Source organism: Halodesulfovibrio oceani subsp. galateae (genome assembly GCF_055397225.1).
The window spans coordinates 1,786,414-2,709,159 of the sequence record NZ_AP042453.1 but is presented as its reverse complement, the minus strand read 5'-3'; the positions used below and the strand labels follow the sequence as shown (position 1 = coordinate 2,709,159).

The 922,746-nt window shown below is 45.4% G+C and carries 832 protein-coding genes, 28 tRNA genes, 3 rRNA genes, 2 other RNA genes, 1 pseudogene and 4 riboswitches (2 of these 870 cut by a window edge); of the genes and pseudogenes, 465 read left to right on the top strand and 401 right to left on the bottom strand.

Annotation, left to right across the window (positions count from 1 at the left end; translation table 11 throughout):
- Positions 1-483, bottom strand: the 5' end (the start) of a protein-coding gene (locus tag ACZ5V1_RS12205) for a SulP family inorganic anion transporter (protein ID WP_464389070.1). 1,287 nt of this gene lie to the left of the window's left edge; 483 of the gene's 1,770 nt are visible here — the first part of the coding sequence; the start codon lies at positions 481-483; the stop codon falls past the left edge of the window.
- A gap of 569 nt (positions 484-1,052) precedes the next feature.
- Between ACZ5V1_RS12205 and ACZ5V1_RS12200 the strand changes: the two genes are divergently transcribed.
- A complete protein-coding gene (locus tag ACZ5V1_RS12200; RefSeq protein ID WP_464389069.1) occupies positions 1,053-2,135 on the top strand; it encodes a class I SAM-dependent methyltransferase in 1,083 nt (360 codons plus the stop codon).
- A 274-nt stretch (positions 2,136-2,409) separates the two neighbouring features.
- On the opposite strand, the gene ACZ5V1_RS12195 is transcribed toward ACZ5V1_RS12200, so the two are convergent.
- A complete protein-coding gene (locus tag ACZ5V1_RS12195) occupies positions 2,410-3,300 on the bottom strand; it encodes a prepilin peptidase (RefSeq protein ID WP_464389068.1) in 891 nt (296 codons plus the stop codon).
- A gap of 112 nt (positions 3,301-3,412) precedes the next feature.
- On the opposite strand from ACZ5V1_RS12195, the gene ACZ5V1_RS12190 reads away from it, so the two are divergent.
- The 8 genes from ACZ5V1_RS12190 (at position 3,413) to adiA (ending at position 15,399) form a co-directional block, all read left to right on the top strand.
- On the top strand, positions 3,413-4,159 hold the full coding sequence (locus ACZ5V1_RS12190; protein ID WP_464389067.1) for a sulfite exporter TauE/SafE family protein: 747 nt from the start codon (positions 3,413-3,415) through the stop codon (positions 4,157-4,159).
- 342 nt (positions 4,160-4,501) lie between these two features.
- Positions 4,502-5,614, top strand: a complete 1,113-nt coding sequence (locus ACZ5V1_RS12185; protein WP_464389066.1) for an acyltransferase family protein — start codon at positions 4,502-4,504, stop codon at positions 5,612-5,614.
- 21 nt (positions 5,615-5,635) lie between these two features.
- Positions 5,636-6,517 carry a DMT family transporter gene (locus ACZ5V1_RS12180; protein ID WP_464389065.1) on the top strand — a complete coding sequence of 294 codons (882 nt, stop codon included), beginning with the start codon at positions 5,636-5,638 and terminating at the stop codon, positions 6,515-6,517.
- 398 nt (positions 6,518-6,915) lie between these two features.
- A complete protein-coding gene (gene dhaK, locus ACZ5V1_RS12175) occupies positions 6,916-8,025 on the top strand; it encodes a dihydroxyacetone kinase subunit DhaK (protein WP_464389064.1) in 1,110 nt (369 codons plus the stop codon).
- A complete protein-coding gene (gene dhaL, locus ACZ5V1_RS12170; protein WP_464389063.1) occupies positions 8,015-8,644 on the top strand; it encodes a dihydroxyacetone kinase subunit DhaL in 630 nt (209 codons plus the stop codon). The genes dhaK and dhaL overlap by 11 nt, the downstream gene beginning before the upstream one ends.
- A 4-nt stretch (positions 8,645-8,648) precedes the next feature.
- Positions 8,649-11,141, top strand: coding sequence for a phosphoenolpyruvate--protein phosphotransferase (ptsP, locus tag ACZ5V1_RS12165; RefSeq protein WP_464389062.1), 2,493 nt, complete (start codon positions 8,649-8,651; stop codon positions 11,139-11,141).
- Between the two features lie 449 nt (positions 11,142-11,590).
- Positions 11,591-13,045 (top strand): amino acid permease, encoded by a 1,455-nt coding sequence (locus ACZ5V1_RS12160; protein WP_464389061.1) that lies wholly within the window; start codon positions 11,591-11,593, stop codon positions 13,043-13,045.
- Between the two features lie 29 nt (positions 13,046-13,074).
- Positions 13,075-15,399 carry an arginine decarboxylase gene (gene adiA / locus ACZ5V1_RS12155; protein WP_464389060.1) on the top strand — a complete coding sequence of 775 codons (2,325 nt, stop codon included), beginning with the start codon at positions 13,075-13,077 and terminating at the stop codon, positions 15,397-15,399.
- A gap of 459 nt (positions 15,400-15,858) precedes the next feature.
- Here adiA and ACZ5V1_RS12150 read toward each other — a convergent pair whose 3' ends face one another.
- From ACZ5V1_RS12150 to ACZ5V1_RS12130, 5 genes are all read right to left on the bottom strand, one after another.
- Positions 15,859-18,261: an acetate--CoA ligase family protein gene (locus ACZ5V1_RS12150; RefSeq protein ID WP_464389059.1), complete on the bottom strand. Its 2,403-nt coding sequence runs from the start codon at positions 18,259-18,261 to the stop codon at positions 15,859-15,861.
- Between the two features lie 515 nt (positions 18,262-18,776).
- On the bottom strand, positions 18,777-19,223 hold the full coding sequence (locus tag ACZ5V1_RS12145; protein ID WP_464389058.1) for an arsenate reductase ArsC: 447 nt from the start codon (positions 19,221-19,223) through the stop codon (positions 18,777-18,779).
- Positions 19,224-19,231: 8 nt separating this feature from the next.
- Positions 19,232-19,606, bottom strand: a complete 375-nt coding sequence (locus ACZ5V1_RS12140; protein WP_464389057.1) for an ArsR/SmtB family transcription factor — start codon at positions 19,604-19,606, stop codon at positions 19,232-19,234.
- A gap of 610 nt (positions 19,607-20,216) precedes the next feature.
- Complete coding sequence (locus tag ACZ5V1_RS12135; RefSeq protein WP_464389056.1) at positions 20,217-21,080, bottom strand: YitT family protein; 864 nt, start codon at positions 21,078-21,080, stop codon at positions 20,217-20,219.
- Between the two features lie 594 nt (positions 21,081-21,674).
- On the bottom strand, positions 21,675-22,265 hold the full coding sequence (locus tag ACZ5V1_RS12130) for a LysE family translocator (RefSeq protein ID WP_464389055.1): 591 nt from the start codon (positions 22,263-22,265) through the stop codon (positions 21,675-21,677).
- A gap of 165 nt (positions 22,266-22,430) precedes the next feature.
- Here ACZ5V1_RS12130 and ACZ5V1_RS12125 point away from each other — a divergent pair, with 165 nt between their 5' ends.
- On the top strand, positions 22,431-23,828 hold the full coding sequence (locus ACZ5V1_RS12125; protein WP_464389054.1) for an aminotransferase-like domain-containing protein: 1,398 nt from the start codon (positions 22,431-22,433) through the stop codon (positions 23,826-23,828).
- 39 nt (positions 23,829-23,867) lie between these two features.
- Here the strand turns inward: ACZ5V1_RS12125 and ACZ5V1_RS12120 are convergent, their stop codons facing one another.
- A complete protein-coding gene (locus ACZ5V1_RS12120) occupies positions 23,868-25,007 on the bottom strand; it encodes an AAA family ATPase (protein ID WP_464389053.1) in 1,140 nt (379 codons plus the stop codon).
- A gap of 698 nt (positions 25,008-25,705) precedes the next feature.
- Here ACZ5V1_RS12120 and ACZ5V1_RS12115 point away from each other — a divergent pair.
- A complete protein-coding gene (locus ACZ5V1_RS12115; protein ID WP_160712658.1) occupies positions 25,706-26,155 on the top strand; it encodes a cytochrome c family protein in 450 nt (149 codons plus the stop codon).
- 9 nt (positions 26,156-26,164) lie between these two features.
- Entirely contained in the window at positions 26,165-28,183 is a 2,019-nt protein-coding gene (locus ACZ5V1_RS12110) for a methyl-accepting chemotaxis protein (protein WP_464389052.1), read from the top strand.
- Positions 28,184-28,504: 321 nt separating this feature from the next.
- Here ACZ5V1_RS12110 and ACZ5V1_RS12105 read toward each other — a convergent pair whose 3' ends face one another.
- The 6 genes from ACZ5V1_RS12105 to ACZ5V1_RS12080 form a co-directional block, all read right to left on the bottom strand.
- Positions 28,505-28,903, bottom strand: a complete 399-nt coding sequence (locus ACZ5V1_RS12105) for a hypothetical protein (protein WP_464389051.1) — start codon at positions 28,901-28,903, stop codon at positions 28,505-28,507.
- A 515-nt stretch (positions 28,904-29,418) separates the two neighbouring features.
- Positions 29,419-29,515, bottom strand: a riboswitch (glycine riboswitch).
- A gap of 301 nt (positions 29,516-29,816) precedes the next feature.
- The gene (tgt, locus tag ACZ5V1_RS12100; protein WP_464389050.1) at positions 29,817-30,941 is read right to left on the bottom strand and encodes a tRNA guanosine(34) transglycosylase Tgt; all 1,125 of its coding nucleotides are present in this window, start codon (positions 30,939-30,941) and stop codon (positions 29,817-29,819) included.
- 151 nt (positions 30,942-31,092) lie between these two features.
- Entirely contained in the window at positions 31,093-32,016 is a 924-nt protein-coding gene (locus ACZ5V1_RS12095; protein WP_464389049.1) for an SPFH domain-containing protein, read from the bottom strand.
- Between the two features lies 1 nt (position 32,017).
- Positions 32,018-32,476, bottom strand: coding sequence for an NfeD family protein (locus tag ACZ5V1_RS12090; RefSeq protein ID WP_464389048.1), 459 nt, complete (start codon positions 32,474-32,476; stop codon positions 32,018-32,020).
- A gap of 282 nt (positions 32,477-32,758) precedes the next feature.
- Positions 32,759-33,451, bottom strand: coding sequence for a hypothetical protein (locus ACZ5V1_RS12085; RefSeq protein WP_464389047.1), 693 nt, complete (start codon positions 33,449-33,451; stop codon positions 32,759-32,761).
- Between the two features lie 264 nt (positions 33,452-33,715).
- Complete coding sequence (locus tag ACZ5V1_RS12080; RefSeq protein ID WP_464389046.1) at positions 33,716-34,987, bottom strand: BPL-N domain-containing protein; 1,272 nt, start codon at positions 34,985-34,987, stop codon at positions 33,716-33,718.
- A gap of 263 nt (positions 34,988-35,250) precedes the next feature.
- Between ACZ5V1_RS12080 and ACZ5V1_RS12075 the strand changes: the two genes are divergently transcribed.
- The 3 genes from ACZ5V1_RS12075 (at position 35,251) to ACZ5V1_RS12065 (ending at position 41,065) form a co-directional block, all read left to right on the top strand.
- Positions 35,251-37,899: a valine--tRNA ligase gene (locus tag ACZ5V1_RS12075; protein ID WP_464389045.1), complete on the top strand. Its 2,649-nt coding sequence runs from the start codon at positions 35,251-35,253 to the stop codon at positions 37,897-37,899.
- Between the two features lie 390 nt (positions 37,900-38,289).
- Positions 38,290-39,795, top strand: coding sequence for a uroporphyrinogen-III C-methyltransferase (gene cobA, locus ACZ5V1_RS12070; protein ID WP_464389044.1), 1,506 nt, complete (start codon positions 38,290-38,292; stop codon positions 39,793-39,795).
- A gap of 316 nt (positions 39,796-40,111) precedes the next feature.
- Positions 40,112-41,065, top strand: a complete 954-nt coding sequence (locus ACZ5V1_RS12065) for a UDP-glucuronic acid decarboxylase family protein (protein ID WP_464389043.1) — start codon at positions 40,112-40,114, stop codon at positions 41,063-41,065.
- 281 nt (positions 41,066-41,346) lie between these two features.
- Here ACZ5V1_RS12065 and epsC read toward each other — a convergent pair whose 3' ends face one another.
- The 5 genes from epsC to ACZ5V1_RS12040 all read right to left on the bottom strand — a co-directional run bounded on the left by epsC (position 41,347) and on the right by ACZ5V1_RS12040 (position 46,579).
- Positions 41,347-42,294, bottom strand: coding sequence for a serine O-acetyltransferase EpsC (gene epsC, locus ACZ5V1_RS12060; RefSeq protein WP_464389042.1), 948 nt, complete (start codon positions 42,292-42,294; stop codon positions 41,347-41,349).
- A gap of 21 nt (positions 42,295-42,315) precedes the next feature.
- A complete protein-coding gene (cysK, locus tag ACZ5V1_RS12055) occupies positions 42,316-43,245 on the bottom strand; it encodes a cysteine synthase A (RefSeq protein ID WP_464389041.1) in 930 nt (309 codons plus the stop codon).
- An 86-nt stretch (positions 43,246-43,331) separates the two neighbouring features.
- Positions 43,332-44,525 (bottom strand): cysteine desulfurase NifS, encoded by a 1,194-nt coding sequence (gene nifS, locus ACZ5V1_RS12050; RefSeq protein WP_464389040.1) that lies wholly within the window; start codon positions 44,523-44,525, stop codon positions 43,332-43,334.
- On the bottom strand, positions 44,522-45,370 hold the full coding sequence (gene nifU, locus ACZ5V1_RS12045) for a Fe-S cluster assembly protein NifU (protein ID WP_464389039.1): 849 nt from the start codon (positions 45,368-45,370) through the stop codon (positions 44,522-44,524). The genes nifS and nifU overlap by 4 nt, the downstream gene beginning before the upstream one ends.
- 213 nt (positions 45,371-45,583) lie before the next feature.
- Entirely contained in the window at positions 45,584-46,579 is a 996-nt protein-coding gene (locus ACZ5V1_RS12040) for an HD-GYP domain-containing protein (protein ID WP_464389038.1), read from the bottom strand.
- Positions 46,580-48,148: 1,569 nt separating this feature from the next.
- Between ACZ5V1_RS12040 and ACZ5V1_RS12035 the strand changes: the two genes are divergently transcribed.
- The 3 genes from ACZ5V1_RS12035 to ACZ5V1_RS12025 all read left to right on the top strand — a co-directional run bounded on the left by ACZ5V1_RS12035 (position 48,149) and on the right by ACZ5V1_RS12025 (position 50,771).
- On the top strand, positions 48,149-48,967 hold the full coding sequence (locus tag ACZ5V1_RS12035) for an amino acid ABC transporter permease (protein ID WP_464389037.1): 819 nt from the start codon (positions 48,149-48,151) through the stop codon (positions 48,965-48,967).
- Positions 48,968-48,998: 31 nt separating this feature from the next.
- On the top strand, positions 48,999-49,826 hold the full coding sequence (locus ACZ5V1_RS12030) for a transporter substrate-binding domain-containing protein (RefSeq protein ID WP_464389036.1): 828 nt from the start codon (positions 48,999-49,001) through the stop codon (positions 49,824-49,826).
- A 69-nt stretch (positions 49,827-49,895) separates the two neighbouring features.
- Positions 49,896-50,771 carry an amino acid ABC transporter permease gene (locus ACZ5V1_RS12025; RefSeq protein WP_160712690.1) on the top strand — a complete coding sequence of 292 codons (876 nt, stop codon included), beginning with the start codon at positions 49,896-49,898 and terminating at the stop codon, positions 50,769-50,771.
- A 229-nt stretch (positions 50,772-51,000) separates the two neighbouring features.
- Here ACZ5V1_RS12025 and ACZ5V1_RS12020 read toward each other — a convergent pair whose 3' ends face one another.
- On the bottom strand, positions 51,001-51,399 hold the full coding sequence (locus ACZ5V1_RS12020) for a rhodanese-like domain-containing protein (RefSeq protein ID WP_464389035.1): 399 nt from the start codon (positions 51,397-51,399) through the stop codon (positions 51,001-51,003).
- A 135-nt stretch (positions 51,400-51,534) separates the two neighbouring features.
- On the opposite strand from ACZ5V1_RS12020, the gene ACZ5V1_RS12015 reads away from it, so the two are divergent.
- The gene (locus ACZ5V1_RS12015; RefSeq protein WP_464389034.1) at positions 51,535-52,854 is read left to right on the top strand and encodes a YihY/virulence factor BrkB family protein; all 1,320 of its coding nucleotides are present in this window, start codon (positions 51,535-51,537) and stop codon (positions 52,852-52,854) included.
- 83 nt (positions 52,855-52,937) lie between these two features.
- Here the strand turns inward: ACZ5V1_RS12015 and rlmN are convergent, their stop codons facing one another.
- Positions 52,938-53,990: a dual-specificity RNA methyltransferase RlmN gene (gene rlmN / locus ACZ5V1_RS12010; protein WP_464389033.1), complete on the bottom strand. Its 1,053-nt coding sequence runs from the start codon at positions 53,988-53,990 to the stop codon at positions 52,938-52,940.
- A 268-nt stretch (positions 53,991-54,258) separates the two neighbouring features.
- Between rlmN and ACZ5V1_RS12005 the strand changes: the two genes are divergently transcribed.
- Positions 54,259-55,251: a hypothetical protein gene (locus tag ACZ5V1_RS12005; protein ID WP_464389032.1), complete on the top strand. Its 993-nt coding sequence runs from the start codon at positions 54,259-54,261 to the stop codon at positions 55,249-55,251.
- Positions 55,252-55,377: 126 nt separating this feature from the next.
- On the opposite strand, the gene ACZ5V1_RS12000 is transcribed toward ACZ5V1_RS12005, so the two are convergent.
- The 28 genes from ACZ5V1_RS12000 to ACZ5V1_RS11865 form a co-directional block, all read right to left on the bottom strand.
- Positions 55,378-56,544: an iron-containing alcohol dehydrogenase gene (locus ACZ5V1_RS12000; RefSeq protein ID WP_464389031.1), complete on the bottom strand. Its 1,167-nt coding sequence runs from the start codon at positions 56,542-56,544 to the stop codon at positions 55,378-55,380.
- A gap of 190 nt (positions 56,545-56,734) precedes the next feature.
- Positions 56,735-57,391 carry an ABC transporter ATP-binding protein gene (locus tag ACZ5V1_RS11995; RefSeq protein WP_464389030.1) on the bottom strand — a complete coding sequence of 219 codons (657 nt, stop codon included), beginning with the start codon at positions 57,389-57,391 and terminating at the stop codon, positions 56,735-56,737.
- Positions 57,392-57,393: 2 nt separating this feature from the next.
- Positions 57,394-58,089, bottom strand: coding sequence for an ABC transporter permease (locus ACZ5V1_RS11990; protein WP_464389029.1), 696 nt, complete (start codon positions 58,087-58,089; stop codon positions 57,394-57,396).
- Between the two features lie 69 nt (positions 58,090-58,158).
- On the bottom strand, positions 58,159-58,980 hold the full coding sequence (locus ACZ5V1_RS11985; RefSeq protein WP_160712706.1) for an ABC transporter substrate-binding protein: 822 nt from the start codon (positions 58,978-58,980) through the stop codon (positions 58,159-58,161).
- Between the two features lie 270 nt (positions 58,981-59,250).
- The gene (locus tag ACZ5V1_RS11980; protein WP_373794427.1) at positions 59,251-59,736 is read right to left on the bottom strand and encodes a hypothetical protein; all 486 of its coding nucleotides are present in this window, start codon (positions 59,734-59,736) and stop codon (positions 59,251-59,253) included.
- Between the two features lie 79 nt (positions 59,737-59,815).
- A complete protein-coding gene (locus tag ACZ5V1_RS11975) occupies positions 59,816-60,955 on the bottom strand; it encodes an MFS transporter (RefSeq protein ID WP_464389028.1) in 1,140 nt (379 codons plus the stop codon).
- A 157-nt stretch (positions 60,956-61,112) separates the two neighbouring features.
- On the bottom strand, positions 61,113-61,691 hold the full coding sequence (gene amrA, locus ACZ5V1_RS11970) for an AmmeMemoRadiSam system protein A (protein WP_464389027.1): 579 nt from the start codon (positions 61,689-61,691) through the stop codon (positions 61,113-61,115).
- 12 nt (positions 61,692-61,703) lie between these two features.
- Positions 61,704-62,675 (bottom strand): LysR family transcriptional regulator, encoded by a 972-nt coding sequence (locus tag ACZ5V1_RS11965; RefSeq protein WP_464389026.1) that lies wholly within the window; start codon positions 62,673-62,675, stop codon positions 61,704-61,706.
- 3 nt (positions 62,676-62,678) lie between these two features.
- Positions 62,679-63,353 carry a phosphoribosylglycinamide formyltransferase gene (gene purN, locus ACZ5V1_RS11960; RefSeq protein WP_464389025.1) on the bottom strand — a complete coding sequence of 225 codons (675 nt, stop codon included), beginning with the start codon at positions 63,351-63,353 and terminating at the stop codon, positions 62,679-62,681.
- A gap of 74 nt (positions 63,354-63,427) precedes the next feature.
- Complete coding sequence (gene acs / locus ACZ5V1_RS11955; RefSeq protein ID WP_464389024.1) at positions 63,428-65,401, bottom strand: acetate--CoA ligase; 1,974 nt, start codon at positions 65,399-65,401, stop codon at positions 63,428-63,430.
- Between the two features lies 1 nt (position 65,402).
- Positions 65,403-66,287, bottom strand: coding sequence for a LytR/AlgR family response regulator transcription factor (locus tag ACZ5V1_RS11950; protein WP_464389023.1), 885 nt, complete (start codon positions 66,285-66,287; stop codon positions 65,403-65,405).
- A gap of 392 nt (positions 66,288-66,679) precedes the next feature.
- Complete coding sequence (gene rny, locus ACZ5V1_RS11945; RefSeq protein WP_160712722.1) at positions 66,680-68,239, bottom strand: ribonuclease Y; 1,560 nt, start codon at positions 68,237-68,239, stop codon at positions 66,680-66,682.
- A 161-nt stretch (positions 68,240-68,400) separates the two neighbouring features.
- Complete coding sequence (locus tag ACZ5V1_RS11940; protein WP_464389022.1) at positions 68,401-68,697, bottom strand: cell division protein ZapA; 297 nt, start codon at positions 68,695-68,697, stop codon at positions 68,401-68,403.
- 6 nt (positions 68,698-68,703) lie between these two features.
- The gene (gene zapB, locus ACZ5V1_RS11935; RefSeq protein ID WP_160712726.1) at positions 68,704-68,940 is read right to left on the bottom strand and encodes a cell division protein ZapB; all 237 of its coding nucleotides are present in this window, start codon (positions 68,938-68,940) and stop codon (positions 68,704-68,706) included.
- Between the two features lie 37 nt (positions 68,941-68,977).
- Positions 68,978-70,351 carry a bifunctional UDP-N-acetylglucosamine diphosphorylase/glucosamine-1-phosphate N-acetyltransferase GlmU gene (gene glmU / locus ACZ5V1_RS11930; RefSeq protein WP_464389021.1) on the bottom strand — a complete coding sequence of 458 codons (1,374 nt, stop codon included), beginning with the start codon at positions 70,349-70,351 and terminating at the stop codon, positions 68,978-68,980.
- Between the two features lie 234 nt (positions 70,352-70,585).
- Positions 70,586-70,990: a F0F1 ATP synthase subunit epsilon gene (locus ACZ5V1_RS11925; protein ID WP_464389020.1), complete on the bottom strand. Its 405-nt coding sequence runs from the start codon at positions 70,988-70,990 to the stop codon at positions 70,586-70,588.
- A gap of 20 nt (positions 70,991-71,010) precedes the next feature.
- Entirely contained in the window at positions 71,011-72,420 is a 1,410-nt protein-coding gene (gene atpD, locus ACZ5V1_RS11920) for a F0F1 ATP synthase subunit beta (protein WP_464389019.1), read from the bottom strand.
- A gap of 19 nt (positions 72,421-72,439) precedes the next feature.
- Complete coding sequence (locus tag ACZ5V1_RS11915) at positions 72,440-73,324, bottom strand: F0F1 ATP synthase subunit gamma (protein WP_464389018.1); 885 nt, start codon at positions 73,322-73,324, stop codon at positions 72,440-72,442.
- Positions 73,325-73,342: 18 nt separating this feature from the next.
- Entirely contained in the window at positions 73,343-74,851 is a 1,509-nt protein-coding gene (atpA, locus tag ACZ5V1_RS11910; RefSeq protein WP_464389017.1) for a F0F1 ATP synthase subunit alpha, read from the bottom strand.
- Between the two features lie 4 nt (positions 74,852-74,855).
- A complete protein-coding gene (gene atpH / locus ACZ5V1_RS11905) occupies positions 74,856-75,407 on the bottom strand; it encodes an ATP synthase F1 subunit delta (protein ID WP_464389016.1) in 552 nt (183 codons plus the stop codon).
- Positions 75,404-75,967 (bottom strand): F0F1 ATP synthase subunit B family protein, encoded by a 564-nt coding sequence (locus ACZ5V1_RS11900; RefSeq protein ID WP_464389015.1) that lies wholly within the window; start codon positions 75,965-75,967, stop codon positions 75,404-75,406. Before ACZ5V1_RS11900 ends, atpH begins: the two co-directional genes overlap by 4 nt.
- A gap of 28 nt (positions 75,968-75,995) precedes the next feature.
- Entirely contained in the window at positions 75,996-76,412 is a 417-nt protein-coding gene (locus ACZ5V1_RS11895) for an ATP synthase F0 subunit B (RefSeq protein WP_464389014.1), read from the bottom strand.
- A gap of 360 nt (positions 76,413-76,772) precedes the next feature.
- Positions 76,773-77,132 (bottom strand): bactofilin family protein, encoded by a 360-nt coding sequence (locus tag ACZ5V1_RS11890; RefSeq protein WP_464389013.1) that lies wholly within the window; start codon positions 77,130-77,132, stop codon positions 76,773-76,775.
- Positions 77,133-77,186: 54 nt separating this feature from the next.
- Positions 77,187-78,302 (bottom strand): rod shape-determining protein RodA, encoded by a 1,116-nt coding sequence (gene rodA, locus ACZ5V1_RS11885; protein WP_464389012.1) that lies wholly within the window; start codon positions 78,300-78,302, stop codon positions 77,187-77,189.
- Positions 78,299-80,095 (bottom strand): penicillin-binding protein 2, encoded by a 1,797-nt coding sequence (gene mrdA / locus ACZ5V1_RS11880; protein ID WP_464389011.1) that lies wholly within the window; start codon positions 80,093-80,095, stop codon positions 78,299-78,301. Before mrdA ends, rodA begins: the two co-directional genes overlap by 4 nt.
- Positions 80,079-80,567: a hypothetical protein gene (locus ACZ5V1_RS11875; protein ID WP_160712750.1), complete on the bottom strand. Its 489-nt coding sequence runs from the start codon at positions 80,565-80,567 to the stop codon at positions 80,079-80,081. The genes mrdA and ACZ5V1_RS11875 overlap by 17 nt, the downstream gene beginning before the upstream one ends.
- A gap of 26 nt (positions 80,568-80,593) precedes the next feature.
- The gene (mreC, locus tag ACZ5V1_RS11870; protein WP_464389010.1) at positions 80,594-81,415 is read right to left on the bottom strand and encodes a rod shape-determining protein MreC; all 822 of its coding nucleotides are present in this window, start codon (positions 81,413-81,415) and stop codon (positions 80,594-80,596) included.
- A gap of 73 nt (positions 81,416-81,488) precedes the next feature.
- Positions 81,489-82,529 (bottom strand): rod shape-determining protein, encoded by a 1,041-nt coding sequence (locus ACZ5V1_RS11865; RefSeq protein ID WP_464387286.1) that lies wholly within the window; start codon positions 82,527-82,529, stop codon positions 81,489-81,491.
- 86 nt (positions 82,530-82,615) lie between these two features.
- Between ACZ5V1_RS11865 and mnmL the strand changes: the two genes are divergently transcribed.
- From mnmL to ACZ5V1_RS11850, 3 genes are all read left to right on the top strand, one after another.
- Positions 82,616-83,638 carry a tRNA modification radical SAM protein MnmL/YtqA gene (mnmL, locus tag ACZ5V1_RS11860; RefSeq protein WP_464389009.1) on the top strand — a complete coding sequence of 341 codons (1,023 nt, stop codon included), beginning with the start codon at positions 82,616-82,618 and terminating at the stop codon, positions 83,636-83,638.
- Positions 83,639-83,676: 38 nt separating this feature from the next.
- A complete protein-coding gene (locus tag ACZ5V1_RS11855; RefSeq protein ID WP_464389008.1) occupies positions 83,677-84,162 on the top strand; it encodes a methylated-DNA--[protein]-cysteine S-methyltransferase in 486 nt (161 codons plus the stop codon).
- 306 nt (positions 84,163-84,468) lie between these two features.
- Positions 84,469-84,822 carry a hypothetical protein gene (locus ACZ5V1_RS11850; RefSeq protein ID WP_160712758.1) on the top strand — a complete coding sequence of 118 codons (354 nt, stop codon included), beginning with the start codon at positions 84,469-84,471 and terminating at the stop codon, positions 84,820-84,822.
- Here ACZ5V1_RS11850 and zupT read toward each other — a convergent pair.
- The 4 genes from zupT to ACZ5V1_RS11830 all read right to left on the bottom strand — a co-directional run bounded on the left by zupT (position 84,800) and on the right by ACZ5V1_RS11830 (position 88,652).
- Positions 84,800-85,636 carry a zinc transporter ZupT gene (zupT, locus tag ACZ5V1_RS11845; RefSeq protein WP_464389007.1) on the bottom strand — a complete coding sequence of 279 codons (837 nt, stop codon included), beginning with the start codon at positions 85,634-85,636 and terminating at the stop codon, positions 84,800-84,802. The two genes, ACZ5V1_RS11850 and zupT, sit on opposite strands and share 23 nt — an antisense overlap.
- Positions 85,637-85,760: 124 nt before the next feature.
- Positions 85,761-86,087 (bottom strand): hypothetical protein, encoded by a 327-nt coding sequence (locus ACZ5V1_RS11840; protein ID WP_464389006.1) that lies wholly within the window; start codon positions 86,085-86,087, stop codon positions 85,761-85,763.
- A gap of 44 nt (positions 86,088-86,131) precedes the next feature.
- Positions 86,132-87,274 carry a GGDEF domain-containing protein gene (locus tag ACZ5V1_RS11835; protein ID WP_464389005.1) on the bottom strand — a complete coding sequence of 381 codons (1,143 nt, stop codon included), beginning with the start codon at positions 87,272-87,274 and terminating at the stop codon, positions 86,132-86,134.
- 178 nt (positions 87,275-87,452) lie between these two features.
- A complete protein-coding gene (locus ACZ5V1_RS11830; RefSeq protein ID WP_464389004.1) occupies positions 87,453-88,652 on the bottom strand; it encodes an aminopeptidase in 1,200 nt (399 codons plus the stop codon).
- Between the two features lie 262 nt (positions 88,653-88,914).
- Here ACZ5V1_RS11830 and ACZ5V1_RS11825 point away from each other — a divergent pair, with 262 nt between their 5' ends.
- Positions 88,915-89,763 (top strand): MBL fold metallo-hydrolase, encoded by an 849-nt coding sequence (locus tag ACZ5V1_RS11825; RefSeq protein ID WP_464389003.1) that lies wholly within the window; start codon positions 88,915-88,917, stop codon positions 89,761-89,763.
- Here the strand turns inward: ACZ5V1_RS11825 and ACZ5V1_RS11820 are convergent, their stop codons facing one another.
- The 4 genes from ACZ5V1_RS11820 to ACZ5V1_RS11805 all read right to left on the bottom strand — a co-directional run bounded on the left by ACZ5V1_RS11820 (position 89,764) and on the right by ACZ5V1_RS11805 (position 93,168).
- Positions 89,764-90,048: a hypothetical protein gene (locus tag ACZ5V1_RS11820; protein ID WP_464389002.1), complete on the bottom strand. Its 285-nt coding sequence runs from the start codon at positions 90,046-90,048 to the stop codon at positions 89,764-89,766.
- A gap of 1,034 nt (positions 90,049-91,082) precedes the next feature.
- On the bottom strand, positions 91,083-92,126 hold the full coding sequence (locus ACZ5V1_RS11815) for a tetratricopeptide repeat protein (protein WP_464389001.1): 1,044 nt from the start codon (positions 92,124-92,126) through the stop codon (positions 91,083-91,085).
- 4 nt (positions 92,127-92,130) lie between these two features.
- Positions 92,131-92,685, bottom strand: coding sequence for a YajG family lipoprotein (locus ACZ5V1_RS11810; RefSeq protein ID WP_464389000.1), 555 nt, complete (start codon positions 92,683-92,685; stop codon positions 92,131-92,133).
- Positions 92,686-92,700: 15 nt separating this feature from the next.
- A complete protein-coding gene (locus ACZ5V1_RS11805; RefSeq protein WP_373794437.1) occupies positions 92,701-93,168 on the bottom strand; it encodes an AraC family transcriptional regulator in 468 nt (155 codons plus the stop codon).
- Between the two features lie 353 nt (positions 93,169-93,521).
- Here ACZ5V1_RS11805 and ACZ5V1_RS11800 point away from each other — a divergent pair, with 353 nt between their 5' ends.
- Positions 93,522-93,797 (top strand): HU family DNA-binding protein, encoded by a 276-nt coding sequence (locus ACZ5V1_RS11800; protein WP_160712778.1) that lies wholly within the window; start codon positions 93,522-93,524, stop codon positions 93,795-93,797.
- Between the two features lie 276 nt (positions 93,798-94,073).
- On the opposite strand, the gene ACZ5V1_RS11795 is transcribed toward ACZ5V1_RS11800, so the two are convergent.
- From ACZ5V1_RS11795 to ACZ5V1_RS11775, 5 genes are all read right to left on the bottom strand, one after another.
- Positions 94,074-95,402, bottom strand: coding sequence for a glycerate kinase type-2 family protein (locus ACZ5V1_RS11795; RefSeq protein WP_464388999.1), 1,329 nt, complete (start codon positions 95,400-95,402; stop codon positions 94,074-94,076).
- 327 nt (positions 95,403-95,729) lie between these two features.
- Entirely contained in the window at positions 95,730-96,629 is a 900-nt protein-coding gene (gene lipA, locus ACZ5V1_RS11790) for a lipoyl synthase (RefSeq protein WP_464388998.1), read from the bottom strand.
- The gene (lipB, locus tag ACZ5V1_RS11785) at positions 96,571-97,215 is read right to left on the bottom strand and encodes a lipoyl(octanoyl) transferase LipB (RefSeq protein ID WP_464388997.1); all 645 of its coding nucleotides are present in this window, start codon (positions 97,213-97,215) and stop codon (positions 96,571-96,573) included. Before lipB ends, lipA begins: the two co-directional genes overlap by 59 nt.
- Positions 97,216-97,235: 20 nt before the next feature.
- Positions 97,236-98,363, bottom strand: a complete 1,128-nt coding sequence (locus tag ACZ5V1_RS11780; protein WP_464388996.1) for a small ribosomal subunit Rsm22 family protein — start codon at positions 98,361-98,363, stop codon at positions 97,236-97,238.
- A complete protein-coding gene (locus tag ACZ5V1_RS11775) occupies positions 98,360-99,901 on the bottom strand; it encodes an ASKHA domain-containing protein (protein WP_464388995.1) in 1,542 nt (513 codons plus the stop codon). Before ACZ5V1_RS11775 ends, ACZ5V1_RS11780 begins: the two co-directional genes overlap by 4 nt.
- A gap of 168 nt (positions 99,902-100,069) precedes the next feature.
- Here ACZ5V1_RS11775 and ACZ5V1_RS11770 point away from each other — a divergent pair, with 168 nt between their 5' ends.
- Together ACZ5V1_RS11770 and fliM are read left to right on the top strand one after the other, a co-directional pair.
- On the top strand, positions 100,070-100,522 hold the full coding sequence (locus ACZ5V1_RS11770; protein WP_464388994.1) for a hypothetical protein: 453 nt from the start codon (positions 100,070-100,072) through the stop codon (positions 100,520-100,522).
- Between the two features lie 217 nt (positions 100,523-100,739).
- Entirely contained in the window at positions 100,740-101,720 is a 981-nt protein-coding gene (gene fliM / locus ACZ5V1_RS11765; protein WP_464388993.1) for a flagellar motor switch protein FliM, read from the top strand.
- A 228-nt stretch (positions 101,721-101,948) separates the two neighbouring features.
- On the opposite strand, the gene truA is transcribed toward fliM, so the two are convergent.
- From truA to rlmD, 11 genes are all read right to left on the bottom strand, one after another.
- Positions 101,949-102,722, bottom strand: a complete 774-nt coding sequence (gene truA / locus ACZ5V1_RS11760) for a tRNA pseudouridine(38-40) synthase TruA (RefSeq protein ID WP_464388992.1) — start codon at positions 102,720-102,722, stop codon at positions 101,949-101,951.
- A gap of 3 nt (positions 102,723-102,725) precedes the next feature.
- Positions 102,726-103,451, bottom strand: coding sequence for a MotE family protein (locus tag ACZ5V1_RS11755; protein WP_464388991.1), 726 nt, complete (start codon positions 103,449-103,451; stop codon positions 102,726-102,728).
- Positions 103,378-103,812 carry a flagellar export protein FliJ gene (fliJ, locus tag ACZ5V1_RS11750; RefSeq protein WP_464388990.1) on the bottom strand — a complete coding sequence of 145 codons (435 nt, stop codon included), beginning with the start codon at positions 103,810-103,812 and terminating at the stop codon, positions 103,378-103,380. Before fliJ ends, ACZ5V1_RS11755 begins: the two co-directional genes overlap by 74 nt.
- 124 nt (positions 103,813-103,936) lie before the next feature.
- Positions 103,937-104,674: an adenosylcobinamide-GDP ribazoletransferase gene (locus ACZ5V1_RS11745; RefSeq protein WP_464388989.1), complete on the bottom strand. Its 738-nt coding sequence runs from the start codon at positions 104,672-104,674 to the stop codon at positions 103,937-103,939.
- Between the two features lie 2 nt (positions 104,675-104,676).
- Positions 104,677-105,615, bottom strand: coding sequence for an SAM hydrolase/SAM-dependent halogenase family protein (locus tag ACZ5V1_RS11740; protein ID WP_464388988.1), 939 nt, complete (start codon positions 105,613-105,615; stop codon positions 104,677-104,679).
- Positions 105,616-105,751: 136 nt separating this feature from the next.
- Positions 105,752-106,396 (bottom strand): redox-sensing transcriptional repressor Rex, encoded by a 645-nt coding sequence (locus ACZ5V1_RS11735; protein WP_066855414.1) that lies wholly within the window; start codon positions 106,394-106,396, stop codon positions 105,752-105,754.
- A 91-nt stretch (positions 106,397-106,487) separates the two neighbouring features.
- A complete protein-coding gene (locus ACZ5V1_RS11730; RefSeq protein WP_160712804.1) occupies positions 106,488-106,796 on the bottom strand; it encodes an ATP synthase F0 subunit C in 309 nt (102 codons plus the stop codon).
- 78 nt (positions 106,797-106,874) lie between these two features.
- Positions 106,875-107,576: a F0F1 ATP synthase subunit A gene (gene atpB, locus ACZ5V1_RS11725; RefSeq protein WP_160712806.1), complete on the bottom strand. Its 702-nt coding sequence runs from the start codon at positions 107,574-107,576 to the stop codon at positions 106,875-106,877.
- 3 nt (positions 107,577-107,579) lie between these two features.
- Positions 107,580-108,011: an ATP synthase subunit I gene (locus ACZ5V1_RS11720; protein ID WP_160712808.1), complete on the bottom strand. Its 432-nt coding sequence runs from the start codon at positions 108,009-108,011 to the stop codon at positions 107,580-107,582.
- Positions 107,986-108,261 carry an AtpZ/AtpI family protein gene (locus tag ACZ5V1_RS11715; protein ID WP_464387259.1) on the bottom strand — a complete coding sequence of 92 codons (276 nt, stop codon included), beginning with the start codon at positions 108,259-108,261 and terminating at the stop codon, positions 107,986-107,988. Before ACZ5V1_RS11715 ends, ACZ5V1_RS11720 begins: the two co-directional genes overlap by 26 nt.
- A gap of 354 nt (positions 108,262-108,615) precedes the next feature.
- Positions 108,616-110,016, bottom strand: a complete 1,401-nt coding sequence (rlmD, locus tag ACZ5V1_RS11710; protein WP_464388987.1) for a 23S rRNA (uracil(1939)-C(5))-methyltransferase RlmD — start codon at positions 110,014-110,016, stop codon at positions 108,616-108,618.
- Positions 110,017-110,202: 186 nt separating this feature from the next.
- Here rlmD and ACZ5V1_RS11705 point away from each other — a divergent pair, with 186 nt between their 5' ends.
- The gene (locus ACZ5V1_RS11705) at positions 110,203-110,343 is read left to right on the top strand and encodes a hypothetical protein (protein ID WP_464388986.1); all 141 of its coding nucleotides are present in this window, start codon (positions 110,203-110,205) and stop codon (positions 110,341-110,343) included.
- Between the two features lie 118 nt (positions 110,344-110,461).
- Here ACZ5V1_RS11705 and rfbA read toward each other — a convergent pair whose 3' ends face one another.
- Positions 110,462-111,328 carry a glucose-1-phosphate thymidylyltransferase RfbA gene (rfbA, locus tag ACZ5V1_RS11700; protein WP_373794446.1) on the bottom strand — a complete coding sequence of 289 codons (867 nt, stop codon included), beginning with the start codon at positions 111,326-111,328 and terminating at the stop codon, positions 110,462-110,464.
- Between the two features lie 256 nt (positions 111,329-111,584).
- On the opposite strand from rfbA, the gene ACZ5V1_RS11695 reads away from it, so the two are divergent.
- From ACZ5V1_RS11695 to ACZ5V1_RS11630, 14 genes are all read left to right on the top strand, one after another.
- Positions 111,585-113,942, top strand: coding sequence for a nitric-oxide reductase large subunit (locus tag ACZ5V1_RS11695; protein ID WP_464388985.1), 2,358 nt, complete (start codon positions 111,585-111,587; stop codon positions 113,940-113,942).
- A gap of 1,927 nt (positions 113,943-115,869) precedes the next feature.
- Entirely contained in the window at positions 115,870-116,178 is a 309-nt protein-coding gene (rplU, locus tag ACZ5V1_RS11690) for a 50S ribosomal protein L21 (RefSeq protein ID WP_464387255.1), read from the top strand.
- A gap of 25 nt (positions 116,179-116,203) precedes the next feature.
- Positions 116,204-116,479 (top strand): 50S ribosomal protein L27, encoded by a 276-nt coding sequence (gene rpmA / locus ACZ5V1_RS11685; RefSeq protein ID WP_160712818.1) that lies wholly within the window; start codon positions 116,204-116,206, stop codon positions 116,477-116,479.
- 393 nt (positions 116,480-116,872) lie between these two features.
- A complete protein-coding gene (gene obgE / locus ACZ5V1_RS11680; protein ID WP_464388984.1) occupies positions 116,873-117,991 on the top strand; it encodes a GTPase ObgE in 1,119 nt (372 codons plus the stop codon).
- A 14-nt stretch (positions 117,992-118,005) separates the two neighbouring features.
- The gene (gene proB / locus ACZ5V1_RS11675; protein WP_464388983.1) at positions 118,006-119,148 is read left to right on the top strand and encodes a glutamate 5-kinase; all 1,143 of its coding nucleotides are present in this window, start codon (positions 118,006-118,008) and stop codon (positions 119,146-119,148) included.
- 291 nt (positions 119,149-119,439) lie between these two features.
- The gene (thiD, locus tag ACZ5V1_RS11670) at positions 119,440-120,246 is read left to right on the top strand and encodes a bifunctional hydroxymethylpyrimidine kinase/phosphomethylpyrimidine kinase (RefSeq protein WP_464388982.1); all 807 of its coding nucleotides are present in this window, start codon (positions 119,440-119,442) and stop codon (positions 120,244-120,246) included.
- Between the two features lie 287 nt (positions 120,247-120,533).
- The gene (locus ACZ5V1_RS11665) at positions 120,534-120,881 is read left to right on the top strand and encodes a response regulator (RefSeq protein WP_464388981.1); all 348 of its coding nucleotides are present in this window, start codon (positions 120,534-120,536) and stop codon (positions 120,879-120,881) included.
- Positions 120,882-121,483: 602 nt separating this feature from the next.
- Positions 121,484-121,777: a helix-turn-helix domain-containing protein gene (locus ACZ5V1_RS11660; RefSeq protein ID WP_160712828.1), complete on the top strand. Its 294-nt coding sequence runs from the start codon at positions 121,484-121,486 to the stop codon at positions 121,775-121,777.
- Positions 121,778-121,788: 11 nt separating this feature from the next.
- Positions 121,789-122,181: a hypothetical protein gene (locus ACZ5V1_RS11655; protein ID WP_464388980.1), complete on the top strand. Its 393-nt coding sequence runs from the start codon at positions 121,789-121,791 to the stop codon at positions 122,179-122,181.
- A 183-nt stretch (positions 122,182-122,364) separates the two neighbouring features.
- A complete protein-coding gene (locus ACZ5V1_RS11650) occupies positions 122,365-123,138 on the top strand; it encodes a hypothetical protein (protein ID WP_464388979.1) in 774 nt (257 codons plus the stop codon).
- Positions 123,139-123,158: 20 nt separating this feature from the next.
- The gene (locus ACZ5V1_RS11645; RefSeq protein ID WP_464388978.1) at positions 123,159-123,938 is read left to right on the top strand and encodes a GGDEF domain-containing protein; all 780 of its coding nucleotides are present in this window, start codon (positions 123,159-123,161) and stop codon (positions 123,936-123,938) included.
- 249 nt (positions 123,939-124,187) lie between these two features.
- The gene (locus ACZ5V1_RS11640; protein WP_464388977.1) at positions 124,188-127,100 is read left to right on the top strand and encodes an insulinase family protein; all 2,913 of its coding nucleotides are present in this window, start codon (positions 124,188-124,190) and stop codon (positions 127,098-127,100) included.
- Positions 127,101-127,189: 89 nt separating this feature from the next.
- On the top strand, positions 127,190-127,624 hold the full coding sequence (locus ACZ5V1_RS11635) for a Fur family transcriptional regulator (protein ID WP_074216431.1): 435 nt from the start codon (positions 127,190-127,192) through the stop codon (positions 127,622-127,624).
- Positions 127,625-128,021: 397 nt separating this feature from the next.
- Positions 128,022-143,705, top strand: a complete 15,684-nt coding sequence (locus ACZ5V1_RS11630) for a VCBS domain-containing protein (protein WP_464388976.1) — start codon at positions 128,022-128,024, stop codon at positions 143,703-143,705.
- Positions 143,706-143,799: 94 nt separating this feature from the next.
- Here the strand turns inward: ACZ5V1_RS11630 and ACZ5V1_RS11625 are convergent, their stop codons facing one another.
- A complete protein-coding gene (locus tag ACZ5V1_RS11625; RefSeq protein WP_464388975.1) occupies positions 143,800-144,783 on the bottom strand; it encodes an ABC transporter ATP-binding protein in 984 nt (327 codons plus the stop codon).
- A gap of 357 nt (positions 144,784-145,140) precedes the next feature.
- Here ACZ5V1_RS11625 and ACZ5V1_RS11620 point away from each other — a divergent pair, with 357 nt between their 5' ends.
- From ACZ5V1_RS11620 to feoB, 4 genes are all read left to right on the top strand, one after another.
- A complete protein-coding gene (locus ACZ5V1_RS11620) occupies positions 145,141-145,413 on the top strand; it encodes a FeoA family protein (protein WP_464388974.1) in 273 nt (90 codons plus the stop codon).
- 131 nt (positions 145,414-145,544) lie between these two features.
- Positions 145,545-145,736 carry a FeoB-associated Cys-rich membrane protein gene (locus tag ACZ5V1_RS11615; RefSeq protein WP_464388973.1) on the top strand — a complete coding sequence of 64 codons (192 nt, stop codon included), beginning with the start codon at positions 145,545-145,547 and terminating at the stop codon, positions 145,734-145,736.
- 90 nt (positions 145,737-145,826) lie between these two features.
- The gene (locus ACZ5V1_RS11610) at positions 145,827-146,063 is read left to right on the top strand and encodes a FeoA family protein (protein WP_160717745.1); all 237 of its coding nucleotides are present in this window, start codon (positions 145,827-145,829) and stop codon (positions 146,061-146,063) included.
- A 46-nt stretch (positions 146,064-146,109) separates the two neighbouring features.
- The gene (feoB, locus tag ACZ5V1_RS11605) at positions 146,110-148,296 is read left to right on the top strand and encodes a ferrous iron transport protein B (RefSeq protein WP_464388972.1); all 2,187 of its coding nucleotides are present in this window, start codon (positions 146,110-146,112) and stop codon (positions 148,294-148,296) included.
- Between the two features lie 183 nt (positions 148,297-148,479).
- Here the strand turns inward: feoB and ACZ5V1_RS11600 are convergent, their stop codons facing one another.
- Positions 148,480-148,905: an FKBP-type peptidyl-prolyl cis-trans isomerase gene (locus ACZ5V1_RS11600; protein WP_464387241.1), complete on the bottom strand. Its 426-nt coding sequence runs from the start codon at positions 148,903-148,905 to the stop codon at positions 148,480-148,482.
- A 373-nt stretch (positions 148,906-149,278) separates the two neighbouring features.
- Here ACZ5V1_RS11600 and ACZ5V1_RS11595 point away from each other — a divergent pair, with 373 nt between their 5' ends.
- Together ACZ5V1_RS11595 and lysA are read left to right on the top strand one after the other, a co-directional pair.
- Positions 149,279-149,968 (top strand): TrmB family transcriptional regulator, encoded by a 690-nt coding sequence (locus ACZ5V1_RS11595; protein WP_464388971.1) that lies wholly within the window; start codon positions 149,279-149,281, stop codon positions 149,966-149,968.
- A 15-nt stretch (positions 149,969-149,983) separates the two neighbouring features.
- The gene (gene lysA / locus ACZ5V1_RS11590; RefSeq protein WP_464388970.1) at positions 149,984-151,282 is read left to right on the top strand and encodes a diaminopimelate decarboxylase; all 1,299 of its coding nucleotides are present in this window, start codon (positions 149,984-149,986) and stop codon (positions 151,280-151,282) included.
- Positions 151,283-151,410: 128 nt separating this feature from the next.
- Here lysA and bioD read toward each other — a convergent pair whose 3' ends face one another.
- The 9 genes from bioD to bioB all read right to left on the bottom strand — a co-directional run bounded on the left by bioD (position 151,411) and on the right by bioB (position 159,102).
- A complete protein-coding gene (gene bioD / locus ACZ5V1_RS11585) occupies positions 151,411-152,115 on the bottom strand; it encodes a dethiobiotin synthase (protein WP_464388969.1) in 705 nt (234 codons plus the stop codon).
- Entirely contained in the window at positions 152,102-153,244 is a 1,143-nt protein-coding gene (locus ACZ5V1_RS11580; RefSeq protein ID WP_464388968.1) for an aminotransferase class I/II-fold pyridoxal phosphate-dependent enzyme, read from the bottom strand. The genes bioD and ACZ5V1_RS11580 overlap by 14 nt, the downstream gene beginning before the upstream one ends.
- Positions 153,226-153,663: a hotdog family protein gene (locus ACZ5V1_RS11575; RefSeq protein ID WP_464388967.1), complete on the bottom strand. Its 438-nt coding sequence runs from the start codon at positions 153,661-153,663 to the stop codon at positions 153,226-153,228. The genes ACZ5V1_RS11580 and ACZ5V1_RS11575 overlap by 19 nt, the downstream gene beginning before the upstream one ends.
- Positions 153,664-154,893, bottom strand: coding sequence for a beta-ketoacyl-[acyl-carrier-protein] synthase family protein (locus tag ACZ5V1_RS11570; protein ID WP_464388966.1), 1,230 nt, complete (start codon positions 154,891-154,893; stop codon positions 153,664-153,666). It lies immediately after the preceding gene.
- A 9-nt stretch (positions 154,894-154,902) separates the two neighbouring features.
- Positions 154,903-155,271, bottom strand: a complete 369-nt coding sequence (locus ACZ5V1_RS11565) for an acyl carrier protein (protein ID WP_464388965.1) — start codon at positions 155,269-155,271, stop codon at positions 154,903-154,905.
- Between the two features lie 10 nt (positions 155,272-155,281).
- Positions 155,282-156,043 (bottom strand): SDR family NAD(P)-dependent oxidoreductase, encoded by a 762-nt coding sequence (locus ACZ5V1_RS11560; protein ID WP_464388964.1) that lies wholly within the window; start codon positions 156,041-156,043, stop codon positions 155,282-155,284.
- Complete coding sequence (locus tag ACZ5V1_RS11555) at positions 156,036-156,344, bottom strand: ApeI family dehydratase (protein ID WP_464388963.1); 309 nt, start codon at positions 156,342-156,344, stop codon at positions 156,036-156,038. The genes ACZ5V1_RS11560 and ACZ5V1_RS11555 overlap by 8 nt, the downstream gene beginning before the upstream one ends.
- Positions 156,345-156,756: 412 nt before the next feature.
- Positions 156,757-158,112, bottom strand: coding sequence for an adenosylmethionine--8-amino-7-oxononanoate transaminase (gene bioA, locus ACZ5V1_RS11550; protein ID WP_464388962.1), 1,356 nt, complete (start codon positions 158,110-158,112; stop codon positions 156,757-156,759).
- Positions 158,113-158,121: 9 nt separating this feature from the next.
- Positions 158,122-159,102 (bottom strand): biotin synthase BioB, encoded by a 981-nt coding sequence (gene bioB / locus ACZ5V1_RS11545; RefSeq protein WP_464388961.1) that lies wholly within the window; start codon positions 159,100-159,102, stop codon positions 158,122-158,124.
- 470 nt (positions 159,103-159,572) lie between these two features.
- Here bioB and ACZ5V1_RS11540 point away from each other — a divergent pair, with 470 nt between their 5' ends.
- From ACZ5V1_RS11540 to ACZ5V1_RS11505, 8 genes are all read left to right on the top strand, one after another.
- A complete protein-coding gene (locus ACZ5V1_RS11540; RefSeq protein ID WP_464388960.1) occupies positions 159,573-160,559 on the top strand; it encodes a biotin--[acetyl-CoA-carboxylase] ligase in 987 nt (328 codons plus the stop codon).
- Between the two features lie 395 nt (positions 160,560-160,954).
- Positions 160,955-162,346, top strand: a complete 1,392-nt coding sequence (locus ACZ5V1_RS11535; protein ID WP_464388959.1) for an MATE family efflux transporter — start codon at positions 160,955-160,957, stop codon at positions 162,344-162,346.
- Positions 162,347-162,354: 8 nt separating this feature from the next.
- A complete protein-coding gene (locus ACZ5V1_RS11530) occupies positions 162,355-163,260 on the top strand; it encodes a DUF2156 domain-containing protein (protein WP_160717106.1) in 906 nt (301 codons plus the stop codon).
- Between the two features lie 212 nt (positions 163,261-163,472).
- Positions 163,473-163,706, top strand: a complete 234-nt coding sequence (locus ACZ5V1_RS11525; RefSeq protein ID WP_464388958.1) for a NifU family protein — start codon at positions 163,473-163,475, stop codon at positions 163,704-163,706.
- A gap of 326 nt (positions 163,707-164,032) precedes the next feature.
- Entirely contained in the window at positions 164,033-165,424 is a 1,392-nt protein-coding gene (gene gltX / locus ACZ5V1_RS11520; protein WP_464388957.1) for a glutamate--tRNA ligase, read from the top strand.
- A gap of 646 nt (positions 165,425-166,070) precedes the next feature.
- Positions 166,071-167,027 carry an agmatinase gene (speB, locus tag ACZ5V1_RS11515; RefSeq protein WP_160717112.1) on the top strand — a complete coding sequence of 319 codons (957 nt, stop codon included), beginning with the start codon at positions 166,071-166,073 and terminating at the stop codon, positions 167,025-167,027.
- A 3-nt stretch (positions 167,028-167,030) separates the two neighbouring features.
- The gene (locus ACZ5V1_RS11510; protein WP_464388956.1) at positions 167,031-168,509 is read left to right on the top strand and encodes a sodium:solute symporter family transporter; all 1,479 of its coding nucleotides are present in this window, start codon (positions 167,031-167,033) and stop codon (positions 168,507-168,509) included.
- Between the two features lie 226 nt (positions 168,510-168,735).
- The gene (locus ACZ5V1_RS11505; protein ID WP_464388955.1) at positions 168,736-170,151 is read left to right on the top strand and encodes a sigma-54 interaction domain-containing protein; all 1,416 of its coding nucleotides are present in this window, start codon (positions 168,736-168,738) and stop codon (positions 170,149-170,151) included.
- 219 nt (positions 170,152-170,370) lie between these two features.
- On the opposite strand, the gene ACZ5V1_RS11500 is transcribed toward ACZ5V1_RS11505, so the two are convergent.
- Entirely contained in the window at positions 170,371-170,625 is a 255-nt protein-coding gene (locus ACZ5V1_RS11500) for a hypothetical protein (protein ID WP_464388954.1), read from the bottom strand.
- A 224-nt stretch (positions 170,626-170,849) separates the two neighbouring features.
- Here ACZ5V1_RS11500 and ACZ5V1_RS11495 point away from each other — a divergent pair, with 224 nt between their 5' ends.
- Together ACZ5V1_RS11495 and ACZ5V1_RS11490 are read left to right on the top strand one after the other, a co-directional pair.
- A complete protein-coding gene (locus ACZ5V1_RS11495) occupies positions 170,850-171,533 on the top strand; it encodes a Crp/Fnr family transcriptional regulator (protein ID WP_464388953.1) in 684 nt (227 codons plus the stop codon).
- Positions 171,534-172,144: 611 nt separating this feature from the next.
- Positions 172,145-172,597, top strand: coding sequence for a hypothetical protein (locus ACZ5V1_RS11490; protein WP_464388952.1), 453 nt, complete (start codon positions 172,145-172,147; stop codon positions 172,595-172,597).
- A 146-nt stretch (positions 172,598-172,743) separates the two neighbouring features.
- Here the strand turns inward: ACZ5V1_RS11490 and ACZ5V1_RS11485 are convergent, their stop codons facing one another.
- A complete protein-coding gene (locus tag ACZ5V1_RS11485; protein WP_464388951.1) occupies positions 172,744-173,472 on the bottom strand; it encodes an ATP-binding protein in 729 nt (242 codons plus the stop codon).
- A gap of 273 nt (positions 173,473-173,745) precedes the next feature.
- Here ACZ5V1_RS11485 and ACZ5V1_RS11480 point away from each other — a divergent pair, with 273 nt between their 5' ends.
- The 3 genes from ACZ5V1_RS11480 (at position 173,746) to ACZ5V1_RS11470 (ending at position 177,301) form a co-directional block, all read left to right on the top strand.
- A complete protein-coding gene (locus ACZ5V1_RS11480) occupies positions 173,746-174,417 on the top strand; it encodes a Crp/Fnr family transcriptional regulator (RefSeq protein WP_160717126.1) in 672 nt (223 codons plus the stop codon).
- A gap of 113 nt (positions 174,418-174,530) precedes the next feature.
- Positions 174,531-176,420 carry an anaerobic carbon-monoxide dehydrogenase catalytic subunit gene (cooS, locus tag ACZ5V1_RS11475; protein ID WP_464388950.1) on the top strand — a complete coding sequence of 630 codons (1,890 nt, stop codon included), beginning with the start codon at positions 174,531-174,533 and terminating at the stop codon, positions 176,418-176,420.
- A gap of 89 nt (positions 176,421-176,509) precedes the next feature.
- Positions 176,510-177,301: an ATP-binding protein gene (locus ACZ5V1_RS11470; RefSeq protein WP_464388949.1), complete on the top strand. Its 792-nt coding sequence runs from the start codon at positions 176,510-176,512 to the stop codon at positions 177,299-177,301.
- 511 nt (positions 177,302-177,812) lie between these two features.
- On the opposite strand, the gene ACZ5V1_RS11465 is transcribed toward ACZ5V1_RS11470, so the two are convergent.
- Both ACZ5V1_RS11465 and hcp read right to left on the bottom strand, forming a co-directional pair.
- Positions 177,813-178,475, bottom strand: a complete 663-nt coding sequence (locus ACZ5V1_RS11465; RefSeq protein ID WP_464388948.1) for a class I SAM-dependent methyltransferase — start codon at positions 178,473-178,475, stop codon at positions 177,813-177,815.
- Positions 178,476-179,097: 622 nt separating this feature from the next.
- Positions 179,098-180,693, bottom strand: coding sequence for a hydroxylamine reductase (gene hcp, locus ACZ5V1_RS11460; protein WP_464388947.1), 1,596 nt, complete (start codon positions 180,691-180,693; stop codon positions 179,098-179,100).
- Positions 180,694-181,141: 448 nt separating this feature from the next.
- Between hcp and ACZ5V1_RS11455 the strand changes: the two genes are divergently transcribed.
- The 13 genes from ACZ5V1_RS11455 to ACZ5V1_RS11395 all read left to right on the top strand — a co-directional run bounded on the left by ACZ5V1_RS11455 (position 181,142) and on the right by ACZ5V1_RS11395 (position 195,753).
- A tRNA-Val gene (locus tag ACZ5V1_RS11455) sits at positions 181,142-181,216 on the top strand.
- A 74-nt stretch (positions 181,217-181,290) separates the two neighbouring features.
- Positions 181,291-183,225, top strand: a complete 1,935-nt coding sequence (thrS, locus tag ACZ5V1_RS11450) for a threonine--tRNA ligase (RefSeq protein WP_464388946.1) — start codon at positions 181,291-181,293, stop codon at positions 183,223-183,225.
- A 25-nt stretch (positions 183,226-183,250) separates the two neighbouring features.
- Entirely contained in the window at positions 183,251-183,757 is a 507-nt protein-coding gene (gene infC / locus ACZ5V1_RS11445) for a translation initiation factor IF-3 (protein WP_160717138.1), read from the top strand.
- A gap of 184 nt (positions 183,758-183,941) precedes the next feature.
- A complete protein-coding gene (gene rpmI / locus ACZ5V1_RS11440) occupies positions 183,942-184,139 on the top strand; it encodes a 50S ribosomal protein L35 (protein WP_464388945.1) in 198 nt (65 codons plus the stop codon).
- Between the two features lie 89 nt (positions 184,140-184,228).
- Positions 184,229-184,582: a 50S ribosomal protein L20 gene (gene rplT, locus ACZ5V1_RS11435; RefSeq protein WP_160717142.1), complete on the top strand. Its 354-nt coding sequence runs from the start codon at positions 184,229-184,231 to the stop codon at positions 184,580-184,582.
- Positions 184,583-184,599: 17 nt separating this feature from the next.
- Positions 184,600-185,637 carry a phenylalanine--tRNA ligase subunit alpha gene (pheS, locus tag ACZ5V1_RS11430; protein ID WP_373794527.1) on the top strand — a complete coding sequence of 346 codons (1,038 nt, stop codon included), beginning with the start codon at positions 184,600-184,602 and terminating at the stop codon, positions 185,635-185,637.
- Between the two features lie 17 nt (positions 185,638-185,654).
- Positions 185,655-188,063, top strand: a complete 2,409-nt coding sequence (gene pheT / locus ACZ5V1_RS11425) for a phenylalanine--tRNA ligase subunit beta (RefSeq protein WP_464388944.1) — start codon at positions 185,655-185,657, stop codon at positions 188,061-188,063.
- A gap of 27 nt (positions 188,064-188,090) precedes the next feature.
- The gene (locus ACZ5V1_RS11420; RefSeq protein ID WP_464388943.1) at positions 188,091-188,501 is read left to right on the top strand and encodes a MerR family transcriptional regulator; all 411 of its coding nucleotides are present in this window, start codon (positions 188,091-188,093) and stop codon (positions 188,499-188,501) included.
- A gap of 88 nt (positions 188,502-188,589) precedes the next feature.
- Positions 188,590-189,246, top strand: a complete 657-nt coding sequence (rpe, locus tag ACZ5V1_RS11415; protein ID WP_464388942.1) for a ribulose-phosphate 3-epimerase — start codon at positions 188,590-188,592, stop codon at positions 189,244-189,246.
- A gap of 113 nt (positions 189,247-189,359) precedes the next feature.
- Entirely contained in the window at positions 189,360-191,357 is a 1,998-nt protein-coding gene (gene tkt, locus ACZ5V1_RS11410) for a transketolase (RefSeq protein WP_464388941.1), read from the top strand.
- 416 nt (positions 191,358-191,773) lie between these two features.
- Positions 191,774-194,203 (top strand): Lon protease family protein, encoded by a 2,430-nt coding sequence (locus tag ACZ5V1_RS11405; protein ID WP_464388940.1) that lies wholly within the window; start codon positions 191,774-191,776, stop codon positions 194,201-194,203.
- Positions 194,204-194,290: 87 nt separating this feature from the next.
- A complete protein-coding gene (locus ACZ5V1_RS11400) occupies positions 194,291-195,019 on the top strand; it encodes a TIGR04283 family arsenosugar biosynthesis glycosyltransferase (protein ID WP_464388939.1) in 729 nt (242 codons plus the stop codon).
- 5 nt (positions 195,020-195,024) lie between these two features.
- Positions 195,025-195,753 carry a TIGR04282 family arsenosugar biosynthesis glycosyltransferase gene (locus ACZ5V1_RS11395; RefSeq protein ID WP_160717158.1) on the top strand — a complete coding sequence of 243 codons (729 nt, stop codon included), beginning with the start codon at positions 195,025-195,027 and terminating at the stop codon, positions 195,751-195,753.
- Positions 195,754-195,884: 131 nt separating this feature from the next.
- On the opposite strand, the gene ACZ5V1_RS11390 is transcribed toward ACZ5V1_RS11395, so the two are convergent.
- Complete coding sequence (locus ACZ5V1_RS11390) at positions 195,885-196,058, bottom strand: MarR family transcriptional regulator (RefSeq protein WP_290918832.1); 174 nt, start codon at positions 196,056-196,058, stop codon at positions 195,885-195,887.
- Positions 196,059-196,321: 263 nt separating this feature from the next.
- Here ACZ5V1_RS11390 and ACZ5V1_RS11385 point away from each other — a divergent pair, with 263 nt between their 5' ends.
- The 3 genes from ACZ5V1_RS11385 to purT all read left to right on the top strand — a co-directional run bounded on the left by ACZ5V1_RS11385 (position 196,322) and on the right by purT (position 199,858).
- Positions 196,322-196,588, top strand: a complete 267-nt coding sequence (locus ACZ5V1_RS11385; RefSeq protein ID WP_464388938.1) for a hypothetical protein — start codon at positions 196,322-196,324, stop codon at positions 196,586-196,588.
- A gap of 237 nt (positions 196,589-196,825) precedes the next feature.
- Positions 196,826-198,448: a diguanylate cyclase domain-containing protein gene (locus ACZ5V1_RS11380; RefSeq protein ID WP_464388937.1), complete on the top strand. Its 1,623-nt coding sequence runs from the start codon at positions 196,826-196,828 to the stop codon at positions 198,446-198,448.
- Between the two features lie 228 nt (positions 198,449-198,676).
- A complete protein-coding gene (purT, locus tag ACZ5V1_RS11375) occupies positions 198,677-199,858 on the top strand; it encodes a formate-dependent phosphoribosylglycinamide formyltransferase (RefSeq protein WP_464388936.1) in 1,182 nt (393 codons plus the stop codon).
- Between the two features lie 101 nt (positions 199,859-199,959).
- On the opposite strand, the gene ACZ5V1_RS11370 is transcribed toward purT, so the two are convergent.
- From ACZ5V1_RS11370 to ACZ5V1_RS11345, 6 genes are all read right to left on the bottom strand, one after another.
- Positions 199,960-200,460 (bottom strand): universal stress protein, encoded by a 501-nt coding sequence (locus ACZ5V1_RS11370; protein ID WP_464388935.1) that lies wholly within the window; start codon positions 200,458-200,460, stop codon positions 199,960-199,962.
- The gene (locus ACZ5V1_RS11365) at positions 200,457-201,446 is read right to left on the bottom strand and encodes a serine/threonine protein kinase (RefSeq protein WP_464388934.1); all 990 of its coding nucleotides are present in this window, start codon (positions 201,444-201,446) and stop codon (positions 200,457-200,459) included. Before ACZ5V1_RS11365 ends, ACZ5V1_RS11370 begins: the two co-directional genes overlap by 4 nt.
- A gap of 30 nt (positions 201,447-201,476) precedes the next feature.
- Complete coding sequence (locus tag ACZ5V1_RS11360; RefSeq protein ID WP_464388933.1) at positions 201,477-201,926, bottom strand: DUF1499 domain-containing protein; 450 nt, start codon at positions 201,924-201,926, stop codon at positions 201,477-201,479.
- A gap of 223 nt (positions 201,927-202,149) precedes the next feature.
- Positions 202,150-203,934: an amino acid ABC transporter permease gene (locus ACZ5V1_RS11355; protein WP_464388932.1), complete on the bottom strand. Its 1,785-nt coding sequence runs from the start codon at positions 203,932-203,934 to the stop codon at positions 202,150-202,152.
- Positions 203,935-204,056: 122 nt separating this feature from the next.
- Positions 204,057-204,881: a transporter substrate-binding domain-containing protein gene (locus ACZ5V1_RS11350; RefSeq protein WP_464387197.1), complete on the bottom strand. Its 825-nt coding sequence runs from the start codon at positions 204,879-204,881 to the stop codon at positions 204,057-204,059.
- 92 nt (positions 204,882-204,973) lie between these two features.
- Positions 204,974-205,705: an amino acid ABC transporter ATP-binding protein gene (locus tag ACZ5V1_RS11345; protein WP_160717176.1), complete on the bottom strand. Its 732-nt coding sequence runs from the start codon at positions 205,703-205,705 to the stop codon at positions 204,974-204,976.
- 403 nt (positions 205,706-206,108) lie between these two features.
- Here ACZ5V1_RS11345 and ACZ5V1_RS11340 point away from each other — a divergent pair, with 403 nt between their 5' ends.
- Entirely contained in the window at positions 206,109-206,861 is a 753-nt protein-coding gene (locus ACZ5V1_RS11340; protein WP_464388931.1) for a hypothetical protein, read from the top strand.
- Between the two features lie 59 nt (positions 206,862-206,920).
- Here ACZ5V1_RS11340 and ACZ5V1_RS11335 read toward each other — a convergent pair whose 3' ends face one another.
- From ACZ5V1_RS11335 to ACZ5V1_RS11290, 10 genes are all read right to left on the bottom strand, one after another.
- Positions 206,921-207,544, bottom strand: a complete 624-nt coding sequence (locus ACZ5V1_RS11335) for a TetR/AcrR family transcriptional regulator (RefSeq protein ID WP_464388930.1) — start codon at positions 207,542-207,544, stop codon at positions 206,921-206,923.
- A 225-nt stretch (positions 207,545-207,769) separates the two neighbouring features.
- Positions 207,770-207,864, bottom strand: a tRNA-Ser gene (locus tag ACZ5V1_RS11330).
- Between the two features lie 129 nt (positions 207,865-207,993).
- Positions 207,994-208,422 carry a cupin domain-containing protein gene (locus ACZ5V1_RS11325; RefSeq protein ID WP_464388929.1) on the bottom strand — a complete coding sequence of 143 codons (429 nt, stop codon included), beginning with the start codon at positions 208,420-208,422 and terminating at the stop codon, positions 207,994-207,996.
- Between the two features lie 228 nt (positions 208,423-208,650).
- Positions 208,651-208,745: transfer RNA gene (locus ACZ5V1_RS11320), tRNA-Ser, on the bottom strand.
- 37 nt (positions 208,746-208,782) lie between these two features.
- An RNA gene (gene ffs, locus ACZ5V1_RS11315) (signal recognition particle sRNA small type) lies at positions 208,783-208,878 on the bottom strand.
- A gap of 21 nt (positions 208,879-208,899) precedes the next feature.
- A tRNA-Ser gene (locus ACZ5V1_RS11310) sits at positions 208,900-208,994 on the bottom strand.
- A gap of 659 nt (positions 208,995-209,653) precedes the next feature.
- Positions 209,654-210,442: an enoyl-ACP reductase FabI gene (locus ACZ5V1_RS11305; RefSeq protein ID WP_464387193.1), complete on the bottom strand. Its 789-nt coding sequence runs from the start codon at positions 210,440-210,442 to the stop codon at positions 209,654-209,656.
- 66 nt (positions 210,443-210,508) lie between these two features.
- Entirely contained in the window at positions 210,509-211,405 is an 897-nt protein-coding gene (locus ACZ5V1_RS11300) for a phosphoribosylaminoimidazolesuccinocarboxamide synthase (RefSeq protein ID WP_464388928.1), read from the bottom strand.
- 20 nt (positions 211,406-211,425) lie between these two features.
- The gene (hisD, locus tag ACZ5V1_RS11295) at positions 211,426-212,733 is read right to left on the bottom strand and encodes a histidinol dehydrogenase (protein WP_464388927.1); all 1,308 of its coding nucleotides are present in this window, start codon (positions 212,731-212,733) and stop codon (positions 211,426-211,428) included.
- A 118-nt stretch (positions 212,734-212,851) separates the two neighbouring features.
- Positions 212,852-214,270: an outer membrane homotrimeric porin gene (locus ACZ5V1_RS11290; RefSeq protein ID WP_464388926.1), complete on the bottom strand. Its 1,419-nt coding sequence runs from the start codon at positions 214,268-214,270 to the stop codon at positions 212,852-212,854.
- Positions 214,271-214,412: 142 nt separating this feature from the next.
- Between ACZ5V1_RS11290 and uvrC the strand changes: the two genes are divergently transcribed.
- Entirely contained in the window at positions 214,413-216,263 is a 1,851-nt protein-coding gene (gene uvrC / locus ACZ5V1_RS11285) for an excinuclease ABC subunit UvrC (RefSeq protein WP_464388925.1), read from the top strand.
- Positions 216,264-216,807: 544 nt separating this feature from the next.
- On the top strand, positions 216,808-217,095 hold the full coding sequence (locus tag ACZ5V1_RS11280) for a phage regulatory CII family protein (RefSeq protein ID WP_160717196.1): 288 nt from the start codon (positions 216,808-216,810) through the stop codon (positions 217,093-217,095).
- A gap of 160 nt (positions 217,096-217,255) precedes the next feature.
- Here ACZ5V1_RS11280 and mnmA read toward each other — a convergent pair whose 3' ends face one another.
- The 7 genes from mnmA to ACZ5V1_RS11245 form a co-directional block, all read right to left on the bottom strand.
- The gene (mnmA, locus tag ACZ5V1_RS11275) at positions 217,256-218,290 is read right to left on the bottom strand and encodes a tRNA 2-thiouridine(34) synthase MnmA (protein ID WP_464388924.1); all 1,035 of its coding nucleotides are present in this window, start codon (positions 218,288-218,290) and stop codon (positions 217,256-217,258) included.
- A gap of 439 nt (positions 218,291-218,729) precedes the next feature.
- Positions 218,730-220,193, bottom strand: coding sequence for an Asp-tRNA(Asn)/Glu-tRNA(Gln) amidotransferase subunit GatA (gene gatA / locus ACZ5V1_RS11270; protein WP_464388923.1), 1,464 nt, complete (start codon positions 220,191-220,193; stop codon positions 218,730-218,732).
- Between the two features lie 18 nt (positions 220,194-220,211).
- A complete protein-coding gene (gatC, locus tag ACZ5V1_RS11265; RefSeq protein ID WP_464388922.1) occupies positions 220,212-220,496 on the bottom strand; it encodes an Asp-tRNA(Asn)/Glu-tRNA(Gln) amidotransferase subunit GatC in 285 nt (94 codons plus the stop codon).
- Positions 220,497-220,511: 15 nt separating this feature from the next.
- Positions 220,512-222,719, bottom strand: coding sequence for a penicillin-binding protein activator (locus tag ACZ5V1_RS11260; RefSeq protein ID WP_464388921.1), 2,208 nt, complete (start codon positions 222,717-222,719; stop codon positions 220,512-220,514).
- A 133-nt stretch (positions 222,720-222,852) separates the two neighbouring features.
- Positions 222,853-224,787: a molecular chaperone DnaK gene (dnaK, locus tag ACZ5V1_RS11255; RefSeq protein ID WP_464388920.1), complete on the bottom strand. Its 1,935-nt coding sequence runs from the start codon at positions 224,785-224,787 to the stop codon at positions 222,853-222,855.
- 388 nt (positions 224,788-225,175) lie between these two features.
- Entirely contained in the window at positions 225,176-225,733 is a 558-nt protein-coding gene (locus tag ACZ5V1_RS11250; RefSeq protein ID WP_464388919.1) for a nucleotide exchange factor GrpE, read from the bottom strand.
- A 460-nt stretch (positions 225,734-226,193) separates the two neighbouring features.
- Positions 226,194-228,335 (bottom strand): AsmA family protein, encoded by a 2,142-nt coding sequence (locus ACZ5V1_RS11245; protein ID WP_464388918.1) that lies wholly within the window; start codon positions 228,333-228,335, stop codon positions 226,194-226,196.
- 204 nt (positions 228,336-228,539) lie between these two features.
- On the opposite strand from ACZ5V1_RS11245, the gene ACZ5V1_RS11240 reads away from it, so the two are divergent.
- Together ACZ5V1_RS11240 and ACZ5V1_RS11235 are read left to right on the top strand one after the other, a co-directional pair.
- Positions 228,540-230,096: a cobyric acid synthase gene (locus tag ACZ5V1_RS11240; RefSeq protein WP_464388917.1), complete on the top strand. Its 1,557-nt coding sequence runs from the start codon at positions 228,540-228,542 to the stop codon at positions 230,094-230,096.
- A gap of 559 nt (positions 230,097-230,655) precedes the next feature.
- Positions 230,656-231,735 carry a hypothetical protein gene (locus tag ACZ5V1_RS11235; RefSeq protein ID WP_464388916.1) on the top strand — a complete coding sequence of 360 codons (1,080 nt, stop codon included), beginning with the start codon at positions 230,656-230,658 and terminating at the stop codon, positions 231,733-231,735.
- A gap of 73 nt (positions 231,736-231,808) precedes the next feature.
- On the opposite strand, the gene ACZ5V1_RS11230 is transcribed toward ACZ5V1_RS11235, so the two are convergent.
- From ACZ5V1_RS11230 to ACZ5V1_RS11220, 3 genes are read right to left on the bottom strand one after another with little or no spacing between them, the layout of a single operon-like run.
- Positions 231,809-232,753, bottom strand: coding sequence for a hypothetical protein (locus ACZ5V1_RS11230; protein ID WP_464388915.1), 945 nt, complete (start codon positions 232,751-232,753; stop codon positions 231,809-231,811).
- Positions 232,753-233,109 carry a PqqD family protein gene (locus ACZ5V1_RS11225; protein WP_464388914.1) on the bottom strand — a complete coding sequence of 119 codons (357 nt, stop codon included), beginning with the start codon at positions 233,107-233,109 and terminating at the stop codon, positions 232,753-232,755. The genes ACZ5V1_RS11230 and ACZ5V1_RS11225 overlap by 1 nt, the downstream gene beginning before the upstream one ends.
- A 28-nt stretch (positions 233,110-233,137) precedes the next feature.
- Positions 233,138-234,046 (bottom strand): hypothetical protein, encoded by a 909-nt coding sequence (locus ACZ5V1_RS11220; protein WP_464388913.1) that lies wholly within the window; start codon positions 234,044-234,046, stop codon positions 233,138-233,140.
- 535 nt (positions 234,047-234,581) lie between these two features.
- Here ACZ5V1_RS11220 and ACZ5V1_RS11215 point away from each other — a divergent pair.
- Positions 234,582-236,063, top strand: coding sequence for a PP2C family protein-serine/threonine phosphatase (locus tag ACZ5V1_RS11215; RefSeq protein WP_464388912.1), 1,482 nt, complete (start codon positions 234,582-234,584; stop codon positions 236,061-236,063).
- A gap of 67 nt (positions 236,064-236,130) precedes the next feature.
- Here ACZ5V1_RS11215 and ACZ5V1_RS11210 read toward each other — a convergent pair whose 3' ends face one another.
- Positions 236,131-236,898, bottom strand: coding sequence for a hypothetical protein (locus tag ACZ5V1_RS11210; RefSeq protein WP_464388911.1), 768 nt, complete (start codon positions 236,896-236,898; stop codon positions 236,131-236,133).
- 324 nt (positions 236,899-237,222) lie between these two features.
- Between ACZ5V1_RS11210 and lepA the strand changes: the two genes are divergently transcribed.
- On the top strand, positions 237,223-239,028 hold the full coding sequence (gene lepA / locus ACZ5V1_RS11205) for a translation elongation factor 4 (RefSeq protein ID WP_464388910.1): 1,806 nt from the start codon (positions 237,223-237,225) through the stop codon (positions 239,026-239,028).
- Positions 239,029-239,073: 45 nt separating this feature from the next.
- Positions 239,074-239,733 carry a signal peptidase I gene (gene lepB, locus ACZ5V1_RS11200; protein WP_464388909.1) on the top strand — a complete coding sequence of 220 codons (660 nt, stop codon included), beginning with the start codon at positions 239,074-239,076 and terminating at the stop codon, positions 239,731-239,733.
- Between the two features lie 77 nt (positions 239,734-239,810).
- On the opposite strand, the gene ACZ5V1_RS11195 is transcribed toward lepB, so the two are convergent.
- Positions 239,811-241,544 carry a bacteriohemerythrin gene (locus tag ACZ5V1_RS11195; protein WP_464388908.1) on the bottom strand — a complete coding sequence of 578 codons (1,734 nt, stop codon included), beginning with the start codon at positions 241,542-241,544 and terminating at the stop codon, positions 239,811-239,813.
- Positions 241,545-241,835: 291 nt separating this feature from the next.
- On the opposite strand from ACZ5V1_RS11195, the gene ACZ5V1_RS11190 reads away from it, so the two are divergent.
- Entirely contained in the window at positions 241,836-243,356 is a 1,521-nt protein-coding gene (locus tag ACZ5V1_RS11190) for a YifB family Mg chelatase-like AAA ATPase (RefSeq protein ID WP_464388907.1), read from the top strand.
- A gap of 125 nt (positions 243,357-243,481) precedes the next feature.
- On the opposite strand, the gene ACZ5V1_RS11185 is transcribed toward ACZ5V1_RS11190, so the two are convergent.
- From ACZ5V1_RS11185 to ACZ5V1_RS11160, 6 genes are all read right to left on the bottom strand, one after another.
- On the bottom strand, positions 243,482-244,120 hold the full coding sequence (locus tag ACZ5V1_RS11185; protein WP_464388906.1) for a LysE family translocator: 639 nt from the start codon (positions 244,118-244,120) through the stop codon (positions 243,482-243,484).
- A gap of 58 nt (positions 244,121-244,178) precedes the next feature.
- A complete protein-coding gene (locus tag ACZ5V1_RS11180; protein ID WP_464388905.1) occupies positions 244,179-244,808 on the bottom strand; it encodes a LysE family translocator in 630 nt (209 codons plus the stop codon).
- 738 nt (positions 244,809-245,546) lie between these two features.
- The gene (gene rsgA / locus ACZ5V1_RS11175) at positions 245,547-246,653 is read right to left on the bottom strand and encodes a ribosome small subunit-dependent GTPase A (RefSeq protein WP_464388904.1); all 1,107 of its coding nucleotides are present in this window, start codon (positions 246,651-246,653) and stop codon (positions 245,547-245,549) included.
- Between the two features lie 181 nt (positions 246,654-246,834).
- Complete coding sequence (hemC, locus tag ACZ5V1_RS11170) at positions 246,835-247,779, bottom strand: hydroxymethylbilane synthase (RefSeq protein WP_464388903.1); 945 nt, start codon at positions 247,777-247,779, stop codon at positions 246,835-246,837.
- A gap of 44 nt (positions 247,780-247,823) precedes the next feature.
- Positions 247,824-248,051, bottom strand: coding sequence for an FmdB family zinc ribbon protein (locus ACZ5V1_RS11165; RefSeq protein ID WP_464388902.1), 228 nt, complete (start codon positions 248,049-248,051; stop codon positions 247,824-247,826).
- Positions 248,052-248,131: 80 nt separating this feature from the next.
- Positions 248,132-248,752 (bottom strand): D-sedoheptulose 7-phosphate isomerase, encoded by a 621-nt coding sequence (locus ACZ5V1_RS11160; RefSeq protein WP_160716324.1) that lies wholly within the window; start codon positions 248,750-248,752, stop codon positions 248,132-248,134.
- A gap of 300 nt (positions 248,753-249,052) precedes the next feature.
- Between ACZ5V1_RS11160 and ACZ5V1_RS11155 the strand changes: the two genes are divergently transcribed.
- From ACZ5V1_RS11155 to ACZ5V1_RS11140, 4 genes are all read left to right on the top strand, one after another.
- On the top strand, positions 249,053-249,904 hold the full coding sequence (locus tag ACZ5V1_RS11155; protein WP_464388901.1) for an NAD(+)/NADH kinase: 852 nt from the start codon (positions 249,053-249,055) through the stop codon (positions 249,902-249,904).
- Positions 249,905-249,939: 35 nt separating this feature from the next.
- Positions 249,940-251,688, top strand: a complete 1,749-nt coding sequence (locus tag ACZ5V1_RS11150; protein ID WP_464388900.1) for an ARMT1-like domain-containing protein — start codon at positions 249,940-249,942, stop codon at positions 251,686-251,688.
- A gap of 103 nt (positions 251,689-251,791) precedes the next feature.
- Positions 251,792-253,222, top strand: coding sequence for an Asp-tRNA(Asn)/Glu-tRNA(Gln) amidotransferase subunit GatB (gene gatB, locus ACZ5V1_RS11145; protein WP_464388899.1), 1,431 nt, complete (start codon positions 251,792-251,794; stop codon positions 253,220-253,222).
- Between the two features lie 405 nt (positions 253,223-253,627).
- A complete protein-coding gene (locus ACZ5V1_RS11140) occupies positions 253,628-254,026 on the top strand; it encodes a Ros/MucR family transcriptional regulator (RefSeq protein ID WP_464388898.1) in 399 nt (132 codons plus the stop codon).
- A 174-nt stretch (positions 254,027-254,200) separates the two neighbouring features.
- Here ACZ5V1_RS11140 and ACZ5V1_RS11135 read toward each other — a convergent pair whose 3' ends face one another.
- The 4 genes from ACZ5V1_RS11135 to rplM form a co-directional block, all read right to left on the bottom strand.
- Positions 254,201-254,815, bottom strand: a complete 615-nt coding sequence (locus ACZ5V1_RS11135; protein ID WP_464388897.1) for a hypothetical protein — start codon at positions 254,813-254,815, stop codon at positions 254,201-254,203.
- Positions 254,812-255,336 (bottom strand): homoserine kinase, encoded by a 525-nt coding sequence (gene thrB / locus ACZ5V1_RS11130; protein WP_464388896.1) that lies wholly within the window; start codon positions 255,334-255,336, stop codon positions 254,812-254,814. The genes ACZ5V1_RS11135 and thrB overlap by 4 nt, the downstream gene beginning before the upstream one ends.
- Positions 255,337-255,490: 154 nt before the next feature.
- The gene (gene rpsI, locus ACZ5V1_RS11125) at positions 255,491-255,883 is read right to left on the bottom strand and encodes a 30S ribosomal protein S9 (protein ID WP_464388895.1); all 393 of its coding nucleotides are present in this window, start codon (positions 255,881-255,883) and stop codon (positions 255,491-255,493) included.
- Positions 255,884-255,903: 20 nt separating this feature from the next.
- Positions 255,904-256,338 carry a 50S ribosomal protein L13 gene (gene rplM, locus ACZ5V1_RS11120; protein ID WP_464388894.1) on the bottom strand — a complete coding sequence of 145 codons (435 nt, stop codon included), beginning with the start codon at positions 256,336-256,338 and terminating at the stop codon, positions 255,904-255,906.
- 227 nt (positions 256,339-256,565) lie between these two features.
- Here rplM and ACZ5V1_RS11115 point away from each other — a divergent pair, with 227 nt between their 5' ends.
- From ACZ5V1_RS11115 to ACZ5V1_RS11085, 7 genes are all read left to right on the top strand, one after another.
- A complete protein-coding gene (locus ACZ5V1_RS11115; protein WP_464388893.1) occupies positions 256,566-257,807 on the top strand; it encodes an HD domain-containing protein in 1,242 nt (413 codons plus the stop codon).
- Positions 257,808-258,010: 203 nt separating this feature from the next.
- A complete protein-coding gene (locus ACZ5V1_RS11110; protein WP_464388892.1) occupies positions 258,011-258,394 on the top strand; it encodes a hypothetical protein in 384 nt (127 codons plus the stop codon).
- Between the two features lie 21 nt (positions 258,395-258,415).
- Positions 258,416-259,003 carry an RNA polymerase sigma factor gene (locus ACZ5V1_RS11105; protein WP_464388891.1) on the top strand — a complete coding sequence of 196 codons (588 nt, stop codon included), beginning with the start codon at positions 258,416-258,418 and terminating at the stop codon, positions 259,001-259,003.
- Between the two features lies 1 nt (position 259,004).
- A complete protein-coding gene (locus ACZ5V1_RS11100) occupies positions 259,005-259,307 on the top strand; it encodes a hypothetical protein (protein ID WP_464388890.1) in 303 nt (100 codons plus the stop codon).
- 9 nt (positions 259,308-259,316) lie between these two features.
- Positions 259,317-259,724, top strand: a complete 408-nt coding sequence (locus tag ACZ5V1_RS11095) for a hypothetical protein (RefSeq protein WP_464388889.1) — start codon at positions 259,317-259,319, stop codon at positions 259,722-259,724.
- 85 nt (positions 259,725-259,809) lie between these two features.
- Positions 259,810-260,364 (top strand): hypothetical protein, encoded by a 555-nt coding sequence (locus ACZ5V1_RS11090; RefSeq protein ID WP_160716350.1) that lies wholly within the window; start codon positions 259,810-259,812, stop codon positions 260,362-260,364.
- A gap of 455 nt (positions 260,365-260,819) precedes the next feature.
- Positions 260,820-261,299 carry a CBS domain-containing protein gene (locus ACZ5V1_RS11085; protein ID WP_160716352.1) on the top strand — a complete coding sequence of 160 codons (480 nt, stop codon included), beginning with the start codon at positions 260,820-260,822 and terminating at the stop codon, positions 261,297-261,299.
- A gap of 198 nt (positions 261,300-261,497) precedes the next feature.
- On the opposite strand, the gene ACZ5V1_RS11080 is transcribed toward ACZ5V1_RS11085, so the two are convergent.
- Positions 261,498-262,400, bottom strand: coding sequence for a hypothetical protein (locus ACZ5V1_RS11080; protein WP_464388888.1), 903 nt, complete (start codon positions 262,398-262,400; stop codon positions 261,498-261,500).
- A gap of 419 nt (positions 262,401-262,819) precedes the next feature.
- On the opposite strand from ACZ5V1_RS11080, the gene ACZ5V1_RS11075 reads away from it, so the two are divergent.
- Positions 262,820-263,332, top strand: coding sequence for a hypothetical protein (locus ACZ5V1_RS11075; protein WP_464388887.1), 513 nt, complete (start codon positions 262,820-262,822; stop codon positions 263,330-263,332).
- A gap of 148 nt (positions 263,333-263,480) precedes the next feature.
- Here ACZ5V1_RS11075 and ACZ5V1_RS11070 read toward each other — a convergent pair whose 3' ends face one another.
- From ACZ5V1_RS11070 to ACZ5V1_RS11060, 3 genes are read right to left on the bottom strand one after another with little or no spacing between them, the layout of a single operon-like run.
- On the bottom strand, positions 263,481-263,786 hold the full coding sequence (locus tag ACZ5V1_RS11070) for a helix-turn-helix transcriptional regulator (protein ID WP_160716358.1): 306 nt from the start codon (positions 263,784-263,786) through the stop codon (positions 263,481-263,483).
- 30 nt (positions 263,787-263,816) lie between these two features.
- Positions 263,817-264,263 carry a hypothetical protein gene (locus ACZ5V1_RS11065; protein ID WP_160716360.1) on the bottom strand — a complete coding sequence of 149 codons (447 nt, stop codon included), beginning with the start codon at positions 264,261-264,263 and terminating at the stop codon, positions 263,817-263,819.
- A complete protein-coding gene (locus ACZ5V1_RS11060) occupies positions 264,254-264,559 on the bottom strand; it encodes a hypothetical protein (protein WP_464388886.1) in 306 nt (101 codons plus the stop codon). The genes ACZ5V1_RS11065 and ACZ5V1_RS11060 overlap by 10 nt, the downstream gene beginning before the upstream one ends.
- A 181-nt stretch (positions 264,560-264,740) precedes the next feature.
- Here ACZ5V1_RS11060 and ACZ5V1_RS11055 point away from each other — a divergent pair, with 181 nt between their 5' ends.
- The 3 genes from ACZ5V1_RS11055 to ACZ5V1_RS11045 all read left to right on the top strand — a co-directional run bounded on the left by ACZ5V1_RS11055 (position 264,741) and on the right by ACZ5V1_RS11045 (position 267,952).
- Positions 264,741-265,517, top strand: coding sequence for a LexA family transcriptional regulator (locus tag ACZ5V1_RS11055; RefSeq protein WP_464388885.1), 777 nt, complete (start codon positions 264,741-264,743; stop codon positions 265,515-265,517).
- Positions 265,518-265,859: 342 nt separating this feature from the next.
- Positions 265,860-266,351, top strand: a complete 492-nt coding sequence (locus tag ACZ5V1_RS11050) for a hypothetical protein (RefSeq protein WP_464388884.1) — start codon at positions 265,860-265,862, stop codon at positions 266,349-266,351.
- Positions 266,352-266,380: 29 nt separating this feature from the next.
- Positions 266,381-267,952 (top strand): SH3 domain-containing C40 family peptidase, encoded by a 1,572-nt coding sequence (locus tag ACZ5V1_RS11045; RefSeq protein ID WP_464388883.1) that lies wholly within the window; start codon positions 266,381-266,383, stop codon positions 267,950-267,952.
- A 42-nt stretch (positions 267,953-267,994) separates the two neighbouring features.
- Here the strand turns inward: ACZ5V1_RS11045 and ACZ5V1_RS11040 are convergent, their stop codons facing one another.
- Entirely contained in the window at positions 267,995-268,546 is a 552-nt protein-coding gene (locus ACZ5V1_RS11040) for a class I SAM-dependent methyltransferase (protein WP_464388882.1), read from the bottom strand.
- A 783-nt stretch (positions 268,547-269,329) separates the two neighbouring features.
- On the opposite strand from ACZ5V1_RS11040, the gene mtaB reads away from it, so the two are divergent.
- The 7 genes from mtaB to recJ all read left to right on the top strand — a co-directional run bounded on the left by mtaB (position 269,330) and on the right by recJ (position 276,181).
- On the top strand, positions 269,330-270,628 hold the full coding sequence (mtaB, locus tag ACZ5V1_RS11035; RefSeq protein ID WP_464388881.1) for a tRNA (N(6)-L-threonylcarbamoyladenosine(37)-C(2))-methylthiotransferase MtaB: 1,299 nt from the start codon (positions 269,330-269,332) through the stop codon (positions 270,626-270,628).
- Between the two features lie 264 nt (positions 270,629-270,892).
- The gene (locus ACZ5V1_RS11030; RefSeq protein ID WP_464388880.1) at positions 270,893-271,774 is read left to right on the top strand and encodes a YicC/YloC family endoribonuclease; all 882 of its coding nucleotides are present in this window, start codon (positions 270,893-270,895) and stop codon (positions 271,772-271,774) included.
- A gap of 3 nt (positions 271,775-271,777) precedes the next feature.
- On the top strand, positions 271,778-272,032 hold the full coding sequence (locus tag ACZ5V1_RS11025) for a DUF370 domain-containing protein (RefSeq protein ID WP_019999788.1): 255 nt from the start codon (positions 271,778-271,780) through the stop codon (positions 272,030-272,032).
- The gene (gmk, locus tag ACZ5V1_RS11020) at positions 272,032-272,691 is read left to right on the top strand and encodes a guanylate kinase (RefSeq protein ID WP_464388879.1); all 660 of its coding nucleotides are present in this window, start codon (positions 272,032-272,034) and stop codon (positions 272,689-272,691) included. The genes ACZ5V1_RS11025 and gmk overlap by 1 nt, the downstream gene beginning before the upstream one ends.
- Before the next feature lies 1 nt (position 272,692).
- A complete protein-coding gene (gene pyrF, locus ACZ5V1_RS11015) occupies positions 272,693-273,388 on the top strand; it encodes an orotidine-5'-phosphate decarboxylase (RefSeq protein WP_464388878.1) in 696 nt (231 codons plus the stop codon).
- A 49-nt stretch (positions 273,389-273,437) separates the two neighbouring features.
- Positions 273,438-274,367 carry a tetratricopeptide repeat protein gene (locus tag ACZ5V1_RS11010; protein ID WP_464391623.1) on the top strand — a complete coding sequence of 310 codons (930 nt, stop codon included), beginning with the start codon at positions 273,438-273,440 and terminating at the stop codon, positions 274,365-274,367.
- Positions 274,368-274,471: 104 nt separating this feature from the next.
- Positions 274,472-276,181 (top strand): single-stranded-DNA-specific exonuclease RecJ, encoded by a 1,710-nt coding sequence (gene recJ, locus ACZ5V1_RS11005; protein WP_464388877.1) that lies wholly within the window; start codon positions 274,472-274,474, stop codon positions 276,179-276,181.
- A gap of 113 nt (positions 276,182-276,294) precedes the next feature.
- On the opposite strand, the gene ACZ5V1_RS11000 is transcribed toward recJ, so the two are convergent.
- Positions 276,295-276,594, bottom strand: a complete 300-nt coding sequence (locus ACZ5V1_RS11000) for a TIGR03905 family TSCPD domain-containing protein (protein ID WP_160716384.1) — start codon at positions 276,592-276,594, stop codon at positions 276,295-276,297.
- 109 nt (positions 276,595-276,703) lie between these two features.
- Between ACZ5V1_RS11000 and ACZ5V1_RS10995 the strand changes: the two genes are divergently transcribed.
- Positions 276,704-277,627, top strand: coding sequence for a Smr/MutS family protein (locus ACZ5V1_RS10995; RefSeq protein ID WP_464388876.1), 924 nt, complete (start codon positions 276,704-276,706; stop codon positions 277,625-277,627).
- Between the two features lie 147 nt (positions 277,628-277,774).
- On the opposite strand, the gene ACZ5V1_RS10990 is transcribed toward ACZ5V1_RS10995, so the two are convergent.
- Both ACZ5V1_RS10990 and ACZ5V1_RS10985 read right to left on the bottom strand, forming a co-directional pair.
- Positions 277,775-279,391: a diguanylate cyclase domain-containing protein gene (locus tag ACZ5V1_RS10990; protein ID WP_464388875.1), complete on the bottom strand. Its 1,617-nt coding sequence runs from the start codon at positions 279,389-279,391 to the stop codon at positions 277,775-277,777.
- Positions 279,392-279,507: 116 nt separating this feature from the next.
- A complete protein-coding gene (locus ACZ5V1_RS10985; RefSeq protein WP_464388874.1) occupies positions 279,508-279,975 on the bottom strand; it encodes a hypothetical protein in 468 nt (155 codons plus the stop codon).
- 118 nt (positions 279,976-280,093) lie between these two features.
- Here ACZ5V1_RS10985 and ACZ5V1_RS10980 point away from each other — a divergent pair, with 118 nt between their 5' ends.
- The 9 genes from ACZ5V1_RS10980 (at position 280,094) to ACZ5V1_RS10940 (ending at position 288,076) form a co-directional block, all read left to right on the top strand.
- Entirely contained in the window at positions 280,094-280,672 is a 579-nt protein-coding gene (locus ACZ5V1_RS10980) for a tetratricopeptide repeat protein (protein WP_464388873.1), read from the top strand.
- Between the two features lie 384 nt (positions 280,673-281,056).
- A complete protein-coding gene (locus tag ACZ5V1_RS10975; RefSeq protein WP_464388872.1) occupies positions 281,057-281,587 on the top strand; it encodes a hypothetical protein in 531 nt (176 codons plus the stop codon).
- Positions 281,577-281,852 carry a hypothetical protein gene (locus ACZ5V1_RS10970; RefSeq protein WP_464388871.1) on the top strand — a complete coding sequence of 92 codons (276 nt, stop codon included), beginning with the start codon at positions 281,577-281,579 and terminating at the stop codon, positions 281,850-281,852. Before ACZ5V1_RS10975 ends, ACZ5V1_RS10970 begins: the two co-directional genes overlap by 11 nt.
- Entirely contained in the window at positions 281,852-282,538 is a 687-nt protein-coding gene (locus ACZ5V1_RS10965; protein ID WP_464388870.1) for a terminase small subunit, read from the top strand. Before ACZ5V1_RS10970 ends, ACZ5V1_RS10965 begins: the two co-directional genes overlap by 1 nt.
- A gap of 963 nt (positions 282,539-283,501) precedes the next feature.
- Positions 283,502-284,623: a branched-chain amino acid ABC transporter substrate-binding protein gene (locus ACZ5V1_RS10960; RefSeq protein WP_464388869.1), complete on the top strand. Its 1,122-nt coding sequence runs from the start codon at positions 283,502-283,504 to the stop codon at positions 284,621-284,623.
- Positions 284,624-284,707: 84 nt separating this feature from the next.
- Complete coding sequence (locus tag ACZ5V1_RS10955; RefSeq protein WP_160716398.1) at positions 284,708-285,613, top strand: branched-chain amino acid ABC transporter permease; 906 nt, start codon at positions 284,708-284,710, stop codon at positions 285,611-285,613.
- Positions 285,610-286,578, top strand: a complete 969-nt coding sequence (locus tag ACZ5V1_RS10950; protein WP_464388868.1) for a branched-chain amino acid ABC transporter permease — start codon at positions 285,610-285,612, stop codon at positions 286,576-286,578. The genes ACZ5V1_RS10955 and ACZ5V1_RS10950 overlap by 4 nt, the downstream gene beginning before the upstream one ends.
- Positions 286,575-287,345, top strand: a complete 771-nt coding sequence (locus tag ACZ5V1_RS10945; protein ID WP_160716400.1) for an ABC transporter ATP-binding protein — start codon at positions 286,575-286,577, stop codon at positions 287,343-287,345. Before ACZ5V1_RS10950 ends, ACZ5V1_RS10945 begins: the two co-directional genes overlap by 4 nt.
- A 14-nt stretch (positions 287,346-287,359) precedes the next feature.
- Complete coding sequence (locus tag ACZ5V1_RS10940; RefSeq protein WP_373794484.1) at positions 287,360-288,076, top strand: ABC transporter ATP-binding protein; 717 nt, start codon at positions 287,360-287,362, stop codon at positions 288,074-288,076.
- A gap of 153 nt (positions 288,077-288,229) precedes the next feature.
- Here ACZ5V1_RS10940 and ACZ5V1_RS10935 read toward each other — a convergent pair whose 3' ends face one another.
- Positions 288,230-288,454: a SlyX family protein gene (locus ACZ5V1_RS10935; RefSeq protein ID WP_464388867.1), complete on the bottom strand. Its 225-nt coding sequence runs from the start codon at positions 288,452-288,454 to the stop codon at positions 288,230-288,232.
- On the bottom strand, positions 288,451-288,921 hold the full coding sequence (locus ACZ5V1_RS10930) for an EVE domain-containing protein (RefSeq protein WP_464388866.1): 471 nt from the start codon (positions 288,919-288,921) through the stop codon (positions 288,451-288,453). The genes ACZ5V1_RS10935 and ACZ5V1_RS10930 overlap by 4 nt, the downstream gene beginning before the upstream one ends.
- A gap of 414 nt (positions 288,922-289,335) precedes the next feature.
- Here ACZ5V1_RS10930 and ACZ5V1_RS10925 point away from each other — a divergent pair, with 414 nt between their 5' ends.
- Positions 289,336-289,806 carry a DUF3124 domain-containing protein gene (locus ACZ5V1_RS10925; RefSeq protein ID WP_464388865.1) on the top strand — a complete coding sequence of 157 codons (471 nt, stop codon included), beginning with the start codon at positions 289,336-289,338 and terminating at the stop codon, positions 289,804-289,806.
- On the opposite strand, the gene ACZ5V1_RS10920 is transcribed toward ACZ5V1_RS10925, so the two are convergent.
- Positions 289,807-291,213, bottom strand: coding sequence for a DNA integrity scanning protein DisA nucleotide-binding domain protein (locus ACZ5V1_RS10920; RefSeq protein ID WP_464391622.1), 1,407 nt, complete (start codon positions 291,211-291,213; stop codon positions 289,807-289,809).
- 402 nt (positions 291,214-291,615) lie between these two features.
- On the opposite strand from ACZ5V1_RS10920, the gene ACZ5V1_RS10915 reads away from it, so the two are divergent.
- Positions 291,616-293,646 carry a hypothetical protein gene (locus tag ACZ5V1_RS10915; protein ID WP_464388864.1) on the top strand — a complete coding sequence of 677 codons (2,031 nt, stop codon included), beginning with the start codon at positions 291,616-291,618 and terminating at the stop codon, positions 293,644-293,646.
- Between the two features lie 163 nt (positions 293,647-293,809).
- Here ACZ5V1_RS10915 and ACZ5V1_RS10910 read toward each other — a convergent pair whose 3' ends face one another.
- The 8 genes from ACZ5V1_RS10910 to ACZ5V1_RS10875 all read right to left on the bottom strand — a co-directional run bounded on the left by ACZ5V1_RS10910 (position 293,810) and on the right by ACZ5V1_RS10875 (position 299,497).
- On the bottom strand, positions 293,810-295,786 hold the full coding sequence (locus tag ACZ5V1_RS10910) for a YgiQ family radical SAM protein (protein ID WP_464391621.1): 1,977 nt from the start codon (positions 295,784-295,786) through the stop codon (positions 293,810-293,812).
- Positions 295,787-295,880: 94 nt separating this feature from the next.
- A complete protein-coding gene (locus tag ACZ5V1_RS10905; RefSeq protein ID WP_464388863.1) occupies positions 295,881-296,525 on the bottom strand; it encodes a LysE family translocator in 645 nt (214 codons plus the stop codon).
- A gap of 175 nt (positions 296,526-296,700) precedes the next feature.
- Entirely contained in the window at positions 296,701-297,030 is a 330-nt protein-coding gene (locus ACZ5V1_RS10900; RefSeq protein ID WP_464388862.1) for an EF-hand domain-containing protein, read from the bottom strand.
- 325 nt (positions 297,031-297,355) lie between these two features.
- Positions 297,356-297,431: transfer RNA gene (locus ACZ5V1_RS10895), tRNA-Asn, on the bottom strand.
- 133 nt (positions 297,432-297,564) lie between these two features.
- Complete coding sequence (locus ACZ5V1_RS10890; RefSeq protein ID WP_464388861.1) at positions 297,565-298,266, bottom strand: hypothetical protein; 702 nt, start codon at positions 298,264-298,266, stop codon at positions 297,565-297,567.
- Between the two features lie 330 nt (positions 298,267-298,596).
- Positions 298,597-298,672: transfer RNA gene (locus ACZ5V1_RS10885), tRNA-Asn, on the bottom strand.
- 355 nt (positions 298,673-299,027) lie between these two features.
- Positions 299,028-299,103, bottom strand: a tRNA-Asn gene (locus ACZ5V1_RS10880).
- Positions 299,104-299,421: 318 nt separating this feature from the next.
- Positions 299,422-299,497: transfer RNA gene (locus tag ACZ5V1_RS10875), tRNA-Asn, on the bottom strand.
- 284 nt (positions 299,498-299,781) lie between these two features.
- On the opposite strand from ACZ5V1_RS10875, the gene lysS reads away from it, so the two are divergent.
- The 13 genes from lysS (at position 299,782) to ACZ5V1_RS10810 (ending at position 313,843) form a co-directional block, all read left to right on the top strand.
- The gene (gene lysS / locus ACZ5V1_RS10870; RefSeq protein ID WP_464391620.1) at positions 299,782-301,287 is read left to right on the top strand and encodes a lysine--tRNA ligase; all 1,506 of its coding nucleotides are present in this window, start codon (positions 299,782-299,784) and stop codon (positions 301,285-301,287) included.
- 9 nt (positions 301,288-301,296) lie between these two features.
- Positions 301,297-302,523: a lipoprotein-releasing ABC transporter permease subunit gene (locus tag ACZ5V1_RS10865; RefSeq protein WP_464388860.1), complete on the top strand. Its 1,227-nt coding sequence runs from the start codon at positions 301,297-301,299 to the stop codon at positions 302,521-302,523.
- On the top strand, positions 302,523-303,212 hold the full coding sequence (locus ACZ5V1_RS10860) for an ABC transporter ATP-binding protein (RefSeq protein ID WP_464388859.1): 690 nt from the start codon (positions 302,523-302,525) through the stop codon (positions 303,210-303,212). Before ACZ5V1_RS10865 ends, ACZ5V1_RS10860 begins: the two co-directional genes overlap by 1 nt.
- Positions 303,196-305,883 carry an outer membrane protein assembly factor BamA gene (bamA, locus tag ACZ5V1_RS10855; protein ID WP_464388858.1) on the top strand — a complete coding sequence of 896 codons (2,688 nt, stop codon included), beginning with the start codon at positions 303,196-303,198 and terminating at the stop codon, positions 305,881-305,883. Before ACZ5V1_RS10860 ends, bamA begins: the two co-directional genes overlap by 17 nt.
- Before the next feature lie 163 nt (positions 305,884-306,046).
- Positions 306,047-307,810 carry an N-acetylmuramoyl-L-alanine amidase gene (locus ACZ5V1_RS10850; protein WP_464388857.1) on the top strand — a complete coding sequence of 588 codons (1,764 nt, stop codon included), beginning with the start codon at positions 306,047-306,049 and terminating at the stop codon, positions 307,808-307,810.
- A gap of 308 nt (positions 307,811-308,118) precedes the next feature.
- Positions 308,119-308,673: an OmpH/Skp family outer membrane protein gene (locus ACZ5V1_RS10845; protein ID WP_160716430.1), complete on the top strand. Its 555-nt coding sequence runs from the start codon at positions 308,119-308,121 to the stop codon at positions 308,671-308,673.
- 15 nt (positions 308,674-308,688) lie between these two features.
- The gene (lpxD, locus tag ACZ5V1_RS10840) at positions 308,689-309,699 is read left to right on the top strand and encodes a UDP-3-O-(3-hydroxymyristoyl)glucosamine N-acyltransferase (RefSeq protein ID WP_464388856.1); all 1,011 of its coding nucleotides are present in this window, start codon (positions 308,689-308,691) and stop codon (positions 309,697-309,699) included.
- 12 nt (positions 309,700-309,711) lie between these two features.
- Positions 309,712-310,176: a 3-hydroxyacyl-ACP dehydratase FabZ gene (gene fabZ, locus ACZ5V1_RS10835; RefSeq protein WP_160716434.1), complete on the top strand. Its 465-nt coding sequence runs from the start codon at positions 309,712-309,714 to the stop codon at positions 310,174-310,176.
- A 1-nt stretch (position 310,177) separates the two neighbouring features.
- The gene (gene lpxA, locus ACZ5V1_RS10830) at positions 310,178-310,969 is read left to right on the top strand and encodes an acyl-ACP--UDP-N-acetylglucosamine O-acyltransferase (RefSeq protein WP_464388855.1); all 792 of its coding nucleotides are present in this window, start codon (positions 310,178-310,180) and stop codon (positions 310,967-310,969) included.
- 79 nt (positions 310,970-311,048) lie between these two features.
- Positions 311,049-311,885, top strand: a complete 837-nt coding sequence (locus ACZ5V1_RS10825) for an LpxI family protein (protein WP_464388854.1) — start codon at positions 311,049-311,051, stop codon at positions 311,883-311,885.
- 164 nt (positions 311,886-312,049) lie between these two features.
- Positions 312,050-312,853: a hydroxyethylthiazole kinase gene (thiM, locus tag ACZ5V1_RS10820; RefSeq protein WP_464388853.1), complete on the top strand. Its 804-nt coding sequence runs from the start codon at positions 312,050-312,052 to the stop codon at positions 312,851-312,853.
- Positions 312,853-313,482: a thiamine phosphate synthase gene (gene thiE, locus ACZ5V1_RS10815; RefSeq protein ID WP_464388852.1), complete on the top strand. Its 630-nt coding sequence runs from the start codon at positions 312,853-312,855 to the stop codon at positions 313,480-313,482. The genes thiM and thiE (ACZ5V1_RS10815) overlap by 1 nt, the downstream gene beginning before the upstream one ends.
- A 46-nt stretch (positions 313,483-313,528) precedes the next feature.
- A complete protein-coding gene (locus ACZ5V1_RS10810; RefSeq protein ID WP_160716444.1) occupies positions 313,529-313,843 on the top strand; it encodes a NifB/NifX family molybdenum-iron cluster-binding protein in 315 nt (104 codons plus the stop codon).
- Between the two features lie 117 nt (positions 313,844-313,960).
- Here ACZ5V1_RS10810 and ACZ5V1_RS10805 read toward each other — a convergent pair whose 3' ends face one another.
- Positions 313,961-315,823: a sigma-54 interaction domain-containing protein gene (locus tag ACZ5V1_RS10805; RefSeq protein ID WP_464388851.1), complete on the bottom strand. Its 1,863-nt coding sequence runs from the start codon at positions 315,821-315,823 to the stop codon at positions 313,961-313,963.
- 286 nt (positions 315,824-316,109) lie between these two features.
- Positions 316,110-317,249: an aminotransferase class I/II-fold pyridoxal phosphate-dependent enzyme gene (locus ACZ5V1_RS10800; RefSeq protein WP_464388850.1), complete on the bottom strand. Its 1,140-nt coding sequence runs from the start codon at positions 317,247-317,249 to the stop codon at positions 316,110-316,112.
- Positions 317,250-317,450: 201 nt separating this feature from the next.
- Between ACZ5V1_RS10800 and ACZ5V1_RS10795 the strand changes: the two genes are divergently transcribed.
- The 5 genes from ACZ5V1_RS10795 to ACZ5V1_RS10775 all read left to right on the top strand — a co-directional run bounded on the left by ACZ5V1_RS10795 (position 317,451) and on the right by ACZ5V1_RS10775 (position 323,724).
- Entirely contained in the window at positions 317,451-318,884 is a 1,434-nt protein-coding gene (locus ACZ5V1_RS10795; protein WP_464388849.1) for a sigma-54 dependent transcriptional regulator, read from the top strand.
- Between the two features lie 167 nt (positions 318,885-319,051).
- The gene (locus ACZ5V1_RS10790; RefSeq protein WP_464388848.1) at positions 319,052-320,983 is read left to right on the top strand and encodes an aconitate hydratase; all 1,932 of its coding nucleotides are present in this window, start codon (positions 319,052-319,054) and stop codon (positions 320,981-320,983) included.
- A 41-nt stretch (positions 320,984-321,024) separates the two neighbouring features.
- A complete protein-coding gene (locus tag ACZ5V1_RS10785; RefSeq protein WP_464388847.1) occupies positions 321,025-322,911 on the top strand; it encodes a peptidylprolyl isomerase in 1,887 nt (628 codons plus the stop codon).
- A gap of 128 nt (positions 322,912-323,039) precedes the next feature.
- Positions 323,040-323,288, top strand: a complete 249-nt coding sequence (locus tag ACZ5V1_RS10780) for a DUF2188 domain-containing protein (protein ID WP_464388846.1) — start codon at positions 323,040-323,042, stop codon at positions 323,286-323,288.
- 226 nt (positions 323,289-323,514) lie between these two features.
- Positions 323,515-323,724: a hypothetical protein gene (locus tag ACZ5V1_RS10775; protein ID WP_464388845.1), complete on the top strand. Its 210-nt coding sequence runs from the start codon at positions 323,515-323,517 to the stop codon at positions 323,722-323,724.
- Positions 323,725-323,771: 47 nt separating this feature from the next.
- Here the strand turns inward: ACZ5V1_RS10775 and ACZ5V1_RS10770 are convergent, their stop codons facing one another.
- The 3 genes from ACZ5V1_RS10770 to ACZ5V1_RS10760 all read right to left on the bottom strand — a co-directional run bounded on the left by ACZ5V1_RS10770 (position 323,772) and on the right by ACZ5V1_RS10760 (position 326,491).
- The gene (locus tag ACZ5V1_RS10770) at positions 323,772-324,884 is read right to left on the bottom strand and encodes an NAD(P)/FAD-dependent oxidoreductase (protein ID WP_464388844.1); all 1,113 of its coding nucleotides are present in this window, start codon (positions 324,882-324,884) and stop codon (positions 323,772-323,774) included.
- A gap of 11 nt (positions 324,885-324,895) precedes the next feature.
- Positions 324,896-325,723 (bottom strand): rhodanese-like domain-containing protein, encoded by an 828-nt coding sequence (locus tag ACZ5V1_RS10765; protein ID WP_464388843.1) that lies wholly within the window; start codon positions 325,721-325,723, stop codon positions 324,896-324,898.
- Between the two features lie 117 nt (positions 325,724-325,840).
- Complete coding sequence (locus ACZ5V1_RS10760; protein WP_464388842.1) at positions 325,841-326,491, bottom strand: peroxiredoxin; 651 nt, start codon at positions 326,489-326,491, stop codon at positions 325,841-325,843.
- Between the two features lie 167 nt (positions 326,492-326,658).
- On the opposite strand from ACZ5V1_RS10760, the gene ACZ5V1_RS10755 reads away from it, so the two are divergent.
- From ACZ5V1_RS10755 to ACZ5V1_RS10735, 5 genes are all read left to right on the top strand, one after another.
- Complete coding sequence (locus ACZ5V1_RS10755) at positions 326,659-327,555, top strand: GGDEF domain-containing protein (protein ID WP_464388841.1); 897 nt, start codon at positions 326,659-326,661, stop codon at positions 327,553-327,555.
- A 228-nt stretch (positions 327,556-327,783) separates the two neighbouring features.
- Positions 327,784-329,310, top strand: coding sequence for a phage terminase large subunit family protein (locus tag ACZ5V1_RS10750; RefSeq protein WP_464388840.1), 1,527 nt, complete (start codon positions 327,784-327,786; stop codon positions 329,308-329,310).
- Positions 329,303-329,869, top strand: coding sequence for a hypothetical protein (locus tag ACZ5V1_RS10745; protein ID WP_464388839.1), 567 nt, complete (start codon positions 329,303-329,305; stop codon positions 329,867-329,869). Before ACZ5V1_RS10750 ends, ACZ5V1_RS10745 begins: the two co-directional genes overlap by 8 nt.
- A gap of 447 nt (positions 329,870-330,316) precedes the next feature.
- The gene (locus ACZ5V1_RS10740) at positions 330,317-331,687 is read left to right on the top strand and encodes an alanine/glycine:cation symporter family protein (protein WP_464388838.1); all 1,371 of its coding nucleotides are present in this window, start codon (positions 330,317-330,319) and stop codon (positions 331,685-331,687) included.
- Between the two features lie 295 nt (positions 331,688-331,982).
- The gene (locus ACZ5V1_RS10735) at positions 331,983-333,044 is read left to right on the top strand and encodes a metallophosphoesterase family protein (protein ID WP_464388837.1); all 1,062 of its coding nucleotides are present in this window, start codon (positions 331,983-331,985) and stop codon (positions 333,042-333,044) included.
- 82 nt (positions 333,045-333,126) lie between these two features.
- On the opposite strand, the gene ACZ5V1_RS10730 is transcribed toward ACZ5V1_RS10735, so the two are convergent.
- The gene (locus ACZ5V1_RS10730; RefSeq protein ID WP_464388836.1) at positions 333,127-334,494 is read right to left on the bottom strand and encodes a peptidoglycan DD-metalloendopeptidase family protein; all 1,368 of its coding nucleotides are present in this window, start codon (positions 334,492-334,494) and stop codon (positions 333,127-333,129) included.
- A 735-nt stretch (positions 334,495-335,229) separates the two neighbouring features.
- Here ACZ5V1_RS10730 and ACZ5V1_RS10725 point away from each other — a divergent pair.
- The 11 genes from ACZ5V1_RS10725 to ACZ5V1_RS10675 all read left to right on the top strand — a co-directional run bounded on the left by ACZ5V1_RS10725 (position 335,230) and on the right by ACZ5V1_RS10675 (position 345,301).
- Positions 335,230-336,960: a portal protein gene (locus ACZ5V1_RS10725; protein WP_464388835.1), complete on the top strand. Its 1,731-nt coding sequence runs from the start codon at positions 335,230-335,232 to the stop codon at positions 336,958-336,960.
- A 13-nt stretch (positions 336,961-336,973) separates the two neighbouring features.
- Complete coding sequence (locus ACZ5V1_RS10720) at positions 336,974-337,351, top strand: hypothetical protein (protein ID WP_464388834.1); 378 nt, start codon at positions 336,974-336,976, stop codon at positions 337,349-337,351.
- A gap of 61 nt (positions 337,352-337,412) precedes the next feature.
- Positions 337,413-338,150: a hypothetical protein gene (locus tag ACZ5V1_RS10715; RefSeq protein WP_464388833.1), complete on the top strand. Its 738-nt coding sequence runs from the start codon at positions 337,413-337,415 to the stop codon at positions 338,148-338,150.
- 12 nt (positions 338,151-338,162) lie between these two features.
- A complete protein-coding gene (locus tag ACZ5V1_RS10710) occupies positions 338,163-339,077 on the top strand; it encodes a major capsid protein (protein WP_373794464.1) in 915 nt (304 codons plus the stop codon).
- A 20-nt stretch (positions 339,078-339,097) separates the two neighbouring features.
- Positions 339,098-339,499: a hypothetical protein gene (locus ACZ5V1_RS10705; RefSeq protein WP_464388832.1), complete on the top strand. Its 402-nt coding sequence runs from the start codon at positions 339,098-339,100 to the stop codon at positions 339,497-339,499.
- A 95-nt stretch (positions 339,500-339,594) separates the two neighbouring features.
- Positions 339,595-340,155: a phage connector family protein gene (locus tag ACZ5V1_RS10700; RefSeq protein ID WP_464388831.1), complete on the top strand. Its 561-nt coding sequence runs from the start codon at positions 339,595-339,597 to the stop codon at positions 340,153-340,155.
- A gap of 48 nt (positions 340,156-340,203) precedes the next feature.
- On the top strand, positions 340,204-342,264 hold the full coding sequence (locus ACZ5V1_RS10695) for a phage tail protein (RefSeq protein WP_464388830.1): 2,061 nt from the start codon (positions 340,204-340,206) through the stop codon (positions 342,262-342,264).
- Complete coding sequence (locus ACZ5V1_RS10690; RefSeq protein WP_464388829.1) at positions 342,261-342,731, top strand: hypothetical protein; 471 nt, start codon at positions 342,261-342,263, stop codon at positions 342,729-342,731. The genes ACZ5V1_RS10695 and ACZ5V1_RS10690 overlap by 4 nt, the downstream gene beginning before the upstream one ends.
- The gene (locus tag ACZ5V1_RS10685; protein WP_464388828.1) at positions 342,719-343,216 is read left to right on the top strand and encodes a hypothetical protein; all 498 of its coding nucleotides are present in this window, start codon (positions 342,719-342,721) and stop codon (positions 343,214-343,216) included. The genes ACZ5V1_RS10690 and ACZ5V1_RS10685 overlap by 13 nt, the downstream gene beginning before the upstream one ends.
- A 5-nt stretch (positions 343,217-343,221) precedes the next feature.
- Complete coding sequence (locus tag ACZ5V1_RS10680) at positions 343,222-344,586, top strand: hypothetical protein (RefSeq protein ID WP_464388827.1); 1,365 nt, start codon at positions 343,222-343,224, stop codon at positions 344,584-344,586.
- 286 nt (positions 344,587-344,872) lie between these two features.
- The gene (locus ACZ5V1_RS10675; RefSeq protein WP_464388826.1) at positions 344,873-345,301 is read left to right on the top strand and encodes an FCD domain-containing protein; all 429 of its coding nucleotides are present in this window, start codon (positions 344,873-344,875) and stop codon (positions 345,299-345,301) included.
- Positions 345,302-345,401: 100 nt separating this feature from the next.
- Here the strand turns inward: ACZ5V1_RS10675 and ACZ5V1_RS10670 are convergent, their stop codons facing one another.
- The 3 genes from ACZ5V1_RS10670 to ACZ5V1_RS10660 all read right to left on the bottom strand — a co-directional run bounded on the left by ACZ5V1_RS10670 (position 345,402) and on the right by ACZ5V1_RS10660 (position 350,704).
- Positions 345,402-345,980: a TetR/AcrR family transcriptional regulator gene (locus ACZ5V1_RS10670; protein WP_464387077.1), complete on the bottom strand. Its 579-nt coding sequence runs from the start codon at positions 345,978-345,980 to the stop codon at positions 345,402-345,404.
- Between the two features lie 186 nt (positions 345,981-346,166).
- Positions 346,167-349,946: a sensor histidine kinase gene (locus tag ACZ5V1_RS10665; protein ID WP_464388825.1), complete on the bottom strand. Its 3,780-nt coding sequence runs from the start codon at positions 349,944-349,946 to the stop codon at positions 346,167-346,169.
- Positions 349,947-350,074: 128 nt separating this feature from the next.
- Positions 350,075-350,704, bottom strand: a complete 630-nt coding sequence (locus ACZ5V1_RS10660) for a tetratricopeptide repeat protein (protein WP_464388824.1) — start codon at positions 350,702-350,704, stop codon at positions 350,075-350,077.
- 586 nt (positions 350,705-351,290) lie between these two features.
- Here ACZ5V1_RS10660 and ACZ5V1_RS10655 point away from each other — a divergent pair.
- From ACZ5V1_RS10655 to rrf, 5 genes are all read left to right on the top strand, one after another.
- A 16S ribosomal RNA gene (locus tag ACZ5V1_RS10655) occupies positions 351,291-352,832 on the top strand.
- Between the two features lie 164 nt (positions 352,833-352,996).
- A tRNA-Ile gene (locus tag ACZ5V1_RS10650) sits at positions 352,997-353,073 on the top strand.
- A gap of 11 nt (positions 353,074-353,084) precedes the next feature.
- Positions 353,085-353,160: transfer RNA gene (locus ACZ5V1_RS10645), tRNA-Ala, on the top strand.
- Positions 353,161-353,321: 161 nt separating this feature from the next.
- Positions 353,322-356,257: ribosomal RNA gene (locus ACZ5V1_RS10640) — 23S ribosomal RNA — on the top strand.
- A 115-nt stretch (positions 356,258-356,372) separates the two neighbouring features.
- Positions 356,373-356,487 (top strand): 5S ribosomal RNA (gene rrf, locus ACZ5V1_RS10635).
- Together the 16S, 23S and 5S rRNA genes with 2 tRNA genes alongside form the textbook arrangement of a ribosomal RNA operon.
- A 1,440-nt stretch (positions 356,488-357,927) precedes the next feature.
- Here the strand turns inward: rrf and ACZ5V1_RS10630 are convergent.
- Positions 357,928-358,089 (bottom strand): hypothetical protein, encoded by a 162-nt coding sequence (locus ACZ5V1_RS10630; protein ID WP_464388823.1) that lies wholly within the window; start codon positions 358,087-358,089, stop codon positions 357,928-357,930.
- A gap of 463 nt (positions 358,090-358,552) precedes the next feature.
- Here ACZ5V1_RS10630 and ACZ5V1_RS10625 point away from each other — a divergent pair, with 463 nt between their 5' ends.
- Both ACZ5V1_RS10625 and ACZ5V1_RS10620 read left to right on the top strand, forming a co-directional pair.
- The gene (locus tag ACZ5V1_RS10625) at positions 358,553-359,392 is read left to right on the top strand and encodes a HesA/MoeB/ThiF family protein (protein ID WP_464388822.1); all 840 of its coding nucleotides are present in this window, start codon (positions 358,553-358,555) and stop codon (positions 359,390-359,392) included.
- A gap of 30 nt (positions 359,393-359,422) precedes the next feature.
- Complete coding sequence (locus ACZ5V1_RS10620) at positions 359,423-360,364, top strand: cation diffusion facilitator family transporter (RefSeq protein ID WP_464388821.1); 942 nt, start codon at positions 359,423-359,425, stop codon at positions 360,362-360,364.
- Positions 360,365-360,415: 51 nt separating this feature from the next.
- Here ACZ5V1_RS10620 and ACZ5V1_RS10615 read toward each other — a convergent pair whose 3' ends face one another.
- From ACZ5V1_RS10615 to ACZ5V1_RS10605, 3 genes are all read right to left on the bottom strand, one after another.
- Positions 360,416-360,712 carry an FmdB family zinc ribbon protein gene (locus tag ACZ5V1_RS10615; protein WP_464388820.1) on the bottom strand — a complete coding sequence of 99 codons (297 nt, stop codon included), beginning with the start codon at positions 360,710-360,712 and terminating at the stop codon, positions 360,416-360,418.
- Between the two features lie 150 nt (positions 360,713-360,862).
- Positions 360,863-361,693 (bottom strand): phosphodiester glycosidase family protein, encoded by an 831-nt coding sequence (locus ACZ5V1_RS10610; protein WP_464388819.1) that lies wholly within the window; start codon positions 361,691-361,693, stop codon positions 360,863-360,865.
- A 34-nt stretch (positions 361,694-361,727) separates the two neighbouring features.
- The gene (locus ACZ5V1_RS10605; protein ID WP_464388818.1) at positions 361,728-361,982 is read right to left on the bottom strand and encodes a hypothetical protein; all 255 of its coding nucleotides are present in this window, start codon (positions 361,980-361,982) and stop codon (positions 361,728-361,730) included.
- Positions 361,983-362,178: 196 nt separating this feature from the next.
- Between ACZ5V1_RS10605 and metF the strand changes: the two genes are divergently transcribed.
- Entirely contained in the window at positions 362,179-363,051 is an 873-nt protein-coding gene (metF, locus tag ACZ5V1_RS10600; protein ID WP_464388817.1) for a methylenetetrahydrofolate reductase [NAD(P)H], read from the top strand.
- A gap of 45 nt (positions 363,052-363,096) precedes the next feature.
- On the opposite strand, the gene ACZ5V1_RS10595 is transcribed toward metF, so the two are convergent.
- Positions 363,097-363,735 carry a nitroreductase family protein gene (locus ACZ5V1_RS10595; protein WP_464388816.1) on the bottom strand — a complete coding sequence of 213 codons (639 nt, stop codon included), beginning with the start codon at positions 363,733-363,735 and terminating at the stop codon, positions 363,097-363,099.
- Between the two features lie 170 nt (positions 363,736-363,905).
- On the opposite strand from ACZ5V1_RS10595, the gene ACZ5V1_RS10590 reads away from it, so the two are divergent.
- Positions 363,906-364,409 carry a universal stress protein gene (locus ACZ5V1_RS10590; RefSeq protein ID WP_464388815.1) on the top strand — a complete coding sequence of 168 codons (504 nt, stop codon included), beginning with the start codon at positions 363,906-363,908 and terminating at the stop codon, positions 364,407-364,409.
- 36 nt (positions 364,410-364,445) lie between these two features.
- On the opposite strand, the gene ACZ5V1_RS10585 is transcribed toward ACZ5V1_RS10590, so the two are convergent.
- Both ACZ5V1_RS10585 and ACZ5V1_RS10580 read right to left on the bottom strand, forming a co-directional pair.
- On the bottom strand, positions 364,446-364,817 hold the full coding sequence (locus ACZ5V1_RS10585) for a hypothetical protein (RefSeq protein ID WP_464388814.1): 372 nt from the start codon (positions 364,815-364,817) through the stop codon (positions 364,446-364,448).
- A gap of 73 nt (positions 364,818-364,890) precedes the next feature.
- Positions 364,891-365,790, bottom strand: a complete 900-nt coding sequence (locus tag ACZ5V1_RS10580) for a LysR substrate-binding domain-containing protein (RefSeq protein ID WP_464388813.1) — start codon at positions 365,788-365,790, stop codon at positions 364,891-364,893.
- Positions 365,791-366,467: 677 nt separating this feature from the next.
- On the opposite strand from ACZ5V1_RS10580, the gene ACZ5V1_RS10575 reads away from it, so the two are divergent.
- The 5 genes from ACZ5V1_RS10575 to ACZ5V1_RS10555 all read left to right on the top strand — a co-directional run bounded on the left by ACZ5V1_RS10575 (position 366,468) and on the right by ACZ5V1_RS10555 (position 370,135).
- Complete coding sequence (locus ACZ5V1_RS10575) at positions 366,468-366,839, top strand: hypothetical protein (RefSeq protein WP_464387064.1); 372 nt, start codon at positions 366,468-366,470, stop codon at positions 366,837-366,839.
- Positions 366,840-366,902: 63 nt separating this feature from the next.
- Positions 366,903-367,922: a type I glyceraldehyde-3-phosphate dehydrogenase gene (locus tag ACZ5V1_RS10570; RefSeq protein WP_464388812.1), complete on the top strand. Its 1,020-nt coding sequence runs from the start codon at positions 366,903-366,905 to the stop codon at positions 367,920-367,922.
- A 120-nt stretch (positions 367,923-368,042) separates the two neighbouring features.
- Complete coding sequence (locus ACZ5V1_RS10565) at positions 368,043-368,849, top strand: helix-turn-helix domain-containing protein (RefSeq protein ID WP_464388811.1); 807 nt, start codon at positions 368,043-368,045, stop codon at positions 368,847-368,849.
- 81 nt (positions 368,850-368,930) lie between these two features.
- Positions 368,931-369,794, top strand: coding sequence for a DMT family transporter (locus tag ACZ5V1_RS10560; RefSeq protein WP_464388810.1), 864 nt, complete (start codon positions 368,931-368,933; stop codon positions 369,792-369,794).
- 2 nt (positions 369,795-369,796) lie between these two features.
- A complete protein-coding gene (locus ACZ5V1_RS10555) occupies positions 369,797-370,135 on the top strand; it encodes a tRNA-binding protein (RefSeq protein ID WP_464388809.1) in 339 nt (112 codons plus the stop codon).
- A 158-nt stretch (positions 370,136-370,293) separates the two neighbouring features.
- On the opposite strand, the gene ACZ5V1_RS10550 is transcribed toward ACZ5V1_RS10555, so the two are convergent.
- Together ACZ5V1_RS10550 and ACZ5V1_RS10545 are read right to left on the bottom strand one after the other, a co-directional pair.
- On the bottom strand, positions 370,294-370,806 hold the full coding sequence (locus ACZ5V1_RS10550; protein ID WP_464388808.1) for a universal stress protein: 513 nt from the start codon (positions 370,804-370,806) through the stop codon (positions 370,294-370,296).
- A 23-nt stretch (positions 370,807-370,829) separates the two neighbouring features.
- Positions 370,830-371,321, bottom strand: a complete 492-nt coding sequence (locus tag ACZ5V1_RS10545) for a universal stress protein (RefSeq protein WP_464388807.1) — start codon at positions 371,319-371,321, stop codon at positions 370,830-370,832.
- A gap of 220 nt (positions 371,322-371,541) precedes the next feature.
- On the opposite strand from ACZ5V1_RS10545, the gene creA reads away from it, so the two are divergent.
- From creA to ACZ5V1_RS10490, 11 genes are all read left to right on the top strand, one after another.
- A complete protein-coding gene (gene creA / locus ACZ5V1_RS10540; protein WP_464388806.1) occupies positions 371,542-372,018 on the top strand; it encodes a protein CreA in 477 nt (158 codons plus the stop codon).
- A gap of 1 nt (position 372,019) precedes the next feature.
- Positions 372,020-372,559, top strand: coding sequence for a 3'-5' exonuclease (locus ACZ5V1_RS10535; protein WP_464388805.1), 540 nt, complete (start codon positions 372,020-372,022; stop codon positions 372,557-372,559).
- 212 nt (positions 372,560-372,771) lie between these two features.
- The gene (locus ACZ5V1_RS10530) at positions 372,772-373,383 is read left to right on the top strand and encodes an RlmE family RNA methyltransferase (RefSeq protein ID WP_464387055.1); all 612 of its coding nucleotides are present in this window, start codon (positions 372,772-372,774) and stop codon (positions 373,381-373,383) included.
- Between the two features lie 114 nt (positions 373,384-373,497).
- Positions 373,498-374,247, top strand: coding sequence for a YebC/PmpR family DNA-binding transcriptional regulator (locus tag ACZ5V1_RS10525; protein WP_464388804.1), 750 nt, complete (start codon positions 373,498-373,500; stop codon positions 374,245-374,247).
- 381 nt (positions 374,248-374,628) lie between these two features.
- Entirely contained in the window at positions 374,629-375,075 is a 447-nt protein-coding gene (gene ruvC, locus ACZ5V1_RS10520) for a crossover junction endodeoxyribonuclease RuvC (RefSeq protein WP_464391619.1), read from the top strand.
- A 505-nt stretch (positions 375,076-375,580) separates the two neighbouring features.
- The gene (ruvA, locus tag ACZ5V1_RS10515; protein ID WP_464388803.1) at positions 375,581-376,183 is read left to right on the top strand and encodes a Holliday junction branch migration protein RuvA; all 603 of its coding nucleotides are present in this window, start codon (positions 375,581-375,583) and stop codon (positions 376,181-376,183) included.
- 2 nt (positions 376,184-376,185) lie between these two features.
- Positions 376,186-377,154: a Holliday junction branch migration DNA helicase RuvB gene (gene ruvB, locus ACZ5V1_RS10510; protein ID WP_464387051.1), complete on the top strand. Its 969-nt coding sequence runs from the start codon at positions 376,186-376,188 to the stop codon at positions 377,152-377,154.
- 34 nt (positions 377,155-377,188) lie between these two features.
- Complete coding sequence (thyX, locus tag ACZ5V1_RS10505; RefSeq protein ID WP_464388802.1) at positions 377,189-377,911, top strand: FAD-dependent thymidylate synthase; 723 nt, start codon at positions 377,189-377,191, stop codon at positions 377,909-377,911.
- A gap of 508 nt (positions 377,912-378,419) precedes the next feature.
- A complete protein-coding gene (gene dnaA / locus ACZ5V1_RS10500) occupies positions 378,420-379,847 on the top strand; it encodes a chromosomal replication initiator protein DnaA (protein WP_464388801.1) in 1,428 nt (475 codons plus the stop codon).
- Positions 379,848-380,088: 241 nt separating this feature from the next.
- Positions 380,089-380,646 carry a helix-turn-helix domain-containing protein gene (locus ACZ5V1_RS10495; protein WP_160714737.1) on the top strand — a complete coding sequence of 186 codons (558 nt, stop codon included), beginning with the start codon at positions 380,089-380,091 and terminating at the stop codon, positions 380,644-380,646.
- 152 nt (positions 380,647-380,798) lie between these two features.
- Positions 380,799-382,451 (top strand): AMP-binding protein, encoded by a 1,653-nt coding sequence (locus tag ACZ5V1_RS10490; RefSeq protein WP_464388800.1) that lies wholly within the window; start codon positions 380,799-380,801, stop codon positions 382,449-382,451.
- 159 nt (positions 382,452-382,610) lie between these two features.
- On the opposite strand, the gene ACZ5V1_RS10485 is transcribed toward ACZ5V1_RS10490, so the two are convergent.
- The gene (locus tag ACZ5V1_RS10485) at positions 382,611-384,743 is read right to left on the bottom strand and encodes a Tex family protein (protein WP_464388799.1); all 2,133 of its coding nucleotides are present in this window, start codon (positions 384,741-384,743) and stop codon (positions 382,611-382,613) included.
- A 90-nt stretch (positions 384,744-384,833) separates the two neighbouring features.
- On the opposite strand from ACZ5V1_RS10485, the gene ACZ5V1_RS10480 reads away from it, so the two are divergent.
- The gene (locus ACZ5V1_RS10480; protein WP_160714731.1) at positions 384,834-385,070 is read left to right on the top strand and encodes a hypothetical protein; all 237 of its coding nucleotides are present in this window, start codon (positions 384,834-384,836) and stop codon (positions 385,068-385,070) included.
- Between the two features lie 168 nt (positions 385,071-385,238).
- Here the strand turns inward: ACZ5V1_RS10480 and ACZ5V1_RS10475 are convergent, their stop codons facing one another.
- Positions 385,239-385,688 carry a hypothetical protein gene (locus ACZ5V1_RS10475; RefSeq protein WP_464388798.1) on the bottom strand — a complete coding sequence of 150 codons (450 nt, stop codon included), beginning with the start codon at positions 385,686-385,688 and terminating at the stop codon, positions 385,239-385,241.
- Between the two features lie 304 nt (positions 385,689-385,992).
- On the bottom strand, positions 385,993-386,508 hold the full coding sequence (gene tpx / locus ACZ5V1_RS10470) for a thiol peroxidase (RefSeq protein ID WP_464388797.1): 516 nt from the start codon (positions 386,506-386,508) through the stop codon (positions 385,993-385,995).
- Between the two features lie 339 nt (positions 386,509-386,847).
- Between tpx and ACZ5V1_RS10465 the strand changes: the two genes are divergently transcribed.
- Positions 386,848-388,200 (top strand): dihydrolipoyl dehydrogenase family protein, encoded by a 1,353-nt coding sequence (locus tag ACZ5V1_RS10465; protein WP_464388796.1) that lies wholly within the window; start codon positions 386,848-386,850, stop codon positions 388,198-388,200.
- A 314-nt stretch (positions 388,201-388,514) separates the two neighbouring features.
- Here the strand turns inward: ACZ5V1_RS10465 and ACZ5V1_RS10460 are convergent, their stop codons facing one another.
- The 5 genes from ACZ5V1_RS10460 to ACZ5V1_RS10440 all read right to left on the bottom strand — a co-directional run bounded on the left by ACZ5V1_RS10460 (position 388,515) and on the right by ACZ5V1_RS10440 (position 391,872).
- Positions 388,515-389,252 carry an amino acid ABC transporter ATP-binding protein gene (locus ACZ5V1_RS10460; protein WP_464388795.1) on the bottom strand — a complete coding sequence of 246 codons (738 nt, stop codon included), beginning with the start codon at positions 389,250-389,252 and terminating at the stop codon, positions 388,515-388,517.
- Positions 389,242-390,030 (bottom strand): amino acid ABC transporter permease, encoded by a 789-nt coding sequence (locus ACZ5V1_RS10455; RefSeq protein ID WP_464388794.1) that lies wholly within the window; start codon positions 390,028-390,030, stop codon positions 389,242-389,244. The genes ACZ5V1_RS10460 and ACZ5V1_RS10455 overlap by 11 nt, the downstream gene beginning before the upstream one ends.
- 84 nt (positions 390,031-390,114) lie before the next feature.
- Positions 390,115-390,855 (bottom strand): basic amino acid ABC transporter substrate-binding protein, encoded by a 741-nt coding sequence (locus ACZ5V1_RS10450; protein ID WP_464388793.1) that lies wholly within the window; start codon positions 390,853-390,855, stop codon positions 390,115-390,117.
- Positions 390,856-390,998: 143 nt separating this feature from the next.
- The gene (locus ACZ5V1_RS10445; RefSeq protein ID WP_464388792.1) at positions 390,999-391,598 is read right to left on the bottom strand and encodes a LysO family transporter; all 600 of its coding nucleotides are present in this window, start codon (positions 391,596-391,598) and stop codon (positions 390,999-391,001) included.
- Complete coding sequence (locus tag ACZ5V1_RS10440) at positions 391,588-391,872, bottom strand: LysO family transporter (RefSeq protein ID WP_464388791.1); 285 nt, start codon at positions 391,870-391,872, stop codon at positions 391,588-391,590. The genes ACZ5V1_RS10445 and ACZ5V1_RS10440 overlap by 11 nt, the downstream gene beginning before the upstream one ends.
- 219 nt (positions 391,873-392,091) lie before the next feature.
- Between ACZ5V1_RS10440 and ACZ5V1_RS10435 the strand changes: the two genes are divergently transcribed.
- Together ACZ5V1_RS10435 and ACZ5V1_RS10430 are read left to right on the top strand one after the other, a co-directional pair.
- On the top strand, positions 392,092-392,409 hold the full coding sequence (locus ACZ5V1_RS10435) for a cupin domain-containing protein (RefSeq protein WP_160714713.1): 318 nt from the start codon (positions 392,092-392,094) through the stop codon (positions 392,407-392,409).
- A gap of 73 nt (positions 392,410-392,482) precedes the next feature.
- Complete coding sequence (locus ACZ5V1_RS10430; RefSeq protein WP_464388790.1) at positions 392,483-392,812, top strand: cupin domain-containing protein; 330 nt, start codon at positions 392,483-392,485, stop codon at positions 392,810-392,812.
- Between the two features lie 166 nt (positions 392,813-392,978).
- Here the strand turns inward: ACZ5V1_RS10430 and ACZ5V1_RS10425 are convergent, their stop codons facing one another.
- The 8 genes from ACZ5V1_RS10425 to ACZ5V1_RS10390 form a co-directional block, all read right to left on the bottom strand.
- Positions 392,979-393,836, bottom strand: coding sequence for an MlaA family lipoprotein (locus ACZ5V1_RS10425; RefSeq protein WP_464388789.1), 858 nt, complete (start codon positions 393,834-393,836; stop codon positions 392,979-392,981).
- 11 nt (positions 393,837-393,847) lie between these two features.
- Complete coding sequence (locus ACZ5V1_RS10420) at positions 393,848-394,501, bottom strand: MlaC/ttg2D family ABC transporter substrate-binding protein (RefSeq protein WP_464388788.1); 654 nt, start codon at positions 394,499-394,501, stop codon at positions 393,848-393,850.
- A 121-nt stretch (positions 394,502-394,622) separates the two neighbouring features.
- Positions 394,623-395,069, bottom strand: a complete 447-nt coding sequence (gene mlaD / locus ACZ5V1_RS10415; protein WP_464388787.1) for an outer membrane lipid asymmetry maintenance protein MlaD — start codon at positions 395,067-395,069, stop codon at positions 394,623-394,625.
- A 37-nt stretch (positions 395,070-395,106) separates the two neighbouring features.
- Positions 395,107-395,925 carry an ABC transporter ATP-binding protein gene (locus ACZ5V1_RS10410; RefSeq protein WP_464388786.1) on the bottom strand — a complete coding sequence of 273 codons (819 nt, stop codon included), beginning with the start codon at positions 395,923-395,925 and terminating at the stop codon, positions 395,107-395,109.
- An 18-nt stretch (positions 395,926-395,943) separates the two neighbouring features.
- The gene (locus ACZ5V1_RS10405; RefSeq protein ID WP_160714702.1) at positions 395,944-396,750 is read right to left on the bottom strand and encodes an MlaE family ABC transporter permease; all 807 of its coding nucleotides are present in this window, start codon (positions 396,748-396,750) and stop codon (positions 395,944-395,946) included.
- Between the two features lie 100 nt (positions 396,751-396,850).
- The gene (locus ACZ5V1_RS10400; protein WP_464388785.1) at positions 396,851-397,660 is read right to left on the bottom strand and encodes an SPOR domain-containing protein; all 810 of its coding nucleotides are present in this window, start codon (positions 397,658-397,660) and stop codon (positions 396,851-396,853) included.
- A gap of 23 nt (positions 397,661-397,683) precedes the next feature.
- Positions 397,684-399,330, bottom strand: coding sequence for an arginine--tRNA ligase (argS, locus tag ACZ5V1_RS10395; protein ID WP_464388784.1), 1,647 nt, complete (start codon positions 399,328-399,330; stop codon positions 397,684-397,686).
- Positions 399,331-399,796: 466 nt separating this feature from the next.
- Complete coding sequence (locus ACZ5V1_RS10390) at positions 399,797-400,753, bottom strand: ACP S-malonyltransferase (RefSeq protein WP_464388783.1); 957 nt, start codon at positions 400,751-400,753, stop codon at positions 399,797-399,799.
- A gap of 374 nt (positions 400,754-401,127) precedes the next feature.
- Between ACZ5V1_RS10390 and rsmG the strand changes: the two genes are divergently transcribed.
- Positions 401,128-401,769, top strand: a complete 642-nt coding sequence (gene rsmG / locus ACZ5V1_RS10385) for a 16S rRNA (guanine(527)-N(7))-methyltransferase RsmG (protein ID WP_464391618.1) — start codon at positions 401,128-401,130, stop codon at positions 401,767-401,769.
- 394 nt (positions 401,770-402,163) lie between these two features.
- Here rsmG and ACZ5V1_RS10380 read toward each other — a convergent pair whose 3' ends face one another.
- The gene (locus tag ACZ5V1_RS10380; protein ID WP_464388782.1) at positions 402,164-402,379 is read right to left on the bottom strand and encodes a hypothetical protein; all 216 of its coding nucleotides are present in this window, start codon (positions 402,377-402,379) and stop codon (positions 402,164-402,166) included.
- An 84-nt stretch (positions 402,380-402,463) separates the two neighbouring features.
- Positions 402,464-402,943: a 23S rRNA (pseudouridine(1915)-N(3))-methyltransferase RlmH gene (locus ACZ5V1_RS10375; protein ID WP_160714690.1), complete on the bottom strand. Its 480-nt coding sequence runs from the start codon at positions 402,941-402,943 to the stop codon at positions 402,464-402,466.
- Positions 402,944-403,049: 106 nt separating this feature from the next.
- On the opposite strand from ACZ5V1_RS10375, the gene ACZ5V1_RS10370 reads away from it, so the two are divergent.
- The 5 genes from ACZ5V1_RS10370 (at position 403,050) to ACZ5V1_RS10350 (ending at position 409,332) form a co-directional block, all read left to right on the top strand.
- A complete protein-coding gene (locus ACZ5V1_RS10370) occupies positions 403,050-403,688 on the top strand; it encodes an L-threonylcarbamoyladenylate synthase (RefSeq protein ID WP_464388781.1) in 639 nt (212 codons plus the stop codon).
- 363 nt (positions 403,689-404,051) lie between these two features.
- On the top strand, positions 404,052-404,513 hold the full coding sequence (locus tag ACZ5V1_RS10365) for an NUDIX domain-containing protein (RefSeq protein WP_464388780.1): 462 nt from the start codon (positions 404,052-404,054) through the stop codon (positions 404,511-404,513).
- A 114-nt stretch (positions 404,514-404,627) separates the two neighbouring features.
- Complete coding sequence (glgA, locus tag ACZ5V1_RS10360; RefSeq protein ID WP_464388779.1) at positions 404,628-406,082, top strand: glycogen synthase GlgA; 1,455 nt, start codon at positions 404,628-404,630, stop codon at positions 406,080-406,082.
- A gap of 24 nt (positions 406,083-406,106) precedes the next feature.
- Positions 406,107-408,026, top strand: a complete 1,920-nt coding sequence (gene glgB / locus ACZ5V1_RS10355; RefSeq protein WP_464388778.1) for a 1,4-alpha-glucan branching protein GlgB — start codon at positions 406,107-406,109, stop codon at positions 408,024-408,026.
- A gap of 400 nt (positions 408,027-408,426) precedes the next feature.
- The gene (locus ACZ5V1_RS10350) at positions 408,427-409,332 is read left to right on the top strand and encodes an isoaspartyl peptidase/L-asparaginase family protein (RefSeq protein ID WP_464388777.1); all 906 of its coding nucleotides are present in this window, start codon (positions 408,427-408,429) and stop codon (positions 409,330-409,332) included.
- 114 nt (positions 409,333-409,446) lie between these two features.
- On the opposite strand, the gene ACZ5V1_RS10345 is transcribed toward ACZ5V1_RS10350, so the two are convergent.
- The 11 genes from ACZ5V1_RS10345 to ACZ5V1_RS10295 form a co-directional block, all read right to left on the bottom strand.
- Positions 409,447-410,289, bottom strand: a complete 843-nt coding sequence (locus tag ACZ5V1_RS10345) for an isocitrate lyase/PEP mutase family protein (RefSeq protein ID WP_464388776.1) — start codon at positions 410,287-410,289, stop codon at positions 409,447-409,449.
- A gap of 35 nt (positions 410,290-410,324) precedes the next feature.
- Positions 410,325-411,797 (bottom strand): DNA-3-methyladenine glycosylase 2 family protein, encoded by a 1,473-nt coding sequence (locus ACZ5V1_RS10340; protein WP_464388775.1) that lies wholly within the window; start codon positions 411,795-411,797, stop codon positions 410,325-410,327.
- A gap of 173 nt (positions 411,798-411,970) precedes the next feature.
- On the bottom strand, positions 411,971-412,609 hold the full coding sequence (locus ACZ5V1_RS10335; RefSeq protein ID WP_464388774.1) for an NAD(P)/FAD-dependent oxidoreductase: 639 nt from the start codon (positions 412,607-412,609) through the stop codon (positions 411,971-411,973).
- 417 nt (positions 412,610-413,026) lie between these two features.
- Positions 413,027-414,178 carry a phosphatase domain-containing putative toxin gene (locus ACZ5V1_RS10330; protein WP_464388773.1) on the bottom strand — a complete coding sequence of 384 codons (1,152 nt, stop codon included), beginning with the start codon at positions 414,176-414,178 and terminating at the stop codon, positions 413,027-413,029.
- Positions 414,175-416,622, bottom strand: a complete 2,448-nt coding sequence (locus ACZ5V1_RS10325) for a PEP/pyruvate-binding domain-containing protein (RefSeq protein ID WP_464388772.1) — start codon at positions 416,620-416,622, stop codon at positions 414,175-414,177. Before ACZ5V1_RS10325 ends, ACZ5V1_RS10330 begins: the two co-directional genes overlap by 4 nt.
- 211 nt (positions 416,623-416,833) lie before the next feature.
- A complete protein-coding gene (locus ACZ5V1_RS10320) occupies positions 416,834-417,199 on the bottom strand; it encodes a response regulator (RefSeq protein WP_464388771.1) in 366 nt (121 codons plus the stop codon).
- A gap of 156 nt (positions 417,200-417,355) precedes the next feature.
- Complete coding sequence (locus tag ACZ5V1_RS10315; protein WP_464388770.1) at positions 417,356-419,404, bottom strand: two-component system sensor histidine kinase NtrB; 2,049 nt, start codon at positions 419,402-419,404, stop codon at positions 417,356-417,358.
- On the bottom strand, positions 419,394-420,386 hold the full coding sequence (locus ACZ5V1_RS10310; RefSeq protein ID WP_464388769.1) for a phosphate/phosphite/phosphonate ABC transporter substrate-binding protein: 993 nt from the start codon (positions 420,384-420,386) through the stop codon (positions 419,394-419,396). Before ACZ5V1_RS10310 ends, ACZ5V1_RS10315 begins: the two co-directional genes overlap by 11 nt.
- A 56-nt stretch (positions 420,387-420,442) precedes the next feature.
- The gene (locus ACZ5V1_RS10305; RefSeq protein ID WP_464388768.1) at positions 420,443-421,135 is read right to left on the bottom strand and encodes a hypothetical protein; all 693 of its coding nucleotides are present in this window, start codon (positions 421,133-421,135) and stop codon (positions 420,443-420,445) included.
- A 102-nt stretch (positions 421,136-421,237) separates the two neighbouring features.
- A complete protein-coding gene (locus ACZ5V1_RS10300; RefSeq protein WP_464388767.1) occupies positions 421,238-422,401 on the bottom strand; it encodes a sulfite exporter TauE/SafE family protein in 1,164 nt (387 codons plus the stop codon).
- Positions 422,402-422,474: 73 nt separating this feature from the next.
- Positions 422,475-423,251, bottom strand: coding sequence for a DUF169 domain-containing protein (locus ACZ5V1_RS10295; protein WP_464388766.1), 777 nt, complete (start codon positions 423,249-423,251; stop codon positions 422,475-422,477).
- A gap of 460 nt (positions 423,252-423,711) precedes the next feature.
- On the opposite strand from ACZ5V1_RS10295, the gene ACZ5V1_RS10290 reads away from it, so the two are divergent.
- A complete protein-coding gene (locus tag ACZ5V1_RS10290) occupies positions 423,712-423,888 on the top strand; it encodes a hypothetical protein (protein WP_464388765.1) in 177 nt (58 codons plus the stop codon).
- A gap of 19 nt (positions 423,889-423,907) precedes the next feature.
- On the opposite strand, the gene ACZ5V1_RS10285 is transcribed toward ACZ5V1_RS10290, so the two are convergent.
- Together ACZ5V1_RS10285 and ACZ5V1_RS10280 are read right to left on the bottom strand one after the other, a co-directional pair.
- Positions 423,908-424,891 (bottom strand): hypothetical protein, encoded by a 984-nt coding sequence (locus ACZ5V1_RS10285; RefSeq protein WP_464388764.1) that lies wholly within the window; start codon positions 424,889-424,891, stop codon positions 423,908-423,910.
- Positions 424,892-425,667: 776 nt separating this feature from the next.
- Positions 425,668-425,761 (bottom strand) — tRNA-Sec (locus ACZ5V1_RS10280).
- Between the two features lie 215 nt (positions 425,762-425,976).
- Between ACZ5V1_RS10280 and ftsH the strand changes: the two genes are divergently transcribed.
- The 11 genes from ftsH to cbiB all read left to right on the top strand — a co-directional run bounded on the left by ftsH (position 425,977) and on the right by cbiB (position 439,132).
- A complete protein-coding gene (gene ftsH / locus ACZ5V1_RS10275) occupies positions 425,977-428,010 on the top strand; it encodes an ATP-dependent zinc metalloprotease FtsH (protein WP_464388763.1) in 2,034 nt (677 codons plus the stop codon).
- Between the two features lie 2 nt (positions 428,011-428,012).
- On the top strand, positions 428,013-428,870 hold the full coding sequence (folP, locus tag ACZ5V1_RS10270) for a dihydropteroate synthase (protein ID WP_464388762.1): 858 nt from the start codon (positions 428,013-428,015) through the stop codon (positions 428,868-428,870).
- Between the two features lie 34 nt (positions 428,871-428,904).
- Positions 428,905-429,654 carry a diadenylate cyclase CdaA gene (cdaA, locus tag ACZ5V1_RS10265; protein ID WP_464388761.1) on the top strand — a complete coding sequence of 250 codons (750 nt, stop codon included), beginning with the start codon at positions 428,905-428,907 and terminating at the stop codon, positions 429,652-429,654.
- A 3-nt stretch (positions 429,655-429,657) separates the two neighbouring features.
- Positions 429,658-430,560, top strand: a complete 903-nt coding sequence (locus ACZ5V1_RS10260; protein WP_464388760.1) for a CdaR family protein — start codon at positions 429,658-429,660, stop codon at positions 430,558-430,560.
- A gap of 182 nt (positions 430,561-430,742) precedes the next feature.
- Entirely contained in the window at positions 430,743-432,095 is a 1,353-nt protein-coding gene (gene glmM, locus ACZ5V1_RS10255; protein ID WP_464388759.1) for a phosphoglucosamine mutase, read from the top strand.
- Between the two features lie 11 nt (positions 432,096-432,106).
- Positions 432,107-432,970, top strand: coding sequence for a UTP--glucose-1-phosphate uridylyltransferase GalU (galU, locus tag ACZ5V1_RS10250; RefSeq protein WP_464388758.1), 864 nt, complete (start codon positions 432,107-432,109; stop codon positions 432,968-432,970).
- 74 nt (positions 432,971-433,044) lie between these two features.
- The gene (gene priA, locus ACZ5V1_RS10245; RefSeq protein ID WP_464388757.1) at positions 433,045-435,411 is read left to right on the top strand and encodes a replication restart helicase PriA; all 2,367 of its coding nucleotides are present in this window, start codon (positions 433,045-433,047) and stop codon (positions 435,409-435,411) included.
- 10 nt (positions 435,412-435,421) lie between these two features.
- Positions 435,422-435,775, top strand: coding sequence for a hypothetical protein (locus ACZ5V1_RS10240; RefSeq protein WP_464388756.1), 354 nt, complete (start codon positions 435,422-435,424; stop codon positions 435,773-435,775).
- Positions 435,776-436,392: 617 nt separating this feature from the next.
- Positions 436,393-437,625 carry an OmpP1/FadL family transporter gene (locus tag ACZ5V1_RS10235; protein ID WP_464388755.1) on the top strand — a complete coding sequence of 411 codons (1,233 nt, stop codon included), beginning with the start codon at positions 436,393-436,395 and terminating at the stop codon, positions 437,623-437,625.
- Positions 437,626-437,728: 103 nt separating this feature from the next.
- Entirely contained in the window at positions 437,729-438,187 is a 459-nt protein-coding gene (locus ACZ5V1_RS10230) for a tRNA (cytidine(34)-2'-O)-methyltransferase (RefSeq protein ID WP_464388754.1), read from the top strand.
- A 6-nt stretch (positions 438,188-438,193) separates the two neighbouring features.
- On the top strand, positions 438,194-439,132 hold the full coding sequence (gene cbiB, locus ACZ5V1_RS10225; protein WP_464388753.1) for an adenosylcobinamide-phosphate synthase CbiB: 939 nt from the start codon (positions 438,194-438,196) through the stop codon (positions 439,130-439,132).
- Between the two features lie 240 nt (positions 439,133-439,372).
- Here cbiB and ACZ5V1_RS10220 read toward each other — a convergent pair whose 3' ends face one another.
- The gene (locus ACZ5V1_RS10220; RefSeq protein ID WP_464388752.1) at positions 439,373-440,536 is read right to left on the bottom strand and encodes a BaiN/RdsA family NAD(P)/FAD-dependent oxidoreductase; all 1,164 of its coding nucleotides are present in this window, start codon (positions 440,534-440,536) and stop codon (positions 439,373-439,375) included.
- Positions 440,537-440,635: 99 nt separating this feature from the next.
- Between ACZ5V1_RS10220 and ACZ5V1_RS10215 the strand changes: the two genes are divergently transcribed.
- The gene (locus ACZ5V1_RS10215) at positions 440,636-441,616 is read left to right on the top strand and encodes a YheT family hydrolase (RefSeq protein ID WP_464388751.1); all 981 of its coding nucleotides are present in this window, start codon (positions 440,636-440,638) and stop codon (positions 441,614-441,616) included.
- Positions 441,617-441,778: 162 nt separating this feature from the next.
- Here the strand turns inward: ACZ5V1_RS10215 and typA are convergent, their stop codons facing one another.
- Both typA and ACZ5V1_RS10205 read right to left on the bottom strand, forming a co-directional pair.
- Entirely contained in the window at positions 441,779-443,626 is a 1,848-nt protein-coding gene (gene typA, locus ACZ5V1_RS10210) for a translational GTPase TypA (protein ID WP_464388750.1), read from the bottom strand.
- Positions 443,627-443,968: 342 nt separating this feature from the next.
- Positions 443,969-444,796, bottom strand: coding sequence for a purine-nucleoside phosphorylase (locus ACZ5V1_RS10205; protein WP_464388749.1), 828 nt, complete (start codon positions 444,794-444,796; stop codon positions 443,969-443,971).
- Between the two features lie 121 nt (positions 444,797-444,917).
- Between ACZ5V1_RS10205 and ACZ5V1_RS10200 the strand changes: the two genes are divergently transcribed.
- From ACZ5V1_RS10200 to ACZ5V1_RS10160, 9 genes are all read left to right on the top strand, one after another.
- The gene (locus ACZ5V1_RS10200) at positions 444,918-445,676 is read left to right on the top strand and encodes a motility protein A (RefSeq protein ID WP_160714630.1); all 759 of its coding nucleotides are present in this window, start codon (positions 444,918-444,920) and stop codon (positions 445,674-445,676) included.
- Positions 445,663-446,403: an OmpA/MotB family protein gene (locus ACZ5V1_RS10195; protein ID WP_464388748.1), complete on the top strand. Its 741-nt coding sequence runs from the start codon at positions 445,663-445,665 to the stop codon at positions 446,401-446,403. Before ACZ5V1_RS10200 ends, ACZ5V1_RS10195 begins: the two co-directional genes overlap by 14 nt.
- Before the next feature lie 2 nt (positions 446,404-446,405).
- Positions 446,406-446,786, top strand: coding sequence for a PilZ domain-containing protein (locus tag ACZ5V1_RS10190; RefSeq protein ID WP_160714626.1), 381 nt, complete (start codon positions 446,406-446,408; stop codon positions 446,784-446,786).
- 24 nt (positions 446,787-446,810) lie between these two features.
- Positions 446,811-448,229: a biotin carboxylase N-terminal domain-containing protein gene (locus ACZ5V1_RS10185; protein ID WP_464388747.1), complete on the top strand. Its 1,419-nt coding sequence runs from the start codon at positions 446,811-446,813 to the stop codon at positions 448,227-448,229.
- Between the two features lie 62 nt (positions 448,230-448,291).
- A complete protein-coding gene (locus ACZ5V1_RS10180; RefSeq protein WP_464388746.1) occupies positions 448,292-450,553 on the top strand; it encodes a carboxyl transferase domain-containing protein in 2,262 nt (753 codons plus the stop codon).
- Between the two features lie 12 nt (positions 450,554-450,565).
- Positions 450,566-451,216: a biotin/lipoyl attachment domain-containing protein gene (locus ACZ5V1_RS10175; RefSeq protein WP_464388745.1), complete on the top strand. Its 651-nt coding sequence runs from the start codon at positions 450,566-450,568 to the stop codon at positions 451,214-451,216.
- A gap of 2 nt (positions 451,217-451,218) precedes the next feature.
- Positions 451,219-451,566, top strand: coding sequence for a hypothetical protein (locus tag ACZ5V1_RS10170; protein ID WP_464388744.1), 348 nt, complete (start codon positions 451,219-451,221; stop codon positions 451,564-451,566).
- Between the two features lie 36 nt (positions 451,567-451,602).
- Entirely contained in the window at positions 451,603-452,112 is a 510-nt protein-coding gene (locus tag ACZ5V1_RS10165; RefSeq protein ID WP_464388743.1) for a single-stranded DNA-binding protein, read from the top strand.
- Between the two features lie 89 nt (positions 452,113-452,201).
- Positions 452,202-452,699: an HAD family hydrolase gene (locus tag ACZ5V1_RS10160; protein ID WP_464388742.1), complete on the top strand. Its 498-nt coding sequence runs from the start codon at positions 452,202-452,204 to the stop codon at positions 452,697-452,699.
- A 91-nt stretch (positions 452,700-452,790) separates the two neighbouring features.
- Here the strand turns inward: ACZ5V1_RS10160 and ACZ5V1_RS10155 are convergent, their stop codons facing one another.
- A complete protein-coding gene (locus ACZ5V1_RS10155; protein ID WP_160714594.1) occupies positions 452,791-453,060 on the bottom strand; it encodes a hypothetical protein in 270 nt (89 codons plus the stop codon).
- A gap of 129 nt (positions 453,061-453,189) precedes the next feature.
- A riboswitch (SAM riboswitch) is annotated at positions 453,190-453,297 on the bottom strand.
- A gap of 289 nt (positions 453,298-453,586) precedes the next feature.
- On the opposite strand from ACZ5V1_RS10155, the gene murJ reads away from it, so the two are divergent.
- The 4 genes from murJ (at position 453,587) to ACZ5V1_RS10135 (ending at position 458,953) form a co-directional block, all read left to right on the top strand.
- Positions 453,587-455,149 carry a murein biosynthesis integral membrane protein MurJ gene (gene murJ, locus ACZ5V1_RS10150; RefSeq protein WP_464388741.1) on the top strand — a complete coding sequence of 521 codons (1,563 nt, stop codon included), beginning with the start codon at positions 453,587-453,589 and terminating at the stop codon, positions 455,147-455,149.
- A gap of 403 nt (positions 455,150-455,552) precedes the next feature.
- Positions 455,553-457,787: an FUSC family protein gene (locus tag ACZ5V1_RS10145; protein ID WP_464388740.1), complete on the top strand. Its 2,235-nt coding sequence runs from the start codon at positions 455,553-455,555 to the stop codon at positions 457,785-457,787.
- Positions 457,788-457,795: 8 nt separating this feature from the next.
- Positions 457,796-457,999: a DUF1656 domain-containing protein gene (locus ACZ5V1_RS10140; protein ID WP_464388739.1), complete on the top strand. Its 204-nt coding sequence runs from the start codon at positions 457,796-457,798 to the stop codon at positions 457,997-457,999.
- Between the two features lie 15 nt (positions 458,000-458,014).
- Positions 458,015-458,953, top strand: a complete 939-nt coding sequence (locus ACZ5V1_RS10135) for an HlyD family secretion protein (protein WP_464388738.1) — start codon at positions 458,015-458,017, stop codon at positions 458,951-458,953.
- 102 nt (positions 458,954-459,055) lie between these two features.
- Here ACZ5V1_RS10135 and ACZ5V1_RS10130 read toward each other — a convergent pair whose 3' ends face one another.
- Positions 459,056-459,439, bottom strand: a complete 384-nt coding sequence (locus tag ACZ5V1_RS10130; RefSeq protein WP_464388737.1) for a hypothetical protein — start codon at positions 459,437-459,439, stop codon at positions 459,056-459,058.
- Between the two features lie 197 nt (positions 459,440-459,636).
- Here ACZ5V1_RS10130 and ACZ5V1_RS10125 point away from each other — a divergent pair, with 197 nt between their 5' ends.
- Positions 459,637-460,200, top strand: a complete 564-nt coding sequence (locus ACZ5V1_RS10125; RefSeq protein WP_464388736.1) for a hypothetical protein — start codon at positions 459,637-459,639, stop codon at positions 460,198-460,200.
- A gap of 12 nt (positions 460,201-460,212) precedes the next feature.
- On the opposite strand, the gene ACZ5V1_RS10120 is transcribed toward ACZ5V1_RS10125, so the two are convergent.
- The 5 genes from ACZ5V1_RS10120 to ACZ5V1_RS10100 form a co-directional block, all read right to left on the bottom strand.
- Entirely contained in the window at positions 460,213-460,803 is a 591-nt protein-coding gene (locus ACZ5V1_RS10120) for an uL10 family ribosomal protein (protein ID WP_464388735.1), read from the bottom strand.
- A gap of 30 nt (positions 460,804-460,833) precedes the next feature.
- The gene (locus ACZ5V1_RS10115; RefSeq protein ID WP_464388734.1) at positions 460,834-461,976 is read right to left on the bottom strand and encodes an AI-2E family transporter; all 1,143 of its coding nucleotides are present in this window, start codon (positions 461,974-461,976) and stop codon (positions 460,834-460,836) included.
- 154 nt (positions 461,977-462,130) lie between these two features.
- Positions 462,131-463,045 (bottom strand): hypothetical protein, encoded by a 915-nt coding sequence (locus ACZ5V1_RS10110; protein ID WP_464388733.1) that lies wholly within the window; start codon positions 463,043-463,045, stop codon positions 462,131-462,133.
- Positions 463,046-463,069: 24 nt separating this feature from the next.
- Entirely contained in the window at positions 463,070-463,867 is a 798-nt protein-coding gene (gene mazG / locus ACZ5V1_RS10105; protein WP_464388732.1) for a nucleoside triphosphate pyrophosphohydrolase, read from the bottom strand.
- Between the two features lie 101 nt (positions 463,868-463,968).
- Positions 463,969-464,433, bottom strand: coding sequence for a CvpA family protein (locus ACZ5V1_RS10100; protein ID WP_464388731.1), 465 nt, complete (start codon positions 464,431-464,433; stop codon positions 463,969-463,971).
- Between the two features lie 186 nt (positions 464,434-464,619).
- On the opposite strand from ACZ5V1_RS10100, the gene ACZ5V1_RS10095 reads away from it, so the two are divergent.
- The 3 genes from ACZ5V1_RS10095 to ACZ5V1_RS10085 all read left to right on the top strand — a co-directional run bounded on the left by ACZ5V1_RS10095 (position 464,620) and on the right by ACZ5V1_RS10085 (position 467,152).
- Positions 464,620-465,852 (top strand): HDOD domain-containing protein, encoded by a 1,233-nt coding sequence (locus tag ACZ5V1_RS10095; RefSeq protein WP_464388730.1) that lies wholly within the window; start codon positions 464,620-464,622, stop codon positions 465,850-465,852.
- Positions 465,842-466,816: a GAF domain-containing protein gene (locus ACZ5V1_RS10090; protein WP_464388729.1), complete on the top strand. Its 975-nt coding sequence runs from the start codon at positions 465,842-465,844 to the stop codon at positions 466,814-466,816. The genes ACZ5V1_RS10095 and ACZ5V1_RS10090 overlap by 11 nt, the downstream gene beginning before the upstream one ends.
- A gap of 111 nt (positions 466,817-466,927) precedes the next feature.
- On the top strand, positions 466,928-467,152 hold the full coding sequence (locus ACZ5V1_RS10085; RefSeq protein WP_464388728.1) for a MoaD/ThiS family protein: 225 nt from the start codon (positions 466,928-466,930) through the stop codon (positions 467,150-467,152).
- Between the two features lie 60 nt (positions 467,153-467,212).
- Here ACZ5V1_RS10085 and recQ read toward each other — a convergent pair whose 3' ends face one another.
- The 7 genes from recQ to lptE all read right to left on the bottom strand — a co-directional run bounded on the left by recQ (position 467,213) and on the right by lptE (position 475,404).
- Positions 467,213-469,429, bottom strand: a complete 2,217-nt coding sequence (recQ, locus tag ACZ5V1_RS10080; RefSeq protein ID WP_464388727.1) for a DNA helicase RecQ — start codon at positions 469,427-469,429, stop codon at positions 467,213-467,215.
- A gap of 105 nt (positions 469,430-469,534) precedes the next feature.
- Positions 469,535-470,020: a hypothetical protein gene (locus tag ACZ5V1_RS10075; protein WP_464388726.1), complete on the bottom strand. Its 486-nt coding sequence runs from the start codon at positions 470,018-470,020 to the stop codon at positions 469,535-469,537.
- Positions 470,021-470,172: 152 nt separating this feature from the next.
- Positions 470,173-472,578, bottom strand: coding sequence for an endopeptidase La (lon, locus tag ACZ5V1_RS10070; protein WP_464388725.1), 2,406 nt, complete (start codon positions 472,576-472,578; stop codon positions 470,173-470,175).
- Between the two features lie 70 nt (positions 472,579-472,648).
- Positions 472,649-472,918, bottom strand: a complete 270-nt coding sequence (locus tag ACZ5V1_RS10065; RefSeq protein WP_464388724.1) for an acylphosphatase — start codon at positions 472,916-472,918, stop codon at positions 472,649-472,651.
- Positions 472,919-472,940: 22 nt separating this feature from the next.
- Positions 472,941-473,618 carry a RadC family protein gene (gene radC, locus ACZ5V1_RS10060; protein WP_464388723.1) on the bottom strand — a complete coding sequence of 226 codons (678 nt, stop codon included), beginning with the start codon at positions 473,616-473,618 and terminating at the stop codon, positions 472,941-472,943.
- Positions 473,619-473,736: 118 nt separating this feature from the next.
- A complete protein-coding gene (holA, locus tag ACZ5V1_RS10055; protein ID WP_464388722.1) occupies positions 473,737-474,708 on the bottom strand; it encodes a DNA polymerase III subunit delta in 972 nt (323 codons plus the stop codon).
- 180 nt (positions 474,709-474,888) lie between these two features.
- Entirely contained in the window at positions 474,889-475,404 is a 516-nt protein-coding gene (lptE, locus tag ACZ5V1_RS10050) for an LPS assembly lipoprotein LptE (protein ID WP_160714550.1), read from the bottom strand.
- Positions 475,405-475,619: 215 nt separating this feature from the next.
- Here lptE and ACZ5V1_RS10045 point away from each other — a divergent pair, with 215 nt between their 5' ends.
- Positions 475,620-476,078, top strand: a complete 459-nt coding sequence (locus ACZ5V1_RS10045) for a YaiI/YqxD family protein (protein ID WP_464388721.1) — start codon at positions 475,620-475,622, stop codon at positions 476,076-476,078.
- A gap of 127 nt (positions 476,079-476,205) precedes the next feature.
- On the opposite strand, the gene ACZ5V1_RS10040 is transcribed toward ACZ5V1_RS10045, so the two are convergent.
- The 16 genes from ACZ5V1_RS10040 to ACZ5V1_RS09965 form a co-directional block, all read right to left on the bottom strand.
- On the bottom strand, positions 476,206-477,744 hold the full coding sequence (locus tag ACZ5V1_RS10040) for a DUF697 domain-containing protein (RefSeq protein ID WP_464388720.1): 1,539 nt from the start codon (positions 477,742-477,744) through the stop codon (positions 476,206-476,208).
- Between the two features lie 486 nt (positions 477,745-478,230).
- On the bottom strand, positions 478,231-480,720 hold the full coding sequence (leuS, locus tag ACZ5V1_RS10035) for a leucine--tRNA ligase (RefSeq protein ID WP_464388719.1): 2,490 nt from the start codon (positions 480,718-480,720) through the stop codon (positions 478,231-478,233).
- Positions 480,721-481,274: 554 nt separating this feature from the next.
- On the bottom strand, positions 481,275-481,742 hold the full coding sequence (nusB, locus tag ACZ5V1_RS10030; RefSeq protein WP_464388718.1) for a transcription antitermination factor NusB: 468 nt from the start codon (positions 481,740-481,742) through the stop codon (positions 481,275-481,277).
- 3 nt (positions 481,743-481,745) lie between these two features.
- On the bottom strand, positions 481,746-482,216 hold the full coding sequence (ribH, locus tag ACZ5V1_RS10025; protein WP_160714542.1) for a 6,7-dimethyl-8-ribityllumazine synthase: 471 nt from the start codon (positions 482,214-482,216) through the stop codon (positions 481,746-481,748).
- Between the two features lie 135 nt (positions 482,217-482,351).
- A complete protein-coding gene (locus ACZ5V1_RS10020) occupies positions 482,352-483,569 on the bottom strand; it encodes a bifunctional 3,4-dihydroxy-2-butanone-4-phosphate synthase/GTP cyclohydrolase II (protein WP_373794154.1) in 1,218 nt (405 codons plus the stop codon).
- 64 nt (positions 483,570-483,633) lie between these two features.
- On the bottom strand, positions 483,634-484,296 hold the full coding sequence (locus tag ACZ5V1_RS10015) for a riboflavin synthase (protein ID WP_464386960.1): 663 nt from the start codon (positions 484,294-484,296) through the stop codon (positions 483,634-483,636).
- Position 484,297: 1 nt separating this feature from the next.
- Complete coding sequence (gene ribD, locus ACZ5V1_RS10010; RefSeq protein ID WP_464388717.1) at positions 484,298-485,413, bottom strand: bifunctional diaminohydroxyphosphoribosylaminopyrimidine deaminase/5-amino-6-(5-phosphoribosylamino)uracil reductase RibD; 1,116 nt, start codon at positions 485,411-485,413, stop codon at positions 484,298-484,300.
- Positions 485,400-485,876, bottom strand: coding sequence for a deoxycytidylate deaminase (locus ACZ5V1_RS10005; protein WP_464388716.1), 477 nt, complete (start codon positions 485,874-485,876; stop codon positions 485,400-485,402). The genes ribD and ACZ5V1_RS10005 overlap by 14 nt, the downstream gene beginning before the upstream one ends.
- Positions 485,877-486,075: 199 nt before the next feature.
- Positions 486,076-487,314 carry a serine hydroxymethyltransferase gene (gene glyA, locus ACZ5V1_RS10000; protein WP_464388715.1) on the bottom strand — a complete coding sequence of 413 codons (1,239 nt, stop codon included), beginning with the start codon at positions 487,312-487,314 and terminating at the stop codon, positions 486,076-486,078.
- A gap of 74 nt (positions 487,315-487,388) precedes the next feature.
- Positions 487,389-488,636 carry a beta-ketoacyl-ACP synthase II gene (gene fabF / locus ACZ5V1_RS09995; RefSeq protein ID WP_464388714.1) on the bottom strand — a complete coding sequence of 416 codons (1,248 nt, stop codon included), beginning with the start codon at positions 488,634-488,636 and terminating at the stop codon, positions 487,389-487,391.
- Positions 488,637-488,807: 171 nt separating this feature from the next.
- The gene (acpP, locus tag ACZ5V1_RS09990) at positions 488,808-489,038 is read right to left on the bottom strand and encodes an acyl carrier protein (RefSeq protein ID WP_160717952.1); all 231 of its coding nucleotides are present in this window, start codon (positions 489,036-489,038) and stop codon (positions 488,808-488,810) included.
- Between the two features lie 84 nt (positions 489,039-489,122).
- Entirely contained in the window at positions 489,123-489,866 is a 744-nt protein-coding gene (gene fabG / locus ACZ5V1_RS09985; protein ID WP_160717954.1) for a 3-oxoacyl-[acyl-carrier-protein] reductase, read from the bottom strand.
- 133 nt (positions 489,867-489,999) lie between these two features.
- Positions 490,000-490,989 carry a beta-ketoacyl-ACP synthase III gene (locus ACZ5V1_RS09980; RefSeq protein WP_464388713.1) on the bottom strand — a complete coding sequence of 330 codons (990 nt, stop codon included), beginning with the start codon at positions 490,987-490,989 and terminating at the stop codon, positions 490,000-490,002.
- Positions 490,990-491,042: 53 nt separating this feature from the next.
- Positions 491,043-492,083 carry a phosphate acyltransferase PlsX gene (gene plsX / locus ACZ5V1_RS09975; protein WP_464386955.1) on the bottom strand — a complete coding sequence of 347 codons (1,041 nt, stop codon included), beginning with the start codon at positions 492,081-492,083 and terminating at the stop codon, positions 491,043-491,045.
- Positions 492,076-492,252 carry a 50S ribosomal protein L32 gene (gene rpmF, locus ACZ5V1_RS09970; protein WP_160717946.1) on the bottom strand — a complete coding sequence of 59 codons (177 nt, stop codon included), beginning with the start codon at positions 492,250-492,252 and terminating at the stop codon, positions 492,076-492,078. The genes plsX and rpmF overlap by 8 nt, the downstream gene beginning before the upstream one ends.
- A gap of 52 nt (positions 492,253-492,304) precedes the next feature.
- On the bottom strand, positions 492,305-492,835 hold the full coding sequence (locus ACZ5V1_RS09965; protein ID WP_464388712.1) for a YceD family protein: 531 nt from the start codon (positions 492,833-492,835) through the stop codon (positions 492,305-492,307).
- 196 nt (positions 492,836-493,031) lie between these two features.
- Between ACZ5V1_RS09965 and rpmB the strand changes: the two genes are divergently transcribed.
- Positions 493,032-493,241: a 50S ribosomal protein L28 gene (gene rpmB, locus ACZ5V1_RS09960; protein WP_373794157.1), complete on the top strand. Its 210-nt coding sequence runs from the start codon at positions 493,032-493,034 to the stop codon at positions 493,239-493,241.
- Positions 493,242-493,669: 428 nt separating this feature from the next.
- A complete protein-coding gene (locus ACZ5V1_RS09955) occupies positions 493,670-494,206 on the top strand; it encodes an FxsA family protein (protein ID WP_464388711.1) in 537 nt (178 codons plus the stop codon).
- 76 nt (positions 494,207-494,282) lie between these two features.
- Here ACZ5V1_RS09955 and ACZ5V1_RS09950 read toward each other — a convergent pair whose 3' ends face one another.
- On the bottom strand, positions 494,283-496,919 hold the full coding sequence (locus ACZ5V1_RS09950; RefSeq protein WP_464388710.1) for an ArnT family glycosyltransferase: 2,637 nt from the start codon (positions 496,917-496,919) through the stop codon (positions 494,283-494,285).
- Between the two features lie 479 nt (positions 496,920-497,398).
- Between ACZ5V1_RS09950 and ACZ5V1_RS09945 the strand changes: the two genes are divergently transcribed.
- The gene (locus ACZ5V1_RS09945; RefSeq protein ID WP_464388709.1) at positions 497,399-498,778 is read left to right on the top strand and encodes an MATE family efflux transporter; all 1,380 of its coding nucleotides are present in this window, start codon (positions 497,399-497,401) and stop codon (positions 498,776-498,778) included.
- A gap of 68 nt (positions 498,779-498,846) precedes the next feature.
- On the opposite strand, the gene ACZ5V1_RS09940 is transcribed toward ACZ5V1_RS09945, so the two are convergent.
- A complete protein-coding gene (locus ACZ5V1_RS09940; protein ID WP_464388708.1) occupies positions 498,847-499,143 on the bottom strand; it encodes an MTH1187 family thiamine-binding protein in 297 nt (98 codons plus the stop codon).
- A 196-nt stretch (positions 499,144-499,339) separates the two neighbouring features.
- On the opposite strand from ACZ5V1_RS09940, the gene ACZ5V1_RS09935 reads away from it, so the two are divergent.
- Positions 499,340-500,293, top strand: coding sequence for a calcium/sodium antiporter (locus tag ACZ5V1_RS09935; protein WP_464388707.1), 954 nt, complete (start codon positions 499,340-499,342; stop codon positions 500,291-500,293).
- 65 nt (positions 500,294-500,358) lie between these two features.
- Here ACZ5V1_RS09935 and ACZ5V1_RS09930 read toward each other — a convergent pair whose 3' ends face one another.
- Both ACZ5V1_RS09930 and ACZ5V1_RS09925 read right to left on the bottom strand, forming a co-directional pair.
- Positions 500,359-500,889, bottom strand: coding sequence for a nucleoside/nucleotide kinase family protein (locus ACZ5V1_RS09930; RefSeq protein ID WP_464388706.1), 531 nt, complete (start codon positions 500,887-500,889; stop codon positions 500,359-500,361).
- A gap of 74 nt (positions 500,890-500,963) precedes the next feature.
- Entirely contained in the window at positions 500,964-501,788 is an 825-nt protein-coding gene (locus tag ACZ5V1_RS09925) for a nitroreductase family protein (protein ID WP_464388705.1), read from the bottom strand.
- A 699-nt stretch (positions 501,789-502,487) separates the two neighbouring features.
- Here ACZ5V1_RS09925 and ACZ5V1_RS09920 point away from each other — a divergent pair.
- Positions 502,488-504,560, top strand: a complete 2,073-nt coding sequence (locus ACZ5V1_RS09920) for a hypothetical protein (protein WP_464388704.1) — start codon at positions 502,488-502,490, stop codon at positions 504,558-504,560.
- Positions 504,561-504,607: 47 nt separating this feature from the next.
- Here the strand turns inward: ACZ5V1_RS09920 and trmFO are convergent, their stop codons facing one another.
- Positions 504,608-505,957, bottom strand: a complete 1,350-nt coding sequence (gene trmFO / locus ACZ5V1_RS09915; RefSeq protein ID WP_464388703.1) for a methylenetetrahydrofolate--tRNA-(uracil(54)-C(5))-methyltransferase (FADH(2)-oxidizing) TrmFO — start codon at positions 505,955-505,957, stop codon at positions 504,608-504,610.
- Positions 505,958-506,106: 149 nt separating this feature from the next.
- Positions 506,107-508,686, bottom strand: a complete 2,580-nt coding sequence (gene glgP / locus ACZ5V1_RS09910) for an alpha-glucan family phosphorylase (protein WP_464388702.1) — start codon at positions 508,684-508,686, stop codon at positions 506,107-506,109.
- Positions 508,687-508,983: 297 nt separating this feature from the next.
- Here glgP and dut point away from each other — a divergent pair, with 297 nt between their 5' ends.
- The 7 genes from dut to ACZ5V1_RS09875 all read left to right on the top strand — a co-directional run bounded on the left by dut (position 508,984) and on the right by ACZ5V1_RS09875 (position 515,303).
- Complete coding sequence (gene dut, locus ACZ5V1_RS09905; protein ID WP_464391617.1) at positions 508,984-509,484, top strand: dUTP diphosphatase; 501 nt, start codon at positions 508,984-508,986, stop codon at positions 509,482-509,484.
- Between the two features lie 46 nt (positions 509,485-509,530).
- Positions 509,531-510,730, top strand: a complete 1,200-nt coding sequence (locus ACZ5V1_RS09900; RefSeq protein ID WP_464388701.1) for an acetylornithine/succinylornithine family transaminase — start codon at positions 509,531-509,533, stop codon at positions 510,728-510,730.
- A 640-nt stretch (positions 510,731-511,370) separates the two neighbouring features.
- Positions 511,371-512,099 (top strand): amino acid ABC transporter ATP-binding protein, encoded by a 729-nt coding sequence (locus ACZ5V1_RS09895; RefSeq protein WP_464386939.1) that lies wholly within the window; start codon positions 511,371-511,373, stop codon positions 512,097-512,099.
- 58 nt (positions 512,100-512,157) lie between these two features.
- Positions 512,158-512,970, top strand: coding sequence for an ABC transporter substrate-binding protein (locus ACZ5V1_RS09890; protein ID WP_464386938.1), 813 nt, complete (start codon positions 512,158-512,160; stop codon positions 512,968-512,970).
- Between the two features lie 68 nt (positions 512,971-513,038).
- On the top strand, positions 513,039-513,740 hold the full coding sequence (locus ACZ5V1_RS09885) for an amino acid ABC transporter permease (protein ID WP_160715069.1): 702 nt from the start codon (positions 513,039-513,041) through the stop codon (positions 513,738-513,740).
- Positions 513,741-513,751: 11 nt separating this feature from the next.
- On the top strand, positions 513,752-514,444 hold the full coding sequence (locus ACZ5V1_RS09880) for an amino acid ABC transporter permease (RefSeq protein WP_160715071.1): 693 nt from the start codon (positions 513,752-513,754) through the stop codon (positions 514,442-514,444).
- Between the two features lie 7 nt (positions 514,445-514,451).
- Entirely contained in the window at positions 514,452-515,303 is an 852-nt protein-coding gene (locus ACZ5V1_RS09875; protein WP_464388700.1) for a 50S ribosomal protein L11 methyltransferase, read from the top strand.
- Between the two features lie 225 nt (positions 515,304-515,528).
- Here ACZ5V1_RS09875 and ACZ5V1_RS09870 read toward each other — a convergent pair whose 3' ends face one another.
- The gene (locus tag ACZ5V1_RS09870) at positions 515,529-517,493 is read right to left on the bottom strand and encodes a protein-disulfide reductase DsbD family protein (protein WP_464388699.1); all 1,965 of its coding nucleotides are present in this window, start codon (positions 517,491-517,493) and stop codon (positions 515,529-515,531) included.
- A 418-nt stretch (positions 517,494-517,911) separates the two neighbouring features.
- Here ACZ5V1_RS09870 and ACZ5V1_RS09865 point away from each other — a divergent pair, with 418 nt between their 5' ends.
- A complete protein-coding gene (locus ACZ5V1_RS09865) occupies positions 517,912-518,787 on the top strand; it encodes a class I SAM-dependent methyltransferase (RefSeq protein ID WP_464388698.1) in 876 nt (291 codons plus the stop codon).
- A gap of 88 nt (positions 518,788-518,875) precedes the next feature.
- Here ACZ5V1_RS09865 and ACZ5V1_RS09860 read toward each other — a convergent pair whose 3' ends face one another.
- Positions 518,876-520,123, bottom strand: coding sequence for a M24 family metallopeptidase (locus ACZ5V1_RS09860; protein ID WP_464388697.1), 1,248 nt, complete (start codon positions 520,121-520,123; stop codon positions 518,876-518,878).
- 239 nt (positions 520,124-520,362) lie between these two features.
- Between ACZ5V1_RS09860 and ACZ5V1_RS09855 the strand changes: the two genes are divergently transcribed.
- The 3 genes from ACZ5V1_RS09855 to ACZ5V1_RS09845 all read left to right on the top strand — a co-directional run bounded on the left by ACZ5V1_RS09855 (position 520,363) and on the right by ACZ5V1_RS09845 (position 522,439).
- Positions 520,363-520,782, top strand: coding sequence for a CoA-binding protein (locus ACZ5V1_RS09855; protein ID WP_464388696.1), 420 nt, complete (start codon positions 520,363-520,365; stop codon positions 520,780-520,782).
- Positions 520,783-521,226 (top strand): YkgJ family cysteine cluster protein, encoded by a 444-nt coding sequence (locus ACZ5V1_RS09850; RefSeq protein WP_464388695.1) that lies wholly within the window; start codon positions 520,783-520,785, stop codon positions 521,224-521,226.
- Between the two features lie 367 nt (positions 521,227-521,593).
- Complete coding sequence (locus ACZ5V1_RS09845; protein ID WP_464388694.1) at positions 521,594-522,439, top strand: J domain-containing protein; 846 nt, start codon at positions 521,594-521,596, stop codon at positions 522,437-522,439.
- Between the two features lie 68 nt (positions 522,440-522,507).
- Here ACZ5V1_RS09845 and ACZ5V1_RS09840 read toward each other — a convergent pair whose 3' ends face one another.
- Complete coding sequence (locus ACZ5V1_RS09840; protein ID WP_464388693.1) at positions 522,508-522,957, bottom strand: metal-dependent hydrolase; 450 nt, start codon at positions 522,955-522,957, stop codon at positions 522,508-522,510.
- Positions 522,958-523,892: 935 nt separating this feature from the next.
- Between ACZ5V1_RS09840 and ACZ5V1_RS09835 the strand changes: the two genes are divergently transcribed.
- The 7 genes from ACZ5V1_RS09835 to ACZ5V1_RS09805 are packed head-to-tail and all read left to right on the top strand — an operon-like array spanning position 523,893 to position 530,679.
- Positions 523,893-524,462: a 4Fe-4S dicluster domain-containing protein gene (locus ACZ5V1_RS09835; protein ID WP_160715091.1), complete on the top strand. Its 570-nt coding sequence runs from the start codon at positions 523,893-523,895 to the stop codon at positions 524,460-524,462.
- Entirely contained in the window at positions 524,462-525,337 is an 876-nt protein-coding gene (locus ACZ5V1_RS09830) for a CoB--CoM heterodisulfide reductase iron-sulfur subunit B family protein (protein ID WP_464388692.1), read from the top strand. The genes ACZ5V1_RS09835 and ACZ5V1_RS09830 overlap by 1 nt, the downstream gene beginning before the upstream one ends.
- A 12-nt stretch (positions 525,338-525,349) precedes the next feature.
- A complete protein-coding gene (locus ACZ5V1_RS09825; RefSeq protein WP_464388691.1) occupies positions 525,350-527,323 on the top strand; it encodes a 4Fe-4S binding protein in 1,974 nt (657 codons plus the stop codon).
- Positions 527,299-527,823, top strand: coding sequence for a hydrogenase iron-sulfur subunit (locus tag ACZ5V1_RS09820; RefSeq protein WP_160715097.1), 525 nt, complete (start codon positions 527,299-527,301; stop codon positions 527,821-527,823). Before ACZ5V1_RS09825 ends, ACZ5V1_RS09820 begins: the two co-directional genes overlap by 25 nt.
- The gene (locus ACZ5V1_RS09815) at positions 527,823-528,779 is read left to right on the top strand and encodes a 4Fe-4S dicluster domain-containing protein (protein ID WP_464388690.1); all 957 of its coding nucleotides are present in this window, start codon (positions 527,823-527,825) and stop codon (positions 528,777-528,779) included. Before ACZ5V1_RS09820 ends, ACZ5V1_RS09815 begins: the two co-directional genes overlap by 1 nt.
- 2 nt (positions 528,780-528,781) lie before the next feature.
- Positions 528,782-529,840, top strand: a complete 1,059-nt coding sequence (locus ACZ5V1_RS09810; RefSeq protein ID WP_464388689.1) for a 4Fe-4S dicluster domain-containing protein — start codon at positions 528,782-528,784, stop codon at positions 529,838-529,840.
- The gene (locus ACZ5V1_RS09805) at positions 529,840-530,679 is read left to right on the top strand and encodes an FAD/NAD(P)-binding protein (protein WP_464388688.1); all 840 of its coding nucleotides are present in this window, start codon (positions 529,840-529,842) and stop codon (positions 530,677-530,679) included. The genes ACZ5V1_RS09810 and ACZ5V1_RS09805 overlap by 1 nt, the downstream gene beginning before the upstream one ends.
- A gap of 348 nt (positions 530,680-531,027) precedes the next feature.
- Here the strand turns inward: ACZ5V1_RS09805 and gap are convergent, their stop codons facing one another.
- The 3 genes from gap to surE all read right to left on the bottom strand — a co-directional run bounded on the left by gap (position 531,028) and on the right by surE (position 534,255).
- Positions 531,028-532,029: a type I glyceraldehyde-3-phosphate dehydrogenase gene (gene gap / locus ACZ5V1_RS09800; protein ID WP_373794175.1), complete on the bottom strand. Its 1,002-nt coding sequence runs from the start codon at positions 532,027-532,029 to the stop codon at positions 531,028-531,030.
- Positions 532,030-532,054: 25 nt separating this feature from the next.
- On the bottom strand, positions 532,055-532,978 hold the full coding sequence (fba, locus tag ACZ5V1_RS09795) for a class II fructose-1,6-bisphosphate aldolase (RefSeq protein ID WP_464388687.1): 924 nt from the start codon (positions 532,976-532,978) through the stop codon (positions 532,055-532,057).
- 518 nt (positions 532,979-533,496) lie between these two features.
- Positions 533,497-534,255: a 5'/3'-nucleotidase SurE gene (gene surE, locus ACZ5V1_RS09790; protein WP_464388686.1), complete on the bottom strand. Its 759-nt coding sequence runs from the start codon at positions 534,253-534,255 to the stop codon at positions 533,497-533,499.
- 352 nt (positions 534,256-534,607) lie between these two features.
- Between surE and ACZ5V1_RS09785 the strand changes: the two genes are divergently transcribed.
- From ACZ5V1_RS09785 to ACZ5V1_RS09755, 7 genes are all read left to right on the top strand, one after another.
- Positions 534,608-535,687: a 3'-5' exoribonuclease YhaM family protein gene (locus ACZ5V1_RS09785; protein ID WP_464388685.1), complete on the top strand. Its 1,080-nt coding sequence runs from the start codon at positions 534,608-534,610 to the stop codon at positions 535,685-535,687.
- 164 nt (positions 535,688-535,851) lie between these two features.
- Positions 535,852-536,508, top strand: a complete 657-nt coding sequence (gene tmk, locus ACZ5V1_RS09780) for a dTMP kinase (protein WP_464388684.1) — start codon at positions 535,852-535,854, stop codon at positions 536,506-536,508.
- A 56-nt stretch (positions 536,509-536,564) separates the two neighbouring features.
- Positions 536,565-537,905 carry a histone deacetylase family protein gene (locus tag ACZ5V1_RS09775; protein WP_464388683.1) on the top strand — a complete coding sequence of 447 codons (1,341 nt, stop codon included), beginning with the start codon at positions 536,565-536,567 and terminating at the stop codon, positions 537,903-537,905.
- On the top strand, positions 537,895-539,256 hold the full coding sequence (locus ACZ5V1_RS09770) for a tetratricopeptide repeat protein (RefSeq protein WP_464388682.1): 1,362 nt from the start codon (positions 537,895-537,897) through the stop codon (positions 539,254-539,256). Before ACZ5V1_RS09775 ends, ACZ5V1_RS09770 begins: the two co-directional genes overlap by 11 nt.
- A gap of 4 nt (positions 539,257-539,260) precedes the next feature.
- The gene (locus tag ACZ5V1_RS09765; RefSeq protein WP_464388681.1) at positions 539,261-539,917 is read left to right on the top strand and encodes a lactate utilization protein; all 657 of its coding nucleotides are present in this window, start codon (positions 539,261-539,263) and stop codon (positions 539,915-539,917) included.
- 509 nt (positions 539,918-540,426) lie between these two features.
- Positions 540,427-542,535, top strand: coding sequence for a succinate--CoA ligase subunit alpha (sucD, locus tag ACZ5V1_RS09760; RefSeq protein ID WP_464388680.1), 2,109 nt, complete (start codon positions 540,427-540,429; stop codon positions 542,533-542,535).
- Positions 542,536-542,614: 79 nt separating this feature from the next.
- On the top strand, positions 542,615-543,322 hold the full coding sequence (locus ACZ5V1_RS09755; protein ID WP_464388679.1) for a penicillin-insensitive murein endopeptidase: 708 nt from the start codon (positions 542,615-542,617) through the stop codon (positions 543,320-543,322).
- 76 nt (positions 543,323-543,398) lie between these two features.
- Here the strand turns inward: ACZ5V1_RS09755 and ACZ5V1_RS09750 are convergent, their stop codons facing one another.
- On the bottom strand, positions 543,399-546,602 hold the full coding sequence (locus ACZ5V1_RS09750) for a DEAD/DEAH box helicase (protein WP_464388678.1): 3,204 nt from the start codon (positions 546,600-546,602) through the stop codon (positions 543,399-543,401).
- A 206-nt stretch (positions 546,603-546,808) separates the two neighbouring features.
- On the opposite strand from ACZ5V1_RS09750, the gene ACZ5V1_RS09745 reads away from it, so the two are divergent.
- From ACZ5V1_RS09745 to ACZ5V1_RS09700, 10 genes are all read left to right on the top strand, one after another.
- Positions 546,809-548,503, top strand: coding sequence for a peptide-binding protein (locus ACZ5V1_RS09745; protein WP_464388677.1), 1,695 nt, complete (start codon positions 546,809-546,811; stop codon positions 548,501-548,503).
- Between the two features lie 3 nt (positions 548,504-548,506).
- Positions 548,507-550,660, top strand: a complete 2,154-nt coding sequence (locus ACZ5V1_RS09740; RefSeq protein WP_464388676.1) for a RelA/SpoT family protein — start codon at positions 548,507-548,509, stop codon at positions 550,658-550,660.
- Between the two features lie 408 nt (positions 550,661-551,068).
- Positions 551,069-552,121, top strand: a complete 1,053-nt coding sequence (locus ACZ5V1_RS09735; RefSeq protein ID WP_464388675.1) for a protein-glutamate methylesterase/protein-glutamine glutaminase — start codon at positions 551,069-551,071, stop codon at positions 552,119-552,121.
- Positions 552,122-552,158: 37 nt separating this feature from the next.
- Positions 552,159-554,081: a HEAT repeat domain-containing protein gene (locus ACZ5V1_RS09730; protein ID WP_464388674.1), complete on the top strand. Its 1,923-nt coding sequence runs from the start codon at positions 552,159-552,161 to the stop codon at positions 554,079-554,081.
- A gap of 12 nt (positions 554,082-554,093) precedes the next feature.
- Positions 554,094-554,972: a CheR family methyltransferase gene (locus ACZ5V1_RS09725; RefSeq protein ID WP_464388673.1), complete on the top strand. Its 879-nt coding sequence runs from the start codon at positions 554,094-554,096 to the stop codon at positions 554,970-554,972.
- A 36-nt stretch (positions 554,973-555,008) separates the two neighbouring features.
- Positions 555,009-555,785, top strand: a complete 777-nt coding sequence (locus ACZ5V1_RS09720) for a ParA family protein (protein ID WP_464388672.1) — start codon at positions 555,009-555,011, stop codon at positions 555,783-555,785.
- Positions 555,779-556,729, top strand: coding sequence for a chemotaxis protein CheW (locus ACZ5V1_RS09715; protein ID WP_464388671.1), 951 nt, complete (start codon positions 555,779-555,781; stop codon positions 556,727-556,729). Before ACZ5V1_RS09720 ends, ACZ5V1_RS09715 begins: the two co-directional genes overlap by 7 nt.
- 12 nt (positions 556,730-556,741) lie before the next feature.
- Entirely contained in the window at positions 556,742-557,110 is a 369-nt protein-coding gene (locus tag ACZ5V1_RS09710; protein WP_160715154.1) for a response regulator, read from the top strand.
- A 210-nt stretch (positions 557,111-557,320) separates the two neighbouring features.
- Positions 557,321-560,311 (top strand): chemotaxis protein CheA, encoded by a 2,991-nt coding sequence (locus tag ACZ5V1_RS09705; protein WP_464388670.1) that lies wholly within the window; start codon positions 557,321-557,323, stop codon positions 560,309-560,311.
- Positions 560,312-560,419: 108 nt separating this feature from the next.
- Entirely contained in the window at positions 560,420-561,043 is a 624-nt protein-coding gene (locus ACZ5V1_RS09700) for a YigZ family protein (RefSeq protein WP_464388669.1), read from the top strand.
- Positions 561,044-561,099: 56 nt separating this feature from the next.
- Here ACZ5V1_RS09700 and pgl read toward each other — a convergent pair whose 3' ends face one another.
- A complete protein-coding gene (gene pgl / locus ACZ5V1_RS09695; RefSeq protein ID WP_464388668.1) occupies positions 561,100-561,834 on the bottom strand; it encodes a 6-phosphogluconolactonase in 735 nt (244 codons plus the stop codon).
- A 105-nt stretch (positions 561,835-561,939) separates the two neighbouring features.
- Positions 561,940-562,437: a hypothetical protein gene (locus tag ACZ5V1_RS09690; RefSeq protein WP_464388667.1), complete on the bottom strand. Its 498-nt coding sequence runs from the start codon at positions 562,435-562,437 to the stop codon at positions 561,940-561,942.
- 221 nt (positions 562,438-562,658) lie between these two features.
- Between ACZ5V1_RS09690 and ACZ5V1_RS09685 the strand changes: the two genes are divergently transcribed.
- The 3 genes from ACZ5V1_RS09685 (at position 562,659) to yjgA (ending at position 563,986) form a co-directional block, all read left to right on the top strand.
- Complete coding sequence (locus ACZ5V1_RS09685) at positions 562,659-562,985, top strand: hypothetical protein (RefSeq protein WP_464388666.1); 327 nt, start codon at positions 562,659-562,661, stop codon at positions 562,983-562,985.
- A 77-nt stretch (positions 562,986-563,062) separates the two neighbouring features.
- The gene (locus tag ACZ5V1_RS09680; protein WP_160715166.1) at positions 563,063-563,368 is read left to right on the top strand and encodes a hypothetical protein; all 306 of its coding nucleotides are present in this window, start codon (positions 563,063-563,065) and stop codon (positions 563,366-563,368) included.
- 96 nt (positions 563,369-563,464) lie between these two features.
- Positions 563,465-563,986, top strand: coding sequence for a ribosome biogenesis factor YjgA (yjgA, locus tag ACZ5V1_RS09675; RefSeq protein ID WP_464388665.1), 522 nt, complete (start codon positions 563,465-563,467; stop codon positions 563,984-563,986).
- 126 nt (positions 563,987-564,112) lie between these two features.
- Here the strand turns inward: yjgA and ACZ5V1_RS09670 are convergent, their stop codons facing one another.
- The 4 genes from ACZ5V1_RS09670 to ACZ5V1_RS09655 all read right to left on the bottom strand — a co-directional run bounded on the left by ACZ5V1_RS09670 (position 564,113) and on the right by ACZ5V1_RS09655 (position 568,197).
- Positions 564,113-565,225: a tetratricopeptide repeat protein gene (locus tag ACZ5V1_RS09670; RefSeq protein ID WP_464388664.1), complete on the bottom strand. Its 1,113-nt coding sequence runs from the start codon at positions 565,223-565,225 to the stop codon at positions 564,113-564,115.
- Positions 565,226-565,296: 71 nt separating this feature from the next.
- On the bottom strand, positions 565,297-565,755 hold the full coding sequence (locus ACZ5V1_RS09665; RefSeq protein WP_464388663.1) for a hypothetical protein: 459 nt from the start codon (positions 565,753-565,755) through the stop codon (positions 565,297-565,299).
- A 247-nt stretch (positions 565,756-566,002) separates the two neighbouring features.
- Positions 566,003-567,508, bottom strand: a complete 1,506-nt coding sequence (locus ACZ5V1_RS09660) for a hypothetical protein (protein ID WP_464388662.1) — start codon at positions 567,506-567,508, stop codon at positions 566,003-566,005.
- 35 nt (positions 567,509-567,543) lie between these two features.
- Complete coding sequence (locus ACZ5V1_RS09655) at positions 567,544-568,197, bottom strand: histidinol phosphate phosphatase domain-containing protein (protein ID WP_160715176.1); 654 nt, start codon at positions 568,195-568,197, stop codon at positions 567,544-567,546.
- Between the two features lie 282 nt (positions 568,198-568,479).
- Between ACZ5V1_RS09655 and rbr the strand changes: the two genes are divergently transcribed.
- The gene (gene rbr, locus ACZ5V1_RS09650) at positions 568,480-569,064 is read left to right on the top strand and encodes a rubrerythrin (RefSeq protein ID WP_464388661.1); all 585 of its coding nucleotides are present in this window, start codon (positions 568,480-568,482) and stop codon (positions 569,062-569,064) included.
- 97 nt (positions 569,065-569,161) lie between these two features.
- On the opposite strand, the gene ACZ5V1_RS09645 is transcribed toward rbr, so the two are convergent.
- The 6 genes from ACZ5V1_RS09645 to ACZ5V1_RS09620 all read right to left on the bottom strand — a co-directional run bounded on the left by ACZ5V1_RS09645 (position 569,162) and on the right by ACZ5V1_RS09620 (position 573,236).
- A complete protein-coding gene (locus ACZ5V1_RS09645; RefSeq protein ID WP_464388660.1) occupies positions 569,162-570,016 on the bottom strand; it encodes a hypothetical protein in 855 nt (284 codons plus the stop codon).
- Positions 570,017-570,135: 119 nt separating this feature from the next.
- Positions 570,136-570,468, bottom strand: coding sequence for an SMR family transporter (locus tag ACZ5V1_RS09640; RefSeq protein ID WP_464388659.1), 333 nt, complete (start codon positions 570,466-570,468; stop codon positions 570,136-570,138).
- The gene (locus tag ACZ5V1_RS09635) at positions 570,461-570,799 is read right to left on the bottom strand and encodes a DMT family transporter (RefSeq protein ID WP_464388658.1); all 339 of its coding nucleotides are present in this window, start codon (positions 570,797-570,799) and stop codon (positions 570,461-570,463) included. The genes ACZ5V1_RS09640 and ACZ5V1_RS09635 overlap by 8 nt, the downstream gene beginning before the upstream one ends.
- Positions 570,800-571,017: 218 nt before the next feature.
- Positions 571,018-571,602: a bifunctional nuclease family protein gene (locus tag ACZ5V1_RS09630; RefSeq protein ID WP_464388657.1), complete on the bottom strand. Its 585-nt coding sequence runs from the start codon at positions 571,600-571,602 to the stop codon at positions 571,018-571,020.
- Positions 571,596-572,951 (bottom strand): tRNA (N6-isopentenyl adenosine(37)-C2)-methylthiotransferase MiaB, encoded by a 1,356-nt coding sequence (gene miaB, locus ACZ5V1_RS09625; protein ID WP_464388656.1) that lies wholly within the window; start codon positions 572,949-572,951, stop codon positions 571,596-571,598. The genes ACZ5V1_RS09630 and miaB overlap by 7 nt, the downstream gene beginning before the upstream one ends.
- 42 nt (positions 572,952-572,993) lie before the next feature.
- Complete coding sequence (locus ACZ5V1_RS09620) at positions 572,994-573,236, bottom strand: hypothetical protein (protein WP_464388655.1); 243 nt, start codon at positions 573,234-573,236, stop codon at positions 572,994-572,996.
- A gap of 266 nt (positions 573,237-573,502) precedes the next feature.
- On the opposite strand from ACZ5V1_RS09620, the gene ACZ5V1_RS09615 reads away from it, so the two are divergent.
- Positions 573,503-573,706, top strand: a complete 204-nt coding sequence (locus ACZ5V1_RS09615; protein WP_464388654.1) for a heavy-metal-associated domain-containing protein — start codon at positions 573,503-573,505, stop codon at positions 573,704-573,706.
- A gap of 391 nt (positions 573,707-574,097) precedes the next feature.
- Here ACZ5V1_RS09615 and ACZ5V1_RS09610 read toward each other — a convergent pair whose 3' ends face one another.
- From ACZ5V1_RS09610 to cutA, 3 genes are all read right to left on the bottom strand, one after another.
- Entirely contained in the window at positions 574,098-574,577 is a 480-nt protein-coding gene (locus tag ACZ5V1_RS09610) for a ferritin-like domain-containing protein (protein WP_464388653.1), read from the bottom strand.
- 365 nt (positions 574,578-574,942) lie between these two features.
- Complete coding sequence (locus ACZ5V1_RS09605) at positions 574,943-575,869, bottom strand: carbohydrate kinase family protein (RefSeq protein WP_464388652.1); 927 nt, start codon at positions 575,867-575,869, stop codon at positions 574,943-574,945.
- Between the two features lie 13 nt (positions 575,870-575,882).
- The gene (gene cutA / locus ACZ5V1_RS09600) at positions 575,883-576,194 is read right to left on the bottom strand and encodes a divalent-cation tolerance protein CutA (protein WP_464388651.1); all 312 of its coding nucleotides are present in this window, start codon (positions 576,192-576,194) and stop codon (positions 575,883-575,885) included.
- A 260-nt stretch (positions 576,195-576,454) separates the two neighbouring features.
- Between cutA and nth the strand changes: the two genes are divergently transcribed.
- The 3 genes from nth to ACZ5V1_RS09585 all read left to right on the top strand — a co-directional run bounded on the left by nth (position 576,455) and on the right by ACZ5V1_RS09585 (position 578,391).
- Positions 576,455-577,093, top strand: a complete 639-nt coding sequence (gene nth / locus ACZ5V1_RS09595; protein ID WP_464388650.1) for an endonuclease III — start codon at positions 576,455-576,457, stop codon at positions 577,091-577,093.
- Between the two features lie 169 nt (positions 577,094-577,262).
- Positions 577,263-577,766, top strand: a complete 504-nt coding sequence (locus tag ACZ5V1_RS09590) for a hypothetical protein (RefSeq protein ID WP_464388649.1) — start codon at positions 577,263-577,265, stop codon at positions 577,764-577,766.
- 100 nt (positions 577,767-577,866) lie between these two features.
- Complete coding sequence (locus tag ACZ5V1_RS09585; RefSeq protein ID WP_464388648.1) at positions 577,867-578,391, top strand: hypothetical protein; 525 nt, start codon at positions 577,867-577,869, stop codon at positions 578,389-578,391.
- Between the two features lie 157 nt (positions 578,392-578,548).
- On the opposite strand, the gene ACZ5V1_RS09580 is transcribed toward ACZ5V1_RS09585, so the two are convergent.
- Positions 578,549-579,304 (bottom strand): DUF4344 domain-containing metallopeptidase, encoded by a 756-nt coding sequence (locus ACZ5V1_RS09580; RefSeq protein WP_464388647.1) that lies wholly within the window; start codon positions 579,302-579,304, stop codon positions 578,549-578,551.
- 249 nt (positions 579,305-579,553) lie between these two features.
- Here ACZ5V1_RS09580 and ACZ5V1_RS09575 point away from each other — a divergent pair, with 249 nt between their 5' ends.
- Complete coding sequence (locus ACZ5V1_RS09575; RefSeq protein WP_464388646.1) at positions 579,554-580,537, top strand: GlxA family transcriptional regulator; 984 nt, start codon at positions 579,554-579,556, stop codon at positions 580,535-580,537.
- Between the two features lie 137 nt (positions 580,538-580,674).
- On the opposite strand, the gene metK is transcribed toward ACZ5V1_RS09575, so the two are convergent.
- From metK to panC, 3 genes are read right to left on the bottom strand one after another with little or no spacing between them, the layout of a single operon-like run.
- Entirely contained in the window at positions 580,675-581,844 is a 1,170-nt protein-coding gene (gene metK, locus ACZ5V1_RS09570; RefSeq protein WP_464391616.1) for a methionine adenosyltransferase, read from the bottom strand.
- Positions 581,845-581,860: 16 nt separating this feature from the next.
- Positions 581,861-582,547 (bottom strand): DUF502 domain-containing protein, encoded by a 687-nt coding sequence (locus ACZ5V1_RS09565; protein ID WP_464388645.1) that lies wholly within the window; start codon positions 582,545-582,547, stop codon positions 581,861-581,863.
- 11 nt (positions 582,548-582,558) lie between these two features.
- Positions 582,559-583,407: a pantoate--beta-alanine ligase gene (panC, locus tag ACZ5V1_RS09560; protein WP_464388644.1), complete on the bottom strand. Its 849-nt coding sequence runs from the start codon at positions 583,405-583,407 to the stop codon at positions 582,559-582,561.
- A gap of 173 nt (positions 583,408-583,580) precedes the next feature.
- Between panC and ACZ5V1_RS09555 the strand changes: the two genes are divergently transcribed.
- Together ACZ5V1_RS09555 and ACZ5V1_RS09550 are read left to right on the top strand one after the other, a co-directional pair.
- On the top strand, positions 583,581-584,180 hold the full coding sequence (locus tag ACZ5V1_RS09555; RefSeq protein ID WP_464388643.1) for a hypothetical protein: 600 nt from the start codon (positions 583,581-583,583) through the stop codon (positions 584,178-584,180).
- A gap of 356 nt (positions 584,181-584,536) precedes the next feature.
- Positions 584,537-584,800, top strand: a complete 264-nt coding sequence (locus ACZ5V1_RS09550) for an RNA recognition motif domain-containing protein (RefSeq protein WP_464388642.1) — start codon at positions 584,537-584,539, stop codon at positions 584,798-584,800.
- Positions 584,801-584,857: 57 nt separating this feature from the next.
- On the opposite strand, the gene ACZ5V1_RS09545 is transcribed toward ACZ5V1_RS09550, so the two are convergent.
- Positions 584,858-585,619 (bottom strand): substrate-binding periplasmic protein, encoded by a 762-nt coding sequence (locus ACZ5V1_RS09545; protein WP_464388641.1) that lies wholly within the window; start codon positions 585,617-585,619, stop codon positions 584,858-584,860.
- A gap of 122 nt (positions 585,620-585,741) precedes the next feature.
- Between ACZ5V1_RS09545 and ACZ5V1_RS09540 the strand changes: the two genes are divergently transcribed.
- The gene (locus tag ACZ5V1_RS09540; RefSeq protein ID WP_160715224.1) at positions 585,742-586,353 is read left to right on the top strand and encodes a DUF2238 domain-containing protein; all 612 of its coding nucleotides are present in this window, start codon (positions 585,742-585,744) and stop codon (positions 586,351-586,353) included.
- Positions 586,354-586,511: 158 nt separating this feature from the next.
- On the opposite strand, the gene ACZ5V1_RS09535 is transcribed toward ACZ5V1_RS09540, so the two are convergent.
- Both ACZ5V1_RS09535 and ACZ5V1_RS09530 read right to left on the bottom strand, forming a co-directional pair.
- On the bottom strand, positions 586,512-587,489 hold the full coding sequence (locus ACZ5V1_RS09535; RefSeq protein ID WP_464388640.1) for a permease: 978 nt from the start codon (positions 587,487-587,489) through the stop codon (positions 586,512-586,514).
- A 256-nt stretch (positions 587,490-587,745) separates the two neighbouring features.
- Positions 587,746-588,087: an ArsR/SmtB family transcription factor gene (locus tag ACZ5V1_RS09530; RefSeq protein WP_464388639.1), complete on the bottom strand. Its 342-nt coding sequence runs from the start codon at positions 588,085-588,087 to the stop codon at positions 587,746-587,748.
- A gap of 199 nt (positions 588,088-588,286) precedes the next feature.
- Between ACZ5V1_RS09530 and ACZ5V1_RS09525 the strand changes: the two genes are divergently transcribed.
- Entirely contained in the window at positions 588,287-588,919 is a 633-nt protein-coding gene (locus tag ACZ5V1_RS09525) for an HD domain-containing protein (RefSeq protein ID WP_160715228.1), read from the top strand.
- 226 nt (positions 588,920-589,145) lie between these two features.
- Here ACZ5V1_RS09525 and ACZ5V1_RS09520 read toward each other — a convergent pair whose 3' ends face one another.
- The 4 genes from ACZ5V1_RS09520 to ACZ5V1_RS09505 all read right to left on the bottom strand — a co-directional run bounded on the left by ACZ5V1_RS09520 (position 589,146) and on the right by ACZ5V1_RS09505 (position 593,017).
- The gene (locus ACZ5V1_RS09520; protein ID WP_464388638.1) at positions 589,146-589,457 is read right to left on the bottom strand and encodes a VOC family protein; all 312 of its coding nucleotides are present in this window, start codon (positions 589,455-589,457) and stop codon (positions 589,146-589,148) included.
- A 249-nt stretch (positions 589,458-589,706) separates the two neighbouring features.
- Entirely contained in the window at positions 589,707-589,949 is a 243-nt protein-coding gene (locus ACZ5V1_RS09515) for a hypothetical protein (RefSeq protein ID WP_464388637.1), read from the bottom strand.
- A 25-nt stretch (positions 589,950-589,974) separates the two neighbouring features.
- Positions 589,975-591,720: a YeiH family protein gene (locus tag ACZ5V1_RS09510; RefSeq protein WP_464388636.1), complete on the bottom strand. Its 1,746-nt coding sequence runs from the start codon at positions 591,718-591,720 to the stop codon at positions 589,975-589,977.
- Between the two features lie 469 nt (positions 591,721-592,189).
- Complete coding sequence (locus tag ACZ5V1_RS09505) at positions 592,190-593,017, bottom strand: LysR family transcriptional regulator (RefSeq protein WP_464388635.1); 828 nt, start codon at positions 593,015-593,017, stop codon at positions 592,190-592,192.
- 166 nt (positions 593,018-593,183) lie between these two features.
- Here ACZ5V1_RS09505 and ACZ5V1_RS09500 point away from each other — a divergent pair, with 166 nt between their 5' ends.
- Positions 593,184-593,906, top strand: coding sequence for an SDR family oxidoreductase (locus tag ACZ5V1_RS09500; protein ID WP_464388634.1), 723 nt, complete (start codon positions 593,184-593,186; stop codon positions 593,904-593,906).
- A gap of 459 nt (positions 593,907-594,365) precedes the next feature.
- Here ACZ5V1_RS09500 and ACZ5V1_RS09495 read toward each other — a convergent pair whose 3' ends face one another.
- A complete protein-coding gene (locus ACZ5V1_RS09495; RefSeq protein ID WP_464388633.1) occupies positions 594,366-596,081 on the bottom strand; it encodes a YcaO-like family protein in 1,716 nt (571 codons plus the stop codon).
- A 186-nt stretch (positions 596,082-596,267) separates the two neighbouring features.
- Here ACZ5V1_RS09495 and ACZ5V1_RS09490 point away from each other — a divergent pair, with 186 nt between their 5' ends.
- The 4 genes from ACZ5V1_RS09490 (at position 596,268) to ACZ5V1_RS09475 (ending at position 600,476) form a co-directional block, all read left to right on the top strand.
- Positions 596,268-597,119, top strand: coding sequence for a deoxyribonuclease IV (locus ACZ5V1_RS09490; RefSeq protein WP_464388632.1), 852 nt, complete (start codon positions 596,268-596,270; stop codon positions 597,117-597,119).
- A gap of 550 nt (positions 597,120-597,669) precedes the next feature.
- Entirely contained in the window at positions 597,670-598,191 is a 522-nt protein-coding gene (locus ACZ5V1_RS09485) for a YgjV family protein (protein ID WP_373794206.1), read from the top strand.
- A 288-nt stretch (positions 598,192-598,479) separates the two neighbouring features.
- Positions 598,480-599,037 carry a cytochrome c3 family protein gene (locus tag ACZ5V1_RS09480; RefSeq protein WP_464388631.1) on the top strand — a complete coding sequence of 186 codons (558 nt, stop codon included), beginning with the start codon at positions 598,480-598,482 and terminating at the stop codon, positions 599,035-599,037.
- Positions 599,038-599,168: 131 nt separating this feature from the next.
- Positions 599,169-600,476: a multiheme c-type cytochrome gene (locus ACZ5V1_RS09475; protein WP_464388630.1), complete on the top strand. Its 1,308-nt coding sequence runs from the start codon at positions 599,169-599,171 to the stop codon at positions 600,474-600,476.
- A gap of 255 nt (positions 600,477-600,731) precedes the next feature.
- Here ACZ5V1_RS09475 and ACZ5V1_RS09470 read toward each other — a convergent pair whose 3' ends face one another.
- Positions 600,732-601,181, bottom strand: a complete 450-nt coding sequence (locus ACZ5V1_RS09470; RefSeq protein WP_160715244.1) for a hypothetical protein — start codon at positions 601,179-601,181, stop codon at positions 600,732-600,734.
- A gap of 105 nt (positions 601,182-601,286) precedes the next feature.
- A complete protein-coding gene (locus ACZ5V1_RS09465; protein ID WP_464388629.1) occupies positions 601,287-601,976 on the bottom strand; it encodes a hypothetical protein in 690 nt (229 codons plus the stop codon).
- A gap of 289 nt (positions 601,977-602,265) precedes the next feature.
- Positions 602,266-602,370: riboswitch (TPP riboswitch) on the top strand.
- An 86-nt stretch (positions 602,371-602,456) separates the two neighbouring features.
- Positions 602,457-602,559: riboswitch (TPP riboswitch) on the top strand.
- Positions 602,560-602,623: 64 nt separating this feature from the next.
- On the opposite strand from ACZ5V1_RS09465, the gene thiS reads away from it, so the two are divergent.
- The 7 genes from thiS (at position 602,624) to ACZ5V1_RS09430 (ending at position 610,371) form a co-directional block, all read left to right on the top strand.
- Positions 602,624-602,824, top strand: coding sequence for a sulfur carrier protein ThiS (gene thiS / locus ACZ5V1_RS09460; RefSeq protein ID WP_464388628.1), 201 nt, complete (start codon positions 602,624-602,626; stop codon positions 602,822-602,824).
- Positions 602,824-603,612, top strand: coding sequence for a thiazole synthase (locus ACZ5V1_RS09455; RefSeq protein ID WP_160715250.1), 789 nt, complete (start codon positions 602,824-602,826; stop codon positions 603,610-603,612). The genes thiS and ACZ5V1_RS09455 overlap by 1 nt, the downstream gene beginning before the upstream one ends.
- Before the next feature lies 1 nt (position 603,613).
- Positions 603,614-604,720 carry a 2-iminoacetate synthase ThiH gene (gene thiH, locus ACZ5V1_RS09450; protein WP_160715252.1) on the top strand — a complete coding sequence of 369 codons (1,107 nt, stop codon included), beginning with the start codon at positions 603,614-603,616 and terminating at the stop codon, positions 604,718-604,720.
- A gap of 18 nt (positions 604,721-604,738) precedes the next feature.
- A complete protein-coding gene (thiF, locus tag ACZ5V1_RS09445) occupies positions 604,739-605,350 on the top strand; it encodes a sulfur carrier protein ThiS adenylyltransferase ThiF (RefSeq protein WP_464388627.1) in 612 nt (203 codons plus the stop codon).
- 1 nt (position 605,351) lies between these two features.
- On the top strand, positions 605,352-605,990 hold the full coding sequence (gene thiE, locus ACZ5V1_RS09440; protein ID WP_464388626.1) for a thiamine phosphate synthase: 639 nt from the start codon (positions 605,352-605,354) through the stop codon (positions 605,988-605,990).
- A gap of 217 nt (positions 605,991-606,207) precedes the next feature.
- Positions 606,208-607,206, top strand: coding sequence for an efflux RND transporter periplasmic adaptor subunit (locus tag ACZ5V1_RS09435; protein ID WP_464388625.1), 999 nt, complete (start codon positions 606,208-606,210; stop codon positions 607,204-607,206).
- A gap of 9 nt (positions 607,207-607,215) precedes the next feature.
- Entirely contained in the window at positions 607,216-610,371 is a 3,156-nt protein-coding gene (locus ACZ5V1_RS09430; RefSeq protein WP_464388624.1) for an efflux RND transporter permease subunit, read from the top strand.
- Here the strand turns inward: ACZ5V1_RS09430 and ACZ5V1_RS09425 are convergent, their stop codons facing one another.
- The 3 genes from ACZ5V1_RS09425 to ACZ5V1_RS09415 all read right to left on the bottom strand — a co-directional run bounded on the left by ACZ5V1_RS09425 (position 610,372) and on the right by ACZ5V1_RS09415 (position 613,416).
- Positions 610,372-611,385: a zinc-binding alcohol dehydrogenase family protein gene (locus ACZ5V1_RS09425; protein WP_464388623.1), complete on the bottom strand. Its 1,014-nt coding sequence runs from the start codon at positions 611,383-611,385 to the stop codon at positions 610,372-610,374.
- Positions 611,386-611,881: 496 nt separating this feature from the next.
- On the bottom strand, positions 611,882-612,835 hold the full coding sequence (locus ACZ5V1_RS09420; protein WP_464388622.1) for a glycosyltransferase: 954 nt from the start codon (positions 612,833-612,835) through the stop codon (positions 611,882-611,884).
- A gap of 17 nt (positions 612,836-612,852) precedes the next feature.
- The gene (locus ACZ5V1_RS09415) at positions 612,853-613,416 is read right to left on the bottom strand and encodes an HD domain-containing protein (RefSeq protein WP_464388621.1); all 564 of its coding nucleotides are present in this window, start codon (positions 613,414-613,416) and stop codon (positions 612,853-612,855) included.
- 215 nt (positions 613,417-613,631) lie between these two features.
- Here ACZ5V1_RS09415 and ACZ5V1_RS09410 point away from each other — a divergent pair, with 215 nt between their 5' ends.
- A complete protein-coding gene (locus ACZ5V1_RS09410) occupies positions 613,632-614,711 on the top strand; it encodes a PSP1 domain-containing protein (RefSeq protein ID WP_464388620.1) in 1,080 nt (359 codons plus the stop codon).
- A gap of 182 nt (positions 614,712-614,893) precedes the next feature.
- A complete protein-coding gene (gene metG / locus ACZ5V1_RS09405; protein WP_464388619.1) occupies positions 614,894-616,840 on the top strand; it encodes a methionine--tRNA ligase in 1,947 nt (648 codons plus the stop codon).
- A gap of 78 nt (positions 616,841-616,918) precedes the next feature.
- On the opposite strand, the gene proC is transcribed toward metG, so the two are convergent.
- The 8 genes from proC to hrpB all read right to left on the bottom strand — a co-directional run bounded on the left by proC (position 616,919) and on the right by hrpB (position 627,499).
- Positions 616,919-617,692, bottom strand: coding sequence for a pyrroline-5-carboxylate reductase (proC, locus tag ACZ5V1_RS09400; protein ID WP_464388618.1), 774 nt, complete (start codon positions 617,690-617,692; stop codon positions 616,919-616,921).
- Between the two features lies 1 nt (position 617,693).
- Complete coding sequence (gene ndk / locus ACZ5V1_RS09395) at positions 617,694-618,113, bottom strand: nucleoside-diphosphate kinase (RefSeq protein WP_464388617.1); 420 nt, start codon at positions 618,111-618,113, stop codon at positions 617,694-617,696.
- 91 nt (positions 618,114-618,204) lie between these two features.
- The gene (locus ACZ5V1_RS09390; RefSeq protein ID WP_464388616.1) at positions 618,205-619,401 is read right to left on the bottom strand and encodes a divergent polysaccharide deacetylase family protein; all 1,197 of its coding nucleotides are present in this window, start codon (positions 619,399-619,401) and stop codon (positions 618,205-618,207) included.
- A gap of 120 nt (positions 619,402-619,521) precedes the next feature.
- Positions 619,522-620,811 carry a S41 family peptidase gene (locus tag ACZ5V1_RS09385; RefSeq protein ID WP_464388615.1) on the bottom strand — a complete coding sequence of 430 codons (1,290 nt, stop codon included), beginning with the start codon at positions 620,809-620,811 and terminating at the stop codon, positions 619,522-619,524.
- A gap of 33 nt (positions 620,812-620,844) precedes the next feature.
- A complete protein-coding gene (locus ACZ5V1_RS09380; protein WP_464388614.1) occupies positions 620,845-621,969 on the bottom strand; it encodes a murein hydrolase activator EnvC family protein in 1,125 nt (374 codons plus the stop codon).
- Between the two features lie 492 nt (positions 621,970-622,461).
- Complete coding sequence (locus ACZ5V1_RS09375) at positions 622,462-623,112, bottom strand: endonuclease III domain-containing protein (protein WP_464388613.1); 651 nt, start codon at positions 623,110-623,112, stop codon at positions 622,462-622,464.
- Between the two features lie 830 nt (positions 623,113-623,942).
- Positions 623,943-624,794, bottom strand: coding sequence for an AraC family transcriptional regulator (locus ACZ5V1_RS09370; RefSeq protein WP_464388612.1), 852 nt, complete (start codon positions 624,792-624,794; stop codon positions 623,943-623,945).
- Between the two features lie 242 nt (positions 624,795-625,036).
- The gene (gene hrpB / locus ACZ5V1_RS09365) at positions 625,037-627,499 is read right to left on the bottom strand and encodes an ATP-dependent helicase HrpB (protein WP_464388611.1); all 2,463 of its coding nucleotides are present in this window, start codon (positions 627,497-627,499) and stop codon (positions 625,037-625,039) included.
- Between the two features lie 632 nt (positions 627,500-628,131).
- Here hrpB and ACZ5V1_RS09360 point away from each other — a divergent pair.
- From ACZ5V1_RS09360 to fdhF, 5 genes are all read left to right on the top strand, one after another.
- Complete coding sequence (locus ACZ5V1_RS09360) at positions 628,132-629,931, top strand: formate--tetrahydrofolate ligase (protein WP_464388610.1); 1,800 nt, start codon at positions 628,132-628,134, stop codon at positions 629,929-629,931.
- Positions 629,932-630,016: 85 nt separating this feature from the next.
- On the top strand, positions 630,017-630,907 hold the full coding sequence (gene folD, locus ACZ5V1_RS09355) for a bifunctional methylenetetrahydrofolate dehydrogenase/methenyltetrahydrofolate cyclohydrolase FolD (protein ID WP_464386828.1): 891 nt from the start codon (positions 630,017-630,019) through the stop codon (positions 630,905-630,907).
- Positions 630,908-631,094: 187 nt separating this feature from the next.
- On the top strand, positions 631,095-631,577 hold the full coding sequence (locus tag ACZ5V1_RS09350) for an NADH-quinone oxidoreductase subunit NuoE family protein (protein WP_464388609.1): 483 nt from the start codon (positions 631,095-631,097) through the stop codon (positions 631,575-631,577).
- Between the two features lie 10 nt (positions 631,578-631,587).
- Entirely contained in the window at positions 631,588-633,435 is a 1,848-nt protein-coding gene (nuoF, locus tag ACZ5V1_RS09345; RefSeq protein ID WP_464388608.1) for an NADH-quinone oxidoreductase subunit NuoF, read from the top strand.
- 10 nt (positions 633,436-633,445) lie between these two features.
- On the top strand, positions 633,446-636,142 hold the full coding sequence (gene fdhF, locus ACZ5V1_RS09340; protein ID WP_464388607.1) for a formate dehydrogenase subunit alpha: 2,697 nt from the start codon (positions 633,446-633,448) through the stop codon (positions 636,140-636,142).
- A 168-nt stretch (positions 636,143-636,310) separates the two neighbouring features.
- On the opposite strand, the gene ACZ5V1_RS09335 is transcribed toward fdhF, so the two are convergent.
- The 6 genes from ACZ5V1_RS09335 to ACZ5V1_RS09310 all read right to left on the bottom strand — a co-directional run bounded on the left by ACZ5V1_RS09335 (position 636,311) and on the right by ACZ5V1_RS09310 (position 642,430).
- Positions 636,311-636,775: an Lrp/AsnC family transcriptional regulator gene (locus ACZ5V1_RS09335; RefSeq protein ID WP_160716123.1), complete on the bottom strand. Its 465-nt coding sequence runs from the start codon at positions 636,773-636,775 to the stop codon at positions 636,311-636,313.
- A gap of 248 nt (positions 636,776-637,023) precedes the next feature.
- Positions 637,024-637,704, bottom strand: a complete 681-nt coding sequence (locus tag ACZ5V1_RS09330; RefSeq protein WP_464388606.1) for an ABC-type transport auxiliary lipoprotein family protein — start codon at positions 637,702-637,704, stop codon at positions 637,024-637,026.
- Positions 637,705-637,712: 8 nt separating this feature from the next.
- A complete protein-coding gene (locus ACZ5V1_RS09325) occupies positions 637,713-638,636 on the bottom strand; it encodes an MlaD family protein (RefSeq protein ID WP_464388605.1) in 924 nt (307 codons plus the stop codon).
- Between the two features lies 1 nt (position 638,637).
- Positions 638,638-639,414, bottom strand: coding sequence for an ABC transporter ATP-binding protein (locus tag ACZ5V1_RS09320; protein WP_464388604.1), 777 nt, complete (start codon positions 639,412-639,414; stop codon positions 638,638-638,640).
- 2 nt (positions 639,415-639,416) lie between these two features.
- Positions 639,417-640,550: an MlaE family ABC transporter permease gene (locus ACZ5V1_RS09315; RefSeq protein ID WP_464388603.1), complete on the bottom strand. Its 1,134-nt coding sequence runs from the start codon at positions 640,548-640,550 to the stop codon at positions 639,417-639,419.
- Between the two features lie 179 nt (positions 640,551-640,729).
- The gene (locus ACZ5V1_RS09310; RefSeq protein WP_464388602.1) at positions 640,730-642,430 is read right to left on the bottom strand and encodes a SulP family inorganic anion transporter; all 1,701 of its coding nucleotides are present in this window, start codon (positions 642,428-642,430) and stop codon (positions 640,730-640,732) included.
- A 719-nt stretch (positions 642,431-643,149) separates the two neighbouring features.
- Here ACZ5V1_RS09310 and ACZ5V1_RS09305 point away from each other — a divergent pair.
- Positions 643,150-644,325 carry an amino acid permease gene (locus ACZ5V1_RS09305; protein WP_464388601.1) on the top strand — a complete coding sequence of 392 codons (1,176 nt, stop codon included), beginning with the start codon at positions 643,150-643,152 and terminating at the stop codon, positions 644,323-644,325.
- A 68-nt stretch (positions 644,326-644,393) separates the two neighbouring features.
- On the opposite strand, the gene proX is transcribed toward ACZ5V1_RS09305, so the two are convergent.
- The 10 genes from proX to ACZ5V1_RS09255 all read right to left on the bottom strand — a co-directional run bounded on the left by proX (position 644,394) and on the right by ACZ5V1_RS09255 (position 655,030).
- Entirely contained in the window at positions 644,394-645,413 is a 1,020-nt protein-coding gene (proX, locus tag ACZ5V1_RS09300; RefSeq protein WP_464388600.1) for a glycine betaine/L-proline ABC transporter substrate-binding protein ProX, read from the bottom strand.
- Positions 645,414-645,485: 72 nt separating this feature from the next.
- Positions 645,486-646,319, bottom strand: a complete 834-nt coding sequence (locus ACZ5V1_RS09295) for an ABC transporter permease (protein ID WP_464388599.1) — start codon at positions 646,317-646,319, stop codon at positions 645,486-645,488.
- 11 nt (positions 646,320-646,330) lie between these two features.
- Positions 646,331-647,569 (bottom strand): glycine betaine/L-proline ABC transporter ATP-binding protein ProV, encoded by a 1,239-nt coding sequence (gene proV, locus ACZ5V1_RS09290; protein ID WP_464388598.1) that lies wholly within the window; start codon positions 647,567-647,569, stop codon positions 646,331-646,333.
- Between the two features lie 784 nt (positions 647,570-648,353).
- Entirely contained in the window at positions 648,354-649,517 is a 1,164-nt protein-coding gene (gene dsrP / locus ACZ5V1_RS09285; RefSeq protein WP_464388597.1) for a sulfate reduction electron transfer complex DsrMKJOP subunit DsrP, read from the bottom strand.
- Positions 649,518-649,527: 10 nt separating this feature from the next.
- Entirely contained in the window at positions 649,528-650,304 is a 777-nt protein-coding gene (dsrO, locus tag ACZ5V1_RS09280) for a sulfate reduction electron transfer complex DsrMKJOP subunit DsrO (RefSeq protein ID WP_464388596.1), read from the bottom strand.
- A complete protein-coding gene (gene dsrJ, locus ACZ5V1_RS09275; protein WP_464388595.1) occupies positions 650,304-650,684 on the bottom strand; it encodes a sulfate reduction electron transfer complex DsrMKJOP subunit DsrJ in 381 nt (126 codons plus the stop codon). The genes dsrO and dsrJ overlap by 1 nt, the downstream gene beginning before the upstream one ends.
- A 2-nt stretch (positions 650,685-650,686) precedes the next feature.
- Positions 650,687-652,297: a sulfate reduction electron transfer complex DsrMKJOP subunit DsrK gene (gene dsrK, locus ACZ5V1_RS09270; protein WP_464388594.1), complete on the bottom strand. Its 1,611-nt coding sequence runs from the start codon at positions 652,295-652,297 to the stop codon at positions 650,687-650,689.
- A gap of 9 nt (positions 652,298-652,306) precedes the next feature.
- Positions 652,307-653,302 (bottom strand): sulfate reduction electron transfer complex DsrMKJOP subunit DsrM, encoded by a 996-nt coding sequence (dsrM, locus tag ACZ5V1_RS09265; protein ID WP_464388593.1) that lies wholly within the window; start codon positions 653,300-653,302, stop codon positions 652,307-652,309.
- Between the two features lie 30 nt (positions 653,303-653,332).
- Entirely contained in the window at positions 653,333-653,869 is a 537-nt protein-coding gene (locus tag ACZ5V1_RS09260) for an RsbRD N-terminal domain-containing protein (RefSeq protein WP_464391592.1), read from the bottom strand.
- Between the two features lie 243 nt (positions 653,870-654,112).
- A complete protein-coding gene (locus ACZ5V1_RS09255; RefSeq protein WP_464391591.1) occupies positions 654,113-655,030 on the bottom strand; it encodes a hypothetical protein in 918 nt (305 codons plus the stop codon).
- A 170-nt stretch (positions 655,031-655,200) separates the two neighbouring features.
- Here ACZ5V1_RS09255 and ACZ5V1_RS09250 point away from each other — a divergent pair, with 170 nt between their 5' ends.
- Complete coding sequence (locus ACZ5V1_RS09250; RefSeq protein WP_464391590.1) at positions 655,201-655,962, top strand: M48 family metallopeptidase; 762 nt, start codon at positions 655,201-655,203, stop codon at positions 655,960-655,962.
- 147 nt (positions 655,963-656,109) lie between these two features.
- Here the strand turns inward: ACZ5V1_RS09250 and sat are convergent, their stop codons facing one another.
- Positions 656,110-657,387: a sulfate adenylyltransferase gene (gene sat / locus ACZ5V1_RS09245; RefSeq protein ID WP_464391589.1), complete on the bottom strand. Its 1,278-nt coding sequence runs from the start codon at positions 657,385-657,387 to the stop codon at positions 656,110-656,112.
- Between the two features lie 669 nt (positions 657,388-658,056).
- Here sat and rpsL point away from each other — a divergent pair.
- From rpsL to ACZ5V1_RS09035, 42 genes are all read left to right on the top strand, one after another.
- Positions 658,057-658,428: a 30S ribosomal protein S12 gene (gene rpsL / locus ACZ5V1_RS09240; RefSeq protein WP_020001415.1), complete on the top strand. Its 372-nt coding sequence runs from the start codon at positions 658,057-658,059 to the stop codon at positions 658,426-658,428.
- Between the two features lie 23 nt (positions 658,429-658,451).
- Entirely contained in the window at positions 658,452-658,922 is a 471-nt protein-coding gene (gene rpsG / locus ACZ5V1_RS09235) for a 30S ribosomal protein S7 (protein WP_074215171.1), read from the top strand.
- A gap of 60 nt (positions 658,923-658,982) precedes the next feature.
- Entirely contained in the window at positions 658,983-661,013 is a 2,031-nt protein-coding gene (gene fusA / locus ACZ5V1_RS09230; protein ID WP_464391615.1) for an elongation factor G, read from the top strand.
- A 732-nt stretch (positions 661,014-661,745) separates the two neighbouring features.
- Positions 661,746-662,063, top strand: a complete 318-nt coding sequence (gene rpsJ, locus ACZ5V1_RS09225; protein ID WP_010938597.1) for a 30S ribosomal protein S10 — start codon at positions 661,746-661,748, stop codon at positions 662,061-662,063.
- A gap of 12 nt (positions 662,064-662,075) precedes the next feature.
- Positions 662,076-662,705: a 50S ribosomal protein L3 gene (rplC, locus tag ACZ5V1_RS09220; protein ID WP_464386804.1), complete on the top strand. Its 630-nt coding sequence runs from the start codon at positions 662,076-662,078 to the stop codon at positions 662,703-662,705.
- Between the two features lie 12 nt (positions 662,706-662,717).
- Positions 662,718-663,338, top strand: coding sequence for a 50S ribosomal protein L4 (gene rplD, locus ACZ5V1_RS09215; protein WP_464391588.1), 621 nt, complete (start codon positions 662,718-662,720; stop codon positions 663,336-663,338).
- 12 nt (positions 663,339-663,350) lie between these two features.
- The gene (rplW, locus tag ACZ5V1_RS09210; protein ID WP_160716077.1) at positions 663,351-663,641 is read left to right on the top strand and encodes a 50S ribosomal protein L23; all 291 of its coding nucleotides are present in this window, start codon (positions 663,351-663,353) and stop codon (positions 663,639-663,641) included.
- A 3-nt stretch (positions 663,642-663,644) separates the two neighbouring features.
- Positions 663,645-664,475, top strand: coding sequence for a 50S ribosomal protein L2 (gene rplB / locus ACZ5V1_RS09205; RefSeq protein ID WP_160716075.1), 831 nt, complete (start codon positions 663,645-663,647; stop codon positions 664,473-664,475).
- A 9-nt stretch (positions 664,476-664,484) separates the two neighbouring features.
- On the top strand, positions 664,485-664,766 hold the full coding sequence (rpsS, locus tag ACZ5V1_RS09200; protein ID WP_020001422.1) for a 30S ribosomal protein S19: 282 nt from the start codon (positions 664,485-664,487) through the stop codon (positions 664,764-664,766).
- A gap of 15 nt (positions 664,767-664,781) precedes the next feature.
- On the top strand, positions 664,782-665,114 hold the full coding sequence (rplV, locus tag ACZ5V1_RS09195) for a 50S ribosomal protein L22 (RefSeq protein WP_020001423.1): 333 nt from the start codon (positions 664,782-664,784) through the stop codon (positions 665,112-665,114).
- Between the two features lie 9 nt (positions 665,115-665,123).
- Positions 665,124-665,765 carry a 30S ribosomal protein S3 gene (rpsC, locus tag ACZ5V1_RS09190; RefSeq protein WP_464386801.1) on the top strand — a complete coding sequence of 214 codons (642 nt, stop codon included), beginning with the start codon at positions 665,124-665,126 and terminating at the stop codon, positions 665,763-665,765.
- Positions 665,765-666,178 carry a 50S ribosomal protein L16 gene (rplP, locus tag ACZ5V1_RS09185; RefSeq protein ID WP_160716071.1) on the top strand — a complete coding sequence of 138 codons (414 nt, stop codon included), beginning with the start codon at positions 665,765-665,767 and terminating at the stop codon, positions 666,176-666,178. The genes rpsC and rplP overlap by 1 nt, the downstream gene beginning before the upstream one ends.
- 1 nt (position 666,179) lies before the next feature.
- Positions 666,180-666,368 carry a 50S ribosomal protein L29 gene (rpmC, locus tag ACZ5V1_RS09180; RefSeq protein WP_160716069.1) on the top strand — a complete coding sequence of 63 codons (189 nt, stop codon included), beginning with the start codon at positions 666,180-666,182 and terminating at the stop codon, positions 666,366-666,368.
- A 1-nt stretch (position 666,369) separates the two neighbouring features.
- Positions 666,370-666,636, top strand: coding sequence for a 30S ribosomal protein S17 (gene rpsQ / locus ACZ5V1_RS09175; RefSeq protein WP_020001427.1), 267 nt, complete (start codon positions 666,370-666,372; stop codon positions 666,634-666,636).
- Between the two features lie 9 nt (positions 666,637-666,645).
- Positions 666,646-667,014 carry a 50S ribosomal protein L14 gene (gene rplN / locus ACZ5V1_RS09170; protein WP_464386800.1) on the top strand — a complete coding sequence of 123 codons (369 nt, stop codon included), beginning with the start codon at positions 666,646-666,648 and terminating at the stop codon, positions 667,012-667,014.
- An 8-nt stretch (positions 667,015-667,022) separates the two neighbouring features.
- On the top strand, positions 667,023-667,346 hold the full coding sequence (rplX, locus tag ACZ5V1_RS09165) for a 50S ribosomal protein L24 (protein ID WP_464386799.1): 324 nt from the start codon (positions 667,023-667,025) through the stop codon (positions 667,344-667,346).
- An 11-nt stretch (positions 667,347-667,357) separates the two neighbouring features.
- Complete coding sequence (gene rplE / locus ACZ5V1_RS09160) at positions 667,358-667,897, top strand: 50S ribosomal protein L5 (protein WP_160716063.1); 540 nt, start codon at positions 667,358-667,360, stop codon at positions 667,895-667,897.
- Between the two features lie 12 nt (positions 667,898-667,909).
- Positions 667,910-668,095 carry a type Z 30S ribosomal protein S14 gene (locus tag ACZ5V1_RS09155; RefSeq protein ID WP_020001431.1) on the top strand — a complete coding sequence of 62 codons (186 nt, stop codon included), beginning with the start codon at positions 667,910-667,912 and terminating at the stop codon, positions 668,093-668,095.
- A gap of 18 nt (positions 668,096-668,113) precedes the next feature.
- Entirely contained in the window at positions 668,114-668,494 is a 381-nt protein-coding gene (gene rpsH, locus ACZ5V1_RS09150; RefSeq protein WP_464386798.1) for a 30S ribosomal protein S8, read from the top strand.
- 11 nt (positions 668,495-668,505) lie between these two features.
- The gene (gene rplF / locus ACZ5V1_RS09145; RefSeq protein WP_160716059.1) at positions 668,506-669,042 is read left to right on the top strand and encodes a 50S ribosomal protein L6; all 537 of its coding nucleotides are present in this window, start codon (positions 668,506-668,508) and stop codon (positions 669,040-669,042) included.
- A 14-nt stretch (positions 669,043-669,056) separates the two neighbouring features.
- Positions 669,057-669,413, top strand: coding sequence for a 50S ribosomal protein L18 (gene rplR / locus ACZ5V1_RS09140; RefSeq protein WP_464391587.1), 357 nt, complete (start codon positions 669,057-669,059; stop codon positions 669,411-669,413).
- A 17-nt stretch (positions 669,414-669,430) separates the two neighbouring features.
- Positions 669,431-669,922 carry a 30S ribosomal protein S5 gene (gene rpsE / locus ACZ5V1_RS09135; protein WP_464386796.1) on the top strand — a complete coding sequence of 164 codons (492 nt, stop codon included), beginning with the start codon at positions 669,431-669,433 and terminating at the stop codon, positions 669,920-669,922.
- An 8-nt stretch (positions 669,923-669,930) separates the two neighbouring features.
- Positions 669,931-670,101 (top strand): 50S ribosomal protein L30, encoded by a 171-nt coding sequence (gene rpmD / locus ACZ5V1_RS09130; protein WP_160716053.1) that lies wholly within the window; start codon positions 669,931-669,933, stop codon positions 670,099-670,101.
- The gene (gene rplO / locus ACZ5V1_RS09125; RefSeq protein ID WP_464386795.1) at positions 670,101-670,550 is read left to right on the top strand and encodes a 50S ribosomal protein L15; all 450 of its coding nucleotides are present in this window, start codon (positions 670,101-670,103) and stop codon (positions 670,548-670,550) included. Before rpmD ends, rplO begins: the two co-directional genes overlap by 1 nt.
- Before the next feature lie 7 nt (positions 670,551-670,557).
- A complete protein-coding gene (gene secY / locus ACZ5V1_RS09120) occupies positions 670,558-671,865 on the top strand; it encodes a preprotein translocase subunit SecY (RefSeq protein WP_464391586.1) in 1,308 nt (435 codons plus the stop codon).
- 9 nt (positions 671,866-671,874) lie between these two features.
- Positions 671,875-672,642 (top strand): type I methionyl aminopeptidase, encoded by a 768-nt coding sequence (gene map, locus ACZ5V1_RS09115; protein ID WP_160716047.1) that lies wholly within the window; start codon positions 671,875-671,877, stop codon positions 672,640-672,642.
- Between the two features lie 120 nt (positions 672,643-672,762).
- Positions 672,763-672,876 carry a 50S ribosomal protein L36 gene (gene rpmJ, locus ACZ5V1_RS09110; protein ID WP_020001440.1) on the top strand — a complete coding sequence of 38 codons (114 nt, stop codon included), beginning with the start codon at positions 672,763-672,765 and terminating at the stop codon, positions 672,874-672,876.
- Between the two features lie 18 nt (positions 672,877-672,894).
- On the top strand, positions 672,895-673,266 hold the full coding sequence (rpsM, locus tag ACZ5V1_RS09105; RefSeq protein WP_464391585.1) for a 30S ribosomal protein S13: 372 nt from the start codon (positions 672,895-672,897) through the stop codon (positions 673,264-673,266).
- Positions 673,267-673,428: 162 nt separating this feature from the next.
- Positions 673,429-673,818, top strand: coding sequence for a 30S ribosomal protein S11 (rpsK, locus tag ACZ5V1_RS09100; RefSeq protein ID WP_160716043.1), 390 nt, complete (start codon positions 673,429-673,431; stop codon positions 673,816-673,818).
- A 17-nt stretch (positions 673,819-673,835) separates the two neighbouring features.
- A complete protein-coding gene (gene rpsD / locus ACZ5V1_RS09095; protein WP_373794672.1) occupies positions 673,836-674,462 on the top strand; it encodes a 30S ribosomal protein S4 in 627 nt (208 codons plus the stop codon).
- A 13-nt stretch (positions 674,463-674,475) separates the two neighbouring features.
- Positions 674,476-675,519: a DNA-directed RNA polymerase subunit alpha gene (locus ACZ5V1_RS09090; RefSeq protein WP_160716041.1), complete on the top strand. Its 1,044-nt coding sequence runs from the start codon at positions 674,476-674,478 to the stop codon at positions 675,517-675,519.
- On the top strand, positions 675,509-675,964 hold the full coding sequence (rplQ, locus tag ACZ5V1_RS09085; protein WP_160716039.1) for a 50S ribosomal protein L17: 456 nt from the start codon (positions 675,509-675,511) through the stop codon (positions 675,962-675,964). The genes ACZ5V1_RS09090 and rplQ overlap by 11 nt, the downstream gene beginning before the upstream one ends.
- 103 nt (positions 675,965-676,067) lie before the next feature.
- Positions 676,068-676,994, top strand: coding sequence for a selenium metabolism-associated LysR family transcriptional regulator (locus ACZ5V1_RS09080; RefSeq protein WP_464391584.1), 927 nt, complete (start codon positions 676,068-676,070; stop codon positions 676,992-676,994).
- Positions 676,987-678,048, top strand: a complete 1,062-nt coding sequence (selD, locus tag ACZ5V1_RS09075; RefSeq protein ID WP_464391583.1) for a selenide, water dikinase SelD — start codon at positions 676,987-676,989, stop codon at positions 678,046-678,048. Before ACZ5V1_RS09080 ends, selD begins: the two co-directional genes overlap by 8 nt.
- A gap of 198 nt (positions 678,049-678,246) precedes the next feature.
- Positions 678,247-678,331: transfer RNA gene (locus ACZ5V1_RS09070), tRNA-Leu, on the top strand.
- Between the two features lie 81 nt (positions 678,332-678,412).
- Entirely contained in the window at positions 678,413-679,726 is a 1,314-nt protein-coding gene (gene tig / locus ACZ5V1_RS09065) for a trigger factor (RefSeq protein ID WP_464391582.1), read from the top strand.
- Positions 679,727-679,986: 260 nt separating this feature from the next.
- Positions 679,987-680,589, top strand: coding sequence for an ATP-dependent Clp endopeptidase proteolytic subunit ClpP (clpP, locus tag ACZ5V1_RS09060; RefSeq protein WP_464386788.1), 603 nt, complete (start codon positions 679,987-679,989; stop codon positions 680,587-680,589).
- Between the two features lie 11 nt (positions 680,590-680,600).
- Positions 680,601-681,851: an ATP-dependent Clp protease ATP-binding subunit ClpX gene (clpX, locus tag ACZ5V1_RS09055; protein ID WP_464391581.1), complete on the top strand. Its 1,251-nt coding sequence runs from the start codon at positions 680,601-680,603 to the stop codon at positions 681,849-681,851.
- A 154-nt stretch (positions 681,852-682,005) separates the two neighbouring features.
- Positions 682,006-684,480, top strand: coding sequence for an endopeptidase La (lon, locus tag ACZ5V1_RS09050; protein ID WP_464391580.1), 2,475 nt, complete (start codon positions 682,006-682,008; stop codon positions 684,478-684,480).
- 171 nt (positions 684,481-684,651) lie between these two features.
- The gene (locus ACZ5V1_RS09045) at positions 684,652-685,470 is read left to right on the top strand and encodes a FlgO family outer membrane protein (RefSeq protein WP_464391579.1); all 819 of its coding nucleotides are present in this window, start codon (positions 684,652-684,654) and stop codon (positions 685,468-685,470) included.
- Positions 685,471-685,478: 8 nt separating this feature from the next.
- Positions 685,479-685,775, top strand: a complete 297-nt coding sequence (locus ACZ5V1_RS09040) for a hypothetical protein (protein WP_160716023.1) — start codon at positions 685,479-685,481, stop codon at positions 685,773-685,775.
- A gap of 11 nt (positions 685,776-685,786) precedes the next feature.
- Entirely contained in the window at positions 685,787-686,428 is a 642-nt protein-coding gene (locus ACZ5V1_RS09035) for a FlgO family outer membrane protein (protein ID WP_464391578.1), read from the top strand.
- Positions 686,429-686,552: 124 nt separating this feature from the next.
- Here ACZ5V1_RS09035 and ACZ5V1_RS09030 read toward each other — a convergent pair whose 3' ends face one another.
- From ACZ5V1_RS09030 to ACZ5V1_RS09020, 3 genes are read right to left on the bottom strand one after another with little or no spacing between them, the layout of a single operon-like run.
- Positions 686,553-687,353: a metal ABC transporter permease gene (locus tag ACZ5V1_RS09030; protein ID WP_464391577.1), complete on the bottom strand. Its 801-nt coding sequence runs from the start codon at positions 687,351-687,353 to the stop codon at positions 686,553-686,555.
- Between the two features lie 5 nt (positions 687,354-687,358).
- Positions 687,359-688,180 (bottom strand): metal ABC transporter ATP-binding protein, encoded by an 822-nt coding sequence (locus ACZ5V1_RS09025; protein ID WP_464391576.1) that lies wholly within the window; start codon positions 688,178-688,180, stop codon positions 687,359-687,361.
- 2 nt (positions 688,181-688,182) lie between these two features.
- Positions 688,183-689,289, bottom strand: coding sequence for a metal ABC transporter solute-binding protein, Zn/Mn family (locus ACZ5V1_RS09020; protein WP_464391575.1), 1,107 nt, complete (start codon positions 689,287-689,289; stop codon positions 688,183-688,185).
- A 739-nt stretch (positions 689,290-690,028) separates the two neighbouring features.
- Here ACZ5V1_RS09020 and ispG point away from each other — a divergent pair.
- The 7 genes from ispG (at position 690,029) to dxs (ending at position 698,615) form a co-directional block, all read left to right on the top strand.
- Positions 690,029-691,108, top strand: a complete 1,080-nt coding sequence (gene ispG / locus ACZ5V1_RS09015; RefSeq protein ID WP_464391574.1) for a flavodoxin-dependent (E)-4-hydroxy-3-methylbut-2-enyl-diphosphate synthase — start codon at positions 690,029-690,031, stop codon at positions 691,106-691,108.
- 2 nt (positions 691,109-691,110) lie between these two features.
- Positions 691,111-692,838, top strand: a complete 1,728-nt coding sequence (locus ACZ5V1_RS09010) for a proline--tRNA ligase (RefSeq protein ID WP_464391573.1) — start codon at positions 691,111-691,113, stop codon at positions 692,836-692,838.
- A 373-nt stretch (positions 692,839-693,211) separates the two neighbouring features.
- Entirely contained in the window at positions 693,212-694,612 is a 1,401-nt protein-coding gene (gene xseA, locus ACZ5V1_RS09005; protein ID WP_464391572.1) for an exodeoxyribonuclease VII large subunit, read from the top strand.
- Positions 694,609-695,466 carry a M23 family metallopeptidase gene (locus tag ACZ5V1_RS09000; RefSeq protein WP_464391571.1) on the top strand — a complete coding sequence of 286 codons (858 nt, stop codon included), beginning with the start codon at positions 694,609-694,611 and terminating at the stop codon, positions 695,464-695,466. Before xseA ends, ACZ5V1_RS09000 begins: the two co-directional genes overlap by 4 nt.
- 11 nt (positions 695,467-695,477) lie before the next feature.
- Positions 695,478-695,717, top strand: a complete 240-nt coding sequence (gene xseB, locus ACZ5V1_RS08995; protein ID WP_464391570.1) for an exodeoxyribonuclease VII small subunit — start codon at positions 695,478-695,480, stop codon at positions 695,715-695,717.
- Positions 695,718-695,735: 18 nt separating this feature from the next.
- On the top strand, positions 695,736-696,635 hold the full coding sequence (locus tag ACZ5V1_RS08990) for a polyprenyl synthetase family protein (RefSeq protein ID WP_464391614.1): 900 nt from the start codon (positions 695,736-695,738) through the stop codon (positions 696,633-696,635).
- Positions 696,636-696,701: 66 nt separating this feature from the next.
- Positions 696,702-698,615, top strand: a complete 1,914-nt coding sequence (gene dxs / locus ACZ5V1_RS08985; RefSeq protein WP_464391569.1) for a 1-deoxy-D-xylulose-5-phosphate synthase — start codon at positions 696,702-696,704, stop codon at positions 698,613-698,615.
- Between the two features lie 234 nt (positions 698,616-698,849).
- Here dxs and ACZ5V1_RS08980 read toward each other — a convergent pair whose 3' ends face one another.
- The 3 genes from ACZ5V1_RS08980 to ACZ5V1_RS08970 form a co-directional block, all read right to left on the bottom strand.
- Positions 698,850-699,167 carry a TFIIB-type zinc ribbon-containing protein gene (locus ACZ5V1_RS08980; protein ID WP_464391568.1) on the bottom strand — a complete coding sequence of 106 codons (318 nt, stop codon included), beginning with the start codon at positions 699,165-699,167 and terminating at the stop codon, positions 698,850-698,852.
- Between the two features lie 759 nt (positions 699,168-699,926).
- Positions 699,927-700,076 carry a hypothetical protein gene (locus ACZ5V1_RS08975; protein WP_464391567.1) on the bottom strand — a complete coding sequence of 50 codons (150 nt, stop codon included), beginning with the start codon at positions 700,074-700,076 and terminating at the stop codon, positions 699,927-699,929.
- 30 nt (positions 700,077-700,106) lie between these two features.
- A complete protein-coding gene (locus ACZ5V1_RS08970; protein ID WP_464391566.1) occupies positions 700,107-700,253 on the bottom strand; it encodes a TFIIB-type zinc ribbon-containing protein in 147 nt (48 codons plus the stop codon).
- A gap of 707 nt (positions 700,254-700,960) precedes the next feature.
- Here ACZ5V1_RS08970 and ACZ5V1_RS08965 point away from each other — a divergent pair.
- Positions 700,961-701,557 carry a DJ-1/PfpI family protein gene (locus ACZ5V1_RS08965; RefSeq protein WP_464391565.1) on the top strand — a complete coding sequence of 199 codons (597 nt, stop codon included), beginning with the start codon at positions 700,961-700,963 and terminating at the stop codon, positions 701,555-701,557.
- Between the two features lie 237 nt (positions 701,558-701,794).
- On the opposite strand, the gene ACZ5V1_RS08960 is transcribed toward ACZ5V1_RS08965, so the two are convergent.
- From ACZ5V1_RS08960 to dnaE, 3 genes are read right to left on the bottom strand one after another with little or no spacing between them, the layout of a single operon-like run.
- Entirely contained in the window at positions 701,795-702,409 is a 615-nt protein-coding gene (locus tag ACZ5V1_RS08960) for a MarC family protein (protein ID WP_160715993.1), read from the bottom strand.
- Between the two features lie 3 nt (positions 702,410-702,412).
- On the bottom strand, positions 702,413-702,799 hold the full coding sequence (locus ACZ5V1_RS08955; protein ID WP_464391564.1) for a 6-pyruvoyl trahydropterin synthase family protein: 387 nt from the start codon (positions 702,797-702,799) through the stop codon (positions 702,413-702,415).
- Positions 702,792-706,262: a DNA polymerase III subunit alpha gene (dnaE, locus tag ACZ5V1_RS08950; RefSeq protein WP_464391563.1), complete on the bottom strand. Its 3,471-nt coding sequence runs from the start codon at positions 706,260-706,262 to the stop codon at positions 702,792-702,794. Before dnaE ends, ACZ5V1_RS08955 begins: the two co-directional genes overlap by 8 nt.
- Positions 706,263-706,512: 250 nt before the next feature.
- Between dnaE and ACZ5V1_RS08945 the strand changes: the two genes are divergently transcribed.
- The 3 genes from ACZ5V1_RS08945 to ACZ5V1_RS08935 are packed head-to-tail and all read left to right on the top strand — an operon-like array spanning position 706,513 to position 708,186.
- The gene (locus ACZ5V1_RS08945) at positions 706,513-706,806 is read left to right on the top strand and encodes a hypothetical protein (RefSeq protein WP_464391562.1); all 294 of its coding nucleotides are present in this window, start codon (positions 706,513-706,515) and stop codon (positions 706,804-706,806) included.
- 2 nt (positions 706,807-706,808) lie between these two features.
- Positions 706,809-707,615, top strand: coding sequence for an HD domain-containing protein (locus tag ACZ5V1_RS08940; RefSeq protein WP_464391561.1), 807 nt, complete (start codon positions 706,809-706,811; stop codon positions 707,613-707,615).
- Position 707,616: 1 nt separating this feature from the next.
- Positions 707,617-708,186 (top strand): class I SAM-dependent methyltransferase, encoded by a 570-nt coding sequence (locus ACZ5V1_RS08935; protein WP_464391560.1) that lies wholly within the window; start codon positions 707,617-707,619, stop codon positions 708,184-708,186.
- 261 nt (positions 708,187-708,447) lie between these two features.
- On the opposite strand, the gene ACZ5V1_RS08930 is transcribed toward ACZ5V1_RS08935, so the two are convergent.
- The 4 genes from ACZ5V1_RS08930 to ACZ5V1_RS08915 all read right to left on the bottom strand — a co-directional run bounded on the left by ACZ5V1_RS08930 (position 708,448) and on the right by ACZ5V1_RS08915 (position 712,209).
- On the bottom strand, positions 708,448-710,436 hold the full coding sequence (locus tag ACZ5V1_RS08930; RefSeq protein ID WP_464391559.1) for an alkyl/aryl-sulfatase: 1,989 nt from the start codon (positions 710,434-710,436) through the stop codon (positions 708,448-708,450).
- A 124-nt stretch (positions 710,437-710,560) separates the two neighbouring features.
- Complete coding sequence (locus ACZ5V1_RS08925; RefSeq protein WP_464391558.1) at positions 710,561-711,223, bottom strand: HAD family hydrolase; 663 nt, start codon at positions 711,221-711,223, stop codon at positions 710,561-710,563.
- 423 nt (positions 711,224-711,646) lie between these two features.
- The gene (locus tag ACZ5V1_RS08920) at positions 711,647-711,985 is read right to left on the bottom strand and encodes a hypothetical protein (RefSeq protein ID WP_464391557.1); all 339 of its coding nucleotides are present in this window, start codon (positions 711,983-711,985) and stop codon (positions 711,647-711,649) included.
- Between the two features lie 147 nt (positions 711,986-712,132).
- Positions 712,133-712,209, bottom strand: a tRNA-Met gene (locus ACZ5V1_RS08915).
- 191 nt (positions 712,210-712,400) lie between these two features.
- Here ACZ5V1_RS08915 and fsa point away from each other — a divergent pair.
- On the top strand, positions 712,401-713,054 hold the full coding sequence (fsa, locus tag ACZ5V1_RS08910) for a fructose-6-phosphate aldolase (protein ID WP_464391556.1): 654 nt from the start codon (positions 712,401-712,403) through the stop codon (positions 713,052-713,054).
- Positions 713,055-713,152: 98 nt separating this feature from the next.
- On the opposite strand, the gene ACZ5V1_RS08905 is transcribed toward fsa, so the two are convergent.
- The 6 genes from ACZ5V1_RS08905 to ACZ5V1_RS08880 form a co-directional block, all read right to left on the bottom strand.
- Positions 713,153-714,325 (bottom strand): YibE/F family protein, encoded by a 1,173-nt coding sequence (locus tag ACZ5V1_RS08905; RefSeq protein ID WP_464391555.1) that lies wholly within the window; start codon positions 714,323-714,325, stop codon positions 713,153-713,155.
- A 93-nt stretch (positions 714,326-714,418) separates the two neighbouring features.
- Positions 714,419-715,903 carry an alkaline phosphatase gene (locus ACZ5V1_RS08900; protein WP_464391554.1) on the bottom strand — a complete coding sequence of 495 codons (1,485 nt, stop codon included), beginning with the start codon at positions 715,901-715,903 and terminating at the stop codon, positions 714,419-714,421.
- Between the two features lie 290 nt (positions 715,904-716,193).
- On the bottom strand, positions 716,194-716,967 hold the full coding sequence (locus tag ACZ5V1_RS08895) for an amino acid ABC transporter ATP-binding protein (protein WP_160715973.1): 774 nt from the start codon (positions 716,965-716,967) through the stop codon (positions 716,194-716,196).
- An 18-nt stretch (positions 716,968-716,985) separates the two neighbouring features.
- Complete coding sequence (locus ACZ5V1_RS08890) at positions 716,986-718,068, bottom strand: amino acid ABC transporter permease (protein WP_464391553.1); 1,083 nt, start codon at positions 718,066-718,068, stop codon at positions 716,986-716,988.
- A gap of 1 nt (position 718,069) precedes the next feature.
- Positions 718,070-719,452, bottom strand: coding sequence for an amino acid ABC transporter permease (locus ACZ5V1_RS08885; RefSeq protein WP_464391552.1), 1,383 nt, complete (start codon positions 719,450-719,452; stop codon positions 718,070-718,072).
- Positions 719,453-719,629: 177 nt separating this feature from the next.
- Entirely contained in the window at positions 719,630-720,637 is a 1,008-nt protein-coding gene (locus ACZ5V1_RS08880) for an amino acid ABC transporter substrate-binding protein (RefSeq protein WP_464391551.1), read from the bottom strand.
- Between the two features lie 843 nt (positions 720,638-721,480).
- On the opposite strand from ACZ5V1_RS08880, the gene ACZ5V1_RS08875 reads away from it, so the two are divergent.
- On the top strand, positions 721,481-721,609 hold the full coding sequence (locus ACZ5V1_RS08875; protein WP_464391550.1) for a hypothetical protein: 129 nt from the start codon (positions 721,481-721,483) through the stop codon (positions 721,607-721,609).
- Positions 721,610-721,813: 204 nt separating this feature from the next.
- Here the strand turns inward: ACZ5V1_RS08875 and ACZ5V1_RS08870 are convergent, their stop codons facing one another.
- On the bottom strand, positions 721,814-722,899 hold the full coding sequence (locus ACZ5V1_RS08870; RefSeq protein WP_464391549.1) for an aldose epimerase family protein: 1,086 nt from the start codon (positions 722,897-722,899) through the stop codon (positions 721,814-721,816).
- A gap of 404 nt (positions 722,900-723,303) precedes the next feature.
- Between ACZ5V1_RS08870 and ACZ5V1_RS08865 the strand changes: the two genes are divergently transcribed.
- Positions 723,304-724,485, top strand: a complete 1,182-nt coding sequence (locus ACZ5V1_RS08865; RefSeq protein WP_464391548.1) for an iron-containing alcohol dehydrogenase — start codon at positions 723,304-723,306, stop codon at positions 724,483-724,485.
- Between the two features lie 211 nt (positions 724,486-724,696).
- The gene (locus tag ACZ5V1_RS08860; protein ID WP_160715951.1) at positions 724,697-724,882 is read left to right on the top strand and encodes a YodC family protein; all 186 of its coding nucleotides are present in this window, start codon (positions 724,697-724,699) and stop codon (positions 724,880-724,882) included.
- A 285-nt stretch (positions 724,883-725,167) separates the two neighbouring features.
- Here ACZ5V1_RS08860 and ACZ5V1_RS08855 read toward each other — a convergent pair whose 3' ends face one another.
- Together ACZ5V1_RS08855 and ACZ5V1_RS08850 are read right to left on the bottom strand one after the other, a co-directional pair.
- Positions 725,168-725,689 carry a hypothetical protein gene (locus ACZ5V1_RS08855; protein WP_464391547.1) on the bottom strand — a complete coding sequence of 174 codons (522 nt, stop codon included), beginning with the start codon at positions 725,687-725,689 and terminating at the stop codon, positions 725,168-725,170.
- Between the two features lie 238 nt (positions 725,690-725,927).
- On the bottom strand, positions 725,928-726,587 hold the full coding sequence (locus tag ACZ5V1_RS08850; protein ID WP_464391546.1) for a hypothetical protein: 660 nt from the start codon (positions 726,585-726,587) through the stop codon (positions 725,928-725,930).
- Positions 726,588-726,916: 329 nt separating this feature from the next.
- Here ACZ5V1_RS08850 and ACZ5V1_RS08845 point away from each other — a divergent pair, with 329 nt between their 5' ends.
- Positions 726,917-727,489: a DNA-3-methyladenine glycosylase I gene (locus ACZ5V1_RS08845; protein WP_464391545.1), complete on the top strand. Its 573-nt coding sequence runs from the start codon at positions 726,917-726,919 to the stop codon at positions 727,487-727,489.
- Positions 727,490-727,890: 401 nt separating this feature from the next.
- On the opposite strand, the gene ACZ5V1_RS08840 is transcribed toward ACZ5V1_RS08845, so the two are convergent.
- The 5 genes from ACZ5V1_RS08840 to ACZ5V1_RS08820 form a co-directional block, all read right to left on the bottom strand.
- The gene (locus tag ACZ5V1_RS08840; RefSeq protein ID WP_464391544.1) at positions 727,891-728,283 is read right to left on the bottom strand and encodes a hypothetical protein; all 393 of its coding nucleotides are present in this window, start codon (positions 728,281-728,283) and stop codon (positions 727,891-727,893) included.
- 7 nt (positions 728,284-728,290) lie between these two features.
- Positions 728,291-728,554 carry a hypothetical protein gene (locus tag ACZ5V1_RS08835; RefSeq protein WP_464391543.1) on the bottom strand — a complete coding sequence of 88 codons (264 nt, stop codon included), beginning with the start codon at positions 728,552-728,554 and terminating at the stop codon, positions 728,291-728,293.
- A 142-nt stretch (positions 728,555-728,696) separates the two neighbouring features.
- On the bottom strand, positions 728,697-730,748 hold the full coding sequence (locus tag ACZ5V1_RS08830; protein ID WP_464391542.1) for a DUF1365 family protein: 2,052 nt from the start codon (positions 730,746-730,748) through the stop codon (positions 728,697-728,699).
- The gene (locus ACZ5V1_RS08825; RefSeq protein WP_464391541.1) at positions 730,745-732,046 is read right to left on the bottom strand and encodes an NAD(P)/FAD-dependent oxidoreductase; all 1,302 of its coding nucleotides are present in this window, start codon (positions 732,044-732,046) and stop codon (positions 730,745-730,747) included. Before ACZ5V1_RS08825 ends, ACZ5V1_RS08830 begins: the two co-directional genes overlap by 4 nt.
- 82 nt (positions 732,047-732,128) lie before the next feature.
- Positions 732,129-732,632: a DUF2062 domain-containing protein gene (locus ACZ5V1_RS08820; protein WP_464391540.1), complete on the bottom strand. Its 504-nt coding sequence runs from the start codon at positions 732,630-732,632 to the stop codon at positions 732,129-732,131.
- Positions 732,633-732,717: 85 nt separating this feature from the next.
- On the opposite strand from ACZ5V1_RS08820, the gene ACZ5V1_RS08815 reads away from it, so the two are divergent.
- Both ACZ5V1_RS08815 and ACZ5V1_RS08810 read left to right on the top strand, forming a co-directional pair.
- The gene (locus tag ACZ5V1_RS08815; protein WP_464391539.1) at positions 732,718-733,491 is read left to right on the top strand and encodes an SDR family NAD(P)-dependent oxidoreductase; all 774 of its coding nucleotides are present in this window, start codon (positions 732,718-732,720) and stop codon (positions 733,489-733,491) included.
- Positions 733,491-734,039 (top strand): DUF3833 family protein, encoded by a 549-nt coding sequence (locus ACZ5V1_RS08810; protein WP_464391538.1) that lies wholly within the window; start codon positions 733,491-733,493, stop codon positions 734,037-734,039. Before ACZ5V1_RS08815 ends, ACZ5V1_RS08810 begins: the two co-directional genes overlap by 1 nt.
- A 115-nt stretch (positions 734,040-734,154) precedes the next feature.
- Here the strand turns inward: ACZ5V1_RS08810 and ACZ5V1_RS08805 are convergent, their stop codons facing one another.
- Both ACZ5V1_RS08805 and ACZ5V1_RS08800 read right to left on the bottom strand, forming a co-directional pair.
- On the bottom strand, positions 734,155-736,656 hold the full coding sequence (locus tag ACZ5V1_RS08805) for a DUF2237 family protein (RefSeq protein WP_464391537.1): 2,502 nt from the start codon (positions 736,654-736,656) through the stop codon (positions 734,155-734,157).
- Positions 736,657-737,266: 610 nt separating this feature from the next.
- Positions 737,267-737,476: a helix-turn-helix transcriptional regulator gene (locus ACZ5V1_RS08800; protein WP_464391536.1), complete on the bottom strand. Its 210-nt coding sequence runs from the start codon at positions 737,474-737,476 to the stop codon at positions 737,267-737,269.
- Between the two features lie 297 nt (positions 737,477-737,773).
- Here ACZ5V1_RS08800 and ACZ5V1_RS08795 point away from each other — a divergent pair, with 297 nt between their 5' ends.
- Positions 737,774-737,956: a hypothetical protein gene (locus ACZ5V1_RS08795; RefSeq protein ID WP_160715929.1), complete on the top strand. Its 183-nt coding sequence runs from the start codon at positions 737,774-737,776 to the stop codon at positions 737,954-737,956.
- A gap of 50 nt (positions 737,957-738,006) precedes the next feature.
- On the opposite strand, the gene ACZ5V1_RS08790 is transcribed toward ACZ5V1_RS08795, so the two are convergent.
- A complete protein-coding gene (locus ACZ5V1_RS08790; protein ID WP_216846926.1) occupies positions 738,007-738,261 on the bottom strand; it encodes a hypothetical protein in 255 nt (84 codons plus the stop codon).
- A gap of 177 nt (positions 738,262-738,438) precedes the next feature.
- On the opposite strand from ACZ5V1_RS08790, the gene ACZ5V1_RS08785 reads away from it, so the two are divergent.
- The 10 genes from ACZ5V1_RS08785 (at position 738,439) to ACZ5V1_RS08740 (ending at position 749,349) form a co-directional block, all read left to right on the top strand.
- Complete coding sequence (locus ACZ5V1_RS08785; protein WP_216846925.1) at positions 738,439-738,639, top strand: hypothetical protein; 201 nt, start codon at positions 738,439-738,441, stop codon at positions 738,637-738,639.
- 69 nt (positions 738,640-738,708) lie between these two features.
- The gene (locus tag ACZ5V1_RS08780) at positions 738,709-739,218 is read left to right on the top strand and encodes a phage regulatory CII family protein (protein ID WP_160715923.1); all 510 of its coding nucleotides are present in this window, start codon (positions 738,709-738,711) and stop codon (positions 739,216-739,218) included.
- Between the two features lie 5 nt (positions 739,219-739,223).
- Positions 739,224-741,902, top strand: a complete 2,679-nt coding sequence (locus tag ACZ5V1_RS08775; protein WP_464391535.1) for a toprim domain-containing protein — start codon at positions 739,224-739,226, stop codon at positions 741,900-741,902.
- 434 nt (positions 741,903-742,336) lie between these two features.
- On the top strand, positions 742,337-743,080 hold the full coding sequence (locus ACZ5V1_RS08770; RefSeq protein WP_464391534.1) for a hypothetical protein: 744 nt from the start codon (positions 742,337-742,339) through the stop codon (positions 743,078-743,080).
- Positions 743,081-743,258: 178 nt separating this feature from the next.
- Entirely contained in the window at positions 743,259-743,888 is a 630-nt protein-coding gene (locus ACZ5V1_RS08765) for a hypothetical protein (RefSeq protein WP_464391533.1), read from the top strand.
- A 148-nt stretch (positions 743,889-744,036) separates the two neighbouring features.
- Positions 744,037-744,366, top strand: a complete 330-nt coding sequence (locus ACZ5V1_RS08760; RefSeq protein WP_464391532.1) for a hypothetical protein — start codon at positions 744,037-744,039, stop codon at positions 744,364-744,366.
- A 12-nt stretch (positions 744,367-744,378) separates the two neighbouring features.
- A complete protein-coding gene (locus tag ACZ5V1_RS08755; RefSeq protein WP_464391531.1) occupies positions 744,379-745,887 on the top strand; it encodes a KAP family P-loop NTPase fold protein in 1,509 nt (502 codons plus the stop codon).
- A gap of 62 nt (positions 745,888-745,949) precedes the next feature.
- Positions 745,950-747,443: a hypothetical protein gene (locus ACZ5V1_RS08750; protein WP_464391530.1), complete on the top strand. Its 1,494-nt coding sequence runs from the start codon at positions 745,950-745,952 to the stop codon at positions 747,441-747,443.
- 91 nt (positions 747,444-747,534) lie between these two features.
- Positions 747,535-748,794, top strand: coding sequence for a PIN-like domain-containing protein (locus ACZ5V1_RS08745; RefSeq protein WP_464391529.1), 1,260 nt, complete (start codon positions 747,535-747,537; stop codon positions 748,792-748,794).
- A gap of 348 nt (positions 748,795-749,142) precedes the next feature.
- On the top strand, positions 749,143-749,349 hold the full coding sequence (locus ACZ5V1_RS08740) for a hypothetical protein (RefSeq protein ID WP_464391528.1): 207 nt from the start codon (positions 749,143-749,145) through the stop codon (positions 749,347-749,349).
- Between the two features lie 31 nt (positions 749,350-749,380).
- Here the strand turns inward: ACZ5V1_RS08740 and ACZ5V1_RS08735 are convergent, their stop codons facing one another.
- From ACZ5V1_RS08735 to ACZ5V1_RS08715, 5 genes are all read right to left on the bottom strand, one after another.
- A complete protein-coding gene (locus ACZ5V1_RS08735) occupies positions 749,381-750,229 on the bottom strand; it encodes a hypothetical protein (RefSeq protein ID WP_464391527.1) in 849 nt (282 codons plus the stop codon).
- 51 nt (positions 750,230-750,280) lie between these two features.
- Positions 750,281-751,165, bottom strand: a complete 885-nt coding sequence (locus tag ACZ5V1_RS08730; protein ID WP_464391526.1) for a hypothetical protein — start codon at positions 751,163-751,165, stop codon at positions 750,281-750,283.
- Between the two features lie 10 nt (positions 751,166-751,175).
- Positions 751,176-751,424, bottom strand: coding sequence for an ogr/Delta-like zinc finger family protein (locus ACZ5V1_RS08725; protein ID WP_464391525.1), 249 nt, complete (start codon positions 751,422-751,424; stop codon positions 751,176-751,178).
- Positions 751,425-751,453: 29 nt separating this feature from the next.
- Entirely contained in the window at positions 751,454-752,458 is a 1,005-nt protein-coding gene (locus tag ACZ5V1_RS08720) for a phage portal protein (RefSeq protein WP_464391524.1), read from the bottom strand.
- A 298-nt stretch (positions 752,459-752,756) separates the two neighbouring features.
- Positions 752,757-754,541, bottom strand: a complete 1,785-nt coding sequence (locus tag ACZ5V1_RS08715) for a terminase large subunit domain-containing protein (protein ID WP_464391523.1) — start codon at positions 754,539-754,541, stop codon at positions 752,757-752,759.
- Positions 754,542-754,636: 95 nt separating this feature from the next.
- On the opposite strand from ACZ5V1_RS08715, the gene ACZ5V1_RS08710 reads away from it, so the two are divergent.
- The 24 genes from ACZ5V1_RS08710 (at position 754,637) to ACZ5V1_RS08595 (ending at position 772,157) form a co-directional block, all read left to right on the top strand.
- On the top strand, positions 754,637-755,497 hold the full coding sequence (locus ACZ5V1_RS08710) for a GPO family capsid scaffolding protein (RefSeq protein ID WP_464391522.1): 861 nt from the start codon (positions 754,637-754,639) through the stop codon (positions 755,495-755,497).
- A gap of 9 nt (positions 755,498-755,506) precedes the next feature.
- On the top strand, positions 755,507-756,535 hold the full coding sequence (locus ACZ5V1_RS08705) for a phage major capsid protein, P2 family (protein WP_464391521.1): 1,029 nt from the start codon (positions 755,507-755,509) through the stop codon (positions 756,533-756,535).
- A 94-nt stretch (positions 756,536-756,629) separates the two neighbouring features.
- Positions 756,630-757,328, top strand: a complete 699-nt coding sequence (gpM, locus tag ACZ5V1_RS08700) for a phage terminase small subunit (RefSeq protein ID WP_464391520.1) — start codon at positions 756,630-756,632, stop codon at positions 757,326-757,328.
- A gap of 100 nt (positions 757,329-757,428) precedes the next feature.
- Positions 757,429-757,905, top strand: a complete 477-nt coding sequence (locus tag ACZ5V1_RS08695; protein ID WP_464391519.1) for a head completion/stabilization protein — start codon at positions 757,429-757,431, stop codon at positions 757,903-757,905.
- Positions 757,905-758,366, top strand: a complete 462-nt coding sequence (locus ACZ5V1_RS08690) for a phage tail protein (protein ID WP_464391518.1) — start codon at positions 757,905-757,907, stop codon at positions 758,364-758,366. Before ACZ5V1_RS08695 ends, ACZ5V1_RS08690 begins: the two co-directional genes overlap by 1 nt.
- Positions 758,353-759,066, top strand: a complete 714-nt coding sequence (locus ACZ5V1_RS08685; protein WP_464391517.1) for a virion morphogenesis protein — start codon at positions 758,353-758,355, stop codon at positions 759,064-759,066. The genes ACZ5V1_RS08690 and ACZ5V1_RS08685 overlap by 14 nt, the downstream gene beginning before the upstream one ends.
- A 9-nt stretch (positions 759,067-759,075) precedes the next feature.
- Positions 759,076-760,188 (top strand): DUF2586 domain-containing protein, encoded by a 1,113-nt coding sequence (locus ACZ5V1_RS08680; protein WP_464391516.1) that lies wholly within the window; start codon positions 759,076-759,078, stop codon positions 760,186-760,188.
- A 357-nt stretch (positions 760,189-760,545) separates the two neighbouring features.
- Positions 760,546-760,998 (top strand): phage protein, encoded by a 453-nt coding sequence (locus ACZ5V1_RS08675; RefSeq protein WP_160715883.1) that lies wholly within the window; start codon positions 760,546-760,548, stop codon positions 760,996-760,998.
- On the top strand, positions 760,999-761,205 hold the full coding sequence (locus ACZ5V1_RS08670) for a TraR/DksA C4-type zinc finger protein (RefSeq protein ID WP_464391515.1): 207 nt from the start codon (positions 760,999-761,001) through the stop codon (positions 761,203-761,205). It abuts the gene before it with no gap.
- The gene (locus ACZ5V1_RS08665; protein ID WP_464391514.1) at positions 761,198-761,602 is read left to right on the top strand and encodes a structural protein; all 405 of its coding nucleotides are present in this window, start codon (positions 761,198-761,200) and stop codon (positions 761,600-761,602) included. Before ACZ5V1_RS08670 ends, ACZ5V1_RS08665 begins: the two co-directional genes overlap by 8 nt.
- Before the next feature lies 1 nt (position 761,603).
- Positions 761,604-762,017, top strand: a complete 414-nt coding sequence (locus ACZ5V1_RS08660; RefSeq protein ID WP_464391513.1) for a holin family protein — start codon at positions 761,604-761,606, stop codon at positions 762,015-762,017.
- Complete coding sequence (locus ACZ5V1_RS08655; protein WP_464391512.1) at positions 762,018-762,254, top strand: hypothetical protein; 237 nt, start codon at positions 762,018-762,020, stop codon at positions 762,252-762,254.
- A gap of 12 nt (positions 762,255-762,266) precedes the next feature.
- Positions 762,267-762,527 (top strand): putative phage tail assembly chaperone, encoded by a 261-nt coding sequence (locus tag ACZ5V1_RS08650; RefSeq protein ID WP_464391511.1) that lies wholly within the window; start codon positions 762,267-762,269, stop codon positions 762,525-762,527.
- A 17-nt stretch (positions 762,528-762,544) separates the two neighbouring features.
- Positions 762,545-762,712, top strand: a complete 168-nt coding sequence (locus tag ACZ5V1_RS08645) for a DUF6890 family protein (protein WP_464391510.1) — start codon at positions 762,545-762,547, stop codon at positions 762,710-762,712.
- A gap of 9 nt (positions 762,713-762,721) precedes the next feature.
- Positions 762,722-764,554: a phage tail tape measure protein gene (locus tag ACZ5V1_RS08640; protein WP_464391509.1), complete on the top strand. Its 1,833-nt coding sequence runs from the start codon at positions 762,722-762,724 to the stop codon at positions 764,552-764,554.
- Positions 764,554-764,880 carry a DUF2590 family protein gene (locus tag ACZ5V1_RS08635; protein WP_464391508.1) on the top strand — a complete coding sequence of 109 codons (327 nt, stop codon included), beginning with the start codon at positions 764,554-764,556 and terminating at the stop codon, positions 764,878-764,880. The genes ACZ5V1_RS08640 and ACZ5V1_RS08635 overlap by 1 nt, the downstream gene beginning before the upstream one ends.
- The gene (locus ACZ5V1_RS08630) at positions 764,880-766,058 is read left to right on the top strand and encodes a baseplate J/gp47 family protein (protein ID WP_464391507.1); all 1,179 of its coding nucleotides are present in this window, start codon (positions 764,880-764,882) and stop codon (positions 766,056-766,058) included. Before ACZ5V1_RS08635 ends, ACZ5V1_RS08630 begins: the two co-directional genes overlap by 1 nt.
- Positions 766,058-766,573, top strand: a complete 516-nt coding sequence (locus ACZ5V1_RS08625) for a phage tail protein (protein WP_464391506.1) — start codon at positions 766,058-766,060, stop codon at positions 766,571-766,573. The genes ACZ5V1_RS08630 and ACZ5V1_RS08625 overlap by 1 nt, the downstream gene beginning before the upstream one ends.
- The gene (locus ACZ5V1_RS08620) at positions 766,570-768,003 is read left to right on the top strand and encodes a phage tail-collar fiber domain-containing protein (RefSeq protein ID WP_464391505.1); all 1,434 of its coding nucleotides are present in this window, start codon (positions 766,570-766,572) and stop codon (positions 768,001-768,003) included. Before ACZ5V1_RS08625 ends, ACZ5V1_RS08620 begins: the two co-directional genes overlap by 4 nt.
- A gap of 8 nt (positions 768,004-768,011) precedes the next feature.
- A complete protein-coding gene (locus ACZ5V1_RS08615) occupies positions 768,012-768,455 on the top strand; it encodes a hypothetical protein (protein WP_464391504.1) in 444 nt (147 codons plus the stop codon).
- A complete protein-coding gene (locus ACZ5V1_RS08610) occupies positions 768,442-769,338 on the top strand; it encodes a hypothetical protein (RefSeq protein ID WP_464391503.1) in 897 nt (298 codons plus the stop codon). Before ACZ5V1_RS08615 ends, ACZ5V1_RS08610 begins: the two co-directional genes overlap by 14 nt.
- Positions 769,335-769,892 carry a baseplate complex protein gene (locus ACZ5V1_RS08605; RefSeq protein WP_464391502.1) on the top strand — a complete coding sequence of 186 codons (558 nt, stop codon included), beginning with the start codon at positions 769,335-769,337 and terminating at the stop codon, positions 769,890-769,892. Before ACZ5V1_RS08610 ends, ACZ5V1_RS08605 begins: the two co-directional genes overlap by 4 nt.
- Positions 769,889-770,566: a hypothetical protein gene (locus ACZ5V1_RS08600; RefSeq protein WP_464391501.1), complete on the top strand. Its 678-nt coding sequence runs from the start codon at positions 769,889-769,891 to the stop codon at positions 770,564-770,566. The genes ACZ5V1_RS08605 and ACZ5V1_RS08600 overlap by 4 nt, the downstream gene beginning before the upstream one ends.
- 451 nt (positions 770,567-771,017) lie before the next feature.
- Entirely contained in the window at positions 771,018-772,157 is a 1,140-nt protein-coding gene (locus tag ACZ5V1_RS08595; protein ID WP_464391500.1) for a bacteriophage T4 gp5 trimerisation domain-containing protein, read from the top strand.
- A 156-nt stretch (positions 772,158-772,313) separates the two neighbouring features.
- Here ACZ5V1_RS08595 and ACZ5V1_RS08590 read toward each other — a convergent pair whose 3' ends face one another.
- Positions 772,314-773,339, bottom strand: a complete 1,026-nt coding sequence (locus tag ACZ5V1_RS08590) for a putative phage abortive infection protein (protein WP_464391499.1) — start codon at positions 773,337-773,339, stop codon at positions 772,314-772,316.
- Positions 773,340-773,463: 124 nt separating this feature from the next.
- Between ACZ5V1_RS08590 and ACZ5V1_RS08585 the strand changes: the two genes are divergently transcribed.
- Positions 773,464-773,955, top strand: coding sequence for an ImmA/IrrE family metallo-endopeptidase (locus tag ACZ5V1_RS08585; protein WP_464391498.1), 492 nt, complete (start codon positions 773,464-773,466; stop codon positions 773,953-773,955).
- An 80-nt stretch (positions 773,956-774,035) separates the two neighbouring features.
- Here the strand turns inward: ACZ5V1_RS08585 and ACZ5V1_RS08580 are convergent, their stop codons facing one another.
- Both ACZ5V1_RS08580 and ACZ5V1_RS08575 read right to left on the bottom strand, forming a co-directional pair.
- Positions 774,036-774,728 carry a hypothetical protein gene (locus ACZ5V1_RS08580; RefSeq protein ID WP_464391497.1) on the bottom strand — a complete coding sequence of 231 codons (693 nt, stop codon included), beginning with the start codon at positions 774,726-774,728 and terminating at the stop codon, positions 774,036-774,038.
- A gap of 41 nt (positions 774,729-774,769) precedes the next feature.
- Positions 774,770-775,498, bottom strand: coding sequence for a hypothetical protein (locus tag ACZ5V1_RS08575; protein ID WP_464391496.1), 729 nt, complete (start codon positions 775,496-775,498; stop codon positions 774,770-774,772).
- A 367-nt stretch (positions 775,499-775,865) separates the two neighbouring features.
- On the opposite strand from ACZ5V1_RS08575, the gene ACZ5V1_RS08570 reads away from it, so the two are divergent.
- Both ACZ5V1_RS08570 and ACZ5V1_RS08565 read left to right on the top strand, forming a co-directional pair.
- Positions 775,866-776,051, top strand: a complete 186-nt coding sequence (locus ACZ5V1_RS08570; protein ID WP_464391495.1) for a hypothetical protein — start codon at positions 775,866-775,868, stop codon at positions 776,049-776,051.
- Positions 776,048-776,236 (top strand): hypothetical protein, encoded by a 189-nt coding sequence (locus tag ACZ5V1_RS08565; protein ID WP_160717419.1) that lies wholly within the window; start codon positions 776,048-776,050, stop codon positions 776,234-776,236. Before ACZ5V1_RS08570 ends, ACZ5V1_RS08565 begins: the two co-directional genes overlap by 4 nt.
- Before the next feature lie 67 nt (positions 776,237-776,303).
- On the opposite strand, the gene ACZ5V1_RS08560 is transcribed toward ACZ5V1_RS08565, so the two are convergent.
- The 6 genes from ACZ5V1_RS08560 to rfbB all read right to left on the bottom strand — a co-directional run bounded on the left by ACZ5V1_RS08560 (position 776,304) and on the right by rfbB (position 783,284).
- Positions 776,304-777,431 (bottom strand): HNH endonuclease, encoded by a 1,128-nt coding sequence (locus tag ACZ5V1_RS08560; RefSeq protein WP_464391494.1) that lies wholly within the window; start codon positions 777,429-777,431, stop codon positions 776,304-776,306.
- A 439-nt stretch (positions 777,432-777,870) separates the two neighbouring features.
- Complete coding sequence (locus tag ACZ5V1_RS08555) at positions 777,871-779,043, bottom strand: tyrosine-type recombinase/integrase (protein WP_464391493.1); 1,173 nt, start codon at positions 779,041-779,043, stop codon at positions 777,871-777,873.
- A 162-nt stretch (positions 779,044-779,205) separates the two neighbouring features.
- Positions 779,206-779,565, bottom strand: a transfer-messenger RNA (tmRNA) gene (ssrA, locus tag ACZ5V1_RS08550).
- Positions 779,566-779,795: 230 nt separating this feature from the next.
- A complete protein-coding gene (lpxB, locus tag ACZ5V1_RS08545; RefSeq protein ID WP_464391492.1) occupies positions 779,796-780,911 on the bottom strand; it encodes a lipid-A-disaccharide synthase in 1,116 nt (371 codons plus the stop codon).
- Positions 780,912-780,923: 12 nt separating this feature from the next.
- Positions 780,924-781,871: a hypothetical protein gene (locus tag ACZ5V1_RS08540; RefSeq protein WP_464391491.1), complete on the bottom strand. Its 948-nt coding sequence runs from the start codon at positions 781,869-781,871 to the stop codon at positions 780,924-780,926.
- A gap of 390 nt (positions 781,872-782,261) precedes the next feature.
- Positions 782,262-783,284 (bottom strand): dTDP-glucose 4,6-dehydratase, encoded by a 1,023-nt coding sequence (gene rfbB / locus ACZ5V1_RS08535; RefSeq protein ID WP_464391490.1) that lies wholly within the window; start codon positions 783,282-783,284, stop codon positions 782,262-782,264.
- Positions 783,285-783,650: 366 nt separating this feature from the next.
- Between rfbB and ACZ5V1_RS08530 the strand changes: the two genes are divergently transcribed.
- Both ACZ5V1_RS08530 and ACZ5V1_RS08525 read left to right on the top strand, forming a co-directional pair.
- Entirely contained in the window at positions 783,651-784,433 is a 783-nt protein-coding gene (locus ACZ5V1_RS08530; protein WP_464391489.1) for a sirohydrochlorin cobaltochelatase, read from the top strand.
- Between the two features lie 25 nt (positions 784,434-784,458).
- Positions 784,459-785,745, top strand: coding sequence for a hypothetical protein (locus tag ACZ5V1_RS08525; RefSeq protein ID WP_464391488.1), 1,287 nt, complete (start codon positions 784,459-784,461; stop codon positions 785,743-785,745).
- A gap of 354 nt (positions 785,746-786,099) precedes the next feature.
- Here the strand turns inward: ACZ5V1_RS08525 and ACZ5V1_RS08520 are convergent, their stop codons facing one another.
- Positions 786,100-788,712, bottom strand: a complete 2,613-nt coding sequence (locus ACZ5V1_RS08520; RefSeq protein ID WP_464391487.1) for a M16 family metallopeptidase — start codon at positions 788,710-788,712, stop codon at positions 786,100-786,102.
- A 205-nt stretch (positions 788,713-788,917) separates the two neighbouring features.
- Here ACZ5V1_RS08520 and ACZ5V1_RS08515 point away from each other — a divergent pair, with 205 nt between their 5' ends.
- Positions 788,918-790,465 (top strand): hypothetical protein, encoded by a 1,548-nt coding sequence (locus tag ACZ5V1_RS08515; RefSeq protein WP_464391486.1) that lies wholly within the window; start codon positions 788,918-788,920, stop codon positions 790,463-790,465.
- A gap of 89 nt (positions 790,466-790,554) precedes the next feature.
- Here the strand turns inward: ACZ5V1_RS08515 and ACZ5V1_RS08510 are convergent, their stop codons facing one another.
- The 6 genes from ACZ5V1_RS08510 to ACZ5V1_RS08485 all read right to left on the bottom strand — a co-directional run bounded on the left by ACZ5V1_RS08510 (position 790,555) and on the right by ACZ5V1_RS08485 (position 800,700).
- A complete protein-coding gene (locus ACZ5V1_RS08510; RefSeq protein WP_160717437.1) occupies positions 790,555-790,827 on the bottom strand; it encodes a hypothetical protein in 273 nt (90 codons plus the stop codon).
- A gap of 209 nt (positions 790,828-791,036) precedes the next feature.
- Positions 791,037-792,134 (bottom strand): NAD(P)H-dependent flavin oxidoreductase, encoded by a 1,098-nt coding sequence (locus ACZ5V1_RS08505; RefSeq protein WP_464391485.1) that lies wholly within the window; start codon positions 792,132-792,134, stop codon positions 791,037-791,039.
- A gap of 128 nt (positions 792,135-792,262) precedes the next feature.
- Entirely contained in the window at positions 792,263-795,160 is a 2,898-nt protein-coding gene (locus ACZ5V1_RS08500; RefSeq protein ID WP_464391484.1) for a PD-(D/E)XK nuclease family protein, read from the bottom strand.
- Between the two features lie 2 nt (positions 795,161-795,162).
- Complete coding sequence (locus ACZ5V1_RS08495) at positions 795,163-798,363, bottom strand: UvrD-helicase domain-containing protein (protein WP_464391483.1); 3,201 nt, start codon at positions 798,361-798,363, stop codon at positions 795,163-795,165.
- A 74-nt stretch (positions 798,364-798,437) separates the two neighbouring features.
- On the bottom strand, positions 798,438-799,229 hold the full coding sequence (gene blaOXA, locus ACZ5V1_RS08490) for a class D beta-lactamase (RefSeq protein WP_464391482.1): 792 nt from the start codon (positions 799,227-799,229) through the stop codon (positions 798,438-798,440).
- A gap of 130 nt (positions 799,230-799,359) precedes the next feature.
- Positions 799,360-800,700, bottom strand: a complete 1,341-nt coding sequence (locus ACZ5V1_RS08485; RefSeq protein ID WP_464391481.1) for an ATP-dependent 6-phosphofructokinase — start codon at positions 800,698-800,700, stop codon at positions 799,360-799,362.
- 254 nt (positions 800,701-800,954) lie between these two features.
- Here ACZ5V1_RS08485 and pdxA point away from each other — a divergent pair, with 254 nt between their 5' ends.
- The 3 genes from pdxA to ACZ5V1_RS08470 all read left to right on the top strand — a co-directional run bounded on the left by pdxA (position 800,955) and on the right by ACZ5V1_RS08470 (position 804,895).
- On the top strand, positions 800,955-801,962 hold the full coding sequence (gene pdxA, locus ACZ5V1_RS08480; protein WP_464391480.1) for a 4-hydroxythreonine-4-phosphate dehydrogenase PdxA: 1,008 nt from the start codon (positions 800,955-800,957) through the stop codon (positions 801,960-801,962).
- A gap of 106 nt (positions 801,963-802,068) precedes the next feature.
- A complete protein-coding gene (locus tag ACZ5V1_RS08475; protein WP_464391479.1) occupies positions 802,069-803,748 on the top strand; it encodes a hydantoinase/oxoprolinase family protein in 1,680 nt (559 codons plus the stop codon).
- Position 803,749: 1 nt separating this feature from the next.
- The gene (locus ACZ5V1_RS08470) at positions 803,750-804,895 is read left to right on the top strand and encodes a glycoside hydrolase family 3 protein (RefSeq protein ID WP_464391478.1); all 1,146 of its coding nucleotides are present in this window, start codon (positions 803,750-803,752) and stop codon (positions 804,893-804,895) included.
- Between the two features lie 124 nt (positions 804,896-805,019).
- On the opposite strand, the gene ACZ5V1_RS08465 is transcribed toward ACZ5V1_RS08470, so the two are convergent.
- Complete coding sequence (locus tag ACZ5V1_RS08465; protein ID WP_464391477.1) at positions 805,020-805,694, bottom strand: TVP38/TMEM64 family protein; 675 nt, start codon at positions 805,692-805,694, stop codon at positions 805,020-805,022.
- Positions 805,695-805,783: 89 nt separating this feature from the next.
- Positions 805,784-806,509 carry a glycosyltransferase family 2 protein gene (locus tag ACZ5V1_RS08460; RefSeq protein WP_464391476.1) on the bottom strand — a complete coding sequence of 242 codons (726 nt, stop codon included), beginning with the start codon at positions 806,507-806,509 and terminating at the stop codon, positions 805,784-805,786.
- Between the two features lie 162 nt (positions 806,510-806,671).
- Between ACZ5V1_RS08460 and ACZ5V1_RS08455 the strand changes: the two genes are divergently transcribed.
- The 14 genes from ACZ5V1_RS08455 (at position 806,672) to ACZ5V1_RS08390 (ending at position 815,810) form a co-directional block, all read left to right on the top strand.
- Positions 806,672-806,748: transfer RNA gene (locus ACZ5V1_RS08455), tRNA-Met, on the top strand.
- A 12-nt stretch (positions 806,749-806,760) separates the two neighbouring features.
- A tRNA-Trp gene (locus ACZ5V1_RS08450) sits at positions 806,761-806,837 on the top strand.
- Positions 806,838-807,059: 222 nt separating this feature from the next.
- Positions 807,060-807,136, top strand: a tRNA-Met gene (locus ACZ5V1_RS08445).
- An 11-nt stretch (positions 807,137-807,147) separates the two neighbouring features.
- Positions 807,148-807,224, top strand: a tRNA-Trp gene (locus ACZ5V1_RS08440).
- A 160-nt stretch (positions 807,225-807,384) separates the two neighbouring features.
- Positions 807,385-807,461: transfer RNA gene (locus ACZ5V1_RS08435), tRNA-Met, on the top strand.
- Positions 807,462-807,584: 123 nt separating this feature from the next.
- Positions 807,585-807,661: transfer RNA gene (locus ACZ5V1_RS08430), tRNA-Met, on the top strand.
- A 123-nt stretch (positions 807,662-807,784) separates the two neighbouring features.
- Positions 807,785-807,861, top strand: a tRNA-Met gene (locus ACZ5V1_RS08425).
- Between the two features lie 124 nt (positions 807,862-807,985).
- Positions 807,986-808,062: transfer RNA gene (locus ACZ5V1_RS08420), tRNA-Met, on the top strand.
- A gap of 122 nt (positions 808,063-808,184) precedes the next feature.
- Positions 808,185-808,261 (top strand) — tRNA-Met (locus tag ACZ5V1_RS08415).
- A 399-nt stretch (positions 808,262-808,660) separates the two neighbouring features.
- Entirely contained in the window at positions 808,661-810,337 is a 1,677-nt protein-coding gene (gene ilvB, locus ACZ5V1_RS08410) for an acetolactate synthase large subunit (RefSeq protein WP_464391475.1), read from the top strand.
- Entirely contained in the window at positions 810,330-810,641 is a 312-nt protein-coding gene (gene ilvN, locus ACZ5V1_RS08405; protein WP_464391474.1) for an acetolactate synthase small subunit, read from the top strand. The genes ilvB (ACZ5V1_RS08410) and ilvN (ACZ5V1_RS08405) overlap by 8 nt, the downstream gene beginning before the upstream one ends.
- Positions 810,642-810,828: 187 nt before the next feature.
- The gene (locus ACZ5V1_RS08400; protein WP_464391473.1) at positions 810,829-812,919 is read left to right on the top strand and encodes a hypothetical protein; all 2,091 of its coding nucleotides are present in this window, start codon (positions 810,829-810,831) and stop codon (positions 812,917-812,919) included.
- Positions 812,920-812,979: 60 nt separating this feature from the next.
- On the top strand, positions 812,980-813,984 hold the full coding sequence (locus ACZ5V1_RS08395) for a glycosyltransferase family 9 protein (RefSeq protein WP_464391472.1): 1,005 nt from the start codon (positions 812,980-812,982) through the stop codon (positions 813,982-813,984).
- 203 nt (positions 813,985-814,187) lie between these two features.
- Complete coding sequence (locus tag ACZ5V1_RS08390; RefSeq protein ID WP_464391471.1) at positions 814,188-815,810, top strand: sensor domain-containing protein; 1,623 nt, start codon at positions 814,188-814,190, stop codon at positions 815,808-815,810.
- A gap of 28 nt (positions 815,811-815,838) precedes the next feature.
- On the opposite strand, the gene nadD is transcribed toward ACZ5V1_RS08390, so the two are convergent.
- Both nadD and ACZ5V1_RS08380 read right to left on the bottom strand, forming a co-directional pair.
- Entirely contained in the window at positions 815,839-816,522 is a 684-nt protein-coding gene (gene nadD / locus ACZ5V1_RS08385; RefSeq protein ID WP_464391470.1) for a nicotinate-nucleotide adenylyltransferase, read from the bottom strand.
- A 262-nt stretch (positions 816,523-816,784) separates the two neighbouring features.
- Positions 816,785-818,047 (bottom strand): glutamate-5-semialdehyde dehydrogenase, encoded by a 1,263-nt coding sequence (locus ACZ5V1_RS08380; RefSeq protein WP_464391469.1) that lies wholly within the window; start codon positions 818,045-818,047, stop codon positions 816,785-816,787.
- Between the two features lie 372 nt (positions 818,048-818,419).
- Between ACZ5V1_RS08380 and ACZ5V1_RS08375 the strand changes: the two genes are divergently transcribed.
- From ACZ5V1_RS08375 to fliD, 8 genes are all read left to right on the top strand, one after another.
- The gene (locus ACZ5V1_RS08375; protein ID WP_464391468.1) at positions 818,420-819,088 is read left to right on the top strand and encodes a hypothetical protein; all 669 of its coding nucleotides are present in this window, start codon (positions 818,420-818,422) and stop codon (positions 819,086-819,088) included.
- 609 nt (positions 819,089-819,697) lie between these two features.
- Positions 819,698-821,278 carry a sigma-54-dependent Fis family transcriptional regulator gene (locus tag ACZ5V1_RS08370; protein WP_464391467.1) on the top strand — a complete coding sequence of 527 codons (1,581 nt, stop codon included), beginning with the start codon at positions 819,698-819,700 and terminating at the stop codon, positions 821,276-821,278.
- Positions 821,279-821,486: 208 nt separating this feature from the next.
- The gene (locus ACZ5V1_RS08365) at positions 821,487-821,714 is read left to right on the top strand and encodes an anti-sigma factor family protein (RefSeq protein ID WP_464391466.1); all 228 of its coding nucleotides are present in this window, start codon (positions 821,487-821,489) and stop codon (positions 821,712-821,714) included.
- 34 nt (positions 821,715-821,748) lie between these two features.
- A complete protein-coding gene (locus tag ACZ5V1_RS08360) occupies positions 821,749-822,456 on the top strand; it encodes a flagellar hook assembly protein FlgD (protein WP_464391465.1) in 708 nt (235 codons plus the stop codon).
- 128 nt (positions 822,457-822,584) lie between these two features.
- Positions 822,585-824,225 carry a flagellar hook protein FlgE gene (locus tag ACZ5V1_RS08355; RefSeq protein ID WP_464391464.1) on the top strand — a complete coding sequence of 547 codons (1,641 nt, stop codon included), beginning with the start codon at positions 822,585-822,587 and terminating at the stop codon, positions 824,223-824,225.
- Positions 824,226-824,312: 87 nt separating this feature from the next.
- Positions 824,313-826,355: a flagellar hook-associated protein FlgK gene (locus tag ACZ5V1_RS08350; RefSeq protein WP_464391463.1), complete on the top strand. Its 2,043-nt coding sequence runs from the start codon at positions 824,313-824,315 to the stop codon at positions 826,353-826,355.
- 15 nt (positions 826,356-826,370) lie between these two features.
- On the top strand, positions 826,371-827,900 hold the full coding sequence (locus tag ACZ5V1_RS08345; protein WP_464391462.1) for a flagellin N-terminal helical domain-containing protein: 1,530 nt from the start codon (positions 826,371-826,373) through the stop codon (positions 827,898-827,900).
- 9 nt (positions 827,901-827,909) lie between these two features.
- On the top strand, positions 827,910-829,676 hold the full coding sequence (fliD, locus tag ACZ5V1_RS08340) for a flagellar filament capping protein FliD (RefSeq protein ID WP_464391461.1): 1,767 nt from the start codon (positions 827,910-827,912) through the stop codon (positions 829,674-829,676).
- A 543-nt stretch (positions 829,677-830,219) separates the two neighbouring features.
- Here fliD and ACZ5V1_RS08335 read toward each other — a convergent pair.
- The 3 genes and pseudogenes from ACZ5V1_RS08335 to ACZ5V1_RS08325 all read right to left on the bottom strand — a co-directional run bounded on the left by ACZ5V1_RS08335 (position 830,220) and on the right by ACZ5V1_RS08325 (position 832,487).
- Entirely contained in the window at positions 830,220-830,456 is a 237-nt protein-coding gene (locus ACZ5V1_RS08335; RefSeq protein WP_464391613.1) for a flagellin, read from the bottom strand.
- A 732-nt stretch (positions 830,457-831,188) separates the two neighbouring features.
- A pseudogene (locus ACZ5V1_RS08330) lies at positions 831,189-831,620 on the bottom strand (flagellin N-terminal helical domain-containing protein); the annotation flags it as partial.
- 267 nt (positions 831,621-831,887) lie between these two features.
- On the bottom strand, positions 831,888-832,487 hold the full coding sequence (locus ACZ5V1_RS08325; RefSeq protein ID WP_464391460.1) for an RNA polymerase sigma factor: 600 nt from the start codon (positions 832,485-832,487) through the stop codon (positions 831,888-831,890).
- A 286-nt stretch (positions 832,488-832,773) separates the two neighbouring features.
- Here ACZ5V1_RS08325 and ACZ5V1_RS08320 point away from each other — a divergent pair, with 286 nt between their 5' ends.
- The 9 genes from ACZ5V1_RS08320 to ACZ5V1_RS08280 all read left to right on the top strand — a co-directional run bounded on the left by ACZ5V1_RS08320 (position 832,774) and on the right by ACZ5V1_RS08280 (position 842,203).
- Entirely contained in the window at positions 832,774-833,487 is a 714-nt protein-coding gene (locus tag ACZ5V1_RS08320; protein ID WP_464391459.1) for a response regulator transcription factor, read from the top strand.
- 467 nt (positions 833,488-833,954) lie between these two features.
- Positions 833,955-834,302: a 4Fe-4S dicluster domain-containing protein gene (locus ACZ5V1_RS08315; RefSeq protein ID WP_464391612.1), complete on the top strand. Its 348-nt coding sequence runs from the start codon at positions 833,955-833,957 to the stop codon at positions 834,300-834,302.
- A 2-nt stretch (positions 834,303-834,304) separates the two neighbouring features.
- Complete coding sequence (locus ACZ5V1_RS08310) at positions 834,305-835,450, top strand: 2-oxoacid:acceptor oxidoreductase subunit alpha (protein ID WP_160714485.1); 1,146 nt, start codon at positions 834,305-834,307, stop codon at positions 835,448-835,450.
- A gap of 7 nt (positions 835,451-835,457) precedes the next feature.
- Positions 835,458-836,273, top strand: coding sequence for a 2-oxoacid:ferredoxin oxidoreductase subunit beta (locus ACZ5V1_RS08305; RefSeq protein ID WP_464391458.1), 816 nt, complete (start codon positions 835,458-835,460; stop codon positions 836,271-836,273).
- A gap of 5 nt (positions 836,274-836,278) precedes the next feature.
- Positions 836,279-836,905: a 2-oxoacid:acceptor oxidoreductase family protein gene (locus tag ACZ5V1_RS08300; protein WP_464391457.1), complete on the top strand. Its 627-nt coding sequence runs from the start codon at positions 836,279-836,281 to the stop codon at positions 836,903-836,905.
- Positions 836,906-836,980: 75 nt separating this feature from the next.
- The gene (locus tag ACZ5V1_RS08295; protein WP_290925335.1) at positions 836,981-837,271 is read left to right on the top strand and encodes a hypothetical protein; all 291 of its coding nucleotides are present in this window, start codon (positions 836,981-836,983) and stop codon (positions 837,269-837,271) included.
- A 157-nt stretch (positions 837,272-837,428) separates the two neighbouring features.
- On the top strand, positions 837,429-838,043 hold the full coding sequence (locus ACZ5V1_RS08290) for a TetR/AcrR family transcriptional regulator (RefSeq protein ID WP_464391456.1): 615 nt from the start codon (positions 837,429-837,431) through the stop codon (positions 838,041-838,043).
- Between the two features lie 8 nt (positions 838,044-838,051).
- Positions 838,052-839,137, top strand: coding sequence for an efflux RND transporter periplasmic adaptor subunit (locus ACZ5V1_RS08285; protein WP_464391455.1), 1,086 nt, complete (start codon positions 838,052-838,054; stop codon positions 839,135-839,137).
- Between the two features lie 9 nt (positions 839,138-839,146).
- A complete protein-coding gene (locus tag ACZ5V1_RS08280; protein WP_464391454.1) occupies positions 839,147-842,203 on the top strand; it encodes an efflux RND transporter permease subunit in 3,057 nt (1,018 codons plus the stop codon).
- A 99-nt stretch (positions 842,204-842,302) separates the two neighbouring features.
- On the opposite strand, the gene cuyB is transcribed toward ACZ5V1_RS08280, so the two are convergent.
- From cuyB to hisD (ACZ5V1_RS08250), 6 genes are all read right to left on the bottom strand, one after another.
- On the bottom strand, positions 842,303-843,082 hold the full coding sequence (gene cuyB / locus ACZ5V1_RS08275; RefSeq protein ID WP_464391453.1) for a cysteate racemase: 780 nt from the start codon (positions 843,080-843,082) through the stop codon (positions 842,303-842,305).
- An 89-nt stretch (positions 843,083-843,171) separates the two neighbouring features.
- On the bottom strand, positions 843,172-844,455 hold the full coding sequence (locus ACZ5V1_RS08270) for a TRAP transporter large permease (RefSeq protein ID WP_160714469.1): 1,284 nt from the start codon (positions 844,453-844,455) through the stop codon (positions 843,172-843,174).
- Between the two features lie 9 nt (positions 844,456-844,464).
- A complete protein-coding gene (locus ACZ5V1_RS08265) occupies positions 844,465-845,007 on the bottom strand; it encodes a TRAP transporter small permease (protein ID WP_464391452.1) in 543 nt (180 codons plus the stop codon).
- Between the two features lie 57 nt (positions 845,008-845,064).
- On the bottom strand, positions 845,065-846,060 hold the full coding sequence (locus tag ACZ5V1_RS08260) for a TRAP transporter substrate-binding protein (RefSeq protein WP_464391451.1): 996 nt from the start codon (positions 846,058-846,060) through the stop codon (positions 845,065-845,067).
- A gap of 197 nt (positions 846,061-846,257) precedes the next feature.
- Positions 846,258-847,454, bottom strand: coding sequence for a DegT/DnrJ/EryC1/StrS family aminotransferase (locus ACZ5V1_RS08255; protein WP_464391450.1), 1,197 nt, complete (start codon positions 847,452-847,454; stop codon positions 846,258-846,260).
- A 30-nt stretch (positions 847,455-847,484) separates the two neighbouring features.
- On the bottom strand, positions 847,485-848,795 hold the full coding sequence (gene hisD / locus ACZ5V1_RS08250) for a histidinol dehydrogenase (RefSeq protein ID WP_464391449.1): 1,311 nt from the start codon (positions 848,793-848,795) through the stop codon (positions 847,485-847,487).
- Between the two features lie 337 nt (positions 848,796-849,132).
- Between hisD (ACZ5V1_RS08250) and ACZ5V1_RS08245 the strand changes: the two genes are divergently transcribed.
- The gene (locus ACZ5V1_RS08245; protein WP_464391448.1) at positions 849,133-849,792 is read left to right on the top strand and encodes a GntR family transcriptional regulator; all 660 of its coding nucleotides are present in this window, start codon (positions 849,133-849,135) and stop codon (positions 849,790-849,792) included.
- Positions 849,793-849,914: 122 nt separating this feature from the next.
- Here the strand turns inward: ACZ5V1_RS08245 and ACZ5V1_RS08240 are convergent, their stop codons facing one another.
- Entirely contained in the window at positions 849,915-851,723 is a 1,809-nt protein-coding gene (locus ACZ5V1_RS08240) for a DegV family protein (protein ID WP_464391447.1), read from the bottom strand.
- Positions 851,724-852,124: 401 nt separating this feature from the next.
- On the opposite strand from ACZ5V1_RS08240, the gene glpA reads away from it, so the two are divergent.
- The 4 genes from glpA to ACZ5V1_RS08220 all read left to right on the top strand — a co-directional run bounded on the left by glpA (position 852,125) and on the right by ACZ5V1_RS08220 (position 857,198).
- On the top strand, positions 852,125-853,669 hold the full coding sequence (gene glpA / locus ACZ5V1_RS08235; protein WP_464391446.1) for an anaerobic glycerol-3-phosphate dehydrogenase subunit GlpA: 1,545 nt from the start codon (positions 852,125-852,127) through the stop codon (positions 853,667-853,669).
- Between the two features lie 8 nt (positions 853,670-853,677).
- A complete protein-coding gene (gene glpB, locus ACZ5V1_RS08230; RefSeq protein WP_464391445.1) occupies positions 853,678-854,961 on the top strand; it encodes a glycerol-3-phosphate dehydrogenase subunit GlpB in 1,284 nt (427 codons plus the stop codon).
- 61 nt (positions 854,962-855,022) lie between these two features.
- Positions 855,023-856,534, top strand: coding sequence for a glycerol kinase GlpK (gene glpK / locus ACZ5V1_RS08225; RefSeq protein ID WP_464391444.1), 1,512 nt, complete (start codon positions 855,023-855,025; stop codon positions 856,532-856,534).
- Positions 856,535-856,667: 133 nt separating this feature from the next.
- Complete coding sequence (locus tag ACZ5V1_RS08220; protein WP_464391443.1) at positions 856,668-857,198, top strand: type 1 glutamine amidotransferase domain-containing protein; 531 nt, start codon at positions 856,668-856,670, stop codon at positions 857,196-857,198.
- Positions 857,199-857,293: 95 nt separating this feature from the next.
- On the opposite strand, the gene ACZ5V1_RS08215 is transcribed toward ACZ5V1_RS08220, so the two are convergent.
- The 5 genes from ACZ5V1_RS08215 to ACZ5V1_RS08195 form a co-directional block, all read right to left on the bottom strand.
- Positions 857,294-858,466 carry an MFS transporter gene (locus tag ACZ5V1_RS08215; RefSeq protein WP_464391442.1) on the bottom strand — a complete coding sequence of 391 codons (1,173 nt, stop codon included), beginning with the start codon at positions 858,464-858,466 and terminating at the stop codon, positions 857,294-857,296.
- 460 nt (positions 858,467-858,926) lie between these two features.
- The gene (locus tag ACZ5V1_RS08210) at positions 858,927-859,529 is read right to left on the bottom strand and encodes a 3D domain-containing protein (protein WP_464391441.1); all 603 of its coding nucleotides are present in this window, start codon (positions 859,527-859,529) and stop codon (positions 858,927-858,929) included.
- Positions 859,530-859,843: 314 nt separating this feature from the next.
- Positions 859,844-860,266 carry an rRNA maturation RNase YbeY gene (gene ybeY, locus ACZ5V1_RS08205; protein WP_464391440.1) on the bottom strand — a complete coding sequence of 141 codons (423 nt, stop codon included), beginning with the start codon at positions 860,264-860,266 and terminating at the stop codon, positions 859,844-859,846.
- Positions 860,267-860,271: 5 nt separating this feature from the next.
- The gene (locus ACZ5V1_RS08200) at positions 860,272-862,563 is read right to left on the bottom strand and encodes an HD family phosphohydrolase (protein WP_464391439.1); all 2,292 of its coding nucleotides are present in this window, start codon (positions 862,561-862,563) and stop codon (positions 860,272-860,274) included.
- An 11-nt stretch (positions 862,564-862,574) separates the two neighbouring features.
- Positions 862,575-863,573 carry a PhoH family protein gene (locus tag ACZ5V1_RS08195; RefSeq protein ID WP_464391438.1) on the bottom strand — a complete coding sequence of 333 codons (999 nt, stop codon included), beginning with the start codon at positions 863,571-863,573 and terminating at the stop codon, positions 862,575-862,577.
- Between the two features lie 266 nt (positions 863,574-863,839).
- On the opposite strand from ACZ5V1_RS08195, the gene ACZ5V1_RS08190 reads away from it, so the two are divergent.
- The 6 genes from ACZ5V1_RS08190 (at position 863,840) to ACZ5V1_RS08165 (ending at position 871,047) form a co-directional block, all read left to right on the top strand.
- Entirely contained in the window at positions 863,840-864,940 is a 1,101-nt protein-coding gene (locus ACZ5V1_RS08190) for a glycosyltransferase family 4 protein (protein ID WP_464391437.1), read from the top strand.
- A gap of 109 nt (positions 864,941-865,049) precedes the next feature.
- On the top strand, positions 865,050-866,072 hold the full coding sequence (locus ACZ5V1_RS08185; protein ID WP_464391436.1) for a threonine aldolase family protein: 1,023 nt from the start codon (positions 865,050-865,052) through the stop codon (positions 866,070-866,072).
- Between the two features lie 346 nt (positions 866,073-866,418).
- Complete coding sequence (locus tag ACZ5V1_RS08180; RefSeq protein WP_464391435.1) at positions 866,419-867,357, top strand: DnaJ C-terminal domain-containing protein; 939 nt, start codon at positions 866,419-866,421, stop codon at positions 867,355-867,357.
- 37 nt (positions 867,358-867,394) lie between these two features.
- On the top strand, positions 867,395-867,724 hold the full coding sequence (locus tag ACZ5V1_RS08175) for a chaperone modulator CbpM (RefSeq protein WP_464391434.1): 330 nt from the start codon (positions 867,395-867,397) through the stop codon (positions 867,722-867,724).
- A gap of 54 nt (positions 867,725-867,778) precedes the next feature.
- Positions 867,779-870,391 (top strand): ATP-dependent chaperone ClpB, encoded by a 2,613-nt coding sequence (clpB, locus tag ACZ5V1_RS08170; protein WP_464391433.1) that lies wholly within the window; start codon positions 867,779-867,781, stop codon positions 870,389-870,391.
- 74 nt (positions 870,392-870,465) lie between these two features.
- A complete protein-coding gene (locus ACZ5V1_RS08165; RefSeq protein ID WP_464391432.1) occupies positions 870,466-871,047 on the top strand; it encodes a peptidylprolyl isomerase in 582 nt (193 codons plus the stop codon).
- A gap of 226 nt (positions 871,048-871,273) precedes the next feature.
- Here the strand turns inward: ACZ5V1_RS08165 and ACZ5V1_RS08160 are convergent.
- A tRNA-Pro gene (locus ACZ5V1_RS08160) sits at positions 871,274-871,350 on the bottom strand.
- Positions 871,351-871,947: 597 nt separating this feature from the next.
- Between ACZ5V1_RS08160 and pnuC the strand changes: the two genes are divergently transcribed.
- Together pnuC and ACZ5V1_RS08150 are read left to right on the top strand one after the other, a co-directional pair.
- The gene (pnuC, locus tag ACZ5V1_RS08155; protein ID WP_464391431.1) at positions 871,948-872,580 is read left to right on the top strand and encodes a nicotinamide riboside transporter PnuC; all 633 of its coding nucleotides are present in this window, start codon (positions 871,948-871,950) and stop codon (positions 872,578-872,580) included.
- A 12-nt stretch (positions 872,581-872,592) separates the two neighbouring features.
- On the top strand, positions 872,593-873,135 hold the full coding sequence (locus ACZ5V1_RS08150) for an AAA family ATPase (RefSeq protein WP_464391430.1): 543 nt from the start codon (positions 872,593-872,595) through the stop codon (positions 873,133-873,135).
- Between the two features lie 235 nt (positions 873,136-873,370).
- Here the strand turns inward: ACZ5V1_RS08150 and ACZ5V1_RS08145 are convergent.
- Both ACZ5V1_RS08145 and ACZ5V1_RS08140 read right to left on the bottom strand, forming a co-directional pair.
- A tRNA-Pro gene (locus tag ACZ5V1_RS08145) sits at positions 873,371-873,447 on the bottom strand.
- A gap of 206 nt (positions 873,448-873,653) precedes the next feature.
- Positions 873,654-873,730, bottom strand: a tRNA-Pro gene (locus ACZ5V1_RS08140).
- A 396-nt stretch (positions 873,731-874,126) separates the two neighbouring features.
- On the opposite strand from ACZ5V1_RS08140, the gene pcp reads away from it, so the two are divergent.
- Positions 874,127-874,795 carry a pyroglutamyl-peptidase I gene (pcp, locus tag ACZ5V1_RS08135; RefSeq protein ID WP_464391429.1) on the top strand — a complete coding sequence of 223 codons (669 nt, stop codon included), beginning with the start codon at positions 874,127-874,129 and terminating at the stop codon, positions 874,793-874,795.
- A gap of 252 nt (positions 874,796-875,047) precedes the next feature.
- On the opposite strand, the gene ACZ5V1_RS08130 is transcribed toward pcp, so the two are convergent.
- The 7 genes from ACZ5V1_RS08130 to ACZ5V1_RS08100 all read right to left on the bottom strand — a co-directional run bounded on the left by ACZ5V1_RS08130 (position 875,048) and on the right by ACZ5V1_RS08100 (position 878,500).
- A complete protein-coding gene (locus ACZ5V1_RS08130) occupies positions 875,048-875,734 on the bottom strand; it encodes a DUF554 domain-containing protein (RefSeq protein WP_464391428.1) in 687 nt (228 codons plus the stop codon).
- 170 nt (positions 875,735-875,904) lie between these two features.
- Positions 875,905-875,981 (bottom strand) — tRNA-Pro (locus ACZ5V1_RS08125).
- Positions 875,982-876,194: 213 nt separating this feature from the next.
- Positions 876,195-876,271 (bottom strand) — tRNA-Pro (locus ACZ5V1_RS08120).
- 233 nt (positions 876,272-876,504) lie between these two features.
- Positions 876,505-876,581 (bottom strand) — tRNA-Pro (locus tag ACZ5V1_RS08115).
- 61 nt (positions 876,582-876,642) lie between these two features.
- Positions 876,643-877,146: a cob(I)yrinic acid a,c-diamide adenosyltransferase gene (locus tag ACZ5V1_RS08110; protein ID WP_464386660.1), complete on the bottom strand. Its 504-nt coding sequence runs from the start codon at positions 877,144-877,146 to the stop codon at positions 876,643-876,645.
- Positions 877,133-878,173 (bottom strand): AmmeMemoRadiSam system radical SAM enzyme, encoded by a 1,041-nt coding sequence (gene amrS, locus ACZ5V1_RS08105; RefSeq protein ID WP_464391427.1) that lies wholly within the window; start codon positions 878,171-878,173, stop codon positions 877,133-877,135. The genes ACZ5V1_RS08110 and amrS overlap by 14 nt, the downstream gene beginning before the upstream one ends.
- 6 nt (positions 878,174-878,179) lie before the next feature.
- The gene (locus ACZ5V1_RS08100; protein WP_464391426.1) at positions 878,180-878,500 is read right to left on the bottom strand and encodes a hypothetical protein; all 321 of its coding nucleotides are present in this window, start codon (positions 878,498-878,500) and stop codon (positions 878,180-878,182) included.
- 89 nt (positions 878,501-878,589) lie between these two features.
- On the opposite strand from ACZ5V1_RS08100, the gene purM reads away from it, so the two are divergent.
- Positions 878,590-879,645 carry a phosphoribosylformylglycinamidine cyclo-ligase gene (gene purM, locus ACZ5V1_RS08095; RefSeq protein WP_464391425.1) on the top strand — a complete coding sequence of 352 codons (1,056 nt, stop codon included), beginning with the start codon at positions 878,590-878,592 and terminating at the stop codon, positions 879,643-879,645.
- A 145-nt stretch (positions 879,646-879,790) separates the two neighbouring features.
- Positions 879,791-880,720 (top strand): hypothetical protein, encoded by a 930-nt coding sequence (locus tag ACZ5V1_RS08090; RefSeq protein WP_160714412.1) that lies wholly within the window; start codon positions 879,791-879,793, stop codon positions 880,718-880,720.
- Between the two features lie 70 nt (positions 880,721-880,790).
- Here the strand turns inward: ACZ5V1_RS08090 and ACZ5V1_RS08085 are convergent, their stop codons facing one another.
- Entirely contained in the window at positions 880,791-880,979 is a 189-nt protein-coding gene (locus tag ACZ5V1_RS08085) for a twin-arginine translocase TatA/TatE family subunit (RefSeq protein ID WP_464391424.1), read from the bottom strand.
- Positions 880,980-881,133: 154 nt separating this feature from the next.
- Between ACZ5V1_RS08085 and ACZ5V1_RS08080 the strand changes: the two genes are divergently transcribed.
- The 9 genes from ACZ5V1_RS08080 to ACZ5V1_RS08040 all read left to right on the top strand — a co-directional run bounded on the left by ACZ5V1_RS08080 (position 881,134) and on the right by ACZ5V1_RS08040 (position 890,428).
- Positions 881,134-882,759 carry a rhodanese-like domain-containing protein gene (locus ACZ5V1_RS08080; RefSeq protein ID WP_464391423.1) on the top strand — a complete coding sequence of 542 codons (1,626 nt, stop codon included), beginning with the start codon at positions 881,134-881,136 and terminating at the stop codon, positions 882,757-882,759.
- 432 nt (positions 882,760-883,191) lie between these two features.
- Positions 883,192-884,052, top strand: a complete 861-nt coding sequence (locus ACZ5V1_RS08075) for a hypothetical protein (RefSeq protein ID WP_464391422.1) — start codon at positions 883,192-883,194, stop codon at positions 884,050-884,052.
- A gap of 278 nt (positions 884,053-884,330) precedes the next feature.
- The gene (locus tag ACZ5V1_RS08070; RefSeq protein ID WP_464391421.1) at positions 884,331-885,002 is read left to right on the top strand and encodes an HAD family hydrolase; all 672 of its coding nucleotides are present in this window, start codon (positions 884,331-884,333) and stop codon (positions 885,000-885,002) included.
- A gap of 134 nt (positions 885,003-885,136) precedes the next feature.
- On the top strand, positions 885,137-885,442 hold the full coding sequence (locus tag ACZ5V1_RS08065) for a YggT family protein (protein WP_160714400.1): 306 nt from the start codon (positions 885,137-885,139) through the stop codon (positions 885,440-885,442).
- 335 nt (positions 885,443-885,777) lie between these two features.
- Positions 885,778-886,008, top strand: coding sequence for a DUF465 domain-containing protein (locus tag ACZ5V1_RS08060; RefSeq protein ID WP_160714398.1), 231 nt, complete (start codon positions 885,778-885,780; stop codon positions 886,006-886,008).
- Positions 886,009-887,700 (top strand): biosynthetic-type acetolactate synthase large subunit, encoded by a 1,692-nt coding sequence (ilvB, locus tag ACZ5V1_RS08055; protein WP_464391420.1) that lies wholly within the window; start codon positions 886,009-886,011, stop codon positions 887,698-887,700.
- Positions 887,701-887,711: 11 nt separating this feature from the next.
- Positions 887,712-888,200: an acetolactate synthase small subunit gene (gene ilvN, locus ACZ5V1_RS08050; protein WP_160714394.1), complete on the top strand. Its 489-nt coding sequence runs from the start codon at positions 887,712-887,714 to the stop codon at positions 888,198-888,200.
- 109 nt (positions 888,201-888,309) lie between these two features.
- Complete coding sequence (ilvC, locus tag ACZ5V1_RS08045) at positions 888,310-889,299, top strand: ketol-acid reductoisomerase (protein ID WP_160714392.1); 990 nt, start codon at positions 888,310-888,312, stop codon at positions 889,297-889,299.
- A gap of 460 nt (positions 889,300-889,759) precedes the next feature.
- Entirely contained in the window at positions 889,760-890,428 is a 669-nt protein-coding gene (locus ACZ5V1_RS08040) for a cysteine hydrolase family protein (RefSeq protein ID WP_464391419.1), read from the top strand.
- 167 nt (positions 890,429-890,595) lie between these two features.
- On the opposite strand, the gene ACZ5V1_RS08035 is transcribed toward ACZ5V1_RS08040, so the two are convergent.
- The 4 genes from ACZ5V1_RS08035 to ACZ5V1_RS08020 all read right to left on the bottom strand — a co-directional run bounded on the left by ACZ5V1_RS08035 (position 890,596) and on the right by ACZ5V1_RS08020 (position 892,242).
- Positions 890,596-891,102, bottom strand: a complete 507-nt coding sequence (locus tag ACZ5V1_RS08035; RefSeq protein ID WP_464391418.1) for a GNAT family N-acetyltransferase — start codon at positions 891,100-891,102, stop codon at positions 890,596-890,598.
- 38 nt (positions 891,103-891,140) lie between these two features.
- Positions 891,141-891,356, bottom strand: a complete 216-nt coding sequence (locus ACZ5V1_RS08030) for a hypothetical protein (protein WP_464391417.1) — start codon at positions 891,354-891,356, stop codon at positions 891,141-891,143.
- A 72-nt stretch (positions 891,357-891,428) separates the two neighbouring features.
- Positions 891,429-891,743: an IscA/HesB family protein gene (locus ACZ5V1_RS08025; protein ID WP_373793635.1), complete on the bottom strand. Its 315-nt coding sequence runs from the start codon at positions 891,741-891,743 to the stop codon at positions 891,429-891,431.
- 184 nt (positions 891,744-891,927) lie between these two features.
- Positions 891,928-892,242, bottom strand: a complete 315-nt coding sequence (locus ACZ5V1_RS08020) for an IscA/HesB family protein (protein ID WP_254060442.1) — start codon at positions 892,240-892,242, stop codon at positions 891,928-891,930.
- Between the two features lie 453 nt (positions 892,243-892,695).
- Here ACZ5V1_RS08020 and pyrR point away from each other — a divergent pair, with 453 nt between their 5' ends.
- The gene (pyrR, locus tag ACZ5V1_RS08015) at positions 892,696-893,235 is read left to right on the top strand and encodes a bifunctional pyr operon transcriptional regulator/uracil phosphoribosyltransferase PyrR (RefSeq protein ID WP_464391416.1); all 540 of its coding nucleotides are present in this window, start codon (positions 892,696-892,698) and stop codon (positions 893,233-893,235) included.
- A gap of 131 nt (positions 893,236-893,366) precedes the next feature.
- On the opposite strand, the gene glpT is transcribed toward pyrR, so the two are convergent.
- From glpT to ACZ5V1_RS08000, 3 genes are all read right to left on the bottom strand, one after another.
- Entirely contained in the window at positions 893,367-894,716 is a 1,350-nt protein-coding gene (gene glpT, locus ACZ5V1_RS08010) for a glycerol-3-phosphate transporter (RefSeq protein ID WP_464391415.1), read from the bottom strand.
- A 712-nt stretch (positions 894,717-895,428) separates the two neighbouring features.
- Positions 895,429-895,962 (bottom strand): hypothetical protein, encoded by a 534-nt coding sequence (locus tag ACZ5V1_RS08005; RefSeq protein WP_464391414.1) that lies wholly within the window; start codon positions 895,960-895,962, stop codon positions 895,429-895,431.
- A 1-nt stretch (position 895,963) separates the two neighbouring features.
- Positions 895,964-896,125: a thiamine pyrophosphate-binding protein gene (locus ACZ5V1_RS08000; RefSeq protein WP_464391413.1), complete on the bottom strand. Its 162-nt coding sequence runs from the start codon at positions 896,123-896,125 to the stop codon at positions 895,964-895,966.
- Positions 896,126-896,521: 396 nt separating this feature from the next.
- On the opposite strand from ACZ5V1_RS08000, the gene ACZ5V1_RS07995 reads away from it, so the two are divergent.
- The 5 genes from ACZ5V1_RS07995 to ACZ5V1_RS07975 all read left to right on the top strand — a co-directional run bounded on the left by ACZ5V1_RS07995 (position 896,522) and on the right by ACZ5V1_RS07975 (position 901,604).
- A complete protein-coding gene (locus ACZ5V1_RS07995) occupies positions 896,522-897,799 on the top strand; it encodes a double-cubane-cluster-containing anaerobic reductase (RefSeq protein ID WP_464391412.1) in 1,278 nt (425 codons plus the stop codon).
- 2 nt (positions 897,800-897,801) lie between these two features.
- Positions 897,802-898,569 (top strand): acyl-CoA dehydratase activase, encoded by a 768-nt coding sequence (locus ACZ5V1_RS07990; RefSeq protein ID WP_464391411.1) that lies wholly within the window; start codon positions 897,802-897,804, stop codon positions 898,567-898,569.
- 200 nt (positions 898,570-898,769) lie between these two features.
- Positions 898,770-899,744 carry a TRAP transporter substrate-binding protein gene (locus ACZ5V1_RS07985; RefSeq protein WP_464391410.1) on the top strand — a complete coding sequence of 325 codons (975 nt, stop codon included), beginning with the start codon at positions 898,770-898,772 and terminating at the stop codon, positions 899,742-899,744.
- A 75-nt stretch (positions 899,745-899,819) separates the two neighbouring features.
- Positions 899,820-900,320, top strand: a complete 501-nt coding sequence (locus tag ACZ5V1_RS07980) for a TRAP transporter small permease (RefSeq protein WP_464391409.1) — start codon at positions 899,820-899,822, stop codon at positions 900,318-900,320.
- A 9-nt stretch (positions 900,321-900,329) separates the two neighbouring features.
- Positions 900,330-901,604 (top strand): TRAP transporter large permease, encoded by a 1,275-nt coding sequence (locus tag ACZ5V1_RS07975; RefSeq protein WP_464391408.1) that lies wholly within the window; start codon positions 900,330-900,332, stop codon positions 901,602-901,604.
- Positions 901,605-901,664: 60 nt separating this feature from the next.
- Here ACZ5V1_RS07975 and ACZ5V1_RS07970 read toward each other — a convergent pair whose 3' ends face one another.
- The 12 genes from ACZ5V1_RS07970 to ACZ5V1_RS07915 form a co-directional block, all read right to left on the bottom strand.
- Positions 901,665-902,339, bottom strand: a complete 675-nt coding sequence (locus tag ACZ5V1_RS07970; protein ID WP_464391407.1) for a response regulator — start codon at positions 902,337-902,339, stop codon at positions 901,665-901,667.
- 36 nt (positions 902,340-902,375) lie between these two features.
- On the bottom strand, positions 902,376-903,980 hold the full coding sequence (locus ACZ5V1_RS07965; RefSeq protein ID WP_464391406.1) for an ATP-binding protein: 1,605 nt from the start codon (positions 903,978-903,980) through the stop codon (positions 902,376-902,378).
- A gap of 260 nt (positions 903,981-904,240) precedes the next feature.
- Entirely contained in the window at positions 904,241-905,260 is a 1,020-nt protein-coding gene (locus ACZ5V1_RS07960) for a molybdopterin-binding protein (RefSeq protein WP_464391405.1), read from the bottom strand.
- Between the two features lie 19 nt (positions 905,261-905,279).
- Positions 905,280-906,848 carry a BCCT family transporter gene (locus ACZ5V1_RS07955; protein WP_464391404.1) on the bottom strand — a complete coding sequence of 523 codons (1,569 nt, stop codon included), beginning with the start codon at positions 906,846-906,848 and terminating at the stop codon, positions 905,280-905,282.
- 41 nt (positions 906,849-906,889) lie between these two features.
- A complete protein-coding gene (gene yqeC / locus ACZ5V1_RS07950) occupies positions 906,890-907,684 on the bottom strand; it encodes a selenium cofactor biosynthesis protein YqeC (RefSeq protein WP_464391403.1) in 795 nt (264 codons plus the stop codon).
- Between the two features lie 3 nt (positions 907,685-907,687).
- On the bottom strand, positions 907,688-908,497 hold the full coding sequence (gene yqeB / locus ACZ5V1_RS07945) for a selenium-dependent molybdenum cofactor biosynthesis protein YqeB (RefSeq protein WP_464391402.1): 810 nt from the start codon (positions 908,495-908,497) through the stop codon (positions 907,688-907,690).
- A 10-nt stretch (positions 908,498-908,507) separates the two neighbouring features.
- On the bottom strand, positions 908,508-909,131 hold the full coding sequence (locus ACZ5V1_RS07940) for a nucleotidyltransferase family protein (protein WP_464391401.1): 624 nt from the start codon (positions 909,129-909,131) through the stop codon (positions 908,508-908,510).
- Between the two features lie 9 nt (positions 909,132-909,140).
- Complete coding sequence (locus ACZ5V1_RS07935) at positions 909,141-910,124, bottom strand: FAD binding domain-containing protein (RefSeq protein WP_464391400.1); 984 nt, start codon at positions 910,122-910,124, stop codon at positions 909,141-909,143.
- Positions 910,124-912,493 (bottom strand): xanthine dehydrogenase family protein molybdopterin-binding subunit, encoded by a 2,370-nt coding sequence (locus ACZ5V1_RS07930; RefSeq protein ID WP_464391399.1) that lies wholly within the window; start codon positions 912,491-912,493, stop codon positions 910,124-910,126. Before ACZ5V1_RS07930 ends, ACZ5V1_RS07935 begins: the two co-directional genes overlap by 1 nt.
- Entirely contained in the window at positions 912,486-912,986 is a 501-nt protein-coding gene (locus ACZ5V1_RS07925) for a (2Fe-2S)-binding protein (protein WP_464391398.1), read from the bottom strand. The genes ACZ5V1_RS07930 and ACZ5V1_RS07925 overlap by 8 nt, the downstream gene beginning before the upstream one ends.
- Positions 912,987-913,117: 131 nt before the next feature.
- Positions 913,118-914,047, bottom strand: a complete 930-nt coding sequence (locus ACZ5V1_RS07920; RefSeq protein WP_464391397.1) for a DMT family transporter — start codon at positions 914,045-914,047, stop codon at positions 913,118-913,120.
- Between the two features lie 376 nt (positions 914,048-914,423).
- Positions 914,424-915,791 carry a sigma-54 interaction domain-containing protein gene (locus ACZ5V1_RS07915; RefSeq protein WP_464391396.1) on the bottom strand — a complete coding sequence of 456 codons (1,368 nt, stop codon included), beginning with the start codon at positions 915,789-915,791 and terminating at the stop codon, positions 914,424-914,426.
- 404 nt (positions 915,792-916,195) lie between these two features.
- Here ACZ5V1_RS07915 and ACZ5V1_RS07910 point away from each other — a divergent pair, with 404 nt between their 5' ends.
- The 5 genes from ACZ5V1_RS07910 (at position 916,196) to ACZ5V1_RS07890 (ending at position 921,488) form a co-directional block, all read left to right on the top strand.
- The gene (locus ACZ5V1_RS07910) at positions 916,196-917,065 is read left to right on the top strand and encodes an FAD binding domain-containing protein (RefSeq protein ID WP_464391395.1); all 870 of its coding nucleotides are present in this window, start codon (positions 916,196-916,198) and stop codon (positions 917,063-917,065) included.
- Positions 917,066-917,079: 14 nt separating this feature from the next.
- A complete protein-coding gene (locus tag ACZ5V1_RS07905; RefSeq protein ID WP_373793619.1) occupies positions 917,080-917,580 on the top strand; it encodes a (2Fe-2S)-binding protein in 501 nt (166 codons plus the stop codon).
- A complete protein-coding gene (locus ACZ5V1_RS07900; protein ID WP_464391394.1) occupies positions 917,573-919,912 on the top strand; it encodes a xanthine dehydrogenase family protein molybdopterin-binding subunit in 2,340 nt (779 codons plus the stop codon). The genes ACZ5V1_RS07905 and ACZ5V1_RS07900 overlap by 8 nt, the downstream gene beginning before the upstream one ends.
- Before the next feature lie 297 nt (positions 919,913-920,209).
- Entirely contained in the window at positions 920,210-920,872 is a 663-nt protein-coding gene (locus tag ACZ5V1_RS07895; protein WP_464391393.1) for an HAD family hydrolase, read from the top strand.
- A 274-nt stretch (positions 920,873-921,146) separates the two neighbouring features.
- Complete coding sequence (locus ACZ5V1_RS07890) at positions 921,147-921,488, top strand: hypothetical protein (RefSeq protein WP_464391392.1); 342 nt, start codon at positions 921,147-921,149, stop codon at positions 921,486-921,488.
- Between the two features lie 32 nt (positions 921,489-921,520).
- Here ACZ5V1_RS07890 and ACZ5V1_RS07885 read toward each other — a convergent pair whose 3' ends face one another.
- Positions 921,521-922,552, bottom strand: a complete 1,032-nt coding sequence (locus ACZ5V1_RS07885) for a type II secretion system minor pseudopilin (protein ID WP_464391391.1) — start codon at positions 922,550-922,552, stop codon at positions 921,521-921,523.
- Positions 922,552-922,746: the end of a type II secretion system protein GspJ gene (locus ACZ5V1_RS07880; protein WP_464391390.1), read on the bottom strand. 486 nt of this gene lie beyond the right edge of the window; the window shows 195 of its 681 coding nt (coding positions 487-681); its start codon lies off the right edge, out of view; it ends in the stop codon at positions 922,552-922,554. The genes ACZ5V1_RS07885 and ACZ5V1_RS07880 overlap by 1 nt, the downstream gene beginning before the upstream one ends.

Sequence of the window (922,746 nt, the reverse complement as noted above, 5' to 3'; positions counted from 1 at the left end):
TACACCTGTAAAGTTACCAAGTTGGCTGAACCCAATAAGTACAGCAGCTCCGGCGGTGAATCCTACAACAACTGAATGCGAAACAAAGTTGACCAGTGTCCCCAGTTTTACCAGTCCGAAAAGTAACTGGATGAGACCTGTGAGCAGGGTAAGTGAAAAAGCGGCACCAATGTATTCTTCAGAAAAAGGTGTGTAAAATTGACTCAAATTTTCATAGATAACGAGAGAAATAGCGGTAGTCGGGCCGGATATAAGATGTTTTGAAGATCCGAAAAGTCCGGCAACTATTGCGGGCACAATTGCAGAGTACAATCCAAATTCTGGAGGAAGCCCAGCAATTGCAGCAAATGCGACCCCCTGAGGAAGCACAATAATGGCTCCACTTAATCCCGCATTTAAGTCCAGTTTAAACGTCTCCTTAGAGAAATTCTGTAACCAGCTGAGAAACGGAAAGAGTCTTATGTATGCTGAGGCTGTTGTCACCGATGAATCCTTTTGAAACAATTATTACTGGATATAGAAACTGTTATGACAAGTGTGTCATCTATCTCCATATCAATAGAGTGTAAGAAGAGTATGTGCTGAGAATGGAACGCTTAATTAGTGGTTGTGCGAATGAAAAGCATACGTAAAAGTTTTCATTGTGCAATTGAGTTGAGCAGTAAAGTGTCGTTGTGCAGTAGACAATTTAAGCACGACCTTCTTACTACATGTATATATGTAAATAGCTGTTCAAACTATTTCATAATTCTTATCGTCTTCATGAGAAAAATTGAGGTCGGATGGGATATCTATTTTTATTCTGTAAATGTGGTGTGTTGAGTAAGCAGGTTAGAGGTGATAACGAAATGCTTTGCGCGCACAATAGTAATATACCCCTTCATATTGCGGTGTGTTTTTAAAAAAATTGAAACGTGCATATCCAACACATCTTTCTTGGGTTCTCTAGTACCTGCACTGTCCAGCGTCTCATGATCTGTGCAACAGGACTTTGTCATCAGGTTTGATGTGTAATCAGATTTCCCCCAAGTAATTCACGAGGAGAGGCCGGAATGGAAACTTCAGCTGAAAAGACAGAACAGTTTAGTCAGAAACTGTGTGATATACTGAACTATGGTGCACTGAATACGGCTATGGGAATTGGGTATGCTTCCGGTGCGTTCGAAGCATTGGCGACCTTTGATGAACCAGCTCTATGTGAAACCATTGCCTTGCAAGGCGGACTTGATGATCGTTACTTGCAGGAATGGCTGGGAGTAATGGTTACCGGCGGTATTGTCGAGGTAATAGAAGAGGATGGAGAAGAGCTTTATTTTCTACCCAAAGAGCATGTCCCGCTTCTTACCCGTAGCGGTGGCAACGCCAACCTCGGCGTGTATACGCAGGAGATTCCGTTACTGACCAAGTGCGGGCTCAACGAAATTGTTTCTGGAATGGAAACAGGTGAAGGCGTTGGCTATGAGCAGTATCAACCCTTTTATGCATTCATGGAAGAGCTTGCTAACGCCAAGCATGAGCAGGTTTTGGTAGATACGTTTCTCCCTTCTGTGCAGAACGGTGCAATTGTGGAACGACTGAAGCAGGGAATTCGTGTCTGCGATATCGGCTGTGCGGATGGCCTTGTGTTGCATCTCATGGCGAAAGAGTATCCTAATTCAACATTTATGGGTTTTGATATAGCAGAGGCAAGTGTTCAAAAAGCACAGGAACGTGCAGAAGTGCTGGGGCTGAAGAATGTTCAGTTTATGGTACAGGATGCCGGTACTGAGGCCGTCGAAGCCGAGCAGTTTGATTACATAATGGCTTTTGATTCAATCCACGATCAAACCCGACCCTTTGAAGCATTAAAGAATATTCAAATGATGTTGAAACAGGGCGGAGTTTTTTCAATGGTGGATATTGCTGCAAGTTCTTCTATCGCGCAGAATAAAGATCACCCAATGGGAGCATTTCTTTATACCGTGAGCTTGATGCATTGTATGCCGGTAGGGCTGGTGGATAATGGCATGGGGCTTGGAATGATGTGGGGTAAAGAACAAGCGTTGGCGCTGTGTTCCGTAGCTGGATTTAGTTCTACTGAAGTGCACGATATTCCAGGGGATGGTTTTAATAGCCATTACTTGTGTCATAAATAATAAAACAGGCCGTAGACATACCGGATGCAGGTGTGTCTTCGGCCTTTGAATACCCGACAAAGGGTATTCAAGAGCAACGAAAAAGATAGAGGTGCAAAAAATCTTCTTCGCTGCTGATTGGTATAGATGTAACTGAATGAAATTTTTATGATATGAACTTGTTTGTTACCATAGAGTGTTTGGTGAATATAGGGGCTAGGCATAGGGAATATGTTTAAAACTACTAAAAGATGTAAGAAGGGCTGATGAAATATTATTTCATCAGCCCTTCTTTTTAGCGGATAAATGAGGCTATCTGATCACCGTACAGATATGTGATGAGCGCTCCGGAAGCGAGGAAGGGGCCAAAGGGAATGTATACTCTCGACATTCCAGCTTTTCCACGCGTTGAAATGATGCAGAAAATAAGTGCAAGAACGCTCGCCAGAAAAATGAAAATGGAAAGATGTCCTATTCCTGTGAGTGCTCCGAGCATTAACATAAATTTAACATCACCAAGCCCCATGCCATTAATCTTACGAATCAATTTGTATAGTGCCGAAACTGCCCAAAGCGCGAATGCGCCGATACCCGCTCCGAGTAGTGATTGCATAAAATCTACGTGAAGTATTCCGGCGTAACTTGCTACCAGAACAATCGCTGCTCCAGAGTATGTAAGAATATCCGGCAGGAGAAATGTTCGCAGATCAATGGCTGAGGCAACAATGCATATGCCGCCGATAGCCAGAAGTACTACCCATTCAGCGTATGTTGTTGCGTGAGTTGCTGCCAATACGGCCCAGAACATAGAGGTTAATTCTATTAATGGATAAAAGATTGGAATACGCGCCTTGCAGAGAGAGCAGCGCCCTTTTTGTATGAGAAAACTTATGAGTGGAATGTTTTCGAGGACAGTCAGTTGATGGTCGCACTGTGGACAAAAGGATCGCGACGGTTTGAAAATAGTGTTGTCTGTTCCGTAGCGACTGACGCAAACAGAATAGAAGCTGCCGAGAACAAGGCCGAAAAGTGCTGCAAAAATAAGATACATATCCATCCCGGAATGTATGGGTTTTTTGAATAGCGCACGTGGTGTGCGTTTTGAATAATAATTCGTATAGCTGCTGGTTACATAGAATGCAGATGGAAGCTTGTCCAAGTATTTGGAGAGGTGTTTTTGTGTCATAGGCTCAGCCTATGACAATGCACATAAATAAGTATTTAACATTTACTCCGTTTTAGCCCACATTGCCGTCAGTCATTAACTGTCCGGCTGGTGTCGGGCAACGGAGTATATAATGGAACATTTGCTTTTTGTAGCATTGTGTTGGGGTGTTGGTGGATTCATCAACGGTATTGCGGGATTCGGTGCCGCACTTATTGCCATGCCCCTTATTACGACCATGGTTCCGCTGCGTCTTGCAGTGCCCAGTTGTACGATTCTAGGCGTCATTCTATGTCTTCAGATGGCATGGACGTATCGTAAGAGTCTTGATTTTCAGCGGCTGAAGCCGATCTACATTGGTACTGTTCCAGGTGCGATTGTAGGTATCACAATGATGCAGGAATTTCCGGCGCATTACCTGAAGTTAGGTATGGGCATCTTTCTGTTTATCTATGCGATCTGGGGCTTATTTTTTGAAGGCAAAAGCCAAAAAGTAGTTCATAAAGGATGGGGTGTTGTGGCTGGGTTCTGTTCCACTGCAATCAGCTCATCCATCGGAATGGGCGGCCCGCCGACAATCGTCTACACCTCTCTTGCGGGCTGGGCAAAAGATACCGTTAAAGCCGGTATTGCCAGCTATTTTATTGTCTCCGGTATTCTTGTAATTTCATTGCAGACGTATGCTGGAATCCAGACCCAAGAGACGGTAACGCTTTTTGCTGCTGCGGCACCGGCTGTTATGATTGGAGCACGGTTAGGTGTGATGGCATCTACTAAAATTGGTGAATTTACGTACCGAAAAGTACTTTTTGGAATGCTTGCTGTGATGGCGTGCATTATTTTGAAAAGTGCTGTTACACAATTTGCTGCGCTTGCATAAGAATTCTATTTCCTAACGCATCACCTTGTTTCATTTTTCAAAATGAAGAAGTGGATGAAGAGAGATACTGTCCCCTGTAATTGGTGAGAGTTGATTTTCTGTGTAGTACAAAGATTGTTTTATTTCCGTGCTCTGCATTTTCAAAAGCAGAGCACGGTTTTTTTTTGTGAAACAATAAAATGCAGTTTTTGTATCTAATTTGCTTAAAACATTAAATAATTTTTTAAAAACTACTTGATATGGCAGGCGATATTTTTTTATATGACATGGGGAAATAAGGTAGATTTCTTTTTCCTGATTGGAAGAGTGCACACGGAAGGACATAGAACTGAGGAGATCGGCATGGCGAAACATCGTTTATATTTTTTAGATAACCTACGAACTTCAATCATTTTTCTCGTAGTTTTGTTGCATGTGTCTCTTTGCTACATGCTGTATGCTCCGAGTTGGTGGTATGTAATCAATCCGATTTCCAGTATCTTTTTTACACTTCTTGTTGTGCTGATTGATGTTCCGATTATGCCTGCCATGTTTTTTATTGCTGGGTATTTTGCCATACCGTCATTGCAACGGCATGGTGCAACAGAGTTTTTACGACAAAAGACTTGGCGAATATTTGTACCGTGGGTGCTGGGCATACTTTTGCTGGCACCACCGACAGCTTTTATGATTCCTTTTACGCGCAATCTTCCTGTAGAAATTTTTTCTTTTTGGACGGAAGCATTCTGGGCTGAAGCGTTTCAACATTCAGTATACTGGTTTCTTGCTTTGCTCTTCTGGATGTTTGTTGCGCTGACTTTTTTATGCAAATGTATTCCGGCGTTGCGCACGTTAACCCAAACTCCAGCGATAGCACCGCTATGGTTTTTTCCTGTGTTTGTAGCGGCATCAGCAGCTTGTTTCTTCACAGTTATTCAGTTTTTGCCTCTGGATTACTGGTTTGTCAGTTACTTCCTTTCATTCCAGCCTGAACGAATTTTTCAGCATGTTTTGTATTTCAGCCTTGGTATTTGGGCTTGGAAATACGGTTGGTTTACTGAAGGTGGATATTGCCCCCGCAAGCGCACATGGTTGCCGATTCTTGCGATCACTATGGCTGTATATCTTCTGGTCAAAATGGGATTTGCCACGTCCCCTGAGCCGCTGTTGAATAAACAATTTATTCTAGCCTGCTCCTTTGCGACGTATTGTATCGCATCGCTTATGGGTTGGAGTGCGCTATTTAGTACGTGGGTCAGCGGTCGTGGACGTTTTTGGCGTTCTGCAGCGAAGAATTCTTACGGAATTTATTTTTTACACGCCTTAGTCGTTTATTGGTTAGCGTATGGTTTAATTACGGTAACGTGGTCAATTTACATAAAAGCAGCAGTAGTATTTTTTATTACCACAGCATTTTGTTGGGTAATTACCTCCGGCGTGTTGCGAAAAGCACCATTGTTGAGGCGTATGTTTTAATATTTTAGGGAGAAAACAGACATGATGGTGTACGGAAAACTAATCCTAACCGCATTCTTGTGGGGTGGAACATTCGTCGCAGGTAGACTGCTGTCGGATGGAATGGGAGCCTTTTCCGCCGCATTTTTGCGGTTCTTAACAGCATCAATCTGTATGATGTGGATTATGCGCTACCGTGCAGGTGGCTTGCCGAAGCTGGATAGGAAAGGTTGGATTGGTGTCTGTTTGTTAGGTGCAACTGGTGTATTCGCATATAACGCACTCTTTTTTACAGGCTTGCAGACAGTGACAGCGGGTAGAGCGGCTGTCATTATCTCTTTGAATCCAATAATGATTACATTACTGGCAGCAGCTTTTTTTAGCGAAAAACTTTCTGCTCGTAAGGGACTAGGTATTTGTCTTTCTGTGACTGGTGCAACCATAGCTATTTCGCGCGGTGATCCCATTTCACTCTTTACAGGAGGACTCACCAGTGGCGACCTTGCAATCTTTGGTTGTGTTGCAAGTTGGGTCACGTATTCCTTGCTTGGAAAGCGAATGATGGGGTTTTTAACGCCTCATGCCGCGATCACTTATTCCTGCATCACAGGTACAATCATGTTGCTGCCGTTTGCCCTGTACGAAGGGATGATGAGTGATTTCTCCGGCTATACGGTGAATCATTTTATTTGTATCGCATACCTCGGGATACTCGGCACAGTTATCGGGTTTACGTGGTTTTATGAAGCTATTAACACCATCGGGGCATCGCGCTCTGCCGTGTTTATTAATTTTGTTCCCGTAGCAGCTATCCTTTGTGGTTGGTTTTTCCTTGGTGAACCACTTTCGATGTCGCTTCTTGTTGGTGTCTCTCTCGTTGTTTCAGGTGTTTATCTGACCAACTCCGCACCTCAAAAAGCATAAAAATTTTTCATATTCTCCTAACTTCTTTATTGGTGAAATCTCACTTTAGGGCGATTCCACCATACTTCATTTTTCAATTAACAAATGGGCTGTCCTTCATACGAAGGGCAGCCCATTTTTATTTTGTGCAAGGTAATGGGATTAAGCCGCGAGGTGATCTTAAAAAAAGAAAGAGCTCGTAGTTAAAAGTTTTAGGAGATTCTTAAGAAGCCCTTTTTTAAAAGGGTTCTTAAGCCGCCGGAGGCAAAAAAGAAAAAAGAAAAAAGAAAAAGAAAGCCACAGCCAACAAGCTTCCTAAAAAAACAGGTGCAGATAATCCACGATTTTGCGCACCCGTTCGTGGTAGGATTGATGGTTGTTACTTGAAAGCAGTGAGCTAACGACTTCGGAGATGATAGATGAAAAAGTTAATTAATGATCCGGAAAACGCTGTGGATGAACAGTTGCAGGGGCTGGCTGCCGCACATCCTGAACTTCATTTGAATGTGAACCCTCGATACGTGTGTAGAAAAAATATTCCTGATGGGAAAGTCGCGATTGTTTCCGGCGGCGGCAGCGGTCATGCTCCGTTACATTGTGGGTATGTGGGATATGGAATGCTTGATGGCGCATGTCCGGGGGAGGTCTTTACATCACCGACACCTGATCAAATTTATGAATGCGCGAAGAAAGTGCACCGCGGCGCTGGAGTGTTGTTTCTGGTAAAAAATTATACGGGCGATGTGCTCAATTTTGAGACTGCTGCTGAGCTTTGCTCGATGGACGGAATACAGGTTCAATGCATTTTGATTGATGACGATGTGGCTGTAAAAGGCGGCGGGCATACTGCTGGCAGGCGCGGGGTTGGCGTGACTGTGTTTGCGGAAAAGATTGGTGGCGCTGCTGCTCAGGCAGGATACAATCTTGAAGAATGCGCTGACTTGTGCCGCCGTGTGAACGTTAACGGGCGTTCTATGGGGGTTGCTTTGAGTTCGTGTATTGTTCCGGAAATAGGGGCTCCGACATTTCTTTTAGATCATGACGAAGTTGAAATAGGTATTGGTATCCATGGCGAACCGGGGGTGGAGCGTATCCCTATGGCGCCTGTGGATGAGCTGGTGGAAATACTGGTTGAGCATATTTTTTCAGATCCTGAATATGTACGCGTTGTCCGTGAGATGAACTTAGCTTCAGGACTGTGGGAAGAAGTGCAGCTTGTAAGCGAACCCTTTACAGACAGTGATGAATTTATTGTTTTGGTGAATGGTATGGGCGGAACACCGTTGGGCGAATTGTATGGGGTGTATCGAAAACTTGCTTCCATGTGTGACAAGCGCGGAGTGCGTATTAAACGGAATTTGGTCGGAACATATATTTCATCATTGGAAATGCAGGGGTGCTCTATCAGCATGCTTCGGGCTGATGATGAAATGGTGAAATTTTGGGACGCACGGGTTGTTACCCCCGGGTTCTGTACTCCGGAATGCACCAGTGAAATAGCAGCAGATGAGGAAAAGAATGCTGACTAACGTGACGGCCTTACTCTGGTTCGAAAAAGCAGCTCATTATATGGCTGAAAATAAGAACGAACTGCATATGCTTGATGCTGCCATTGGGGACGGTGACCACGGAATTAATATGGATAGAGGGTTTAGCGCTCTTGTTCGGGACATTCCGGAAATTGAACATTTGTGTTTGGGCGAAATACTCAGACGCGCAGGTATGGTGTTACTTTCCAATATTGGCGGCGCAAGTGGACCTTTGTACGGCACCTTGTTTTTGAAGGGCGCAGCAACCGTTGGCGATTCTGAGGCGCTTGATGCGGCAGGGCTTCTGGCGTTTTTTGATGTAGGAGTTGCAGGGCTGGTCATGCGCGGTAGAACGGAGGAGAACGAGAAAACCATGTATGATGTGTGGGCTCCGGTGCTACGCGAATATAAAAAATGTTTAGAAGCGGGAATGGGTTTAGATAAAATTTTAGAGGGTTGCGTAAAAGCGGCAGAATTAGGGATGAAGGCGACCATTCCAATGCTGGCATTAAAGGGGCGGGCAAGTTATCTTGGAGAACGGAGTATCGGGCATCAGGACCCGGGAGCAACTTCATCGTATTATCTTATTACTGCATTGTACGAGAGTATAAGAGAGTAAATATATGGTTGGTATTGTTTTAGTTTCTCACAGTATCCTTTTGGTAGAAGGGATTCAGGCCATCATCAGTCAGATGACACAAGATGTGCTTCCTGTGGTTGTGGCTGCTGGAACGGGTGATGACGAGAATCCCATAGGCACAAATCCCATCAGAATTCTCCATGCTATCAAAGAAGCAGAGCAAGGGGACGGTGTTATTGTGCTCATGGACTTTGGCAGTGCTTTGATCAGCGCAGAAACTGCCTTCGATCTTTTATCAGAAAAAGAACAACATAATGTTTTTTTAAGCCCTGCACCATTTGTGGAAGGGGCTTTGGCTGCGACTGTTCAAGCGTCCTTGGGGGCTGGGGTTACAACCATACTTGAGGAAGTAGGAGCAATTAACCGCACAAAAGCAAAGCGCCTTGGTGTGGAAGACGTTGGGCTTTATGCTGCGACAAGAAATACTGACATTCCGCCGTCAAGAGATAGGAGCGAAGAAATTTCATTAATAGTCCCGAATCAGCTTGGACTGCACGCACGTCCAGCTGCCCGTGTTGCAGGGACGCTTGGCGGGTATATTGCGGATGTCTGGCTTATACGAGGAGCTGACAGCGCCAATGCTCGTTCATTGAACCAGATGACAATGCTGACTGTACAGAAGGGTGAAAGTATTCAATTCCGCGCAGTCGGGGCAGATGCAAAAGACGCTCTTTCTGCTTTACTGGCGCTTGCCAGTGAGAACTTTGGTGATGTGGATAAACCTGATTTTCGCTTACAGGGAAAAAATATGTTGGAAGGTGGTATTGCGGCGGCACCGGGAAGTGCCCTCGGACCTATTGTCTGGTATCGCCCTGAATTTCCGAAAATTGAACGAAAGATAGTTGCGGATGCTGAAAACCAAATGGTGCGTCTGGCAGAAGCCATTGCAATGGCGCGTATTGAGCTGTCTGAACTGGAACATATGACTTCCGGTAATGTGGACTCGGCCGAGGAAGCTGAATTTTTTGCGTTGCATAGTATGCTGCTGGATGACCCGTACATTACGTGTTCAGCGCATGATTTTATTACAAAGTCGAGATACAATGCAGAGTCCGCATGGGCGGAAACAATAGAAAAGACCATGGAGCGCTACCGCACTTTGCAGAATGAATATGTTCGCGGCAGAGCCGCGGATGTGCTTGATGTTGGTACTCGTGTCCTTAGGGCATTAACAGAAGAAGAATTTCGTGGCCCTCAGTTAGACGAACCGGCGATTCTTGTCGCAACTGATCTTGGGCCTTCAGATATGGTTAATCTGGATAAGAATAAAGTGCTGGGAATTGTTACACAGGAAGGCGGTGCAACGTCTCACGTTGCTGTTTTTGCTCGTGCTTTAAAAATTCCTGCTGTTGCCGGAGTTAAAACCTTAATTCGCCCACTGCTGGACGGGGATATCATCGGTCTTAACGGCTCAACAGGAGAAGTTTGGATTTCTCCTGATTCCAGACAGCGTAGAGCTTTGGAAATGTTGCGTGCTCAGTGGGATGATCACTTGCGGGATGTTCGATCTAAAGCAGGAGAACCTGCTGTAACCCGTGACGGTAAGAGCGTACGAGTAGAGGTGAATGTTAAATCGGCAGAGAGCATAGCGGATGCAATGCAGGCTGGCGCAGACGGTATTGGAATTTTGCGCACAGAGTATTTGTATTTAAATAGAGACAGCGAGCCTTCTGAGGAAGAACAGTATACCGCGTATTCAACAGCAGCCGCTTTGCTGAATGGTGAACCACTTGTTATTTCTACGGCAGACTTAGGTGGGGAAAATATTTTGCCATATCTGGAAAAAACATCAACAGAGCGAAATGTTTGCTTCGATAAACGCGGTGTACGGTTCAGTCTCGCGCATAGGAACCTGTTCTTGTTGCAGATTAAGGCGCTTCTCAGAACTGCGGCAGAATATCCTATAAAAATTTTGCTACCAATGGTCTCTCAACTTACAGAACTTCGCGAAGTGTACGGTGTAATAAATGAAGCGCGTGCAATGTTGAAAAAAGCTTCTATTCCCTGTGTGGCAAATGTTGAAGTCGGCGTTGTTATCGAGGTTCCGTCATCAGTTTTTCTGGCGGATCAGTTGGCGCGCGAGGCAGATTTCTTTGTATTGGGAGGGGATGATCTGGCACGCTATGTCATGGTGTATGATACTAAAAATTCTGTGCTGGGAACAGAATACACCGAACTGCATCCTGCCATATTGCGAATTGTACGTGATATCATCCGAATTGCGCATGAAGCAGATATCCCAGTGAGTGTGGGCGGAGATATAACCAGCAACTTGCAGGCAGTATTTGTTCTTGTTGGTCTGGGGATAGACTCCCTTGCAGTATCCGCAGCATCTCTTGAGCAAACCAAGGATTTAATCCGAACAATTGTGACATCTGAAGCCAAAGAGCTTGCTTTGGAAGCTATGGAATTACCAGATGCTAATAGCGTGAAGAGTCTTATCGCTATGCATTGTTGCACGCTTTACGAAATCTGATGTAGTATCGGGAACATCTTTCAAACAATTAGATGAAGACGCCATGTATTCTATTTATTCCACATAGAAAAAACCCACTTGCTGCCAGGTGGGTTTTTCTGTCTTGTTTGTCTCTAAAGTGCGTGGGGTACGTTCCGGATTTTTTTAGGGATGAATTACACTTAATTTAAAAGAATTCATCTCTGGGAGGTACCGTCGCCGGGTTAGTGCGACTGTGACCGGAACAACGCTAAGACATTCACTGCGATTATCTTTCATAGCTTATGAGTTATCTCCAGACAAATTAACTGCATCACTGTTTGGCACTAAATTGTTGCAATAAAGTCACATGCTTATTGATTGGTTAATCAAGTTGTTATTTGAAAATCAAAATATATTTACTAGGTTGCGATAAATCATTTCTTTGTAATGGGCTGTGTTGCTGAATAGTACAGATATAGTTGAAAAAAATGTCACAGCATACAGCGAGGAACATGATGGCAGAGCGAGAAAAGAAGCTGGGCTTGGTTGGGCTGATAGCCATTGTAGTGAGTGCCATGATTGGCGGAGGGATCTATAACTTACCGTCAAATATGTCTGAAGGGGCAGCAGCCGGTGCTGTAATGCTGGCTTGGGTGCTTACAGGGCTTGGTATGTATTTTCTTGCTACTTCGTTTCGCGCGTTATCGGATGCTCGGCCGGATCTTGATTCCGGTATTTATGCTTATGCACGTGAAGGGTTCGGCGACTTTGTCGGGTTCGAAATGGCATGGGGATACTGGCTGAGTGCAGTATTTGGTAACGTTGGCTATGCGGTCCTTACTATGGATGCTGTTGCCTACTTTTTTCCACCGGAGATGGTTAGTGCGCAGCTTCAAGCATTCATCGGTGGTTCTTTTCTTATCTGGAGCATGTGCATTATTTGCTTGTTCGGTGTTTCCGCAGCAAACGTGCTTAATATTATTACAACGGTCGCCAAGTTGCTGCCGTTGCTGTTGTTTGTGGGAATAGTCGCAATCTTCTTTTCTGCAGAACATTTTACGCTGGATTTTTGGGGAAACGCCTCCGCAGGGCTGGGTGGTTTAGGCAAACAGCTTAAAAGTACAATGCTTGTTACACTCTGGGCATTTATCGGTATTGAAGGTGCTGTTGTTGTTTCAGGCAGAGCAAAAAATGCTGACGACGTTGGCAGGGCCACTATTTTGAGTCTACTCCTATGTCTCTGTCTGTACGTACTAATTTCCCTTCTTCCGTATGGATTTTTAACGCAGGCAGAACTTGCGAAGCTTCCAAATCCTTCCGCTGCATATGTCTTGGAAAAATTAGTGGGCACATGGGGAGCATCCCTCATCAACCTTGGTGTAATAATCGCATTGTTAGGTAGCTGGTTGTCGTGGACGATTATGGTGGCGGAAGTGCCGCACGTTGCCGCCAAAGACGGTGTTTTTCCAAAGATATTTGCGAAAGAAAATCGACACGAATCTCCATATTTTTCTCTTCTGATAACAAGTGCTTGTATGCAGCTGACCATGCTTGTTGTGCTTTTCGCTAACAATGCATGGTTGTTCCTGTTGGATATTACAGGCGTCATGATTCTTTATCCATATTTTGTAAGCGCGGTGTACTTGGGTAAACTCTGTATGGCTGGAGAATATCCGAAAGACCAACCTGTTTCTAAAGGGATGGCGCTATTTGCAGGCGGGTTTGCCGCAGTCTATGCGTTGTGGCTTTTGTACGCTGCGACGCCTAAATTTTTGTTGCTCTCCAGCATTTTCTTTGCCTCAGGATTATTTGTTTTCTGGAAAGCAAAACGAGAGCAGGGGCATGTTGCCCTGTTTGTTGGGTGGGAGAAAGCAGGTGCGATTTTTGTGGTGGGGATAGCAATAATCGCGGCAGTGTTCTTTGGTAGCGGGTACGGTAAATAATGGGTGCAAACAGTAGTAAGGAGCAGTGCATGTCAGTGGCAGACTTTCATGTATTAGTGGCAGAGGACGAAACAACGCAGGCAGAAACGTATGTGAATAATGCCGTGCATAGGCTTATGCAGGAGTTGGAAAAACAGAACGTGCGCATTACCCGTTCCTACAGTTTTTGCGATGCCAGCATAATTCTACAAGCAAATACTCCTGTTGATTGTTTGTTACTCAGTGCCAATATGCATAACGAGAACGATGATGAATATCAGCAGGCAGAGCGATTGATTCGCAAACTGCACAGCAGGCAGGTTAATGTTCCTGTGTTCCTTATTGCTGAGCGTGAGAAAACAACTCGCGCCATGTCCAGCCACCTGATGGAGATGGTGGATGAGTTTGTATGGATTGTAGAAGACACGGCAGACTTTATTGCTGGACGTATCGAAGCAGCTATCCGTCGGTATCGTAACCAAATGTTGCCGCCACTTATGGACGCACTTATGCGATACGGAGCCATAAAAGAATACTCATGGGCGGCACCCGGACACCAAGGGGGGATAGGGTTTACAAAATCAGCCGTGGGTAGAGCATTTTTTGATTATTACGGCGAAAATTTATTCCGCACAGATATGGGTATAGAACGAGCCTCGCTCGGTTCCCTTCTTGATCATACCGGTGCTTTTGGAGACAGCGAACGCTTCGCAGCCCGTGTGTTTGGTGCGCATCAAACCTACAACGTAGTCGTAGGGAGTTCCGGTTCCAACAGAACTATTATGCAGTCGTGTATCACCCATGACGACATCGTGCTTATTGACCGAAACTGCCATAAATCTATTGAGCAGGGGCTAATCCTCACAGGCGCAATTCCTGTATACATGGTTCCAACACGCAATAGGTACGGCATAATTGGACCTATCCATGCCGCAGATATGCAGCCAGAAGCCATAGCCAAGGCTGTAAAAGAATCAGCCCTTGTAAAGCAGTTAAATGGTCGATGCAGCCAGTGCGAACCTGTTTACGCTGTTGTAACCAACTGCACCTATGACGGATTATGTTACAACGCAAAAAAAGCAAAAGAGCGGCTGGAAGAATCGGCGGATGTAATTCACTTTGATGAAGCATGGTACGGCTACGCACGCTTTAATGCTATGTACACAGACCATTTCGCCATGAACGGCAATCCGGATGAACACGACGGAGCAACCATATTCGCCACTCACTCCACGCACAAACTTCTTAACGGACTTTCCCAGTCTTCCTACATTCATGTACGCGAAGGACGTAAAAAAGTTGATCCCGACATGTTCAACCAAGCGTACATGATGCACACCACAACATCGCCTCTGTATTCAATAGTTGCATCAAACGATATTACTGCTGCAATGATGTCCGGTGAAAGCGGAGAGTCCCTTACGCAGGAAGTCATACAGGAAGCAGTAGATTTTCGCCGAGCAATTGCACGACTTTGGCGTGAACACGCAAATCACAAAGATTGGTTCTTTAAACCGTGGAATCCAGAGTATGTGGAAGTAACAGAGCAAGGCGAAAAAGAATGGGTTCTCTTTGAAGATGCCCCAGTAGAAGTGCTGACTAAAAATCAGGATTGCTGGCGGCTTAAGCCTGACGAAGCATGGCACGGCTTCGAGCTGGAAGAAGACAACTGGTGCATGCTTGATCCGATAAAAGTCAGTATCCTTACTCCCGGTATGGGCGATGACGGAAAATTACTCCCAGACGGTGTGCCCGCAGCACTCGTAACGCAGTATCTCACCCGATTCGGAATAGTGCCGACCCGTACAACAGATTTTCAGATTATGTTCCTTTTCTCAATGGGCATAACCCGTGGCAAATGGGGAACACTTCTCAACACCCTGATCCGATTCAAAGAGCATTATGATTCCGGTGACACTGTGCGCGACGTGCTACCAGATCTTTACAATGCTAATCCAGAAAAATACGAAGGCGTTACCCTGAAAGCCCTTGGTGACAGAATGTTCGCGTTTTTAAAATCAAGTGAAATGCATCTTGCCTTAGACAAAGCCTTCACCAGCAGTTTCACTGCGTTCATGAAGCCTCGCGATGCTTACGAGAAAATCGTACAGCAAGAAGTTGAACTAGTCGCATCAGACAAGCTAGGAAACAGAATAGCAGCTAATTCGCTGCTTCCGTATCCTCCAGGTATCCCGATGATCATGTCCGGCGAGGCCTTCGGAGCGCAAGATAAGTGTCCTGCTATTCAGTACCTCAACCACCTTGAGGACTGGGACAACGCGTTCCCCGGTTTTGAACATGTAACAGAAGGGGCCGAAGTTAAAGACGGCAAGTATCACGTACTTTGTGTGAACAACAGACGACGCAGAAAGTAACAAGGACAGCGTATGCTGTTTGTTCAGGTAAGCCTTTCGGCGACGTTTACTAACGGGATGCCTTTGGCAAACCCGCGGTGCTTGTCTGCTACGCTTTTTTTTCTTGTCTCCGACGGCTGGGCTGGAAACTTTGCAAGTTTCCCCCCAGACCCCCCTTCAAACTTTTTATTATGCGAAGAACGCTCGTTAATAAATTTCTCACGCGGCTTAGCTCCACTGACTTAAATAATAAAAAAAGGGCTGTCCTAGATAACTAGGACAGCCCTTTCTATTTCACGAAAGGTAATGATGCATAAGCCGCGAGGTTACGTAAAAGACGTGCTTCCCTCGCAGATAAAAGTTTTTGGAGATTTTTAAGAACCTTTTGCAAAAGGTTCTTAAAGCCTCGCTGGCAAGCGCCGTCGGAGCAAAAGAAAAAGTCGTCGCAGACCCCTGCCGTCGAAGACAATGAAAGCCTAATTAAAAATGTTCGTTAGTAGCCCTAATTTCTTCAACACGGAGCCGAGCTTCGGAGTAGAGCGCGAGTGCAGCTACGGCACGATCACACACAGCGAAGACAGGCACGTTGTTTTGTAAGAAATGGTCACGTAACGGATCGTAGAGCCTGCCACCATCGATGACGCCGATGATTGGCTTGGATGAATTTCTAGCAACTTCCACGAGCAGGTTTGCTATGGAGCTAGGATCATCCATGGAGAATGCTGGTGGGGTTGGCTCTGCTAGTGTGTGCATTGCAGGTGATAAAGGATCGAGTCCAACGATTACGGAATCGACTGCTGAATCTTCTACGAGAGTTTGCACGGCGCTTGTGTGGAGCGCATCGTTTGCTGTTGGTGTGAGATCGAGTGGGTTCTGGATTGTTACGAGCGATTGCAGACGGTTTGCATCGAGTGTTGCGGCAATGGCTTGCTTTGTCTCAGAACTGAAATGGGCTAGATCCATTTGAAAATCGTCGGATTGGATGGAATCAGCCATACCTACAGCTTCGAACCCTGCACCGCTGACGGCGGCGAGGCGGTTGCCAGCAATTTTTTTGTCATGCAACATTTCTGCAAGCAGGAAGAGATCCTGAAATTCTTGAAAACTTCTGGCGACGATGGCACCAGCCTGACGTACGCAGCTTTCGCATACCATGTAATCACCTGCGAGTGATGCTGTGTGACCACTTGTGGCTGTTTTGCCTTCAGGAGTACGGCCTGCTTTGTAGAAGACAACTTCTTTTCCGTTATGGATAGCTTCGCGAATAGCTTTGCAGAATTCGAGACCGTCGAGATCGCTGAATCCTTCAGCGTATACGGCGATTACATCTACGTTGTCTGCGTCTTTGAAATATCGAACCATGTCACCAAGGGTGAGATCTGTCTGGTTGCCCATGGAGACCATGTAGCTTGGATGCAGCTCTGGACTCTGGCTGTAACGGTGGAGCATGAATGCGCCACTCTGGCTGATAAGTGCAGCGCGGTGCGGTGTTGCTGTTCGGTTCTTCGGCAGTTTTTCTTCTGGAATAAACCATGTGTCGTAGGAGCCGGGATGCGACACAACACCCATGCAGTTCGCACCGAGGAACACAGGCCCGCCGTCTTTCTTGGCGTGTGTGGCGTCAATGTGAGCAATGAGCTTTGCGGCTTGTATCTGGCTGTCTTCGGTTTCACCCATACCACCGGGTATGAGCATAACACTCTGGGCAGCATCCAGATCGATGATCTCGTCTACAAGTTTCGGAACTTGTGCTGCGGAAACCGCTACGACAAAAAGATCAAGCTTGTGATCAAGGCTGGCAAGGTTGGGAACGCAACGTACGCCATCGATTTCGTCTATGCCGTCTCTGATGAGGGTTACGTTTTCTTTGGCGAAGCCTTCTGCGAGAATATTTTCGAGAATGATTCGCCCGAAATTGCGACGTGTAGCTGAAACACCGATAATTCCAATGCGCTCTGGGTGCAGCAGATTATGAATTTTTTTGATCGGGCGCGGGTTGGCTCGTTTTTCAGCCTTGCCGAAACGGCACATCCCATCAAGCGGAACCATAAGGTAGTCCGTGAATGCAAACGGGTTGATTTCCAGTTCTTCGATGATGAATGGCGCGTCATTGTTTGACGGTGAATAGTGGCGACCCATTTCAATGAATGAACTGAAGCACTCAATGAGCTGCTCGTCTGTAACAATGCGGCGCTGACCGCGTGTGAGACCGGCAAGTTTTCGGTATGAAATAGTTTTGCGGAACAGGGCGAAGAATGCTTCACCGTCGACGAGCTCTGTTGACGCTGCGACGATAGCTTGCCCTTTGCGGAAACGTTCTGCGTAAAGCTCGGTGTCTGTTCCGCCAAGACCGGCACTGATAACCATACCGAACTCGCGGGTGTGACGAAGGCCTACAATTAATTCGTTACCGAAGGCGCTGGAATCCGGTGGCATGAATTGTACTTGAAGCACACCTTTCAAGTCACGGCTGATGGCTTTAATGAGCGCATCGCCTTTTAACCCTTTGTAGGATTCCGGTGCATGGTCTGGGTTACGTTCGATGTACGCTGCATAGTTTTCCGGCACTTCATACTGCATACCGCGAACAGCAGAGCGGATTTTAGATGGCTGTTTTTCAACAATGCGTACGCCGCCCACTTCTGTCTTATGGATAATAGTAGGGGATACAATTTTGAGAACAGCTTTTTCACCCGGAATAGCCATAAGCTCTTCGTCGGAAAAACGTGCACCACGGGGCAGTAAGTTAGAAATAGGTGGTGTTTCTGCGCCGGAGTTGGCTAACAGGTTGTACACTTCATATTCGTATAGAAAATCTCTGTTTTCTGTATCAGCAGCAGCAAATAACTGGGTAATCTTTTCAAAATCAATCAATGTGTTCATAGCCATCTCGCTTGGAAAAATTCTGTAAGAAAATAACTGTACGAACTTTTAACGTTTTTGTCTTTGCTGTGTTTTTCTTTTCGACTATGTGGAAAAAGGACTGGTGGAGTAGAGAATAGGTATTTGCTTTTCATGTTCTAACTAATGGGAAAAATTAGTCCAATTGAAGAAGTGGAAGAATATAGTGAGGACAGAAAAAAACATGTAGCCCGTTGTTTGGATTACATGTTGCTGAGAGCGCTGAATGTGAAGTGATAGGAAAAAAAGATGATCGGGACAGGGAGAGAGAGGCTTCCTGTCCCGATCAGTTGTCTTGGCGCATGGTAATTGCTGGACCATGCTGTAAGACACAGAATAGAGTTGCCGTCGCCATAATTGCCAATGGCTGACGGAAAACAATGTATATTTTGCATGTGACAATTGTGTTACGATCCACGCCGTTCAAATGAAAAAATAATAATTACTTGGTATTTAACGCATATTTTTTTAATGAACAGCGTTCTCTGAGATCTTTGCTACAGTTCGAGAGATTCTGGAAGCGTGGCAACATACGCTTTGATTTCATCACGGACGGTACGGTAACATGCAAGCTGTTCTTCTTCGGAAGCACCCTGTGCTGCAAGTTCTTTTGCCAGTGCAGGGGGATCGGGGAAGCCTACATGAACAACTTTTGCATTACCTGGAAAGTACGGACAAGTTTCGTGTGCGTGGCCACAAACAGTAACAACCACGTCAAAGTCGATGTCATCAAAGTCACTAAGCAGTTGTGACTTATGAGAGGAAATATCGACACCAGCTTCTTTCATTACAGCTACAGCATTCGGGTTTAGCCCGTGCGTCTCAATACCAGCGGAATATGCATTAAGCACATCGCTTTTGAGGTGTTTTGCCCAACCCTCTGCCATTTGACTACGGCAGGAGTTACCTGTGCATAAAAAAAGAATAGTAACTTTAGCACTCATTTTTGTTCCTAAGTTGAATTGCTAGAACCACGCTGTTTCCGGCAAATATCCGCAGGGGCACTGGAGACAATTTTTTGGAGGTGGTCATGATCTTGTTGCAGCTCGGTGCAAGTTGTTGATTGTTCTTGAATCCAATCCAGAAGCGGCTTGGAGTACGCTACTCCTTTTCCGAGTCTGTAAAAAATCCATCTGCCTTCTTTTCTGAATTGAACGAGTTCTGCATTGTGCAGTACGCCCAAATGACGCGATACAGTGGCTCCGGCTATTCCCAGCAGTTCTGTAAACTGGCAGGCGCATAGCTCATCATGCTCCATGAGCGCGGCAACAATACGAAGTCGGTTTTGATCGGATAACGCTTTCAGAGTTTGAGTAATTTTTTGCATAGTCATCCCGGGTGTGTTTCCACAGCCTAATCAGCGCCTTTGCCCGTTATTACGTTGGCACGTTGACAAGAAAATAGAATTTCTGTGGCAAGAACGTTACGTTTTACCTTTTCTATCCCTGTTAGCTTTGAAAAAACGGACAACAGCAATCGATTAAAATGTAGAGACCCCCCCTACGAAACATCTGTTGTGTTCGTTTAGTTGGTTAGCTAAATATGCTTTCAATGCTGAATTTGTCAAGAATCGGGTTGGGCAACTCTGTGAGTATCCAGTATTCAAGACTACATAATGAAATAGTGTTTAGTTAACTCGTTGTATTGTATGCTCAATAGTATGGGATCCCTTTGCTTTTACAGCACATCCGGTGGATAAAGTAATAAGGAAGATGCTGAGTATCACTGCGTAGATACATAATTTAGACATAAATTCTCCAAGGTTGAATGGACAGCACAGCACCAGATGATTTAAAATTCGTCAAGCGGGCGACAAAGTGAGTCTGTTGTTTTGAACATAGCAAAAAAAGCCCCCATCAGGCGATAGCGAATTCGCTACGATACCTGATGGGGGCTTACTGCTTTAGGAAAAGCCGTAACCCGAATTGTAAATAATGTTAGTACATTTTGCGTGGGTTAAAGTTTGATCCAACAACAGAGAATGTATTTTCGACAATGAAAATTGCATTCGGGTCGGTATCAAATACAATCGACTCCAGCTGTTTCATACGAATGTTATCTGTAACGCAGAACAGCATACTAACATCTTTACCGGAGTATGAACCGGTACCCCATACCAACGTACCGTTAAGGCGGCGTGCTTCGCGCATCTGAGCCATAATCTCTTCGTTCTTGTAGGAAATAATACGCACTGCTTTTTTCTGGTTGAACATTGAGAGTGCGTACTCAGTTAAATATGAACTGAGAGAAAGCATGATGATCGTGGTGACAACGAGGTCAGGGTTGAAGCGAACTGCAATGAGTCCCATAAGAACTAAGTTGATGATGAAGAAGAAAACTCCGATACGTAATCCGTATTTCTGGTTCAGAATAACTGCAAGAACATCAAAACCACCAGCAGCACCGAAGGAACGGAGGATGATTCCGCTGCCAAGTCCCATGATGACACCTGCTGCGATGGATGCAAGCAGTCTGTCCTGAATATGAAGATCAAGCGTGAAATATTGTGTGAGAAACGTTACGAGTATCATGCAATACAAGTTCAACAGAAAGAATCGTTTGCCGACGCTGCGCCAGGCAATGACAAAGATTGGAATGTTGAAAATAAGGTACCACTGTGGAGTGGTGAAAGTATCGCTAACGTAGCTTCCGAGAACAGCGAAGCCATACAGGCCTGCAGGAATAAAATTGTGATGGACGGCAATGCCGTTGTATCCAACGATAAAGATGATCGCACCAAAGGTGAGAAGAAAAATGTTCCACGGAAGGGAGTAGGCAAAAGCATGACGGTTAAACTGCATTGGGCTTTCCTTATGTTTTACAGCTTAGATTGTTGTCCGGTAAGGCCGGCTTTAGGATATTCTGTGCGCCAAGTAACGTTTTGCCCTGACAGGCCGCATGTGCGTGCGGGATGTCGTGACGGGCTGTATAAAATGCATAAAAAAAAGGCTCGAACACATGTTCCGAGCCTTTGTAAAAAACAATAGAGGTCGCAGCTTATCGCAGCCGCGTGTAATCGGACGTAGTCCAAGGCTCATGGAATACGCACGCAAAGATGCCTTCCATACTGGAAAGCGTTATCTGTCTATTTGCGATTGACGTATTCTGCATACAAAAACCTTGGTTAAAAACTACAAAAAGAGGCAGCCGTTTTTGGGCTTCCCGTACCGATTTCGCGCTATCTATCTGATAGTGAGTTCGGCGTCTAGTGGAAAAAAACTTTTTTCCAATAAAGATTTATTTCACAAAGAGAAAGTGATTCTTTTTATATTATTGTCATAAATTGGGTGTCTTAGCTTTCTTTTTAAGAGTGTAAGACTCTTGCTTGCGAAGAGTATTATTTTGTCTTTCTTACCATATGATAACCCGCAACCCATGGTTACGAATGGAATTGGTTACGTAGCCAGTGCATACAGCGTAGCACCGAGCATAAGTATAACAAGTGAAGAATTTACCATAAGGCGCATTTGGGGATTTTTTAATGAAGTGTAGAGTCCCGCACCAAGCCCGCACCACATGGAATGGAAAGTGAATTGTCCTACCATAAAGGGAAAAACGAACAGAGCAGTTGTTTCTGCTGTAACAGGAAGCAATGCAAAAAACTGGCTGTATGCTGCAATGGACATAGCCCAACTCTTGGGGCTGAGGGGATGCAAGAGCAGTCCTTCGCCGATGGTAAATTGTTTTATAGTCTCGGGTGGTGCTGCCTGTAGCTTAAAGAGCTTGTATGCAAGATACAGAATATATGCGGCGCCTCCGAACTTTAGTAGCAACGCAAGCCATCCCCATTGTTTAAATGCCTCTCCAAGTCCTAACGATACGAGTAAGTTAAGCGCCGCAAAACCTATTGTCGTTCCGATAAGAAACGGAACAGCAGTTCTAAATCCGGTTGTTTGACCGATAGCCATCATCGTCATATTTCCCGGCCCCGGTGTACCTGTCATTGCAACAATAAAAATAGCGAACGGTATAAGCAGTTCTGCCATGGAATGCTCCTTAAAAATTGACCCTGTAATTCTCTGCAAGGTTAGCTGTAATTTCATAAGATGGTAGCGTGATACTTTTGTGCGCACAAAATTGTATGAGGGCTACCGTTCTGATTGTACCCATAGAATTGACATTGTGTGAATGTCAACGCTAATATTGTATGCATGACAAAGTGGACACCATTTATTGAAGCAGAGGACACGCCTTTGTATCTGGCGCTTGCGGATGCAATTGAGCGAGATGTGTATGCAGGAACGTTACAGCCGGGAACGCGTTTGCCGACCCATCGAAATTTGGCTGACGATCTTTCTGTGAACGTCTCAACGATTACACGTGGGTATTTAGAAGCAGAACGCCGAGGCTTGGTTGCAAGCACTGTGGGGCGCGGTACGTTTGTGGCGGTTGATGCCACCACACCATCTGCCATGGTTTCTTTCGAGCCATTTTCTCCGGGACTTATTGAAATGGGGCTGGCTACGCCAATGCCGCATCTTGATCCAGATTTGAGCATTGCCTTGAAGACCATCAGTCGTCGTAAGAATCCGGAAACTTTTCTGCGATATTCAGACCCGCGCGGGCTGCCAGAGCATAGAGAAATAGGGGCGCACCTTATTCATATGTATGGAATGCCAGCCACGGCAGATGATATTATTGTCACGGCCGGTTCTCAGCATGCACTTTCTACCGCACTCTCAGCCATGTTTAAACCGGGTGATAGAATAGCAACGGATGCATTGACCTATCCCGGTTTCAAATCTCTCGCTGCAAGTCTCGGGATTCGTTTGTGTCCGGTCGCGATGGATGAAGGTGGGATGATTCCAGAGTCTTTGGATACTGTTTGCCGCCAACGGGAAGTGAAAGGCTTGTATTTGCTGCCTCACGTACAAAACCCAACTGTCTGCTGCTTATCGCATGAACGGAAAGTTGCTCTTGCTGCTGTTGCGAAAAAGAATGCTCTGACTGTTATTGAAGATGATGCGTATGCATTTTTGTATGACGGTGATCTGGTGCCTCTGTCGTCAATGCTTCCCGATCAAAGTATTTTTATAGCGGGCGTTTCAAAGATGATCGGTGCCGGATTGCGCGTCGGTTTCATGTGCGTCCCGAAGCATCTGAGAGAAGTCTTTGCACAGAGTGTGTTAAATAGCATGTGGATGGTGCCTCCGCTGAATGTTGAAATTATTACAAAATGGATTGCTGATGGCGATATGATTGCCGCCAGAGAACGCAAACGTGCTGAAGCTAGGCGACGTAGTGCGCTTGTGCGGCAGATATTGAATTGCGGAACGCTACATATGTCGGGAACAGACTTTTTTTGTTGGTGGGAACTGCCGGAACCTTGGTGCGGGCAGACGTTTGAAGCTGCGGCTCGCAAGGCCGGGGTGAATGTCTTTAGCGCAGAAAAATTTATTGTTGGTGACGCTGAAGCGCCGAGAGCACTACGTGTCGGGTTGACCGGCATGGAACATATTAGTGAGTTGGAAAAGGGACTTTGCATTTTACGGGATATTGCGCAGAATCCTGATATGCAGAGTACGATGCTCAAAAGAAAGACTGGCTAGATATGTAGCCAGTCTGTGGTAACGCTATAGTTGAATGCTCTAATAATCGTCATAATAGTATTCTTCATCCGGACATTCATGTTGGCGTAACAGTGCTGCAAGCTCTTTAAGGCTGCTTGTGAGTGTAGATTCCGGAAATAAATGGCAGTAGGGCGTTCCATCGTTAATTGCGATGAATGTGCCTTTCTGGTCTTCCGGTAAACACGTGATGCAGTCAACGCCGATGGTCTTTTCTATTTCAAATTTAGAGAGAGTGTTGCCGGACACACAGCCGGTAAGCACAAGCGAAAGTTTACAGAAGTTTTCAAAACCGCCTGCTGTGATAGTCTCTACAAACCGCTTAGCGCTTCCCATGCATGGCTTTGTAGGCATGGTTACAAGCAGGCTGTCGTCTGCCATTTCCATTACTCTGTAGAGTGCAGCATCCACACGGCTGCCCATATCAATAACAATTGTTCCAAATGCATCTGCTGCTGCAATAAGCATAGCAGAAACAGTTTCAGGAACCACACTTCCCGTCCCCATGGTCACTTCCGGTGCTACTAGGGCTAAAATGCCGCTGCTGTGATGATACATAGCACTCTTCATGTATGAGGCATTCATTAGACCGAGATCTTTTGCGGCGTGGCGTCTGTCACGCTTCGAAGGAGTATTCAGAAATGTAGCGACATCTCCGTATGGTCTTGAAAAATCGAGCAAGCCGACCCGCTTCCCATCTTGTGCAAAGCATGCTGCCAAGTTTACCGCCACAGACGTTGTTCCGGAGCCGCCACGTGCGCCCATGACTGCGATAACTTTGGGGCGATTCTTTTTACTCGGATCAACTGAACGGCTTGTCACGTAATCTTCCAAAGCCCGTTGTAAAATTAATTTACTCAGAGGATAACTAAAAAAATCTCGTGCGCCTGCTACTAATGCTTGGTGTTTATGAGAATCTGTATATTGCGATGCACAAACAAACACTGCGCCGTAATTATGTCTTTTTGCTTCAAGAATACGCTCTCTTATTTCTTCAGTATAGGTAGTGCAGCCGATAACAAGGACTTCCGGCTTTGTAAGCTGAAGTGTGTTTAAAAGATGTGTGAAAGGTATTTCACACAGCATATTATGAAGAGCGCCTGCAATAGTTGGATCACTGGCTTCAAGTTTTATGTATAAAGCTTCTTCAATTGTAGGCATTAATCCCTCCGATTGCTCCTGTAGGGAAAAAGCAATGTATATAACGTAATTCTATAGAATATTGATCATTTTTCTATGTTCTTTTCTTCGGTAAATACCTTCTCTGCGGTTGGAATGTCGTCGGGTGTAGTATCTACTAAAATCCGCCAAGCACCTATTGCAAAAGTTATACAGAGTATAACAAGCAAGATATTTCGTAACGAACGGAAATGAGAAGTTTTATAATCTTGAACCATTACATAATCTCCGCAATAAGATGAATAATGTTTCTATGTAAAATTGTATAAGTAAGCGTGCTGTTCATTCCACTAGTAGTGTAATATGCGAGCGCGGCAAGAACATATGATATTGAAAATGTATATTCTTACTGTGTAGATGCGGTTTAAATGTGTATTGGCGTTCATGTAAGTATATGGTTACGTATATACAGTGTGTCCGTTATACTAATTAGTTTGCATTTGTCTTTTTTATCTAATAATAAAAGGATGTTGTGTGTTCGAATTAATGTTGAATGCTCAAACAGTTGTGGTGTATCAGTACCGTCCCTTAGGTAAAAATTAAAGAATGAGTAATAAAAACCGATGGAGGAAGTAGAGTTTTCTTGAAAAAGAAACACGAGGGTGGTTGTCGTGAAGAGTGTTCGGGCAAGCGTATAGGGAAAATACGCTGATGCTCTTCCAAAAAGGGAGAAGAAAATTATGCAAAACCAGAGAGTCTTTCTAGTTGCTCTCGTATTGGTTCTGTGCGTGCCGTGTATTACTTTCGCAGCGAAGTATGTGGGATCTGCTGCGTGTGGTGAATGTCACGAAACAGAACACGGGCGTTTTATGCAACATTCTAAGAAAGCAAAATCTTGGGAGAGTATTGCAGTAATGGCGCCAAAGCTTACACCGGCAGAGCAACAAGAATGCTACGAATGCCACACTACTGGTTACAAAAATGGGGGATTTGTTAGCTACGAAGAGACTCCGGAACTATCAGATGTTGGGTGTGAAACTTGTCATGGACCTGGTGCGGCACATGCTGAAGATGGCGATCCTGATTTGATCAAGCGTAAACCTGAACCAAAAGAATGCGTGGTTTGCCACAGTGCAGCCCGTGTTAACGATTTTGGATTCAAACCGCTTGTAAACAGTGGTGCACACTAGGAGGACATAATGGCGATACGGACTTCTTTAGGTGCTAAGATTACGGTCTTAATCACCATCATTTCGTTTGTTGTGTTCTCAATACTCATTGGCACTTCAACATTCCTTCAGCGTAAAGGAATGCTGGAGCAGCTTAGTGAGTCTTTGACGCAGACATCGCAACTGGTGCAGGAAGCGATAGAGCGCCCAATGGTTGTAGGTGATGATGAAGGGACAACCGAGGAGTTCATCCGACTTAGGAATGAATACCCGGGCATGAAAATTCATCTTGCCGATTATGCTGGCGAAGTAACGTATTCAACGCAAGATGTTAACGTTGATAAGCAGATTGCAGGTCTGTTACCGATCGACGGTTTTGCGGATGTGTCCAAACGGGCATTGCAAGAACCAATAAAAGAAAATCTGATTGTAAGCGGTGGCGACAGTCCCGTTTTTGTCAGAGTAATCTCAATTCCGAATGCTCCTTCCTGTAGGCACTGTCATGGTGCATCCAAGCCTATTCTCGGGCAGCTGGTCATCACAAAAGACATTTCCGGTACGATGGGTACCATTGCCTTCCAGATGTATGAGAACATGGCAATCTCTCTTGCCGGATTGATTGTGCTTGTACTTAGTGTCGTGTTCTTTATTCGCAAAGTCGTTATCAAACCAATTGAACAAATTACTGCTGCATCAGACGCCATTACAAATGGTGATTTTAATGCGCATTTTTTGGTTGAAAGCGAAGATGAACTTGGCAATTTGTCTAAAAACCTTGGTTCGATGGTTGAAAAACTTAAGATTGAGCTAGGCTTCTCCAAAGGTGTCTTACGGGGTATGACCGCGCCAATTCTTATTTGTGATGTCGACCGCAAGGTTACTTCTACAAATCAGGAAGCAATTACCCTTATGGGAATCGCCGGAACACCAATAGAGTACAAAGGCGTGCCGGTTTCTGAATTCATTGTAAATGACCCTTGTTGTGACCGGATTATTGAAGATGTGATTACGTCGCGTCGACCTTCCACAGGTAATGAAGGCGTTTTGGAAAACTTTGCGAGTGATCAACTTACCCTTATTTTTGATGCTGCGCCTATCTATGATTTAGATGGCAAAATGCTTGGTGTGTTCGTAATGATTACGGACATGACAAGTATGCGCAGACAGCAAAGCAGAGTGGAAGAACAGAACGAAAAGATTACTCATGCCGCGCAGTCTGCACGGGCTATTTCTGAGCAGGTATCATCTGCTTCTGAAGAGCTTGCCGCGCAGATTCGTCAGTCCAGCAATGGCGCTGATGAGCAGCAGAAACTTACAGGCGAATCCGCAAGTGCAATGACGCAAATGAATGCTTCTGTTCTTGAGGTTGCCCGTAACGCTTCTGATGCTGCTGAACTTGCTGCAACAACGCAGGAAAAGGCAGCGGAAGGCGGACAGATTGTAGATCAGGCTGTAAGTAAAATTCATGCTGTTTCAGAACAGGCACAGGCTCTTAAAGAGGAAATGAGTGTGCTTGGTTCCCGCGCAGATGGGATTGGCCAGATTATTACCGTAATTGAAGATATTGCCGACCAGACAAACTTGCTTGCATTGAACGCGGCTATTGAAGCTGCACGTGCTGGTGATGCTGGTCGAGGTTTTGCTGTTGTAGCTGATGAAGTGCGTAAACTTGCAGAAAAAACAATGAATGCCACCCGCGAAGTTGTTGAGTATGTAGGTGCAATTCAGACAAGTACACATCAGAATGTTGAAGCGACAGAAAGGGCTGTTGAGCTTGTGGGTGATTCCACCGAGCTTGCTACCCGCTCTGGTGAAGCGTTAAAAGCGATTATGAAAATGGTTGAAGCAACTGCGGATCAGGTTCGCGCTATTGCCACTGCGTCAGAAGAGCAGTCAGCAGCGAGTGAACAGATCAACAGTTCTGTAACCGTTATTAATGATATTTCTGAGCAGACAGCCGCCGCTATGACTGAGTCTACCGTTGCGGTAGAAGTCGTTGCGCAGCTTGCTCAGGACTTGGACGGTATTATTGAGAATATGCGTTCCTAGCTTTAAATGCGTTTACAGCATGTCGTGTGTTTTGATCTCCTGTTTCCGTACACTTGAGACAAAGCGATGACGCTGACCATATAACATGGCAGAATATGTTGAGATAATACAAAAAGGGTGAAGCTGAGGCTTCACCCTTTTTTTGTAAGTTGGTATCGGGCAGACGGTGTAGTCGATTGCGTCGAGGCTGTGCATCAAAGAATTGATCTCGCGAATCGGAGTTCTAGATGATGAGGGCACCTGCCTGCCGGAGACAGAAGTAGTAATTCGCTGTCATGATTTTACAGTGGGGATTCGCTCCACCTTTTTTATGCAAAAAAATTAGAGTGCTTTTGATGTGAGCGGTTTGGTGGCTGACTGTTTGTAGGAAGTGCCACCTTTCTGATTATTAAGTATAGCTTGAAATGCATTATCGCGTTTTGCAGCTCTGTTAATAAACTCATCAGCGATTTTTGTAGGCCCGTTGCATTCGTTCACGAGGTAATGCTGCAGCTGCCCAGCTTCGGCGAAACTAAGTGCCCCGTGCAGAGTACGTTTGTTGGGGTAATTGATATGGAACGTGGAGGAGAGGATGAATTTGCCAATAGAAGTTTTATACAACTTCAGCTCCCACCAGTTTGGTGTAACGCCCATTACTTCTCTATCATCAAGGTTCACAAGTAACTCACCTGTAAATACAAGATTCTCTTTGCCATTTCTTTTCAAGGAAACTGTCTGCATAGTAAGCTCCTGTGAAGATAAAACTTCTTATATTTGGGGTGCAGGTAACAGCAGAAAAAAGTGATAAAAACTAAACACTATTAATAACTACAGCTATTGCAATGCAAAAAAGAGGACTATGAAAGTGTAGTGCGTTTTTTATGCAGGTGTAGCAATGATAATGTTCTTCTTACTGCAACATACCAAATATACAAGAGAGGCGTATGACGGGGGAGAGAAGGAAATATGATAGGAATAAAGCGGGTGTTATAAAAATGCAGATGCGCCGGAACTAAAAGCTCCGGCGCATCGCAACCACAACAACAAACCAGTCAGGAGGGGAATCTATATTCCCCTATATATGTATCGCTCAAGGCGATTACAAACGTAATCAAATGCTCCCCAGTTTGCTGGCTGTTAGTGCATAGACGCAAAAAAACAGCCCGCTAAGCGGTGCCTAGATGGAAACGGTGAGACTGGAAAGTGGAAAAGAGGACGGCAAAACGCAATATTCAAAAAACCAAATATTGGTTTTATGGGTCCACTCTGTCCTTTTACCTGAGAGTTTCACTGCACTGGGAAAGCAGTTTGCTCCTTCGGTGCTCCTTGCGGAGTCTCTCCAGAGGCTCGTCCGAGCAGCAGTCCTTTTGCCTGAAAGAGTTACATCTTCGGCGCCGTGTCTTTTTTTGGGGAAAAAAAGGCGGTCTCTCCTGCTGCCTTCAACCGAGATCCATATGTTGAGGCAGACTCCTATTTATCGTGGGCAGATATAAAACGCAACAGAAAAAGCACCACAGTAGTTGAAAATCTAGTATTCCGTGAAAATAAAATCGATTTTTACATATACGAAATAAAAAAACGCCCTGCTCATGGTGAGCAGGGCGTTTTAAGAGTGTATGAATTTTACAGCAGGGTTGTGTGTAACAACATGCTGTTAGATGACTTCGTTAGGGTAAATCGCCTCGTAAGACTTTTTGTATTCAGCAAATTTGCCTTCACGAATAGCCTTACGTGCACCGCGAACTGTGTCGAGGAAGTAGGTAAGGTTATGGATGGAGTTCAAGCGGAAAGAGAGCAGCTCTTTTGCCTGATACAAGTGACGTAAGTATGCACGGGAGAAATTGCGACATGTGTAACAGTTGCAATTTGGATCAAGTGGACTTTCGTCGTCCGCGTGTTCTTTACGCTTAATGCTGACTTTACCCTGTGAGGTGTACAGTGTGCCGTTACGGGCGTTACGTGTCGGCAGAACGCAGTCGAACATATCAATACCGGCATTAATGCCGTTGATGATGTCGAGAGGGGTGCCGACACCCATAAGGTATCGTGGTTTCTCTCTTGGGAGCAAAGGAGCAGAGTGGTAAAGGATTTCCATCATCTTTTCTTTGCTTTCACCAACAGAAAGACCGCCCAGTGCGAAGCCGTCGAAATCTTCAGATGTTAACTGTGCAATAGAGCGTTCGCGTAAATCTTTGTGGAAACCACCCTGTGTGATGGCGAAGAGCAGGTTGTCTCCGGCACCTCGAGGGTATTCTTCACGACAGCGCTTAGCCCAGCGAGTGGTCATTTCCAAAGATCGTGCTGTGTATTCTTTATCAGCACCAAAACCTACGCATTCATCAAGCACCATCATGATATCAGAGTTCAGGTTACGCTGAATCTGGATAACTTTTTCCGGTGTGAAAAGATGCTTGGAACCATCCAGATGGGAGCGGAAGGTAACGCCTTCTTCTTTGATTTTTCTCAAACCACTGAGACTGAAAACCTGAAAACCGCCACTGTCTGTGAGGATCGGTTTGTTCCAGGAGTTGAACTTCTGTAACCCGCCGTGGCGTGCAACAAGTTCGTCACCCGGACGAAGGTAGAGGTGGTAGGTGTTGCCGAGAATAATCTCAGCGCCAATATTATCTAAATCGTCAGGAGCAATGCCCTTAACGCTGCCTACCGTGCCCACAGGCATAAAGATAGGCGTCTGCACTACGCCATGCGCAGTTTGCAGTTCGCCTGTACGGGCAGCTCCGTCCGTTGCGTGTAATGTAAATTCTCCGATGTTAGCCATGGCGGCACTATACTCATGAGGACATGCAAAGTCATCCCAAATCCTGCATCAAAAAAACAAGCCGTAACAGTTAGGTAACCCACTAAAATATAAAAGGCTGCTCCCGAATAATCATTAAGAAGCAGCCTTAATTCACAGTGGAACAGAAAAGTTATTTCTGTACTTTAATCTGGTTTAAAATTTCTGTAGCAGAGGCAACCATACCACCAACGTTTGCCATGTCTGCTGGAATGATCATGGTGTTGGATTTTTCAGCCATTTTACCGAACTCGCTGATGAACTGCTCAGCAACTTTAAGCTGTGCAGCTTCTTTACCACCAGGGGCGGACATAGCATCTGCAATAAGGGAAATACCTTTTGAAGTAGCTTCGGCGATAAGGAGAATTTCCTGAGCATGGCCACCAGCTTCGTTGATCTTTTTCTGTTTTTCACCTTCAGAAAGTTCAATGGCTTCCTGCTTGAGACCTTCTGCACGGTTAATGCGGGACTGTCTGTCACCTTCGGAGCTAGCAATTTCAGCGCGTTTTTCACGTTCTGCTTTCATCTGCTGTTCCATAGCGTGCATAACTGTTTCAGGAGGAGTGATGTCCTGAATTTCGTAACGCATAACTTTGATACCCCATTCGCGTGCTGCTTCGTCAACTGCACCAACAACGGCAGCGTTAATGCTGTCACGTTCTTCGAATGTTTTATCAAGGCTGATTTTACCAATTGCAGAACGCAGGGAGGTTTGTGCCAACTGGCTTGCAGCAAGGTAGTAATCATTAATGCCGTAACAGGATTTCATGACATCCTGTACCTGAATGTACAGGATGCCGTCGATTTCTACGACGACGTTATCACTGGTGATACAAGACTGGGAATCAATTCCCAAAATTTCTTCTTTAGTAGAGCGGCGGTAGGCAACTTTATCTACAAAAGGGATAAGGATGTGCAGACCCGCATCAAGAGTTTTGGAGTACTTACCCAAGCGTTCGACAACGTAAGAGCTTTTCTGCGGTACAACGATAGCCGTCTTGATAAGAGTAATAAGGGCAAGTGCGGCTATAACAATGGAAGTAATAAGACCGGTCATGTTAATCCTTTTTGACTATGAAAGTATTTTGATCAGATTTTTTACGAGCGAGGATCGTGACAACAGCACCGGAATCAATATCTTCCGTTGCTTCAGCGTTCCAGAAAGTTCCCTGATATTTAATGCGGCCACCACTGGTGTGTGAAATAGCTTCAGCAACAGTGGCATGTGCGTTTATGGCAGTGTCTGTAAATGGTTCTTGGTCTTTGGCGTCTTGACCGAACCATGCTGGCAGTTTTTTGCGCAGAAGTACGAGCAGAGCAATGGAAGAACAGAAGAACGTTACCATTTGAAATGTCAAAGACAGTTCAAACAATGCAGTAACACCTGCGAGTATCGCGCCTGCTGAGAAAAATATTGTTATGAAGGTAGGAGTAAACATCTCAATAAGAAAAAAGATTACTGCTAACGAAAACCAAGCCAGCCAGAAAATATTAACATCAAAATCCATATTTAACATTGAGTGGGATCTCCATATTCCATGCTATATATCCTAATGCATACGTTGTGCGAAAATAACACTAGGTGTTTATGGAGTAAATGGAAAATGCATGCTGAAATTTACAAAAAAAGTATCTACAGCACAGCGTAAGAGCGCATGTAACATTACTGTTGCATGCGCTCTTACTTATTCTGGTCTATTTTTGCTGAAAAGACGTACAAGGCTCCTTTTACATGAATGCTATTCTTTTTATGCTAACCGGAAAATTGTTCGTGGAACGGCGCATTACTTTGAAGATGGCTAGTTATCTCTGTAACGGACGTAGGTGTCCATGACTGCGTATTGAACCCGATGCTCGATTTTGGTCAAAATTTGTTCAAGGGCCACTAAAAACGGAATACCGTTTTCCTGCTTACCGATGTCGGTAAAATGTATGTCGTCCATAATGACACTAAAGTTTGCGCGCTGCGGCTTGGGCATGGAGCCACTTACAGACGGTGTGACGATATGTACGTTCTTGATGATATATTTGTTACCGATAACTTTTGAGTAATCGATATATTTACTCGTATTATCCGGAAATTCGAGTGGCTTTGGAAGTTTGCTGCGTAAATTTTCGAGCAACAGCGTAACGTTGTTTTCTTTACGATGTCGTATGAAGGCAATATCCATAGCCTTTATTGTAAGATTATTGATGATAATGGTGCCTGTACCAATGGAAGAGGGAAGCATCTCTACATCAATTTTTCCAATCTGGATGCACTGTCCACGAGGGTATCCTATTGGATTACCGAGATATATGTTGTGTATTGAGCCGTAACCGGAGAGCGTGGAAAGCTTTGCATCTTCCAGTTGTACTTTAGAACCCATGACCTTAGGCCCAATGTAATGTACTGTTTTCGTTAGTATTGGGTTAATAGACACAGTAGTATATGAGCTGATGCCTAATGCGATTAATCCGGCGAGCAGCATTAATAAGAAAATCTTTTTCACGAAAAGAGACTCCTTGCCAAGTGTGTATCGATCTCAATTGTTACGATAAAATCGTGAGAGCGTTGCAGCAAGGATTAAAGAAAAGAATACTATGTCTACTAAAGTGTTATTGTATACAGTTCCTAACTGTTTGAATGCGTTGCAATGGTAGTTACAATGTTACAACATGAAAAAGCTCATTCTATTGGATGGTTACAACAGAATGAGCTTTGTCTCGTATATAGCACCAACGTGCGATTAATACACGTTATGAGTAGCGATAGATCACTGCGATTCAATAGTATGTGGTAACACAAGATACATAAGGTGATCTAATGTTTGAAGAAGCTCTAAGTATACACCGCCGCTTGCCATCGGAGGGCCGAACAAGGCTGCACGTTGGTTGCGTAATGATTCGGTAGAAACAGTTTCAGGGAATGTTTTTGATAACGTCATGGCAAGACGTTCTGCTAGCAAATACCCTTTAACTCCCTCATAGAAGAGTGTCAGGTTGTGCATGAACTCGTCAGAGACAGAATCCCAGTAGGCTTCCGCCGCAGGAGTAGGCGGCATGGAGACTGCGGAGCATAGCCCGTTGTACAGGTTGTTTAGGTTTGCCCCCGGAATGCCTGCGCGCCAACCGATTAGCCACGAATTTCTTTCAAAGAAAAGACAATGGTTCTTGCCAATTGTAACGATATCGTCAAATATCCCTTTTGCTTCCAACAGCTTTTCATCTGTCCATTGTGGAATCTCTTCTGAAGGGTTCCAGTCTGTTACCAGCGTTTGTTCTGCTGTAACGGCACCGTCGGTGAGTGTTTTTATGATATGGGCAAGCCAAGCGTTAGCATCCGGCGAATTTGGTGTCTCAAGGTGCGTGTAGCTGAGAACATAGCGGCCTTCGCCGTATTTACCAGTGAGAATGCAGGGCTGACCTTTAAGAAATTCTGGACGCAATTTAAGATCGTACAACGCTTCCCACTCATTAAAAGTGCCCGGGGGAAGTGTATTTAAAGGTAGATCTGCGATCCAAAAATCGTCACTTGGAGTTTCGTAGCTGGCTAAAATTTCAACGTCAGTATTTTCTTTTGGAGAGAATCTGGCTGGCCACCAGACTGGAAGGTCTGGTTTTTCTGGAAAATTATCTGGAACAAGGTCGGCAGAGTGAGAAATGTGGGCGCCGATAGAAGAATGAAGATGGCCACTTACAAAATGTTGTAAGCGGTTGGTAAATTTTGCGCGTTCCCACGGGCAAAGATTAAGCCCGTTTTGACCGGTAAGTCCTAGCCCTGCGCCACCGCAGAAGCCTAAGTACTTGCCGCCATTGGCAACATATTTACGTATTTCTTCGATTCCCTTAGAGCCAAGGGCGTCTGCTTTGAGTCTGGCATTGCCTCCAGGAGCAAGAAGTAAGGCTGGTGGGTTGCAAGAAAGCAATCCCTGCGCTATTTCTTCTCCCCGCACAATGCAGTATGGAAGTTTCATTGCTTCCAGTGCCCGCCAGACGAGTAAACCCCATAGGTGAGATTCGTCCCATAATATATAGATGCTTGACATTGTCCTTCCGCTAATTAATCTGACTTTTTGCAGTCGTGGAAGTGCACTCTAGCAAGCGAGGGCGGCGAGTGCAAATAGTTACAAGACTTGCTTGAAAAAGGGCAGTCCTCAATCACGGCCAGAGGGAATGTTCCCTTTGCAGGTGCAGGGCAAAGCCCGCTCGTCATGGGCATACCGAACATGCAACGGTAGCCTTGGCGTTCATATGATACAAAATCAGACTGTAATTCGTCTGAATACAATAAAGAATCTGGAGTAGCAGTATGGCGGAAAACGCTCTTTCTAAGGGGTATGAATCCCAAAAAGTTGAAGACCAGTGGCGTAAGCACTGGGAAGAAAACAACGTGTTCACACCGGATATGGATGCAGAGGGTGATGCATATTCAATTGTCATTCCGCCTCCAAACGTCACCGGTGCTTTGCACATGGGACATGCTCTTAACCTTACTCTGCAGGATATCCTTTGTCGCTACCAGCGTCAGAAAGGTAAAAAAGTTCTGTGGGTACCGGGTACTGACCACGCAGGTATTGCTACTCAGAACGTTGTAGAGCGTAAGCTTGCAACTGAAGGCTTGGGTCGTCATGATCTTGGCCGTGAAAAATTTGTTGAACGTGTATGGGAATGGCGCGATGAATATGGCAGCCGTATTCTCAATCAGGTTCGTATGATGGGTGCATCCGTTGACTGGAGCCGTGAACGCTTCACCATGGATGAAGGTCTTTCTAAAGCTGTTCGTAAAGTTTTTGCAGAACTTCATGATCAGGGACTCATCTACAAAGGCGACTACATCATTAACTGGTGTCCTCGTTGTCATACCGCTCTTGCTGATGACGAAGTAGATCACTCTGACGAACCGGGTGCGATGCACTACATTAAATACCCGCTTGCAGACGGCTCCGGCGAACTTACCATCGCAACAACCCGTCCTGAAACCATGCTTGCGGATACTGCTATTGCTGTTAACCCTGAAGATGATCGTTTCAATCATCTCATCGGTAAAAAAGCAATTCTTCCACTCGTTGGTCGTGAGCTTGATATTATTGGTGACAGCTACGTAGACATCGAGTTCGGTACAGGTTGTCTTAAAGTTACCCCTGCACATGACCACAATGACTGGGAACTCGGTCGTAAACACGGTCTTGAGGTTATGAACATCCTCACCGAAGACGGTACTCTTTCCGAAGATACTGGCGAATACGCAGGTCTTACCTGTGTTGAAGCACGTGTCAAAATCCTCGAAGCATTGAAAGCTGAAGGCTTCCTCGATCGCATCGAAGAGCACGAACACAGCGTTGGTCACTGCTACCGTTGTAAAACTATCGTTGAGCCGTTTGTTTCAACTCAGTGGTTCGTAGCAATGACTAAACTTGCTCCACGTGCTCGTGCAGCAGTTCCTGAACTTACTCAGATTTTCCCAGAGTCATGGATCAAGACCTACAACCATTGGCTTGATAACATCCGTGACTGGTGCATCTCCCGTCAGATCTGGTGGGGACACCGTATTCCGGCTTGGACATGTCAGGATTGTGGCGAGCTTATCGTTGCAGCAGACGATCCAACCAGCTGTAAATGTGGTTCCAAGAATATCGTACAGGACGAAGACGTTCTTGATACTTGGTTCTCTTCAGCTCTCTGGCCGTTTACTACCATGGGCTGGCCTGACAAAACAAAAGAGCTTGATACATTCTACCCGACTTCCGTACTCGTTACCGGTTTCGATATTCTCTTCTTCTGGGTTGCCCGTATGATGATGATGGGTCTGCACTTTATGGACGAAGTCCCGTTCCATCATGTGTACATTCATGCTCTTGTACGTGACGAACAGGGCAAGAAAATGTCCAAATCAACAGGCAACGTTATCGATCCTGTTGAAATGATCGACAAATACGGTTGTGACTCTTTGCGGTTCACTCTGACTTCATTCGCAGCAATGGGTCGTGACATTAAATTGTCTGAGCAGCGCATCGACGGTTACCGTAACTTCAGTAACAAAATTTGGAACGCAGCTCGTTTCGCATTGATGAACCTTCCGGAAGAAAAGCCTAAGACTTTTGCTTTCAATGAAATCGATGGTGTACATCACCGTTGGATTCTTTCCCGTCTTGAAACTGTGAAGAAAGATATGGATCACGCTATCACTAGCTACCATTTCAACGAATCTGCACAGATCATGTACAAGTTCATCTGGAACGAGTTCTGTGACTGGTACCTCGAGCTTATCAAACCTGACATGCGTGCAGGCGGCGAACGTGCAGAAAAAGCACAGTTTGTACTCTGGACTGTTTTGCAGGAAATGATGGTTATTCTTCACCCGATTATGCCTTTCATCACCGCAGAGGTATGGAGCGTATTACCGGGTATCGAGAACAAAGACATCGCAACCGTATTGTACCCAGAAATGCGTCCTGCTTGTGAAAGCCCAGTGGCTGAAACAGCAATGACACTTATTCAGGAAACAATCGTTGCAGTACGTACCATTAAAGCAGAGCTGAACGTTGCTCCACAGACTCGCCTCAACGTGCTTATCCGCACAGCTTCCCGTGAAGCAAACGCGTTGTACGAAGAATCTATGGAAGTAATGCAGGCTCTTGCCCGTCTTGAAAACGTTGAACTCGGCGCAGACGTTGAAGCACCAAAAGCTTCTGCTTCCAGCATTGTTCAGGGTAACGAAGTTATCGTGCCTCTCGAAGGTCTCGTAAACTTTGAAGACGAACTTGCCCGACTCGACAAAGAGCTCGGTAAAGTTGAAAAAGATCTTAAGCAGGCTTCCGGTAAGCTGCGTAACGAAAGCTTCGTTAACAACGCTCCGGCTGCTATTGTTGAAAAAGAGAAAGCTCGCGCTGCTGAACTTGCAGATACACAGCAGAAATTGCTTAAGCTTCAGAAGCGTCTTGTTGACGCAATGGGCTAGCAACAAGTTAAGCGTTAAGCTGATAACTTGATAGAACAGTTGGAGTAAAAGTTAGCCTGCGGCGCTTTTGTCTCCGACGGGCAGGGGAGATAATCCCCCCTGCACCCCTGATAGGCGAGAGATAGTATGTGAAAGCCGACATTACGGCTTTGCAACGTATTAACTGTCTGGATGGGGAGTAAACATCAACGTTTGCGTGTTAACGAATTTTGAATAAAAAGCGTTAATAATCCGCGGTCAAGGGGGCGTCCCCCTTGCGGGCGCAGGGCAGAGCCCTTGCCCCTCGGCGAGCCGCCGGAGGCAAACAACTATGTTGTTCCATCAAGTAAGATAAAGTTATTATCAGGGAACCGGAGGCAACTCCGGTTCCTGATTATTACCGGAGGAATGATGAAAGTTTACCTTATCGGTGCTGGCCCGGGCGATCCCGGCCTGCTGACAATTAAAGGCCGTGATATTCTGAGCACAGCAGATGTTATCGTGTATGACTATCTTGCAAACGCTGAATTTCTTTCTTACGCAAAACCAGAAGCCGAAATTATTTACGTAGGCAAAAAAGGCGGCGACCACACATTAAGTCAGGAAGGCATCAACCAGCTTATCGTTGGTAAAGCGAAAGAGGGTAAGTCTGTTGCTCGTCTTAAAGGCGGCGACCCGTACATGTTCGGTCGTGGTGGCGAAGAAGCTCAAGAGCTGCTTGCTGCTGGTGTACCGTTTGAAGAAGTACCGGGCATTACTTCCGCTATTGCAGGCCCTGCATATGCTGGTATCCCGCTTACTCACCGTGACTATGCTTCCTCCGTGTCCTTTGTTACCGGTCACGAAAATCCAGACAAGCCTGGCTCTTCCCATAACTGGAAGGCTCTTGCTACCGGCACATCCACTCTCGTGTTCTTTATGGGCATGAAGAATCTGCCGCATATTTCTAAGCAGCTCATCGAAAACGGTATGGACCCTGAAACTCCGGCAGCACTCGTGCACTGGGGTACAACAGCGAAGCACCGTTCTATGGCTGCAACCATCGCAACGCTTCCAGAAGAAGGCGTAAAGCAGGGCTTTACTTCTCCTTCTCTCATCGTTGTAGGTAACGTAGTTAAGCTTCGTGATGAGCTTAACTGGTTCGAACAGCTTCCACTGCGCGGTAAAGGCGTAGTAGTAACTCGTGCTCGTGAGCAGGCAAGCGGTATGGCGAAATCCCTTACTCAGCTTGGCGCTAGCGTAATCCAGTTCCCTACTATTAAAATTGACCCGCTTGAAGATTACAGCGAAGTGCACACAGCAATTAAATCCCTTAGCGAATACGAGTGGGTTATCTTCACTTCCGTTAATGGCGTAAAACACTTCTGGAACCAGCTTGCAGAGCTTGGGCTCGATACCCGTGCTCTTGGTGTCAGCAAGATTGCTGCAATCGGCCCTGCAACAGCGGAAATTCTGCGCGAGAAAGGCATCGAGCCTGATTTTGTTCCAGAAAAATACGTTGCTGAAGGTGTTGTAAAAGGGCTTCTCGAGCGTGGCATGGACGGCAGCAAGATTCTGCTTCCACGCGCTAAAGTTGCTCGCGAAGTGCTTCCAGAAGAACTCCGCAAAGCTGGCGCACAGGTAGATATTCTTCCTGTATACGAAACCAAGCCAGCAGGCGAACAGCGCGATGAAGTACTCGAACTCATCAAGAATGGTGGACTTTCCTGCGTAACTTTCGGCTCTTCTTCTACCGTGGAAAACTTCTTTGATCTTGTGTCCCCTGAGCTTGTTAAAGAACATCGAGCCAACGTGAAGCTTGCTTCTATTGGCCCGATTACTACTAAAACACTTGAGCAGTTTGGCTTTACTCCGGATATCGAACCGGAAGATTACACCATCCCTGCACTCGTGGATCAGTTAGTCGAAAAGCTGTAGGAAAGGTGTCCCCGACGGCGCTTGCCAGCGGGGCTTTAAGAACCTTTCTGTAGAAAGGATTCTTAAAAATCTCCAAAGACTTTTACTCGCGAGTTCAGCACGTTTTTTGCGTTACTCGCGGCTTATCCCCATTACCTTTTGTTAGATTGGTGTGGGCACGATACGATTATAGAAAGAGGATAGAGCGTCTGCTCTGTCCTCTTTTTTTGTGTTTTCTAGAAGGTGTAAATTATCAAAGAATAAAACGGTGAGAGTAATTACTCTACATAGCTGAAATCATATTTAAAAATTAGTATGTTTTAGCGAAGGGGTAAGGATGACTTTTACACCGAAAAAGCGAGTGCTGGTAACTGGTGGGGCAGGTTTTCTAGGGGCGCATTTATGCAAGCGGTTATTGGAAAAGCAATGCGAAGTTGTATGCGTGGACAACTTCTTTACTGGAACAAAAGAGAATATTGTTCACTTGATGGAAGACCCGTATTTTGAATTACTTCGGCATGACATAACATTTCCACTCTATGTTGAAGTTGATGAAATTTACAACTTAGCGTGTCCGGCTTCACCCGTTCATTATCAATATGACCCTGTGCAGACCGTGAAGACAAGCGTTCATGGTTCTATCAATATGTTGGGTTTGGCAAAACGAACAGGCGCTAAAATATTTCAAGCCTCAACTTCAGAAGTGTATGGCGATCCAGAAGTTCATCCGCAAACAGAAGATTACTGGGGCAAAGTAAATCCTAAAGGTGTACGCTCTTGCTATGATGAAGGTAAGCGTTGTGCAGAAACACTCTTTTTTGATTATCAGCGCCAGTATGATGTCCGAATTAAGGTGGCTCGACTCTTTAATACATATGGTCCGCAGATGCATCCAAATGACGGGCGTGTTGTCTCTAATTTTATCATTCAAGCCCTAAAAGAAGAGCCTGTGACTATTTACGGTGATGGAACGCAGACCCGTTCGTTTTGCTTTGTGGATGACTTGGTAGAAGGAATTCTCCGCCTTATGGATAGGACTGAAGATTCATTCGGCGGCCCTGTTAATTTAGGTAATCCGCATGAAATGACTATTCGTGAACTTGCAGAAAAAGTTATTTCCCTTACCAATTCCAACTCGGTTCTCAAGTTTAAATTACTTCCGCACGATGATCCAAAGCAACGTATGCCGGATATCAGTCTTGCCCGTGAAAAGCTGAATTGGTCACCAGTAACAACTCTTGAAGATGGGTTGAAGAAGACTATTGAATATTTCAAAAAGAAAAAAGAATAAGCTAGCTATCGCTCTCTATTTGCTTTTCACTTATCGAAAATGAAAAAGGGTCGTCCTACAGGACGACCCTTTTCTAATTATGAAAGGTAGTGATGAATAAGCCGCGAGGCTTAAAAAGAAACGTGCTGGCCTCGCTAATAAAAGTCTTTGGAGATTTTTAAGAATCCTTTCTACAGAAAGGTTCTTAAAGCCCCGCTGGCAAGCGCCGTCGGAGACATCCTGAAAGCAGCTCCCTGTAAGCACCGCTGGATACACCCCGAAGGCAGGTTAGAGAAAACCTATTACTTTTCGCCTACCAGCTTTTCTTCACCTTTCGGCTTGGTTGAGCGCGACTGAACCACTTTAGAACTTGGAGCTACGTCGTGAGTAATCCAGACGTTACCACCGATCATGGTGTCGTGTCCGATGGTGATGCGACCGAGTACTGTTGCCCCTGCGTAGACTGTAACGTTGTCTTCAAGGATTGGGTGGCGCAGGTTGCCTTTTACGAGCAGTCCTTCTGTATCTTTAGGGAAGGACAGTGCACCGAGGGTTACACCCTGATAGAGACGACAGCCTTTGCCGATGATGCAGGTTTCGCCGATTACAACACCTGTGCCGTGGTCGATGAAGAATTCTTCGTCGATTTGTGCTCCCGGATGGATGTCGATTCCGGTATTGGAATGCGCCATTTCACTGATGATACGGGGAATGATCGGTACTTCAAGACTGTACAGCTCATGCGCAATACGGTGATGGATCATTGCTGTTATGGACGGGTAGCAAAAGATGGTTTCACCCGGAGTTTTAGCTGCGGGGTCGCCTTCAAATGCTGCTTTAACGTCAGAAGCAAGGAGTCTGCGCAGCTTTGGTAGAGCCTGTAAAAATTTCATTGCTGTGTCACGGGAATGTGCTTCGCAATCTTTGCATTCATCAGCAAACTCAGCGCAAATGAAGCAGCCACCACGTTTAATCTGTTCTGCAAGGATTCTGTAAATAGAATCGAGATTTGCAGCCAGATGGTAACGCATGGACTCAAGACGTACGGCTTTATCCCCGAAGTAACCGGGGAAAAGGGCAGCCTTGAGGCGCTCTACTAATTCAAGCAATGCCTCTGTTGAAGGCATTGGTGCATCGTGTTTGGAACGATGGTATACCGCAGCGTAAGATTCTGGAGCGCAAAGCTCTTCGACTACAGAGTCGAGTTCTGCCATGTTGTGTTGCTCCAGTTCGGCGTGTTTACGTTGCATGTGGTCTCCCTTGCGAGTTTGCTAGTCAGCTTCTGTAAAAAGCGGGGTTGAAAGGTAGCGCTCTGCAGTGTCGCAGATGATAAAGACAATGCGCTTTCCTTTATTTTCAGGTCGATTGGCAAGTTGTAGCGCTGCGTATGCATTTGCACCGGAAGAGATGCCGCACATAATGCCTTCTTCTTTCATAAGGCGACGTGCCATAGCTAGGGCATCTTCGTTGGTAACGCGAATGATTTCATCAATTACGCTTCTGTCGAGAATTTCCGGTATAAACCCTGCGCCGATACCTTGAATGGCATGTGGCCCCGGGGTGCCGCCGGAAAGAATAGGTGATGCGTCTGGCTCAACAGCGATGCATTTAATTTTTTTATTGTGCTTTTTAAGAACAGAGCCGACGCCGGTGATTGTGCCGCCTGTTCCAACGCCTGCAACGAAAATGTCGATATGACCGTCTGTGTCTTCAAGAATTTCTTTGGCAGTTGTTCTACGATGAATTTCCGGATTCGCTTTGTTCGCAAATTGCTGAAGATGGATGGCGTTCGGGTTTTCTTCTGTAATGCGGTTTGCTTCTTCCACTGCTCCCTTCATGCCTTGGCTGGAAGGGGTCAGGATGAGTTTTGCGCCAAAGCCTTTGAGAAGCGCTCTGCGTTCATTACTCATGGATTCCGGCATAGTGAGAATAAGTGGGAAGCCTTTTACAGCACAGGTGAAAGCAATGCCGATACCGGTGTTGCCGCTGGTTGCTTCAACAAATACAGTGTCCTCGTTTGTCTTGCCGGAATCAATTGCGGTTTGAACCATGTTGTAACCGATGCGGTCTTTAACCGAAAAGCATGGGTTAAGAGATTCCAGCTTGCCGATAACTTCGGCCTGTACGCCTTCTGCAATGCGGTTAATACGAACGAGCGGTGTTTTGCCTACAAGGTCGATCATTGTGTCTGCGATGTTCATGTAGTTACCTCATTAGATGAAAAAAAAAGGGTCGGACTAACCACGTGTGTTGTCCGACCCTGAAGTATATATCTTAGGGTCTGCTATTAACAAGAACAAGGACGTGATGGAGCTTCTATGCTGTCGTCATCCTTATAAGGAGAAATCTCACGCAGGCGCTTGATGATAGGAGGAAGCTCCTTAAGCACTACTTTGATTTCGTCGTCGCTGTTAAAGCGGGAAAGTGAGAAACGGATGGAACCGTGTGCGAATGTGAACGGCACGCCCATTGCGCGAAGCACATGGGAAGGTTCCAGACTACCGGATGTGCATGCAGAGCCGGAGCTTGCTGCTATACCGTGTCCGTCCATCATAAGCAGAATTGCTTCACCTTCAACATGCTTAAAGGAGATGTTGGTAGTGTTTGGCAATCTGTCTTTGGTGTCACCGTTAATGATAGCTTCTGGAATTGACTTGAGAAGACCTTTTTCAAGAACGTCACGCATGTGCTTAACGCCTGTATTCTCAATTTCCATATTCAACTGTGCAAGTTCTGCTGCTTTGCCGAGACCTACGATAGACGCAGTGTTTTCGGTGCCCGCACGGCGTCCATGTTCCTGATGTCCACCACGGAGGTGAGGACGGAAGGAAGCGCCTTTGCGAACGTACAGAGCTCCAATACCTTTAGGGCCGTGAATTTTGTGGCCGGAAAGGGAGAGGAAATCTACAGGGAATTCTGCAAGGTTGATTTCAATTTTGCCAACAGCCTGAACTGCATCCGTGTGCATCATTACGCCGCGGTCTTTTACGATCTTAGCGATTTCATGCATTGGGAACATAACGCCGGTTTCACTGTTAGCATACATGATGGTAACTAGTGCGGTGTCAGGGCGCAGTGCAGCACGAAGTTCATCAAGGTCAAGCTGACCTTTTGTGTCTACATTCAGGTAGGTTACTTCGTAGCCGCGCTGTTCTAAGTGCTGACAAACGTTAAGAATTGCAGGATGCTCAACACGTGTAGTGATAATGTGCTTTTTACCCGGCTGAGATTCCAGCGCTGAGTAGATTGCAGTGTTATCACTTTCTGTACCGCCTGCGGTAAAGATAATTTCATCCGGCTGTGCGTTCAAAAGAGACGCAAGCTGATGACGTGCTTTGGCAATATCTGAACTGACCTGTCCACCGAACTGGTGCATGCTGGATGGGTTGCCGTAGTAATCTGTAAGAAACGGCATCATCACTTCAAGCACTAACGGATCGATTTTTGTGGTCGCGTTGTTATCGAGATAGATTGTGCTCACTGCGATACCTCCACAACTGTGAGTTCTGGTTCAACCTGTTCCTGCAAAGCTTTTTCTACAACATTTTTGAGAGTAAGCTTGCTGGAAGGGCAGCTGGAGCACATACCGCGAAGTGCTACTTTTACCATGTGTCCTTCGATATCGATAAGTTCAACATCACCGCCGTCCTGTTTGAGGCGCGGGCGAACTTCTTCGTTAAGCACCTTCATAACAAGCTGCATACGCTCGATGTTAGAAAGAGCCGGACGGGGAGTAGCTTCAGGAACTTCACATGCAGCAATTTTACCAGTTGCTTCATCAATAAGTCGCTGAATGTCGTCAACACAATTACCGCAACCGCCACCGGCTTTGGTGTAATGTGTAACCTCTTCTACAGTGGTAAGGCCGTTTTCAGTCACAGCACGCAGGATTTGTTCATCAGTAACACCAAAGCAATGGCATACGATGTTTCCTTCGTGCTCGTGAACTTCAACAGGTTCACCGCGGTAGGTTTTAATAGCCATTTCTAAAGCTTCCTGTCCCATAACGGAACAGTGCATTTTTTCTTCTGGGAGACCGCCGAGGTAATCGGCAATTTCTTTGTTAGTGATTTTTTCTGCTTCAGTAAGAGTTTTGCCTTTAAGCAATTCTGTAAGAGCAGAAGAAGATGCAATAGCGCTGGCGCATCCGAAGGTCTGGAAAGTGGCGTCAACGATGCGATCATTATCATCTATTTTAAGGAAGAGTTTCAGCGCATCACCACATGCAAGGCTTCCAACCTCGCCAATGGCGCTTGCGTCTGTCATCTCACCTACATTCTTTGGATTTAGGAAGTGCTCGCGCACTTTATCAGTATATTCCCACATTACAAGTATCCTCCGGATTCAGTTCATAAGTATTGTGAGCGCATCTTGAAGTATAGTAATGCGAAAGAGGTTAGGGAAGGGGGAAACGCATTTTTTTTTTAAGATGGCACACGAAGACTTACGAATGAACCCGATTTCAAGTGATATTCTTCGATAATTTTAAGAATATATGAGGCAGTTTGAAATGCAGACTATATTTTTGCAGCCTAACGATTAAATAATGCCGTTTCCACTCAAGATTTGAATAAAGCGCTTGAATACATTCATATCTATCTGTGTAGGCATTTCTTCTTTCATGATGCGTAATGTTCTGAATGCATCAGTTCCGTCTGAATATGGTCTTGAGGAACGGATTGCATCATAGATATCCGCAATGGTGACTGCACGAACCGGAAGGGGAATATCCGGCTCTTTGAGCCCGCAGGGATAACCGGAGCCATCGAGTTTTTCATGATGGAAGAGAATGCAGTTGAGGGCATCCTGAGAAAGGGGAAGTCGAGCACATACACCGGCGCCATGAACAGGGTGGGTATTGATGTGTTGTCGCTCTATTGTTGTAAGAGTTCCTGGTTTATTAAGAATAGTTTCGGGAATCATTCGTTTGCCGATGTCATGCAAAATGGCACCAAGGCCAAATTGTACCATGTCCCGTTCTGCAAACGAATATGTCTGGAGGATGAGCTGGGAATAGACAAAGACGTGAAGTGAGTGTGAATACGTTTGATAGTCGTGGGCGATAATTGAGCCCATAGTTTTGAGTGAATTTTCCAGAGTAAGAAAACTTACACCTTTGGTCACAAATTCGAAGACTCTGTTGAACTCGCCTCGGTCTATACCCGGAGGAAGTTCTTCTGTGAAAATTTCTTCTACGATTTCTAATGAAGTTTCGTAAAAAAGTTGCGCTCTCGTTGGTCTTGGAATTTTTTCATCGAGAAGTGTTTCGCCGAGATGTGAAGTGATGTGATCAAAATACTCTGGTCGTTGGTCATGCCGGATGTAAACATTTTTTCGTCCGCTGTTGAGCAGGATTCTTTCATGATGCTCGGTAAAGCTGTCTCCAGCTTTGGCATACAGTGCAAAAGAATCTTCACTGCGGATATAAATGTCGTAGTTCCCACGGGTCGAACGCAAGACCAGTGAAGGCAAGACGGGGAAAAAGTCGTGCGGCAATTCCTCTCTGGGAGGTGCTTGGGGAACAGCTTGTGTCATTACCTGATGTAGCCTGTAAGGTTGTAAGCACAAATATTACAAACATAGAGTATGCAGCTTAGCTTTGGGGAAGCATGAGCAGTATGCCTGACACGGAGAGAACAAGGGGGAATTTATTCGCACCGTAAATGTTCGTAACGTCATTCTGTGTGCTTAAGTTAGAACGCCCTCACCAACTCTTTTTGTAGTGATGCTATGTTTTCCTGTTACAGGTATGGCTTTAATATTCTGTACTGCTGGGGAGGAGTGAGAATGTAAGCACATAGCATAAAGCTGGTGAGTATCACCTATTTTCTATCCCTTGTTGAGCCAACAAAGGATTATTCTAACCTTTTAAAACACATTCAATTTAGTTAACTCTGTATGAAAATGTTAACTAACAGTGAACAACTGTATGGTTGATTCAGTAACCAACTGCAAGGGGTGAAAGTGAAAACACAGTGTGAAGCTGTGTTCGATTCTTTTTAACGCAAGTCTTATAGAAAAACGAAATTACAAAAGAGTAACCGCATGTTGCGCTAACTTTTGTTGTTTGTCCACGACCAATTTTTTGCAATATACAAAAGTATTATCGTTGTTTAAATATTTTACTATAGTTTTTTGAAAACAAAAAAAACATTACCAATACCTGTTTTGTTTTTTACAACACTTAAAGAATTTTAATGCAAAATTTTTATACACTTTCTGTTGCTGATGTATAAAAATGAATAAACATTTATCCGTTTATCACATATATTCTACACAAAATGAAAAAGTAATAGTGTTTTTCTATTAATTGCAGGAAGAAGCTATGTGTCAGCAAATAAAACAAATTTGAACAGCGTTGATGCTTGTTTTTACTTTTTTGTACAATGCTTTTTTATGTTCAGGTAATAATTTTATTTTTCAATACAGTTTTTTTGAATTGGTACGGCTAGAGAGTGTGTGGCTATATTGAATAATACAACCTCAGGTGGCATTTTAATATTCTTCGAAAAGGCAAAAATCTTTTTCTAAGTTATTATAATGTTATGATATAAAAAGATTATTTGATTTTTAAACCAAAGTCTAGAATCTATGCAGTCTGTTTATATTTTTATTTCTAAAGTGATGACGAGGATAAAAAGGTCTCTGAAAATGGGACGTACAGCCCTTTTGCTAATTTACAGGTTAAGTTAATTCAATTTACGTATGTGGAATTGTACAGAAGATGTTACTTTTTACGCATGGAAACGAATGTACAGATTCAGGGAATAAGCATGGAGAATGGACTCCCCCGAGTAGAGGGGATTTTTTATCGCAGCTTGAAATTTGCAGATTGAACTTCTCATCAATAATTTATTATTTCTAATAGATATAATGGGTTGGAGAAAAATAAGCATGCATGGACTGCATTTTGATAACATGGTGTTTCAAAAAATGTGGTAGGGTGTACTGATTTTTCGTTTTCACAGTATTAAGTGATTTTTTCAAAAAAGGACAAACACTGTACAAAATGAAGATGCATATTATTTATATGTCCAACATGTTTGCTTTTTAGTATCACCTGATTGTTGGCTATCATTTTTTGTGGAGTAAAGACCGTTCAGCATGCAGCATATTTTCCGTAAAATTTTTCATTACATCCATCCTGACACTCGATCTATTGCCGTTGATATAGCGATGTATCTCGCTGTAATCACAGTTCTTATTCAGAGTGTTTTTTCCGGAGCAGAAGCTTCTGGTTATAACTGGCAGTGGAACAGAGTTCCTCGCTACATTTTTACCATCACCGACGGATCATTCCACATGGGGCCGTTGCTTACCGGTCTTTGCGTAACTCTTGAAATAGCATGTTATTCCATGGTGCTGGCTTTTGCATTTGGGCTCATTTCGGTACTGTTCAGATCTTCTAAGTCAATCGTTGCTCGCTCTGTTGCTCTTCTTTATGTTGAGCTAATCCGCAACACGCCGCTTATGCTTCAGGTGCTGATAATGTACTTTGTTATCGCACCAGTATTGGAGATGGAGCGTTTTCTTTCTGCCGTTCTTGCGCTTGCTCTTTTTGAAGGTGCGTACATCGCAGAAATTTTTCGCGCAGGCATCAATTCTGTTCCTAAAGGACAGTGGGAAGCTGCGGAAAGCGTTGGCTTGAGTCGTTTTCATATCTACAGGCTTGTCGTGCTGCCACAGGCAATTCGAGCCACATTGCCGCCATTAACCGGACAGGCTGTCTCTTTGGTAAAGGACTCCGCACTGGTTTCCGTCATTGCAATTTACGATCTGACAATGCAAGGGCAGGCAATCATTTCTGAAACCTATCTTACTTTTGAGATTTGGTTTATAGTGGCACTAATTTATTTATTGATTACAGTGAGTTTGTCTTTTGTCGTACATTTTCTAGAAAAGAAATATTCGTATGAACTCTAGAAATTGAGTCTAAGAAAAGAGGAGGATTGACGTGGGTAGATCTATGATGAAAACAGTCGTTGCGCTACTGCTTGTTGTGGCATTTTGTATTCCTGCTTCTGCGCAGAATGTGATGTCCGAGCTGAACAAGGAAAGCGTAATTTCCAAAGTTATAGAACGGAATAAATTGCGTGTAGGATTTTCAACCTTTGTTCCTTGGGCAATGAAAGATAAGAACGGCGATTTTGTAGGATACGAAATTGACGTAATGAAAGAACTTGCAAAAGATCTTGGTGTTGAAATTGAATTTGTACCTACCACTTGGTCTGGTATTATTCCTGCGCTGCTTGCAAATAAATTTGATGTAATTATCGGCGGTATGTCCGTAACTACTCAGCGTAACCTCAAAGTAAACTTCTCAGATCCGTACGACTACACCGGCATCGCCATTCTTGGATCTCTCAAAAAGGGCGGCGACATTCACACTCTTGAAGATGTGAACAAAGAAGGCGTAATTGTTGTTGCCCGTATCGGCTCAACACCTGCTGCTGCCGCAAAAAAATATTTCCCTAAAGCAGATGTGCGACTTTTTGAAAAAGAAACACAGTGCGTGCAGGAACTCATGACAGGTAGAGCTGCTGTAATGCTCGCCAGCGCTCCACTTCCTGCATTTAAAGCATATGAATTTCCGAAAAAATTATTCGTGCCGGTAAAAGGAACATTTACGAAAGAGCCTATCGCTTTTGCTCTGCGTAAAGGTGATCCAGATACTTTGAACGTTCTCAACAACTGGGTTCGTATCAAGCATGATTCCGGTTGGCTTAAAGCCCGTAAAGACTACTGGTTTGAAGGCAAACAGTGGGAGTCCATGCTTAAGTAAGAGCATGAACTAGCGGATTAAAAAATACATTTAACACTGTGGCGGACTTGTTCCGCCACAATTTTTCTTATGCAGCAAAAACGATACAAACCTGTTCTCCTCGACTACATTCTGCTGGCACTTATTGGTGGCAGCATTCTCTACTTCTGCTGGCAGTTGGAAAACGAGCTGCAATACGAATGGAGCTGGGAAACCATTCCGCAATTTATTCTACGAAATAAAAACGGATCATGGGAACCTAACTTTTTACTTGAAGGACTTTTTACCACAATCCGTCTGAGCATCTGGGCAACCCTTCTGGCCTCCGTAGTGGGAGTGGTGATGGGGCTTGCGCGGGTAAGTCAGAGCCACTTTGCGCGAATGCTTTCACGCACCTACGTTGAAATTGTACGAAACATGCCACCAATCGTGCTGATTTTTATTTCGTATTTCTTTTTATCTGCTCAACTTACTCATTATCTGGCGCTGGATTCAGTCGTTCAGGATCTTCCACCGTGGCTGCATTCAGTCATTTCGGTATTGTTCAGTAAGCCATCGCAGTTTACCCAGTTTGTTACAGGTGTAATAACTCTCGGCTTGTATGAAGGTGCCTACATTACAGAAATTGTTCGTGGCGGTGTAAACAGCGTACAGCGCGGACAGTGGGAAGCGTCAGCATCTTTAGGCTTTAATCGGTTTGATCAGCTTCGGCTCGTGGTTTTGCCACAAGCGCTGAAAGTGATTGTCCCGCCGTTGGCAGGGCAGTTTATTTCAACGATTAAAGATTCAGCGATCTTGTCTGTAATTTCTATTCAGGAACTGACATTTCAGGGGCTGGAACTCATGGCGTCTACCTACTTGGTATTTGAAATATGGATCACCATTACCATGATGTATCTAGTGTTGACTCTTGGCTGTTCATTGCTTTCCCGTTGGGTTGAACATACTTTAGAGTGGAAGAATTAACGTTAGTTGGGGTGTTGCTTCTTTTGCTTATAATATTTTTGAGTTTCTTTGCCTTCGGCGAGCAAGGGCTCTGCCCTGCACCCGCAAGGGAGACTCTCCCTTGACCCGATTAGCGAAAAGTTATTGTTCGTGAACGTAATTACGGCTTAGTGCCATTTGTTTGGGTAATTGTCTGAAGCGTAAGCGTAAAAAAATCCGTCAGTCCTTTGAACTGACGGATTTTTTTGTCTTATAGTAATTTGTAGAAGCGTTCCGGCGTCATGGCTCCAGCCAGCTGATCGAGTCGGCCTTTAAGAGCCTTAATCTCATCATACCCTTGTGTGCGAAGATACGTATATGCCATGGAGGCTCGGAAGCCAGAGAGGCAGAAGGTGATAATAAATTTATCCCGTGGCACTTCGCTCAGTCGATCCGGAAGTTCATTCAACGGAATATGTTGTGCGAATGAAAATGTCAGTGATTTCGCTTCTTCGTTTGTTCTGACATCTAGAAAAATGAAATGATCATGGTCAATAAATTTACTGGCTTCTTCAACGGTGATTCCGTATTCGCCTGCAACCAGAAAAGCTATGTCCATTTCGCGCAAAACTTCTGAAAGTTGAGGACAGGCATCGATGTGTTCTTGCATATGACACTCCTAATATAATCAGAAACTCTTTTGTTTCGGGATATTGTTGAACAAGAGTATTGTAGAGTCAAGCCACAGCATGTAGGCTGACAGATACATTGTTGTTAACTTAAATTATTCGTAACAGGATACACTATGGTTCGTTCTTTTTCCAAGAAGCAGATGTCTCCGATAATCCAGTTTGTAACCAGAGGTATGTGGCGTGTGGATTTAGACACTCTGCCAATGGTTCAACAGTGGGGAGTCATTTTTTGCAGGCGGCTTTCTGTTATCTTTAATGGATTCCTATTAGATAACTGCATGCTGCGTGCAACTGCACTTGCGTATACAACTTTACTTTCCATAGTGCCGTTTCTTGCTGTTGTGTTTGCTATCTCGAAAGGGCTGGGAGTTCAGAACAGTGATACGTTACGTTATATACTGTTAAATGCATCTGCCGGTAACAATAAGGCTGTGGAGTTTCTTCTGGAATATGTGAACAACACAGATGTTACCACGCTTGGTGTTATTGGCGTTGCGACATTACTTTTCACAGTTATTTCTTTAATGGGAAACATTGAGGCTGCGTTTAATACTATCTGGAGTGTTAAACACGGCAGAACCATGTGGCGAAAATTTACAGATTTCTTTTCTATGGTTCTTATCGCCCCTGTTTTTCTTGGTGTCGCCGTCAGTCTTAGTGTGACAATGCAGCATGAATCAATTGTTCAAGATCTTTTGAGTATTGATGCTGTGAATTACGTCTATATCCTACTGTTAAAATTGATACCGACCGTAATGATCTGGTGTCTGCTTTTCTTTGCGTATGCGTTTATTCCTAACCTCAAGGTTCAGAAACGAAGCGCATTTGTAGGTGCTTTGATAGGCGTTGTTTTGTGGAAAGGGGTAGAGAGTATTTATCTTTCCTACTTAGTCGACGTGAATAAATACAATATGATTTACGGCAGTTTTGCCCAGCTTCCACTGTTCCTTATCTGGATATACATCAGCTGGCTGATTGTATTGTTCGGTGTAGAAGTTTGCTACGCTATTCAATATGGATCAACAGAAGAAGATAAAATGCTGGCCGGTAAAACGAGCTGTTATGAAAAAGCGATTCTTGCCACTGCCGTAATGGCAACTCTGGCGAAAACATATGGGGAGAATCAGGGCGCTGTGCGAGTTGATTCTTTGAGTGAAAAGCTAAAAATTTCCCAGCTGCTACTGGAAGATGTTCTTGGTTTACTAGAAGAGAAGGGTTTCGTGGCAAAATTAGATGCCGAAAATGCTACGTATATTTTGGCTCGACCAGCAACAACAACTCACGTTTCTGACATTGTAACTGCCGTGGCGCAGTATCATCCGGAACGGGTGATGCAATACGCGATTCAAGGGCATTCAGATTCTGTCGCTATTGTGGAAACATTATATAAGCAACTTGCCAGCGGCAAAGACTGCACTCTTTCTGAGTTGTAGGTTGAAAATTTCTGTTAGCGAAATCAATTAAGAAAATAGAATAGAAAAAGCCCGGAGCGTTATGCTCCGGGCTTTTTTTATTTTTAACATTCAGCGTCTTTTTTATTCTGGTCAGCAACAAGCTGTCCACATGCTGCTTTAATATCCGCGCCTTTTGATTGGCGGATAATGGCGGTTACGCCTTTGTCCCAGAGAATTTTCTGGAACTTGAGAACAGCTTCTTCAGACGGAGCTTTGTATGGATCGCCTTCTGACGGGTTGTAGACGATGAGGTTAAGCTTTGATTTGGTCTGAGAAATAAGCTTATGCAACTCTCGTGCGTCTTCAACAGAATCGTTTACGCCGCCAAGCAGCAGATATTCATATGTAATGCGCTCACGGGTTTTGAGCGGGTAATTTTTAAGTGCGTGCATCAAGTCGTTAAGTTCCCAGCGTGCAGCCTTCGGCATAATTTTAGCGCGTACTTCCTGATTCGGAGCGTGCAGAGACACTGCAAGGAAAGCAAGGCCGGATTCGCCGAGCTCGTTGAGTCCCTTCTGAATACCACAGGTAGAGACAGTTACGCGGCGTGGAGAAAATGCAAGGCCGAGAGTGCTGTGCATGGTGTTAAGCGACTTGAGCAGAATCTCAAGGTTAAGGAGCGGTTCGCCCATGCCCATGAACACGATGTTGCGAAGGATTGGTCGTTCAGCAACGTCGTTAAGGGAATGACGTGCAACGAGAATCTGACCGAGGATTTCGCTCTGGGTCATGTTGCGCTTAAAGCCCATTGTGCCGGTAGAACAGAAGGTACAGGCCATTGCACACCCAACCTGACAGGAAAGACACTGTGAGTATCTTCCTTTGGAACCGGGAATGAGTACGGTTTCCACAAGAGCACCGTCATGCAGCTTAAGGAGAAACTTGATCGTACCGTCTTTGCTTGTCTGTGAGGTAACAACTTCCGGCCAGCGGATGTATGCTTCTTCGTGCAGACGAGCGCGAACAGTTTTTGAGATATTGGTCATCTCATCGAAAGATTGAACGTATTTATTCCACAACCACTGCCAAACTTGCTTGGTGCGAAACTTTTTTTCTCCGAGTTCTACGAGAAACTCTTCAAGCTCTTCATATGAGAGATCAAGAATATTAACCATGACGGCCCCTTTTATCCGGTACTGTGTACCGGTGAATATGTGGATGAACGCAGTGCGCCATCGCCACAGACTCTATATACATTAACGGTTCACCTGTGAAGAGGCAGCGGAAACCTTTGCAGAATACAGGAATGGTAAAGTTTGCCGTCTGTAAGCAGGTCTGTGAGATGGGTGTGAAATAACATCTTAATTTTTAAAGGAAATAATGCTATGTGTAAGTGTCTTTATTGCACAAATAGAATCGTTTTATCGCTATGGAGGGGGTGTTGTGAAACTAGCTAGCAACTGTATGGTTGCGATTGTAATTTTAATTTGCGCTACAACGTTGAATGCAGCTGCAGGCGATATTCGTGAGGAACACGCAGCTTCGATGCGTAGCGTAGATATGGAACTGTATTCTTTTTACATGGCGCATAGTCAGGGTTTGGAGCTCTGTGGTGCTACGTGTCCGGAGATGAGTGAAGGATTTGAAAATGCTTCTAGGGTATTTGCCGCTCTGCTTGATGATGTTGTTTCTTCTATACGTGGAGAACATTATAATGCTGTAAATTTTCGAAAGCATGATGCTGTGTTACTTCAATCCAGTAAGAATATATATTCGCTGACTGAAGGCTGTTCGCCATGTTTTTCTTTGGTGGAAAAGGTGCAGACATATGCCGAGAGTGGCCTGCCTTCTACTGTGGCTCGCGCCGCTTTGTTCCATACTGAAAAATATAAGCTGAACCCTGAACTAGAATTTACTGACGGTCTTGTCTCAGCCGCCCGTTATCAGTGGGTTGCCAGTGGCAAGAAAAGAACTTGTAAAATTTCTGTACCCAAAACATGGGGACAAGCTCCATCGAATGGAGAGAAGCGGTCTGTGGAATATCGAAGTGCCATGGGGAATGGCGTTCCGTTTTTTTCCATACAGTATGCTCGTGCTAAACGAGTGTATTCTGACGACGCAGTCATGCAGGAACTCCAGCGTCGTGTTTCAACAGATGTGCTTACAGAACAGTTCGGCGCTGTAGAAATTTTAGCGCAGGGCATCCAGCGACTCGGAAATACTCAAAGCATTTGGGTTATGTTTTCAGCGGATGGAAGAGGAAACAAGGGGGCGGGGTATTATTATAACTGGTACATGCTGGTTGATGGTACCGTGTTGATGTTTCAGTCAGGCGTAAGCGGTTCGGGTGAATCTCCGACCGTTCAGCAGGAAGAATTGTTTCGTAAATATTACCAGACACTGCGCGAAATAGCTGTATCGTCTGTGATTGGATAAAATTTTATAGATGCCCGTGGCCTATTGGGTTCATTGAGGCTTTATTGCAATAAGAAAAGCCCGACATCGTGCATGCGACGTCGGGCTTTTTTGCGAACAAATAAATTTTACAGAAAGTTGTGGCTGCTACAGCACACGCATAAATATTTCAGCAACGTCTTCTCTGCTCAACGGGGCAACATGGCCAAGAGCTCGGTACGCGAATGCACTTTCAACAAGGTACGGTACGTCCTCTTCTGTTACGCCCCACGCGGAAAGGCGTGATGGTGCGCCCCATGCGGAGAATGCTGCACGGGTGGCATCAATGCCGCCTTGAATTGTTTCCTGTCCCCAGACGGTTGATGCAAAGCGGTTAAAAATGTCCGGAGCCTTTGCACAAACCTGCTGCATCCATGAAGGGAAAATGACGGCAAGTCCTTCTCCGTGCGGGATATGCGGGAAGCGTCCGCTAAGAGCATGTTCAAGCGCATGAGAAGTCCAGTCTCCGCCGGATAAGCCACAGCCGGTAAGGCCGTTGAGGCTTAAGCAGGAAGCCCATGCAAGGTTGGCGCGTGCTTCGTAATTTGAAGGAGCGTGCCGCAAAGAATGCAGGGAGTTGATAAGAGAAATGAGCAGCCCTTCACAAATATTCAGGGTAGTTTCTTCGTTGAAGTAACCGGTGCGTTTGTCTGCAATGCGTCCACGGAAATAGTTTTCCATAACGTGAGTCATTGCATCAATGCCGCTACCAGCTGTGAGATTCCACGGAGTCTGTACCTGATAGAGGGGGTCGATTGCAGTGACCTTAGGGATCATGCAATGTCCACCGAGGCTCCATTTCTTTTGTAATTGCTCGTTGGTGATAACGGCTTTTCCATTCATTTCTGAACCGGTGCCGGACAGTGTAACAACTGTGTAGACAGGTAAAGAGCGCTCTACGGTTTTGCGAGATTCAACGCGCTCCCAGTAGTCGTCTAGGTAGAAACCTGCTGCAATGGCTTTTGCAGCATCAATAACACTGCCGCCACCAATACCGAGAACTGCACCTACACTAGCTTTACGGGCAATGTTTATGCCTGCTTCAACTTGCTCAAGTGAAGGGTTGGGTTTAATTCCCCAAAATTCTGTCCAATCCACGCCTGCTTCCTGTAACGAACGGGTCGCTGCTTCATAAGCACCGTTGTTACGTGCCGAGCCGCCACCCATAACAAGAAGGACCGAAGACGCTTCTTTAACAATATGCCAGCCGATGAGATCGACAGCGTCTTGACCAAAAATTACCTGAGTAGGGGCACTATAAGTAAAAGCATCCATGTTAATCACCTGATAAAAAAATGTTATTGCCCAGAATTATACAATGTTGACTATAGCGAGTAACTGAGGCGACGACAAGTGTTGTGATGATGGATGGCGTGAAAGGGCACAGAAGAGTAGTGTTCCTACAGTATGTTAGAGTGAAAGCAAACGATTGTGAAGTGAAAGGAGTGGTGGAGTGCAAGTATTGCTATCCTGAATGCGTGTACTCAATTTTTCCGTTACGGATAAGTACAGTGCTGTCAGATACAGAAGTGAGCCATTCTCTGTCATGTGAAACAATAACGAGGCTTGTTTTATGTTCTGTTTTTGCACGCACTGCTGCATTTCGAATTCGCTCAGTGGATTCTTCGTCTAGAGAAGATGTTGGCTCGTCCATCAAAAGTACTCTCGGCTTCATCGCAAGACGGGCTGCAAGTGCAACGCGTTGTGCTTCTCCGCCTGAAAGTTCAAACCAGTTACGGGTAAGAAATGTATTCGGTAAAAGGCCGACTTCTTCAAGTGCAGAAGCGGCAATGCCGGAAATGTTGGTTATGCCCCGTACATGCAGGCCGTACTCAATGTTTTCTTGAACGGTTCTTTTAAGAAGATATGGCTGTTGAGTCAGTAGAGTTACTTCGCGCCTGAGCGAGGTGTCTGTGATAGATGTTCTGGCACCTTTGTACAGAATTGTTCCATCATGTGGAGATTCCAGAAAGGCAAGCATGCGCATAAGAGTAGACTTACCGCCGCCGTTAGGGCCGATGATACCTGTAATCGTGCCTGCTTCCAGTGTCAGGGAGTCAATAGAGAGAACAGTTCTGCCGCCGTAAATTTGGACGATGTTTGAAAGCTGATAAAGCGACATGACTATTGCCCCGCGCGGCGTTTAAGTTTTGCGACACTGAAGTTCACACCGAAAGCTATGATGAGCAGAACCACACCAAGAGCAATGCCCATGGCGAATTCGCCTTTACCTGTTTCTAAAGCAATCGCGGTGGTGATGGTGCGTGTGTGCCATTTAATGTTTCCGCCGACCATCATAGAAATACCAATTTCAGAGACTATGCGCCCGTAGGCTGCAACACCGGCAAGCATGAGATGATAGCGTGTTTCCCAAAGTGTCGCGCGAAGTACTTGGAACTTGTCTGCACCGAGCGTGAGCAAGGTTTCTTTCATGCCGGAATCTGCGTTTTCCACTGCAGTTGCCACCATTGCAACAACAATAGGCATACCGAGCATTACCTGACCGATAGCAATACCGGAAAGGGTAAACAGCAGATCCAAGTCACCGAGTGGCCCTTGTCGTGAAACGAGGGAGTACACGAGCAGGCCGATAACAACGGTGGGAAAGGAGAGTAGGGTGTCAGTAATCATCCGTAGGGTGTCACGTCCTCTAAAACGACAATACCCGAGCACAAAACCAAGCGGCGCACCGATTAGAATCGTGAAGAAAATCGAAAGGGATGAAACGCAGATCGTTATGTAAACGGCAGACCATGTTTCCGGATTGCCGTCGAAGAGAAGTTGAAAAGCCTTTAGTAGGCCTTCATATATGAAACCCATGTAATCTCCTTGCCAAAAAAAAGGGGTGGCAAAAGCCACCCCAGCAAAGTCTATGTGTGCAAAAGCAAATTATTTACCTGCGTTAGGTGTAAAGAGCTGTTTGCCGAGCAGACGGAATTCGCCGATTGCTTTCTGTGCTTTAGGGGAAGCCATCCATGCGATGAATTCGTTAGCAAGTTCTACTTTTGCTTTAGGGCAAACAGCAGGGTTGATAGCAATAGCACTGTACTGGTTGAAGAGTACTTTATCGCCTTCTACAACGATTTTCAACGATGTCTTGCCTTTGTTAACATCCATGTACTTGATCCATGTACCACGGTCAGTCATGGTGTAAGCACCTTTCTGTGCTGCAACGTTCAGAGTTTTGAGCATACCCTGACCAAGCTGCATGTACCAGTCTGCTTTATCTGGAACTGCCATACCGGCTGCTTTCCAGAGAGAAATTTCTTTTTTGTTGGTGCCGGAGTTGTCACCACGGGAAGCGAAAGGAGCTTTTGCAGCAGCAATAGCCTTCAGTGCTTTTTCAATAGGCATGCCTTTAACGTGTGCAGGGTCAGCAGCAGGGCCTACAATAACAAAGTCGTTGTACATAAGCTGGGTACGGTCAACACCGTGGCCATCTTTAACGAATTTTTTTTCTGCACCCGGAGCGTGTACGAGCAGTACGTCAACGTCGCAGTTACGGCCCATGGCAAGTGCTTTGCCGGTACCGATAGCAGTCCAGCGAATATCGATGCCGGAATCTTTAGTGAATTCAGGCATGAGCTCATCAAGAAGGCCGGTGTTATCAGTACTGGTGGTGGTAGCCATCATAAGTACTTTTTCCTGTGCCTGCGCCATTGCTGGTACGAGCAGAGCTAATGCGAGAAGTAAGGCAGCAAATTTTTTCATTAAGAGCTCCATGGTCATTTTAAGTTATTTTTAGTCCTGATTAGGAATAAAAAGAGGTGTAACCATATTTTCCGCCTAATGGAAACTAAAAATACCTGCTTATAAAATGACACAGGTGAAAAAACTAATAACTACACATTGATTTTGTTGAATTTAATTATCTACTTTGGAAATAGATAACCTTAGCTAACCATAACTTACAGCAAAAAAAGAGGACAGTGAAAAAATCACTGTCCTCAGATAGCTAAAAAAACGCGTTACAAGAAGAATTTATTCAAACAAGTAGCCATATTGCAAAGCAATTTGATCAGTCTTGTTTGCTACTGATGTTGCGAGCGCGGAGACGTTGTCTACAGTCACAATACCGGTGTCCTGAGCGAGGTAGTATTTCAGGTTGTTTGAGTTTTCGGAAAACACCCAGACAACACTGTATACGGAGCCGATTTTAGGACGATCTGCAAATTCAGACATTGTGGTGATGATTACGGTAATCTTCGGAACATCATCACCTGTCATTTTGAAGAGGCTGGATGTGTTGCATGCACTTTTGAGTTCAAACGCAAGCATGGAACCGAGATTATCTGCCCCTTTCTGTTCAACAAAAATAGGGGTGGTGCGCGATGTAACCACAGCAGGCGTATCTGCTTTAGGTGCTGCGGGCTGCACTGCTTTAGCTGGTTTCGGGGCTTCTTCCGCAAATGCTGGGATTGCTGCAAATGCAATACAAATGAGTATGAAGCAGAGTAATTGTTTCAATTTATTCTCCTTATGTCGTTGCGCTACGTAGTATGATATTGAGTAGCACGTACTATGAACGATGTCAGTTTGTCCGTGATTAGCTGTGATCCGGTGTGCGGATAAGCTGTACTAGTGCAAGGGAAATACAAGATATTCCTGCTGCTGCAAGGAATGGAATTTTATAGTCCACCATCCAGAGCATACCGCCGAGAGCCGGAACAACAACCGCTGCAATGTGGTTGATGGTAAAGCTTACCGCCATTGACGGGGCGATATCGGACGGGTCTGCAATTTTTTGGAAGTACGATTTAATTGCAAGAGAGAAGTTAAAGAAAATATGATCAAGAACATACAGGAATGCCACGAGGAGTTTTGATTCCACATAGGCGTATGAAACAAAAACAAAGATCATGGCTGCGTATTCCAGTGAAAGAACTTTGCGCTCTCCAAATTTGTTAACAGCTCTACCAATTGCAGGTGAAAGCCACCAGTTGATAATGTTGTTAACGATGAAGAGCAGGGTAACTTCCTGAATAGAAAATTTGAATTTTTCTACCATGAGGAACACTGCAAAAGCCACAAATATTTGTCTGCGAGCGCCTGCAAAAAAGTTGAGCATGTAGAAAAGCCAGTAGCGGCCGCGCAGCACCATTTTCTTATGCTGCGGTGCAACATTAGATGACGTAGGGTTTTGTGTAAAACACCACATGGCAGTGAGTATGACGATGATACCGAACACCCAGAAAATCTGCTGGAAATCAAGTTTCATGCTTAGCAGGAAGATAGATCCACCGACAACAAGGTTCGTTGCGGAACCCATTGCGCGGAGTCTGCCCATGATGACAGGAGCTTTTTTTAAATCAAAATATTGTAGCGTAAGAGACTGGTTAACCGTTTCATAGTAGTGGAAACCGAAACTCATGATGAGAGTTGTAAAAACCATTCCCTGATACGTAGGCATTGAACCTGTAAGTCCGACACCAAGCCCGAGGATGGCTATGGAAATAGCAGCAAGGCGGTGTTCAGAAATGAAAAGTAAAAGATAGATGACTAACAGGGCAAGGAAACCGGGAATTTCGCGAACGGATTGAATGATACCGATCTGTTGGCCAGTCAGTCCTACAATATCAACAGCAAAGTTGTTGTAGAGGGTACGCCACGCTTGAAAACCAGCTGCAACAGCAATGGTCATGATAAGCAGATAAATATACATTCGGCGGCGATCTGCGTCGGACATGGTAGGCTCTCCAGAAAATCGTGCAAAAAAGGTGTAAATATTTACGCACACCCAAGTGCGCGGCACGATAATGCAAGATATTGGTTGTCCAAGCAAGCAAGATTATTCATACGTATTGTAAAATCGTATGAATTAAAGATAGTTGTCTGAAGAGTAATTATAGAACGTAGGCTTCGAACCAATAAATTTTAGTGGTAGGATTTTTCCACATGTCTGGCTTGAGCCCAGCTTTGAGACAGGTTTGTTCGAGAAATTTCTTACGATCCCAGTTCCATTCCTGTGCAACTTGTGGAAGCAGTAAGCCGGAGTTTGCCCCGTTTTGCATAATGAGTCCATGCGTACCTATTTCAATGAGATCTGTATCTGGACAAAGAGTGATTGGCCCCATGATGGAAATCTCGGTTGAGAGATAGGCAAATTCAGTTTCTGACACTTGCGGAAAACGTGGGTCTTCAAATGCTGCTGCACGCGCCATATAGGCTACAGTAAGATACAACGGCCCTTGCCCGACAACATTCCCGATGCAGCCGCGTAATTTTCCATCTTTTTTGAGCGTAACAAAAGCGCCAAGCTCCTGTTGTAAAAGTGGGCTCTCCGGTTTTGGAACGCTTTTATCGTCAAGTGTATGAACGCCTTCAAAGTACGTAGAGATGCTCCACTGAACGAGTTCTCGTAAGTAATCTTTATCTGCGGCGGTTAAAGAAAGGCTGCGTACGTTGGCTTTTTCGTTGCTCATACTTTTCTCCGTTTATAACACGCACAAAATGTCGCTCGGCGTTTCTTGTGCCATATGACTATAGAGACTTGATTGAATAAGTTGTTGCATCATGTTGCGGAACCAAATGTGCGATGCATCATGATGCTGTCGTTCATGCCATGCAATGGTGTAGTCGAATGGTTCAATATAGAACGGCAAAGCGCACCATGCCAGATCGAATTCCGGCGCAAGGTTACTCGCAATATGGCTCGGCATGGTTGCAATCATATCAGAATTACTCACAACTTTACACACTGTTGTGTATAGAGGGGCAGAAAAACGTACGGATCGACGCTGGCCTATTTTGGCAAGTTCCGCTTCGATAACGTGTACTTTGTCACCGCCGCCTGTAATGGCTGCATGATCGAGAGAGCAGTATTCGCTCAGGGAAAGTCCGCCCCCGCGTTTCATTAACGGATGATCTTTTCGCATACAACATGCAAACTGATCGCGCCCGATAACGAGGTGATGTAGTCCTTGATACTGCGAATCCAGCATTGATGTGATTAGATCATAGGGACCATTCGATAGCTTACCGATTGTTGTTTCGTTCGACATCTCTAATTTAATAGAAATGTTAGGAGCAACTTTTAGATAGTTTTCCAGAACTTTTGGAAAAATATATTCTGCCACATAGTCTGAGGTAGCAAAGGTGAATGTACGAGTACATTCTGCAGGATCAAAACTACTTCGGTCGAGCAAGCCTGTAACTTCACCCAGAATCCGTTCTAGATTCTGGCTCAGTTCTACTGCACGTTCTGTGAGCGCAAAGTTGTTGCCACTGCGTACAAGCAACGGGTCGTCAAATAACTCACGAAGGTGCCGTAAGTTTTTGCTCATGCCGCTTTGTGTAATATTTAAGCGCTTCGCTGCACGGGTAACATTGCCTTCGTCAAGCAACGCCTTAAGTGCAACAAGCAGGTTAAGGTTGACCGAAGCCAGATTAACTCGCCCTATATTCATTACCTAAAATCCATCCTCTAATTGAGGTGAAACAATAAAGCTGCCGTCAGAAGGGACTTTGGCTAAGCCGGTATCCTGCACAGAAGCTTTACGCCCGTTCTGAGAAACTCGTCCGGTGGCAATCCATTGCAAGACTTGCGGGTAAACACGATGTTCAAAAGCAAGCACGCGTTTCTGCACTGTGTCCGCTGATTCGTCTGACGCAAAAGGAACCACTGCCTGAGCAATAATAGCACCATTGTCCATAATTTCATCAACGAAATGTACTGTACACCCCGCCAGTGTTACGCCGTACTCAACAGCATCCGCAATGCCGTGCGCTCCCTTGAATGACGGAAGCAGGGCAGGATGGATATTAATAATGCGCCCTGCGAATGTTTGAATAAACAAAGGAGTCAGCAAGCGCATAAATCCTGCGAGAACAACAAGGTCAACATTAGCGGCTTGCAATTGCTCAATCATCGCCGCATCAAATTCTTCTCTATTCTCAAAATCCGAGTGAAGAATGATTGCAGTCGGAATTCCGGCTTTTTTTGCACGTTCAAGTGCAAAAGCATTGCTGCGGTTGCAAAGAACCAGACAAATTTTTGCGTCTAAGGCGCCGCGTTCAACTGCATCAATAATAGATTGCAAGTTGGAACCGGAACCGGATGCGAGTACCGCTATGTTAAATGACATTATGTCTCCGTAAAAATATGAGGCAATTCGACAAAGGACCTGAGCATAAATCGGTCAAAAGGATTTGTCGGTATCTATTTTATGGTTGCCCAAAACGGGTCTTCTTCTAATGTACTGGTATCGCCGCGATCACCACCGGTGGTTTCTGCACGCAATAGCCTCCGCATAATTTTGCCACTTCGGTTACGCGGGAGAGCATCACGAATATCCACTGAACCAATTACAGCAATAGAACCGAGTTCAGCACGGACATGCCCAATGAGCTGCTGTTCTGTTTCGTCTTCTTCATTCATAAAGTACAGAGTGTCAGTCTGTTCTTTGAGTACTACATATGCCTTTGCAACTTCACCGCGAATTGAGTCCGGCATACCGATAACAGCACATTCTGCCACGAGCGGATGCGAGGACAGCGCTGCTTCAAACTCTGCGGTGCCTATTCGATGTCCGGCAATCATGATGACATCATCAGCACGACCTTGCAGCCAGATGTATCCATCCTCGTCTTTTCGAGCAATATCTCCGGAGCAGTAATATCCCGGAAAACGTGACCAATACATTTCTTTGTACGTTTCTTCGTCATTGAACAATGTAGTGATCATGGCAGGCCAAGGTTTTTTGATCACCAGATAGCCGCCTTTGCCTGTCGGGACAGGGGTACCGTCGTCATCAACAATATCAATATCAACAGCTGGAAGAGGACGGGCTACAGAACCCGGTTTAAGCACAGATATCGGGTACGGAGAAATCATAATCATCCCCGTTTCAGTCTGCCACCACGTATCCAGCAACGGGCATTGCCCTTTACCGATATGTTTGTGGAACCAGACCCATGCCTCCGGTGAAATTGGTTCACCTACAGTACCAAGCAGGCGCAGAGTACTCAGGTCATGACGCAGAGCGTATTTTTCTCCAAAGCGCATAAGCATACGGATAAGTGTCGGAACTGTATAGAGAACTGAGATTCCCCAGCGCTCAACCACAGACCATAGTCTTCCTGCTTCCGGATACAGCGGATGGCCTTCATACATGAAGGTTGTGGTTCCTGCCATAAGTGGTCCGTAAACAACGTACGAATGTCCTGTAATCCAACCTACATCAGCAGTACACCAAAAAATGTCAGTGGCATTGTTGTCAAAAACCTGCGTGAAGGTTTGATGTACTCCCACCATGTACCCACCGTGGGAATGGACGACGCCCTTAGGCTTGTCAGTTGTTCCGGAGGTATAGAGCATAAAGAGCGGGTCAGTGGCGTCCATACTTTCTGTGATGGCCTCGTATGATTTGCCGCGCATGACATCATGCCACCACAGGTCTTTCTCAGCATCCATTTCAACCGTAACATGCGTACGGTGCACAACAATGGTGTGGTCGACAGTATGTTCAACCTGTTCCAGTGCTTCATCAACCAACGGTTTTAACGTTAGGATACGACCATTACGGTAAAACGCATCGACTGTAATAATAATTTTTGGTTTTGCATCTTCAATACGCTCCGCAAGCGCATTGGCTGAGAATCCCGCAAAGACGACACTGTGAATTGCCCCGATTTTTGCTGCTGCGAGCATAGAAATTACAGTTTCCGGTAGCGACGGAAGATAAATTACAACTGTGTCGCCTTTTGTAACACCAAGTTCACGCATGGCATTAGCGCACTTGTTAACTTCTCTATAGAGTTCAAAGTATGTGAGCCGTTTTGTGTCACCCGGTTCACCTTCCCAAATAAGAGCAAGTTTGTTGCGGTTTGGAGAGGTTATGTGTCTGTCGAGAGCATTGTGCACAATATTGCAACGGGCGCCGAAAAACCATTTGTAGAAGGGCGCATCTGTATCGTTAAGTACAGTATCCCACCGGCGGTACCACTGAAGGCGTTCCGCTGCATCTTCCCAATAAGCCAGACTGTCCACGCTTGCTTTGTGATAAGCGTGCTTTAAATCGGCAGGGTTTACAGCAGAGTCTGCAATGACACGCGGCAGAGGACGAAAAACTCGTTGTTCCGTCAAAAGTGATTCAACAGTTCCGTTGGATGTAGGTTGTGTGTTGTCTATCATGCTATAGCCCCAGAACTTGTTTGAGTTCACCTAACCGCCTGCGGCTGATAGGAATTTCAATACGGGTACGTCCGGCAGTTCTCAACATGAAGTTGGAACCGGGGAGTGATGCGATTTCTGTAACCATGTCCAAATTGACCAGGAATTTACGATGCGCGCGGAAAAAATTATGCGGGCGTAATCTCGCTTCCAAAATTTTCAACCTATACGAAGTAAGGTGTTTTCCGGAGGCGGTGTGGACATAGGTGTAGTCTTCGTTGGCTTCAATAAAAATAATCTCGTTATACGGCAGCAACATCGTACGCCCGCCGGAGGTGATGGCAAGTTTTTCAATTTCTGCTGGGCGAAATTTTTCCGTAAGCTCCCATGCTTGTCGCAATGCGTTGAGGAACTGATCCTGCTCTTCTTCTTCCAAAGGAAGTTGGAGAGTCTGTTCCGGTTCCTCATCCTCAACTTCGGCAACGTCTCGAACAGTCGGCTCCTGCCATTGTGTTGAAGGTTCTTGCGCGAGGTTGAAATGCATTTTGAATTGCTCAAGACGCGAAACAGAACGCGCGAACCGTTCTTCTGTGCAAGGGAAGATGAGATAATCTGTGGCTTCGAGTTCAAACGCTGTAAATGCGTCGTCCTCGTTATCTGCCAGAAAAATGAGAGCCGGTTGTTTGGTACGTCCGCGGAGGCGCCGTGTAAGTTCAAAGCCGTCGCGTGGTTCCTTGATGGAAACAGCGACTACAAGAACAGCGTATTCAATGGCACTGAGTAATTCCAGTGCCTCATCAACATGCACGGCCTCGCCCACTATACGCACGAAATCGACAGGCTCGAAAAACTTTCGGAGCTGTGTTCGGATTTCCGGATCTGGATGAACAAGTAGTGTTGGTAACATAGTAGGCAACCGTGATTTGAAAGCTGAAAAAAATATTTACATAACTGACTCGCACAATACTACATTCTCAACAGCATCATGTGAAGGGAAACTCGTACTTCTCTGGTTGAACAGTGAATTCGTACCGAAATATGGAATAATCAGCAAAGGATAACATTTGATATCAATAAATTCGCAGTCGAAGGGGCGTCATTTTTTTTGGTGGAGGGGAAAGCGTCTGTCGACCGTAGGCGAACCTGAGAGCTATACAAAACAAGTGCACTAGGTTTGAGTGTTTTTCACCCAAGGCGCTTGCCTAGTCCCAAAATATATCTTCCTGACAGCATTTCTTTAGATATAAAAAAAGACCGCACAATGTGCGGCCTTTCTTACGTTCTTAAGAGAGCGTCTTGCTACTTAGCAAAGCCTACTGCTCGGCGTTCGCGAATTACGGTTACGCGAATCTGACCCGGGTAGGTAAGATTGTTTTCAATCTTATCAGCAATCTCTTTACAGAGCAGGTAGGTGGAATCGTCATCTACGTTATCGGAGTTAACCATAACGCGGATTTCGCGACCAGCCTGAATAGCGTATGCTTTTGCTACGCCATCAAATGCTGTTGCAATGCCTTCGAGTTCTTCGAGGCGTTTAACGTAGTTCTCAAGGAGTTCTTTACGAGCGCCTGGACGAGCACCGGACAAGGAGTCCGCAGCCTGAACGAGAACAGCAAGAGCAGTGGTCGGTGGAGTATCTTCATGGTGCGCTGCAATTGCATGCACGATGTCTTTAGCTTCACCGTATTTTTTAGCCAGATCAGCACCGATAAGTGCGTGCGGGCCTTCAACTTCATGGTCGATAGCTTTACCAAGGTCATGCAGTAAGCCTGCACGTTTAGCCTTTTTAATATCAAGGCCAAGCTCAGCAGCCATCATTCCACAGAGAGAAGAAACTTCCAGAGAGTGCTGTAAAACATTCTGGGAGAAACTTGTGCGGTATTTAAGCTGACCGAGGAACTTAATAAGCTCAGGATGGATACCGTGAACACCAGCATCGAAAGTGGCCTGTTCGCCAACTTCACGAAGCTGAACTTCAAGCTCTTCCTTAACCTTGCCAACAACATCTTCGATGCGTGCAGGGTGAATACGGCCGTCGCTGATGAGACGTTCGAGTGCCATTTTGGCAATCTGGCGACGCAGCGGGCTGTATGCAGAAAGGATGACTGTTTCAGGAGTATCATCAATAATAAGGTCAACACCGGTGGCTGCTTCGATAGCGCGAATGTTGCGCCCTTCACGGCCGATGATGCGTCCTTTCATATCTTCGCTTGGCAAGGTAACAGCGGTAACAGTCTGTTCACCAACGTAGTCACCTGCGTAGCGCTGGATAGCAGTAGCAATAATGTGCTGAGATTTGCGGTTAGCAGTCTCTTTTGCTTCCATTTCAATCTGGCGAACCATTTTAGCAGCTTCGTGCTTAGTACGTGCTTCCACTTCGCTGAAGAGGCGTTCTTTCGCTTCTTCAATGGTAAGGCCAGATACTTCTTGTAATTTCAGTTCCTGCTCATCAAGTTTGGAGTCGAGCAGTGCAATTTTATCTTCGATTTTACGTTCTTTGCGAGTGAGGTCTTTTTCCAGAGAAAGCAGTTCCTGTTCTTTCTGGTTAGCCTGTTCGCGCTTACGTTCTACGCGTTCACTAAGTTCCTGAATTTTACGGTCGCGAGCTTTAGTTTCATTCTCACGGTCTTTAAATTCACGGTCAAGTTCGCGCTTCTGTTTGTATATCTCGTCCTGACCCTGAAGAATAATTTCTTTCTTTTGAGCCTGTGCTTCCTTACGAGCTTCTTCAATGATGCGTGTGGATAGTTCCTTCGCGTCACCCAATCGCTTAGAGGAAACAACTTTATGCAGTGCGTATCCGGAGCCAGCTCCAATAATAGCACCAACAAGGACGAGCCCGAGTGATATCAGACTCATACCTTTTCTCCCGTTATTACACACAGATTCTGTGAATCTGAGATGTACATGTTTAGAGCACAAATGTGCCTTTATATATAAAGGGAGAGTGGAAAAAAAAAGCCCCGACTGTCTATCTTAATTAATACAGTATGGCGTATTGCGAGCAGGAAAATGTCGAATTAAGACACGGTATCCTGTGTTGCTGCGTCATTATCTGCACAGCCTTCCACTCTCGTTGTTAATCGTTCTAATCGTTGTTCAAGCGCTAGCAGCCTGTCTGCTGTAAGCAAATAATCATCTGCAAGCCCCAAGACAAGGAAGATGAGCAACTTTTCCTTACTTATAGGCATACCCGGACTGTAGAGCGTGTTAAAACGGTCTTCTACAAGAATTTTCGCCCGTTCGACAGCGTCGTGGTCTGCTTCCGATTTGAAAGAGACCTCGGTGCCGAGTATCTTCAGAGTGAAGCTGCGCATAGCTTATTACATTGAGTCTGTAGGGTTTGAAAGCTTAGACAGCAGACCGTCAATGCGGCCCATAACTGCATCTTTCGTGGAACGTTCTTGTTCCAATTCGTCCTTCAAGGAGCGATTCTCTTCTTCGAGCACAGAAAGACTTACTTCAACTTCTTCTTTAAGCTGAATATTTTCGTTCTTAAGCAACTCTACTTCTTCGAGAAGAGATTCTAATCTTTGTTCTAAACGGTCTATAAGTTCCATAAGCTTTAACTATCCTTTTTGGTACGAGAAATCAATACTAGCATTTTTTGGGCAAGTTCTTCTGCTTGCCTCGAGCAACTGCAATAGTGTTTTCAGGAATATCTTTTGTTATAACGGAGCCTGCTCCAACAAGGGAATTTTTTCCCACGCAAACTGGGGCAACCAGAGAAGAGTTGGAGCCGATGAAGGCATTGTCTTCGATGATTGTCTTGTACTTGTTAACGCCGTCGTAGTTACATGTAATTGTACCTGCGCCAATGTTAACACCAGTACCCACTTCAGTATCACCAAGGTAGGTGAAGTGGTTTGCTTTGGAGCCTTCTCCCAATACGGTTTTTTTCATTTCTACAAAGTTGCCGACTTTGGCACTTTGTTCCATGACAGCACCGGGACGAAGCCGTGCGTAAGGACCTACTGTACAGTCGTTCCCTACAGTTGCACCGTCAAGGTGGCTAAATGGATGAATAACACACCCTTCTGCTAAAGTGGAATCTTTAATCCAAGTGTTAGAATAAATTTCTGCACCGCGTTTCACATGGGTATTCCCATAGAGTTCACACGGGCCATGCAGTACGGCACCCGGCTCAAGCGTTACCATTGGTCCAAGGCGCACGTATTCCGGCGCATGGATGGTTACACCTTGTTCAAGCCATTCCATAACAAGAGTGGCACGAAGCAGGGATTCAGAACGCACGAGTTCCGCAGGATTGTTGATGCCGAGCAGTTGCGGGTCGTTGCCACATTCTACACCGGCAACGGTCATCTGTTCTTGAACAGCAAATCCTATGAGATCTGTAATATAATATTCACCGCTCTTGTTCTCGTTGCAAAGGCGTTTGAGAAGCGGTGTAACACTTGCGATATTGAGCAGGTAGATACCTGCATTGATTTCACGGGGCTCTGGGCCATGTAGATTTTCATCGTAGTCTTTCGCTTCGATAATAGCAGCTACATCGCCAAGATGACGCACAACGCGGCCGAATGAGCCGGGATGTGGAAGGGTAAGAGTCATGAACCCAATATCAGCGTTATTGGAGAGAGACTCTTTTAGAAAATTGATGAGCCGGGGCTGCGGTAATAGAGGAGTGTCACCATTAACAACAAGAACATGAGATAGACCGGACTCTACGAGTTCGTCCCATGCAGTTTGTAATGCGTGTCCTGTACCGAGCTGTTCGGTTTGGTGAATAAAATTACGTTCTTCGCCGGCAAATTTTTGTTCAATCATTTCTGATCGATGACCAACTACGGTCCAAATGCCTTCTCCGAAGAGCGGGTCTAAAGCTGTATATACATAACGGAGCATTGGTGCGCCTAAAAGTTCCTGAAGAACTTTTGGCTTGTCAGAATGCATGCGGGTACCTTTACCCGCAGCAAGCACAAGTGCTCCGATTGTTTCTCTGGCAGACATTCTTACTCCTGAGATACCATGGTAACAAGTACTTCTAACGCATATGTACTACGTGTGTGAGCAGGGACTTGTCTAGTAGAAACGTATAATTGAATTTATAAGGAAAAGACTGGGAGTGGCGTGGAAAGGGGGCTGGAAGGGATTGTTTGTGATGCAGTGGCTTGGAATATTTAATTATAAAAAAAGCAGGCTGTTCGAAAACAGCCTGCTCTTACTATTACGATAATCTGAATATTATTCAGGATTACGCACTTTGAGGCGATGAAGTGAACGAGCAAGAGCTGCTCGTGCACGAGCGTAGTCAACTGCGTCCATTTCCATGGACATACGTTGCTCAGCACGCTCTCTGGCCTGACGAGCACGACCGAGATCGATATCTTCAGCACGCTCAGCAGCTTCAGCAAGGATGGTTACTTTGTTCTCGGAGATCTCTGCAAAACCGCCGGAGACAAACACGTAACGTGTCTGGCCACCAACATTGTAGTGCAAAGGACCGATCTGAAGTGCAGCAAGGAACGGTATGTGATTTGGCAAAATACCAAACTCACCGTTGTGTCCAGGTGCACCTACATAGTCCACATCTTCACTAAGTACGAGCCGATCTGGCGTTACAATCTCGAGACGAAGTTTATTTCCCATAAGTCAGCTCCTTTTAGGGATTAAGCCTGCTGACCCTGGTTGTACTTCTCGATAGCCATTTCAATGCCGCCGACCATGTAGAAGTCGTTTTCGGCCATGTGGTCGTAGTCACCGTCAAGAATGCCTCTAAAGCCTTTGATGGTGTCTTCAAGTTTTACGTACTCACCAGGGGTGCCGGTAAATACTTCCGCTACGTGGAACGGCTGGGAAAGGAAACGCTGAATACGACGTGCGCGTGCTACCACGAGCTGGTCATCATCAGAGAGTTCGTCCATACCGAGAATTGCGATGATATCCTGAAGATCTTTGTACTTCTGGAGGCTCATCTGCACTTCACGAGCGATATTGTAGTGTTCTTCACCTACAACGTTCGGGTCAAGAATACGGGAGGTAGAGTCAAGCGGGTCAACCGCTGGATAAATACCAAGTTCCGCAATCTGACGAGAAAGTACGAGAGTACCGTCAAGGTGAGAGAATGTGGTTGCCGGAGCAGGGTCAGTCAAGTCATCAGCAGGTACGTATACAGCCTGAACAGAGGTAATAGAACCTTTGGTTGTGGATGTAATACGTTCCTGAAGGCCACCAAGGTCAGTACCGAGAGTAGGCTGGTAGCCTACCGCTGATGGCATACGACCGAGGAGAGCAGATACTTCTGAACCAGCCTGGGTAAAGCGGAAAATGTTGTCAACGAAGAGAAGCACGTCCTGGTTCTCTTCATCACGGTAGTATTCCGCACAGGTGAGAGCAGTAAGCGCAACACGTGCACGTGCTCCCGGAGGTTCGTTCATCTGACCATATACGAGGGCGGCTTTCTCAAGAACGCCCGCGTCTTTCATTTCATGGTAAAGGTCGTTACCTTCACGGGTACGTTCACCAACACCAGCAAATACGGAGATACCACCGTGCTGCTTAGCGATGTTGTTAATCATTTCCATGAGAATAACGGTTTTACCTACACCAGCACCACCGAAGAGACCCATCTTACCACCCTTAGGGAATGGAATGAGGAGGTCAACAACTTTAATACCGGTTTCAAGAACTTCAACGTTAGTGTCCTGCTCTGTGAAAGACGGAGCAGGGCGGTGAATAGGCATCATCTTTTTAGCATCGATAGGGCCCATTTCATCCACTGGAACACCAACAACGTTCATGATGCGGCCAAGGGAAGCATCACCAACTGGTACAGTAATAGCTGCGCCAGTATCGAGTACTTCCATACCACGAACAAGACCTTCAGTAGCGTCCATCGCGATGGTACGAACTACGTTGTCGCCGAGGTGCTGTGCTACTTCACAGATGAGCACAGGGGCGTCGGTGTTATTCGGGTTTTCAATTTTAACAGCATTCAGAATATTCGGCAGGTTGCCATCGGCAAACTCGATATCAACAACCGCGCCGATAACCTGAACGATTTTACCTACGTTAGCCATAGCTTATTCGCTCCCTTACTTATCCTTTCAGCGCTTCAGCGCCACCGACAATATCCATTAGGTCACTGGTAATGGCGGCCTGACGAGTCTTGTTGTAGATAAGAGTCAGGTTGTCGACCATTTCGTCACAGTTCTTTGTGGCATTATCCATGGCTGCCATACGAGCTGCATGTTCTGATGCAGAGGTATCAAGCAGGCCACGATAAATCTGGACCTTAATAAAGCGGGGCAGAAGTTCTGCAAGAAGACCTTCTACAGCTGGTTCGTAAATAAACTCTTTTTTAACGCCTGAGGTATCTTCTTCAACCTCAGGTGCTTCATCAGAGGACATAGGCAGGATCTGTTGTTCAACAGGAACCTGTTTACCCATGCTCACGAATTCACCGTAAATGAGTACAACTTCATCAAATTCACCGCTGAGGTAGGAGTGGATAAGTTCCATTCCGAGCTCGTTAGCAAGAGAGAAGTCAAAATTGCCCATGGAATCCGGGTAACCTTTTACAAGGTCAAACTCAGATTTTTTGGCAAAATCGCGTCCTTTCTTACCTACGCAGTAGAATTTAACGTCTTTACCTTCCGCAGTCTTTGCTTTGGCGAGCTTGCCAGCCTTAGAAATAAGGCCCGCGTTAAAGCTGCCGCAAAGTCCACGGTCGGAAGTTGCTAGCACAATCGCACAAGTTTTGATTTCCTCACGGACTTCAAGAAGTGGATGTGCATTCTCGTCTGCTTTGCTGGCAAGATCACCCAGCATTTCGTAGAATTTTTCCGCATAGGGGCGGAAGCGTTCGATACGAGACTGAGCACCACGCAGTTTTGCAGAAGCAACCATGTTCATTGCTTTTGTAATCTGCTTGGTTTTCTTAACCCCGGCAATCTGTAGCTGGACATCTTTCAATGAAGGCATAAACTACACCTCCAATCCTTAAGCGCTAAAGCTTTTTTTGAACTCGTTGATAGCGGCTTTCAGGCGACCTTCAAGATCGTCGTCAATGACGGCGCGTTCTTTGAGGTCAGCAAGAATGTCGGACTTAGAAGAACGAAGGAAGTCAAGTAATCCGGATTCGAATTCACGAATACGGTCAACTTCAACGTCATCCATAAAACCACGAGTAGCAGCGTACATAGACGAAATCTGATCGCAGAATTCCATTGGCTCGTACTGAGGCTGCTTAAGCAGCTCAACGAGACGGGCACCACGATTAAGTTTTGCCTGTGTAGCTTTATCAAGGTCAGAACCGAACTGAGCAAACGCTGCGAGTTCACGGTACTGAGCAAGATCAAGACGCATTGTACCTGCAACCTGCTTCATAGCCTTAATCTGAGCAGCCCCACCAACACGTGATACGGAAAGACCTACGTTAATCGCAGGACGGATACCAGCGTTGAAGAGGTTTGGCTCGAGGTAAACCTGACCATCAGTAATAGAAATTACGTTGGTAGGAATGTATGCAGATACGTCGCCAGCCTGAGTTTCAATGATAGGCAGAGCTGTCATTGAACCAGCGCCAAGACTGTCGTTAACTTTAGCTGCACGCTCAAGAAGTCTGGAGTGCAGATAGAATACGTCACCCGGGAACGCTTCACGTCCTGGAGGGCGACGGAGCAAGAGAGACATCTGGCGGTACGCAGTAGCCTGTTTGGACAGGTCATCGTATACGATGAGTGCGTGCTTGCCGTTGTCACGGTAGTGCTCAGCCATGGTACAACCGGTGTATGCAGAAATAAACTGCAATGGTGCCGGCTCAGAAGCGGTAGCGGAGATGATGGTTGTGTATTCCATCGCGCCGTGCTTCTTAAGGGTATCTGCTACAAGAGCAACGGTAGATTTTTTCTGACCGATCGCTACATAGAAGCAGTGAATGTCTGTATTTTTCTGTGCGAGAATAGCGTCGAGACAAACAGCTGTTTTACCAACCTGACGGTCACCGATAACCAGTTCACGCTGACCACGACCTACTGGGGTCATAGCATCAATAGCTTTAATACCGGTAGGCATTGGCTCGTGAACGGATTTACGTGCGATGATACCAGGAGCTTTAAGCTCAACAGGACGAACCTGAGGAGCGTCAACTGGACCAAGGCCGTCGATTGGCTGACCAAGTGGGTTCAAAACGCGACCCATAACTTCGTCACCAACTGGTACGGAGAAGATCTGACCAGTACGTTTTACTAAGTCGCCTTCTTTTACACCTGTGTCGTCGCCAAGAAGAGCAACACCAACGTTGTCTTCTTCGAGGTTCAGAACCATGCCCTTAAGGCCGCCTGGAAATTCCAGCAGCTCCATGGCCATGGCATTGCGAACGCCGTATACACGAGCAATACCGTCACCTACGTACAGTACAGTACCGGTTTCACTCATTTCTACACGTTGTTCGTAATTCTCGATCTGGCTTTCAATAATTTGGGAGATTTCTTCTGCTTTAATCTGCATGGCCCTACTCACCCCTCTTGATGTTTTCTTTCAAGATACCCAGCTGTGCTCGAAGGCTAGCATCGAGTACCTTGTCGCCTACTTTCAGAACTACGCCGCCAAGAATGGATTCGTCAGTACTGAAAGACAGGAACAGCTTCTGGCCAGCCTGTTTTTCCAATTGGGATTTTACTTTATCGCACTTGGCCTTTGGAAGTTTGATTGCGGTAATAAGTTCACCGCGAACCACACCCTGGTCGGCATCAAGTAGAACATTGTAAAAGGCTTGAATTTCCGGGATGGCGGAAAGACGCTCTTTGTCCGCGAGCAATTTGCAGAAGTTGCGGACAATCACGCTAACCTGTCCTTGATCCAATAAAGAAGCTATAACAGCTTTTTTCTCATCAACAGTGATGATTGGATTCCGGAATATTTTGCCAAGCTCAGGTGTGCTCTTGATCACTCCAGCCAGTGCATCAAGCTCCTTGCCGAAAGCTTTCAGTTCTTCCGAACCAGCTTTCTTGCCGAGGGAAAATAGCGCCCTGGCATATCTGCGTGCTATGATGTTACCGGTCAACTGAGCACCACCTTAGTTAAGTATTTATCGATGAGTGCTTCATGGCCTTTCTTGTCGAGCTTCTTAGCAATCATCTGCTCAGCAGCATCGGCAACTAAATCTGCCATTTCTTCACGCATCTGCTCCATCGCCTGCTTTACTTCGTTTTCAGCGGCTTTGCCTGCCTGTTCCGTAATCTGAATAGCGGACTTCTCAGCGCGCTCGATGATAGCAGCTTTTGCTGCTTCACCCTGACTACGGTACTCTTCAAGAATGCTCTGGGCTTCTGCATCCATGTTGGCAATGCGCTGCTCTACGTCAGCTAGCTTGGCTTTTGCATCTGCTTTGCGGGTTTCCAGCGAAATCAATTCTTCTTCAATGCCGCTTGCGCGACCACTAAAGAATGCCTTAATTTTGCTTCCACCTGCGTACCAGATGATGCCGAGTACGACTGCGAGGGTAATTACGCGGTATGCGAAGTTATCCCACGGTAAGCCATGTCCGTCGGTTTGTGCGAATGCTGTTCCTGCCATAAGCAGTACCAGAATCGATGCACCGACTGTAGTTCTCAGCTTCTTCAAAGCGAACCCTCCTTCAACGCTTACGCGGCTATCCGAGTACTTTTGCGATGGTTTGTTCTGCAAGAGCGCCCACTTGCCCTTTCAGATGTTCCATTGCTTTTGCTACATCGGTAGCGACTTTCTCTCTGGATGCGGCGATAGATGCTTGGGCGTCTGCGGTTGCCTTAGCTACTATACCTGCTTCCTGAGCGAGAGCGGCCTCTTTCACATTTTCGCGTTCAGCAACAGCTGCTTTGCGCGCGTCAATGAGAGCGTTCTCGTAGTTCTTGATTTTGGAGTCAGAGGCTTCGACGAACTGTTCGGCGTCGCCAAGCAACCCTAACACTTTGTCCTGGCGTTGCTTGATAATCTCCCGGATGGGGCGGATCAGGAGTGCGTTCAAGCCAACCAGCACGATGAGGAAGTTCACCAATTGGATAAGTAACGTAATATCCAAATCGATCATGCCTGCTCCCTTGGTGAGGTTGTGAATTTAAGCTCAAAGTCGTTTCCGAATTAGCTGATTCACTATGTTGTGTCAAAACCTTTTTTAAAAAAAAGGGTTACTGTGTAATTAAACAGTAGCTCGGGAGTGCTTGATAATCGTGCGTTAACGAAAAAAACAATGGTCGGTCAGCTGTGTTTGATCAGCCTAACTATGTGAGTTTGATGGGTTACGCATAAGCGCATTATTGCACAAGTCGAAATGAAGAAAAATATAATGGTTGTAAAAAATTGTGGCGGGGTTTTTTTTATAAAATGTAACCGTAAACAAAAAACCGCCTTGCGGCGGTTTTTTTAACAAATATCAAAGCGTGATCGGGGATTACGCAGCAGGTTCAACAATCATGGATTCAGTAGCACCGTTCATGGAGATTTGACCTTCCACTTTAGCGCCTTCTTCCATGACGAGAGCAGGGGTGTGAAGTGTGCCCACGAGGTTGGCTGTTTTGTGCAGCACAACGCGTTCTGTAGCGTATACTTCACCAGTGATGTGTCCGGACAGGATCATTTGGCTTACACGGATCTGGCCTTTCATTTTGGCATCTTTACCAACAACCAGTGTGCCTTCTGAAAATACTTCGCCGGTAAAGTTACCGTCGATGCGTACAGAGCCCTGAAAGTTAAGTTTGCCTTCGTAAACGGTGCCAGAACCTAAAAAGGCGTTGATTTCGTCTTTAGCCATTGGAGACTCCTTTCTACTCACGCACGTTGCGCATCAAAAAAATCATATAACAGGTTAATCTGTTTTGAAAACAAATCGTCGCATCGAGACATTTAGGACAAGGCCAATAAGGCACAGGTTAACCACCGTAGCACTACCGCCGTAGCTGATAAAAGGTAGTGGAATACCAACTACCGGCATAAGACCCATCACCATTCCCATGTTGATAAGGAACTGCCAGAAGAAGTAAAAGAAAACGCCGGCGGATAAAAAAGAACCGAAACGGTCTTTAGCATCTCTGCTGGTGGTAAAGATAGCCAGTAAAAAGAGACAGAATAGAGATAGCAGTAGAAGACAGCCAATAAACCCCCATTCTTCCCCGAATACAGCAATAGCAAAATCCGTATGCTTTTCCGGTAAAAAACGCAACTGTGACTGTGTGCCGCCAAGGAAGCCTTTCCCTGTCAGTTGGCCGGAACCGATAGCAATTTGTGACTGGATAATCTGGTAACCTGCTCCAAGGGGGTCATCCCCCGGATTAAGAAATGTGAGCACGCGCTGCCGCTGGTAATCCAGCATGCAGAACCAGCCCACGGGAATAAGTGAAGGGATTACAATCGCACATGTTTTGAAAACACGTGGTGTAAGGCCACGGAACAAGATAATACCACCAACGTTCAGCAACATGTTCAGTGTTGTTCCAAGATCCGGCTGAATTAGAATAAGTCCGGCAGGGATGGAACAAATGCCGAGCATTATGAAAAGTTCTTTCCAGTCCAGCGGGTGTGCAGAACGGGCGAGAAGGCGTGCCGCAATGATGATTGTGGAAATCTTTGCCAGTTCACTCGGCTGAAAGTTAAAAAAGCCGAGATCAAGCCAGCGGCGTGCACCATAGATTGTTTTGCCTGCTACAGGAACAAGTGCAAGTGCGATGATTGTTACAATGAAAATGGGCCATGCCAGACTCTTTAAATGACGGTAGTCGATGAGTATGGACAGGATAAGAGCACCGAAGCCCATGACGCCCCATACGAGCTGTTTCTGGTAATACGCCGTTACAGCCATACCTTCCTGAGACATAAATGCACTTGCAGAATATAGGTTCAATACTCCGATGCCGAACAAGAAGATTGTAATGAGAAGCAATCCCCAGTTCATGTGTGTGAGTAAGCGTCTGTCAAATGCAATCATTTGTCATTCTCGTAAATGTAATTCAAAATATTACGAATCATAGGACCCGCAGTGGAGGAACCACCGCCACCGTGTTCAACCATAGTAACAACAACGAATTTTTTACCGTTGAACTTAGCCCAGGCAGCCATCCACGCATGGTCACGCTGCCAGTATTCGAGATCTTCGTTTTTTAGTCTGTTGTCGTTTGCATCAATTTTCAGCTTCATTACCTGTGCAGTACCGGTTTTGCCGCCGACAATTGCCTTTTTAGTGCGAAGGATACGTGCTGTACCCCGTTTGGCTTCAACAGTTTCCTGCATTGCCTTAACAATGTAGGCTCTCTGGTCGGGTGTTAGCGGAGAGATTCCCTGTACTTTTTTGGGTGCACCTTTGAAAAGGTTTGGTTTAAGAAGCTCACCTTTTTCATTCAGTAGTGAAGAAATAAATACAGCCATCTGTACGGGTGTTACCAGAGTAAAGCCCTGACCGATAGAGGTAATAACTGTTTCTCCACCCTGCCAAGGCTGGTTGAACCGTCTACGTTTCCATGCTTTTGACGGGACAAGGCCAGAGCGTTCGTGCGGCAGATCAATACCGGTTTTGGAACCGAAACCGTTTTTGCGTGCGAATGCTTCAATTTTATCGATACCGATACGTTGTCCCATTTCGTAGAAATAGACATCACATGAGTGCACGAGGGCCTCGGTCAAATTCTGAGGGCCGTGTCCCCACTTTTTCCAGCAACGGAAGGTGTGGTTACCAAGCTTGTATTGACCGTTGCATTTAATGGTCTCATTTGGATCGATACCTTCCTGCAAATAGAGACCTGCCATAAGCAGCTTCCAAATGGATGCAGGAGGGTAGACTGATTGAATAACACGGTTCTGAAGCGGGAATTTGGGGTTGTCGCGTAGTTCGCCCCATTCTTTATGACTTAAGCCGCGAGTGAACGCGTTAGGGTCAAAACTAGGGGTGGTGACAAGCGCATGCAATTCGCCAGTGTCGGGATTCATTACAACAACACAACCTGCCTGACCTTCTAACTGTTTGGCTGCAATGCGTTGCAGTTCAAGATCGATAGAAAGACTGACAGAAGAACCGGCTGACGGTTCCTCAAGTGTCTGCGAGTTGTATTCACGACCGGAGATATCAACTTCCATCTGCCGCAAGCCTTTTGTGCCGCGCAGAGTGTCTTCTTTTATGAGTTCAAGACCCTGTTTGCCGACGGTGTCGCCAAGGTCCAGTTCTTTAATAGCTTCAAGTTCTTTTTCGTTAGCTTCAGAAACATAGCCAAGGATGTGCGCAAAGAGTTCGCCTTCAGGATAGTATCGCTGGGGGCGGGTCATTACTTCCAAACCCGGCCAATCCAGTGAATTGGCTTCTATTATGGCTAATTGGGAAAAATCGAGAGTCGGAACAACTAAAAGAGGCTCAAATGCTTTGGTACGCCAGCGACCCTTTTTGTATCTTTTTTCGATATTCTCGAGCGGTACACCTGTCCAAAGACTGATCTGTTTGAGCGTAGCATCAATGTCTTTTACATCTTCGCGTACAATTCCAAGACCGTACGCAGGGCGGTTTTCTGCAAGGAGTTCGCCGTTACGGGCACGCAGTAGTCCACGAGGGGCATAGATTTGTGCTTGTCGAATTCGGTTATCACGGGATTTTTTTGCAAAGTCGGCCCCGTGGTGAACTTGCAGATACCAGAATCTGAGCAGAAATATGAGAAAAAGCAGAAGCACGAGCCCCTGCAATAACCATAGTCCTGTTTTGGGTGGTTGGTAGCCATCTGGATCAAGTTGCATTGACATTACGCAGGTATCCTTGCCGTAGTGAGTACAGAATAATCCATACGAGAGGAATAATACCGGCCAGCAAGCAGCTGTCGGCGACTAACAGTTCGAAATTGACCTGGAAGTTTTGCAAGTTTGCCATCAGCATGGTGAGTCCTAAATTCCAGAACCCTAGAGCGCATGACACCAGTACTATAAAGAAGAAGTTGTTCGCATCGAACATCCATCGACCATAATACATAAGTATCAGTGCGGAACAATACCAAAGCGTAGAAGAACCAAAGGCTATGGCCCCTGTGCCTTCCTGAATGAGGGCAAACATTGTAACAAGCCAGAAAGTCTGTCGGGGATTTTCTTCCTGCATGGAGCAGATAACCGCAGGCATGAAAAAATCCACACCTGCGATTGCAAACTGCATCCAGATGGCTGCGACTGTATAGCCGAGCCACCAGAAGATATTTTTAAAGAGAGGTCGCCTACTTTTTCGCATAACCCAGTCCGCGTGTGAAAACAGCGCTAGTTAGTTGTATTCTGTTCTGCGTTTTCAGAAGAAGCAGTTTCTCCAGATAAAGACTCGGCTACAATTTCTGTTGTAGCGGGCGTTGCCTGAAGCAAGAGGATTTCCTCAAGGTTGCTTAAGCTGGCAAGCGGTACAGCCATTACTGTTTTGAAAAGCGAAATATCCGAATGCGTAATGGATACGATTTTGGCAATAGGCAGACCCTTAGGGTATGCACCTGCGAGACCGGACGTTACAAGCAATTCCCCTTCTGCAAGCTGTGCATTGATAGGGACATATTTAAGCTGTAGCTCGTCGCGGTTTCCAGAGCCCACAAGAAGGCCACGGGTCCTGTTGCTACTGCTGATAACAGCAATGCGGCTGTTAAGATCGGTAAGCAGCAGGGCGGAGGATGTAGTAGGACCGGCTTTTACAATACGGCCCACAACTCCTTCATGGGTGACAACAGGCGTGTTTTTGCTTGCGCCATCCAGATAGCCTTTATCAAGGATAATAGAATCCAGTTCAGCCTGAACTCCGATTCTGTAAGAAAGCACACGGGCAGCGACCCTGCTCCACGTTGGCGGTGGAGAGAGGCTAATAAGTGCCCTCAGTCGTTTTAACTCGGCAACATTTTCTCTGGCATCAGCAAGTTTGAAGCTTAAATCTTCTACTTGCGTCAACAGCCGCACGTTTTCTTGTTGCACACCTTGCAGGTAGATATATTCGTTCCATAGGTCTGTAGCATTATGTACGACCCATTTGCCGGGCTTTAAAACAGCGCCGGTGAATTCTAACCCTGTATTGGCAGCAAATCTATCTACCGCGCCAGAACGCATGTTCCATGAGAGCAGCAGTAGGTACAGAAGGAGAGCGGTGAACAGGAAAATAAATATGCGTTTCAGTGAGGAGTTAATCGACCGTTACCTCCTTCAAAATATCCAGGTTATCAAGGGCTCTACCTGTACCCATAACAACAGTGGAGAGCGGATCGTCTACTACTGTAATAGGCAGGGAAGTTTCTTCGCGCAGGAGCTGGTCGAGACCTTTAAGGAGTGCGCCGCCGCCTGTAAGAACAATGCCGCGATCAACGATATCAGCAGCAAGTTCCGGAGGAGTCTGTTCGAGCGCAATACGTACAGCCTGTACGATTGAGTCAACCTGTTCTGCGATTGCTTTGCGGATTTCTTCAGAAGTAATAGTAATGTGTTGCGGAATACCTGTTACTAGGTCGCGACCTTTTACTTCTAATGTTTCTTCTTCCATCATGGTATGGGCAGAAGCTATTTTAATTTTAATGTCTTCCGCAGTCGCTTCACCGATGAGCATGCTGTATTTACGTTTTACGTGTGTCATAATGGCTTCGTCCATTTTGTCACCGCCAACGCGCACAGATTTTGAATAAACAACACCGGAAAGGGAAATGACTGCGACTTCAGTTGTACCGCCGCCGATATCTACTACCATGTTGGAGGTAGGTTCCTGAATCGGAAGGTTCGCACCAATTGCTGCTGCCATTGGTTCTTCGATAAGGTACACTTCACGGGCACCGGCGCTTTGAGCAGATTCTTTTACTGCGCGTTTTTCAACCTGAGTAATACCGGTTGGTACGCAGATAATGATTCTTGGGCGCACAAGGCGACGGGAATTGTGGACTTTGGTAATGAAATGACGGAGCATAGCTTCGGTGATTTCAAAATCAGCGATGACGCCGTCTTTCATCGGACGAATCGCCTGAATGTTACCCGGGGTACGTCCAAGCATTCGCTTGGCATCTTGCCCTACAGCAAGTACAACGCTGCCGCCGCGGTTGTCTTTTTTTACAGCAACTACGGAAGGCTCGCGAAGCACAATGCCTTGTCCTTTCACGTAAACGCATGTGTTTGCAGTACCAAGGTCAATAGCAAGGTCGTTGGAAAACATTCCAAGAAGAAAATTTAATGCGTTGGCCATATGCTCTCGCTTGCTTTGGTCTATCAGATGTGTCTGTTACATCGTAACCTGTTGAAAACTTGTAAATTAGAGAATAATTCAAAAGTATGAATAGATATCTCCAATTGGCAACTTACTTTCGCTATCGTTTTGCTGAACGTGTACAAAAAATCCCTCTGGATGCCGGGGCGACCTGTCCCAACCGAGATGGTACTCTTTCCCGTGCAGGTTGCATCTTTTGTAATCCCTCCGGATCGGGTTCCGGAATGGGGATCCAGGGGATGAATTTGAATGATCAGTGGGATGCCTGGTATAATAAATATACACGCACTCAAAACGCGAGATTGTTTATAGCCTATTTGCAGTCTTTTTCCAATACTTATGGGCCTGCTGAAAAACTCTCTGAAAATCTCACTTCTATCGCATCTTTACAGGGTGTTATGGGTGTGTCAATCGGTACTCGTCCAGATTGTGTCGATTCAGAAAAGTTAGATATTATCGCAAGTCAGGATTTAGACGAAATTTGGCTTGAACTGGGGCTTCAGTCCGCGCACGACCGTACATTGTCATTGATAAACCGCGGTCATACTTATGAAGATTTCGTTCATGCGGTGAATTTAGCTGCAGATCGCGGTATCAAAGTTTGTGCGCATCTCATTGCGGGCTTACCGAATGAAACTACTGATGATTTTTTACAGACTGTAGAAATGGTAAGCAAGCTTCCCATCCGCGGTATTAAATTTCATAGTCTATATGTAGCAGATAACACAGTACTTGCAAAAATGTGGCGTAGTGGCAAATACATTCCCATGACAGAGGAAGAATTTATTGATGCCATAGTCCGTGCAGTGCCAAAAGTTCCAAGTACTATGGTCATCCAGCGGCTTACAGGTGATGCTCTTATTGGCGAATTGCTTGCTCCGGATTGGGGAATTTCCAAGCGAGAGCAGATAGACAAGATTATGGCTGAGCTTGTTACCCGTGACACATGGCAGGGAAAAGAAGTCGATGCTCCTGATGGCATTCCACTGTGGTTTACCATCAGAGAGAATCTTCCACGACGTCTACGTGATAAGTGGGACATTGAATATGACGCTGTTGCAAAACAGATGGGCTTTTTGGCGCGATAGCCAGTTTGCAGACACACATTTTAAGCGTGCGAGTGAATATGTTTTTACCTGAGATTGAACAGATCGTCGGCAACAAGCTTCGCCTGATTCTTAATTGGCAGGATGACAAGCTTGTAGAGCTTTCATTGTTATGGGCAGAAGGAGAAGTTTCGACACCCAAATTGTCAGAAACAGGCAAGCAGCTACTCGAATGTCTTTTGAGTTATGAAGCAGGCGAGCATGTTCATTGGCCGGACATTTCGTTTGCTCTTGAAAATATGACGCCGTTTGGTCAAAAGGTTCTTACAGCGCTGATGCAGGTTCCATATGGCGAGACTGTTTCCTATGGTGAACTGGCAGCACTTGCAGGAAGTCCCAACGCTGCACGCGGTGTAGGGCAGATTATGGCCCGTAACCGTTGGCCGCTCATCATTCCATGTCACCGCGTTGTGGCTGCGTCAGGAATCGGCGGATTCTCCGGTCAGGGATTGACCATGAAACGTTACCTACTCGGCATCGAAGGCGTGTTGCCCAAAGTTCAGTGATGCTTTGTTTGCCTCCGGCGGGCAGAGGAAGAACCCCGTTTTTTTCAAAAAAACGAGGTTCCCCCTCTGCACTCCCCCTCCTGAAAAAAGTTTAAAGGGGTGATGGAGGTTAAGTTTTGCATTAACGACAAGGTAGTGGGATGTAAGCCGCGAGGGTGGGGGTGAAACGTATCTGTCTCGCGTAGTAAAAGTTTTTGGAGATTCTTAAGAACCTTTTGCAAAAGGTTCTTAAGCCGCCGGAGGCTCGTCGAAGACTTGCATTGGTAAAAAAAAGCGAATCAGAGATACAGAGCGTAGGAGAAATGAATGACGAGTAAGCAGACTTCAATAGACTCAGTCTTGAAGCGCATGAAAAAGTTGAAGGTTGGGCAGTGCGTGGACATGCGTTCATTCAAGCGCAACCGTTCTGTTGTAATTGTTTGCTGTGGCGAAGATTCGTTTCGCGTGATCGAAGACGGATTTTTTCAGGAAGTATGGGATAACCAGAGCGCAGAAAAAGTAAAACGTCTGCTGAAAACGTTGCTGAAAAAAGAATTCCCTCGTTCCAACAAGATTCGTTTGTACACACTTGATTCGTATGAAGATGCCAATGTAAACCGAATGGCACACGGCGCTGGGCGGTACGGTGAAACGTGTCCTACAAAAAAAGTAGAAGACTAAGCGCCATTACGGCCATGCCGAGTACCAGTCCGTACATTGAAAGATGATGCTCGCCGTACTCTTGGGCTGTTGGAAGCAGTTCATCTAACGAGATGAAGACCATGATTCCTGCAACGCTGGCGAAAATGATGCCGAATACAGTCGGCGTGAGAATAGGCATAAGCAGCAAGTAGCCTATGAGCGCACCTACCGGCTCTGCGAGTCCGGAAAGGAAGGACAGGGTGAAGGCTTTGCCTCTGCTTTCAGTTGCGTAGTAGATAGGAACTGCAACGGCGATTCCTTCTGGAATGTTATGGATAGCGATAGCAACGGCGATAGCGAAGCCGAGGTTAGGATCGGTTAATGCTGCCGTAAAGGTTGCAAGCCCTTCCGGAAAGTTGTGGATGCCAATTGCAAGCGCGGTGAATACGCCCATTCTGAGCAGCTTTTTATCTTTTTGCTCGGGCGTTTCCTGCTCCATCTTGTCTTCTAATGAGTCAATTTCTTCAATCTTATGAATTTCATGCGGGTTTTCTTCGGACGGAACCAACCGGTCGATGATGCCGATGAAGAGCATCCCACCAAAGAAGGCGGCAACCGTCGCCCACATTCCATTTACCTCTCCCAGTTCTGCTTGAAGTTCTATTTTGGCCTTTACGAAAATTTCGACGAAAGACACATACAGCATTACTCCTGCGGAAAATCCCAGTGCGACTGAAAGAAAGCTCGTGTTTGTTTTCTTTGTGAAAAAGGCAAGCACAGAGCCGATGCCTGTTGCCAGACCGGCAAAGAGTGTGAGCCCGAAGGCAAAGAAAATAGTTTCAGAATCGTGCATGGGGTTCCTTACGTGGAGATGTAGAAGGCGTATGTAAGGTGTGAGTATACCAAATTAAAAATAAATTGGTTGTATAGAACTACATAGAAAAACCGCTGAATGTCTTACAGCGGTTTTTTGTATCTTAATGTCCGGAGTGATCCATTACGTGGTTTAGGTCGGCAGTATTGTGCGTGATCAGCCCACCTTCTATCCAGAATCGTGTCAGGTTCCATTCATCAACATCAATGTAGTCGATGCGTCCAGAGCACTCTTTAGTGAGGTGCGGTTTAATTGCGTCTATGAATTCATCCATCATAAAATAAATGCCTTCAAAGCTGATGGTAAAGAATGTGCCATCCAATTCAACTGCATTTTCGTCCTGTTCTTCAATCATAGCCAGTGCGGCCGCAAAGAGTTCAGGACTGGCATTTGATATGCTTCCGTATACTTTAATAAGAATGTGTTCCATAGGAGCAGATGGTGCCTTCTTTGTTGTCGGCGGGCAAGAAAAAATTACACAGGATTCTGCTGTTCGTCGCTGGTGTTTGGATCAGTTGCCACAACGAAACAGTCCCGTCCCTGATGCTTTGCTTCATACAGCGCCATATCTGCTCTTCTGTAGAGAGAGCTTGCATCATCTTTAGGGATGTATTCTGTAATACCGATACTAAAAGTAACGTTAGGGCTGATTGGTGATGCGGGGTGATAAATCATCAACTTTGCAAGGGCATCCTGCATTTGATCAGCGATTTTTACAGCTTGTTCCTGGTTGCAGGACGGAAGTATCAACGCAAATTCTTCTCCACCGATTCTTGCTGCAGTATCAATAGCACGGCGTGCATGTTTTGAAATAACTTTTGCGATGCCTTTAATACAACGATCACCGGCTTGATGGCCGAGATGGTCGTTGTACTGTTTGAAATAATCAACATCTATGAGTAGCAGGGCGAGTGGTTTTTCAAACCGTCGAGCGACTTCCAGCCCCTGTTCGAGGGCTTCGTTATACCCTTTACGGTTTGCGATTTTCGTCAGTTCGTCCACGCGTACCATCGCTCTAAGTTTTTCTGTAAGAACTTCGTTTTCAACAAATTGTTCTGCGCAGAAAGAAAGCCAGTAGCGAAGGGTGTATAAGCTGGCACCAATTAGTGCAGGAAATTTCAGTACGGAAAGTAACATTCCGAGAGGTGTTTTGTCGCTGTATCCGATAACCAGATATAAGTATGCCACAAGCATTGTAGGGAAAGCTGCAAGCAGTAATGCCGGACGTGCATACCAGCCGATTACCAGTGAAAAAGCGCCAATGACAACTCCACGGGAGGCCGGTTCCGGTGCGTTCCAAAAGTAAGCGGTATTTACTGTGGAAGTAGCCCAGAAGATGCCGATACAAAGGGCTGCCAAAAGCCAGCTTGGATGCGAGGCTCGTTTACTTTTAACTGCAAAGCGAATGCATATTGCGCCAATGATAAGAAAGGACGTGTGGACTGTGTTACAGAAAACTCCGAATGGTGTAATCAATTCATGGTCTTTAATAACATAGTACATATTTAATACTTGAAGGACGCAGGAAGAGAAAAGAACCCAATAAGTACCGATTTTTAAATTCTTGTGATAGATAATATCTTTGAGGTCTTCTGTGCTTATTGTACTTGTTTTCATAACACCCCCTACCTGCTTTATTTTTAGAATAATTCTAAAAATGAAGTGGGCGCATAACAGAATCGTGCGCCCACTAGATAGTATGTCTTCATATTTACTATGGTAGTTAATGTCGTGAAGTCAATATAAAAGGGGTGGTTGTATGTATGGAGCGTTTATCAGAGTGTTATAGAAACCTCTATAATGTGAACATTCCATTTTCATAAACGGTTTTGCGTTTTCCGTCTGGAAGAATTGCGACAACACGTTTTTCTTCTGTGTTCACCAAGTCCCAATGTAGAGCAGAGGAATTGAATCCAAGAGTTTTTCTCGTGTCTTCTGTTAGTTGCTCTGTATCACCGCTAAAGGTATTTGAGTAGGAATTACCTAATGCAATATGCATTGATCCATTCTCTCCACCATGGTTCTCATCATATAAGGTGTTCGCCATGAATTTAGAAATAGGAGAGAAGCGCTTGTCTACCAGCGCAAATTCACCCACAAGAGCAGCTCCAGGGTCCTGATTAAGCTGTTGTTCTACAAAAGCCTGATTATGTTCAGCTGTAACTTTAGTTACGCGTCCCTCTTTAAATATGAGCTGGATATCTCCGATGATATTGCCGGAACGGAATGTTGGAAGAGTGGATTTGTATACGCCGGTTGTATGGTGCATGTCGGGTGAGACATACATTTCAAACGATGGAATGTTACGGCCGGTAAAGCCGACCCATTTACGACGTTGTCCGATGCGGACGCTCATATCCACTGATTCTGATTCGATCTGCATTGTGCAGTCGCCAAAACTATCCAGCCATTCAGTCAGTTCATCTACTTTTTTTGCAAACAAACGCCATTCAAGCGTTGGGTCTGGCTTATCGAGATAACATGCCTTTTCAATCTGACGGGCATATTCTTCAAGGCTAAGTCCTGCCTGTGCAGCCAATGCTTGCGTAGGGTACATGCATAATGTCCAGCTGAATACACCCATGTCTTCCCGTGTTTGCATAATAGAACGTAGCGGCTGCTGCGCTTTTCCGTGCATGGCAATTAATTCTGGATCAATATCCGCGAGATGGCCAAGTGATGCAGGGGCATAAATGGAGATAGATCCATTAAGATGATTGTATAAATCGCGTTGTCCCGGAATTATCGTAGTAAGGCGCTTGTTGTTGGCCTTGGAGTATTTATCTACCTGCATACGAGGCGTTTCATTCATACGGGGCACCGGAATCATCCCCTTGTCGTGGAGGAGAGAGCACACCTCTTCTGCCAAAGGAAGTCCGTCTATGTCGTAATTTACTAGAATGATATCACTTTTTTTGTACGAGGCAGTGCGGGCTCTTGATAGCGCCCAGAATAGTACTTCGGCGTATCGTTCCAATGTGAAAGTATCGTACATATATTCTCCGTTCAGACTTCAGCAGATGCATTTGCCGTATTCTGAAATTGTTACTGTTGCAGGAAATTACAGTTTTCTTGAATTGTGACCGGAAGAAGCCAGTAGTGCAAGGGGATTTCAGCGTAATGTAGTGAGTAATGCAGTGCGAATGTGCGCATGATACATCATCTTTTAAGATTGATCATTTATGTAATGTACCTATCTGGAATTAGATTGTATGGTTATACCATATATTCTGAGAACTATTGCCAGAGGGGAGTGTATGTTTATTCGATGTTGGGGAGCACGCGGGAATATTCCGGTTTCCGGTTCGGATACGCAGATTTATGGTGGAGCAACATCATGTCTTGAGGTGCGCACATCTGATCAGTCAGTTATCATTTGTGATGCCGGAACAGGCATACGTAATCTAGGCAATGCACTTTTGAAAGAGCAACGGCTGGAGTACTCCCTGTTGCTTACGCATGGACACGATGACCATTTGGAAGGGTTACCGTTTTTTGAGCCGTTATATACTGTTAATACGCGCATCATAGTTTTTGAGCATAAGGAATTGCGGAATAAATTGGCAAAAATGTGTGATCCTCTGGAAGCGCAGGTGTTTTCTCCGCAGTGCACCCGTTCAGTGGAAGCCGCTATTGAGTGGAAGCCTGCATTGGAACATGGGCATGTCAGAGAAATAGGGAGCGCGTTTGTAACATCCATTCCTGCCTCACATCCCGGTAGTTGCGCAGGATTTAAAATCACAGAGCGTGGCAAGACCGTGGTGTATTTGCCAGATAACGAACTTGATTTCGATCATGGTGCGAATATGGATTTTGCTGCATATGTTCGACTATGCAACGGAGCTGACTTACTCGTACACGATGCGCAGTACACATGTGATGAATATATTAGCTGTAAAGGGCGTGGTCATTCTTCATGGAGACAGGCGCTGGAATTAGCGATTGCGGCAGGTGTTCAGCAATTTGGATTATTTCATCACGACTCAGATCGAACCGATGAGCAACTTTCTACTATTATAGAAGAATGCAAGCGGGAAGCTGCGCAGCGTTCTCCAAGGCTTTTATGTTTCGGAATGCGCGAAGGCTCTGAAATCGTGTTGTCCTAGCTATTTTTTCAATTCTTCATTCGAGACAGAACTCAAGTGTACCTTGTTGCTACGAGGAAATTCCTGCTTGAGTAGTGTCTTCATCTCTTTTTTCAACTTACTTTCATCCAGCTCATACTCGGCGTCGGTAAATCCGTGCCGAGTAATGCGCAGTGTTGTGTCGCTGATTCGGCGTATAGTTATGTGTCGATCTTTTTTGAACGTTGCAATACGAATTCCATGCAAAATTTCTAACGAAGCTACACGCGAGAGCACTGTCGGGATAGTCCGGTTAATGTCAATCATTGGTTGATCATACTCTCCAAGTTTTTGAACTTCAAGGTGCCTTTGAGCATTTTTTAGACCCAAAATATCCTTTTATACCCCTGTATATGGCGGCTGTTAGCCTGTTTATAGGTGAGCGTTATTTTGTGCAAAGAATTTACCGAGAGAGAAAGACTGAATGCGCAATGAGTCTAGAGAGTTAAGTGTTTTAGTGCTTTTTTATATCTACATGATTTAAACATAGAAAAAGTAGTGGCTAAGAACGCAGAATATAATAGCGAACTCCCTTTTTCAGGGTATGGTGGATACATGGATGCTTGTTTCCGAAGGTTTGCGGAGACAGCAGAGTTAAGCCAAGTCGACCGGCAGCAGTTGACTTGCAGTGTGGCAAGGCAGCGATGCCACACAACTCATCCTCCTCCCTTGCAGCGTCGGCCGTGCCCCTTACCCCTCGGGCACGGCCGACTCGTCTTTTGTGGGTTCGTGAAGTGGGGGGCGTGGAGGGGCGAGATATGGCTGCAATGCTCGATCACTTCGTTATCAGTGAAAATCCTTCACATCGACGTAGCACTGCTACGCCTTCGTTCGAATTTCCCCTGATGCCTTGCCATCGAACATTTCGCTCATCCCTCGCCCCTCCACGCCCCCCACTTCACGAACATGATGATCATGGAATTAAGAGTAATATCTGATTGGTAACAATAAAAAATATTGGAATATTCAAAAGATAACCTGCTGAAGGTATCAAGAAGGCCTTACGGTTGGACAATGAAAATATGTTGAGATGAGTGTTGTTGCTATTTGATTGATAAAGACACATTTCCGGATCAGTCTCAAAAAAACAAAAAAAGGGTGGAGTTTTTAACTCCACCCTTTTCTATTGAATTTACCAGTAAGCCGTAATGTTCATAAGGAAACGAAAGTCTCTCGGTAATCGCAGTCGAGAGGGCGTTCCTCTCGCGGGGATGCAAGGGGCTGGCCCTTTGCCCGCCGGAGGCATAACAAAACTTCAAAAGCGCCGCAGGCAAAAAAGCTTACAGTCAAAACGGCAACCCCTACCGCTTGCACATTCCTCGGGCGATGCCCCAATTCAATTCTTTACAAAACCCTAGCTCACATCCTTTGCGGTAATTTACGCACATTGAGTCGTAATCTTTGAGCACAAGATCTGCTGAGCCGTGCGAGATGTAAAGATGTGGGTTGTCGGGTGATAGCGAGATGGCTTTGTCGTAATCTACGATCGCCATGTACGCGAGATTTGCCCGAACGTATGCTGTGCCTCTGTCGTGTAAAGCCATCGTGAGGTCTGGTTCCAGATCAATGGCGTCATTGTAGTAACGGATAGCTTCAACGGTATCTTTCAGCTGAAAAAGGATGCTTCCTTTTGCATGCAGAAGGATAGGTTCATTTGGAGCAGACCGCAGAAGCAGGTTTACTTTTTCAAGCATCTGCTTTGGATTTTTCCAGAGACCCTGATCGTATTCTGGAACTAGCTTTCTGTATGCTTTAAGAGCGCGTAGCCTGTTTGCGAGATTATCAAAAAAGAACTGTGTTTTTGACTCGAGATTAAGCAAATAGGTTTTCTGCTTGTCGCCAAAAACTTTTGCTGAAAAATCTTGCAGATAGCCTTCTTCAGCCATGAAAATGGCTTCATGAATTGCCGAACAACTTGTCGGTTTAAGCGCAAGCAGCCTTTTTTCATCGAACTGTTTGATCGGGGAAATCGTGACCTCTACATTAATGTAGTTGCCATCTATGTCCTTAGTCCGGAATATCTTTGATCGATGAAACTTGTAGAGCTGGGTCGCAACTATGGCTTCTTCCCTTACTGACAGTGATGGCGACTTACTTGATCTCAAGGCAGTTTCTTGCCGATATTCAATCCATCGTGATGCACGGGTGAATGCTCCGTGCAGTGCAAACGCTTCAGCAATGACTGTGGCTGCCTGCTGGGTAAGCGAGTAGCCATAGTTTATTTTTACTGTATGCGAAAAGGGCACAGGAGCAAGCGGCTCTGGTGTAGCAAGCGCTGGTGCATAGGTGCAGAGGCACAAGCCTATTATCGCAAGTGCAGTAGTAAGAGATCGAAGCTTTTTCATAGTACTACTGTGCGGAAAGAATCATTGGGACAGCAGGATTAATTGCTTCCTGTAACAATTCGGCAAGTAGCGGCTCAATGATGTTGGTGTACGGCACGCCTTGTTTTACCACGGTCGCTCTGTAGGTTGTCTGTAATCCATTGTTTACACCAACTGCGATAGCGAGTTCGCCACGGTACTTACCTGCTGAAAGAGGTGTGACCTTGAGCTGTGTGATGGTGCCAGTTACACGAGTTGGAAGATTTTTAATTTGGCTTGGGCTAAGAACGTATTCAACGGTTGCGCCTTGGCGGGTGAGCTCTTTTTCGAGTCCTCGTGTAACCCAGGCTGCAACATTGGATACGGGAGTTAGTTCTTTGTCTTTGTCGATGCCAAGAATTTTTGTGGTGCGTGCGTCAGTAAACTGAACAATACCAATTGTCGCTTTGTGCTGCTTTTCCACAGCAGGAAGCTCTTCTGCTGGAACATACCGTAAACGTACTTGGGATGATGCACAGCCGGAAATGGTCAGCAGTACTGCGCAGAGGATGAATACTAAAGATCGGTGAGCGCGAAACATGTGGCCTCCAGAAGTTTATATGGGCTGAAGTGGTAATAAGAGTCTGGTTAGTATTTCTTTATCGGCAGAAAAGGTCGTATCACTTAAATAGATTTCAATATTAGGTTGATCTGCAGGCGTTCGGCCACTGGTAGGCAGCCATTCCCAGTACAACTTGTTCCATGCATCATTCATTGTGTCGTATGAACCGTGGTGGGTGTACATGGCGAATTCGCCACCGGGAACAAATATCTCTCTCGCAATACCGGCGGAGTCTATTTCATCAGAAATACTTACAGCTGCGTCATAGCGTAGCTGATTTTCCGGCGTGGCCGTGGAGTCGTGGCGTAACCCTAAAAATATAGAATGCTGTGACAGCAGATCATTTTTGGCAATCCACAAAGAAAGCTGACTCCACGCTAGCGGTGCAGATGTGGCATATGGGCCAATTTCTCGAACGGCTGCTACACGGATGTCGGGTAGCGTATCAATAACAACTTCCATTGCAGAATGCTCCTTGTATTGAGCTTACTTGTATAGTGAAATGGCATAGAACAGCAACCCGTGAGTCTACGTATTAAAAAAGTACACTGAGAGGGTGTACTAAGCTCCGAACTGGGGGCATTTGCTTCGTTTCGGGCAGTGCATTGGCATTGTTGAAGATGAAAGATTGTCCATATTGGGGTAAAAAAGTCACAAAAAGCCCTCAACGCCTGAGAATTAACAGTTTTCGGGGCATTCCGTATTGACAAACTGACTAAGCTTTGCGATTGCTCTTTGCTGGCGCGAGCGCCTGATTAAAAATTATCAGATCACACTGGTCTGTTAAACTCATACATTATGTAATGGAGAACTTCATGACAAAAGCTGAATTTGTAGAAAAGCTTTTCACTAAAGCTAACCTTGCTTCTAAATCTCAGGCTGAAACTGTACTCGAATCCACCATCGAAACTATCACTGAAGCACTTATGGACGGCGAGTCTGTAGTATTCACCGGTTTTGGTAGCTTCAAAGTTGTTGAGCGCGCAGCACGTAAAGGCCGCAACCCTCGCACAGGTGAAGAAATCGAAATTGCAGCAACTAAAGTTGTTAAGTTTACTCCAGGTAAAACTCTCAAAGAAGTTGTAAAATAATTTTTTGAAATTTACCTGACGCATTCAGGCTTTTGCCTGTTGCACTATTCCAGATTGAAATACAAATACGCAATGCTATGCGTGGAAAATTGGTGAACGTGTGACTTGTTCCATGATTCTGATTTTCGCGGCAACGCAGCAATGAGTAATTTCTTTAATCTGGAGCACTGATGATATCTCAGTGCATAATTCAAGCATATATTGCTTTGAATATAAAAATCCCGGTTTGACATATGTCAGACCGGGATTTCTTTTATTGAGTTTGAAGCGCTTTGGTTAAAAGGGTTCGAATTGTACCAACGTAATGCAAATGTCCATCACGTTTGTTAACGTCGGTCCGGTCTGCAAGAGATCTCCTGTGCCTTTGAGATAATTGTAAGAGTCGTTATCTGCCAGATAGACCTGTGGGTCTATGCGGCACTCTTTCGCACGTACAAGAGAATCCGGAAGGGCAAAACCACCGGCGGCATCGGTCGGACCATCAGATCCGTCTGTGCCTGCACATAGCATTGCAATATTAGGACACCCATCAAGAGCAACCGCTGCTGCCAGCGCCATTTCCTGATTTCTTCCTCCAACTCCTTTCCCTGTCAGCGTAACGGTTGTTTCGCCACCGGAAAGTAGACAGAGTTTTTCTGTTTTAGATTTAGCAGCACTTTGAGCCTGCTTAGCTATATCTTCTGCTACAGTGCGCGCTTCTCCATTCATTGTTGAAGTAACAATCTGTGGAGTGAAGCCGAGTTCTTCGGCCTTTACAGCAGCTGCCTGCAATGCTTGTTCGTTTGTTGCTACAAGTAGGTTTTGTACAGAATCAAATGATGGATCACCTGCTTTTGGCGTTTCGAAGATGGTACCATCTACGCCTTTTTGTATGTGTGCCAATATGTTGACGGGTACTTTTTCAATCAGTTTGTAGCGTTCAAGAATGTCCATACAGTCTTTAAACGTAGAGTTGTCCGGTGACGTAGGGCCGGATGCAATTACGTCTAAATTGTCACCCACAACATCTGAAATAATCAATGCTGCAAGGGGGGCAGGGTACGCGGCGCGGGCAAGATTGCCACTGCCGAATATGGACATATGTTTGCGAATTGCGTTTATTTCATTGATGTTAGCGCCACATTCCAGAAGTAACTGTGTCGCCTGCTTGCCTTCATCTAAAGATATGCCGTCCACCAACGCAGGTGTCAGGGCACTTGCTCCGCCAGTAATGCAGCAGAGTACAAGATCTTTTTTTCCGGCTTTTGCAGCAAGATCAAGAATAGCGTGCGCGCCGAGTTCTCCGTTTGCATCTGGAACAGGGTGTGCTCCTTCAACAGTGCGGATAATACGAAGCGGAACGGTATGGTCGTATTTTACGCAAATAACACCGTCAGTAATTCTGTCACCGAGTATTTCTTCCAGTTTGGCAGCCATGGGGGCTGCACCTTTACCGGCACCGACGACATATATTTTATCAAAGGTATTAAGGTAGTAGGTTACGTCGTCAATAAGCAGGGTATCCCCATCAAGGGATACAAATCTACTGACGGCTTTATCTGGCGCAACCGCAGTAAGCGCAGCGCCGAGTATTTGGTGTAACATGTCTTTTGGATGTGCGTTCATAGTAGATTTTCTCTGGGAATAATCGGTTGACGAAACGTGCTGCGATTACCAGAAAAGGAGAACTTCTCCAGCATAAACAGCAAGAAAGATCCGAACTTTACACGCAAAAAGAATTGTTATTTGTATAAGCTGATGCTCGCGGAAGATTTCAGCTTTCTGTGCCCCCTCCCCTTAGTGTAATAGATTTTGGTTGATCGTGTCACCGCAATCATTCGGTAACATCGGAGAGTTCCTGCGCTGTGTCTGGTGCGTAGTGTGCTCATACAGCGCGGCCAATATGAAAGTACGCCGCCACCCCTACGCGGGATAGCGGCGTACAAAACTATTCTATAAAGCAGATTCTACAGATTCAGCCTTTTGCTCTTCAGCAAACATTGCTGCGTTGTAAGAAGAGCGGACAAGAGGGGCACTGAACATATGCTTAATGCCTTTGCTCTTTCCGTATTCTGCGTATTCTTCAAATACATCAGGGTGTACGTAGCGTTTTACTTCAGGATGCAGACGGGAAGGGCGCATGTACTGGCCAATGGTCACGATGTCACAGTTAATTGCTGCGAGATCATCTATTACGCCGCGTACCTCATCGTCTGTTTCGCCAAGTCCCACCATCAGGCCGGATTTGGAGCGGCAACCCGCTTCCTTAACACGCCGGAGCAGCGTTAAACTTTGCTCGTAATCTGCCTGAGGACGAATATCGTCATAATACATAGGCGGTGTCTCAACGTTATGGTTAATGATGTCCGGCTGGGCATCAATAACTATCTGGAGTGAAGCCTTACTACCTTGAAAGTCAGGAATAAGTACTTCGATGCTACAGTCTGAGACAGCCTCACGGACTGCACGGATTGTTTTTGCAAAGTGCTCCGAGCCCCCGTCAGATAAATCATCACGGGTTACAGAAGTGATCACCACATGCTTCAGGCCAAGGCGTTTTGCGGCCTCAGCCACGCGCGATGGTTCATCAGCATCAAGCTTTTCAACTGGATCATTACTGATATTACAAAATGCACAGTTACGGGTGCACGTGTTGCCCATAATCAAAAAAGTAGCTGTATGCGATGTAAAGCACTCGAACATGTTCGGGCATTTTGCACTTTGGCATACGGTATTAAGATTAAGGTCTTTTACCAGCTCAGTTGTTGCAGCATATGTCTTGTTGCAAGGTATTTTAACCCTGAGCCAAGGTGGAATCCGCAAATACGGTTCTGAACGCTTCTGTGAGCACATGTTTCACTTCCTGCATGTCTATGTCATTGCGGCCAAGTTCTTTTTCGAGCGAAGTAGGCTCTGCATCTGCAAGACCGCAAAGAGTGATTAAAGAAAATAAATCGACGTCGGTTAAAACGTTGAATGCAAGTCCGTGGTAGCTTGTCCATTTACGCATGGCGATGCCAATGGAACAAATCTTTCTGTTCCCAATCCATACACCGGGCCTGCCTTCCTGCCTGGTTGTATCCAATCCATAATGAGAACATGTTTGTATTACGACCTCTTCAAGGTCTGTAAAGAGTCCGCGCATTCCACCCGGTTTTTTGGCAACGCGAAAGATTGGATACGCGACCAGCTGACCGGGGAAATGGCAAGTAATATTGCCACCTCTTGAAGAGTGGGCAAGTTCGATATTGTGTTGTTGTAGAAACTCATCGCTGACATGCAGATTCTCTCTGCCACCGTTGCGACCAAGTGTGATTACCGGCGGATGTTCAAGGAGGAACAGCGTTTCTTCTGCTCCTTCAACAACTTCTGCCAGAGTTTCTTTTTGAATCTTTTCAGCCTCAGCATAGGAAATGAGTCCCAAATCAACAACACGCATCGTATTTTCCTATAATATAACTATCGACGGCTCGGGAATACTTCCAAAGCACCGGATTTAGCATCTACTCGTGGTTTGTCCTGCCATTCGACATTAACAAGGCTGCCGCTTTCGAAATTCTCAGCTTCGTGCAGCAAAGCAATACCTTTATTAGAACAAGCGTAACGAGCTTTCTGCTGCCTGCCCGGAATAATTACCGGATCGGACAGTACACGTACGTTTTCCGCGTATTCAGGATCAGCTTTGCTAGCGAGCAGGAAGCTGAGACTAACGTTTTTGCGGTTCATACGGGCACGCTGAGTAAGCTCGCGCAGCCATTTCGGCGCATGATCTGCTGTCATGTTGAAATGACACCAGCTTGTTGCGCTACGGTCGAGCATTGGACATTCAACGTCATGAGGGCATGGAGCCAGCGGTCGGTAGCCTTCTTCAAGAAGGCCTTCACGGGTAAGCCCGATAATTTTGCCACCAAGGCGTGTGCCCGGTTCAACGAATAAGACAGAGCCGTCTTCTTTGCAGGCGCTTGCCATGTTGTGGGCAAGGTCGAAGAAGCGGTCTTCCATTGTCTGTCCACGGTTTGCGGAAAGCTCGTTAAGCACGTTTGCGCCCGTAACTAAGGCCATTCTGCCGTGGTTATGACGCAGACTTTTTTCGAGAGTTTCGCGAACCAGTTTGATCTTCCAAGGGCCTTGACCCGGTTCAACACCTGCCATTACTTCAAAGATTCTACGACCGTGCTCCATAGGCTTTTTAGCCACGTCGGTGCAGATGAACGTAAGATCTTTGTTACGTAAGTCAGGACGGCTGAGCCACAATGCTTGCACAAAGGTAAGCGGGCCGGAGCCTAAGTCTAATATGGTATCGCCGTTCTTCAGTGGAATGTGCAGCTGCGGCAAAAGCCAAGACAGTCTGTACAAGTTCCAAGGAAGGAAAAAGCGAATGTACGCAGAAAGTGTACGCGGGGTAGACCAGTAGTTGGCTCGCATACCGCCACGTTCGTTTGTAAGCGTGCGTGAAAGATCTGCCACAGCATAAGGGAGATCGCGCTTGTGCGCTGCCTTAATAGGCAGCGCTTTATTTAAAACTTTTTCGTAACCTTCTAAGGTGTCACGAATTTTTGCTGTCGGGAATAAAAGAACTGTGCTCATATAAATGTAAAGCGCATGTGGCGCATAAATGTTTGCGTGAAGTCGGGGTCTGCGGTGAGATCAACGGCTTCACAGTTTGCGGTCAGGCTTTCTGCCATGCTGCGTAGGGTGGGGTCAATAAGCATCAGTTCAGCTCCCTGCAGGGAGGTGTTGTTTACAGCTTCCACTCTGGAGCCCATTCCAGCCGGAATGAATCCTAATCCTTCAAGATCCTGCACTGCGGCATGCTCTCCGAGAGCACCGGCAAGATAAATATTTTTCAATTGCGCTGCAGAAATATCAGCGGTTTCCAAAATACGGGTAAAGGCAAACGTGAACGCTGCTTTAACCTTGAGGAACTCTTCAATATCTTCTGCAGAAAGGAACATGTTGTCAGGCAGTGCCAAATGCTGGATGCCGTGACGAATCTCCAGACGTTCAGCCAGACGCTCACCCAATCCTTGAGTTTGCTTGTTTATGAACAGTCCGTCGTTGGAAATAAAATTGATTTTTCGTAATGCGTGAATCAGTGCAAGGTACCCTGTTCCGCTAATACCGTCTGCGTAGGTTGCATCCAAAACAGACGGAACAAGACCGGTAGGGGTTAACTTGTATGATGTCGCAATACCTTTTGCCGCTGTTGCACCATAATGCAAACCAACGCCTTCCAATGCAGGCCCGAGCGCTACACTGGTTGCAAGGTAGTTGTCAGGGCTGAGGGCGAGAATGAATTCGCCGTTAGTACCCATGTCTGCAAGGATGAACGGGTATTCCGGATCTTTTTTCAAAACCGCAACTAGCCCTGCGGTCAAATCTCCGCCTACAAACGGCGCAGCAAGTGGCGCAATGTATGCTGGTGGTAAGTTTCCAATCTTTTCTATGCTGCCGCCCTTATATGTAAGGTTGTAAGGCGCGGTGGCAAGGCAAGATGTATCAAGCCCGAGAAGTAGGTAGGTCATTGCAGGGTTTGCTGCAACAGCAATAGTCTCAACAGTTCCGAAGGAATCTTGTGTAAGCTCTGTAATAAGTTCTGCAATTCTGCTGACAACAAGGTCTTGTAAAATTTCTTTGCCGGATTCTGTAGCGGCAAAACTGAGACGCGACATGATTTCAGAACCAGCGCCCATCTGCGGGTTAGGTTCAGAGCCGAAAGCAATGCGTTTTTCACCATCAAGCAGTGACCAGTGCATACTGGTAGTGCCGAGGTCTACAGCAAGGTGTAATGCTTTGCTGCTTGATTCCGCAATTTCGACATGTCTAACGTAGGTATTCTCCGGTATTTCAATGATCATACCGTCTTCTGGTTCATGCCTGCATGCCAGACGCCAGCCCGCGTCAATAGCATGTTCTTTAAAGATGAGTGTGTCAGGTCCAACAGGTAAGGGGGCATTTTCCACGAAGCGTACTCTGCATTTTCCGCACTGACCCAATCCTGAGCAGAGGGGTGGGGCAAGAACAAGTCCGCTGGTAAAAATAACCTGAGCCAAAGTACGTGGCTCTGCCTGAGAAACGTGAAGGGACTTTTTCCGACCGGTGTAATCAATGATGGTAATCTGCATAGTAAAAAGACCATGCCACAAAACATGTCAGGTTGAAAGCGGGACTCTTCTTACGCTTAATCTTGAAGGTTGAGAATCTGCATGAAAGCAGGTAAGTTGCCCTAGTTTCACTAAAGTATAGAGTGGGGTGTATTGTCCTCAGCCTAACGTTTATGAAAAGAGGTGGAAATGGATCTGCTTGTATTAGGATTCTGCGGTCTTATTTTTGTCTGTTTGGCTGCAGGATGCAATTTTTTTGCTACAGCCAAAATGAAAGACAAAATTTACGCTTCAAAGAAAGCACGACGTGCGTTACATGCTGAAGTTACTGAGTTGCAGGCAGCGCTTATTTCCAAGCGTGAAGAGAAGAAGATTGTAATTAGTAAATTGCGCATGGCGAGAGCTGAAAGTAGCTCGCAAAAGGAGGTGGAAATGGATGCAAGTCCCAGTACCCCCAGCGGAGCACACGGAACGTTCGAGCAAGAACTGGTAAGTCAAAAAATAATCACTGAACGTGATCTGGACAGGGTCAAAAAATATCGCAGGTCAACTTCCTGTCCCTATGGAGTTGCAGAAACTATTGTTATGCTCGGCTATGCAAGTCAGCATGATGTAGATTTTGTAAAAGCAAAATATCCTTAAGAAAATAGTCTGTTAGCGTGCTTTGTGGATATGGCTATGTCTGCTTATCATGCATCCATATGGGCTGCTGCACTCTACAACGTGTTTGGGCTAGGTCTTGGCATTAATAGTGCATAAAATCTAACCAGACACATGTTGTGTCAAAAAATTCCTACCTGATTGCGTGCCATGTGCCTTGCGCTGGTTCTGAATACAGGTTTTCGGAGATACAGGACGTATGAATAAGATTTTAGCACAAGACGAAGTAGATGCTCTGCTGCGGGGATTATCCGGCGGCGAAATCGAAAGTGAATCGGATATTCCGGAAGATGAAACTGGTATTGTGGCATTTGACCTTGCCAATCAGGACAGGATCATCCGTGGCCGTATGCCGGTTCTTGAGATTGTAAACGACCGCTTTTCACGTCTGTGCACTAACGCACTTTCAAACGCTGTTCGTAAGCGTGTTGAATTGAACCCTATTTCGATTGATATGACGAAATTCGGCGATTTTATGCGTTCCTTGCCTGTTCCGACAAGTATCAATATTTTTAAAATGGAACCGCTACGTGGTAACGCCATAGTGGTTGTCGACTCCCGACTTGTATTTGCGCTGGTAGAAAACTTCTTCGGCGGTGCGGGTAGTCAGCCAAAAATTGAAGGTCGTGAATTTACACGCATTGAGCAAGCCATTGTTGACCGCGTTATCAAAATTGCGCTGGATAACATGGAAGAAAGCTGGCGTCCTGTTCACGAAGTTAATCTGGAGCTTGTACGCTCTGAGATTAACCCTCAGTTTGCGGCAATTGTACCACCGAGTGACGTAGTAGTTGTCATTACCTTTGAGGTTGAGCTGGAAAGCGCTATCGGATCGATGATTATGTGTTTACCATACGCAACCATTGAACCAATTCGTTCCAAGCTACATGCAAGTTTCCAGACAGAACGTCTGGAAGTTGACCATGCTTGGGTTTCCCGTCTTAAAGAACGTTTGCTTGAGACTCCTGTAGACATGAAAATTCGCTTTGGTGAATCAAAAATTACAGGTAACCAGCTGCTTCGTCTTAAAATAGGCGATGTCCTCTTGTTGGATACAGACACAGATGATCTGCTTGAAGCCACGATTGCTGGCGTTAAAAAATTTCATGGGATTTGTGGCACTGTAAAATCAAACAAGGCGTTCCAAATCGTCAAAGAAGAAGAGCCAAGCTACACGTAGCTAGCAATTATCATTAAAAATGTAATAGCTACAATGCGTCAACAACCGTACAGTAATTCCATACTGTGCAGAGGGCACGGTGCGCGTATCTTGGACAAATGGTTATGCGTGTTCAACTGAAGGCCGGATTTATCCGGCCTTCTCGTTTGTCTAAAGACTAGAAATAAGGACGTGTGATAGGAAAGAGACATGCCTGAAAGTGCAGGCAGGATGGGGATGTCGCGTGTTTTAGTAGAAGACTTTATGCATGGACAGTCCACATGCAGGTGCCGTAGCAGGTGCCGCAGTTCTGTCTTTTGCTGCAAGGATTTCCGGTATGGATTCCGGCGCAATTTTATGCATTCCGCACGCAACGATGGTTCCCATAAGATTGCGAACCATTTGTTTTAAAAATCCGGAAGCTTCAAATGTCCAGACAAGCTCTTCCGGTAAAATATCATGTTGTGCGTAATCCGGACACGAATGGGTGATGCTGGTAATGTTGCGGACAGTGTTTGTAATATCTGATCCGGCATTCTGGTAGGTCGCGAAATCGTGCTCACCCAATAAATAGGTTGCAGCAGCTTCCATGGCAGGAATATCCAGCGGGCCTATCTTCCATGCAAATGGATAACGGGCAGGCAGGATATAGTGTTTATTAAGCCACAGGGTATAGGTGTAGCTTTTAGCTGTAACATCGTAACGGGCGTGAAAATCGTCATCCACGATGGCTACGCTAGTTACAGCAATGTCGTGTGGCAATTTTGTTGTAAAAATTTTTTGCCAGTTAACTGTTGCCCATTTTTCCGGCAGATCAAAATGCGCGACCTGAGCGTCCGCGTGAACGCCGGAATCAGTGCGACCGCTGCCATGCACTCTAACAAGAGTGCCGGTGACAGCGGTCAGAATTTTTTCAATTTCGCCTTGGATAGTCGGCTGCGGATGTTCAACCCTGGCAGGTTGAATTTGCCACCCCACGTAGTGGGTACCGATATAGGCGACAGTAATTTTTATGCGAGGCATTCTCTACTCAAATGGTAACTGCATATTTGTCAGTGCTTCGGAAAGACGTGCAGCCTTGTCCGCTCTAACAAATGTCAGGATTTCACCTGCTTTTCGTCCGCGCATGCCAGCCAAGATTTTAACAGAAATTTGTTCATCGAGGGATTCAAGAACCTGTGCAGCTTGTTTTCCTTTCATGTTGGAATACACATCTACAAGGTGCTTCATCTTTTTGTCCTGAGTCTCTTTTGCGTTTTTAAGCATAGACTGAAGACGCTTTTCAAGTGCTTGCAATTTAGCAAGTTTTCCATCGATGGTTGCCTGAAGTCTTGAGAGTTCCTGTTCACGTCTGTTCAGCTCAACCTGTTTGGTTTTGAGCAGGTCGCGTGTCATGGAATCCAATTCAGCTTTGGGCTTTGGAGCAGGTTTTTTAGGGGCTTCTTTTTCTTCTGCATGCGCTTTGCTGGTAGTAAGCGTTGCCGGAGACGTTGGCAAGCTCTGTTTGACCTGTGCAAAGCGTTCTTCAAGCGTGAGCGATGCTTTTTCTGCCACGGTTGCTACATTTTTTGTAGTACTTGTTGGCAAAATAGAAGCAATCTGTGTGTCAGCATCGAAAACAATAGAGCCTACGAGAATGAGTTTGAACAGAATTGCGCAACCAAGAAGCTTGCAAATTTTAGAAAGCTTGAGCTTTGAACCTAAGGGTTGCTGTTTCGTCGAGCTGGTGTTGTTCTTTGGTCTTTTCTTCATGTGCGTGCCGCTTTGCTTGATTTTCTTTAAGTTTTTCCAGTAGCTTCTTTTCCTGAGCTTTCTCAGTCAAATCTTGCCGTGCAGAATGCAGTTCCTGTGCAATAGTAAGCAGACGATGCTCAGCAGTGCTAATATCTTGACGCAAACCTTGCAGGAAATTGCGGATAATCCATGTTTGAGCAGGGTCCGAAGTTGTGCTCATGAGCGTCAGATTGTCGGCAAGCGAATCCCGCAATCCGTCAACACGTCGTACTTGTTTTTCGTACTTGAGTAGCGCTTCAGAAAGCACAAGCTTAGCCTGATCTTCCAGCTGCGTTCGGTATTCGAGCACCTGCTGCAACTTGAATTTGAATGGTGCCATAACCCCTTCCTAGTAGTGTCAACTGAATGACATGTTACCTAGATGTATACTGGTTATAGCATGTTCCGTGCCGAAGTGGCCGGAATGATGGATGTTGGAAAGAATTGATAGAAAGAAATGGAGATTACATAAGATAGGCAAGCATGGCGGCAAGTTCACCGCCTACAACAGCAGCACCAAGGAAATCGCCGTTTATGCCGCCTTGTACTTTTGCCAGTCGCAGATATGACCAGAGCAGGAAAGCGCAGAGCAAGGCTGTATACACGGTTGGAAGAAAGCCGCAAAGAAAGAAGCCTGTTATAACAGTGAGTGCTGTTTGTATCATTATGGTAGATCGGGTAGCGCCCTGAAGGAAAAGCCGCCCTTGTGTGGATGCTTTTGGTGCATCACCTAATCCACCTAACACAACAGCTGCTACGCGTCCTGCTATAGGCGCAAAGATAAGTACCTGCCAGTTTCCGAGCAGGAACAACTCGTGGGCAAGCAGTGTTTGCCCGAGAATTCCGATGACCATTGCGATAGCACCAAAGGCACCGACTCGGCTGTCTTTAACAATCTGCCAGAATCGTTCACCTTGTGCACAGCTTCCCCATCCATCCCAGATGTCAGCCCACCCGTCCCAATGAAGAGCTCGTGTTACCCATATGGATAGAAACACCCAAAGCCATGCTTGAACCCAAGGATGTTGAGAAAAGGTACCGAGTGCGAAGGGCAGGGTTATGAGTGCCCCGACAGTGAGTCCGACAGCATAAAATTGACGCATAGTAGCGGCAATCTCCTCATTAGAGTACATGCGCGCGCAACCGAGGCGTGTCATAAAACTGAGCGCCGTCATATATTCAGTCCAGAATCGAGTCAGCATTATTACATCTCAGGCGGATCAGAGAGAGCTATCTTAATGAGTTCGCCAAGCTGAAGGTTGATGAACTGCGCTGCTGAGCACATATTACAAGCAATTTCTAAATATCCCTGACTACCGCAGATTACACCAATTTGATTCTCTGTCAGATCAGCATAGGCGGAGATGAATCTGAGCGGACGGGTTGTCTGTGTGTACAGAGTCAGTTCCCCACCGTTCGCAATTCGTTGACGCCATTCTTCGCTTGGTAGGCCGAGGATAATGTTGCCGAAATGGTCTATATGCAGCACATGAGTTTCAATCATATTGTCATGCTCTTTTGGCATATACTCCGGCAGAGTGACAATAGTGTCTGTGAGCTGATGTCCGTAACGTTTCATGTACGGCGTAAGAATAGAATCAGTCTTTGTAGGCTGTGGCGGGAACGTTTCCAGTCTGCAATCCTGCGTAGAATTTTTACTGAACGGCGTAGGGCTGGTGCACTCCATATAGGATGGAATTTGCTCAATATGCAGAGCAAGGTCAGCCGCTAGCGGAGAGAACAGCGTTCTACCATGAAAAGTACAAGAAGAGGCTGTATGTTCAAGGGGGAGATTGTGCTGCATGATGCGATAAATAGGCGCATCAGGAAAACGAGCGTGTAGGAACGATAAGCAACCATTGTCTGGAGCGAGAACGGCTTTGTTATCTAATACCATACATAAGATATCGCGGGTAGTTCCTACGCCCGGATCAACAACGCAAATGGTAACAGAGTGAGACGGCAGATGCTCAATAGTTGAGTCTAGAAAGTATCCTGCCTGCGCTATATTATAGGGCGCAATGTCGTGTGTAATATCGATAATTTGATGTTGCGGTGCAAGTGTGCTGAGCACGCCTTTCATCTGCGCAACGTAAGGATCTGTACTACCAAAGTCTGTGAGTAGAAAAAAGCTAAGAGACATGTTTTTCCTCCAGAAAGTAGAAAGCCAGACCCCATCATAACGTTTTTACCCCGTACACAACAGTATACGGGGTAAAAAAGGAAAAAAATTTTCGACCGGTAAGCGAGCGCTGTAATCTAATACGTTTCCAAATGCACTATTTAGTATTCGGATGAGTGATATTGAATGAGAGTGCGTACAAATGGTGGAAAAAGTCTACGTATTCAACATTTACATGGTCAGGCACGGTAATGCGAGACGGAGCAAAGTTAAGAATACCATTAATGCCTGCTTCCACAAGGTGGTTAGCAGCACGCTGGGCGCGTTCCGGCGGAGTGGTAATGATACCAATTTCGGCGCCGTTATCGCCAATCATTTCGCGTAAACGTTTAGTACAAACAACTTCTAGGCCTGATACTTCTTCACCAATTTTGAATGGGTCGCAATCAAATGCGCCAACAATATTAAAACCGCGAAGACGGAACTCTTTGTGATTTAAAAGAGCTTTACCAAGGTTACCTACGCCAACGAGAACGGTTCGCCATTCTCTATCAACACCAAGAGCGCTAGTGATAGAAGCGATGAGATTCTTGACGTAGTAACCAACACCACGCACACCGAATTCGCCAAAGTAAGCAAGGTCTTTACGTATCTGTGAAGCGTTAACATTGCACGCTTTTGCAAGCGGCTCTGAGGAAATAACTTCAGTACCTTCGCGCTGAAGATTTTCCAACACTTGAACATATACGGCCAGACGTTGAATGGTCGCTCTTGGGATATGTTCACTTTTTTGTTGAGGCATGAGCGCTCCAAATTTGTGAAATAATTCTCATAGTTTAAGGTAAAAAGAGGAGGCCGTAGTAACGGCCTCCTCTAAAAGGCTAGTCGTAAGCTTATGCAGTAAGAAGCATAAGGTTAACAACGAGAGCGTAAATAGCGAGGGATTCTACGAATGCCAAGCCAAGAATAAGAGCAACGGTAATTTTGTTAGATGCTTCTGGGTTACGTGCAGTACCTTCACAAGCAGCTTTCAGACCAAGACCCTGACCGATACCACAACCAGCAGCAGCAATAGCCATGCCGAGTGCAGCACCGAAGTATACGAGGTCGCCGTATGTGTTTGCGCCATCAGCTGCAAATGCTACAGCAGCGATAGAGATCAGAGCAACGGTGTTGAGAGCAATCATAAGAAACTTACGCATTTTGAAACACTCCTAAAATTATTTTATGTTAGTTGGTCAAAGACCATTTCCCCCGGTAATAAGGCCGGAACATGCGGACTAATGCGCGTGTTCGAGTGAGCCTTTGAGGTAGATCATGCTGAGCATGAACCAGATAAATGCCTGCAAGCACTTAGCAAGACCGAACAAGAAGTAGATCGGAATAGTACCTACGATAGGTGCAAGCAGGAAGAACAGGATCAGAACAATTTCTTCACCTCTGATGTTACCGAAAAGACGGAGTGTCAGAGAAAGTGGACGAGCACAGTGAGAAATAAGTTCCAACGGTAACATCAACGGAGACAGCCACCAGAAGGGACCGCAGAAGTGTTTGATGTAACCGAGACCCCATCGTCTGAGGCCAACCCAGTTGTAGTAACCGAAAGTAAACAGAGCCATTGCTGCGTTCGTGTTAACGTTCGCTGTCGGAGCATCGAAGCCCGGCACAAGGCCCATGAGGTTCATTGTAATAATAAAGAGGAACAGAGCGATAAGGACGTGGAAGATTTTTCTTCCGTCTTCACCGATGTTGCTCACAACGAAATCTTCGAGACCGCCAATGATGACCTCGAAAACGTTTTGTAACTTTCCGGGAACAAGTTTTATTTGTCCACGTACAAGGAAGGCCAAAGTAAACAGAATCGCCATAGCGATCCATGTGTAAAACACATGGCTGAAATTGACTACCTTCCCCATGATTTCAATGCTGTCCATGCCTAATGCAGGCGCGAGCAACACCGGATGAGGCAAACCACTTGCCATATCCTAAGCCTCCTTGGTTTTCCGCTCATTCTGTCTGGAAATCATCCAGATGAGCATCGTTACCATACTTGTCGCCAAACCGGCCACAAGTGCCATCATAGGAACGTGTACCTTTACGATAAGAGCGGCAACTACCACTCCTACGATAAGTAGGCGCCCATAGAATCTGAATAGCATTCCAGTCAGCATGCTTCGATCATATTCTTGCAAGATGATTTGCTGTATGAACTTGGCAATTGAAAAGAAACTTAACGTGGCTATTACTGCCCCAATTGCAAATGTAATTGGCCACACGCTAAACCAGACCGTGCAAAGTGCTGTAACAATGGCAATGCCGCAGAGTTGAATCTGGATCCGAAGAATCGATCGGATATCAGGCAGTCTGAATCCTTTGAAGTACAGACGCTTTTCAATCTTTTCGCTTAAATCTTTCATTCTCTTCTTTTTCCTGATTCCTCATTACCTTCTTAGTATCAGCATACACAGCTCTGAAACCGGCAATTACGCCGAGAATCAAAAATACTATGAACATCCAAGGTTTCGTTCCTAACCAATCATCCAGATAATAACCGGCCACCGCCCCCACAGCGGGGTGAGACACCATGTGCAGACCAATCGTTCCGACTGTTCCCATGGTATCAACGTATTTTCCGGGATTAGCTCCCTTGTCTTTCTTAACGACCATAAATGATTTCCCTTAGCATGCGAAAGTGCTGCGTAAGCTGGACCACTTCGTGCAATCGTTCACAAGTTGATTTGGAGTTATCACGCACGGTACCCTGCGTCAACGTGTGAAGCTGCTTTTTTGTTCTTTTTTTCACACAAAATAAGCGGGTTGAGTATGCAACCAATTGTGTTTTTCAAGTAACTCTTGCAACACTTTTGCCTCTGAAAAGAGGGAGAAAAAAACGAAAAAAGAATTCGAATTTTATCTGAAGGAAACTGATATTTTTTTAGAGCGCTACAGAAAGGAATGGTGGTACGTTGGGCATAAAAAAAGAGTGAAGCATGTTGCTTCACTCTTTTTTTGCTTTATATTCTAGTCTGTAAGATCAAGACGTACGATATTTTCAATGTGCGCAGTCTGCGGGAATAAATCCACAGGCTGAACCGCTGAAACGGTGTACTTACCACTCAAAGTGGCGATGTCGCGTGCTTGAGTTGCAGGGTCGCATGAAACGTAAATGATGCGTTTCGGAGCGCGTTTCATAAGCAGTTCCACAACTTCCGCATTCATGCCGGAGCGTGGAGGGTCAACGAAAACAACGTCTGGCTGGGATTTTTCATCCTTGAGCGCGCTGCGTACGTCACCGCTGACGAAGCGAACATTCTCGATGTTGTTGATTTGTGCATTTTCATTTGCTGATGAAATAGCCTGCGGGCTGAGTTCCATAGCGAAAACATCACTCGCGTTAGGTGCAGCTGCAAGAGCGAGTCCGCCTACACCACAGTAAAGATCCCATACTTTTTCAGTGCCGCTAAGCTCTGCAAGATCAATAGCTGTGCCGTAAAGGCGTGCTGTTGCGTCTGTGTTTACCTGGAAGAACCCGTCTGCGTGGGATGTAAGGGAAAGGGAACGCATGCCGTTTTCGAAGTTTAAAACTTCGGTAAGGGATTTTTGTCCCAGAACAACATATGTTTTTTCACCGTATGCCACCTGTGAAGTGTGTGTGCGCAGGGAGTGAATAAATGTGGTTACATTCATACGTTCCTGAAGGAGCTGACCAAGCTGGCGAATAGCACGATGCTGAGAATCGCTGTTGGTGGTGTCCTTGCCGGTAATTACCTGCACCATACACTGGTTGGTGTGTTTGGTTTCACGAATAACGAGGAAACGCAGGTACCCGTGACGAGCAGTTGCATCGTATGCAGTAAGTGCAGGGGTTGCGTTTACGAATTCGCGAACGAGAGCAAGAATTTCTACTGTATGTTCTGTCTGCAGGTAGCATTCCTGCAAATCTACTACGTTGTGGGTCGCATAACGGCGCATTCCGAGGGTGATGTTGCCCTGTTTTTCGCCGAAAGCAAATTCCATTTTGTTGCGGTAGTAAAACGTATCTGGAGATGGGATGGTGTCTTTAATTTCGAGATCCTGAGTGCCGGCGATGCGGCTGAGGCTGTCAGATACGAAACGTTTTTTCCATTCGAGCTGTTTTTTGTATTCCATATTCTGCCAGAGGCAGCCGCCGCATGTGCCGAAATGGGCGCAGCGTGGAGTGATTTGGTAAGGAGCATTGGTAATAACTTTAGTCATCACTGCTTCTGCAAATCTTTTTTTCTTTTTAGTAATCTTTACTTCAACAGTTTGGCCGGGGAGACCTCTGTCCATGAAGATTACCATGCCGTCTAAACGTGTAAGTGCTTTCCCGCCAGTTGCGAGCGCGTCGATGGTCACGGTAAGGGTGTCGCCCGTAGCGAACTGTGAGTCTTTGGTTGTCATATGAAAATCCGGTAAAATGAAAAATAGGAGAAAAGGTTATAAAAAAATGGTATGCCTTGTGCCACAAGGGATCACGGCAAAAAAGTATCGTTGGTTTTACAAAACTGATCTTGACATTTTTACTAAATAGCGCAACTACTTTTTTTGCGTTGCAGGGGTTATAGGAAAGAGTAAAGGAGTGGAGCTATGTTAGGTGAGCTTTTTGAAGGCATGATGCACTCATCCCCACAGGGCTTTGTGGGCGTTGGCCTTATTTTTATTTACTTTGTGGTCATTTTTTCCACTGCGATCTACCGCGTGAAAAAAGGTGAACATCTCGATCATTAGAATTTCGATTAAGGATGCCCCGTTTTGCGGTTGTATCCGATAAGTATGTCTACAAAGAAAAAGACCGTCACGTACTGGCAATTACGTAACGGTTTTTTTCTTTTTTTATTTTAAAAACCTACGCTTCTACGAGTCGCAATAAATATTGACCGTAATCATTTTTCAGCATTGGCTGAGCCAAGATGCGTAGCTGCTCTTTATCAATGTAGCCTTTAAAAAATGCCACTTCTTCAATACAGGCAATTTTCAGACCCTGTCTACTTTGTACCGTTTGTACAAAAGATGATGCCTGCTGCATGGAATCAAATGTTCCAGTGTCCAGCCATGCCATGCCCCGTCCAAGCACTTCCACTTTAAGAGTCCCTTCCTGCAGATACATATCCACAATGTCAGTTATCTCAAGTTCACCGCGTGGTGATGGTTTAACCTGTTTGGCAAACTTCACAGCACGGTTGTCAAAGAAATACAAGCCGGTTACCGCGTAGGAAGAACGTGGGGTTTCAGGCTTTTCTTCAACACTTAATGCGTTGAAGTCTGCATCAAATTCCACAACGCCATAGCGCTCTGGATCTTGTACATGGTATCCGAACACGACTCCGCCGTGGGTCGTAGCGGCACAACGTTCCAGCATTTCGGTCAGACCGTCGCTGTAGAAGAGGTTGTCGCCGAGGATAAGGCTGACAGAAGAATCACCGATGAAATCTTCAGCAAGAATGAAAGCCTGCGCCAAACCTTCCGGTTTCGGCTGCTCTATGTATTCAAGTTTCAGTCCGAGTTGAGAACCGTCTCCGAACATTCCTTTAAATCGAGGAAGATCTTCAGGCGTAGAGATAATACAAATTTCGCGAATGCCCGCGAGCATAAGCGTAGAGAGCGGATAATATATCATCGGCTTGTCGTATACTGGCAGCAATTGCTTACATACACCGCGAGTGATCGGGTATAGTCGGGTGCCGGAGCCACCAGCGAGGATAATGCCTTTCATAAAATTCTTTCCTTATTCGTCGGGATAATCTGGATTTGTTTTTACGTGCTGCATCGCGCATTCGCAACTGATTTTATTGCGATAGTCTTTTTTGTGCATGTAGAACCTGCTTTTTCAAGAAAAATAGCCGAAATATTAGGAACTATCCTATCCCTAATAAGAAATATTCAGTATGGTTCGTCTGTGCGGTTGAATTAAAAGTATACACTGTTGATGTTGCCGGACTGGGGGACGGTGGCGTTAACGGGAGTTACACATGGAGCATCAGACTGGAAACAGAAAGCTCTGGGTGATCTTAGGCATTGTAGTATTTATCGGTTTTGCCGTGCTTATTCAGCAGGGCGTAAAACTCTATCAAACGGCACCGCCTGTTCCGGATAGTGTTGTGGCAGAAACAGGAGAAGTTCTGTATTCAGCCGCGGATATTCTGGATGGTCAGAATATCTGGCAGTCGATGGGTGGTCAGGAAGTCGGTTCAGTATGGGGGCACGGCGCATATGTTGCTCCAGACTGGACAGCCGACTGGCTGCACCGTGAGTGCCTGTACACTTTGGAAAATTGGTCGAAATCTTCCTTCCATCGTCCGTATGTTTCGTTGGGCCCTGCAGAGCAGGCAAGCCTACAGGCACGTCTTATTCAAGAATTTAGAACCAATACTTATGACGAAGCTACCGGTCGCCTTACTCTTTCTGAAGACAGAGTTAAGGCCGCTAAGGCTATGACGCGCTATTACGGTGCGATCTTTTCTGACGCGATGGAGTTTGACCCTGACGTAAAGCCTTTTGCGGATGCAGGTAAAAGTCCACGCGATTTGCGTAAAGCTTACGCCATTGCAAACAATACTGTAGAAGGAAAAGAGCGGCTGAGGAAGCTCGGGGCTTTTTTTTTCTGGGCAAGTTGGGCATGTGCAGCAGCCCGGCCACAAGACGTCGTAAATGAAGCTGCACTTACCGGAGGCTTACTGGCTGCTCCTGTGTCATACACAAACAACTGGCCTGCTGAAGAGCTAATCGCCAATAGGCCGTCTGGTGAAATTATTGTATGGTCGGTAATTAGCTTTGTTCTCCTTTTAGCGGGTATTGCCTTGCTTGCTTGGTACTATGCTGTGTTGAATAAAAAACATGGTGATGATCCGAATCCACCGGACACAGACCCTCTTCTTCCTCTCAAGCCGACGCCGTCCATGCGGGCAACAATCAAATTCTTCTGGGTCGTGGTTGCTCTTTTCCTGCTACAAATAGGAATGGGGGCTCTTACGGCACATTATGGAGTTGAAGGGCAGGGCTTTTATGGCATTCCGCTCGCTGATTATCTTCCGTACTCCGTTACTCGTACATGGCATCTCCAATGCGCAATTTTCTGGATTGCGACAGCGTGGCTGGCAACTGGGTTGTTTATAGCACCTGCTGTTTCGGGATATGAACCACCGTGGCAGCGAGCAGGAGTAAATTTCCTGTTTATATGTCTACTCATTATTGTTGCCGGAACACTTTTTGGGACATGGTACGCCACCCGTCAGGAGATGGGGCTTACCATGAACTTCTGGTTCGGGCATCAGGGATATGAGTATGTTGATCTGGGTCGTTTCTGGCAAATTTTCCTATTCATCGGTTTGATTCTGTGGTTCCTGCTTATGACCCGTGCCCTATGGCCTGCGGTTAAAATACCGAATGACTCAAGACAGCTGCTCATTATGTTCCTACTCTCCACAGCGGCGATCGCCATGTTTTATGGCGCAGGGTTGATGTGGCAACAGCAGACTCATTTAGCCATCGCAGAATATTGGCGCTGGTGGGTTGTCCATCTGTGGGTTGAAGGCTTTTTTGAGGTCTTTGCAACAGTGGTCATTGCTTTCCTGTTTACGCGCTTACAATTATTGCGTGTTCGAATTGCCACCTTTGCCGTCATTTTTTCCACAATCGTATTTCTTACAGGTGGTATCATCGGCACGTTCCACCATCTGTACTTTACGGGAACCAGCGTTTCAGTACTTTCGCTTGGCGCAGTCTTCAGTGCTTTAGAAGTTGTTCCGTACATATTGATTGCATTTGAAGTCTTGCAGAATCTGAGTATCGCAAAAATCCAAGGTTGGGTTCAGGATTACCGTGTAATCATCTACTTCTTTGTTGCAGTAGCTTTCTGGAATCTTGTAGGAGCAGGGTTGTTTGGCTTCTTCATTAACCCGCCGATTGCGCTATACTACATGCAGGGACTCAATACGACTCCGGTGCATGCTCATACAGCCCTCTTTGGTGTGTACGGAATGTTGGGGCTTGCATTGATGCTATTCTGCTTCAAAGCGTATGACCCAGGCCGCAAATGGAATATACACATTTTGATGTTCGGATTTTGGGCATTGAATATTGGATTGATACTGGAAGTGCTATTGTCATTGCTTCCTGTGGGATTATTGCAGACATGGGCAAGCGTTGAGCATGGCCTTTGGTACGCACGTTCCGCTGAGTTTTTGCAGACAGACTTGATGGCATTGCTACGCTGGATGCGTATGATAGGTGATACTGTTTTTGCAGTCGGCGCATTGGCCATAGGAATATTTGTCGTAGGATTGAAACTTGGTTGGTCTTATCGGAAAAATGGAACAACAGTGCATTAAATGAAAACTGATTGCCTTTGCATGCAAACAAGTCAGTGTTTGGATGGAGACAGCGTGTTAATGCGGTGCAAGAGACGTTGAGCGCAGTGCTGTTTCTGTGTGGAAATATGTTGATGTATGTAGGCAGGATGGTGTGATGGATGCAATTGCGTCAATGTTGTTCAATGAACATTAGACAAAAAAAGGCCCGCTTTCTGCCACGAAAGCGGGCTAAATGTTAGACAGGTGTCTAGTGTGCGGTTATCCGGTAAGTGGAGAAGAACCGGATATGCCTAGTAGAAAATTCGTTATCGTATCTCATCTTATACTAAGGCCACTAATAACACGGGTCTTACAAATTTCTATTATCGGGTGTAACGGTGAGAGAACTAAGTGGAGTTAGTCGCTTCCGTTTGGGTCGGCACCTGTCTGTATGGAACAAACAGTGCTGCACCTCAATAATGTGAGTGCTAGATACGGCTATTTTTTTCAAGATGCAAGCAGTAAAAACCGCACAGTTTCATTAGTTTTGCCATGCTAATTTATATTTATCCGAAAACATTGCACATATTTGTTTTAAAAAATGAAACTTTGTTACTACCTGTTTCACGCTTTGGAAGCGGTTTCCTGTTTAGTGTATCAATGAGACACGGCAGAAAAGGAATGTGAAGTTGTTATTTAGATAAGTGCGCGGTCTTGATAAGTGAGTGTGCATTTCTTTATTGTGCGCTGCAATGCCGTGTTGCATCAGGTTGATATAATGCTTGCAGTGTAGTTTTTTAGTGTGTGCAGAAACAAGCTTGAGCATGTTCCGAATATTTTATTTTGTTAAACAAACAAGCTACTTAAAGGAGTGTTGTGCGTTGTGCGTTTTCGCAGCAACGAGATACAGTAATTGAGCTTTTTGGATCATATGTTCCATTGTTGAGTTTTTTGAAACGAAAATTTTTCAGGAGAGATTAATTCAGCTGAAGAATTTTCAAAAGTACATTTGGCGGTGATGTAACAGGTTCCAAACGCGCATTGCACAGGGGGTTGCTGCGATTGGCTTATTTGCTTTCATGAAGTGGTATTGTTTCATAGCCATAACGCATTCAACTTCATATTCGTGTCGATACATGTTTAATTGGATAATGGGACACAGAGGATTGTTGTAATACAAAACTGCCGTGTCAAAATGAAATAGCGCTGGAATGCGATGCTTCAATCTCAAAGTAATGGATTTCTGAAGTTGAGCATTAAAATACAGCGAACTAGAGGGCGTAGAAAAGAATACGTCATAGCAGTGCAGTTACATAGCTCGGCTGGGCACAGAAAAGGGCTTTTGGCTGGTGTCTCGAAGAGCAAATAGTTTTTGTGATGATAGCGTGAATTTTCGGGTAGTGCTTTATCAATATATAGGTCGCGTCTGCGCCCGTTCTGGATGGAATCTGTCCCATTGATTTTTCATGGAGTGAGCTTAAACGGTGTATAATTCCCATGGGCGCAGGGTAAAGGGCAAAAAAATAGCCCCGATTATGCTCGGGGCTATCAAATATAGAAATAAGGATCGATCCCTATTACTTGCAGGGTCCGGAGAGAAAAGCCTTGGGGGAGGGCCTTGGTGCGGTACTTCTCTCCGGACACGAGATGAGACACACTCAGTTAGTGATTACTAAAACCGTATGTTGCTGTCAGTTATAAATTTTCTTAGCGGCAATGATATGTTCAGAGGCAAAATAAGCAAGATAATAGGGGGGCGTCTTTAACGTCCCATCTAACGCGGAGTATTTAACTTTTTCTTGGCTGAAACGATCGAAAAGAGTAAATAGATACTTGTCAATCGAGAAACCGCATGATAGGGCATTGCTTCCCTTTTGACATATTGCTCTTAAAAAGCAAACCAGGTTGACACCCTTTCCTTGGAAAGAGGTATCGTCTACCTTTCTTTCTTTGGAGGATAAATATTATGTACGCAATCGTCGAGACTGGCGGTAAGCAGTTCCGTGTTGAAAAAGACGGAAAAATTTTTGTTGAGAAGCTCGAAGCAGAAGCTGGTAGCGAAATCATTCTCGATAAAGTTCTTTTGGTTGGTGGTGATGAGCTTTCCGTAGGTGCTCCTTACGTTGAAGGTGCTAAAGTTACCGCTGAAGTGATTGAGCATGGCCGTGGCAAGAAGATCATCATCTTCAAAAAGCGTCGTCGTCATGACTCCCGTAAAAAGCAGGGTCACCGTCAGGCATACACTGCTCTTAAAATCAAAGGCATCGAAGCCTAGTAAATTTTTGAAAGGAGTGTAAATCATGGCTCATAAGAAAGCTGGTGGTAGTACCAGGAACGGTCGCGATTCAAACGGCCAACGACGTGGCGTCAAAATCTACGGTGGTCAGAGTGTTCTTGCAGGCAACATCCTTGTTCGTCAGCTCGGCACAAGAGTTTTCCCTGGTGAAAACGTAGGCATGGGTAGAGATTTTACCCTGTTCGCAAAGGTTGACGGCGTAGTTAAGTACGAAAAGTACATGCGCAAGAAAGCTGTGAAAACTCGCGTATGCATTGTTCCATTTGCAGCTGCTGAGTAATCCACTTTTATAGTGACCTTACAGGCGGAAGTCGCAATGCGCTTCCGCCTTTTTTTTGTGTATAGAGCGGGTTTTACTGCGGACGAAGTTTTCGTACTCATTATACTGCGTCTCACCCTGTACGCACGCAGGCACATGCGATACAATTTCGCAAAAATTTAACCATAAGATAGATTGATGGCAAAGCCGCATGTTGCGGCAAACCCCTAGGGCATATGTTCCCGTTCTGCTTAAATAATTACAGACGGTTACTTGCGTGACTTTGTAAAAAGAACAACGCTCACATAGAATATCTATGTATCGCCCAGACTTTTTCTCGTATCTTGCACTGAACAGGTCTAGCGCCTGTGCAGAAGGGGATTTGTCAACAGTCTTAAGGTAAGGCAACTAATTATGCGTTTTGTAGATGAAGCAATCATCAATATTCGTGCCGGCCACGGCGGTAACGGCGCCGTATCTTTCCGCAGAGAAAAATTTATTCCTAAAGGCGGACCGGACGGCGGCGACGGCGGCGACGGCGGTAGCGTTTATGTGCGCGGTTCCGCTAAACTGCTTTCCCTGTACGACTTTCGCTTAAAGCGTAACTACGCGGCAGAAACCGGCCATTCCGGTGGCGGTAGCCAGATGTATGGTCGTAAAGGTAAAGATCTTATTCTTGATCTGCCAGTTGGTACGCTCCTCTATGCTATTCGTGAAGATGGTGTAGAAGAACTCGTGGCTGACCTTTCCACGCCCGGTGAAGAGATTCTTCTTTGTGCCGGCGGTCGTGGTGGTCACGGTAACGAATTTTTTAAATCAGCAACAATGCGTACTCCACGTTTTGCCCAGCCGGGTGAACCGGGTGACGCTGTTAAGGTTCGCCTTGAACTTAAAATCCTTGCTGATGCAGGTCTTCTCGGCCTTCCAAACGCTGGTAAATCTACCTTTATTTCAAAAGTATCTGCAGCTCGTCCAAAGATTGCAAACTATGCATTCACGACTCTTACACCAAACCTTGGGGTAATGATCAACGAGTTCGATCCTGACCAGCGTATGGTTATCGCAGATATTCCGGGTCTCATTGAAGGTGCTAACGAAGGTCAGGGTCTTGGTCATCGTTTCCTGAAGCACGTTGAGCGTACCCGTTTCCTCGTTCATATCCTCAGTGTTGAAGACGTTGACCTCGAAGATCCTTGGTCCGGCTTTGACCTTATCAACGAAGAGCTTGTTAAATTCGATGAAGTTCTCGGCGATCGCTTGCAGATTCAGGTTATTAACAAAATTGACCTTGCTGACGCAGAGATTGTGGAGCATCTTAAAGAAAAAGCTGCTGAGGATGGTCGAACCATCTACTTTATGTCTGCACTTAACAATGTTGGTGTGGAAGAAGTTGTTGAAGAGATGTGGAAGCTTCGTGATACTCTCGACATGAGCGCACCGGTTAACACCGCGCGTACATGGGATCTTGAGGACGAAGAAGAGGAAAAAGAAGACTTCTCCGATGTAGAAGTTGTATGGGTGACTGAAGAATAAATCGCAGGTGAATCATGGATTGGGAACAGGAGCGCGAGCAGGTTCTGAACCGGGCTAAGTGTGTTGTTGTTAAAGTTGGTAGCGCTGTCCTTACTTCCGGTTTGGGAGTAGATCTTACAGTTATTAAAAATCTTACACGTCAGTTGGCGCAGTTGCATGACCGCGGAACGCAGGTTGTACTGGTATCTTCCGGTGCTGTTGCAGCGGGCAGAACTGTTCTGAAAACGTGTTGTGAGATTAAAGGCGTGCCGGATAAGCAGGCTGCCGCTGCTGTAGGTCAGGGGCGACTCATGCATTTTTACAATGAAGAGTTCACTGCCAACGGAAAAATGTCTGCACAAGTTTTGCTTACCCGTGATGACTTGAAAGACCGTAACCGTCTGCTTAATGCCCGTAACACCTTTGCGTCGTTACTTGCATGGCGTGCTATCCCGATCGTAAACGCAAATGACACTGTCGCAACCGCGGAGCTGGCATTTACGGATAACGATAACTTGGCCTCACTGCTCCTGAACGTGGTGAATGCAGATTTATACATCAACCTGACTTCTGCAAAAGGTGTATATACTTCCAACCCTGATGGCGACCCGAACGCAAAGCCTATTGAGGTGATTGAAGATATTCAGTCTCTTGATCTCGAGGCTATGTGCGGAGGTAAAACTACCGTCGGTACCGGTGGTATGCTTTCAAAGCTGACTGCTGCCGGTCGTGCGGCGCAGCTTGGTGTTCCGACACTCATTATCTCAGGTTTGCAAAAGAATGCCATTGTGCGTGCTTTCTCAGGCGAAAAAATGGGTACATGGGTTTGTCCGGATACTAAAAAGGTTTCCAGCCGTAAGTTCTGGCTCGCATATCATTCTGACCCAGAAGGCTCAGTGGTTGTGGATGCCGGTGCTGAAAAAGCGCTTGTTGAGCGTGGTAAAAGCCTGCTTCCGGCAGGAATCACCCGTGTAGAAGGCGTGTTCAGTCAGGGGGCACTAGTTCGTGTTGTTTCAGAAAATGACGTAGTCATTGGTATGGGGCTGATTAACTATGCATCCGGTGATCTGAAAAAGGTTCTTCGTAAACATAGCGATGAACTGGAAGCGATTATGGGAGCCAGTTGTTACACGGAAGCAATTCACCGTGACAACCTACTCATGGACGCCGTAGTTTAAAAAGAAATTCAAGCCCTGCCGCAAACGTGGCAGGGCTTTTTTTATGATGTATTTGCCTTCGGCGAGTAGGCGGGCTCCGCCCCCTACACCCCCGCAAGGGGACACGTCCCCTTGACCCCGATTAGGGCTGATTTTTGTGACGGGCGCACATGGTCTGTTAGACATATAGTGCTTGTAATTTTGATCAGTCATAATAAAAGTTTTTGAAGGGGGTCTGGGGGAGACTTTTTACAAAAAGTTTCCGCCCAGCCGCCGGAGGCACATAAGTTATATTTGCTAGGAGATCATAGAATGCAAAAACATCCATGCGTGCTTACCGTTGCAGGTTCTGATTCGGGCGGTGGCGCTGGAATTCAAGCGGATTTAAAGACGATGGCCGTGCTTGGCGGATACGGCACGAGTGTCATCACAGCTTTGACAGCACAGAATGGTCTGGGCGTGACTGGGATTCAGGCACCTGATCCGGAATTTGTTGTGCAGCAGCTTACAACCGTTTTAGACGGTTTCCCTATTGCAGCAGCAAAAACGGGTATGCTTTTTTCTGCTCCGATCATTACCGGTGTTGCGGATTTGCTTATGAAGCAGGATTTTCCGTTGGTAATTGATCCGGTATCTGTAAGTACAAGTGGTCACGCGCTCTTGCAGCAGGATGCTGTAGATGCACTCATCGAGCGGATTCTTCCATTAGCAACCGTTGTTACGCCTAATAAACCGGAAGCAGAAATGCTTGCGGGGATGAAAATTGAAACAGAATCCAATGTTGCAACAGCGGTAAAGCGTATTCTTGCTTTAGGGCCTAAGGCGGTATTGCTTAAAGGTGGACATTTTGATGAGGCGGATGAAGAATTAGTAGACTGGTTGGGGCTTCCTGGTGAAGCACCGCTTGGACTGCATCATTCTCGTGTTGTTACTAAAAACACTCATGGTACCGGCTGTACATTATCTGCTGCTATTGCAACCTTCCTTGCTCATGGGTTTGAGCTGAAACAGTCTGTAAAGAAAGCACAAGTGTATCTATCTATTTGCCTGCGTGACAGTTATACACCGGGTGAAGGCTTTGGTCCTCCTAATCATGTTGCGCCGTGTGAACGGAAATAACTTTTTTGAATTTTTATTTTTTTAAATGCTATATTTTTTATCAAAGCCTCGATATCTATCGGGGCTTTTTTTATGCGGACTAAGTCTTGTTGCTACAGTAGAATATGTTTTTGGTACATTTATTAGATAATAACATATTGAACATTCGAAAGGAATCTGCTTACGATATAATGAAGCAATAGAGTTGTGTAAAAAGATAACTATGAAATATTAAATAGTTTAATTTAGGTTTTACTACTTGTTTAGATAGATAGCTAAATTGGTATCAACGATGGAGTAATATCGTTATGTACAGTCTTCGAGTGCTTATTGTAGAAGATGATACGGTAAGTGCAACATTACATAAAGCAATGTTGGAAAGCGAAGGGCATAGTGTAGTTGGAGTGGCACGTTCAGAAGATGAAGCAATAGAGCTTGCGATGACTGAAATGCCTGACTTGGTACTTATGGATATCTATCTTGAAGATGGTACGTCTGGTGTACATGCCGCAAAGATATTGTATTCATCGTATGCATTGCCTGTAATATTCATTACTTGTGGTACCGCAGTTGATCAGCTGCAAGAGGTGGTTGATAGTGACGCCTTTGCTTTGATCAAAAAGCCTGTGATCTTGAAGAGCTGCGGGTTAATTTAAGTATCGTAATGCGCAGGGCTGCTGAGATTCAAGAAAACAGAGAGCAGGCAGCACGGTATGAGACTCTAGTTAATATGCTGCCTGTGGCAGTATTCTCTGTTTTGGAAAATGGACAGATTGACTGGTGCAATGCCGCATGTGCAAACGTTTTGGCGTATGCTTCTCCTCAAGAATTTTGTGAACAGTGTTCAGATGTTGATAGTTTGTTGGTGGGTACAGATGAGTCGTTGCTGTTGCTAGAAGCGGAGACGAAGACTGCACGACAGTTGCTTGCCAGAGACGGGGAAGTGGTTTCAAGAACACTGTATAAAATTGAACATTGCAGTCCGAGTGCGAAAGCGGGATGTCTTTTTTTTGTACTTGAGTCGTCGAATAGCGATTTTTGATGATAAATAGCAGCTAAGGCTGCGTATGTATGATTTATTTCGCCTCCGTATTCCAAAAAAGGCGTAGGTTGTGTAGAGTGTTCTAAATGTGTGCAAAGTTGACATCAGTTGATTGAAAGTGATAATATTGACGATAATTCACTAAAAATCGACAGAAAGATATTCTGATAGGCAGAATCGTCTTATGTCGCGTTGTAATCGCATTTGGTATTAACATTGAGTATTGGCATAAAGCATACGTACACACTTGGTGAGGCAGCAGAACTTCTTAGCTGTCATAAAGAGACCATTCGCAGAGCGATTAAAGACGGTAGTCTGCAAGCAGCAAAGCTTGGGCGCGGCTACAGAGTCTCTCGTGTTGATCTTGAAGCTTTTTGGCAAGCTCAGGGGGGCGGTGTGTTGTTCGAGAAAGTCGAGCAGCAGGTTGTTGAGCCGGATCCGGAGCCGGAACCGGTAGAAGCAAAACCTAAAAAACCGCGGGGGCCGGAACAGCTAACGTTACCCACCTAAGGAGGTTCGGGATGACTATGCTTTCTGAATCCAATGGCATGAGAATGTTCATGCTGCCTAATGACGTAGGTACAGATATGGAGTTTACAGGCGTGCTGTGCTCTGAAAATTCGTACCATGATCATGAAGCGGGAACCATTACAAAACAGCGTCTGTATCTTACAGACGCTAAAGAACAAGTCTACTCTGTCGTTGTCTCTGACGGAGTGAATAAAGATCAAAGAGTATACAAAATGCGGGTTGAAAATGATCAGTGCCGTATTGATAACGGGCTCTTTGATGTTGCCTTAGATCTACATTTGCTAGCCTCTGTAGTTCGCGGATTATGCGGGTTGGACAGCGCAGCACATGCAGACGATTTTTTTTCCACCATGGTTGAAACACTACATGCAGCAAACGGCTAGCCTGAGTGTTGCAATTCTCTTATTGAAATTTTAGAAAATGCATATGTGGACCAGCGTGCTCTCATGCTGGTGCACTGAAATTTCTTTGGCTCCGCTTTCTATGTTGCGTTTAGCATACTGCTACGGTATCACTGTTAATATAATGGGATGGACGTCTCTATTGTTACAGTGAAGGTGTAGTGTATGGCGGATATAAAACACGATTTTGATTTGCTGGAGATGCCTGTAGAAGGCGTTGCAGCGTACTGGCTTTCGTTAAAGAAGCTGGTAGGGAATAAAAGAAATTTCAAACCGATTCATGAAGAGGCACAGCATACTTCTGAAGAGTATGTTCGTTATCTTTTAGAGATCGGTTTCGGTAATTTTTCAGAAGATACCATTCGAAAAATGGCGCAAGTTAAAGCACAGTCTATGCTTGGTTCTATGGAACGTAAGTTTGACTGCATGAGAGTCGCTGTGCTGGATGTTGCTACTTCTGAAAATCCCCATAGAAGTATTGCAAAGCTTTATGCAGATTTTCCTCAGGCGCCTCTTGAAGGTGATAAAGCCATTCGTTTCTCTCAGGAGCTTTTGCGCTTAATGCCGGACAAGTACAAAGGACGGGAACGTTTCTTTGATGTCGGATACAAGGTGCCTGACGATAAGCTGATTGTAGCGTTGCTCTTTTATATTTTCTACGCAAGACATCAGGGGAAGGATGCTTGCCAGGGTCTATTACCGCTTATTTCTTCTGCTTATTTCAGAGATTCTCTTTCAATGGTTATCGACGGATTTGATGTTCCTTTTGTTCGTAAGTGGTTGAAAAAACATAAAGACGCCTTGCTTAAAGACATGCAGTTTAAGTGTGAAATGTCTACTGAACTTTGTATAGGAATCGCATCGCGTGTTGAATACGAAGATTTACATTCAATTGCGCGGGCATATTTGCCTTCCAACGGCGGACAACAGAGCGGTTAGCTTCTTCTCAGGAGTAACAGATGTTGCGCATTATCCACAATTTGTTTTGTATCAATGAGCAAAGCCGGTTTCAACGGGCATGGCAGGCATTTCTTTTAGGGATTTGTGCTCCGTTCGGTTGGTTGTGTATTACTTTTCTGATGCAACTTACTCCTGTGGATCCTTTGTACGAAGTTGCGTTGTATACATACATTACCGTAGGTAGCGTATTTGCGATGGTCGGTTTTGCTCTTTGTATCAGCAAAAGCGAAGAGCATTTTGCCAGAATGAGCCTTCTGGACCCGCTCACAACGTTGTATAACAGCAGGTATCTACTCACACGTGCGGATCAAGAGTTTGCTCTGTTTGAAAGAGCAGGCCAGCACATGGCGTTGTTGATGGCTGATATTGATCATTTCAAATATGTAAATGACCAGTATGGACATTCTGTCGGTGATATTGTGTTGCATCAGGTTGCCAAGGTGATGCAGACAACTGCCCGTAAGGTTGATGTGGTTGCTCGTGTAGGTGGCGAAGAGTTCGCGCTTTTGCTTCCGAATTCCACAACCGCCGGTGCAATGATTCTTGCCGAACGTATCAGAGAGCGGATAGAGCATACACCTATTGTATTGCCGGACGGACGAAGCCTTAATGTGAAAATATCGTTGGGAGTCTCTTCAACAGAAGAGTTCCTTCCTCAGATATTTAACGAATTGTATGAAAGTGCAGATAATGCTTTGTATCGTGCAAAACGTGATGGTCGTAACCGTGTTGTTAAGGCTGTGGAAACAGATATGCTAACAAACGATGTTGCGTGCTAGAAAATTTTTGGTGCATAGTGCAAAGAATAATTTTTGCGCATTATAATGCATAGTCAAAATTGAGAGAGGAATAAGCCGGCGCAGAGTTGTGTCGGCTTATTTGTTTGTTGGGCGCAGTACAAATGTTGATTCAGAGACAAAATGTATGGACGGCAGACAAGCCTGCCTATATCTTATTGTATCATAAAGAGTACTGTTCTCTGCAGGCAGGCAGAGACGAGAGAAAAAAGGATATTCCGGAGGAAGACAATGACAGAACAGTTCGGCTTTGAACTTGTTGATGAACAGCGCGTGGAAGAGTTGGCAACTATTGCCCGTCTGTGGAAACACAGCAAAACTGGTGCGCAGGTACTGTCCATGAACAATGCCGATGAAAACAAGGTGTTTGGCGTATCCTTCAGAACTCCACCTTCAGATTCAACAGGTGTTGCGCATATTCTGGAGCACTCCGTATTGTGCGGGTCAGAAAAATTCCCTGTAAAAGAACCGTTTGTAGAATTGCTTAAAGGGTCATTACAGACTTTTTTGAATGCGTTTACCTATCCGGATAAGACTTGTTATCCTGTGGCATCAACTAATCTGCAGGATTTCTATAACTTAATTGATGTGTACCTTGATGCAGCATTTTTCCCTCTGATTAACGAGCAGATTTTTCAGCAGGAAGGCTGGCATTACAATGTGGAAAAGGCAGAAGAACCGTTAACGTATCGCGGTGTCGTATATAACGAAATGCGCGGCGTTTACAGCTCGCCGGATAGTGTGCTGCATGAGCGTTCTCAGCAGTCATTGTTCCCGGATATGACATATGGTCTTGATTCCGGTGGTAATCCTGATGTTATTCCTCAGCTTACCTATGAGCAGTTTAAAAACTTCCACGAAACTTACTATCATCCATCCAACGGTCGCTTTTTCTTCTGGGGCGATGATGATGAAGCAACACGTCTTGAAAAACTTTCAGGAACCTTGGAGCGTTTCTCCGCACTGGAAGTAGATTCTAACGTACCGCTTCAGGAAGAATTCGAACGTCCGATTGCATTGCTGGAAGGCTATGCCGCTGGCCCTGCCACCAGTGAACATCAGGGACGTGCTATGTTCACTATGAACTGGCTGCTTCCTGAAACTGCTGAAGCAGAGCTTAACCTTGCATTCCAGATGCTGGAGCAGATCCTTATCGGTATGCCTGCATCTCCACTGCGCAAGGCACTTATTGAGTCCGGTCTCGGTGAAGACATTACGGGCGTAGGTCTTGAAAATGAACTGCGCCAGATGTACTTCTCAACCGGTCTTTCAGGTATTAAATCTGAAAACGCTGACGTAGTTGAGGCGTTAATTTTTGATACACTCAACGGTCTTATTAAAGACGGCATCGATAAAGAATATATCGAAGCTGCTGTTAACAGCATTGAGTTCGATCTTCGCGAGAACAACTCCGGCCGTTTCCCTGTTGGTTTGTCAGTGATGGTTAGATCGTTAACCACCTGGTTGTACGATGCTGATCCGTTGGCACTTATTGCTTTTGAAGAGCCTCTTGGTTTTATTAAAGAGCGTCTTGCTAATGGCGACCGTCTCTTTGAAGACCTCATTAGTGCTTTCCTTGTCGGGAACAACCATCGCACCACTGTGTTGCTTGTTCCGGACGAAGATTTACAGGATGAGCGTAAAAAACGTGTAGAAAAAAGCCTTGCAAGTGTTCGTGAGAACATGAGCGACGAAGACGTAGCTGCTGTTGTAGAAAACACAGCACTGCTTCGAAAAATGCAGCAGACTCCGGATAGCGAAGAAGCTGTGGCAAGTATTCCACGTCTCACCATTGAAGATATTCCGACAGAAAACAAAACTATTCCGCAGAAGGAAGCAGCGCATTCAGGTGTGACTGTCTACACGCATGATTTGGAAACAAACGGCGTTGTATATGCTTCCGCTGCCTTTGATATTGCCGGATTGGATGCCTCTTTGCTTCCTTATGTTCCGCTTCTGGGCAGATGTATGACCGAAGTGGGTACAGATAAGCTTAACTTTGTTGAGCTGGGAATGCGCATTGCTGCAAAAACTGGTGGCATCAGCGCTGACCTTATGACCGCAACTACAATTGGCGAGCGGACTCCGCTTGCGAAACTTGTAGTTCACGGTAAATCAACAGAAGATAAAGTTGCTGATCTTTTTGAATTATTGCAGACAGTGGCGCTGGATTCCGAGCTTAATAATAAAGAGCGCTTCCGTTCTATTGTTTTGGAAGAAAAGTCTCGCGTTGAGCAGGGTGTTGTTCCTTCCGGTCATATGATCGTGATGTCCCATTTGCGCGGCTGCTTTGATGTGGCTGGCTGGGTATCAGAGCAGACTGGCGGTATTAGCTATCTTGGTTTCCTTCGTACGTTGGCAGATAAAGTTGCTAGCGACTGGGATGCAGTTCTTGCTGATTTAGAGCATGTTCGCGCTGCTATCCTCAAAAAGTCACAGACATTGATTTCAGTAACTGCTGAAGCAAGTGGTCTTCACGCGGTTGATGGTCTTGTTAAAGGCTTTATCGATGCGTTACCTGAACGTGCTGCTGAATCTGCTTTGTGGCAGCCTGAATTTGCGACCACAAACGAGGCTTTCCTTATTCCTGCACAGGTTAACTATGTGGGCAAAGGTGCAGATTTGTATGCGCTTGGATATAAATATCATGGTTCCGCCAATGTTATTTTCAAGCATTTACGCATGGGCTGGCTTTGGGATCAGGTTCGCGTGCAGGGCGGTGCATACGGTGCGTTTGCAGCTTTTGATAGAAGCACAGGCGTTCTTGCACAGGTTTCCTACCGTGACCCGAACCTCGAAAATACTTTGAAAGCATTTGATGGTTCTGCGGCGTACTTGAAAGATCTTAAACTTGGAAAGGCAGAGCTGGAAAAAGCTATTATTGGTGCCATTGGCGACCTTGATACGCATATGCTTCCGGACGCAAAAGGTTCTGCCGCTGCTACTCGCAAGATGCTTGGCGATACAGACGCAATGCGTCAGCAGATGCGTGACGAAATTCTGTCAACAACGCTTGATCATTTCCACTCTTTCGCAGAAGTGCTTCAAGCTGCGGCAGAAACAGGGCATATCTGCGTTCTTGGTGGAAACGGTGTACGCGAAGCTGCCGAAGCTAATGGCTGGAATATTAGCGAGATTCTATAGACTATTGCAGATTAGAGTAAGCTTGCTTGCGATTTGTGTTGAGTAAGTATATTGTCCGGTATCATTTGTGAAACACAAGCCGAGGACGTATGAAAGAGCCAATTCAAGTCTTTGCAGATTATATTGCAAAGAACAACCTGAAGGTTACTCCGCAGCGTATGCTGATTGTAGAAGTGTTTTTGAAAGACGAAGGACACTTGACTACAGAAGAATTGTACGAGCGTGTTAAAAAAGCTGACCCGTCTGTTGGGCAGGCCACCGTTTACAGAACCATGAAGTTGCTGTGCGACTCAGGTATTGCCAAAGAAGTTCACTTTGGTGACGGTGTAGCTCGCTATGAGCAAAGTTATGGCAGTAAGCATCATGATCATTTGATTTGTGAGCGCTGCGGGAAAAATCTGGAAGTCATCGATGACCAGATTGAACGTCTACAGGACGAACTTGCTGCAAAGCATGGTTTTGTTCTGACCAGTCATAGAATGTACCTATACGGTGTGTGCAGTGACTGCCGGTCAAGCAAGTAAGATTTACATGCAATAATACTGACTGCGTTAAGCGGAGGAACTTGGTTCCTCCGCTTTTTTATTGCCTATTGAAAAGTTGACTATTGTTGGACATAACACTGTGACAAAATATGGTATTTACAAATATTTACTTTCACTTTTTACATGATGTTGTTTAATAAATCTTTTCTAATATGTTGGAAAAAAACGAAATGTATAAAAATAAATCTAATTTTATGTATAGCCTCCCGAAAAGAAAGGGAAAAAAACTATTGAAAATTAGATAATCTAATGTTCTTAATTAGTTTCATTCAATATATTTGCAGTATAAAAGGTAATAGTTGTTTTTTAAACATCTTAGGAACTGGAACTTGGGGAAGTTTCCGGTTTCTAGCGCATTTCCCATAGGGGGGGAATCATGGTTGCACAAATAGACAATGATAAGAATATTCAGGTTTTGAAAAAGCCTGTCGCTGGTGAAGTGCGTGAAGTTGTTGTTGGCTCAGAACTGGATGTTTCTTTCGATTTTGATCTGGATTCAGTTCAAGCCGCAAAAGATGGCGATGATCTTGTTTTAACATTTGAAGACGAGTCTGTTCTTAAGCTGTTAGACTTCGCTAGTGAGCTCGAGCCTGTAGACGTAGTTCTGCAAGACGGCACTGTGCTTTCAGCAGAAGCAATAATGGAAGCTATTGGCGAAGATGGTTTTATTGACACCGCTGCAGGTTCTACCCCCTCTTCTCCGCAGGGATCCGGCTCTTCGAATATTGAGGGCTTCGGCGAGGCACTTGGCGGAATTGAGAATCAGGAAATTAGCCACTCATACGACGATTCTAGTCGTGCCACTATTTCCTTTGATCAGACTGGAGCAGAGAATACTCCTGTTGTTGCTGTTGATGATAGCAGCAGCGTACTAGCCGAAGAACTCACAAATATTTTAGATGGTGCAGCCAATCCTTCCGTTTCAGGGAATGTTCTTACTAACGACATTGATCCAGATGGCGACACGTTAAGCATTACAGGTTCAACCTCTAATGCCCAGTACGGCACTTTCGTTATTAATAAAGATGGTACATGGACTTACACTCTGGATAACCAGAATGGAGACATAGTTGCCTTAGACGATGGTGAATCTCGTACAGAAACCTTTACCTACACAGTTTCCGATGGGTTAACTTCAGACACAGCTACACTGACTGTAACAATTAATGGCACAAATGATGCGCCAACAGTCGTTGCTGATGCTGGTGGAGTTACTGCTGAAGAATACCATGATGTGAATGCAGGAACTGTAGACGTTCCAACTGCATCTGGTAATGTGCTTGCTAATGATTCCGACCTTGATATCGAAGTCATCACTGTTTTTGATCCGGGTACGTACGAAGGATCATTCGGTACTCTTGAAATAGCAGAAGATGGTTCTTGGACATACACTCTTGATCATAACAATTCTGATGTTCAGGGCTTAAGCGAAGGCAGTGATCCACTTCAGGATACCTTCAAGTATAGCGCAACTGATGGAACAGCTTCCACAGAGTCTGAACTTGTGATTGATGTGCGTGGCACGAATGATCGCCCGGAAGTAGTTGCAGGCGCTGATGCTTCAAAGACAATCACAGAAGCCGGCCTTACAGTTGGCGCTGATGGTAAAGTAGTTCAGAACGCAGACGGCAGCTATGAAGAGCTTACAGTAGACGCAAGCGTTTCCGGTGAAGTCTTCTTCAAAGATGTTGACGGTAACGAACATGGCAACGCCTCCGGTGATGCCGGATCCACAGGCTTGACCTATCAGGTGGCACTGACCTCTGAAACCGGCACAGAGTACGACGACGCAGCCAACCAGACAGAAGCAACATCTGGTGATCTTATCATGACCGGTAAATACGGTCAGCTCGTGTACCATACTGATGGTGATAACGCGGGCACATGGGAATACACCCTTGATAATGATGATCCGGATACACAGGCTCTCGCCCCTGGCGACACCCCAACCGAAAGTTTTGATTTGACCGCCATTGACGGTTCCGGTGCAAAAGTTACGCAGACTGTAGAAGTAACCGTAAACGGTTCAGAAGATGCTCCGGAAGTAGTTGCAGGCGCTGATGCTTCAAAGACAATCACAGAAGCCGGCCTTACAGTTGGCGCTGATGGTAAAGTAGTTCAGAACGCAGACGGCAGCTATGAAGAGCTTACAGTAGACGCAAGCGTTTCCGGTGAAGTCTTCTTCAAAGATGTTGACGGTAACGAACATGGCAACGCCTCCGGTGATGCCGGATCCACAGGCTTGACCTATCAGGTGGCACTGACCTCTGAAACCGGCACAGAGTACGACGACGCAGCCAACCAGACAGAAGCAACATCTGGTGATCTTATCATGACCGGTAAATACGGTCAGCTCGTGTACCATACTGATGGTGATAACGCGGGCACATGGGAATACACCCTTGATAATGATGATCCGGATACACAGGCTCTCGCCCCTGGCGACACCCCAACCGAAAGTTTTGATTTGACCGCCATTGACGGTTCCGGTGCAAAAGTTACGCAGACTGTAGAAGTAACCGTAAACGGTTCAGAAGATGCTCCGGAAGTAGTTGCAGGCGCTGATGCTTCAAAGACAATCACAGAAGCCGGCCTTACAGTTGGCGCTGATGGTAAAGTAGTTCAGAACGCAGACGGCAGCTATGAAGAGCTTACAGTAGACGCAAGCGTTTCCGGTGAAGTCTTCTTCAAAGATGTTGACGGTAACGAACATGGCAACGCCTCCGGTGATGCCGGATCCACAGGCTTGACCTATCAGGTGGCACTGACCTCTGAAACCGGCACAGAGTACGACGACGCAGCCAACCAGACAGAAGCAACATCTGGTGATCTTGTCATGACCGGTAAATACGGTCAGCTCGTGTACCATGTTGATGGTGATAACGCGGGCACATGGGAATACACCCTTGATAATGATGATCCGGATACACAGGCTCTCGCCCCTGGCGACACCCCAACCGAAAGTTTTGATTTGACCGCCATTGACGGTTCCGGTGCAAAAGTTACGCAGACTGTAGAAGTAACCGTAAACGGTTCAGAAGATGCTCCGGAAGTAGTTGCAGGCGCTGATGCTTCAAAGACAATCACAGAAGCCGGCCTTACAGTTGGCGCTGATGGTAAAGTAGTTCAGAACGCAGACGGCAGCTATGAAGAGCTTACAGTAGACGCAAGCGTTTCCGGTGAAGTCTTCTTCAAAGATGTTGACGGTAACGAACATGGCAACGCCTCCGGTGATGCCGGATCCACAGGCTTGACCTATCAGGTGGCACTGACCTCTGAAACCGGCACAGAGTACGACGACGCAGCCAACCAGACAGAAGCAACATCTGGTGATCTTGTCATGACCGGTAAATACGGTCAGCTCGTGTACCATGTTGATGGTGATAACGCGGGCACATGGGAATACACCCTTGATAATGATGATCCGGATACACAGGCTCTCGCCCCTGGCGACACTCCAACCGAAAGTTTTGATTTGACCGCCATTGACGGTTCCGGTGCAAAAGTTACGCAGACTGTAGAAGTAACCGTAAACGGTTCAGAAGATGCTCCGGAAGTAGTTGCAGGCGCTGATGCTTCAAAGACAATCACAGAAGCCGGCCTTACAGTTGGCGCTGATGGTAAAGTAGTTCAGAACGCAGACGGCAGCTATGAAGAGCTTACAGTAGACGCAAGCGTTTCCGGTGAAGTCTTCTTCAAAGATGTTGACGGTAACGAACATGGCAACGCCTCCGGTGATGCCGGATCCACAGGCTTGACCTATCAGGTGGCACTGACCTCTGAAACCGGCACAGAGTACGACGACGCAGCCAACCAGACAGAAGCAACATCTGGTGATCTTGTCATGACCGGTAAATACGGTCAGCTCGTGTACCATGTTGATGGTGATAACGCGGGCACATGGGAATACACCCTTGATAATGATGATCCGGATACACAGGCTCTCGCCCCTGGCGACACCCCAACCGAAAGTTTTGATTTGACCGCCATTGACGGTTCCGGTGCAAAAGTTACGCAGACTGTGGAAGTAACCGTAAACGGTTCAGAAGATGCTCCGGAAGTAGTTGCAGGCGCTGATGCTTCAAAGACAATCACAGAAGCCGGCCTTACAGTTGGCGCTGATGGTAAAGTAGTTCAGAACGCAGACGGCAGCTATGAAGAGCTTACAGTAGACGCAAGCGTTTCCGGTGAAGTCTTCTTCAAAGATGTTGACGGTAACGAACATGGCAACGCCTCCGGTGATGCCGGATCCACAGGCTTGACCTATCAGGTGGCACTGACCTCTGAAACCGGCACAGAGTACGACGACGCAGCCAACCAGACAGAAGCAACATCTGGTGATCTTGTCATGACCGGTAAATACGGTCAGCTCGTGTACCATGTTGATGGTGATAACGCGGGCACATGGGAATACACCCTTGATAATGATGATCCGGATACACAGGCTCTCGCCCCTGGCGACACCCCAACCGAAAGTTTTGATTTGACCGCCATTGACGGTTCCGGTGCAAAAGTTACGCAGACTGTAGAAGTAACCGTAAACGGTTCAGAAGATGCTCCGGAAGTAGTTGCAGGCGCTGATGCTTCAAAGACAATCACAGAAGCCGGCCTTACAGTTGGCGCTGATGGTAAAGTAGTTCAGAACGCAGACGGCAGCTATGAAGAGCTTACAGTAGACGCAAGCGTTTCCGGTGAAGTCTTCTTCAAAGATGTTGACGGTAACGAACATGGCAACGCCTCCGGTGATGCCGGATCCACAGGCTTGACCTATCAGGTGGCACTGACCTCTGAAACCGGCACAGAGTACGACGACGCAGCCAACCAGACAGAAGCAACATCTGGTGATCTTGTCATGACCGGTAAATACGGTCAGCTCGTGTACCATGTTGATGGTGATAACGCGGGCACATGGGAATACACCCTTGATAATGATGATCCGGATACACAGGCTCTCGCCCCTGGCGACACTCCAACCGAAAGTTTTGATTTGACCGCCATTGACGGTTCCGGTGCAAAAGTTACGCAGACTGTAGAAGTAACCGTAAACGGTTCAGAAGATGCTCCGGAAGTAGTTGCAGGCGCTGATGCTTCAAAGACAATCACAGAAGCCGGCCTTACAGTTGGCGCTGATGGTAAAGTAGTTCAGAACGCAGACGGCAGCTATGAAGAGCTTACAGTAGACGCAAGCGTTTCCGGTGAAGTCTTCTTCAAAGATGTTGACGGTAACGAACATGGCAACGCCTCCGGTGATGCCGGATCCACAGGCTTGACCTATCAGGTGGCACTGACCTCTGAAACCGGCACAGAGTACGACGACGCAGCCAACCAGACAGAAGCAACATCTGGTGATCTTGTCATGACCGGTAAATACGGTCAGCTCGTGTACCATGTTGATGGTGATAACGCGGGCACATGGGAATACACCCTTGATAATGATGATCCGGATACACAGGCTCTCGCCCCTGGCGACACTCCAACCGAAAGTTTTGATTTGACCGCCATTGACGGTTCCGGTGCAAAAGTTACGCAGACTGTAGAAGTAACCGTAAACGGTTCAGAAGATGCTCCGGAAGTAGTTGCAGGCGCTGATGCTTCAAAGACAATCACAGAAGCCGGCCTTACAGTTGGCGCTGATGGTAAAGTAGTTCAGAACGCAGACGGCAGCTATGAAGAGCTTACAGTAGACGCAAGCGTTTCCGGTGAAGTCTTCTTCAAAGATGTTGACGGTAACGAACATGGCAACGCCTCCGGTGATGCCGGATCCACAGGCTTGACCTATCAGGTGGCACTGACCTCTGAAACCGGCACAGAGTACGACGACGCAGCCAACCAGACAGAAGCAACATCTGGTGATCTTGTCATGACCGGTAAATACGGTCAGCTCGTGTACCATGTTGATGGTGATAACGCGGGCACATGGGAATACACCCTTGATAATGATGATCCGGATACACAGGCTCTCGCCCCTGGCGACACTCCAACCGAAAGTTTTGATTTGACCGCCATTGACGGTTCCGGTGCAAAAGTTACGCAGACTGTAGAAGTAACCGTAAACGGTTCAGAAGATGCTCCGGAAGTAGTTGCAGGCGCTGATGCTTCAAAGACAATCACAGAAGCCGGCCTTACAGTTGGCGCTGATGGTAAAGTAGTTCAGAACGCAGACGGCAGCTATGAAGAGCTTACAGTAGACGCAAGCGTTTCCGGTGAAGTCTTCTTCAAAGATGTTGACGGTAACGAACATGGCAACGCCTCCGGTGATGCCGGATCCACAGGCTTGACCTATCAGGTGGCACTGACCTCTGAAACCGGCACAGAGTACGACGACGCAGCCAACCAGACAGAAGCAACATCTGGTGATCTTGTCATGACCGGTAAATACGGTCAGCTCGTGTACCATGTTGATGGTGATAACGCGGGCACATGGGAATACACCCTTGATAATGATGATCCGGATACACAGGCTCTCGCCCCTGGCGACACCCCAACCGAAAGTTTTGATTTGACCGCCATTGACGGTTCCGGTGCAAAAGTTACGCAGACTGTAGAAGTAACCGTAAACGGTTCAGAAGATGCTCCGGAAGTAGTTGCAGGCGCTGATGCTTCAAAGACAATCACAGAAGCCGGCCTTACAGTTGGCGCTGATGGTAAAGTAGTTCAGAACGCAGACGGCAGCTATGAAGAGCTTACAGTAGACGCAAGCGTTTCCGGTGAAGTCTTCTTCAAAGATGTTGACGGTAACGAACATGGCAACGCCTCCGGTGATGCCGGATCCACAGGCTTGACCTATCAGGTGGCACTGACCTCTGAAACCGGCACAGAGTACGACGACGCAGCCAACCAGACAGAAGCAACATCTGGTGATCTTGTCATGACCGGTAAATACGGTCAGCTCGTGTACCATGTTGATGGTGATAACGCGGGCACATGGGAATACACCCTTGATAATGATGATCCGGATACACAGGCTCTCGCCCCTGGCGACACTCCAACCGAAAGTTTTGATTTGACCGCCATTGACGGTTCTGGTGCAAAAGTTACGCAGACTGTAGAAGTAACCGTAAACGGTTCAGAAGATGCTCCGGAAGTAGTTGCAGGCGCTGATGCTTCAAAGACAATCACAGAAGCCGGCCTTACAGTTGGCGCTGATGGTAAAGTAGTTCAGAACGCAGACGGCAGCTATGAAGAGCTTACAGTAGACGCAAGCGTTTCCGGTGAAGTCTTCTTCAAAGATGTTGACGGTAACGAACATGGCAACGCCTCCGGTGATGCCGGATCCACAGGCTTGACCTATCAGGTGGCACTGACCTCTGAAACCGGCACAGAGTACGACGACGCAGCCAACCAGACAGAAGCAACATCTGGTGATCTTGTCATGACCGGTAAATACGGTCAGCTCGTGTACCATGTTGATGGTGATAACGCGGGCACATGGGAATACACCCTTGATAATGATGATCCGGATACACAGGCTCTCGCCCCTGGCGACACCCCAACCGAAAGTTTTGATTTGACCGCCATTGACGGTTCCGGTGCAAAAGTTACGCAGACTGTGGAAGTAACCGTAAACGGTTCAGAAGATGCTCCGGAAGTAGTTGCAGGCGCTGATGCTTCAAAGACAATCACAGAAGCCGGCCTTACAGTTGGCGCTGATGGTAAAGTAGTTCAGAACGCAGACGGCAGCTATGAAGAGCTTACAGTAGACGCAAGCGTTTCCGGTGAAGTCTTCTTCAAAGATGTTGACGGTAACGAACATGGCAACGCCTCCGGTGATGCCGGATCCACAGGCTTGACCTATCAGGTGGCACTGACCTCTGAAACCGGCACAGAGTACGACGACGCAGCCAACCAGACAGAAGCAACATCTGGTGATCTTGTCATGACCGGTAAATACGGTCAGCTCGTGTACCATGTTGATGGTGATAACGCGGGCACATGGGAATACACCCTTGATAATGATGATCCGGATACACAGGCTCTCGCCCCTGGCGACACCCCAACCGAAAGTTTTGATTTGACCGCCATTGACGGTTCCGGTGCAAAAGTTACGCAGACTGTGGAAGTAACCGTAAACGGTTCAGAAGATGCTCCGGAAGTAGTTGCAGGCGCTGATGCTTCAAAGACAATCACAGAAGCCGGCCTTACAGTTGGCGCTGATGGTAAAGTAGTTCAGAACGCAGACGGCAGCTATGAAGAGCTTACAGTAGACGCAAGCGTTTCCGGTGAAGTCTTCTTCAAAGATGTTGACGGTAACGAACATGGCAACGCCTCCGGTGATGCCGGATCCACAGGCTTGACCTATCAGGTGGCACTGACCTCTGAAACCGGCACAGAGTACGACGACGCAGCCAACCAGACAGAAGCAACATCTGGTGATCTTGTCATGACCGGTAAATACGGTCAGCTCGTGTACCATGTTGATGGTGATAACGCGGGCACATGGGAATACACCCTTGATAATGATGATCCGGATACACAGGCTCTCGCCCCTGGCGACACCCCAACCGAAAGTTTTGATTTGACCGCCATTGACGGTTCCGGTGCAAAAGTTACGCAGACTGTGGAAGTAACCGTAAACGGTTCAGAAGATGCTCCGGAAGTAGTTGCAGGCGCTGATGCTTCAAAGACAATCACAGAAGCCGGCCTTACAGTTGGCGCTGATGGTAAAGTAGTTCAGAACGCAGACGGCAGCTATGAAGAGCTTACAGTAGACGCAAGCGTTTCCGGTGAAGTCTTCTTCAAAGATGTTGACGGTAACGAACATGGCAACGCCTCCGGTGATGCCGGATCCACAGGCTTGACCTATCAGGTGGCACTGACCTCTGAAACCGGCACAGAGTACGACGACGCAGCCAACCAGACAGAAGCAACATCTGGTGATCTTGTCATGACCGGTAAATACGGTCAGCTCGTGTACCATGTTGATGGTGATAACGCGGGCACATGGGAATACACCCTTGATAATGATGATCCGGATACACAGGCTCTCGCCCCTGGCGACACTCCAACCGAAAGTTTTGATTTGACCGCCATTGACGGTTCCGGTGCAAAAGTTACGCAGACTGTAGAAGTAACCGTAAACGGTTCAGAAGATGCTCCGGAAGTAGTTGCAGGCGCTGATGCTTCAAAGACAATCACAGAAGCCGGCCTTACAGTTGGCGCTGATGGTAAAGTAGTTCAGAACGCAGACGGCAGCTATGAAGAGCTTACAGTAGACGCAAGCGTTTCCGGTGAAGTCTTCTTCAAAGATGTTGACGGTAACGAACATGGCAACGCCTCCGGTGATGCCGGATCCACAGGCTTGACCTATCAGGTGGCACTGACCTCTGAAACCGGCACAGAGTACGACGACGCAGCCAACCAGACAGAAGCAACATCTGGTGATCTTGTCATGACCGGTAAATACGGTCAGCTCGTGTACCATGTTGATGGTGATAACGCGGGCACATGGGAATACACCCTTGATAATGATGATCCGGATACACAGGCTCTCGCCCCTGGCGACACCCCAACCGAAAGTTTTGATTTGACCGCCATTGACGGTTCCGGTGCAAAAGTTACGCAGACTGTAGAAGTAACCGTAAACGGTTCAGAAGATGCTCCGGAAGTAGTTGCAGGCGCTGATGCTTCAAAGACAATCACAGAAGCCGGCCTTACAGTTGGCGCTGATGGTAAAGTAGTTCAGAACGCAGACGGCAGCTATGAAGAGCTTACAGTAGACGCAAGCGTTTCCGGTGAAGTCTTCTTCAAAGATGTTGACGGTAACGAACATGGCAACGCCTCCGGTGATGCCGGATCCACAGGCTTGACCTATCAGGTGGCACTGACCTCTGAAACCGGCACAGAGTACGACGACGCAGCCAACCAGACAGAAGCAACATCTGGTGATCTTGTCATGACCGGTAAATACGGTCAGCTCGTGTACCATGTTGATGGTGATAACGCGGGCACATGGGAATACACCCTTGATAATGATGATCCGGATACACAGGCTCTCGCCCCTGGCGACACCCCAACCGAAAGTTTTGATTTGACCGCCATTGACGGTTCCGGTGCAAAAGTTACGCAGACTGTAGAAGTAACCGTAAACGGTTCAGAAGATGCTCCGGAAGTGAGTGTTGCTGATGTGTCTGGCACCGTAACAGAAGCTGGTCATTGGGAAGCAGGTGATAGCTCTGCCACTGGAACACTGACCTTTACCGATCCTGATGGGAATGATGAAGGGAATGCTGAAGTCGGGGGCAGCGGCTCGCTGACATATGAAGTTTCCTCAGATTTAAATACATCCTCATCTGACTTGTATGATCAAAATGATTCTCAGAATAATGATACTTCGTTAGAGGTTGTCGGTAAGTACGGTAATCTTACCTATGACACTGAGAATGGTACTTGGACTTACACCCTCGATAATGACCGTGAGGCAACGAAAGAGTTGGTTGATGGTCAAGAAGTTCATGAATCCTTTACTGTGGTTGCCACAGATGAAGCTGGTGCATCTGTCGAAAAGGTTATTGACGTTGAGGTTAACGGCAGCACCGATTTGACAGAATATACGTTGACCTTTGAAGGACAAAGCGCCGGGTGGACAAACGCTTTGGTTGTAGCTGTCACATACCCTGATGGTACAACTGAGTTTGTAGCGCCTGGTGTTAATTCAGATTCGGATAGTTGGTTGATTTCTGATTGGAGTAACTCCAAAGAGATCGATGAAGGTTCAACGCTTCAATTTACTGTTCGAGAAGATGCTACCGTCGAGTACTTCTTGATACCTAGAGTCACAGAAGACAAATTGGACTCCATGACTTACGAAGATGGCACCGTTAAGTACACCAATGAAAATGGTGATACGGTTGACGCTGTGTCAAATATGAAAGTTCCTGGTGAAGAGTACGGCAGTACAGATTCAACAACTTATCGTGTCGAAGATGGTGGCGGTACAGATTACAACGATTTTGTCTTCAGTGAAGAGAAGCAAGATGCAGATTTTACTTTGTCTGGTACTACAAAAGCAGACGTTCTTCATGGAACAACTGAAGCGGATGTTTTGAATGGTGGTCCTGAATTGGGTGGGTTACATTCTAGCGAGTTGTTACCTGATGGAAGCTTTGATGCTCTTGGGGCTGACTCTAGTGTTCGTTCAAGTTCCGATAATGGTAGTGAAAATGCGAATCTTGACTCAAATGGTTGGAGCACAGAATCTTCACTTGAAGTTTGGCACAAAGGTGACGGAGAAGACCGAAATTACTTTGTAGAGCTAGACTCCAATACCCATAAAGATGGTGATCATAGCTATCAAGAAAGTGACTTGTCTCGTGATATCGGGACTGAAGCGGGTCAAGAGTACACTTTAAGCTTCAAAGCCGCCGCACGTGAGTCTGGCGAAAAGATGTACGTGGTAATTGATGGTCAGGAATATGAAATAAGCCCTAGCGATTACGATAATAATGACAGTAGTGACTGGGGTACATATTCCATTACTTTTACTGCAACGGATAGTTCAACTCGTATTACGTTGGGACAGCATGGATCACAAAATACAGGGCAACACCATATCGGCATTTTTGTTGATGATATTGCAGTGACAGATGATGCTGGCGATGAATTGTATGGTCATGCCGGAAACGATACATTGAATGGTGGTCTTGGAGATGACCTTTTGGTCGGCGGTGTTGGCGCTGATACTCTTATAGGTGGAGAAGGCTTCGATACAGCATCTTACGCTGGTGACAATGGCGGCAGTGGTGTGACCTACGTTGTGAACGCTGATGGAACAGCCTCAGTTACCGGCGGCGAAGCTACTGGTGATACAGTGAGTGGCATTGAGCGTGTTGTCGGTTCTGATCATAACGACACTCTCGAGATCGCTGGAGATGGGGAGTATGTCGTAACTCTTTCTACTGATGCCAATGGATTAGAACTGGCTGTCGTAACGACTGTAGATGGCACTCCTGTTATAACAACGGTGGACTTCGAAACTATCAAGTTTACCGATGCATCTGATGTGAAGGTTATAGGTCTTGAAGGTGCGAAAGGCGTTGAGGTCTTTACCGCTGAAGGTAAAGCTGTTGATGTCGAAATTGAAGCACATACAAATAGTGAGCTATTTGTCACTACGGGTAGTGAAGACGATACTGTTAATATTTCGACAGAACATACAGATGGAAATGCTGATCTCACCGTTAACACTGGTGCTGGTCGCGATACTGTAGAACTTACAGAGCAGGCAGATTTTAAACTTGATATTACAGGAACAGATTCTGCAGAGATTATCGGTTCTGGTATAAATGTTACCGCAACAGATGTTGAAACATTCCGCTTTACAGGAACAACGAACAGCGATCCAAACACCACTGCAAAGTTGGATGTTGATATTGCGGCAAGCGTTGATGATCTCCATTTGACTACATTTGAAAAAACAAGTGGCGAGATTGATATTGATGCAGCAGGTTCTTTGACTCATGCCTTTGTTGAGACGGGCGATTCAAGTGACGTTGTAGACATGCATGCTGAGGGCGACATCTCGGGACTTGATGTAAGAACCCACGATGGTGATGACTACGTGAAACTTACTGGTGACAAAGTATCAGGAACTGTCGACGGTGGTGCTGATAGTGCTTCCGGTCGTGACACAATAGAGCTCACAGAGCAGGGTGACTACCAACTTGATATTACAGGTGAAGACGCAGCAACAATCACTGGTTCCGGTGCAAATGTTGAAGCCTCAGACATCGAGTCATTCCGCTTTACAGGAACAACGAATAGCGATCCAAACACCACTGCAAACTTGGATGTTGATATTGCGGCAAGCGTTGATGATCTCCACTTGACTACATTTGAAAAAACAAGTGGCGAGATTGATATTGATGCAGCAGGTTCCCTGACTCATGCCTTTGTTGAAACCGGTGATTCAAGCGACGTTGTAGAGATGTATGCCGCGGGTGACATTTCTGGACTTGATGTAAGAACCCACGATGGCGCAGATAGCGTTTCTGTTTCAAGTGAAGACGTAACAGGTACGATAACCACTGGCGATGGTGGAGATACGATTGACCTGACGGACATTACTTCCGGTGATATTACGGTTAACGCAGGTGACGGTAGCGACACAATGCTTGCTGGAGCAGCGGCAGAGACCTTTAACGGTGGTTCTGATGGCGCTTCAGGCGACACGGTTAGTTACGCCACGTCAGAGGATGCTGTTATTGTTGATTTGTCAGATGCAAACAATGATGGTCGCGCCGATGCAACCGGTAGTGGCGGTGATGCAGAAGGCGACTCCTACTCCAGTATCGAAAACCTTGTTGGTACTGCGCATGCTGATACGTTGACAGGTAACTCCTCCAATAACGTCATTCATGGTGGTGATGCGGCTCTAATCATGGCTCAGAACTTTGATGGAAACGCAACACATACTTGGTCTGCAACTTCTGGTCGAATGGAAGTGCATCATCATAGTGTATACAATCCTGGAACAGAATCTGGTCAGGGAAGGGTATTAGAGGTTGATGCACATACCGCTGTTGATGCTATTTCAACGACGATTGATACAGTTGCCGGACAAGAATATGTATTCTCCTTTAAAGCACTGATTAGGGACAACCCTCGTGCTGAGCAGGATGAAGCTTTAATTATTAAAATTGGTGACGAAGAAGTTACTATTATTCCGGCTCGTGACTCGCAGTCTAATGATGTCGACAACTTGTTTGAAACGTATTCAATTAAGTTTACAGGTTCTGGTGAACCAACTGTGATTACTTTCACAGAGCCTCTAGACCAAAGTGCTTCCACTCACGGAGTTCTGGTTGATGATATTGTACTTCATACCGTGAACACTGATGACATAATTAATGGCGGTGCTGGCGACGATATTCTCTACGGAGAAGGCGGAAATGACATTCTCGACGGTGGCCTTGATAATGATGTCGTTATCGGCGGCGACGGCGATGACTTGTTACTTGGTAGTGCCGGAGCAGATCACTTGATAGGTGGAAATGCCGTTGTTGAAAATGGTACAACTACCTTTGAAGCAGATGGTGATACTGGTATTGATACAGTCAGTTACGAGAACTCAGCTAGTGCCGTAAACGTCGATTTATCTCAGACAGACCCGCAAGTTGATTTTGCTGTCGCAACAAACGGCGACGCCGTAGGTGACACTTTAGATGGCATCGAAAACCTTGTTGGTAGCGACCACGCCGATACCTTAACTGGTGATGGTGAAGCAAACCACATTGATGGTAGGGCAGGAGCTGACACTATTGACGGTGGAGCTGGCAACGATACCCTTAATGGTGGTGATGTTGCTGAGGGTGGAAACTTAATTGTCAATGGCGACTTCTCTGACTGGGATTCATTCTCTGGTAATCAGGGCGTTCCTACTGGATGGATTGTTCCAGATGGAAAAATTGATGGGCATGCTCATGACTATGTTGAAGTGCAGTCACCAGATACTAATCCTAAGATAGACTATGGCAATTCGTTGTCACAAAATATTAATACAGTAGAAGGACATGAGTACACATTGACCTTTATTGTTCGCAATGATTCCAATTCAGCCGGACAAGGTGATGAATTAACAGTCCATATTGGAAATGCCACTGGTGAAGACTTAGATGGTGGAACATATACGACTACCTCGACTACTTCTTCAGGATGGACGACTCACACTGTGACGTTTGTTGCTGGAGCAGGTGGTATGACTAATATTTCCTTTGATCAGATCGGTGCCAGTCATGGTAACCAAGATCATTGGGGTATTTATTTGGATAACGTGTCAGTTGTTCCAAGCTTCGACGACACCATTCATGGCGGTGATGGCCAAGACATTATCAATGGTCAAAGCGGCAATGATCTCCTTTTCGGTGATGAAGGTGCTGACGTTATTAATGGCGGCATTGGAAATGACATTATTGAAGGTGGATCAGGTACTGGTTCTCTTGGTGATACCATTAATGGTGGCGACGGTGTCGATACCGCAAGTTACGAACATTCCGCCGCTGGTGTGAATGTTGATTTGTTAAACCACACAGCATCTGGTGGTGATGCCACAGGTGATACGCTTACTAGCATCGAGAACCTCATAGGTAGTGCACATGCTGATAACTTAACAGGTGATGCGTACGCTAACACGATTGACGGTGGTGCAGGTGCAGACACCATTCGTGGTGGTGCAGGAAACGATGTACTGTATGGCGGTGACGGTGGCACAAGTTCAGAACTTGTGACTAATGGTGATTTCTCTGTGTTTACAGATGGTAGCTCTCATTATGGTGATCATCCAGAAGTGAGCAGTGATGGTTATTGGAACAGGGATGAGCTCATTGAAATTGGTAAAGAGAGTAATGGAAACTTCTTCGCAGAGGTTGATAACCATGGTTCTGAAAGAAACGTAACTCAAACTATCGATACTGATTCAGATCACGAATATATTTTGACTTTTGATACCCAATGGTATGGTAAGAGTGAAAAAATGTTTGTGGATGTGGATGGAGATCATAAGCCTGAGTATGTCGTAAAAGGACCAATCGGAGATGACTGGCAGCATCAGGCGTTAGTGTTTGATGGCCAAGACGAGAATACTGTCCTTGATTTCTACCAGACGAAAAAATCAGATGGTGATCGCGCGGATGGTGTCCATATTGATAATGTTTCTGTAGTTGAGGTTGATGATCATCTCTATGGGAATGAAGGCGAAGACACCTTAAATGGTGGTGCTGGTAACGACATTTTAAATGGTGGTGCTGATGCAGACACCTTCTTGTTTACCGCTCATGATTTCCAAACTTCAAATGAAATTACAGTAATTGAAGACTTCAATCTTGATGAGAATGACACCTTGGATTTCCATGAGGTGCTTGGAGATGGCATGTCAATTTCTTTAGATGACTCAAGCTCTTTTGAGACATTGTACAATAAGGTAACGGACACAGCTGTTGTTAATTTGAATGTTTCAAATGGTGATGTTGAATCCTCTCATACGATTGTATTCCAAGATATTACAAGTTCGGATGAATACTACGATCTCATGAACCATGTGGAGCAGATGATAAAATCAGGTTCATAAGCTTTACTTAATAATTCAAAAGCCTCGTCCTTTCGGATGGGGCTTTTTTTATGTCGCAAATTTGATCACTACCTGCTTAGTAGCTTGGCAACGTTTATTCGTATAACCAGCAGCGGACTTCTCGTTTTCCTTCTGGTTTGAGTAACGGTGGCTCTTGCTTTCTGCACTTTTCGAATGTGTGCTTGCAGCGTTCGTGAAAACGGCAGCCTGTTGGCTGAGCATAGAGTGGTGCAACTACTCCGGGAATTGTTTCTAGCATTCCTCTATGGATTGGAGTTCCCTTTTGAGGAATTGTCGGGATGGATCGGATGAGCCCTTGAGTATATGGGTGGAGAGGCTTGTTGAAGAGATCTACAGTGCTTGCTTGTTCAACTACTCGGCCACTGTACATTACGACGACGTCGTCAGCGTTTTCTGCCACCAAACCGAGGTCATGAGTAATAAGAAGCAACGCAGTTCCAGTGTCGTCTGCAAGCTTGTGCATGAGATCTAGAATTTGTCCCTGAATGGTGACATCGAGAGCGGTTGTAGGTTCATCTGCTATAATTAGCTGAGGCGAACAGGCTAGAGCCATGGCGATAACCACTCGTTGGCGCATCCCGCCGCTGAGCTGGTGGGGAAATTCTTTTGCGCGTTGGGCAGGAGAAGGGATGCCCACTTGATGGAGAAGTTCGATTGCGCGGTTCAGGGCAGCTTTCTTTCCGAGTCCATCATGCAGGCGTACAACTTCTGCGATTTGTTCTCCGATTTTGAAAACAGGATTCAACGATGTCATCGGCTCCTGAAAGATCATAGATATGGAATTACCGCGAATGCGCCGCATGTCCTTTTCTGAAAGGGCAAGCAAGTCCTGTCCGTCAAATATTACTTTTCCGCTTGTTATTTCGCCTGGGGGTGTCGGGATAAGGCGCATAATGGAAAGCGACGTAACACTTTTACCACAACCTGATTCACCAACAATACTTAATGACTGTCCAACATTAATAGAGAAGCTTACGTTGTCTACAGCGGTAAGCTTGCCATGTGTTGTTGTGTCAAAAATAGTTGTTAAACCTTGAACAGTAAGCAACGGGGGCATATTAAGTCCTGTGGTAAAGTTACTTGAAAAGGGGCACGTACATTGACTCGATGAGTTCGAGTATTATTTATAGTTTCTACCTATTGTGATTTTAGCAAAAATTGTGAGTTGTCTCACAGTTTGGCGAAAAATCAACTGGTACGCTGCATCCTAGAATACGGTTTGAAACAGGCTGGGGCAAGGAGTCTTTATCTATTACACTTAGCAGTTGATGATCCTTTGTTTGGAATGATTAACCTTTTAATCGGGATGATTGTCTGGCTCAGTTGAAAATAATTTTCAATTACATTCTCAATGTCCTTGACAATCATTTTCAATTTGCATACTCACTAGACATACGTTTTGGAGGGGTCACATATGCCATGTTGTAAACGCAAGCATAAATTGAATTCTTTACCTGCTGGTTGCAAAGCCCGAATTAAAGGTTTTTGCTCTGAGCCGAAGCTGAGAGGTAGACTCTGCGCGCTGGGTTTAACTCCGGGCACGGTGGTTGAAGTATGTGCACCGTGCAGCTTTAGAGTAAAGGATTGTCTGCTCACTTTGGGTGATGATATTGCATGTAATTTGGAATGTGAACCTTTAGAGAACGAACAGATTCAAGAACGTACGCAGACTGTGGGCACACTATAGCAGTTCTGTGAGTTTATATTAGATAAGCAAACGCAAGAGAGTCCCTCTTGTTGTTGCTGCGCAAAACGCCCTTGAGGTGTTTTTGCAAAAGCAACAAGCGTTGTTAGTCGATGAATAATCGGAGGTGTCCTATGATGGATGCTATTATTGTTGCAGCGATTATCGCTGTTGCAGCTGGTTATCTTGTTCGCCGTTTTATGAAGAAAGGTGCATCTGGCGGCTGTGGTTGCGGAAGCGACTGCGGGGGATGCAGTTCATCAAACGGTTCTATTTCGAAAGATACAAAATCTAGCTGCGGTTGCTCTTCACACAAAGAGCAATAGTACTGTGGATCTGATAGTGTGCGAACACGGCACACTTTTTTTACCAGATCCAATTGATAGAGATTTTCAATTTCATAAAGGGTGGTCAGAATGTCGAATGCAATGCCTATGCGGGAATTAAAAGTAGGGGAAAAGGCTAAAGTGGTTGCAATTACTGCAATCGGAGAGCTCGGTCGTCGAATTCGTGATATGGGACTTGTTCCCGGAGCTGAGCTTGAAGTTGTGGGGCGTGCACCATTGAAAGATCCAGTTGCGCTGCGTCTTACTGGCTTTACACTTTCCCTGCGTAATAATGAAGCTGACTACATCGCTGTAGAACGCGTCTAAGCAAAAAAAACTGCCACAAAAAATTTCTGTATACGAGGAATGTTTCATGTCTAAAGAGATTAAAGTTGCTCTTGCCGGTAACCCTAACTCCGGCAAGACGACAGCGTTTAACGCTATTACTGGTGCACGTCAGCATGTAGGTAACTATCCGGGAATTACCGTTGATAAGAAAGAAGGCTTTACCACTGTTGGTGATAGCAAAATTCATCTTATCGACCTTCCGGGAACTTACTCCCTTACTGCGTACACAATGGAAGAAATTGTAGCGCGAAACGTTGTTGCTGATCAGCGTCCGGATGTTGTTATTGATGTTCTCAACGCTGGCGCTCTTGAGCGTAACCTTTACCTTGCAATCCAGTTAATGGAAATGGGTGCTCCGCTTGTTCTTGCTCTGAACATGATGGATGAAGCAAACAAGCAAGGTATGAAGATTGATATCGATAAACTTTCTGATCTGCTGAACGTGCCGGTTGTTGAAACTGTTGCACGTACCGGTGATGGTATTCCGAGTTTGCTGGATGCCACCATTAAATGCGCGGCTGAGAATCAGGGTAAGAAGTGGGAGCCTCTTTTAATCTCCTACGGTCCAGACCTTGATCCTGCTTTAGATAAGTTGGTTGCTCTTATTGAAAAGAACAGCGTTCTTACTGACCGTTACCCATCCCGTTGGACAGCTATTAAATATCTTGAAAGTGATGAAGAAATTATTCAGCTTGGTCGTGAAACCAGCGCTGTCTCTGCAGAACTTGAACAGATAGTTAAAAGCGTAGCAAAACATCTGGAAAGCACTCTCGCAACATACCCTGAAGCTGTTATTGCGGATTACCGCTACGGCTACATTACCTCCCTTATTCGTCAGGGTGTTGTGACTCGTCTTGATTCAGCTGCAGATCGCGTTGTTCTCTCAGACAAAATTGACAGCGTTATTACACACCGCTTCCTCGGACCACTCATCATGTTCAGTATCATGTACTTGATCTATCAGGTTACATTTACTTTCAGTGAAACGCCGGTTGGTTGGTTTGAAAGTATCTTTGGTTGGCTTGGCGAAGTTGCAGAAGCAAACATGTCCGAAGGCTTACTCAAGTCTTTGGTTATTTCCGGAATTATTGATGGTGTTGGCGGCGTAATGGGCTTTGTTCCGCTTATTATGTTTATGTTCCTTCAAATCGCAATTCTTGAAGACTCCGGCTACATGGCGCGTGTTGCGTACATGCTCGACCGCGTCTTCCGTTTCTTCGGTTTGCACGGTTGTTCCGTAATGCCTTTCATCGTATCCGGTGGTATCGCAGGTGGTTGTGCTGTTCCGGGTGTAATGGCAGCGCGTACTTTGCGTAGTCCTAAAGAGAAGCTTGCTACGCTTATCACTGCGCCTTTCATGGCTTGTGGTGCTAAGCTTCCAGTATTCCTTCTCTTTGTAGGCGTATTTTTTGAAGAAAATCAGGCTATGGTCATGTTCCTGCTCACCATGGCAGCATGGGCTTGTGCCTTGATTGTTTCAAAAATTCTCCGCCATACCGTTATTAAAGGCGAATCTACTCCGTTCGTAATGGAACTTCCTCCGTACCGCTTCCCAACTATGCGTGGCCTTTTCATCCACACTTGGGAACGTACATGGCAGTACATTAAGAAAGCCGGTACCGTGATTCTTGCCATCTCCATTCTTATCTGGGCAGCAATGACTTTCCCGAACCTCCCGGCAGAACAAGTTGCAGCATTTGATGCACAGAAGACGGTTGTTCAGGAACAGATTGATTCTGCTACCGCTACAGGTTCACCAGTTGCAGAGCTTGAAGAAAAACTTCAGATTGTTGAAAACGCAGAAGCTGAAGCAACTCTTAAAAACTCTTACGCAGGTACAATCGGTGTTGCACTGGAACCTGTAATGAGTCCGGCTGGCTTTGACTGGCGTACAAACATTGCGCTCGTAGGTGGTTTCGCAGCGAAAGAAGTTATCGTATCTACCCTTGGTACTGCTTACTCTCTCGGTGATGTTGATCCGGAAGATGCAGCACCGCTTGCGGAACGTATTGCACAGGATCCTAACTGGACTCCTAGCACTGCGATCGCTTTCCTCCTCTTTGTTCTTCTTTACGCACCGTGTTTTGTAACAGTTGTTGCAATTAAGCAGGAAGCAAACTCATGGAAATGGGCAATCTTCTCTGTAGTATTCAACACCGGACTTGCATACGCAGTGGCTGTATCTGTAGTTCAGATTGGTAAGCTGCTGTAAAACGCATCTCATAGAATAATAAGAACCCCGTTCGACTTAGGTCGAGCGGGGCTTTTTTATGTTCTTTGTAATGCAGTGAGAGCAACAACTTGTAAGAACATTTTGGCGTGGCTGATTACAGTACGCACCAAAAAAGCCCACGTTACAATAACGCGGGCTTTTTTTTATTCGAATGAAATCAGATTAAACGATTTCAACGAGTTCGATTTCGAAGGTAAGGTCTTTACCAGCGAGCGGGTGGTTAGCATCAAGGGTAATGCCATCTTCTTTCACAGCAGTAATAACTACTTCCATTACTCCACCTTCGGATTCGAGCTGCAAGAGCATGCCGATTTCCGGAGTGATGTGTTCAGGCACTTGATCTTTGGCAACGTCAATAACCATTTCGTCATTGCGCTGACCATAAGCTTCGTCTGCAGGAATAGTAACTTTAGTAGCGTCACCAACACCCATACCTACAACAGCTTTTTCGAAACCAGCGATAAGCATATCTGAACCAAGAGTAAATTCAAGAGGTTCGCGCTCGCGAGAGGAATCGAAAACAGTGCCGTCTTCAAGAGTACCAGTGTAGTGAACTTTTACTGAATCGCCGTCTTTGACCTGTGCCATGGAGGTCTCCTTGTTAAAAATGTGGTATGATAGGATGGCTGTTCACTCTTTGAAAGTCAATTCTTATTTAAAGGACAGCATGATGTGTAAGGGAATGATATTTTGCTCATGGACATATTTCAATGCATGGAATACGGAGCCAGAAAGTAGATTTATGACAACGCATCGCATTGTTGTTCCCTTTCATATGGAACAGGATTACTGGAAGTAACAAGTCTTGATAATCGTTTATGCTTTCACTAAACGGAATTGCAGAACACTTTGAATAAAGGTGTGGTCAGTATCATAAATAAGTTAAAAAAATACTCTCGAATACTTGACCGGTATCGAAATCTGAAATAGTAGTACTTGTAAGAACTACGCAGGAGAAGAGATGGAACTCATTCAGGCATTGAAGAAATTTGGTTTTACCCAGCAAGAGTCACTGATGTACGTAACTCTTTGTAAAATGGGTGCCATGACAGGGTACGAAGCCGCAAAGGTTTCCGGTATTTCCCGCTCCAATGCATACGCTGCGTTGTCCAGCCTTGTTGAAAAAGGCGGGGCTATTGTTTCTTCTGAGGATTCCAGCAAATACACTGCAATCCCGCGTGAAGAACTTATTTTGAACCTGCGTCGCTCTTGTGAGTCGACATTAGGGTTCCTAGAAGAAAATTTACCGGAACAGGAAGAAGAAGAAGCACCATATCTTACCATTTCCGGTTACGGAAATACCCTTGATAAGATGCGGAATATGATTCTGCTGGCAAAAGGGTGGGTGTATCTTTCTGTTTCAGCTTCAACAGTAAAATTGCTTACGTCCGACTTGGAGAACTGTATCAAGCGCGGATTGAAAGTTGTAATTTTATCTGATGAGGACCCGCACCTCTCCGGCGTTGTGTTTATGCATAACGAAGCACCGGCAGAGAATGTGCGTATTATCGCTGATACCAGCGAAGTTATAGTGGGCACGCTCGAAGTAAGCAGAGGGCAGTGTCTCTATTCAAAAAACAAGCACCTCGTATCGTTAATGCGCGAAGCTCTCTTGAACGAGATTGAGCTCATTAAAATACGCGGAATATAATCAGGAGATTTCGGCATGAGCAATGTACGCTCCAGCTACACTGACAGTGTAAACTTTTACGGTAATACCACTCCAATGGAACTTGTTAAAACATTCGGCAGCCCGCTGTATGTATACAACGAGAACGTGTTACGTACACGTTGCCGTGAAGTTCAGGCGCTTTCTGACAATCCAGCCTTTACACCAAACTATTCTGCGAAAGCGAATACGAATATTCACCTCCTCAAGGTAGTCCAAGAGGAAGGAATGGTTGTGGACGCTATGTCCCCGGGCGAAATTGTCATGAACCTTGCCGCCGGATTTAAGCCGGAACAGATCCTGTTCATTTCCAATAACGTCTCTGCTGAAGAGCTCCAGTACGCCATCGATAGAGGCGTATATGTGAGTGTAGATTCTCTCTCCCAATTGGATCTGTATGGGCAGCTGAATCCTGGCGGCAAGGTTGTTATTCGCTTCAACCCGGGTATTGGTGCCGGTCACCACGCTAAGGTTATTACTGGCGGCAAACAGACCAAGTTCGGTGTTGATCCTGCAGAAGCAGATACCGTTCGCGCGACCTTGGCACGTCACAACCTCACATTGTGTGGTGTGAACATGCACATCGGTTCTCTTTTCATGGAACCTGATGGATACCTTGAAGCAATGAACGTATTACTTTCTATTGCTAAAGAGTGGATCACTGAAGACAACGCGCTCGAGATCATCGATTTTGGTGGCGGCTTCGGTATCCCGTATCACAAATATGAAGGCGAAGAGCGTCTTGATCTTGCCAAACTTGGTGAAGCATTTAATGCCACCATTACAAAATTTGTTGAAGACACAGGCTACACAGGTCGCTTTATGTGTGAGCCGGGTCGTTACATTGCAGCAGAGTGCGGCGTTTTGCTCGGCACTTGTTACAGCGTAAAGAACAACGGTGAAAAACGCTTCGCTGGTACTGATCTTGGTTTTAACCAGCTTCTGCGCCCAGCTATGTACGATTCATTCCATGATGTTGAAATTTACCGCGACGGTGGTAGCGAAGTAACCGAAACAATGGAGCAGTCCATTGTAGGTAACATTTGCGAATCCGGTGATATTATGGCGAAAGATCGTCAGCTTCCTGAAATTGCAGAAGGCGACGTTGTCGCAATGCTCGACGCAGGTGCATACGGCTATGTTATGGCATCTCCGTACAACCAGCGCCCGCGTCCTGCAGAAGTTCTTATTCAGGCAAACGGTGAAGCACGTATTATCCGTCGTCGCGAAACGCTGAACGATATGTTGAACATGTACCCTGAAGCGGATGCATTGCTCAGCGAATTCGGCGAATAGTTTTTGCTCAAGAAGTTACTCCGTCAGTGTGTTGTTCATATATATTATGAACGGCGATAGGTAAGACACTCACGGAGTAACGAAGGTACGACATTGTTGGCAGGTTTGCCGTGCTTCATTCGGTAAACCTAGCCAGCGATCCTTTCGAAGAGATTGATTGCCTCTTCCGGAGGGTTTGAAAAGTCTTCAATATGCGGAATACAACCGCATACAGAATAGTTCGAAAATGTGGAGATTGCTTCCATGTTTTCCTGCAGCATCGCCTGTGGTGTACGGTGTTCCTTGTTATTCACAAACACTATCCCTGCCGGTTGAACGCCTCGGTGATGCAACGCCTCAATGGAAAGAAGCGTGTGGTTGATTGTACCAAGTCCGGCTCGTGCTACGAGTATTGGCTTGATACCGAACTGCTCGACAGCCATTTGCACCATGTCCGCCAACATGTGTGTGCGGCTGAACGGCACAAGAAGTCCTCCAGCCGCTTCGACCACCAGGGTATTATTTTTACGCAAATATGCCAGTTTGTGTAGAAGGTCTTCCACTTCTACGCTGCTCTGTTCATCACGGGCAGCGTAGAATGGAGCCTTGGGAGCGTTAAAGCAGACTCCGGTAGCATCAGCAGCGGTCTGATGTATTTCCGGACAATATTTAAGAACGAAGCTCGCGTCCGCGCCTGCATCGTTCGGGGTCAGGCAGCCTGTTTGCACTGGTTTCCAATAGTAAGGCGTGTGCCCCGTCCTTATCAGAAACCGCATAAGCATCAGGGAAGCAACTGTCTTACCCACATCGGTATCTGTACCGACGACGAAAAATGACGGATTAGGTTCTGTCATACCACCCCCTGATACTGCTGACGAATGTGTGTACGTCCGCAGTACTGTGCAAGGCTGTCATGCTCACTCGTATGACAGCTTTGTTCATTGGTACGGTCGGATAACGCGATGCAAAAGCAAGCACACCATCTTCCCGCATTTTTTCCGCAATTTCTGCGGCTTTCGCTTCATCACCAATCTCAATAGAAACTATATGCGCATCACCTTGAATGGTGAATCCTGCATCCTGCAATTCTGAACGGAGAAACGCACTGACTAATGCCAGGTGTTCGCGTTCCGGTTCTCTTGTGGGTAGTTTTTTGAGTAACGCAGCAGCTGCGGCTGCGTGTGCTTCCGGCATCGCTGTAGAATAGATTACAGGCGATGAGAAGTTATGGAAAAATTCTTTAAATCCTTCAGGCATCAATATAAACGCGCCGAACATTCCGAGCGCCTTGCCGAAGGTTCCTACTGCAATATCGGTACAGCCGTGACTGATTCCCGTGCCGTTTGTTCCTAGCGCTCCGAAAGAATGTGCCTCGTCCACCACACCGAAGAAATTATGTTTTGTGCGTAATGCAGCAAACTCATCTGTTTTTAATAAATCCCCATCCATGCTGAAGAGAGATTCTGTGAGTACAACAGGGTTCTCTGCGTGAGCAGCAGTCAGCTTTCTATCAAGTTGTGCAAGGTCGCTATGAGCAAATCCTTTCAGCACGCTCCCTGTCTGCGCAAGCCCCTGCGCCATGCTGGCGTGGATTCGTTTGTCGTAGAATAAGGTCTCAGAAGGTGTGCAGAGTCCCCATACGACAGCAAGGTTTGTTTGATAGCCACTCGGAAGAAAGATGGCTTCGTCGTATCCAAAAAATTCTGCAAATTGACGTTCAACATCTTCAGTGAATCTACTATGCCCTGTGACCAGCCGCGATGAAGTGCCGGATGGAGAGTGCGTTGCAAAGCATTCACCAAGTGTTTTCTGCCAGCTGGTATCTTGTGATAGCCCCAGGTAGTCGTTGGATGCAAAGTTGATGAGTTTTTTGCCATCAACAAGAACACGGCTGCCAATCTGTTTTTCTATTGTTATGGGATTTCGGTGTAATCCGGAACTTTTTTGAACCGCGATGGAACGTTTTAAGCGTTCTTTAACCATTGAAATAACTCTCTGTAATGGGTTGTAAGGGAGTCTTTCGCGAACTGTGTACCAAATTCAGTACTCCCAAAGAGAAATGAGCCTTCAAGCTTCATTTCTCCGCAGGTAAAAGAAATATCGTAGGCCGCTGTAGAATCAGTCATGGCTGTTTGTACGACGGTTGTTGTGCCGCAGCCAGAAAATGTTTCCACAGGTAGCAAGGGAGATTGCTGAACAGAGAGCAAGAAGGCGTGGCGTGAAAACTCCATGCATTTTCTAAAATGCAGCCCGCCGGTTTGTGCCATGGCTTCCAAAGCAAGATATGCTGGAGCGGCTGAAAAGTTTTTTTCAGCCGTAAGAGTTTGGGCAGCATAGTGTGTGACTCTATCCAGCAGGATGAATCGTTCTACACCAAAATGAATGGTTTTATCGTATTGCATTTATGACCAGAGACGCACAACGAGTGCACTGTTTTGACCGCCAAATCCAAAATTCTCCAGCAGGATAGTAGGAGGCATGGTTGAATCGGAATGCTCTGTTTGGTCGGTAACAAAATTGATTTTGTCAGAGCACGGTACTGTAAGATTGCGTACAGGAGGAATAAATCCTTTGTTAAGCATTGCGAGAAGAATACCAAGTTCAATCGCGCCGGATGCAGCCGTGCAGTGCCCAACCCATGATTTAAGTGCTGTAACACGTGGCTGATGACCATTATCTGAATAGAACATACGTTCGATCATAGCAGCTTCCATCTGATCGTTGAGCGGAGTAGAGGTGCCGTGCGCAGAAATAATATCAATACCCTCAGGCGTAAGCTTTGCCTCCGCGATTGCGGAGCGTACTGCCTTTTCAGCATGAAGAGCATCAGGGTGCGGTGCTGTCATGGCGTGGGCATCCATCGTGGCGCCATATCCACAGATTTCTGCAATTATGTGTGCACCGCGTTTCTGTGCGTGTTCCAGTGATTCCAGAACAAACATTGCTCCGCCTTCACCAGCAATAAAACCGCTACGCTTTGTATCGAACGGGCGACATGCTTCGCTCGGATCACCGCCTTTATTCCAGATAGCTTGTGCTTTTTTATAAGCGAGCAACCCGCCGTGGGAAATACGGGAATCACCACCGCCTGCAAATGCGACGGTCAGGTATCCATCTTTGATTTTACGAAAGGCTTCACCAATGGCTTGAGTAGAAGCAGAGCATGCAGTGCCGATGGTTGAATTTTCACCATGTATATGTAGGAATTGGCTTATGGCGCTTGCAGCTGTGTTTGGTAGATAGCGAAGCATCCACAGGGCTGCCAATTCTGTGCTGTCCAAATTGCCGTTTTCTACATTGGGAAAATCTGAACTGATATCAAAGTTCGGCCCCATTCCGCAAAAGAGACCGGCATCTTCCAGTAGATCGGCAGTTGCGCTGCAATCTTCAGCGGCACGAATGGCCGCACAAAGTGCAAGCTGCGCACCGCGTGATAAATATTTTTTATTTTTCCAACGTCCGGTAACAGCTGCGAGATCGAAGTCTGGAATAGGGCAGTCAACGCACCCCTCAAATTCATGAGAAGAGCGAAAGTTTGGCGTATTATGTCGAACAGAACTCGTGATCTCTTCAGGAGTGCTGCCTAGCGATGTAACATACCCTGCGCCTGTTATGACGACTCGATTACGCATGCCGGCTCCTTATGCACGTTTGGCATGTTCAACGTACGCAACAATATCGCGTACTTGAAGAACAGGCCCTTCGTTAATTGTGTGCAACATTTCTTCAACACGAGCAGGTGTCAGATGCGGGTAGATGCTTACAAGGTGTGTTGCAGATGCAAGCCCTTTGTCATTCGCTTCTGCAATGTGCATCCGGAATGATTTCAAGAACACAATCTCATCTTGAACAGAAATGTCGCATTCTTTTGTCAGTCCTACACCGTATTCCATCAGATCAATGGATTCTGTTGGAAGGTCACGCAGAACATAGGTTTTAAAATTTACTTCTTCCGGCTCTACTTCGAGAACCTCTGTAATAACTGTCTGTACCTGATCAAAAATGGACATCTCAAAATCCTTATTTACAAGCGGTCAAGCCGCCATCCATTGTAATAGAAGTGCCGTTAATCATACGAGCATCATCGCTAAGTAAAAACGCTACAGTCTGAGCGACTTCGTCTGGAGAAACAGCACGCTTTGCAGGACTGCGTGTTATAGCCTGTGGGTTGCTTTCGATAAATGTGCTACCCCTGCCACTCTGCACATATCCAAGTCGCAACGAGCAGCTCGTCACACCGCGCCCGCCAAGTTCAACGCCAAGGTTCTGATACAGTGCCTCGCCCGCCAGCTTAGATGCTGCGTAAAATCCCTGTCCTGAATTCGGAAGTGCGGCAGCGGTTGAGGAAATAAACACACAGCGACCAAATCTGTTTGCCAGCATCATTCTTGAAATATGTCGAAGGCAGATAGCCCTGCCCGTAATGTTGGTTTCCATGTACTGAGCAATGTCAGCAGGTTCAGCGCCTGCAATAAATGCCTCAAAATCACTCTGCATGCAGTCCACAAGATAGTCGGGTGAATCGATGTTACTAAGCGCAGCGTCGACAGACGACCCTGTGCCCCTAATAGCGCTTCGGGCAACCTTTTCCAAATTGAGTTCAAGTATCGTTGCAGTAGGAAAGGCTGATGTAATACGGTTGATTCCATTTTCTGAACATGCAGAAAGGGTAAGCCTAATACCCGCATCGGATAGTATTTTTGCAACCGCCATTCCCAAGTCTGACGACGCGCCAAGGACACACGCATGGTCTCCCGCAAGCTGCATTGGAATGCTATGCATCTTTTTCTCCATCCCTTTGTGCTAGTATTCGTCCCGTCACAGCCTTCTTTCCATCCTTCATCAACGTACACGCAAAACCAAAAGGTTTTGGTTCAATGGAATACGCATACGCATCAGGTGTAACAAACAGCCTGAAGCGAAACTTACTCACGCTCAAAACAGCATCCGGCATACGCTCGCGAATTACGCTTACAAAGCTATGGATGATAAGCGTTCCCGGAATCACAGGGCTGTCTGGAAAATGATCAGCCAGCGCTGGTTCGTCAGCAGGGAATGTAAATGTACCTGTGATTATGGGCATATTTTGTATCTTTTAGGCCTTCGGCGAGTCTCCGACGGGGAAGGGCTCTGCCCTCCACCCGCAAGGGGGACGCCCCCTTGACCGCGATTAGGGCTGACTTTTTTGTGCGGATACACATAGTTTATTAGGCTTATGAATACTCAACGCATTACTCAGTAATAATAAAAAACTTTGAAAGGATCGTTGTCAGAGAGTCAGTTTATTCCGCCGACGCGCGAGTTTTTGTGACTAACTGAATACCACCACGCTAGAATGCCCAATATTGGTAGCTCTTACTAAGCTTTCCAACGTGATAAAAAACGGGCTGAACTCGCTAATAAAAATTTTAGGAGATTCTTAAGAAGCCCTTTTTTAAAAGGGTTCTTAAGCCGCCGGAGGCATTAAAAATACCACCGAAGTACAAAAAATATCCTTACTCTGTCACAGTCTTGATTGCCTCGGCTGTTGCATTGCAAAGCAGGTCGATTTCATCGAGCGTAATGCTGAGCGGCGGCATGAGTACAATGACGTCCCCAAGGTTTCGGATGATGACACCATGCTTGCGTGCTTCCATGCAGACTTTGTGCGCAACTTTATCTGCTGTTTTGAACGAGGTCTTTGTGGCTTTGTCTTGCACTAGCTCGATGCCGGTCATGATCCCGCGATTGCGGATTTCACCGACATGGTCGAATTCGAGCATGGCTGCGAGCCTGTTTTGCAGATGGGCAATTTTAGGCTGAAGCTTTTCCATGACGTTGTTGGCTTCGAAATAGTCGAGGTTTGCTATGGCTGCTGCACATGCGAGCGGGTTGCCTGTGTATGTGTGACCATGGAAGAATGTTTTGAACTCTTCGTGCTTGCCGAGGAAGCCGTTGTAGATATCTTCTGACGCAACTGTTGCTGCTAATGGCAGGTAACCGGCGCTGATGCCTTTTGCGAGACAGATGATATCTGGCGTGATGGATTCCTGCTCACAGGCGAACATGGTTCCGGTCTTGCCGAAGCCTACTGCGACTTCATCTGCAATGAGGATAATGTTGTGGCGCGTGCAGAGATTGCGAACGTGGGTGAGGTAGCCAGTAGGATGCATTAGCTGTCCTGCTGCGCCCTGAACAAGTGGTTCGATAACGAATGCTGCGGCAGTGTTTCCGTGCTGTTCGAGAACGTCCTCTACATGCTGGAAGCATTCGCGATCACAAGTGTCTTTTTCTTTACCGAACGGACAACGGTAGCAGTATGGGGTGATTACTTTTTCACCTTGGAAAAGCATATGCTTGTAGGTTGCGTGGAATAAATCCATGCCGCCTACAGCTACAGATCCAATGGTGTCACCGTGATAGGCGTTTTGCATGGAGATAAATTTGATGCGGTTCGGATCGCCTTTTTCTGCTTGCTGCTGGAACTGGAACGCGATTTTGAGCGCGACTTCAACGGCAGTGGAGCCACTGTCAGAGTAGAATACGCGGGTGAGTCCTTCAGGCAGAATATCAACGAGACGTTTTGCCAGTTCTGTTGCGGGAACGCTGGCAAGGCCGAGCATTGTAGTGTGGGCAATCTTGGTAAGCTGTTCCTGCACTGCTTTGTCGATCTCCGGCACACAGTGACCGTGTACGTTTGTCCACAAAGAAGAAATACCGTCTAAGTAACGGTTACCTTCTGTATCAATAACCCAGTTGTCTTTACCGCTTTCGATAATGAGCTGGTCTTGCTGCGTCCATTCTGCCATTTGGGTGAACGGGTGCCATACGTTTGTGCGGTCGATATGTTGTAATTCTTGTGTAGTGCTCATGTGTGCTCCTTATAATACGCCCATGCTTGAAAGCATGTTGATGTCGTCTGTCATGTTGCGTCCGCCAGTGGTCAGGTAGTTTCCGATCATAAGACCGTTGGCACCTGCCATGGGGATGAGTGGTTGAAATTCACCGAGTGTGTTCTCGCGTCCACCAGCAATGAGTATGTCTTGTGTCGGGAGAATAAGTCGGTAGACAGCAATGGCGCGCAGTGCTTCAGAAGGTGCAAGAAGCGGTTGGTTTTCGAGTCGTGTACCTTTAACCGGAGTCAGAAAATTCATGGGAACGGATGGTACATTGAGATCGCGAAGGGTGCAGGCAAGTTCCACCCGTTGGTTGCGGTTTTCGCCAAGACCTAATATGCCGCCGGAGCAGACACGGAAACCGGCTTGAAGTGCATTCTGAACGGATGCAATGTCATCGTTGTATTCGTGTGTGCTGCAAATAGCAGAAAAGTGGGAGCGTGCAGTTTCAAGATTGTGGTGGTAGCTGGAAAATCCAGCCTGACGCAACCGTTCTGCCATGTCCGGTGAAAGCTGACCGAGCGAACCACAGACCTTGATGCTGGTCTGAGTGGTAATGGCGAGTGCTGCCTCGCAAACGGTATCAAGCTCTTTGTCAGAAAGAGCCATGCCGCTCGTTACAATGCCGTATCTATGCGCGCCGCCCGCTTCCAGCTCTTTTGCGCGGGTTAGCAAAGCATTCGGGTCGATCAGTGGATAAATGGGCGCGCCCGTGTCATGGTATTTAGACTGTGCACAGAAGGAACAGTTCTCGCTGCATTTGCCTGATTTTGCGTTTACAATACCGCAAGTGAAGGCTGCGCTTGTAGTAACCGTGGAGCGGATGCGTTGTGCTCCTGCAAGCAGGTCAAGCGTTGCGCTTTCAGGCAGGTTTATCAGCATTTCAGCATCAGTGCGGCTGACGCCTTTTCCTGACTGGACAACCTCTTCGCACAGGGCGTACACAGTTGAAGCAGTAGTGGTCATTATGATTTCTCTGAAATTTTTTAGATGTGAAACGCATCGTTAGTTCGATAGCTACTGTTTGCCTTCGGCGACTCTCCGAGGGGCAAGGGCTCTGCCCCTTGCATCCCCGCAAGGGGGACGCCCCCTTGACCGCGAATGGGACTGACTTTTTTTGTGCGGAACCATACAGTTTGTTAGGCTTATTAGTATGCAGCGTATTAATCTGGATGGTACCAAGCTTGAACGCTCAATATTGGTAGCTCTTATTAAGCTTGCCAACGTGATAAAAAACGGGCTGAACTCGCTAATAAAAGTTTTTGGAGAGTCCAGAGAAGCCTTTTTTTAAAAAGGTTCTCTGGCCGCCAGAGGCACACGCTTAAGATAACCCGATGCGGACACATCTTGTGTCGTATTTGTACTGTCGGATTATCTGAGAGTGGTGCTATTGTCAACTTTGAGTGAAAGTATAAGGTTTACAATTAGAGGTAGAAATGGCTTCAAAAGGTGATGCGGTTCGTGAAAAGCTTCTGGAATTGCTACAGAAAAATACAGAAGGGTATACATCTGGAGAAGATGTAAGCCGGATGTTCTCAATTTCGCGTGCTGCGGTGTCTAAGCATGTCGGAGTGCTGCGTGCTCAGGGACACGAGATTGAAGCTGTTACCCGCAAGGGCTACCGTCTGTTGCATAAAGCAGAGTTGCTCACGGAAGATATTGTGCAGCAGGGATTGAAAACAAAGATTTTTGGTCAGCGCGGCGTTCACTATCTGCCGAGCGTTGGATCTACGAATATTGAGGCAATGCAGCTTGCATTTACTGATGCACCGGAAGGAACCGTTGTTGTTGCTGATGAGCAGACAGGGGGGCGTGGTCGACAAGGACGCACGTGGCATTCTCCGGTTGGTTGCGGATTGTATGTTTCGGTTGTTTTACGACCGGACATTGCCCCGAATGAGGCTCCGATCATTACGTTGTTAACCAACGTAGCTGCGGCAGAAGCCGTTTACGAACTGGTTGGGATTTTGCCTGTTTGCAAATGGCCGAATGATGTTCTTATTGAAGGTTGCAAGATAGCAGGTAACCTTACTGAAATTTTCCTTTCCGGTGATGCTGTCGGACATATTGTGTCCGGGGTTGGAATCAATGTGCGTCCGCTACCGAAGAAATTGGTGCCGGATCTTCGTACTGCTCCGTGCTCACTTGAAGGGGTTGCTGGTAAAAGCATTTCCCGTGTGGAACTTCTTCAGGCGTATTTAGTTCGATATGAGCATTGGTATATGCTTGTAAAAGAGCAGGGCTTTGCTCCACTTCTTACTCGCTGGAAAGAGCTTACTGATGTTGTTGGCAAAGAACTCACAGTGCAGGTGCGTGGAGAAACAATTAAAGGCACAGTGACCGATGTTTCTACTGACGGCATGTTGCTTTTGCGCAGTAAAAGCGGTGTGGAACATCGTTTGTTTTCTGGCGATATTTTGTAATTTTCTCCTTGAAGTCAGCCTTTGATCGTAGCTCTGTTTTTTTCTCTTGGGGCAGTGTTTTTATGTCCAAAGAGAGGGCTTATCGTTTGGCAATTGCGTTTATTTTTGTCCGAGATGTATATTTGTAATTACGAAAAAACGGCTTTAGATTTAGTTCCTTTCTGTTCGGCAGGGCGTTGACTGTCCTGTTTCCTATTCAGTTTTTCCAAAAATATCATATGAAGAATCCGTACCTGCTTATCTAGTGTAGCGCTGAAGAACGCTGCAAAAATTTGAAGCCATTTGGGTACAAATGTGTCCCTACGTATAAAGTAGTATTTGCATTTTCTTGGCTGTACTTTTTCCTCATCCGTATTACTGTTTGCTCTTCAACACTTTCACTTGGTAATAAATTAATGAGTAACTCAGAGAAGATACCAGACCCAACATCATACAGATCCATATGGAATCTTGCATGGCCGCAGATCCTTATGATGATGTTCCATTTTTTAATCGGCTTTGTCGATGTTTGGGTAGCCGGGCAGATAGATTCAAATGTTCAGGCGGCTCTCGGGATGATCTCGCAGACCTCTATGTTCTTCTTTGTCGTAGCGATAGCCATTGGTAATGGCTGTGTTGCTGCCATTGGCCAGTCCATAGGTGCAGGCTTACATAAAAGGGCTGCACGGTATGTTGGATTAGTTGTGCTGCTTGGGTTGACTTGTGGCCTGTGTGTTTCAGGATTGGGCTTAATTTTTCGCGATGCCTTTTTGGGAATATTGCAGACTCCTGAAGAAATTTATCCCATCGCAATGTATTTTCTAAAAATTTATTTAGTGCTCCTGCCTGTGTACTATGTGTTTGTTATTACAAACTCTATATTTCGGGCAAAGATGCTGGTCTTTATCCCAATGCGGGCAATCATCATTGTTGCATTGGTGAATACAATTGCTGACTTGGGCTTCGGGCTTGGCTGGTTCGGCTTCCCAGAGTTTGGCTATCAAGGGGTAGCATGGGCAACCCTGCTTTCTGTTACTGGTGGTACAATTTATAACTTTAGCGTGCTTATCAAACGCAAAATTCTTGTTAAGGGCTCTTTCGCCCCGTTGCGGTGGGTTCGCCGTGCGTTGCCGTATCTGGTAAAAGTAGCGGCACCGGCTGGTGGGACTCAGGCACTGTGGCACACAGGGTACATAGTGCTTTTCGCCATTGTTGCTTCGTTGCCGTATGACGCGGTTGACGCGCTTGCGGGACTTGCCGCGGGGATGCGTATCGAATCCCTATTATTCCTGCCTGCGTTTGCATTTAACATGACTGCAAGCATTCTCATCGGGCATTCGCTTGGCGCCGGAAACAAGGCCGAGGCGAAACGCGTAGGGTTGCGAATTTTGGGTACCGCATGTGGACTTATGTCCATAATCGCTATCATTTTCTGGCCATTTATTGACCCAATGGCAAAATTTCTTGCACCTGAAGCCGATGTCACCATACAGGCGGCCGTGTATTTAAAGTACAACATTATTTCTATTCCATTCACTGTTGCCAGTATGACACTTGGCGGTATTATGACTGGTGCAGGTGCGACTATATATAACTTTTGGATTTACAGCAGTGCTTCGTGGCTGGTTCGGTTACCCGTGGCGTATATCCTCGGTCATCTGATTTTAAAAGATGCAGAGGGTGTTTACATTGCCATGCTCGTTTCACAGGTATTCCAGTCCACAACAATGTTTTATATATTTATGCGTCGCGACTGGTATCGCTTCAGCATGATTAAACGCAAAAATGCGACCGCTCCGGCTGCGTAGGAGTCTTCATGAAAGAACTTGTTTTTGAACCGATTACTTTTGAACGTAAAGATGAATACATGGAGCGTTTGGCTCGAAGCAACACCAAGTCATCCGACTTCAGTTTTACAAATATTTGGGGCTGGGCAGACGAGTACGGCCTTGAATGGGCGTGGACAGATAATTTAGTTTGGATTCGTCAGTCTACTACCGGAGATTCAGAGATTCCCGTTGTTCGTCACTGGGCGCCAATTGGTAACTGGGATAACGTGAACTGGGCGGATTGTCCGTACATGAAGCAAGCCCGCACATTCCACCGTGTACCGGAGCGTTTGCTTGCAATCTGGAATGAAAAGCTTGGCGGTCGCGTCACCTCTCAAGAAGATCGTGGGCAGTGGGATTACATTTATGACGTTGAAGAGCTTGGTGAACTGCGTGGTAAGAAATTTCATAAAAAGAAGAACCTCGTAAACCAGTTTAAGAAGCTTTATACGTATACATATGAGCCAATGACTGCTGACTGCGTTGAAGCCGTGCTTGAAATGCAGGAAGAGTGGTGCATGTGGCGTGAATGTGAAGACTCTCAGTCTCTTCTTGCAGAAAACGACGCAATTCGTCGCGTGCTGGAACAGTGGGACGAAATACCATCTCTTATTGGTGGTTCTATTCAAGTGGAAGGCAAAGTTATTGCCTATACGGTAGCAGAAGCTATCAACGACGAGACCGTTGTTATCCATTTTGAAAAAGGTCAAACTGACTACAAAGGTATTTATCAGGCCATCAACAATTTCTTCCTGACTGACGGCGGTTCCCGATTTACCTATGTAAACCGTGAGCAGGACTTAGCAGACGAAGGGTTGCGCAAAGCGAAGATGAGCTACAACCCAACAGATTTTGTGAAGAAGTTTGTGGTTGAATTAGCAGAAGAAAAGTAAAATCTCATAGGCTGAAAACAGCCGGTTATTTTTTCATTTACAATAGAATGTATGAAAAACGTCAGATTCGGGGCATGCAGTGGCTGTATGTGCGGGTTTGACGTTTTTCTCGTAACAGCGCAAAGTGCAGGGCTATCTCTGTCTACGTTTGACACCGTTTTTTAACGGAGATAGAAGTGCCACACATCATATACAGACCTGTGAGGAATAAAATGACTCTTAATGAAAAAGTTGAAGCAGCGTTGGATAAAGTTCGCCCTTACCTTCAGAATGACGGTGGCGACGTTGAACTGGTAGATATTTCTGAACGCGGCATTGTAACTGTACGCCTTACCGGCGCTTGCAAGGGCTGCCCGATGTCCCAGATGACCCTGCGAAATACTGTAGAGCGTTTTGTTCTGAAAGCAGTGCTTGAAGTTAAGGCTGTTGAGCCAGCTGAAGACTAAAATTTTGATGGCAACGCCGCATCTTGCGGCGTTTCGTTGAAAAAGCAAGATTTTCACAGAGGTCTAACTCAGGTTTGATCTTGATTTTTTCTCATGCCGTTACACTTTGTGATCCGTAAAACTCGAAGAGTTGTTAGCGGCAGATGGTTGCATTGCGCAGGTTTGAATCAATCTGCGCGACAGGAACATCATTAGCAAATCAGTAGTAATCTAGGCGCATGCATTTTTGCCTCAGGGTATCGTCCTATTAGGCGAGGATTGTTTATCTGTTTTGAACAATCACAGTTGGATGCGTCCGGTTTTTTATATTTTTAGGAGATAGTTACATGACTAAAGTAGTCACCCGTTTTGCTCCGTCCCCGACCGGGCATTTACACATCGGTGGTGCACGCACCGCTATTTTCAGTTGGTTGCTTGCTCGCCACAATGGCGGCGAATTTGTTCTGCGTATTGAAGATACTGACAGAGAACGTTCTGAACAGCAGTACACAGACGCAATTCTTGCTTCTATGGAATGGCTTGGTCTTAGCTGGGATGCAGAACCTGTATACCAGAGCAAGCGCGATGATCTGTACAACAAGTACATTGATCAGCTGCTTGTAGAAGGCAAAGCGTACTATTGTGACTGTACTTCTGAAGAAGTAGAAGCAATGCGCGAAGAAGCTCGTGCTAATGGCAAAAAGCCTAAGTACAACGGCAAATGTCGTGAGCTTGGTCTTGAGAAAGCAGAAGGCCGTGTAGTGCGCTTTAAAGCACCGCTTACTGGTCGTACTGTTTGGAAAGACCTTGTTAAAGGCAGCATTGCTTTTGACAACGAAGAACTCGATGACATGATCATTCGTCGTAGCGATGGTTCTCCTACGTACAACCTTGCTGTTGTTGTGGATGATCATTCTCAGGAAGTTTCTCACGTGCTTCGTGGTGATGACCATGTGAACAACACCCCTAAGCAGATTATGGTTTATAATGCATTGGGTTGGGATCTTCCTGAATTCGGTCATGTTCCAATGATTCTTGGTTCTGATCGTAAGAAGCTTTCCAAACGTCATGGCGCAAAATCCGTTATGGAATACGAAAAAATGGGTCTGCTTCCGCAGGCGCTGGTTAACTACCTCGTACGCCTTGGCTGGTCTCATGGTGATCAGGAAATTTTCGCTCTGGACGAACTCATCGAAAAATTCTCCACCGACAGTCTTTCTTCTTCTGCTGCCGGTTTTGATCCAGACAAACTTCTCTGGCTCAACGCTCAGTACATGAAAGAATCTACTGATGCTGAACTTGCAGCACTCGTTGGGCCGTTTGTAAAAGAAGCTGGTTTTGATGTATCCATCGAAACATTAACTGCAATGGCTCCTCTTTTTAAAGACCGTGCAAAAGACCTGATCAGCCTTGTAGACGCAATGCGTTTCATGCTTCTTTCTGATTCCGAATACGTGTTTGAAGAAAAAGCAGTAACCAAAGCGTTAACTGAAGAAGGTAAACAGCATCTTGCAAATATGCGTGAGCAGTTTGCAGCACTTGAAGCATTCACTAAAGATACTACCCACGATGTTATGGGTAACTATGTATCTGATAATGGCCTCAAGTTTAAAGCTGTTGGCCCTCCATTACGTGTGGCACTTGTTGGTGCGATGGGTGGTCCTAACCTCCCTGACGTTATGGAGATCATCGGTAAAGACCGTACTCTCGCTCGTATCGACCGTGCTCTTCAGCAGTAATATTTTTTATTGTTGTCATTCAAAAAGCCGCTACAGACGTAGCGGCTTTTTTTGTAGTTATCAGTTGAGGCTTAGGGATTGAATTTCAAGAGTCGAGTTTTACGTTTGAATCTCACGGGTTGAGTCAAAACGAATAAACCGTGTGAGAAATCCATAAACGGGATTTTTTGGATGGATCCGTTTGAAGTTTTTGAGAACCCCGCAAGTTGAAGCCGTGACTCTTCGAATTCTACGGAAGAAGATAGCAGGGCGGAGGAAGCTTAAGCCACGGGATACATGGCACAGGCACGTTAGATGCGCTCAAAAAACACATTGAACTGCTGTATTCAATGTTGAATTACCTCCTATGCAGAAGTGAATAGGTAGAAATGTACTGCCATTACAGGATTTTTTTCTTTTGCTCATATAAAACTATTCAAAACTGAATAGTCGGTAAAACTTTCTTACAGATAATATCAATAAAACTTAACAGGTTATGTTTTGGCATGAGGCTTGCCTTTATGGAGGTACAACCCTGCCCTTGTCCGGCAATTTACTTTGATAAATTGATGTCGTGTTTCATGACGGATTTAACTTGTATATTGATTTTGTGCCCGTTTGTTTTGCTGAGACTGTCCCATGGGCAGGGCAATCTCAGGAGGAAAGTATGAGTAAACCAGTTAATTCTTTAGAATCCCCACGTTTTTGCGGTGTGCGTACTTTTATGCGTTTGCCTCATGTTGCTTCAGCAGAAGGCGTAGACTTCGCAATTTTAGGCGTACCGTTTGATACCGCGACATCATATAAGCCCGGCTGTCGTTTTGGTCCCGAATCTATTAGAGCGGCTTCCAGCATTTTGAAAAATTACAACGAAGTGCTTGATGTAGATATTTTTGAAGAATGTAGTGGTGTGGATTGGGGCGATATTGATATTGTTCCTGGCTACTTGGAAGAGAGCTTTGAAAAAATTGAAGAAGGCGTGGCAACCGTGCTACAGGAAGACGCTATTCCAGTAATTATGGGCGGCGATCATTCAATTACATTACCGGAACTGCGTGCTGTCGCTAAAAAGCATGGGCCGGTAGCTCTTATTCATTTTGATGCCCACTCCGATACAGGCAGTGACTACTTTGGTAAGCCGTACAACCATGGAACAACCTTCCATTGGGCTATCAAGGAAGGACTGATCAAGCCTGAAGCATCTTCTCAGGTGGGAATCCGTGGTCCATTGTACAGCCGTGATGCTTTACAGTTTGCACGTGAGAGTGGAATGGATGTGATTACCGGATGGGAATTGCATCACATAGGCATTGAAGCTGCTGTTAAACGCATTCGCGAACGCATCGCTCCGGGAACTCCAGTTTTTCTGACCTTTGATATCGATTTCCTTGATGCTGCATATGCACCGGGAACCGGTACACCTGAAATTGGTGGTTTTACCACCCATGAAGCACTGAAACTTGTGCTCGAATCTTGTCAGGGGTTGAATCTGATCGGGATGGATCTTGTTGAAGTTCTGCCTGAATCTGACACTGCTGATATTACATCCTTTGCTGCTGCCGGAATCATGCATGCATTTCTGTCATGCCTTGCCTACAACAAGAGACAAGCTGGAACGGAGTAACATATGTCTATCGATCTTATAATTATCCTCGCCTATTTCCTCGTAATGATCGGATGCGGTATCGCTGGAATCTTTTTCGCAAAGAGTAATGAAGATTTTCTTGTTGCCGGTCGTAATTTAAAATTTTGGATGTATTTTCCCTGCCTTGCCAGTGTTATCCTTGGTGGCGGCGCTACCTTCGGTTCTGTAAAGCTTGCGTACCAGTTTGGTTTTTCAGGAGCATGGGTTGTGCTCATGTACGGCTTTGGTGTGATGAGCATGGGTATTTTGCTTTCCAGCAAGATGGCTAACCTTCGCGTTATCAGCCTGAGTGAAATGCTGGAAGTTCGTTACGCAGCCAGCGCACGGTACATCAGTGCAATTATCTCCTGTATCTACACCGCAATGATCGCGGTTGTTCAGGTTATCGCCATTGGTACTATTCTCCACGCATTTTTCGGTTGGGATATGGTTACATCCATGGTCGCCGGTGGCGCAGTATCTTTGCTGTACACCCTGCTTGGTGGTATGTGGTCTGTAACCATTACAGATGTTATTCAGTTTGTGTTGATGATGGTAGGCGTGTTCGGCTTCCTCGTGCCGCTTTCTGTTAAAAAAGCCGGTGGTCTTGATGCGTTGTTCAACGCGGTTCCACCTTCCTATTTTGATCCGTTTGCTATCGGCTGGGATCAGCTTCTTATGTACTTCCTGCTCATGTACCTTGGTATTATGATCGGTCAGGACATCTGGCAGCGTGTATTCACTGCTAAGAGCGGTAAGGTTGCATCCCGTGGTACGATTACCGCTGGTTTCTTCTCCATACTTTGGGGCGGCGCAATGGCAATCTGTGGCATGGCAGCATTTGTTCTGCTCCCTGATCTTGACGAACCACAGAAAGCTCTCGGTCAGCTTGTTGTAACAGTTATGCCTAGCGGCTTGCTCGGTATGGTTGTCGCAGGCTTGCTTTCCACTCTTATGTCCACAGTTAGTGGTACAATCCTCGCTTCTTCCACACTGATCATTAACGACCTTGTTAAGCCTTTCCGCGGCGAAATGGATAACAAGCAGGAAATGTTCCTCGCCCGAATCATTACTTTTGCAGTCGGTATTGTTGTACTTCTTCTCGCAGTTGTTATCGGCGACGTAATGCATGCTCTTGATATCGCATATGCACTGCTCTCCGGTTGTATCTTCGTACCGGTTGTTGCTGGGTTCTTCTGGCGTAAAGCGACAGCACAGGGCGCAGTATCTTCAATTGTAGTAAGTGGTATTGTTACAACTGTATGTATTATGACCTATGGTGCGTTTTCCGCATACACCATCATTTACGGTATTCTGAGCAGCGCGGTTGTTCTGGTTGTCGTTAGTTTGATGACCGGCCCTCCGAATCCTGCACAGCTTGCAGATTGGGAAGCTCGCCTTGCAGCTTCTGAGCAGTACGATGCAGATTCAATGACTGATGAAGAGCGTCAAGCTCAGGCACAGCCAGCGGCAATTCACTAGCGGCTAATTTGCAGCGGAATATATTGATACAAAGAATGAAAGCCCGGAGAGATTGTCTCCGGGCTTTTTTGTAAATGAGCGGTTTGCCTGAGGACACCGCATTTGCTAGGGTCGACCGTGCTGACATCATAAGAATGTATGCTTCTGCATATTCTGTATAACAGGCGTAGTCCGGTAGGCAGACTGGATTATGGCTGTACCAACCTTTTTTCACTAGGAATTGTGTATGCGCAATTACACGCCCTATGAAAGCGGGGTGCGGGACTTCTTGGCAGAGTCTCTTCCCCTTCGCGCAAATTTACCGGATTTGCACGATCTTTATTCTGTAATCGAATCCATGCACGATAATGTTGTTATCGTGGATAAAGTAGGCGTCATTATCTGGGTGAGCGGCTGCTTTGAGAAAACATACGAAATTTCAAAAAGCGAAATTGTCGGTAGAACTACATACGATATGGAAGCAGAAGGTTTCTTCTGCCCATCCGTAGCTTCTCTTGTGTTGCAGGGGAAACAGACCGTGACCATTGTCGAAGGCAATCAGCTTGGGGGGCGTAACATTGTTACGGGCGTACCTATTTATGATAAAGCCGGAGATGTAGAGTGGGTTATCAGCTATACCGTAGATTCCCGATATTTCCTGAAGCTGAACAATGAATATGAAAAGCTGAACACCGCGCTTGATGGTGAGCAGATTGTCTTGAGTCCCGACCCTTCTTCGTGGGGAGTTGTTGCCATCAGTCCGGCAATGCAAAGGGTGCTTGAGTATGTTTCTAAAGTAGCACTCGTTGATACAAACATATTGATTACTGGCGAGTCCGGTGTCGGTAAAAATGTTATCTCCCGCCTGATCCATAAGCAGAGTGATCGTTCTGACGGTCCGCTTATGGAAATCAACTGTGCCGGTATTCCGGCAACCTTGCTTGAATCAGAATTGTTTGGATACGAAGCCGGAGCGTTCACCGGTGCCAGCCGACACGGAAAGGTCGGACGCATTGAGCTTGCCAATGGTGGAACACTTGTGCTTGATGAAATCGGCGAGTTGCCTCTTGAGTTGCAGGCAAAGCTTTTGCAGGTCATTCAAGAAAAAAAACTTACTAAGCTTGGTGGTACCCGCGCTATTAATGTGGACTTCAGGTTGATTGCCGCGACGAATCAGAATCTACGCTCACTCGTAGATAAGAAGTTGTTTCGAAGTGATTTGTTTTTCCGTTTGAATGTGTTGCATCTGATCATTCCTCCACTCCGTGAACGAACCGAAGACATTGTGCCGCTTGCGAATAATGTTTTGGAAGAAGCCAACGGGAAGTATTCTACAAACAAATATTTTTCACCGGAAGTTATGGATGCTTTGGAAATGTATTCATGGCCGGGGAATGTGCGGGAACTGCGAAATGTAGTGGAGCGGCTTGTAATTATTTCCGAGCAGCTCATTATCGCAGAAGAAGATTTACCGTCACATATTCAGGATGGTGCTTTTTTAGAGCGTGAAAACAAGCTGCCATTGAAAAATGCGCTTCACGAGTTGGAAAAGAAACTTGTAACGCGCGCATTCCACAAACATAAAACAACGGTGGCTACCGCAAAAGCCTTGGGCATCAGTCAACCGAGTGCCGCGCGTAAGATTACAAAATATTGTAGGTAATGGTCTGTATTGTTACTGCAAATGATGCAGTTTCAATGATGCTATTCTTTATCTTTCTCTCAATATTACTTTGGAAATAGTACAGAAAAAGGGTGATTCTACGTACTTGTAGAATCACCCTATATTTTCATACGAGCGCTATGTTGAGCAACACACATTGCGTGGCCGGAGGATGACGAATATCGTCCTCAGACAATGCAGCATCTGCTGCTACAGGTCCTACTGCGCTGGTAGATCGTCCTTGGTATACATACGCCAGCTTGTTGTGCCGTCCTCAGACGATTCAGGCTCAACACGTAGAATAGGTTCACCTTTCCAGTAATATATCATGGATTCGTCAGAGAAAACATCACACTTCATGTTCTCTGCGACAACATGTGGTTCCAGTTTTGCTACTTCAATTCCCAGTTCACTTAATTGTTCGCGCAGCAGGTCTTCAACACGTGCTGCAACGCTTTGGGACATCTTGGTCATAGATTTCTCCTCATTATGCTGAGCGGACTATAGCCTTGATTGCAATAGTTCGCAATTGTGTTGAGGTGTTGGAATGTAAACAGTGGCAACTTAGTTGGAATGATGACGGCTTGCCCGCAAGTTGCTATAAGGTGGCTGTGCTTAGAATGTAGAAACGTGTCTACCGTGTGTGAGCGTCATTTTGATGACGCAACATATTATATAGATTAGTAAAAAGGATTGTCATGCAACTTACTACAGTGCTTTCTCAAATGCCCTTTTTTAGCGGACTCTCTGAAGAACAGCTTTCAGGATTGGCAGCCATTGCTGTAAAAAAAGATGTAGGACGCGGACAAATTATTTTTTATGAATCCGCTCCGGCAGAAGGTTTCTATATTGTTTTGTCCGGTAGGGTTAAGATTTACAAGACAGGCCCTGATGGACGAGAAGCGATTATTCACTTGTATGGCTCAGGTGAAACGTTTGGTGAAGTAGCAGTTTTTCAAAACAGTTCATTTCCTGCACATTCTGAAGCAGTAGAAAAATCCTCATTGGCATTTTTCCCGCGCAAGGGATTACTGGACTGCATTGCCAAAGACCCTGCGCTTGCACTTGCCATGCTTGGTGCCATGTCTAAAAAATTACGAATGTTCACCAAGCAGGTAGAAGCGCTCACGCTTCACGAAGCTCCTCAGCGCCTTGCATCGTATCTGCTGTACACCAGTGAAGAAAAAAACGGTGCTGTTACCTTTAAGCTTGATGTTTCTAAAGGTTTGCTCGCAGGTATGCTTGGAACAGCACGTGAAACGTTATCCCGTACTCTTTCTAAAATGGCAGATCGGGGACTTGTTTCGGTAGAAGGGCGACAGATTACCATTGAAGACATGGCTGCGCTTGAAGACTTGGCAGAAGGTGAAATAGTTCTATAAACCTATCCACCCGAAATTTCATAATATAGTTTTGTGCTCATAGTTTTTAATTCCTGATGAGATCGGCTGTAGAGCGCGTCAGGTCAGGACTTTTTGTCGCGAGGCTGTGTCCTTCATAAGGTTTCATTACGCAGCACAGATTAGTCAGGTAGCTGCAATACCGACACTAATGAGGTTACAGCATATCTCAGCATTTTTCTTTTTTGCAGGTCAAAAATGTTGTTGCTTGATTTTGTACATAATTACCCACCGTTGCATTCATCTTGTTTTTTGTGATTGCGTGTGATTGCGATGAATGTCTTCTGCAACATGTTGTTAGCATTACTAGATTGAACAAAATAGTTGTTTATGAACCGCCGTTGAAATATTTCAACGGCGGTTTTTTTCTGTAATAAAAGAATGATGCAGTGTTTTTTGTACGCAGTGAAGAAAGAATACAGCAATCTATCAACAATATTACGATGTAGTAATGTTTGTTTTGTGTTCTTTCTGCTAGCGTGTTGGTAATTGCTTAAGGTTGTTACGATCAGTGTGGCAGCAGGCTGCATTTTCGAATGTTGAACGTAACAGGTTCTTATAGATTAAAAAACTGTATTGATAGGAGGCACATTATGGTAAGAGCAAAAATGATTGCTTGTAATATTGGAGCATTATTGGTTTTGGCTATATTGATTATGCCGACAGCTGTTAAAGCACAGACATGTGGCCCGCAGCCGTGTGTGAAGGTTCAACCGTGTGTAAAAGCTGTTCCTTGTCCACAACCAGTTCCGTGTCCTAAACCTGCACCGTGTGTACGACCTGAACCGTGCATTAAGCCGTTACCGTCAGCAATGCCGTGTCCAAAGCCGTGCCCACCGCCAGTAGTTGTTGAGAAGGTAGTTCCTTGCTCACCTTGTCCACAATTTGCTGTATTATCTGTTCCTTGCAACCAGATGGCAATTAATAGAGTTCTTTCTAATGCATCAAAATGCAAAGTTAGACGTCCAATGTACCGTGGCGCTTGCATGAGTCGTTGTCTGTCCCCTTGTGGCAGATGGTGGGCTGGCTACCCTCGTGTTAAGTAACTAACATTTTAACTGTGCAGCAGACTTCGATGCCGCACAAAAGATTCATATGAAAAGGCCGCAGTACTTTGGTACTGCGGCCTTTTTCTAACTTTGTCTGGTAAGGTGAACGTGTCGTTCTATGGGAGAAAGATTGTTTGGATCGATTAACCGAACATTGTTTTTTCAGCTCTGCCACCACCACAAGTCATGATAGTTTCATTAGCTTCAATATTAACACCGGCAAGTTTAATTGCGTCTGCTAATGCGCGGGAAAGACCGGTACAGCAAGGAACTTCCATACGAAGAACGCTGATTGAGCGGATGCCGCTGGTTCGGATAATGTCTGCAAGTTTGTTTACGTATTCGTTGGTGTCATCAAATTTAGGGCAACCGATGAGAACAACTTTATCTTTTGCAAACTCACTGTGGAAAATTGGTGATGCTGCTGCTGCACAGTCTGCTGCAACAAGCACGTCTGCGTCTTTAAGGTATGGAGCAGTCGGTGGAACAAGACGGATTTTGAGAGGCCAGTGACCAGGGCCGGAAACTTTGCTGCCCGGTACCGCAATCTCAACAGTCTTCATGCTTTTAACATGAGATCCCATGCAACCGCACGGGCTGGACTGAGGCGCTTCTTTTTTGTCGCGCTCTTTTACCCATTCCATTGCAGCTTCTTCGTCAAACTCAGGAGCTTCTCGTTCAATAATGTGCAATGCGTCCTGAGGACATGCACCAAGGCATGCGCCTAAGCCATCACAGTATTCATCTTTAACGATTTTTGCTTTGCCGTTGATGATCTGGATAGCACCCTCAGCACAGTCAAGAACGCACAAGCCGCAGCCATCACAACGTTCTTCATCAATCTCTATAATCTTACGCATTACTTTATTCATAAAAACTCCTTTTAGCGAAGTCGCTTTAATTCCTTGTCTGTTGAGTTCACAATACTCGATTCGTTTTTTCATGTTGTGACATACGGCAAAAATTTGGACTTTTTCTCTAATAATTACATTTTTTTTTGAAAAACTATCCAGTAGTCATAACTTCCGTTGGTTACAGAATATCTGCTTATAAAATTACAAAAGTAGACTTGCAAGTTTCGCTTCTCTTGGGCAATCTTTAGTGTGTAGTGAATTGCCTAAAGAGCTCTTAATAAGGAAAAATCCATGAAATTCGCTGAAATAAACTTGCTTTCAGAGCTAGCAAAGCCTGAGTTTAAAGATTTACGCGCCGCAATGAACGAGCGAAAATTTGTTGCCACCGAGATGATAGCAGATCCTTCTGATCCTTCAATTGATGAAATATCAAAACCTAATGCTTCCGGTGCCGGTAGTGTGTTCATTGTTAAAGAAGGCCGTTTGAGAGTTTTTCTCGCGGCAGAAGGTAAAGAGTTTACACTGTCTATTTTGGAAAAGGGTGATATTTATACCTGCCATACCGGAACATTTGTTCAGGCGCTTACTTCAGGAGTGCTGCTTACCACAAGTATTCCTGTGTTCCACACCTACATGCGCGATATTCCGCAGGTAAGTAAAGTTATGGTTCGTATTCTCGGTAATATGCTGAAAAGCACTTTCGGCATTATTGATGGTCTTGTTTTCGGGGATGCTTCTACACGTCTTGCAGATTTCTTGTTATCAGTAGCAAAAGAAGAAGACGGTAAGCTCGTGGCTCGACTTGGTATGACTGGTGAACAACTTGCACAACACGTTGGTTCCACCCGTCAGACTGTTTCAACTTTGCTAAATGATATGGTTCGATCCGGCATTCTGGTTCGGGTAAAACGCGGAGTTTTTGAAATTGTAGACGAAACACGTTTGGATGAGCTTAATAAATAGAAAGACAATGCCTACTGGTCTATTTTTAAAGTAATTGTCAGCTTGCCGACAGAATGAGATTTGTGAGTGTGCAATAGAGGAGACTGAACAAAAAATTTTGGAGGAGAGCATTTATGGTAAAAGAACCAAAACGACCTGAAGATCTTTCTATGTGGGAAGACGCGCATGCAATGATCCGTAAAGCGAAAGCGGAAAGCATTGAAACTGCGTGGGACAGATTGGAGCGTCAAACTCCACACTGTAAGTTCTGTGATCTTGGCACAACTTGCCGAAACTGTATCATGGGGCCTTGCCGAATCAGTACTAAACCGGGTGCAAAAATGAACCTTGGCGTATGTGGTGCCGACGCAGACGTTGTGGTTGCCCGTAACTTTGGTCGCTTTATCGCTGGTGGTAGCGCTGGTCATTCAGATCACGGTCGTGATTTGATTGAAGTGCTGGAAGCGATTGTTGAAGGTGGCACCAAGCACTACAAGATTTCTGAACCAGAAAAGCTTATTCGCATCGCAGCAGAGGTTGGCGTTGTCACCGAAGGCCGCGAATTGAACGACATTGCAATTGATCTTGTTGATGAATGTTATAAAGATTTTGGCTCCCGTCGTTCCTCCCTTGCCTTTTTATCCCGAGTTCCAGAACAGCGCCTTGCGTTGTGGGATCGCGTAGGCATTACCCCGCGTGGTGTTGACCGCGAAATCGCAGAAATGATGCACCGTACTCACATGGGCTGCGATAACGATGCACCGAACACGCTCCTTCACTCAGCACGTTGTGCACTGGCAGACGGCTGGGGTGGTTCCATGATTGGTACAGAGCTTTCCGATGTTATTTTCGGTACTCCAACTCCGTCTCGCTCCACCAGCAACCTCGGTGTTATCAAAGAAGATAAAGTAAACATTCTGGTACACGGTCATAACCCTGTTGTATCCGAAATGATTCTTGCTGCAGCACGTCTTCCTGAACTTGTTGAAAAAGCAAAAGCTGCTGGCGCAGCAGGCATTAACGTAGCCGGTCTTTGTTGTACCGGTAACGAGTTGCTTATGCGTCAGGGTATCCCTATGGCTGGTAACCATCTCATGACAGAACTCGCCATCGTTACCGGTGCTGTTGAGTCTGTTGTTGTTGATTACCAGTGTATTATGCCTTCTATGGTAACTGTTGCACAGTGTTACCATACCCGCTTTATCACCACTGCGGAAAAAGCTAAATTTACCGGTGCAATGCACTTTGAAGTTCATCCGCACAATGCTCTTGAGCAGGCAACTGCCATTGTTGAAGAGTCTATTAAAGCATACGTAGAGCGCGACAAAGGTCGTGTGGAGATTCCAGTAGAGCCAGTGGAAATTATGACCGGCTTCTCCAACGAAGCTATTCTTTCAGCACTCGGCGGAACCCTTACTCCTCTTATTGATGCTATCAAAGCCGGTAAAATTCGCGGTATTGTTGGCATCGTGGGTTGTAACAACCCTAAAATCAAACAGGATTCTGCAAACGTCGGTCTCGCTAAAGAACTTCTCAAACGCGACATTCTTGTTCTCGTTACCGGTTGTGTAACAACTGCCGCCGGTAAAGCCGGACTTCTTGTACCTGAAGGTATCGAGATGGCGGGCGAGGGCATTAAAGAAGTGTGTGGTTCACTTGGCATTCCACCAGTACTTCACCTTGGTAGTTGCGTAGATAACTCACGTATCATGCACCTTTGCGGCCTTGTTGCAAAAGAGCTTGGTGTGGATATCTCTGATCTTCCAGTAGGTGCTTCCTCCCCGGAATGGTACTCAGAAAAAGCCGCTGCAATCGGCATGTACGCTGTAGCAAGTGGTGTTATGACTCACCTTGGTCTGCCGCCGAACATTCTGGGTTCCGAAACTGTAACCAACATTGCCCTTGAAGGGTTGGAAGACATCGTAGGCGCCCACTTTGTAGTGGAAGAAGACTACGTTAAAGCCGCAGGGCTTCTGGATGCTCGCATCCGTATGAAGCGCCTTGGGCTTGGTCTTTCTGAATAATAAGTAAAGTACGGCTTAACGTAGTGCGGTGCTGCATCCCCCGCACTACGTTAGCTGCTTTTTCGGTACGGCATGGGAGATAATGTAGAATGAAGTTAGCATTTGCAGGCAAAGGTGGCGTGGGTAAAACTACCCTTACCGCATGGATGGCAGATTATCTTGCCCGAAAAGGGCAGAATGTGTGGCTGGTAGACGCCGACACAGCACTTTCTCTAGGCGAAGCCTGTGGGATTGACCGAAGTAGTCTACCAGAAGCCCTTATTCACCGTGAAGATTTGATTCGCGAGCGGATTCGACAAGAAAATACCAGCATGTTCACTTTGAATCCTGAAGTTAGTGACTTGCCGGAGGCTCTTTCCGTAGAGCTTCCAGTTACAGGAGACATTGAACAAGGTACAACTGCCGGATCAAAACGTCTGCTTGTGATGGGTACTGTGACAGGAGCCGGAGGCGGTTGTGCCTGTGCTGCCAACACACTTCTTAAAGCCATTCTCGCGCACCTTGTTCTCGAAAGAAACGATTGGGTGCTCGTAGATTTGGAAGCAGGAGTGGAGCATTTAGGGCGCGGAACCGTTGCACACGTAGACGGTCTTGTTGTGGTATCCGAACCAAGTATGCGCGGATTGCAAACTGCTGCCGATGTGGGCGCAATGGCAGCAGATCTAGGATTGAATAAACAAGTTCTTGTTCTTAATCGTTCTGACATAGAAACACCAAAACTCCCCCAGCTTGAAGGACTCCCCAAGCAAGTGGTTTCCATGCCGTACCTATCTTCTCTCGCAGCACGACAGTTGGAAACCGGCAACGTGCTTGGTCTGACAGACGAGAAGATCGATCTCGTTGTTGAACAAGTGTTAGCAAGTTTTGGAGCGGATGTTTAAGTTATGTTGTCTCCGACGGCGCTTGTCAGCGGGACTTTAAGAACCTACGGTGTTTGCCTCCGGCGGCTTAAGAACCCTTTTGGGAAAAGGGCTTCTTAAGAATCTCCTAAAACTTTTATTAGCGAGGTCAGCACGTTTTTTGTGTAGGCTCGCGGCTTATGCTCCACTACCTTTCTAGAAATTTGTAAAGGCTGTCTTAAAATATTAGGGCAGCCTTTTTTGTTGTTCACGTGACGTTAAGCCACGTGAGAATATTCACGGAAAAGATGTTTCGCTAATCGTAGTCGAGAGGACGTTCCTCTCGCGAGTGCTTGCGCCAGTAGCCGTTCACGAGGAACGAGTGCTACGGACGCCAGTCCCTTGTGGAGGCAGAGCCCTTGCCCGTCGGAGACTCGCCGAAGGCACAAAAAACTCAAGCGGCGCAGGCAAAAAAAGAAAAAGAAAAAGAAAAAAACGTCGAAGACACAAAAAAAGAGCACCCTAGTTAAGGATGCTCTTTTTTCGTTTGTTGCTATCTATCGTCTTTGCGTGCGCTGAACATGGCAACGCAACCTTTGACTTCAATTTTAACATTGGAGAAGCGTGACTCCAGCACATCGCGTAGTCCGTTTCGGTAATCGCGATTGTTGGAGAAGATGCCTCTTTTGTTGTAGAAAGCCATAAGGTTTTGTGCGGCAAAGTTCTGGCGTACGCCGTGGCTCAGGATAGTTGAGCCGAATATTTTACCACCGTCGTGCAGGTACTCTGAAAGAGTGTCCAGAAGCACGGCTTTTTCTTTGATTGCTCCGGGGAGGCAATGGAAGAGGTAGTTAATGCTTATGGATTCAAATTTTGCGCATGGCAGGTTAAGCGGTGCAAGAATGTTTGCTTGATATACTTCTGGGTTGAAGCGTTTAACGCGTGCTGCTGCGGTTTCGAGACTTGTGTTGTTTAAGTCTAGCAGGGCAAGGCGACGTTTTTGTTCGAGCAGGCATTTGTCGAGGAAGTAGCCGGTGCCGACGCCGACATCAAGGTGGTTCAGTGTAACGTGTTTACGAAAGTGATGACGTAGGTGTTTGGTCGGGCAACGCCAGATGAATGAGTTGGAAACGCCAAGTACCCATATATCGTATAAGGAAAGGACAGGTTTTGTGTATATGGCCTGTCCTGCGTGAATTGCTTGTGAATGTTTCAATGTAGAATCTCCTCATCATGTCATTGATGATGAACCGTTGGGTCTAAATACTTTTATGCTGTATGAGGACAAAGGGGGCAGCACAATCTGCAACTCGTATCGCATGAACAATGTTCAGGAGAAGTTAAAAAAAGCTATAAAGCTCATAAGAGTTGTTTTTGTGGTGTGATCTCAAGTGATTTCAACAGATATAGGCATAGAAAAAGCGCCCTGTACGTTGCCACAGGGCGCTTTATCACTGATAGCCAAGAGGTGAATACAACATCATTAAAAATAACGAAAGTTGAAATCGCCTCGCAAGGAGGTAACGGCTTCTAAGAAGAGTCTTATCATATTGCTGAATAATTAGACGTCATCAAAGTGACAGTTTGTTTTTTTAAGCTCCAGCACGATTGCATTTACATATCATAGCAAGCGTACCGGACATGGGAACTTGGGGAGTTGGGTGTTCCCAAAAGCGAGAAAGGAAAGCTGAAAATCGCTATGCTTATTTTTAAGCTGTCAATCCGTCATAAAGCAGCACAGAGGTTGCTGGTTCATGACAGGCTGACAGGTTGACAGGGGGGGCAGTAAGTAAAAGCCCCTCCCGCGTAATGCGAGAGGGGCCTTCGTGCTTAGGACACTATCCGAGGATAGCTTTGAGATCTTCGTCTGGAGTGGAGATAGGTTTGATACCGTAGTTCTCTACCAGAACGTTAAGGATGTTCGGACTGATGAATGCTGGAAGTGTAGGCCCAAGGCGGATGTCGGTGATACCGAGAGAGAGAAGGGTGAGAAGAATAACAACAGCCTTCTGCTCGTACCAGCTCAGGATCATGGACAATGGAAGTTCGTTTACGCCGCATTCGAATGCGCCAGCAAGAGCGATTGCAATCTGGATTGCAGAGTATGCATCGTTACACTGACCAATGTCGAGGAGACGTGGAATGCCGCCGATGTCGCCGAGTTTCTTATCAAAGAAGCGGAATTTACCACAAGCAAGAGTAAGAATTACGGTGTCTTCTGGAGCTTTTTCTACGAACTCAGTGTAGTAGTTACGGCCAGGTTTTGCGCCATCACAGCCGCCAACGAGGAAGAAGTGACGAATTGAACCGGCTTTAACGCCTTCGATTACTTTGTCTGCAACACTCATTACGGTGTTATGACCGAAGCCACAAAGTACGCTGCCTTTTTCTGTTGTTTCAGTAAAGCCAGGCTGTGCGAGAGCGCGTTCGATAACTGGAGTAAAATCTTTGCCGGGGCCAATGTGGGTAAGACCAGGCCAGCCAACGAGACCAGTTGTGAATACGTTGTCTTTGTAAACGTCCTGAGGTTTCTGGATGCAGTTAGTTGTAAAGAGGATTGCACCAGGGAACTCAGGGAATTCTTTATGCTGGTTCTGCCATGCAGTACCAAAGTGGCCGTAGAAGTGATCAAACTTCTTGAGCTCTGGGTATGCGTGACATGGGAGCATTTCACCATGTGTGTAAATATTGATGCCTTTTCCTTCAGTCTGCTTGAGAAGGAGGAAGAGGTCCTGAAGATCGTGACCGGTAACGAGGATAGCTTTACCTGGTACGTGACCGAGAGGTACTTCTGTAGGCTCTGGGTGACCGAATGTACCGGTGTTAGCAGTATCAAGAAGTTCCATTGCACGAAGGTTAACTTCACCACATTTGAGGCAGAGACCTAGCCATGCTTCAAGATTGCGTTCTTCACCATCGTAACCTGCAGCAAGGCCGGTGTAGATGAAGTGATATACTGAAGAGTCCTGCTGACCAAGAACGCCAGCGTGATCTACGTAGGCACAAAGACCTTTCATACCGTAAATGAGAAGCTGTTTAGCTGAACGGATATCTTCATCAGCATCGAAATCTTTTGTTGAGTGAGTTTCACCCTGAGCGATTAAACCTTCAATGGTTTCTGCTGGCTCAAATGCGCCCGGACCGCTCTGGAAGTGAGTATCGAGAGCTTTACGGTGTGCAACGATTTCGTTGATGTATTTCTGAAAATCTTCTGGAGCGAAGTTTACGTTAGTAAGTGTTGTAAAGAGCATCTTGGCAGTAAAGTGGCCAAGGTTGTTGCTGCTGTCACCTTTTTTAAGCGCTGCAAGAGCAAGGCCGCGAAGTGCGTAAACGGTGAGATCTTGAAGGGCTGCGACGTCTGCTTTTTTGCCGCATACGCCGATTTTATCACAGCCGATGCCTTTGGCTGTCTGCTCACACTGGTTACAGAACATAGATAACTCCTTTGAAGGTACATTTACTTGAGTTGCTTCGTCTGATTTGAAAAGCTTTTTGAAGAATTCTAACATACTGGTACACCTCGTATGGTATAGGAAATTTTTGTTTATCTCATCTAACAGCAACTGGAAAGCAATTCATCAAAAAAGGTGATGTAAGAAGGAAGTTCGTTGCCGTTGAATGCAACCTACCTATCCCATGTGTTTTATTCTGTGACGCGAGTCAAAAAACATGGGTAGTGCGCAAAAAAACATTTTTTGCGGTGTTACTTTTATCGTATTGAATTTCTCATGTTCCCATTGTGAGGGACATTATATAGGGTGTACTCAGCGTTTCCCGCGCATCTAATTGTCGTTTGCTTGCAAGAAAAAAGGAAAAAGTATATTTTTTCTTCTTGACGAGTGAGTTGGGAATGCGTAAATACCATCTTCGCCGTAACGGTGTAGGCGCGTAGCTCAGTGGTAGAGCACTACCTTGACATGGTAGGGGTCAGCAGTTCGATACTGCTCGTGCCTACCAACACTGACGGATTGTAGGGAGGCGATAGCCTCCCTTTTTTTTATATATATCGAAAATTTTCAGGAGATGCCATCGTGAACGTGTCTATTGAAGGACAAGTTGTAGAGGTAGCAGCAGATGCAAGCTTCCGTGATGCCCTGAGAGAAGTACTCAGCGGTAAAAAATTCAAGACTGTGTTGGCTGCAAAGTGCGGCACGACAACGCTTGATCTCACAGCAACTATTCCGACGGGCTGTGAAGAGATCACGCCTGTCTACGTGGACACGCCGGAAGGTCTTGATCTGCTCAGACACTCCACTGCACACATTATGGCTGATGCAGTAAAACGTCTGTTCCCTTCTGCTAAGGTTACTATTGGTCCTTCCATTGAAAATGGCTTCTACTACGACTTTGACGTAGAGCGTCCGTTCTCACCGGAAGACCTTGAAGCAATCGAAGCGGAAATGACTAAGATCATCCGCGAGGCCGCTCCATTTACTTGCGAAGTTGTTTCCAAGGATGAAGCGAAGAAGTTGTTTGCAGATATGGGCGAAAGCTACAAGCTTGAGCTTATCGATGCCGTTGATGACGACGTAGTATCAATCTACCGTCATGGCGAATTTGCAGACCTTTGTCGCGGTCCACATCTTCCTACTACCGGATACGTTAAGTCGTTCAAACTCATGTCTGTTGCTGGTGCTTACTGGCGCGGTGATGAAAAGAACCAGATGCTTTCCCGTATTTACGGTACCGCTTTTGCTGACCCTAAAGAGTTGAAAAAGTACCTTCATCGTCTTGAAGAAGCGAAAAAACGCGATCACCGTAAACTCGGTGCTGCGCTTGACCTCTTTAGCTTTCAGGAAGAAGGCGGCGTTGGTATGGCTTACTGGCATCCAAAAGGTGCTCTTGTCCGTACCATCCTTGAAGACTTCGAACGTAAAGAGCATTTAAAACGCGGTTACGATATCGTACAGGCACCACAGATTCTTAAGCGTGAGCTTTGGGAACGTTCCGGCCATTACGATAACTACCGTGAAAATATGTACTTCACCGAAATCGATGATGTACCATATGGCGTTAAGCCTATGAACTGTGTTGCGCACATGCTTATTTATAAGTCTCACATGCGCAGCTACCGTGACCTTCCAATGCGCTACTTTGAGCTTGGTGTAGTTCACCGTCACGAAAAGTCCGGCGTTTTGCACGGTCTTATGCGTGTACGTCAGTTCACTCAGGATGATGCTCATATTATTTGCCGCCCTGACCAACTTCAGGAAGAGATTGTTGGTGTTCTTAACTTTGTTAAAGACATTATGAATGTTTTTGGTTTTGAATACTCGCTTGAGCTTTCCACCCGTCCTGAAAAATCCATTGGCGAAGACGCTGACTGGGATCTGGCAACAGAATCTTTGGTTGAAGCGCTCAAAGTCATTGATCTTCCTTACGAGATTAACGAAGGTGATGGGGCATTTTACGGACCTAAGATTGACGTTAAGCTTCGTGACTGCCTTGACAGAGAATGGCAATGTGCTACCGTTCAGTGTGATTTTACCTTGCCAGAACGCTTTGACTTGGGGTACGTCGGCGAAGATGGTGAACGCCACCGTCCTGTAATGGTCCATCGCGTTATCCTTGGTTCGGTTGAACGCTTTATCGGCATTTTGACTGAACACTACGCTGGTGCATTCCCGACTTGGCTTGCACCGATGCAGGCTCGCGTGTTGACTGTTACTGATGCACACAACGAATTTGCAGAAAAAATCAAAGCGGAACTTCTTAAAGAAGGCATCCGCGTTGAGGCAGATACTCGTAATGAAAAGCTGGGCTACAAAGTTCGTGAAGCCCAGGTTTCTAAGATCCCGTATATGCTAGTTATCGGGGATAAAGAGATTGAAGAGCAAGGTGTGAACGTACGCATGCGTAAGGGCGAAAACCTTGGTCTGAAATCCGTTTCGGAAGTGGCAGAGCTTATTAAAGCTGATTGTGAAGAACCGTTTAAAAGCGGAGGGTTAAGCTATCGCTTTTCCTAAGTATCGTAGGCAAGAGCCGCAGGATATGACAAAGCGCAACGAACAAATTCGTGCGCGTGAGGTTCGTGTTATTGGTGAAACAGGTGAGCAGCTGGGTATTCTTGGAAGAAACCAGGCCATCGACATCGCCAAAGAAAAAGGACTCGACCTCGTAGAGGTAGCCGCTAGTGCTGAACCACCAGTCTGTAAAATTATGGACTATGGTAAGTACAAGTTTGAGCTAAAGAAGAAGAAACAGGAAGCAAAGAAAAATGCTGCTGTAGTTCAGGTTAAAGAAATCAAAGTTCGTCCAAAAACTGACGAGCATGATTACCAGACCAAACTCAAGCACATTCGTCGCTTCCTCGAAGCCGGTGACCGTTGTAAAGTTACTGTGTTCTTCCGTGGACGTGAAATCGTTCATAAAGATCGCGGGCTTACAATATTGGAACGGGCTATGGAGGATACCAAAGATATCGCAAAAGTAGATCAGATGCCACGTTCCGAAGGACGTACCTTGCACATGTTGCTGGTACCGACTGCAAAGAAATAAGCATTCTGACTTGATTTTGTGATTGATTTGGAGCAATATCCCCGTTTCGCGTAGTCATACTTGTTATTCTGCGCTTTGCTCAGAGGAATTTTTTGAAAACTCCCTGTATTGCAGGGGGTTTTCTCTCGCGTGCTGTCGTTACGCTGTAGAATGACAGTACAGCAATAACGGTAAGGAGATTAACATGCCAAAGATTAAAACCAGACGTGGCGCTGCAAAGCGTTTTTCTTTGACTGGTACCGGCAAGTTCAAACGTCGCAAGCAGAACCTTCGTCACATCCTGACAAAGAAAAGTGCTAAGCGTAAAATGAACCTCGGTCAGTCTGCTATTGTTGATAAAAGCAACGAGAAAGCTGTTCGTCGTATGCTTCCATACGCATAAGACGATATCAACTTAGTACATAACTTTTTTACGCGCTCCGTTGGCAGTTCTCTCGCCTCACGGAGTGACAAAGACCCTGGAGGGTATCCATGCGAGTCAAGAGAGGCTTGGCGGCCCATCGTCGCCATAAGAAATATTTGAAGATGGCTAAAGGTTTCCGTGGTGGTCGTTCTAAATTGTACCGTACCGCACGTGAAGCAGTAGAAAATGCATTAGTATATTCTTACCGTGACCGTAAGACTAAGAAACGTGAGTTTCGTCGTCTTTGGATTCTGCGTATCAACGCAGGTTCCCGTTTGAACGGTCTTTCCTACAGCAAGTTCATGCACGGCCTGGCCCTGGCTGGCATTGAACTGAACCGTAAGGTCCTTGCTGACCTTGCAGTTCGCGAAAAAGAGCACTTTGCACAGCTTTGCGAAATCGCAAAAGCTAAGCTGAGCTAAGTAGCAGTTTCAGGTATATGAGCCTGATACATGAATTAGAAAGCCTGGTTCAGGAGCTTAACAGCGGCCTGGATCAGGCTTTTTCGTTAACCGTAGTGGAAGATTTGCGTGTAGCCTTTTTGGGCCGAAAGGGTAAACTCGCGCAGATCATGCAACGTCTTCCAGAACTGTCAGCAGAAGAACGTCCGGAAGTTGGTAAAACCGCAAACATCGTAAAAGGCAAACTTACTGGTTTGCTTGATGCATGCAAAACCAAACTGGAAAGTGCAGAAGAAGCGGACAAGCTTGCCAAGTTTGACCCTTCCATGCCGGGACGTATGCCTTGGCAGGGTTCATTGCACCCTGTTACTAAGGTAATGACAGAGATCTGTGACATCTTCAAAGGTCTTGGTTACGACATTGTAACCGGTCCTGAAGTTGAGAACGATTTTTATAACTTTGAAGCGCTCAATCTGCCTCCAGAGCATCCGGCGCGTGACATGCAGGATACCCTGTACGTAACAGATAATATTCTTCTGCGTACACACACATCCCCAATGCAGGCACGTACCATGCTTAAGCAGAAGCCACCGCTTGCTATTATCGCACCGGGTAAAGTGTACCGTCGTGATTCCGACATTACACACACACCTATGTTCCACCAGATCGAAGGTCTGCTGGTTGGCGAAAAAGTAAGCCTTGCAGAGCTTCGCGGTACTCTTACAGCCTTCTTGCAGGAAGTGTTTGGACCGGAAACAAAAGTTCGTTTCCGCCCTAGCTTCTTCCCGTTTACCGAGCCTAGCGTAGAAGTAGATATTTCTTGCTGCATGTGCGGTGGTGAAGGTGAAGTGGACTGTCAGCCTTGTCGTGTTTGTAAGCAGACCGGTTGGGTTGAAATCCTTGGCTGTGGCATGGTCGATCCTGAAGTGTTCAAGAAAGTTGGCTACGATCCGGAAAAATACACCGGTTTTGCTTTCGGTCTTGGTGTGGAACGTGTTGCAATGCTCAAGTACGGCATTGGCGACCTCCGCATGTTCTTCGAGAACGATGTGCGTTTCCTTAACCAGTTCATCTAGCAGGGGAGAATAGTACCATGCTTTTAAGTATCAACTGGTTGAAAGAGTTTGTTCCGTTTACCGGAACAATTCAGGAACTTGACGACGCGCTGACCATGCTTGGTCTTGAAGTGGAAGAAGTAATTCGTCCATTTGAAGGCATTAAGCCAATGGTTATCGGTCACGTTGTTGAGTGTGAGAAACACCCTGAAGCAGAAAAACTTTCTGTGTGTAAGGTTGAAGTCGGCGATGAAGAGCCTTTGACTATTGTCTGCGGTGCACCGAACGTTCGTAAAGGACTGACAGTTGCTGTAGTTAAAGTTGGCTCTGTAATGCCTGACGGCACTAAGATTAAAAAGACAAAACTTCGCGGTATTCCATCCTTCGGCATGATTTGTTCCGAGCGTGAGCTTGGTCTTTCAGACGAACATGATGGCATCATGGAGCTTCCTGAAGGACTCGTGCCGGGTGCAAACCTTGTTGAGTCTCTTAAGCTTGATGAAGAAGTGCTGGATATTTCCATCACTCCTAACCGTGCAGACTCTCTGAGCGTCCTTGGTGTTGCTCGTGAGGTTGCTCTTGCTTTTGATCTGCCGCTCACCGTTCCTGAGTACAATCTTGTTGAATCCGGCGTTGATTGCTCTGAAGAAGTTGCAATCGAAATTGCCGATGCAGATAAATGTTACTGCTACTACGGTCGTATTCTTGAAGGCGCTGCCATTGGTCAGTCTCCTGCATGGATGCGTTACCGTCTCGTAGCTGTGGGATTACGTCCTATCTCTAATATTGTAGACGTAACCAACTACATTATGATGGGCTTTGGTCAGCCTCTCCACGCATTCGATCTTGATCGCCTTGAAGGTGGAAAGATTGTTGTGGATACTGCTGCTGAAGGTGAAAAGTTTACTACTCTTGATGAGCAGGAACGCACACTTAAAGCAACAGACCTCCTGATCAAAGACGGCAGCAGAAGCGTTGCTCTTGCTGGTGTTATGGGTGGCGCTAACAGCGAAATCCATGATGGTTCTACACGTATATTCCTCGAAGCTGCTGTGTTCCATCCGGCATCAGTGCGTCGTATCGCTCGTCGCCTTGCTCTCTCATCTGATGCTTCTTTCCGCTTTGAACGTGGTGTTGACCAGTTAAATTGCCCACAGGCAATGGATCGTGCAGCAGCAATGCTTGCCGAACTCACTGGCGCAACAATCCGCAAAGGCGTTTGTAAAGCAGAGCCTAAGCCTTGGATTGCTCCTGAGCTTCAGTTCCGCCCGCAGCGCTGTCGTGACCTTCTCGGTGTAGATGTAGAAGATTCTTTCTGCAAAGCTACTCTTGAAAAGCTTGGTTGTACTATTTCCGGTTCCGATACAGCAAACTGGACTATCGTACCTCCTAGCAACCGTCTCGACTACGAGCGTGAAGTAGACTTCATTGAAGAAGTAGCGCGCGTATACGGCATGGACCGTATCGAGCCTATTCTTCCTCAGGTAAAACGTACTCTCGAAGCACGTAACGACGATTGCAACGAATACGAGTTTTGGTCTCTCATTAAGCGCTGGGGCTGCGGTCTCGGTCTTAACGAAGCAATCAACTACTCCTTTGTTGGTCATGCAGATCTTGATCTGTTTAATCTGCCGAAAGACAACCGCATTACTATCATGAACCCGCTCTCCTCTGAGCAGGATGCAATGCGTACTGAGCTTGCTCCGGGTCTTTTGCAGAACCTTCGTCACAACTTGGGTCACGGCAACACTGGTCTGCGCCTGTTTGAACTTGCGCATATCTTTGAAGCTGATGAAACAAGTGATACAACTGTACGTGAATCCGGTCGTCTGAACATTCTGTTCTACGGTGATCGTTTTGATTCTGCGTACCCGCGTATGGCTTCTGAAGCAGAGTATGCTGATATTAAAGGCTGTGTAGAACATCTTCTTGCACACCTGCACGCTGGTGAGGTTAGCTTCACTCTTGCAGAGTCCCATGCATGGATGTCTCCAGCTGTAGACGTTGTAGCGAGCGGCCATAAGGTCGGAACTATCGGCAGAATCAACCCTGAAATTGCTGATGCCTACAACGCTAAAAAAGATGTCTGGTTTGCAGACCTCGACACAGATATGCTGAGCAAACTGTATGTAGCAAGCTGCATTAAGTTTAAAGGCCTTCCTGTGCACCAGTCTGCTTGGAACGACATCACTGTAATCGCTCCGATTACTCTTAATGTTCAGTCTATCTTTGATCAGGTTGCAGCTACTAAGTTGCCACTTCTTGAAAAGATGGAACTGATCGACGTGTTCGTGCCTGAATCTTCAGAAGATGCTGAAGAAACACGCAATTTGACCTTCCGCCTTACTTTCCGTCATAGTTCTAAGACATTAAAAGATAAGGATGTGGACAAAGAGCGTAAAAAGGTGGTTAAATCTCTCGAAAACGCATTGCCTGTTCGCATCTAGTTAGCAAACAGCTCTGCAGGGAGACGTATGAAAGCAAAGATCTATCGTATCGGAGAGGCTGCTACCCTGCTTAACTTAAAGCCGTACGTGCTACGGTTTTGGGAAACAGAATTTAAACAGCTTATCCCTATACGCACCCAAAAGGGACAGCGTATGTATTCCGAACAGAACGTGCTTCTGCTTCGGGCGGTACGGCATTTGCTTTACGAACGCGGATTGACCATTGAAGGTGCCCGAAAGGTGCTTGGTCAATATGAAGAAATGTATGGCTCTATCACCGGTCCGGAACAACCCGGGCCGGAGATAGAGGCTTTTTGTACGGGGAGCGGCACTGAGACTCTTTTGCTAGGGCAAGAGACGACTGGTGCTGTTGATGTTGAGGAGATAATAACAGAGCTCACATCACTCCGTGATATGCTTTTAACGGGGCGTCGCTGATGCACCCGTCTTTTTGTGTGGTTCGTCCGTAGTGGACAAGCGCACCAACATAGCACCATAACCGGCGAAAGCCACAGAGAACATAACTATGATCCTTTCACCTTCGTTATTGTCTTCTGACTTCGGCAGACTTGCTGAAGAATTACAGGCACTCGAACAGGCAGGACTTAAATGGGTACACTGGGATGTCATGGATGGCATGTTTGTACCTAATATTACTCTCGGAGCACCAATCATCAAGCGCCTGCGTAAAGAGAGTAACCTCTTTTTCGATGTGCATCTGATGGTTCAGCAGCCAGAGCGCTACGTAGACGACTTTGTGGATGCCGGTGCAGACATGGTTGTTGTTCATGCTGAAGCTACTCACCACCTTGAACGTACCATTGCGGAAATTAAGCGCAAAGGTGCACAGGCTGGTGTTGCTCTTAATCCGCATACTCCTCTTTCTGTTCTTGATTATGTTCTCGACGAACTGGACATGGTACTCATTATGAGTGTTAACCCGGGCTTCGGCGGACAGAAATTTATTCCATTCAGCATGCGCAAGGTTGCAGAACTTTCCGGCATGATCAAACAGCGTGGTCTTTCAACCCTTATTCAGGTTGATGGCGGTGTTGATCCTAATAACACTGCAGAATTGGTACGTAATGGCGCAGATGTGCTTGTATCCGGTTCTGCATTTTTTGGTTTCCCACCGTACGCTGAACGCTTGAAGACGTTTGAAGAAATAGCCCGCAACGCATAGCGGACTTTTTGAAAATTGTTATCAGTGGTTGTCATGGCGGCGATTAATGTCTATCGACTGCCTCAGCAACCAGTTGGAAAAAATTTATTGCATCCATTCTTTTGGAGGAAACGATGCCGTCTCGTAAAGACCTCGCAAATGCTGTTCGTGCTTTAAGCATGGACGCTGTACAGAAAGCAAATTCTGGCCACCCAGGCGCGCCAATGGGCATGGCAGATATTGCTGAAGTTCTGTGGAACGACTTTCTTAAGCATAACCCAAGCAACCCTGCATGGGCTGACCGTGACCGCTTTGTACTGTCTAACGGCCACGCTTCAATGCTTATCTACTCTTTGTTGCACCTCTCCGGTTACGACCTGAGCATCGAAGATATTAAAAATTTCCGCCAGATGGGTTCAAAAACTCCAGGTCATCCAGAATACGGTATGACCCCGGGTATTGAAACCACTACTGGCCCTCTTGGTCAGGGTATTGCTACCGCAGTTGGTATGGCAGTTGCTGAAAAAACACTTGCTGCCCACTTCAACCGCGATGGCTTTGACGTTGTAGACCACTACACCTATGCATTCATGGGTGACGGTTGTATGATGGAAGGTATTTCTCACGAAGCATGTTCTTTTGCCGGCACCTTAGGTCTCGGTAAACTCATCGCATTCTGGGATGATAACGGTATCTCCATTGACGGCAAAGTTGGGCACTGGTTCAACGAAGACACATGTGCCCGTTACGAAGCGTACGGTTGGCATGTTGTTTGTGACGTTGACGGTCACAACCCTGAAGCAATCAAAAAAGCTGTTGAAGAAGCTAAAGCAGAAACTGAGAAACCTTCTCTTATCTGTTGCCGCACCATCATCGGCTTCGGTTCCCCACACAAACAGGGCACCGCAGCAACTCACGGCGCACCTCTTGGTGATGACGAGATTGCAGCTACCCGTAAAGAAATCGGTTGGGACCATCCTGCATTTGATATCCCAGCTGACATTGCTGATGCATGGAACGCTCGTGAGCGTGGTGCAGCAGCAGAAAAAGAATGGGACGGCATGTTTGCAAGCTACCAGATTGCACATCCTGAACTTTCTAAAGAATTTATCCGCCGCATGGCTGGTGACCTTCCTGAATCTTTCGAAGCTCTTGCACAGAAAGCAATTGATACAGCTAACGCTGCTGCTAAATCTGCTGCAACCCGTAAAGATTCCCCGGTTGCTCTTAACGCCTTCGGCCCTGCAATGCCTGAACTCCTTGGCGGTTCTGCAGACCTTACCGGTTCTGTAGGCACCAAATGGGATCAGTACGAGCTGCTCTTTAAAGATCACTGGAACGGCAACTACATGTCCTACGGTGTTCGTGAGTTCGGCATGGGTGCTATGATGAACGGTATGACACTGCACGGCGGTATCATTCCTTACGCTGGTACCTTCCTCGTATTCTCTGACTACGCAAGAAACGCAATTCGTCTTTCCGCTCTCATGGGCATCCGTACTATCTGGGTACTCACCCATGATTCCATCGGTCTTGGTGAAGACGGTCCTACTCACCAGCCAGTAGAACATCTTGCAAGTCTGCGTTTGATCCCTAACTGCCACGTATGGCGTCCTTGTGACACCGTTGAATCCATCGAAGCATGGAAATCCGGTGTCGAAACAAAGACTGCTCCTTCTTGTTTGTCCATGTCCCGTCAGACTCTGCCGTTCATGGAACGTACTGAAGAAGCTCTCGCCAACGTTAAACGTGGCGGCTACGTACTTCGTGATTGCGAAGGCACTCCTGAGTGTATCCTTATCGCTTCCGGTTCTGAAGTTGGTCTCGTTGCAGAAGCATACGACCGTCTCACCACCGCAGGCCGTAAGGTTCGTGTTGTTTCCATGCCTTGTACTAACGTATTTGACGCACAGGATGCTGCATACAAAGAAAGCGTTCTGCCTTCTTCTGTTACAGCTCGTGTTGCTGTTGAAGCAGCAGCGGCTGACTTCTGGTACAAATACGTTGGCCTTGCAGGTCGCGTAATCGGCATGACCACCTTTGGTGAATCTGCACCGGCAGGCGAACTCTTCAAGCACTTCGGTTTCACCGTTGAGCATGTTGTAGAAGCTGCTGAAGAAACCATGCGCTAGGACTAGATTGTAGTCTTTTGTCTCTGGCGGGTAAGGAGTTTTTTCTGCACGCGTGAGAGATACTTTTTCTGACTGCGATATGCAGTTGAAGAAATAAGCTGCATGGGGACAGTGCTTCCCATAGATAGTATGACCCAAACACGTCCTGCGTGTTTGGGTCTTTCTTTTATTCACGTGCGTTTTTGTGTACGATGTACAAGTGGTATTTATGCACTAACTAAGTGCAAAAGTAGTTGCAGTGTCTGAGGGTGGTATGAAAAGAACATTTAGAAACCCTTGTAGTGACATTCAAATATCAAACAGGTATGTTTACAATAGGTACAGCACGCGACTTTGTAGGCTAGCCGCGACGTATTCCAATACTCGTTCGATATTTATCAAATCTCAAATCAGTTACCAATAATAACTGGAGCACCATGAGCAAGATCCGGCCTCTTTCTGCCAAGAAATTGCGCGCCAAACTCGCGCTTTCTCACATTCCGTACAAAAGCAGCACCGATATTAAATTAGATGCAACCAGCTTTCATGCCCACCAGCCCCGGGCAATGCAGGCGCTCGAACTTGCACTGCACATAAAAGATATCGGCTACAATATCTTTTTGGCAGGGAGCGCAAACCTTGGTCGCAACTACATGTTGCAAGAATTTTTGCGCGAGAGGGCAAAAGCTTTGCCTGTTCCGCCAGATATGCTGTACGTGAATAACTTTGAAGATCCAGATGCACCGATTTTGCTCACCGTTCCGGCAGGCAAAGGACGCTCGCTGAAACAGGATTTTTCTCAGGCTATCTCCAATGTACGTAAAGAACTGCCAAAACGTTTTGAAAGCGACAGCTACTTAAAGAAACGTACGATTATTATGGATCAGTTCGCTGAAGAGCGAGATTCCTTGTTCAAAGAGATGGACTCTATTGCAGGCAAAGAAGGCTTCCATATGGATCTTGATGAGCAGGGCAGTATTACACTGTATCCGCTTATTGATGGTAAGCGTCTTTCAGAAGATGAGTTCGAACGTATTGATTCTGTTTTGAAAAAGAGTTTGAAGTCAAAGGGTGACAAGCTTCTTCAGGCGCTGAACGCTTTGCTCCGCAATATGAGCAATGCTGAACAGGGCCTTCGTACCAAAGAGAAAAATTTAGATAATGAACTGACTACAGAAGTTCTTGATGAACTGTTGCAGCCGGTCATTAAACAATACGAAGAATGTTGCCACAGTGAACCGCTTGCAGATTTTTTCAAAGCTTCAAAGGCAGATATTTTAGAGCACGTTGAAGCGTTGTTGCCGAAAGAAACGTCAAATGCTCCATTGTCTTTGCCGGAAGCTTTGCAGCAACAGCATCCCGAAGACGCTACTGCACCGTATGATATCAACGTGTTCGTTGATCATTCAGAAACTAAGGGTGCCCCGATCATTATGGACGATCACCCTACAGTTGCAAATTTACTTGGTTGCATTCAGCGCGAAGCCGAAATGGGTGCGTTGATTACTGACTTTTCCCTCATCAAATCCGGTTCTCTGCATCAGGCAAACGGTGGATTCCTGCTATTGCATATTGAAGATATTCTTTCCCAGAATGGTTCTTGGGAAGGGCTTATGCGCGCGCTTCGTTCCGGTCTTGTTCGTATCGAAGACAGCGAAGAAGGGCAGGAAGCAACCAAGACAAAAGGTATTGAGCCTGAGCCGCTTTTGCTCGATCTGAAAGTCATCTTGATTGGTGGCGAAGAAATTTACGAACAGTTGCTTGAATCTGATGATCGTTTTCCGAAACTGTTTAAGATTAAAGCGCATCTTAATGATGCTATGCCACGAGGCAAGCAAGGCTATGGTGTGTACCTGCACCGTATGGCCGGTATTATTGATGACTGCGATCTGTTGCCGTTCACTAAAGAAGCAATGGCAGAAGTTATCGATTACGGCTCTCGCATTGTAGAAGACCAGACTCGTCTTTCTCTCAAATTTCCTCTGGTCAGAGAAATCATGATTGAAGCATCTGCGCTTGCTTCAATGGATAAAAAGAAAGTTGTGGACGGTTCAATCGTTCATAAGACGTTGATTACTCGTCATTACAGAAACAACCTGTACGAAGAAATATTCTTTGAAGAGTATGACCGCGATCTGATTAAAGTAACCATGCAGGGTGAAAAAATTGGTCGTGTTAACGGACTATCTGTGTCCATGTATGGTGATTTCGAATTTGGTTTGCCGCATCAGATTGCCTCGACAGTAGGCGTAGGGCATGGCGGTGTTATTGACCTTGAACGTGATGCGGAGCTGAGTGGTCCTATTCATACCAAAGCTATGATGATTCTGAAAAGTTATCTCATCGGTATGTTTGCACATAACAAGCCACTGGTGCTGACCGGTTCATTATATTTTGAGCAGGGCTATGCCGGAGTTGAAGGCGATTCAGCCTCCGGTGCAGAACTTGCTGCGCTGCTTTCTGCGCTTGCAGAGGTGCCGTTGTCACAATCGTATGCTTTCACCGGTGCTGTATCTCAAAGCGGTGAAATTCTTGCTGTAGGCGGCGTAACTCGCAAGATCGAAGGCTACTTCGATATTTGTTCCCGCCGTGGTCTTACAGGCAAGCAGGGCGTTATTTTGCCTAAAGACAATGTGGATCAGTTGATGCTGAAACGTGAGATTGCCGACAAGGTAGAAGAAGGTCTCTTCAGCATTTACCCTGTGACACACATTGAGCAAGCTTTGGAGCTTCTTACCGGCATGAAATGCGGTTCCAGACGTAAAGACGGTTCTTTCACAAAAGATTCGTTGTTTGGCCGTGTTGATAGTCGTCTTAAAGAACTTGGACGGCTTGCGACTCATGCGTACAAACAGAACCGCAAATAAAACGGTTTAGTAGTATTGGACGGCACGGCTTGCAGGCTTTGTGCTGTCTATGTACTATGGCAATACATCTATTGTTTCTGAGGGGATATGGACTCTTTTTCTGTAAGCGTAATCATACCCGTCTGGCATGAAGCTGCGGGAATTAATGAACGCATCGCGCATGTGTTTCAACGTGCGGCAGAATCGCTGTGTGCTCCTGCTGTAGAAGTCATTGTTGCTGATGGCGATCCAGAGGCAACAACACTTGCAGCTATTGAGCACGACGCTGTTATTTCCATACAATCTCCTCAAGGTCGTGCTGCGCAGATGAATGCAGGAGCAGCACAGGCAACGGGTGAAGTTTTGTTGTTTCTGCATGCAGATACGGTTCTTCCTGTCGGTGCTTTTGATTTAATTCAGAGTGCATTGAAAGAGAGCAACCATGCAGAAGTTAGTGCAAAGGCGGGCGCATTTACCTTGTCCATTGCCAGCGACAACAGGTTTTTATATCTTGTAAGCGCGTTGGCAAATTGGCGTAACAAGCTCACCCGTACACCGTACGGTGATCAAGCGCAGTTTTTTGTACGATCATATTTTGAAGAACTTTCAGGATATTCTCCCGTTCCACTTATGGAAGACGTGGAGATAATGCGTAGGATTCGTGGACGTAACGAACCTATCGCAGTCATTGATGCTCCGGTTTCTACATCTGCACGCAGGTGGGAGACGGAAGGTATGTATAGATGTACGTTACGCAACGTGCTGTTGCGTTTATTATACGGGGCAGGAGTTTCTGCTCAAACACTTTCGCATTGGTATCGCGCCATGAAGGGGTAGCTTTAATGACCGACACATGTATTCTTTTTTTCATTAAGTATCCGAATCACGGCAATGTTAAAACACGGCTCGCCAAAGTTATTGGCGAAGAAGTTGCTACCTCATTGTACCGTAATTTCGTACAGGATATGCTCAAGGGATTTGAGAAGGTAGAATCACAGCTGCGTATTTGTTATGCACCTTGCGGAACTGAAGATCCGGAAAAAGACTTTAAGGGCTGGCTTGGCTCTCAGTACGAATACCGTGAGCAGGTGGGTGACGATATTGGCGCGCGTATGAAGCACGCTATGCAGTCCGCTTTTGCTGAAGGTTTCCGCCGTGTATTGATTATCGGCAGCGATATTCCGGATTTTCCACCGGAATTACTTACAAAAGCGTTTTTAGATCTTGATAGACAGGATGCAGCTGTAGGCCCATCATACGATGGCGGCTACTACCTGATCGGTTTCAGAAAAGATACATTCATTCCTGAAGTCTTTGACGATATTCCTTGGTCTACACGCGACGTGTACCGTGCAACTCTTGCAAAAATTCAGAAAGAAGACCTTGAACTTATTCGTCTTCCGGACTGGAACGATGTTGATACAATCTGGGATCTGAACCTGCTGTTCAGAACTAACCGTAACAGCTCTTTCCGTAAGTCCTCCACGTATGCAATTTTACGTGAACATTCTAAGCTGATTCGTCAGTACGATGTAGACCTTCCATCACATTGTCGTCTTGATGAAGAATAGACTCTGTTAGAAAAATACAAAAAAACAGCCTGTATCAGAAATGATACAGGCTGTTTTTTTGCTCTAGATACGTGCTTATGCTGCGAACAAAGGTGAAGGAGGTTTGGCAGACACGTATTCAGGCGGATATTTTATTCTGTCGGAGCGTAGTAACAACGCTTCGGTGAGTGAATCTCACCAGCTTCTTTTAATTTCTTAATAGCTTTGGATACTTCCTTACTATCTACACCCAAAACTTCTGCTACTTCACCCGGACGGACAGGCTTACCTGCGTTTTTCATTGCTTCAAGTACTTTTGCTTCCATGGGTAACTCCTGATGTTTTTATTATTGATACAGGTTCCTATTATCGATAGCTTGATTAGCTGTCAACAATTTTCATCAGGAAAATATGCGGTGAAGGTTCTTAGTAAGGATGTGTGCCGTGTATTTTAGGTATAACTATGCTTTTTTTAAAGAATAAATAGGTATTTTTGTTGCCCGAAAGATGCGCAGGAAGGTACTATAGTTCAATTATCCTGTAATTGCGTTAAAGCCCTGCATGTCCGGCAGGAGGAAGGGAGTGGAATATGTTTGCAAAGAGATGGCGTACGATTTGCGCACTGGCTTTTGCGTTGCTATGTATTATTTTAAACTGGCAATGGGGCGTCGGGATTATGTTCTTGCTATGGGCAATACGGGATATTGCTGATGGCGAATCCCGTTTCGTCGAAGTAATAAAAAGATCTGAGGAACTTATACTGTATGTTCTCGTTATTTTCATGCAACTTTTCTTTGCGTTATTCTTCTTAGTTGTAGACTTTTCAAAGAATGATTTTTTGCTTTGGTTTTTATAAGAAAAACTATTGTTAGCAGTATCGATAAAAGGCTGAATTGCATTGCAATTCAGCCTTTTTTACTTTTTGTAAATGTTTTTACTTTGTTTTAGATTTATGTTTCTGTATACATATTTGTAAATATCATAAGGTTTACGTATCGTTGACTAAGTTGTGTAGTGCTTACTATCTTTTTATAGAATAACCACATGTTGTTAATATGTTCTTATATGTGATTAAGAGTTCTTTGGGGGGTATATGGGATGGAAGTTGAAGGCACGCTTGTTAAAGCCATTTTTTCTAATATTCATCGTTTGCTGTTATGTAATCTTTCTCGCGATAACTGCTGTTTACCAAGAGAAAGTTGCCAACAAAGAAGAGTTGATACGAATTGATCAGAATAGAGCTGTAAGTATTCGAAAATTAAGCCTGATGGAGGACTTTAACGTCCCTTTTGCTGATGTTCGTATACTTGCAGATATTTTGTCATACAGAATAAGCAGCTACAGCCTTTACAAAGAAGACGCCTTACGTGTGCTGTATTCATTTGCAGAGAATAAACGCGGATATGGTCAGGTACGTCTTCTAAATGCTCAGGGGTATGAGCAAATTCGTATTAACCGAGAGCGTGGACGAATTCGTGTTGTTCCAGAGGAAGCACTGCAACAAAAAGCACATCGTGGGTATTTTAAAGCCTCAAAAAAGCTTGGTGTTGGTGATGTGTATGTTTCCCGTCTTGATCTTAATATAGAAAATAAAAAAATAGAAAAACCCTACGTACCTGTAATTCGTTTTATGACTCCCGTTGTGGACGATACTGGTGTACGAAGGGGATTAATGGTTCTTAATTTTTATGCAGCTGAAATGCTCATGCATTTTCAGGATGTCGCTTCTGATATTATGAGCAATGCGATGTTGCTTAATAATGAAGGGCACTGGCTTGCTTCTGACCATAAGGAAGCATGCTGGGCTTTTATGTTTGAAAAGGATCCGACAAAGCTTTGTGAAAAAACTTTTGCTGCGCAGTATCCGACTATTTGGAAAATGGTGCAGCAGGGAGCTACCGGTCAAATTAGGAATGAGGACGGAATGTTCACATGGGCAACGGTAAGTCCTGCGTTTGCTATTTCTCCAAAAATTGGCAAAGGGCAGCAAGCCTATCCGCCAGTGGCTGTAAGCCCGTATCAATGGATTGTAATGCAGCATGTAAGCATTGAAAAACTCAATGCTATCAAAGATTCAATTTATGAAACGTGTTTGTTAGCGTGGATTCTTATTTCGTTCATTACTGGCTGTACCTTATGGTTTACATTGTTATCCATTCAGCGAAGTCAGGAGCACAGAGAAGAACTGGAAGTTTTGGCGCATCACGACTGGTTAACAGGACTTTCCAATTTACCGCATATGTTCATTAAATTGGAAAATGCCTGTGAGAAAGCCAAAATAAGCAATGTTCCGTTCTCTGTTATGTACATTGATTTGGACGATTTCAAGTTTGTAAACGATCGGTACGGGCACGAGTCAGGCAACATTGTGCTCCGCCATGTGGCATCTGTACTCCGCAAAAACGTACGTCTTACAGATACGGTTGCTCGAATAGGAGGGGACGAATATGCGATCCTTCTAGAAAGTATGCCGACCACTGATAAGGCAGAAGAGATTGCATTTAAGATCCTTACGTCGTTTGAAACTCCTGTTGTTTTAGAATGCGGCAGTAGAGTGTATGTGAAGGCAAGTATCGGTATTGCTGACTGGAATGAGGATGTGACGGGGCCTGATGACTTGATGAGGCGGGCTGATGCCGCCATGTACGAGTCTAAAAAAGAAGGAAAAAATACAATATCCATGTACTCAGAGGCTACTGACAACGTCGCTGTGTAGGGATAAATAGTAATAAATGTGAAAGAGAATGATGCCGAGTAGTTACTCGACATCATTCTCTTTTTTTATGGTCTAAAGAATATTTTGCGAAGTTGGATGAGTAGTGAGACAACTTCAGACACTCCCTTGCAACAGGTGAAAAAGTATGACAAACCCCCCGCAGAAAAGGTGCATTGTGCACCAGTAAATACAGTCATAGTGATTCCCTAATTTGACAGGAGCAGCGACATGGCATCTATTGGAACCCCCTTAACTCATTCTGCAACTAAGATTTTGTTACTTGGCTCGGGTGAGCTTGGTAAGGAAGTAGCCATTGAGGCAATGCGCCTTGGTGCGGAAGTTGTTGCGGTTGATCGTTACGAGAATGCTCCCGCCATGCAGATTGCTCATCGCTCTTATGCTATCAATATGCTTGATGGCAAAGCGTTGCGGGATGTAGTGAAAAAGGAACAGCCGGATTTAATCGTTCCTGAAATCGAAGCAATTGCAACTGATACTCTTCTCGAACTTGAAAAAGAAGGCGTAACAGTTGTTCCAACTGCTAAAGCAACTTGGCTCACCATGAACCGTGAAGGTATTCGCCGCTTGGCAGCAGAAGACCTTGGTGTGCCGACTTCCCCTTACCGTTTTGCTGATACCGAAGAAGAATACCGCGCTGCTGTGGCAGAAGTTGGTATGCCGTGCGTAGTTAAGCCGGTTATGAGTTCTTCCGGTAAAGGGCAGAGCACCGTCAAAACAGAAGCAGATATAGAATCCGCATGGACATATTCGCAGGAAGGCGGACGTACCGGTGGTGGACGAATCATTATTGAAGGCTTCGTAAAGTTTGATTACGAGATTACACTTCTGACTGTTCGTCATGCCGGTGGAACCAGTTTTTGCGATCCGATTGGTCACTATCAGGAAGATGGGGATTATCGGTTGTCATGGCAGCCGCAGCCTATGTCCGCCATTGCGCTGGAACGTGCACGGGAGATCGCCCGCACTGTAACAGATGCATTAGGCGGATTTGGTATTTTCGGGGTAGAGCTTTTCATTAAAGGTGACGATGTGATCTTCAGCGAAGTTTCACCACGTCCACACGACACAGGTCTTGTGACTGTTATTTCACAGAACTTGAGTGAATTTGCTTTGCATGCCCGTGCTATCCTCGGACTTCCGATTCCGGAAATCACTCAGCGTGGTGCAGCGGCATCTAGCGTTGTTCTGGTGGAAGGACATGGCACAGGGGCGACATTCTCAGGGCTTGATAAAGCATTGAGTGAGCCGGAGACCCAGCTTCTTATTTTTGGTAAAGCAGAAGTGCAGGGACGACGTCGTCTTGGTGTTGCACTTGCCCTTGATGAAGGTATTGAGAAGGCTAAAGCCAAAGCTAAACGTGCTTCTTCAGCCGTTACTGTGACTTTTTAAGTAGATGTATGCCTAGGGTGTGTTTCTTTAATGAATTAAGAAACACACCCTAGTACGTTTGAATTAACCAAACGTACTAGGCATATGATATGTAAGGCTGGTTACTCACCCTTAGAGTTAACCACCCAGAGAGCACAGTCGGTAAACTGGCGGAGCAGGTCACTTGAAACACTTCCGAAGAGGAACTCTTCTTCTTTACTTATGTCTCGGCGTCCGATGACTACGGTGCCGTGGTTTCCTTCTTTCTGAATAGCAAGAATGTCGTCAGCTATGGATTCACCTGTCGTGCAGACTTTAGCGTCTTCGAAAGGTGAACTGCAGCTGATGATGTATTCATCATTAATTGCACTATCACTAATGTTGTTGCTGGCAAGCAGCCCTCGAGCCTTTGCCAGCTTTTGTTTGTAGTCAACGACAAGTTCAGCGCATTCAGCACGCCAACGAGCCTCAGATTCAAATAAATCTTTGTCTGGAAGCCTTTCGATAATGAGCAGCGTAACAAGTACGTCTGGAATGGATCGAATCATTCTGGCTGTGTACTCCACAGCTTCAAAAGAAGGCTTGGAAGAATCGAATGCCACAAGGATGTTGTAGATGTTCATACTTCAGGATACCTCCCACGGGCTGACTTAAATACGGGGAGTTCGTGAAAACATGTAAGCAGCGCGCTTACAAACTCCGTAACGGATGAATAAAAAACGCTATTTCTTGCCGAAAAGTGCATGCAGATATTGTTCAATGTGTCGGGAATATACGGATATCTTTTTTGAATGTTTGCCAGTCGGTGCGGCATTGCAAGTGCCATGTCTTCTGAAGTTAATGCTACGTTGATGTTCTGCTCTTGTGCGAGAACCTGTCTGGCGGTAATTTCCCGTTGTCCGACAAGTAATAGAAGAATGCTGCCAAGGCCGAATAAATCCAGTGCAAACGGATTATCCCGCAGCCCGAAAGTGTAGTCGAAATCAATCCAACGCCATTCTTTGGTTCCTGCCTCAACAAGCAAATGATCTCGCCTGATATCACCATGCTGTTCGTGATTTTGATGTAAATGATCAATGGCCTTAACGGCGCCAATAAATTTTGCAAAGTAGTCCGGAAAAATAGTATTGAAGTACTCTTCGTGCGACAGTTCAATACGGTCGAGTGCGATATCCAGTTCTGAACCGTGGATGATGTCTAGTATTCTGACACAGTTCCCTTTTTCATCCAGAACTGTCCTGCCCTGCATAAACCGCATATCTCCATCAACAAGCTCGAGTATTCTGGATTCCTTACGCGGGCTTCGATAGCAACTGGAGCTAATGCTTCCTATGGAAATGTCGAATTTTTCGTAAAATTCCAGCTTAATAATATGATGCTTCCCTGTTTCCAATTCCTTACATCGCTTCACCCAGTATTTTGGGTCTTCCAGTCCGAATCGTCTTTCAGACAGATTTTTGGTCACAAGATGGTGTTTGCCATCAAGGAGCATTACGTCACCATAATCAATGGACATAAACTCTGTGGTATCGGTGACGATTCTACCTGCACGTTTACGGGGAAACGTGGGAATGTAGTGCGTCACAATTTCGTAGGCACTTGTACCCATCGGTTGTCCTGTGTGAAGAGGGTGAAAAAATCAGCCTTCGAGCTCGTCTTCCATGTACCGTCGGATAGATTCGATACGTCTCCGGTTTACACCGAAATCGTACCAGCCAGTGCGTGATGCAGAACGCACATGGATTTTGTCGCCTGCAAAAAATAGTTCCAGATCATCTGTAAAACCAAAAAACATGGAGCGGATACTAACGCGGATATAGTGGCTTGCTTTTTCTTCCAGCTCAGCGTTGGGAAGCTGCTGAACGTATTCAACAAGCATAGGGAATATTGCAAGAGTACTTGCTGTGGGAACAAGCGGCTCTACGTAATGACTGTCGCTTTGGGGCAATTTACTGCAAACGCAGTTGGGAGAGATAGGGCAGGGGGAAAGGACATCATCAGATATTGCAACTTCAATCGTTTTGTCCAGAGTGGTTGCTGTGTAGTTGGTACTTTTGCTTGAAGAGCTGAATAAAGAACGAATTCGCATAGTTCACCTGCCTGTAAAAACTATAAGTTCTCTGAATGCGTATTGTGCCATGTGCAGGATTTAGGGCAAATGAAAGAAGGCAAAAAGGCGCATAATTCATAAAGTAATCAAGAGAAGAATGAAGCTAACTTCTTTGATGGCGGTTTTCACTTGGTAAAATCAAGATAACAAAAAAGCGCCCCGCAATAATTATTGCGGGGCGCTTTACGTGCAGTGAATCAGATTACATTTTCAAGTTAATCTGTTCCGGTGAGAGTTTCCTTTCAAGGTGCTTTGCGTACTTGGACATAAGCAAACAAGGGAGGAAGTATAGAACCGCTGCTGTTGTCCAAAGTTCCATTGATGCAATCATCAGTCGGTTATCGAGTGCTTTGGTTACAGAGGTAAGCTCCATTACGCCAAGAACAGTGACAAGTGATGTGTCCTTAAAGATTGCAATGAACAAACCTACAATTGGCGGGATCATTTGTTTCAGAGCCTGCGGGAGGATGATTTTGCGCATTGTCTGCCAGTAGGAAAGACCGGATGAGACCGCAGCTTCCACTTGTCCCGGAGGAATGTTCTGGATGCCGCCTCGTACAATTTCAGCAAGGTACGCTGCTGTAAAGAGCGTAAGCGCGATGGCTGCTGACCATACTGTGTTGATGAAGCTGTCAAACAAAACAGGGATGAGGAAGTATACCCAGTAGATTACAATAATCAGCGGGTTTCCTCGGATAAGTTCAATATAGATCAAGCTTGGAATGCGGAAGATGCGGTTTGTGGAGCTACGTCCAAGCCCGACAACAAGTCCGATAAAGAAGCTTGCAAAGATAGCAACAATGGCAATGATGAAGGAAAGGGAGAAACCACCCAGCCCCAGAAAGAGATCATCACCCGTTGCGTTCGGGAACTGCCATACCAGCATGGTTGGAAGCTCTTTAAAAATGACAGACCAGTCGAAGTTATAAAAGCCCTTAACCAGTGAGAACACCAGACCCGCAAGTATGAGAAGGAATGCACCTTTGCTGATAAGTACGAGTACTGTGTAGAGCTTTTTAAGAAGGAACTGGCTTGTATTTGCGGTGACTCCAGCCTGCATGTTTTTTCTGCGCCTTTGACGCAAAAACTGAGCAGCAGGGTGGAATAAAATTTTGTTTGCAAAGTTAATAGGAATAAGCAGCACGTTAATGAACATGACCGGCAGGCTGTTCTTTCCATTGCTTGAAGAACGGATACGTCCATCAACTCCGTTGATTACAAAAGCAATGACAAGAGAGAAGGACAGATACAGCACAGACGCTGCTGTAGTTGCTTCGAATCCCTTAAATGTAAGTGCTTCTACCTGCTGTGCCTGCCATGTGAGGTCTGCAACGCCTACAACCATAGCAAGGGAAGTGTTTTTCATGTTGTTAAGAAATTCACTGCCAAGAGGCGGAATAATTTCTCGGAATGCAAGAGGCAGAATGATCTTGCGCAGTACCTGAACATAAGAAAGACCGGAAGAATATGCTGCTTCAAGTAAGCCTTTGGGAATGGACTGGAGACCCGCGCGGATAACTTCTGCCATGAACGCACTGGTGTATATGCCGACGGCAAAGGTGGCTGTCCAGAATTCAAACTGCGTCTCAAAAAGAAGTTCTCTACCTGCTTCCGGCAACGCCTGCGGGAATGCGAAGTAGAAAAAGAACAGAATTACAAGCAGTGGCGTGTTACGGAAAAATTCTACAACACAGGTTGCTGTCCAGTTTAAAGGCTTAAAGTCCGAGAGGCGGGCAAGGCCGAGGGCTGTACCAAGGGTAATGCCAATGAGAGAACTGATTAGGGTAATTTTAACGGTAAGCCACAGACCATTCAGAATCTCAACACCGAAGTTGAGTTGGTAGGTCTCGTTGACAGTGAAAAGAATCGGCCACTGAAAGTCGTACCCGAAATCGAAGACCCAGCCCCAGTAATAGAGGCTGATAATGCCGAGCACAGCGAGAACTGTGTTCTGAACCCAAACTTTTTCCAACCAATAGCGTAGCATGAAATAACGAACCTTTTAGCAAATGGATGCAGCGTAATATGCCTACTGTTGTTGTGCGGCAGTGGTAAAACGTACGTCCGGCGCAAACCGGACGTACGAATAATGATCAGTAGATCAGACGCTTATGGCCAGAGTTCGATGGAACCGGACATAGGCATAGCGAAAGGAGTGTCTGCACCGTACCATTTGTTGTAAATGGCCATGTAGGTGCCGTCGCGCCACATATCCTGAAGACTGGCGTTAACAGCGTTGCGCAGGTTGGAATCGTTCTGTGGAAGACCGATGCCGTAAGGCTCGTCGGAAAGGAATTCGCCTACGAGCTCAAATTTACCAGGAGTTTTGGAGGCGTAACCAAGAAGAATTGTTGCGTCTGTGGACCAGCCGGCAACGCGACCCATCTGAAGAGCCTGGAAGCATTCAGATTCTTTCTGGAAGGAAATAACGTGTGCAGCAGGATTAGCAACACCCATAGCTTTAAGAGCACGTTTTACGTTAATTTCGGAAGTTGTACCCTGCATGGTAGCAATTTTTTTGTCTTTCATGTCGGCAAGAGTCTGGTATTTACCAGTCTTAGAGAGAACTTTCTGGCCGTCGAAGAAATATGTGATAGAGAAGTCGATGGACTTTTCACGCTCACGAGTGTGAGTCATGTTTGCAACAGATGCATCGATACGACCCTGCTGAATAAAGGCGATACGGGTTTTGTTGTTCACTTTTACACGTTCAATATCAACGCCAAGGCGTTTTGCAAGTTCGGTAGCAACATCATAGTCAAAACCAACCCACTCACCTTTGTCATTAAAGAATGCGCCAGGGATGGAGTCGGTCATGATGCCGATACGAATTTTCTTATCCTTCATGATACGGTCGTAAGACGGGCCGGCAAAAGCAACGGACGCCATCATTACGAGAGCCAATGTTAAAGCAAGAACTCTACTAATACGCATGGTCAACTCCCAGTTTCGGTGTATTAATTTCTACCGCAAAAGCGGTAAGCCTCCAGAATGACAAAAAAGCAAAATTACGAGCAGCGTCTCTACTAGTGAGACAAAATTTTGCTTAAGAACTCTTTACTACGGTCGTGCTGTGGATTGTTGAAGAACTCATGCGGAGTGTTTTCTTCTACTAAGATGCCTTCATCCATGAAGATAACGCGATCAGCAACCTCTCGGGCAAATCCCATTTCATGCGTAACGCACGCCATGGTCATACCTTCACGGGCAAGTGCTTTCATTACATCAAGAACTTCGTTGATCATTTCAGGATCAAGAGCGGATGTCGGTTCATCAAAAAGCATGATTTTTGGCTTCATAGCAAGGCCGCGAGCAATGGCTACGCGCTGCTGCTGTCCACCAGAAAGCTGGCTGGGAAACGCCCCCGCTTTGTCAGGAATATTTACTTTTTCAAGTAGTTCCATGCCAAGTCGGTCTGCCTCTGCACGAGGCATGTTGCGTACCATTGTAGGTGCAAGTGTCACGTTTTCCAAAACTGTCATATGCGGGTACAGATTGAATTGCTGAAACACAAAACCAATCTCTGCACGCAATGTTGTAAGGTCAAGACGTGGGTTATGAAGATCCATGTCGTCGACGATAATTTTGCCCTGCTGGATGGGCTCAAGTCTGTTTATGCAGCGAATAAGAGTTGATTTGCCAGATCCAGAAGGTCCACATATTACAACTACTTCGCCTTGTTTTATTTCAAGGTTTATGTCTTTAAGCACATGGTGGTCACTACCGTACCACTTATTCACTTGTTCGAAACGAATCACAGAGTACTCCAAATTGAAAACACAAAAATATTCAAGTCTCGTCTTCGCTGCTATCAGAAAAAAGCGTCAAAATGCAAACAAAAAGTAAGTTTTAACAAAATTGTAAACAAGAATCGGCAATCTGATTAATCACTCAAAAGTATGAAAAATAGCACCTTAGAGAGAAATCGAAAAGTGGATAACGAAAAAATGAAGATTTGAGCTGCAAAAATGCTCAGTATTTGTTGGCTATTCTTGTTATATATTGCTTTTTTTACACTCTTGTAAAGCTTGAGCATGTCGTGTTGAATTGCGGGTACTTATTTTTCTGTGCCACTTGGATGTCAAAAAAGAGGTGGTAGCAGGCAGGGGCTATATATGGTAGTTCCCCATCCAATAAAGGAAAGGAAAAAAAGGGTACCAAATGAAACAGTCGATGCAAACAAAGTGGGGTGATCTGTGTGGTGTTTTTGCCGCACAATGCCGATCATTCTGGATGATGTGGAGCATATGTCTGTTACTGCTCTTGAGTGCATTCTACGCTGCCGGTAGCGTGTTTGCGGCTATTGCGTTCGGTGGCATCCTGGGGTGTATCGGTGCGATGCTGTTAGGCGAAATGAGTGCATTTGTCCGTGATGGCGAGTTTGATGCCGCAAGTGCTGGAATCGCTATTTTGGCAGCAGTAATGGCTAGTGCAGGTTTTTTTGTACCGGTCAAATGGACAGTAGTGGCAGGATGTCTGCTCAGTTCCGGCTTGCTTTTCTGTTATCTTCTCAAACGTCTTGATAACGAGACGGGGATGAATATTCAGTCCGGCTTATGGCTTAGCTCTGTATTCACAGCAATGTTGTGCGTTTTTCTCTATGCGGGTCCGTTTGCTCAATTTGTGCATCTGGCCGCCTACATTCTCGCAGTTGGCCTCTATGGATTATTCCTGCTTAATTTGGCAAACGGTGCAGAACAGGGATTGCGAGCAGCATGGTATGTTGCTTTGATTATAGGCATTGCCAGCCTTGGCGGAACTGCATTTAACCTGCTTGAGATTGATCCTGATCCGGCGATCACATTTAGCGGTCTTGCTACAGGGCTTGGTTGCACTATGCTGTATTCCCCGATTAAGCAGCTGCTGGCGAAGATGGCGAAGAGGCACGAGGAAGATTGGAGAGATTTTTTATAGCTGCAAGTAATCAGCAAACACAAAAAAACCGCTATGAATTGTAGCGGTTTTTTTTATGACTAAGTGGCGGTGTGGTGCATCGTGTGTATGCGGACTGCAGCAATAACAGAGATAACGGCCTGTTGAGCTGTGAATTCGCGGGTCTCTTCTGGTTTCATGCTAACCATGAGAGCGAGATGCATTCCGAGATCGAGAAAAAATTTAATCAAGCGGTGTTCGAGAGTTGTATCAAAGCGTTCATGTATGGCTTGGTTAAGAGCCGTAAGGATTCGTTCGTCATGGTTTTTGTCTAGTTGTTTAACATGCTGATTCATTACGGATGCCTTAGTAAGCTCCACTGCAATGGCATGATCTTCGTTTGAGTGTCCTGAAATGTACTCTCTAAGCAGGTGGCCAAAGAAATCGTCAACACCTGACCAGGTTGTGCCATTTGTCAGCTGTGTGGTGAGGAACAGGTAAGATTCGTCCAGACGCTGTTGATAAAGCTGACTTATGATGTTTTCTTTGTCCGGAAAGTAGCGGTACACGGTCCCGATATTAAAGCCTGATGCAGCAGCAACGCGATTGGTGGTAAATCTTTCATAGCCTTGTGAAAGCAGTACGCGTTTAGAAGCTTCAAGAATGCTGTTGATAGTCGCGATCGCACGCTCTTGTTGAGGATTGGTGCGTAGCGTGTTGTTCATGTCTTGCTCCTTAGTGCCAAACTAATAGCCCGACAATTGCATTGACTCAAGGGGCATAGGGAAAACAAGCAAAAGGTTAATTCTACAGTTATGATAATTAGATGTAGATAATTCTAGTGAGGAGTACGGGGAGAAAGGAAAATTGATATGGGAAGTCTTGTCGGAGGTGGTTTAAGGATACAAAAAAAAGTCCAAAGCGTTAAGCTTTGGACTATAATTTCTATCTGGCGGAGAGGGAGAGATTCGAACTCTCGGTACCAGTTTTGCCAGTACACACGATTTCCAATCGTGCTCCTTCAGCCGGGCTCGGACACCTCTCCGCGTTGCGAATGTGTAGCTATCAAAGGTGTGGGGTGGTTGCAAGTAAAAAATGTAAAAAAGACGCATTCTGGTAAGATGAGCTTTTTGACAGCTTACTAACGGGTGAATGCTGATTTAAATAGATCGAGTTATAAGATATGGATTTTGTATTTTTCCGCAAAGCGCTTTTTATCAGCTTCAGAAATTTTGTTTAAGTTTAAGACTTCTCGTAAGAATCCTTCGGATGGACCTCCCGGTGCGTTGATTACTAATATGTGGCTATCAGTAAGCGCCTTGAAGCTTCGAAGTACTTGAGGGCCAGCGATGACTAAATCCCCCTCGGTGGTGGTGAGTGTTTCGTTGTTGATGGTAAACTCAACTTGACCCGAGATAGTATAGAAAATTTCATCATCAATTTCATGGTAATGAAGAGGGGCGCCATTTCCTTTTGTGAGAATGCTATCGAAGATGGATACCTTTCCATCCGTATCATTTCCCGTCGCAAGAAAGGCTATGTTTTCACCACTTCGTTGGCTGTAGGCTTCAGCTTCACCTTTTCTGATTATCTTGTATCTCATAAAGGCTTCCTCAAGTGTTATAGGTCATCAATCTCATGTTAGAGACTGAGGCGAACACTATTGTAGTCTACAATTGGGGAAACGCAAATTTTAATCTGACATTAAGGGGAGAGGTGTGTAGTCTTCTTGAGGATGTGGAGTGATTATGTATCTGGAATTGATAGGCTTGATGTGAGAATAAAAAAACCCCTTTGATTCATAGAATCAAAGGGGTTTATTGAAATCATCTGGCGGAGAGGGAGAGATTCGAACTCTCGGTACCAGTTTTGCCAGTACACACGATTTCCAATCGTGCTCCTTCAGCCGGGCTCGGACACCTCTCCGCGATGTGAAAAAGAAGGCACAAACATTTCTGCTTGCGCCTTCTGGGAGTCGGACACCCACATACAACTGCTACGGCTGCTTTCTCTCGAACCTGACCGAGTTGACAGCGTATATGCCGTCCGACTCCCTACTCAATTAGGGTAATTTTTGACGTGGCGGAGAGGGAGAGATTCGAACTCTCGGTACCAGTTTTGCCAGTACACACGATTTCCAATCGTGCTCCTTCAGCCGGGCTCGGACACCTCTCCACGTCGAGGTGGATAACTAGCAAACAGGATAGTACTTGGCAAGCGAAAAAGCAAAAAAAAATAAAAAAAGGACGGCAAAAGTGCCGTCCTACATTGTTATTTATTGTCGTGAGTATCGTTTTGGTCTTTCGGGGAGCCTCCCCGATGATGGCCGGGGCATCAGCCGCCGCCATTACGAATCATTTTCGCTAAAAAAAAGACTACGAAAATGAGTGCTAAGATAGAAAAAATATGACTCATTGAAAAACCTCCGAAGCTTCCAAAGCCTCCAAAAAATGAACATGACATTAGGTGTGCTACCTTGTTGTGAGTGATGCAACTGTGTTCATGTTATATCTACTGAGACAGGAGAGTCTCTGGTGTCCAGAAGCTCAACTGGTTTGCGTTAGAAGAACTCTAGAACAGGCTGAGTAGGAAATCAAATAAAAAGGGCGGCATAAATGCCGCCCTTTTACTAGCTATTTACAGTTGTGCTTTTTCTTGTTTGCAGAACCGCATGAGCATCCTGACGAGGAGCCTCCCCGTCCGTCAAAGCTAATGCCTCAACCCGAGGGTTTATGGCCTTTTGGAACAACTTTGATGCAGACGAGTGCTATAATTACTAGTCCCACTAGGGGAATTAGGTATCCAAGCATAGGGTCTCCTGAGAAGACGCTCCACTATTTCTTTTCTTCGTTTCTGATACCGATACCTACGGTGTGGTACCCACAGTCAACGTGGAGTACTTCACCGGTAACGCCGGCAGAAAGGTCAGATGCAAGGTACAGTGCGTTTTTACCAACATCTTGGATGGTAACGTTGCGCTGCATCGGAGCGTTTTCTTCGATGTAGTTAAGGATCTTACGGAAGCCACCGATACCGGAAGCTGCAAGAGTCTTAATAGGACCTGCGCTGATAGCATTGATACGTACATTTTTAGTACCAAGGTCAACAGCGAGGTAACGTACGCTAGCTTCCAGAGCAGCTTTTGCCACACCCATTACATTGTAGTTAGTAATAACTTTTTCAGAACCGTAATAGGACATAGTGATAATTGACGCATTGTCAGATAACAGATGCTCAAAAGCACCACAGACAGCAGTCAAAGAGTAAGCAGAGATGTCCATGGCAAGTTTAAAGCCATCTCGGGATGTGTTAATAAAACGTCCCTGAAGATCTTTACGGTCTGCGAAACCGATGGAATGAACAATGATATCCACACCACCCCATTTCTCTTCAACCAATTTCACTGCTGCAGCAATTTCTTCATCGCTGCTTACATCACACTGGAAGATGAAATCACCATTAAGCTCTTCACAGATAGGCTCAACGCGTTTTTTCAGAGCATCGCCAAGAAAGTTAAACGCTAATTTAGCGCCGTTTTCTTTGAATTCTTTGGCAATGCCGTATGCAATGCTTTTGTTGTTGGCAACGCCCAAAACGAGGGCTCGTTTCCCTTCAAGAAGCATATGAACTCCATTTCAGTTTGTCCGCAGGGTAGCGGACATCTTCGGTATTTATTGTGGTTGCACTCATTAGAGTAGCAGTGTTTGCTCTGTAAGTATAGTGTAGGCCTCAGCGTACTTTTTACCTGTTTCGGCAACAACTTCGTCTGGCAGAGCAGGAGCTGGCGGGGTCTTATCCCAGTCCTGTTCGCTGAGCCAGTTACGTAAGTACTGTTTGTCAAAGCTTGGCTGGCCCTGACCCGGGGTGTAGCTGGACTTAGGCCAGAAGCGGGAAGAGTCTGGAGTGAGAACTTCATCAATAAGGGTCAGTTCTCCATCAACCATGCCAAATTCAAATTTGGTATCGGCAATGATGATGCCTTTTTCTTCTGCGAAGTCACGGCCTTCAGAGAAAATGCGCAAACTTACATCTGCTACTTTTTCAGCAAGTTCTTTGCCGATCATTTCTGTAGCACGCTCTACAGAAATGTTTTCGTCGTGGTCGCCCAGTTCTGCTTTAGTGGAAGGGGTAAAGAGCGGAGTCGGGAATTTTTCAGACTCAAGCATACCTTCCGGCAGTTCATAGCCGCACACAGAACCGGTTTTGTTGTAGTCTTTCCAGCCGGAACCGGAAATGTGACCACGTACAATACATTCGATAGGAAGTGGCTTTGCTTTTTTAACAAGCACGGAGCGTCCTTCCAGTTCATCTGCATATTTATGCAGCGGTTCAGGGAAATCTTTTACGTCAGAAGCGATGAGGTGGTTGGCAATGATGTGCTCGAACTTTTTCATCCAGAAAAGGGTGATCTGGTTAAGGATAACACCTTTGTACGGGATAGGTTCTGCCATGATCACGTCGAATGCTGACATGCGGTCGGTAGTAATAATAAGCAGACTGGATTCATCAATTTCGTAGATATCGCGAACTTTACCGCGGGAAAGAAGCGGATAATCCGTAATAGTGGTCTTCGTAACGATTTTCATGTGAGAACTCCTGCAAGGGGCTATTTCTTTAAGCGGGTTTCTGCGGAACGGGCGTGTGCTTCCAGTCCTTCAAGACGTGCAAGACGCGCAATTTTTGGCGCATTCTTTTGCGTGAAGGAAGCAGACGCAGCAATAATGCTGGATTTTTTTGTGAAGGTTTCAACGGACAAAGCCGATGAAAAACGCGCAGTGCCATTGGTTGGCAGTACGTGGTTCGGGCCTGCAAAGTAGTCGCCGACAGGTTCCGGTGAGTTAGCGCCCATAAAGATAGCGCCAGCATTACGGATAGTCGGTAACAACGCCCAAGGATCTTCAACAATTATTTCCAGATGCTCAGGTGCAACACTGTTGGAAAGCTCCACTGCGGTAGCCATGTCCGGAGTAACAACAATAGCACTCCAGTCTTTAAGGGCTGTTGCGGCAATTTCATTGCGCGGGAGCAAACCGGTTTGCGTGCCAAGCTCTTCGCGAACAGCTTTAGCAAGCTGCTCATCGTCAGTAACAAGCATGGCGGAGGCAAGCGGATCATGCTCTGCTTGAGAGAGCATGTCTGCGGCAATCTGCACAGGGTTTCCGGTGTTATCAGCAAGAATAAGAATCTCGCTAGGACCGGCAACCATGTCGATGCCTACAGTACCGATAAACAGGCGTTTAGCGGTGGTCACAAAGATATTTCCAGGGCCGGCAATAACATCTACAGCAGGAATGGTGTCTGTGCCGTAAGCAAGGGCTGCAATTGCCCATGCGCTGCCACAGGCAAACACATTTGTAATGCCAAGATGATGTGCGGCTGCCAGGATATACTGGTTCGGAACGCCATCAGCACGCGGTGGTGATACAACGCAGATTTCTTCTACGCCTGCAACCTGTGCGGGAATAACGTTCATAAGCATACTGGAGATAAGCGGGGTGTCGCCACCTTGGCCGCCCGGAACATACAGTCCGGCTCGGTCAACAGGGCGAACAACCTGTCCCAAAATTGTTCCGTCTTCGCTTGTGGTAAACCAGGATTTCTCTTTCTGGTTTTCGTGGAACGTGCGGATATTGTGTGCAGCTTCTTTGATGATATCAAAATCTTCTGCAGGAATGTCTTGTGCAGCCTTTGCTAAGGTTGCTTCGGACACTCGCACCATATCTTCGGTAAACGAAGGGCAGTCAAACTTTTGCGTGTAATGAACAAGAGCCTTATCCCCTTCTGTATGCACATGATGCAGAATCTCACGCACCACAGGTTCAACAGAATTCTCAGGGTTATCCCGTCCAGCGAGAAGTTCCCTGATCCCCTTCCAATCCTCTTTGGACTGGTAGCTGATCATACGACAGGGCATACTGGCTCCTAATCAAATAAGGTTCATAAAACTAAATCCGACGCCCCATCCTTATAAGAGGGTGTCGGAAAAGTCGAGAGCATTACGGCGGTAAAAATGACACAGCAGAAGGTTTTATCTAGAACTGATAATCCCAAAGAAGTACGGCTCGGTAGGCATCACGGGTATCGGAAGTTCCCCAAACTTGAGGGTCTACCTCGATGTGGATATATCCGAGGCGTAAAATTATACTAAAGTTTTCGAACAGTTTCAGTGTGGTTTCAGAATCTATCTCAACAAGCCAATCTTTGTTGGTGAGATAGGTTCCCCAGTTGTTTCTATAGCCACCTTGAAGGAGCTCTGGAGAGAATCTGTTGTTTTTTACGGCATCCGTACTGTTAGTGCCATGCATGTACAAAAATTTGCAGGATGTTGTAAGGTCTTCAGTGAAAACGAGATCATCAATAACAAGTCCTAATGTCCAACGGCCTGTAGCGTCCTGAATAAGAAGTGATGATTCTGTTGTGATTGCGTACTTGTAATACCCGAAATCTGTAAGACCCCATTGGTTTGTTATAAAGGGCATTCTTCCTGCGCCGTTTTCATATGCATTGTCATCATCACCGCTTGCCCACCAACCAAGAATACCAACAGTCATGAAATTGAATGCCCAGTCTACCTCACCTAAAAGAACAGCACCTTGTCTGCTGGCAGAATCAGTGCCGCCATACAAGGTTCCCCACATAAGATCAGTTTTTACTGTTAGGTTGCGAACTCCGTGATATCGGCCAGAAAATCCCCCCCAAAACGCCCACGGGTTGCCTGAGAAATTAGAAAAGCCATTCCATAGCCCTATGTTGCCGCCATCGACCCATGCTGAACCTGGCGGGTCACCCGCTACATTTTTACCAAAATCACTCCATACAATATATGGTGTGAGAACATGATCGTCTGGAGCGAAGGTATAAGTGGCTGCAAAGATATCCATGGTTTCGTTTGAACGGGATTGGTTTAATCTGTCGTATGATCTGCCCCAAATGAAAGATCCGTTCATCTTGTCCGTAAATTCATATTGAAGAACCAAGGCGGCCAAGTTGTCATCAAGAATTATGGAGCCACCCACCTGATTAGGAAGGTGGACTGACGTGAGACCGGCTCGTGCCTTTAGTGGAATGTTTTCAGGTTCAACTTTCAGGAAGGCATAAGTTGTTTGTATGTTAACGCCGTCTGTGCCTATTTGACCGCCTTCAAACTCAGTACTTTCTTTATCAACACCCCAAAAGGTGTCGATTTCAAATAGCGCCATGGCGGAAACTACCTGATGTGGATTGAAATCAAACTGGAATCGGGAATATTGGGAAGCTCGGAAGTTGTTGTTGATGTCTCTGCCTGAGTATGGAGAAGCAAATCCCAGAAGAGAACCTGTTGACCATTGTGTGAACACTTGTAATGTTCCTGATGGGTGTATTTCCAGCGCAAGACATGGCGTCGCCAGATAGAGAAGTGAGGCGAGAGCAGTGCATACAATGATAATAGAAGTGAGATGCTTTTTTTTCATGGCATAAGGTGTTGAGATTAAAGTCTATCATTAAGCTATGTATCACTGATATAGATGGGAATGATATTTACGAAATGTCAGATTTATGCAGCTCAAAAAGCAACATTAGAATTCAACCGAGAAAGATGGTACACGAGTAATTATGGAACCTATCGATTTAAAAACGATTCCCGTTTCTCCGGGGGTCTATTTATATAAGGATGCGCACGGGCGTGTCGTATATGTGGGGAAGGCAAAACACCTACGTAAACGTGTTGCTTCGTATTTTCGTCCGCCGGAAACACAAACCCCTAAGACTCGGGCAATGCTGCGTCAGGCACAGACCATAACAACGTTGATCACTACGACGGAAAAAGAGGCATTGTTACTTGAGGCGAGCCTCATAAAGAAACATCGCCCTCGGTACAACATTTTACTCCGAGACGATAAGCAGTATGTGCTGTTTAAGTTGAATAAAAAGCATCGTTGGCCTCGGTTGACCCTCACTCGAAAGGTGTTGAAAGACGGCTCAAAATATTTTGGCCCATTTACGTCGTCCCATTCTGCATGGGAAACGCTAAAGGCTGTTCACAAAGTGTTTATGTTGAGACGATGTGCGGATAGAGCGTTTTCCAATAGAGTTCGTCCATGTCTGTACCATCACATAGGGCAGTGTCTTGCCCCGTGTTGTCTGGAAATTTCGCATGATGACTATTCGGAGCAAGTGCATCGCGTGGAGCTACTGCTTTCCGGAAAATCAAATGAGCTGGTGGAGATACTCTCCTCAAAAATGTATGCCGCGTCTGAATCTATGGATTTTGAAACAGCAGCGCAGCTTCGGGATCAGATTAAAGCGGTTGAAGTGACAGTGGAAAAACAGGCAGCTGTAATTCCGACTGCTCATGACATGGACGTTATCGGTCTTGGAGAAACTGACAAAGGGCTTGCGTTGGGAATTCTGTTTATCCGTGGTGGAATTCTTATCGACAAAAAAAATTACTTCTGGGCAGGACTCGGTCTCGAAGAAGCACCGGAATTGCTCCAGTCTTTTATTGCACAATATTATGGGGTGAATAGCTTTGTTCCGTCGCGTGTCGTTGTTCCATGGGGAAATGATGTACTCGGCGATGAAACTAACGCGGAACCTCTAGTTGCCCATGCTGAAGCGTTAACAGAGTTACGAGGAATGCTGGTTCGTGTGGCTCCGCCGCGTAACGACACTGAAAGTAAGCTTGTAACTATGGCTACAGCCAACGCTATCGATGATTCAAAAAATAAGCGCAATATCAGTCCCCTTACCATCCTTCAAAAGCGTCTGGGCATGGCGGAAGAGCCATACCGAACAGAAATTGTGGATGTGTCCCATACATCAGGAAAAGACACCAGAGTAGGGATGGTTGTTTTTGAAGGAGAATCTCCTGCTAAGAGCGAATACAGAACCTATGCCTTCACAGATGAGGAAGGTGGAGGGGATGACTATGGAGTGTTGGCACTGTGGATGGAGCGGCGCTTGAATTCAGGGCCACCATGGCCGGATTTGTTACTTATTGATGGCGGACGTGGTCAGCTGAATGCCGTTGTCAGTGTTTTGGAAGCTCATGGGCAGGGGGATTTATGTTCTGTTATCTCTATTGCGAAAGCTCGCAAGGATGAAACAGGTAGGGCAGACAGACGAAAGGGTAATATTGAAGACAGAATTTTTCTTCCCGGACGTTCAAATCCACTTCAGCTGAAAGCGGGTGCACCTGAACTGCTTTTATTGCAGCATATGCGAGATCTTTGCCACGATTACTCAATTGGCAGGCATAGAAAGGCGCGTGCAGGACGGGCATTGGCTGGTGAACTTCAGCGAATACCCGGCATTGGGCCTTCAATGGCGAAAAAATTATGGACTCATTACTCCTCAGTAAAGGAAATGGCTGCTGCTTCTGTTGCCGATTTGATGCAAATTGATGGCGTTGGAAAGAAAAAAGCGGAAGCAATATATGAAGGGCTTTCAGTTTTTAGAGGATAAGGGCTTTTTTTAAGCCTGATTCTGTAAGTGTTTGGGCGGAATAATGATGGTTGCACTTTCATTAATAACAGCTTTCCCCTTTGGCTATCCTATGAAAATCTTTTAATTAGTTGCAATATTGTGTAAAAAAGGGCTACAAGTAGTTTGGTCATATTTGCTGCACAGCAATAGACGAATAAATATTGCTCTAAAACTGGAATTAAGAGAATTGGTTAGAAAATAGGTTGAGTGTAGTTCAAATTGGCGCTATGTTAGCGTCCACTTACAATGTGAGATTAAACACTACTTTTTCAGAAACTTGCATCATGTGGATGGACGGAAACATTTTATTGATGTATCTGGAAAGTTGAGATTATATTTGGGAGTTTGTATAGGGTGTTGCTTTAACATGAACAGGAGGGGGATATTGCCGCGTTAGGCGTAGTGTGGCGATATACAAAGCACATGGTTTTTACACGTTCTGTCTAATGAGACCTCATATGGCGTATTGAGGTGTGTTAGAGCCTGGTGTGACTCCTCGTAGCAATGTGTAGGGAGAGTTATGATGCGTTCAGAGTTAACTAAGATTGTCCATGAACTGGTGTTAAACAGTCCAATTCCAGCAAAAGCACTCGCGAAAGAAATCGGCAAGCCGTATTCGACCTTGCTCCGCGAAGTGAATCCGTATGATGCCGGAGCTAAGTTGGGCGTTGAAACATTGATGGACATAATGAAGAAAACTGGAAACGTTGAACCATTAGAGTACATTGCTCAAGAAATGGGATTTGCGATTGTAGATCCAAAACTTATGGCAGAGCCGAGTGACACTGCTAATCTCGCCGAGATTGCATAGCGAGTAATCACTAATGCAATAGGCTGAGGTTGTCAGTCTCTGTCAATCTTTAAGAGACCTGTAGAAATACGGGTCTCTTTCTATTTTATACGTATAAAAAAGCTCCTGCTACAATGTCAGGAGCTTTTTTTGCGTGTTACTACACAGAGTTTTCGTTTTGTTACATAGAGCTTTCAATGATGCCGCCACCAAGAACAGTGAGGTCTTCATCATAGACACAGCAAACTTGTCCGCTTGCTGGGGGTGATTGAGGTTCATCGTAGGTAATGACCAGTATGTCACCTTGTTCACTGATGGATACAGGAATAGGCTGCTGACGGTAGCGAGTGCGAACAAGCAGTTTTTTACCCCAGAGTTCCTTAGCAACAAGAAAGTTCATGTTGCTTACGATGCAACCCGTAGAAAGCAATTCAGTCTTCGGGCCCACAATAAGTACGTTCTTTTCCAAATCTTTGCGGATAACATACAATGGCTCTTTCCACGCAATACCAAGGCCTTTACGTTGTCCCTCAGTATGCTGCCACAGTCCGTTGTGTTTACCAACTACTGTGCCGTCAGTAAGTTCCATATTGCCGCCAGTACCGAGCTTTGCACCTCTATCAATCAGGAATGCACGATAATCATCGTTCGGGACAAAACAAATTTCCTGACTTTCACTTGGGTATGCCGGAGCAATCCCACGTGCCGCTAAGTCGGCCTTAATGTCTTCTTTCTTCATTTTACCAAGCGGGAAAAGAGCCTTTTCCAATTGGTGCTTCGGTACAAGAGATAAAAAGTAGCTCTGGTCTTTTTTGGAATCAAGACCACGTGAAAGCGTGCGTCCGTAGACTGGATGATCTTCCAAAACAGCATAATGCCCAGTAGCAATCTGGTCTGCACCAAGTTTTTCTGCTTCGCGCAACAGCGCACCGAATTTCATGCTTGCATTGCATAATGCACAAGGGTTCGGAGTACGACCGTGTACGTATTCATCCATGAAAGGGGCAACAACACATCGTTCGAACTCTTCATGCAGGTCTACAGCATGAAATGGAATATCCAGCGCTGCGCACATGGCATCAATCGCGTCTTCTCTTTCTTTGCAGGGAGCAAGAAAGTGTGCGTGAAGTGCAAAAATGTCGTGTCCCTGTTCTTTCAATGTGAGCAGAGCGTACAAAGAATCTGTTCCGCCGCTTACTGCAACTGCAATGGTCATTTGGTATTCCTGAACGTTTTTTGGTGCCTTCGGCGAGGGGGCTCCGCCCTCCACCCGCAAGGGGGACGCCCCCTTGACCGCGATTATGTGTTATGACCTATCTATCTTTATGAAAATATTTGGTCATAAAAAAATTTTAAACTTTTGTTTATCAATGTAATAGTGCGCCTACTACCAGCTAACCTCATATCATTGATGACAACTACTTTTAGGTTAATAAGCTAGCGTACTGTGTGAACCTTAACTTTTACCAAGCTTACCCCCCACCCCTAAATAGGGTCAAGGGGCGAGCCCCTTGCGGGTGCAGGGCAGAGCCCTTGCCCCTCGGAGAGCTGTCGGAGACCCGCCAGAGGCAAATCAAAGACTCATGAATAAACAAAGGGAAGCCTGCAAGCAGACTTCCCTTTAGTGTATCATAATTATGGTCAGGCGAAGTTAGCTATAATCCAGCTGGAGTTCCAAGCTGTTCGGTATTTTTCTCAAGAAGTGACGCAACTCCGTAGAGGGTCGCTTCGTCGAATTCTTTACCGAGGAGCTGAAGACCTACCGGCATCTTGCTATCTGCCCCTAAGCCTACTGGAAGGGACAAGCCCGGAAGCCCAGCAAGGTTGAGGGAGATGGTGTAGATGTCCAAGAGGTACATCTTGAGCGGATCGCTGGTAAACTCGCCAACTTTCCACGCTGTCACTGGCGATGCAGGACCAACAAGCACATCACATTTTTCCAGAGCGTTCTGGTAATCTTCGCGGATAAGGCGACGAACCTGTGCAGCTTTTTTGTAGTATGCATCGTAGTAGCCGGAGGAAAGGACGTAGGTGCCAAGCATAATGCGGCGTTGCACTTCATCCCCGAAACCTTCGGAACGAGACTTTACGTAGATGTCGAGCAAGTCTTCTGTATCTTCGCTGCGGAAGCCGTAACGTACGCCATCAAAGCGGGCGAGGTTGGAACTGGCTTCTGCCATTGCGATAATATAGTAGGTCGCGATTGCGTATGAAGAATGCGGAAGTTCAACTTCCACAAGCTCTGCACCGAGCTCTTGCAGTTTGTTCACTGCTGCACGACATGCAGATTCCACTTCACCATCAAGACCTTCTGCCCAGAATTCTTTAGGAAGACCGACTTTAAGACCTTTAAGGTCTTTGCGGTTTAACGCTGCAAGATAGTCGTCTACAGGCACGTCCACACTGGTGGAATCTCTTTCATCGTGTCCTGCAATTACTTGTAACATGCGTGCGTTGTCTTCAACAGAACGGGTCATTGGTCCAATCTGGTCAAGAGAGGAACCGTAAGCAACCATGCCACGGCGGGAAACACGACCATAGGTCGGTTTAAGCCCAACGCAACCACAGAGACTTGCAGGCTGACGGATTGAACCGCCAGTATCGGTACCGAGAGTGCCGAAAACCTGAGATGCGGTTACTGATGCAGCGGAGCCGCCTGAAGAACCACCAGGGACTTTAGTAAGATCCCAAGGGTTTTTGGTTGCTTTAAATGCTGAGTTCTCAGTGGAAGAGCCCATGGCGAATTCGTCCATGTTTGCTTTACCAAGAAGAACTGCACCAGCTTCTTTCAGCTTTGCGATTGCGAAAGCGTCATAGAAAGGCTCAAAGTTTTCAAGAATCTTAGAACCGCAGGTAGTTTTAGTACCTTTGGTACAGAGAAGGTCTTTAACTGTAAGCGGCACACCCCAGAGAGGTTTGCTAGCATCGGGACCTGCTGCGTCCATAGCACGAGCCTGCTCACAGGCTTCTTCAGCCTGAACAGAAATGAGTGCCTGAATGGACGGTTCGGTTTCTTCAATGCGTTTAATGCACGCTTCTACTACTTCAGTAACAGTAAGCTCTTTTGCAAGCAGCTGGGAGCGGATTTCACTCAGGGATTTTTCGTACAAAAATGACATGTGGTAGAGACTCCGCCGTTAAACAATCTTAGGAACGATAAAGAACTTGCCATCTGTTTCCGGTGCATTGGAAACAATGTCTTCGCGTGCAAAGCGTTTTACTGCTTTGTCTTCACGTAAAGGTGTCGGCTGTTCTACAGGACTGTACAACGGTTCGGTACCGGCGGTGTCTAGCCCATTCAGGGTGTCCATGTACGCAAGAATATCTTCAAACTGGCCTGCGAACAGGCGCTGTTTTTCATCATCGAGTTCAAGTCGGGCCAGCTTAGCAATTTGTGCTACCCGTTCTGGAGTAATACTCATCGAGGTCGTCTCCGGTTATTGAGAAGTGGCTGGTGTAGTTTCGAAAGAGAACAGGCCGGATTTTTTTCTCTCGGCAGTTTCAATGGATCGTGCCTTGTCGATAGCAACCTCTTGCTGTCTGCGGTACTCAAGCACAGAAACTCCAAGTTCTTCAGCTTTTTTTGTATCTGCCTGATCCATCATCATCTGGATGCGCTCATCGTGACGAGTTCGTACGGTGTTAACGCGGTTTGCAAATGATTCAGGATTTACTGGTACAAAACCGTTTCTGGAAGGACGGAACAAGAACAGATTTTCTGAAGCGTTGCCATCTTCGTCCCATGAGATCGGAGCAATACTCCAGTCCATGTTCTGTGCAGAGGCAAGTTTTTCATTTACTGTGTCGTCATCCCAGTCAGAAGGCATGGAGCCCATGCCCGCTGCGAGGCGGATAAAGTCATATCCAAGACCAACCCATGCATCCGGCTTGCCGAGACCTGCATCATTCATTGCCTGTACCAGCTGCTTGGAAGCTTCGGTAGGTGTGAATGGATTCCACATGCCCGGGAATACTGCTAACTTGTAGTAGCGAGATTCTAGCTTTTTGCCTGCGGATAATCCCTGTTCCCATAATGTAGGGCCAAGGAATACTGCACGGTCTTCCTGATGGAAGAAGAAGTGAGGAATGATGGATTCCATATTCTTCCAACTATCCGGAAGGAACACAGCCTTAAATGCCGGTCTGTATGGCATATCTTTGTATTGGCCTGTGCTCATCTTGGAGTTCAATTGATCTTCAAAAGTCCCATTGTCTGCTTGGAATTCTTTGTTTTCCCGATCGCTTTTAATGAGAATATTTTTTACGTCTTTGGACCAGCCTCGCGGCTCGTTTGGTGCATAGCTAGCTGTCATAACAGGAGACTGAGTCTGCTCCTGTGCGCGTTCTGTAAATAGCTCCGCCATTTTTCTACCGTAATTTTCATTAGGGTAGAGTGCTGCGAAGTTATTAATACCTAGATCAAACTGCGCGAAGTTGAGCAGGGTTTGAACTTGGTCTTTAGGGCTTGAGAAGAATCTCCAGCCATCTTCTCCTTCTGTTCCTGCTGGAAGAGAAGAAAGGAAGCTGAAGAACGCATGTTTTTCTGTAAGGTCACGATCATGGATTTTGCGGAAAATATCTTTTCGCAGTGGACCACCTACAATTGTGAAGCCTTCAGGCAGTTCTGCAAGCTCCTGTTCCCATGTCGGGGACTCGGTATTAATAACTTTCAGTGCAAAGTTATGACCGCTGTTAGTTAATTGCCAGTGCGCAATGCCTGCACCACGAAGAATTTTCCAGCCGATAGTGCCGTAAGGTCCGGTAAGTGGCAGTGCAAGTGCAATGCCCTGTGCTGGTTCACCGAATTCCTGCTGCAATGGAGCCAGCACGGAGTCGATAATAGTCGGGTCTGCCAACTTACCTAACGCACGAAGACGTTCGATAGCTGCCCATGCAGACGGCCAGTTCTGCTCATCACCTGCAGCGCGGCGCGCTTTTTCAAGCAGGATAAGAGAGTATGGGTACGTAATTTCGTTTTGCGGAGTAAGATACCCGGCAAGGGTACCAAGCAACTGTGCATCAACTCCGTTTAACTCTGAAAAGAGTCGGCGTTCAAGTGCAGCTTTGTATTTGGTATTTGGTGCTTTTGCATACAGATCTTCAAGCGACGTAAGTGCAGCGCCTGTATTGCCTTTTTTCCACTCAATTCCAGCAAGGAGCAGAGCAGCGTTAGCACGCAAACCCCAAGGTTTGGATGTGTTTCTGTAGGTGGATTCAAGAATAACAAGGGCTTTATCCTGCGGGAGTTGCTTAATAGCTAAAACCCACGCATCCTGCCATTCAGTGCTGTCGATCGCACCGGGCTGGCTTGACTGCCACTTGTCCAGAGCCTGTAATCCGAGGAAAGCTTTTCCGCTTTTAATTGTGCTCAGCGCGAAATAGCGCCACGCATTGCGTTTTTCTGCTTTAGACAAGTTCGGCTTTTGCAGAACTCTGTCATAAAGTGAGCTGGCTGTAGTGAAGTCTCCGCTGTCGTAGGCAACTCGAGCTTGCTTGGAAAGCTGATTCTCTGCGCCTCTTGAAGGAGTAGCTTGCGGAGTTACGATAAGTTGCTTCCCACAGCCTGTAAGGGAAGCTACTGTCAGTGTCATAACCAGAAGTGTAAAAATTACACCACGTAATGATAAGGAAGATGTATATTTCATAAAAATACCGTATAAAAAAAATGGCCTGATCCGCATAATTGCGAATCAGGCCAAGTTAATCATAACAACCGGCAAATGCAAGGGCATGATGCGGGTAAGTGGTGTTATTCCCCGCTTGCCGGAAATTTAATAATTATTTTACTTCAGTGTAGTCAGCATCGACAACATCTTCGTCGTCTTTTTTCTGCTGAGCACCGGCATCAGCGTCTGGGCCAGCGCCACAACCGCCGCCTGCACATCCGCCTTCAGCACCCTGAGCCTGCTGAGCGTAAAGCTGCTCTGCAAGCTTGTGTGAAACCTGAGAAAGCTCTTCAGTAGCGGCTTTAACAGCTTCTACGTCAATTTCTTCAGCTTCGAGAAGTTTTTTAAGGGCTTCTGCTTTGCCTTCGAGATCTGCTTTCAATTCAGCATCAAGTTTATCACCGAGATCATTGATTGATTTCTCGGTTGTGTAGATAAGAGTGTCTGCCTGGTTGCGAACTTCGATCGCTTCCTGCTTTTTCTTATCTTCATCAGCGTGTGCTTCTGCTTCTTTAACGAGGTTGTCAATTTCCTCGTCAGAGAGACCTGAAGAAGCGGTGATGCGGATAGACTGTTCTTTACCGGTGCCAAGGTCTTTAGCGGATACGCTTACAATACCGTTAGCATCGATGTCGAAAGTAACTTCGATCTGTGGAACGCCACGTGGAGCTGCTGGAATACCAGTCAGTTCGAAACGACCGAGAGTCATGTTGTCAGTCGCCATTGGACGCTCACCCTGCAGTACGTGAATTGATACTGAAGGCTGGTTGTCAGCAGCGGTGGTAAATGTCTGAGATTTCTTGGTAGGGATTGTGGTGTTACGCTCGATGAGCTTAGTAGCCACGCCGCCAAGAGTTTCAATACCGAGTGAAAGCGGGGAAACGTCGAGGAGAAGAACGTCCTTAACGTCACCAGCAAGGATACCACCCTGAATTGCTGCACCCATAGCAACAACTTCGTCCGGGTTAACAGAGCGGTTAGGCTCTTTACCGAAGAAGTCAGAAACAATTTTCTGTACGAGAGGCATACGAGTCATACCACCAACGAGAATTACTTCGTCGATGTCGCCCGGTTTGAGGCCTGCGTCAGCAAGAGCTTTTTTGCAAGGGCCTTCGGTGCGTTTGATGAGGTCTGCTACGAGAGTCTCAAGTTTTGCACGGGAAAGCTTAAGCATAAGGTGCTTAGGACCAGTCTGGTCAGCGGTGATGAACGGCAGGTTGATTTCAGATTCCATGGAAGTGGAAAGGTCTTTCTTCGCTTTTTCTGCTGCTTCTTTAAGACGCTGCAGAGCCATACGGTCAGTTGAAAGATCAAGGCCGCCATTTTCGTTTTTGAACTCTTCAACAAGGTAGTTGATGATAGCGAGGTCAAAATCTTCACCACCGAGGAAGGTGTCACCGTTAGTTGCAAGAACTTCAACTACGTTGTCGCCAACTTCGAGAACGGAAATATCGAATGTACCGCCGCCAAGGTCAAATACGGCGATTTTTTCGTTTGCTTTTTTATCGAGACCGTATGCAAGGGAAGCTGCAGTAGGTTCGTTAATAATACGTTTAACTTCAAGACCGGCAATTTTGCCTGCATCTTTAGTAGCCTGACGCTGGGAATCGTTGAAGTAAGCAGGAACAGTAACAACTGCTTCAGTAACTTCTTCACCAAGGTATGCTTCAGCATCAGCTTTAAGCTTGCCAAGTACCATTGCTGATACTTCAGCAGGGGAATAGCTACGGTCTTCGATTTCAACGTACGCTTCGCCGTTTTTACCCTCTACGATTTTGTACGGAGAGTGGGAAGCCCAACGCTGTACTTCAGGAGTGTTAAACTGACGACCAACAAGGCGTTTAATTGCAAAGATAGTACGCTCAGGGTTGGTTACAGCCTGACGTTTAGCAATATCGCCAACGAGACGTTCTTTATCGGTGAAACCTACAATAGAAGGTGTTGTGCGGCCACCCTCTGGGTTGGTTACGCACTTAGGATCTTTACCTTCCATGATGTAGACACAAGAGTTAGTTGTGCCAAGGTCGATACCAATAATTTTACCCATGTTCAAACCTCCTCATGAGAAAACTCTCACGAATATTATCTTAAATTATAAAGAACCAGAATGGTCTGGCTTTTAGTCTTTGATGTTCCAAAATTTAAGCACGTTTTTTTTACGTGCAAGGGGCATTTGTTATTTTTTTTGTCCAAACTTGGGATAAGTAATGCTTTATACTGATGATATCAAGTTTAAAAATGTAGTATGTCAGTATGTTATGTGTCTTTTGGAAATCTGTAAAAAAAACTGAAAAAGTTGAGAAAACATTGCTGGACGATCAAGCAACCATGCATTCTTACCATATTTTCATCATATAAAAAATGGCTGACGGTAAAAACCGGCAGCCATTGAGTACATAATAATGCGTGTGCACGCAGAATTGTTTATCAGCGAACTATTTTCCGCCGGAAACAATAACTTTCGCAGGACGCAGGAGGCGTTCTTTAAGTTTGTATCCACGCTGCATTACTTGCTTAACGTGGCCTTCAGCAACTTCGGTACAATTTTCCTGACCTACAGCTTCGTGCACTTCAGGGTTGAACTCTTCATTTTTGCTGCCGAGTGGGCAAAGGCCATGGCGTTCGATAGCATCAAGGAGAAGCTTCTGGGTCATTTCAACGCCAATGAGCATGTTCTCACAACCTTCAAGGTTGCGACCATAGTCGATGGCGAGCTGAAGGTTGTCCAGAGTAGGGAGCAGATCGCTCAGCACAGATTCAGTTGCATACTTGAACTGTTCTTCGCGTTCACGCTGGAGGCGTTTTTTAAAGTTTTCCATCTCTGCGAGGCAGCGGAGGCGAACTTCTTCAGCATCCTGCATGGTGTTACAGTCAGGACAAACACGATCTTTTGCAAGCTTCTGTACTTCTTCGTTAGAGAGTACAATTTCAGTAGCTTGTTCCTGCTCAGTGGTCTCTGCTGTTTCTTCTGATTTCACAGTATCTTCACCCATTCTGTTAGCTCCTTATATCCTTATGCTGCTTTACAGTAATAGTAAAAGCAGTGACGAATTTTTAGTGCAAATATATTTTTCCCAAACGTACATTGTTCAGGTTTAGGACAACGGTGTGTGCTTTTCTCTAATGAAACGCAAGTTCCTACATCTACTAGCACATCGTGAACAGACGGGTAACAACGAGGTAACCGCCTGTCAAGATGCAGGGTTGAAATTGCTCATTGTCTGCCTCGGTAACGTGTTAACTATATTGAAATAATCAGAGAGTGGCTTTGAGTAATATTTTGAATGAGTAATGGAGAAAATTCAAAATGCTCTTGTTCCGATGTCGCCTTAAGGTGCAACTATACCACAGGCAGGGTACTTTTCCATTCCAACAAACAAAAAAGCTGCCCCGCAATGCAGGGCAGCTAATTGTACTTTCAATGTCAGCAAAAGTTATTGCTGAGAGGGCGAGCTATTTAAAGAGATTTTTCAAACCCTTTTCGAGCTGTTTGAGTGGGTTTTCATCTTTATTTTCTTTATCAAGAAGCTGCTTCGTGATGTCTTCTACGGAAGAGCCGAGGAAGCGTTTCATATCAACGCCGTAAGACGGTTTAGAAAGCCTGCCTTTGATCACGACAGGAATAACCGGAACGTCGTCAAATTTGAGGTCTGCTTTATAATGGATAGAGTCTGATGCAAGATTTGCGAATCCGCTACCTTTTGCATTCAGCTCATCTGCTTTCATAATAAAGTCATTGTTTGATATACGTCCATTCTTGGCAAACAGGGTGCCGCGAATAACTTGGTACGGCTGTGCAGTAAGAGAGCTTTCAACTTTCTTGCGCAGTGAGCCATCCAAGAGATCAAGAGCGCCTGGAGGGAGTATGTTTAGACCTCTAAGAATACCTTCTGTTGCGTTGAATGTAGCTTTACCATTCAAGGTTCTATTTACAGTTTCCTGTGTAAGACCGTAAGCGGAAAGAGTCGCATTTACAAAAAGTTTACCGCTTGCGTACTCGGTACCGGTAAGTGTTTTCGTAATGTTTGCCAGATTCATCTTATCGGTTGTCAGCTTTATAGATGATACTGGCAGCGCACCGCGTAAGTCAGTTTTGAGAGTGCTGTTTACATCACCTTCAAAGATACGGAAACGAAGCGGGTTGATTGTTACAACGCCGTTTTTACCTTCGCCCAGAACTTTGATGTTTGAAATGGTGAGGTTGTTAACGACCATTTTATTGATGGCAACATCGATATTTGCATTCAGTTTAGCAAGCGTTTCCGGTGCGACTGATTTTGCAATATTCTGTTCAGCCTGAAGTTCGACGTTATTATTACGCGCTTTGATCGCAGAAGAATTTGTGCGTTTCTTTGCTTTTTTCTTAGTTGCTTTGCCAGGAGTTTCTTTTTCCTGGAATAACTTAGCAAGTGCAATATATGGATCAAGGTCTAGTTGTTCTGCATTAAGACGCAAACGCAATTGTGGACTGCTACCGAAATAGTACTGGAAATCGCCATCAAGGGGATATCCGTCCAGACTTCCCTGAATATCCTCAAGTGCGATATTGTCAGGAACAATTTTGAGTTGCATGGAAAGTATGAGCTCTGAATTATCGTTAGCTGGCTGTGGAGGAGATACGCCAAGTGCTTTGGCTATTTTTCGATAGTCAGCCTTTAGATCCATGTGTCCTTGAACATCTAATTCATTTGAGTAAGAGACTTGACCATGAAGGTTCAGCTTGGTTTCGTACGCTGAAAGTTCACTTGTATGTACAATAATAGACTGGTTTTTAAGCTGCGCCGTAAGAACCGATTTAAGATGAATGCTTGCTTGTCCACCCGGTAAATCTTTACCTTTTGGACCAAGTGTTATGTCAACGTTTGTCACGTCAATAATATTAAAATCTTCAGAAGGCCTAGCATTCAGCGTCATCTGGAACGGAGATTCTATGGCTGGTTTTTGTGAGACAGCCGTTCCTTTTATGTTCAGCGTAAAGGCTTCTCCTGCACGAAATGCGGAGGAAGTAAGTGAGAGATCGTTAATGGAATATTTTTTCCCTTCGCGCTGATTTTCGTATGTGACATTGGTGTCAGTAATGGAGAGTGATTCTATAAGTAGGGCAGCAAGAGCCATCGACTCTGTTTTTGCAGCCTTAGGTTTTGGTGATTCAATAATAGAACCGCGTCGTTTGGATTTCTCCAGAACAGACTTTTGCGGCACGAATGTCCAGTTGTTCTCGCGTTTTTTGTTTTCAATAAGATTGAGTGTTAATCCTTTCAGAACAACATCAGAAAATTCAATCTTACGCAAAAAGAGCGGCATAACTTTAACACTGGCTTTAGCCTGTGCGACAGAAGCAAACGGCTCATCAGGGAACCCTTCCGGGTTGTTCATGGAAACTTCACCAAGGCTTACACCAAACCATGGGAAGAATGTAAGGGACATGTCGCCCTTGAATGTTAATTCTCTGCCTGTGGCATCGTAGACGGCATCCGTAATTTCTTGCTTATAGTCATTAGGGTCTACAAGCGTTGTGAGGGATATTGCTGCAATAACCAATAAGGCTACGAGCGTACCTGCTACCGCGAGAATAATTTTAGCTATCGGATTCATAATGTAGCTCTCTTGTTGTTGGAGAAGATAGCGGAATTCAACTTTATTAATATTTTCAGTAACATTACGTAAAAATTTCTACAAACTTTATGAACATAGTATATGATATGTATTATGTGCGCATGTCAAATTTGCGCACGACGCTGGCTATAATGTGTTTTTTCATGCTGGTAGGTAAAGCAAAAAATAGGTACACGTTTCGTCATGAATAATACAGTCACCTCTTCCACCACTCCGTCACTCATGTTGCAGGGTACTAGCTCTAATGCTGGCAAAAGTGTGCTTACAGCCGCACTTTGTCGCATCCTGTTGCAGGATGGGCTTTCCGTCGCTCCTTTCAAATCCCAGAATATGGCGCTCAATTCTTTTGTAACGCCAAATGGTGAAGAGATTGGGCGCGCGCAGGCTGTGCAGGCCGCTGCGTGTCGACTTGATCCTGATGTGCGGATGAACCCTGTATTGCTGAAGCCATCTTCTGATACAGGTTCACAGGTTATCGTAATGGGTAAGCCCGTGGCAAATATGCGTGTGAAGGAATATCTGAAGTACAAGTCTACCGCTTTTGCTCATGTGAAGACTGCTTACGATTCTCTTGCTTCAGAACACGATGTGATGGTGCTTGAAGGTGCTGGAAGTCCGGCAGAAATAAATTTAAAAGCGCACGATATTGTGAATATGACAATGGCACGCTATGCAAAAGCAAAAGTGCTGCTTGTGGGAGATATCGATAGAGGTGGCGTATTCGCTTCTCTTGTTGGCACGATGGAGTTGTTGGATGCATGGGAGAAAGATCTAGTCGCAGGTTTTATCCTAAATCGTTTCCGTGGTGATGTGACACTGCTTGATCCAGCTCTTGAGTTTACAACAAACCGCACAGGCAAGCAGTTCTTCGGAGTAGTGCCGTACCTGATGCAGCTTGGACTACCTGAAGAAGATTCCGTAACATTTAAGGAATCAATAGGGCGCCAGCTCCCCCTACGTGATGATGCTCTCGACATAGTGCTTCTTGATCTTCCACACATCGCTAACTTTACAGATGTGGACGCGTTTAGCATCGAACCGGATGTGGCGTTGCGTGTTGTAAATTCTCTCGAACACCTAGGCAATCCAGACTGTATTATCATTCCCGGCTCTAAGAATACTCCAGGCGATCTTCATTGGTTGCACCAAAGTGGATTAGCCGCAGCCGTTAAAAATTTTGCCGAAGCCGGTGGTGTCGTGACAGGCATCTGCGGTGGATTCCAAATGCTTGGCGAGACAGTGTCAGATCCTGCTTCCATCGAATACGTGGAACAAGCTTCCAGTTCAAAGGATATCCATCTGCACGCAACTCAGCAAGGGCTCGGGCTATTACCTTTACGCACCATAATGGGTGAAGAAAAAGTTCTTACACGAGTGACAGGCATTCACGTCCCAACAGGGAACACTGTAACTGGATATGAGATTCATCACGGTGTGACCGAGTCAACAGAATCGCAAAAAATGCAGTCTGTAATTACCCGTGAAGATGGAACAGTCATCGGGTTCGGTCTCGCAGGAAATCATCTTTTCCAAAGCGTATGGGGCACCTATCTGCACGGTGTTTTCGACGACGACAATTTCCGCAGGGCGTTTATTAACGATCTGCGCAGCCGTAAAGGGCTTTCCCCGTTGCAAGGAGTGCAAGCTTCGTTCTCAATAGATCCAGCGTTGGATCGGCTTGCAGATACCGTTCGCGAAGCTCTCGATATGAAAAAAGTCTACGAGGTTCTTGGGCTGTAATAGGCTTGAATGCTTCACGGTGATTGGCAGCGGAGCGCTTTGTAGGGATTGCCTCCGGCGGCCAGAGAACCTTGTTACACTGTCGCTATCTGTAATCTCTCATTCTTCGAGAACAGCTACCGCTTTAAGTAAAAAGGATTCTCTGGACTCTCCAAAAACTTTTATCTGCGAGGTCTTTCTTTTTTTAAGACCACCTCGCGGCTTTCGCATCACTACCTTTCGTTAATTGTAAAAGAGCTGTCCTAGTTAAATAGGACAGCTCTTTTTTTTGTTATTCAAGTAAGTAAGGATAAGCGCGTAAAAGATAAATAGAACTGGCTTCCATCGCAAAATAAAAGTTTTTGGAAGGGGGTCTGGGGGAAACTTTTTTTCAAAAAAGTATTCAGCCCAGCCGTCGGAGACATAAAAAGCGTCGCAGACCACCAGAGGCTTCGGAGGCAAAAGTAAAAGAAAAAAGAAAAACTGTACCTAACCCCACGTTGTACCCTGCGGGTTTGGATTGTGGTCGTGTATGGTGCTCTGGAAAAACCAGAGTAACTTTTTAGGGTACGGAGGAAGAATGACTATATCGAGCCAGCGGACAATGCATAAGTATGTAGGTGACGGTACACAGGGTGACTGGCCGGTGTTGTTTACGTTCTTGGAACCAGAGCACGTGCAGGCGATTAAAACTTCGGTTGCTGGGGTGGATGCTCAGCTTGTGTATGGTATAGATTATTCAGTTGAGATGCTGGAGGGCGGTGGCGGAAGCTGTGTTGCTTCATTGGCTCAAGATGAAAAAATGACGTTGTTCCTAGATGTACCGCTGACGCAGGATACGGATTTGCGTAATGCGGGCAAACTGAACGCAGATGTTATCGAGCGGATGTCTGATAAACTTACACTCGCATTGCAGCAGCTGCGGGAAGATTTGGAGAGATGCGTGCAGGTTCCTGCTACTTCTTCTACTACCCCTGAACAGTTGATGCAGAATTTGACAGAGGCAGCTGCTAAGGCAGCAAGTGCTAAGAATGAGCTGCTCGTCATTAAAGAAGAAACATTACAGTTTAAGAACGACAGTGTAGCGCAGGTAGGTTTAGCTGCAGCCGAGGTTGTGAAGGCACAGGGGGGTGTGTCTGATGCTGTGACGTTGGTGTCAAATGCTCAAAATTTAATTAATAGTGCACAAAGCTTGATTGATCAGGCCATCAACAATCCTGCCGACCCGGTTGATGAGTTGCTGAGCGGTATGGTCGTGCCGTTTAAAGGGACAGTGAACGGGGCTGGGCATCCTGTGAATAGAATGACTGGAACGGCAGATGCAAAGTATGCAGTATGTGATGGGAGAACGTATACCGCTCCTGATGGTTTCAGGGTGGTTACTCCGGATTTGCGTGACAGGTTTATTGCGGGTGCCGGAGGAAGTTATTCACAAGGAGCAAAAGGGGGCGCTAACACAGTAACGTTGACGGTAGATCAGATGCCGGAACACTCACATTCTATTCGAGCATTCAAGGATGATGGTACATCGACGTTTAATGATCTGATGGTAGCTAACCGCACAACAACGGCTGAGAGAACTGTCAGTGCAACTGGTGGATCGAAGGCGCATGAAAACCGTCCGCCATTTTATGCGCTGGCGTACCTTATGAAATTGTAGCCGCAAACATTATTTCGGGTAGTAACAAACAATCTTAAAGCAGGGGGAATTCCTCCTGCTTTTTTTATGATCTTTATTTATGGAAAATGGCGTGGCTTCCCCGTTTGCGCCATGTTTTCCATGGACTGTTGAGGGTGCCGTTTGAATAGACAGAGTAGGCATCATTTCTATGAAGGATGTAGTTGAATACTGCCATGTCGTTGAGGTGCGCAGTCATGTCTAGCCGTTCCATTTCACCACAGGCAGTTTTCAGAAGTGAAAGAACAATAGATTTGCGTCCGCCGATGATTCCACAATTGCGAATAGGTTTTGCGGAGAATTCTGGAAAATGACGTCCGTAAATTGTTTGGAATTGTTCCATCATCCATGGATTTTGACCTATGGTATTTACTTCTCCACCCACGAACACAGAATAGGAGTAACGATGCTGCCATGCGGAACGTTGCTTGGTTAGGACGCTGCGTAATTGTGAGAAGCTGCCGGAAGCATTGAGCAGGCGTGAGGCATCAAAGTAATCCCAGACGCTGCGACGGAGGATGAGGTTTGCAGGATTTTTGTTAAACCATGCGTCGGAAATATCTACTATGAATGCAGTGCGGCAGTCGGGCAGGGCTTGTAAAAGATCGCGCGCGGCAAAGAATCGTTCATCTGCAATAGTGAATTTGCCCGGTGAATATGGGACAAAATGCAGGCTTCCAGTATGATGTGGTTGTGCATTGAGAGAAAATGTAACGCGGCATTTGTCCATGAACTTTTCAGGCAATCCATCATGCAGGATAACCATGTTAAGTCCCAGCCTGATGGCGCTGTGGAACCAGTCTGCAATGTAATCAAATGATGCGTGCTGAACGGACACCCCGTGCTGGGGATGTACTTTCTGAGTGAAGTAGGCGCCGATGACAATGTCTTTTTCAGTCAGCACATGGTTAAGTGTTCTGGCTTGTTCTGGTGTACATTGAAGTGCGCCTGTGTTGGCGTTGGATGGGGAAGCGTGATCAGAAACACGAGCTGCCTGCATTACCTTGCTCCTTCTTTCAAACCTATGATGCCCCGTTTTCCAAGTTGCCGGACGAACTGGCTGACTGCAACACGGGCTTCTTCCGGATGCAGTTTGTAGGTCTTTGCAAGCTCATTTGCTATAGCCTGAACGGAGCGCTTGTCGTTAATCAGCGACCAGCAGAATGTCCCGAGCTCATCGAGTTCGAGGCGTTTCTTTTGTTCAGGAGGTTCATGACCGAAGGCAGTGGTGAATTTGCTGAACCACGGGCGCATGCGGAGAGGGAAGGACAGTGTTACGTTCTTCGAGGTACGGTTGATTTCTTCAACCAATAAATTGCGGACAGGGACACAGGCCATTGCCTTTTGCAAAGACAATGGCTGTGTTACCTGTTGATTTTTTTTGCTAGTCGACTTCCACATGAGTGCAAATAGATTCCAAAAACAAACTGGATATTGGAGCGTTCGACCGTATTTCTACGGTGACGAGCTTGTTTTGACCTTCAACAATCCACGCTGCTCCCCGAACTTGCTGCTGTTTACCCAGCCCTGAAGATCGGAATAAGCGTTTCATAAGTGAAGGTGCCTCTACATGTTTCCAATGATAACGTTTTTTTGCTCCCGTGGGGAGTATGGATTTGTCTTTGTGGAAGGTTTCTAATGGCAAGTCATATGTGGCGTGCAGCCATCTACGGAACGGTTGCCCTTCAAGTACAATGTTGGCGGGGCCTAGCCGCGTAATGCAGATAGTTGAGGCTCCGGATTGTAGCTCGAGAACAAACTCGCCCGGTTTGAAAGAATGGCGCACTAGCGTGGAACCGGCAGGAAGCGCGCAACGTAGTCCGAACATGCTGAATGTTACGGGCTCGTCAGTTTTCGTAACTGTTAATGAGGCAAGGATCTGCCGTATAACGTCAGTGTACTGATCGATAGGTGCGTGAACCTGAAGTACCAGAATAGTCTTGGAAGGAGAATGGATGCAGATAGCACCACTGCCTTTTGCATGAGAGAAGGGCTGAACTTCCAGTAAAGGTTGCAGGACGTCTGTAATAGAACGCCACTGGTCTGTAACAGCACTTTTTTCAGTGCTGAACCCTTTCATCCGTTTCAGTTGACGAGTGATGTCGCCTTCTTTCTTTGGCAGTGATTTAGAGTTAGAAACTCTATGCCACTTAATTTCCAGCGCAGGATGTGAATTTCGAGAAAAAAGAAGATAACGCTGCTCAATTGCAGCAGGAATCCAGTTGTCAGGCATGGTCAGCGTAATGCCATTCCATGCGGTGGGACTACCGGATATCTCCGATTGGGGGTCCATGCATTTTTCCTTAGTTATAGTTGCACAACGATGCATATAAACATGAGGTGGATGTAGAAAACGAGTGCAGTCTGCAACACCTTTAGGAACCGTTTATAGGCATCTTCCCGCAGGGCGGGTACCGTGAATCTAAAAAGAGCCTTCATTGAATCAGATTGCTGAGATATCATCAACCTGAGTTTTTGATGGCTATTTATATGTTTGGACTACTTTTGAAGTGTGGTCAAGCATATTTGTTGATCAAGTGTAGAGATGTATTAACCTGAAATAACAGAGTTTTGTTGATGGTGGGCGATGTGTGGAGATGTTGAATCATGCGTTGTGTGCCGGTAATCTGTCTCTGTGTAGTGCTGTTAGTATTATTTCTCTGTAATGTACCTATTCCCATAACTTTTCTACTATTGAACATTCTGGTTGCAGTATGTTGTGCTGGAACTATCTGTGCTTTATTACGGGAGAGTTTATGCGTGCATTTTTACTCTATTTAATCGCTTTCATTCTTATCTATGTTTATAACGGTAGGATATGCCCCTTTGTGTCCACTTTGCCAGCATGGCAGATAGGTTTTGTGGTGTTTGTACCGATTGCTATTGCATATATGTTCAGGGTGTTGCTTTTTACTCCGCTTATAGAAAAGCAAAAAATTGATGTGCAGGCAAAAGTTGTGGGATGGATGGATTTTTGTCTGTTTGTTGCGGCGGGTGTCAGCATGATTTTATTTAATGAATTCGTGTTCAGCTTCCCGTTGATGGAAAGCGGTGGAAAAGTATTTATGGGGACATTCACCATAGGCTTTTTTATCGCAATAGACCTTGCATTGGAGCACAACCGAAAGGTTATGCAGGTGGCACGGAGCATGAAGTGGTCGTACGCTCTGCCTCAGGTCTATTATCCCATCACAACAAAATTTTTCCTGTTCGGTACAATCACGGTTCTGCTATTTGCTTCGTTGGTAGTGGCTGTTATCGCACGGGATTTGTACCTGCTTAGCTCCATGACTACTCAGGTCAGCAAGGGGCACATTTTACTGACGCGCCAATCGATTATTATCGACATTGTATTCATCATGCTCGTGCTTCTCGGATTCATTATAAATCTGCTTTATTCGTATTCTCTGAATTTGCGTATGTTATTTGAAAGCCAGACTGGTGTATTGGAGCGTGTGAGTAATGGAGATATGGAGTATTTTGTGCCAGTTATGAGCTCTGACGAATTCGGCGTGATAGCAGGGCATACAAATGCGATGATTACAGGGTTACGTGATCGTATTCGTATGATGGAAGGGCTAAAAGTCGCAGGTGAAATGCAACAGGCTCTCTTCCCTAAAAAGCAAGTAGAATTCGAAGGGCTTGATATTGCAGCGAGTTCTATTTTTAGTGATGAAACCGGTGGTGACTTTTTTGACTTTGTGGAGAATCTTGGCCCTAAGCAGGACGAGATGGTTTTGGTGCTTGGTGATGGCACGGGGCATGGTATAGGTGCTGCGTTGCTTATGGCATCCACAAGAGCATATTTGCGAATGCAGGCTGAGTATCAACATTCCCCCGCACTCCTTCTTTCAAATGCTAACAAATTGCTTACGCGTGATTGCTATGGATCGGGGCGCTTTGTGACACTGTTCTGTTTGCAAATTTCCGGTGGTGCCCATTACATAAAATGGGCAAGTGCAGGACATGATCCGGCTATCATTTATGATGGAAACACAAACGAATTTCGTGAATTAAAAGCGCGCGGTTTACCGTTAGGGGTTCTGCCTGATGCTGATTACGAAGAAGTATGTTGTGATGCGCTAGGTGCCGGTGAAGTAATGGTTATTGGCACTGATGGCATATGGGAAGCGATGGCTCCTGACAGTGAAATGTTCGGTAAAGACCGGATGAGGGAAGCTATTCGGATGAACCATACTAAGCCGGCAGCAGAAATTTTACATGCTGTAGCGGAAGCAGTAAGGATTTTTCAGGATGGCGAACCGCAGCTTGATGACATTACAATAGTAGTTCTGAAAGCAGATATCTAAAGAAAAAAGAGTAAAGCCCCATGACGGTATGTATCGTCATGGGGCTACTGTTTTTATTTACTACAGGCTATTCGTAGGTCTGGCCTGTGTAACTTTCACGCATTGGAGCGTTCATCATGTAATCCTGATTGTAGTTAGGATTTGTCTGCTGTGGTGAGCGGTAACCGCTTTGCACCTGTTGTTGCTGATGCATACTGTGATTCATCTGTGTGCTATAGGTCTGCTGGCCGCTCATCATGGCCTGGTTGCCTTGCATTTGATGAAGTTTGTGCACAATCATTTCACGTTCGGTAATATTCATTCCGTAGTTGCTTTTCAATGAACGACGTTGTTGTTTTAGATTCTGCATGAGCGCTTTTCGTGTACTATCTCGTTGTATTTCGAGTGAAGATTCTTGAGCCGGAGATTGCATTGCAGAGCGCTTCAGCATCAGCTGCTGATTTTTGAGCCTCTGCAGTTCGTTAAACAATGGATCGTTCTGGGCTGAAAATTCGTTGAGTGAGTTCATCAAATTTGCGCGCATGTGCGGAGTTAAATTTGCTGACTGAATTTTTGAACACATAAGGCAGCCAGCCACAGGCATTTGTTGCGACTGATTATAGTAAGTAGTGCCCTGTTGTTGCATCATTTGCTGTTGATACATCTGTTGTTGTTGCATCATCGACGCTTCCGGAGGATGATGCTTTATGATGCCACTTTGGGTTGTGTAATGGTTTGGCGCTGTACGAGTTTGATTGTTTTCCGCTGATGGATATAATTTTGCTGATTGGGCTGCTTGTGGTGCAAAGAGCACGACTGCGCAGAATATAAGCATGCTTATCTTTACCACTCTCATGGTAGAAACTCCTCATAGTTGTGTGTTTCAAATCTAAGACCCTAGAGTGAGTAGACCGTATTTCTGACTTGTATTAACAGTATTATCGACTCATCCCGCTACGGTTGCGCTATTAAATACTAAGGCTCAAAAATGTAACTGAGAGCAGTCGACCCACCGGTATTTCGTGCTTGTCAGAGTTAGACTTTACAGACAGAATGGCGTATGTAAGCACGTTCAACAAGTTACGAAAATAATGGGGCTGTAACCATACTTTGGGTACGGCTTCTTACATGCACTAGACTTTTACAGGAGGAGTGCCGGAAACGGCCGTCCGAATACTATATGGCGAAACTGGAAAATATTCGAAATTTCAGCATTATTGCACACATTGATCATGGTAAATCTACTCTCGCGGACCGTATTCTTGAGATTACGGGTCTTGTAAACGAAAGAGATCAGCGTGAGCAGTATCTTGACCGCATGGATCTCGAACGCGAGCGCGGCATTACCATTAAGGCACAGGCGGTACGAATTCCGTATAAGGCAAAAAACGGTGAAGATTACGTTTTGAACCTGATTGATACTCCGGGTCACGTTGACTTTGGCTACGAAGTATCCCGCTCTCTTGCAGCCTGTGAAGGCGCTTTGCTTGTTGTGGACTCCACACAGGGTGTAGAAGCGCAGACACTGGCTAACGTTTATCTTGCACTGGATCACGATCATGAAATCGTGCCTGTGCTGAATAAAATTGACCTTCCAAGTGCTGACATCGATCGTGTGTCTGCAGAGATTGAAGAAAGTATCGGCCTTGATGCGACTGAAGCTGTTGGCGTAAGTGCTAAAACAGGTCTGAACGTTGATCAGGTACTTGAAGCGATCGTAGATAAGCTTCCTGCTCCGACAGGGGACAGCGACGCACCTCTGAAAGCACTTATCTTTGACTCATGGTATGATTCATATCAGGGTGTTATTGTTATGTTCCGTGTCTTTGATGGTTCCGTGAAAAAAGGCGATAAAATTCGTCTCATGGCTACTCATAAAGATTACGAAGTTACCCGCGTTGGTGTGTTCAGTCCTGATATGGTTGACATGAAAGAGCTCGTTGCCGGTGAGGTAGGGTTCCTTTGTGCGACCATTAAAGATCTGGGCGATGCTAAGGTTGGTGATACCATTACGCTTGCCAATAATCCGGCAACTGGTGCAATTGAAGGTTTTAAAGAAGTTCAGCCAATGGTTTACTGTGGGTTGTATCCTTCTGAATCTCAGGATTACGAGAGCCTTAAGTACGCACTTGAAAAATTACAGTTAAACGATGCTGCGTTCCAATATGAAGCAGAAACCTCACAGGCTCTTGGCTTTGGTTTCCGCTGTGGTTTCCTTGGGCTTTTGCACATGGAAATTATTCAGGAACGTATTGAGCGTGAGTTTAATATTGATCTGATCGCAACTGCGCCTTCAGTAATTTACAAGGTTACAACGGTCGACGGTGAAACTATTGAAGTAGATAACCCTGCAAAATTGCCGGACCCTTCTAAAACAGAATCATTGTACGAACCGTTTATTCGTTGTGAAATTCACGTACCGGATGAATATGTTGGTAACGTACTGAAGCTATGTGAAGAAAAACGCGGTATTCAGCAAGATATGAAGTATATGACTACAAACCGTGTCATCATCACATACGAACTGCCGTTTGCAGAGATCGTGTACGATTTCTTTGATAAATTGAAATCTTACACCAAAGGCTATGCTTCGATGGATTATGAGATTATCGATTACCGCGAAGCAAACCTTGTTAAGCTGGATATGCTTATTAACGGCGATCCAGTGGATGCTCTTGCAACCATCGTACATAAAGACAACGCATACCATCAGGGTCGTGCTGTAGCTTTGAAATTGAAGCGCAGTATCCCGCGTCAGTTGTATGAAGTTGTTGTACAGGCTGCGATCGGGCAAAAAATTATTGCTAGAGAACGTAACGCGCCATTGCGTAAAAACGTTACCGCTAAATGTTACGGTGGTGATATTTCTCGTAAGAGAAAGCTCCTTGAAAAGCAGAAAGCGGGTAAGAAACGCATGAAACGCATGGGTAACATTGAGTTACCACAGGAAGCGTTCCTTGCTGCTCTTAAAATTGGTGACGATTAGATATGAATGCCCGTTCCGCGGGCTAACTAAGCAGGTATAGAAAGAATGGGTAATACAGCAGGTAAAAGTGGATTGAGAGAATATTTGGAAGCCCTCGGGGTAGCCCTGATTCTAGCGTTAATTATCCGCTCTTTTGTAGTTCAGGCTTTTACTATTCCGTCAGGCTCCATGCTTCAGACTTTGCAGATTGGTGACTATCTGCTGGTTAACAAGTTTGCCTATGGCGTTCGTTTTCCGTTTTCTATTAAAGAAACAAATCCGGACGCTACGTCTATGTTGTCACGCTACTCTGTAGTTCAGGGTGGCGAAATGCTCTCCATAGGCGATCCAGAACGTGAAGACATTGTGGTATTTGAATACCCGAAAAACCCTTCAGTTCATTACATCAAACGTGTCATCGGTATTCCGGGAGACACAATTGAAATCCGTAATAAGGTATTATACCGAAATGGTCGTAAAGTTGATGAACCGTTTGTTCAGCATACGAAAGTAATGCCGGGTCCCGGTGACAACTATGGTCCGGTAATTATTCCGGCAGACAAATATCTTATGCTCGGTGATAACCGCGACGAGTCATACGATTCCCGTTTCTGGGGTTTTGTAGATCGTGAAGCGATTGTCGGTAATGCATTGATCATTTACTGGTCTATGGACGGTACACGCTCTATTCGTTGGGATAGATTAGGTATGTTTGTTCAGCAGTAAGTTGTATTAAGAATAAAAAAGCCCCTGACAGGAAACTGTCAGGGGCTTTTTTATTGATATGGTGAGAAACCAGGCTGTTAGCTTACACCTTTTGATGTGAGGAACGCAGTGTACTGCTGATCTGTTCCCTTAATGTGGTGAGTAAGCCAGTCTTTGAGGAACTTCATAACATCCATGGTTACGGTTAATTTGCCGGAGCGAACGCCGGTTTCAAAATCAACAACCTCTGCAACAAATTTACGGTGCTGTTCGATGTGTGCCGGAGTATCTGCATAGCCATGTTTAGCAAACAGATCTTCTTCGTATCCAAAGTGAGTAACTGTGTAGTTTTTCAGGTTGTCGATAACATCCAGTAACTCATTATGACTACGACGGGATTTCATGGCGGCATGGAGCTCGTTAATTAAAGAAACAAGAACCTTGTGCTGATTATCGATTGATTCGATTCCAACAGAAAGGTCATCGCTCCAAATGAAGAGAGGGCCGTCGCTAGCAGCAGCGCTTTCAAGGTTGCCCTTGGAGAGGCTGGAGATCATGGAGTCGAGCTCTTCCACAAGGCCGGAGAGTTCTACAATGGCATTTGCAGCACTGCTCATGCCGATGGCAGTTTCAGAAGCAACACGAGTTACATCCGAAATCGCACGGTTAATTTCTTCAGATGCTGCCGACTGCTCTTCGGATGCGGTTGCAATGGAGGAAACCTGAACTGCTGTTTCATCAACAATGGTTACGATTTCTTCCATAAAGCGGCCAGACTCTGTTGCGGCCTCGGTGGAAAGAGCAATGTCGTGAGCTGCAAGTTCTACAGCCTGCACGTTCTGCTGCGCGTGGCTCTGGATTCGACCAATAGCACCGCCAACTTCCTGAGTCGCCTGCATTGTTTTTTCTGCAAGTTTACGTACCTCGTCTGCAACAACTGCAAAGCCGCGTCCTGCGTCACCGGCACGCGCTGCTTCAATCGCAGCGTTCAATGCCAGCAAGTTCGTCTGGTCTGCAATGTCGGAGATTGTCACCATGATCTGACTAATGGCATCGGCCTGCATGCCCAGTTGTCCCATGGTTTCTTTCAAGCTTACAATGCGTTGTTCCATCTGCATAATGGATTCAACCGCACGGCGTACTCCGTCTGCACCTGTCTCTGCATTATTCTTTGATTCAGAAGCAGAGTTAGCAGCGCTGGATGCGTTTTGCGCAACTTCCAGAACAGTGCAGTTCATTTCTTCCATTGCTGTGGCAGTTTCCGTCATACGGTCATGCTGGATATCAACACCGGCATTGACCTGCTCAATCTGTGAAGACAGTTCGTGAACTGCGTCGAAAGCATTGGTAGAAAGAGCATGAGCACGGCTCGCTACATCGCGCATGGATGTGAGCATCTTCTGTACTTTCTCGTCCTGTTCCTTGCCTGCATTAAGAGCACGTTGGGACTGTTCTTCTGTAATTTTGATAAGTTCGTTATTCTTTTGAACTTGGGAGACTTGGTCTTTGAAGTTGGAAACAATCCCTAATAATGAAGTTTGAAGGTCTTTAAATTCGAAGTTGAACGTGCCTTCAAGCTTTGCGTCAAAATCACCCTTGTGGATTTTTTTGGCGTAATTATGGATGTTGTTGAGTGGAGTAATAAGTTGGGTACGTACATTAATGATGGTTAAGAGCATCACCAGAAATGCAGCAATTGTAAGGGCACCTTGGATTATATGTCGCATGGACTCATTTTCTGCACCGACAAATGAAAAATCAGTGATGAGTATCAATACGACAGTGCCAAAAAGAAAAGCAACAGATGCAGTAATTCTGTTTTGTAGTGTCATGTACACTTCCTTTACGAGAGTAAGTCAGTCTTCACCTGTGGCGAGCAAACATAGTAGTAATGAGAATAAGAAAATTGCTTCTAGTGCTTATACTGCGGTGGTGAAAGTTACTAGACTCTCTCCCCCCTGAACTAATAGTTATAAAATATTTAGAGAAAAAAAGAGATCGGATTACTGCGGTAACCTTAACGTTGTGTATCGGCATGATTGCGCTAATCTTTAAAAATCTATAATCTTTTTGTCTATAACGTTCAGATTGTACTGATTTCTTATGATAACTGCGAGGACGATGTGATCACTGTTGTTTCCTGTGCTGCTCTAGCTGGAATTGATGCCTTTACCGTAGAAATGGAAGTGGATTTAACCCGTGCGGGTTTGCCTGCATTTACAATGGTAGGACTTGCTGAAGGTGCTGTTCGCGAAGCTAAAGAACGTGTAATGGCTGCTTTGAAAAATACGGGGCACAAGTTGCCGCCGTCACGTATTACCGTAAACCTTGCTCCGGCTGATAAACGCAAAGCGGGTAGCGGGTATGACTTGGCGCTTGCGTTTGGTTTACTTGGTGCCTCTGGCACAATTGCTCCGGAATCACTGCAAGGATGGTTTTTTGTCGGTGAGCTCTCTTTAACCGGTGAATTGAAGCCTGTCCCCGGGGTGTTGCCTATAGCAATCCATGCTCGAGAAATGGGTGCAAAAGGACTTATTGTTGCGCCTGATAATGCAGAGGAAGCAGCAGTTGTTGAGGGCTTGTCCGTATACTCCATGACAACGCTCGGGGAAGTAATTGAACACATCGCGGGCACAACTGTATTTGAACCTGCAACTCCGCCGGAAGCTGAGAAAGGGTATGCATCAGAATGGATGCATGACTTTGCTGAAGTGAAAGGGCAGGAACATGCAAAGCGGGCAATTGAGATTGCAGCAGCCGGTAACCACAACCTGCTTTTTGTGGGCCCTCCGGGAAGTGGCAAGACCATGCTGGCAAAACGAATCCCGACGGTATTACCTCAGCTTACTTTTGACGAAACGCTGGAAGTAACAAAAATTTATTCTGTCTCCGGTCTGCTCAGTAGAAAACGGTCACTCATAACAGAGCGTCCGTATCGTTCGCCGCACCATACCATTTCTGATGTAGGTCTCGTAGGTGGCGGAGCATACCCTAAGCCGGGGGAAGTCTCCTTAGCACATCGCGGCGTACTTTTTCTAGATGAACTGCCGGAGTTTAAAAAGTCGGTACTGGAAGTAATGCGCCAGCCACTTGAAGATGGCAATGTCACCATTTCGCGTTCCAGTATTTCCCTATCGTTCCCATCGGACTTTATGCTTGTGGCTGCAATGAATCCGTGTCCATGCGGGTATCTTACAGATGATAGGCATCCTTGTACTTGCAACAACAGGCAAGTTGCAAATTATCGTTCAAAACTTTCTGGACCTTTGTTAGATCGTATTGATCTGCATGTGGAGGTTCCTGCGGTTAGGTATGAAGATTTGCAATCCAACGCCGGTATCAGTTCAGAAGAAATGCGTGATCGAATTGAGGCAGCCAGAAAGATTCAGGAAGAGCGTTACAAGGGAACACCGTTGAAAACGAATGCTGACCTTTCTGGGCGCTGGCTTGAGAAATTTACACCGATTACAGATGCAGAGAATACATTCCTTCGTAATGCTGTGGAAGCTCTTGGGCTTTCTGCACGAGCCTACACACGAGTGCTGCGTATTTCACGCACCATTGCAGATTTAGAAGGCGCGAAGGATATTGCTGTTGCACATATTGCTGAAGCGATTAACTGTAGGACGCTCGATAGAGAATAAAAAAAGCCCATGTCGTTTACTCAACGACATGGGCTTTTTTCATATTTAGTAGAGAGACACAGTGCTCATCATCGTCAGTGTATTACCCCTCTAATGGGATAGAACGTAACGTTTGCACCATTCCATTATTCAGATGCAGCCAGCTTAACTCCAAGTCCTACAAGAATGGAACCAGCGGTAGCTTCAATGTATGACCGGCTTTTTGGAGCAGACATCACCTGTTTAGCTTTTCCTACGATGCTGGCGAGCAAACATTGCCAGATGAATGAAATGCAGAAATGCACGCTGGTAAGGAAAAATATTTGCGTAACAGGGTTAGCGCCGGAACACATAAACTGCGGCATAAATGTGATGTAGAAAATGGCAGTCTTCGGGTTCAAAACATTAGAGAGAATTCCCTCTCTAAATGAACGGGAAACGCGTACTTTCTCTGCTTTCGCTGCAAGTTCTTCAGCGCCTTTAGCACTCGTGAATCGCTTTTTCGCGTCCCATAAGTTTTGGCAACCAAGCCAAATAATATAGAATGCACCAATAATTTTAATAAAGTGGTAGAGCTGCGCTGAATTATAAAGAATAAGCGCAAGTCCGCAGCCGGAAATAGTGGCGTGGAAAAAAAGTCCTGTACAGATTCCAGCGCTAGTGATTGCGCCGTCTGTGAGCCCACCTCGAATACTGTTGCGGATAACCATCATGGTGTCCGCACCGGGGATCATCGAAAGAATTGTGATCGCGATTAAGAATTCGCCAAAATTATCCGGTAACATAACTAGCTCCTAGCACTGAATCTATTCGTCAATCGTTGTAGTTTTTCGTAAGCGACATCTAATCAGAAATAGCTAATTCTACGCCCAGTCCTACAAGTGCAATTCCTGCCACTGCGTCAATTCTAGTACGTACTTTTGCTTTAGAGATAAGTCCCTTTGCTTTGTGCACAAAACCCGCAATAGCATACTGCCAGCAGAGAAAAATAGCACAGTGCAAGCCTGCTAAAATGCATGCCTGTAAGAGCAGGTTGCCTTTAGGGTCCATGAACTGTGGCAAAAAAGCCATGTAGAAAATGCACGTTTTCGGATTCAGGATATTAAAAACGATGCCTTCTGTAAAAGATTTATGGACAGAACAATGAGCAAAGCAAACTTGTTTTTCAACTTCTGAAGAGTTTCTATTCATCGCACTACGAAGGTTCTGGATACCCATCCAAGCTATGTAGGCAGCGCCGCAAAATTTGATTGCTTGGTACAGCTGAGCAGAGTTGTAAAGAATCAATGCAAGCCCGCAGGTGGAAACTGCTGCGTGAATGAAAAATCCTGCTCCGATTCCTGTGCTGGTTGCAGCGCCGTCAACGAAGCCGCCACGGATACTGTTTTTGACGATCATCATCGTGTTTGCACCAGGGATAAGGCAGAAAATAGTAACAGCAATAAGGTATTGTAGTAAGTTCTCAGGCATCATACAGGCTCCGTATGAGCGTGTCCGTTCGGGCATGGCTAAAGGTGGGTGAATGTGTGCAGACACTGACAGAAACATTTTCAGTCTGCAACGGGAAAAGTATGCTTTTTTGTCTCCGTAGACTGGGGGGGGGAGAGCCTCCGGCGGCGCTTATCAGCGTGATGTCTCCGACGGCTTAAGAACCCTGTTACACTGTCGCTTTCTGTAATCTCTCGTACCTCGAGAACAGCTACCGCTTTGGAAAAGGGCTTCTTAAGAATCTCCTAAAACTTTTATCTGCGAGAGCATCCCGTTTTTAACATAACCTCGCGGCTTATGCCCCACTACCTTTCATGAAACAAAAAAGGCTGTCCCAATATATTTGGAACAGCCTTTTTACGCTAATAAAGTCAGTGGTGCAGAAGCCGTGTGAAAAAATTTATTATGCAATACCTATTCGTTTTTTATCTTTCCTGCGGCTTAATGGTATTGCTTTGAACAACAAAAAGGGTTGTCCTATTTAATTAGGACAACCCTTTTATAATTAGCAAAAGGTAGTGGAGCATAAGCCGCAAAATAACATAAGCAACGTGCTAAGCTCGCAGGTAAAAGTTTTTGGAGAGTCCAGAGAAGCCTTTTTCCAAAGCGGTAGCTGTTCTCGAGGTACGAGAGATTACAGAAAGCGACAGTGTAACAAGGTTCTCTGGCCGCCGGAGGCAAGCTTTTTAGAAAACCTAGCCGAAGCTCCTTAGCTCCAGCACGCTATTTTTTCTTTTTCTTTCCGCCCTTTTTGCCACCACCGGTACGCCGTTTGGGCTTGCCACCAGTTTTCGGACGTGGAGCCATCTGGCGTTCTTGTCGTTTGGTGTAGGTGCGTTCTGTACCTGTGCGTGCCTGCTCTTCAATGAGCTTGTGATAGTTGTCGACTCGACGTTGGGTCAGGAGCCCCGCAGCGATTGCTTGCTGCACGGCACAGTCTGGTTCCTGATCGTGCTTACAATCTACGAAAGCACATTTATCTATGAATTCTTTAATATCGTGGAAAACCTTTTTTACGCCATCTTCGCATGCAGGAAGTTGAAGCTCACGGAATCCGGGGACGTCCATGATCGTGCCGCCGCATGGCATTATGTATAAGGTGCGGCTGGAAGTGGTGTGTCGACCTTTGCTGTCTACGTCACGAATAGCACCGGTGAGGGTAACTTCTTCTTCCATCATTGTGTTGATGAGGGTGGATTTACCTACGCCGGAGGAACCTACGAGTGCGATAGAATGCCCGTGACCACACCAATCTTTCAGGAGCTTGGCTGTGTTGTCTGCTCTACCGTCAACAGCGATAACTGGCACGTCTTTGTAGAGTTCTTTTGCGTCAGCAACGCAGGCATCCGTAAAGGATTGGTCTGCCTCATCTGCTTTAGTGAGGATAATAACCGGCTCTGCGCCACACTGGATAGCCAGTGCAAGGTAACGTTCGAGACGGGAAAGACTGAAGTCGTGGTTCAGTGAGGAGACAATGAAAACTGTATCCAGATTTGCTGCGACGAGCTGCACAGTTTTTTCATTCTGCGGAGAGCGACGCACAAAAACGGTTTTGCGATCCAGCATACGGACGGGGTACTGCTTGTTTTTATCAAGCACAAGCCAGTCGCCGACTGTCGGTTTAGCTTCTGCTTTACCGCCAAGCCAGTTGCCCGGTAATGGCATTTGTACCTTCCCGAATTCGCCCCATACGTTCAAAAGAACTGAGTGGATGCTACAGACGCGACCAATGTGTTCAGTGGTTTCGTCTTCGGTAAGCTGCTGACTGAAAGATTCAGACCAGCCAAGGGTGCTGAGAATATCGCTTTTCTGCGTGTCATCTGGGTGCAAGTGTGTTGTCTCCTCCGGTTCTACTAAAAAAACCGATACATGTATTTGTTGATGTTGTGTGTGCAGTATAGCAGAACCAGCGTCAAGCCCCAAATGGCTGTATTAGACTGCATAAAAAAATAGCGGATGAACCATATTGATTCATCCGCTATTTCGTTGTGATTATTTATGTAGCAACGTGTTAGTTCTTAACAGCGTGTTCAGAAGCGTAAACTTCTTCAAGGATGGCGTCTGCGCCTTTCCCTTTTACTACTTCGGCAAGATCAAGACCTGTCTGGCGTGCATTTTCTTCGCTACCGTTTGCGGTCTCACGAATTTTGCGTACGCCTTCGAGATCAGCTACAAAGCCAACCATTTCGAAGTTGTCTTCGTCTGTCATGGTTGCATACCCTGCGATAGGTACCTGACAGCCACCCTGTAAACCGAAGAGGAATCCACGTTCTGCTTCAACACAGATGCGGGTCGGACGGTGTTCAAGGAATGAAAGCATTTCATGCAGGTCTTTACGATCCTGATGGAATTCAATGCCGAGTGCACCCTGACCAGCTGCTGGCAGGAAGCGTGGTGCGCCGAGAATTTCATTCTTCGGTGCAGAAAGACCAAGGCGTTTAAGGCCGGAAGTTGCCATGATGATTGCATCAAAGTTGCCTTCCATGAGCTTGCGCAGACGTGTGTCTACGTTACCGCGCAGGGAAACAACGTTGAGATCGGGGCGAATGGACAGCAACTGGGACTGACGACGCAGGGAGCTTGTGCCCACTGTTGCGCCTTCAGGCAAAGCATCAAGAGAATCGTACTGTACAGAAAGGAAAGTGTCTGAAGAGGCTTCGCGTTCAGGGATACAGCCAAGAATCAAACCTTCAGGGAGTTCCATCGGAACATCTTTCATGGAATGAACGGCGATATCAGCGCGCCCGTCGAGCAGTGCTTCTTCGATTTCTTTTACGAAAAGACCTTTGCCGCCAACTTTGGCGAGCGGTACATCAAGAATGATGTCGCCTTTTGTTTTAAGAATCAAAAGCTCAACAGCAGTGCCTTCATGTTCTTTTTCAATGCAGTCTTTAATATGATTAGCCTGCCAAAGTGCAAGCTTAGAACCTCTGGTAGCAATAACGATTTTCTTCATGTCGTGTCCGAAAGTGCTTGGTAGTTCGAGTGTAGGTCTGCGTTTTAGCCGCAGGTAGAACAATTGCCGCCGGAGCAGCCGGAACAGCTTGAGCCGCCGGAAGAACCGGTAGGGGCGGAGATGCTGCCTCCGGACATTTTAAACTTGGTAGCTGAGAGTAATTTGTGTGTGTTCGGTGAGTTACATTCTGGGCATTCTGGAATATCATCACCAAAAACAAGTTCTTCAAACTCTTTACCGCACGCTTCGCATGCGTATTCGTACAAAGGCATAGCCGTTGCTCCTTAACTATCTATTTTGGCGAATAGATAGTGCGAAATTGAAAAAGGTCAATATATACAGCTGAAAATTTTTATTCGGCGGCTTCTAAATCAGCCTGAAGTGCTGCTGCATCTTCAAACAGATAGTAGTCTGTAAGCTGGCAGAGGAGGTGCCCGATGGTAAGCTGCACTTCCTGAATGAGTGGAGTATGAGCGTGTGGTACGTCCAGAAGGAAGTCGCACAGTTCGGTCATTTTGCCGCCACCGTTGCCGGTAAGCCCTACAGTAACAAGTCCGCGTTCGCGGGCTGCATTGAATGCATTGATGATGTTAGTAGAGTTGCCGGAAGTGGAAATGCCAACGAGAATGTCGTTTTTATTTCCGAGCGCCTGAACTTGTTTGGAGAATACAAAGTCATAGCCATAGTCATTACCAATGGCTGTGAGAATGGAGGAATCAGTTGTCAGGGCAATGGACGGAAGTGGTGGGCGTTCGATTAAAAAACGGTTAACAAATTCTGCTGCAAGGTGCTGTGCATCCGCTGCACTGCCACCGTTACCACAAAATAAAATTTTACCGCCTTTTGCAAGGCAAACAGCAAATTTGCGCGCAACAGCGTCTACGTCTTCTGCGTGCTTAGAAAAATATTCTTCGCGTAGACGTGCGCCTTCGCGTGCGTGTTCTAAAATAGTGTCGATTGCTTGTTGTGTCATCAATTCTCCAGACGCACTTGCGTGCGTACGATATTGTATACAGGTCAGTACCACCTGACGGAATGGAAGTACACTATATACGCGGGTGTGACAATGTGCGAAGCCGTGCGTAAAAGCATGAATAATGCTAGTGTGCTATGTATGTGCTATTGTGTTTTTAATGGCTGGAATGCAAAAAAATACAATTCTGCGACGGGAATTACTGTCGTCCTAAAAAAGCTGGTGGTACAATTGGAATTATGCGATTCATTTTATCATACACTTCTTGAAGTCATAGCCGGTTTTTACTAGAGAACTGCGATGCACCATAAAATTTCTAATATTTGTATTGTAACTAAGGCCTCACATGAAGAAGCCGCAGCGCTCGGGCAAAAATTGCTCGAATGGTTTGCTGTGCGTAATGTGCAGGGCGTTATTTGCGAAAATGGCACTTCTGAATGGTTGTACACACGTGAAGCTGTTCAGTGCGATCTTGTCCTTGTGCTTGGTGGTGACGGTACACTGCTTAGTGTTGCGCGACATCTTGCGGGTCGGGATATTCCCCTTGTGGGAATCAACATGGGGAAAGTAGGTTTTCTTGCCGAAATACCAAGCGACGCGTGGGAAGAGCGATTACAGGCTATTCTCGATGGCGAAGTTAACTTTCGTAGAAGGCTTGCTCTTTCCTGTACGGTGACCCGTGGTGATGAGATTGTGTTCAGTGGTGTCGCAGCAAATGACTTTGTCATTAACAGGGGCGCTCTTGCCCGTATTACCCGCCTAGAGCTTTCTGTAAACGGTAACCCGATGGGTGAAATTCGTGCAGATGGCATCATCATCGCTTCGCCTTCCGGTTCCACGGGCTATGCTATTTCCGCCGGAGGCCCTCTTGTGCATCCGGATATGGACGCATACTCTGTCACACCTGTCTGCGCGTTCTTGCGCAGTCTTTATCCTATGGTTTTACCGGGGGAACATATTTTTACTGCAGCTGTGCGCACACATGATGCAGACTTGTTCCTGACGCAGGATGGACAGGAAGGTATCTTGTTGCAATCTGATGATGTTGTTTCCATTTCGAAAGCGCAGGGCGGCCTGTTGTACGCTGAATTTGACGACAATTCGTATTATGAGAAGCTCCTTAAAAGAGGGTTTATCCGCGAAAATTGCTAGTTAGGGACAGTGTCCATACATGAGGGAGAAGAGAAATGGGGAAAGTACTGCCTGCAATTGCGTCTGCCAGAGATGTACACTGGGGAGAAGACGCAGGAATGGATGCCTGGCTGCATCATTTTAAGACAGAAAACAACATTGAACACCTCATGAATCCTGAAAACGTTGCTTCCGATGAGCAGCTCAAGTTCATGGTTGCCCTTGACGATAAACAAATTTTTATTCCTTGTTCTGATGAAACGCTTAGTTGTCTGATGGAAGAGAAACCGTCAGATGAGCTTATGCGTGAATATGGACGCATCTGGTTGCATACCGTCCGTCTTATTCGCAAACATGCGTTTAATAAGTATCACGAACGGAAAGTGATGGGGTTTTGCCGTCTGCGGTTCAAAACGCATTTGTCATCACGGATTATGATCCCATCCCGATTACTTAAACGCATGAACAGTATTGTGCTGACGCAGTGCTCTCTGGTTGATCCATCAAGTGATGCAAAGCTTACTGCAAACCGAAATGCATTTGAGTATTTTAAAAATTCTGCCACAGACCGAATGTTGTACTCAACACCGTCAGAGTGCATGTTTAACCCTGATTTGCGCGATTTGCGCTCGGAGTTGGACATTATAGAATTGATACGGCTCATGTACTTTTCTACCATGCCGGAATTGTGGAGTGCAGGTACGCCTTCATATCTTGATATTGAAAACGAGATGAACAAGCCTTGCCCGACATCGCATTCGCTTGAAGTACTTCTTGGCTCAGAAAAAGATGATCGGAAAACTATTCTGTTTCTGCCGGAAAGCTGTGGCGGAATTGTATTTGACCTCTACTTTATTCGGGCGTTACTCAGGCAGGGGCATAAAGTCATTTTGGCATTGAAAGAAGGCTTTCTTTTTGATTCCCCGACATATTGGGATGCCATGCAGGACCCAGTGTTGCTTGAGTTGTGTAAGACAGCCAAAATGGTGCCGAACGACACAATTTCCAAGAACCTGTTGCTTGCGCTGTTGCGTTCGCATCGGTTCCTCATTATTTCTGATGGAATGCGTGAGAAACTGAATCTGTATAAAACAAATGTGACATTTTCTCGTGCATGGAAAGAGTGTGACATTGTTTTTGCAAAAGGTGCAGCGAACTACGATAACTTGCTGAATTGCGGACACAGCTTTACGCGTGACGTGCTCGGGTTCTACAGAAAGCATGACGGCATGTTTGTATTGGAAGCAAAACCGCGCGCCAGCAATATTCGAAAATTTAGTGAAGAAGCCATAAATGACATGGCAAACCGCATCATTGAGAGTATGCGTAAAGAGAAGCAGAAGGGACGCAGTGTTATGTTTTATAGCGCAGTCATCGGTTCTATTCCCGGTGAAACGAACACAGCTATAAAGATAGTAAACACCTTTGTTGCTCATTTGCGTAAGCGTCTCGACAGCACATTCATTATTAACCCCGCTGAACACTTTGAAGAAGGTATGGACGGGGATGATTTGATGTTCATGTGGGAGCAGGTTCAACGAAGCGGCTTGTTGGACGTCTGGCGTTTTCAGACAGTTGAAGATATAGAAACGAGCTTTGGTTTGCTTGATCATAAAGTTCCGTCCATCTGGTCGGGGAAAGATTCTACGTTCTCCACCGGCTGTACAAAAGAAATGCGTATTGCATTGGACGTACAGAAGAGGAATCCGGAATTGCAGATCATTGGACCAAGTTCAGAAAAATTTTTCCGTAGAGCAGAATATGGCGTTGGTAAATATTATGACGCCGGTATTACCTCTATGTAACGTAGAGTTAGTAACAATTAAAAATTAACAGGCTACCTTGTTCAATATGAGCAGGGTAGCTGTTCTTCGGTATTTTCCGGAAGATAGATGTAAGGAGAGTGTTATGGCTGATTTTGAAGTTGTCATCGGGCTGGAGGTTCATGCTCAGCTCAAGACGGAATCAAAATTATTCTGTTCCTGTTCGACCCGTTTCGGGTCTGATCCGAATGAAAATGTTTGTGAAGTATGTTCCGGTATGCCGGGTGCGCTGCCAGTATTAAATGCCAAGGCAGTTGAATTTGCCACAAAAATGGGTCTCGCAATGAATTGCACTGTGAGCCTTGATTCCATTTTTGAACGCAAAAACTACTTCTACCCTGATTCTCCTAACGGCTATCAGATTTCCCAGCTTGATAATGCAATCTGCCAGACTGGCCATATTGAAATTCCTGTTGGTGATTCCATGAAGCGTGTAGGTATTACCCGTATTCAGCTTGAAAATGATGCAGGTAAGTCTATCCACTCTCAGGCAGAAAATCTTTCATACGTCGATTTCAACCGTACCGGCGTGCCGCTTATCGAGATCGTTTCCGATCCGGATATGCGTAGCGCAGAAGAGGCTGTTTCTTACCTTAAGACACTGCACTCCATGTTGTTGTATCTCGGCATTTGTGACGGCAACATGGAAGAAGGCAGCTTCCGTTGTGATGCAAACGTTTCGTTACGTCCTCGCGGACAGGAAGAGTTTGGTACTCGTGTTGAATTGAAGAACATGAACTCCTTCCGTAACGTACAGCGTGGCATTGAATACGAAATTGTCCGTCAGGAAGACCTTATTCTTGATGGAGAAGCCGTTATTCAAGAAACCCGCCTGTACAACGCAGAAAAGAACTTTACTGCCTCCATGCGTGGTAAAGAAGAAGCACATGACTACCGTTACTTCCCAGATCCAGACCTGATTCCAGTTAAATTGACTGAAGAACAGGTTGCAACTTGGAAAAGTGAATTGCCGGAGCTTCCGCTTGAAAAATGCGCACGTTTTGTATCAGAGTTCGGCTTGCCGGAATACGATGCAAACCTGCTCACACAAGATAGAGCAATTGCTGAATACTTTGAAGCAGCTGTAAAAGCATTTAATAACCCTAAAAAGTTAAGCAACTTTGTGATGGGTCAATTCATGCGTGAATTGAATGAGCGCAATATTACAGTTGCTGACGTTGCACTTAAGCCGGAAAACTTTGCAGAACTTGTCCGTATTGTTGAAGAGGGTATGATATCTACTAAGATTGGTAATGATGTTTTACCTGAACTTATGGAACAGGGCGGTTCTGCGGAAGCTTTTGTAAAAGCGAAAGGCATGGTTCAGATTTCAGATTCATCTGAACTGGAAGCAGTTATGGATGAAGTAATAGCAGAAAATCCTGCAGAAGCAGAAGCCTACCGCGGTGGTAAGCATAAGTTACAAAGCTTTTTCGTCGGTCAAGTTATGCGTAAAACGCGAGGAAAAGCGAATCCTGCTCTTGTTAATGAGCTACTACAGAAGAAATTGTTATAAGATACATAAAAGTACAATAAAGGACGCCATAACTGGCGTCCTTTTTTTTGTTTCATTGAAAAAGTTGGTTGGGTAAGCAGTAGAAGAGAAGGACGGCTCTATATTGTGATCAAAAGGATTGTAAGTACCGACGTACAACATGGTAAGTAAAAATAAAAAAAAAATATATGAAAGGAACATAATGATATTCATTTTGCAATGGAAGTGAATACTAATTGAATAAGAATCCCCTTCTATGTCTGTACTGGCATAGTAAAAGACTGTCGTAAAAAAAGTATCAAAAATAAAAAGTGCTTTATTTGACGAGGGTTAAAAGAACATGTATTCAGGTGATGAATAGCATTTACATAACGCAAAAGAGTTGTGCCTAGTCGTTGAGCAATAGTATTTCATGAGGTGCATTAAATGGAAGACTACTTAAAAGAAGCGTTGGAAATTGTGAAGGCGCAAGCTAGTGTGCGGACCATGACAGAGGAAGAAATTACCTCGATGGTTAAAACACTTGCGTCTGGCATCAGGATTATTAGCGAAGAAGATGCTCTTGCTGAAGAAACACAGGAAGCTGCAGTTGATCCTAAAAAGTCCATTAAAGAAAAGACTGTAACATGTCTTGAATGTGGAAAAACTTTTAAGATTTTAACTAAACGTCATCTTGCGTTACATGATCTGGATGCGATTTCCTATCGTGAGAAGTGGGGGCTGAAAAAGAACACGCCGTTAGTTTGTAAAGCGTTACAACGCGAACGGCGTAAAAAAATGAACACAATGAAATTGTGGGAGAGAAGACGTAAAAACGAAGAATAATTTTGTTCTTTGTTAGTATGTAGAATCTACGACAATAGTGTTTCTACAATGTTTACTGCTCTCGGTACCTACAGTTTTAAAGATGTAGATATATGTGGACTCACAGTATTTGCAAACAGCACGGGATTTAACACACGAAAAAAACGCCTCATAGAGGCGTTTTTTTTGTTTTGGCTATGTGAGGTCGGGTTGGCCTTGAACGATCATCTCAGCCAGCGTGAGGTTGACTCTCGGGGCTGTCTGAAGAGCGGCTCCGGCGTACTTCATCTCGAGCTGAGCCAGTTCCTTATAAAACGGAGTTCTGTTCAGCATCGGAATCATGAATTCATCCATGCCTTCCACTTGTTCGCGGAATCGATAACATCCCTGAAAATAGCGTTGTTCGCCGTTGGGAAGAATCATCAGGTTCTTCGTGCCGTGCATGCGGCAAATCATAAGGCGATGATCATACAGGCCGCAAAGCCCTTCTTCGTTCAACGGACACATAACATGAGGGCGCTCATTTTTGGCAATAGCCTCATCATACTGCGCTACAACATCTCGTGCTCGTTGAATAAAATATTCGCGTTTTTCATCCGGTAACGCGTTCAGTCCTTTCCATAAATATGCCCACTCAATATATGTGTGGTGCTGAAAGTAACTGTAGCAACAGTTGTCTTTACAGTCTGCACAGGAAAGTCCGGCTTCGTTGGCAGTTTTTGAATAAGAATCTGCCATATTCTTATAGAGTTTGGCGAGCTTGCCAAAAGTGCCTACTGATGCTGTTCGGTTGCTTTTTTTCTTTTTCATGATTGCACTCCTATAGCTGCCAGTAGAGCTGTGACGCATTCTCCAGCTGTTTTGTTCTCACACTTAACGCTGACGTTTGCATATTTTTTATATAGTTCAGCGCGCTCGTTGTAGAGATCTTCAATAGTCTGTCCGGGGGCGATGGCAAGGCCACGATCCGGATTTTCGCTAATGCGCTCAAGAATCGTCGGTAAACTGACATCCAGATGGCATACCGGCCCTAATGAACTCAGGTGCTTCATTGCCTCTTCTCTGTACACAACACTACCGCCGGTGGCGATGATGCAACGCTTGGCGCGTAACGCGCTGACAACGGAGCATTCGACATCAAGAAATTCTTCTTTCGTCATAGAGTCGGTAACAGCCTGCAAGTTTGTTCCGTACTGGCCTTCAATAAGATGGTCGGTATCAATAAACACCCAGCCTAGCTCATGAGCAAGAATCTTCCCTAAGGTTGATTTGCCTGCGCTGGCCATGCCGATAAGTGTAATACAATCAGTTTCGTTCGGGTAATCTGCCATGAATGTTTCCTTGCTAATCTGGTTATCGCCTTTTGTTCTGCCTGTAGAGGCAGGCGGTGTCAATGCTGCGGGGCGTTGTCACAGGTGCATGGATATAAAAAAAGGCAGGTTCGTAAGAACCTGCCTTGAAGATCGAGTAGTAAACTCGCAGCGATTAACGCTTGGAGTACTGGAAGTTAGCGCGAGCGCCGCGCTGACCTGGTTTTTTACGCTCTTTCTTACGAGCGTCACGGGTCAGGAAGCCTGCTTTTTTGAGTGCTGGACGCAGGTCTTCGTCAATCACGAGCAGTGCACGGGAAATACCGTGACGAGCTGCAAGAGCCTGACCGGACATACCGCCGCCAGCAACGTTTACTTTGATGTCAAACTTCTCGAGCATTTTAACAAGCTCAAGAGGCTGACGGATGATCATCTGGAGAGTCTTACGTGGAAAGTATTCATCGTAAGGACGACCGTTAACAGTGATCTGACCGCTACCAGCGTAGAGGCGGGTACGAGCAGTAGCGTTTTTTCTTCTGCCTGTGCCGTAATCAAATTCGTTGGACATAGTAATCTCCTACCTCTAATCTAGTACTTAAGTTCAAGAACCTGAGGGTTCTGAGCAGCATGTGGATGCTCTGTACCAACACAGACTTTGAGCTTTTTCATGATAGCGCGACCAAGACGGTTCTTAGGAAGCATGCCCTGAACAGCTTTGCGAATAACATCTTCAGGTTTCTTCTCAAGCATTGTTTCAAGGTTAGCTTCTTTGAGGCCACCTGGGTAACCGGTGTGACGGTAGTACATTTTGTCTGCCATCTTGTTACCGGTAACTTTGATTTTTTCACAATTCACGACTACGATGAAATCACCGTTGTCAACGTGAGGTGCGAATTCTGGCTTATGTTTGCCACGAAGGCGGTGAGCGATCTGGGTAGCGAGACGGCCAAGGATCTGGTCCTCTGCGTCAACTACAAACCACTCGCGGGTGATATCTTCAGGCTTAGGGCTGAAAGTTTTCATCTATATTACTCCTAGTGTCGAAACACGTTGGCTCTTATGGAGTTCTTGTTTCCATGTCAATAAAACAATAAGATTGGGTCAGCCCAAAGTCGGCGGTTGTAAGGGGGGATCCGGATTCTTTTAAGAAATCCTGGAAAATACCTCCGGCTTCGTGCGGAAAGAACGTACTTATACCATGTCTTGGTCGTTGCCAAGTGATTTTTGTGAAAAAGTGAGGATTTTTTATCATGTCAAGTATTCGAAAGGGATTGTTGCAGACAGTATTCTCCGGTGCGTATATGAAACGCTGGAATGATAAGCTGCGGCCGGCAGAGCTGTATGAAGTCGATAAACAAGCACATAAAATGATTATCGCGTGGCTGCTGCTGCAGGAAAATTCTCGAGATATGGAGGATGAAGAGCGTCGCGTGCTTGGCGACAGAATTGTTGAGTGGGGTATCTTCGACTACTTGTTCCGGCTTGTAATTACAGATATCAAGCCGCCTGTCTATTACCGAATAAAAGAAAATCCGGAACACCATCGCCAGCTGGTAGAATGGGTGCAAGGTGAGCTTGAACCGGTGTTGAGTACTCTTGGTGCAGATTTCTGGATGCGTTTTCTTGCGTATTTCGATCCTGTTAGAAAACATGAATTAGCAGATGACATTCTTGCCGCCGCGCATTGTTATGCAAGCAGTTGGGAATTTAAGCTTATTGAAGGATTGAATTCTTTTGATGATGAACTTGATGTCATTCGTGAATCGTTTGTTGAGCAACAGGCTGAATTTCAGAACCTGAAAGGCTTTCAGGGGTTGATGAATCCAAAAACTCATGCGCTGGGACGGTTCGCTAATCTTTGCGGACAGCTGCGCTTTCAAAAGCGTTGGTCGCAAATGCCGCGTATCCCGGAAACTTCCGTTATGGGGCATATGTTTCTGGTAGGTTGCTATAGCTACTTCTTCTCAGTGGTTCAGGATGCATGTCCAGTCCGTCGTCAAAATAACTTTTTCTGCGGGCTGTTCCATGATCTTCCTGAGATGTTAACCCGTGATATTATTTCACCGGTTAAAAAATCTGTGAAAGAATTGGATGTGCTTATCAAAGCGTATGAGGATGAAGAGCTTGAAAGACGAGTTTTTCAACCGCTTCGTGCGGAAGGGTACACGGATATTGCGGATAGGTTGGGCTATCTTCTTGGAACCGAAACTGGATCAGAATTTCATGACTGCGTAGAAATCGATGGCAAGGTAGAGCTGGTGGACTTTGAAAGACTTCAGGCTCTATATAATGATAATAAGTACAACCCTAAAGATGGCGAGATGTTAAAGGTTTGTGATGAGCTTGCAGCCTACATCGAAGCATACACGGCGGTTCGTAACGGCATATCAATTAATGAATTGAATCAAGCCATGTGGCGATTAAGAGATAAGTATCGAAAAAAATCTATAGGCAAAATTCACATTGGAGCACTGATGTCGGATTTTGATTAAAAAGAATATCTCTCCAAAAAACTCCCCTTGTATGAGGGGAGTTTTTATTTTTACAGGTATTTACTAAAAAAAAATAAAAAGTGTAACCACGCAACAGTTAGAAACGATGTAATATGTAGAAAGATGTACCAATCTTTTATCCCATTGTGGATACAACCTTTAACTACTGATGCGTTTCGCATCATGATAAGAAGGTCGTTAATATGATTCGTATTCTTTCGTTGGTTGTTTCACTTGCCTTGCTTTTAGGATCGGTTTCGCTTTGTTTTGCGAAAGTCGACTGCAACAGCACTTGTTGCCAAAAGATGGAAAGACTTGTGAAAAAGCGTCTTGAATTAACTGACAAGGAACGTGCTGAAGTTTTTGGTATTTTACGGAATGCTAAAACAGAACGCAGAGCGTTTGTTGATCAGTTAAGAGCTCCTGATATGACACAGGAAAAACGTTTGGGTCTTCATGCAAAGATTAAAGAAGTAGACGAGGCAGCTCGTGCAGAACTCGCTTCGATTTTTTCAGAAGCTCAGATGGAAAAATTTGACGAGATAATGATTGAGTTACGCGAAAAAATTCTTTCGTGCGTGAAGTAACTTTCGCTGGCCGGAGTATTGATGGAAGTGGTCAATGAAGACTGGGATACAGTCCGCACCGTGCTGGAGGGTGATACTGCAGCGTATGCGTTGATCATTGATCGACATCAAACCCATGTGGCGACTATCGTGGGGGCACATGTGCCGCCGCAATACGTATCTGAGGTTGCGCATGAAACTTTTGTTCGTGCGTATCGCTCACTTGCTTCATATGCACCCAAAAAGCCTTTTAAACATTGGCTGACAACGATTGCTCTACGAAGTTGTACGGATTTTTGGCGTTCTCATTATCGAAAGAAAGAATCACCGCTATGTGATTTCTCGGATAATTCTACCCAGTGGCTCGAGGCTGTCCGCTTTGCTGAATCTGAAAGAGAGTTCGAAAGGTTAAGTCAAGCACAGGAAGCTAAAGATATTTTAAATCTTGTGCTTGATTCATTGCCACCATTAGACCGGATGGTGCTGGTAATGACACAACTTGAAGAATATTCCAGCCAGGAAGCAGCTGAGCTGCTGGGTATTAGTTCCGCAAATGTAAAAGTCCGCGCATTTAGAGCAAAGCGTACGTTAAAGAAGCTTTTAAAAAAGTACGGGATAGAAGGTGCATAGCATGGGAAAAAATATGCTTGGAAAGCTTATGCGTGTGTTGAAAAACACACATGCTATGCAGATGGAAGTCTACTTACCCTCCGCGTGGGGGCAGGGGGTGATGTATGATGTTTATGCAAGCACCCGTATGCAGCCACAATCGTCATTTGAACGTTATTCACCGCAGGTTGCTCTGATGGCGGCTGTTATGCTTGTAGCCATAAGCATTCCCTGTATGCTTACCGTAGACAATGCTCTTTCATTGCTGGACTCACAACTTATTGATGCTGCAAACGATTCAGCACAGCTGTACTTATTCATGTAGGAGCGGGTAATGAAAAAATGGAAAGTCTGGACAGCATTTATGCTGGTATTTTTCTTAGGAGCAGCGTGCGGCGTTCTCGGCAGCGGAGTTTTTGTTGAGCAACGAATCGTCAAATTCAAAAATTTAAAGGGGACTGGTCTCGGCGGCGGAAAACGATTTTTACATAAGATAGAAACGCAAGTTCAGCCGGATGAAGAGTCCATGAAAGAGATCCGCCGTATAGTTGCTGTAAATCGGCAACAAATCCGAGGGGTGCGGGGTAGGGCGGCGGAAGAAATACTTCAGATTTTCACTACTACAGAACAGGAAATTACTACGCTTCTTACACCAGAACAGCAGGTGCGTTTTGCAAAAATTATGAAACGTATCCGAAAACGATTCGAACGTATAAAGCTGTTGCGCTCGTTACAAAAGTAACGCTCTTGGGGGAGCTGCGCTGCAACGTGTAAAGGGATGGATTCTGTACCGCATGCCTTGGCATGCATAGTAAAAAGGATGAGAGATGAACACACTTAAAAAAGTATTTTTAGTGCTGGTAATGGTCTGCGCGTTTGTTACCTTTGCAATGCAACATGATGCATATGCACATGAATCTCGCAAGAATGTGTACGTAACAAAGCGTATGAGTAAGGTGTACCCGAACCTCAGGACCTTGGAGCGTTTCATTGATGTAGCGGCTCACCGTCCTCGTAAAGTTAGACGTTTCATGCGTCGCAATGACGTTTTTGAACTAGGTAAAGGTACACGTGTTGTAAAGATGCGCTCAATCCTGCTCGATGGGGTTGATGCGGTTGTATATAAAGTGCGTGTTCCCAATCGTAACCAGTACGGCTACGTTCTTGCTCATAACTTGAAAAAAGTAAAAAAGCACAGAAAGCACAAAGCAGAACACGTCGTTGTATACAAAAATAAGCACAAGGTTGTGTACAAAGAAAAGCATAAAGTAAAGTATGTAGAAAAGTACGTGGAACGATACGAGCCAAGGTTTGATGATAGGTACAAAGTACGATTCAAGGCTACTGTCGCAACACCTATTTTAGTCATCAATTTTTTATAGAGAACAGGAATGAAAAAAATTCTGTCACTCGCTTTGATGGCTAGTTTTCTATTTGTCTCCGCGGCATGTGTACATGGGCACAGGCACAGGTATAAGCCTCGGCATCCGCGAAAAGTCATAATTATTGTCGAGCAATCAGTACAGGTTGCCGCACCGCAGATTGCTTAATTAGATTGAACATAAAAAAAGCCCGTTTTGTCGGGCTTTTTTTATGTTAGACTGGGGGCGATTTGATGCAGGAAGCATGAAAAGGTGCCGATTGTTATTTTTTTCACAAAAAGTTTCCGAATCATCTTTACGTCTTGCTCACAAATGTTTACCGTTACTATAACGCAATGCAGTCATATCTATTTAGATTGCAGCGCAGAGAAAAATTTATAGACCATAACTCGCCGGTGCATAAGTGCTGGGGTGTGACAGACTAACCGTACTCTGAGATATTAGGAGTTTCGATTATGCTATTACGAAGACGTGCGTGGGATATTTTACGTGACGATTATCCCGTTGTTAAAATAGATGATCCACTTGCTGAGGCTATCCGTAAACTTAACGCATGTGCTTCAGAAGGTTGCCTGTGTGCTTTAGTGGAAGATCGTAATGGTCGCATTAAAGGCGCGGTTTCAATTTGGGATACAATGCGTTTTATGGAAGACACCCTGCTTCGTGGCGACGGCATGAAATGCCTTGATGAAAATCGCTATGAACAGATGTTTACCAATGCTTGTAAAGTCTCCGGCTCTATTAGCGTGAAAGACGTTATGGATAAGGATATGACTATTATTCGACCTGATGAGCCGCTTTTGCTCGTGCTGGAAGACTTTGTAAAAAAAGGTCGCAGCTACGCGGTAGTCATGGAAGGCGGACACGTTATTGGTGTAATCATGATTAACGATATCTACAAAGAGATTAGTGATCAGATCCTGGCACGCGGGTAAAGGTTGATGGCGTCATCGTATTCTACGGCGTTGTTTCGAAAAAATCAGAAGCTCACTTACGTCTAGGCATACTTTGCCCCTAATTTTCTCCCGTGTTTTGCACTGCACAAACTTGTCTCAATCTTATGTATAGTGAATATAAAAAGCCCCCTGATTCGTATGAACCAGAGGGCTTTTTTTGAACTAATGTAAAGTGGGTTACTTCAGCGGTACAAGCTCGCATTGCAGGGACTGAGCGCCGTCTACAAAACGAATGCCGAAGTTTGCCCAGAATGCTTCCATAATGTCGACGCCGTCAGAAAGATCGGCGCTGCCTTCTTCGTATTTAAGGCGGAAGTATTCAAGAAACACGCGAGTGTTGTTGTCCAGCATTGGTGCTTCGCTGATGAGCTGTTCTTTTTCGCGAAGGTACTCATAGTGATCCATGGTTGCGTACGCAAATATGATGGAGAATGAGAGCTGAGAAATTTTACCCTGAATCTGTGAGAGGAACTGAGAAACATTTTGGTATTTCTTGAATTCTTCTTGCTGGAATTTGATCCAGTCGTAGTATTCAGGCTTGTTGTTGATAAGAGCAAGGTTGCCCATGAGTGAGTTTTCAAGGTCAGCGCGTGCTGTTTTGGAAAGTTCGGTGCCCAGAGCGTTTTTAACGATGGCATCACGGAACTCGAAAGATTTACGTGCAGCGTCGTACTGGTCGAACAATTGATACAGGTTCATAAAGTAGTTTGCGTAGCGGTCTAATTTATGACGTGTAAGAACAGGGAAGCGACCTTTGTTTACGATAAGGGTGAACTCATGCCAGTAAATGGAGAAGCGTACCTGATTATCGTAGTGCTTTGTGAATAAGTTGGGATGGAACAGCAGGAAGTAACCTTTCTCATGAAAGATACTTTTCGCAACAGGTTCAGCACCCGGAATGGATCTGAAATCTTTAGTGCCCTGAAGCTCGTTTACTTTGGCATCAAAGTTTTCAGGAACGATAATTTCCTGAATGCGAAAAGCCATAGTTGCATGGCGAGCCGCTTCTCCGATGATTCCAAGTTCGTCTGTAATTTCTTTACGTTGGTTGCTGTTTCCAATCTCAACACTAATCTTCATGGATGCTCCGTTATAACAAAGTAGTTTGTGCGCTCTTGCCTACCCTGACAAGCGGTTCCCTGCAAGTATGAATTGTGGGCACTGAAAAATTTTGAGTAAATTTACCATACAATTTTTTATGGGTGAAATGTTGGTGAATTAAAAATAAATGTAAATAGCGCGTCGTAATTATAGTATGTATTGTGGGTTGTTGCTGGTGTGACTAAGTGTGTAAGTGGTGGTGCTTATATTCGTCTGACGGGGCGGATAAAGGGATAAAACTTGATTAAGATATGTTTGAGTTCTTGCCATGTGTGGGGCAAAACTGTATGGTGCGCACCTTCCTATTAGCGAAAAACACGCCGCAGGCACAGCCCTGTGGCGTTTTTGTTCCTGAATCATAATATTAGATATAACGTTGCAATAAATAGAGATTAGATATGAGCAAAACAGGCAGCCTCTCTGCAGGTGATCGTATTGATACTAAATGCACGCGCTGTAATGACATTACAGGGCATGTAATTGTGGCAATGGTAGACGGCGAAATTATTAAAGTGGAATGTCAGGCTTGCGGTAGTGTACATAAGTACCGCGAAGCTCGTGCTGCGAAAAGCAAAGCACAGGTTTCCACAGTAAAGAAAGTTCGTAATGGCGATTCTCGCAAAGAAGCCATTTCCGCTGCCCGTTCAGCTGCTGCTAAAAAAGCTGCTCAGACGCGCGCAACTCAGCGTGCAAAGCAGGAAGCAGAAGCCGTTATGATTGCATGGAAAACTGCAATGGTAGCTAAAGGTTCTGACGGAGCTCGTAATTACAGCATGAATGACACTTTCACAAAAGGTGATGTTGTACAGCATCCTACTTTTGGTATGGGTGAAGTTCAGACCGTTACTAAGCCGAATAAAATGGAAGTTTTGTTTGAAGACGGTGTTAAAGTTTTGCGCTGTCGTGTGTAGGTAGATTTTTCTTAAAAACGGGGATGACTTGTTAGTCATCCCCGTTTTTTTGTATCTATCGTCTGGCGTGGAGGGATTTGGCGGAATGTTATGGGTCATGCGGCGATGTAACCTAGCCATTTGGACTGATTTATGCCTCAGTATTGCCCTACATATCTTGCGGGGACGCGTGCGAAAACCATTCTCTGATGGACTCGGGGGAAGCCCTGTATATTCCGTCCGAGCATTTACGTACGGGAAAATCTTCCTCTTTAATCCATTTCTTAATGGTGCTCGGTCCTGCACCTACCGCTCTGCAAATGGCAGTAAGCCCTACCAAAACAATTTGACCGTTTGACATATACGTACGCGCTCTGCCTTGCAAAGCGGCAGTCGGTGGAAGTAGTGGTGAATATTCTGCCGTAGGTTCCGGTCCGTAATTGTCGCACTCATCGTTGTATCCGTAAGTGTTCATGCATGTCCTTCGGGTGGTCTTGGGTGGTGATTAAAAGCCAAGCCCAATATCCGGCATGCGGAACAGGTCTCTGGCATATCTGTCCGGTGGAATTTCACCGGTAGCCCAAGGGTCATCAAAAAGAGAATATCCGCCTGCATTGCTGCCGTTTCTGTGCTTTGCAAGGCATGCGTTACTGCAAATTTTGCTGCTCACGCCATTAGTGAATCTTTTTTCGCATACAATGCAGTGTTTCTCATCAGCTCCGTACCTTTCGTGTGCTGCGTGGTTTGCAGAAGCAGCACAAGAACGGGAGCAATATATTTGTCCTGCCCGTTTCACAAAGTGCCTTCCGCACCATGGGCAGCTTACTGTCTGCTTAATGCGTTTGGCTTCTGCCGCGCATTTTCTTGAGCAATATTTGCCTTTGCCGGCATTGTAACGTGCCGGACGGACATAAAATTCTGTTCCGCACTGATTGCATGGGACTACTGGCATGACCGTCCTCCATTATAGAACGTGTTGCATCGTTCAATTGCCCGCATAATAGCGTGGCCAGAGTGAATAGTTGGTGATGCATGGTGATTGAACTCAGCGTAGTACAACTGTAGCAAACGCTGGTGTTCTCCTACTTCAATTTGCACCATAGGCTGATATCCGCTTCCAATACGAGGCTGATTGCACTCTGGGCAGATAGCAACTCCTATGCACGCCATTCTCCAAGGTCGGGAAAAATTTCGACCACACACTGTGCAGCGAGTGCGTTCTGGGGCGTGAAAAGAATAACCGGACATATACGTTTTCCTCCGAGTGTGCGTCAGGAAGTTTCTAAATGTACTTCCTGATTGCAAAAAATGACCATGAAGTGGCGAAGTGATCATATTGTTCACAAAATGCACATCCGCGTCAAGCAAGATTGTACATTTTGTGCAAAAAACTATTTTATTTTTTCTAACATTGTGCTATTTCATACATATGAACAAAGACTATAGCGAAGAAGAATGGCAACTTCAGGAATTCATAGCCGAGTCCATCTTGCTTGTGGGCGGGGTGCCTAAACTTGCAGAAATTGCAGGGGTCAGCTCGCGTACTGTGTATGCATGGAAGAAAGGCGAGAGACATCCAAACAGGCAAAATTTAAAAAGACTTACAAGCTATTTAGAAAAACTTGCCGAACAGACGGAGTCTTCCACCGAACTCTATTTTCCTCTGTCTGTTGGGGCGGAACGTCGTGGTGCGCATGAATATGTTAACCGGAACGATGTTACGCAGGTGGATGATTCTGCGACCACCTTCCTTGCTCCTGCACTAGAGCCTGACGGTCATCAGGAAGAGTTTTTCTTTGTAGACAAAGCAGAAGCTCGGCCTAGCGCCGGTGGTGGTTCCCTTGCGACAAGCGATTCTTCAGACGGTCGTTATGCCTTCCGGCTTGATTGGATTTTGCACAAAACGCAGGATTCTAAGAGTCTTAAGATAATGGAAGTGATGGGGCGCTCCATGGAGAGTACGCTGCATAACGGTGATCTTTGTCTTGTAAATCAGTCTGATAAAGATCTTGTTGAAGACAGGGTGTATGTTGTGCGTCTTGATGAAGAAATTTATGTGAAGCGCTTTTCCCGTATCCCTGGAAAATACCTGTTCCGTGGTGACAACCGCGAACTTGCGTATCAGGATATAGAAATTGACCCGCGTGATGAGTCCCTGAGTTGGGAAGTCATCGGGCGGGTTATCTGGGCAGGAAAGGATTTGTAAAACTTTTTGCACATTATGTGCGCAATTTGTAGTGCTTTGTTCATCATAGCGAAAGACAGTAAAGTTAAAGCGTTCTCAGGGAATTTCCCTGAGAACGCTTTTTTTATGCGATGGATTCTATAAAACAGCACCGTTAGAACTGCTGAAATCAGTACAAGAACTTTTGCACTAGAATGAAAGTACGTTGCGTCATACAAGTTTCAATGGAGCGTGAGACAAAATAATTATAGAATCTTCCTTTTTTTCCTCCATATGATACTATCGGATCTGACTTTATCAGTGTAATAGGGGAATTGTGTAAAAATAAGTTGCCGACCATACGAGTAGAATCAGGAGGGGACTATGAATTACCGCAAAGCAGAAACTATGACAGAGTTATTTTGGCAAAAATCACGTAACCCACTTACGTTTTGGCCACGTATTATTCTAACATTGCTTCTTTTTATTGCCATTTGGTCACATGCCGTTTGGTGGATTATTTTTTTACTGTTTTTACAAGCAGCAGTAATGTTCTTTGCACCACCCGCAACAGACTATGAAAATTGGATAACACGGGCAACAGACGGTTTTCGAATATGGAGTGTCGTCCGGTCAGTGGAAGAACGTAATACTATGCTGCTTATGTTCATATTTGCGACAATTGCCTTGTTGACAGCATTATGGACGCACAGTGTTTTTTGGGTACTCTTTTTCGGTACCCCGATAGCAATAGGGAAGTGCCTTCTTATTCGACGATTTGTCGCCATGGCTAGGAATGTTGAATATGACATGCACGCGGGGCTCACTGCCGCCGATCTTCAAGCAATAGTGAGTCGCTGTAATTTGACGAATTAATTATATTCTTGGGGAAAAGGGTGTGATACGTGGCCGAATTAGTGCGGAATTCGCAACGGTGTCATCATAGCATCAGGCTGGCGTTTGCCTTGGCTGTGCTTGTGACTCTGTGCATGAGCGTTGCCTCGTGCCGGAATGTCGGAAGATATCCGGTGTGGGAATACAATCAGCAAAATGCCGTTGCAGACTTAGAAAATTTGTCACAAAACCCTTCAGATTATTTAAAGCATGATGCGCACACGCCAGTTATGACGGCAGCAGAACAGGCTGTGCAGTTTGCAGCGCTTAAAGTGTATCACTTTTCACCGTGGCGGCAGTCAAAGCCGACCCATACTAGAGAAGATGCTTTTTGGGGAACAACAGCTTACCCGCATACTTTAGGTTATGCGGAGAATCTGCTTCCGTGGACAAAGTCTGCCATGTCTAAACTTGTGGCAAAGCAGTCTATGGGGACATATCCCAGCATGGCAAAACACGCGATTACAGTTCGTAGCTCTTCGTTGCGCGTGCTTCCTACTAGCAAGCCATATTTTTTCAATCCGGCTCTTCCCGGTGAAGGGTATCCGTTTGATTATTTCCAAAACTCCAGTGTTCATGCCGGAACACCGATTTTTATTTCTCATTCTTCAGTTTCAGGGAAGTGGCTTTTTGCAGAAACTGCATATGCAAGTGGCTGGATTCTTGCCAACGACGTTGCCTATGTAACAAGTGAACAAGAGCAGATGGTAATGTCTGGAACATTGCACGCAATTATGCGTGATGATGTAGCGCTCAAAACCTCGAAAGGTACTTATCTGTCTACAGGATTTGTCGGAGCTATCTTCCCTAGAGTAAAAGGGATGAAAGCCACGAAGGCGCCTGTTATGTTGTCTAAAGTGGTTCAGGCCGCTAAAGCAAAAAGGGTAAATGCTAGAAAAGGTTTGTTTGAAGCAATGACAGGTCTTAAATGCAACGATGCAAAGTTTAATGCTTTGAAATCAAAATATCGCGTCGTTCAACCTAAGTCATACGTATACCTGCTTGTTCCAGCGCGTAAAACGAATGGGCAGGCAGAATTTTTCAAAGTTCCAGTCTGGACAAAACAGGTGGCGGAAATTCCGGCACCAATGACGCCTAGAGCAATGGCTGAGCTGGCTCAGCATGTTATCGGACAACGATACGGCTGGGGCGGATTACATTTAGATAGAGACTGTTCTTCCGCAGTGCGTGATCTTTTTATCGCATTCGGAGTATGGTTGCCGCGAAATTCCAGCACTCAGGCTGATACAGGCAAACAAGTTATTTCGTTGAAAGGCTTAACTGCCAGCGACAAGCAAGATTTGATTGTTGAAAATGGAATTCCGTTTTTCTCTCTTATCGGTATGTATGGACATATCGGCCTTTATTTAGGGTATGAACCGATCACTAAGATGCCGATTATGTTGCACGACATTTGGGGTGTTCGCACGTTTAATGCGGATAGGGAAAGCAGAGCGATTATTGGTCGTATCTGTATTACCACCCTGAGGCCGGGTGAAGAGAGGCGGGATGTTAAGAAAGACTATTTCTATAGCAGAATTATGAAGCTCCAAGTCAAACCCGGAGCATGGAAACGAAAATAAAAAAGAAGCCCCTGAGAGAACACAAACTCAGGGGCTATTTTTTTAGCAGCTATACTTCGATCGGTGCGACGATCTTATTTCTGCTGTTTCGGTTAAGACTGGAACAGGTTGCCTACACTGGTAGAGAAAGGCAGGAGGAAAATTGTTCCAGACAATCCTGGAGGTATCTACATTGCAAAAAGATTGTGCCAGCTGTTTGCGAAAAGCTGCGAATGATGGAAGCACCGCGCCGCAAACATAGGCGTAGGTAATAAATATGCCATTGGGCTTTAGGCTTGTTCGTATGGCCTGTGTAAGCTCACTTTGTTGTTCAGAAGAAAAAGACGCCCAAGGTAATGATGAAATAATAACATCCGCTTTGTTAACGGATTTTTGTCGTAAGATATTAGGAAGGTTCTCCGCACCATCAAGCACAAAGTGTGTGTGAGAATATTGAGCTACAAGTGTTTTATAGAGATGCGGGTTTTTTTCGATGGAAATAAAGGTGGCACCATCTTTCAATGATCGAATCAGATGTTTTGAAATACATCCTGTGCCAGCACCAAGCTCTACCACCACATCGGCGTTAGGTAGCCATTCACTGCTTGCAATCATTTTACAAAGGCTCGGACTGCTGGAACAGACAGTGCCTGTTGAAAAAGGGTCGCGTATGAATTCTCGAAACATGCTCCAACGGGATGAACGCATTCTGTATCCTTTGCTATTATGACTGGTTGGTTTCGCCTATATACTCAGGCGGGCAAGGTGTCTGTTTCAACAAGGGCTAATGCTTTTGCCATTCTTTTTTTGTGAACAGCTAGTGACGCAAGCCTCGCAAAGGTGACGCCCCTTGACCGTGAGTTATGCAACAACCGAGATGTCGTATGAGTAACAGCCGTGCGATCTGCACGGTGTTTGCTATGGTAACAGCAAAAGAAGTACCATTTAAATATTAATCCGATGCGCTCTGTCATCATTTATTGAATGTGTTGAAACAACAGCGGGTTGTATGACAGGATTTTTTTTTCGTTATTTTAAGACTCAATCCTATAGGTATGAGTGTGAAGATACTTGCACTGAAAGAGTGTAATTTCTTTACGCGACGTATAAAGATTATACGAGATTGAGCCCATAACATCTTGAAGTAAGATGCCCATCTCAAGCCTTTTTGAACAAGAAATTAAAAGAATTGCCAAAGGGAGTTCCTCCGCGAGTGCATAACAGTTCCTTGTCTTTCTAGAGCTAGAGCTATTTTCGAAGTATGCGAAATTACGCTAAAAGATAGTGTGGCGAATTGTGCTCGACCAACTAAGGTATTCCCCTTGCGTCTTACCGGTTGACACAGCGCGTTTTCCGGCTAGTCTGCACAAGGCGACATTACGCCGGAGCAGAATTTGAATGAGTGAATCATATACGTTTTATGCAGCGACGTTGGGCTGCAAGATTAACCAGTACGAAACACAAGCGTTACGCGAAGTGTGGGTTGCTCGCGGGTTCTCAGAATTGGACTCTGCGGGTGATGCTGATTTTATTCTCGTAAACTCGTGCGCTGTTACAGCTAAGGCTGTGAGTGACGTGCGTTCAACTGTACGCCAGTTGCACAGGGCAAACGAGGAAGCACAGATTGTTGTCACAGGCTGTGCTGCGCAGGTAATGGGCGATGAGCTTAAAGCTCTGCCGGGCGTTACCCGTATAGTTCCGCAGGATGCAAAGACTTCGTTGAAGACATGGCCGGAATTGAAAGAGGGCATGGCTGAGCCGGAAAATGTATTTCCTGACTTTGCGGTAACTAACTATAATCGTGCCCGTGCAGTTGTAAAAGTGCAGGACGGTTGTTCGCATCGGTGCACGTACTGTATCGTGCCACTTACCCGTGGACGTTCGCGTTCCCGCAGTGTGGCAGACATTATTACAGAAGCCCGTACGCTTCTCGAGTCAGGCTTCAGAGAGTTAATTCTTTCTGGTGTTAACTTGCGCCAGTTTGGACGCGATCTCGATGGCACACCGGATTTCTGGGATCTTATTGATGAGTTTGAACGTGCCCTTGGGAAAAAGTGGGGCGGGAAAGCTCGTTTTAGAATTTCATCGTTGGAACCGGGGCAGCTTGGCGCGAAGGCACTGGAAGTGCTCTCTCGCAGTACCATGGTTGCGCCTCAACTTCATATTTCGTTGCAGTCCGGTAGTGACTCTGTGCTGAAACGCATGGGACGTGGTCATTACAAGACGGCACCACTTTTGGATTTTCTAGATAAACTGCACGACGTGTGGCCTGTATACGGGCTTGGTGCAGATATTCTGATGGGCTTTCCGGGGGAAACAGAAGAAGAGTTTCAGGAAACCATGGCGTACATTACGGCTATGCCGCTTACCTACGCCCATGTGTTCCCGTACTCTATCCGTCCTGGAACTGCCGCTGCGACCATGTCTGATCAGCTCCCTAAACAGGTGAAGAAAGAACGCGCAAAAGCTGTGCGTGATTTAATCGCCGAAAAGCATCAGACATTTTTACAAAAGCTTATTGATGAGAAATTACCTCTGCATGTTGTTCTGCAATCTGTGGAAGAGAACAAGGGTGTTTCTCAATTTTATACAGAATGTTATTTTGATACCCTTCCGTTTGGTACTGGCTTGCGAGATATTTGTACCGGTACCGCCATAGAAATGAAAAAGAACGGCTTGCGGGTTAGCGTCGAATAAAAAGAAAAGCAGTTGGGGGTATCCTCAACTGCTTTTTTCTATTTTATTATTTTTCCACGCACTCATGCGGTTATTTGCCGAAAAGTGACAACTCTATGTTATAACATGGCTTGAATAAAGAATGGATGTAGAGTAGGAAGCGTGAAGTGTCGTAGCAAGCAACTTGTTGCGGCTATTCGCATATGCAGGAGGCAACTCTTGTAAGCAAAAAAACCTTATGCCCTGCAGTGTTAACGCAGGGCTTTGACATATAGAGAGGAACGTATGCTTAAAAGCATGACAGGATACGGTCGTTGCACTCACGAGGGCGACGGCTTCACCATGACTTGGGAAATCCGTAGCGTAAACAGCCGCCATCTTGATCTTAAATGGCGTCTTCCAATGCTGGCTCGCTCACTGGAAACCCGTTTTGAAAAGACTGTACGTAAATTCGGCCAGCGCGGCCGTGTAGAAATAACACTCAATTTGCAGATTCAGCGTGCTGAATTGCAGGCTGTAGCATTTAACACTGCTCAGGCTTCTGCAATGCTTGATGAACTTGCAAAATTTGCAGGCGAACGCGGTGACACTTTTGCACCGGATTATACTCGCATGCTTGGTATGTCTTTCCTGTGGGAAGACAGCAGTAATGAGCCGGAAAAAGAATTTGCTAATAAGCTTGTTGAAGGCCTTGAGCTCGCACTTACTGATTGGAACAAAGCACGCGCAACTGAAGCAGAAGCTCTTTCTGCAGACATGCTTGAGCGTACAGGACGTATGCGCGGTTGGGTTGCAACCATTAAAGAACGTTCACCGCAGATCAAAGAAGAACGCTTTGCTACACTGCGTGACCGCATTACCGAAGTGCTTGCCCGTGTTGAATCTGAACTGGAAGAACAACGTTTCTTACAGGAAATCACCGTACTGTCCGATAAGCTTGATGTGAGTGAAGAAATCACCCGCCTTAATGCCCATATTGAGCGCTTTGACGAGCTCATTAACGGCGGCGGCGAAGCTGGCAAACGCCTTGATTTTACCCTGCAGGAGTGCTTCCGCGAAGTGAACACCTGTGGCAACAAAATTCAAGATCAGCAGGTTGCCCGCCTCATCGTTGATTTCAAAAACGAACTCGAAAAATGCCGGGAACAGGTACAGAATCTGGAGTAGCATATGAAAAGCAGCAAGCTGCTTAACATTGGCTTTGGTAATTATGTCGTGCACCACCGTGTTGTAAGCATTGTGACGCCCACGTCTTCCCCTATGCGTCGCGTTAGGGAAGATGCGCGAAATGAAGGGCGGCTCGTGGATGCAACTCAGGGAAGAAAAACGCGATCAATAATTATCACAGATTCTAATCACGTTATTTTGTCTGCTATTCAGGCAGAAACTATTAGTCAGCGTTTCCTACAGGAGGATAACGACTAATGACTCTTGATATTTCCGGTAAGGCCACTAGAGATTTTGATGTTATTGGCCGCCGAGGAATCGTTCTTGTTTTATGCGCACCTTCCGGCACTGGTAAAACTACTTTGTCAAAGCGCCTACTCAAGGAATTTCCTCGATTTTCGTTTTCTATTTCATACACAACCCGTCAGCCACGTGAAGGCGAAGTGCACGGCAAAGACTACTACTTCATCTCTGAAGAAGAGTTTTGCGAAAAACGTGATGCTGGTTACTTTGCAGAATGGGCTGAAGTGCATGGCAAGTTCTACGGCACGCCTAAAGAGGCTACGCTGGACATGCTGCAACAGGGTAACGATATTATTTTTGATATAGATGTGCAGGGAGCCAGCCAGCTTTACGGTAACTTAAAGCAGGGTTGTTATGTGTTTCTCCTACCACCTTCCCGTGATGAACTTGAAAAGCGTTTACGTGGTCGTGGAACAGACGACGAACAAACCATTATGAACCGTATTGCGAACGCTCAAAAAGAGCTGGAGCAGGCGCATTGGTTTAACGCTTGGATTGTTAATGACAATCTGGATAAAGCTTACGATCAGCTTCGCAGTGCATATATTGCTGCGACTCTGTCTCCGCAAAGCTCTCCGGATCTTGTAAGTTACATTATGGAAGATTGGAGTTAGCATGGCGAACCTTGTAATTGCGCTTGATTATCCGGACAAGGCAGGAGCCATGGCTATGGCCAGAATGCTCAAAGGTGCTGATGTTTGGGTAAAAGTGGGGCTGGAACTCTTTACAGCCGCAGGTCCTGAGATTATTGGTGAATTAAAGCAGATGGGACTCAAAGTCTTTCTTGATATGAAATTCTTTGATATTCCAAACACAGTTCAGGGTGCGGTACGTTCAAGCGTACGTCACGGCGTGGACATGGTAAATATTCATCTGATGGGCGGAGAGCGTATGGCGCGTGCTGCTGTTGCAGGACTTGCCGAAGGTTCCGTAGATTCTGGAGTCTCACCAATTTTACTTGGTGTTACAGTGCTTACCTCCATGTCTCAGGAAGATTTACCTAAAGGGATGACAACATCACTGGAAGATACTGTTCTTTCATTTGCCACCTCCGGTAAGGAGTGGGGCATTCATGGTGTTGTGTGTTCCGGCTTTGAAGTTGATACAATCAAAAAATCTTGCGGGAACGATTTCCTCTGTTTGACTCCGGGCATTCGCCCTGTTTCTCTTGGTGATGACCAGAGACGTACTATGACTCCGGCACAGGCTGTGAAAGCCGGATCAGATTATCTGGTTGTAGGACGTCCCGTAACTGGCGCTGACTCTCCGTTGCATGCTGCACAGGAGATTTTGGAGGCCATGAAGATATAAACCACTAGTTGCTGCTGGATTTGAGGAGGTTGAAGTGGGATTACAAGAAATGGCTTCTCCGGAAGATAGAGAGCCTATTAAAGGCATCTTTTCTACACAGGAAGTAAAGCAGGTTGATACCGGTACTGGCATTCGTAAGTCCGTGCAGAAAACTTTCTGGTTTGTAGAAGAGTTGGATGGAAAAATCGAAGTTCAACCTCTTAACGCAAACTATATCCCAGCCGGGAAAAAACGTTTTATTACCATTGAAGATGTCATTGGTCGTTTTCAGCCGGAACCTGAGTTTTATGTAACTACAGTGTTCCCGAAAATGCAGGAACTTGCTGATACTGTTGACCGTGCAGACGGCCATAGAGACAGCGGCGAGAATTTTACTGCAGAATTTGAATATGGCAATGCGCTTCAGGTAGACGAAGAAAACGTTCGCGCAAACTTCGGTCTTGGTCTTACCTATCTTGATCGTGGCGAAACCAGCAAAGCTAATAATATCTTTGAACGACTTGTTAAACTGGATGCTGCTTTTGAGAAAAAGCATAAGCATTTGTTTAACGAATTCGGTATTAATCTTCGCAAAAACAAAATGACAAAGCAGGCTCTTGAGTACTACGACAGAGCACTTGAATTGTCCGGTGGTGATGATCACCTGTTCTACAATATCGCCCGTGCTCACTTTGAAAAGAAAGACTACGCTCGGTGTGTAGATTTTCTTCTGAAGGCTATTAATATCAATCCAGATTTTGAAGTGGTTCTTAAGTTCTTTGCATGGCTTCTCGATAAAGGCCTTGTGCCGGAAGAGCGCCTCAGCGAAGTGCGCACTGTCGTACGTACCGCTGAGATAGCAGCCAAAAGAAAAGAAGAAGTTACGTCGGCTGTCGGTGACGGCATCCAGCTCGAGCAGAGTAAAGCAGATGAGGCCATCCCAGCAGTTGAAGATGTTTTTGCAGATGATGACGACGATGATCTGCTGCTACAGCAGTAGTCATTCGTTTTATAGTTAGTATTATATAGCAGGGGATTACATGTGTAATCCCCTGCTTTTACTGTTTTCGAACAGATAGTTTTTGTTACCGTACTGGAGTTGTTTTGGCTAAAAATTGGGTACAGCGAGAAGGCGATAGCTCACCTTCCGAGTTAGCTGGGTGGGCTGAAGAGCTCGAAATTTCAAAAACGCTTATTGATATCCTCTGGCTGCGCGGATTGCATACTCCGGAAGAGATGCAGCAGTATCTTTCCCCGGGGCTTAAATATCTTGAGCCGTTTAATAAGTGGCCAGGATTGGAAGAAAGCGCTGCTGTACTTGCCGAAGCATTACTTGCAGGCAAAAAAATGGCTGTGTGGGGCGATTATGATGTTGATGGCGTAACGTCTTCAGCAGTTGTAACCCAGCTTGTTATAGAACACGGTTTCGAGATCATACAGCATATTCCGAATCGTATGGAAGAGGGGTACGGCCTTAACGAGGCTTGGATTGAACGTCTGGCTGAAGACGGTGTGCAATTGCTGCTTACAGTCGACTGCGGCATTACAGACTTTGCTCCAATCGCAAAAGCTCGTGAGCTAGGCATGACTGTTGTTGTGTCAGATCATCACCTTCCTGCTGAAACGTTGCCGGATGCACATGCTGTTTGTAACCCGAAAGTCGGCGAATGCCCGTGCCCGCATCTTGCAGGTGTAGGCGTTGCATTTTTCTTGATGTGCGCGTTGAACGTTCGGCTTGCCGCATCTACCGGTAAGCGTGCAGACGTGAAAGAACTGCTCGACTTGGTTGCTCTTGGAACCATTGCAGACGTAGTTAGCCTTTCCGGTCAGAACAGGGTGCTTGTAAAAAACGGGCTTCTTAAGATCAAAGAGGCTAGTCGCCCCGGTATTGCCGCGCTTAAAGAAGTTTCAGGCTATGCCGCGGGGGGAACCGTAGAAGCAGGTCAGGTCGCATTTGGACTTGCACCGCGAATTAACGCCGCAGGTCGTATGGGTAAAGCAGATATTGCTCTTGAAATGCTGCTCACTGATGACTACGAACGTTCCCGTCAGCTTGCTCGTGAGCTGGATGTGATGAACGAAGAGCGCAAGAATGAAGAAGAGCGTATCCTTGATGCTGCAATGGAACAGGCAGCTTCACAGTCAGATAAGATGGGACTCGTTCTTTATGGTGAAGACTGGCACTCCGGTGTTATCGGCATTGTGGCTTCGCGTGTAGTAGAAAAATTTTATAAGCCTACGCTGATTTTATGCAGCGATGGCGAAAAAGTGAAAGGTTCAGGGCGTTCCATCAGCGAATTCCATCTGCATGCCGGCTTGGGAAGTTGTAAAGACTTGCTGCTTGGATACGGCGGACATAGGCTTGCTGCGGGGATGTCTTTGGAAAAAGAGAACCTCGAAGAATTACGTACTCGTTTTAATGATGTTGTTATTGAAGCCGTTGGTGATAAGCCGTTAACAGCGACGCTAAAATTTGATGCTCCAGTTGGATTTAATCTGGCAGCAGATTTTACGTTGTTGAAAGAGCTTGAATTGTTGCAACCGTTCGGCATGGGAAACAGCGAGCCAGTATTCAAGTCTCCTGTCCTGTTGCTTAAATCACGTCGCATCTTTGCGCGTAAGCATCTCAAGCTTGAGTTGCTCGATTTGGATTCAGGTATTACGCTACATGCCAAAGCATGGAGAATGGTAGACGATATTCCACCATCCATGGAGGGAAGAAAGCTTAGACTTGCCTACTCTCCACGTATTGACCGGTACAATGGCAGTGCCAGTGTTGATTTGAAAATAAAAGACTGGGAATTTTTGCCTTAGATGTAAAAATACCCTGACACTAAGTGTGTCAGGGTATTTTTTCGCATAAAGGAGCAAGTCCCGAATGCGTTCTGTATCCTAGCGCCCGTTACATTGTACGGGAGCATTAAAGACTAAGAGAACGGGTTGAATCCGTTGGCAGCTGGCTTCATTTCGTACTGAGCAGCATTGCCGTTCTGAATGTCTTCAAGCGCTTCTGCAAGTCTGTCAGGACAAGAAGTGTCTTTAGTGCCGCAAGGGGTACCTTTGAGGATCGGAATAACGTCGTCCACAGGTTTGCCTTCAAGCAATTTACTAATAGCGGAAAGGGAGCCTGGACAGCCTTTTACAAATTGTACATCGTGGATGACGCCATCAGTAACGTCGAACATGATCTGCTTAGCACAGACACCGGTTGGAACAAAAGAATACATGGGCAGCTCCTTATTTGTGCTCGACGGTTATAAGAGTACTGCAGCGCCCTTGTAAAGGGTGTTTTGCATTGGAATTTTTTTTGATAACGCGCAGTAAAGGAAAATCAGCATGGATAATAATCCTTTTAAGAATCTGAATAAAAAGAATTTTCCTGACCCGAATGCTCCTAAAACAAAACAACCTAAGCAGAAGAAAGCTTCTGGTTCGGATAAAGATTTATTTTCTACACCTGATGAAGATGATGACTTGTTTTCTCAGGCTATGGTGAGTGTATCCTCTCTTGGAGGCGGGCAGGGGAAAGTGAAAAAGCGTACCCATTCAGGTGATGCTTCTATGCGCATGGATGAAGTGAAAGGCTTTGAAAAAGTGTCGAAGAAAAAAGACAAGAAACAGGCTGCAAAAGAACGCTCCAAGCAGGCGGTCGGATCTGCAAAGCCTAAAGTAGAGATTCCTGAAGAAGATGCGTTCGCTGCTGCAATGATGGGCGTGAGCGGTCTGAGTACAAAAGGCAGGGAAGTTGTCCCTGATGCGAAAGCGGATGCAAAGAAGGGGTCTGCGACTGATGATTCGAAAAAAGCGTTGCAGGATTTATTAGAGAGCGAAATTGAATTTGTACTCGAATATACAGATGAGTATGTTCAGGGACACGTGCAGGGATTTGATCCTATTATGATGGGCAAATTGCGTGCAGGACAGTTTAGTCCAGAAGGGCATCTTGATATGCACGGTATGGTTGCGCCGGAAGCGCATGAGGCCATGGTGCATTTCCTTCGTGCTGCTTATAATAAAGGAAAGCATACCGTCTTATTGATCCCCGGCCGAGGCAAGAACTCTCCTGAAGGATACGCAGTACTTCGTGAGCGCATTCAGGAATGGCTGACAAGAGAGCCGTTCAAGCGTGTTGTACTAGCCTTTTGTACCGCACAGAATAAAGATGGCGGTGCAGGTGCGCTGTATGTCTTATTGAGAAAATTTAAGAAGAGTCGTGGCAAAATTCAGTGGCAGCGAAACGATGTGACAATCGATTATTAGAAGCGTTGCAAAGTGAAAGTGCGCTTAGTCTGGCGACGGCATTCACCATTGTTCACTTGGAACATGCACTGTCGTTTAGTTAGCAAATCAATCGCGCTTAGCTCTGATGGATATTGTTGTTCAAATCTGATGGATACCATCGTTTAATTAAGACGCTTGTTGTTCCATATCGATGGTCGGGTCCCATATTACATATGGGGTGTTGGGAGTGCGTTTGCACGCGTACATTGCATGGTCTGCTTTTGAAAGAAGCTCGTCCGCGCTTGTGGCGTGTTCAGGACACATGGCAACCCCCATTGCTGCGGTCATACTTGTTGTGGTTGCGTCGTTAAACTCCATTTGTCGAGCAATGTGGTAGGCAATGCGAAGAAGTGTTGTCTGTAAATCTTCCACAGAATGAATACCGCTTAGTAAAAGTAAAAATTCATCTCCGCCCGGGCGTGCCACAAGGTCAACTTCGCGCAATATGTGCTTAAGACGCTTTGCTACTTTTTTGAGTACTTCATCACCAAAGTCATGTCCTCGCGTATCGTTAATCTCCTTAAAGTCATTTAAATCGATAAAGACGACCGAGAACGGAACCTGACTGCGGTGTTGCAGTTCAATGGAATGGGAGAGTTGCATTTTGAATTGGCGGCGGTTTGCCACTCCTGTCAGTCCATCGTGCAGAGCCATATGCTGAATGCGGCGCTCTTGTTCTTTTTTGTCTGTAATATCTTCAAGAATAAGCACGTAACGGGCAAGAGCCTCATGTTCGACTACAGGGGAGATGGAAAGTGAAAGCCAACATTTTGTGTTGTCTTTGCGTATGGTGAAAATGTCATCACGCCATTCCGGTGTATTTGTCAGAGTCTTCCATGAAAAATGGGTGCTGTTAGACAGAGTTTCCAGAAAAGGAACTTGGTTTCCGTGCAATTCGTCTGCCGTGTATCCGGTGATTTGTGTGAACCTGGTATTCACATATTCAACGCATCCATCAATAGAAAGGATCGCTGTTCCGGCAGGGCTTTGTTCCAAGGCTTTTGAATATAGACGAATTTCATGTTGAGCTGCATGTAAGTCAGAGTAATCGCGAACAGCAATGATGACTGTGCGTTTTCCGGAAATAGATACAGACCGCATAGAAACAAGTGCGAAGAATTTTTTTCCGCTTTTGCGTTCGGAAACTGCCTGTAAGTTGTTTACCGGTTTTCCCGTAAGCAGGGCATTGGCAAACCGCTTGGCATCCTTCACATTCGCCCACGTAAAAATAGCACTGACTGTATTATTGTAAACATCCTGCCAGTTGTGATCCAGCAAATGCAAAAAACTTTCATTAACATCTGTGACAAGACCTGATTCCATATCAGCAAGCAGCATAGGGTCTGGTGTTGCATGAAATGTGGTTTCAAACTTACTTGTTTCTGGATGCGCATGGCATCGTTCCAGTCTTAAACCTTGTAGTTCTCGACGGGTAGCAAGTGATTTTCGTTCCACATCTACTAATCGCATACGCAACTGTAGAGTTTCTGCTTGGGCAGCAGAAAGTTCTTCAGACTTTGCCGTTGCAGTGTCGTGAAACTTGTCTTTCTGGCGGATGAGATAGTAGCTGAAAATGAAGATAATGCTGCCGGCCAGCAGCGGAAGGAAAAAGTGCGCAACAGAGTTGTCCGAGAACCATTGGTTAACGGCAAAGTGATATACTATCGCGCAGCAGGTTGCGATAATGAAAAAGAGAGCCGGTCTACTTTTCCCTACAAAAGTAGACGGCGAGATTCTGCCCATAATCGTGTATCCCCCCACCGATTATTTGGGTTATTTTTCTATCTTTACAAAAGGATAGCAGATTCTTCTAATGCGGGGAATAGGGATTAGCCTGATTATATATAATTTTGTAAAAATTATTGAGTCGGGTAGCGTGAGCTTGTTGTTCTTCCATGCAAATCACTAGAAATTGCGTGGATAAGAGAGAGCGGAACCTTGTAAAAAAAAGTTTCAGAAAAAAGTGTTCCGTCATCTTTTGCCCAGTTTGTACCTGTCAAAACATGTGCAAGTGCAGCTAGTTCTGCATCGTTTGCATGTGGGGTTCCTGTCCGTAAAGTTTTTTCCCGTACCAGAATCAGCAGGTCCTCTAGCAGACTAAAAATATCGTCTTCTTCAATTTCTTCTTTTTGTAAAATTGCTTGAAAATGCTGAACAAAGTATTTTTGTGAATGACAGAGTTGGGAGTATACCGCATGCTGTTCATCGATTGTTTCAAGTAGCATTGCACACCGTTCTGCATTTTCTTTTTGGCGTAAAAAGGGATAGGAACGAAGTTGATGCATGAGGGAATGGATCTTTGTGCGTGTCGCTGCAGACGAAAACATGATGACTCCTATATAAACTATTTGTTATAGATGTTCCGATAAATCGTACTGGAAAATGAGTCAATCTTTTCCTTAACTTTCCTATTTGTTGCGGTGCAAACCGCTAGGCATACTACATATGAAGCGTATTTTCTTTTTGTTACTGGTAACAGCTTTTGCACTCTCCGGCTGTTCTGGAGCAGCTGTAAAGCCCAAAGCGCCAGCTAATCCTACAGGGGTTTCTGGAAAGCTTAATCATGAGGCAGAGCTTGCATATGCAAAAGCCCATGTGTTGTGGAAAAATGGTGTGTGTGAGAACCCGGCAAAAGCAGCGGGGTTGTTGCGTGAGGCACTCCGGCTTGAACCGGAGTATGGCGAAGCATGGTTACGGCGTGGACGTTTGTTAATTCAATTCGCGGAATACGAGGCAGCAATTCAGGATCTTGATAAAGCTGTGCGGTATTATCCTGAAAGTGTTTCATATGCATATAGAGGATACGCAGAGTTTGGACTTGGTAACTATATGGGAGCCAAGAAGAACTATGAGGTTGCGTTGGACTTGGATGGCTCAAATGGCACAGCTTGGAATTTTTTCGGCGAGCTTCTTATATCGCAGCTGAAAGTTGATGAAGGGTGTGACGCTTTGGCAGAAGGTGCAGACCTTGGTTTTCCCGCTCCGTATGATGATGCACTTGTTAGCGGAGTATGTGTTCCATAGCTCCAAATGAATATGTTGTCGGACAGGCCCGTCCTTTAATTTGATGTGTCTTGCTATAGATTCTTCGGCGCAAGTCTCGATATAAGCGCCTTTCCCCGACATGTATTTTCGATCAATTCCTAACGGATGCCATTTGTAATAAATGAGCCCTCCGCAAAGGTGTCTCCCACACAGTTAAGCCAGTAAGGCTTTTTAGATTGCTATCACTATGAGCGTCTTCGGAAACGAAGGCGCTCTTTTTATTTGGAAAAAAATCCTAGTGAAAGAAAGTGAGTCCATCAGTGGTGCGTATGCGTAAGAGCGTCGTAGCATCCTTGTTTCATAGGGCTATCACCGGTTGTGTTTTTTTTTACGGGGTATGCTGTCGTGAAATAAGGAGATTGTATGGATTGGAAAGATTTAGGCTTGAGTGTCGCTAAAGTCGCACCGGTACTGGGAGCAGCTTTAGGAGGGCCGGTTGGAGCAATTGCGGGAGCAGCTGGTGCGCTCATAAGTAGTTTTCTTGGAGTCGATTCAGAGCCGGAAGCTGTTGAAGCAGCGCTTCGGGATCCGAAGATATTGCTGAAGCTTAAACAACTTGAAGTAGAGCAGCAGGCGCAGTTACTGGGTTGGCAACGTGCACAATTGGATGCAGAGCTACGAAATGTGCAGGATGCCCGCGCTCGCGAGGTTGCATTGGCAAAAGCAGGGCATGGCGGTGCATGGGTAACTGGTGTGGTTGCTTTGGTGGTTATTGGCGGATTCTTTTGGATGTTGAACATCATTGTTTCAACTCCTGATGTGAGTGAGCCTGCTCTGCTCTTGCTCGGCTCTCTGGGCACTGCGTTTGGTGCAGTGGTGAACTACTACCTTGGTTCTTCTCTCGGATCATACCGCAAAGATAAAGCCGGTAATGGAGGCAGCAGTGGGATGTAGCAGTGAATCTCGTTGGCATATGGACCGGAATGTCACTTTGAGTGTTGCCTTTGCGTTAATTACCGCCGTGGCAACAGTTGCAGGTGTTTTTAGCAGCTTTAGCGCTCGGCTTGAACATGTTGAGCAAGTGACCGGTTTGTTATCGAAAGAATACGCATCGCAGCAGCAAGTTGTTGTAAAGGTGGCGCGTATTGATGAACGGGTAGCCGCCATGCAGGAAGTTCTTTCGGAGATTAAGGCAGATCTACGGAGGGATCGCAACTAATGGCATTAGAAATTACATGCGCAAACGACGAAGCAGAGTCTGTTGAAAAGAAAGAGAAGATTAAAGTTACGAAAAAAAGTGCTGTAGGTAAAAAGAAAGGTAGTTGCGTGGCACGCAAGATTTCAGCGAAACAACGGCGTTTCGTTAATGAGTACGTAACTGATTATAATGGATGTCTTGCTGCGTACAGAGCGGGGTATTCGAGGCGGTCTGCATCTACAACTGCAAGGCGTTTGCTTGCTGTTCCAGAAATTGTGGAGGAGATTCAGGCTCGCCAGCAGGAGCGTGCGGAACGGGCGCAGGTTACGCAGGATGCCGTGATTCGTGAATTGGCAGCAGTAGGTTTTGCCAGCTTGAAAGATGTGTGTACTTGGGATGATGGACATCTTGTGCTTATAAACTCTCAGGACTTAAGTGACGCGCAGGCTGCATCCATTGCAGAAATAACTGAGACTGTGACGACTCGTGGAGGTACCGTGCGAGTTAAACAGCATTCAAAGTTAAAAGCACTTGAGATGCTCGCTAAGCATGTCGGGTTGTATGATCCGCCTGAGATGGGGGCAGAGGAAAAGAGTTTAGAAGAGCTCTCACCTGTATTGAAAAAGCGTCTTGAAACTATTTATGGAATAATTTCAGATGAAGCAAAAGTTCATTGCTCAAATGCGGTCAAAGTTAGTGATGCATAAAACAGTGTTCAAGCTATGCTATGATGCTAAAATATATAGTTTTATTATGTACATTTTAATGCTTGCAGTCTTAGGCGTTGGATAGTTTGGGAAGCAAAGGAATATCGGCTAGTCTGTTGTAAATATGAAACAGGTTAGCCGATTTTTTTATTTGCTTTTCAAAATGTTATTATGAAAATATGTTTTATTTTAGAATATTATGATATTGATTACATGTCGTAAGTTTGTATTGTTGAGATTGCATTCTTTGTCAAACGAACATTCTGTATGCAATATAAGTGCCTCGAATAGAATTTTCTATTTACCCCTTTATATTTCTTAAAAAATGTGTATAAGAGAGGGTTCCTGCATTGAAGATATGTGGTGCTATTTTTACAGTAAAAATCGCAGCATGCTGTGTTTTGCATAGTAGGGAGCTGTGTTTTTGCTGGTAGTAGAACAAGATGCTTTTTCATAATGAAGGTATGACTGTAATTTTTTACAGATATACGCTTCTTTTTTGTTGTGTGCCAATAATGCTGGTGCATGCTTTTAAAAAACACTTTTTCTACTTCTTTTTCTCTGTTGAGGAGTAGTATAATGGTATCCGTTTTCTGTTTAATGCAGCAAATATTTTTTCAAATACATAACACACCGTCTTTTTTTTAACGAAAGCTCGTTTTTTACTATGATATTGATTGAAGACTCATTCAGTATTGTATGAAATATGATTAGTTATATATTTCACAACCCTGCGTAGCGTAGGTGTAGCATGGGGTTCCAAAGTTTGGATAAAAATCCACAATAAAAAAATATCATTCTATCACCTTAAGATGCATATTTTTTGACAAATTTGTTGTGGGTTGTTATGTGAGATGAATATACCCAAAGCCCTGTGAAATTGGGTTTTGAGGTTGGTTTTCGCTAAAGGAGAGGGAATTATTTGTAGGATTTTATAGAAAGTCATCCATAGGAGGATTTCGAATGAAAAGATTTATGCGCGTTTTAGCCTTCGGGTTGGTTGCTTCATTGTTGATGTCATCTGCTGCACTGGCAGATACTATTAAAATTGGCTTACAGGCACCACTCACAGGCAAATATGCATCTGAAGGTCTTGATATGAAGAATCTTGTTGAGATTCTTGCTGCTAAAATTAATGCCGATGGCGGTGTTAACGGTAAGCAGATTGAAATTATTGCAGAAGACGATGCATTTGACCCTAAAACAGCAGCTCTTGCCGCTCAGCGTCTTGTTACTTCTGACGTAGTTGCGGTTATTGGTACCTATGGCTCTTCTATTACTGAAGCAGCACAGGATATTTATGACGAAGAAGATGTCATTCAAATTGCTACCGGTTCTACCATGGTGCGTTTGACTGAAAAAGGTCTTGCTAACTTCTTCCGTACATGTCCTCGTGACGATTCTCAGGGTGCTGCCGCAGCACAGGTTTTGAAAGATCGTGGATACAAACGTATTGCTATTCTGCACGATAACTCTTCCTACGCGAAAGGCCTTGCAGACGAAACTCGCAAGCTTCTTGACGACGACAGTGTAGTATTCTTTGATGCGCTCAACCCGGGCGAGCAGGACTACAATACTATTCTTACCAAAATTAAAGGCTACAAACCCGACGTGATTTTCTACACTGGCTACTTTAACGAAGCAGGCTTGTTGCTTCGCCAGAAAAAAGAAATGAAGTGGGATGTTCCTATGATGGGCGGCGACGCAACTAACAACCTTGACCTCGTTAAGATTGCTGGTAACGACGCAGCTAAAGGCTTCTTCTTCGTGAGCCCTCCGGGCGTTAACGACCTTACTTCTCCTTTTGCAAAAGACGTTCTGGATAAATACAAAGCAGAGTACAACGTACTGCCTGCTTCTATCTGGTCTGTATTTGCTGGCGATGCGTTCCTCGCAATCGTTGAAGCACTTCGCCAGACAGATTCTACCGATCCAGAAGTTCTTTCCGATTACTTACGTAACAAAATGGAAAACTTCCCTGGGCTTACCGGCACCATCGCTTTTGATGAAAAAGGTGACCGTTCCGGCAAGTTCTACCGCCTTAGCGAAGTTAATGCTAACGGCGAATTTGTAATGTTACCGTAAACTCGGCTTCATTTTTCCAGAACACAGCACGGCAAGGGTGCTGTGTTCTGGATTTTACCGTTTTTTTTTCAACGGGATTTCCATATGGAAGAATTTATTCAGCAGCTAACAAATGGTTTGGCGGTTGGTGGCATTTATGCCCTCATCGCGCTTGGTTACACCATGGTCTATGGTGTATTAAAATTGATTAACTTTGCACACGGTGATTTGTTCACCATTGGTGCTTTTTTAGGGCTAACGCTGCTCACATCGTTAGGCCTTACTGATTTTTTCGGACCAATTGCAGGCTTGTTAATTCTGGCAGTCATGGTTGTTATTCTTGTTGGTGTCGTAGGTTTTTTGCTCGAACGAGTTGCCTACCGCCCGCTTAGAACATCACCGCGTCTCTCAGCAGTCGTAAGTGCTCTTGGTGCGTCTATCTTTTTCCAGAATGCTATTATGCTTATCTGGGGCGCGCGTCCGCTCGTATATCCGCATGGGTTGTTACCAAACATCACTGTGGATATTTTTGGCGTAGAACTTCCGCTTATCCGTATTCTCATGTTTGCGACCTCTGTCATACTCATGTGTGGTTTGTACTATCTCACACATAAGACACGTATTGGTACAGCCATCCGTGCAGCTGCAATCGATCAGGGCGCAGCAAAACTTATGGGTATCGATGTTAACCGCGTTATCAGCCTCGTATTTATGATCGGCCCTGCACTTGGTGGTGCAGCCGGTGTTATGGTTGGTCTGTACTACGGTCAGATTAACTTTACGATGGGTTGGTTATACGGCCTTAAAGCGTTTACTGCTGCAATTCTTGGTGGCATTGGCAACATTCCGGGCGCGATGCTCGGCGGCCTGCTGCTTGGCGTTGTAGAATCTCTCGGAGCTGCTTACATTTCCATCGCATGGAAAGATGCAATCTCCTTCTTTGTGCTCATTCTCATTTTGATCGTCCGTCCGACCGGAATTTTGGGCGAAAGGGTGGCAGATAAGATATGATCGTAAAGAAACAAGATATTTTGTACCTTGCAGGGGCTGTGCTTTTTGCATTTTCTCCGCTGGTACTCAATGCATACTGGACTGATGTTCTGAACAATATCGGCCTGTACGCAATTCTTGCGCTCAGCCTGAATATTATTCTTGGTCAGTGTGGTTTGTTCCAGATGGGACATGCAGCATTTTTTGCGGTTGGTGCATACACCTCCGCAATTTTGAATACGATGTTCGATATTCCGTTGTTATGGACAATGCCACTTGCTGGCATCTTTGCCGGAATATTCGGTCTTATTGTAGCGCGACCAATTATTCACCTTCGTGGTGACTATTTGCTTATCGTTACGATTGGTATCGTCGAAATTGTTCGTATTGCTCTTATCAACGATGTTGGCGGGTTAACCGGTGGTGCTAACGGCATTTTCGGTATTGACCGTCCAATGTTGTTCGGTTTTAAAATTAAGCGTCCACACCAGTTCTTTTATTTGATCTGGGGATTCTGTGCCGTAACAATTTTCCTCTTCCATAGGTTGGAAAATTCTCGATTCGGCAGAGCGCTTAACTATATTAAAGATGATGACGTGGCAGCAGATGGCTCTGGTATTGATATTTCCCGTTACAAGCTCATAGCATTCGTTATCGGTGCATTCTGGGCTGGCATGGTCGGAACTATCTTTGCCGGTAAAATGAAAATTATTTCTCCTGAATCGTTTTCGTTCTGGGAGTCTGTATTGCTGTTTACCATTGTTATTCTCGGTGGTATGGGTTCAATCCGCGGAGTTCTTCTCGGTGCGTTCCTTATTATCGGCCTGCCGGAAGTCTTCCGTGATTTTGCGTCTGCCCGAATGCTTATTTTTGGTGCCGCAATGGTCGCAATGATGATTTTCCGCACACAGGGTCTGTTACCTCCTTTACCACGAAAATACGATGTTTCCCGCTTTTTCAGCAAAGCTGAAGGAGAGCAGCCATGAGTCTTGTAGAGCTTAAAAACCTTACCAAAACCTTTGGCGGCCTGCTTGCGGTTAATGACGTTTCCTTCAATGTTGAGGAAGGTTCAATCGTAGGTCTTATCGGCCCTAACGGTGCTGGTAAAACCACTGTGTTTAACCTGATTACCGGTAACTATGTTCCAGATACCGGTGAAGCGGTGTTCAATGGTAAAGATGTAGTAGGTATGGAAACCCACCGCATTGTTAACCTTGGCATAGCACGTACATTCCAGACTATTCGTCTTTTCAAGAGCTTGAATGCTCTGGAGAACGTACTTTCCGGCTGTCATTGTCGTATGAAATCAGGCATTTTTGCTTCCATGTTCCGTACCCCTTCTCAACGTGCTGAAGAAAAGCTTGTGCTTGAAAAAGCAATGGCTGAGTTGGAGTTTGTTGGTCTTAAAGACCAGTGGGATATTCAGGCAGATAGCCTTTCTTACGGAAAGCAGCGTTTGCTGGAAGTTGCCCGTGCGCTCGCAACTGAGCCGAAGTTCATCATTCTTGACGAACCTGCTGGCGGTATGAACGATCAGGAAACTCAAGAGCTTATTGATATTATCGGTGCCATTCGTGACCGTGGCATTACCGTGCTTCTTATTGAACACGATATGAGCCTTGTTATGAAAATCTGTGAGCACCTTGTTGTTCTTGAATACGGTGCAGTTATCGCTGAAGGCGATCCGGAAACTATTAAAAATGATCCCCGGGTTATCGAAGCGTACCTCGGTGCCGACGATGATCTACTGTAAGGGAGACCTGCCATATGCTACTTGAACTTCGTGATCTGCACGTAAACTACGGTAAAGTTGAAGCACTGCACGGTATCAACCTCACAGTTAATGAAGGTGAGATTGTTACTATTCTTGGTGCCAACGGGGCAGGAAAATCCACCACGCTCAACTCCATTTGTGGACTTGTGAAAGCGACTCAAGGTGAGATCTTTCTCGACGGTAAGCCTATTCATTCTGTTCCGGCACATAATATTGTTAAGATGGGCATTTCCCAGTCTCCGGAAGGGCGTCGTGTGTTCTCTACGTTAACAGTAGAGGAGAACATGGATTTAGGTGCCTTTACGTTGAAGGATAACGCGAAAATTGAGCGTAACAGAGAATGGATCTACGATCTGTTTCCTCGTCTGCTTGAACGTCGCACCCAGCTTGCAGGAACACTGTCCGGCGGTGAGCAACAGATGCTCGCAATTGGCCGTGCGCTGATGTCCAGCCCTCGCTTGCTGTTATTGGATGAACCGTCTCTCGGCCTTGCTCCGATTCTCGTGAAGTCCATTTTTGAAACTATACGCAAGATCAACAAGCACGGCTTAACCGTAATTCTTGTTGAACAGAATGCACGTGCTGCACTCAAACTTGCTGATCGCGGGTACGTAATGGAAGTAGGTAACATTGTTCTTGCGGACGATGCCAACGTACTGCTTTCCAATCCGGATATTCAGGCCGCTTACCTTGGTGGTAAGGGTTTGTAGTACACACTTTGTTGAGTGCTGCTTACCCGCGGCACAATCCCATAGCTTTAATAGTAAAAAGGCTGTCCTTCATACGAAGGACAGCCTTTTTTTATTTACAGAATGGGTGGGGGAGTATTGCCGCGAGGCTACGCATCGCAGATAACTCTATTGCTAAAAGTTTCCACCGTAATGTGGTGGTGGTCCATCATCAACGCCGCCATCATCAAGGGCTGGGCTAAGTTGACGGATTCGCATGATCATAGCTTCCATCTTCTTTTCCATTTCATCAAGCTGGAACTGTTGGCTGGTTATGGCTTCATTAAGTTCAGTGATGGTTTTGTCCTGAAAATACAGCTGCTCTTCTAGTTGAGTGATGCGTTCTTTGGTTTCTTTCATGCCTGCTCCTTTGCAAGGTTGCAGATGATATCAAATTCATTTTTATCCACGGGCATTACAGAAAGACGAGAGCCTTTGCGTAATAGTTCCATGCTTTCCAGTCCTGGGACCTGACGTAATTCTTTTAACGAGAGCGCTCTCGGAAGTTTTTCTACAAACTTAACATCTACCATGTACCAGCGGGGATTATCCACGGTCGACTTGGGATCAAAATGATCGTCTTCCGGATTCCATGCTGTGTGGTCAGGATAGCTTTCTCGGACAACTTCGCATACGCCAACGATGGAAGGATTGGTGACGCTGTGATAAAACAGTACCTTGTCGCCAAGCTTCATTCCGTCGCGCATGAAATTGCGTGCCTGATAATTTCGTACGCCATCCCATGATGTTATCTGATCCGGCTCATTTTCAAGAGTGTCGATGGAGTAGCAGCCGGGTTCAGATTTAACGAGCCAGTAGTTAGCCATAGTAAACTCCGTTTCTATTATGAAGACTGGTTCCAGTCCAAGTGTCGAATCTATTTCTATATCAACAGAATATCGCAGTCTGTTTTTGAATTCAAGTCGTAGTATGTCTGACAAGCGGTACTGGCAACTGGAGTGTTTGGCAGTGTGCTAGAGCGTAGCATAGTTTGGAATATGCCGTAACGGATTTCTTTTGCGAAGCCGTGATGCTGATGCCTGAATCAAAGAAGGCGTTAAATACTATATTATTATAGCATGTTATTTTGTGGTGACTATATGGGGATGTCTTGAAGAGGGATAGCCGATTGTGCCGCTTCGTAACATTTCGTGAAAGATGGGAATAGTCTTTCGGGAATGAATGAAGTTTGGTAGAGTGACATAGAAAAATTGCAATAAAAATCACTATTGGAGGAGCAGATGATAACTCGACGTGTGTCGTGGATTATGGGGTTGTTTCTTTTTGCGACGGTGGCCTTTTCTCCTGCATTAAGTGCTGCCCGAACAATGCAGAACAAGCAAACATTGTATGTGCCGGCGTATTCTTACATTTATCATGGGAATAAAGAAGCAAAGCTGAATCTTACAACAACCCTTAGCATTCGAAATACAAGCCGTGCAGAAGGTATCCGTATTCTTAGTGTAGAGTTTTATGACACAGCTGGAAAGTTGTTGCGTAGTTATTTGGACGAGCCTGTGCTTATGAAGCCGCTTGAGTCTTTGCGGTATGTTGTAAAGCTTGATGACGACGAAGGTGGCTCCGGAGCTAACTTCATTGTTAAATGGGAAGCGGACAAAGCAGTAGATGTGCCGATTATCGAAAGCATTATGCTTGGTACCGGTTCTTCATACGGCTTTGCATTTCTTACGCAGGGTGTTCCGATAGAATAGTTATTCTTCGAGCCAGTCGGTAAGGCGTGGCGGTGTTGATATATAGCTTATCGGTTTCCATCGGCATTGGGCAGTCAGTTCAATGCCGTGCTGGATAACGGATACTGGTCTGTCTGACGACACAACAATAGTGATGATATTTTTGTGCATGGCAGTAAAACGAACTGCGGAGTTAAATCGTGCTCCACGCGCTCTGTTTTCTCCGGGAACTGTCCTTCCGTCCAGCAGGCATGCGAAGCCGAGAAGAGTAGACGATTTGCTGATGTGCAATGCGCCATCAACCTTTGCAAGGGAACATGCAATGTCGATATTTTCCGGCATGCTCAAATCCAATGGAGTTTGGAGTGTCTGGCCTGCAATGTTTCGCGGAATTGTATTGAGGTCTAACACGAGAGTACAGCCGTGCTTACGTTCACGTGCTTGTATAACCACGCGTGTAATGTAATGAAAAATATTATGCTGTTGCTTAGGCGTTAAGTTGGACTCAAGCAGCGCTTCTTCCAGCTGAACAAGGTTCGGCCTGCGGTTGGTTGCGAGAAAATTGCCTGACGCAAAGCTGCAAATGAGTTCGTCATCAAGTTTGACCATCCCATGGTTACCTTCGAAGGTCGCAAGGATAGATCCGGGAGGAAGATCGCCGGATGCAACTCCGGCAAGAGTACACCCGTCTGAAATAAGGAACCGTTCTGTGTTTTCGACTGCTTGCAGAGTCTTTCTGCAATGACGGAGATTTACGAGCAACGGTTGTTCCATGCGTGGAAATGATGCTTGGAAGTGAACATGCTGCAAAAGGCGCGGTTCCACAAAAGCAATGTTACCTCGTGGCCATTCCCCTTCTTCCCTCGTATTTGAAATACCCAAAATAGCATTAAGTGTAGGATAAATACGTAAATATGTATCCATTCCTAAAGCTTCGCTTCGTTTGTCGATAATATAATCACGGATGGCGTGCTGGGCGTATCCTTGCAGCACATAACTGGAAGTGTCGTTTCGTAGCCCTGCGCCTTGACCAAAGTCGGCACATAATTGCGTTGCTGCATATTCCAGCCAGCGCAACGTTGGGCCTTTGGAGCAAATGTCAGGGTGTTCTTCTGTAAACCACATTTGGAAAGGAAGAGTGGTGCAGGAACCACCATAAGCGATCAGACCGGAAAGCTGCGGGTCTTCTGATGGATTGAATTCCGGCAAAAGATTGCAAGAAGTCGTCTCCCGAAAAGTAGTATAAAGATCTTTAAGGCGTGGCTGGTGACCGTCTAACAAATTCTGCGGATCAAGAATGTAAAATGGTCCCTCAGCTTCAAGGCATATGAGTAATGCTACTCGGCTGGGACCGGCGAAATGGGATAAGCCGTCGCTTAATCCGTCAAGAATATTGTAAATACTCCTTCTCCAATAGGAAGTATCCATTGTAGCCACCGTGTCCTCCTCGCAGCAGAGTATGACGTTAGTATCAACGTCATAACAGGAAATGAAACATCATGAATTGTGCCATGGTCAGTGTATAACTACATAGTGTTATGGGGGCTGCTTTTACAAAATGATGCGCATGCAACTATTTATGATAAAAGAAAATTAGCGTCCTACCCTATGCTAAATATAATACTTGGTAGGGTATCTGCATGTTCGAAAAGGGGCAAGGGTTACAGTGTTTTTTTTGTAGTGAATGCTCCGATTACGTTAGTATATATAATCGGAAGGGTAGTGCAAATTTTTCTAACTGTAGTATAGATATACTTGGGCGTAGCAGTAGTATCAGTATATATAGATAGCTGTTAGGCTCACATAGAACAGTATACTCAGGAAATGTGTATGACTAAAAAACGGGAAAGAGGCAAAGTCCTCCCTTTTCATTCAAAGAAAAATGCCGCCAAAGCCGTTAAGGGATCAGTCGATGGCACGCAGGGCGAGTCGTCTGCCGGTACCTCTGCTGATGTGCCAACAGATGCGCCTGAAGTTCCTGCTGATACCTTAGGCAAGGCGTCAGATTCATCTGTGGAAAGAAAACAGAAGACGAAAAGCGAGACAGATAAGGTTGAAATAGAGGTTACGATAGATCTTGATCCGTGGTCTGATGAGGCATGGCAAGCATCACTGACCGGTGTTGAAAGTGATCTCGTGACCGAGTTGTTCGGATCAGACAAGCCGACGTCACCCAATAATGAAGTGACTATCGAAGAGATGCAGTGGCTTTTGAAAAGCCCTTCGGATGACGCCGAAAAGGGCAGTTCGTCAGGTAGTGCTGCCGGTTCAAACTTTATTTTGGGATTGCCGCCCAAACAGCTTGCAGATGCACAAAAGCACGGCACGTTGACTCATTTGCTTGAGTACCGATACCAAAAGTCAATGCAGTTCCCCGTGCTCGATAAGGTGCTGAATAAGTTTGCAGCCGTGGCATCAAAGCGGTTGTGTAAAATGACAAATCAGTCCTGTCAGGTAAAAGCTGTTCGTTCCGCACGTGCCCCGTTTGATGTATGGCTGCGGATGGATCATCCTGTAGCAACAACTTTTTCTATGTTTCCTCTGGATGGCGTGAGTGTTTTTGGAATGGAGCGTGAAGTAGCGGTCGGGCTTGCTAACGCGATTTTTTCCGCAGGGGAACAGGAGCCGGTTCCACAGTTGCTCCGCAGGTTAGCAGAGCTGAAGAAGAGCAAAAAAAATATTCCTGTTTTTCCCATCGCAAGCAATGTGGTGCGCCACGTGCTTCATTTGCTATTGCTTGATTTGGAATGGGCGCTGGCTCCGTTTTACGAAGTGGAATCCAAGCACAGCAAAGCTGATGAACCAGCGCTCTACAGTAAACATTTTTGGCTGGACGAACCTTGCATCGTTTGTGAGCTTTCTGTCAGCATAGATATGAACACAGCTGAAGGGCGTGACCCCGCAAGCAACAGTGGTTCGATGATGATTGTGTTCCCTGAAAAGATGCTTGAGGAGATTCTCCCGATTCTTACAGGTGAACAGTCTATTCTTGTCCCAGAATTTACAGAGATTGATACTTCAGCTGTAGAGCGGCTTTTACGGCTGGATAATGAAGCATTACGGGCTGAATTAGTAAGTCAGCATCCATTGTCCGCAGCCGTTATACTTTCGCAGTTGTCCGAAGATAGAAGACTGACGCTTGTTGAAAAGATGAGCAAGGATAAACAGGAAGCCATAGATCGACGGGTCGGGCATAGAGCTGGGATTGAAACAGTTCTGTCTGAATCGCAGCAGTTTGTTGCTTCAGTTCTGGCGCTTGGCGAAAGCCATGCCGCGCAAGTGCTCAGCAGTTTTTCTCCGGAAGCAGCTGCGGGGTTCTTACGTGAAGCTGGAAAGTTGCCGTCGTTGTATCCTGAACAGGTCAATGCGCTATTGAAAAGTCGGAATAGTTCGATTGTCAGCGTTGGAGCTTTAGTTGTGGACAGCGCACTGGTTCGGCGGCTTATGATTCGATCTATTGCTGCGAAAGATATGGCGCAGGTTGTAGCGTTATGCCGGAATAGCAGAGTGCATATGCCGTTTGCATTGATTCTGTCTGTCCCTGTAGAAGACGTAGCATTGATACTCCGAAGCGAGCCTGTTTCAATTCAAGGTGCAGTTATTTTATTGCTTTTGGAAACAGACAGGGAGTACGCGGCGAGGCTTTTTTCTGTGTTCTCTCAGGATGAGCAGCAACATATTGTTCAACAACTGTTGAATGGTAAGCGCATCGAATCAGAAATCGTAACGCTTCTGGAAAACTATCTTATTGCACAGCTTTCAAACCGCACTGAAAAAGAGGCATTAAGCATGCCCGATCAAGAACGGTGGGCAGTTTCTGGCACTGTTGAGTGGTTGTTAAGTAATTTTTCATCTGAATAGGACGAAAGTACGCGCGTATGCATTGAAAAAAGTATGTCGCGTTTATATCTATAAAAAAAGCTCAGGTCGGCTTGCAGAATTTCTGCTTGTCGACCTGAGCTTTTATCTTTTCATGAGGGGTGATTTTACACCCTTGCACATCGTTTGAAACGTATCTTCGTAACTAGCGGTTGTTCACAGAGAACGGAGATGCTTTTTTCGGACCAGACTTGCTGTTCGGAGTTGGTTGCTGCTCACGTTTAGGCTGGCTTTTGCGTTCGGAACGTTTACCGGAGGCATGGTTACTGGAACCACGTTTCGAATCTGGTTTACCACTTGGCTTACCATTTGACTTGCCAGCGTATGCTCCGCGTTTTCCCTGTGGTGCCTTGCTTTCTTTGCGCCCGACACTTGGAATCAAAATGTGGTGCTGACGAAGACGTTCGGCATCGGTGTACGCGACAAAAATATCATCACCGTTTTCATCAATGCGAGCAAAGTAGGATGCTGTTGCGACAGTACCCGGTGTAGGGATGAAGCACTGCACCTGTTGCGGCTGCCAGCCTCTGGAGCGAAGCCAGTTGCCAAGTTCGCGCATGTGGTTGTCGGAACAGCCCGGGAATGCACTCATCAGGTACGGAACAACGTACTGTTCTTTCCCTGCCTGTTCAGAATATTTCTTGAATGCGCCGAGGAAATGTTCAAAGGAAGCAACACCAGGTTTTCGCATACGATTCAACACACCATCACAAATGTGTTCCGGAGCAACTTTAAGCTGACCGCCGGTGAATTCCATGGTGTATGCACGAAGGGCTGTTTCGTCCTTTTGTGCGAGATCGAAGCGAACGCCACTGGCAACGCGTACATTTTTGATTCCGGGAACCTTTTGAATGTCACGCAGCAGTGTAATGCCTTTTGTCTGATTCACAGCAAATTGCGGGCACACTTTCGGGTGCATGCAGCTTTTGCGCTTACATTTTTCAGGGTCGGCCTTACAGTTTGCCTGCCACATGTTGGCAGAAGGGCCACCTACGTCGCTGATAGAGCCATTGAAGCGCTTGTTGCGAGTGAGGTTTTCCACTTCCTGAATGATGGATTCTTTACTGCGTGATGTGATTCTTCTGCCCTGATGCAGTGCCAGAGAACAGAATGAGCAGCCGCCACCACAGCCTCGGTGAGTTGTGATGCTGGTTGTCATCATGTCAACACACGGAATTTTTTCAGTGTAGGATGGATGCTGTGCTTTTGCGTACGGCAGGCCGTAAAGTTCGTCCATTTCATCTTCAGACAACGGCAGAGCTGGCGGAGCAAGAAGAACTGCGCGCTTGCCGACCGGCTGAATAGCCCAGCCGTCAGCTTCCTGAACATGGCGTTCAAGGGTAAGCGTAGCAGTCATAAGTTTTTTGCTATTCGCATCAATTTCTTCATGGGATGGAAGCTCTACAATTTTAGCTTGTGACGGAATGTCTTCATGGGTTCCCATGTAAGCAATGCCACGTACGTCCTGAGCAATGTATGAAAAAGGTGTGCCGGATGTTTCGCCGTATTGGTCGAGAACATGAGCGATATGGAGCATGGCGTATTCGCCCATGCCATAGACAACACAGTCCGCTTTACTGTCGAGCAGGATGGAGCGGCGAAGTTTGTCTGTCCAGAAGTCATAATGAGTGATGCGTCGCAATGAAGCTTCAATACCACCTATGACAACTGGAATGTTGGGAAATGCACTGCGAACGAGGTTTGAGTAAACAATGGTGGCGCGGTTCGGACGAGATCCTGCTTTGCCTCCGGGGGTGTACGCATCATCGTGACGTTTTTTTCTAAACGCCGTGTAGTGGGCCAGCATGGAATCAATGGCACCTGCGCTTACAGAAGCGAACAGACGCGGACGACCCATTACAAGCATGTCGTCCGGTTTATCCCAGCGGGGCTGGGCAATAATGCCTACGCGATATCCATGTGCAACAAGCCAGCGTCCCAAAAGGGAGGCGGCAAAGCTTGGATGATCGACGTAAGAGTCGCCAGTAACGAAGAGTATATCGAGCTCATCCCAGCCGAGTTCATCCATTTCCTTTCTGGACATAGGAAGAAATGCAGGCTGTGTGAGTGGTGCACGCCCGAGTACTGGACGCTCTGATTTTTGATTCCATGTTTTTGTCATGGGCGGAATATAAGGATTGCGTAGTGGTCTGGCAATAGACAATGCCTTTGCAGGCAAATTAATCCTCAGGGTGCTAATCCCAAGGATTTATCCATTACATGTCTAAGAGTAGGCTGGCTAATGAAGCGGCACCGAAAACGATGATAATTGTGCCTGAAACTTTGTTGATGAGCCTGCTGTGCTGCTTTACGTATGTGCGCATAGCGCTTGCAAAAAAGGAGAGACCGCACCACCAGATGGCAGAACCGAGGAACACACCGAGAACCAGTGAGGCAGCGCCGGGGGCACCTGCATCACTATCGATGCCGAAGGTGGCAAAGATAACTGTAAACGCAATGATCGTACCGGGGTTCATAGCTGTGAGAACAAAAGTACTGAGCCATGCAGTAAGAAGGCTTGGTTTGTTTTTATCTTCTTTTACATCACTTGCATCAGAAACAAATGCAGGACGCTGCCGTAGCATGTGGATGCCGATTGCGAGAAAAAGAAGTCCACCAACAAGCCTGATGACGGTGCTGGATTCAGTAATCATATTTGTAATGGCAACAAGGCCGAATGCAGCAACAGCGCCGTAGAAAAGGTCTGCGGAAGCAGCACCGAGTCCGGATATTACGCCCACAAGTTTGCCGTATTTAAGGGTTCTATGAATGCATAGAACTCCGACAGGTCCGACAGGGGCAGCGATAGTTAGTCCGATTAAAAGACCTTTGAGGAAAAAGTAGAAAAGGGCAAGGCTCATTGTAGGTGATAATCCTGTGAAGTTATGATTATTGAGAAGAGAACAATGCTCACACAATGATCATATCGTAAAAGAGGTTTAATGGAAGCTAGATATTTGTTTATAGCGAACGGAAGACATAAAAAAAGTCGACCCAAAGGTCGACTTTTTTTTTGCTGTAATGCTCAGAGACTGATTATTTCGTAGGAGGAGCAATGAGTTCAGGAGCACCGGAGCCCATTTTTCCTTTTCCGCCCATCATGCCACCCATCATACCGCCGCCTTTTTTCTCGCCGGTGTTATGGCCTGCCATAAATCCGTGCCATTCATCATGAGAGATTCCGCCGGACTTATCTTTATCAATAGTCTGGAACGCGAGCTCTTTCATGGAAGGGTAGGTTGCAGAAAATTCTTCCCAGCTAACGCTTTCGTCACTGTTTGTGTCCATTTTACCAAACTTGGCGTCAGCAGACACAGCGGTTGCAAAAATACAAATGAAAGCAAGGGCAAATAGAATTTTTTTCATGATATCTCCTTGTGCAGCAGGCTGCGTGTCGCAACACTGTGCAAGTTTATGCACGGGCACAGGGTATAGTACGGAAATGTGAGTACTATCCCTGCGTTATGTTTACTATAGTAAGCAGGAATACTGAAAATTCGTCATCCTGCAAATTAAACTTGGGTAGAATACGCAGTAATGAGCAGTGCGTCTACCGTGTATAAAAACTATACACCAAGATCTATAATCTATTTTTATTTTTAAATACAGTGAGTTGTGTTGTGGAGAGGAAGTTGGGGATATGTATTGGAAATAAAAAAAGCCCCTTTCTTGCGAAAGAGGCTATAAATTCTGGCTCCTCGAGTAGGACTTGAACCTACAACCTAGTGATTAACAGTCACCCGCTCTGCCAATTGAGCCATCGAGGAATATGTGTGCTTCGGTTTCCCTTAGCGCGAAAATGTGTTTACGGATTTGCTACGCGCCCGTCAACCAAAAAATACAATAAAAATGAAAAAAAAGAAAATATACCTGATGTCACCGGAGTTTCCTGTCGAAGTACTACCTTAATGGTGGTGGTGAAGAGGTTTTGTTAGCAGTCGTTGAGGTGATGGTGTCGGTGCTTGCTTTTGGCTTTTCACTGTACGGAGCCCAAGTCACGTAAGATTCACCTTTTTCATTTGTGAGAATATCAATAAAGATTCTTTCCCCGTTATCCAGAGTGCATGAGAGATGTCCTTCAGAAAAATCTTTAAAGCCTGAAAGCTTAACACATGTAGCGCCCAAGTAAGGAGCAGGAGTGTTAGGAGCTTGTAGTAGTTCAGTAGCTACGCTTGGAATCTGTTCTTTGATTATTTTATAGTCTGTAGTCAATAGGGTAAGGCTAATCGCCATCGCCGCGATTTGTATAACTATAGTTATGGTTGCGAGCCAAAATGGTGCCTTGCTTTTTTTAAGAATATTGCAGCGTTTCCATATATAAGGAAGGGCAAGAATTATCCATCCCCAGTGAGGTGGAGTGATGTCTCGATGCTTGAGCATTTTACGGTCAGCACTAAGAATAAACAATCCAATCCATGCGAGAGTCATCTCAGATAACCCGTCAAGTAGGGTGGTAGTCATGCTGATGATGAGGATGACCACTGGGTAAGCTACATAGCTCCATATATACGAATCACCGCTGGCAATGGCCTGCGCTTTTAGTCGTTCTTTTTTTTGTTGCTTCTTGTCCAGTACAGGTGCCAAAGGGGGAGCTAAGGACATGTGAGTCTCCTGACTATTGTGAAAATAGATAGTGTGAGTCGAATTTCTGCGGGGAATAGGTATTGGGATAAAGAATAGTGAAACCGATAACGTTAGTAAATATTTACGTCAACAGCAACTTTTGCAGGAAGTTAAATCGACTGCACTAGATTATGTTCTATTATTCATGCGTTAAGTTTGCATGGGGTAGGTATCTGGCATGTCTTTAGTTTTAGTGGTCTGGCAGAGGCTTTAGGAGGAAGTTGTTTAAGTGATATGCGAATTGTTCTAGTGCCAAATGTTTTTTGGACACAAAAAAAGCCTCTTTCTTGCGAAAGAGGCTATAAATTCTGGCTCCTCGAGTAGGACTTGAACCTACAACCTAGTGATTAACAGTCACCCGCTCTGCCAATTGAGCCATCGAGGAATATGTTTGCTTGAGGTGTTTCCCTCAGTGCGAAAAAGCTTTTATGGAAAAGAGCTCGCTGCGTCAAGCGGAAAAAAGAAAAAAGTTATTTTCTTTGAAAGTAGAGTGAGATGAGGGTGAGGCGAACGTGGACATGTTGGGCGTTGTTGTGGAGGGAGTCTGCATTAGGTGTAGCTAAGAGAGGAAAGATTCAGCGTGTTTGATTTCGTGGATGATACCTTTCGCAGGTATTCTTCTTACGCAGCTACAAAGGGAAAATATAGAGAATTGGCCGCGAAAGGAGGGTGTAGATGTTGTTGATTGATGTCATCGGACACAAAAAAAGCCTCTTTCTTGCGAAAGAGGCTATAAATTCTGGCTCCTCGAGTAGGACTTGAACCTACAACCTAGTGATTAACAGTCACCCGCTCTGCCAATTGAGCCATCGAGGAATATGTGCTGAAATGATCAGCGCGAGATTCTGTATACGGAGTCTGTGTGGCATCGTCAAGAGGAAAAAGAGAAAAACGCGTATTCATTGAAAAGATACACGCACGGTTTGCCTTTACTATATATTGTTAGGAGGAGTGAAGTTTTCTAAATAATAAAGGGTGGCTGTTGTGAAACTAACGTACTCTAAAATCTGGTGGAAAATGTAGAGGATAACTGTAGCAATTGGCAGTTTACGTAGTTCGCATCTGCGCTGTGCCGTGAGCACAGGGTTGAGGACACAAAAAAAGCCTCTTTCTTGCGAAAGAGGCTATAAATTCTGGCTCCTCGAGTAGGACTTGAACCTACAACCTAGTGATTAACAGTCACCCGCTCTGCCAATTGAGCCATCGAGGAATATGTGCTTGAGGTGTTTCCCTCAGTGCGAAAAAGTGTTTAGAGAAAACCTCAGATACCGTCAAGCCTTTTTTATGTTTCTGTAAAAAAAAATTGGAAAAAACAATTTTATGCTCAGAGATGAGAGGGTTCCTTGACGATTGCTAGTAATTGGAATAACCCTTCCCAATTCAGCAGTGATCGAATTCATTATACGGAGTGATCCCGTGAGCGAACAGGAACAGTCAAAACGTAAAAAGATAAAACTTCCCACTAAATCCAGCCAGGCTGATTACTTCATGCCTATGCTGGAAAGCTTCGTTGACCGTGACGAGTTAAACGAAGTGGTGAAGAATAGAGTGGCAAAGTCCTGCGACTTATTGGATGCAGGCATTCCTTTATACCCAAACGGGTTTTCAAAGGACCACGATTTTTCTCAAATTCGTGCAGAATATGAAGGACTTGATTCCGAAGAATTAGAATCCCTTACTAAGGAATTCTTCTGCGCAGGCCGTATTGTCGGTCTTCGTTCTTTTGGTAAAGTGACCTTTTTCCACGTTCTTGATAAAAGCGGTAAAATGCAGTGTTATGCTGCCCGCGATACTCTTGGTACTGAAGCGTACCAGAAGTTTAAGAAGTTTGACATCGGCGATATCGTTGGTGTTGTGGGTACATTGTTCCGCACTAAAACAGGTGAACTGACCTTAGACTGTAAGAGCGTTGAGCTTCTTACTAAGTCTATCCGTCCGCTCCCAGAAAAATATCATGGCCTTAAAGACGTTGAAATCCGATACCGTCAGCGCTACGTTGACCTTATCGTAACGCCTAAGACCCGAGAAATTTTCCGCAAACGTACTGCGATTGTACGTGAGTTCCGTAGATTTATGGAAGACAGAGGCTTCATGGAAGTTGAGACTCCTATGATGCATCCAATTCCCGGTGGCGCGACTGCTCGTCCGTTTGTCACCCACCATAACGCACAAGACCATGAAATGTTCATGCGTATTGCGCCGGAACTTTACTTGAAGCGTCTTCTCGTCGGTGGTTTCGAAAAAGTTTTTGAAATTAACCGTAACTTCCGTAACGAAGGTGTTTCAACACAGCATAACCCAGAATTTACCATGTGTGAGTTCTACTGGGCGTATGCAACTTTTAAAGATCTGATGGATCTTACAGAAGAGCTTTTCGGACACATTGCTAAGAAAGTATGCGGTTCTACCGTGATTACTTACCAGGGGCAGGAAATTGACCTGACTCCGGGTACTTGGCAGCGTATCGGCTTCCTCGAATCTTTAGAGGTTGTTGGTGGTCACACCAGCGAACTGTACGAAGATTACGACAAGCTTGCTGCGCATCTGAAAAGCCGTGGGGAAAAAGTACATAAAGGTGAGAAGCTTGCTAAGCTTCAGGCCAAACTGTTTGACCTTGATGTTGAGCAGGATTTGATTCAGCCTACTTTTATTTACAATTACCCAACAGACCTCTCCCCGCTTTCTCGCAAAAACGAAGATGATCCTCGTTTTACTGACCGTTATGAATTGTTCATGACTGGCCGTGAACTGAGCAACGCATTCTCTGAACTTAACGATCCTGTTGATCAGCGTTTGCGCTTCCTTGATCAGGTTGCAGAAAAAGAAGCGGGTGATGATGAAGCACATTACATGGACGAAGACTACCTTCGTGCCCTTGAATACGGCATGCCTCCGGCAGCTGGTCAGGGTATTGGTATTGACCGTCTCGTAATGCTTCTGACTGACTCACCATCAATTCGTGAAGTCATTCTCTTCCCACTCCTTAAACCGGAGAGTTAGCCATAGCTTATGAAATTTGAGTCCTTCATAGCGCTGAGATATCTGTTTGCGCGTCGTCAACAGTCTTTTATATCGGTTATTTCGATTATTTCTGTTCTCGGAGTTGCACTCGGTGTTGCTTCGCTTATCGTAGTTCTGGGTGTGATGAATGGTTTCACTAAGGACTTGAGGGATAAAATTCTGGGCGTGAATGCTCACGTAATTACCATGAGTGCAGCTGGCAATATGTCCGGCTATACTGAGTTGACGAAAGAAATTGAGGGTGTCTCCGGTGTAACCGGAGCCACCCCTTTTATTTACTCAGAACTTATGGCTTCCTCACCTCAGGGCGTGAAAGGTATTATTTTGCGCGGGGTACAGCCTCAGTCTGCGGACAAAGTGCTTACCATTCGCAAGTATATGAAAGACGGTGGTTTTCCGGATCTCGAACGTAAGGGACTCCCGGGAATTATCATCGGTAAAGAACTTGCCAAGCGTCTCGGTGTAGGCGTTGGGCGACGTATTAATCTTCTTTCACCTTCAGGCAAGAAAACATCACAGGGCTTTGTTCCGCGGGTTCGCAACTTCAGAGTTGTGGGCATCTACAAAACAGGCATGTGGGAGTATGACTCTTCCCTTGCGTTTGTAACACTTGATTCTGCACGAGAATTGCTCGGGTGGGATAACAATGCTGTCACAGGACTTGAAGTTTCTGTCAGCAATGTAAACAGTGCGGACACTGTCGCAAAAAAAATAACTGAAAAACTCGGTGGATATCCGTTCTATGCACGAAGCTGGATGGATATGAACGCCAATTTATTTGCTGCATTGAAACTGGAAAAAACCGCAATGGGCGTTATCCTTACGCTTATTGTGCTTGTTGGTTCTTTTTCAATTATCACCACTCTGGTCATGCTTGTTATGGAAAAAACCCGCGATATAGCAGTGCTTATGTCAATGGGCGCAACCAAAAAGCAGATTCGCAGGATATTTATGCTGCAGGGAACAATTATTGGAGTGGTAGGTACCGCTCTAGGATTTGCTCTTGGACTCGGGGTGGGCGAATTGCTCAAGCGTTATCAATTTGTACAACTGCCAAAAGGTGTGTACTCACTTGATAAGCTGCCGGTTATTTATGACTGGACAGATTTAGTGGCAATCGGAGTATCTGCAATGGTGCTTTGTTTTATTGCCACACTGTATCCTGCTAAGCAGGCAGCAAAATTAGAACCGGCAGATGCTTTGAGGTATGAATAATGTGCGCTGCACCGTTATATGAACTGAGGGGAGTGGGTAAGGACTATGATGGTCCTGCTGAGCTGCTGACGGTTATAAACAATTTAGACCTCGTTATTGAGCAAGGTGAGGCATTAGCCATCACTGGTGCATCAGGGTCAGGTAAAAGTACTCTCTTGCATCTCTTGGGGACCCTTGATATTCCTTCGAGGGGCGAATTGCTTTTCAATGGTAAAAATCTTGCGGAACTGACTGATGACGCGAAGGCTGTTCTACGAAATCGAGAAATCGGTTTTGTGTTTCAGTTTCATCATTTGTTGCCGGAATTTTCCACTATTGAAAACGTCGCTATGCAAGCAATAATAGGTGGAGTGACTAAAAAAGAAGCCTTTGAACGGGCCAGCGAGATGTTGCAACTTGTTGGACTGGGCGGGCGTCTTGAACATAAGGTCACAACACTGTCGGGTGGAGAAAGGCAGCGGGCAGCTATTGCTCGTGCAATACTCATGCGCCCCTCTGTTTTGCTTGCAGATGAACCCACCGGGAACCTTGATGAACGCACCGGCGAATCAGTTGGAGAATTACTTCTTCGACTAAATGATGAGCTGGGTATGACACTGGTAGTAGTTACGCATAATCCTGAACTGTCGGATATTATGCGTCGCCGTCTTGAACTGCGAGCTGGAGAACTTTATGTCCAAACAGTTTAGACCGTGCGTTGTCATGGTCTTCATGTTGCTTGCGCTGCTAATGGCTGTAAGCGCATCTGCTGCGCCACGGAATGGAATTCGGGTACTTGTACTACCTTTTGCGGTTAACTCAGGAGAAGACTTGAGTTATCTGGAAGATGGACTACCGGAATTGATCGGGGAGCGTTTAGCTGCAAAAAACTTTTCAATTGTTCCAAATGATGAATTGGAAGCACTTTTAGCAGAAAACTCTGTTTCCGAGCTTAATATTTCAATTGTTCGCGATTTGTCTTTGTTGTCTAACGCAGACTATGCTGTCTACGGTAGCTTCACACAGGTCGGGGAACAGCTTTCTATTGATGCACGTTTGGTAGAAGCTTACGGGCTTCAACCTGCGAAGCCTATCTACATTAATAAGACTGGACTTATTAATGTGCTTCCTGCTGTAGATGAGCTTGTTGCTCAGGCTACAAACGAGATGCTGCGTAAGCAGTCTATCTCTAATATTGTTATTCGAGGCACCAAAGTTCTGGATCCTGACGTAGTTCTTCTGCGTATGCGAATCCAGAAGGGTGATGCCCTTGACAGCAAGCGCGTTAACGAAGAAATCAAGCGTATTTACGGCCTTGGTTACTTTAGTGATGTGCAGATCAGCGTTGAGAAAAAACGTGATGGTAACGAACTTGTTATCACCGTTGTTGAAAAACCGAGAATCAATAACATCGTAATCTCCGGCTCTGATGTCGTAGATAATGATGATATCCTTGCTGCAATTAACTCTAAGCAGGGGGCTGTTCTTAACGAAAAGTTCCTTTCAGACGACATTGCACGTGTTCGTGATCTGTACAGAAAGGAAGGTTACTACCTTGCTGAAGTCGATTACAAAATTGAACGCGGTAGCACCGGTGCAACACTTACTTTCAATGTGAAAGAGGGTGAAAAACTTTACATTAAAGAAATCAAGCTCGAAGGTATCGAAAAGCTTGATGCTGATGATGTGAAGGAAGAACTCGCTTTGGCTGAACGAGGAATGTTCTCATGGCTCACCGGTACCGGTGTATTGCGTGAAGACTTCCTTGAGCGTGACGTTGCAGCTATTTCTGCATACTACTTGAACCGAGGTTTCCTTGATGTTCGAGTTGGTAACGGTCGCGTTGATTACGAAGAAGATGGTATTGTAATTACTTTCCCTGTTTCAGAGGGCGAGCGTTACAAACTTGGTACAATCACCTTTACAGGTGACCTTATTGAACCTGACGCTACCTACCTGTCCCTTATCGGACTGGATGAGTGGAAGGCTGAAGAAGAGTACCTTAACTACACCGTTCTTCGTGAAGACAGCACTAAAATTGGAGACTGGTACGCCAACTATGGCTATGCCTACGCAGAAGTTGACTTCGGCATTCAGCGCGAGGAAGGCAACATTGCAAACGTTGCCTACAAGATTAATAAAAAGAACAAAGTTTATGTTCGTCGTGTAGTAATGGAAGGCAACACTCGTACGCGTGATAACGTAGTACGCCGTGCTGTTGAACTGACTGACGGTGAACTCTTTAACGGTGACAAACTGCGTGACAGTAACCGTAAATTGAACAACCTCGGCTACTTCTCTGAAGCAAGCGTAAACCTCGTCCCAACTGAGACGCAGGATGAAGTTGACCTCAAAGTTAAAGTGAAAGAGAAAAACACCGGTTCTATTATGGCTGGTGTAGGTTGGTCTTCCTATGATGGGGTTGGTTTCTCCGGCTCAATCAAAGAAGATAACTTGTGGGGTAAAGGCTACAAACTTGCTTTTACTTCTAGCTTCTCTTCCAAAAAGACTTCCTACGACCTGAGCTTCTTGAACCCGAGTGTTTACGATAGTGATCTCTCATTCAGTGCCCGTACCTATATTACAGAAACTGAATATGACGATTACGATTACGACAAAACTGGTGGTAAGGTTAGCTTTGGCTACCCTATCGGAAAGTGGTCTCGCGTTTATGCTGGGTACCGTTTCGACCAGTACCAGATTACTGATGTAGATGACGATGCAAGTAACCTTATTAAAGAGCAGTCCGATGACGGCACTCGTTATGCAAGTGTTCTTAACGCATCCTTCTCACGTAATACCATTGATAACTTCCAGCGTCCGACCGCCGGTAACATCGTAACCTTCACTGTTAACTACGGTGGTGGCTTCCTTCAGGGTACTGATGACTTTATTAAAGTTACTGGTGAAGCTCGCCAGTTCTACGCCTTGAATGACGACCACGTATTAATGGCACGTGCCAAAGCTGGTGCATTGCTTCCGAATGGTGGCTCTCATGATGATATCCCAATCGTAGAACGTTTCTGGATTGGTGGTATTAACAGTGTGCGTGGTTACGATATCAACGACTTTGCTGTCCGTCAGGCTGATGGTGACAAGATCGGTGGTACACGTATGGCCTTCGCAAACTTCGAATACCAGTGGTATTTCGAGAATGATCTGGGTATGACTTTAGTACCTTTCTTTGACATCGGTATTGACTTTGATGATAAAGATGATGGTCTTACCTCCAACAAAGAATGGCTCTACAGTACCGGTCTTGAATTGCGCTGGCGTTCTCCAATGGGTGATTTACGCTTCGCATACGGTATCCCACTTGCTGATGTGAACGGGGAAGAACAATCTCCTCGCTTCGAATTTGCAATGGGACAGGCATTCTAAATACAGTTATGTAAAAGCGCGGCCTTATGGCCGCGCTTTTTTTTATGGTAAAGTATTTGTCGGGGTTGCACCCTGCGGCAGGTTCCAGTATCCTTATAATGATTTGTAACAGGTGGCTTTATTCTAACTTTGAACTTCAATGCGCGGACTAACTAGGAAAACTATGCTAATTACCAGAAAAAAGGGCATGCTCTGTTTGCCTTTGCTTCTTCTTATACTTCTTCTCTCAGTTACAGATTCCTACGCCAGTATTAGCCGGGACTACCAAACCGCGTTGAATCAGTTCAGATCTCTTGTTAAAAATCCTAAACAAGCACGCTATCGTTCCAACTGGAAGAGGTTGGAAGACAAATTTATTGCTATTTATCAGGCTAACCCAGATGGTTCCTACGCTCCCAAGGTTTTGTACTACATGGGGCGTGTGAACGAAGAACTAGCAAAACGCTCGTACCTTCGTTCAGACTATCAGGCGTCGGTTGACTATTATAACCGATGCGCAAAGCGGTTTACCAAGCATTCCTGGACGGACGATTCGTTATTCCGACTGGCACGGATTCAATATTACAATTTGAATCAGGCTGCAGAAGCAAGGCGAACGTTAAATACAATTCTGAGGAAATACCAATCCGGTGATAAATACAAAGAAGCGCGAGCCCTCCACCGTAAAATTATTGCTGAGGTTCGTAACTCCCGTTCTTCAGTTGCATCCAAATCTACCACTAAAAAGAAGCCTTCGAAGCCAACGCCTTCAAAAGTAAGAAAAACCAACAGGTCATCTCGTAATGTTGCGCTTAAAGGTATCCGTTTTACGAGCAGTAATGATTACACCCGTGTAGTTATTGATCTGAGTGGCGAGACGAAGCATCAGTATAAGTTCTTAAATGCTGACCCTTCCCGAAATTTACCTTTCAGACTCTATATTGATCTGGACAAAACCGTTCCGACTCAGTCTGTTAAGGACGAATTAAAAATTTACGACGGTATCTTACGAATGATTCGTGTTGGCAAGCCTGTTCCTAGCACAAGCCGTGTTGTGCTTGATTTCGAAGCAGTGCAAAAATATACCGTCTTCGCCTTAGAAAACCCTTACAGGGTAGTTGTGGATGTCTCTGCTCCTAAAGATGGAAAGATGAGCCATCCTCCGGTGGATTTGTCTAAAAAGGTTTTAGTGCATAAGACTAAAAAACCGTCACGCACAATTCCGACATCCCGTAAGATTCCTGATCTTGTTGAGCAGCTCGGTTTGACCGTAAAAACGGTTATGATTGATGCAGGACACGGCGGGAAAGACCCCGGTGCATCCCGAAATCGAATTCGCGAAAAAGATTATGTTCTTAAGACTGCGAAAATGTTGGGTAAAAAACTTAAGGCAAAAGGCTTTAACGTGTTGTATACACGTTCCACAGATGTTTTTATTCCACTGGAAGAACGTACTGCTAAAGCGAATGTGCAAAAGGTAGATTTATTCGTTTCACTGCATATTAACGCCAACAGAAAAACGAGCGTAAATGGCATTGAAACATACTACTTGAACCTTGCCAGATCAAAAAGTGCACGTCGTGTTGCTGCTCGAGAGAACGCAATCACAGAGAAACGCATTAGCGATTTACAGTTTATTTTGACCGACCTCATGCTCAACTCCAAAATGCAAGAGTCTAAAGCTCTAGCGGAACTGGTTCAGAAGAGCATGGTTAAAACGGTACGTGCAAGAGGCTGGAAATCTAAAAGCAACGGAGTACGAAGTGCGCCGTTCTACGTTCTTATGGGCGCAAAGATGCCATCCATTCTTGTGGAACTGGGGTATTGTTCAAACAAAACAGAAGCAAAGCGATTACGAAACAATTCGTACTTGAACCTGTTGGCAGCAGGCATTGCTAATGCATTGAGTACCTACAGACATAATTTGAAGAACTATGCAGCGATGTAGCTGTTGGTAAATAATACGAGGCAAGGTCGATTTCTCACTGACAGCTCATGGAGTTTTTGTGTAGTACTGACTTTTGATAAATTAGTGCTGTAATATGGGGTTTATTTTATTTCATAGCAGACAATTTACTTCGGTAGCGCAGCGTAAGCCTCGTACTGTACCTGCTGTTACTGTTTGAGTGGCAAGAACGCGCAAGTTCTTGACTGTGGAATATGATGAAGCTATCCACTCAATCCACTTGATAGTTTTTATTGATGATTAATTGATTAACATGTTGTTAAGTAACGAAATTTTTTTAGGAGCATTCAATGCGTAATATTCTTTTAGCGGTAGTGGCTTGTACCTTCCTTTTTGCTTCACCTGCAGTAGCTGCAAAATACGGTGAAGTTGATTTCGGAGTCATCGCTAAAGATTCTGAACCAGCATTGGCAATCACCAAAGCTATGAAGCAGACTTTCGGCGCTGAAGACAAGAAACTTAGAGACGATAAAGTTGCTTTTGATGCAAAAGTAAAAGAATTCAGCGTGCAGAGCCAGGCTCTTTCCGAGGACGCAAAGAAAGAAAAAATCACAGTGCTTCGTAAAGAAGAAAGAGCTCTTGCACAGCGTCAGCAACAGTTTGTACAGCGCGCACGTGCAGCAGAACAGTCTGCTCTTCGTGATATGTCTGCTCTGATGCTTGAAGCTACTCGCGAGTTCGGTCAGAAAAACGGCTACGAAATGATTATTGCAAAAGCGCAGGGCGCAGTTTTGTACATCAAAAAGCCAGTAGACGTGACCAAGCAGGTAATGGTTGTTGTAAACCGTTTGTACCGTGCTAAACTCGAAAAAATTAAAGCTGCTCAGAAAAAAGCTAAAAAATAAGGAATACGGTTAAGCATGCTGCTTTCTACAATCGCACAACATCTTGGTCTTGAGTTTGCTGGTGAAGATCTTGAAATTACAGGTGTAAACACCCTAGATGATGCCCTGGAAACAGAACTTAGTTTTTTAGCTAATCCTAAGTACGCGTCTAAGCTTTCAGAAACTAAAGCTGGTGCAGTTGTTTGTACTGCCGATCAGGTAGAGAATGTTCAGCGCGCGCTTATTAGTGAAAATCCGTATTTCGATTTTGCTCGTTGCGTTGCTATTTTTGCTAAGCCGCAAGGTGAGATGAAGGGCGTTTCTGAACTGGCTTTCATCGACCCAACTGCAACAGTTGCTGATGACGTAACCGTGTATCCGCATGCCTTCATTGGCCCGCGTGTTACTATTGGTTCCGGCACCGTTGTTTTCCCGGGTTGTTACATCGGGGAAGATTCAACTGTTGGATCTGATTGTCTTCTGTACCCAAATGCTGTGCTCATGGCAGAAACTACTCTTGGCGATGATTGCATCGTTCATGCAGGGGTTGTGCTTGGTGCTGATGGATTTGGCTTTGCTCCAACAGAATATGGAGTGCAGAAAATTCCACAGATCGGTAATGTAACAATCGGTAGCGATGTTGAAATTGGTGCTAACTCCACCATTGACCGCGCAGTGCTTGGTTCTACAAGTGTCGGCGACGCAACCAAAATTGATAATCTTGTTATGCTCGGGCATAATGTAGAAATGGGCAGTAACTGCCTTATTGTGTCACAGGTGGGTATTTCCGGTTCTACCAAAGTTGGTAACGGTGTTGTTATGGCAGGACAGGCTGGCATTGCCGGTCACCTGAACATTGGCGACGGCGCAACTGTGGGACCGAAAACTGGAGTAGGAAAAGACATTCCGGCAGGTGTAACCATGGCCGGTATGCCAGCGATGGAAAAGGGGATTTTCATGCGTCATACAACTCTTTCTCCTAAAATTCCTGACCTGTTTAAGCGAGTAAAACAGCTCGAAAAAGAAATCGAAGCGTTGAAAAAATAGAGGTACACAACAATGACCGCCACCGATAAAAATAATCTCGATATTCGTCAGATCCTTGATCTGCTTCCACATAGATATCCTTTCTTACTTGTAGACCGTGTTTTAGACTACACTCCGCTTGAGTCTATTGACGCGTACAAAAACGTGACAATGAACGAGCCTTTCTTTCAGGGACACTTCCCTGGCATTCCTGTAATGCCGGGTGTGCTCATTATGGAAGCGCTTGCTCAGGCTGGCGGACTTCTCGTGCTGAAAAGCACAGATATGCCGCTTGAAAACAAGTTGTTCCTTTTCACAGGCATGGAAAAAGTTCGTTTCCGCAAGCCTGTGTACCCTGGTGATAGACTTGAACTTAAGTGTCGTCTTATTCGTCACAAGTTGAAACTGTGGAAAATGGAAGGCAAAGCATATGTTGATGGTGTGCTTGCTGCACAAGCAGAAATGACAGCCGCTATCATGAATAAGGAGGATATGTAGCGTGGCTACTGAAATTCATCCTTCCTCTTTTGTTGCGCCAAGTGCGAAACTGGGAGAAGGGGTTGTTATTGGTCCTTGCGCCGTTATCGAAGATGATGTCATCATCGGCGATGGTACAAAGATCGACGCTTTTGCATCTGTAAAGCAGTATACCCACATGGGTAAGAATAACCATATCCACTCCTATGCGGCAGTGGGCGGTGTTCCGCAGGATCTTAAATATCACGGTGAAGTAAGCTGGTTAAAGCTCGGCGATAACAACACCATTCGTGAATTTGCTACTCTGCATCGTGGTACTGAGGACGGCGGTTTTAATACCGTTGTTGGCAGTAACAACCTCATGATGGCGTACACACACGTTGCACACGATTGTATTCTCGGTGACAATATCATCATGTCTAACAACGCAACTCTTGCGGGACATGTTCATGTTTCTGACCATACAATTATTGCAGGTCTTTCTGCTGTGCATCAGTTTGTTCGCATTGGCAAACATGCATTCGTTGGCGGTATGACTGGTATCGGGCAGGACTTACCTCCGTATATGCTTGCTACCGGTAATCGTGCAGGTGTTCATGGTCCTAACTTGGTTGGACTGCGTCGCCTCAAAGCTCCTCGTGAAGTCATTCGTGCGCTCAAAAATGCATATAAACTCATCTGGCATTCCACGACTCCTCGTAAAGAGGCTTTGGAACAGCTGGAATATGAATTTGGCAACTTTACTGAAGTTCTCGAATTCGTAGATTTTGTACGCAAGAGCGAACGTGGTATCTTACCATCGTATAGCGAATAGGCTACACAGTCGGATCGAAATGTTAAGAAGGAAGGTGTAGTGCCTTCCTTCTTTTTTTAAGTCTATGGAGCAAATAGATATGGCAGCATTACAAGAGCGAATTGGGATAATTGCAGGCGCAGGACAATTTCCTGAGCTGGTAGCCCAAGGTGCCCGCGAGGAAGGTCTCTCTGTTATTATGTGTGGCTTTGTCGGTCATACAGACCCGGCAATCGAGAGCGAAGCTGATGTCTTTGAGATGCTCCATCTGGGTGCTCTTTCCAAGCTGATACAATTTTTTAAAAAAAATGGTGTCACCCGCGTATGTTTTGCAGGGGCAATTAATAAGCCCAAAGCGTTGGATATTCGTCCGGACTTACGCGCAGCAAAAGTTTTGTTGAAGATTCGTTCTAAAGGCGATGATGTTCTTTTGCGCGGTGTGTTGGATGAGTTGGAATCTGACGGGTTGCACATTGTTCAGGCTGCTGAACTTGTACCGAACTTACGCGGACCTGCCGGAGTACTCACAAAGAAAAAGCTGACAGACAAACAGCGTGAAACTCTTGCATACGGCATCCCTGTAGGCGAGCAGATTGGCAGTATGGACATTGGCCAGTGCATTGTTGTACGTGAGCAAATGGTCATTGCTGTAGAATGCTTAGAGGGCACAGATGCAACCATCAAGCGCGGTGCTGAGCTTGGCGGAAAGGGCTGTGTCGCAATTAAACTGTTGAAACCAAAGCAGGACGAACGCATTGATTTGCCTGCGTTGGGTTTAAATACAGTTCAGAATTTGGTGGATGGCGGGTATAGTTGCCTGGCTTTCTATGCAAACAAAACATTATTTTTTGATAGAAAAGAGGCTATTGCACTGGCGAATAAGCATGAAATTGCCATCGTGGGTGTAGATGAGGACTTTATCAATAGTCTCAAGTAAAAAGTCTACTTTTTCAGTTCCTTGACGGAACGAGCAGTATACAGTGTCATTTTGATGTAGTATACTGGTTGTTCCGTTTTTTATTTGCAATATAGTAGCTTACGAGTAAACTATTTACTATTCTAATAGTTGAGACACGCAACGTCATTATAGGAAGGTGCACTATGTTTTCACTTAATACTGTTTGGGACAATGTAGATAAAGTGCGTGGCAGTGGGCCTGTTGTGCATAGTATTACAAACTATGTTGTCATGAATTCAACCGCGAATGCTCTCTTAAGTGCCGGCGCCTCTCCGATCATGGCTCATGCAAAAGAAGAATTGGAAGAGCTGATAACTCTTTCGGGCTCTCTCGTAGTTAATATAGGTACATTAAGCGGTACTTGGATCGAAAGCATGCGGCTTGGTGCATCTATTGCCGCCGCAAACTATAAACCTGTAGTGCTCGACCCCGTCGGCGCAGGGGCTTCACAATTGCGTACAGAAACTGCCATCTCCTTGTTAGAAGAGGGTGGTATTTCTCTGGTTCGCGGAAACGCTTCAGAAATTATGGCACTTGCCGGAACAGGAGCTTCAACTCGTGGTGTGGATTCCTGCAATGATTCCAGTGAGGCAGAAGTCAGTGCTGTAGCTTTAGCGAAAAAGTATCGATGTACGGTTGCTGTCTCCGGTTGCATAGACGTTGTGACGGACGGTAAGACAGTTTACAATATTATAGGCGGAAGCGAATACATGCCCCTTGTTACAGGTATGGGTTGTATTGCTACCGCAATTTGTGGCGCACACCTTGCGATCTGCGAAGATAGTTTTGCCGCAGCCATCTCCGGTATGGGATGTATGGCAGCAGCGGGTGGGCTTGCTGAGGTGGCATCAAACGGACCTGGAACATTTGCTGTCCAGTTCATAGATGCTCTTCATAATGTTACTGAAAACGACATAAACAGACTTGTCGAAGTGAGGGTTGTGTAATGAGACAGGGTGCAGATTTCTCACTTTATCTGGTAACAGATAGTAGCCGTTGTACAATGATGCCGCTTGAAGAAACCGTGGCTGCTGCGGTGCGTGGCGGTGTGACGATGGTTCAGCTACGTGAAAAGACATTGGAAACAAGAAAGTTTGTGGAGTGCGCGCGTCAACTTCGTGCCTTATTGGCTCCGCTCGAAATTCCGCTTATTATTAATGACCGTGTGGATATTGCACTTGCTGTACGTGCAGATGGTATTCATGTGGGACAAACTGATATGCGTGTGCAGGATGTACGTGCATTAATTGGTGGGGATGCCATTGTGGGTATCACTGTAGAGACACCTGAACAGATTGAAGAAGCGAATGCTCTTGATATCGACTACATTGGTATTTCTCCTGTTTTTTCTACCCCATCAATCCCGCGCAATGTTAAGCCGTGGCAAATCCCCGGTGTTAAAAAAGCTCGTAGCCTGACAACTCTTCCAATTGTCGGATTTGAAGGAATTACTACTGCAAATGCGGCGCAGGTTATTGCTGCCGGTGCAGATGGGGTTGCCGTTGTATCTGCAATTTGTGGCGCATTATCGCCAAAAGACGCAGCAGAGGAATTACGCAAGGCAGCTTTTGTATAGACAACGTGGTAGTTTGTGAAACTACCCACAGTTCTGTGAGGGGTATATGAAGATTGCTGTGGCGGCGAAGAAAAGAAACGATATTTACGTTGTAGAACCAGTATTCGGTCGTGCCGACATGTTTGTTCTGGTTGAACAGGAAAATGATGCGCGCGTTGTTCAAGCTAACCCTTATAGGGATGACCCCGAAGCAGCAGGGCGCAAAGTCGCTCAGTGGCTTATAAAAGAGGGCGTGAGTACTGTCTTATGTGGAGATGTCGGAGCTAAAACCCGTCTTTACTTGAGCGAAGGTGGTGTGTTTTCCGGTATCGGATATGATGGCACCGTGGATGAAGCGCTAGAGAGATATTTCGCTTCGTAAGGTTGAGTGAATCTCATTCTGCTCGTAGTTTGTGTATAAAAGCGACGCATCGTAAAGACGATGAGTCGCTTTTTTCTTGCACTTTTTACAAACCAACGACGAAGGAAGATGATGTTTCTATTTTTTTTCGATGCCTAGCTTCTGCATACGTGAGCGGAGGGTGGTTGGTTTGATGCCCAGTAGCTCTGCTGCACCGCCGTTGCCTTGTACTCGCCAGTTTGTAGCTTCCAGTGCCTGCTGAATGTTTTCGCGCTGCATGGCCATCCATTCAATTTCGGTAATAACATCCTGCGGGCGCGGGGCAGATGCTGGCGGTGTTGCTGGGCTGTGATCGGACGAATAGGTGTGCACATTCATTTCAATCGGCGGTGTCGCGTTGCTGTTGTCCTGAATATAAAATTCCATACTACCACTATGAGACATAATTACTGCACGCTCCACAACGTTTTGCAATTCCCTTACGTTCCCGGGCCAATTGTAGCCTTGAAGTTTCTCAACATGGTGTGGCTTCAAGCGAGGAGCAGTTATGTTCATGCGATTTGCCGCGAGATTGATGAAGTGACGGGCAAGAAGCGGAATGTCGTTACGACGTTCACGAAGCGGTGGTACGTTGACCGGAAAAACAGATAGACGGAAATATAGATCCTGCCGGAAACGGCCTGAGGCAACTTCTTTAGTCAGGTCTTTGTTTGTCGCGGCGATGATGCGTACATTAACTTTTTTGGAGCGCTCGTCGCCAACAGGTTCAAATGTTCCTTCCTGCAAAACTCGGAGAAGTTTTCCCTGAAGTTCTAGCGGGATTTCTCCTACTTCATCAAGGAAGAGTGTTCCGCCGTCTGCAAGCTGAAAGCGACCGACTCTATCACGGATTGCACCGGTAAAAGAGCCTTTCACGTGACCAAAGAATTCACTTTCAAAAAGCTCATGCGGAATTGCTGAACAGTTCACTCGTACAAAAGCATTTTGACTGCGGGTTGAACGATTGTGGATTGCGCCTGCCAATAATTCCTTACCGGTTCCGGATTCTCCAAGGAGAAGCACGCTTGCATCGGTTGGTGATACAACGCCGATTTGCTCCATGACATGAGCAAGAGAGTCGGAATCACCAATCAGGTTGTCATCAAGGTGTTTTTCCTGAACAGCACGACGAAGAAGTTCGTTTTCTAGCTCAAGTTCTCCACGAAGCTTTTGAATTTCTCCAAAGGCGACTGCGTTAACTAGAGCGCGGGCAACGGTATCCGCAAAAATTTTGTGCATTTTCTGATGCATGGAATGCAGCTGTGCAAAAGGGCCAACCATTGGGCGATCGTAGAATGTAGAAAGAATACCAAGAAATTCGTCGTTGTACATGACGGGGAATGATGAGTAGGCTTGGTATCCTTCTTTTATAGCCCATGACGGACGGTTCCAGTCTTCAGGGGATGAGCCTATAGATGGTATCCCTTTTTGACATGAAGCAAAGATTGGTTCTGTAATTGGCGCAAGATCATATGTGCCCAGCGCGTGATTCCATCCCGAAGGCGTTGTTTCTTTAATGCCGGAAAACGCCACAAGCTTAAGCATTGTGTCTGCAGAGGGGTGAGGTGTTACAATGTCCGCCATTTTCTGCGTCGGTCGCAGCCAGAAAGCTCCCATTGTTACGTGGGTGCCTTTGTAGCCAGTGCTTGCCCGTTCAATAATTTTGGACGGGTCACGCTCATGCGCAACAGAGAGCATCAAATCCAGAAAGGGGGTGATGTCCAGAGAATTAAGCTTTGTCTGGAGCCTATTGTAGCTTTGAGGTCGTATTTTTTGCGGCTCCGGTTGGACATCCGGAGTTGAGGGCAGGGGAAAAGAGTCCTGCTTTGCATCTTCAGGCAGTGGAAAATCGCTGATAGTTACATCGCGACCTGAGAACGTAGTGCTAAAAAATCTTTCGGAGGATTTTTTTGTACTTTGTGCTTTCGCTTCGTCCTCTGATTTATTGCTTGATGGTGGCATTATATCTCTTCGCTCCATTATTTCGTTACGAAAATTCGTAATCAACGAAATTTCGTAACGCACCCGTCACATAGCGTCAACTGAAAAGTGTTGGTATTCGCTCAGTTGCTGTGAACACTGTTTTTGGCACAGGATGTGCTATTAGAAAGTAAAAGAACGGTAATACCGCTCTTTTCGGTGTCAACTCCGTGTGGTCCCTCGCTTCACGGAAATGATTCAGTCGCTTCATTTTTGACAAAAGCCCAGTGTTCCCCTCACTGGGCTTTTGTCGTTCTAAATGTTTTTCTTAACGGGTCGATACGTTGAGAGAAGCAGCCCAGTCATGCAACGCTGTAATAAGCGTTTCCCATTCTTCAGGTGTTTTAACCTGCATACGAATAAATCCCTTTTCTGTTCCTGGAATATTATCGCAAAGACGAACGAGAATGCTCTTTGTGAGTAAGAATTCGTAGAACAGTGCTCCATGTTCCGGGTTCTTCAGCTTACAGAATAGAAAGTTAACTCCGGAAAAAATGCAGTTTGCAGCAAAGACGTTTGTTGAACGTACTTCTTCTGTGAACATTGTCCGATATTTTCGCATTTGCGGAAGGCGACTCCGGTAGCGTACGATGTGCTGCAGAAAATGTAGACCAGCTTTCTGTGCGGAAGCCGTGACTGTCCAAGGCATTTTACCCTGTTTGAGCTTGGTCACTGTGTCAGGATCGCTCAAGGCATAGCCAAGGCGAACGCCTGTGCAGTAGAAAAATTTGGTAAAGCTGTGCATGGTGATGATGCTTGTGTTCTGTTTGCTCCATTTTCTGTATTGAGCTGTGTGTGTGGCATTATATTCAGGTGTACCATGCATGAATTCTCGATATGTCGAGTCTATCAATATATAAGGGCTTTGAATCGCCTGAATAATCTCCCGCATATTGGGATACGTAATGGTCGCGGGGTTGTTGGGTGAGCAAAGTACGACGAGATCGTATTTTTCTGAATTTGCAAAATCTGCTGAGTCCGGTACAAAACAAGTACCAGACGAGCAGGTGAGAACATCATATTCTTCTGCAAAAACAGAGCACGCCTTAGCGTATTCCGAGAACATGGGGCCGACGAGTAATACCCGCTTGGGTCTTATTTGCTGAAACGTAAGGAAGATTGTTTCGGTTGACCCGTGACCTACAACAATTTCTTGTTGTGAAACGGATTCGTGCGCTGCAATTGACGCTGCAAGCTCAGACGACCATGTGTCCGGATAATGATTATAGTCACTGTATGTACCCTGCATATTGGAGAAAAGAATTTCTTCTGTTATGTCACGACACAGGGAATTGGCATTACTTGAGAAATCTGCAATGTCGTTAAGTGCAGTGCCTGTTTCCCGAGCGATCCGAAACACTTCACCGCCGTGAGCGCCTTGTTGTTTGTGTGTTGTGGTATCTGTCATGATAGTAAAAAGTCTCCATATCTACGTAGTGCCTGTTACATGCATTGTAGCAAGTGGATGCGGGTATACGTGAAGTGCGTTTCTTTTAAAAGAGGGAGCATGAGACTACCAGTATAACAACACTTTGCTAATCAGATCAATTTGTGGCAGAGTTGGTCGCTCTTTAACTTCTGTTTTTTTGATGTCACCATAGAGGATTGCATGTCATCAAGACGTATACTTTTTCTTGCACCGGCTACTTCGATTACTCGTATTTTCCCCCAGCTTAAAGACGCAGGTTTTGAAGTAGGGCTTGCGGAGAATTATAAAGGCGCACTCGCATTTATCGCGAAGTCTCGTCCTGATGTAATTTTTTCCCGTCCTTCCCTATCCGGTTATTCTGTGGAAGAACTGCTGACAGCCGCCGAGGCGGACGCAGGCTTCCCATCTATTGTTGTGTTTTCTGATAAAGGAAACGCCAGCGAAGCTGAAAAATTTCTTCAAATGGGTGCACACGACTACTGGCTTGAACCGTTACTGTTTGAAAAAATATGTGCGGCAATACCTGAACAAGGCAAAAAGCCAAAAGCTGTTCCACCTACCTCCACCCTTGGTGGAAATAAAACTGCCATTCCGGTAACAGAGAAAGGGCCGACTATCATCGGTTCGAACCGCGCTATGCAGCGAGTACTGGCTCTTGCGCGGCAGGTTGCACCATCAAAAGCAACTGTTTTAATCTCTGGTGCCTCTGGTACCGGTAAAGAAATGTTCTCCCGTTATCTTCATGCGTATTCTGACCGTGGAGATAATCCTTTTATTGCAGTGAACTGCGCTGCATTGCCGGAACACTTGCTAGAAAGCGAACTTTTCGGGCATGAAAAGGGTTCATTTACTGGTGCGATTTCACGAAAACTCGGCAAATTTGAATTGGCGCATACAGGCACAATTCTTCTTGATGAGATTTCGGAAATGGACTTGGCGCTACAGGCCAAACTTTTGCGTGTTCTTCAAGAAGGCGAGCTTGACCGCGTTGGTGGTACTGAGACGATTAAAGTTAATGTCAGGGTACTTGCGACAACAAACCGTAATCTTGAAGAATGGGTTAAAGAAGGGCAGTTCCGTCAGGATTTATATTTCCGGTTAAATGTTATTCCGCTAAAACTTCCTTCTCTTGCAGAGCGTGGGGATGATGTTCTTGAACTCGCACATTTCTTTATTGATATGTACACGAAAGAATATTCGCTTCCGCCTGCTCAAGTTTCTGCTGAAGCAGTATCATGGCTAAGTGCATACGACTGGCCTGGTAATGTTCGTGAACTGCAGAACCTTATGGAACGTGCTGTATTGCTTGCTGGTGGCAACTCTATTGAACCTTGTCACTTTTTACTTGATCCGGATAACTGGCCGCTCTTTGAAGAAGAGGGAGCAGATGAGTGTACTACTCTAAGTGCATCTTCCGAATCGGGTAACGGCAATTGCAGCAACTTTAGCGGTAGCGTTATTCCCATTCATGAAATGGAACGCATACTTATTTTGAAAGGCTTGGAACAGACATCGGGCAACCGTACGCAGGCAGCTGATCTGCTGGGGATTTCTGTTCGAACCTTACGAAACAAGCTGAATGAGTACCGAAGTCAGGGAATGGAAATTCCTTAGACGAGAGCGCACACTCAACGTACTGACAGGGGATGGATTCGTTGTTCTTCGCAGATATCAGTGTATTCACGCCGACAACTCGGCGTGATGCGGCATATCGAATGTGACCAACAATATTGTTTGAACTATGAGTAGACAACTACTCGGAGCGAAAAGAGGAACAAGGGATGCCACAGAACGTAACTAAAAAGATTATTTCCGGACACTTGATCTCCGGAACTATGAGCGCAGGCAGCGAAATAGAGCTGCGTATTGATCAGACTCTTACACAGGATGCCACAGGAACGATGGCATGCTTGCAGTTTGAAGCTTTAGGTGTAGACCGTGTAAAGACAGACTTGTCTGTAAGCTACGTTGATCACAATACACTACAGATGGGATTCAGAAACCCAGACGATCACCGCTATCTTAAAACGGTTGCAGAAAAGTACGGCATTGTGTTCTCACCTGCCGGTACCGGTATCTGTCACCAGCTTCATCTTGAAAATTTTGGTAAACCGGGTGCAACTCTGGTTGGTTCCGACAGTCATACTCCTACAGCTGGTGGATTAGGTTCCCTTGCTATGGGTGCAGGCGGCTTATCCGTTGCTTTGGCAATGGCTGGCGAACCGTACACCATTACCATGCCGCAGGTTGTTCGTGTCTACTTAGAAGGCGAACTCACCGGCTGGGCATCTGCTAAAGATGTTATCTTGCATCTGTTAGGCAAGCTGACCGTTAAAGGCGGCGTTGGTAAAGTTTTCGAATTTGCCGGCCCCGGTGTAGCTTCCCTTTCTGTACCTGAGCGTGCTGTTATCACCAACATGGGGGCAGAGCTCGGCGCTACAACATCAATTTTCCCGAGTGATGAAAATACTCGCGAATTTATGAGCAGCATGGGACGTCTGGAAGACTGGACAGAACTTGTTGCTGATGAAGGCGCAGAATACGACGAAGAAGTTCGTATTATATTGAATGATCTTGAACCGCTTGCTGCGAAACCGCACATGCCGGATCAAGTTGTTACTGTTGCCAGCCTTGCCGGTTTGAAAGTTAATCAGGTTGCTATTGGTTCCTGTACAAACTCTTCCTATGCAGACCTTGCCTCTGTGGCAAACCTGTTTGCGGGTAAGCACGTTAAGTACGAAACTGATACTCTGATTAGCCCCGGTTCCAAGCAGGTGCTTAAAATGCTCACCCGTGAGGGCTTGCTCGAGAATATTATTGATTCTGGTGCTCGTCTTTTAGAGTGTTCATGTGGCCCTTGTATCGGAATGGGTGGTTCTCCTGTTTCTGAAGGTGTGTCCGTACGTACCTTTAACAGAAACTTTGAAGGACGTTCCGGCACCAGAGATGCACAGGTCTACCTTGTGAGCCCGTTGACTGCAGCTATGGCTGCATTACATGGTGAGTTCACAGACCCTGCAGGCTGGGGCGATGCTCCGAAAATTCCTGAGCTGCCAAAGACTGTACCGTCTATTCGGGACCAGTTTATTTTCCCACCGGAAGATGGTTCGAATGTTGAAGTTGTGCGCGGGCCGAACATCGTGCCGCTTGAACAATTCGCTTCTGTTGACGCTGACATTGATGCCAATGTACTCATCGTCGCCGGGGATAATATTACCACTGACCATATCATGCCTGCTGGTGCTGTTATCACAGCACTACGTTCTAATGTACCAGCGATCAGCGAGCATGTATTTGAGCGAATGGATGCATCATTTGCTACTCGCGCCAAAAGCACTTCAAACGGTGTAATTGTCGCTGGTGAAAACTATGGACAGGGTTCTTCAAGAGAACATGCAGCACTTGCACCGCGCCATTTGGGTGTTCGAGCTGTCGTGGCTAAATCTTTTGCACGTATTCACCGCGCAAACCTTGTTAACTTTGGTATTCTGCCGTTTATTCTGGTAGATAAAGAAGCATACGCAGAGTTTGCGCAGGAACAAAATATTGCAGTACCGGCACTTGCACTTGCAGCTGGCGAGTCTGTCGATCTCATTTTGTCTTCCGGAAAACGTGTAGCTGTTACAAATGATTTGACGCAAAAAGAACTGGATATAATTAGAGCAGGGGGTCTGCTCAATTACGTCCGTTTCTCTAAAAGGCGTGAAGCCTAAGCGTGGGCTTTACCATATCCTCATATAAAAGGATGTAATGTATGTTGGATTCCATTCGGCAAAATTCCCAATCCTGGGGTGTTAAACTTGCCTTTGCTCTCATAGTTGTAGTTTTTGTGTTTTGGGGCGTAGGCTCCATGAACGGCCCTTCAAACTCTTCTGTGTTAGCTACTGTAAATGATACTGCTATCATGATGCCTGAGTTCAGAAGAGCATATGAACTTCAGATGAGTGCCATTAAAGCACGTTTTCCTGGTATTGACGAAGCTCAGTTCAAACAGCTGAGAATTGGTCAGCAGGTATTGCAGGGTCTTATTTCCCGCACTCTCCTGCTTCAGGAAGCAGAACGTCTTGGCATGACTGTGACTCCTGTTGAATTAAAAACAGAAATCGCATCTATTCCTTTGTTCCAGAATGCTCAGGGTGAGTTTGATCCTGAAGTGTACAAGCAGATGCTTGCTGCACAGGGAATGTCTGCCGGTAGCTTTGAACGTCAGTTCAAAGAAGATCTTTTAACCAAAAAAGTTCGTGAGAACGCTGTGATTTCTGCAAGCGTTTCTGACGAAGAAGCTCGCGAAGCATTCGTATACGCCAGCGAAAAACGTTCTATGGATTACATCATGTACTCCGCAATTGACTTCTTTAAGGAAGCAACTGTAACGGACGAAGAAATCAAGGCGTTTTACGAGACCAACATTGACCGCTACGCAGTGCCTGCTCAGGTGACAATCAAGTTCCTTGCTATCACCCCACAGGGTCTTGCAGGTTCCGTAATTGTTGATGAAGCGGCTGCAGAAGCTTACTTCGCTGATAACCAGAGTGCTTTCCGTACAAAAGAACAAGCTGACGCAAGTCATATTCTTGTAAAATTGAACGAAAATGCATCTGACGAAGAAGTAGCTGCTGCAACTAAAAAAATAGATAAAGTGCTTAAGCTTGCCCGTGGTGGTAAAGACTTCGGTAAGCTTGCAGAAAAATACTCTGAAGGTCCTTCCGCCCCTAATGGTGGTGCACTTGGTACCTTCAGCCGCGGCCAGATGGTTAAACCATTTGAAGACGCAGTATTCGCTATGAATGATGGCGAAATTTCTGAGCCTATCCGCACTCGCTTTGGTCTGCACATCATTAAGGTAAACAAGCTTGAAAAAGCTCGTATTCCTGCATTTGAAGAAGTTAAAGGTCAGATTATGACCAAGCTTGCTGAAGATGAAGCAGCAGACAAAGTGTCAGCTACTCTTGATACAGTGATGGAACAGATGCTCTCCGGTAAGTCTCTTGAAGACATTGCTAAAGAACAGAATCTCACCGTAGCAACTTCTCCTGAATTCTCACGAGATCAGGCTACTGTTGCAGTGGGTATTACTAAGGAAGCAGCTGAAGAGTTGTTCTCCGTTCCTTCCGGTACAACTGTAGATACTCCACTTGAAGCAAACGACGGCTACATTATAGCTCGAGTTGAGAACTCCAAGCCGGAATCAAGCATGCCGCTTGAACAGGTTTCTGCATCCATTAAAGAACAGCTCGTTGCAGATAAATCTGTAGCGCTCGCATTTGATGCTGCTAAAGCTGCTTCTGCGAAAGTACTTGCTGGCGATATTGAAGGTCAGCCGAAAGTACAGACAACACCGCTTGTTGAACGTAAGGGCTTTATCCCTGGCGTTGGAGCTGCGGAAGATGTTGTGAAAGCAGTCTTTGAAGCTGATGGTAAAAAATGGATGGGCCCTTACAAAACGGCTGCTGGCGCAGTATTTGTTCGCTTGAACACCATTGATGTGCCATCCGAAGAAGTTTGGTTGGCTGCAAAACCTGAAGTAGAGAAAGCTCTTCTTCAGCGTAAAAAGCAGCAGATGGAACAGAGCTTTGTAAAATCTCTCGCTGATAAGTCTGAGATTGTTATCAAGAACAACGAAATTCTTGATAACCTGTAGCTCTTACTCGCTATCCAAAAGATTAAAGCCCCTCATTCGAGGGGCTTTTTTTGTGTTCTAATTCCAAACTGGAAGTGTTGGGTGCTCGTGTGCTACAATAAAACCAACTGTAGCAAAAAGGAGTAGATATGAAGCGTACAACGTATTTTGTCCGCTCATGTGGCGGTAAGTGGAAAGTGAAGAAAGAGGGGGCAGAAAAAGAGTATTGCGTGTGCGAAACAAAAGAGGAAGGGGTCCGTGCTGCTAGGAAACTTGCGGCTGACTCATCACCGGCGCAAATTATTATTGAAAAAGAAGATGGTACTTTTCAGCAGGAATGGACGCACAAGGATTGTTCCGTTTTGTTTGAAAACAAAGGACGAATCAGCAAAAAATAGTGGATGAATAAAAGAACGCGCACTGTGATACTCTACATATTGGCAGTACAGGTGTATGAAGTCTGCAAGTGATATTATAAAGGTAAAAGCATCAATAAGAGGTATGGTGGCAACAGGCTCAGATCCATATCGTGTAAAGAAGCAAGGTGCGTTATCTAGCCTGTGTTGCAGATAATCTTACTGACGTTGGTGTTGTCAGAACAACGCTAAGTATGAGGAGAAATCCATGGTTGAATATCACGTTCATACAAAAAAAATGGCTAGCGGAGATCATGAAGTTCATGTGGAAGGGTGTGTATGGTGTCCTCCGAAAAAGCAGTTATGTCCTGTGGGCAAATTTGAATGTTCAGAAAAAGCTATGAAGTCTGCAAAAAAAATATATCCAGAGGCAAATGGCTGCCACCTCTGTATGCCAAAGCATTATCACTTGCCGTAAAATTTTAAAGCTCCCCTTGCTTGTTGTCAGCATGGGGAGCTTTTCTACTACATGTCGTATTTCGGTTTGAACTTTTTCATGAATTTAGAATCAATGTAATCCTTAATAGCAAAGGCTCGACTACCGTTGAAACTTAACCCGAATTTATGCAGCACACCTGTGTTGCCGCCTGTATTGAAAATAAGAAGGTAGTCACCGCCTGGTTTGAATTCTTGAAGTGGTTCATTGCTCAGGCGCGCAATAACGTTGTCGTTAAGAATTTGGTTTTGTCGAACCGCGTAGACACCTACTTTATCCAATGGCTGTGGCTCAAACCATATGCAGTCCCCACCACCAAACAAGTTGTCGAATTTAGGGCTTTGCAGGTACTTGTTTACAAGCATGCCTCCATCATCACCGTAGGGAATGCCCGACGGTTCAAAAAGCGGGCGTGGGCGCACACCCATTGCAATAAAGATGATGTCGTCATGATATACAGTACCATCTGCAAGGGTCACTTTTCCTGTTGAAACTTCAGAGACATACTCCCCGCCGACAAACTGCACACCGTGATCCAGAAGGGCATTACGTGACAGGTCGCGCACTTTTTCAGGAGCACGTTTCATAAAGCTTTTGCCGTGGTAAAGGTGGATGGTTGCATTAGCACCAGCCTCTTGAGCGGCAGCCCATGCGTTGCCTGCCACCTCAACTCCGGCAGGTCCGGCACCGACAACCCCGATACTCAGAGATTCCTTGCCTGCCAGTTCAAAGATACGGTTTCTTCCTTGAAGTAACTTTTCAATGGGCTTCACCGTAAAAATATCTTCAGAGCCTGGCTTGACCAGATCATCAACAATGGAACTGCCTGTGTTGAACGAGGCAACGTCATAATCTAACTCTTTGCCGGATTCTAGCTTGATGAGCTGCTTTTCTGGATCAATCCCTACGCAACTGTCCAGATGGAAGGTTGCCCCCTGTTCTTCGCACATTTGCTGTACCGGAAAGCTGATGTCCTTGGGAGTGTAAGTGCCCCCGAGCATCCCGGGTCCCATTCCGGAATAGTAATGCCGTTCACCGGGCCCAATGACGTCGACAGAGTGGCCTTGGTCTATCAGGTCCTTGATACTTTCCATAAGAGTCATGTGGGCGTGTCCTGCGCCTACGAGTGCAAGTTTTGCCATGGGTAACTCCTTTATTCCCGTGAAGCGTATAGGGAGTCCATAACAGCAGCCAAGCTGTTGAGATGGGCTTTTTCTTCAGAAGAAATTTGTAATAATGCTTTTTGAGTTGTGGCGTCCGGTGCTTTTTCTGAAGCCCGCATGTATAGGTCCATAGCCTGACCTTCAACAGACATTGCGAACGCTAAAATATCGAGTGGCTTTTCCATGTCCGCGCCGAGACGTGATATGTATTCGGCGGTGGTCAATCCGCCTTCGAATGCACCGTCAACTTCCACATTCTCAGGAAAATCTTTGCCAGTGAGTTCTGTATATTGAGAAATTACGTGCCGTTTGTGTTTTGCTTCAATTGCAGCAAGTTTTGAGAAAAGGGATGCAGCTTCTTGGTTAGAGACACGGTTGGCCATGTCGGTGTAAAAATCGCCAAGAGCAACTTCCATACGATAGGCAACGATAAGAACTTCTTCGAGAGATTCAAATCCGTTAAATAGCTCTAGGCCCTGATCGTAGTCACCAATGCTTTCCCAGCCTTCCCATATGTTGAAGCCGCCTGTCAGATTGTACACTTTGTTGAATTCGTTACCGGAAAGTAACTGAGCCGCAACACGGCTACGTCCACCAATTGCGCAATATACCATGACTGGCTTTTCTTTATCCAGCTCATTGACTCTGTCCAACAGTTCTCCCAGAGGAATATGTTTTGCTCCGGCAATGTGTCCTTCGTCATATTCTGCGGGCTGACGTACATCGACAAGCTGAATGTTCTCGTCCGAACCCAGCATTGAGAGTGCATTTTCGGTGGTTACAGATTCAACAGGGGTAAGAAATTGTTTCCAACGCATAAAATCCTCCCTTCAGTTGATGCAAGTTTAGCATCTAATGGTAACCAGTTACAATAATCTATAATAAGAATTATTGAAAAAAATCGAAAAGTTAAGCCCCCGTTCGGGGGCTTGGTTTTAATCTTCTTCTTTGAGTTCTTTATGGCAGAACCACCAGTCATATCCTTCATGTGTGTCGAGCCGAATTTTAGCATCATCAACGGTCTGTGCCGGTGGAATGATGACGCGATCACCAATAAGTTCATTTTTCGGCCAGTTTGCAGGGATAGCTACTTTATTTCTGTCTGATGTTTGTAATGCGCGTATAGTGCGGAGTATTTCATCAATATTTCTACCGATCTCTTGCGGGTAGTAGAAAATGGTGCGTACAATGCCGTTAGGATCGATGAAGAAAACAGCCCTGACAGTGTTTGTTCCTTTGCCTGGGTGAATCATCCCTAATTTCTCTGCCACTTCGCCATAGTCTGCAATGACAGGGAATGTGATTTCGACTCCGGTCTGTTCTTTGATCCATTCAATCCATTTAATATGCGCAAAGATTTGGTCCATGGAAATACCGACCAACTTACAATTCAGCGCATCAAAATCTTTAATACGTTTCTGAAAACTCACAAATTCCGTAGTACAAACGGGGGTAAAATCGGCAGGGTGACTAAAAAGAAGAAACCAGTTTCCCTTTAAATCATCAGGGATAGTCATTGTACCTTGCGTTGTTTTTACCTTAACCTGTGGAAGCGGGTCACCTAGCAGAGGGAATAGGGTCGTCATGGCAAGCTCCTATAATAAAAGAAAATATTACTTCTAGAAATATTGCATAGTATAGCCATTAATTACTAGTAAAAAAAAGTAGCAACTTCATTTTTAATATTATTTTGTTGAAATTGCGTGTAATAAAGTACCATAATGACATAAATTCTATGAACGGGGTTTGATTTATGAATCTGTCTAAAGATGTTTTGTTCTTCGCTGATCAGGTTTCGAACGGAGTTATGATCTTTTCACCAGAATGTGAGATCCTATATACAAATCCGGCTGCACAGAAGATGTGGAATCATGAGGCACATAGTGTGATGGAAGGTTTTGCTACCGGTATCGGTGAGAAAACAATTTCCCAGTATGAACATCCAGTGATGCAGGCAATTCAATCAAACAGATCCATCTCCCAGACGCTTCTTCGAAATAGAGGCGCTGAACCGAGTGTACCACAATGGGTCAAGATGACTGCAAACCCCATTCAGGATGCAGGGCAGCTCAAGTATGTACTTCTTTCTCTCGAGGATGTTACGCAGAGTAAGCATGTCTCAGATCTTATTACTTCACGTTCATACATGCTTGATCAACTTGATGTTGTTGATTCCATTACAGGCCTATACAACTCACGCTATGCACCGGTTTTGCTTGAAAGAACTATCTCTGATGTAGTTAAAGAAAAAACATCGTTGAGTGTTTGTGTTTTTGATATTGATCATTTTACCCGCCTGAATGAAGCACAGGGGAGAGGCTGTGGAGATGAAGTGTTGCGGTATCTTGCGGCACTGCTTGGACAGCATATGCGTGAAGGTGACGTGATGGCGCGTACCGGTGGCGGGGAGTTCTTAGTTTTACTTCCATCATGTAGTGCAGAAGAAGCACTTGCTCGGATGGAATCATTCGGAACACAACTGCGCAGTGCAAAATTGGCGTGTTCCGTACGCCCGATAACGGTAAGTGGTGGTATAGCTGAAATGGCAAATAATGAAAAAGGCGTTCAACTCGTGGAACGTGCAGATAGTTTGCTTTATCTTGCAAAGCTTGATGGACGAGATAAGTTTCTTACGGAAGATGTTGTATAGCCCAAAAATTTCTGAAATACTATTTTGTAAAAGTAATAGTCCGAGATCTGTTACATATGTTGAGCAGCGCCGTACCCCTTTGGAGTGCGGCGTCTTTTTTTACCCCCCCCATATGCGGCACGGTAGCTTTGTAACCCCGTAACGCATCGTTCTTACCCCTTTCTCATCACTTTCTGCGTAATCCCTCAGGTATTGTTGTTCTTCGATTGTTATTTGCAAGGAGAGAACATGGAGTTTGCGAATCGTCATGAGGCAGCAGCGCACTATTCAGAATTATTTCGCATTGCCCGCAAGGAATCAGAAAATGCAGCCATTCGGTTGATGGCTGAGCTAGGTCGCAGGGATTTATTTTTTTTACTGACAAGAATTATAGGTCGTAAAGATATGGATCAGGACTGGCACTTTGCACGTTGCCAGGAAGTGCAGCAAAATCCAGACGGGATGCTCGATTTATGGGCACGCGAGCATTATAAATCGACGATTATTACCTTTGGACTCACCATTCAGAATATTTTGATCAATCCTGAGATTACTGTGGGTATTTTTTCGCATACGCGGCCTATCGCGAAAGGCTTCCTTGCACAGATTAAATACGAGCTTGAGCAAAATGAAATCCTTAAGCGCTGTTACCCTGAAGTACTGTGGGAATCTCCTAAGCGAGAATCTCCACGATGGTCAGCGGATAACGGTATTGTTGTGCGTAGAAAAAAGAACCCTAAAGAAGCAACAGTGGAAGCATGGGGACTTGTAGACGGACAGCCGACAGGGAAACATTTTGAAATTCTAGTGTACGACGATGTCGTTACCCGTGATTCCGTTTCAACACCGGAAATGATCAGTAAAGTGACAGAGTGCTGGGCACTCTCGTTGAATCTAGGGATGCACGGAGGGCAGCAGAGGTATATCGGCACTCGTTATCACTTTAACGACACGTACAAGACCATTATGGAAAGACAAGGGGCAGAACCGCGTATTTATGCCGCTACGGAAAATGGTAAGGCGGATGGTGTGCCTATGTTTCTTGCGCCGGAAGAACTTGCAAAGAAACGCAGACAGATGGGGCCGTATGTTTTTGGCTGTCAGATGCTGCAAGACCCTAAGGCGGATAGTGTGCAAGGATTTAAAGAAGAGTGGTTACGATATTGGCAACCTTCGGAGCCTGCGCATTGGGACGGGATGAATAGGTATATCGTCATTGACCCTGCCGGTGAGAAAAAAGCAGGAAGTGACTACACGGTAATGCTCGTTATTGGTCTGGCAGAGGACGGTAACTACTATCTTATTGGTGGCGTGCGTGATCGGATGAATCTGACAGAGCGAGCGGCTTGTCTTTTTTCGTTGCATAGACAGTACCGTCCGACAGCAGTGGGGTACGAGCGCTATGGTATGCAGGCAGATATTGAGCATTTGCGTTTTGAAATGCAAAGCAGGAACTATAGGTTTGATGTAGTGGAGCTTGGTGGTGCTGTTCCTAAAAAAGATCGAATCGGCAAGCTCGTCCCTTTGTTTGAGCAAGGGCGAATGTATTTACCAGTGCGATCACCGTTCAGAGATCAGGAAGGAACATGGCGTGATTTAACAAAAGAATTTGTTGCAGATGAATATATGGCGTTTCCAGTAAGCACTCATGATGACATGCTCGACTGTATGGCTCGAATTTTAGAACCAGTGCTCGCAACAGAGTTTCCTTCACCATTAGATATGAGTGCCGAGCAAACAGATTTGGGAAATATGGAGTATGACCTGTATGAGTAATGTTTCTGGATGCTTATATGATGAATACCAAATTCGTGCTCATATCCCGCATTTTGCAGATTGTTTAACCGAACAAGAACTTAAAACTATTTGGAAAACACTCTGTGAAGAGGGGAAAAAAGAGATAGTTTTTTACGATGGTGAAATCACAACAGAGTATGATTTTATTCAGTTTGTGCAGGATGATATGAACTATGTGTATGCTGCATATGAAGGGGGAAATTTACTAGCATTAGTGTGGCTGAATAACTTTCTAGGACGCTGCGGAATGGTCCATTTTACAATGTTTTACAATTCAAAGGGGAAAGAACAAGGCATTGCTCTGTTTTTATTGAATTTTCTCTTGTTTTCGAAGCATGAGGGAGAATACTGCCTAGATGCCCTCTATGGCCTTACTCCCCGCGTGTATAGGCATGCTTTGGGCTTCATTAAAAAGTTGGGGTTTCGATTAGTCGTGGAGATGCCTTCGTCAGTGTTTTTTCAAAAAAAAGAGAAAAAGAGTCTCAAAAGTGCAGTTTTCTCTATTATGAGGCGCGAGTATCTTAACATGTTAGAATAGCTTAAATAAATGAAGAAAAACAAGAGCTTGTGAAAAACTTCATTTTTACATAACCACCTGAAAAGACGTGCGTTTTATTTGGTTATGTGACCAACTAGTTCTCGCCAATAGTGGACATTACAACAAAAAAGCAAAAAAAGGCACCTTGCTTGACCATTCAGTGTGCGAAAGTAAAAAGCACCCGTGTTGACGAAATAGTAAAACAGCGTAACATGACCCATGATTCGTTTTAGTCGAATGGGCTTTAGTATTTTTACTTAGTTAGATGAGCTGTACTGGGACTTGCAGCTTTCTGACTGATGGCTAGACCCATATTCTCGAACTTTTTCGAGAAGGTATTAAGTCATAGCTGCGGGTAACGGATGAATATCTGTTGTCCCTGTGCACGTTTTTAACCACTCTGTATGTTGAGTGTTAAAGCGTGAAAGAAGCAACAGGAGTATGCTGATGGAAAGCTTTATGTCATGGCTGGAAATGATCGACGGATGGGTATGGGGCCCTGTAATGCTGACTTTATTAGTTGGTACAGGTCTGCTGCTTACAATCATGCTGAAGGGTTTACAGTTTAGAAAACTTGGCTATTCTCTGTATCTTGCGCTTGTTAGGCGTAAAGATCCTGACGCAGACGAAGGCGATATTTCTAACTTTGAAGCCTTGATGACCGCTCTTTCTGCAACTGTCGGAACCGGTAACATTGCCGGTGTTGCCACCGCGATTGCAGTTGGGGGTCCAGGTGCACTGTTCTGGATGTGGATTACCGGCCTTGTTGGTATGGCCACTAAATTTGGTGAAGCGGTACTTGCTGTTAAATACCGCGTAAAAGATGAAAATGGCGAAATGTGTGGTGGCCCTATGTACTACATTGCACGCGGTCTCGGCTGGAAAGGCCTTGGCTCTGTGTTCGCATTTTTTGCTACGATTGCATCGTTTGGTATCGGTAACATGGTACAGTCAAACTCTGTAGCACTTGCCGTTAAAGACACTTTTGGTATCGATCCATTTATCGTTGGTATCGTTCTCGCAGTTCTCACCGCTGTAGTAGTTCTTGGTGGTATTAAGTCTATTGGTAAAGTTACCTCTATTCTTATTCCTATCATGATCGTGTTCTACGTTGGTGGCGCTCTGTTTATTCTTCTTACCAACATCGAAAAAGTTGGCCCTGCATTTGCTCTCGTTTTTGAATACGCATTTAACCCAGTTGCAGCTACCGGTGGTTTTGCTGGTGCAACTGTTGCAGCCGCTATACGCTTCGGTGTTGCGCGTGGTGTATTCTCTAACGAATCCGGTCTTGGTTCTGCTCCGATTGCTGCTGCTGCAGCACAGACCAAGCACCCTGTAGAGCAGGCTCTCGTTTCCATGACTCAGACCTTCATTGATACAATCATTATTTGTACTATGACTGGTCTCGTAATCATCATGTTCAACTGGGATTCTGGTCTTACTAGTTCTTCCCTTACTACCGAAGCTTTCCGTCTCGGCTTTGAAGGTGGACAGTACATTGTAACGATTGGTCTTATCCTCTTCGCTTACTCTACCATTCTTGGTTGGTGTTACTACGGTGAGAAATCTATTGAATATCTTCTCGGCGTAGGCGCAGTTAAACCTTACCGCGTTGTGTACATCGCCGCGATTCTCTTCGGTTCTGTACAGAAAGTGGCACTGGTTTGGACTTTGGCTGATATTTTCAACGGCCTTATGGCTCTTCCAAACTTACTTGGTCTTATCTTCCTCAGTCCGGTTATTGTTCGTGAAACCCGTGAGTACTTTGCATTGAAAGCAGGTATTGCACCTGAAGCATTGCGTCACGCAGACAAATAATAGCTAGCGAAACAAGTTATAGAGAAGCCTCTTCTGAGCAATCAGGAGGGGCTTTTTTTATGTCGTAACCAAAAAGAGGTATGCAGGTAACACAGAATGAAGAGTGGGGTGGTAGCGGTAGGATGCTTTTGACTGGTTGAAATTATTTGATATGCAAATGGAAATAGCTACTCTGTAGCGGTGTGAACGCTGTTCACATATTGTAGGTAGTCTTTTCGTATTTATTGAATGCTGCCTGTGGGGAATGCATTCAAGCCCCCCTCGAAAAATTGCAAGAAACAGGGAGAAGTGTGCTATGAAAAATCAAAACCGCCGTCAATTTCTTCAGACCGGAGCATTTACGCTGATGGGTATGTCTTTAATGGGACGTAAAGCATTTGCTGCTCCAACTAAAACTAACTTTGCTCCTGTGCGCTTTGGTGTGATTTCTGACCCGCATCTTGATATAAAAGGGAAGAATGGCATGAAGATGAGCGCAGCAAGTGTGGACTGTGTTCGTCAGGCTGTTAAAGGGCTGAATCAAGAGACTGGTCTTGCTTTTGTTGTTGTTACCGGTGACCTTCTTCTTGATGGCGAAAAACAGAATGCTGAAGCCATTAAAGAATTACTTGATTCATTGACCGTCCCTTATTTTGTAATTGCCGGTAACCATGACTTTGTACCTGCAAACCCTGCGAAGCATCGTGAAGGTTTTGATTATCTAACGATTGAAGAATTTGTGAAGTTCTTTGACGGCAAAGGATATGATGGATCTGGTAACCGCTACTGGGCACATTCTGTTGTTCCGGGGCTACGCATTATTGGTCTGGATGCAAATCTTCCACTTGAGCAGAAAAAGTGGGGTGGAGTGCTCCCACAGGAACAATTGGATTGGCTCGATAAGCAGCTGGCTGATCACAAAGATGAAATGAATATTGTGTTCATGCATCACAATGTAATTCCATGGTCAAGCGATGAGCTGAAAGGCGGGGCTAAGCAGTGGTTCTGTGCAGATAATGCTGACGCTGTACGTGCTGTGCTGGAAAAACATGCAGAGGCTGCTCCGCTTATGATTACAGGCCATCGTCATATAGGTATGCGCGTGAGCGAGCTTGCCGGTGTGAACTACATGGTTGCTCCATCTGCCAATACGCACCCTATGCGATATTCTGTGCTGACGGTTTCCTCTGAAGCTGTAACATGGAAAACTCCGATGATTGGTGTGCCTGAGTCTGTGCATATTGAAGCACGTAACAACTTGCTTGCAGCAACATGGTGGCGTGAAACGCAGTATGCAGAACGCAGTGCAACAAGCGATGCTGAGGTTCTTGAATTTTATGAGAAGAACTCACAGCGAATTGGTACAAAGGTGCTGTAACGCAGAGTCAGTCTTTTCCAATAATAAAGGCCCCCGCAGAAAAATCTGTGGGGGCCTTCTTTTAGCAATGGTATAGCAATCTTTATAAGGCTGCTTTAGCAATGGCTTCTGGTGTCAGAGACGCCAGGGTATTCGTCATAATACGCTGCTGTGCAACCTGTAGGAGCAAACGTACTTGTGAGAGTTTAAACTGTGCAAGTTCAACACCCACAAGTTTTGAAGGACGGGGCAGTTCTGCTGTTAGCGGATTAACTGCTTTGCCATTTTTTCGCACTTCAAAATGTAAGTGCGGTCCGGTTGAACGACCGGTTGTTCCAACATACCCGATAATATCGCCAGCTTTTACTCTGCTGCCGCGCTTAAGTCCTTTTTTGAACTTTCGCATATGCGAGTAGGAGGTTTGGGTGGATTTATCGTGACGAAGGCTTACTTGGTTACCATAACCGCCTTTGCGTCCGATAAAATCAACTTTACCGTCTGCCGCAGCATGAATTGGGGTTCCCCTTGGTGCTGCGTAGTCCATTCCTGCATGCAGAATTCTACGTTTTAGAATGGGGTGTATACGGTAGCCGAACTTTGAGCTCATTCGAGCGTTTTTTACAAGTTCGATTTTGCCTTTCTTGACAATGGTGTTCCCATTTGCATCGTAATACGATCCTCCTGACTCTCTTTCAAAAAAGTAGAGTTGCATAGAAGATGTTTTTTTACCTAAACGTACGTATTGGATACGTGGGGCAATGCCAGAGGCTTTGGGGTAGACTTCGTAAATAACCTCGAAGTCTTTCTTTACAATATCTTTTTTAGTTAATTTTTTTCTCTCCGCCAACAGCTTGTGGGCTTGTGAGGCAAGAGAGGCTGGGAGACCAAAGTACTGTGCATCTTTTACAAAAGATTTTTTGATGACACCAACTACGTACTGTAGTTTCCCCTTGTACTGGGTACGCTCGACAGCAGGTTTGTACGTACCGTCTGGTTGCATTCTAAGGGCAAACCGTCGGGTTTTATTTTGCTGCACGCTTAGCAGCACTAACTCCTTCTTCTTTGATTTAGGAGTGGTGCGGAGCGTTAGGGTCATTGTTAACCCTACATCGAATCGAAAAGCTTTTTGCTTTAATGTGGTAGCAACAATTTGACGCTGTTGCTTAAGCGGAACGCCAGCTTTTTTGAGCACCCCATACAGGGTATCTCCCTTTTTTACCGTGATCTTTTTGGTAATAAGTCTGTCGCTGGTGTTTGCGGGAATGAGCTCCGTAGGGAGCGCATTCTTTGGATTGATTTGTTCCCAACCACTCAAGAGGTTGGAAAGATCGTAACGTTCGTAAATTGATGCGGTACTGTTCGCTGAAGCGTTTGCAAAAGTAGGCAGTGCAATAAGTGATGTAAATATTAGTAACGCAATGGTAAAGAACAAATAATCCCTTTGTTGTTTTGTCAAAAAATACATTTTCATAAGTGTTTTCTCGTTTCCCAATGCTCGAAGTGCACTACTTACTTCGATAGTCCTTGTCTACCCCCTCTTTTTTGGATGAAATAATACATAGTTGAATGAGTTCAAGATTATTCTAATTATATTCACCATCGATCGTTTACAATTTTTAACATTTTGACGCCAAATATCGCTTTTTCACATGGCGTCCACCCCCCATACGTATACGTGGAACCATACCATCACCCCTCCATCACCCCCGTTTCATCGAATCCTAATAAAACATGCAGTAGAGTCGCCTTCGTGCTGAGCAAAGGCGGCTTTGTCGTTTCTGCCAGTATTTCAAAGGTTAGATGCGCTACTGGTTGTCCATTTCGGTGTGATCATACTTGGCGAAGTTGATTAGATCGTTTGATGGTTTGAATTGGTACAACCAGTAGCGCATTCAAACGTAAGGAGACTTGAGATGGGTGGAGGAAAAGGAAAAATTTCTGTTTCATCACCGCCGCCGGCTCCGGCGCCACCTGCGGCGCCTCCGGTGCGGGAAGATAATACAGTGAGTAAGGCTGAAATGTATTCGAGCATGGCAAGCAGTCAGGCCAGTCGAGATGTAAGGCGTGCGACTATTCTGACGAGCGCTCAAGGGGATGAATCGGAAGCTCGACTTAAGAAAAGTACCCTGCTTGGCAGTTAAGACTATGCAAGCCTGCTCGGAATCGTTTTTTTTGGCATTTCGATATGTAGGTAGAAGGAACGACTATGTCGCAATCATTACTTAAAACAGTTCGAAATACGGCTGCTTTTCTGGAAGGACAACGGCAAGACTGGGATTCTGCGTGGCGGGATGTATCACAGTATATTGTCCCGCATAAAGGCACGTTTGCTTTTTCAAACACCGGTGCCAGTGCGCGTTTCAGTAAAAAGATAATTGATGGAACCGCATCACGGGCAATTCGAATTCTTGCGGCAGGGATGCAGAGTGGGCTTACTTCTCCGGCGCAACCGTGGTTTCGGCTACGGCTCGTGGAAAAGGATTTGATGGAGTATACGCCGGTTCGTTTGTGGCTCGATGAAGTTGAGAGCCGTATCTATAATGAACTGGCACATGCAGGATTCTATCAGGCTGCCCATAGCATGTATTCCGAACTGGCTGCATTCGGTTCTGCAGATATGTACATGGCGTCGGATGAACAAAAGCTTTTTAGTTTTTCTTGTTTAACGTGCGGAGAATTTTCCTGGGCTTCGGATCGTTACGGAAAGATAGATACCGTTCTCCGTCGCACAAAAATGACAGTACGGCAGCTAGCGGCGCAGTTTGGAGAAGATGTTTTATCTGCAACGGCAAGACGTCTGCTTGCCCGTGATCCCTACAGCATGATTGAGGTCGGGCATCTTGTATGTCCGCGAGAAGGAAAAAGCTTTGTAACACAGGGCAAAGGCAAGCCAATCCTTGCCGGTAAAAAGAACATGCCGTGGGCATCCATCACATTTGAAATGGGAACAGACGCGACCACAGTCTTGAATGAAAGTGGTTTTATGGAATTTCCCCACCTATGTGGTCGATGGGATGTGACCGGCATGGATACGTACGGATATTCACCGGCAATGGATGTGATGCCGGATGTGAAAATGCTTCAGGAAATGGCAAAAAGTCAGCTTCTTGCTGTGCATAAGGTGGTGAACCCACCAATGCGGGTTCCTGCAGGGTACAAGCAACGCTTAAACCTTATTCCCGGTGCACAGAACTTTGTAAACAGCACACAGCAGGACGCAGTGTCCCCATTATATCAGATCAATCCTGATATTCAGGCTGTTTCATATAAGATTGATGATGTGCGTCGAGGCATCCGCGAAGGCTTCTTTAATGACCTGTTCTTAATGTTCACAGGGGAAGGCCGCAGTAACATTACTGCGACAGAAGTGCTTGAGCGCAGTCAGGAGAAAATGGTCATGCTGGGGCCTGTGATTGAACGGCACCAGACAGAGATTCTTGATCCTTTGCTGGCTCGAATGCTTGGTGTTTTGCAACGGTCAGGCCGTATGCCGCCAGCACCTCCGGAACTGGAAGGAAGGGCGTTGCAGGTTGAATATGTATCTGTACTGGCGCAGGCACAAAAGCTTGCAGGCTCCAACGCCATTCGTCAGTTGACGGAACAGGTTGGAAGAATGGCTTCAGTTGCACCTTCGGTTTTGGACAAAGTAGATTTTGACCAATGCGTTGACGAGCTTGCTTCAACCTCAGGTGTTCCAGCGAGAATTCTTCGTTCTGATGAAGATGTTGCCGCACGCCGTGAGGCTGCTCAAGCGCAGATGTCTGATCTTCAGACTGCGGATCAGATTGAAAAACTGGCAAGTGCTGTTTCTTCTGTTGCGGGGGCGGTGAAAGAGTCTCCTGAAATTCTGGAGACTCTTGTTTCAAAACTAGGTGGTGGCGCGGATGATGATTCGCAGAAACTCCTACAGGAAGCCTTAACGTTTACAGGTCGTTAAGTCGGGAGTGGGAATGCAGACTGATACTGAATTACAGGGGCTGTGCGAGCTGAGTGAAATGGAACTCTCACGGTTGCTGACAGAAGATTACGGAGTTGAACATGCCCGAAGTGCAGATGCAGAAACTCGGATGATCTCTTATCTTCAGGACTTGCGGGAGGTGTTACGGCTTGAATCAGGTGCGGGGGTAAGGGTGCTGCGCATGTGGTTAGACGAGGCATGCATGAATAACAGACTCGCACGGGATGAACATATGCGGGAACGTGTTGCGTTGCTTGAATATGCACGAGACCGCATGGCGGATGTCGCCTTGGCAGATCCTGTTTGTCATGTGCGGTTGCAGCTTCAGTTTTCACAGGAATGGGGATCAGCAGAGACTAACGGACTGTAGATTTGCAGCCGGAAGAATAATGAACGGTACTTGTTAGCACCGTCGAAACGGGAGGAGAGAGATGCATACCGCGATGGATAAAACCGGTGCAGTGCCGGAGCCACATATGGGAGGCGGAGAGCAGGGGAGTTTCAGTATGAAACAGGCACCTCTTCCGGAGACAACTGCTGCTGCGATGTCGGGTAAGCAGCCAGGGCAAGGTGCTGCACAAAACTCTGCACCAAACTCTACTCAGAGGACTGGAACAGATCATGCGGGACATACAGTTCTGGATGGCAATCCTCAGGGTGCAGCAACTGCGCAGAATGCAAATGGATCAGAGACTGTTACCTCACATGAAGGACAGCCGCAGCCGTTTGCAGTGAAATTCCCAGACGATGTTCCTGTGAGTCAGGATTTGTTGGATAACTACCAAGCTTTTTGTACTGACTGCGGTTTGAACAATGAACAGGCACAGCAGGCAGTAGATTTTTATTTACAAGAGCAGACTCGTCAGATGGATGCCGAACGCGAATTTTCCATGAATATTCTGGAGAATGGTGCATGGAAAGGACAGTTTGATCAGCGCCTTTCAGTGGCGAACAGCGCCGTGCGTGCTTTGGATAGCCAGTTAGGTGGACGCTTACAGCCGATGCTTGATTCTGGATTGGGGAATAATCACGTTTTTGCGGAAATGATGGCATGTGTCGGCGATTTGCTTCAGGAGGAAAACTTTATTCCTCATTCAGGCGGTTCCGTTACAGCCCGTTCTATGTCCACTGAAGATTTTTTACGTAACGAAGTATTTAAAACCCGCTAGGAGGGGATAATTATGGGCGCAACACTTAAAGAACTCGCAACGGTACACAGTGCAAAACAGCCACAGCAGGTAGACAGCTTAACAGAGGAAGCTCCGGTACTGGGCGTTATTCCTTTTGAAGAAGCTTCTCATGGTCTGTGGAACATGTACGAAGATGTGACGGATGTGGAAGGTGCTGGATGGGTTGAAATGAATGCTCCTCTTCCGGGTGTGGATGTAACCAGCGACCTGAAAAAAGTTGATCTGTCCATTCTTGGCGGTGAAATTGAGTGTCCTGAAGATACAGCTCGTATGTTTGGTAACAAAGAATCGTACTTTGCCCGTAAGCTTCCTAAAATTATCCGTAAGTCAGGCATGGCTGCTGAAAAACGCATCATTTACGATAACTTCCTTCGTTGGGCAGCGGATAACAAGCGCATGGTAAGTGCCGGTGCATCTTCAGACGATTGTTATTCAATGCTCGCTGTTCGATTTGTGTCCGGTGAAACCACCGGGCTTTATTCCAGTGAAAGTTTCAAACAGGGCACTCTGCTTGATGTACAGCCAATCAACGGCGGTCAGCTCTACAAAGCGCCATCCGGCAAGCATGAAGGCGTGCTTTGTTATGGTTGCAGACTCAAAGCGTATTTCGGTTTGCAGATTGCTAATGCGCATTCTGTAGCTGCGTTGGTAAACATCAACAAAAGCAACGCACCAACTGCCATGATGATTGATGATCTGCTTGCAGATGTGCGTGCTACCTCTGGCACCACCTATCTCTTCATGCACGGCAAAGCGCAGACTCTGCTTAATGAACATAAGGGTAAATCTCTTCAGGTACTCCCAGGTGGTCGTGATCTTGATCGTCAGATTACTCATTGGAACGGTGTGGAGGTTGTGACTTCTTACAACTTCCTTGATGGCACTGAAGCAGCACGAACTGTCTAACGTAAAAAGGTGAGACTACTATGTACAAACATACCCTGCGAGTAAACGGCGAGTATTTGGCAAAGGCGCAGACTCTTCCTTCTAATTCCAATGCCATTGGCAACGGTGGTTCCATTAAAGCAGGTTCCACAATGGGAGCCATCGAAGTGGTTATGGCTGCCGCGGATGATGTGAGCATTCCGGCTACCACCCAAGTGACATTACAGCTTGAAGGCCGTGACGATAATACAACTTTCACGTTGATGCCTGTTAATTACGTTGTGACCACTTCTTCCGGTGTGACAAACTACAAGAAGGGTGAAGAGTTTGCCCGTCTGCCGGTGCCGTCCAATGCTCCGAAGCATGTTCGCTGCCGTGTCGCCACAAATAAAACAGGTGTCACAGGAACAGTTGATGTTTTCTGCGACTTCCAGCCGCGTTAATTAGTACTACGCAGTAGCTGCTAGCGTTATCCATATTGTCCAGAGAGCAACGTTTGTTCTCTGGACATTTGAGGATGTTAGAACAGGAGTTTTGTATGAGATCAGCAGTGTCCATTTGTAACAAGGGGTTACAGTTTGTCGGCGGCAGCCCGATTGTTTCGCTGGAAGAAAAAACACGCGGGGCAGAGCTGTGCAGCCAACTATATGCCGAAGTGTGCGATGAGTTGCTTGAAGCACATCACTGGAGTTTCGCAACTCGTTATGTGCGGTTATCTAAATTATTAGATGTTCCACCGTTTGATTTTGCCTGTGCCTACCAGCTGCCGGCAGATTGCATTGGCGTGCGGCAGTTGCAGGATAGTAAGCCGTTTGAAGTAGTGGAAGGTCGAGTCTTGTACACAGACAGTAATCCGGCAAAGGCGATAATTACAGTGCGGGTGACTGATCCGGCGAAATATCCTGCCATGTTTGTAGAAGTGCTGGCTCGCAAACTTGCTGCCGAATTGGCTGTGCCTTTAATGAACAGTACTAAGCTTGAAAAGACGATGTACAGCAAATTTACACAATCCTTTGCTCGGGCTGCTGCGGTGGACGGAGCAGAAGGCGTGCAGCAGATTGACGAATCGGATGGTTGGCTTCAGGCCAGAGTCAATTGATGCGGTTTGGAAATGAGTAACGAAGCGGCAGGGTAACAGGAGAAAACAATGAGTGCGGTAACTGTAATACAGAATAATTTTAACGGGGGCGAACTTTCTCCGCTTATGGGGGCGCGAACAGATCAGGTTCGGTATGGCAACGGATGTAAAAAGTTACACAATATGTTGGTGCTCCCTCATGGGCCTGCTGCAAGACGTCCCGGTTTTCAATTTTTAGGAAAGTGTCGCGAAAATGGTACTGCAAAAGTTCGACTCATTCCGTTCTCATTTAATGTAGACCAGACATATGTTCTTGAGTTTGGAAACAAGTACATGCGGGTATGGAAGGATGGCGGGTTGGTGGTTAATCTTACGGGGAGACCCTTCGAAATACTAACTCCTTGGAGCAGTGATGTTCTTAACGCACTTTCCGTGTGCCAATCTGCAGATGTACTCTTTGTCGCAAGTAGTTCTTGTCCACCTTACAAGGTGGTTCGAACAGGTCACGATACATGGCAAATTGAAAAGATTGTTTTGAGTAGCCGGATGAAGCCGCCAAAAGCTCTCACTACGAATGTGACAGGTTCTGCATCAAGGGAATATTCTTATGTTGTTACTGCCATTGATCCATTTACTCGTGAAGAAAGCGAACCGTCTGTTCGCGTAACAGTTCAAGGGCCTGAAACTATCTCTGCTGCAGCAAGCATTACGCTTACGTGGGATTCAGAGCACGACGATGCTGTTTTTGCTGTGTACAAATGTTGGAATGAATCTGGAAATCTAGGATTTGTTGGACAGGCTTCAAGTCAAAAATGGGTAGATAGAGGCACTACTCCAGATTTTTCTGAAGGTATTCCCGTTCATCGAGCCATGTTTAGTGACGAAGGAGAATATCCAAGTTGTGTGCAGTTTTATCAGCAGCGACTGTGCTTTGCGGCATCAAGCAAACAGCCACAGACAATCTGGATGAGCCGCTCCGGTAGCTATAGCAACTTTAATATTTCTGATCCATTGCGTGATGATGATAGCATTGCCGCTACCATTGCCGCGGACCGTGTGAATAAAATCGAATGGATGATGCCCGGGCGCCATCTTGTTGTGGGTACTGCCGGTAGTGAATGGCGTATGAGTGGTGGGGATAATAAGGCAATAACACCTCGCTCCATTAAATTTGAGCGGCAAAGTGTTATTGGTGCAGCAGCGCTACCTCCTTTGGTTATTGGAGAGAATATTCTCTTTTTGCAGCAAGGTGGAAAGGTTATTCGCGAGCTTCAGTATTCGTTGCAAAAAGATGGATATATGGGAACGGAGCTTTCAATCCTTTCCGAACATTTGCTAAAGAATAATCCTGTGGTGTCGTGGGCGTATCAGCAGGAGCCATATTCAATTGTATGGTGCGTGCTGGCTGATGGCTCACTGGCCGCGGTAACCTATGAACGTGAGCATGACGTTGTCGGGTGGCATAAACATTCGTCTGACGGGCATTTTGAATCTGTGACTTGTATTCATGGAGATGATGGGGATGAGTTGTGGTGTGTTGTTAAGCGAGAAGTTAACGGTGAAGAAAACCGCTATGTTGAACGGTTGTCTTCATACGGCGTTAGCAGCACAGAAGACCAGTTCTTTGTAGATTCAGGCATAAGTTACCGTGGAGAGAGTACAGATACGTTTACAGGGTTAGATCATCTTGAAGGCAAGACCGTTCAAGTACTTGCAGACGGATTTGTGACGCCTTCTCAAGTTGTGTCTGAGGGAAAAATCACTCTGCCACATGCAGCATCTGTTGTGCATGCAGGTTTGCAATATATATCCGAGCTGATCCCCATAGAACAGGACGTGCCGTTGGCGATCGGAAGTAGCAAAGGAAAAACGCGACGGGTCAACAGAATGTGTTTGCATCTGCATGAAACAGCAGGGCTTAACGTCGGAGCCGGCAATATTGTTCCAAGACAGGTTGCATTACAGGATGATGCCGGACTTGATGTCGCACCTTCCTTGTATAGCGGTGAGAAAAATATTGAGATTAATGGCGGGTATGAAATGCAATCGAACATAGTTTTCAGGCAGGAAGAGCCGTTTCCTGTGACGTTACTTTCATATTCCATGCAGATTGAGATAGGTGAGCGATGATTGTTCGTAGAGCAAGTGTTGAAGATGCCATTGCGTTGCAAGGTCGCCTGCGGCAGCAGGATTATAATGAAGTATGGGCAGCGCATGGGCTTGATCCTGATGAGGTGCTTGTGGCGTGTGCCCAATATTCGACAATGCTTTGGTGTGCAGAAATAGACGAAACCGTTGCGGCGGTCTTCGGGGTAGCTCCTTCAATGGAAAATGAGGGAGAGGGGCAGCCGTGGATGCTGGGAGCTGATGAGATTTGTTCAGATCCTCGAGTTTTCTTTCGCTGGCCGCTGGAAATTCTGCCTTTGATGCATAGTTTATTCCCTGTGCTTCGTAACAAGGTTGATGCACGTAATAGAAGATCTATTCAATGGCTTTGCCGGATGGGATTTTCAATGGCGCAGAATACTGTGCCGTACGGACCATTTTCTATGCCGTTTTATGAGTTTTACAAGGAGGAGTCGGTATGTGTTCATTAGGAGTTGCAACCTTACTATTGGCCACAGCAAGTGCAGCCGCTGCAAATAACCAGAGTAGTGGAAGCATTAAGACAACTGGTGCCGTTGCAAATACAGCACCGATCGATGCGTATGCTGCACGGCAAAAAGCTGATCATGCACGTGCTGAAGGTGACCGCAAAATCAATCAGGAACGTCGAAACTATCTTCAGTCTGAAGGACGCACCCAAAGTACTCTTGCTGCAAACGGTGTTTCGCTTGCGTCGGGGAGTGCTGTTGACTTGCTGGTGAACAACAGAGCTATCGCGAAGGAGCAGATGAGCGATATTCGCTATGAAAGTGACATGAGAGCGTGGGAGTACGATATGAGCGGAACAAAATCGGAGGCTCGTAGTCTTATTCCTACCCAGACTTACAGTCGGGAGTCTTGGGAAGATACGCTTACTAATCCGGTGTTTGTTATTGGGGCCGCACAAAAAGCTATTTCTCTTTTTGGCAGGGAGTAGCCTGAATGCTTATTGAAGATAAAAAAGCGATGCCTGAAGATTCTGTCGAAGCGTTGATTGCCTTGGAACGAATTGTAAATGCCGAACAGGAACTTCGTTCTGGAGCTACTCAAGGTGGTAATGCAACTGCTTCGGAAGTTCTTCTCAAAGCTGTTTCCGGTGGAAACGAAATTTCCAGAGGGGCTGTTGCTTCCCAATTAATAGGCAGTGCTTTGTTGCATTCTCAGTCTGATCAGTTTGCACAAAAAAAACATATTGTTGAGCAGGCTCAGCAGTTATGCAGCAAACGCCTTCAAGGTCTTTGTGACGATGCAAAGTTACTTGGGCGAGCCTATGCAACCGCAAGTGAATCAAAGAGTGATGAGCGGTCACAAAAAAGCATGTTGGAATCCTTGAGTGAATTGCAGGAAAAGATGTCGCAGACAGAGGATCTTGCATGGATAATTCAGGGAGAGAACAGTAAAGCGAGCGTAAGGCAAAAGCGTTTGAATACTTCTGCATTGGTATGCAGCTTTTTGTCAGAGGTGGCAATCTATAACCCTGTAGTGGGTTCTGTTTTGCTCAAAGAACGCGTTAAGTTGCTAGTAAAAGCAGACGCGGAACTCCTTGCAGATATTCTACTTCGCAGTTCAAGTGAGAGGGCTTACCAAGCTGTATCTCGAAATATTGAGTCTGATGATCCACAGCAACGTGTGGAAGAGCTTTGCACTATTTGTCGTAATGCGTCTCCGGCTGTGCTGAAAATTTCAGATGAAAGCTACTCTCTTTTATTGGAACGCGTTGAGGCAGAACGGGTGCAGTATTTCCAGTTAGATAGAATGCTGACAGCGGTGAAGCGCAGGAGTGCAGCACGAGAGTTGTGTGAGTCTCTGGGGAATGAAGACAGAGTTCAGGCGGTAACAATCCTTTTTAACTCCCAGTTGGTTTCGGAAGATGAAAAGCAGCACTTATTAGATGTAGTACAGCAGCCGCGGTGGGAAACTGATTCGTCAAAATTTATTAAAGCCTTTGCAGCCTCTGTTGAGTGCGAACGTGCTGCAGAACCTTATTGTATTTTTCCGGACGCAGAGTTGTCTCCATATGATGCATTGTTGCTGTATGATGTTCTTGGCGAGTATTCCCCGAAGACACAATTCGAAAATGAACAGCTATTGAATGTACTAAATCAGTTTTTGTTATTGAAAAATGAAAATAGAAAGTCATTGTTGTTCATAAAAAAGAGAAATGCTGAAGTTGTACCTGATAGGACAAGAGATGTTCCAGATATGACACTGTTTCGTTATGCATTGAATGAAGTTATTTCTGCACGAAAAGTGAATGATGATGTGTTGGCCACTGTACATGCAATTAAAAAGGAATTTCTTGTGTAATCTTTCTTGTATTTATGATGTAAAAACATGTTTACATGATGTTGAAAAAATACAACATATAACGGAGCTAATCATTTTTGTATAATAAACTGGATAAACTCTAGTTAATTTATATAGAAATGCTAGAGCGGAACATGTAATTACTGTTTAATGAAACTACATAATATAATGGAGCTTACACTTTTCTTTGCTATCCTGTTCTTTCTAAGGGATAGGAGTTGTCGTGTATCAACAGGTAAAGTGTGTTCAACAGAAGAGTCTTAGGTCCTGTGGTCGGAGTGGAAGCGTGTATGAATTTAATTCCCGTTTGCAAGATATAATGCAAGTTCAATACGGTATAGAGACCGCTTTGCTGGAATCGGTGGTCAGGAATGCCACTGGCGAGGGTATTGGACGTCTGCACGAACTGGTATCGGCGCAGAAAACTGTGTTGCATTCAGATCTTGAAACGAAACTTGTATTACGCAGCTTTTATGAAGAGCTATTCACTTTGGCTTCGAACTGTATGCTGTCTATGCTTTCAGTACAGCTGATCCCGATGTTTGAAGAAGGTCGGGAATTGTATATGGCAGTCGCATTTAATCGTAAAACGCTCTATGAACATAATAAAAAGCTCGTATTTTGCATTGAAGAGCTTGATGAGGTAGGAGCCTGTGCCGCATTGCGCGGCCAGTTATTACGGATGGGAACGTATTATTCTGTCTACCTTAATTGACACAAAAAAAAGCCGCATGATGCGGCTTTTTTTTGTGTACTCTACAGCAGAAATATTCGTGCGGAAGTTGCGCGTTTGCTGTGAGTATGTGCAGGCTGTCCTAGCAAAGAATTTTTTTGAAATTCCGTAAAACAGTCTTAAGCATGTTGTCAGATGGCTCAATAAAGCCAAAATGCATGCCGCGAACAAGACCGACCATAGTAGCCATGAGCATGTCCGCTGTTTCCTGAGCATCAATATCCGCAATAATAGAACCGTCAAGCTTGCCTTCGTCAATAGAGTCACAAAGGTAGCCAGTAACGTATGCGTAAATTTCTTTGATCTGAACAAAGAAGTCTTCGCTGTTACCACAGTAACGGGTTGGAGCATCACGGAAGATAAGGGAGAATTCCATGTGGTTCTTTTTCACGAAGACGTAAAAAGATTTTATTACGGATTCTACTTTTTCGAGTGCATTTTCCGGCTCGCGAACTTCAAGATATTTTTCAATATCTTCAATGAGCTGGTTTTTTACATTCGTGATGAGTGTAAGAAAGATATCATCTTTAGTACGGAAGTGGCGGAAGATTGTTCCTTCTGCAACACCAGCTTCTTTGGCGAGAAGACTGGTAGGTGTGTTACTAAATCCACGTTCAGCAAAAAGACGTGCAGCAGTATCAAGAATAATATCGCGTTTCATGGTAGCCTCATACCTTTATTTGGCAGTATGCAAATCAGTTGTGCCAGTGGGTACTCGCACAGGTGAGAGGGGATAACGCGATACTGTGAGGCTGTCAACGGATTGAAGCAGATAATCGGGGAAGGTTGCTATAATTTTTCCTACCTTAGAGTAAACATTGTACAGGGCACACGGCTCGGTATTTTTCTAAAAATCATCGGTTGTTGCTGAACTGTGTTTATATACGTCGCGTAGTGCTTTGCCTGTTTGAACCACTGTTGCTTCTAATTCACTCATAAGATTGCTGACTGCTTTTTGATCCTCGGCTTCTGCCGCGCGTGCAACGCAGCTCGCCATTTTATCAACTTCCCTGAGCGCATACTTTTGCGCCTGATTTTGAAGCTTTTCTGCTGTATGCAGAATTCCTGTAATGCTGCCTTCTTCTGCATGAAGGAATATTTCTTCAAAAGTTTCTTGCAGTTGAGATATTATTTTAGGGATTTGCGGAAGGAAGAACATGTCAAGAACTTCAGCAGGATGTGCGGCTTCTTCAGAGTTTAGTGTTAAATGACTTACGGCTTCAGTCAGCGGGGTGTCATCCCACTTGGGGGTATTTTCGTTTTCTTCCACAATACTGCTGAAGGCTGTTTGGTTGTCAGATGTTACAACCCGTTGGGCAGCTTGAGTTCTTCGTTCATTGGCTACTCTTGAAAAGAGTTCTTCCTTGTCTTCTGCTTCGGTCAACTCGTCTAACTTATCCAGCTCATCAAATGAGAATAGAGGAGGAGGTGTCACACTGCTTTTCTCCTCATCTTGCTCTACATTGTCTGGTTCCGCATTATCTGAGATTTCATCAAGTAATACTTCTTCACGTTCTTCTGAAGCGATGGGCTCTTCTTCCATAGAGTTTCTAGCTACGCCACTGCCGCCAAGAACTTCTTTTAAGTAGGCTTCTTCTTCCGGTGTAATAAGTTTTGGAGTCGGAAGTGAGCTCTCGTCTAACTCGCTCTCTTCATCTAAATCTTCTTCAATTTCTTCGAAAATGTATTCATCACTTTGATCGATGGCGTCTTCGTCTATGCCCAGATCAGTGAGTTCTGTCGCTGGAGCTTCAATTGAGTTTTCCGCGATGTCTGTTGGAACATTTTCTGCTGAATCCGTAGCAAATTCATCATGAAGCTCTTCGGAGTGTTCATCTAACAGTTCATCTGAAAGATCATTTGGCAAAAGAGTCGGTTCGATAGTTTCCAAATTGTTATCAACTGAATAGGCTTCCGCTTCATCCAATTCGTTTGATGGAGCTTCTATTTCAGCCGGTTTTTCTGTGTTGTTTGACAGTGCGCTTGGCTCAGGAACGATTGGGTCATCAATCTCCGGTGAAACTTCTTCTTGAATTATGTTTTCCGGCAGGAGATTTATTGGCTCTGGCTCTGGCTCTGGCTCTGGCTCTGGCTCTGGCTCTGGCTCTGGCTCTGGCTCTGGCTCTGGCTCTGGCTCTGGCTCTGGCTCTGGCTCTGGCTCTGGCTCAGATATTAAATCTAATCCAGAGAGAGATAGTGGCTCTAGAACCGGAACGTCATCAATTTCTTCAAACTCGTCATCAAATTCGTAATCATTATCTTCAAGGTTTTGATTTATAGATTCGGTAGATTCGAGAGGAAGTTTGTACAAGCCAAGTGTTGCCAGTGCGGCAAGTAGTTCATTACTTGTAGCAGGTGAAGGTAATGATTCAGAATATCCAGAATCACAAAGTAATTCGGCACTGACAGGGCTGTTTGCAATGGCGATGGCAGGCGCTGAAGGACAATCAATTTTTTTATCAATTTCAAAAAGCTGTGACAGAATATTGATGGCGTCTTCAGTCAGCTCAGCTGCAACAATAACCGCATCAACTGTGAATGCTTCGTATGTGGTGATTGCTGCATCAAAAGAAGTTACCTCATGAGCATGGAATACGTCTGGATCAAGAAGTTCCTGAATTGATTCAGAAGGTGCCGTTCGAGTCTCAATAATAAGCAGCTGCGGGATTTCAGCTTCACCATCTTCAGCGATAGAGTCTTGGAGAGGCGAAGGGTGTACGCCTGTACTTGGATAGTCTCGTTTTGTTTTGTCGAATTTTTCAAGACGCACAGTAAAGGAGACTGTTGTGCCGACATTAGGCTCAGACTCTATGCATAAGAAGCCATCCATCAAATGAACAAGCTCTGTTGTTACGCTTAACCCAAGACCGGAGCCACAGTACTTACCTGAATTCTCCTCAGGCTCTTGGCAGAATCTGTCCAACACATCATATTTATTCTGAAGTGGGATACCTCGTCCCTGGTCTTTTACTGTGACCAAAAGTTGCGCGGTATCTTTTGAAGAATCAAGACTGGAAACAGTTATGCTGATTGAACCGGAATCACTGAATCGAACAGCGTTTCCGAGCAGGTTTAATAATATCTGAATAAGACGGCTCGAGTCACCGACATAGTGAACTGGAAGATTGGGCGCTATTTTCCATGTAAGCGTAAGTCCCTTTTCTTCAGTGTGCGGTAGCATTATATTGTATGCGTCTTTCAACAGGCTTTGCAGGTCAAAGCTACGTTTCTTTAACGTTAACCGATGATTATCAGCTCTGTTCAGGTCGAGTAGATCCTTCAGTTGTAGTTGCAGAACATGCGTAGCGGTTTGCAATGTGCGCAGTGCGTGTTCTCCTTCTTCAGGAATGTTGATGTCGCTTAATTTTTCACCCATGTTAGCAATTGTAACCAACGGTGATTGCAAGTCATGACTAATTTTCTGTATGAGATTCTCAGGTGTAAATTTTGGGTGTGGACCAAGTGGTTTTGGAACGCACTGTGTCTGAAGTCTGGAACCGTGCAAGGCTATTGGTGTAAGAATCATGAGGCCCATGGCTACGCCAGCAAAAGGCATAAGCTGAAGAATTCCTGCAATATCTGCTGAGTTAGCAGGTAATATTGCGATCATGCTCCCTAATGCAGTCAGCAGGCAGCCCGCTGTAAATCTTCTACCGCCAGGGATCTTTCGAGTAATCGCGGCATAGCCGGGAATGGCACCAAGACCTGCAAGGGCAGGCCATAGAGAAAGATAGTGTAATGAGCTTGAAAGACCGGGAATAAGCGGGAAAACAGCAACAAGTAAGCCAAGCAGGGAAAGCCCCCAAAGCTGAGCATCAATAAGCCGTGGGCACTCTACACTGTAGAAGAGATTGCGGCCAATATGAGGAAGGATGATTAGCGCTAGTCCTGGTAAAAGAATAGTCCACGCAGTGGAGAATTCAAGTCCGGCTGCCGTGGAGGGTAAAAATCCAAACGTGTAGTAGGTGGTTGTGAGTAGCGTATAGATACAAAGCCAGAAGCAACTCTCGGCTTTAGTGAATACAGCAAGAAAGAAGTTAAGCCCCGCAATTCCAAGGGTAAGCCCGATAAGGAGCCAGAAGACCAGTGATGTGATAAAGGTCGGCATTGCGGTACTTTTCAACGTTACTTCAGGGGTGAACCAGATGCCGGGTTTGCCATCTACCCGCAAGTAGTATTCAGCAAGGCCGGACTTTGAAGCATCCGGAAGCGGAATATGGCAACGGGATATGGCTGACGATTGCCACCGTTGGGGATTATTTGCCGGTCTATAGAAAAGAGTTGTCGGGCGGCGCACTATCCCACCGAACTGCATGAATGGAAAGAAACCGTTCATGCGCCATCTTTCGATTTGTTCAATAGGAATAGATATACGAATCCATGCTCGTTTAACTGAGTGGGGAATGGGGGTCTGGCCAAGTGGCGTAAATACGTTACTGAACTGGGGGGCAGCAACTTGAGAGATGGAAGCTGTCGGGGTATCTTCAAAAAAGATATCGTACGCGACAGGTACTCGACGTCCGGAGTTGAGAGTTTCACTAAGTGAAGGCAGGCAGAGGGCAACTAAAACACAACATGATGCGAAACAGAAAAGTGTTTTTCGGAAACGTAAAAGAGTAGGGAGCATATAGTTCACCGTTATATTTATCTGAGTTGCTAGATGTAGCGACCATAGAACGATGGTAAATAAATGTCCATAATTCAAAAGAAAAACGCCGTTAGCGGTTGCTAACAGCGTTTTTCCTCGGAAAAAAATTACTTTTTATGTGCGTCAATAAACTCTTTAAGCGGCTGGCCTTGAGGAGTTTTTGCAGATGGGTTGGAAGCAAGCAGTTCTTCCCATGCAACAATTCCTTTTTCTTTTTGTTTCAAGTCATGCACGTAAACAACCCCTTTATTAAAAAGGGCATTTGCATGTATCGGGTCAATCTTCAGCGCGTTGTTATAACTCTCGATGGCCTTTTGGTATTGACCAGTGCGGCGGTACATAGTGCCAAGGTCTGTCCATACATCAGCTGATGTATCGTCAAGAGCAAGGCCCTTGTTGTAGGCAGATATAGCATTTTCAGGGCGGTTGGCATCATAGTACGCGTTACCAAGTTGTTGCCATGCGCTAACATTATCCGGTTCATTGCGAGTCAGGCGTTCAAGATCAATAATTCTTGAAGCCTGTGCCTGTGAGACTTGAGGTTGCTTTGGCTGTGTTTGTTGGACTGCTCTTGTCTGTTGTGCAGGGGGTTGAGCAGAGTATATGACAGTAAGCAAGTTTCCAAGGAACACCCCGAGGCAGAGAGCAAAGGCCACACACATAATGGTTGTGCTTTTCTTTACGTATATACCTTTTTCAAATTCTTGCCTCAGGCGTTCAGCTTCGCGCTTTGTCATAGAAAAGATCCGTCCTATATAATGTTATGATTTGAGAGCCAGTATGAATTGGTACCAATACCTAGAATACATAGCAATAAAAGCTACTGTAAAAATTATATACATAATTTATTAATATACTGAATTTATTACATGAAAAAAAGACGCGCATTATGCCTTGTATAAGATTATCAGAAAAACATAGTTTTACGTTGACGGGGAAGTGTCATTTACGTAGAAGCTTTCTGACGTTGCGACACAAAGCAGCGTTTGTTCTTTTATAGCTAAGTTTCTTGTTCCAAATCTGATTTTAAATGTTTTGAAAAAAACTTTTAAAAAGGGTTTGACAGCGAGCGGAGGAAAGTCTAAACCCTTTTCCACGCCGCGAGACAAGGGTTCGTCGCACAACGGAAGAAATTAAATTTCAGAAAGTTGTTGACAGCTTAGCGGCCGGGTGGCATAAACGCCAACTCGACACAAGGCTAACGAGCCGAGTGGAGCTTTTATTAAAAAGCTCTTTGACAATTAAATAGCGAATCGGATTGATTTAGAGATCAGCTAGCGTTGTTCGTTGCTTCGGTAACGGACAATTCAATACAGAATTATTAAACTGGAGAGTTTGATTCTGGCTCAGATTGAACGCTGGCGGCGTGCCTAACACATGCAAGTCGAACGCGAAAGTTTCTTCGGAAACGAGTAGAGTGGCGCACGGGTGAGTAACGCGTGGATAATCTACCTATTGGTACGGGACAACAGTTGGAAACGACTGCTAATACCGTATACGCTGGAAACGGGAAAGGGGGCCTCTTCTTGAAAGCTCTCGCCAGTAGATGAGTCCGCGTTTCATTAGCTAGACGGTGGGGTAACGGCCTACCGTGGCAACGATGAATAGCAGGCCTGAGAGGGTGGCCTGCCACACTGGGACTGGAACACGGCCCAGACTCCTACGGGAGGCAGCAGTGGGGAATATTGCGCAATGGACGAAAGTCTGACGCAGCGACGCCGCGTGGAGGATGAAGGTTTTCGGATCGTAAACTCCTGTCAAGAGGGAAGAAACCTATTAGGAATAATACTCCTAGTAATTGACGGTACCTCTAGAGGAAGCACCGGCTAATTCAGTGCCAGCAGCCGCGGTAATACTGAAGGTGCAAGCGTTAATCGGAATCACTGGGCGTAAAGCGCTCGTAGGTGGCTTTGTAAGTCAGATGTGAAAGCCCACGGCTCAACCGTGGAATTGCATTTGATACTGCATCGCTAGAGTATAGGAGAGGGAAGTGGAATTTCTGGTGTAGGAGTGAAATCCGTAGAGATCAGAAGGAACACCGGTGGCGAAGGCGACTTCCTGGACTATTACTGACACTGAGGAGCGAAAGCGTGGGGAGCAAACAGGATTAGATACCCTGGTAGTCCACGCCGTAAACGATGGGTACTAAGTGTCGGAGGCTTGACCTTCGGTGCTGTAGTTAACGCGTTAAGTACCCCGCCTGGGGAGTACGGTCGCAAGGCTGAAACTCAAAGAAATTGACGGGGGCCCGCACAAGCGGTGGAGTATGTGGTTTAATTCGATGCAACGCGAAGAACCTTACCCAGGCTTGACATCCTGCGAATGTCCTAGAAATTAGACAGTGCCCTTCGGGGAATGCAGTGACAGGTGCTGCATGGCTGTCGTCAGCTCGTGCCGTGAGGTGTTGGGTTAAGTCCCGCAACGAGCGCAACCCCTATCCTTAGTTGCCATCAAGTAATGTTGGGCACTCTAGGGAGACTGCCCGGGTTAACCGGGAGGAAGGTGGGGACGACGTCAAGTCATCATGGCCCTTACGCCTGGGGCTACACACGTACTACAATGGTGCATACAAAGGGTTGCGATACCGTGAGGTGGAGCTAATCCCATAAAGTGCATCCCAGTCCGGATAGGAGTCTGCAACTCGACTCCTTGAAGTCGGAATCGCTAGTAATCCTGGATCAGCATGCCAGGGTGAATGCGTTCCCGGGCCTTGTACACACCGCCCGTCACACCACGAAAGTTGGTTCTACCCGAAACCAGTGAGCTAACCAGCAATGGAGGCAGCTGTCTACGGTGGGGCTGATGATTGGGGTGAAGTCGTAACAAGGTAGCCGTAGGGGAACCTGCGGCTGGATCACCTCCTTTAAAGAAAAATAATCCGATTCGCTATTTAATTGCAAAGAGTTTTGCGTTGACCAACTTATGGTCGCATGCTCTTTACAACTAAATGACACAGTAACTTCCTAATGAGGAAGATTGTTGTAACTAAAGTGCCGCCGGCAGGCGATTCTTTTGTCATTAGGCTGAATGGGCCTGTAGCTCAGTTGGTTAGAGCGCACGCCTGATAAGCGTGAGGTCGGAAGTTCAAATCTTCCCAGGCCCACCATCTACCCAAGTGGGGGCGTAGCTCAGCTGGGAGAGCACCTGCCTTGCACGCAGGGGGTCAACGGTTCAATCCCGTTCGCCTCCACCATTTTGGTGGAACAGCATACAGTTCTTTTACAAGTAAATTTTTGGTAGTCGTCATTACTTAAATGATAAGTAGTGGTTACAATCCAAGTATTATACTTGGCTGAAACCTTCGGGTTTCTGCTCTTTTACAATCGATAGGGACGGAAAAGAATGTCCGTAGAAAAATAAGTTATTAAGGGCAACTGGCGGATGCCTTGGCACTAGAAGGCGATGAAAGACGTGGTAGGCTGCGATATGCTATGGTGAGGAGCCAAACATCCTTTGACCCATAGATTTCTGAATGGGGAAACCCAGCGGGAGTTATGTCCCGTTATCTCTTTACTGAATACATAGGTTTAGAGAGGCTAACCGGGGGAAGTGAAACATCTCAGTACCCCGAGGAAAGGAAATCAAACGAGACTCTCTTAGTAGCGGCGAGCGAACGGGGAATAGCCCAAACCGTCATGTTTCGACATGGCGGGGTTGTAGGGCAGTCATCAAGTGATTCATTATTAGATAGGGGAACAAGCTGGGAAGCTTGACCGTAGAGGGTGAAAGTCCCGTACCTGAAGTCGAACATGACACTGACTGTTCCTGAGTACCGCGGAACACGAGAAACTCCGTGGGAATCTGGGAGGACCATCTTCCAAGGCTAAGTACTAACTAGTGACCGATAGTGAACCAGTACCGTGAGGGAAAGGTGAAAAGAACCCCTGTTAGGGGAGTGAAATAGAACCTGAAACCAGTTGCCTACAAGCTGTGGGAGCATCCTTGAGATGTGACCGCGTGCCTTTTGCATAATGAGTCAGCGAGTTAATCTACTGTGCAAGGTTAAGCGAAAGTGGAGCCGTAGCGAAAGCGAGTCTGATAAGGGCGACAAGTACAGTGGATTAGACCCGAAACCAGGTGATCTATCCATGAGCAGGTTGAAGCTCAGGTAAAACTGAGTGGAGGACCGAACCAGTATCGGTTGAAAACGATTTGGATGACTTGTGGATAGGGGTGAAAGGCCAATCAAACCTGGTGATAGCTGGTTCTCTCCGAAATATATTGAGGTATAGCCTCGAGGTAGTTTAACGGGGGTAGAGCACTGACAGGGCTAGGGGGCTCACCAGCTTACCAAACCCTATCAAACTCCGAATACCGTATAAATGATCCTCGGGAGTCAGACTGCGACTGAGAAGGGCCGTAGTCGAAAGGGAAACAGCCCAGACCGACAGCTAAGGCCTCCAAATCCATACTCAGTGGAAAAGGCGGTGGAATTTCCTAGACAGCCAGGAGGTTGGCTTAGAAGCAGCCATCCTTTAAAGAAAGCGTAATAGCTCACTGGTCTAGAGATTCTGCGCCGAAAATGTAACGGGGCTAAGTATGGTGCCGAAGCTTCGGATCAGCACTTTGTGCTGGTGGTAGGAGAGCGTTCTCTACTGGTTGAAGGTGTGCTGTGAAGCATGCTGGACGGTAGAGAAGTGATTATGCTGACATGAGTAACGATAAGATGGGTGAGAAACCCATCCGCCGTAAGCCCAAGGTTTCCGGGGTAAAGGTAATCTGCCCCGGGTTAGTCGGCCCCTAAGGCGAGGCTGAAAAGCGTAGTCGATGGGAAACAGGTTAATATTCCTGTACTTGTATAGATGTGCGATGGAGGGACGGAGTAGGATAGACACGCTGGCTGTTGGAATAGCCAGTGCAAGTGCGTAGGGTTGAGGTATAGGCAAATCCGTACCTCTACATGCCTGAGACACGATGCGGAGTTCGCAAGAACGTAAGGTGTTGAGTCCATGCTTCCAAGAAAAGCTTCTAAGTTTAGTCTATGCAAACCGTACCGCAAACCGACTCAGGTGGGCGGGATGAGTAATCCAAGGCGCTCGAGAGAACTGTAGTTAAGGAATTCGGCAAAATGACCCCGTAACTTCGGGATAAGGGGTGCTCCTTGTTGTTAGTTTCCTCGCGAAACAAAGCAACGGAGAGCCGCAGAGAAATGGCGGTGGCGACTGTTTACTAAAAACATAGGTCTATGCAAAGTCGTAAGACGACGTATATGGACTGACGCCTGCCCGGTGCCGGAAGGTTAAGGGGAGTTGTTAGCTTCGGCGAAGCAGCGAACCGAAGCCCCGGTAAACGGCGGCCGTAACTATAACGGTCCTAAGGTAGCGAAATTCCTTGTCGGGTAAGTTCCGACCTGCACGAATGGCGTAACGATCTCCGCACTGTCTCAACTACAGACTCGGTGAAATTGAATTCGCGGTGAAAATGCCGTGTACCCGCAGCAAGACGGAAAGACCCTGTGCACCTTTACTATAGCTTGACATTGGGTTTTGGGCTAGCATGTGTAGGATAGGTGGGAGGCTTTGAAGCAGGCACGCCAGTGTTTGTGGAGCCAACCTTGAAATACCACCCTTGCTAGTCTAAGGCTCTAATCCTCTACCGTTATCCGGTTAGGAAACAGTGTCTGGTGGGTAGTTTGACTGGGGCGGTCGCCTCCTAAAGAGTAACGGAGGCATACAAAGGTTCGCTCAGACTGATTGGAAACCAGTCGTTGAGTGCAAACGCATAAGCGAGCTTGACTGTAAGAGAGACATCTCGAGCAGGAACGAAAGTTGGTGTTAGTGATCCGGTGGTTCCGCATGGAAGGGCCATCGCTCATTGGATAAAAGGTACGCCGGGGATAACAGGCTGATCGCGCCCAAGAGTTCACATCGACGGCGCGGTTTGGCACCTCGATGTCGGCTCATCACATCCTGGGGCTGAAGCAGGTCCCAAGGGTACGGCTGTTCGCCGTTTAAAGTGGTACGCGAGCTGGGTTTAAAACGTCGTGAGACAGTTTGGTCCCTATCTGCTGTGGGCGTAGGAGATTTGAAAGGAGTTGCCCCTAGTACGAGAGGACCGGGGTGAACGAACCTCTGGTGGGTCAGTTGTCGTGCCAACGGCATAGCTGAGTAGCTACGTTCGGAAGGGATAACCGCTGAAAGCATCTAAGCGGGAAGCCTCACTTAAGATAAGATCTCCCTCTCATTTATGAGCTAAAGGACCCTGGTAGACCACCAGGTTGATAGGCTGGGTGTGTAAGGGCAGTGATGCCTTCAGCTAACCAGTACTAATAGTCCGTGAGCCTTATTTTTCTACACTAAATCATTCTTTTCCTCCCTATTAGATTAATATTTTAGGGTTCGTCCTTTGACGTGGCAGTAAGGTAAATATTACCGCCTTTCCAAAGCGCTGACCCGACATATTTTTCTTGGTGGCCATGGAGGTTGGGGTATACCCGATCCCATTCCGAACTCGGAAGTCAAGCCAACCATCGCCGATGATACTGCAGGGGAGCCTGTGGGAAAGTAGGTCGCTGCCAAGATTTATTTCAAAAAGCCCGTTAGCTTTATAGCTAACGGGCTTTTTCTGTTTGTATAGCTCAACCTGCTTTCCCACAGGCGATAAGAGCCGCGGCGAAGCCGAAGAGCGCCCATCGGGCGCGAGGTTTGGTCCAAGGCGGCACGCCGCAGGCCAAACTATTCTATGAAATCAAAAAGCGTTGCTGCCTGTAGAGTGGAGCTTGGTTGAGTTCTTTGCCTTTCTCTTCAATTCATCTTCGTTTCAACCATAGGTTCCATTTACCTGCTGACATTGTTTCCATTCTGATTGCTTCCACTGGCTGTCAGCTCTGACGGAATCATGACCTTAGTGCTAACTGTCGCTTGTTCGTTCAATAGATTAAGAACAGCGTAGTGTTGTTTGCATGTTAGAAAAGCCGACTATCTTAGATTACTGTTCTTGTCTTTCCTGTCTCCACTGCTTTTGCTTTTAGATCCTTTTAGCAGAATAGGCTTTTGTTGTTTTCATCTGGCTAGTAATGTCTGCTGTTCTTTTTGCTTTTGATATTCCAGTTGTTTTGACTGAGACCAAGTCCCAAGCTTCCCCTTTCCACGCTCCCGCGGGGGGACGGGGTGAGCAAGCTCCCACCCCTTTCCATTCCGCGAGCTTGAACGCGCGATCCCATGCATCCTCTTTCTGAAATCATTCACGGAATGATCATGGTGGCACAGCATTTTTCCTATGATGTACTGAATACTAAAAACAATGCCGTGAATAATCCCAGAAACGCAATATAATATAAGCCATTCTAAGTTTTTTCTAACTAACCCTACTGCTATCTTACTATTTTCAGAATGCATAACGCGATGCTTCCATCGGTACCTTTTTCCGTGATGACTTTCAGAAAATTCTCGGTGATTCAAACAAAGCTCGCTTTGCCTGATTAGACATAAAAAACAATGCCGAGAGGAAAGACCTCAATTCGAAGGCATGAATGAGGGGGAGCGCGTCTTTTCTATTGTGAGCCGTTGGATGGTTGCTTTCAAGGTCTGTGGTTGCCTCAAAGTGTTCCAATGTCAGCCGGCAAAGGGCATTCGGAGCTTGAAGCTGACCACGACCCCTCCATTCCCTACGCTTTAATACGTGATGTAGTAGGTCCTCTTTTTGAAGTTATTCATGAAATGGTCATGGAGATGTAGCATTTATCCCAGTAGTCATACTGTGCACTAAAAAAGATGCTATGAATAAACACAGAAGCGTGAAGTAAAGGGAGGGAAAATGGGCTGCGTAGTGGGCAGTACTTCCGTCCTTCGTATGCTTCTTGAGGGTGGGATATCTTAGGTTGAGCGTTGCCTTTGTATATACCTTTCGTGCCCACACCTTGAGCCTTTTTCCATTCGCTGAGCTTTACCTGCATGATGATATCGCTGCATAATGGTTCTCTGAATATTCACGAAGACCAAAAGAAGTTCACTTTGCCTACTCAGCTAGAAAAAATGATGCCGATCAAATAACTACAAAAATTTAAGTTACGAATATGAAATTGCTTTAACTGGCTAAGCATGGCGTGTTTTTCACCAAGACCAAGACCAAGACCAAGACCAAGACCAAGACCAAGACCAAAGCCCGAGCTTTTTTCATTCAATGCAAGTCATAAGAGGAGAGGGCGACGAATAGATGTGTACTACCTTATGAACGGTTTTGTTAAATCAGGGGGTAGCCGTAGTTTTTCGTCTATACGTGGAGGAGAAATAGATAAGGAGAGCATAAAATTATTGGAAATAATTAGCGATAGTAAGTAACCAGAAAGAACAAAGTACTTTTTATTTGTAGGTGATGAAATTGTATTACACACCCTGTGGAACAAAGATTATTTCTCTTCCATAATGTTAATGAGTACGTTTAGTGCTGCAAGGCTTCTATTACTTTTTGTGCATAACTACTGAGTACAACATTTCATATAACGTGTTCGAAGGTTCTATATGGCTGTTCCAATAATAACAGTGTTACATTCCATAGATATTACATCTTTTTAATTCGAAATACATCTAACCGCCTTGCGTACACAGTGTTGATGTGATTAGGTATACGAAGGGAGTGTATGTTATATGAATTCGAATTTTGTTCTATCTCATGCTATTAAGGAAGCAAGTGAGCCGTTGGCTTTGCCAAACGGTGAAACTGTTTCTATTCTTACTGTTCGGGCTGTGGAGACTTTTTCTAAGGCAGAAGGAACTCCATTTATTGAAATTGAAAAAGCAGCGTTGGAACAAGAAATTTTTCCAGAAAGATATGTTCGAAATTTTTCGATTATTTCGATGAAGGATCAACATAAGCTACTCAGCTCCAAAGCCTTTGTTGTTGGCCTTGGTGGCTTGGGTGGACATGTTATTGAGCAGTTGGCTCGACTTGGTGTGGGAACTATAGTTGGAGCCGATGGTGATTTTTTTGAGCCAACCAATTTAAATCGTCAATTAAATGCTACCTTTGAATCTCTAGGTGAAAAGAAAGCGAAAAGAGCTGAGAAACGCCTGCGTTGCGTGAATCCTACTATTAACTTTATTGGCGTTGACCACTTTTTACGCGGTGATGCTCTTATTGATTATGCAAAACATGTCGATATTGTAGTTGATTGTCTCGGTGGATTGGAGACACGCCTTGATTTGCAAAAGGCAGCTACAGTTTGTAATGTTCCTTTGGTTACCGCTGCTGTTGCTGGTTTAAGCGGGTACGTTGGAACTATTATGCCAGGAAAGACTGGTCCGGCAGAACTACTGGGTACTGGCAGTGCTGCTGAAGATGTGCTTGGTACTCCAGCTCCTTTAGTTGCGATGGCAGCCTCTCTACAAGCTAATGAAGTTCTTAAAACGCTATGTTGGAATACTCCTTCAGAATCACTTCTTTTCTATGATTTAATGGACATGAATTTTCAAAATGTAACGCTGTAATAGCCTGCATTGTACCTTTATGGATGACGTATGACAGAAGAAGCTAAACGAGCAGAACAAGTCGCTGCTGTTTCTAGAGTTACTTGGGTAGGGCTTATTGTTAACGTCCTTCTTGCCGCAGTAAAGATAGTTGCGGGTATTATGGGTAACAGTAGAGCCGTTACCGCGGATGGTATTCACAGTCTTTCTGATCTGGTGACGGATGTTTCTTTACTGGTTGGGGTTCGAATGTGGACTGCACCTCCAGATGATGCACACCCGTACGGACACCAGCGATATGAAACACTGATTACCGCCGGAATTGGGCTTCTGCTAGCCGCCGTTGCCATCGGTATTGTTGTTGATGCGTCTATTGCATATTCTGAGCAACATTTACGACACGTAAAGCTCGTGGCTCTGTGGGCTGCTTTGGCTTCGATTATTGTGAAAGAAATTTTGTACAGATGGACAGCGCATTACGGTCGGCTGCATAAGGCTCCATCAGTTGTGGCTAACGCGTGGCACCATCGCAGTGATGCACTTAGCTCTATTCCTGCAGGTGCGTCTGTACTTGTTGCGCTGTTGTTTCCGGAATTGCATTGGGTAGATCTTGTGGGTTCAATCATTGTAGCGTTCTTTATTATGCATGCAGCTTGGGAAGTTACAATGCCTGCTGTGAACGAACTGGTTGATAAGGGTGTTTCAACGGATACTGTTGACAGCTTGAAACGGTTGGCAGCATCTGTCGAAGGAGTAAAGGACGTACACAAGGTGCGAACTCGTTATCAGGGGCTTGCAGTGTTTGTTGATCTGCATATTTCTGTCGATGGTGCTATTTCCGTAGAGGAAGGCCATGCAATCGCAGATAAAGTTGAGTCACTACTTCAAAGCAGCGAGTTCGATGTTGCAGATGCACTTGTGCATGTCGATCCGCATGTAGCAGAAAGTCGACCTCAGCAGCGTAGGACGCGCAGGCGTGGACAATCATTATAGTACGTAATTAAAAAAAAAGAGCCGAAGCAAAAATGCTTCGGCTCTTTTTTTTTAATTACTGGAACTGCCTGGGCAGCCACCGCATCCACCAGATGGGCAGACAGGTTTTGATCTTGGAATTGGTTTTTTCGGCATGGCTACTTTTTCAAATTTGGCTCCGCCACCGCGCATGAGTGTGCTTGGTATACGGTCTACGCCGCTGCCTGGGATAGGGCTTGGAGCGCAAAGCATACGAACTGTGTCAGTGCTTCCGCATGCTGGGCAAGTTTCTCCGGAAGTACAGTCGGAAGAAGCAATTTCTTCGAACACTTCGTTACACTTCTGGCATTCAAAATCATAAAGAGGCATATGCGCTCTCCTAACGTAAATAAGTATTTGTATCGCTACCGACAGGTAACGTGTGTTTGAACGTTTTGGGTCTAAAAAAGCGTCTACGTGACGTAGCATTTTTGAAGACCTGCTGAAGAACTACCAAGGCATGAATGCAAAATCAAGTAACTAGCGATCAACCTTTGCGCGGATGCCTAAGACGTTTGGCAGACTCCATTGTTTATTTTCAGTATTCCAAAAATCTCCAATATAGCGTCCTGCCCAAGTGCGCGAAATTTTTGATGTCTTCAGATACATACTTGCTTCCGGCCCACCTTCAACATACATGGCGGATACCAGCTCTAGTTGAGATTCTAGAAGCCGTTTTGTAAACTTTCGTACCGTCATTGGTGTGCGGCAATGGATAAATACAATGTTACCGATGGTGTCCTTTGCGACGGCTGCAATGGACGTTTCACTAGCTTTTTCCGGCCACAAAGGTGTTCGTGATGCGGAAAAAAGTCGATAGTTTTGTATTACAGTAGAATAGTTAGGAAGCAGGTTGCTGTGCCGTTGCTGGTGTCTATCTATGATGTCTACAGCCGGAATCCCTTTTCGTGTGGGGTTTGCAACAAAGAACGATCCGAAGCTGTTGTGGATGAATCCGTTGTTCGTATGTTCTTTGTCACGCATGTACCCTGTACTTTTAGAATTGTCCGGAAGGTACATGGAGGCATTTATAAGTGCTGTAAGCTTATAGCGTGCTGCCCATTGTTCCGGAGTGAAGGAATCGCCTTCCTTGGAACGCATGAGCAGCATGAATTCATAGTCATTGGGAGAAATGCGCAGGGCGGTAATCGCAGGAGAAGTAAGGTCGCCGTTTTCTACAGGAATTTCAGCCAAAGACAATCCTTTGGCAACTGTAGTCCAGCTGACCTCAGCTTTAAGCGGAAGAGTTGAGATGCAAACTAGAATGAAAGCAGCTACAACTAGAAGTGCTATGCGACGGTAGTAAATCATTTAGGATACGTTAAGGTATCTACTAAGTAGTTGTTTATTCCACGCTTGCGTTGGTGCTTCGTTTTAAGAACGTGATAAAACAGAAGCCGGCAAGGGCAAAAAATGGAATCGCAGGCAAAAAGCCTTGCTGAAAAATTGCGACAAAAGCAATGGTTATCGAAATGTACGGTGCAAGCCAGTTAAGCATAAAAGTCAAAACTTTTCCAGCTGTTCCCTGTGGAGAACGAATTAGTACAAAAGCTGCAAGAGCAACAACTGCAACCAAATAGATAATCTGCCAAGCATGCATGAGAAGTACAGCCCCTTTATGTAAGTTCTATGTTTTTCTTACATGTTTAATACTCCTCACTGGAAGGTCTGTCTACTCGAAACTAAATGACTATATTTAAATATTGACATATCAAGTTCTCTTGATATATAAAGGGTCATCACATGATGAAAATGTGAAACTGGGTTGTTTAAATAGAAATGTTGAGGGTAGTTTTGTGAAAATTATTGATGCCATTCAGAGTCAGAGTAAGCCTTTTTATTCGCTTGAATTTTTTCCACCGAAAGAGAGAAAACAGTGGGATTCTTTTTTCGCTACCGTGGATCGCTTGAAGGCGCTTAATCCATTGTTCGCATCTGTAACGTATGGTGCAGGTGGTTCTACACAGGATAACACCCTCGAAATTACTTCACGCATGAAGCATGATGCCGGTATCGAACCAATGGCACATCTTACTTGTGTAGGTGCTTCAAAAGAAAAAATAAACGGGTTTATTAATAAGCTGCGGGAAGCTGACGTACATAACGTATTAGCTTTGCGTGGTGATTGCCCTGCTGATGAAAAATTTAGTTGGACGGACCAGCAGTTTAGATACGCGTCTGATCTCGTAGAGCTTGTGAGTAATGAACATCCGGATTTCGGTGTTTCCGTTGCGGGGTATCCTGCTGCCCATCCGGAATCTCAAACTTTTGCAGATGATCTGCACTACACACGCGTTAAAATTGATGCAGGCAGTGACTTTGTTGTTACTCAGCTGTTCTTTGATGTTCGTGAATATTTTGATTTTGTTTCACGCCTGCGAAGCAACGGAATTAATAAGCCTGTAATCCCGGGCATCCTTCCTATTCAATCTCTTGGTTCCATCCGTCGTATTTTAACTTTGTGCGGTGCAAATATTCCAGGTCAGCTCTATCTTTCTTTGGAAGAAGCAAATGCAAAGGGTGGGGATGAGGCTGTAAAAGAGGCCGGATTGAAATTTGCCGTGAACCAGATTCGACAGCTTGTTGATGGCGGTGCACCTGGCATCCATCTTTATACGCTTAACAAAGCGGACATGTGTCTGGAATTAGCAGACAGAGCAAATTTATAAGATCATTTTCTGCGGTGGGCATATATCTGCCCACCGCAGAAAATATTAATCAAAAGAAAGAACCAGTTCATCAAACGACTTACGTTTTTTGATCGGTAAAATTTCTGCATTCTTTGCGTGATAGCCAACAGACATCAGTAGTGGAATCCAATAGTTATCTGGAATATTAAATTCTTTTTTCACTGCGTCATGATCAAACCCGTCCATTGGGTGTGTTTGAATTCCTTTAGCCGTGGCTGCATACATTAAAGACATGGCAAAGAACCCCGCATTTTTTACGGCAAATGCCAGCTCGAAATCTCGAGACTGACCGTAAAGGCGTCCGCATACGCCGTAAAACCAATCTTTTTGTTCCTCCTTCAATTCCCCGTCACTCAATTTATGATTTAGTACGATGTTAAAAGCATCGTTCTCTTTAGCCCACGCTTTAGTATCTGCAAGAACTATGAGTGTGACAGGTGCTTCGCTGACTTTCGGTTGATTCATTGCAAGTTTTTGCAAGCGCATTTTTTCGTCTTTATCTCGCAGTATCATGAGGTTCCATGGCTGCAGATTAAAGCTTGATGGAGAATGTGTTGCGTCTTCCACTAGCTCTCTAAGCAATGCATCCGGCACATCCCGTTCCGAATCAAAAAAATTGATTGCCCGTCTATTCTGCAACATCTGCTTAAATTTATTTTCCATAATATACTCCTGTAATAATCTAAAAGTCGAAGCATGAATTGTACTATGGTTTGAATGAACTTGCTGGAATAGTATAACACTATAGTTATCATGCAAAGAATATTACCGGAGAGATACACTTTTTCTGAATAAGCGGCAGAAGTCCGTTGTATTCTGAAAGGAGATGTACAGTGAAAGAACTGCGAATTCTTGTGGCATATGATGCCAGTCAGAGTGCTCGTGAAGCCCTCAGGTATTGTCGGGAATTAATGGAGCTGATCGCGGACAAGTGCGGAGGAAGATATTCTATTCTGGTGCTGACGGTAGAGCAGTTGCCATCTTGTTCTCTTTTTCCTGATACAAGCGCTTGGAAAAATGAATGTGCCAAGGCACATGAAAAGCAAATGCGATTACACGACAAGATAGTGGAAGAATTAAAGCATTCCGAGCTTGACCCTGCATGTGTCGTGAATAAATTTGTTACACTGGATGAACGTGATGAGCCGTTGGAAGATACGGAACGGAAGCGCTTGATCGCCAAAACTATTTTGAAAGAATTAAAGAAAGGAAATTATAGCACGCTGGTAATGGGGCGACGTGGAGTTACCCGTAGCGATGCCTACTTGTTCGGCAGCGTATCTCAGCATCTTTTGCAGGGAGCAAAGAAGTGCGTAATATGGATGTTATGTCGATAAAAAAAGCCCACCAACCGGTGGGCTTTTTACGATACTTTACTTAGGCATGGCGATGACTCGCCACGGCAGATATTTCTGCGATTTCTCGTTGTTGGCATCTGTAACATATCGAACATTATCAATGGTAACGACGACAGGTTTAAAGATTGGTTCCTGAGCTGGGGTCAGGATTCTGAATGTGGGATTATCTGTTTGGATAATCTGTACAATAGAGTTGGAAACTTGATATCTGTTCCACTGCATCCATGAAAGCATGCACAGGAGGATGATAGTAGTAATAACTCCGGTGAATCCTAAGAAGCCACCTACGCGCAGAGTGCGGCGTAAAAACATAAATAATAAAATGAAAGCAAGACCAAACAACATCCAGTCTTGTCCCACCACGAGTACCAGTTCATTCCATGACATTGGGCTTATCCTCTTTGATAATCATCTAACTAAAAGTCTACGTGCGAATGTCATAGTTTGCAAGTCGCTGGCATTAGTTCCTGTAGAGAAGTTTGTCTGTATCCAGATACGAGGTTACAGCTTTTTCAAACTTATCCAGCAAACGGGTGCGATATTTTACTTTATGAGTAACAGAGTAGAAGTAACGGCTGATTGGTGGCCCCTTGATTTCAATAGGGAACACTTCGCCATTATCCAGTTCTCTCTGAATCGCAAACGGAGACATACAGGAAATCGTGTTCGGGTTGTGTAAAATACGTTTAATAGATTCAGTGTGATCTAATTCCAGTACCACATTAAGCTTGTTCATTAACGGACCCATGTACTCTTCAAGAGCGTCTCGAACTCCGGCACCCGATTCTCGGATAATCCATTTTTTATCGAGCAAGTCTTCAATGTCGTACGGTCCGTTTTTAGCCAGCTTCTCATCTGTGGACACAATGATGAGATCGTCCTCGCAAAGGCGAGTATAGATAAGAAGTTTGTTAGGAATTTCTTTTTCCACCAGTCCAAGATCAACGTCGCCGTTTTCTACCTTTGTTATGATAGCCTGCGGATTGGAGAAGACAGTTTCAATGGTGACTTTGTTATACGAGTCTGAAACTTCAAAAAGAATTTGCGGTAGTATGTAGTCGGCAATAGTTGACGAGGCTCCTACTTTCAGAATGCCTGTAAGCAAATCTCCTTCAAACGAATGAAGTACGTTATGGAAGTTTTCCATAACAGGCTCGAGATTTTGTAGCAGTAACCGCCCGTTAGAGTTCAAGCTCAGTCTACGGTTGAGACGATCAAAAAGCTGAACCCTAAGTTCCTGTTCCAGTCCTTTAATGGCAACTGAAACAGCAGATTGGGTGAGGAAATGCTCTTTCGCCACAACAGAAATGTTAGGCGTTTTGGCAAGGGAAAGGAAAAGTTCTAGCTGTCGAAAGTTCATGAGTCCTCCATACCTAGTCCAAGACTACGAGGATTTGGTATGATAGTCAAAATAGTCTGCAAATTATTCCATAGAAAACGAGTAAGTGCTAACATTGTAGCACATGCTCATTCTAAAAAAGGCTACCGTGCAAGTCGTGTAATACGGTATATTGCATTAAAGACGTAATAATCCCTCTGCAGCAAGCAGTACTGCAGAGGGATTACACATAAATTTTTGTAGTAGCCGGACTGTTGAAACGCTCTCAAAAGACGTAAGGAAGAGCATCAAGTAAGAACGTCAGTTTCATTTTTGAGAAAACAGTGGCGGCAAAAGCCACTTTACGCTGATTATTCCATAGTGCAATCAAAAAATATTTATGGAGATAATGAGGTGGGTTGATATAAAATATAACAGCTGTACTTGAGAGAAGTTTTATACTCAAACTTCCGCTGTTTATGTAGTAGCTGCAATTGGTACAGGGTAGCAGAGCAGAAAAGTATAGAAATAATTGTAGAAGTAACTAGGTAAAATACGATGAAAAACCGCAATCCCCGCGAGTATTCGTCTTGACTGACCAGGCAGTTGGGATTAGCTATGCAGTACGAGTGTATGCTGAAATTACTAGACCCGTTTTGCATGTGTGGCGTGCAACGGGAGATTATCTTTTACTATATATTATAAGGTCATAGAAAAATATGCATGATGACGTGATACAACTGCGTGACGAATTAGTAGAAACCGCATTAGAAGCGTTACTGGATTCCGGTTATCAGAATGTTCGTACCTACGGGTTTGAAGGATATGATGAACCTGAAGAAGTAAACGGCTTTATGCCGGAGTTGCAGGCAACAAACAGAAAGAACGTTAAATTTATTTTTGACGTTGTTACAAAAGACTTTTTTGCACTGCCAGAAACCGCTCAGCGCTTCAAAGCATTTGCAGATCATGCAGATGGTCACGATATTCAGTTTGTCGTCATCGTTCCGGAAGGTGAAGAAGGATTCGCAAGTGCTTTTATCGAAGATATTGAAATCTCCGAAGAAAGCATCGAAATTTGGGAAGCCTAGCCCCTTCGGTTGTCGAACGGTCCCCATTCGTTCGACATGCAGTGTTTTTCAGCTGGGGGAGAGATGTCTGTAACTATTGGGATTAATGGATTCGGCCGAATTGGCCGGTATCTGACCCGCCTACTCTCCGGACATGAGAACTTGCGCCTTGTAACGGTTAACGATCTCATGTCCGCTGAAGATGCGACGCATCTATTACGGTACGATTCTGTTCATGGTCGTTTCATGGACGCCAAAAGTGTTGAGGGCGGCTTTATGCTGAACGGCTCTTTTGTGTCCGCTACCCAGAAAGCTCATCATGAGTGGGACTGGAGCGAGTGTGACATCGTAATAGAAGCGGCAGGCTGTTTTGCAGCCCGCGAACATTGTCAGCAACATATGGCTAGTGGCGCTAAAAAGGTGATTGTTGCCTGTCCTGCGCCATCAGCAGATGTAACTATTGTTATGGGTGTAAACGAGCAGGATCTGCGCGCGGACCACCACATTATTTCAAATGCATCGTGTACCACAAACTGTCTGGCACTCCCGTTACACCAATTGCATAAGCATTTTGGTGTAAAACGAGGGTACATGACAACCATCCATCCGGCTACGCAACGTCAGATGCTGCTGGATGATGATTACCCAGATCTTCGTCGCGCCCGTGCGTGTCATATGAATATGCTTCCCACCCCTGTAGGTACTACAGAAACGGTGGCAGAAGTTATTCCGGACATGAAAGGAAGACTGCAGGGGATTGCTTTCCGTGTTCCTACATTAAGTGTGGCAATGATCGACTGTGTTTTCGAACTGGAAAAGTCGACCACTGTAGACGCTGTGAACAAGGTGCTGCGTGAAGCAGCAAACGAGCATCTCGGGTACACAGAAGAACCGCTTGTTTCGTGCGATTTTAATGGTTCCACGTTTGGTTCTGTTGTTGATGGGCAGTTGACTGCACTTCAGGATGGAACAATGCTTAAGCTGGTAGCGTGGTACGATAATGAAGCCAGTTTCTCTAACCAGCTTCTGCGACTTACTGAAAAAGTAGCAGGAATGGTGGAAGAAGATAGAGCACTGAAGGGTGAAATCTCCTCAGCGGTCTAGCTGTACATGGTAACAAGTTGTTAGAATAAAAAAATCTGCCTGAGAGGGCAGATTTTTTTATTATCTATGGTCTGTTGCGCCCCTTGCTTCTTGCTAAGGAAAGTGATTAGGATTGAATGTATGAATATAGTGTATCCACCATCACGATATGCCGGACTGGAGATTCTCTCCTGTGCTGGAGGGCATCAGTTTCGCGAGCATTTACATGATGCGTACGTGCTGTGGCTTAATTCAAAAACTGGTGAACACTATACGGTAAATGGTGGCAACAAATTATTGCAGACGGGTGCTGTCAGTTTGATTGAACCGGGAGTTCCTCACGCCAACCGATCCTGTGATGAACACGACAGTCATTTGCGAAGTTTTTATTGTACGGAAGAATTTTTTCAGCAGCAGTATACGCATATCTACGAAACAGAATACGTGGCTCCGCTGGGAAACAGAGTTTTAGAACACGCAGGACTGTGGCAAAATCTTACTGTTTTTCACGAGTACATGCTTGGCGTACAGGACGATTTGCAAGCAGATGAACTTGTTCTTAACACCTTCTCCCGATTTTTTATTGAATGCGGGGGGCGGAGCCTGAAGCCGGTGCGGGATATGGGGGACAAGCGTGTTTCAATTGCTATTGAGTACTTCCACGCTCACCTCGATTTTCCCATTCTTTTGGAAGAACTTGCAACTATGCTTGGCTGTACAAGCTATCATTTGATTCGGTTATTTCGCCTGCAAAAAGGTATGACTCCACATGCTTACCTTACACAACTGCGTTTGGAAAAAGCCCGTAATCTTATAGACGGTGGCGTGGCTCTTTCCGATGCCGCAATGCAGGCAGGGTTATCTGACCAAAGCCATCTTACCCGACAGTTTAAGAAACGATATGGAGTTACTCCGGGACAATACAAGAAACAGCGCCTGCTTGTGTAGTCCGTAATCGTGTCAGTTTTATTCAAGACGACAACATCCTCTTTGCTTATTCTTCATGAACAAAGCCAAGGGGATTTTTTTATGAAATATTATCTGTACGCATTCGGAGCGATTTTGTGTTGGGCTAGCCTGCCGGCAGCTACCGGTTCCGGCTTGAAAGGTATGAATATTGAGACGCTTCTTGTCATCAGTTTTACCAGTGCAGCTTTGTTTTTATATGCACAGGATGTTCTCCTGACCCGATCATTTAAAATATACATTCCCGATGTAAAAGTGACATTGTTAGGCCTGTGGGGAATATTTGGGTACCACTATGTCTATTACAATGCTCTTAACAATACTCCGCTTGCAGAAGCAGCTATTTTAACAACCACTTGGTCATTTTGGATCGTCGTTTTTTCTGCCGTTTTGCTCTTCAGGAAATTAAAATTCAGCATACTCCTGACGGCAATTGCAGGAATGGCGGGAGCGGCATTAGTGATTGCAGCGGGGAAAGAACTTGTCATAAGTATACAGTATATGCAGGGGTATATGTTATCTCTTGCATGTGGACTTATTTGGGCAAGTTTTTCAGTCGGCTTGTCTTATCTAAGAGGCAGGCAGAACCCCATGACAGCATTTACTGTGTATGCTGCTGTATTGTCTGCAATGCTATATATGAGTAGTCCCGTTCAGCCGTTCCCGTCCTCACAAAATATTTTTGCTGCTATCTACTTGGGATGCGTACCGCTGGGGCTTTCTTTCTACTTGTGGAGTCAGGCTGTAAGAGGAGGCAATATGGTTGTTATTGGCTTCTTGAGTTATTTGACGCCACCTCTTGCAGTCCTGCTTGTGGCAATAGTGCACGGGGAAGCGGTCTCTTGGCAGGTTGTTGTGGGGATGATGGTCATAATTGCAGCATCAATCGGTGGAAAGCTTACGTTAGAAACAAAAGAGGAGAGGTAGATATGGAAACAATTACTTGGAATGAATTTGAAAAAGTGGAATTACGCGTAGGTAAAATCCTCTCTGCTGAAGTTTTTAAAGAGGCGCGTAAGCCTGCTTATGTACTGCAGATTGATTTTGGAGAAGAAATCGGACTGCGAAAATCCAGTGCGCAAATTACAAAGCATTATACACCGGAAGAATTGGTAGGGCGTCTCATAATGGCGGTGGTAAATTTTCCTAAAAAGCAGATTGGCCCTATCATGTCAGAATGTCTTGTGACCGGTTTTGCGGATGAAGATGGTGAGATAGTTTTATGCGGGGTAGACAAGGATGTGCCACTTGGCGCGAAGCTTTGTTAGCAATATTGACTTGTGGCGTATGAGTGGCTGTAGGTGTGATCTACATAGATAGGTAACGGAAGAACAGCGAGCTATTGAATGTGATGCTTCTGTAGGGAAAAGTAATAAAAAAGAGGGTAGCGCACAGTGCGTTACCCTCTTTTAGTTGAGTACGAATATTACAACGGGTTGGCTGTTCCATTTTTCTCTAAATGTACAACCATGACTGGAGTGCTGGATTTGGCAATGACGCCTTGAGCGACACTACCAGCAAAAAAACTGCCGATTCGGGAATGCCCGTATGTTCCCATAACAATCAGATCTACCTCATTTGCAAATTGTAGAATGGTGCTGACAGGATGTCCGGTATGCACATGCACACTGGTGGCAACTCCTGCTGCTTCTAATTCGTACTTGTAATGCACGTAGGCAGATTCAATACGTTCCTTTGCATGCTTCATACTGGCTTTAAGGACATCGTCCTTAATTTTGAGCCATGTGTCTTCGTCATAAATAGTCGCGAAGTCGAGACCGGAACCTAACGTTACATTTCGTGCCCAGTCTGGGATAACGTGCAGTAGCAGAAGGTCTGCCTGATATACTTTTGCAATGGATAACGCATACCCAAGAGCATTTTTAGCAGGCTCGGAAAGGTCTGTTGCATACAAGATTTTTCGAATTTGAGGCAGCATGGCTATCTCCGATAATCTGAAAGTTATGCTGAACGAACGATAAGTACCGGCGTAGGGCTTTTGGCAATAACACCTTGTGCTACGCTACCGACGAGAATACCGCCAATTTTGCTGTGTCCTTTGGTTCCCATAACCACGAGGTCACATTGTTTTGCGTGTTCCGTAATTTTTTTAACTGCACTGCCGGAAGAAATGATTGGCGTAAGCTTAATGTTTGCACATTGTGATTTGCCTTCAGTTAATTCGTCACATTGCTCTTGCATGAGACTGGCCACGGTTGTTTTGGCTTTTTCGGCGCCTGCATCGAGTAGTACTTTTAATGTCTTATCATCATATACAGCAGCAAAGTCGAATCCGGAGTTCAGGTACACCTGATCTTTCATATCTGGGAGTACATGGAGCATAACGAGTTCTGCATTATATTTTTCTGACAGACTGATGGCGTAGCGCAGGGCTGCTCCGGCATCATCGGAAAGGTCAGTGGCAAGAAGAATCTTATTAATTTCCGGGAGCATGGTAATCTCCTTGTTTAGTTGTTCTCGTAAAAAATAGTGTGGATATAACCTGCATACAGACGAAGGTTTCACACAGAGGGCATATATGGTTTCAGTGTACATCAACTAAAAAAAACTCCAATGATACGGTCGAACCTGTATTGGAAAACGCGCAAAGCTTGCAAAAATGCTTTTTTTACGGTTGAATCGCTGTCTTGAATTTATTCGGAGAGGAGAACGTATGAAATTACGTACGATACTACTGAGCATGGCAATTGTGCTTGGTATGACTTCTGTTGCTGTAGCAGAAGAGATTGGTTCCGTAAGCACTGTTTTTAAGGTGCTTGGCGCTAACGATAAGATTGTTATAGAAGCTTTTGATGATCCAGATATTGACGGGGTTACCTGTTACTTGAGCCGTGCAAAAAAAGGCGGAGTAAGTGGATCATTAGGGCTTGCGACAGATACATCAGATGCTTCTGTTGATTGTGTCCAAATTGGGCCGATTAGTATTCCGGCACGTATACGAGCTGGTAAAGAAGATGGTGAAGACGTATTTAGAAAACGTACTTCATTGCTTTTTAAGACAATGCAGGTTGTGCGTTTCTACGATGCTAAGCGAAATGTGCTTGTGTACCTCTCCTATAGTGACCGTGTGGTAGAAGGTTCGCCTAAAAACTCAATATCCACGGTTCCCGTACTTCCTTGGGGCAAATAATATGTCTGGATACAAAGGAACTTTCGCCGCGATCGATTTTGAAACAGCTGATGCTAAACGCGACAGTGCCTGCGCTGTTGCGGTTGTGCGGGTAGAAGATGGTGAGATTGTAGATAGCCTGTACCGTCTGGTTCAGCCGCCGCGAAGCAATTTCAGCCCGTTCTGCGTACGCGTACATAATATTCGCTGGAAAGATGTTGAAAACGAGCCTGTGTTTGCAGATATCTGGCCGCAGTTCACTCCACTGTTCGAAGGAGTAGATTTTGTGGCAGCACACAATGCATCATTTGACCGCTCTGTTCTTTCTGCCTGTCTTACCGCGGCTGGAATGCCAGTAGCGGATGAGCGCTTTTTGTGCACTGTTAAGTTAGCGCGGCAAGTGTGGCCGGAGTTAGTAAACCACAAGTTGAATACCGTATCCGGTCATTTAGGCATTACGCTTCAGCATCACCACGCTGGTTCAGATGCAGAGGCATGTGCCCGCATCGCTATTGAAGGGTTGCGGTTGAATCCTCAATTTGCAGCTTTGAACGCGCGGTAGCGTTAAACTTGCAGAAATTTCACTTTCCCTTTACATCCATTGCGGATTACCTGTCACATTAAGGAACTCCTTTGGTGTGACTACGCGCATCAACCACATTTATGTTGCTTTTTTAACACCATATGATGGCAGCATTGTAATATACTACGACTTTTGGTTTTAAGTCGCTTGGCGTTGACTGCGCTTTACTGTACAAATGCACAGGTTTTATTATGAAAAAATATCGTGATCATTACTTCTTGCAGGCGAAAAAAGATAATTACCCTGCAAGATCAGTATATAAGCTGAAAGAAATTGATAAGCGTTTTGCTATCTTTTCCAAGGGCATGAAGGTGCTTGATCTTGGCGCTGCTCCAGGTTCCTGGTCTTTAGGCGCTGCTGAGAAAGTTGGTACGCAAGGACTTGTTATCGGTGCTGATATTCAGACCACTGAAACAGTCTTTCCGCCAAACGTTCGCTTTATGCAGGAAAACGTCTTTGAGCGTTCTCAGGAATTTGAAGACGTACTTGCTGAAATCATGCCGTTTGATGTTGTGATCAGCGATATGGCGCCTAATACAACAGGCCATAAATTTACAGACCAAGCTCGTTCTGCCGAGCTTTGTTATGAAGCGCTTAACGTGGCTTGCTATTGCCTTAAGCCTGAAGGCAGCTTCATTGTAAAAATATTTATGGGACCTGACGTAGAACAGTACGCAAAAAGCATGCGTAAGTATTTCAAAACAGTGAAGTCTTTTAAGCCTAAAAGCTCACGTGATGAAAGCAAGGAAACTTTTTATGTCGGTCTTGGATTTAATGGAAAAAAATTCGAATACGAATACTAGTCGTTAATTTTGAGTCGACTCCCTTTGATTTTTGGCACCCAGAATGGTTGTGGGTGTATTTATTTTTATTGTTCCAGTTGCAGTGCGTTAGCTGCAACGACGTAAGGAGGAATCATGGCTGGACATAGTAAATGGGCTAACATTAAGCATCGTAAAGGTCGTCAGGACGCTGTTCGTTCTAAGCAGTTCACTCGCGCAGCAAAAGAAATCATCATTGCTGCTAAAGTAAGTGGCGATATTGCTAACAACCCGCGCCTTCGTTCTGCTATTGCTGCTGCTAAGGCAGTAAACCTGCCTAAAGATAAGATTGATAACGCAATCAAAAAAGGTACCGGCGAACTCGCTGGTGGCGATATCCATGAAATTAACTACGAAGGATACGGCCCTGGTGGCGTAGCTATCCTTATTGAAGTTGCTTCAGATAACAAAAACCGCATCGTTGCTGAAATGCGCCACACCTTGAACAAAGGTAATGGTAACATGGGCGAAGCTGGTTCCGTTGCTTGGATGTTCGACAACAAAGGTCAGATCATTATCAAGAAAGAAGCTGTTACTGAAGAACAGGTAATGGATATCGGTCTTGAAGCTGGCGCAGAAGATATTATCGAAGAAAATGAAGAATGGGATATCCGTTGTGAACCAACTGACATGGAAGCTGTTCGCGCCGCTTTCGAAGCAGCTGGCATTACAATCGAATCTGCTGAAATGGCAAAAATTCCTCAGAACACTATCGAACTCGATGTTGAAGGCGCAAAAAAAATGCTCCGTCTTATCGATCTTCTTGAAGAGAACGACGACGTACAGAACGTGTTCACCAACATGGACGTTTCTGACGACGTAATGGCTGAACTTAACGCTGAGTAAGTTTTAGCTGTTCATAACGCGGGCTTTTTATGCCTGCGGCGCTGGAGTGTTTGTGCCTCCGGCGGGCAAGGGGCCAGCCCCTTGCATCCCCGCAAGAGGGACGCCCTCTTGACTGCGATTATGCGAGTAACTTGTTTTTTTGAAGTCGGTTTAGGCTTTAAGCAAGTTTTCGTAATTGCAAAGAATGAATGATAGGAAGGAGAGAGTTTGTAACTCTCTCCTTTTTTATTGGTGTGTTCTAATTTGAAGTTGTACAGAACATTTGTGGACGTAATGTTAGCAAGGCTTCATAGTGAGTATTTAGAATACATCATTATATGAACAGTGGAGTACGTTTTGACTGTTAATCGAGTGCTTGGCATTGACCCCGGTTCCCGCGTGATGGGGTGGGGCGTGATAGAAGAAATTTCCGGCGTGGTGAAATTGGTCGACTGTGGTGCCATCCGCGCTACCGATAAAGATTTTGCGCGTCGTATGGGGGTAATATTCAAAGAACTCGATGCAATAGTACGATTGCATAAACCGTCCGTTGCGGCGGTGGAGAACGTATTTACGGCTAAAAACCCAGCATCTGCACTAAAGCTTGGTCAGGCTCGCGGGGTAGCTCTTGCTGCGTGTGCTGCGAATGATGTGGAAGTCTTTAGTTACGAACCTACCAAAATTAAGCAGACTATCGTCGGTGGTGGCCGTGCCGCTAAAGAACAGGTTGCATTTATGGTGGCTCAAATTTTAGGTGTGAAACAGCCTAAATGGGCACTGGATACATCCGATGCTCTTGCTGCCGCAGTTTGTCATCTCAATACAAGTCGTTACACAAAATATCTTTAAGCAATGCTTCTAGATTCTAACTACGTGCTTTCATAAATATACTGTGGTATTGAAAAATGAGGCGCGTGATTTTGTGTATAACATACAAAAAATATCGATGGTCGGATCAAATTTCGAAAATCTGAACTCTTCAATATGAAAGGTAGTGGGGCATAAGCCGCTACGTTACGCAAGCAACGGGCTGGCCTCGCAGATAAAAGTTTTTGGAGAGTCCAGAGAAGCCTTTTTTCAAAAAGGTTCTCTGGCCGCCGGAGGCAGCGTCGCAGACAAAAAAAGCGTCGCAGACACACCAATTGCCAAACTGTACCGCAGAAAAGCCGTGCCTGAGACAACTTGTCTTTACCGGCCACAACGTAAAATGCTTCTTTCAAATGTAAAACCAGCTTTATTTATTGAAGCGTCTTGGGTAATAGACACTTGATAGTCGGAAGCGGTTGAAAGATGTTGGTGCAATGCTGCTGTTTCCGGTTCAATTCATACAAAAAATTTCTTCAAAGTATATATTATGATCGCATATCTCGAAGGTAAAATTGCAGAGGCAACAGAGCAGAGTGTCATTATCGTCACCGAAGGCGGTGTCGGGTACGAAGTCCGTTTGCCAGCCCATACTATGAGCCGAGTACCTGCTAAAGGCGGCGATATCGCAGTATTCGCGTACACTGTTGTGCGTGAGGACGCGTTGGAACTGTATGGCTTTGAGTCATGGGACGAGCGCCAGATGTACACCACGCTGATTTCCATTTCAAAAGTTGGTGGCAAAACAGCTCTGGGCGTTTTGTCTGTGTACCGTCCTGATGATCTGCGTCGTATTGTTTTTGAAGAAGATATTAATGCACTGACGCAGGTTTCCGGCATTGGCAAGAAAGGCGCACAGCATATTTTCCTCGAATTAAAGTACAAGCTTAAAGTGGACGAAATGCCTGTTGTATCCGGCAAAGGTGATGCGCCCGCAACTAGTGTGTACCGTGACGCCTTGGATGGCCTTGCTAACCTTGGTTACGGCGAAGACGAAGCTGCGCCGTTGCTCAAAACTATTTTGAAAAATGAGCCGGATCTCGATGTGGGTAGTGCTCTACGTAGTGCCCTTAAAGCTCTTGCAAAGGGATAGGAATGGATACTGACCAGAATATCTGCATGGATGAGTCTGTTCGTCCTTCGTCTCTTGATGACTTTATTGGTCAGGAAGAGCTGCGCAAAAATTTAAAAGTATACATTCAGGCTGCCAAAACTCGTGGTCAGGCTATGGATCACACCATGTTTTATGGTAATCCAGGGCTTGGTAAGACAACATTATCTCAGATTATGGCTGAAGAGCTTGGGGTTAATATTGTCTCAACGTCGGGGCCAGTTTTAGAACGCAGTGGTGATTTAGCCGCAATTTTGACGAACTTAGGGCCGAACGATATTTTGTTTGTAGACGAAATTCATCGTATGCCTATCAGCGTTGAAGAGGTGCTGTATCCCGCTTTGGAAGATTTCAAGCTTGATCTTGTCATCGGACAGGGGCCGGGAGCACGCACTGTAAAGATTGACTTGGAACCCTTCACTCTGGTAGGAGCCACAACCCGCATCGGATTATTGTCTTCACCGCTGCGCGATCGCTTTGGCGTAATCTGCCGATTGGAGTTTTACTCCCCGGAAGAGCTCTCAAAAATTGTCACACGTACTGCACGCATTTTAGGCGTAGAAATAGCACCGGACGGCGCTTTAGAAATTGGTCGTCGCTCCCGTGGTACGCCTCGTATTGCCAACAGACTTTTACGCCGAGTTCGCGACTTTGCGACTGTGCAAGGTGGGAGAACTGTTGATGCAGAGCTTGCAAGCAGTGCGTTGAAGATGATGGACGTTGATGAAAGTGGTCTTGATCAGATGGACAGAAAGCTGCTGAGTGTTCTTATTGAACATTATGGCGGCGGCCCTGTTGGCGCTAAGACGCTGGCGGTTGCTTGTTCTGAAGATGTTAAGACGATTGAAGATATTTACGAGCCGTACCTGATCCAATGTGGTTTTATTAAGCGTACGCATCGTGGCCGGGTAGCAACGGCTAAAGCGTATCGTCATTTAAAATTTCTGGCATAGGATAGTGCCGAGAACACATAACCTAGGAGAAAATATGCCTCAGAAAACATGCAGGGTAGAACTTGTTGCCGCAACTCCAGATCCAATGGCAGTTATTTATGCAGCATTCAGACAGTGCTACCATGCAGGATTTGTAGGTGATATGCATACCAAGCTTGTTGACGGAGATATCTCTGCTGAAAAACAAGCTGCATTTATCCGTAAGGTTATGGAATCAGGTCACGCCAGCCCTATTGAGCATGTGTCGTTTACATTTGCAATAGAAGGTGTTTCTCGCGCATTAACACACCAGCTTGTACGCCATCGTATCGCGTCATTCTCTCAGCAGAGCCAGCGCTATGTTGACGGAAGCGATTTTGATTACATTCTGCCGCCTGCTTTTGCGAAGATTCCAGAAGCAAAAGCGCGCTTTGAAAAATTATTAGATGAAGTCGGTGACGCGTATCAGGAATTGAAGCAAATTCTTGAAGATAACGGACGAGGCGAAAAGGCAAAAGAAGATGCCCGCTTTGTGCTGCCGCAAGCTACAGAATCCAAAATTGTAGTAACAATGAACTGTCGAAGCCTTATTAACTTCTTTGAACACCGTTGTTGCACTCGTGCTCAGTGGGAAATCAGAGGGTTAGCGGATCAGATGCTTAAAATTTGTCGCGACGTGTTGCCGTGTGTCTTCGAAGATGCGGGTGCTCGCTGTGAGAAGTTGAAGTACTGCCCTGAAGGGGAGAAGTTTACCTGCGGTCGTTACCCACTTCCATAACTAATCGGGTCACACCGCTTATAACCGCCTTATATTGGCTGGTTGTATATTTGTTATTTGCAATGTGTGAATAGAAAAATTGATGCCGTAATAGCTTGGTTGTTTTATAACACGCTGTAAAAACTTATTGTTTCGATTTGTATTTATAGTGGAAGTTTCATTGTAGTGCGACTTTCACATACTTTTTTACAAAAAAGCTAGAATAAAAAGTGCGTCAAATGATTGCCTTTTCCGAATATTAGCTTTAAAAGGCGAATTCTTCAGTTTTCGACAATACTAATTGTGGAAAACTTTTCCACAAAACTGTGGAAACTATAAAGTCTACCGCGCCAACACTTGTTGTCCGTGCGTCGAATAATTCGCCTGAAAATAGTGTTTTGCTAAAAAAGGTAGATAAATCGAGATATTGTTAAACTTAGCCGGATGATAGCACCTGTGTAGAGACTAACAGGTATCACTGGTTTAACTCGAATTGCGGAATAGCATGAAAGAACGTAGGAACATCCCCATGATTGATATTTGGGGCCAAATCCGAGAAATTCTACAAGAAAGCCTTAACCCCGGCATTTTCAAAGTATGGATTTCACCACTACACGCTGAAGTCGATGGTACTACCATCCGACTGACAGCTTCTAATGACTTCGTTGCTTCTTGGGTGCGTGAGCGCCTGGTGAACGATATTATGGAAGCTGCCACTTCTGTTATGGGTGAACGTCCAACTATTACTGTTGTTGCCGGTGCCGCTAAAGCTATTGTAAAGCCGAAAGCTCAAGCTCAAACCGCTGCGCCTAAAGCTGCACGTGTGTCTGAACCTCAGACCGCGTCTGCTCCTGTGCTCTTTGGTGCTGACAATAAAAGAGTTGTTCAGCAGCAGCTTCCTGTAGAACGTACGCTGGTTTCTAAAGCCCTTGACTGGCGATTTGATTTCGACAGTTTTGTAGTGGGGCCGAGCAACGATCTTGCTTTCGCCGCATCACAGGGAATTACACGCGATTCTCTTTCTTGCAGCACACTCTTTTTGAGTTCTGCACCGGGACTTGGTAAAACTCACCTCATGCAGGCAGTTGGCGGTCAGCTTTGTAAGCATAGCAACCGTATCAACCCAAGAGTTGAATATCTCACCGCTGAAGAGTTTGCTACAGGTCTCGTAACTTCCCTTAAACATCGTGATACAGAACGTTTCAAAACACGTTACCGTGACATTGATCTTCTGTTGCTTGAAGATATTCATTTCCTTCAGGGTAAAGAACGTATGCAGGACGAAGTTCTTGCAACAATTAAATCTTTGCAGTCCCGCGGTTCCCGCGTTGTACTTTCCAGTTCTTTTGCCCCGCGTGATTTAAAAGACGTAGATAACCAGCTTGTTTCCCGTTTCTGTTCAGGATTCCTTGCTGTTATTGATAAGCCGGATTTTGAAACCCGCCGCGATATTCTTTGCAAGAAAGCACGTCTTTATCAGGTAGATTTGCCAGAAAACGTGACTGATTTGCTTGCAGAAAACATTCATTCGGATGTACGTCAGATTGAGAGCTGCTTACACAACCTCATCTTGAAAGCACGTATCCTGAACGAACGTATTTCTATGGACATGGCATGGGACGTCATCGGACATTACGCATCCCGTGAAGTCATCATGAACATGGACTCAATTGTACGTTGTGTCTGTAGCTGTTTTGATCTTTCATATGATCAGCTTAACTCACGCAGCCGTAAGCGTGAGCTGGTAACAGCGCGCAACACAATCTTCTTCCTTGCTCGTAAGCATACCGATCTCTCTTTGAAGCAGATCGGTTTGCAGTTTAACCGTCGCCATTCAACAGTGTTGAAAGGTATTACAAATCTTGAACGGGAAATGAGCCGTAGTACACCGACTGGTCGTCAGGTGTCTAATACAGTGAAGATGATTGAAAAGAATGGACGAATTTCCGCCCCCTGAAACTAGTCGGGGGTCGTAAGTCTTGTTTGTGATAAGGCGCGTACCGCTCGATGCGGCACGCGCCTTTTTTGTTTTTCAGGAGTGTACAATTTAAAGCACTTTGCTTTACATCCCCATTGGCTATTGTACGTAACTGATTGCAACACTGACGGATTGGTAGAGGAAGAAAAGCTTTGCTTTTTAACAAAAATGTAATAGCTCTGCTCAGAGTAAGTTATTGCATTGCCAGTTTGGAGGAAATATGCACGAAAATAAAGCATATAAAGATATTGCTCCCCGATTACTCGGTCTTCGTGAAGCAGTAGACATGACGGTAGAAGAGCTCTCCGAAAAAGTAGGAGTAAAGCCCGATACCGTAGCACTGTACGAAGAGGGTGAAACCGAAATTCCTGTTAGCTATCTTAAAGATGTAGCAACAATCTGTGGTGTTGACCTTACGTCACTCATCACCGGTCAGGAAGGTCATCTTCATGACTACACACTCGTGCGAAAAGGTGAAGGCCTTAGCGTTGAACGTCGAGTTGATTACGACTACTTCAACCTTGCTGCACGTTTTACTAATAAAAAGATGGAGCCGTTCCTCGTAACTGTTCCTGCAAAAGATTTAAACGAGCTTACTTGGAACGAGCATAGCGGTCAGGAATTCATTTACCTGCTCGAAGGCAAGTTGGAAGTATGGCTTGATCAGAAACGCCATAAGCTAGAAGCAGGTGACTCCATTTATTTTGATTCACGTATTGCTCATGCACTGCGTGGCTTAGATGGTGAACCAGCAACCTTTCTTGACGTTATTAGCTAGTTTCTTTCCGGTGCAGTGATTGAACTGCTGCACCCCCGCAAGTGCAAATGCACGCCGGAAGGGGACATGACACAGGGGATGTTGTCAAAAGTTATTACGTTAATACCACCTCGGTGGTGAATGGTATCCCCAAGAGGGATAAGGATAGAGTGATGAAAAAGTTTTCCAGTTCCAGCTATGAAGAGTTTGTGCACGAATTTTCTCTAAGTGTTCCTGATAATTTTAACTTTGCATTTGATGTTTTGGACTCCATCGCTGATGAAGATCCAGACCGCCTTGCGATGGTGCATGTTGATGATGCAGGCACACGCAATGACTACTCGTTTGCATGGTTTCAGGAACAATCCGCAAAGCTTGCTGGTGCCTTAGAAATACAAGGGCTCAAAAAAGGCGACAGAGTAATGCTTATTCTCTACCGCCGAGTTGAATTCTGGGTGTCCATGCTTGCTTGCCATAGGCTTGGGCTTGTACCAGTTCCGTCTCCTTCACAGTTGACTGTAAAAGATATTGATTTCCGTGTTCGTCGCGCCAATATTCGCGGTATGATCGTCGAAGATTCCGTGGCGGACCGTGTTGAAGCTGCACGTGCAACTTGTCCTTCATTGACCTGTCTAGTGCAGGCTGGTGGCGATTCTGTTGCAGATGGCTGGCATGCATACGATGAACTTGTTGCATCTGGTCCGTCAGAGTTCCCTCGTCCGCAAGATCCGGAACGTAATTCAGGTGGCAGTGATTCGCTGCTCATTTTCTTCTCATCTGGTACAACCGGTATGCCGAAAATGGTTGAACACACGCACACCTATCCAATGGGACATTACGTAACTGGTGCTCACTGGCATGATTTGGAACCAGACGATCTTCATTTGACTCTGGCAGACACAGGCTGGGGTAAAGCAGTCTGGGGTAAATTCTACGGACAGTGGATGGCTGGTGCCGCCGTGTTCGTATGGGATTTCCGCGGAAAGTTTGAACCATCTGCATTGCTTGAGCAGTTAGCAGAACATAAGGTTACCACCTTCTGTGCACCTCCAACCGTATATCGCTTTCTCATCCGTCAGGATCTCACTAAGTACGACTTGTCAGCATTACGCCATTGCACAACAGCAGGCGAGTTGTTGAACGACAGCGTATTTCTTGAGTGGCAGAAAATGACCGGACTACCAATTTATGAAGGGTACGGACAAACAGAGACTACTCTGCAAATCCTTACTCTCCCTTGCATGGAAGCAAAGCCGGGTTCCATCGGAAGACCTGCACCGGGCTGGGATGTTGTACTGATGGACGCTGAAGGCAACATCTGCAATCCAGGTCAGGAAGGTGAAATCTGCGTAAAAACTTCAGACGGTGCTCCAGTCGGTTTGTTCTCAGGTTATCTTGAAGATCCAGAAAAAACTGCATCTGTTATGTTCGACGGTTACTATCATACCGGTGATAAAGCATGGATGGACGAAGACGGTTACTTCTGGTTCTTAGGTCGTGTGGATGACCTTATTAAGTCTTCAGGATACCGTATCGGACCTTTTGAAGTTGAATCCGCTCTTATTGCGCATCCGGCTGTTATTGAAGCCGCAGTTACCGGCGTACCGGACGATCTGCGGGGACAGCTGGTAAAAGCGACTGTAGTGCTGGCTCCTGACTACTCTGAGTCTGAAGAACTGACAAAAGAGCTGCAGAACTATGTAAAAAAAGTGACTGCACCGTACAAATATCCGCGTATCATTAACTACGTAAAGGAATTGCCAAAGACCATCTCTGGCAAAATCCGACGCGTTGAAATTCGCGAACAGGATGCTAACGCTGAATAAGCATTAGCCACACAGAAATAAAAAAGCCCCCTGAAGATATTCAGGGGGCTTTTTTATGTTTTATACATAGCAAAGTCAGTTAGACACGGTCTGTCTCAGAGAATCCCGCTATGGAGCAAAGAGAGTCGTCGTATGTCCAACCATTACAAATTGCAAAGACTATTTGTCGAGATCTTTCATGCTGAGTGAGATACGTTTTCGAGGCGCGTCTACCTCAAGTACTTTTACAGTTACTTTTTGCTGAACTCGCACAACTTCTGACGGATCACTGACGTAACGGTCAGCAAGTTGTGAGATGTGAACGAGGCCGTCCTGATGTACTCCAATGTCTACAAACGCACCAAACTTGGTAACGTTTGTAACAATTCCGGGTAGCATCATGCCTTCGTATAGATCAGAAATTTTGTGAACATCAGCGAATTTAAATTCGGTAAACTGCTCACGAGGATCACGTCCGGGACGTGCTAACTCACTGATAATGTCGTTAAGTGTTGGTAGTCCAATGGTCTCTGTGACATAGCTTTGGAGCTGAACTTTAGATTTGAGATCAGATTTTCCAATAAGTTCGGGAAGGCTTGAAGCCAAATCTTTCGCAATTTGCTCAACCACTTTGTATGATTCCGGATGCACAGCTGATGCGTCTAGCGGGTTTTTTGCGTCATGAATTCGCAAGAAACCGGCACACTGCTGGTATGCTTTAGGTCCAAGTCGAGCAACTTTAAGAAGCTCTTTTCGTGACGTAAAGGCACCGTTTTCTGTGCGATAGTTGATTACGTTTTGCGCTAAAACAGCACCCAGACCTGATACATGAGTGAGCAATTCCTTGCTGGCTGTATTCAATTCTACACCAACACTGTTAACGCAAGAGGCTACAACATCGTCGAGTGATTTTTTGAGTTCAGTCTGGTTTACGTCATGCTGATACTGTCCAACACCGATCGATTTCGGATCAATTTTTACGAGCTCTGCAAGTGGGTCCATGAGACGACGACCGATTGATACAGCACCGCGGACAGTGATGTCTTCGTTTGGAAACTCTTCACGGGCGACAGCAGACGCGGAATAAATGGATGCGCCGGATTCGTTGACCATGTTGACGGTCACATCAGGGAGATTCAGATTACGAACGAATGTTTCGGTTTCACGTGATGCTGTTCCGTTACCGATGGCAATCGTTTCAATACTAAACTTTTTGACAAGTGCTCGCACACGTTCGCCAGCCTGTGCTTCTTTACCTGCGCCGGATGTAGGAAAAATTGTTTCGTTGTGCAGCAGGTCACCATGTTCAGACAAGCATACAAGCTTTGCTCCTGTACGGAATCCCGGATCAAGAGCGAGTACCCGTTTTTGACCAAGCGGCGCACCAAGCAGTAACTCGCGAAGGTTTGAGGCAAAAACGGAGATTGCTTCAATGTCTGCCCGTGTTTTTAATTCGCCGCGAAGATCATTCTCAAGCGAAGGACCGAGCAGACGTTTGTAAGCATCTTCACAGGCAAGAACAACTTGTTTACCGCAGTCATTACGGGAACCAACAAAATGGTTGGTGAGTGCGTTAATTGCTGCTCCGTCGTCAGGTCTGATAGACAGGCTGAGTAAGCCTTCCTGTTCACCACGGAACATGGCAAGCAAACGATGACTTGGTGCTTTCGCTACTGGCTCTTCCCAGTTGAGGTAATCCTTGTAGGTAGCAGCTTCATCTTCTTTTTTTCCGCGTGCTAGTTTGGATGAACATACGCCTTTTACGGCAAATATTTTGCGGAAAACCGTACGTGTTTGAGTGTCTTCACTTATGCGTTCCGCAATGATGTCGCGTGCGCCTTTAAGGGCTGACTCAGCGTCCGGAACGTCTTTTTCATCTGAAACATATGCTGCAACGAGCGATTCCAGTTTGCAATTGTCTTGCTCAAAAATAAGATTGGCTAAAGGCTCCAGCCCACGTTCACGAGCTGTTTGTGCTTTTGTACGACGTTTCGGCTTATATGGCAGGTAAATATCTTCAAGTTCAGATAGGGCACCGGCTTTTTGCAGGGCGCTTGATAGTTCGTTTGTCAACTGGTCACGTTCGGTGAGAGCTGATATGATGGCATCTCTACGCTTGTTGAGAGCTGTCAGAACGTCATGTTTGTCGCGAATATCTGCAATTGCAACTTCGTCCAGTGAACCAGTGGCTTCTTTTCTGTAGCGGGCAATAAAGGGAACTGTTGCACCTTCTGCTAATAAATTGAGTACGGAAGCTACGTTCTTTTCGGCAAGGCCAAGGTCTTGCGCAATAATTTTTTGTGAGTTTGACATTATAAAGAATGCTCTCTTTCGTGCGTATGGTATGTTAGTAGTTACTTACTGGTGTTAAAACGTATTGCCCACATGGGAAAGGAGGACGTTATGACGTTTACATACAAAGATCTGCCAGTAGTTCTTCGTGAAACAGAAATGGTTACCCTTAAAGATGGCACGCAGTTACGTTTTGAGGCAAATGGCGGAGCACAAGAAGTCTTTGTGAATGATGAGTGGACTTCGCGTGCATCTCTCTTCCAAGGGATGGATCACGATTTGAATTTAACAGGAGATCAGGTCCATCTTATCTCAGAACCAGATGGTCTGCGAGTAGAACTGAAGTAGCTTGATATTACAAGAACGAATTTGTGTTTCGTTGCTAGGTTACACGGCAACAATGTAAAAGACCAAACCCCTGTGTGGAATTTGGTCTTTTTTTTGAACTACTGACAAGAATACCTGCATATTCTTATCAAAAATTATGCTCATATGCTTTTGTGGAAAGGTTGCGCCCTAACGTGGTTGCTCTTCACTTCGCGCGCCCAGCGCTGTTCGAAGATAGCCACCAAGGAAATTACCAACTTCATCTGTGTTACCGGCTGTTACCCCCAGTTCTGACAGGTCTTCAGCAATTTGTTCTTCCATACGCTCTGATTCCATGAACATGAGATACACGAGTGCGATGGTTGCATTACTTTCTTCTGTGTTGTCACACATGTCTGCAAGTTGATCTGTTTTAACCGTTTGCAACATGCGGTCTGCAAACATTTCAGCCCATTTTTTATAAATATCTTCCGGTAATGTTGGAATGTGCTGAGAAATCTCAGCAGAAGCATCTTTTTCAATATTTGGAAGTGTTACGTCCATAAATTCTCTAAGAGCCTCAGATCGGCTACCTATTGAATCATCAATTCGGCGCATAACCGTTGCAATTAAATGGTCACGTATTGCAAGTATATCCATTTTAATCCCTTTGTTTCTGGCGAAAAGACATAAAGGCGTTCTCTAAAATGCACGTGCAGAGTACAGAATTGTGACTGTCGGGGCAATAGGAAGGCTCAAAAAAGATGCAACACTGCATCGCTAGAAAGGGTTACATGGACAGTTTTATCGGGGTGGGAGGGTGTAATAGATGGGAATAGTTTGGTTTAAAAATAAAGAGCTTTTGAAAAATAAAATGTATACGTGAAAACGTATACACACAGCTTAGCCCCTGTCCGGACATTCCGAACAGGGGCTTTGGGCTTTTTCCAAAGAGGATGTATGCTTATAAAGCTGCTTCTGCAGCTTTGATGGCTGCATTGTAATCTGGTTCGTCAGTTACTTCCGGAACTATCTGGGAGTATACGACTTTATGGTTACGATCGATGACGAAGACGGCACGTGCAAGGAGGCGAAGCTCTTTGATTGCAACGCCATAAGCGTGACCAAGTGAAAGATCTTTATGATCGGAAAGTACTTCAACAGATTTAATACCTGCAGCACCGCACCAGCGTGCTTGTGCAAACGGAAGGTCGGTTGAAACTGTCAGTACTTCAATATCTTCATGAAGGTCTGCTGCTTCCTGATTAAAACGACGTGCTTCAACGTCGCATACTGGAGTATCCAGGGAAGGAACAGTTACAAGAAGAATAACCTTGCCTTCGTAATCGGCAAGAGATTTTGGGGCTAAGTCAGTTGTGAGTATGGAGAAGTCTGGAGCAAGGTCGCCAACTTCTACTGCGGATCCTTCGAGAGTAAGACCATTGCCCTGAAAAGTGATGACACCGGAACGTTCAATCATGAGAATTCTCCTGACAATAAAGTTTATATTATAGCCCTATTGGGCAGCGTTTTTGTCTGTTGAATATCTTCTACACAAAAAAAGCTCTACTGGGAATAGTTATTATTAATATTTACACTTTTTTAAAAATCCTCTAACAGTACAGAGGCATTCATTACTTTTTATACAGGAAAACCAAGACCCATCACTTATTTTATTCAGTTGATTCAGCCTCATTATTGTAACCTGATGTGTTTATAGAATAGATAGTTTTACAGAAAGAACTTGAGTAATAGTTGAGAAACCTAAGCTCATGGGTAAGATTATAGGTCAATAGTTGCAGAGTAAGGAGAATTGTTCATGACCAAAGTGGAAAAGCCGGATGTACTCATAATTGGATCAGGCCCTGCAGGGGGATCTGTTGCGCGAACATGTGCGGCAGAAGGCAAGCATGTGGTAGTGGCAGATTATCAGCCCTTTGGTGGAACATGTCCGTTACGTGGATGTGAACCTAAAAAATTTCTGTTTGATGTAACCAACGTCGCGTTACGCCGTAAACACATGGTGGATAGAGGGCTTCGCGGGGACCTTACAATTGATTGGGAAAAGATGATGTCAGGAATGGCAGAAATGCGTGATCCCATTCCGTCCCTTGTAGAAAAATTTTATGCGGAGCATGGAATTGTTGGCGTGCACGGCAAAGCACATTTTACTTCACCCGATACAGTTGTCATTAACAAACAAAAATATCAGCCAGATAAAATTGTGATTGCAGCTGGCGCGACTCCTCGTGAAGTCGATTTTCCCGGGCACGAGCTGCTGACATCAACAGACGAATTTTTCGAAATGAAAGAACTGCCGTCACGCATTGTATTTATTGGTGGTGGATTCATTGCATTCGAACTATCTAATGTTGCGGCAATCTCTGGTGCTCAGGTTGATGTAGTTCTCCGCAGTGACAGATTCTTGCGCCGGTTTGATTCATCGCTTGTTGACTGCATGATTGAAGCAAGCCGCGATATGGGCGTTCGCTTTCATACCATGTTGCCACCAAACTCTCTTAAACGAGATCGTGATGAGCTTGTACTTTGTGCAGGTGAAGACGATATTAAATTCAGAGCAGACTGTGTTGTTCTTGCTGCAGGACGCGTTGCACACGCAGAAGCATTGAACCCCAAAAAAGGTCAGCTTGAGCTTAATCATAAGGGCGGCATAAAAGTTAACGAATTTATGCAGAGCACCTCGAATCCTCGTGTATACGCAGCTGGTGATGTTGTAGGAAACAGTATGGAGCTAACCCCAGTTGCATCAATGGAAGCAATGGTGGTCGCGAGCAACCTTCTTTATGGAAACAAAGAAAAACCAGACTACTCAGTGGTGCCGTACACGCTCTTTACGCATCCGCCGTTAAGCTCGGTAGGGTTGCGAGAAGAACAAGCACAGGCACAGAATATGTCCTACAAGGTTTTTGAAGGAAGTGCCTCAGGATGGTCAGAGTATCGTAGAATTGGTGAACTTTATCCGTCATACAAGATTCTTGTTTCCAAAGATGATGATACAATTCTCGGTGCAACCATAAACGGACATAACTCTGAAGAGATAATCAACATATTTGCCTTTGCGATGAGAACCAAGACTACTGTGGCTGATCTTGCAAAATGGCTCTGGGCGTATCCGTCATTCGGATACACCATAAGGTACATGCTTAAATAGTCTTGCAGTTGAGTTCACTTGTCGACGTATGTATTGGCTTTAGAAGTATATTACATGGCGTAATTCTTCTATCGTGAACAATAATAAGGGCTGTCCTACAGAAGTAGGGCAGCTTTTTTTGTAGTTCGAAGGGAGTGAAGCGTACGCTGAAAACGGATTGGTATTGGAAGAGAGCTTGTAGAAAACTGTTAGACATTCATTTTCAAAATAGTAGCGGCATGTTTGAGGCGAGATGTGACTACAAATATGGTGTAGTCTGGGTGTTTATAGCTGAATACAAAAAAGAAAAAGGCCGGAAAAACCGGCCTTTTTTATTATAGAATCTGCTCAAGAAACTGTTTGAGTCGAGGATGCTTGGGATTAGTGAAGAATTCTTCAGGCGTCCCTTGTTCGATGATCTCGCCGTGATCCATAAATACGAGTCTGTCTGCAACTTCGCGGGCGAAGCCCATTTCGTGGGTTACACAGACCATAGTCATGCCTTCTTTAGCGAGGTTCGTCATAACGTCGAGTACTTCACCGATCATTTCCGGATCAAGTGCAGAAGTCGGCTCATCGAAGAGCATAATTTTCGGGTTCATGGCGAGCGCACGTGCAATGGCTACGCGCTGCTGCTGGCCACCAGAAAGCTTGGCTGGGAATACATGCGCTTTGTCGGAGATACCTACTTTTTTCAGCAGCTCCAATGCAATGGATTCAGCTTCATCTTTCGACATCTTTTTAAGACGCATTGGAGCCATTGTTAGGTTGCCCAGCACAGTTTTATGCGGGAACAAGTTAAAGCTCTGGAATACCATGCCCAGCTCCTGACGCACATCGTTGATATTGCATTCCGGTGTAGTAATATCCTGACCGTCAACAATGATGTGACCCTTGTCTATTTTTTCAAGACGATTGATGGAGCGTAATAATGTTGATTTACCAGAACCAGATGGCCCGAGGATAACGACTTTTTCACCTGAACCAATGTTCAGGCTTACATCATTAAGCGCTGTGAGCTGTCCAAAAAACTTGTAGACGTTTTCTACTTGGATGATTGGATTAGTCGTCATAGTAATTCAGTTTGTTTTCCATGATGCTTACCGCTTTTGAAAGAAGCAGAGTAATCACAAGGTAGATGAGCGCTACCATGAGGTAACATTCAAAATAGTTAAATGTAACGGACGCGTATTCTCTACCTCGGCGCAGTAATTCGGAAACTGCGAGGATGGAGATAAGAGAAGAATCTTTGAGCAGCGCAATGAATTCGTTACCGACAGGTGGAAGAATAGTTCTCCAGGACTGCGGAAGAATTACCATAAACATGGTTTCGGTTTTGTTCAAACCAAGAGAGCGGGCTGCTTCAGTTTGTCCTGTATCAATTGCGTCAATACCTGCGCGGAATACTTCACCCATGTATGCTCCGTAGCAAACGGACATGGCGATGACAGCTGCGGCAAGGTCTGGGAGCTGAACGAATTCACCAATTGCATAGTAAATGAAAAACAGCTGAACCAGAAGTGGAATACCGCGAATAATTTCTACATAGGTTGAGGCAATAAGGTTGATAATTTTATTTTCGGACAGTCGTCCCATGCCGGTTGCAAGACCGATAGGAATAGTGAGCAGAATCGCGCTGACTGTCACTTCAAATGTAACTAGAATTCCATCTGGTAAGAATTTGAGAATATCTAGGTACGGGTCCGGATTAGTAACACAAAGGTAAATGATGGAACTGATCGCAAAAATAAGCGAGATGCTCCATGCTGTTACTACATTTTTGTCTTTGCCGGACGGGATAAGCATGCCGTCTGTGACGGCAATGCGAACTTCTTTTTTTTCTACGCTCATAGTGTGTATCGCTGTTGTTTACAGTAAAAAGAAAGGACTGGCGCCCTATAAGTACCAGTCCCTTATTGGAAGTCTAAAGGCTTCTTATTGTCCGATCCATTTTTTACGGAGGTCGGCTTCAATGCCTTTTGCTTTTACTGCTGCGATACCCTTGTTGAGGATCTCGAGAAGTTCTTTGTTGCCTTTTTTAACTACGAAGCCGTAGTACTCAGGCTTATCGGATTTAACGATGAAAGCGAGCTTGAATTTGTTAGCATATTTAGGGTTACGCAGTACGTAATCCGCTGCAATAGCATCATCACAAATTACGCCGTCGATGCGACCTGTGTAAAGTGCTTCAACAGCAAAACCGATTTCATCGTATTCTTTTGTCTTAACGCCTTCAGCGCGTTTAGCCATGAAAACGCCGGTTGTGCCAAGCTGGCCACCGAGAGTTTTGCCTTTAAGATCTGCAAGAGAATCACCGGATGCGTCGGCTGGAAGAATTACTGCCTGAGTTACCTCAAAGTACGGATCAGAGAAGTCAAACTTCTTCTGACGTTCAGGAGTAATGGATACGGATGAAGAAATCATGTCGTATTTTCTGCCAACTAAGCCTGCAAAAATGCCATCCCATGCAACACTTCTGTGTTCAACGGTAAGGCCCATTTCTTTGGCAATAGCATCACAATAATCAACAGAGTAACCAACAATGTTTTTGTTTTGATCAACAAATTCCATTGGCGGCCAAGTTGCGTCGTGCGCAATCACAATTGATTTTTGTGCGAATGCGAAGGAAGCAGTCATTACAACAACTACCAGCGCAAGAACTATTTTTTTCAGCATCGGATTCTCCTGCTTTGCAAAAATTTGTGTTTGATAAACGTCCCGCTTATAAACTGGCGTTGTGAGCGCTAAATGTCAACAGGTAATCGCTTGAATTACGTGAAAAAATACAAAAAAGTAAATATGTGTAGTACTTTTAAGTACTACGTCATTATGAGCGTTACAATAAACGGAACAAGTACTGTTAAAACCATGCCGCTAAAGACTGATATGATGCCATAGCGTTCGCTTGTAAATTTTACGATTATTGGAAGGGTGGTATCCATAGCTGTTGCGCCACCGGATGCAATAGGAGCAAGTTTACCAAAAAAGCGAACAAGAATAGGCGTGCATAAAAGTGTGATGATTTCGCGTATAATGTTTGCAAGTAATGCAACGGAGCCTAGAATAGGGTCACCCAGATTAGTGATAATAACAGTAGAAAGTGAATAGTAACCAAAGCCGGCACCTACGGCGAGTACGTCGTGTATCGGCATATCTGCAATAAGACACCATGCAGCAACAGAACCTACTGCTGTTCCGATGATGATTGCAACAGGCACGAGCAGAACTTTAAGGTGCATCTGACGTAGAATTTGCCAGCAGCGTGAATCGAACCCGATCGACATACCTACTAAAAAGAGCAGGGCATAAAGAGTGTATGTTGAAAGTGAATCGTTAAGCAGCCATGTAGGTACAGATTCCATGTGCCCCACAAAGCAACCGGCAATAAAAAAGGACAGGATAATAAGGCTACCTTTCATCGAACTGTCCTTTCAAAATAAATTTATCAAGCAAGAAGACAGCACTTGCGCTACCAAGTACGCAGAATACGCTGATGCATGCAGCTTGGACGCCAATGGTGCTCAACTGAGTGACGATGGTTTCATTTGAGCCGGTGGTCACGCCAAGCATAAAGAGCAACGTGTAGATGGACCACATGGTGAGGCGGTTGACATTATCAACAACAAGTTTGCTGTTACGGAAAAGGAACCCCAACGGGATGCCGACAAGAATACAAAGAACGGTGATAAGCACAACGCCTCCAAGAGTGAAAATAAAGATATGGGGAGCAGTCTCCGAAGAAATTGCGGATATACCTGTGTAGAATTATTGTCAAATAACAAAAAATGTATCCTGCTGACAAATAGGTGCACAGCTGTGATGAATGTCACACACGCAACGTGACGTCCATCACATACTTATACTGTCAATTCATTAGTGTGGAACCATACACTGAATCAAAGGAGCCTTCATATGCGTAAAAATAGAATTCCTGAAAGTCGTAGTTTTAATCCGGATAGAATGCATGTGCAGCTGGTACATGAGTCCGAACACGTAAAAGTAATGAACTTTAACTTGAAAGCTGGACAGGAAATGCCTGTGCATTCCCATAATTTGGACGGCGAGCTTGTTATGGTTGTTCTTAGCGGTGAAGGTGAGCTTTTAGGCAAAGATGGCGTACTGGATAGTATTACAGCCGGTGATGTTCTTATTTGCGAAATTAAAGTGCCGCATGGTGTACGAGCCTCAAAAGATATGAGCCTTGTTGTAACCATTGCACCTCCAATCTAAGCAGAAACAAGTGTAATATACTGTCTGCATAGGTGCTATTTCGAGTACACTAGATAGTGGAAAGGAGGCTCCTATGCGCAAATATAGTATTTTGAAAAATGAAGTATTCAATCCAGAGAAAGTACATGAGCGGTTGGTACACGAAGCAGATGGTGCAAATATTAAAAGTTTGCATATAAAAGCAGGAAGTGAATTGCCAGTTCAGGCGCATGAAGCTGAGGGCGAAACGATGCTGGTTGTGTTGAACGGCGAAGGACTATTGTTAGGAAAGCATGGCGTGTTAGATTCGCTCGTCAAAGGCGACATAGTCTTATTGGATTTACGTATCCCCCATGGGTTACGAGCTGAAAAAGATATGTGTGTTTTGGCAAGTTTTACACCAGCTAGAGAAGCAGGAAAGTAACGCTAAATGTGATAACACGGTTGCTTTGTTTACCAGATTGACCTTTGCAAACTTATGTCACTTTCAGGGTAGAATATTGCATTACGGCAATAACTATTTGGTTAGTAATCTATAAAAAAAGGCTCTGCTTGAAATTTCAAGCAGAGCCTTTTTGTTTGTACTTATTCTAGTTCTCAATCTGCGCCTGTCGAAGCTGACCATATGCAGTTCGCAAGGCTATGTAAGGCTCAATAGCTGTGCCTACAATGTTTTCGTACACGGAAATGCGTTTATCCAGCATGTTGAATTGTGCTGCTGCGAACAAGGCATAGTTCAAGTAAACAGGATTTAATGAAGGTGGAAGAAAACCTTCACCAATCAAACCTGCGGTGTCCCGGAAGTTGGATGCTCCGAAGAACGGCAGTACAAGATATGGTCCGGCTGGGATACCCCAAGTGCCAAATGTTTGCCCCAAATCTTCTTTTTCACCAGTATGTGGAATCACTGGTTTTAAATCTTTTGCAATATCAATCAGGCCACCAAAACCAAATGCTGTGTTCACTACAAAACGTGAAAATTCGATACCGGCCAGAGCAAACTTGGCTTGTAAAATAGCGTTGAGAAATCTGCGAGGCATGCCGAACCAGTTAACAACAGCGTTGTTAAAACCTTCACGGGCAAATTCAGGAACAACAACACGGTATGCAGCATGAGCAGGTTTACCAACATCCATGTATAACCAGTCATTGATATTGAACCACATCCGGTTCCAACCCTCAAGAGGGTCATTTGCTGTCGCGGCAGTATTTTCTAATTCGTACTCTGAATCGTCGAAGTAGTCTGATGATTCATCAAAAAATTCTGGCTCATCAGTAAAAGGATCTTCATTATCAGCAACTAAGGTTGAAGACGAATAGAGCAGTGGAGTAGCTGGTGCGGCTGCAGAGGTGTCTTTAGACATTGCTAAAGGTATTGCACCATCTGCATATGCTGGCTGTGCATTGAGAATGAGGAGAGCAAGAATGAGCCAAAAATAGTGTCGCATTGTTACCTCAATTACTTTTTGTCGGCTGCTGCTTGCTGCTGACGTACTCGCTCGGCTTTATCTTTGAGCTTTGCAATGAGCTCGTCAGGTGTGCCTTTACGTAAGAGTTCTTTGAACTGAGTACGGTAGTTTTTGACAAGGCTTACGCCTTCTACCAATACATCGTAGACCATCCATTTTCCATTTTCGACTAACATACGGTAGTTGACAGGAACGGATTCGTTCTTGAACTTTACAGTGGTGCGTACTTCGACTTTGGTGCCTGCTTTGTTTGTGCGTGCTCCAATAATGTCGAGGTTCTGACCTTCGTATTCGCTTACGTGCTTGAAATACGTTGCTTTGAGGAGCTGAATAAAAGCATCTTTAAATTGTGTCTTCTGTGTCGGTGTAAATTTTGTCCATTTTCTGCCGACAGTGCGCATGGAGAACTGATTCATGCTGAAAATATTGAGTATCATCCCTTCAAGTTCAGAGATAATAGCACTGTCTTCAGTAATGTTGTGCAGGTTCGCATTGTTAAGCTTATGCGAAATTTCATTAACTGCTTGGCGTAATGTTTCTTCTGCATCGTGTTTAGCATCAGCGAAAGCTGTGCCAGCGATAAACAGGGTCATTATGCAAGTGCAGATTATAGACGATAAAAGCTTTTTGCAGGTTTTAGGCATAAAACCCCCCATATTTGATATAAGTAAAAAACGTTTTGGGCGATAGTAGTTTGAAAATTAAACAGATATTTCGCAAGTATAATAAGTGTGGCGTAAAAGTACATACGAAAAATCTATGAAATTATACTCCGCCAAAAACGTACTTACTGATGAGTTCTTCGATATCGACAGCTGATTCAGTATCTGTGATTTCACTGCCGTCTTCTAACATTTCAGTAGACCCGCCAGGCGTAAGCTTGATGTATTTGTCACCAATAAGCCCGCTTGTCTTGATTGAGGCGATAATGTCGTCGCCAAGTTGTACATCGTTTTGAATCGCAAGATACACTTCTGCAAGGTACTCTTCCTGGTCCAGTGACACAGCAGAAACTTTACCTACAGGTACACCAGCTATTTCCACCCCGGCACCGGCGCGTAATCCTGCTGCTGATTCAAATTTGGCAACTACCATATATGTATTTGAAGAACCAAGCTGCATTTTTCCCAGCTTGATGGTCAAATATCCTACGCAAAGTAGACAGATTAAAACAAAAATGCCTACAGCGGTTTCTTTTGAGTATGATTTCATGAAGACTGCTCTTATACTTTATTTTTGTAATATTCTACTACTTTTCTAGCCATTTAGACAGCTCTGCCTGAATATCAGCGCCAAGGCTGATTGTAGGCTGGCTTATGCTATTTGGCTTTCTTCCGAGGAGTTGTTTCAAATAAGGGTCGTCACTGTTTTGTAATTCTTCAAGATTACCACAGAAGGCAGCTTGCCCCTCATTAATAACAAGAACGTTGTCAGCAATTTTGCTAAGACTTTCCAAATCGTGACTAACTACTACAATCGACATGGAAGGAAAATGTTCTTTCATGCTCAGTAATAGTTGATCCATTTCTGCTGCGTTAATTGGATCAAGACCGGATGTCGGCTCGTCGCACAGCAAAATTTGAGGGTCCATAACAATTGCCCGTGCAAGTCCAGCGCGTTTACGCATCCCGCCAGAAAGTTCGTTCGGGTAGTAGTCTATAAAATCCGCAAGTCCAACTAGGCCGAGCTTGTGCAGCACGATTGTACGAATAGTTTTTTGCGAAAGTTTTGTATGCTCTGCCAGTGGCAGCCCAACATTCTGACCGAGTGTAAGGGAGCCAAGCAATGCGCCATCTTGAAAAAGTACTCCCATACGACGACGAATTTTTCTGAACTGTTTTTTATCTAATGAAAAAAAGTCATGTCCACCAATGTGGATACTACCGTCCATAGGGCGGTTCAGTCCGAGAATATGTCGAAGCAGGGTGGATTTGCCACAGCCGGACCCACCAAGAATGATGGATATTTTTCCTGCCGGTAGCGAACCATTAATACCCTTGAGGATTTTGGTATCATTATACCCACCCCAAAGATCTTGAATTTCAATGTCCCAAGTAGTCGTTGACATAACAATATCCGACCTGCGTTATAATAAGAAGGAAGTGATTACGTAGTCACTTACCAGAATTAATACACAGGAGAGTACAACAGCAGCGGTTGTAGAGTTGGAAACACTCTCAGGACCGACACTGTCTTTTCGTTTGTGGGTGTTATACCCTTGGTAGCAGCTGATTGTAGCGACAATAATCCCGAAGACTAGCGATTTTAAAAAGCCTTCGTTGATATCGGACATAACAACACTGGTGTCAATTCTGTAGAAGTATACACCAGAGTTAATGCCAAGCATTGTGACGCCAGTCAAATAACCACCTAAAATTCCAATTACGTCGAAGAGTGCCGTAAGCAGCGGGAAGCATATAATGCTAGCTGCTATCCGTGGTGAAACAAGATACGCCATCGGGTTGATGTCCATAACATCCAATGCGTCTATCTGGTCGGATATACGCATAACCCCGATTTCTGCTGCCATTGATGATCCGGCACGTCCGGTAATCATAATTGCAGTAAGAACAGGTCCAAGTTCACGGATAAGTGTGAGAGATACAGCTGCTCCGAGTAAGCCCTCAGAGCCAAACTTGACGAGTGTATAATATCCCTGAAGTCCTAACACCATACCGGTAAAGATTCCGATAAGAGAAATGACAAAAAGAGATTTTGACCCGATAAAATATGTCTGACGAACAATCTTCGTCAGCTGCTTCGGTGAGGAGAAGATGAGGCGAACACCTTCCAGGAAAAAAAGAAAAATTTCCCCCAGACTAGATATGAAATCGATAGTTGAACGACCAAGCGCTGCTATCGGGTTAGTCTGGAAGCCTGTATGTTGTTGCACGAGTGCAGGCTCCTTATAGTCAAAATTTGAATCGGATGATGATAGTGAAGTTACTATCAGTCCGTCAAGCGAAGCCTGCACATCATGCTAGAGTACTGTGCTAACGTTGTTTTTTCTTTTTTAGCAGCGGCTTGCTGTAACCTGCGACTGCAAGGCGACTTTTGAAGCTTGAGAGGTCAGCAGGAGATCCGACAAAGTGTACATTTACGCGATACCATTTCTTTGTGTTGATCACGGCTGTTGCTAATGAGGTGGTAAAACCTTTAGCAGACATGGTGGTGCGTAACTTAGTTGCTGCCTGTTTGTTCGTAGATGCTGCAACCTGATAAATGTACTCAAACATAGCTGCATTTTTTTCAAGTACGGCTTGTTTTTTTTGTACAGATGAGGTGGATGCTGCAACCACTTTAGGCGTTGGTACAACCTTTTGGGTAACAGAAGATGCAGGCGCGGGGCGCTTTGCTACAACGTGTGCTTTTTTAGGCTTGCTTGCAGTGGCAGGGCTGTTAGACGTTTCTTTAGCCTTTAACTGCTCAAAAAAGTTTAACTGTTCAGGTTCAATTACGCTGGCTTTTTGCTGCGCTGTAACTGTTTTAGCCTGTGCACGGTTAAGATTGGGTTTGTTGGATGTCTTATTGGACTGCGCGGAAGAGTTTGCACCTATGTTCTGTTCAACAGGCATAGGATTAGCTTCTGCAACTTGCTGTTGTGAAGGCATCAAGTGCTTCAGTTCAGGAAGTGCTTCTTCCGGCTGGTACCCTCGACCTACGAGTAGGCCAAAGATAAAGACCCAGATAAATCCGACAAGAATGATAACAGACAGACCAGTGAGTTCAGGAAGACGCAGGGAAAAAGTGAAAATCTTTTTCCCTGTGTCTTTATCTTTTGATGTAGTCGGTGCGAAGCCCATGCAGGCAACATCCTAGTGTTAAATTACATAGATTCAGGTGCTTCGACACCCACCAGGTTAAGTCCGTTACGGATAACCTTGGAAACACTCTTGAGCAGGCAGAGGCGTGCTGCAATGGTGTTTTCATCCTTAGCATTAAGGATTGGGTTGTTAGCGTAGAAGCTGTGCAATGCACTTGCGAGTTCCTGCACGTAGAAACTAATCTGGTGCGGAGCAAGCTGACGTGCTGCTGAATCAACAACATCTTCAAATTGATCGAGAAGTTTGATCAAGTCAAGTTCACTGTCTTCTTTTATTGCAGAAAGAATATCAGAGGTTGCTTTTTCAGGGACTGCAATGCCGCGTTCAGCAGCTTTTCGCAGAACAGAACAGATACGGGCATTTGCATACTGAACGTAGTACACAGGGTTCTCCATGGATTTCTGTTTCACAAGCTCAAGGTCAAAGTCGAGGTGACTATCACTTTTGCGTGAAAGGAACATGAAGCGAGCCGCATCACAACCAACGTCTTTAACAACTTCTTCAAGTGTGTCGAACTGACCGGCACGGGTGGACATAGCGACCTGTTCACCATTGCGGAGCAAGTTAACAAGCTGAATAAGGATTACGTCAAAGCTATCTTTTGGTTTACCTAAAGCTTCTACCGCAGCGCGCATACGTGGAACATAACCGTGGTGGTCTGCACCCCAGATGTCTACGTTAAGCTCAAAACCACGGTCATATTTGTTGTCGTGGTAAGCGATGTCGGAAGCAAAATAGGTAAGGGAACCGTCGGACTTGCGAAGTACGCGGTCTTTGTCGTCACCAAACTCAGTGGTACGGAACCAGAGAGCACCGTCCTGCTCGAAAGCAAGGCCAGCTTCTTTAAGACGGTTGAATGTTTTTTCAACAGCGCCTGCGGTAACGAGGGAACGCTCAGAGAACCAGTTTTGGTGCTCTACACGGAATTCACCAAGGTCTTTCTTGATGCCGTCGAGGATCTGGTTAAGAGCGTATTCGCGGCAGATATCAAGAGCATCTTCTTTTTTGAGAAGGTCAGGATGCAATTCCAGAACTTCTGCTGCGATGTCTTTAATGTATTCGCCACGATAAAAATCTTCAGGGTCAGGAAGGTTTTCACCTTCAAGCTGACGTGCACGGAAGAGAACAGACTGACCAAGGATACGCATCTGACGACCTGCGTCGTTGATGTAGTACTCGGTGTGTACGTCGTATCCGGCAAAGCGCAGAAGACGAGCAAGGCTGTCGCCAACGGCAGCGCCGCGACCATGGCCAATGTGCAGTGGGCCGGTCGGGTTAGCAGAAACGTATTCAACCTGAACTTTTTTGCCTTTGCCCTGATCAATAGCACCGAAGCTTTCGCCGCGATCTTCGATAATAGCAATGGTGTTTCTCCAGAATTCAACGGAGAACTTAATGTTCAAGAAGCCCGGGCCTGCAATCTCAACGTTGTCAATCATTGGATCTTCAATGAGTTTTTCAGCGATGAGGGCAGCAAGTTCGCGCGGGTTACGTTTTGCAGGTTTAGCCAGAACCATGGCAATGTTTGCCGCCATGTCACCGAACTTTTTATCTTTTGGAGGTTCGATGGTTGTTCTGGCTGGCCATTCAAGATCAAGGTCAGCCACAATTGCTCGCAGGGCTGTGTATAAATGATTCTTAGCGCGCATGTCTTTCCATTCACGTATAAAGTTTAGTATATCAGGTAAGCTAAAGCGTATGGTAACAGGTGCTTTAGCGGGTCTAGCATATTTACTTTGGACGGTGTCCAAAGGGACGGAGTATTACCCCGATACAAAGTTCCATTGACCATTGTGCGGTCATATTCTGAATAGTTAACTCAGACTGCTGACAAACCCGCACATTGTTGCGTTACTTCAAAAAAATCAGATGCTCACATAGCTCTAACTATGCTTCGCCCCTGACTTTTTCTTGTGCCTTGCACTGCACAAGTTTGTCTCAATCTGTTAAAAGACAACTTTGTCAGCAATCTCAACTATCCTTGCACGATGTGCAAAGTTACTAGGCAATCAGAAAGGAACTAATCTTTTTAGCAAACTTTTCGACGACTGAAAAGACGTGCTTTTAGAGTAAATCCGGCAGCGCAACAAGTCTGTCACGCTGCCAGTTTATAATCTATTTTGCTGCTTTGAAGGCTGTTACAGCTTCAAGGCTGCCCAGATTCAGGCTTTCCCATTCGGAAGAGTCTGCAACTGGTTTTAAAATCTGTCCGAGCATTTTGCAAAGGACACCTTTAGGGCCAATTTCAACAAACTGACGAATGCCGGTGTTGAACTGGTTGTTGATGGTATCAATCCAAAATACGGAAGATGTCATCTGCTGTGGCATAATCTCTTCGAGATCAGTGGACTTGGTAGCAGGCTTGCCTGTTACATTACAGTAGATAGGGTACTTCGGGTTGTTCCAAGAAAGCTTTGCGAAATAACCAGAAAGTTCTTTAGCAGCATCAGCCATTAGTGGGCTGTGGAATGCGCCGGAAACTTTTAATGGAATCGCACGGCCTTTCTGTTCTTTAATTTTAACACCAGCTTCGGCAATTGCGTTTTTGGTGCCGGAAAGAACGAACTGACCCGGTGTGTTGTAGTTGGCGATGCGAATCATTTCCCCTGTAGATTCTGCAACTTCAGCAACAACAGCCTCAACAGCTTCGAGCTTCATTTTCATTGCAGCAGCCATAGCGCCGCTACCGTTTGGATCAGCTTCAGCCATAAGGCGACCGCGAAGAGATACTGCTTCAAGTACAGCATCAACGGAAAGTGCTTCGGATGCTGCCAGTGCGCTGAATTCACCCAGAGAGTGACCAGCCATGCAGGAAGGAGTTAAAGAACCACACGCTTCAATCCACAAGCCAAGGTTTACCAGAGTAAGCGCAGGCTGTAAGTTGCGGGTGTCTGCCATGGCAGCTTCGTCGCCGTCCCAGTAAATACCGCGAAGGTCAATACCGCTGATTTTTTCAGCTTTTTTCCACAAAGACATGATGTCTGCATTTGCTTCTGCAACATCGCGCCCCATGTTCGGTTCCTGAGAACCCTGTCCCGGAAAGAGAACAGCTATATCGGTGTTCATTGTCATGCTATGCTCACATTTTTGTTTGATTCATTTTTGTAAGTCGCTTGGTACAGCCTAATAGGCTATCTCAGTTTCACTTGCAAGAGGTGACAAGGTACAGTACCACGCAGATTACTGACAAAGCCGCACATTGCTGCGCACCCCTAGGGCACTTGTTCCCGTAAGGCTCGAGAACTCGCCTACGGTCGACTGGCGTTTCTTCAACAAAGCCAAACTCTCACATACGTTAAGTATGCTTCGATCTTGACTTTGTCTCGAGCCTTGCACTGTACTACTTTGTCAATAATCTTCGATAATAGTGTTATATAGTTATCGCTACGATAAAACATGTCCCGATCTATTAAAGTAAGGTCGTTGTTATAAGGATAGATACCGTGATGAAAAATGATTCGCTAACTATTGCTGATGTAGCCAGCCTACTGAAACGAGCAGGTTTTACCCCCTCAGAGACAGAACTCGAAGCACTCACAGGGTATCTTACCCTTGTCATGAAATGGAACAAGGTAATGAACCTTGTAGGACCATACTCATGGCAGGATGTCCTTACTATCCTTATTATCGATAGCTTGTATCTTAACCAATTTTTGCGTTCGTTGTCACTTCCATCAACACCCGTTACATGGGATTTTGGCGCAGGTGCAGGACTCCCGGGTATTCCGCTTCGCGCTCTGTGGCAGGAAGGTGAATACTATCTCGTGGATGTGCGTGAAAAGCGCGCCATGTTTATGGAGCAAACAGTTAAACGACTGCAAATTCCTAACACGAATGTGTACAAGGGACGCGTGGAAAATTTCATGGAAGAACATGAATCCGCTGATCTTATGCTTAGCCGTGCGTTCATGCCGTGGAAAAAACTTCTGGAGCTGGTTGGTCCCAACATCAAGCCGCAAGGTCGCATTGTTGTCCTTGCTCTCGAGCCGGTTCCGACAGATCTGACCGAAGGCTGGAGTGTCGAAAAAGAAATTTCCTACAAAGTGGGTAAGGACACTCGATACTTCTGGTCGCTTATTAAAGCTTAGGCGTTGAACCTGTGACACTTTCTTATGTCTCCGACGGCGCTTGCCAGCGGGGCTTTAAGAACCTTGTTGAAACAAGGTTCTTAAAAATCTCCAAAAACTTTTATTATTCGATGATCTTTCATTGATTATGTACTCACGCGGCTCAAAGTCGCCGACTTAAATAACAAAAAAAGCTGTCCCTCATATGAAGGACAGCTTTTCTATTTTGAGAAAGGTAGTGGAGCATAAGCCGCGAGGCTAGAAAAACAACGAGCTAAACTCGCAGGTAAAAGTTTTTGGAGAGTCCAGAGAATCCTTTTTACTTAAAAAGGTTCTCTGGCCGCCGGAGGCTCGTCGAAGACAAAAAGATTAAAGCCTCGCTGGTAAGCGCCGCCAGAGGCACATTCTACAGGACTTACTTAGTGCCTGTTAAAGCACCGAGCTGAGAATTTTTAAAGATGAGCTTGGTTGCTGTATCGTCAGCGACTTCTGCTAGATCCATAAGAGTCTCGAGGAATTCGAGCATTTCGAATCGGCGCTCTTCGGGAGAACATTCAAAGTCTTCCTGCATCCGACCGGAGGTCATGTATTCTTCGAGTTCTTTGAGGTACTTTAACTGTAGGGCGGCCATGGTGTTCTCCTTACTTTTGTATGCGCTGGGTATTTGTCCTTTGGAGACATGTACTTTGCGGGTGGTATAAAAATTTGGTTGTACTTATTTTAGTTCGACGTGATGGTACGGACTACCGCGTAGGATAGCATCAGCACGGTAGAGCTGTTCGAATAGAATGACACGCGCCATCTCGTGAGTAAATGTCATGGGAGACAGGCTGATTTTGTACTGGCATTTTTTCAGTACATCTTGCGACAACCCAAACGCTCCGCCAACAATGAGTGTCGGGGTACGGTTGTTGTCCATACCTATTCGTTCGAGCATTTGAGAAAATTTTACTGAGGTGTATGTTTTTCCGTGCTCATCCATACAGATAGGTATATCTGTTGGAGCGAGGGCAGCAAGAATTCGTTTGCCTTCGTCGTTATTACGTTCGAGCGGCTTCATCTTGGCGTTACCGTCTTTAACGGTGATTTCTTGAAATTTATAACTACGCTTTAAGCGGGTAATGTAGTGTTCTGCTGCATCTGCCCAGAAGCGTTCTTTTATTTTGCCGACGGCGATAATTTTAAGCTGAATCATGTAGGTACTCCATCATTGGAGATATATTCGGGTTATTGAATCCGTATTGGCTGCCTGTGTACCGTGTAATGGGTAGTTTCTCAATGAAAAGGATAGAGGTAGAATTATGACCGTATCAACATTTAGTATTTCTGAAGCAGTAACCGCCCTTAAACAGGGTGAAGTTATATGTTATCCCACCGAAACATTTTATGCTGTGGGTTGTAACGCGCTTGATCCACTTGCTGTGGAATCTGTATATAAAGTTAAAAAGCGTTCAGACTCCATGCCTTTGCCGGTTCTTATCGGTAGCATGGAACAATTGCCATTGGTAACCGAAGTATCTTCTGAGCTTGTGATGGCACTGGCAAATCGTTTCTGGCCTGGTTCTCTTTCAATTCTGGTGACAGCATCTGATCGTATTTCTCCGGTTCTTACCGGTGAAACCGGCAGGGTGGCAGTACGAGTTACACCACACCCTGTTGCACAGCAGTTGTGCCTTGAAGCAGGTGTACCGCTTGTTTCTACTAGCGCCAATATGAGCGGACGTCCGGCTGTGGTCGCAGCATCTGAACTTGATTCAGAGCTTACAGACAATGTAGCAGGCGTGGTGGATCTTGAACCGGCTCCGGCTGGCGGGTTGGCATCAACACTTATTGAAATTGTTGGCCCCCGTGCTGTAAGCATTGTGCGCAACGGTGCTGTATCGGAGATTGAATTGCGTACGTCTGGGCTTGCGGTAGTGCCGCGGGTTGCTGGCGCGTAATTTTCTAGAGATATACTTGAGAATGACGGTAAGCAAAGCAATCTAGTGTGGCGCATAACGTGCTGAGAGTAAAAAGTTTTTTGTACCGACTCAGGACTTTTTTAAAACTGGTTCAAATCTTTTGACAGAATACGGGATGTGATTTTTTTTGTGTATATTGACTATGCTACGGATACCGGAGTCTACGAAGATTCTAAGATGATCTAAGAAAAAGTGGCATTCTTTGTGCAAATATCTTCATATCCTTCTTTTTTTAAAAAGCACCTCTCAAGTGGTCAGAGAGGTGCTTTTTTGTTGTACTGTCCGTAGAAGTTATACAACAATATACATATGATCATGTTATGTAAGAAAGGAGAGAGACTAATGAGTATAACTCACGATATACCGTGTCCCAACTGTTCAGCGCCTGTCACCATGTACCGGAATCCGGCACCGACCGTTGATATTGTTATCTACGATCCTAAAAAAGGGATTGTGCTGATAGAGCGCGCCAATGAACCACATGGATGGGCTTTGCCGGGTGGGTTTATTGATTACGGTGAAACTTGTGAGTCTGCTGCGATTCGTGAGGCAAAAGAGGAAACAAATCTGGATGTTACTCTAACCGAACTCATCGGTGTGTACTCCGATCCGGAAAGGGACCCTAGGCATCACACAATGAGCGTTGTATATAGTGCTGTGGCAAATGATGTTTCTGTTTTAACTGCTGGTGATGATGCACAAAATGCACGCTTCTATCCTCTGGATGCCTTGCCGCACGTGGTGTTTGATCACAACGTAATTATTGCAGATTTTGCAAACCGACTTAAACGATTGAATAAGTAACGCGACCAAATCGATAAATCATGTTCTGAAAAATACTGCTGCGCTATCGTCGTTAGAGGTCGACATTTGTACGAATGTCGGCCTTTCAATACGAAAACTAACGAGGAGTTCAGTGTGGGGGCAGACGTAGTTTTTATAGCATCGGAAATTTTTCCGTTTTCCAAGACTGGAGGTCTTGGGGATGTATTAGGTGCATTGCCTTTGGCTTTACATAATAAAGGAATTAACACAGCAGTAATAACTCCCTTCTATGGAAGACTGGGTACTGCTGAATACGATATCCGCCTCGCATGGTCAGATCTTCAGGTTGGGTACCCTTGGGCGCCCATAACTGCGGATGTGTATCAAGCAGATTATAAAGGAATGCCTGTCTATTTTATTCATCGCAGTGAGTATTTCGACAGGCGCTTTTATTACTGCAACCATAAGGGGGATTTCTTTGATAACGCAGAGCGGTTCATTTTTTTCAACAGGGCGGCGCAGGTTTTGATGGAGCGGTTTGATACCGCCCCTCAAATTATTCATGCGCACGACTGGCAGGCGGCGCTTTCGCCTGCCTATCTTCACTACAACCGTATGAGTAATCCGTTCTGGGAAGATACTCGTTCTGTATTTACCATTCACAATCTCGCATTTCAGGGGCGTTTTGCTTCTCGCCTGTTCGAAAGTTGCGGGCTTCCGCCTTCCGCATGGTCTATGCATGGTGTAGAGTTCTATGGTGATTTCAATTTTATGAAAGCCGGTATTTCGTATGCGGATAAAATCACCACAGTATCACCAAACTATTCCAAAGAGATTTTAACACGCCAATTTGGTTGTGATCTGCATAATGTTTTAATGGGACGGAAAGATCGTCTACATGGCATTTTGAACGGTGCAGATTACGAAATCTGGAATCCTGAAGAGAACAAGTATCTGCCTAAAACATATAACAGTACCAATGTTCGGGGCAAAAGAGCGTGCAAATGTTCTTTAATCGAAGAACTTGGTCTTGACCCTTCGCTTAAAAAACGTCCAATGCTTGGATTTATCGGACGGCTACGCGAGCAAAAGGGCGTGAATATGCTGATAGACATTATTCCTCAGCTTATGGAGAAAAATGTCGGGCTGGTGGTACTTGGAGAGGGTAACCTTGAACGGGAAGCAACGCTTCTTAACTACATGGAAAGCTACCCTAAAAATATGTGCACGATTGTGGATTACACAGAAGAACTCGCACATAAAATTCAAGCCGCTTCAGACATTTTCCTTATGCCATCTACGTACGAGCCTTGCGGACTTACACAACTTTACGCCTTACGCTTTGGTACTGTTCCGGTTGCCAGCGCTGTGGGGGGACTGCACGACACAATTATGTCTTGGCCACACCCACAGGCTACAGGATTTACCTTTGAGAACATAAACAGCGGCGCTTTTATTGATTCCATAACTGATGCTATAGACGTGTGGGAGAATAACCCACGCGAGTTTCGTAGAATTGTCGGACGAGCGATGGGAAAGAAATTCTCTTGGGACAGCTCTGCAAATGAGTATGCAGCCTTGTACAAAGAGCTTGGATTACGCATGTAACTGTAGAGAACTGTGGAGAATATAATGAGGGGTACTTTGAAAAGCGTTCCAGCATTTTTTGAGCCGTTCGACTTGTATTTGTTCGGCGAGGGAACGCATTGGGACTTGTATCGGTTCCTTGGTGCGCATCCAACAGAAATGGATGGCGAACAAGGGTACCGATTTGCTGTGTGGGCACCTAACGCGCAGGAAGTTCACGTGGCCGGTGACTTTAACGGATGGCATTTTAGAAACCTCCCGTTGTTTCCTGTGGGTGTTTCCGGCGTATGGGCTGCATTTATTAGTGGTGTCGAAAAAGGACAGTATTATAAATACAGTATTGTAGGAAAAGACGGTCGGGACGTATATAAAGTCGATCCGCTTGCTTTTCATTGTGAGCTACGCCCCGGAGTTGCGTCCTGCACATGGGATTTAGATAACCATACATGGGAAGATGATACATGGATGGCCAATCGCCGTCAGCAAGGGCCTCCGCTCGATAAGCCAATCTCAATTTATGAAGTACACCTTGGCTCATGGTGCCGCGATCATGATCCAGAGGGAAACGGGTTTCTGCGATACGGGAAAATAGCTGAGCTACTCATAGATTATGTAACTGATATGGGCTTCACGCATGTAGAGCTACTTCCCGTTGCAGAGCATCCTCTCGACGAATCATGGGGGTATCAAACCAGTAACTACTTTGCGCCTACATCCCGTTTTGGTACTCCCGAAGAATTTAAAGGCTTCGTCGATGCCTTACATAATGCAGGGATAGGAGTGTACCTAGATTGGGTTCCAGCTCACTTCCCTAAAGATGACTGGTGTCTCGGTAGATTCGATGGCAGCGCCCTGTATGAGCATCTCGATCCGCAGTTAGGAGAGCACCCAGACTGGGGAACATACATATTCAATTATGGACGGCATGAGGTTCGTAATTTCCTTTTCGCAAATGCGTTGTATTGGCTGCGTGAATTCCACATAGATGGTTTACGCATAGATGCAGTAGCCTCCATGTTGTATCTCGACTATTCCCGATGCCAAGGAGAATGGTGCCCGAACAAATATGGTGGACGCGAAAATTTAGATGCCGTTGATTTCCTGCGCGAACTGAATCGCGTTGCACACGAGCAGTTCCCCGGTGTTGCTATGATAGCAGAAGAGTCTACCTCATGGCCGGGAGTCTCACGTCCTCTCTATACTGGTGGATTAGGTTTCACCTTCAAATGGAACATGGGGTGGATGAACGACAGTCTCAACTATTTTTCAACCGATCCCGTCTATAGAAGTTACAACCACAACAGTCTTACCTTCACCATGCTCTACGCATTCAGCGAAAATTTTGTGCTCCCGCTTTCGCATGACGAAGTGGTACACGGCAAAGGCACTATCCTTAGTAAAATGAGTGGTGATGTGTGGCAAAAGCAAGCCAACCTTCGACTCCTTTACGCTTACATGTGGGCACATCCCGGTAAGAAAATGATCTTCATGGGAAGTGAATTCGGGCAGTGGAACGAATGGAATCCACGCGAAGAGCTCGACTGGTGTTTACTCCAGTTCCCAGCACATGATGGCATACGGGCTCTAGTTCGAGACCTGAACCGAGTGCTTGTGACAGAAGAAGCGATGCACAAAGATGACTTTAGTTGGAAGGGATTCAAGTGGATTGATTTCTCCGACTACGGGGCATCCGTGATAAGCTTCGTCCGAACAGGTGGAGATGGTGCACCGCTATTCTGGATATTCAACTTCACACCCGTAGTACGACATCATTATCGCGTAGCCAGTCCCAAAAGTGGTGTATGGGAAGAAATACTCAACAGCGACAGCATGTATTATGGTGGCTCCAACGTCGGAAGCATCGCGCCAATAGAAACATGTCCGGATGCTTTCGGTGGAGAGGGATACATAGAGTTAACGCTTCCGCCGCTTGGTGCTGTGTGCCTGAAGTATCAGGGTAGATGATGGAGGAGAGGGCGTTGGGGTGCCTGCGGCGCTTTTTCTCTTTTTGACTTGTTGAGCCTTCGGCGAGTCTGCGACGCTTGAGTTTTTTTGTCTCCGACGGGCAAGGGGCCAGCCCCTTGCATCCCCGCGAGAGGAACGTCCTCTCGACTGCGATTAGGTGAGAGTCGTTTGTCTGACTATGAGTTGTAGTTTTTAATATACGCGAGGGACGGGTCTGTATCCGTCTCTTGTTTCACGTCAGAAGTTCTTGCACCAATTTTTTTGTACGAGTAAAGGTTGTTAAGTATGTAAGGCGACAGATACCCCTATTCGGGGTCAAGGGGGGTGACCTCCCTTGCGGGTTGTAGGGCGGCGCCCTGCCCGCCGGAGGCATCACCGATAAAAAACAGGTGAGAAAGTAATGGAACCGAAAATTATTGTTCACGGTGGTGCATGGACAATTCCGGACGATCGCAAGCAAGCTCACCTTGACGGGTGCCGCAGCGCTGTTGAGGCAGCCTATCCTTTGCTGTTGCAGGGTGCGAGTGCTCTTGATGCTGTTCAGGCTGCTATTAATGTTCTTGAGAAGGATGAAACTTTCGACGCTGGTCGTGGCGCGGTTTTGAATGCAGACGGCCAGATAGAACTTGATGCTTCCATTATGGACGGCAGTGACTTAAATTTTGGTGCAGTCGCCGGTGTGCGTCGCTTTATGACGCCGGTTGACATAGCACGTAAGGTTCTGGAAACAGAATTTTGTTTTTTGATCGGAGAAGGTGCCGAACGTTTTGCCCGCGAACAGGGACTGACAGAATGTGATCCACGCGACTTGTTTGTTGAGCGTGAATTGCAGCTGTATGAAAAGCTTCGCAGTCAGGATGGATATTCAACACATGATGCTTTTGCTCCAATGCCGAAGGGTACTGTGGGCGCGGTTGCTATCGATAAAGATGGTAATATAGCGGCATCAACATCTACTGGCGGCACTCCGTACAAGCTGCCTGGACGAGTGGGTGATTCTCCAATTTGTGGTGCGGGTCTTTACGCTGATAGCGAACTTGGCGGGGCATCCTGCACAGGATTTGGTGAAGGCGTTATCCGTACACTTATGTGCTCCAAAGCTTGTGAGTACTTGAAGCACCAAGATGCGACTGAGGCTGCGACTGAAGCAATCAATATGTTGTATCGCCGAGTTGCTGGCCATGCAGGCATTATCTTGCTGGATAAAGACGGTAACTACGGAATTTATCATAATACAGACCATATGGCACATGCGTATGTTTTACCGGATGGTACTATTCATACGACAGTTCATATGGACAAATAAGCTTATGTGCCTAGCGGCTGGTTAAGCCGTTATTATGTATTTTAAAAATGTGAGGATACTTTGTTATAAGTATCCTCACATTTTTTTGAGCTAATAAGAAAGCTGTTAGCTTGATTAGCCAAAAAATTCATTTGCTTTTTGGTACGAAAATGGATGCGAGAAGAGGGCGCTCAAATCGTGTTCATTTTGAACCGCATTGGCTATCTCCATAAGTGCGGCGTACGTTGCTCGAACTGGCCCAGAGCCGAGGCTGATACGGCGGACTCCGATATTTTGTAGCTCTTGAATATCGTTGAATGCAGGATTGGCAAGAATGTTGAGCGGTGCGGCGATGGCTTTTGTTAGCGCTGTTACGGTCACTTTATCGAGGCTTCCGGGGATGAATATGCAGTCAGCTCCGGCAGCGACGTATGCGTTACAACGCTCGATGGTGGCATCAAGACGGGTGCCGTTGTCTCCAATGCCGAGCAAGTATGCGCAAGTACGCGCATTGATGACGAAAGGAATGCCTAGTTTATCTTTAAGCGCAGCAAGTTGCTCAATTTTTGCGACTTGCGTGTTTGTTTCTTCCAAATATGATTCTGCGTGCGTTGCGGCGGCAGGATATCCATCTTCTATATTAATTCCCACTGCCCCAGCGGCGATAATTGCTCGAACATTTTCTGTGACTTCTTCTGGAGTTGTGCCGTAGCCATGCTCTATGTCGACAGAAAGCGGAACTGTTGTGCGCTGTGCAATTTGACGCACCACAGGCAGTAGCTCTTCCATAGTGATGATTTCTCCGTCAGCGTATCCAAGAGAGTAGGCGATGCCTGCGCTTGTGGTCGCTATAGCCTCGTACCCAGCTTTTTCAAAAATTTTAGCGCTACCTGCATCCCATGCATTGGGGAGAATGAAAAGTGCATTGCGAGTGTGGAGTTCTTGAAAACGTGCGGCTTGCTGTTGTTGTGTATTCATGGAGAAAGTCCTGATGTGGTAAGAAAGTGATTCGGTTATCCTAACGTGTTCCAAAGACAGAGCGTGGCATACGTTCTGTAAGGACGCCATTGTTCAGCTATTGCAAGGCACTCTTTGGGCGATGGCATGTTGCCGTTTTTTGCAAGGGCTTTGATAACGCCAAGGTCTGCTGCGGGAAAGCAATCTATCATGCCCAATCCGCGCATGGCGACATAGTTCACTGTCCATTCGCCAATGCCTTTTACTTGAATGAATGCATCATGAAATTCTTGAAATGTCTGGGCAGAGCTGAGCGAAACGGCATTTTCAAGCACAGCTTGGGTAACATTCTTTACGGTGTTGGCGCGGGTGCGGGTGAGTCCTATGTCGTCAAGTTCAAGCTCTGCCAGTTCCTTTGGTGTCGGGAAAAAGTAGAGCAGTCCCTCTCGATACTGTGAAGGGCATTTAACCATATTTTTTGCGGCAATTCTGGCTGCAATGGTTGTCGCTGCTTTGACGGAGACTTGTTGACCGAGAATTGCGCGCACGGAAAATTCAAACGGATCGAACGCTACTGGCAAATGCGGAATATGTCCGTTGGTCATTCCTTTTGAGAGCAGCGGGTCTGCATTAAAAATTTCGTTGATGCGTGTTGCGTCGATATCGAGGTCGAACATGCGCTTAACCCTGTTATAAACAGGCATAGTGCAGCGGATGTCGTCGCAGTGAATGCATAATCCGAGCGCGCCTTGTTCCGGCTTATCACAGACGGTGAAGAAACCTTGCGAACCGTTGATGCGGAAGGAGCGACTGTATACGCCATCGACTACAGTTTCTACACCCTGCATAATGCGCGGTTCCATGAATGACAGAATCTGTTTGTAGTTGAATGACTTTTGATATGGCAACAGGACTCTGGTACATCCGGGGCTACTATTAACAGTTGGTAGTCCTTTGCGTGCCGCTGTCGGTGTTATTGCGAATACTGATTTGAAGACATCATTAAACTGCCGCGTGGAGCCGAAGCCGGACGCAAAAGCAATATCTGTAATTGTCTGATCAGAATATTGCAGCATTTTATGTGCGAAAAGTGCTCGATGATAGCGGGCAATTTTATTGGGCGGAATGCCAATATTATCGATGAAAAGTTTGCGCAGATGCCGTTCTGAAAGAGAACAGGCGGCGGCAAGCTCTGCAACAGAATGAAAGTTTAGGTACCCATTGTAAATTTTGTGCAGGGCTGTGCGTACGGTTGCAATGCCGGTAGGATTGCCCGTGTAGTAGTCTACTTCAATATCAGGTCTGCACCGTTTGCAGGGGCGAAAGTTCTGTTCGAGAGCTTCAAACAGAGAAGAGAAGTAGAGTACATTTTCTTCTTTTGCCACGGGCGAAGGGCATGAAGGACGACAAAAAATACCTGTCGTTTTTACACCAAAGTAAAAAACGCCATCAAAATTTTTATCTTTTGTGGTTCGGGCGTGGCTGTATTCTGCCTGTGTTACCTGCGTCATACTTGTCGTCTTCGTCATCTGTGGCACTTGTGGCATCTTGGGGGGAGGCATCCTTTTTACGGGTTGCGTGATGGAAAGCTGACTATACGGTACTTCATATATTAGTCGGTGCAAGCGGTTTTCGGCTAGGACATAAAAAAACGGATGCTCTAGTGATAGAGCATCCGTTTTTTTTGAAAATGCGGTGTGAGCTAAACGCCCATTGCTTCGCGGATGGTTTCGATACTGTGTTCTTCAACGTAGCGTGCTACGCGCTGCTTTTTCTTAGCAGTGTCGTTGTAGTGGGTAAGGAAACGATCGAGCAGGTCGAGAGCTTCTTCGGTGGTGAGTTTTTCTGCGAGAGTATCAGCGATGCGTGGACGAGAGCCGGAGTTGCCGCCGATTACCATGGTCCAGCCGCTTTTGCCGCCGATGAAGCCGATGTCACGGATGTGACTTTCGGAACAACCGATAGGACAGCCACAAACGCCGACTTTAATTTTAGCAGCGGTTGCGAGAGTGCCGATTTTTTCGTTGAGGGTCTGGCCGAGTCCTAAGGAATCGCACTGACCCATTTTACACCAGTCTGTACCAGGGCAAGCCTGAATGTAGTGACCACCAATACGGAATGGTACTTCTTCAGCTGCGTTTGCCATGTCTTCTTCATTAAGACCGATAAGTGCAATACGCTGACCGGAAGTAATTTTGAGAAGAGGTACTTCGTATTTGTCCGCAACATCTGCGAGCTGACGAAGTTCGGCTGCGGTTACAACACCGGATGGTGGAGTAAGACGAATCTGGTATGTTTCTTTATCACGCTGAATAAGTGCGCTTGCAGGTAATGTTGCCATTTTTGACTCCAATATATGATGATACGGAAAATTTAATTCGATCTGTAGCAATGGATTCAAATAGCAAAACAGCTTTGCATTGGGCAAGAGAGAATTAGATAATGAATTTTGTCACGATCTGAGTCCTATAAAAACAATATGTTACAAATAATTAGAATGCCAAGGTAGACAACGAGTCACTCCAACATAACGTTTTTCTATAGGATAAAATCTCTGATTAAGCCGAAAATTTCATAATGAGAAGGTGGTTTTTCGCTTAATCGCAGTCAAGAGGTCGTACCTCTTGCGGGGATGCAAGGGGCGGGCCCTTTGCCCGCCGGAGGCAGCAAAAAACAAAGCGTCGCAGACACCCGCCGGAGGCAAAAAAGTCAAAGCGTCGCAGACACTCTTGTGTCTTCATCAAAAAATTCCGAAAAATTATTTTGCAGCTTTCAAAAAAGAAAAGAGGCGCTGCACATACTTTCCAGAGAGTACTTCCGGAATGGTAAACATGAGCGTTGTGTGGTCTGGCAGGGTGCTCGTCAGGGTCAGATAAACTTGTGACGAAAGATGCTCGAGCGGACTGTGAAGAATTTCTTCCCATATTTTTGAGTCTAACTCTGGAGTGATGCCAAAGAGACGACAGCGCAGGGGACGATATTCGTATAAAAGACATGTCCCATCTTTCAGGAGCGGACAACATATCGATGTGTTGTATAGACAGAATGTGCCGGAGAGTCCTTTGGCGTTTTCTTTTTCATGACGCACTGCCTCAGCGGCTCGTTCGATAATGTCTGCACGGGCGGCGCTTGGGATGGACGTGTTTAGATGCGTCGCGAGCGCTAGAGATTCGATAAGCGTGAGCGGCACGCAGGTGTGACAGCATGCGTTGTTGAGCTTCCCGCATAGGGAGTCAATTTGATGCAGCTGTAGCTGGTCATCTATGCTTTCTTGTAGATGATGGTAGTCAGTAAGGAACGGCTCAAGAGACATGGCGGTGTCTTCACCAAACTCTAGAGTAGGCGTTTTGATTTTTAGCTGAGCATTTTGCGCCCCGTATTTTCGTACGGTGCGCCACTGAGTAAAGTTTGTCGGCTCTGCACGAAGTTTGTGCAGTACTTTTGCCGCGCGCTTGTGTCCTAACCCTCTGCGAAGAAGGTAGGCGTTGAGCACGGTTCCGGTGCGGCCTATGCCGTGTCTGCAATGAATGTAAACATGCTTACCGAGGAAGAGTTGTTCGTCGAGCCAGTCCAGAGCCTTATCGAGCTGTTCCAGCTCCGGTGCTTCTTCGTCTTCAATGGGAAGAAAATAGACTTCAAATCCTGCTTTTTCCTCCAATGTCGGCAGTTCTTTCATTTCTGCACATAGGTTGAGAATACAGGATATTTTTTGTTCTTTGATTGCCGTGAAATGCCGTTGCGTGCTGGGCGCAGGACCAAGCGCAAGGCGCGAGGAAACCCAGTGCACCGGAAACGATGGATGATCCGAGGCACTGGGAGGCGCTGTATACGAAACGGCTTGCAACATGCTGGAGGCAATGTGCGAAGCGCTAGTGCGTATGCGTGTAATAAGCGGGCGCGGGTCAATCAATAGGTAAGGCTCCCGAGATCTTCAAAAAATTCTTTTTCAAGGGCATCTAAGTCGCTTGTTTCTTCAAGGCGCATGTCGAGCATACGCGTTTTGGCAAGAAGCAAACCTAGCAGGGCAAGGCGCTGCTGGATAATATGCTCTTCTTCCATTCCGTGACGTGCATTGAGCATGTCGCCTTTACGCTCTATGGCAAAGTTGTTTTTGGAAAGAATACGTTCGATAAAATCAAGTCGTAACGTGCGCTGATGCGATTTACCACCACCGCCCATGAAACGGAAGCGGATGTAGTTTTGTCTGTCTTTGTCGCCACACATGCAGTCCACAACTGAGAAGTGGTAGCCGAACCGTAACATGGCATGCATGTAGTTATCAGAGATTATTGCATAGCTTGCCAGAAGCGGAGAATCTTTTGAGATGATACCGGCACTGACTTTGTCGAAGTGTTCCCAGTCAAAATGTGGAAGCGCATCATGCCATGTAACCAGCTCTGAAGAAAGACCAAACCATAATGCCCACATAGGAACGGAGGCAATATCACTTTGTTCCACTTCCTTTTTGCCAGCAGCTGAATGGAAGAGTCCTTTATCAAGGTTCAAGACATACATGCTTAGTGGCAGATGCGTTTGCAGCTTGCGGGAACCGGAAAGGCCGCGGCTTGATTTGTCCACGAGGGAGAACATTTCCTCTACACCTTTTTCGTGGACGAAGCGGACAAGGTCATGAAGTGATTTGCAGTATTCCGGAGCAAAAGATTCGGATGAAGGGTCAAGCAATGTCAGGCGCGCAATGCGTGGTAGAACTTTGCCAAGGCGCGGGATAACGCCTTGCTGAGGCTCTATGTTTTCCTGATGACATTCAGGCAGTACGCCGTCAAATACTGAGCCGGTTGTGCCGTCTACAGTAATAAGCTGATCGTTTGTGTAGCGAGTACATGCATCTTCGACGCCGCACAGCACAGGAACGTTGAATTCACGTGCGACTGATGCAAAGTGACTGGCCGCGCTGCCACGTTCTGCGATGACACCGTTAAGGCGATGAATAACGCGTGTGAGTACAGGCCCCAAACCTCGCGTAACGAGAATGGTTCCGTGCGGTAGTTCTGTAATATCCTGACAATTTGCTACAACGCGCACTTTGCCGCTACCAATGCCCATGGAAGCACATTCTCTTTTGGTATCAAGAGCTTGTAAATCATGTGGCGGGCATTCTGTTTGCTGCGGACGTCTGCTATGCGGTACAGGTCTGCTCTGTACGATAAAAATTCTGCTGCGATGGTCTACGACCCATTCAACATCCTGCGGTTCCCCAAAAAATGTTTCGAGTTGCTGCGCTTGGGCTGCGATGCGTTTGAGCGTCGGTGCAGGAACAATACTCTGCGCTGCTTTTTCAATAATGCGTGGCTTTTCAGCTTTGCTGACGAAGCTAGTTTGTGCTGTGACGGAGCCGGAAACCAGTTTTTCACCGATTCCGGAGGTTGCGTACACAGCGACTGCCGGTTCATCAAGATGCGCGGCATGTTCTGCCGGAGCAGTAGAGTAGGCAACACCGGAGCATACTGCGTCTACCATTGGCATAATGAGAACAGCCATTGGTGTTTCAGTGTCTGCAAGGCCATTCATAATACGGTATGCAATTGCGCGCGGGGTGTACTTGGACGCGACAACTTCTTTCCATGCCTGAATAATATTATTCGCTGTCACATCAAGGACTGAAGAGTACTGTCCGGCAAAAGAGGCTGCTCCATCTTCTGCAACTGCACTGGAGCGCACTGCGAGCTTTATGCCGTTTTTACCAAGTTCAAGCGCTGCAATTTCAATCTCGTTAGCAATCGGGTCGGGCATGTCTGCCTGTAGAATGAGCTCCTGCATTTCATGCGCAAGCTCATCCAACGTTGCGGCATCTGCAAGAGAAATAGCACTCAGGCGTTTATCCAGCTCTTCACGCAGGTCGTTTACTTCTACAAAATAATGGTATGCATGGGCGGAGATGACGCGTGCCGGAAGAAGATTGATGTCTTTTTCGGAACTGATGCGTGCAAGGTTTGCTGCTTTACCGCCAGCGGCTTCGAGCATTTCTTGTGCTTCAGGAAGTGTGAATACGAATGGTGGCTCAATGTGCGGCTCTTCTACACTTACTCCCATGCGAACATAGAAGTTGAGTTTTGTGGCGTAGTCCTGCAGGTCCATGTATTTTACAGGGCTCATAAGCTGTAGCTGTTCGATAAGGCCACGGATATCACGGCCAAGCTCTTCGGTCAGCCATACAACGCGTGTCCAGTCTGCCTGCTCGCGGCCGTAATGAATTTCTTCCAGATCAGCTATGTGTTCCAGACAGCGTTCGTCGAGTCGTAAGAGTTCTTTGAAGGCATTGTATTTTGTGCGCAAAAGAGTTCCCGGAGCAAACGCCCGGAATGTCCAGTGCTTAAATAGCTCTGTGATAAACATAATCCCTCTGAACTCTGTGTAAGTTTAAAATTCAAGCCGATAGAAAAGGGAAAGAACGCAGCTGTACATACAGTGCGCAGGAAAATACTTTTATGGGGGAACGGGCAAAGATGAAAACTCTCGCGCAACCGGAGAGAGTGTTTCGGGAGTAGGATGTTGGTTTACATCACCCCGAAGTGTTTGCCCGTTCTACAGAACGTACCCGCGTTGTTTACAACGCCGCGGCGAGTACTTCCTGTACTTTGTTTTCCAGTTCCTCTTTATCGATTGGTTTTACACAGTATTCATTAGCACCGAGTTTCAGAGATTCACGAGCGGTTTCCAGTGTCGGATACCCTGTAAGCATGATGACTTGTGTTTTAGGTGAACGAGTTTTGAGCTCTGCCAAAACTTCTACTCCGGTCATTTTACGCAATTTAATGTCTAGAATCGCAAGGTCAGGCGTGTCCTTCTGGGCAAAGGTCAGGGCTTCTTCTTCATCTGTAAAAACCATTACAGAATGCCCTTTGCGTTCTAAAATGCGTTTGATGAGAATGCCTGCGTCAATAACATCATCGAGTACCATGATTATTGCCATAGCTATTTCCTTGTTAGCGTAAGGTAAGCGCAGACAGCAGAACAACGCCTGCTGCTCAGACTGTATACTAAAAACGTTGTGAGAATTGCATAACAGGCTGCTAAATAACAGCGTCTCCAGTTGGCAATTCTCGTCGTTTTGTATGATTCGGATATATTATTCGTATCCAATTTCATCTAATGGAAGAACAACCTTAAAAGATGTTCCCGGTCCCCAGTTTTCTGTGCGGGTAGCATCGTCTTCCAGTAAACGTTTGGAAGCTGGGCTGATGGCAGAAATTCGACCGCCGTGATCCTGAATGATGCCGAACGAAACTGAAAGACCTAACCCCGTTCCTTTTCCTACAGGCTTTGTGCTGAAGAATGGATCGAAAATTGAGTCGATGTCATTCGTCGCAATGCCGGTACCGGAATCGGAGAACCATGCGGTTATGGTTCCGACGTTAATATCAAGTTCGGTGTGAATATTAATCACACCATTATGACCTATTGCTTCAATAGCATTAGACATAAGGTTCATCCAGACTTGTTTTAACTGTTCAGGGTTGCCATAGATAATAGGAAGCCTGTCATCCAGATGCGGGATGATGGCTACATTATCAAGTTTGAATGCGTGCCGGACAAGCTGAACAACTTCCATAATGGAGTTGTTGAAGCACATTTCTTTCTTTTCACTTTTTGTCTGATGTGAAAAATCAAGCAGGTCTGCAACAATTTTTCGGCAGAATTTTGCCTGCTTTTCAACCACAATCAAATCTTTATGAACCTGCTCATCTTCAGGAAAATCTTCCTGCAACAGCTGTGAGTATCCAAGGATAATGCCAAGCGGTGTGTTTATTTCGTGAGCAACGCCGCCTGCCAGTTTACCAATAGATTCAAGTTTCTGTGAATGAATGAGCTGGTTCTGGTAATCTTTTACGTTCGTGATATCACGGGCTGTGCCGAGAACTCCGATAGAGTTTTTATGTTCATCGTGCACAGGAACCTTCAGCACGTTAAACCATTTTCGTGAACCGTCTTCCAATACGATACGTACTTCGCGGTTAACAGGTTTGCTTGTGCTGATTATCTGTTTTGTTTCCTGAAGAGTGTCGGCTGTATTTAACAATGAAGGAATTTCGTATTCCTTTTTGCCGACAATCGCTTCTTTGGATTTACTTACAAAGGATGCAAACGCCTGATTGACGGAAACATATGTGCCGTCCTTGTCTATTAAGGACAACTGGTCAGGGCTGGATTCAAAGATGGTACGTAAAATTTCCTGCTGCTGTGTCAGATCAGTTTTAGCTTCTTCAAGCTCAGCAATATGTCCTCGCAGCGAAAGAGACATTACATCAAATGTTTCTGCGAGTTCATGAATTTCATCACCGGAGTTTCTGGCAAAAACAGGGCACTCTTCGCAGTTATCCAAATCACGTGCGGACTTGTTGCTACAGTAGTTTGTGCACAGCGTGTCGCCAAATTGCCAGCATCGCCTGTCTGTATTGCCGTAAGCCGGACATTCTGTTTGCTCGCACTTATAGACTTCCCAACAGTTTCTGTTGAGACCGGAGGTCTGGTTTAGATTGAGTTCACCACGGACAATGCTTTCAGCATATTTGCCGAGCATTCCGAGTCGATAGGTGATTTTGTGTGCAAACTGTGTCGAGATGGCAAGACTGATAATAAGTGTGATGCCGGTAACAATGGAGATGGTAAGAATAAGCCCGTTAACAACGCTTTGTACCTGACTTCTGGATAGTCCCAGACGTGCTTGCCCGATGACGAGTCCTCCAGCTGTAACTGGAACGGCAAAGTCATAAAATTTATCGGAGCCGGTATCAACGAGGCGGATGGAAGGCTGGGCGTCTTCTGTGATAATGTTGGCGTATTTTAAATCTATGGGAAAGCCATTTGTAAACGTATGTGCCAGAATCTGGTTGTCGATGTTTACAAGGAATGCGTAGGCAACGTCTTTATCTACAGTGCGTAGCTCATCAACCATTTCCTTCATCTGCAAAAGATCGCCGGAAAGCATGGAGCTTGTTGTACGCAATGCGATGTTATCCGCCAGTACCTGTCCGCGTCGTTTTGTCTCGTGTACGAGCGAGTTTGTTGCAATTTGGGTAACCACAACGGCAAGCATAAGTGAAAGGGAAATGATGATTAAACTCATTCCCGCATTAAGTTTTGTACGAAAACGCATTGTGCTTATTTTATTCAGCATTCGACACCCGCTGCGCTGGTAGTGGAGGTACGTCTTGAAGCTTTGATGTAATTCTATCCGCTTCTATCTTTTGAATAAGAGTACGCACAGCATCATAGTCGGAATCTGTGGCCGGAATGATGCCGCTGGTGCGCGCATTTTTAAGGATTGCTGCTTCAGGGGGAACGTCCATGGAAAGTTTGAACATAGCCTCTGCAATCTTTGAAACGATCTCTTTGTTCATGCCGTTTCTGGCAGAATATACCCACCCCGGATATTCCGGAGTCACTGCCAGCACACGAATGTGCTGCAAGTTTATTTTATCTTTTACAGTATCAAGTGCGCCCTCGCGAACAGATGCCACGTCGTACTTTCCGGCGTAGACTGCAAGTGCGGCTTTTTCCTGTTTACCACCCGGGCCGGGGGCAAATGCAATTTCTCTAAAATTATGAGCGTGGATGCCGTGGTCTAAAAAATATCCGAGCGCGTAAAGGTAGCCGCCTGCGGAGTATGGATCAACCGCAATCCAGCGTTTACCGATTACATCGTCGAGTGTTTGAATAGCTTTGTTTTGTGCATGTACAATAATCTGTCCGCGGAATGTCGGACGTCCATCCGGTTCTTTGATACGCGCAAAAGCAGTGGAGCCCAATTTGGTTAATTGCACATAAACAAACGGATTGGAGAAAGAAATATCAATTTCTCCACGTTCCACCATGCGAACATGCTCTGCAAAAGTATCAGGAAAAACCTGACGCATAGGCAGACCAGTTTCTTTGGCAAGATACTGGATGAGCGGATTGTGACGAGCGTAGGAAACTTCGTGGGAGTATTGAGGTAAATAGGCGTAGGTTATTGCAGGTTCCGGTACTGGAACTTTAACAGACTCCCGCTTGCTAAAGTCAACTTTAACAACGGGAACTTCTTCACCGCATCCTTGTAAAAAAACAGGAATGCAGAGTATGAAAGTCAAAAAAAGTGCACGCAACATTTGCTGTTTCAAGTAACGACCTCATAAATGAACAGGAGCGCATCCTATTCTTCTTTTGATAAGGATGACTATCCTGCAGTAACGGTGTTTTCTTTCGGTTGCTGCATTGGCTCAGACGCCGCAGCAGCTGTATTAAGCTCTTCCCATGATTTGAGATCACTTATAAGTTCAGCATCTTCTTCACGCATGGCCTCAATATTACGAAGGACAGGAATGAATTTGCGTGTTTTGTACAACAGGTATCGTAAAGCAATATAGCTTGTAAGGAGTACAAAAGCGTATCCCAACGTGAATGTTGTAGAAGATATAAAATCTGTACTTAGGTTGGTAAGGCTGAACTTACCGAAGTCAAGAGAGATCATAGGAATGCTAATAATGTCAACACCTGTAAAACGTGTCTGCATCCAGCCGAGAGCAAAAGGAACAGGCCATAGGGAAACCGCAAAAAATGCTGCCTGCGCAAAGAACACTTTACCAAAATATTCGTTTGCCCACGTGTTTGCAGCTTTAAAGTTGGCTTTATCCTTTATCTTAATAGCCTCAATGGAGAGGTTATGCATGTGTACCATCTTTTCATTAAGGCGTGAATAATATGCTCTGTTCACACGATAAATGAGGATGGATGAAAGTTCTCCTGCAAAAACGCAACAGAGACCCAACACTAAAGAGCCCATCCATATAGCCATATCCGGATTACTGATCCAACGGAACGGGGCAATAAAGAAGGGATCGAGTGCGAAAAAAAGACTCTGTATATCCATGCGTTACCTCTCAAAAAAATGTAGCAATCTGCGTAAGTGCAGATTGTTAGTAATGTCGGGAACGAAGCAATAATGCTTCGTTCCCGATGAATGCTGTGTTGGCTAGAATGGAGGCAGAACTGCGATTCCAAGGAAGCCTTTAGATGCGTAGCGGATACCAACGTAGAAGGCGAGGAAGATGAAGAGGCGTTTGAGCCAAATTTCAGGGATGTACTTGGAGGTACGTGGGCCAATGAAGGAACCTACGAGTACACCAATGAGTTCAACACCGATGAGAGGCCAGAATACTGGGGTATCTTTAACTACCATGTAAGTGAAGATAGAAGTGGTCATACCTACGAGTACTGCCAGTGCGGAAGTACCAGCTACGAGGTACATAGGGAGACCGGCAACACTTGTAAGGAATGGTACCAGAAGGAAGCCGCCGCCTACACCGAGGAAGGAAGCAAGGCCAGCGATGATGAAACCGCCGCAAACTGGTACGAGTGGGTTAAAGGAGAATTCAACGCCGTAGAATGTGAATACGCACTTAGTTGGAGAGAAAGAAACTACTTTTACACCAAGGCTAGAGGTATCAACAGCAGCGCCGGAGCGTTCTTCTTTAATGGTGGCTTCAAAAGCACGTGCTGCTTCTTTAGCCTGTTTTTTGTTTGCCTGACCACGTGGAGTGGTTTCGTAAAGCAGGTAACAACCTAAGAAGAGTACGAACAGGCCGAAGTAGCCGATGTACGCTTTAAGGGAAATCTGCCCTGCGGTGAGCCAAGGAATAAGGTAAGAACCCAGAATGGAGCCGGTTGCGAGGGAAAGACCCAGTGGCAGTACAAGGCGACCCATTTTGAAGTAGTTGAAAGATGACATGCCCGCGGAAGTACCAACAAGCCACTGGTTAGAAACTCGGATGGAGTCAGTTACCAGTTTGTTAAGTACAGGGGACTGTTTTTTAAAGCTGGATGCGTAGTCGCCGAAACCGAAGATGGTGATGTGACCAACACCAGCCATGATACCACCGAATGCGCCAACAGTAGAGAAAATCCAACCAACCCAGATCGCCCACAAGAAGCCGATCACGAGGTTAACAGATGGTGCGCCCGGAATGCCTAAGAAGCCGGTAGCAGCAGAAGTATTGATTTCGCCAACGCCAGTACCTTTTGGGGTAGCGTTAATTGCGTCAGAAAGACGGTCAGCCAATGCGGGCTGAGAAAAAACAAGCAGAATAGCTGCAGCGAGCAGGGTAAGACTTACCCAATTACGTTTGCTGGAAAACACGTGTACCTCCTCACGTAAATTGCGTTCCATAAGGGGAGCGGCGTGTGCTTACCGCTCCCATGTATTACAAAGACTATTTATTTTTTTTGAAGATGATGAGCGGACAGTTTTTACATACATCCTGACCCGGGAAGCCGTCGCCAGGTTTGGTGATGGAAGAACTACCAAGATCTTCGATACGTTCGAGAAGACGTTCGTAAGTTGCGATCATCTTTTCGCCCGGAATCATAACGTTGATTTCGCCGCGTTCTGTTTTACCAGCGTTGTAGCTACCGGAACATGCAGGAACCATGTTGAATTCGTTAGCAACGTAAGAGTAAGCAGTACCACCACATGCTGAAGAGTTCATGGTGATTGCAGGGCGAAGTGGATGAGTGTCTGTGCCTGCCATGTAGTCAACTGCGAGGTGGTATGCCTGCATGTTATCTACGTAGAAGTGAACAACGTCTGGAGTTTCAGTTGCACTGGCAAGCGGCATAACCGCGACACCGATCATACCCTCAGGCATCTGAGTTTTTGTTTCCACAAAACGTCTAGCCTGTTCAGGGTTGCGAGTGTATTTTGCGTGGCTTTTTACTTCTGCATCATCAAGACCTTTCCAGCCGAAGCTGTAATGAGCATTGGAGCAGGAGAGCATATCTTTAGTAGCGTATACGCTCTGACCTTTCATACGTGCAGCGATTTCCCACTGACAGTAAGTCATTGGCTTGATAGGTACATGTACTTCGTTTTCTTCGAGGTACTTGTCTACGTCAGCCTGGTCGTAGAAAAATTTTACGGCGATAGGGTAATGATACAAGCGCATTTCGCGCATCAAAGTTGCTTGCATTTCTTTAAAATCTACGGACATGATTCTTCTCCCGTTTGTTTCTTGTGAAGATTCAGTCATTCCACCTGTTTTGGTGGTTGAGCTTGTTGTTATCTGAGGGTGGAATTACCAACGGGGTCTTCAACCAGCAATAAAAACTGAAATAAAGAATTAAGTCACATTAATTCACAAGCAAAGTGCCTATTTTGCCTTAGTAAGTGCATTATTTTGTGATTTAATTCACAAAATAATAAATAAATTTATTTAAATTAGGTAATTAGTATTTTAAACATACATATAAACAAACGCTCATAGGATGCATTTTTCGAGTGTTTTTTCTTGAATATTGATATTTGCTTGTGCTTGTAACAAAAACATTCTCGTTTTGCGTACATAAAGAGTGAGGTTGGCGATGGAAAGTGATGGCAGGATGAGTAGTTTATAAATATCTACAAACTGCTTTTATGAGATCGATGTAAATGAAATAAAAGGGAGCGGGTGTATGGTGCAGAGGGGCTTGGGGAACGTGGACGAGGTGGTGGCAATGACTGTGAGTGAGATACATTCTTTTGGTGTTCGTGTGGGGATGGAAGTTTCAAAGAAACAGGACTTTGAAATTATTGAAGACCAGAACGGTGTCTATTTTGATTACTGTTTTAAGTGCAGCTTTTTGCGATAAGAAATCTGTAAGAATCAATCTAATAGTACGATGTCATATGATTATTTGTAAGTTTGAAGTAAAACGGAAAAACAAGATGTCCTTCCATGAAGCCGTAATGCAACTCTTTACTCTGCCAGCAAAAACCGCCTGACGTTCTAAAATAAATTTTCCCAGCTGTTTTACTGAAACGGATATCGTATGCAGAGTTGCAGGATTCTCCTCCCCAGATATTTGTGCCCTCAGTTAATTCAAATTGATGGACATTCGCTGTGTTCTTGTCTGCCTTGAAGAATAGTTTTGCTGTGTTGTATCGAAGTGTGTTGTCTTCAATAGAAGATAGGCGTTGATCCTCTAAGTCTCTTTCTTCTATGGGAATGGACTCGGCATAAAGGATTTCAAAAAAGGGGAGTTGCTTTAATCCAATAGTGGGTAACTCCCTTGGGTTATAGTACAAAAACTCGTTATGTTCTGGCTCATGGTATTTGATGCACAGGGCTTCATTCCAAATTCCTCTCCAGCTATCTGGAATTGCAATGAAATTTTCATAGTTTGGAATTGAGCATTTATTTCCTTGAATAGGATAAGAACTTAGAAGGCTTTTTTTGCATAGTTTGTAGTTGGTTGAAATAGCCTTCAGTATTTTTTCGTTATCAAGCTCTTGTGGTGTAAGCAGGTCTGCGGTGAGAGTGTCTCCAAGGGTTAGGCAGTCTTCAATTTTTCCAACTTTAAGTCTGGAGAGCATGGTGTCACTGACGAACCACAATGCATTTTCATTTTTATTTTTTGTCCAGTTGTTGGAGCTTCCGCAATGTCTATTACTGGCTTGGTATATGACTGGGCATTCTTCTAATTTTCTCTCAAGAATAATATTAGCTTTTGTGTAGTTCTTCTTCCTATATTCTTTCAGAAATTCCATGCGACTTGTTTGTATTGTGGGCAAGCTACAGATTCCGCTAAATTCTGCGTGAGTAGGCGAAGTGAGCAGTAGGAAAACAAGAGGTAGAAAAAGAAGTATGCGCATGAGAAGCTCCTATAATATCGAACGACTTACCATTGCTCAGGAGAGTGGTAAAGGTGAGATGTTTATTGTGCTAAGATGTGGCTTTTTAACTTGTTGAGCAAATGTAAAGAAAAGGCCAACTTTCAGCGTATATAAGAAAAAGCTCTGCGGTGGGCTGGGAGATCTGTTTGAGAACAGATTGTAGGCTATCTATATAAATAAAAGAACAACTCATCATTCTTATTCGGATATGGTTTACGTTGGTACGCACAATGTTTCGACGAGGGATGTGGTTATGGACTTTGAGCAATAGGGCGTATCGTTCAGCCCAATGTGTCTATCATTGATCTGGCTGGTGTCTAAGCCTGTCAAATAGGACCATATGGGATATGTTCGAAGTTGGGAACGTCGGCTTATAGAATGAGTGTATTTAGAACTATCATTAGAGCGTCGTTAAAGTCTGAAGAGAGGTTTTTTTTGTTTTCTTAACATGCTACGTTGGTATTAGTAATTTTTGTGATAAAAATTCTAGCTTTCGGAACGAGTGTTTTCGGGTACTATTTGCGTGATGGCGGTTGCTGGTCTATAGATTGAACCAGTGGCAAGTCTTAATAGGACGTAGTGAGTGCTTGAAAGAACTGTGTGCAGGCGTTGAATGAGAGGTGTTTTTGCACACGTGCTTTATTGATCGGCCATGTTTGGATGAAATGTGGTGATTTTATTCAGCTGTTGGAAGTCAGTGCAGATTCTTTGTTTTTAAATAAAAAAAGCCCTGCAAAAGCAGGGCGATAAATTCGTGGCGGAAGCGTATAGGAGTCGAACCTACCTAGGACATCACTGCCCTACACCGGTTTTGAAGACCGGACGCCACACCGGTGACGAAACGCTTCCACATCTGTTTTTCTTTGACAGTGGGGTTTTTAGCAGGAAAGCCTTTTAGGCGCAAGATTAAGATGCTTTTAGGATAAAGTTCAATGTAATTTAGAAAAAGAGTGTTTCAACCATTGTCAAATCGCGTTTGAGTAATTAGAAATAAAAGTTCGAGTAAGAAAATACATTTGAGCAAGTAAATTAAATCCGATCCTAACTTCGGAGGGTAAAATACCTTGAACCAGTTTTCCCGGAACTTGATTCTCTGGGCTGTCATCTCCCTACTCATGGTTGTATTGTTTAACATGTTCAGCCAGCCACAAAACTCGCAGACAAAAGTCAGCTATACAAAGTTTTTGGAGCTGGTGGATAAAGGCGACATTGCAGAAGTCTCTATCCAAGGACAAAAGCTTCTCGCTAAAGAACATGGCGGTACCGTCGTAAATACCTATGCACCAGACGATCCTAAACTTGTGGATCGCCTTGTTGGTAAGGGTATTGTTGTTAATGCCGAGCCAAAAGAAGATTCACCTTGGTACATGACCTTGCTTGTATCATGGTTTCCTATGTTACTCCTTATCGGTGTATGGATTTTCTTCATGCGCCAAATGCAAGGCGGCGGTGGTAAGGCCATGTCCTTTGGTCGCTCCCGTGCAAGGCTCATCTCACAAGATCAGTCAAAGGTTACCTTTGCTGATGTTGCTGGCATTGATGAAGCGAAAGAAGAACTTAGTGAAGTTGTTGACTTTTTGTCTAACCCTAAACGGTTTACCCGCCTTGGCGGACGTATTCCGAAAGGTGTTTTACTCGTGGGCCCTCCGGGTACCGGTAAAACATTGCTCGCACGTGCTGTAGCAGGTGAAGCAGGGGTTCCGTTCTTCTCTATTTCCGGTTCTGATTTTGTAGAAATGTTTGTAGGTGTTGGTGCTTCTCGTGTTCGTGACTTGTTTGTTCAGGGCAAAAAAAATGCACCATGTCTTATTTTTATTGATGAAATCGACGCAGTTGGTCGCCAGCGTGGCGCTGGTCTGGGGGGCGGTCATGATGAACGCGAACAGACCCTTAACCAGTTGTTGGTAGAGATGGATGGCTTCGAGTCCAATGAAGGTGTAATCCTCATTGCTGCTACAAACCGTCCTGATGTACTTGACCCTGCATTACTTCGTCCTGGTCGTTTCGACCGTCAGGTAACCGTACCTGTGCCGGACGTTAGAGGCCGTAAGCGTATTCTGGAAGTGCATGCACGCCGTTCTCCGCTTGCTGGTGATGTGAACATGGAAGTCATTGCTAAAGGTACTCCGGGCTTCTCCGGTGCTGATCTGGAAAACCTTGTTAACGAAGCGGCTCTTCAGGCTGCTAAGGAAAACAAAGACCAGATTAACATGTTCGACTTCGAACAGGCCAAAGACAAACTCATTATGGGTAAAGAACGTCGCAGCATGGTTATGAGCGAAGACGAGAAGAAAATCACCGCATACCACGAAGGTGGTCATGCTCTGTGTGCTAAGCTTCTCCCTAAAGCTGATCCTGTTCATAAAGTATCTATTATTCCTCGTGGCCGCGCGCTTGGTGTTACCATGCAGCTCCCGGGTGAAGATCGTTACGGGTACTCCCGTAGTTTCCTCGAAACAAACCTTGTGGTTCTTCTTGCTGGCCGTGTGGCAGAAGAGATTATCTTTAAGGATATTACAACCGGTGCAGGCAACGACATCGAACGTGCTACTAAAATGGCTCGTAAGATGGTCTGTGAATGGGGTATGTCTGAAGCAATCGGTCCACTCAATGTTGGCGAGCAAGGCGAAGAAGTCTTTATCGGTCGTGAGTGGAACCAGTCTCGCAACTACAGTGATGAAACAGCACGCCTTGTTGACGCAGAAGTGAAACGTATTGTGGAAACAGCACGTTCTTCTGCTCGTGAGCTGATTGAAGGCAACATGGAACTTCTTGAGAAGATTGCTGCATCATTGCTTGAGCGTGAAACCATCACAGGTGCAGATATTGATCTGCTTATTGAAGGTAAAGAGCTTCCTCCTTTAGAAGACATGAATGGAAAGGATGCCGCTCCGGCTGAAAATCCAGCAGATGCTCCAGATGCTTTTGCTAAGGCAGCAGCTGCATATAGAGAACAGCAGCCTGAAGCTGCTGAAGATTCCGAAGACTTTATTCTAGGAACTGAAGAGAAAGGGCAGGAAGAAACTGCACCGACTTCAGAACCGGAAGAAAAGAAAGCATCGGAAACTACTTCTGAATCTTCTGAAGAGAAGAAGTAGTAATGAACACCCCGTTTTCATGGGAAGTACGAGGGGGCAGGTCCATAGGCCCTGCCCCTTTTTGTATTTTTGGCATTGTGAATGTGACTCCCGACTCATTTCACGATGGTGGAGAATATAATTCAGTTGCGGCGGGCATTGCGCACGCACGTATGCAGGCAGCAGCAGGGGCACATGTTCTGGATATAGGCGGAGAGTCTTCCCGTCCTTTTGCAGACCCTGTTTCACTCGAAGAAGAAATTAGACGAGTCCTGCCTATTGTTGAAGGTGTGCTCGAAGATTGTTCAGACGATGCGTTGCCGTGGGCTGTTTCTGTGGATACGTATAAAGCTGGAACAGCAGCTGCCGTACTCGAAGCCGGAGCACATATCATTAACGACATTTCCGCGTTTGAATTTGAGCCGGAATTAAAGGACGTCGTCGGTCAGTATAAGCCTGGTTATGTTCTCATGCACAGTCAGGGGAAACCTGATAATATGCAGGTAGCACCAACGTATGGTAACGTAGTTGATGATATCCTTGCTTTCTTTGACCGTAAGCTGAAAGAATTAACCGATGCTGGTCTACCGGAATCTCGTATTATGATCGACCCAGGTGTCGGTTTTGGGAAAACAGTAGAGCATAATCTGACAATTTTACAGAATATCGATCGCTTCCAGACTCTTGGATTTCCGGTGATGGCCGGTATCTCAAATAAATCCATGTTCGAAAAAGTTTGTGGAGCGCCAACAGGTGAACGTGAAAACTGTACACAGGCAACAACCGCTATCCTCGCGTATCGAGGGGTAGAGGTGCACAGAGTACATGACGTTGCTAAAACGCATGAAACTCTTTTGCTTGCAGAAGCACTCCGTAGCTAACAATAGCTAGAGGTAGGTAGATAGCGTGTTTTCAATGGATACATTGGGATATATAAGCATAACATGGCGTGATGCTATAGATATCGCCCTCGTTACGCTCTTGTTCTATCAAGTTATGATAGTAATAAGAGGGACACGTGCGGTATCGGCAATCTATGGTCTGCTGTTGCTTATTGCTGTCTTTGCATTTTCTGAATACTTTGGTTTTTACACACTTCATTGGATTTTACAGCAGTTCCTTGGCTCCTTTTTCCTTGTTGTTGTGATTCTCTTTCAGGATGACATCAAGCGCGGGCTTTCTAATATGGGAGCGCGAAGCTTCTTTAAAAGAACAGAAGTTGAGGACTCTTTCCTTGATGAGATTATCGGCGCTGCTATGAACATGGCGAAGCGTCGGGTCGGTGCTCTTATTGTGCTCGAACATCATGTAGCCTTAGGCGATGTGGTTCGACGTGGTGTGCCGCTTGATTCCACTGTGACGAAAGAACTGCTTGTAACAATTTTTCAGGTAAAAGCTCCGTTACACGACGGTGCTGTGATTATTAGCAATGGTCGTGTGGCTGCTGCTGGTTGTATTTTGCCTCTTGCCGTTGGCGAGCAGGACAGACCGGAATACGGCACAAGGCACAGGGCGGGGCTTGGTATTACGGAAGAAACAGATGCTATTGCAGTTGTTGTTTCGGAAGAACGTGGTGATGTTACTGTGGCTGTAAACGGCCGATTGACCAGTAATCTTGATAAAACTCGTCTTAAACGTGTATTACGTAATCTCTTGGAGCGGTAATCCATGAGTGTAAGCTGGCGTCACTTACTTTTGGCTTTTGTTATGGCTTCCTGTTTATGGGTAGTCATCTCTGGTCGTGAGCAAGTTGAAATTTGGGAAAAAGCGTCCGTAGAATTAAAAGGGATGCCTAAAAACCTTACGTTGCTTAGCGGATTGCCACCAGAAATTGAAATTCGAGTTCGTGGGCCTAAAGGTCTGGTTCGTACCATCACTGATAGAAAGCTGACCTATGTTCTAGACCTCTCTAAGGTGAGTCCGGGACTGAATGTTTTGCCTGTTCAAGCTAGTGGCATTCAGCTTGGTAAAGCTTTTGACGTTGTCGAAGTGCGTCCGTCGCGCCTTACCTTGGAAGTAGACCGGTTTGTAGAAAAGATACTACCTGTGGTACCACGTTGGTCAGGAGAATTGCCTCCGGACTTGTTTGTGGAGTCAGCCTCAGTTACCCCCCAGTTTGTTACGGTGCTTGGCCCCGATTCAGAGCTTGCGGCACTTAGTGACGTGGAGGCTGTTACGCCGGCACCTAAAGCGGAAGAGCCTGGAAGTGTGACTCTTGATGGTACCGTTTCTTTATCTTTACGAGCGAAATCGACGCCTGCAATTGTCGAAGTGACGTATATTCTTGGAATGTTGTCGCAAAAACGGACAATTGTTCGGGATGTTATAGTCATTCCTAGAGCCGGTTTTGACATCACTCTCAATCAATCTGCTGTGAAAGTGACGATTGAAGTGCCTGATTCCTTAAAGGACAATAAGGCACTTATCGACACCGTTCGTGTTATCTTGGAGCTTCCGGAAGACATAACTCCCGGGGAATATAAGCTGCCTTACCGACTGGAGCTACCTGATAAAGTTAAGGTTGTGGGCACAGATCCAGAAACCTTAACTGTGACTGTTTCTACGAAATAATGTAGTCAGGTGGCATTTCTCAGTATCCTCCTTTCGTTGATAATAATGCAGTTCTGCGTTACTTGAGTTTAATCAAACTGTTGTAGGGTGTGCGCGCAATACTTCTTTGATTGCTGTTATCGCTGCTATGCGTACGAACCTTACATTTATAAATTTCAATTAAATAAAAAACAGGAGCTTCCATGGGAAGACGCTTGTTTGGAACGGATGGAATGCGTGGCACTGTAAATCAGTACCCGATGGTTCCAGAAGTCGCCATGCGCTTGGGACTTGCTGCGGGAACCACTTTCCGAACTGAAACTGGACGAAATAGAGTTGTAATCGGAAAGGACACCCGCCTTTCCGGATATGTTTTTGAAAATGCTCTTACTGCAGGCTTTTGTGCTGCTGGTATGGATGTATACCTTGTTGGACCAATGGCGACACCAGCCATTGCCTTCTTAACAAGAAACATGCGCGCAACCATGGGTGTTGTTATTTCTGCTTCGCATAATCCATACCAAGATAACGGCATTAAATTTTTTGATTCTTGTGGCTACAAGCTTGCTGATTCTGTTGAAGATACCATTACAGATTTGGTTCTCAATGCTGATCATCAGTGGGATTACCCAGCTCCGGATAAAGTTGGACGCGCAAAGCGTATTGAGGATGCTGTAGGTCGGTACATTGTCTATTTGAAGAATAGCTTTCCAACGAACCTTTCTTTGGAAGGTCTACGCATCGTTCTTGATTGCTCCAATGGCGCGAACTATAAAGTTGCCCCGTTGGTTCTTGAGGAACTTGGAGCAGAAGTTATACCTATTGGTATTAACCCGAACGGTGTGAACATTAACAAAGGGTGTGGCTCTCTTTATCCAGAAGTCATGGCACAAAAAGTTCGTGAAGCGCGTGCCGACATCGGGCTGGCGCTTGACGGTGATGCTGATAGACTGATTGTTTGTGATGAGCATGGTACAGTGCTTGATGGCGATCAGATTATGGCTATTTGTGCTAAAGACATGATAAGCTCTGGGGCTCTTGTGGATAATACTCTTGTTTCCACTGTTATGAGTAACATGGCACTTGAAGTATTCATGCGCGAACAAGGAGGCCGCTTATTGCGCACTCCTGTTGGTGACCGCCATGTAGTGGAAGCCATGCGGAATACGCAGGCAACTATGGGTGGAGAACAGTCTGGCCACTTGGTGTTTACGAATTATGGTACAACTGGGGATGGTCTGCTTGCAGGACTTCAGTTGCTCCGAATAATGCGTCAACAAGATAAGCCGCTTTCCAGTCTTGCAGGACTGCTTGAACTATATCCTCAGGAGCTCATTAACGTCCGCGTAGAACGTAAAGTTCCTTTTGAAGAGTGTCCGGCTTTGCTTGAAGATGTTAAAAAAGCTGAGAGAGAATTGGGTGATAAAGGCCGAGTGCTGTTACGGTATTCCGGTACAGAATCTCTTTGTCGCGTGATGGTAGAAGGTGAAGATAATGAGCTGGTTAAACGCCTGGCTTTATATCTTGCTGAGTCTGCACAAAAGAATTTAGTATAAGTGGAAGTGTTATGAATATTCGCAAAGTAGTTGTCCCTGTTGCTGGTTGGGGAACCCGTTCTCTTCCTGCTACCAAGAATATCCCGAAAGAAATGCTACCTATCTACAATAAGCCTGTGGTTCAATATATTGTAGAGGAAGCTATCAAGTCCGGTCTTAATGATGTTGTTTTCGTTACCAACCGCGAAAAGAAAGTTATTGAAGACCATTTTGATAAAAACCTTCAGCTTGAAAGCTTATTAAAGCGTGCTGGAAAAGAAAAGTTGCTTCGTACCGTGCAGGAAGTTGCATGCATGGCAAATATTATTTCTATTCGCCAGAAAGAGCAGCTTGGCTTGGGACACGCCGTATTATGCGCAAAAGATCTTATTAATGAAGATGCTTTCGGCGTAATGCTTGGCGATGATCTTATTTTTGGTATGGAGCCTGGTTTGAAGCAACTTATTCAGGTAGCAGCCTCCGAGCATTTACCGGTTGTTGGCGTGATGGAAGTTGAAGCCGACAAAGTAGACCGTTACGGTATTGTCGCAGGAGAAGAAATTTCCCCTGGCACATACCGCGTCACAGATCTTGTCGAGAAGCCTGCAATTCAGGATGCTCCATCCCGTCTGGCAATTGTTGGTCGTTACGTGTTGACTCCAGAGATTTTCCCTGCCCTTGAAAAGACAAAAGCAGGAGCAGGCGGAGAGATTCAGTTAACAGACGCTTTGCGTACCGTTGCTAAAGAACGCGGCCTGTTGGCTGTGAAAATGCGTGGTATGCGTTTTGACGCCGGTAACTGGGCAGAATATCTTGCAGCCAATATCTACTTTGCGTTGCAGGATGAGTCTATCCGTGATGATCTTATCAAGCACTTAACACCGCTGTTACCTTAGGGATTGTGGTTAGAAGTAAGAATTCAAAAAGGTGGTCTTTATGATCGCCTTTTTTACTTTCAGGAAAATGAACAATGCTCGCTATTTCTCTTTTAAGTCCTCCGTATGCAACGCTAAGCTACGCCGCACCGGCATGGCTTGATGATTCTGTATGGAAATGTGGCCAGCGTGTAATTGTACCGTTGGGGAAGGGAGGAATGCTTCGGGCAGGGATTGTTGTTTCTATTGATGATGACAGTTCTGTAAAAAATGGCGTTGTGCTTAAGCCCTGCCTGTGGCCAGCAGAACGTGAACCTTTGCTTAGACCTGAATATCTTGTCATGGTTAAGCAGCTTGCTTTGCGGCATATGGTAACAGAAGGTGAAGTTCTTGGTGGATTATTGCCTGCCGGACTTCGTACTTCCAAACTTCGACTTCGTGTGCTTGATGGCGGCAGGCCTCGAACTGTCGCTATGCGTGATATTGCAAAAATGACTGATGCAGAGCGTTCTGTCATTGGTGCGCTATGGGCGAGCAATGATGTTGAAATTCTGGACAGTACCTTTGACGCAGAGGAACAGGAATTGTGTAGTCTCCTCGTAGATCCTCCGTGGTCGGTGAGACCTTCCGCTAAGCGTCAGATAGAGGTGTTGGAGTATTTACACGAAAAGGGGATGCTTTCCCGAACCCGCATGGTCAAAGATCTTGGCTCCGGTATTTCCTCAGCGTTGAATACGCTTGCTGAGCGCGGACTGATTCGCATTGGTTCTCGTGAAGATGGAACGTGTAAAGTGTGTCAGGATGAAGGTAGTGAATGCTTTTCTGACATAGATGAAGGATTCACTTTATTGCCTGAGCAACAGACTGCCTACGATGAATTCAGCCAACTGATGCATGCTGCAAGCCCTAAATCGGCATTGCTTTACGGCATTACAGGAAGCGGCAAGACTGTCGTATATCTAGAGTTAGCAGCTGAGGCTCTAATGAAAGGTCGTTCTGTGATGTTGCTTGCTCCGGAAGTTGCTCTGGCTTGTAGACTTGAAAATGCTGTCCGTAGTCGATTTCCTTCTCAGGAATGCTTTTTTTACAACGGCTATCAGTCTCCTGCGGAAAGAGAAAAAACATTTCGAACCTTGGCAGACCGCACTTCACCTTGCATTATTGTAGGGACACGTTCTGCGCTGTTCCTACCATCACCAGAGCTGGGACTAATCGTCTTAGATGAAGAGCACGACACTTCGTTTAAACAAGATGAAGGTCTTGTTTATCAGGCAAAAGAAGTGGCGTATTATCGTGTGCAACAGAGTAATGGGTTGTTGTTACTTGGTTCGGCAACGCCAGATGTGAAAACGTTTCATGCTGTAAAACAGCAGGCTGTTTCCATGAGTGTTATGACGGAGCGTGCTGGCGAAGGCAGGCTTCCTGAAGTTTCGCTGTTGAATATTAAAAACTTGAAACGCGCAGACGGAATTCTTGCCGCAGAGTGTAAAAAACAAATACGGGAAACTGTAGAGCGCGGCGAGCAGGTTGTTATTCTACTGAATCGTCGTGGCTACTCTCCGTTGATGTATTGCCTTGATTGTGGACATGTTGCACGTTGTCCGCATTGTGAAGTAGGGCTTACATATCATAAAGAGCGTGAGCGTTTGCTCTGTCATTATTGCGGATACTCAGTTCCGTATCCTGTTGTGTGTTCTAAATGCAAAGGGCTTCACTATCTTCCTATGGGGGAAGGTACGGAAAAGCTTGAAGAGCATCTGGCAGAGATCCTTCCGCCTGATACAAAAATTTTACGTTTGGATAGAGATTCTACCCGTCGTCCCGGGAAAATGCAGCGCATTCTCGATGCGTTTGCAAATCAGGAAGCGCAGGTGCTGGTCGGAACACAAATGTTGTCCAAAGGGCATCATTTCCCGAACGTGACCCTTGCTGTTGTAGCTGATGGCGACCTCGGATTGAATCTTCCTGACTATCGTGCTGCAGAACGTACATTTCAGTTGCTTGTTCAAGCATCCGGACGTTCAGGCCGTGGCGAAAAGGCAGGGCGCGTGCTTATCCAGACACGAGACCCCGAGCACTACTGTTGGCAATTTGTTGGTAGTGCAGATTATGATGGATTCTATGCAGAGGAAATTGAACGACGACGTAAACGTAAGTACCCTCCATTCGTTAAATTAGCGCTTATCCGTGCCAGCTATCCGCTGGACTGGAATAAAGGGGTGGAGTGGGTAGGTTCGTTAACTGAAGTCGCAAGAGCTCTTGGCAAAGAGCACGATGTCCGAGTGTTGGGACATACTCCGTCGCCGTTGCCTATTTTGCGTGGTAGAAAGCGTTTCCAGTGGACTTTGAAGTCTGACAGCTGGATAAGTATTAGAACGCTCTATTATGCGATGCGCAATGCGGTGCCGCGTGGTTCAAAACTCAGGCTTTCTCTGGATATAGATCCTGTGAATATGTTGTGAGGAGCTAAGTATGATTTATGTTGTATCTGCCTGTACTGCGTGTCCGTTTTATCTTTCAGATCATGGCGGCAACTGTAGCGGGCGTTTCCCAGAGTTAAAGCCGGTGGATGTAGATCCTGAATCTACAAAGCCGGATTGGTGTCCTGTAAGTAGCTCAACATTACGAGTTACAGAGTCTGCCGCAAATAATACCGGCTTACCGGCTATAGCCGTTGATGAATGTGAAGACTGTCCGTTCTTTTTTCAGAATGCCAAGCGTCGGTGTAATATCGCCAACCCTAAGGGACGGCCTATATTAACTGACGGAGAGCGTCCTGTATGGTGTGTGCTGCGTAAAGAAGTGGTACTTATTCGGGGGAAGTAGAAAGGGTACAGATTGCTGACAAACCTGCACATAACTGCGCCCATGCGGGCACTTTTTACTGTGGGACTTAAAGGCTTGCCAACGGTTGACTGGCGTTACTTTAAAAGAATCAGATGCTCACATAGGTCTAACTATGCTTCACCCTGACTTTTTTTTGCGCCTTGCCCTGCACAAGTTTGCCTCAATCTGTTTAAATCAACTTTATCGGTACCCTCGGTAAAGATCGAATATTCACTACAAACGCTATTATGGTGGGGATACATTCCCCGCCTTTTTTTATGCGTAACCCAGTGTTTTGATAGAAGGACTTTGTGAAGTGGGTATGTCGGGAAGGCACGGTGTAACTAGCCTAATTGATTGTGCAATCATTATTGAAAATGCATACTTAGATGGTAGAAAAATGTAAAAAGCGTTGCCAAGTGTAAGTGTTGCTATTATAGACCGTGTAATTTACTTTTTTGAGTGGGTGGCAGTAATGGCAGAGGGGCCTTGCTACTTGCTCTTTTGCATGTCTTGAGGGGAAACACTGTTCACTTTTCATAGTTATTTGAAAATATTGAACAGTGCGCTGAACAGGCACTTACAGGCATGCTAACAATGAATTCGAGGGGAAAATAATGAAGCGACATTTCCTGTCTATTGTTGCGTCTTGTGTATTGCTGTTAGCTGTTGCCACTTCAGCTTCTGCTGCGGGTTTTGCATTGTATGAATGGAGTGCTCGAGGCAACGCCCTCGGTGGTACTCTTGTTGGTCGTGCGGATGACCCATCTGCGGTTGCATATAACCCAGCAGGTATTACGCAGTTGGAAGGTACCCAAATTGCTATTGGTGCTTCTCTTGCGTCTCCATATGCTGAGGTTGAAGCGATAGACCCCACTACAGGTGTAAGTTCAACCGGAGAAAGCAATCCTGCTCTCTTTGCTATTCCGCATTTTTACATCACACACAAAATCAATGACAAATGGGCTATTGGTTTTGGTGAGTTCTCACGATTTGGTCTTGGCTTTGGCTTTGATGATGACTGGGCTGGGCGTTTCAACGTTTATGATGCGAAAATACAAACTATTTCTTTGAACCCAAACGTTGCGTATAAAATTACCGATCGGCTTTCAGCTGCAGTTGGTCTTGAATATGTATATGTTGATGTAGCTATTAAGAAAGCATACCCAACTGGCGGCAGGTCCAAACTTACTGGTAGCGGTGATGGCGTTGCGATGACAGCTGGCCTTCATTATAAATTAGATAACTGGCGTTTTGGCGTAGGCTATCATAGTCAGGCTAAAATTGATGCTACTGGAGATACTGATATCTCTGGATCTACTCCAACCCCAGGTTACTTACCAGATGGTGAGTACGATACCAAGACCTCAATTGTGCTTCCAGACATGATTAGCTTTGGTATTACATACTACCCGATTCAAGAGCTGAGCATTGAATTAGCTGCTGTGCACACCCGTTGGTCTACCTACAGAAATTTTGATCTTACTCTAGATACTCCCGTTGGTGAGAAGCCACTTGCACAGCCAAAAGATTGGGATGATGTATGGCGTGTTAGCCTTGGCGCTGAATATGACATCAACGAAACTTGGACTATTCGTGGAAGCTATGCATATGATGAAGCTCCAGAAAATGCAAAGTATGTAGATTACATGATTCCAGCTGCTGATCGCCATCTCCTCAGTGCAGGTGTTGGTTACAACATTGATAACTGGACTATTGATCTCGCATATACTTACATTATTGCAGAGAGCGTTGATTACGACGACTCTGAGGCTCCTGCTGTTTCTGACGGCAAGTCCAAAAATGGTGTAACTCACATTGGCGCAATCACCGTTGGTTACGCATTCTAAATTGCGATAACCTGATAGTTACTGTTCGCTATCTATAGTTGCAATGATGACCGGCTCGGGGTAATTCCTGAGCCGGTTTTGTTTTTATAAAGGGGTAATAAATATGCATGTTGTATTGTTTGAACCGGAAATTCCGCCGAATACTGGCAACATTGCCAGATTATGTGCAGCAACTGCTACAGATCTGCATTTGATTGAACCGCTTGGTTTTAGTCTTGAAGATAAATATTTGAAACGTGCTGGATTGGACTATTGGCCGCATGTTTCCGTTTCTGTATGGCCCAACTGGGAAGCATACATCGAAAGTGTAGGGCATAAGCATCGGCATGTTATGGCAAGTTCTAAACGGGGTGTTGCCGTACATGAGGTTGCGTATAATGTGAATGATGCGTTAGTGTTCGGACCAGAAACTCGAGGACTCCCCGATGGCTTGATGGACAGATATGAAGATCATGTCCGCATTCCAATGTGGGGCGCGGTGCGTAGTCTTAACCTTTCAACAGCTGTAGGCATTGTCCTGTATCAGGCGTTTGCTGCAACTGGAGTTTTAAACGGAAAGTAGGTGTATATGGAACTCTTCTGGATACCACTAGCTGCGTTTGTCATTGATGCAATCTTTGCTGACCCGAGTTTTTTCCCACATCCGGTACAATTGATTGGAAAATTATTGGATAAGTTGGAAAAAACAGCTCGTAAAAATTTCCCTAACAGGTTTGGCGGTGTATTATCGTTGCTGATTCTGTTGCTCATGGTTTTTGTTGTAGTAACTACCTGTATAGGTATTCCATATGTGGGATGGATTTTTGCACTGTACTTTGCATGGTCTGGCCTTGCTCTTGGCAGCTTGCTGAGTGAAGGCACCAAAGCTGTGCAGGCAGTTGCATCAGGCTCTCTTGATGAAGGTCGTAAGGCCGTTTCTATGCTGGTCAGTCGAGATGTGGCGGAATCCACTGAAGAAGAGTTGTATAAAACCCTCGCGGAAACGCTTTCTGAAAATTTCAACGATGGTATCATCGCACCATTTTTCTGGCTCGTGCTATCTGGTCCGGTTGGGCTGTGGCTGTACAAGGCTACCTCCACAATGGATTCCATGTGGGGATATAAGAACGAGAAATGGATAGACCTTGGATGGGCAGGGGCTAAATTTGATGACCTGCTTGCATATTTACCGGCACGCTTTTCTGCAATGTTTCTTCAGTGTACTGCAAACCTTGCAGGGCTTGGTTCAGGAAGAGGCGTGTGGGATGGCGTTGCACGTGACGCAGCTAAAATGGAAAGCCCGAATGCTGGTTGGCCAATGGCGATGGCTGCACATCTTTACGGTAGACCAATGGGCGGCAGTGCCGTGTACTTTGGAAAAGTAAAAGAAAAGCCAGTGCTGGGTGTCGGTGATGAAGCTTGGGATAAAGCCACTTTGATCCAGTTGATTAAACACATCCGTCTCGCAGCAATTTTTGGCTGCGGACTGCTTTGGCTTGCGGTTTCATTACTGCGTTTAGTTTTTTAACAACTTGTATTAACGAAGAAAAAATGGCTACCGTTTTTCCCTTGATTCGAGAGTAAAGTCGATGTTTTTTGCGGAAGACTTAATTAACTGTAGGCGAATGAGTGAGCCGAACGGAAATAAGTGATTCTAAAGTGAAACTTTCCTCGTAGTGGATAATTGTTTGTTATCAATAAAAAAAGGCTGCCCAAAATATGGGCAGTCTTTTTTTATATGAAATAAATGCTGAGTAATAACTTTGAGCTAAACAACCTCTCCGGCAGCATTGCCGGAAGCCCATGCCCAGTGCAGATTGAATCCGCCAAGATCACCGAGAACATCAAGAACCTCACCTGTTAAATACAGACCGGAGCAGAGTTTGCTTTCCATGGTTTTTGATGAAACGGAGCCTGTATCAACGCCGCCGCCTGTGGCTTCAGCTTTTTTCATACCTTCAGTACCAGTCGGTGTAACTGTAAATGCATGAATGCTGGAATGCAGAACCTGCATATCCTTTTTACTAAGCTGCGCAATTTGTTTTTCACGAAGCTCTTTAGGAATAAGAGCAGCAGCAAGACGTTCTGGAAATTTTCGGCTCAACACGTTTTTTAATAACGGCTTGGAGCCTGCTTCATCGAGAATGTCAGTAAGAGATGCAGAAGGAAGCAGGTCGATTTCGATAGCATCCCCTTTCTTCCAATGCGCAGAGATTTGCAGAACAACAGGTCCACTAATTCCTTTATGGGTGAAGAGCATGTTTTCTGTGAATTGCTTGTTGTTGCACCTAATGGTCACTGGTAGCGCAATACCGGATAAATTTTTGAGCTTCCAGTTGGAAGGCATCATGAGCGGTACCAACGCAGGAAAAGTAGGGATGATTTTATGACCGAACTGTCGGGCAAGTTTGTACCCTGCATCAGTTGCTCCCGCTTGTGGCCATGCGCTGCCGCCAAGGGCAACTATAAGTGATGGGGCAAAATGTTGCGAGTCTGTTAACCCTACGTCAAATAGTTCACCTTTTTTCTGCACATCTGTGATTTTTTCGGAAAAAAGAAAGCGTACATTATGTTCAAGGCAATCGTTGTAAAGTGCCTCTGTAACATCTGCAGCACTGTGGGTGCAGAAAAGCTGGCTGTGTTCGCGCTCTTCCCAAGGGATATCATGAAGAGACAGATATTCAACCATGTGCCAGGGAGTAAAGCGTGCAAGAGCAGATTTACAAAAGTGAGCATTTTTACAATGGTAGTTCGCTGGACTTAAGTCTATATTTGTAAAGTTACATTTGCCACCACCAGCAACCAGGATCTTGCGTCCGGCTTTGCGAGCATGGTCAACGACCAGAACTTTGCGGCCTCTTTTGGCAGCTGTGAGTGCAGCCCAGAGGCCTGAAGCGCCTGCGCCTAAGATAATAACGTCATGTTGATTCATGCGTGCTCCTGAAAATATGTGTCGTTACTGCTTACATGAAGCCAAAGGGACGTATACTGTTATGGTGTAATTGTCACGTTATCCTCTGAGGTGAGCACTATGCCGATTTATGAAAACACACTGTATCCGGCTCCGTTTTTTCTACCGGGTGGTCATGCACAAACGCTATATCCTGCACTGTTCAGAGCATTGGATTTGCCTGCTTGTACTGTTCAACGAATAACAACGCCTGATAATGATTTTTTAGATGTAGACTTTCACTATGCAAACCCTGGTGCCCCTAAGAAGCGGCTTGTCGTGGTCTCTCATGGCCTGGAAGGCAACTCGAAGCGTTCGTATGTGAAAGGGATGGTTAGAGCGCTTATACGGGCAGGGTGGGATGCTGCCGCGTGGAACTTTAGAGGGTGTAGCGGTGCACCTAACAGAAAGCTCCACATGTATCACAGCGGTTCGACCGAAGACTTGCATTCTGTTGTAAGCTTTTGTGCAAGGAAAGGGTACGAGGAAATAGTCCTTGTGGGCTTCAGCATGGGGGGGAACCAAATTTTGAAATATTTGGGTGATCCCGCAACGTTTGTACATCCCTGCGTTCAGGCTGCTGTAGTCTTTTCTGTACCGTGCGATCTTGTGGGGGCGGCAAAGGCTATGGATAAGCCTTCAAATGCTATTTACTTGAAAAATTTTATGCGCACGCTAAAAGATAAAATTGTACAGAAGCATGATGCGTTTCCAGATTTGGTGAATATAGCGAACTTGAATGACTTGAAAACATTTAAAGATTTTGACGAAGAATACACTGCTCCGTGGTACGGATTCAAGGACGCTCTTGAATATTGGGAGAAGAGTTCCAGTGTTCAGTTCTTGGATAGAGTTAGAGTACCAACATTGATGATTAGTGCCCGAAATGATCCGTTTTTATGGCCTACCTGTTACCCGACAGGGTACGCACACCGCAGTAAGTATCTGTATCTAGAAACTCCGGCTGATGGCGGACATATCGGTTTTGTCCGGTTAGCTGATGATGATTACTACTGGTCAGAAATTCGCGCTGTGGAGTTTATAGGGCAGGTCATGGGGTAATATTGATGTAAGCAGAAGTACGTCTTTAGGGACTGTTACGTTTATAAAAAAAGAAAGCCGCGAAGTAATCTGAAACACAGATAACTTCGCGGCTATTTTTTCTTTCTAAGAAAGATGAACAGGTGCGCTATTAGTACGCAACGCTACTCTTATGCAGAAATATTATTTGGTTTCTGCTGCTTTCTTTTTACGACCTGCAAGGCGGTGACGGTTCTGTCCAGAAAGAATGTTTTTACGCAGACGGATAGATTCTGGAGTAACTTCAACACACTCATCTTCAGTAATGAAGTGGATAGCGCGCTCGAGGGTCATTGGACGTACCGGGGTAAGAGTAACTGCGTCATCTTTACCGGAAGCACGAACGTTGGTGAGCTTTTTACCCTTACAAGGGTTGATGTCGAGGTCGTTGTCACGGTTGTGTTCGCCGATAACCATACCTTCGTATACAGGTAAGCCTGCATCGATGAAGATTTCGCCGCGTGGCTCTAAGTTGAAGAGAGCGTAGGCAACGGACTGGCCGGAGCGGTCACAAACGAGGGAACCTGTGTGACGGGTTGGGAACTCGCCACGGTAACCTTCGTAACCGTCGAAGAGTGAGTTCATGATGCCGGTACCCTTGGTATCGGTGAGGAACTCATCACGGTAACCGATGAGGCCACGGGAAGGAATAGTGAATTCCATACGAACACGGCCGGTGCCGTTGTTCACGAGGTTGGTCATACGGCCTTTACGTGCTGAAAGTTTTTCAGTCACAACGCCCATGAATACGTCATCACAATCGATGAACAGTTTTTCCATAGGTTCGGAAAGCACGCCGTCAACTTCTTTGAAGATAACTTCAGGACGACCGATAGTCAGTTCGAAGCCTTCACGACGCATCTGTTCAACGAGAATAGCCATCTGGAATTCACCACGGCCTTTAACGATGAAGCTGTCGCGCTCTTCACTGTCTTCAACGCGGATTGCTACGTTAAGCATGGTCTCACGTGTAAGACGTTCGCGGATTCTGCTGGACTGAACGTGTTTACCTTCAGTACCTGCAAGCGGGGAAGAGTTAATGCTGAAACGCATGGAAACGGTTGGTTCGTCAACGTTGATGCGTGTCAATGCTTTTGGTGCTTCTTTAGTACAAATGGTGTCGCCAATGTTTACATTGTCGATACCGGAAATAACTACGATGTCACCAGGAGTTGCTTCGGAAGCTTCAGCAAGTTTCAAACCCTGGTAGGTCTGAATTTTGGAAACGCGAAGGCCGCGAGGCTCATCGTCAATGCCGATGCAAGCAAGCTGGTCGTTGTTGTGAATAGTACCGTGGAATACACGGCCGATTGCGAGACGACCAAGGTAGTCTGAGTAGGAAAGGTCAGCTACGAGCATCTGGAAAGGCTGTTCTGGGTCGTATACAGGACCAGGAACTTCAGAAAGGATAACTTCGAAGAGTGGTGTAAGGTCTTTCTGTTCTTCTTCAGGAGAATTCATAGCAACGCCGTCACGACCAACTGCGTACATAACAGGGAATTCAAGCTGCTTGTCGGTTGCTTCGAGGTCGATGAACAGGTCGTATACTTCGTCAAGCACTTCATCAATACGTGCATCAGGACGGTCAATTTTGTTGATAACAACAATAACTTTAAGACCGGCTTCAAGAGTTTTCTTGAGTACGAAACGAGTCTGAGGAAGTGGGCCTTCGGATGCGTCAACGAGCAGAATAGCACCATCAGCCATTGTGAGGGAGCGTTCAACTTCACCACCGAAGTCGGCGTGACCTGGGGTGTCGATGATGTTAATTTTTGTTCCCTGCCAAGAAACAGCACAGTTTTTCGCTGCAATGGTAATACCACGTTCACGTTCGAGGTCCATGCTGTCCATTACACGGTCATCAACTTCCTGGTTGGCGCGGAAGATGCCGCCCTGTTTAAACATAGCATCAACAAGAGTTGTTTTACCGTGGTCAACGTGCGCGATAATCGCAACGTTACGAATTGCATCGTTATGAATAGTCTGAGTCACAAATAATTCCTTATAAAATGCAAAAGTTCTTTCGTTGCTGCTGCTTGTGGCGGCAGGGTAAACTTTCGCGGTTATGCGTTGTGTCGGTGGCATATACCTAAGCGCGAGAAAGGGCAAGCTCTCAGGTGAGTGTTTTGCAGGCAATGTAGCACGCAAGACGGTTAAAGGCATGATAAATAGAACACCGCGGGCTTTCTTTTAAAAGAAAACTCACGGTGTTTTTGTATCTCAAAGACATCAATCTAATGAAAATCGTCAATGTTCCGATAAGGGCAGTGAAGACTTAGATGTTTCCTGTGCACATTGTGTTATCGAAAATTTTCAGGGTGGGGATAACAAGTGTCAGCACTGTTTGGTGATAATTGCCTGCAGCAGGGCAGAGAGGTTGGCACCGGCTTTGTTTGCTGTCCGGATAATTTCATCAAGTGGAACATCTGTCATGCAGTCGGGAAGGTTTTTGTTTGTCAGGCAGGACACACCAAGAACTTTTAATCCGCAATGGCGCGCGGCAATGACTTCCATAACGGTAGACATGCCAACAGCATCAGCGCCAAGGCGCTTGTACATACGGGTTTCAGCAGGTGTTTCCATCTGCGGGCCATGTACGCCTGCATAAATTCCGCGCTCGAGCCGGATGCCGAGTCTGGCTGCTTCTTCCATTGCGCAGTTGATGAGCTGAGGATCGTATGCCTGACTCATGTCAGGAAAACGCGGACCCCAGTCGTCGACATTGCATCCGGAAAGAGGTGTGCGACCTGTAAAGTTTATATGGTCGGTAATTGCCATAAGAGTGCCTGCATCCCACTGGGGGACAAGGCAGCCTGCGGCGTTGGTAGCAATATACGTATCAATGCCAAGCGTGGCCATTACGCGGACACCCATGCTTACTTCAGCAGGAGAGTAACCTTCGTAAAGGTGATTTCTTCCCTGTTGGATTACTACAGGAACATCGGCAATGGTGCCGAAAACAAACTGTCCTGCATGTGATTCCACTGTTGAATGTGGAAAATCGATGATGTCGTTGTAAGAAATGGTCTCGGTTACAGTAACCGCGTTTACAAAATCACCAAGGCCAGTGCCGAGTGCAATGCCGATTTTTGGAGAAAGATCGTTTTTTGCAAGCTCTTTGATTGACTGTACGGCGTTATGTACTTTATTCAAACTTTGCATAACCTGCTATACCTATTGATAGATTGTAGGGAAACATGCCCCGTAATGGGTTTGACGGAGCATGATGCAGTCACATGTTGTGATAAATTATACGAACCCGCCTGTTACATAGGTTTAATATATGGATATTGCAACTCTTCTCGGGGTCGTTGTTGGTTTTGCTCTTGTTGCTGGCGCCATTTTTATGGGGGGGAGTGTTGGCGATTTTATTAACGTACCGGGTGCTATGATTGTTTTTGGTGGTTCCGGTGCCGCTATTTTTGTAACGTTTCCTTTAGAGGAAGTAGCGTTTGCTGTTGCAAGCGTTGTAAAGGTTTTTGCTTCCCGCCGTACTAAGATTCCAGAAGTTGTTAATACAATGGTTCGTATTGCAGAAATCAGCCGTCGTGAAGGTTTGGTTGCTCTGGAAAATATTAAAACCGAAAGCCCGTTGTTAAAAAAAGCATGTCAGCTTATTGCAGATAATGCTGATCCAGATATTATCCATGACACATTAAAAATTGAAATTCTGTCCATGAAGCGTAGGCAGAATATTGCGATTGCTGTTTTCAACAGACTCGGCGCAGTAGCTCCGGCGTTCGGAATGATCGGTACTCTTATCGGTCTGGTTCAGATGCTTGCACATTTGGATGACCCTTCCAGTATCGGTCCTGCAATGGCTATTGCGCTGCTCACAACATTTTATGGCGCACTGCTTGCTAACCTTTTGTTCCTGCCTATGGCTGGTAAACTGAAGGCGAGAACTCTTCAGGAAGAGGTTCAGCTCAATATTATTTTTGAAGGCGCCAAGTGTATTCTGGAAAACAACAACCCTCGCTTAGTATATGAAAAACTGAGTTCATTCATCTCTCCAGAGGACAGAAAAGATGTTCGAAGATAGAGACGACTATGCATTCGTGGACGATGTCGGGGATGACTCCGATGAAGGTACTTGGCTAACAACATTTGCAGATATGGTAACGTTGTTGCTGGCCTTTTTCGTGCTCCTTTTTTCCATGTCAGTTATTGACCAGAAACAATTTACGGACTCGTTTTTAACAGTTCGTCAGGTGTTCGGCGGCGATAACGAAAATTTACTCACATCACCTGTACGACAGGACGACACCGCAATTTTAGAGTCCGTCCGTTTACAGAAGCAGTTAATTGAAGCACAACGTAAAGTGTATTCAGATATGCGAACCTACCTTAATCAAAAAGGTTTGGAAGGGCAGATTGGCTCTGTTTTTGATGAAGGTGTGATTACACTGCGACTTCCATCTGCTGCCATGTTTGAAAACGGCAAGGTGACAGTTAGCCCTAACGGCTACAAATTGTTAGAGGAAATGCGTCAGTTGTTTGTGAAGAACAAAGCTCAGACTATCAATATCAAAGGGTACACCGATGATTTGAAACCGAGTGCTTCCAGCCGTTATCGGGACAACTGGGAAATATCAGCATTGCGTGCGGTCAATGTTCTGCGTTACTATATTGAGCATGGCATCGAGTCTCAGCGATTAACAGCTACAGGACTTGGTGATCTTGACCCGCTCATGCCTAATACTAATGAGGCAAATAGATCGCAGAATAGAAGAGTTGAATTTGTTTTTGAAAGACGGGTGGGCAAGTAGCCATGAGTAATCTCGAATTTACTATGCCAACGGGTAATGAGCGTCGTAGAGCTTTTAGAGCAAAGGCTTACGGTATTGCGGTTACCTTTGAAGAGCAAAATGTGACTTGCGATATTCTGGACGTCAGTGTAACAGGGTTCGCGATAAAAAATGAGTTAGTATCCATAAAAGAGGGCGCTGAGTACTCTGTTTCTATTCTTGTTGCGGGGAAGGCTTACCTTTCCGATCTCACTTGCAGAGTGGTCAGAATACTCGATAATGGAATAATTGGCTGCGATTTCCGCACGCTTGATCGCAGGCAGGAAGCAAGGCTTGATAGGCTTGTGCTTGAGCTGCAAAAGCGGATGATCGCTAAGAAAAGAGAACAATCTGCAGCTGAATAGGCTGCAAAAAATCGAGGGTAATACGTGCAGAATACAAACCACAAGGTGCTGGTGGCGAATCGAGGGGAAATTGCCATCCGTATCATGCAGGCTTGTCAAAAGCTTGGATTGGGTTTTGTCTGTGTTTACACTGCAGAAGATAGCGCTTCTGGTCATGTTCGCATGGCTAAGGAGCATGGAGGCGAAAAAAGCCTCTATCGTGTTTCTTCCTATCAGGATGCAAACGAACTGTTGGCTGTGGCGGATGAGTCAGGTGCGACTGCTATTCATCCGGGCTATGGCTTTTTTGCAGAAGACTATCGTTTTGCGCGCCGTGTAACACAGCGTGAAAATAAGCTTATTTTTATCGGTCCTTCATGGAGACTTATCCGTGAACTGGGCGATAAAATTAATACAAAACGCCTTGCGCGAAGCTTGCAGGTACCAACTGTACCGGGCTCTGACCGCCCAGTGTACGACGAACTTGAAGCTGAAAAGATTGCTCGTCAACTTTTCGAGTTTCAGGAAGAACAGGGCATTGAACGTCCTATGGTACTCGTAAAAGCATCCGCAGGTGGTGGCGGCATGGGCATTGAAGAGGTGTATGATATTGACCTCTTTAAATCCGTATACCGTCGTATCCGCAGTTATTCTCTTCGTCACTTCAGCGACGAAGGTGTGCTTATCGAACAGCGCATCAAAGACTTCAACCACTTGGAAGTACAGGTTGTGTCCGACCGTACTGGTAAAAATCCAGTACATTTTGGCACACGTAACTGCTCTATCCAGTCAACTGGTCTCCAAAAACGCCTTGAAATTGCGCCGGGTTTTGACCCAAGCTCCATTAACTACACATTCGACGCCCAGAAAGTTCTGGACGATATTACCGAATACTCCCTCGCTATGGCGCGCAAGGTCGGCTATGATAACGTAGGAACCTGGGAATGGATCGTGACCCGCGACGGTCGTCCGTTCCTCATGGAAGTTAACACACGTATTCAGGTTGAAAACGGTGTGTCTGCCATGATTTCCCGCGTTAAAGGCAAAGCCGGTGTTGACCTTATTGCAGAGCAGATTCGAGTAGGTTTAGGGGAACCTCTGGGATATGGTCAGGATGACATCACCTTCGAAGGTGTTGGCATTGAGTACCGTCTCATTGCAGAAAACCCGGAGATGAAATTTACTCCGTGGGTTGGCTGCATTGAAGGTTTTGGTTGGGATAAACACGAATGGCTTGAAATGCATTCTCACGTTCCTACGGACGTTGCGTATGACATTCCAACTGAGTTCGACCCGAACCTTGCCCTTGCCATTATCTGGGGTAAAGACCTGTCTGAGGTAAAGAAAAACGGTAAGAAATTCTTGGATGAATTGCGTCTCACAGGCCGCAATCTGGGTGGCGAGTCACTCAAGTCCAACGTTAATTTCCTGCGTACTAAAACTGACATCATTCTTAAGTTTTAGCACCTCGCCGGAACTCTCAGTAAAGCATTATCAACCCCGCCTAGCGGCGCGGGGGAGACTATATGGATACCGAAAAGAGAACACAGCATTTAACCGAGCGTCTTACGTACATCAAAGACGTTTTCGGTAATAAGCAGCAGGAAAATATCCGTCTGCTTGAGTCAAAACTTGAAGAATTCATTCAGCGCGAGAACGGCTTGTCTACTGAAGACAAGTTCGCAGCACTCGCGACGCTTGAAGATCTTTTTGGTTTTGTCGAACGCAATCTTGAAAACGAACTTACCGCGATGGACAAGGTACGCATTGTACGACATTCCCAGCGTATTTGTCTTCGTGATATTTTAGAAAACGTATACGATAACTACACCGAAATCGGTGGTAAAGACGAAAACAGCATTGACCCGTCAATGTTGATTGCTCGTGCGTACATTACTCGTCGCAGCGGCAAGCGTGTTTACCATCAGCCGGTTATGGTTATCGGTCAGGAAAAAGGGCACGGCGAAGAGTTTCGTAACGGTGGCTCTGTAAAACCTTGGGGTAACGCAAAAGCGTTGCACTACATGAAGGTTGCAGAAACCGAGAACATTCCTGTGCATACTTTTGTCTTCACTCCGGGTTCTTTCCCTGTTGAAGAAGCACCTGGCGCAGCACAGCAGATTGCAAAAAACCTGTATGAAATGGCAGCACTCAGTGTACCAGTTGTAGCAGTCTTCTCCGAAGGCGGCTCCGGTGGTGCAGAAGCTATCGGTCTTGCTGATAGCCGCTTGATGCTCTCACACGGGTACTACTCTGTTATTTCCCCTGAAGGTGCGGCAGCTATTGAAGGCCGTCTTCGTGACGGGAACCGTGCTGGACCGGAACTTGTTGAAAAATGCGCACATCAGCTTAAAATTACTGCTGATGATAACGTGCGCATGGGATACATTGATCATAAAATTCAGGAACCGGCACTTGGTGCTCGTCCTTACCATTACGATTTCTTCCGTACTTTGCGTCAGGAAGTTATCCGCGCAACTGACGAAGTTGTTCTGAACGTAAAAGGATTTTCTCCTTTCCGTGCTATGGCACTGCGTCGTCGTAAAGGTAAATCCATTGAAGATCTTGATCTTGAAAACATCCATGTACGCTGGAGCTTGAGCAGAAAGGCTCGCAATCGTCTTATCGCCAAGCGCCATGCTAAGTTTAATAAACTCTCCAAGTCTGCATTCATCGACCGTCGCCCGATTCATCGTCGCGTGGCAGCATGGTTCGTAGAAAAAGGTTGGGATACATATTCCTACTTTAAGTACGATCTGTGGCGTTCACATCAGAAAAAACTGATGTACGCAGTGGAAGAAGTGGACGCGGAAGCCCGTGTTCTGATGGACAAAGTGAAAGGCCCTTGGAAAAAGCTTACTAAAGCTATTCCTGCCAGCAGCTCCAAAGCCGACAAAGAGAAAGAGCTTACTATGCTTTCTCAGTGGGACGAGGAAGATCAGGGCAAAGGCCAGTGGAGCTATATTTCTCCACGTGCTAAAGATGACCGTGCTATTACATGTCCAAACTCAGACACTCATGGTTGTCAGGACCTTTGGGCTCCTGATCTCTTTGGTGAGTATGCTGGTGTTTGTAACAGCTGTGGCCACCACTTCCCTATGGAATACCAGTGGTACATGCATAACATCTTTGATCCGGGTTCCATCTTTGAGTTTAACACAGAAGTTGAATCTGCTAACCCGCTCGGCTTTGAAGGTTTTGACCTTAAGCTTGAGCAGGCTAAGAATAAGACTGGTCTTAAATCTTCCTGCACCACCTTTGAGGCTCGCATTAACAACGTAAAAGTTGTTGTTGCTACCCTTATCGCACCGTTCCGCGGTGGTACTGTTGGTGCTGCAGAAGGTGAAAAGTTCATTCAGGCTGCCGAACGTGCGAAGAAAAAACGCTTCCCGTTCATCAGTTATGTTCATGGCACTGCAGGCATTCGTATTCAGGAAGGTGTTAACGGCGTAATTCAGATGCCTCGTTGTACAATGGCTGTTCGCCGTTACATCGACGCTGGTGGTCTGTACCTCGTTCTGTACGATACCAACTCATACGCAGGCCCGCTTGCAAGTTTCCTTGGTTGTTCTCCTTACCAGTTCGCAATCCGTTCTTCTAACATCGGTTTTGCGGGTCCTGGTGTAATTAAAGAAACAACCGGTATGGATATTCCGCCAGATTACCATCGTGCCCAGAAGGCTCTCAGCCGTGGTCACATTCAGGGTATCTGGGACCGTCGTGATGCGCGACACAATTTATCTCAGGCGCTTATGACTATGGGTGGCCGTAACCTTTACTACAGATAGTGGAGGCTTTATATGCTCGACATTTCCAAACTTCTTGAAGAGATTAAAGCTTCTCCGTACGAAGAGCTGGTTATTACCGCTCCTCATACCGGCGTAGTATCCTTTGGTTCTATCAAAGAGGGTGACCGCGTAATTGGTGCAACAGGTACTTGGAACGAAATTCCCGGTACTGCACTTGCAACCTTGCAGCGCGAGCGCAACGACAAAGTAATCCGTGCAACCCAGAAAGGTGTTGTTGAAAAAATCTACACTGAGCTTGAAGGCACATTTGTAGAAGCAGGCACTGAACTTGTGCGTCTGCGTCACTTCCTCTCTAAAGATGAAGTTCTCAGCATTATTCTTAAAAAAGCATTATACTTGTTTGAAGCTCCTGAGCGTGCGAAGTACTACTTTGCACCAGAAGTTGATAGCAAGATTAAAAGTTCCGGTTCCCAGAGTGTCACTGTGCACGATGGTATGGAACTGTTCATTATGTCCCGTATGAAACGAGAAGCACCGCTTAACTATTCTGGACCGGACGGCGCAATTTACTCCGTTTACTTCCAGCATAATGAAAACGTTGATGCAGGTGCAGCTCTTATTGGTGTTTGTCCTCCGGATCAGCTCGCTCTTATTGAAGACGTGGTTGTCCGTGTGCAGACCGAATGGGTTGAACAGGAGTAAGCATGGGTAAAGTTCTGCAGGTTCGCGTTTGGGCGTCTACGTACTCTGAAGAAGAAGTTCAGCAGGAATGGCCTCGTTTATTCGAGTTGGCTTTTCCTAAAGAGCAGCAACGCTATATGGCAAAAAGCGGTGTGGTCGAAATGATCGAAACACTGGTGGATGCATGTCGCTTTGCAGATTGGTCTGATGAGTTGAAGGCGTATGCCAAAGAACCGCTTGATGCGATCTTTTTACTCCGTCAGGAGCTTGAAGTGGCATTGAGTGAGTGGAATCCTCAGAAAGCTAACCAGCTTACAGATAAAATAGAAGATGCATTATCAGACCTTGAAAAAGATTTACCGAACGAGTAAGAATCGTGGATAAAGTTAATTTTAAGGAGCCCAATAATGCTGAATAAAGTGATGATCATCGGTCGTCTTGGTGCAGACCCTGAGTTGCGTTACGCGGCTAATGGTACGCCTATCGCTAACTTCAATGTAGCGACAGACGAATCCTACACTGACCGTGAAGGCAACAAGCAGGAGCGCACTGAATGGCACCGCGTGGTTGTCTTCCAGCGTGTGGCTGAAAACTGCGCTAACTACCTTGGCAAAGGAAGCCTTGTGTATGTTGAGGGCGGACTTCAGACTCGCCAGTGGCAGGATCAGCAGGGTCAGACCCGTTATACTACGGAAATTAAAGCACAGCGAGTGCAGTTCCTCGATCGCAAGGGTGATTCCATGCAGCAGGGCGGCGGCGAACGTCGTTCCTACCAGCAGAATAACGCTCCGCGTCCGCAGCAGAACAACAATAATTTCCAGCCGCAGCAACAACAGCAGCAGTATGATTCCGGTAATGAAGACCTTGGTCCGGCATTCCCATCCGAAGCAAGTGGAATGGACGACGTACCTTTCTAGGTCGCCGCTGTTCCATCTATATATTTACCCGAAGGCGTTTTTCGCCTTCGGGTTTTTTTGTATAGTACGAAGATACAAAAAGGATAATCATGTTTGATAGAGCGTTGCTTTTTGACTGGGGTGGAACACTGATGCAGAGCATGCCAGTCTACCTTGGTGAGAAGAAAGGTTGGTCGAAAGTACCCGCTGTGGACGGGGCTGTTGAGGCCGTTAAACACGCAAGCAAAAGCTGGCGTGTAGCGTTGGCTACAAATGCTTCTGAATCCAGCGATGATGCGATGCTTACAGCATTTGAGCCACTGGGAATAAGTGATTGTTTTTCAGCGATCTACAGTTATGGCAGAGCAGGTCGCCCAAAACCGTGGGCAGAATTTTGGAAATACGCTTTAAGAGATTTACAGCTTCCGGCAGAGCGGGTTGTGATGATAGGTGACAATTACATGGATGACATTTGGGGCGCAACAGAAGTGGGGATGAACGGCATATGGTTCAACCTGCATAGTGATGAGCGAAAAGAAAAAGCTCGTATGCGCACTATTCATTCATACGTAGAGTTGGATGATGCTCTGGCCTCGTTGGGATTCTAATTGAGGCTGGAAAGATGCTGAAGAGATTTTCATGATGAGTTGTCATAAAAAAAGCCAAAGGACCACTTCCTTTGGCTTTCTCATTGGGAGGTTAAACTATTCGACCAAGAGAATGGATCAAGTTTTTCCTTAGCGCTCTGTGGCGCCATATTTCACGCTCGTCACTTGTGACGAGATCGCTACGAAGTAATTCACGCAGTTCGTTCTTTTGTGCCTGCGTAAGATGAAGCATTCGTATGTCGCCTAAGAGTTCCAATGGGTCGGCGTACTGCGCAGGGGCAGGTTGCACGGTGGAATCATGGTACAAAAACACGATATTTGCTTTTGGGGCTTCTGCAAACTGTGTTAAAAAGGCTAACATAAACAATCTCCTTATCCGGAATCCGGAAAGCTATTAGCTGTATTTTTGACCGGGCGCGCAATCGCTATAAATCCGCCCGAAGTAATAAAAAAAGCCTCTCAAAAATGAGAGGCTGAACGTGTACAAACAGCCTCATGGTTTCCGCAGTGTGCGGTTGGCTTAGCACCTTGCACTATGTAGTAGTACAGGTTGCCGGACAGTCGATGGGCCAAATCCCTCGTGTCCTCTGCATGAGTATGAGCTTAGTATGATCCAACTTTTAATAAAGTCAAGCAGTAAATGTGCGAAAAGTGATATTGCTGTTATTATGGATAGTTATATGCTATATGTGGGGACTATAACAAGAAAAACAGATTGTTGTTTTTTATATTATTAACACAATTGTACGTTTCGATAAAATGCCGGAGAAACCATAAGTGGCGTTTCAGACTTCGATAAGGTAGGTAACGTTAATTGTTTATGAGCAGATAGTATTCGCAATATGGCATACTATTTATGGGTTTTTATGTAAGGAGCGAACGCACATATGGCGTTTTTAACAGACAGACAGCACATGGGCGTTGCGGCAGTTATTATGGCTGTCAGCATCTTCCTGTCGCGATTTATGGGGCTTATTCGTGATAAAGTTATTTCTTTTTATTACGGTGCATCCATAGAGTCTGATATTTATTTTGCCTCATTTGTTATTCCGGATTTTCTTAATTACCTGCTCGCGGGCGGGTATTTTTCCATTACACTTATCCCGCTACTTGCTGAATATTTTAACAATAGCGAAGAAGATGGCTGGAAGTTTTTTTCCTCTGTGCTGTTCTGGGTGTGTGTCGTAATTACGGCCGGAACATGCGTGGCATGGGTCGGGGCACCGTATTTAGCCAAGATTGCCGCACCGGGGTTTGATGCCCCTTCAATTGCGCGTCTTACCTATTTCCTGCGTATTATCTTACCGGCGCAGATCTTTTTTTTACTTGGATCATGTTTTTCCGGTGTGCTGTATATGCGTAAGCAATTTGTGGTTCCGGCGCTTGTTCCCCTTGTGTACAACGCGAGCATCATTATTGGCGGCCTTTTCATGATCGATTACGGCATGGAAGGTTTCTGCTGGGGTGTGCTCTTCGGTGCAGCAACAGGTAGCTTTATGTTGCCATATTTAGCTGTCCGCAACGGAGGATTTCAGTGGCATTTTACCCTGCGTCATCCGGGACTGAAAAAGTTCGTGTTACTTGCGTTGCCACTTATGATTGGACAATCTGTTGTGGTTCTTGATGAGCAGTTTGTCCGGATCTTCGGTTCACTCACTGGTGACGGTGCTGTGAGCCTGCTGAACTATTCCCGACGAATTATGCTCGTGCCGGTAGGCGTTGTTGCGCAAGCCGCAGGTGTTGCCTCATATCCGTTTCTTGCGGCATTAGTGGCCAAGGGGGATACAGAGGCGTTCAACACCACACTAAGCAGAGCATTACGTAATACGATGCTCTTTATTGTGCCTCTTTCGTTTTGGATGATCAGCGCCGCAGAACCAACGCTTCGTCTTATCTTCCAGCAGGGAAGTTTTGGTGTAGAGCAAACTCTTGGCGCAACACCGCTTCTGCAAATTATGCTTGCTTCCGTGGCCTTCTGGGGAGTGCAGCAAATGATAGGACGTGCTTTCTACGCCCATAAAGATACCATTACACCCGCGGTTGTGGGGACTGTTATTTCTCTTCTTGCTATTCCTGTGTACTGGTACCTTGGAAAAACAATTGGCGTAATGGGAGTTGCAATGGCAGGCACCATGTCTGTCGTACTCTATACTTTGGCTCTTTCAGCCGTCTGGACGCGTAGATTTGGTGGCGATGCCTTTAAGGGCGTGGTGCGCATGTTTTTGCTTTCAGCAGTGCTGTGTGTGCCTGCAATGGCGGCATCAGTTTATGTTGTACAGCAGATTCCTCTCTTGTTGGAAGGAAGGCCGTTAACGGGAGCATTTGTGTCATTGGCCGTAAGCGGAACCCTTTTCTGTGTATTGTACATGTGCACAGCAATGTTGCTTGCACCTAAAGCGATTGAGCCGATTGTGACCTTTGTTCGCAAGCGCATATTGCGACGTGCATAGGGTTCCAAATCATCAAGGCTCTATGCCTCTTGATTAGTTATGGGGCATCATGTGGTATTGTCTCCTAATAATCAGCTGACTAAAGTTCTAAACCTCAAAAATCCCTTCGTATTAACGAAGGGATTTTTTTTATGCTCTTTGTAGCAATGCGCGAGATGACAATTTCTTAATGATACTCCACAAATAACATGTAAGCCGAGTTAGGTGTGTTTAACTATTACTAAGAACGTAGATGGTTATGCCATGTACTATTTTTTATGAGCAGTTACGGACAGGCAGCCGCACTTGGATAGCAAGGCTGTGTGCAGGGTGGGCGTGCTAGGTACAAATGCTTTTGGGGTTGAACAGGGGGAGTTCTAAGGTCATCGTGCAAGGAATTTGATGGCTGCGAATAGAGGTGCAAATGGAATCGTTGTCCGCATTAAAACATAAATTTGAAGCATGGGGCGAGGGATCTTTGTCGCATGATTTTCAGTTGCGTGTCATTGATGCCATTAAGCCTGCGCTCTCCATGAGTATTGTTGTTGCGTTGGCATTTTATCTCGATTTCAAGCAACCGTACTGGGCAGCATTCGCTGTACTTATGATGAGCTTTTCAACAACGGGGCAGGCCTTCCGGCGTGCTCTTGTGGGTATTCCCGGTACTCTCATCGGTGGGACGGTCGCATTAACTATTTTTTCTATTTTTCCTCAACAACCAATATTTTTGTTCCCGATACTGATTACTTACTGCGGTATTTGCATGTACTTTTTGCAGGCGTGTAAGGTTAACGGCTATTTTTTCTTCACCATCTCCTTTGTATGTCTTGTGGTTATTACGACTGCAATTCCTGAAAGTGACAAAGTTTTTGTCTATGCTTTGGCGAGGCTTGAAGAAACTTGTCTGGGGATGACTGTGTATGCATCTGTTGCATTGCTGTTATGGCGCCGCAGTGCATGGCCTATTCTTCAAGAGAAAGTCGGGATAATGACCAGCCTCCATGCTGAATTGTTTAAAGCGCAGATGAGAAGAGTACAGACTAAAAGTAAAAAAGAGGTGTTTGCTTTACAGAGAAAGGCATTTCGAGCTTTAGATAACATTGAAGAACTTATCGGGTTTGCGATTGCAGATTCCTATAACGTCTGGGAAAATCGCGATGATTGGCACTCCTTTATTGTTCATTCCCGTGAGCTTGTTCGGGCACAGTTGCGATGGGGGTGGGTTCTTCCTGAATTGCGTAAGGACTATATGCAGGCATCGTTACCTGACTTGAGTTCAAAAGTGGGGCAGATGGAGACAAGGCTCGTTGCGATGAAGCAAGGATCACACGCAGAGCATTTACGGAATTTTCCTAAGGCCATCTCCTTAAAGCGTAATGAATCTGCCTTTCAGGAGCTTCCGCATTATTTGCAAGCTCAGGTGTTAGTTGTTCAGGATGCGTTTAATGAGATGGGAAATCTGGTTCACGCGATAATGCACTATCACTGTTTTTTTCATGACAATTCGTTGGAACAACCCAAGCCGTTTGTATTTAAAGGTGTGTGGGAATTTCCTTTGAATTATGAATACTTAACATATGCATTCCAAAGTGTTGTGCTTTTTTCTGTGATCGTAATTATTTGGTTTTTTTTATATCCGCCGGGGTTGGATAACGCGCAATTTCTGATGCTTGGCGGGGCGTTTTCGCTTATCTCAGTATTTGTGAAGACACATGCTCCTTTGCGGGATGGAATCTATTATGTTTCAGCCGCAATTATTGCCATTGTGGTGTATGTGCTGACACTTCAGCATATGACAACATATTACGAGTTAGGAACGCTCATTTTTTGCGTAACTTTTGTAGTCTATTTTACGTGTATAAAAGCGAATCAGGCATTGTTTAAGTTGGCGATGATGCTTGCATGGCTTTCGCTTCCAAGATTTTCTAATGTGCAGCAGTATGATTTTACGTCGATTCTCAATAGCGGGATGGCAATGGGGGTTGCCGGTATTCTTGTGAGCGTTGGTTTGTATATTACGTCATATCCGATTCCGGAGCGGCGTTTCATGCGGGTGAGAAGACGTTTTTTTTCAAGTGCAAGCTACTTGTTAGAAATAATGCCAAGAGCGGTTTTGGGTGAGATTACTTTTCTTGAACGTATGCGGTTAAAAGCATGTTTGCAGAACTTTGTTCGTATTCCGCAAACCATGTTGAGTATCGCTGAGCTGATGGATGAAAAGCGTATAGGTATTTCACGAAAGCAAATAGGCGAGGTGATTTTTTCCTTTGAGTTGTTAGGTGAAGCACTTTTTTCTTTATACCTGACCCACAAAAAAGAACGGGATTTTCCGATACCGGGCGAGTTGTCGGCTATGTTGAATGATTGGCGTCACGTTAAGGTTGCTACATTTGAATTGTTGGAACACAAAGTTGTTTCACCGAATTTTGATCCGGACAAGATTCAAAAAAGTGTTCGTCGTCGATTGCTGGGACTGGAGCACGCAATAGAGCGTTTAAATAAGCAGGCAGATATGGAAGGACAGGCTGTTAGTCAGCAGGGGAATGAATTTCTTTACCTGTTACTTGGGCGTAACCGCGGGTTGTCAAATGCGATGATCGAATACATGACTGCCTCAAAAACTATTGATTGGAACAAATGGGTACAGCCACGTTTTTAGGAGGATCTATGCCACATGAATTATCCTTTCTAGGGATCTATTTTTCACCGTTACTGGCAAATTTTATTTTAGGAGTAACGTGTGCTTTGGGTACGGCATTTGTTTTGAACTATTTTCGGATTTCTCAGTACGTTGGCTATCCGCCACTTGTCTTTATTTCACTGGTAGTGCTCTACACATGTTTGTTGGGTAAATATGTAATTCCTGCATAACAGAGGGTTATGAGTATGAGGCGTCTTTTTCAATGGTTTCTCACATGCGCTTTTGTAGCAACAGCAATTGTTGTTCTTTTGGTGCGTTATGAGGACTTTTTGATTAAGCCGTGGACGCGTGATGGGCAGGTGCAGGCAGACATCATTACCATCGCTTCACGTGTGACTGGGCCTATCGTTTATGTAGGCTTTAGGGATAATCAATATGTGAAAAAAGGTGAGCTGTTATTCACTGTAGATAAAAGTACATTTATTGCGGAGGTAAATCAGGCTAAGGCGCAGCTGAAAGTCGATGAAGCGAATGCTGCAGAAGCATTGGATGTACTTATGCGTTCCCGTAAGCTTGTGGAGGAAGATGTAGATGCAATCGCCCGTCAGGCCCTTGTTCAGTATGAATATGCCTGGCAGGCAGCAGATGCAAAAGTTAACGAATCAAAAGCATTGTTAGAAACAGCGGAATTGAATTTGAACTTCACGGACGTATATGCACCCGTGTCCGGATATATAACGAACTATAGTTTATACAAAGGCACAATGTCTGTGGCAGATGTTCCTTTAGTTTCTATTGTCGATGCCTCTACATATTGGATCTATGCGTATTTCAGGGAGACCGAGATTCGAAATATTCGCAAGGGGGACAAGGCAGAGGTTACACTTATGGGCTATCCAGAAACGCCTATTCTGGGAGTGGTTCAAAGTTTGGGGTGGGGCATATACCAATCAAACAGTAGCCTAGGGCAAAATCTACTACCGGAAGTTAATGCAACCTTTGAGTGGATTCGTCTTGCTCAGCGTATTCCGATCAGAATTTACCTAACCCATATCCCGCCTAATGTTCGACTCCGTGTGGGGACAACAGCATCTATTTTGATCGACACTGACGCACGCGGTGAGGTGTATAGAGAAGATGGTGAGGTTCGCCAAAGTGTCAGACAAAAAAAGACCGGCTATTAAACCGGTCTTTATGTGTGATTGTATTTCTGTGGAAAAAGGGATCTCCAGCAGTATTTGCTTTTATTGAACATGCCGTAGTAGGCATCTGTTCGTGTAACTTGGCTATTGTTCAAGTCCGCCTTCAGGCTCAGCGAAGAATGTTTCGGTGAGGTCTGTTTCTTCTGTTTCAATCGTTGTTAATTTTTCATCAAGCCATTGGCGTAACGCCTGTGCGGTTTGGTAATTCATGACAATGCGTGAATGAACATCTCGTACAAGAGTCTTTTCATCTGTCTGAACGATGAGTTCCGGCCCTAATGTTCCGTCTGGATTTATGTTCCGCTCGGAGAATGAAGGGAGCTTGTCAGATTCGGTATAGAAATTCATTTCTATTTCGCCCTGCGAGTTCACTCCGCCCCATACACCATGCGTGTATTGTTGTTTAATGCCTTCGCGGATGTCATATTCGAAGCGAATTTTTGATGGAAGTTTAAAATTGCGGGGCATTGTATTCTCCTGCACGTGATTGTTTTTTATTGCAGCTACCTTTGGTAACTACGCGAGAAATAGCATGTTAAGATGTTAAGTAATATACACAGGTGTATCATTGTTAGCAAAGGCTTCTCCGGGCTGCGGGACTTGACTGAATTGCTGTTATACAGCACAGTCACGGCTTACGAAATCAACCATCTCGGGAGAGGATCATGGCTGAATATACAAGCGAAAATCTTGAAGCAAAACCGTATTTTGATATTGAATTATTGTTGAAGTTGAGTCAGGAGACTCGTGTAGACGGTGAGCTGATGGATAAGATGTCTGCTTTATGGGAAAAGTGGCTTAACCACCTTACCGTAAAGAAAATTAAAGTAGGAAAAATCCAGTACCTCGCCATCTGGCTTGATGAGGAAGTGGAAAAAGATACTGACGACGCATGGGATGACTCACCATCTGATGCGTTTATGATTACCAACCTTGCGCAGGCGTTTGTGATGGGTAGCATCCACTCCATTCTTCCAGACGTTGAAAATGCGGGTTGTGCTCCGGCACCAAGACCGACTGACGGCCTTGTGGACGCTATGGAAGATATCGGTTGTCCTTACAACGACAACGCTTCCGCACTTTCACGCCGTTACGCAGTACTTACTTTTTACCCATTCAAGGGTGCATGTGACATTTGTTACCTGCAGCCGGACTGTCCTAAAGGGAACGGGCAAGATCAGGGAAGCGGTAGTCTTACCATTCCTGGTTTCGAATCCGACTCCAAGTAACAGTACGAAGTTTTATGAATTTGAATTAACCCGTAGTTGCACATGTGACTGCGGGTTTTTTCGTATCCACTCAAGCAATTGCGCAGCTGTTATAGATGAATCATCCAGATACGCTGTGGAAATTGATTCAGGCACTTCCTCAACAATACGTTCCAGCTTTCCAGCAGGAATAGTGATGCCTTTTTTCAGTATCTGTAATCCCTTATCTTCCATAATAGCGTTGAACAGTAAGAGCGTTACGGTGCCTTCTGTTATATCTTGAACTGGTTCTGTGTTCTGATACGTAATGCCGCTGCGCATTCCGGAAATTGGGCTGTTGCGAACCATTGTCATCCCTGCAACGCCCGGTGCAACAGCACCAAGCGCAATACGTGCATCAGCAGGAACACTCGCTGTGTCCAGATCATCCACCGGTTTGCCATTAATGAAAATGGTTTTAACCTGTGCGTCAATGTACTCCGCATCAAACTCAAGGCGCTGCGTCAAAAAGTTCATCATGCTATCGCCAATATCCGCAGGCACCTCTGAAGGTGACTGCGTAAGATATTTCCAAGTGGCGTGCGCCTGAGGTGTATTTTCAATTGTAAGATTCAGTTGCGTCATTGTTGCACCTTTGCGCAGTATTGCCCGATGTTAATGGCGGGAATTTTCAGATAATACGTGGTGATATTCTTCACCGTAAATTTTCAGCATAACCATTACAAAACTCAGGATAAGCGGGCCGTACAGAATGCCGAGCATGCCGAAAGCTTTTAATCCGCCAAGGATGGACAGGAAGATGAAAAACACGGACACACCGGCGCTTTCACGCATGAAGTATGGACGTAAAAAACTGTCGATTGCTGCAACGGGAATTGCGCCCCAAAGCACCATGAATAATGCCTGCTGCCAGCCGGAAGTGATGAGCAGGTAGATGCTTGCCGGAATCCAGACAATACCAGTACCGGCAATAGGGATCAGTGAGCAAAAACTCATCACAGTTCCCCAGAAAAGAGGGGTAATGCCGACAAAGGCAAGTCCGATGCCGCCAACAATACCTTGAATGATTGCTACGAGCAGACCACCAACCAGTACGGAGCGGGAAGTGGAGCGTAATGTGTTAATCAACGCATCTTCTTGAGACTCACGCATCGGCCATAAATATTTGAGTCCTGCAATCATTCTGCTGCCGTCTTTGAGTAAGAAGAAGACGATCAACAGCATGAGAAGGAACTTTGCAACAAAGTTTAAGGTATCACCCAGAGCTGATGTGCCGAAGGATACAAGATACTGACCGACAGTCTTGGAGATGGTTGCAAGATACGACTTTATTGCAGTTTCATTTATATCAAAAAATGGCAGTTGTTCATGAAACCACTGTAGTGCCGGATTGTGTTGAATGTCAGAAAGGAATGAGTCTGACTGTGATTGCTGGAGCCATGTTGTGATTGCATGTACACTATCAACAGCCTGAGGAATGAGGCTGGCAATGAAGAAGCTCATTGGTACTGCTATGCATAGAACAAGGAGAAGCATGGCAATGGTGGATGCCCACATTTCACGGCCATTCACTAAGTTAAGAATGCGCTTGTAGATTGGATAACAGCAGGCTGCGACGACAATAGATAAAATTATTGTGTGTAAAAAAGGCGCAGCAATGAGGTATGCCAGATACAAGGAGAACATGAGTAAGAGAATGGTGAAGTAGCGGAACAAGTTGTTGCGCGGAAATTTAAGGATAGGCCCTATGTGATCGGGCTTGCAGGGAGTGATATTTTTTTTTGTTTCTTCAGTCATAATCAGAGGATTTATCCATATATAGGTTCATACGCAAAAGCAGGATACCTGTGCGTTTTTCAAGTCAGGTTGTGGGATATAGTAGCCGTAATATAGAGTAACCGCCAATGAAAAATGATGGGTTATACTTTGGTACAGGTAACTTATTACAAGATTAGTTTTCGTCCAGAGCGGGAAGTGGGGTGAGCTGCTGACGATACTCGCTGTAGTCTCCCCATGTTCTGTCTTCCAGCTCCTCAATAGCTCCCACATTTTTTTGAAAGAGGGCGATTGCTATGCGGTCAATAATGCGAATCTGCATACGTGCATCATCGATATGAATGGCAGGGGGAAGGTCACCGGACATCATGAGGGTTTCCATATTGAAGCGTTGGAGTTTTATTGTGAACTCGTTTGCATCAAAAATGGCTTTGTAGAGACGACGTCTGCGTTTTCCGAGATGTTCCATAAGTAAAGTGTTCGTATGATCCTGACTCGTGGAAAGTGACGTCAGAACGCCAACCCATGTGGTGAGCATCGAATGGAACAGTGGATCATGCGGCAGGGTTGCCATGAAAAATTGTAAGAGTGCGGAATGCAGGAATGGCGAGTTCGGTATGTTTGCAGTGCGTAAGTAGCTACGTGTTTCTATAGATACTGACTCAGCACTGTCAGGCATAGACTCCATAAGGAAGGATACAGTCGTATCTTCAAGGTGTAGGCGTGTAATAAAATCGTTCCACATCCATTCCGGTATAGGGAATGTGCATGAGTGCTCTGCTTCGTGAAGAACCATGCAAGGCCTGTCTGCAATAAGGCGGGAAACAAGCCGGGCTACATCTGCACTGGAAAGTGGCGTTGTAAGGACAGGTTCCAGTGCATGGAGGAGCTTTTTATCCGGAAAAATTATATATTCGAAAAAAGGCTCAACATCCGGATTGTCGCACTCGGTAACTAGTGGTTCAAGTTCAGAAAGAGTGCAGACGCCAAGGACTACTTCAGCATATTCCTTGACGTCTGCTGTGAATTTCTGCCCATTCTCCAGCCAGTGACTGAGTATGGAGTAGATCGTTTCGATAGTGGTTTGCATGGAATGCAATCTAGTTCCTAGAAACTAATCGTTCTGCTTTTTTACATCATCCCAGAGCGCATCTTTTTCTTCAAAAGAGAGGTCTGAAAAAACTAAGCCTCGTTCGTGGGCGAGAGCTTCCATTTTTTCGAATCGATCAAGGAATTTTAAGTTGGTTCTATCAAGGGCGGTGTTTGCTTTAATGCCTTTACGTCTGCCAAGCTCTACCAGTGTAAAGAGCACATCGCCGAATTCAGCTTCAATAGCTTCGGTGTCACCGGACTCAATAGCCGCAGCAAATTCTTTCCATTCGGACTCATACTGTTTTTCTACGTCGGTGTACTCATTCCAAGTAAATCCAACGCGAGCAGCTTTAGAGTTTAAACGGTAAGCTTTGAGCAGGGAAGGAAGTCCTTTAGGAAGGCTGTCAAAGGTGCCTTTTGGCTTGTCTTCGTCGCTTCCTTTCTTTTCTGCGCGTTTAATCTTCTCCCAGTTAGCCCAAATCTCTTCAACGTTCTGTACGTCCATTTCACCGAACACGTGCGGGTGGCGGCGAATCATTTTGGCTGCGTTTTCCTGCATGGAGTCTGCAAGGGTGAAGCCTTCTTTTTCATACATATTACTGATGAAGAGCACGAGGAACATGACATCGCCCATTTCTTCGCGTACATCTACATTCTTACCGCTGCGAATGGCATCTACCAGTTCGTAGGTTTCTTCCAGCAGGTAGTCGCACAAAGTCTGCGGGGTCTGTTCTTTGTCCCAAGGACATCCGTTTTCACCGAGGAGCTCGTCAATAACGTTCCGCAGGGCAAGCAGGGATTCAGTAGTACTTTTATTCATTGTTTTGCTCATCGTTTTCTTTGGTTACGGTATGGTTTTTACAGTAAATACACACAAAAAAGCCCTTGTCTAGGCAAGGGCAGTTAATCGTAAAGTTGTGTTTATAACGTAGCGGGAATAAACTGCCGTAGCATATCTGTTACTAAACTTAGATGGGGTACGATAATAGAGGTCTGTACGACCTGTGCATTAGGGAAGAAATGTAAGGTGAACGCAAGGATAATGCAGCAAAGCAGCAGCCCCTTAGCACCACCGAGTACACCACCAAAAGAGTAATCAAGCCATGCGGCACCGGCAGCGCCGATGATTTTACGGAGTATGCCCGCAACAATGGCAACAGCAAGCAGCACACCAATAAATATGAGAGCATACGCTGCTACACCGACCCATTGATGGTCAATAAAAGATTCAAGATGGATCGCAAGCTGTTCGTAATAATTGTTGGCTAGAATAAAACCGCCAACAACGCCGCCAATGGACGTAGCTTCCAGAATTAAACCGCGAAAAAATCCGCGGACACAGAAAAATCCAGTAATTACGATAAATATGAGATCAAGATAGTTCATGCAGTGCCTACAAAAAGTAAATCGGTTTTGAATCTCCGTATGTCGTAGCACAAAAAAAAACGTTGGAAAAGACAGCTATTTACACAATTGCAATTGCGTTTGGCGGTAACTATGGGTACTTATTGTCGAAATGGTTTTGTACGACTTTGTTATTTGCGTGTTGCTATTAGGGGATAATAAAAGACCATGACGATTTCTAGCCTTGAAATAGGGCAGACTCTCTCTGGTGATGTGCATATTGCCAATGGGAGAAGGCTGTTTTCATCTGGACATGTTATTACAGAGCAAACTTTACGTGTGCTCAAAATTTGGGGTGTCAGAGAGCTGCCATTTGAAGAGCTTTCTGATGAAGATTTTGCAGACATACTTTCTAATGAAGAATGCACCGTTCTGGCTGACAGGTCAGCAGTCGGTATACAAACATTGTATGGTGATATCGACACTGAAGCATTTCCGGTTTCTTGTTTAATAAAAGACTCAATTAGATTGGCAAACAGTTGTGGAAAGAATTGTGACGGTTTTTTTGCATATCTGTTTCCATCTTCTGCGGATAAATTACAGGCGTTTAGCAGCAGTGACCGTATATCGCATGTTGGTGTAAACGATGTTTTTTCAGGATATGACGACTTTCCTGAAGACTTTTTCACATTTACGAATATGCTAAATGATGTCTATGTAACATCTGAGGCTGTAGTCTCTGCAATAGACAAAAATGATAAAGTAAAGTGTAAATTGCTTAAGATATGTGATGCTTTGATTCATGTATCAAATTGCGAAATTAAATCGATTTATAGTTGTACTGCTTTTTTGGGAAACAGGACTGTATTGTATTTAGCAATTATGCTAGTATACATACATCATGTGCAAGAGTCTTATAACTCAAAAGTGATAATGCACCATGGTAGAGTAGGCATTACAACAGGAATTGCCGCACGCTACATTGCTGCTGCTGTAGGCGTATATGGAAGAGAATGTTTTTTCTCTAATGGATTGTTACGAGATATAGGTTGTATATTCTACAGCCGTGGCTTTACATCCACGTATGAGAAAGTGCGTGATCAAGTGCTGTGCAGTGGAGCAGAACTGTGTGCAGTAGAAGAACTGTATATGGGAATGAACCATGCAGAACTTGGTGGCCATATTTTAAAACGACTTGGTTTTCCTGCTTCTATGGAAAAAAGTGTGCGGGAACACCATACTCCATTCAGTGAAGTGAATACTAAAGAATACGCTGTAATGCATGTTGCAGAAGTTATCGCAAAGGCGCTTACATTTGATCCCGTTTACGATGTTCCTCTACCGTCTGTAGATTCAGATGCGTGGAAAATGTTGAATATGACGGAAGCGACTCTTTCTGAACTTGTGAATGTTATTTATCTGAAGTCTAAAGAAATTATACGGTTGGCATATGGAGAATAAAACAGCACCTTCCGGTGTCGAGTATCTTGAAGATCGAGTCGCGCGGCTGGAAGATCAGGCGCGATTTACTTTGGATGCGCTGGAGTTAGCTGCGTCACTAGGTGATTTCCAAGTGAGTATCAGTTCGCTGCATGAACCCACACTGTTGTTACATGAAGTGGTATCGCGCGCAGCAACTATTACACCTTTTACTGTCTCTGCTGTTTATCTGGTTGATGAGGGCACGTCTGACTTTTATTTGGCCTATTCAGACCAGCAGGACTGGAAAGAAAAAATTGAGGCTGCTACCAATTCATTTATTGATAGCGGTATGTTTTCTTTTGCCCTTAAAGAGGGACGTCCGGTTGTTGTACATGCTGCGGATTTAGAGCGCAGAGTACTGCTTCATGTTCTGGAAACATCTTCCCGTGTGCGGGGAATGTTTGTTGGGATTTTTCCTGAAGGGGCAAAAAACCTTACAGCTATTGAAATGGCATTACTTTCTATAGTCTGTAAAAACTGTGCATCTGCTGTTGAGGTCTTTGAACTTTACAAATGTTTTAGAAGCGGCGGCGAAGATGTCGTTGCTTTCTCAGACTCTCTTCCGGCAGGGGTGCTTGATATAGACGAATGCGGACGCATTCTTTTTGCAAATAAAATTGCTGGAAAGTTACTGGGTAGTGTTGCTACGCCGGAAAAAAGTCATTTCATAGATTTTCTAATCCCCGAAGAGCGGGATCGAATAGCGTCGCTACTTATCAGTTGCTTCGCTTTTGGTGTGCCTGTTTTGGAATATCAAACAGAAGCACTCGCCAAGCCTCAAAGCACCATGCGCACCCAGACAGTACTTGAAACTGTTGACGGTCAGAAGGTTGTAAGTCTTCACATTACCCCGTTACAGCGAAACGGCAGTATTGTGTTACGAGGAGTATTGGCACCAGCAGACGAAATGCATACGGGGTCAGAACTGGTAGAGGGGATGTAGTACCTGAAGGGATAGGCACCATGTCTGTGCCCTTGATGGGAACCTCTATCTTGTATTCCTCTTTCTTTTTTCTTATTGTTTACACTTGATGTGCAAATAAAGGGACACAGTATGCAGATAGAAATTAAATGTTTCGCCACACTTTCTGATTTTACACCGGAAGGAAATACTCTGGCTGTTGACGATGGGACAACCATCCAGCAGGTTATAGATACTCTCGGTATTACTGTAGAAGATGTGAAGATTATGTTCATTAACGGAAAACACGAATCACTTGAAAGCGTGTTGAAGGAAGGAGATCGACTTGGTCTTTTCCCTGCCGTCGGTGGCGGTTAATAGTTTTGTTTATGACAAGAAAATGCCCTCAATTACGTATGTAGTTGAGGGCATTTTTATTTACCATTCTTCAGAACCGGCGTTTTTTAGATCAACGGCGATACAGCGAAGCAGACCATAGTCATATTTTCCCTGCAAGGCGGTATGCGCCCCTTTAATGCCGGTTCCGGTACCGATAGCCGCAGCTACCTCTGACCGGATAGATTCAATCTCTTCTGCCGCAAGTTGCGCTGTGACTGCTGCCAGTGCAATTTCGCCCAACTCAACTGCCCGTGCAATATGTCCGTAGACAGTTCCTTCAACAAGACTGCGCTCGGCAGCAACTTGGTGGACATCTCCAAACTGTTTGAACAGATCAATCGATTTTTGCACGGTGTCGGTAATAGTCTTTCCGGCATCCTTTTTTTTCTGCTTTGCAGCAGCTCGCTGCGGCAGTGGTGGAAGCGCCTCCGGTCTACCGTATTCTGCTTCAAAGTTGATGAGTACGGTCAACATAAGGTCACCGTACATGGCAAGCTTTGTTTGACCGATACCGTGGATGTTGCAGAGGTCGTCTTTTTGCGTCGGACGGTATGCTACAAGCTCAATAAGGGTCTTATCCGGCAGCACAGAGTATGGCGGGATGTTTTGTTCACGAGAGACCCGTGTACGTTCCATTTTGAGCAAGTCCAAGAGTTGGTTTGCATCAGGGAGACGCAAGGCATCCTGCATAGCTGCGTCTGTCTCTTTTTTGTCCACGTGCTTTACGGCTGTGGCGGAAAGAGATTCGCGGCGTAGCGAAATTGTTTTCTCACTACGTAAAATTTGCCAGCTGGCTTCATTCAGTCTCAGGCTACCGTTTTCCGGATCAGATTCAAGCATCTGAGAGGCTACAAGCTGCCTGAAAACACCTTTCCATGTTTCTTTACCAAGCTCTTTACCACAGGCGAATGTCTTAATGTGATTGTGCTCGTGCTCGGTAACACGTTTGGTAAGGTTACCGATTAAAATATCTGTCAGGTGTGTTGCACCAAACCGTTGACCGGTTCTATAGACGCAGGACAATGCCTTTTGTGCTGCGATTGTGCCGTCCCAAGTTTCAACCGGATACAGGCAGGTATCACAGTTACCGCATTTTTCTTCGCGGTGTTCTCCGAAGTAGGAAAGGATAACGTTGCGGCGGCATTCGGTGGTTTCCACGAATCCGAGCAGAGAACTGAATTTGTGTTGCTCGATGATGGCGCGGTTAGGCGCAGAGCGTGAGATCATACGACGTGCAAGTACAATATCTTGCAGGTTGTATAGAAGCAGTGCGTCTGCCGGAAGGCCATCACGACCTGCACGACCAGTTTCCTGATGGTATGCTTCGAGGCTCTTAGGTAGTCCAAGATGCACTACGAAGCGTACGTTCGGTTTGTTGACCCCCATGCCGAATGCAATGGTTGCAACCATGATGACATTTTCTTCCATCATGAATTTAGACTGGTTGTGGTTACGCTGGATCGCACTCATGCCCGCGTGGTATGGCAGAGCATTAAATCCGGCATCAACGAGCTTGGAAGCGATATCTTCAACTTTTTTACGGGACTGGCAATATACAATGCCGGACTCATCTTTGTAGTTGGTGCGGATAAAGCCGAAAAGTTGGTCAAGTCCGCGCTCACGATTCTGGATAGAGTAGGTAATATTAGGACGGTCGAACCCTGTTGCAAAGGCAGGAGCTTGCTGAAGATGCAGCTGTTCTGCAATATCTTTACGGGTAGGGTCATCAGCCGTCGCCGTGAGGGCGATAAGCGGTACCTGCGGGAAGCGTTCGCGCAGAATAGAAAGACGTGTGTACTCCGGTCTGAAGTCGTGACCCCATTGGGAAACACAGTGGGCTTCATCAATCGTAAACAGTGCCGGTTTGATTGCATCCAGCAGTGCGAGGAAGACAGGGGTAACAAGACGTTCAGGAGCTACATATACCATGTCCAGCTCGCCGTTGCGCAGCTGTTGCTCCACCATGCTCTGTTCTTGCGGACTTTGGGTCGAGTTCAGAAAGGCCGCCCGTACACCCATTTGCACTAATTCGTTCACCTGATCCTGCATAAGAGCAATCAGTGGTGAAACGATAATGCCTGTACCGTTACGAACGATGGAAGGCAACTGATAGCAAAGTGACTTGCCGCTGCCTGTAGGCATAATGACAAGCGCATCGCCACCATCAATCATATGATTGATGATTTCTTCCTGCTTGCCTCTAAAATCTCGAAAGCCGTATGTAGTCCGAAGAATATCTAATGGAGTCTGGTTCATTGTTCCCTCTTGTGTGCGGGAAGATAGCGCAGGAACGTATGGTTAGCAAAGCTTTTGAGGAATGTTCGCAGTACCTCTGTAACGGGGTACAACCTCTATTGAAGACTACTTCTTTTTGCTGAGTGAGTCTGCCCACGGGTAGTTAAGAAACCAGCCCGTTTCACACATAAAGGAATGCTTCGGACAATCCTCAGGAGTCAGAAACTCAGGCTTTTTTGGAAGCTCTGCTTCTGTAATTATTTTCCCACGGCATCGACACCCCAGTGAGTACGGCGGGAGCATGGAAATAAGATCTGGATGTGACGCAGAAATAATTTTATCACTCAGGTTTTCGCATGTCATGCATGCTTCCTGATCTGTCGGGATATCGCCGATATGATCCACTGTAATCTGAACATACAGACTGTTGTCTTCAAGTACACGTCGCATGGTTTGCAGGTGGGCTGTTTTCCATGCCATGACATTATCCATAAAGGCATTAACATCTTCCGAGGATGCATCGTGTTCTTCCATAAGCAGCCAGATAACCTGACCTGAAAGGCGGGTGAAGAGGGGATGGAGATTGGAAAGTGTTGCATCGTCAGTTTGCATGAAGCATATCCTTTAATAAAATAGAGGCGGTGAATTGTTATTCACCGCCTCTATTAATTATGTGATCAGTGGACGTTTTGGCTATCAAAAGTAGCAAAGAGAGTCCAGCAAGATATCAAGGTAGCACTGACCTTTATGCAAATGTTACTGCATTATTTAGTGAAAGCTAACGGGATGATATCCTGAATGTGTGATGCTGTGTGTACTTCAATTTTTTTGAGTAAATCAGCTGGAACATCTTCAAGGTCTTTTTCATTCTGTTTAGGAATGCATACCTGTTCTAATCCGCGAGCAACACCGGCAAGAATTTTTTCTTTGATGCCGCCAACAGGCAGAACGCGTCCGCGTAATGTAATCTCACCAGTCATGCACAGGTTCTGATTCACAGGCTTGCCTGTAAGCGCAGAGATAAGTGCGATGAGAAGAGTTACACCGGCAGATGGACCATCTTTAGGAGTCGCACCGGCAGGAACGTGAATATGGATGTCATGCTTCTCAAGGAAGTCTGCATCAATAGTCAGTTCTGCTGCGTTTGCACGGGCGTAGCTGAGAGCTGCCTGAGCAGATTCTTTCATAACATCACCAAGCTGACCTGTAAGTGTCAGTTTGCCTTTACCCTTCATAAGGGTAACTTCGATGTTAAGAATTACGCCGCCGTATGGAGTCCATGCAAGACCTTGCGCAACACCCGGAATCATTACAGCATCTTTTTCTTCATCAATGAAGCGTGGGATACCGAGAAGTTTCTGAAGAGTTTTTGCTGTTACTTTGTATGGACCAGCGGTGCCTTCTGCTTTTTGACGTGCAAGCTTACGGCATACAGAGCCAATTTCGCGTTCAAGGTTACGCAGACCGGCTTCGCGTGTGTATTCCTGAACAATTTTGGACAGTACGTTGTCTGGAATAGAAACTTCATCTTTACCCAAGCCGTTTTCTTCTGCCTGACGAGGCAGCAGGTAACGACGTGCAATGCGAGTTTTTTCCTGCATGGTGTATCCAGGAATCTGGATAATTTCCATGCGGTCACGCAATGGGCCAGGGATTGTGTCCAACTGGTTTGCGGTGCAGATGAACATAACTTTAGACAGATCAAAAGGTACGTTTAAGTAGTGATCTGAGAAGTTGCTGTTCTGTTCCGGATCAAGCACTTCGAGTAAAGCAGAAGAAGGATCGCCTCTGAAGTCGGAGCCGAGTTTGTCGATTTCATCCAGCATGATAACAGGGTTACGTGTACCCATAAGTTTCATAGTCTGAATGATACGACCCGGCATGGCGCCAACGTAGGTGCGGCGATGGCCTCGAATTTCTGCTTCGTCACGCATACCGCCAAGGGAGATACGCTGGAATTTGCGGCCAAGAGAACGGGCAATGGAACGTCCGAGAGACGTTTTACCAACACCCGGAGGGCCCGCGAAACAAAGGATAGGTCCTTTGGATTTTGGATTGAGTTTACGGACGGAAAGGTATTCAAGAATACGGTCTTTAACTTTTTCCAATCCATAGTGATCTTCGTCGAGAATTTCCTGTGCTTTGAGGATATCAAGGCGATCACGAGACATTTTTTTCCAAGGCAGTTCAGAAAGCCACTCAAGGTAGCTGCGCACAACACTTGCTTCAGAAGATTCTGGATGCATAGCGGTAAGACGACGTAACTGCTTAGTTGCTTCTTTACGAACGTCTTTAGGAAGACCTGCTTTGTTCAGTGCTTCTGCAAGCTCTTCAGCTTCTTCTTCAGCGCTTTCACCTTCACCGAGTTCGGTGCGGATAGCTTTAAGCTGTTCACGCAGGTAATAGTCACGCTGTGCTTTATCCATGCCTTCACGAGCCATGGACTGAATGCGTGCCTGTACATTTGCCACTTCAGATTCTTTCTGGAGCTGCTGATTGACGCGTTCAAGGCGTTCAATAGGGTCGTTACATTCGAGAATTACTTGTGCGTCCGGCACTTTCAAGCGCAGATTTGCTGCAATCAAATCTGCAAGACGGCCGGGATCATGTACTGTGTTGAGAACAGACATAATTTCAGATGTTGCCACACCGCGCAGAGAAAGAATTTCTTCACTCTGTTCACGGACAGCACGCATCATTGCTTCTGTCTCAACGGAAACATCTTCAATTTCGATTTCTTCCAGACCGTTCACTTCAGCTACAAGATATGGATCTGTGCTGGTGAAACGTTCAATTTTTGCGCGGCTTACGCCCTGAACGAGAACCTTAAGGCGTCCGTCAGGCATTTTAAGCATACGCATGATCATTACAACTGTGCCTGTAGTGTGCAGGTCTTCAGGAGAAGGGTCTTCTGTCGCTTCATCCTTCTGTGTTGTAATCATCATGTAGCGGCTGCCGTTAAGAGCAGCGTCTACAGCCTGAATAGATTTTTCGCGCCCGACAAAGAGCGGAAGTATCATATAGTTGAAGACAACAATATCTCGAACGGGCAGTACTGGAAGTTCCGCTGGAAATTCCGGTAAGGTGCCGTCCATATCGTGCTCTAACGCTCCGGAAAGAACTTCTTCTTCAGTTATGATAGGTGTGTTGTTCATCATATCTTCGGTCATCGGTGCCCTCCAAGCTGGGCAAAAACGGTGTTATATTTTCTTCTGCCGTAGCCCTGGCAGTAAAATCCAATTAATGCATGGAAAACCCTGAGAGTGGTTCCCGTAAATTTGTATCACACGGTGTAACCGTGGCAACCTGACCTTTTATGGGGCCTTGCCAAAGTTCTTCTTCAAACTGTTGCAGGGTGGTAATGTCACCGTCTGCAACCAACTCAATACTCCCATCAGGAAGATTACGTACCCAGCCGCGCAGGCCTAACGAAAAAGCTGTGTGGTGTGTCCAATATCGGAAACCTACCCCTTGCACTTTCCCCGTTACTATATAGCGCTGTCTGGCCATGATACGCCTCCTTTGGAAGGTTTTACATGTGTCCCTCGTCTTTTAGGCTGTAGTACGTGTCCGCAGTAATAATGAGATGGTCGAGCAGTCTGATTCCTAATATGCGTCCAGCCTGAACAATATGCCGTGTTATTTCTATATCCGGAGAAGAAGGTGTCAGGTTTCCGCCCGGATGGTTGTGGACAATTACCAATGAACTGGCTTTGCGTTGCAATGCCTGCTCCATGAGTTCCCTTGGGTAGATCATGGTGGTGTTAACTGTCCCGGTTGAAATTCGTTCCCACGAGATAAGTCTGTTCTGGTTGTCTAAAAAGGCAGCCCAGAACTCTTCTTTTTCTTTTCGGCCTAATCTGATGCGCGCCATTTCTGCCACTTCGGCAGGGCTGGAAAGCTGTTTTTTTTCTGAAATACCAGATTCCATGTATCGGGAGAAAAGTTCCCGCAACAGTTTCCAATGGCTTACAAGAGATTCACCAAAGCCTTTAAGTTGACGCAGGTCTTCGTCCTGCGCATCAAGTACGCCTCGTAGGGTGCCAAAGCGGTTCAATAATTCTTTTGCAAGTGGCTTTGTATCAGAACGTAAAATTACCGTACCAAGTACAAGTTCAAGAATTTCGTAATCCGCTAGCGCCTGCTCGTCTTTGTTTAATTTTTCGCGCAGACGCTTTCTGTGTCCATGATAGTGAGCTTTTTCTGTCATAATAAACAGGAATTGCGCTGTGGCAAGCGGTAACAGGTGAATTTTAATTATATTTCAACAAAAAAGGGGCATCGAGACGAAAAAAAGAGATGAGAAACGAAGAAAAAATGCAAAAAAGCTATTTTTGCGGGGTGAAAAGTGCAAGAAGACCGGCAACTAATATTTCCATTGCCTGCTCTGGTTTGCGCTCTCCAGTCTTAATTCCCATTTCGGCTTCAAGTGCTAAGTCCCATATCTTTGAAAGACGTACAGGGCCAAGATTGGTGGCGAGACGCTTTTTCTGCTGAGCAACATTGGATGGTAACCGTACGTTTTCTCCTGCATACAGCTGCCAAAGTATACGTGCTTCACGCAGGAGCATCGCGAGGAATGAAAAGATCATAGCATCACCGGCCGCTTGGTTGGAGATAACTTTCTTCCATACTTTCTCAGGGGCGTTACCGGATTGCAATGCGTTAATGAACGCGAATATGTCCATATCAGCATCATGCGAAATATCTTTAATATGCTCGTCCGTGATGGTGCGGGAATCTCCGGCAGCCAACGCAAGCTTATCCAGCTCGTTCTTTGCCGCGGAAGCATCCTGCGGTAACACATGCGAAAGGGCATTCACGATTTTTGTTTCAATGAGTATTTCATTTTTCGCTGCCCATTGCTCAATAAAGCCGCGCATAGCGCGCTCTGTAAGCCCGGCAGACTGCCACACCCATGCTTTTGTTTCTGCAAGCTGCCAGCATGGAAGTTTTTTAACAGCGGCAGGAATTTTCGGCTTACCTCTGTCGTATGGTGCTTCCAGACAAATGATGACCCATGCCAGAGGATTAAATTGTCCTAAAGCGGTACTTAACTTGCGCCACGCATCAATAGGAAGGTTCTGTGCGTTGCGGATTATAAGTACCTTGGGTGATGCGAATAAACCTTGCAGTGTAAGATTTTCCCAGAAAACAGGCGGTAATCCTTCGTCACTCCAGTATACGTGTTTTGCCCACGCTCCTTCAGGAGCAGGGTTATCCTGCAACAGAGTGTCAATGTAGTTCTTCGTCAGCTGAATATCCGGGCAGACGCAAACGGAAAATCCGGGTCTTGGCATGGTTAGTCCTGTTTTCTCTTGTTCAAAAGGGACAGCAAGCACTAGTAGTAAGCTTTGCTTTGGATAAAAATGATATTTATGAGGTGACGTAGTGTTGCCAACATAAAAGGCTCGAAGTAATAACTCCGAGCCTCTTTATATACAATGGTATCGCGTTGGTCTACGGTATGTACCGTAATGCTAGAATGTATTACGCATTTTATCGACCATCGCCTGAACAACTAAGTTTGTAATTTGTGTGCCAGCAAAGCGGGCATCGGATGTCGGGTATGAACGGGAAAGCGATGTACTGTTCGATGTCCAGATTTCTTCGTTTTTAGAGTCATACACAGTAGCACTGAATGTCAGAGTGATTGTGTATTCAAGAGTTTCCTCTTTAGTACCAAGAACTCGGCTATTGATAGTGAATCTTTCGATATCAATAACCATGCTGTAATCAGAGGATTCTGAAGCGGTCATCACAGCGATATTTCTATCGGTAATTTCGTCATACATGCAGGAACGAACAACCTGATTGATCCATGGGTAAATTGTAGAGTTTTTAACTTCTCTGATACGCATGGTTGAAGAGCCAGAGCCAAAAAGGCTTGGTTGGTTGTTTGTCAGGGAGTATCCGCAACCCGTAAGGGAAAGAGATGCCAGTAAGCAAAGAACGGCAAAGATGCGGGATGCAGAAGATAATGTAGGAAACGTCATACCAAGGTTCCTGTGTTGTTGTTTGTGTCAAAAAAAGAAAAAGCTTGTTGGCTCGGACATGTATAAGCAATGTGATACCAACGCGATAATTGATAGCAGATGAAGTGTGATTACGTCTAGCTTCGTATACGCTTAACGGGTAAATAGATGCCTCAAAAGTTATTTATATAAATGTATGCACGTAATTGTGTTTTAAGAATAATTCCGGAGTAGATATGCATATATGGGTAGATGCGGATGCGTGCCCCAAGGTGATAAAAGAAGTTCTTTTTACGGTTGCTGTGCGACGTAAGGTTAAGACCACGCTTGTTGCAAATAGCCATTTGTCAGTTCCCTCTTCACCGTACCTTGATTTTATCCGTGTGGGTGCGGGATTTGATGTGGCGGATAATGAAATTGTGGAGCTTGCAAATTCAGGTGATCTCGTCATTACCGCCGATATTCCCCTTGCAGATAAAATTGTTGAAAAGGGTGCAACCGGTCTGAATCCACGAGGTCAGCTGTATACGGACGAGAACATTAAGGGTCTGCTTCGTATGCGTCATCTTATGGAAGAACTTAGAAGTGGCGGTATGGTTTCCGGCGGTCCAGCACCACTGGGTGCACGTGATAAGCAGGACTTTACCAACCAGTTGGATAAGTTTGTGACTCGAAGATTGAAAGAAGAAGAGTAAGTTTTGATGGTGGGATGGCAATATAAACGATCTTGTACTGAGTCGTCTTGCCTCCCTGTCAGCCTCTGAAATTTATTTTAAGAAAATAAAAAACGCTCCAAGAGAAGTATCTCTGGGAGCGTTTTGTTTATTCAGAAGATGAGGACTTATCTTTTTTTCGCTTTTTTCTTACGAAGGGGCTAGTGAGAACCTTTTTTGTCTTTCCGGCAGCAGATGATATTTTTGCGCCGGATTTTTTTACACCGCGTTTCACGGTTGCGTCAGCACTTGTAACAGCGCTGGCCGTTTTTTTACCAACAGATTGTAGACCGCTTGCTGTCGATGATGCCGCAGAGCTGATTCCGCTTGTTGCTGAGCTAGCAGCAGAAGCTACTATTGAGATTCCACCAGTTACAGTGTTTGCTGTGGCAGAGATTCCTTTACCTGCACAACCTGCGGCAGTTGAGACTCCTTTGGTTGCTGTGCTTGCAGCAACGGTAACGCCTTTTGCGGCTGTGGAGGTTACAGTTGTAACGCCTGCAGCCACACCACTTGCAGCACTTTTTGATGCCTGCGTAATCGTTTTTCCTGTGGAGGATGCTCTAGACACAATCCTATCAGTCGTGTCTGAAACACAGTCACGAGCTGAACGAAGGATCTGTTTTTTTTCTTTAGTTGGTTCAGATGGGTCGCGGCATTCTTCTGTGTTTTCATCAGCAGATGATTTAGAAGAAGAGCCGATGTTACGGACAGCATCCCATGCTTTTGCCATACTTCGTTTTACAGTCTTGGACGCGCCGGAAATAAGTAACTGCGCAACAGTGGAAATTGTGTCGCCAGAAGTGCGCATGAACATTGCAGCGGCTTCTCGCGTGGCAGATTTACGGATTTCTTTTTTGCTCAGTACATCTTCGTCTGTGTAAATACTCATATAATCACGGGCGATAATGCCGCAACGTATGGTCAACAGTGAGTTCATGGAGCCATCAAGAATTGATGCAGTTACGACGGAAGCAACAGCCTGTGCTCCTGGAACACTTCCCATAACTGATGTTGCGACAAGTGGGCCGACTATTTGCTGTGTATATTCTTCCACAACAATATCTTCTATTGCACCAGCAAAGAAGGCAGTGGCGGCAACGTTTTTATAAAGCGTAACAAGATCGCTCATATGTGGTCGTTGCGCATAGAGCTTAGTAATTTTATAGATAAGATGTGTGATGAGCGCGAAGACAATAAGCGTGTCCAGCTTGCCGTTTTGTGCTGTCGCTGTGCCGATAAAGACTCGTTTAGACGTCTCTTCAATCAGGCGGTTTGCCTCAGTTTCGAGTGCCGCAATACCGTCTTTAATTTCTTGCTCTGTTTTACATGGCGCTTGCTGAGTTTTAAGAAACGGGTTGCGCTGTAAGCGTTCAACATACGCACGGCGATACTCTTGAATTTGATCTTCCGTCGGGTCTTGTGAAATAATAAGCGGTTTCGGGAAGACAAATAAAGACAGACCTGCGTAGCCAAGTAATCCCAGCCCGAGTACGGTTAGTGACCAGAATACAAATGGCACATATGTTGGATCGATGTATGCAAAAACATCAGCGATAGCACGGATGCCGGAAAGCAACAAAGAACCAAGAGCGATGGAAATTACACCGCAAAGAATGATGAGAATAATTTTGATTTTTGAATGCATTTGAATCCAGAAAAAAAGTCCGTGTGCCAATGCACGGAGATGAAGTTGTGCGTTCTATACTTAATTTCTCGCGCATTGCTTTCAGAAAGTGAAGTTATTTTTTTGTAAGGTTTGTGTGATTACAGGAATTATGTAAATTTTTTCGCATTGCTATTACTAACTATTTTAACACCCGCAACAGCAGCTAGTTTCCCAGCGGTTAAAGACCTTCGAGGTGTTTTAATCCCCAAAATATTTGTTGATAATATGGTTACATGCCTACCTTTGCATACTCTACCAATAAAAAAAGGCTGTCCTAAATAAATAGGACAGCCTTTTTGTGTATTACGAAAGGTAATGGAGCGTAAGCCGCGAGGCATTGTAAGCAACGTGCTTAGCTCGCAGTAAAAAGTCTTTGGAGATTCCTAAGAACCTTTCTACTTAGAAAGGTTCTTAGGCCGCCGGAGGCTCGTCGAAGACCCACCGGAAGCAACCGTCTATCAAAAACTAGTTTGCTACGATGTTAACAAGCTTGCCAGGAATAACGATCACTTTGCGGATGGTTTTTCCTTCAACATGTTTCTTAACATTAACATCATTTTTAGCGAGTTCTTCTACTTCGTCCTTGCCTGCGGATGCAGGTACTTCGAGACGAGCACGAACTTTACCGTTTACCTGTACTACAACTGTGAGCACGTCTTTAACCATTGCTTCTTCGCTGTAGGTTGGCCACAGAGCGTGTACGAGACGTTCCTTGTGTCCAAGCTGTTCCCAGATTTCTTCACAAAGGTGTGGAGTGAATGGGGACATGAGATTGATAACGGTGCTGATCGCAGAAGAAAGAACCTTGCGGCCTTTTTCGTCGCCTTTCAGTGCATCTTTAGCGAGGTAGAGTTCGTTAACCAGTTCCATAACTGCTGAGATAGCGGTGTTGAACTGGAAGCGCTGTTCGATATCATCGCCAGCTTTCTTAACGGTCTCGTGCTCTTTGAGACGAATGCCTTTTGCTTCCTTGCTTGTGCAGTCGTCAGCAGTGGAAGAACAAGGCTCAACAGCGATCAGTTCGCCTTCGAGTTCTTCAATAAGACGCCAAATGCGGTTTACGAAGCGGTAAGAACCGTCAATGCCGGTTTCAGACCATTCGAAGTCACGCTCTGGCGGTGCTGCGAAGAGGCAGAAGAGACGAACTGTATCTGCGCCGTAACGTGCGATCATGTCAGTCGGGTCAACTACGTTGCCTTTAGACTTGGACATTTTAGAACCATCCATAAGTACCATGCCCTGAGTGAGCAGGTTTGCAAATGGTTCGTCAAAGGTCAGGTAACCGCAGTCACGCAGTGCTTTTGTGAAGAAGCGTGCGTAGAGAAGGTGAAGAATTGCGTGCTCAACACCACCGATGTACTGATCAACTGGTGCCCAGTATTCGAGAGCTTCTGGAGTAAACGGAGCATCGTGGTTCTGTGCGTCAGTGTAGCGAGCAAAGTACCATGAGGATTCTACGAAAGTATCCATGGTGTCTGTTTCGCGACGTGCTGGCAGGCCACATTTAGGGCATGTGCAGTTTACAAACTCTGGAGTGTCAGGAAGCGGGGAGCGACCATCTTCATGAGTCTGTACGTTCAATGGCAGTTCGATAGGAAGATTCTCTTCTTTTTCAGGAACAATGCCACATGCATCACAGTATACCACAGGGATTGGAGCACCCCAGTAACGTTGACGGGAGATGTTCCAATCGCGCAGACGGTAGTTGATGGTTTTTTCGCCGCAGTTGTTTTCCTGCAACCAAACCGCAACCTTGTCTTTACCTTCTTCGTTGGTAATGCCTGTGAATTCGCCGGAGTTTACCATCATGCCCGGTGCAGAGATTGCTTCGGTCATGGTGGCAGGGTCAAGCTCTTCCCCTTCTGGCTGAATAACTACCTGAAGTGGAAGGTCGTATTTGCGAGCAAATTCAAAGTCACGCTGATCGTGTGCAGGTACAGCCATTACAGCGCCTGTGCCGTAATCAACGAGAACAAAGTTAGCAACGTATACAGGAACTTTAGCGCCGTTTACTGGGTTGATGCAGTAAGCGCCGGTGAAGATACCTTCTTTTTCGAGGTTGTCAGAAGTACGTTCGATACGGTCCATGCTGGTGATGCGTTTTACGAATGCTCGTACATCGTCAGCCTGTTTTTTACCTGCAATGAGCTTTTCCACCATTGGGTGTTCTGGTGCAAGGCTCATGAAGGAAACACCGAAAACGGTATCCGGACGGGTGGTGAAGACTGGAATTGTTTCTTCAGAATCTTCAACGGTGAACGTAATTTCAGCACCGATAGATTTGCCGATCCAGTTTTCCTGCATGGAAATAACGCGATCAGGCCAGCCGCCTTTAAGTTGTTCAAGGTCAGCAAGTAGTTCTTCGGCGTAGTCAGTAATTTTAAGGAACCACTGTGCGAGGTCACGCTGTTCAACAACAGTGTCACAACGCCAGCAAAGGCCGTCTTCTACCTGTTCGTTAGCAAGAACGGTGTTACAAGTAGGACACCAGTTCTGAGCCTGACGCTTACGGTAAAGCAGACCTTTTTCAAGAAATTTGAGGAAGAATACTTGTTCCCAGCGGTAGTATTCTTTGTCGCAGGTGGCAAGCTCACGGCGCCAGTCGAAGGAGTAACCAAGGCGTGAAAGCTGGGTACGCATATTGTCGATGTTGGAGTGAGTCCACTTTGCAGGGTGGATGTTGTTTTTGATAGCTGCGTTTTCTGCAGGAAGACCGAAAGCATCCCAGCCCATAGGGTGCATTACGTTTTTGCCTTTCATACGCATGAAACGTGCTACAACATCACCGAGGGAGTAGTTACGAACGTGACCCATGTGGATGTTGCCGGAAGGGTACGGGAACATTTCCAACACATAGTGTTTAGGTTTGTCCGAAGTGTGATCGGTGTGGAAATCGCCGTTGGTAGCCCAAGTTTGCTGCCACTTAGTTTCTATGGCTTGCGGATCGTATTTCATGCCGACAGTTCCTTTAATCTTTCGCTCATTAAAAAGGTCTGTTGTAAATATGAGTCATGGAGAGATGCCTCCGGCGGGAGGGCTTTGCCCTTCATCCGCAAGGGGGACGCCCCCTTGACCGCACTTACGAAAGGTTCCTGTGCGAAGTCGCAGCGGGGATGACCATACGTATGTAAACAACAGTTTTTTGATTCTTTATAAAATGTATGTAGTTACACAGAAAGTTTCTGCTCATTAAGAGCAAATTGAACTGTCCGGAACATCATATTTATTTTTAATGCCTTGCAATACAAAACTACCTGTTCTTCGGCAAGAGAAGGAGCTTTGTTTTACGCAAAAATGTCATTTTTAACGGGATATGCCCGGGCTCCTTTTTTAAGGAGTCCGGGCACAAAAAAACGCTATATATGAAGGCGACTGAAAAACGATAGTTAAAGAAGCCGGAATCGTGATTATTGAGAAAAAAGTTTTCGTTTAATCGCGATCAAAGGGAATTCCCTTACAAAGGCAGGACAGAATATGCCCGCGTAGGCGTCCTTAATATATCGTAACTTTTAGTACTTAAGTTCCAGTGTGCCATCATCCAGAGCTTTTGCAGCAGCGTCTAGGAGACCGTTAACAAAAGGACGGGAACGGTCGTCACCAAACTGTTTTGCAAGTTCGATAGCTTCGTTAATTGCAACTTTTGGTGGAATGTCTTCACGGTAGAGCATTTCAAAAATTGCAAGGCGGAGCAGAGTGATTTCAATTTTACCGATACGTTCCACTTTCCAGTGGCGGGAGAACTGAGCGACCACTTCGTCGAGAGCGCGGTAGTTACTCCATACGCCTTCGATAAGCTCCCAAGTGAAGCCTTCCGGCTGACACTGAGCATCTGGCTTGTCGGCATTGTCAGGAGAGATCATGTACGCTTCCTGCAAGGACTCGATGGTCATAGCAGGAGAAAAATTTAAACCGTACAGAAACTGAAATGCCTGTGCACGAGCCAACTTGCGAGGTGTTTTTTTTGGTTTATTAGCCATATATTACAATTGCTCCAGAACACGGTATGTTTCAAGCATGGCGGATGCGGCTTCAACGCCTTTGTTGCCGCCTTTGGAGCCAGCGCGTTCGATTGCTTGTTCGAGGGAATCACAGGTGAGCAGGCCGAAACCAACAGGAGTGTCGGAATCAAGGCTAACCTGAGCAAGACCCTTCGCACATTCATTACATACAAAATCAAAGTGAGGAGTAGCGCCGCGAATAACCGCGCCAAGTGCTACGATGCCGTCATATTTACCACTAGCAGCCAGTTTTTTAGCAGCGATTGGCATTTCAAATGCGCCAGGAAGCTTAACAATAGTCATGTCTTCGCGGCTGCCGCCGTTGCGAGCTAAGTAATCTACTGCGCCACCGACAAGACGATCAACAACGAAATCGTTGAAACGTGTTGCAATGATTGCAATTTTAAGACCTTTAGCGTCGAACTGACCTTCGATAGTTTTGATATGATGCATAGTATAATCTCCTTCTTGAGACCGACTTTTACTCCAGCAGCAAAAGCGGGTCGGTAAGTATAGAACAAGCTCCCTAGCCCTGAAAAGAACTATTTTTAGGGCTAGGGAGCGTATTGTTAATTCAAATAACGGTAACTACTCGGAATCGTTAAGATGCTCGAGCATGTGTCCCATTTTTTCTTTTTTAGTGCGCAGATAATCTACATTGAATTCGCAGGCGTTCATTTCGATAGGAACGCGTTCCACAACTTCAATTCCGTAACCTTCGATGCCTACAATCTTCTTAGGGTTGTTGGTCATCATACGCATCTGACGTACACCAAGATCTACCAGCATCTGTGCGCCGATACCGTAGTCACGAAGGTCAGCTTTAAAGCCGAGCTTTTCGTTTGCTTCTACAGTGTCATAGCCTTGATCCTGAAGATTGTACGCTTTAATTTTGTTGGCAAGGCCGATACCGCGTCCTTCTTGACGCATGTACAGGATGATGCCCTGATCTTCTGCCTGAATTTTACACATTGCATTTGCAAGCTGGTCGCCGCAATCACAACGCATGGAGCCGAGCACGTCACCAGTGAGGCATTCGCTGTGAACGCGAACGAGTACTGGCTTGCTGGAATCAATAGGGCCTTTTACAAGGGCAATATGAGTTTCCGGCTCGAGTTCATTTTCGTATGCGATGACTTTAAATTCACCGTATTTAGTAGGCATTTCTGCTTCAGCAACGCGTGTGACGGAAAGTTCGTCAGGGCGCATGCGGTAGCGGATAAGATCGCGAATGGTTGCGATTTTCATATCATGCTTTTCAGCAAATTCAACGAGATCAGGCATGCGTGCCATTTCACCGTCGTCTTTCATGATTTCGCAAATAACTGCTGCACCTTTAAGGCCGCCAAGTTTCGCGAGATCTACAGAACCTTCTGTCTGACCTGCACGAACGAGTACGCCGCCTCTCTGGGCACGCAATGGGAAAATATGACCCGGGGTGACAATGTCATCCGGTTGTACGTCGTTTTCAATAGCTGCAAGAATAGTAGTTGCGCGGTCTTTAGCTGAGATGCCGGTTGTTACGCCAGTACGAGCTTCAATAGAAACTGTAAAGTTGGTGCCGAATTTGGAACCGTTGCGCTGGGTCATCATAGGCAAATTGAGTTTGTCTACCCATTCCGGGGCAAGTGCGAGACAAATAAGTCCGCGACCGTGCGTTGCCATAAAGTTAATAACTTCAGGTGTTACATGCTCAGCAGCAATAGTAAGATCACCTTCGTTCTCGCGGTCCTCGTCATCTACGAGAATAACCATCCGACCTTTTTTAATCTCTTCAATGGCCTCTTCGGCCGTACACATTGGCATTGGCGCACCTCGTTGTATTTTCTTAAACTGCATGTCCCACGAAGCAGATTAATGAATGCAAAAATTAGAATCCATTCTTTCTGAGAAACTCTTCAGTAATAGAGCTGGGAGCAGATTTCTCCTGCGTTGCATTGGGCTGCCATGCACCAAGCATACGCTGAACGTATTTTCCAATAACGTCCGTCTCTATATTAACACTGTAACCCGGTTTCCACTGGGCTATTGTGGTAATTTTCTGAGTTTCAGGGATTATGTTTACTTCCAGAAAACTGTTTCCACAAGCATTAACTGTGAGGCTAATCCCGTCCAGGGTCACTGAGCCTTTTGGGATAACCTGTGTATCAAACTCCTGCGGGAAAGAAATTCTGTAGATTTTTGAAAGTCCTGCCGGACGAACCGAATCCACAGTGCCGATACAGTCAACGTGTCCACTTACAATGTGTCCGCCAAGGCGATCACCCATTGCAAGAGCGCGTTCAAGGTTAACATTGCTACCGGTTTTAAGTTTACCAAGGTTGGTAAGCCCCATTGTTTCTGCAGAAGCATAAACAGTGAACCAGTCCGCACCGAAATCTTCAACGGTCAGACACACGCCGTTTGTCGCTATAGATTCACCGAGTACAAAGTCGGTTAATGTGCAGCGTGGCTTGATTGTAAGGCGAGTTTCCTTGCCCATATTCTGAATAGAACGGATTTCGCCCTGTCCAAGAATGATTCCTGTGAACATACTAAATTTCCTGTCGGCGCAATGTCAGTATAACATCTTCGCCGCTAAGTTCCGTATTTATAATTCGTAAGCGGAGCGCTTCATCCATGGTTGCTATGGTTCTACCAGAAAAGATATCGGGTGCGCTTTGATCTCCGACAATTTTTGGAGCCATATGCAACTGAAATTCGTTTACGAGATTGTTCTCAAGAAGCGATAATGCCAATTTTCCCCCGCCTTCGCAAAGGGTGTAGAGGCAGTTTTTTTCCTGACGCAGCCAAGCGAGCCCCGCAGCAAGGTCGAGATTGCCGTCTTGTTCGGGTAACCCCTTCACAGAACAGCCTAACGATTGCAACTTGCTTGCTGCTTCAGATAAGGCTGATTTTTCGTTTGTCCAGAAAATAACTTGCTCTGGGCGATCTTGCAGAAGTGTGAATTGGTCAGGGTTGTCGGGCAATCGTTTGGTGACGATTACTGCGAGCGGTTGTTGCTCAACGCCTTCAAGACGACAGGTAAGCTGTGGATTGTCTACGTAGAAGGTTCCTCCACCCACGATTACTGCATCAACTTTTTTTCTTAGCTCATGAACTCGTTTGCGAGACTCTTCACCACTTATCCACTGGGAGTGTCCCGTACGGGTGGCAATTTTGCCGTCTAATGTTGAAGCGAGTTTCAATGTGGTGAACGGATAGGGGGTCTGAACCCATGTGAGGAAGTCTGACACGAGTTCGCGGCATTCTTCTTCCAGCATTCCGGTTTCAACATAAACCCCGTTTTCACGTAAAAACTCTGCACCACCTTTAGCTTTCGGATTCGGGTCCTGAAGCCCGATAACAACACGCTTAATACCGGCTTCTAAAATAGCTTTAGAGCAGGGTGGTGTTTTACCGTAGTGGTTACACGGTTCGAGCGTTACGTACATTGAGCAGTTCTGGGGAGAAATGCCTTTTTCTGCAGCGTCCCTGAGGCATTCAATTTCTGCATGTGGTTGCCCGCAAGCAGTATGGTACCCCTCAGCAACAATTTGTCCGTGCTGAACCAGTACAGCACCTACCGTCGGGTTAGGTGCTGCTGCGCCGCGTCCGTTTTCTGCAAGGGCAATTGCCCGACGCATAAAATGGGCGTTAGGATGCTGCATTGACGTCTCGAACTACGTGGTCAATTTTAATGAATGGCACACCGGCTTCTTTTACCATGCCTGCGGCAAGTTCATCATTGTACCCTTCAACATAGTAAACGGCTTTGATGCCGCAGTTGAGGAGCATTTTTGTACAGATGAGGCACGGCATGGTGGTGCAGTAAATTTCTGCTCCGTCGAGTGATACTCCGTGGACAGCAGCCTGAATAATTACATTCTGCTCCGCGTGGAGGCCTCGGCACATTTCATGTCGCTGGCCGGAAGGAATGCCAAGTTCTTCACGAAGACACCCAATATCAAGACAATGAGATGTGTTAGCAGGTGCACCGTTATAGCCGGTTGCAAGGATGCGCTTATCTTTAACTGCAATTGCGCCGACTTTACGGCGAATGCAGGTGGAGCGCTCAGCAACCATGTAGGTGATGTCCATAAAATATTGAGGCCAAGGAAGTCTCTGTTGCATTGGTATTAACTCCAACAAGTGGTATTTCTAATGTAATGGTATCTAACAAAAAATTTTTAGGAACATATAAGATATGTGTGTGACATGTCGCAGTCAAGGCACCATATATAATTTAGAAATACGCCCAAAGTATAAAAGCTTACAAGTCTGAATTTTGGATAAAAAAAAGGCCGGGGATGTTATCCCCGGCCTCGTGCTTTTACCAAGCAAAAAGCGGGAATTGACGCGTAAACGCCGTAACCTGCTTATGGATATCAGCAAGGTATGCATCGTTGTCGATGTGCTTAAGCGCATCAACCATCCATGCACCTACTCGCTGCATGTCTGCTTCTTTCATACCGCGGCTGGTAAGCGCCGGTGTACCAATACGGATACCGGAAGTTACGAACGGGCTGCGGGTTTCAAAAGGAACAGTGTTTTTGTTGGTAGTAATGCCAGCTTTATCAAGAGCAAGCTGAGCATCTTTACCGGTGATGTCTTTGTTGGTGAGGTCGATGAGAAGGAGGTGGTTGTCTGTGCCGCCGGAAACCAGATCAAAACCTTCATCAAGAAGAGTCTGACCAAGAGTTGCAGCGTTAGCAATTACCTGCTTCTGATAAACCTTGTACTCAGGACGTAATGCTTCGCCAAAAGCAACAGCTTTAGCAGCAATAACGTGCATGAGTGGGCCACCCTGAATTCCAGGGAAGATCTGGCTGTTCAATTTCTTGCCCATATCTTCAGTGGAAAGGATCATACCACCGCGTGGACCACGCAGGGTTTTGTGGGTGGTGGTAGTAGTTACGTGCGCATGTGGAATTGGAGAGTTATGCAAGCCAGCTGCAACTAAGCCTGCAATGTGAGCCATATCCACAAAAAGTTTAGCACCTACTTCATCTGCAATCGCACGGAACTTAGCGAAATCAATCTCTCTAGGGTATGCACTCGCACCGGCGATGATAACCGCTGGTTTGTGTTCTTTTGCAAGCTCGAGAACGTTATCGTAATCAATACGACCAGTTTCACGATTTACACCGTAAGCTTTAACGTCAAAGAACTTACCGGAGAAGTTGACAGGACTGCCGTGGGTAAGATGTCCCCCATGAGAGAGATCCATACCGAGTACAGTATCGCCTGCGTTGGCGATGGCATAGTAAGCTGCCATGTTAGCCTGGCTGCCGGAATGCGGCTGCACGTTAACATATTCTGCACCAAAGATTTCTTTTGCACGTTCAATAGCGATGGTTTCGGTTACGTCTACGTACTCACAACCACCATAGTAACGTTTGCCCGGGTAGCCTTCAGCGTACTTATGAGTAAGTACGGAACCCTGAGCCTGACGTACTGCTGTTGATACAAAGTTTTCTGATGCGATTAATTCAAGACCACCGGTCTGACGATCGATCTCTTGAAAAATGGAACGGCCTACTTCGGGATCTTGGATAAAGACTTCATCCATGAGTGATGCCCCTTACTATTTAAATGAGGAAGAAAAAGGGCGTACACAGCTACAAGCTGCATACGCCCACACATTTACCCGTCGAAACGCTTGAACAGCACACTTGCGTTAGTGCCGCCAAAGCCGAAGTTGTTGCTGAGCACGTACTCAGCTTGATACTTCTCTGAACCATTCCCCATGTAATTCAGATCGCATTCAGGGTCAGGAGATTCTTGGTTAGCTGTTCCTGGAACAAGTCCTTTATCGAGTGTCAGGCAGGAGAAGACTCCTTCCATGCCACCAGCAGCACCTAAAAGGTGTCCAGTCTGAGACTTGTTCGCAGAGATACGCAGCTTGTACGCATGATCTCCAAAGACTTTTTTCATCGCTCCGGTCTCTGCTTTATCGTTAAGATAAGTAGAGGTGCCGTGTGCGTTGATGCAGTCCACAGCGTCAGTCGCGATACCAGCTTCTTCAATAGCGTCGATCATTGACTGAGCCATTCCTTCGGAATCTTCACGTGGTGCAGTCATATGGAATGCATCACTAGTAGAACCGAAGCCCACAACTTCTGCGTAAATTTTTGCACCGCGAGCTTTTGCAGAATCGTATGATTCCAGCAAGAGAAGGCCTGCGCCTTCGCCGACGACGAATCCGGAGCGTTCCTTGTCGAATGGACGGGAAGCGTTAGTCGGTTCATCGTTACGGTTGCTGCAAAGTGCTTTAAGCGCGGTAAAGCCGGATACACCCATAGGGGTGATAGTGGACTCTGTACCACCTGTGATTACAGCATCACAGCGTCCGGATCTAATATCTTCAAATGCATGGCCGATTGCGTGGGTACCGGATGCACAAGCACTGGTGAATACAAGGTTTGCACCTTTTGCGCCAGTGAAAATGGATACCTGTCCCGGTGCCATGTTAGAGATCAGCATTGGAATCCAGAATGGGCTGATCTTATTTGGGCCTGCGCTTGTGAGTTTGCTGTGGAAGGTTTCGATGGTGTTAAGACCACCAAGACCAACGCCGAGCATAACACCAACGCGTTTAGCATTTTCGTCTGTGATTTCGTATTCAGAGTTTGTCATGAGCTGTTGTGCACATGCTACAGCAAACTGTACGAAACGATCCATGCGACGAGCTTGTTTTGGCGGAATATGGTCTGCCGCAACAAAATCTTTAACTTCGCCAGCAATTTGTGAATTAAACTCGCTTGCGTCAAACTGGGTAATTGGCCCAATACCGGATTTTCCGGCAATCAGGTTGTCCCAGCTTGTGTCAACATCGTTCCCGAGTGGGTTGATGGTGGCAACGCCAGTTACTACTACTCTTTTTTCAGTCATATGCTTCATTCCTGGGAAAAAGTGCGCTGTATAAGAGATCAAACCTACCCGCTTCTCTTTAAGCTGCGCAGATGGCACTACCTCATTTAATGTACCATCAAAATAAGCGGGTAAGGCGTCTTATGCCGTGAGCACAAGACGCCTGTATATAAAACGCTGTAACAGTGCGAACTACTGCTGTTTAGCTACGTAGTTGTACGCGTCCTGAACTTTCAGGATCTTCTGTGCGTCGTCGTCGTCGATTTCAATGCCGAACTCTTCTTCCATAGCCATGATGAGTTCAGTAAGGTCGAGGGAGTCAGCGCCGAGGTCTTCAACGAAAGATGCTTCGTTTTTTACTTCTTCTTCAGATACGCCGAGCTGCTCAATGATAATCTGTTTTACTTTTGCTTCTGCAGACATGGATTCCTCCAATGGATTGTTTACTTTTTGTTATTTTGCCTTCTCAAAAGAAGGCAGTAAAGTTCTTTTACGGACGCTAGTCCGTTAGCAGTACATGCCGCCGTTAACGGCAATAACTTGCCCAGTGATGTAGCCAGCACTGTTTGATGCAAGGAAGGCTACTGTATTTGCAATGTCCTCTACGTCGCCCATGCGTTTGAGAGGGATTGCCTTTTCGTATTCACTGCGCACAGTCTCTGGAAGAGCGTTAGTCATATCGGTTTTGATAAAACCAGGGGCAACAGCGTTCACGGTGATATTACGGCTACCGAGTTCTTTTGCCATAGATTTTGTCATGCCGATAATACCAGCTTTAGCAGAGCAGTAGTTAGCTTGGCCTGCGTTACCCATCTGACCTACTACAGAAGTAAGGTTGATGATACGGCCGCAGCGCTGTTTACTCATGATTTTTGCTGCTTCTCTACAAGCAACAAAAGCTCCGCGCAGGTTTACGTTAATGACACGATCAAAGTCTTCTGTCTTCATACGAAGGAGGAGACCGTCTTTAGTGATGCCAGCGTTGTTCACAAGAACATCAAGCTTCACTTTGTCTTTAATTTCTTCTTTAAAAAATGCAGCAATGTCATCTGGATTGCCAACATCTAATTTGAACGCTTTTGCTTTACCACCAGCAGCTTCAATAGAAGCCGCAACGTTTTCTGCCTCTTCCGGCTTGGAAACGTATGTGAGGTAAACCTGAAATCCGGCTTTACCCAGCTGCTCAGCGATGGATTTGCCAATCCCGCGAGAGCCACCGGTAACCAGTGCAGTTGAAAGTAATTCCATAATTATTCACTTCTGGTTAGGTGTTAAAAGCAATGCCTTATACCCCAAAGAGAGTATAACTTCAATTCCCAAAACTAGCTGTGTAACATAAAAGAATGTTTAACTTTTAGGAAGAGAATAGCATTATAGAAGATCTCTAGGTTCTAAGCAGCGCTGCACCCCAGGTAAAACCGCCGCCGAATGTAGTCAGCAGAATGTTTTTACCAGGTTCTAATGTGCCGGCTGCTTTAGCCTGTCCGAGTGCAAGCGGAATAGATGCTGCGGATGTGTTACCCACTTTATTCACGTTTACATATACTCGCTCACTATCAATAGTGAGCTTTTTACCGACTGCTTCGATGATTCGCATATTCGCTTGATGCGGAAGGAGAATATCGATGTCGTCCGGAGTAAGGCCGTTGCGTTCCATAAGAGTGTTACACACGCCTACCATGCTGCGAACAGCATGTTTAAAGACTTCGCGTCCTTGCATCATAATGAAATGCTCTTCAGGGACGGGCTGACCAACCTTGTAAGGGTGGGCTGAACCGCCCCCGCGAATTGTCAACAGGTCGCATAAAGAGCCATCAGAGGAAAGTTCGACGTCTACAATAGCTGTAGAATCTTCAGTTGGAGTGGCAGAGATAATTACCGCGCCAGCTCCGTCACCGAAAAGAACGCATGTGTTACGATCTTCCCAGTTAGTACGGGATGACATTGTCTCGCCGCCGCACAAAAGAACGTTTGAATTTTCTTCTGTCTGCGCAAGAGAACTAGCCACTTTTAGCCCGTATACAAAACCGGAACAAGCTGCGGCTAAGTCAAGAGCCATAAGGCCTTTTAAGCCAAGCTTGTCCTCTGTGATGCATGCTGTATTTGGGCAGTAAGCATCAGGAGTACAGGTCGCCACAAGAATATGGGATAACTCTTCCCGGTTCATTTTCGCATCGGCAAGTGCAGCTTCTGCTGCCTGAGTAGTAAGATCAGAAGTTGCCTGACCTTCTGCCACTATATGGCGCTGCTCAATCCCGGTGCGGGTTTTGATCCATTCGTCGCTTGTGTCGACCATCTTTTCGAGGTCGAAGTTAGTTAGAACCTTTTCAGGAACAAATGCTCCGAATCCCCGGATGTAACATTGCTTTTTCATTGCAGTTTCCGGAAAGCCACAAAACGGCGCAGTTGCACTGCACCGCCTCAGCTTTAGTTCTTAATAGCTCTACCAAAGCTCGTCAGCTCTTGATTAGCGCTGATGGCTTCGACTAGACGCTCATTTGTTTTTTTGCGTACGAAAATAGATGCCATTTTTACGGCGTTGAAGATAGCTTTATCATTCGAAGCGCCGTGGCATACAATCGCGATCCCCTTAAGTCCCAGTACTGGTGCGCCGCCATATTCGGCATAGTCCACAATTTTTGCAAACTTTTTAAACGCTTTTTTAGCCAGCAAGGTGCCTATTTTAGCAATTGTACTAGACATCAACTGTCGTTTTAATAGCCGGCCCATGGAGGTACTAAGACCTTCACTGAGTTTTAAGGCTACGTTACCTACAAAGCCGTCACAGACAACAACATCAACTTCACCAGTAAAAAGGTCACGTCCCTCAACGTTTCCAAGGAAGTTAATATCGTCTGTCAATTTGAACAGATCGTAGGTTTCTTTTACCAGTGTATTCCCTTTGCCTTCTTCTTCACCAATGGATAGAAGACCAATTCGTGGAGATTCATACTCCAGAAGGTCACGGGCAAAGGCGTTGGCCATAAGGCCAAACTGGAAGAGGTGCTGAGGTTTACAATCTACGTTGGCTCCTACATCGAGTAGAACGATAGGGTTCTTCTCTGTAGGCATTACGCTCGCAAGGGCAGGACGTTCAACGCCAGCAATGCGTCCGATGATAAACATACCGCATGCGACAGTAGCACCGGAGTTACCGGCGCTGACAATGCCATCTGCTTTGCCTTCTTTAACAAGGCGGCATGCAACCTGAATTGACGCATTCTTTTTACGACGAAGAATATCGGAAGGCTTCTCGTCCATTCCTGCCACCTCATCGGTGTGCACTACTTCATAGGCCACCCCTTTAAGGGGCAGCCTATCGAGTTCGGCATTGATTAATTTCTCGTTACCGACAAAAATAACCTTGATACCGAAGGTGCGAGCAGCCTTAATAGCACCTGGGACGTTAACGGACGGTCCAATATCACCGCCCATTGCGTCCACGGCTATAACGGGGATGCTATGCATCGTCCTTACTGATCTGACGACCATTGTAAGAGCCACAAGCTGCACAAACGCGGTGCTGAAGTGTTGCTTCGCCACATTCGCAGTATACTACGGAAGGTACAGCCACACGGTGGTGGGAGCGACGCATGCCCTTACGGGATTTGGATACTCTTTTCTTAGGGACAGCCATGACAGATCCTCTCTTTATTCTGCTTTCGAACGAATTCCGAAAGACGTAATCGTTATTTATCCACCTTAAGGTTCCGAAGAACCGCAAAGCGGGGATCGAGTGATGAATCTTCACACTCGCATTTTCCAGTGTTTAAATCTTTGCCGCACTCAGCGCAAAGACCCTTGCAGTCTGCCTTGCATAAAGGCTTGACCGGAAGGGCGATGACAAATTCTTCCCAAAGAACGCCTGCAATCTCAACTTCGATTCCAGTAACTTCATTGGCGATGCGAACATTAGGTTCGGTATCGTCCGAACTTAGCTCTTCGTCAAGTATGAATACTTCATCAAATTTTTGGTTGATGCTAATTGTAGCGTCCTGAGTGCATCTATTGCATGGCAATGCAACAGAACCTGTTATGCTGCCGTGCAATATACATCCCTGCTCTTGAGGGATGAGGAATAAACGGGCTGCAAACTCTTTCTTTATAGTGTAAGGAAGAGCGAATTCATCAATCGGACTTTGCCATATGGATTGGTCGTTGATGATTATTTCCTTGCCTTCTGGAGGCAAGTCCTTGATTGCTAGCCAAAGTTGTTTCATATTTGTGTCCTCTTGCGGAAGGGGATTTCTACATGCGAGAGCGTTTGTTTGTCAAGAAAAGGGTTGCCTTTTTTGTATCGAGGGTATAATACACCCATCTCTTTGCTTGCGCAGTTGTAGTAAGACTTTTAGATAAGTTCTTCTTGCGTGACAATCAAAGTAATAAATTTTTTTCTTTAATATACGGAGAATCGCCATGGCTAAAGAATGTGCTATTTGCGGTAAAGGCCCACAGGTCGGTAACAATGTTTCCCACTCACACATCAAAACTAAACGTCGCTTTTTGCCTAACCTCCAGCGTGTTCGTCATCAGATGCCTACTGGACAGGTAAAATCCATCAACGTTTGCACACGTTGCCTTCGTTCTGGCGCTGTAGTTAAGCCTGTAGCAACAAAGAGTGCTTAAGCTTTTTCGGCGATCCAGATTGGATAAGAAAAGAAAAAATCTCACCAGAAATGGTGAGATTTTTTTTTGTCTAAAATTTATTAAGACGTAGTAAAAACTTACATTTCTTTATCTCTGCGTTGTTTTTCACATTAGTTTCTTTACTAATTGGCGCAGATAGTGAACTCTACTTACGAAGATTCTATCTGATTATTATATTTTTGCAGTGCTGCGCTGTGCGTAACGCAACAGCCTTTTCCCGTACAAAGCAATTTGTACATATATATGTTGCAACTGGTGGTGGTGACTTGTTGCGTAATTCCTGTATATTGGATGTATGGCACTATAGAGGTGGGGGACGTGGCCGTAAAAAGGCTTGTCATCTCATTTAGAATGATTAGTTCTTTAGGGTACGGATAGATTGCTTAGAATTTGAAGGGCACAACAATATGTTTGGAAGATTATTTTTACTATTTACTCTCATTCCGATTCTGGAATTGTATACGCTTGTTTCTGTGGGCTCCGTGATCGGCGGCCTACCGACAATCGGAATTGTGATTCTTACTGGTGTTGCCGGTGCGTGGCTTGCCCGCATGGAAGGTTTTAATACCATGCAGAAAGTGCGGCAGTCTTTAAATGAAGGCGCCATGCCAGCAGATGAAATGGTAGAAGGTTTGTTAATCCTTATTGCAGGCTTGCTGTTGCTTACCCCGGGCTTTGTAACAGACTTTGCCGGACTTGCAATGCTTCTTCCGTTAACCCGCAAGCCCTTAGCTCGCTGGTTACGTAAGCAGTTTAACGCAGCAGCGGTGCGTGGTGAATCACAAAATCACGCAGGATTTACGTATTACACATGGCACTCTTCAGGAGGCCAGCAGAAAGACGAACAGGCCATTTACAGCGAAATTCAAAATGATGCACAAAAGCAGACTCCACGGCAAGCAATAGTGATCGATTGTGAGCCAGTTGACGAAGAAAAGAAGTAGACCTGAACCTAATGAGAAAGGCTCTTCACACAAGATGTGAAGAGCCTTTTTTTTGTTTTTTTCTGAAGTATGCTGATTAATTATCCGGTACTGCAAGCTCCGGTGCAACCTGCATTGTCATCGCAGCATCCTGTTTTGTTGTAGAATCAGCCGATGTCGCGGTTGTGCTGTGGTCATTCAATGGTTCTTGAAGTGGAGCAGGCTCTTCTTCGTTATCTGTTTGCGGACCATCCATTGCAGGCTTTTCTTTAGGAGACGGAGTCGTTGCCGGCTCATCTGCTGTAGGGGCCTGTGCAGGATCCTGTGTGTCTGGAGTGACAGATTTTGGCTGCCCATCAACTGGTAATGGATTACTATATCTGCTTGAACTCTTTTCCTGAATAGCAAGAATGAATCCCTGTCCGATATGTGGAATGGCAGTTTTTTGTGTTCCAACCAATTCCAGAGACTCTGGTTTTGTGAGCCAGTTGTTCCACTCGGTCGCACTCATAATAACTACAACATTCCGTTTTGAATTTAGGATGGTAGTCAGCGAATGCGGATCTATTATATGGATAACCGGTTCGTTTACAAAGTATGCAAATGGTGCAGGGTCAGCATTGTAGACTACAGGGGTGAAGTCCTTTGCTGCGTATTCTTCCATGGTAAGCGAGATGTCTTTGGTGGAAATGAAACTGTTAATCGCAGGGGCTGACATAATGAACAGCGGCTGCATAAGAAGTGTCATAACCACAGTCATACCGATTACGCCGTATCTGCTGTTAAGCGGGAAACGGAACCAGAAGATGCCAGCGGCTGCAAGAAGGATAGCAGCCATGTACATCCAGCCTTGGATTTCGAAAGGAATAATCTCAGTGAAGTTTACAAGACAGATCAGAGCTACGCCGAAGCCAAAGAAGACAACTGCAAGTAACCTGTAAAAAACTTTACTGCGTAACGGCGAAAAGTTTTTGATTGCACGCGCTGTAAGAATTGCAATTTGTGGAAGGAGTACAAGAAGCCAGACAGGTGTCATGTAATCCAACGCACAGTAGAGGGTGCATGTTAATATTGCAGAAAGCCATAGGTAGGCGATGCCGATATTTTCAGGATTTCTGGTTGCTAGAACATCCTTGTAGAATGAAACACTAACTACTCTTGTCCAAGGAAGAACCAGAAAAACAACGAGCCATGGCAGCAGGATGAAAGGAAGCATGGCAAGCATGTGCCACCAGTATGGCAGATGCGCCAGTGCACCTTTGAATGGTGCTGCAAGAACATTAGGCACAAGGTTTAACAGGTAATCTGGCTGAACTGCAAAATAGACATACGCAAACCAGCTGAGAACAATTGAGAGATAAATACCAAAACCGCCAGCAACATCCCACTCTCCGAATCGGGTTGGGCGTTTGCGCCAGCAGGTGATGAACAGGATGCTGAACAATGGTAAAAACAGCCCCGGGAAGCCGCCAGTCAGGGTTGCAGCAGCAGCACAGATAAATCCTGTGATGAGCCAGAAGAAGGAGCGTTCCCGTCTCCAGCCCATAACAAATGCGGCATGTGCGAACGTTACCAGTGCGGCAAAGAGTGTTTCCATACCGTTAAGCTGCATGGTCACAGCCGGTAAAAATGCTGCCATTGTAAGCAGGCCGGCTGTGAGGCTTGTTTTTTTGCTAATACCGGCGGCGCGGGCAAAGAGATATGTTGAGAGTACAAAAAGTATGCTGCTGAGCAGCGTGCTGGCTTTTACTGCAAAGGTAATGGCAATGTCGGGAATGAGCGCTACAGCGCTTGAGAACCAGAAGTAGAAAGGCATAGCACCGCTGTATGGTTTTCCATCCAACATTGGAGTGAGCCAGTTTGAAGCTGCAAGAGTGTCTTTTACAACTGCGGCAGCCTGTGTTTCTTGCAACGGCCAAAGATCTCTGGAGAAGAGAGCTATACCGCCTTGCAGAGCTGCAAATATAATAAGCGTAAGACAAGGAAGAAGGGAAAAGCTGTTAAGAATTTTACTTTCCGGTGCAACATCGGGAAGTGGTTCTTTTGGCTTTTTTTCTTTCTTCTTTTTCTTTTCTTTTTCTTGAGGAGGAACTTCAGCAGAAATGGTGTCATGCGAAGGCGTAGCGTCTTCAGAATGTTTGGAGTCCGGCTCTGGGCGAATGGTTTCCACACGCGTTCCAGCGAATCTGCTACTCACTTTTGATGCAGCAGCGGCAACAATAAGTTCATCATCTGTGTCGCCTGTGTCATCATCTTCAATACTCACGTCAGACGTTTTTGTTTCACTGACAGGTGACTCAGCGTCATCAGAGGTTTCTGAAACAGGAGCCTCATCTGCTTCGTCTGTTTCATCATCTTCAATGCTCACATCAGACGTTTCTGTTTCACTGACAGGTGACTCAGCGTCATCAGATACTTCTGAAACAGGAGCTTCATCTACTTTATCTGTTTCGTCATTTGCATGAGAACTGTCTGATATATTATCGGATTCAACGTTTTCTTTCGGTTCAATATTTTCAGACGAAGAGGGCGAGGAGTCAGTTACTTTTTCAGAAGAGTCATCTGCTGCGGCAAGTGGTTCTTCTGAAAGAATATCCTGTGGCACAACCTCGTCTACAGAGTCTTCCTGTTCAATAGGGGCTTCAACAGCGTCCTTTTTAGCAGGCTCTGTAGATTTCTCTTCGGTGCTTTTTGGTTTTTCTTGTGACTTTGTAGGATCAGAAAAGTCGCTCATGATATATCCTGTATGGTTGAGTAGCTTCAAAAAAACTAGATTGTGCATTCAAAGTTAGCATAAAATAAGCTGGATTGGATGAGAAACTCAAGAAAATACTAGGGTTAAAATACATACGGTCGAAATTGTAATAGGTACCTCTATTACATATACGAGTAACATCCTGTGGTGAAAGGATAAAGTTTTGTGTTCATCTTTTTCTTGTAAAATAAAAATTGCTTGCGTAGAACGTGTCTTCTTATTTCAATAAAAATTGATGTTGTTAATTCAATTTTTATTGATTCAACTAGTTGAGTAAATGTTGATACAGAATAAGCAGTGCCCAACTGTTGTTTAAAAGTGCATGTTCACAAATTGAGACTTGTACTTACGGCTAGGCTTGAGTATTCGTTTCACAACGTATTGTTACCACGTCCTGTTTACGTACACTTTTGTTGGATTGTGTGCGTTTTTTCAGGGGATTACCTTAGGAGTAGTTAATGTTATCTCGGTTTAAAAAACGCTGGAAAGAACCATTCGGTTATCGTGATGTCCTCAACATAGGTCTTCCGCTTGTTGTTAGTCTCGGCTCTACAACTGCCATGGAATTTACCGACAGGATTTTTCTAAGTAACTATTCACTGATATCGATTGCTGCTGCATTACCGGCAGCTATGGTGCATCTGGTGTTTTTATTGTTCGCACTTGGAATTTCTGCCTATAGCTCTGTGTTTATTGCACAATACTATGGTGCATGTAAGTGCGAAAAAATTGGTTCCGTAGTCTGGCAGGCAATATATTTTTGTTGTTTTGCTTGGGTCTTCCTTGCTGCTCTCGTTTTAGTTGCAGAGCCGTTTTTTGCCTTCGTAGGGCATGCGCCGGAAGTGCAGCGTGAGGAAGTTACATATTTTTCTATTCTCACCATGGGATCGGGTTTTGCGCTCATTGCAAACGCAATTGGCTGTTTCTTCACCGGATTAGGGAAAACCCGTCCGAATATGGTTGTGAATATAATCGCTGTTGTAATCAACATACCACTTGATTACATGCTGATTAACGGCGTGTGGATTTTTCCGGAAATGGGTATTGCAGGTGCGGCACTTGCAACTGTTTCTTCATGGGCAATGCAGCTTGTAATGTATTCTTTACTGGTATTTAAGCCGGAGAATGATGCAATATACAATGTTGTTAGTGCATGGCGTTTCAACAAAGCCCTTTTCTTGCGGATGATGCGCTTCGGTATTCCAAGTGGTGCAAACAACTTCTTTGATGTTTTTGCATTCACTGTATTCATCATGGTCGTTGGACAACTGGGTGAAACAGAGCTTGCAGCTTCTAACATTGTGTTGTCCATCAACTCATTAGCATTCCTGCCTGTTATCGGGCTTCACATTACGGCTTCTATTTTAGTAGGACAGGCGATGGGGAAAAAGCATGTTGATCAGGCCACGGTGGCAGCACATAGCGTATTGCACGTAGCCTTGCTTTGGATGGGAACTTTTGGTGCAATCTTTTTGCTGTTCCCGTATGAGCTGACTTCGCTTTTTAAACCGGAAGATATTTCTTTTGCAGATTTTGCCCAGATTCAATCTATGTGTCAGATTTTGTTGGCATATGTAGCATTTTTCTGCATGCAGGATGCCGTTGCCTTGATCTTTTTCGGATCGTTGAAGGGCGCGGGCGATACTATGTATGTAATGTGGGCTATCGCATTCTGTGCAATCTTCTGCCTTGGCGTACCAATAATGATTGGTCGTTATGTTTTTGATGCAGGGTTGCATGCTCTCTGGGCAATGTTGCTTGTTTACGTTTGTATTCTTGCATTCGCTGCATACAGTCGATTTCGAACTGGAAAGTGGAAGACCATAGAGCTGATGTAAACAGAGTTCAATTCTTGTTGATACGTCCCGAACGGTTAAGCGCGCTCAACCGTTCGGGACAATAAATATTATTTAAGCTTCGCAGCTACAGATTCAGTTTTTCCTTTCAAGCCATTTTTTCTGCCTTTACGGGAATCTACTTTGAGTGTGAGATAGATTCTATCGCAGTCCTGCTCAAGCTCTTTGTAGCAAGCAGAGACTGTCTGCATCACTTCATCCCATTCGCCTTCAATCGTCGTTCCCATCGATCCGAAATCATATGCGAGTCCGCTTTGTTTAATGACGGTGACGACTCGTGCGACATAAGGGCTCATGCTTGTGCCCTTGTCCATCGGAAATATAGAAAGCTCTGCTATCACAGACATGATATATCCTTTTGAGTAAAGTTAACGTGCGCCTGCAACAATACGCTTGTGAGGCGTATTCTTCAACATCCGTTATGGGGTAATTGTAAGCAAACTCTAGACAAGCAGTGCGACACATCTTACATGACCACTTTGTTTCGGAATGTATTTAGGCTTACCTTAACAGTGCACAATAACCTTATTATTTGGTAACTACATGCTTCTACATATTGCGTATCTTTTGGCTGGTGCCCTCTTCTTATGGAAAGGGGCTGATTTTGTTGTGGACGCTGCGTCCGCCATTGCCCGCCGCTTTGGAATTTCTGAACTCGTTATCGGGTTGACTATTGTTGCAATGGGAACAAGTTTGCCGGAATTTCTGGTAACGTTGACCGCAGCGTTAAAAGGAATTCCATCCATTTCTTTCGCGAATATTGTCGGTTCTAACATCTTTAACCTCGGTATCATTCTTGGTGCCGTGGCGATGATTAAGAACGTATCCGGCAGTAAGGCATTAATTGTTCGAGATATTCCTATATTGTTCGGTGTAGAACTTCTCACCCGCCTGATGGTGTCCAATGGGCAGTTAGGACGTTGGAATGGCTTGGTGTTATGCTGTATTTTTGTTGGGTATCTTGGCTGGATGTATTACCGATGCAAGAAGCCGACAGGTACAGAAAGCACTGCCATGTGTGAAGTGACAAGCGATAGTGAAGTCGCAACGTGGAAAGATTACATGTTGTTACCGATTGGTCTTATTGCAGTAAGCCTTGGCAGCCAGTTTGTGGTTGATGGTGCAACAGGCGTTGCACGCATTTTCGGTTTGAGCGAATGGCTTATTGGTGTGACCATTGTCGCAGCCGGTACTTCTCTTCCTGAGCTTGTGACGTGTCTTTCTGCTTCAATGAAAGGCAAGAATGATATGATTCTGGGTAACCTTGTGGGGAGTGACTTTTTTAACTTCGCGGGAGTTCTCGGGATAACTGCAATGGTTCAGCCTATTGCTGTTAAGCATGGTGAACTGTTGAATATGAGCATGGCTGTCGGAGCCGTAGCACTTCTGTGGCTGCTAATCCGGACGCGGGGTAAGATTACCCGTAATGAGGGGATATTACTCTTTGCCTTCGGCATAGGGCGTTGGCTTTTTGAGATATGGCGCGCCGCCGCATAAAGTAAATAGAAAGCGGGTGAATCAGTACGATTCACCCGCTTTTTTATTGAATATTGGATTGTCGGCTATAACAAGCCTAGTGGCTCTAGTACGTTTTCAACGAGGTCTTCCGGTTCTTTCCAGCCATGAAGAATAAAATGAAGCGATGCCAGCATGTGCGGTTCAAGTTCAATGAAATCTGAACCAATCTGCTCGCGTCCTTCTTCAGCATTCAGCCCAAGGTTATGGGCAAGGTGCAGTAGCTCTGTCATAAGATAGAATACCTTTCCATGCTCTCGAAGGGCATTACGAATATCATCATGACGCATTGCAGACTGAGGGATAACAATGATGCTGCCGGTCTTCTTACAAAGTTCTTTTAGTTCATCCAGAGACGAAATAGCTTCGGGTGCCTGTACGGACATCTCTAACTTGGAAGCAAGAATATCCGCCAGTTCATGTCTTTTGCTACCGGTGAATCCGATTAGAAAGAGAATGCTTTCTTTTGTTGAAAATGTTTCGAGCTCAGTTTTTTTGCCAAAAGTAATGGTTGCGTCAGCATCCTTTACTTCAGCTTTATCCTGAATAAAGTGATCAGTGCCTGTAATAACTGCCATGTTCTTTTCTCCGGTTCTGGGTGCACATATGTGCATTCTACGACCTAAACAGGCACAAAATGACAGTAGTCCGGCTACAACCAGTTTACGGAAAGTGATTTGCGCATCGGAATCCGTGGATAGGTGAATTTAGGGTAGCCGAGCATGTGTCCGCCACAGCATATGTGGTTTTCTTGTAGCCCTAACCGTTCTCTTAGCGGCATATAATCATTGGCACAATAAGTAAAAAATCCGGCAAAGCAGGCACCTACACCGCGGGAATGCGCTGCGAGCTCAAGATAGGACAAGGCGATAGCACTATCAGTGTCGTGCCATGTCTTTTCTTTATCCATGTATGAAATGGCGAGATGCGGAGCACCGCGAAGAATTAAATCTTGTCCCTTTCTCCATCCGGCAATTAATCCCGCTACGCTGTATTTTTTAGCCAACTCACGGTCATTCTTTCGAAGGCCCATCATCCATTCAATAGTCATCTCTGCAAATTCGCGTACAACCTCAGGCGATTCCACCATGATCCATTGCACAGGTTGTTTGTGGCTTGCAGATGGCGCGTAGTTTGTAAGGGATACAATGTCCTGCAATGTGTTGTGCGCAACAGCTTTGGACTTGAATGAACGGATAGAGCGGCGGGAACGAAGGAACTGGTCTGCCTGTTCTGTAGAAACTGCGAGGGATGAGTCAACGGAGATGAAATTTTCGTTCGGCATTTGATCTAACGTTACACAGTCTGCCGGACAGGCTGCGACGCAATGGCCGCAATGAATACATGCAGTTTCTGCACCTATGCGCATTTTAGGAATGCCGGTTTCTTTATCCTTAATAAGGAGTTTGTTCGGGCAAACCTCAACACAGATGAGACATTTTTTACATTTAGCTTGATCTACAGAATAAAAAGACACAGATTTTCCTCGATTACTTTAAATATATAACTTCGCGTTTATCCGGCACACAGAAAAAAATGTATCCCAATGCATAGGTATACAAGGAATATGGAGAGCCAGTGAGCTGGTAATGCCGTTGCGTAAAAAGAGTGCTGCGGTGAGCGCAGTGAATGGCGGAAGAATGAGCAGTGTTCGCGAAGCAGATTGGTTGATTGAACACTTTCATTGTTCTGTAAAGTAAAAAATGAAAACAGAACTCTTGAATCTTGGCATTATTGCTTTATTCTTTGTTGCGATTAATTGTAATTTCAAGATGATGAACCTCTTTTTTTAGGCGCATGTGTGAATGAAGTTCTAAAGCACTTGCGTGTTCGAGCTTTTCCAAGCAATGTATGCGACTGCTGATATTGTGGGTCACTTTTTGGAGAACCCGCAGTAGATAATGCTAAGTTTTGCATATTGGTTAGTGTGTGAATATTGTATTATTACATGATGTTATGTATAAAATATTTTCGCCGTAGCCATTGTCAAAAATTGGGTAAATTGAATAAGAAAAATATTCCATGAGTTTAAAGCATGTGGTCGTACTTACGACCTCTTGCGGAGAGTTTTGTGAAAATAAGAAAATATATTGTATTGCTACTTGTTCTTGTAAGCGCTTTGTCTGGTTGCAGCGCCCCTAATGTAGTTCGTTCAAAAGGTTCCTCGGGTTTTTCCATGGAATCAGAAATAATGGGCAGGGCAAATCCTGGCTATGTCCAGTGGCTTGAAAAACAGGCGATGCTGACGACTGCAGAGAAATTTTCGACGGTTGTTTCCGGTACAAATTTATTTTGGTTAGGGCCGTATGAAAAACCGCGCGTTGAGATGATGCTTAACATCGCTCCTGTGTGGCTGACATTTGATGCAGCCAGAACTATTCCTGCAAGTACCAGCTCTGTTGCCTCCGTTCTGCAAAGCGATAGATACCTGCGTACAATACGAGAGATAGGTATACGGGGTATTCATATCGAATCCATGCGTGAGAGCGGAGTCATTTGGGGTAGTCCGACTGTACAGCGCCAGCTTGGTGACGACACGGTCAGCTATTTATTTTCCAAAGGCTTCGGCGATGAAAAGAGCTTTGATAACTTTTTACGCAAGGCGAATAAACGAGGCATGATAGTAGGCGATGCCGTTGTTCCATTTGCAACAGGCCGTGGCGCAGACTACTTTTTGAGTGCCCGTGGTTTGGAATCTTACAAGGGTTTATATTGCATGATAGAGGTGCCGCGTGAACTATGGAAGAATCTTCCGGAAATAACCACCCGCACCCGCGCTGTACTTGTCGACGATGTGTCGTTACGAGCACTGCGCCAAGAACGCATTCTACCTCCGCCTCTCGTTCGTGAGTCAATGGAAATTCCGCTGACCCCGCTTAACTGGTATGCAACGGATGTTGTTCAAGGTTTGGACGGAAACGGACGCCGCTTTGTGTATCTGGGGCATGGCTCTGAAGCACGTCCAGTCTTAAACTGGAACGATCCTTCCAAAAATGCGCGTCGTCTTGTGTCCGGCTCGTTGATTCAGCAGATTGGAATGCTCCATGCAGCCATGACAAGCGTCAGCGTTTCCCCTTTATATGGATTGGAACCGGCGTACCCGAATGCAGATCTTTCTGGAGTCGGCGTAGGTGATACCGCGGTGCAGGCTGCCAGAGATATTGCGCAGGAAGTTCGCCGTTACGGTGGCTGGACATTCTTGCAGGACAACCTCCCGCTTCCTAATATTAAAGCTGCCACAGAAAGTGGTGTTGATTTTGCGGTAAACCATTCGTTTTCAACGGCAGCAGAATATGCTTACGCCACCGGTGATGCGTCTATGCTCACGCAGAGTCTGTTTACCGTTCTTCAAATGGGTATCGATCAGAAGCGGTTTATCAACCGCATTCAGCCTGAACCGTATATAGATTTTTCATTCCCGTTTATGTTCAATCCTGCGCAGAAACGTAATTCAAAAATTAGCAAAAGATACTTAGAAGTCGTGCAGCAAAAAATTTCTGTAACTGGCGGAGATGTCTTTTTTCATGGCAGCAAACTGTATCTGACTCCGGCAGCCTTTGTGGCAAACATACAAGGTGTTCGTGATTACCGGAAGATGACAAAAGAGCAGCGACAGTCCGTTAGTGACGGATTGACGTTGCTTGGACATACACAGGCAATGCAGCCGGGTATTTTTATGCTTTCTGCTGATGAATTACTTGGAGTCTTACCGCTTCCGGCAGGGGTGCTCGAATATTCCACTGAAGAAGATGCACTGCGTCAAAATGTAGCCGGAGCGTACGACCTGACATCTCGTGGCGGCAATAATATTCTATCAGAGATTGGGCTCCCAAAGGCTCCGACTGTATTTGATGATCTCGAAACAGAAGTGCGCATGGTAGAAACATTTGCCGGAAATATGCGCCGAATCATTAAGTTACGGGAAGCGCTGTGCATGCAGACTTCGACAGTTGTTCAGATTCCGAAGGCAAAGAATAGAGGCGTTTTGATTCAAGTATTCCAGCTGTCGCCGAAGAATAGCTTGAAGGCAACTGCCGCTGTGAATGTGATTAACTTTGGAGAGTTGGCTGCAGCGGAAGAGTTTTCGTTGCTGAAAACATTAGTAAACGGAAATGTAGAGCTTGAAGATTTGCAAACTGGTGAAAAAGTAAGCCAGGTGCAAGGAGAGTTTTCGGTTTCTGTGCCACCTCGTACTGCACGAACGTATGTAGTACGCAGTGTTGAGCAAGTCCCGAACGATCTTAATTAGACGCAAAAAAAGCGTGACCCTGAAAAGGGTCACGCTTTTTTTATTTACTATAAGCAGCAGTCATCGAGCGTTTCTTTTTGCTCTTCGAACCATGCGGTAAAGGCTTCGCGTGCACGCTGTGCGTAGAGTGCTTTGCGTTCCTTTTTGCGTGCTTTACGATTCAGTGCCGGAGTAAGACCGAACTGAATGTTTGCAGGCTGGAAGTTTTTCTGCTCGGTACGCAGATGGGCAAGCAAGCCTCCGAGGCAGGTTTCTGCCGGTGGCTCTGCAAGCGGAAGATCTTTTGCTTTTGCGGCGAGCATGGTGCCAAGCCACAGACCGGAAGCTGCGGATTCAACATATCCTTCTACACCAGTGATCTGACCGGCGAGGAAGATTGTTGGATGATTTTTAAGTGCAAGCTCGTTGGTCAGAGTTTTTGGCGCATTCACGTAAGTGTTACGGTGAACGCTGCCATAGCGGATGAATTCTGCATTTTCCAGACCCGGAATCATGCGGAAGATTCGATCCTGCTCTTTGTACTTGAGTTTTGTCTGGCAACCTACAAGGTTGAACATGGACTTGTTCAAGTTTTCTGTACGGAGCTGAACCAACGCGAAAGGACGTTCGCCAGTGCGTGGATCTGTGAAGCCTACAGGCTTGAAAGAACCAAAAGCGAGGGTCATTTCACCGCGTTCTGCAAGTGCTTCAATCGGCATACAACCTTCAAAATGGATTTCTTTTTCGAAATCTTTTGTAGGTGCTTTGTCACCGGCAATCAGCGCTTCGCGAAGAGCATGATACTCTTCTTCGTTCATCGCGCAGTTGAGGTAGTCGTTATCTTCCGGATTGTAACGGGAACCCCAGAATGCAATATCCATATTAACGGAATCGGCTGCGATGATCGGAGCGATAGCGTCATAGAAATAGAGATGTGTTGCATCAATGGATTCAGCAAGAGACTCGCTGAGACTAGCACTTGCCAGTGGACCGGCTGCAAGTACTATTGCATCAAACCCTGCAAGCTCTTCAGCTTTCAGAGAAGTAATTTCTTTGTGTACGAGGGTGATGTTTTCATCCTCGTTGATAGCTTTTGTGATGTAGTCACTAAACAGTTCGCGGTTTACAGCCAGTGCTTTACCGGCTGGAACACTCGTGGCTTCTGCTGCTTCGAGCACAAGACTGTCGAGATCACGCATTTCCTGTTTAAGAATGCCTACAGCAGCATCCGGCTGATCGGAACGAAAGGAGTTGGAACAAACAAGTTCGGCAAGACCTTCGTAGCTATGTGCCGGAGAATATTGCTCCGGTTTCATTTCAAATATAGTAACAGCGACTCCGGCTCGGGAAAGTTTGCGGGCACATTCACAGCCTGCAAGTCCGCCGCCGATAATAGCGATATTGGATAGTTCTGACACAGAAGCCTCCTATGGGAATTTGCGTCAAATAGACCATTGGCTTCACTTTAGCAACTGTTTTAGAAAGGGCGAAGGTGCTGTGTTTGCACCTTCGCCCTTATATATAATGTTGTGATCACGCCTGCTGATTGTCTTTCGTCATTGCAAAATCAGGATGTTTCCTGCGGCACTGCCCAGCGGATAAGTCCAAGAGCGCGCGGGTCAATAAGGAGTGGATTCGTTGGAATGATGCGGATTGTGTAACCGAACCTACCCGGTTTTGTAGGGGTAACTTTTCCTTCGAAATGTTGCCAGCCGTCAGCGTCTGTATCGCCTTTTGGAGTCAGTTTTTTAATATTTCGAGAAACAAAATCTCCGTCCTGCTGCACTTGTCCGAAGTAAGCTTCAGCAGAGATGTTGTCACAGTGAATGCCGTTAAGTTTTACATCAACACTTATGCGAATGGATTGTCCCACAAAGGTTTCTTCCAAAATTTCTATGTGAGCATTGCGCAGATCAATACCACCCCATTTGGTCATTATATCATTACGCCAGTCTGCAAGCTCTCGTGCCGGCTGGAAGTCGTAACGGGATAAGTTGTTGTAGTTGTCGTATGCCGGTTTATAGGCTTTGCGAACGTAATCCATGACCATACGGTGCGAGTTAAACTCCGGCCCGAGCGTGGTAATAGCTTTTTTCATACGGCGAATCCATTGTCGAGGAAGTCCGCCACGCCCACGATCATAAAATTCCGGTATAATCTCAAATTCAAGTACATTGAAAAGCGTGCGCAGCTCAACATAATCCTGATAGTCCGGATCAGAATACTCTTCACCTTTACCGATCGCCCAGCCGATGCTGTTGTCCGGTAAATATGCTTCATCCCACCAGCCATCAAGCGTGCTGAATGTGAGTACACCGTTAAAGATAGCCTTCATACCACTGGTGCCGCATGCTTCAAAAGGTCTGCGCGGGGTGTTGAGCCATACATCGCAACCTGCAAGCATGTGCTTAGCGATCTCAATGTCATAATCTTCCAGAAAAACCATGTGGAACCGGTAGTCGAGACTACGGCAAGTAGATACAACCTCTTTGATGTACTTTTTCCCGTCGCTGTCTGCCGGATGCGCTTTTCCCGCAAAAACAAACTGAATTGGGCGATCAACATCTTTGAAGAGCCGTAGAAGTTTGTCTTTTTCACGCATAATAAGGTTGGCGCGTTTGTATGTGGCAAAGCGTCTGGCAAACCCGATAGTTAATGCTTGCGGGTTGAGAATTTCATCTGCGTTTTGAATCTCCTGTTTGCGTGCACCGTGTGCTTGCAGCTGGGCACGAAGACGACGGCGTGCAAAGTCTACAAGACGTGCACGAAGACGTTCATGTGTGCGCCATAACTCTGCATCGGAAATATTCGCGGCACGGCTCCAGAGTGTTTTGCTGTCTGGATCTTCCCGCCAGTTGGTGCCTAAATATCTGTCATACACTTCGCGCATGTCATCTGCTGTCCATGTTGGAGCATGGATACCATTTGTGAGCGCCGAAATTGGTATGTCATCAAGTGGGTAGAGCGGCCAGAGGGCTTTCCACATTTTGCGCGAAACATGCTTATGCAACTTGGAGACCCCGTTGTTGAAACGGGAAAGCTTGAGTGCAAGCACGGTCATGCAGAATTCTTCCTGATCATCAAACGGGTTTTCACGTCCGAATGATAGAAATACTTTGAATGCTAATCCTAAATCTCGTGCGTAATCAGAAAAATATTTTTCCATAAGTTCCGGACTGAATCTGTCGTTACCAGCGGGAACAGGAGTATGTGTGGTGAACACAGAACTTGAAGCGACAATCTCGGATGCAGATTCAAACGAAAGCCCCTTCTGCATAAACGATCGAATTCGTTCAACTCCTGCAAACGCAGAATGCCCTTCATTCATATGGATAACTTGAGGATGATATCCTGCGACCTCGAGAACTTTCATGCCGCCAATACCAAGCAGAATTTCCTGCCAGAGGCGCATTTCTTTATCTCCGCCATAAAGACTGGCAGTGATGATGCGAAGCTCAGGTGGGTTCTCAGGAATTTCTGTATCCATAAGTAATAAGGTAATGCGGCCAACCTGTGCTTTCCAGATCTGCGCTTGCAGCTTTTGCTTTCCAAGCGGGATAGAAATGTGCACGTGTTTACCATTCTCATCTTCCAATGGAAGAATAGGAATTTGGTCAAAATCGAGATCAGGATAGGATTCCTGTTGCCAGCCATCCGGTGTGAGATACTGACGGTAGTACCCGTGTTTGTAGAGCAGGCCGACGCCCACAAGCGGAATGTTTAAATCTGACGCAGATTTTAGATGGTCACCAGCGAGGATTCCTAATCCGCCAGAATAGATTGGCATGCAACTAGCTACACCGAATTCAAAACTGAAGTACGCAACAGCTGGATTTTCTGGTGATGCATCTTCAATTATTGGTGATGGACGCTCTTCAAAATATTCGTTGAGAGTATCAATAGTAAGTTTAAGCTGTGACTGGAAAAAAGGATCTTTCGCAACAGTATTCAAGCGAATCGGATCAACAAGGTGCAGGAATAGCAATGGGTTATGGCTTGTCGTTGACCATAGCTGTTGGTCTATTTGTTTGAAGACGTTATCGGTGTATCCACACCACGTGAAACGAAAGTTATAGGCAAGCTTCCATAAGTCTTCCAGACCTTCTGGTAGTTTTGGAATTACATTGAATATCTTTAACGGCTGCATGCTGTTTCTCCTGCGTACGATTAGGGCATTCAAGCCCTGTTATGCCACAGAGTCATTTTTTTGCGCAGTGTTTTTGATGATTAATCAAGGCACTTTTGTTGTTCTGATGCATCTAACTTGCCGAATTTTTTTTACTAAATAGCAATATGCGCTGTACTTATAATGCGAACAATGGAAACGTATTTTCGTTTCTTTACTCTCTGGCTCGTCTGGAATATTGATTGTGTTTGTTTGACCAAATATCCGAAAAATTTTCTGGAGTTATCCGTGAGCGATCAAGAATCGTTACAAAATACAATGACATTACAGTTGAATGTACGTTTTTTACGTGACTCAGCTGCTGAATTATATGGTGCCAACGTTACTGCGAATGCAGAAAATGATGGTGTGTGCGGTCTTGCTTATGCAACCCCTTGTTCTGCTGGGTTGGATTTGCGAGCCTGTTTTGAAGAAGAGGCAATTATGATTCCAGCCGGTGGTCGTTTTCCGATTCCTGCCGGTATTGCCATAGATCCGCAGTGTAATACTGTGGCAGGATTTATTTATTCCCGCAGCGGTCTTGGTACAAAAAAGGGATTAACAGTCAGTCAGGGCGTCGGGGTTGTTGATCCTGATTACCGTGGCGAAATTTTTATCTCGTTATTAAATACTTCCGGCGAAGACCGAGTGATTACACGTGGCGAACGTGTGGCACAGCTGGTTTTTCAGCCGTTTTTCCGTGCTCAGATTTCTGTAGTGAATTCACTGGAAGAAACTGAGCGTGGCGAAGGTGGTTTCGGGCATACCGGAACAATGTAAAGCAACCCTATAACCCGCAGTGAGCGGTAAAAAAGCGGATAATAGAATGAGTACTAGTTTTGATGCATTGAAACATCGTGAAGAAAAGCTTTTATGCCGCACCTATGGGCGCTACCCAATCGCTATTCAGCGAGGCGAAGGCGCTCGTTTGTATGACTTTGAAGGCAAAGAGTATATTGACCTGTTAGCCGGAATAGCCGTGACCAACGTTGGTCATTGCCGACCGGAACTTGCAGATGTGATGGCTGAACAGGCGCGAAAACTCGTGCATGTTAGTAACCTGTTTTATCAGGAAGAGCAGCTTGAGCTTGCAGAAAAGATTCTTGCGACTTGTCATTTTGACAAAGCATTTTTCTGTAACTCCGGTGCTGAAGCAAACGAAGCAGCAATCAAAATTTGCCGACGATATGCACAGCGGGTTAAAGGGCGTGAAGCTGGTGAAATTATTACTTTTACCGGTGCATTCCATGGTAGAACACTGGCAACAGTGGCAGCGACAGGACAAGCAAAATTTGCTGATGGCTTTGCCCCGATCCCGCAAGGCTTTACGCAGGTTGCGTGGGGTGATTTAGCAGCTCTCGAAGAAGCAATCACCGATTCCACAGCAGGTGTGCTTGTGGAAGTTATTCAAGGTGAGGGCGGCATTCGTCCAATGACTGCCGAGTTCGCTAAGGGCGTTGAACGTCTTTGCCGCGAAAAGGGCATTCTGTTCATGGTAGATGAAATTCAAACAGGTCTGTGTCGTACCGGTAAATTCTGGGCGCACCAGCTGTTTGATTTGAAACCGGACGTGATGACTTGTGCAAAGGCTCTCGCAAACGGTCTCCCAATGGGTGCCATGCTGTGTACTGATGAAGTCGCACAGGGGTTTGAACCGGGAAGTCATGCTACAACATTTGGTGCAGGCGCAGTTCTTTCTGCTGTTGCCTCCAAAGTTATTGATATCATGGTGGATGACAAGCTTGCCGAACACGCGCATGAGCTTGGTGAATATGCCATGAATACATTCCGAGAAATTGGTGCCCGTCATCCTGGAACCATTGATGAAGTCCGTGGTTATGGCCTTATGATCGGTATCGTGCTTGCGGAAGATGGGAAAGATGTTTGGGATGCCCTTATTGAGCGTGGATTCATTTTGAACCTGACTCAAGGACGCGTTTTACGTCTTGTTCCACCACTGGTAATTTCAAAAGAAGACATTGATGTCTTTGCAGGAGCACTGGAAGAGTTACTCTCTCGAAAATAGCAGTGTTACTGATTTTTCCATTACTGCAAATCCCTGTCTTGTAAGAGACAGGGATTTTTTTTTATTTTTTTACAAATTTTTTTTAGAAAATTTTTGTAACGGCATAATTTGTATGAATTGTCGCCTTGTCGTCGGGATTGTCAACAATGTTGTCGCTGATAAACCGTTAAGATAGCATGTCTGTTTTGACTTTCAAATCAAATATTACAAAATTGCAAAACTCGTGAACAGCGTAGTTTTAGCGCATTTTTCCGCTCATTCGAGGTCATAAAAAAAGATAATAATCTGGATTAAAGCGCGTAATAGACTTTAGGCGAATTTTCTGTATAACGTATTATAATACAAAAGAAAGATCTGAAGTGGTTGTGTAGGCAATTAAATCAAATTTTAGGTTTTTTTACGATAAGTGCAGTTGAGTTGACAAAAAATAAAATACTCATGTAATAAGATTGGGAGGTTAGCGGAGTTGCGTTCGAGGGGGTGTATGGGGTTTTACTTTTTGAAATTTTTTCCAAAAAGTCCCAAATTACGTTCGCATGATTAAAAATTCTTCTCTTTTGAACGTTATCTTCTTCTTTTTCTAAATAACAAAAATGGAAACGAGGCGCCGTTGCGGTGTCCGATATAGGATGTATTCCTCATGGCGATGATTGAAATCAAAGATATCAACAAATGGTATGGCGACTTTCACGTGCTCAAAAACGTGAGCGAAAAAGTTGAACAAGGCGAAGTTCTTGTTATTTGTGGCCCTTCAGGCTCTGGTAAATCAACTTTTATTCGTTGTATCAACCGCCTTGAAGAAATCCAGAAAGGCGAAATTCTGCTTGAAGGACATTCCATTCATTCAGATGACGTTAATGTAAACGACTTACGTACAGAAGTGGGCATGGTTTTCCAGCAGTTCAACCTGTACCCGCACCTGAGTGTTCTTGAAAACGTAACACTTGCACCAATTAAAGTGCGCAACATGCCTAAAGGGCAGGCTGAAGAGCTTGCAATGAAATTACTTGAGCGTGTTGGTATTCATGATCAGGCTAGCAAATATCCTATCGAATTATCAGGTGGACAGCAGCAGCGCGTGGCTATTGCCCGTGCACTTGCTATGAAACCTAAGGTAATGCTGTTTGACGAACCTACATCTGCACTTGACCCTGAGATGATTAACGAAGTTCTCAACGCTATGAAAGATCTTGCGCGTGAAGGCATGACTATGCTTTGCGTAACTCACGAAATGGGCTTTGCCCGTGAAGTTGCTGATCGCGTAATCTTTATGGATGGCGGTGAGATTGTAGAAGAGGGTACGCCGGAGCATTTCTTCAGCAACCCGCAGCAAGAGCGAACAAAGGCTTTCTTGAAGGAAATCCTCTAGAATAATACGAGTTTGTTATCTGTTACAAACTCTGGACCAGCTAAATAGGAGTAAGTATATGAAACGTTTTGTGCTGATGGCATTGACTTTATGTCTCGTACTGGCCTGCACTACTGCTTTTGCGGGTAAAATTGACGACATTAAAGCACGCGGTGCCTTAGTTTGTGGCGTTAAAGATTCAGTAGTTCCTTTCGGTTACGTTGATCAGGCATCAAGCCAACTTGTTGGTTTTGATGTAGATATTTGTCGCGCAATCGCAAAAGATCTTGGCGTAGAACTGCAGCTTAAGACTGTTACTTCCTCCACACGTATTCCGATGGTAGTTAACGGTCAGATTGATGTTGCCGCTGCTACCATGACACATAAGCATGCTCGTGATGAAGTTATTGACTTCTCCATCACATATTTCATGGATGGTCAGAAACTGCTTGTTGCTAAAGATTCCGGCATCAAGTCTGCCGCTGATCTCGCAGGTAAAAAAGTTGCAACTGTAAAAGGTTCTACTTCTGAGAAGAACATTAAAACTGCTCAGCCTAAAGCGCGCGTAATTTCTTTTGATGAATACCCGCAGGCATTCCTTGCTCTCAAACAGGGTAAAGCAGTTGCAGTAACAACTGACTCAACTATTCTTCTCGGCCTTAAAAACTCTGCTCCAGACCCAACTAAATGGGCAATCGTTGGCGATTACATTGCTGCAGAACCTTACGGTCTCGGCATTGCAGAAAACGATTCCGATTTCCGTGATCTTATCAACAAAACTTTGAACGACCTGTGGCGTTCTGGTGAATACCAGAAGATCTACAACAAATGGTTCGGCAAAGACTCCAACTACTATCTGCCTCTTACTTGGCAGATGGAATTGTGGCCGTAAGCTCTAACTAACCGATAAAGAGCGCAATGGCTTCATTGCGCTCTTTATTTTACTGTTTCGAGGCTGTTTTGAATTATACGTTCGATTGGAATAAAGTCCTTACCGGAGAATATCTGGATTGGATTATTAGTGGGGTTGGCGTTACTCTGCAGATTTCTGTGGTGTCGCTTATTATTGCCCTGCTGCTTGGTACTGCCATTGCTGTAATGCGTATGACAAAGGTTAAACCGCTTATTTGGTTTAGCGCTGCGTTTACTGAATTTTTCCGTAATACTCCTCTTCTTGTACAAATATTTTTTTGGTACTTCGGCGCAGATAGTTTTCTTCCGCGTTTTGTTCTGGATTGGCTCTATCAGCAGGACTTTGAGTTCTGTGCTGGTGTTATTGCATTATCTGTTTATTCCGCGGCATTTATTGCTGAAGAAATTCGCGCCGGTGTAAACTCTATTCCTAAAAACCAGCTTGAAGCATCCCGCGCATGTGGTCTCACATTTGTGCAGGCTATGCGGTATGTTATCCTGCCTCAAGCATTCAGAATTATTGTGCCGCCTATGATTTCGCAGGCACTTAACTTAGTAAAAAACTCTTCCCTTTGTATGACTATCGGTGTTGCAGAGTTGACTTACATGGCTCGACAGATTGAATCGTATACCTTCCGTGGTTTCGAAGCATTTACTGTTAGTACGCTTATTTACTTATGCATTTCGCTGATAGTTTCTTTCTCCATTAACTTTTACAACAAACGCTTCTTGCGTGCTGTTAGCTACTAGGAGAACGAATTATGCAATGGGATATTGTAATAGATAACTTTCCGTACCTTCTTTGGGGTGCGTATCCTAATGGTCCGCTTGGCGGTATGGCGCTGAGTATTCTGCTTTCTATCGGCGGCATCTTCGGTGCATTCTGGATCGGCCTTGCTGCTGGTCTGATGCGTCTCTCCAAGCGTTGGTATGTTAAGCTGCTTTCCGTCATTTATATTGAAGTGATTCGTGGCGTACCTCTGTTGATGCTTATTTTCTGGTTTTATTTTCTCGCACCAATTGTGCTTGGGAAAACACTTCCGGAAGCTGAATCTGCTCTAGTTGCATTTACTGTTTTTACAGGTGCATATATTGCTGAGATTGTACGTGCTGGTGTTATCGCGCTGCCAAAAGGGCAGATGGAAGCATCACGTGCGGGTGGTCTCACTCATTTGCAGGCTATGCGCTATGTTATTTTGCCACAGGCGCTTCGCAATATGATTCCGTCTTTTGTTAACCAGTTTGTATCGTTGACAAAAGATACGTCGCTGGCATACGTTATCGGGGTTGTCGAACTCACACGTGCCGCAGTACAGATTAACAACCGTACTCTTTCTGCTCCTATGGAGATCTACCTCACCATCCTTGTCATGTACTTCGTGATTTGTTACGTCCTTACTGCCTTGAGTCGAAAACTCGAAAAGAAAATGGCTCGATATCAGGCAAGAGGATAATTAATTTATGGCAGACCTTGTCAGACTAGAAATACGTGTACCTGAGCATATGCAGGATATGGCAACTATTGTCATGGTTCAGCAGCTTAATTATGGCTGGGAGGAAGAAAACCTTCCTACTGGCGACATTTTCTACCGTGTTCACATTGAGAATCCGGCATTCTGTGAAGAATTCTTAACTGCGCTTTACAGTGCAGTACCGGAAGCTGATGTTACACGTGCAGATGTGCCTAATCAGGATTGGATGGAGGCATGGCGCGACTTCTTTACACCAGTGAAGATTGGTGAGCACTTCAAGGTTATTGCGCCTTGGATGTGTAAAACGGAGCCGCTTGAAGGCCGTACTCCTATTGTGATTGAGCCTAAAACAGCATTCGGTACAGGGCATCACCCAACCACTGCGTTGTGTCTTGCATCTGTTTCCAAGCTTGCGTCTGAAGGACGTATCCACGAGGGGCAAAAGTTCCTCGATCTTGGAACAGGTTCCGGCATTCTCGGCATTGGTTGTGTTAAGCTTGGACTCTCTGGTGTAGGTGTTGATATTGACATGCTCGCCATTGAGAACACAGAAGAAAACAAAGTGCTCAACGCCGTTTCTTCTGACTCTTTCGAAGTATACCAAGGTTCAGCTGACGCTGTATGTGGTGACTTTGATGTTGTGCTTGCAAATATTCTGGCGCGTCCATTGATGGAAATGGCAGTGGAAATCTTTAAGCTTGTTAAACCGGGCGGCTGCCTTGTTCTTTCAGGCTTGCTTGAAATTCAGGCAAATCAGGTTGAAGCTGTTTACAGAGAATTGGGACTTCCAGAAGCACGTCGCATCGTCGAAGGCGAATGGGCTGCACTTATTTGGGAATAGTTTCAGAGTACGAACATTCAATGTTTTTTGCATTGTAGAGTTAGCATTTGCTAAATGCGTTATCACTTAGCAACACTAAGCTACTCAGGGTTTACCATTCGGTTGTCTGAAAGATTTGGAAGGTAAAAACTTGTTCTTCAAAATCCGTATTCTGTGAAATATATTGACAAAAAAAGCCTCGTTGCAATGCAACGAGGCTTTTTTACGTCTATTGGTTGGCGTGTACTATTCTTTAAAAGCTTTCTTCAACGCATCTTCCATTTGTCCTGTGGTGAATATGTCACGCAGGATAATTGGTGAATTAGCGGCGGCGCCTCTAGGGAAAATAGCTACTACTGGAATGGAGCTGGAGCCGAGGGATTCAAGGAATTTTTGTTTTTCTGCATCTTCGTTTGTGAGATCAACTTTGATGAAGACAACATTGAATTCTTTTTCCCAACGCGCTCTGTTTTCCGGTGTCAGAACTGTACGTTCCAGAACTTTGCAGTTCGGGCACCAGTCTGCGGTAAAGTCTAGAACCATTCGCTTTTGTTGTAATTCTGAAAAGAAACTTTCCGGTGTAAATTTCTGCCATTCTTTTGCCTGTGGCGTTGCTTTAAAAACAGTAAAGATTGTAAATGCAACAACGAGTGTGCAGGCAACTCGGACAAAGATATTCCGTTTTTTTGTGAACCGTAATCCTGAGAAACGTCCCCATACCCACGCTGCCAAAGCGGTTATCCACAGTACAACGAGCATACTTGGTAGAATGCTCTCTGGAAGCACGTAAAGCAGGTATACAACGGTTCCCATAAGGAAGAAGCCAACAATCTGGGAAAGCGCTCCTGTCCATGCTCCAGGACGCGGGAAACGGGTCACCAGTTCAGGGACAACAGCCATTGCAAGGTACGGTAGAGCCATACCTATTCCAATGGAAAGGAATATGAAAATGAGTACGCCCACTGGCTGTAAAAATGCCCATCCTAAAACGCCGCCGAGGAATGGGCCACTACACGGTGTTGCGAGTACTGTCGCAAGTAGACCCGTAGAAAATGCACTCCATTTATCATGACCGTTCTCGGTGCCGCGACCTGTAAGGCTGAACATCGGCAGTGGAAATATTTCAAAAATTGAGAGAGCAAGAACGAAGATAATAAGAGCCAGTCCAATGAGTAGCCATTGGTTTTGGAATAGTTGTCCCCAGGCAAGCTCAAAACTGGTGAGCACAATGGTGAGCAACGAGAACCATGTAATAATGCCCAGCGCAAAGAAGAGGTTATGTTCTCTGAACATATGTTTGCGTTGAGCTTCGTCTTTAATTTGTGCGGCTGCAACAAGTGAAGAAAGTTTCAGGCTGATAACAGGCAGTACGCATGGCATAAAGTTAAGAATAAACCCTGCGAGTAGTCCGAATAAAATAGCCTTACTTAATGTGGAGACTTCCAGCGCCTGTAAGAAGTAGCGCGGAGTAAAGTCATATTCGCGAGTTTCTGATACGTTGTTTTTTGGAACGAAAGAAACAGCAGACTCAGTAGATTTTAATCCTGAAGAAGCGATCTTGCTGCTGAATACTGGTGTGAGCCCAGCGGTAGTAAGGCCGGAATTCGTAGGAAGCTGTACTCCAAGTTTTTGAGCAAGCTTCTTGTTGTCGTCCGTTGATGAATATTTGAGATGCGTGGTCGCATCAGGCGCAATCGGTTTGATCGTAGAATATTTATTCCACCATTTTTGCGACTCTGCTTTTGCGAGTGTAGCAGCCTTCCAGCTTACCGGAATAGTTTTATTAACCGGCGTGCATCGTACCTCAGAGCAAAGCAGAACCGATACGATGAGATCTGCGCTTGTTACGGATGCATCAGGAATAGTAATAAAAATATCTTCTGCACCTTCATAAAGGTACGTAGTTTTATCTATTAATATAGGGTCCGGCAGTTTGATTCCGGCAGGGTAACGTACTGTCGCGTCGGTGATTGAAGGAGAAACAGAAATAGACGTAGGTTTGCCGGTTTCTCCTTTTTCACGTGAGTAGAAGTGGTATTCAGAATCAGGCGTGATACGAAGCTTGATGATAGTGGCATCATTCTGACTTGCAGCAATGAACGGCTCAACAGAAAAAGTAACCGGAGTCGCAGCGGCAGCATTAAGAGTCAGCGATGCCATGAGGCATATAAGCGTGATAGCTGATATAAAGATAATTTTTGTCTTTTTCATAGTAGAATTATGATGGATTTTAATGTTTTTAGCAAAAGTTATTGCTGGTTATCAGGTCATGTTGGGTGGATTTTGTATGGGCGAAGATACATTGTTCAACCACAGCTTCATCAGAATTGAACGGAAACGTAGGGAGGGAAGAAGCTTTTTATGTGCAGAGGAGGTCGAGGAGTAGTGTTGAATAAGCTTTTAGGCTGTTCTGTAGCTTTTGAATGATGCACTAATAAGTAAATTTTATGATAGTTCCGCATATTGTAATCAAAATGAGTCGTTTTGACTCATTTTTTTGTGTGTGGTAGGAGCGCAGTATTATGAAAAAATTACAAAAGTTTTACCAATACTAGCAACTAATATTTTCCTGATAGTCTATAATCTATCACTATTAGTCACAGTGAAATAGTAATTATGAGTAATTCACATGAATTTATTCGAAACGCTGACTACAATATCCCTACGCCCTGATGTATGGTCAAAATATACTGCAAGTCAACTGTGGACAGATCCGCACATTGCAACGCAGATGTTAAAATTCCATCTGAACCCCGATGTTGACGCCGCTTCCCGCAATAAGTTGTTTGTTAATGAATCGATAGAATGGTTGGTTTCCAGATTTGCTCTTACTAACCATTCAAAGGTCATTGATTTTGGTTGTGGGCCGGGGCTGTATGCATCTAGTTTTGCTCAGAAAGGCATTACTGTTACAGGAGTAGATTTTTCTGAAAACTCTCTTAGCTATGCGAAGAAGTACGCAGAAGAGAATTCCTTAACTATAGAATATGTAAAGCAGAACTATTTAGAGTTCGAAACTGACGATAAGTTTGATCTGGTTACGATGATAATGTGCGATTTTTGTGCGTTATCTCCGGAGCAACGCGCAAAGCTTCTAAAAAAGTGGGAGCGCATGTTAACTTGCGATGGTTCAATTGTTCTGGACGTTCATACCAGTAAAGCGTTTGACGATCAGAATGATACTTCAATCAAGGGTTTTGGGAATCGAACGGAATCCATGACATTTGAGCCTAATCTTATGAATGGATTTTGGGCGCCTTGCGATTATTACGGGTTCCTGAACGTATTCAGATATCCTGAAGAAAAAGTGATTCTGGAAAAATACACAATTGCATTACCGAATGAAGAGCGCATTATCTACAACTGGCTTCAATATTTTACACTTGAAGCTCTTGCTGAAGAAGTAGAGGCACAGGGTCTGCGTATCGATTCAGTATATAATGATATACGTGGTGAGCAGTATACAGAAGTTGACGAAATGGCTGTTGTTCTTCGGAGGGCATAGCCATATTTAAATAGAGTTTGTTAAAAAAAAGGCGGCTGCTGGTGCAGTCGCCTTTTTTATTTTTACTCGAGTGAAGTTGTAATCTGCATTATTTTTCAATGCAAATCATGTCGTACTCATCACCTGTTAAGCAGACGCTTGCGCTATCAGTGACTTCAAAGGTGTTTTCTACGCCAACCATGCCAATACCCGGAATGCCGATTTTTGGCTCCAGAGCAATAACATTGCCTTTTTCCAGTGGCTCATCAAATCCGGTAGCAATGACTGGATGTTCATCAATACCAAGTCCGATGCCGTGCCCGAGGAATTTTACCTTATTGCCACCCAAAGCCATAAATCCGTCTTCGAATCCGGCTTTTTCTGCCATTTTTAATGACTTCTTATAAAGCTCAGAAGGAATGTTGCCGGGACGAAGTTCCGCAGCGATAGTATTCTGAATTTCAATGCAGATATCTTGAGCGTTGCGAACCACATCAGGAATACTTTTTTTAGAACCAGCCCAGTACAGCTGAGTTTTATCGGTGTGGTATCCTTCAAGAGCAAATCCGATATCAACGGCCAGCGGTGAGTTCTTGCGCCAGACCTTTCCTGCGTATCCCATAAATGGAGTCGCCGGATGCTCGCCCATTAAGCCGAGAGGGCCGTTAAAGTGGCTCGGGTAATTTCCTGATTCGCCTGCTGCAATGTGTCCAAGAAATACATCTTCGCCGAAGGTGTTCATACGGAGCATTCCGCAGTGGCCCTTAGCAAAGAAAATTTCCCACGATACATGAGCAATTTCACGTTCTGTCATGCCGATATGAAGTTGCTTAGGAAGATCGTGATATATAGCCTGATGATGACGTGCTCCGCTGAGGCGGAGTTTTTTCAATTCCCATTCTGTTTTCACGGAACGACCGGCAGTAAGAATGCGGTCACATGGGATGAAGGAAATATGTGGAAGTTTTTTACGAAGCAGGTCACCAACTTGCCAAGTTACACCTGCGAAATCGACAGCTACATCAGCAGCCTCTGCAGGCAGAAGCGGGGTGCCCACATCGCTTAATATTTTTTCAATATCACTGAATGAGCGGAAGGGATGAATTTCTTCAATGGAACTTTCGATACGACATCGTTCAACACCGTGGCGTGCCATGAGAACTGGCTTTCCCTCTTTCGGGAGCCAGAATACTCCGTTCGCAAGGGTGCCTGTGAGGTGATACAGTTGGATGCGGGAGAATATGAGCATGCCGGAGACCCCCGGCATAAAACGATCTAAGAGATCGCGGCAGCGTGCATGGCGAAGTGCAAGCTCTTCCGCAGGGATTTTTTCAATAGCCGGTAGAATCTTAGTCATAAGTGCTCCTTGGATGTGCCAGTTGGTTATATGTCAATCTGAACCTGTGAGCAATGAGGTTATGAACTGCTGGTGTTCGCAGCGAATACAGTATACTGAATCTGTGGTTTCGGAATTGGCTTGAGGGTGTCACTGTATGTATAATGCCGCGCAGCGCGCGTCATAGGCGGTGAGATTCTTGCTGACTGCGTGCCGAAGGCAGACCATGTTTGCCTTGCAACATTTTCTGAGAGGAAATTATGATTTTTGATGAATCCATGCGCGAAGCTCTTGCCGAGGCAAATGTCATCGCGATCATCGGTGCTAAAGATAAGCCGGGGCAGCCTGTGAATATGGTTGGCACGTATCTTATCGATCAGGGATATACCGTTATTCCTGTGCATCCTATCCGGAAAAATGTCTGGGATTTGCCTACGTACAAATCCATTGAAGATATTCCTGTGCCTGTTGATATCGTAAACGTTTTTCGTGCATCGCAGTATTGCGCTGATCATGCCGATGAAGTGCTTGCGCTGGGGCATAAGCCGAAGATGTTTTGGATGCAGTCCGGTATCAGAAGTCAGGAAGCCGGGGAAAAACTTGCTGCCAATGAGATTGCTGTAGTTGAAGATAAATGCATTATGGTTGAACACAGCAGACTCGGTTTGGAGAATAAATAGATGAAAGAAGCGTTTGATTGTCAGATGTGCGGACACTGTTGTGAAGGCGAAGGCGGCATTATTGTCAGCCCTACAGACCTTACCCGCATTCTTGAGCACTTGAAGATGTCTGCTGAAGAGTTCACTGAAAAATATGGTGAAGTTAAAGACGGCAAACTGCGCATTCGCGTGGGTGAAGATAATTACTGTATTTTCTTCGTGCAGGGTAAAGGCTGTGGTGTACACACCGCTAAGCCGAATATTTGCCGTGCATGGCCATATTTTCGTGGCAACGTGATTGATTCTGAGTCTTGGGAAATGGCTAAAGACTTTTGCCCGGGCATCCGAAGAGATGTTAGCCACGATGAATTTGCACAGCAGGGACGCGCGTATTTACGTGACAACAACCTGCTTGCCAGTGATAAAAGCTGTGAAGCACGTGCTCTTATTCTTGATGATGAATAGGATTGCGCCGCTTTGTAGTGTGCTGTGATTTTTCTGAAAAGGCTGGATGTTCATAGAGTAATGCTCTTATGAAACCGGCCTTTTTTTATATATAATGTTAGAGAACTGTATAGTTCGTGCGATTACGGATTGTTATTGTATGATGCGTAGTTGAAGATAGAAGATATAAAAGCGTTGCCGCATGACGTTTGATGTGTTCTTTGACCTGAGTAACTGCCTTCAGGTTTATTGCGTTGTCTGCGTGGTAAATATTCAGGCATGTAGCTTTTTGTTTTTTTGAAATAGTACTCTGACTGCCGTGATAATAAAAATTTTGTAAGCAAAATCTGTTGCTTGTTGTATTCAGTTTGTTTTCTATGGAGGAACCGTGACGTTACGCGAATGCTATAAATTACTGAATGTGCCCAATGGGGCATCGGAAGATGCTGTAAAGCAGGCATACCGTAAGCGGGCGTTTGAACTGCATCCTGATTTGCATCCGGATGATCCTAATGCGTCACGGAAATTTCAGCAGCTTAACGAAGCATATGTTATTATTACTTCTACTGCGAAAGATACCGGTTCTTCCCGTTCTTCTGAAGCTTCAGGTAAAGCCCGTTCCGCTGCCCACGGTTATCGTTCAGAACGTGCTTCCCGTGATAGCACTGTGCGTGACCGCGCTCGTTCTGCGTACCGAAAAGCAAAGTCAAATTTTGATGCTCAGAAAAATAAAACTGCCAGCACTAGCGATACATATAATAAAAAACGCCCAGAGTTTGATGACTCGTTCTGGAGTCAAGAACAACGCAGCTATTCAAAAGAATCTGTACTGAATGAAATTTTGAACGATGCCTTTGCGAAGCGTGTTTTTGAAGACATCTATCGGGAAATAAAGCGTGATGGCGGCAAGTCTATTGCTATGCCCAAGAAGCGTAAATTTTCCATGCAATGGGGCGATCGTGACATTTCAGTAGATATGACAGGCGGGGTTAAGGGATGGTTACAAAAACAGCTTGATGACAATCAGGTTATGCATCTCCCCATGCAGAATTTACGCCCCGGAGCTAAAGTTCGCTTGACTCTTTCGCAAGGGATCGGCGGCGATACTCGCCAGCTTGAAATAACCTTGCCGACTGATTTTCGAGCAGGGCATCCTATCCGTCTACGTAAGCTTGGACGAAAAATTGGTGCATGGGTGGGGGATTTATATCTAACCATTCATGGGCGCATGTAATTTAAATAGAAAACAAAAAAATCCTGCTGAAGAATCTTCAGCAGGATTTTTTTGTTTTCTGGGGTGGATTAAAATTCTCTATCAAGCAACAGGTGCGAGAAGTATCCGACAACCGCAGCAAGGTAGAAAGGTAGTGTTACGACCCACGTTTCACGGAAAAATATCCATGGTAATGCAATAAGAGGGGCGGGAACAACAAGCATTGCCCACCAAGTGTGCGTCCAGCCTCTGTGTTTCCCTAGGGCGGGGAGCATCGCAAATAGACCAAGTATGGCGGCCCATTGGTAATAGTGATTAACAATGAGCAAAACGTCGGTGATGGCCATGATGGAGTAGAAAAAGTTCTGCCCCTTGGATTCAGTGTCTGTGTCTGGAAAGAGTGATGCCATTACAGCAATGGCAAACAGTGCAGAAAGAAGCCAGACATCCTGTGGAAGATACGAAAAGTAAACAGCGGCTGCAATTGTGCCGCCTCCTAATACTGCGCCACCTGTAAGGTGTGCTTTATATCCTGGCATAGTATTTCCTTATCAAAAGCAGAATTTGTGGAGTAATGTACTGAAATTATGCGAAGTGGTAAAGGCACAGGTATGGGTGCAACTGTAGAATATGTACAACTATTAGTATGTAGGTGTTTGTTATAGAAGTGTTTTTTGCGCTTTGAAATCATGGTTAACCTGTTGCTTGTGGGCATAATACAGGCAGATAGAGCAAGACGGGCACGCTGCCTGTTTGCACATAAAGTGCCGGGGGGACGCCCTCGGCCAATGAAAAATACTCCGAGCCTTCGGACAAATATACGGGGCAAAAAAATGGAATTTTATTCCACTTTTTTGCCCCGTTTTAACGTTCCTGTAATATCAAATAGTTATTTTCTGATATTTGAGCGATCAATCAAATATTTTTCTAAAAGATGATTGAACACTCAAATCAGCATAAAATTTCAATGATTCCGAGTTATCAAATAAAATGTTGTAGTTATTGTGATGGAAAAATCACAAAATATCGATTATTCTGAATTTTTTTGCAGCAAATAAATGCAAAAAAATCGACTATACGGGTTGCCAATGTTTGTTAGCGGCGTTAGTCTAAGGGTATAAATAAAATGATACGCTTTGAGTTAGATTATTGTGATTTGGTACCCACATTGTTTACTGCTCAAAGTTGAGAATGATGATGCGTGAGACAACACATAGTTATACTGCCTGATATGATCACGGGTTTTTGTCGCTTAGGGTTAAAGCAGCAAAAACAACTCCTGATTTTTTTTGGGTATTCTACTGGATTTGCTATTTACGTAGCCAGTTTTTGTCTCGCCTTGTTGCATATCAGTTGGGGTCTGTATGCTTCTAAGTTCTTCTTTTTTCTTGTGTCATTTTTTCACTGAACTGGTGTTTTCGGCATGTTTTGTGTGCCAATTTGCTGCCTTTTTCAGTCAACATTCGGAGGAGCCATGGAAACCATCCCTCTTAACTCACCGGATAAAGAGTTCATCCGTGAAGTTCAGGAGAGAAGTGGACAGAATGTGCTATCTTGCTACCAGTGTGGCAATTGCACCGCTGGCTGTCCTTATAACTTTGCCTACGATCTTTCTGTAAGCCGTGTAATGCGTCTTGTACAGCTTGGTCAGCGTGAAGCTGTTCTTAAAAGCCATTCTATTTGGCTTTGTGCAACCTGTCAGTCATGTACAACTCGTTGTCCTAATAGCATTGATGTCGCCAAAATTATGGATGTTCTGCGTCACATGGCGCGTGAAGCAGGGTACGCTACTGAGCGTAACGTAAAAGCATTCGGCGATGCATTCCTTGAGTCGGTCGAAAAGCACGGTCGTGTGTATGAACTTGGCGTAACCGCATCATACATTCGCAAAACAGGTAGATTCTGGACAGACGTTGATCTTGCTCCGGCGATGCTTCCTAAAAACAAGCTTTCGATTAAGCCGCACGAAGTTCGCGGTAAAGAACACGTTTCTGCAATCTTTAAACGATTCAGAGAACGCGACACCGCCAAGGAGAACAGTTAATGTCAATTTCTGTAGGATACTACCCGGGCTGTTCCGGTAGTGGCACGTCTGTAGAATACGACAAGTCCACCCGCGCAGTCTGTAAAAAGCTCGGTATCGAGCTTAATGAAATCGACGATTGGAGCTGTTGCGGCTCCACTCCCGCACATACAGTAGATCATACTCTTTCTGCTGCCCTTTCTGCACGTAACCTCGTTCTTGCAGCTAAACAGGGTCAGGAAGAGGTTGTTACACCTTGTCCTAGTTGTCTTGCCAACCTTCGCACTGCTTCACGCAAAATTGAAGATGAGAACTACCGCCCTAAAGTGGAAGCTCTTCTCGACGAACCTTGTGAAGAAGCTGCATCCGTAGCTTCTACATTGCAGCTTATTGTCGAACGTGTAGGCATGGACGCTATCAAGAAAGCTGTTGTTAAGCCGCTTAAAGATCTCAACGTCGCCTGTTACTACGGCTGTATTATGAACCGCCCGCCGGAACTTATGCAGTTTGATGATCCAGAAAATCCAATGGCGATGGATGACATCATGGAAGCGTGTGGCGCAACTGTACTGCCTTTCCCGCTTAAAGTTGAATGCTGCGGCGCTGCGGCTGGTATGCCTAAAAAAGATATCGTAACTGAACTTTCAGGACGCCTGCTTGATGTTGCAGAATCCCTGAATACAGAGATTATCGTAACCGCCTGTCCATTGTGTCAGATGAACCTTGACCTTCGTCAGGGTCAGGTTAACCGTGCAAACGGCACCCGTTATGATATTCCGGTTGTGTACTTTACACAGCTGCTCGGTTTGGCACTGGGTCTTTCTGCTGAAGAGGTTGGCTTGTCCAAGCTCGTAGTAGACCCTACACCTCGTCTGCGTTTTGCTGGCGTTTTATAGCAAGGAGAGAGTATGCGTATAGGCGTATTTGTCTGCCATTGCGGCAGTAATATCGCGGCTACTGTTGACTGTCCGGCTGTAGCGGAGCAAGCGGGAACGTTGCAGGACGTAGTGTTTACTACTGACACAATGTACACCTGTTCCGAACCGGGACAGAACGAAATTATTTCAGCCATTAAAGAGCACAAGCTTGACGGCGTTGTGGTAGCATCCTGCTCACCACGTATGCACGAAGCTACTTTCCGCCGTGCTCTTGAGCGTGCCGGTCTTAACCGCTACATGCTCGAAATGGCAAACATTCGTGAACACGTTTCTTGGATTGGTAAAAACAAGCCACGTAACACGATTAAAGCTTTTGAGTTGGTGAAAATTGCTGTTGCTAAACTGCGCAACAACAACCCGCTTCACGCTAACAAGTTCGACGTTACTAAACGCGTTCTCGTTATCGGTGGTGGTGTTGCTGGTATTCAGGCTGCACTTGACTGTGCAGATGCTGGCTATCAGGTTGTGATGGTAGAGCGCGAGCAATCCATCGGCGGCAAAATGGCAAAAATCGATAAAACTTTCCCAACCGTTGACTGTTCCTCATGTATTTTGGGACCGAAGATGGTAGACGTTTCTCAGCATGAAAATATCACGCTGTATGCAATGTCAGAAGTGGAAAAAATCGAAGGTTATGTTGGTAACTTTGATGTGCAGGTGCGCAAAAAAGCTACTTACGTAAACTGGGCCGACTGCACCGGTTGTGGCGCATGTATGGAAAAATGTCCGAGTAAGAAAAACGTTGATAACTTCAACGAAGGCATTTCCAAATGTACCTCAATCAACATTCCTTTCCCGCAGGCTATTCCTAAGAAAGCCGCGATTGATCCTTCAGGCTGCTTGATGCTCCAGAAAGGCAAATGTGGCGTTTGTGCCAAAGTTTGTCCTACTAAGTGTATCGACTTTGAGCAGAAGGATGAAATCCTTTCGGAAAAAGTTGGCGCAGTTATCGCCGCTACCGGTTACGACATGTTCGATCATTCTGTTTACAAACAGTATGGCGCAGGTCAGTACCCGGACGTTATTACCTCCCTGCAGTATGAACGTCTTATGAACGCATCCGGCCCTACCGGTGGACACATTGTTCGTCCATCCGATGGTAAAGAGCCGAAAAAAGTTGTGTTCGTACAGTGCGTAGGGTCTCGTGATCCTTCCGTTGGTCGTCCATACTGTTCTGGTTTCTGCTGTATGTACACTGCAAAGCAGGCTGTACTTACAAAAGACCACATCCCTGATTCTGATTCGTACGTGTTCTACATGGATATTCGTTCCCCTGGTAAAGGGTACGATGAATTTACTCGTAGAGCTCAGGAACAGTACGGCGTTCAGTATGTTCGCGGTCGCGTATCCATGATCTACCCTAAAGGTGACAACCTGATTGTTCGCGGTGCGGATACTCTTGCTGGTACTCAGGTAGAAGTGGAAGCAGATCTCGTAGTACTGGCAGTTGGTGCAGAAAGTGCTAAAAATGCACCTGCTCTCGCTGAAAAAATGCGTATCTCCTACGATTCCTACGGATTCTTTATGGAAGCTCACCCTAAACTGAAACCTGTCGAAACTAACACTGCTGGTGTTTACCTCGCTGGTTCCTGCTTAGGTCCTAGAGACATTCCAACATCCGTTGGTCAGGGTAGTGCGGCAGCAGCTAAAGTTATGACTCTGTTCTCTAAAGATAAGCTTGAAAGCGATCCTCAGGTTTCTAAAGTTAGCGCATCCCGTTGCGTAGGCTGCCTGAAGTGTGCTGCCACTTGTCCGTTCGGCGCTATTAAAGAAGTAACCGACCGTGCAGGCAATGTGAAAGCTGAAGTTATTGAAACAGTATGTCAGGGCTGCGGTATTTGTACCGTTACCTGTCCTCAGGGTGCTATTCAGCTGCAGCACTTTACAGACAACCAGATTCTCGCGGAGGTCAACGCCTTATGTCAGGCTCAACTGGACTTTTAGCAGAAGGTCAAGATCTTCGTATCGTTGGTTTTCTGTGTAACTGGTGCTCCTACGGTGGTGCAGATACCGCTGGTGTTGCACGTTGTGAACAGCCTACAGATTTACGTGTAATCCGCGTACCTTGTTCCGGTCGTATCGACCCGCTGTTTATCGCTCGCGCACTCATTAGTGGTGCAGATGGCGTTCTCGTATCTGGTTGTCACCCACGTGACTGCCACTACGCAGAAGGTAACTTCTACGCTCGTCGCCGCTTTGAAATGCTCAAGCAGTTCCTGTCCGTTACCGGTATTGATCCGGAACGCTTCCATTATACATGGGTTTCTGCATCTGAAGGCCAGCGCTGGCAGGATGTTGTTACTTCCTTTACAGACCGTATTCACAAACTCGGCCCGGCACCAAAATTATCTGGTGGCACCGGTTATGATGAAGAGTGTCTGAAAGAAATCGCGGCTGCTGTTGCCCTTGGCGACGAGTGCCCGTGCCATAAGGAGAAAGCGTAATGCAGGCTCTTGCAGAACTTAAAGAACAAATCCGTCAGGCATTGCCTGAGCTGGATGTAGTTATTGGTTGGCAGCAGGGTTACGATGCGTTGCACACTAGCCCTCTCTTTATTCGCTCTGAAGAAGATCTTGAAAAGCTCGTTGTTAACGAATTCTGTGTGGTGAACCCGGCTTCTTACCTGCGCGAAATGCGCGGTGGTAAAAAGGTTGGTCTCGTACTGAAAGGGTGTGATTCCCGTTCCGTTATCCAGCTTGTTCAGGAAGATCTTCTTAAGTTAGAAGACCTCACCATCTTCGGCTTCGGCTGTAACGGTGTGCTCAACCATGCAAAACTTCAGGCTCGTTTCGGCGATATTGGTTACATCAAATCTATCGAGAACAGCGGTGCTTCCGTAACTATCGAAGTTGATGGAAACAAAGAAACCGTACCGTTTTCTGAACTGTGTGCAGATAAGTGCTTAACTTGCTCTTACCCGAACACATTGCAGTGCACTCACTTTGCAGGTGAAGAATCCAGCAAGGAAGCAGAATCTGAACAGGATAAGGCTCTCGAAGAATTCGAGAAACTGTCCATGGAAGAAAGATTCACTTTCTGGCAGGACCAGATGCGTCGTTGCATCCGCTGTTATGCATGCCGTAACGCATGCCCAATGTGCGTATGTAAAGATCACTGCCTCGCTAACTCTCGCGAAACCAAATGGTTAAGCGAAGAGGTAGACGTGCAGAACAACTTCATGTTCCAGCTTATCCACGTAATGCACCTCACCGGTCGTTGCGTAGAATGTGGTGAATGTGAGCGCGCATGTCCTATGGATATTCCGATTATGCTGTTAAGACGCAAAATGGCCGGTATTGTACGCGATGTTTTTGCATACAATGCAGGAACCAACGCGGAAGAGACTCCTCCGCTTATGTGTTTTAAAGTTGAAGAACCAACTATCGAGGAGCGGCACTAGTCATGGCTTGCAAATTTATCTCAAACGAAAACACTAACCAGTGGCTCGAAGCTCTTGCTAAAGACCACGTAGTGTTTGTTCCGGTGGATGACGGCGGAACCGTGACCTTCCGTCCGTTTGGAGAAGGCCGTAAGCCGGTTCTTGACCGCATGCCTGTGCGTTCAGCAAAAGAAGCAGTTTTTCCACAATCAGAAACTCTGCTTACATATAAATACGACAAAGATCCTGAAAACCCAGAACGTACCTCTGTTCGCATCAAAGAAACTCTGCCAAAAGAACGCGCAGTAGTTTTTGGTGCTCGCCCTTGTGGCACACGCGGTATGGCGGTTTTTGATAAAGTGTTCGATAATGATCGCATCCGTGATCCTTATTATGCAACACGTCGTGAACATACAATGTTCGTCACTCTTGCTTGTACTAAAGTTGAGTCCACTTGCTTCTGTCACGAAGTAGGAAGCGGCCCTGCTGATACATCTTGCTCTGACGTTCTGCTTACTCCTGTACAGGGCGGCTACGCTGCTGAAGCTGTTACCAAATGCGGTGAAAAGATGCTTGAAGCAAGCTTCTTTGCAGACGGCGCTGAAAAATGTGCAGAAGCCGAAGCAGTTAAAAAAGCTACTCGTGAAATGCTTGGCGAAGCACATGACTTCTCCGATGCTCCTGAGAAGCTTCTTGCTGCGTTTGATGACGATGAGTTCTGGGAAGAGCAGGCTGCAGGCTGTCTTAGCTGTGGCGCATGTACTTACCTTTGTCCTACCTGCTACTGCTTCAACATTACTGATGAAGCAACCGGTACTACCGGCAAGCGCGTACGTTCATGGGATACTTGCATGAGCTTCCAGTACACTTTGGAAGGCAGTGGGCATAACCCGCGTTCTACTAAAGCAAAACGTCTCAAAAACCGTGTTAACCACAAATTCTCTTACTTCCCAGAATCATATGAGAAGTATATTGCATGTTGTGGTTGTGGTCGTTGCATTAAAAGCTGTCCTGCTTCTGTGGATATCCGTGCGATTGTTAAAGCAGCACAGGCTCGCGGCGCTGAGAAGGAGTCTAAGTAATGAAAGCTAATCCAGTTCTGCCGGAGATGGCTACAGTCATGGAAGTTGTGGAAGAAACATCCAACATTAAAACCTTCCGTGTTCGTTTTGATAACGAAGAAGTTATGAAAAAATTCACCTTTGAACCAGGACAGGTAGGTCAGCTTTCTGTTTTTGGTATTGGTGAAGCTACATTCGTAATTAACTCTTCTCCGACCCGTATGGACTACCTTCAGTTCTCCATCATGCTCGTAGGTGAAGTTACTGCACGCATTCATCAGCTTAAAGCTGGTGATTCAGTTGGCATTCGCGCTCCTCTTGGTAACGCGTTCCCGACTGAAGAAATGAAAGGGCAGGACGTAACCTTCATCGGCGGCGGTATCGGTATGGCTCCTCTGCGTACACTCCTCGTGTACATGTTGGATAACCGTGACGATTACGGTAAGATTACTCTTCTCTACGGTGCTCGTTCACCGCTGGATTTGAGCTATCAGGAAGATATTGCAGAGTGGCTTGGCCGTGATGATATCGATGTAGTACTTACCGTAGATAATCCGTCTGAAGAGTGGGGCAAAAACCCGCACGAGAAAGCCGGTCTTATCCCGAACGTACTGAAAGAAATCAATCCTGCTAACAGCGGCTACGCAATTACTTGTGGCCCTCCAATCATGATTAAATTCACTCTCATGGCTTTGAATGAGCTTGGATTTAAAGATGAAAAAATTCTTACTACACTTGAAAAACGTATGAAATGCGGTGTTGGCCTTTGTGGTCGCTGTAACATCGGTGATAAATATGTTTGTGTAGACGGTCCTGTGTTCAAATATTCCGAACTTCAGGAACTGCCTAACGAGCTGTAGTTTTTATTGCTATAGAATAATGAAGCCCCTGACACACTTAGTGCGTCAGGGGCTTTTTTTTAGGGTGTTGTGATGCCTCCGGCGGCTCTCCGAGAGGCAAAGGGCGCTGCCCCTTGCATCCCCGCAAGGGAGCACTGCCCCCTTGACCCCGTTTAAGTTTGGTTGAGTATAGTATGATAATGAAAAATATTTGGGGGCTGCAGTCAGCCCACGAAGTCTCTTGAGCATATTCGCGGTCAAGGGGGCGTCCCCCTTGCGGGTGCAGGGCAGAGCCCTTGCCCACCGGAGGTATAAAAAAAAGCCCGTTGCTTGAGCAACGGGCTTTTTCTTTCAAAACTCAGATGAGTTCTACAGGGAAGCGCCTACCATTCTCAGGAGACGTGCGAGCTGGTTGGTAAAGCCTGCTTCGTTGTCATACCAGACAAGAACTTTGACCATGTTACCATCCATTACGCTGGTACAGAGGCTGTCTACAACGCCGCCGTGTGTGTCGCCGATGTAATCAACGGAAACGAGCGGTTCGTCGGAGTAGCCAAGGTTAGCTTTCAAGTAGCCTTCAGCTGCTGCTTTAAGGGCTGCGTTAACCTCTTCTGCAGTGGTGTCTTTTTCGACAGTGCAGGTAAGGTCAATCAGAGAGCCGTCAGGAATTGGCACACGAATAGCCATGCCGTCGAGCTTGCCTTTAAGTTCAGGAAGTACCAAGCCAACAGCTTTTGCTGCGCCTGTAGTTGTCGGGATCATGGACATGCCAGCCGCGCGAGCGCGACGCAGGTCCTTATGTGAACCGTCAAGGATTCGCTGGCCCATGGTGTAACCATGAATGGTTGTCATGAGGCCATGTTTGATGCCGAAAGCATCATTGAGAACCTTAGCAGCCGGAGCAAGACAGTTGGTGGAGCAAGATGCGTTGGAAAGAACATGGTGCTTTTCAGCATCGTATGTATCTTCGTTAACGCCCATAACAATGGTTGCGTCCACGCCGTTGCCGGGTGCAGAAATGATAGATTTTTTAGCACCGCATGCAATATGCTCTGCAAGACCATCACGGTCTTTAATGGTACCGGTGGTTTCTACGACGATCTCAACTCCGAGATCGCCCCAAGTCCATTCGCCGCGTGCGCAACGGGTAACCAGAATCTGCTTACCGTTAACTTTAAAGCCTTCTTCGTTTGCTTCAACATCTCCTTTAAAGGTTCCGTGAACGGAATCATATTTGAAGAGATGAGCAAGAGACTCGTTGTCTGCGCGAGCGTTAATAGCCGCAATTTCAAGATCAGGATCGTCTGCGAGAAGACGAACGAGATAGCGACCAATACGACCAAAACCATTGATACCAAGCTTTACAGCCATGAAAAAGCTCCCTAGCGGTGGTGAGTTAAATCTTGTTAGAGCAGCCCAGCACGTTTTTAATCTTGTGCTGAACCATATCTTTTACAGCCTGACGAGCTGGTTTGAGGTACTGGCGTGGGTCAAAGTGGGTAGGATTCTCTGCAAAGTGCTTACGGATAACTGCTGTCATAGCAAGACGGATATCTGTGTCGATGTTGATCTTACAAACGCCGTATGTAGCAGCTTTACGCAGCAGGTCTTCAGGAACACCTTTAGCAGAGCCGATGTCTCCGCCGTACTTGTTTGCCATGTCAACAAACTCCTGAGGCACGGAAGAAGAACCGTGGAGCACAATAGGGTACTCAGGGAGCATGTTGGTGATTTTTTCAAGACGCGCAAAGTCAAGGCGAGCTTCGCCGGTGAATTTGTATGCGCCGTGACTGGTTCCGATAGCAATAGCAAGAGAGTCACAACCTGTGCGCTCTACAAATTCTACTGCCTGATCAGGATCAGTGTAAATGGATTTGTCAGACTGTACGTCATCTTCAATGCCTGCAAGACGGCCAAGTTCTGCTTCAACAACAACGCCACGATCGTGAGCGTATTCTACTACCTGTTTGGTAATAGCGATGTTTTCTTCAAAGTCGAGGTGGGAACCATCAAACATAACTGAAGAGAAGCCGCCGTCAATGCACTGCTTACAAATTTCAAAGTCCTGACCATGGTCAAGGTGCAGAGCAAGGGGATGATCAGTTTCTACAAGAGCAGCTTCGATGAGCTTCTTAATGTAGACCTGACCTGCATAGCGGCGAGCGCCTGCGGAAACCTGAAGGATAAGAGGAGCTTTTTCTTCCTGAGCTGCCTCCATGATACCCTGAATGATTTCCATGTTGTTTACGTTAAACGCACCAACTGCGTAGCCTTCCTTGTATGCACGAGCAAACATCTCGTTAGTACCGATAAGTGGCATAATGACCTCCTCAAAAAAATATTATGGTAGTCATGATATTACGGATAACAAGCCGTAATTCTATGATTACTAATAGAAAACACATAAGCTTAACTGTGCCACTTTGCTACATATAAATGTGCTCGACCATGGGCGTGTATGGATCGATCGGTAAGTTAACCGTTTACACTTCTAGCGCATCAAAGCGCCGCTATGAACTCAACAAAGAGGCAATTAATAGACTAAGCTTGAATTTGGTATATACAGTCCAACGTGTGAATAAAAATCCGTACTGACGTCAAACATGTGTACTTTACACGTGGTGCTCATAAAAGCAAAGTAAACAAACTGCAATAGCTAGCAGTACATTTATTAAAAAATATTTTGTGAACAATCGTTAAATCCACTGTTCCCAAGAGTTTGTTTTATTCAATTTTTTTTAAAGATTGTACCGCACTGCGGTAGAGAATGGCAGTGCGGTACAGGTAACGCTTTATAAAACAGAGTAATTGCTGTTGAAAATTGCTGTGCAGTCTTTTCTACTGATCAATATTGAGTACAGATAGGGCAGACATGGTATCCTCGTCCGTAAATTCAAATTTCAGCGGAGTGAGGGTCACGTATCCTTGGTTCAACAGGTCACGGTCTGTTCCCATTGCAACATTTTCCGGTGGTATTTTTCCATCCAGCCACCAGTAGCTGCCGCCACGAGGATCTGTATTGTGTACATACCAGTCTTTCCAAGTCGCACTGGTTTGCGGACATACTCGTAAACCTTTAGTCTGCTCCATTGGCATGTTCGGGAAGTTGATATTCACAACGCATCGTTTTGGTAGTGCATTCCATGGCAGGTTCTCTGCGAGCTGGACCGCAAACTCAGCTTGTTCTGACAGGTTTTCCGGTCTGAAGTTATCAAATGATACCGCCATGGAAGGATAGCCCATGCTTGCGCCTTCTGTGGCTGCGGAAACGGTGCCTGAGTACAGAATGTCTGGCCCTACGTTAGCGCCTGCGTTGATTCCGGAGATGACAAGATCAATTTTTTCATCAATAAGGCTGGTGAGCCCGAGTTTTACGCAATCCACAGGGGTACCGTAGACTCCCTTGCCGCGGAATCCGTTCTCTTTAAATTCTTTAATGCGGAGCGGCATGGAAAGAGTAACTGCGTGACCTACAGCGGACTGTTCGGTAACTGGAGCTACACAGTGGATAGTATGCCCTGCGTCCGTCAGAGCCTTGTATATGGCGCGTAAACCGGGTGCCTGAATACCGTCATCATTTGTAAGTGCAATAATCATAAGAACCTCTGGCAAGTGCTTGTATTTGTAAACATCAAATGGTTTGACAACTTCCTTAAAAAACAGGAAGCATATCTTTGTTAATGATAGAAGTTTTGTCTTTGGCGCATGTGGTTGGCGAGTGGAAAAAGCAACGTAGATATTCTACTGTTCATTTTTTGCAAACATCCACCGCACTATTTTAGTGCTTGCCAATGAATACTATTTGTCTTTTACACCACATTTCCGGCTTTGTGAAAGTCAGAAGTTAGCTGTGGTTATATGATACATTTACGAGATGTTAGCCTTTGCTGATAAGAGCTTTTTCTTCGGCTATTTTGGAACGTAATTTTTTATTTCTTCAGGGTATAAAATGGACCTCAAAAAAATTCAATTTGTTCGAGATATTTCCAATAATGATGAAGTACTGACTATTTTTGCCATTACGCAAGCTACACTTGCTCAGGCTAGGAATGGTCCTTATTGGCGACTCGAATTATCTGATAGAACCGGTTCAATCGGTGCGAAAGCTTGGAGTCCGCTTGCTCAGCAGTTTCCTGAAATAGCTGCAGGGCAGATGCTTGCTGTAAAAGGTCGTGCCAGTACGTACCGCGATATTTTAGATGTAAACATCGAGCATATGAAAATTCTTGGTTTTGATGACCTTGAAGAATTAGATATGGGCGACTTTGTAGCAGCAGCAGAACGTCACCCTGATGACATGTACGCAGAGTTGCTTGGATTATGTGCGTCTGTTTTCACGCATACCCCGTGGATGACATTTGTCGAATCTGCTCTCGCTGATGCAGAAGTATCAGCTCGGTTCAAAAGCGCGATTGGTGCAAAAAACGTTCACCATGCATACTTGGGCGGCTTACTTGAACATACCCTGTCTGTCGCACAGCTGTGTATGAAGCTTTGTGACCAGTATCCGGAGCTTGATCGTCAGGTCTTGCTTGCTGGTGCTATCTTCCACGACATTGGTAAAGCGTGGGAATTGAGTGCTGGTCTTGTAAAAGATTATACTGACGAAGGTCGCCTTATCGGGCATATCAACATCGGGTTGGAGAAAGTAGATCCGTACCTTGTTGCCTCTGGTTTGTCTGTTGAATTGCAGATGCACTTTAAGCATCTGATTCTCGGGCATCATGGTCAGAGGGAATGGGGTTCTCCAGTTCTTCCTGCTACGGCTGAAGCGCTTGTATTGCACTATGCAGATAATATAGATGCAAAGCTTGCACAGCTTCGTGGCCTGTTCAGCGATTTTGAAGATGGTGATACGGGCTGGACACCATATCAGAATACATTGGGACGTTTCATTTTTAAACCAAAGATGACACCTCCTGCCCCTCATGAAATTTTTGGAGATAACTCCACACCAATGTCTCCTGAAGGTGCTGCTTCGCCATCACCGTTTTCAGCTTCGGGATTCCCCGAAGAAGATGACTTTTAGCTTTGGGCTGACTACCAAAGCATTATCCATTAAGTAATACTAATCGCGGTCAAGGGGGCGTCCCCCTTGCGGGGTACAGGGGCAGAGCCCCGTTCGCCGAAGGCAATCGAGAAACATATATTGTTTGCAACCTGCTAAGGCTCAAACATACCGAAGGATGAGATATGTTTATTTCTTTAGAAGGAATGGAAGGTTCCGGTAAAAGTACCGTTTTAAAAAAGCTGCACGGCTGGCTTGAATCAGAAGGGTATGATGTAGTGCTTACCCGTGAGCCGGGTGGCAGTGAGCTTGGTAAAACTCTCCGTGCTTTACTGCTTGATGCAGAAAACACAGACATCACCAGCGAAGCAGAATTGTTCCTCTACCTTGCTGATAGAGCACAGCATGTTGCGCAGGTTATTAAACCGGCACTCGAAGCTGGAAAGGTTGTTCTTTGCGATAGATATGCAGATTCAACGGTTGTGTATCAGGGCTATGGTCGTGGGCTTGATCCAAACCTGCTGCACTCCTTCAACGAAGTTGCAACCACTGGCTTATGGCCGGATGTAACATTGCTTCTTGATGTAGAGCCGGAGATCGGATTGCGTCGTGCGCTTTCCCGTAATATCGAAAAAGGTCTCTCCCGTGCTGAAGGGCGTTTTGAAGCAGAAGCTATGGAATTCCACTCCCGCGTACGCGAAGGCTACCTCACTTGGGCTGCATTAAATCACAAACGCTTTGCTGTTGTTGACGCTTCTGTAACCCCTGATGGAGTATTTGAGCAGATCGTTGATCGTATGCGAACAGCTATCTCAATAATGAAAACAGAAAATGTTGGTTAATCAATAGTTGTCAAGTCATTAATATGTGACAGGCGATTGCAGGCAGAAGAGAACGTATGCTACGAGCTAAAAATTCTTTAGGGGTAATCTTTTTCCCCGCATATGACTGGGCAATAAGCGCAACTCATCCTGAGAGGGAAGAGCGCCTTTTGTACACGCAGGATCAGTTGCGTGAAGAAGGACTTTTTGATGTCGAAGGAATTTCGGAATACAAGCCGTTGGTTGCTTCGCTCGAAGATGTGGAACGTACCCATTTCTGTTTTCCGAATGTGGAAAGTGTGTGTACCAAATCGCATCTGATTTCAGCCGGTGGAGCGATTCGCGCTGCACAGCTGGTGATGGAAGGGGAAAAGGACAAGGCGTTTGCGCTGGTTCGTCCTCCCGGTCATCACGCGATGAAGTCCGTTCATGGCTCGCGCGGGTTCTGCAACATTAATATGGAAGCAGTGATGATTGAGTACATCCGCGAAACATACGGTGCACTCAAAATTGCTGTTGTTGATACAGACTGTCATCATGGTGATGGTACGCAGGATGTGTACTGGAATGATAAGAATGTACTCTTTATTTCCATGCATCAGGATGGCAGGACATTGTATCCAGGAAGTGGATTTCCTGCTGAGCGCGGCGGTGTGAATGCATATGGAAAGACATTGAATATCCCGTTGCCGCCTAATACATCTGACGAGGGTTTTCTGTACACAATAGAAAATGTTGTGCTTCCCGTGTTGGATGAATTTAAGCCGGACATCATTATTAACTCTGCGGGTCAGGATAATCATTACTCTGATCCGATCACGAATATGAATTTTTCAGCACGCGGATACGCAAGGCTGAATGAATTGCTGAATCCTCACATTGCTGTGCTGGAAGGCGGCTATTCTATTCAGGGTGCGTTGCCGTATGTGAATCTTGGAATCTGCCTTGCAATGGCAGGTATTGATTATGAGCATGTTGCTGAGCCTGACTATAATCCTCAGCGTTATGCTCAGACAGAACAGGTAACGGAGTATATTAAAAAACTCTCTAACGAGTTACTTGCAGGCTATTTTGCCTCATCTACTCCGGATATCGATGCGTTAGTGAAAAAAGAGGGCTACGAGCGCGACGGCGATTTTATCGTTCGCGCTAAAGATATTTATTATGACACTGATGGTATCAGCGAAAGTCAGATAGAATCTGTAGTGTTGTGCCCTGACTGTTCAGGAACTTTGCGCCTTGAAACATGTTCATCATTGAACCCGTTAAGCTTGGGGGTTGAGGTGCCAGTTGGCGCGTGCGATCGCTGTCTTGCTATCGGGCGACAAGTTTTGGAGCAGGCGAGGGCAAATGAAAAGTATCGATATGTGCAGAGTATTAACCGCAGGGACAAGGAGTACGTGCGGTATGGATTTTAAAAAATACTATAACGGCGTGGGAGTATTCCTCCTCGCCGTTTGCTTTTGTATAAGCATCACATCTCCTGCGTCAGCTAAAGATTTAGTGACGTGGGTAGTGCAGCAACAACTGGATAAAAACGATGCCCTTTATAAGTCTTTGCAGGATGCATATGTACAAAGAAAGTGGGGCACGGTTACAAAACGATTTGACGCATATAAAAAAGGCTTCGTTAAGCCGGAGTTGAAGAAAAGAAATCGTCTCTCTTTTTCAGCAGATAGGGATGAAAAGCGTCAAAAAAAACGTGAACAGAATCGTTACAGAGCCTTGCGTGCAAAATTGCATAAAGAATATGTACAGGCACATGGGTATGCTGCAATTGCATATGCACACCGTAAAAAATTTGTCGCAGCGCATGATGCGTTGAGACCGGTGCAAGAATATGGCGATGAACAAGCAATTATTCCTACAGCGCGCGGTATCGTAGCGTATGAAATGAAGGACTATAATGCTGCTGAACCATTATTGAAAACAGCAAATGTACTTGATTCGAATTTGATTGAACCTGTGTACTATTTGTATAAGGTAGCACTCAAGAAGGGTGAACACGGCACTGCTTATTTCTGGTTGGAAAAAGCGGCTGCCTTGGAACCTTCCCGACCCGACTTGATGATGGCGCAGGCAAGATTACTGCAAAAGCTTGGTCAGTCGTCTGCCGCAGAGCTTATGTATTCGCAGCTTATCGGAGTGGATTCAAGCAACGCAGTCGCCTATAATAATCGAGGATATTGCAGAATTGCTTTAGGTAAACTTGATGCTGCTTTTAGTGATTTTAGCAGTGCATTGGCAATTAATGATCAATACACGGAAGCATTGTTAAACCGCGCCGCTTTGTGGCGCACCACTAACAATTTACCGGCAGCGTTGAAAGATTTAACTGCAGGTCTACTAATTACGCCTAGTGATACTCGATTACTCGTTTCCCGAATGCAGGTGCTGAATGATGCTGGAAAATATGCATTGGCAAAAGTAGACATGGAACAGATTCTAGTCCTTTCAGATTCTATTTCAGCGGTAAATGAAGCAGGGTGGTTTTTAGCAACATGCCCTTCAGACCTTGTTCGTGATGGACAACGTGCCGTTGACCTTTTACTGCCAATTCTTGAGCGAAGCAAAAGACATCCGCGTGTATTAGATTCATTGGCAGCTGCGTATGCATCGTCTAATGAATTTGATAAGGCTGTAGCTACGCAACAAGAAGCACTGACTCGTGGTATTGAATATCGTTTGGCGCCTTATCAGCTGGCGAGGTATGAAAAGCGACTTGCTTTGTATACTGATGATAGACCCTTTAAAACCAGTATGGATTAATAATATGACCAACCCGATTGATACCTTTTGGACTTTACGCCTGGCAGAACTGAAAGAAGTTCTTGAAAAGAATAACTTTGAAGTGTTTATGGCAAACTCTGTCAAAGATGCCAAAAAAGTATTTGATGAAGAAATTATGTCTTCTCTCAAGGGTGTAAAAACCGTGGCTATTGGCGGTTCAGTTACGCTTGCAGATACTGGAATTCTTGACGATGTGCGTTCAAATGAAGCACTAGAATTTTTTGATCCATACGATAAGTCACTTTCCGCTGAAGAAAAATATGAACTGCGTCGCCAGTCCCTGTTGGCTGACCTTTTCCTTACCGGCACAAACGGTGTGACCGAATGCGGTAAGCTCATCAACCTTGATATGACCGGTAACCGTGTTGCCGCATTAAACTTCGGACCAAAGCATGTTGTTCTATTTATCAGTAGAAACAAGCTGGTAGAAACTGTTGATGATGCAATGTTCCGTATTAAAGATTATGTAGCACCTGTTAATACCATGCGTTTGGATATGAAAACTCCTTGTAAAAAAACAGGCCAGTGTCTGGATTGCTCCAGTCCTGAACGCATCTGTAATATCTGGACAATTACTGAAAAATGTTTCCCGCCAAAGCGCATCAAAATTGTTTTGATTAACGAAGATGCAGGTTACTAGCAGTAACCAACGGATTTGGTAGCTAACTATCAGATTGTAGACGATTCCAGTAATGCGTCTTCCCCATAGCGACGGCGCATTGCTGGTTTTCTTATATTATTTCATGTCGGCATGACCGGCATGACTTCGGATGTGCAGTTACCAACTGTACATACAGTGAGTGCCGTATGGTACTAGCCCTGCGGACATATGCCCATATACCGCGTGCTTATTAATAAGAGACGCAGTATGTGCTGGCTGAGGATGCTGGATGTTAACGCTGTTATGCAATTATGAGACTTTGGTCGGAACACGTCTTCGTAATGTTATTATGAGCATTATTGAGTAACGTGTGGGCATATGCTGCATGTTGTAGACTTAGACACTATATTGTGACTGATACAGCACGCGGTATAAGAAGCAAGCTTCTCATAGCCGACCAGTACGGAAGGCCGTACACGAACATTCTTGTCCAGCGAATGGTTCCAACACTTGATGACTGATAATTCTCATCTTACGGACGGAGCACCATGTTTCTGAACGAGCACTTGAGCAAGAAGTTGTTTGGCGAGGCTGGAATTACTACCCCAGAGGGAACTCTTTTAACACCTGATACGATAGCTGTTCCTGAGCATATGGAGCCACCGTGGTACCTTAAAGCACAGGTTCTTACAGGTGGCCGCGGAAAAGCCGGTGGGATTTTGCGGGCGGATAATTCGTCAGAATTCTATCAGAAAGCTGAAAAAATTTTCAACATGGAAATCAAAGGCAATACGGTTCCTTTCATTCGAGTGGAACAGGCAACCGATATTGCAAAAGAATGCTACCTTTCTTTTGTGCTCTCCCGTGAGCGCAAAGACCTTCTCTTCACAGTAAGCGCAGCCGGCGGGATTGAAGTAGAAAATTCTACGCAGGCAGCCAAGCCGCTTATTCAACGAGTTCATCTTCTTTCCGGTTTGAAAGATCATCATTTGCGGGCTGCATTTTTTGAACTTGGCGTGGGCAAAGAGCACTATGCCGGTTTCTGTGATCTCGTGAAAAAACTTTATGGTTCCGTAACAAAATTTGGCCTGCTCATGGCAGAAATTAATCCGCTTGTTATTACAAAGCAGGACGAGTGGATGGCTCTTGACGGTAAGGTTGAACTTGATGACAACGTGGTGGATTTGAATCCAAGCATGTTGGGTGGATACTATACCCCTGAACATCATTCCCGCGAAGAAACCATCGCCCGTGAAGCCGGACTTAGCTATGTAGAACTTAAAGGCTGGGTGGGGATTCTCGTTAACGGTGCAGGGCTTGCCATGGCGACAATGGATTTGTTGAACTTTAATGGATTGACTGCCGCAAACTTTATGGACTTAGGCGGTGCCGCAGACAGAGAACGTATTAAACGTGCTCTTGATCTTCTGTTTGGAAATGATGATGTGAAGGCGGTTTTTATTAACCTCTTCGGCGGAATTGTTTCCTGTAAAGAAGTAGGTAACGCATTGCTTGCCGTTCTTGAAGGACAGCCAGCGCCAAAGCCAATTGTTATTCGCATGGCAGGCTTTGAGTCTGAAGAAGGCCGCGCATTGATGCAGGAAGCTTCTGTAGAAAATGTATTCATTGCCAGCGAAATGAATGAAGCGTTGGACACTCTGAATAGATTAAAACCTGCTGATGCTCCGACCGTTGAATTTATCTTGGATACAGAATCGCTGCCGCCTTCAGTGCCTCCATTTACACGCACAGGTGTGGCTAATGTTTTGGGATTAAACAAAGACTCGCAAGTGCTTGTTCAAGGTATTACCGGTAAGGTTGCTCAACGTCATGTTGCCTTAATGCAGGAATATGGAACAAATATTGTTGCAGGTGTGACGCCATTTAAAGGTGGTCAGGAAGTTATGGGTGTTCCTGTGTACAACTCTGTGCACGAGGCAAAGAAACAGCACCGCATCGATGCTTCAATCATTTTTGTTCCTGCCGGATTCGCTGCTGATGCCGTTGCTGAATCAGCAACAGAAGATATACCTTGGGTTATCTGTATTACTGAAGGTATTGCGCAGGCCAGCATGCTGTCTGCATTGCAAGACCTTTCAGGTTCCAGCACACATATTATCGGACCGAACACTCCCGGTGTCATAGTTCCCGGACAATGCAAAATTGGCATTATGCCGGCAAATGTTTTCACTGCCGGAAATGTCGCTATTTTCTCCCGCTCCGGCACTCTGACCTATGAAGCTGCGGACAGACTTTCGCAAGCTGGAATCGGGCAGTCGATTTGTGTTGGCATCGGTGGTGACTCATTTATCGGAACAAGTTTTACAGATCTGTTTGAACTTGTCCGCAATGACGACAATACTCATGCAGTGCTTATTTTGGGTGAAGTGGGTGGTTCAGCAGAAGAAGAACTTGCCCGCTATGTTAGAATGACGGGCTTTGAAAAGCCGGTAGTTTCTTTCATTGCTGCACGTACAGCCCCTCCGGGGAAGCGGCTTGGGCATGCCGGTGCGATTCTTGATGAGAATTCAGGCGGTATCGAACTGAAGTTACAAGCCATGCGTGACGCAGGATTTGTTATCAGTCCAGACCTTGCTCAGCTTCCAGAGCTTGTGAAAGGTGTCTTAGAAGGTTCCGCCCATAGGTCTGCTGTTTAGCTGCTGTGTTGTAGGAATCTCTGTCTTGTATGTAAATTATGGGCAGTCGCATTTATGTGGCTGCCCTTTAGAGGTTTTAATGTTTCGCTTAAGGCTCTTTAGGGGGCTGACGTTAGTGGTTATGCTGCTGATGTCGAGTCTTCCTGCATTTTCTGCTGACGAAAGTATCTGTTTTGGTGAAACACGATCTGGTCATTTGTCAGGTGGTGTCAGGCTTCCACGTACTGGGTTGAATTTCTCTGCATATTCTAACCTTGGATGGATTGCAGGCAGAACGTACGTTCACTCAAAAGTTGCAGACGTTGTGTTGGCTAGTTACAAAGCACTGCAGCAGACAATGCCTGATGCAGTTTTTGTGTATGGTGAAACAGGGTGGAAGTCCGGTGGATCTTTTAAGCCGCATAAGACACACCAAAATGGTCTTTCTGTAGATTTTATGGTTCCTGTTCGAAATTTAAAGGGCCAATCTGTTCCGCTGCCTTGTTCTGTATTCAATAAGCTTGGCTATTCAATAGAATTTGATCGCAGAGGCCGGATGGATGATTTGCAGATTGATTTTGAGGCAATGACTGAACATATCTACTGGTTGCATAAGAAAGCAGCAGAGAGCGGTGTGAAGATATGGAGAGTTATTTTTGATCCTGCATTACAGAAACAATTAGCAGGGACAATTCGTTGGCCTCATTTGAAAAAGTATGTTCAATTTTCTACAAGACGTTCATGGGTTCGCCATGACGAGCATTATCACGTAGATTTTATCGTCAAATGTAGAGCGAACCAAAGTTAAGCGTTGGGCAGTTTTTAAAGATAAAAAAAGAGGGAACCATTTGGTTCCCTCTTTTTTTATTGCTTGTCTTGCTGAATTAAATATCGAACAGCATTTCAAGATCGTCTCGGGTGAGTGATTTCCATGCTTCCTTACCAGGAATAATAGAGTCAGCTACACCTTTTTTCATTTCCTGAAGTTTGAGAATCTTTTCTTCAACAGTATCTGAACAAATCATTTTGTATGAGAATACCTGAGACTTCTGACCAATACGGTGAGCACGGTCAGTCGCCTGATTTTCAACAGCAGGGTTCCACCACGGATCATAGTGGATAACGTAGTCAGCACTTGTCAGGTTAAGACCTGTACCGCCTGCTTTCAGAGAGATAAGGAAGATAGGAATATCCGGTGAATCGTTAAACCTGTCTACCTGATCGAAACGGTCTTTGGATGTACCGTCAAGGTACGCGTACGGAATATCTGCAATCTGTAACCATGAGCGAATAATGTGCAGCATGGATACGAACTGTGAGAATACCAGTACTTTGTGCCCTTCAGAAACAATGTCAGTAATCATGTCCTTGAATGCTTCAAACTTACCGGAAGGCAGGTTTGTCGTAAATCCAGGCATGTTGAGATTGAGAAGGCGCGGGTGACAACAAATCTGACGGAGCTTGAGAAGTGCATCCAGAATAGACATCTGGCTGCGTGCCATGCCTCGTTCGTCCACGTCAGACATAACCTGTTCTTTAAGCTTGGAAGCTAAGGCATGGTAAAGCTCTGCCTGCTCTTCAGCAAGTGCACAGTACTGAACGTTTTCGATTTTCGGCGGCAAATCTTTTGCCACTTCTGCCTTTGTACGGCGTAAAATAAATGGTTTTACGCGAGTACGCAGTTGCTCGATTGTTTCTACGTCACCATCTTTAATAGGCTTCACAATACCACGTTGGAACGCGTGCTGTGAACCAAGGAAGCCCGGCATTAGGAATTCGAAGAGAGACCACAGTTCGAACAGGTTGTTCTCAATCGGGGTACCGGAGAGACAAAGTCTCTGCTGGGCACTGATTTTTCGAACAGAGCGGGCTGTGATGGTGTTCGGGTTCTTAATGTTCTGTGCTTCGTCAAGGATGATAGAGTTAAACTCATACTTTTGTAACTCTTCAAGGTCACGACGAAGCAGGGCGTATGTTGTTACAACTAAGTTAGAATTGTTGATCTGTTTAAACATGTTTTCACGACGGGTTCCGTAAATAATAAGACGCTTGAGTTCTGGTACGAACTTAGCGGCCTCACGGTCCCAGTTGGGGAGAACAGAGGTTGGAACAACAATAAGGTTAGGGCCGTTGTCTCCACGCTCTACCATGTGCTGAATAAAGGACAGAGTCTGGATTGTTTTACCAAGACCCATTTCGTCGGCAAGGATGCCACCGAAACCATATTCACGCAGGAAGTTGAGATAGCTGAGACCCTGCTGCTGGTATCCGCGAAGTGTGGCCTGTAGGCCCGCTGGCGGATTGATAGTGGTAACTTCTTTGAAGGTATGGATTTTTTCGCGCAGCGTATCCCAGAATCCATCAGTTTCCACTTCAGGAAGGTCATCAAGCAAGTTGTCCAATACCGGCGCTTCGTATTGTTCAAAACGTTGCTGTGGTGGCTTTTCAGGGTCAAGGCCCATAGCGCGCAGCTTGTGCGCAACTTTTTCAAGCCAAGACTCTGGCAGGCTAGTGTATGAACCGTCTTTCAACTGAACATAGCGTTTGCCCTGAGACCATGCCTTCCAAATAAGATCGATCGGAACCTTCTGGCCATCGTAATCAACTTCAATATCAAGAGAGAACCATTTTTCGTCCTCATTGGATTCCACGGTGGCATTAATAACCGGAGTGGCAAGGCGAACCTTGTACTTGGAGAGCGCTTTTTCACCGAATACTCGGTATTGCTCAATAAGTTTAGGGTACGCATCCAACAGGAAGGTAATAGCTTCCTCAGGTTCGAGGAACCAGATACGGTTGTTACGAGGCTGGAAGTTCATTTCCAACAATTTTTCAGCAAGAAATGCCTCTTCACCCTGCATGCGGCGAATGAGGTATGTGGTGCCTTCGAATCCATAACTACCTGTCATAAATTCAGGGTTAGGGCCCGGAAGCAAGAATTCTCCGTGAATTGTCTCGTAAAAGTTCTGAATTTCCAGAGTGAGCAGTGAACCTTCTTCATCAAGGAAAAGTTTCGGGTTGTACGTGCCAGGAACAAAAATAGGTTCCATGTGCTCCAGAAACTTCTCAGGTTCATGTAAGTCGGACGTCGGGAACTGTGTCCAGACTCTGTCGAGAAATTCAGGGATATCATCACGGCTGACATGTGGAGGATGCTGCACAAGATCCTGAACAAGCATAGCGTCCAGTGTAGTGTGAACAGGGTGGAACCCTTTTTTCCAGCAAACCCATAACGGCATCTGGCCGTGGAATGATACGTCCTCTTCAGTAATTGATAAAGGTTGCTTACCGCTTCCTTCAATCATTACCGCAAAGGTGAGACCAGCTTCCTCAAGATCAGGCTTGAGCTTAAGCTGCATGGTTGTAGTTTCAATACGGCACGGCTTATCTGTGTCCTGCCAGAACAAGTAGTACTCATTCTTAACAGTCCAGAGAAACCACGTGAGAAGACCATCGGGGATTTCTACACGATGTCCGAAATAGTCGTTGTACTTACCGACTTGCTCCAACAGCTCTGCAAGACCCGGTGTCTGTTCATGCCAGTCCGGATGGTCGAGGAGTTGCTGGATTGTAATTTCGTTATGCACTGTGGACAAACCAGATTTGTTCTGTCTCGCACGGAAGAACGAAACCTGTAATCTGCCCGGTTCTGGGTGAAAACGGTAAAGAAGGTAGTGTCTGCCGGCCTCTGGTTCGAGTTCGGTAGAGAAGTAGGATCTGAAGTTCTGTCTCCAGTCTGAGCGTGGCTTCGCAGGAGCAGCCTCGGTAGTAGCCCCCTCTTCAAGAGAAGGGATGAACTTGAGAGCAGCGGCACCTACGTGACGACACGCACCAGAAAACGCCTCAGGACAGTTACAGATGAAGTTTGTGGAGTTCTCGTGGAAATCCAGCGAAATTTTCGGAGAATAAATCTGAAAATCTTCACCTTGAACTGTACCGGAGATGTCCCAGAATCCGTCCCCTTTTTTAACACTAATCTTCTGAACTCCGCCGGAGTCGAGAAGGTATTGGGAACCTTCGATAATATATTCTGGAATGGTACTCGATACCAATTCATGAAGCAGTTTTTTTGCGGAAGCCTCATCCATCTAAAAAAGCTCCTTGTGGAGTATGTAACGCCTAAAGAGGCGTCCCGCTATGTTACCCTATAGCAAAGGGGCATAAGGTTGTTCAAAATTCAATCAGTTTTCAATAAGGTAGAAGTTTGTTAGCGTTACCTCTACCGTCTTAAATATTTTTTTCTGTATCTACTCAGGATACTCTATCTGATGATTTTGGCAATAGTGAGGATGCTATGCATTGCAGTTTGCAAAATAGAGTGCTTTTGGGAGCACTGTTATGTGTTCTATTTTTAACAGGTTGCAGCTCTCCTGCTGAAAAAAAGCAATCTGCATCCAACTCTGCGGCTTCTGCTAACAAGCAATCCGCAAGAGCCGTTGGAGACAATACAACAAATATTCAGAAACCGGAATACGGTGGACGCATTATTTTAGGCTCAATTGGCGATATAGCAAATATGATTCCTATGCTGAGCTCTGATGCTGGGTCTCACGAGGTTGCATCAAATATTTATGTGTCCCCTCTAAAGTACGATAAAGACTTAAAAATTGTTCCATACGCAGCAGAATCATTTGAAGTTTTAGATGAAGGAAAGAAAATACGCATTACGATGCGTAAAGATGTTGTATGGGAAGATGGAGTACCCCTTACTGCGGAAGATGTAGAATTTACATACAAATTGTATATCGATCCCAATACACCTACAGCGTATGCACAAGATTACCTTTTAGTAAAAAAGTTTACTTTGATAGATAAGTATACCTTTGAAGCAACATACGAAAAACCTCTTGCCCGTATATTATTGAGTTGGATGTTGGACATAATGCCTAAACATCTGCTGGAAGGTAAAGATATTTCCAACTCTCCACTTTCTGAAAAGCCCATTGGTGCAGGCCCGTTTAAATTTAAACAATGGGATAGAGGCCAGAAGGTTGTTCTAGAAGCAAGCGACACGTACTTTCTTGGAAGACCATACCTAGATGAAATGGTGTACCGCGTTATTCCAGACACAACGACGATGTTTCTGGAATTAAAGGCAGGGCATCTGGATATGATGTCACTTACACCGCAGCAGTATTTATATCAGACCGACAGTAAATATTTTGAAGAGAATTTTACAAAGTACAGATATCTATCCTTTGGCTATTCCTTTTTAGGGTTCAATTTTAGGAACCCGATTTTCAAAGATGCAGCTGTTCGAAGAGCAATTTCTTACGCAATCGATAAAGAAGGACTGGTTAAAGGGGTTTTATTCGGACAGGGCAAGCCAACCATCGGGCCATACAAGCCGGGCACTTGGGTGTACAATAAAGAGATCGAAGATTACGGCTATGATCCGAATAAGGCAATGGAATTATTAGAAAAAGCTGGATGGGTTAAAAATGCGGATGGCATGCTTGAAAAGGATGGCATACCGTTCATGTTCACAATTCTCACCAACCAGGGGAACGAAGCACGAATAAAAACTGCCACGATCATTCAAAGTCAGTTGAAAGATATTGGTATTCAGGTCACTATTAGAACTGTTGAATGGGCAGCATTCATCAAAGAATTTTTGAATAAGGGACGCTTTGACGCACTTATTTTGGGGTGGAACATCCTTCAGGATCCGGATATTTCTACAGTTTGGCACTCTTCACGGGCTGAAGACGGTGGCTTGAACTTTATTAAGTATATCAATCCGGAACTTGATAAATGGCTTGATATCGGTCGGAATACTCTCGATATGAAGGTACGTAAGGAAGCGTATGATCATGTGCAGGAAATTTTGCACACGGATCAGCCATATTGCTTCTTATTCGTTTCATATGCATTACCGATCGTACACAAGCGATTTAAAGGAATTGAGCCTGCACCGGCAGGCATTACGCATAATTTAGACCGATGGTGGGTTCCTAAAAGCCAGAGGCGTTACGAGGTTGCAAACTAATCCATGATCAGGATTCAGGAAATATTAGATAAAGTAACAGAGTTGCGTCCCGATGCGGATGTAGCTCTGATTCAGAAAGCGTATGTGTTTTCTGCTGCTGCGCATGCTGGCCAGACTCGCCTTTCCGGTGAGCCTTACCTGTCGCATCCGCTCTCTGTCGCCTATGAGCTTGCCTGTATGCGTATGGATGATGTTTCCATTGCTGCGGGATTATTGCACGACACGGTAGAGGATACATCTGCTACTATTGAAGTCATTGATGCTCAGTTTGGGGAAGAAGTAGCGGATGTTGTCGATGGTGTAACAAAAATTAGTTTGATGACATTTGCAAGCAAGGAAGCAGCTCAGGCGGAAAATATCCGTAAAATGATCCTTGCTATGGCGGAAGATATCCGTGTTCTTATTGTTAAGCTCGCGGACAGAGTGCACAACATGCGCACTCTCGACTTCCAGAAGACTCATAAGCAAAAACTTATTTCGCAAGAGACTATGGATATTTATGTCCCTCTTGCTAACCGCCTTGGCTTGCACCGTATTAAACTGGAACTTGAAGACTTAAGTTTCCGTTACCTGCGTCCGGAAGTGTTTAGCTCCATTACTGAATGGTTGGATGCAAACAGAACTTCAGGGCAGGAATACATCCAGAGCGTGATTCAGTTACTCTCATCAATGATGGGTGAAAACACCATTAAAGCTGAGATTAAAGGGCGTATCAAGTACCGCTATTCAATCTATCGCAAGATGGAACAGCAGAACCTGACGCTCGATCAGGTTCATGACATCATTGCGTTTCGTGTCGTCGTTAAAGATGTGCGCGATTGTTATGCTGTACTTGGTCTTGTTCACGCAATGTGGAAGCCGGTTCATGGTAGATTTAAAGATTACATCTCCATGCCTAAGGCGAACATGTACCAGAGTCTCCATACTACTGTTGTGGGGCCGGAAGGTGAGCGCATCGAAATTCAGATTCGTACTGATGAAATGGATCAGTTGGCTGAATTCGGCGTTGCTTCACACTGGCTGTATAAAGAGGGTGGCGGCGGACGTCTGAAAGCCCGTGACGTGCAGCAGTTTACATGGCTGCGCGAACTGCTCGACTGGCAGAAAATGGAAACGGATTCCAAAGAGTTTATGCGCTCTTTGAAGTTCGACCTGTTTAAAGACGAAGTGTACGTATTTACCCCTGGTGGTGATGTAAAAGAATTACCGGAAGAGGCGAGCCCGATTGACTTTGCGTACATGATTCACACACATGTTGGTGATAAATGTTCCGGTGCAAAAGTAAACGGCAAGCTTGTTCCACTTTCTACTCCATTGAAAAATGGTGATACCGTAGAAATTATTACAGACCAGCACAGACATCCTAGTCGTGATTGGCTGCGTTTTGTAAAGACTGCAAAAGCACGTACCCGTATCAACCACTTTATCCGTACGGAAGAACGTGCCCGTTCCATCAGCCTTGGTAAGGAGATGTTGGAAAAATTGGGACGCCGCATGGATATTAACGTCCAGAAGGCTCTCAAAGAGGGAGCGTTTGAAGCGGTAGCAGATGAATTCAATCTGAAGGAAGTGGATGAACTGCTTTCACAGGTTGGGTATGCACGCCTGACTCCTCGCAAGATTCTTCAGCGTCTTCAGCCGAAAGAAGTGCCGGAAGTTGAAGAAGTAGAAGTAGAGGCGGCTCCTGATGAACGGATTGAGCAGACTCTTGCAAATAGTGTGGGTATTAAGGGTGTTGATGATGTGCTGGTTCGCTTCGCGCGTTGTTGTACTCCTGTACCGGGCGAAGCTATCATCGGGTTCATTAGTCGTGGACGCGGTGTAACTGTTCATACGTCAGACTGTCCTAATGTTCAGAACCTTGAAGCTGAGCGTCTTATCTCCGTGTTCTGGGATGGAACAGAGGATAAACCGTATCCTGCTCGTATCAAAATGATCGCCAAGAACATTATGGGGATGATGGCAAAGGTTAGTGACCTGCTTATGCAGGAAAAAGTTAACCTTGATGCAGGCGTGTTCCATTCAATGGTGGATGGAATGTCCGAAATGGAGTTTACTGTAGAGGTGCGAGACATTGCACATCTATACAGAACTATTGATAAACTCCGTGCACTAGAAGGAATGGTAGAAGTATCTAGACTTTCCTCTTCAGATTAATTTGTTTTTGCCGATAAGAATTGTAGCCGCGGTCTGTTTGTGACTACAGTTGTTACTCTGCAATACAAGTAGTTTTACATAGAATGTAAAAGCCGCGATGCCAAAACATGGTTTCGCGGCTTTTTTTGTTCTTACTTTAGCTTTTGTTGCTGTTGTAGGCAGCGGAATGGTTTATGAGAGTCAGTACTTTGTATTATGTGAGCCATGCTCGCGAAGTGTTAGCTGGTACTGTATGGAGAATGCATGCAAAAAATGTTTTTCCTTAAAATAGCGAATAGTTGCCTATTGTAAAATAATTAGAATTCTCTATGGTGTTCTAAACAGACAGGAAGCGACATACAGTATGTTGCTGTTGGAAGAATGTGCATACTGTACTGATCCGTTGGAAAATGTGAACAGGAGATTCTGTTGATTAGGGTTGTAGTAGTAGATGACTCCGCTTTTATGCGGAAAGCGCTGACAACAATGCTGGAGAAGGATCCAGATATTAAAGTTGTAGCAACAGCACGTAACGGTGCAGATGGACTTACTGTCATCAGACAGCACGATCCTGATGTTGTAACACTTGATATCGAGATGCCCCAGATGGACGGCCTTACGGCACTCCGACATATTATGATGGAGATGCCGCGTCCTGTTTTGATGATCAGTTCCCTTACTATGGAAGGTGCAGAGTCAACACTTAAAGCTATGGAGCTTGGTGCTGTTGATTTTATTCCAAAGCAGCTTTCCAAGGTTTCTCTTGAGATCGTCAAAATTGAAAAAGATCTTCAACAAAAAGTAAAACACGTATCTCGCCGTAAAATCCGTGCTCCACGCACCAGTCGACCGCCACTTGCGGCAAAGGCTGCTGCACGCATAGCACCTCCTGTTATGCGCGGGAGACCAAAGCGTGATGTTGTCGCCATTGGTGTTTCTACTGGCGGCCCTCCTGCGGTGCAGAAGGTGTTATCTAAACTTCCCGCAAATTTCCCTGCTGCTATTTTAATAGCACAACACATGCCTGCTGCGTTTACCGGTCCATTTGCTAAACGCCTTGATAGTGTTTGTCAGATTAAAGTGAAAGAAGCATCAGGTTCTGAGCCAATCGCACCCGGCACTGCATATATTGCGCCGGGGGGAAAGCACATTGTGTTGCAGCAGCGTGGTTCCAGAATGGAAGTTGTGGTGAAGGAAGAGCCTGCCGATGCGTTGTATAAGCCATCTGCTAACGTGTTGATCGAGTCTGTTGCCAAAGCACAAGGACGTCGTGCGGTGGGGGCAATTTTTACTGGTATGGGGAATGATGGCTTGCTTGGAATTCGTGAATTAAAAAACAGAGGCGGCTATATTCTAGCTCAGAATGATGCCTCGTGTGTTGTTTACGGAATGCCAAAGGCCATTGTGGATGCAAAGCTGACCGACGAGATTTTGGATATCGATGATATGGCGGCAGCTCTGATGGCAAGCATTTACAAATAATGTATGCGGAATTTCCGCTAACGAAGAAGGTACATGTATGTCTGGATGTGACAAAATTTTAAATCAGTTACGCTCTGATGATTCCGAGTCCGTTCGTGATGCAGCCTTTGTTGCAGGTTCAGAAAAGATGGAGTGCGCGGTTCCGGAACTCATCCGGCATATACAGGAAGGCAACTTAGGGGTGCAGGAAGCTGCAGATCGTGCTCTTCGTGTTATCCGCGGGAAAAAAACTGTTCAAACAGTAATTCCATTACTTGCTTCCGAAGAAGCTCCGGTACGTAACGCTGCAATGGATATTTTGCGCGAAATTGCCGAAGACGATCTCGAAAGTGTGATGAGCCAACTTGGTAGCACAGATCCTGATCTTCGAATTTTTGTTTCGGATATTTTAGGTTCTTCCAATAGTCTGTTTGCTGTTGCACCACTCTGTGATGCTCTGCTTAAAGATGAAGAAGTTAACGTTCGTTATCAGGCTGCTGTCAGCTTGGGAGAACTTGGCTTTTCTGATGCAGCAGATAGTCTGATTCAAGCATTGGAAGATGAAGAGTGGGTACAGTTTTCTGTAATTGAAGCTCTTACTAAAATTGGTGCAGCGCAGACTGCCGGTGCGTTAGTTCGTGCTCTTGGACATTCCACTCCGCTTGTAGCTTCCATGATTGTTGAAGCACTTGGTGAAATGGGTGACCTTAAGATTGTCCCACTGCTTATAGAACAGATGAAAACAGCACCTGCACCATTACAAAATAAAATTTGCCGCGCTGTTGTCCAGCTTTTGGGGGATAAGACTCTTGAATTGCTTCCGGCTGAAAAGCGGGATCAGTTTAACAATGCTTTGCTTGCTGCTCTTGAAGATGAAGATGAGCAGATTCAGCTTGCAGCTTTACGTGGTCTTTCAACCGCCAAAGGTGATGAGGCAACACAGAAAGTGATGAGCACCGTCGCCACTTTCAATGTTGATCGCGATACCGATAAGCTTATTGCCGCTGTAGAGTGCCTTGCACATCTTGGTTGTAATAACGCCATGCTGGACGTGTTCCTCGAAGACAACGAGCTTGCTTTGCGTGTTGCGGCGGAAGCCGTTTCCCGTATGTCTGAAGACGAGATGAAGAAAGCCATTCCGACTATTCTTTCCGTATTCAATGACAAAGGGCTGTTTGTACAGCGCGACCTCATTACAGTGCTTGTTAAAGCTGCTGGTTCTTCAGAGGAAGAGTTCTTCCAGAATATGTTGAAAGAACACACCGATGAATTGATTCTTAAGAAAGCATTGTACTTCCTTGGTGAGAATTCAAATTCTCCTGAGAGTGCAGAAATGATTTTCGAAATGCTGTCTCATGAGTCCTTTGAAGTGAAGGATGCAGCATTAGAAGCCGCAGTCGCCATGAATAATGAAATGCTTTGGATTCGTTTTGTATCCAGAGTGGAAAGTGAAGATGCTACAGAGCGCATGATGGCAGTCTACGCTCTTGGTAAATCCATGAATGATGTTCATGTTGAGCTGCTCAAAGAAGCACTTTCCGACCCTGTTGTTGATGTTCGACTTGTAGCACTGGAAGGACTGATTGCGCTAAGCTCTGAACCTGCAACTCTTGTTGATCAAGTTCAGGCTCTGCTCCATGACAGCAACAGAGATATTCGACTTGCAGTCATTGATATGATTGGCAAAACTCAGTCTGAAATCTACCAGGCTGATCTTATTGAAGCTTTGAATGACGAAGATGACTGGGTAGCTGTACGCGCAATCGAGCATCTTGGTGACCTGCACACTGATACAGTGGTGGAGCCATTGCTGAATGTTTTTGCGGCAAGAAGTGTTCTTGTTCAGCATAAGGTAGTAAAAATGCTTGGTAAAATGGGCACAGAACGTTGTTTCGGTGCGCTGTTAACCATGATGAGTCACGATGATCCGGAGATTTGTGAGGCTGCAGAACGAGCGGCAGATCAAATCAGAAGCAGATAGTAGGGGGGCCATGTGTCATCACTTTTCTCGAGATCCACAAGTTTTCAACGGGAGCTTCATGCCAGTGATGAAGAGTTTCGCCAAATCAGAGATCATATCTACGATTTGTGCGGGATTCATATTGCTGACAACAGAAAGTACCTGATTGAAAACAGATTGGCAGCACGCCTGAAAGATTTGAATCTTAAAACGTTTGGTGAATATTACTACTACCTTCGGTACGATAAAAACCGCAGAGAAGAGTTGAATAAACTCTACGAAGTGATTACGACAAACGAGACAAGTTTTTATAGAAATCCACCACAACTTAAGGTTTTCCAAGAGGTTGTGCTTAAAGAAATGTTGGACGCACTCAGAGCAAAACGTAGCCGCAGGCTCCGTATCTGGTCTGCTGGCTGTTCCTCCGGTGAAGAACCATATACTTTGGGCATAATTTTGCATGAGGTTCTTAAGTCTGAAATTGCTTCCTGGGACATCAAGATCACAGCAAGCGATATTTCCACTGCAGTTCTCGGCGCTGCAAAGAGCGGAATTTATTCCGACTATGCGCTGCGAACCACTCCTCCTGAAATTACTCGTAAGTATTTTAAGAAGGATGGAAGGGAATATCATCTTGCAGATAACGTGAAAAAACTTGTTAGGTTTGACCAGTTGAACCTTAACGATAAGTTGCAGATGAAACGGATTGAGCGGTCTCAGATTATTTTCTGTAGAAACGTAATCATCTATTTTGATGATGAAATGAAGACTCGGGTTATGAGTTCTTTCTACGATAACCTCCAGCCTGGAGGTGCCTTGTTGATTGGACATTCTGAGTCATTGCATAATATATCTCGGGCATTTAGACCTGAACATCATAAGGGTGCAATCGTTTATCGCAAAGATTCTTAATCTGAAGCAGCGGGGCATCCTGTAGAGGAGTATAGTTTGAACGCCAAAGTTCTGGCTATCGCCAACCAAAAAGGCGGCGTGGGAAAAACTACCACAACTGTCACCCTCGGTGCAGCGTTGGCACGTATGGATAAGAAGGTTCTCATTATGGATCTTGACCCTCATGCGTGTGCTTCTGTCCACTTGCGTTTTTTTCCGGATACAGTGCAGCGCACAACATATGATTTGTTTACAGCGCCGCGTAAGGTTTGGCCGTTGTTATGGAAGCAGTTAATCGATAGAAAAGATGGTCAATATTTTGACGTTGCACCTGCATCTATCAGGCTTTCAGAGCTCGAGGTTGATCTTAAGGAAAAACATGGAAAGGGCAGTTTGCTTAAATCTGCACTCGAAGAGGTTCGTGATCAGTATGACTATATCCTCTTGGACTGTCCGCCCCAGCTGGGGATGCTTCAGGTAAATGCGATTGTTGCTTGTGATCTGTTAATTATACCCATTCAAACAGATTTTTTAGCGTTACATGGGCTGAAATTGCTTTTTGATACACTACGCACCCTTAATAAGGTTCTGCCAAAACCAGTTACGTATCGGGCATTGGCTACAATGTATGATAAGCGAGCGGGGGCGTGCCGCAGGGTACTGGATCTGCTCGGTAGAAAAATGGGGGATTTAATGTTTTCCTCAGTAATTGGAGTTGATACCCGTTTTAGGGACGCAAGTGCTCTGGGTAAGAGTGTATACGAAATCGATGCATCCTGCCGTGGGGCACGTGGGTATGAGCTTTTGGCAAAAGAGGTAGAAAGCTTATGGTAAAAACTCCTGAAGAATATTTTGAAGATCATTTATTTGATGTAGTGCAGTCTGAACCCGCAAGTACATTTACTGCGGCTGAAGCAGCATTTATGTCAAAGTACCTTGGGGTGAATGAAGCAGAAGCATTAGAGCGACTTGGATTGAATAAGTCCATTGAGCCGGAATGTGTTCTTACTGCGGTTGGCTCATCGTATGAGACTTCCGAAACTGTAGAACCGATTCCGACAGTTACGCTTGCTGCTCCTGCAGAAGAACTTGTCCAAAAGATGAATACGCCTTCATCTTTTGAAGAAGATGAGGCTAAAGTCTCGTCTACTGCACCAAGAGCGCAGGCTCCTGAGATTGCAGTTGCTGAACCTATTCAGGATGTGGTTGCAAATTCTGCAAGCCAATCCGCTACGAAAGACAGTTCAGACGTTGAGACACAGGCTCCAGTGGCTGGAGAGGGAAGTTGGCAGGGTGGCTTAGAGAGAGAACCAGATTTACTTGAACAGCTTCGTAATGAAAGCGAATTGCAAATGGTCAGCTTTTTTCTTGGACGCCAAGAATTTACTGTTCCAATTAACGCAGTTCAGGAAGTAATCCGGAGCTTGCCAGCTACCAAACTTCCCGTTGCACCACCCTTTGTGACCGGAGTCATTAATTTACGAGGAATAGTAACGCCGATTATTCAATTGCGGGAATTACTCGGCATTGCTGGTTTAGAAGAACAAGAGCGGTCAGATAAATTTATTGTGGTTTGTAAACGGCACGGACTTCAGTTCGGGCTTGTTATCGATACTGTACACACCATGTACAGAGTGCCGCAGGATTCCATTGACTGGGCTGTTGAATCACATCTGGGAATCGCAGTTCAGTATATCTTTGGTTTAATGAAATCTGAAGACTCGCTCATAAGTATTATTTCTGTTGATAATATTGTTGAAGCCATTCTTGAAGGATAGAGAGCGCTAAAAATGAGTAAACATATTCTGATTGTAGACGATTCCAAGACAGTTCGAAATCTCGTAGCGTTTATTATGAAAAATGAAGGCTTTAAGGTTACTGCTGCGGAAGACGGTCTTGATGGTTTGGAAAAATTGTATTCCTGTGGAGCTGTTGATCTAATCATTACAGATATCAACATGCCGCACATGGACGGTTTTACCTTCATTGAAAACGTGCGCAAGCAGGACACATACCGGGACATGCCTATAGTTGTTCTTTCTACTGAAGGACAGGAGCAGGATATCAAGCTTGGTATGAGCCTTGGAGCGAACCTGTACATGGTAAAGCCAGCACAGCCGGAAAAAATGGTTCGAAACGTTCGAATGTTACTTGGCTAACCGACGTTGTGATCTTTTTGCTACTGCAAGTGGTTGCTTGCAGTAGCTTTTCTGTGACCTAAATGCGTTCTGCACGTCATCGGTTTGTTTTTTCTTTATGTTTTCTAATTATCTGTAAAATACTACCGATATTATATTAGACAGAGAGTAGGCGGTTGTTGGGCTTGCCTGCATTATGCGTTTTTCACTACATCCATTTGGGGACAAAGTATGAGCCAAGATTTTTTAGATCCGGAAATTTTTGCTGATTTTATTATCGAAGCAAAAGAACATCTGGAGACTATCGAGCCAAACTTGTTGGAACTTGAAAAAGATCCGGAAGATACCTCGTTATTGAATGAAATCTTTAGGCCGATGCACTCATTAAAGGGCGCATCCGGTTTTCTTGGTCTCAATAAAATGAACACACTTGCGCACCGTGCTGAAAACATCATGGACGAGTTGCGCAAAGGGACTATGGCAGCCACTCCTGCGATAATGGATGTGATTCTTGAGGCTACAGATGCTTTACGTAAGATCATCGATAACCTTGAGAATGAGGGGGAGGAAGGCGACGTAGCAACTGAGCCGATTAACCAGACACTTGATGCGCTGCTTGCTGGAGATGTTCCGGCACCGGCAGCAAGTGTTGCTGAATCTAATGAACCAGAACCTGCCGCTGTTGAAGATACGCCTCTCGAAGCTGTGCAGGAAGACAATTTTATTGAATTAGAAGAAGCTGAGCTGGATACCGGCAGCCGTGTTGTCGTAGACCTTCCGGAAGGCGAGCCTTACTCGCTCACGTCTTTTGGTGAGGGACATCTACGAGACTTTATTGAAGAAGCCATTGAGAACACAGCCGACCTGAGTAATGGTCTTCTAGAACTTGAGCAGAATCCAGATGATAACGATGCTCTTGTAAATGACCTATTCCGTTTTTTCCATAACTTGAAAGGTAATAGCGGGATTATAGGGTTTCATGAGCTGAACAGCCTTACACACGAAGCTGAAACACTGCTTAACCGAACTCGTAAAGGTGAGCTTCCTGTTACTCAGGGACTTATTGATACCTTGCTTCGCTGTGTAGATTTTATTGATACACTTGTTAATAAAATTGATGCTGAATCCGGTCTTGTTCCACAGTTCGATCTTTCCGAAATTTTATCTGTATTGCGCCACGCTGTAGAGCATGGTGAATTCCCTGAAGTTGCTAAGGACGCACCAGCGCCTGCACCAGTGGAAGAACCTGTTGAAGAAGTGGAAGAGATTCCAGAGTACGACAAAGAAGACATGGATATCTTCATCGTAACTCTTACTCAGCAGCGTGTTGCAGTAGAACTTGCAGTCAAAGAATTAGAAAAAGATTCTTCTCAGGAAGAGTATATTAACAGCCTGTATCGCAGCCTTGTTACCACGCAGAATTCATGCAGCTATATGCAGTATGATAAGCCACGTGTTCAAGCAGAGCGTACAGCAGGTCTTGTGGATTCCGGTCGAAATGCCGACATGGACTTTGCACTTATGCTCGATTTGTTGCTTCAGGAAATTGAAATTCTGAACGATATGATTGATGCAGAGTTGACCGTTTTCTCTCTTTGCATTGATACCAGTGGACGATTAAAAGGTGTGGGTGAGCGTTCCCCTGAGCCGCAAAAAGAATTGGAACTTAATCTTGAATTGCCGGATTCCGGCAACGCCGATTCTCCTGTTTCTTTTGTTGCTAATGCTCTTGTTGAAGAGCCGGAACCAGCACCGGTTCAGGAAGCTCCTAAGCCAGCTCCAAAAACTGCTGCGCCAACTGCGTCAACTGAGTCGGTTGAACCCGTAGAATCGGTTAAGCCAGTTGCAGAACCTGCACCTAAATCAACAGCTAAGCCTGCATCGAAACCAGAGCCTAAGCCAGAAGCGAAAGCAGCACCTAAGCCGGAAGCGAAGACAGCTCCAAAACCGGCAGCAACTCCCGCGCCAGCTAAGGCGAAAGAAAAGGCGAAAGAAAAGGCACCTGCAAAACAGCAAAAGCCTAAATCTTCCAGTACGATTCGTGTTGACCATGAAAAGCTTGACCATTTGATGAACCTTATCGGTGAGCTTATCATTAACCGAAATAGGTACACCATGCTTGCCCGTAACCTTGAAGACGGACAGAACGTAGACATTCAGGAAGTTGCTCAGTCTTTGACTGAAACAACATACGCAATGGCACGTATCTCCGACGATCTTCAGGATACAATCATGAAGGTTCGTATGGTTCCCGTGTCTTCAGTATTCTCCCGTTTCCCGCGTTTGGTTCGAGATCTTTCTCGCAAAAGCGGCAAGCAGGTAGAACTGATTATGGAAGGCGAAGAAACAGAACTGGATAAAAGTGTTGTCGAAGTTATCGGTGATCCACTTGTTCACCTTATTCGAAATGCAATGGACCACGGTGTAGAGTCTGAAGAAGATCGCCTGAAAGCAGGTAAGCAGGGCAAAGGCACAGTCCATCTGCGCGCATATTACCGAGGTAACTCCGTAGCCATCGAAATTGAAGATGATGGTAAAGGAATTGATCCTGAAAAAATGCGTGAAGTTGCTGTTAAGAAAGGTATTCTCGGTGCTGATGAAGCAAAGCTCCTTGATGATCGAGAAGCAATGGAACTGATTTTTGCACCGGGCTTCTCGTCTGCTGAAACGATTACAGATATTTCAGGCCGAGGTGTTGGTATGGACGTAGTTCGTACTAATATTAAAAACCTTAAGGGTAGCGTGTCCATTAATTCCGAACTTGGAAAGGGCACTCGTTTTACTCTTACTCTGCCGCTTACACTGGCTATTATTGACGCTCTTATGGTTAATGTTGCCGGTGAAGAATTTGCAATCCCGCTTGATGCTGTTTCTGAGACAACAAAAATCGAAGCAGAACGTCTTACGGATGTGAATGGTCGTAAAGCTGTTACACTGCGTGGTGAAGTTCTTGGTCTAGTCTACATGTCAGACCTGCTCGACTTACCGCGTTCTGAAGAAACAGGCGTGCTCTCAGTAGTTGTTATTCATGATAACGATAGAAGGCTCGGACTTGTTGTAGATAAGCTGCATGAGCGTCAGGAGATCGTTATTAAGCCACTTGGTGAATACCTTGGAGATCTTAAAGGTATTTCCGGTGCGACAATCATGGGCGATGGTTCTGTAATTCTGATTCTTGACCCGCATGAGATTTACCTGATGGCGACATCTAAAGCGATATAGCTGTCGGATAGTTCATAGAATGTTATAAGAGAGTCTCACAATGAGGCTCTCTTTTTTATTGCCGTAAAAAGAATTGCAAGGAGCTCTTCAGAGGGGTATTTGGATTGCATGTCAGATAGGTACCTTATTCCAGATACGAAACAGTATCGTGTTGAAGATAGCATTAAGAAGAGCCAGTTTATTGTAACGCTGGCTCATACTCCTTCCGTGGAAGAAGCAAAGGCATTTGTCTCTGCTGTTAAAGCAGAGTTCCCAGATGCCACGCATAACTGCTGGGCGTATCAGGCGGGGCCTCCCGGAACGACTGCCATGGTAGGCATGAGTGACGACGGAGAGCCGCACGGTACTGCTGGGAAACCCATGCTTAACATGCTGCTGCATGCTGACGTAGGGGAAGTTGCTGCTGTTGTTACAAGATATTTTGGCGGAGCGAAGTTAGGTACCGGTGGGCTGGTTCGTGCATATTCCGGTATGGTGAAGCTTGGACTGGAAACAATACCTACTCGAGAGAAAATTACACCGGTACGGCTTGAGGTCATTATGGACTATAGCGCCGTGACATTATTTAAGCGAATGCTACCGGAGTATGAGATAAAAGTACTTGATGAAACTTTTGGTGCGGATGTCACTTTTGTTGTTGAGATGCCGAAAGAACACGCGAAGAATTTTTCAGATGCCGTTGTGGAACTTACAAACGGTAATGCCTTGATAGATGATGTTACTGACGCGTAAATGTGAATATAAAAAAAGCCCTTGTTCCTAGGAACAAGGGCTTTTTTTATATAAATTTAACCATTGTATGCGTCTTGATCAACAACCCAGTAGAGTCTTCCCTTATGAGGCTGAACTCTTTGAGCTGGTAGTGTTCTTTCGCCTAACAGGTCGAGAGCCTTTACGAGTACACCATGTTTTTCTTTTCCTTGAATGAGGAAAACACATGCACGTGCATTGTTCAGAACAGGCAACGTGAGCGTAATGCGCCAAGCTTCCATTTCACGAATATACTGATCTGTTACCAGTCTGTTGGTAATCTCTATGCCATCATACCCAGGGAAGAGCGAGGCTGTGTGCCCATCTGGTCCCATCCCGAGCAGGATGAAGTCAAAGCGTGGAACCTCGCCATCGGCAAGTTGGAAGTGGCGACGGAGAAGGCTTTCATATTCATCCGCAGCTTCCTGCGAATTGATCTCACCTTTCATTCTATAAAAATGGGTTGCTGATACTTTATGAAGCAACTCTTCTTTTGCAAGTCGATAGTTGGACTGCTCATCATCCGGCCCAACACTTCGTTCATCCACCCAGTAAAAGTTTACCTTTTCCCATGGAATGTCCGCACAGAACTGCGCTGATGCAAGAACTTCAAAAAAGAGTTTCGGCGTATGGCCGCCGGAAATTGCTACGTTGTATTCTCCGCGCTTTTCGACTGCGTCGTGGCAACGGTCAACAAAGATTGTTGCGGCATGGCGGGCGAGATCCTGTGGGGATTCAGTAACAGAAAGAGTCAGATCAATAGTTTTTGTCATAGTGCCTCCGTATTGCTCAACAACGGTGCAGCTATGATGGGCACTGCGCCGTAGTATATTTGTTAAACAGCATGGTTGCATACTTTGTTCACTATTAAAACGGTTTTATTGCTGCAAAGTGTCTTTGCGGGGCAGAAAGGTTGATCGCAGAAAATTTGAGCTGAAGAAGTTCATAGGATTTCGGGATATTGCATCCGGAATAATATGATACCAGCGATAGCCAAGCTTTTTAAAATAGGTAGCAGTAAGGTGGCGGTGTCCTGTTTCTTTTGCTGCAAGAAGGGCAGCATCGCGTTGGCAGCGAGAAGTAGAGACCAGCTTGAGGATACGCGGGGTGAATCCTCTGCGCGAAAAGATAGCTTTGATTCTTTTGAATTCTCTGAAGCGGGAAAAGGCGTCAGCCTGACATAAAATAACGCCCCAGCCAAAAAGTGCAGAAAGCACAAAAAGAACAGTCCCATAGACAGAAACCCCATTATTCAGCATGAAATGGGCCTCAATGTAAAGTGTTGTAGCTACAAACAACAATGTTAGCGCGGTTGCATGTGGAAACGGTGCAACTTTAATGTAACGGATGATAGTTCTGTATAATGGGGTTCGCACTGTTGTAGTACCTATGTCATGCTTACATGTAATTTATTAACGGTAAGGTCGAGATAAGATGTGTTGTAATATAAAAAGCGTGGTTGCTAAACAATAATTAAAGACTAAGAGAGTTACAGAGAACAAAGAAAATTGTATATCTGAAAGCCTTTGATACAGCATTCTTTGTGTTGCATTATAGTAAGATAAAAATCCTATTATTGTAGAAGAAGGAGCAGCACATGAAAGAATCCAATGTTAGACTAGAGATTATTGAAAAAATTAAGACTGAGTATAACGCAACCGGTGCCATTCATATTGATTATGAGGATATAAAACTAAACGATGATGGAAAAGATGCATTAATCAAGAGTGCTGAAACATTAGCAGAAAGATTGGGGCTACATCATCATAACCTCCAAAAGCACCTTTATAATAATATATACTACATTGAACCCTCAGGGCCGCTTGTAGTGGCTATATCTTTGCCTGAGCAAAAAATTGAAATGTTTGCACAGATGCCTCAATCAATGTGGTCGTTTAGGTTAAACAACAGGTTTGTAAACTGAAATAAACAGCCACCGTACACGTTGTATCGTGATTTAGTATAATATGTATCGGTAGGCTGTTCAAGCGCGGAGATAGTATGCAATTATCAATGAGACAATACTATTTAGCAAAGAAACTGCAAACAGAACGGTTTGGGGAAATAGCCGTTCCTGTTGATCCAGAGCGGATTCTTTTGCACCATGAGGCAACAACCGTTGTGCGCTCGGCCGCAGATCAGGTTGCAAGTGAATCGGCAGTTACACGGGATGAAATTATTTCCCGCTTGTTCGATAATGTTTTCAGATTGGAGCCGTCAGATACTCTGATGTTGCTTATTGAATTGCCGAGACATGATATTGAATTTTATGTGGAGCTACCGAGCGCGTTGTGGAATTTTAGATAATGACTGTTTTTGTGTGAGGAAAAGCGCTCTTGTGTATGCAGAGGCTTTACGAATGTAATTCCCTGCGGTAGAAGCAGACCATCTTGGAGGTCTAAGATGGTTACAGATAATGAACAGGAAGTGGAATTTGAAGAGGACGACGGATATTTAAGCCGTTCAGAAAAGAAGCGCCGCAGCACAGCTATTCAGAAAATTGGAGAAGAACTGGCATCTTATCCGATCAGCGCTATTCGTTCTTTTAATCTTCCGGATTTCTTGATGCAGGAATATGAAGAACTGCACACAATTACTAAGCACGAAGCCAAACGCCGTAAAATGCAATATATTGGTAAAATGCTTCGTGAAGTAGATATCGAGCCTATTAGGGCGCGTATTGAGGAAGCACAGGAAGGTAAAGCTGCTCAGAGTGCTGATTTTCATCACTTGGAGCGCTTGCGTGAACGCTTGATTCAAGGTGATAAAGAAGCACTTAATACGATTGTTGATTCATATCCGAATGTGGATATGCAGAAACTTCGTCAGCTTGTGCGTAATACAAAAAAAGAAATGGAAAAAGAGAAGCCGTTAAAATCTTCTAAATTACTTTTCCGCTATTTGCGCGAACTGGATCAGGGCTAATAACTCTTCCTGTACACAGACTTTTGTGCATAAAAATGCCTCGAAAGAATTTCTTTCGAGGCATTTTGTTTTTAGTACTGATTGAGCAAAAAAGCATTTTGTCGCATGTGGCCTGTCATTGCTTCATTATGGATGCTGGAATGACTGGTAGGCCTGATAGCTGTATTTAGCTACAGAAACAATTTCAGATAACGCTGGATAGCTGTCTAGCCAGTTTACCTTCTTCTGCCTCGAGGGGTGCCGCCGGGCAGGAGCACCTACAATTCTCTTGTATAGGAGCTTTGCTTTTTCTTCGTGACCTTGCTCATAAATCTTTTTGCATATCCCTTTTGCAGCTTGCTGCGGGGCTCTTGTGAACATGCAGGCACGAGAAATTTGTTGATGCAGGTGTACGCCGGGGCTTAATTTTTCACCGTGCAAGTATGCAGAAGCTGCGTTTGTAAAATCACCTTCCTGCAGGAGTGATTTTGCGGTGGTGTATAACGGATTTTCTTTTTCCTGAGTCTCATACAGTGGCTTCAGTGCGTTTGCGGCACCTTCATAGTCATGTTGAGCCATGTAAATATCGCCAGCTACATTAAGCTCTTGTACGTACTGTTCTTTATCCCTTTTCCCTTTCCATGCTTTAGCACGTCCAACATAGGCAGCACCGTGCTTTGGATTAAGGGAAATGGCCTGAGAAAACGTTTCGATAGCGCTGTCCCAGTGGTGATTTTTCAGTAGCTTTTTGCCGCGTTCACAAAGAGTGTCTGCTGTGTCCGGTTCCGGTGCAAGTAATGCCTTAGGCTCTTGGGAACTTTGTGGCTGTGCAGATGTGGGAATTGCTATGCCGTAGGTATTACGTACGGCATGAATCACTTGCTGCACTAGTCCGTCCATTGTGTATGGTCGGGCTAAAAAAGATGAGTGCCCTAACGTGAGAGTACGCATCACAAAATCTTTTGTCGGTGAAGTTGAAACTGCAAGAACAGGAACACCTATTTGGGGTCGAATGCTTTTGAGCTTATCTATCAAATAGTGAGCGTCGCCATCTTTCATCTGAGCACCGCAGAGTATCAAGTCAAATGAATCAATTTCACCTGACTGAGCCTTGGATAACGAGCGAAACGTTCCAGAGACTGAATCTACTATTAGTGCACTACGGATTCCAATGCGAAACAGCATTTTTCTATCTAATGCGGCTTCAGCACTGTTTCCATTGATGATGAGTGCATGTTCAGGTTTTTTGGGTGTGCTCATGTAGCGCCTCTATAGTATAACTTAACTAAGTGGTTGCGGGATTCTGTGCTGGGGAAACGTCGCTGAATAAGTTAGTCGTGTATCGCCTGTTTTTCAGTGAGAGAGTCGGCAAGTTTTTCGGAAGAAGCTGCATAGGCATGTAGGGGAATTACTTTGCCCATTTTTCTTTCGTTTGGATGTGCTTGCTGGGCTGGTTGAACATTGTATTGTTTACCACAACGCCAGCATATTTTTTTATTACTACCATGCGGCAGACGTACGAGCATCCCTTCTTCTTTACAGCATTCTGCGCAGAACGGACCGTGTCGGACACTGCCTGTTTTTAGCCAATAGTAGTTGCCGTCAAAAATCAGGTTTTTAGAAAAATGAAGAATGTCATCATATTCTTTTACCTGAATCTTGAGCGTAGATACCTGATCACAAAGCGAAATATACTTCGTCTGAAGTTCTTTCAGAAGATGCTTTGCTTCGCGGTTTTTTCCTTTCAAATAAAGTTCGCTAACTTCTTTGAATTTAGAGTAGTCGAGCATTAACTGCCTCTTATGCGAGTTTGAAGTTGTCTTACTACAACTATCGGATTGCAAAGAGAAATCTTTAAAAAACGGGACAGGTTAAGCGTTATACTCTTATTAGATCTGGTATTCTGTACAATCATAAAAGGCACGAAGTCAACGAAGATGCTTGATATGCAAAGAAAAAAGTAATTTAATGGCGGTATGTTGGAGATAAAAAAAGGCTGCACCTCACAGTGCAGCCTTTAGTATGAATAAATGAAGATTAACGGGAAGAGATTTTGCGTTCAAACTCAACAAACTTCGCTTCAAGGTTCCATTGCTTGCGTGCTTTAGGGCTTTCGTCCAGCAGCTTTTGGCATAGACCTGTTTTTTTGTTTGTTAAGGAATCGCTGCATTCGTTGCCCATAGAGTAGGGGCTTACGCTTTTCCATAAACTCTTACCCGGAAGCAGACTGTATTCGAGGCTGTTTCGCACCAATCTTTTCAGGTCAGTATAAGACAGATTGTAGTCATGTGCTGCGCGTACGTATTCATTAGTAATATCAATGCGGGTTAACCCGGCGTTTTCAGTTACGAGAACAACTGGAACATTGTATTTCTGTAAAATAGGAAACGGGTTATCTTCAGCTGAAATGGAACGAACAACCTCTTCACCGGTGAGAGCTACTTCAACCGGAATTTTCTGCTCGGAAAGAGTTTTAAGCAGCTCAAATGGATTGTTTTCGTACATGATAGCAGAGCCATGGCTAATTCGTGTGGCATTCCCTTTGGTCACTGCCATACGAATTCTATCTTTAAATCTTGAAGGCTGAATCATGCCGAATTCAAGGTATCCGGCAGTGATAATAGTTTTAACGTCGGCGTAAGCTTCCATGCTTGTGAGCGTGTTAAGCATCTCAATTTGCAGATCGTAGTCACGCAGGGCAACTGGGTGTTCTTCGTCACCGGTAAGGGCTACACCTACAAATCGTGGATCAGCAGCGGCTGTTTTAAATGCATAGATAAGTTGTGCAAAAACGGAAGACGCAGGCTGTGTGCGGTCAACACTTGCGATCATGCGAATCATGACAGACTGTTCAACGCCATTTTGCAGGTACTTTTTTGTACTTGCCATCAAAGAGTTGATGCGTTCTTTACCTGTTTCTATGGATGACATGGCTGGCAGGGTAGACAGCGTTGAGTACATGTCATTCGGTGTGCCTTTCCACTCTTTCTTGCCGGCATCTTTTATAAGCTTTTCCGGAGCCCACGGTAGAAGTACTTCAAGATAATCCAGATGTTGGTATGCTGCGCTTTCCACAACAGAACCGAGCAGGTATCCGAATTGATCCGGAGTTATTTCGTTCAGCGAAATTAGTTCTTGTTTTGAATTAAAAGATGATGACGCAGAAAGTTGCTTAATGGCTTTTTGATAATTTTCTTCAGAATCAAAGAATTTTTTGGCTGGAGATGTGCCTGGAGGGCACGTATTATTTAACGGGGGCACTGCAAAGTAGCTGGGCAGGGTGATGCAGTAGTTTTCTCTTTCAGCCAGCAGCAGGTAATCTTCTGGATAGATAGATTCTTTTAATCTGACACGCAGGTCGCCGCCCTTAGGCATGCCGGAAACAAATCCGCGGAGAGTAAGCGGGTGTGTGCGAATGGTTTCGTAAAATGCCTGTGTGCTTTTTTCGTTTGCTGAACTTGATTGTTCTGCAAAAACAGGAGTCGCAGTGAGTGCAAGCAGAAAAGTCAGTGCAGAGGCAATAATGTTTTGAGCAGAATTCATAAAAACTCCTGAAATCAAAAGGTGCTGGCGTGTGGTTACAGCATCATCATTTTAGAAACGATCATGCGCGAATTGTTTTCTGTTTGTTGATATAGTTCTTTAGACATTCCTGCGCCAAGTGCAATAGCGCGTCGCCTGTCTTTATTGATAAAATCGTATCCTCGGTACCCGCCATTGTTAAGAATAAGCGGAGCGCCTGTAAGACCTGCCGCTTTAACAATGTGGCCGTTTGTTAGCCCATGCTCTGCACGGGCTGTAATCTCAAGATACACATTTTTTTCAGCTGCAAGCGTGGCTTCCTGTTCTGTAATGAGTCCGGGGTGAGCCAGGTAGTCTGCGCCACCTTCAATTGCAGCAAGGTTGGTTCCCTCATCCACAATGTCGGCAATGGTTTGCCCGTGCACACAAATAATCTGTGCGCCCATTTTCCTTGCTTCTGCAATGGTGTCGGGAATAAGCTGTGGGGGAACATGTGTAAGCTCAACCCCTGCATATAAATCGATGCCTGAATACAAGGAGTAGGTACGAATCATAGGCAGCAGGCTTTCCAGCACTCGCTGCATATTGGTGGCGTCCACATGCTCTGTAAATGCGATAGCCCGGTAACCTGCCGCTTTGGCAAAGCGCATTGCTGCGGCCGGAGTCTGGTCGCCTGTGCTGAGAGAGGTGTGAACATGAAGGTCAATCATTACGTAATATCCTGTTGTTTGAATGCGCCTGCATAATGGGTATAGTGTGCAGCAAACGCAACACCTTACTGTATACTGGGTGGCTAGGCACTTTGTCCACAATGAGTGGAGCATAAAATTCACTTTGCCTACTAAGAATCTTGAAAAGAAGTGTAGTGTGAATGCGTGTTTTCTCAAGTATTTATAATTTAATTAAAATTTCCTTGCGCATAGATATCATATTGGTATAGAAGAAAAAAAGAACTTAACAAGAATCATTACTAATTAGTTAGGAGTAAATACATGAGTAAGCTTAAAGGCACCAAAACCGAGAAGAATATCTTAACAGCATTTGCCGGTGAGTCTCAGGCTCGTAACCGTTATGATTTCTTTGCGGGTGTTGCAAATAAAGAAGGGTATGTTCAGATTTCTAAAATCTTTGAAGAAACTGCATTACAGGAAAAAGCTCATGCTAAACGCCTGTTCAAGTTTTTAGAAGGTGGCGAAGCTGAGATTACAGCCTCATTCCCTGCAGGTATTATTGCTGACACTGTTACTAACTTGAAAGAAGCTGCTGCTGGCGAACGTCATGAATACATGGAAATGTATCCTGAATTTGCAGAAATTGCGGCTCAGGAAGGATTTCCTGTAGTTGCTTCAGCAATGCATTCTATTGCAATTGCAGAGAAGCATCACGAACAGCGTTACCTTGCGATGATGAACTCAATTGAGAATGGTGACATTTTCAAAAAAGCAAAGCCAGCAGTTTGGCGCTGCATTAACTGTGGTTACGTTCATGAAGGTTTAACTTCTCCGGAAGTTTGCCCTGCTTGCAACCATCCGCAGAAGTACTTTGAAGTAAGCCTCGAAAAATGGTTCATGCCATAGCGGGTAAGAATTATACGGTAGTGTACGCATGTAATTAGCGTACATTTCAAAAATTAAATAATAAAAAAGGTGAGGGGCATAAGCCACTCACCTTTTTTTATTTATTTTTAGAACCGCCAGCTGCGATAAAATCGGTAACAGACTTACGCAGTGCTTCTTTTAAGTCTGGGCGTTGCCGGACTGTTAAATATGATTCTATGAATATTTCAGATTCTTCTAAGCTTGCATCATAACGTTTGCAGAAAAGGCTATGCAGCACCCCATGCTTGGAGCGTTTTAAATTCATGAAGCGCCATGGGTAGAAGTTGTCGAAGTCATAAAAATGCAGATCATATGTCTCGCCTTTTGGACGGACAGAAATGTTTTTGTCGGTATCTTCTGTGTAGATTCCAAGATTATGCAGTTCTGCCATTTTTTGCCCAAACAGGATGAAAAAGGCATTACGTTTTTCTTGTGTAAAATCGTGAAGCATTTCGCGGAAGTCATAGAAGTAGATGTCTGTTTCTTCAAGTTTTCGTGTGAAGAGAACTGTTTCTGTACACGGATGCAATCTGTTGCCTGACAGCAGAGCTAGTGGCTCTGTTGTTGGAATGTTGTTTTGCATCAAGTAACACATCGTGCTGAAATTCCGGCGTGCTTCAGAAAAGAAGAAGCTATGCAGCAGGGCATGCTTGTAATCGTTACGGGTGTAGATTTTAGGAAAAACCTCAATACCGTCGATTGTGAATGAAATATCGTTAAGCGCTTCACGCTTTTTATTTTTAGAATGGAATTCTTTAGGAAGTGCGGTTGAGCGAACTTCCGCCCATTTAACTTTAAGCTTTTCAATAAATGAATCAGAAATTTGTGGGGCAACACGCCAGACGTTAGTGTTGTCTGCAAGTGTTTTGCCGTTGAAAAGCGCGGCCATATTTTTGAGTGTCGTGATTGCCGGAGAGTCTGGTCTACTCATGTGTGTTCACCTGTTATGTCTGTATTCTGTAACGTTTGTGGGGTCATAGCACAAACAATAGTGAAAGGGTATAGAAGCCTTTTCTTGATTAAAAACAGATCATTACTGATTGATTTTTATTAATGTACAGCTGGTGTTGTAACATTAATAAGTACAATTCCTATAATCATAAGAAGGATTGGTGGAATGATACGCGGGCTGAGATGAACATGGAAAGCGACACGATCTACAATAAAACTGCCGATAATACCGCCTACGCCCCAAAGTGCATACGCAACTGACAGGTGGAAATATGAGAGAGCTGGCTTAAGCATTAAGAATGCGCAGATAACAAGGACAATAGAAAGGATACCCCAGCGCTTTAAGGAGAATCCTCTAGAACGTTTGATGGCCCAGTTCGCAGCAATATCCAGCCCTACTGACCCGAGAATCCAGAGTAGAGCATTAATCATGAGAGCGCCTCATGACGTGATGCAACCAGATGAGGCCGGACATGACGCAGGCGATGCCGATAAGTTTAAGTGGTGGCATTGGTTCGTTAAATAAAAAGAAACTTGTCACAGCAACAAGTGCAAGACCCACGCCTTCCCAGCACGTGTATGCAATGCCGAGAGGAATGCGTAACACAGCCTTTGATAGAAGGTAGTAAGACAGCGCAATAAATACGCTGGTGGCAACGACACCGACGCGTCCGGAATGAATATCATCAAAAGCTTTAAGCGATGTTGTTCCGGCAATTTCACTTACGATTGCTGCTAACAAAAACAGCCAGTAACGGAGCATAATTCCTCCTGACTTTTGTGCATGCGCAGGAATGGCAATTCGTTGTGGATGATAGTTCATTGTGAGTTTCCAAATCGATGAAAAATGAGATGCGCGGGTGGCGGAGACGTCAACGAGGCATGAAGTATGGGGTAAGGGAGACTATTATCCTATGATTCGTAAAGGTAAATAAAAATAATACATAAAAAAAGCGCCCTACAGAGTAGAGCGCTTTCATTTTACATTTTATATTTGGTGCCTGGCTGCATTTTTTTTAGCAGGTCGGCAAGAGATTCATCATCTCTTTTTGGGTCAGATGCTTGTGCTAAGCGTTTTGAATCTTCCTGTGTCTGTTGGCTGTTCTGTGCAGAACGCATCATCTGAGCTGCGCCATCAGTTGCAGGATCGTTCGGTTGCGGAGTTCGACCGGTTTCGTCGCTCGTTGCGTCCAACACGTTTCTGGATACAAGAATTGGTATTCCAGCACGCAGGGCAAGTGCAACGGCATCGGATGGTCTACAGTCAATCCGGCTGCGTTTCCCACCCATGTCGACATCTAATTCCGCAAAGTATGTTCCGTTTTCAACGCGAACAATATCCACTCCCAGTAGCTGGGCTCCTAACTCTTCTATGCTTTTGAGCATAAGGTCATGCGTCAGGGGGCGTGGAACTTCCACCTGGTTAAGGAAGATGGAAATAGCCATTGCCTCCATTGCACCGATCCAGATGTTCAGCATTTTATCGCCTGCCAGATCTTTCAGCATGAGTATGGGGGCTCGGGTCTTTTTATCAAGGGAAAGTCCGGCGACTTCCATTCTTACCATGTGTCTCCTGCCTTTTCAGCAATGAGAGAGTGTCTGGTGGCTTGTGTGACAGTTACAGGAAGAATTTTTCCTGTAACATCTTCACCTTCTGGTAGTGTAACGATCACCAACTGACCATATACATCCCGACCTTGCCAAGACACGCCCTCGGTTCCGGGACGTCTGCTGACTCCTTCGAAAAGAATGTCCAGTTTTTTACCTACCATAGATTGCAGGATACGTTCAGTATTATCAGTCTGCCATGCTTGATAGCGTGACAAACGATCCTGCATGACTTTCTTTTCAACTTTTATCGGAAGCTTTTCAGCTCTCGTGCCCGGACGGTCGGAGTAGTTGAAAGAGAAACTCTGTGCGTAGTCTGCAAATTTTGCAATACGCATAGTCTCAAGGAAATCTTCTTCAGTTTCACCCGGAAAGCCGATGATCATATCTGTCGTTAACTGAATGTCAGGACGAACTGCTCTCAATTTTTCAACAATGGAGAGGTACTTTTCGATATCGTACTTACGACCCATTTTTTTCAAAATGGCAGCAGAACCGGATTGCAAAGGCAGGTGAAGACGTGGACAAAGAACATCCAGTTTACCGAAAGCTTCGATAACTTCATCTGCAATGTCTTTAGGGTGTGATGTGACGAAGCGGAGACGTTTAAGGCCGTCCAGCTCAGCAATTTTGTACAGCAACTCAGTGAATGATGTTCCGTCGCCGTGGCTGTCTTGTCCGAAAGAGTTTACGTTCTGGCCGAGCAGAGTAATCTCGCGGGTACCGCGGGAAAGCAAATCTTTACATTCATCAAGGATAGCCTGAGTCGGGCGAGATTTCTGGCGTCCGCGTGTGTACGGAACGATGCAGTATGCGCAGAAGTTATCACAGCCTGTCATAATATTAACAAAGCTGGAAACTGGTGCTTTTTCTGAAACATCCCAGTTGCCATCGCGATCCGGATATTCTTCTGAAAAATCGAGAAGGCTCATGCGCAAGGAAGGATCATCTACAAGACGATCCAGTGCCTGTGGTGCAGAAGAGAGTCCGTCTGTACCAAAAACAAGGCGTACCTGCTTAAAGCGCTTAAAGAATCCACGACCTACTTGCTGTGCAACACAGCCGCCCACAGCGACAATGACGTCCTCGCGACCTTTGGTCATAACCTTAATGCGTCCGAGGAGGCTGTATACTTTCTGTTCAGGCTTATCTCGAACAGAACAGGTATTTACGATGAAAACAGAAGCATCTTCCGGTTTTTCGCATTCAGTAAAGCCTCTGGATGCAAGAGTACGCTTCAGCCAGTCGGAATCGCTGACGTTCATCTGACAGCCAAATGTCATTATATGAAATTTACGTTCAATCATAAAAAAATCTCGTTATCGTCCGTGGGGTAGACGGGAAGTGTATTATTGAGGAGAGGTTGTGTCGTCTTCTTCACGGAATCGTTCAGGAACAGCTTCGCCAGGTGCACGCATTCCGCCAATGGCGAACAGTGCCATTGGGACAATCAAACAAAGAATGCCCCAGAAGAAAGGATTGCGACCTTTTTTGTGAGCAAATCCTGCGCCGATAAATCCTGCGATAGACCAGATAAGGAACATGTAGATATATCCGGTGTTGGAAAAATCAAGTGCCAGCATATCGTTCATGACAACTCTCCGTAAAATGTATCGTTGCCGCGTAACTGCGGTGTGTATCAATACGGTATAACAGTAGCGGGTGCAAGTGAAGCAAGTCGTATTTCCTATTGGCATGGTAGGGATTACGCGATATAATGAGGACGTATAATAGTTTGTTTCTATTATGGTTATCTTCCGCGGGCTGGCGCTGTTCGTATGATACGTGGAAGATACATTTACCTACCTACGATTATTTTATTTCGTGTATTACATTCCACAAGCTGGAGGAGAAAATTATGGCGACCTTAAAAGTATCTGGAATGCAAAGTCCTGATTGCGCTGCTACCATCTCCAATGTTGTAAAAACTGCGGATGGAGTTGAAGTGGTAAACGTGAATTATGCAACAGGCGAAGTTACTTATGGCCCTACTGAGTGCGTTGATCCTGAACTTATCGCTGAAATGATTAAAGACGCTGGCTACGAGCCTGAAGAAAATTAGTTCCTTATCGGGAATGATGAGGCTTGTCTGAGCGAATTGAGCATTTTGAAAAAACTGAATCTACCCTGTCGCCTCTTTATGGGGCAGATTGTGTTGAGGTTCAGAGTTGCTATCTTGCAGATGAGTCGGCTTCTTTTGCAGCCGAAAAGTAGCATAAAAGCTTAGAAGGTTTCCCTTCTAAGCTTTTTTTGTGGAATACATCAAAGATGATGTGAATGTTTTGGGTGGATGAAGATCATCACAGTATGCCCCAAAGAGTTTTTTTGAGCTATCCAGAGTGAGACAGCAAAGAGAACTCATTTTCATTCTCTGGTTTCAATCCTGAAACCATTTCTAGATTATGTGCAGAAGTGGTTATACGGATTTAAAAACGCCACCCTGATGTTATCAATTACATCTGTGAGTACATAGCCTGCAGTCTGATGAGGTGAAGTTTTTCTTCCTGAGCACATTCGCGTACTGCTGCTTTTTCAGAATCCGGCACAAAGGTTTCCATTTCGATGAAAAAGAGAAGAGTGTCTTTTTCGAAACTCATTGCCATTCTGATAGCTTCTTTTTCGTCGTCCATGGCTGACATCCGTTTCTCAACGGCTTCATCGGAGAACAGAGCGTGAGATTCGATTAGTCCTTCGATGTATGAGCTATACTCGTCGGTTGTAGCCCAAGCCGGTAGTTCAATATTACCGAGGCGATCTACGAGTGCCTGAAAGATACCTTGGTGTTTTGTTTCTTCAACGGCAAGGTAGTGGAAGAGTTCGCGTGTTTTTTCAGTTTTAGCGGCTTCTTCCAGACGCAGATAAAACTCGCGGCCTTTCTTTTCAATTTCTACTGCAATCGTAGCTATTTCGTTAGCTTTAAAAAATTTTGCCATGATATCTCCTCGTCTTGTTTGTTGCGTGAAATGTACAGTGCGTCGTTTTTGACGTTGCGTTGTATGTGGTTCTAATGAAATTTGAAGGAATCTACTACAACTGTGCACAGGAAAAGGCCAAGTCGTCAATCTCTACGTATCTTATGCTGATTCTGTACCTTCGCAAAAGTATACGACGGATTTCATGCTATTCAAACCTGCACGTTGTTTTTGTAACAGATCATAAAAAAGCGGGTTGCGACAATAACGTCGCAACCCGCTTAAAAAACAAAATAAGAGACAGTAACTACACACGATTGTTGTAGTTACTTGAATTTTTTAACCTTCGGATGCGTAAAAACGCCGTAGGCTTTAGTTCAAACGAACTAAGCGCAGAAGGCTTCAGCGTAACGAGCGTCAAATTCTTCCTGAGTGAAGGAATGCTCGCGGGTGCCGTAGTGTTCTACGCAGTAACTTGCGGTAACCGCGCCAAGTTTTGCAGATTCTTCTACGGATTTACCGTCGATGATACCTTTGATGAGACCGGCACGGAATGCATCGCCACAACCTGTTGGGTCTATAGCTTTGGTAGGATTTGCAATACCAACTTCTACAGGGCTGCCGTTATCGATACGGGAACCATTTTCTGCAAGGGTAGTGATTACGTAGTTGCATTTTTCGAGAAGCTGTTCTTTTGACAGGCCGGTAGCATTTTTGATGAGTTCAAGTTCGTAATCATTTGATACGAGCATGTACGCACCTTCGATGCATTCAAGCATTTCTTCGCCAGAGAAAATAGTAATCTGCTGACCTGGATCGAAGATGTAGCGAATGCCATTTTCGCGGAAATATTTAGGCAGATTCATCATGTCATCTTTGTTGCCCGGTGAAATGATAGCGATGTCATTTTCTTTAGAAATATTCGGGAACTCATAGTTGCATGGATGAATCATAGCGCCCGGATGGAAGCCGGTGATCTGGTTGTCACTCTGGTCTGTTGTGATATGAGCACTTGCGGTGAAGAGGTCATCAACAATACGGATGCCTTCGAGTGGCAGATTTTGTTCTTCCATTACTTTCTTGTAACGGTCAAAATCTTTACCAACGGTGGAGAGAACAGTTGGTTTTTCGCCGAGCAGAGCAAGGGAGTGAGCAATGTTTCCTGCTGTACCTCCAAGTTTTTCTTCCAGACGTTCGATGAAGAAACATACGTTGAGCATGTGAATTTTGTCAGGAAGAATGTGATCAGCAAATTTGCCTTCGAAATTCATAATGCGGTCATAGGCGATTGAGCCGAATACATAAATGGACATTTAACTAGTGCTCCTAGCGTGTTTCGTGTTCAATCCAAGACAGAAATTCTGGATTTCCGCCTGTGATTGGTAAAGATACTATACAGGGTACATCGTAGCTATGAAGTTCTCGTACAGCTTGTGTGAGTGCGGTAACTTTGTCTTCCGATGTTTTTGCAATTAAAACAACTTCATGTGCTGACTGCACTTCGTTCTCCCATTTGTAAATTGATTCTACATTGGGAAAAATGTTGATACATGCGGCAAGATTTTGTGAAACAAGCTCTTTACCAATAGATCGTGCTTCTTCTGGAGTTGAAGCCGTCATATACACGATAAAAGACATGGTATCTCCGATTTGTTGAAGTGCATTAACAACTGGGGGACAGTACAAAAAGTTGAGAGCGAGGGCAATTGTTCAACGTGCACTTGCATAAAAAAATGATGGTCACAAAAAGATTACTGAGTATTTTTTGTGGCATAGCAACTTGCCAAAGTGGCTTTCTACTGCAAAAATACTGAAAATTAGCCTTCAATTTTTTTATTTATATATTAAACTGTTATGATTGAATTATTAACGCTCAATGAGCTTTGTCTGGAGATATAATGCGTAAGAAAGAACGTGCGTTAGAAATGCTGGCGCGATTACATAAACGATACCCAACAAAATCCACCCATTTAAATTTCAAAACTGTATGGGAGTTGTTCGTAGCCACTGTTCTTTCTGCTCAGTGTACTGACGCGCGTGTGAACATGGTTACTCCAGTATTATTTGATCGCTGGCCAACCCCTTATGAGTTGGCAGAGGCAGATATTGTAGATGTAGAAGAGGTTGTGCGTTCCACAGGCTTTTATCGAAATAAGGCTAAAAATATTGTGGCCGCAGCGCAACGGGTGGTGGATGTTTACGATGGGGAAATTCCTAAGACTTCTGAAGAAGTAATAACGCTTGCGGGAGCAGCACGTAAAACTGCAAACGTTGTACTTTGGAATGGGTACGGCATTAACGAAGGCATTGCTATTGATACTCATGTAAAGCGCATTGTTTTTCGCCTCGGGCTGACAAAAGCGACAAACCCGACCATTGTGGAAAAAGAGCTACTTCCACTTTTTCCAAGAGAAGAATGGGGTTTTGTGAATCATATGCTGGTTTCGTTTGGACGTGATGTGTGTATTGCGCGTAGCCCACAATGTAGTGTCTGTGAGATGGAAGAATTTTGTCCTAAAAATGGATTGAAGAAGTAGCAAAGAAATGTGAGGAATAGGATTATCTATTTCCTCCCTTTTTGGTGTGGAATAAGGATTCTAATTGTTTAGAAATATTCATTTTTTATTAATCGATCATAAGAATCTGGCGATAAGCATTTAGAGTGTTCATAGTCTGGGGCTTTAAATTATAAGCTAGGTCGTAGCCATGTCGGTAGTAACTTCATTATTAAATAAGCCTGTGGAAATGACACAGCTTCAAAAAACTGTGCAAGCCATGCAGAAAAAGTCTGCGGGCGGTGTTTCAAATTTGTTTGTGAATCAGCAAACAGATCATTCCGAATCTTTTCGGGCAAAAATGGACGCTGTTGCCTCGATTGAGGCGTTAATGGCAGGCAAACAAGCAGCGATGAGCTCGCTTATAGGCACGCAGTCGCTTGCAATGGATCCAAATTCTCCAGATGGCAGAGCAAGTAGTGCTGCCATTAGAAATAGAGTTGATGTCATGTATTCGAATCAGCAGGATAAAAAGATTCGTCAAAATAATGATGCTGCTGTTAAAAAAGACAATAAAGCAGAGCAAGTTCAAGAAGCTGTTGAAGTTGCACTTGCAAATATTCCGAAATCAGTGCCACTTCCTTCGGCTCCTGAAGGTGGCCGCAGTGCAGTAAAAGTGCAGAAAGCTCCGGCTAAGATTTCTATTCGAGTATAGATTGTAGTCATGAAGTAGTCTGCTATCTAAAATAATTACTAACTATTTAAGTATGTAAAGGTTTTAGTCTGTGTGAGTCTTTTTAATAAAGGTTGTAGCTATGTCGTTAATAAATTCTTTATTAAGTAAGCCTGTGGAAATGACACAGCTTCAAAAAACTGCTCAAGCCATGCAGAAGAAGTCTGCGGGCGGCGTCTCAAACTTATTTGTGAATCAGCAGACGGATCATTCTAAGTACATTCGATCAACAATTGAATCTTCACGGGCTGTGCATAAGGCTCTTGATAATAAAATGAGTTCAATGACTTCGTTGCTTCAGGCGCAGATGAATTTTGAAGAAAGTAGTCAAGCTGAGAATAGCGCTTTATATCATGGGCCGTTGGATCTTTCGTATTCAAGGCGTGCCCGTATAGGTGCACGAGCCGGAAGACTGTTGAATCTTGACCAAAGTAAAGAAGTTCGGCGTAGTAATGATGCGGTTACTGACCGTGATCGAGCTGCGGAAAGCTCAGAACGTCCTACAGAGGTTGTACATGGTGCAACATCGCTAACACGAATTTCTTCAGCCTCTGGAAGCCACAGAGCTTCTACAAAACCACAAGCAAAAATTTCTATTCGGGTTTAACCAGTGTCGTAGGTTGCCTGAGTGACTAGAATGAGAAAGCTGAAATTCATTTAAATGGATTTCGGCTTTTTTGTCTTTAAACAGAGAGGGGCAAATATCTCTAGAGAGATAAGTGCTCATGGAGTGCAAGAGAGGGGACGTATTCGGATGAGCAGGATTAATCTGGCAATGGAATGCTAAGAATTTCTTCCCACTGCTTGTGGTATTTAAGGAAACGAACAGGGCAGAACGCTTCACTGTTTACAGGAAGGTCTGTTAACAGTTCTTTGTAATTTTCAGGATTGCTGCCGTAGATGAGACAGTTAATTTCCTGTACACGGCGGATGTCGTCTTTTGTATTGAGTTTGGATTCAGGCTCGGTCGCTAGTAACTGAAATGCCTTGGCAGCGCTTGCTGCGATTTCTGCTCCATCTTCATATACGCTGATAAGAAGAATTGCAGAAAGGTTGTCTACAGCTTCCTCTTCCATTTTTTCTGTAATCCCTGTTGGCTGGGAATATATTATGGCGTGCCCTAGTTCATGATATATGGCGTGGTGAAGTGTATTTAATGCAGAAGTAGCGGGACTTGTTTGAGCGATATATTTTTTTTCGGCGAACATATTTTGAGTGCTGCTAAAAAAATCGTATGGGATTTGAATTTCTAAATTGCCGTTTTGCAGAACTGCAAAGTGTGGTCCGATCTGCGTCCCAAATCGTAAGACGACATCTTCTGTTAGCAGGTTCCACTCGTCAACTATTTGCGCAACTTCTTCTGCAACTTCTGATTGATGAACAATGCGTGCAGCAACCACATCTTCCGGTTCGGGAAGGTCGTATACAATGCGTAATCTACCTTTGGCAGTTGCGGTGGTGGGGGTGAGCACGGCACATACAACTAGTAGAAGAGACATAGCTGCAATAGTGCGAAGCATACAAAAATAATACATACGCATGGACGCACTGTAGCGTGACTTTTTACAGATATCAATTTCTATTAAGTCTATTGATTACAAACTAGTAAGGATAGTATTGGCTACATTTTATGCTTTTGAATATGCCGTTGAAGCTTGTATCTACAAATTGGCAGAAAAAGCACAAACAATGTCATTGTAGACAGTATGGGTGCTTGCTAAAATAAGCCTTAGAACAGTCGTGTCAGTGCTTTTGGTGAAAGGTGGTTTATGCGGAAAAAAATAGAAGTCGTAATTTTTGATGGTGCGTTGCCATTGGATATATCCGGAGCAACAGCCGTATTTTCAGCTGTTACAGCCTTGTTGCAGAAGGATGGCTTGGGCGGCGGATATGATTTTTGCTATGCTGCCAGAGAGTTGGGTACATTTTCCTTGGATGGAAATTTTCCAATGTGCATTGATTCAGTCATCGGTGAAACCGGCTATAACGATATGCTTTTGATACCCGGTGGACTGGGAGTAGATGCTGCAATTGCGGATGTTGAATTTATGAAAAAGGTTCATCATGCTGTGAGTGCCAGTGCACAGGTCATTTCAGTGTGCACAGGCTCCGGTATTCTTGCGGCAACAGGAATATTGGATGGGCGAACGGCAGCAACGCATTGGGTAATGGCTTCAGAATTTTCTGCAAGGTATCCGCAGGTACATTTCGATTCGAGTGTGTTGTTTCAACGCGACGGACACGTGTACACAAGTGCCGGAGTTTCTACAGGGATAGATTTAGCGCTCTCGATTGTAGAAGAAGACTTCGGGCACGAACTGGCAATGCGTGTGGCACGGTTGCTGGTGGTATATTACCGCAGACCGGGCTGGCAAACTCAGTTTAGTCCATTGTTGGAAGCGCAGACTCGTTTGACGAAACGTTTTGCAAAGCTTCAAAAATGGATATTACAAAATTTTTCTCAAAAGCTTTCTGTAGAGCTGCTCGCAGAGAAAGCGGGTATGAGCTCTCGAAATTTCGCGCGCGTATTTGGAAAGGAAACCGGAAAAACTCCGGGTAAGTATGTTGAAGAGGTCCGGCTGGAGCACGCTCGTGCCATGCTGGAAGCTGGGGAGTGCGACTTTGATCGCGTTGCACTTATCTCAGGTTTCGGACGTGAGGAAAGGATGCGGAGAGCATTTCATCGGACGTTCGGCGTTTCACCACGACAATACAGATCGCACTTTTCAGTGGCGGAAGAGAGAGTTGAATGAGTCTTTCCTTCCGAGTCATAAAAAAGAAATGGATTCTCGTTGGAAAGCGTCTACGAAAGTATACGGTTGACTAGTTAGAATAAAAAAAGGGTGGAGCCAAAAGCTTCACCCTTTTTATTTTGCAATATAAACAGCAGCTATACTTTCGCAGCAGTGCGGAGTGCGTCAATTGCGTCAGTTGCTTCCCAGCGGAATTCAGGAAGTTCACGACCAAAGTGACCGTAGCATGCAGATTTTTTGTAGATAGGACGTTTAAGGTCAAGAGTCTTGCTGATGCCGTAAGGACGCAGGTCGAATACTTCCTTAACAGCGTTAGTAAGAATTTCATCCGGAATTTCAGAAGTACCGAAAGAAGTAGCAAGAACAGATACAGGCTCAGCAACGCCGATAACGTAAGCAATCTGAACTTCACAAGTAGGTGCGAGGCCAGCTGCAACAACGTTTTTAGCAATGTAACGACCCATGTAGGCAGCAGAGCGGTCTACTTTGGAAGGATCTTTACCGGAGAATGCGCCGCCGCCGTGGTGGCCCATGCCGCCGTATGTATCCTGAATGATTTTGCGGCCGGTAAGACCGCAGTCACCCATTGGACCGCCGATTACAAAACGACCGGTGGTGTTGATGAAGATACGGGTAGCACTGTCGAGAAGTTCTGCAGGAAGAGTCTTGTTGATAACTTCTTCACGAATGCCTTCAACGATGTCGTCCTGAGATACGCCGTCTTTGTGCTGGGAAGAAATAACAACTGTGTCGATACGGGTCGGCTTGCCGTCGAGGTATTCAAAAGAAACTTCTGTTTTACCATCAGGGCGGAGGAAATCGAGATCGTTGTCTTTACGTGCAGCGGTGAGGCGCTCGGAAAGTTTGTGGGACCAGTAAATTGGAGCTGGCATGAGGGTTGGTGTTTCGTTACATGCGTAACCGAACATCATGCCCTGGTCGCCTGCACCCTGATCTTCAGGAGCGGTCTGATCAACACCCTGTGCGATGTCTGGAGACTGTTTATCGATAGAGGAGATAACTGCACAGGTGTCAGCATCAAAGCCCATGTCAGAGCTTGTGTAGCCGATTTCACGGATGGTATCACGAACTACAGTAGGGAAGTCCGCGTAGCCTGTGGTGCTGATTTCGCCAGCAATAACAGCCATGCCAGTGGTAACAAGAGTTTCACAAGCAACACGACACTCAGGGTCTTGAGCCATGATTGTGTCAAGAATAGCATCAGAAATCGCGTCAGCAACTTTATCCGGGTGACCTTCAGTAACAGACTCAGAGGTAAAGTGGTATTTACCCTTGTTGTTGATCATCATTATGGAAGCTCCTCTAATCAGATGATGTTTTATTTTCAAATTTTTTTTGTTTCAGCTCAGGCGATTCTGGATTAAGAATGCCGCCTGAAATGAGAATCTTAAAGGCATCTTCGACGGAAAGGTCAAGCTTGATGGTGTCCTCTTGCGGAACCATCAGGTAAAAACCGGAAGTAGGGTTCGGTGTTGTAGGAACGAATACGTTCAGCACCTTCTCTTCCGTTTTTCGCTGAATTTCACCAACGGCGATACCTGTAACAAACGCCAAGGCGTATAGCCTAGGGCGTGGATATTCAATAAGAACAACTTGTTTAAACTCTTTTGCAGGACGTTTAAAGACGCTAATGAAAAGTTGATTCGTTGCAGCGTAAAACCGGTTTATTCCCGGAAGCTTAAGAATTATTTTTTCAATTGTACGTGCGACTACTTTCCCTACATAGTTGCGAACCAGCAAGCCGGTGCATACTAAAATAATAAAAACAAGTATGATACCTGTTCCGGTTTCGGGGATTCCTAAATATTCAGGAAGCCTCATGGAGTCCGGTACCCATTTCCAAGCACCGTCTGCCCATCTTAGAAGGACACGCAGTATAAAGACTGTTACGACAATGGGCGCAAGAAAAAGAAAACCGGCAATAAGATTTACACGTAAAAAGTATTTTAGGTGCTGCCATGGGGTTCGCTTTTTCGGCGTTTTTGTCATGGTTTCTCCGTTTACAGGTAGAATGGCCAGTTGTCTAATAGTCTTGCTTTTCCGACGAACACAGCTACTGCGCAGCGTGCTTTATCGGTAATTTTCTTGATCGGTTCGATAGAATCCGGATCAATAAATTCGAGATAATCTTCTTTGCCCAGTGGTAGATGTTTGCTCCAGTACTCACGGATAACAGTCTTAAGCTGTTCAACATCACGCTCGCCCTGTGTAAAGGCATCTGCACCGGCTCGTATGCCAGCATTAATATGCTTGGCTTGTGCACGTTCCTCTTGTGTGAGGTATGCATTACGGGAACTCATTGCAAGACCGTCATTTTCTCGAACAAGTGAACCATTAATAATAGTGGTCGGCAGGTTCAAATCTCGGGTCATGCGTCGGATAATTGCAAGCTGCTGCCAGTCCTTTTCGCCGAATACAGCGTATTCAGGCAGGGTTAGTATCAATAGTTTTGTAACTACAGTGGATACTCCCCTAAAATGTGTCGGACGGCTGGTAGAGCATAGACCTTGAGCAAGCTGTGGTACTTCTACCCATGTTGCATGGTCTTCAGCATACATGCTTCCCGGTTCAGGGATAAACAAAATATCTGCACCCAGTTCACGGGCTGTATTGGCATCGTCTTCGTGATTTTTCGGGTACGCATCAAGGTCTTCATTTGCACCGAACTGAGTCGGATTTACAAAGAGAGTTACAATGAGTTTGTCCGACTGTTCACGGCCAATGCGCATAAGGTTTTTATGCCCTTCGTGGAAGTAACCCATCGTTGGCACAAGACCAACTTTAACGCCTTCACAGCGCCATTGGAGACAAATTTTCTGTAGTTCAGCAGGTGATGTAATTATTTGCATATCAATTTATCCAGATATATTTGAGAAATCAATATACGGATCAGAATAACTTGTCTAGTTAAAAAAGGAATAATGGGGATTATAGTTACTAACGAGTAGAGCTCTTGCTAGTGCAAAATGTTTGTGTCACATCAGACATTGTAAAAGATTTTAGAGAGAGGACATACTGCCAGATGGAAGCTTTGTTTCAAGGTAAATTGGATAATTTTTGTGCATTATATGCAGTGCTTAATGCAATGCAGCGAACTCACGGCATTAGTCACTGGGAAGCGCGCAAGCTGTTTCATGCAGGACTGATGAGTTTTTCTCAGGACGTTGAAAGCTGGGAAAAAATCGTATGCAACCGCACTGATTACATTGCGGAAGTACAGTCCTTTATAAAAGTGATTCGTAACGAAGGTTCGCCAATACACTATACACAACCTTTTCCAGATGGGAAGGCCAGTATTGCTGATGTGCTTGATGTAATCCGCGAATGGAGCCCTGTTGATAAACGTAAGGGACCAACTTTGTTCGAGCAGGCGGGAGGCAAGGGAGTTGTTTTACAGTTTAAACGCTATTTGCCGTTCCGTGGTGCACCACTGATTAGCCACTGGACTGCTGTGAAAGAATATGCGGGTAGTGAGATTCGTTTTGTTGATTCCAGTTTAGAAAAAACAGCAACACACGCACTACCGGAAAATGGTTTTTGCACCCGTGAAGAAGAGTTGAAGCAAGGTCGACTTTTTTTGATTAATCCAGCGACAATTTATTTATTAGAATCAAATAATTAGATTCTAATTCTTAAATTTAAAATATATTGCTACACATTTTGTTAGATTCTCAAATTAAAGACTCCTTTTATTTTCTGTATTGAGAATTAGTATTTGAAATATTTTATTTTCAAATGCTTGGCAGTTGTGTTACAAGTGTACTCTCGAGTGTCGCAAGCTTCGGCTTTAGGTTGTGCCTCGATTTTTAGACAAATGTTAATGCGTGATGTGCCGTAGGCGCTTGCGTTATGCATAGGCAGATTGCAGATTGTTCTATTTTTCTGCCGTTGTTTTGGAGAAGGATTGGACCCATATGGGGTTCACTTCTTTTGTAGGTGCGCACGCGCATCTTGTTTTTTATTTTTTGGAGTTTTTTCGTGTCTAAGAATATCTATGTTGGCAACCTTGCCTGGTCTGTTGGTGATGATGATTTGCGTGGCCTTTTTCAGGGTTACGGTGAAGTTATTTCTGCTCGTGTAGTTGAAGATCGCGAAACTGGCCGCTCCCGTGGCTTCGGTTTTGTTGAAATGGAAGACAACGGCGCTCAGGATGCTATTGATGCACTCAATGGTAGCGAGCACGATGGTCGTAGCCTCAAAGTTAACGAAGCTCGTCCACGCGAACGTCGTCCTCGTTACTAAGCTATAGTTACAGTGAAAGCCCACCATTGGTGGGCTTTTTTTTATGCTTTTTTCAGGCTATAGCTTGGGGTAATAGTCGTTATAGATTTCTATTGCTTCTTCTGAATCCGCAAACTTGTTCATTGCTTCTTGGAAGTCATCTACAAACTGTTGAGGCACAGCATCGTTAAATATGAAACCGTTCGGGGTTTTTGCAACAATCTTGAGTACTCGTAAATTTGAAGAATCTCCGCCGATTAATCGATAATTATGGAGTATGTTGGGAATGCTTCCGACAATAAGTGGAGCACGTCCTTTGAAAAATTTTTTCACACTACAGGGAAAGGTCGTGCCGAAGTCGAAGTTTTTATCAGTGTACCCCTGCTTGCGAAGTAGAGGTAATATGCTCGCAGCTTTTGGTACACACATTCGGGCACGTTTAATATGATCAGGTGTTGAAAAGAGTTTTTCGTTTCGTTTATGTGTGAGAATAGCTACAGAAAATAGAACGGGCGTCGTGACGTAACGATACCTTTTTTTCCGCTCTTCTGTAATTGCTACAGGGAAAAGGCACGTTGGCGTGCTGGAATCGAAATTTTTGATAGAGCGAGGCCAGGGCTGAACTTTGATTTCGTGCTCTGGCATATCCATATACTTCCAGAGTCGTTTCACCACTTCTATATTGTACCCTTTTAAATTACCATTCTGAGTATATACAATGGGTGGTAGACTCTCTGTAATAAAGAGCACAGGTTCACTGTGTGCAGAACGCGGTAGAATGAAAAAGAACGCACAGCATAGAACTGTACATGCTAAACTAAAACGAAATCGCAGCTGCATAACGTGCCCCATTGTATCTATGCTGAACGATGATTTGGTGTGTTAAATGTAGTAGTTTTGTACTATAGGCTCCAAATGATTTTGGCAATACATTATCGTGAAACACTACTTTGGAGGAAATCATGGGTCGAATATTTACTGCACAAAATTTTCCATTTATTCTTGCCGCGGTCTTTACAATTTTTTTTGGTGTAATGGGCATAGCTCCTGTTTCAAGAGAAGTATGGATTGCGGAAGTTATCCCTGTTGCAGCAATCTTCATTTTACTTTGTGTCACGTTTCCATTTTTTAGATTTTCAAACGTGTCATATGGCCTAATGGCGTTTTGGCTGTTTTGGCATACAATAGGTGGGCATTACACTTTTGCAGGCGTGCCTTTTGAATGGGTGACAGACCTTTTTGGATTTGAACGTAACCATTTTGATAGAATTGGGCATTTTTCTGTAGGGTTCTATGCATACCCGATTGCAGAATTGTTTATTCGTAGAAAACTCGCGGGACCGATAGTTACAACTCTTTTTGCATTATTCACCATCATGTCCATTGCGGCAGCATATGAGATTATCGAATGGCAATATGCTGTGCTTGAAGGCGGCACTGCTGGCATTGAATTTCTTGGAAGTCAGGGAGACATTTGGGATGCGCAAAAAGATATGCTTGCAGACACCCTCGGAGCAGTTGTTACACTGATTTTGTTCTGGGTATTTGGTAAACGGTGGGGAAGTCGCGGTTAGCTTCATCTACATATAAGACCTTCGTTGCATGCAATACTGTACAGATTTTGACAGGTTGTGACTGTTGGCTTTTGATTTATTTTGAATAAAAAAACGGCATGGAATTTTCCATGCCGTTTTCTTGTTTTTTATGATGTAACGATTCTTAATTATTCATTTTAAATAACAATGTTAAATAAGAAACCAACAACCAGAATGCCGGAAGCAACAATGGCTACATAGATAGTGATAAGCTTTACGCTAAGTACTTTTCTAAGAATAACCATTTCAGGAAGACTGAGCGCTACGACAGACATCATAAATGCAAGTGCAGTACCCAGCGCAGCGCCTTTGCCTAACAAGGCAGAGACAATAGGGATAATACCTGCAGCACTGGCATACATTGGTACGCCGATAGCAACTGCGGCAGGAACACTCCACCATGCATCTTTACCCATAATGGATGCCATTGCACCTTCTGGAACATAGCCGTGGATACCGGCACCGATTGCGATACCAATAACAATGTACAGCCATGTTTTTCCCAAAATATCGACAACAGAATCCCAAGCAAAATCTAAGCGGTGAGCAAAAGTAGGGTACGATGGGGATTTGTTGGTGCCGTCATCACGAATCTGACGAACCCAAGGTTCCAACATGTGATCCAGTTTCATCTTGCCAAGTACCCAGCCTGCAATAACCGCAATGGTTACGCCAGTCACAAGGTATAGTGCCGCTACTTTGAACCCAAAGAGTCCGTACAGCAAAACTAATGCGATTTCGTTAACCATTGGTGCGGCGATCAGAAACGAGAAGGTCACACCAAGCGGAACACCGGCTGCTACGAATCCTAAAAAGAGCGGTACAGCAGAGCAGGAGCAGAACGGCGTAATAATGCCGACACACGCTGCGATGACGTTACCAAGGGATTCTCTACCTGTAAGGTATTTACGGCTGCGTTCTGGAGTGATCCACGTACGCATAACACCAACAGCGAAAACAACTAGGCTCAGCAACAGCAGAATTTTCGGAGTATCATATAAGAAGAACCGGATGGATTCTGATAGATGGCTGCTAGCTTCAACATTTGGGATCATACCAGTCAGGACATCTGCAATAGTCAGTAACTGAGAATAAAGCAGTCCCCATCCGAGCAAAGCGATTGTTCCTACAATGCAGTAGAAGGTAAGTGAAAAACGTGCCTTTTTACCTTGAACAGGAGCAGCACCACATGCGCACGGAGATTCAAATGGATTTTCCGGCGCGCCATTGTCGGTTTTAGGTGCTCCGAAAGCCTGGGCAGCGAACTCGCCACCTTTATCTGGGTTTCAGCCATATATGGAGCAGGAGCTTTTTTCTTCTTCTTTTTTGTTTGGAGGAGTGATTTCGAGTGGTTTCATGGTGAGTCCCTCACTAAAGAATGTTCTTAATTTTTTTTAAGGTTAACAGGTTTGATTGTAGGGTCGTAAACTCTTCATCTGTTTTTATAGCTTGCTGCAGCAAATCTAAAAACGTTGAAATATACATATCAGTGCTATCTGTTGCGAGGCGATAATGCGTCCATCCGCCTGCTTTTCGGCCAATGGTAAGACCGGCATCAGTACACTGTTTTAAGTGACGGGAAACTGTAGGTTGTGCAAGGCCCATAATTTCCACAATATTACACACACACAGTTCGCCCCCGAGCAGTAAGCCGAGTATGCGCACGCGTGTTGGGTCTGAAAGTGCTTTTGTGATTCTAATAAAGTTGTGCATATGTTCTCCTGAATAGCCATTTAGCAATATGGCTATATGAACATGTTGTCAATATGCAAGCGTGAGAAATGTGCGGCTGTACAGTGATAGACAAAGGGAGTATGTGTTGCGGCTACTGCTTTACATACAAGTGTTTAAGCAATCGGTAACGAATTCAAATGAATAAGTATTGCGCATTAGTTAGCACAGGAGAGAGATGATGACAGCCTGCGATCCTCAGGTAAATTTACAAGGACGCGAGAAGCTTACCCGCCTCGCTGACTTTTTGTTTGAAGCAGGTATGCTGCGCAAAACTCCGCGTAGTGGATACCAGTTTTTAGGTTCCGGTAGTGAGAACGTCGCAGAGCACTCTTTTAGAACAGCCATTGTCGGATTTGTTCTCGCTAACGAGGCAGGTGCAGATCCTGTACATACCGCAATGATGTGTCTTTTTCATGATTTTCATGAGGCTCGTATTGGTGATTTTAACTACGTAAACCGTATTTACAACACTAGCGATCCTAAAGCTGCATTTTCTCATGCTCTTGAAGGAACAGGCCTTGAGTGCTTAGTAATGCCGTACTGGGATGAGCTTGAAGAAGCGGAATCTCTGGAAGCAAAGCTCGCTCAGGATGCAGATCAGATTGATCTTATTCTGAATCTTAAAGAAGAGTTTGATCTCGGTAACAAATATGCCGGTAAATGGATGCAGGGCGCGTTGCCGCGTCTGCGTACAGAGTTTGGCCGTGAGCTTGCTCAGCGTATCAGTGAAACAGACCACACCGACTGGTGGTACAAAGGTCCTGATAGTAACTGGTGGACACGTAAGAACGGTAAAAAGAAAGCTGAGTAATAACAGAGAATCGTAATGCTTGATCTGTGTTAGATGTTGCGGATTGTTGCAGCCTATTGCTTTTGCAAGAGCGTTGTGACGGGCAGTGTTCTAACTGGACAGTGTCTGATCTCTTTTGGATACAATCCGCACTATCGGCAGTTTCAAGTTTGATTATATAGACGACAGTAAGCCACTCCTTCGGGAGTGGCTTTTTTTATGGCTTATGTAATTGGAGCAGGTATGGCTAGTTGTATTCCATTAATTCAACAGGTGCATTGTTTTCTTCGATGAATGCAACGGTAAGCCCCTCACTTGGCGAGTTCGGTTCAATAATAATTTTTTTCCCTTCTAACGCTTCTGCAAGATTTTCTACAACAAAAGCGACATGGGGAACTGTTTTTACCAGTTCAGGATATGGGGCATCTGCATCGAAGCGCATCCACTGAATGCCGTATGGATTGTTCTCGTGATCAGTGACGTGCATCTTTAAATGAGGAAGATGAATTTCGTCCTTTTGTGGAATATCTGTGGGGATTCCAAGATGGTTGTATTTCATGATATCTCTTTTATCTTGTCAAAACAGAATGGATATGAAGTGCGGCAAAGAGTTCTTTTTGTGTCGCGCGAGATGACTTTCTAAAAAGTTAATAGGTAGAGGGAAAATTTCGCGTTTCCTTAAGGCAGCTAACCAATAAAACCGAAGAGCCACCAAAGGAGCAACGAAGATTATCCAATATCTTTTTCGGTCTTATCAGATGGTGGTATAAGAAAAAGGGAGCGGCTTCAACCGCTCCCTTTGATGTTGCTATTTCCCTTTCGGGAGATACGTGACTGTCGACCTTGCACCCAGCTCGGCATCAGCCAGAATTTCAACATCAGTCCAGTAAATGGCACCGGCATTAATGTCGTTCTGCTCGATGAAGGTTGCGAGAGTGCTGGCAGATTCTACATGTTTAAGCAGCATCGGGGAGAATACGAACATAAACAGCCAGATTATGAAAACTCCGGATGCGAACGATAGATAGCGTTTTGCGCTGCTTTTTTGCATACAAATTGTCCTTTATCGTTACATGTTAGATCTTTGCGGTAATTTCAGGGAACACCACGTAGAACATGAGGTATGCCATTGTCAGTGTAAGGAGAAGGTTGAAAGACTGACCGCAAACATACAGGATAAGCGGTTTGCCGCCTTTAAAGTAATGAGCGAGCTCGCGGAAGTTTGTCGCAAGACCGATGGATACAAAGGCAAGGCAGAAGAACCAACCTCGGAATGCTTTGGAGAAGCCACGAATTACACCGTGGTCAACCATTGCGTATCCGACGTCTGGTCCCATAGAACCGTAAATCCATGAGAAAAGGATAGAAGCGGCTAGGAAGCCGAGTACGAATTTAGGGAATCGGTACCAGATTTCCCACGCGTTTACAGAGCGCCCCGGAGTGCAATCAACGCGGGTGCACCAGTAAATGGCAACACCAAATGCGGTGATACCGATGAGTACGTTCTGGATCATTTTAATGGTTGCCGCAACGTACAGTGCTTTCTGTGAAAGGAAGGCACCAGCCGCTGCAACAGCACCTGTCGCATCAATTGTACCACCCATCCATGCACCACCGAGAATAAACGGCATGTCTACTGCTTTAATGAATGCAGGCATAAGGATCATCATAATAGATGTGAACACGAGGGAGAGACCAACCGAGAGGGTCAGTTCTTCTTTTTTTGCACGACACGCTGCTGCGGTTGCGATAGCTGCGGAAACACCACAAACAGACATATCCGCAGAAATAACAATGTTCAGCGTTTTAGACGGCATTTTTACCACTTTCTGACCGAAAATGAACGTGGTGATGAGTACAACTGGTGTTACTACCCATGCTACGAAAATGCCCGGAATGCCGATAGCAACGATTTTGCTAAAGAGAACTTCAGCACCCAGAAGAACAAGACCTGTTTTAATGAAGTATTCTGTCTGTACGGCAGGCATAACCCACTTAGGTGTACCGACTGTGTTTGAGATGAGAAGTCCGAATAGAATAGCCCATGCTGCGTACCCGATACCGAGTCCTTTCATGGTGCTTTGCTGTGCAGAAACATATGCAAGCGTAGCAATGGCGAAAACAAAAAAGAATCCGATAAAAAACTTAACAGGGCTGTGTCCCATTGCGGCGCGTCCAATGGCAAAGAAAATACCAAGGGCAACGCATAGCATGATGAGCCATGTAAGTTGGTTGTATGAAGATGCTTTTGTTTTCTTTTTAGCCTTACCGGCAGCGAACTTTTTGTTACGCCAGTCACTAATTGCGTCTGATGCTTGTTTGTTCAGCTCTGCATTGGTGAAGTTTGCCTCAGCGGCAGCTCCCTGAGCAATCGTTGCGGCGGCAAATGATTCATCCGCAGCTTTTTTTACTTTTTCATACTTGGCAACTGCTTTGGCTTTTTTAGCATCAGCCTGCGCGCTGTCCATAAAGAAAGCATCGAGCGGGTTAGTAGACCAGCCATGTGGCTTGTTTTGGAATTTTTTAATTGTTTTTGCAATAGGAGAGGAGGTTGCCTTCATGCCTTTTGCATCAGCAGCCTTGTAGTATTCAATTGTTTTAAAAGGAGCTTTGTTTGCTTCCAGTTGCATGATCGCATTAGACTCGGCAATGGTTTCGCGTAAATTTTTTGGCTCATTAGGTAGATAGATAATGAGGCCGATAACGAGAATTGCAAAGCCAAGCCATATTGCCCAGTAGTCTTCAAGTTTTACTAAATCAGACCAACTGGCATACCCCTTATCGACAACAACTTCTTCTTGTTGCTTGTTTTGTTCTGCCATTACCATTCCTCCTTATTAGAAGTAGCTAGGTCATGTACGCCACAATAAACAAGGCAGTAACAATACATGCATAAGACTCTCGTCTGCTTCATTTTTGAAAAAGCAGACGGGAGATGCCTGTAGCATTACAATGCCGGATACCTCAGTCACCACGAGTGCAGGTGAGCAGACAGCGTGAAGAAAGAAGAGGGAGAAGAGAATTAGGCGCGAAGTAGACGAGTAATCGAGCAGGAATTGTTCAGAACAGAAGGAGTATGAAAATCAGTATAGCGAAGCTCATGCTGCTAACTTACTGCATAGTATAAGAGGTAAAAGGCAGAAAATGTCAACAATTACCTGTAAATAAAAGAAAGAATACCTATAAGGATTAGAAAACAGGAAGGCTCGCAGTTTAAGGCTGATGCAGGTTGTGGGGGCAGAATAGAAAACGCCGGAGCTTTATAAAAAGACTCCGGCGTGGTTATTATTGTTATCGCATGAAGGTGGCTACAACTTTTGAAACAACGTCAGATGTTGTTTTATCGGCGGAATAGGTAAAACCGACACGTTTAAACATTCGTGGTGCTTTTAATGGAACGGTAACCAGATCGTATGCTGTTTCCAGTACGCCGTCTGGTAAGAATGATATGCCATATCCTGCTTGTACAAGATGCATAACCTGACTTTTATGTTCGCCACTCGCGACAATATTCATACGCAATTCAGAACAGGCCAGCAGGCCGATTGTTTGTTGATGTGCCTCGCAAGGCGGACATTCAATGAAGTCATATTTGTATAACTCTTCAGGCAGAACAAACTCGCGCCCTGCGAGTTCATGATCTGGGCGCATGCAAAGGACATAATTTTCTTCCCACAGTGGAACCCATGTTTCTCCTTGATTACGGAGAATGTCCACAGTGATACGGATGTCACAGTCTGCATTTACATCAACCAGTCGTGGTGTGAGTCCGGGGATTTGTTGACGCATAGTTTCTAGAACATCTGCAAGGCGCTTGGGGCTTAAATCGGGAAAAACGCCTAATGTAATATGTCGCTCTTCATCGTTTCCTTTGAAGAGGTCTTCGATGCTGTGTGCTTGTTCTATGAGCCGCTTAGCGCGGGGGTACAAGTGATGCGCTTCGTCGGTAATAACCACACCTTGTTTGCTGCGTATGAATAAAGAAACGCCAAGCATCTCTTCCAGCTGCTTTATGGCGCTGGAAATGGAAGGCTGAGAAACATGGCTGCGCTGAGCGGCACGTGTAATATTTTGTTCCTCAAAAACAGCAATGAAATAGCGTAATAACCGTAAATCCATAAACACTCCCTGCCTACTGATCGATTGAATCTATATAAAATATGGTTTCATAGGCTACGCCTATCATAAACAAAAGAACTCTATATTATACAAAGGTAAAAATCGGTGTATTCTTATCCAAAATAAAAACAACGGGCACTGCCCACAATCATTTGGAGAATACATCATGACTAAACCACTCGTAGTCATCACTGGCGCAAGTTCAGGTTTCGGCGAAGCAACAGCTCGTACTTTAAGTGCAAAAGGTTTTCCGCTTCTTCTCATAGCCCGTCGCCTTGATCGACTTGAAGCATTAAATTTACCTAATACCATCTGCGCCAAAGTAGATGTAACAGATCGCGAAGCATTGGTAAAAGCTATAACCGATGCCGAAGCTACTTACGGTCCCGTAGACTGCATCGTAAACAATGCAGGCGTAATGCTGTTAGGGCAGGCTCACGAGCAAAATCCGGCAGAATGGCAAAAGATGATTGATGTTAACATGATCGGACTTCTTAATGGTATTTACGCGGTTCTCCCGAGTATGCGTGAACGTAAACAAGGGACAATCATCAACATCAGTTCAGTTGCCGGACGCAAAACATTTCCGAATCATGCCGTATATTGCGGAACAAAGTTTGCCGTGCACGCTATGAGCGAAAATATCCGTGAAGAGGTCGCAGCCGATAATGTTCGTGTAATAATTATCGCACCAGGTGCAGCAGAGACTGAACTTCTTAGTCATACCACGTCCGATACAATCAAGGACGGCTACAACCAGTGGAAAGAACAAATGGGCGGCGTAATGAGTGCTCAAGATGTAGCTAACTCAATCGTATTTGCATACGAACAGCCGCAAGCTGTCTGCATCCGCGAAATCGTTCTTGCCCCGACACTTCAGCAGCCATAGGTTCTAGCCAGTTTATTAGCCTCTGGCGGCGCTTGTCAGCGGGACGTCTGCGACGCTTTTAATTTTGTCTCCGACGGCTGGGCTGAAACTTTTTGAAAAAAGTTTCCCCCAGACCCGTTACACTCTCTTCGTCCGTAAAACTCGAAACTCGTTAACGGTCAAAGGCCTTCCAAAACTTTTATTATGCGATGAACTTTCGTTAATGAAAAAATACGCGGCTTAATTCCACTGACTTGAAAAATAAAGAAGGGCTGTCCTTTAAATTAAGGACAGCCCTTCTTTATTTTTTGAAAGTTAGTGGTGCGTAAGCCGCGAGGTTTTGGAAACAACGGGCTGGCATCGCAAGTAAAAGTTTTAGGAGATTCTTAAGAAGCCCTTTTTCAAAAGGGTTCTTAAGCCGCCGGAGGCTCGTCGAAGACCCGTCGGAGACACAGAGCACCGCAGGTTCCTACAAACTAGCTAGTCTTCCATACGCAAATAATTACTAAACAGCCGGTGGCTGACGCGAGTAAACGAGTCGAAGTCTGCTGTAAGTTCCATGTTTGGAATAAGAGCTTTGACGACTGGAAACTGTAAATCTTTGCGTGCAAGTTCAACGTAGGCAGGACGTCTGTTGTTGGCGATGAGCATTTTTTCGAGCATCTGCACATTGCGCATAGGATCTTCCATGGAGACGTTTGGAAGCTCTTCCTGCTTGCGTGTTTCGATACCGCGAAGCGCTGGAGCTGATGGTGGGCTTTGCGGGTATGGATACGGTGTTTCTGTTAATGCAGATACGATGGCTCTTTTTCCATCAAGTCCGGCACCGGTGCCGCGGAATACTTCACCGCGTTTGCCCATGACGAATGCATAGTAGCAGGGGATACCGAATTCGGTGGTGATGTCTTGGAACATGACATGTACACCGCGTGCTGCGTAATCATTGAGCAGCATGTTGAGTTTTGGATCTTCGGTGGTAAGGGTAAAGCATTCTTTTTTGTCGAATGGCTTTGTTGCTTCTGCATCACGCTCAAAAATTTCCATAAGCGCTGAAACTTTTGCTTCTTCTAAAATATTTCCTGACGCAAGTCCGGTTGACCCCGGTGAAGAGAGCAGAGAGACTTCATCAAGGTTGCAGAACATGTAGACCATTTGCGCGGGCACAAGGATAGACTCGTATCCTTCACCGTCGAGCTTTGGCGTGTGTCCTTCCATCCAGTAGAGTTTCTCATCTTCGTACTGAACTTCAAGAGAAAGTAAATTTGGATCGAATGCTGCGATGCCCTGTGCTGTTAGTTCAGAGTAGCGGGCATGTGTGAGCGGATGATCTTTGAGAGTGTTGACTACGCCTGTTTTGTCAAAAGAGACAAATGAAGATGAGCGCTCGACAACTTCCATGGTAAGTCCGACTCGTGCGTCATTCAGAGCCAGTCCTCGACCGTATGAAGTGGCGAGACCTTGCAGTGTGTAGTCTAGAGAACCGTTTTTAACAGCGAGATCGATGTTCCATTTGCGTAGTAACGCGATAGGAGACAGGGATGCAATATGACGCATCTCAACATCGGCAAACAGCGGTGTTTTGTTTAACCGACTGAGTGCAAGGTCTGTTGTTTCTTGCGCTGGTGGACGTGACCACGGGGTGCTGTGTGGAGTTTTTAGCAGTTCTTCACGAATCGTTGCGGCGGTTACAAATTCGTCTGTGCAAGGCTCGTAGAGCATCGGCAGATCAAAGTCTTCTGCAACATCCGGTAAGGGAAGCATTTTGTGTTCGTGGATATTTTCTTTAAACTTGGCGATCCATGCAAGGTGGTCATACTTATCTTCACGCTTGAACCAGCGGATGTAGATAAGGGGAGTATATTCCTCCAGCTGCTCTGTGGCATCATTAGGAAACAGCGCCAGCATTTTGGAGAATTTCCCGTAAAGCAGGCATGTTTCGTACAGCAATGCTGCAAGAACAGGTTTGATGATTGTGTAATCTTCTACGGCTGTTTTTAGCAGCGCTTTGAATTTTTTTTGATCAAAATTCTGAACGCTGGTCAGCAGAAATTTGTGCATAAATTCATCAAGCGGATGCTCTTCAAGGTATGCCAGTGCTTCTTCAAAAGTAATATCTGCTGGCGGTTCGCAGGAAACATATCCCACAGTGCCAACTGTATCAGAAAGATTAAATTTGTACTTCATTGATGACGACATCATATACTCCCGTATGCTATGAATGAGGCGTTATAGCGTATGTTTTTACGGTGGACAATGGATGCCGTGAACAATAAATGAATACTAACACGCTGTGCCGAGACCTTTGAAAATGATGGTGACTGGACTGCGTGATTCTTTGAATTTATTTCAGCATGTATTGCTGATAGTTATAAAGGGGAAAAGATGCCAAATTTCGGTGCTCATATGTCTATTACTGGTGGGTTGGAAAAATCTGTTGAACGCATAATGCGTGTGAACGGAACCGCCTTACAGATCTTTTCAAAAAACCAGCGACAGTGGAAGTCTAAGCCGCTGGAACAAAAACAAATCGACGCGTTTCTTGAAGCCTGTGCAGTTTGGGGCGATCATCCTATTGCTGTGCATGATTCGTATTTAATTAACTTGGGCTCTCCTAAAGAAGATGGAGTTGAGAAATCTGTTGCGGCGTTTGCTTACGAGCTTGAGCGTGCTGAGCAGTTGAATATTCCGTATGTAGTGATGCACCCCGGTGCTCATTTGGGAAGTAATGTTGATGAAGCGTTGGAGCGTGTTGCGAAAAATCTGGATAGAGCATTGCTCGAGTCACGCACTGAGCGTGTAATGGTTCTGCTCGAAAATACGGCAGGGCAAGGCACAACGCTTGGCCGTTCTTTTGCTGAGTTGGCTGCTATCATACAGCATTCAGATAATGCAGATAGGCTTGGTGTGTGCATTGATACTTGTCATGCGTATGCTGCTGGATACGATATCGCAACTGAAGAAGGGTACAAGGCAACCTTTGATGAATTTGAAACTACTGTCGGCATGGATCGTTTGAAGTTTATGCATGTGAATGATTCCAAAGGCGGTTTAGGAAGCCATCTTGATAGGCATGATCATATTGGACAGGGTTTACTGGGAGAAGAGACTTTTGCGCGCTTGGTAAATGACCCAAGGTTTATTGATTTGCCTATGGTGCTTGAAACTCCGAAGGGAGAAGATCTTTCCGAAGATATAAAAAATCTGGAAGTCCTACGCCGATTGATTATTGCTTAAGTTGAAAAAAGTTTTTTAGCAGATGTGCCAAGGGTAAATCTAGTAGTGTATAACATAGGTCGAAGTAGTACTATGTTTGCAAATCTATAGTTTCCACAAAATAATGATATTTTTACTTGTCTTGGCGATATTCTCATTTTAGTAACTAGTTGCTGACATTATTTCTTAATGTTGAGGCGCTAAGTACACTGGTTTGTAGGGATGCATGCAGAAAGACATTTTTCGGGGGCTTAACTCGTATGTCACTGTAAATACCAGCAGTATTTTGGAGAGGATGCAGATGGTTGGGTTCTGTTTCTCTTTAGCTTTCAACGCGGAATAATGTCAGCTTTTTTTATGGATAAAAAACTACCTATAAAATATTTGTTTATGCCTGTTATTGCGATAGAGGATAGATAGTCGAATAGATATTTTTGATGTAATGTGCAAAAAAAATGTAGTCTGGTGTTTCTTAGAGAGCTAATTTGTCAACCACCATGGTCTACAATATATTTCTACAGATCAGTACTACTGTATAACGACATCCATAATTTTTTGTTTAAGGGTTATTATGACCGTATTTGCCATTTCACAGTTGCTCGTAGGCGTAGCGCTCGTTTTTGATATCCTTTCTTTTCAATTTAAGAATCGAAAATATATTCTGCATTCCATTGCAATCGCCTGTTTCTTTATGGCAGCGCACTTTTTACTTCTCGATCAGTGGACGGCAACAGTGCTTATGGCTGTTTCCGGTGCACGCTATGCTGTGAGTGGGTATACAACGGAACGCAGATGGATGTACTTTTTCAGTGTGCTAGCTGTGGTTGGCACTGTTTGGACATATGCAGGGCTTGTCAGCATTCTTAGTTTCGGTGCAACCTTTGTGCTGACTATTGCGGCTTTTTCTAAAACAGATAAGCGGCTGCGAGAAATTACATTTTTTGGAGTAGTTCTATGGATTGCTCATAATATTGTTGTATGGTCGCCGTCTGCCATTGGGCTTGAAAGCTTTTTCCTTATGAGTAATGTTATCGGTTACTACCGCTACTATATTCGCCCAGCTAGATTAGGGTTGGCAGTGGAACAAGAGTAACCAATTTGTTAGCTTAAGACCTGAATCTTTGCATCAGGTTCGTAATTTTTGACTACGCTTTACTGGCAGTTTCAGCCTCGCATTTGTGCGGGGCTTTTTTTGTGCCTAGTGTCTCTCTACGTGAAAAAAGTAATCGTACGCTTAGTGTGATGTTCAGGGTTGTTGCGAGTACGCCTACGTATTTTCAGAGAATATGAGCAAAAAATATAATACGTATACACCTCTAACATGGTAGTATTTATCAATTGTCTAGAGTTTACCCTTTAAATATTGGCAAAGGGGAGGTTTATGCCTCAGAGCAACGATAGGAAAAAGCGAAAAAAACTATTGTTGATAGGGGGTGTAACCGGTGTTGTATTAAGCATCGTCCTTGTTTTGGCTTCTGGTCATATGATTACACTGACGAACACTGATACCTTTTGTGTAACGTGCCACGTGATGAGACCTTTCAGGCAGGCATGGCTTGCCGGGGTTCACGGGGGGAATAACCCACAGGGGGTTGTTGCCCAATGCGTAGACTGTCATCTGCCACATGGCACTCTCGTAGAGTACGTTGCCGCCAAAGCATATACCGGTACACATGATATTATCATGAATATGATCATTGATCCCTATACGCATGATTGGGGCGCGGGGCAGAACAGTCGTGAAAACTACACGTACGACAACTCTTGTCGTAAATGCCACGCCCAGTTGTTAGCCCCGAAAATGGGCATCAAGGCCATTTTAGCGCATCGCGAGTATCTGAGAGAAGAGAATAAACTCCGGTGTGTTAAGTGCCACGAGCATGTGGGACATAAGGACATGATGTTCTATGTGAACAAGTATTTCAACAGGGATTCATAACTGTCGTTACGAATGGAAACCTGAAAGTGTGTGGAGGAAAAGGAATGAAGATACGGAGGACTTTGGTAACCCTACTTGGTATGGTGCTCTGTTGCATGTTGGTCGTAGGCTCTGCCTCGGCTGAGGAGAAGATGCAACAAACGACACCTAAAGCCACATCGCAAGGGGACGCTACCCTTGGAGGACTGCATAAGCAGATCCTAGTACAACGTGGTTTTTCTGAAGCGGCTAAAAAATGTATCGAATGTCACTCAAAAGCAACCCCTGGTATTGTTGATAACTGGAGAAACGGTCGCATGGCTCATGCACAGGTTTCTTGCTACGACTGTCACGTTGTAGAAAAAACATCTCCAATGGCCAGCCAGTGTGAAGGTGTGCGTGGAACAAATATCTATACCAGCCCGATGGTATCTTCTAAGACATGTTCCCGTTGTCACCCTGTAGAAGTTTCACAGTTCCTTGAAAGCTCTCATGCTAAACCGGCATCCGAGCCAGTTATGAACAACCCTACCTTCGATAAGTTGATGTACTACTACGAAGGGTTAGAGTTTGCCGGCGTTGACCGTAACAGCCCTGAAGCTATGGCTCCGCGCGCTTCTGGTTGTCAGATGTGTCACGGTACAATTATTCAGCTCGGTGCTGATAATAAGCCTATCAACATGACATGGCCTGGTGGTCCTGGTCAGCGTTACCCTGATGGTTCTGTAGGTAACTGCTCTGTTTGTCACACCCGTCATATGTTCTCCATTGCGGAAGCACGTAAGCCGGAATCATGTGGTACATGTCACCTCGGTCCTGACCATCCAAACATTGAAATTTATGACCAATCCAAGCACGGTCAGGTTTACGCTGCTCATTCAGAGAAGTGGAACTTTACTGCGGCTCCGGATACATGGGAACCAGGCGATTACGATGCACCTACCTGTGCAGTATGTCACTTGAGTGGTATCGGCGAACTGACTACCACACATAACCCTGAAACCCGTCTGAAGTGGACGCTTTACACTAAGCGTTCCGAAATTCGTGAAGGCACCCGTGGTGCCGGTGTGGAAGGCGGCAAACGCATGCGCTTAGTATGTAAGAATTGTCACTCTACACTCCATACAAATGCAACAATGGATACGCTCGATGCTTCAGTGAAGCTCTACAATATCTACTGGGATAAAGCAGTAGCTATGAAGAAGGAACTCGCTGCTAAAAACCTCCTTGGTGATGATCCTTGGAGAGATGGCTTCCAGCGTATGATGTACTACCTCTGGCACCATGAAGGCCGTCGTGCCCGTCAGGGTGCAGCTATGAACGGTCCTGACTATGCACACTGGCATGGATTCTTCCAGATGTTCCAGATGTTCATGGATATGCAGGGCATTCGTGACTGGCGTATCAAAAATGGTAAAATTGAGGAACTGAGCAACGTAGCTTGCCCTGGTCCGGACTAGCAGGTAGCTGAATAAGTATAAAGAAAGCCCGCTGTACGCGTACAGCGGGCTTTTTACATACATAACGATGCGGAAAGTAGTCACCTTAATAGGATCAAGATATGCATTCGTTTCTTTGGGGCACCAATCGTGTTCACGAGGAACAAGCGTTACAGGTGGTGGCTCCTGTGGATAGGGTGTCTTGTCCTTTGGAGATGTTCTGGCGGAGATAGCCCGATGGGGATATCTAAGCAGAGCTTTTCCGGAGGTAACTGTCTATTCAGACGGTACGCCTTTGAAAGAAGGCAGCAGCGCTTTTTTAGCAAGTTTAGCGTCTACTGTAAGGATTGGACCCTCTTCAGTTTCGTGCACTTTGTAATCTGTGATTACGCGCAGGTCATTTGGATGCATAACTTCTTTCTGACGAACCATTTCTTCTACAATATCGACAAGCGTAGTTTTTGTTTCGTCAGTAAGTTCGAACTGTTCAAGGGAGCGGTGCAGGCCGTCTTCCCAGCGGTCACGCGGAAGGAATGATGCGTTCCACGCAAATACGCCAAGACCGATAGCGTTATCGTCTCCGCTTAAGCTTTCAGCTTCCGCCAGAAGCGGTTTGCAAAACTTCATTACGGTGTCGGAAAAATCGTCAGCAGTAGACGCTTTACGGCGTTTAATTGCAGCAATGCGTTTTTTAATCTTCTGTTGGTCTTTTTTGGAATTAGCCATGCGGGGCTCCTTTTTCATAAGATGTCTGCCGCGTCATAGTGTTTTTATGACAGAAGAGCAATACGCAGACATACAACCTATGGAATATTGGCGCCTGAAAATGTTCTATACCTTTTTCCGGTACTGCATGAATGCTGCAAGTCCGAGCAGCCCCAAAATGTAGCCAATTCCGCCAAAGATATCTTTCATGTTTGTTGCTGGCTGAAGAATCTGCGCATTCAGCTTTGCTACCTGTGCTTTAATTGGAACAAGTTCCTGACGCACGGCGGTACGGATAAGTGTATCAATTTCTGTTTTTGTAAGAGTGACAGTTGCGGCGGGAGCAGTTGTGTTTTGCTGAAAAGTCTGCTCAGCTATTCGGGGTGACGTCTGGGATGAAGCTTGAGTTTTTGTATCTGTAGCAGGATCAGTCGTACTTGTGGAAGCTGACTGTTCCGTTGCTGCACCAGCTGCGGCATCAGCAAAGTCTTCGGCTTGCAGAGTCCACGAGCCCGCGTGACCTTGGCCTGCATCCAATGTGACGACAATAGGGTCTTTGGTCTTAATGGCGTCAGCAGAAAGAGGAAAAGACCATTCACCTTTACTGTTGGTAATACCTTTTGCGATTACTTTTCCTGTCTTTTTATCTGTAGCGGTAACAGCGCTGTTTTGTGCTTTGCTACCGCTGGAAAAAAAGGATTCAGTATGTATCATTGTTCCTTCTGCCCATGCAAAAATATTAACGCGGTGGGCAAAGGCTGATGTGGTAAGAATGCAAGTAATAATGAATGCAAAAAATATGGTTTCTAGACGCATGTGGGCTCCTGCGGTGTTGTTTATTATATAGGATACAAAAGCAGGTTGAATGTGTATGTCCGGTTTAGGACAGGCGTTTTTCTCGTGTGACGATATAGAAAAAAGTAACACGCATCAAGCTTGTTGATGGAAATATGCAAGCTCATAATTTTTTTATGGATCTGAGTTGCAGAGTTGGTTTTCTTCTGTTTGATTTGAATAGAGTAAGTAAATCAAGGTATTATTCCTTAAAAAATGTAATTGATCAAATAAACAGCTTTACAGGATTGTTAATACTGACTATACATGTCCGAACAGCTAGGGGGGCCTTAACGGGCTGAGAGTGAGCGTAATAGTTCTGACCCTTGAACCTGATGTGGTTTATACCACCGGAGGAAAGCAACTACGTTTCAAGAACTACAAGCTTATCCGAAGGGGTAAGCTTTTTTTTATGCCTGTAGCATAAAACGCACAGCGTTTTATGGGATACAGGGTGTGTCTACATACAGCTAGGGGAGCCTTCGGGCTGAGAGTGAACATTGCGTTCAGACCCTTTGAACCTGACGCGGTTTATACCGCCGGAGGAAGGCTGAGTACTTAACTCGTATTCTAAGCTTGCCTTCGTGCAAGCTTTTTTTATGCGATTAAAGCAGCAAAGGAACCCTACAATGCAACTAACTGTAAATGGTCAGATGCAACTGTGCAATGACGACACAACCCTGCTTGAATATCTGCAGGGCAACGGCGTGGATGTAAAAGCGGTTGTCGTTGAACTGAATCGAACCGTTGTGAAGGCTGATGATTTTGGAACTACCGTACTTACTGACGGGAATGTATTGGAAATCCTGCAATTCGTAGGAGGGGGCTAATGGAAGCGAACAACAACGACGCATTGGTTATCGGCGGAGTCAGCTTGACCAGCAGACTATTAACCGGAACCGGCAAATATGGCTCAGATACAATCATTCCTGATGTATGTGCATCGTCCGGATCTCAGGTCATCACTGTAGCGTTACGAAGAGTTGACACAAACGCGGCTACCGGGAACGTAATGCAGCACATTCCCAAGCACATGCAGTTGTTGCCGAATACTTCCGGTGCGCGCAATGCCGACGAGGCAGTACGAATTGCTCGTTTGGCGCGCGCGGCCGGATGTGGCGACTGGATTAAAATTGAAGTTATCTCCGACAATAAATATTTATTGCCGGATGGATACGAAACCGCAAAGGCAACAGAAATTCTTGCAAAAGAAGGCTTTACTGTTCTGCCCTATGTAAATGCGGATTTGTACATTGCACGTGATCTTGTGAATGCAGGTGCTGCGGCAGTTATGCCGCTAGGCGCTCCCATTGGCAGTAATCGCGGGCTGATGACAAAAGAAATGGTTCGTATTTTGATTGATGAAATTTCTTTACCGATTATTGTTGATGCAGGAATCGGCGCTCCGTCACAGGCGTGTGAAGCAATGGAAATGGGTGCAGCAGCTTGTCTGGTGAATACCGCAATTGCAGCTTCCGGTGATCCTGTGGCAATGGGGCGGGCGTTTGGTGAAGCTGTTCGAGCCGGTCGTGCTGCGTATATTGCGCAGACTGCGGCAGTCTCTACTGGTTCAGCCGATGCCTCATCTCCACTGACCGGCTTTTTAGGCGGTATGTAATATGGGATTTTCTGATCTTCTTTCGAAGTACGATACGCTGGACATGGCAGCGTATCTGGCAGCAGTTACCGCTGCCGATGTGGAGCGTGTGCTTGCAAAGCATTCTTTGACTCCACTCGATTATCTGACCCTGCTGTCTCCGGCAGCAGAGGGCATGCTTGAAGCCATAGCGCAGAAAGCGAATGCGATTACGTTACGTCATTTCGGAAAGACGATTCAGCTTTTTACCCCGTTGTATCTTGCTAACTACTGCACCAACCAGTGTGTGTACTGTGGTTTCAATACAGAGAACCGTATTAAGCGTTCGCAGCTTTCTGCGGATGAATTGAGAACAGAAGCCGAGGCCATTGCGGCAACCGGATTAAAGCATATCCTTATCCTTACAGGTGATGCTCCGGCTAAGTCTACTGTTGAGTATATTGGTGACTGTTCAAAGATTCTGAGTGAGTTTTTCACTTCTATCAGCATAGAAGTGTATGCAATGACTCAGGAGGAATACGCGTATCTGGAAACATGCGGCGTTGACGGACTGACAATTTATCAGGAAACATACAACAAATCGTTGTACCTTGAATTGCATCCGAAAGGGCCGAAACGCGATTACGATTTTAGACTCGATGCACCTGAACGCGGATGTCAGGCAGGAATGCGTACTGTAAACGTAGGTGCATTACTCGGGCTGGAATCTGTATGGCAGCGTGATGCTTTCTATACAGGACTACACGCGGAGTACTTGCAGCGTAAATACCCTGCAACCAACATTGCCATCTCACCGCCGAGAATGCGCCCGCATGTAGGTGCATATGAGCCTGCATCGATTGTAACGGACAGAAATTTAGTTCAGCTTGTTCTGGCTCAACGTATTTTCCTGCATAACGTAGGTATTACTATTTCCACACGGGAATCAGCAGAACTGCGTGATAACATGATGCCGTTAGGCGTGACCAAAATGTCTGCCGGAGTAACCACCGCGGTTGGCGGTCATACTTCTGATGACGAAAGCACTGCGCAGTTTGATATTTCAGATCCACGTAGTGTTGAAGAAATGTGCAGAGCCATTGAATCGAAAGGATTCCAGCCTGTGTTCAAAGACTGGCAACCTTTTTAGTCGATACAGGAAGGTGTTATGACCATCAATTCAGTGTTGCAGACGGGGTTATCCCGCTATCTTACACCAGAGCAGTTGGAAAAACTTGCTTCTGTCACTGTAGGCATTGCCGGTTGCGGCGGACTGGGGTCTAACTGTGCCTTTATGCTGGCTCGAAGTGGTGTTCGAAATTTTGTCATTGTAGATTATGATGTTGTGGATTCATCAAACCTGAACCGACAGTTCTTTTTCGAAGATCAGATTGGTATGGCGAAAGTTGAAGTCTGCAAAACGAATCTGCTTCGCATAGACAGCACCTTGAACATTACGATACACAATGGGCAGATAACACCGACCACCGCACCGCAATACTTTGCTGATAGTGACATAATTATTGAAGCTCTCGATAGCGTTGACGGTAAGAAGATGATGGCAGAGCAATATTTGTCTGATGCACGTCTGTTTGTTTCAGCCTCCGGCATGGCAGGGTGGGGTGAACCGTACATGCAGAAGCGGCAAATTCGTGATGATGCCGTGCTTGTTGGTGATTTTACAACTGATATTGCCGATCATCCGCCTATGGCACCCAAAGTGCTTATGGCAGCCGCTATGCAGGCAGATGTAGTGCTAACGCATATTTTGGGGAAGTAGCATGAATTTTCAAGAAATTTTAGATACCGATATTTACGCTTTGACCGACGAAGGCTTGTCCAAAGGTCGTTCTAATATTGAAGTTGTAGATGCTATGCTTAAAGCAGGCATCAAAGTACTTCAGTACAGAGAAAAAGATAAAAAATCCGGTGTAATGTTGGAAGAATGTTTGCAGATTCGTGCCATGACTAAACAGGCAGGCTGCAAATTTATTGTTAATGACTATGTAGACATTGCTATGCTGTGTGATGCAGACGGTGTGCACGTTGGGCAGGAAGATATTCCTGTTCCGCAGGTTCGTCAGCTTATCGGGGCAGATAAAATTATCGGCCTTTCCACGCATTCTCCAGAAGAATGTAAGCATGCAATTGAGCTTGGTGCAGATTATGTAGGTGTTGGGCCGATATTTGCGACCCAGACTAAAAAAGATGTCTGTGCACCTGTTGGGTACGAGTACCTTGAGTACGTTTCCCAGCAGCACAATATCCCGCATGTAGCTATTGGCGGAATCAAACTGCATAACATTCAGGACGTAGCCCAGCATGGCGCTCGTTGTTGCGCGATTGTTTCCGAGATCGTGGGTGCAGAAGATATTACTGCGACCGTAATTGCATTGCGTAAGGCGATGGCTTCTCGATAGTAATTGATTCGAAAAATAGAAAGTACAAGGCAACCTTCATATGAAGGTTGCTTTTTTTGTGTTCTTTAAAAAAAAGTGAATTGAATATACCCCGCATCTGACGGGGCGGAGTAAAAAATAACAGTAAATGAGTGAGTTAATCCTATTGTTACAGCTCTTTTTTAGGTAACAAATGAGTATCTATCTTGTACCATTTGTCAGAGTTGAAGGAGCGCATATGTGGCGTAAAGTTTTCTTTCTCATCCTGATTATAATTCTTGTCGGTGTTGAAGTAGCACATAGCGAAAAATTTTTTGTTGCAAAAGCTGCCAAGCGACATGTGCATATGACGGGATTCACTCGTCCTCGCACCGTGATGACTATATCCAGTGAAGAAAATGCACGATGCCTTGCTGTGTATGCTGATATCGGAGATGCCATCAAACGCGATGGCTTATTCGCACGTCTTGATCCTACCTTTATCGAACTTGATATCCGTCGTAATCTTGATAAGCAGCAGGCAAACGACAGTACGGTCAATTTTTATTCAAAAGAGGCTGATAGATATCAGACGCTTATTGAAAAAGAATATGCAGCACAGACAACGTATGATGCCTTGGAACGTGATCTCGACTTTGCACGCGAAGATTCAGAAGCATTGAAAATTGAAGAATTAATTCTGCGTGAGCATAAAAAACGTCACTTCATACTTGCTCCGGCAGGGTGGCGGGTTATTGAACGCTATCTTGAACCGGGTGAGTTGGCTCGAAAAGGGGACGTGTTGGCAAAAGTAGGCAATTTTGAGGTACTTATTGTCCCGCTTGCTCTTACTCCATCCGAATTAATCACATTGAAAAAAATGGACAATATTATGATTGAACTGCCGGAACTGAATGGAAAAGTTCCGGCACGAATTGAAAATATTTCTCCGGACTTTGACCCTGACATGCGTAAAATTCAGGTTGATTTAGCGATAGACGAATTCCCTATTGAAAAACGCGGCGGGGTTCGGGCAGAGCTTTATATTCCCATGGATGAAGCAGAGGGTGCCGTCATTGTTCCGGACAGCGCATTGGTACAAGGGTATGAAGAAGCCTTTCTTGTTCGTGAAAACGGCGAAGAGGTTCCGGTTATCATAATGGGAAAAGGTGATGAGCCGAAAACAAAACGCGTTCGTTCCAAAGAAATTTCTGCAGGAGAACGTTTCATAACTGAACCTACACAAACTGGTTTTTAGGGAGATGCTATGCGTTCTGTAATTGCATTTACTCTTAATCAGAAGGTGCTGGTTAATCTGGCCTTTTTAGTACTTATGATTCTTGGCGTCATAAGTATCCTTACCATTCCAGTGGACAGGATGCCGTATGTAAGAATGGGCAAAGTGCACATTAGTGCTTTTCTCCCCGGGGCATCACCGTCTGATGTTGAATCTCTTGTGACAAAAGAAATTGAGGATGCGCTCGATAGTCTGGAACAGGTTGAATATATCCGTTCCCGTTCATATCGCGAACGCAGCTCTATTCTTGTAAAATTTGTTGATGATTCAGACTACCAGAAACTGTATGACGAACTACGTTTCAAGGTCTTGTCCATTCAGAATGATTTACCCATGGATATGGACCCGCCTAAATTTACAGAAATCACTGTTGATGAATGGCTGCCAGCGCTGAACGTCATTCTAGTCGGTGAGAGATCAAACAGAGCGCTGAGTCTTATCGCTGAAGAATTGAAGAATGAGTTTGCTCGTATTTCGGGTGTAAAAGACGTTCGACTGAACGGTGAATATTCTCGTGAATTTCATATCGATTTGTCTCCAGCCAAAATGAATCGATACATGGTTACTCTGGAAGAGGTGCGTAAAGCACTATTGGATTCCAACGTTTCTATTCCGGCAGGTGATTTTGATACAGGAAAAACAGAATATATAGTTGTTGTGGATGAACGATTCAAGACTCAGGAAGATATCGAGAAAGTAATTCTGCGGAAAGACAATGAAGGTTCGTTTGTCCGTGTAGGCGATGTGATGACTAAGGCGGAGTACAGTTATCGCGACCCTCATGTCATTACTTCTGTTAACGGGAAAGATTGTATTACCATCGCGGTTATGAAGCAGAGCACGGGCAATGCTATCGATATTTGTAACGCCGTTGAAGAGATAGTAGAGAAACATACAGAGCGGCTTGCAGCGAGTAAAGTACAGCCCGTCATTACGCAGGATCAGCGTGTATTCATTGATGAATCTATGAATATTATGGGTTCCAACTTGCTCGTTGGTATTACGCTTGTAATGGTCATTATCTGGATAGTAATGGGGTTGCGAAATGCCGTCATTACGACTGTGGGTATACCGTTTTCTTTTCTTGTCACGATGATCTTTATGAAGGTGTCCGGCAACTCGCTTAACGAAATTACATTGTTCGCTTTTGTGCTTGTCGCCGGTATTATTGTTGATGACGCGATTGTAGTGATCGAAAATATCTACAGGCATATTCAACTGGGAGAGCCATTAAAGACAGCTGTTATCGATGGTGCGTCGGAGGTGGCTGTGCCTGTAATTTCAGCTACTTCTACCACTGTTGCGGCATTTTTACCTATGCTCATTATGTCCGGGTCGACAGGTGAGTTTTTTGCACAGATCCCGATCGCTGTCAGCTTTGCCATTGCAGCGTCCCTTATTGAGTGCCTGCTGATTCTTCCATTACATTTTTATGATTGGCCGGGAGTGGAGAAATTTGCTCACGGTTACACCCCGCCTGTTGATCAACCGTTTTTAATCAAATTTAAAGATGGTGCTGTCGCGATACTGCGCATCTTCATGAAACATCGTACAAAGAGTATCTGCGCAGTTTTTGTAGCGTTCTTAGGCGCATTGTTTATTTTCGGAGTTTCTGTTTCCGGCACACTTCCGCTTCTTCGTATTAAGTTTTTTCCGGATAACTACAATATTTTTTATGTAAATGTAGAGGCTCCGGCAGGTACATCTCTTCAGGAAGTTTCTCGCAGGTTGAAAGAGATGACGGTCCATATCGATTCCAAAGGAAAAAATGTTGTTCGAGCGGCCACTGCTTTTGCCGGTTTCTATGTGAATGAAGATTATGAACAGGTTTACGGCTCAAACTACGGCACGGTTAATGTTGAGCTGCCTGATGTTAACACCCGTATCTTTGCAGATTATCCGAGGAATGACCCCATTGCACACTTGGATACAATGCGAAAAGAGCTGACAGAATATGCCCATAAACATTGGGGTAAGCAATGGGTGATACGGGTACGAGCTGAGTCTGATGGACCACCGACGGGGAAAGATTTGACTATTCGTATTATGGGGGTTGATACCGTTAAGGTTGATATGCTTACCCGTGATATTTTGAATTACATGAAAAAGAATGAAGAATATTCCGAGTACTTGGTGGATTTACGACCTGACACGGGATATCCGAATAGAATCGTGCGGTTTGTGCCGGATGAAATGCGAGTTTCGCAGTACGAGTTGACGCCAAGGGTTGTTGCCAGAATGGCAGGTTCTATTTTGGATGGTTCCCTTGTGGGTGAATTCAGGGCAGATGATGAAGATATTGATTTGCGAATGCGGGTGGATGAACGATTCTTACGTGCGCCGGAAGATGCATTGAGCATCCCTGTTATTGAAGAAGATATGGGATCTATTCGTCTTGGTGATCTTGTAACAATACAAACGTACACAGAGCCGGGGCAGTTCAATAGATTTCAGGGAGAGAGGGCTATTACGCTTTCTGCCAATTTGAAACCGGATTCCCCTTATTCACCACCGTACATTGTGAACAATGTGGTGGAATACTATTCGACGATTCGGACAAAATATACCGGAGCAACGCTTAACTTTGCGGGTGAATATGAATCTACGCAGAAATCATACTCGTCTCTCATGTTTGCATTTTTAATTGCATTACTCATTATCTATATGATCTTGGCAACACAGTTTAATTCATATGTGCAACCGCTTATCATTCTATCTGCTGTAGTGTTTGCTTTTATTGGTGTTGTTTATGGCGTATTTCTTACCCGAACGTTATTCACCATTAACAGCTTTATTGCGACTATCGGGGTAACTGGGGTTGTAGTTAACGACTCACTAGTGCTTATTGCCTTTCTCAATAATTTGAGCAGGGGTGGAATGCACAGGGATGAGGCTGTGTACGAAGGTGTGCGAATGCGTCTGCGCCCTATCTTGTTGACCACTCTTACGACAACCTTAGGGTTGTTGCCGATGGCTATCGGTATCCCGTATTACTCTCTTAACTGGGGACCAATGGCGTCTACCTTTGTAACGGGGCTATGCACCGCCACCTTGCTTACACTCTTCATTGTTCCTGTTTTGTGGCATCTCTTTATGGGATTGCAGGAACGTCTGTCAAAAACATAACTATGGTGAAATGATGATTGCCTGTTTGCCAACCATAGTGTTCGACTCTTGTCGTATGTGGGCTTTTTGAACGTTTCTGACGGTCAAACCGTAGAGCGTTTCAGTCAGCGGTGATCTTATTTTTCCAGAGTCGATAAGTTGAGCAATTTTGGTGAGTGTGAAGCCTTGCATTTGTATGTCTGATGTTTCGTACATGGTGCGAACCAGTGCAAATTCCCAACATATTCGTGCAGATTTTGTTTTGAATAAACGAAGGTCCAGTGGGCCATCAGGGTCATCAATAAGTGCAATTGCTCCCTGCGGTTCGATTAACTCTGCCATTGCTCCCCAATGTGCACTGAGGTGTGTTGTGCAGAATATCGAATCTACCCACTGCATGCCGAGCGCGCGAACCTGATCAACAATATCTCCATGATGGGTGATGACGAAATCTGCACCCATGTCTTTGCACCAGTCCACAGTTTCTTCACGGGATGCTGTTGCTATGACAGTAAGTCCCACCCATTTTGCAAGTTGGATCGCCATTGATCCTACACCACCGGCACCTCCGATTATGAGGATGGTCTTTCCTGTGTTGGCGTATCCTGCGGCGATATAGCCAAGGCGAGTGAATAGGGCATCGTATGCTGTAAATGTTACCACAGGGAGTACGGCGGCTTCAGCGTATGAGGAAATTCTTGGGGTAAGGGCGGCAGTGCGCGCGTCTGCCAGTTGATATTGGGCAAAGGAACCGAGATATTTGCTTTGCCCCATGAAGTAGACATGGTCACCTTTTGCAAATCTTGTAACTTCTTCCCCTGTATCAACGATAACTCCATTCGTGTCGTGTCCCAGAACAACGTGAGTTGAACTTGGAGTACGCATTCGGACTTTTGTATCAACTGGGTTAATGGAAGTTGCTAAAACCTTTACAAGAATCTCTTGTCCTTTTGGGTGTGGGATAGTTCCCAGTTTTTCTGAGAATGTATCGTCCCTAACGGCATCACCGCCGCCGCGCGCTAATATCTGAAGCATAATATACCGCCTGTAGCAAAATTTCTGGTAACTCTGTTGGTATTCTAGCAGTAAATTCTTAGAGGATTCTAGTGCAATCTTGAAAGAATACAGAGTCTAGTCATGCTCAGATTATTTTGAGGACGATTGGGTGTGCTTAGTGCGTAAAAAGCTCGAGAATATGTTTGTGCAGATACGCTGAATCGTAACTTTATGCAGATTGATTATTTTGAGCACAAAAATCCTAGTGAGCCGAGTGAATAAAGTAAGCCTAATGAGCAGTATAATTCTGGTAAGCAATGTAATCTTGAAGAGCAGTGTAAGCCTGACGAGTGAAGTGGCCAAAGGAGTGAAGTAGCCAGACGGGTGAAGTAAACTGACGAGTGATGTAAGCTGACGGACAAAGTCATTTTGCAGGGTAGAGTAAGTCTATCTAGTTGGGATAATGTAATGATCAAAAAAAAAGGGATGCACAATACGTGCATCCCTTTTTAGGTGAGCTGATAGTCTTACAGAATTATTCTGTAGGAAATTGGCTTCCGAGTTGGGTAGAGAGAATCGCTTTTGCAGATTCACAGACAACAGTGCAAGCGTAGCCACGTTTGTCTTTTGTTCCGACTCCCGGAATGAGGTACGCAACGTACCGAACGGAGAACACGAGCATATCCATGCCGCCAAAAAAGAGTGCGGTAAAAGGACAGTAGTGTTTCCAGAAGTACATCTGCTCGCTGCGTGTACGTGCTTTAATTGCTGCTGAACCGTTAAGGGCGTAATCAGCACATTCACACTGCAAGGAGAATTTATCGAGAACGCGCGCAGTAGCCTGCGGCACGTAGTAGATTGCATAGGATGGGTTAAGTGATTTTACAATACGGCGGCAGAAATCTGCATCAGCAAGACCGGCGTAAAAACGCTCATCAAGCTGGCCGAGTTTTGTAATAATGTCACGTCGGACAGCAGCAAAGGTGAAAGGAACAAAGTTCACAGTCATTGGCTGGTCGGCATCTCGAGTTTTAGAACAGGTGCAACCGAACATGCGCTTAAAGTTAGCAACAATACCCGGAAGACGATCAACGGTTTTCAGGCCGAGGTTGTCTGCACCAACTACTTTACCTCCAGCGATAGCGCAGGAAGCGTTAGTAGCAAATTGATCCATAAGGCGGCGAACGGAGCCCGCAAGTACTTCAACCTTAGGATCGATGAAAACAATAAGGTCGCCAGTTGCGCGTGCTACAGCCTGATTGGCTGCTGCTGCATAGCCCTTATCGTCAGAGTTCTGGATAAGCTCAATCTCTGGGAGAGCTGTTTTTGCTATAGTGCCGCAGTCATCAGCAGATGCGTTATCTACAACGATAATCTCTGCGTCAAATTTAGATGCGGTTTGGTTTTCAATAGTCTGCTTAATTGAATCGAGACAGCGCCCGATAAATTTACTGGTGTTATTTGTTACAATAACAAAAGAAAGTTTCATGATTATGAATCCTTATGCTATGCACGTTTAGCTAATCCTACGGAGTCAGCTATGGGAGTTATGGATTCAACCGCCAGTTGGAAAAACTGACCTAAATCCAAGTCCAGTTTCTCGCACTCTTTAATTCGGTCACGACTGACAGACGCAGCAAATGCTTTGTCTTTCATTTTCTTTTTTAAGCTTTTAGGTGTCATGCCTTCCATGCCGTTAGGTCGAACAAGCGCATTCGTGGCAATAAGGCCGGTAACTGTTTCAGCACAGCGAAGTGCCAGATCAAGTTTTGTAGTGGGTTCGTGGTTCGTGTGTTCCGAATTATGGGCGAGAATAGCATTCAGTGCTATTTCTGGAAGCTTTCCTTCGAGTAGTTCTACAGATTGCTTACCATGTTCTTCAGGTGTGTCCTTTGTGCTCGGAAAATCAAGATCGTGTAGCAAACCGGTTAGCGACCAGAGCTCTTCGTCTTCACCAAAATGCCTTGCCAGTCCAGTCATAACTGCCTCAGTTTGCATGGCATGGTGAATCAAATGTGGCTCAGGTTTTTGTGAGTCCAGTAGTTGAAAAGCGCTTTCACGATCAATCATTTTTATTCTCCTGAAATACATTTACAAAATCATGCGAACGTATTTTTCATAAACATGAATGCGCCAGAACACAACCATATATTCGATTTGTTGACACGAGCGTCAATAAAGCCGAAAAGAAAATGTTCTTTCAATAAATAAATGCTGATGACCATTATGGCTCAGCATACAACATATACGTGCTGCTGTGGCAGCAGTGCGAAGAGTGGATCGCCATGTCATCAATAGCTGGTGTTAAGTTCCGAGAATATGGGAACATATACTATTTTGAAATAAAAGATCTTGAAGTCTCTATGGGGGACTGGGTCGTTGTTGATCAGGGACAGGGACTTGGTGAAGTCGTTGTTCTACGAGACGATGTACCGGCAGATGCAGAAAGTGATGAGCTTAAACAAGTAAACAGACTTGCGGAAAACGAAGATCTTACACGTCATCAGGAAAATGAAGGGCTTTCTCGAGAAGCATTTCAGTACTGCTTAGATTGTGTGCGTGAACGTAAGCTTGATATGAAGCTCGTTGATGTTGAAGTATTTTTCGACCGTAGCAAAATCATTTTCTACTTCACTGCGCCTAACCGTATAGATTTTAGAGAACTTGTAAAAGATCTCGTTAAAAATTATCGCACACGCATCGAACTGCGTCAGATTGGTGTACGCCATGAGACACAGATGGTCGGTGCGGTTGGTAACTGCGGCATGGTTTGTTGTTGCCGCAGATTTTTACGTAAATTTGCTCCAGTAACCATTAAGATGGCGAAAGAGCAGAACCTGTTTCTCAACCCTGCCAAAATTTCCGGCATTTGCGGAAGACTGCTTTGCTGCCTTTCTTACGAACAGCAGAACTACGAAGAGTTTCACCGCGCATGTCCTAAGCTTGGTAAAAAGTACTTTACTGAGGATGGTTCCGTTAAAGTGCTGCGTGCGAACATGTTCCGTAACAGCGTTTCATTGCTCTCTGAGTTTAATGAAGAAATGGAAGTAACCCTCGAAGAGTGGGCAGAAATGAAAGCAACACGTCCGGATCAGGCATTGCAAGATGCTGCCCGTGCTGCTGCTAAAAAAGCTGCTGAAGATGCTGCCCGCGAAGAGCAGGAAGCAATAGAAGCAGAGGAAGAAGAAGCACGCCGCGTAGAAGTTGAAAAAGAACTTGAAGAGCGTGCAGAAGCTGAAGGCGTTGATGTGGATACCCTGCGTGAGCAGCTCGTCCGCAAGCCGGGCGTAAAGAGTGCTGATCCTATGAAACGCACTAGCCGCGGTAAACGCAAACGTAAGCGCAAGCCTAAATCTGACGAATAATCGTTGGGATTAAAGATTGAATATATCGTTGAAAAAAGACTTCATTGCTTTACCGTAATGAGGTCTTTCTCAACGAAAATTATAGAATGAGTGTTTGCTGTATACAGCTGTGTGTACAGCCAGAAAATAAAATAAAGAATCCAGCGTCCGTTACCAGCGGGCGAAGCCGTCGGGAGATTCTCTTGGAACGCTTTTTTATCACGACTCCAATTTACTATGTGAATGCTAAGCCGCATCTTGGACACGCCTATACTACGATCATTGCTGATACAATGAAACGTTTCCAGCAGATGATGGGTAAAGAAACCTTCTTCCTTACCGGCACAGATGAGCATGGCGACAAGATTGTTCAAGCTGCTGAAAAGAACGAATGTTCTCCGCAGGAATACGTTGATCAGATCAGCCAGCTCTTTAAAGATCTCTGGCCTGAGCTTGGTATTTGCAATGATCATTTTGTTCGCACAACAGATGCTGCCCATAAAAAAGTAGTGCAGGACGTATTACAGAAAGTATACGATACCGGCGACATCTACTTTGGTGAATATGGCGGACATTACTGTTACGGCTGTGAGCGTTTCTACACAGAAAAAGAATTAGAAGACGGTCTGTGCCCACAGCACCAGACTAAGCCTGAATACATTGCAGAGAAGAACTACTTCTTTAAAATGTCAAAATATCAGGAATGGTTGAAGAAGCACATTCAGGATAATCCTGATTTCATTCGTCCAGAACGCTACCGTAAAGAAGTGCTTTCTTTACTCGACAGTGGTGAACTGGAAGACTTGTGTATCTCCCGTCCTAAATCTCGTCTTGAGTGGGGCGTAGAACTTCCGTTTGATAACAACTTTGTTACCTACGTATGGTTTGATGCACTGCTTAACTACGTTTCTGCTCTTGATTACCCTGACGGAGAGAATTTTAAAAAGTTCTGGCCTAGCGTGCAGCACATTGTTGCTAAAGATATTCTTAAACCACACGCAATCTTTTGGCCGACTATGCTGAAAGCAGCTGGTTTTGAGCCGTACAACAACCTTAACGTTCACGGTTACTGGCTTGTGAACGATACCAAGATGTCAAAATCTATCGGTAACGTTGTTGCTCCGCTTGATATGGCTAAAAAGTACGGTAACGATACGTTCCGTTTCTTCCTGCTGCGTGACATGCACTTTGGTAACGATGCAAGCTTCTCCGAAGAATCTCTTGCACTGCGCCAGAATGCAGAGCTTGCCAACGACCTTGGTAACCTCTTCAGCCGCGTACTTTCCATGGTTAAAAAATACTTTGGTGGCGTTGTTCCACAGCCTGCTGAGTACACAGAAGCTGATATGGAATTGCGTGATTTAGCGTCTAATTCCTGCAAAAACTTTCAGCAGCTGTTTGATAACGTACGTTTCTCTTACGGTATTGAGTCCCTTTGGGAACTCGTTCGTGCGTTGAACAAGTACGTAGATTCCAGTCAGCCTTGGGCTCTTGCAAAAGAAGGCGACACAGCTCGTCTTGGTACCGTAATGTACACCATGCTTGAATGCATGCGTAAAGTTGCTGTACACCTGTGGCCTGTAATGCCTGAATCTGCTGAAAAACTTGTTGCGCAGCTTGGTCTTGAATTTGACCCGCTGACTGCAAATCTGCCAGCAGAAGTAGACTCATGGGGCACACTGCCTGTTGGTATCGAAATCGCTCCGGGCTCTAACTTGTTCCCGCGTGTTGATGTCGACAAGCTTCGTAAAGAAATTGAAGAAGCTGCTAAGACTGCAAAGCAGGCAGAAAAAGCTGAAAAAACATCCGTGCAGGAAGTTGCAGCTCCTATCGAGTTTGATGACTTCGCTAAAGTTGACTTGCGTATCGGTAAGGTTCTTGTTGTAGAAGATCACCCTAAAGCGGATCGTTTGTTCCGTTGTGAAGTTGATCTCGGCGAAGAAAAACCGCGTCAGATTCTTGCAGGACTGAAAGAACACTTCACAGCAGAAGATCTTCTTGGTCGTCAGGTTGTCGTTGTGGCAAACCTGAAGCCTCGTAAGATTCGTGGTCTTGAGTCTCACGGCATGATGCTTGCGCTCAAAACTGCTGACGGTATGGAAATGCTTACCGCTTCGGGTGAAGTTCTCGCAGGAACCAAAGCCTCTTAAGTAAAAATAATTATTCTATAGAATTTGAGCATAAAAAAAGGCGCACCATTATGGTGCGCCTTTTACTTTTGCAGCGAATTACTTACTCATTTCAACGCCACGATCTTGGGCTTTGAAAATAGAATCGATAATATTTCCGCGGATGGCAGTTCGGTCCATATGGTTCACAGCGGCGATGGTAACACCAGCTGGTGAGCAGACCATTTCGCGAAGCACAGATAAGTGATGATCAGACTCGTCCGCAAGCTTTGTCGTGCCTTTGAAGAGGTTGATCGCCATTTCGGTAGCATCGTTTCTATGGAAACCAACGCTGACGGCAGCTTCTGTCACGGCTTCAATAAAGTAGAGCACGTAAGCAGGACCACAACCGGCGATAGCAGTGAATGCATTGAATTTAGATTCAGGCAATACCATAACCTGACCGAGCTGTTTGAACATGGTCTGAATGGCTGTCTGTTGCACCTCTGTAAGGGACGGGTCTTCAAAGCAGAAGGCAAAGATGCCTTCGCCTACCATTGCTGGTGTATTCGGCATGCAGCGAATTACAGGGCAGTTTCCGCCGCTGTGTTTTTTAAGGGTTTCCATGGAAACACCTGCTGCAATAGAAATGATGACCTTGTCCTTAGTGAGTGCTGGCTGGATATCTTCGAGCACTGTTTCGACATAGTCGGGCTTAACCGCAAGCAAGATAAAATCAGCCTGCTGGGCAAGTTCGATATTAGAGTCGCATGCTGTGCACGGAACATTACCACTTGGATCATATCCAATAAGGGAAATGTTCTTTTGGGACTCAAGACCGCTTAAAATAGCGGAACCCATATTACCGCAACCGATACAGCCGAACGTATTCATGTTAGCCAGTGATCTCCAGATTATTAAAGAAGTAATTAATCTCGTACTGAGCTGTTTCAGGAGCATCGGAGCCATGAACTGAGTTGGCTTCAATGTTTTCTGCAAACTCTTTACGGATGGTACCCTCTGCAGCATCTGCAGGGTTGGTAGCACCCATAATAGTACGATAGGTTTCAATTGCGTTTTCGCCTTCAAGAATAGAGCAGACAACAGGACCTGATGTCATGAATTCAATAAGGCTTTGGAAGAAAGGACGTTCCTTATGAACGTTATAGAACCCTTCCGCCTGTTCTTTTGTCATGCGAATTTTCTTCATAGCAACCACATTAAGGCCTGCACCTTGGATGTGCGCAAGGATTTTGCCTTCGAGGTTGCGTCCAGTTGCATCTGGTTTGATGATAGAAAAAGTTCTCTGAATCATTGCCAATGATCCTCCAAATAGAAAGGTAATTGAAGGATACAACTGTCGAGATTTATGTATGTGGTATCCGACTTCCGTTGTATCAAGCCCGCTAGAAGTCCAGAAGCTCCGACAACTTGACAACCGCAACCCTTCCATTGCGCTGTTTTTCCCACTCTTGCAGCGCTAACAAGGTGGTGGGATACGGGTGCCCGATTGCAATGGCGGTACCTTTAGCCAATGCAATGCGTTCAGCTTTTTTCAGCTGGTGTAAAGTGCTCTGAACTTCCTTCACATTATCGATGAAAACATTTCTCCTGAAGGCAATTAGCCCTTGCCTTTTCGCCTCATTGAAAAACACTGATTTTGCATGAGTCATACTGTCCAGAACAAAGAACCCACTTTCCTTTGCTTCCAGTGCAACCTCTCGTACTGCTTCACGGTTCTGTGTGAACTTAGATCCCATGTGGTTGTTTAGCCCAACAGCCCCGGGAACAAGTTTGAAATTAGCACGGAGAGTAGCTCGAATGTCTTCAGATGTCATATCAACGTACACGGCGCCAGGTCCCGGCTTAGCATCAGCAGACATCGGCTCCATTGGCTGATGAATGATGATCTCGCGGGAGAAAGCATTAGCTACTTCTGCAATCTCTTTTGCATACGACGAACGAGGCCATATGGCGAAGGTTACAGGATAGTCTAAGCTTGCAAGCGAATGTGCTGCCGAAATGCTTTCACCAAGGTCATCTATCACAATAGTTAGATGGCCGCCAATATCCAATGTTGCAGGGATCTTATTGGGATCCACTGTGCCATCGGTTTGGTTAAACTTAAGCAGATGTGTTTCCACATCGTTAAAGGTTACGCGGTACATGCTGCCGGAAAGTTTGGTCAAATTTGCCTTGTCTGACCATTGAACCAGCGCCGTTGCAATCGGCGTAACGAGTTCGTCAGCATTATACTTTGAGTTAATGCGTAACTGTTGGAAGTGAAATGTCTCATCGCCGAACCGCTGCTGTTCGATAGCTATAAGCTCAATGCCGGAGGTAGAAACCTTTGCGTCTTGCAATGCCCGTAATATGGCATAGTCAATACGCTTAACGCCTTCTTCCATCGGGGCATCAAGTCTTTCTTCATACGGCAAGGATGCTGCGCTCACAGGAGCGCGCATTTCTGCCACAGGTTCAATGTTCTTTTTATCAGGGGCACTGGTGAGTACGTAAAAAAGAGCGACCAAGGTGATACAGCAAATAACCGCAAGTGCATAGTAAGGCCAGCGCGGCGGCTGGTTCTGTCGCGAGTCAGACATCTAAGCTCCCTAAAGGAAAATTCAAATACCCAAAACTCATACATCAGAGTCGATCGATTTAAAAGATGCAAAAAAAGGGGAGAGCACGGTTTGTGCTCTCCCCTTAGGAATGTAGGTATCTTAGTGTAAGCTTTTAATACGCGGGAGCGTTTCAACAAGATCCATAGCAAGTCTGAGCTGGTTGTCTTTATCAAGACGTTCCTGCACAGCTTTATCTCGTTTGAAGGCAGATTTCTTTTTGTCCTTGTCGACTTTTTCGAGATGACCGTTAAGATCTTTTTCGCGTGGAGCATTAAGGAACTTAATAGGGTCTTTTTCTTCTTTTGCAGGGATTTCAAATGGAACCAGAAGGTCTGGCTCAATCCCTTTAGCCTGAATAGAGGTGCCGTTCGGGGTATAGTAACGGGCAATGGTAAGCTTGATAGCACTACCATCGTTCAGCGGGATAATGTTCTGTACAGAACCTTTACCAAAACTTGGTTCACCAATAATCAGTGCACGGTTATGGTCACGCAGTGCGCCGGCAACAATTTCAGAAGCAGAAGCAGAACCGGCGTTAATAAGCACAACCATAGGAGCTGTGATGTCCGCAGATTGTTTAGCAGCATCAAAGTTACGGGATTCATTTCCTTTACCTTTGATGGAAACTACAGTGCCCCCCTGAAGGAAGATATCTGCAATTTTAATGGACTGATCGAGCAGGCCGCCAGGGTTGTTACGTAAATCGAGAACAACGCCTTTAATTTTGTGTTTCTTTTTGTAAGCAGTAAGTTTTTCTTTAAGCTCGTCGGTTGTGTTCTCAGAGAAACGGCTGAGGCGAATCCATACAATTCCGTCATCAAGTTCACGCACTTTTGCGCTGATGAGCGGGATGGAGTCACGAACGATTTCTACTTCGCGAGGAGCTTTTGCTTTTTTAGAGAGAATGGTTAGCTTAACTTTGCTGCCTTTTTCGCCTTTGATACGTGAAACGGATTCGCGCAGACCTAAGTCCTGAGTGAGGCTGCCGTTTACTTCAAGAATTAAATCACCGGCAGCTAGGCCGGCTTTATCAGCAGGAGTATCTTCAATAGGTGTTACCACTCGGAGAACACCTGATTCATCTTGCGTGATTTCTACGCCGATGCCGAAGAATTCACCAGTGGTGGATTCCTGCATGCTTTTGTATTCTTCCTGATCCATGAAAGTGGAGTGCGGGTCGAGAGACTGGAGCATGCCGTCAATGGCACCGTTAATGAGGTCTGTTCTTGGAACGTCCTGTACATAATAGCGTTCAACAAGATCCAGAATCTGGCTAAATCGCTTGAGAGACTCAAACTTGCTTTGTGCATCGGTTGCCATGCCGGGAATAGAAGAGAAAGCAAGTAAAGCTGTAGTCATGATGGCGACTAACCACATAGTAATGCGCATTATCAAAGATCCTCCAGATGTTGATCTTTATTTTTAATCCAGTGCTGAGAGCCACGTCTCTGGATTAATTGCTTTTTGATGAAAGCGCAATTCGAAATACACTCCTGTCCCATCTACTGCGGGGTAGAAGCCTGCATTGCCGATCATCTGTTTTTGTTTAATGATATCGCCGACTTTGAGCATACTGTCGGCGAGAAATGCATACAGTGAAAAATACTCTTCACCGTGCATCACAATAACAACTCGTCCGAATCCTCGTAAGACATCGTTGTGCACAACTTTGCCACTGGAAACGGCCTTAATTTTGCTGCCTTTTTGTAGAGCAAGTCCGATACCGCGAACGGGGGGCTTATTCCTAGGTTTGAACCGCTTGGCGATAACGCCATGGGCAGGCCAGGGCAGAACACCTTTGAGAAGAGGAAAGTTTGCACCCGCCTTGCCCTTCTCTTCAAGTTTATAGTTCAGCGTTTCAATAATTGAGAGAACATTACGCAGTGATGATTCTGCTGAGGCTCGCTGTTTGCTGACTTCTTTAAGTTGTTTACGGTGGCGTAGCTTCTGTTGCAAAAGTTGATCTTTCTTTTTGTTAACTTCTGCAAGTTGTCGCTTTGCCTTGGCAGAAAGAGCAGACTGTTTTGTTGCAAGTAGCTTTAATTTGGCTTCTTGCTCCAAGAGTGAGCGCTGTTTTTTTTCTACCTTCGTGTACAGTGTCGAGGTCCATGTATAGCGTCTGTCCAGCTCATCCCAGTTGTCTACTGCGTTGCTGGTAAGCACTCGGCTATTAATGTACAACGGCCATAACTTTTTAACCAATGATATCAATTCTTTTTGTGCTAATTTATTCTTGGTATTCAGCTTGTTATATTCAAGTGCCAAGGTTTTATTCTTCGTGGCAAGCTCAAGGTATTTTTTTTCTTGAGCGCCGATTGTGCGGGTAAGTTTGGCTGCGATTGCTTCTTCCTGAGTGAGCGTGCGCTGTAAACGCTGTGCTTTTCGTTTCAGCGTTGTGAGCTTTTTCTTTTTACTCTCAGCCTGCCGTTTTTCCTGTTTCAACTTTTTGGTGATAGATGCTGCATCTTCAGCAAAAGCAGTGGGGCATGTTGTTACAAAGGACAACATGATGAGCATGAGGAGTATGTACAGGAAATTCTTTTTCATTTGATGCCTTCGGCGAGGGGCTTTGCCCTTTACCCGTCGGGACGTCCTCGAACTTGAACGAGGGAAAATATTCTTAGGGCACTATAAGGTCTTTTACCCGTATAGCAATTAATTACGCTTCAGGGTGTTATTTAGTCTTTTATTCTAGACTGCTGTGTATGATAGACTTGTTACGTGTGCATCAACTTACAGTTTTGATGCTTTTTTTTTACGTCGAACGGCTGGCTGAGAAATTATGCAGCGGTATGCATAAGCAAACGTTAAGCTCGAAGTCTGGCAAGATGTACATCGATGTTAGGGGCTTTCGCGTAACACCGGTCAGGCATAGAGAATGCTACGAGTCCTACGAATATTGTTCGTGTGGGGCGTAGCAATAATGCTGAATTGCTTTATCTGCTCTTTCGTATCTGTTTTTGAAGCAGAATGCAAAAGTGCAAGAGTCCACCTCTCAAAGTCATACGCTTTGGGGGGCTTTTTAAGGGGAACTGCTCTCTATTCCAAAAAATTACGCAAAGGGCATGTCTCGCATCGTGCTTCTTTTTTTAGACACCATTCCTTTGCGATGCGAACTATAAAGGCATGGTATTCGTTAAAGAGGGCAACATCATGTGGTAATACATCCATGAAGAAATCACGAAGGTCGTCGTAATAAATATCCTCTTCAATTAAGCTGTGGCGATTGAAAATACGTCTTGTGTAGGCATCAACAACAAAAGATGGACGATGAAAAGCATAGAGTAAAATAGAGTCTGCTGTTTCTTGCCCTATGCCGTTAACCGCGAGCAACTCCGAGCGTAATTCATCAAGCGACAAATGATCAACTGCCGAGAATTCAAAGTCCGCAATGTCCTTAAACCAACGGAGCAGGTTTTGTAGTCGTTTTGCTTTTAGGTTGTAGTAACCGGCTGGGCGTATAAGTGCTGCCAGTTCATCTTGTGCTAAGTCAAGCATTGACTGTGGTGTGAGTAGATTCTGTTGCTTCAGGGTATGGATAGCCTTTTCGACATTCTTCCAATTTGTATTCTGTGTAAGAACCGCACCAACCATCACTTCAAATGTGCTGTCAGCAGACCACCAGTTACTGTTCCCGAGTTCGTTTTGGATAGCTGTAAACATATCCATAAGTAATTTTTCACGATTCATAATGTTAATAACTGTACGCCGATAGGCACATGCTGGCAAGAAACTGCTGGTACATTGTATTCTTTGTACAACATAAGTGTGTTTTAAAAAGGTAGCCACGCTGTAGGATGTCGTAATTAATAAAATGATGGTTATATGACCCTGGAAGATTTTATGTAGAGAGATGGTAAGGTTAGGATTACAAATAGGTACAATTGAGTTGTGTGCACAATGGAAAATATATACGCAAAAAGTATATGTTGTTTGTTATAATGTGTTTGCATTGTGAGATTTAAAGTAAAAAAAAATATTAATGCTTTCATAAGAGGGGTATTGTGCACACTCTAAAGATCATTTTGTAATGTATAGTGTCTGTAATGTATGGTTAAGAGATTATGATTTACTCAGATAGCTATCTAACGTGCTATGTACTTGTGCAACATACTTGTTCAGTATAGATTTTTTTTGTTGTTTCATAATCATATTGTCTATTGACATAGTGAAAATCGATGTTTACAAAGTTATTAAAGTTTCTGCAAATGTAGAAACGAAAAGTTGAATTTGGCAGCTGAGGCATATCATTACGCCTATTGATGCTTCAGCGTGTAATTCTTCCCTACACTTTATATGCACCCCATATAACTTAAGAGCGTCCTGTTTACTACAGGACGCTCTTTTGCGTTTGAGGTGTTTTGAGAAAATACTATGCTGCTATGTACGATAGATAAGCCATAAAAGCTTCATGATAGGCGGCTTTTGTAATAAACCTGTTGTTTTTAATTTCTAAACATCAGTAGTTGTAAATAAAATAACAAGTAATTGCTTAACTAATATAGAGTTAGTTAGAGCGATTACTGTAACGCAATGCGAATTTCTGTCAGTAACTCATCAACTGGTGTTTTATCGATGTCATTAAGATAAACCTGAATAGATGGGGCTTCCAGCAGTTCTTCACCTGATTGAGGTAGCCATTCACCTAGTAACGCTGCATAGGTGATGTAGAGCGTTTCATAAGAGCCTTTATGAGTAACTGTGACGTAGCGACCACCCGTAATTTCTTTTTTGTCTGCACCTTCTGCCACCGTAAAAGATTCCGGTATGACCATACATGCATCATAGCGGCATTTTTCAGCAGGTGTCGTTTTAGGATCGTCATAGCAGAGTCCTAAAAATTCTGGCGGATTTTCAAACAAACCTTGTCTTCCAGCCCAACTACATAATTCTTCGTGTACTTTTCCGCAGCCTTGGTAGTCGCCGACATACCTCAAACATGCAACATGTATTGTAGGTATAGTGCGTACTTCTACGGTTAAGCCGTGTTCCTTTAATAGGCTATGTTTGGTGCTCATGAGGGTTTCTCCTGATATAAATTCATGTTCCGGCGAACACTTCCTATAATATTTGGGAGTGTAGCCACACCAACGTTTGAATGCACGGGTGAACGCCTCCTGCGAGCCGTATTCAGCCTGTAGGGCGATATCGATGATCTGCCTGTTGCTGTACAGTAACGCATTCGCTGCGCGTTGCATTTTCAATCGACGCTGATACTCCGCAACTCCTTCCCCCACGAGGCCTCTGAATACATGATGGAAGTGATGCGGTGCATACATGCTTTTTTCTGCCAGCATAACTAAGGATACTGGTTCGTCTAAATGCTGCTCTATATAATGTAGGGCGCAACGGATGCGATCGTGTGCATTCATGTCAATGTCTCCATGAAAGATATCTTGCCTGAACTCCGAATCATTTTCTTGATCGTTTTTGCTAAGTTTACGTTGCAATTTCCAAGAAGAAAGCTCTCGATCTTGTTTGCGTGGAGATTAAGCCGCAATTGGGATCAGAAAATAAATACGACCACGAATAATGGGGGTGCAGGGGGATCATCTCCCTGCCCGCCGGAGGCAAGAAAACCAAAAAAAACTCAAAAAAGTGACGAGTTGAATTCTTATTTATTCTTTAACGCTCTGTTTGTTTTGCGTGTTGGTTCTGCGGTGAGTGGATTTTCAGGCCACGGATGCTTTGGGTATCGCCCGCGCATTTCCGACCGTACCGAGGTGTATCCGTTTCCCCAAAAAGATATGAGGTCGCGCGTAACTTGTAGTGGTCTTCCGGCAGGAGATAACAGGTGTATAGTTAATGGTAGTTGTCCTCCTGCTATGGTGGGCGTTTGCGTTGCCCCAAACATTTCTTGAAGTTTTACAGGAAGGGTTGGTGCAGTTGGCTCACTGTAATCTATTCGGATGGTTGAACCGGACGGGACGGTGAAATGGGTAGGAGCCAATTTTTGTAATGCTATTTGTTGTGCCCATTCTAATGATGCGAGCAGGATAGTTTCGAGATCAAGTTTGCGCAGATCTGATGCTTTGCGCATCCCTGTAAGGTATGGGGCAAGCCATGTTTCGAGGGTGTTGAGAAGCGACTTTTTAGACACATCTGGCCATTCATATGGATTTGTTGCGGAATTGTGCAGCTGAGGGTGCGCATGCATGAATGTGAGACGTTCGCGCAGGCGTAGGGCATCTGCAGTCCATGGCAATGAGGACAAGCCAAGGCTTCTAACCCCTTCGAGCATTGCAGCAAGAATTTGTTCCTGTGATGCCGTTGCTGATGGTTGTTGCACAAGAATGAGTTGGCCCAGTTGTTCTGTTTGCAAGCTCGCAACTGAGGCGGTTTTCCTGTCCCACGTTACGATATGTTGCGTACGGATTTGTTCGTGGAAGAGTGTTTCTATCTCAATAATATCTATGGGGGCACAACGCCATATACGACTGGTGGCATGTGCATCATTTAATTCAGCAACAACGATGAATGGTGTGGAGGCGAGTGGGCTGTCTTCTGTCAGTTGCGCTTTTCGTCCGTTGGTAAGTTTGTATTCAGTACGACTGCCAGCGTGCAGTTTTCCTATGCGGTCTGGATAGGCAAGAGCAAGGCAGGCTCCGGTTGTGTCTGAGTCTATCCTTTCTGTTGCAGGAATCTTCAAGAGTTTGCAAAGATGCTTGGAAGTTTTTTCGATCGCAGGGTTGAATGCGGCCTGTTCTACTAGATGGCGCAAGTCCGAGCCTTGTGCTCTTTCAGAAAGAATAGCGGCAAGGGTGCACGCGGTATAACCATAGCCGTTGTTTTTAGCTGTGACGATCATATGTGCAAGTCGTGGATGTAACGGCAGTGCTGCGATAGCTTTGCCATGATCCGTAATGGAAAAATCTGTGTTGAGTGCTCCAAGCTGCTGTAGGAGCGTGAGTGCTTGGCTGTAGCTGCTAGCTGGTGGAGTATCCAACCAAGCGAGAGCGTGGACACCATTTTCACCGTAGGCACCCCATTGGGCTAGCTCAAGGGCAAGTGGTGCCAAGTCTGTTTCTTTGATTTCCGGTGATGCGAATGCACGGAATGAATTCTCCTGCACTTCTGACCATAAGCGATAACATACACCACTTTCTAAACGACCGGCACGTCCGGTTCGTTGGGTAGCAGCCGCAATGGAAACAGGTTCTGTGATGAGCCTGTTCATTCCGGTTGCAGGTGAAAAACGTGAGGAACGCGATAAACCGCTGTCGATAACTATACGGATTCCCTCAATGGTCAGGGAAGTTTCTGCAATGGAAGTAGCGAGAACTATTTTTTTGCGTCCTGTTTTTGCTGGAAGAATGGCTGCGTCTTGCTGTTTCTGTGGCAGATTCCCGTATAGCGGTGCGATGTCCACATCTTGCGGTAAAGTGGATTTGAGCATGTCTGCAACGCGGGTTATTTCTCCGGTACCGGGAAGGAAAACGAGAATGCTACCTTCATCGTTTGTCATGGAGTACTGGACGGTTTTGACCACGTGGTTGAGGAGAGCGGGGATGTTTTGATCAACACGCGTGGCAAGAGCTTGTGGTATGGGCACATGTTTGATGGTAACAGGGTAGCTTCTTCCCTCACTGCTGATAACAGGACAGTTGTTGAGCAGTGCGGAAATTTCTTGTGTGTCGAGCGTTGCGGACATGACAAGAATTCGCAGGTCATCGCGCAGAGCTTCCTGAATTTCGATTGCCAGTGCCAAGCCTAAATCGGCATGAAGGCTTCTTTCGTGGAATTCATCAAAAATGATGCTCGAATATGCGGAAAGTTCAGGATCATTTTGGATGATCCGCGTCAAAACTCCTTCTGTAACGACTTCAATTTTAGTCTCAAAAGATACTTTGGTGTCGTTTTTTATACGATATCCAATAGTTTTGCCTACTTGCTCACCAAGGGTGCTGGCAAGGCGCGCAGCAGCGTTGCGAGCCGCTAAACGTCTTGGTTCGAGCATAATAATTTTTTTTTCTGTCAGATGAATATTTTTTAGCAATGCGAGTGGAACTCGTGTGGTTTTACCTGCCCCGGGAGGCGCGTGAAGCACGGCATTCGGGGATTCTGTAAGAGTCGACACGATTTCAGACAGGCTTGAATCGATGGGAAGTCGCGGTAATTTTTCAAAAAAGTTTGTGTGCATAAACAGTAAGTAGGTGTGTTTTATGTGAATAAAGTAACATGCATTCTATACCGGAGAAAGCCTCGCAACGTAAGAGAATATGCGGTTGAAGAAAATAAAAAAAGCAATCTGAAAATTTCTTTTTGCAGGCTTGCGTCATTTTAGCGCTCAATTTTTTAGTTTTCTGCAAAAAATTCTACGCATATTGACGTAAATGCAAAAGTGTGTGTATGGCTCATTGAACTACTTAGCTATATGCACAAAGTTTGCGGGATGAACAGAATGATGAAAGTTTAGTAAAATAGACTTTTATCTAAGATAGGTAGCCAAACTGGGAAGGCCACTTTTCTTTCTCCTCGCATCGAGCTGCATAACGTTTCGTACGGCGGACTGATACAACGCTGCAAAACTAGGATTGTGTTAGTCTGTATGATTGGCTTGATGTACTACAATGCTCACACAGAATGCTTTTTTCTTTGATTATGAAATGGGCGCTTGATTCGGATCCTCATGTTGAGACGCATAAATGTGGTGAAAATTCTTGTGTAGAGCAATACCTGTTCGTTTACCTTATAAGGGAGGGTGAAGAGATGGCCGCTGTGGAAACAGAACATAAGACCTTGGATCCAAAAAATCACGCTGACTGGGAAGTTGCTCAGGATGCTGAGAAACGGATGAAGACCATCTATGCGATTGCAGACGAGATGGGACTTTCTGAAAAGGAACTTCTTCCGTACGGACACTACATGGGTAAGATTGATTACCGTGCAGTACTTAAACGTCTCGAGAACAAACCTAACGGTAAGTATATTAACGTAACCGCTATCACTCCTACTCCGCTTGGTGAGGGCAAGTCCACAACGACTATCGGTCTTGTACAGGGACTTGGCAAGCGTGGTAAAAAATCTTCTGCTGCTATTCGCCAGCCTTCCGGCGGCCCTACCATGGGTGTTAAAGGCGGCGCAGCCGGTGGCGGGCGCTCTCAGTGCATTCCACTTACTCCTTTCTCCTTAGGCTTTACCGGCGATATTAACTCTATCATGAACGCTCATAACCTTGCGATGGTAGCTGTTACTTCACGTATGCAGCATGAGCGTAACTATGATGATGAGAAGCTGGAAAAACTCTCTGGCATGAAGCGTCTTGATGTTGATCCTAGCCGTGTTGAAATGGGTTGGGTTATCGACTTCTGCTGTCAGTCATTACGTAATATTATTATTGGTATTGATGGCGTAAATGGCGAGCGCGACGGCTACATGATGCGTTCTAAATTTGATATTGCTGTTTCTTCCGAAGTAATGGCAATTTTAGCAGTAGCTAAAGATCTTAAAGACCTCCGTGAACGTATGGCTAAAATTATCGTTGCATACGATAAAAAAGGTAAGCCTCTTACTACTAAAGATTTCGAAGTTGACGGCGCTATGACCGCATGGATTGTAGAAGCTGTTAACCCTAACCTTATCCAGACTCTGGAAGGACAGCCTGTTATCGTACACGCTGGTCCGTTTGCAAACATTGCAATCGGTCAGTCTTCCATTATCGCAGATCAGGTTGGTCTTAAACTTTCTGAATACCACGTAACAGAATCCGGCTTTGGTGCGGATATCGGCTACGAAAAATTCTGGAACTTGAAATGCCACTACTCAGGCCTCAAGCCTGATGCAGCGGTTGTTGTTGCTACTATCCGTGCACTTAAGTGTCACGGTGGTGCACCGGTACCTCTTCCAGGCAAACCGCTTCCTTCAGAATATGACGGCGAGAACGTTGAATGGGTAGAAAAAGGTTGTGCAAACCTTCTGCACCATATTGAAATTGTTAAAAAATCTGGCGTTTCTCCTGTTGTTTGTATCAACGCATTTGTTACCGATACTGATGCAGAAATTGCAAAAGTACGTGAGCTTTGTGAAGCAGCTGGCGCCCGTGTAGCACTTTCCCGTCATTGGGAACACGGCGGTGCCGGTGCTCTTGAACTTGCAGATGCAGTAATTGCAGCCTGTGAAGATGATACAGAGTTTACACCATTGTATACTTGGGATATGCCTGCACGCGAACGTATTGAGCGGGTAGCTACTGAAGTATACGGAGCAGATGGTGTTGATTATTCTGTTGAAGCACTTCGGAAGCTGAAGGCTATTGAAGCCGATCCAGCGTCAAGTGAGCTTGGTATGTGTATGGTAAAAACTCACTTGTCACTTTCCGATACTCCAGCAAAAAAAGGTGTTCCAACTGGTTGGCGTCTCACCATTCGCGATGTTCTTATCTTCGGTGGCGCAGGATTCTTTGTTCCGGTTGCAGGTGCTATTTCACTTATGCCGGGCACAGGTTCTAACCCATCATTTAGAAGAATTGATGTTGATCCTGATACCGGACAGGTAAAAGGGTTATTCTAGCAAGAAAAAGCGCGCGTGCGCTGTTTTGTCGGGCTCCGTTTTTAACGGAGCTCGCTTATATGCGCATTGCAAAAAGGAGCAGACGATGAGTGCTGAAATTATCAGTGGAACCGAGATGCGCGCAGCAATTCTTGAAGAACTGCGCGGAGAAGTAGCGGCTATTAAAGAAAAATACGATACCGTACCCGGTCTTGTGACAATTCTTGTCGGGGAAAATCCGGCTTCTATAAGCTATGTGACCCTTAAAGTGAAAACCGCACTCAGCCTTGGTTTTCACGAAATTCAGGATAACCAGCCTGAAGATATTACTGAAGATGAGCTGCTTTCGCTCATCGAGAAGTACAACAACGACTCTTCTATTCACGGCATCTTAGTTCAGTTGCCGCTTCCAAAGCATATTGATGAAGAAAAAGTCATCACTGCTATCAATCCAGATAAAGATGTTGACGGATTCCACCCTGTAAACCTCGGCCGTATGGTTCTTGGTGGCAGAGACGGCTTCCTTCCTTGTACCCCTGCGGGTATTCAGGAAATGATCGTGCGTTCCGGTACGGAAACAAGCGGTGCGGAAGTTGTTGTGGTTGGTCGCTCTAATATTGTAGGTAAGCCTATTTCCATTATGATGGGACAAAAAGGCGTGGGTGCCAACAGTACAGTGACCATGGTTCATACTCGTACAAAAGATCTAGAAGAGCACTGCAAACGTGCTGATATTCTTATCGTTGCTGCGGGTGTACCAAATCTTGTGAAACCGGAATGGATTAAGCCGGGCTCCACTGTAATCGACGTTGGTGTAAACCGCATTGGTACTGCACCATCCGGCAAAGCGCTGTTAAGCGGCGATGTTGAATTTGCTAAAGCAAAAGAAATTGCCGGTAAAATTACTCCAGTTCCCGGGGGCGTGGGTCCTATGACAATCGCAATGCTCATGAAAAGTACTGTCGCGTCTGCATGGCGTCACCTTGGGTCTTCGTAAGTCCCTTTGTCGATAGTATAGATTAGAGGTATCGATTGTTACGATAGTTTTAAGAGGCCGTTAACTTGAATGTATGTGAGTTAACGGCCTTTTGTCCTACTGATAGTATTGGATTAGATTAGTAGGAAATAGGGAAGCGGCATACACGCAGTGTTACAGACCGACGTTCAGTCTGTAAGGAGGAACAATGAGCTGCTGCAGTGAAGAAATTTCTCAAGAGATGTGGAAAGAGGTAGATGGCGTCATCGAACGCCATCGTGAAACTCCCGGAGCGCTGATTACAGTTCTTCGAGAGGCCCAAAATGTTGTGGGCTGGTTCCCGCAGGCGCTTATCGAATATATTGCAAAAGGGATGAATATTCCTTCAAGCGATGTGTTCGGTGTGGTTTCATTTTATTCCCTCTTTTCTCTTAAGCCTAAAGGGCGCAACTCCATTAAGGTTTGTACCGGTACAGCCTGCTATGTAAAAGGTGCGCGCGAAGTAATTGGTCGAATTTCCGGCGAGTATGGCATTGCGGAAGGCGAAACAACCGAAGATAGACGCTTTGATCTTGAAGGCGTCCGCTGTGTCGGCGCTTGTGGTCTGGCTCCTGCTATGGTTGTTGATGGGGATATCCATGGTGATGTGACCGCAGAGTCCGTTTTGAAAATTTTAGAAAAGTATTCTTAACGGAGAGTCTATGACACATGTAACTCCTCAAAAGCTTAAAGAGATGCAGCAGGAATATGCTGCTCGTATCTCCGAGCCGAATATTCGCCATCTTTTGATTTGCGGCGGTACAGGCTGCCATGCCACCGGCAGTTTGAAAGTGAAAGATGCGCTGCACGAAGAAATTGCAAAGCACGAGCTGGAAGATTCTGTTCGTATCGTCGAAACAGGTTGTAACGGTTTCTGTGCGCTTGGCCCGTTGATGGTTGTTCATCCTGATAATGTTTTTTATCAGAAAATGACCAGAGATGATGTTGCTGAAATCGTCAGCGAGCATCTTGTTAATCATAAGCCGATTGAACGCCTTATGTATAAAGATCCGCAGTCTAAAAAGCGGGTTCCACTTTTCTCCGATATTCCATTTTTTGCATTACAGAAGCCATGGACGCTACGCAATAAGGGAATCATTAATCCTGAATCCATCGATGACTATATTGGTCGCGAAGGGTATATCGGGCTTTCTAAAGTACTGCTGGAAATGCAGCCGTCTGACATTATTGATGAGATGAAAGCGGCCGGTATTCGTGGTCGTGGCGGTGCCGGTTTCCCGACTGGCATGAAATGGTCTTTTGCAGCACAGAACGACAGTGACATGAAATATGTACTCTGTAACGCGGACGAGGGTGACCCCGGCGCGTTTATGGACAGAAGTATTCTGGAAGCTGATCCTCATGCTGTGCTGGAAGGGATGACCATCGCTGCACGCGCGATTAATGCAACAGAAGGCTATATCTACTGTCGTTCAGAATATCCGCTTGCAATTAAACGTGTACAAATTGCCATTGATCAAGCTCGCGAAATGGGTTTGCTCGGTGAAAATATTATGGGCACGGGCTTCTCGTTTGACATCTTCATCTATCAGGGTGCCGGTGCGTTTGTGTGTGGTGAAGAAACCGCACTTATGCGCTCCATCGAAGGCAAACGTGGTATGCCTATTCCGCGTCCTCCATTTCCAGCCGCTCAGGGGCTATGGAAGAAACCTACCATTCTTAACAACGTAGAAACCCTTGCAAACGTCGCACAGATTATGGTTAACGGCGGCAAGTGGTATTCCTCCATTGGTACAGAGAACAGCAAGGGTACAAAAGTGTTCGCACTTTCCGGCGACGTAAACAATATCGGGCTGGTTGAAGTACCTATGGGCACTTCACTTCGTTCCATTGTGTACGATATTGGCGGCGGTATCCCTAAGAAACGTAAACTGAAAGCTGTGCAGCTTGGCGGTCCTTCCGGCGGGTGTATTCCAGAAGAGCATATGGATGTTGTTGTCGACTACGAAGAAATCGCTAAAGTTGGTGCCATCATGGGCTCCGGCGGTGTTATTGTAATGGATGACAAAACCTGCATGGTAGATATGGCTCGCTTCTTCCTTGAATTTATTCAGGAAGAGTCTTGCGGTAAATGTACCCCGTGTCGAGAGGGCACACGCAGGCAGTTGGAAATTCTGGAACGTATTTGCGAAGGGCATGGTAAGCCGGAAGATATTTCTCTGATTGAAGAGTTGTCTGAAATGATTACCGGTTCAGCGTTATGCGGACTGGGACAGACTGCTTCCAACCCTGTTCTTTCTGTTCTTCGTCATTTCCGTGAAGAATTTGAAGCGCATATTTTTGAAAAGAAATGTCCAGCCAAGCGTTGTCCGGCGCTAGTGGAATTCAAGGTAATTGATGAGCGTTGTAAAAAGTGCGGCAAATGTGCGTCTGTCTGTCCTGTCGGGGCAGTGGACTGGAAGAAAAAAGAAGTTGCAAAAATCAATACGGATTTGTGTGTGCAGTGTATGAGCTGTTACTCCGCATGTCCGTTTGATGCCATAGATTAGGCGGTGACACATGAGTACCTTAGAACTGACCATTAATGGCAAGGGCTATGCGTTCACCCAAGGTGAAACCATTCTGGATGTGGCACGCAGAAACGACATTTTTATTCCGACATTATGTTATTTGAAAAATGCTTCCCCAACAGGCGCATGTCGCATGTGTGTTGTGGAAGTAAAAGGGGCACGTTCTCTTATCGCTGCATGTACAGCACCAGCGGGTGCAGGTATGGATGTGCAAACAGAGTCCAAACCTGTTGTAAAATCACGCAGGATGAACTTAGAACTGTTGCTTTCCTCCGGCTCCCACGATTGCTTGCTTTGTCCTTCCACAGGTGATTGCCGTTTGCAGGATTTAGCTTTCCGCTACAACGCAACCGGTACACGCTTTGAACGTGCAAAGCCTCAATATAAGCCGGACTATTCTAATCCGTTTCTAATTCGTGATTTCTCCAAATGTATTTTGTGTGGACGTTGTGTTCAGGCTTGTAAAGAAGTGCAGGTAAACAACGCCATTGATTTTGGATATCGCGGTAGTGAAGCAAAAATTATTGCAAAATGCGATCTGCCGTTAGGCGATTCTGATTGTGTTTTCTGCGGTGAGTGTTTGCAGGTTTGTCCTGTTGGGGCACTTAGTTTGAAGAAGGCACGCCAGAAGCCTCGCACTTGTGAGACTGAAGTTGTTCGTACAACGTGCGCCTATTGTGGCGTAGGTTGTCAGATGAATCTGCATGTAAAAGACAATGTCGTGCAGATGATAAACGGAGTTGACGTTACTCCGAACAACGGTAGCCTTTGTGTTAAAGGTCGCTTTGGGATGCAGTTTGTTAACTCAGACGAGCGACTGACGACCCCACTTATTCGCAAAGACGGTGAGCTGGTTCCTGCAGAATGGGATGAAGCTTTGGACCTGATTGCCGAAAAATTAGGCGGATATAAAACAGAAAACGGTGCAGATTCCATAGGCGTTCTTGCCTCTGCCCGTTGTACCAACGAAGAAAATTACCTCTTCCAGAAGTTTGCACGCGCAGTTATCGGGACAAATAATGTCGACCACTGCGCGCGGTACTGACACTCTCCTACGGTAGCCGGTCTGGCTGCCGCATTTGGAAGTGGTGCTGCGACAAACCCGATTGATGACCTGAAAAATGCCGACACGGTACTTATTACAGGCTCAAACATTACTGAGAACCATCCTGTGATGGGTGCTGCGCTTAAGCGTGCAATCACACAGCACGGGACAAAACTGATTGTGTCAGACCCGCGCAAGATTGATGTTGTACGCTTTGCAGATGTCTGGCTACGGGCCCAGCCGGGTACAGATGTTATCTGGATTAACGCACTTGCGCATGTTATTTTGCGCGATGGTCTGCACGATCAGGAGTATATCGATGAACGCACAGAAGAATTCACAGCCTATTCGCAATCCCTTGCGCCATTCACTCCGGAGCACGCAGAGAAGATGTGCGGTATTTCGGTTGCTGACCTTGAAAAAGCAGCGCACTTGTATGCCAAAGGGCGAGCAGCAATCCTCTACTGTATGGGAATCACCCAGCACGTAAGTGGAACAGATAACGTAAAAGCGCTCGCAAACCTTGCCATGTTATGCGGTAACATTGGTATAAAAGGTGGCGGATTGAATCCGTTACGTGGGCAAAATAACGTACAGGGTGCCTGTGATATGGGCGCACTTCCTGTAACGTATCCTGCCTATGGAAAGGTGACTGACGATGCAGTCCGTGCTCGTTTTGAAGCGGCATGGGGTGTTAAATTGTCTCCTTCTAATGGCATGACATCGCGACAAATGTTCGATGCCGTGGATACAGGCTCACTAAAAGCCATGTATCTTATTGGCGAGAATCCGGTCGTTTCTCACGCAGATTCTGCTCATGCGGTGCATTGTTTAGAGAAAATCCCGTTCCTTGTGGTGCAGGATATCTTCTTAACAGAGACAGCACAGCTTGCAGATGTTGTACTTCCTGCTGCATGCTTTGCGGAAAAAGATGGCACCTTCAGCAACACAGAACGACGAGTTCAGCGTGTGCGTAAGGCTGTAAATCCACCGCAAGGCGCACGTGATGATGCACAAATTATGTGTAACATCGCTGCTAAAATGGGTGCAACGTTGGCACCGGAAGACGGAAAAAACATTGCGGCTGTCTTTGATGAAATGGCATCTGTGACGCCTTCATATGCAGGTATAACGTACAAGCGTATTGAAGAATCCGGTATTCAATGGCCGTGTCCAGATGCTGAAAGTGAAGGCACAGAGATTTTACACGCGGATAAATTTGTTCGCGGAAAGGGTAAGTTTCATCCTGTAAGCTTTGTTGCACCTGCTGAAGTTGTTGACGAAAAGTATCCGTTGATACTCACAACAGGTCGCGTATTATACCAATATCATACAGGAACTATGACTCGAAAAGCCGAAGGGCTTGCAGCAAAAGTTCCTACAGCGTATATAGAAATGAGTAGCAATGATGCTGCAAAATTTGGAGTAACTGATGGGGATTTTGTAAAAGTATCTTCCCGTCGCGGTTTTATTGAGGTGGAAGTTCAGCTTTCAGAAAAAGCCGTAGATGGAACAGTTTTTATTCCATTTCATTTTGCAGAGGCTGCTGCAAACGTGCTTACTAACAGTGCAGAGTGTCCTGAATCCGGCATCGCCGAAGTGAAGGTCTGTGCTGTAACTATCGAACCAGTCGGTGACTAGGCGAAAGTCTAGAAACCACAACAACCACATATGACAGGAGCGGGTCGGCAGTGTAACTGCTGACCCGCTCCTACGTTGTTCTCGTAATAAAAAATACGGGAGAGATTTCTTGTGCGCAAATTAGAATGTATATGCAGATAATGTGTTCCCTGCAACGATTGTTGATCGTTACTCTGGGAGTGTGTTCGGGTCGAGGATGTATGGTGTCATTAAGTTTGAGCCTTTATATACAACAAAGCTTTCCACAGAACGAATCCCTTCAATCTTGGACATTTCTTCAGAGTAGAATTCTAACAGTCCGAATCCATCCCGAAGCAGCAGAGTCAATATGATATCAAATCGACCTGTCACAACTGCGCCTGAAACAACGCCACGTAATTGGCTAAGTTCCTGACATTTCGCAAAAAGATCGCGTTCATCAAGCAGTACACCCGTAAATACCATGGTATGACCGGGAAGTTTTTCTACATCAAGACGCGCGACAATATCCATCACGCCTTCTTTCTGCATTTTGTTAATACGGGAACGTACGGTGTTTTCCGCAACAGCAAGTTCCTGTGCAATCTCTCTGAATGACTTTCGCCCTTCTAGAAGTTGTCCGGCAATCTGAAAGCTCAACTTATCAATTTTCATACATTCCCTCCGGTTACAGCATTGTCTTTTTGCAGGCACAATGAAATTTATGAACGACAAAGCGATAGTGATTCTATAGATACTAATTTTTACAAAAAAATTCAATAACACCAGATAAAAAGAGCGTATTTCCTCATTCGTGCGTCAGCAGGGAGTTTAGAAATGCAGAAACGCCGTATTAATTACGGCGCTTCTATAGTGAATAAGTTATTTTTTCCAAGCGACTACATGCATAGAGGACGAGCTGACTAATTACCACCTGTGTTGCCAACTGCAGAGTGCACTTGCTTGTTCAATTGCTGTCTTTCAATCGTACATGTCACCCATGCATTCATATCATTCAAAATCTTTTTTACAGTTCGATTGAATGATTCAACAATTGGGACAAGTCCTTGCCCTGAGGCTATTTCATTCCCTGCAAAGACAGATGAAGCAACTGGTTCCAGCGCTTTGTCAGTGTCGATAAGCCAGCAGTTAACCGTAACATATATTTGTGGTGGATATTTTTTTCCGGCATAGCGTGCATAAAAATCTTCAATGCTCCACACCAGTTTGTAGTCAGCGGCAATTCCGGATTGTGTATTGTTAAACGAACGGACTAATTGTGTAGAATTAAGAGAATGAATGGCAGCAGTCTGCATCATTTCAGGAAGAACGGTCGCCCATTTCCCTTTGGCATAATAGAGAACTTGCTGATTTGGCTGAAGAACGGCAATACCCGTTGAGTTTAAAAATGCATTAGCTTGCGGGCGACCAACAGAGACAGTCGGCACAGAATGCATAGCTGTTTGCGCGGGAGATTCTGTCGATACCGCAAGCATGTAGTGCTCTGCAGCTGATGGTGGCTGTAACCCGACATCAATCGCACAACCTGAGCATGCTATGAGTACTAACGGTACAATAAGTAGTCTAACGATAAGTTTGCGCATGAATGCTCCTATGGCGTTTGGTATTCGGGCACTGTTGTACCTAGCAAGAATTGCTTAGGGTTGCTGTTTAATTTTTGCGCAATGTTTTCCAACGTATTCACAAGAATTCGGCTTTGGTTTACGAGCGATGTAACGTCGTCCAAGCCGCCTTTACTGAAACGTGTCAGTCCCGGTTCCATATTCTTCACTAGTAGATCTATTCGTTTGATCAGAATTCCAATTTCTTTTGTGGCAGGTGTGAGTTGCTTAGCGACATAGTCATTAACAGAAAGAGCTGTTTTTTCTGTTTCTGCCATTGCGTTCTGTGTCTGAGCTGCGGCATTTTTTACGTTGTCCAACGCCAATTTGATATCTGCTTCGCGTTTAACCAACATGTCGGAGAATGAAGACACATTTGCCAAAATCTCTTTCACGTGTTCACGGTTCTCCGGATCAACAACTTTTCGAAGATCTGCCAGCAATTTTTTACCAGTGTTAATCATTTCAGGAAGAGAACTGATGAGCTCATTAAGAGGCGAAGGGATAGTTTTAATGAGCGGAACGTTACCTTTAAATAGTGGCTTGAGCAGAGGGCTTGTAGCCGTGCCACCTGAAATAAAAACTGAAGACTGCCCAGTAATGCCGATGGGAATCAAATTTGCGCGTGAATCATCACGGATAGGTGTGTTGCGCTTGATGCGAATCCGCACACGAATTTCTTCAGGTTTATCCTGACTGAGCATAATGGCGGTAACTTGACCTACTCGCACACCGTTAAGCAGTACCGGGTTCGATATGGACAGCCCGTTTACGCTGTTCTGGAACAGGATATCGTAAGGGAGATCGTCCGTGTCAGAACTGCTCCCGACCCCCCAGAGTATAAACCCGAATCCAAACACAAATGATGCGATGATGAAGACGCCTACAATAATATAGTGTGCTCGTGTTTCCATTCTATTTCTCCCCGCAAGGCTCCATTTTTGCGCTACGTCCGCGTGGACCGTTGAAGTAATCTTGAATCCATGGGTATGGGTTTGTTGAAAGTTCTTCGACCGTCCCGAGGGCGTAAATTCGCTTCTCGGCAAGAACTGCGACCCTGTCACATATGGTGTGTAGTGTGTCTAAATCATGTGTGACGAGGAAAACTGTGAACCCTAACGCATGTTGTAATGTTTTAAGTAAGGTATCAAACGCTCCTGCTGTAATTGGATCCAGTCCTGCTGTCGGTTCATCCAAAAAAAGTATTTCCGGGTCCATTGCCAGTGCTCTGGCCAAGCTTGCGCGCTTACGCATTCCGCCTGAAAGTTCAGAAGGCATGAGACTCGCTGATTCTATGGGTAAGCCAGCTAAGAAAATCTTAAGAAGGCAAATTTCTCTTCGCGTCTTGTTGCTTATTTTTGTGTATTCTCTGAGAGCAACATCAACATTTTCCATTACAGTTAATGATGAATACAGTGCTCCGTCCTGAAACAGCACTCCCCAGCGCTGCTCGATTTTATGCTTCTCTTCTAAGGTGAGCAGATGGTATTGCTTTCCAAAAATTTTAATCTGTCCCTGTGAGTGGCGATTTAATCCAAGGATTGTTCTGAGTAGGACAGATTTACCTGATCCTGATCCGCCAATAATGCCTATTATTTCGCCGCGCTTAACATCCAGATCAAGGTGCTCATGGATAATATTGCTTCCATATTGTGTCTTAACATCTCGTAAGGAAAGTATGATGTCGTTCATGGCTAAATCCCCATCGCTGCAAAGAAGATGGCGAAGCCTGCATCAATAACGATTACAGCAAAAATTGATTCAATAACTGCTGTGGTCGTGAGCCGACCAACAGATTCAGCACTGCCTGTTACCTGCATGCCCTGAAAGCACCCGATCGTTGCAATGACGATAGCAAAAAATGGTGCCTTGATTATCCCAACATAAAAATCCCAAATATTCAGTGTTTCATGGAGGCGGATAATAAATCCATGAAGCCCGATATCCAGTGATTGCCAAACCATAAGTGCGCCGCCAAGTAAGCCCATGATGTCTGCAATGAATCCGAGAATTGGTAGCATGATGATGAGGGCGAGAACTCGCGGGATTACAAGCGTGTCTACAGGGTCGAGACCGGCCGTTTTCATCGCGTAAATTTCTTCATTGGCGATCATTGCACCAATTTGCGCTGTAAACGCAGAACCGGAGCGGCCCGCAATGACGATCGCGGTGAGAAGAATGCCGAGTTCACGCAGGACGGAAATCTGGACAAGTTGTATTACAAAAACTTGTGCACCAAATTTTTGCAGCTGCTGAGCGCCCATATACGCGAGCACCATTCCGATAAGGAAGGAAAGCAGAGCGATAATCGGGATGCCGCGAAGTCCAACATGTTCTAAGTGATAGAATAGTGCTGTAAGTCTGAATCTCCGCGGATTAAGAAGAGAACGGGCAAGTGTGGTGACAACTTCACCAAGGAATCCAATAATGCTTATTGTGATTTTGCACTGCTCAATGAAGTTGCGACCTGTATTGTTTAAGAATGAGATATAGAACGGCACAGGTTTAGGAGGTGCTTTTTCTTCCGTACGTTTTTCAACTGTTGTCAGTAATATTTGATCGTTTGCTTCCGCTCCGGAGATTGAACAGGTTTTTCCATCAGCAACAGCTTTTCGCCGGTATTGTTCAAGAATCCATGCACCGTTGGTATCAAGCTTAGCAATGTTTGCAATGTTCAGCACGATAGAGTGCGCTGCATGCAGTACGGAGTCCATAAAAGGACGCTCAACTGTATCCAGATGCAAAGTTGTCCACGTTCCTGAAAGGGAAATGCTTGTTTTCTCAGGACTGGTCTGGACTTCAAATGATGGAGCTTGCTGTGTGGTCATGGTGCTCTTTTGGGTAATAGTAAAAAAACAGTGTGAGTACGATACCATACTCTGATGGCTATCTAGAATGGTATACACTGAAAAATACTTAATACCCTTAAAAGACAATGACTAACGCAAACAATGGACAAAAAAAGCCCTGCAACAGGTGTTACAGGGCTAAGAAGAGGTGCTCTAGATTAGGCTACGGCAGGCTTTACAGTAGGTGATGCACTCGTTTCATCAACAAGTTTGTGTGCTTTAGACCATGCTGTCCCAAAGGAGTGGCAGATGTCGTCATTGCTAATAAATGACAACAAACCAAACCGTACCATTTGTTTTTGGATGGAAGGATCAACACCGGAGAACATCACGTGTACATTCAATTGCTGCATTTGGAGCAGAACCAGTTCAATTGCGTGTAACGCCGTAGCATCAATAGTATGAACATGGCGCATTCTAAAAATAATGGCTCGAGGTGGTTTGCGCATCAAAGAGAATGTCTGTGAGAAACGGTCGGCACAACCAAAGAAGAATGGGCCGTTGATTTCATAGACTTCAATTTCGCTGTCCCACGATGGAGCATGTTTTACTGGAGCAGCTTTTGTTCGTTCCCAGTTCTGGAATTGGGTTGCGTCACTGATGCGTCCAATAAGGAGCAGTGCAGCTAACACAACGCCAAACTGTACACCTACAGTGAGGTCTACAAGAACAGTAAGCATGAATGTGCAAACCATAACTGCAGCGTCTGACTTTGGAGCACGGAGAATGTGAACGAATTTTGGCAGTTCACTCATATCCCATGCGACATAGGTGAGTACACCGGCAAGGCTGGCAAGTGGAATTGCGGAAGCAACCGGAGCAAAGAATTTAACAAATAACGCAAGTACAATCGCATGAACCATACCGGATACCGGTGAGAATGCACCTGCGCGAATGTTGGTAGCGGTACGGGCAATTGCACCTGTAGCAGGGATGCCGCCGAAGAAGGATGATGCGATGTTCGCAATGCCTTGCCCAATGAGTTCGGTGGACGAATGATGGCGTTCACCAGTCATACCGTCAGCCACAACAGCACTTAAGAGAGACTCAATGGCTGCCAGCAGGGCAATGGTGAGGGCATCAGGAAGCATGGTCACAACGAGTGAAGGAATATTAGCCGGTAATGCAAAGGTAGGTAGTTCTGCCGGAATGCCGCCAAAGCGTGTTCCAATAGTTGAAACATCCAACCCGCCTATGATTGCCACGGCAGATGCGGCTAAAATACCTGCAATATGCGACGGAAATCTTGGGAACAGTTTACGGGTAAGGTATATTGTTACAATAGTAACGCCCGCAACAGTAATTGAATCTACATGGGCAGTAGGTGATGCCTGCACTAACGTCGTTACTTTTGGGATGAACGACGCTGGAAGATCCATCAATTGTAGCCCGAGTAAGTCTTTTATCTGCGTTGTAAAAATCAGCAGAGCGATGCCGGTGGTGAAGCCGGTAGTTACAGGGTACGGAATGAATTTGAGCAGTCTACCCAATCCGCAAAAGCCCATAACAAGCAAGATTATGCCCGCCATGCCTGTTGCTACTACAAGCCCTTCATAACCATGTCTGGCTATGATCCCTGCAACAATAACAACAAATGCCCCTGTAGGGCCGCCAATTTGAAAACGAGAACCGCCAATTGCGGAAATAATGAAGCCGGCTACGATGGCTGTAAAGAGTCCTTTTTCAGGGGAACAACCACTGGCAATTGCAAATGCCATGGCTAACGGCAGGGCAACAATACCTACTGTAGAACCAGAAACAACATCTTTGACAAATTGCGAAAGAGTATAGCCGGATGTGAGAGTAGTGAGTAGAGCAGGCCGAAAAGTTCGCCTGCTAAAAATAGCGTGTGAACGCACAGTGTATCCTCCATGAATAATAAAAACACATAGGGTGGACACAGGCGCGGTCCGTTTGAAATTTCGGATCGGTCTGGAGGTCTTCGCCGTATATTGACTATAGAATAGTTTGAAAAACTAAGCATCCTGTGGTCAATAACTTATTGTAAATACAGAAAATTTAAAAATGCAATGTACGCGTGTACTCACTTTTTCAAAGCGAGACGAAGGCTTAATAGTGAGTTTTTCGGAATGATGCAAGGAAGAGTTTTGTACAAAAATGACAACACCGAATTAAACATTAATGTTAAACATGGAAACAAAAATGTATATCCACTGTACAATATTGTAAAAAAGTCTATTGTAGCGCTGCCGTGCATAGATTATAATAAAATGCTGAAAGTGTTAGTTTTTGTCAGAAACGTAAAAAATATGCATTACAGTGCTTGACCTTGTCTTATCACAACGTGTACTTGGTGCTGACTATAAAGATTAATCGCGCAACTGTATAAGTCGGCATCGTTACTGTATCGCTGCACACAACTTAGTAGGTTTTACATTAAAAAATAATAGTAAGCCTCCAAAGGGCGAGAAGTACCGTCACGCTTTTTTATTCTTACAATTCTCACTAGTAAAAGTGTTCCCCAATCTGTTTCGAAAACGGTTGAATCAGGTGCTGAACACTATTGTTTGTTATCTGGTGTAGGCGCGGGCACAAATGACCTATGGGGGTTATAATTATGAAGTCTCAATCTCTGGATGCAGTCTGTGTTGTAGCTGGCACCACTATCGGTGCGGGAATGCTTGGTTTGCCAATGGCAATCGGCTTCCTAGGCTTCAAAGTCAGCATGGTGCTGCTTCTGGTCATGTGGGCTCTGGCATTCTACACTTCGCTTCTTTTGCTTGAGGTTAACCTTCAGGTCGGAGCTGGCTTAAACGTAAATATGATGGTTAAGAAAGTTCTTGGCAGATGGGGGCAGGTAATTGCTGTTGTTTGTCTTACTTTTCTTCTCTACGCTGTACTTGTTGCGTACGTGACCGCAATGGGTGGCCTTATTGCTCGTGCTATTGGCGTTAATGCTGACCCTATCAGTACAGGAGCTTGCTCCGTTGGATTCGCAGCAGCAATGGCAGTTATTATCTACTTAGGTACAAACGCGATTGTACGTTTTAACAGTTTGTTTTTCTTAAGTATGCTTGGTGCAATGGCTATTGCATTTGCAACATTAAGTACTACTGTAGATGTTGATGTGCTGATGAATGCCACACCTAATTATAAGTATCTTGTGGGTGCTATTCCGGTACTCTTTGCATCTTTCTCTTTCCACTTCTGTATTCCTAGTATCACCACTGTTGTGGGCACAAACACCAGACAGCTTATTCGTATTATGTTCTGGGGTACTTTGCTTCCACTGTTGTGCTACATGCTCTGGTTATTCCTGTCGCTTGGCAGCGTGCCTATGGATCAGATCGTAAACATGAGTGGCAGCGTAGATTCTCTTATCAAATCTATGTGCAACGGTTCAGTGGTAATTCAAACTATTCTGTCTGTCTTCGCAGCCTTTGCGCTGATTACATCATTTTTTGGCGTAGCACTTTCTTTGTTCGACCTCACTGCAGAAACTCTGCGTCGTGGTAATACTGGCAAAGAACGTATGGGAACAACCTTGATTGTGTTTGTTCCGGTTGTTATTGCCTCATTACTTGCACCGGGCGGCTTTATCGCAGCACTTGCTCATGCCGGAGCAGCTCTTGCGGTTATCTGTATCCTGTTACCGTGTGCAATGAGCTACAAACTTCGCCGTGAGGCAAAAGTAGCAGCACAGCAGCTTGTATACATGACTCCTGGTGGCAGTATGGGCATCGCTACAGCAGCTGTATGCGGTGTTGTAATCCTTGTTGCCAACTACGTTTAAGGTTTCCATTTTAATAATAAAAAGCCCCGCTTTCGTAAGAAAGCGGGGCTTTTTTTGTAGTGAATGATTTATCTTATGGTGCGTCTGGCCTGAGTAAGCCAGCTGTTCCAAAGAACCTGATTGTTTTCAATCCATTCATCAGCATGACGCTCAATATCGCGTTGAGATTTTTCGCCTTCCATGAGTTTTGTGTATTCTTCGCTGAGGTCACTCAAGTCGATGGTGAAAAGTTCTAAAAATTTTCTAGCAGGCGGGTTTTGTGCAAGAAAGTTATTGTTCGCTACGACACGGATATCAGCAACACTAAAGCCCATATCAATAGGGTTGGATACAGCGCCTTCTACTTCATGCAAACGCATTAAAGCGAGCTCCTCTTTGGAACCAGTGGTCGGGATGTTGTGCGGAACGTTAATCCATACAACGTCTTTGCCTGGAATCAATTTATAGATGGTCCAGCTTGGAGTCCAAGTGTAGTAAAAAATTGGCTCTCCGCTTTTGTAAGCCGCAATATTCGCCGCCATAGCCGCTTCATACGATGCGCTTACCTGTTCGACATGATCTTTCAGGCCGTATTTGTCGATATGCATATCGATAACTTTAACGTTCTCCCACCCATGAGGTGCGCCGGTAAGATCTGCTTTGCCATCTCCGTCTTTATCAAACGCTCTACGAACTTCAGGCCGTTTGAAATCTTCCAGTGATTTAATATTCAGTTTGTCAGCATGCTCTTTATCGACAAGATATCCCTGCAGAGCCTGTTTTTTTAATACATAGCCAATTGGAGAGATCGAATCTTGAAATTTTTCCAGATAGTTGTCGTAGAGCGGGAACCAACCATTTGGCCAGTAGTCTACATCACCCAGTGAGAGTGTTTTAAAGAACAGTGCTACAGGAAGCTCTTTGGATTTTTTAACGGTATACCCAAGTTCGCGAAGTCCTTTTTCGATGATCATCGAGTGAAAGTAACCTGTTGTCCATGTGGCACGAGCAGGTCTGATGGTGATTCCTTCACCCGGCTTGTCGCTAAATGCAAAGGCAGGAACAGACATGGATACAATAAGTAGGGCGAGTAAAATCTTTTTAAACATCGTTGAATACATCCTACGGTGCTAAAGGTTTTCTTAATGTGTATCAGGAGCAGCTTGTGGTATGGCTTCAGCTTATTTTTTTTTCTGAGCCGCAGCTTGGGTGATGCGATCAAGCATAACAGCCATAAGAACGATACTGATACCGCCGATTGCAGCAAGGCCAATATCAAGGGAGTTTAGCCCGAGAATTACTGGCGATCCCAGCCCACCTGCGCCAATAAGAGCCGCAACAACAACCATGGAAAGAGCCATCATAATTGTCTGATTAAGCCCAGCCAAAATAGTCGGCATGGCAAGGGGGATTTGTACTTTTACTAGGATTTGTCGATTTGTTGCTCCAAAGGCTTCGGCGGCTTCAATGAGCTCTCTCGGAACCTGTCGGATACCCAGTGATGTGAGTCGGATGATGGGTGGAAGCGCAAAGATAATTGTAGCTAGTACACCAGCAGCATTACCAATGGAAAAGAGCATAACAATCGGTACTAGGTAGACAAATGATGGTGTTGTTTGCATGGCATCAAGCATAGGCCGCATGATTTGCTCAAAGCGGTTACTGCGCCCTGCATAAATTCCGAGTGGAACGCCGGCAATAACACAAAAGATAACTGAAGAAAGAACCATGGCCATGGTTGTCATGGTTGCTTCCCATAAGCCAAGTAGGCCGATAAGGACGAGAGAGAGTACTGAAAAAAGAGAAATTCTCCATCCGGCAATTTTCCATGCTAATAGGAGTACTGCGATAATTATTATTACAGGATGCAAGGCGTTAAGCCCGTGATCCAGTGCATTAAGAGTCTGTTCAACAGGCCATTTCAGTTTGAGAAAGAAAGCTCTGTGGTTATCCACAAGCCAGTTGACACCGTCTGTGATCCAGACATCCATTGGAATAACTTGATCGTTAAACATACCAGAGCTCCTTATATAGTATAGGATTCTAAAATTTCAGAACTCTCACCACTGCGGTGTAATGTATTAAGAAAACGAGTTTTCGAGACAACCCCTTTAAACTTCATATTGCTGTCTAAAACAGGAACGGGGCTTGCGGTTTGCGCAACGAGGGGCAGTATTTCCTGCATCGTGTCATCTTCGTTGACTACTTTTATGCCTGGAAGAAAAGCATCACGCAGGGTGCTTTCAGGATTTTTCTCTTTCAATTTCTCAAGAATAGAATCGGTTGAAACCACACCCTGCAACTTATGCTGAGGATCGAGAACAAATGCATAGTCACGTTCGCTGGCACTCAAAATTTCATGGGTAGTGCGCAGGTTTCCGCCCTTTGTAATGATTATGGTCGGGTGGTTTTTAGAGGCGATATCCTTTGCACTGAGTACACTTGTAGGGTCAACGCCTTTAAAGAATGCTTTTACGTAGTCATTGGCGGGATTTTGAAGGACATCTTCCGGAGTGCCTACCTGAATAATTTTTCCGCCTTGCATTATGCCTATTCGATCTCCGATGCGGAGCGCTTCGTTTAGGTCATGCGAAATAAATATGATAGTCCGGCGATATTTTTCTTGAAGCATCAGCAATTCATCTTGCATTTCAGTACGGATGAGTGGATCAAGCGCAGAAAAAGCTTCATCCATAAGCATGATTTCAGGATCAACCGCAAGACCACGAGCTAAGCCCACACGCTGTTGCATACCACCGCTAAGTTGGTCTGGGTTGGACTTTTCCCATCCAGCAAGGCCTACTTGCTCTAATGATTCGAGGGCGCGTTTTGATCGCTCTTTTTTAGGAACTCCCGCAAGTTCAAGTCCGAATGCAGCATTATCCAGGACTGACAGGTGAGGCATGAGTGCGAAGGATTGGAACACCATACTCATGTTGTGGAGCCGGAATTGAACCAGTTCGTCGTGCGTCATTTCGGTAATATTTTTACCATGCATTGAGACGCTTCCGGCGTTTGGTTCAATTAGCCGGTTTAACATGCGGACAAGGGTTGATTTTCCAGAGCCGGAAAGACCCATAATGACAAAAATTTCCCCTTCATACACGGTGAAAGATGCATCGTGTACTCCAACTGTTAAGCCGGTTTTTTGGAGTATTTCGTCTTTAGTGAGCCCTTTTTCTAGGAGTGGTAGAGCCCGTTTAGGGTTCGTGCCAAAGATTTTAGTGAGATTTTGTACTTCAAGCATCACCTTTGGGGATGACATGTAGCTTCCTTTTTCTTGTAAACCGTAGAAAGAGCCTTCATTCATAGTAGGTTTGTTACACCACAGGGCCAGAAAGGGCAGGCTTGCATTATTCAAAAAGGCGCTATGCAAGGGCGGGTACGAGTAACGCACTCCGCATTATGCCGTTTCATATAAATTTGCAGTCAGTGGGCGGCAGTATCCGAAGCTTCCAATGAATTAAGCTTATATGGGAAAAGCGTTCTAACGTAATATGTAACAGAAAAATAAATGTTACGAGGTGGTTACGGAACTGGCTTACAATTTGACTGCTTATAAACAAAGCACTGTAGTCTAAAATAGTTAGATTGTGTATTTTTTTTCCAATAAAAATAAATAACTAACGAAATAAAGGAGGGGAAGAAGGGCTGCAATGTCGATGCAATGATGCAGATGTGATACTATGAAGAGAAGATAGAACGCAGAACAGAATTTAACACTGCTTTGTTGTGCTTTTTTTGCTTGCGCAATGGAGACATTGCTTCTTGATTTCTTTGTGAGATAGATTCTATTAACTCATCTATACGTACTGGTTGTTGATCTGTTGTGTGTGGATGCTGTACAGATTCATTTTTTAACACAATAGAATGGTTTTGTTTGTACTTAGACGTGTCAGCAGGTTCAGGCTGTAACAGCGTTTGTGGTATGTGTTTTTTCATAGTTAAAGAATAGAGTATGGGTGAAAGGACATCAACCAGTTGGTTGGTAGGGTATAAAAAAAGGGTCTACCCAATGGGTAGACCCTAATTTTTTTAAGAAACGGAAACTACAGAGTACCAGCTTCTCTTTTTACATCGATAGCGATCTTCCAAAGGATAGACACTACGAATGCGCCAACACCGAAGATGCCGAGAGAAATCAGCAGTTCAGGTACTGTTGGTGCGTAGAGAGCCCAGGTTTCAAACGGTGATGGTGCGAAACCACCAACGATGAGACCAAGACCTTTGTCAATCCAGGTAGCGAGAACGAGCATGCCGAGAGCCCAAGGAAGGATCTTCATGTTTTCACGCAGGGAAGTAGGAATGAGCAGTACAAGGCTAGCAATAGCGAGAACTGCGCCAATCCACATCCAGTAAGTTACCCAAGGAAGACCCTGTTCAGTACCTGCGAACAGGAAGTGAAGCGGATGCATATGACCCGGAATGTTACTGTAGAATGCAGTAAACACTTCACAAAGGAACAGGAATACGTTGAGGCACATTGCGTAGGTAATGATGATGGTAAGAGTCTTGATAGCCTCTTTACCAATTTCAAATTTAGCAAGTTTCTTCACAACCATGAGAAGGAGGAGAAGAAGTGCTGGACCTGCGCAGAATGCAGAAGCAAGGAATCGAGCAGCAAGTACGGCGGTAAGCCAGTAATGACGACCCGGGAGACCCTGAGATAAGAACGCAGTTACTGTGTGGATTGAGAATGCCCAAATTACTGAAGTGTAAATAAGGTATTTAACCCACTGTGGTGGAGCGATCTGGAAGCGTTCGCATTCCAGAGTTTTCCAACCGATAATTGCGTTAAGGCAAAGGTAACCTATAAGTACCATCATGTCGTAGAACATAACGGAGTTAAAGGTAGGGTGCAGCATTACGTTCAGCATACGCTGAGGCATACCCATATCAACTACGATAAAGAGCATACACATAATTACTGCGCCAATTGCCATGAATTCACCAAAAATGATGATCTTCTTGAACTGCTTGTAGCCGTGGAAGTATGCTGGAAGAACCAGCATAACAGCGGATGCAGCGACACCTACGAGGTAGGTGAACTGAGCAATATAAAAGCCCCAAGTTACGTCACGGCTCATGCCTGTAAGGCTAAGACCGTATTTAAGCTGGAACAGGTATGTAATTGCACCGATGCCGATGATGCCGCCAAGGAAAGCCAGCCACATATAGTACTTTGGAGATCCTTTCAAAACTTTTTCGAGCATGATGGGCCTCCTAAATTATGTAGAATACACCAGGCTCAGTGCCTAATGCTGGTTTACGACGAAGTGTATAGTTCTCTTCGAGCAACTTACGAACTTCAGATTCAGGATCTGACAAGTCGCCGAAGTGAATTTTACCCGGAGCGGCTTCAACACAAGCTGGAAGCTTGCCTTCATCAAGACGTTCAACACAGAAGTTACATTTTTCCACAACACCCATCATACGGGTTGGGAACTTAGGGTTGATGTCTTTAATGTATGGACGAGGGTCAGTGAAGTTGAATGAGCGTGCGCCGAATGGGCAACCTGCCATGCAGAAACGACAACCGATACAGCGATGGTAATCCATAGCAACGATGCCGTTTTCAAGCTTGTAAGTAGCCTGAGTAGGACATACGCGAACACATGGAGGGTTTTCGCAGTGGTTGCAGAGCATGAAGTATTCACGATCTTCAACTTCTTTTGACTGATACTTGTTGGTTGTTTCTGTGAAGGTGTGCTCGTAAGCGTCTTTCCAAATCCATTTGATTTCAGTTTTACCTGGAATAAGTGGAATGTTATGCGCTGTGTCACAAGCATTGATGCAAGCATCAAAGTCTTCTTTAGAAGCAAACTCGCGAGTATCAATAACCATAGCCCAACGCTTAGCTTTAAGCGCAAGAGCATTTTTTTTGTAACTAGGTTTAACAGCAGCAGCTGCTTGGGTCATACCGCCAGCTGCGAGCTGAGCGCCAAGACCTGCAACAGAAAGGCTGGCAACCTTAAGGAATTGTCTTCTGCTACGTTTCATTATTCATTCCCCTTAGGCGGAACGTGGCAAGTCCAACAGTATGGTTCCACGGCGTTCTCAAGGTGACAAGTGTCACAGAACTCAGCCTTATTGGTATGACAGCTCATACAAGTTTTCTGCAGGCTTGTTTCCCAAGTTGCACCGTTAGAAGCAACGTATACACGTTTCTCGTCACGAAGTGCAGAATCACGCCACTGGTTAAGAAGAGTCATGTGCTCGGCGCGCATAAACTCAACAGGCTCAATGCACTGCTTTTGATCAGCAGGCAGGCTCAGTTTTGGACCAGTGTAGTCTTTGGAAGCCAGATTGCCCCAGAAAGGGTATGAAAAAACGGCTAAAAAGATTACCAGTCCGGAGATAACATACTTGCTGTTATACATGATTATTCATCCTCCATTCCTGGCAGTTCTTCCTGCCTGAGGTCCATAGTACGCTTTTTCTCGCCTTTCATTACGAGGGCGTTAGCGACAAGTTCGTGCACGCCAGCAATATCTACACCCGGTGCCCAGTAATCGGCCAACGGAGGAAGAGTTGCACGGTCAATAGCACAAACACAAGACATCATGTTAACACCATGTTTTTCCTGTACGTAACGCAGAGCGTTACCACGAGGAAGAGCACCACGCATACGGATTTCCATAATCTCATCAGTGTTGAGACCGGAACCCGCGCCACAACAGAAAGTCTGTTCGCGGATGGTGTTTTCAGGCATTTCGTAGAAGTTATTAGAGACTGCACGCATGATTTCACGTGGTTCTTCAAGAAGACCCATAGCACGCGCTGGGTTACAGCTATCGTGGTAGGTAGTTTTGAGATGATCGTTACGTGAAGGATCAAGGCGAATCTTGTTGTGCTTGATGAGGTCAGCTGTGAACTCAGCAATGTGAACCATTTTGGTTTCGCTAGCATTCTCGAACACGGTACCAGTAATTGGGCTTACTGGAGTTTCCATGCAGGAAGGTGCCGGACCGTTCATGGTTGACATGTACTGGTTAATAACACGCCACATGTGACCACACTCACCACCAAGAATCCACTTGGAGCCTAAGCGTTCTGCTTCAGCGTACATCTTGGCGTTCAGTTTCTTCATCATGCTGGATGATGTAAAGAGACCGAAGTTACCACCTTCAGATGCATAAGTAGATAAGGTGTAATCAAGTCCAATTTCTTCGAACAGCATCAGGTAACCCATGAAGGTGTAGATGCCCGGTTCTGCAAATGCGTCACCGGAAGGGGTGATGAAGAGAACTTCATGACCAGGTTCGTTGAAAGTAGGGTTGATTGAGATACCGGTAACTTCTTCAATGTCTTCGCAGAGGAATTCTACGATTTCTTTGAAGGCATGCGGTGTAATACCAAGGTGGTTACCAGTACGGTTACAGTTGCTAACAGGGTCCATGATCCAGTGCAGACCAAGACCGAGTTCGTGCAGCAACTCACGAGCCATCATAGTAATTTCAGCGGTATCAATACCGTATGGGCAGTACAGGGAGCAACGACGACATTCAGTACACTGATAGAAGTAGTAGAACCACTCTTTAATCACGTCTTTGTCGAGTTTGCGAGCACCGGCAAGTTTACCAAGAATTTTACCAGCAGTGGTAAAATCTTTACGGTAAACAGAACGGAGCAGCTCTGCACGCAGAACAGGCATGTTTTTAGGGTCGCCGGAACCAATGAAGTAGTGACACTTATCAGCACAGGCACCACAGCGAACACAGATGTCCATGAAAAGTTTGAGAGAACGATATTTTTCAAGACGTTCTTTCAAACCGTTGTAGATGATTTCTTCCCAGTTTTCCGGGAGGTGCCAATCTTCCTCAAATGGATTCCAATCGTGCGGATTAGGCATTCCAAGAGGTTCCATGGTCACTTTCTTAGCTGGATAAGCAACGGAGCCAGGAGTAATCTCAGGCTTGGTGTCCATCCAGTTTTGACTTGGCATATCGTAGCTGATTTTAATCAGCTCTTCTGGTGAAGGTACTTTGGCCATAACTGCTCCTTATTCTTCCGGCTGCTTTACGACCGGGAGTCCTGCCTCAACCATAGGTACCCTGAATTCATCTTCGTATGCTTCGTACGTGCGGTAAACTTTTTCCGGGTTCCATGGGTTAACGTGCAGCTTCATACGGCTGTCGTTTGCCATGTTACGAGTCGGACTAAAGAATACGCCAGCAGCATGCATAAGCTTACTGAACGGGAAGTACATAAGGAGTACTACAAGGAAGAACATGTGCACGTAGAAAATGCTGCCGATTTTTGCAAGAGCAGCTGTGTCCGGTGCGAAATGGAGCAAGCTCAATACAAAGATTTTTACAGTAGCAATGTCTACTTTCCAGAAGTAGCGCATTGCGATGCCGGTAGCACACAGGCCGAAAATCAAGAAAAGTGGGAAGTAATCGCTCAAAAGAGAGATGTAACGCACTTTCTGACTAAAGATACGGCGGCCAATCAGGTATGCCAGCGCTATGAGAATTAGTGGACCAGTCATAAACAGACGTGGTGCACCAATCTGCAGGATGCCGTCGAGCATTTCGATAGCATTCACAAAGAATGGTACCGGCTCAGCAAAGAACCTGAAATGACGTACAAAAATAATAAGGAAAGAGTAGTGGAAGATGAGCGCGAAAAGCCACAGGAACTTAGAGGACCAGTAGACCACGCGGTCGCCTTCAATTGACACATTAGTGTTGCGGAACAGGGAGCGAAACAAAAGAACTTCAAGGATCATGCGTCCCCAAACACCCGCCGTATTGGTCGGGTTGTCGAGAGTGGCAGGCTTGATCCAAGGAAGAGACTTCTGTTGGCCACCTGTGGTAGGAATGCTGAACGGAACCGGGCGCTTTGCCCAGTCAATAATCCGCCATGCGAAACCTACAAGGAATACGGTTATTGCTGTGTAAGGTAAACAAACTGCCAGAACATATTGGAATCCCATCATTGATCCCATCCAGGCCAGTATACCTAAGGCAATAACCGCGAGAAGTGAAATTATCATTCCGTTACCTCGCTGCTAGGCTATTGGTTGTTACGATTCCGGTTCCCCAACCGGTTTCTCCAATATACGTTCTGCTCTTTTCAAGAGCTGAAAGTGCTTCCTTTTGAATTCATCAACGCGCATTCTCTGAACCTTATCGCGACATTCCGAATAAATACGGAATCCCACAAGGGCCAGAGAATCTATCTTTGATTCTAGTTCCAGAAGATCAGCAAATTCTTCGGACTTAGAAAGTTTGGGGACAATGTGTTTTCGGATGATGTTTTTTAAAACGAAGAGGACAGACATTGCCTGATCTGCTTCGAATTTTTGAATAGCGCGTACCTGAATCAGTTCATTAACTGCAGGAGTTACGACGTCGCTGTCCAAATCACCATCCACGAGTGCATCGATAAGAATAGCAGTTGCTTTTTTTGTCTTGTTCCCTACCGGGTTAGCAAAAGCATTATCCTGACTGCGCAGGAATCCTACTGTATCGATCTCGTAGGTACCGAATATGGCAGAAACCCATTCATCGGTAATTTCTTGTTTATGTTCAGATAAAATAGCTTGTAACTGGTGTCGCATAGACTTACTTCGCTTGGTCTAAAAGGATTCCAGCGGGAGACCCTATAAAGCGTTTTTCACTATTTGTCCAAGAAAATTGCCATAAAAAAGTGTGACAACAAAGGGCAATAGTGCGCGCCCGCCGGTCCTCGGTTTCAAATGATTTTTTTCACATAATGTGATTACATGGTTGCGTCAACACATTCAATCAAATTGGTTGGACAATCAGCCTACCAAAAAAAGAAAATAACTAGAGAATGTTACCTACTCACAAGGCTCTGTGCTGTCGTCTGTACAGCCGGAAAAGTCATCATTAAAATCTAGTTCATCCCCTTTGGTTCCTTGCTTTTCTTCGTTAGAAAGTAAAGAGCTTGGTACGCCGTTGGTGATGAGAACTGGAATACGTGTAACTCCCATGGAGGCGAGTTTCGACTTGTTTCTAAAAAGATTCCACTGAAGTTGCAGACGGGTTCTGAGCGGCATCGAAATTGAATCTGCTGTGCCGCGAATGGCACGATTAAACGCAACATACATAGAACTTTCGTCATTGATTGCTTTCTGCATCAGAAATATTCTTTCTATGTCTTCATCGGTTTCTGCAATTGGATAGTAGGCAATGTTGCCGGAATCCTTTTTAGAAAGATTTGGAATAAGTTTTTTACAGGCAGTGCAGCTTGGAGAAAAGAAGACTTGAACATCTGCTTGCTGGTTGCCATAAATAGCCCATGTGCCTATTTGTTCGTTTATTGTTGAAAAAATATTCGGCGTGAAAAGTAATGTCCAAATTATTAAAATAGGCAGAACTAATATGGAAGGGCGTCTGAGCACGGAGCATTGCATGAAGAATAGTATAAAAAGAATAGCTGCAAATGCGAGGCACGGAACGCACGGTGCTGTAAATATCATTAGGAGTAAGAACCCTAAATCTATGACAACAGCGCTTAAAGCAAGTAACAGGGCTGTTTTTTGATAGTTTAAGAGGTTCAAAAGAGCGAGGGTAAGAAATAGCGCTGTTCCAAACCACCATAACGAAATTCCAAACACTGAAATGTCTTTGAAAATTTCGCATCCTGTTGTTATGCAGATTACGTCTAAATTTTGTGTGGCATTAAGTGCGCAAAAAATTGCTCCAGCAAAGGCAAATAAGGCAGTGCCATATGCAGATCGCTTTGAAAGGGACATGCAAGAAACTCCATTGGGTTGCAGTAGAACGTTGTCTTGGGCTGGCAAGCTGCATAGGTAGCTTGGTGAGGCTGTGAACCTGATTAGTCGCCAGTTTTCGGAGACTGTACTGTGATTGCAAATGCGGGTAAAGGGGTTAGCTCGATTTTTACGTTTAAGGAGTTCGAGTTTTGATTTTTAAAGATGATGGCACGATCGAATACACGCTGACTCGCAGTAAGCGAGCTAAATATGTCCGCTTAAAAATTACGCGGACGAAAGGGCTTGAAGTTGTGGTGCCGCAGACATTTAAAAAAGCGTGGCTCCCTCCAATTTTGAAAAAGCGCACAGAGTGGATTCGTAAAGCAGCAAGACGGCTGGAACTCCCAGCGAAAGCAGAAGATCTTCCAGCTTTGATTCCTGATAAAATTCTATTGTCCGCTATTGATCGTGAATATTCTATTCAAAAAGTGGCAGCTGGTAGCATTGCAGAAAGGTTGATTGAAGCTGATAAAATTATACGTACCGCATCCGGATTGCTCTCGATTGAAATTGATGACGAAATATTGCTGCCGGATAATGTGACAGAAGAGGAACAAGCAGAGCTATTGTCCTGCTGGCTTGTTCGATGCGGGAAAGAGTATTTGCCTGAATTTTTGGAAGAGGCATCGCAGGAAGTGGGGATTCCCTATAAAAAAGTTCAGATTCGTCTTCAAAAAAGTCGGTGGGGTAGTTGCTCCGGCCGTGGAACAATCTCTTTGAATGCTCGTTTGTTGCTTTTGCCTGTAGAATCTTTGCACTATATCTTACTGCACGAATTGGCACACGTGCGGCATCCCAATCACTCAGCTTCGTATTGGAATTTTTTGATAACGCTGGATCCCAAAGCGCTTGAGCGAGATGTCGCGATGCGAGATGTGTGGAAGCATGTCCCATTTTGTTTTTCTATGTAGCTTACTGATTTTACAATGAGTATTTAAGTGTATAGATCGTGTCTATACAGCAGCTACCTATATATAATGTTATGACGTAAAAGCTCTTTTGAATAAAAAAAAGGGGATCGGTTACCCGATCCCCTTTTATAATCTGTGTAGCTAAAATTACATTGAATCGCCGGAAGCAGCGTTCTGCATTTTAACTTCAACTTTGTCGGTAAGACCTTCGTAGTATTCGCGAAGGATAACGAGAACTTCGTCACGACCAAAGTGATCAGGTACATCAGCGCCGTCAGACAGAGCTTTACGAAGTTTAGTACCGGAAAGGATAACACGGTCTTCTTTGCTGTGTGGGCAAGTACGCAGGGAAGCCATACCGTCACACTTGTAGCAGTAGAAGGTCCAGTCAATTTTCATTGGCTTACAAAGCAGTGCTTTGCCTTCATCTGCTGGGGTAGGGATACGATCAAAGATTTCCTGTGCTTCAAATAAACCGTAGAAATCACCAACGCCAGCGTGGTCACGACCGATGAGCATGTTGTTTACGCCGTAGTTCTGACGGAAAGTTGCGTGGAGCAGACCTTCACGTGGACCAGCGTAACGCATGTCAAGTGGGTAGCCAGCCTGAATTACGTTGTCATTCACGAAGTAGTGCTCAACAAGTGCATCGATAGCTTTTACGCGAACGTCTGCAGGAATGTCCCCTGGCTTGAGGTTACCGATGAGGGAGTGAATGAGTACGCCGTCGCAAACTTCGATAGCGATTTTTGCAAGGAATTCGTGGGAACGGTGCATTGGGTTACGTAACTGCAGTGCAGCAACTTCAGACCAACCACGTTCTTCGAACATTGCACGAACTTCTGCAGGGCGGAGGTAAACACCTTCGTATTCGGATGGGTATTCGCCTTCGGAGAGAACCTTAACTGGACCAGCAAGGTTAACTTCTTTCTGAGCCATAACCATTTTTACGCCTGGGTGATCTTCAAGAGCGATCTTCCAGAATACGTCATCAGCAGACTCTTCGCCTTCGCCTTTGAATACTTTTTCGCATTCCCATTTTTTGTCAGCTTCGGTCATTTCGAATTTTTCTTCTACTTTCATAGTAGCGAATACGATACCGTTGCGAACGAGAGCGATTTCTTCACCAACTGCGATTGCGCCAGCTTCTTCTTTGGAAGCGTCAAGAGTAACTGGTACTGGCCAGAAAGTGCCGTCTGCAAGAGTTAAATTCTCACATACGCTCTTCCAGTCTTCTTTGCCCATGAAACCGTTCAGTGGGGAGAAGCCACCGATACCCATCATGATAAGGTCGCCTTTTGCGCGGCCGGAAATATCGAGCTTTTTGAGGCCTTCAGCTTTTTTAATTTCAGCTTCGAGTTCTGCGCCTTCGAGCAGGCAACAAACGAGACCTTTACCACCATGTGGGGCTACCAGTTTAGACATAACTTCCTTCCTCCGGAATATAAAAGTTTGTAACTTGTGAATTACCGATTTGGTTTTTCATAAAGCCAATCTTGTAATCGCACTAAATAGAGAGACGATTGCGCTTGTGTCTGTAAAAAAACTATTTAGTGCTTGAGAATGGTTTGTGAAAAATTAGACAAAAAGTCAAGGGCAAATAATTACCTTTTTTTAATTAATAAAAACAATAGATTGGGTGGGTGTCTTCATGTCAAGAAAAATTAAAATAACAGGCGAAATGCCACCGCTTGAGAATAATAGTACAAATGAAGACAAAATTTTGGGTGTTTTGGGGTAGTTGAGTGATTAGAATCTTTGTGAAAAAGAGTACAAGTGTAGTTGAAGGACAAAAAATAGACATTTGATCAGTTAGTAACATTATTATATTTGAGAAAAATATCAAAAATCACTTGTACCCTCTGAAAAAAAGACGTAAGTAGCTGATTCGAAATTTCACGGGTCTGACTGACGATGCCGAGCGGGCTGCTGGGCTGCATCGGGTCCCCGTTTGGAATAGATGAGCTGCTAACCAGCCTTTAGTTCTCCACTAAATGCTGGATGGTGCTTTGTTGTGATTAGAGTTGCACCTCACACCGGGGCTGCTCATCCTGTACTAAGCGAACGACTTTGATAAATTCCTTTGGAGGAAAAATGCCCACTATCAACCAACTTATCCGCAAGGAACGTAAGAAGGTTGTAAAACGTAAGAAAACACCAGCGCTGCAGGCTTGTCCACAGCGTCGTGGTGTTTGTACTCGTGTTTACACCACTACACCTAAGAAACCTAACTCCGCGCTGCGTAAAGTAGCTCGTGTACGCCTCACCAACGGCATCGAAGTAACTGCCTACATCCCTGGTGAAGGTCATAACTTGCAGGAACACTCCGTAGTTATGATTCGTGGCGGTCGTGTAAAAGATTTACCAGGTGTACGTTACCATATCGTACGTGGTACCCTCGACACCGCAGGTGTTGCAGATCGTCGCCAGGGCCGTTCCAAATACGGCGCTAAGCGTCCTAAGTAAGCAGTTAATGGAGTAATATAGATATGCCTCGTAAAGGACCCGTACCTAAGCGTGAGATTTTGCCAGATCCAGTATATGGAAGCCGTCTGGCAGCTCGTTTTGTAAACCGTCTTATGCTTGACGGTAAAAAGAGCACCGCAGAAAAAATCTTCTACAAAGCACTCGATGTACTCGCTGAAAAAACCGGCGAAGATGCAATCCGCGCTTTTGAGAAAGCAATTGAAAATGTAAAACCTCATTTGGAAGTTAAGTCTCGCCGCGTTGGTGGTGCAACTTACCAGGTTCCAGTTGAAGTTCGTCCAGACCGTCAGGTTTCTCTCTCTATCCGTTGGATCATCACCTACGCTCGCGGTCGCGGTGAGCAGGGTATGGTTGCACGTTTGTCCGGCGAATTGCTTGACGCGTTCAACAGCCGTGGTGGTGCCGTTAAGAAGAAAGAAGACACCCATCGTATGGCAGAAGCTAACAAAGCTTTTGCTCATTTCCGTTGGTAATCTGAGGAGCTTGTTGTGTCTGCTAAAATATCTGTATCGAAACAGAGAAACATCGGTATTATGGCCCACATTGATGCGGGCAAGACTACTACTACTGAACGTATTCTCTACTACACTGGTGTATCTCACAAAATTGGTGAGACCCATACCGGTGAGTCCACAATGGACTGGATGGAGCAGGAAAAAGAGCGTGGTATTACTATTACCTCTGCTGCAACTACCTGTTTCTGGAAAGATTACCGCGTAAACATCATTGATACACCGGGCCACGTTGACTTCACTATGGAAGTTGAACGTTCCCTTCGTGTTCTTGATGGTACCGTGTGTGTATTCGATGCTGTTGCTGGTGTTGAGCCTCAGTCTGAGACTGTATGGCGTCAGGCAGACCGTTACGGTGTGCCTCGCATCTGCTTCATCAACAAAATGGACCGTATCGGTTCCGACTACTGGCGTGCAGTAGGCATGATCTCCGATCGTCTCGGTGCTAAGCCTATTTCCCTCCAGATTCCAATCGGTGCTGAAGATCATTTTGAAGGCATTATCGATCTCGTAACTGGCGAAGCTATCTACTATGATAAAGCTACCAAAGGTGCTGAGTTCGAAATCAAAGCTGTTCCTGCAGAACTGCAGGAACTCTTCGATGAAAAACGTCTTGAAATGATGGAAGCTGCAGCAGAAGAAGACGAAGCTCTCTTCGAAAAATACCTCGGTGGCGAAGAACTCTCCGCTGAAGAGATTAAGTCTGCATTGCGTAAAGCTACAATCGCACGTTCAATCGTGCCTGTATTCTGTGGCTCCGCATTCCGTAACATGGGTGTTCAGCCTTTGCTTGACGCGGTAATTGATTACCTCCCAAGCCCGATTGATATCCCAGCAATGGAAGGTTCTGATCCTGATAACGAAGAAGTGAAGATTCCTTGTCCATGTGATGAGAAAGAACCTTTCTCCGCTCTCGTATTCAAGCTCGCTTCTGACCCATACATCGGTCACCTTTCCTTCAGCCGCATCTACTCCGGTAAAATTGAAACTGGTATGACCATTTTCAACGCAACTACCGGCAAGAAAGAGCGTGTTGGTCGTCTTCTTAAGATGCATGCTAACAAGCGTGAGGATATTAAAGAAGCATTCGCTGGCGACATCGTAGCTGTTGTTGGTCTGAAAAACGTATCTACTGGTGACACCATCTGCGCGTTGGATCGTCCAGTAATTCTCGAGTCTCTCGATATTCCAGATCCAGTTATCGAAGTTGCTATTGAGCCTAAAACAAAAGCTGACCGTGACGCTCTGTCCGCAGCTCTTGCTAAGCTCGCTAAAGAAGATCCATCCTTCCGTGTAAAAGGTGATGACGAAACTGGTCAGACCCTTATTTCCGGTATGGGTGAGCTTCACCTCGACATCATTGTTGACCGTCTTACCCGCGAATTTAGCGTTAACGCTAACGTTGGTAAGCCTCAGGTAGCCTACCGTGAAACTATCACGAAGGTTGCTAAAGAAGATCACAAGTACGCTAAGCAGTCTGGTGGTCGTGGTCAGTATGGTCATGTTGTTATTGAAGTCGAACCTAACCCAGAGAAAGGTTACGAATTCACTAACTCCATTAGTGGTGGTGTTATTCCTAGAGAATACATCCCAGCTGTTGACAAAGGTATTCAGGAAGCACTCAAAAGTGGTGTTTTTGCTGGATTCCCAACAGTTGACGTTAAGGTAAAACTCATTTGGGGTTCTTACCATGACGTTGACTCCTCTGAACAGGCATTCTACATCGCTGGTTCTATGGCGATTAAAGCTGCTTGTAAGAAAGCTGGTCCTCAGATCCTCGAACCTATCATGGGTGTAGAGGTTGTAACTCCTGAGGAATACCTTGGCGACGTAATGGGTGACCTTAACGGTCGTCGTGGTCGCGTACAGGGTATGGACACCCGTGCTAACGCTCAGGTTATTGATGCAATGGTTCCGCTTTCCGAAATGTTCGGTTACGCAACAGACCTTCGCTCAAAAACCCAGGGTCGTGCGAACTTCACTATGCAGTTCGATCACTACGAGCCTGTACCTAACTCTATTGCTGAAGAAATTGTAAGCAGTAAAGGTTAGTTCCTGAGTTATCAGGCGATATAATGCTCCGGTCATCGTAAGATGGCCGGAGCTTTTCTGGTTAGAAAGGGTAGAGTAAGTATAATTCAACACATCGTAAAAAAAATACGAAAAAGGTGTTGACGTTAGAGCTTGTCTCACATATAAGTCTTTCTCGCTTGAGACGAACAACTGTTTGCTCACAAGCACAAAAACTCCTCCTCACAAATTTGGAGGTTAAGAATGGGTTGAGCTCATTCTGCTGTTTTTTGACATTTGCAGGCGTTTTTAGATGCTGCATTATGTCGTGCCGTTCCAGTAAGGACCATGTTTTACTGTAAGGTGCACATACAAATTTAAGTGTTAATCACTTGCATCTTTGAACCCCTGCGGGCCACCTGCGTATATTGTGTCTATACAATAATACTCAGGCTAGGCTGACGACATTTGGGCGTTCTTCGCAAGTAGTGGAGTAGAGGCTTTTTTGATGTTGTCAGGCATGGCTGGTTTGTCACACATCACATTTCCCTCTCATATATTCTCCATTATTTACGAATAACAACTTTGGAACTCATCTTGAGTTCACCTGCCTCTGTCGTTACTAGGGCAAGATGCATCTGTTCAGCCGTTACTTTACAGAGATTTCATCTTGTACCGTCGTGAGGAAATTTCTGCTTATTGCAGTTTGGATCATTCCCCTCACGGAATGATCACAGGTAAGGGTCTCGTATCCCTAATATGGAGTAATAAACTATGACAACTGTTAGCAGTGATCGTATCAGAATAAAGCTTAAAGCTTACGATTACCGCATCCTTGATAAGGCTGTGGCAGAGATCGTTGATACGGCGCGCAACACGGGCGCAGGGGTTGCTGGTCCAATCCCACTCCCGACAAACATTCACAAGTTCACGGTCAACCGTTCCGTACACGTAGACAAAAAGTCTCGTGAACAGTTCGAAATGCGCATCCACAAGCGTCTTATGGATATCCTCGAGCCTACTCAACAAACTGTTGATGCTCTTGGAAAGCTCAGTCTACCCGCTGGCGTGGACGTTGAGATTAAACTCTAGCGAGAGGTAATCATGACTGAGAAATTAGGAATCTTGGGCCGCAAAGTTGGCATGACCCGTATCTTCGCTAACGATGGTTCTGCTGTTGCAGTTACCGTTATCGAAGCAGGTCCGTGTCCTGTTATCCAGAAAAAAGATGCAGCTACTGACGGATATAATGCAGTACAGATTGCATTTGGTGAAGCTAAAGAAAAGCACGTAACCAAAGCAATGCGTGGTCATTTTGCAAAAGCTGACCGCGGTTTGTTCCGCAATACTTGCGAAATTCGTCTCGAGGAAGCACCAACACTGGAAGTCGGACAGGAACTTTCTGCAGATATCTTTGCTGCAGGCGAAAAAGTTCGTGTTACTGGCACTACAATTGGTAAAGGTTTCCAGGGCGTAATGAAGCGCTGGAACTTCGCTGGTATGCCTGCATCCCATGGTCACGAAAAAGTGCACCGTGCTCCGGGCTCCATTGGTCACGCAACATTCCCTGGTAAAGTGTTCAAAGGCAAGAAAATGCCTGGTCACATGGGTAATGTTCGCCAGACTACATCTAACCTCGAAGTCGTCGCTATTCGCGCCGATGAGAACCTCATCCTGGTTAAGGGTGCAGTACCTGGTCCTAAGAACGGCCTCGTACTGGTACGCAAGCAGTAAAGGGGTACTACAGTGGCTGTTGTAAAATTATACGATCAGAACAAAGCAGAAGCTGGTGAAATCACCTTGGCTCCTGAAGTGTTCGAGGTCGAGGTAAAACCCGAGATCCTGAACCTTGTTGTACGCGCTCAGCGTGCAGCTAAGCGTGCAGGCACCCACTCTGTTAAGGGCCGCTCCGATATTCGTGGCGGTGGCGCTAAACCTTGGCGTCAGAAGGGTACTGGCCGTGCACGTGCTGGTTCTTCCCGTTCCCCGATTTGGCGTGGTGGTGCTGTGACCTTTGGTCCGCAGCCCCGTGACTATGGGTTTAAGGTAAATAAAAAGGTTCGTCGCCTTGCTATTAAAATGGCTTTGACTTCCCGCCTTTCCGGTGAGAATCTCATGGTTGTTAATGGCATCGAACTGCCTGAAGTAAAGACTAAGCTCATGGCTGGTGTTACTGAGGCGCTCGGTTTGAACAAAGCACTCATCATTGCAAAAGACCTTGATGAAAAGCTCGTTCTTTCCGCACGTAACCTCCCAGGTATCACAGTACAGTCTGTAGAGCAGCTGAACGTATACGATGTGCTCCGTCACAAGCAGCTTGTTCTGCTTGAAGGTGCTGTTGAATCCGTTCAGGAACGACTGAAGTAGAGGTAGGGTCACATGAATTATACAAAGATCCTCATCAAGCCGCTTGTATCTGAAAAAGCTACCTTCCTTAAGGAAGCAGCACAGCAGGTTACATTTTTTGTAGCACCATCTGCTAATAAAATTGAGATCAAGAAGGCTGTAGAAGAAGCCTACAATGTAAAAGTTGCAGGTGTTAACGTAGTGAAACGTCGCCCACAAGCAAGAGTCCGTAATGGCCGCACTGTCGGTCAGATTCCTGGTTTCAAAAAGGCGTACGTTACTCTGGCCGCTGGCGAAAAAATCGAATTCTTCGAGGGAGTGTAAGCAATGGCTGTTCGTAAGCTTAAGCCTACTTCTCCGGGTCGTCGCTCCCAGACTATTTCCCTCTTCGAGGAAATCACTCGTAGCACCCCAGAGAAGTCTTTGACTGAAGGCCTGTCCAAAAAAGCAGGTCGCAACAACTACGGTCGTATTACTCAGCGTCGTCGTGGCGGTGGACACAAACGTCTTTACCGTATCATCGATTTTAAGCGTAATAAGTTCGATATTCCAGCAACTATTGCTCATATCGAATACGACCCGAACCGTTCCGCTCGTATCGCTCTTCTGCATTACGTAGATGGCGAGAAGCGTTACATTATTGCTCCAGTTGGCGTAAAACAGGGTGATGTTCTTATCGCAGGTGAAACTGCAGACATCAAACCTGGTAACGCTCTTCCTATGAGCAAAATTCCGGTTGGTACCATCATTCACAACATCGAGCTTGCTCCAGGCCGTGGCGGACAGTTCTGTCGTGCTGCTGGTGCATATGCACAGCTCGTTGCTAAAGAAGGCAAATACGCACTTTTGCGCATGCCTTCCGGTGAAGTTCGTAAGGTTCTTTTGACCTGTATCGCAACAGTTGGTCAGGTTGGTAACGTAACTCACGAAAAAATTCGCATCGGTAAAGCTGGCCGTAATCGCTGGCTCGGTAACCGTCCGAAAGTTCGTGGTGTTGCAATGAACCCTATCGATCACCCATTGGGTGGTGGTGAAGGTCGTAGCTCTGGTGGTCGCCATCCGGTTACCCCTTGGGGCGTCCCTACCAAAGGCTACAAGACTCGCGACAAGAAGAAAGCTTCCAGTAAGCTTATCGTCAAGCGTCGCGGTCAGAAGTAGGAGTAGAAAATGCCTAGGTCTCTTAAAAAAGGTCCTTTTGTCGACGACCATCTTCTCCGAAAAGTTGAGAAGGCTCAGGAAAGTGGCGATCGCCGCGTAATCAAGACTTGGTCACGCCGGTCTATGATTCTTCCTGAAATGGTAGGCCTTACCTTTGCGGTTCATAACGGTAAGAAATTCATCCCAGTATTCGTGACCGAGAACATGGTTGGTCACAAATTCGGTGAATTCTCTCCGACCCGCACCTATTACGGCCATGCTGCCGACAAAAAGAGCAAGGCTAAACGCTAGGGCAGGTGAATTAATATGCAAGCTCAAGCTACCGCTAAGTTCGTACGCGTTTCTACACGCAAAACCCGTCTTGTTGCTAAAAACATCGTGGGTCTGCCAGTAGAAGACGCTGTAAATATCCTGAAGTTCACCCCGAACAAAGGTGCAGCAGTTATTTTTAAAGTGCTGCACTCTGCAATCGCCAACGCCGAACAGGTGCCTGGCTCTGATGTGGATGCTCTCGTGGTGAAACAGGTTATCGTCAACGAGGGTCCAACCTGGAAACGTTTTATGCCTCGTGCACAGGGTCGCGCAACTCGCATCCTGAAACGTACCAGCCATATCACTGTCATTCTCGAAGAAAGTTAGGATACAGTTATGGGACAAAAAGTACATCCATATGGTTTCCGTCTTGGTTTTAACAAGAACTGGAGATCTCGCTGGTTCAGCAAAAAAGATTATCCTGCCTTTGTATTCGAAGATAGCAAAATTCGTAAGTACGTAAAAAAGGCCCTGTTTCATGCAGGTATTGCTGACATTGAAATCGAACGTGCAGGCGGGAAAGTTCGTCTTATCCTTAGCACAGCACGTCCGGGTATCGTCATCGGCCGTAAGGGCGTAGAAATCGAAAAGCTTCGTGCTGAACTCCGTGGTCAATTCCAGCGTGAATTCTCCATCGAAGTTAACGAAATCCGTCGCCCTGAAACCAATGCACAGCTTGTAGCTGAAAACATTGCGATGCAGTTGGAACGCCGAGTTGCTTTCCGCCGCGCTATGAAACGTACTGTTTCTATGGCACGCAAGTTTGGTGCAGAAGGTATTAAAGTATCTTGTTCCGGTCGTTTAGCGGGCGCTGAAATCGCACGTAACGAATGGTACCGCGAAGGTCGCGTTCCGCTTCAGACTTTGCGCGCTGATATCGACTACGGTTTTGCAGAAGCTTCCACCACTTACGGTATCATCGGTGTTAAAGTCTGGATCTATAAAGGTGAAATCCTTGACAGTGAGGTAGGGCAGTAATGCTTCAGCCTAGAAAGACTAAATACCGCAAGCAACAGACTGGCCGCCTTAAAGGCAAAGCCACTCGTGGTAACACCATTGCTTTCGGTGACATCGGTTTGAAAGCACTCGAACATGGCAAACTCACCAGTCAGCAGATTGAATCTGCTCGTATTGCGATGATTCGTCACATTCGACGTGGTGGTCAGGTTTGGATCCGTATTTTTCCGGATCGTGTGAAAACCTCTAAGCCTCTTGAAGTTCGTCAGGGTAAAGGTAAAGGCGCCCCTTGTGGTTGGTTCGCACCTGTAAAGCCTGGCCGCATCTTGTACGAAATCAAGGGTGTTGATATCGAGCTTGCAAAAGAAGCACTGAAACGCGCATCTTACAAGCTTCCTATCAAGACCACTATTGTGGTTAAGGAGGGGCTCTAGAATGAAAGCCGCAGAACTAAAAAAACTTAGTGTTGAAGAACTCAACGCTAAGCTGGAAGAAACACGCAAGGAACTTTTTGACCTGCGTTTCAAGCATGCAACTGCACAGCTTGATAATACTTCCGGTATTCCTGCTACAAAACGTGCTATTGCACGTATTATGACCATTTTGAAGGAAAAGGGAGCGTAAAATGTCCGAAGCTATTGAACAGCGGAAGGGTCGCGCGCTCGTTGGTACTGTTGTGAGTGACAAGAACGACAAAACTATTGTTGTTCGCGTCGAGACACTCGTTAAACACCCGCTTCTTAAGAAGTACATTCGTCGTCGTAAGAAATTCACAGCTCACGACCCAAACAACGAATGCGCAATGGGTGATAAAGTGAAAATTATCGAGTTTCGTCCACTCAGTCGCAACAAACGCTGGCATCTCGTTTCTGTTTTGGAAAAAGCCGTTTAGGGGTTTGCTATGATTCAGGTAGAATCTACTCTTGAAGTAGCGGACAACTCCGGTGCCAAAAAAGTTGCTTGTATTAAAGTTCTCGGCGGTTCAAAACGCCGTTATGCTTCTGTAGGCGACATCATCGTAGTATCCGTGAAAGAGGCTATGCCTCATTCTAAGGTGAAAAAAGGTGACGTGATGAAAGCTGTTGTTGTGCGCACGAAGAAAGAAATTCGTCGCGTAGATGGCACTTACATCAAGTTCGACAGTAACGCAGCCGTAGTGCTGAACAAACAGGGCGAACCAGTAGGTACACGTATCTTTGGACCAGTTGCTCGCGAACTCCGCGGCAAAGGGTACATGAAGATTGTATCTCTCGCACCTGAGGTATTGTAGGAGTAACCATGAAACAGTATCGTATCCATAAAGACGACAAGGTCATGGTTACCTCCGGTAAGGACAAAGGCAAAATCGGCAAAGTTACAAAAATCCTTCGTAAGAAAGATCGCGTAGTTGTCGAGGGTGCTAATATGGTTAAACGCCACACTAAGGCGAACCCATATGCACAGCAGCCTGGTGGAATCGTCGAAAAAGAGATGCCTATTCACGTTTCTAACGTGATGGTCATGTGCGGTGCATGTGCTGAACCTACTCGCGTAGGCTATCGCTACACCGAAGACGGTAAAAAAGTGCGCTTCTGCAAGAAGTGTAACGAAATCCTTGGGTAGGGTGAAAGACGATGACCCGTCTGAATAAGATCTATAATGAAAACGTGGTGCCGGCCTTGCAGAAAGAGTTCCAGTACAAAGGACCTATGCAGGTTCCCGGGCTGGAAAAGATCTCCCTCAATATCGGCCTTGGTGAAGCAAGCACAAACAACAAGATCCTCGAAGATGCTGTTGTAGCGCTTACCGCCATTGCTGGTCAGAAGGCCGTTGTTACTCGTGCTAAGAAGTCTATCGCTGCATTCAAACTGCGTGAAGGCATGCCTATTGGCTGTCGTGTAACACTTCGCGGTGCGGTAATGTGGGATTTCCTCGATAAGCTCGTTAACTTTGCACTGCCTCGTGTACGTGACTTCCGCGGTATCCCTGATCGTGGTTTTGATGGTCGTGGTAACTTTACCCTTGGTATTAAAGAACACACCATCTTCCCTGAAATGGAAGCTGATCGTGTTGATAATGCCTTTGGTATGAACATCACCATCGTTACTACCGCTTCCTCTGACAAAGAAGGCAAATTCCTGCTTGATCAGCTCGGAATGCCTTTCAAGAAGTAAGGAGAACCAAAGATGTCTCGTAAATCTCTAGAAGTTAAAGCCGCGCGTAAACCTAAGTTTAGCGCGCGTGCATACAATCGTTGTCCAATTTGTGGACGCCCACGCGCTTTCATGCGTCGTTTCGGCATTTGCCGTATTTGCTTCCGCCAGATGTCTCTGCGCGGTGAGCTCCCAGGCGTTCGTAAATCGAGCTGGTAAGTCAACAAGGAGTTTTAGATGCTGACTGATCCTATTGCAGACATGCTTACACGTGTCCGCAACGCGCACTTGGCCCTTCATAAGGAAGTGAGTGTGCCGCGCTCGAAGATGAAGGAATCCATTGCCTCCATCCTCAAGGCTGAGGGTTACGTAAACGACTTCTCCGTAGAAGATCGTGAAATCAAGATCACTCTGAAATACGTAAAAGGTAAAGCAGTAATTGCTGGCCTCAAACGTATCTCTAAGCCGGGTCGTCGTGTTTACGTAGGTGCACAGGACGTTCCGGCCGTACAAAACGGTCTTGGTATATGTATCCTGTCCACATCCCGTGGTGTACTAGAAGGAATCGCAGCCAAAGAAGCTAATGCTGGCGGCGAAATCCTCTGCGAAATCTGGTAGCGGGTGCAGTCATGTCACGTATTGGTAAACAGCCTGTAGCAATCCCTTCTGGTATTGAAGTTAAGATTGCGGGCGAAGTTATTAATGTAAAGGGCCCTAAGGGCAGTATTTCTACTCCGGTAGAAGCTACCCTCAATTACGAAATTGCTGATGGCAACGTAGTAATTACCCGCAAAGATGAGTCCCGCGTAGCACGTGCACAGCACGGCCTGCGTCGTACTCTCGTTGCTAACTGCATCGAAGGTGTAAGCAAAGGCTTCTCCAAGACTCTCGAAGTCAACGGTGTTGGTTACAAAGTTGCGGTAAAGGGAAAAAATGTTGAACTTGCAGTTGGGTTCTCCCACCCAGTAGTTATGCCTCTTCCGGAAGGAATCGAGGCAAAAGCTGAGGGTAACAAGCTGACAGTAAACGGCATCGATAAGCAGCTCGTAGGCGAGTTTGCAGCTACCGTTCGCCGTGTACGTCCGCCGGAACCTTACAAAGGCAAGGGCATTAAATATGATAATGAGCAGATCCGCCGCAAAGCCGGTAAATCTGCAGGTAAATAGGCAGGTCTAGACAGATGAAGTCCAAGAACGAAAAAAGGTTGCGTCGTAAAGTTCGCATCCGGAAAAAGATTTCAGGCTCTGCTGAATGTCCGCGTCTCGTTGTCTTCAGGTCTAACCTGCATATCTACGCTCAGCTTGTAGACGACCGCGAAGGTTCTACCCTCGTAGCCGCTTCTACACTGACTCTTAGCAAAGACGGCGAAGCTCTTAAATCCAACAAGGCTTCTGCAGCCAAGGTTGGCACAGAAATCGCTCGCCTTGCTAAGGAACAGAAGATCGAGCGCGTAGTGTTCGACCGTAATGGCTACATCTATCACGGCCGCATTCAAGCTATCGCTGATGCTGCTCGTGAAGCAGGCCTGAAATTTTAACAGGTATGGGTATAGTCATGGAACAAAACGAACTCGGTTTGATTGAAAAGATTGTCTATCTCAACCGCGTAGCGAAAGTTGTAAAGGGCGGTCGCCGTTTCAGCTTTTCAGCATTGGTTGTTGTTGGCGACGGTCAGGGCAATGTAGGCTTCGGCCTCGGTAAAGCTCAGGAAGTTCCTGAAGCTTTACGTAAAGCCTCTGAGCGTGCTAAAAGAGACATGGTTCAGATCTCATTGGTTGACGGTACATTACCTTATGAGGTATTAGGTCGTTTCGGCGCTGGTCGTGTAATTTTGAAGCCTGCTTCAAAAGGTACTGGTATCATCGCTGGTGGCCCGGTACGTGCGATTATGGAAGCTGTTGGTGTTACTGATATTCTTGCAAAAGCTATCGGCACTAACAACCCACATAACGTACTCCGTGCAACCATGGCTGGTCTGACATCCCTGCGCAGTGCTGACTATGTCGGTTCATTGCGTGGTAAGAAGCTCGAAGCTCCTAGGAAGTAGGTATAGCCATGATCAAGATTAAACTTGTACGTAGCCGGATCGGCACTCTCCCTAAACAGCGTGCAGTATTGGACGCATTAGGTTTGAGAAAGATCCGTCAGGAAAAACAGTTTAAGGACAATGCTGCAGTACGCGGTATGATTGCTAAAGTTTCTCATATGGTGGAGGTTACGGAGTAATGCAACTTCATGAACTTTTCCCATTCCCAGAGGAACGTAAGCAACGTCGTCGTATCGGTCGTGGCTCCGGCTCAGGCTGGGGTAAGACTGCAGCGAAAGGTCATAAAGGCCAGAATGCTCGCTCAGGCGGCGGCGTTCGTCCAGGTTTTGAAGGTGGCCAGATGCCTCTGGCCCGTCGTTTGCCTAAGCGTGGGTTCTCCAACGCTAAGTTTAAAGCAGTATACGACGTGATCAACCTTGATCGCCTTGCAGAATCATTCGAGGGTCAGAGTAACATCACCCTTGAGGACATCTACGCACGCGGTCTCGCTAAGAACGGTGCAGCTGTTAAAATTCTCGGTCGTGGCGAAATTTCCGCTGCGCTGACTATTGAAGCTCACAAGTTCACTGCTTCTGCACTTGAAAAAATCCAAAACGCCGGCGGCGAAGCCAAGGCGCTTGAAGGGTAGGTAAAACGTGGCGCTCAGTGGTGTTGATAATCTGGCGAAACAGCCAGAACTGAAAAAGAAATTGTTGTGGACCTTCTTCTTACTCGCTGTATACCGTATCGGTATTCATGTACCTGTTCCAGGTGTTGACACGGCAGCGTTGTCTGATTTCTTTGCCAGCGTTCAAAACACCCTGTTCGGCCTGTTTGACATGTTTTCCGGGGGCGGACTTCGTAATTTGTCGATCTTCGCCCTCGGTATCATGCCCTATATTTCTGCCTCTATTATCGTACAGCTTTTGCAGGTAGTTTCACCTGATCTTAAGCGTATGGCAAAAGAGGAGGGGGCTTCTGGTCGTCAGAAGATTACCCAGTACACTCGATATGGTACTGTTCTCATTACCATCATTCAGGGTCTGGGTATTGCTGTTGGTCTGGAAAGTATGACCAGTCCAATTGGCGCACCAGTTGTACTAACAGCCGGATGGGCTTTCCGACTCACCACTATCATTACGCTTACCGCAGGTACCGTTTTGATTATGTGGATAGGCGAGCAGATTACTGAAAAGGGTGTGGGAAATGGTATTTCCTTAATCATCTTTGCCGGTATTATTGCTGGTCTTCCGGGTGCCCTTTTTAGATCCTTTAACCTTGTTGGCGCGGGTGAACTCAGCATTTTTGTTGGTCTTCTCATTCTCGTCGTCATGGCAGCAGTTTTAGCATTCATTGTCTTCATGGAGCGTGGTCAACGCCGTATCCCTATTCATTACGCTAAGCGTCAAATGGGTAGAAAAATGGTTGGCGGACAGACAACACACCTTCCACTGCGAATTAACACCGCTGGTGTTATTCCTCCAATTTTTGCATCTTCCTTGCTTATGTTCCCGGCTACAATCGGCACATTTGCACCAGATGTAGAGTGGATTCAGCAGTTCTCAGCATGGTTCGCTCCTCAGACAATTGTATATAACATCATTTTCATCGCTCTCATTGTATTCTTCTGTTTCTTCTACACTGCTATTGTCTTTGATCCAAAAGACATTGCAGAGAATCTGAAGAACTCAGGCGGCTTTATTCCTGGTATTCGTCCAGGTATCAAGACGAAAGAGTACATTGATAAAGTACTTTCCAGAATTACTCTCTGGGGTGCTTTTTACATCGCAGCCATCTGTGTTCTTCCAATGCTTCTCATTGCAAAGCTTAACGTCCCGTTCTATTTTGGCGGAACAAGCCTCTTGATTATCGTTGGGGTAGCAATGGACTTTATGTCACAGGTGGAGTCTCACATGATCTCTCGCCAATATGAAGGACTTATGAATAAGTCTAAAAAAAGGTAGAAAGCTGAAGTGAAAAAATACCGCGGTGTATTTTTAAAAAATGAGAAAGAAATTGGCCTCCTTCGGGAGGCCAATCGAATTGGTGCTATCATTCTTGACGTTCTGGGTGAACACGTTCGCCCAGGCGTTAAGACTATTTTTTTCCATGAGCTGACAATGAACTTGTGCAAACAGTTCAATGTTAAACCAGCATTCCTTGGTCTCTATGGATTCCCGTATTCTTTATGCTGTTCGATTAACGAAGAAATCGTTCACGGTTTCCCGTCTGATCGCGAGCTTAAAGAGGGTGATATAGTTTCTTTTGATGTTGGGGTCCTATTTGAAGGTTTTTATGGTGACAACGCCAGGACTTTTGCTGTAGGTAGTGTATCGGAAAAAGCTCAAAAGCTTATCGATGTTACTCGTGAGTCTCTCATGAAAGGTATCGAGCAAGCTTGCCCAGGGAATAATCTTAATGATGTTTCCAGAGCAATTCAGGAACATGCTGAATCTCATGGATTTGGTATTGTCCGTCGTTTCGTAGGACACGGCATCGGCCGTAAACTTCATGAAAAGCCGGAAGTTCCTAACTTTGTTCCGCAGGGTAATGCGGGACTCCCACTGAAAGCTGGGATGGCAATAGCTATTGAGCCTATGGTCACTGAAGGGTCCTTTGAAGTTGATATTCTCGACGATCAATGGACTGCAGTAACCAAAGACAGAAAGCTTTCTGCTCATTTTGAGCATTCTATTGCTATTACATCAGATGGACCAGTTATTCTGAGTTTGTCTGATTAATTGAGTCAGTACATGTTATTTGTATTGACTACTTGTGGAACTTGGTGTTACTGACCTCAGTTCTGGGCTTATTCAGCTCAGTTTTTGTTGTGTCAGAAGATCCAGACTATGGAGTCAAAGATGAAAGTCAGGCCTTCAGTTAAGAAAATGTGCTCTAAGTGCAAGGTTATCCGGCGCAAGGGCATCCTGAGAGTCATTTGCGAAAATCCCCGACATAAACAGCGTCAGGGCTAAGCATACCAGGAGTAAATTGTGGCTCGAATTGCAGGTGTAGATCTCCCAAGAGGTAAGCGTGCTGATATCGCCCTTACCTACATTTTCGGCATTGGTCGTCATACCGCTCTCCAGATCCTCGACACCGTAGGTGTTGACTGGACACGTAATATTGACGATGTCACTGCGGAAGAAGTTAACGAGATCCGTAAAGTTATTGAGCAGGACTACAAGGTAGAGGGCGACCTCCGCCGCGAAGTATCTTCCAACATCAAACGTCTTATGGACTCCGGTTGTTACCGTGGTCTGCGTCACCGTCGCGGTCTTCCTGTGAGCGGTCAGCGTACTAAGACAAACGCACGTACCCGTAAAGGTCCACGTCGCGCTGTTGTTGGTAAGAAGAAGAAGTAAGTCCATCCTCATGTAGGATCAGGCGTGGAATCTCTCCCGAGCCTAAGGATGCTTTCATATGATGCAACTCCTTAGACCCGGCGTATCACGGCTTAGTCGTACTAAGCTCGTATGAGGTTCCCAACCCCATCTATCAATTAATCTAGTTGAGAGAGTATAGTTATGGCTAGACCCAAGCGTACGGGCAAGAAGAAAGAAAGAAAGAATATTCCCGTAGGGATCGCCCATATCCAGGCTACCTTCAACAATACCATTATTACCTTTACCGACACTCGTGGTAACGCAGTAAGTTGGGGATCCGCAGGCCAGGCTGGCTTTAAGGGTTCCCGTAAGTCTACTCCGTTTGCTGCTCAGGTTGCGGCTGATGCTGCTGCCAAAAAAGCACAAGACAACGGAATGCGTACTGTCGGTATCTACGTCAAAGGTCCAGGTACCGGTCGCGAAGCCGCCATGCGTGCTATCAACGCTGCTGGATTTAAGGTTGCGTTCATTCGTGACGTTACCCCGATCCCTCACAATGGCTGCCGTCCACCTAAGAGACGTCGCGTCTAATACAAGAGGAGATTGTTTTGGCTAAATATAATGGTGCTAAGTGTCGCATTTGTCGACGCGAAGGTTCAAAGTTATTCCTGAAAGGCGATCGCTGTTACACTGATAAATGCGCGTTCGACCGCCGTCCATACGCACCTGGACAGGCAGGCCGTTCCCGCAAAAAAGTAAGCGATTACGCAGTTATGCTGCGCGAGAAACAGAAAGTTCGTCGTATGTACGGCATTCTTGAAAAACAGTTCCGCAGCTACTTTAAAAAGGCTGACATGCAGAAAGGCGTTACTGGTGAAAACCTGCTCGCTCTTCTCGAACGTCGCCTCGATAACGCGGTGTTCCGTCTCGGTTTTGCTAACTCACGTCAGCAAGCTCGTCAGATGGTTCGTCACGGCGTATTTACACTCAACAACCGTCAGGCAAACATTCCTTCTATGCAGGTGAAAGTTGGCGACGAGATCGTTGTTGTAGAAAAACATCGTAAAGATCCAGTTCTGGCGGAAGCTCAGGAAGTTATCGCTCGACGCGGTTGTCCAAATTGGCTGGAAGTTGACGCCCCTAACTTCAAGGGTTCCGTTAAGGCTCTGCCTCAACGCGAAGACATTCAGTTCCCAATCAACGAACAGCTGATTGTCGAGCTCTACTCCAAATAAGCGGGTTTAAAGCATGCTCATCAAACAAGGCGACAGAACTATTAATACTCGCAACTGGTCTGAGTTGGTTAAACCGGACACCATTGCGCGTATCGGCGAAGGCAACACGCAGTACGGTAAGTTTGTATGCGAGCCTCTTGAACGTGGATATGGTAACACCATTGGCAACTCGTTGCGTCGCGTGTTACTTGCTTCCCTTCAGGGTGCTGCCGCTGTTGCAGTAAAAATGTCAGATGTACATCACGAGTTCACCACTATTGAGGGCGTTCTTGAAGATGTTACTGATATTGTACTGAATCTTAAGTCAGTACGTTTTGCTATGGACACGGAAGAGCCTCAACGTATTGAGTTCACCGCGAACAAGCAGGGCGCTGTAACTGCCGAAGCCATTAAAGGCAACCAGCACGTGATGGTTCTTAATCCGGACCAGCCACTATTCACTCTGACCGAGGACAAAGAAGTTACTTTTGAACTCGAGATCAGAATGGGTAAAGGTTACGTGCCAGCAGACACGCATGAAGGACTTAGCGATGAGATTGGTCTTATCAAGCTTGACGCAAGTTTTTCACCAGTTCGCAAGGTTGCCTACACTGTTGAGCAGGCCCGTGTTGGCCAGATGACCAACTATGACAAGCTCATCCTTGAAGTGTGGACTGATGGTTCAGTTTCACCAGAGGATGCCATTGCCTACAGTGCAAAGATCATTAAAGAACAGATCTCTGTTTTCATCAACTTTGACGAACGCATCTCTGAAGAAGAAAACGAACAGGCGTCTGCTGATAGCGGCCTGAACGAAAACCTCTTCAAAGGTATCGATGAACTCGAACTTTCAGTTCGTGCTACTAACTGCCTTAAGAGTGCAAATGTTGCATTAGTTGGTGAACTTGTTCAGCGTACTGAATCTGAAATGCTTAAAACCAAGAACTTTGGCCGTAAGTCACTCGACGAAATTCGTCGCGTGCTTGGCGAAATGGAACTTGATTTTGGTATGCAAGTTGATGGCTTTGAGAAGAAATACCAGGACTGGTTGAAGAGGAAGCAGCAAAATGAGGCATAGAAAATCTGGAAAGAAATTCAGCAGAACACCTTCACATCGTAAGGCTATGTTTCGCAACATGGCGAAGTCTCTGCTGACTCATTACTCTCTTCGTACCACCGTGGTTAAAGCTAAAAGCCTGCGTGGCGTTATTGAGCCGCTGATTACTCTTGCTAAACGCAACGATCTTCACGCTCGCCGTCAGGCTTACAAAGTTCTTGGTTCCCACCAGCTCGTTAAGTTCTTGTTCGATGAAATCGGACCGCTTTTCGAAGGTGTACCAGGCGGCTACTCACGTGTTATCAAGCTCTCTACTCCACGTAAGGGCGATAACGCACCGATGGCTGTGATTGAACTTATCCGCAAGCCCGGTGTAGAAGAATCTGACTCCGCTGCTCCTATGAGCAAGGATCAGAAAGACGAAGCAGTTAAACAGGCTGTAGAAGCTGCTAACGCAGCTGAATAGTCGATTTATCTGTCTCGCACTATGCATATTAAGGCCGTTGTTTTTACAACGGCCTTTTTTTGTGTCTATTGCAGTATTTCATTTTTCGATGTATTCAATAGATATGATTGATTACAGAAAGTTAGAAGCGTTTTGCAAGGTTTATGAGTTACAGAGTTTTTCCCGTGCAGGGAAAGATCTTTTTTTATCTCAACCTACCATAAGCGCGCATGTTTCCGCGCTTGAGTCAGAGTTAAACGTCCCACTTCTTGATAGAATGGGGCGCATTGTTTTGCCTACAGAAGCAGGTACAATTCTGTATAAATATGCCAAAAAGGCTTTTTCATCTATTAATGCGGCGAAAGCAGAAATAGCGCAGCTGCATGATGAAATTGCCGGTGAAATAGTCATAGGTGGCAGTACGATTCCCGCCCATTATCTGCTACCTCGCGTGATGGCCAAGTACATGTTGAAAAACACGAACGTGGATGTTTCACTGAAAGTGGCAGATTCAGAAGCAGTTATTCAAAAATTATCTGATGGTGATCTTTCGATCGGCGTTGTTGGCGCATTCGAAAATGATCCAGAACTGACGTTTATTCCTATTGTCGATGATGAATTGGTGGTTATTGCTCCTCCTTCATATGCTTCAATGAAGGAGCCATTGTCAGCTGAGACTCTTGAGAATCACAGCTGGGTAATGCGCGAACGAGGCTCCGGTACACGTAAGTCTTTTGCCAATGCTCTTGCAGAGCATAATGTCGATATCCGTTCTCTTCCGTCTGTTGTACAGGTTGAATCTACCAATGCAGTTATTCAATTTGTTAAAGCCGGTATGGGGCTTTCTATCACATCCAGACTTGCAGTTGCAGCAGAAGTTGAACGCGGGGAGCTTATAGTACTCCCTGTTTCAAATATGAAGCTGAGTAGACAGTTCTTCTGCGTGTATCATAACCGGCGTCACTATTTCCCCGCTATTCATAGCTTTATTCAATTTTTAAAGGATGAAACTCGTTCAACGCGAGTTAATGCAGGTATTGTGCATGAGTAAGCCTACAATTAAAATGGTGGATACTGTTAAAGCGGCTGGTTGAGCTGCTAAAATTGCTCCAGGGGACCTGGAGGAGATTTTACAGTCACTGCCACGTGCTGCAGAGAGAGAGCAGGGCAGGGTGCTTACCGGTACAACTAATAATGAAGATGCAGCAATTTTGTCTTTTCCGGCAGGTAAAGCCATTGTGCAGACTCTTGATTTTTTTACGCCTATTGTGAACGATCCATATCGGTTCGGGCAAATTGCTGCCGCGAATTCGTTATCTGATGTGTACGCAATGGGGGGCACTCCGTGGTGCGCTATGAATATTGTTTGTTTCCCCGTCAAAAGCATGCCTAAAAGTATGTTGAGTGAAATTATTCGAGGCGGGTACGATAAGATCGTCGAGGCAGGCGCGGTGCTGGCTGGTGGACATAGTGTTGAAGATGCGGAAATAAAATACGGACTTTCTGTGACAGGGTATGTTGAGCCGGACGGGTATGCCTCTAATGCTGGTTTGCAGCAGGGCGATGTCCTGATTCTTACAAAACCGGTTGGTACCGGTGTGCTTGCCACTGGTGTTAAAGCCAGCTGGGATGGCTGTGAGGAAATGGAAGAACTACTATATAGATGGTCAGCACGGTTAAATAATATTGGCGCTGAGCTTATTCGTCAATTTACGCTGAAAGCCGCGACAGACGTTACCGGATTCGGACTTGGCGGACATGTTTTAGAGATGGCACAGGCATCAAAAGCACTCGTTGCTATTGACTCCGAGGCCGTACCTGTGCTTGATAAGGCGCTGGAGTTGGCAAGTATGGGATTGGTGCCTGAGGGCAGCCATGCAAACAAGCTTCACTGTAAAAATGCAACAGAAGTTGCTGAGGGTGTTGACTCTTTGCGGGTTGATCTTATATTTGACGCTCAGACATCAGGCGGGCTTGTCTTGGCTGTGCCTGAAGCACGTGTCGAAGAGGCTATTTCCTTCCTTTCAGAAAGAGGCGAGATGGCTGCTGTGATCGGAGAAGTACTAAAAAGCGGTACAGAGTGCGGAACATTGCTTATTCGTTAGTAATAGTGACGTAAAAATGTTTGTAAGTAGCTTCGTCTACTTAGAGCTTTTTTTCACAAGAAATGTAATTAATTGCATTTTAATGCTTGAACTCTGTGCGCAGCAATGGTAAATGTCTGCGCCTTCGACATGTTACCAAGTAAGCAAGCAAGGACATATAAATCCTTGTTGCGGTAAAAGTCGTACATATGAATGAATGCGAGAGTGGCGGAATTGGTAGACGCACCAGATTTAGGATCTGGCGGTTAATCCCGTGAGAGTTCGAGTCTCTCCTTTCGCACCATATATTTCTATCCGGTACTTCACTTTATTGATGGCCGGAGAATTTTTCTAATTTTCCACTGGACAAGAAGGAGCGTGAGCCATGGAATATAAAGTAGAAGATCTGTCTCCGGTTAAGAAGCAGATTAATATTACTGTTCCTGTGGACGAGGTTAATGCTGCACTTGCTGCAACAATCGCAATGTACCGCACCAACGTAGACCTCAAAGGTTTCCGTAAAGGTAAAGTACCTACCAGCGTAATCGAAGGTCGCTTTAAGAAAGAAGTTTATTCTGAAGCAACTCAGGACCTCGTTAACGTTCACATCAACGAAGTAATCGGCGAAGGTGAACTTTCCCCGGTTTCTCGTATCGACTTTGACGGCGGCGAACTCGTTCGTGACGAAGAGTTCACCTACTCTATCTCCTTCGAAGTTATGCCAGCTTTTGACCTTCCAAACTACGAAGGCATCGAAGTTGAAGAAGAAAAAGTTGTTGTAGACGAAAAAGAAGTTGACGAAGTACTCGACCGCATCCGTGGCAACATGGCTGAAAACGTAGTAATCGCGGAAAACCGCGCTGCTAAAGACGGTGAGATTGCTGTAATCGACTTTGCTGCTTACGAAAATGGTGAGCCTCTTGAAGGTGTATCCGCTGAAAACTTCCAGATGACTCTTGGTGACAAGCAGGCTCTCGAAGATTTTGAAGCACTCGTAAAATCAATCACTGTTGGTGAAGCTGGCGAAGGCGACGTTACCTTCCCTGAAGACTTCATCAACCCTGAGTTCGCAGGTAAAACTGTGACCATGAAAGTGACAGTACACGGCATTCAGGAGAAAAAACTCCCTGAACTCAACGACGAACTCGCTAAGAAAGCTGGCGGTTTCGATTCCATTGAGAAAATGCGTGAAGCTGTTGTAGAATCCTACAAAAGCAGCCGCCTGCAGCTTAACAAATCTCAGGCTCAGAAAACCATGCTTGATTCCCTTCTGAAAACTGTCGACTTCCCGATCCCAGCCACTATGGTTGACGGTCACGTAGACAGCCTCATTCAGGAACGTATCGAACGTCTCGAGCGTCAGGGCAAGTCTGTTGAATCTCTTGGTAAGACTCCGGAAGAGCTTCAGGCAGAAGTTCGTCCAGAGGCAGAAGAGATCGCAAAAACTCAGGTTTTCCTTATTGCAGTAGCTAAAAAAGAAGGCGTAGAAGTAGCTGACCAGGAAGTTGATATGCAGCTTCACCAGATTGCACAGCGTGCAGGTCAGGAATTCCACGTAGTTAAAGATTACTACTCCAAAAACAACCTTCTCTTTAGCCTTCGTGACCGTCTCCTTGCTGATAAAGCAATGGACGCAATCTACGAAAAAGCTAACGTTACTGAAGTTGAGCCAAAGAAAGAAGAAGAAAAAGAAGACTAAGTTCTTTTTTACTTTCTTCAGATTAGACAATATAAACGGGGCGGCATATATGCTAGCCCCGTTTTTTTGCTTTATATTGTAAGTTATCACAAATAGAGTCTCTTTGCTTCTTGAGCAGTTGGGTCAACTTCTGCTAGGTTGCTATAAGTCCGTTTGTAAGAACGGGTAGTGCACATCTGTTATATTTGATGCGTACATTCGCTGCCCTTTTTTTTTCAAGCCTACAAAATATACTTTTTTACCACTGTTAGGAGTGCGTTATGGCAGTGCCTATTGTTATTGAAACCACCGGTCGGTCTGAACGTGCCTACGATATTTACTCCCGTTTGCTTAAAGACCGGATTATTCTCCTCGGAACTCCAATTGATGATCAGATCGCTTCATTAATTTGTGCTCAGCTTTTGTTCCTGGAATCAGAGAATCCTGAAAAAGAAATTTACATGTATATCAACTCTCCTGGCGGATCAGTTACCGCAGGGATGGCAATTTATGATACCATGCAGTATATTTCTGCTCCTGTTGCGACATTATGCATGGGACAAGCTGCAAGCATGGGTGCGTTACTGCTGGCTGCCGGTGCCGAAGGTAAACGTTTCTCTTTGCCTCACAGCCGTATTATGATCCATCAGCCGCTTGGCGGAATTCAGGGGCAGGCTACGGATATTGAAATCCACGCCAAAGAAATTCTGCGGTTAAAAGATTCCTTGAACGGTATTCTTGCACATCACTCAGGGAAACCGATTGAAACTGTTGTTGAACACACAGAACGTGATTACTTCATGGGTGCGGAGCAAGCAAAGGACTTTGGCCTTATCGACGAAATCCTCGTATCCCGTAATGACATTCTCAAAACAGAGAAGTAGTGGAATACCATATGGATAAAAACTCTATCGAACAAAACGAAGAGCTCAATTGTACTTTCTGCGGTAAAGGACAGGAGCAGGTTGCTCGTCTTATTGCAGGTCCAGAAGTTTACATTTGTGACGAGTGTATTGCTCTTTGTAACGAGATTATCGCGCAGGAAAGTGTTGAAGCCACAGAAGATGGTGATCAGCTTCTTACTCCTGAGGAAATTAAAAGTAAGCTCGACGAGTATGTTATCGGTCAGCATCAGGCCAAAAAGATTTTGTCTGTTGCTGTACACAACCACTACAAGCGTGTGTTCTTTGAGCACAAGCTTGGTGATGTTGAGCTTGAAAAAAGCAACATTCTTCTTGCCGGTCCTTCCGGTAGCGGTAAAACCCTGCTGGCAAAAACTCTTGCACGCGTTCTTAACGTTCCATTTGCTATTGCAGATGCAACAACCCTCACAGAAGCAGGGTATGTTGGTGAAGACGTAGAGAACATTCTTGTGCAGCTTTTGCAGAATGCTGATTACGACATCGAATCCGCTGCAAAAGGTATTATCTACATCGATGAGATTGATAAAATCTCCCGCAAAGGTGACGGCCCTTCCATCACCCGTGACGTGTCCGGTGAAGGTGTACAGCAGGCACTTCTTAAAATTATTGAAGGTACTGTAGCTAACATTCCACCTAAAGGTGGCCGTAAGCATCCTCAGCAAGAGTTTATCCGTATGGATACCTCTAATATCCTGTTTATTGTCGGCGGCGCGTTCATTGGTCTTGATAAGATCATTGAAACACGCATGAGCGGCAAAGCAATGGGCTTTGGTGCAAAAATTACGGTTAAGGAAGAGATGTCCCTCTCCTCCTTGTTGTCACAAGTACAGCCTAACGACCTTGTAAAGTTTGGTCTTATTCCTGAATTTATCGGGCGTATTCCTGTAATTACTTGTGTTGAAGAGCTTGGCGAAGACGACCTTGTACGTATTCTTTCTGAGCCTAAAAACGCGCTTGTACGTCAGTACCAGAAGCTTTTTGAATTCGACAAAGTTTCATTACGTATTACCACAAACGCCCTTAAAGCGATTGCCCGTCAGGCCATTGAGCGCAAGACTGGTGCTAGGGGACTGCGTAACGTAATGGAATCTATTATGCTTGAAATTATGTACCACCTTCCCTCCCTTAAGGGCGTTAAGGAGTGCGTAGTAAACAGAGCGGTAGTTGAAGAAGGAAAAGAGCCTATGCTCATTTATGAGAATGAGGCAAAGACTGCTTCTTAATTAGATAGTTATCAAAATGCATCACATGAATGTGTGATGCATTTTGAGTATATTCAGCTGAAGCAATTGACAATTCGGCACCGAGACTTAAATATCTCGTTGTGCCTCTTGTCTTCCTTGCGGAAGAGTGCACGGCACGAAACGAGGAGGATATATGACTGAGATTGGAACAAGCGACGAAAAGCGTCTTGCTACCATTCAACTCCCACTGATGTCCCTGCGGGAAGTAGTAATGTTTCCGCGTTCGATTATTCCTTTGTTTGTTGGTCGTGAGGCCTCCATCAAAGCTATCGAGCATGCTATTGCTGATAGCAGTAAAGAGATTTTTCTTGTTGCTCAACGTGAGCCGGAAATGGAAGTTCCTGAAGCAGACGATCTCTTCGAGATTGGTACTGTTTCTAAAGTGCTTCAGATGCTCAGACTGCCTGACGGTACCATCAAGGTATTGTTTGAAGGTCTGTACCGTGCACGCTGGACTTCTGCCGGTGTTGAAAAACTCGAAGCAGAAGAAGAGGGCGAAGAAGAAGTAACTTTTGTTCTCGCCAACATAGCTCCTATAGAAGAAAATGATATTGAAGGTACGGAAGCGGAAGCGCTTGCTCGTGCTTGTCATGACTCTTTGGAAGAGTACGCAAAAATTAATAAAAAACTCGCTCAGGAAACCCTGCTCGCCATCAACGCGGTAAGCTCTGTTGGCAAATTGGCAGATGCCATTATGCCGCACCTTAAAGTTGATTACCGAATGAAACAGGAAGTTCTTGAGCTTACAGATCCTGTTCAGCGACTTGAGAAAGTGTACGAACTCCTTCAGGGCGAAATTGCGATTACATCAATGGAAAAACGCATTAAAAACCGCGTTAAACACCAGATGGAACGTAACCAGAAAGAGTACTATCTTAACGAGCAGATCAAAGCGATCAATAAAGAAATGGGTCGCGACGATGATCCGCAGGAAGAACTGAACGAACTTGAGGCAATTCTTAACAGCAAAGATATGCCTGATGAAGCTCGTGACCGAGGCTTGCGTGAGCTGAAAAAGCTTCGTGCTATGCCTGCTTCTTCCGCAGAATACACTGTTGTTCGCAACTACATTGACTGGATTGTAGACCTGCCTTGGAACAAGCTGAAAGAAACTCCGATTGATATTGATGGAGCACGCTCTATTTTGGATGAAGACCACTTTGGTCTTGAAAAGCCGAAAGAACGTATTCTTGAATTCCTCGCAGTGCAGAAGCTTGCAACAAAGCTGAAGGGTCCTATCCTTTGTCTTGTAGGCCCTCCGGGTGTTGGTAAAACATCACTTGCTCGTTCTATTGCACGTGCAACAAACCGTGATTTTGTTCGTCTGTCTCTTGGCGGCGTACGTGATGAAGCGGAAGTTCGCGGACATAGACGTACCTATGTTGGTGCGTTGCCGGGTAAAATTATTCAGTCTCTCAAGCGAGTGGATTTCAACAACCCGCTCTTCTGCCTTGATGAAATTGATAAAATGAGTACTGACTTTAGAGGTGACCCTTCCGCGGCGTTGCTTGAAGTACTTGATCCCGAACAGAACGGTACATTTAATGATCACTACCTTGATTTAGACTACGATCTGTCTCAGGTGTTTTTCATCACAACAGCCAACAGCTTGCAGTCCATTCCGCTTCCACTTCAGGACAGAATGGAAATTATCCAGCTGCCGGGTTATCTTGAAACTGAGAAAAAACGCATCGCTCGTGATTTCTTGCTGCCAAAACAAATTGATCAGCACGGCATTAAGAGTGAAAATCTGCGAATGTCTGATAACGTGATTATGGATATTATCCGTCACTACACCCGCGAAGCAGGTGTACGTAGCCTTGAACGCGAAATTGCATCTATCTGCCGTAAGGCCGCAATGCGTGTTGTAGAATCGGATGATATGGACAAACTTGTTTCTGTAACAACTCAGAGTCTCTCCAGCATGCTCGGTGTTAAACGATACCGTTATGGCGAAAGAGAAGATGAGGCGCAGATTGGTGTAACAACCGGTCTTGCATGGACAGAGATGGGTGGCGAGTTGCTGTTGGTAGAAACTGCAATTATGCCGGGTACCGGCAAAGTTTCCACCACTGGTAAACTTGGTGAAGTTATGACTGAGTCTGCACAGGCAGCTCTTTCATACATTCGCTCTCGTTCTGGTCTGTTTGGCTTAAAGCCGGACTTCCATAAAACCATCGACATTCACGTTCACGTACCGGAAGGCGCAACTCCTAAGGATGGACCTTCCGCTGGTATTACCCTGTGCACCTCTATGGTATCAGCACTGCTTGGTATTCCTGTACGTAACGATATCGCAATGACTGGTGAGATTACTCTGCGTGGTCGTGTTCTGCCGATTGGCGGTTTACGTGAAAAGCTTTTGGCTGCCCGTCGTGGACTCATCACCACTGTGCTTATCCCTAAAGATAACGAAAAAGATCTTAAAGATATTCCAGCAGACGTTCTTAGAGGTATGACTATTGTACCTGTTGAGAATGTAGATGAAGTGCTTCCATACGCACTTGCAGTCGACTCTGCGGAGATCTACCAGGGAAAGTGTCAGACTAGGGAGCTTCTTGACTCTCTAAAGATTTGTGAGCCTGATGCCGCACAAGTTACGCATTAAGTGCTCACAAAAAATATAGAATAAAAAAGACCGTCCTTTGGGCGGTCTTTTTTTTGTCTGTTCATCCGAATGATATTCTATTTAAGTTTTCCATGCCAACGCCGATAGTGAATGTAACTCGGCAAATAATGAACGCACCTGAATTGGTACGAACTGATATGGAGGACTGGCATGTCTAATGCTTTTCGCGGCGTAGGTATTGCGCTCTTGGTTATTATGGTTGGCGTCCCGAAAGTATGGGCAGAACAACAGCCACAGAAGAAAATGTATGGTGCTGTAGAAAGCATGGTTCCAGAATCGGCGGATGCCATTTATCAGGAAGACACATCACTTACTTCTGTCACAACAGTTATCAATTATGATAACGGCGTAATGCTTCCGGACGGAGCTGGTGGCATGTTGTGGCGTAAAGGCAGTATGCAGTCAGATGTTCCGGCAGTTGATAATGCGCGTGAAGTCAAACTCAAAGTTCGTGAGCTCGCCAATCAGTTGTTAAGCAATCTTGATTGGGAAGTATTCAAGAGTGCGAGCATACTTCCTGTCACATTTGTTGAGCAGAATAATTTTGAACAGAGTTCAGCCTTCGGCCGTTACATTACAGAAGCACTTATTTACGAATTCAACCAGCGTAATGTGCCTGTAAAAGAGTACCGAATCGGCAATGAGATTAAAGGGCGTAAGGGCGAGGGCGAGTTTATGTTAACCCGCAATCATCGTACTTATGTAAAGAATAGACGATCTTTGGCAGTTGTCGGTACCTATTATCAAGTAAAGGGAAATGTCTTTGTGAATGCGCGCATAGTGCGTGTGGCAGATAACGCAGTACTGCGTACCGCGCAGCTTGTGTTTCGGCAGACAGATGTTATCCGTCGAATGTTGGCAGACACCGGACCTAAGTTAAGCTCAGGCTTTGTTTCAATGCGCGATTTTGAAACCATGACCAGAGCAAATGATCTGACAGCCATCGACCTTGGCGAAGACCTGCACTAGGAGCTGACATGAAACGCGTATTGGTACTTTTAGTAATGGTTGCTCTTTCCGGGTGTAGCGCTCTGGAATGTAAGAAGTCGACTGCTGTACAGCGTCCTGCTGCATATCAGGTCGTAGCGTCTCCCTATAGCAGTAACTCAATGCAAAATTTATATATTGGCAGACAGTATATCTCCCAACAACGGTATGAGTTGGCAAAAGAGCACTTCCTGCTCGGGCTTGCTTCTGCAGAACATGAAAATATGCGCGAGCAGCTCGTTTCTGAAATTACAGCTGTAAACCGCCTACTCGAAACACTTCGGTAGAGGAGGGGAAAATGATTCGTTGTATTCTTACCACACTGGTTATGTTTGTGTGCTTGCTGCTCCCGTTTGCTGCTTCTGCCGGAACATATGAAGATTTTATTGCCGCAAAACAAAAAGAGGCTGAAAAATGCGCTCCGGTTGTGCGGAAAAACATTCCTGTTGTTGCAAACACTCTTGCAGCGCAGCTTGATGCTCAACTTCGTCAGAAACTGGATTTAGATGAAGGTGACGTTGAGGGGTATGGTGTTATCGTAACAACTCCTGTTGCACTTGGAGATCTGGAAGAAACCAGCTCCCTTGCTCGGCAGATGAGTGAAGAAGTCTCCCGCTGGCTCGTTACATCTGGCTACAAAGTACAGGAGATCCGTAAAGGACGTTCCGTTCTTTTTGAGCCACGCGGTGGCGAATTTGTACTGAGTCGTCGTACGCATGTTCTTGCTAATGAAAACGTACGTGCAACCATTATTGTTGCCGGAACGTATACACAGACAATGAACCGTGTACGATTCAACATGCGCTTCATCCACGCTCCTACAAACGAGGTGCTTGCAATGGCTACGCAGACTTTACCGCTGAATGCTGAAATGCGTTTGCTTACGGTCGGCAGCAATGAAAAGCGTGGGGTTATCCCAAGCGTTGGAACCAGTTTCTAATAATTTGATAGTAGACAAGCCCCTGCACTGTGTTGTGCAGGGGCTTTTTTTGTTTTTCTGAAAGTAGCTTATCGAGAATAGTTCCAAATTGATTAGGGAGTCTGACAATATTTAGGGCGAGTAGTTATTTGCGGAGTTGTTCAAAACCTACCACGAGAAAGAACGTAATGGATGCTACTGCAATAATGCTGGCACCTGAAGTTAGGTTGAACCAGAATGCGAAGGATAGTCCTAAGAGGCAGAAAAGCATGCTCCAAAAAACGGCAGCGCCCATCATTGTCGCAAGGTTGCGTGCTTTTCGCTCAGCAATAAAAGGTGGAATAGTAAGCAATGCAATGACGAGGATAAGCCCAACGACTCGAATGATCATAACGATTGATAATGCCGCCATGCACACGAGTAAGGTGTGTAAAAGCGATGCAGGCAAGCCTCGGGATTCCGCATATTCCGCATCAAACGAAATGCTGAGTAGACCGGGGTATGCAATAATGGTTGCGGCTAGAATAAAAATATCCAGTCCGAACATGAGCCAGAGATCAAACGAAGATACGGTGAGGATAGAGCCGAAAAGAAAGCTCATAAGGTCAACGTTGTACCCCGGCGTGAGATCAATAAGGATTATGCCGAATGCCATTCCTGCAGCCCAGAGAACGCCGATTACGGTGTCTGCCTTCTCTTTGTACTTTCTGGCAATGGTGGACATAACAACGGAAGAACCAAGGGTGAAACCCAAGGTACATGGTAGTACAGGAAGTCCGAAGAAGAAGGCTAAGCCGACACCACCATAGGCTGCATGGGCAACACCACCAGCGAGAAACACAAGACGGTTAAGGACAACAAGCGTGCCGACGATACCGCAAGCAATGGATGCCAATAAAGACGCTGCAATAGCGTTTTGCATGAAGGGGAGTGTGAGTACGTCCATTACACTTATTCCTCAGAATCCGATGAGCTGGTAGTTTCAGAGAAGGGCTTGAAAGAGAGCATTTGCGGCACATTGTGCATAAAGGCACCCATTGGACATGTGCTGTCATGTGTTCCATACAGATGAGCAAGGAACTCAGGAGTAAGGTCATTCCCTTCGTGATACGATAGATTGTGGTTTACAACGGCGATTCCGGTAAAGGGTGATGCTGCAATGGAAATGTCGTGACTTACAACTATGGTCGTAATGTCGTCCGGAAGTTCTGCGAGGAATTCATAAAAGCAGAATTTACCGCTTGGATCAAAGTTCGCGGTTGGTTCATCCAAAAGCAGAAGTTTCGGGTCAGACATAAGCGCCCGAGCGACGATTACGCGTTGTCGCTGTCCACCGGAAAGATTGCAAAGCTTCTCTTTTTCTTTTCCGGCAAGACCTACTTTGTGCAATGCATCAACAGCCTTTGCTTCATTTTTTTGGCGTTGGTTTCGTGAAAACGGGAAAAGAAGCGGGCTGGTAATGGAGCCCATCATTACAACATCAAGAAGCGTAGCCGGAAACAAGTCTTTTGTTGTGGCGTACTGTGGAACGTACCCAATATATCGTACGCTTTCCGATGGTTTTCTTCCAAACACCTTGATACTGCCGGATTGCGGAGTCAGCAGCCCGAGAATGCACTTGAGCAGCGTTGTTTTTCCGCCGCCGTTAGGGCCCAAAATAGCTATGTAAGCACCTTGCGTTACCGTGAAGTTCAGGTTGTCCAGCACTGTGAAGCGTGAAGTATCAGGGTAGCTATAGGTTATGCCAGATATGTCGATAACAGGTTGGTTCATGACTACTCAAAGAGGATAAAAGATGCTGCGAGTTTTTTAGAAACATCGCGTAAGTTTTCTTCCCAGTTTTCAGCAAGCGGGTTGACCACGATTACTGTACCGTCAATTGAATTTGCAATTGTTTTTGCGCTTGATTGTGAAAATTGAGGCTGTATAAAAATAGTTTTCAGATTTCGTTTTTTCGCAATGGATATAATTTGTTCAAGAGTTTTTGGTGACGGCGCTTTACCTTCAAACTCAATTGGAATCTGAATAAGATTGTAGGTCATGGCGTAATAGCCCCATGACGGGTGGAAGGTCATGAACACACGCTTTTCGGCCGGAATCGGTTTAAAGATTGTATGAATCTCTTCATCCAGCTCATCAAGTCTCTTAGTGAATGCTCGTGTATTAATGCGGTATTGCTTGGCGTGTTCCGGTGCAATTTTGCTTATGGATAAGCGTATTGGCTTTGCCATTGTTTTTACCCAGCGTGGAGAAAGCCATACGTGCGGATCGAGCATGTTGGAATGATCATGTTTTTCATGTCCGGCATGGTCGTGATCTTCGTGTCCGGTCTCGTCAGCGTGATGCTCGTGCTCGTCTTCGGTAGCATGATGTTCATGCTCGTCTTTGGTCGCATGATGTTCATCTTGGGTAGCGTGCTGCTCATGCTTGTCTTTGGTGCCATGTACTTCGCGTTCAGCCTCCGTTTCTCGATAGTCGTGCAGAATCGCTCCGCGTGGACTGGCATCAATCTCCATTGGATTTGCGGCCATGGGAAGCTTGCGTAGTTTTTTGTCTAGATGAACAATAGTAAGGTTGGGGTTTGTCGCCTTAATACGTGGAAGCCATGTGCGTTCAAACGGCACACCAATGGCAAGGTACACATCGGCCTTGGCGAGCATAGCCATCTGACGAGGTCGAGGCTCGTATGTCGCTGGGCTTGCACCGGGCTTGACCATTACTTCTACATCAACAGTGTCACCTGTGATTTGTTCAACGAAATATTTTTGTGGAAGGATGCTGACAAACACAACAGGCTTTTTTGCCAATGCTGTACCTGTGAACGGAATGGGAAACAAAAGTGCAAGAAACAGAAGGACTAATCCTTTTTTATATAACTGCATATTGGCTCACTTTCAGGTGTAGGGAATTAAAAAGATTGTTGGCTCAAATGATTAGCGTATTGTAACGTATTATTCAGGTACAAGGCAATGTGGAGGTGGAACCTATAACTCTAGTATTGATGACTAAAATTTGTGTTACCCTCCTGTGGTTGATGTCTTTGTGCCGGTTCATGCTCTACGTGGTAGCCGTGAGTACGGCTTTAGTAACTTGCGTGTGAACTCTACAAGTCTTCAAGGGTAAGACTGAAGACGTGTGGAAATAACATATCTCCCTTATTGTGTATTAATCTACAGAAGAATTATGATGATAATAGTATTCAGTCTTGTTTTGTCAATACAAAATCATCATGCCATTACGCTTGGCTTGCCATATGAAATGCAGTAATGAAGATGAATTGTTTTTGAAACATTCCTTGGGAAATTACGATAGTAAAGCAGAGCATGTAAAATAGAACAGTTGTTTTTTTTGTAAGCTTTTGTATTTCTGTCATTGGGTTGTTTTTTTGAGTACAATCAACTGTTTTCGAAAGCTTGTTGTATAGTGCAAGGCGGAGGAAAAGTGATTTGCTGACGTATTGTTACGTCACATTTATTTTTCAAAAGATGACGCGGATTGTAGCTACCGAAGGCATGAGATTAAAAGATAAAACGACCCTGAAAGCGCAGATAGAAATACTCGTAAGCATAATAACGTGTTTGTTTTTGAACAGCTCTGCATAGGAAGGAGTAAAAGGAAGCTATGTCCTTAGAAAGAAGAAAGACTCGGGAAGTGACCGTAGGGTCACTTAAAATCGGTAGTGAGCATCCCGTTGTTGTGCAGAGCATGACTAACACAGATACTCGCGACGTAGAGTCAACCGTTGCTCAGATCGAAGAACTTGTGGAAGGCGGGTGCGAACTCGTACGTGTTGCAGTTCTTGATGAGCAGGCTGCATGGGCAATTTCCCGAATTAAGGAGCAGGTTTCTGTTCCTCTTATTGCTGACATTCACTTTGACCACAGGCTGGCAATCAAGTCTTTGGAAGCTGGTGTTGATGCGTTGCGCATTAACCCGGGTAACATTGGCGGTGCGTCAAACGTGGATAAAGTGGTAGATGCTGCCAAAGCACATAATGCTGCTATCAGAGTTGGAGTCAACAGCGGCTCTGTAGAAAAAGCATTATTGGACAAATTTGGTGGTCCAACTCCTGAAGCAATGGTAGAAAGTGCTATGCACCATGTTGCCATGCTTGAAAAGCGTGAGTTTTATAACACTAAGATTTCTTTGAAGTCTTCCTCAGTACTGCACACAATTGATTCCTACAGGTTACTCGCGGGCAGATGCGATTATCCTTTGCACATCGGCGTAACAGAAGCTGGCACTTTGTTACGTGGCGCAATAAAATCTTCAGTAGGTCTTGGTGTATTGCTCTGGCAGGGCATTGGTGATACTTTGCGCGTTTCCCTGACGGACGATCCTGTTCAGGAGATGACTGTCGCTTGGGAACTTTTGCGCGCTCTCGGTTTACGCAATCGTGGACCGGAGATTATTTCTTGCCCAACATGCGGTAGAACCGAAATCGGTCTTATTAATCTTGTTGAAGTCGTTGAAAAACGTCTTGAGGGCGTTGTCGACCCGATCAAAGTTGCCGTTATGGGCTGCGTTGTTAACGGGCCGGGCGAAGCTCGCGAGGCTGATATCGGTATTGCCGGTGGCAGAGATAAAGGCATTATTTTCCGTAAAGGAAAAGTTATTAGAACGGTAAAAGGCGGAGCAAATTTGCTTAACGCCTTTATGGAAGAATTAGATAATTTTCTTATAGAACGAAATAAAGGATAGCTATGCGCTGGAGTCGTTTCTACATTCCTACGCTTAAGGAAGCACCTGCTGACGCTGAAGTTGTCAGCCATAAGCTGCTTACCCGTGCGGGTATGATCCGTAAACTTACATCCGGTATCTATACATACATGCCGCTTGGTTTACGTTCCATCACTAAGGCTGCTGCTATTGTCCGTGAAGAAATGGACAAAGCTGGCGGTAACGAAGTGAGTATGCCAATGGTGCAGCCTGCCGATTTGTGGCAGGAATCTGGACGCTGGGACTTTTATGGCAAAGAATTACTTCGTCTGAGAGACCGTCACAACCGTGAATACTGTCTTGGACCAACACACGAAGAAGTTATTACTGATATCGTGCGTGGCGAAGTACGTTCATACCGTCAGCTGCCTATGAATCTGTATCAGATTCAGACTAAATTCCGCGATGAGGTTCGTCCTCGTTTCGGTCTTATGCGTGGCCGTGAATTCATCATGAAAGATGCTTATTCTTTCGATAAAGACCAGGACGGTCTGGATGAAAGTTACGACGCCATGTACGCAGCGTACAACGCTATTTTCACTCGTATGGGACTTCAGTACCGTCCGGTTGAAGCAGATAGCGGCTCCATCGGCGGCAGTTTCTCTCACGAATTTATGGTTCTTGCAGAAACAGGCGAAGATACTATTGTAGTATGTGACTCTTGTTCTTATGCAGCAAACGTAGAACGTGCAGAAATTCTGTGCTCTGGCGAAGAGTGCGAAGCACTCGAGACTCCTATGGAAGAGATTTCTACCCCGAACGCACATACGATTGAAGAAGTTTCAAACTTCCTCAATGTACCTGCAACTGCATTCATCAAAACTCTTCTTTTTGATGCAGACGGTGAACCTGTTGTTGCGCTTGTTCGTGGCGACAGAGAGCTTAACGATGTTAAACTCAAAAACCTGATTCAGGCAGATACTCTTGAGATGGCAACCTCAGAGCAGGTTCGTGAGTGGACCGATGCTCCGGTTGGTTTCGCAGGTCCTGTGAAATTGAACGTAAAACGTATCTACGCAGATAACGAATTACGCTTAGCTACTGATTGGGTTGTTGGTGCAAACAAAGCGGATGCACACATCAAACATGTTTGTCTGAAGCGTGATGTTGAGCTTACAGGTTACGCAGACCTTCGTGTTATTACCGAAAACGACGTATGTCCTAAGTGCGGCAAAGAAATTGCCCTTACTAAAGGCATCGAAGTTGGTCACGTATTTAAGCTTGGTACCAAATACTCTGAATCTCTTGGCTGTACTTTCCTTGATGAGAACGGCAAAGATAAAGTTATGCTCATGGGCTGTTACGGCATCGGTGTTTCCCGTGTTGTTGCTTCCTGTATTGAGCAGAACCATGACGAAAACGGTATCTGCTTCCCGCCTCCGCTTGCTCCTTTCGAAGCACTTGTTGTAAACCTCGACATTAAGAGTGACGAAGTTAACGACAAAGTAGATGAAATCTACACCTTCCTGAAAGAGCAGGGTCTCGACGTTCTCGTTGATGACCGTAAAGAGCGCCCGGGCGTTAAGTTTAAAGATGCTGACCTCATCGGTATTCCAATGCAGATTGTAGTTGGTGGCCGTGGTCTTAAAAATGGCATTCTTGAAGCTAAAGATCGTCGCACTGGTGAAAAAGCTGAACTTCCTGTTGAAGGCTTCGCAGAAGCTTTCAAAGAATGGAAAGAGAAAGTATACGCAGGGTGGAACATCGCTTAGTTCGTCGTTCCCGTCTATGCATCTACTCTCTGGCTTACTTGCGCAGTAAGCAGAACCAGTACCTGCTAGCTGTTACCTGAGTAAATAATAATGCTCCTGTTGCGCCTATGCGCAGCAGGAGCGTTTTTTTAGCAGCAGTCCCCGACAACTCTCCGAGGGGCAAGGGCGCTGCCCTGCACCCGCAAGAGGGGCGCCCTCTTGACTGCGGTTATGTTAGAGTTAGTTTGTGGTAGTACAGCCTCTTGAGTGTTTAACGTATTTCTATTGTATGAATGTCTAAAAAGCCTCGCCTAATTGGGGTCAAGGGGACAGTGTCCCTTTGCGGATGCAAGGCGGAGCCTGCCCGTCGGAGACCCGCCGGAGGCAATATAGTATGAGCCAGATTTTTACAGTCCGAGAATTAACAGACGCCCTTAAGAAGACTCTTGAGGGTGCATTTCCGTTTGTGTGGGTACGCGGTCAGGTGTCAAACCTTTCGCGCCCAGCTTCCGGCCATATGTATTTTTCTCTCAAAGATACGGACGCGGTATTGAACTGCGTCTGGTTTAAGGGGAACCAACGCGGCGATGAGCGGTTCGATCCCCTTACTGGTGAAGTCTTTGAAGATGGCCCGCGTCCTAGTCTTGCCCGTACTATGCAAAATGGTACCGAGATTATGTGCGCTGGCAGACTGAACGTGTACCCGCCGCGTGGTAGCTATCAACTGGTTGTTGAGCTGGCGCAGGATGTGGGACTCGGCAAGCTCTTTATGGAATTTGAAGAGCTGAAGAAAAAGTTGAGTGCGAAAGGATTCTTTGAATCCATGCGAAAGCGTTCATTGCCGTATCACCCTGAGAAAGTAGCTGTTATTACAGCTCCGTCCGGTGCGGCGATACAGGACTTTTTGCGTATATCCGGTGCCCGTGGCTGGGGTACCCAGATTCGTATCTATCCGGCTTTGGTGCAGGGCGATCTTGCTGCAGGGCAGCTTGTAAAACAGATGGATAAGATCAACGCAGAGGGATGGGCAGATGTTATCGTGCTCATTCGTGGTGGTGGTTCTATTGAAGATTTGTGGGCGTTTAATGATGAAACGCTTGCTGAAAAAATTTTTGGTTCCAAAATTCCAGTTATTGCTGGTGTGGGGCATGAAGTCGATACTACTATCGCAGATATGACTGCGGATGTCCGCGCTGCCACACCAAGCCATGCCGCTCAGTTGCTGTGGCCTGAACGTTCCATGCTGATTCAATCTCTTGATGAACTTGAGATTAGGCTGGCTCGTAAGATGGAGCATCAACTGGGTACAAAAGAGCATAGCTTGAGTACTCTTGAACGTGGGCTCGGCTGGCTGTCACCAGTACAGCGTTTAGGGCGTCTGGATGAGCAGTTTGTCGGACTGACAGATCGTCTCGATAGGGCTATGACGCTGAAACTTGAACATACTGAGCGTGTTGTAACATACAGTGAAGAGCGAATTAAGCGGTCTTTTGGTGAAGATGCAATAAGCTACCAATTGCAGAAAGTGCATAGCTTGGAAAGCCGACTGCAATGGGCAGGTGACGGAATGCTTACAACTGCGGAACGTTCACTTGATCGTGCAGCTATTATGTTGGAAAGCCTTGATCCGCGTAAGCCGTTGGAACGAGGATACAGTCTGGTACAAAAGGCTGATGGTAAATTTGTTCGCAGCGTCGATGACGTTGCAAAGGGTGAGCACCTGAACGTGATGGTTGCAGATGGTTCTGTGGGCGTACAGGTTAACTCAATGGAAAAAAATGGGAGTGAAGGATGATTCGTCGTGTTGTTTTATTAATCTGTTTTGTTCTGCTCAGTGCTGTTCCGGCATTGGGGGCACTCCGCATTGATTTACCAGAAAGTGCTATGAACGGCAGGGCATTTCTTGTCACAGTGCATGCTGATGCCCAAGTCCCTGTTACGTTAACATGGGGCGATAACAATATTTCTATCTCCGTCGTAAAAGCTGACAGCGAATATAAGGGCGTTGCCTTGGTATCGCTCCCTCGTGATTTTGTGCAGAAAACATTGCAAATTTCTGCTACAGAAGAAACGCCTGCGGGGATCAATACTGTCTCCCGTACTATTCCGGTCGAACACAAAAAATATCGCGAGCAGCATCTTAAAGTAGACAAAAAATATGTTGAGTTAAGCAAGAAGAGTCTGGATAGACATTACGCTGAACGGGCAACTGTTCGAAGTATGATGGAATCCCTTGCTGCTGAGCGTATGTGGGATACAGATTTTCTTCGTCCTATTCCCGGTGGTATAAGCAGTGAATTTGGTGTGCAGCGCTTTTTTAATGGCAAACCGCGTCAGCCGCATAGTGGTATTGATCTTCGCGGAAAAAAGGGAACACCGATTAAGGCATGTGCAAGCGGCGTTGTGCGCATTGCAACCCCACATTTTTTCTCCGGCCAATCTATCTATATCGATCACGGGCAAGGTGTTGTGAGCATGTACTTTCACATGTCAAAACTACTTGTGCGTGAAGGTGAAACTGTTAAAAAGGGGCAGGTCATCGGCAAGGTTGGATCAACCGGCCGTGTAACCGGACCGCATCTGCATTTTGGATTGAATGTTTCAGGTGTGGCTGTTGACCCGCTTCCGCTTTTCTCAGAAAAGAAATAAGAGAGTAACTCATGGCAGCAAAAAAGAAAAATTTTGAAACGCAGTTAAAGCGGCTTCAGGCCATTGTTGATTCTTTAGAAAATGGTGAACTTGCTTTGGAGAAAAGCGTAGCATTGTATAAGGAAGGCATGACGCTTTCTAAAGAATGTCGTACGCAGCTTGAAAATGCGCGTAATGAAATACGCCTTTTCACAGAAGAAGGCGAAGCTCCGTTTGAAGAAGAAACAACCGTTGCAACCATAGCAGACTAGGTGGAAGAGATAATGACGATGATGAGTGTGCAGGAGTTTAAATCCGTGCTGAAGACTGAGGCTGCTTCTGTTGAAAACTACCTTTCGACCTGTCTGCACAATAGAAACATCCCACAGCGATTACTCGATTCAATGGAGTACAGTTTGCTTGCTGGTGGCAAGCGGTTGCGTCCAGTGCTGTGTATTGCTGTCGCAGCTATGTTCGGTGCAAAGAAAGAACAGGTTATGCCGTTTGCTTCAGCCATTGAGTGCATTCATTCTTATTCGCTTGTACACGATGATCTGCCAGCAATGGACGATGATGATTTGCGCCGTGGTAAGCCGTCCAACCATAAAGCTTTTGACGAAGCTACAGCGATTCTTGCTGGCGACGGGCTGTTAACAGAAGCTTTTGTTCTGATGACAGAAACTGCGAAGAATATTCCAGCTGCATCCGTTTTATCTGCGCTTAACACCATAGCCGCTGCGGCTGGTTCCGGCGGTATGGTCGGTGGACAACAGCTTGATATGGATTTTACTGGCCGTGATGATGTTTCGCTTGAAGAATTGCAGACAATGCACGCAATGAAAACTGGCGCCTTGATCCGATGCTCTTGTGAGAGCGGGGCGATTTTGGGTGGTGCCAGCACAGAAGATCTGGATCGCATTCGTACTTACGGCGCAAATATCGGTGCAGCGTTTCAGATTGTAGATGATATTTTAGACGAAACCGGAACTGAAGAAGAACTTGGAAAGCCGGTGGGCAGCGATATTGAGCAGGGTAAAAATACATACCCAAGTATGCTTGGTATTGATAAAAGCCGTGAGCTTGCTCAGGCACTGACAGATGATGCGGTAGCGCAGATCGCAGTGTATGACGGGGCAGAAGCACAGTTTTTGCGTAGGCTTGCCCAGTACATTGTTGACAGAGTTACATAAAGAGTACACTACCTTTGTCAGCATGGTTTGACGCTTCATTCCTAACTAATAGCACCCGGATTTATAATGCCAGATAAGAGCCAATCTTCTCCTCGCCTAATGGACAGCATCAATTTGCCGTCCGATGTACGTAAGCTTGATCAAGCTCAGCTTGAGCAGCTTGCCGAGGAGTTGCGCGAAGAGATAATTTCCACAGTTTCCCAGACTGGTGGTCACCTTGCCCCTTCTCTTGGAGTGGTTGAATTGACCCTTGCATTGATGTCAGTTTTTGATTTTGATCATGATAAACTGGTATGGGACGTCGGCCATCAAGCGTATGCATGGAAGCTGTTGACTGGACGTAAGGATAATTTTCATACACTGAGAAAAAAAGACGGTGTAAGTGGTTTTCCTAAGATTGCAGAAAGTGAGTACGATCATTTTGGCGTAGGGCACTCTTCTACTTCTATCTCCGCTGCATTAGGTATGGCTGTTGCGCGCGATCTTTCCGGTAAAAAGAATGAAGTAATCTCCATTATCGGAGATGGATCCATGACCGCTGGTCTTGCCTTTGAAGGGCTTAATCTGGCGGGGCATACAGATAAAAAAATGCTTGTTATCCTCAACGATAATGAGATGTCCATTTCCAAAAACGTCGGGGCAATGTCCCACTTTATGTCTCGCAACTTGTCTTCTCGCTGGGTGCGTCGATTCAAGAAAGATGTTGAGACAATCCTCAATGCGGTTCCTGCCATTGGCGAAGAAATGCTTAACTACGCTCGCAAAAGTGAACTGAGTTTAAAGAGCTTCTTTACGCCCGGAATGCTGTTTGAAGCGTTCGAATTTAACTACATGGGACCGATTGACGGACACGATATTAAAGCGCTGCAACGCGCATTCAGACTGTATCAGGATTTGGATGAACCTGTGTTGCTGCATGTTCTTACCAAAAAGGGCAAGGGCTATGCTCCTGCTGAATCCAACCCGACATTCTTCCACGGTGTAGGGCAGTTTGAACCGGAAACCGGTCAGGCGAAAAAAGTCGCTAAGGTCAACTCTGTGCCGACATACACAGATGTGTTTGGCGACACCTTGTGCCAGTTAGCAACGCAGGATGAGCGCATTATGGCGATTACTGCGGCAATGCCTGAAGGTACTGGAACAGCTTGTTTTGAAAAGAAATTTCCTGATCGCTTCATTGATGTAGGCATCTGTGAACAGCATGCTGTAACATTTGCAGCAGGGCTTGCAACACAAGGTTACCGTCCGTTTGTGGCGATTTATTCTACATTTATGCAGCGAGCATATGATCAGATTGTACATGATGTCTGTTTGCAGAATCTGCCAGTAACATTCTGTCTGGATCGTGGTGGTCTTGTGGGTGAAGATGGACCTACGCATCATGGTGTATTTGACTTGAGCTTCATGCGCCATATTCCAAATATGACCGTGCTTGTTCCTTCAAGTGAGGCTGAATTAGCAGATTGCATGGCGACTGCGCTTACGCATGACGGCCCTGTTGCTATCCGTTACCCGCGTGGTGCCGGATACGGTGTTCCGTTGAAAGCTAAGCCGGAACCGTTTGTTCTTGGTACCGGTGAAGTAATGGTTCAGGGCGAAGGCGTCGCTGTTATTGCCGTCGGATCCCGTACATATCCTGCCATTGAAGCAGTGAAAGAACTTGCGGCGGAAACCGGAAAGCAGGCAACCGTATTTAATGCGCGTTGTGTAAAGCCGTTGCCGGAAGAACAGTTGCTTGAGCTTGCGAAGACTCATGATTCATTGTTGCTGTTGGAAGAAAACGTTCTTCAGGGCGGTTTCTCCTCTGCAGTGCTCGAATTTTTGTCAGACAGTGATGCGTTGGGTAACTGTAAAATCAAGCGTCTGGGGATTCCTGACGAATGGATTGAGCACGGTACTCAGGTTGAACTTCGCGAGCAGTTGGGGATCAATACTGGCGGTATTAAAAAAGCTGTTCAGGAATTGTTCGATAAAAAGTAAAGTAGAAGTCGTTGTTACATGACGTGTCGGAACGGAGTCGTTCATTGCAGAACTAGTTATGATAGAAGCTAATGAGCTTCTACAGCGATGACAGAAGTAGATAAGAAGAAAGCCGGAGCATTATGCTTCGGCTTTTTTTATGCGAAAAAGCCAGAGAGGGATGTCTCTGGCCTTTTGCTGTGGATAAGGCATCGTGTCTGGAAGTGCCTGATGCTTATTTGTCGCTAAGGAGGATTAGCGTTTCTCAAGGAGGTTTTTAGCACGCGCGTTGCGAGGGGTTGGGAAGCCGTAGCAGCCGTGGTACTTGTATGCGAAGTATGTGTCGTAATCGCTTCCGGTTTCAGTGAGGCTTTCTTCACTGGTAGGGGAGATGGAAGGGGTTTGAACACGTCTAGGTTTTGCATCTGTGAGTTTAGCGGAAAGCACTTGCTGTAAGAGACGATCCATCTCTTTACGTTCCATCCATACTCCGTCGCAGACAGTACAGCACTCTATATCAACACCTTTACGGTTAACGATAGTAAGATCTAAGTTGCAGTTTGGGCATGTCATGATATTCTCCTTAGAAGCACTGTAGTAGGGATGTACAATGCTTTTGAATGTATTTATTTTTATGTGGTAGTAGATTTTATTTGTGTCGCTACTGTTCCAGTAGCACCTCAAAATATGTTTTTATTATTGCTTTTATGTGAACCATGAATCTTCTTGCATCGAGTATTTCTTGTGGTTCGTATTTCTGTATAAGCAATGCTCGTGCCAAAAGAGAAAGTGTATGAAGATTAGCGCGTTATTTATAGGTGGCTGACGGCAGATAAGAATAGTGTTTAAAAATTACTCGCTGTGGCTGTTTCTTGTGCATGTTTTTTAAACGCCTCCATGTAGAGTGGCTAAAAATTGCACATGTACGTTATGGCGTGTCAGTGACTATGGAAAATGGAAAATGGAAATAGAAAAGGGTGAGTTCGTTAGAACTCACCCTTTCATGCTTAGGATCGTACGATTTGCTCTTCTTTTTTCAGGAGGAAAGAAGTTCAATTTGCTGTAGCTTACACACGGCTGAGTTCCGCGTGGTTGAAGGGGCTCCTTACCCCGTCGGGCTATGTGTTAGTATCCTGCATCGCATCTTGGACGTTGACTGTAGTGCCATGCGGGATATGAGCTTTCGAAGTTATCAAATTGAGCCACATAGTCTGCTGCCGAAGAGTATCTGCGGCTCTAAGCAATCACCTTCGTATAACTGACTGGGGGGCTGTTATACGGCTTACTTGATAACGACTGCTGTTCTTCATCTAGAGGTATATGCAAAAGTTATTAGTCGAAGAGTTCCATGAACCATGGCTTACGACTTTTTTTGTGTCCGTATTGCTCGTGTCCGTGTTTATGCTTTCCATGTTTGTAATTATGCGAATCATATTCTTTACGTTGCTGTGTTTCTGGAAAGCCGGATGAGGTGGACTGCATTACTTGTTGTGCTGCCTGCGATCTGTTGTATTACTGTTCTTCGGCGATGCTCTTTTCTAAAATTTTGTCCAGTTCGCCCCTGTCGAGCCATACGCCTCGACAGTCTGGACAGAAATCAATTTCAATCCCTTTTCGTTCCGTCATATGCAACTTTGTGCTGCAACTTGGACAATTCATAATTATCCTCGCCATACGTGATGAGTTTTATATGCATAACTGCCTAACTCTCACCCTATATGTATATTTTTTATTTAGTGACTGAGTGTTTGAGAACATGATGGCTGCATTATAAATGCACAATGCATTGGATAGTTAACGGATAGAGTAAAAAACGATCTACATAGTAGTAGTGAAATTTTCTCATTATAATGCAGCCATCATGTCACGTGTAAAATGCATCACACGTGTTTTGAATATAGCAATAGGTGTACCAAAAAAACGTGTTCGATATTTCAGCTAGTTGTAGTTGTGCAGTTTTTATAGAGACTAATTGTGTACAAAATATATACATGTATGTGTCTCTAATTGCACATGTTGTGTAGAAGTCAGTAGCACCTTCACGTCGTTCCTAGAGGATGTCTAATGAAAGCAGATTGTTACTTGCTGGAAAGTGTGCAGTTTTGTGTGCAAAAAAGTTATTAACGTTTAGCGGAGTTGTGTGTGCAGTGGAGGGCGAGAACGGAGATGAATAGGTAGATGAGGATTATGAAATATTATTACAAAGCGTTATCGGTGAATCATTGGTTGATGATCACATTAACACTTTGCACATGCAGAACATGCTGCCTGTGGCGGTTAGATTGACAGAGGATATTAGGTATGCTCCAGTCCTTATTGATTCAAGCAAAATAGAAACAATTATAGGCTATAAACGGAGGTAACTAATGGATATAGCTATTTTAACCTTTGATGGATTTAACGAGCTGGATTCATTTATAGCTCTAGGTATCTTAAACCGAATGAAAGAATTTGGATGGAATGTACAGATCACATGTCCTAAAGACACTGTAACATCAATGAACGGAGTCACCGTTGCAGCACAGCAGTCTTTGGAATTCGCAAATAGTGCAGATGTCGTTATTTTCGGTAGTGGTATATGTACTCGCGATGTTGCAAAGGATGACGCGATACTGGATAGATTGAGTTTAGATCCGCAAAGGCAAGTGGTCTGCGCTCAGTGCTCGGGCACGTTGCTTTTGGGAGTATTGGGATTGCTTGATGGTATGCCTGCTTGTACAGATTTAACAACTAAGCCTTGGGTGATAGATGCTGGAATCGAGGTCTTAGATGATCCATTTTTTGCAAAAGGCAATATAGCGACAGCAGGTGGCTGTATGGCTTCGCAATATTTAGCAACTTGGATTATAGCAAAGCTTGCAGGCAGAGAGTCAGCTGAATCTGCAATACACTATGTCGCGCCTACCGGTGAAAAAGAATCTTGCGTAGAGCATTCTCTTTCCGTTGTACTGCCTTTTATTTGAGAGCATAAGGGGTAACAGTGCCTGTTTTAAGTTTTCCAAATTAGAAAGCAGAGCTAATTTTCAAAAAGTTTGTGTGTAGTGAATCTTTGATCTTCACTCGAGTTTTTGAATCAATATTTTTATAGCGTGCTGGTTTTAGTCTAAAAAAGCGGCCATCTTTTTTCGATAATGTATCGAAGAAAGATGGCCGCTTAGTTTCTTCAAAAAGAAGTATGGCACACGGGGTGCTGTAGTCTCCTAAAAGGTTTCTACGAACATACGGATGCCGTCTTCAAGCATTTGAACAGCCATAAAGATGAGAATAAGTCCCATAAGGCGTTCTGTTGCCCGTAAGCCTCGATGCCCTAATATTTTGGTAAGGGACGAGGAGCAGAGCAGGATGATGGCGGTAACAAGCCATGACAAAAAGATAGCTGTTAACAGTTCTGTGTTGCCGTGCGGACTCTCTTGTGACCGTGCTGCATACAGCATGACTGCTGCCAGCAAGGATGGTCCAGCGAGGAGCGGGACAGCAATAGGCACAATAAACGGATCTTTCTCGAGATCTGTTGAAGAACCATTCCCCTGCGGAAATACCATTTTCATAGAAATGATGAGCAGGATAATACCACCGGCAATACGTAATGTTGAGTGGTGGATGTTAAGCAGACCCAGCAGGTTGTCACCAAGGTACATGAACGAAAGAATGATTCCGAGTGCAATAACGAGCTCTCGCAGCATAATGCGTCGCTGTTGCTTGGGCGTAAAGGCGCCCAGCATAGGTAGACACATGGCGGCGTTGCCAAGCGGATCGAAAATCAAAAATAGTGTGACAGAGATTTCAAAAATGACCTGCCAGTTCAAATCCATCATGTCCTATAACTCCAGATAGGTCGCAGACTGTGCAGCTTTCTCAGACACAGTCACGGAGTGAACGCGCACGCCGTATGATTCAATTCGCTTACCCAGTTCCTGATAAATGAAACGGGAAAGATTTTCAGATGAAGGGTTCATTTTGTCAAACGGAGCTGTACAGTTCAAATCTTTATGATCGATAAGCTCAGTGACTTCTTTCAGTTTGTTTTTCATTACTTTGAAGTCGATCAGGATTTCAACGTCTTCAGAAAGCTTGTCACCTTCTACAACAGCTTCAACAGCAAAGTTGTGTCCGTGAATATTTTCGCACTTACCATCGTAGTTGCGAAGTGCGTGTGCGGCTGCAAAATCGGAACGTACAGTTAGCCGCCAGATACCATTAGCCATGGACAACTCCTTTCCATTTGGCAAAGTCTTTTTCGAATTGAGGTCCCGGATGAATAGAGTATGCTTCATCCAGACTAAAAATTGCATCAGAGTCACTGATCATGGCTCGTACGTAAACTGGTACTGGACCATTATGTTTTACTAAAACCTCTTTAAGATCTGTGATGGCCTGCATGCATAATCTGTTATGTGGTATGTCAATTGTTGTCGGCTCAAGATTGCATTGGCATGCTTCAGTGAGTGACTCAACCTTCTCACATAACAACTTAATTTCTTTTACAGCGTCTTCGTCGTCACCGTCTTCGTTGTTTTGCTGATCACTGATTTTAGCTGTTAACAACAGTGGTTGTTCGCTTAGGAACAGCTCTTTTCCTTCAGCATATGCTTCCGGAAAAACAACAAGCTCGCCGGAAGCGGTGAGATCTTCAATGTCCATAAAAGCCATTTTGTTGCCTTTCTTGGTAACATGCTCTTTCATAGCCGTTACCAGAATGGCGCACTTAATTTCTCCGCCTGGTTCAAGGTCTGCTGCCTCTTCCAATGGCTGTAAATGCAGTCGATGTAGCTCGCGGCGGAATGGCTGTAAGGGGTGACTTGTTAAGTAGAAGCCAAGTGCATCTTTTTCAAAGCGCAGTTTCTGTTCGTCATCAAATTCTTCAAGAGTCTGTTCTTCGCACTCAAACCCGATGCCGCCGATAACTTTTGGCTCTTCAGCAATCATAGTGAACAAAGAAACCTGATTGGAATCTTTATCCTTAGCTTTCTTCTGAGCTTTCGCAACGACACTATCCAAAGCTGCAAGCATACCTCGGCGTGAAACGCCAAAGCAGTCCATTGCGCCACCCTTAATAAGGTTCTCAATAACTCGCTTGGTTACTTTGCGTAAGCTTACGCGGCAGGCAAGATCAAGCATGGATTGAAATTCACCGTCAGCTTCGCGGGCTTCCACGATTTCACGAATTGCTTCATCACCTACAGTTTTAATAGCCCCGAGCCCGAAGATAACTTCACCTTCGTGTACGGTGAACTGGCGGCGCGATGCCTGAACGTTTGCCTGTTTTACGGCAACATCCATGTCGCGACATGCCGCAACATACTTAAGTACCTTATCCTGGTTGCCCATCTCAGAAGTCATGAGGGCAGCCATAAACTCTACTGGGTAATGAACTTTGAGATATGCGGTCCAATAGGAAATAAGAGCGTATGCTGCGGAGTGGGATTTGTTGAAGCCGTAGGCTGCAAACTGTTCCATGAGGTCGAAGATTTCTTCGGCCTTTTCTTTAGGAATTTCGTTTTCAGATGCACCGGCAACAAATTTAGTACGCTCCTGCGCCATTGCGTCGGCATTCTTTTTACCCATTGCACGACGTAGCAAGTCCGCACCGCCAAGGGTGTAATTGCCGACAATCTGCGCAATCTGCATTACCTGTTCCTGATATACGATAACGCCGTATGTAGGCTTCAGGCAGTCTTCCAATGATGGAAGCGGGTATTCAACAGGAACTTCGCCGTGCTTACGTTTAATAAATTCATCAACCATACCGGAGTTCAATGGACCCGGGCGGTAGAGGGCGAGCATAGCAATAATATCGTCGAAACAACTCGGTTTGAGCATACGAAGGTACGTACGCATACCGGAGGATTCTACCTGAAAAATACCGTCTGTATCGCCGCGCTGGTAGAGCTCGTAAGTTCCTGCATCATCAAATGCCAGTGTGTCGAGATCCGGCTGCGGTTTGCCGACTAATCCTATGTTATCTACAGCATCCTGAATAACTGTCATGGTTCGCAGACCGAGGAAGTCGAATTTAACAAGACCGACTTCTTCAACCTTTTTCATGTCGAACTGGGTTACCCTGCCGCCTTTTTTATCTCGGTACAATGGCAGGTATTCAACCATTGGTTTGTCAGAGATAACAACACCAGCAGCATGAGTGGATGCGTGGCGGCAAAGACCTTCGAGGCGCTGGGAAATATCAATAAGCTTCGTAACTGTTGCATCGTTGCGGTACAAATCTGCAAGTTCTGGTTCTGCGGCCAGAGCTTTTTGAATGGTCATTTTCATTTCATCAGGGATAAGCTTTGAAATCCTATCGCCTTCCTGAAAAGTGAGACCCTGAGCACGGGCTACGTCTTTAATTACCGCTTTTGCCTTCATTTTACCGAAGGTAGTAATCTGTGCAACTTTGTCTTCGCCATACTGTTCCATGGTATAGCGGATAACTTCGCCTCGACGGCGTTCACAGAAGTCGACGTCGATATCCGGCATGGATACACGTTCTACGTTCAGGAACCGTTCGAAGAGTAGATCATACGGAATTGGGTCAAGGTTGGTAATACGCAGTGCCCACGCGACAATAGAGCCCGCAGCAGAACCACGCCCCGGCCCGACAGGAATACCGTTGTCTTTTGCCCAGTTAATAAAGTCCTGCACGATGAGGAAGTAGGCCGGAAAGCCCATGTCGTTAATAACTTTCAGCTCAAGCTCAAGCCTGTCCCAGTAAATTTTTTCGTCGATTTCGTACGGGATAATATCAATACGTTTCTGAAGACCCTCACGACACATGCGGCTGAATTCATCAGCCATGGTCACGCCTTCAGGCAACTCGTATTCAGGGAAGTAGTATTCACCTAATGTGAGTTCAATATTGATTTGATCAGCAATTTTTACGGTGTTGGAAATAGCTTCCGGTACATGTGCGAACGCAGCCTTCATTTCTTCCGGAGACTTGTAGTACAACTCCGTTGTGTTGAAACGCATGCGTTTTTCGTCCTGAACTTTTGCACCGGTCTGGATACAAAGCAGGGTGTCGTGTGCCTCAACGTCTGATGCATTCAGGTAATGGCAGTCGTTTGTTGCTACAAGTGGAAGCCCTGTGCGTTTGGACAGTTCAATGAGCTTTTCGTTTAGTTCTTCCTGTTCTTTTAATCCGTTGGATTGCAGCTCAAGGTAGAATTTGTCCGGAAAAATTTCAGCGTATTCTTGTGCTATTTCTTCTGCTTCGTCCATGGAGTGGTTCAGCAGGTACCGAGGAACCTCACCGGCAAGACATGCGGAAAGAGCGATAAGACCTTCGCTATGCTCGCGTAAAACTTCTTTGCTGACACGCGGCTTATAGTGGAAGCCGTTAACGCAACCTTCCGTTACGATTTTACAAAGATTTTTGTACCCTTCTTCGTTTTGGGCAAGAAGCACCAAGTGATAGCGCTTTTTGGCAAATTCACCGGTTTTTTCTGTATGATCACCGTGTGAAATGTACACTTCACACCCGATAATCGGCTTGAGACCGGCTTTTTTAGCAATAAGATAAAAGTAGACAGCACCGTACATGTTACCGTGGTCAGTAATGGCTACGGCAGGCATGTTGAAATCAGAAGCCTTTTGACAAAGGTCTTCTAAACGGATAGCGCCATCAAGAAGGCTGTATTCTGTATGGCAGTGTAAATGTACAAAATCTGACATGGTTCGCAACTAATGTGTGGAAGGTTTCTGAACAGTATTTATAGAATCAGTTTTACGGAATGACTGGTACTATTTAGTATCAAATGAACTTAGCAGAATCAAAACATTGGGACAACCGGATTTCCCTGTCCCCATCTGTACTCTCTTGAAAAAATAGAAGAATATTTTTCGCGCGTACTTTTTTGATATTGCATGACGATAATCCCGCTCCGGACATATTCGGAGAGCAGGTGTAATACCGGAGGTTCTAGTGTTTGAAAAGATTTCATCATGGGCTCAGACCGTTGTTGAATCTAAGACTTTTGACGAAGCCGTAAAGAATTTTATTTCAACAAAATATGGGCAATACGCTCTTATATTTGTTTTTTTTATGTTCATCATCATCTACCTGCGTGTCCTCTTTGGCCCTAAAGGGTTTTTTAGAGAAAAACAGTGGGATGAGTGGAATGATGAAGCGAAGGCAACGCGCAATGCGGAAAAGGCAGCACGTAAAGCTGAGGCTAAAATTCAGGCAGAAAAAAAATCTGACACAATACAGAAGTAGCTATGACTCCAGATCTTACATCGTATCAAAAATGGTTTGCAGAGTATGTTGAAGGCTATGCACAAGCTGATCAACACGATCAACAATACATTGATTTAAAACGTGACCATACATTGCGGGTTTTTGAGAACGCGAAGCAAATTACTGCTTCGCTGTCGTTAGATTCACCAACAATGAATGTTGCGTTGCTCGGCGCACTGTTTCACGATGTCGGAAGATTTGAACAGTACAACATATATAAAACCTATAGTGATCAGAATTCCGTGAACCACGGCTTGCTAGGTTGTCGAATTTTAAAACAGGAAAGCATCCTGGAGCATGAGCCGAAAGAAATACAGCAGGCAGTAAGAGCAACGGTTGCGTTGCACAATAAATATGCGCTTCCGCCAGCACTTCCAAAGCATATTCGAATTGCAACGCACATTGTGCGTGACAGTGACAAGCTGGATATCTTTCCAGTGCTTGTATCTAATTTTACGCATGATGGCTCTAAGAGTGATGTGATTACCATGGGGCTTGAAGATTCCCCGACTGAGTATACCTTTACGATCTTGCAAAATGTCCTGAATGGCGACTCTGTACGATATGGTGATATGCAGTATATAAACGACTTTAAGCTGCTTCTTTCTAGCTGGGTCTTTGGTTTGGAGTACCGTGCTTCTATGCAATTGCTGCATGAACGCGGTGTGATGGAACGTTTGCTAAACACCTTGCCAGCTCTGCCGGATATGGAAGAGGTGAAGCTTGTTGTGCGTGAAGAAATGCAACGAGTTTTGGCAGGTAATATTTCTGAAGAAGAGGGGACATAGCGTGAATGCCATAACCACTTTTTTATGGAAGAAGATTGTTGCCAGTACGGTGGAACAGTCCGTAAGACTTGTACGAAAATCTCGGGCACGGAACGTCCTTGTGATTGGTGAAAATACGGCTTCCTTGTCTCATGCTTTGAATGGATATGTCGAACGCCTTGAGGTGCTCAATCATAACACCTTGCATACGGTGTTGGCTCGTTCACAAAGAGAGATACATGAAGGGCAGTCCTTTTTAGATTTTGAAGATGGCTCTTTCGACTTATGCATTGTGAGTTTCGGGTTGCATCAGGTTGATCCGGAGGTTGCAGAGCAAATTGTCCGTGAATGTATGCGCATTGCCCCTAATGCTTTGCTTATCGATTTTGCCCTTGCTGAAAGAAATATAGAATTGCCTTCCCAGTATGTATGTTCGCTTGCGGAACAATTCCTTCATAGGGGTCATTGGGATGTGTATAAAAAGTATATTCGAGTTGGTGCGCTGCATGGCATTGCCCATCGGGCACAGACGAATGAGTTTTCCAATGTAACCATTTGGGGCGGCGGCATACGTCTGCTGCTGGTTGGATAGCAATTCTAGATAATGTTTCCGTCTAAAAGAGAGCCGTATCGTTTTTAGATACTGATGCCCTCTACGTACAATAAACTTTGCGTCCACCATAACAATAACTCAAAATAATCGGGGTCAAGGGGCAAGCCACTTGCGGGTGGAGGGCGGAGCCCTTCCTCCTCGAAGAGTCGCCGAAGGTAAGTCTGTCGGAGACACGCCGAAGGCATAATAATTTTCATAAAGAAAGGCACGACATGTACGTCGTGCCTTTCTTTTTTTGTATTAGTTCTTAGACTGCGGAGCGTTTGGTGTAACGATGTTAAACCAGAACGGGAAGTTGTCGAGCATGACTAGAAGATCATGAATTTTCTTCTCGTCACCGTCGACTGTTATGTCTTTCGTTTTCAGTGCATCGGTAAGTGTGGTTTCTTTGAGGAATATTTTGTTAAGAAGGACTCGCGTCATTTCAAGAGTGAGGTCTGCGTTATCAACGGTGCCTTGGCGGTTAGAGAGTGCTGAGTTTCGAAGTTCCAGAACAAATTTTTCTGATGTGTCGGTGAGAATCAGATTGATAGTAATGTCCTGTCCAGCTGATTTCTGTGGATTAAGGCGTACTCCAGTGTAGTCCAACAGCATCGTCGTATCTACGGCTTTAATAAAATCCGGTGATGAAGTGTTCGGAGCTGGCAGTTCTTTTATGCCGTCCCGTAATTCCTGTGCACCAGTCAAATAGAAGTTACGCCACGGGCCGGATTCAGCTTGGTAGCCCATCTGTTCCAAAGCGTCTGCAACCAGCATGCGGGCTTCTTTGTTGGAAGGGTCTGCAAACACTATATGGTTGCCCACTTCAGCTACCCAGCGGTATTCACCGTTCTCGTATGCTTTGCGCGCTTTCGTGATAATTGCTTTTGCGCCGCCCATATATTCAACATATTTTTTTGCTGCCTCTACAGGGGGGAGCACATGCAGATTGGACGGGTTGCCATCAAACCAGCCGAGGTAGAATACGTAGGTTGCTTTTACGTTGTGGTATACAGAACCGTAGTAGCCGCGCATTGCCCAATGTTGAGCTAATTTATCTGGGAAATGGACTTGTTCTGCAATTTGATCCGGTGTGTATCCCATATTGGCAAGACGCAGGGTTTGATCGTTAATAAAACGGTACCCGTCACGAGCCATCTTTAAATTCTCGACGACAGCTTTTCCCCATACAGGCCAGTGATGCATGCCGTAGAGGACTTCTGCATTTTTTCCCCACATCTGAATAGTTTCGTTGAGGTATTTTGACCATGCAAGTGGATTACGGATTTTTGCACCGCGAAGTGTGTACGTATTATGTAGTGTATGGGTGCAGTTTTCTGCTGCTGAGACGGCTTTAAGCTGTTTAACGTACCAATGCATTTCTGCTGGTGCTTCAGAGCCTGGAGCCATAAGGAATTCAAAGTCCAGTCCGTCAATTTTTACTTTCTGACCAGTTTCTTCGATGAGATCTGTCGGGAGGATAAGTGTTACAGTGCCAGTGGATGTGGTGGTGCCGAGACCTGCACCGACTTGTCCTTGCGGGGATGGTGGCAGAAGGTTGCCGTACATATATGTAGCCCTTCGGCTCATTGCGTTACCGGCATATACGTTTTCAGAAACGGCAGCTTCGGTAAAACCTTCTGGAGCAAAAATTTTGATTTTGCCATCTTTGACATCTTTTTCATCAATAATGCCGCGCACTCCACCAAAGTGGTCTACATGGCTATGCGAATAAAACACTGCCACGATTGGCTTTTTAGGGCGATGCGCGAAATAAAGTTCAAGAGCTGCTTTCGCTGTTTCTGTTGAGATAAGCGGGTCGATGACAATGATGCCTGTGTCCCCTTCAATGATGGTCATATTTGAAAGGTCAGCATTGCGTATTTGGTAGATTCTGTCACAAACTTTAAATAAGCCACCCTGCATGACAAGCTGCATTTGACGCCACAAGCTAGGGTTAACGGTGTCGGGGGCTTTTTTTTGTTCAGTAATAAATTTGAATGCTTTCATGTCCCATACAACACGCCCCTCGGCATTTTTAATTATGCCGTCATTGGGTAGTGGGGCAATGAAGCCTTTTGCGGCATCTTTAAAATCCTGCTCATTGGCAAACGGCAGAATTTTTAACCACTGGGCGTTAGCAGTTTTTGTAGTGTCGGATGCAGCGTTGGGTGAAACAGCTGCAAAAGCTGGGCTTGAAAGAAAAGAAATGGCCAGCCAGATAAAAAACGATAGCCGAATGCCTTTCATGTTACTCTCCTGATAAACTTTAACTAGGTTACTGCGTGATTGTAACGTGTTGAGCTTACCAGTCAGTGATTATTTGGCACCTGTATCGGTTATGCTTTTTCTGTAACATCTAGGGATTGTTCTCTTAACGTGCGGTCATTTGCAGGAAGAGGTCCCAGCAGTCTGTTGCAATGAAATCTGGGTTTTCTGCTTCAAATTCTTCGCGAGTGGCTTCTCCGGTGCATACGCCGGCTGTTAGAGTACCCGCAGCTTTACCTGTGTGAATATCCATAAGATGGTCGCCAGTCATAATAGCTTCTTCTGGCTGGCAGCCGACAAGTGCAAGTGCTCTATGCAAATGGTCAGGGTCAGGCTTTACAATGGGAACATCATCACGGGTAAGAATGACCGGGCAGTATTCATCTACATCCGGAAAAACAATGCGGACAGCCTCTGTGCAATTACGGGTAACGATACAGGGAGTGATGTCTCTCTTAAGTAATTCTGAAAGCAGGGTGCGAGCCCATGCGAAAACGTCACTGCGTGCTGCAGCTTCAAGCTCAACATCTTTTGCGGCGTTGATGGCTGCTTCGTCCATTGCCTCTAGAATAGACAATCTTTCCTTAGTAGCCTGTTCTTTTGCCATATCAAGCCATTCAAGGAGTGGGAGACCATTAAGATCTGGAAGGTTCGGGTATACGATCTTTACGGCATCGTGCGCTCGTTGCTTCATCTCGTTAAAATCGATGGTCGGGATAGCTAGTGTGCCGTCGAAATCGAAAACAACAGCTTTAAGTGAATGTATCATGTTTTTCCTTGTACCTGAGTGATGATCTCTCGAGGTTGCGTATAGCTGATTATGAGCCAGAACCTCTGTATTTTTATAGGTCACTCTCAGTAAGGTCAATATGTCAGTTGCGGTGGGAATTGATACTATATTGATGGCTCGGTCAGCCGGAATGAAGAGGGATTAATAGGCTGACAAAAGTCTGTTAACTTTGTAGCGTTATGGCAAGTATGGAAATCTTAGGGAAAATTGCATAGGTCGTAATGGGTATAAATACTAAAAGACGCGAATGGCGAGAGCGTATATTCTACAAGAAGTGTGCGATCAAAAAAAAGACCCTTAAGAAGGGTCGTGAATTTCAGGAAAGCAAGAGCGTGAGGGACTATTGTTTTAGATAACGATATCGTCTTAAACGCGAATCTGAAAAATAGTTTTTGGCGATTGCTAGTCGTTGATAATGATTACATCTGGTTCGTTGTAGTCCTCGATGTAAATGACGTCCGGTTCGTCGTTCTCGATATAGATTACATCCGGCTTATTGTTTTGAATGATTACAACATCCGGTTCATCGTCTTCGATATAAACAATGTCAGGTCTTCTTTTTTGGATGACCATAACGTCCGGTTCATCTTCTTCGAATAAGGAGTCGATAAATCGTTCTTCATCGGATCTGTCATCAATGATGATAACATCAGGTTCGTTGTCTTCGACGATAATAATTTGTTCAGCAAGAGCCATGCTTGGAATACTCAGTGCTATCAGAATAAAAAGAATGTATCTCATTTTTTCTCCATACGTTTGTATCAAAAGCATGTATACAGTTACATGTTAAATTTGAGTAAAGAGATCACTCTGAGTATTTTGTAGTTGCTGTGCTCTGGACATAAAAAAAGGATCATAAACATATGTCTATGATCCAAGTTTTCTTGATGGTAGCGAGGGAGAGAATTGAACTCCCGACACTGCGGATATGAGCCGCATGCTCTAACCAACTGAGCTACCTCGCCATCAAATGCAAATAGAAACCAAGTCGTGAAAAACGTGATCGCTAAGTGCGAGATGTTTTTTGAATAAAACAGCCGGGAAAGTCAAGCGAAAAAATAAAAAAGTACGAAAAGTATGCTTTGCTTAGGTGGGCTGAAGGCCGCGTACTGACACGGTTTACTGCGTACTTCCAAACAACACCCAGAGGGATATTATGGAATTTTTTATTGATACCGCTAGTATAGAAGACATTAAGACAGCAACAGAACAGGGTTTAATTGACGGTGTTACCACCAACCCTACATTACTTTCACGAGAAGGCGGAGATTGGCGCGTACGTGCGAGAGAAATTTTAGAAGTAGTGAAAGGCCCTGTAAGTCTCGAAGTTGTAGCAGAAGATGCTCCAGGCATGATTGCACAGGCGCATGATCTGAAGAAAATGGGCGACAACGTTGTTGTCAAAATTCCTATGACATCAGAAGGCCTGAAAGCTATTAAGGCTCTTTCAAGTGAAGGTATTCATACAAACGTTACGCTTATCTTTTCACCGTTACAGGCGTTGCTTGCTGCAAAAGCAGGCGGAACCTATGTAAGTCCGTTTATTGGCCGTCTTGATGCCATTGGCGATAACGGTATGAATTTGGTTGAAGAAATTCGCACTATTTTTGATAACTACGGATACACCACCAAAATTCTTGTAGCGAGTGTCCGTCATCCTATGCATGTGCTTGAAGCTGCTTTGGTCGGTGCAGATGTGGCGACTGTTCCGTTTAGTGTTTTGCAGCAGTTTGTACATCACCCACTTACTGATAAAGGGCTTGCCAGTTTCCTCGGGGATTGGAATAAGCTGACAGGCGGTAAATGGTAATAGCAAAGAGTAGCCAAAAAATGATCGGCAGGGCTAAGCGCAGCCTGAACAGAGAAATTTGGTGAACATGCAGTACTGATGTGATGCAGTGCGTTACCCTATGAGTTTTGTAATACAGTGCTCAGTTGCTTTTGCGGCTGAGCACTTTCTTTTTTCTGTGTGAAGAGAATTGCCCCGATGCACGCGGTAAAAGGGGCAACAAGCACAAGACCGAAACTTCCCACCAGCGTTTTGACTACTTCTGCTGCGACATAGAGCATGTTGAACATATTGATGACGGGAATACCTTGAGCCATAAAAGCCATAAGTAAGGTTACATAGCCACCTGAATATGCAAGCAACAGAGTAGTCGTCATGGTGCCCACCACAGCGCGTCCAACCCTGAGGCCGGAGAACAGCGCTTCTCTCCTGCTGATTGACGGGTGAGTGTCCACGACTTCCTGCAAGCTTGCCGCTACATCCATTGCTAAATCCATAACTGCACCGGATGCTGCTACAAAAATGGCTGCCACGTAAATCTGCGTAATGTTCAAGTGAGCATAGCCTGCGTAGAGCAACGTTTCGGCGAAGGGCATTATGGCTCCGTGAAGCTTGAAGGCATTCGTTGCCCATACCGCCAGACCACAACTACTCGCCACTCCGAGCATTGCGCCTAAAAAAGCCACTGTTCCCATACGGCTTAGTCCCGCCACAAGAAAAATGATTGTACCTGTGAGAATTGCAACAATGGCGAGTGCAAGCCATATGGGATCAACACCGAGAAGCAGGGACGGAATAAAAATTTTCCACAATACAAGTCCCGTGAAAATGAAACTGAGCAGTGCCTTTGCTCCCGTTTTTCCTCCGAAGAGAATTAACAGCAGGGCAAATAAGAAAAGCAAACCTAACTCAAGATCTATGCGGTAGTGATCCTGAGGGACAATTGTATCTATTGCGCCTTCCGGTGTGTGTGTGACAACCAGTAGAGCCGTATCTCCTACGGAGAAAGCCTTGTCGATGTCGAGCCTACCCATGAGCTGGTTACTGACCGTAAAAGTTTCCCCTTTGTGCGCGCCTTCCAGCATCGTGACATCAAGAATCTGTACACCAACCGTTACCAGCGAATGCCGTTGGAGCTGGCTGTTATCAACTGAAATAATTTTGCCTTTAAATTGTTCGGCAGTGTCGTCTATTCTGTCATCAAACGGTGTGGGAAGATTCCAGAGAACAATAGAAAGAAGTAAAAAAACACTAATGAGAATGTTGTCTCGTGTTGTCGATTTGGTACGCACAGTCTTCACCTTGTTTTGCAGCTGTGTAAGAGCAGAAATGAAATGGCGGTACGAGGGGAAACGTACCGCCATTTCTGGGGCCATAGACTAATGCTACTTAGATGCTACGTTTACAGCAGGGGCAATGCCCATTACTGCCATAATTTTTTTAGCGATTTCGGACTGATGGTAATTGTTTCTAAAGCTTTCTGCACCGACACCAATTGCACTGGTTACAATTGGAGTGCCTGTGTGCTTGAAGGACGTCCACGCAAGACCGGCTTTGTTGTTTACGGTGTGGGTTACGGCCACAACAAGCGGGTCGTAACTACCGTACAGAATGGCTGCCTGTGGAGAGTTGTTTTTGATGAGTTGTCCAGCCATAGACTGAATGAATGCCTCTTGAAGTTTGGCAACTTCATACGGCTTAAGCACCATGGTATCTTTTTTAGGGTCACCTTCAAACTTGAGGCCAAAGTATTTTGTAATCTGGGGCTTGATATCTTCGAAAGTGTTTTGGCCATGAGCTGCTTTTTTGAAAGGCTCCATGACTTCCTGAGTGAATTTTTTAAAAGAGACAGTCTGTGCATCAAGCACATTAAAATGGCTTTCGTATTTGGTTCCGGCAAAACCGAGAGTCATGCCACCAGTTTCGTGGTCACCAGTGACAACGATCAACGTATCGTTAGGGTGTTTTTTATAGAACGCCACGGCTTCTTTTACTGCGTTGTTGAAAGCTACGGTGTCCATTACTGCGGCTTTTGCATCGTTTGCATGACAAGCCCAGTCAATTTTACCGCCTTCAACCATCAAGAAGAACCCTTCTGGGTTGTCGAGCAGGGCAATACCTTTTGCAGTAAATTCTGCCAGAGATATATCCTGTGTGCGGCGATCAATTTCATATGGGGTTGCGCCGGAATCTTGCAACCATTCGTTGTACGCAAGGACTTTACCGCTACTCTTTGAAAGTTTTTCAAATCCACTGCGGTTGGATACTATTTTGTATCCGGCTTTTTTAATGGCTGTTACTGCGTTGCCACGAGCTTCAATGCCTTTACGTGTGCCTTTAGGATCTTTAAGGCCGCCACCTGCAAAGTAGTCAAAATTAGAAGCTGCAAGGGCATGATCAATGTAATGATACTGTGAGCGCTTTGGAACGTGAGCATAAAATGCGGCAGGGGTTGCATGGTCAATGGATACGCTTGAAACAATGCCGACTTTCTGGCCATTATCACGCGCCATTTCTGCAATTGTTTTTACGCTTTTTCCGTTTGGGGACATGCCGATCATGCCGATGTTTGTAATCTGACCAGAGCTCATGGCAGTTGCGGCGGCTGCTGATCCTACAATAAATCTGTTGTTGGCCTGTGTGGTCGTGATGCCTTGAACAGGGAAGTCGTCAAAGACAAGTTGTTCGCCAGTGACTGCCTCAGTGGACATTTTTTGAGCAATGCCCATGCCGTCACCGATGAAGAGAAACACATATTTAGCTGGAGTGCCGGAGTAATATTCTTCGGCATGGCTAATACAGACAGAACCGGTAAGCACGATAAGTGCACATAGCATTGCTGAAACAGAACGTAGTCCTAAGAAACGCATCACGTACTCCTTAAGCTTGTTGGCAGGTAACGGGTACTATTCCTGTTACTTGATATAAACTTGTTGGGAACTATTGGGTTCATGCTCGGGGCATGTTGTTTGGCGCATACGGCGCAACCTCTAAAAGTATTGCGACCTTTTTGCAGTGTGCCTGTTACTTCGTGATGACGGCTCGAAATCTTTTTAGCGAATAATGTTAAGCTATTGTGACATTGGTTATTTCGTTTGAACAAAAAAAGAGAGAAGCGATTAGGCTTCTCTCTAAAATTGGAAATGTGAGTGGTTTCGGCTTAGTGATTCAGAATCTGCTCAAGGAATGCTTTACAGCGTTCTTCACGCGGGTTGGAGAAAAATTCCTTGGCAGGAGCATATTCTACAATCTGACCCTGATCCATGAACACCATGGTGTCGGCAACTTCACGCGCGAAACCCATTTCGTGCGTAACACAGATCATGGTCATACCTTGGTCTGCCAGCTCGCGCATTACGTCGAGAACTTCTTTAATCATCTCAGGGTCGAGTGCAGATGTAGGCTCGTCAAAAAGCATAATTTTTGGCTGCATGGCAAGAGCACGGGCGATAGCTACGCGCTGCTGCTGACCGCCGGAGAGCTGACCGGGGAATTTGTTTGCCTGTTCGCCGATGCCAACGCGCTCGAGAAATGTGTACGCAATTTCTTCTGCCTGTTTACGAGGCATTTTGCGTACCCAGATTGGGCCGATTGTTACGTTGTCCAGAATAGACAAGTGCGGAAACAGGTTGAACTGCTGGAACACCATGCCTACTTCGCGGCGAATTACTTCAATATGTTTGGTATCGTTTGTCAGGGTAGTGCCATCAACAATAATGTCGCCTTCCTGATGCTCTTCAAGACGGTTCAATGTACGGATAAGGGTAGACTTACCGGAACCTGAAGGGCCACAGATTACCACTTTTTCCTGCTGGCGAACCTGCAGGTTAATATCTTTCAAAACATGGAACTGATCGTACCATTTGTTTACGCCGTCCATCTCAATAATGACCTGGTTACCAGCAAGATGGGTTGCAGTATGAATCTGACTCATAATTATATCCTTACCTGTCTACTTGGACGCGTATTTCTTTTCGAGGTGCTGACTGTAGCGGGACAGTGAGTAGCAAAGAATCCAGTACCAAAGTGCTACGAATACGTATGCTTCTTCCAGTCTACCGAACCACTTAGGGTTGGAGGTAGTTGCAAAGGCAATCTGCAATAGATCAACCAGACCTACAATACCAACCAGTGATGTGTCTTTAAGAATACCGATAAAGTTGTTAACCATCGGCGGAATTACAATGCGCAGCGCTTGCGGCAGAACGATCAGTAATGTCTTCTGCCAGTATCCCATGCCGATGGCATCGGCTGCTTCGTATTGCCCGTTACCGAGACCTTGTAAGCCGCCTCGAATGTTTTCTGCAAGGTAGGCAGAGAAAAACATGGTGATACCCACCATAGCACGAAGGACTTTATCCAGCTCCATATCTGTTGGAAGGAACAGCGGAAGTACTACAGATGCCATAAACAGAATGGTGATAAGCGGAACTCCGCGAACCAGTTCAATGTATGCCACACAGAATGACTTGATGACCGGCATGTCGGAAGTACGTCCGAGAGCCAGTAATACACTGATAGGAAATGAAAACAGCATCGCTACGGAAGCGAGGATAAGCGTAAGCATAAGCCCGCCCCAGTAATGCGTGTCTACAACTTCCAGTCCGGTGAAGAAGCCGCCGTGGATAATAAGGTAGACCGCAAAAGGAGAGAGCCCCCACAGAGTATAGAGCCATTTTGTACCGCGAAATTTGCGGACAAGAGTCAGCATAATAAGTGCAAGCACAATCAGTAATGCTACTGCCGGACGCCACCGGTGTTCTTCCGGATAGATGCCCACCATGAAGACAGGCCACATGTCGCGGACAAATCCCCATGCTGCGCCAGAGTATTGCTTAGCAACGGTTGGATCAAGTCTAATCGATGCGTTAAGGATTGCCCATTGGACAAAAGGCTTAACCGCAGAGAAAATTGCCCAGCCTGCAACAACAGTCAGAAGCGCGTTGTACCACGGGAATAACAGGTTTGAGCGTATCCAGCCGAGAACACCAGTTTTAGTGACAGGTGGACGGCGGTCTTTGATTATTTCTGCCATGTTACCGCTCCACAAGTTTTATTTTGGCGTTGTACCAGTTCATGCCAAGAGAAATTACGAGGGATAAGGAGAGGTATACGCCCATCCAGATGCCTACAATTTCCACAGCCTGACCGGACTGGTTGAGAATTGTGCCGCCGACGCTGACAAAATCAGGGTAGCCGATGGCAACAGCCAGAGAACTGTTTTTTGCGATAGCAAGGTATTCACTGGTCATTGGCGGTACAATAATACGCATAGCCTGAGGCAGGATAACAAGGCGCATTACATGACGTTCTTTAAGAGCAATCGCACGGGCTGCTTCTCGTTGACCGTTGGAAACGGCCTGAATGCCGGAGCGGATGATTTCTGCGTTGAAGGCAGAAACATACACGGTCAGACCTACAAGCAGTGCAGTGAATTCAGGTGTAAAATCGATGCCGCCACGGTAGTTGAACCCTTTGAGCACTGGGTAGTCCAGTGTGCAAGGCGTTCCTGCGATAAGCCATACAAGTGCGGGCAGGCCGATCAGCAAGGCAATAGAGGGCAATACAATCTTACCTGGAGTGCCACGTTCGTTCAGCAGTCGCATTGAGCGGCGGCAGATGAAATAAATTCCGATAAGGGCAGCGCCGATAGCAAGGCAGAAAGGCCATGCGCCGGACTGGGCTATTGGTGCAGGTAAAAAGAGACCGCGATTGTTAAGGATCAACCAGCCGCCGACATCGATGGATTGTCGCACGGAAGGCAGCTGCTGCAATACGATGAAGTACCAGAAGAACAGTTGTAACAGAACTGGCAGGTTTCGGTTTAATTCGACATACCAGCTGCATAATTTACTGATGAGCCAGTTAGGAGAAAGTCGACCGAGCGCAATAATTAATCCGAGGATTGTAGAAAAAATGCAGCCAAGAATTGTTATCTTAATGGTGTTTGCAAAACCGGTAAGAAGGGCTGTTACGTAGCTGGAAGATTCTGAGTAACGAGTAAAAGCGATGGAGTCGCTGCCAAGGAAGAGGACAAGAACCGGAATAATGCCGACGAGTGTTATGACGGCAAAAACGGTTTTGTCACTTGCAGTAATGGTGGTGCCTTTTTTCTTAAGCCAGACTGCTATCGCGCGTGACGCAAACAGTCCCACAATAAGAGCAGCAATAAACCATAGAAATCCGCCCTGAAGAACAGGGATAGGAGGGGTCTCGCCGATGTTGAACCCTGCTTCGTTCTGTAAGAATCCGAAGCCGGAACCGATGCCGCGTTTTTCCAGGTTCGCCAATGTATTTTGATACATGATGAACGCAACCCATAATAAGCCCCCGAGCATGATACTTTGGTATAACCATGCACGAATCTGTGGGTTTCGCCAGAAAGGTACGCGAGCATTTTCGTGTGCGTGTTGTGACATAATATTTCGAAGAGATTGTGTGTCGGAAGCAAAAAAAACTGCATGAGCGTGTCAGTTTTTTAGCGGAACCAGCGGTATTGAGTACGGTCGATACGTGGAGTCCGGTATCAAATTGAAAATCTGCCGAAGCAGAAACAGCGCAGTGCTGTTTCTGTCCGGCAGTGAATTACAATCGACCTAACGGAAAGGAGGAGCGTAAATAAGGCCGCCCTTGTTCCACTGGTTGTTGTAGCCGCGTTCGAGTCGAAGCGGGGTGTTAATGCCAAGGTTGCGATCAAAAATGTTGCCGTAGTTGCCAACCATTTTGATAATGCGGATAGGAGCGTCTTTATCAAGACCAAGGTTGTTCCAGAGAGTGCCGGTAATACCGAGCATACGCTGAACTTCTGGGTCTTTAGTTTCTTTTGCTACCTGTTCTACGTTTTCAGCAGTAATGCCTTTTTCGTCAGCAGCCATGGTGAGCCAGATGGTCCAACGAACAATGTCGCCCCACTGGTTGTCGCCGTGGCGTACAACAGGAGCAAGAGGCTCTTTGGAAATGAGTTCTGGAAGAATAATGTGTTCTTCAGGGTTTTCCATAAGGGAGCGCTGTGCAGCAAGACCGGAAACGTCGGTTGTATGCACGTCACAACGACCAGTGTCGTATGCTTTACGTACATCTGGCTGTTTATCGAAAACAACCGGAGTAAATTTCATGTTGTGCTTACGGAAGTAGTCAGCAACGTTGAGTTCGGTAGTGGAACCAGTCTGCAGGCAGATGGTAGCGCCGTCGAGTTCGCTTGCTTTGGTGATGCCGAGTTCTTTACGAACCATAAGACCCTGACCATCGTACAAAGTAACAACAGTGAAATCGAGACCAAGGTTGGTATCGCGGCTCATGGTCTGAGTAGTTGTACGGGAAAGCAGGTCAATTTCGCCGGACTGAAGTGCAGGAAGGCGCTCTTTGGAGGTGAGCGGGGTGTATTTTACATCAACGTTGGTTGCTGCGCCGACAGCACGGCAGAAATCAACGTCAAAGCCAAGACGCTTACCGGAACTATCCAGTGCGGAGAAGCCCGGGTTTTCAATGTGAGTACCACACTTAAGGTAGCCACGCTTAGTTACGTCTTCAAGAGTAGACGCAAGTGCGCATGAAGCCGTGAGAACAAAAGCAAGAACGAGAGCAAGAGTGCGTGTTGTACGCATAGTAAAAACCTCCCATAAAAGAAACATTAGAGCAGGCCACGAGTGAACACTGTTCATTAAAAATGTGGCAGCTTACCTATACCTGTATGTGAAAGTCCGTAACGCATCGGAGCAGATTACAGACTCTTCATCATCATGCGATTCGAACTGCTAGGGCAGAAGATACCGTAGGGAAAAATAATGAAGATTGCGTGAGAAAAGAAAAGCCCTTCGCATCATTTAATAGAAAGGCTTCACTCTTTTTGAAAAATGTCAGGGTATATAATTTAAAATTATATGCAGTGGCAGTGCAAATAGCATGTTGCAGGCATTTAAAGAGAGACTGCAATAGTGAAGGTGCTTCTATAGAAATGACTGCGGTAGATTACTAGAGAAATATTCTCTGTGCAATAGATTTAATAAAAACAGAGTGTTACATCGTTACAGAAACAGTGTGAGTTGTTAATTCGCATTGTTTCGAGTCGTAAAGTGGCTGTGCAGAGTTGTCTATATGGTTAGTATTTGAATTTATTGTGTAGAGAATGGAACATTCTTTAACATTTTTGCGTTGTCACGCTGATAGGTTGAAGCATTTGTTCCATTTTGTGTAAGTATATTAGCAAATTATTCTCTATTCTGAAACACGGTAACCTACAATATGGCTCTGGGGATTGAGATGCTTCAATTCGCGTTGATGTCTCAGTATCAACGGTAACCGTACCGGTACAGTAAATATACCGTCCCGATATAATGGCTTTGTCGGAAAAAATCAGACTCATTTGTTATTGAAACGCCGGACTGTATGCAAATCATTTTCAGCAACCACAGGTTTTGTATGCTTGAAATGTAGATAGGAGGGCGCCAATGATTCGTGATGTATTATGGGCAATCGTGACAGTTTGTTTTCTTGCGGCTGTCTTTTTTGCGGGGCTTGTAGCCTTATGGGTTCTTCCCTTTGTATTGTTATTTATGTTGGTAACCAGACGATATTAACATGTATAAAGAACTACCGAGAATACTTGGTAGCTTAGATTATGACAATTCTGCTTCTTGCGGGTTGTTTTAAAAAAGCCAAACTTTTGCATACCTATGTATAGTTAAAGTTTGGCTTTTTATGGTGTTTTAGCAGGTGTAGCTTAATCTGTAGTAAAGAGTCTGTCAGTAGTTTCAGCCATAGCGATAATGCTGTGGCTGTTTTTATTTAACATTGCAGGTGGTGATGACTTTATTAAAAGTGAATTTAGTTTTTTGCGTATACGTATGTTCTGGTGTCAGCACTGTTGTAGGAAAATCTGGTCTGTTGGGTGAGTTAGGAAAGTGCTGCGTTTCAAATGCGATAGCTCCATGTTTAGGAACCACAATCCCATCACGATATTTTGTTTTACCATCCAGACTGTTGGCTGTGTACACATGGACTCCCGGTTCTGAAGTTGCAATGCTTATGCTGCGTCCGGAATCAGGGTGTGTAAGCATTGCCGCCAGCCGTACTATTTTATCGTGGTCTTTCGACAAAACATATGTGTGATCAAATCCACCTGCAAAAATGAGCTGCGGATCTTTTTCGTAGAGTTTGTCGCCAATGACAGTAGGGAGCGTCAGATCCATTACCGTATCTTCAACTGGTTGCGGAGCTTCGGGAGTCGGGATGCCTTCTTCATTTATAGGAAGATAGTCATCAGCATGGACGGTTATAACGTGGTCTGAAATGGGAGAGCCAATTTTCCCGGATAAGTTGAAGTAGGTATGGTTTGTCAGATTGAGTACCGTGGGTGCATCTGTGAATGCAGAGTAATCAATGGTCAGGGTGTCCATTGTGTCCAGAGTGTAGGCAACCTGTACAGAAACCGTGCCGGGAAACCCCATATCCCCATCAGGAGAAATGTGCTGCATGACGACGGAAGCACTTTCTTCATGTTCAATAACATGAGCACTCCAGACGTATTTATCAAACCCTCGGGAGCCGCCATGAATATGGTTTTTTCCGTTATTTTGTTCAAGATGATAGGTTGTTCCCCCCAGCCGGAAGGATGCACCCTCAATTCTATTCGCATATCTGCCAACAATTGAGCCAAAGTGGTGGTTCTTTTTCAGGTAATCTTCTATCGAATCAAACCCGATTGTAATGTCACTTCTATTCCCCCCGCAGTCAGGAGTTGTGATCTTTAAGATGGTCGCACCGTATGTGATTAAGTCTACGGTTATCCCCCTGCCGTTATCAAGAGTATACCGCTCTATGATCTCTCCAGAGGGGGTAATCCCAAAAGAATCAATTGTTACCTTCATACTTCCTCCAAAAAGTGCTGCCGAACTATGACTAAGAGCGTAAACAAGGATTCGGTTAGGAGTAAGGATTTTTCTTTCAGAAAGTAACAACGCAATCTGTTACATGAATATAAACAATTTTGTGATAAATGTAACAAGGTCTGCGAGTGCTTGCTGGGTAAGTGTATTTTTGGAACTAGAATAGTATAGAATTTCAACATGTTGTTTGTGAATAAAATAACATTCTTCTGTGCTTATTCAGTTCTTTTTAAGTGTGAAATGTTCCGTACTGTGAGTAAAACATTTTTATTTGTGAGCGACAGCTTCCGTGTGTATTCATATACTACGACACAGGTTATCTACTTCGCGGCGTAGCGAATGTAATAACAATTTTCATACACTGATACTTACTACGGAGATGTGAAATGGCTGTACGTGAACAAGTGAATGGATTCTATATTCCAAGTGTTACCTTATTAGGTATTGGCGCTCATAAAGAAATTCCTGCAAAAATTCGTGCGTTAGGCGGCAAAAAGCCTCTCCTGGTTACAGATAAAGGGATTACCGCTGTCGGTATGACACAGCAGATCGTTGATTTGCTTGCTTCAGAAGATATGGAATGTGTAGTTTTTGACGAAACAATTCCAAACCCAACAGACACAAACGTTCATGACGGCGTTGATGTATATCGTAAATCAGGTTGTGATTCTCTTATTACCCTTGGTGGTGGTAGTGCTCATGACTGTGGTAAAGGTGTAGGCCTTGTTGTTGCTAACGGTGGTAAAATTCATGACTACGAGGGCGTAGATAAATCTACTAAACCAATGCCTCCATACGTAGCGGTTAACACTACAGCTGGTACAGCATCAGAAATGACTCGTTTCTGCATTATCACTGATACCTCCCGTAAAGTTAAAATGGCTATCGTTGATTGGCGTGTTACTCCTACCATCGCTTTGGATGACCCAATGCTTATGGTTGGTATGCCACCAGCACTTACCGCTGCAACCGGTATGGATGCTCTGACTCACGCTGTTGAAGCATACGTTTCTACTGCCGCAACTCCACTTACAGATGCATGTGCAGAAAAAGCTATTAAGCTTATCGCTATACATCTTCGTGCTGCTGTTGCAAACGGTCAGGACATCGAAGCTCGTGACGGCATGTGTTACGCTCAGTACCTCGCAGGTATGGCGTTTAACAACGCAAGCCTTGGTCATGTTCACGCAATGGCTCACCAGCTTGGTGGCTTCTACGATCTTCCACACGGCGAATGTAATGCTATCCTTCTGCCACACGTTGAAGAATTCAACATGATTGCTAAGATGGATCGTTTTGCAGATATGGCTGTTTGGATGGGCGAAAATATTGATGGTCTCAGTGATCGCGAAGCTGCTCAGAAGTGCTTGAAAGCTATCCGTGAACTTTCTTCAGATGTAGGTATCCCTAAAGGCTTAAAAGCTCTTGGCGAACGTTACGGTAAGAAAGTAAGTTCAGCTGATATTCCAACAATGACTGCCAACGCACAGAAAGATGCTTGCGGTCTCACCAACCCTCGCTGTCCTACCGATCAGGATGTAATGGAAATTTACGAAGCAGCTATGTAATTAGCTCTCGATACAAATCGAAATATAAAGCGGAGGATTTTCCTCCGCTTTTTTTATGACTATTGTAATGTATTCAATAGAGTGTATTCTTAAAGAGTGAACACTTGTATGAAGTGCGTATACATTATATGGTAGATGTAAATCTAGTGATATGCATGCACGTAAGGGAAAGGTTTAGTGAGCAGGTCGGACTAAAATATCCGGAGGCACTATGAAATTTGTAGCTGGAGACATTATTCAGTTAAAATCCGGTGGACCGGAAATGACTGTTGTTAAATTTGATGCCGTAAAAGGGCTGGTTAGCTGCAGCTGGTTTGTGGGTAGAGAGTTAAAAACAGCGTTATTTCCTGTGGAAGCCGTTGGTGAATGTAAACTGTTCGTAGATGGTGCATATTAACGGAAAAAAGCCTTGTCGTTTGACAAGGCTTTTTTTGTTTAATTAGGAGTAGGTTAGTACGCTGAATAGGATAGAAAAAACTAGAATGGTAAGCACGATGTAACGTTCCATACGATTTTCTCCTTGTTGCGTTTGAAGATTCTTCATCTTACCATTCAATATACCATAGAAATATTACTTTTCAGTTACCGATATTAAAGATCACAAAAAAAGCTCTTACCGCATCTGTCGGTAAAAGCTTTTTCATGTTCTGATGGAAAGAATATGCGTGTTGAATCTATGTCGTTATTTTTTATTAAAAGTGGCGTGTGCGTTATGAACGAACAATGAATTTAACTTATCCCAAAAGTTACCGCCGAGTACAAACAGGCTGGCTAAAAAGAGTACATCACCCACTAACGCCCACATAAAACTAGATGGCGCAATGCTAGGGAAAAGAACAAAGAGATATGGAGCCATCCAGCCAGCAATTAATGGAATGCAGAACATAATTAGACCAATTGAGTAACGAATTTTACTGACTTCTTGTGGCGGAGCGTAGGATTTTACAAATTTTGAAAGCTTCCCTTTTAGGTACGCATAGCCATTCTTTCCCATGACGGCGATTGCAGCTAGACCACAGACCTCAGCAAGACCAAGAAGGAGAGCGACAGTAGAAGCTGCTGCGGTCGTAGATAACTCAATGGCTGCTACGATGGAGATGGTAGTCAAAGGTAGGATTATACTGAACGCGAAAAGTCCAATGCCAAATTTAATATTCCAGTCTGTTTGTTGTGGCTTTGCCGCTTTCTCTTTGTGTTCATTCATATCCAACCTCCTTCTTCATTTTTTCTATCCCCTCCATATTCTATTCTGCGGTGGGAAAAAGTCTATAGTTGTCTCGGAAAACAACCGTTCTATCAAAAGAACAGATGAGTTGTTATGGCTAATAGAAAAGAAGTACGTTTGATTGTGCCCGTAGCCTGTGAGAAGGCGCTATCTTCCAGTCTTCATTTCTTGCGTAGAGGTGGTGCTGAATTGTTAGGCAAATGGCCTGCGGCGCCCGTTAATGCTGGTCAATGTATTCCTGTAGTTGTTCATGCCATTTTATGGTGTCATATGTCTGTGGTTCGGTTGTTTCGATCATTAAAAGGTCAATTAAGTGCCTTGGAGTTTTTCCTCCAACATGCAGAGCCTTAATGCAGGAAACACAGTATACACAGACATCTTCGCAGGGCATGGAGTCCGCGCGTGTTGTCATCATGGTATGAACTTTTTCTACAGAAAGTTTTGGATACAAATCATCACCACAGCAAGCAGAACGTGTTCCGTGAAGTTTAGTTTCAACAACTTCGATATTCATTTTTTTAAGTAAACTTCGGACAGCCTGATGTACTTGAGGTTTTTCTCGTACTGGGCAAGCGTCATGTACCGACATTTTTAATCCCTGATAGTTAGGGTAGGCAAACGAATCAAGGCTATCGATTACTTCCCATACTGACAGTGTTGATACTCCCTCGTATAGACTGCTAAATCTGTTGTCGCAGCCTGCACATACATTGATTATGACAGCCCCTTTTTCAACTTGCGGATCATGTCGGCAGCATATTTTATGCAAACTTGTTTCGCGATAGTTTTTGTTTAGAAAATCTAGAATAGTATTTTCCATTTCGGGTTTATATATGCTTAACGCGCAACCGGGGTTGAAGTATGTTTTTGGATTCATATGTTTTCCTTTTTTGAAATATATAAGCGATGGCAGGGCAAACCAACAACCCGAATCTTGCTGGATGTAGAATAGGGTGAGATCTTTCTTTATGGGAAAGGCTTCAGTCTGTTTAAAGAAATCTATGAAAAATTATTTAGCATGACAGAAGAGAGCTCAACTACTGTTGCGAGCCGTTTGTCATGAGTTAGACCTTCTAAGTTTTCTTTTAAGGCGGGGCATTGTGTAATGTTTGCGTTGTAGAATTGGGTATATACAAATTGTATATGTTCTGGAATTGTTTGCATGTTTAAGTGATAGAAATAAGCAATGCGTAAGGAGAAAGCTTTATGACTCGATGTGAATGGGCGATTTCTAACTCTTTAGATACGCAGTATCATGACGAAGAATGGGGTGTTCCCGTTCACGATGATCGTCTTCTTTTTGAAATGCTAATTTTAGAAGGGGCGCAAGCGGGGTTGAGTTGGACTACTATTCTCAAAAAACGAGAAGGCTATCGAAAAGCCTTTGATAATTTTGATGCTGAGATAGTTTCAAAATATTCAGAGAAGAAGGTAGAACAATTGCTGACGAATCCGGAGATTGTACGGCATAAACTTAAGATCAACGCAGCTATTGTAAATGCAAAGTGCTTTCTTGAAATTCAACAAGAACACGGAAGCTTTGATCACTATATTTGGTCTTTTGTGGGTGGCCAAACTATCACCAACAAATGGGACTCCATGTCAGACCTCCCTGTCAGCACTCCTGAATCGGAGGCGATGAGTAAGGCTCTGAAAAAGAAAGGCTTTAAATTTGTTGGGCCTACGATTTGTTATGCATATATGCAGGCGGTAGGGATGGTAAACGACCATACCATTTCGTGTTTTAGATATTCTGAAGTGAAGAAGTTACAAGGTTAGGTACGGAGTAGCTTAACTTTCGGCTTGATATTTTGAAATTTATTTGAATCTGTTAAAATAGAGTATGAGTACTAGATTATTAAAAAGCCCTAATCTCTACAGGATTAGGGCTTTCTTACCTTATTGGTGAAGACGGGGAGATCCGCCTGAGGCCTAAGAGCTTTTTACCCTGTAGCGAGTAGGTTACAGGCTTGAAAAGTACAAAAGACGACTCGTAGTCGTCTATAACTTCTTTCGTGTGTGATTAAATTTTAACCAAAAAACAAATAGTAAAAAAGCAAATAGGATTTTCAAACTGGACATCGAATTGCAATATACTTTGCTTGCATATAAAAAGTTTTGACTATTTAACAGCTAACGCAACATAATCTTAAATGAAATGATCAGGAGTTCATTCTGTCTTAATCACAGCGCTCCTCGAGGATTGTGGTTTTACAGATGTAGCATCCAATAACAGAGGCAACTGCTCCTAGAATAATTCCTACGTAGACAGCAGCGTATGAATAATTATCGGAAGCTGTTTTGTATAAAGAGAGAGCTGCGTTCAAGGCCACGACAGCAGTCATTATGCTAAACACTGCTTTGATTGACGATCTAGGAACTGCTTTTAGGGCAAAAAACATTGCTGCATAGGCACTACAGGCTGACATGGCAGCGTTAATGGCGACAGTTGTCCATAATATACCTGTAGTCTGGTAAATAGCGTTGCCAAGAAAGGTTCCTGCTCCCACAAATAACAGTAAGCAAATGAAATAGGATGGAAGCGCAATAAGAATTGCTCCGATAGTGTACATAGCGTTCCTACTCAAATATTGAAGCAACAAGCCCAAGTAGCATCATTAGGGCAATTGGTGAGTAGCAAACAATGGCTGGTAACCAGTAGCCATCAGCGATACCAGCATAGATCGGCACAATAGAGTAAGTTGCAGGAAATATGAAGAGACCGAGGAATGCCCCTATGGCTCCAACTTGTGCATAAAGGTATTGCGAAACCAAAAAAAAACCCCAAAGACCTACTCCAATATATAAGATTGAAAGTGGTCCAGATAATAGACGTCCAAGCATTAATAGTCTCCATATTCTGTCTGTAAGTATTTATTAACAAGACGTATATCAACTATTTGTCTGAGAATAAAGAGATGAGATGTGAAATGCCTTGGGGGGGTGACGTGCGTTAGTTGCTATTCGCTTATTATAGCCAAACCAGTTACTCCGACGAAGCCCGTGAGAGGACAATAAGAAGGTCATTAATATGCCCTTGGAGAAAGCCAGCCTCACAGATAGCAAGATAGTAATTCCATGTGCGCAGGAAATAATCGTCAAAGCCTAGCGGTTCAATGGACTTCCATGAGGCATTAAAGCGTTGTCTCCATTGATTGAGAGTGTTGGCGTAGTGCAGCCCGATAGCGTCCACCTGTTGAACGGAAAGCGAGGTGCTGTCTGAAGTGGCCTCGCAGATTCTTGCAAGGGAAGGAAGTTCTCCGCCTGGGAAGATGTGCTTTCGTATCCAGTCTACGCTCCAGCGGTAGTGGTTGTACTGGGCATCTTGAATAGTGATGGTCTGAATGACAGCCACGCCGGAAGGCTTGAGCAACTTATCGATTTTGCAGAAGTATTCTTTATGAAAATTGTGGCTTACGGCTTCAAGCATCTCAATAGAGACGATCTTATCGTACTGCTTTGAAATATTGCGATAATCCTCTAGGCGGATATCTACCAAATGCTCTAGTTGGGCATCTTTAATACGTTTGGTTGCATAGTCGTATTGGTCGCGAGAAAGGGTGATACCTGTGATGCGACAGCCTCTTTCGCGCGCGGTTTGCTCGACAAAGCCGCCCCATCCGCAACCCATTTCAAGCACATGATCATCAGCTCCGATATTAGCTTTGTCAGCTAACATTCTGTTCTTGCGAAGTTGCGCCGCTTCCAGATCTTCCGTCACGTCGTAGGGATCAAGAAACACTGCGCTGGAATAGGTCATGGTGGGGTCGAGAAATTGCTTAAACAGCTCGTTAGAAAGATCATAATGTGCGGTAATATTTTCTTTGGAGCCAGCTTTATCGTTCTTTGGTGCCTTTTGATGACGATGTCGTTGTATGGCTCCAAAAAATCTTGCCTGAATATTGGTTAGAAGGTTGCGGGTGCGAGTATGCACCTGACGGTTTTCAAGGAAGAAACGAACCAGTTTGACTAGATCAGAGGAATCCCAAAGTCCCTGTGCATAGCCTTCACCAAGCCCTATATTACCATTGAAAGCAGACATTCTGAAAAATTTATCTGAATGAATAGTGATATCGGCCGCCGTGTCCGTATGCTGCTCACCAAAGTGTTTGGTTGTGCCATCAGGCATGGTTAAGATTAGCTGGCCATGCTGCATCCGTTTCAAAAAGTTGAACACTAACTTTTGAGCAAGGCGGTCTTTGAGTTTGGGATGTGTGTTATGGCGTATGGTCATAGTGCTTACTGGGTCTTGCTTAGGGTAATAAGGTATGCCTTTTCCGAAATGGATTTTTCCAGCTTCCCATAAGATTCTAGGTATTGTGATATGCGCAGTAAGCGGTCTGGTGAGCGCTGTCGTTAACAATGCTTTATCACTGAGCGGAACGCGGCGTTCTTCGGTGAGGCTAGCCTCAAATGATTTTTGGTCGTCACGAAAGAGTCCAACGGTGACATCCAGTTGTTTACGGATGTCCTCAAAGGAAAAACGGTATTCTCCCGTGAGATCCATGAAAGGAGATACGTGAAATTTCTTGGGGCTACGGTACTCGGCTGGGAAGAAGCTGCTGCTGTTAGCACCTAGATCGCCAAACTGTTTTGCGTTTGTAAGATGTTGGGGAGTACCGGCTCCAACTAATGGATATACGTGCTTTTCTCCAAAGGTATTGTTTACCTCTGCCATGCAACCAAGCAGGTTCCCTTCACGAAAAATCCAGTAAAAACAGACAGGATTGAAAGCATAATTTAGAAAACGTGCGGAAGTCACCAGATAGACAGTGTCCTCAGGCAACAGCTTCATATTTTGTTCTGCGAGCAAGCAGGTAAGCTTTGTTCGTATCCCTTCCGCCCCTTGCTCGAGATAGTCTTTGTCGTAAAAAGAGGCGAGGCGCAGGTTGTTATGTCCGAATAATGAGAGCTTTTGGTCGAGCTTCGGCAATTCATCAATGTCGAGCATGTATGTATATAACGGGTAGGCAAAGGAGTGCTGTTTTGGAGCAAAGCGCTTATGGCGTACCCTGCATGAAATTAGGCAACTGTTCACAGTGACTCTCCAAAGTGTTCTGCTACACGGGCTCCTGATTTCGCACCGTCTTCATGAAAACCATAGCCTTGATATGCGCCGCAGAAGAATGTTCGGTTTACTCCATTTAGTGTAAGGAGCTTTTCTTGAGTTGCCATAGCCTTGAGCGAATATTGGGGATGAGCGAATTGTAAGTCTTTGAGCAGGGTGTTGGGTGCAGGCTCCCGTACTGGATTAAGCGTTACAACATACTCTTTATTTGCAGTGATATTTTGTAGCCGGTTCATATGATAGCTCACGCCCACAGAGGCGTCCTGAGTTCGTTTAGGATCGCGGATAAAGTTCCATGATGCTCTTGCGGCAACGCGGGGTGGTAGAAAGTTTGCGTCTGTGTGCAGAACTACACGGTTGTCTGTGTACCGCCATGGTGAAAGCAGTGCCTTTTCCTGTTCGCTAGGGTCTGTAAGCAGTCGCAAAGAAACATTCGCATGAGTGGCCAGTACAACGGCATCAAATGTTTCCATGCCGTTGTCAGTGACGATCTGTACACCATCCTCAAGACGGGTGACTGATGACACGGGAGAGGAGGTGCGTACTTCTCCTGAAAACTGTTGCTTAAACGCTCGTACGTACGTGTCACTGCCGCCTTTCACAAAATACCACTGTGGGCGATTTCGATGATCAAGTAGCATGTGGTTTTCAAAAAAACGTACAAGAGCTTCGGCAGGGAACATATGTGTATCGCCTTCCGGAGCGGACCAGATGGCCCCTGTCATGGGTAGGAGGTAGTTTTCTTCAAAATATTTGTCGTACCCTTTTTCTGTTAAGTACTCTCCAATGGTTTTTCCGGCCAATGCTCCGGTTCGCAAATCCTGTTTTGCTTCAGCGCTGAACCGGTTAATGCCTTTGAGCATCCGCCAGAATACGGGAGAGAAAAGGTTGCGTTTGCGGGCGAGCATGCCACGTATGCCTGTCCCCGCATACATGAACCCCGTTTCGGGATCATGGAACGCAAAAGACATGTTTGATTTGGCTTTTCTCACCCCAAGGTTTTTGAGAAATGCAGTAAACGTTGGGTAATTGGGATCGTTAAAAACTATAAATCCCATATCGACAGGCAATTCACTTTCAGGTGCAGAGCTTTCTGAATGAGGCACTCGGGCGGTGTAGGTGTGTCCGCCAAGTTGAGGTTCCTTCTCAAAAAACGTTACATGGTTATGCCGTGAGATAAGATGCGCCGCGATAATGCCAGAAATACCGCCACCAATAATTGCTACACGGAGTGCACCTGAAGTGTATTCGATTGGTTGATGAGACATACCCCAATCATACTACAGTAAATATTTTATGGGAAGTTAGGGATATTGTTCGGGGAAACGTTTAAGTGCTTCATAGAGTACGTTAAGGTGACTCATTTTTTTGTATCATGCGTTTAAGAAGGTGTTTGGTGAGAAAATAGCAGGCGGGTCCCACAACAATCCATGTAACAATCCAGCCAAGGATAGCGTGCAATAACGGTATCCCCAGAATTGAAAACGAGCCGATTGGGTCGGTTACAACAATGGTGATAATTTTTGGTACTGAAGTTTCAAAATGGGGGAGGCCGAGTAGAGTTTCCCCTAGCCGTAGAAATGGGATCATCAGGAGGTACTGAAGGAGGTTGAACACAATGCTTATGCCGCTGGTGATGGCCTTGTTGCAGCGAAATAGCCACGCGAGCAGTAGTGCCATGAGGGGGTTGGTTGCAATCTGAGGCCATGAGGCGGAAACAAGACCAAGTATACAGGCCAGAGTGACCTTGGGCAGCGATGTTCCAAGGGTCAGTTCACGCATAATAGGCTCACGTACTTTGCGACGCCAAAAGCGGACTGGCCAGCTTGGCCTATTGGATTCAGGAGAAGGCATGGAAACACCATAACCTTTTTTAAACCAAAAAAATATGCTACAGATTGGAGAGTGTCTTTACTATCCTGAACTAAGGGGCGCGGCTATGCAGCATGTACAGACAATCTGGCTGACTGGTGCCACAAGCGGTATTGGGGAAGCTTTAGTGTCACGGTGTCTTGCAGGTGGAAAACGTGTGGCCATCACTGCCCGTAATGTGCAGAAACTTTCTGACATGGCCAATAGGCTTAATGCTGGGGATCAGCTCGTGCTTGTTCCGGCAGATGTCAGTAACGAAGAGGAACTTCGGCAGGCGTACGAACGCGTTCGCGAGATAATGGGAGTACCTGATCTGGTCATGGCCAACGCCGGTACGCATCTTAATATGCCCGCCAGTAAAATTACACTGGAAAAATGTCGTCACCTCTTTGAGGTGAATCTTTATGGAAGCGTGGCAACGTTGCTCGTGGCCTTACCGGATATGTTGGAGCGCGGTAGCGGGCATCTGGTGGGAGTCGGCTCCCTGTCTTCTTACCGCGGCCTCCCTTTGGCCGCTGCGTACGGGGCAACCAAATCCGGACTGAATAATTTTTTGCAGAGTCTCAGGTTTGATGTGGAAACTTACGGTTTGACGGTTACCGCTGTAAATCCGGGATTCGTAAAAACTCCGCTTACAGATTTGAATGCGTACCCGATGCCGTTTATTATAAGTTCAGAGCGGGCAGCAGAGTATATCTGGAAAGGGCTGGCAAAGAAAAAGATGGAGATTCATTTTCCGCCGATCTTTTCATGGTCCTGCAAGCTGTTGCGAATTTTGCCTTACCCTGTGTATCACGCGCTGGTGCGGCGCATAACCGGAAGTCGGAACAGGAGAGGATGATGAGTAAACTTCTTTTACCGTTATGCGCCATGATGCTTGCAGGGTGCTCAAATATCCCTGCCAAGGACAACGCCGCTGGGGGGCATCCTTTTGTGCTGGAAGAGTTTTTTGTTGGAGAATTGGGAGCCCATGGTGTGATTCTTGGCCGTGGGGGGAAGGTTCGTCGTTCATTTAACGCTATTATGCGTGGTGAATGGCATGAAGAAGAAGGCGTTTTGAAAGGCGTGCTTACAGAAGAATTTGTTTTTGACGACGGTGAGGTGCTTAAGCGGCGTTGGGAGTTTATCCGTGTGGGTGAAGGTCGTTTTGAGGGCACCGCATCAGATGTGGAGGGGCTGGCAACGTTGGAAGTATCCGGCAATGCCCTGCGTATGGACTATGCACTGATGGTACCCGTGCGAGACAGGTCTCTCACTGTACAGGTGGAGGACTGGTTGTGGCGTATGGAGCCTGATGTTGTGGTGAATAAAAGTACCATGCGCAAGTGGGGCTTTCGAATTGGTGAGATAATTACTACCATTGTTCGTAAGCCCGCGGTCAGTCAGTAAGCCTTGAGTACTGAAAGACAAGCAGGAAGAAGCTTTTTCATTGATTGAAAGGTAATGTGAATTATGAAGTGAAGATAAAGGTGACTTCATTAGTTGATCTTGAGTTTTTTGAAGATCACTTCTCTTCTTGCTTGGCCTCATGTGCTTTTAGGTTCTTCAGGCTGATGTAACGCAGTGCCTCTTCATGTGTGGCTTCAAGGATAACAGGTGGTGCCACCTTGGCTTTACGTGCTTCTTCCCAGCGCAGGGCACATAAACACCAGCGATCACCCGGCACAAGGCCAGGAAAGTCCATATCACGTGATGGGCTGATGAGATCATTCCCTCGTGAAAGGCTGAATTCCAGAAACTCCTGTGTGACAATTGAGCAGATTGCGTGGCAACCACTGTCCTGCGGTTCGGTATCGCATGAACCACGACGGAAGAAGCCTGTCATAGGTCGCATGCAGCATGTCATCAGCGATCCACCGAGAACATTTTTAGCAGTGCTAATTTTCTGTTCGTCGTCTTTTGTCTCTTCTATGATTACCAGTCCGCGAAAACCATCCACCATCAGTTGATCACCAGTCTGGATGTGTGAGGTGACGTCTGGAATACCTGTAACACAGGGAATGCCATATTCTCTAGCAATAATGGCTCCATGCACCAGCATACCACCCCGTCGTTCTACTATGGCAGCTGCCATAGGAACTACAAAGGTCATATTAGGATCCAATGCGTTGCATATTAAAATTTCCCCTTTCTGAAAGGTAAACAGGTCTTCCGGAGTGCTTACCACCCGTGCTTGGCCAAACGCAATTCCCATGGCCGCCGCCCATCCGCTGAAGCGTTGTTTATGCCTTTCAGTGCTATCCTGATCATTCCATGCAAGGCCTTTCGGGGTGTGTTGTTTGGCTTCTGGCTTGTCGTCGTTTTTCGGGTGGATGCCACAGGCTTTGGCATGCTCTAACGCTTCATTATAACGAGCTTGAATTTTCCCAAGGTACAAGTTGTCATCATCACGCAGGCGGTATCCCACGCGGGCAAGGTTTAATACAGAGACTGCAAAGTCTCGCTTTTTTGGCGGAAAAGCATTCAAAAATGAACGTTCCAATGTTTTGGCTCGTTGTAATGGCGCTGGATGAGGAGAATCCGGAGTGTCTTTTAGAGTTAGGCGGATAATGCCCCACGGGCCTTCGTTGCACCATGATGTGTTGCATGACAGGTCACCAAATCGCTCCATAAACTCATTGAGAAGACTCGAATAGGGGCCGTCTTCCGGTAGTATATTGTTGCGAAGATTTTTTGCCAGTTGGTCGTCCTTTTTGATTAACTGGGCAAGATCTTCAATCATGGCGTTTCTGTCCAACGCCAAGAGGTGCTGCCCCGAAAGCAGCGTAGTGAATTCAAAGGGGTCTTCGGGGGCGATTGTGTCGTTGTAGAGCATACCGAACTGCCGCACTGTGTGAGCAAAAGGGATGAGCTTATGCCAGTATACATCGCGCCAATGGGTTAACAGGTCGTTGCGGCGGGCAAGCTCTTTTTCCAATTCCCCGCAGGACAGGACATTCAAATCGATACTTTTCATGGCATCGCTGTCTGCTGTCATACCGGGAAGGATTTCCGTTTCTATATGTTCACGAAGATCTTCCAAGTTTTTGTGGCTTCTGGTGAGACTAAGATACCATGGTCGCTTGTCGTCAGCATCCCAGCCGTGGGCGTCTGATTCAGCAAAGGTAGTGATGGGACGGGACTGCAGAACGGTAATACCCTGATCAGTGGCAGTCCATTCAATGTCTTGCGGGTTGCCAAAAAATTGCTCTAAACGGGAGCCGAGGTGGTAGAGTTCATCAATCAAGTAATCAGAAAGAACTACCTTTAGTTCGTTTCCCTCTTGTCTTTTGCGCAGCAGTTGCTTCCCGTTGTCCCTTCCAAGAAATAGTCTTTCTGTATCTCTACTGTCATCCACGACTTCGCTGGCCGGTCCGTGTACGGCCTCTACAGTCATACGTGATTCGTCTGTTGGGTCTTTAGTAAAGAGCACGCCGGAGGTATGTCCCGGTACCATTGCTTGCAGAATAATTCCCATAGCAGAGCTCTTGGCATTAAGCCCCATTTCCTGCCTATAAAGTACTGCCCGATCAGTCCAGAGAGATGCCCAGACCTGCTGTACGGCTTTTAATATAGCCTCGTCACCGGACACATCCAGCACGGAGTCATGAACTCCGGCGTGAGAGAAGCCTGAGTCTTCATGCAGAGCGCAGGAGCGGACGGCTAGCGGTACTGAACCAAGATTATTGTGTATAGTTGCTAAAAGCGGCTTGGCAATTTCTGTGGGGATAGGGTGGCGCAGGAAGCTGTTGCGTAAGGCCAATGACGCATCCCAGATTTCTTCCCAGCGTAGGATTTTGACATCTGCTTTTGCCAGTGCGTGTATGTGGTCTGTCAGCTTGTGCCGTTCCACAAAGTATGTGTAGGCCGCAGGGGGTAAAAAGAGGGTGGGAGGCACTGTAAAACCGGCACGGGCAAGTTTTTGCAAATTGACAATTTTTCCACCGGAGTCGGAGGGGACATCCTTTTCGCCATGAGGGGCTACCAGTATTGGAGTAATTGTTGTGGGCGCGGATGACTGTGACATAGGCTCTCGTAGGGTTTGAGTGAAAAGTCTCGAGTTACCTGAGATTGCAGTACCTATTGGCTAGGCAGTCTCATAGTCATCGTAGCACATCGTCAGATAATCTGAATGATCTTTGTTTTATTAGTAGGGAGAGGGCGTGTTGCTTCGTTTTTTGGATGCTGTGACAGGTTGTTCACGTGGTGAGTAGATGTTTCTAGGTGAGGTGGGGATGACTCAAATGTGTACCCACAAGTTCGTAGTGGAATTAGTAAACATCAGAACGGAAAGTCAGGGTATGGACTTTTTAGTCAAATTATCGAAAGGAATGTTTTGGAAGGACTTGAAGGGGCATGAGTAATAAAAAAAGGGTTTCAGAAGATTTTGAAATCTACTGAAACCCTTTAAAAATACCTCATGGTGGAGGCGGCGTCCATCGAACTGTAGAGTTAACATGTTGATTTTTATATTTTAAAGTTTTGAGTTGTAAGATGTGCCCCCAAAATGTGCCCCCAAATGGGGTGGGTTGTAATGAAATTGCATGGTGGCACAGGGAGTTTTTCGGCTCAAAAAAAGCCTGTATGGAAGATCATACAGGCTTTTCTCTTTTGTGCAGGCAATGTGTTTCTTGGCGTTACTTTACCAGTTGGCGAACTGCGTTTTCTACTTCTTCTTTTACCCAGAAAGCGCTGCGTCCTAGTTTTCTGGGTTCTGGAAATTTTCCTGCTTTTACATAACGCCAAAGTGTTGTCTTGCTGACTGGGAGAATTTCTTGAACCTGAGAGAGCTTTAACAGTTGGATGCTGTATTCCGACGAAGTTTGTGGAGTTGAGTGTGCATGCATTTGCGTCTCCTTAGTCTATTTGTGTGGATAAGAGTAAGCCCCGCCTATCTTCCATCAGCGGGGCTTGTTTAGGAGTTGGCACAGATTGTTTTGTCTATGTCTTACTTGAGTTTAGAGTAGGGATTCGATCCCTATATGTCAATAGGGTTTTAGGGAGAAAATCCCGTTAAGACTATTTCACGAGTGAAATGGAACTCCCTAGACGTTTCAATTTCTTTGGTTGACGCGCGTAAAGCCGCAGAGTATCGGCGTAGAATGAGCGTAGAACAAAAAAAACATATTTTGGCGGGGACATGCATGAAAGAACTCGATGCAATCAGTGAGATTTATAAAGCTATCTCGGCAGTGCGTTTTTGCGCAACCAATGCACCGCTAGGCATGGGGGATATTTTGTTTGATCAATGCGAACGGTTGGAGGTTGCTTTAACAGCAATTGAACAGCAGGAAGCAGCTTCTTTAGCACAAGAGAAGCGCCGGTAGTAAACACGATAATAAAGAAAAAGCTCGAACCGTAATGGTTCGAGCTTTTTCTATTTCTGGTTAAATTCTTTTTCGACGTGCCAGAGCAGGGTGGGCAGATCTGTGCCCAGGACTTGCGCTATTTGGTAAGCTTCATGGATTGCAATCTTTCGGGGTTTCTTCTTTCCTTCCACTCCACGAACACTCCTCCATAGTCTCCCTCCATCTGGTGGACCGAATGCGCGTCTGCCAAATTCGTTATGTGAAATACCTATTTCATCTATTTTTTCACACACCACATCCACAAATTTCTTCTCAAAAGCCATGCTATTCTTCATTCCTTCTTTGTATGGGAATTTTTTCCCTAAGAAAAGTATAAAAAAGTCCCTTGACTAAAACGGGAAAAAATCCCTAACTTAAGCCGCATGAAAACACTAGCTTATGAAAAAAACATCGAGCGGCTTAAGGCAAGGTTTAGAACTTTCTCAAATGTGGCTCGCTACATGCGGATGGATATTCGCCATTTCCGCTACCAGCGACGCACTCCTAACAAGTTTGGGATGCATCGGGTTTCGCAGGCCATAAAGATACTGCGTCTTCGCACACTGCTTAACGTGCTTTGCGAAGAATACGGCATTACCCGCAAAACAATGGCTGAAGCCATGCGTAAAGCAGATGCCCGCATTATGTCCGGCAAGTCCTAACTACGGGCTTAGTCTAGGTTCTTTCACATTTTTCACACAGTTTTATGTCTTACTCTTAGGAGAAATATTATGAACGCTACTTACCCAGACGGCTCTATGGTTAGAGATAACAACTACGCACTGCATAACATTGGACCGGAGGACGCTTTTAAGCTTGCGCTCGAGCGCTCCGGAATGACTTGGCAAAAACTTTCAAAAGCAATGGGTTGGGCAGAGTCTCACACCAAGCGTGTGTTTAGCCTGGAACGTTACTTTCCTACTTATGAAGACCTGCCGAAGTTTTGCAGCACAGTCGGCAATATGGTGATCATCAACTGGTTGCAGGTTCAGGCTATGCAGTACGGCATGGAGCACAAGCATGGTGATGTAGATTGCCAGAGCCTAGTTTTTAGAATCGGCAAACTTTTTGGAGAAACAAGCGACGTTGGACAAGAGGCACAAATCGCAGTTGCCGACGGCGTGCTGGAGCCGAAAGAGTTACGTCGTATTATCGGAGAATTGAACGATGTAGTGAACACCTCGCTAGATATGATCGCAGATTTGCGTGAGCTCGAGCGAAAGCTAAAAACGGAGCCGTAAAGCTTATGACGGGTGTACCTCCTACTCAAAAATACAATGTAAGCGCGGATGTTATTGTCCGCGCCTTACTGGCTGATGCTCGGTTTAATCTTCAGATTAAGGGCGGCTACCTGCGTGGCGGCCCTTGTCCTGAATGTGGAAAGAATGAACTGTTTACTAGTACAGAAAAGCCTTGGATTTTAAAATGCAGCCGAGAAAATAGATGCGGGTGGGAAGAAAACACCATCGAGCTGCTTCCGGATCTGTTTGCTGACTTTGCCAAGAAATATAAACCAACAGAAGAAGAACCTAACCGTACTGCGGATGCCTACCTAGGGCTGCAGCGCGGGTTTGATCTTTCCAAGATTCGTGGCTGGTACGAACAGGAAGCTTTTCAGGATAGATCGAACGGGCGGATGTATTCTACAATTCGTTTCTATTTGGACGAGGCAAAACGCACTTACTGGCAGCGATTAATAGACCCAGATGAGGGCGTGAAAAAAGCGCGCTTCCAAGGCTCCTATAAAGGTCAGGTGTGGACGCATCCGAACTTTACGCTTGAAGAGGGTGAGCGCTGCATGGTTGTGGAAGGAATTTTCCACGCCATTGCGTTGCATCATAAAGATATTAAAGCTGCAGCTGCACTTTCCTGCGTTAATTTTCCCGATGCTTTTATTGAACAGCATAAGGGAAAACGCATTCGCTGGACGATTGCCCTGGATGGAGACAAGGCCGGAAAAAAATACGCTAAAGCGCACATGAAAAAGCTGCACGCAATGGGCGAAAAGTGCGAGGTGTTGCTGCTTCCGGAAGGGCAGGATTGGGATGATCTCTACCGTGCTGGGAAAATAACAAAACGATTTATAGATTACTGCCTGTACAATGGCAGGTTGTTTTTGTCTGAAACGGTGAACGAAAAAGCATACCACTATTATGCACGGAAACGCAGCCGGCGGTTCATTCTGGATTTCGACAACATGCTGTTTAGCATTAAGGTTGATGCCAAACTGGACAAAGAACTTTACGCCATTGCGGCCAACACCGAAGACGATGGCGACGAAAACAAAGACGACATAGCACTGTTTGAACTGGCGTTGCTTTCACCCAGAGGCAAAGACTTGTTCTACAGTTTTTGTGATGTGGATAAAGCCTGCAGCGTTGTGCCTGAGTTTTTGTACATGGAATACGATGAAGTGATGGATGAACAGTTTTATGTGTTTAAAGTGCGCTACGGCAACGGCTCTAAAGAAAAGATAATCTCCCTTGAAGGGACGAGTATTTCCAGCCCTGATGCCTTCCATAAAAAATTACTCAGCAAAACCAACGGCGGCACCTTTTACGGTGACTCCCGCTGTCTTAAGATTTTGTGCGAGCGCTGGCTGGATGATGATATGCTTACTGTCTCTTCCATACCGTTTGTGGGTTACCATAAACAGGTGGGGGCATACGTGTACCAGAACCACGCCTACAGCAACGGTAAAGAAATACCGCTTAACGATCACGGCTATTTTCAGCTTGGTAAGCAGGGCATTAAAACAAGTCTCTCCGGTGTAAGTGTAAATACCAGTGGCAGCTTTTCTCCGGATTGGCTGGAGAACTACGTAAAGGTGTTTAACTGGCAGGGACTGGCCTTGCTTGCGTACTGGCTAGGCACTCTTTTCGCGCAGCAGATCCGCGCGGAGCAGAAGACTTTTCCTTTTTTAGAATTCACCGGCGAGCCTGGTGCAGGTAAATCTACCGCACTTGAGTTTTGTTGGAAGCTTGTGGGCCGCGACGACTACGAAGGCTTCGACATTATGAAAGCTTCTATGGCGGGACGCAGACGCGCGTTTAACCAGTTATCCAACCTCCCTGTTGTTCTTATTGAATCAGACCGCGACGGCGGAGATAGGGACGCAAAAGCACGGCAGCTTAACTGGGACGAGCTTAAAGCATTCTACAACGGTCGTAGTACCGGCACGCTTGGCATAGCAAAGCGCGGTAACGATGTTGAAGAGCACCAGTTTCAAGCATCATTAGTAATAAGCCAGAACGCAGAAGTGGACGGCAGCGAGGCGCTGCTGCAGCGCATAGTGCACTGCCATGTGGATAAGCGACACCATAAGGCCGGAACAAGAGATTTAGCCCGATGGTTTGAGAGACAGACCTCCGACACAGTCGGCGGTTTTTTGCGTACCGCCCTGCAGAACGAACAGAAGATTTTGAAGACTTATTTTGAAGCCTTCGCCCGCCTAGAACAACAATACACATCAACAGACTTAAAGTTAGAGCGTGTGGTTAAGAACCATGCGCAAATTGCTGCCTGCGGCTACGCACTGGCAGAGCTATTCCCTGCCATGACGCAGGAACGTTGCCAGAAGCTTACCCAGTATCTCTATGAACGGGCAACAGACAGGGAAGACCGCCTTGCTGCAGATCATCCAATTGTTGACCAGTTCTGGGAGACTTACGGCTATTTGAATGAGGAACGCTTAACCAGCAGCAAGGATGGCTGGTTAAACCACTCTCATGCACCAGAGTTGATTGCTATCAACTTAAACCAGTTTAGAGACCTGTGTTTAGGTAACAGACAGGAAGTACCGGACATAAGTGTACTGAAAAAGCTGCTGCCTCATGGCAAGCGACATGAACTGGTGAAAAAGAATGCCTCAGTAAAGAGTAGACACACAAGTAAAGCAATACGTTGTTGGGTCTTTAAGGCCTAAATAGAGCGCGTATAGGGTTATATACGCGCGCATATGTGTACGCGTGAGAGAGATAAAATTTTTGGAAAGCCCCCCTCTGGGTAACAAGTGACTGAAGTAACCCAAAAAATTTTATCAGCGTAACCATTTAAAATAACAAAAGAAAAATTGATAAAAATGATGAGTAAAAAAGGGACCAAGAAGGGACTGAAAAGGGACCAGTCACTTTTAATTGGTTACTTTTTAAGAGAAAAAGTAGTTTTTGTAACTAGCTGATTTTTATGATGATTACTTTTTTGGTCTCTTCTGGTCCCTTCTCAGTCCCTTTTGAGTTTCTTTTGATGTCTGTTGATAAAGTAAGAAAAAACAGATGGTTAATCTAAAAAGGGAAGGCCGGTTACTTCGGTCACTTAAGTGGAAAAAACCGGTACCCCTAGCAAAAAAAGGAGATGAAAATGGAAACGTTGACAGCAGAAACAGTTGAACCGTTGTTGCTTGATTTAGTGAGCAGGAAATGGGGTGAGTTTATTGGCAGAAAATTGTCTAAACAGGATGTGGTGGATATGCTGCATCAAGTGGATCTTGCGCATGGAAGAGCCAAAAGTGACGAACCCGAACATTGGGTTATGGAGTGGTTTTGGAGCAAGGTGGATGAAATAGGCTTAGCTAAGCTGAACCATTCTCCAAACCCAGCCCGTATTGCTATCCATTTAATGAAGTTTCGCGAAGCATGTTGGCTTAATGGCTTTGGTGATCCACCTGTTGCTACCTTGAAACAGTGGATTCACACCTCAAAGCGCTATCCTTATTTGGGCAGTAATGTAGGAGTGCAAAGTAGAATACACGGCAGAAATATTCGCTGCATGATTTTTAGTATTCCGGGGGTGAAGGCAGGAGAAGCGATTGATAGAGAACAAGCGCTGTTGGATAAGTTTTGGGATGAATTAGAGTGCGTTCTGCAAGAGCCAAATGTTAACCATTCTCATAAGCCGTATGAAGTAGCACTTAATATGCCTTTAATTAAAAAATGGTGGCTTGATTATGACCATACAGAACAAGAATACAAAGATTTGCTAAGGCTTCTTGAAGTTTCGACAACAAGATATTCCTTGGTTGAAAAAGGAAGAACCGTAAAGAGCAGATGGTTGAAAAAAGCAACACGCTGCTGGTTATTCAAGCCTGAGCCTTCGTTTGACTAGAGATTAGAAAGTCCCTCCCCAAATATTCTGGGGAGGGACTTTAATTTGTACAAAACATCTCTTCCCGTTTCCTAACATTTCAATTTGTTTAGCAATCGTGTAAGGGGAATTCAAGTGGTGTGAAGACTAACTTACAATTTTCATTAATTCTTTTTTCACATCACTCAAGGGAGTGGATGTGAAAAAAGAGGAAGTTTATAGCTTTGTACTCAATCACTATAGAAAAATTGCGAAGTGGCTCTTTCTATTAATAGGAGGAGCGTTTTTGGGCTTAGCTTGGGCGGACAAGGGCGATTCTGTTTCGAATATGATGCTTGTTTTGTTAACGGCTGTTGCAGTTGGGCTTAATATTGAGGCACTACGTGAAGCGCGGCGAGTTAGGGCTTGGGAAGCGAATAAGGACTTACTGCTTGGGCTTAAGAAAGAGCTCGTTCAAGTTCATAAAATTTATGAGCAGCAGCTTGAAGTAGAAGAGTATCAAGAATATTTGAGCGGCGCTCAATCGCAGGATGACCAAGAGCCCGAAATGGAAAAGCCAGAGGACGTTGCTGATTGGAGTCCTGTTGTTAAGCTAAACGATAGGCTAAATGGTGTGCTTTTTGTGTTTGCAGAGGTGTTACCAGCTGAAGTGGTTAATAGTGCACGAAAGTATGTTGAAGATTCAAAAGAGCTTGATAGAGATGTTGATGATGGGGCTTTTTATGGATGCCAACTCTACGACGAGGCTTTAAAACAGATATGTGATTTAGAGAAAGAGATATCGCTTTTGATACGAAAGCTATCTGGTGTAGATGCATTGAAGCTTTAAGCTAAATTACTAATTCCTTCCCCCGATCTCTTGATGAGGTTGGGGGACTTTTTTTGTTTCCGACTAGTTTGGTTATCTACTTAGAATAGCTTAACATACGTTTCTCGTAGTGCTATGAGGTTTCAGCTAATCTTATACGGGAGGTAGTGTGAGCAAATTACGATTTGATGGTTCCGCTTATAAGAATGGGAAAAATAAATGCACTACTTGTACGTATGGCATTCGTTCAAACGAATTTCGAAATTATTTAGAGCAGTGCAAGTTTTTGCCACCGACTGTGCATGTGGCTTTTTCTGATTCTGACATCGAATGTACAGTCACACTTAATACCTCTTTTTGGTATCATTGCCCTGAGTTGAAAGACGAAAAAATTAAAGAGTACCTAGGAAAAGCTGATTTTTTGAAATGGAAGAAAGGCTTTCCGCCCAAGTTTTATATTTATCCAACTAATTTTGGCTGCATAATTGAAAAGCAGTAAAGAGAGAGATTAATGTTTCGTCGTCCCCCTAAGTTTGTAGCTACACCTGATGCGCCTTTTGAAAACGATAAACTTGGTCGTGAATGCTCTATCTGCAACTTAACTACATTGATGAGAGGCACAGATACGCCAATGGTGATGACTGTTAGTGCTCCTTGGGGGAGTGGTAAAAGTTCATTTGTACAGATGTGGAAGGCATATCTGGAGAGCGAGAAGGGTGGAAAGCATCCTTGCATTATGTTTGATGCTTGGAAGCATGACTTTCACAAAGAGCCGTTACTGGCTGCTATGGGGGAGATTGGAGCTTTTATTAAAACTCATGAAGCTGCTTACCCAGAAGCCCGATCTTTTTTCGAGAAGTGTTTAAAGCACGCACCTAAGCTACTTAAAGCTGTTGGTGGTGTAGCTTCTCTTTTGTCTTTTGTTCATCCCGCTGTTGGTATTGTAGGTAAAGGCGCTGAAACTGCTGAGAAGGCAATAAAAAATGTTAATAATTATGTATTTGAAGAGTATTCATTACAGAAAGATAGTGTCGAAGAGTTTAAGCAAGAGTTAGCAAATTTTATTCAGCTTATTACTAATGACGGTGAAACTGGGCCTCTTTATTTCTTCGTAGATGAACTTGATCGCTGTGATCCTGAATATGCAATTAGGCTTCTTGAGAGCATAAAACACTTTTTTGATGTGGATGGAATTGTTTTTGTTCTCTCTGTTGATCGTAAGAAGCTTGGTTCTATGGTGCGTGTGCGTTATGGTGAGGGCTTTGATGCAGATGGATATTTGAAACGATTCGTCGACGTTGATTATGAGATTCCGGAACCTCACCGCAAAAAATTGATCGACTATTTATGTGATGATGTTCACCTATTGGCGAATTATCCAATAGGTAAAAACAATCGCCTTACTTTACTTAAAGAAATGGCCTTGTCTTTAGCTGATGATTTTAAAATGAGAGCTCGGGATATAGAAAAAATATTTTGTAAGATTTCTCCTCTATTAACAAAAAACTTTTCTTTGAGTGATTCAAATGCCTTTATGTTTGACCCTCAAATAAAAGCTGGGTTTCAAGTTGTAAACTGGCATAATGGCAAGTTTGGCTACTGCGTCGACTCATATGTTTCAGTGGATGAGGTAGATAACTTTTTTCAACCACTTATTGTGCTTGCCTTTTTGAAGGAAGTTTCTCGCAAGCACTACGATAATATAGACGATGCGTATGAAGTTAGCACCTCGCCATCCGAGTTTTCAAAATCAAGCCCTAAGTCTGATTACATAGAGTTAATTAAAATTTTGAGATCGGCTTCAGCAAGTCAGTTTGGTATTAATGATGACTTGAAGAAGATGTTGAATGGTTTTCCTGACACACTTCAGGGCAAGGCGTTATTGATAGGCTTCTTAGTTGGCGGTGATCCAGACTTTTGGCCTAATAAAGAAAAAGAGATTCGTTCCCAACTTGATAATCTCGATAACATCACATTTTTAAGTGCAGAAGACGGCTCTGAAGATACAAGCGCAGCGTAGGTATAATAGAACAGTAATCACCTAGAGCAACTATACTTTTTAAAATTTAACGTGGAGTTGAGATGGACTTTTCTGGTTTGCTAACTTTTCTAGGTCTTATGGTTGCTGCTTATTCGGTTATGCCTGAAAAGCAGAGAGTCATAATGGTGTTAGAGCTTAATTGGCTTGATAAGATTATTGTTGGGCTTGGTGGCAGTACAATTGTTTATATAGTGTATCAACCGGTTATTCATGCAATTGGCATTGACCCATTTCCATTTCCATTTTTTTTGGGATTTAACTCAGAGCTTGTCATTGTTAGTTGCATAATCTTTCTTTCATTATATGCCTACTCAAAACAGAGGAAATGGTATTTAGCAACCTCATTTTATTCGGATCTTTTCAGTAGGTCTAAAAAACTATTCCAGTCAGGACAGTGGACACTGCTGATTGAGTTATATGCACACTACTTACCTGAAATTTTGGAAAAAGCAGATTGGAAATATCAAGCTTTCCATCCTGGAGCTCAAAAGAAGGTTACGATACTAGAGAAAATTAAGCGAAGGGTTAACTCATGGCGATTTCGAAACGGCTCTCCTGAAGGGATAGTTCTAGATATGCTTTCAGAAACTCTAGTGTCTAAGCCTTTTATTGAAGAGCTAGTTAAAAAAAGTCCTGTAATGGCTGCAAAGCTTTTAGAACCAGACTATCGAGGTAATAGAGGGTATGCGTTTGTTTTTTTTGAGTCACTATTAAAAGACAATAATAGTGTTCTTTACAGGGAGCTATCTGACTGTGGAGGAAGTCCTTCAGTTTATTCTCCAAAGTTGCCTGATAGCTGCGAGGTCCTAAATAGTTTTTTGAATGATACTGAAGTCGCTAAGCGCCTTAATGTCTTTAAGCCCGTTGGCGATTTTGTGATTAACGAGTTGCGTAGATTGAAAAAAGAACCTTTTGATTTTTTTGATAAGCGTGAAAATGATGTAGATGAAGATGAACTATGGGAAAGCCCTATCTATGCAGGAATGCAGTTTTTTAAAGTTATGGTTTCAAGAGCGCTTTTGACGGGACAGAAATACCATATGTGGCTCCCCTATAATGCTCTGTTTTTGAAGAGGTTGGTCGCTCTTCAAAATGAAAATGAATGGCACGATCTGTCTATTTGCTCAGCTTTAACGCAAGAGTGTTTTTCGATCTCTGAGGATTGGCTAAGAATACTATGGGATCAGCACACTAACACATATTTTGCTAGTTTCATGGAATGGGGAGCAATAGGGTATACAGCTGCTATTTGGCATGGGTATATGCTGCGAGATTATGTTTTATCTGAAAATATTTCGTTTGAAGAAAAAGCAGCACAGTTCAATTGGATGCTTAGAGAGCAGAGAGGGGCTAGTCCCGACGGAGCAACGGCGGCAGTGCTACGAAAAGTTGTTGAAGCAATTTTTGAGTCATCTGAAAATAGAGAGGCTGTCTTCTACGCGGTAAAAAAAACTTACGCAGTTATGGATCATGCTCTAAAATCAGAAAGCGAAGTGCTAGGTGCTAAGTTAAGAGAACTAGATGCTGAGGTCTGATTTTATTTTACTGTCAGTGACTGTTTACAAAGAATTACATCTCAAGTAACCCCAAGAAACAAGTAGAAATATGTTTCTTGGGGTTTTTATTATGCGCGATAATTTTCTTGGTTTTTATAGTAACGAAGGCAAAATTGAAGACGTTCTGAAAAGTGACAATGTTCGTATTATTTTTGATACGAATGTCCTTCTGAAGATCTATGAGTATCAGGAAGAAACTCAGAAAGAGTTTTTTGATTTACTTGAAAAACTCGGAGATAAGGTTTGGATTCCGTATCATGTTGGACTTGAATTCCAGCGGAATCGGATATCTAAGATTAAGGATTTGAAAGCAGAGTTTAATGAGGCTACGCCGCTCTTAAAAAATGTTCGGACTGCTTTTGATACTTTCAAAAGTAAAGCTTTGCTTCGTAAGCGCATTCCTGCACTTCAAGAGCAAACAGATAACTTTGAGAAAACGCTTACTGAATTAGTTGAAAGCTATGCTAACGAGCTAAAAGAGTGGGATAAAAAGCAACCTGAGGTTCGTAGCAGTGATGCCGTCCGTGCTAAACTTGATACGATATTTCAGGGACGTGTTGGTGACGCCCCAGATCAACCGTGGGTAAATGAAGCGGATGAAGCTGGTGCAAAACGCTATAAACTGAAGACTCCTCCGGGCTTTAAAGACGGAGAGGAAAAGACACTGGAATTCAATTATGCGGATGTTAAGTATCAGGCGAAGTATGGAGACTGGTATTTATGGAAGCAGAGTTTTGAATCCGTAGCTCAAGACGATAATTTAACGGCTGTTGTCTTTGTAACAGAAGATAACAAGGAAGACTGGTGGTACGTCGTTAATTCTAATGGAAAGAAGACAATTGGTGCTGATGCTTGCTTAAGAGAAGAGATGTGCCGAAAAGGGGAGTTAAAACATTATTTCCAGTTTAATGTACTAGATTTTATTGAGCATGCTTCGAAGGCTGTTAATGTCATGTTAGACGCAACTTCAATTTCAGATGTGAAGTCTCGTGTTATTAATGATAGTTCTCTTGAGTTCCCTGTGGATATCTATCATCACCAATCTAAGATGTTAGATTGGGATTCTTGTGTTGATAGCGAGTATGTAGATGCACTTTTCCATAAAGAACTTGTAGCGCGAATTGAAAAGGTTACAGCTTATACTGAGGTGGGTAACTATATCGTAGAGACAGTGCCGTTACATAAATATGGTATTTGTCTTAAGTGGGTTAGAGATAAAATGATAAGGGAGTATGAGATATTGGAAATGCAGCATAAGAGTGATCTTGAATTGCATGAGTATATTCTTAAATTAATTGAGGCATTTTCGTTACGAGCTGGGCAGCATTAATTTGTTCCCATTTGACAGCAGCCTAAAAAAACAACATAATTCTCCCTAGGTGCTTCAACACGCCTGAGATTTTTTATCCTCCATAGCGGAACCCGCTCCCGTAAGAAGTGGTTTTTTTGCGTCTATCGTATAGATTCGCGATTCCTTAGGATTCGTGTATCTGGCAGAAATAGCGCATCAAATTTACATCTACCAATATTTGGTCGGGAGTACGAAGGTTATACAATACCCGTAAGGGGAAAGCCTTCTGCCGTTTCTATGGGGCGGTGTTGAAGCTCCCGACCTTTTTTTATTTGCACGAACTCAACATAGTGCAGGTTAAATCAACATACCCATAGGAGTTGCCTCATGGCACAGAACAACACTTCCCTTACTGTAGATCCCATCACTCAGTTGTACGATGTAGCAAGCACCTTACGAATGTTGCACGAAAAGCTCGGCGAAGAGTACCCAGAGCTTAAGCACACATGGTACTCGCTAGAACGCTCCCTCAATGACTGCATAGATGTACTAGATTCTGACGCAGTAGATGCAGCGCTGAAAAAGCCTGAGTAAAATAAAAGCAGAAGATACAAAAAAAGCCCCGCTAAGCGGGGCTTTTTTGTTGAAATAGGTTTTTCATTTTGCCTGCACATTCTTTAAAATGTCCTCCTGAATAATTTAACTGCTCATTTCTAACAGCTTTAATCTTTTCGTCAATTAGGTTTTCATTTTCAAGTTCTATCAGAAGAAGCTCAATTGAAACTAAGGTACTTGCACTTTCAGCTGGGTCGAGAGCAATATCTCTTATGTCTATCCTAGATGCGTTACGAATGGATTTCGGAATTGATGCAAGGTTGGTTTCAATAAAAGCTATTGTGTCATATGGAAGCACATAACTATTTTTTATAATGCGAAGTAGGTTTTGATGGATTCCAAAAATGGAACACACTAGTGCATTATTTCTGTTTCCTAAGAATATTGGAAAAGGTGATTTTTGTAATTCTTCACTCTGTAGCAGAGGTAAAAGAGTTGGGAGGTCAAAGGTCTTTTGGTAGTAGTCTGCAGCACCGTAGCCCATCAAAAAAACGACTGTGTCAGTATATAGTTTAATGAAGGGCTGGTTATTGTCTTCTTTATTTAAGTCAAGAATTAGCCTTCCCAAATTACTTGCTGAAGTATCGAGTGAAAATTTGATTTTAATTTCGTTTAGGTTGTGTTGGATTCTAGCTAATGCAACCCCGATCTCTTCAGTAGATTCACTTTCTTTCTTCTTGTGTGGTAAATAGATGTTTACGATATAGAAAATGTAAGACGCTAAGTAACCGTATGAAAGGTTGTGAGCAATTTCTAATGATGAGTTGAGGAAAGTGTTTGTTGTTGAATGATCTATCCCGAACCATGCGTAAATAATAATAAGAGATAGAAGTGCGATAGCAGTGAGTTGGTTGAACATAAGTTGATCTTTGTGCTGGGGGATTTATAGGGTAAGGCTTAAGATGCCCCGCTAAGCAGCGGGGATTTTTTTCTTTGAAGATGCCATGAATGTTTCAAGGACATCAATAAACTCAAGTAGATTCATCGCGAAGCTTTTATTGCGTTTGGCGTTGTGGATAGTTGGTGAAAAGTAGTTACCGGGGGTGGCTAAGGCTGGCTTGTTTAAATCAGCCGAAGTAATAAATTTTAAGTAATCATCATTCTTCATACTCTGCTTAAAATTTATCCCCATAGTTGGAGGTAATGAGCGAGAAGCAATGAGGGCGTATGTTGTGTTGTAAAGTGCTGGCGTGTGATACGGATCGGTTTCAGCCCAAATTTTTGATAGAATATCTTGTAACGCCTCATAGCTATCATTTATGAGATCCTGTGCTGTCTTGTTGGACATGCCTATTTCAATAGCTGTTGCATCAAGTAGGTAGCCTTGAAATGCATTTAAGTCTGAATCCTTGATAAAATGGAGCCAGTCAGTGGTTCGCTCTGGATAAGTAGCATTTAGAGAATCGGGAAAGTCTTTTCGAAGAAATAAATAGTAGTGCCCAATAATTAATTTTTCGAGATTTTGATTAAAAGGGTTTAAGTATCGCCCTATTGTTGCACGGATTTTTTTCTTGCGCTCCATCTTTTCTGAGTGCTTATAAAAGTTTTCGATAACAAAGAATGTAAGCAAGATCCCTATTGATTCAGGGAGAAAGTTTGTAGAAAAATCTTTTAATCCATTAGGGAGAAAGGTTAGACGTGTTGCAACGTAACAAGCAACTGGGATAATAATGAGAATCCAAGAAATATATTTAAATACCGCAGCTTGAAAATCATCTTTTAGAAATATGTATGCAAAGCAAAGAATAATGAAAAATACAGTGGCAAGAACTTCAGGTACAGTGATGAATGACATTTTTTATCCTCTAAACAAATAAACTCTGTTGCTGCGCTGGTGGCACAGTCTTAACTTTCTCGCGTAATTCTTCCGGTAGCTTTAGCGCTGAAGGGCTTAAGGTGTGGGAGAATTCTAAGTTCATTACCCATGTGTGGCCGCAGGTTGGATCTTTGCAGCCGCAGTAGAGCAGTTTGAGCTTGTCGGAAATAATTTTGCTGGATTCTACGCGCGCTTCATGCCCGCATACGCAGCAGCGCTGAACAACAGATCTACTCATAATGTGTCTTCCTTATTGAATTATCAGCATTATAAAGTGGGCACCTCTACGGTGTCAAAGCTTACTTGTGCAACGTTCGGTAAATACTGATTTATCTCCAAAATATCTTCCCGAACTGGCGCAATCTCGTTGCGCTGGTAGACTGCGTCTATCTTTTCTATGTCGCCAAAGGAGCCTGTTTGGTTCTCCGGAATAATGGCTGCCAGAGCAGGGGGCATGCGGTTGGCTGCAATTATGTCGTCGCGGGAGATGTTTTTAATCTTTTCCAGATCGTCCTTGGTGCTGAAGTCGCCCACGGGCTTGATCTGGATGGCGTCTTTGTCTGCTCCGCCAATGTGAAGGAACATGTTTTTAAAGTTGCCAATACCTTTTGACTCTTCAATCGCCTTTTTAATGCGTGCGCGTGTCTGCTCCTCCAGTCCCGCAGCAGTCGAATAGAAAATGTAGCCCACGTGTGCGCCGTTTTTGTAATACCTACGGCGGAACAGTGTAGCGTCCTCATTTAGCAACATTGACTGGATCGCGCCCAAGTAGCCTGGCTGACCATAAATTTTCTGGCTCACATCATAATTCAATATATGCACCACCTCGCCCGCAGCGAACTCCACAAGCTGCCCCGTAGTAGTAAGCATTCCATAGCGTCCCGCATCCTTAAGTCTGCGCATATTCACCGCCTGCAAGTGTCTTACGCCGATGATCTCTCCATAAAAGTTTCTCACCAGCTGAAAATAGCAGTTAGCAAACACGTTATAGTCCATAACCGCGCATTTCATATCTCTACGTGACAGCAGTGCATTGCCGTTAAAGCCGCGCATAACCATATTCGTTTTAAATTCCAGAATCGGCCCATGGTAGGCGTTAGCCCTCAGCAGTTTCGCCAGCCCTAGCATCGAGACCGGAGTGCTATAGTAGCGCCCGTTGTCCATCAGCCAGATGCCCAAGCTATCCATCATGCTGTGTCCGTCTAGCACTGCCTCAGGGTCTCCGAAGCTGAATGCTTCCACGTCTGTGCTTGCAATATTCTTTTCTTTCATTTTTGTTTCCTTTTATGTCTCCGACGGCGCTTGCCAGCGGGGCTTTAAGAACCTTTTGCAAAAGGTTCTTAAAAATCTCCAAAAACTTTTAACTGCGAGCCAAGCTTTTTGCTTAAGTTCTCTCGCGGCTTATGCGCCACTACCTTTCTGTTATGTTCGTGGTTTGGTCGTAACCATTAAGCTCTCCAACGTGTTCAAAAAACGGGCTGACCTCGCTAATAAAAGTCTTTGGAAAGGGGTCTGGGGAATAACCTTTCTACAGAAAGGTTTTCCCCAGCCGCCGGAGGCATCTCCCTTCCTACGCACTCATTGCGAAATCAGATCCGCCACTAGGTAAGGTTGCAAGTGGCTCGTTGTGTAGGGCATGCATTATTGCCCAAGCTACGTCTGCGTGTCCTGTTTCGGCGGTTCTGTTTGCTGAGTAGGTTATGTGCCCGTTGGCGGTTGAGGTTTGCTTTACTGTTAGGAAGGCTCCGCCGATGTCGGTTAGGGATGCGTCCCAGTGGATGCGGTTTGTGTTGATTACGTCTTGGGTTTTGAGGACGAGGTGCGTTTTTGTTTTTAGCCCGTAATGGATTGGCGTTACTTGCGGATAGAAGGCCTGCACCATTTCGAGCACACCTAATCCGGGGCCGGTTGTGTCCATGCCTATGTAGGTGAAGTTGTAGCGCTGGGTGAGGAGCTTTATCTGCTCTGCCTGCCAGCGCAGTGATTGTCCTATCCACTTGTAGCGGGCGAACACGCGGAAAGTGCCTTGTGGCTCTAGCGGCGGCGCTACTATGACGAACGATGCATCGTCGCGGCTGCGGGATGGATCGTACCCGCCCCATACGGGCATGTTGCCGAATGGGCGCAGGATGTCTGCTCTGTAGTCGTGCCAGTCGCTGCTGTCTGCGTAGCATTGCTCTAGTGCTGAGAGTTTGAATACGCCTAGGCTGCCGTCTATGAACTTGCAGGCGAAGAGGTTGGCGAAATCTTCGGGGCTGTATTCCAGCTTGAGCTGCTTTAGGTCGAAGAGGCCGCAGCCGCCCGCCATTGCGTCTTGAATAGTGATGATTTTGCGCCAGATTTTGTCGGCACATTCTACACCGCTTTGCAGCTCCTCGAAGGTTGGGAACTGTACGCGCTTTGTTTTGAAACGCTTGTTGTATAGCTCGCCTGCCCAGAGGGGGTATGCCTCGTGACTGACGCATGACGGGGTGGAGAAGATGGTGCGGCGCCACTTTTTGTGCGTTGCCATGCCGGTGGCGACTTTGTAGAGCTCGCTGAATTTGTTAATCCAGAAACATTCATCAATGTACACGTGCCCGTGGTAGGACTGCGCGCTTTTTGAGTTGTTGGAAAGGAAGTAGAGCGTGGCTGTGCCATGGGCTGTGTGTAGCTCCAGCTTGTCTTTACCTTTTAGCTCGATGCCGAATTTTTGCTCGGCTATGGCGATTATGTAACAGCGGAAAACATCTGCCTGTGCGCGTGTGGCGGAAAGGAATATTTGGTTGTCGCCTGTTAGGCATGCGTCTTCAAATGCTTCCTGCGCGAAATACCATGTGGCACCGATTTGGCGTGATTTGAGAATGAAGCGGTTGCGGTAGCGCTTGGCTTCGCGCAGCTCGTGCTGATAGACGAAATAGTCGCCGTGGAGGTGTTCTGCAAAGTCCTCTGCTGTTAGGTGCGATACATCGTTTTTGATTTTCTTTTTGGGCTTTTTCTTGCCCTTGGTGCGGGTAGGCTTGCCGTCTTCTTCTTGCGGATCAGCTTCGTATGCTTCCTGCTGTGTTTTGAATCTGCGCTCGTCGAGCTTTTGCAGGCGCTCTAAAATATTTACAAGCGTGTTCAGCTCTGCAAGGTCGGTTTTGTCCTTGTCTTCCTTACCTGTGAGCAGCACAAGGCGGCGCTTGGTTGCGTGTATTGTGCTTTCGTGCTGTAGCAGGTTATCCCAACCGTCTTTATCACGCCAATGGTAGAGCGTGCGTTTAGACAGGTTGAGCATTTTATGTATTTCTGCAATGGTGTGCTTACGCAGAAACAAGTCACGCGCTGCTATTTTTACTTCTTCTGGATACTGCGGCATGCCGCTACAGTACATATCCTTTCTTTATATCTCCCCATTCTACAGTCCTATACTAGTCTTTTAGGACTCTATTACGTTGTAACATGCATTTATACGTGTATGTTTGCTTCATGTTATACACAGAGTTTATCAAAGTTGCACAATCCGGCGCCACAATGGATGGACGCGAGATAGCGCCGCAGGATTTACGCGATATTGCGGAATCCTACAGCCCTAGCACGTACGAGGCCGTAATTTGGCCGGAGCACGAGCGCTTTTTTGGCAACCACGGAACCGTAACCGCAGTGGAAGCACGCGAGAACGGTGAACTGGTGGAACTGTACGCCAAGTTTAAGCCAGGCTGGCGTTTTCTGGAGAAGAATAAGGAAGGGCAGAAGCTCTATTCTTCCATAGAAATCTGGGACAACTTTGGTAAATCCGGCAAGGCGTACCTTGCAGGTATTGCCATTACCGATACTCCTGCCTCGCTCGGAACCGAGCAGATTCGCCTGTTCACCGCACAGCGTACCAAGCAAAGCGAGCAAGCCGGTAATTTTTATACCGGTGTAGAGCTACCATCCTTTTTTGCTGCCGCAGCGCAGCCGGACGAACAAAAACCAGAAGCCTATTCTTTATTCCAGCGTCTGGGCGCTGCGCTGTTCGGCAGCAATTCTACAGAACCAGAAACACAAGAGGAAAGCATGACCGAAGAACAGTTTAATCAGCTGCTCGGTGCCTTAACCGATACCAAAAGCGCAGTTGATGGCTTGGCAGGTAAGTTTGACAGCCAGCAGGCCGCGCCGGAACCAGAGCCGGAACCCGCAAAAGCCGAGCCGGAGAACAATTTTTCTGCGCAGCTGGAGCCGCTTGTAAACAGCATGACCAAGCTTTCCGAGCAGTTTGGCAGCATGGCGCAGCGTATGGAAGGCGCAGCCGGCGGAACCAATGTTCCGGAGAACGCTAACCCTGCCAGCGGCAACGCACTAATCTAGGGGGCGCGCTTGAATACATTAACAAGACAAGCCTTCAACGCCCTGTGCAAAGCCTACTGCGAAGGCTACGGCGTTGCTTCCGTGCAGGAGCAGTTCTCGCTTGCTCCTTCTGTTCAGCAAAGATTGCAGGATAAGATTGTAGAGCAATCCTCCTTCCTGCCGAAGATCAACGTTATCCCTGTGCTCGAGCTGCAGGGGCAGAATATTTTAGGCTGCGTTACCGGCCCAGTGTCCGGCAGAACCGACACAAGCGTTGACGGTAAAGAACGCATGCCGCGTGATGTGCTTGGTTTGGAACCATACGAGTACCAGCTGCACCAAGTGAACAGCGATGTGTACATGACCTACCGAACAATGGACGTGTGGGCGAAGTTCCCAGATTTCCACGATCGCTACACTAGCAACGTACAAGCGCAAATCGCAAACGACCGCGAAATAGTTGGCTGGTACGGCACACATGCCGCCAAGGATACCGATCTTTCAAAATTCCCGCTCATGCAGGATGTTCTCCCGGGGTGGGTGCAGTACATGCGCGACCGCAAGCCGGAGAATATTATCTCTCAAGGTGCAACAACCGACGAGATCCGAATCGGTGAAGGCGGCGACTACGAGAACCTTGATCTTGCCGTTAACGACATGCTGCAGGGCATCCCGAAATGGAAGCGCAAAGGTTTAGTCGTAATGGTCGGTGACGAGCTGATTGCACGCGAACGCGCTGCATTGCTTCTAGCCGTTAAAGGTACGCCAACAGAAAAGAACGCCATGAACACAGCCATGGCAACGTTAGGCGGTTTGCCGTGGGAGACTCCATCCAACTTCCCAGGGCGCGGTCTGGTGATAACCAATCACAAAAACCTCTCCATCTATTTCCAAGACGGCAAGTGGCGTCGACACATCAAAGACAAGCCTGAAAAAGATCGCGTTGAAGATTTCAACAGTCGTAACGAGGGCTACGTCGTCGAGGATGTAGAACAGCTTGTTGCAGTTGAGTTTGACAACGTTCGTCTTCCGAATGCGGCAGGCGATGGTTGGCAGTAAGACTGTTTTGATGCCTCCGGCGGCTGGGGGAAACCCTTTTGGAAAAGGGTTCTCCCCCAGACCCCCTTCCTAAAACTTTTATTAGGGGTTCGTTATGAGTTTGATGCTCACATATCAGCAAAAAGTACGAGCGCAGAAAGAGCGCGCAGCTGCGGGGCAGCCTGAGCCGGAGAAGCCGGACACGCTGAAAGTTGCGCCTTCGGGCTTGATTGGGAATCAGCAGTTGGGTGCTTTGTTGGACAAGGCACTTCAGCAGGATTTGAAGAGCCTGAAGGGGATTAATTCTCGCGAACGCAAGGCAGATGTTAAGCGTGAGCTGGTGGACAAGTATGCTGGGTATGTTGAGCGCCTGCGTGCGAGTTCCGTTAAGCATGAGCTGCTTGGCTGGTATTTGGTTTGGCTGTTTGACACTGGCGAGCTGGATTCTGCTGTTAAGTATGCTTTGTGGTGCATTGAAGCAGGCGTTGCTTTGCCGGAGCGGTTTAATAGAACCGTTGAGATTTTTGTAGCGGATGCAATTTTAGAATGGGCAGATGCTGAATACGATGCAGGCCGTAGTGTGCAGCCGTATTTTGCAGCGGTGTTTAACCATGCAGACGGTGTTTGCTGTCAGCCGTGGGATTTGCCGGACGAAGTGACCGCGAAGTTTTATCGACAGCAGGGGCTTAATCTTGCCCGTGCAGAAAAATTTACAGCAGCAGTGGATGTGCTGGAAGAGGCGCTGAGCCTTGGTGCGAAGGTCAAGACCGCACTCGCTGATGTACGAAAAAAGGCCACACGAGACGTAAGCTAGGTACTCCTCGACCCCCGAGAAGACTGGCTTTTCAAAAACTGGATACCAACGGGTACGCCGAGTTTTTGAAAAAGCCAGTCTCTCTAAAAAGGATGATGAAATGACAGCATTCTCCGGACACACTTCTACAGCTTCTACTGTTGTTATATGCAATGACGGTTTTTGGCCGGACGTTACCGTTGCCGAGTTTCAAGCAATCTATCGACTGCCGCAGGATTATGCAGAGCAGCTGTTGGTGGATCACCTGAAGCTAGGCGTTGTGTGGACGAATCGCCAGTTGGTTGAATGGAAGCGTGACATGATAATGCGTGGGTGTGGCTCCCTTTCCTCCGTTCCGGAGGATGAGCAGGGCGGCGCCTTGGGAGACGAAACAGCAGCGTTGCTACATTACAAGCGGGCTGTGTTTACGTACTCCAAGGCGCTGCTTCTTCCTCAGTTTGCCACAATTAACCGCAGGGAAGCAGCCAGAAACGAAGCGCGTGAAAGCGAAGAGACAACGGAAAACTTTCTTGCCTATGCAGCACAGGCCATTGCCGATTTTTTGGGCAGCGGGCGTGTTGATGTGGAGCTGATTTAATGAAGAAGCTTACAGCGCTTACCTCCTTTTTACTGCAAGCAGCGAACTTGACCAAAGAGCAAGTGCTGAGTGTGGCAGACTGGGGCGAGACAATCCCCACTGGTCGCGACTTGGGACACGGTGTGGAGCTTGGCGTGTTTAAGTATGACGCGCTTATTCAGGTGGAAGCTTTTAACGGGAGCAGTAGCGAATTGCTGCTTTTAGTTATGAGCTGGCTGCATGACCACGACAAAGACCGTGACCATGCAGGTCTCGCTGATCCGGAAGTAGATGCAAGCCTGAATGACGATTTTACCGCTGATGTTGATCTAGCCATAGAGTTTGAAGAATCGTTGCAGATGGTGCCGGATGAGCAAGGGCCTATTCTGTTTAATGGCAGAAAATGGCGTGTGGCAGATGTGCCGATTGATGTGGCTGAAGAGCTAGCCGGTATGGACGGTAAGGCGCATGGCGAACAATAGCGCGCTAGAATTTTCTGTAGATAGAAAATCCCGCCTCAAGCTCAAAGATCAGCTGCAGCTATTGGCCATGGAGCCACGAGAGCAGCGCAAAATTATTATGACCATGGCGCGTGCTGTGCGTAAGCAGGCCGTGTTGAATATTCGGCAGCAGCGTACAGTTGAAGGTTTGCCAATGGCACCGCGTAAGGATGCGCGCAATAAGCGACGTCTGCTGCGTGGGCTGGCAAAAGCCAAGGTTGGTAAGAGCAAGGGCTTAACTGTTTACGGGCGTGGGTCTGATTCTGCTGAAGTTACCTACGGGAACAAAATTGCTGGGCAGATTGCCAATAGGCATCAGAAGGGTATTCCCGAACCTTGGAGCAAGAAAAAGGCTGAAAAAGTGTACGGGCGGCCAGACTACAACAAGCCTGCTACCCGTGCTCAAGCCAAGTCTCTTATTGATGCCGGATATCGCGTACGGAAGAAGCGAAAACGCGGCAAGGGGACACTGCTAAAACGTGTTTCTGTAAAGTGGATTCGTGAAAACATGACGCTAGGGCAGGCCGGACGGATACTGCGATTTATGCGCGGTACAGGGCTTAGCAAAACGCGATGGGATGTTGAGACGCCCGCGCGACCTTTCCTTGGTGCAACGCCAGATGATGCAAAAGAAATGTTACAAGACTTGGCTCGCCAGACCATAGAAAAACTCAAGAAATAAGAGGTGCAAATGGCAACTCCTGTAGTGCAAGTTAACCGCCTTAACCGGAACCAAGGGCCGTTTAAAGAAGTAGAGCGCTTTTTCTGCTTTATCGGGCTGGGAGAAACCGGACGCGGCAGCTTGCATATGGTGAATACAGACACCGATCTCGATGCCGTACTTGGCGAGGCTGAAAGCGTACTGAAAACTCAGGTTGAAGCGGCCAAAGTGAACGCCGGACAAAACTGGAATGCCTGCGTGTTTGTGCTCGATGGTGTGCTGACATGGAAAGAAGCTGTTGATTACGTGATGGAGCAAAAAAGCGTTGAAGGCTTTGTGATTGCAGATCCCGTAACCAAAGCTACAGAGCTTGAAGCCATGCAGACAAAGCAGGCCGAAGTGATGGCAGAATATATGCGCCCAACGCTGTTTCTTGCCGCTTTCCGTAAGCTTGATCCAGCAGCAGATCCTTGGACTGCATACACAGAAGCAGCCATTGCACTGCTTACAGGGCTACGTGCAGATACCGTATCTGTTGTCCCATATTTATGGGGGCACGAGCTAGGCACCTACGCAGGACGCTTAGCCAACAGAGCCGTAACCGTGGCGGATTCTCCAATGCGAGTCGCAACCGGTAATCTGCTCGGCGAATGGTCCAACAAGCCGCAAGACAAGCTTGGCAGACCTGTTGACCGTTCTATCCTCAAAGCGCTTGCAGACGCACGTTACTCCGTGCCGTGGTGGTATCCAGATTACGAGGGCATGTACTGGACAGACGGGCATCTACTTGATGTCTCCGGTGGCGATTACCAAGTAATTGAAAATCTGCGTGTGGTGCAAAAAGCCATGCGTCGAGTTTATCCGCTAGTAGTGTCCCGCATTGCCGATCGAAAATTGAACTCTACCCCTTCCTCCATTGTCTCCAATCAATCCTATTTTATGCGACCGCTCTTTGAGATGGCCAAGGCCGTTGAAATTCTCGGTGAGGTTTTCCCTGGAGAAATTGAGCCGCCCAAAGATGGTGACATTGTCATAAGCTGGCCGACCAAAAACAAAGTCGAGCTCTACATGGCAGCGCGACCGTACAACAGCCCGAAAGACATTACCTGTAATTTGCTCCTTGATTTGAAGAACTATGCATAGGGATGCCTCCGGCGGCCAGAGAACCTGTTCCACTGTCGCTAGCTGTAATCTCTCATTCTTCGAGAACAGCTACCGCTTTTAGAAAAAGACTTCTCTGGACTCTCCCAAAACTTTTAAGGGCGAGGAACATCCGTAAGTAGAGACGTTGGTAGCCGCGAGGGGATTACTCTTCTGTTACGTACTCGGTTTGGTAGTTTTAATTAAGCTCACCAAGCTCTTAAACAACAGGCTGACCTCGCTAATAAAAGTTTTTGGAAAGGAGTCTGAGGAAGAACCTTTTTCCAAAAAGGTTTTCCTCAGCCGTCGGAGACATCCCGCTGCGAAGCGCCGTCGGAGACAAGAAAAGAAGGAACCCAAATGCAAAGACTAAGCGGAAAAAATATTGATGTAACGGTTGGCGATATGCGCGTGCGTGTTGCCAAGGCCACGCTGGACATTACGGACAACACGGCTGTTGCTTCTGACGGCGGCGTACCGAACGGGCATGTGGACGGTGATGTTTCTGCCAGTGGTGAGCTTGAGTTGGATATTGCTAACTTTAAGCTGATTAAAGAGGCGGCTAAGGCTGCAGGCTCGTACCGTGGCTTAAAGCCTTTTGACTTGTTGTTTTACGGCAAGACTGCTGATGGCGAAGAAGACAAGGTGGAGGCGTTTGGCTGTAAACTTAAACTGAGCTCCATTTTAGATGTGGACTCTAAGGGCGGCGAAAAGCTGCTGCGTAAGGTGAGCTTTGACGTTACTTCGCCCAACTTTGTGCGCATTGGCGGTGTTCCTTATTTGCGTAAGGACGAGACAGAGGGGCTGCTGTAGGTGGACCAGTTTGATAGAGCGTCTGAGATTGAGCAGCGTATTATTCAATCTGCCATTGCAGAGGCACAGGCTGCACGTGGCTGCGGGGAAAGCTTAACGCATTGTGACGAGTGCGGGGAGGCCATTCCGCAAGCTAGGCGTGAGGCTGTTGTGGGTTGCAGGCTGTGTATTGAATGCCAAACAGAACAGGAGGCAGCGTATGGGTAGAGCATCACGAGGGATTCGTAATAACAACCCGGGAAACATTCGGCACGGTGCTGACTGGAAGGGCTTGGCGGAAGATCAGCTGGACGACGATTTTTGTACGTTTGTAGATCCGCAGCATGGCGTTCGCGCTATGGGCAGAACTTTACTTACGTATGAGCGCAAGCATGGAATTAATACGGTTGAAGGGATTGTTAACCGCTGGGCGCCGCCGGTGGAAAACGACACTGATTCGTATGTAAAGCATGTGGCGCAGCGTGTGGGTGTTGGCGTGGATGAAGTTATCCGCGTTGCTGACCATTTGGAAGACTTGGTTGCAGTGATCATTGTGCATGAAAATGGCGTTAATCCGTATGATCCGGAAGTGATTATGGAAGGCTGCCAGCTGGCGCGGGTGTAGTATGCTTGGAGATTTAATTAATCTTGGCGATACGCTGATTAAACGCATTTTTCCTGACCCTGCACAACAGGCAAAGGCAACAAGTGAACTGCGGCAGATGGAGCAGAATGGCGAGCTTGCGCAGCTTAACGCGCGGTATTCTGCCATTGTTGCTGAGGCACAGAGCAAGGATAAGTGGACAAGCAGAGCGCGGCCTATGTTTTTGTATGTGATGTACGGGGTAATCTTGCTTGTGATGCTTGGGAGCATTGTGGGTGTTTGGTGGCCAGTACAGATGAAACAGGCGGCGGCTAATTTGAAGCTTATGTTTGAGGCTATTCCAGAACCGTTGTGGGTGCTGTTTGGCTCCGGCTACCTTGGATACTCTGCCTCCCGTTCGTACGATAAAAAGCAGCAGGTAAAAGCAGGGCTGTAGATGGACGCAGCAGAAATTTTTGAGTGGATTGCGCGTTACGTGTGGCCGTTTGTGCTTATGTGGAATGTTTATTTGTTCCAGTACGCGCAGTCTAGTCGTAGCCAGTTGCAGGACTTTAAACTGTATGTGGCGCGTAACTATACTTCCAAGCAGGATTTAGAAAAAATGCTGGCAGGCTTTGAGGATCGTTTTGATAAGCGGTTTGAACAGCTCTTTCAGCTTATCAATACCAAATAGGTGGAGCGTACCGTGGAAAAAACTATTTTTCTTACTGTTAATGGGATCGATCTTTCTTTTGATGTGACGCTGGATGCGTTTAACACCTACGCAAACGAGATGCAGCCAACGGACAAGATTAACCCTTGCCATAATTTTCTTATGCGTACTGTGAAGGCTGAATGCAAAGACGCGCTTCGGGATCTGCTTGAACAGCCAGGCGTTGCCATTGAGTTGGCCGCAGCGGTTATTAGCAGCTACAAGCCGAAGGTTACTATTACGCTGGGAAAGTAGAAAGCATTGCAGAGGGCATGGAACATAACGCGCTGGAGCAGATGCTTGCACTTACGCGTAAATGGTTTCCGGAGCGCGAAGTTACAGAGCACTGTATGGGCGAGGCCATGTTTTTAGAAAAAGATTACTGGCACAAAATGGAAATAGCTGTGTGCAACGGCATAGCAAAGGCATTTGGTGGTTAGCACGTGTGGATGGAAAAACTTTGGTTTAAGCTTGGACTTAAAGATGATGTTACCGGCCCTGTAGGTAAAATCCAAAAGAAATTGGATGGCCTTGCAGGGCACGCACGTAAGTCGTTTACGCAAATTGGTGTTGGCGCTGCGGGCATGTGGGGTGCTGGGCAGGGGCTTGATGCTATGCTTTCCCCAGCGCGGGATATGAATAGGGCACTGGCGGAAGTTGGCAGCCTTGATGTTGATAGCGCAGCGCTTGGTAAGTTGAACCGTGAAGCGCTTGGTTTTTCTATAAACTATGGTGTGGCTGCGGATGCTGTTGCGGCTTCTGCGTACGACATTCAATCTTCTATTTCCGGCTTAACAGGCAACGAGCTGGCGAGTTTTACCAAAGCTTCCAACGTGCTTGCAAAAGCAACCAAGGCTAACGCTGCTACCATTACCGACTACACCGGTACAATGTTCGGCATTTTTAAAGCGCAAGCAAACGAGATGGGCAAGGCCACGTGGGTAGAGCAGCTTGCGGGTAAAACTGCAACGGCTGTTCAGATGTTTAAAACCACAGGTTCGCAAATGTCTGCCGCGTTTACTGCCATTGGTGCCAACGCTACTGCTGCCGGAATTGATATGGCAGAGCAGATGGCGGTTATGGGCAGCCTGCAGGCGACTATGTCCGGCAGTGAAGCTGGTACTAAGTACAAGTCGTTCCTTTCCGGTATTGGCGGCGCGCAGGAAAAGCTTGGGCTGGATTTTACAGACGCCAACGGCAACATGCTCGGCATGATGGATATTCTCACCAAGCTTAAAGGTGAGTTTGGCGATACGCTGGACGTTGCAGAAGGCGATGAGCTTAAAAAAGCGTTTGGCTCGGATGAGGCTGTTTCTCTTATTAAGCTGCTTATGTCGGACACTGACAGTCTTAGCGAATCTATTGCTAAGCTCGGTAACGTGGATGGCATGAGCAAGGCGGAGCAGATGGCAAAGGGAATGGTTGATCCGTTCGACAGGCTTTCTGCCGGTGGCCGTGCTCTTACTACTGTGCTTGGGCAGGCTTTGCTGCCTGCAATTAACCCTATTGTTGATGCTTTTGCGAATGGATCTGCAACAATGCTTGGTTGGTCGCAGGAGTTTCCAAACCTCACACGCTGGGTTGGGTATGGTGCTGTAGTGCTTATTGGTTTTGCTGGCGTTCTTGGCGCTGCAGCTGCGGCTTCTGGCATTATGAGTATTGCTACGCTGGGACTAAGTACAATTTTTGGCCCGTTAGGTAGAGCCGTTGCATGGAGCAAGGGTATATGGACCGCTTATTCCGGTTCTCAGTGGCTTGCGAACTTTGCGTTATGGGGGTTCCCTGGCACATGGATTATTGCCGCAATTGTTGGTGTTGTGGCAGCAGTTGGAGCGCTTATCTACTGGTGGGATGATTTGGCAGAAGCGTTTACTGATGCCGGATGGAGCGAAGCTCTGTATGCAGCGTTCGATTTTGTAAAACTGTTTACGCCCATCGGGCTGTTGTTCACCTTTTTTGATGAAGGTTTCGAGGGCGTGTTCAAGTCTATTCTTGGCTGGTTCGATTCACTTGGCGGCGCAGTCCATTGGGTTTTGGAAAAAATGAATCTGCTCCCCGGGGTGGATATCTCTATGGGGGATGACGCTGTCCCTTCCACCTCTCCCTCCTTGGAAGTTCCACGCACAGCGGCGGTGCCTGCAGGTGGTGTGCAGCAGAAAATTATTAACGCACAATCCAGCAGCCAGAGTCGCACCCAATCTATAGGCAAGGTGGTTATTACCACAGAAGGCAAGCAGGATGCGCAAGCCCTGCGCGAACAATTGCTTATGGCTGGTGCGTAGTGCCTAAATATACAGACCTACTTGTAACGGACGACGACATAACGCTTGATGCAGGGCGTAACCCTGTATTGGTGCATGATGTGGACTGCATTGCACAAGATTTGGTGCATATGATTCGTGAGACGGGTTTACTTGTGGAGCTGGTGGCGAACAAGGATAAGCGCAAGCGTTTTGCGAATCTTATTAAGCTTGAAATTGCTATTGAGGAAGATGCTCGAATTAAGCCTGGCACTGTGTACATAGAAGAACCGGAACTTGGTGTTTTTTATGTACTGGCACAGACGCTTGAGTTTGGAAAACTTTCTCTGCAGCTGGAGGCAAACTAGTGGCAGAGCCTAACAAAATATTTACTGCCATGCTGCAAGATGCCGGTGTGCCTGTAACAGAAGAAGCTATGCAGCAGCGCTGGAATACAATTAACAGCGAGCAGGGCGGCCTTATTCAAAATGACAGTAAGTGGAGCCCGTTTTGGAGGCTGATTACTGCTGTTGTTACAGAGCCGTGCAAGCAACTGGTGAAGCTGCTTGTTGAACATGCGTTGCCCAATGTTTTTTTGCGGTACGCGAGCAGCACATGGCTCGATTTGTATGCTTGGGGTGTGGATGTGGAGCGAAAAGCCGGAGTGAAGGTGCAAGGGCAGCTTGCTGTTACCCGTACTGTAAGCACGGGAGCTTTGTTTATTCCTGCTGATACGGTTGTGGAGAGTCCGCCAATCAACGGCTATGTGTACAGGCTTGTGAGCAGCGCAGATGTAACCATTGTAGACGGGCAGCTTACAGGGCTTTTGCCAGTAACAGCAGAGCAAATTGGCAATGCTTACAACCTTGGTCCTGCGTACTATTCCATTTTGCCAGTCGCTATTACAGGTGTTGCATCCGTTACTAACAATGCAGACTGGCTGCACGTTGCAGGGGCGGATACAGAAGAGGACGAGCCGCTGCGGTTGCGTTGTCGTAATCAATTTTCTGCGGTCGGGCAGTATCATCATGATGCAGCGTACACGGCTGAGATTTCCAGCTTTGCGGGCATTCGTCCGGATTATCTTTTCTTTGAGCACGATGCCCCGCGTGGTGCCGGATCTGCCAATTGCTATGTGATGATTGAAACAGGAGTGCCCACGCAGGACGTTGTGGACACCATCAACACACATATTCGTGATACCGGAAATCACGGACACGGGGACGATTTACGTTGCTTCCCTATGCCCACAACTGCTGTGCCACTGACGGTTACGGTACATCCTGTGGCGCATCTTTCCGATGAAAAACAGGAAGCGTTGCGAGTTGGTGTTGAGAACATGGTGCGCTGCGCCTTTAGAGAAAACACAGATTTTACCGTTTCCAAAACATGGCCGCTTGGTCGTTTTTCCTTTTCCCGCCTTTCCGACGAGTTGCATGGCCAGTTTTTAGATCTGCGTTCTGTCGAATTTTCTCAAGATGACATTGTAAGTGAGCTTACCCTGCCAGTGCTTTCTACTCTTACAGTTTTACTGGGAGCAGAATAGTGCAGCTACCGTTTTGGTTTTCTAAAGAACAGATCAGCGCGCTGGCTGCCGCTTGTTCCCAATGGTTTGCCAAACTCACAGAGTGGGCAATGTGGCCAGCCGTGCAGAGTAATCCGGAAACATGTGCTGAAGGGGTACTCAATCTTATTGCATGGCAGCGCGACATAGACCGCTTTAAAGGTGAGCCGCTGAGTCTGTTCCGGAAGCGCGTGAAGTATGCCTACATCAACGCCAAAGATGCAGGAAGCGTTGCCGGATTCAAGCGTATCTTCATGCGGCTTGGTATTGGCTATGTGGAAATTGAAGAGCGCATGGACGGTGTGGATTGGGACGTGGTGGATATTCAGTTATCCGACTCTCAGCTGGCAGAAAACCAACGGCTGCTTACCGTACTAATTCAACATTACGGACGCACCTGCAGGCGGTATAGATGGACAGTAATTACGCCAATGACATTACAGATAACAGCACATGAGTTTAACAACGACTATCAGGTGGTAAGAGCAACGTTATGAGCACAGTAATTACAACAGCAGGGGAGCAGCTTATTGCGCAAAAGATTGGCGCAGCGGCTGTTCTTTCAATAGATACCATCATTCTTGCCAATATCCCCGATCTTGATGTGAGCCTACCGGTTGATCGTAGCGAGGGAAAACCAGAGCAGGCACATGTGGTGCATGAGTACGGTATTCCGGAAGATTTTAAGGAGTACGTTAATCCGAATCAGGTTGTGTATTCCATGCTGCTTGGAAGTGAAATTGGAAACTTCCAGTTCAATTGGCTTGGACTGTATTCATCTGTGGATGATGTGCTTGTGGCGGTGACGCATCTGCCAGTTACGGAAAAGTGGCAAACGGATAAAGCAAGCAATACGCTTGGCAATAATCTTACGCGTAACTTTTTGTTGGAGTTCTCCGGAGCCAAGGCCGTAACCAATATTACTGTTGAGGCTAAAACATGGCAGGTAGATTTTACTGCGCGCCTTCGTTCCATTGATGAGCGTGAGCGTTTGAGTAATCGCGACATCTACGGGCGCAGCTGCTTTTTTAACGATGGTTTTTCTGTGATCAAAGAGAGCAGTAACTACGTGCTTAAAGCTGGCGCTGGGTATGTTGAAGGCATCCGCTGTGTTCTTAAAAACGATACACAGCTTACTGTTTCCGCACTGCCAAAACATGTATTTCTTGATGTGTCTCTGCAGCAGCAGGGCAGTGATGTTGTGTCGGTGGTTGAGCCAGTTTTGGTGCAGAACAAGGCAGATTTTGTAGATGCCAATCTGGCCAAACACTACTTAGTGAAGGTGGCAGAAATTGACGCTGCAGGTGTGGTTACGGATACCCGCAGAACGGAAGAAGTTGTTAGCGATCTTGTGGAGTATTTGAAAGGCAAAGCAGATTCTCATGCACAGGATAAAGAAGATCCGCATAGCACGATGGTTAAGGTTACAGCGGCTATCTCTACTGCTATTACCGTGGTTACAAAATTAATAACTGATCATATGGGGAATGCAGAGGTGCATTCGGCAGGGATCCACGGTGGCTGTATTTGGTTTGATGGTGCTGTAAGTGCAGAAGGTAGACCTGTTGATGTAAAAACAGGTCTGCCAGATTTAAATTACGGTGTGTGTGACGGTCGCACATATGAAGCGCCAGACGGAAGGATGGTTCCGACAATAAATGCAGTAGACCGATTTATTGTAAGTGCTGGTGGAGAGTACAACTTAGGTGACGTCGGTGGTTCAAAACAAGTTACACTGACCGAAAACACGCTCCCTGCCCATGTTCATCCTATCCCCTCTGGTAATAAGACCAACTTGGGCGGTCTGACTAATTTTTTATCAAAAGATTCACCCAGCATATCTGCTCAGACTGATGCGGTTGGCGCCTCTCAAGCACACGAAAACCGCCCGCCATACATCGGTCTTTTCCTCATAAAACGTTTGTAGGAGCTGTTATGAAGCTTACAGTAATTCCATCGGACAATTTAATAATTCTTAACGGTAAGCCCGTTCAATTTTCTTTCGCAGCTCCGGATACTCTTCACGCAATGCACTATGACGGTACAACGATTAGGCAGGAGCTGCTTAACGATAAAGGGTTGTATGAAGAAAACAGTACGGATTCTTCTATCGTACAGCCATTTATTGATGCTGTAACAGCAGAGTTGGCTCGCCTTGACGCTATTGTCCCCCCAGAACCTACCCAAGCAGAAAAAGCCCAACAAAGAATCACAGAAATCCAATCCCTCCTAACAGCCAATGATCTCGCTTCTGTTCGCCCATTGCGCGCAAAACTTGCGGGCACATCTACAGACTTTGACGACAATCGCCTTGTTGAGCTGGAAGAGCAGGCACAGGCGCTGCGTGCAGAATTGGTAACGCTTAGTGCTGTGGTCTAATATTTCTTTTGCTCCGACCGGAGCGAGCATTCGTAACTCTTTGTCTCCTGTGCTGTCCGGAGCTGCTGGCGAACTGGCTGGCAGCAAAGGGCGGCTTTCTTCTATTACTGGAGTTGTGCCGGCTGCGCGTAATCCACTTTCTTCTGGTGCGGCAACGGTTGCGACTTTGCGAAGCGCGTTGATTGATATCACTGCGCAGTCGGGGCGCTGCGTGTGCGTGCATCCGTATGTGCATACGGTTGGGCATCGTCGCGGCGAGTACAGTTATCTTACTCCTAACGATGCGCTTACGGCGCTAGGCAATAAGCTTGTTGATGCGGAGGAAGCGCTGCCTTCCGGTAAACTGGCAGCCGTGTTTGTTCTGCTGTATGGCGCAACGCATTCGGATTTTGTTAAGCAGCTCGATGCGTTTTTACAGGTGTTTCCGGTAACGGAATTGCAGCTTGTTATGCGTCGGGCAAATGCGCTGAACACGCACGAGGAAGATAAACTTATTACTCCTGCAGGACGCATTTGGCCGGAGTTTCAGCAACGGGATCTGCGACAACACGGAGCTGTTCGCTCTGTGGATTCGCGTCTGGGGCGCCTTGTGGCAGTGGGCGAAGGATACAACGAATCAACCACGCCGGAGGCACAACTTGCGGCGCTTATGGATAAGAAAGCAGCGCATATTCAGCAGGCAGAACAGGCATGGCAGCAGCTTGTAGAAAGCATGAAGGGCGGCGCAGGAAAAGCGCTGTATCGTGAAGGCAGCCTTGCAGGGCTTCGCGGCGAGCTGCTTAAAAGCGGCACTCCCTCAAGCGTGTACAAACTGAGCGCCGCCATGTGCTGGCTCGCGCCCCCGCCGCAATTGAAGGTATTAAGGGAGGTGCTTGGGCTATGACAGAATATTTGCAGCTGAGCGGATTCAATGTACCAGGCTACAATTTGACCGTCTCCGGAGAGTTGGAAATTCGCACAGAAGATCTTTCCGGAGAAACAAGCGGCACGGCGCGTGTGGATAAGGGCGTAAAACCGAAAAAGCTGAGCGTATCGACCAATATTCGATGCGAGGATGCAAAGCAGCTGCGCGAATTAATCCGCGTAATAGAAGCACGCGGCGAGCATGGTGAGGGCAAGGTGTACAACATTACAAACCGTGAAGCCAACGCCGCAGGCATAAAGCAGGTGCGCGTGTCCGATCGCTTTAGTTGGAAGCCGATAGAAGGGCAGCAAGCGTGGGCGGTTTCCTTCACCCTGCGAGAATATTTGAGTGTTCCGGAGAAAGCGGAAAAGCGTGAAAAAGCACCGGAGCCGGTAGCGCAAAAGAGTGAAGGTGCAGCCATTGCTCCAAAGCAGGAAGCCTCGCAACCTATGCCGCAGACAGCCGAGGCCGCACAGGAGCCACTAACAATGCTCGAAAATATTCTGCATAAAATAGACAGGGCGCTGGCATGAAGCTGCGAAAATCGCTCTATATCGGCGGCAAACCCTGCAAGCTTGTGGAAGATGATGTGCGGCTGGAACTTAACACGTCCGGTCGCGCGTTGTTTCGTGTGCAGTCGCCGTGTGTGCTTAGCGGCATAGTACAGTTTCGGCTTGGCTATTCCAGTCAGAACAAGGACCAACTATTTTTCACCGGCTACATTGAAAGCAGCCATACGGTAGATGCTGCAACGCAGAAGATTTTTTGCAGAGAAATGGCGGCAGCCCTAAGCTATCAGCTTCCCATAAGCCTACGACACCCCACCTTGCGCGATGTTCTGCGCGTCTACAGCGACAAAACAGACCTTGCCTTTACTGTTCCGGAGCAGCCGTATTCAGATCGCAAGATTCCGCACTTTCATACCCTCGGCAGTGGCTACCATGGCATGGATCAGCTCGGTGCGATGTTCGGCATAGAAGACTATTTCTGGCAGCCGCAGCCGGACGGTTCTGTCTTTGTAGGTTCATGGAAACATAGTCGCTGGGCAACGCGGCCAGTGGATATTGAAGAAAAGTTTTTTACAGGCGTAACAGCAGCCGGAGCAAAGGTGCTTCCGGTAATTCCTGCGCTGCGTGCGGGTGTGTTGCTGAATGGGCAGCGTGTAAAGTCGTTACAGCTGATAGGCCATGAGATGGTGGTGGGATAAAAAAGCAAGGGAAGAACGTATGAATAGCTCTGGGGGGTGGTTCTTCCCTTGCTTTAAGTCACTGCCCTAATTGCAGGGCAGGCAACATTAGAAACCGGTTGGGTTTGCGTGGGAGTATAGTGATCAGGGTGGTTAAGAAAAGGTTAAGATGGGAAGCGATTTTTAAAATTAATCTAATTTGATGTTGGGTTATGGTGTTGCTGCTTAAAGTGAGCGTAAGCCTATTAAGAAAAGAGTGTTTAGTTTTTTGCCTAGCTAGCAGCCCATAAGATGGTGGTGGGATAGTAGGGAGAGGGCTGGCATGAGCTTTTTTGGCGTAGAAAAAAGCACAAGAACCCTCCCCCCTTTTCTGGGTATGCCCCCCAAATGGGGCAGCAACTCTCTAACGACTGATTAAGTAAACAGTCAAGCTTTGATAGTAAAATTATGAATAGTTGTAGGTGGTTTTATCATGCGTGACCTCATTAAAAAAATTGTGCTGCGAACCTTTCCAGAGCTGACAGCGGGCTTGCATCTGGATCGCTACGCACGGGTACTAAAAGTGTGTGATGCACCTGAGAATGGCGGCACAAGCGAGCGGTTTAGACCGCGTTACGCTGTAGATGTGGAGATTCTTACGCCGGAAGGCACGCGGGACAAAGCATTCCCCATTTATGAGGCAGTACCGCTGCCCGTGCCGGTGGGTGCGGGCATGGAATCCGGTCTGTTTGCCTTTCCCGAAGCAGGCGCGCTGGTTGTTCTGGGCTTTGCCTATGGTAGAGCCGATCATCCGGTGATTCGGCAAATTTATCCGATGGGGCTTTCTCTACCACAGTTAACTAACGGCGAACTACGTTGGCAGCAGTCTGCCACAGTCTACCAGAGTGCAGATACGCAAGGGAACTGGCTGCGAACCAGTGAGGCAACAATTACGGATGACAGCCTGCGGCATGTACGGCGCTGCGTGGAAGCTGTGGACGAGCTTTCGCGTGAGCTGCGCACCATAGCGGAGAATAGTTCTGAAGAAATAGGCGGCGTAAAAACGGTAGAAGCCCTAGGCGCTATGAATTTTACATCCGGCGGGCGCACAAACATAGCAGCCGTGAATAGTCTGAACCTGACAACAGCGCGCGATCTGCGCTTCGTAGTGGCGGACAACCACCGCGTAGCAGTGGGTAAGAATCAGCAAACAGAAGTTAAGGGCAGCCGAACTAGCAACATACAGGGTGCAGACTCCAATACAGTCGGCCAGAACTTCACCCAGACCATTGCCGGAACCCGTACAGAAACAATCGGCGGCAAAGCAACGCAGTCCGTAATGGGCACAATAAGCGTTACCTCAAACGCTGCCACAACCCACACCGCAGACGGCGTGTTCACCATAGCTGCACCAAAGATTAAAATCGGGAGTGGTGGAAATGGCGGCGTATCCCTGTTGGATGAAATGCTGACAGTCTGGCAGGAGGTTCGCGACGCTCTGCACGTATTGGCAAGCCATACACATCGAGTTTCTGGAGCCGCCACAGGTACACCGAATCAAAGCGGAGTGATTGCAGGGCATGGGGATGAGGTTGGAGAATGTAGAGGGAGGGTTGATGGGATTAGGGGGTAGGAAAGTATACTGAGCTTGTAAGGAAATCCCTCCAATTGAATAGTTGCTCTCTTGGAGGGATTGTTTGTTTATTGTGGTACTGGACGGTGGTCTCGGGGTGTTACTATGGTCATATCTATACGTGGCGTATGTGGCGTAACGTAGAATGATTTATTATTATAGGGTGATTGGAGATGAGAATATGTAGCAGAGAATAAAAAATATGCTCCAAATTGCAGCTATCCAACATGCTGTAAATATAATGTTTTTGTATAGAAGGATAGTGTCACAATATGTAGAGAGTGTTGCAATAAGTGTTTGTTCTCTAAAGGCTGTGTCTGAATAGTTTTGAAGATTATCAATTTCAAATTCAGAGAGCAAACTTGGATATGCAGATCGGTAATTATGGAAAAAAATTGTTTCTTGGATCAACTCTTTCAATTTTGAATCGACACTGTTTTTCTTTTTTTTGTCATCGGAAACAAGTGCGTTGAGGTATACGAGACAAAATTCATATGTTGATAGCTGAGCACGTAATATTTTTGCATACTCATCTTCTTTAATGTTTTCTTTTGCATGTTTAAGCGTTCTATAAAAATGGATAAAATATGGGTATAGAGCAAAATTTGTGAGTTGGTCCATCGTTTGAACCGCTAGTGAGAGTGCTCGCTTGGGTGGAAGTGCAAATTGTTCTTCAGAAGTGTAGAATTGAACCGTTTGTTCTAGTTCAGAATAAACAGTTGTATTTGATTTAAGTTCATAAACGTCTTCAAGATTTAACTCTTCTTTTGTAAGGGACTGATATATTTTTTGCAGTAAATTGAAGTAGGATTGAAATGCTGTTAAGCCGGTTGGTGTTTCTTTTTTCGCAGAAGGACAAAGGGGCCGAGTAGAACTTGGTTGGGAGGGGATCTCATAAGTGAGTTCTCTACAGTTTTTATTATGAATCGAGAGCATATTAAAGAAAATTGTCTCGAACTGTTCATGTTTTCTAGATTTAGTTTGGTATCGTAGTGTAATGATAATACCTAGGATACCTAGGGTAGAGATGAACGAATTTATTGGTGTGTAGAGATTTACGAGATCGTACCCTGATTTTCTTACCCATATTGAATTAGCAAGAGGTGTCCAATGCACTAATAAAATAAGTAGTAACAGAAGAACGGTTAGAGCTAAGAGGGATTTGAGTAGTAGACGTAACATTATATTCTCCAGTGCCACGTACTTATTGGTTTTTTATATTTTGCGCAAGCGAGTAGGGGGAGATCTCCCTTTTTAGTTTACGAAAGTCTCATTTCTGGCTAAGATCTAGGTAAGAGAGGAAGTTATGTATAGCAATGCAAGGTTAGAGAATGTGTATATGGAAGCCAGAAACTTACGTGCTGAGCTTGGAACTCTAGTTTCTTCTTCTGCTGGAGAGTCTCTTGCCGCTTGGGTTAAGGAGAACAAAGGTAGGATTTGTTATCGAGATGGCAATTCAGAAACTTTAGAAGTGGGTGAGGATGGAAGTTTTACAATTTTTCTTCCTCAACATACTTCAAAGCTTCGTGATAACTTTACTCTCGCACATGAGTTAGGACATCTTTTTTTGCATGCCGGATGGCCTAATCCTAAAGCGGGCAAGTATGGTCGCTGTGGAGTAAGGAATCCCCAAGAATGGGAAGCAAACAACTTTGCTGGTGAGTTATTAATGCCAGAAAGAGAAGTTAAAAAGTTTGTTCGACAAAATGGTGCTTCACCTCATGATTTAGCATTTAAATTTAAGGTTTCTCCAATGGCTGCTTCAGTGCGGTTAGAGGTTTTAGATCTAGCAATATAAACAAAACACCCTGTGAATACAGGGTTTTTTGTTTTCGTAAGATTTCTTAAAACTCCCGTCTCAATGAGGCGGGAGTTTTTTTATTCAGTCATGCTTCGTTGAGCTCTAGTCGCGCTATTCGAATTCACAAGTGCTTCATGCTCATGGGTAAAAAGTTTATGAGTAATATAAATTCGGAACCAACTGTTATTAATGAAATCTGCTGGGCTATTGAGAAGTTCCGTAGTTTGCTTAAAGCAAATGGTACATGTGTAGCCGTAAAAGTTTACCACATACTCCCCATCTGTTCCGAAGGATTGTACTAGAAGTGCGTCAGGTAGTTCTGATTTGATTATTGCACAGCGTGCCGTTGGAAAAGGGGTCTGTGTGAGGATGGCGTGATGGAAGCCTTCTATATACTCGTGCGCGTTAACTCCTCTGAAAAAAGATGATGAAGCTAATGTTGCTCTCAATAAAAGAGATTGGATAAAAAGAAGAACAGTTTTTTTGTGGCGTCCAGAGAATTCTAAATATTCTGAACTTACTGTTGAAGGGGGAGTATGGCAAAACAGATTACACGCGGTACTATCGATGTAATCAAATTTTTTTTCACAGTCCGCACAAAGTATTTTTTTGTCGTAAATTCCGGTCGGTATCCTCTTTGGGTAAGGAATTCCGCCTTGTTTCATTATAATTCTTGAGTTGTCTTTAAGAATGTGGCTGTAGCACCACTTGGGGATGATATGTGACTTTGCGAGCTTTTTCTTCTCGTTGCCGCATAGCTTGCATTTCATGTAATTACTCTTTCTTAAGGAAGATACTTGATGAAAGTGTGTTACTTTTTACGACGTTTTTTTGCGTAAGGCATAGAACGGTGAGTAGCGATAAATCTTTTTATCGATTCTAACTCATCGTCAAAATAGTCTTGAATACCAATGATTAGATTGCCTGATGACGATAGTTCGAAAGTGTTATTTGAGATTAATGGGGTAGAGTGTTCAAATCTGATAAATGTCTGATAGTGCCCAAAGTAAAATCTGTATCCACGTTTTCCATTCTGACGGTATTTTTGAGGCTCAAAACCAAGTCCTTGTTCGAGAATGCCAGAGCGAGCCATTTTAAAAATAAACCCTTGAGTGTTCGGGTGAGGGGCTTCGGTTTCAAGAGATTTTGCAAAAGGCTGTTCATAGGGCCCTAAAGAAACTTTTGAGAAGTAATCCATATCGCTTAGTGAAGCTCTGAGAAGCATTGATTGTACAAATAGTAGTGCAGTTCTTTTGTGTTTTTCATCAAATTCTAAATATCGTGAGTGTTGTGTCAACGGTTTGGTTTCACAAAAAAGTTTTGCAGCACGATCATCAATTCTTCCGAATTTTTTTTCGCATGAATGACACAGAATGTTTGGGTCAAAGTGCCCTGTACGTCTTTTTTTTGGTGGTGTTCCCCATTTGTTGACTTCTACAAGCGGTGATTGGTCCGTGGATATTTCTGCTGAGCACCATTTGGGGATGACATGTGACTTAGCAAGCTTATCAAATTCCCCGCCACACAACTTACATTTCATATCAACAAGTCCTTATCTCTTTTATATTCCATGCTTTTCCTAAACATGTTGACAATCAGTTCAATTGTAAAGCATAAATTCTCCTAGGCGCTCTCAACGCCTTTAGTCCAAAGCGGCCATCCGCTCCCGTAAGAAGTGGTTTTTTTGCGTCCAACGTTCAAAATGCTTTATCCCTAGGATACGTGCATCTTGCGCTAGGAAGCATCTTTACTTACATATGCCAAATATTTTGGTTGGGAGTACGAAGGTCATACAACACCCGCAAGGGGAAAACCTTCTGCCGTACTTTGGACGGTTGAGAGCTCCCAACCTTTTTTTATTGACAATGGTAAGCTCTTAAAATCTCAAAATCCAAAGGAGTTGCCTCATGGCACAATCAACCAACATTCCAACCGGAATGCTTCCAAGCATGGACGAGCTGCGCGACGCAGCTGCAACGCTCCAACAGATCCGCAAAGACACTTCCACAACAGAAAGCAGCCTCGCGCTGGACTACATTGCAGACAAGCTCATTCAACTCGCTAATACAGTTGATAGGAGGGTAGCAGCATGAGTCAGCCAGTAGAGCAGCCGGATCACGTAATGAATCTCTACAATATCGCCCGTTCCCTAAACCTAATGCATGAAGAATTCGGCGATAAATACCCAGAGCTAGTCTTCATCCTCCAATCCATGGAAAAGGCCGTAGAAGACTGCGCCGCCCACTTCGACGGAATGGAAGAACGGGTTACAGAATAGAAATAGAAAATTAAGAATAGAAATATGAAGCCCCCTGCCAATGTAGGGGGCTTTATTGTACGTATTGCTAATTAATTTTTTTTCTGTTGAGTTGATGTTCTCCCCAAGGTGCAAGGTAGCTCGTTGCGTGTTTAATAATGTTGTGGATATGTTCTTCTGTCAAAATCTCTCCCTCTTCTGCTCCACAGTTTGCAAAAGCATATTGAGTAGCTTCTCTGGCGACCTCTTTGCAGTGTTCTTCCTCATGATTAGCTAGTATGTCAGGTAAGAAATGGTCGAATGTTTTTTCTAAAGCACCTTTTGGAGTTTCGTTGTATTCATAACTGCTTTGAATTTTCTCAGGAGTGATTGTAGATAAATCTACTTTTAAATTCAGCGCCTCACCAGTTAGTGGATTTATCGAATAGGTTTCACTGAACTCTGCACCCGTATAGTTTGAAGATAGACACGATACGATTCGTGTTGACCCAAAGTATTCTAAATATCCTTTGATGAGACCGTGGGTAGTGTCCCCTTCCACATGAAGACAATGAATAGGTAGTCTTGGGCGGTCTTTAATTAAATCGGATGAATAGAAGTATCCAAAATTGGCTTGGGTTGAGCCTTGCAAGTAATTTAAGGCGTCCTGGCAAGAATTAACGGGGACGATTGTAGTGCTCAAGAGAGCAAGCAAGGATTTAATAAAAGAACGCCCCACTTCCTCCCCACCATATTGCATATCAGAAGAGAGCATGCCTTTAGGATAGGTGGAGGACGTCGTTTTTGTTAAAACAACCTTCTTTCCTTGTTTAGCGTATTTTTTGGTTACATCCTTAATCATTTTTTCAGCTTCAGCATCATTTCGAGCCGTCATTGTTATATGGATTTTTTCGTCTGTAATTGTTTTGTTATAAGTGGGTCTTGGGATGGTCATTCTTCCTGTAGCATCAAGGATAAATTCCTCACCGGCAGTAGTCGATACTATTCGTGAGGGAACTGTTCCTCGATCTCGCTTGATTCTGAGGAATAAGGCTAGGTCTTTGTAAGACTCGCTTAATGCAAAGTCCCAAGTTTCACCTTTTTCATTGTTGCATTTGTCACAAATAAAGTAAGTAACAGTTCGTTTTCCACCAATTGAGTTGGGGATAATATGTTCAGCAGTCTTATTGTCTTCAGTGAGAAGGCTAGAACAGATTGCACAGCGTCTTTTTTCCATGTTGTCTCCCTCAGTATTTTTGTGCTTTAGGTGTACAATACCTAGTGAGTGAATAACAATATGAAAAATGGAAAACTAAATAATATTAGGAAAGTGGTTGAGTTTTTCATGAGCAAAAAACTCCATCCCAGAATAAAAAACACTCCTCCGCTCCCGCCTTCGAGCATTTTTTTGCCACATTTTTGCAATTAGCGAGGGGTGCAAAACAGGGTGCCAGAGCCCGCCAGTACTGGATATTATGGTGGGATAGCCAATTGCACTTTTTGCAACGTTTTGCCAAGTTGTGCAAAAGAGAAGACTACTTAGGATTAAAGAAAAAGCTCATAACTTGCCGAAAGTTATGAGCTTGTCTTGTTTTTTTATTTAAAACTTCATGGCGAAAACAGAAAAGCACTGTGCAAGCGCATTTTTTCTCTACGCCTGCAATGCCGCATGTAGCCTAGCTTTTCTGCGATTCAAAGGCATCCAACATGTCTGCCCAGTCTTGCATTAATTTGTATCGCTCTGGAAGGTACTGAGCGCGGTTGTACGCTGCCCGGATTTTGTTGGCAGGGACATGCGCTAGCTGCATTTCTATCACGTCCGGATTGTAGCCTGCCTCATTCAAAATTGACGATGCCATGGCGCGGAATCCGTGCGCTGTCATTTCGTCTTTAGTAAAACCCATGCGGCGAAGGGCTGCAAGGCAGGTGTTTTCGCTTATGGGCTTTTCGTCTGTGCGTAATGACGGGAAAAGATACTTTCCTTGTCCGCTTACTTTTCGCAGCTCAAGCAGCAGCTCCATTACTTGATCTGAAAGAGGTACTATGTGTTCGCGCTTCATCTTCATTTTGTGCGCTGGGATAATCCACTGGCGTTCACTCAAGTCTACCTCTGTCCACTCTGCGTGCCGTAGCTCGCCCTGACGAGTGAACGTGTAGGCAGTCATGAGCAGAGCACACTTAGTAACAAAGAAGCCGTTGTAGCCTTTTATGACACGCATAAGGGCACCGGCTTCTTCCTTGGTGGTGAAGGCTGCAAAGTGGTTGCGTTTGGGAGGAGTGAGAGCGCCTTTAAGATCGCGCGTAGGGTCGCTTGGAATTATGCAGGAGGCGACAGCGTAGCGGCAGATCTGCCCGCAGATACCCTTTACCTTGTGTGCGGTAACGTGGGCTCCTCTGGCTTCTATATGGCGTAAGGCATGTAGGAAGTCGATCGGTTGCAGATCGTCAATAGGGCGGTCGCCTAGCGTGTTGTACACGTCGTTGTTGAGACGACCTACGACAGTGCGGCGATGGTTTGGCTTCCATTGGTGTTGTTTGGCGAGCCATTCTTCTGCAACATGGCGAAAAGTGATTACCGGAGCTTGTTTTTCTTTTTTCTGGGCAGCGGGATCTGTTCCTTCACGGAGGAGAACAGAAGCGCTTTTTTGAAGTAGCCTTACTTCTTTCAGCGAGACTTTAGGATAGACCCCCAAGGCAAGACGTTTCTCTTTGCCTTCAAAGCGATATTTCCAGCGCCAGTATTTGGAGCCGCTCGGGGTGACTTCTAGGTAAAGTCCATTGCCGTCGAAATACTTTTTTGTCCTAGCATCCGGCTCTAGGGCACGGATAGCAACGTCTGTCAGCTTCATTGGGGGCACCTCATAATGGGAAACAGAATGTGCCCCCAAATGTGCCCCCACAATGCGATTGCTGTCAACTTACCCCCAGAACCCTCGAGAGGTTCCAAGTCCCCATAAAAAAAGGGTTTCAGAAGATTTTGAAATCTACTGAAACCCTTTAAAAGTACCTCATGGTGGAGGCGGCGAGAATCGAACTCGCGTCCGAGAATGGTCCACTCGAAGCATCTACAGGTTTAGTCCTGGATTAATTTGTCTCGTCTTCCGCTTTGCCCCAGAACAGGCGACGTAAGACCAGTTAGCTGTATAAGTTTCGCCTCAGCTGCAGCAAACGCCCACTGAAACTAGTCGGATAGTGTTTTGTCATTCTCTAAGTCTATCTGACGTCAACAAAGAGAACGTGGCGGTCAATTAAGCTGCCATTGCGTATTCGTAATCGTTTGCAATTACTTTAGTGCCGCTTTTAACGAGGCCAGCGGCGCCTCGACCTGCAACTCCGGTTTCTTCTATCCCCGTCGAAACCAGTGCGCCCCCAAATTGGGAGTATCTGTTGTCAGTCAAAAAATGGGAACTAACGACAGATGGTTTATTGTGCGTTGTAATGGTGTATCCTGCAAGCAGAATCCATTCACGCAGGCGAAAGTGTTTACGTCTTTTTAGTAGACCCTGCAAGCAGAAAATGCAGTGTTTGAAAGACAGTACTACGTTTTTTACCTTTCAGAGAATATAATGCTTATTTTCCACTTGTCCAGAAGGCAATATCTTTATTTTGATAAATCTTCGATAATTAGTTTCGCAGCGCGGTCGGCAGCACCTGGTTCACCAACTTTTGTGCGGAGTGTCTTTAAGTCGTTACGGATAGCATCAAGCTTTCCGTGAGTATTAATCCATGCCAATGCTCGTTGAGCTATAACATCACCGTTTGCATCTTCCTGTAAAAGTTCTGGAAAGACTTCGCGTCCCATAATGAGGTTGGGTAATCCAACATATGGAACTTTGACGAGTTTTGTTCCCAGAAAGAAAGTCAGCTTAGAAAGCTGATAGGTGATTAATGTCGGAGTACCTACAAGGGCAGATTCCAGAGTTACTGTGCCGGATGCTGCAATGAGCATGGTACAACCGCGCATGAATTCATATCTATTTTCAGGATTGTGAATTGTGAGCGGAACGGAACATGTCCATAACTCACGCAATCGCTCCTGTGAAATACCTGGTGCCTGTATGCAGTGAAATTCCAGTTCAGGATTCTTTTTTGCCATAATGGAAGCTGCTAGAGCAAACTGAGGCATGAGCGATTCAATTTCTTTTTTACGGCTTCCGGGAAGAATACCAATGCGATTCTTTACTGGTTGAATATGGTCAATTGAAGGCCAGTCAATTACGTCTACAAGCGGGTTGCCAATATAATCAATGTCCATGTCGAATTGCTTATAAAATTCAACCTCGAACGGTAAGATAGAAAAAAGACGGGTGATATGCTTAGCAATAAACTTAGCCCTGCCTGTACGCCATGCCCACAGTTTCGGGGATATGTAGTAGTAAACAGGAATGCCGAGCTTGTAAGCATACTTGGCTACACGGAAGTTGAACTCTGGTGCATCAACGAGAATGACTGCATCGGGACGACGTCTCTCTAACTCGTTTTTGATCTGTTTCAGCATTTTAAAAATGTCGAACAGTTTTCCGAGAACTTCCGTAACGCCCATGACGGAAAGATCTTCAACACGCAAAACTGCGTCAAGACCTTTGGCGCGCATCTCCTGCCCACCCATTCCACAAAAAGTGGTGTCGGGTGCTATGGTAGAAATAGCTTCCATGAGCTTGCCGCCATGTAGATCTCCAGAGGTTTCTCCGGCGTTGATCCATATATTTTTACCCATCAAATTTCCTTATTAGTCCGTTCCTTGAACTGCTTTGGCTGTCTCGTTAGAATAGAAACGCATCATGATCGCAACGAAAATAATGGCAAAGATAAGGCGTGTCCAGAGGGTTCCACTTGAATGCGCGCCAAGGAGCATCATTAAAAGAGTATCCTCAATAAGTGCGTGAGCGAGCCCCATAAGGGTTAATGATGCAAATACATCGCGCTTGGACAGTTTGCCTGATTTGACTTCATGAATAATTAAGCCGCCACCGTATGTGATACCTAGTGATAAGCCCAGTACTGTAAGGGTTGCAGCATCTTTACCAATGCCGATAGCTTGAAGAACTGGCTTAAGTAGGTGGTTGAGCTTTTCTGTTATGCCATAATATGTGAGTAAACGCATTATGGCAAAAAGGGTAAGGATGATAAAAAACAGGTAAACAAGGTTGTTAGCTTCGTTTAACGCCCAAGGAATAATGCCGGCTTCAGGGAGTTGTGGTTCCCAAAGGATTTTGCTTTGTTCTGCAAAGATGCCAGTTTTTGTAAAAACAAGGTTCATCAAAAAACCGATTAAAAATGCAGAGATCATGCGGACAAGAATTTGTCCCGTCATGGAGACGCCACATTTTTGAGCCACCTTACATTCAACAGGGAGAGAATGAGCAAAAAGCATCATTGTGGTAAGTGTCGTTATTTGAGCAACGCTTAAGGGGTCCATTGTCGGAACCATTGAGATGTATACAATCAGGCCACTGTACAAGTTAACGATGATCGATGTTGCCCAGACAAGACCCATTTCAGCAGGAAGTCCTGCAATGCTCATGATTGGCTTGAGAGGCACTGCGAGATATTGGATGAGATCGAGTTCCTGAAGCAGTTTTACAATAATGATGACTGGGATCATTACTTTGTACAGGTCGAAACTGGCGGAAACAGCATCTTTTAGGAGTGTCTTACATGTATTAACGAGATTCACAGCAGTATCCTTTCAACTATTCAAGAATGTAAGTGAGTAAAATTTTGGTACATAAAACGAGAGCGTTCGTGCGTTGCTATCAGTGATATCCAAGAAAAGGTATCATTCGGCAAGGTTCACTATGGATTAAGAAGCTCTTTGTAGACTGCTAAATGAGTCTATACGTTATGACATTGTGATGAGCAGCATTTAATTACTGAGTGAGTAAATACTCGCATGGTGATGCGTCAAGAAAGAATCGCACAAAAAGAAGAGCTAGTCGTTAAAAACAGTAAGTCTGCTGCTCACTTGTACGATATATTGCTGCCTGCTGGATAGAACGACTTCGCCACTGAAATTGGGCAGATGCTCATTTCCAGTGGCGATTGTATTTTTTTATGTAGGGGCTAGTTACTTGGTTCCGTACCATTTCTTCATGAAGTCAAGGTACGCACCGGACTGGACATCTTTTAGCCAATTCGAGTTGTCCCTGTACCAATCGAGAGTCTCCTTGATGCCACGCTCGAAGGAGTATTCTGGTTCATACCCAAGTTCTTTTTGTGCAAGGGTGTAGTCCATTGCATATCTGCGATCATGTCCCGGACGATCTTTAACAAAAGTAATAAGGTCCTCTGGTTTTCCAAGATCATTCAAAATTGTCCGGATAACTTCAAGGTTGGTACGTTCTGCATTGCCGCCAAAGTTATAGGCTTTGCCTGCTTTACCTTTCAGAAGTGTAAGGTGCACGCCTCTGCAATGGTCAGATACGTGAATCCAGTCGCGGATGTTCATGCCGGTTCCGTATACAGGTAATGGCTTGTCGGTTGATGCGAGACTGAACATCAATGGAATGAGCTTCTCTGGGAACTGGTATGGCCCGTAGTTATTGGAACAGCGGGTGATGGAAACATTGTATCCATAGGTGCGGTAAAATGCGTATGCAAGCATATCTGCAGAAGCTTTTGATGCAGAGTACGGGCTGCTTGGATGAAGCGGTGTTTCTTCTGTAAATGCCGGGTCATCGAGTGAGAGGTCGCCGTACACTTCATCAGTGGAAACATGAACAAAACGTTTAATATTTGCTTTGCGTGCAGCTGTAAGCAGTACCTGTGTGCCCATAACGTTCGTAGTAATGAAAGGTGATGGATCATTAATAGAACGGTCAACATGTGACTCGGCAGCGAAGTTTACAACAGCATCAATCTCGTACTTTTTAAAGATGGCAGCCACTGCGTTTGCGTCGGCAATGTCAGCATGTTCGAAGAAGTAGCGTTTTTCGCCGTGTTTCTTTTCTATGGCTTGTAAATTTAAAAGGTTACCCGCGTAGGTGAGTTTATCCATGTTAACGACTGTGACGTCGCTGAATGTATTGAAGATATAGTGGATGTAGTTGGAGCCGATAAAGCCGCAACCGCCCGTAACGAGTAAATTCATATAGAAACCTCTTAAAGGAAGGATAAAATTTGTGCTGTTGTAACGGTAGATAGAGGCAAGGTCAAATTTAGAGATATGAACGAAAAATAGTAAGTTATCGGATAGATAGTATGTTATTATCTGCGTGCCTTATGAAGGCGATGAAGTAAAAAAATGTTCGATTTGACCTCGATAAAACTGTATTGTTCAACATTTTCTGATGGGTACGGAGATCTTCTAATTATGGATAACCTTGCTAATTGTGCGCAGATTAGCTAATTTATTTTGTTCAAATTTATTGACCTTATTTTGTGCAACCAGCTTCTGACAACGGTTTTCGGATCTCCTGGTCTCCATTCACCACCAGACTTATATTAGCGTGTGTATATGAAAAAAGGTATTTTACTTGTGGCATTTGGCGCTAATAACTTGCAGGCGCATCAGACACTCAGGCTTCTTGATGAGCGGGTGCGTTCGCGTTTTGACGGGGTAAATGTACGGCTTGCGTTTACTTCTGAGCTTATTCGTGACCGTCTTGCTGCGCAGCGTGTAAAACGAGATTCTGTTGTTAAGGCGCTGGAGAAGATGGCTTTTGAAAATTATACACATATTGCAGTGCAATCATTGCATATTATTCCCGGTGTGGAATATGAAGATTTATGCGCTCATGCAAAGACTCTTGTAACCTCAAGTCGTTTGCAGAACGTAAGTGTCGGGGCGCCGTTACTAAATTCAGAAGAAGACATCGCACAGGTTGTTTCGGCGATTATTCGACATATTCCTCCTAGCCGGAAAGTGGAGGAGGGAATTGTCTTTATGGGGCACGGATCATCCCATGAAGGTGATAGCTGCTATGATGCAGTTTACCAGCAGTTGCAACAGATTGATCCGAATATTTTTCTTGGAACAATGGATGGTAATCATACGCTTGAACATATCTTACCTGAATTGGCGGTTAGAGAAATTAAGCGTGTGTGGCTGATGCCGTTTCTATCTGTTGTTGGTCGCCATGCGCGCAACGACATGGCTGGCAGTGATGATGATTCATGGAAGTCACAGATCGAAGCAGCAGGTATACGTTGTACACCTATGGTGCTTGGTCTTGCTGAATATTCCAGCTTTGTAGATATTTGGTTGGATCATTTGGAAGCTACTTTGAGGCTTTTGTAATGTGGTAGTAATTTGAGAGGGTGACATGGTGAGTAAAAGAGTGTTGGCAAGCGTATGCATGGCAACATTACTATTCGGAACTCAGGCCGCAGCAGAAAATACGGGGGTAGATTCTGTTGCAATTAAAGCTTCAAGCACTATGGCAACACCTGTTGCAGAAAGTGCATCTACAGAAGCAACACAGATTCAACTTATTGAGCAGGCCATACGCGAAGTAGAAGCTCAGGTGCAGAGCGAAAGTCAGAATGAACTATATGAAAAGCAGAACATGCATGATGCTTCCAATATTTCTGAGACAGCGCTAAGCAAAGTTGTTCCAACGCTTCAATATCAACCACAGCAGCCGATACAGCATGCACAGCATGAGCAGAATTTCGTTCCTTCCTGGTATAAGGGGGGGGCAGAGCTCTCTGCAGAAATTCCGAAGGCTCCGCTTTTTTCGAAAGAGGGTTTCGAGCTGGAAAATTTTACACCGTATGAGCCAGGATTTATTCAAGAGTACGCTCATGGGGCAATAAACTGGCTTACGGGTACTGTGACAGCAAAAGGCAAAAGTCTTTCAACAGGCCTTGCGGTAAGTAGTCGTGAAGCACGGCTTAAGACTATGCGTGCGGCTACTGTTGATGCTCGAAAAAATTTACTTCAGATTTTGAATAAAATTCCGGTGACGGAAAAATTGCGTGTAAAAAATATTCTGCGGACAGATGAAGATATTATGCAGTTTGTGCGTGGCGACATGCAGAATTCTCGTATTACTTCAACAACCTTTGCCGAGGATGGCGTAGCAAGTGTTACCGTGAGTATTACTCTGCGCGATATGTTCCTTGAGAAGCTTATCGGTAAGCATGTGTCATTTCATCGGGTGAATGATAACCCGTACTCTGCTGCAAATGCTGTTGCAGAATCTATTGAAAACGCAGTGCTTCCAGATTCTCAGCAGGAATCCGCCGAGACAGACATTGTATTACCTATCGCTTACACTGGTCTGCTTATTGATGCGCGTGAAGTGGGGATTAGTCCTGCCATTACCGTTAACATTGTAGATGAAACAGGACACGTTCTGTACAGTCCACGAGTTGTTAACCGTAACGTAGCGTTGAGAAATGGTATGGTCGAATACGCGGGAACATGGGAAGAGGCTATTGCTTCAAAACGTAGCTCTACGAACCCATTGGTTCTTAAGGCCGTTCGTGTTCAGGGTAAAACCCGAAGCAATATTGTTATCTCAGATGAACAGGCTTTGTTGTTAAAACAGATCAACAACGCACATAATTTCCTTGAAGAAGGACGTGTAGTGGTTGTCTGTAAATAAATCGCTTATCAGTTTTTTCTGAACAAAGGTGTTGTTACCGTTGCGGCGGGCTTCGACCTTCTTTTAGTAGACTACACAACAGAGCCGTAATCATAGAATGTAATAAGGGTGAGTCCGTAAGGCTCACCCTTATTTTATTTCATCAGTCTTTTGTATGGATTGAAATTAATAAAGCCGTTGTCGTGATGGTAGAAAAAGTGTCTCGCCTAATCGCAGTCGAGAGGGCGTCCCTCTCGCGGGGATGCAAGGGGCTGGCCCCTTGCCCGTCGGAGACAACAAACTTCTCAGAAAAAATAATAAAAAAAGGGGTGAATCCATCGGATTCACCCCTTTTCATGTTTTGTACTCGGATACTTATGGCGCTACGCGAAGGATGTATGCTTTATCTGCATTGAGATATTTTTTCGCGATTTCCTGAACATCTTTAGGGGTAAGTTTTTGTACTTGATCCACGATGTCTTTGTTGTAGCTGAGCGGTAACTGGGCTGTTGCCAGTCCTGCTGCTTCTGCACTGCGACTGCCGAGGCTCTGATGTCCACGGTAGTACTGGCCGCGCATCAAGTTTTGTCCGCGTTTGATCTGCTCTTCAGAAAGAGGCTTGTCTTGAATCTCTTTAATGATTCTGCGGAAACCAGCCATTGCAGCTTCTTCTTTCTCAGGCTCGGTGCCGATGTAGAAGTAGGTAAAACCGGCAATGGTGGACTGCCAACTTGAGGCCGTTACAGTGTAACCAAGTCCATGCTTGTCGCGCAGGTCATTGAAGAGCAATCCGCTCTGACCGGCGAGGATGGTCTGCATGAGCTCAAGTCCTGCTGTGTCTTTGCTGGTAAGCGGCACAGTTTCAAAAATCATAAACAGGTGCGCCTGATTACGGTCTTTGAGAGAAATGGACTTGGTGCGATCTTTATTCCAAACAGGAACGAACTTTTCAGGACGTTGTTCTGTTGGTGTAGGGAGCTGTTTTGCAAATTCGATGATTGCATCACGGTCAAATTCACCGGCGACAGCCATTACCCATGGCATTGATTTCTGTTTGTTCCAGAAAGCGTCAACGTCAGCCTGTGTGAATTTTTCTACCTGTGCCGGAATGCCTGCATGGTAGTAACTGTAGATGGAATCAGTAAACAGGAACGGGAAGAGGTTGCGTGTAGCCAAGCCAAGAGGCTGGTCTTCGCGCAACTTAATGCCTGCTACCTGATCAACTTTTTCGCGATTAACTTCCTCATCAGCCAGCGTTGGAGTTTGCACCATTTTAGTGAAGAGTTTCAGAATGTCACCAGAGAAGCGGGCAGGGTAACGCGCGCTTACTGAGAATGTTCTTCTGCTTGCAGATGCTGCAACAGATGCGGCACGGTCTGCAAGGTATTCTTCAATGGCAGGAGCATCCATGGAACCTGTGCCTTTGGTAAGAACGCGGGCAGCAAGTACGGAAAGACCTTCCTGATCTTTATTGATCAGAGTGTCTCCGCCCATGAAATCCATATCAATCGCAACGTATGGCAGAGTTGTATCTGGAATCAGAATCAACTGGCGACCATTACCGAGATCGATAACTTCTTTTTCGCCGGTGGAGTCTTTTGCAATTTGCTGTTTTTTTACAGCATCTTTTGATTCCCAATTTTTAACTACCTGTGCGGTAAGCGTGGTGCCGCTTACTTCGCCATCCTGTGGTGCGAGGACTGTTGCCTGCAAATGTTCCGGCTTGAGGTAGGTGTCGATGAGGGTCTGAAGCTGTTCACGGTTTACGTTATCAACTTCATCAAGGTAATTCTGTTCACCTTGTTCGCCGCCAAAGAAGAATTCAAACATGCCGATCTTGGAAGTAAGGCCGGAAAGAGTTTCTTTAGAGCGGAAAAGTGAGTCTTCAAGATTTAAACGAACGCGGGCAATGTCTTCATCTTTGAATTCAGAAGCCTTGAGGTTGCGTAAATCTTTCATCAATTCAGGCCAGAATTCATCCAGCTTATCTGTATCAAGCACTGCTGTAATATAGATAAGACCTGCACGTTCAAAAGAGTATGCAGATACGGAGATGGCATCGACCAACTGTTTTTCATACTGGTACTTGCGGTAGAACGGAGATGTTTTATCTCCACCCATGAGCTGTGCCAGCATGTCGAGACCTGTGGTGTTAACATCGTCAAACCCCGGAATAGGGAAAGAGATACCAAGGTATACTTTGTTCCACTTGCCTTCCACTACCTGAATGTTAGGTCCGGTCATGTCCAGTTTGTCAAGATTAACAACGGATGGCGGGGTAACATTGGCAGTGTTTTCGAGACTACCGTAAAGCTTTTCTGCTTCAGCGAGCACAGCTTTTTCGTCTATATCACCGCATACAACCAACAGCATCTGCTGTGGCTGGTAATGCTTTTTGATGTAGTTGGTAATATCTTCGCGAGTGAAGGAATTGATGGTTTCGCGGTAGCCGATAATTGGCCATGCGTAGGTTGTACCTTTCATAGTCTGCTGTTGCAGCTTTTTGAAAAGAAGACCGAACGGGCTGTCTTCACCGCGTTCCAGTTCGGAAATAATAACTTTTTTTTCTGACTCAAGCTCTTCCGCATCAATATTGGCAAAAAATGCCTGATCGCGTAAAACTTTCAGTCCAGTTTGCCATGCATCAGCAGGTAGATCTGCAATATAAACTGTGTAATCAAAACTAGTAGCGGCGTTAAGATAGCCACCTAATTTTTCAATACTTGCAGCGATCTGGCCTTTTGCATAGTTTTTAGTGCCTTTAAAAACCATATGTTCAAGCACATGGCTGATGCCAGCTTCCCTAGGCTCTTCATAGCCTGACCCAGCATGTACATACAGTCTTGTTGAGACGAGCGGAAAACGCTTATCTTCTTGAATCAAAACAGTAAGACCATTTTTGAGTTTAGTCACCGTTGCCGCAGACGCTGCGGTTGCAGTGCACATCATAAGTACTCCACAAAAAAGTATAATAAGTCGTTTGAACATTCCATGCCTCCTAATTGCCTAAGCAAAAAACATGTTCAACGGATAGTGTACGCAATGGTTACAATTTGGCAAGGAGAACCATTGGTTGTGACATACAGGTTATAAGGGGGCTGTGCAAGCTATGTGTACATTGAACTCATAACAGGGTATGGTGTTGCGACTTATTGCATGCCAAGGGTTTTTCCCCATACGGAGTGATGTTTGAATGCTGGATTCGCTTGTTGGAACAATTCTGACAGACGCACGAACTGTACTTGATGATTTGGATCCATTCCTTCTGGATTTGGAAGTATCTGCCGAACGGGCAGATGCAGTGCTTCTCTCAACAATATATAATACAACCCCGCTACTTTCTAACTGTTTTAATTTACTTGGGCTGACTGATGCAGTTGCTCTGGTAGATTTGTTGCAGCTAGTAATCGGGGCGTTCCGAAAACGGACATTATCACTTTCGTATGTGAATATTCGAGAAGTCATACGTGCATTCAGTGCACTGGTGGCGTTTCTTGATAGTGCCGATGCTGAGAAAATTTCTAAGGCAAATAATGCATTGAAGGAGCTGATTGAGGCAACGTGGCCTTCTGACGCAAAAACGATGCTTGCCATGCATTCGCTACGCGACCCGCAGGGGGACGTAGCCTTTTCTGTTTCCGGCTATGTGCTGCAGGATGATTTCATGCAGGAGTGCACATGTTTTGTGCTCGAACTGGATGATAGCGGACTGTTAGCAGGTACCCAGTTTACTCCTTTCTCATTACTTCAGTTCCTCTACAAAAGTGGTCAGGTGCTTGGCGTACAATTTGCGTCACCGGCGTCTGGTGCATACTTACACGTTTTGTTTGCAACGGTGCTTAATACAGAGCAGTTGCAGATGGTTCTCGATATTCCTGAAGAAGCTATTCATGTTGTTTCTATGTCAGCTTTTGATTCAAAGAATCCTGCTTGGAAATCAGCACTGTTGCCAATTGGTACTGACAATGTTGAAACTTGCAATGTTGAAGCCCGTCAAATTGAAATATCTAAGAATCCTGAGTCTACTGACGTAGCTTCCTTAGAAGAGAGTGAATCTGCTGCTCCTTTATACGGAGTTTCAGACCAGCAACGTCCTCTCGATTCAGCGGATATTCCTGTAAGCTCATATCAACCGAGAGAATACGCTTCACCTTCCTTGTCTTCTGATTCAATAGCGGATGACAAGTTTGCTTTACTTGAAGCAGAGCTTGAAGGGGAATTGTTTGAAGAAGCCATTTCTGCTGGAATTGCCTCTCGGTCACTAGATAAAGCACAGCAGGAATTACCGGAGAAGGCTGAATCAACAACCAGCAGCGATGCAGAGCCGTCTGAACATTCTCAGGCGCAAGGAACGCTTCTTGATGGAACTTTGGATGCGGCAAAGCAAGAACCCGCTAAGCAGGTAGAAGAGCTGCATGGATTTAGCTATGAGCGCAATTCTAACAGCGTGACGCTGTATGTTTCAACAGTCGAAAATGCTGTTGAGGCAGAACAATTGCGTGCAGTGCTGCTCGAATTGTTGTCGACATCTGCTGATGTTGAATTGGTGTTACGCGTCCCGATTCATGGAAATTTAGAGCTGCTTCAGTTGTTGTTGTCAGCAGCGATGACGGCCGGTTTGCGACGTCAGGAATTTAAAGTTTCCGGTGAAGGGAAAGAGAGTGTCGCCATGTTACTTGCAGGCTGTGGCATAACAATCGACGTGCTTAAAGCTCAGGGTATCGCAGATTTTTTGGGCTAATTAACGTTCTGCATAAAAAAAGGACTGCCTTTATACGCTCGCGTCCCCCGCCGATTACGTAAATGGCAGCCCTAGGAGTGGTGTAAAGTTTATTTGACGTTACACTCAGAGCTTTCGCTGCAATAATTGAAAATGAACTGACCTATCTGAGTACCCAAGTACACACATTCAATACCATTCAAGCATTCCTGCGCATCTTTAGGTTCGATATATGTAATTAATTCATGATGGTGCTTAGATAATTGGGCAACCCATGCATTTTTTTCTTTATCAAACTGAACAGACAAATCTATCTGTTGTTTTGTGATTTCCGGATAAAACGATAATATTTTAGTGCGTAATTGTTCTGGAGTAATGATCATGCGACAGCTCCTTTGCTTCTAGTAAGCATAGTTGAGAGGGCAGGGCTGCACAATGTTTGGAGCTCAATATATAAAGTGGAATAAGGCATGATAGCTCGGTATCATGCCTGAATTGTGTGGCATTTGGTGATGCTGTATGTAGGAAAAAATAACGAAAAAAAGCCGTGACCATATGGTCACGGCTTTTTCTGTTAACAGAAAGGAATGTTCTACTTTTTAGTAGATAAGAACTCACTTCGCAGAGAATCAATAAGTTTTCCTACGGGAATGATTTCTTTAATACGGTGTACGTTAGTACCTGAGAATGCAAAGCCTCGAGAAAGGTTGCCTTTTTTAGCATTAAGCAGTGCTGCAGCGATGCAGTACGGGCTTTGTTCATGTGCGCAGTTGTGAATACACTCAAATGGGCACTTGAACGGCTTTTTAAGACCGTTTCGGGAGTCTTCAACAAACTTGTTTTTCAGAGCGCGACCGGGGAGACCTACAGGACTCTTAATAACGGTTACGTCTTCTTTTCGTGCTTCAACGTACGCTTGTTTAAAGCGATCGTCTGCATCACACTCATCAGTAGCAACAAATCTGGTTCCCATCTGTACCCCTGCTGCACCCATTTCGATGAATTTTTTAATATCTTCACCGGTGTAGATGCCCCCTGCAGCGATAACAGGAATGGTTTTTCCTGATTTTGCTTCAAATTCTTTAACAGCTTCAATTACTTCACTGATCACTTTTTCAAGTGCAAAGTTAGGATCTTCGAGCTGTTCAGCTTTAAAACCAAGATGGCCGCCTGCTTTGGGTCCCTCAACCACAAAAGCGTCTGGCAGGTAATCATACTTGGATGCCCACTTTTTACAAAGAATCTTAGCAGCGCGAGCTGATGAGACGATAGGCACAAGTTTGGTGTTAGCTTTTTCCTTGTGTTCTTCGTAATACTCTTTCAGGTACGCAGGTAAATCCATAGGAAGTCCAGCACCTGAGAAGATTACGTCGATCTTTTCATCCAAAGAGGTTTTTACGAGATCAGCAAAGTTCGTAAGAGCAACCATAATGTTTACTCCGAGTACGCCCTTGGTCATCTCTTTTGCTTTGCGAATTTCTTTACGCATAGCACGGATGTTAGCTTCCATAGGGTTTTTGCCTACGTCTGGCTCACTCATTCCGATCATAGCTCCAGCGATAACTCCGATGCCTCCCTCATTGGCAACGGCACTAGCAAGATTGGAAAGAGAAATTCCAACGCCCATACCTCCCTGAATAATAGGAGTATTGGCAACAAGGTCGCCAATCTTCAAGGTAGGAAATGACATGATTCAGTCCTCCAAATGCGGCGCTTCAATTCCGCATTGTGATTATATGTACTGCGCGGTGTCTCGCAGTCAGAGTACGGCAGTTAATTTAGACATACTGCACTCAATTATTTGCTTCGTCTTAGTCTTTACACAGAACAGCCAGCAGTGCAAGTACACCATTGGCAATGGCGACCTTTTCGGGGTCTAATTATTGGTGATTTTTCGATGTGTCTGAGCATGAATTGGAGAATAAGCGGGATGTGCTCTGTGATAATTTCATCGTGGAGTTCGTCATCAATTTTTTCAAAGAATAGATGCTCCTTACCGTCTTTTTTCAATTCAACCCATCCGGCGTCACAAGTAGATGTGAGCCTTGGATTGTGCATCATGTACAAATACGCAGGCAATTGCAGGTTAACAACTTTGTCTGCTAACTGGTTAAGCGGGTCTTCAACACCGCCATCCCATGTACGCATTTGTGCCATCAGGAATTCGTCCTGCCATAGGCCGTTGTCCGGTTTATGAATGTTGCCTGTTTTGTAATCCAGAATAACCCGCGTGTTATTACGGATATCAATCCGGTCGGCAATTCCGGCGATGGAGCGCTCTTTAGCATCAACACCAATAGTTTTAATAAGTCTTTTTTCCAGAGAGTCAATTTTAGCCATAGGCTGATTTCGCAAGAAGCGGCTCAGGCGTTCTTTTCCTGCTGTCTCCAGCATGACAAAGGAATCGTAAGGCACTTCTTCTTTTATGCTCGATTCATGAAGCATTTGCACAAACATGCGTTGCAGCGGTTCTGGATCAAGCTTGCTGAACTCGGTTTCTTTATGCAGATACTCAGTGAAAAACTTTTCTAAAACTTTGTGGAACAGATCACCGATTGCGGCAAAGTCTTCGGCCTCGTTTACTTCGTCCACAGGGCGCAAGTTGCCAATGCGCTCCATATAGAACTGCATAGGGCAGTTGAGATATGTGTTGAGTGCAGAAGGTGAAACCGGCTTGGCTAAAAAAGTTTCAATCATGTCATTAATTGCGGGAGTACGCTGAATGACATGGTCTTCTTTTTTGATGGTGGAAACGGGATAGCTGATACCGTGCAGTGGTGCGTCGCCTGGTGCAAGGAGTTTACCTTGCTTGCATTCTTCTTTCCACAGCAGCTCTTCTACAAAGCGGGAACGGATATGCTTTTCTTCAAAAATACCGGTACGCTCAGATCCTGTCTGGTAGAGCACATGAACATTTGTTGCTCCGCGAATAAGGCGGTAGAAGTTGTATGCTGCCACGCTTTCACGATGGCGCGCATCCGGCAGGCCAAGCATGGAGCGCAGGCTGTCCGGCAATAGTGGGTCATTACCCGGTAAGCCGGGAAGTTTGTTTTCTGTGGCATCCAGAACATATACATTCTTAAAATGTAGCAGACGAGATTCCAGCATACCCAAAACCTGCAAGCCGGTAAGCGGATCAGCTTCAAAAGGCACACGTTCACCGCGGATAATTTCACGCAGAATGGTGAACAATACTCCCTGAGAAAATTCCTGATTGGCAAGAGAACACTCACGTAATGATGGGATAACCTTACGCATAATGCGGTACATGGATTCTGCATCAATCGGGAATCGATCCCATAGGTTGCCGCCATGTTCCAGCAGAACTGTACACAAGTCAGAAAGAGTGTTTGCAAGTTGCGCCGGAGTCTCAATTTCTTCCCATGCTGTAATGGCGTTGGAGAGAACCCTGTGGAGCAGTTCCTGCATTTCTTCTTCAGAAGCGGTGACATTTTCGTCGCGGGTAAATGGAATAGTGAAAGGCGTGGTATAGCTTTTACCCCGACGCAGTTCTTTTTCCATAGTATGCAAGGTTACACCAAACGGACGCTCTTCTCCGATGGTCAGCATTTTAATATACGGGTGACGAATAAGAGAGATGATGTCTTTCCAGTAATAACCGTCCGCGCGTTTGTTTTCTTGCAGATGCAGCACTACTTCCAACAGCTGAAATAAGTTGGAACGCCAGAGTGGGTAGCCCATGGAAATGTTCACGTCTTTACGTGGCAAATGATGGAGTACCGGCATCATAAGTCCAGTGTCCGGCAGAACTACGGCAGTGTCACTGATGGAGTCCTGTTGCAGAAGCTTCTGTTCCATCGCGTCCAGCTGTGAATGTAGATCGAACCCTTCATAGAGCTGTAAATCTTGTTCACGCTCTTGCGGCTCTTCACATAGCTCGGTGCCGATTGACCATTCGGAAATCCACTTTTTATGCTCACGACATGCCCAGTGAGTCTGACCACCTGTGGTCAGCTCAGCATCAGAATGAATCATGATGGTAGCGCCGTATTCGGTGTGTAAAATGCGGAACAGTTCTTTTTCTACACCGGTAAGACCATAGAAGCCTGCAACGTAAATTTTCTTATGAGTAAGACTCATAACCGGCTTGGAGCTATCCTTCAGTAATTGCAGAACTCGGAACGCATCGTACCCCGGAGTTGTCCAGCCACGATTCTCCAGTTTTTCTGTATACGCATCATGAATACGACCAAGCTGCCCGAGCAGGATTGCTGCAAACGGAACAACCTGTCCTTCCATGTGGTAGTAATCTTCCGGTGTTTTGTTCTGGTTAAAGAAATCTTCCAGTAACGAATTCAGGCGCATACCCCACGGGAAAAAGCGCTGTGGATCATTAAGCGGTAGCGACTGAAGAGGGCCGGACGTAAAGGTGTCTTTCTTGTTAATGTCCTGAATGCATTCCATTAACAGGCCGACACGATCCAGCACTTCAATAACGTGAGGCGGTGTTGGTTCCAACTCACTACGGAGCATCTGGAAAACATCGCTTACCTGAAAGATCTGCGGCATAAGAAATGGTTTCGGAAGCGCTTCATTAAAACGCAGGCTGTCAGACAGATATTTACGCGGACGTGAATGCGGGAAGATAATCAGCGCATCACCCGGATTATTGTCGGTGTCTGCGAGAACCCGTTCCATAAGACCGGAGATAAAATCGTTCTGCCAAGGGATAATGACAAATGGTTTAGTATGCATGGCTAGGCTCCGGTGGAAAGGGTAACGTCTACAGTTTCGCGTGAATCGAGATAAATAATCGTGCCCAGTAGCGCGCAGTTGTCATACGCGGGCATGGCATTCAGTAAGTTGAGGTAACGACGTACCTGCTGTTTGTGTGCAGGATCGTGTCCGCCAGTCTTATATTCAACAATGGTAATGGCGTCAGGCTCACGAACAAGCAAGTCGGCCCTGTGCTGGTTGCCCTGTTCGTCCATTATGCCTTGCTCCGGTCTTCCGAAGTGTTGCCATTTAGTAAAGTCCGGCAGGGACGTGAGCCATAACAGCATATCCGTCAGCTCTTCTTCTACCTCAACCCTGTTTTCCATAGGTAGCGGATATTCGCGCATACCATGCTGAATAGCGCGGTGCACATCTTCCTGCGGATTATCCAGAACACGCAAATGCTCGAGGCAGGTATGAACAAGAATACCGCGGCGGCGTTCATCGTAGATAATTTCTTCAAGCGGGTTACGGAAAATTTTTAATCGCGGCAGCCAGTGCATCGGTTTCCATGCAAGCACGTCTTCATGCGCTGGCATCAGCTTATTGCGATCTACTTCTTCAACTATTTCTACTGTGAGTGTGCTTTCCGGTGCTTCGCCTATGGTAATGCAGCCTTTTTCATCCATTTTATCTTGAAGATCTGTGAGCAGCACTCGTAAGCTTTTTAACAATGGTGAGGTACGTTCGTGTGTCGGTGTAGAGGTGATAACAGCATGCAACTCTTCAACAGGGCGTGTCCATGCTACGTAAAGCAAATGCAGTTGCTCACGAGCATCTTTACCCACAACACGGTAGTAGTCGTCACCTAGTTCTTTACACTGCGGAACAAGGATTTCCTGTCCGTTAAAGGTAAATGCTTCTTGTCCGGAAGGGCGCTGCTGCATTTGGTGATGGAACGGAATGACAACCACAGGGAACTCAAGTCCCTTTGATTTATGCATGGTGAGAATACGGATAGCATCCAGATTTTCCGGCATAGGAACTTTTTCTTCTACGCCGCCGTCCTGCCAGAAGGTGAGGAATGCAGAAAGGGAACGCAGCCCGTTTGTTTCTGCTGTGTGCACAATCTCAAGGAAACGGCGCAGGAATATTTCATCCTGCGGGAAGCGTTTGAATACTTCGAAATGCTCAAAACCTTCACGCACTGTATCGTACGCACTCATCAAGCCTGCCTGTGAATAGAATGGAGCAATCCATTGTTCCCATGCCTGCGGGTAATCAGCTTTAAAAGCGTTGAAGAGAGTGCCCTTGCGCGGTGCTGCAAGCCAGTCATCAAGTTCTGCTCTGTTTATTCCGGCAATGTCGCAGAATAATTCTGAGCCGCTGATAACAGACCAGAAGGCCACGTCGTTAAGCGGGTAATCCAAGAAGGTCAGCAGGTTAACCATTTGTTGAATAACAGGGTGGTCAGCAAGGCACAGGCTGTTTTCAGTAATAATAGGGAAGCCCCATTCTACAAGCCAGTTTGCCAGCATGTTTGCTTCACCGTTGGTGCGAACCAGTACAGCAATATCTCTCAGCTTACGGCGATGCTGTAACTCATCGACAAAAAGGGTTTTGAGTTCTTTGCGGACAGATTCAAACAATGCTTCTGTATTTTCAGCTTCGATATCGTAGAGCTTAACAAGTCCGCCACTGCCTTCTTTATGCGGTGGAACGTTTTGTGCGGCACCGGAGAAGCCTTTCATAATATCCGCAGCCAACTCGTCCACAACGTCTGTAGAAGCTTTCCCTACAAGCTCATTAGCGATGCGCTTTGCGGTCTCTTCATCTTCAAGGCGTGAGAAAATAGCGTTGTTAAACTGCACAACGTTTTCACTACTGCGCCAGTTGTTGTCCAGCGTGGTGCGCTCTGGATCATAGGCAACTGCTTGAATTGCCTCTTCGTCCAAGATGCCGTCAAACAGGTCGGAATCACCACCGCGCCAGCTGTAGATAGCCTGTTTAACATCACCAACGTAAACAACGGAACCTTCTTTTGACAGACACTCAACAGCGAGTGGTTCGATAGCTTTCCACTGTGTTTTGGATGTGTCCTGAAATTCATCAATGAGCAGATGTGTAAGACGGGTACCCATTCGGCAGAAAGCTTCAGAAGCTGCGTGTTCGCCGCTGAGTACTTTTTGCGCGTAAATAGGCCACTGGGAAGCAGGGATAACACCTTTTTCACGCTGTAAGGTCTCAACTTCAGCTGCAAGCGGTTCTGCAATATTAATGAACGGAACAAGCTCTAAGGCTTTACGAAGAATTGCACCTTGAATTTCCAGTAGCGCAAATGTGTCGCACATATCTGCATAGGCTTTATGCAAGTCGGCAGATGCTTTGCCTCTGGATGCTTTTAACACGCAGTCATCGACAGAAGGCTTTTTCGCATATGTGGCAGAAGGCAGCTTGGACGAGAATATAGACAGTGCAAGACACTTGTCTAAGAACTTTGTAAAGTTGGCAGCAGGTTTTATGCCTTCTTCCGCAATAAATTTTTGCACAGCTGTGGTGGTACGGCTGAGTTCTTCATGCAACAGCACAAGCCAGCCGCGGAGGGCATCCCCGTCAACTTCCGGTAATGCTCCATGCTCCAGACGGTATTGCATGAGGGTGTGGACTTTATCGCGAAGCCTGTCACCCGGTACAAAGCCATTCATATCTGTATGAAACAGCAACGATTCGCATGCATCTTTTAACAGTGCACTTTCTTTGCCGCCTTGTGATGCTCGAATAAGCATCTGGTCATAGAGAGGGTCAAAGAGGATTTTATCGTCGAAAATTGGTTCAAAGTCTGGTGGCAGAGAAAGGTCAAGTGCACCAAGGCGTACCAGCATGTTCAGCAAGCTGTCGATGGTACGGATGTTAAGCGAAGAATAGCGCTGGAGTAATTTGTTGACCCATCGGTGAGCATCTTCAGGGTTCCAGGCAGCTGCCGGATTATTCAAATCAGGATAAATGGCTCGTTCTTTCAAAGATTGGATAACACGCTCACGCATTTCCGTTGCCGCTTTGTTGGTGAAAGTAACGGCAAGGATTTCGTACCAGTTGAACGAACCGTCTGGGTTCGCAATGGCACATGCAGTATTTTTTTCTTTGTGTTCTTCCTGAGTGGCTTCAGCAAGAAGACTTAAGAATTTTTGTGTGAGTGTGAATGTCTTACCGGAACCGGCTGCGGCTTTAATCTGTTGGAGCATGGTTGATCCGTACAAAAGAGTGTTAGGGGGTAGTCTGTATTAGCGATGCATATGGTGCAGGGCAGTATGTTTGGTTACTGAATAATGCCCTTACGTTTGAGAGCTTCTATGGTGATCGCTTTGCGATAGTTAGCATCGCTTTTTTGCGTAATAACAATGTTAGTGGCAAAGAACCAAGCTGTTCCTTTTGATTCTACGTAACCGACAAACCAACCCTGTGGTTGTGGAATTTTAGTTGCCCAGCCTGTTTTTCCGTACAGGGTGTAGTCGGGTGTTTGCTGCACGAGTAATAATTTGTTGAGCAAGTCTTGATGCTTTTTATCATATGGTAATGACCGTGCATACAGGGCTTTTAAAAATTCAATTTGTTCAAAGGCAGAAATAGCTAAATCGCCTACAAGCCAAAAATTCGAAATTTCAGGGCCAGCCGTCTGATTTCCGTAGCCAGCCGCCTTAAGGTGTTTCGTATACTTCTTTATGCCGATGCGGCGTGCAAGCTCCTGATAAAACCAGACACAGGAAACAGGAAGGGCGGTTTCAATGGAGTGATCTTTATTCCATGCAGACAGACCTCTGTTTTTGCCATCCCATGTAATAATCTCCTGTTCATTTGCAACAACTTTTTCATCTAACGCAATGAGAGTGTTAAGCATTTTAAAAGTTGATGCGGGCAAAAGCTGCGTGGTTGCACGGTCTTTGTTGTGCAAAAAAACAGTGGTGCCGTCTAGTGAAGAGATGACAATGGTTCCTTCCACCTTGTTTGTATGGAAGAGGTCTGCAAGGGCATCGTCTTCTGCAAACGAGCTGGTGGTGCAGAAAACCGTAAGCATAAGCACTAACAAAAAGTATGAAGCAGAGCGGAGCATAGGTATCCTTCCGTATACTAAAAGCGGTAAGACATTGAGTCTTACCGCCTGTTCTGATGGTGTATGAGACGAGCTGGAATATAACGCAAAGGTATTTCTACCCTACCTTATTTGTTAACAAAGTAGGGGGCTACTCGCAATAGTGGTTATGGAAATCTATGAGGGTTGATTGTCCTGTAGATTCTATAACAGCACGCCAGTAGTCAGACCGCGTGTTAATCCTTCGCCGTTTACGGGTTACGAGGCGTAATGGAAGATGTACGAATCTGTCCATAAGTTTCGACACAACCATTGCAGTTTTACCTGCCATAGCCGCATGTACCGCGTTTTGTCCGAGGAATCCGCAATAAACTCTATCGTTGGCGTTGGCCGGTACGGAACGGATGATATAGCTCGGATCAATAAGTTTGAGAGTGTATGGAACGTTACGCTCGGTCATGTAGCTATGGATTTCTTTTTTGAGGAATCCCATAATGTCGCCAAGAACTTTGTTGCCCGATGCGTCCGTTAAATTTGTGTCGGAAAGCAAATGCTGCCCCGCACCTTCTGCTACAACAATAACTGCATGTCGACGGGTGAGCAGGCGTTTTTCCAGATTTTCAAGTAGGCCGCCTTCACCGTATAGAGCAAAGTCTTTTTCCGGAATAAGCACAAAGTTAACCTCTTTGAGGGATAACGATGCGTGCGCCGCAATAAAACCGGATTCCCGACCCATAAGTTTTACAAGGCCGACACCGTTCATAGAGCCTTGTGCTTCTGTATGAGCACATTGGATAGCTTCAGTCGCTTTGTCCACGGCAGTTTCGAAACCGAACGTCTGCGGGATAAAGTCGATATCGTTATCAATAGTCTTAGGGACACCGATAACAGAAATTTTGAGCATGCGTTTTGTTACTTCATCCACAATAGCGCTTGCGGCTTTCATGGTGCCGTCTCCGCCGATCATGAACAAACAGCTGATGTTGAGGCGTTCTAATGCATCAACAACTTCTTCAGTAGACTGAGGTCCGCGTGATGAGCCGAGAATTGTGCCGCCCAGCAGATGGATGTGCGAGATCATCTGCGGAACCAGCTCAACAACATCATGTCCATATTTAGGAATAAATCCTTCCAGTCCGTATTTGATGCCGAGAACACTGCTTACATGGTAGTTATGAAATGCCGCCATAACAATGGAGCGGATAACTTCGTTGATACCGGGGCAGAGTCCACCACATGTTACAATGGCACATTTGGCTTTTGGAGTGTCGAAGAAAAGATGCTGGCGCGGGCCTGCCTTTTCAAAACAAAGCGGAATCGGCTGGTCATTTGTAATGTCTTCGTGCAGCTCATTATCCAGATAAAAGTCTACACCGTGTTCGTCTGTTTCAAACTTGCAAGCCGCAAGCGGAGATGGAATTTTAGGAGCTCCCAACGTGGGGATAACCGTTGAGATCTTCAACTCTTTATTTTGTGTGCGGTTCTTGGGCATGAAAATGCTCCTTACATATGGATATCGGGCATGTTATTTTTTATTGTAGATCATAATGTACAGTGTGTTTTGTTTAAGGGCAAATTTCAATGAGTCTGAAGACAGAATTTAGAAAAATACGTTGCTTCTGGACAGGCAGAAGGAAAGCGCATAATTTTAGCCCGCATTTCAGAATGTGGCTTTATTGTGTATAGTCCTGTTCTGAATGGTGGGACATAGTCATAGACTGACTACATACTTAATTCGAGTTTGTTATGCCAAAAAAAACGCTTCTTATTACACTTGGTGATGCAAACGGGCTAGGGCCTGAGTTGGCCTGTCGCTTGTTTGGTGAAGATATATTCATTGCGGCGAAGCGCCCGATTATTATGATCGGCTCTGCTGCTTCGTTGCTGGTGCACACCGAGCGACTCAATATGGACCCGTTCTGGGAGATTGTAGAATCTCCACGAGACATTACAAGTAAGGCGTACGGTGTTTATCTGTACGAACCTCCGTCGATTCGGGATCTGCCGATTACAGTAGGTGAAGCCACTAAAGAGGGTGGATTTATCGCAGGTGAATCTTTGCAGGCAGCATGCCAGTGCATTACCGATGGTATTGCCACAGGTATGGTGACATTACCATTACATAAGGCAATGTTGCAGGAGGCAGGATTTGATTTTCCCGGACATACAGAATTCTTAGCACGGCACGCAGGACTTCAGGATGATGAAGTGTGTATGCATCTGTGCGGAGAAATTTTGCGGGTAAGCCTTGCCACAACGCATCCGCCACTTCGCGATGTCGCAGATATGATAACTGAAGAACGTCTGCTGCGTACCTTCAGACTCACTGATGAATTTATGAAACAGGTCGGACACGGCGATCGTCCGATTGCTGTTTGCGGCTTGAATCCACACGCTGGAGAATCCGGCAAGATTGGTACAGAAGATCAGGAAATTGTTGCTCCTGCCGTGCTTAAAGCACAGGCCATGGGTATGAACATTGAAGGGCCGTTCCCTGCCGATACCTTATTCCACAAAGCTGCACGCGGTGTGTATTCTGCTGTTGTGGCTATGTATCACGATCAGGGACTTGCGCCGCTGAAGCTGCTGCATTTTTCAGAAGCAGTTAACGTAACACTCGGCTTGCCGTTTGTGCGTACCTCAGTTGATCACGGAACAGGCTTTGATATTGTGGGCAAAGATATTGCTCATACAAATAGTTTTAGAGAAGCTATCCGACTTGCTATTTTGATGTTGGAAGGCGACGAATTGTAATCTGTTCTTCTTTCGATATTACAGGGCAGACAATGACACATTACTTGGCATTGTCTGCCTTTTTTGCATACACTGAAGACTATACGAAAGACTACAGGAGGAAACCATGCTTATTGGTATTGATGTTGGTGGAACGCACACCGACGCAGTGGCAGTTGAGAGTGGGAAAGTGGTTGCCTCTGGTAAAGTGGCTACGGCGCATGAAGATTTGTTATCATCGGTGCTGGGCGCGCTTGAGATAGTGCTTAAGGCTGTTTCTCCCGAAGATGTGACACGCCTTAATTTATCAACAACACTTTCTACGAATGCCATAGTTGAAGGTCGCACTGATGAAGTCGGTGTGATTGTTTCTTCAGGTCCCGGCATTGACCCATATAATTTTCAGACCGGTAAATTTTATTTTCCTGTAAAGGGCTCCATTGACCACAGAGGGGAAGAAGTTGCCCCTGTTGTGGAAAAGGAAATTATGGATGCCTTTGAAACGTGCGTTGCGGCGGGTGTTACCGCGTATGCTGCTGTGAGTAAGTTTTCTACAAGAAACCCTGCGCACGAAGAGCATATTGCGGAATCCATTGCTTCTAAAAGTGATGTAACCTCGTTAGGGCATCGTTTTTCCGGTCAACTGGACTTCCCGCGACGTATTGCAACGGCCTACTATAACTCCGCAGTCTGGCGTCTTTATAACAGATTTGCAGATGCCGTCGAAGCCGGAGTTCGTGCAAAGGGTATTACAGCTCCTGTAAATATTCTTAAAGCTGACGGTGGAACCATGCCGCTTGAAAGCTCCCGCGAAATTCCTGTGGAATCCATTCTTTCAGGCCCTGCTGCGAGTGTTATGGGCGTGCTTGCTCAGCGTTGTGTTGGCAAAGATTGTTCAGAATATCCATCTCCAGAAGTGGATACGCTTATTTTGGATATCGGCGGAACAACCACAGATATTGCTTTGCTTGTTGCTGATGCTCCGCTTGTGGAAAAAGACGGCATTGCCGTTGGCAGTTTTCCGACCTTGGTTCACGCATTAAAGACTCGTTCTATAGGTGTCGGTGGAGACTCCGCGCTGCATTATTCCGCAGGTGCATTACGTGTAGGGCCTGAACGAAAAGGTGTTTGCATGGCAGAAGGCGGAAGCAGTCCAGCTTTGATGGACGCACTCATCTACTGCGGACACGCATCATTCGGTGACAGTTCAGCTAGCCGCAAGGGAATAGAATCTCTTGCGGAAGAATGTGGAATGGAGCCGTTAGCTCTGGCAACATCAGCAATTACTCTTGCGGTAAAAACAATATCACGTGCTGTGCATGACTTTATCGAAGAAGTGAACAGCACTCCTGTGTATACTATTCGAGAAATTTTGAGCGGGGCAGATTTGGCACCGGATCAAGTAAGCATCATGGGGGGGCCTGCAGAGGCTTTTCAGAAATTGCTTGCTGATGAATTGCAGATACCAGTGTATACTGTTCCGCAATATGCTGTTGCTAACGCCATTGGTGCTGCCATGACAAAGCCGACATTCGAGCTGGAATTATTTGCAGATACTGAAGCGCAGACGCTGTTTATCCCTGTAATGGGTGAGCGTCGTAGTGTTTCGTCAAACTACAAATTACTTGATGCTGTGCTGGATGCAAAAGAAGCTTTGGTGAGTTATTTTGAACAGCGCGATATCGTCATCGGTACTGATGAAATTGAAGTAACCGAAGAACAATCTTTTAATATGGTTGGCGATTACGGCACAGTTGGAAGAAATATTCGTGTAAAATGCCAGATAACACCAGGGGTTGATATATAGGATGCCAAAAATTATAGCGTGCTGTGTACTGTTTTTACTGATTACGACGCAGAGCTTTGCTGCGCAGGCTACTGAAGCCCCTACATCTGAGGTCTCCCTCAAAACGATGATCGGTCAAATGATCATGGTTGGCTTTCGGGGAGAGGGTGCAACCGCTGCGCGCGTGATATTGCGGGATATAAAACAACACCAGATTGGTGGTGTCATTTTATTTGAAAAAGACTACCTGCGGCCGCAGGCTGTACGTAATATTATAAGCAAAGCACAGGTGTGTGATCTTGTTGACGCATTGCAGGACATCTCGACCATTCCATTATTCATCGCAATAGATCAGGAAGGCGGGCTGGTCTCACGGTTTAAACCTACGCACGGTTTTGCCGGAACGCCTTCTGCCCAAAAGCTGGGTGAAAAGCCGGTGAGTGAAACCTTTGCGGCAGGAGAGCGTACAGGCTCATATCTTAAAGACGTTGGTGTGAATATGGACTTTGCGCCAGTACTGGATGTTAATGTGAATCCAGAATCTCCGGTTATTGGTGCCATACAGCGTAGTTTTAGCTCAGACCCTGCGACAGTTGCTAAGTATGCACACGCATTCGCTCAAGGCATGGGACGTTATGGAATCATTTCCGGTTACAAGCATTTTCCGGGACATGGCAGTTCGCTTTCAGATTCCCACAAAGGGCTACCGGACGTAACAAAGACATGGTCGAAGAAAGAACTTCTACCGTATGCAGAATTGTTAGGAACAGAGCCGCTCCATGTAGTTATGGTAGGGCATCTGTATCACCGTAAGCTTGATGCTGATACACCGACATCGTTGTCTTATCCGGTTGTGACCAAAATGCTTAGAGAGAAGCTTAATTACGATGGTGTGATTGTGACAGATGATCTGCAAATGAGAGCGATCACAAATCAATACTCCATTGATGAGGCTGCGGTAAAAGCTGTGCAGGCAGGTAGTGATATTGTGCTTGTGGGAAACAACATGAAGTATGATCCGAAAATTGTTTCCAAGCTTGTTACGGCGCTTACATGGGCGGTTCATAATGGCGATATCTCAATCGAGCGAATTCGTCAGTCTTATGATCGGATCATGAAGCTTAAGCACGATTCAGGACTACTCGTGGATGATGTCTCGAAACAGTAAGACATTAAGTAGTAAGTCATTGCGAGCCGGAAACGGCTGCGAAAAAATATCATAAAAAAAGAAGGGTGGAGTTAAAACTCCACCCTTCTTTTTTTATGTACGGTAGTGAGGCAAAGCCTCAGAACTAAGCGTCTTGTTCCACTTGTGAGGAAAGAAGCCGATATTTTTTATACAATCTCACGCCAATGGCGGAGGAAAGAATAAAGAGCACAGCGCTCACACTGGTACGGAGTACAGGCTCAACAGTGACACCACTTCCCAGAAGAGAGAAGATGAGAGTCTGCGGCATGTACCCTAACGAAGAACCCGCGACAAAAGACAAGGGGCGGATATTACTTACACCGGCAATTACGTTTGTAGCCAGATTGCTGCCGACTGGAAGCAGGCGCACAATCATTGCTGTTTGAAATGGTGAACTTTGCAGAAAGCCGTTGATGCCCTGTAAGTGATTCGGGAATCTGCGGTTAATTGTTTCCTGTCCTAACAATCGGGCTACCCAGAAACAGCATATGCATCCGATTGTAACCGCTGTAATTGCGGCTAAGAATCCATGGACAGCACCAAACGCATATCCTGCACAAAAGGCAGAAAGTTGTCTCGGAATGCCCATGCCTGTAAGTAAGGCAGCTATTCCGATAAACAGGGCAACGCCTTGTATTCCAGTATTTCGAATATATGTATCGACCCACTCAGGTTCTAAAACCTCAGCGATGCCTAATTTGCGTAATGTAAGTACAACAGCAACCAGCAGTCCGATAACTGCAAGGTTGATAATAACTTTTTTTTGACTTGAAGACATAGTTTTCCCTGCATTGATGAACCAAATCATCAAGCAGTTGGTCTAGGGATAGAATATATGGCGCAAGTAACTTCGCGTATGATAGCGAGTTATAAGTTGCGATCTTTAATAGAATAACGGAAGTGACGGCTCTGCATCCAGCGGATTGCTAACAAATCAAGGATAGTAGCTTTAGCTCTGTCAAGGATTCCGTATTTTGACTCACCATGCTGACGATGTCTGTGGTTCACAGGTACTTCAGAAACAGTTGCGCCCTGCATTTTCATAAGCGTAGGGAGGAATCGGTGCATACCGGTGAGCATTGGAATTTGCTGAACCAGTCTGGTGTCCATAACTTTAAGCGAGCAACCGGTGTCTTTTACGGTTTCACGGCTCAATTTGTTACGGATTGCGTTACCGATTTTGGAAGCAACTTTTTTCTGCAATGTATCCTGACGCTTCTGGCGCCAGCCGATAACCATTGTGTAACCTCGTTCGTATTCACGAAGAAGGGCAGGAATGTCCGCAGGGTCATTCTGTAAATCTGCATCGATAGTAATCACAACGTCAGTTTCAGCAGCATCAAAGCCAGCTTTGAATGCAGCGGACTGTCCACAGTTTTCTGCAAACGCAACATATTTTACTTCAGAGTACTCTTCGCCCATGGAGCGAATAACTTGAAGGCTGTTATCAGAACTACCATCATCAACAAAAATTACTTGCCATTCTTTGTCGAGCGGAGAGAGTGCTTTATTTATTTCACCGAAAAGAAGGGGAATATTATCTTCTTCGTTGAACACAGGTACAACTATAGATAGGGAATTAATATTTGTCATGCGCATGGTATAAGGCGATTGGTGTTGCTTGTAAATAAGGATAGAGTATATTCCATTGAGACTTCCGGTATTGGTAGGGTTAATTGTTTAAAAAAATAAAATTTAATTGCAAAGTGCTGTTGACAGGTAGGGCGAATCGGCATAGAAGCTCTCTCACGATGACGCGGGGTGGAGCAGTACGGTAGCTCGTCGGGCTCATAACCCGAAGGCCGCAGGTTCAAATCCTGTCCCCGCTACCATTAAAATGATCCAGGGGTGTAGTTCTAACGGCTAGAACGCCGGTCTCCAAAACCGGATGTTGGGAGTTCGAATCTCTCCACCCCTGCCATTAACATTCAATTCAATGAAAATTGTTTTGAAGTGAAATGAGCAACTGATACATATTCGTATGTGTCCAGCATGTTTCGAGCCACGCATAGTAGTGCGTTGCAGGTTAATGGATGGTTATTAAAATCTAGATTCAGCGTTTTGTCTGAATCTTTTTTTATGACTTCAAAATAGCATTGTTCGTATGAACTGATTGCTGTTAAGAAGAGCATATATACGGTGACGCGGGGTGGAGCAGTACGGTAGCTCGTCGGGCTCATAACCCGAAGGCCGCAGGTTCAAATCCTGTCCCCGCTACCAAAAAATGATTCAGGGGTGTAGTTCTAACGGCTAGAACGCCGGTCTCCAAAACCGGATGTTGGGAGTTCGAATCTCTCCACCCCTGCCATTAAGTTCTATTCAATTGTACATTATGTGTCAGTAAAGATTAGTATTTTTTGGAACGATATGAGATTACAGATTCAGAAAATACTCTGAATCATTTTATGACTTCAAAATAGCATCGTTCTTTATGACTGATTGCTGTTAAGATGTTCATTATACGGTGACGCGGGGTGGAGCAGTACGGTAGCTCGTCGGGCTCATAACCCGAAGGCCGCAGGTTCAAATCCTGTCCCCGCTACCAAGAATATATAAGGTTCGGAAGTAATTCCGAACCTTTTTTCTTTTTATTCCGTCTCAGTAGAAATAAATTTTTTGTTTCTGTTGACGGGCGACCAAGAAGGGCATAGATACCTTCTCACGATGACGCGGGGTGGAGCAGTACGGTAGCTCGTCGGGCTCATAACCCGAAGGCCGCAGGTTCAAATCCTGTCCCCGCTACCACGAATATATGAGGTTCGGAAGTAATTCTGAACCTCTTTTCTTTTTATTCCGTCCCAGTAGAAATAAAGTTTTTGTTTCTGTTGACGGACGATCAAGAAGGGCATAGATACCTTCTCACGATGACGCGGGGTGGAGCAGTACGGTAGCTCGTCGGGCTCATAACCCGAAGGCCGCAGGTTCAAATCCTGTCCCCGCTACCACGAATATATGAGGTTCAGAAGTAATTCTGAACCTCTTTTTCTTTTTATTCCGTCCCGGTAGAAATAAAGTTTTTGTTTCTGTTGACGGACGACCAAGAAGGGCATAGACACCTTCTCACGATGACGCGGGGTGGAGCAGTACGGTAGCTCGTCGGGCTCATAACCCGAAGGCCGCAGGTTCAAATCCTGTCCCCGCTACCACGAATATATGAGGTTCGGAAGTGATTCTGAACCTCTTTTCTTTTTCTTACGTTCCAGTGGAAATAAATTTTTGTTTCTGTTGATGGACGATCAAGAAGGGCACAGATCCCTTCTCATTATGTCGCGGGGTGGAGCAGTACGGTAGCTCGTCGGGCTCATAACCCGAAGGCCGCAGGTTCAAATCCTGTCCCCGCTACCATGAAGATATAAGGTTCAGAAGTAATTCTGAACCTTTTTTTTTGATCTTTTGCTTGGGGATAACGACTGTTTGTTCGCTCAATATGTTTAATTAACTGAATAAAAAGTATACGTGTTGACAGCTAAAGAACATCTGAGTATCAAAGTTCTTAACAACTTTGTAAAACTCGGAAAGCAACATGTACAACGCAACCACGACAACTTACCCAATTGAAGCTAGCAGCGCGCTGCTAGTCTCCGTCATCGTGGTCGTCGTCAACGTCGTAAGGAACGTCGTCGCGTTGTAACGGATTTTACATACATAGTAAGATTGACTCCGCCAGCGCTTCAGCCCGGCGGATTTTTTTTGATCCAAAATCTCCGCTGGCAATAAAAAACTTGGATCAGGGCAGGAAGAACAATGCGAGAAATGACCGGCGCAGAATGTACGATTCGTCTTTTAGAACGACAGGGCATTACCACTATTTCAGGTATCCCGGGTGGAGCAAACCTGCCGTTGTATGATGCGTTATCGCGTAGCGAAAAAATTACGCATATCCTTGCTCGGCATGAGCAGGGGGCAGGGTTTATAGCACAGGGAATGGCACGAACTACTGGTAAGCCTGCTGTGTGTCTGGCTACCTCCGGTCCCGGTGTAACCAACATTGTCACTGCCATTGCAGATGCCAAACTCGATTCCGTTCCACTTGTATGTATCACAGGGCAAGTTCCAACTCCGCTTATCGGCACTGATGCATTCCAGGAAGTAGATACCTACGGTATGTCTATTCCCATCACAAAACATAACTTTCTTGTACGTTCCGCCGAAGAACTGCTCACTGTAATTCCAGAAGCATTTCGAATTGCCGCTTCAGGTCGACCTGGTCCGGTTCTTGTTGATATTCCGCGTGATGTTCAGCTTGAGCAGATCGTGATCGATGCGTTTCCAGAGCCCGCTGTGGCTGACGCGCCACCAGAAGTTGCTGATGCGGATATAGCAACTGCGGCGAAAATGATTAACAACGCTGCACGCCCTGTATTATGGGTAGGTGGCGGCGTGGTGGCTGCGCAGGCAGATACTATTTGTAAGAATCTCGCTGAAACAGCTTCTATGCCTGTAACGATGACCCTTATGGGGCTGAGCGTTATTCCTCGGGATCATGATTTGAATATTGGTATGCTGGGAATGCATGCAGAGCGATACACAAACATGGTTATGGAAGGATGTGACTTGATTGTTGCCGCGGGCGTTCGGTTTGATGATCGCGCAACCGGAAAGGTTAACGAGTTTTGTCCAAACGCGAAAATTATTCATATTGATATTGATCATTGTGAACTCGATAAGCTTCGTTCTGCAAGTCTTGGTATTCTGGGTGACATTCGCGATGTGTTCTCAAAGTTGCTTCCAAAAATCGAGACAAAGTCACGAACAGAGTGGATTGGATATATTGCGGCGTTGAAAACAGCCTTTCCTCCTCATTCTCCGGTTGAAAGTGGTTTTGAGTCACCACAGAAATTTATTCGCCTTGTGGGAGAACTTTCTGATGACTCAACCATTGTTACAACAGACGTAGGAAAGCATCAGATGTGGACCGCACAGAGCTATCCGTTTACAGGCGGTCGCCAATGGCTCACTTCAGGTGGACTGGGTACAATGGGGTTTGGCTTGCCTGTAGCAATTGGTGCAGCGCTTGCCGCGCCGGATAAAAAAGTTATCTGCTTCAGTGGTGACGGCAGTATTTTGATGAACATACAGGAGCTTGCAACAGCTGCTGAGCATCGTGTTGATGTGACAGTGGTTTTGTTCAATAACCAGTGTCTTGGTTTAGTACATCAGCAGCAGGAATTATTCTTCAACGGCAACTGCTTCTCTTCAGAATATCCTATCGCACTGGATTATGGTGCAATTGTACGCGGGTTCGGTTGGAAGGTGTTCGATTTAGCAGAAAATTGCAGTGAAGAAATTTTGGCAGAAGCGTTAGCGACTACAGGACCATGTCTCATTCACATGCCAGTGAGCAGAGAAGAAAAAGTTTTGCCGATGGTTCCTCCAGGAGCTGCGAACCGCATAATGATCGGAGGCGATACAAATGGCTAATCATGCACATACTGTTCTTGATATTTTAGTGAACAACCATCCGGGTGTGATGGCACACGTTACAGGGTTGTTTTCACGACGGGCATTTAACGTTGAAGCTATTTTGTGTCTGCCGGTTGCAGACAGTGCCACAAGCCGTATTTGGCTGCTGGTAAACGAAGATGGAAGACTAGATCAAATGCTGCGGCAGATGCGTAAACTTCAAGATGTGTATGAAGTGACAGCGTCAACTGAGTATTTAAAAGTTTTTGCAGACCTCACTGCGGGTATGAATGCTGAATCAAATAATCTTATAGCTGATTGATAAAATATTACTTTTTGTTCAATTGCTGCACCCAAAAGCATGCGAACACTAAAATCCTGTGTATGAGAACCATCGTGCATGGGATTTTATTTTTCTATCTGGGTTCTATTGGGTGAAACCTTCTGTTTGCCGAAGTTTGAGAACTTGGGTACATATCGGCGATGCATTTTTATCTTCGGAGTATTTCATGCAAATAGGATTCAAGCTCGTCACCGGATATGTTTTATTGATAGGGCTCATGGGAGCTCTCGTCTTTTTTGGAATTGATGGTGAGCGGCGATTATCAAGAAATTATGATGCCCTTGTCAGACTTTCTCATTTAGAAAGCAGCATTACCATGGTGCACAAGGCTGCACTTTCTGGTGCAGGGCACGATGCTTTGCTTGAGCTCAGTGCTGAGCTTGCAAAACAACTCAAAGAATTTAATTCAAGAAAAAATTCAAATGAAGCAGCAGTGATACGTCGCGCGCAGCTTGCTAATATAGGCTATAAAGAAAAGCTGGAAGCACTTAAAGCACTAAACTCTGGAATCAGCCGCTACATCGGGCTTTCGAAAGAGAATGTAAAAAATATTGCTGACGATGTGGATCGCATTGCAGGAATTATTGCTGACCAGCGTGTTTCGTTGCTAAGTGTTTCATCGCAAGATGCGCAGAAAAAGCGCAATCAACGACTTAAAGTAATGCAGCAGAGTGTGCAAAACTTACAGGTTGCATTGCGATTGATGGAAGCGACAAACCAGAAGAACGACTACGATCTTGCTAAGAATAGCGCTGAATCGTTGTTGGGAAGCTGCATGGCGTTGCGAACCAGCATGAAAGCAATGGACTTGCTGGTGCTGGATCGTGTAATCGTTGCTGCAAAAAATTTAAATACAGATTTTATTCAGCTGGGGCAGTTGTATAATAGAGCATTGGACGTTGATTCAAATGTCGGCTCCGGTCTTTCCAATGTAAATGTCGCCATCAGGCAACTTGCAGATTCACAGCGAGATTCTTTGGCATTTGTTCGTGAGTCTTCCATTTTGCCCGGTGTGATAATTGTCGCAGGCGCGGTCATTATTGCGCTCATCAGCTATCTGTTGATTTTGAGATCTTCTGGGCAGTTTGTTTCTCGTGTAGGGCAGGCTGTAGCCGGCCTGACATCTGGAGAGCGTCCGCCTTCATCCAGCAGAACTAATAGAATGTCTTCGCTTGAAACAGCGTTGTGGGCTGTGTGGAGTAAAGTGGCGGAACAGACCAGAGCGTTGGAGAACATTGCAGAAGGAAAGCCCGTTACGGACATAGAAAATACCCTCGGGCTTGATGCATTGAGCCGAGCAATCGGCGAAGTTGAGAAGACTCAACGTGACGTCGAAAAAAGTTTGCGACAATGTCTTGAGTCTGTAAATCTTCCGGCAACTGGTTCTTCTTCAGAGATGTTACAGGCATTGAAGACCTGCGTGTATGATGCGTCTACCTCACTGGCCTCTGTCACTGAAAAGGTTCAGGAGATACGCAACTCCGGCGTAAAGCTTGAGAAAGGAATTTCGCAGGCCGCAGGGCAAAGCGAACAAGCATTTGCAACTCTGCACGGGGTTAATAATTTCAGCGAATTGTCTTCAGCCGTTTCTGTTGCATTAGATGTTGTTGCAAAACCATGCAATATTCCTACTGCAGCGGTTGGTGAGCTTAAGTCTCAATTTACAGAAATTGAACGCGCTATGAAGGTTATGGGCTGGCAGGTTTCCAGTTATGAAGATGTTGCGCGACATCTTGAGACGTTGGCAATCAATGTTAACGTTGAGGCCGCACGCATTGGTTCAGATACAACCGCTATGGGAACTATTGTTGACGAAATCCGTGGCTTGTCCGGAAAGTGTCGTCATGCTGCGGAAGCCAGTGATAACGGCAAAACTCTCGGGTCCAGGGCATTGGACAGAGTCTTTAATGGCTTGAGCCTGTTAGAGAAACAGAGTGATTCACGTATTGCCACAGCGGATAAAGATGCTGTAAAGCGTGCAGCAAAGGTTTTAGGTCAGTTAGAAAATGTGGAACTGGCATTGACCGCGATCTTCACAAAAGCGGGTGTTACCTGTTCTGAATTTGTTTCTGAAACTGAAGCACTCGTTTCAGTTGTTGAAAATGCTTCTGCAACGTCTGCCAAGCTGTCTGAAGAACTTGTTGAATCCGCTACACAAGAAGCAGAACATTTGCTGGAACAGCAGCCTATTGAATTGACTGAGCAGGTTCTTGCTTTTGATGATGACGCGGTAACACTGCCTAAACTTGATTTATAATGACTTTCTGGTTGGTTAGGGCATAGTCTCTGGTGAAAAGATACGATATAGAGTGAGTATATGAAAGTTCCTAATAACTGGTTAGTCATGCGGTTGAGCGCACTTGGCGATGTAGTGCTCACTACTGGTGTGCTCTCCTATTTACATAAAAAATACGGCTGGCGCTTTACCTTCCTCACTTTGGAGCCATGGGCTTCAGTGCTGGAAGGGCATCCTGCCATTGATACTATCCTTTCCATAAATAAAGAAGAGTTACGCTCCAGTAATGAGTACACCTTCTTTAAGCAGTTAGCTGAAGATCACGAAGGCAAAGGGCTGCTTGATCTGCACGGTACGATGAGATCACGATTTTTAGCTTTATGCTGGAAAAGTGCAGTTCGTAGATATCCCAAGTTTTCTTTACAGCGCAGGTTGTTTTTGCAGACTGAGGGAAAGCTTGGCGGTGAAAAGTTGCTGCGTTTTAACGTGCCGCAACGATACGCGCTTGCTGTAGAAGAAGAAGCTCCTTCGCGTCTGGAATTACTTCCACAGATATTTTTATCAGAAGAAGAACGGCGGGGTGGAAAAGATATGTGCGGGCGTGTAGCGGGTGACAAGCCGATTGTTGCACTGCACCCATTTTCAACGCACCCCAATAAGGCATGGTTTAGCGATTATTGGCGTGAATTAGCAGTAAAGCTTGTTGATGCCGGTACACATGTTGTTATTGTCGGTGTGGGTACGTCTCCTGTTCCAGCAGGAGAAAATGTAACCGATTTGACGGGGAAAACAACGATTCGTGAAACCTGTGCTGTGCTTTCTTGTTCGCAGGCGCTCATTACAGGTGATTCCGGTCCGATGCATTTAGCAGGCGGGGTGCAGACTCCGGTTGTAGGATTGTTCGGTCCCACACACCGAGCATGGGGATTTTATCCGGAAGGATTGTCCGATATTGTGCTTGAAGCAGATGAAGAGTGCAGGCCTTGCTCTCTGCATGGCAAAAAAGTATGTGATAAAGAGCAGATATGCATGAGGTCCATAAAACCGGATAGAGTGCTGCAAAGCGTACTTTCCTTGCTTTCATGATTTGCCTCATGCGTTACGTTACCAGCAGGTTGGGGGGGCCAACTTTTTGTGTGGTTAACTGCGACAAAATATTAAATGAATAAGAATATCTGTCGATTAATACACTCAGGCTACTGAAGGTGTAATCACCTTTTGCGTCATGACGTTTGGTGTCTGTATGGGTTGGGCGCTTTTGTGAGAGAATGAATAATAGGGAATGCTTCATGGCAGCCACAGACAACACGAAAAATTGTCTTTTAGTATTGGAACACGATGCGAAAGCAGTACTGGGTAGTACCGCGTGTTTAAATCAGCAGGAATATATTGTTCGGCAGTGTGGTGTTTCTATAAATCAGGTACGTTCAGCATTTCGGCAGTATCCCCATTCTGTGCTTCTTGCTAACACTGATTGCGACACAACTGTAGCGTTGCTGGACGAGCTGGCAGTGTGTCCGGAGTCTTCCAGATTGCCGGTCATTTGTTGTTGTGAGGAACTGAACGACAACGCCTTTACTCGTGTGAAAAAAATACAGCCATTTGCTTGGTTACCTCTTTCTAGTCCCGCACAAATGTTTGAATGCACAGTCGGCTCCGCTTGTTCCTATAGTAGAGTCGATGCTCGTCACGAGCGTGCTATCGAAAAGTATAAGCTTATCGCACAGAATATTCCTGAAAGTGTTGTTATGCTGGATGAAGCATGGCGGGTTGATTTCGCCAATGAACATTTAGGGCAATTAGTCGAATATTCAGAGCCGCTTGAAGGGCTTCATATTAACAATTTGCTTGATGCAGAAACGTTGATGCGACTTCAGGCTGTGTGCAGCACTCTCAGTGCCAATTCCAAACAAAATTTTCAGGGCTATGTAGTCACTCTCCAAGAAGAAATGATTCCGGTATGGTTTTCTGTAAGCAAGGTTGGTGCAAGTAATAATTTGCTTTGCGTAATGACAAACCTTGAAGAAAACCTGCAAGCGGAAGCAGCCCTGCGAGAGGCAGAAGCCAAATATAGAGCTCTGTATCTGAATGCAGCGGAAGGTATGTTCCGCCTTGAAGAAACAGGCCAGATTATTGAAGCGAATCCTGCTTTCAATCGAATTTTTGGGTTCGAAGTTCTGGACTGGTCCACAGCGCCAACCTGTCATAACCTGTCAGATCGATTTGTCACTGCAGATGATTTCATCAATTTGATGGATCAAGTGCAGACAGTGGGGCGTCAGTCCAAATTTAATGCACAGCTTTTGAGAAGAGACGGGACGCCGATTTGGGGTGAAATTTCTGCCCATTGGAGTATTGATCCAAAGAATCAGATTCCGTACGTCGAGGGCATCTTGTCAGATGTGACAGAGCGCAGATGTGCTGAGCTTGATCTGCAGCGAAGAGCAACCCGTGATTGTTTGACAGGAGTATTTAGTAGAGGCTCGTTTTACGAGAAATTGAACAGTATTCTTGCAACTGCACGGTATGACAGCAGTACTTTTGCAGTACTGTATTTGGATTTGAATGACTTTAAAAACGTGAATGATACGCACGGACATCACAGTGGTGATATTGTGATTAAAGAACTCGTAGAGCGCATTAATGCACAGATACGTGACAGAGATGTCTTTGGACGCATTGGTGGTGATGAGTTTTGTATTGTTCTTGAGAACGTACGTTCAGCGTGTGATGTGGATGCTGTTGTTAACAAAATCCATAAAGTTGCAGAAGCCCCGATTCGAATCAACGATGAAAATTCTGTAAGCGTTGGATTAAGCGTCGGAGTGGCAATGTACCCCGAAGACGGCGAAACACCGGAAGTTCTGCTACAGCGAGCTGATCAGGCGATGTATCTGGAGAAACGAAGCTAATCCCTATTGCTGCAAGTGTTGTTTAACGTTACTTGCAGTTCCTTTCATCGTTCCAGCATGCAGTGATGACATCAGCGTAATCACCCATGATTTTAAGAACGCTATCCGGCACGAGATAAGAGATGTCACGATCTTGCAGCCAGCGCTCGCGTATAAGCGTTGCGGAAACATCAATTCTCGGCTGCGGCAAAAAGTAAATATTATGGGCGCCAAGAGAATAGGCGGCCGCAACATTTCCTGCTGGTGGGAGTAGTTCTAAATCCGGCCAGTATTGTGGGCATAATGTATTAAACATTTCCACATCAGCATCAGAGCGCGCAAGTACGATAATGTTTGCGTGGTCGATAAGTTCCAGCCCCTTATGCCAGTCCGCAAGCGTCGGCAGATCAATTGATCCCATAATAAAGAAGAGTTCGCAGTCTCCTTCAGTCTCTTTGTAGTGCTGAAGGGTGTCGTACGTATAAGACGGGCCGAAGCGTTCTACTTCCAGTTCGTTAACTGTAAAAGTAGGGTACCGGTTGATTGCAGCCCTGATCATGCGGTTTCGTAATTCGAAAGAAAGAAGTCCGTTTTCAGTCTTATGCGGTGGTGTTGCACAAGGGACAAAATCAATACGATCAAGTCTAAAGGCTTCATTGACTTCAACCGCAGGACGAATATGCATGATGTGGGTGGGGTTGAATGTTCCCCCAAGAATTCCAATACGTTTCATAAAAAGCTTATCTTCTCTGAAGTTACCGGGTTATATTATCGCAAACTAATGTGACCATACCATGTGATAGTATACCGTGCCAAAGAAAAAAAACGCTAATTCAGATTGATACAATATCCTGCTCTGTATGGTGAGTTTGTTCGGTCTGGAAGTCTGTGCAAAGAATATTGATAGGTGTAATTGGCAATTTTTTACAATGAAAAAAGGGATGGAGTATATATACTCCATCCCTTCGTTATACGTAATTTATGATATCAGGCGGTTACTGACGAACCTGACCCTGACCGAAGATGACAAATTTTGTGGTGGTAAGCTCTTTCACACCCATTGGGCCGTAAGAGTGAAGCTTGGAAGTACTGATGCCGATTTCGGCTCCGAGTCCAAGCTGGCTTCCGTCGTTAAAACGAGTGGAAGCGTTAACGGATACGCAAGAGGCATCAACTTCGCGCATAAATTTCAAGGCACGGTTGTAGTCTTGAGTGCAAATGATCTCTGTGTGGTTCGATCCGTTATCCGCGATGTAATCTTGTGACTCCTGCATGGAGTCTACAACTTTAACTAAAAGGATAAGGTCGTGGTACTCGGTGCCTGGGTCTGATTCTTTCATGGCAACGGCGGTCTTGCCGAGCATTGAGAATGAACGAGGACAAGCTCGGAACTCAACATTTTGCTCGGTGCCGAGTCCTTTTGCAACCATTGGCAAAAATTTATCCGCAACATCCTTGTGTACAAGTAAGCCTTCAAGAGCGTTACACACGCCGGGGCGCTGTGTTTTTGCGTTAATGATGATGTTGAGGGCTTCTTCAAGGTTTGCGCTTTTGTCGACGAATGCATGACAAACGCCTTCGTAATGTTTGAGAACAGGCATAGTCGCCATTTCTACAACTTTACGGATGAGTGTCTCGCCACCGCGAGGAATGATTACATCAATGTGCTCTTCAAGTTTGCACATGGCTGCAATTGCTTCGCGATCAGTGGTTGGTACAACCTGAACACATTCTTTAGGAAGACCAGCATACTCGAGTGCTTCATGAAGCAGTTTTGCAAGCGCGAGGTTGGAATTAATTGCTTCTGAGCCACCACGCAGAATAATTGCGTTGCCAGCCTTAAGACAAAGAATACCGGAGTCGATAGTAACGTTAGGACGTGATTCGTAGATCATTGCAATAACGCCGAGCGGAATACGCATTTTACCGACAAGTAATCCGTTAGGACGCTGCCATTGTGTTTCAATAGCGCCCACAGGGTCATCCATGTTCGCAATAAATGTGCAAGCATCCGCCATTTCGGCAATTGTTGCAGGAGTAAGGCGTAAACGGTTGAGCCGTGGAGCATCAAGCCCTTTTTCTTCTGCCTTGGCTAGGTCAATGTTGTTTGCAGCAGTGATGTCGCCATGCTTTTCAGTGATAAGCTCAGAAAGACGGATCAGTGCTTTAGCTTTCATTTCCGGGCTTGCAGCTGTGAGCTTACGAGCGGCGGCAGATGCTTTTTTCCCCATGTCTTCTAACAGTTGATGAGTATCCATTTGTCCTCCGGCTATGTCTCGGAAAGAGCCTGTACATTTTGGGCTTACCGAATGATATGTGATTCTTGCACCTTTCTGTGCATGAGTGATAGTCTGGTACCGATACAATACTAGCAGCAACGCCTGTTTTGGTCGCAGGCACAACTTGCAGCAATCCAAAGAAATACCTCTTTGATGATGAAACTGCAAGAGATGCACAGCTATCTTAACTTATTAAAGACGTTCTTTAAAAGTCGTAGAATGCATTGTAATGTAATAATGTAGGATACGTTGTGGCGTTATAAAAAACAATATATTTTGACAATTTCGTTACATAGGCTTACAAAAAAAGCGTTTTTTCAATTAGATACTGAGAACACTTTAGGAGCGAACATGGTTGAGCAAAAAGAACCGCATTCCCCGGTATTGGTAGACTCTCTGCAGCACAGTGTTTCTAAGGAAGCAGCCCCGTTACTCAACTTTGTTCTGAAGCACATAAAAGCAATCGCCTTAGGGCTGTTCTTGCTTGTCAGCGCCATCGCTGGCGCCGGTATCTATAATTATACGCATGAGCAAACTATTCTTAAAGCTCAGGAGACGTTAGCGACGCTTTCTGCGGGTGCTTCAACAGAGGCGCAGCTTGAGACATTAAAAGCCTTTGTGACCACAGCACCTGATCAGGTTCGTCCTGCAGCGTTGCTTACTCTTGCAAAAGCTTCGTTACGTATTAAAGATTATGCCTCCGCTGCTGAAGCGTGGGGTGCATTACAGGAGCTTAATGTAGACAGCATGCGTGATCTTGCTGGATTGGGTAGAGCAGATGCATACGCACGTATGGGCGAATATAAAAAGGCTCAGGATGTATTGGCTCAAATGCTGTCGACTGCATCAGAAGCTTATAAGCTGCCTGTGAAGCACCAGCTTGCCATTATGGCAGAGAAGAGCGGCGATGTGAAAACTTCTGTGACATTATATAAAGAACTTGAAAAAGATGTGCCGGAAGCCAATAGGTCGTTCTACGCACATAAGATTGCTGCTTTGAATCTCAAGCTTAAAAAATAGTGGTGATATTGAATAAATAAACAGTGCAACACATGTTTAGTGTGAAATTGTTTAATAGCTTGATATTGTTACTATATGTAAAGATAAGCTTTTTGTGGCTTAGGAGTATTTCTAATCTGAACGCACTGTTGACAGCGCGTGAGTATTTCGTCGGGGTTGACCTTGTGTTGGCTGCTGAGTAAGGAGATGCAGGTATTCGTTGTGCGACTGACCACTTTAAAAGACTATGAAAGTGCGTCATCAACAACGTGTTACAGAAGAGCAATACAATAAATAAATTTTTCGTCGATATCCTTTTGCTGATTACTTCCACATAGAATGCGGGAAGTTGTGACAGTAATAACCACAGCATTTTTTTGCTGATTTGCTGTTATGATGATTACTGTAGTTACTGTGCAAAAAAAATGTACAATGTATGTGTGGGGTAACATTATGCAAAAGGGTCTCGTCGGTTCATATGCGCGAACAAAATACGCCACCATGCGTGTTTTGTGTTGAAGCAGATGCTACCCCCTGTCTGCTAAGCTATAAGATAATTGCTGAACCCGTTCCGGACTGCTGTTTTACACACTACAGCTGGGCATGACCGGAGCTTAGGAATCAAATTACATGAGTGTTACTACGTTACAAGACGACAAACTGCAGCCTTATATGGGAACTCTCCAGTGCATTGTTTCTGAACTTGGCTCCCAAAAGCCATTTCAGTCCACACTGAAGTCCTTGCTGCAAACTTTGTCTGAAAACCACAACTTCAGAAGACCACATATTGTGATCTTTGATCCGGAAACCCGCACCCTTAAACTGACTCTCGCACATGGTCTCGATTCTGCCGATTCCATTGAATACGAGCCGGGTGTTGGCGTAACAGGACAGGTATTTACTACCGGTGCACCTGTTATCGTTTCAAGAATGAAGGATCATCCTGCGTTCTTGAACAAAGCATTTGGTCGTACGGAAGAAGAGCTGGCAGAGTTGGCATTTATTTGTGTGCCTATTACCGTTCCGGGCCGTGAAGGTTCTGCCGGTGAAGTTATTGGTACATTGAGTGTCGATTTGCCGAGTGATACCTCTGCAAGTCTTGAAGGACAAACGCGCTTTTTGGAAGTAGTAGCAGGTATGGTTGCAAACCATGCAACATATTTGCAGGAAGAAATTGCGCGTCAGAATCATATGCTGGCACAGGGTATTGGTGGTGGAGACTTGGCGGATCTTAACGCTGCTCCTGCCAATATTATTGTGGCCTCAAAATCTATGAAGCTTGTGCTCAACCAGATTTCTCAGGTTGGTCCAAGCCGTGCCACCGCATTGCTTCGCGGTGAGTCTGGCACTGGTAAAGAATTGCTTGCTGAAGCTATTCATCAGGCTAGTCCTCGTCGTGACAATCCGCTTATTAAGCTGAACTGCGCTGCGTTGCCGTCTGAATTAGTTGAAAGTGAACTCTTCGGCTATCAGAAAGGTGCATTTACCGGTGCTGTGCAGGACAAGAAAGGCTTATTCGAGCTTGCAAACAACGGCACATTGTTCCTTGATGAAGTAGGCGAATTAAGCCCTACAGCACAGGCAAAAGTACTGCGCGCAATTCAGGAGCAAGAAATTCAACGTCTCGGCAGTGAAAAAACATTGTCCGTAGATGTACGCCTTATTTGTGCAACGCATCGTCCGCTGGAAGAACTTGTTGAAAAAGGCGAGTTTCGTGAAGACTTGTACTATCGTATTAACGTTTTCCCAGTATTCATTCCGCCTCTTCGTGAGCGTCGTGAAGATATTCTGCCGCTTGCTGAGCATTTTCTTTCTACCTATGCAGAAGAATACGAACGAAACATTAAACGTATTTCCACACCAGCTATTGATTTGCTTATGCAATACCATTGGCCTGGAAACATCCGCGAATTGAAGAACTGCATCGAACGTGCTGTTTTGGTTTGTGATGAGCAGGTTATTCGTACCTACCACCTTCCGCCTTCTTTGCAGACTGCGGAAAGTACTGCAACAGACTCAAACCTTTCTTTCTGTGAAGCTGTGGCTAAATTCGAGCAGGAACTTCTTGTTGATGCTCTTAAGAAAGCTAGAGGCAATATGCTTCAGGCAGCACGAGATCTTCGTGTTAGTTACCGTATTGTTAACTACAAAGTTAAAAAGTATGGAATTGATTCGAAGAAATTTGCGGTTACACGAGGCCGCAGTCGTTAAAATATCCTATCTTTATAAAGATTATCTAAAAGAGCCGCAGAAATGCGGCTCTTTTTTTATGTCTAACGTCTTGTTTTATCGAAGTTTTTTGGAGTGAAGAGTTGATGTTAAGAAAACTTTAGAAAAATTTAGAAATAGTTAATGGATGATCTGCCCCTCTTCTTCCGTACCTATATGTGAACATGCCAAGAAGTAAGGAGCATTCGAAATGAAATTAAAAAAATCTTCAAGCTGGCTTGAGCTGGTCTACGGCGGAACCATTGAGGAAGGGCTTTCAACAAGCAAGGAAGCTTGTCCCGGACACAATGATGTCGCCGCGTATCTTGATAAGAAACTTCCGATAGCTCGTAGAAAAGAAGTTGAAGGGCACATGGCATCATGCCGTGAGTGTCGTTCAGAAGTTCTCGAGCTTAGAAGAATTCTTTCATCCTGTTAATCGCACGTCAATAATCTCAAGGAGGAGAAAACACATGCAAGTATCTACAACCGAATATTTGAACTCAACACATTCAAGGGATCTCTCAGCTAGGGCTCCAAAGTCATCACTTGGAAAGGATGACTTTATGAAGCTTTTAACGGCGCAGATGTCGAATCAGAACCCGTTAAAACCTACTGACGATAGCCAGATGCTTGCACAGTTAGCTCAGTTCTCCTCACTTGAGCAGCTTACTGAATTGAACGGTACTGCGAAAAATTCCAATACAGCACTTGGTGCGATCAATGTTACCAGTGCTGTTGGTTACATTGGTAAAGCTGTTGTTGCTGGTGGTGATAAGATTCATAAAGGTGCATCTGGATGTAGTCCTGTGTATTACACCGTCCCTGATGATGTCGAAACAGTTAAGGCGCATGTGTATGATTCCTCAAAACGAATCGTTGATACAATTGTTCTGCCTGGAACTGGTAAAGGGGAACATACCTTTACTTGGGATGGTACTAACTCACAGGGTAAATTACCTGAGGGTCAATACTCTGTCGGTTTCGAAGCACGCGATAAAAACGGCAAACTTGTTAAAGTTGGCTCGAAAGTTGCTGGTAAGGTTACAGGCGTTACTTCGCAAGACGGAAAAACTGTTCTCGAACTTGAAGGCGGCCGCACTGTAAATCTCATTGATATTACAAGAGTAGAGCAGCCTTCTACTGAAGATGAAGAAGAAAAAAAGAACGAAAACAGTTAAGCCTACTATAAATATAGAGTTAATTATTAAGAGGGTGACGGAATTTTTTACCCCACCTTCTTAACAAAACTACATAAAATTATAGGCAAAATTTACCCACAGAATTTACGGCTTCTAAGGAGGCATTTATGAGCGTTATGGGATCTATGTACACTGGCATTTCTGGTCTTACTACTCACGCAGAGCGCATGTCAGTGCTCGGTAACAACATTGCTAACACAAGTACTGTAGGCTTTAAGAGCGGAAACGTTCAGTTTGAAGATCTTTTCTATTCCAGCAAGACATTGGGCGCATCCGTTGGTCAGATTGGTCACGGTGCTCGTGTCTCATCTATTTATCAGGATTTTTCACAGGGTGCATACGAAAATACCGGTTCTGTAACAGACGTTGCTCTCGGTGGCCGTGGCTTCTTCATGGTGAATGACTCCTTAAATGGTTCTAAATATTACACACGTGCTGGTAACTTCAATTTTAACAAAGATGGCTATCTTGTTAACCCTCAGGGATTGAGAGTTCAGGGTTGGGAAGCTGGTAAAACAGAAGCTTCTGTTACAAAGGGTGCGATTGGTGATCTTAAACTGGACTCATTCCAGTCCGAACCAAAAGAATCATCTATAGTGTCTCTTTCAATTAACCTGTCTAAAAAAGCTGCTGATAAAACGACACCAGCAGTTGCTCCAACAGGCACTCAGGCTACTGACATGTTTGCACTTTTTTCAAAGTGGGATGGGGCTGCCTCTCCAGCAAAGCCGCTTGGTGATGATACATATTCCTATCAGAAAACAATTAATGTTTTTGATAAAGCCGGTTCTGCTCATGAAGTAACCGTTTATTTTGATAAAGCGAGAGATAAAGACGGTAAGCTTACTTGGGAATACATTGTTACAGCCAACCCTGATGAAGATGGCCGTACTGCAATGGAAGTTCCTGCTGTTGTGGGCCCACCTGCGGTACCTGCATCAACAAGAAGAACAAAGGGTATTTTGATGGCGGGAACCATGAGCTTTAATAGCGCAGGTTCAATGGAAAATATGTCTGCTTACACTTATGACGCAGGTGCTCTTGCCACCCCTGCTAACGCAGACGATAAAGCAAACTGGAAGCCTGCTGAGTTTGACGAAAATGGTTTTCCGATTTTTACTGCTAACTTCTCTAACCTTACTGGTGTGAACGACACTAATGATGTGTCTTCTGGCGAAAAACCCGAGCGAATTGCTCTTGATTTCGGTATGAGCTCAAAAAGTGCTACCAAACAGTATGTGAACGCTACTGAAACAATGGCAACTGCTGAGACAAATGTTGCGAATATTGCAAGTATTGCAACTGCAGATATTAATAAGACTAATAAATCTGCTACCTCATATGATCTCGCTTCTACTACTCACAGCATGAGTCAGGATGGCTATACCGCAGGTTTTCTTCAGGAAGTAACTGTTGATAGAAACGGTGTTGTATCTGGTCGTTACTCAAATGGCCGTAAAGAAGAATTGTTTGTTCTTGGTCTTGCAGACTTTGCTAACAGACAGGGGCTTTCTCTTCAGGGTGGTAACCTTTTCTCTCAGAGTACCTCTTCAGGTGAGGCTGTTATTGGCACAGCGAACACAGGTCGTCTTGGTACTGTGTCCTCTAATACCTTGGAACTGTCTAACGTAGATATGTCTCGCCAGATGGTTAAATTGATTACTACTCAGCGTGGTTATCAGTCTAACTCTAAGGTGATTACAACATCTGATGAGATGCTTCAGGAAGCAATTAATCTCAAACGATAGTCAGTTGATTTGATGTGCCGTTGCTAAAACAACGTAGCGGCTTAGGAATGTAACGGCACACCCGGTTAGTTAAGAGGAGCACACAGAATGTCTATTTATGATCTTATGTCTATCGGTAACAATGCAATGATGAATGCCCAGCTTGGCATCAGCGTTACCAGTAATAATATCGCCAATGAGAATACAAAAGGCTATGCACGCACTACAGTGAACTATGCTTCACGTTCACCGATTATGCGCAATGGCTTACAGTTTGGTACTGGCGCAGAAGCAGTGAATCTTAATCGTCATTACAATTACTTTGTTGAACAGCAGTTTTTAGCTGCTAATGGTCAACAGCAGTTTTGGAATGCAAAAGCTGAAACTCTGTACAGTGTTGAATCTTTGTTTAAGCAGGGCGATAAAGATTATGGACTTTCTGCTGCGCTTGATAAGTACTTTTCAAGCTGGAATGCGCTCACACAGGATGCAGATAGTTCTGCATACCGTATGGAGCTTTCAGAGTACTCGAACACCTTAGCAACTATGCTGCATACAATGAGCGCTTCCTTGAAGCAGGAACAGCAGGCAACTGATAAGGCGATTGAGCTTGGCGTTGCTGATGCGAACGGTTTGATTAACGATCTCGCAGAATTGAATCGAAGCATCATGGCGCAGCCGGAAAACCTCGTTTTACAGGATGAACGAGATCGTAAAGTTCGTAAATTAGGTGAATTGCTTCCCGTTAAATCAATTCATCAGACTGATGGTTCGTTCACAGTGATTACTCAAGCTGGTCAAACGCTTGTAGATGGCATTGAAGCTTTTGAATTAGTCCAGAAAGGTCCTGAAGCAACTAGTAATTTAACATCGGGTTCAGCCTTTACAGGTGAGATTAAGTTTGAAGGCCAGAGCTCGCAAGAGCTTAAGGTTGAGATGCTTAATACAGGGGCAGTTGGTACCGCAGAGTTTAGGGTCTCCACAGACGGCGGGAAAACTTGGCTTACAGATGAAAATGGTGTTGAGCGCAAGTTTATGTCCGGCGATGTGGATAATAAGATAGTTGTGAACGGAGTTTCAATTTGGTTTGAAAATTCAGCTCCGGCTACTGCGTTATCAAAAACAGACTCCTTTAACGTCGTTGCTAAAGATGCTCTTTACTGGAAAAAAACCACTGCGCATCTTGTGAACATTACACCGCTGGGTGGATACGGTAACGAGGCTGGCCGTCTTAGTGGTGGTCGTCTTGGCGGATTGTTGGCAGCCAGAGATAGTGGGATTGTCAGTTACCGCGAACGAATGGATGCGTTTGCAAAAGAGCTCATTTGGCAGACAAACTATCAGCATTCACAGGGTGCTGGACTTGAACACTACAAAGAAACAGTAAGTTCCAATGCCGTTGTTGACTCAACCGTAGCGTTAAATAAGTCGAATTTAGAGTACGGGAAAAAGATCACTGACGGTACGCTAAGTTTTCAAACATATACAGCGCAGGGTGCTCCAGATGGTGGACGTGTCGAAATTGCCGTAACTCCAGGCATGAGTTTGCAACAGCTTGTTGACAAAATTAACGATACACCGACTGGCGCCCCAAAGATGTTGGCTACCATTGAAGGTGGTAAGTTAAAGCTGAAATCAAGAACCGCTGATGGAAGCTTCGAATTTGCAGGAGATACATCAGGTGTTCTTGCAGCAACGGGGCTTAATACATACTTCAGTGGCTCCAGTACTGCTGATGTCGAGTTAGAAGCACGTATTAAGAGTGATCCTAAACGAATCAATGCTGCAGTTGTTAACGGTCTTGGGCTTGTTAACAGCGGTGATAACACGAATGCGGTTGCTTTGCATAAGATAATGGATAAATCTGTTACTTTAGACACTATTCACACCAGTACTTCAACAACCTTTTCACAACATTTAAGTGCTCTGACTGCACTTGTTGGTTCTGATATGGATGGTGCATCACGTAACAAAGTTTATAATGAGACTGTAAGTAAAGACCTTGAGAAGCGTCAGCAGTCTGAGGCCGGTGTAAACAAAGATGAAGAGCTTATGAACTTAACTAAGTATAAAAATAGTTTTGATGCTGCATCTAAGTTGATCACCACTGCAAATGAAATGTTTGACACCATCCTTAGACTGAAGTCTTAGTGTAGGAGAGTTACAATGCGTATTGCCAGTAGTATGTTATTCACTCAGTCCATTAATGGAATAAGCAGTTCAATGAGCGATATTCTTCGCTTGGGTGAACAGTCTGCAAGTCAGAAGCGTATTAACCGTCCTTCTGATGATCCAAGCGGCGCTGCTATGGTGCTCGACTTACAATCTCACATTAACTCATTAGCTCAGTATGATGAGAATATTCAAAGCGCGAAAGGCTGGCTTGATACTGCAAACGAACAGCTGGGCACTATCAGCAACACTATTATCCGTATGCAGGCACTGGCAAACCAGGGTTCAACCGGTACGGTTACAGATAAACAGCGTGATTTGATCGCAACAGAGCTCCGGGAACTTCAGGTTCAACTTGTTGGTCTTACCAATGGCGATTACGCAGGTAACTCATTATTTGCAGGTGCTGCGATCAATAAGCCAGCGTACGAAGTAGGTCTGGGGGCAACTGTTAAAAATGCTAACCAGACTCTTGTACACAGTATTAAGGGTGATGCTGAAAAAAGTGTCGCAATTAAATTTCCAGTGCCGACAGCGACTCAAAACGTCGGAGTAGCTCCTATCCCATTTAAGTTCTCAGAGGATGGCGGAACAACTTGGAAAGACGCAACGATTCCAGCAGGTGCAGGCACACTTTCAGTGCAGCTTGGCGGAGTCGAAGTAAACTTCGCATCAGGTGAACAGATTCAGCAGGATACCACTATGGTAATTAGACCAGCTGCAATCTATACAGGTTCAATTGATGGCGAAGCAAAGACCGCATATTACGGTGCAAACGCTGGACTTAATCCAGTAGCAAAAGGTGTGTTTAAAAGCCCGGTAGCCATCCGAATTGAAAATGATCCTTCAGTAAGTATCCCTGGAACTGTCCCAGCTCCGGTCCTACCTGCTCCGGCAATAGGCTCACTTGAATATTCCTATAGCCTTGATAACGGCGAATCTTGGATTAGAGCAGCAGCGTCATCAGATCAGTTTTTGAACATCCCCGGTGGACAGATTGATGTAGGTGGCATGGGTGCTTTACTTAAGGGTGAGCAGTTTCTTGTTAATCCAATCGACTCCGCTATTCGTGTAGAAATTAGTGAAGGCAATAGTGTTCAGGTCAACAGTGTAGGCTCAAACTTCTTTGGTGGAGTATATGCAGACAAAGCAACGGGTGCATCAGGACCTGTTAATGGACTTGATCCAGAAAAAAATATCTTTGAAGTTGTAGGAAATCTTATAGCTTCTTTAGAAATGGACGATCAGGAAGGTGTGAAGAAATGTTTAGGTAACCTTAAGCTCGCAAATGAGCATATTACTACCGAAACAGGCGTACTAGGTGGAAGACAAAACCGCTTAGAATTTGCGCTCGATGCACATGGCAAAAGCAAGATTTCCACAGCAGCACGGATTTCTGCTATTCAAGATGTTGATGTTACAAAAGTGACAACTGAATCTGACCGAGCAAAATATATTTATAAATCTGTTCTCTCAACGAGTGCAAAAGTTATGAATATGAGCCTGCTCGACTTTTTGAGGTAGGAGTGAGTCATGTCTGATTACTGGTCATCCAAAACGGTTTTTGCAGGTTGGGCAACAAAAACGGATTTTAACTCCATCATTGATGCGACAGTTAAAACAGAAAAATTTCGCTACAACCAGCTTTCGAAACAGGAAGCCGAAACAACTTTCAAAAAAGATCAAATTGAAGGGTTGAACCGCACCCTTGTAACCTACAAGAAACAACTCGAATCAATGGACACCATTGATGAGTTTCTTGTCAAAAAAGTTACTTCTTCTAAAACTGATATCGCAACTGCTACAGTTAAGGCAGGGGCTGAAGAAGGGGTACATTCCCTAAATGTAACAGAGCTTGCAGCAGTTGCTACTGTCACTTCCAATGACCTAGGTGATGTTGCGTATACCGCGGCTGATACGCCAATGACATTTAAGTATGACGGCACAGAGTATACTGTAAATGTTAAGTCTGGAATGACAACCAAAGAACTTGCCAATGCTATTTCTGTAGCTTCGGGCAACAAGGTTAAGACTTCAGTTGTAGATCTAGGGCATGATTCGAAGTTTAAACTTCAGATGCGGGGAATGGATTTAGGTGCTGGGCATAACATTGAGCTGTCACCAGAACTTAAGGCTGTGCTCCAAGGGCAGGCAGATCCGGCAACGCCTTTGCCTGGTGGGACTCCTGATGTAGTTCCTGCTGATTCTAAAAATGCAAAATTTACCCTTGATGGGATTGAGCTTCAGCGTGGCTCTAATTCAATTAGTGATGTAACAGAGGGTGTTACGTATAACTTGAATGCGGTTGGTGATAACGTAGTCCTGAAAGTTGATACAGATTTTGATGCTATTGTTAGTAATGTAGAAAAATTTGTTCAGCTTACAAATGAACTTCGTACTGGTTTTGATCTTGTTAAAAACTACAAGAACGAAGAATTAGACAAAAAAGGTGTGAAATACAGTTTAAAAGGTAATTCACAAATTAAATCAGTCGAAAATACACTAAAAAATATTTTAACCACTCAAGCTGATGGTTTTATTCAAGGTAATGGTGTGGGGAATGATCTCTATGCGACTTTAAGTACTCTTGGAATTAAAACCATAGCGCGCACAGATGATAAAAATTTAGGCAAGCTTGAGTTTGAAAAAACTGCTGCAGTAAACCAAGGCGGCACGCAAACGTTTATGGATCTTTTAAAGGCAGATCCAGAAGCAGTTGCAAATGTTTTTGCTGCAAGTGGACAGGGAGCCAGCAGTAACACCTCTGTGTTAGAATTTAATAACAGCATGTATGCATTAGGATTAACAACTGCAGGAAGTTATTCCATTGAATACGACGGTGGGGCATTACCGGCAACTGGAGATTCAAATACTATTACCATGAAGGTTAATGGGTTTGATCGAGAGGTTGGATATGATGCGACCAAGCAAATTGCAACAATCACGGAAGGTGACGCAAAAGGTTTGAGTTTTAAGGTTGTTGATACCTCTGCGGGAGTACATTCTGCAAGTGTTACGATTAAAGAAGGTAAAGTAAAAGAAACTATTAAGGCGCTAGACGATATTACAGCGGCTGGCACCGGAACCTTCAATGTAATGCTTAAAGGGTATAAGGATCAGATAGACCATCCTGTTTACGGTCTTAAAAAGAAGATGACGGATGAGTTGGCTCGCGTTGATGCCTTAGAAAAACGATTGATTGCACAGTATGCAAAGACTGAAAAGACTTTATCGCAATATCAAAATATCCAGAAGATGTTGGATTTCCAGTTGAAGAGCCAGATAGCTGATAAAGATTAGACGTACTCGAAGTACTCAAGGTGGTATCCAAAGGATGCCACCTTTTTTTTGAATAAGTTTGGCTGGTACACTAAATGATACAGGTAGCGATATGTGGTTTAGTACGAGGAACAGGTGGGCTTCGTCTCGATATCTATTCGTTTGCAGTTGGTCTGAACTGAATGACTAAATTGTGTATTGTCTTTGGTTATTGTGAAATCATGTCACATCTTGGTATTGTAGTGCTGACCCAGTGATCAGGTTTAGGTTGTTAATTTGTTTTTATTTGGTAACTGTTTTGAATAAGTGCTGATTCTCATGGTTAAGCGCATCGTATTTAAGTACAGATGGTTGAAGGGGATCATGGACGGTGGGCTTATAATTCTGACGTGTACTCAGTTAGTGGCATGCGTATTGTGCTAGATTAAATTGGAATACGTGTTGATTGTTTATATCCATGTTTCGTCGCTCTCCAGAGCTGTCTCTGTCGTCCACAAAACACAAAAGAAAACCCCTGCCTCGAATGAGGCAGGGGTAACTTGCGAGTAAGAGCTGATGTTCTTACTAACCGAGGAGTTTCTGAGCCATCTTAGGCAGGTTGTTTGCCTGAGAAAGCATGGAAATTGCTGCGTTAGCAAGAATCTGCTGCTTGTTGAATTCAGTCATTTCAGTTGCTACGTCTACGTCAGAGATACGGGATTCAGCAGCCTGAAGGTTTTCTTTCTGAATGGAGATATTCTCAATGGTAGCAGAAAGACGGTTCTGAGTTGCACCAAGGTCAGCACGAGTAGAGTCTTTCATTGAAATAGCTTTGTTGATGTTGTCAAGAGCCATTTTCGCAGAATCTTTTGAAAGAACGTCATCCTGTGCAGCTTCGCCTACACCGAGAGAGGTTGCGTCAGAACGACCAATTTCAGCACTGTAGTTGTCTGTTCCGGCGCTGCTAGAACCAAAGTGAATGTTGGTAGTAGTAGAAACTTTTGTTTCAACAGACATTTCAGCAGTTGCGTCAGTGGTAGTTGTTAATGCACCTGTGGCAACAGTAAAAGTGAGGACACCTGCTGTACCGTTAGAAATGGTGTCAACGCGCTTGTTTTCACCATCATTAATGGTGATACGCATATCATGACCAGCAGTGGTAACAACGTTTGCACCAAGAGCTTTCTGGGTCCAGGTTTTGCCACCATCAGCAGAAGTTTCAACAGTCAATGTGCCAGCATTTTTTGCAGCTAAATATTTTGCTGTAAGGTCAGCATTAGAAGCAACTGTGTTGCCACCAATTGCTGCATCAGTGTTTGCTGTGTCAACAACTACTTTTTTACCAACAGCATCAATTGCGGTGTCAGACTGAGTGTAAGACACTTTTTTGCCAATAGCGCCAGTGTAAGTTGTTTCAAGATCAAAACCAAAACGGTTGCTGTTTTTTACAACAATATCAGTGGCAGCAGTCATTGTTGCAGTGTGGTAGCTGCCTGTTTTGCTAATAGCTACGTCAGCTGCGGTCACATCAGCGTGACCTGTAATTGTGGAGAAGCTTCCTGCATCGCCATTAAGCAATTTTTTACCGTTGAAATCTGTATCTTCAGCGATACGAGTGATTTCTTTAGCCATTGCCTGATATTCCTGGTTGATCAGAGTGCGCTGATCAGCAGTGTATGTATCAGTAGATGCCTGTTCTGCAAGCTCTTTCATGCGGATAAGTTTGGAGTCGATAACGCCGAGTGCGCCGTCCGCAGTCTGGATCATGGAGATACCGTCGTTTGCGTTACGAACACCCTGACCGAGAGCTGCGATGTCTGCGCGCATAAGTTCGCGAATTGCGAGGCCAGCTGCATCGTCTGCTGCAGAGCTAACACGAAGACCGGAAGATAAACGCTGAGTGGAAGTGCTAAGTTTGCCGTAGTGACCCTGCAGGTTACGGGTAACGTTGTTCGCCATCAGGTTGTTGTTGATTGCTAATGCCATAATAACTTCCTCCGTGAAGATATTGAATAATGATTTGTAGTTGGCTCTCATCCATGAGTGCCGTGTTACATATCTAATCGTCTCCAGTGGAAAAAGGTTTACAAAATAAATAGATTTTTTTGCTTTTCTTATGCTTTTTTAAAGCTTAAAAAATAAACTCTTAATAATCAGCATGTTAATGGTGTGTGTTTAAAAGTAAAAAAGCTCCCATTTCTCTAAATGGGAGCTTTTAAAGCTTAATTATGTAGTAAGGAGAGATTAAAGTTCTTAATGGAACATTGCTGAACGAAGCTTTTGCAAGGCTGTGTGATGGATGCTTCGAACAGTCTGAGGATGAATATCAAGCTGCTTTGCTGCTTCTACTGCGGTGAGTCCTTCGCCGTATAAGCATTGGAGCACACTTTTTTGTCGAGTTGAAAGAATGTTGAGCGGCAATTCTGGCATATCCATAAGATCGCTCATGTCTGCTTTAATGTTCTCGTGTTCATCGAGGGTATCATATAAATAGGTTCGATCTGTTCGGATGAAATCAATAGCTGCACTTCTGGATACAACTGCGAGCCATGTCTTTAATGTTCCGCGAGAACTGTCCCAGTTTTCAAGTAGTTTGTATTCTGATTTGATAAGACGGAAAAATATATCCTGAACGACATCATCTGAAGCATCCTTTGCCACACCGTGGTGTGTAAGAGTCCATGTTACGGCATGGCGGATAATTGCACCAAATTCAGAAACAAAACGATTCCATGCGTTCTGATTACCTTCAATGCATAACGCAACAAGGTACTCATCTTTAGAGTTTGCTTTTGTAGGTGCTGGGCACTGAGCAGAAGTAATAGTGCGTTCTGTAGTAATAGTAGATTCCATGTAATCCTCCAAGTGTGTTCTTTCCTAAAGAAGACGGACGGAAAAAATTGCCACACAGTGAGGTAAAATTCCTATTTGCTATTACTAAAGCACGGACTATGCCAATAAGGTGTAACCTTTCGCTTTCCACTTTATTAATATTTCTTTAGAACGTGTACACGGCTATTGGCGGTACTTTTCAGCTATCTATATATAGTTGTTCTTAGTACGGGCTGGTTGGCACTAATTTTGTATTATCTATGTAAAGAAGACGGGCATCGGAAAAAAATGCCCACTAGGACATTATATGTATTCTCTGTTGTTAGTTGATTCAGATAAAGAAACGTGCGGTGCCTATGCAGCGGCACTGAGAGAAGAACGTTTCTCGTGTACAGTATGTGAGAGCGCGGCAGAAGTTGCTGCGTTAGAGCTTACTGGCGCGTATGATCTGCTGATAATGGAGATGAGTTTGCCGGATATGAATGGGTTTGATTTTCTAGCATCAATGCGGAGTCAGTCCCAAATTCCCATAGTAGCATTGTCATCCCGCCCAGATAACGTCGATAAGATCGTCGCGCTGGAGATGGGGGCAGATGATTACTTATTGAAGCCGATAGTAGAACGGGAATTAATTGCCCGTGTCCGAAGTATTCTGCGCAGAAGTCGTACAAATTATGTTGGTTCGGTTGTGCGTAGCCGTAATTACATGTTTGATGGTGTCGAGATTGATACCAGTGCAAGGCTTGTTCGCCGTAGCGGAGCAAGTCTTGGCCTAACGCATGTTGAATATGTTATTCTTGAAATGTTGATTGATGCTTCCGGTCAAACTGTTCCTCGCGACTTAATTTCTTTAAAAGCGCTGGGCAAAGAACTTGCGCCATATGACCGCAGTATTGATGTGCACATTAGCAAATTGCGAAAAAAGCTTGGAGACGTAGGCGACAGGACAGAGCGTATTGTAACTGTGCGCGGCGTCGGGTATTTTTATAGCATGCCATTGGAAGAGAAAACAGACGAATAAAGTTACAAAGAACAGGCGGATTATTTTTAGACTGAAGCCTGTATATATAATGTTACAATAATGCTTGTAAGCTGAGGATGCTCATCCTCAGCTTTTTTTTGTTTGAAAATATAGCGGAAAATTGGTGTGAAACAAGTAGTAAGGACAATATGTGCCAGACGTATTTAATTGTTTGTTACACTTTACCCACTTGATGTTTTCATAGGGAGCAAAAGTGGGTGATTGAAAAGTCAAACACCGTCAAAGCAGTATTGTTTGTATAAAAGTATATTATTGCTGACAAAATTATCTAAATTGTCTTGCAGTGAGCTGAAGCAGCATGTAACAGCCTAGGTAAGTATTTTGTACAATTTGTTCATGGTACTTTCCCCCTAGCTTTAAGGTTCCTCTCTTCTTGCTTTGGGTAAGTTGAGAGCTTGGTTTCATCGGTGGCAATGCCACCACAATCTACAGGTGCCGGTGCGGCAATGCCAAAGAAGAATAAAGGCCAAACTTTTGTGTGTGTGTACCCGGATTGGTGTAAAGGATGTGGCTTATGTGTCGCATTTTGTCCGGGGAAGGTTCTTCAACTTAATGCGCTAGGTAAAGCCGAGGTGGTTCGACCGGAAGAGTGTATTAACTGTGGTTTTTGTGAACTTCACTGTCCGGATTTTGCGATTGCGGTCAGACCGAATGTTTCTAGAAACGGTGTGCATTGTAGAACTAGCTGTGAGCCGGGTGAAACTGGCGGTGCTGGTAAAACAAGCGAACCTTGCGAATTGGGCAAATCGGGCGAATCAGACTTAACTCCTCAAAAAACAGTTGCAGAGGGCTAGATATGGCTCACAGAAGGCGTAGGAAAAGAAAAGAGTTATTTGCTCAGGGCAACGAGGCCGTTGCTCAGGGAGCACTATTGGCCGGGTGCACGTTTTATGCGGGGTACCCTATAACACCATCTACAGAGATCATGGAGATTATGGCGCAACGCCTGCCACGTACTGAAGATGGTGTTTTTTTACAAATGGAAGATGAAATCGCCAGTATGGGTGCAGCCATAGGTGCCTCGTTAACTGGTCGTAAGGCAATGACTGCTACTTCCGGCCCGGGGTTTTCACTTAAGCAGGAACTCATCGGGTACGCCTGTATGGTGGAAGCACCGCTTGTTATTGTAAACGTAATGCGCGGTGGCCCAAGTACCGGCTTGCCGACATCACCAGCACAGGGTGATGTACAGATGGCACGCTGGGGAACGCATGGCGACCACCCGATTATCGTGCTATCCGCATCCACTGTTCAAGAATGTCTGGAAATGACTGTTGTTGCGTTCAATATGGCAGAAAAGTACCGCACTCCGGTAATTTTGTTGATCGATGAAGTGACGGCTCATACCAGAGAAAAAATTACTATACCTTTCGAAGATGAACTGGAAGTTCTGTCACGTATGCAGCCTGCAGTACCACCTGAATGGTTCAAGCCGTATGCAGAAGCAGCTCGCGGTGTTCCTGCAATGGCTCCGATCGGGCAGGGGTATCGATGCCATGTTACAGGGCTTACTCATGACCAGATGGGATATCCGACCTCACGACCGGACGAGGTCAACGAGTTTATGACTCGATTGTTCCGGAAAATCGATAATTACTACCATGATGTTGTACTGGTAGACGAATACTGTCTTGAAGATGCTGATTATGCAGTTATTGCATATGGCTGTGTTGCCCGTTCTGCCCACCATGCAGTGGATCAGGCTCGGGAACGCGGGCATAAAGTCGGGTTGCTGACTTTGAAAACTTTATTCCCGTTTGCACGTCCGGCTGTAGAAAAATTATGTATGCAGTGTGAGCATCTCCTTGTGCCGGAAATGAATATGGGACAAATGTCCCGCGAGGTGAAGCGTGTGAATAACGGGCGTTCCCGTATCCGCACTTTGAACCGTGTGGATGGGCAGATTATTACTCCGTCTGAAATCCTCAAAGCTATACTGTAGGTGTGACATGTCTGACGTTACAAAACTTATCCACGAATATCTGCGGCATAATAAAAAGTTCCCGCATGTGTTCTGCGCTGGGTGCGGGCATGGTATCGTTCTGGGCTCTCTTGTGCGTAGTGTTCATGCCTTACAGCTTCAAAAAGACAACGTAGTTCTTGTTGCCGGTATTGGTTGTTCCGGTCGTATGGCAGTATATGTTGATTTCAACACAGTACATACTGCACACGGTAGAGCACTGACCTTTGCTACCGGTATCAAAATGGCGAATCCAGAGCTTAATGTGATCTGTGTGATGGGTGATGGAGATGCACTGTCTATTGGCGGTAACCATCTTATTCACGCAGCACGCAGAAACATTGGCGTTACTGCACTCATTTTGAATAACCAGATTTATGGAATGACTGGCGGGCAGTGTTCGCCAGCGACTCCGCAGGGTGATTTGTCGATGACATCACCATATGGCTCGCTGGAACAGCCTTTTGATACTGTAGAATTAGCAAAAGCAGCTGGCGCAAACTTTGTGGCACGTAGTACCTCTTTCCATGCAAATCAACTCGATAAATTAATGCAACAGGCGATTATGCATCCGGGATTCTCTGTTCTGGAAGCTCTGTCACCATGCCCGACACAGTACGGTCGTAAAAATAAATTCCGCCATGTTGTTGATATGTACAACTGGTTGAAGAAGAACACCGTTAAGGTTGAGAACCGTAAAGAAGGTGATACTAGAATCCCTACGGGAATTTTCCAGAATCTCGATAGGCCGGGGCTTGAAGATCGCTATGATGAAATGCGCAAGTCCTTGCAGGCAGAGGAGTAAGTCACATGAAAGAGCTACAGCAGATAGAGCGTTTTGAGATTCGTCTGTCTGGCACTGGTGGGCAGGGGCTTATCACGCTCGGCCGTGTGCTTGGTCATTCCTTAGCGCTGGGGCATGGGTACAATGTTACGCAAACACAAAGTTATGGGCCGGAAGCCCGAGGCGGTTCAAGCAGGGCGGATGTTGTAATAAGCAGCTCCGCGATTAGTTTTCCTAAAACGGAAAATCTTGATTTGCTTGTGGCGTTGTCACAGCCAGCTTGTAATGCGTACTATCGTTCCCTTAAACGTGGTGGCGTGTTATTAGTTGATTCAGAACTTGTACAGCATGCACCGACAAACCAGTTTGTTGGTCTCCCCTTTACAAAGTTGGCCAAAGAAAAAATTGGCAATGAATTAACATTAAATACAATAGTTCTTGGTGCAGTAACGCATTTACTTTCGTTTGCAGAACCGAGAATTATTCGCAAGTCTTTGGAAGAAACATTGCCACCAAAGATTCAAGCGTTAAACATTAAGGCATTCAATCTAGGACTGCGTGAGGCTAAGCGTCATTTGGGCGAAGCGCCTGAAATCTGGCAGTCAGCAGCAGAAAACGGTGCTGAGGAAGAGATGGAAGGATTTGAGGATTAGGTTCTTCTATTTCCTTGCACCGAAGCCGATAGCGTAGTACGCCAAGCTCAATATTTCTAGATTGCGAGGAGTAGCATGAGCAGTACAATTGAAGAACTCACTATTAATTATGAAGAGGGTGGTCTCCTTGTTGTAAAAGAACTCGATAAAGAAGTTCTTACAAAAGGCGCATGGACTACCATCATTTTCCGTTACCAGCAGTGGGACAATAAAAAAGATGACTATGGGCCGGAGAAATACATGATCCGTCGTTACCGTAAAATGAACGGCGAATATCGTGCTCAGTCCAAGTTTAATATCTCAAGTCCTGATCAGGCTAGAAAGATTATTGCGACATTGACCAAATGGGTTGATGACGTAGAATAGTTTCTAGTATTATCGGATAACTAGTTGTAAATAAAAAACTCCTGCAGATTATAAATCTGCAGGAGTTTTTTATTTACATTGAATTTGCCTTGGATTTATGAAAAAAAAAGGTTGCTTAGAAAAATGAATAGTAATTCATAGAATGAATGAGGAATGTATGAGTACCACGCCGTTGTCCCGTAAAGAACGGGAGAGAGAACAGCATAGAAAGGAAATTATGGATGCCGCAATGCGTTTGTTTGCAGAGCATGGGTATCATTCAGTTTCTATGCAGGAAATAGCTTCAGAGGCAGAATTTGCCACTGGCACGCTGTATAAATTTTTCTCAAGTAAACGAGAATTATTTAGAGAAATTATGATCGGCGTAGTTGAGGATATATCAAGCGAATTGCGTCCTGTTTTTCAAAGTGACGCAGACCCGCTGACTATCATCGGAACTTTTTTTCAGGTAAGACGCGCAGCTTTTAGAAAACGGTACGAATACATCAAGTTGTACAACATCGTCGGAAATGGATTTGGTTCCTCTGGAGATGACGTTGTTGATGCCATGATTGCTGAACGGCAAAAGATGGCTGAAAAGAATTTAATAATCCAGTTTACCCGTGGGATAGAGTCAGGGCTGTTTAAGCCGGTAAACGTAGAGGTTCTTGCTCGATTGTTCCTCGATTTTTGCCAGACTATTGTTCGAAGCGAGGCTACAAGAGGTGAGTTTGATGATGAGACGATTGCCTCCATTAATGATCTGTTTCTAAATGGTATATTAGCTGAGTAGGTGTTAACATGCTTCGGAAAATTGTGATTATTGCTTTGTGTCTTGTGCCGCTGTTAACTGGCTGTGAAGAAAAAAAAGTTACAGAAGTCATTCGCCCCGTAAAAGCAATGAAGGTAGCGCCAGCTGATCTGGTCTCCACCCGTGTTTTTCCGGGTAAGGTTGAGGCTACTTCAGAGGTGGCACTGGCTTTTCGTGTGAGTGGTCAGCTTACAAATTACCCAATTGTTATGGGGCAGTTTGTAAAAAAAGACAGCCTGATTGCTGCTCTTGATACTGTAGATTACAAAATTCAGGTTCGCGGGCTTGAGGCGCAGTTGTTCGGTGCTCAGGCTGCTCTGACAGAAGCTAAGCTGAGCTACTCACGCTACAGCACACTTGTCGCAGACGATAATGCAGCAAGGGCGTCTTTTGATCAGGCAGAAGCCGCATATAAGAGCGCACAGGCAAAAGTGAAGTCACTGACCGAAAAGCTTAACAAAGCAACAATTGATCTGGATTATGCATCACTTGAAGCTCCATTTAGTGGATACATTTCAGCGAAATATATGGATAACTACCAAACCATCCAAGCTGGACAGCCAGTCGTGAAATTGCAGGACATTGAGAATCTTGAAGTAACCATCGGACTTCCTGATAATCTCGTTATCCGTCAAAAAGAACTCCAGAATATCACGGTAGAACTTGAAGCGTTTCCGGGTAAACACATAGCAGCTAAGGTCAAAGAGCTTGCGTTTGATGCAGAACCCGAAACTCGCACATATCCATTAACTGTTCAATTTGAGCGCCCTAAAGATATAAGCTTTTTGCCGGGAATGGCTGCGAACGTTACACTACATTTCGCTGAAACAGGAGTAACCGTTCATTACATTCTGCCGGAAACAGCAGTTGTGGCAAATGCTGAAGGTCAGTCTGCTGTCTGGGTATTTGACTCTTCGACCTCTTCGGTTGAACGCCGTTCAGTCACCACTGGACAGGTTTATTCCAATGGTATTGAAGTGACTGCTGGTCTTCAAAAAGATGAGTGGGTTGTTACTGCGGGAGCGCACTATTTGTCTGCTGGTCAGAAAGTGCGCCTGCTTAGTTCCGGTAAGTAGGTGGTCGCCATGAACTTAGCAGAATTAGCTATTAAAAAACGTGCAATAACACAGTTTGTTGTACTGCTTCTTTTTATTGCCGGTGCGTATTCTTATTTTCAGATGGGCAAGCTTGAAGATCCTGAATTTACGTTAAAGACCGCCATTGTTATCACCCAATACCCCGGTGCCAGTACTATTCAGGTTGAAGATGAAGTGACGGACGTGCTTGAGACTGCGATTCAGCAGATGGAAAGCTTAAAGCATGTCCGGTCTATGTCCCGTCCCGGATTATCTGTCGTCTGGGTTGATATTCAAGAAAGTAAACGCGCTCGAGAATTGCCACAGATATGGGATGACTTGCGTAAGAAAATGCGCGACGTGGCGCCGACGCTTCCTCCGGGAGTAAAACCTTCGATTATTCGTGATGACTTTGGTGACGTGTACGGAGTATTTCTTACTGTTACCAGCGATGGATTTTCGTATGCCGAATTAAAAGATCAAGTTGATGAGCTTCGCAAAGAGCTTTTACTGGTTAAGAACGTCGCGAAGGTTGAAATTTGGGGTGCACAACAGGAGTGCATTTACGTTGATGTTTCAAGCACATCACTTTCAGAACGTGGCATTCCTCCGGCATCAGTTTTTAATGCTCTGGACAAACAGAACCTTGTTGTCGATTCAGGCAGCGTGAACCTTGGTCGTGAGCGCGTACGTCTTGCTGTAAATGGTGAGTTTAACAGTGTCGAAGCTGTAGGCAATCTGATTGTAAGTCACGGTGCCTCTGATAAAATGGTGCTTCTGCGCGATATTGCAACCATTCGTAAGGGGTATGTTGAACCTGTCTCAAAGCAGATGCGTTTTAATGGTATGCCGTCACTTGGCATAGCGGCTTCAACTGTTTCAGGCGGTAACGTTATTGAGATGGGTGAGGCGGTTAAGGCGCGTATTGAAGAACTGAAAGAATTTCTGCCAATCGGTATGGAAATTTCTGTCGTTGCAATGCAGTCTGACCTTGTTCAAAAATCCATTGATGAATTTATGATGAACCTTGGCGCAGCATTGCTTATTGTTGTTGCCCTGTTGTTTATTTTCATGGGAATGCGAAGCGGAATACTCATCGGGCTTGGGCTGTTACTGACCATTGCAACTACCTTCCTTATTATGCGCGGGCTCCACGTTGACTTGCAGCGAATTTCACTTGGCGCGCTTATTATCGCACTGGGTATGCTGGTTGATAATGCCATTGTTGTGACTGAGAGTATGTTGATTAAGTTGCAGCTCGGCAAAAGTCGAATGCAGGCCGCCAAGGAAACATATTCAGAAACCGCATGGCCGTTGCTCGGGGCAACTATTGTTGCGGCATTAGCCTTTTTACCAGTGTACCTTGCAGACAACAATACAGGTGAGTTTTGTGAATCGCTGTTTGTTGTAGTTGGCGTGTCACTGTTAGTGAGCTGGCTACTCGCGATGACCGTCTCTGCGTTATGGTGCTACATAGGGTTGAAAATACCTGAAAATATGCAGGGCAAAGATCCCTATGCAGGTGTCTTTTTTACAACGTATAAAAAGTTACTCGATCTTTGCATTCATTTCCGCTGGGTAACTCTTGCAATAATGGGTGCTCTGCTGGTGACAGCGATTGTTAACTTTAAGTATATTGATAAAACATTTTTTCCAGAATCTCGCCGCCCTCAGCTGATTGTTGATTATTGGTTGCCGGAAGGAACCAATGTTGAAATTGTCTCTGATGATTTGCAAAAATTAGAAAAGACACTGCTGGATTATCCTACAATTGAAGGTGTGGCATCGTTCGTTGGTGGCGGCGGAACACGTTTTTATCTGTCATTGGAGCCTGAGTTTACGAACTCATCATACGGTCAGTTGATTCTTAATATGAACAGTGCTGAGCGTCTTGATGAGACTATCGATTTTGTTCAGAAAGAGTTGGATGAGAAATTCTTGTATGCTGAGCCGCGAGTGCGCAAATTCCCACTCGGTGCCGCTGCTAAATTTAAAGTCGAAGCACGGTTTAGAGGTCCTGATCGGGCTGTTCTCCATGAACTCGCAGAGCAGGCAAAGTCTGTAATGCGTGCTGAACCTACAGCAAAGTATGTGCGGGATGATTGGCGCCAGTCTGTGAAAGTGATTGAGGCTGAGTACTCTCAGGCTCGGGGGCTTCGCGTTGGTGTTACCCGTGAAGATGTCGCATTGGCAATGAAGCGCGGTTATGACGGCGTGCCGATGGGAGTCTATCGTGAAGGGAACAAGCTACTTCCGATAATTCTGCGCCCGCCGGAAAACGAACGCCACCGTGTAGAAGATATGCGTATGCTTCAAGTATACAATACTAAATCTACACAAGGTATTCCGATGGGGCAGCTTGTGTCTGATGTTACGACAGGATGGGAAGAATCCACCATTCGTAGAAGAGATCATCAACGTGCAATCACAGTGCAATGCGATCCGCGGATCGGAACTGCAGAAACTTTGCGTCGCAAAATCAAACCGGCAATTGAGTCTCTTGTTTTGCCTGCCGGATACACTCTGGAGTGGGGTGGAGACTGGGATAAGTCTAATGAGTCGCGCTCATATGTTGCGAAAGGATTGCCTGTAACGTTTCTGATTATGGCTCTTGTGGTGGTTATGTTGTTTAACGCATACCGCCAGCCGTTGATTATTGCGCTTACGGTTCCGCTTTCTATTATTGGTGTAACGACCGGCTTGTTGCTGACTCGACAGCCATTTGGTTTCCTTGCGTTGCTGGGCTTTCTGTCATTATCCGGTATGTTGATTAAGAATGCGGTAATTTTGATTGATCAGATTGATGCGGAGATTGCAGGCGGGAAAGAACCGTATACAGCCGTACTGGAATCATCCGTCAGTCGTATTCGTCCTGTGCTTATGGCAGCTATGTCTACAGTTCTCGGGATGCTCCCGCTTGTTATTGATAGGTTCTGGGCATCCATGGCTGTAACTATCTGCTTCGGCCTGACCTTTGCGACGGTGCTTACACTTGTGATTGTTCCAGTGCTGTACACACTCTTCTTCAGGATTAAGCGAATCCCGCCACAAGGACAAAAAGTATAACGAATAATAAAGAAGGGCTGCTCACAGATGTGGGCAGCCCTTTTGGTAAAGCGTGGGAGAAGTATGAGTGTTTAGTAGAACAATTCGTGGGTAGTAAAACTAAACGTGTTTAGCCCGCGCAATAATTTCTTCTGCTAATATCTTAGTGGCATCTGCTAATGGAAATGACACATCATTACTTATGATTCCTAACTCAGTACAAGCTATCACAATAAGTTCAGCTCCTTGCTCAATTACATTGGCAACAATGTTTGCAAATGAGGACTGAACCTCCGCGCCGGTATCCCCAGCTTTGATGCTTTTTATGACTTCGAGCAGGCTGGTTTGAAATGACTCTTCCGGATATATGACTTCAACATTCATTTCACCGAATCCATTTTCATATAGCTTCGTGGAAATGACGGCAGTTGAACAAAGAACGCCGACCCGCTTGATTTTCGGATTTGTTTTGAGAACATGTTCTACGGTCAAGTCAATGAGGTTTACCACTGGGATGGAAACAGCATTGTTCGCATAGTCGTAATAATAATGTGCTGTATTGCAGGGGATACATAAAAAATCAGCTCCCCATTCCTCCAGCTTCTGTGCCATCTCAGCCATACATGGCCCCGGATTTTCCCCAACGTGATCGATTAACGCCTTGATGCGGGAGGGCACCTTGGGATTATTGTCGATAATACATCGGACATGATCTTTATCGTCCGTTGCAGGTGTTAGTTGAATAATGCGGTTAAGCAGATCAACCGTAGCTTCCGGCCCCATGCCACCTAGAATGCCAGCCACTTTTTCGTATGTTGAGTTTTTCATTTGTACACCATCTGTTTCAAGTTGCGGGATAGTACACAGAGAACGATTCGTTGTAGCTAATAAAGTTTGCATTACTGCCTGATGAACTCGCAGCGCCGTTGACTTCAACGCTGCGGTTCACCGTGGGACTTGGCAGTATGCTGATGGTAATGGTTTGCGAGTTAGTAGCCCATGAGTTTTGGTAACCATAGGACTATGGCAGGGCAGTATGCCATAAGGAAAATAGCCCCGACAGTAACAGCGCAAAATGGTAACGCTTTGTAGGAGATCTCTTCAAGAGAGATGTCCGCAATGCCGGAAGCGATGAACATATTTTCACCCAGAGGCGGGGTAGAAAAGCCAACACCACAGCAGCACACAAGTACAACCCCGAAGTGGATAGGGTCTACGCCGAGAGAGGTCATTACCGGTAAGAGAACAGGTGTTACTAACATAATGATAGCAAGAGTTTCCATGAACATTCCCATGAAAAGCAGGAACAGGATAACAAGAGCCCAGATGATATGGACATCACTTGTTACACTCAGGAGCGTTTCTGCAATCATGGCCGGAATATGATACTGGACTAAAAGCCGACCGAACGCATAGGCAGTAAACATAATTACCAGCACTCGACCGGTAAGCCATGAAGTTGTCTGCAGGGACTTCATAAGGCCGGATATAGTCATTTCTTTGTAGACAAATATACCGATAATGAGGGTGTAAAAAATTGAAACAATGGCAGCTTCTGTTGGTGTAAATAGACCGGAATATATTCCGCCAAGGATAACAACAGGAGCAAGAATTGCCCAGAAGCCTTCACGGAAGGAGCGTTTCATATTGGTAAAAGACCAAGGTTCGGCGCCTAGAGTGAGAGACTTGCCTCGACACCGGACATAGTGAAGAACAATTAAGCCAAGAGATATAAGCAAGCCTGGAACAACTCCGGCCACAAACATTTTGGTAATGGATTCCTGCGCGGTTACACCGTAAATAACCATTGGAATACTAGGGGGAATGATGATTCCGATACCGCCAGCCGTGGCTGTGGCTGCGGCAGCGTAACCATGGTCATATCCCCTCTTGAACATAGCAGGGATCATGAGCATGCCTACAGCAGCTGTTGTAGCAGGGCCGGAACCTGAAATAGCTCCAAAGAAGACACATGCAAGTGTGGTGGAAATGGCAAGCCCGCCATCAATGGTACCAACCATCGATTCAGCAACTTTTACAAGGCGGCGGGAAACACCGGCACATTCCATAAGTGCACCTGCAAGAACAAAAGCAGGTAACGCCATAATGGGAAAAGAGTTAACTGAACTGAAGGCAATTTGTACTAGTGTACTAAGGTCCTGTCCTACCACAAGGAAAGCGCTCATGGATGCGACGCCTAATGCCACAGTGATAGGTGCACCGATTAAAAGCAGAAAGACAAATGCGGAGAATAAAACGAATGCAGCGGACATTTTAAACTCCTATCCTTCAGATTCTGTTAAAGAAGTGTGCTCGTTAATATCTACTTTATCTACATCTACGATTTCTTGCTTCAAGATGTACTTAAGGTAGTTAACTTGAATTATGCGTATGGTCATAAGCGAGAAGCTGATAGGAAAAATCCAGTAAACATATGCCATGGAAACTCCTAATGCAGGAGAGTAGTAAGTGTATTTTGTAAGCTGCTGAATAACTTCAACGCTTTTAACAACCATGACTATGTTGAAAACAATCCAGATAAGGTCAGCAAACAGAGTAGAGATATTCTGCACAATAGGGGGGAACAATTTGAATTGAATTAAAACCCTGTTGTGCGCATTTAAACGTGCGGCATAGGCAGCACCTAAGAATACAAACCAGACAAATGTGAAGCGTGAAATTTCTTCGCTCCATGGAAGAACGTAGTTAAAACAAATACGTAGCATGATCTGGGAAAAAAGAATTACTACAAAAAAGCTTAAGAGACATTGGCATAAAATGCTTTCTACGTTGTCAGCAATGTGGAGAATTTGCTTTATCTTCATATATGGTCCCCTCTCTTGAAACGAGGGAGATGTTGCCACCTCCCTCTTCAACACAAATTACGATTTACCCAGTGCCTTCAGAACGAGATCGAGGTTTTGTTTGCCGCCGATGAAGTCGTAGAATTGTGGCCATACAGTTTCAACAGCCTTCTTTCTCCATTCGTCTTCATCAGTAAGGTAGCTAACCTTTACACCGTTAGCCTGCATAGCCTGTTTGGCTTTTTCAGCTTCCAAAGTCTGGAAGAGAATACAGTACTGTTGTGCTTCAATACCCGCGCGTAGCACCATGTTACGCATTTTAGGGGAGAACTTGTCTAAGGTTACTGTACCCATAACAAGTGGTTGCAAGGAATATTGGTAATGAATTTCAGTTAAGTGAGTTTGTACTTCATGAAATTTTGAGGTGTAGTTAACAATGTATGGATTATCCTGTCCGTCAACCACACCCTGCTGTAATGCAGTGAAGGTTTCTGACCAAGCCATTGGAACTGGGTTAGCGTCCCATGCCTTGAGTGTGGAAAGGATAATGTTATTTTGCGGAATACGAATCTTTAACCCTTTAACATCCTTAAGTGATGTAACAGGGCGTACTGAGTTGGTGAGATGGCGGAAGTTAGAGTATGTCCAGCCAACAATGCGGAAACCGCCTTTTTCGCTGGCTACTGTGTTCCAGTATTTACCAAGTTTGCCAGTAGTGGCTTTTACAGCATCATACGAGTTCTCAATAAGGTACGGCATAGTCAGCGTGCCAAGCTCTCTAACAAACGGTACTGCGTTGCCGATACCGATAATGGCGAAATCAAGCGTGCCTGCACGGGTGTTCTGCAGCATTTCTGTTTCGGTTCCGATGGCTCCGTTTGGAAATAAGTCTACCTGAACTTCACCATTGGAGAGACCTTCAAGGATTTCCTTGAATCGAGTGGCAAGTGCACCCTGATCTGAATCGATAGGGTCTCCCATGCCGAGCTTAAGTACCTGCTTGGCGGATGCATCCGCAAAGCTGAAGAACGTACACATGCTAAGTATCAGTGCGAGAGTTAAAAATTTTTTCATCGATTTTCCTCCAAATTACATAGTTAGTTTAAACCTCATATAAATCGAATACTTATCTTCTACGACTTCTGTTTATGCCAGTGTTGGTAGCACTGTTGATGAACAGAAATTAAATGATAGAAAGATACTCAAGTACCAAAAAACATTACGTTAAATTGTTATAGAGACGGGGTTTTAGTGCCTTAGCCGCTCCGGATTTATCCGAAAATTTTGGTATACACTTCACGGATAATCTCCGTGATTAATGAACAATCGTCTGTACTGAAGGTAAGTGGAACACGGATATCAAATGTTGTAGCGAGGATACGGTTGGTTTCCGGAAGTTCCGGAAGGGCACCAAAGTACCGCCAGCTATGGTATGCGCTGGTAAAGCCCACAGGCTCAACGCTTCCGAACCATTTGATCTGGACGCCGCGTTTTTCGTTTTCTGAAAGAAAGTTCTGAATCTGATCGTCAGACGCGGAAGGGATGCTGAATTGAATTGAACTTCCCACGTAGTATTCACGCGGATCTCGGCTAGGACAGGATAGACCGTCAATATTGGATAATCCTGACTCAAAGGCGCGGTAGAGTGTGTTCCAGCGCTCGCATTGAGTATCCAAGGTACGAATTTGCGGGCGAAGAATGGCTGCTCGCAGGTTGTCCATACGTGAGCTGTAATTTGGAACCATCATTTTGATGGATTCAAATACTTCCATGTCAGGACGAGCGGTATGTTTTTCATACAGCATGTACGAGCCAGAATGGATAATAGCGCGGGCGATAAGCTGTTCGTCGTCTGTTACGAGAAGTCCACCTTCGCCGGAATTGATATGCTTGTAGGTTTGTGAACTGTAGCAGGCTACATGTCCGAGAGACCCACTTTTAATACCATCCCATTTGCCGCCCATTGTGTGCGCGCAGTCTTCAATAAGTTTGAGATCGTACTTACGGCAGATTTCCATGATTCTATCCATATTTGCGATATGCCCGCGCATATGGGACAGCATGAACCATTTTGATTTTGAGTCAGCAGCTTTACGCTCCAGATCTTTCAAATCAATCGTATAATCATCCGTTATTTCTACGAGTTCAATTTTAGCACCGGCATTTTCGATGGCACCGGGAACAGGGGCAAGTGTATAAGCATTGCAAAGTACCTTATCTCCTGCCGCAACTCCAAGTCCTTTTAGCGCAAGGTAGAGAGCTGCACCGCACGAAGAGCATGCAAGGCAATATTTTTTGCCGATATATTGTGCAAATTCTTCTTCAAGAAGAGCGGTTTCGCCTTTTTCGCCCTCTGCAACATTGTAGCGATGCAATTTTCCGCTGCGCATAACGGCAATAGCGTTCTCAATACTTTCTTCAGGAATTGCTTCTTGCAGTGTGAAATCTTTTGTGAATACTTTTGTCATAGAAATTTCCTTTTCAGAAGATTTGAAAGACTAGTCTAATTTGTGTTTGTAGACTTCAAAGTCCCACTCTTCATTAGGGAAATACTTTTCTAAGCGCCAGTCACAGGCTCTTGCGTGCCCTTCCATACCTTCTACGCGGCAAAGACGTGAAGCAATTGCGCTGAAAGTTTTGTTCGCTTCTTTATCAAGCTCTTGATATGTCAATATTTTCAAAAATTTGTGTACGTTCAAGCCCCCGCTAAAGTGAGCGGCTTTTTTAGTCGGAAGGATGTGGTTTGTGCCGGAGCATTTGTCGCCGTGGGCCACCGTACTGCCTTCCCCAAGGAAGAGAGAGCCGTAAGACATGAGGTTGTCGAGCCACCAGTCGAGATCTTCTGCAATAACCTGTACATGCTCTGCTGCATATTCATCATTCACTTTGCAGAGCTCTTCGCGATCCTTGCATAAAATTATCTCTCCATAGTCGCGCCATGCGGAGCCTGCAACGTCTGGATCTGGATGCTGAGCAATAATTTTCGGCATGAGTGCAAGGACTTGTTCTGCGACTATGCGACTATCAGTGTAGAGCCATACCGGTGAATCGTATCCATGTTCAGCCTGTGATACGAGATCAATTGCAAGAGTTACCGGATCGGCTGTTTTATCAGCAATAATTGCAGATTCAGTAGGGCCTGCAAAAACATCAATGCCGCATTTTCCAGAGCCTGCAAGCATGGCCTTTGCTTCTGCAACAAATCCGTTACCCGGACCGACAAGAATATTGGCAGGGCGGTTGGTAAAGAGACCGTTAGCCATTGTTGCGATTGCCTGAACCCCTCCCATTTCCAGTATGATGTCTGCACCGGAAATATCCATGGCATATGCCACTGCCGGATCAATGCTTTCACCTCGTGGAGGAGAGCACGCGATAACAAAAGGAACTCCTGCTGCTTTAGCAGTGGCAACACTCATTACTGCAGAACATGCATGAGCAAAACGTCCCCCAGGTACATAACAACCAGCAACATCCATAGGTGTGATTCGCTGTCCGAGACGAACGCCGGGGCGGGTTTCTATTTCAAATGCTTTTAGGCTTTCGCGCTGTGCTAAAGCAAATTTTGAAACTTGTTCGTGAGCGAATTGAATATCGTCTTTTTTGCGCTGAGAAAGGGTGCTGATGAGACGTTCTTTTTTTTCATCACTCAGAATGAAATCGCCTTCCCATCCATCAAATTTCTTTGCCAAGTCGCGAACTGCTTCTTCGCCTCTAGCATCAACGTCGTCTAAAATATTTCTTACGATTTCACGTGTTTTTTCACTGTTTGTTTCAGCTGTTTTTTGAGCCTTTTTGATAAATTCCATATGAACTCCAAAAGTGGTTAGTGCATGTTGAAATGCGGCATAAATGCAACGTGTTGAAAGGGACACTAAGTGGAGTTTTTTCATCCGTCAAGATTTTATGAAATATTTCATAAAATATTTCATAAAATAATACATAAATAATATGCAGCGTGTTTTTTAGTATTGATCTTGTGTAAAAAAGACTACATAGTCCCGTCGAAGAAAATGGGGCTATTTGATAGTGCTATCTTGTTAGAAAAAGATACGGATTGTTGTTTTGATCGTTATCGAACTGTGTAGAATGGTGTTTGCGTGACGAGGGGGTACTCGTCGTGCTTTCATACAAAGAGAGGGCCTCTTGAAGAAATCAGAAAATATGAAGTATCTGAAAGCGTATGAAAAAATTCGCGATCTAATATTGTCAGGAAAAAAATTACCCGGAACACGGCTTGTGCTTGCAGATCTGGAAGCAGAACTGCAGATAGGTCGTGGGGCGCTCAGGGAAGCTTTGCTGCGTCTTGACAGGTCTGGTCTTGTTCGAAATGTGCCTTACAAAGGGGCAGTCGTTGCAAGTCCGCCGAAGCAAAAAGAGATTGAGTATATATATAAGATGCGGGCCGACATTGAAATTGAGTTAGCTCTCATTGCAATGGAAAATATGAATGAATCAGCTTTTCATGAGCTTGAGGAATTGCACGCCCAGATGGTTAAACTGAAATCCACGAATGAAGGTTTCTTTGCGTTGGATCGTCAGTTTCATCTGTATATTGCAGGTAGGGCTGAGTTATCTCACTTGTATTCAGTTCTTGAAAAACTTCTGGAATTTATCGAGATGTTCTTAAGCTTATATCAGTACAAAGCTAATGACTGCGTACGGTTTAATGAAGAGCATGCGAGAATCATAAAAGCATTACGTGAAAAGGATGCTGAGGTTCTTACTTCTTTGCTTAAAGTAAATATTCAAGGCGGGCTTGGACTTGTTGGTGAAGCGTATGACAGAATACGCTGCTCAGTGTAATATTTTGCGCTAGCTAGCAGTGACTCGTACCGTATTGTTTGATTTTGCTGGATACGATTCGACATAAGAAAAGCCGCTTAGAAAACTAAGCGGCTTTTTTGGTGTGTTTTATCTAGTGGTGATTAGGAATCACATAATACTGATACCCCACAAGCTCCCGGGCCACTATAGCAGCCAAGAACTGGAGATGCTTGCAGTACAAATTCGATGTCGGAATGAAATTCTTTTTTGATCATAGCGGCAAGGCGTTTTGCCTTTTCCGGTGCTTCAACATGAGTGATGGCAAAGCGAAGATTTGTTTTACCATGAACACGTTTTTTGAGCAGCTTAATGAGACGTGCTTCGGAATGGCGAATGCCAAAACATTTTGCAGCAATGCCACATAAGCCTTCTTTATCTGTGTCAAATTCGATAATTGGCTTAAGGTTCAACAGTTTTGCAATATTGCCGATGTTTTTGCTCAGTCGGCCACCGCGTACCGCAAAGTCGACGGTGTCCATTGCAACCAGCACAAAAACATTGTCACGCATTTGTTTAACGCGTTCTGCAATTTCCTTTGCACTTTTGCCTTGCTTTGCCAGTTTGCCAGCTTCAAGTGTTACCAGCCCGAGACCGCCTGTTACTGTATACGTATCAACAACGTGCGGATCTTCAAGGATGGAAGCACCCATGTTTTTAGAAGACTGGAACGTGCCGCTGTGAACTGCCATTACGTGCAGCGCCACAACTTCTTCATAGCTCTCATTAAGGTCGTTGTAGAGTGCTTTGTAATGTCCCGGAGACGGCTGTGATGTCTTTACAGACTTGGAATCCGGAAGCATTTTATTAAATTCTTCAGTGGATACATCCACTTTATCCAGCATTTCTTTGTCATCCATGTACAGCTTAAGCGGTGCGACGCGGATGTCATATTTTTTCAGTAACTCATCTGGTAGATCGCAGGTTGAGTCAGTTAGAATGCCGGTACGTTGCTCTTTGGTTGCAAGAAGGTTTCTATGCTGCTCGAGCATGTCTTCTTTTTTATGATGAGATACTTCACCGTATTTTTCAGCAATTTCGAAAACGGTTTCAGGCTCATTCGTGTGCACATGCACGCGAATTTTGGCAGATGTACCTGCAACAACAAGTGAGTCGCCAAGTGCACCAATCTCTTCGCGAAGAGCATCGCGGTCAATATCTTCACCGGAAATCATACATTCAGTACAGAAAGAGAATGTAAGGCTGTCAACAGCGACGCGATCGTGTACGGCTCCTGAAGGTTCAGGAATAATGCTTTGTTCTTCCTGTCTGTTCAAATTGCCGCGTTCTGTAAATTCTACAATGCCTTCGAGTAGGTATACAAAACCAAGAGCGCCAGCATCAACTACATCAGCAGCTTTCAGTGCGGCAAGTTTCTCTTTTGTGGAGCGTACAGATACTTTTGCATGTTCGAGAGAATCGTACAACAGATCGTGAAAGTTGTTGTAGTTTTGATGATTCGCAGACAGGTGTTCAGACCAGTCACGAATAACAGTAAGGATAGTTCCTTCTTTAGGCTCGGATATAGCTTCAAGAGCACGCTGTGATGCGTTGGAAGCAGCATCGGAAAAGTCTTTGAGCGTGACTCGTTGCAGACCTTTTACACCTTCAGAAAAACCGCAAAGGAATTGAGCAAGAATAACACCGGAGTTACCACGGGCACCAAGAAGGGCGCTCTCCGCAATAACTTCACTCATTTTGCCGATTGACTGGTCAAGTGCGTTGGCAGATTTTTTAACAACATTATCCATAGTGCCGGCCATGTTACTGCCGGTGTCTCCGTCTGGTACGGGGAAGACATTAATGTCGTTAAGATGACCATGTTTTTCAATGAGACGCTTCGCTGCAGCGTTGATAACTCGTTTGAAGCGAATACCGTCTAAATATTGAATTCTTGTAGTTGATGACTTCAAGCTTATCTCCTTAAGCGGCCTTATAAAAAGCGCATTAGCCAAACACCTATAAGTGACAAATGTCATTTAAGCAAGGTGAACGGTGTTCGCTAGCCTAAAAAACTACTTTCTAGGTTCCTTAGAGTTTCGGGGGATGGATAGTCAGACTGGACATTATAGGTTCAATTGCATACATATAGTCGATACTAGTCGAGGGGTGTTTTTTACTGTTTTGTAGGCTTAATACTGGCTGACAAAATGTTTTTTGCGCTGTCTTATATCTGTGATAGTTCGGCTAGTTTCAATGTGAGACTGTACGGTAGACAATTGTATTTGTGCCGTCAGTTAGCAAAGGGTACTACTCTTTGCATTGGTTTATGTTGTTATAATCGTTTAGTGATACATGATGTCTGGAGGTTTTTTTGCAGACTCAAGTACTTATTATCGGTGCAGGTGCAACAGGTACCGGTATTTTTAGAGACTTAGCCCTTAGGGGCGTAGAATGCATGCTTATTGAGCAACGCGACGTGAACGCCGGAGCTTCCGGCGGCAACCACGGTTTGCTCCACAGTGGTGCCCGTTATGTGACCACTGACCCGCATTCTGCAAATGAGTGTAAGGTTGAAGGGGACATCATCAAAGAATTTGCCCCTCACTGCATTGAAAATACAGGCGGTTTGTTTGTAGCAGTGAAAGGCGATGATGAAGCATATGTCAAACAGTTCCCTATTAACTGTGAGAAAGCTGGAGTGCCATGCAGGGAAATTAGCCCTGAAGAGGCCTTAAAACTCGAGCCTAACCTTAACCCTGATGTAATCGCAGCTTATGAAGTTGAAGATGCATCAATTGATCCGTTCAAGCTTTCCCTTGAGAACGTTGCAGACGCTGAAGCACACGGGGGTGTGTATAAGCGTTACATGAAACTGCTTGGTTTTAGCAAAAATGGCGACACAATTACCGGCGCCCGCGTGGTTAATACCCGCACCGGTAAAGAGTCTGTTATCGAAGCTGATCAGTTTATTAACGCAACCGGAGCATGGGCAGCTAACGTCGCAGAAATGGCAGGTGCTAACATTCGCATGACATATGCAAAAGGTAGCCTGCTAGTAACCCTTTCTCGACTGAACCATCGTGTGATCAACCGACTGCGTCCTCCGGGAGACGGCGATATTCTCGTTCCTGGCGGCACGGTTTCTATATTAGGTACCACTTCTGTTCGTGTTGAAGATCTTGATAACGTGGCTCCGTCCATCGAAGAGATCAACCGCAATATCGACCAGGGCGCCCAGATGGTACCTGCCTTAGATACCTGTCGTTACGTTCGTGCATATGCTGGCGTTCGCCCGCTGGTTCAGCTTGGTGAATCTTCCAGTGACCGTGCCGCAAGCCGTGGCTACGCACTGATTGATCACGAATCTGAACGTCTTGATAACTTTATCACCATTACCGGTGGTAAACTTACTACCTACCGCCTTATGGCAGAGCGGTGCGCTGACCTTGTCTGTAACCGACTTAAGGTTGATGCCCCTTGTCTCACCCGCGGTACTGTTCTCCCTGATTATGTTCAGACAGAATGGGCGGAGCCTTCCATTCTCACCAAGCGTGAGTGGATGCGTCGTCATAATTCTGATGACCACCTCCTTTGTGAATGTGAAATTGTACCTAAGAGTGCTGTTGACGCTATCCTTGATTCCTTCGGTCCAGACGAAAAGCCGCGTATTCAGGCGGTTGGTCTGCGTAGCCGTGTAGGTAAAGGATCTTGTCAGGGCGCATTCTGTGGTGCGCGTATTGCTGCGCACATGTATGATCGTGACCTTTTCGAAGGTCGTGATGGTGTGGACAGTCTGCGCGAGTTCCTTTCCAAACGCTGGAAGGGTCAGCGTCCTATCCTTTGGGATGCTCAGTTCAATCAGGCAGAACTTAAAGAAGCACTGTACTTCGGTCTTCTTAATCTGGAAATGGATTAGAGGGTGATATGAGCAACTTGCCAGTCACTGAACGTGATCTCTTTGTAGTAGGTACCGGTATCGCTGGTATGTCCGCCGCTGTTTATGCAGCAAAACGCGGATTGTCTGTCTCTCAGGCAGGCAGCACCGGTGAAATCGTGTTTTCTAGCGGCCTGTTCGATATAATGGCCGTCCATCCTGTGGAAGAAAAAAAGCTTTGGGAAAACCCTTGGGAAGCCATGGCGGCAGTTGCTGCCGATATGCCTAATCATCCTTACGCGCATGTGTCTCGTGAAGATGTAGAAAAAGCATATGGCGAACTGTTCGATTTTCTTTCTGAATTCGGTCTTGAGTACCGTATGGAGAAAGAAGCGAACAGCAAGGTGCTTACCCCAATTGGTACAGAAAAAACCACATGGGCTGTTCCAGTTACCATGTGGGCAGGCGTAGAAGCTCTCAAAAACAATGCCCCTGCATTGCTGATTGACTTCGAAGGCCTTCGTGAATTCAGCGCAAAACAGGTTGCCACCACCATTGGTGATAAGTGGTCTAACCTTAAAACAATGCGTCTTGAGTTTCCGGATTCTGCATCAATGAAGCCTATCCTTACCGGTATCATGGCGCAGTCCATGGAACTTAAAGAAACCCGCGATAAGCTGTATGCCCTCATTAAGCCTCACCTTAACGGTGTGGAGGCTGTCGGCGTGCCTGCTATTTTGGGTATCTACACTACCGATGAGATTCTGGAAGAAATGGAAAAAGAGCTTGGCGTAAAAGTCTTCGAACTACCGACTTTACCGGCTTCCGTACCGGGTATGCGCTTAAAAAGCCTTTTTGAAGGAAGAATTGGTACCTTAGGTGTTGATTTAAAGTTACAACATAAGGTATTTTCCATAACCCCACTCAACGATGGTCGCTATGAAGTGACCTTCGGTGTACAAGCACCAACCGAAAAAGTAGTTGCCAAAGGCGTTGTGCTTGCCACCGGTCGTTTCCTCGGCGGCGGACTGTTCGCTGACAGACATCACATTGTGGAGACTGTGATGGACCTGCCAGTATCTCAGCCAGCTGACCGTGAAGAGTGGCATCGTACCGACCTGCTTGACCCGCGTGGACACAAAGTTAGTTCCGCAGGTGTTGAGGTCGATTCTTCATTCCGCCCGATTGATGAAAACGGAAAAGTTGTACACGAGCGTGTATTCGCTGTCGGCTCTCTGTTAGCTCATCAGGATTGGATGCGAATGAAGTGTGGAACTGGCATTGCGGTTGCTAGTTCACTTCGTGCTGTTGAAGCATTTGTAGCTCAGCAGTAGGCTTACTGTTTAAGTAGTAATCAGTTTTATTGTAGCCTTACCTTAAAAGTGGAGAATCACTATGTCTAAGTACATCGGCGCTGTTGACCAGGGAACTACAAGCTCACGTTTCATTATTTTTGATAAAAAAGGCCAGATCGTTGGCATGGATCAGAAAGAACATGAGCAGATTTTCCCTAAACCAGGCTGGGTAGAGCATAACCCAATGGAAATTTGGGAAAATACTCAGGAAGTTATTCAGGGCGCCTTAAAGAAAACCGGCCTTAAAGGTACAGACATCGCTGCTATTGGTATTACTAACCAGCGTGAAACTACCGTTATCTGGGATAGAAAAACTGGTAAGCCTTACTACAACGCAATTGTTTGGCAGTGCACCCGTACTGACAAAATTTGTAAAGAGTTAATGGCTGAAGGTGGTCAGGATCGTTTCCGTGAAAAAACCGGTCTCCCGATTGCGACTTACTTCTCTGGTCCTAAAATGAAATGGATCATGGATAACGTACCGGGCGTAAGAGCTGCTGCACGTAATGGTGACGCTCTTATCGGTACCATGGAAACCTGGATTATCTGGAACCTTACAGGTGGCGCAAAAGGCGGCGCACATGTAACTGACGTATCTAACGCTTCCCGTACCATGCTTATGGATCTTGCTAGTCTCGAATGGGACAAAGATATCCTTAAGGTTATGGATGTTCCTGAAGCAGCTCTCCCACGTATCGTGTCTTCTTCTGACAACGACACTTGGGGTACTACTGAAGAACATGGTCCTCTCGGCGCACGTGTTCCTGTTTGTGGCGCTCTTGGCGACCAGCAGGCTGCACTCGTTGGTCAGGCTTGCTTTGAAGTTGGTGAAGCGAAAAACACATATGGTACTGGTTGCTTTATGCTCCTTAACACCGGTACCAAACCTATCCAGTCTAAACAGGGTCTTCTTACTACCGTTGGTTACAAATTCGGTAACGAAGAAACTGTATACTGCCTGGAAGGCTCTATTGCTATTGCTGGTGCTCTCATTCAGTGGTTGCGTGATAACCTCAACCTTATCAACTCAGCACCTGAAGTCGAAGAACTTGCTAAGTCCGTGGAAGACAATGGCGACGTTTACGTTGTTCCTGCATTCCAGGGCTTGTTTGCTCCGTACTGGCGTTCCGACGCTCGCGGCGTAATCGCAGGTCTTACCCGCTTCGCTAACAAAGGTCACATTGCACGTGCTTGTCTTGAGTCCGTAGCATACCAGACCCGCGACGTTCTCGAAGCTATGAACAAAGATTCCGGCGTTGATCTTACTACTCTCAAAGTTGATGGTGGTATGGTAATGAACGAACTGCTCATGCAGTTCCAGTCCGATAGTCTTTGTGTTCCAGTTATCCGTCCTCAGGTTACAGAAACCACTTGTCTTGGCGCTGCATATGCTGCTGGCCTTGCTGTTGGTTACTGGACTAGCATTGATGACCTTCGTGCTAACTGGGCAATCGACAAAACTTGGGAACCTACATTTGGCAAAGAAGAACGTGAAAAAGGTTATGCTGGTTGGAAGAAAGCGATTACGCGTACTTTCGACTGGGTTGAATAATCTTTATTCATCATCCGTAATTATAAGCGCACAGAGCATACGCTCTGTGCGCTTTTTTTATGTTCAGCAAGCAGGAAATAACAGAATAATTACATCCTCATGGTAGAGTAGGTAGTAACGTAGGAGGCACGCTATGGGCTTGTTGAATGGTAAAAAAGTTTTGATGTTTGTAGGAGATCTTTTTGAAGATCTTGAGCTCATGTATCCTAAGTTGCGTCTTATTGAAGAAGGCGCGGCAGTAGTTCTCGCCGGAACGGATACAGAGACGGTGTACAAGGGGTATCATGGGTATCCAACGAAGGCAGATATTTTACTTTCTGATGTAAATCCTGATAACTTTGATGTTCTTGTCATTGCAGGTGGATTTGCACCTGATAAATTACGTCGCGATATGGATGTAAAAAAGATAACTCGCGCGATGCATCAGCAGGGTAAAACAATAGCATTTATCTGCCATGCTGGGTGGATTCCAATCTCAGCCGGTATCCTTGATGGATACACTTGCACATCTACACGGGGTATTACTGATGACCTTGAGAATGCGGGAGCAAAATGGGTTAATGAGCCTGTTGTTGTGGATCGCAATCTTATAAGCAGTAGGGCTCCGGATGATCTTCCTGCTTTTTGTAAAGCAATTATCGAGGTAGAGAGCAATAAAGATTAATACGGATGGATGAAAAAAAGCCCCCATGAACAATAAGTTCACGGGGGCTTTTTTATGTCTGATTTTTTACAGGCAGCTTTCTTAAGCAGGCAAAATTAGTTTTTTGTCTGCTCGTCTGAAGGACAGTTCAGCGCCAGAATAAACATGGCAACACCAATGATAGTTGCCGTGTAAAATACAGCTGAAATGCCTCCCATAATAAGAGGAAGCGAAAAGATTAACGGGCCGATGGTTTGTGCAATACGAAGGACCGTGCCGTTTACCGCCATAACTGCACCACGTTTTTCAATGGATGCGATGCCGGTAAGCTTGGCGGCAAGGTTCGGAAAGGACAGACCTTGTCCCATACCGAAGAATCCGACAGGAATAGCTAACAGCCAGAAATTATCAGGAATAGACATGGTTGCCATTGAAGCAAAGAAGCATACAGCGGCAAGGCATAACATGGTTCGAACGGACAAAATTTGACGTATGCGCCCCAACTGTGAGGCTGCAACACCTGTAAATAGAGAAGATATGGCAAACATAAAACCAATACGGGATGGACTTGCGTCAAAAACCGTATCAGAGAGAATCGGTACATATGTGATGATCGGGCCATACAGAATTGTGAAGGTACAGAGCGTCATACCGAAAAGGACAAGCGCTTTTTTTGAAGAAATAATTTGTGCTGTATTTTTAAAGTAGCCAGCCATTGTTTCTTTCGATTTTGGATTCGGTAGATCTAGATGAATTGCACAAAGTACAGCAAGAGGAAGGGCTAATATCGGCAGCATGAATGGATATTGCCAGCCTATTTCACCAAGTAATCCACCAAAAAATGGAAAGATTGCAGTGCCAAGGCTGAGTACACTTGCGTTGTAGCCCATAACTTTCAGGCGCTCTGTACCTGAGTACAAATCCCCAGTGATGGTTGTATAGAGCAGGCTGATTGGTGCTGCCCCTACGCCTTGTAAGGCACGAAGAAAAAGAATTGTTTTGTAGTCAGTTGCGAATGCGCATGAAAAACCGGCGATCCCGAAGATTACAAGTGCCGGAATAAGCACAGCCTTCCTGCCGTATCTGTCTGCGAGAATCCCCGCAAATGGCGTAAGAAAAATGCCTGGAAGCGTGAAGCTTGTGAGGAGTAGGCCAATTTCTGCCATCGGGATATTCAATGAACGCCCAGCAGAAGGCAATACTGGAAGGATACTGGATACACCCATAACAACGAAGAGGGTGATGCCAAAGAGTAAAAGTAAATTTTTGTCTTTAAGGGGGGATTTCATGGAGTGCTCGCGGGTGAAAAATAATTAATGCCTGACTTGTTTAGTTCTTGAGATGCATAAGGTCAAGGAGCACTGCGGTAGCAGTATGGGTAGTCTTTAAGTGTCACACTCTCATTCTATGACTTTTCTTTTTAGAGTTGCATCCGCTATTATTCCTATATACTGTGGGAAGCGGGGGGGATAGAGGAGGTATATGTATGGAAAAGAAGATCCGATGTCCCTATTGTAGCAAAGTATTTCGATGCAGAATTCGCTCAACTAATGGCGAAGGACGAGTCATCGATTTAAGTTGTCCCTATTGTAAGGAGAAGTTGATATTGAAAAAGGACATGGTTGATAGCCCTAGCTAGTACCTGTTGTTCTCAATTTCATCTGCACAAACAAAACGCCTTTGGAAGTACTTCCAGCGGCGTTTTGTTTGTTATACCCGATGCGTTCAACTAGGGTGTGTGAACGTGGGTTAGTTCGTGCGTCGGCAGATATCGTCGGTAGCAAGGAGAAAATCTCTGTGAGGAGTACGATACAGTTGGGTGTATGTTTGCGCCGGAATTGTAGGCGGCGCAAGCAGGTGAACTTCAAGATTCCTTCTACCGAATGAGAGAGCCTTTGTAGTCTCAGGAATGAACACATCAACTTGGTTTCTTTTCCGTTTTGCCATCAAATCTTCAATGGTAAAAACTCCGAGTGATTTGATGTAAACTTTTCTTCCAAACGTCCAGCCTTTTGCAAAAAGGTCACGGGATACCGCGATGATGCCCGGGCGAACTTTGGTGTTATATGCAGTGATAAATGGTGTGGAGTCTGTTTCTTCACTGCGGGGGCTATATGCTGTAACTTTTACTAATCGTTTGGATCGTGAGTCATGTAACGATTTCTGTGTATTACGCCCCAGTTCAAGGGCAAGTTCCGCTTGAATAGAATTATTACGCAGCACTACTTGCATGGCATGTATTGATTGATTTTGAGAATCAATCAATTGCCTAAGCTGTCGTATCTCACGCTGATGCTGAATTATGAACATTACAGCAGCGAGTGATATAAGTAAGTAGATGCAGTTTTTCATTATTACTCATGTAGATAAAAGTATAGTGTGCGAGTGTTCTACTATACAGCAGAAAAACCATTGGGCAATAATCTTTTATGTTAAACTGCATATACTAAACGGTAGTAGTGTTGCTAATTCACTGTTTTGATGGAAATAAAATTCATTATAGGAAGGAAGTCCCATTTGTATGGGCGGTTCGTGCTGCTTGTAGTTGCATTAAACAAAAACACCATGCAAAAGATGTTGCATGGTGTTAGTTTTAGTATACTGTATTGTTTCTTTATTTCGAAAATTTCTTAGGAATATAAAGCGGATTGGTTGTAGCGGAACATTTATTTAATGGTAGCAAGTCCCGCATCAACAGCAACGTCGGTCAGCGCAAACATTTCGTCTCCATGATCGTAGCCTGCAAGATGAAGCATTCCGTGAGCGATAAGGCGTAGTGCATGCTCTGTTCTATCCTGTCCGTACAAGAGACATTCTCGCTCGAGAGTGTCCATGGACAAAGCCAACCAGCCAATGCTCTGTGCGCTTCCGTCTTCTGTGGAAGGGAACGACAGGATGTTAGTCGGGCCATCGCATTGGAGGAAGGATGCGTTTAGATCGGCAATTGTGGCATCGTCCACAAGATTGATCTCAACGTCTTTATCCTCTTGCTTGATGGCAGAAAGCATTGCTTCCATTACACGAGTCAGTTCCGTGCGGGAAAAGGGAAGAAGCCAGTCAACAGACTGGCTTTTTTTTATTGTAATCATATATTCTAAGCTGCTTCAGGAGCAGGTCCATTTTTGGGTTTTTCAGGCTTGTCTTGATGCTTCTTTTTCTCTTCATTATTTTTGACGCATCCTGCGCGCTGATCTTCGGGATATTCAATTCTTCGATGGAAAATACCGGTAAGCACACGATGGAAGCTTTCGCCGACTTTGGTTAAGTCGGAGAATGTAAGCTCGGAGTCATCAAGCTGACCCTCAGAGAAGATACCTTTAATGATAGTGTCGATATGCCCGCGTAAGCGGCTTGGAGTCGGGTCTGCAAGCACGCGGCTTGAAGCCTCAACAGCGTCAGCCAGCATAACAATAGCGGCTTCTCTGCTTTTCGGTTTAGGTCCTGGGTAGCGGAAGTCATCTTTGCACAGGCTTTCATCTTGTTCCGCTGCTTTAGTGTAGAAGTAGCGGATGACAGATGTGCCGTGATGCTGCTGGATAATATCTTCAATTTCATGACCAAGGCGGAATTTACGGGCAAGCCCGACACCTTTTTTAACGTGGGAAATAAGAATGAGCGTGCTCATGGCCGGAGTTAGCTTGTCATGAGGGTTCTTTGCTCGTCCCTGATTCTCAATAAAGTATTGAGGCTTAATCAGCTTGCCGATGTCATGGTACAGCGCCGCTACTTTACATAACAGGCTGTTGGCACCAATTGACTTAGCACCGGCTTCTACAAGGTTGGAGAGAATAAGTGAGTGATGATATGTGCCAGGGGCATTCATCATCAGTTCCTGAAGCAAAGGCTGCTCAAGGTTCATTAATTCCATCAATTTGAAACGGGTGGTGTAGTTGAAAATAAGTTCGATAATCGGGCTGAGAGCAAACACAACCAGCAAGGAGATTAAGCCGTTTGCTGCTGCAAAGGCTGCGCCGACAGCGATGTCAGGCATATCCAATTGTTGGTAGAGGGCTAAAGCAACCCACGTAACGAGGAGTCCGCCCATGAGCGGAAGACCACTCAGCGCGATGTCTTTACGGCTTTCTGCGTGTTGCACGAGCCAGACGTTAATCATTCCGCCGATGAAATAGAACAAGAAGAGTGCAATAGTTCCACCCATCATTACGGTGCAGAGAAAGCTGGTGATAAGTGCGGTTACGCTGCATCGCCTTATGCCGAAGATGAGTCCTACCAATCCTAGTGCACCCGGTACAGGGTAAAGGATAGGGAGTAGGTCTGCGGCTTGCGGTGCTCCGTCAAGGTTACCTTGCAGAAGCATGAAGCCTTTTGCGCCACCGGCAAATAAAATGATTAGCAATGAGGTGAACAGCAGGTCTTCGTTACGTAATGAACAGAGTCTGCGCCCCCTGCGCTCAAAGGCTAATCCTGCACCGAGAAGTAGGGCGGTCAGAAACACACCCAACATTTGATACGGGAAAAAACGTTGATTCTTATGTGCGAGCAGTGCTTGTAGCTTAATTTGAATAGGCAAGGTCACGCGTTCGCCTTTGCGAACAATGCTCTCGCCTTTTTTAATGCTGTAATACACAGGGTCAACTGCATCAATTGCCAGTTGCTCACGGAGCTGTGACTCCACCCTGTTCGGCGTAATCGTCGGGGTAAGGACAGGAGAAATGAGAGAGAGGATAGCGTTTCGCGTACGAAGCAGTGCTTTACCTTTCTTACGTAGTTCTTTGAGCAACCCTTTTTTTGTAGTTGAAAGATCATCAACCTTAAAGGCTACAGAGTGAAGCGTTTCGTTTTTCTGCTCAAGATCGCGGATAAGGTATCCGTTTCTGTTTTGCAGCAACAGCGTCCTGTCAGCCACGATGCCTTTATTGAGTATATCTACAATATAGGGCAACGCCTGTGTGTAAAAAATTGTCTGGAAGCGTTCTTCCTTCCAATGGCTGTAAGTTTGACGGGATACTTCAACATTGAGAAGTTCCTCAATTTGCCAGCGAACAGCATCTTCGTCACTGGAGGAAGCCATCGGAGAATTGATCAGATCGAAAATCACACGGAATTTGTCTTGAATTTTGGAGATAGGAGATCGATCCAAGTCATAAATAGGCGGCTGTAGTGCTGCAACCTGTCTGCGCTTGGCGAGGGTGGAACTGGTATCTTCAAAGAGTAGGTTTTGGGTTGCGAGTACGTCTTGTGCCGCAACTTCTCCTGCAACATACAGGGGGAGTGGAGGGCGCAGATTGGTTCCGCTAAGAATCGCAAGGGTGATCAGCGTAATAAGGAACACAAAAATGCCAAGTCTTGGATAAGACGAAATGGCATTACGCATTTTAGCAGATCCCTTTTGTGCTGAACCGCGCGCTTTACTTTTAGAAGTCATAGCCTGCTCGGTTAATCTTTGTTTGTCAGTTCTGCTGTATAACGCTCGTACGCGTTAACAACTTTTGCAACCAGTGGATGACGAACAACATCATCATGGTGAAAGTGTAGAAAACGGATTCCATTGATATTTGTCAAGACCCTTTGTGCCTCTATGAGACCGGAGCGGTGTGTGTTTGATCTTCCACATACTGGCAAGTCAATTTGTGTAACATCTCCGGTAACTACCATACGGGAACCGTATCCCATACGTGTTAAAAACATTTTCATCTGTTCAGGTGTAGTATTTTGTGCTTCATCCAATATAACGAATGCGTTATTGAGAGTACGGCCGCGCATGAATGCTAACGGGGCTATCTCAATTTCTCCAGTTTCAATCATGTGGGTTACTTTTTCAGAATCCAGCATGTCATGCAGGGCATCGTAAAGTGGACGTAAATATGGATCAACTTTTTCCACAAGATCACCCGGCAAAAATCCTAATTTCTCACCCGCCTCAACAGCCGGTCTGGTAAGAATGATTTTTTGCACTTTCTTTGTGAGAAACATTGATAATGCCATTGCAACAGCTAGATACGTTTTACCTGTACCAGCTGGACCTATCGCGAACACCATTTCGTTTTCACGCAATGCAGCAACGTAGTCGCGTTGATTTAATGTTTTTGGAGCGATGGTTTTTTTAGGCGAAACAACAAAAACTGAATCTTTAAACAGTTTTTGCAAATTTATGCTTGGTTCGCGTTGAAGCATACCGTAGGCATAGGTGATGTCTTTAGGATATACAGTTTTGCCTGCTTTAAGCAGGCCGTATAGCTGTGTGAGGAGATTTAGAACTGTTTGCAGTGCATCTGGATTAGTGGAGCTGGCATGTAGAGCAGTACCTTTTGTGTCCAGCTGTACGCCACTTTGCTTGGATATGAGCGTGAGATGTTTATTTTGCGGGCCAAAGAGGGCGTTCGCGAGTTGAATATCGTCAAAGTCCAATGTCTTCGTCACAGATGTGTTTGTCATATACGTTCTGGCCGCATCCTTGCGGAAAGGTTAATGTGTATAATCTGCCCGAGTGGTAGCCTGTTTTTTTCAATGAGTCTACTCGGGCACCCTTAACAAACCGATTTTTAGATCGTATTGCGTTTTGGCAACGCTTACAAAATACTCGGTAATGAGATTTGTTGATGCGGTATTGCGCACGGTTTTATCGATCTGAACAGTCTTAATAATTATGAAAAAGGACAGCGCACTTGCTTTCTGAACGTGTTGCTGTCATGAGTCCACACATGAAAACGATACAGATAATAAATGTACGCTGGTTTAATGCCACAGCTTGGTACGGGTTGTATCTTGCCCGTTTGCTGCGTGACGCAGGGCACGAGACATTGGTCATTACAGAACCGGGTACAGAGGCAGACGATAAAGCAAAAGAATGGGGTTTTACTCCGCTTCATTTTGATCTGAATTCTTCAAATCCGCTCAAACTGCTGTGTGCATATACACAACTCCATAAGCTTATTACAGATTTTACTCCAGATGTAGTCAATTGTCATCGTGGAGAAGGCTTTATTCTCTGGGGATTGTTACGCAAGTATCTTGGATCGTTTAAGCTTGTACGAACAAGGGGAGACCAGCGTTTTCCTAAGAATAATTTCCCGAACCGGTGGCTGCATACCAATGTTGCAGATGCTGTTATTGCGACAAACAGCGTAATGGCAAACCACTTTATTTCTAAGCTGAACGTGCCGGAATATAAAGTCTCTACCATCTTTGGTGGGGTAGATACAGAAAAGTTTGTGTTTAATAGTGCCGGACGTACAGAATTTCGTGAAAAACTTGGGTATGATGACTCGCACTTTGTGGTTTCCATGCTCGGTCGTTTTGATGAAGTCAAAGGGCAAAAAGAGCTGATTGAAGCCGTAGGAAAACTCTACCATGAGAAGGGCATGAAGCAGCTACGCCTAATGCTCCTCGGGTTTGAAACAGCCACGACTCAGGCCGAAGTAGAATCATGGATTGCTGCCAATAATTTACAAGACATCGCCTGCATTACTGGTAAAGTGCCGGATGTGTCCGCAGCTATTTCAGCTATGGATTTAGGCGTTATTGCTTCCAAGTGGTCAGAGACCATCGCCCGTGCTGCTTTTGAAATCATGGCGTGTAAACGCCCGCTCATTTCTACAGGCGTAGGGGTAATGCCGGACTTTATGGACGAAGACGCCATGTTTGAAGCAGGCGATGTGGATGCCTTGGCGGACACCATAGAGCGTGCAGCGAAAGACGAAGTATATCTTCAACGTATTTTTGATTTGCAGCAGAAAGAAATTGCTGAACTTTCCGGACAGCATTTCCTTGAAAACACGCTCGATTTGTATTCAAGATTGTAGCGTTATAAAATTTCTCAGTTGCAAAAGGGCTCGTATAGAAATTTCAAAAGGCCGCTTCTTAGTGAGGCGGCTGTTCTTCGTGTGATAATAGCGATAAAGGAGCTAGATCGTGATTAACTTTGCCAGTGATAACTATTCTGGAGTGCATCCACGTATTATGCAGGCTCTTGCCGCTGCAAACGAAGGTTGTGCCTGTGCGTACGGTGATGATACATATACAGCAGACGCCGATACAGCCTTTAAGGCATTGTTCGGAGACAATATTGCTTCTTATATAATGGTTAATGGAACGGGCGCTAATGTGCTTGGATTGTCTGCCCTTATGAGACCGTACCATGCAGTCGTATGCTCAGCCATGGCGCATATTAATGTTGATGAAACAGGCGCTCCTGAAAATGTTCTTGGCAGTAAGCTTCTTACTGTAGAGTCAAAAGACGGTAAGCTCACCCCGAACGATGTGGAACAGTTCCTTTTTGCAAAGGGTGTTGTTCATCATAGTCAGCCAAAAGTTATTTCTATCACTCAGTCTACTGAATATGGTGCCGTATATACGCCTGAAGAAGTAAAAGCACTGGGTGATTTTGCTCGTGAACATGACATGTACCTGCATATGGATGGCGCCCGCATTGCGAACGCAGCCGCAGCACTTGGTGTAGATGTTACTGCGTTTACTCGTGATGCCGGTGTGCACGTGCTTTCTTTTGGTGGCACTAAAAACGGTCTTATGTTTGGTGAAGCCATTGTCTTTTTCGATCCAAAACTTGCGGAAGGTTTTGAATACCTGCGTAAGCAGAATCTACAACTGCTTTCCAAAATGCGTTTCGCGTCCTGTCAGTTTAAAGAACTATTGTGTGACGGTTTGTGGCTTGAAACCGCTCGTAATTCCAATGCAATGGCAAAACGCCTTGCGGAAGGTCTTGCGAATGTTTCCGGTGTTACGATTTGCAATAAGGTAGACGTAAACTCTGTGTTTGCCATTATCAGCCCAGAACATCAGGAAGAGCTACATAAGCAGTTCGCATTTTATGAGTGGAATGAAGCCACCCATGAGGTGCGCCTTGTTTGTTCTTTTGATACAAGTGAACAGGATGTGGATAGCTTTGTTGCCGCAGCAAAAGCTATTTGCGGATAATGTTTTGTCCGAAAAATAAATAAGTTACTACGAAACAGCACGTTGCCTGAAATGCTTTTGAGGCAATGTGCTGTTTTTTATTGTCAATATTACAGTAAGGCGGGGTTGACTCAAACAATCTTGAACCTATTGTAGTGTTGTATCAATTTGTTAAGCATATAAAAAATGGCTACTGTTCTTAGGACGCTGAGTAACAGTAGCTTTATGTTTGAATCGATTGCGCCACGGGATAAAATATAAGAGTCCCGACACGGGCTTTAGGTAATACTAAACCGGTGTGGACGGCGCCCATATCGAATTTGATAATCATAAAAAAATACGTATTTATATATAGATAGGGGTGATCATGTCTGTTGAGTATAAAGATTATTATAAAATTTTAGGTGTTTCTAAAACCGCAGAGAAAGATGAAATTTCTCGTGCGTTTAAAAAGATTGCGCGAAAATACCATCCTGACTTGAACCCGGATGATGCTGAAGCCGAAACAAAATTTAAAGAAGCGAACGAAGCGCATGAAGTGCTTAAAGATCCTGAAAAACGTCGCATGTATGACCAGCTTGGCCCTAACTGGCAGCAAGGTCAGCACTTTAATGGTGGCGGCGGAGGCGGCTATCAGAATATGAACTTTGGTGGTGGCGGCGATTTTAGCGACTTCTTTGAAAATATGTTTGGTGGCGGCGGCTTCCAAGGTGGAGGCGGTTTCCAGGGCTTTGGTGGACAAGGTGGCGGCTACGGCAGTCGTCAGCAGCGTGGGCGTGATGTCGAAGCTTCTTTGTCCTTAACCTTGGAAGAAGCATACCACGGCGGCCGTAAATCCATTACTCTTTCAGATGGTGGCGGTGGCACAAAGGCACTGGAAGTTAATATTCCTGCTGGTATTAAGGATGGCGCACGCATTCGTTTGTCCGGTCAGGGGGATCAGGGCTATGGTGGCGGTGCATCAGGCGACTTGTATCTTAAAGTAAAAATCGCTGCACACCATCGTTTTACCCTTGATGGTTTGAATGTTCTTCTCGAATTACCGTTATCCCCATGGGAAGCAGCTCTTGGCGCAGAAGTAACCGTACCTACGCTTGATGGTAACGTAAGCCTGCGTATTGCTGCTGGCAGTGGTAGCGGCCGTAAACTTCGTCTGCGTAACAAAGGTCTGGGGACTGGTTCGAACAAGGGTGATCAGTTTGTGCGTATTAAAGTTGTTGTTCCTGAACCTACTACCGATAAGCAAAAAGAACTTTGGGAAGAGCTTTCAAAAGAATTTGAAGACTTTACCCCTCGCGAATTCTAGCATGGCATAATATCTTCGCAAATACGGGAGGCTTGCAATGACACGTACTATTCTGGAGTTACAGATGATATCTGAAGAATTGCCTGTTCAATCGGATCGCATTGCATGGGCTCAATTTTTAGAGCTTACGGGAATTCATCCTTCGAAATTGGGCGAGTTGCTTGAGATGGAATGGATTATTCCTGCAAAGGCTGCGGATAAGCATTACTTGTTTACTCGTAAGGACGTTTTTCGCGTCCGCAAGCTTATCCGTATTTGTGATGATTTTAGTTTAACCTCGACAGGCGGTTCGATCATTGTTGATTTGCTCGAACGTGTTCAGGATTTAGAACGTAAAGTTGAAGAGCTTGAGTCTGGCGCGGAATAATACCGCAGTTACGATTTTATATTTCAGTATGTTCAATGATTCGGAGAGTGCAATATGGATTTAAATCAGTTCACTGAAAAATCTCAGGCAGCCATTAGTGAGGCACAAAACATTGCAATTCGTTTTGGGCACCAGCAAGTGGATGTTGATCATCTCGTGCTTGCATTGGTGGATCAAGAGCAGGGTCTTGTTCGGCGCATTTTAGAGCGCGTGAATGTTGACCCAGCCCGTTTTGGGTCTGCATTAGAAAAAGAAATTCGTAAAAGACCTTCCGTGAGTGGCCCCGGTGCCAGTCACGACACTATTATGGTGACTCAACAGCTGAACCAGTTGTTAGTGCGTGCACAGGATTTTGCAAAACGCATGAAAGACGAATTTGTCAGCGTTGAGCATCTGTTTTGTGTAGCACTGGAACCACCTGTGGCGCCTGCGGTTGCGGTAGTAGTTAAGGAGATGAATATCTCTTATGAAGATGTTCTGAAGTCTCTTAACGAAGTTCGTGGTGCTCAGCGTGTAACGTCTCAGAATCCAGAAGATACCTATGAGGCTTTGATCAAATATGGTCGTGATCTTGTAGATGAAGCCCGAAGAGGCAAACTTGACCCTGTTATCGGTCGAGATGCTGAGATCCGTCGTACTATCCGTATTCTTTCCCGTCGTACTAAGAATAACCCTGTGCTTATTGGTGAGGCAGGTGTTGGTAAAACAGCTATTGTTGAAGGACTCGCTCATCGTATTTTAAATGGTGATGTTCCTGAAAGTCTAAAAGACAAAAGCTTGTTTGCCCTTGATATGGGCGCGCTGATTGCCGGTGCAAAGTATCGTGGTGAGTTTGAAGAGCGTCTTAAAGCGGTTCTTGCAGAAGTTGAAAAATCTGAAGGCCGTATTTTAATGTTCATTGATGAACTGCATACAATTGTAGGTGCCGGTAAAACAGAAGGCGCAATGGATGCCGGTAACTTGCTCAAGCCTATGCTTGCTCGAGGAGAACTGCATTGCATTGGTGCCACAACACTTGATGAATACCGTCAGTACATCGAAAAAGACCCTGCTCTCGAGCGTCGTTTTCAGCCGCTCGTTGTAGACCAGCCGACGCTTGAAGATACTATTTCAATCCTGCGTGGCTTGAAGGAACGCTTTGAAGTGCATCACGGTGTGCGCATCAGCGATTCCGCAATCGTGGAAGCTGTGATGCTTTCCGACAGATATATTTCAGACCGCCAGCTGCCGGATAAGGCCATTGACCTTATTGATGAAGCTGCGGCAATGATTCGTACAGAGATTGACTCTATGCCTGCGGAACTGGATGAAGCCAGCCGCAAGATGATGCAGCTTGAAATTGAACGTGAAGCACTTCGTAAAGAAACAGATGAAGCTTCCCGCGAGCGTTTGGAAAAACTTGAAAACGAACTTTCAGAGTTGCGCGGCACCCATGCAGATCTCATGTCTAAATGGGAAAAAGAAAAGGGTGCCATTGATTCGCAGCGTCAGTTGAAAGAGCAGATTGAAGAAACCAAGCGTAAGATTGAAGAAGCTGAACGTAATTATGATTTGAATACGGCAGCACAGCTTAAATATTCTGTGCTGAATGATCTTGAGAACCGCTTGAATCCGGAACAGGATGAAGAAGGCGGAGATGAGCGTCTGCTGAAAGAAGAAGTTCGTCCTGAAGACGTAGCCGGTATTGTGGCGCATTGGACAGGCATTCCTGTCACTCGTCTTGTAGAGGCTGAGCGTGACAAGCTGTTACGTTTGCCTATTGAGTTACATGAACGGGTGATTGGACAGGATGAAGCTGTTGAGGCTGTTTCTGAAGCTGTTCTGCGTTCGCGCGCAGGTCTTTCTGATCCCAATCGGCCTATTGGTTCCTTCATATTCTTAGGACCGACCGGTGTTGGTAAAACAGAGTTATGTAAAACTCTGGCAGAAGCATTATTTGACACAGAGGATAATATTGTACGACTCGATATGAGTGAGTACATGGAAAAACACACTGTTGCTCGTCTTATCGGTGCCCCTCCCGGATACATCGGGTATGACGAGGGTGGACAGCTTACAGAGGCTGTGCGTCGTAAGCCTTACAGTGTAGTGCTTTTTGATGAAGTAGAAAAAGCACATCCAGATGTGTTTAATACCTTGTTGCAAATTTTAGATGACGGACGTTTGACTGATAGTCAGGGACGCACCGTTAACTTTAAAAATACAATTATCATCATGACCTCCAACATCGGTGCGCCGTTGTTGCTTGAGGGCATCTCTCCGGATGGTCATCTTGCAGATGGTATTCGTGATACCGTTATGCAGGAGCTGCGTAAGCACTTTAGACCGGAATTCTTGAACCGTGTTGATGAGACGGTACTCTTTAAACCTCTGTTACGTGAACAGATTAAAGAGATTATTGAACTTCTTCTAGGTCGGTTGCGCGCAAGGCTGGAAGGTCGTAAGATTACCTTGGAACTTACCGAGGCTGCGCGTGATTTTATTGCAGACAATGCGTACGACCCTGTGTACGGTGCTCGTCCTCTGCGACGTTATCTACAGCAGAGAATTGAGACTACGCTTGCACGCAAGCTTATTGGCGGTGATTTACGAGAGGGCCAGCATGTTGTCATTGATGTTGTAACGGAAGATGACGACTTCGAAGATTTGCAATTTACGATTTCATAAGACGATGATTGCAGATAAAAGCGGCTTTTGATAATGCACCTACAATCAATCTACATAATATGGAGAGAGTGCACATGCGACTTTTACATTTACTTGGCGCAGTAGCGCTTCTTTTAGTAACATTCACTTCCAGCAGTGCGCTGGCTAAAGAGGATTCCGTTTTGATTAAATTTGAAACTACAATGGGCAACTTTGTTGTTGAACTCGATACAGAAAAAGCTCCTGAAAGCTCTAAGAACTTCGAACAGTACGTTCGTGACGGTTTCTACGATGGTACTATCTTCCACCGCGTAATCGACAACTTCATGATCCAGGGCGGCGGTTTTGACGCTGATATGGAACAGAAAGCAACCCGTGAGCCAATCAAAAACGAAGCTGACAACGGTCTTGCTAACGATAAATACACTCTTTCAATGGCACGTACTCAGGATCCTGATTCTGCTACTGCTCAGTTCTTCATCAACGTTAAAGATAACGCATTCCTTAACCACTCCGGTAAATCCGTGAGCGGCTGGGGCTACGCAGTTTTCGGTAAAGTTGTAGAAGGCACTGAGATCATCGACATCATGAAAGGCGTAAAAACTGGTAGCTTCGGTTTCCATCAGGACGTTCCTGTTGAGCAGATCGCTATCGTTAAAGCATACGTTGTAGAATAGGTTTTAGTACACTTCGCTGCACTTGGTGCGGTGAGGCGTTTATTGCTAGAATAGTAAAGGAGCTTCAGAGTAATCTGAAGCTCCTTTTTTTTGTATGCTGATAACTCTGAGAGCTTGCTTTTTGGGGACGAGTTTTCTTTTTCGTTAGTGGGGCAGACGGTGGATGTGCTGGTGGAAGATAGAACACAAAAAAAGCTCACAGTTTTCACCGTGAGCTAAATATTCGTGGTCGGAGAGACAGGATTCGAACCTGCGACCCTCTGGTCCCAAACCAGATGCGCTACCAAGCTGCGCTACTCTCCGTCGCGAAAGAAGTGATATGGAAAACTGGAGTTAGATGCAAGTAAAAAATGCAAAAAATCACTTTTTTTTCTGATATTGCACATGGTATAGCGATGCCCACTCATACATTGCTGTGTGACTATTATCGTTCGATGTGATTACGGCTGGATTTCATCGTATGAGAAAAATAGGTGGACACGGTGAGTTGACTTTGTACATTCAATCAATACATAAACGCTCATGCGCATGAGGGTGTCGGTAGAAGGGAATATGATTCTTTACTGGTGAGGCATCCTGTGCTGATTGAGATTGCGTACAGGGCCTTTTTTTACAGATTAAAAAAGAGCTGTGCTGCGCAACCGTTAGCCGTTAGTAAATCTTCGAACTTCACGGATAAAGAGAGTATAGCGGTATAAAAAAATGAGATCGAGGCATACTTTGGTGTGTGTGGATTTGTTTTTTGAAGTAGCGGTATCAACCGTAGGCGAGCTTTCAAGCTGTACTGAATGAGAGTACCCTGCGGGTGCGCTGTGGCGTGCTGTTTGCCATTAATCTTTTTTTTATTTTACTATTTATACGGGTTGCATCTGCTCAAGTGGCGGCTCTAAAGGAAATACAATGGAACTTCTTAACTTCGTTCTCGGCTTTGTGGAAGCTATGAGCTGGCCTGAACGTATTTCGATTGCAACTGGACTTATTTATATTGTTTTAAGTGTGCGTCAAAAGCCATTGTGCTGGCCGTTTGGCATTCTCAGTGTTGGCATTTGGATGGTGGTTGTTTTTAACGGAAGGCTCTACATGGATGCCTTTCTCCAGTTCGTGTACGTAGTGCTCGGCTTTTATGGCTGGTGGCAGTGGATGCGCGGTGGCGAAAATGATACTCCGTTGCCGGTGCGCACTGTAGATAAGGCACTTGCTTTAAAGCTCGCTGGTGTAGGTATCGTGGGAATAATGATTTTTGGGTACATCTCTCAGAATATATTACATGCCGCATTTCCGTGGCTGGATACAATTACCACAGTAATCAGTTTGATTGCTCAGTACTTGCTCGCACGAAAATATCTGGAGAACTGGATTCTGTGGATTGTTGCTGACGCAATGTACATCTATATTTACTTTGCCAAAGGCTGGACTGGATACAGTGGTCTTATGGCTGTGTATACCATTATGGCAGTTGCCGGTCTTTACAGTTGGTATAAGTCCATGCAGGCAGACGCCGTGAATACTGAAGCCAAATGCCAGACTGCGTAAACGAGGAAAATTATGTCGCCTAACTCTGCCCCGATTATTCGTATTGTTGTTACTGGGTCTGAATGTACGGGGAAATCTACGTTAACAGACATGTTAGCAAAGTATTATGGTGTGCCGTATGTTGAGGAGTACTTGCGTAAGTACTTTGTTGAGCATGACGGGGAACTCACACTTGAAGATGCTGTACCTATTGCAAAGGGACAGCTTGAGGCAGAATTGGCAGTAGAAGCTAAGCGTCCTCCTTTTCTGCTCTGCGATACGAATATGTTATCTTCGGCTGTGTACAACAAGTACTATTACAAAAATAATCCTGAATGGATTGAGACGACAATGGATGAAAGAGTCTATACTCTATACGTTCTTTGTGGGATCGACATTCCATGGGAAGATGACGGACAGCGAGATCGACCTCTTGAGCGCGGACGTATGCAGAAGTTGTTTAAGAAAGAGCTTGAAAGCCGATGTGCGTCTTTTGTCGAAGTACAAGGGACGCGGCAGGAACGCCTTACATGTGCAGTAGCAGCCATTGATGCTGTGCTTTTTGGACGCTGCTAGCAAGAGAATAGCGATAGAAAGATAAAACGCCTCTGTGTGAAAACATGGAGGCGTTTTTTTTATGGAAAATTTTTGAAATGAGAATAGGGCAAAGGTGCTTGATTTTGCACCGTTGATGCTGTCTGTGGCATGATGATAGGATGGTGTCATAACATTCTGGTCTGGATGTAGCTGCTTGCGGCAAGGCAGCAGACACAAAAAAAGCTCACAGTTTGCACTGTGAGCTAAAAATTCGTGGTCGGAGAGACAGGATTCGAACCTGCGACCCTCTGGTCCCAAACCAGATGCGCTACCAAGCTGCGCTACTCTCCGTCGCGAGAAATGTAACTAAGGAAAAGTGGCGGGAGTTGCAAGTAAAAAATGCAATTTTATTAAAATTTAGTCACATTTTTTTGATGCAGGCTCTTTGAGTCTGCATAGACGTTCCCTGTGCTCCGCTATTTTCTTCTGAAGGTGTGAAAGTGCATAGCAGTGGATATGAAAAAAGCTCACAGTTTTCACTATGAGCTTTAAATTCATGGTCGGAGAGACAGGATTCGAACCTGCGACCCTCTGGTCCCAAACCAGATGCGCTACCAAGCTGCGCTACTCTCCGTCGCGAGAAAAGTAACTAAGGAAAACCGGAGTGACTTGCAAGGAAAAAATGCAGAAAACATAAAGTTTATGCGAAAAAAGGTGAATATTTTGACTTTCAATGCAAAAAAAGTGTTTTTTGTCTAAAAATTGATGCTTTTCTATGAAAACGGCCAGTGGCGGAATTTTAGAAAAGATATGTTTGCAGGAGCATTCAAATCGAGTGTGTAAGTAAATGCACAGAAATAAGACGTGCCCGAAAGCAGTGGGGTCTGTTTATAGAATGACTGGCTTTCTTGTAACGACACTCTTCATGCCATAATGTTATTACTGTTGAGAGGCCTCTGCCTTTAAGAAGGCGCAGTGTGGACATTTGGATAACCGGTGATGTTGACCGGCAAGGAAAGGAGAGTTTTGCATGGATACAATTTTGGTGACTGGCTTTGGTCCTTACGGCAACACGCCTGTGAATCCCGCTAATCAATCAGCCGAGGCCTTGGATGGTCAAATCATTGCTGGTGCTCGTGTCGTAGGTGTGGAAGCCCCAAGCTACTGGTTCAAATGCATCGACACAGTCGTCAGTGCTATTGAGAAACATAATCCTGTGATGGTTATAATGCTGGGTGAATTTGGCGGGCGGGCAATGTTGACGATTGAACGAATCGCTCAGAACATAAATGATTCTACCCGTTATGGGTTGCATGATAATGGTGGGCTGACGCAGCAGGGAGAACCTGTCGTTCCGGGTGGTCCTGCTGCATATTATGCTACGCTGCCGTTGCGTACCATGGTGCTGGCAATGCGCAAAGCGGGTTTCCCTGCGGACATTTCTGATGCGGCTGGAACCTTGATGTGTAATCATCTTATGTATGGTGTCATACACTACATTGAATCGAATAAGCTGCCTGTAAGGGCAGGGTGGATACATTTACCTGCACTGCCGGAAGTGGCTGCTACGGATGCTTTTCTTGGGAACCCGAGTATGTCGTTGGATACCACTGTTGGCGGTCTTAAGGTCGCCATACAGGCCGCAATTGAACACAAACAAGATGTTGATGCACCTGTGCGTTCCTGCTGGCAGATCTGATGCTCCAAGGAACTCAGTAAAGAGTCTTGTGTCGATTAAGGGAATGGGCGCTAGTAGTGTCGATGGCGCCCTGCATGTTTGTTGAAGTGTGTGTGCGTCTGAGTACCAAATGATATTAAAACAAGAAGGAGAAATTCACATTCATATTGTGAATTTCTCCTTTCGTATTTGTGTACGCCGGATGTTTACGGCAGAGACATCTTGGACGTTTTTCTGCACATCGCGGTAGCCAATTTTTTCGAGCAACCGTTGCTAGCCAAAATAATAAGCGAATATTGGCGCAAAAAGTAGAGCAGGAAGCATGTTTGTCAACGAGATGGTGCGAAGTTCAAGCAGGCTGATGCCAATGCCGATAATAAGCGCGCCGCCGGTTGCTGTGAGTTCCGTCATCATGCTGTCTGTCATGATCGGCTGTAAATATGTGGCAAACTCAGTAAGGCTGCCCTGATAAATGAAAACAGGGATAGCGGAAAAAAGCACACCGGCGCCATAGGTAGCGGCAAATGCCATAGCGGCAAATCCATCAAGAATGGATTTTGCGAATAAAATTGTATGTTCGCCGCGAAGTCCTTCTTCAAATGATCCAAGAATTGCCATTGAACCGATGCAAAAAAGTACTGAGGTAGAAACAAAGCCGTCTGTGAATTTTGAATTGTTCGATCTGACGATTTTTTTCAGTTTGTCTGCGCCGCGTGTGAGCAACTTTTCTAGATTGAGCAACTCTCCGGTGATGGAGCCAAGAAGTACGCTGAAGACAAGAACCAAAAGATTTTTGCTTTGCATACCCATTTGAACACCGATGATGAGAACACAGAGGCCGAGACCGGAAAAAACAATATTGCGTACCCGTTCAGGTAATCGACCGCCAAGTGCAAGTCCGCATGTACCCCCAATGACAATGCAGGCAACATTGAAAAGGGAACCGAGTGGAAGAATCACAGCTTTGCTCCGTAATATGACAAGTTTGTAAATAAAGAGCTAGGTACGCCGTATCTGACCTAAAAGAAAGCGTTATTTACGGGAGAAATGAATGGGGAACGTGTCGGGCTTGGGGGAATGGGGTTGGATACAAAAAAAGCTCACAGTTTACACTGTGAGCTTTAAATTCGTGGTCGGAGAGACAGGATTCGAACCTGCGACCCTCTGGTCCCAAACCAGATGCGCTACCAAGCTGCGCTACTCTCCGTCGCGAAGGATGTACTAAGGAAAAGAAGCGGGCGGTGCAAGTGAAAAATGCATAAAATGCAAAATAAATGCTGGTTGCGCTCTTTTTCTGCTGGAGATGACTATATTCGAGTTCTATCCATGTGCGCTACTATAACAATAAGGAGTGCTGTTGTAGTGATGATATACTGGATACAAAAAAAGCTCACAGCTTTCACTGTGAGCTAAATATTCGTGGTCGGAGAGACAGGATTCGAACCTGCGACCCTCTGGTCCCAAACCAGATGCGCTACCAAGCTGCGCTACTCTCCGTCGCGAAAGAAGTACTAAGGAAAACTCCTGCGACTTGCAAGGGAAAAATGCAGAAAAGTTCAAATTAGTGCATTTTAGAACTGTTTTTGATTGAGGCTCAAAGAAAAATAGAGTCAATGCGTTGGGAAGTGCTCATGGGCTATAGAGAATTGAGGTGAAGGATTGAGCAGTCGCGGTGTTTCATGGTTCAAAACGAAAAAAGCTCACAGTTTTCACTGTGAGCTAAATATTCGTGGTCGGAGAGACAGGATTCGAACCTGCGACCCTCTGGTCCCAAACCAGATGCGCTACCAAGCTGCGCTACTCTCCGTCGCGAAGAAGTGTTTAGGGGAATCTTCTCTTACTGGCAAGAGGAAATGTATAAAATCACGTTAAAATTCTATTCCCTTTTGTGCCGGAATGCCTGCTTTATAATGATGCTTAATTTCTGTCATCTCAGTAACAAGGTCTGCTTCATCAATAAGCCATTGCGGAGCATTTCTACCTGAAAGAACTAAGTGGGTGTCGTTATTCCTTGCTAGTGCTACTAATTCTTCCAGCTCTTCACGTGTAATCAGCTTGGAGGAAAGAGCGTAGAGTGCTTCGTCGAGAATAAGCATATCAACGTCCAGAATACGTTCTTTTGCCCACCATATAAGTTTTTCAGAACTTGCCCGATGTTTTGGGAATTGTTCCGGCTTGGTCAAAAAGCCATCGCCCGGTGCAAAAAAAAGATCGCCCAATAGCTTGCGCAGCATGTACTGTTCGCCAGCCTGATTGTCCCGCTTCATAAATTGACCGAATGCCACAGTGTGTTCCTGTCCCAGGGCGCGAATGGCCTGACCGACAGATGCTGTTGTTTTTCCCTTACCGTTTCCGGTATTAACGAGAATCATGAGTACTCCATACGCCTGCTATATGTGCTTTACAGGACGGACAGTTAGAATAATCGTTTTTGGCTGCCGTGTACCCTTTGCGGTGTATGACGGTGCAACCACACGAAGGGCATTGTGTGTCACGCCCGTTGTGTCCTTGGATGTTTCCTACGTACACATAATTGAGACCGGCTTTTTTGCCAATAGCTGCGGCCTGTTCTAAAGTTTCTATTGGAGTCGCAATGTGGTCTAGCATTTTATATGTTGGATGAAATCGGGTGATGTGCCACGGGGTGTCACTGCCGAGTTCGTCATTAATAAAACAGGCAAGGGTTTCGAGTTCTTCCTTGGCATCATTTTCTTTTGGTACAAGCAGGGTTGCTACTTCCAGCCACCAACCCATTTGACGAATAGTTTTTAAATTGCGCAGGACTGGACGAATATGTGCTCCGCAAATGTTGTGATAGAAGGATTCTGTGGCGGCTTTAAGATCTATATTGCAGGCGTGAATAAGGTCTTTTAGTTCTGCAAGGCATTCAGGTGATTGAAACCCATTGGATACCAGAACGTTTTTCAATCCGTGATCAATAGCAAGTTTTGCTGTTTCGACCACGAGTTCGAAAAAGACAGTTGGTTCTGAATACGTGTACGAAATGGACTTCGCGCCAGATTCAAGTGCCAGTGCCACAATCTGTTCTGGTCTGGTAAGTTGCCCTGTAATGTCACCTGTTAGTCGAGGCGTTGTTGAGAGTGAATAGTTTTGGCAAAATGAACACGCCAAGTTGCATCCTACAGTCCCGAATGAAAATGTGTTGGTCCCGGGTAGGAAATGATACAAAGGTTTTTTTTCAATAGGATCTAAATTTGCGGCTGCTACTCTGTCGTACACAAGGGTGTACAGCTTGCCGTTAACGTTCTTGCGAACACCGCAGATGCCGATATTGTCCGGCTTAATTTTGCAAAAGTGGCTGCATAGTCTGCACTGAACATTGGTAGGCGCAGAACCGTCTGATTCACCTAAGGGTCTCCATAGTTTGGCAGGATGCATAGTCACCTACTTTTTGTAATTTGAAATGTCCGGTTTCAGCTCAATAATGATTGGATACTGACCGTTAGTGTACTTGTTACAATCTTCTTCTTTTTGTTTTTCTGGCTTCACTCGAATGATTCTATCACCACTGCGAGACTCTTCTTTGATAATAATGCCGGAAGAGTCCGTGCCAATAACTTTATCCTTTCTGTGAACGTTAGGATACTTTTTGGCAAAAGTGAGAGAAGGTGTAAGCACTATTACACATATTGAGGCTGTAAAAAACATGTATAGCGCGCCTTTTATGGTGAATGAAGAATTCGTTGTAATGGGGGTGCGGTGCATGAGTTTCTCCCTTGCTCTTTATTTCGTAAAAGCCTATGTACGGGCTTCCCGAAGGATCTTGTTATCATACTAGTATCAAGGAGCAGATAATGTCTGAAGATCGTTCAAGAGCGTATACCGAAGCAGGTGTTGATATTAATGCAGGAAACGCCCTTGTTGATAGAATTAAGCACGTTGTAGCTGATACCCATACGAAAGGTGTCCTTTCGGATATTGGCGGCTTCGGTGGCTTATTCAAACCGGATCTGTCGGGTATGGAAGAGCCAGTACTCGTGTCCGGAACCGATGGTGTTGGAACTAAGCTCAAGTTAGCCTTCATGTTCGACAAGCATGATACTGTAGGTATCGACCTTGTTGCCATGAGCGTTAATGATATTCTGGTTCAGGGTGCAAAGCCACTCTTTTTCCTTGATTATTTCGCCACAGGTAAACTCGATGTGGATAAAGCCGAGCAGGTAGTAGCGGGCGTTGCGGCAGGTTGCCGTAAGTCTAAAATGGCACTGCTGGGCGGTGAGACCGCAGAAATGGCGGATATGTATGAAGAAGGCGAGTACGACCTTGCTGGATTCTGTGTTGGTATTGTAGACAATGCTAACATTGTAGACGGATCAGATGTTCGTGTCGGCGATGCGATTATTGGTCTTGGTTCTACCGGTGTCCATTCTAATGGATACACTCTCGTACGTAAAATTTTTGAAGAAAGTGGACTTTCCGGCGACGATATGATGCCGGGTACAGAAGAGCCCGTTTCTGAAGTTTTGCTTAAACCAACCGCAATTTATACAGAAACTGTAGGCGTGCTCATGAGAGACTTCAATCTCAAGGGTATGGTACATGTGACCGGCGGTGGTTTCTACGATAACATTCCACGTGTGCTTCCAAAGTCCGTACGTGCGTCTATCTCTTTTGGTTCATGGGATATTCTTCCAGTGTTTAACTGGTTGAAAGAACAGGGCGAATTGAGCTGGCCGGAAATGCTGCAGATTTTTAACTGTGGTATCGGATATGCGATTATTGTCAGTGCTCAAGAGAAGGATGAAGTTATGTCCCGTCTTGAAGCAATGAATCAGGATGCATGGGTTATCGGCAGCATTGAAAAGCGCGATGATCTGGAAGCAGAACAGGTTAATATAGTTTTTGCATAAGCAATGTTAGCTTTTTAGCTATTGCAATAAAGGCCGGACTCCTTTTAGGTGTCCGGCCTTTTTCTGTGTATATAACTCTGGTGTTTTACAGCCCGATACAGTACATTTGGACAACTGAAATTGTAAGGCATACAGTAGATTCAATATGATAAAACAAAAATTAGTTCTTGTTGGTATAGCGTTAGCGACTGTGCTTATGTTTAGTTCGCTTGTTCAGGCTCGAGTTGCGCAATCTGTCTGGTATGAATCAGTTCCTGATGGTGCTGAGGAAGGCGCGTATACAGTTCGATCTCGTTCTGTTGCGTTACAGAGAGTATTTGTAAATGCTGTGTTTGACGAATCGCTTGAAATTATAGGTTATCCCATTACGGATGTCCGAAAAGAAGAGCTGCGTAAGTTTCTGGCTCCGAAAGCAAAAACATATGTTTTAAGCTATCGGGAGTTGGGTTCTACGCATATGGCGGATGGATACGGACAGGAAATGTCCGTGGAAGTTTCTGTAAACCGTTCTTCATTAACATCTGTGATAAAGCGTCTTGGTTTCTTTAACACCAAGACTACCCCTGTTGTGTATAACCCACAGTACTCCGGTGTACAGAGTGAGACATGGGAACAGTTAGGACGTCTTCACCAGTTGTATGGTTTGCGTCCGGACTACAATTCCTCGCTTATTCTAGTAATGAATACCGTTGGAAATAAGTGGGAGCTGTCTTTACAGGGAGCAGGTGCCCCTATATCTGCTGAGTCCAAAGATTTGGATGCAGCTTGGTATAGTGTGTGGGGACAATATTTTTCACAAAGTTCAAACCCGCAACCTGTGGGGAATGCCCAACGCGGTGTTCTTCAAGTTCGGGGTTGGTTATTCCCTGACGGAGTCGAAGCCTTCGACAGGGTGCTGAGAGGTTGGGTAGGCTCTGCTGCCGGCGCACGATTAGAGGCGGTGGTGGTTCAGTCAGACTCGGTGTCAGCACGCTGGGTCGTGGAATCCAAAAATATTGATCTGGTTCTTTCAAAATTATCTGAGTACGTAAATGGACGCGGGCTGACATACGAGTTTCAGCCAGCTGCCGAGTAGGCTCTTTTAAATACAAAAATCCCGAAGTACTGAGTACTTCGGGATTTTTTGTAAGCTTAAAAACAGCTTGCTAGTCTTCGTCTTTCTTCTTTTCGGAAGATGGAGTGACATCGATTTCATCAGGCTCGGTAGTCGCCTTTTTGAAATTTTTAATGGCACGGCCAAGTCCGCCACCGATCTCAGGAAGCTTATTCGCTCCGAAGACGAGCAGGACGAGGACAAGAATAACTAATAATTCTGGAATACCGATACCGAACATAGTTCCCTCCATAGGATATGAAGCCGCTATACACACGGGGGCCAGCAAGGTCAAGGGGTTGTTCTCGTGCTGTTTCCCGTAATATGTCGAATAACAAACGGAAAAACGGCAGTACTCCGTTTGTTAAGTTTTTAAGAAAAGAGGAAGTGTTAAAATGGAACGTATTGTTATTATAAGTTCTGGTCTTGCAGGTGCAAAGACCGCTGCGCGCATTAAAAGGCAGGCTCCGTCTGCTGAGGTAAACCTACTTGTTCCTATTGAAGTTGAAGAAGGTTCCAAAGAGGGTGTATTTGGAAAATGCAACCCTATGGTACACGTTTCATCTGTTTTGCTTGATGCTAAACAGCTTAGCGTGCTTCCGATGGCTTCCATGGAATTAGATTTTGAAAACAAAACCGTTCACGCTTCTTCCCCGCAGGGCAGTATTCCAATCCGCTACACTACGCTGATTATGGAAATTGATGCGGCACCAAGATTGCCTCGTGCTATTCGTGGAGCACAGAATGTTATTCCTTGGCCGCTTGAGCAGGCAGGTCTCGTGGACGAATGGCTGGAAAGCTACAAGCCGAAGACTGCTGTAGTCTACGGCGGCGCTCATGCAATGTCCCTTATAGATCCGCTTGTTGCTGCTGGCGTATCTGTAACGTGGGCTCGCTCCGAATGTGCAGAGTTTGATCCGGAATTCTGGCATGTGGTGAGCAACAAGGTTGAAACTGGTGCAGAGGGTAAAGTTCGTGTTGTCCCTATGACAGAGACGGCAGTGACTCCGGAATTAAACGCAGAAGGTGATGTTCGTGCATTAGCCTGCGGTTCTGAAGTTGTTGAAGGCGATGTTTTCTTCTGGGCCGATACTCCTCGTGCTGTGCATCCAATTATTGCAGAGCAGGGCATTGACCTTGATCCTTCCGGTTTCATCTCGGTTAATGAAGATTTTTCATGCGGACTTGATGGGGTACATCTTTTCGGTTCAGCTGTTGCTGTTAAACGTAGTGAAGTGGCTGGGAAGTCAAATGCTCCTTTCGAAGCGAGCTCTGTGGATTCCCTTATCGCTCAGGGACGTGTGCTAAGTGCTATTGCACTGGAACAGCCGGTAACATGGACTGGCAGTTGTGCTACATCCCGCTATCAGGCGGCAGACTGCGTTGTTTTCCGTACCGGTCTTACTCAGAATGAAGCAACTGTTGCTGGTTACGAGCCGGAGTTCGTTATGTTTGACGCAGCTCCAGTTCTTGCGGGTATTGATGCTAAAGCTGTTGTAAAGATGGTCTGTGACAAGGCGACTGGCGTTGTGCTTGGCGCACAGGTTTGCGGCGCACTTGATGCCGGTTGGATAGACGGCGTAGCCGCGGGTACAGCAGTAGCACTTGCCAGCAATATGACCGTACAGGCGCTTTCCTGCGTTGATATGGCCGCTGGCGGCATGATGTTGAATAAGGCTGCTTCAATGCTTTCTAACAAGCTTGAAGAGCGTATTTTCGGTATTTCACCTGACGAGTTGATTGCTTCACGTGAGGCAGGGGCTAAGTTCTTCATTCTTGATCTGCGTGACCAGATTGCATGGCGCAACGGACATATCGAAGATGCTTACAATATCCCGTTCACTCAGCTTAAAAAGCGTTTGCAGGACGAAGTTCCGCGCTTTACCCCATTGGTGATTGTAAGCCATAACTCTGATATTCCGTATTCCATAGCCTGTTACCTTTATGGTCTCGGCGCAAAAAGCCTTTATGTACTTGATGGCGGCATGGAATTATGGCCGTACGATCTCGTTAAAGGATAATTTATGGTCGCTCAGGTTCAAAAATTACCCGGAATAAACTGTGCTTTTTATCAACAGGGGCATTGCCTGTATGAAGAGCATGTGAATCCCGGAGATCACATTGAATGGACGTGTTCTGAGATTACTCGTTTTCTGCAGGCATACGATGAGTTCGTTGACCGGGCGGATCGGTTTTCTCTGGATGATGATCAGGCTGCAACTTTGTGGGATGTCCACGAGGCCGAGCTGCCTCCGGCGGGTACACTCTGTTCTGAATATTGTTCAGACGCGTGTAAGCAATGTGCGAATGATAGCAATCTTACAGACTGCTGTTATGAATTGAACCTGATTTGTGTATTGACTTTACCTGTTTGTACCGGCGTTTGCCGCCGGTACAAACATTCTCAAACCTCTGGAGCAGTCTCTGGCTGTTCACGATAATTAGGTGACTTAATGAGCGCATCTGAATCGAAAAAAGTTACTCTTGTTATTCCGGCAGTCCAGCCACAGCACGTGGCAACTGCGCTACCTGAGGGAGTGCTATTTTGCTCGCCTGGGCTGCGTGAAGCTACCGGTGCCTCCTTTTTTGTATCTCCGGAACTTCCGATGAGTCCGGCGGATGCACGCGGCCAGTTGCATGAGTTGCTTCAATACGGGTTCTCATTTCGCAGTGCCCGCGACATGTCCGGTGTGGTGCTCGCGGAGAAGTCTGCAAAAAAAGAGACTCCCAAACCACTGGCAGACGAATTTGCAGACCTTGATGCCTTTGTCGCGACAGGTTCTTTCACACCGGCAAAGAAAGATGAGCCTGTTGTGGATATGGCACTGCAGGTGCGTATTGCAGCACAAAAAACATTACTGCTTGCATGGGACATGGAAAGCCGTGTGGCTGAGCTTGCAGCGTTAAAAGACAAATTTACAGCATCCAGCGCCAACATGGATGCAATTCTTGGTATCACTGATGAGGATGACCTGGAAGAACTCCCGGGGATTGATCCTAAGGCAACCTTGTCAGGAGATGTGGAAGAAGATTTAGGGGTGCCGTGGCGTGCTGTAGCAAGTGCAATCGTTGAGTTTGCACCGGAGCACGCTCGGTTTATTGCGGTAAAGAAAGAACTTGTGGATGTACTTACCGAATTTGGTAAGGATATCACTCCAGATTCTGTAGATGTTGAAGAGTACGGATTTTCACTTTCCAAAGAAAATGGTTGGAAGCTTTACTCTGTAACGGCATATGCATTATTGGGACACACACGTGCGCCGGAAGGCAGAGAGAATCTGAATCGCACATTAGAAATTTTTACAGTAGCGTAACGGACTAATAGCAAAAAAGAATTTACCTGCAATCAGTAAGGGATTTACATCGAAAAAACGTAATAGAGTAGCTGTTGTGATTTGGTATTTATCTAATGATGTCAGATTCTCACATACTTCTAAGTATATTTTGATCTAGTGTTTTTTCGAGCCGTAATTTTCTCTATAACCACAGCATGATTTTGTTGCAAAATGGTGGCAGGGTGCACAGGTTAGCTTGCAGATTTCAAATTTTTGCTGTCAGTCATAAAGATGCGCGAAGAGCGGACGTAACGAGAATGAATTTTACGCCAGAATTATTAGACGACATGTTCCCGAACGGGCTTGGTGGTCTTATCTTTGATTGTGACGGAGTGATGTTTGACACACGTGCCTGTAATATTGGATACTATAATCAGGTACTTGATGTTTTAGGTATGCCTCCGTTGACCGCCGAACAGGAAGATGTGGCGCATTATTCCTCAGTGATGGGATTCTATGAAGCCATAGTGCCGAAAGAAAAGCATCATCTGATTCCTGCGGCACAAAAGCAGGTTAATTACATTAAGACTGTCCTACCGCTTATGACGCCGGAACTCGGCTTGTATGAGCTTTTAGAGACGGCTGTAGAGCTTGGTATTAAGCTTGCGGTATTTACAAACCGTTCTAACACTATGGAAATGGTACTAGAACAGCATGATATGAATGAGTTCTTTCATCCTGTGATGACTGCTGCTAAGGTGGAGAGCAAGCCACACCCTGAGGGCGCACTTGAAATTATGAAAGTGTGGGACGAAACTTCTGACAGGGTTGTATTCATTGGTGACAGTATCGTCGATGAAGAAGCAGCAAAAAGAGCCGGAATTCCATTTTGGGCGTATAAAAACGCTAAGTTACGTGGAATTCATATCGATGATTTTGATAGAGTTAAGGAAACACTTATCGAGTGGTGTAACCAGCCTAAATTATAGACTTGTTACAAAAAAATAAAAAAAATTGCCAATTTCGTAATTTTTTACTTGATAAGTAATCCGTCATAATGGTTAAGTAGAACTTAGTGGAACTCCCCGAGGTACTTTATCTCGGACGTGTAACCGGAGGCTTAATGGAGATTGTTGCTATGAATTTTATAGTAGGGATTGCTGAAGTTTTAAATGCAGTCTTAAGTATATATTTTTGGGTCGTTATCATTTCTGCACTTCTATCATGGGTCAATCCTGATCCGTACAACCCAATCGTGCGTATGTTACATAACCTTACAGAACCGGCATTTTACCGCATTCGTAAGTGGTTGCCGTTTACCTATTTCAACGGGCTAGATCTATCTCCCGTTGTATTGTTGCTTGCAATTCAGTTTGTACAGATTTTTGTTATCCGTTCCATGTACCAACTTGCCGGAGCTATTCACTAGCCTGGCAGTCTCTGTCAGAGCCAACCACGCGCCTGACAGCGACGTGGTTGGAGACGAAAAAAGAGGCTGCTTTATCACCATGAAGGCAGCAGGATGTAAAAACCTGACGAATATTCGCAGCAGGAGAGTTGGAAAAAGTAGAAAAATTAACCTACAAAATCGATTAAGCACAAAAAAAAGCTCAAAAGTAACGCTTGGAGAATGCTGTTACGAGTGTCCTTACACTCTGACAATATAAATGAATCCCGTTACGCGTGATGTGACGGTATTCGATCCCTATGGGTAGTTTTTAACCAAGAAAGCTACCGATAACCTCCAAAAAAGGAGAAGCAATCATGGAAGTACGTGACGTAGAATTACTCGAGAAACACTTGCCCCATGATGATACCCTCAAGGCGCTTTGGGATGAGCACGTCTTATTTGAAAAGCAGTTAGATCAACTTGAGAGCAAATCAATTTTAACCTCACAAGAAAAAGTTTCTTTGCGTGAGCTTAAGAAACAGAAATTAGACGGTAAAACTAAGATTCAAATAATGCTTGATCGATACAGGGAATTGGAGATGTAAATGGAGTATTCTGGGGCCAGAATCCTGTTAGAAAGTTTAAAAAAAGAGAATGTTGACGTTCTCTTCGGGTATCCGGGCGGTGCGGTTCTTGATATTTATCACGAACTGTCCAATCACCACGATTTGAAACACGTGCTGGTTCGCCACGAACAGGGTGCAGTACACGCAGCTGATGGATTTGCAAGAGCTACCGGCAAAGTCGGTGTATGCCTTGTAACATCAGGACCGGGAGCAACAAACACTGTTACCGGTATTGCAACTGCGTATGCTGACTCTATTCCGTTAGTGGTTCTAACAGGTCAGGTTCCAACTCCTCTTATTGGAAACGATGCTTTCCAAGAGGTTGATATTGTAGGAATAACACGTCCTTGCACCAAGCATAACTACTTGGTGCAAGACGTGTCTCAACTTGCAGCAACTATCAAGGAAGCATTTCACGTGGCTCGTTCCGGTAGACCGGGACCAGTTCTCGTTGACATTCCAAAGGATGTTCAGAACCAGATGCACGCGTTCCATTATCCGGAACGTATTAAGATGCGTAGTTATAACCCAACGTATAAGCCGAACAACAACCAGGTTCGACGGGCAATTGAGCTTTTAAGCGAAGCAAAACGTCCGTTAATTTTTGCTGGTGGCGGCGTTATTTCCTCTAATTCTGCTGAAGAATTGGGAACACTTGCTCGCTCAATGCAGGTGCCGGTAACAGGTACCCTTATGGGGTTAGGCGCGTTTCCGGGAGATGATCCGTTGTGGCTTGGTATGGTCGGCATGCACGGCACGTACCCAGCGAACAAGGCTGTGAGTAATGCAGATGTTATCTTAGCTGTGGGAGCACGCTTTGATGACAGGGTTACAGGTAAACTTTCTTCGTTCGCGGCAGCGGCAAAGATTATTCATATTGATATTGACCCGACATCCATTCGGAAAAATGTTGAAGTTGAAGTACCGATAGTAGGGGACTGCAAACTTGCTTTGCAGGGTCTTGTTAAGGTTCAGCAGACAGAATTCGCCGATGTTGATTGGGCGGCTCAGTATCACGATTGGAATGAGCAGATCAAAGAGTGGGCTGATACGCACCCAGTGCGATACCACAAAGAGGACTCTTTGAAGCCGCAGCATGTTGTTGAAACGATTTTTGAGCTGACCAAAGGTGATGCCATCATCAGTACTGAAGTTGGGCAGAACCAGATGTGGACAGCACAGTTCTATCAGTTCCGTCAGCCGAGAACTTTGCTGACATCAGGCGGTCTTGGAACAATGGGGTATGGTTTTCCTGCTGCCATTGGTGCACAGATGGCCTTCCCTGATAAACTGGTAATTGATATTGCTGGTGACGGGTCTATTCAGATGAATAGTCAGGAGCTTATGACTGCTGTAAGCCATAAATTGCCAGTTAAAATTGTTGTGTTGAATAACTGTTTCCTCGGAATGGTTCGCCAGTGGCAAGAACTGTTCTATGATAGAAACTACTGTTCAACATGCATGGATGCACAGCCTGATTTTGTTAAGCTTGCTGAAGCGTACGGTGCGGAAGGGTACAGAGTAACTGACCCTGCTAAACTGAAAGAAACGCTGAAAGCTGCTTTTGAATCACCACTTCCATGTATTGTGGATGTGCGTGTAGAGGCAGAAGAGAATGTGTACCCAATGGTTCCTGCTGGAGCCTCTCTTGAAGAAATGTTGCTGGTGTAGGGGATAGCGTTATGAGACATGTATTATCCGTACTTGTAGAAAACGAACCGGGCGTTTTATCCCGTATTTCCGGCTTGTTCAGTGGACGTGGTTTTAACCTCGATTCTCTGAATGTAGCACCAGTACTTGAAGAGGGTGTATCTTTGATGACCGTTGTAACACGCGGTGATCAGCAGATTATTGAGCAAATTGTTAAGCAATTGCGCAAGCTTGTTACAGTCATTAAAGTGACTGATATGCAGGACAGCACAACTGTAGAGCGCGAGATGGCGTTGATTAAACTCAATGCAACTGAATCTAGCCGCGCAGAAATTCTACGTATTGTAGATATTTTTAGATGCAAAGTCGTTGATGTCAGCCTAGATGAACTAACGCTGGAAGTCATTGGCGATCATGGTAAAGTAGAGGCTGTCATTGCACTACTAGACCGTTTTGGCATTAAAGAAATCGCACGCACTGGTACCGTCGCACTACGACGCTCCATGCAACCTGAAAAATAAGAATCATTCGCTTGGCATGCCCCCGCTTGTGATTTTCCTCAGGCGGGGGTTTTTATATATAACTACAACCTAAACGTATGTTCCGTGTAAAGCACGGCAGGGAGTGGAGATGAAGGTTTATTACGAACAGGACACCAACTTGGAACTCCTGAAAGATCAGACTGTAGCAATCATTGGCTACGGTAGCCAGGGGCATGCACATGCTCAGAACCTTCGCGAGTCTGGTATTAATGTTGTTGTCGGGCAGCGCCCTGGCGGAGCAAACTATGACTTAGCAAAATCTGACGGCTTTGAGCCGATGTCTGCTGCAGATGCATCTGCACAGGCAGATATCATCATGATTCTACTCCCGGATCAGTACCAGTCTACTGTCTTTGAGAACGACATTAAGCCGAACCTCAAAGCTGGTAACTCACTTGTCTTTGCACATGGCTTTAATATTCATTTTGCTCAGATCGTAGCCCCGAAAGACGTTGATGTTTTCATGGTTGCCCCTAAAGGCCCAGGCCATCTCGTACGCCGTACCTACACCGAGGGTGGTGGCGTTCCTTGTTTGTTTGCAGTCCACCAAGACGCATCAGGCAAAGCACAGGAGAAGGCTTTAGCTTACGCTGAAGGCATTGGCGGCGCACGTTCCGGCATTATCGAAACAACTTTTGCTGAAGAGACAGAAACTGACCTCTTTGGTGAACAGGCTGTTCTTTGTGGCGGTATTTCCGCACTTATTAAAGCTGGTTTTGAAACTCTTTGCGAAGCTGGCTACCAGCCAGAAATCGCTTACTTTGAGTGTCTGCACGAGACAAAACTGATCGTAGACCTGTTGTATGAAGGTGGTCTTGCCAACATGCGCAACTCCATCTCTGATACTGCAGAGTATGGTGATTATGTAACAGGCCCTCGCATTATCACCGAGGAAACCAAAAAAGAAATGAAACGAGTTCTGGAAGATATCCAACAGGGTCGTTTTGCACGTGACTTCATTCTTGAGTCTCAGGCAAACTACCCATTCTTCTCTGCTACTCGTCGTATCGAAGCTGCTCATCAGATCGAAGAAGTTGGCGGACGCCTGCGTGGCATGATGCCTTGGCTTCAGAAATAAGCAGTCTTATAATAAAAAAAAGCCGCACCTCGTGCGGCTTTTTTTATGCCATCTGCTAACCGCCATCTGCTAACCGCCATCTGCTAACCGCCATCTGCTAACCGCCATCTGCTAACCGCCATCTGCTAACCGCCATCTGCTAACCGCCATCTGCTAACCGCCATCTGCTAACCGCCATCTGCTAACCGCCATCTGCTAACCGCCATCTGCTAACCGCCATCTGCTAACCGCCATCTGCTAACCGCCATCTGCTAACCGCCATCTGCTAACGATGGGGTATGATCTTCTTAACGAGGTAACATGCCTTGCTTTTGGATCACCTTCGCAAAAGATTCGCATTGTATTGATTAAGTATCGCTTTTCTTGACTGAACAGATTGGAAAAATTATCTTTTCTGAAGTTGTTTCGGAAGATGTTTTATGTCCGTTTTAATTGAAGTCTAGGTAAGGATGTTGCCATAATGTTTAGTCATTTTTCAAAATATACTCGTCCAGAGCCAAAGCGTAGCGCACTTATTACTATTGATTTACAAAATGACTTTGTCCTCCCCGGAGCACCAGCGGAAGGTGTGGGGGCAGCGCGTGCTGCAACTATGACAGGCAAGATGGTGCAATATTATCGCGAGCACGATCTACCTATTATTCATGTGGTTCGAGTTTACTCTGCTAAAGATAATGCTGTTAAAGTAGATGTGAGTCGACGTGAAGCAATAGAGAACGGCTTACAACTGGTCCTAGCGGGGACAGATGGGATGCAGCCGGTGGCTGAGATAATCCCTGAAGGTGTCGTTGCAGACGGTGAATTGCTTTTGACTGGTGAATCGCAGTTTATCTCAAAGAATGAACAAATTTTATATAAACCACGTTGGGGTTGTTTTTATGAAACCCAACTTGATGCGATGTTGCGAGAACGAGGCGTTACTACAGCTGTAATTGCTGGAACTTGGTTTGCAAACTGTGTTCGCACCACAATTTATGAGGCAACAGCCCGTGATTACCGTACTGTTGCTCTGCGTGATGCAATCGCCGGAATACATCCAGACGGCGAAGCAGATCTTACAAAAATTCAATGTGGTGTGTGTGACTGTTCTGACTGGTTGGCTTTGATGTGTGAGAAAGCAGTCAGTTAGTCTAGAATAGAGCGGCTAGAGAACGACACTAAAAAACGTTAAGTCGGCATTCTCGTGTAGAGGAGATCGACTTTTTTATGAAGAAAGGTGGTTATCGACTGTTTCTGAAATATGAAGATGTTGGGCACACGGGGCGGGCTATCTATGACAAAAAAGTGAGCACGGAGCTAACGTTGTAAGGTCATATTGTAGTTGATTAATGTTTGCCCTCTAAGAGTCATCTTATTGGTACTTTTATAGCGAAAGCCAAATTTTTCAAAAAGTGGTACGGCAACCTTACTTACTTCAACATAGAAGGAAGTTATGCCCCTTCCATGAGCTTTTTGAATAAGATGTTCCAATAATCGGCTTCCAATGCCTAACCCTTGATAATCTTTATGTACATACAGGCAATCAATATGACCATCTTCTTCAAGTTCGATGAAGCCTACTAGTACGTTTTGCTTACTAGCTACAAACGGTTGCTTTTTTGTTAGCCTAGACTTCCAAGCTGAATAGTCAGGTGGTGTCGGCGCCCACGCTTCTTTTTCTTCTTCTGAGTAAACTTCAGTTGAGATGGCATGGACAGAATCATGGAAAAGATTTGCTAGTTCCATGGCGTCTGATTCTTTATATGAGCGGATATTCATTCGTTGCCCTAGGTATGTTTCGCCAGTAACCGTAGTTGGGAACATGTTTGAGATATCTTTTTCTGTATATTGGGAAAAAGTAACTATGCACCTTCTTCAATGAGTTGGGCATAAAGATATTCATCGTCCGGGTACTTGATGCCTTTACCCGTAACAATAATGCTTGGTGACATTTGATCAGAGCGGGGATTTGCAAGTTCAAGCACTTCCCATCGGCCATCTTCTTTGCCTACCACAAATTCTTTCTTTTCTTTGTGTGCAATTTTAATTGCGTACAATACAGACTCTTTGAATGTCATGGTAGATACTCCTATGCGTATAAAAAAAAGCGGCTTCTTACGAAGCCGCTTTGGTTATTTTTACCTATCAGACTAGCTGCTGCAACCGCCGCCACAACCGCTGCAGCCTCCGCCACCACCAAGTGGATTTGCGGACTCAATTACAAAGCCCTCGTAGCGGATGTCTACAGTAAGAGCACCTGTTTTGTCGAGCAGTTCCTTGTTGATACAAAAAGTGTATGGATCAGCAGGAAGAACTGTGTCGTCGTCGTTAGGCTCATCCATTGCTAGCGCAAGGTTTGGGCCGCTACAACCGCCGGGTGCAAGGTATATACGTATGGATGCAAGTTCTCTATCTTCAAAATGTGCATCGAGTGATTTTCGAGCGTCGTTAGTTACTGTGAACATAGTGTGTGTTCCTCCGAGTTTTATATGGAGAAGCATACCTGTCAGGGCGGAAAAAAGTCAAACAGATGTGTAACAGATAGATAAGTCTCGAAACTTCTCCTTGTTACTATCAGTTCTTTTTATAGATAAGGCACAAAAAAAGGCGGCTTCAAAAATGAAGTCGCCTTTAATAAGCTAAGCTCGTCTAGCCACAAGAACCACTGGAGCAACTGCCGCAAGAGCTGCCGCCGCCAAGAGGGTTCTCAGACTCTACAACAAAGCCCATGTAAGAAAGGTCGATGGTAATTTTACCAGACTTTTCAATGAGGTCTTTATTGATGCAGAAAGTGAAATCTTTCTCTTCAAATACGGAATCTTCTTCGTTTGGCTCATCCAGAGCCAATGCCAATTTTGGGCCGCTTCAGCCGCCCGGAGCCAGATAGATGCGGATAGGAGATTTGTCCTTATCTGCAAAGTACGCCGCAAGTTCTTTATGGGCGTTTTCAGTCAATGTAAACATTGAATTTCCTCCACTAGGTTGTTCATATCAAGTAAAGACAGTTATTAGCTTTGTCAATAGAAATGGAGCCCGCGTATCAGAGTTTCAGATGTGTTAAGTCTGGCTCTCTACGGGTGTTTAAGCATACCTTGCTGTGTTTTCGAAGCCTTCCCAAACGGGTAGGCTGGTGAGTCGATTTTCAGTATCTCATAGTACCACAGACAAGGCTTTTAGTAACCGCTACGAATGTACTAGTTCAAAAGGGTACCGTTCCGGTTGTCAACTGCTTAGGATTCAATAAGTAAGTTCGTGGCACTTAAAGTCAACCGGTAGCCATTGATAATAAAAAAACGATAAAACTCCCATGACATAGGTCACAGAATGCACGTAGATGATGTTTCTTTTATGAAAGAAAAAAGATATTATGCACGGTATTAGTTCCTCGTGGAAAAAAGCAGAGCAAAGGACATAAATATGGGAAACGTTAAAACTGTTATGACTGAAGACGAAGTGCGGCGCACAATCGACCGCCTTGCGTTTCAGGTAATAGAAAATCACGGCGAGTGCGAAGACCTTGTTCTGGTCGGTATCCAGAGAAGGGGCGTTGATATTGCAGCACGGCTTCGTACTGTTCTGAAAGAGCAGCTGGGTAAAACCGTGAAGTTCGGTTCACTGGATATTAACTTATATCGTGATGACTGGACGACGTTGGATGTTCAGCCAATGATCAATAAGACTGATATTCCTGCGGGCGTTGATGGTAAGACTCTGCTGTTAGTAGACGATGTGTTGTTTACAGGCCGAACCATTCGTGCAGCGCTGGAAGCAGTGCTGGATTACGGACGTCCAAGCCGTATTGAATTGATGGTACTTGTAGATCGTGGACATCGTGAGCTCCCTATTCAAGCTAATTATGTGGGCAAGCAGATTGCAACTGCGCGTACTGAACAGGTCGATGTATTGATTGAAGAGATTGATGGTCGAGATGAAGTTTTGCTTAAGCATGCTGAGTAGTATTTAGCACGCAGCTGTTCTCGATTGCAGAACGAATAAAAAAGCCCCGTTTCATTATGAAACGGGGCTTTTTGTTTTCTACTGTGCCTTTCTGTCAGCAATTACAGAGAAGGGCTTCATGTTGTCACAAACTATTTTTCTGCGCCGTTAGACTCAGCTTTGTGACCAAGGGTGAATGCGCTGAAGATAATGGTAAGCACACAACATGCTACCATGGTGATGAATACACCGCGCCATTCGAAGTTGTCAGCAATCCAACCTACACCGGAACCTGCGATTGCAGAACCGAATACGTAGCCGAAGAAACCGGTAAAGCCAGCAGCAGTACCAGCAGCTTTCTTAGGAACGAGGTCGAGAGCGTGAAGGCCGATGATCATGATCGGGCCGTATACGAGGAAGCCGATAGCAACGAGTGCAACATAATCGATCCATTTAGGACCGCTGAGGTTGAACCAGTATACAACAACAAAAACTAAAGTCAGTGACATGAAGAGCATTGTTGCAGGAGCACGTTTGCCCTTAAAGATTTTGTCGGACATCCAACCACACACGAGTGTACCAGGGATAGCAGCGTATTCGAAGAGTGACCATGCAATGGAAGATTCTTTAAAGGAGTACCCTTTAACTTCCTGCAGGTATGTAGGAATCCAGTCAACTACGCCGTAACGCACGAAGTAGCAGAATGCGTTAGCAATAGCGATTGCCCAGAGGTATTTGTTGGTAAGAATATGTTCGAAGAAAATCTCTTTAAAAGTAAAAGTTTCTTCATGTTTCTTAGCATCGTAGCCTTCAGGGTAGTCGTCACGGTATTCTTCAACACTTGGAAGACCACAAGACTGTGGAGTGTCACGCAGGAGAAGGAATACAACGAATGCAAGACCTGCTGCGATAAATGCGTTGAAGTAAAATTTTGCGCCCCAGTCGTTGAACATCATAACACCAAGGAAGGCGAGGTTGGCAACAAGAGCGCCACCGATGTTGTGAGCAACGTTCCAAACAGCAACGGTCATGCCGCGCTCTTTGGTGGAGTACCAGTGAACCATTGTCTTGCCGCAAGGAGGCCAGCCCATGCCCTGAACCCAGCCGTTCAGAGTCATAAGTACTATAAGCAATGTTACACTTTCAAATACCCATTTGTTCAGGCCGGTAAAGGCGAGAATGGCACAGGAAAGAAGCAGGCCACATGGGAGAAAATATTTTGGGTTACTTCTGTCAGAAATAGAACCCATGATGAATTTAGATACACCGTATGCAATAGACAGACCTGTCATTGCAGTACCGAGCATCGCTTTAGAATACTGCGGGTATTCTTTAAGAATATCTGGAATTGCAAGGGCAAAGTTTTTGCGCACAAGGTAGTACGCGGCGTAACCAATGAAAATACCAAGGAAAACTTTCATTTTGTTTCTTTTGTATTCTTCATCGATTCGCTCTTCAGGCACTCGTTCAATGTGCGGTGCCGGCTTGAAGATACCAATCATCCTCTCTCTCCACTTAGTTAAAGTTATAGAGCAGCAATTAATTAACAATAGTTGGCAACTAAAGTGTGCATTAGAATTTTATATCAATGCAGAAGAGGAGCTACTAAAAAAAAACCGATGGTGCAACGCTTTTGTCAACAGTTTGTCACATTGCTGTAACATTTAATTTTTCACAAAAGATGTGTAACCGGATACATCGCGTATGGTGTTCAAAGAATATAGAGGAAAAACAAGGTAAAGTTGTATTGGTATGTGTCATACTTCTGTATTGATGTAGTGAAAACGGTTTCTTTTGTATTGTTGTTAGATGCAAAGAGGATTGTTTTGCTTAAATCTAATTCAAATTTTTCAATTTTGCTTAGGTGTCATTGTAGGAATAGGTTTTATATCCTGCTGTGATAGTAAATGATGCGCTGAGTATTGAATTTCACTCTGCACGAGGAGTGTGGCTGTAGTTTTTTATTGTTACAGTTAGATTTATAAGTGACTCATTGTAACCTCTATTTCCTTAAAACTTATTCATATACGTATCGTGTGTATTCTTTCTTAGTGATGAAGCTTTTGAACATAATTTTTTGGTTATTTGGGTGAAATTAGGTTGCTTCTTGTAATAGAAAAGCACATTGGTCGAAAAAAGGCGCAAAAAAACTCGGCAAATTTTCTGAAGTGTATTCAGTGAATTTGCCGAGTTTTTTGTTCGTGTAGAAGGAAGCTAATTTTTGGAGCGGAGTATTTTCCCAAATGGCTTTTTAACGGAAAGCACCATTATCAGTATAACAAGGCAAAGATGTACGACAGTAATGGTGTTGTGCAGAATAATAGTTTGAAGGGTTTCGCCAGCCACCGGTGAAAGTGGTGGCTTTGATTTCGCGCTATCAATTGCTCTTGAGAGCCACGGTATAAACCAGAGTGTACCGACAGCCATATAGATAATGAGTAACACCCATTTGATGGTAATCCACCAATGCTTAAAAAAGCCCCATGATGTGTAGTAAGAATAGATGATTCCTGTGAAAAAACAGCCTGTTGCACCTGCTCCGATAACAAAAAAATCTATGTAGAACAGACACATATATTTTGCGTACAATTCAGCATGATTCTCGGGATGGAACATACACACAACAATGATGACTGATGTTGAACCGCCGCCCCATAGTGCTGCTGCGAGAACATGGAGCAGTTTAAGCCATCTTCGAAGGGCGGCGTTATCTTTACCTTTTTGTCCTAGCCTTGTGAGTATATTCATATCAGTCCGTGGTGTTTGTGTGCAGATTCTCGTGCATTGCAGCACAGTATGCAGCATTTAACTCATTGCACGTTCCAACGTGCTTTATGCCATGGTTTCCATCCAGCAGGCTGTCGAAGAAAGGAAGTACGTAGTTTCCAGGGATTCCGAATACGGTGTCCACACGGAGTTCCTTATAGTCTGTAGAATATGTAGTCTGATACTGTGATTTTCATGTTCTTCTTCTATATTAAAAATGAGTGGACTTTTTACATCGTAATGCGCCGTAGCAGTGCATTTCATTTTATCAGAATTACAGGGTTTCTATTTTGATTAATCAGTAAGGTTGCGGGGGCGATGCGTGCGGGTGACGTGCTTTATTTTTGAACTGTGAACTGTGAACTGTAGACAGAAGGTTCGGAAAAGAGGGGTGAGAGGAGACAATGATCAAGTAAATATATTGTAGGTGGCCGAAGTATTAAGTTTTTCGATCTACACTCTGTGAACGAATAGCTTTTATCAATTTGTTAATCCCATGTCGTATGTGTATACATAATCATTTCAATTTTAGGAGGTTATGATGAGTGACTCTGCACATAAAGAAATGTGGGAAAATTTAAATTTAGATATTTCTGCACACGATGGTTTATTGGAGGTTCTGGGGAAACTTTACGGGGATATTTACCTTTCACAGGAAAATCGATTGAAGGGTATGGAGTATTTGGACTTTGTTCTTTCAGAAGTCCATGGATTACGGATTAAAGAGATTCAGGATGCAAAAGCGAATGGAAAGAAAGTCATTGGTACTTTTTGCGTGTTTGTTCCAGAAGAGCTGACGCTTGCCGCTAATGCCATTCATGTGGGGCTTTGTTCCGGTGCAGATGCCGGTACAGACGAAGCAGAAAAGATTGTACCGCGTAATACCTGTGCACTTATTAAATCCTTTATCGGATTCAAGCTTGCTCGTATTTGTCCGTATACTGAATCGTGTGATCTTGTTGTTGGTGAAACAACTTGTGACGGAAAGAAAAAAGCATACGAAGCATTCGGAAAGCTTGTGCCGATGCATGTGATGGAAGTTCCGCAGACAAAAACAGCGGATGCGAAGCAGCTCTTTAAATCTGAAGTCCTTCGATACAAAGAAGCATTGGAAGAAATGACCGGCGTAGAAATTACAGTGGAAAATTTACGAAAGTCTATTTTCATTGTGAATGAGAAGCGTAGGGCGCTCCAGAGGCTTTCAGGATTGAGAGCGGCAGATCCTGCACCTATTTCCGGCCGTGATGCTTTACTTATTAATCAGGTATCATTTTATGATGACCCGGAACGATTCACACAGTCCATTAATGCTCTTTGTGACCAGATTGAAGAACGTATTGCACAAGGCGATGGAGTTGTTCCTACAGGTACAAAACGCCTGTTGCTTTCCGGCTGTCCAATGGCAGTGCCGAACTGGAAATTACCATATGTAATGGAAAGTTCTAATGCTGTTATCGTGGGCGAAGAATCTTGCATTGGTTCCCGAAATATTCGTGATCTTGTTGATGAATCTGTCGACACCATCGAAGGAATGGTTGATGCGCTTGTAGATCGTTATATGAAAATTGACTGTGCATGTTTTACCCCGAATGAAGAACGTATGGTTAATGTGGAAAATATGGCTAAAGAATTAAATGCAGATGGTGTGGTTCACTATGCATTGTCATTCTGTCAGCCGTATGCACATGAGGCAATTAAGTTACAGGACGTGTTGTCCCAGAAAGGCATTCCGATGCTGAGTGTGGAAACCGGCTACAGCATGGAAGATGTAGAGCAGCTGAAGACACGAGTGGAAGCATTTGTTGAGATGTTAGACTAGATATGTTCGGTGGAATAGATATAGGCTCGCGGTCTACGGAGTTTGTGTTGCAGAAGGATGGCGACGTTGTACACCGTGCTCAGCTGCCCACAACGTTTTCGCCCTTAGAGCAGTGTAAAAAGCTCCTTAAAGGGCATTCTCCTGACTGCTTAGTGGCAACAGGATATGGGCGGGAGTTAATTAAGACTCTTGAATTACCGTATCAAGTTGGTGCAATAACGGAAATTAAGGCTCATGCTTTAGGTGCTCATGCGTTGTTTCCAGAAGCGTGCACTGTTTTGGATATTGGCGGGCAGGATACAAAGGCCATTTCGCTAAATGCCAAGGGTGGTATTGTTCGGTTTGAGATGAATGACCGTTGCGCTGCGGGTACGGGTAAATTTTTAGAGTATACCGCGAATGTTTTTCAGGTGGAGATTGAAGAATTCGGTGCATATGCATTGCAAGGAAGTAATCCACCGCTGATTAACAGCATGTGCACAGTCTTTGCCGAAACAGAAGCTACCTCACTGATGGCGCAAGGTGTTCGACCTGAGGATATTGCATTGGCATTGCATGCGTCCGTTGTTCGGCGGACAAGCACGATGTTGAAACGGGTCGGTCTTGTTTTTCCTTTGGTTTTTTCTGGTGGTGTGGCGAATAATGGATGCATTCGTAAGCTACTGCATGAAAACTTTGGAAAAAAAGAAACGATCTGTGTTGCTGAAGAGCCGGACATGTGCGGTGCCTTTGGAGCGAGCCTGTGGGCGGAGAAGTGTTACAATGGTTGATAGGCATCTAAAAAATATTTTAAGCTAAATCCATATTGAAATGAAAAATCCCTGTGAACGTAAAGTCACAGGGATTTTTTCATGAAAACCGAAAATGACATTTTCGTGAACATTATGAACTAAACTATCAACAAAAGAACACAATATTGCGTTAGATTTTTGCAGCGTGCTAGATATTCATAAAAAACATGGAGACTACTATGAAGATTTTACGCTGTTTAGTTATGGTCTTTGCGCTTGTGTGTATGTTCGGTGCTGCTTCTGCTCAGGCAAAAACTGTCCTTAAATTAGGGCATATTGCTGAACCCGTTCATCCGTACGGACAAGGTGCAACTAAGTTTGCCGAACTTGTTACTCAGAAATCCGGTGGCGAAATTGTAGTAGAAGTTTTCCCTTCCTCCCAGCTTGGTAGTCAGAAAGATCTGGTTGAAGGTCTTGTTTTTGGCACAGTCGATATGGCTCTTGTCGGTACCGCAGTGCTTGGTCAGTTCCAGCCGCAAATTTCTATTTTTGATCTTCCTTTCCTTTTTGCTAACCGCGATCACGCTTACAAATCCCTCGATAGTGTTGGTATGAAAATTGGTAAGCAGCTTGAACCAAAAGGTATTAAACTGCTTGGGTACATGGAAAATGGTATCCGTCACCTTACCAACAACGTACGCCCTGTTAATACTCCGGAAGAAATGAAAGATCTTAAAGTTCGTGTCATGAACAATAAGGTTTTTATTGAAATGATGAAGTCTCTCGGTGCGTCTCCGACTCCTATGGCTTTCAGCGAATTGTACTCTGCAATGCAGCAGGGAATTGTTGATGGTCAGGAAAACCCGAGTGCACATATTTGGACAAAGCGTTTCTTTGAAGTTCAGAAATATGCTTCTAAAACTGCTCACGCATATTCTCCAGAGCCAGTATTGATTTCCATGGCTGCATGGAGCCGTCTTGATAAAGATCAGCAGAACATCATTCTTGAAAGTGCTAAAGAAGCAATCGCATGGCAGCGTAATTTCTCTGCAGAAAAAGATCAGGCATACTGGGATAAAATTCAGGCTTCCGGAAAAATATCTGTAATCGAAGTTGATCGCAGCGTTTTTAAAGAAGCAACAAAACCAGTATATGCAAAGTTTGCATCATTAGTCGGTCAGGATAACTTAGACGCAATTGAAGCGTTACAGTAGTTATCTCGTCCCCTACACATTGTACCCCTGTGACCACACCACGTTGCAGGGGTATAGATATATTTAGGAGGAAAGATGGATTCTTTGCTTAAACGTCTCCGTACGGTTTTGTATTGGGTTTCGGTAGGTTGCATGAGTGCAATGCTGTGCATAATTTTTATGCAAGTAGTTACCCGCTATGTATTTGGATATACATATGAATGGTCAGAAGAACTCGCACGTTTTTTATTTGTATGGGTAGTGTTTCTTGGTTCTGCACTCATTATGGGGGAGGGCGGACACTTGGCAGTAACCCTGCTTGTAAGCAAGCTTAAAGGACGACCTTCAGGAACTGTTCTCCAGTTCTTTATTAACATTTGCAGTTACATTTTTATAGGGTTGCTGTTTACGCAAGGGTGGAAGATGACATCCATTATGTCCTTCCAGACATCACCGGGGATGGGGCTTTCTATGAGCTATGTGTACGCTATTATCCCGATTTCCGCGGTGTTGATGCTGCTCTATACTGTGCGTGACACACTTCGCATTATAGCTGACGCACGTGGAAAAAATTCTGCTGAATTAGCAGAGAGCTAGGGGCACAATATGGAATATTTATTTATTGGTGGCTTCTTAGCACTTACGCTTGTTGGTGTTCCAGTTGCATTTTCGCTGACACTTTCTGTGTCCATGTGCTTGTATCTTTTTACAAACACACCGCAGGTTGTGCTGACACAGGTTATGTACTCCGGCATTGATTCTTTTTCATTTATGGCAGTGCCGTTCTTCATGCTTGCAGGCGCTTTTATGACTGCAGGCGGGGTAACTTCGAGACTTGTATCGTTTTCACAGTCACTCGTTGGATCATTCACTGGTGGCCTTGCGCAGGTAGTAACTGTTTCAGGTATGTTTTTCGCTGCAATTTCAGGGTCATCGGCTGCAACTACAGCTGCAATCGGTACAACAATGGTCGATGAAATGGAGCGTAATGGATACGAGCGCGAAAAGGCTACCGGCATTGTTGCTGCGGCGGGTACTGTAGGTATTGTTATTCCGCCATCTATTACACTGGTTGTGTATGGGGTAGTTGCCGGAGTCTCTATTGGTGATTTGTTCATCGGCGGTTTTGTACCGGGGGCGCTGATGGGGCTGGCTATGTGTCTTGTCAGTTGGTTTTATGCCAAGAAGCATAACCTTACTTCATCACAAAAATTTTCTGTCCGTAATGTTTTTTCATCCTTCAAGGAATCCTTCTGGGCGCTGATGACTCCTGTCATTATCATTGGTGGCATTTACGGCGGCATATTTACTCCGACAGAAGCAGCTGCAGTTGCGGCGGTGTACGGTATTTTTGTCGGGTTCTTTATCTATAAAGAGTTGAGCCTGAAAGATGTTCCTAAGATTATCTTTAATGCGGTAATCGGTACTACCATCATTATGTTCATTGTTGGTACTGCAAAAGTCTTCGGCTGGCTGATTACTAACTTGCAGATTCCGCATCACATTGGGGCGTACATGGTATCCATTACGGATTCGCCGTTCCTGTTCCTTCTTATGATGAACGTGCTGTTGTTGGTTATCGGTACACTTATTAACGCATCGGCTGCGGTGGTAATTCTTACCCCGATTTTCCTTCCGGTTGCTGTTACATTAGGGATCGATCCACTCTTCTTTGGCGTACTGATGGTTGTTAACTTGGCAATCGGGTGTATCACTCCTCCTGTCGGGCTGGATTTATTCGTTGCGAGTGCTATTACCAATGTTCCGATTGAGCGAGTGATGCGAGCGACGATGCCTTATCTAGGGGCGCTGCTTGCTGTATTACTCTTTCTGACGCTGTTCCCCGACGTGATTCTCTTCCTCCCAAGGCTATTCTCCTAGCCTGCAAATAATAAAAAAGCTCCGTCTGATCTTTCAGGCGGAGCTTTTTGTTACTGAATTTTATCGGTACCGGTATCTGTTTACCGGACGTCCCACAGGAGCATACTGAGGTTCAAGTGTCACCCTGCTGATTTCAAGTAAATATTCTAGATAGCGCCGTGCTGTAACGCGTGAAATGCCTGATTGATTAGCGGCTTCCGCGGCAGAAAGAGGAACCGTCGAGCTTTTGAGCGTGGTGCAAATCTTTTTCAGGGTGAATTCCTGAATTCCTTTGGGAAGTTCCAGTGTTGCCTCTTCTGCTGCAAAGTTGAGCATTAAGTCGATTTGCTGTTGCTGGTATTTTTCACCAATATTTTGCCGTGCGATGAACTTTTGCTGATAGTTTTGTAGCGCCTGTTCTAATCTTGAGAATGCAAACGGCTTTAAGATGTAATCGAACACGCCGGAGCGAAGACATGTGTTAACTGTGTCATGCTCTTTAGCTGCTGTGATAGTAATTACATCGACGGGCAATTGTTCTGTTTTAATGGTGTTCAACACATCGATTCCGTTTTTAACCGGCATGAAAATATCAAGAATGACAAGATCAACATCGTGTTCCAGCAAGTAATCGATGGCATCCTGACCATTTTCCAGCACGGTAATGACAGTAAAACCGGCAAGGCTTGATACGTATTTGCTATGAATATCTGCGACCATCGGGTCGTCTTCAACAATTACTACAGATATTTTCATGTGTTTCCCATTGGTTGGGGGTGAGCAGGAAAAAATTTAATACGCCGTGCTGATAGAACATGCGGAGACAATAGGCAGTGTTATTGTAAACACTGTGCCCTGTTCCGGATCAGATGAGAAGCTGGCGTTGCCGCCGTAAAAATCGGCAATTTTTTTTACGAACCGGAGTCCTAATCCTCTGTGTCCTTCTTTACTGCTTTGTGGTTGCGAAGAGAAGAGGGTAGACGCAATGTTGTCTGGTATGCCTCCACCATTGTCATGCACTTGCAAACACAATTCGCTGTCTCCGAGCAGCATTGAAATATGGATTTCAGGAGACGATACTCGGCTGTGCTCGACAGATTCAATGGCGTTTTCGATAAAGTTACCAAGAACCAGAGTGATGTCCTGCGATGGAATTCCAATGTCATTAGGGATAAAGGATGGTAGCGAGAGTTCAATATGAATATTTTTTTCTTCGCATGTCGCAAGCTTACCGTAGAGAAGACCGCGAACCACAGGTGATTCAATATTGTTTTCCAACTGTGAAATAAGTTGGGTGCATAATTGGGCACCTTGAAGAAGCAATGTCTCTGCTTTCTCATATTCTTTGAAGTGGAGTAGGCCGAGCAGGGTGTGAAGCTTGTTCGAAAATTCATGAGCTTGCGCGCGTAATTCGTCCGTAAATTTACGAACCCCTGTGAGTTCTTCCGCAAGTCTGTGAGCCTCGCTTCGGTCGCGGAAACAGGCGAGTGCACCGACTTGCTTATCTTGAATGATGATGGGCTGTACTGTTACGAGGCAAGGGATTCCACCAAGCTTTCGGTAGGTATCAAAAATTTCTTTTCCAGATGAGAGCACATCTTCCAAATACGAGTTAGGGAGGACTGTCGATATATGTCGTCCAACAGCATTCTGCTTCAGTTTCAAAATTTTCTTTGCTGCGCGGTTGATAACGGTAATGCGTCCATGCATATCCACAGCGATGATCGCATCTTTAACAGATTCAATAACCATCTGATTTTCAGAAAGAAGTTTTGCAATTTCGTGTGGTTCGAAGTTGAGCATTTTCTTTTTGATTCTTCCGGCAAGGAAAAAGGCTCCTGCAATAGAAAGAGGGAGGCATAAAAAGAAAAGAAGGACTATTTTGTACCAGATAAGGTACTTGGCTTGGTACGTCTTAGTGTTAAGAATGCCGACGCTAACAGCTCCAACTTGTGTCTCTTGGTAATAGACAGGAACAAATGCTCGCAGAGACGCCCCAAGTGTTCCCACAGCACGCGAAACGTAGCGCTTACCGGAGAAAACTTCTTTTTCATCACCACCGACAAATGGCTTGCCAATACGGGCGGCAATAGGGTGCGAGAGGCGAATTGCATTCATATCCATAACGACCATATAGCTGGCGTTGGTTTTAGCTCGTAACTTTTCAACAATTGTTTGAATAGAGTTGCCGTGGGGTGTTCCGTTGAAGAGCGTTTCTTGAACAACCGGCATGGAAGCGGTAGAGTCTGCCAGAGCCATAACGTATTCGGACATGCCTTCATCGATAACCTGCGCAGATATGTTCCCGCTGATTGCCGCCACACAGAGTAAGATAAATAGATTAAGCAAAATAGTAAGGCCGGCAATGTGGTATTTAATGCTTAATCTTTTTTGCATGTTGCATCCTGTACTTGTTGAGTGAACATAAAAATGTAGAATCTACGTATTTTTTTCTCTTACTTAACCGGATTATAATAAGCTTTTTTGATACTGAGAACAAGCTGACAAAAGAGTAGGTTACCCATGTTTTATGAGATAGTTGCGAAAAGACTGTTGCGTAAAAAAAGTCCAATGCGCCAAGGTTTTGAAAGAATGAATAAAAAAGAGTCCTGTAGCTTGTGCCTACAGGACTCTTCTCATTTCTATGGGAGAATTTTTTATTTTCCGAAGCCGCAGACAGGGTAGCGGCATTCAGCACAGCCTTCACAGTATCCACCGTGTCCAAGAGCGACAATATCGTCGATGGTAACTGGAACGCCTGCTAAAATTCTGGGGACAATGACGTCGAAGACACTGGCCTTGTAATACATGACACACCCCGGCAAGCCGAGTATCGGAATATCTCCGAGCTGCGCGTACATAAACATAGCGCCCGGGAACATTGGAGCGCCATATGTGACGACATCTGCTCCAGAAGCTCGAATTGATGCCGGAGTCTGGTCATCTGGATCAACAGACATACCACCTGTCAGCACAATAAAGTCGGCACCTTGTTCAACGAATTCATTGATAGCCTTGACGGTGAGCTCTTGTGAATCTGACACGAGCTTCTGACCTAGTATGGTGCTTCCGTATGAAGAGAATTTTGTGTGGATAACTGGTCCAAACTTATCTTCTATGCGCCCTTTGTATATTTCGCTGCCAGTTATGATGACGCCGACCTTACATTTCTTGAGAGGGCGTACTTGAATGAGCGGAGCATTGTCGCGAAGAATTTCTTCAGCTTCAGTAACAATGTCTTCAGGAACAACCAACGGGATTACCCGTGTTCCTGCAAGTCCTCGTCCTTTTTTAACAAGCTGCATAGTATGGATAGTTCCAAAAATGACATCCTGCACAGAATTAAGCTTTGTGAGCGCATCAACATTAATATCCAACAAGCCGGTATGGGCAGCGGTAATGTTTACTTTTCCTTCAGAAGGGGCGCTATCTTTCAGCCCTTGTCCCATTGCAGCGGATGCGATGCGCTCTGCCGCATCATTTTCGTGCACATATCCATCTTTTGGGTCGAAAACATAGAGGTGCTCTTTGCCAATATCCAAAAGAGTTGAAACATCCTCTTCAGTGACAATGTGCCCTTTGTGGAATGCAGGCCCTTTTTCTCCGTTGGGAACAATGCGTGTAATGTCATGACAGAGCATTGTTCCAATGGCGTCTTGTACATGTATAGTCTTCATAGTTCACCTGAAAAGTAGGTTAATAGCGGGATGATGATCGGCTTGGTGTCCAACCTTCCGCACAGTATTCTTTAAAGAAAGAAGCCAGCCCAAGGGCAACAATGCCAAGAACTGGAAGTCCCACAACAATTGATGCTGTTTGAAGCACTGACAACGGACCATCAATAAGCATGATGCCTATAGGCAGGATACTGAGTGAAACAGCCCAGAAAAGTCTGTTCCAACGGGCAGGCTCCTGATCTGGTTTCAGCATGGTTGTTGTTGTGGCTGCAAGAGCAAAGGAAACAGCATCAAAGGTAGTAGCCATTGAAATAGCCGTTACAAGCGCAAACATGGTTTTGTAGAATGAGGCAAACGGAAGGAAGTCTGCAATAGCCATGATGACCGTTGCACCTTTCATTTCTTGTACCATGCTGATGGCGTCAAGCTGTCCTGTCAGTTGCAGATGTAATCCAAAGTTACCAAAGATGAGGTAAAACATGGCGCAGCCGGAAGATGCCGCGATCACAGGACCTAATACAACTTGACGTACGGTGCGCCCGCGAGAAATTTTGGCAATGAACAGGCTCATAAACGGCGCATACGCGACAAACCAAGCATAGTAGAAAATTGTCCAAGCCTGCGTGAATCCTTCATGTCCTACGGGGTCCATCCATGTCGCCATGCGGAAGAATTCTGAAACAAGAAGACCGACAGAAGAAATTGCCATGTCAGTCAAAAAGACTGTCGGGCCTGCGATGAAAACAAACAGCATGAGTCCGAGCGCAATATAGACGTTGAAGTCGGAAAGTCTGCTGAGACCTTTTTTAAGTCCAAGGCAGGATGTGGTGGAGAATATTAGTGTAATGACAACAAGAATAGCTACCTCAAGCCCAAAGGAATGTTCGATTCCTGTAACAGAAACAACTCCGGCGGCAACAATAGGAATACCAAGACCGAGAGCCGTTGCTGAACCTGCAATGAGTCCGGCCATAAAGAGTATGTCGATAACTTTACCAGGCCAGCTGTAAACGCGTTTCCCAAGGATGCCTTTGCAGGTTTGGGATATGTTGAGGATTGGAACATTCTTTACGTAATAGCTGTAGCCAATCGGGACGGCTAATATAGCATAAATAGACCAGCAGATAGGCCCCCAATGGAACATTCCATAGGCGCATCCCCACTCTGCAGCTTTCCATGTTCCGGCAGGTTCACCGTGCATTGGAAATGCCATGTAGTATGCCCAGTCAATAGATCCACCGAACATGATGCCTGCTCCGACACCAGCGCAGAACAGCATGCCGATCCATGAAAAGGTAGAATATTCAATGGTATCACCCAGCCGCTTTTGGCTTAGCGGGCCAAAGGCAAACCAGAGGATAATTCCAAAGGCTCCAAGAGCAGCCAGCATATAAAGCCAGCCCATTTCAACCGTAACAAAATCGAAAAGATTATTGATAATGAGTTCTCCCTTTTTAGGGAAAACAAGTAGCGGGAAACAGCTCGCAATAATGAGAGAGAACGCACCGAAAAAGCATATTTGGCAAATGGTACGATTCGAAATTTGTGAAGAGGCAAGCAAAGCTTCAGTGCTTTTTTGAGAATCCATGTAGCGCCCCCTTGCAGCATGATACTGAAGTTATGGAGTGGCTATGATGTGATAACCACTTCGGTTTGTGTGTCAGAGATGTTGAAAATTTTTCTGTGCTGAGCAGTGCACGCAAGCCATGTGATATCAGTCGGGTGTTGGCTCTGTTTTGAGTGGATGGTTTCAACAGCCTCAAGTGTGTTCGGGATGTCCATCTTGTTTAAAAAAACATATTTCTGGCTTATTGCAGGGCAGTGCTGAAACAAGCCTTTGGGCGATGTCGCCAATGTGATCAAGTCGGCTGGGGTAATAGTTTCCCCGTAGCCGCGTCCCGTAAGTTCGGTGAACAATTCATGTCGGTGCACCGTGTGATTTGAAAGCGGAGCATTGAGAGCGTCCAGTCCCATAACACCGATGCAGACTTCTGTTTCAACGGGGATAACTGGCTCATGCTGGTTCGGTGCTTTTAGTGGCTTGCGAGCCGCACCGTCGCCTTCCACTAGAATACAATCAGCAAGTTTTGAATGTAGAAGCATTGAGATATCTTCTGGAGATATTCCAATAAGTTTTTGCAATTGAGCATCATAACGGGACGCCACGGTCACTGTAGAATGAATTTCCAGAGCAGATGCAATCTCGGCTAAAAAGTCGGATGCATCTGCCTGAAGAATTACTTCTCCTGATTCTGGAAAAAACATCTTTGTCGTTGTCGTGGTGATAACGCGTTTTCCCATTCCTTTAATTGCCGAAGCAATCCAGAACATAATAGATGTCTTACCACCCGCACCTGTCAGCGTAATTAGCTGAGGCAGGGTGGGGAAAAGTACTGTATGTTTTGGGATAGCTTGGCTGGACATGGGTTACTTCTTTGCGAAAAGGTGCGCGCAAATTGCTTCAAGCACGCCGCCACCAATGGATAAGGCTTTATCGGAAACTTCACCGCAGTAGGCCGGATCGTTACGAGGGTCTACATCAGCTATTTTGGTGCCCTTTTGTACCGGTGTTCCGTTTGGGAGAAGGCCACGGAGAACACCGTCAATGGTTGCTGTAATCGGCTGAGTATTTACGTAGCCGATAAGATCGCCTTTTTTGAGCATTGCGCCGATATCGCTTTGAGTCGTAAATACTCCAGCTTCATCAGCCCAGTGAACACGCTCTGTTGTAAAGCCTTTTACAGAACCGGGAACGCCCGTGTTGGGAATTGCTGAGCCTTCTGTAATGACTCTGCTCAAGTAGTGCCCACGCTTGGTTTCTACAGAAGCATGAACATCTTCTCCCGCAGTAAAACCAGGTCCAAGACCAATGACGAGCGGTGCCATTGAAATTTTGGTGCCGATGTTTTTCTTGGCAATAATCGCATCAATAAGCACATCTGGTTTAACAGTTTCCAAACATGTAGCCTTAGGGTCACAAATAACTGGAACCATACCTTTAGCCCAGACTTCTGATATCTCAGAACACTGAATGCAGTGTTTGGCCGTAATTTCTTCTACGGTCACTTCCTGATGATAGATCGCTTCTGAAAACACAACTTTGCGGCGAACAGCCAGCGGCTTTTCTGTTTCAAGCATGACAATGTTTCGCATTCCGGCTCGGTAAAGTCGGAGTGCTACGCCAGTGGCGAGATCGCCAGCACCACGGATTGCGATTGTAGGTATCAATGTTTTCATAAAAGCCTCTCTACAGTCCTGTATCGTAGCGTTTGAGAAGCAATTCATATTGCTCCTCAGTGTCTACATCAACAAACGGGCCGATTTCGTTAATTTTAACTAATCTGATAGGAAGTCTCGGGGTTGCAAGCAATGGCCTTGCGCCAGTGTCGCCCTCAAGCTCCAATACTTTTTCAAACCACTGTTGCGGAATCGTAATAGGATTACCGCGCATCCCTTCTTGCATGGGAATGACCCAATTGTGCGGTTCCTGAGAAAACGACCAGATAAGGTGGTTTATGACCTCAGGAGTAAGCAGCGGCAGGTCTCCGAGCAACGCCATCGCGCCTTGTGTTTCATCTGGAAGGCTACGGATTGCAGCTTTCAGTGATTCAGCTTGGCCGTCTGTTCTTCTTGGGCTGTACACAACGGTGCACTCCGCAAGATCAAGTTGTGATTCAAGTTCAGAATCGACAGGAAGAACAACAACGATAGAGTCCAAAAGAGACTCGCGTGCGGCATTAATTACATGCTGCACGATTGGTTTTCCTCGAAAAGGCAGAGACAACTTATCCCTGCCCATTCGGGTTGAAGTACCGGCAGCTAAAATGACGCCTGTAATGGCAGCTTTTTTTTGCTGTAAGTTTTCAGTCATGAGTAGTCGTTATTTTGCGCATCCAATGAGTGCATCGTGGACACTGGTTTTTGCTAACTGCACTTTATACAGGTTTTGGAAGAGCGGTTTAGCGTCTGCAACAGCGGCTTCGGCGGCAAGTTGTGCTGTCTCTTCTGTGAGCTCTTTTCCTATAAGGAGCGCTTCAGCGTCTTGGCATCTGCGAGGGTTGTTATGCACTCCATTCAAGCAAATACGGGCTTCTGTCACCTTGCCGTCGGAATACGACAGTGAAGCTGAGCAGTTAACTAACGCGAAATCGACGGATTTTCTGTATGCTATTTTTATAAAGCTACTTTTTGCGTTTTCGACAGGTGTTGGCACGAAAATTTTTGTCACAATCTCATTGCGATCAAGAATTGTTGAACCTGCACCGTTTTCTGCGCTGAAAAATTCATCAATTGGAATTTGTCGTTTGGTGGTTGTTACAACAGCATTAAGTGCAATAAGAGCCGGAGCTGTATCACTCGGGTTAACTGCAATGCATTTGCTAACTGCGCCGAAAATGGAGTGGAAACGATGATCGCCCGGAACAGCTAAACATCGTTTTCCGCCTTTACGTACACAATCAATACTGCCACCAATTTTGTCCGGATACCTGTAGTACCAGCATCGGTTTTCCTGACAAATGTTGCCTGCGATGGTTCCCATGTTACGGAGAATAGGAGAAGCAGTTCTACGAGCCGCTTCAGCGAGTCCCGCCCATGTTTTCTTAACAGATTCGCATTCTGCAATCTCTGTAAGCGTAACAAGTGCACCAATATGTAAACCATCTTTTTCCACCGCAATGGTGTTCAATGCGGGAATGGTTTTGATGTTGATGATGGCTTCTGGGAATTCCATCCAGAGGTTATCTTTAAGGCAACCCATTAGATCACTGCCGCCAGCGATTACGTAGGATGAATTTTCGTATGTGTCTAATAATTTTACAGCTTCTTCAATTGTTGAAGCGTCAAAATGCTTGAAGCGTTTCATTATTTTTTCCTCCGGGAAGGCTGAATCTTACCAAGACCCGTAAGGATTTTATCTGGGGTGAACGGGGTCTCAATAATTCGCACACCAGTCGCGTTGAAAATTGCGTTAGAGAACGCTGCAAGGGATGGACAAGCCGCACCTTCACCACAGGCTGTTGCACCGAACGGATGGGTCGGATCACCCGGCTTTTCGATTACAATCGGTGTTACTTCGCAATCCATGGTCGTGCAGTGGCGGTAGTCAATCCAGTTAGGAGTCATAAGCCAGCCGTTACGTTTGTCTGCAATGCAGTCATTCGCAAGCATGGCGTTATCAACACCATGGCGGGATGTGGAAAGCTGACCTGCAACAATTTTCGGGTTGAGTGCTTTACCGACGTTTTGCGCCATGACCACATTTACATTCGAAATCATGCCTGTTTCAGTATCAATATCTAAAGAGATAAACTGAGCGCCTTTTTCTTTCGGAATGTATACCTGATCTTCTTTACCGTCTTTTAAGCCGTTAGGATGCGGTGAGTTGTTGACGTAATAGCCAGTCACTTCATGGATGCCGCCGTAGTGTCCACGCGCACCGAATGCTTCAGCAAAAGAGAGCCCTTTCTCTGGTTCAGCCGTAATGAAGATCCCTTTTTCATTAATGCTTAATGCCAGAGCAGGGACGCCCAGTTTGGTCGCGGCAAGTTCAAGAACCTGTCGTTTTGCATCCATAGCGGCTTCATACGTTGCCCAGCCCTGAATCCACGTGCCGCAACTGTTTGCAACAAGTGTCGCAAACGGTGTTGAATCAGTATCATCACAAACCAAGCCGACCTTTTTGTATGGAAGGCCAAGTACGTCTGCAACAATCTGGCACTGAACTGTGTGCTGTCCTTGTCCGATATCAGCAACCGCGCATACGAGAGCTGCGGAACCGTCCGGATAAATTTTGACCATTGCCTCACTGGAGTTACCCGGGCCCGGGCGACCTGCGCCCATTGCAAAAATAGCAACCCCGAGTCCGTGGCGAATTCGGCCTGTTTTTTTGCTTGGATGAACCCACTTATTTTTCCAGTCTAAATATTCTGCACCTGCATCAAGGCAGTCTCTGATACCGGAAGAAGAAATGTATGCAGATTTGTAGACAAGCGGGTCCCAGCCGGAGTCAATGTCGCCTGTGCGCATGCAGTTCTTTTTGCGAATTTCAACAGGGTCCATTCCCATCTGTTCTGCTGCAATGTCCATGGTGGTTTCTACAGCAAAAACACCTTCAGGTGCTCCGTATCCCTGCCAACCGGCAGCTGGAAAACGGTTTGTATGCACGTAGTGGATTTTGCCTCGCTGGTGCTTGCAGTTATGTGCATAGAGCACAGAACCGGTAGCGAGCATGGCGTTTTTAGCAGGGTATTTGTCTCCGCCGGAGCCGGTTTCCTGCCAGTGTGCCAAATCCATGGTGGTTAATGTACCGTCTTTTTTAAAGCCGATTTTGACATCGGTTATGCTGCCTCGAGACCAGCCGGAAACCATTTCTTCTTCTCGCGAGTAGGCGCAATGAACTGGCTTTTTAAGATCAAGGCAGGCAAGGCTGGCAATAAGCAGATAATGGGAGGCTATATTGCGATCGAGTGGGAATGCGTTTTTTCCGCCGAAGCTTGAGCCTGTGAACGGTGATACATAGTTGAGCATGGTTGAGCTGATGCCGAGTGCTTGCGCCAGACACAGCTTTTCATCATGCATGCCCTGAGAATGTGTGTGGACATGTAATTTGCGACCGTCAAAGTTAGCTGTACAGCCGCGTGGCTCCATTGCCGGAGACTTGCAGTAAGCGTATTTGAGGTTCTTTTGCTCAACAATCACATCTGCTTCTGCAAAGCCTTTTTCAATATCTCCAAAGCCGTTGTATTCGGCAGGAGTTTTTGTTTTGAACAAGCGCGTCTCTGGATCGCGATCGCTAAGCAGGGCGTGAAATTCCCAATCATTGCAGTTCGGAATTCCTTCAAAAACTTGTGGTGCATCCGGCTTCATTGCGTCTTCAAGGCTGACAACGAATTTTTTCTTTTCGTATGTAACATCAATCAGCTCTAAAGCTTCTTCTGCAATGGTTTCGTCATCTGCGATAACAGCAGCAACCAGATCACCTACATAATATAAAGTATTACGAAACGCTTTTGGGTAGTTCTCGTGTGTCATTACGAGGCGGACACCTTCAAGTGCTTCTGCCTTTTTGGTATCTATGGTGAGAATAGTAGCTGCGGGATATGGGCTACGTAAAATACGAGTTTGCAGCATGTCGGGGAAGATGAAGTCAGCATAATATTTTGCAGCGCCGGTAACACGTGCAGCACCGTCTTTCTGACGCACAGAGGTGCCGATGGAATTGGCTTTAATCATGTGCTTGCTCTCCGGACATTTTTTTTGCTGCACTGCGTACTGCGTTAAGAATGTGTTCATAGTTGTTGCAGATACATATGTTGCCACCAAGCGCTTCTTTAATTTCTTCATCGCTTGGCAAAGGATTTTTAAGAAGCAATGCTTTGGTAGACAAGATCATGCCCGGTGAACAAAAGCCGCATTGTGCGCCGTATTCTTCAAGCCATGCTTCTTGAATCGGATGAAGTTCACCGTTTTCTGACAGGCCTTCAATGGTCTCGATGTGTTTATTCTCTTGCTCAATGGCGAGAATCATACAGGCTGGGACTGCTATTGAGTCGATGAGGACAGTACATGCACCACAGGCACCTTCTCCACATGCTTCTTTAGTTCCTGTGTGCCCACAGTCGTTTCGAAGAACTTTAGAAAGGGTCCAGTGCGGCTCAACATACAGCGAATGTGTTTTGTCGTTGATATTGAGGTGTATGAGTTTTTGCTGTTTGGTCTTTTGCATAATGACAAATCCTTACATTGTTCATTATGTGCGGCGTAAAGGTAGGTCGCACAGGGGCGCACCGATGGGCGCTTGGCAGGGATGAAAAGTACGGGTGGAGAATTTCTCCACCCGTGAAAAGGAGCTATCGACTACGCCTCGTTAAGAACGGTCTCAGTTTTTTCAACTGATTTTGGAGTGCGGCTTGCCCACACAATACCACCGATAATGAGCGCTCCACTGATGAGATGAACTGTGCCCATTGTTTCACCGAGGAATACAAAGGCGAATAATCCACCCCATAACGGGAGGCTGTAGTAGATCATGCCGGATGTTGCCGGTCCGGCATATTGGAGACCGAGGTTCCATGTGAACCATGCAATGATGGATGAGCATACTGCTGAGAAAACGATACTGAAGAAAACGATGCCGTTCATGTTAAAGACCATTGATGGCTGTGTAGATTCCCAGATAACGCATGGGAGAAGCATCAGCACAGCAAAGAATGACATGAGGGACAGAATAGTAAGTTGTGAGAGACCTTCTGGGATTTTACGCAGGATAAGGCTGTATACAGCAAACCCGACAGCAGCCAGAAGCATAAGGAAGTCGCCTGCTGCAAACTGGAGACCGAGGAGTCGGGACATTTCGCCGTTACAGACGAGATAGAAGGAGCCAATAAGTGCGACAGTACAACCGAGCCATGTGTTAGTAGATTGTTTTTGTCCCATCATTGATGAGATAATAACAATAAAGATCGGTGTGGTAACAGAAATGAGTGACAAGTTGATTGCTGATGTTGTCTGAGCAGCGAAATAGCTGAGCGGAGAGTAAGCGGCAACACCTGTTAAGGCTGCTGCAAGAATTTGTGGCAGGAATTTTTTAGCAATCGGCCACTCTTTTTTTACTTTTGGAAGAGTGAACGTGCAGAGGATGAGCAGAGCTACAAACCAGCGTGTAGCACCAAGTGTCATAGGGGAAATTTGACCTACAGCAAGGCGTGCAACAACGAAAGCACCAGCCCAGAGCATTGTGGCAAGTAATGCGCAGGCAATTCCGAAATATGTCTTGTTCTTAAACATTAAAACATCTCCCTTCTAAATAGTTTCACCTCGTTAGTGTGCTGTTGATGTAACAGCATCCTCTCTCGGGGGATGATGCACGGGTAAAAACAGAGCAATGTATCGTTACGTTTTAAAGATACTGTGACGATTGTTCTTAAAAGTATGCACCATCATTTGTGGTAGTTATAAAGCAAGGGATGTGCCAAGAATGACACAAAGGGTTTTGTTAAAAATCTTTTTAATTTCAAATAGTTGTCACTCTAATAGGCTGTTTAAACACTCAGTGTTTAAGTGTGTTTGAGTCATCAGGGACTCAAAATAACGAGAATAATGGTTTTGCAAGGACTCTCTTTGAATCAAAAGCGGGTCTTAGAGTCAGGACTGACTCATGAAATTACAATTTTGTTGTCGGGACATATTTTCGAATGAGGCGTGATGCGCGTGACTGGCTAATATTAAGCGCTGTAGCAACTTTTCTACTGGTCCCGTAAGCCTTGAAAGAATCAATAATGAGTTGGCGTTCAACTGCTTCAAGTGCTTCATCAAGGTTGTCCGAAGCCATAACAAGCGCGGCAGGGTTGCCCTGTGTTTCGTAAATAGAGGCAGGAAGATGATCGACAGAGATAATCTCGTCTTCAACTGTTACAACAAGCCGTTCTATAAGATGTGCCAGTTCACGAACGTTACCCGGCCATGTGTATTGACTGAGAAGTTTACGTACGCCAGATGCGAGTCGTTTTCCTTTTCCATGCAATTTTCCGTATCTATTAAAGAATAGATGGATGAGAGGAACGAGGTCTTCCGGGCGTTCTCTGAGCGGAGGGATGGTAATGTCAAAAACATTCAGGCGGAAATAAAGATCCTGACGGAATGCGCCGCTTTCAACCATAAGATTCAGGTTGCGGTTTGATGCGGCTAAAATGCGTACGTCAGCCTTGACGGATTCGGAACTTCCAACAGGGCGGTATTCCAACTCCTGTACAGCATAAAGGAGTTTTGCCTGCATAGGGAGAGGGAGTTCGGAAATCTCATCAAGGAACAGCGTGCCGGCTTTTGCTTTGGCAAAAAGTCCGCCGCGAGTTTTTGTTGCTCCTGAAAAAGCACCTTCAACATGCCCAAAAAGTTCCGATTCAAAAAGTTCATGCGGAATGGCTGCACAGTTTACTGTAACAAATGGTTTGTCGGCTCGATTGCTGTTTGTATGGATGTACTTAGCGAGAAGACTTTTGCCGCAACCGGATTCTCCAAGCAGCAGACAGGGGGCGTTTACGTTCGCGACTTTCTGCGCATCAGAAATAGCCTTCTCCATTCCTGCACTACGGTAGATGAGGTATTCTGGATGCGTTTTTGAAGATTGTGGCTCTTCAGTCACCAGATCTTCAGCTCTTGGAATCATTTTGTCATGATAGTTATCACGAATATTAAGCATGACGTATTCAACGTCCTGTTTTTCATCAAAGAAAGGTGTAGCTATGGTGAGTACTTGTAATCCGAGATATGTCTGTTGCATTTGCTTTGCTGGGCATTTTTTCTCGTAGATAAGCGGAAGCATTGGGCGATCCCATGCCTTATGCTTTCGTACAACGTCCCAGAACGGCATGTCTATGAGCTCTTGCTGGGTGAAACCATAATGACGTTCGCATGCTTTGTTGACGTAAAGCATACGGTAGTTGTTGTCATAAATAATGATTTCATCATGCAGGTTGTCAATAAGTGTGGCAAAGGTTTCGAAGTCTAAGCCAAAGTGGTTTGTTTTGCTCATTGTGTCATCTCGTTTTGGTAGTCAAAAACAGTTTCATATAGATGAGTGGCAATCTGTGAGTACGAATTATTTTACTACTACATTGAGATTGCTGTGTTTACTGCTGATGCAAGTGCATACTTACTCGACAATTGAATTTTGTACAGTCTCTTCGACTTAGATTCAGTTTGAAACAGCGCTATTCGGGGCTTCAGGAGAGTGGTGTTAGAGTTGATATGTTAAATTAAACATAGTTCTTTCGGTGGGGTTATAATCAAATAGCTATACAGAATCATTATAACAATCCTATATTTAAATAAATATCTAAGGACGGTTTGGTCTTTCCAAGCAAAGTTATGTAGCAGGTAAAGGAGTCTTCTTTTTATCGCTGCTAGTTTTTCTTATCAGATCTTTGGAGGCACTGTATGGCTCAGGATTATGTCTTTCCGGGAACAGTTGCACAGGCAGTATCTATGTTAGGTCAGTCTAAGGGACGGGCTAGAATTATTGCAGGTGGCACAGACCTTGTTCTCGACATGCGCGATGGTAAAATTTCTGTCGACACGCTAATTGATTTACGCGCAATTGACGGAATGCAGCGCATAACAGAGGAAAATGACTCCATATCAATTGGAGCCAACGTCACTCATGCTCAAGTCGTTAAATCATCTCTTCTTAGGCATCATGCACCGGGGTTAGTAGATGCTTGCCGAAAGGTTGGTTCGCTACAGATTCGTAACGTTGCAACTGTTGTTGGAAACGTTGTGAACGGCAACCCAGCTGCTGATGCAGCTGTTGCTTTGGCTTGTCTTGATGCAACCGCGACGGTTGTTGATGAGCAAGGTTCCAGAAGTCTTCCATTTAGCGAGTTATATGCTGGAATATGTATTTCCTGCATTAACAGCAGTAGTCAGGTTGTGACTAATATTTCGTTTCCTAAAAAGAATGATGGAGAAGGCTCTGCCTATATCCGTATGGAACAGCGTAAAGCGTTATCGCTCCCTATGCTTAATGTTTCTGCAAAGGTTCGTGTTACTGGTGCGAAGTTTGACGGGGTGCAGTTGCTGATGGCACCTGTTGGTGCCGGTCCTCAACATGCAGTAGCAGCAGAAGAATTTTTACAGGGAGCAGAAATTACAGAAGAAAACATAAAACAAGCAGGCGTGCTGGCAAGAGAGCAGGCTACCTTCAGAAGTAGTGCTGTTCGTGGTTCCAAGGAATACCGCATAGGAGTTCTTCCTGTATGTGTTGAACGAGTGCTGCAAGCTGCGATAGCTGATGCACAGCAAGGTTAGATGGGAGAATCTGTATGTATACTAAGCTCGTTTCGTTTGTTTTGAATGGTGAGCCAGTTTCTGTTCGTGTTGATCCGTTTGAACTGTTTGTGGATGTCCTGCGCGATAAGCTCTACTTAACAGGTACAAAGAAAGGTTGCGGCGAAGGTGGCTGCGGTTCTTGTACTGTTCTTGTTGACGGTGCAGCAGTAAACTCTTGTTTGATGCCGGCAATGCGGGTTGATGGAACTTCTGTAGAGACAATTGAAGGGGTAGAAGAAAACGGAGAACTACATCCGCTTCAAACCAGCTTTATCGAGAAGGGCGCTGTGCAGTGCGGTTTTTGTACTCCCGGTATGATCATGTCTGCGAAGGCACTTTTGGATAAAAACAAGTCGCCTTCCAAAGAGCAAATTCTCGAAGCCGTTTCAGGAAACATATGCCGGTGCACAGGATATGTGAAAATTGAAGAAGCAATTGAGGATGCAGCCCGTACGTTGCGCAAGGATGCGGTGAAAGGAGGGAGTCATGACTAAATTACACGTAGTAGGTAAGAATGTTGACCGGCGTGATGGTGTTGATAAAACAACAGGTCGTGCTCTTTTCACTAGTGATATGGCCTTGCCGAATATGCTGCATGCTAAAGTGTTACGCAGCCCCCATCCTCATGCACGAATTGTAAGTATTGATACATCTGAGGCAGAAAAACTTCACGGTGTACATGCTGTAATGACGCATAAGAATGGACCTAAAAATTTATTCAACGCAGCCGCCCCGATGTTCCTCACAGTTTCCAATTTGGAACGAGTGCTGGATCAATATTTATTTGATGAAATTGTACGGTATGTTGGTGATGAAGTTGCGGCGGTAGCTGCTACAACTGAAGCCATAGCTGAGCAAGCGTTAACGTTGATCAAGGTTGAGTACGAACTGTTGCCCGCTGTGTTTGATCCTGAAGAAGCAATGGGGGCGGATTCGCCTGCATTACATGGCGAGAAGGGATGTACCCCTGAGGGGAAAAATATCCCGGGTGAGATCATTAAGATTCCTTACGGTGACGTAGAAAAAGGTCTCGCAGAATCTGACGTTGTCATCGAAAAGTCCTTCAAGCTTCCTATTGTAAAACAAGTGCAGATGGAAACGCAGAGTGCAGTTGCTCAGGTCAGCGGTAGTGGCGAAGTAACCGTATGGTCGACAACACAGACTCCGCATCCTTCACGCGCAATTCTCGGGAAAATATTTGATGTCCCTGCCAGTAAGATTCGTGTGCTGGCTCCTCCATATGTTGGTGGCGGGTTTGGCGTTCGTATCGGGTTAAGCGGCCTTGCTGAACCAATCGCAATGGGCTTGGCATTGCTGGCAAAGCGTCCTGTTAAGCTTGTTTATTCACGTAAAGAAGATTTTATTGCCTCAGATACTCGGCATCCGGCAACCATAACGGTAAAACTGGGTGCTAAAAAAGATGGCACATTCAACGCACTTGATCTGAAAGCTATTTTTAACACTGGCGCATATTGTGGCTTCGGCACAGAACTCCCCGGAGTATGTGGAGCCATGACGCTGGCAATCTATCGTATTCCGAATCAACGATACTTTGGACATAGTGTTTATACCAACCACACCAGCTCTGGAGCCATGCGCGGTTTCGGCAACCCGCAAGGTAACTTTGCGTTGGAACAAGTGGTAGACATGATGGCGGACGAGCTGGGAATGAATTCGTACGACCTGCGTATGAAAAACATTATGAAGGTGAACGACCCTTGGTGCCTGCCATTCCCATGTTTGAGTTCTGAACTGGCTGAGTGCATGAAACAAGGCTCAGAGGGTATCGGCTGGAAGGATCGTGCGTCGCTTAGGTCATCTGCGCCGAATAAAGTTCGCGGAATGGGGATGGCGGTAGGTACGCACGTAAGTAATGCTTGGCCTTTCTGCGTAGACTACGACAATGCCTACTTTACAGTTCAGTCTGACGGAACTGTGCAGGTGTCTTCTGGTGTGCCGGAAATGGGCACAGGCATTTGTACTTCTCTCGTACAGATTGCCGCAGAGGCGTTTGGCACTGATATGGAAAACATTTCATTGTCATTCGGTGATACATTAACTTCCCCATTTGATATCGGTGGTCATGCGAGTCGTACCTGCTATGCAGCCGGTTTGGCGATTAAAGAGGCGGCGGAGGATGCTAAGCAACAAATGTTGGAATATGCTGCGCCATATTTCGATGCTTCTCCTGATGCCCTTACGTTGCAATATGGCCATATTTTTATGTCCTCAGTTACAGCAATCGGCGAAGCACCTTGTGTGACGTTGGACGACGCTAAAGAGCATCCAAATGGAAAGGTGACCTTAGAGAATATTGCTTATCATGCTCATGTGAGAAACAAACAGTTTATCAGTGTCGGTAAAATTGTTCCTAAGAACGCACCACCATGGCATGTGTGTTTTGCGGATGTTGAAGTGGATACTGAGACAGGTAAAGTTGAAGTCTTAAAACTTACGGCAGCGCATGACGTAGGTACCGCAGTGAACCCGATGATTGTCGAAGGGCAAATTGAGGGTGGTGTGGTTCAGGGCTTAGGGTATGCTTTAACTGAAGAGATTAGATACAACGATAAAGGTGTTCAGACCCATAGCAATATGCATAGCTACATGTTGCCAACCGCTGAAGATATTCCACCGATGGAATCTATTATTGTTGAATCTCATGATCCGACTGGGCCTTTCGGAGCTAAGGGTGCTGGTGAGTGCAGTCTTGTATGTCCTGCATCTGCAATTGGTAATGCCATTGCAAATGCAACAGGAGTGCGATTTACAGAGCTGCCAGTGACGCCTGAACGTATTTTTGCTCGATTGCATCCGGAAGACTAATCTTTGCGTGAGATCTAGCTATATTAGGTAGCTATATCTTATTGTGCTGTATTGCAGCGTGCCGTACTGAGTTCGTTGAATAAATAGAAATACACGAAAAGTCCTGTAGAAGAATTTCTACAGGACTTTCATATTTTCAGATTGGTAAAGTCTTTCTTTAGCCTTTAATATATTTGGTGGTTGCAATTATTCATGGTGATTTTTACAGTGTCTTCTATTGCGCTAACCGATGGGGTAGGCAGTATCTTGAAGACAATACGCCACAGCTGAAGCTGTGATTTTATAAAGGTAATATCTATGAGTAATTCATTAAATTTTTCTGCTGCCATTTTCGATCTTGATGGTACCTTACTATATACTTTGGAAGAAATTGCAGCGGCAACCAACGCGGCTCTTGTTCGTGTTGGATATCCTGAGCACTCTGTTGATGCCTACCGCCATTTTGTAGGTAGCGGTGCAAAAAAACTGGCTTGGAGAGTGCTCCCTAAAGAGAAGCAGTGCCAGGAAGAGTGTGAAGCTTTGTACGCTGTTCTTGGTGAAGAGTACGCTCGTTCGTTGAATACGATTGCTCGCCCGTATGATGGTGTGCTGGAGATGCTGGTTGCATTTGCAGCGGCAGGTAAGCAATTGGCTGTACTGTCAAATAAACCGGATGAGCTTACAAAAGCAGCTGTTAAGAAGTTTTTCCCAACCGTTGATTTTGTGGTCGTTCAGGGCGGGCTTCCAGATGTTCCGCTTAAGCCGGTTGCAGATGGTGCAATAGGGATTGCTGAAAAGATGAAGATTGAGCCAGAACGCATAATATTTGTTGGCGATTCAGATGTGGATATGCAAACGGCTCAAAACGCAGGTATGGTTCCTGTAGGAGCATCATGGGGCTTTAGAGGCGGCGAAGAGCTTGCAGCCGCAGGTGCCAAAATCGTTCTCGAAGCTCCGGTTGATTTGGAATCGCTACTTTAATCGTAAATAATAAAAAACGGACAGTCATGATGACTGTCCGTTTTTTATTATGAATGTGTTTGTGGTGGGCTAAGTGGAATGGGCGTAAAAAGAAGCCATTGAGAGCACAAAAAAGATCATAGATTTTTATCTATGGTCTTTTTTGTTTTAGTAGCGAGTGAGAAACTTTTCCGTACCAAAAGTAGGATAATTATAAAAACGACTAAATACATATGCTTGAGCTAACAAGGGCTTACCTTTAATCTTTACAGTAAGAAAGATCTAAGGAGTTGTTATGCGGTATATAATGATTTGTCTGTTGCTTTTTATTTGCGCATGTAGTCGTTGGGATGCTCTGCCGGACAAGCCTATTCCTGCTCCTAAGATAATTGCTGCGTATACAATGTGTGATTTCAATATGTGCTTCAGGTTTCTTAACCAACATGATGTCATCTCGTTGAACAGGATGCTTTGTGAAGGTCGATGCTTACTTGTGGCAGCAAGGGCTTTTGAGCCTACAATCATCCCTACTGAAGAACAAAACTATATATACGGTATTCTTTACCCTCAGGAAGAATATGTGTTTATAAACAAAGATGCATATCTTGAGTCACCAACGAGCGTTTTGGGTAAGTAATAGTTTAAGCTCATAAGTTCCTGTCTGGGAAGTTATTCTCCATAGCTTCCCAGAAGGACAATTTTTTTATCTGTTCGGCGCAAAAAAATGATTTCCTTCTTACTGCCACTGCCAATATCAGCCGTGAGAGTGACACGGAATGTGTTGGATTTAAAATCCAAAATATCTTTAGGGATATTCTTTTCTTCAATTCCACTAAATTTAGCAGCGTTAAGATACCATGTTGTTTCAAAGTTACTAGTAGGATCATTGCGGTAGAGAGCAATTCTCTCTAGGAAGTCCTCTTTGTTATTGTTCACAACAGGAATGGCAGCAGTCAAAGTTTCATTTGCAGTGTTCATGTTAATAGGCCCTTCTCCCCATATCGTTATGAGGTCGCGTAGGCCACTTATTGAGTCCGTGCCATAATAAAGTTTTTCAATATCGCCCTCTTTGGCTTTGGGCCAGTAGAGGAGGAGCATTTCGTCTGGTGAACGGAATGCTTTTTTTGTTCGGGTGTACGGTATCTTTTGAGCCGCGTACCAAGTGTCGTCCTCTGAGGCTCTAGTGAGCTGTTCACCTTGCCAAATGCGTATTGAAATGAGGAGGTCTTCCGCTGTGCCTGAGGTCAAATTTAAATCGCTGCAGAGTGTTTTCAGCATGCGCAAAAAGACGCCTTGGTATTGTTCAGTAATTTTTTTGGTATTGTTATCAAGTAGCGCAAGCTTGTTAATAGGGAAGAGTGAGTTCTCGTCTGTTATTTCTCCAGAAAGATTACCGCTTGTTAGCTCCTCAGAAATGTCCTCAAGTTCTGTATTAAACAGACCCCATATTTCAAAGTTATAGTCGCCTTTGCTTTCCTTTAAGTCAGTAGCCAGAATTTCTTTTGCAAGCATCCGACCAGAATCACATAGCGTATTTCCAGTGATGGATGATTTAACAAAGACGGAACTTGTGTGATCAATAAGTGTCTCTTTGGATAATTCCATGGCAAGAAAGGATAGCACTACAAGTACAAGCAAAACGATGATGATAATGGTGCCTTGTTCTTTATTACACCCTATGGACGACGGGGTAGGTTGCATTACAGCCCATCCTCCTGAGGTAATGGAATTACAAGCTGATATTGGTATGGTTCGTCTTTTGTCCCCAGAGTAAGGGTCATGCGTATTGCTGTCGGAAGCTGCGTTTTTTCTACGCCCCAATCTTTTTGAAATTCATTATATTCACCATTGTAATACTCAAATACACATTCAGAGACGTCCTCAATAAGAGGATA

Excerpts from the sequence above, each read along its gene's own strand:
- galU (WP_464388758.1), top strand. The coding sequence starts at position 432,107 with ATGAATATTCGCAAAGTAGTTGTCCCTGTTGCTGGTTGGGGAACCCGT.
- ACZ5V1_RS08895 (WP_160715973.1), bottom strand. The coding sequence starts at position 716,967 with ATGAGTCAGATTCATACTGCAACCCATCTTGCTGGTAACCAGGTCATT.
- lon (WP_464388725.1), bottom strand. The coding sequence starts at position 472,578 with ATGACCGAAGATATGATGAACAACACACCTATCATAACTGAAGAAGAA.
- ACZ5V1_RS08515 (WP_464391486.1), top strand. The coding sequence starts at position 788,918 with ATGCTGGATTCGCTTGTTGGAACAATTCTGACAGACGCACGAACTGTA.
- rpmA (WP_160712818.1), top strand. The coding sequence starts at position 116,204 with ATGGCTCATAAGAAAGCTGGTGGTAGTACCAGGAACGGTCGCGATTCA.
- dsrJ (WP_464388595.1), bottom strand. The coding sequence starts at position 650,684 with ATGTATAACAGCAAGTATGTTATCTCCGGACTGGTAATCTTTTTAGCC.
- atpD (WP_464389019.1), bottom strand. The coding sequence starts at position 72,420 with ATGGCTAACGTAGGTAAAATCGTTCAGGTTATCGGCGCGGTTGTTGAT.
- ACZ5V1_RS08390 (WP_464391471.1), top strand. The coding sequence starts at position 814,188 with ATGGCAGCCACAGACAACACGAAAAATTGTCTTTTAGTATTGGAACAC.
- ACZ5V1_RS08150 (WP_464391430.1), top strand. The coding sequence starts at position 872,593 with ATGTCGCCTAACTCTGCCCCGATTATTCGTATTGTTGTTACTGGGTCT.
- ACZ5V1_RS08285 (WP_464391455.1), top strand. The coding sequence starts at position 838,052 with ATGCTTCGGAAAATTGTGATTATTGCTTTGTGTCTTGTGCCGCTGTTA.
- ACZ5V1_RS11350 (WP_464387197.1), bottom strand. The coding sequence starts at position 204,881 with ATGCGTATTAGTAGAGTTCTTGCTTTAACATTGGCTCTCGTAATGATG.
- ACZ5V1_RS08075 (WP_464391422.1), top strand. The coding sequence starts at position 883,192 with ATGAGCGCATCTGAATCGAAAAAAGTTACTCTTGTTATTCCGGCAGTC.
- hemC (WP_464388903.1), bottom strand. The coding sequence starts at position 247,779 with ATGAAGAAAATCGTTATTGCTACCAGAGGTTCTAAGCTTGCACTTTGG.
- ACZ5V1_RS11620 (WP_464388974.1), top strand. The coding sequence starts at position 145,141 with ATGCCATGTTGTAAACGCAAGCATAAATTGAATTCTTTACCTGCTGGT.
- ACZ5V1_RS07915 (WP_464391396.1), bottom strand. The coding sequence starts at position 915,791 with ATGAGCAAAACAAACCACTTTGGCTTAGACTTCGAAACCTTTGCCACA.
- ACZ5V1_RS09415 (WP_464388621.1), bottom strand. The coding sequence starts at position 613,416 with ATGATTGATCGTGAAAGCGCTTTTCAACTACTGGACTCACAAAAACCT.
- ACZ5V1_RS11060 (WP_464388886.1), bottom strand. The coding sequence starts at position 264,559 with ATGTCCGGTTATTCTTTTCACGCCCCAGAACGCACTCGCTGCACAGTG.
- lon (WP_464391580.1), top strand. The coding sequence starts at position 682,006 with ATGACTGAGATTGGAACAAGCGACGAAAAGCGTCTTGCTACCATTCAA.
- ACZ5V1_RS08640 (WP_464391509.1), top strand. The coding sequence starts at position 762,722 with ATGGAAAAACTTTGGTTTAAGCTTGGACTTAAAGATGATGTTACCGGC.
- ACZ5V1_RS10175 (WP_464388745.1), top strand. The coding sequence starts at position 450,566 with ATGCTCGACATTTCCAAACTTCTTGAAGAGATTAAAGCTTCTCCGTAC.
- ACZ5V1_RS09475 (WP_464388630.1), top strand. The coding sequence starts at position 599,169 with ATGCAACAAACGACACCTAAAGCCACATCGCAAGGGGACGCTACCCTT.
- ACZ5V1_RS10610 (WP_464388819.1), bottom strand. The coding sequence starts at position 361,693 with ATGATTTACTACCGTCGCATAGCACTTCTAGTTGTAGCTGCTTTCATT.
- thiE (WP_464388852.1), top strand. The coding sequence starts at position 312,853 with ATGAGACAGGGTGCAGATTTCTCACTTTATCTGGTAACAGATAGTAGC.
- ACZ5V1_RS09485 (WP_373794206.1), top strand. The coding sequence starts at position 597,670 with ATGACCGTATTTGCCATTTCACAGTTGCTCGTAGGCGTAGCGCTCGTT.
- ACZ5V1_RS11795 (WP_464388999.1), bottom strand. The coding sequence starts at position 95,402 with ATGAACGCACATCCAAAAGACATGTTACACCAAATACTCGGCGCTGCG.
- ACZ5V1_RS10775 (WP_464388845.1), top strand. The coding sequence starts at position 323,515 with ATGGTTGAATATCACGTTCATACAAAAAAAATGGCTAGCGGAGATCAT.
- ACZ5V1_RS09320 (WP_464388604.1), bottom strand. The coding sequence starts at position 639,414 with ATGAACGACATCATACTTTCCTTACGAGATGTTAAGACACAATATGGA.
- ACZ5V1_RS11080 (WP_464388888.1), bottom strand. The coding sequence starts at position 262,400 with ATGAAGATTAGTGTTGAGATTGGAAACAGCAACCAACGTAAAGAAATT.
- rpmD (WP_160716053.1), top strand. The coding sequence starts at position 669,931 with ATGATCAAGATTAAACTTGTACGTAGCCGGATCGGCACTCTCCCTAAA.
- ACZ5V1_RS11565 (WP_464388965.1), bottom strand. The coding sequence starts at position 155,271 with ATGTCCATTTTTGATCAGGTACAGACAGTTATTACAGAGGTTCTCGAA.
- ACZ5V1_RS08570 (WP_464391495.1), top strand. The coding sequence starts at position 775,866 with ATGGCACAATCAACCAACATTCCAACCGGAATGCTTCCAAGCATGGAC.
- rpsI (WP_464388895.1), bottom strand. The coding sequence starts at position 255,883 with ATGTCCAACGAATTTGATTACGGCACAGGCAGAAGAAAAAACGCTACT.
- nth (WP_464388650.1), top strand. The coding sequence starts at position 576,455 with ATGCGTAAGAAAGAACGTGCGTTAGAAATGCTGGCGCGATTACATAAA.
- pgl (WP_464388668.1), bottom strand. The coding sequence starts at position 561,834 with ATGACAAAAACTATTGATCTGACTCTTTCTGTTACTGAATCCCCACAG.
- ACZ5V1_RS08970 (WP_464391566.1), bottom strand. The coding sequence starts at position 700,253 with ATGAATTGTCCAAGTTGCAGCACAAAGTTGCATATGACGGAACGAAAA.
- ACZ5V1_RS11730 (WP_160712804.1), bottom strand. The coding sequence starts at position 106,796 with ATGCGTAAGTTTCTTATGATTGCTCTCAACACCGTTGCTCTGATCTCT.
- ACZ5V1_RS09025 (WP_464391576.1), bottom strand. The coding sequence starts at position 688,180 with ATGAACCAACCTGTTATCGACATATCTGGCATAACCTATAGCTACCCT.
- ACZ5V1_RS09510 (WP_464388636.1), bottom strand. The coding sequence starts at position 591,720 with ATGGCAGAACAAAACAAGCAACAAGAAGAAGTTGTTGTCGATAAGGGG.
- ACZ5V1_RS10535 (WP_464388805.1), top strand. The coding sequence starts at position 372,020 with ATGTCTGGATACAAAGGAACTTTCGCCGCGATCGATTTTGAAACAGCT.
- cooS (WP_464388950.1), top strand. The coding sequence starts at position 174,531 with ATGGTAAAAGAACCAAAACGACCTGAAGATCTTTCTATGTGGGAAGAC.
- ACZ5V1_RS08785 (WP_216846925.1), top strand. The coding sequence starts at position 738,439 with ATGCGGATGGATATTCGCCATTTCCGCTACCAGCGACGCACTCCTAAC.
- ACZ5V1_RS08180 (WP_464391435.1), top strand. The coding sequence starts at position 866,419 with ATGTCTGTTGAGTATAAAGATTATTATAAAATTTTAGGTGTTTCTAAA.
- ACZ5V1_RS08980 (WP_464391568.1), bottom strand. The coding sequence starts at position 699,167 with ATGACATGCCCAAACTGCAACTTAGATCTTACTATCGTTAACCGTAAA.
- ACZ5V1_RS10305 (WP_464388768.1), bottom strand. The coding sequence starts at position 421,135 with ATGGATATACAGAGTCTTTTTTTCGCACTCGATCCCTTCTTTATTGCC.
- ACZ5V1_RS08310 (WP_160714485.1), top strand. The coding sequence starts at position 834,305 with ATGGCTCACAGAAGGCGTAGGAAAAGAAAAGAGTTATTTGCTCAGGGC.
- rplM (WP_464388894.1), bottom strand. The coding sequence starts at position 256,338 with ATGAAAACTTTCAGCCCTAAGCCTGAAGATATCACCCGCGAGTGGTTT.
- ACZ5V1_RS10950 (WP_464388868.1), top strand. The coding sequence starts at position 285,610 with ATGATCGTAAAGAAACAAGATATTTTGTACCTTGCAGGGGCTGTGCTT.
- purN (WP_464389025.1), bottom strand. The coding sequence starts at position 63,353 with ATGTCATTTAACATAGCGGTACTCGCATCCGGTTCCGGTTCCAACTTG.
- ACZ5V1_RS11525 (WP_464388958.1), top strand. The coding sequence starts at position 163,473 with ATGACTCTTAATGAAAAAGTTGAAGCAGCGTTGGATAAAGTTCGCCCT.
- rplR (WP_464391587.1), top strand. The coding sequence starts at position 669,057 with ATGAAGTCCAAGAACGAAAAAAGGTTGCGTCGTAAAGTTCGCATCCGG.
- ACZ5V1_RS08845 (WP_464391545.1), top strand. The coding sequence starts at position 726,917 with ATGACTCGATGTGAATGGGCGATTTCTAACTCTTTAGATACGCAGTAT.
- ACZ5V1_RS11355 (WP_464388932.1), bottom strand. The coding sequence starts at position 203,934 with ATGCTACGCTATTGGTTGGAAAAAGTTTGGGTTCAGAACACAGTTCTC.
- ACZ5V1_RS11210 (WP_464388911.1), bottom strand. The coding sequence starts at position 236,898 with ATGAGAGTGGTAAAGATAAGCATGCTTATATTCTGCGCAGTCGTGCTC.
- ACZ5V1_RS08940 (WP_464391561.1), top strand. The coding sequence starts at position 706,809 with ATGACTCCAGATCTTACATCGTATCAAAAATGGTTTGCAGAGTATGTT.
- ACZ5V1_RS10115 (WP_464388734.1), bottom strand. The coding sequence starts at position 461,976 with ATGACTGAAGAAACAAAAAAAAATATCACTCCCTGCAAGCCCGATCAC.
- yjgA (WP_464388665.1), top strand. The coding sequence starts at position 563,465 with ATGGTTACAGATAATGAACAGGAAGTGGAATTTGAAGAGGACGACGGA.
- ACZ5V1_RS10710 (WP_373794464.1), top strand. The coding sequence starts at position 338,163 with ATGGGCGCAACACTTAAAGAACTCGCAACGGTACACAGTGCAAAACAG.
- ACZ5V1_RS09645 (WP_464388660.1), bottom strand. The coding sequence starts at position 570,016 with ATGAGTAGACCAGACTCTCCGGCAATCACGACACTCAAAAATATGGCC.
- ACZ5V1_RS11705 (WP_464388986.1), top strand. The coding sequence starts at position 110,203 with ATGTTAGGTGAGCTTTTTGAAGGCATGATGCACTCATCCCCACAGGGC.
- ACZ5V1_RS09900 (WP_464388701.1), top strand. The coding sequence starts at position 509,531 with ATGAGTACTAGTTTTGATGCATTGAAACATCGTGAAGAAAAGCTTTTA.
- ACZ5V1_RS10200 (WP_160714630.1), top strand. The coding sequence starts at position 444,918 with ATGGATATTGCAACTCTTCTCGGGGTCGTTGTTGGTTTTGCTCTTGTT.
- ACZ5V1_RS11535 (WP_464388959.1), top strand. The coding sequence starts at position 160,955 with ATGAGTAACTCAGAGAAGATACCAGACCCAACATCATACAGATCCATA.
- ACZ5V1_RS10490 (WP_464388800.1), top strand. The coding sequence starts at position 380,799 with ATGAAAAAGTTTTCCAGTTCCAGCTATGAAGAGTTTGTGCACGAATTT.
- thiS (WP_464388628.1), top strand. The coding sequence starts at position 602,624 with ATGCAACTAACTGTAAATGGTCAGATGCAACTGTGCAATGACGACACA.
- ACZ5V1_RS09870 (WP_464388699.1), bottom strand. The coding sequence starts at position 517,493 with ATGAAAAAGACAAAAATTATCTTTATATCAGCTATCACGCTTATATGC.
- ACZ5V1_RS09370 (WP_464388612.1), bottom strand. The coding sequence starts at position 624,794 with ATGAATGCACACGATCGCATCCGTTGCGCCCTACATTATATAGAGCAG.
- ACZ5V1_RS11160 (WP_160716324.1), bottom strand. The coding sequence starts at position 248,752 with ATGACACAACAAGCAATCGACACTATTTTAGAACACGCACGCGAAGGC.
- ACZ5V1_RS09035 (WP_464391578.1), top strand. The coding sequence starts at position 685,787 with ATGATTCGTTGTATTCTTACCACACTGGTTATGTTTGTGTGCTTGCTG.
- ACZ5V1_RS12195 (WP_464389068.1), bottom strand. The coding sequence starts at position 3,300 with ATGACACAAAAACACCTCTCCAAATACTTGGACAAGCTTCCATCTGCA.
- ACZ5V1_RS10620 (WP_464388821.1), top strand. The coding sequence starts at position 359,423 with ATGACAGAAGAAGCTAAACGAGCAGAACAAGTCGCTGCTGTTTCTAGA.
- ACZ5V1_RS10425 (WP_464388789.1), bottom strand. The coding sequence starts at position 393,836 with ATGCGACACTATTTTTGGCTCATTCTTGCTCTCCTCATTCTCAATGCA.
- ACZ5V1_RS09375 (WP_464388613.1), bottom strand. The coding sequence starts at position 623,112 with ATGAATCGTGAAAAATTACTTATGGATATGTTTACAGCTATCCAAAAC.
- ACZ5V1_RS08790 (WP_216846926.1), bottom strand. The coding sequence starts at position 738,261 with ATGGCTTTTGAGAAGAAATTTGTGGATGTGGTGTGTGAAAAAATAGAT.
- ACZ5V1_RS09765 (WP_464388681.1), top strand. The coding sequence starts at position 539,261 with ATGACCAACCCGATTGATACCTTTTGGACTTTACGCCTGGCAGAACTG.
- ACZ5V1_RS12140 (WP_464389057.1), bottom strand. The coding sequence starts at position 19,606 with ATGCAAAAAATTACTCAAACTCTGAAAGCGTTATCCGATCAAAACCGA.
- purM (WP_464391425.1), top strand. The coding sequence starts at position 878,590 with ATGTCTGAAGATCGTTCAAGAGCGTATACCGAAGCAGGTGTTGATATT.
- tkt (WP_464388941.1), top strand. The coding sequence starts at position 189,360 with ATGCCGTCTCGTAAAGACCTCGCAAATGCTGTTCGTGCTTTAAGCATG.
- ACZ5V1_RS09585 (WP_464388648.1), top strand. The coding sequence starts at position 577,867 with ATGTCGTTAATAAATTCTTTATTAAGTAAGCCTGTGGAAATGACACAG.
- ACZ5V1_RS11245 (WP_464388918.1), bottom strand. The coding sequence starts at position 228,335 with ATGAATCCGATAGCTAAAATTATTCTCGCGGTAGCAGGTACGCTCGTA.
- ACZ5V1_RS10735 (WP_464388837.1), top strand. The coding sequence starts at position 331,983 with ATGAAAAATCAAAACCGCCGTCAATTTCTTCAGACCGGAGCATTTACG.
- ilvB (WP_464391420.1), top strand. The coding sequence starts at position 886,009 with ATGGAGTATTCTGGGGCCAGAATCCTGTTAGAAAGTTTAAAAAAAGAG.
- ACZ5V1_RS10430 (WP_464388790.1), top strand. The coding sequence starts at position 392,483 with ATGCGCAAATATAGTATTTTGAAAAATGAAGTATTCAATCCAGAGAAA.
- ACZ5V1_RS08840 (WP_464391544.1), bottom strand. The coding sequence starts at position 728,283 with ATGTACACTATCGGAGCAATTCTTATTGCGCTTCCATCCTATTTCATT.
- hisD (WP_464391449.1), bottom strand. The coding sequence starts at position 848,795 with ATGGAATTTATCAAAAAGGCTCAAAAAACAGCTGAAACAAACAGTGAA.
- ACZ5V1_RS11370 (WP_464388935.1), bottom strand. The coding sequence starts at position 200,460 with ATGAACATCTACAACATCCTTGTGGCATTCGATTCTTCCAAGCCTTCT.
- rplF (WP_160716059.1), top strand. The coding sequence starts at position 668,506 with ATGTCACGTATTGGTAAACAGCCTGTAGCAATCCCTTCTGGTATTGAA.
- ACZ5V1_RS08350 (WP_464391463.1), top strand. The coding sequence starts at position 824,313 with ATGTCTATTTATGATCTTATGTCTATCGGTAACAATGCAATGATGAAT.
- ACZ5V1_RS10720 (WP_464388834.1), top strand. The coding sequence starts at position 336,974 with ATGCAGACTGATACTGAATTACAGGGGCTGTGCGAGCTGAGTGAAATG.
- folD (WP_464386828.1), top strand. The coding sequence starts at position 630,017 with ATGAGTGCTGAAATTATCAGTGGAACCGAGATGCGCGCAGCAATTCTT.
- ACZ5V1_RS12105 (WP_464389051.1), bottom strand. The coding sequence starts at position 28,903 with ATGCAGACAGTTTCCTTGAAAAGAAATGGCAAAGAGAATCTTGTATTT.
- ACZ5V1_RS10100 (WP_464388731.1), bottom strand. The coding sequence starts at position 464,433 with ATGAACTATCTTGATCTCATATTTATCGTAATTACTGGATTTTTCTGT.
- ACZ5V1_RS08465 (WP_464391477.1), bottom strand. The coding sequence starts at position 805,694 with ATGTCTTCAAGTCAAAAAAAAGTTATTATCAACCTTGCAGTTATCGGA.
- ACZ5V1_RS10765 (WP_464388843.1), bottom strand. The coding sequence starts at position 325,723 with ATGCGTTGGAAACAATTTCTTACCCCTGTTGAATCTGTAACCACCGAA.
- rplC (WP_464386804.1), top strand. The coding sequence starts at position 662,076 with ATGACTGAGAAATTAGGAATCTTGGGCCGCAAAGTTGGCATGACCCGT.
- ACZ5V1_RS08770 (WP_464391534.1), top strand. The coding sequence starts at position 742,337 with ATGGAAACGTTGACAGCAGAAACAGTTGAACCGTTGTTGCTTGATTTA.
- ACZ5V1_RS09955 (WP_464388711.1), top strand. The coding sequence starts at position 493,670 with ATGTTTGGAAGATTATTTTTACTATTTACTCTCATTCCGATTCTGGAA.
- ACZ5V1_RS08605 (WP_464391502.1), top strand. The coding sequence starts at position 769,335 with ATGACAGAATATTTGCAGCTGAGCGGATTCAATGTACCAGGCTACAAT.
- ACZ5V1_RS09090 (WP_160716041.1), top strand. The coding sequence starts at position 674,476 with ATGCTCATCAAACAAGGCGACAGAACTATTAATACTCGCAACTGGTCT.
- ACZ5V1_RS07995 (WP_464391412.1), top strand. The coding sequence starts at position 896,522 with ATGAGTGACTCTGCACATAAAGAAATGTGGGAAAATTTAAATTTAGAT.
- ACZ5V1_RS09615 (WP_464388654.1), top strand. The coding sequence starts at position 573,503 with ATGGCGACCTTAAAAGTATCTGGAATGCAAAGTCCTGATTGCGCTGCT.
- ACZ5V1_RS09575 (WP_464388646.1), top strand. The coding sequence starts at position 579,554 with ATGCGGAAAAAAATAGAAGTCGTAATTTTTGATGGTGCGTTGCCATTG.
- ACZ5V1_RS09700 (WP_464388669.1), top strand. The coding sequence starts at position 560,420 with ATGTCAGATAGGTACCTTATTCCAGATACGAAACAGTATCGTGTTGAA.
- ACZ5V1_RS11855 (WP_464389008.1), top strand. The coding sequence starts at position 83,677 with ATGTTTTTACCTGAGATTGAACAGATCGTCGGCAACAAGCTTCGCCTG.
- ACZ5V1_RS08260 (WP_464391451.1), bottom strand. The coding sequence starts at position 846,060 with ATGAAAAAATTTTTAACTCTCGCACTGATACTTAGCATGTGTACGTTC.
- ACZ5V1_RS09830 (WP_464388692.1), top strand. The coding sequence starts at position 524,462 with ATGTCAATTTCTGTAGGATACTACCCGGGCTGTTCCGGTAGTGGCACG.
- ACZ5V1_RS11655 (WP_464388980.1), top strand. The coding sequence starts at position 121,789 with ATGACTATGCTTTCTGAATCCAATGGCATGAGAATGTTCATGCTGCCT.
- ACZ5V1_RS10550 (WP_464388808.1), bottom strand. The coding sequence starts at position 370,806 with ATGCTGCCTCAAATTCGAAAAATCTTGTATGCAACAGACCTTTCCGAG.
- ACZ5V1_RS08100 (WP_464391426.1), bottom strand. The coding sequence starts at position 878,500 with ATGCACCGCACCCCCATTACAACGAATTCTTCATTCACCATAAAAGGC.
- ACZ5V1_RS10985 (WP_464388874.1), bottom strand. The coding sequence starts at position 279,975 with ATGTTTTCGTCTGCAGCGACACGCACAAAGATCCATTCCCTCATGCAT.
- ACZ5V1_RS11400 (WP_464388939.1), top strand. The coding sequence starts at position 194,291 with ATGGACTCTTTTTCTGTAAGCGTAATCATACCCGTCTGGCATGAAGCT.
- ACZ5V1_RS12135 (WP_464389056.1), bottom strand. The coding sequence starts at position 21,080 with ATGCAGTTTAACCGTCATGCTTTTGCCTACTCCCTTCCGTGGAACATT.
- ACZ5V1_RS10965 (WP_464388870.1), top strand. The coding sequence starts at position 281,852 with ATGGCATTAGAAATTACATGCGCAAACGACGAAGCAGAGTCTGTTGAA.
- glmM (WP_464388759.1), top strand. The coding sequence starts at position 430,743 with ATGGGAAGACGCTTGTTTGGAACGGATGGAATGCGTGGCACTGTAAAT.
- tmk (WP_464388684.1), top strand. The coding sequence starts at position 535,852 with ATGTTTATTTCTTTAGAAGGAATGGAAGGTTCCGGTAAAAGTACCGTT.
- hisD (WP_464388927.1), bottom strand. The coding sequence starts at position 212,733 with ATGCCCTGTCGTATGATCAGCTACCAGTCCAAAGAGGATTGGAAGGGG.
- ACZ5V1_RS10890 (WP_464388861.1), bottom strand. The coding sequence starts at position 298,266 with ATGTCCTTAGCTCCCCCTTTGGCACCTGTACTGGACAAGAAGCAACAA.
- ACZ5V1_RS10400 (WP_464388785.1), bottom strand. The coding sequence starts at position 397,660 with ATGGGCTTCGCACCGACTACATCAAAAGATAAAGACACAGGGAAAAAG.
- ACZ5V1_RS11010 (WP_464391623.1), top strand. The coding sequence starts at position 273,438 with ATGGCTTCTCCGGAAGATAGAGAGCCTATTAAAGGCATCTTTTCTACA.
- pheT (WP_464388944.1), top strand. The coding sequence starts at position 185,655 with ATGCTTTTAAGTATCAACTGGTTGAAAGAGTTTGTTCCGTTTACCGGA.
- ACZ5V1_RS07990 (WP_464391411.1), top strand. The coding sequence starts at position 897,802 with ATGTTCGGTGGAATAGATATAGGCTCGCGGTCTACGGAGTTTGTGTTG.
- ACZ5V1_RS09945 (WP_464388709.1), top strand. The coding sequence starts at position 497,399 with ATGTTATCTCGGTTTAAAAAACGCTGGAAAGAACCATTCGGTTATCGT.
- ACZ5V1_RS11580 (WP_464388968.1), bottom strand. The coding sequence starts at position 153,244 with ATGGTTAAAGAACGCTTAAAACGTTCCATCGCGGTTCAAAAAAGTTCC.
- ACZ5V1_RS09670 (WP_464388664.1), bottom strand. The coding sequence starts at position 565,225 with ATGAGCACACCCAAAAAACCTGAACATGCACTCATCATCAATGGAAAC.
- ACZ5V1_RS09330 (WP_464388606.1), bottom strand. The coding sequence starts at position 637,704 with ATGCGCAAACTTATCGTTAGACTACTTATTGTACCGTTAGTACTCATA.
- ACZ5V1_RS10235 (WP_464388755.1), top strand. The coding sequence starts at position 436,393 with ATGAAGCGACATTTCCTGTCTATTGTTGCGTCTTGTGTATTGCTGTTA.
- ACZ5V1_RS10615 (WP_464388820.1), bottom strand. The coding sequence starts at position 360,712 with ATGCCTCTTTATGATTTTGAATGCCAGAAGTGTAACGAAGTGTTCGAA.
- ACZ5V1_RS11850 (WP_160712758.1), top strand. The coding sequence starts at position 84,469 with ATGACGAGTAAGCAGACTTCAATAGACTCAGTCTTGAAGCGCATGAAA.
- ACZ5V1_RS11740 (WP_464388988.1), bottom strand. The coding sequence starts at position 105,615 with ATGTCTCTTAGCTTTTTTCTACTCACAGACTTTGGTAGTACAGATCCT.
- ACZ5V1_RS10075 (WP_464388726.1), bottom strand. The coding sequence starts at position 470,020 with ATGCAAACTGACGATGCAACACTTTCCAATCTCCATCCCCTCTTCACC.
- glmU (WP_464389021.1), bottom strand. The coding sequence starts at position 70,351 with ATGTCTGCCAGAGAAACAATCGGAGCACTTGTGCTTGCTGCGGGTAAA.
- ACZ5V1_RS10680 (WP_464388827.1), top strand. The coding sequence starts at position 343,222 with ATGCTTATTGAAGATAAAAAAGCGATGCCTGAAGATTCTGTCGAAGCG.
- ACZ5V1_RS08815 (WP_464391539.1), top strand. The coding sequence starts at position 732,718 with ATGCAGCATGTACAGACAATCTGGCTGACTGGTGCCACAAGCGGTATT.
- mtaB (WP_464388881.1), top strand. The coding sequence starts at position 269,330 with ATGAGTGAATCATATACGTTTTATGCAGCGACGTTGGGCTGCAAGATT.
- obgE (WP_464388984.1), top strand. The coding sequence starts at position 116,873 with ATGCGTTTTGTAGATGAAGCAATCATCAATATTCGTGCCGGCCACGGC.
- ACZ5V1_RS10825 (WP_464388854.1), top strand. The coding sequence starts at position 311,049 with ATGGCAGCATTACAAGAGCGAATTGGGATAATTGCAGGCGCAGGACAA.
- ACZ5V1_RS11135 (WP_464388897.1), bottom strand. The coding sequence starts at position 254,815 with ATGAAAAAGAAAAAAAGCAACCGAACAGCATCAGTAGGCACTTTTGGC.
- ACZ5V1_RS07890 (WP_464391392.1), top strand. The coding sequence starts at position 921,147 with ATGCGGTATATAATGATTTGTCTGTTGCTTTTTATTTGCGCATGTAGT.
- ACZ5V1_RS08800 (WP_464391536.1), bottom strand. The coding sequence starts at position 737,476 with ATGCATGCACACTCAACTCCACAAACTTCGTCGGAATACAGCATCCAA.
- ACZ5V1_RS10995 (WP_464388876.1), top strand. The coding sequence starts at position 276,704 with ATGGATAATAATCCTTTTAAGAATCTGAATAAAAAGAATTTTCCTGAC.
- ACZ5V1_RS08920 (WP_464391557.1), bottom strand. The coding sequence starts at position 711,985 with ATGAGATACATTCTTTTTATTCTGATAGCACTGAGTATTCCAAGCATG.
- ACZ5V1_RS09470 (WP_160715244.1), bottom strand. The coding sequence starts at position 601,181 with ATGGCTAATTCCAAAAAAGACCAACAGAAGATTAAAAAACGCATTGCT.
- thrB (WP_464388896.1), bottom strand. The coding sequence starts at position 255,336 with ATGGCAGATTACCCGAACGAAACTGATTGTATTACACTTATCGGCATG.
- ACZ5V1_RS08780 (WP_160715923.1), top strand. The coding sequence starts at position 738,709 with ATGAACGCTACTTACCCAGACGGCTCTATGGTTAGAGATAACAACTAC.
- thiD (WP_464388982.1), top strand. The coding sequence starts at position 119,440 with ATGCAAAAACATCCATGCGTGCTTACCGTTGCAGGTTCTGATTCGGGC.
- ACZ5V1_RS10555 (WP_464388809.1), top strand. The coding sequence starts at position 369,797 with ATGGAAACAATTACTTGGAATGAATTTGAAAAAGTGGAATTACGCGTA.
- ACZ5V1_RS11555 (WP_464388963.1), bottom strand. The coding sequence starts at position 156,344 with ATGCCCATAATCACAGGTACATTTACATTCCCTGCTGACGAACCAGCG.
- ACZ5V1_RS12065 (WP_464389043.1), top strand. The coding sequence starts at position 40,112 with ATGACTTTTACACCGAAAAAGCGAGTGCTGGTAACTGGTGGGGCAGGT.
- ACZ5V1_RS10910 (WP_464391621.1), bottom strand. The coding sequence starts at position 295,786 with ATGACAAAAACATGGAATCAAAAATCAGAGCGTCCAGTACTCGGGCGT.
- ACZ5V1_RS08975 (WP_464391567.1), bottom strand. The coding sequence starts at position 700,076 with ATGCAGTCCACCTCATCCGGCTTTCCAGAAACACAGCAACGTAAAGAA.
- ruvB (WP_464387051.1), top strand. The coding sequence starts at position 376,186 with ATGGATACTGACCAGAATATCTGCATGGATGAGTCTGTTCGTCCTTCG.
- ACZ5V1_RS11150 (WP_464388900.1), top strand. The coding sequence starts at position 249,940 with ATGGGGAAAGTACTGCCTGCAATTGCGTCTGCCAGAGATGTACACTGG.
- ACZ5V1_RS10745 (WP_464388839.1), top strand. The coding sequence starts at position 329,303 with ATGAGTAATGTTTCTGGATGCTTATATGATGAATACCAAATTCGTGCT.
- ACZ5V1_RS10230 (WP_464388754.1), top strand. The coding sequence starts at position 437,729 with ATGCATGTTGTATTGTTTGAACCGGAAATTCCGCCGAATACTGGCAAC.
- ACZ5V1_RS07985 (WP_464391410.1), top strand. The coding sequence starts at position 898,770 with ATGAAGATTTTACGCTGTTTAGTTATGGTCTTTGCGCTTGTGTGTATG.
- ACZ5V1_RS10975 (WP_464388872.1), top strand. The coding sequence starts at position 281,057 with ATGGATTGGAAAGATTTAGGCTTGAGTGTCGCTAAAGTCGCACCGGTA.
- ACZ5V1_RS09080 (WP_464391584.1), top strand. The coding sequence starts at position 676,068 with ATGATTGATTACAGAAAGTTAGAAGCGTTTTGCAAGGTTTATGAGTTA.
- ACZ5V1_RS09665 (WP_464388663.1), bottom strand. The coding sequence starts at position 565,755 with ATGCTCGACTACTCTAAATTCAAAGAAGTTAGCGAACTTTATTTGAAA.
- ACZ5V1_RS12040 (WP_464389038.1), bottom strand. The coding sequence starts at position 46,579 with ATGACACAAGCTGTTCCCCAAGCACCTCCCAGAGAGGAATTGCCGCAC.
- ACZ5V1_RS10045 (WP_464388721.1), top strand. The coding sequence starts at position 475,620 with ATGCATATATGGGTAGATGCGGATGCGTGCCCCAAGGTGATAAAAGAA.
- ACZ5V1_RS08680 (WP_464391516.1), top strand. The coding sequence starts at position 759,076 with ATGGCAACTCCTGTAGTGCAAGTTAACCGCCTTAACCGGAACCAAGGG.
- ACZ5V1_RS12020 (WP_464389035.1), bottom strand. The coding sequence starts at position 51,399 with ATGCAAGAACACATCGATGCCTGTCCTCAACTTTCAGAAGTTTTGCGC.
- ACZ5V1_RS10190 (WP_160714626.1), top strand. The coding sequence starts at position 446,406 with ATGAGTAATCTCGAATTTACTATGCCAACGGGTAATGAGCGTCGTAGA.
- ACZ5V1_RS10945 (WP_160716400.1), top strand. The coding sequence starts at position 286,575 with ATGAGTCTTGTAGAGCTTAAAAACCTTACCAAAACCTTTGGCGGCCTG.
- ACZ5V1_RS10940 (WP_373794484.1), top strand. The coding sequence starts at position 287,360 with ATGCTACTTGAACTTCGTGATCTGCACGTAAACTACGGTAAAGTTGAA.
- ACZ5V1_RS10625 (WP_464388822.1), top strand. The coding sequence starts at position 358,553 with ATGAATTCGAATTTTGTTCTATCTCATGCTATTAAGGAAGCAAGTGAG.
- ybeY (WP_464391440.1), bottom strand. The coding sequence starts at position 860,266 with ATGATTACAATAAAAAAAAGCCAGTCTGTTGACTGGCTTCTTCCCTTT.
- ACZ5V1_RS11975 (WP_464389028.1), bottom strand. The coding sequence starts at position 60,955 with ATGTCCGACGCAGATCGCCGCCGAATGTATATTTATCTGCTTATCATG.
- ACZ5V1_RS11290 (WP_464388926.1), bottom strand. The coding sequence starts at position 214,270 with ATGAAAAAAAAGCATCTCACTTCTATTATCATTGTATGCACTGCTCTC.
- ACZ5V1_RS07960 (WP_464391405.1), bottom strand. The coding sequence starts at position 905,260 with ATGAAGACTATACATGTACAAGACGCCATTGGAACAATGCTCTGTCAT.
- ACZ5V1_RS11575 (WP_464388967.1), bottom strand. The coding sequence starts at position 153,663 with ATGCAATACGATAAAACCATTCATTTTGGTGTAGAACGATTCATCCTG.
- bamA (WP_464388858.1), top strand. The coding sequence starts at position 303,196 with ATGTCCAAACAGTTTAGACCGTGCGTTGTCATGGTCTTCATGTTGCTT.
- glgP (WP_464388702.1), bottom strand. The coding sequence starts at position 508,686 with ATGCAGCCGTTAAAGATATTCAATGTAATTCCAAAACTACCAGAAGGT.
- ACZ5V1_RS08375 (WP_464391468.1), top strand. The coding sequence starts at position 818,420 with ATGGTTGAGCAAAAAGAACCGCATTCCCCGGTATTGGTAGACTCTCTG.
- ACZ5V1_RS11875 (WP_160712750.1), bottom strand. The coding sequence starts at position 80,567 with ATGCGAAAAAGTAGGCGACCTCTCTTTAAAAATATCTTCTGGTGGCTC.
- sat (WP_464391589.1), bottom strand. The coding sequence starts at position 657,387 with ATGTCTAAACTGGTAGCCCCACATGGTGGTAAAGGTCTCGTTTGTTGC.
- ACZ5V1_RS08040 (WP_464391419.1), top strand. The coding sequence starts at position 889,760 with ATGTTTAGTCATTTTTCAAAATATACTCGTCCAGAGCCAAAGCGTAGC.
- glpK (WP_464391444.1), top strand. The coding sequence starts at position 855,023 with ATGTCTAAGTACATCGGCGCTGTTGACCAGGGAACTACAAGCTCACGT.
- speB (WP_160717112.1), top strand. The coding sequence starts at position 166,071 with ATGAGTAAACCAGTTAATTCTTTAGAATCCCCACGTTTTTGCGGTGTG.
- radC (WP_464388723.1), bottom strand. The coding sequence starts at position 473,618 with ATGACAGAAAAAGCTCACTATCATGGACACAGAAAGCGTCTGCGCGAA.
- ACZ5V1_RS11890 (WP_464389013.1), bottom strand. The coding sequence starts at position 77,132 with ATGGCTAAAGACGAAATCAACGCCTTTTTAGGTTCTGGCACCGTTTAC.
- ACZ5V1_RS10195 (WP_464388748.1), top strand. The coding sequence starts at position 445,663 with ATGTTCGAAGATAGAGACGACTATGCATTCGTGGACGATGTCGGGGAT.
- ACZ5V1_RS09635 (WP_464388658.1), bottom strand. The coding sequence starts at position 570,799 with ATGCTCCGTTACTGGCTGTTTTTGTTAGCAGCAATCGTAAGTGAAATT.
- ACZ5V1_RS09875 (WP_464388700.1), top strand. The coding sequence starts at position 514,452 with ATGGCAGACCTTGTCAGACTAGAAATACGTGTACCTGAGCATATGCAG.
- folP (WP_464388762.1), top strand. The coding sequence starts at position 428,013 with ATGAACACCCCGTTTTCATGGGAAGTACGAGGGGGCAGGTCCATAGGC.
- ACZ5V1_RS09515 (WP_464388637.1), bottom strand. The coding sequence starts at position 589,949 with ATGCAAAAAAGCAGCGCAAAACGCTATCTATCGTTCGCATCCGGAGTT.
- ACZ5V1_RS11085 (WP_160716352.1), top strand. The coding sequence starts at position 260,820 with ATGCTATTACGAAGACGTGCGTGGGATATTTTACGTGACGATTATCCC.
- ACZ5V1_RS09880 (WP_160715071.1), top strand. The coding sequence starts at position 513,752 with ATGCAATGGGATATTGTAATAGATAACTTTCCGTACCTTCTTTGGGGT.
- panC (WP_464388644.1), bottom strand. The coding sequence starts at position 583,407 with ATGCAAATAATTACATCACCTGCTGAACTACAGAAAATTTGTCTCCAA.
- ACZ5V1_RS10770 (WP_464388844.1), bottom strand. The coding sequence starts at position 324,884 with ATGGCAAAACTTGCACTCGTAGGCGCAGGACACGCCCACATGACTCTT.
- ACZ5V1_RS08485 (WP_464391481.1), bottom strand. The coding sequence starts at position 800,700 with ATGCCCAAGAACCGCACACAAAATAAAGAGTTGAAGATCTCAACGGTT.
- ACZ5V1_RS09740 (WP_464388676.1), top strand. The coding sequence starts at position 548,507 with ATGATCAGGATTCAGGAAATATTAGATAAAGTAACAGAGTTGCGTCCC.
- ACZ5V1_RS10205 (WP_464388749.1), bottom strand. The coding sequence starts at position 444,796 with ATGCAAAGTTTGAATAAAGTACATAACGCCGTACAGTCAATCAAAGAG.
- ACZ5V1_RS08505 (WP_464391485.1), bottom strand. The coding sequence starts at position 792,134 with ATGTCATTTCCTACCTTGAAGATTGGCGACCTTGTTGCCAATACTCCT.
- ACZ5V1_RS12200 (WP_464389069.1), top strand. The coding sequence starts at position 1,053 with ATGGAAACTTCAGCTGAAAAGACAGAACAGTTTAGTCAGAAACTGTGT.
- ACZ5V1_RS10690 (WP_464388829.1), top strand. The coding sequence starts at position 342,261 with ATGATTGTTCGTAGAGCAAGTGTTGAAGATGCCATTGCGTTGCAAGGT.
- ACZ5V1_RS10140 (WP_464388739.1), top strand. The coding sequence starts at position 457,796 with ATGCCACATGAATTATCCTTTCTAGGGATCTATTTTTCACCGTTACTG.
- mnmL (WP_464389009.1), top strand. The coding sequence starts at position 82,616 with ATGAATAGATATCTCCAATTGGCAACTTACTTTCGCTATCGTTTTGCT.
- ACZ5V1_RS12090 (WP_464389048.1), bottom strand. The coding sequence starts at position 32,476 with ATGTTAAATATGGATTTTGATGTTAATATTTTCTGGCTGGCTTGGTTT.
- ACZ5V1_RS10795 (WP_464388849.1), top strand. The coding sequence starts at position 317,451 with ATGTCATCAAGACGTATACTTTTTCTTGCACCGGCTACTTCGATTACT.
- bioA (WP_464388962.1), bottom strand. The coding sequence starts at position 158,112 with ATGAGCACTACACAAGAATTACAACATATCGACCGCACAAACGTATGG.
- ACZ5V1_RS09525 (WP_160715228.1), top strand. The coding sequence starts at position 588,287 with ATGACAGCCTGCGATCCTCAGGTAAATTTACAAGGACGCGAGAAGCTT.
- ACZ5V1_RS09775 (WP_464388683.1), top strand. The coding sequence starts at position 536,565 with ATGCTACGAGCTAAAAATTCTTTAGGGGTAATCTTTTTCCCCGCATAT.
- ACZ5V1_RS11095 (WP_464388889.1), top strand. The coding sequence starts at position 259,317 with ATGAAAAAATGGAAAGTCTGGACAGCATTTATGCTGGTATTTTTCTTA.
- pyrF (WP_464388878.1), top strand. The coding sequence starts at position 272,693 with ATGGCGAACCTTGTAATTGCGCTTGATTATCCGGACAAGGCAGGAGCC.
- dsrK (WP_464388594.1), bottom strand. The coding sequence starts at position 652,297 with ATGGCCAAAGTACCTTCACCAGAAGAGCTGATTAAAATCAGCTACGAT.
- ACZ5V1_RS10315 (WP_464388770.1), bottom strand. The coding sequence starts at position 419,404 with ATGCTGAATAAAATAAGCACAATGCGTTTTCGTACAAAACTTAATGCG.
- ACZ5V1_RS08025 (WP_373793635.1), bottom strand. The coding sequence starts at position 891,743 with ATGTTCACAGTAACTAACGACGCTCGAAAATCACTCGATGCACATTTT.
- ACZ5V1_RS11470 (WP_464388949.1), top strand. The coding sequence starts at position 176,510 with ATGAAGTTAGCATTTGCAGGCAAAGGTGGCGTGGGTAAAACTACCCTT.
- ACZ5V1_RS09825 (WP_464388691.1), top strand. The coding sequence starts at position 525,350 with ATGCGTATAGGCGTATTTGTCTGCCATTGCGGCAGTAATATCGCGGCT.
- ACZ5V1_RS09920 (WP_464388704.1), top strand. The coding sequence starts at position 502,488 with ATGGAATCAGAAATAATGGGCAGGGCAAATCCTGGCTATGTCCAGTGG.
- ACZ5V1_RS10730 (WP_464388836.1), bottom strand. The coding sequence starts at position 334,494 with ATGAAAATGTATTTTTTGACAAAACAACAAAGGGATTATTTGTTCTTT.
- plsX (WP_464386955.1), bottom strand. The coding sequence starts at position 492,083 with ATGCATAGCATCCCCGTTATAGCCGTGGACGCAATGGGCGGTGATATT.
- ACZ5V1_RS09385 (WP_464388615.1), bottom strand. The coding sequence starts at position 620,811 with ATGCGCATTACTATGTGGTTAGTCGCCATCATGACTACAGCTTTACTT.
- ACZ5V1_RS08755 (WP_464391531.1), top strand. The coding sequence starts at position 744,379 with ATGTTTCGTCGTCCCCCTAAGTTTGTAGCTACACCTGATGCGCCTTTT.
- ACZ5V1_RS12130 (WP_464389055.1), bottom strand. The coding sequence starts at position 22,265 with ATGGCAGAACTGCTTATACCGTTCGCTATTTTTATTGTTGCAATGACA.
- ACZ5V1_RS10760 (WP_464388842.1), bottom strand. The coding sequence starts at position 326,491 with ATGACGACCCTATTCCCTCTGCTAGGTGACCCGCTTCCACAGGTTAAG.
- ACZ5V1_RS09715 (WP_464388671.1), top strand. The coding sequence starts at position 555,779 with ATGGTAAAAACTCCTGAAGAATATTTTGAAGATCATTTATTTGATGTA.
- truA (WP_464388992.1), bottom strand. The coding sequence starts at position 102,722 with ATGCCTCGCATAAAAATTACTGTCGCCTATATCGGTACCCACTACGTG.
- ACZ5V1_RS08065 (WP_160714400.1), top strand. The coding sequence starts at position 885,137 with ATGGAGATTGTTGCTATGAATTTTATAGTAGGGATTGCTGAAGTTTTA.
- rplV (WP_020001423.1), top strand. The coding sequence starts at position 664,782 with ATGCAAGCTCAAGCTACCGCTAAGTTCGTACGCGTTTCTACACGCAAA.
- ACZ5V1_RS11385 (WP_464388938.1), top strand. The coding sequence starts at position 196,322 with ATGTTTGCAAAGAGATGGCGTACGATTTGCGCACTGGCTTTTGCGTTG.
- ACZ5V1_RS09785 (WP_464388685.1), top strand. The coding sequence starts at position 534,608 with ATGGACCTCAAAAAAATTCAATTTGTTCGAGATATTTCCAATAATGAT.
- rpmJ (WP_020001440.1), top strand. The coding sequence starts at position 672,763 with ATGAAAGTCAGGCCTTCAGTTAAGAAAATGTGCTCTAAGTGCAAGGTT.
- ACZ5V1_RS08600 (WP_464391501.1), top strand. The coding sequence starts at position 769,889 with ATGAAGCTGCGAAAATCGCTCTATATCGGCGGCAAACCCTGCAAGCTT.
- ACZ5V1_RS08495 (WP_464391483.1), bottom strand. The coding sequence starts at position 798,363 with ATGCTCCAACAGATTAAAGCCGCAGCCGGTTCCGGTAAGACATTCACA.
- ACZ5V1_RS10480 (WP_160714731.1), top strand. The coding sequence starts at position 384,834 with ATGACGTTTACATACAAAGATCTGCCAGTAGTTCTTCGTGAAACAGAA.
- ACZ5V1_RS11390 (WP_290918832.1), bottom strand. The coding sequence starts at position 196,058 with ATGGAAGCAAAAGTACTTGAAGCAATGAAAAACGCAGGTAAGCCTGTC.
- ACZ5V1_RS09850 (WP_464388695.1), top strand. The coding sequence starts at position 520,783 with ATGAAAGAAGCGTTTGATTGTCAGATGTGCGGACACTGTTGTGAAGGC.
- gltX (WP_464388957.1), top strand. The coding sequence starts at position 164,033 with ATGACTAAAGTAGTCACCCGTTTTGCTCCGTCCCCGACCGGGCATTTA.
- ACZ5V1_RS08565 (WP_160717419.1), top strand. The coding sequence starts at position 776,048 with ATGAGTCAGCCAGTAGAGCAGCCGGATCACGTAATGAATCTCTACAAT.
- ACZ5V1_RS11365 (WP_464388934.1), bottom strand. The coding sequence starts at position 201,446 with ATGGGTACAAGTGCCTACGAAATTGTGACGCACTACATTCCCACGTTT.
- fliM (WP_464388993.1), top strand. The coding sequence starts at position 100,740 with ATGAATAAGATTTTAGCACAAGACGAAGTAGATGCTCTGCTGCGGGGA.
- ACZ5V1_RS10285 (WP_464388764.1), bottom strand. The coding sequence starts at position 424,891 with ATGCGCATACTTCTTTTTCTACCTCTTGTTTTCCTACTGCTCACTTCG.
- ACZ5V1_RS11220 (WP_464388913.1), bottom strand. The coding sequence starts at position 234,046 with ATGGACCCCCAATCGGAGATATCCGGTAGTCCCACCGCATGGAATGGC.
- ACZ5V1_RS07905 (WP_373793619.1), top strand. The coding sequence starts at position 917,080 with ATGTATACTAAGCTCGTTTCGTTTGTTTTGAATGGTGAGCCAGTTTCT.
- ACZ5V1_RS07900 (WP_464391394.1), top strand. The coding sequence starts at position 917,573 with ATGACTAAATTACACGTAGTAGGTAAGAATGTTGACCGGCGTGATGGT.
- ACZ5V1_RS10420 (WP_464388788.1), bottom strand. The coding sequence starts at position 394,501 with ATGCCTAAAACCTGCAAAAAGCTTTTATCGTCTATAATCTGCACTTGC.
- ACZ5V1_RS10800 (WP_464388850.1), bottom strand. The coding sequence starts at position 317,249 with ATGACAGATACCACAACACACAAACAACAAGGCGCTCACGGCGGTGAA.
- ACZ5V1_RS08695 (WP_464391519.1), top strand. The coding sequence starts at position 757,429 with ATGACAGCATTCTCCGGACACACTTCTACAGCTTCTACTGTTGTTATA.
- ACZ5V1_RS12035 (WP_464389037.1), top strand. The coding sequence starts at position 48,149 with ATGCAGCATATTTTCCGTAAAATTTTTCATTACATCCATCCTGACACT.
- ACZ5V1_RS08470 (WP_464391478.1), top strand. The coding sequence starts at position 803,750 with ATGCCAAAAATTATAGCGTGCTGTGTACTGTTTTTACTGATTACGACG.
- ACZ5V1_RS12145 (WP_464389058.1), bottom strand. The coding sequence starts at position 19,223 with ATGAGTGCTAAAGTTACTATTCTTTTTTTATGCACAGGTAACTCCTGC.
- ACZ5V1_RS08655 (WP_464391512.1), top strand. The coding sequence starts at position 762,018 with ATGGACGCAGCAGAAATTTTTGAGTGGATTGCGCGTTACGTGTGGCCG.
- ACZ5V1_RS11995 (WP_464389030.1), bottom strand. The coding sequence starts at position 57,391 with ATGTCGCTTTATCAGCTTTCAAACATCGTCCAAATTTACGGCGGCAGA.
- ACZ5V1_RS08175 (WP_464391434.1), top strand. The coding sequence starts at position 867,395 with ATGACACGTACTATTCTGGAGTTACAGATGATATCTGAAGAATTGCCT.
- cuyB (WP_464391453.1), bottom strand. The coding sequence starts at position 843,082 with ATGCAAACTTTATTAGCTACAACGAATCGTTCTCTGTGTACTATCCCG.
- rfbA (WP_373794446.1), bottom strand. The coding sequence starts at position 111,328 with ATGAAAGGCATTATCCTCGCTGGTGGCTCCGGCACCCGACTATACCCG.
- ACZ5V1_RS07955 (WP_464391404.1), bottom strand. The coding sequence starts at position 906,848 with ATGGATTCTCAAAAAAGCACTGAAGCTTTGCTTGCCTCTTCACAAATT.
- zapB (WP_160712726.1), bottom strand. The coding sequence starts at position 68,940 with ATGGAACTTATAGACCGTTTAGAACAAAGATTAGAATCTCTTCTCGAA.
- ACZ5V1_RS09335 (WP_160716123.1), bottom strand. The coding sequence starts at position 636,775 with ATGAAAATTGATAAGTTGAGCTTTCAGATTGCCGGACAACTTCTAGAA.
- argS (WP_464388784.1), bottom strand. The coding sequence starts at position 399,330 with ATGCGCGCTAAGAATCATTTATACACAGCCCTGCGAGCAATTGTGGCT.
- ACZ5V1_RS10095 (WP_464388730.1), top strand. The coding sequence starts at position 464,620 with ATGACGATTTCTAGCCTTGAAATAGGGCAGACTCTCTCTGGTGATGTG.
- rpmF (WP_160717946.1), bottom strand. The coding sequence starts at position 492,252 with ATGGCTGTCCCTAAGAAAAGAGTATCCAAATCCCGTAAGGGCATGCGT.
- ACZ5V1_RS10705 (WP_464388832.1), top strand. The coding sequence starts at position 339,098 with ATGTACAAACATACCCTGCGAGTAAACGGCGAGTATTTGGCAAAGGCG.
- ACZ5V1_RS10850 (WP_464388857.1), top strand. The coding sequence starts at position 306,047 with ATGCTAATTACCAGAAAAAAGGGCATGCTCTGTTTGCCTTTGCTTCTT.
- ACZ5V1_RS08805 (WP_464391537.1), bottom strand. The coding sequence starts at position 736,656 with ATGTCACAGTCATCCGCGCCCACAACAATTACTCCAATACTGGTAGCC.
- lpxB (WP_464391492.1), bottom strand. The coding sequence starts at position 780,911 with ATGGGTAAAAATATATGGATCAACGCCGGAGAAACCTCTGGAGATCTA.
- ACZ5V1_RS11325 (WP_464388929.1), bottom strand. The coding sequence starts at position 208,422 with ATGAGATACAAGATAATCAGAAAAGGTGAAGCTGAAGCCTACAGCCAA.
- ACZ5V1_RS11815 (WP_464389001.1), bottom strand. The coding sequence starts at position 92,126 with ATGAAAAAGCTTCGATCTCTTACTACTGCACTTGCGATAATAGGCTTG.
- ACZ5V1_RS08590 (WP_464391499.1), bottom strand. The coding sequence starts at position 773,339 with ATGTTACGTCTACTACTCAAATCCCTCTTAGCTCTAACCGTTCTTCTG.
- ilvB (WP_464391475.1), top strand. The coding sequence starts at position 808,661 with ATGCGAGAAATGACCGGCGCAGAATGTACGATTCGTCTTTTAGAACGA.
- ACZ5V1_RS09890 (WP_464386938.1), top strand. The coding sequence starts at position 512,158 with ATGAAACGTTTTGTGCTGATGGCATTGACTTTATGTCTCGTACTGGCC.
- ACZ5V1_RS08645 (WP_464391510.1), top strand. The coding sequence starts at position 762,545 with ATGGAACATAACGCGCTGGAGCAGATGCTTGCACTTACGCGTAAATGG.
- ACZ5V1_RS08665 (WP_464391514.1), top strand. The coding sequence starts at position 761,198 with ATGGGTAGAGCATCACGAGGGATTCGTAATAACAACCCGGGAAACATT.
- ACZ5V1_RS09540 (WP_160715224.1), top strand. The coding sequence starts at position 585,742 with ATGGGTCGAATATTTACTGCACAAAATTTTCCATTTATTCTTGCCGCG.
- ACZ5V1_RS08740 (WP_464391528.1), top strand. The coding sequence starts at position 749,143 with ATGGCACAGAACAACACTTCCCTTACTGTAGATCCCATCACTCAGTTG.
- ACZ5V1_RS11665 (WP_464388981.1), top strand. The coding sequence starts at position 120,534 with ATGTACAGTCTTCGAGTGCTTATTGTAGAAGATGATACGGTAAGTGCA.
- uvrC (WP_464388925.1), top strand. The coding sequence starts at position 214,413 with ATGGAACCTATCGATTTAAAAACGATTCCCGTTTCTCCGGGGGTCTAT.
- ACZ5V1_RS11915 (WP_464389018.1), bottom strand. The coding sequence starts at position 73,324 with ATGCCTTCATTGAAAGATGTCCAGCTACAGATTGCCGGGGTTAAGAAA.
- dhaK (WP_464389064.1), top strand. The coding sequence starts at position 6,916 with ATGAAAAAGTTAATTAATGATCCGGAAAACGCTGTGGATGAACAGTTG.
- ACZ5V1_RS12080 (WP_464389046.1), bottom strand. The coding sequence starts at position 34,987 with ATGTCAAGCATCTATATATTATGGGACGAATCTCACCTATGGGGTTTA.
- ACZ5V1_RS08715 (WP_464391523.1), bottom strand. The coding sequence starts at position 754,541 with ATGTACTGTAGCGGCATGCCGCAGTATCCAGAAGAAGTAAAAATAGCA.
- proX (WP_464388600.1), bottom strand. The coding sequence starts at position 645,413 with ATGTTTAAAAAGATTTTACTCGCCCTACTTATTGTATCCATGTCTGTT.
- ACZ5V1_RS10475 (WP_464388798.1), bottom strand. The coding sequence starts at position 385,688 with ATGGATATACTTGCAATACGTGACCATTTAATTGCAACGGTTATGCGC.
- mrdA (WP_464389011.1), bottom strand. The coding sequence starts at position 80,095 with ATGTCAATGCAACTTGATCCAGATGGCTACCAACCACCCAAAACAGGA.
- ACZ5V1_RS11140 (WP_464388898.1), top strand. The coding sequence starts at position 253,628 with ATGGAAGACTACTTAAAAGAAGCGTTGGAAATTGTGAAGGCGCAAGCT.
- ACZ5V1_RS09410 (WP_464388620.1), top strand. The coding sequence starts at position 613,632 with ATGTCATCAATAGCTGGTGTTAAGTTCCGAGAATATGGGAACATATAC.
- ACZ5V1_RS08835 (WP_464391543.1), bottom strand. The coding sequence starts at position 728,554 with ATGCTTGGACGTCTATTATCTGGACCACTTTCAATCTTATATATTGGA.
- ACZ5V1_RS11395 (WP_160717158.1), top strand. The coding sequence starts at position 195,025 with ATGACCGACACATGTATTCTTTTTTTCATTAAGTATCCGAATCACGGC.
- surE (WP_464388686.1), bottom strand. The coding sequence starts at position 534,255 with ATGATTATTGCACTTACAAATGATGACGGTATTCAGGCACCCGGTTTA.
- ACZ5V1_RS12095 (WP_464389049.1), bottom strand. The coding sequence starts at position 32,016 with ATGACCGGTCTTATTACTTCCATTGTTATAGCCGCACTTGCCCTTATT.
- rpmB (WP_373794157.1), top strand. The coding sequence starts at position 493,032 with ATGGCTAAAGAATGTGCTATTTGCGGTAAAGGCCCACAGGTCGGTAAC.
- yqeC (WP_464391403.1), bottom strand. The coding sequence starts at position 907,684 with ATGTCCAGCCAAGCTATCCCAAAACATACAGTACTTTTCCCCACCCTG.
- rpsH (WP_464386798.1), top strand. The coding sequence starts at position 668,114 with ATGCTGACTGATCCTATTGCAGACATGCTTACACGTGTCCGCAACGCG.
- ACZ5V1_RS09045 (WP_464391579.1), top strand. The coding sequence starts at position 684,652 with ATGTCTAATGCTTTTCGCGGCGTAGGTATTGCGCTCTTGGTTATTATG.
- ACZ5V1_RS10810 (WP_160716444.1), top strand. The coding sequence starts at position 313,529 with ATGAAGATTGCTGTGGCGGCGAAGAAAAGAAACGATATTTACGTTGTA.
- ACZ5V1_RS11110 (WP_464388892.1), top strand. The coding sequence starts at position 258,011 with ATGATTCGTATTCTTTCGTTGGTTGTTTCACTTGCCTTGCTTTTAGGA.
- ACZ5V1_RS10900 (WP_464388862.1), bottom strand. The coding sequence starts at position 297,030 with ATGAAAAAAATTCTATTTGCCCTTGCTTTCATTTGTATTTTTGCAACC.
- ACZ5V1_RS11155 (WP_464388901.1), top strand. The coding sequence starts at position 249,053 with ATGCACCATAAAATTTCTAATATTTGTATTGTAACTAAGGCCTCACAT.
- ACZ5V1_RS10240 (WP_464388756.1), top strand. The coding sequence starts at position 435,422 with ATGATTTATGTTGTATCTGCCTGTACTGCGTGTCCGTTTTATCTTTCA.
- dxs (WP_464391569.1), top strand. The coding sequence starts at position 696,702 with ATGCCAGATAAGAGCCAATCTTCTCCTCGCCTAATGGACAGCATCAAT.
- ribD (WP_464388717.1), bottom strand. The coding sequence starts at position 485,413 with ATGCAGCATCCTAACGCCCATTTTATGCGTCGGGCAATTGCCCTTGCA.
- clpB (WP_464391433.1), top strand. The coding sequence starts at position 867,779 with ATGGATTTAAATCAGTTCACTGAAAAATCTCAGGCAGCCATTAGTGAG.
- ACZ5V1_RS08710 (WP_464391522.1), top strand. The coding sequence starts at position 754,637 with ATGTTATACACAGAGTTTATCAAAGTTGCACAATCCGGCGCCACAATG.
- ACZ5V1_RS10335 (WP_464388774.1), bottom strand. The coding sequence starts at position 412,609 with ATGGCAACATTACCTGCAAGCGCACTTATTCAGCGTGATAAAGAAACA.
- ACZ5V1_RS11820 (WP_464389002.1), bottom strand. The coding sequence starts at position 90,048 with ATGATTGACATTAACCGGACTATCCCGACAGTGCTCTCGCGTGTAGCT.
- ACZ5V1_RS10740 (WP_464388838.1), top strand. The coding sequence starts at position 330,317 with ATGGAAAGCTTTATGTCATGGCTGGAAATGATCGACGGATGGGTATGG.
- murJ (WP_464388741.1), top strand. The coding sequence starts at position 453,587 with ATGGCGTTTTTAACAGACAGACAGCACATGGGCGTTGCGGCAGTTATT.
- ACZ5V1_RS09305 (WP_464388601.1), top strand. The coding sequence starts at position 643,150 with ATGAAGTCTCAATCTCTGGATGCAGTCTGTGTTGTAGCTGGCACCACT.
- ACZ5V1_RS11540 (WP_464388960.1), top strand. The coding sequence starts at position 159,573 with ATGGCTTCAAAAGGTGATGCGGTTCGTGAAAAGCTTCTGGAATTGCTA.
- ACZ5V1_RS10325 (WP_464388772.1), bottom strand. The coding sequence starts at position 416,622 with ATGTTTATCACAGAGCTATTTAAGCACTGGACATTCCGGGCGTTTGCT.
- ACZ5V1_RS09545 (WP_464388641.1), bottom strand. The coding sequence starts at position 585,619 with ATGCAGCTGCGATTTCGTTTTAGTTTAGCATGTACAGTTCTATGCTGT.
- ACZ5V1_RS09480 (WP_464388631.1), top strand. The coding sequence starts at position 598,480 with ATGCCTCAGAGCAACGATAGGAAAAAGCGAAAAAAACTATTGTTGATA.
- ACZ5V1_RS09295 (WP_464388599.1), bottom strand. The coding sequence starts at position 646,319 with ATGTTTAACGATCAAGTTATTCCAATGGATGTCTGGATCACAGACGGT.
- ACZ5V1_RS10135 (WP_464388738.1), top strand. The coding sequence starts at position 458,015 with ATGAGGCGTCTTTTTCAATGGTTTCTCACATGCGCTTTTGTAGCAACA.
- ACZ5V1_RS10930 (WP_464388866.1), bottom strand. The coding sequence starts at position 288,921 with ATGGCTAACTACTGGCTCGTTAAATCTGAACCCGGCTGCTACTCCATC.
- rplN (WP_464386800.1), top strand. The coding sequence starts at position 666,646 with ATGATTCAGGTAGAATCTACTCTTGAAGTAGCGGACAACTCCGGTGCC.
- ACZ5V1_RS11420 (WP_464388943.1), top strand. The coding sequence starts at position 188,091 with ATGAAAGCAAAGATCTATCGTATCGGAGAGGCTGCTACCCTGCTTAAC.
- ACZ5V1_RS09660 (WP_464388662.1), bottom strand. The coding sequence starts at position 567,508 with ATGAATTCTGCTCAAAACATTATTGCCTCTGCACTGACTTTTCTGCTT.
- ACZ5V1_RS08620 (WP_464391505.1), top strand. The coding sequence starts at position 766,570 with ATGAGCACAGTAATTACAACAGCAGGGGAGCAGCTTATTGCGCAAAAG.
- ACZ5V1_RS10915 (WP_464388864.1), top strand. The coding sequence starts at position 291,616 with ATGACTAAAAAACGGGAAAGAGGCAAAGTCCTCCCTTTTCATTCAAAG.
- ACZ5V1_RS11185 (WP_464388906.1), bottom strand. The coding sequence starts at position 244,120 with ATGTTACCGGATAATTTTGGCGAATTCTTAATCGCGATCACAATTCTT.
- ACZ5V1_RS09730 (WP_464388674.1), top strand. The coding sequence starts at position 552,159 with ATGTCTGGATGTGACAAAATTTTAAATCAGTTACGCTCTGATGATTCC.
- ACZ5V1_RS10345 (WP_464388776.1), bottom strand. The coding sequence starts at position 410,289 with ATGAATACACAACAACAGCAAGCCGCACGTTTTCAAGAACTCCACACT.
- ACZ5V1_RS09530 (WP_464388639.1), bottom strand. The coding sequence starts at position 588,087 with ATGCACAACTTTATTAGAATCACAAAAGCACTTTCAGACCCAACACGC.
- dhaL (WP_464389063.1), top strand. The coding sequence starts at position 8,015 with ATGCTGACTAACGTGACGGCCTTACTCTGGTTCGAAAAAGCAGCTCAT.
- ACZ5V1_RS09630 (WP_464388657.1), bottom strand. The coding sequence starts at position 571,602 with ATGGTAAGAATGGAAGTCGCCGGACTTTCCCTTGATAAAAAGACCCGA.
- ACZ5V1_RS08690 (WP_464391518.1), top strand. The coding sequence starts at position 757,905 with ATGAAGAAGCTTACAGCGCTTACCTCCTTTTTACTGCAAGCAGCGAAC.
- ACZ5V1_RS09435 (WP_464388625.1), top strand. The coding sequence starts at position 606,208 with ATGTGGCGTAAAGTTTTCTTTCTCATCCTGATTATAATTCTTGTCGGT.
- ACZ5V1_RS08775 (WP_464391535.1), top strand. The coding sequence starts at position 739,224 with ATGACGGGTGTACCTCCTACTCAAAAATACAATGTAAGCGCGGATGTT.
- ACZ5V1_RS11195 (WP_464388908.1), bottom strand. The coding sequence starts at position 241,544 with ATGACACTACAAAACAGAATTACTGCATCTGTTGCTTTTCTTTTTGGC.
- ACZ5V1_RS09770 (WP_464388682.1), top strand. The coding sequence starts at position 537,895 with ATGGATTTTAAAAAATACTATAACGGCGTGGGAGTATTCCTCCTCGCC.
- ACZ5V1_RS10605 (WP_464388818.1), bottom strand. The coding sequence starts at position 361,982 with ATGCATGCTTGGCAGATTATCTATTTGGTTGCAGTTGTTGCTCTTGCA.
- ACZ5V1_RS10585 (WP_464388814.1), bottom strand. The coding sequence starts at position 364,817 with ATGTCATGGAATGAACTGGTACTCGTGGTGGGACAAGACTGGATGTTG.
- ACZ5V1_RS09965 (WP_464388712.1), bottom strand. The coding sequence starts at position 492,835 with ATGAAACAACTTTGGCTAGCAATCAAGGACTTGCCTCCAGAAGGCAAG.
- ACZ5V1_RS10370 (WP_464388781.1), top strand. The coding sequence starts at position 403,050 with ATGACCGTATCAACATTTAGTATTTCTGAAGCAGTAACCGCCCTTAAA.
- ACZ5V1_RS11230 (WP_464388915.1), bottom strand. The coding sequence starts at position 232,753 with ATGCAGGCAGCTCGTGTTTCTGATCACGCTTCCCCATCCAACGCCAAC.
- ACZ5V1_RS11595 (WP_464388971.1), top strand. The coding sequence starts at position 149,279 with ATGGAACTCATTCAGGCATTGAAGAAATTTGGTTTTACCCAGCAAGAG.
- rpmI (WP_464388945.1), top strand. The coding sequence starts at position 183,942 with ATGCCAAAGATTAAAACCAGACGTGGCGCTGCAAAGCGTTTTTCTTTG.
- ACZ5V1_RS09705 (WP_464388670.1), top strand. The coding sequence starts at position 557,321 with ATGAGCCAAGATTTTTTAGATCCGGAAATTTTTGCTGATTTTATTATC.
- ACZ5V1_RS11560 (WP_464388964.1), bottom strand. The coding sequence starts at position 156,043 with ATGCATAGCATTCCAATGCAGCTTGCGGGAGACCATGCGTGTGTCCTT.
- gatA (WP_464388923.1), bottom strand. The coding sequence starts at position 220,193 with ATGTCATTTTTGTACGAAAAATCCCTGAGTGAAATCCGCTCCCAGCTG.
- ACZ5V1_RS11300 (WP_464388928.1), bottom strand. The coding sequence starts at position 211,405 with ATGAAAATCGTTACGAAGACCACTATTACGGATTATCCGCTTCTTTCC.
- ACZ5V1_RS10460 (WP_464388795.1), bottom strand. The coding sequence starts at position 389,252 with ATGACGACTAATCCAATCATCCAAGTAGAAAACGTCTACAAGTTTTTT.
- ACZ5V1_RS07940 (WP_464391401.1), bottom strand. The coding sequence starts at position 909,131 with ATGACTGAAAACTTACAGCAAAAAAAAGCTGCCATTACAGGCGTCATT.
- ACZ5V1_RS10365 (WP_464388780.1), top strand. The coding sequence starts at position 404,052 with ATGAGTATAACTCACGATATACCGTGTCCCAACTGTTCAGCGCCTGTC.
- fabF (WP_464388714.1), bottom strand. The coding sequence starts at position 488,636 with ATGACTGAAAAAAGAGTAGTAGTAACTGGCGTTGCCACCATCAACCCA.
- ACZ5V1_RS11805 (WP_373794437.1), bottom strand. The coding sequence starts at position 93,168 with ATGGAAGTTGTTATTGATACGCTACCCGACATCCGTGTAGCAGCCGTT.
- nusB (WP_464388718.1), bottom strand. The coding sequence starts at position 481,742 with ATGGCTAATAAACCAAAAAAAACACCTCGCAAGTTGGCTCGTGCACAG.
- ACZ5V1_RS08200 (WP_464391439.1), bottom strand. The coding sequence starts at position 862,563 with ATGACTTCTAAAAGTAAAGCGCGCGGTTCAGCACAAAAGGGATCTGCT.
- blaOXA (WP_464391482.1), bottom strand. The coding sequence starts at position 799,229 with ATGCTCCGCTCTGCTTCATACTTTTTGTTAGTGCTTATGCTTACGGTT.
- ACZ5V1_RS12180 (WP_464389065.1), top strand. The coding sequence starts at position 5,636 with ATGATGGTGTACGGAAAACTAATCCTAACCGCATTCTTGTGGGGTGGA.
- ACZ5V1_RS09565 (WP_464388645.1), bottom strand. The coding sequence starts at position 582,547 with ATGACAAAAACGCCGAAAAAGCGAACCCCATGGCAGCACCTAAAATAC.
- ACZ5V1_RS08110 (WP_464386660.1), bottom strand. The coding sequence starts at position 877,146 with ATGATTCTCGTTAATACCGGAAACGGTAAGGGAAAAACAACAGCATCT.
- ACZ5V1_RS10805 (WP_464388851.1), bottom strand. The coding sequence starts at position 315,823 with ATGCCACCATCAAGCAATAAATCAGAGGACGAAGCGAAAGCACAAAGT.
- ACZ5V1_RS08255 (WP_464391450.1), bottom strand. The coding sequence starts at position 847,454 with ATGACAAAAGTATTCACAAAAGATTTCACACTGCAAGAAGCAATTCCT.
- amrS (WP_464391427.1), bottom strand. The coding sequence starts at position 878,173 with ATGCATCCTGCCAAACTATGGAGACCCTTAGGTGAATCAGACGGTTCT.
- pheS (WP_373794527.1), top strand. The coding sequence starts at position 184,600 with ATGAGCCTGATACATGAATTAGAAAGCCTGGTTCAGGAGCTTAACAGC.
- ACZ5V1_RS10670 (WP_464387077.1), bottom strand. The coding sequence starts at position 345,980 with ATGAAACGCGATATTATTCTTGATACTGCTGCACGTCTTTTTGCTGAA.
- ACZ5V1_RS09750 (WP_464388678.1), bottom strand. The coding sequence starts at position 546,602 with ATGGATGAGGCTTCCGCAAAAAAACTGCTTCATGAATTGGTATCGAGT.
- dsrP (WP_464388597.1), bottom strand. The coding sequence starts at position 649,517 with ATGCTCGAAAAAGTTTTGAAAGGATCTCCAAAGTACTATATGTGGCTG.
- thiE (WP_464388626.1), top strand. The coding sequence starts at position 605,352 with ATGAATTTTCAAGAAATTTTAGATACCGATATTTACGCTTTGACCGAC.
- ACZ5V1_RS10120 (WP_464388735.1), bottom strand. The coding sequence starts at position 460,803 with ATGACGCAACTGAATCTTACAATTGAAAATACACCTCAGGCGCACGCC.
- ACZ5V1_RS11610 (WP_160717745.1), top strand. The coding sequence starts at position 145,827 with ATGTCGAATGCAATGCCTATGCGGGAATTAAAAGTAGGGGAAAAGGCT.
- ACZ5V1_RS08400 (WP_464391473.1), top strand. The coding sequence starts at position 810,829 with ATGCAAATAGGATTCAAGCTCGTCACCGGATATGTTTTATTGATAGGG.
- ACZ5V1_RS10665 (WP_464388825.1), bottom strand. The coding sequence starts at position 349,946 with ATGCTCCCTACTCTTTTACGTTTCCGAAAAACACTTTTCTGTTTCGCA.
- ACZ5V1_RS10785 (WP_464388847.1), top strand. The coding sequence starts at position 321,025 with ATGTTGGATTCCATTCGGCAAAATTCCCAATCCTGGGGTGTTAAACTT.
- ACZ5V1_RS09895 (WP_464386939.1), top strand. The coding sequence starts at position 511,371 with ATGGCGATGATTGAAATCAAAGATATCAACAAATGGTATGGCGACTTT.
- ACZ5V1_RS08675 (WP_160715883.1), top strand. The coding sequence starts at position 760,546 with ATGCAAAGACTAAGCGGAAAAAATATTGATGTAACGGTTGGCGATATG.
- ACZ5V1_RS11715 (WP_464387259.1), bottom strand. The coding sequence starts at position 108,261 with ATGGTCGTTAAGAAAGACAAGGGAGCTAATCCCGGAAAATACGTTGAT.
- ACZ5V1_RS10565 (WP_464388811.1), top strand. The coding sequence starts at position 368,043 with ATGAATATAGTGTATCCACCATCACGATATGCCGGACTGGAGATTCTC.
- ACZ5V1_RS09820 (WP_160715097.1), top strand. The coding sequence starts at position 527,299 with ATGTCAGGCTCAACTGGACTTTTAGCAGAAGGTCAAGATCTTCGTATC.
- leuS (WP_464388719.1), bottom strand. The coding sequence starts at position 480,720 with ATGAAATACGATCCGCAAGCCATAGAAACTAAGTGGCAGCAAACTTGG.
- ACZ5V1_RS09710 (WP_160715154.1), top strand. The coding sequence starts at position 556,742 with ATGAGTAAACATATTCTGATTGTAGACGATTCCAAGACAGTTCGAAAT.
- ACZ5V1_RS10290 (WP_464388765.1), top strand. The coding sequence starts at position 423,712 with ATGGTGCAGAGGGGCTTGGGGAACGTGGACGAGGTGGTGGCAATGACT.
- ACZ5V1_RS11180 (WP_464388905.1), bottom strand. The coding sequence starts at position 244,808 with ATGATGCCTGAGAACTTACTACAATACCTTATTGCTGTTACTATTTTC.
- lipB (WP_464388997.1), bottom strand. The coding sequence starts at position 97,215 with ATGCGTGTTGTTGATTTGGGACTCATTTCCTATGCTGAGGCTGAAAAG.
- ACZ5V1_RS08990 (WP_464391614.1), top strand. The coding sequence starts at position 695,736 with ATGATGAGTGTGCAGGAGTTTAAATCCGTGCTGAAGACTGAGGCTGCT.
- ACZ5V1_RS11940 (WP_464389022.1), bottom strand. The coding sequence starts at position 68,697 with ATGCGCAGCTTCACTCTGAAGATACTCGGCACCGAGGTCTCTTTCAAA.
- ACZ5V1_RS08345 (WP_464391462.1), top strand. The coding sequence starts at position 826,371 with ATGCGTATTGCCAGTAGTATGTTATTCACTCAGTCCATTAATGGAATA.
- dnaE (WP_464391563.1), bottom strand. The coding sequence starts at position 706,262 with ATGTCAGATTTTGTACATTTACACTGCCATACAGAATACAGCCTTCTT.
- ACZ5V1_RS09930 (WP_464388706.1), bottom strand. The coding sequence starts at position 500,889 with ATGGCAGTTATTACAGGCACTGATCACTTTATTCAGGATAAAGCTGAA.
- ACZ5V1_RS12120 (WP_464389053.1), bottom strand. The coding sequence starts at position 25,007 with ATGCCTACAATTGAAGAAGCTTTATACATAAAACTTGAAGCCAGTGAT.
- thiF (WP_464388627.1), top strand. The coding sequence starts at position 604,739 with ATGACCATCAATTCAGTGTTGCAGACGGGGTTATCCCGCTATCTTACA.
- atpA (WP_464389017.1), bottom strand. The coding sequence starts at position 74,851 with ATGCAGATTAAAGCAGAAGAAATCTCCCAAATTATTGAAAGCCAGATC.
- ACZ5V1_RS09940 (WP_464388708.1), bottom strand. The coding sequence starts at position 499,143 with ATGTCTGTGATAGCAGAGCTTTCTATATTTCCGATGGACAAGGGCACA.
- ACZ5V1_RS08510 (WP_160717437.1), bottom strand. The coding sequence starts at position 790,827 with ATGATCATTACTCCAGAACAATTACGCACTAAAATATTATCGTTTTAT.
- ACZ5V1_RS08060 (WP_160714398.1), top strand. The coding sequence starts at position 885,778 with ATGGAAGTACGTGACGTAGAATTACTCGAGAAACACTTGCCCCATGAT.
- rplE (WP_160716063.1), top strand. The coding sequence starts at position 667,358 with ATGACCCGTCTGAATAAGATCTATAATGAAAACGTGGTGCCGGCCTTG.
- dnaA (WP_464388801.1), top strand. The coding sequence starts at position 378,420 with ATGATTGATATTTGGGGCCAAATCCGAGAAATTCTACAAGAAAGCCTT.
- ACZ5V1_RS11625 (WP_464388975.1), bottom strand. The coding sequence starts at position 144,783 with ATGCCCCCGTTGCTTACTGTTCAAGGTTTAACAACTATTTTTGACACA.
- ACZ5V1_RS10215 (WP_464388751.1), top strand. The coding sequence starts at position 440,636 with ATGCCGATTTATGAAAACACACTGTATCCGGCTCCGTTTTTTCTACCG.
- ACZ5V1_RS09030 (WP_464391577.1), bottom strand. The coding sequence starts at position 687,353 with ATGGACGTACTCACACTCCCCTTCATGCAAAACGCTATTGCAGCGTCT.
- glpB (WP_464391445.1), top strand. The coding sequence starts at position 853,678 with ATGAGCAACTTGCCAGTCACTGAACGTGATCTCTTTGTAGTAGGTACC.
- ACZ5V1_RS11615 (WP_464388973.1), top strand. The coding sequence starts at position 145,545 with ATGATGGATGCTATTATTGTTGCAGCGATTATCGCTGTTGCAGCTGGT.
- ACZ5V1_RS11235 (WP_464388916.1), top strand. The coding sequence starts at position 230,656 with ATGACTATATCGAGCCAGCGGACAATGCATAAGTATGTAGGTGACGGT.
- ACZ5V1_RS12025 (WP_160712690.1), top strand. The coding sequence starts at position 49,896 with ATGCAGCAAAAACGATACAAACCTGTTCTCCTCGACTACATTCTGCTG.
- ACZ5V1_RS11775 (WP_464388995.1), bottom strand. The coding sequence starts at position 99,901 with ATGCAGATTACCATCATTGATTACACCGGTCGGAAAAAGTCCCTTCAC.
- ACZ5V1_RS10455 (WP_464388794.1), bottom strand. The coding sequence starts at position 390,030 with ATGAGCGTAGAAAAAAAAGAAGTTCGCATTGCCGTCACAGACGGCATG.
- ACZ5V1_RS11065 (WP_160716360.1), bottom strand. The coding sequence starts at position 264,263 with ATGCCAGTAGTCCCATGCAATCAGTGCGGAACAGAATTTTATGTCCGT.
- ACZ5V1_RS11075 (WP_464388887.1), top strand. The coding sequence starts at position 262,820 with ATGAGCAAAACAGGCAGCCTCTCTGCAGGTGATCGTATTGATACTAAA.
- ACZ5V1_RS11770 (WP_464388994.1), top strand. The coding sequence starts at position 100,070 with ATGGATCTGCTTGTATTAGGATTCTGCGGTCTTATTTTTGTCTGTTTG.
- ACZ5V1_RS10085 (WP_464388728.1), top strand. The coding sequence starts at position 466,928 with ATGCAGATAGAAATTAAATGTTTCGCCACACTTTCTGATTTTACACCG.
- ACZ5V1_RS11630 (WP_464388976.1), top strand. The coding sequence starts at position 128,022 with ATGGTTGCACAAATAGACAATGATAAGAATATTCAGGTTTTGAAAAAG.
- rpsQ (WP_020001427.1), top strand. The coding sequence starts at position 666,370 with ATGTCCGAAGCTATTGAACAGCGGAAGGGTCGCGCGCTCGTTGGTACT.
- ACZ5V1_RS09255 (WP_464391591.1), bottom strand. The coding sequence starts at position 655,030 with ATGTCCCTTTCAAAGCGATCTGCATATGGCACTGCCTTATTTGCCTTT.
- ACZ5V1_RS08825 (WP_464391541.1), bottom strand. The coding sequence starts at position 732,046 with ATGTCTCATCAACCAATCGAATACACTTCAGGTGCACTCCGTGTAGCA.
- ACZ5V1_RS12160 (WP_464389061.1), top strand. The coding sequence starts at position 11,591 with ATGTCACAGCATACAGCGAGGAACATGATGGCAGAGCGAGAAAAGAAG.
- ACZ5V1_RS10990 (WP_464388875.1), bottom strand. The coding sequence starts at position 279,391 with ATGGGCAGAATCTCGCCGTCTACTTTTGTAGGGAAAAGTAGACCGGCT.
- ACZ5V1_RS10320 (WP_464388771.1), bottom strand. The coding sequence starts at position 417,199 with ATGGCAATAATCATGGTACTCGATGATGTTATTGACGCAGGCATTCTC.
- ACZ5V1_RS09020 (WP_464391575.1), bottom strand. The coding sequence starts at position 689,289 with ATGCAGTTATATAAAAAAGGATTAGTCCTTCTGTTTCTTGCACTTTTG.
- cutA (WP_464388651.1), bottom strand. The coding sequence starts at position 576,194 with ATGTCTTTTATCGTGTATATGACGGCTTCAACTCCAGAAGAAGCACGA.
- ACZ5V1_RS08305 (WP_464391458.1), top strand. The coding sequence starts at position 835,458 with ATGTCTGACGTTACAAAACTTATCCACGAATATCTGCGGCATAATAAA.
- ACZ5V1_RS10560 (WP_464388810.1), top strand. The coding sequence starts at position 368,931 with ATGAAATATTATCTGTACGCATTCGGAGCGATTTTGTGTTGGGCTAGC.
- ACZ5V1_RS11735 (WP_066855414.1), bottom strand. The coding sequence starts at position 106,396 with ATGCCTCAACAAAAAAGTGAACATATCCCAAGAGCGACCATTCAACGT.
- fliD (WP_464391461.1), top strand. The coding sequence starts at position 827,910 with ATGTCTGATTACTGGTCATCCAAAACGGTTTTTGCAGGTTGGGCAACA.
- ACZ5V1_RS10450 (WP_464388793.1), bottom strand. The coding sequence starts at position 390,855 with ATGCTGAAAAAAATAGTTCTTGCGCTGGTAGTTGTTGTAATGACTGCT.
- ACZ5V1_RS08080 (WP_464391423.1), top strand. The coding sequence starts at position 881,134 with ATGGAACGTATTGTTATTATAAGTTCTGGTCTTGCAGGTGCAAAGACC.
- ACZ5V1_RS11335 (WP_464388930.1), bottom strand. The coding sequence starts at position 207,544 with ATGAACAACACGCTACGCACCAATCCTCAACAAGAGCGTGCGATCGCG.
- ACZ5V1_RS10435 (WP_160714713.1), top strand. The coding sequence starts at position 392,092 with ATGCGTAAAAATAGAATTCCTGAAAGTCGTAGTTTTAATCCGGATAGA.
- ACZ5V1_RS11360 (WP_464388933.1), bottom strand. The coding sequence starts at position 201,926 with ATGCGAATTCGTTCTTTATTCAGCTCTTCAAGCAAAAGTACCAACTAC.
- ACZ5V1_RS11040 (WP_464388882.1), bottom strand. The coding sequence starts at position 268,546 with ATGATTGCAAGCAGTGAATGGCTACCTAACGCCGATGTGGTGGTAGAG.
- rsmG (WP_464391618.1), top strand. The coding sequence starts at position 401,128 with ATGAAAAATGATTCGCTAACTATTGCTGATGTAGCCAGCCTACTGAAA.
- glpT (WP_464391415.1), bottom strand. The coding sequence starts at position 894,716 with ATGATTGGTATCTTCAAGCCGGCACCGCACATTGAACGAGTGCCTGAA.
- ACZ5V1_RS08810 (WP_464391538.1), top strand. The coding sequence starts at position 733,491 with ATGAGTAAACTTCTTTTACCGTTATGCGCCATGATGCTTGCAGGGTGC.
- fba (WP_464388687.1), bottom strand. The coding sequence starts at position 532,978 with ATGCCACTTATCGGTACTAACGAGATGTTTGCTCGTGCATACAAGGAA.
- clpP (WP_464386788.1), top strand. The coding sequence starts at position 679,987 with ATGGCAGTGCCTATTGTTATTGAAACCACCGGTCGGTCTGAACGTGCC.
- ACZ5V1_RS08265 (WP_464391452.1), bottom strand. The coding sequence starts at position 845,007 with ATGAAGATAAAGCAAATTCTCCACATTGCTGACAACGTAGAAAGCATT.
- dsrO (WP_464388596.1), bottom strand. The coding sequence starts at position 650,304 with ATGAAACGTAGCAGAAGACAATTCCTTAAGGTTGCCAGCCTTTCTGTT.
- ACZ5V1_RS11380 (WP_464388937.1), top strand. The coding sequence starts at position 196,826 with ATGGGATGGAAGTTGAAGGCACGCTTGTTAAAGCCATTTTTTCTAATA.
- ACZ5V1_RS08165 (WP_464391432.1), top strand. The coding sequence starts at position 870,466 with ATGCGACTTTTACATTTACTTGGCGCAGTAGCGCTTCTTTTAGTAACA.
- ACZ5V1_RS12150 (WP_464389059.1), bottom strand. The coding sequence starts at position 18,261 with ATGAACACATTGATTGATTTTGAAAAGATTACCCAGTTATTTGCTGCT.
- lpxD (WP_464388856.1), top strand. The coding sequence starts at position 308,689 with ATGCTGCTTTCTACAATCGCACAACATCTTGGTCTTGAGTTTGCTGGT.
- rpsJ (WP_010938597.1), top strand. The coding sequence starts at position 661,746 with ATGACAACTGTTAGCAGTGATCGTATCAGAATAAAGCTTAAAGCTTAC.
- ACZ5V1_RS08085 (WP_464391424.1), bottom strand. The coding sequence starts at position 880,979 with ATGTTCGGTATCGGTATTCCAGAATTATTAGTTATTCTTGTCCTCGTC.
- hcp (WP_464388947.1), bottom strand. The coding sequence starts at position 180,693 with ATGTTCTGTAACCAGTGTGAGCAGACAGCCAAAGGCATCGGCTGTGAT.
- ACZ5V1_RS08930 (WP_464391559.1), bottom strand. The coding sequence starts at position 710,436 with ATGAAAGGCATTCGGCTATCGTTTTTTATCTGGCTGGCCATTTCTTTT.
- ACZ5V1_RS11305 (WP_464387193.1), bottom strand. The coding sequence starts at position 210,442 with ATGCTTCTTGAAGGGAAACGAGCCCTCGTTTTGGGCGTTGCCAACAAC.
- ACZ5V1_RS09865 (WP_464388698.1), top strand. The coding sequence starts at position 517,912 with ATGAATTTATTCGAAACGCTGACTACAATATCCCTACGCCCTGATGTA.
- ACZ5V1_RS08860 (WP_160715951.1), top strand. The coding sequence starts at position 724,697 with ATGAAATTTGTAGCTGGAGACATTATTCAGTTAAAATCCGGTGGACCG.
- ACZ5V1_RS10530 (WP_464387055.1), top strand. The coding sequence starts at position 372,772 with ATGAAAAAATATCGTGATCATTACTTCTTGCAGGCGAAAAAAGATAAT.
- ruvC (WP_464391619.1), top strand. The coding sequence starts at position 374,629 with ATGGGGTGGGGCGTGATAGAAGAAATTTCCGGCGTGGTGAAATTGGTC.
- ACZ5V1_RS10695 (WP_464388830.1), top strand. The coding sequence starts at position 340,204 with ATGAGTGCGGTAACTGTAATACAGAATAATTTTAACGGGGGCGAACTT.
- ACZ5V1_RS09495 (WP_464388633.1), bottom strand. The coding sequence starts at position 596,081 with ATGTCGTCATCAATGAAGTACAAATTTAATCTTTCTGATACAGTTGGC.
- ACZ5V1_RS07935 (WP_464391400.1), bottom strand. The coding sequence starts at position 910,124 with ATGAAACGCTTCAAGCATTTTGACGCTTCAACAATTGAAGAAGCTGTA.
- ACZ5V1_RS10570 (WP_464388812.1), top strand. The coding sequence starts at position 366,903 with ATGTCTGTAACTATTGGGATTAATGGATTCGGCCGAATTGGCCGGTAT.
- atpB (WP_160712806.1), bottom strand. The coding sequence starts at position 107,576 with ATGGCAAGTGGTTTGCCTCATCCGGTGTTGCTCGCGCCTGCATTAGGC.
- tig (WP_464391582.1), top strand. The coding sequence starts at position 678,413 with ATGGAATATAAAGTAGAAGATCTGTCTCCGGTTAAGAAGCAGATTAAT.
- adiA (WP_464389060.1), top strand. The coding sequence starts at position 13,075 with ATGTCAGTGGCAGACTTTCATGTATTAGTGGCAGAGGACGAAACAACG.
- ACZ5V1_RS08615 (WP_464391504.1), top strand. The coding sequence starts at position 768,012 with ATGAAGCTTACAGTAATTCCATCGGACAATTTAATAATTCTTAACGGT.
- metK (WP_464391616.1), bottom strand. The coding sequence starts at position 581,844 with ATGATCAACAACAAGGGTAAATACCACTTTACCTCTGAGTCTGTTACT.
- ACZ5V1_RS08850 (WP_464391546.1), bottom strand. The coding sequence starts at position 726,587 with ATGAATCCAAAAACATACTTCAACCCCGGTTGCGCGTTAAGCATATAT.
- ACZ5V1_RS11280 (WP_160717196.1), top strand. The coding sequence starts at position 216,808 with ATGCGTTCAGAGTTAACTAAGATTGTCCATGAACTGGTGTTAAACAGT.
- mazG (WP_464388732.1), bottom strand. The coding sequence starts at position 463,867 with ATGAATAAAAGTACTACTGAATCCCTGCTTGCCCTGCGGAACGTTATT.
- ACZ5V1_RS11825 (WP_464389003.1), top strand. The coding sequence starts at position 88,915 with ATGTTTATTCGATGTTGGGGAGCACGCGGGAATATTCCGGTTTCCGGT.
- epsC (WP_464389042.1), bottom strand. The coding sequence starts at position 42,294 with ATGCAACGTAAACACGCCGAACTGGAGCAACACAACATGGCAGAACTC.
- ACZ5V1_RS09640 (WP_464388659.1), bottom strand. The coding sequence starts at position 570,468 with ATGATTAATGCTCTACTCTGGATTCTCGGGTCAGTAGGGCTGGATATT.
- ACZ5V1_RS09655 (WP_160715176.1), bottom strand. The coding sequence starts at position 568,197 with ATGATTGACCTTCATGTTCACACCTCTCTCAGCACAGGCGACCAGACT.
- rpsC (WP_464386801.1), top strand. The coding sequence starts at position 665,124 with ATGGGACAAAAAGTACATCCATATGGTTTCCGTCTTGGTTTTAACAAG.
- nuoF (WP_464388608.1), top strand. The coding sequence starts at position 631,588 with ATGACACATGTAACTCCTCAAAAGCTTAAAGAGATGCAGCAGGAATAT.
- ACZ5V1_RS09755 (WP_464388679.1), top strand. The coding sequence starts at position 542,615 with ATGTTTCGCTTAAGGCTCTTTAGGGGGCTGACGTTAGTGGTTATGCTG.
- gatC (WP_464388922.1), bottom strand. The coding sequence starts at position 220,496 with ATGAGTATTACTCCAGAACGGGTAGCACAAATTGCTAAGCTGGCCCGA.
- ACZ5V1_RS07885 (WP_464391391.1), bottom strand. The coding sequence starts at position 922,552 with ATGCAACCTACCCCGTCGTCCATAGGGTGTAATAAAGAACAAGGCACC.
- rpmC (WP_160716069.1), top strand. The coding sequence starts at position 666,180 with ATGAAAGCCGCAGAACTAAAAAAACTTAGTGTTGAAGAACTCAACGCT.
- ACZ5V1_RS08960 (WP_160715993.1), bottom strand. The coding sequence starts at position 702,409 with ATGATGGATTTGAACTGGCAGGTCATTTTTGAAATCTCTGTCACACTA.
- ACZ5V1_RS08370 (WP_464391467.1), top strand. The coding sequence starts at position 819,698 with ATGAGTGTTACTACGTTACAAGACGACAAACTGCAGCCTTATATGGGA.
- ACZ5V1_RS10595 (WP_464388816.1), bottom strand. The coding sequence starts at position 363,735 with ATGGAAAATAAATTTAAGCAGATGTTGCAGAATAGACGGGCAATCAAT.
- ACZ5V1_RS09610 (WP_464388653.1), bottom strand. The coding sequence starts at position 574,577 with ATGGCAAAATTTTTTAAAGCTAACGAAATAGCTACGATTGCAGTAGAA.
- ACZ5V1_RS08280 (WP_464391454.1), top strand. The coding sequence starts at position 839,147 with ATGAACTTAGCAGAATTAGCTATTAAAAAACGTGCAATAACACAGTTT.
- ACZ5V1_RS09835 (WP_160715091.1), top strand. The coding sequence starts at position 523,893 with ATGGAAACCATCCCTCTTAACTCACCGGATAAAGAGTTCATCCGTGAA.
- ACZ5V1_RS11950 (WP_464389023.1), bottom strand. The coding sequence starts at position 66,287 with ATGTTACCAACACTACTTGTTCATCCAGATCCGGAAATCCGAACACAG.
- ACZ5V1_RS09745 (WP_464388677.1), top strand. The coding sequence starts at position 546,809 with ATGCATTGCAGTTTGCAAAATAGAGTGCTTTTGGGAGCACTGTTATGT.
- acpP (WP_160717952.1), bottom strand. The coding sequence starts at position 489,038 with ATGTCTGCAGAAGCAAAAGTAAAACAGATTATCATTGAGCAGCTCGGC.
- ACZ5V1_RS10375 (WP_160714690.1), bottom strand. The coding sequence starts at position 402,943 with ATGATTCAGCTTAAAATTATCGCCGTCGGCAAAATAAAAGAACGCTTC.
- ACZ5V1_RS09855 (WP_464388696.1), top strand. The coding sequence starts at position 520,363 with ATGATTTTTGATGAATCCATGCGCGAAGCTCTTGCCGAGGCAAATGTC.
- ACZ5V1_RS10755 (WP_464388841.1), top strand. The coding sequence starts at position 326,659 with ATGAATCTGTCTAAAGATGTTTTGTTCTTCGCTGATCAGGTTTCGAAC.
- thiM (WP_464388853.1), top strand. The coding sequence starts at position 312,050 with ATGTTTTCACTTAATACTGTTTGGGACAATGTAGATAAAGTGCGTGGC.
- lptE (WP_160714550.1), bottom strand. The coding sequence starts at position 475,404 with ATGACGTTTCCTACATTATCTTCTGCATCCCGCATCTTTGCCGTTCTT.
- ACZ5V1_RS09155 (WP_020001431.1), top strand. The coding sequence starts at position 667,910 with ATGTCTCGTAAATCTCTAGAAGTTAAAGCCGCGCGTAAACCTAAGTTT.
- ACZ5V1_RS09315 (WP_464388603.1), bottom strand. The coding sequence starts at position 640,550 with ATGACCACACAGCAAGCTCCATCATTTGAAGTCCAGACCAGTCCTGAG.
- mreC (WP_464389010.1), bottom strand. The coding sequence starts at position 81,415 with ATGCGTTCTGGCGCGGTAGATAGATTTGCTGCCAATACAGGGTTAGAA.
- ACZ5V1_RS12185 (WP_464389066.1), top strand. The coding sequence starts at position 4,502 with ATGGCGAAACATCGTTTATATTTTTTAGATAACCTACGAACTTCAATC.
- ACZ5V1_RS09950 (WP_464388710.1), bottom strand. The coding sequence starts at position 496,919 with ATGAGCGACTTTTCTGATCCTACAAAGTCACAAGAAAAACCAAAAAGC.
- ACZ5V1_RS09805 (WP_464388688.1), top strand. The coding sequence starts at position 529,840 with ATGAAAGCTAATCCAGTTCTGCCGGAGATGGCTACAGTCATGGAAGTT.
- clpX (WP_464391581.1), top strand. The coding sequence starts at position 680,601 with ATGGATAAAAACTCTATCGAACAAAACGAAGAGCTCAATTGTACTTTC.
- ACZ5V1_RS12015 (WP_464389034.1), top strand. The coding sequence starts at position 51,535 with ATGGTTCGTTCTTTTTCCAAGAAGCAGATGTCTCCGATAATCCAGTTT.
- lysS (WP_464391620.1), top strand. The coding sequence starts at position 299,782 with ATGCTGGAAAGCTTCGTTGACCGTGACGAGTTAAACGAAGTGGTGAAG.
- ACZ5V1_RS09425 (WP_464388623.1), bottom strand. The coding sequence starts at position 611,385 with ATGCTTCAGATATTAGCGCGCGGCGGCGGTGATGCCGTTAGGGACGAT.
- rplP (WP_160716071.1), top strand. The coding sequence starts at position 665,765 with ATGCTTCAGCCTAGAAAGACTAAATACCGCAAGCAACAGACTGGCCGC.
- ACZ5V1_RS10065 (WP_464388724.1), bottom strand. The coding sequence starts at position 472,918 with ATGGCCAGACAGCGCTATATAGTAACGGGGAAAGTGCAAGGGGTAGGT.
- ACZ5V1_RS08585 (WP_464391498.1), top strand. The coding sequence starts at position 773,464 with ATGTATAGCAATGCAAGGTTAGAGAATGTGTATATGGAAGCCAGAAAC.
- ACZ5V1_RS08580 (WP_464391497.1), bottom strand. The coding sequence starts at position 774,728 with ATGAAATGCAAGCTATGCGGCAACGAGAAGAAAAAGCTCGCAAAGTCA.
- ACZ5V1_RS09810 (WP_464388689.1), top strand. The coding sequence starts at position 528,782 with ATGGCTTGCAAATTTATCTCAAACGAAAACACTAACCAGTGGCTCGAA.
- ACZ5V1_RS11840 (WP_464389006.1), bottom strand. The coding sequence starts at position 86,087 with ATGGAACACATTCTTATTAAAGTATACGGAAGCATATCAAATGCCAGT.
- ACZ5V1_RS08005 (WP_464391414.1), bottom strand. The coding sequence starts at position 895,962 with ATGAATATACTCACAAGGCTAGGACAAAAAGGTAAAGATAACGCCGCC.
- ilvN (WP_160714394.1), top strand. The coding sequence starts at position 887,712 with ATGAGACATGTATTATCCGTACTTGTAGAAAACGAACCGGGCGTTTTA.
- ACZ5V1_RS12190 (WP_464389067.1), top strand. The coding sequence starts at position 3,413 with ATGGAACATTTGCTTTTTGTAGCATTGTGTTGGGGTGTTGGTGGATTC.
- ACZ5V1_RS10145 (WP_464388740.1), top strand. The coding sequence starts at position 455,553 with ATGGAATCGTTGTCCGCATTAAAACATAAATTTGAAGCATGGGGCGAG.
- ACZ5V1_RS10445 (WP_464388792.1), bottom strand. The coding sequence starts at position 391,598 with ATGAAAGGTAGCCTTATTATCCTGTCCTTTTTTATTGCCGGTTGCTTT.
- ACZ5V1_RS08220 (WP_464391443.1), top strand. The coding sequence starts at position 856,668 with ATGGGCTTGTTGAATGGTAAAAAAGTTTTGATGTTTGTAGGAGATCTT.
- thyX (WP_464388802.1), top strand. The coding sequence starts at position 377,189 with ATGCCTCAGAAAACATGCAGGGTAGAACTTGTTGCCGCAACTCCAGAT.
- ACZ5V1_RS10465 (WP_464388796.1), top strand. The coding sequence starts at position 386,848 with ATGACCAAAGTGGAAAAGCCGGATGTACTCATAATTGGATCAGGCCCT.
- ACZ5V1_RS08855 (WP_464391547.1), bottom strand. The coding sequence starts at position 725,689 with ATGAATGAACACAAAGAGAAAGCGGCAAAGCCACAACAAACAGACTGG.
- ACZ5V1_RS09390 (WP_464388616.1), bottom strand. The coding sequence starts at position 619,401 with ATGTCTGACTCGCGACAGAACCAGCCGCCGCGCTGGCCTTACTATGCA.
- ACZ5V1_RS08720 (WP_464391524.1), bottom strand. The coding sequence starts at position 752,458 with ATGAAAGAAAAGAATATTGCAAGCACAGACGTGGAAGCATTCAGCTTC.
- ACZ5V1_RS08575 (WP_464391496.1), bottom strand. The coding sequence starts at position 775,498 with ATGAAATGTAAGTTGTGTGGCGGGGAATTTGATAAGCTTGCTAAGTCA.
- ACZ5V1_RS11645 (WP_464388978.1), top strand. The coding sequence starts at position 123,159 with ATGTTGCGCATTATCCACAATTTGTTTTGTATCAATGAGCAAAGCCGG.
- lysA (WP_464388970.1), top strand. The coding sequence starts at position 149,984 with ATGAGCAATGTACGCTCCAGCTACACTGACAGTGTAAACTTTTACGGT.
- ACZ5V1_RS09430 (WP_464388624.1), top strand. The coding sequence starts at position 607,216 with ATGCGTTCTGTAATTGCATTTACTCTTAATCAGAAGGTGCTGGTTAAT.
- lepB (WP_464388909.1), top strand. The coding sequence starts at position 239,074 with ATGGGTAATACAGCAGGTAAAAGTGGATTGAGAGAATATTTGGAAGCC.
- ACZ5V1_RS10040 (WP_464388720.1), bottom strand. The coding sequence starts at position 477,744 with ATGCATTCAAAAATCAAAATTATTCTCATCATTCTTTGCGGTGTAATT.
- ACZ5V1_RS10260 (WP_464388760.1), top strand. The coding sequence starts at position 429,658 with ATGAGTGTAAGCTGGCGTCACTTACTTTTGGCTTTTGTTATGGCTTCC.
- ACZ5V1_RS11500 (WP_464388954.1), bottom strand. The coding sequence starts at position 170,625 with ATGACCAAGATGTCCCAAAGCGTTGCAGCACGTGTTGAAGACCTGCTG.
- ACZ5V1_RS10660 (WP_464388824.1), bottom strand. The coding sequence starts at position 350,704 with ATGACAAAGCGCGAAGCTGAACGCCTGAGGCAAGAATTTGAAAAAGGT.
- ACZ5V1_RS10845 (WP_160716430.1), top strand. The coding sequence starts at position 308,119 with ATGCGTAATATTCTTTTAGCGGTAGTGGCTTGTACCTTCCTTTTTGCT.
- ACZ5V1_RS11835 (WP_464389005.1), bottom strand. The coding sequence starts at position 87,274 with ATGAAAACAAGTACAATAAGCACAGAAGACCTCAAAGATATTATCTAT.
- ACZ5V1_RS08360 (WP_464391465.1), top strand. The coding sequence starts at position 821,749 with ATGCAAGTATCTACAACCGAATATTTGAACTCAACACATTCAAGGGAT.
- dsrM (WP_464388593.1), bottom strand. The coding sequence starts at position 653,302 with ATGATAATTTCACTTCTCGCGGTTATTGCCTTAGGTATACTGGCCTGG.
- ACZ5V1_RS09500 (WP_464388634.1), top strand. The coding sequence starts at position 593,184 with ATGACTAAACCACTCGTAGTCATCACTGGCGCAAGTTCAGGTTTCGGC.
- ACZ5V1_RS09860 (WP_464388697.1), bottom strand. The coding sequence starts at position 520,123 with ATGACTAAGATTCTACCGGCTATTGAAAAAATCCCTGCGGAAGAGCTT.
- ACZ5V1_RS10390 (WP_464388783.1), bottom strand. The coding sequence starts at position 400,753 with ATGACAATGAACACCGATATAGCTGTTCTCTTTCCGGGACAGGGTTCT.
- gmk (WP_464388879.1), top strand. The coding sequence starts at position 272,032 with ATGACTCTTGATATTTCCGGTAAGGCCACTAGAGATTTTGATGTTATT.
- ACZ5V1_RS10865 (WP_464388860.1), top strand. The coding sequence starts at position 301,297 with ATGAAATTTGAGTCCTTCATAGCGCTGAGATATCTGTTTGCGCGTCGT.
- ilvN (WP_464391474.1), top strand. The coding sequence starts at position 810,330 with ATGGCTAATCATGCACATACTGTTCTTGATATTTTAGTGAACAACCAT.
- ACZ5V1_RS08865 (WP_464391548.1), top strand. The coding sequence starts at position 723,304 with ATGGCTGTACGTGAACAAGTGAATGGATTCTATATTCCAAGTGTTACC.
- ACZ5V1_RS07895 (WP_464391393.1), top strand. The coding sequence starts at position 920,210 with ATGAGTAATTCATTAAATTTTTCTGCTGCCATTTTCGATCTTGATGGT.
- ruvA (WP_464388803.1), top strand. The coding sequence starts at position 375,581 with ATGATCGCATATCTCGAAGGTAAAATTGCAGAGGCAACAGAGCAGAGT.
- cobA (WP_464389044.1), top strand. The coding sequence starts at position 38,290 with ATGAAAGTTTACCTTATCGGTGCTGGCCCGGGCGATCCCGGCCTGCTG.
- ACZ5V1_RS11505 (WP_464388955.1), top strand. The coding sequence starts at position 168,736 with ATGCGCAATTACACGCCCTATGAAAGCGGGGTGCGGGACTTCTTGGCA.
- ACZ5V1_RS08965 (WP_464391565.1), top strand. The coding sequence starts at position 700,961 with ATGGATATAGCTATTTTAACCTTTGATGGATTTAACGAGCTGGATTCA.
- ACZ5V1_RS09490 (WP_464388632.1), top strand. The coding sequence starts at position 596,268 with ATGCCAAATTTCGGTGCTCATATGTCTATTACTGGTGGGTTGGAAAAA.
- yqeB (WP_464391402.1), bottom strand. The coding sequence starts at position 908,497 with ATGAAAACATTGATACCTACAATCGCAATCCGTGGTGCTGGCGATCTC.
- ACZ5V1_RS07965 (WP_464391406.1), bottom strand. The coding sequence starts at position 903,980 with ATGCAAAAAAGATTAAGCATTAAATACCACATTGCCGGCCTTACTATT.
- ACZ5V1_RS12125 (WP_464389054.1), top strand. The coding sequence starts at position 22,431 with ATGACAAAGTGGACACCATTTATTGAAGCAGAGGACACGCCTTTGTAT.
- ACZ5V1_RS10780 (WP_464388846.1), top strand. The coding sequence starts at position 323,040 with ATGAAGCGTACAACGTATTTTGTCCGCTCATGTGGCGGTAAGTGGAAA.
- bioB (WP_464388961.1), bottom strand. The coding sequence starts at position 159,102 with ATGACCACTACTGCTTCAACTGTGTACGCCCTGTGCGAAGAGGTTGTC.
- ACZ5V1_RS08880 (WP_464391551.1), bottom strand. The coding sequence starts at position 720,637 with ATGCGTACAACACGCACTCTTGCTCTCGTTCTTGCTTTTGTTCTCACG.
- amrA (WP_464389027.1), bottom strand. The coding sequence starts at position 61,691 with ATGAGCAACGAAAAAGCCAACGTACGCAGCCTTTCTTTAACCGCCGCA.
- ACZ5V1_RS10005 (WP_464388716.1), bottom strand. The coding sequence starts at position 485,876 with ATGCAACAGAGACTTCCTTGGCCTCAATATTTTATGGACATCACCTAC.
- ACZ5V1_RS10485 (WP_464388799.1), bottom strand. The coding sequence starts at position 384,743 with ATGTCAAACTCACAAAAAATTATTGCGCAAGACCTTGGCCTTGCCGAA.
- ACZ5V1_RS08190 (WP_464391437.1), top strand. The coding sequence starts at position 863,840 with ATGAAAACGATACAGATAATAAATGTACGCTGGTTTAATGCCACAGCT.
- ACZ5V1_RS12000 (WP_464389031.1), bottom strand. The coding sequence starts at position 56,544 with ATGGATGCTTTTACTTATAGTGCCCCTACTCAGGTAATTTTTGGTCAA.
- proV (WP_464388598.1), bottom strand. The coding sequence starts at position 647,569 with ATGTCATCCCCAAAGGTGATGCTTGAAGTACAAAATCTCACTAAAATC.
- ACZ5V1_RS09260 (WP_464391592.1), bottom strand. The coding sequence starts at position 653,869 with ATGCGACACCAGTTACAAGCTATTTTATCTGAACATAAACAAGAAATT.
- ACZ5V1_RS10130 (WP_464388737.1), bottom strand. The coding sequence starts at position 459,439 with ATGCCCCGCAATTTTAAACTTCCATCAAAAATTCGCTTCGAATATGAC.
- lepA (WP_464388910.1), top strand. The coding sequence starts at position 237,223 with ATGGCGAAACTGGAAAATATTCGAAATTTCAGCATTATTGCACACATT.
- ptsP (WP_464389062.1), top strand. The coding sequence starts at position 8,649 with ATGGTTGGTATTGTTTTAGTTTCTCACAGTATCCTTTTGGTAGAAGGG.
- mlaD (WP_464388787.1), bottom strand. The coding sequence starts at position 395,069 with ATGAAATCATACTCAAAAGAAACCGCTGTAGGCATTTTTGTTTTAATC.
- fusA (WP_464391615.1), top strand. The coding sequence starts at position 658,983 with ATGGCCCACATTGATGCGGGCAAGACTACTACTACTGAACGTATTCTC.
- ACZ5V1_RS11745 (WP_464388989.1), bottom strand. The coding sequence starts at position 104,674 with ATGCTGACTCGATTCTGGACTGAATATATGACGGCGCTCAGTTTTATG.
- mnmA (WP_464388924.1), bottom strand. The coding sequence starts at position 218,290 with ATGACCATTGCAGTTGCAGTAAGCGGCGGAACAGATTCTTTGTACGCT.
- ACZ5V1_RS08525 (WP_464391488.1), top strand. The coding sequence starts at position 784,459 with ATGGTGAGTAAAAGAGTGTTGGCAAGCGTATGCATGGCAACATTACTA.
- nadD (WP_464391470.1), bottom strand. The coding sequence starts at position 816,522 with ATGAAACGTATTGGAATTCTTGGGGGAACATTCAACCCCACCCACATC.
- ACZ5V1_RS07910 (WP_464391395.1), top strand. The coding sequence starts at position 916,196 with ATGGCTCAGGATTATGTCTTTCCGGGAACAGTTGCACAGGCAGTATCT.
- ACZ5V1_RS10180 (WP_464388746.1), top strand. The coding sequence starts at position 448,292 with ATGGATACCGAAAAGAGAACACAGCATTTAACCGAGCGTCTTACGTAC.
- ACZ5V1_RS10545 (WP_464388807.1), bottom strand. The coding sequence starts at position 371,321 with ATGCTCCCGGAAATTAATAAGATTCTTCTTGCCACTGACCTTTCCGAT.
- ACZ5V1_RS09380 (WP_464388614.1), bottom strand. The coding sequence starts at position 621,969 with ATGAAAAAGAATTTCCTGTACATACTCCTCATGCTCATCATGTTGTCC.
- ACZ5V1_RS08320 (WP_464391459.1), top strand. The coding sequence starts at position 832,774 with ATGTATTCTCTGTTGTTAGTTGATTCAGATAAAGAAACGTGCGGTGCC.
- feoB (WP_464388972.1), top strand. The coding sequence starts at position 146,110 with ATGTCTAAAGAGATTAAAGTTGCTCTTGCCGGTAACCCTAACTCCGGC.
- ACZ5V1_RS08030 (WP_464391417.1), bottom strand. The coding sequence starts at position 891,356 with ATGACATTCAAAGAGTCTGTATTGTACGCAATTAAAATTGCACACAAA.
- gatB (WP_464388899.1), top strand. The coding sequence starts at position 251,792 with ATGGCTGATTTTGAAGTTGTCATCGGGCTGGAGGTTCATGCTCAGCTC.
- proC (WP_464388618.1), bottom strand. The coding sequence starts at position 617,692 with ATGAATACGTTCGGCTGTATCGGTTGCGGTAATATGGGTTCCGCTATT.
- ACZ5V1_RS11050 (WP_464388884.1), top strand. The coding sequence starts at position 265,860 with ATGAATTACCGCAAAGCAGAAACTATGACAGAGTTATTTTGGCAAAAA.
- ACZ5V1_RS11105 (WP_464388891.1), top strand. The coding sequence starts at position 258,416 with ATGGAAGTGGTCAATGAAGACTGGGATACAGTCCGCACCGTGCTGGAG.
- ACZ5V1_RS11985 (WP_160712706.1), bottom strand. The coding sequence starts at position 58,980 with ATGAAAAAATTTGCTGCCTTACTTCTCGCATTAGCTCTGCTCGTACCA.
- ACZ5V1_RS12115 (WP_160712658.1), top strand. The coding sequence starts at position 25,706 with ATGCAAAACCAGAGAGTCTTTCTAGTTGCTCTCGTATTGGTTCTGTGC.
- pcp (WP_464391429.1), top strand. The coding sequence starts at position 874,127 with ATGGATACAATTTTGGTGACTGGCTTTGGTCCTTACGGCAACACGCCT.
- priA (WP_464388757.1), top strand. The coding sequence starts at position 433,045 with ATGCTCGCTATTTCTCTTTTAAGTCCTCCGTATGCAACGCTAAGCTAC.
- nifU (WP_464389039.1), bottom strand. The coding sequence starts at position 45,370 with ATGTGGGAATATACTGATAAAGTGCGCGAGCACTTCCTAAATCCAAAG.
- tgt (WP_464389050.1), bottom strand. The coding sequence starts at position 30,941 with ATGGCTAACATCGGAGAATTTACATTACACGCAACGGACGGAGCTGCC.
- ACZ5V1_RS11695 (WP_464388985.1), top strand. The coding sequence starts at position 111,585 with ATGGAGCATCAGACTGGAAACAGAAAGCTCTGGGTGATCTTAGGCATT.
- ACZ5V1_RS10020 (WP_373794154.1), bottom strand. The coding sequence starts at position 483,569 with ATGCCAATGTGTACGGCCGAAGAGGCCATTGAAGAGATTAAAAAAGGT.
- rplU (WP_464387255.1), top strand. The coding sequence starts at position 115,870 with ATGTACGCAATCGTCGAGACTGGCGGTAAGCAGTTCCGTGTTGAAAAA.
- glyA (WP_464388715.1), bottom strand. The coding sequence starts at position 487,314 with ATGGATGAAGTCTTTATCCAAGATCCCGAAGTAGGCCGTTCCATTTTT.
- ACZ5V1_RS11570 (WP_464388966.1), bottom strand. The coding sequence starts at position 154,893 with ATGCGTAATCGAGTCGTCATAACAGGCGCAGGGTATGTTACATCGCTA.
- ACZ5V1_RS07970 (WP_464391407.1), bottom strand. The coding sequence starts at position 902,339 with ATGAAAATATCTGTAGTAATTGTTGAAGACGACCCGATGGTCGCAGAT.
- ACZ5V1_RS11530 (WP_160717106.1), top strand. The coding sequence starts at position 162,355 with ATGAAAGAACTTGTTTTTGAACCGATTACTTTTGAACGTAAAGATGAA.
- rplW (WP_160716077.1), top strand. The coding sequence starts at position 663,351 with ATGAATTATACAAAGATCCTCATCAAGCCGCTTGTATCTGAAAAAGCT.
- ACZ5V1_RS10160 (WP_464388742.1), top strand. The coding sequence starts at position 452,202 with ATGTTTGATAGAGCGTTGCTTTTTGACTGGGGTGGAACACTGATGCAG.
- ACZ5V1_RS11405 (WP_464388940.1), top strand. The coding sequence starts at position 191,774 with ATGAGCAAGATCCGGCCTCTTTCTGCCAAGAAATTGCGCGCCAAACTC.
- ACZ5V1_RS10525 (WP_464388804.1), top strand. The coding sequence starts at position 373,498 with ATGGCTGGACATAGTAAATGGGCTAACATTAAGCATCGTAAAGGTCGT.
- ACZ5V1_RS12075 (WP_464389045.1), top strand. The coding sequence starts at position 35,251 with ATGGCGGAAAACGCTCTTTCTAAGGGGTATGAATCCCAAAAAGTTGAA.
- ACZ5V1_RS11260 (WP_464388921.1), bottom strand. The coding sequence starts at position 222,719 with ATGAAATATACATCTTCCTTATCATTACGTGGTGTAATTTTTACACTT.
- infC (WP_160717138.1), top strand. The coding sequence starts at position 183,251 with ATGACAAAGCGCAACGAACAAATTCGTGCGCGTGAGGTTCGTGTTATT.
- ACZ5V1_RS10905 (WP_464388863.1), bottom strand. The coding sequence starts at position 296,525 with ATGAGCCTTGCCCTTTTCTACTTTTTCCTCAAAGGTCTTTTAATCGGA.
- ACZ5V1_RS09325 (WP_464388605.1), bottom strand. The coding sequence starts at position 638,636 with ATGGAAACACGAGCACACTATATTATTGTAGGCGTCTTCATCATCGCA.
- creA (WP_464388806.1), top strand. The coding sequence starts at position 371,542 with ATGAAATTACGTACGATACTACTGAGCATGGCAATTGTGCTTGGTATG.
- ACZ5V1_RS09590 (WP_464388649.1), top strand. The coding sequence starts at position 577,263 with ATGTCGGTAGTAACTTCATTATTAAATAAGCCTGTGGAAATGACACAG.
- rlmD (WP_464388987.1), bottom strand. The coding sequence starts at position 110,016 with ATGACAACCAAAGACTCACAGTTCGCTACGGGCGACACCCTTACCGTG.
- ACZ5V1_RS08530 (WP_464391489.1), top strand. The coding sequence starts at position 783,651 with ATGAAAAAAGGTATTTTACTTGTGGCATTTGGCGCTAATAACTTGCAG.
- ACZ5V1_RS11000 (WP_160716384.1), bottom strand. The coding sequence starts at position 276,594 with ATGTATTCTTTTGTTCCAACCGGTGTCTGTGCTAAGCAGATCATGTTC.
- thiH (WP_160715252.1), top strand. The coding sequence starts at position 603,614 with ATGGGATTTTCTGATCTTCTTTCGAAGTACGATACGCTGGACATGGCA.
- recQ (WP_464388727.1), bottom strand. The coding sequence starts at position 469,429 with ATGAACCAGACTCCATTAGATATTCTTCGGACTACATACGGCTTTCGA.
- ACZ5V1_RS07980 (WP_464391409.1), top strand. The coding sequence starts at position 899,820 with ATGGATTCTTTGCTTAAACGTCTCCGTACGGTTTTGTATTGGGTTTCG.
- ACZ5V1_RS09840 (WP_464388693.1), bottom strand. The coding sequence starts at position 522,957 with ATGCCAGGATATAAAGCACACCTTACAGGTGGCGCAGTATTAGGAGGC.
- ACZ5V1_RS09455 (WP_160715250.1), top strand. The coding sequence starts at position 602,824 with ATGGAAGCGAACAACAACGACGCATTGGTTATCGGCGGAGTCAGCTTG.
- ACZ5V1_RS11830 (WP_464389004.1), bottom strand. The coding sequence starts at position 88,652 with ATGTACGATACTTTCACATTGGAACGATACGCCGAAGTACTATTCTGG.
- ACZ5V1_RS08925 (WP_464391558.1), bottom strand. The coding sequence starts at position 711,223 with ATGATACATTCACTTAAAGCTGTTGTTTTCGATTTCGACGGCACACTA.
- ACZ5V1_RS09620 (WP_464388655.1), bottom strand. The coding sequence starts at position 573,236 with ATGAACGATATGCTGGCACTTGATTTTTCCAACACCGGATATATCTAC.
- ACZ5V1_RS08885 (WP_464391552.1), bottom strand. The coding sequence starts at position 719,452 with ATGTCACAACACGCACACGAAAATGCTCGCGTACCTTTCTGGCGAAAC.
- ACZ5V1_RS09685 (WP_464388666.1), top strand. The coding sequence starts at position 562,659 with ATGAAAGAATCCAATGTTAGACTAGAGATTATTGAAAAAATTAAGACT.
- ACZ5V1_RS10155 (WP_160714594.1), bottom strand. The coding sequence starts at position 453,060 with ATGTTAGCCTTTTTAACACAGTTTGCAGAAGCCCCAAAAGCAAATATC.
- ACZ5V1_RS10955 (WP_160716398.1), top strand. The coding sequence starts at position 284,708 with ATGGAAGAATTTATTCAGCAGCTAACAAATGGTTTGGCGGTTGGTGGC.
- ACZ5V1_RS12110 (WP_464389052.1), top strand. The coding sequence starts at position 26,165 with ATGGCGATACGGACTTCTTTAGGTGCTAAGATTACGGTCTTAATCACC.
- ACZ5V1_RS09935 (WP_464388707.1), top strand. The coding sequence starts at position 499,340 with ATGCTTCTACATATTGCGTATCTTTTGGCTGGTGCCCTCTTCTTATGG.
- rpsS (WP_020001422.1), top strand. The coding sequence starts at position 664,485 with ATGCCTAGGTCTCTTAAAAAAGGTCCTTTTGTCGACGACCATCTTCTC.
- ACZ5V1_RS11800 (WP_160712778.1), top strand. The coding sequence starts at position 93,522 with ATGACAAAAGCTGAATTTGTAGAAAAGCTTTTCACTAAAGCTAACCTT.
- ACZ5V1_RS09680 (WP_160715166.1), top strand. The coding sequence starts at position 563,063 with ATGCAATTATCAATGAGACAATACTATTTAGCAAAGAAACTGCAAACA.
- rbr (WP_464388661.1), top strand. The coding sequence starts at position 568,480 with ATGAGTAAGCTTAAAGGCACCAAAACCGAGAAGAATATCTTAACAGCA.
- ACZ5V1_RS08520 (WP_464391487.1), bottom strand. The coding sequence starts at position 788,712 with ATGTTCAAACGACTTATTATACTTTTTTGTGGAGTACTTATGATGTGC.
- ACZ5V1_RS09420 (WP_464388622.1), bottom strand. The coding sequence starts at position 612,835 with ATGAAACTTTCTTTTGTTATTGTAACAAATAACACCAGTAAATTTATC.
- ACZ5V1_RS08900 (WP_464391554.1), bottom strand. The coding sequence starts at position 715,903 with ATGCGTTTCTTAGGACTACGTTCTGTTTCAGCAATGCTATGTGCACTT.
- ACZ5V1_RS11480 (WP_160717126.1), top strand. The coding sequence starts at position 173,746 with ATGAAATTCGCTGAAATAAACTTGCTTTCAGAGCTAGCAAAGCCTGAG.
- ACZ5V1_RS09040 (WP_160716023.1), top strand. The coding sequence starts at position 685,479 with ATGAAACGCGTATTGGTACTTTTAGTAATGGTTGCTCTTTCCGGGTGT.
- ACZ5V1_RS08735 (WP_464391527.1), bottom strand. The coding sequence starts at position 750,229 with ATGTTCAACCAACTCACTGCTATCGCACTTCTATCTCTTATTATTATT.
- ACZ5V1_RS09000 (WP_464391571.1), top strand. The coding sequence starts at position 694,609 with ATGATTCGTCGTGTTGTTTTATTAATCTGTTTTGTTCTGCTCAGTGCT.
- ACZ5V1_RS08795 (WP_160715929.1), top strand. The coding sequence starts at position 737,774 with ATGAAAGAACTCGATGCAATCAGTGAGATTTATAAAGCTATCTCGGCA.
- ACZ5V1_RS10935 (WP_464388867.1), bottom strand. The coding sequence starts at position 288,454 with ATGAAAGAAACCAAAGAACGCATCACTCAACTAGAAGAGCAGCTGTAT.
- fsa (WP_464391556.1), top strand. The coding sequence starts at position 712,401 with ATGGAATTTTTTATTGATACCGCTAGTATAGAAGACATTAAGACAGCA.
- proB (WP_464388983.1), top strand. The coding sequence starts at position 118,006 with ATGGATTGGGAACAGGAGCGCGAGCAGGTTCTGAACCGGGCTAAGTGT.
- ACZ5V1_RS08685 (WP_464391517.1), top strand. The coding sequence starts at position 758,353 with ATGGCGAACAATAGCGCGCTAGAATTTTCTGTAGATAGAAAATCCCGC.
- ACZ5V1_RS10340 (WP_464388775.1), bottom strand. The coding sequence starts at position 411,797 with ATGACGAAGACGACAAGTATGACGCAGGTAACACAGGCAGAATACAGC.
- ACZ5V1_RS08290 (WP_464391456.1), top strand. The coding sequence starts at position 837,429 with ATGAGTACCACGCCGTTGTCCCGTAAAGAACGGGAGAGAGAACAGCAT.
- ACZ5V1_RS11070 (WP_160716358.1), bottom strand. The coding sequence starts at position 263,786 with ATGAACACTTACGGATACAACGATGAGTGCGACAATTACGGACCGGAA.
- rplO (WP_464386795.1), top strand. The coding sequence starts at position 670,101 with ATGCAACTTCATGAACTTTTCCCATTCCCAGAGGAACGTAAGCAACGT.
- cysK (WP_464389041.1), bottom strand. The coding sequence starts at position 43,245 with ATGAACATCGCAGACACAATGATCGACCTTGTAGGCAAAACACCGCTC.
- xseA (WP_464391572.1), top strand. The coding sequence starts at position 693,212 with ATGAGCCAGATTTTTACAGTCCGAGAATTAACAGACGCCCTTAAGAAG.
- gpM (WP_464391520.1), top strand. The coding sequence starts at position 756,630 with ATGAGTTTGATGCTCACATATCAGCAAAAAGTACGAGCGCAGAAAGAG.
- ACZ5V1_RS10750 (WP_464388840.1), top strand. The coding sequence starts at position 327,784 with ATGGAGTTTGCGAATCGTCATGAGGCAGCAGCGCACTATTCAGAATTA.
- ACZ5V1_RS08270 (WP_160714469.1), bottom strand. The coding sequence starts at position 844,455 with ATGTCCGCTGCATTCGTTTTATTCTCCGCATTTGTCTTTCTGCTTTTA.
- rodA (WP_464389012.1), bottom strand. The coding sequence starts at position 78,302 with ATGATTGCATTTGACAGACGCTTACTCACACACATGAACTGGGGATTG.
- ACZ5V1_RS09815 (WP_464388690.1), top strand. The coding sequence starts at position 527,823 with ATGCAGGCTCTTGCAGAACTTAAAGAACAAATCCGTCAGGCATTGCCT.
- ACZ5V1_RS08560 (WP_464391494.1), bottom strand. The coding sequence starts at position 777,431 with ATGGAAAAAAGACGCTGTGCAATCTGTTCTAGCCTTCTCACTGAAGAC.
- acs (WP_464389024.1), bottom strand. The coding sequence starts at position 65,401 with ATGATAGACAACACACAACCTACATCCAACGGAACTGTTGAATCACTT.
- ACZ5V1_RS08730 (WP_464391526.1), bottom strand. The coding sequence starts at position 751,165 with ATGTCATTCATCACTGTACCTGAAGTTCTTGCCACTGTATTTTTCATT.
- ACZ5V1_RS08355 (WP_464391464.1), top strand. The coding sequence starts at position 822,585 with ATGAGCGTTATGGGATCTATGTACACTGGCATTTCTGGTCTTACTACT.
- ACZ5V1_RS08380 (WP_464391469.1), bottom strand. The coding sequence starts at position 818,047 with ATGGATACTCATCAACTGTTAGAAGACATGGGGAAAAAAGCATCTGCC.
- rny (WP_160712722.1), bottom strand. The coding sequence starts at position 68,239 with ATGAGTCTGATATCACTCGGGCTCGTCCTTGTTGGTGCTATTATTGGA.
- ACZ5V1_RS11965 (WP_464389026.1), bottom strand. The coding sequence starts at position 62,675 with ATGAATATAGGGCGAGTTAATCTGGCTTCGGTCAACCTTAACCTGCTT.
- ACZ5V1_RS10920 (WP_464391622.1), bottom strand. The coding sequence starts at position 291,213 with ATGGATACTTCCTATTGGAGAAGGAGTATTTACAATATTCTTGACGGA.
- ribH (WP_160714542.1), bottom strand. The coding sequence starts at position 482,216 with ATGCATCATATCAAAACTATCGAAGGTCAGTTCGACGCTAAAGGTCTT.
- ACZ5V1_RS11780 (WP_464388996.1), bottom strand. The coding sequence starts at position 98,363 with ATGAGCACAGTTCTTTTATTCCCGACAGCAAAAATTCGTGACACCTTA.
- ACZ5V1_RS08500 (WP_464391484.1), bottom strand. The coding sequence starts at position 795,160 with ATGCATACTAAACCATTTGTCATTATCCCTTGGCAGAACGATTTTATC.
- miaB (WP_464388656.1), bottom strand. The coding sequence starts at position 572,951 with ATGATTGAACGTAAATTTCATATAATGACATTTGGCTGTCAGATGAAC.
- ACZ5V1_RS10715 (WP_464388833.1), top strand. The coding sequence starts at position 337,413 with ATGCATACCGCGATGGATAAAACCGGTGCAGTGCCGGAGCCACATATG.
- ACZ5V1_RS11640 (WP_464388977.1), top strand. The coding sequence starts at position 124,188 with ATGACAGAACAGTTCGGCTTTGAACTTGTTGATGAACAGCGCGTGGAA.
- ACZ5V1_RS07925 (WP_464391398.1), bottom strand. The coding sequence starts at position 912,986 with ATGCAAAAGACCAAACAGCAAAAACTCATACACCTCAATATCAACGAC.
- ACZ5V1_RS10350 (WP_464388777.1), top strand. The coding sequence starts at position 408,427 with ATGGAACCGAAAATTATTGTTCACGGTGGTGCATGGACAATTCCGGAC.
- ACZ5V1_RS10380 (WP_464388782.1), bottom strand. The coding sequence starts at position 402,379 with ATGGCCGCCCTACAGTTAAAGTACCTCAAAGAACTCGAAGAATACATG.
- ACZ5V1_RS10170 (WP_464388744.1), top strand. The coding sequence starts at position 451,219 with ATGGGTAAAGTTCTGCAGGTTCGCGTTTGGGCGTCTACGTACTCTGAA.
- ACZ5V1_RS11165 (WP_464388902.1), bottom strand. The coding sequence starts at position 248,051 with ATGCCTTTGTACGAATACGCATGCGAAGCGTGCGGTAAAGAGTTTGAA.
- ACZ5V1_RS10110 (WP_464388733.1), bottom strand. The coding sequence starts at position 463,045 with ATGCAAACCACTATCGAAACGATCTACTCCATACTCAGTCACTGGCTG.
- xseB (WP_464391570.1), top strand. The coding sequence starts at position 695,478 with ATGGCAGCAAAAAAGAAAAATTTTGAAACGCAGTTAAAGCGGCTTCAG.
- rpsL (WP_020001415.1), top strand. The coding sequence starts at position 658,057 with ATGCCCACTATCAACCAACTTATCCGCAAGGAACGTAAGAAGGTTGTA.
- ACZ5V1_RS09350 (WP_464388609.1), top strand. The coding sequence starts at position 631,095 with ATGAGCTGCTGCAGTGAAGAAATTTCTCAAGAGATGTGGAAAGAGGTA.
- purT (WP_464388936.1), top strand. The coding sequence starts at position 198,677 with ATGGCATCTATTGGAACCCCCTTAACTCATTCTGCAACTAAGATTTTG.
- ACZ5V1_RS08745 (WP_464391529.1), top strand. The coding sequence starts at position 747,535 with ATGCGCGATAATTTTCTTGGTTTTTATAGTAACGAAGGCAAAATTGAA.
- rplB (WP_160716075.1), top strand. The coding sequence starts at position 663,645 with ATGGCTGTTCGTAAGCTTAAGCCTACTTCTCCGGGTCGTCGCTCCCAG.
- ACZ5V1_RS11250 (WP_464388919.1), bottom strand. The coding sequence starts at position 225,733 with ATGGGTGAAGATACTGTGAAATCAGAAGAAACAGCAGAGACCACTGAG.
- ACZ5V1_RS10220 (WP_464388752.1), bottom strand. The coding sequence starts at position 440,536 with ATGAATCAACATGACGTTATTATCTTAGGCGCAGGCGCTTCAGGCCTC.
- rfbB (WP_464391490.1), bottom strand. The coding sequence starts at position 783,284 with ATGAATTTACTCGTTACGGGCGGTTGCGGCTTTATCGGCTCCAACTAC.
- ACZ5V1_RS10700 (WP_464388831.1), top strand. The coding sequence starts at position 339,595 with ATGAGATCAGCAGTGTCCATTTGTAACAAGGGGTTACAGTTTGTCGGC.
- ACZ5V1_RS08215 (WP_464391442.1), bottom strand. The coding sequence starts at position 858,466 with ATGAAATCCCCCCTTAAAGACAAAAATTTACTTTTACTCTTTGGCATC.
- ACZ5V1_RS11485 (WP_464388951.1), bottom strand. The coding sequence starts at position 173,472 with ATGAATAAAGTAATGCGTAAGATTATAGAGATTGATGAAGAACGTTGT.
- lipA (WP_464388998.1), bottom strand. The coding sequence starts at position 96,629 with ATGTGCTCACAGAAGCGTTCAGAACCGTATTTGCGGATTCCACCTTGG.
- ACZ5V1_RS11490 (WP_464388952.1), top strand. The coding sequence starts at position 172,145 with ATGGTAAGAGCAAAAATGATTGCTTGTAATATTGGAGCATTATTGGTT.
- ACZ5V1_RS08475 (WP_464391479.1), top strand. The coding sequence starts at position 802,069 with ATGCTTATTGGTATTGATGTTGGTGGAACGCACACCGACGCAGTGGCA.
- dnaK (WP_464388920.1), bottom strand. The coding sequence starts at position 224,787 with ATGGGTAAAATTATTGGTATCGACCTTGGCACAACTAACTCTTGTGTC.
- ACZ5V1_RS10495 (WP_160714737.1), top strand. The coding sequence starts at position 380,089 with ATGCACGAAAATAAAGCATATAAAGATATTGCTCCCCGATTACTCGGT.
- ispG (WP_464391574.1), top strand. The coding sequence starts at position 690,029 with ATGTCCTTAGAAAGAAGAAAGACTCGGGAAGTGACCGTAGGGTCACTT.
- ACZ5V1_RS11865 (WP_464387286.1), bottom strand. The coding sequence starts at position 82,529 with ATGGCCAACGCATTAAATTTTCTTCTTGGAATGTTTTCCAACGACCTT.
- pnuC (WP_464391431.1), top strand. The coding sequence starts at position 871,948 with ATGGAACTTCTTAACTTCGTTCTCGGCTTTGTGGAAGCTATGAGCTGG.
- ACZ5V1_RS09980 (WP_464388713.1), bottom strand. The coding sequence starts at position 490,989 with ATGAAAAAGCAATGTTACATCCGGGGATTCGGAGCATTTGTTCCTGAA.
- ACZ5V1_RS10410 (WP_464388786.1), bottom strand. The coding sequence starts at position 395,925 with ATGTCAACGACTACTTGGGACATTGAAATTCAAGATCTTTGGGGTGGG.
- rpsK (WP_160716043.1), top strand. The coding sequence starts at position 673,429 with ATGGCTAGACCCAAGCGTACGGGCAAGAAGAAAGAAAGAAAGAATATT.
- ACZ5V1_RS08870 (WP_464391549.1), bottom strand. The coding sequence starts at position 722,899 with ATGAAGGTAACAATTGATTCTTTTGGGATTACCCCCTCTGGAGAGATC.
- fliJ (WP_464388990.1), bottom strand. The coding sequence starts at position 103,812 with ATGGCACCATTCAAATTCAAGTTGCAGCAGGTGCTCGAATACCGAACG.
- ACZ5V1_RS08750 (WP_464391530.1), top strand. The coding sequence starts at position 745,950 with ATGGACTTTTCTGGTTTGCTAACTTTTCTAGGTCTTATGGTTGCTGCT.
- ACZ5V1_RS08325 (WP_464391460.1), bottom strand. The coding sequence starts at position 832,487 with ATGGAATCTACTATTACTACAGAACGCACTATTACTTCTGCTCAGTGC.
- ACZ5V1_RS11720 (WP_160712808.1), bottom strand. The coding sequence starts at position 108,011 with ATGAAAGATTTAAGCGAAAAGATTGAAAAGCGTCTGTACTTCAAAGGA.
- ACZ5V1_RS11810 (WP_464389000.1), bottom strand. The coding sequence starts at position 92,685 with ATGTTTCGCGCTCACCGATCTTTAGTATTCATCCTCTGCGCAGTACTG.
- ACZ5V1_RS09555 (WP_464388643.1), top strand. The coding sequence starts at position 583,581 with ATGGAAGCTTTGTTTCAAGGTAAATTGGATAATTTTTGTGCATTATAT.
- ACZ5V1_RS09360 (WP_464388610.1), top strand. The coding sequence starts at position 628,132 with ATGGCCGCTGTGGAAACAGAACATAAGACCTTGGATCCAAAAAATCAC.
- ACZ5V1_RS10580 (WP_464388813.1), bottom strand. The coding sequence starts at position 365,790 with ATGAACTTTCGACAGCTAGAACTTTTCCTTTCCCTTGCCAAAACGCCT.
- ACZ5V1_RS11895 (WP_464389014.1), bottom strand. The coding sequence starts at position 76,412 with ATGATCGATTTGGATATTACGTTACTTATCCAATTGGTGAACTTCCTC.
- ACZ5V1_RS08295 (WP_290925335.1), top strand. The coding sequence starts at position 836,981 with ATGAGCAGTACAATTGAAGAACTCACTATTAATTATGAAGAGGGTGGT.
- ACZ5V1_RS11100 (WP_464388890.1), top strand. The coding sequence starts at position 259,005 with ATGGGAAAAAATATGCTTGGAAAGCTTATGCGTGTGTTGAAAAACACA.
- ndk (WP_464388617.1), bottom strand. The coding sequence starts at position 618,113 with ATGATTCAGAGAACTTTTTCTATCATCAAACCAGATGCAACTGGACGC.
- ACZ5V1_RS09605 (WP_464388652.1), bottom strand. The coding sequence starts at position 575,869 with ATGTCCATTTATGTATTCGGCTCAATCGCCTATGACCGCATTATGAAT.
- ACZ5V1_RS08595 (WP_464391500.1), top strand. The coding sequence starts at position 771,018 with ATGCGTGACCTCATTAAAAAAATTGTGCTGCGAACCTTTCCAGAGCTG.
- ACZ5V1_RS10725 (WP_464388835.1), top strand. The coding sequence starts at position 335,230 with ATGTCGCAATCATTACTTAAAACAGTTCGAAATACGGCTGCTTTTCTG.
- ACZ5V1_RS08315 (WP_464391612.1), top strand. The coding sequence starts at position 833,955 with ATGCCAAAGAAGAATAAAGGCCAAACTTTTGTGTGTGTGTACCCGGAT.
- ACZ5V1_RS11115 (WP_464388893.1), top strand. The coding sequence starts at position 256,566 with ATGTCAAGTATTCGAAAGGGATTGTTGCAGACAGTATTCTCCGGTGCG.
- rplX (WP_464386799.1), top strand. The coding sequence starts at position 667,023 with ATGAAACAGTATCGTATCCATAAAGACGACAAGGTCATGGTTACCTCC.
- ACZ5V1_RS10125 (WP_464388736.1), top strand. The coding sequence starts at position 459,637 with ATGGCTGAATATACAAGCGAAAATCTTGAAGCAAAACCGTATTTTGAT.
- ACZ5V1_RS10165 (WP_464388743.1), top strand. The coding sequence starts at position 451,603 with ATGCTGAATAAAGTGATGATCATCGGTCGTCTTGGTGCAGACCCTGAG.
- cbiB (WP_464388753.1), top strand. The coding sequence starts at position 438,194 with ATGGAACTCTTCTGGATACCACTAGCTGCGTTTGTCATTGATGCAATC.
- ACZ5V1_RS11025 (WP_019999788.1), top strand. The coding sequence starts at position 271,778 with ATGAAAAGCAGCAAGCTGCTTAACATTGGCTTTGGTAATTATGTCGTG.
- ACZ5V1_RS08035 (WP_464391418.1), bottom strand. The coding sequence starts at position 891,102 with ATGTTCCCAACTACGGTTACTGGCGAAACATACCTAGGGCAACGAATG.
- ACZ5V1_RS11055 (WP_464388885.1), top strand. The coding sequence starts at position 264,741 with ATGAACAAAGACTATAGCGAAGAAGAATGGCAACTTCAGGAATTCATA.
- glgB (WP_464388778.1), top strand. The coding sequence starts at position 406,107 with ATGAGGGGTACTTTGAAAAGCGTTCCAGCATTTTTTGAGCCGTTCGAC.
- ACZ5V1_RS08335 (WP_464391613.1), bottom strand. The coding sequence starts at position 830,456 with ATGAAAGACTCTACTCGTGCTGACCTTGGTGCAACTCAGAACCGTCTT.
- ACZ5V1_RS11650 (WP_464388979.1), top strand. The coding sequence starts at position 122,365 with ATGGCGGATATAAAACACGATTTTGATTTGCTGGAGATGCCTGTAGAA.
- ACZ5V1_RS10090 (WP_464388729.1), top strand. The coding sequence starts at position 465,842 with ATGGAGAATAAAACAGCACCTTCCGGTGTCGAGTATCTTGAAGATCGA.
- ACZ5V1_RS09580 (WP_464388647.1), bottom strand. The coding sequence starts at position 579,304 with ATGCTTCGCACTATTGCAGCTATGTCTCTTCTACTAGTTGTATGTGCC.
- ACZ5V1_RS10860 (WP_464388859.1), top strand. The coding sequence starts at position 302,523 with ATGTGCGCTGCACCGTTATATGAACTGAGGGGAGTGGGTAAGGACTAT.
- ACZ5V1_RS08725 (WP_464391525.1), bottom strand. The coding sequence starts at position 751,424 with ATGAGTAGATCTGTTGTTCAGCGCTGCTGCGTATGCGGGCATGAAGCG.
- ACZ5V1_RS09465 (WP_464388629.1), bottom strand. The coding sequence starts at position 601,976 with ATGCGTCTAGAAACCATATTTTTTGCATTCATTATTACTTGCATTCTT.
- ACZ5V1_RS10925 (WP_464388865.1), top strand. The coding sequence starts at position 289,336 with ATGATAACTCGACGTGTGTCGTGGATTATGGGGTTGTTTCTTTTTGCG.
- ACZ5V1_RS11925 (WP_464389020.1), bottom strand. The coding sequence starts at position 70,990 with ATGGGAAATAAACTTCGTCTCGAGATTGTAACGCCAGATCGGCTCGTA.
- ilvC (WP_160714392.1), top strand. The coding sequence starts at position 888,310 with ATGAAGGTTTATTACGAACAGGACACCAACTTGGAACTCCTGAAAGAT.
- ACZ5V1_RS07975 (WP_464391408.1), top strand. The coding sequence starts at position 900,330 with ATGGAATATTTATTTATTGGTGGCTTCTTAGCACTTACGCTTGTTGGT.
- ACZ5V1_RS11340 (WP_464388931.1), top strand. The coding sequence starts at position 206,109 with ATGAAACAGTCGATGCAAACAAAGTGGGGTGATCTGTGTGGTGTTTTT.
- tpx (WP_464388797.1), bottom strand. The coding sequence starts at position 386,508 with ATGATTGAACGTTCCGGTGTCATCACTTTTCAGGGCAATGGTCTTACT.
- ACZ5V1_RS08070 (WP_464391421.1), top strand. The coding sequence starts at position 884,331 with ATGAATTTTACGCCAGAATTATTAGACGACATGTTCCCGAACGGGCTT.
- ACZ5V1_RS08395 (WP_464391472.1), top strand. The coding sequence starts at position 812,980 with ATGAAAGTTCCTAATAACTGGTTAGTCATGCGGTTGAGCGCACTTGGC.
- sucD (WP_464388680.1), top strand. The coding sequence starts at position 540,427 with ATGTTTCTGAACGAGCACTTGAGCAAGAAGTTGTTTGGCGAGGCTGGA.
- rplT (WP_160717142.1), top strand. The coding sequence starts at position 184,229 with ATGCGAGTCAAGAGAGGCTTGGCGGCCCATCGTCGCCATAAGAAATAT.
- fabZ (WP_160716434.1), top strand. The coding sequence starts at position 309,712 with ATGACCGCCACCGATAAAAATAATCTCGATATTCGTCAGATCCTTGAT.
- rpsG (WP_074215171.1), top strand. The coding sequence starts at position 658,452 with ATGCCTCGTAAAGGACCCGTACCTAAGCGTGAGATTTTGCCAGATCCA.
- ACZ5V1_RS11030 (WP_464388880.1), top strand. The coding sequence starts at position 270,893 with ATGCTTAAAAGCATGACAGGATACGGTCGTTGCACTCACGAGGGCGAC.
- ACZ5V1_RS10015 (WP_464386960.1), bottom strand. The coding sequence starts at position 484,296 with ATGTTCACAGGAATCATTCTTGGACAGGGCGAAATCCGTTCTATTCAG.
- ACZ5V1_RS08090 (WP_160714412.1), top strand. The coding sequence starts at position 879,791 with ATGATAAAACAAAAATTAGTTCTTGTTGGTATAGCGTTAGCGACTGTG.
- cdaA (WP_464388761.1), top strand. The coding sequence starts at position 428,905 with ATGGATACATTGGGATATATAAGCATAACATGGCGTGATGCTATAGAT.
- ACZ5V1_RS08210 (WP_464391441.1), bottom strand. The coding sequence starts at position 859,529 with ATGAAAAACTGCATCTACTTACTTATATCACTCGCTGCTGTAATGTTC.
- zupT (WP_464389007.1), bottom strand. The coding sequence starts at position 85,636 with ATGCACGATTCTGAAACTATTTTCTTTGCCTTCGGGCTCACACTCTTT.
- ACZ5V1_RS08955 (WP_464391564.1), bottom strand. The coding sequence starts at position 702,799 with ATGGCTAATGGTATCTGGCGGCTAACTGTACGTTCCGATTTTGCAGCC.
- dut (WP_464391617.1), top strand. The coding sequence starts at position 508,984 with ATGACATTACAGTTGAATGTACGTTTTTTACGTGACTCAGCTGCTGAA.
- gap (WP_373794175.1), bottom strand. The coding sequence starts at position 532,029 with ATGGCTGTAAAGCTTGGTATCAATGGTTTTGGTCGTATTGGTCGCTAT.
- ACZ5V1_RS08460 (WP_464391476.1), bottom strand. The coding sequence starts at position 806,509 with ATGACAAATATTAATTCCCTATCTATAGTTGTACCTGTGTTCAACGAA.
- ACZ5V1_RS07930 (WP_464391399.1), bottom strand. The coding sequence starts at position 912,493 with ATGATTAAAGCCAATTCCATCGGCACCTCTGTGCGTCAGAAAGACGGT.
- ACZ5V1_RS08660 (WP_464391513.1), top strand. The coding sequence starts at position 761,604 with ATGCTTGGAGATTTAATTAATCTTGGCGATACGCTGATTAAACGCATT.
- ACZ5V1_RS10960 (WP_464388869.1), top strand. The coding sequence starts at position 283,502 with ATGAAAAGATTTATGCGCGTTTTAGCCTTCGGGTTGGTTGCTTCATTG.
- ACZ5V1_RS10685 (WP_464388828.1), top strand. The coding sequence starts at position 342,719 with ATGTGTTCATTAGGAGTTGCAACCTTACTATTGGCCACAGCAAGTGCA.
- pyrR (WP_464391416.1), top strand. The coding sequence starts at position 892,696 with ATGGGAAACGTTAAAACTGTTATGACTGAAGACGAAGTGCGGCGCACA.
- ACZ5V1_RS10295 (WP_464388766.1), bottom strand. The coding sequence starts at position 423,251 with ATGTCCGTAGATTTTAAAGAAATGCAAGCAACTTTGATGCGCGAAATG.
- ACZ5V1_RS11090 (WP_160716350.1), top strand. The coding sequence starts at position 259,810 with ATGAACACACTTAAAAAAGTATTTTTAGTGCTGGTAATGGTCTGCGCG.
- rpe (WP_464388942.1), top strand. The coding sequence starts at position 188,590 with ATGATCCTTTCACCTTCGTTATTGTCTTCTGACTTCGGCAGACTTGCT.
- ACZ5V1_RS11755 (WP_464388991.1), bottom strand. The coding sequence starts at position 103,451 with ATGAAGAAAAGACCAAAGAACAACACCAGCTCGACGAAACAGCAACCC.
- ACZ5V1_RS11495 (WP_464388953.1), top strand. The coding sequence starts at position 170,850 with ATGCAACTTACTACAGTGCTTTCTCAAATGCCCTTTTTTAGCGGACTC.
- ACZ5V1_RS08890 (WP_464391553.1), bottom strand. The coding sequence starts at position 718,068 with ATGGCAGAAATAATCAAAGACCGCCGTCCACCTGTCACTAAAACTGGT.
- ACZ5V1_RS09520 (WP_464388638.1), bottom strand. The coding sequence starts at position 589,457 with ATGAAATACAACCATCTTGGAATCCCCACAGATATTCCACAAAAGGAC.
- pdxA (WP_464391480.1), top strand. The coding sequence starts at position 800,955 with ATGCCAAAAAAAACGCTTCTTATTACACTTGGTGATGCAAACGGGCTA.
- ACZ5V1_RS11635 (WP_074216431.1), top strand. The coding sequence starts at position 127,190 with ATGAAAGAGCCAATTCAAGTCTTTGCAGATTATATTGCAAAGAACAAC.
- ACZ5V1_RS08195 (WP_464391438.1), bottom strand. The coding sequence starts at position 863,573 with ATGACAAACACATCTGTGACGAAGACATTGGACTTTGACGATATTCAA.
- ACZ5V1_RS10980 (WP_464388873.1), top strand. The coding sequence starts at position 280,094 with ATGAAGCGTATTTTCTTTTTGTTACTGGTAACAGCTTTTGCACTCTCC.
- ACZ5V1_RS08555 (WP_464391493.1), bottom strand. The coding sequence starts at position 779,043 with ATGAAGCTGACAGACGTTGCTATCCGTGCCCTAGAGCCGGATGCTAGG.
- ACZ5V1_RS08820 (WP_464391540.1), bottom strand. The coding sequence starts at position 732,632 with ATGCCTTCTCCTGAATCCAATAGGCCAAGCTGGCCAGTCCGCTTTTGG.
- ACZ5V1_RS08875 (WP_464391550.1), top strand. The coding sequence starts at position 721,481 with ATGATTCGTGATGTATTATGGGCAATCGTGACAGTTTGTTTTCTTGCG.
- ACZ5V1_RS09505 (WP_464388635.1), bottom strand. The coding sequence starts at position 593,017 with ATGGATTTACGGTTATTACGCTATTTCATTGCTGTTTTTGAGGAACAA.
- ACZ5V1_RS09010 (WP_464391573.1), top strand. The coding sequence starts at position 691,111 with ATGCGCTGGAGTCGTTTCTACATTCCTACGCTTAAGGAAGCACCTGCT.
- rplQ (WP_160716039.1), top strand. The coding sequence starts at position 675,509 with ATGAGGCATAGAAAATCTGGAAAGAAATTCAGCAGAACACCTTCACAT.
- ACZ5V1_RS07920 (WP_464391397.1), bottom strand. The coding sequence starts at position 914,047 with ATGTTTAAGAACAAGACATATTTCGGAATTGCCTGCGCATTACTTGCC.
- rpsE (WP_464386796.1), top strand. The coding sequence starts at position 669,431 with ATGGAACAAAACGAACTCGGTTTGATTGAAAAGATTGTCTATCTCAAC.
- ACZ5V1_RS11240 (WP_464388917.1), top strand. The coding sequence starts at position 228,540 with ATGAATAATACAGTCACCTCTTCCACCACTCCGTCACTCATGTTGCAG.
- ACZ5V1_RS10790 (WP_464388848.1), top strand. The coding sequence starts at position 319,052 with ATGCCACAGAACGTAACTAAAAAGATTATTTCCGGACACTTGATCTCC.
- ACZ5V1_RS08300 (WP_464391457.1), top strand. The coding sequence starts at position 836,279 with ATGAAAGAGCTACAGCAGATAGAGCGTTTTGAGATTCGTCTGTCTGGC.
- ACZ5V1_RS11600 (WP_464387241.1), bottom strand. The coding sequence starts at position 148,905 with ATGGCACAGGTCAAAGACGGCGATTCAGTAAAAGTTCACTACACTGGT.
- ACZ5V1_RS08365 (WP_464391466.1), top strand. The coding sequence starts at position 821,487 with ATGAAATTAAAAAAATCTTCAAGCTGGCTTGAGCTGGTCTACGGCGGA.
- ACZ5V1_RS10575 (WP_464387064.1), top strand. The coding sequence starts at position 366,468 with ATGCATGATGACGTGATACAACTGCGTGACGAATTAGTAGAAACCGCA.
- holA (WP_464388722.1), bottom strand. The coding sequence starts at position 474,708 with ATGCCAAGACCCGGATTTTCCGTTTGCGTCTGCCCGGATATTCAGCTG.
- rlmN (WP_464389033.1), bottom strand. The coding sequence starts at position 53,990 with ATGGTTAATATTCTTGATCTCTCATATGAAGAGCTTGAAGAGTTTCTC.
- bioD (WP_464388969.1), bottom strand. The coding sequence starts at position 152,115 with ATGACAGAACCTAATCCGTCATTTTTCGTCGTCGGTACAGATACCGAT.
- ACZ5V1_RS11510 (WP_464388956.1), top strand. The coding sequence starts at position 167,031 with ATGTCTATCGATCTTATAATTATCCTCGCCTATTTCCTCGTAATGATC.
- ACZ5V1_RS11990 (WP_464389029.1), bottom strand. The coding sequence starts at position 58,089 with ATGGGTTTCATATATGAAGGCCTACTAAAGGCTTTTCAACTTCTCTTC.